Origin of the sequence: Phenylobacterium sp. LH3H17 (assembly GCF_024298925.1) — a bacterium.
In the GTDB taxonomy this organism is placed as follows: domain Bacteria; phylum Pseudomonadota; class Alphaproteobacteria; order Caulobacterales; family Caulobacteraceae; genus Phenylobacterium.
Genome location: NZ_CP101283.1, coordinates 3169220 through 4053971, shown reverse-complemented (window position 1 = coordinate 4053971; position 884752 = coordinate 3169220). Strand labels below are relative to the sequence as shown.

The 884752-nt window shown below is 68.9% G+C and carries 878 protein-coding genes, 6 tRNA genes, 2 other RNA genes, 5 pseudogenes and 3 riboswitches (1 of these 894 only partly in view); of the genes and pseudogenes, 464 read left to right on the top strand and 427 right to left on the bottom strand.

The genetic code is table 11. The annotated features are described in order from the left end of the window. A protein-coding gene (gene thpR, locus M9M90_RS20000; RefSeq protein ID WP_254834984.1) for an RNA 2',3'-cyclic phosphodiesterase crosses the window boundary here: on the top strand, nucleotides 1-487 show its 3' portion. Its footprint begins 50 nt before the window's first position; 487 of the gene's 537 nt are visible here — the last part of the coding sequence; its start codon lies beyond the left edge, outside the window; its stop codon occupies nucleotides 485-487. Between the two features lie 140 nt (nucleotides 488-627). On the opposite strand, the gene M9M90_RS19995 is transcribed toward thpR, so the two are convergent. Then, nucleotides 628-1011 carry a DUF2237 family protein gene (locus M9M90_RS19995; RefSeq protein ID WP_254834983.1) on the bottom strand — a complete coding sequence of 128 codons (384 nt, stop codon included), beginning with the start codon at nucleotides 1009-1011 and terminating at the stop codon, nucleotides 628-630. Between the two features lie 58 nt (nucleotides 1012-1069). Between M9M90_RS19995 and M9M90_RS19990 the strand changes: the two genes are divergently transcribed. Both M9M90_RS19990 and M9M90_RS19985 read left to right on the top strand, forming a co-directional pair. After that, nucleotides 1070-1921: a CoA ester lyase gene (locus tag M9M90_RS19990; protein ID WP_256549217.1), complete on the top strand. Its 852-nt coding sequence runs from the start codon at nucleotides 1070-1072 to the stop codon at nucleotides 1919-1921. 10 nt (nucleotides 1922-1931) lie between these two features. Beyond that, entirely contained in the window at nucleotides 1932-2720 is a 789-nt protein-coding gene (locus M9M90_RS19985; protein ID WP_254834982.1) for a hypothetical protein, read from the top strand. On the opposite strand, the gene M9M90_RS19980 is transcribed toward M9M90_RS19985, so the two are convergent. Beyond that, nucleotides 2717-3124 carry an HIT domain-containing protein gene (locus M9M90_RS19980; protein ID WP_254834981.1) on the bottom strand — a complete coding sequence of 136 codons (408 nt, stop codon included), beginning with the start codon at nucleotides 3122-3124 and terminating at the stop codon, nucleotides 2717-2719. The two genes, M9M90_RS19985 and M9M90_RS19980, sit on opposite strands and share 4 nt — an antisense overlap. A 136-nt stretch (nucleotides 3125-3260) precedes the next feature. On the opposite strand from M9M90_RS19980, the gene M9M90_RS19975 reads away from it, so the two are divergent. Further along, nucleotides 3261-4241, top strand: a complete 981-nt coding sequence (locus M9M90_RS19975; protein WP_371876942.1) for a malate dehydrogenase — start codon at nucleotides 3261-3263, stop codon at nucleotides 4239-4241. A 37-nt stretch (nucleotides 4242-4278) separates the two neighbouring features. Here M9M90_RS19975 and M9M90_RS19970 read toward each other — a convergent pair whose 3' ends face one another. Further along, the gene (locus tag M9M90_RS19970) at nucleotides 4279-4560 is read right to left on the bottom strand and encodes a lysozyme inhibitor LprI family protein (protein ID WP_254834979.1); all 282 of its coding nucleotides are present in this window, start codon (nucleotides 4558-4560) and stop codon (nucleotides 4279-4281) included. A 626-nt stretch (nucleotides 4561-5186) separates the two neighbouring features. On the opposite strand from M9M90_RS19970, the gene M9M90_RS19965 reads away from it, so the two are divergent. After that, nucleotides 5187-5726, top strand: a complete 540-nt coding sequence (locus M9M90_RS19965; protein WP_254837173.1) for a GNAT family N-acetyltransferase — start codon at nucleotides 5187-5189, stop codon at nucleotides 5724-5726. A 4-nt stretch (nucleotides 5727-5730) separates the two neighbouring features. Here M9M90_RS19965 and M9M90_RS19960 read toward each other — a convergent pair whose 3' ends face one another. Beyond that, on the bottom strand, nucleotides 5731-6504 hold the full coding sequence (locus M9M90_RS19960) for a LytTR family DNA-binding domain-containing protein (RefSeq protein ID WP_254834978.1): 774 nt from the start codon (nucleotides 6502-6504) through the stop codon (nucleotides 5731-5733). 172 nt (nucleotides 6505-6676) lie between these two features. Between M9M90_RS19960 and M9M90_RS19955 the strand changes: the two genes are divergently transcribed. The 7 genes from M9M90_RS19955 (at nucleotide 6677) to M9M90_RS19925 (ending at nucleotide 15550) form a co-directional block, all read left to right on the top strand. Continuing rightward, nucleotides 6677-7177: a DUF2306 domain-containing protein gene (locus M9M90_RS19955; protein WP_254834977.1), complete on the top strand. Its 501-nt coding sequence runs from the start codon at nucleotides 6677-6679 to the stop codon at nucleotides 7175-7177. Between the two features lie 150 nt (nucleotides 7178-7327). Then, nucleotides 7328-8527: an ADP-forming succinate--CoA ligase subunit beta gene (gene sucC, locus M9M90_RS19950; protein WP_254834976.1), complete on the top strand. Its 1200-nt coding sequence runs from the start codon at nucleotides 7328-7330 to the stop codon at nucleotides 8525-8527. Next, nucleotides 8527-9405, top strand: a complete 879-nt coding sequence (gene sucD / locus M9M90_RS19945) for a succinate--CoA ligase subunit alpha (protein ID WP_254834975.1) — start codon at nucleotides 8527-8529, stop codon at nucleotides 9403-9405. The genes sucC and sucD overlap by 1 nt, the downstream gene beginning before the upstream one ends. Nucleotides 9406-9483: 78 nt before the next feature. Then, nucleotides 9484-12438 carry a 2-oxoglutarate dehydrogenase E1 component gene (locus M9M90_RS19940; RefSeq protein WP_254834974.1) on the top strand — a complete coding sequence of 985 codons (2955 nt, stop codon included), beginning with the start codon at nucleotides 9484-9486 and terminating at the stop codon, nucleotides 12436-12438. A 52-nt stretch (nucleotides 12439-12490) separates the two neighbouring features. Continuing rightward, complete coding sequence (gene odhB / locus M9M90_RS19935; protein WP_254834973.1) at nucleotides 12491-13723, top strand: 2-oxoglutarate dehydrogenase complex dihydrolipoyllysine-residue succinyltransferase; 1233 nt, start codon at nucleotides 12491-12493, stop codon at nucleotides 13721-13723. Between the two features lie 64 nt (nucleotides 13724-13787). Beyond that, a complete protein-coding gene (gene lpdA / locus M9M90_RS19930; RefSeq protein ID WP_254834972.1) occupies nucleotides 13788-15185 on the top strand; it encodes a dihydrolipoyl dehydrogenase in 1398 nt (465 codons plus the stop codon). A 65-nt stretch (nucleotides 15186-15250) separates the two neighbouring features. Next, the gene (locus tag M9M90_RS19925) at nucleotides 15251-15550 is read left to right on the top strand and encodes a hypothetical protein (protein ID WP_254834971.1); all 300 of its coding nucleotides are present in this window, start codon (nucleotides 15251-15253) and stop codon (nucleotides 15548-15550) included. 1 nt (nucleotide 15551) lies between these two features. On the opposite strand, the gene M9M90_RS19920 is transcribed toward M9M90_RS19925, so the two are convergent. The 3 genes from M9M90_RS19920 to fsa are packed head-to-tail and all read right to left on the bottom strand — an operon-like array spanning nucleotide 15552 to nucleotide 17807. Continuing rightward, nucleotides 15552-16478, bottom strand: a complete 927-nt coding sequence (locus tag M9M90_RS19920; RefSeq protein WP_254834970.1) for a tyrosine recombinase XerC — start codon at nucleotides 16476-16478, stop codon at nucleotides 15552-15554. Then, entirely contained in the window at nucleotides 16463-17137 is a 675-nt protein-coding gene (locus tag M9M90_RS19915) for a DUF484 family protein (protein ID WP_254834969.1), read from the bottom strand. Before M9M90_RS19915 ends, M9M90_RS19920 begins: the two co-directional genes overlap by 16 nt. Before the next feature lie 16 nt (nucleotides 17138-17153). Continuing rightward, nucleotides 17154-17807, bottom strand: a complete 654-nt coding sequence (gene fsa, locus M9M90_RS19910; protein ID WP_254834968.1) for a fructose-6-phosphate aldolase — start codon at nucleotides 17805-17807, stop codon at nucleotides 17154-17156. 78 nt (nucleotides 17808-17885) lie between these two features. Between fsa and M9M90_RS19905 the strand changes: the two genes are divergently transcribed. Beyond that, nucleotides 17886-20045 (top strand): primosomal protein N', encoded by a 2160-nt coding sequence (locus M9M90_RS19905; protein WP_254834967.1) that lies wholly within the window; start codon nucleotides 17886-17888, stop codon nucleotides 20043-20045. A gap of 2 nt (nucleotides 20046-20047) precedes the next feature. Here the strand turns inward: M9M90_RS19905 and M9M90_RS19900 are convergent, their stop codons facing one another. Continuing rightward, the gene (locus M9M90_RS19900) at nucleotides 20048-21700 is read right to left on the bottom strand and encodes an MDR family MFS transporter (RefSeq protein ID WP_254834966.1); all 1653 of its coding nucleotides are present in this window, start codon (nucleotides 21698-21700) and stop codon (nucleotides 20048-20050) included. A 111-nt stretch (nucleotides 21701-21811) separates the two neighbouring features. Continuing rightward, complete coding sequence (locus M9M90_RS19895; RefSeq protein WP_254834965.1) at nucleotides 21812-22636, bottom strand: TerC family protein; 825 nt, start codon at nucleotides 22634-22636, stop codon at nucleotides 21812-21814. A 36-nt stretch (nucleotides 22637-22672) separates the two neighbouring features. Between M9M90_RS19895 and M9M90_RS19890 the strand changes: the two genes are divergently transcribed. The 6 genes from M9M90_RS19890 to M9M90_RS19865 all read left to right on the top strand — a co-directional run bounded on the left by M9M90_RS19890 (nucleotide 22673) and on the right by M9M90_RS19865 (nucleotide 27652). Beyond that, a complete protein-coding gene (locus tag M9M90_RS19890; protein ID WP_371876880.1) occupies nucleotides 22673-23011 on the top strand; it encodes a VOC family protein in 339 nt (112 codons plus the stop codon). A 101-nt stretch (nucleotides 23012-23112) separates the two neighbouring features. Continuing rightward, a complete protein-coding gene (locus M9M90_RS19885) occupies nucleotides 23113-24213 on the top strand; it encodes an acyltransferase (protein ID WP_254834963.1) in 1101 nt (366 codons plus the stop codon). A gap of 67 nt (nucleotides 24214-24280) precedes the next feature. Further along, nucleotides 24281-24955 (top strand): CHAP domain-containing protein, encoded by a 675-nt coding sequence (locus M9M90_RS19880; protein WP_254834962.1) that lies wholly within the window; start codon nucleotides 24281-24283, stop codon nucleotides 24953-24955. Between the two features lie 72 nt (nucleotides 24956-25027). Next, nucleotides 25028-25981: a magnesium transporter CorA family protein gene (locus M9M90_RS19875; RefSeq protein WP_254834961.1), complete on the top strand. Its 954-nt coding sequence runs from the start codon at nucleotides 25028-25030 to the stop codon at nucleotides 25979-25981. 121 nt (nucleotides 25982-26102) lie between these two features. Next, complete coding sequence (locus M9M90_RS19870) at nucleotides 26103-27314, top strand: pentapeptide repeat-containing protein (RefSeq protein ID WP_254834960.1); 1212 nt, start codon at nucleotides 26103-26105, stop codon at nucleotides 27312-27314. Nucleotides 27315-27346: 32 nt separating this feature from the next. Next, nucleotides 27347-27652, top strand: coding sequence for an NIPSNAP family protein (locus M9M90_RS19865; protein WP_254837172.1), 306 nt, complete (start codon nucleotides 27347-27349; stop codon nucleotides 27650-27652). A 2-nt stretch (nucleotides 27653-27654) separates the two neighbouring features. Here M9M90_RS19865 and M9M90_RS19860 read toward each other — a convergent pair whose 3' ends face one another. The 3 genes from M9M90_RS19860 to M9M90_RS19850 form a co-directional block, all read right to left on the bottom strand. Beyond that, complete coding sequence (locus M9M90_RS19860) at nucleotides 27655-28524, bottom strand: crotonase/enoyl-CoA hydratase family protein (protein WP_254834959.1); 870 nt, start codon at nucleotides 28522-28524, stop codon at nucleotides 27655-27657. A 62-nt stretch (nucleotides 28525-28586) separates the two neighbouring features. After that, on the bottom strand, nucleotides 28587-29057 hold the full coding sequence (locus tag M9M90_RS19855) for a cupin domain-containing protein (RefSeq protein ID WP_254834958.1): 471 nt from the start codon (nucleotides 29055-29057) through the stop codon (nucleotides 28587-28589). A gap of 19 nt (nucleotides 29058-29076) precedes the next feature. Further along, nucleotides 29077-30282 (bottom strand): CaiB/BaiF CoA-transferase family protein, encoded by a 1206-nt coding sequence (locus M9M90_RS19850; protein ID WP_254834957.1) that lies wholly within the window; start codon nucleotides 30280-30282, stop codon nucleotides 29077-29079. 100 nt (nucleotides 30283-30382) lie between these two features. Here M9M90_RS19850 and M9M90_RS19845 point away from each other — a divergent pair, with 100 nt between their 5' ends. Continuing rightward, nucleotides 30383-31066 (top strand): fumarylacetoacetate hydrolase family protein, encoded by a 684-nt coding sequence (locus M9M90_RS19845; RefSeq protein ID WP_254834956.1) that lies wholly within the window; start codon nucleotides 30383-30385, stop codon nucleotides 31064-31066. Continuing rightward, nucleotides 31063-31707 carry a maleylacetoacetate isomerase gene (maiA, locus tag M9M90_RS19840; protein WP_254834955.1) on the top strand — a complete coding sequence of 215 codons (645 nt, stop codon included), beginning with the start codon at nucleotides 31063-31065 and terminating at the stop codon, nucleotides 31705-31707. Before M9M90_RS19845 ends, maiA begins: the two co-directional genes overlap by 4 nt. 152 nt (nucleotides 31708-31859) lie before the next feature. Here maiA and pbpC read toward each other — a convergent pair whose 3' ends face one another. After that, a complete protein-coding gene (pbpC, locus tag M9M90_RS19835; protein WP_254834954.1) occupies nucleotides 31860-33893 on the bottom strand; it encodes a penicillin-binding protein 1C in 2034 nt (677 codons plus the stop codon). 140 nt (nucleotides 33894-34033) lie between these two features. Then, nucleotides 34034-39079, bottom strand: coding sequence for an alpha-2-macroglobulin (locus M9M90_RS19830; RefSeq protein ID WP_254834953.1), 5046 nt, complete (start codon nucleotides 39077-39079; stop codon nucleotides 34034-34036). A gap of 328 nt (nucleotides 39080-39407) precedes the next feature. On the opposite strand from M9M90_RS19830, the gene M9M90_RS19825 reads away from it, so the two are divergent. The 3 genes from M9M90_RS19825 (at nucleotide 39408) to M9M90_RS19815 (ending at nucleotide 43007) form a co-directional block, all read left to right on the top strand. Further along, nucleotides 39408-39581: a hypothetical protein gene (locus tag M9M90_RS19825; protein ID WP_254834952.1), complete on the top strand. Its 174-nt coding sequence runs from the start codon at nucleotides 39408-39410 to the stop codon at nucleotides 39579-39581. Between the two features lie 92 nt (nucleotides 39582-39673). Then, complete coding sequence (locus M9M90_RS19820; RefSeq protein ID WP_254834951.1) at nucleotides 39674-41473, top strand: M2 family metallopeptidase; 1800 nt, start codon at nucleotides 39674-39676, stop codon at nucleotides 41471-41473. 127 nt (nucleotides 41474-41600) lie between these two features. Further along, nucleotides 41601-43007, top strand: a complete 1407-nt coding sequence (locus M9M90_RS19815; RefSeq protein ID WP_254834950.1) for a TadE/TadG family type IV pilus assembly protein — start codon at nucleotides 41601-41603, stop codon at nucleotides 43005-43007. Nucleotides 43008-43043: 36 nt separating this feature from the next. On the opposite strand, the gene M9M90_RS19810 is transcribed toward M9M90_RS19815, so the two are convergent. From M9M90_RS19810 to M9M90_RS19790, 5 genes are all read right to left on the bottom strand, one after another. Next, nucleotides 43044-44507 carry an MFS transporter gene (locus M9M90_RS19810; protein WP_254834949.1) on the bottom strand — a complete coding sequence of 488 codons (1464 nt, stop codon included), beginning with the start codon at nucleotides 44505-44507 and terminating at the stop codon, nucleotides 43044-43046. A 92-nt stretch (nucleotides 44508-44599) separates the two neighbouring features. Continuing rightward, nucleotides 44600-46099: an MFS transporter gene (locus M9M90_RS19805; protein ID WP_254834948.1), complete on the bottom strand. Its 1500-nt coding sequence runs from the start codon at nucleotides 46097-46099 to the stop codon at nucleotides 44600-44602. A 139-nt stretch (nucleotides 46100-46238) separates the two neighbouring features. Then, nucleotides 46239-47771, bottom strand: a complete 1533-nt coding sequence (locus tag M9M90_RS19800) for an MFS transporter (RefSeq protein ID WP_254834947.1) — start codon at nucleotides 47769-47771, stop codon at nucleotides 46239-46241. A 16-nt stretch (nucleotides 47772-47787) separates the two neighbouring features. Further along, nucleotides 47788-49302: an MFS transporter gene (locus tag M9M90_RS19795; RefSeq protein WP_254834946.1), complete on the bottom strand. Its 1515-nt coding sequence runs from the start codon at nucleotides 49300-49302 to the stop codon at nucleotides 47788-47790. A 479-nt stretch (nucleotides 49303-49781) separates the two neighbouring features. Further along, nucleotides 49782-52328 carry a TonB-dependent receptor gene (locus M9M90_RS19790; protein WP_254834945.1) on the bottom strand — a complete coding sequence of 849 codons (2547 nt, stop codon included), beginning with the start codon at nucleotides 52326-52328 and terminating at the stop codon, nucleotides 49782-49784. Between the two features lie 440 nt (nucleotides 52329-52768). Between M9M90_RS19790 and M9M90_RS19785 the strand changes: the two genes are divergently transcribed. After that, nucleotides 52769-53647: an SDR family NAD(P)-dependent oxidoreductase gene (locus M9M90_RS19785; protein WP_254834944.1), complete on the top strand. Its 879-nt coding sequence runs from the start codon at nucleotides 52769-52771 to the stop codon at nucleotides 53645-53647. Between the two features lie 6 nt (nucleotides 53648-53653). Here the strand turns inward: M9M90_RS19785 and M9M90_RS19780 are convergent, their stop codons facing one another. After that, nucleotides 53654-54277, bottom strand: coding sequence for a TetR/AcrR family transcriptional regulator (locus M9M90_RS19780; protein WP_254834943.1), 624 nt, complete (start codon nucleotides 54275-54277; stop codon nucleotides 53654-53656). 91 nt (nucleotides 54278-54368) lie between these two features. On the opposite strand from M9M90_RS19780, the gene M9M90_RS19775 reads away from it, so the two are divergent. Then, on the top strand, nucleotides 54369-55154 hold the full coding sequence (locus M9M90_RS19775) for an NIPSNAP family protein (RefSeq protein WP_254834942.1): 786 nt from the start codon (nucleotides 54369-54371) through the stop codon (nucleotides 55152-55154). Between the two features lie 22 nt (nucleotides 55155-55176). Here the strand turns inward: M9M90_RS19775 and M9M90_RS19770 are convergent, their stop codons facing one another. Then, entirely contained in the window at nucleotides 55177-56151 is a 975-nt protein-coding gene (locus M9M90_RS19770; protein WP_254834941.1) for an NAD(P)H-quinone oxidoreductase, read from the bottom strand. Between the two features lie 85 nt (nucleotides 56152-56236). Between M9M90_RS19770 and M9M90_RS19765 the strand changes: the two genes are divergently transcribed. Beyond that, nucleotides 56237-56440 carry a DUF1192 domain-containing protein gene (locus M9M90_RS19765; protein ID WP_305582550.1) on the top strand — a complete coding sequence of 68 codons (204 nt, stop codon included), beginning with the start codon at nucleotides 56237-56239 and terminating at the stop codon, nucleotides 56438-56440. Between the two features lie 131 nt (nucleotides 56441-56571). Further along, on the top strand, nucleotides 56572-57078 hold the full coding sequence (locus tag M9M90_RS19760) for a DUF1465 family protein (protein WP_254834939.1): 507 nt from the start codon (nucleotides 56572-56574) through the stop codon (nucleotides 57076-57078). A 98-nt stretch (nucleotides 57079-57176) separates the two neighbouring features. On the opposite strand, the gene rpmE is transcribed toward M9M90_RS19760, so the two are convergent. Continuing rightward, the gene (gene rpmE / locus M9M90_RS19755; RefSeq protein WP_254834938.1) at nucleotides 57177-57401 is read right to left on the bottom strand and encodes a 50S ribosomal protein L31; all 225 of its coding nucleotides are present in this window, start codon (nucleotides 57399-57401) and stop codon (nucleotides 57177-57179) included. Between the two features lie 119 nt (nucleotides 57402-57520). Here rpmE and M9M90_RS19750 point away from each other — a divergent pair, with 119 nt between their 5' ends. Next, on the top strand, nucleotides 57521-59368 hold the full coding sequence (locus tag M9M90_RS19750; RefSeq protein ID WP_254834937.1) for an ABC transporter transmembrane domain-containing protein: 1848 nt from the start codon (nucleotides 57521-57523) through the stop codon (nucleotides 59366-59368). Here the strand turns inward: M9M90_RS19750 and M9M90_RS19745 are convergent. After that, a complete protein-coding gene (locus tag M9M90_RS19745; RefSeq protein ID WP_254834936.1) occupies nucleotides 59365-60363 on the bottom strand; it encodes a glycerophosphodiester phosphodiesterase in 999 nt (332 codons plus the stop codon). The two genes, M9M90_RS19750 and M9M90_RS19745, sit on opposite strands and share 4 nt — an antisense overlap. Nucleotides 60364-60477: 114 nt before the next feature. Between M9M90_RS19745 and M9M90_RS19740 the strand changes: the two genes are divergently transcribed. Then, nucleotides 60478-62106 (top strand): tetratricopeptide repeat protein, encoded by a 1629-nt coding sequence (locus M9M90_RS19740; protein ID WP_254834935.1) that lies wholly within the window; start codon nucleotides 60478-60480, stop codon nucleotides 62104-62106. Here M9M90_RS19740 and M9M90_RS19735 read toward each other — a convergent pair. From M9M90_RS19735 to M9M90_RS19710, 6 genes are all read right to left on the bottom strand, one after another. After that, nucleotides 62103-62897 carry an inositol monophosphatase family protein gene (locus tag M9M90_RS19735; protein WP_254834934.1) on the bottom strand — a complete coding sequence of 265 codons (795 nt, stop codon included), beginning with the start codon at nucleotides 62895-62897 and terminating at the stop codon, nucleotides 62103-62105. The two genes, M9M90_RS19740 and M9M90_RS19735, sit on opposite strands and share 4 nt — an antisense overlap. A 13-nt stretch (nucleotides 62898-62910) precedes the next feature. Next, on the bottom strand, nucleotides 62911-63480 hold the full coding sequence (gene efp / locus M9M90_RS19730; protein WP_254834933.1) for an elongation factor P: 570 nt from the start codon (nucleotides 63478-63480) through the stop codon (nucleotides 62911-62913). A 79-nt stretch (nucleotides 63481-63559) separates the two neighbouring features. After that, the gene (gene thiE / locus M9M90_RS19725; protein ID WP_254834932.1) at nucleotides 63560-64207 is read right to left on the bottom strand and encodes a thiamine phosphate synthase; all 648 of its coding nucleotides are present in this window, start codon (nucleotides 64205-64207) and stop codon (nucleotides 63560-63562) included. Nucleotides 64208-64232: 25 nt separating this feature from the next. Further along, on the bottom strand, nucleotides 64233-64379 hold the full coding sequence (locus tag M9M90_RS19720; protein WP_254834931.1) for a hypothetical protein: 147 nt from the start codon (nucleotides 64377-64379) through the stop codon (nucleotides 64233-64235). After that, nucleotides 64363-65391, bottom strand: coding sequence for a cytochrome d ubiquinol oxidase subunit II (cydB, locus tag M9M90_RS19715; RefSeq protein WP_254834930.1), 1029 nt, complete (start codon nucleotides 65389-65391; stop codon nucleotides 64363-64365). The genes M9M90_RS19720 and cydB overlap by 17 nt, the downstream gene beginning before the upstream one ends. After that, nucleotides 65388-66791 carry a cytochrome ubiquinol oxidase subunit I gene (locus tag M9M90_RS19710; protein ID WP_254834929.1) on the bottom strand — a complete coding sequence of 468 codons (1404 nt, stop codon included), beginning with the start codon at nucleotides 66789-66791 and terminating at the stop codon, nucleotides 65388-65390. Before M9M90_RS19710 ends, cydB begins: the two co-directional genes overlap by 4 nt. 200 nt (nucleotides 66792-66991) lie before the next feature. Here M9M90_RS19710 and M9M90_RS19705 point away from each other — a divergent pair, with 200 nt between their 5' ends. Both M9M90_RS19705 and bfr read left to right on the top strand, forming a co-directional pair. Then, on the top strand, nucleotides 66992-67177 hold the full coding sequence (locus M9M90_RS19705) for a bacterioferritin-associated ferredoxin (protein ID WP_254834928.1): 186 nt from the start codon (nucleotides 66992-66994) through the stop codon (nucleotides 67175-67177). Nucleotides 67178-67388: 211 nt separating this feature from the next. Continuing rightward, entirely contained in the window at nucleotides 67389-67880 is a 492-nt protein-coding gene (gene bfr, locus M9M90_RS19700; RefSeq protein WP_254834927.1) for a bacterioferritin, read from the top strand. Nucleotides 67881-67963: 83 nt separating this feature from the next. Here the strand turns inward: bfr and M9M90_RS21335 are convergent, their stop codons facing one another. Continuing rightward, nucleotides 67964-68116 carry a hypothetical protein gene (locus M9M90_RS21335; RefSeq protein ID WP_371876879.1) on the bottom strand — a complete coding sequence of 51 codons (153 nt, stop codon included), beginning with the start codon at nucleotides 68114-68116 and terminating at the stop codon, nucleotides 67964-67966. Beyond that, on the bottom strand, nucleotides 68113-68256 hold the full coding sequence (locus tag M9M90_RS21330) for a GIY-YIG nuclease family protein (protein WP_371876941.1): 144 nt from the start codon (nucleotides 68254-68256) through the stop codon (nucleotides 68113-68115). Before M9M90_RS21330 ends, M9M90_RS21335 begins: the two co-directional genes overlap by 4 nt. Nucleotides 68257-68393: 137 nt before the next feature. Between M9M90_RS21330 and M9M90_RS19690 the strand changes: the two genes are divergently transcribed. Further along, on the top strand, nucleotides 68394-70061 hold the full coding sequence (locus tag M9M90_RS19690) for an MFS transporter (RefSeq protein WP_254834926.1): 1668 nt from the start codon (nucleotides 68394-68396) through the stop codon (nucleotides 70059-70061). Here the strand turns inward: M9M90_RS19690 and M9M90_RS19685 are convergent. The 9 genes from M9M90_RS19685 to tkt all read right to left on the bottom strand — a co-directional run bounded on the left by M9M90_RS19685 (nucleotide 70058) and on the right by tkt (nucleotide 79923). Then, a complete protein-coding gene (locus M9M90_RS19685) occupies nucleotides 70058-70327 on the bottom strand; it encodes a hypothetical protein (protein ID WP_254834925.1) in 270 nt (89 codons plus the stop codon). The two genes, M9M90_RS19690 and M9M90_RS19685, sit on opposite strands and share 4 nt — an antisense overlap. Nucleotides 70328-70423: 96 nt before the next feature. Next, a complete protein-coding gene (fba, locus tag M9M90_RS19680; RefSeq protein ID WP_254834924.1) occupies nucleotides 70424-71509 on the bottom strand; it encodes a class II fructose-bisphosphate aldolase in 1086 nt (361 codons plus the stop codon). 23 nt (nucleotides 71510-71532) lie between these two features. Beyond that, entirely contained in the window at nucleotides 71533-72723 is a 1191-nt protein-coding gene (gene pgk / locus M9M90_RS19675) for a phosphoglycerate kinase (protein ID WP_254834923.1), read from the bottom strand. 126 nt (nucleotides 72724-72849) lie between these two features. Beyond that, complete coding sequence (gap, locus tag M9M90_RS19670) at nucleotides 72850-73860, bottom strand: type I glyceraldehyde-3-phosphate dehydrogenase (protein WP_254834922.1); 1011 nt, start codon at nucleotides 73858-73860, stop codon at nucleotides 72850-72852. A 139-nt stretch (nucleotides 73861-73999) separates the two neighbouring features. After that, nucleotides 74000-76030, bottom strand: coding sequence for a S9 family peptidase (locus tag M9M90_RS19665; RefSeq protein WP_254834921.1), 2031 nt, complete (start codon nucleotides 76028-76030; stop codon nucleotides 74000-74002). Nucleotides 76031-76148: 118 nt separating this feature from the next. Then, the gene (locus M9M90_RS19660; protein ID WP_254834920.1) at nucleotides 76149-76325 is read right to left on the bottom strand and encodes a hypothetical protein; all 177 of its coding nucleotides are present in this window, start codon (nucleotides 76323-76325) and stop codon (nucleotides 76149-76151) included. Between the two features lie 58 nt (nucleotides 76326-76383). After that, on the bottom strand, nucleotides 76384-76677 hold the full coding sequence (locus tag M9M90_RS19655) for a hypothetical protein (RefSeq protein WP_254834919.1): 294 nt from the start codon (nucleotides 76675-76677) through the stop codon (nucleotides 76384-76386). Nucleotides 76678-76717: 40 nt separating this feature from the next. After that, on the bottom strand, nucleotides 76718-77920 hold the full coding sequence (gene purT / locus M9M90_RS19650; RefSeq protein ID WP_371876940.1) for a formate-dependent phosphoribosylglycinamide formyltransferase: 1203 nt from the start codon (nucleotides 77918-77920) through the stop codon (nucleotides 76718-76720). Beyond that, nucleotides 77920-79923 carry a transketolase gene (tkt, locus tag M9M90_RS19645; protein ID WP_256549252.1) on the bottom strand — a complete coding sequence of 668 codons (2004 nt, stop codon included), beginning with the start codon at nucleotides 79921-79923 and terminating at the stop codon, nucleotides 77920-77922. The genes purT and tkt overlap by 1 nt, the downstream gene beginning before the upstream one ends. 119 nt (nucleotides 79924-80042) lie before the next feature. Between tkt and M9M90_RS19640 the strand changes: the two genes are divergently transcribed. The 3 genes from M9M90_RS19640 to M9M90_RS19630 are packed head-to-tail and all read left to right on the top strand — an operon-like array spanning nucleotide 80043 to nucleotide 81876. Beyond that, nucleotides 80043-80324 carry a DUF4164 family protein gene (locus M9M90_RS19640; protein ID WP_305885129.1) on the top strand — a complete coding sequence of 94 codons (282 nt, stop codon included), beginning with the start codon at nucleotides 80043-80045 and terminating at the stop codon, nucleotides 80322-80324. Nucleotides 80325-80327: 3 nt separating this feature from the next. Beyond that, nucleotides 80328-80654, top strand: coding sequence for a cell division protein ZapA (locus M9M90_RS19635; RefSeq protein ID WP_254834916.1), 327 nt, complete (start codon nucleotides 80328-80330; stop codon nucleotides 80652-80654). A 55-nt stretch (nucleotides 80655-80709) separates the two neighbouring features. After that, nucleotides 80710-81876, top strand: coding sequence for a hypothetical protein (locus M9M90_RS19630; protein WP_254834915.1), 1167 nt, complete (start codon nucleotides 80710-80712; stop codon nucleotides 81874-81876). A 40-nt stretch (nucleotides 81877-81916) separates the two neighbouring features. Here M9M90_RS19630 and ftsZ read toward each other — a convergent pair. Continuing rightward, nucleotides 81917-82915 (bottom strand): annotated as a pseudogene (gene ftsZ, locus M9M90_RS19625) (cell division protein FtsZ); the annotation flags it as partial. 145 nt (nucleotides 82916-83060) lie between these two features. Here ftsZ and ssrS point away from each other — a divergent pair. The 3 genes from ssrS to M9M90_RS19610 all read left to right on the top strand — a co-directional run bounded on the left by ssrS (nucleotide 83061) and on the right by M9M90_RS19610 (nucleotide 84665). Continuing rightward, a non-coding RNA gene (gene ssrS, locus M9M90_RS19620) (6S RNA) lies at nucleotides 83061-83220 on the top strand. A 24-nt stretch (nucleotides 83221-83244) separates the two neighbouring features. Further along, a complete protein-coding gene (locus M9M90_RS19615) occupies nucleotides 83245-83820 on the top strand; it encodes a 5-formyltetrahydrofolate cyclo-ligase (RefSeq protein WP_254834914.1) in 576 nt (191 codons plus the stop codon). Between the two features lie 5 nt (nucleotides 83821-83825). After that, complete coding sequence (locus M9M90_RS19610; protein WP_254834913.1) at nucleotides 83826-84665, top strand: TIGR00282 family metallophosphoesterase; 840 nt, start codon at nucleotides 83826-83828, stop codon at nucleotides 84663-84665. Between the two features lie 15 nt (nucleotides 84666-84680). On the opposite strand, the gene M9M90_RS19605 is transcribed toward M9M90_RS19610, so the two are convergent. Continuing rightward, on the bottom strand, nucleotides 84681-84887 hold the full coding sequence (locus M9M90_RS19605; protein ID WP_254834912.1) for a 4-oxalocrotonate tautomerase family protein: 207 nt from the start codon (nucleotides 84885-84887) through the stop codon (nucleotides 84681-84683). Between the two features lie 72 nt (nucleotides 84888-84959). On the opposite strand from M9M90_RS19605, the gene M9M90_RS19600 reads away from it, so the two are divergent. Then, complete coding sequence (locus tag M9M90_RS19600) at nucleotides 84960-85313, top strand: phage holin family protein (RefSeq protein ID WP_254834911.1); 354 nt, start codon at nucleotides 84960-84962, stop codon at nucleotides 85311-85313. Nucleotides 85314-85378: 65 nt separating this feature from the next. Here M9M90_RS19600 and groL read toward each other — a convergent pair whose 3' ends face one another. Next, the gene (gene groL, locus M9M90_RS19595; RefSeq protein WP_254834910.1) at nucleotides 85379-87028 is read right to left on the bottom strand and encodes a chaperonin GroEL; all 1650 of its coding nucleotides are present in this window, start codon (nucleotides 87026-87028) and stop codon (nucleotides 85379-85381) included. Nucleotides 87029-87079: 51 nt separating this feature from the next. Further along, nucleotides 87080-87367 (bottom strand): co-chaperone GroES, encoded by a 288-nt coding sequence (gene groES, locus M9M90_RS19590; RefSeq protein ID WP_254834909.1) that lies wholly within the window; start codon nucleotides 87365-87367, stop codon nucleotides 87080-87082. Between the two features lie 217 nt (nucleotides 87368-87584). Between groES and M9M90_RS19585 the strand changes: the two genes are divergently transcribed. The 7 genes from M9M90_RS19585 to M9M90_RS19555 all read left to right on the top strand — a co-directional run bounded on the left by M9M90_RS19585 (nucleotide 87585) and on the right by M9M90_RS19555 (nucleotide 92949). Beyond that, a complete protein-coding gene (locus M9M90_RS19585) occupies nucleotides 87585-88007 on the top strand; it encodes a hypothetical protein (protein WP_254834908.1) in 423 nt (140 codons plus the stop codon). 68 nt (nucleotides 88008-88075) lie between these two features. Further along, nucleotides 88076-88462 carry a VOC family protein gene (locus M9M90_RS19580; RefSeq protein WP_254834907.1) on the top strand — a complete coding sequence of 129 codons (387 nt, stop codon included), beginning with the start codon at nucleotides 88076-88078 and terminating at the stop codon, nucleotides 88460-88462. A 224-nt stretch (nucleotides 88463-88686) separates the two neighbouring features. Further along, nucleotides 88687-89226: an AAA family ATPase gene (locus M9M90_RS19575; RefSeq protein ID WP_254834906.1), complete on the top strand. Its 540-nt coding sequence runs from the start codon at nucleotides 88687-88689 to the stop codon at nucleotides 89224-89226. Between the two features lie 185 nt (nucleotides 89227-89411). Then, nucleotides 89412-90725 (top strand): acyl-CoA dehydrogenase family protein, encoded by a 1314-nt coding sequence (locus M9M90_RS19570; RefSeq protein WP_371876939.1) that lies wholly within the window; start codon nucleotides 89412-89414, stop codon nucleotides 90723-90725. A 105-nt stretch (nucleotides 90726-90830) separates the two neighbouring features. After that, a complete protein-coding gene (locus tag M9M90_RS19565) occupies nucleotides 90831-91355 on the top strand; it encodes a GNAT family N-acetyltransferase (RefSeq protein ID WP_254834904.1) in 525 nt (174 codons plus the stop codon). Between the two features lie 251 nt (nucleotides 91356-91606). Next, nucleotides 91607-92365 (top strand): sulfite exporter TauE/SafE family protein, encoded by a 759-nt coding sequence (locus M9M90_RS19560; RefSeq protein WP_254834903.1) that lies wholly within the window; start codon nucleotides 91607-91609, stop codon nucleotides 92363-92365. Beyond that, the gene (locus tag M9M90_RS19555; RefSeq protein WP_254834902.1) at nucleotides 92362-92949 is read left to right on the top strand and encodes a GNAT family N-acetyltransferase; all 588 of its coding nucleotides are present in this window, start codon (nucleotides 92362-92364) and stop codon (nucleotides 92947-92949) included. The genes M9M90_RS19560 and M9M90_RS19555 overlap by 4 nt, the downstream gene beginning before the upstream one ends. On the opposite strand, the gene M9M90_RS19550 is transcribed toward M9M90_RS19555, so the two are convergent. Then, nucleotides 92946-93824, bottom strand: coding sequence for an SDR family NAD(P)-dependent oxidoreductase (locus M9M90_RS19550; protein WP_254834901.1), 879 nt, complete (start codon nucleotides 93822-93824; stop codon nucleotides 92946-92948). The two genes, M9M90_RS19555 and M9M90_RS19550, sit on opposite strands and share 4 nt — an antisense overlap. A gap of 95 nt (nucleotides 93825-93919) precedes the next feature. On the opposite strand from M9M90_RS19550, the gene M9M90_RS19545 reads away from it, so the two are divergent. Continuing rightward, nucleotides 93920-95647 carry an alkyl sulfatase dimerization domain-containing protein gene (locus M9M90_RS19545; RefSeq protein WP_254834900.1) on the top strand — a complete coding sequence of 576 codons (1728 nt, stop codon included), beginning with the start codon at nucleotides 93920-93922 and terminating at the stop codon, nucleotides 95645-95647. Between the two features lie 266 nt (nucleotides 95648-95913). On the opposite strand, the gene M9M90_RS19540 is transcribed toward M9M90_RS19545, so the two are convergent. Further along, nucleotides 95914-96369 carry a DUF6265 family protein gene (locus M9M90_RS19540; RefSeq protein WP_254834899.1) on the bottom strand — a complete coding sequence of 152 codons (456 nt, stop codon included), beginning with the start codon at nucleotides 96367-96369 and terminating at the stop codon, nucleotides 95914-95916. A gap of 4 nt (nucleotides 96370-96373) precedes the next feature. Then, nucleotides 96374-96823, bottom strand: coding sequence for a tRNA adenosine(34) deaminase TadA (gene tadA / locus M9M90_RS19535; protein WP_254834898.1), 450 nt, complete (start codon nucleotides 96821-96823; stop codon nucleotides 96374-96376). A 12-nt stretch (nucleotides 96824-96835) separates the two neighbouring features. Here tadA and M9M90_RS19530 point away from each other — a divergent pair. Beyond that, nucleotides 96836-97504: pseudogene (locus tag M9M90_RS19530) on the top strand (pseudouridine synthase); the annotation flags it as partial. Nucleotides 97505-98579: 1075 nt separating this feature from the next. Here M9M90_RS19530 and M9M90_RS19525 read toward each other — a convergent pair. Further along, a complete protein-coding gene (locus tag M9M90_RS19525; protein WP_305885128.1) occupies nucleotides 98580-99377 on the bottom strand; it encodes an enoyl-CoA hydratase/isomerase family protein in 798 nt (265 codons plus the stop codon). Nucleotides 99378-99464: 87 nt separating this feature from the next. Here M9M90_RS19525 and rsmD point away from each other — a divergent pair, with 87 nt between their 5' ends. Beyond that, a complete protein-coding gene (gene rsmD / locus M9M90_RS19520) occupies nucleotides 99465-100040 on the top strand; it encodes a 16S rRNA (guanine(966)-N(2))-methyltransferase RsmD (protein ID WP_254834897.1) in 576 nt (191 codons plus the stop codon). On the opposite strand, the gene M9M90_RS19515 is transcribed toward rsmD, so the two are convergent. Further along, nucleotides 100023-100298, bottom strand: a complete 276-nt coding sequence (locus M9M90_RS19515) for a YjhX family toxin (protein ID WP_254834896.1) — start codon at nucleotides 100296-100298, stop codon at nucleotides 100023-100025. The two genes, rsmD and M9M90_RS19515, sit on opposite strands and share 18 nt — an antisense overlap. 385 nt (nucleotides 100299-100683) lie before the next feature. On the opposite strand from M9M90_RS19515, the gene M9M90_RS19510 reads away from it, so the two are divergent. Genes M9M90_RS19510 through M9M90_RS19500 form a run of 3 tightly spaced genes read left to right on the top strand, consistent with a single transcriptional unit; the run spans nucleotide 100684 to nucleotide 103981 of the window. After that, nucleotides 100684-102294, top strand: coding sequence for an ATP-binding protein (locus M9M90_RS19510; RefSeq protein ID WP_254834895.1), 1611 nt, complete (start codon nucleotides 100684-100686; stop codon nucleotides 102292-102294). Between the two features lie 56 nt (nucleotides 102295-102350). Continuing rightward, the gene (locus tag M9M90_RS19505) at nucleotides 102351-103406 is read left to right on the top strand and encodes a DUF2157 domain-containing protein (protein WP_254834894.1); all 1056 of its coding nucleotides are present in this window, start codon (nucleotides 102351-102353) and stop codon (nucleotides 103404-103406) included. Continuing rightward, a complete protein-coding gene (locus M9M90_RS19500) occupies nucleotides 103403-103981 on the top strand; it encodes a GDYXXLXY domain-containing protein (protein ID WP_254834893.1) in 579 nt (192 codons plus the stop codon). Before M9M90_RS19505 ends, M9M90_RS19500 begins: the two co-directional genes overlap by 4 nt. A gap of 106 nt (nucleotides 103982-104087) precedes the next feature. Here M9M90_RS19500 and mutL read toward each other — a convergent pair whose 3' ends face one another. Beyond that, entirely contained in the window at nucleotides 104088-105926 is a 1839-nt protein-coding gene (mutL, locus tag M9M90_RS19495; RefSeq protein WP_254834892.1) for a DNA mismatch repair endonuclease MutL, read from the bottom strand. A gap of 75 nt (nucleotides 105927-106001) precedes the next feature. Between mutL and M9M90_RS19490 the strand changes: the two genes are divergently transcribed. Further along, on the top strand, nucleotides 106002-106949 hold the full coding sequence (locus tag M9M90_RS19490) for a TraB/GumN family protein (protein ID WP_254834891.1): 948 nt from the start codon (nucleotides 106002-106004) through the stop codon (nucleotides 106947-106949). Here the strand turns inward: M9M90_RS19490 and M9M90_RS19485 are convergent. Continuing rightward, complete coding sequence (locus M9M90_RS19485; RefSeq protein WP_254834890.1) at nucleotides 106946-107794, bottom strand: isocitrate lyase/phosphoenolpyruvate mutase family protein; 849 nt, start codon at nucleotides 107792-107794, stop codon at nucleotides 106946-106948. The two genes, M9M90_RS19490 and M9M90_RS19485, sit on opposite strands and share 4 nt — an antisense overlap. A 103-nt stretch (nucleotides 107795-107897) precedes the next feature. Here M9M90_RS19485 and M9M90_RS19480 point away from each other — a divergent pair, with 103 nt between their 5' ends. After that, complete coding sequence (locus M9M90_RS19480; RefSeq protein WP_254834889.1) at nucleotides 107898-108806, top strand: LysR family transcriptional regulator; 909 nt, start codon at nucleotides 107898-107900, stop codon at nucleotides 108804-108806. Here the strand turns inward: M9M90_RS19480 and M9M90_RS19475 are convergent. The 10 genes from M9M90_RS19475 to M9M90_RS19430 all read right to left on the bottom strand — a co-directional run bounded on the left by M9M90_RS19475 (nucleotide 108787) and on the right by M9M90_RS19430 (nucleotide 119477). After that, nucleotides 108787-109350, bottom strand: coding sequence for a DUF3035 domain-containing protein (locus tag M9M90_RS19475; protein ID WP_254834888.1), 564 nt, complete (start codon nucleotides 109348-109350; stop codon nucleotides 108787-108789). The genes M9M90_RS19480 and M9M90_RS19475 overlap by 20 nt on opposite strands. 79 nt (nucleotides 109351-109429) lie before the next feature. Continuing rightward, nucleotides 109430-109921, bottom strand: coding sequence for a signal peptidase II (lspA, locus tag M9M90_RS19470; protein ID WP_254834887.1), 492 nt, complete (start codon nucleotides 109919-109921; stop codon nucleotides 109430-109432). Continuing rightward, nucleotides 109918-112905, bottom strand: coding sequence for an isoleucine--tRNA ligase (gene ileS, locus M9M90_RS19465; RefSeq protein ID WP_254834886.1), 2988 nt, complete (start codon nucleotides 112903-112905; stop codon nucleotides 109918-109920). Before ileS ends, lspA begins: the two co-directional genes overlap by 4 nt. A 163-nt stretch (nucleotides 112906-113068) precedes the next feature. Next, entirely contained in the window at nucleotides 113069-114004 is a 936-nt protein-coding gene (ribF, locus tag M9M90_RS19460; protein WP_254837170.1) for a riboflavin biosynthesis protein RibF, read from the bottom strand. 5 nt (nucleotides 114005-114009) lie between these two features. Beyond that, nucleotides 114010-114432, bottom strand: coding sequence for a MaoC family dehydratase (locus M9M90_RS19455; protein ID WP_254834885.1), 423 nt, complete (start codon nucleotides 114430-114432; stop codon nucleotides 114010-114012). Between the two features lie 42 nt (nucleotides 114433-114474). Then, complete coding sequence (locus M9M90_RS19450) at nucleotides 114475-115338, bottom strand: TIGR01459 family HAD-type hydrolase (RefSeq protein WP_254837169.1); 864 nt, start codon at nucleotides 115336-115338, stop codon at nucleotides 114475-114477. 45 nt (nucleotides 115339-115383) lie between these two features. Then, on the bottom strand, nucleotides 115384-116649 hold the full coding sequence (locus M9M90_RS19445) for an EAL domain-containing protein (RefSeq protein WP_254834884.1): 1266 nt from the start codon (nucleotides 116647-116649) through the stop codon (nucleotides 115384-115386). Nucleotides 116650-116730: 81 nt separating this feature from the next. After that, the gene (locus M9M90_RS19440) at nucleotides 116731-117609 is read right to left on the bottom strand and encodes a 3-hydroxybutyryl-CoA dehydrogenase (RefSeq protein ID WP_254834883.1); all 879 of its coding nucleotides are present in this window, start codon (nucleotides 117607-117609) and stop codon (nucleotides 116731-116733) included. A gap of 177 nt (nucleotides 117610-117786) precedes the next feature. Next, on the bottom strand, nucleotides 117787-118731 hold the full coding sequence (locus tag M9M90_RS19435) for an electron transfer flavoprotein subunit alpha/FixB family protein (protein WP_254834882.1): 945 nt from the start codon (nucleotides 118729-118731) through the stop codon (nucleotides 117787-117789). Next, a complete protein-coding gene (locus tag M9M90_RS19430) occupies nucleotides 118731-119477 on the bottom strand; it encodes an electron transfer flavoprotein subunit beta/FixA family protein (protein ID WP_254834881.1) in 747 nt (248 codons plus the stop codon). Before M9M90_RS19430 ends, M9M90_RS19435 begins: the two co-directional genes overlap by 1 nt. A gap of 155 nt (nucleotides 119478-119632) precedes the next feature. On the opposite strand from M9M90_RS19430, the gene M9M90_RS19425 reads away from it, so the two are divergent. Then, nucleotides 119633-119929 (top strand): hypothetical protein, encoded by a 297-nt coding sequence (locus M9M90_RS19425; RefSeq protein WP_254834880.1) that lies wholly within the window; start codon nucleotides 119633-119635, stop codon nucleotides 119927-119929. On the opposite strand, the gene M9M90_RS19420 is transcribed toward M9M90_RS19425, so the two are convergent. The 6 genes from M9M90_RS19420 to M9M90_RS19395 form a co-directional block, all read right to left on the bottom strand. Beyond that, entirely contained in the window at nucleotides 119926-120495 is a 570-nt protein-coding gene (locus tag M9M90_RS19420) for a cob(I)yrinic acid a,c-diamide adenosyltransferase (protein WP_254834879.1), read from the bottom strand. The genes M9M90_RS19425 and M9M90_RS19420 overlap by 4 nt on opposite strands. 1 nt (nucleotide 120496) lies before the next feature. Next, nucleotides 120497-120703: a twin transmembrane helix small protein gene (locus M9M90_RS19415; protein ID WP_254834878.1), complete on the bottom strand. Its 207-nt coding sequence runs from the start codon at nucleotides 120701-120703 to the stop codon at nucleotides 120497-120499. 37 nt (nucleotides 120704-120740) lie between these two features. Continuing rightward, nucleotides 120741-121355: a TetR/AcrR family transcriptional regulator gene (locus M9M90_RS19410; protein ID WP_254834877.1), complete on the bottom strand. Its 615-nt coding sequence runs from the start codon at nucleotides 121353-121355 to the stop codon at nucleotides 120741-120743. A gap of 135 nt (nucleotides 121356-121490) precedes the next feature. Next, a complete protein-coding gene (locus M9M90_RS19405; RefSeq protein WP_254834876.1) occupies nucleotides 121491-122144 on the bottom strand; it encodes a TetR/AcrR family transcriptional regulator in 654 nt (217 codons plus the stop codon). Beyond that, nucleotides 122141-122353: a hypothetical protein gene (locus tag M9M90_RS19400; RefSeq protein ID WP_254834875.1), complete on the bottom strand. Its 213-nt coding sequence runs from the start codon at nucleotides 122351-122353 to the stop codon at nucleotides 122141-122143. The genes M9M90_RS19405 and M9M90_RS19400 overlap by 4 nt, the downstream gene beginning before the upstream one ends. A gap of 400 nt (nucleotides 122354-122753) precedes the next feature. Then, complete coding sequence (locus tag M9M90_RS19395) at nucleotides 122754-124394, bottom strand: acyl-CoA dehydrogenase family protein (RefSeq protein ID WP_254834874.1); 1641 nt, start codon at nucleotides 124392-124394, stop codon at nucleotides 122754-122756. Nucleotides 124395-124472: 78 nt separating this feature from the next. Between M9M90_RS19395 and M9M90_RS19390 the strand changes: the two genes are divergently transcribed. After that, nucleotides 124473-125102, top strand: a complete 630-nt coding sequence (locus tag M9M90_RS19390) for a glutathione S-transferase family protein (protein ID WP_254834873.1) — start codon at nucleotides 124473-124475, stop codon at nucleotides 125100-125102. Between the two features lie 79 nt (nucleotides 125103-125181). Here M9M90_RS19390 and M9M90_RS19385 read toward each other — a convergent pair whose 3' ends face one another. Then, nucleotides 125182-125964 carry an alpha/beta fold hydrolase gene (locus tag M9M90_RS19385; RefSeq protein ID WP_254834872.1) on the bottom strand — a complete coding sequence of 261 codons (783 nt, stop codon included), beginning with the start codon at nucleotides 125962-125964 and terminating at the stop codon, nucleotides 125182-125184. A gap of 115 nt (nucleotides 125965-126079) precedes the next feature. On the opposite strand from M9M90_RS19385, the gene M9M90_RS19380 reads away from it, so the two are divergent. Both M9M90_RS19380 and M9M90_RS19375 read left to right on the top strand, forming a co-directional pair. Beyond that, the gene (locus tag M9M90_RS19380) at nucleotides 126080-127048 is read left to right on the top strand and encodes a hypothetical protein (RefSeq protein ID WP_254834871.1); all 969 of its coding nucleotides are present in this window, start codon (nucleotides 126080-126082) and stop codon (nucleotides 127046-127048) included. A 71-nt stretch (nucleotides 127049-127119) separates the two neighbouring features. Then, a complete protein-coding gene (locus M9M90_RS19375; protein ID WP_254834870.1) occupies nucleotides 127120-127866 on the top strand; it encodes a 2OG-Fe(II) oxygenase family protein in 747 nt (248 codons plus the stop codon). 13 nt (nucleotides 127867-127879) lie between these two features. Here the strand turns inward: M9M90_RS19375 and M9M90_RS19370 are convergent, their stop codons facing one another. The 4 genes from M9M90_RS19370 to M9M90_RS19355 form a co-directional block, all read right to left on the bottom strand. Next, complete coding sequence (locus M9M90_RS19370) at nucleotides 127880-128986, bottom strand: aromatic ring-hydroxylating dioxygenase subunit alpha (protein ID WP_254834869.1); 1107 nt, start codon at nucleotides 128984-128986, stop codon at nucleotides 127880-127882. Nucleotides 128987-129004: 18 nt separating this feature from the next. Further along, nucleotides 129005-130618 (bottom strand): alpha-amylase family glycosyl hydrolase, encoded by a 1614-nt coding sequence (locus tag M9M90_RS19365; protein ID WP_254834868.1) that lies wholly within the window; start codon nucleotides 130616-130618, stop codon nucleotides 129005-129007. A 4-nt stretch (nucleotides 130619-130622) separates the two neighbouring features. Next, complete coding sequence (locus M9M90_RS19360; RefSeq protein WP_254834867.1) at nucleotides 130623-131234, bottom strand: ATP-dependent Clp protease proteolytic subunit; 612 nt, start codon at nucleotides 131232-131234, stop codon at nucleotides 130623-130625. A gap of 146 nt (nucleotides 131235-131380) precedes the next feature. Further along, nucleotides 131381-132427: a hypothetical protein gene (locus M9M90_RS19355; protein ID WP_254834866.1), complete on the bottom strand. Its 1047-nt coding sequence runs from the start codon at nucleotides 132425-132427 to the stop codon at nucleotides 131381-131383. 137 nt (nucleotides 132428-132564) lie between these two features. Between M9M90_RS19355 and M9M90_RS19350 the strand changes: the two genes are divergently transcribed. Next, on the top strand, nucleotides 132565-133296 hold the full coding sequence (locus M9M90_RS19350; RefSeq protein WP_254834865.1) for an extensin family protein: 732 nt from the start codon (nucleotides 132565-132567) through the stop codon (nucleotides 133294-133296). Between the two features lie 58 nt (nucleotides 133297-133354). Here M9M90_RS19350 and M9M90_RS19345 read toward each other — a convergent pair whose 3' ends face one another. Beyond that, on the bottom strand, nucleotides 133355-134320 hold the full coding sequence (locus tag M9M90_RS19345) for an alpha/beta fold hydrolase (protein ID WP_254834864.1): 966 nt from the start codon (nucleotides 134318-134320) through the stop codon (nucleotides 133355-133357). Nucleotides 134321-134412: 92 nt separating this feature from the next. Between M9M90_RS19345 and M9M90_RS19340 the strand changes: the two genes are divergently transcribed. Together M9M90_RS19340 and M9M90_RS19335 are read left to right on the top strand one after the other, a co-directional pair. Next, nucleotides 134413-135177: an SDR family oxidoreductase gene (locus tag M9M90_RS19340; RefSeq protein WP_254834863.1), complete on the top strand. Its 765-nt coding sequence runs from the start codon at nucleotides 134413-134415 to the stop codon at nucleotides 135175-135177. After that, nucleotides 135177-135635 carry a GNAT family N-acetyltransferase gene (locus M9M90_RS19335; protein ID WP_254834862.1) on the top strand — a complete coding sequence of 153 codons (459 nt, stop codon included), beginning with the start codon at nucleotides 135177-135179 and terminating at the stop codon, nucleotides 135633-135635. The genes M9M90_RS19340 and M9M90_RS19335 overlap by 1 nt, the downstream gene beginning before the upstream one ends. A gap of 69 nt (nucleotides 135636-135704) precedes the next feature. Here the strand turns inward: M9M90_RS19335 and M9M90_RS19330 are convergent, their stop codons facing one another. Beyond that, on the bottom strand, nucleotides 135705-136463 hold the full coding sequence (locus tag M9M90_RS19330; RefSeq protein WP_254834861.1) for a VOC family protein: 759 nt from the start codon (nucleotides 136461-136463) through the stop codon (nucleotides 135705-135707). 82 nt (nucleotides 136464-136545) lie between these two features. Here M9M90_RS19330 and M9M90_RS19325 point away from each other — a divergent pair, with 82 nt between their 5' ends. Continuing rightward, the gene (locus tag M9M90_RS19325; protein WP_254834860.1) at nucleotides 136546-137301 is read left to right on the top strand and encodes a helix-turn-helix transcriptional regulator; all 756 of its coding nucleotides are present in this window, start codon (nucleotides 136546-136548) and stop codon (nucleotides 137299-137301) included. Here the strand turns inward: M9M90_RS19325 and M9M90_RS19320 are convergent. After that, on the bottom strand, nucleotides 137298-138047 hold the full coding sequence (locus tag M9M90_RS19320; protein ID WP_254834859.1) for a hypothetical protein: 750 nt from the start codon (nucleotides 138045-138047) through the stop codon (nucleotides 137298-137300). The genes M9M90_RS19325 and M9M90_RS19320 overlap by 4 nt on opposite strands. 90 nt (nucleotides 138048-138137) lie before the next feature. Next, the gene (locus tag M9M90_RS19315; RefSeq protein ID WP_254834858.1) at nucleotides 138138-139307 is read right to left on the bottom strand and encodes an aminotransferase; all 1170 of its coding nucleotides are present in this window, start codon (nucleotides 139305-139307) and stop codon (nucleotides 138138-138140) included. 54 nt (nucleotides 139308-139361) lie between these two features. Here M9M90_RS19315 and M9M90_RS19310 point away from each other — a divergent pair, with 54 nt between their 5' ends. Then, a complete protein-coding gene (locus M9M90_RS19310) occupies nucleotides 139362-139895 on the top strand; it encodes a GNAT family N-acetyltransferase (protein ID WP_254834857.1) in 534 nt (177 codons plus the stop codon). Nucleotides 139896-139904: 9 nt separating this feature from the next. Here the strand turns inward: M9M90_RS19310 and M9M90_RS19305 are convergent, their stop codons facing one another. The 4 genes from M9M90_RS19305 to M9M90_RS19290 form a co-directional block, all read right to left on the bottom strand. Then, the gene (locus M9M90_RS19305; RefSeq protein WP_254834856.1) at nucleotides 139905-140270 is read right to left on the bottom strand and encodes a response regulator; all 366 of its coding nucleotides are present in this window, start codon (nucleotides 140268-140270) and stop codon (nucleotides 139905-139907) included. Continuing rightward, the gene (locus M9M90_RS19300; protein WP_254834855.1) at nucleotides 140270-141577 is read right to left on the bottom strand and encodes a sensor histidine kinase; all 1308 of its coding nucleotides are present in this window, start codon (nucleotides 141575-141577) and stop codon (nucleotides 140270-140272) included. The genes M9M90_RS19305 and M9M90_RS19300 overlap by 1 nt, the downstream gene beginning before the upstream one ends. A 3-nt stretch (nucleotides 141578-141580) precedes the next feature. Beyond that, a complete protein-coding gene (typA, locus tag M9M90_RS19295) occupies nucleotides 141581-143413 on the bottom strand; it encodes a translational GTPase TypA (protein WP_254834854.1) in 1833 nt (610 codons plus the stop codon). Nucleotides 143414-143767: 354 nt separating this feature from the next. Then, on the bottom strand, nucleotides 143768-144664 hold the full coding sequence (locus M9M90_RS19290; protein ID WP_254834853.1) for an N-formylglutamate amidohydrolase: 897 nt from the start codon (nucleotides 144662-144664) through the stop codon (nucleotides 143768-143770). 126 nt (nucleotides 144665-144790) lie between these two features. On the opposite strand from M9M90_RS19290, the gene cpdR reads away from it, so the two are divergent. The 4 genes from cpdR to M9M90_RS19270 all read left to right on the top strand — a co-directional run bounded on the left by cpdR (nucleotide 144791) and on the right by M9M90_RS19270 (nucleotide 152090). Beyond that, complete coding sequence (gene cpdR, locus M9M90_RS19285) at nucleotides 144791-145150, top strand: cell cycle two-component system response regulator CpdR (protein WP_254834852.1); 360 nt, start codon at nucleotides 144791-144793, stop codon at nucleotides 145148-145150. Nucleotides 145151-145232: 82 nt separating this feature from the next. Then, nucleotides 145233-145307: transfer RNA gene (locus M9M90_RS19280), tRNA-Val, on the top strand. 288 nt (nucleotides 145308-145595) lie between these two features. After that, a complete protein-coding gene (locus tag M9M90_RS19275) occupies nucleotides 145596-148508 on the top strand; it encodes a TonB-dependent receptor domain-containing protein (protein ID WP_254834851.1) in 2913 nt (970 codons plus the stop codon). A 444-nt stretch (nucleotides 148509-148952) separates the two neighbouring features. Continuing rightward, nucleotides 148953-152090 (top strand): TonB-dependent receptor domain-containing protein, encoded by a 3138-nt coding sequence (locus M9M90_RS19270; RefSeq protein ID WP_254834850.1) that lies wholly within the window; start codon nucleotides 148953-148955, stop codon nucleotides 152088-152090. Nucleotides 152091-152264: 174 nt separating this feature from the next. On the opposite strand, the gene mnmD is transcribed toward M9M90_RS19270, so the two are convergent. Next, a complete protein-coding gene (gene mnmD, locus M9M90_RS19265; RefSeq protein ID WP_254834849.1) occupies nucleotides 152265-154088 on the bottom strand; it encodes a tRNA (5-methylaminomethyl-2-thiouridine)(34)-methyltransferase MnmD in 1824 nt (607 codons plus the stop codon). Between the two features lie 81 nt (nucleotides 154089-154169). Then, nucleotides 154170-154457 carry a hypothetical protein gene (locus tag M9M90_RS19260; protein WP_254834848.1) on the bottom strand — a complete coding sequence of 96 codons (288 nt, stop codon included), beginning with the start codon at nucleotides 154455-154457 and terminating at the stop codon, nucleotides 154170-154172. A 259-nt stretch (nucleotides 154458-154716) separates the two neighbouring features. Between M9M90_RS19260 and M9M90_RS19255 the strand changes: the two genes are divergently transcribed. After that, the gene (locus M9M90_RS19255) at nucleotides 154717-155592 is read left to right on the top strand and encodes an alpha/beta fold hydrolase (protein WP_254834847.1); all 876 of its coding nucleotides are present in this window, start codon (nucleotides 154717-154719) and stop codon (nucleotides 155590-155592) included. Here the strand turns inward: M9M90_RS19255 and M9M90_RS19250 are convergent. Both M9M90_RS19250 and M9M90_RS19245 read right to left on the bottom strand, forming a co-directional pair. Next, nucleotides 155589-156680, bottom strand: a complete 1092-nt coding sequence (locus M9M90_RS19250) for a YeiH family protein (RefSeq protein ID WP_254834846.1) — start codon at nucleotides 156678-156680, stop codon at nucleotides 155589-155591. The genes M9M90_RS19255 and M9M90_RS19250 overlap by 4 nt on opposite strands. A 13-nt stretch (nucleotides 156681-156693) precedes the next feature. After that, nucleotides 156694-157626, bottom strand: coding sequence for a thioesterase family protein (locus M9M90_RS19245; RefSeq protein ID WP_371876878.1), 933 nt, complete (start codon nucleotides 157624-157626; stop codon nucleotides 156694-156696). A gap of 122 nt (nucleotides 157627-157748) precedes the next feature. On the opposite strand from M9M90_RS19245, the gene M9M90_RS19240 reads away from it, so the two are divergent. Continuing rightward, complete coding sequence (locus tag M9M90_RS19240) at nucleotides 157749-158576, top strand: cytochrome b/b6 domain-containing protein (protein ID WP_254834845.1); 828 nt, start codon at nucleotides 157749-157751, stop codon at nucleotides 158574-158576. Next, nucleotides 158573-159331, top strand: a complete 759-nt coding sequence (locus tag M9M90_RS19235) for a molybdopterin-binding protein (RefSeq protein ID WP_254834844.1) — start codon at nucleotides 158573-158575, stop codon at nucleotides 159329-159331. The genes M9M90_RS19240 and M9M90_RS19235 overlap by 4 nt, the downstream gene beginning before the upstream one ends. Before the next feature lie 23 nt (nucleotides 159332-159354). Here M9M90_RS19235 and M9M90_RS19230 read toward each other — a convergent pair whose 3' ends face one another. Then, nucleotides 159355-160167 (bottom strand): phosphatase PAP2 family protein, encoded by an 813-nt coding sequence (locus M9M90_RS19230; protein ID WP_254834843.1) that lies wholly within the window; start codon nucleotides 160165-160167, stop codon nucleotides 159355-159357. Between the two features lie 151 nt (nucleotides 160168-160318). On the opposite strand from M9M90_RS19230, the gene M9M90_RS19225 reads away from it, so the two are divergent. Genes M9M90_RS19225 through M9M90_RS19215 form a run of 3 tightly spaced genes read left to right on the top strand, consistent with a single transcriptional unit; the run spans nucleotide 160319 to nucleotide 161456 of the window. Next, nucleotides 160319-160699: a DUF2089 domain-containing protein gene (locus tag M9M90_RS19225; RefSeq protein WP_254834842.1), complete on the top strand. Its 381-nt coding sequence runs from the start codon at nucleotides 160319-160321 to the stop codon at nucleotides 160697-160699. Continuing rightward, a complete protein-coding gene (locus tag M9M90_RS19220; RefSeq protein ID WP_254834841.1) occupies nucleotides 160696-161022 on the top strand; it encodes a hypothetical protein in 327 nt (108 codons plus the stop codon). The genes M9M90_RS19225 and M9M90_RS19220 overlap by 4 nt, the downstream gene beginning before the upstream one ends. A gap of 11 nt (nucleotides 161023-161033) precedes the next feature. Then, nucleotides 161034-161456, top strand: a complete 423-nt coding sequence (locus M9M90_RS19215; RefSeq protein ID WP_254834840.1) for a hypothetical protein — start codon at nucleotides 161034-161036, stop codon at nucleotides 161454-161456. A 164-nt stretch (nucleotides 161457-161620) separates the two neighbouring features. Here M9M90_RS19215 and M9M90_RS19210 read toward each other — a convergent pair whose 3' ends face one another. The 3 genes from M9M90_RS19210 to M9M90_RS19200 form a co-directional block, all read right to left on the bottom strand. After that, nucleotides 161621-162694, bottom strand: a complete 1074-nt coding sequence (locus M9M90_RS19210; protein WP_254834839.1) for a deoxyhypusine synthase — start codon at nucleotides 162692-162694, stop codon at nucleotides 161621-161623. A gap of 87 nt (nucleotides 162695-162781) precedes the next feature. Next, on the bottom strand, nucleotides 162782-164035 hold the full coding sequence (locus M9M90_RS19205; RefSeq protein WP_254834838.1) for a type III PLP-dependent enzyme: 1254 nt from the start codon (nucleotides 164033-164035) through the stop codon (nucleotides 162782-162784). 226 nt (nucleotides 164036-164261) lie between these two features. Next, entirely contained in the window at nucleotides 164262-164969 is a 708-nt protein-coding gene (locus M9M90_RS19200) for a class I SAM-dependent methyltransferase (RefSeq protein WP_254834837.1), read from the bottom strand. Between the two features lie 358 nt (nucleotides 164970-165327). Here M9M90_RS19200 and phnC point away from each other — a divergent pair, with 358 nt between their 5' ends. The 5 genes from phnC (at nucleotide 165328) to M9M90_RS19175 (ending at nucleotide 170472) form a co-directional block, all read left to right on the top strand. After that, nucleotides 165328-166122, top strand: coding sequence for a phosphonate ABC transporter ATP-binding protein (gene phnC / locus M9M90_RS19195; protein ID WP_254834836.1), 795 nt, complete (start codon nucleotides 165328-165330; stop codon nucleotides 166120-166122). Then, nucleotides 166119-167138: a phosphate/phosphite/phosphonate ABC transporter substrate-binding protein gene (phnD, locus tag M9M90_RS19190; RefSeq protein ID WP_254834835.1), complete on the top strand. Its 1020-nt coding sequence runs from the start codon at nucleotides 166119-166121 to the stop codon at nucleotides 167136-167138. Before phnC ends, phnD begins: the two co-directional genes overlap by 4 nt. Before the next feature lie 9 nt (nucleotides 167139-167147). Further along, on the top strand, nucleotides 167148-167957 hold the full coding sequence (phnE, locus tag M9M90_RS19185) for a phosphonate ABC transporter, permease protein PhnE (protein ID WP_371876877.1): 810 nt from the start codon (nucleotides 167148-167150) through the stop codon (nucleotides 167955-167957). A gap of 187 nt (nucleotides 167958-168144) precedes the next feature. Next, entirely contained in the window at nucleotides 168145-169356 is a 1212-nt protein-coding gene (locus M9M90_RS19180; protein ID WP_254834834.1) for an OprO/OprP family phosphate-selective porin, read from the top strand. A gap of 114 nt (nucleotides 169357-169470) precedes the next feature. After that, the gene (locus tag M9M90_RS19175; RefSeq protein ID WP_254837166.1) at nucleotides 169471-170472 is read left to right on the top strand and encodes a substrate-binding domain-containing protein; all 1002 of its coding nucleotides are present in this window, start codon (nucleotides 169471-169473) and stop codon (nucleotides 170470-170472) included. Nucleotides 170473-170638: 166 nt separating this feature from the next. Here M9M90_RS19175 and M9M90_RS19170 read toward each other — a convergent pair whose 3' ends face one another. From M9M90_RS19170 to M9M90_RS19160, 3 genes and pseudogenes are all read right to left on the bottom strand, one after another. Next, entirely contained in the window at nucleotides 170639-171739 is a 1101-nt protein-coding gene (locus tag M9M90_RS19170) for a glycosyltransferase family 1 protein (protein WP_254837165.1), read from the bottom strand. Between the two features lie 111 nt (nucleotides 171740-171850). Further along, nucleotides 171851-171973 (bottom strand): annotated as a pseudogene (locus M9M90_RS21175) (TetR family transcriptional regulator); the annotation flags it as partial. Between the two features lie 115 nt (nucleotides 171974-172088). After that, nucleotides 172089-172895, bottom strand: coding sequence for a UDP-2,3-diacylglucosamine diphosphatase (locus M9M90_RS19160; protein WP_254834833.1), 807 nt, complete (start codon nucleotides 172893-172895; stop codon nucleotides 172089-172091). Nucleotides 172896-173128: 233 nt separating this feature from the next. On the opposite strand from M9M90_RS19160, the gene M9M90_RS19155 reads away from it, so the two are divergent. Next, on the top strand, nucleotides 173129-173764 hold the full coding sequence (locus tag M9M90_RS19155) for a TetR/AcrR family transcriptional regulator (RefSeq protein WP_256549216.1): 636 nt from the start codon (nucleotides 173129-173131) through the stop codon (nucleotides 173762-173764). Between the two features lie 166 nt (nucleotides 173765-173930). On the opposite strand, the gene aceB is transcribed toward M9M90_RS19155, so the two are convergent. From aceB to M9M90_RS19140, 3 genes are all read right to left on the bottom strand, one after another. Next, complete coding sequence (aceB, locus tag M9M90_RS19150) at nucleotides 173931-175529, bottom strand: malate synthase A (protein WP_254834831.1); 1599 nt, start codon at nucleotides 175527-175529, stop codon at nucleotides 173931-173933. Between the two features lie 123 nt (nucleotides 175530-175652). Next, nucleotides 175653-175859 (bottom strand): hypothetical protein, encoded by a 207-nt coding sequence (locus M9M90_RS19145; RefSeq protein WP_254834830.1) that lies wholly within the window; start codon nucleotides 175857-175859, stop codon nucleotides 175653-175655. A gap of 39 nt (nucleotides 175860-175898) precedes the next feature. Continuing rightward, on the bottom strand, nucleotides 175899-177491 hold the full coding sequence (locus M9M90_RS19140) for an isocitrate lyase (RefSeq protein WP_254834829.1): 1593 nt from the start codon (nucleotides 177489-177491) through the stop codon (nucleotides 175899-175901). Nucleotides 177492-177648: 157 nt separating this feature from the next. Between M9M90_RS19140 and M9M90_RS19135 the strand changes: the two genes are divergently transcribed. Both M9M90_RS19135 and M9M90_RS19130 read left to right on the top strand, forming a co-directional pair. Beyond that, nucleotides 177649-179088 (top strand): short-chain fatty acyl-CoA regulator family protein, encoded by a 1440-nt coding sequence (locus tag M9M90_RS19135; protein WP_254834828.1) that lies wholly within the window; start codon nucleotides 177649-177651, stop codon nucleotides 179086-179088. A gap of 98 nt (nucleotides 179089-179186) precedes the next feature. Then, nucleotides 179187-180416 carry a TetR/AcrR family transcriptional regulator gene (locus M9M90_RS19130; protein ID WP_254834827.1) on the top strand — a complete coding sequence of 410 codons (1230 nt, stop codon included), beginning with the start codon at nucleotides 179187-179189 and terminating at the stop codon, nucleotides 180414-180416. 7 nt (nucleotides 180417-180423) lie between these two features. Here the strand turns inward: M9M90_RS19130 and M9M90_RS19125 are convergent, their stop codons facing one another. Together M9M90_RS19125 and M9M90_RS19120 are read right to left on the bottom strand one after the other, a co-directional pair. Next, complete coding sequence (locus M9M90_RS19125; RefSeq protein WP_254834826.1) at nucleotides 180424-182526, bottom strand: ATP-binding protein; 2103 nt, start codon at nucleotides 182524-182526, stop codon at nucleotides 180424-180426. 175 nt (nucleotides 182527-182701) lie between these two features. Next, nucleotides 182702-183631 carry an isopenicillin N synthase family oxygenase gene (locus tag M9M90_RS19120; RefSeq protein WP_254834825.1) on the bottom strand — a complete coding sequence of 310 codons (930 nt, stop codon included), beginning with the start codon at nucleotides 183629-183631 and terminating at the stop codon, nucleotides 182702-182704. Nucleotides 183632-183723: 92 nt separating this feature from the next. Between M9M90_RS19120 and M9M90_RS19115 the strand changes: the two genes are divergently transcribed. Then, a complete protein-coding gene (locus M9M90_RS19115) occupies nucleotides 183724-184398 on the top strand; it encodes an OmpA family protein (RefSeq protein WP_254834824.1) in 675 nt (224 codons plus the stop codon). Here M9M90_RS19115 and M9M90_RS19110 read toward each other — a convergent pair. Continuing rightward, nucleotides 184386-186272, bottom strand: coding sequence for a monovalent cation:proton antiporter-2 (CPA2) family protein (locus M9M90_RS19110; RefSeq protein WP_254834823.1), 1887 nt, complete (start codon nucleotides 186270-186272; stop codon nucleotides 184386-184388). The genes M9M90_RS19115 and M9M90_RS19110 overlap by 13 nt on opposite strands. Before the next feature lie 118 nt (nucleotides 186273-186390). On the opposite strand from M9M90_RS19110, the gene M9M90_RS19105 reads away from it, so the two are divergent. The 3 genes from M9M90_RS19105 to msrA all read left to right on the top strand — a co-directional run bounded on the left by M9M90_RS19105 (nucleotide 186391) and on the right by msrA (nucleotide 188437). Continuing rightward, nucleotides 186391-187110, top strand: coding sequence for a CoA transferase subunit A (locus M9M90_RS19105; protein WP_254834822.1), 720 nt, complete (start codon nucleotides 186391-186393; stop codon nucleotides 187108-187110). 1 nt (nucleotide 187111) lies between these two features. Continuing rightward, nucleotides 187112-187753 (top strand): 3-oxoacid CoA-transferase subunit B, encoded by a 642-nt coding sequence (locus tag M9M90_RS19100; protein WP_254834821.1) that lies wholly within the window; start codon nucleotides 187112-187114, stop codon nucleotides 187751-187753. Between the two features lie 81 nt (nucleotides 187754-187834). Beyond that, nucleotides 187835-188437 carry a peptide-methionine (S)-S-oxide reductase MsrA gene (gene msrA, locus M9M90_RS19095; RefSeq protein ID WP_254834820.1) on the top strand — a complete coding sequence of 201 codons (603 nt, stop codon included), beginning with the start codon at nucleotides 187835-187837 and terminating at the stop codon, nucleotides 188435-188437. Here the strand turns inward: msrA and M9M90_RS19090 are convergent. After that, nucleotides 188406-189962 (bottom strand): glycosyltransferase family 39 protein, encoded by a 1557-nt coding sequence (locus tag M9M90_RS19090; RefSeq protein ID WP_254834819.1) that lies wholly within the window; start codon nucleotides 189960-189962, stop codon nucleotides 188406-188408. The genes msrA and M9M90_RS19090 overlap by 32 nt on opposite strands. A 200-nt stretch (nucleotides 189963-190162) precedes the next feature. On the opposite strand from M9M90_RS19090, the gene M9M90_RS21215 reads away from it, so the two are divergent. The 4 genes from M9M90_RS21215 (at nucleotide 190163) to M9M90_RS19060 (ending at nucleotide 195171) form a co-directional block, all read left to right on the top strand. Continuing rightward, the gene (locus M9M90_RS21215; RefSeq protein WP_305885127.1) at nucleotides 190163-192622 is read left to right on the top strand and encodes a TonB-dependent receptor; all 2460 of its coding nucleotides are present in this window, start codon (nucleotides 190163-190165) and stop codon (nucleotides 192620-192622) included. A gap of 123 nt (nucleotides 192623-192745) precedes the next feature. Further along, nucleotides 192746-193753: an agmatine deiminase family protein gene (locus M9M90_RS19070; protein WP_254834818.1), complete on the top strand. Its 1008-nt coding sequence runs from the start codon at nucleotides 192746-192748 to the stop codon at nucleotides 193751-193753. Continuing rightward, the gene (gene aguB, locus M9M90_RS19065; RefSeq protein ID WP_254834817.1) at nucleotides 193753-194631 is read left to right on the top strand and encodes an N-carbamoylputrescine amidase; all 879 of its coding nucleotides are present in this window, start codon (nucleotides 193753-193755) and stop codon (nucleotides 194629-194631) included. The genes M9M90_RS19070 and aguB overlap by 1 nt, the downstream gene beginning before the upstream one ends. A 12-nt stretch (nucleotides 194632-194643) precedes the next feature. Beyond that, nucleotides 194644-195171, top strand: a complete 528-nt coding sequence (locus tag M9M90_RS19060; protein ID WP_254834816.1) for a GNAT family N-acetyltransferase — start codon at nucleotides 194644-194646, stop codon at nucleotides 195169-195171. Here M9M90_RS19060 and M9M90_RS19055 read toward each other — a convergent pair. Together M9M90_RS19055 and M9M90_RS19050 are read right to left on the bottom strand one after the other, a co-directional pair. Further along, a complete protein-coding gene (locus M9M90_RS19055; protein ID WP_254834815.1) occupies nucleotides 195168-195971 on the bottom strand; it encodes a phosphatase PAP2 family protein in 804 nt (267 codons plus the stop codon). The two genes, M9M90_RS19060 and M9M90_RS19055, sit on opposite strands and share 4 nt — an antisense overlap. 207 nt (nucleotides 195972-196178) lie before the next feature. After that, nucleotides 196179-197060: a MaoC/PaaZ C-terminal domain-containing protein gene (locus tag M9M90_RS19050; protein ID WP_254834814.1), complete on the bottom strand. Its 882-nt coding sequence runs from the start codon at nucleotides 197058-197060 to the stop codon at nucleotides 196179-196181. Nucleotides 197061-197260: 200 nt separating this feature from the next. On the opposite strand from M9M90_RS19050, the gene M9M90_RS19045 reads away from it, so the two are divergent. Then, nucleotides 197261-198055 carry a SapC family protein gene (locus M9M90_RS19045; protein WP_254834813.1) on the top strand — a complete coding sequence of 265 codons (795 nt, stop codon included), beginning with the start codon at nucleotides 197261-197263 and terminating at the stop codon, nucleotides 198053-198055. 60 nt (nucleotides 198056-198115) lie between these two features. Here the strand turns inward: M9M90_RS19045 and M9M90_RS19040 are convergent, their stop codons facing one another. Continuing rightward, on the bottom strand, nucleotides 198116-198508 hold the full coding sequence (locus M9M90_RS19040) for an acyl dehydratase (RefSeq protein ID WP_254834812.1): 393 nt from the start codon (nucleotides 198506-198508) through the stop codon (nucleotides 198116-198118). Nucleotides 198509-198739: 231 nt separating this feature from the next. On the opposite strand from M9M90_RS19040, the gene M9M90_RS19035 reads away from it, so the two are divergent. Together M9M90_RS19035 and M9M90_RS19030 are read left to right on the top strand one after the other, a co-directional pair. Beyond that, on the top strand, nucleotides 198740-199024 hold the full coding sequence (locus tag M9M90_RS19035; protein ID WP_254834811.1) for a hypothetical protein: 285 nt from the start codon (nucleotides 198740-198742) through the stop codon (nucleotides 199022-199024). Between the two features lie 252 nt (nucleotides 199025-199276). After that, nucleotides 199277-201403, top strand: a complete 2127-nt coding sequence (locus M9M90_RS19030; protein WP_254834810.1) for a protein-disulfide reductase DsbD — start codon at nucleotides 199277-199279, stop codon at nucleotides 201401-201403. 166 nt (nucleotides 201404-201569) lie between these two features. On the opposite strand, the gene M9M90_RS19025 is transcribed toward M9M90_RS19030, so the two are convergent. Next, the gene (locus M9M90_RS19025) at nucleotides 201570-202016 is read right to left on the bottom strand and encodes a hypothetical protein (RefSeq protein ID WP_254834809.1); all 447 of its coding nucleotides are present in this window, start codon (nucleotides 202014-202016) and stop codon (nucleotides 201570-201572) included. A 104-nt stretch (nucleotides 202017-202120) separates the two neighbouring features. Here M9M90_RS19025 and pgi point away from each other — a divergent pair, with 104 nt between their 5' ends. The 10 genes from pgi (at nucleotide 202121) to coaD (ending at nucleotide 211169) form a co-directional block, all read left to right on the top strand. Further along, nucleotides 202121-203731 carry a glucose-6-phosphate isomerase gene (gene pgi, locus M9M90_RS19020; protein ID WP_254834808.1) on the top strand — a complete coding sequence of 537 codons (1611 nt, stop codon included), beginning with the start codon at nucleotides 202121-202123 and terminating at the stop codon, nucleotides 203729-203731. Between the two features lie 33 nt (nucleotides 203732-203764). Then, a complete protein-coding gene (locus M9M90_RS19015; RefSeq protein WP_254834807.1) occupies nucleotides 203765-204628 on the top strand; it encodes an SDR family NAD(P)-dependent oxidoreductase in 864 nt (287 codons plus the stop codon). Beyond that, a complete protein-coding gene (locus tag M9M90_RS19010) occupies nucleotides 204625-205371 on the top strand; it encodes an SDR family oxidoreductase (RefSeq protein ID WP_254834806.1) in 747 nt (248 codons plus the stop codon). Before M9M90_RS19015 ends, M9M90_RS19010 begins: the two co-directional genes overlap by 4 nt. 321 nt (nucleotides 205372-205692) lie before the next feature. After that, nucleotides 205693-207180 carry a histidine--tRNA ligase gene (gene hisS / locus M9M90_RS19005; RefSeq protein WP_254834805.1) on the top strand — a complete coding sequence of 496 codons (1488 nt, stop codon included), beginning with the start codon at nucleotides 205693-205695 and terminating at the stop codon, nucleotides 207178-207180. Beyond that, entirely contained in the window at nucleotides 207177-208307 is a 1131-nt protein-coding gene (locus tag M9M90_RS19000) for an ATP phosphoribosyltransferase regulatory subunit (protein ID WP_254834804.1), read from the top strand. Before hisS ends, M9M90_RS19000 begins: the two co-directional genes overlap by 4 nt. Continuing rightward, on the top strand, nucleotides 208304-209254 hold the full coding sequence (gene hisG / locus M9M90_RS18995) for an ATP phosphoribosyltransferase (protein ID WP_254834803.1): 951 nt from the start codon (nucleotides 208304-208306) through the stop codon (nucleotides 209252-209254). Before M9M90_RS19000 ends, hisG begins: the two co-directional genes overlap by 4 nt. 431 nt (nucleotides 209255-209685) lie before the next feature. Then, the gene (locus M9M90_RS18990; protein WP_254834802.1) at nucleotides 209686-209844 is read left to right on the top strand and encodes a hypothetical protein; all 159 of its coding nucleotides are present in this window, start codon (nucleotides 209686-209688) and stop codon (nucleotides 209842-209844) included. A gap of 2 nt (nucleotides 209845-209846) precedes the next feature. Then, the gene (locus M9M90_RS18985; RefSeq protein ID WP_254834801.1) at nucleotides 209847-210104 is read left to right on the top strand and encodes a hypothetical protein; all 258 of its coding nucleotides are present in this window, start codon (nucleotides 209847-209849) and stop codon (nucleotides 210102-210104) included. A gap of 29 nt (nucleotides 210105-210133) precedes the next feature. Further along, nucleotides 210134-210625: an HtaA domain-containing protein gene (locus M9M90_RS18980; RefSeq protein ID WP_254834800.1), complete on the top strand. Its 492-nt coding sequence runs from the start codon at nucleotides 210134-210136 to the stop codon at nucleotides 210623-210625. A gap of 7 nt (nucleotides 210626-210632) precedes the next feature. After that, entirely contained in the window at nucleotides 210633-211169 is a 537-nt protein-coding gene (gene coaD / locus M9M90_RS18975; protein ID WP_254834799.1) for a pantetheine-phosphate adenylyltransferase, read from the top strand. 3 nt (nucleotides 211170-211172) lie between these two features. On the opposite strand, the gene M9M90_RS18970 is transcribed toward coaD, so the two are convergent. From M9M90_RS18970 to M9M90_RS18960, 3 genes are all read right to left on the bottom strand, one after another. After that, on the bottom strand, nucleotides 211173-212192 hold the full coding sequence (locus M9M90_RS18970) for a MerR family transcriptional regulator (protein WP_254834798.1): 1020 nt from the start codon (nucleotides 212190-212192) through the stop codon (nucleotides 211173-211175). Nucleotides 212193-212338: 146 nt separating this feature from the next. Continuing rightward, a complete protein-coding gene (locus M9M90_RS18965; protein WP_254834797.1) occupies nucleotides 212339-214381 on the bottom strand; it encodes a M13 family metallopeptidase in 2043 nt (680 codons plus the stop codon). 79 nt (nucleotides 214382-214460) lie between these two features. Continuing rightward, on the bottom strand, nucleotides 214461-216098 hold the full coding sequence (locus tag M9M90_RS18960) for an AMP-binding protein (RefSeq protein ID WP_254834796.1): 1638 nt from the start codon (nucleotides 216096-216098) through the stop codon (nucleotides 214461-214463). Nucleotides 216099-216279: 181 nt separating this feature from the next. Here M9M90_RS18960 and M9M90_RS18955 point away from each other — a divergent pair, with 181 nt between their 5' ends. The 4 genes from M9M90_RS18955 to M9M90_RS18940 all read left to right on the top strand — a co-directional run bounded on the left by M9M90_RS18955 (nucleotide 216280) and on the right by M9M90_RS18940 (nucleotide 222178). After that, nucleotides 216280-218070, top strand: a complete 1791-nt coding sequence (locus M9M90_RS18955) for a cation:proton antiporter (protein WP_254834795.1) — start codon at nucleotides 216280-216282, stop codon at nucleotides 218068-218070. A 528-nt stretch (nucleotides 218071-218598) separates the two neighbouring features. Beyond that, nucleotides 218599-219792, top strand: a complete 1194-nt coding sequence (locus M9M90_RS18950) for an OmpA family protein (RefSeq protein WP_254834794.1) — start codon at nucleotides 218599-218601, stop codon at nucleotides 219790-219792. Nucleotides 219793-219930: 138 nt separating this feature from the next. Then, nucleotides 219931-221715: an SLC13 family permease gene (locus M9M90_RS18945; RefSeq protein WP_254834793.1), complete on the top strand. Its 1785-nt coding sequence runs from the start codon at nucleotides 219931-219933 to the stop codon at nucleotides 221713-221715. A gap of 22 nt (nucleotides 221716-221737) precedes the next feature. After that, nucleotides 221738-222178 (top strand): hypothetical protein, encoded by a 441-nt coding sequence (locus M9M90_RS18940; protein WP_254834792.1) that lies wholly within the window; start codon nucleotides 221738-221740, stop codon nucleotides 222176-222178. On the opposite strand, the gene M9M90_RS18935 is transcribed toward M9M90_RS18940, so the two are convergent. The 3 genes from M9M90_RS18935 to M9M90_RS18925 form a co-directional block, all read right to left on the bottom strand. Then, entirely contained in the window at nucleotides 222175-222702 is a 528-nt protein-coding gene (locus tag M9M90_RS18935; protein WP_254834791.1) for a carotenoid oxygenase family protein, read from the bottom strand. The two genes, M9M90_RS18940 and M9M90_RS18935, sit on opposite strands and share 4 nt — an antisense overlap. Beyond that, the gene (locus M9M90_RS18930) at nucleotides 222587-223579 is read right to left on the bottom strand and encodes a carotenoid oxygenase family protein (RefSeq protein ID WP_254834790.1); all 993 of its coding nucleotides are present in this window, start codon (nucleotides 223577-223579) and stop codon (nucleotides 222587-222589) included. Before M9M90_RS18930 ends, M9M90_RS18935 begins: the two co-directional genes overlap by 116 nt. 149 nt (nucleotides 223580-223728) lie before the next feature. Then, nucleotides 223729-225546 carry an NAD(P)/FAD-dependent oxidoreductase gene (locus M9M90_RS18925; RefSeq protein WP_254834789.1) on the bottom strand — a complete coding sequence of 606 codons (1818 nt, stop codon included), beginning with the start codon at nucleotides 225544-225546 and terminating at the stop codon, nucleotides 223729-223731. A 184-nt stretch (nucleotides 225547-225730) separates the two neighbouring features. Here M9M90_RS18925 and M9M90_RS18920 point away from each other — a divergent pair, with 184 nt between their 5' ends. The 5 genes from M9M90_RS18920 to M9M90_RS18900 all read left to right on the top strand — a co-directional run bounded on the left by M9M90_RS18920 (nucleotide 225731) and on the right by M9M90_RS18900 (nucleotide 229970). Beyond that, a complete protein-coding gene (locus M9M90_RS18920; RefSeq protein ID WP_254834788.1) occupies nucleotides 225731-227254 on the top strand; it encodes a phospholipase D-like domain-containing protein in 1524 nt (507 codons plus the stop codon). Nucleotides 227255-227317: 63 nt separating this feature from the next. After that, on the top strand, nucleotides 227318-227944 hold the full coding sequence (locus tag M9M90_RS18915) for a CoA pyrophosphatase (protein WP_254834787.1): 627 nt from the start codon (nucleotides 227318-227320) through the stop codon (nucleotides 227942-227944). A 63-nt stretch (nucleotides 227945-228007) separates the two neighbouring features. Then, on the top strand, nucleotides 228008-228478 hold the full coding sequence (trxC, locus tag M9M90_RS18910; RefSeq protein WP_305885126.1) for a thioredoxin TrxC: 471 nt from the start codon (nucleotides 228008-228010) through the stop codon (nucleotides 228476-228478). 135 nt (nucleotides 228479-228613) lie between these two features. After that, complete coding sequence (locus M9M90_RS18905) at nucleotides 228614-229360, top strand: hypothetical protein (RefSeq protein WP_254834786.1); 747 nt, start codon at nucleotides 228614-228616, stop codon at nucleotides 229358-229360. Nucleotides 229361-229529: 169 nt separating this feature from the next. Continuing rightward, the gene (locus M9M90_RS18900; protein ID WP_254834785.1) at nucleotides 229530-229970 is read left to right on the top strand and encodes a GFA family protein; all 441 of its coding nucleotides are present in this window, start codon (nucleotides 229530-229532) and stop codon (nucleotides 229968-229970) included. Between the two features lie 62 nt (nucleotides 229971-230032). Here M9M90_RS18900 and M9M90_RS18895 read toward each other — a convergent pair whose 3' ends face one another. Continuing rightward, nucleotides 230033-230437: a host attachment protein gene (locus tag M9M90_RS18895; protein ID WP_254834784.1), complete on the bottom strand. Its 405-nt coding sequence runs from the start codon at nucleotides 230435-230437 to the stop codon at nucleotides 230033-230035. 136 nt (nucleotides 230438-230573) lie between these two features. Beyond that, complete coding sequence (locus tag M9M90_RS18890) at nucleotides 230574-230804, bottom strand: hypothetical protein (protein ID WP_254834783.1); 231 nt, start codon at nucleotides 230802-230804, stop codon at nucleotides 230574-230576. Between the two features lie 178 nt (nucleotides 230805-230982). On the opposite strand from M9M90_RS18890, the gene M9M90_RS18885 reads away from it, so the two are divergent. Beyond that, nucleotides 230983-231312 carry a hypothetical protein gene (locus M9M90_RS18885; RefSeq protein ID WP_254834782.1) on the top strand — a complete coding sequence of 110 codons (330 nt, stop codon included), beginning with the start codon at nucleotides 230983-230985 and terminating at the stop codon, nucleotides 231310-231312. Nucleotides 231313-231363: 51 nt separating this feature from the next. Here the strand turns inward: M9M90_RS18885 and M9M90_RS18880 are convergent, their stop codons facing one another. Beyond that, entirely contained in the window at nucleotides 231364-232041 is a 678-nt protein-coding gene (locus M9M90_RS18880; protein WP_254834781.1) for a nitroreductase, read from the bottom strand. A gap of 111 nt (nucleotides 232042-232152) precedes the next feature. After that, nucleotides 232153-232716, bottom strand: a complete 564-nt coding sequence (locus M9M90_RS18875) for a TMEM165/GDT1 family protein (protein WP_254834780.1) — start codon at nucleotides 232714-232716, stop codon at nucleotides 232153-232155. Nucleotides 232717-232734: 18 nt separating this feature from the next. Continuing rightward, nucleotides 232735-232920, bottom strand: a riboswitch (yybP-ykoY riboswitch). 310 nt (nucleotides 232921-233230) lie between these two features. Here M9M90_RS18875 and M9M90_RS18870 point away from each other — a divergent pair. Next, a complete protein-coding gene (locus M9M90_RS18870) occupies nucleotides 233231-235093 on the top strand; it encodes a ribonucleoside-diphosphate reductase subunit alpha (RefSeq protein ID WP_254834779.1) in 1863 nt (620 codons plus the stop codon). A gap of 292 nt (nucleotides 235094-235385) precedes the next feature. Beyond that, the gene (locus M9M90_RS18865) at nucleotides 235386-236177 is read left to right on the top strand and encodes a lipid A-modifier LpxR family protein (protein WP_254834778.1); all 792 of its coding nucleotides are present in this window, start codon (nucleotides 235386-235388) and stop codon (nucleotides 236175-236177) included. Here the strand turns inward: M9M90_RS18865 and M9M90_RS18860 are convergent. Further along, on the bottom strand, nucleotides 236174-236812 hold the full coding sequence (locus tag M9M90_RS18860; RefSeq protein WP_254834777.1) for a glutathione S-transferase family protein: 639 nt from the start codon (nucleotides 236810-236812) through the stop codon (nucleotides 236174-236176). The two genes, M9M90_RS18865 and M9M90_RS18860, sit on opposite strands and share 4 nt — an antisense overlap. 134 nt (nucleotides 236813-236946) lie before the next feature. On the opposite strand from M9M90_RS18860, the gene M9M90_RS18855 reads away from it, so the two are divergent. Beyond that, nucleotides 236947-237984, top strand: a complete 1038-nt coding sequence (locus M9M90_RS18855; RefSeq protein ID WP_254834776.1) for a ribonucleotide-diphosphate reductase subunit beta — start codon at nucleotides 236947-236949, stop codon at nucleotides 237982-237984. 46 nt (nucleotides 237985-238030) lie between these two features. On the opposite strand, the gene M9M90_RS18850 is transcribed toward M9M90_RS18855, so the two are convergent. After that, nucleotides 238031-238300, bottom strand: coding sequence for a hypothetical protein (locus tag M9M90_RS18850; protein ID WP_254834775.1), 270 nt, complete (start codon nucleotides 238298-238300; stop codon nucleotides 238031-238033). Nucleotides 238301-238462: 162 nt separating this feature from the next. Here M9M90_RS18850 and M9M90_RS18845 point away from each other — a divergent pair, with 162 nt between their 5' ends. Further along, the gene (locus M9M90_RS18845) at nucleotides 238463-239257 is read left to right on the top strand and encodes an enoyl-CoA hydratase/isomerase family protein (RefSeq protein WP_254834774.1); all 795 of its coding nucleotides are present in this window, start codon (nucleotides 238463-238465) and stop codon (nucleotides 239255-239257) included. Here M9M90_RS18845 and M9M90_RS18840 read toward each other — a convergent pair. Both M9M90_RS18840 and M9M90_RS18835 read right to left on the bottom strand, forming a co-directional pair. After that, a complete protein-coding gene (locus M9M90_RS18840) occupies nucleotides 239244-240050 on the bottom strand; it encodes a hypothetical protein (protein ID WP_254834773.1) in 807 nt (268 codons plus the stop codon). The two genes, M9M90_RS18845 and M9M90_RS18840, sit on opposite strands and share 14 nt — an antisense overlap. A 338-nt stretch (nucleotides 240051-240388) precedes the next feature. Then, entirely contained in the window at nucleotides 240389-241036 is a 648-nt protein-coding gene (locus M9M90_RS18835; protein WP_254834772.1) for a PEPxxWA-CTERM sorting domain-containing protein, read from the bottom strand. 418 nt (nucleotides 241037-241454) lie between these two features. Here M9M90_RS18835 and M9M90_RS18830 point away from each other — a divergent pair, with 418 nt between their 5' ends. Further along, nucleotides 241455-241643: a hypothetical protein gene (locus M9M90_RS18830; protein ID WP_254834771.1), complete on the top strand. Its 189-nt coding sequence runs from the start codon at nucleotides 241455-241457 to the stop codon at nucleotides 241641-241643. A gap of 317 nt (nucleotides 241644-241960) precedes the next feature. On the opposite strand, the gene M9M90_RS18825 is transcribed toward M9M90_RS18830, so the two are convergent. From M9M90_RS18825 to M9M90_RS18815, 3 genes are all read right to left on the bottom strand, one after another. Next, on the bottom strand, nucleotides 241961-243628 hold the full coding sequence (locus tag M9M90_RS18825; RefSeq protein ID WP_254834770.1) for an RNA-directed DNA polymerase: 1668 nt from the start codon (nucleotides 243626-243628) through the stop codon (nucleotides 241961-241963). A 65-nt stretch (nucleotides 243629-243693) separates the two neighbouring features. Further along, complete coding sequence (locus M9M90_RS18820; RefSeq protein ID WP_254834769.1) at nucleotides 243694-244311, bottom strand: DUF4209 domain-containing protein; 618 nt, start codon at nucleotides 244309-244311, stop codon at nucleotides 243694-243696. Nucleotides 244312-244364: 53 nt separating this feature from the next. Beyond that, nucleotides 244365-245144: an SOS response-associated peptidase family protein gene (locus tag M9M90_RS18815; protein ID WP_254834768.1), complete on the bottom strand. Its 780-nt coding sequence runs from the start codon at nucleotides 245142-245144 to the stop codon at nucleotides 244365-244367. A 331-nt stretch (nucleotides 245145-245475) separates the two neighbouring features. Here M9M90_RS18815 and M9M90_RS21210 point away from each other — a divergent pair, with 331 nt between their 5' ends. Continuing rightward, the gene (locus M9M90_RS21210) at nucleotides 245476-246318 is read left to right on the top strand and encodes a hypothetical protein (RefSeq protein ID WP_305885125.1); all 843 of its coding nucleotides are present in this window, start codon (nucleotides 245476-245478) and stop codon (nucleotides 246316-246318) included. A gap of 257 nt (nucleotides 246319-246575) precedes the next feature. Here the strand turns inward: M9M90_RS21210 and htpX are convergent, their stop codons facing one another. From htpX to M9M90_RS18795, 3 genes are read right to left on the bottom strand one after another with little or no spacing between them, the layout of a single operon-like run. Next, the gene (gene htpX / locus M9M90_RS18805; protein ID WP_254834767.1) at nucleotides 246576-247487 is read right to left on the bottom strand and encodes a zinc metalloprotease HtpX; all 912 of its coding nucleotides are present in this window, start codon (nucleotides 247485-247487) and stop codon (nucleotides 246576-246578) included. A gap of 33 nt (nucleotides 247488-247520) precedes the next feature. Then, nucleotides 247521-248969: a bifunctional diguanylate cyclase/phosphodiesterase gene (locus M9M90_RS18800; RefSeq protein WP_254834766.1), complete on the bottom strand. Its 1449-nt coding sequence runs from the start codon at nucleotides 248967-248969 to the stop codon at nucleotides 247521-247523. Nucleotides 248970-249025: 56 nt separating this feature from the next. Then, complete coding sequence (locus M9M90_RS18795) at nucleotides 249026-250288, bottom strand: dicarboxylate/amino acid:cation symporter (RefSeq protein ID WP_254834765.1); 1263 nt, start codon at nucleotides 250286-250288, stop codon at nucleotides 249026-249028. A gap of 120 nt (nucleotides 250289-250408) precedes the next feature. On the opposite strand from M9M90_RS18795, the gene M9M90_RS18790 reads away from it, so the two are divergent. The 6 genes from M9M90_RS18790 (at nucleotide 250409) to M9M90_RS18765 (ending at nucleotide 258176) form a co-directional block, all read left to right on the top strand. Beyond that, entirely contained in the window at nucleotides 250409-251860 is a 1452-nt protein-coding gene (locus tag M9M90_RS18790) for an AMP nucleosidase (RefSeq protein ID WP_254834764.1), read from the top strand. A gap of 286 nt (nucleotides 251861-252146) precedes the next feature. Next, nucleotides 252147-252926 (top strand): tyrosine-protein phosphatase, encoded by a 780-nt coding sequence (locus M9M90_RS18785; protein WP_254834763.1) that lies wholly within the window; start codon nucleotides 252147-252149, stop codon nucleotides 252924-252926. Nucleotides 252927-253236: 310 nt separating this feature from the next. Next, nucleotides 253237-254409 (top strand): alanine--glyoxylate aminotransferase family protein, encoded by a 1173-nt coding sequence (locus M9M90_RS18780; RefSeq protein WP_254834762.1) that lies wholly within the window; start codon nucleotides 253237-253239, stop codon nucleotides 254407-254409. Nucleotides 254410-254591: 182 nt separating this feature from the next. Further along, nucleotides 254592-256037, top strand: coding sequence for an MFS transporter (locus tag M9M90_RS18775; RefSeq protein WP_254834761.1), 1446 nt, complete (start codon nucleotides 254592-254594; stop codon nucleotides 256035-256037). 37 nt (nucleotides 256038-256074) lie between these two features. After that, complete coding sequence (gene pabB / locus M9M90_RS18770; protein WP_254834760.1) at nucleotides 256075-257403, top strand: aminodeoxychorismate synthase, component I; 1329 nt, start codon at nucleotides 256075-256077, stop codon at nucleotides 257401-257403. Then, nucleotides 257400-258176, top strand: a complete 777-nt coding sequence (locus tag M9M90_RS18765) for an aminotransferase class IV (protein ID WP_254834759.1) — start codon at nucleotides 257400-257402, stop codon at nucleotides 258174-258176. The genes pabB and M9M90_RS18765 overlap by 4 nt, the downstream gene beginning before the upstream one ends. Here M9M90_RS18765 and M9M90_RS18760 read toward each other — a convergent pair. The 3 genes from M9M90_RS18760 to M9M90_RS18750 are packed head-to-tail and all read right to left on the bottom strand — an operon-like array spanning nucleotide 258173 to nucleotide 259730. Beyond that, nucleotides 258173-258694: a TadE/TadG family type IV pilus assembly protein gene (locus M9M90_RS18760; protein ID WP_254834758.1), complete on the bottom strand. Its 522-nt coding sequence runs from the start codon at nucleotides 258692-258694 to the stop codon at nucleotides 258173-258175. The two genes, M9M90_RS18765 and M9M90_RS18760, sit on opposite strands and share 4 nt — an antisense overlap. Then, a complete protein-coding gene (locus M9M90_RS18755) occupies nucleotides 258688-259266 on the bottom strand; it encodes a TadE/TadG family type IV pilus assembly protein (RefSeq protein ID WP_254834757.1) in 579 nt (192 codons plus the stop codon). Before M9M90_RS18755 ends, M9M90_RS18760 begins: the two co-directional genes overlap by 7 nt. Nucleotides 259267-259322: 56 nt before the next feature. After that, nucleotides 259323-259730, bottom strand: a complete 408-nt coding sequence (locus M9M90_RS18750; RefSeq protein ID WP_254834756.1) for a pilus assembly protein N-terminal domain-containing protein — start codon at nucleotides 259728-259730, stop codon at nucleotides 259323-259325. 310 nt (nucleotides 259731-260040) lie between these two features. On the opposite strand from M9M90_RS18750, the gene M9M90_RS18745 reads away from it, so the two are divergent. The 10 genes from M9M90_RS18745 (at nucleotide 260041) to M9M90_RS18700 (ending at nucleotide 269330) form a co-directional block, all read left to right on the top strand. Further along, nucleotides 260041-260217: a Flp family type IVb pilin gene (locus M9M90_RS18745; RefSeq protein ID WP_254834755.1), complete on the top strand. Its 177-nt coding sequence runs from the start codon at nucleotides 260041-260043 to the stop codon at nucleotides 260215-260217. A gap of 106 nt (nucleotides 260218-260323) precedes the next feature. Next, nucleotides 260324-260491, top strand: a complete 168-nt coding sequence (locus M9M90_RS18740) for a Flp family type IVb pilin (RefSeq protein WP_254834754.1) — start codon at nucleotides 260324-260326, stop codon at nucleotides 260489-260491. 143 nt (nucleotides 260492-260634) lie between these two features. Next, a complete protein-coding gene (locus tag M9M90_RS18735; protein WP_254834753.1) occupies nucleotides 260635-261156 on the top strand; it encodes a prepilin peptidase in 522 nt (173 codons plus the stop codon). Nucleotides 261157-261299: 143 nt separating this feature from the next. Continuing rightward, on the top strand, nucleotides 261300-262160 hold the full coding sequence (gene cpaB / locus M9M90_RS18730) for a Flp pilus assembly protein CpaB (RefSeq protein WP_254834752.1): 861 nt from the start codon (nucleotides 261300-261302) through the stop codon (nucleotides 262158-262160). Beyond that, nucleotides 262157-263614 (top strand): type II and III secretion system protein family protein, encoded by a 1458-nt coding sequence (locus tag M9M90_RS18725; RefSeq protein WP_254834751.1) that lies wholly within the window; start codon nucleotides 262157-262159, stop codon nucleotides 263612-263614. Before cpaB (M9M90_RS18730) ends, M9M90_RS18725 begins: the two co-directional genes overlap by 4 nt. A gap of 11 nt (nucleotides 263615-263625) precedes the next feature. Then, on the top strand, nucleotides 263626-264303 hold the full coding sequence (locus M9M90_RS18720) for a CpaD family pilus assembly protein (protein ID WP_254834750.1): 678 nt from the start codon (nucleotides 263626-263628) through the stop codon (nucleotides 264301-264303). A gap of 16 nt (nucleotides 264304-264319) precedes the next feature. Next, complete coding sequence (locus tag M9M90_RS18715) at nucleotides 264320-265765, top strand: CpaE family protein (protein ID WP_254834749.1); 1446 nt, start codon at nucleotides 264320-264322, stop codon at nucleotides 265763-265765. A gap of 1 nt (nucleotide 265766) precedes the next feature. After that, nucleotides 265767-267320: a CpaF family protein gene (locus M9M90_RS18710; protein WP_254834748.1), complete on the top strand. Its 1554-nt coding sequence runs from the start codon at nucleotides 265767-265769 to the stop codon at nucleotides 267318-267320. 3 nt (nucleotides 267321-267323) lie between these two features. Next, nucleotides 267324-268310: a type II secretion system F family protein gene (locus M9M90_RS18705; protein WP_254834747.1), complete on the top strand. Its 987-nt coding sequence runs from the start codon at nucleotides 267324-267326 to the stop codon at nucleotides 268308-268310. A gap of 9 nt (nucleotides 268311-268319) precedes the next feature. Further along, nucleotides 268320-269330, top strand: coding sequence for a type II secretion system F family protein (locus M9M90_RS18700; protein WP_371876876.1), 1011 nt, complete (start codon nucleotides 268320-268322; stop codon nucleotides 269328-269330). 202 nt (nucleotides 269331-269532) lie between these two features. Here M9M90_RS18700 and M9M90_RS18695 read toward each other — a convergent pair whose 3' ends face one another. Next, nucleotides 269533-270366, bottom strand: a complete 834-nt coding sequence (locus M9M90_RS18695; RefSeq protein ID WP_371876875.1) for a tetratricopeptide repeat protein — start codon at nucleotides 270364-270366, stop codon at nucleotides 269533-269535. A gap of 108 nt (nucleotides 270367-270474) precedes the next feature. On the opposite strand from M9M90_RS18695, the gene M9M90_RS18690 reads away from it, so the two are divergent. Together M9M90_RS18690 and M9M90_RS18685 are read left to right on the top strand one after the other, a co-directional pair. Next, nucleotides 270475-271854, top strand: coding sequence for a M17 family metallopeptidase (locus tag M9M90_RS18690; protein ID WP_254834745.1), 1380 nt, complete (start codon nucleotides 270475-270477; stop codon nucleotides 271852-271854). Then, nucleotides 271851-272678 carry a C40 family peptidase gene (locus M9M90_RS18685; protein WP_254834744.1) on the top strand — a complete coding sequence of 276 codons (828 nt, stop codon included), beginning with the start codon at nucleotides 271851-271853 and terminating at the stop codon, nucleotides 272676-272678. Before M9M90_RS18690 ends, M9M90_RS18685 begins: the two co-directional genes overlap by 4 nt. Before the next feature lie 177 nt (nucleotides 272679-272855). Here M9M90_RS18685 and M9M90_RS18680 read toward each other — a convergent pair whose 3' ends face one another. Beyond that, nucleotides 272856-273575: a cytochrome c family protein gene (locus tag M9M90_RS18680; RefSeq protein WP_254834743.1), complete on the bottom strand. Its 720-nt coding sequence runs from the start codon at nucleotides 273573-273575 to the stop codon at nucleotides 272856-272858. Between the two features lie 137 nt (nucleotides 273576-273712). On the opposite strand from M9M90_RS18680, the gene M9M90_RS18675 reads away from it, so the two are divergent. The 4 genes from M9M90_RS18675 (at nucleotide 273713) to M9M90_RS18660 (ending at nucleotide 276335) form a co-directional block, all read left to right on the top strand. Further along, entirely contained in the window at nucleotides 273713-274462 is a 750-nt protein-coding gene (locus M9M90_RS18675) for a 3-deoxy-manno-octulosonate cytidylyltransferase (RefSeq protein WP_254834742.1), read from the top strand. After that, nucleotides 274459-275304, top strand: coding sequence for a prephenate dehydratase (locus M9M90_RS18670; protein WP_254834741.1), 846 nt, complete (start codon nucleotides 274459-274461; stop codon nucleotides 275302-275304). Before M9M90_RS18675 ends, M9M90_RS18670 begins: the two co-directional genes overlap by 4 nt. Continuing rightward, complete coding sequence (locus tag M9M90_RS18665) at nucleotides 275305-275613, top strand: hypothetical protein (protein ID WP_254834740.1); 309 nt, start codon at nucleotides 275305-275307, stop codon at nucleotides 275611-275613. 98 nt (nucleotides 275614-275711) lie between these two features. After that, nucleotides 275712-276335, top strand: coding sequence for a glutathione S-transferase family protein (locus M9M90_RS18660; RefSeq protein ID WP_254834739.1), 624 nt, complete (start codon nucleotides 275712-275714; stop codon nucleotides 276333-276335). On the opposite strand, the gene nudC is transcribed toward M9M90_RS18660, so the two are convergent. Beyond that, nucleotides 276332-277258 carry an NAD(+) diphosphatase gene (gene nudC, locus M9M90_RS18655; RefSeq protein WP_254834738.1) on the bottom strand — a complete coding sequence of 309 codons (927 nt, stop codon included), beginning with the start codon at nucleotides 277256-277258 and terminating at the stop codon, nucleotides 276332-276334. The two genes, M9M90_RS18660 and nudC, sit on opposite strands and share 4 nt — an antisense overlap. A 60-nt stretch (nucleotides 277259-277318) precedes the next feature. Here nudC and ffs point away from each other — a divergent pair. The 8 genes from ffs to def all read left to right on the top strand — a co-directional run bounded on the left by ffs (nucleotide 277319) and on the right by def (nucleotide 283356). Further along, an RNA gene (gene ffs, locus M9M90_RS18650) (signal recognition particle sRNA small type) lies at nucleotides 277319-277417 on the top strand. 22 nt (nucleotides 277418-277439) lie between these two features. After that, nucleotides 277440-279239 (top strand): DNA polymerase III subunit gamma/tau, encoded by a 1800-nt coding sequence (locus M9M90_RS18645; protein ID WP_254834737.1) that lies wholly within the window; start codon nucleotides 277440-277442, stop codon nucleotides 279237-279239. 11 nt (nucleotides 279240-279250) lie between these two features. Continuing rightward, on the top strand, nucleotides 279251-279577 hold the full coding sequence (locus tag M9M90_RS18640; protein ID WP_254834736.1) for a YbaB/EbfC family nucleoid-associated protein: 327 nt from the start codon (nucleotides 279251-279253) through the stop codon (nucleotides 279575-279577). Nucleotide 279578: 1 nt separating this feature from the next. Further along, a complete protein-coding gene (recR, locus tag M9M90_RS18635; RefSeq protein WP_254834735.1) occupies nucleotides 279579-280181 on the top strand; it encodes a recombination mediator RecR in 603 nt (200 codons plus the stop codon). 104 nt (nucleotides 280182-280285) lie between these two features. Further along, a complete protein-coding gene (locus tag M9M90_RS18630) occupies nucleotides 280286-280633 on the top strand; it encodes a hypothetical protein (protein WP_254834734.1) in 348 nt (115 codons plus the stop codon). A 45-nt stretch (nucleotides 280634-280678) separates the two neighbouring features. After that, complete coding sequence (locus tag M9M90_RS18625; protein ID WP_254834733.1) at nucleotides 280679-281446, top strand: hypothetical protein; 768 nt, start codon at nucleotides 280679-280681, stop codon at nucleotides 281444-281446. Nucleotides 281447-281559: 113 nt separating this feature from the next. Then, a complete protein-coding gene (locus M9M90_RS18620) occupies nucleotides 281560-282831 on the top strand; it encodes a DNA recombination protein RmuC (protein WP_254834732.1) in 1272 nt (423 codons plus the stop codon). 15 nt (nucleotides 282832-282846) lie between these two features. After that, nucleotides 282847-283356 (top strand): peptide deformylase, encoded by a 510-nt coding sequence (gene def, locus M9M90_RS18615; protein ID WP_254834731.1) that lies wholly within the window; start codon nucleotides 282847-282849, stop codon nucleotides 283354-283356. On the opposite strand, the gene M9M90_RS18610 is transcribed toward def, so the two are convergent. After that, a complete protein-coding gene (locus M9M90_RS18610) occupies nucleotides 283353-283655 on the bottom strand; it encodes an antibiotic biosynthesis monooxygenase (RefSeq protein WP_254834730.1) in 303 nt (100 codons plus the stop codon). The two genes, def and M9M90_RS18610, sit on opposite strands and share 4 nt — an antisense overlap. Before the next feature lie 53 nt (nucleotides 283656-283708). Continuing rightward, nucleotides 283709-284038 carry a hypothetical protein gene (locus M9M90_RS18605; RefSeq protein WP_254834729.1) on the bottom strand — a complete coding sequence of 110 codons (330 nt, stop codon included), beginning with the start codon at nucleotides 284036-284038 and terminating at the stop codon, nucleotides 283709-283711. A gap of 90 nt (nucleotides 284039-284128) precedes the next feature. On the opposite strand from M9M90_RS18605, the gene fmt reads away from it, so the two are divergent. After that, entirely contained in the window at nucleotides 284129-285055 is a 927-nt protein-coding gene (fmt, locus tag M9M90_RS18600; protein WP_254834728.1) for a methionyl-tRNA formyltransferase, read from the top strand. Continuing rightward, entirely contained in the window at nucleotides 285055-285810 is a 756-nt protein-coding gene (gene truA / locus M9M90_RS18595) for a tRNA pseudouridine(38-40) synthase TruA (RefSeq protein WP_254834727.1), read from the top strand. The genes fmt and truA overlap by 1 nt, the downstream gene beginning before the upstream one ends. On the opposite strand, the gene dapE is transcribed toward truA, so the two are convergent. Continuing rightward, nucleotides 285786-286940, bottom strand: coding sequence for a succinyl-diaminopimelate desuccinylase (gene dapE / locus M9M90_RS18590; RefSeq protein ID WP_254834726.1), 1155 nt, complete (start codon nucleotides 286938-286940; stop codon nucleotides 285786-285788). The two genes, truA and dapE, sit on opposite strands and share 25 nt — an antisense overlap. A 48-nt stretch (nucleotides 286941-286988) precedes the next feature. On the opposite strand from dapE, the gene M9M90_RS18585 reads away from it, so the two are divergent. Further along, the gene (locus M9M90_RS18585) at nucleotides 286989-287444 is read left to right on the top strand and encodes a cupin domain-containing protein (RefSeq protein ID WP_254834725.1); all 456 of its coding nucleotides are present in this window, start codon (nucleotides 286989-286991) and stop codon (nucleotides 287442-287444) included. Between the two features lie 165 nt (nucleotides 287445-287609). Here M9M90_RS18585 and dapD read toward each other — a convergent pair whose 3' ends face one another. The 3 genes from dapD to argB are packed head-to-tail and all read right to left on the bottom strand — an operon-like array spanning nucleotide 287610 to nucleotide 290010. After that, nucleotides 287610-288437, bottom strand: coding sequence for a 2,3,4,5-tetrahydropyridine-2,6-dicarboxylate N-succinyltransferase (gene dapD / locus M9M90_RS18580; protein WP_254834724.1), 828 nt, complete (start codon nucleotides 288435-288437; stop codon nucleotides 287610-287612). Continuing rightward, a complete protein-coding gene (locus tag M9M90_RS18575) occupies nucleotides 288437-289099 on the bottom strand; it encodes a pyrimidine 5'-nucleotidase (RefSeq protein WP_254834723.1) in 663 nt (220 codons plus the stop codon). The genes dapD and M9M90_RS18575 overlap by 1 nt, the downstream gene beginning before the upstream one ends. Further along, complete coding sequence (gene argB, locus M9M90_RS18570; RefSeq protein WP_254834722.1) at nucleotides 289096-290010, bottom strand: acetylglutamate kinase; 915 nt, start codon at nucleotides 290008-290010, stop codon at nucleotides 289096-289098. The genes M9M90_RS18575 and argB overlap by 4 nt, the downstream gene beginning before the upstream one ends. 117 nt (nucleotides 290011-290127) lie before the next feature. Between argB and M9M90_RS18565 the strand changes: the two genes are divergently transcribed. After that, nucleotides 290128-291396, top strand: coding sequence for an amidohydrolase family protein (locus M9M90_RS18565; protein ID WP_254834721.1), 1269 nt, complete (start codon nucleotides 290128-290130; stop codon nucleotides 291394-291396). A gap of 165 nt (nucleotides 291397-291561) precedes the next feature. On the opposite strand, the gene M9M90_RS18560 is transcribed toward M9M90_RS18565, so the two are convergent. From M9M90_RS18560 to M9M90_RS18520, 9 genes are all read right to left on the bottom strand, one after another. Then, nucleotides 291562-292314 carry a Crp/Fnr family transcriptional regulator gene (locus tag M9M90_RS18560; protein ID WP_254834720.1) on the bottom strand — a complete coding sequence of 251 codons (753 nt, stop codon included), beginning with the start codon at nucleotides 292312-292314 and terminating at the stop codon, nucleotides 291562-291564. A gap of 89 nt (nucleotides 292315-292403) precedes the next feature. Then, nucleotides 292404-293546 (bottom strand): acyl-CoA dehydrogenase family protein, encoded by a 1143-nt coding sequence (locus M9M90_RS18555; protein WP_254834719.1) that lies wholly within the window; start codon nucleotides 293544-293546, stop codon nucleotides 292404-292406. 66 nt (nucleotides 293547-293612) lie between these two features. After that, the gene (gene yihA, locus M9M90_RS18550) at nucleotides 293613-294266 is read right to left on the bottom strand and encodes a ribosome biogenesis GTP-binding protein YihA/YsxC (RefSeq protein ID WP_254834718.1); all 654 of its coding nucleotides are present in this window, start codon (nucleotides 294264-294266) and stop codon (nucleotides 293613-293615) included. Continuing rightward, complete coding sequence (yidC, locus tag M9M90_RS18545; protein ID WP_254834717.1) at nucleotides 294263-296071, bottom strand: membrane protein insertase YidC; 1809 nt, start codon at nucleotides 296069-296071, stop codon at nucleotides 294263-294265. Before yidC ends, yihA begins: the two co-directional genes overlap by 4 nt. A 12-nt stretch (nucleotides 296072-296083) precedes the next feature. Next, nucleotides 296084-296482 (bottom strand): ribonuclease P protein component, encoded by a 399-nt coding sequence (gene rnpA, locus M9M90_RS18540; RefSeq protein WP_371876874.1) that lies wholly within the window; start codon nucleotides 296480-296482, stop codon nucleotides 296084-296086. A 31-nt stretch (nucleotides 296483-296513) separates the two neighbouring features. Further along, nucleotides 296514-296648 (bottom strand): 50S ribosomal protein L34, encoded by a 135-nt coding sequence (gene rpmH, locus M9M90_RS18535; RefSeq protein ID WP_056731898.1) that lies wholly within the window; start codon nucleotides 296646-296648, stop codon nucleotides 296514-296516. Between the two features lie 90 nt (nucleotides 296649-296738). After that, nucleotides 296739-298007 (bottom strand): beta-ketoacyl-ACP synthase II, encoded by a 1269-nt coding sequence (fabF, locus tag M9M90_RS18530; protein WP_254834716.1) that lies wholly within the window; start codon nucleotides 298005-298007, stop codon nucleotides 296739-296741. Between the two features lie 4 nt (nucleotides 298008-298011). Beyond that, nucleotides 298012-298464, bottom strand: a complete 453-nt coding sequence (locus tag M9M90_RS18525) for a MarR family transcriptional regulator (RefSeq protein ID WP_254834715.1) — start codon at nucleotides 298462-298464, stop codon at nucleotides 298012-298014. 45 nt (nucleotides 298465-298509) lie between these two features. Further along, the gene (locus M9M90_RS18520) at nucleotides 298510-299310 is read right to left on the bottom strand and encodes a LytTR family DNA-binding domain-containing protein (protein WP_254834714.1); all 801 of its coding nucleotides are present in this window, start codon (nucleotides 299308-299310) and stop codon (nucleotides 298510-298512) included. Nucleotides 299311-299419: 109 nt separating this feature from the next. Here M9M90_RS18520 and M9M90_RS18515 point away from each other — a divergent pair, with 109 nt between their 5' ends. The 4 genes from M9M90_RS18515 to M9M90_RS18500 all read left to right on the top strand — a co-directional run bounded on the left by M9M90_RS18515 (nucleotide 299420) and on the right by M9M90_RS18500 (nucleotide 302930). Next, the gene (locus M9M90_RS18515) at nucleotides 299420-300628 is read left to right on the top strand and encodes an acyltransferase family protein (protein ID WP_254834713.1); all 1209 of its coding nucleotides are present in this window, start codon (nucleotides 299420-299422) and stop codon (nucleotides 300626-300628) included. A gap of 151 nt (nucleotides 300629-300779) precedes the next feature. Then, complete coding sequence (locus M9M90_RS18510) at nucleotides 300780-301430, top strand: LemA family protein (protein WP_254834712.1); 651 nt, start codon at nucleotides 300780-300782, stop codon at nucleotides 301428-301430. Beyond that, the gene (locus tag M9M90_RS18505; RefSeq protein ID WP_254834711.1) at nucleotides 301427-302239 is read left to right on the top strand and encodes a YgcG family protein; all 813 of its coding nucleotides are present in this window, start codon (nucleotides 301427-301429) and stop codon (nucleotides 302237-302239) included. The genes M9M90_RS18510 and M9M90_RS18505 overlap by 4 nt, the downstream gene beginning before the upstream one ends. A 1-nt stretch (nucleotide 302240) precedes the next feature. Continuing rightward, entirely contained in the window at nucleotides 302241-302930 is a 690-nt protein-coding gene (locus M9M90_RS18500) for a TPM domain-containing protein (RefSeq protein WP_254834710.1), read from the top strand. Here M9M90_RS18500 and M9M90_RS18495 read toward each other — a convergent pair. Beyond that, complete coding sequence (locus M9M90_RS18495) at nucleotides 302927-303193, bottom strand: 2TM domain-containing protein (protein WP_254834709.1); 267 nt, start codon at nucleotides 303191-303193, stop codon at nucleotides 302927-302929. The two genes, M9M90_RS18500 and M9M90_RS18495, sit on opposite strands and share 4 nt — an antisense overlap. Nucleotides 303194-303412: 219 nt before the next feature. On the opposite strand from M9M90_RS18495, the gene M9M90_RS18490 reads away from it, so the two are divergent. Then, the gene (locus tag M9M90_RS18490) at nucleotides 303413-304108 is read left to right on the top strand and encodes a hypothetical protein (RefSeq protein WP_254834708.1); all 696 of its coding nucleotides are present in this window, start codon (nucleotides 303413-303415) and stop codon (nucleotides 304106-304108) included. Here M9M90_RS18490 and M9M90_RS18485 read toward each other — a convergent pair. Next, nucleotides 304105-305499: a DUF6880 family protein gene (locus M9M90_RS18485; protein ID WP_254834707.1), complete on the bottom strand. Its 1395-nt coding sequence runs from the start codon at nucleotides 305497-305499 to the stop codon at nucleotides 304105-304107. The two genes, M9M90_RS18490 and M9M90_RS18485, sit on opposite strands and share 4 nt — an antisense overlap. Next, nucleotides 305496-306245 (bottom strand): hydroxyacylglutathione hydrolase, encoded by a 750-nt coding sequence (gene gloB, locus M9M90_RS18480; RefSeq protein ID WP_254834706.1) that lies wholly within the window; start codon nucleotides 306243-306245, stop codon nucleotides 305496-305498. The genes M9M90_RS18485 and gloB overlap by 4 nt, the downstream gene beginning before the upstream one ends. Nucleotides 306246-306322: 77 nt before the next feature. Here gloB and M9M90_RS18475 point away from each other — a divergent pair, with 77 nt between their 5' ends. Then, the gene (locus M9M90_RS18475; RefSeq protein ID WP_254834705.1) at nucleotides 306323-307078 is read left to right on the top strand and encodes a class I SAM-dependent methyltransferase; all 756 of its coding nucleotides are present in this window, start codon (nucleotides 306323-306325) and stop codon (nucleotides 307076-307078) included. A 69-nt stretch (nucleotides 307079-307147) separates the two neighbouring features. After that, nucleotides 307148-307492, top strand: a complete 345-nt coding sequence (locus M9M90_RS18470; protein WP_254834704.1) for a P-II family nitrogen regulator — start codon at nucleotides 307148-307150, stop codon at nucleotides 307490-307492. A 3-nt stretch (nucleotides 307493-307495) separates the two neighbouring features. Here the strand turns inward: M9M90_RS18470 and ggt are convergent, their stop codons facing one another. The 3 genes from ggt to M9M90_RS18455 form a co-directional block, all read right to left on the bottom strand. Further along, nucleotides 307496-309250, bottom strand: coding sequence for a gamma-glutamyltransferase (gene ggt, locus M9M90_RS18465; protein ID WP_254834703.1), 1755 nt, complete (start codon nucleotides 309248-309250; stop codon nucleotides 307496-307498). Nucleotides 309251-309383: 133 nt separating this feature from the next. Continuing rightward, entirely contained in the window at nucleotides 309384-310712 is a 1329-nt protein-coding gene (locus M9M90_RS21205; RefSeq protein WP_305885124.1) for a hypothetical protein, read from the bottom strand. A 15-nt stretch (nucleotides 310713-310727) separates the two neighbouring features. Beyond that, entirely contained in the window at nucleotides 310728-311069 is a 342-nt protein-coding gene (locus tag M9M90_RS18455) for a helix-turn-helix domain-containing protein (RefSeq protein WP_254834702.1), read from the bottom strand. A 165-nt stretch (nucleotides 311070-311234) separates the two neighbouring features. Here M9M90_RS18455 and M9M90_RS18450 point away from each other — a divergent pair, with 165 nt between their 5' ends. Further along, entirely contained in the window at nucleotides 311235-314366 is a 3132-nt protein-coding gene (locus tag M9M90_RS18450; RefSeq protein ID WP_254834701.1) for an autotransporter domain-containing protein, read from the top strand. Nucleotides 314367-314381: 15 nt separating this feature from the next. Next, nucleotides 314382-314660 carry a hypothetical protein gene (locus M9M90_RS18445; protein ID WP_254834700.1) on the top strand — a complete coding sequence of 93 codons (279 nt, stop codon included), beginning with the start codon at nucleotides 314382-314384 and terminating at the stop codon, nucleotides 314658-314660. A 6-nt stretch (nucleotides 314661-314666) separates the two neighbouring features. On the opposite strand, the gene metW is transcribed toward M9M90_RS18445, so the two are convergent. Both metW and M9M90_RS18435 read right to left on the bottom strand, forming a co-directional pair. Then, nucleotides 314667-315329, bottom strand: a complete 663-nt coding sequence (metW, locus tag M9M90_RS18440) for a methionine biosynthesis protein MetW (protein ID WP_254834699.1) — start codon at nucleotides 315327-315329, stop codon at nucleotides 314667-314669. Continuing rightward, on the bottom strand, nucleotides 315326-316477 hold the full coding sequence (locus M9M90_RS18435; RefSeq protein WP_254834698.1) for a homoserine O-acetyltransferase: 1152 nt from the start codon (nucleotides 316475-316477) through the stop codon (nucleotides 315326-315328). The genes metW and M9M90_RS18435 overlap by 4 nt, the downstream gene beginning before the upstream one ends. Nucleotides 316478-316606: 129 nt before the next feature. On the opposite strand from M9M90_RS18435, the gene M9M90_RS18430 reads away from it, so the two are divergent. The 4 genes from M9M90_RS18430 (at nucleotide 316607) to M9M90_RS18415 (ending at nucleotide 320040) form a co-directional block, all read left to right on the top strand. Further along, the gene (locus M9M90_RS18430) at nucleotides 316607-317098 is read left to right on the top strand and encodes a histidine phosphatase family protein (protein ID WP_254834697.1); all 492 of its coding nucleotides are present in this window, start codon (nucleotides 316607-316609) and stop codon (nucleotides 317096-317098) included. Nucleotides 317099-317100: 2 nt separating this feature from the next. After that, on the top strand, nucleotides 317101-317442 hold the full coding sequence (locus tag M9M90_RS18425) for a DUF952 domain-containing protein (protein WP_254834696.1): 342 nt from the start codon (nucleotides 317101-317103) through the stop codon (nucleotides 317440-317442). Further along, nucleotides 317439-318479 (top strand): quinone-dependent dihydroorotate dehydrogenase, encoded by a 1041-nt coding sequence (locus tag M9M90_RS18420; protein WP_254834695.1) that lies wholly within the window; start codon nucleotides 317439-317441, stop codon nucleotides 318477-318479. The genes M9M90_RS18425 and M9M90_RS18420 overlap by 4 nt, the downstream gene beginning before the upstream one ends. A gap of 67 nt (nucleotides 318480-318546) precedes the next feature. After that, nucleotides 318547-320040 (top strand): HAMP domain-containing sensor histidine kinase, encoded by a 1494-nt coding sequence (locus M9M90_RS18415; protein ID WP_254834694.1) that lies wholly within the window; start codon nucleotides 318547-318549, stop codon nucleotides 320038-320040. Here M9M90_RS18415 and M9M90_RS18410 read toward each other — a convergent pair. Then, nucleotides 320037-321752 carry a gamma-glutamyltransferase family protein gene (locus tag M9M90_RS18410; protein ID WP_371876873.1) on the bottom strand — a complete coding sequence of 572 codons (1716 nt, stop codon included), beginning with the start codon at nucleotides 321750-321752 and terminating at the stop codon, nucleotides 320037-320039. The two genes, M9M90_RS18415 and M9M90_RS18410, sit on opposite strands and share 4 nt — an antisense overlap. 82 nt (nucleotides 321753-321834) lie before the next feature. On the opposite strand from M9M90_RS18410, the gene M9M90_RS18405 reads away from it, so the two are divergent. Continuing rightward, the gene (locus M9M90_RS18405) at nucleotides 321835-322857 is read left to right on the top strand and encodes a P1 family peptidase (protein WP_254834692.1); all 1023 of its coding nucleotides are present in this window, start codon (nucleotides 321835-321837) and stop codon (nucleotides 322855-322857) included. Nucleotides 322858-322944: 87 nt separating this feature from the next. Further along, nucleotides 322945-323021 (top strand) — tRNA-Arg (locus tag M9M90_RS18400). Nucleotides 323022-323239: 218 nt separating this feature from the next. On the opposite strand, the gene M9M90_RS18395 is transcribed toward M9M90_RS18400, so the two are convergent. Further along, entirely contained in the window at nucleotides 323240-323710 is a 471-nt protein-coding gene (locus M9M90_RS18395; RefSeq protein ID WP_254834691.1) for an RpiB/LacA/LacB family sugar-phosphate isomerase, read from the bottom strand. Between the two features lie 277 nt (nucleotides 323711-323987). Between M9M90_RS18395 and M9M90_RS18390 the strand changes: the two genes are divergently transcribed. Continuing rightward, a complete protein-coding gene (locus tag M9M90_RS18390) occupies nucleotides 323988-324635 on the top strand; it encodes a choice-of-anchor C family PEP-CTERM protein (RefSeq protein WP_254834690.1) in 648 nt (215 codons plus the stop codon). A 140-nt stretch (nucleotides 324636-324775) separates the two neighbouring features. Here M9M90_RS18390 and rnk read toward each other — a convergent pair whose 3' ends face one another. Further along, the gene (rnk, locus tag M9M90_RS18385; protein WP_254834689.1) at nucleotides 324776-325195 is read right to left on the bottom strand and encodes a nucleoside diphosphate kinase regulator; all 420 of its coding nucleotides are present in this window, start codon (nucleotides 325193-325195) and stop codon (nucleotides 324776-324778) included. 340 nt (nucleotides 325196-325535) lie between these two features. Here rnk and M9M90_RS18380 point away from each other — a divergent pair, with 340 nt between their 5' ends. Beyond that, nucleotides 325536-326429 (top strand): PEPxxWA-CTERM sorting domain-containing protein, encoded by an 894-nt coding sequence (locus M9M90_RS18380; protein WP_254834688.1) that lies wholly within the window; start codon nucleotides 325536-325538, stop codon nucleotides 326427-326429. A gap of 35 nt (nucleotides 326430-326464) precedes the next feature. Here the strand turns inward: M9M90_RS18380 and M9M90_RS18375 are convergent, their stop codons facing one another. After that, a complete protein-coding gene (locus tag M9M90_RS18375) occupies nucleotides 326465-327616 on the bottom strand; it encodes a S9 family peptidase (RefSeq protein WP_254834687.1) in 1152 nt (383 codons plus the stop codon). 29 nt (nucleotides 327617-327645) lie between these two features. Here M9M90_RS18375 and M9M90_RS18370 point away from each other — a divergent pair, with 29 nt between their 5' ends. The 6 genes from M9M90_RS18370 to M9M90_RS18345 all read left to right on the top strand — a co-directional run bounded on the left by M9M90_RS18370 (nucleotide 327646) and on the right by M9M90_RS18345 (nucleotide 332950). Further along, nucleotides 327646-328335 (top strand): VOC family protein, encoded by a 690-nt coding sequence (locus tag M9M90_RS18370; protein ID WP_254834686.1) that lies wholly within the window; start codon nucleotides 327646-327648, stop codon nucleotides 328333-328335. A 56-nt stretch (nucleotides 328336-328391) separates the two neighbouring features. Further along, nucleotides 328392-329072 carry a spermidine synthase gene (locus M9M90_RS18365; protein ID WP_254834685.1) on the top strand — a complete coding sequence of 227 codons (681 nt, stop codon included), beginning with the start codon at nucleotides 328392-328394 and terminating at the stop codon, nucleotides 329070-329072. A 47-nt stretch (nucleotides 329073-329119) separates the two neighbouring features. Next, a complete protein-coding gene (locus M9M90_RS18360) occupies nucleotides 329120-329317 on the top strand; it encodes a hypothetical protein (protein WP_254834684.1) in 198 nt (65 codons plus the stop codon). Between the two features lie 116 nt (nucleotides 329318-329433). Beyond that, complete coding sequence (locus tag M9M90_RS18355) at nucleotides 329434-331794, top strand: transketolase (RefSeq protein ID WP_254834683.1); 2361 nt, start codon at nucleotides 329434-329436, stop codon at nucleotides 331792-331794. Continuing rightward, a complete protein-coding gene (locus tag M9M90_RS18350; RefSeq protein ID WP_254834682.1) occupies nucleotides 331791-332297 on the top strand; it encodes a gluconokinase in 507 nt (168 codons plus the stop codon). The genes M9M90_RS18355 and M9M90_RS18350 overlap by 4 nt, the downstream gene beginning before the upstream one ends. A gap of 140 nt (nucleotides 332298-332437) precedes the next feature. Then, entirely contained in the window at nucleotides 332438-332950 is a 513-nt protein-coding gene (locus tag M9M90_RS18345) for a hypothetical protein (RefSeq protein WP_254834681.1), read from the top strand. Here M9M90_RS18345 and tauD read toward each other — a convergent pair. Next, on the bottom strand, nucleotides 332931-333809 hold the full coding sequence (gene tauD, locus M9M90_RS18340) for a taurine dioxygenase (RefSeq protein WP_254834680.1): 879 nt from the start codon (nucleotides 333807-333809) through the stop codon (nucleotides 332931-332933). The two genes, M9M90_RS18345 and tauD, sit on opposite strands and share 20 nt — an antisense overlap. Nucleotides 333810-333908: 99 nt before the next feature. Here tauD and M9M90_RS18335 point away from each other — a divergent pair, with 99 nt between their 5' ends. From M9M90_RS18335 to M9M90_RS18325, 3 genes are all read left to right on the top strand, one after another. Next, nucleotides 333909-335903 carry a TonB-dependent receptor gene (locus M9M90_RS18335; protein ID WP_254834679.1) on the top strand — a complete coding sequence of 665 codons (1995 nt, stop codon included), beginning with the start codon at nucleotides 333909-333911 and terminating at the stop codon, nucleotides 335901-335903. A gap of 57 nt (nucleotides 335904-335960) precedes the next feature. Further along, nucleotides 335961-336230 (top strand): hypothetical protein, encoded by a 270-nt coding sequence (locus M9M90_RS18330; protein ID WP_254834678.1) that lies wholly within the window; start codon nucleotides 335961-335963, stop codon nucleotides 336228-336230. Nucleotides 336231-336302: 72 nt separating this feature from the next. Continuing rightward, nucleotides 336303-337502, top strand: a complete 1200-nt coding sequence (locus M9M90_RS18325) for an MFS transporter (RefSeq protein WP_254834677.1) — start codon at nucleotides 336303-336305, stop codon at nucleotides 337500-337502. On the opposite strand, the gene M9M90_RS18320 is transcribed toward M9M90_RS18325, so the two are convergent. From M9M90_RS18320 to M9M90_RS18295, 6 genes are all read right to left on the bottom strand, one after another. Next, nucleotides 337487-338686, bottom strand: a complete 1200-nt coding sequence (locus M9M90_RS18320; RefSeq protein WP_254834676.1) for a glycosyltransferase family 4 protein — start codon at nucleotides 338684-338686, stop codon at nucleotides 337487-337489. The genes M9M90_RS18325 and M9M90_RS18320 overlap by 16 nt on opposite strands. A gap of 35 nt (nucleotides 338687-338721) precedes the next feature. Further along, complete coding sequence (locus M9M90_RS18315) at nucleotides 338722-340599, bottom strand: hypothetical protein (protein WP_254834675.1); 1878 nt, start codon at nucleotides 340597-340599, stop codon at nucleotides 338722-338724. A gap of 26 nt (nucleotides 340600-340625) precedes the next feature. Continuing rightward, nucleotides 340626-341381, bottom strand: coding sequence for an ABC transporter ATP-binding protein (locus tag M9M90_RS18310; RefSeq protein WP_254834674.1), 756 nt, complete (start codon nucleotides 341379-341381; stop codon nucleotides 340626-340628). Further along, nucleotides 341378-342211, bottom strand: coding sequence for an ABC transporter permease (locus M9M90_RS18305; protein ID WP_254834673.1), 834 nt, complete (start codon nucleotides 342209-342211; stop codon nucleotides 341378-341380). Before M9M90_RS18305 ends, M9M90_RS18310 begins: the two co-directional genes overlap by 4 nt. A 130-nt stretch (nucleotides 342212-342341) precedes the next feature. Then, the gene (locus tag M9M90_RS18300; RefSeq protein ID WP_254834672.1) at nucleotides 342342-343067 is read right to left on the bottom strand and encodes a bifunctional 2-polyprenyl-6-hydroxyphenol methylase/3-demethylubiquinol 3-O-methyltransferase UbiG; all 726 of its coding nucleotides are present in this window, start codon (nucleotides 343065-343067) and stop codon (nucleotides 342342-342344) included. Nucleotides 343068-343094: 27 nt separating this feature from the next. Next, nucleotides 343095-344132, bottom strand: a complete 1038-nt coding sequence (locus M9M90_RS18295) for a dehydrogenase (protein WP_254834671.1) — start codon at nucleotides 344130-344132, stop codon at nucleotides 343095-343097. Between the two features lie 267 nt (nucleotides 344133-344399). On the opposite strand from M9M90_RS18295, the gene M9M90_RS18290 reads away from it, so the two are divergent. The 3 genes from M9M90_RS18290 to M9M90_RS18280 are packed head-to-tail and all read left to right on the top strand — an operon-like array spanning nucleotide 344400 to nucleotide 346905. Continuing rightward, nucleotides 344400-344762, top strand: a complete 363-nt coding sequence (locus M9M90_RS18290; RefSeq protein ID WP_254834670.1) for a hypothetical protein — start codon at nucleotides 344400-344402, stop codon at nucleotides 344760-344762. A 21-nt stretch (nucleotides 344763-344783) separates the two neighbouring features. Next, nucleotides 344784-346148 (top strand): hypothetical protein, encoded by a 1365-nt coding sequence (locus tag M9M90_RS18285; RefSeq protein WP_254834669.1) that lies wholly within the window; start codon nucleotides 344784-344786, stop codon nucleotides 346146-346148. 16 nt (nucleotides 346149-346164) lie between these two features. Continuing rightward, nucleotides 346165-346905 (top strand): hypothetical protein, encoded by a 741-nt coding sequence (locus tag M9M90_RS18280; RefSeq protein WP_254834668.1) that lies wholly within the window; start codon nucleotides 346165-346167, stop codon nucleotides 346903-346905. A 47-nt stretch (nucleotides 346906-346952) separates the two neighbouring features. On the opposite strand, the gene M9M90_RS18275 is transcribed toward M9M90_RS18280, so the two are convergent. Genes M9M90_RS18275 through M9M90_RS18265 form a run of 3 tightly spaced genes read right to left on the bottom strand, consistent with a single transcriptional unit; the run spans nucleotide 346953 to nucleotide 352325 of the window. Beyond that, the gene (locus tag M9M90_RS18275; protein WP_254834667.1) at nucleotides 346953-348080 is read right to left on the bottom strand and encodes a glycosyltransferase family 4 protein; all 1128 of its coding nucleotides are present in this window, start codon (nucleotides 348078-348080) and stop codon (nucleotides 346953-346955) included. After that, nucleotides 348077-351277 (bottom strand): glycoside hydrolase family 99-like domain-containing protein, encoded by a 3201-nt coding sequence (locus M9M90_RS18270; RefSeq protein WP_254834666.1) that lies wholly within the window; start codon nucleotides 351275-351277, stop codon nucleotides 348077-348079. The genes M9M90_RS18275 and M9M90_RS18270 overlap by 4 nt, the downstream gene beginning before the upstream one ends. Nucleotides 351278-351287: 10 nt before the next feature. Beyond that, nucleotides 351288-352325: a sulfotransferase family protein gene (locus tag M9M90_RS18265; RefSeq protein WP_254834665.1), complete on the bottom strand. Its 1038-nt coding sequence runs from the start codon at nucleotides 352323-352325 to the stop codon at nucleotides 351288-351290. Nucleotides 352326-352426: 101 nt separating this feature from the next. On the opposite strand from M9M90_RS18265, the gene M9M90_RS18260 reads away from it, so the two are divergent. From M9M90_RS18260 to M9M90_RS18250, 3 genes are read left to right on the top strand one after another with little or no spacing between them, the layout of a single operon-like run. Continuing rightward, a complete protein-coding gene (locus M9M90_RS18260) occupies nucleotides 352427-354361 on the top strand; it encodes a hypothetical protein (protein ID WP_254834664.1) in 1935 nt (644 codons plus the stop codon). Continuing rightward, on the top strand, nucleotides 354358-355401 hold the full coding sequence (locus tag M9M90_RS18255) for a hypothetical protein (protein ID WP_254834663.1): 1044 nt from the start codon (nucleotides 354358-354360) through the stop codon (nucleotides 355399-355401). Before M9M90_RS18260 ends, M9M90_RS18255 begins: the two co-directional genes overlap by 4 nt. Continuing rightward, the gene (locus M9M90_RS18250) at nucleotides 355398-356594 is read left to right on the top strand and encodes a hypothetical protein (protein WP_254834662.1); all 1197 of its coding nucleotides are present in this window, start codon (nucleotides 355398-355400) and stop codon (nucleotides 356592-356594) included. Before M9M90_RS18255 ends, M9M90_RS18250 begins: the two co-directional genes overlap by 4 nt. Here M9M90_RS18250 and M9M90_RS18245 read toward each other — a convergent pair. Next, nucleotides 356591-357358 carry a DUF6270 domain-containing protein gene (locus M9M90_RS18245; protein WP_254834661.1) on the bottom strand — a complete coding sequence of 256 codons (768 nt, stop codon included), beginning with the start codon at nucleotides 357356-357358 and terminating at the stop codon, nucleotides 356591-356593. The two genes, M9M90_RS18250 and M9M90_RS18245, sit on opposite strands and share 4 nt — an antisense overlap. A gap of 215 nt (nucleotides 357359-357573) precedes the next feature. On the opposite strand from M9M90_RS18245, the gene M9M90_RS18240 reads away from it, so the two are divergent. The 4 genes from M9M90_RS18240 (at nucleotide 357574) to M9M90_RS18225 (ending at nucleotide 364655) form a co-directional block, all read left to right on the top strand. Next, nucleotides 357574-359301, top strand: coding sequence for a type I secretion system permease/ATPase (locus tag M9M90_RS18240; RefSeq protein WP_254834660.1), 1728 nt, complete (start codon nucleotides 357574-357576; stop codon nucleotides 359299-359301). Continuing rightward, entirely contained in the window at nucleotides 359298-360668 is a 1371-nt protein-coding gene (locus M9M90_RS18235; RefSeq protein WP_254834659.1) for an HlyD family type I secretion periplasmic adaptor subunit, read from the top strand. The genes M9M90_RS18240 and M9M90_RS18235 overlap by 4 nt, the downstream gene beginning before the upstream one ends. A 220-nt stretch (nucleotides 360669-360888) precedes the next feature. Next, nucleotides 360889-362871, top strand: a complete 1983-nt coding sequence (locus tag M9M90_RS18230) for a calcium-binding protein (RefSeq protein WP_254834658.1) — start codon at nucleotides 360889-360891, stop codon at nucleotides 362869-362871. Between the two features lie 101 nt (nucleotides 362872-362972). Beyond that, nucleotides 362973-364655 carry a glycosyltransferase family 4 protein gene (locus M9M90_RS18225; protein ID WP_254834657.1) on the top strand — a complete coding sequence of 561 codons (1683 nt, stop codon included), beginning with the start codon at nucleotides 362973-362975 and terminating at the stop codon, nucleotides 364653-364655. Between the two features lie 249 nt (nucleotides 364656-364904). Here the strand turns inward: M9M90_RS18225 and M9M90_RS18220 are convergent, their stop codons facing one another. Both M9M90_RS18220 and M9M90_RS18215 read right to left on the bottom strand, forming a co-directional pair. Beyond that, complete coding sequence (locus M9M90_RS18220; RefSeq protein WP_254834656.1) at nucleotides 364905-365939, bottom strand: M23 family metallopeptidase; 1035 nt, start codon at nucleotides 365937-365939, stop codon at nucleotides 364905-364907. Nucleotides 365940-365977: 38 nt separating this feature from the next. Further along, on the bottom strand, nucleotides 365978-366724 hold the full coding sequence (locus tag M9M90_RS18215) for a sulfotransferase domain-containing protein (RefSeq protein ID WP_254834655.1): 747 nt from the start codon (nucleotides 366722-366724) through the stop codon (nucleotides 365978-365980). Nucleotides 366725-366887: 163 nt separating this feature from the next. Between M9M90_RS18215 and M9M90_RS18210 the strand changes: the two genes are divergently transcribed. From M9M90_RS18210 to M9M90_RS18175, 8 genes are all read left to right on the top strand, one after another. Next, complete coding sequence (locus tag M9M90_RS18210) at nucleotides 366888-367655, top strand: cephalosporin hydroxylase family protein (RefSeq protein ID WP_254834654.1); 768 nt, start codon at nucleotides 366888-366890, stop codon at nucleotides 367653-367655. Next, nucleotides 367656-368429 (top strand): glucose-1-phosphate cytidylyltransferase, encoded by a 774-nt coding sequence (gene rfbF / locus M9M90_RS18205; RefSeq protein WP_254834653.1) that lies wholly within the window; start codon nucleotides 367656-367658, stop codon nucleotides 368427-368429. Beyond that, a complete protein-coding gene (rfbG, locus tag M9M90_RS18200) occupies nucleotides 368426-369484 on the top strand; it encodes a CDP-glucose 4,6-dehydratase (RefSeq protein ID WP_254834652.1) in 1059 nt (352 codons plus the stop codon). Before rfbF ends, rfbG begins: the two co-directional genes overlap by 4 nt. Then, nucleotides 369484-370725 (top strand): class I SAM-dependent methyltransferase, encoded by a 1242-nt coding sequence (locus M9M90_RS18195; protein WP_254834651.1) that lies wholly within the window; start codon nucleotides 369484-369486, stop codon nucleotides 370723-370725. The genes rfbG and M9M90_RS18195 overlap by 1 nt, the downstream gene beginning before the upstream one ends. Continuing rightward, nucleotides 370725-371261 (top strand): dTDP-4-dehydrorhamnose 3,5-epimerase, encoded by a 537-nt coding sequence (gene rfbC, locus M9M90_RS18190; RefSeq protein WP_254834650.1) that lies wholly within the window; start codon nucleotides 370725-370727, stop codon nucleotides 371259-371261. The genes M9M90_RS18195 and rfbC overlap by 1 nt, the downstream gene beginning before the upstream one ends. A gap of 10 nt (nucleotides 371262-371271) precedes the next feature. Beyond that, nucleotides 371272-371763: a DapH/DapD/GlmU-related protein gene (locus M9M90_RS18185; protein ID WP_254834649.1), complete on the top strand. Its 492-nt coding sequence runs from the start codon at nucleotides 371272-371274 to the stop codon at nucleotides 371761-371763. Next, on the top strand, nucleotides 371760-372575 hold the full coding sequence (locus tag M9M90_RS18180) for an NAD(P)-dependent oxidoreductase (RefSeq protein WP_254834648.1): 816 nt from the start codon (nucleotides 371760-371762) through the stop codon (nucleotides 372573-372575). Before M9M90_RS18185 ends, M9M90_RS18180 begins: the two co-directional genes overlap by 4 nt. A 77-nt stretch (nucleotides 372576-372652) precedes the next feature. Continuing rightward, nucleotides 372653-373072 (top strand): DUF805 domain-containing protein, encoded by a 420-nt coding sequence (locus M9M90_RS18175; RefSeq protein ID WP_254834647.1) that lies wholly within the window; start codon nucleotides 372653-372655, stop codon nucleotides 373070-373072. Here the strand turns inward: M9M90_RS18175 and M9M90_RS18170 are convergent, their stop codons facing one another. From M9M90_RS18170 to M9M90_RS18155, 4 genes are all read right to left on the bottom strand, one after another. Beyond that, nucleotides 373073-375388, bottom strand: coding sequence for a glycosyltransferase family 41 protein (locus tag M9M90_RS18170; protein ID WP_254834646.1), 2316 nt, complete (start codon nucleotides 375386-375388; stop codon nucleotides 373073-373075). 139 nt (nucleotides 375389-375527) lie between these two features. Continuing rightward, complete coding sequence (locus tag M9M90_RS18165; protein WP_254834645.1) at nucleotides 375528-375803, bottom strand: SemiSWEET family sugar transporter; 276 nt, start codon at nucleotides 375801-375803, stop codon at nucleotides 375528-375530. A gap of 90 nt (nucleotides 375804-375893) precedes the next feature. Continuing rightward, nucleotides 375894-376928 carry a sulfate ABC transporter substrate-binding protein gene (locus M9M90_RS18160; RefSeq protein ID WP_254834644.1) on the bottom strand — a complete coding sequence of 345 codons (1035 nt, stop codon included), beginning with the start codon at nucleotides 376926-376928 and terminating at the stop codon, nucleotides 375894-375896. Between the two features lie 82 nt (nucleotides 376929-377010). Then, nucleotides 377011-378522 (bottom strand): OprO/OprP family phosphate-selective porin, encoded by a 1512-nt coding sequence (locus tag M9M90_RS18155; protein ID WP_254834643.1) that lies wholly within the window; start codon nucleotides 378520-378522, stop codon nucleotides 377011-377013. Between the two features lie 216 nt (nucleotides 378523-378738). On the opposite strand from M9M90_RS18155, the gene M9M90_RS18150 reads away from it, so the two are divergent. The 10 genes from M9M90_RS18150 (at nucleotide 378739) to M9M90_RS18105 (ending at nucleotide 390277) form a co-directional block, all read left to right on the top strand. After that, nucleotides 378739-380166, top strand: a complete 1428-nt coding sequence (locus M9M90_RS18150) for an ATP-binding protein (RefSeq protein ID WP_371876938.1) — start codon at nucleotides 378739-378741, stop codon at nucleotides 380164-380166. 91 nt (nucleotides 380167-380257) lie between these two features. Beyond that, complete coding sequence (pstC, locus tag M9M90_RS18145; RefSeq protein ID WP_254834642.1) at nucleotides 380258-381700, top strand: phosphate ABC transporter permease subunit PstC; 1443 nt, start codon at nucleotides 380258-380260, stop codon at nucleotides 381698-381700. Further along, nucleotides 381693-382988: a phosphate ABC transporter permease PstA gene (pstA, locus tag M9M90_RS18140; RefSeq protein WP_254834641.1), complete on the top strand. Its 1296-nt coding sequence runs from the start codon at nucleotides 381693-381695 to the stop codon at nucleotides 382986-382988. The genes pstC and pstA overlap by 8 nt, the downstream gene beginning before the upstream one ends. Before the next feature lie 26 nt (nucleotides 382989-383014). After that, nucleotides 383015-383860: a phosphate ABC transporter ATP-binding protein PstB gene (gene pstB, locus M9M90_RS18135; RefSeq protein WP_254834640.1), complete on the top strand. Its 846-nt coding sequence runs from the start codon at nucleotides 383015-383017 to the stop codon at nucleotides 383858-383860. 8 nt (nucleotides 383861-383868) lie between these two features. Then, nucleotides 383869-384564: a phosphate signaling complex protein PhoU gene (phoU, locus tag M9M90_RS18130; protein WP_254834639.1), complete on the top strand. Its 696-nt coding sequence runs from the start codon at nucleotides 383869-383871 to the stop codon at nucleotides 384562-384564. 10 nt (nucleotides 384565-384574) lie between these two features. Beyond that, nucleotides 384575-385264, top strand: coding sequence for a phosphate regulon transcriptional regulator PhoB (phoB, locus tag M9M90_RS18125; protein WP_254834638.1), 690 nt, complete (start codon nucleotides 384575-384577; stop codon nucleotides 385262-385264). 52 nt (nucleotides 385265-385316) lie between these two features. Further along, the gene (locus M9M90_RS18120; RefSeq protein ID WP_254834637.1) at nucleotides 385317-385784 is read left to right on the top strand and encodes a VOC family protein; all 468 of its coding nucleotides are present in this window, start codon (nucleotides 385317-385319) and stop codon (nucleotides 385782-385784) included. 31 nt (nucleotides 385785-385815) lie between these two features. Further along, complete coding sequence (purD, locus tag M9M90_RS18115) at nucleotides 385816-387090, top strand: phosphoribosylamine--glycine ligase (RefSeq protein WP_254834636.1); 1275 nt, start codon at nucleotides 385816-385818, stop codon at nucleotides 387088-387090. A 79-nt stretch (nucleotides 387091-387169) separates the two neighbouring features. Further along, nucleotides 387170-388237, top strand: coding sequence for a phosphotransferase (locus M9M90_RS18110; protein ID WP_254834635.1), 1068 nt, complete (start codon nucleotides 387170-387172; stop codon nucleotides 388235-388237). A 66-nt stretch (nucleotides 388238-388303) separates the two neighbouring features. Further along, nucleotides 388304-390277 (top strand): transglycosylase domain-containing protein, encoded by a 1974-nt coding sequence (locus M9M90_RS18105; RefSeq protein ID WP_254834634.1) that lies wholly within the window; start codon nucleotides 388304-388306, stop codon nucleotides 390275-390277. Here M9M90_RS18105 and lpxK read toward each other — a convergent pair. From lpxK to M9M90_RS18080, 5 genes are read right to left on the bottom strand one after another with little or no spacing between them, the layout of a single operon-like run. Then, nucleotides 390274-391263 (bottom strand): tetraacyldisaccharide 4'-kinase, encoded by a 990-nt coding sequence (gene lpxK / locus M9M90_RS18100; protein WP_254834633.1) that lies wholly within the window; start codon nucleotides 391261-391263, stop codon nucleotides 390274-390276. The two genes, M9M90_RS18105 and lpxK, sit on opposite strands and share 4 nt — an antisense overlap. Then, complete coding sequence (locus tag M9M90_RS18095) at nucleotides 391260-392522, bottom strand: 3-deoxy-D-manno-octulosonic acid transferase (RefSeq protein WP_254834632.1); 1263 nt, start codon at nucleotides 392520-392522, stop codon at nucleotides 391260-391262. The genes lpxK and M9M90_RS18095 overlap by 4 nt, the downstream gene beginning before the upstream one ends. 6 nt (nucleotides 392523-392528) lie before the next feature. Next, nucleotides 392529-393515: a cation diffusion facilitator family transporter gene (locus M9M90_RS18090; protein ID WP_254834631.1), complete on the bottom strand. Its 987-nt coding sequence runs from the start codon at nucleotides 393513-393515 to the stop codon at nucleotides 392529-392531. Further along, nucleotides 393512-394228, bottom strand: coding sequence for a lysophospholipid acyltransferase family protein (locus tag M9M90_RS18085; protein ID WP_254834630.1), 717 nt, complete (start codon nucleotides 394226-394228; stop codon nucleotides 393512-393514). Before M9M90_RS18085 ends, M9M90_RS18090 begins: the two co-directional genes overlap by 4 nt. Next, nucleotides 394225-395997: an ABC transporter ATP-binding protein gene (locus M9M90_RS18080; RefSeq protein WP_254834629.1), complete on the bottom strand. Its 1773-nt coding sequence runs from the start codon at nucleotides 395995-395997 to the stop codon at nucleotides 394225-394227. Before M9M90_RS18080 ends, M9M90_RS18085 begins: the two co-directional genes overlap by 4 nt. A 151-nt stretch (nucleotides 395998-396148) precedes the next feature. Between M9M90_RS18080 and M9M90_RS18075 the strand changes: the two genes are divergently transcribed. The 3 genes from M9M90_RS18075 to M9M90_RS18065 are packed head-to-tail and all read left to right on the top strand — an operon-like array spanning nucleotide 396149 to nucleotide 397752. Then, nucleotides 396149-396541, top strand: coding sequence for a hypothetical protein (locus M9M90_RS18075; RefSeq protein WP_254834628.1), 393 nt, complete (start codon nucleotides 396149-396151; stop codon nucleotides 396539-396541). A gap of 42 nt (nucleotides 396542-396583) precedes the next feature. Then, entirely contained in the window at nucleotides 396584-397012 is a 429-nt protein-coding gene (locus M9M90_RS18070) for a response regulator transcription factor (protein WP_254834627.1), read from the top strand. A 56-nt stretch (nucleotides 397013-397068) separates the two neighbouring features. After that, entirely contained in the window at nucleotides 397069-397752 is a 684-nt protein-coding gene (locus M9M90_RS18065) for a beta-lactamase hydrolase domain-containing protein (protein ID WP_254834626.1), read from the top strand. Between the two features lie 179 nt (nucleotides 397753-397931). On the opposite strand, the gene M9M90_RS18060 is transcribed toward M9M90_RS18065, so the two are convergent. The 5 genes from M9M90_RS18060 to M9M90_RS18040 form a co-directional block, all read right to left on the bottom strand. Continuing rightward, nucleotides 397932-398171 (bottom strand): DUF4170 domain-containing protein, encoded by a 240-nt coding sequence (locus M9M90_RS18060; RefSeq protein ID WP_254834625.1) that lies wholly within the window; start codon nucleotides 398169-398171, stop codon nucleotides 397932-397934. A gap of 24 nt (nucleotides 398172-398195) precedes the next feature. Then, the gene (locus M9M90_RS18055) at nucleotides 398196-398990 is read right to left on the bottom strand and encodes a 3'(2'),5'-bisphosphate nucleotidase CysQ (protein ID WP_254834624.1); all 795 of its coding nucleotides are present in this window, start codon (nucleotides 398988-398990) and stop codon (nucleotides 398196-398198) included. Next, on the bottom strand, nucleotides 398990-400321 hold the full coding sequence (locus M9M90_RS18050; RefSeq protein WP_254837161.1) for a TldD/PmbA family protein: 1332 nt from the start codon (nucleotides 400319-400321) through the stop codon (nucleotides 398990-398992). The genes M9M90_RS18055 and M9M90_RS18050 overlap by 1 nt, the downstream gene beginning before the upstream one ends. 48 nt (nucleotides 400322-400369) lie before the next feature. Then, nucleotides 400370-400771 carry an MAPEG family protein gene (locus tag M9M90_RS18045; RefSeq protein WP_254834623.1) on the bottom strand — a complete coding sequence of 134 codons (402 nt, stop codon included), beginning with the start codon at nucleotides 400769-400771 and terminating at the stop codon, nucleotides 400370-400372. 84 nt (nucleotides 400772-400855) lie between these two features. Further along, nucleotides 400856-402364: a UbiD family decarboxylase gene (locus M9M90_RS18040; RefSeq protein WP_254834622.1), complete on the bottom strand. Its 1509-nt coding sequence runs from the start codon at nucleotides 402362-402364 to the stop codon at nucleotides 400856-400858. 81 nt (nucleotides 402365-402445) lie between these two features. On the opposite strand from M9M90_RS18040, the gene M9M90_RS18035 reads away from it, so the two are divergent. After that, complete coding sequence (locus M9M90_RS18035; RefSeq protein WP_254834621.1) at nucleotides 402446-402670, top strand: hypothetical protein; 225 nt, start codon at nucleotides 402446-402448, stop codon at nucleotides 402668-402670. Between the two features lie 157 nt (nucleotides 402671-402827). Here the strand turns inward: M9M90_RS18035 and M9M90_RS18030 are convergent, their stop codons facing one another. Both M9M90_RS18030 and M9M90_RS18025 read right to left on the bottom strand, forming a co-directional pair. Continuing rightward, nucleotides 402828-403172, bottom strand: a complete 345-nt coding sequence (locus M9M90_RS18030; RefSeq protein ID WP_254834620.1) for an MmcQ/YjbR family DNA-binding protein — start codon at nucleotides 403170-403172, stop codon at nucleotides 402828-402830. Between the two features lie 12 nt (nucleotides 403173-403184). Further along, complete coding sequence (locus M9M90_RS18025) at nucleotides 403185-404948, bottom strand: gamma-glutamyltransferase family protein (RefSeq protein ID WP_254834619.1); 1764 nt, start codon at nucleotides 404946-404948, stop codon at nucleotides 403185-403187. 164 nt (nucleotides 404949-405112) lie between these two features. Between M9M90_RS18025 and M9M90_RS18020 the strand changes: the two genes are divergently transcribed. Further along, on the top strand, nucleotides 405113-405376 hold the full coding sequence (locus M9M90_RS18020) for a hypothetical protein (protein WP_254834618.1): 264 nt from the start codon (nucleotides 405113-405115) through the stop codon (nucleotides 405374-405376). Here the strand turns inward: M9M90_RS18020 and M9M90_RS18015 are convergent. After that, a complete protein-coding gene (locus tag M9M90_RS18015) occupies nucleotides 405373-405879 on the bottom strand; it encodes a YkgJ family cysteine cluster protein (RefSeq protein WP_254834617.1) in 507 nt (168 codons plus the stop codon). The two genes, M9M90_RS18020 and M9M90_RS18015, sit on opposite strands and share 4 nt — an antisense overlap. A gap of 100 nt (nucleotides 405880-405979) precedes the next feature. Between M9M90_RS18015 and M9M90_RS18010 the strand changes: the two genes are divergently transcribed. Then, on the top strand, nucleotides 405980-406918 hold the full coding sequence (locus tag M9M90_RS18010; protein WP_254834616.1) for an aminoglycoside phosphotransferase family protein: 939 nt from the start codon (nucleotides 405980-405982) through the stop codon (nucleotides 406916-406918). On the opposite strand, the gene M9M90_RS18005 is transcribed toward M9M90_RS18010, so the two are convergent. The 7 genes from M9M90_RS18005 to M9M90_RS17975 all read right to left on the bottom strand — a co-directional run bounded on the left by M9M90_RS18005 (nucleotide 406915) and on the right by M9M90_RS17975 (nucleotide 412446). Then, nucleotides 406915-408120, bottom strand: coding sequence for a S1C family serine protease (locus M9M90_RS18005; protein WP_254834615.1), 1206 nt, complete (start codon nucleotides 408118-408120; stop codon nucleotides 406915-406917). The genes M9M90_RS18010 and M9M90_RS18005 overlap by 4 nt on opposite strands. A 154-nt stretch (nucleotides 408121-408274) precedes the next feature. After that, nucleotides 408275-408616, bottom strand: coding sequence for a VOC family protein (locus tag M9M90_RS18000; protein ID WP_254834614.1), 342 nt, complete (start codon nucleotides 408614-408616; stop codon nucleotides 408275-408277). Nucleotides 408617-408661: 45 nt separating this feature from the next. Further along, nucleotides 408662-409324, bottom strand: a complete 663-nt coding sequence (locus M9M90_RS17995) for a methyltransferase (protein ID WP_254834613.1) — start codon at nucleotides 409322-409324, stop codon at nucleotides 408662-408664. A 30-nt stretch (nucleotides 409325-409354) separates the two neighbouring features. Then, nucleotides 409355-410287 carry a fatty acid desaturase family protein gene (locus M9M90_RS17990; RefSeq protein ID WP_254834612.1) on the bottom strand — a complete coding sequence of 311 codons (933 nt, stop codon included), beginning with the start codon at nucleotides 410285-410287 and terminating at the stop codon, nucleotides 409355-409357. Beyond that, nucleotides 410287-410904 (bottom strand): TetR/AcrR family transcriptional regulator C-terminal domain-containing protein, encoded by a 618-nt coding sequence (locus M9M90_RS17985; protein WP_254834611.1) that lies wholly within the window; start codon nucleotides 410902-410904, stop codon nucleotides 410287-410289. Before M9M90_RS17985 ends, M9M90_RS17990 begins: the two co-directional genes overlap by 1 nt. 43 nt (nucleotides 410905-410947) lie before the next feature. Beyond that, nucleotides 410948-411718 (bottom strand): SDR family NAD(P)-dependent oxidoreductase, encoded by a 771-nt coding sequence (locus M9M90_RS17980; protein WP_254834610.1) that lies wholly within the window; start codon nucleotides 411716-411718, stop codon nucleotides 410948-410950. After that, nucleotides 411715-412446 carry an SDR family NAD(P)-dependent oxidoreductase gene (locus M9M90_RS17975; RefSeq protein ID WP_254834609.1) on the bottom strand — a complete coding sequence of 244 codons (732 nt, stop codon included), beginning with the start codon at nucleotides 412444-412446 and terminating at the stop codon, nucleotides 411715-411717. The genes M9M90_RS17980 and M9M90_RS17975 overlap by 4 nt, the downstream gene beginning before the upstream one ends. A gap of 166 nt (nucleotides 412447-412612) precedes the next feature. Here M9M90_RS17975 and M9M90_RS17970 point away from each other — a divergent pair, with 166 nt between their 5' ends. Further along, complete coding sequence (locus M9M90_RS17970) at nucleotides 412613-413029, top strand: MerR family DNA-binding transcriptional regulator (RefSeq protein WP_254834608.1); 417 nt, start codon at nucleotides 412613-412615, stop codon at nucleotides 413027-413029. Between the two features lie 168 nt (nucleotides 413030-413197). Here the strand turns inward: M9M90_RS17970 and ubiA are convergent, their stop codons facing one another. Then, the gene (gene ubiA, locus M9M90_RS17965) at nucleotides 413198-414127 is read right to left on the bottom strand and encodes a 4-hydroxybenzoate octaprenyltransferase (protein ID WP_254834607.1); all 930 of its coding nucleotides are present in this window, start codon (nucleotides 414125-414127) and stop codon (nucleotides 413198-413200) included. Between the two features lie 401 nt (nucleotides 414128-414528). Here ubiA and M9M90_RS17960 point away from each other — a divergent pair, with 401 nt between their 5' ends. The 4 genes from M9M90_RS17960 (at nucleotide 414529) to M9M90_RS17945 (ending at nucleotide 419901) form a co-directional block, all read left to right on the top strand. Next, nucleotides 414529-415344 (top strand): bifunctional 2-polyprenyl-6-hydroxyphenol methylase/3-demethylubiquinol 3-O-methyltransferase UbiG, encoded by an 816-nt coding sequence (locus M9M90_RS17960; RefSeq protein ID WP_254834606.1) that lies wholly within the window; start codon nucleotides 414529-414531, stop codon nucleotides 415342-415344. 109 nt (nucleotides 415345-415453) lie between these two features. After that, on the top strand, nucleotides 415454-417247 hold the full coding sequence (locus M9M90_RS17955) for an ABC transporter ATP-binding protein (protein ID WP_254834605.1): 1794 nt from the start codon (nucleotides 415454-415456) through the stop codon (nucleotides 417245-417247). Then, the gene (locus M9M90_RS17950; RefSeq protein WP_254834604.1) at nucleotides 417244-419031 is read left to right on the top strand and encodes an ABC transporter ATP-binding protein; all 1788 of its coding nucleotides are present in this window, start codon (nucleotides 417244-417246) and stop codon (nucleotides 419029-419031) included. The genes M9M90_RS17955 and M9M90_RS17950 overlap by 4 nt, the downstream gene beginning before the upstream one ends. Nucleotides 419032-419100: 69 nt before the next feature. Next, nucleotides 419101-419901, top strand: a complete 801-nt coding sequence (locus tag M9M90_RS17945; RefSeq protein ID WP_254834603.1) for a methyltransferase — start codon at nucleotides 419101-419103, stop codon at nucleotides 419899-419901. A 15-nt stretch (nucleotides 419902-419916) separates the two neighbouring features. Here the strand turns inward: M9M90_RS17945 and M9M90_RS17940 are convergent, their stop codons facing one another. After that, on the bottom strand, nucleotides 419917-420543 hold the full coding sequence (locus tag M9M90_RS17940; RefSeq protein WP_254834602.1) for a TetR/AcrR family transcriptional regulator: 627 nt from the start codon (nucleotides 420541-420543) through the stop codon (nucleotides 419917-419919). 84 nt (nucleotides 420544-420627) lie between these two features. On the opposite strand from M9M90_RS17940, the gene M9M90_RS17935 reads away from it, so the two are divergent. From M9M90_RS17935 to M9M90_RS17925, 3 genes are all read left to right on the top strand, one after another. After that, on the top strand, nucleotides 420628-421902 hold the full coding sequence (locus M9M90_RS17935; protein WP_254834601.1) for a cytochrome P450: 1275 nt from the start codon (nucleotides 420628-420630) through the stop codon (nucleotides 421900-421902). 12 nt (nucleotides 421903-421914) lie between these two features. Beyond that, the gene (locus M9M90_RS17930) at nucleotides 421915-422091 is read left to right on the top strand and encodes a rubredoxin (RefSeq protein WP_254834600.1); all 177 of its coding nucleotides are present in this window, start codon (nucleotides 421915-421917) and stop codon (nucleotides 422089-422091) included. Between the two features lie 120 nt (nucleotides 422092-422211). Continuing rightward, the gene (locus M9M90_RS17925; RefSeq protein WP_254834599.1) at nucleotides 422212-422376 is read left to right on the top strand and encodes a hypothetical protein; all 165 of its coding nucleotides are present in this window, start codon (nucleotides 422212-422214) and stop codon (nucleotides 422374-422376) included. Between the two features lie 9 nt (nucleotides 422377-422385). Here M9M90_RS17925 and M9M90_RS17920 read toward each other — a convergent pair whose 3' ends face one another. Together M9M90_RS17920 and ppk2 are read right to left on the bottom strand one after the other, a co-directional pair. Next, nucleotides 422386-423582 (bottom strand): winged helix-turn-helix domain-containing protein, encoded by a 1197-nt coding sequence (locus M9M90_RS17920; protein WP_254834598.1) that lies wholly within the window; start codon nucleotides 423580-423582, stop codon nucleotides 422386-422388. A gap of 15 nt (nucleotides 423583-423597) precedes the next feature. Next, nucleotides 423598-424365 carry a polyphosphate kinase 2 gene (gene ppk2 / locus M9M90_RS17915; RefSeq protein WP_254834597.1) on the bottom strand — a complete coding sequence of 256 codons (768 nt, stop codon included), beginning with the start codon at nucleotides 424363-424365 and terminating at the stop codon, nucleotides 423598-423600. Between the two features lie 48 nt (nucleotides 424366-424413). Here ppk2 and M9M90_RS17910 point away from each other — a divergent pair, with 48 nt between their 5' ends. The 3 genes from M9M90_RS17910 (at nucleotide 424414) to M9M90_RS17900 (ending at nucleotide 426983) form a co-directional block, all read left to right on the top strand. Next, nucleotides 424414-425133: a 16S rRNA (uracil(1498)-N(3))-methyltransferase gene (locus tag M9M90_RS17910; RefSeq protein ID WP_254834596.1), complete on the top strand. Its 720-nt coding sequence runs from the start codon at nucleotides 424414-424416 to the stop codon at nucleotides 425131-425133. 99 nt (nucleotides 425134-425232) lie between these two features. Next, nucleotides 425233-426591 carry a glutamate--cysteine ligase gene (locus M9M90_RS17905; protein ID WP_254834595.1) on the top strand — a complete coding sequence of 453 codons (1359 nt, stop codon included), beginning with the start codon at nucleotides 425233-425235 and terminating at the stop codon, nucleotides 426589-426591. Between the two features lie 2 nt (nucleotides 426592-426593). Then, nucleotides 426594-426983, top strand: coding sequence for a GFA family protein (locus M9M90_RS17900; protein ID WP_254834594.1), 390 nt, complete (start codon nucleotides 426594-426596; stop codon nucleotides 426981-426983). Here M9M90_RS17900 and M9M90_RS17895 read toward each other — a convergent pair. Further along, entirely contained in the window at nucleotides 426980-427465 is a 486-nt protein-coding gene (locus tag M9M90_RS17895; protein ID WP_254834593.1) for a DUF427 domain-containing protein, read from the bottom strand. The genes M9M90_RS17900 and M9M90_RS17895 overlap by 4 nt on opposite strands. Nucleotides 427466-427644: 179 nt before the next feature. Between M9M90_RS17895 and M9M90_RS17890 the strand changes: the two genes are divergently transcribed. Next, a complete protein-coding gene (locus M9M90_RS17890; protein ID WP_254834592.1) occupies nucleotides 427645-429522 on the top strand; it encodes a peptide MFS transporter in 1878 nt (625 codons plus the stop codon). 83 nt (nucleotides 429523-429605) lie between these two features. Here the strand turns inward: M9M90_RS17890 and M9M90_RS17885 are convergent, their stop codons facing one another. Further along, nucleotides 429606-431672: a TonB-dependent siderophore receptor gene (locus tag M9M90_RS17885; protein ID WP_254834591.1), complete on the bottom strand. Its 2067-nt coding sequence runs from the start codon at nucleotides 431670-431672 to the stop codon at nucleotides 429606-429608. 135 nt (nucleotides 431673-431807) lie between these two features. Beyond that, on the bottom strand, nucleotides 431808-433238 hold the full coding sequence (gene tldD, locus M9M90_RS17880) for a metalloprotease TldD (RefSeq protein ID WP_254834590.1): 1431 nt from the start codon (nucleotides 433236-433238) through the stop codon (nucleotides 431808-431810). 622 nt (nucleotides 433239-433860) lie between these two features. Here tldD and coxB point away from each other — a divergent pair. From coxB to M9M90_RS17820, 12 genes are all read left to right on the top strand, one after another. Next, the gene (gene coxB, locus M9M90_RS17875) at nucleotides 433861-434844 is read left to right on the top strand and encodes a cytochrome c oxidase subunit II (RefSeq protein ID WP_254834589.1); all 984 of its coding nucleotides are present in this window, start codon (nucleotides 433861-433863) and stop codon (nucleotides 434842-434844) included. Nucleotides 434845-434861: 17 nt separating this feature from the next. Continuing rightward, nucleotides 434862-436517 carry a cytochrome c oxidase subunit I gene (gene ctaD / locus M9M90_RS17870; RefSeq protein WP_254834588.1) on the top strand — a complete coding sequence of 552 codons (1656 nt, stop codon included), beginning with the start codon at nucleotides 434862-434864 and terminating at the stop codon, nucleotides 436515-436517. 96 nt (nucleotides 436518-436613) lie between these two features. Next, on the top strand, nucleotides 436614-437585 hold the full coding sequence (cyoE, locus tag M9M90_RS17865; RefSeq protein ID WP_254834587.1) for a heme o synthase: 972 nt from the start codon (nucleotides 436614-436616) through the stop codon (nucleotides 437583-437585). Next, entirely contained in the window at nucleotides 437582-437734 is a 153-nt protein-coding gene (locus M9M90_RS17860; protein WP_254834586.1) for a hypothetical protein, read from the top strand. Before cyoE ends, M9M90_RS17860 begins: the two co-directional genes overlap by 4 nt. Before the next feature lie 70 nt (nucleotides 437735-437804). Then, the gene (locus M9M90_RS17855) at nucleotides 437805-438353 is read left to right on the top strand and encodes a cytochrome c oxidase assembly protein (RefSeq protein WP_254837160.1); all 549 of its coding nucleotides are present in this window, start codon (nucleotides 437805-437807) and stop codon (nucleotides 438351-438353) included. 75 nt (nucleotides 438354-438428) lie between these two features. Next, a complete protein-coding gene (locus tag M9M90_RS17850; RefSeq protein ID WP_254834585.1) occupies nucleotides 438429-439307 on the top strand; it encodes a cytochrome c oxidase subunit 3 in 879 nt (292 codons plus the stop codon). Between the two features lie 60 nt (nucleotides 439308-439367). Next, nucleotides 439368-439667: a DUF983 domain-containing protein gene (locus M9M90_RS17845; protein WP_371129868.1), complete on the top strand. Its 300-nt coding sequence runs from the start codon at nucleotides 439368-439370 to the stop codon at nucleotides 439665-439667. Next, nucleotides 439660-440388: an SURF1 family protein gene (locus M9M90_RS17840; protein ID WP_254834583.1), complete on the top strand. Its 729-nt coding sequence runs from the start codon at nucleotides 439660-439662 to the stop codon at nucleotides 440386-440388. Before M9M90_RS17845 ends, M9M90_RS17840 begins: the two co-directional genes overlap by 8 nt. Further along, on the top strand, nucleotides 440388-441791 hold the full coding sequence (thrC, locus tag M9M90_RS17835) for a threonine synthase (RefSeq protein WP_254834582.1): 1404 nt from the start codon (nucleotides 440388-440390) through the stop codon (nucleotides 441789-441791). Before M9M90_RS17840 ends, thrC begins: the two co-directional genes overlap by 1 nt. Next, entirely contained in the window at nucleotides 441754-443043 is a 1290-nt protein-coding gene (locus M9M90_RS17830; RefSeq protein ID WP_254834581.1) for a pitrilysin family protein, read from the top strand. Before thrC ends, M9M90_RS17830 begins: the two co-directional genes overlap by 38 nt. 51 nt (nucleotides 443044-443094) lie before the next feature. Further along, nucleotides 443095-443706, top strand: a complete 612-nt coding sequence (locus tag M9M90_RS17825; RefSeq protein ID WP_254834580.1) for a GNAT family N-acetyltransferase — start codon at nucleotides 443095-443097, stop codon at nucleotides 443704-443706. A gap of 31 nt (nucleotides 443707-443737) precedes the next feature. Next, entirely contained in the window at nucleotides 443738-445396 is a 1659-nt protein-coding gene (locus M9M90_RS17820) for a bifunctional diguanylate cyclase/phosphodiesterase (RefSeq protein WP_254834579.1), read from the top strand. On the opposite strand, the gene M9M90_RS17815 is transcribed toward M9M90_RS17820, so the two are convergent. Then, the gene (locus M9M90_RS17815) at nucleotides 445393-445962 is read right to left on the bottom strand and encodes a YqgE/AlgH family protein (RefSeq protein WP_254834578.1); all 570 of its coding nucleotides are present in this window, start codon (nucleotides 445960-445962) and stop codon (nucleotides 445393-445395) included. The two genes, M9M90_RS17820 and M9M90_RS17815, sit on opposite strands and share 4 nt — an antisense overlap. A 115-nt stretch (nucleotides 445963-446077) precedes the next feature. On the opposite strand from M9M90_RS17815, the gene M9M90_RS17810 reads away from it, so the two are divergent. The 3 genes from M9M90_RS17810 (at nucleotide 446078) to M9M90_RS17800 (ending at nucleotide 449112) form a co-directional block, all read left to right on the top strand. Beyond that, nucleotides 446078-446560 (top strand): peroxiredoxin, encoded by a 483-nt coding sequence (locus M9M90_RS17810; RefSeq protein ID WP_254834577.1) that lies wholly within the window; start codon nucleotides 446078-446080, stop codon nucleotides 446558-446560. A 106-nt stretch (nucleotides 446561-446666) separates the two neighbouring features. Continuing rightward, nucleotides 446667-447848, top strand: a complete 1182-nt coding sequence (locus M9M90_RS17805; protein ID WP_254834576.1) for an amidohydrolase family protein — start codon at nucleotides 446667-446669, stop codon at nucleotides 447846-447848. A 31-nt stretch (nucleotides 447849-447879) separates the two neighbouring features. After that, complete coding sequence (locus tag M9M90_RS17800; protein WP_254834575.1) at nucleotides 447880-449112, top strand: esterase-like activity of phytase family protein; 1233 nt, start codon at nucleotides 447880-447882, stop codon at nucleotides 449110-449112. A gap of 168 nt (nucleotides 449113-449280) precedes the next feature. Here the strand turns inward: M9M90_RS17800 and M9M90_RS17795 are convergent, their stop codons facing one another. Beyond that, the gene (locus M9M90_RS17795; protein WP_254834574.1) at nucleotides 449281-451023 is read right to left on the bottom strand and encodes an acyl-CoA dehydrogenase; all 1743 of its coding nucleotides are present in this window, start codon (nucleotides 451021-451023) and stop codon (nucleotides 449281-449283) included. Nucleotides 451024-451104: 81 nt separating this feature from the next. On the opposite strand from M9M90_RS17795, the gene M9M90_RS17790 reads away from it, so the two are divergent. From M9M90_RS17790 to M9M90_RS17755, 8 genes are all read left to right on the top strand, one after another. After that, entirely contained in the window at nucleotides 451105-451710 is a 606-nt protein-coding gene (locus M9M90_RS17790) for a YceI family protein (protein ID WP_254834573.1), read from the top strand. A 7-nt stretch (nucleotides 451711-451717) separates the two neighbouring features. Next, the gene (locus M9M90_RS17785; RefSeq protein ID WP_254834572.1) at nucleotides 451718-452971 is read left to right on the top strand and encodes a YceI family protein; all 1254 of its coding nucleotides are present in this window, start codon (nucleotides 451718-451720) and stop codon (nucleotides 452969-452971) included. Continuing rightward, nucleotides 452902-453867 (top strand): L-threonylcarbamoyladenylate synthase, encoded by a 966-nt coding sequence (locus M9M90_RS17780; RefSeq protein ID WP_254834571.1) that lies wholly within the window; start codon nucleotides 452902-452904, stop codon nucleotides 453865-453867. Before M9M90_RS17785 ends, M9M90_RS17780 begins: the two co-directional genes overlap by 70 nt. Nucleotides 453868-453889: 22 nt before the next feature. Then, nucleotides 453890-455299 carry an FAD-binding oxidoreductase gene (locus M9M90_RS17775; RefSeq protein WP_254834570.1) on the top strand — a complete coding sequence of 470 codons (1410 nt, stop codon included), beginning with the start codon at nucleotides 453890-453892 and terminating at the stop codon, nucleotides 455297-455299. 7 nt (nucleotides 455300-455306) lie between these two features. Beyond that, a complete protein-coding gene (gene yaaA, locus M9M90_RS17770) occupies nucleotides 455307-456107 on the top strand; it encodes a peroxide stress protein YaaA (protein ID WP_254834569.1) in 801 nt (266 codons plus the stop codon). A gap of 4 nt (nucleotides 456108-456111) precedes the next feature. Next, nucleotides 456112-456909, top strand: a complete 798-nt coding sequence (locus tag M9M90_RS17765) for a 3-hydroxybutyrate dehydrogenase (protein ID WP_254834568.1) — start codon at nucleotides 456112-456114, stop codon at nucleotides 456907-456909. Between the two features lie 8 nt (nucleotides 456910-456917). Then, complete coding sequence (locus tag M9M90_RS17760) at nucleotides 456918-457997, top strand: AraC family transcriptional regulator (RefSeq protein WP_254834567.1); 1080 nt, start codon at nucleotides 456918-456920, stop codon at nucleotides 457995-457997. Nucleotides 457998-458133: 136 nt separating this feature from the next. Next, on the top strand, nucleotides 458134-458892 hold the full coding sequence (locus M9M90_RS17755; RefSeq protein ID WP_254837159.1) for a sterol desaturase family protein: 759 nt from the start codon (nucleotides 458134-458136) through the stop codon (nucleotides 458890-458892). A gap of 2 nt (nucleotides 458893-458894) precedes the next feature. Here M9M90_RS17755 and M9M90_RS17750 read toward each other — a convergent pair whose 3' ends face one another. After that, nucleotides 458895-459686: a glutathione S-transferase family protein gene (locus M9M90_RS17750; RefSeq protein ID WP_254834566.1), complete on the bottom strand. Its 792-nt coding sequence runs from the start codon at nucleotides 459684-459686 to the stop codon at nucleotides 458895-458897. A 143-nt stretch (nucleotides 459687-459829) separates the two neighbouring features. On the opposite strand from M9M90_RS17750, the gene M9M90_RS17745 reads away from it, so the two are divergent. Beyond that, entirely contained in the window at nucleotides 459830-460615 is a 786-nt protein-coding gene (locus M9M90_RS17745; protein WP_254834565.1) for an SDR family NAD(P)-dependent oxidoreductase, read from the top strand. 127 nt (nucleotides 460616-460742) lie between these two features. Next, nucleotides 460743-461720 carry a nitronate monooxygenase family protein gene (locus M9M90_RS17740; RefSeq protein WP_254834564.1) on the top strand — a complete coding sequence of 326 codons (978 nt, stop codon included), beginning with the start codon at nucleotides 460743-460745 and terminating at the stop codon, nucleotides 461718-461720. A gap of 95 nt (nucleotides 461721-461815) precedes the next feature. Here M9M90_RS17740 and M9M90_RS17735 read toward each other — a convergent pair whose 3' ends face one another. Further along, the gene (locus M9M90_RS17735; RefSeq protein ID WP_254834563.1) at nucleotides 461816-462514 is read right to left on the bottom strand and encodes a pirin family protein; all 699 of its coding nucleotides are present in this window, start codon (nucleotides 462512-462514) and stop codon (nucleotides 461816-461818) included. A gap of 111 nt (nucleotides 462515-462625) precedes the next feature. On the opposite strand from M9M90_RS17735, the gene M9M90_RS17730 reads away from it, so the two are divergent. Continuing rightward, nucleotides 462626-463543 (top strand): LysR family transcriptional regulator, encoded by a 918-nt coding sequence (locus tag M9M90_RS17730; RefSeq protein WP_254834562.1) that lies wholly within the window; start codon nucleotides 462626-462628, stop codon nucleotides 463541-463543. A gap of 166 nt (nucleotides 463544-463709) precedes the next feature. On the opposite strand, the gene M9M90_RS17725 is transcribed toward M9M90_RS17730, so the two are convergent. Then, nucleotides 463710-464249 carry a YbjN domain-containing protein gene (locus M9M90_RS17725; protein WP_254834561.1) on the bottom strand — a complete coding sequence of 180 codons (540 nt, stop codon included), beginning with the start codon at nucleotides 464247-464249 and terminating at the stop codon, nucleotides 463710-463712. A gap of 109 nt (nucleotides 464250-464358) precedes the next feature. Between M9M90_RS17725 and M9M90_RS17720 the strand changes: the two genes are divergently transcribed. From M9M90_RS17720 to M9M90_RS17710, 3 genes are read left to right on the top strand one after another with little or no spacing between them, the layout of a single operon-like run. Beyond that, the gene (locus M9M90_RS17720) at nucleotides 464359-464769 is read left to right on the top strand and encodes a TIGR02301 family protein (RefSeq protein WP_254834560.1); all 411 of its coding nucleotides are present in this window, start codon (nucleotides 464359-464361) and stop codon (nucleotides 464767-464769) included. A gap of 30 nt (nucleotides 464770-464799) precedes the next feature. Further along, nucleotides 464800-465777: an SPFH domain-containing protein gene (locus M9M90_RS17715; RefSeq protein WP_254834559.1), complete on the top strand. Its 978-nt coding sequence runs from the start codon at nucleotides 464800-464802 to the stop codon at nucleotides 465775-465777. A gap of 11 nt (nucleotides 465778-465788) precedes the next feature. After that, entirely contained in the window at nucleotides 465789-466241 is a 453-nt protein-coding gene (locus M9M90_RS17710; protein WP_254834558.1) for an NfeD family protein, read from the top strand. On the opposite strand, the gene M9M90_RS17705 is transcribed toward M9M90_RS17710, so the two are convergent. Continuing rightward, a complete protein-coding gene (locus M9M90_RS17705) occupies nucleotides 466201-466680 on the bottom strand; it encodes a MarR family winged helix-turn-helix transcriptional regulator (protein WP_254834557.1) in 480 nt (159 codons plus the stop codon). The genes M9M90_RS17710 and M9M90_RS17705 overlap by 41 nt on opposite strands. Before the next feature lie 174 nt (nucleotides 466681-466854). Between M9M90_RS17705 and M9M90_RS17695 the strand changes: the two genes are divergently transcribed. Next, nucleotides 466855-469566 carry a TonB-dependent receptor gene (locus M9M90_RS17695; RefSeq protein WP_305885123.1) on the top strand — a complete coding sequence of 904 codons (2712 nt, stop codon included), beginning with the start codon at nucleotides 466855-466857 and terminating at the stop codon, nucleotides 469564-469566. Between the two features lie 46 nt (nucleotides 469567-469612). On the opposite strand, the gene rnhA is transcribed toward M9M90_RS17695, so the two are convergent. After that, entirely contained in the window at nucleotides 469613-470056 is a 444-nt protein-coding gene (gene rnhA, locus M9M90_RS17690) for a ribonuclease HI (protein WP_254834556.1), read from the bottom strand. Beyond that, nucleotides 470053-471018 (bottom strand): homoserine kinase, encoded by a 966-nt coding sequence (thrB, locus tag M9M90_RS17685; RefSeq protein WP_254834555.1) that lies wholly within the window; start codon nucleotides 471016-471018, stop codon nucleotides 470053-470055. Before thrB ends, rnhA begins: the two co-directional genes overlap by 4 nt. A gap of 86 nt (nucleotides 471019-471104) precedes the next feature. Between thrB and M9M90_RS17680 the strand changes: the two genes are divergently transcribed. Beyond that, entirely contained in the window at nucleotides 471105-471332 is a 228-nt protein-coding gene (locus M9M90_RS17680; protein WP_254834554.1) for a hypothetical protein, read from the top strand. Here the strand turns inward: M9M90_RS17680 and ispH are convergent. After that, complete coding sequence (ispH, locus tag M9M90_RS17675) at nucleotides 471329-472288, bottom strand: 4-hydroxy-3-methylbut-2-enyl diphosphate reductase (protein WP_254834553.1); 960 nt, start codon at nucleotides 472286-472288, stop codon at nucleotides 471329-471331. The two genes, M9M90_RS17680 and ispH, sit on opposite strands and share 4 nt — an antisense overlap. Before the next feature lie 129 nt (nucleotides 472289-472417). Between ispH and M9M90_RS17670 the strand changes: the two genes are divergently transcribed. The 7 genes from M9M90_RS17670 to M9M90_RS17640 all read left to right on the top strand — a co-directional run bounded on the left by M9M90_RS17670 (nucleotide 472418) and on the right by M9M90_RS17640 (nucleotide 480079). Next, nucleotides 472418-473098: a Tat pathway signal sequence domain protein gene (locus tag M9M90_RS17670; RefSeq protein WP_254834552.1), complete on the top strand. Its 681-nt coding sequence runs from the start codon at nucleotides 472418-472420 to the stop codon at nucleotides 473096-473098. After that, nucleotides 473095-474879, top strand: coding sequence for an arginine--tRNA ligase (argS, locus tag M9M90_RS17665; protein ID WP_254834551.1), 1785 nt, complete (start codon nucleotides 473095-473097; stop codon nucleotides 474877-474879). The genes M9M90_RS17670 and argS overlap by 4 nt, the downstream gene beginning before the upstream one ends. Nucleotides 474880-474934: 55 nt before the next feature. Beyond that, a riboswitch (glycine riboswitch) is annotated at nucleotides 474935-475028 on the top strand. Nucleotides 475029-475179: 151 nt separating this feature from the next. Further along, nucleotides 475180-476328, top strand: coding sequence for a glycine cleavage system aminomethyltransferase GcvT (gene gcvT, locus M9M90_RS17660; protein WP_371876937.1), 1149 nt, complete (start codon nucleotides 475180-475182; stop codon nucleotides 476326-476328). A 14-nt stretch (nucleotides 476329-476342) separates the two neighbouring features. Continuing rightward, nucleotides 476343-476708, top strand: a complete 366-nt coding sequence (gene gcvH, locus M9M90_RS17655; RefSeq protein ID WP_254834550.1) for a glycine cleavage system protein GcvH — start codon at nucleotides 476343-476345, stop codon at nucleotides 476706-476708. Nucleotides 476709-476713: 5 nt separating this feature from the next. Then, nucleotides 476714-478060, top strand: a complete 1347-nt coding sequence (gene gcvPA, locus M9M90_RS17650; protein ID WP_254834549.1) for an aminomethyl-transferring glycine dehydrogenase subunit GcvPA — start codon at nucleotides 476714-476716, stop codon at nucleotides 478058-478060. Next, complete coding sequence (gene gcvPB, locus M9M90_RS17645; protein WP_254834548.1) at nucleotides 478057-479637, top strand: aminomethyl-transferring glycine dehydrogenase subunit GcvPB; 1581 nt, start codon at nucleotides 478057-478059, stop codon at nucleotides 479635-479637. Before gcvPA ends, gcvPB begins: the two co-directional genes overlap by 4 nt. Nucleotides 479638-479767: 130 nt before the next feature. Beyond that, entirely contained in the window at nucleotides 479768-480079 is a 312-nt protein-coding gene (locus tag M9M90_RS17640) for a hypothetical protein (RefSeq protein ID WP_254834547.1), read from the top strand. A gap of 63 nt (nucleotides 480080-480142) precedes the next feature. On the opposite strand, the gene M9M90_RS17635 is transcribed toward M9M90_RS17640, so the two are convergent. The 9 genes from M9M90_RS17635 to M9M90_RS17595 all read right to left on the bottom strand — a co-directional run bounded on the left by M9M90_RS17635 (nucleotide 480143) and on the right by M9M90_RS17595 (nucleotide 488166). After that, nucleotides 480143-480634: an ATP F0F1 synthase subunit B gene (locus M9M90_RS17635; protein ID WP_254834546.1), complete on the bottom strand. Its 492-nt coding sequence runs from the start codon at nucleotides 480632-480634 to the stop codon at nucleotides 480143-480145. A 3-nt stretch (nucleotides 480635-480637) separates the two neighbouring features. Next, the gene (locus tag M9M90_RS17630; protein WP_254834545.1) at nucleotides 480638-481231 is read right to left on the bottom strand and encodes a hypothetical protein; all 594 of its coding nucleotides are present in this window, start codon (nucleotides 481229-481231) and stop codon (nucleotides 480638-480640) included. Between the two features lie 19 nt (nucleotides 481232-481250). Further along, nucleotides 481251-481475: a F0F1 ATP synthase subunit C gene (locus tag M9M90_RS17625; RefSeq protein ID WP_254834544.1), complete on the bottom strand. Its 225-nt coding sequence runs from the start codon at nucleotides 481473-481475 to the stop codon at nucleotides 481251-481253. A 30-nt stretch (nucleotides 481476-481505) separates the two neighbouring features. Beyond that, on the bottom strand, nucleotides 481506-482330 hold the full coding sequence (locus M9M90_RS17620) for a F0F1 ATP synthase subunit A (protein WP_254834543.1): 825 nt from the start codon (nucleotides 482328-482330) through the stop codon (nucleotides 481506-481508). 11 nt (nucleotides 482331-482341) lie between these two features. Next, nucleotides 482342-482689 (bottom strand): AtpZ/AtpI family protein, encoded by a 348-nt coding sequence (locus M9M90_RS17615; protein WP_254834542.1) that lies wholly within the window; start codon nucleotides 482687-482689, stop codon nucleotides 482342-482344. A 167-nt stretch (nucleotides 482690-482856) separates the two neighbouring features. Further along, complete coding sequence (gene smc / locus M9M90_RS17610; RefSeq protein WP_254837156.1) at nucleotides 482857-486300, bottom strand: chromosome segregation protein SMC; 3444 nt, start codon at nucleotides 486298-486300, stop codon at nucleotides 482857-482859. A gap of 9 nt (nucleotides 486301-486309) precedes the next feature. Further along, entirely contained in the window at nucleotides 486310-486930 is a 621-nt protein-coding gene (locus tag M9M90_RS17605; RefSeq protein WP_254834541.1) for a thioredoxin domain-containing protein, read from the bottom strand. An 8-nt stretch (nucleotides 486931-486938) separates the two neighbouring features. Next, nucleotides 486939-487550, bottom strand: coding sequence for a DsbA family protein (locus M9M90_RS17600; RefSeq protein ID WP_254834540.1), 612 nt, complete (start codon nucleotides 487548-487550; stop codon nucleotides 486939-486941). A 73-nt stretch (nucleotides 487551-487623) separates the two neighbouring features. After that, nucleotides 487624-488166 (bottom strand): DUF721 domain-containing protein, encoded by a 543-nt coding sequence (locus M9M90_RS17595; RefSeq protein WP_254834539.1) that lies wholly within the window; start codon nucleotides 488164-488166, stop codon nucleotides 487624-487626. A 57-nt stretch (nucleotides 488167-488223) separates the two neighbouring features. Between M9M90_RS17595 and mutY the strand changes: the two genes are divergently transcribed. Beyond that, a complete protein-coding gene (mutY, locus tag M9M90_RS17590) occupies nucleotides 488224-489270 on the top strand; it encodes an A/G-specific adenine glycosylase (protein ID WP_254834538.1) in 1047 nt (348 codons plus the stop codon). A 38-nt stretch (nucleotides 489271-489308) separates the two neighbouring features. On the opposite strand, the gene M9M90_RS17585 is transcribed toward mutY, so the two are convergent. The 3 genes from M9M90_RS17585 to M9M90_RS17575 form a co-directional block, all read right to left on the bottom strand. Beyond that, nucleotides 489309-490391, bottom strand: coding sequence for a site-specific DNA-methyltransferase (locus M9M90_RS17585; protein ID WP_254834537.1), 1083 nt, complete (start codon nucleotides 490389-490391; stop codon nucleotides 489309-489311). Nucleotides 490392-490488: 97 nt separating this feature from the next. Next, nucleotides 490489-491106 (bottom strand): ribonuclease HII, encoded by a 618-nt coding sequence (locus M9M90_RS17580; protein ID WP_254834536.1) that lies wholly within the window; start codon nucleotides 491104-491106, stop codon nucleotides 490489-490491. Beyond that, nucleotides 491106-491699: a DNA-3-methyladenine glycosylase I gene (locus tag M9M90_RS17575; protein ID WP_254834535.1), complete on the bottom strand. Its 594-nt coding sequence runs from the start codon at nucleotides 491697-491699 to the stop codon at nucleotides 491106-491108. The genes M9M90_RS17580 and M9M90_RS17575 overlap by 1 nt, the downstream gene beginning before the upstream one ends. On the opposite strand from M9M90_RS17575, the gene M9M90_RS17570 reads away from it, so the two are divergent. Next, nucleotides 491698-492624 (top strand): alpha/beta fold hydrolase, encoded by a 927-nt coding sequence (locus M9M90_RS17570; protein ID WP_254834534.1) that lies wholly within the window; start codon nucleotides 491698-491700, stop codon nucleotides 492622-492624. The two genes, M9M90_RS17575 and M9M90_RS17570, sit on opposite strands and share 2 nt — an antisense overlap. Here M9M90_RS17570 and M9M90_RS17565 read toward each other — a convergent pair. Beyond that, nucleotides 492621-493415, bottom strand: coding sequence for a folate-binding protein YgfZ (locus M9M90_RS17565; RefSeq protein WP_254834533.1), 795 nt, complete (start codon nucleotides 493413-493415; stop codon nucleotides 492621-492623). The two genes, M9M90_RS17570 and M9M90_RS17565, sit on opposite strands and share 4 nt — an antisense overlap. 61 nt (nucleotides 493416-493476) lie before the next feature. Here M9M90_RS17565 and M9M90_RS17560 point away from each other — a divergent pair, with 61 nt between their 5' ends. The 8 genes from M9M90_RS17560 to M9M90_RS17525 all read left to right on the top strand — a co-directional run bounded on the left by M9M90_RS17560 (nucleotide 493477) and on the right by M9M90_RS17525 (nucleotide 502231). Next, a complete protein-coding gene (locus M9M90_RS17560) occupies nucleotides 493477-494448 on the top strand; it encodes a glycosyltransferase family 9 protein (protein ID WP_254834532.1) in 972 nt (323 codons plus the stop codon). A gap of 8 nt (nucleotides 494449-494456) precedes the next feature. Beyond that, nucleotides 494457-495791, top strand: a complete 1335-nt coding sequence (locus tag M9M90_RS17555) for a dihydroorotase (RefSeq protein ID WP_254834531.1) — start codon at nucleotides 494457-494459, stop codon at nucleotides 495789-495791. Nucleotides 495792-495859: 68 nt separating this feature from the next. Further along, nucleotides 495860-497638 carry a feruloyl-CoA synthase gene (locus tag M9M90_RS17550; protein ID WP_254834530.1) on the top strand — a complete coding sequence of 593 codons (1779 nt, stop codon included), beginning with the start codon at nucleotides 495860-495862 and terminating at the stop codon, nucleotides 497636-497638. Nucleotides 497639-497691: 53 nt separating this feature from the next. Next, nucleotides 497692-499230 (top strand): acyl-CoA synthetase, encoded by a 1539-nt coding sequence (locus M9M90_RS17545; protein ID WP_254834529.1) that lies wholly within the window; start codon nucleotides 497692-497694, stop codon nucleotides 499228-499230. A gap of 20 nt (nucleotides 499231-499250) precedes the next feature. Then, on the top strand, nucleotides 499251-500792 hold the full coding sequence (locus tag M9M90_RS17540) for an acetolactate synthase large subunit (RefSeq protein WP_254834528.1): 1542 nt from the start codon (nucleotides 499251-499253) through the stop codon (nucleotides 500790-500792). Between the two features lie 63 nt (nucleotides 500793-500855). Beyond that, nucleotides 500856-501131 carry a DUF2277 domain-containing protein gene (locus M9M90_RS17535; RefSeq protein ID WP_254834527.1) on the top strand — a complete coding sequence of 92 codons (276 nt, stop codon included), beginning with the start codon at nucleotides 500856-500858 and terminating at the stop codon, nucleotides 501129-501131. A gap of 24 nt (nucleotides 501132-501155) precedes the next feature. Next, nucleotides 501156-501569: a response regulator transcription factor gene (locus tag M9M90_RS17530; protein WP_254834526.1), complete on the top strand. Its 414-nt coding sequence runs from the start codon at nucleotides 501156-501158 to the stop codon at nucleotides 501567-501569. A 122-nt stretch (nucleotides 501570-501691) separates the two neighbouring features. After that, complete coding sequence (locus M9M90_RS17525; protein WP_254834525.1) at nucleotides 501692-502231, top strand: DUF4199 domain-containing protein; 540 nt, start codon at nucleotides 501692-501694, stop codon at nucleotides 502229-502231. A 291-nt stretch (nucleotides 502232-502522) separates the two neighbouring features. On the opposite strand, the gene M9M90_RS17520 is transcribed toward M9M90_RS17525, so the two are convergent. After that, nucleotides 502523-503842: a hypothetical protein gene (locus M9M90_RS17520; protein ID WP_254834524.1), complete on the bottom strand. Its 1320-nt coding sequence runs from the start codon at nucleotides 503840-503842 to the stop codon at nucleotides 502523-502525. Between the two features lie 176 nt (nucleotides 503843-504018). On the opposite strand from M9M90_RS17520, the gene M9M90_RS17515 reads away from it, so the two are divergent. Genes M9M90_RS17515 through M9M90_RS17490 form a run of 6 tightly spaced genes read left to right on the top strand, consistent with a single transcriptional unit; the run spans nucleotide 504019 to nucleotide 508796 of the window. Continuing rightward, a complete protein-coding gene (locus M9M90_RS17515) occupies nucleotides 504019-505086 on the top strand; it encodes an MBL fold metallo-hydrolase (RefSeq protein WP_254834523.1) in 1068 nt (355 codons plus the stop codon). Between the two features lie 33 nt (nucleotides 505087-505119). Continuing rightward, a complete protein-coding gene (locus M9M90_RS17510; protein WP_254834522.1) occupies nucleotides 505120-505899 on the top strand; it encodes an enoyl-CoA hydratase-related protein in 780 nt (259 codons plus the stop codon). Continuing rightward, on the top strand, nucleotides 505899-506858 hold the full coding sequence (locus M9M90_RS17505; protein ID WP_254834521.1) for an oxidoreductase: 960 nt from the start codon (nucleotides 505899-505901) through the stop codon (nucleotides 506856-506858). The genes M9M90_RS17510 and M9M90_RS17505 overlap by 1 nt, the downstream gene beginning before the upstream one ends. Further along, entirely contained in the window at nucleotides 506855-507712 is an 858-nt protein-coding gene (locus M9M90_RS17500; protein ID WP_254834520.1) for an NAD(P)-dependent oxidoreductase, read from the top strand. The genes M9M90_RS17505 and M9M90_RS17500 overlap by 4 nt, the downstream gene beginning before the upstream one ends. Further along, on the top strand, nucleotides 507709-508188 hold the full coding sequence (locus M9M90_RS17495) for a GNAT family N-acetyltransferase (RefSeq protein ID WP_254834519.1): 480 nt from the start codon (nucleotides 507709-507711) through the stop codon (nucleotides 508186-508188). Before M9M90_RS17500 ends, M9M90_RS17495 begins: the two co-directional genes overlap by 4 nt. 11 nt (nucleotides 508189-508199) lie before the next feature. Next, complete coding sequence (locus M9M90_RS17490) at nucleotides 508200-508796, top strand: GNAT family N-acetyltransferase (RefSeq protein WP_254834518.1); 597 nt, start codon at nucleotides 508200-508202, stop codon at nucleotides 508794-508796. Nucleotides 508797-508851: 55 nt separating this feature from the next. On the opposite strand, the gene M9M90_RS17485 is transcribed toward M9M90_RS17490, so the two are convergent. Both M9M90_RS17485 and M9M90_RS17480 read right to left on the bottom strand, forming a co-directional pair. Further along, nucleotides 508852-509781, bottom strand: a complete 930-nt coding sequence (locus tag M9M90_RS17485; protein ID WP_254834517.1) for an SDR family NAD(P)-dependent oxidoreductase — start codon at nucleotides 509779-509781, stop codon at nucleotides 508852-508854. A gap of 32 nt (nucleotides 509782-509813) precedes the next feature. After that, nucleotides 509814-511076 (bottom strand): MFS transporter, encoded by a 1263-nt coding sequence (locus M9M90_RS17480; protein ID WP_254834516.1) that lies wholly within the window; start codon nucleotides 511074-511076, stop codon nucleotides 509814-509816. Between the two features lie 151 nt (nucleotides 511077-511227). Here M9M90_RS17480 and M9M90_RS17475 point away from each other — a divergent pair, with 151 nt between their 5' ends. From M9M90_RS17475 to M9M90_RS17460, 4 genes are all read left to right on the top strand, one after another. Further along, on the top strand, nucleotides 511228-512025 hold the full coding sequence (locus M9M90_RS17475; protein ID WP_254834515.1) for a hypothetical protein: 798 nt from the start codon (nucleotides 511228-511230) through the stop codon (nucleotides 512023-512025). Between the two features lie 199 nt (nucleotides 512026-512224). Beyond that, the gene (locus M9M90_RS17470; protein WP_254834514.1) at nucleotides 512225-512719 is read left to right on the top strand and encodes a GNAT family N-acetyltransferase; all 495 of its coding nucleotides are present in this window, start codon (nucleotides 512225-512227) and stop codon (nucleotides 512717-512719) included. A 181-nt stretch (nucleotides 512720-512900) separates the two neighbouring features. After that, complete coding sequence (locus tag M9M90_RS17465; protein ID WP_254834513.1) at nucleotides 512901-513830, top strand: IS1595 family transposase; 930 nt, start codon at nucleotides 512901-512903, stop codon at nucleotides 513828-513830. Between the two features lie 209 nt (nucleotides 513831-514039). After that, nucleotides 514040-514267, top strand: coding sequence for a DUF3892 domain-containing protein (locus tag M9M90_RS17460; protein ID WP_254834512.1), 228 nt, complete (start codon nucleotides 514040-514042; stop codon nucleotides 514265-514267). On the opposite strand, the gene M9M90_RS17455 is transcribed toward M9M90_RS17460, so the two are convergent. Continuing rightward, nucleotides 514264-514431 carry a hypothetical protein gene (locus tag M9M90_RS17455; RefSeq protein WP_254834511.1) on the bottom strand — a complete coding sequence of 56 codons (168 nt, stop codon included), beginning with the start codon at nucleotides 514429-514431 and terminating at the stop codon, nucleotides 514264-514266. The two genes, M9M90_RS17460 and M9M90_RS17455, sit on opposite strands and share 4 nt — an antisense overlap. Nucleotides 514432-514490: 59 nt before the next feature. On the opposite strand from M9M90_RS17455, the gene M9M90_RS17450 reads away from it, so the two are divergent. From M9M90_RS17450 to M9M90_RS17415, 8 genes are all read left to right on the top strand, one after another. After that, nucleotides 514491-514775 (top strand): hypothetical protein, encoded by a 285-nt coding sequence (locus tag M9M90_RS17450; RefSeq protein ID WP_254834510.1) that lies wholly within the window; start codon nucleotides 514491-514493, stop codon nucleotides 514773-514775. 104 nt (nucleotides 514776-514879) lie between these two features. After that, complete coding sequence (locus M9M90_RS17445) at nucleotides 514880-515653, top strand: hypothetical protein (protein WP_254834509.1); 774 nt, start codon at nucleotides 514880-514882, stop codon at nucleotides 515651-515653. 337 nt (nucleotides 515654-515990) lie between these two features. Beyond that, nucleotides 515991-516416, top strand: coding sequence for a hypothetical protein (locus M9M90_RS17440; protein WP_254834508.1), 426 nt, complete (start codon nucleotides 515991-515993; stop codon nucleotides 516414-516416). A 71-nt stretch (nucleotides 516417-516487) separates the two neighbouring features. Continuing rightward, nucleotides 516488-517060, top strand: coding sequence for a DUF1285 domain-containing protein (locus M9M90_RS17435; RefSeq protein ID WP_254834507.1), 573 nt, complete (start codon nucleotides 516488-516490; stop codon nucleotides 517058-517060). Continuing rightward, complete coding sequence (locus M9M90_RS17430) at nucleotides 517057-517698, top strand: CoA pyrophosphatase (protein ID WP_254834506.1); 642 nt, start codon at nucleotides 517057-517059, stop codon at nucleotides 517696-517698. Before M9M90_RS17435 ends, M9M90_RS17430 begins: the two co-directional genes overlap by 4 nt. Next, a complete protein-coding gene (locus M9M90_RS17425) occupies nucleotides 517691-517966 on the top strand; it encodes a DUF6111 family protein (protein WP_254834505.1) in 276 nt (91 codons plus the stop codon). Before M9M90_RS17430 ends, M9M90_RS17425 begins: the two co-directional genes overlap by 8 nt. Before the next feature lie 26 nt (nucleotides 517967-517992). Further along, on the top strand, nucleotides 517993-519207 hold the full coding sequence (locus M9M90_RS17420; protein ID WP_254837155.1) for a CCA tRNA nucleotidyltransferase: 1215 nt from the start codon (nucleotides 517993-517995) through the stop codon (nucleotides 519205-519207). Then, nucleotides 519204-519914, top strand: a complete 711-nt coding sequence (locus M9M90_RS17415; RefSeq protein ID WP_254834504.1) for a type 1 glutamine amidotransferase — start codon at nucleotides 519204-519206, stop codon at nucleotides 519912-519914. Before M9M90_RS17420 ends, M9M90_RS17415 begins: the two co-directional genes overlap by 4 nt. Here M9M90_RS17415 and M9M90_RS17410 read toward each other — a convergent pair. The 4 genes from M9M90_RS17410 to M9M90_RS17395 all read right to left on the bottom strand — a co-directional run bounded on the left by M9M90_RS17410 (nucleotide 519911) and on the right by M9M90_RS17395 (nucleotide 522796). After that, the gene (locus M9M90_RS17410) at nucleotides 519911-520519 is read right to left on the bottom strand and encodes a GNAT family N-acetyltransferase (protein WP_254834503.1); all 609 of its coding nucleotides are present in this window, start codon (nucleotides 520517-520519) and stop codon (nucleotides 519911-519913) included. The two genes, M9M90_RS17415 and M9M90_RS17410, sit on opposite strands and share 4 nt — an antisense overlap. 1 nt (nucleotide 520520) lies before the next feature. After that, nucleotides 520521-521354, bottom strand: coding sequence for a ChbG/HpnK family deacetylase (locus M9M90_RS17405; RefSeq protein WP_254834502.1), 834 nt, complete (start codon nucleotides 521352-521354; stop codon nucleotides 520521-520523). A gap of 105 nt (nucleotides 521355-521459) precedes the next feature. Next, nucleotides 521460-522335, bottom strand: a complete 876-nt coding sequence (hemF, locus tag M9M90_RS17400) for an oxygen-dependent coproporphyrinogen oxidase (RefSeq protein ID WP_254837154.1) — start codon at nucleotides 522333-522335, stop codon at nucleotides 521460-521462. Between the two features lie 8 nt (nucleotides 522336-522343). Then, nucleotides 522344-522796, bottom strand: coding sequence for a tRNA (cytidine(34)-2'-O)-methyltransferase (locus M9M90_RS17395; RefSeq protein ID WP_254834501.1), 453 nt, complete (start codon nucleotides 522794-522796; stop codon nucleotides 522344-522346). Between the two features lie 229 nt (nucleotides 522797-523025). Here M9M90_RS17395 and petA point away from each other — a divergent pair, with 229 nt between their 5' ends. Genes petA through M9M90_RS17380 form a run of 3 tightly spaced genes read left to right on the top strand, consistent with a single transcriptional unit; the run spans nucleotide 523026 to nucleotide 525767 of the window. Further along, nucleotides 523026-523580, top strand: a complete 555-nt coding sequence (petA, locus tag M9M90_RS17390; protein ID WP_254834500.1) for a ubiquinol-cytochrome c reductase iron-sulfur subunit — start codon at nucleotides 523026-523028, stop codon at nucleotides 523578-523580. Between the two features lie 5 nt (nucleotides 523581-523585). Then, nucleotides 523586-524905, top strand: coding sequence for a cytochrome b/b6 (locus M9M90_RS17385; RefSeq protein ID WP_254834499.1), 1320 nt, complete (start codon nucleotides 523586-523588; stop codon nucleotides 524903-524905). Between the two features lie 7 nt (nucleotides 524906-524912). Then, nucleotides 524913-525767 carry a cytochrome c1 gene (locus M9M90_RS17380; RefSeq protein WP_254834498.1) on the top strand — a complete coding sequence of 285 codons (855 nt, stop codon included), beginning with the start codon at nucleotides 524913-524915 and terminating at the stop codon, nucleotides 525765-525767. A gap of 55 nt (nucleotides 525768-525822) precedes the next feature. On the opposite strand, the gene M9M90_RS17375 is transcribed toward M9M90_RS17380, so the two are convergent. Continuing rightward, complete coding sequence (locus M9M90_RS17375; protein ID WP_254834497.1) at nucleotides 525823-526611, bottom strand: hypothetical protein; 789 nt, start codon at nucleotides 526609-526611, stop codon at nucleotides 525823-525825. Nucleotides 526612-526707: 96 nt separating this feature from the next. Here M9M90_RS17375 and M9M90_RS17370 point away from each other — a divergent pair, with 96 nt between their 5' ends. Further along, nucleotides 526708-527184: a hypothetical protein gene (locus tag M9M90_RS17370; protein WP_254834496.1), complete on the top strand. Its 477-nt coding sequence runs from the start codon at nucleotides 526708-526710 to the stop codon at nucleotides 527182-527184. Here M9M90_RS17370 and M9M90_RS17365 read toward each other — a convergent pair. From M9M90_RS17365 to M9M90_RS17335, 7 genes are all read right to left on the bottom strand, one after another. Then, complete coding sequence (locus M9M90_RS17365) at nucleotides 527181-527861, bottom strand: dienelactone hydrolase family protein (protein ID WP_254834495.1); 681 nt, start codon at nucleotides 527859-527861, stop codon at nucleotides 527181-527183. The two genes, M9M90_RS17370 and M9M90_RS17365, sit on opposite strands and share 4 nt — an antisense overlap. Nucleotides 527862-527863: 2 nt before the next feature. Next, nucleotides 527864-528532 carry a dienelactone hydrolase family protein gene (locus M9M90_RS17360; RefSeq protein WP_254834494.1) on the bottom strand — a complete coding sequence of 223 codons (669 nt, stop codon included), beginning with the start codon at nucleotides 528530-528532 and terminating at the stop codon, nucleotides 527864-527866. Between the two features lie 228 nt (nucleotides 528533-528760). Beyond that, nucleotides 528761-529858 carry a redox-regulated ATPase YchF gene (gene ychF, locus M9M90_RS17355; RefSeq protein ID WP_254834493.1) on the bottom strand — a complete coding sequence of 366 codons (1098 nt, stop codon included), beginning with the start codon at nucleotides 529856-529858 and terminating at the stop codon, nucleotides 528761-528763. A gap of 68 nt (nucleotides 529859-529926) precedes the next feature. Next, complete coding sequence (gene pth, locus M9M90_RS17350) at nucleotides 529927-530547, bottom strand: aminoacyl-tRNA hydrolase (protein WP_254834492.1); 621 nt, start codon at nucleotides 530545-530547, stop codon at nucleotides 529927-529929. Nucleotides 530548-530579: 32 nt separating this feature from the next. Then, complete coding sequence (locus M9M90_RS17345; RefSeq protein WP_254834491.1) at nucleotides 530580-531203, bottom strand: 50S ribosomal protein L25/general stress protein Ctc; 624 nt, start codon at nucleotides 531201-531203, stop codon at nucleotides 530580-530582. 128 nt (nucleotides 531204-531331) lie between these two features. After that, complete coding sequence (locus M9M90_RS17340; RefSeq protein ID WP_254834490.1) at nucleotides 531332-532363, bottom strand: hypothetical protein; 1032 nt, start codon at nucleotides 532361-532363, stop codon at nucleotides 531332-531334. 109 nt (nucleotides 532364-532472) lie between these two features. Beyond that, nucleotides 532473-533408 carry a ribose-phosphate pyrophosphokinase gene (locus M9M90_RS17335; protein ID WP_254834489.1) on the bottom strand — a complete coding sequence of 312 codons (936 nt, stop codon included), beginning with the start codon at nucleotides 533406-533408 and terminating at the stop codon, nucleotides 532473-532475. Between the two features lie 116 nt (nucleotides 533409-533524). On the opposite strand from M9M90_RS17335, the gene M9M90_RS17330 reads away from it, so the two are divergent. Further along, nucleotides 533525-534601 (top strand): calcium:proton antiporter, encoded by a 1077-nt coding sequence (locus M9M90_RS17330; RefSeq protein WP_254834488.1) that lies wholly within the window; start codon nucleotides 533525-533527, stop codon nucleotides 534599-534601. On the opposite strand, the gene pgeF is transcribed toward M9M90_RS17330, so the two are convergent. The 3 genes from pgeF to lgt are packed head-to-tail and all read right to left on the bottom strand — an operon-like array spanning nucleotide 534598 to nucleotide 537277. Beyond that, complete coding sequence (pgeF, locus tag M9M90_RS17325) at nucleotides 534598-535365, bottom strand: peptidoglycan editing factor PgeF (RefSeq protein ID WP_254834487.1); 768 nt, start codon at nucleotides 535363-535365, stop codon at nucleotides 534598-534600. The genes M9M90_RS17330 and pgeF overlap by 4 nt on opposite strands. Further along, nucleotides 535362-536414, bottom strand: a complete 1053-nt coding sequence (locus tag M9M90_RS17320) for a class I SAM-dependent methyltransferase (RefSeq protein ID WP_254834486.1) — start codon at nucleotides 536412-536414, stop codon at nucleotides 535362-535364. Before M9M90_RS17320 ends, pgeF begins: the two co-directional genes overlap by 4 nt. Next, the gene (lgt, locus tag M9M90_RS17315; protein WP_254834485.1) at nucleotides 536411-537277 is read right to left on the bottom strand and encodes a prolipoprotein diacylglyceryl transferase; all 867 of its coding nucleotides are present in this window, start codon (nucleotides 537275-537277) and stop codon (nucleotides 536411-536413) included. The genes M9M90_RS17320 and lgt overlap by 4 nt, the downstream gene beginning before the upstream one ends. Nucleotides 537278-537360: 83 nt before the next feature. Between lgt and M9M90_RS17310 the strand changes: the two genes are divergently transcribed. The 3 genes from M9M90_RS17310 (at nucleotide 537361) to proC (ending at nucleotide 539067) form a co-directional block, all read left to right on the top strand. Further along, the gene (locus tag M9M90_RS17310) at nucleotides 537361-537606 is read left to right on the top strand and encodes an accessory factor UbiK family protein (protein WP_254834484.1); all 246 of its coding nucleotides are present in this window, start codon (nucleotides 537361-537363) and stop codon (nucleotides 537604-537606) included. Nucleotides 537607-537758: 152 nt separating this feature from the next. Then, nucleotides 537759-538262 (top strand): YbjN domain-containing protein, encoded by a 504-nt coding sequence (locus M9M90_RS17305; protein WP_254834483.1) that lies wholly within the window; start codon nucleotides 537759-537761, stop codon nucleotides 538260-538262. 10 nt (nucleotides 538263-538272) lie between these two features. Further along, the gene (gene proC, locus M9M90_RS17300) at nucleotides 538273-539067 is read left to right on the top strand and encodes a pyrroline-5-carboxylate reductase (protein WP_254834482.1); all 795 of its coding nucleotides are present in this window, start codon (nucleotides 538273-538275) and stop codon (nucleotides 539065-539067) included. Here the strand turns inward: proC and M9M90_RS17295 are convergent. The 4 genes from M9M90_RS17295 to M9M90_RS17280 all read right to left on the bottom strand — a co-directional run bounded on the left by M9M90_RS17295 (nucleotide 539064) and on the right by M9M90_RS17280 (nucleotide 542090). Continuing rightward, a complete protein-coding gene (locus tag M9M90_RS17295) occupies nucleotides 539064-539492 on the bottom strand; it encodes a DUF2147 domain-containing protein (RefSeq protein WP_254834481.1) in 429 nt (142 codons plus the stop codon). The two genes, proC and M9M90_RS17295, sit on opposite strands and share 4 nt — an antisense overlap. 62 nt (nucleotides 539493-539554) lie before the next feature. Beyond that, on the bottom strand, nucleotides 539555-540904 hold the full coding sequence (locus M9M90_RS17290) for an ATP-binding protein (RefSeq protein WP_254834480.1): 1350 nt from the start codon (nucleotides 540902-540904) through the stop codon (nucleotides 539555-539557). After that, a complete protein-coding gene (locus M9M90_RS17285; RefSeq protein WP_254834479.1) occupies nucleotides 540904-541611 on the bottom strand; it encodes a response regulator in 708 nt (235 codons plus the stop codon). Before M9M90_RS17285 ends, M9M90_RS17290 begins: the two co-directional genes overlap by 1 nt. Beyond that, on the bottom strand, nucleotides 541611-542090 hold the full coding sequence (locus M9M90_RS17280; RefSeq protein ID WP_254834478.1) for a MarR family winged helix-turn-helix transcriptional regulator: 480 nt from the start codon (nucleotides 542088-542090) through the stop codon (nucleotides 541611-541613). Before M9M90_RS17280 ends, M9M90_RS17285 begins: the two co-directional genes overlap by 1 nt. Before the next feature lie 80 nt (nucleotides 542091-542170). Between M9M90_RS17280 and M9M90_RS17275 the strand changes: the two genes are divergently transcribed. After that, the gene (locus M9M90_RS17275) at nucleotides 542171-543058 is read left to right on the top strand and encodes a branched-chain amino acid aminotransferase (protein ID WP_254834477.1); all 888 of its coding nucleotides are present in this window, start codon (nucleotides 542171-542173) and stop codon (nucleotides 543056-543058) included. Between the two features lie 62 nt (nucleotides 543059-543120). Here M9M90_RS17275 and M9M90_RS17270 read toward each other — a convergent pair whose 3' ends face one another. From M9M90_RS17270 to M9M90_RS21170, 5 genes are all read right to left on the bottom strand, one after another. After that, nucleotides 543121-543519: a hypothetical protein gene (locus tag M9M90_RS17270; RefSeq protein ID WP_254834476.1), complete on the bottom strand. Its 399-nt coding sequence runs from the start codon at nucleotides 543517-543519 to the stop codon at nucleotides 543121-543123. A 71-nt stretch (nucleotides 543520-543590) separates the two neighbouring features. Then, nucleotides 543591-544061 (bottom strand): hypothetical protein, encoded by a 471-nt coding sequence (locus M9M90_RS17265; protein ID WP_254834475.1) that lies wholly within the window; start codon nucleotides 544059-544061, stop codon nucleotides 543591-543593. Nucleotides 544062-544065: 4 nt separating this feature from the next. Next, nucleotides 544066-544479 (bottom strand): dihydroneopterin aldolase, encoded by a 414-nt coding sequence (gene folB / locus M9M90_RS17260; RefSeq protein WP_254834474.1) that lies wholly within the window; start codon nucleotides 544477-544479, stop codon nucleotides 544066-544068. Between the two features lie 11 nt (nucleotides 544480-544490). Beyond that, on the bottom strand, nucleotides 544491-545219 hold the full coding sequence (locus M9M90_RS17255) for an SDR family oxidoreductase (RefSeq protein WP_254837153.1): 729 nt from the start codon (nucleotides 545217-545219) through the stop codon (nucleotides 544491-544493). A gap of 27 nt (nucleotides 545220-545246) precedes the next feature. Continuing rightward, nucleotides 545247-545381, bottom strand: coding sequence for a hypothetical protein (locus M9M90_RS21170; protein ID WP_256549213.1), 135 nt, complete (start codon nucleotides 545379-545381; stop codon nucleotides 545247-545249). Nucleotides 545382-545443: 62 nt separating this feature from the next. Here M9M90_RS21170 and M9M90_RS17250 point away from each other — a divergent pair, with 62 nt between their 5' ends. The 4 genes from M9M90_RS17250 (at nucleotide 545444) to M9M90_RS17235 (ending at nucleotide 550542) form a co-directional block, all read left to right on the top strand. Continuing rightward, nucleotides 545444-546379, top strand: a complete 936-nt coding sequence (locus M9M90_RS17250) for an SMP-30/gluconolactonase/LRE family protein (RefSeq protein WP_254834473.1) — start codon at nucleotides 545444-545446, stop codon at nucleotides 546377-546379. 138 nt (nucleotides 546380-546517) lie between these two features. Then, a complete protein-coding gene (locus M9M90_RS17245) occupies nucleotides 546518-547957 on the top strand; it encodes an aldehyde dehydrogenase family protein (protein ID WP_254834472.1) in 1440 nt (479 codons plus the stop codon). A gap of 70 nt (nucleotides 547958-548027) precedes the next feature. Continuing rightward, entirely contained in the window at nucleotides 548028-549581 is a 1554-nt protein-coding gene (locus M9M90_RS17240) for a long-chain-fatty-acid--CoA ligase (RefSeq protein WP_254834471.1), read from the top strand. A 25-nt stretch (nucleotides 549582-549606) separates the two neighbouring features. After that, nucleotides 549607-550542 carry an alpha/beta hydrolase gene (locus M9M90_RS17235; RefSeq protein WP_254834470.1) on the top strand — a complete coding sequence of 312 codons (936 nt, stop codon included), beginning with the start codon at nucleotides 549607-549609 and terminating at the stop codon, nucleotides 550540-550542. On the opposite strand, the gene M9M90_RS17230 is transcribed toward M9M90_RS17235, so the two are convergent. Further along, nucleotides 550539-551801, bottom strand: a complete 1263-nt coding sequence (locus tag M9M90_RS17230; protein WP_254834469.1) for an adenosylmethionine--8-amino-7-oxononanoate transaminase — start codon at nucleotides 551799-551801, stop codon at nucleotides 550539-550541. The genes M9M90_RS17235 and M9M90_RS17230 overlap by 4 nt on opposite strands. 72 nt (nucleotides 551802-551873) lie before the next feature. On the opposite strand from M9M90_RS17230, the gene bioF reads away from it, so the two are divergent. Next, nucleotides 551874-553025 (top strand): 8-amino-7-oxononanoate synthase, encoded by a 1152-nt coding sequence (gene bioF, locus M9M90_RS17225; protein ID WP_254834468.1) that lies wholly within the window; start codon nucleotides 551874-551876, stop codon nucleotides 553023-553025. 3 nt (nucleotides 553026-553028) lie between these two features. Next, nucleotides 553029-553688: a dethiobiotin synthase gene (gene bioD, locus M9M90_RS17220; RefSeq protein ID WP_254834467.1), complete on the top strand. Its 660-nt coding sequence runs from the start codon at nucleotides 553029-553031 to the stop codon at nucleotides 553686-553688. Here the strand turns inward: bioD and nhaA are convergent. Continuing rightward, nucleotides 553685-554869, bottom strand: coding sequence for a Na+/H+ antiporter NhaA (gene nhaA / locus M9M90_RS17215; RefSeq protein WP_254834466.1), 1185 nt, complete (start codon nucleotides 554867-554869; stop codon nucleotides 553685-553687). The genes bioD and nhaA overlap by 4 nt on opposite strands. Before the next feature lie 92 nt (nucleotides 554870-554961). On the opposite strand from nhaA, the gene M9M90_RS17210 reads away from it, so the two are divergent. Then, the gene (locus tag M9M90_RS17210) at nucleotides 554962-556377 is read left to right on the top strand and encodes a protein adenylyltransferase SelO (RefSeq protein ID WP_254834465.1); all 1416 of its coding nucleotides are present in this window, start codon (nucleotides 554962-554964) and stop codon (nucleotides 556375-556377) included. On the opposite strand, the gene M9M90_RS17205 is transcribed toward M9M90_RS17210, so the two are convergent. From M9M90_RS17205 to M9M90_RS17195, 3 genes are read right to left on the bottom strand one after another with little or no spacing between them, the layout of a single operon-like run. After that, the gene (locus M9M90_RS17205; RefSeq protein WP_254834464.1) at nucleotides 556374-557267 is read right to left on the bottom strand and encodes a DMT family transporter; all 894 of its coding nucleotides are present in this window, start codon (nucleotides 557265-557267) and stop codon (nucleotides 556374-556376) included. The two genes, M9M90_RS17210 and M9M90_RS17205, sit on opposite strands and share 4 nt — an antisense overlap. Continuing rightward, on the bottom strand, nucleotides 557260-558099 hold the full coding sequence (gene gluQRS / locus M9M90_RS17200; RefSeq protein WP_254834463.1) for a tRNA glutamyl-Q(34) synthetase GluQRS: 840 nt from the start codon (nucleotides 558097-558099) through the stop codon (nucleotides 557260-557262). The genes M9M90_RS17205 and gluQRS overlap by 8 nt, the downstream gene beginning before the upstream one ends. Before the next feature lie 9 nt (nucleotides 558100-558108). After that, complete coding sequence (locus M9M90_RS17195; RefSeq protein ID WP_254834462.1) at nucleotides 558109-558738, bottom strand: TetR/AcrR family transcriptional regulator; 630 nt, start codon at nucleotides 558736-558738, stop codon at nucleotides 558109-558111. Between the two features lie 780 nt (nucleotides 558739-559518). Here M9M90_RS17195 and M9M90_RS17190 point away from each other — a divergent pair. Next, nucleotides 559519-560079, top strand: a complete 561-nt coding sequence (locus M9M90_RS17190; protein ID WP_254834461.1) for an HNH endonuclease — start codon at nucleotides 559519-559521, stop codon at nucleotides 560077-560079. Nucleotides 560080-560095: 16 nt separating this feature from the next. On the opposite strand, the gene M9M90_RS17185 is transcribed toward M9M90_RS17190, so the two are convergent. The 5 genes from M9M90_RS17185 to M9M90_RS17165 are packed head-to-tail and all read right to left on the bottom strand — an operon-like array spanning nucleotide 560096 to nucleotide 562673. Beyond that, nucleotides 560096-560359 carry a DUF1294 domain-containing protein gene (locus tag M9M90_RS17185; RefSeq protein WP_254834460.1) on the bottom strand — a complete coding sequence of 88 codons (264 nt, stop codon included), beginning with the start codon at nucleotides 560357-560359 and terminating at the stop codon, nucleotides 560096-560098. Further along, nucleotides 560356-560991 (bottom strand): N-acetyltransferase, encoded by a 636-nt coding sequence (locus tag M9M90_RS17180; RefSeq protein WP_254834459.1) that lies wholly within the window; start codon nucleotides 560989-560991, stop codon nucleotides 560356-560358. The genes M9M90_RS17185 and M9M90_RS17180 overlap by 4 nt, the downstream gene beginning before the upstream one ends. Beyond that, nucleotides 560988-561551, bottom strand: coding sequence for a demethoxyubiquinone hydroxylase family protein (locus tag M9M90_RS17175; protein ID WP_254834458.1), 564 nt, complete (start codon nucleotides 561549-561551; stop codon nucleotides 560988-560990). The genes M9M90_RS17180 and M9M90_RS17175 overlap by 4 nt, the downstream gene beginning before the upstream one ends. Beyond that, the gene (locus M9M90_RS17170) at nucleotides 561548-562063 is read right to left on the bottom strand and encodes a disulfide bond formation protein B (protein WP_254834457.1); all 516 of its coding nucleotides are present in this window, start codon (nucleotides 562061-562063) and stop codon (nucleotides 561548-561550) included. Before M9M90_RS17170 ends, M9M90_RS17175 begins: the two co-directional genes overlap by 4 nt. A 34-nt stretch (nucleotides 562064-562097) precedes the next feature. Continuing rightward, nucleotides 562098-562673, bottom strand: coding sequence for a YqaA family protein (locus tag M9M90_RS17165; RefSeq protein WP_254834456.1), 576 nt, complete (start codon nucleotides 562671-562673; stop codon nucleotides 562098-562100). Between the two features lie 112 nt (nucleotides 562674-562785). Here M9M90_RS17165 and hppD point away from each other — a divergent pair, with 112 nt between their 5' ends. Genes hppD through M9M90_RS17135 form a run of 6 tightly spaced genes read left to right on the top strand, consistent with a single transcriptional unit; the run spans nucleotide 562786 to nucleotide 567800 of the window. Then, nucleotides 562786-563895: a 4-hydroxyphenylpyruvate dioxygenase gene (gene hppD, locus M9M90_RS17160; protein WP_254834455.1), complete on the top strand. Its 1110-nt coding sequence runs from the start codon at nucleotides 562786-562788 to the stop codon at nucleotides 563893-563895. 3 nt (nucleotides 563896-563898) lie between these two features. Next, a complete protein-coding gene (locus M9M90_RS17155) occupies nucleotides 563899-564882 on the top strand; it encodes an isoaspartyl peptidase/L-asparaginase family protein (RefSeq protein ID WP_254834454.1) in 984 nt (327 codons plus the stop codon). Further along, a complete protein-coding gene (locus M9M90_RS17150; RefSeq protein WP_254834453.1) occupies nucleotides 564883-566016 on the top strand; it encodes a homogentisate 1,2-dioxygenase in 1134 nt (377 codons plus the stop codon). Between the two features lie 14 nt (nucleotides 566017-566030). Further along, nucleotides 566031-566309, top strand: coding sequence for a hypothetical protein (locus M9M90_RS17145; protein WP_254834452.1), 279 nt, complete (start codon nucleotides 566031-566033; stop codon nucleotides 566307-566309). Nucleotide 566310: 1 nt separating this feature from the next. Further along, nucleotides 566311-567318, top strand: a complete 1008-nt coding sequence (locus M9M90_RS17140) for a fumarylacetoacetate hydrolase family protein (protein WP_254834451.1) — start codon at nucleotides 566311-566313, stop codon at nucleotides 567316-567318. Continuing rightward, the gene (locus M9M90_RS17135; RefSeq protein WP_254834450.1) at nucleotides 567315-567800 is read left to right on the top strand and encodes a MarR family winged helix-turn-helix transcriptional regulator; all 486 of its coding nucleotides are present in this window, start codon (nucleotides 567315-567317) and stop codon (nucleotides 567798-567800) included. The genes M9M90_RS17140 and M9M90_RS17135 overlap by 4 nt, the downstream gene beginning before the upstream one ends. 3 nt (nucleotides 567801-567803) lie before the next feature. Here the strand turns inward: M9M90_RS17135 and M9M90_RS17130 are convergent, their stop codons facing one another. The 9 genes from M9M90_RS17130 to M9M90_RS17090 form a co-directional block, all read right to left on the bottom strand. After that, nucleotides 567804-568769, bottom strand: coding sequence for an alpha/beta hydrolase (locus tag M9M90_RS17130; protein ID WP_254834449.1), 966 nt, complete (start codon nucleotides 568767-568769; stop codon nucleotides 567804-567806). 82 nt (nucleotides 568770-568851) lie between these two features. Continuing rightward, nucleotides 568852-569172, bottom strand: coding sequence for a hypothetical protein (locus tag M9M90_RS17125; RefSeq protein ID WP_254834448.1), 321 nt, complete (start codon nucleotides 569170-569172; stop codon nucleotides 568852-568854). 98 nt (nucleotides 569173-569270) lie between these two features. Next, nucleotides 569271-571148 carry a ferrous iron transporter B gene (locus M9M90_RS17120; protein ID WP_254834447.1) on the bottom strand — a complete coding sequence of 626 codons (1878 nt, stop codon included), beginning with the start codon at nucleotides 571146-571148 and terminating at the stop codon, nucleotides 569271-569273. Beyond that, nucleotides 571145-571471, bottom strand: a complete 327-nt coding sequence (locus M9M90_RS17115; protein ID WP_254834446.1) for a FeoA family protein — start codon at nucleotides 571469-571471, stop codon at nucleotides 571145-571147. The genes M9M90_RS17120 and M9M90_RS17115 overlap by 4 nt, the downstream gene beginning before the upstream one ends. A 143-nt stretch (nucleotides 571472-571614) precedes the next feature. Beyond that, the gene (locus tag M9M90_RS17110) at nucleotides 571615-572820 is read right to left on the bottom strand and encodes an acyl-CoA dehydrogenase family protein (RefSeq protein ID WP_254834445.1); all 1206 of its coding nucleotides are present in this window, start codon (nucleotides 572818-572820) and stop codon (nucleotides 571615-571617) included. Nucleotides 572821-572921: 101 nt separating this feature from the next. Next, nucleotides 572922-573767, bottom strand: a complete 846-nt coding sequence (locus M9M90_RS17105) for an AraC family transcriptional regulator (RefSeq protein ID WP_254834444.1) — start codon at nucleotides 573765-573767, stop codon at nucleotides 572922-572924. Between the two features lie 22 nt (nucleotides 573768-573789). Beyond that, nucleotides 573790-573874: transfer RNA gene (locus M9M90_RS17100), tRNA-Leu, on the bottom strand. A gap of 67 nt (nucleotides 573875-573941) precedes the next feature. Then, the gene (locus M9M90_RS17095) at nucleotides 573942-574337 is read right to left on the bottom strand and encodes a DoxX family protein (protein WP_254834443.1); all 396 of its coding nucleotides are present in this window, start codon (nucleotides 574335-574337) and stop codon (nucleotides 573942-573944) included. 119 nt (nucleotides 574338-574456) lie between these two features. Then, complete coding sequence (locus M9M90_RS17090) at nucleotides 574457-574828, bottom strand: YciI family protein (protein WP_254834442.1); 372 nt, start codon at nucleotides 574826-574828, stop codon at nucleotides 574457-574459. 123 nt (nucleotides 574829-574951) lie between these two features. On the opposite strand from M9M90_RS17090, the gene M9M90_RS17085 reads away from it, so the two are divergent. Further along, a complete protein-coding gene (locus M9M90_RS17085) occupies nucleotides 574952-575668 on the top strand; it encodes a dienelactone hydrolase family protein (protein WP_254834441.1) in 717 nt (238 codons plus the stop codon). Here the strand turns inward: M9M90_RS17085 and M9M90_RS17080 are convergent, their stop codons facing one another. Then, a complete protein-coding gene (locus M9M90_RS17080) occupies nucleotides 575669-576154 on the bottom strand; it encodes a cytochrome P460 family protein (RefSeq protein ID WP_254834440.1) in 486 nt (161 codons plus the stop codon). A gap of 87 nt (nucleotides 576155-576241) precedes the next feature. Next, nucleotides 576242-577000 (bottom strand): AraC family transcriptional regulator, encoded by a 759-nt coding sequence (locus tag M9M90_RS17075; protein WP_254834439.1) that lies wholly within the window; start codon nucleotides 576998-577000, stop codon nucleotides 576242-576244. 86 nt (nucleotides 577001-577086) lie between these two features. Here M9M90_RS17075 and M9M90_RS17070 point away from each other — a divergent pair, with 86 nt between their 5' ends. From M9M90_RS17070 to M9M90_RS17060, 3 genes are read left to right on the top strand one after another with little or no spacing between them, the layout of a single operon-like run. Then, entirely contained in the window at nucleotides 577087-577464 is a 378-nt protein-coding gene (locus M9M90_RS17070; RefSeq protein WP_254834438.1) for a DUF4345 family protein, read from the top strand. Continuing rightward, a complete protein-coding gene (locus tag M9M90_RS17065; RefSeq protein ID WP_254834437.1) occupies nucleotides 577464-577940 on the top strand; it encodes a nuclear transport factor 2 family protein in 477 nt (158 codons plus the stop codon). The genes M9M90_RS17070 and M9M90_RS17065 overlap by 1 nt, the downstream gene beginning before the upstream one ends. Before the next feature lie 36 nt (nucleotides 577941-577976). Continuing rightward, nucleotides 577977-578354, top strand: a complete 378-nt coding sequence (locus tag M9M90_RS17060; protein ID WP_254834436.1) for a hypothetical protein — start codon at nucleotides 577977-577979, stop codon at nucleotides 578352-578354. On the opposite strand, the gene M9M90_RS17055 is transcribed toward M9M90_RS17060, so the two are convergent. Beyond that, entirely contained in the window at nucleotides 578351-578746 is a 396-nt protein-coding gene (locus tag M9M90_RS17055; RefSeq protein WP_254834435.1) for an MAPEG family protein, read from the bottom strand. The genes M9M90_RS17060 and M9M90_RS17055 overlap by 4 nt on opposite strands. Nucleotides 578747-578911: 165 nt before the next feature. Here M9M90_RS17055 and M9M90_RS17050 point away from each other — a divergent pair, with 165 nt between their 5' ends. The 4 genes from M9M90_RS17050 (at nucleotide 578912) to M9M90_RS17035 (ending at nucleotide 581847) form a co-directional block, all read left to right on the top strand. After that, nucleotides 578912-579814, top strand: a complete 903-nt coding sequence (locus M9M90_RS17050; protein ID WP_254834434.1) for a DMT family transporter — start codon at nucleotides 578912-578914, stop codon at nucleotides 579812-579814. Between the two features lie 162 nt (nucleotides 579815-579976). Then, nucleotides 579977-580534 (top strand): hypothetical protein, encoded by a 558-nt coding sequence (locus M9M90_RS17045; protein WP_254834433.1) that lies wholly within the window; start codon nucleotides 579977-579979, stop codon nucleotides 580532-580534. 37 nt (nucleotides 580535-580571) lie between these two features. After that, nucleotides 580572-580922, top strand: coding sequence for a hypothetical protein (locus M9M90_RS17040; protein ID WP_254834432.1), 351 nt, complete (start codon nucleotides 580572-580574; stop codon nucleotides 580920-580922). 73 nt (nucleotides 580923-580995) lie between these two features. Further along, the gene (locus M9M90_RS17035) at nucleotides 580996-581847 is read left to right on the top strand and encodes a neutral zinc metallopeptidase (protein WP_254834431.1); all 852 of its coding nucleotides are present in this window, start codon (nucleotides 580996-580998) and stop codon (nucleotides 581845-581847) included. On the opposite strand, the gene M9M90_RS17030 is transcribed toward M9M90_RS17035, so the two are convergent. The 3 genes from M9M90_RS17030 to M9M90_RS17020 all read right to left on the bottom strand — a co-directional run bounded on the left by M9M90_RS17030 (nucleotide 581844) and on the right by M9M90_RS17020 (nucleotide 583999). Further along, on the bottom strand, nucleotides 581844-582536 hold the full coding sequence (locus M9M90_RS17030; RefSeq protein WP_254834430.1) for an aspartate/glutamate racemase family protein: 693 nt from the start codon (nucleotides 582534-582536) through the stop codon (nucleotides 581844-581846). The genes M9M90_RS17035 and M9M90_RS17030 overlap by 4 nt on opposite strands. Next, nucleotides 582533-583537, bottom strand: coding sequence for a D-cysteine desulfhydrase (locus M9M90_RS17025; protein WP_254834429.1), 1005 nt, complete (start codon nucleotides 583535-583537; stop codon nucleotides 582533-582535). Before M9M90_RS17025 ends, M9M90_RS17030 begins: the two co-directional genes overlap by 4 nt. 66 nt (nucleotides 583538-583603) lie before the next feature. Next, entirely contained in the window at nucleotides 583604-583999 is a 396-nt protein-coding gene (locus tag M9M90_RS17020; protein ID WP_254834428.1) for a hypothetical protein, read from the bottom strand. Between the two features lie 83 nt (nucleotides 584000-584082). Continuing rightward, nucleotides 584083-584191: riboswitch (TPP riboswitch) on the top strand. A 36-nt stretch (nucleotides 584192-584227) separates the two neighbouring features. Here M9M90_RS17020 and thiC point away from each other — a divergent pair. Together thiC and M9M90_RS17010 are read left to right on the top strand one after the other, a co-directional pair. Further along, nucleotides 584228-586060, top strand: a complete 1833-nt coding sequence (thiC, locus tag M9M90_RS17015) for a phosphomethylpyrimidine synthase ThiC (RefSeq protein WP_254834427.1) — start codon at nucleotides 584228-584230, stop codon at nucleotides 586058-586060. Nucleotides 586061-586135: 75 nt separating this feature from the next. After that, complete coding sequence (locus tag M9M90_RS17010) at nucleotides 586136-586876, top strand: pentapeptide repeat-containing protein (protein ID WP_254834426.1); 741 nt, start codon at nucleotides 586136-586138, stop codon at nucleotides 586874-586876. 157 nt (nucleotides 586877-587033) lie between these two features. Here the strand turns inward: M9M90_RS17010 and M9M90_RS17005 are convergent, their stop codons facing one another. The 3 genes from M9M90_RS17005 to M9M90_RS16995 all read right to left on the bottom strand — a co-directional run bounded on the left by M9M90_RS17005 (nucleotide 587034) and on the right by M9M90_RS16995 (nucleotide 590345). Next, a complete protein-coding gene (locus tag M9M90_RS17005) occupies nucleotides 587034-587261 on the bottom strand; it encodes a hypothetical protein (protein WP_254834425.1) in 228 nt (75 codons plus the stop codon). Nucleotides 587262-587342: 81 nt separating this feature from the next. Further along, a complete protein-coding gene (locus M9M90_RS17000; protein WP_254834424.1) occupies nucleotides 587343-589361 on the bottom strand; it encodes an ATP-binding protein in 2019 nt (672 codons plus the stop codon). A 186-nt stretch (nucleotides 589362-589547) separates the two neighbouring features. Further along, nucleotides 589548-590345 carry a hypothetical protein gene (locus M9M90_RS16995; protein WP_254834423.1) on the bottom strand — a complete coding sequence of 266 codons (798 nt, stop codon included), beginning with the start codon at nucleotides 590343-590345 and terminating at the stop codon, nucleotides 589548-589550. A 331-nt stretch (nucleotides 590346-590676) separates the two neighbouring features. Here M9M90_RS16995 and M9M90_RS21325 point away from each other — a divergent pair. Both M9M90_RS21325 and M9M90_RS16985 read left to right on the top strand, forming a co-directional pair. Continuing rightward, nucleotides 590677-590835 (top strand): annotated as a pseudogene (locus M9M90_RS21325) (ClpX C4-type zinc finger protein); the annotation flags it as partial. A gap of 351 nt (nucleotides 590836-591186) precedes the next feature. After that, on the top strand, nucleotides 591187-592974 hold the full coding sequence (locus tag M9M90_RS16985) for a long-chain-acyl-CoA synthetase (protein ID WP_254834421.1): 1788 nt from the start codon (nucleotides 591187-591189) through the stop codon (nucleotides 592972-592974). Here the strand turns inward: M9M90_RS16985 and M9M90_RS16980 are convergent. Then, a complete protein-coding gene (locus M9M90_RS16980) occupies nucleotides 592971-594485 on the bottom strand; it encodes a sensor histidine kinase (RefSeq protein ID WP_254834420.1) in 1515 nt (504 codons plus the stop codon). The two genes, M9M90_RS16985 and M9M90_RS16980, sit on opposite strands and share 4 nt — an antisense overlap. A gap of 111 nt (nucleotides 594486-594596) precedes the next feature. Here M9M90_RS16980 and uvrC point away from each other — a divergent pair, with 111 nt between their 5' ends. The 3 genes from uvrC (at nucleotide 594597) to pgsA (ending at nucleotide 597459) form a co-directional block, all read left to right on the top strand. Beyond that, nucleotides 594597-596465: an excinuclease ABC subunit UvrC gene (gene uvrC / locus M9M90_RS16975; RefSeq protein ID WP_254834419.1), complete on the top strand. Its 1869-nt coding sequence runs from the start codon at nucleotides 594597-594599 to the stop codon at nucleotides 596463-596465. 65 nt (nucleotides 596466-596530) lie between these two features. Next, nucleotides 596531-596809 carry a hypothetical protein gene (locus tag M9M90_RS16970; protein WP_254834418.1) on the top strand — a complete coding sequence of 93 codons (279 nt, stop codon included), beginning with the start codon at nucleotides 596531-596533 and terminating at the stop codon, nucleotides 596807-596809. 23 nt (nucleotides 596810-596832) lie between these two features. Further along, entirely contained in the window at nucleotides 596833-597459 is a 627-nt protein-coding gene (gene pgsA / locus M9M90_RS16965; protein WP_254834417.1) for a CDP-diacylglycerol--glycerol-3-phosphate 3-phosphatidyltransferase, read from the top strand. A 168-nt stretch (nucleotides 597460-597627) separates the two neighbouring features. On the opposite strand, the gene M9M90_RS16960 is transcribed toward pgsA, so the two are convergent. Beyond that, complete coding sequence (locus M9M90_RS16960; RefSeq protein WP_254834416.1) at nucleotides 597628-598245, bottom strand: glutathione S-transferase family protein; 618 nt, start codon at nucleotides 598243-598245, stop codon at nucleotides 597628-597630. A gap of 75 nt (nucleotides 598246-598320) precedes the next feature. Next, entirely contained in the window at nucleotides 598321-599217 is an 897-nt protein-coding gene (locus M9M90_RS16955) for a pirin family protein (RefSeq protein ID WP_254834415.1), read from the bottom strand. Between the two features lie 139 nt (nucleotides 599218-599356). Here M9M90_RS16955 and M9M90_RS16950 point away from each other — a divergent pair, with 139 nt between their 5' ends. Both M9M90_RS16950 and M9M90_RS16945 read left to right on the top strand, forming a co-directional pair. Beyond that, nucleotides 599357-599908 carry a cytochrome b gene (locus tag M9M90_RS16950; protein ID WP_254834414.1) on the top strand — a complete coding sequence of 184 codons (552 nt, stop codon included), beginning with the start codon at nucleotides 599357-599359 and terminating at the stop codon, nucleotides 599906-599908. Nucleotides 599909-599946: 38 nt separating this feature from the next. Then, nucleotides 599947-600642, top strand: a complete 696-nt coding sequence (locus tag M9M90_RS16945; protein ID WP_254834413.1) for a VIT family protein — start codon at nucleotides 599947-599949, stop codon at nucleotides 600640-600642. A 27-nt stretch (nucleotides 600643-600669) separates the two neighbouring features. On the opposite strand, the gene M9M90_RS16940 is transcribed toward M9M90_RS16945, so the two are convergent. Continuing rightward, the gene (locus M9M90_RS16940) at nucleotides 600670-601167 is read right to left on the bottom strand and encodes an Lrp/AsnC family transcriptional regulator (RefSeq protein WP_254834412.1); all 498 of its coding nucleotides are present in this window, start codon (nucleotides 601165-601167) and stop codon (nucleotides 600670-600672) included. A 141-nt stretch (nucleotides 601168-601308) separates the two neighbouring features. Between M9M90_RS16940 and M9M90_RS16935 the strand changes: the two genes are divergently transcribed. Further along, a complete protein-coding gene (locus M9M90_RS16935; RefSeq protein ID WP_254834411.1) occupies nucleotides 601309-604731 on the top strand; it encodes an indolepyruvate ferredoxin oxidoreductase family protein in 3423 nt (1140 codons plus the stop codon). 17 nt (nucleotides 604732-604748) lie between these two features. Here the strand turns inward: M9M90_RS16935 and M9M90_RS16930 are convergent, their stop codons facing one another. Then, on the bottom strand, nucleotides 604749-606056 hold the full coding sequence (locus M9M90_RS16930; RefSeq protein ID WP_254834410.1) for a tetratricopeptide repeat protein: 1308 nt from the start codon (nucleotides 606054-606056) through the stop codon (nucleotides 604749-604751). 140 nt (nucleotides 606057-606196) lie between these two features. Here M9M90_RS16930 and M9M90_RS16925 point away from each other — a divergent pair, with 140 nt between their 5' ends. Beyond that, complete coding sequence (locus M9M90_RS16925) at nucleotides 606197-606844, top strand: TetR/AcrR family transcriptional regulator (RefSeq protein WP_254834409.1); 648 nt, start codon at nucleotides 606197-606199, stop codon at nucleotides 606842-606844. On the opposite strand, the gene M9M90_RS16920 is transcribed toward M9M90_RS16925, so the two are convergent. The 3 genes from M9M90_RS16920 to M9M90_RS16910 all read right to left on the bottom strand — a co-directional run bounded on the left by M9M90_RS16920 (nucleotide 606841) and on the right by M9M90_RS16910 (nucleotide 609671). Beyond that, nucleotides 606841-608019, bottom strand: coding sequence for a serine hydrolase (locus M9M90_RS16920; RefSeq protein WP_254834408.1), 1179 nt, complete (start codon nucleotides 608017-608019; stop codon nucleotides 606841-606843). The two genes, M9M90_RS16925 and M9M90_RS16920, sit on opposite strands and share 4 nt — an antisense overlap. A gap of 72 nt (nucleotides 608020-608091) precedes the next feature. Then, the gene (locus M9M90_RS16915; protein WP_254834407.1) at nucleotides 608092-609033 is read right to left on the bottom strand and encodes a DUF1963 domain-containing protein; all 942 of its coding nucleotides are present in this window, start codon (nucleotides 609031-609033) and stop codon (nucleotides 608092-608094) included. Next, nucleotides 609033-609671 (bottom strand): hypothetical protein, encoded by a 639-nt coding sequence (locus M9M90_RS16910; protein WP_254834406.1) that lies wholly within the window; start codon nucleotides 609669-609671, stop codon nucleotides 609033-609035. The genes M9M90_RS16915 and M9M90_RS16910 overlap by 1 nt, the downstream gene beginning before the upstream one ends. 179 nt (nucleotides 609672-609850) lie before the next feature. On the opposite strand from M9M90_RS16910, the gene M9M90_RS16905 reads away from it, so the two are divergent. Beyond that, nucleotides 609851-610963: an NAD(P)/FAD-dependent oxidoreductase gene (locus M9M90_RS16905; RefSeq protein WP_254834405.1), complete on the top strand. Its 1113-nt coding sequence runs from the start codon at nucleotides 609851-609853 to the stop codon at nucleotides 610961-610963. Here the strand turns inward: M9M90_RS16905 and M9M90_RS16900 are convergent. From M9M90_RS16900 to M9M90_RS16890, 3 genes are read right to left on the bottom strand one after another with little or no spacing between them, the layout of a single operon-like run. Beyond that, nucleotides 610960-612174, bottom strand: a complete 1215-nt coding sequence (locus M9M90_RS16900) for a PQQ-dependent sugar dehydrogenase (protein ID WP_254834404.1) — start codon at nucleotides 612172-612174, stop codon at nucleotides 610960-610962. The two genes, M9M90_RS16905 and M9M90_RS16900, sit on opposite strands and share 4 nt — an antisense overlap. Before the next feature lie 38 nt (nucleotides 612175-612212). Further along, complete coding sequence (gene asnB, locus M9M90_RS16895) at nucleotides 612213-613904, bottom strand: asparagine synthase (glutamine-hydrolyzing) (protein WP_254834403.1); 1692 nt, start codon at nucleotides 613902-613904, stop codon at nucleotides 612213-612215. Further along, on the bottom strand, nucleotides 613904-614932 hold the full coding sequence (locus tag M9M90_RS16890) for a glycosyltransferase (protein ID WP_254834402.1): 1029 nt from the start codon (nucleotides 614930-614932) through the stop codon (nucleotides 613904-613906). The genes asnB and M9M90_RS16890 overlap by 1 nt, the downstream gene beginning before the upstream one ends. A gap of 96 nt (nucleotides 614933-615028) precedes the next feature. Between M9M90_RS16890 and M9M90_RS16885 the strand changes: the two genes are divergently transcribed. Both M9M90_RS16885 and M9M90_RS16880 read left to right on the top strand, forming a co-directional pair. Then, nucleotides 615029-615105, top strand: a tRNA-Met gene (locus tag M9M90_RS16885). 298 nt (nucleotides 615106-615403) lie between these two features. After that, complete coding sequence (locus M9M90_RS16880) at nucleotides 615404-616672, top strand: O-acetylhomoserine aminocarboxypropyltransferase/cysteine synthase family protein (RefSeq protein ID WP_254834401.1); 1269 nt, start codon at nucleotides 615404-615406, stop codon at nucleotides 616670-616672. A gap of 96 nt (nucleotides 616673-616768) precedes the next feature. Here the strand turns inward: M9M90_RS16880 and M9M90_RS16875 are convergent, their stop codons facing one another. The 9 genes from M9M90_RS16875 to M9M90_RS16835 form a co-directional block, all read right to left on the bottom strand. Then, on the bottom strand, nucleotides 616769-617032 hold the full coding sequence (locus tag M9M90_RS16875; RefSeq protein WP_254834400.1) for a hypothetical protein: 264 nt from the start codon (nucleotides 617030-617032) through the stop codon (nucleotides 616769-616771). Between the two features lie 224 nt (nucleotides 617033-617256). Beyond that, complete coding sequence (locus tag M9M90_RS16870) at nucleotides 617257-617925, bottom strand: glutathione S-transferase N-terminal domain-containing protein (RefSeq protein WP_254834399.1); 669 nt, start codon at nucleotides 617923-617925, stop codon at nucleotides 617257-617259. An 89-nt stretch (nucleotides 617926-618014) separates the two neighbouring features. Continuing rightward, on the bottom strand, nucleotides 618015-619382 hold the full coding sequence (locus M9M90_RS16865) for a deoxyribodipyrimidine photo-lyase (protein WP_254834398.1): 1368 nt from the start codon (nucleotides 619380-619382) through the stop codon (nucleotides 618015-618017). Nucleotides 619383-619580: 198 nt separating this feature from the next. After that, nucleotides 619581-620801 carry an FAD-binding oxidoreductase gene (locus M9M90_RS16860; protein WP_254834397.1) on the bottom strand — a complete coding sequence of 407 codons (1221 nt, stop codon included), beginning with the start codon at nucleotides 620799-620801 and terminating at the stop codon, nucleotides 619581-619583. Between the two features lie 3 nt (nucleotides 620802-620804). Next, nucleotides 620805-621704, bottom strand: coding sequence for a U32 family peptidase (locus M9M90_RS16855; protein WP_254834396.1), 900 nt, complete (start codon nucleotides 621702-621704; stop codon nucleotides 620805-620807). Beyond that, nucleotides 621701-622651, bottom strand: coding sequence for a peptidase U32 family protein (locus tag M9M90_RS16850; RefSeq protein WP_254834395.1), 951 nt, complete (start codon nucleotides 622649-622651; stop codon nucleotides 621701-621703). Before M9M90_RS16850 ends, M9M90_RS16855 begins: the two co-directional genes overlap by 4 nt. Nucleotides 622652-622694: 43 nt before the next feature. Then, nucleotides 622695-623207 (bottom strand): SCP2 domain-containing protein, encoded by a 513-nt coding sequence (locus tag M9M90_RS16845; RefSeq protein ID WP_254834394.1) that lies wholly within the window; start codon nucleotides 623205-623207, stop codon nucleotides 622695-622697. A gap of 258 nt (nucleotides 623208-623465) precedes the next feature. Further along, complete coding sequence (locus M9M90_RS16840; RefSeq protein ID WP_254834393.1) at nucleotides 623466-623897, bottom strand: hemerythrin domain-containing protein; 432 nt, start codon at nucleotides 623895-623897, stop codon at nucleotides 623466-623468. A 296-nt stretch (nucleotides 623898-624193) separates the two neighbouring features. Further along, complete coding sequence (locus M9M90_RS16835; RefSeq protein WP_254834392.1) at nucleotides 624194-624964, bottom strand: cyclic nucleotide-binding domain-containing protein; 771 nt, start codon at nucleotides 624962-624964, stop codon at nucleotides 624194-624196. 346 nt (nucleotides 624965-625310) lie between these two features. On the opposite strand from M9M90_RS16835, the gene M9M90_RS16830 reads away from it, so the two are divergent. From M9M90_RS16830 to M9M90_RS16805, 6 genes are all read left to right on the top strand, one after another. Beyond that, nucleotides 625311-625865 carry a hemerythrin domain-containing protein gene (locus tag M9M90_RS16830; RefSeq protein WP_254834391.1) on the top strand — a complete coding sequence of 185 codons (555 nt, stop codon included), beginning with the start codon at nucleotides 625311-625313 and terminating at the stop codon, nucleotides 625863-625865. Further along, nucleotides 625862-626521, top strand: coding sequence for a carbonic anhydrase (locus M9M90_RS16825; RefSeq protein ID WP_254834390.1), 660 nt, complete (start codon nucleotides 625862-625864; stop codon nucleotides 626519-626521). Before M9M90_RS16830 ends, M9M90_RS16825 begins: the two co-directional genes overlap by 4 nt. Before the next feature lie 128 nt (nucleotides 626522-626649). Next, nucleotides 626650-627207 (top strand): SRPBCC family protein, encoded by a 558-nt coding sequence (locus tag M9M90_RS16820; RefSeq protein WP_254834389.1) that lies wholly within the window; start codon nucleotides 626650-626652, stop codon nucleotides 627205-627207. Between the two features lie 62 nt (nucleotides 627208-627269). Then, on the top strand, nucleotides 627270-628664 hold the full coding sequence (locus M9M90_RS16815) for an FAD-binding oxidoreductase (RefSeq protein ID WP_254834388.1): 1395 nt from the start codon (nucleotides 627270-627272) through the stop codon (nucleotides 628662-628664). Between the two features lie 206 nt (nucleotides 628665-628870). After that, the gene (locus tag M9M90_RS16810; RefSeq protein ID WP_254834387.1) at nucleotides 628871-629266 is read left to right on the top strand and encodes a hypothetical protein; all 396 of its coding nucleotides are present in this window, start codon (nucleotides 628871-628873) and stop codon (nucleotides 629264-629266) included. Between the two features lie 164 nt (nucleotides 629267-629430). Then, complete coding sequence (locus M9M90_RS16805; RefSeq protein ID WP_254834386.1) at nucleotides 629431-630144, top strand: TetR/AcrR family transcriptional regulator; 714 nt, start codon at nucleotides 629431-629433, stop codon at nucleotides 630142-630144. A gap of 97 nt (nucleotides 630145-630241) precedes the next feature. Here M9M90_RS16805 and arsB read toward each other — a convergent pair whose 3' ends face one another. Genes arsB through M9M90_RS16790 form a run of 3 tightly spaced genes read right to left on the bottom strand, consistent with a single transcriptional unit; the run spans nucleotide 630242 to nucleotide 632249 of the window. Further along, a complete protein-coding gene (arsB, locus tag M9M90_RS16800) occupies nucleotides 630242-631312 on the bottom strand; it encodes an ACR3 family arsenite efflux transporter (protein ID WP_371876936.1) in 1071 nt (356 codons plus the stop codon). A gap of 41 nt (nucleotides 631313-631353) precedes the next feature. Continuing rightward, the gene (locus M9M90_RS16795) at nucleotides 631354-631884 is read right to left on the bottom strand and encodes an arsenate reductase ArsC (protein WP_254834384.1); all 531 of its coding nucleotides are present in this window, start codon (nucleotides 631882-631884) and stop codon (nucleotides 631354-631356) included. An 11-nt stretch (nucleotides 631885-631895) separates the two neighbouring features. Then, nucleotides 631896-632249, bottom strand: coding sequence for a helix-turn-helix transcriptional regulator (locus M9M90_RS16790; RefSeq protein ID WP_254834383.1), 354 nt, complete (start codon nucleotides 632247-632249; stop codon nucleotides 631896-631898). A gap of 79 nt (nucleotides 632250-632328) precedes the next feature. Between M9M90_RS16790 and arsH the strand changes: the two genes are divergently transcribed. Genes arsH through M9M90_RS16775 form a run of 3 tightly spaced genes read left to right on the top strand, consistent with a single transcriptional unit; the run spans nucleotide 632329 to nucleotide 635214 of the window. After that, entirely contained in the window at nucleotides 632329-633063 is a 735-nt protein-coding gene (arsH, locus tag M9M90_RS16785) for an arsenical resistance protein ArsH (protein WP_254834382.1), read from the top strand. Continuing rightward, complete coding sequence (locus M9M90_RS16780; RefSeq protein ID WP_254834381.1) at nucleotides 633063-634406, top strand: hypothetical protein; 1344 nt, start codon at nucleotides 633063-633065, stop codon at nucleotides 634404-634406. Before arsH ends, M9M90_RS16780 begins: the two co-directional genes overlap by 1 nt. Before the next feature lie 46 nt (nucleotides 634407-634452). Further along, nucleotides 634453-635214 carry an NTP transferase domain-containing protein gene (locus tag M9M90_RS16775; protein ID WP_254834380.1) on the top strand — a complete coding sequence of 254 codons (762 nt, stop codon included), beginning with the start codon at nucleotides 634453-634455 and terminating at the stop codon, nucleotides 635212-635214. On the opposite strand, the gene M9M90_RS16770 is transcribed toward M9M90_RS16775, so the two are convergent. The 5 genes from M9M90_RS16770 to M9M90_RS16750 all read right to left on the bottom strand — a co-directional run bounded on the left by M9M90_RS16770 (nucleotide 635211) and on the right by M9M90_RS16750 (nucleotide 639804). After that, complete coding sequence (locus M9M90_RS16770) at nucleotides 635211-635954, bottom strand: nucleotidyltransferase family protein (protein WP_254834379.1); 744 nt, start codon at nucleotides 635952-635954, stop codon at nucleotides 635211-635213. The two genes, M9M90_RS16775 and M9M90_RS16770, sit on opposite strands and share 4 nt — an antisense overlap. After that, entirely contained in the window at nucleotides 635951-637027 is a 1077-nt protein-coding gene (locus M9M90_RS16765; protein WP_371876872.1) for a dATP pyrophosphohydrolase, read from the bottom strand. Before M9M90_RS16765 ends, M9M90_RS16770 begins: the two co-directional genes overlap by 4 nt. A 64-nt stretch (nucleotides 637028-637091) precedes the next feature. After that, nucleotides 637092-638150 (bottom strand): LptF/LptG family permease, encoded by a 1059-nt coding sequence (locus M9M90_RS16760; protein ID WP_254834378.1) that lies wholly within the window; start codon nucleotides 638148-638150, stop codon nucleotides 637092-637094. Next, nucleotides 638147-639370, bottom strand: a complete 1224-nt coding sequence (locus M9M90_RS16755; RefSeq protein ID WP_256549212.1) for an LptF/LptG family permease — start codon at nucleotides 639368-639370, stop codon at nucleotides 638147-638149. The genes M9M90_RS16760 and M9M90_RS16755 overlap by 4 nt, the downstream gene beginning before the upstream one ends. Continuing rightward, entirely contained in the window at nucleotides 639367-639804 is a 438-nt protein-coding gene (locus M9M90_RS16750) for an HIT family protein (RefSeq protein WP_254834377.1), read from the bottom strand. The genes M9M90_RS16755 and M9M90_RS16750 overlap by 4 nt, the downstream gene beginning before the upstream one ends. Before the next feature lie 62 nt (nucleotides 639805-639866). Between M9M90_RS16750 and M9M90_RS16745 the strand changes: the two genes are divergently transcribed. Further along, the gene (locus tag M9M90_RS16745) at nucleotides 639867-640346 is read left to right on the top strand and encodes a DUF2141 domain-containing protein (protein WP_254834376.1); all 480 of its coding nucleotides are present in this window, start codon (nucleotides 639867-639869) and stop codon (nucleotides 640344-640346) included. Here the strand turns inward: M9M90_RS16745 and M9M90_RS16740 are convergent. Next, nucleotides 640334-641227 carry a metallophosphoesterase gene (locus M9M90_RS16740; protein WP_254834375.1) on the bottom strand — a complete coding sequence of 298 codons (894 nt, stop codon included), beginning with the start codon at nucleotides 641225-641227 and terminating at the stop codon, nucleotides 640334-640336. The two genes, M9M90_RS16745 and M9M90_RS16740, sit on opposite strands and share 13 nt — an antisense overlap. Before the next feature lie 75 nt (nucleotides 641228-641302). Here M9M90_RS16740 and M9M90_RS16735 point away from each other — a divergent pair, with 75 nt between their 5' ends. The 3 genes from M9M90_RS16735 to M9M90_RS16725 are packed head-to-tail and all read left to right on the top strand — an operon-like array spanning nucleotide 641303 to nucleotide 644243. Further along, nucleotides 641303-642421: a CDP-alcohol phosphatidyltransferase family protein gene (locus M9M90_RS16735; protein WP_371876871.1), complete on the top strand. Its 1119-nt coding sequence runs from the start codon at nucleotides 641303-641305 to the stop codon at nucleotides 642419-642421. Further along, a complete protein-coding gene (locus M9M90_RS16730) occupies nucleotides 642406-643326 on the top strand; it encodes a diacylglycerol kinase family protein (RefSeq protein WP_254834374.1) in 921 nt (306 codons plus the stop codon). The genes M9M90_RS16735 and M9M90_RS16730 overlap by 16 nt, the downstream gene beginning before the upstream one ends. After that, nucleotides 643323-644243: a hypothetical protein gene (locus M9M90_RS16725; RefSeq protein WP_254834373.1), complete on the top strand. Its 921-nt coding sequence runs from the start codon at nucleotides 643323-643325 to the stop codon at nucleotides 644241-644243. Before M9M90_RS16730 ends, M9M90_RS16725 begins: the two co-directional genes overlap by 4 nt. Nucleotides 644244-644366: 123 nt before the next feature. Here the strand turns inward: M9M90_RS16725 and M9M90_RS16720 are convergent, their stop codons facing one another. From M9M90_RS16720 to M9M90_RS16665, 12 genes are all read right to left on the bottom strand, one after another. Further along, a complete protein-coding gene (locus M9M90_RS16720; RefSeq protein ID WP_254834372.1) occupies nucleotides 644367-645584 on the bottom strand; it encodes a pyridoxal phosphate-dependent aminotransferase family protein in 1218 nt (405 codons plus the stop codon). Between the two features lie 2 nt (nucleotides 645585-645586). Further along, nucleotides 645587-645838, bottom strand: a complete 252-nt coding sequence (locus M9M90_RS16715) for an acyl carrier protein (protein WP_254837149.1) — start codon at nucleotides 645836-645838, stop codon at nucleotides 645587-645589. Nucleotides 645839-645887: 49 nt separating this feature from the next. Beyond that, nucleotides 645888-646865 carry an NAD(P)-dependent oxidoreductase gene (locus M9M90_RS16710; protein WP_254834371.1) on the bottom strand — a complete coding sequence of 326 codons (978 nt, stop codon included), beginning with the start codon at nucleotides 646863-646865 and terminating at the stop codon, nucleotides 645888-645890. Nucleotide 646866: 1 nt separating this feature from the next. Then, nucleotides 646867-648576, bottom strand: a complete 1710-nt coding sequence (locus M9M90_RS16705; protein WP_254834370.1) for a fatty acyl-AMP ligase — start codon at nucleotides 648574-648576, stop codon at nucleotides 646867-646869. Nucleotides 648577-648616: 40 nt separating this feature from the next. After that, on the bottom strand, nucleotides 648617-649933 hold the full coding sequence (locus M9M90_RS16700; protein WP_254834369.1) for a lipopolysaccharide biosynthesis protein: 1317 nt from the start codon (nucleotides 649931-649933) through the stop codon (nucleotides 648617-648619). Then, the gene (locus tag M9M90_RS16695) at nucleotides 649930-651069 is read right to left on the bottom strand and encodes a glycerophosphotransferase (RefSeq protein ID WP_254834368.1); all 1140 of its coding nucleotides are present in this window, start codon (nucleotides 651067-651069) and stop codon (nucleotides 649930-649932) included. Before M9M90_RS16695 ends, M9M90_RS16700 begins: the two co-directional genes overlap by 4 nt. 47 nt (nucleotides 651070-651116) lie before the next feature. Continuing rightward, entirely contained in the window at nucleotides 651117-651722 is a 606-nt protein-coding gene (gene lptC / locus M9M90_RS16690; RefSeq protein ID WP_254834367.1) for an LPS export ABC transporter periplasmic protein LptC, read from the bottom strand. Between the two features lie 253 nt (nucleotides 651723-651975). Continuing rightward, nucleotides 651976-652488 (bottom strand): DUF4402 domain-containing protein, encoded by a 513-nt coding sequence (locus M9M90_RS16685; protein ID WP_254834366.1) that lies wholly within the window; start codon nucleotides 652486-652488, stop codon nucleotides 651976-651978. 610 nt (nucleotides 652489-653098) lie between these two features. Further along, nucleotides 653099-653668, bottom strand: coding sequence for a hypothetical protein (locus M9M90_RS16680; RefSeq protein ID WP_254834365.1), 570 nt, complete (start codon nucleotides 653666-653668; stop codon nucleotides 653099-653101). 165 nt (nucleotides 653669-653833) lie between these two features. Beyond that, nucleotides 653834-656551: a hypothetical protein gene (locus M9M90_RS16675; RefSeq protein ID WP_254834364.1), complete on the bottom strand. Its 2718-nt coding sequence runs from the start codon at nucleotides 656549-656551 to the stop codon at nucleotides 653834-653836. Continuing rightward, nucleotides 656548-657447 carry a molecular chaperone gene (locus M9M90_RS16670; RefSeq protein WP_254834363.1) on the bottom strand — a complete coding sequence of 300 codons (900 nt, stop codon included), beginning with the start codon at nucleotides 657445-657447 and terminating at the stop codon, nucleotides 656548-656550. Before M9M90_RS16670 ends, M9M90_RS16675 begins: the two co-directional genes overlap by 4 nt. A gap of 126 nt (nucleotides 657448-657573) precedes the next feature. Then, nucleotides 657574-658110 carry a DUF4402 domain-containing protein gene (locus tag M9M90_RS16665; RefSeq protein ID WP_254834362.1) on the bottom strand — a complete coding sequence of 179 codons (537 nt, stop codon included), beginning with the start codon at nucleotides 658108-658110 and terminating at the stop codon, nucleotides 657574-657576. A gap of 348 nt (nucleotides 658111-658458) precedes the next feature. Between M9M90_RS16665 and M9M90_RS16660 the strand changes: the two genes are divergently transcribed. Next, a complete protein-coding gene (locus M9M90_RS16660; RefSeq protein ID WP_254834361.1) occupies nucleotides 658459-659655 on the top strand; it encodes a glycosyltransferase family 87 protein in 1197 nt (398 codons plus the stop codon). Here the strand turns inward: M9M90_RS16660 and M9M90_RS16655 are convergent. After that, the gene (locus tag M9M90_RS16655) at nucleotides 659636-659821 is read right to left on the bottom strand and encodes a hypothetical protein (RefSeq protein ID WP_254834360.1); all 186 of its coding nucleotides are present in this window, start codon (nucleotides 659819-659821) and stop codon (nucleotides 659636-659638) included. The two genes, M9M90_RS16660 and M9M90_RS16655, sit on opposite strands and share 20 nt — an antisense overlap. A gap of 370 nt (nucleotides 659822-660191) precedes the next feature. On the opposite strand from M9M90_RS16655, the gene M9M90_RS16650 reads away from it, so the two are divergent. Genes M9M90_RS16650 through M9M90_RS16640 form a run of 3 tightly spaced genes read left to right on the top strand, consistent with a single transcriptional unit; the run spans nucleotide 660192 to nucleotide 662421 of the window. After that, nucleotides 660192-661487, top strand: coding sequence for a pilus assembly protein TadG-related protein (locus tag M9M90_RS16650; RefSeq protein ID WP_254834359.1), 1296 nt, complete (start codon nucleotides 660192-660194; stop codon nucleotides 661485-661487). After that, the gene (locus M9M90_RS16645) at nucleotides 661484-662026 is read left to right on the top strand and encodes a TadE/TadG family type IV pilus assembly protein (protein ID WP_254834358.1); all 543 of its coding nucleotides are present in this window, start codon (nucleotides 661484-661486) and stop codon (nucleotides 662024-662026) included. Before M9M90_RS16650 ends, M9M90_RS16645 begins: the two co-directional genes overlap by 4 nt. A 2-nt stretch (nucleotides 662027-662028) precedes the next feature. Next, on the top strand, nucleotides 662029-662421 hold the full coding sequence (locus M9M90_RS16640; RefSeq protein ID WP_254834357.1) for a TadE/TadG family type IV pilus assembly protein: 393 nt from the start codon (nucleotides 662029-662031) through the stop codon (nucleotides 662419-662421). On the opposite strand, the gene M9M90_RS16635 is transcribed toward M9M90_RS16640, so the two are convergent. From M9M90_RS16635 to M9M90_RS16580, 12 genes are all read right to left on the bottom strand, one after another. Then, on the bottom strand, nucleotides 662418-662921 hold the full coding sequence (locus M9M90_RS16635) for a prepilin peptidase (protein ID WP_254834356.1): 504 nt from the start codon (nucleotides 662919-662921) through the stop codon (nucleotides 662418-662420). The genes M9M90_RS16640 and M9M90_RS16635 overlap by 4 nt on opposite strands. Continuing rightward, nucleotides 662918-663832, bottom strand: a complete 915-nt coding sequence (locus M9M90_RS16630) for a tetratricopeptide repeat protein (protein WP_254834355.1) — start codon at nucleotides 663830-663832, stop codon at nucleotides 662918-662920. Before M9M90_RS16630 ends, M9M90_RS16635 begins: the two co-directional genes overlap by 4 nt. Further along, nucleotides 663832-664710: a LytR C-terminal domain-containing protein gene (locus tag M9M90_RS16625; RefSeq protein WP_254834354.1), complete on the bottom strand. Its 879-nt coding sequence runs from the start codon at nucleotides 664708-664710 to the stop codon at nucleotides 663832-663834. Before M9M90_RS16625 ends, M9M90_RS16630 begins: the two co-directional genes overlap by 1 nt. Next, nucleotides 664710-665660 (bottom strand): type II secretion system F family protein, encoded by a 951-nt coding sequence (locus tag M9M90_RS16620; RefSeq protein WP_254834353.1) that lies wholly within the window; start codon nucleotides 665658-665660, stop codon nucleotides 664710-664712. Before M9M90_RS16620 ends, M9M90_RS16625 begins: the two co-directional genes overlap by 1 nt. Nucleotides 665661-665669: 9 nt before the next feature. Further along, entirely contained in the window at nucleotides 665670-666650 is a 981-nt protein-coding gene (locus tag M9M90_RS16615) for a type II secretion system F family protein (RefSeq protein ID WP_254834352.1), read from the bottom strand. A 2-nt stretch (nucleotides 666651-666652) separates the two neighbouring features. Next, on the bottom strand, nucleotides 666653-667990 hold the full coding sequence (locus tag M9M90_RS16610; RefSeq protein WP_254834351.1) for a CpaF family protein: 1338 nt from the start codon (nucleotides 667988-667990) through the stop codon (nucleotides 666653-666655). A gap of 1 nt (nucleotide 667991) precedes the next feature. Then, nucleotides 667992-669215: an AAA family ATPase gene (locus M9M90_RS16605; protein WP_254834350.1), complete on the bottom strand. Its 1224-nt coding sequence runs from the start codon at nucleotides 669213-669215 to the stop codon at nucleotides 667992-667994. Between the two features lie 73 nt (nucleotides 669216-669288). Continuing rightward, on the bottom strand, nucleotides 669289-669591 hold the full coding sequence (locus M9M90_RS16600; RefSeq protein ID WP_254834349.1) for a hypothetical protein: 303 nt from the start codon (nucleotides 669589-669591) through the stop codon (nucleotides 669289-669291). Nucleotides 669592-669601: 10 nt separating this feature from the next. After that, nucleotides 669602-671047 (bottom strand): type II and III secretion system protein family protein, encoded by a 1446-nt coding sequence (locus M9M90_RS16595; protein WP_254834348.1) that lies wholly within the window; start codon nucleotides 671045-671047, stop codon nucleotides 669602-669604. A gap of 60 nt (nucleotides 671048-671107) precedes the next feature. Then, entirely contained in the window at nucleotides 671108-671965 is an 858-nt protein-coding gene (gene cpaB / locus M9M90_RS16590; RefSeq protein ID WP_254834347.1) for a Flp pilus assembly protein CpaB, read from the bottom strand. Nucleotides 671966-672117: 152 nt separating this feature from the next. Then, the gene (locus M9M90_RS16585; protein ID WP_254834346.1) at nucleotides 672118-672285 is read right to left on the bottom strand and encodes a Flp family type IVb pilin; all 168 of its coding nucleotides are present in this window, start codon (nucleotides 672283-672285) and stop codon (nucleotides 672118-672120) included. A gap of 84 nt (nucleotides 672286-672369) precedes the next feature. Continuing rightward, nucleotides 672370-672537 (bottom strand): Flp family type IVb pilin, encoded by a 168-nt coding sequence (locus M9M90_RS16580; protein WP_254834345.1) that lies wholly within the window; start codon nucleotides 672535-672537, stop codon nucleotides 672370-672372. A 557-nt stretch (nucleotides 672538-673094) separates the two neighbouring features. On the opposite strand from M9M90_RS16580, the gene M9M90_RS16575 reads away from it, so the two are divergent. Further along, nucleotides 673095-674417, top strand: coding sequence for a hypothetical protein (locus tag M9M90_RS16575; protein WP_254834344.1), 1323 nt, complete (start codon nucleotides 673095-673097; stop codon nucleotides 674415-674417). Here M9M90_RS16575 and M9M90_RS16570 read toward each other — a convergent pair. Then, the gene (locus tag M9M90_RS16570; protein WP_254834343.1) at nucleotides 674323-675936 is read right to left on the bottom strand and encodes a hypothetical protein; all 1614 of its coding nucleotides are present in this window, start codon (nucleotides 675934-675936) and stop codon (nucleotides 674323-674325) included. The two genes, M9M90_RS16575 and M9M90_RS16570, sit on opposite strands and share 95 nt — an antisense overlap. A 97-nt stretch (nucleotides 675937-676033) precedes the next feature. On the opposite strand from M9M90_RS16570, the gene M9M90_RS16565 reads away from it, so the two are divergent. Further along, nucleotides 676034-677170: a glycosyltransferase 87 family protein gene (locus M9M90_RS16565; RefSeq protein ID WP_254834342.1), complete on the top strand. Its 1137-nt coding sequence runs from the start codon at nucleotides 676034-676036 to the stop codon at nucleotides 677168-677170. On the opposite strand, the gene M9M90_RS16560 is transcribed toward M9M90_RS16565, so the two are convergent. From M9M90_RS16560 to M9M90_RS16540, 5 genes are all read right to left on the bottom strand, one after another. Continuing rightward, the gene (locus M9M90_RS16560) at nucleotides 677126-677302 is read right to left on the bottom strand and encodes a hypothetical protein (RefSeq protein ID WP_254834341.1); all 177 of its coding nucleotides are present in this window, start codon (nucleotides 677300-677302) and stop codon (nucleotides 677126-677128) included. The genes M9M90_RS16565 and M9M90_RS16560 overlap by 45 nt on opposite strands. Before the next feature lie 94 nt (nucleotides 677303-677396). Then, nucleotides 677397-678125: a bifunctional 2-polyprenyl-6-hydroxyphenol methylase/3-demethylubiquinol 3-O-methyltransferase UbiG gene (locus M9M90_RS16555; RefSeq protein ID WP_254834340.1), complete on the bottom strand. Its 729-nt coding sequence runs from the start codon at nucleotides 678123-678125 to the stop codon at nucleotides 677397-677399. Nucleotide 678126: 1 nt separating this feature from the next. Further along, nucleotides 678127-679053 (bottom strand): glycosyltransferase family 2 protein, encoded by a 927-nt coding sequence (locus tag M9M90_RS16550; RefSeq protein ID WP_256549211.1) that lies wholly within the window; start codon nucleotides 679051-679053, stop codon nucleotides 678127-678129. A gap of 149 nt (nucleotides 679054-679202) precedes the next feature. Further along, on the bottom strand, nucleotides 679203-680390 hold the full coding sequence (locus tag M9M90_RS16545) for an ABC transporter permease (RefSeq protein ID WP_254834339.1): 1188 nt from the start codon (nucleotides 680388-680390) through the stop codon (nucleotides 679203-679205). Beyond that, nucleotides 680390-681343, bottom strand: coding sequence for an ABC transporter ATP-binding protein (locus M9M90_RS16540; RefSeq protein ID WP_254834338.1), 954 nt, complete (start codon nucleotides 681341-681343; stop codon nucleotides 680390-680392). Before M9M90_RS16540 ends, M9M90_RS16545 begins: the two co-directional genes overlap by 1 nt. Before the next feature lie 203 nt (nucleotides 681344-681546). Here M9M90_RS16540 and M9M90_RS16535 point away from each other — a divergent pair, with 203 nt between their 5' ends. Then, nucleotides 681547-681738, top strand: a complete 192-nt coding sequence (locus M9M90_RS16535; RefSeq protein ID WP_254834337.1) for a hypothetical protein — start codon at nucleotides 681547-681549, stop codon at nucleotides 681736-681738. A 3-nt stretch (nucleotides 681739-681741) separates the two neighbouring features. Here M9M90_RS16535 and M9M90_RS16530 read toward each other — a convergent pair whose 3' ends face one another. After that, complete coding sequence (locus tag M9M90_RS16530; protein ID WP_254834336.1) at nucleotides 681742-682695, bottom strand: CPBP family intramembrane glutamic endopeptidase; 954 nt, start codon at nucleotides 682693-682695, stop codon at nucleotides 681742-681744. Between the two features lie 279 nt (nucleotides 682696-682974). Between M9M90_RS16530 and M9M90_RS16525 the strand changes: the two genes are divergently transcribed. Further along, entirely contained in the window at nucleotides 682975-683445 is a 471-nt protein-coding gene (locus M9M90_RS16525) for an isoprenylcysteine carboxylmethyltransferase family protein (RefSeq protein WP_254834335.1), read from the top strand. Between the two features lie 10 nt (nucleotides 683446-683455). On the opposite strand, the gene M9M90_RS16520 is transcribed toward M9M90_RS16525, so the two are convergent. Then, entirely contained in the window at nucleotides 683456-684145 is a 690-nt protein-coding gene (locus tag M9M90_RS16520; RefSeq protein ID WP_254834334.1) for a response regulator transcription factor, read from the bottom strand. Continuing rightward, nucleotides 684142-686049: an ATP-binding protein gene (locus M9M90_RS16515; RefSeq protein ID WP_254834333.1), complete on the bottom strand. Its 1908-nt coding sequence runs from the start codon at nucleotides 686047-686049 to the stop codon at nucleotides 684142-684144. Before M9M90_RS16515 ends, M9M90_RS16520 begins: the two co-directional genes overlap by 4 nt. Before the next feature lie 632 nt (nucleotides 686050-686681). On the opposite strand from M9M90_RS16515, the gene M9M90_RS16510 reads away from it, so the two are divergent. The 3 genes and pseudogenes from M9M90_RS16510 to M9M90_RS16500 all read left to right on the top strand — a co-directional run bounded on the left by M9M90_RS16510 (nucleotide 686682) and on the right by M9M90_RS16500 (nucleotide 688589). Then, nucleotides 686682-687059: a helix-turn-helix domain-containing protein gene (locus M9M90_RS16510; RefSeq protein WP_254834332.1), complete on the top strand. Its 378-nt coding sequence runs from the start codon at nucleotides 686682-686684 to the stop codon at nucleotides 687057-687059. A 981-nt stretch (nucleotides 687060-688040) separates the two neighbouring features. Then, nucleotides 688041-688154: pseudogene (locus M9M90_RS21320) on the top strand (PEPxxWA-CTERM sorting domain-containing protein); the annotation flags it as partial. Nucleotides 688155-688373: 219 nt separating this feature from the next. Beyond that, nucleotides 688374-688589: a hypothetical protein gene (locus M9M90_RS16500; protein ID WP_254834330.1), complete on the top strand. Its 216-nt coding sequence runs from the start codon at nucleotides 688374-688376 to the stop codon at nucleotides 688587-688589. A gap of 18 nt (nucleotides 688590-688607) precedes the next feature. Here the strand turns inward: M9M90_RS16500 and M9M90_RS16490 are convergent, their stop codons facing one another. The 5 genes from M9M90_RS16490 to M9M90_RS16470 form a co-directional block, all read right to left on the bottom strand. Then, the gene (locus tag M9M90_RS16490) at nucleotides 688608-690323 is read right to left on the bottom strand and encodes a M10 family metallopeptidase C-terminal domain-containing protein (protein WP_305885122.1); all 1716 of its coding nucleotides are present in this window, start codon (nucleotides 690321-690323) and stop codon (nucleotides 688608-688610) included. Between the two features lie 129 nt (nucleotides 690324-690452). Next, on the bottom strand, nucleotides 690453-691073 hold the full coding sequence (locus tag M9M90_RS16485; RefSeq protein ID WP_254834329.1) for a class I SAM-dependent methyltransferase: 621 nt from the start codon (nucleotides 691071-691073) through the stop codon (nucleotides 690453-690455). A 79-nt stretch (nucleotides 691074-691152) separates the two neighbouring features. Next, nucleotides 691153-692256 (bottom strand): response regulator, encoded by a 1104-nt coding sequence (locus tag M9M90_RS16480; protein WP_254834328.1) that lies wholly within the window; start codon nucleotides 692254-692256, stop codon nucleotides 691153-691155. Between the two features lie 168 nt (nucleotides 692257-692424). After that, nucleotides 692425-694923, bottom strand: coding sequence for a TonB-dependent receptor (locus M9M90_RS16475; RefSeq protein WP_254834327.1), 2499 nt, complete (start codon nucleotides 694921-694923; stop codon nucleotides 692425-692427). Nucleotides 694924-695335: 412 nt separating this feature from the next. Next, entirely contained in the window at nucleotides 695336-698170 is a 2835-nt protein-coding gene (locus tag M9M90_RS16470) for a TonB-dependent receptor (protein ID WP_254834326.1), read from the bottom strand. 398 nt (nucleotides 698171-698568) lie between these two features. Between M9M90_RS16470 and queC the strand changes: the two genes are divergently transcribed. From queC to M9M90_RS16455, 3 genes are read left to right on the top strand one after another with little or no spacing between them, the layout of a single operon-like run. Then, a complete protein-coding gene (gene queC / locus M9M90_RS16465; RefSeq protein ID WP_254834325.1) occupies nucleotides 698569-699312 on the top strand; it encodes a 7-cyano-7-deazaguanine synthase QueC in 744 nt (247 codons plus the stop codon). Beyond that, nucleotides 699309-699941: a 7-carboxy-7-deazaguanine synthase gene (gene queE / locus M9M90_RS16460; protein WP_254834324.1), complete on the top strand. Its 633-nt coding sequence runs from the start codon at nucleotides 699309-699311 to the stop codon at nucleotides 699939-699941. Before queC ends, queE begins: the two co-directional genes overlap by 4 nt. Before the next feature lie 24 nt (nucleotides 699942-699965). Continuing rightward, nucleotides 699966-700340, top strand: a complete 375-nt coding sequence (locus M9M90_RS16455) for a 6-carboxytetrahydropterin synthase (protein ID WP_254834323.1) — start codon at nucleotides 699966-699968, stop codon at nucleotides 700338-700340. Here M9M90_RS16455 and M9M90_RS16450 read toward each other — a convergent pair. From M9M90_RS16450 to M9M90_RS16435, 4 genes are all read right to left on the bottom strand, one after another. Then, nucleotides 700337-700564 (bottom strand): hypothetical protein, encoded by a 228-nt coding sequence (locus tag M9M90_RS16450; RefSeq protein WP_254834322.1) that lies wholly within the window; start codon nucleotides 700562-700564, stop codon nucleotides 700337-700339. The genes M9M90_RS16455 and M9M90_RS16450 overlap by 4 nt on opposite strands. A 43-nt stretch (nucleotides 700565-700607) precedes the next feature. Further along, nucleotides 700608-701117, bottom strand: a complete 510-nt coding sequence (locus M9M90_RS16445) for a response regulator (RefSeq protein ID WP_254834321.1) — start codon at nucleotides 701115-701117, stop codon at nucleotides 700608-700610. Nucleotides 701118-701326: 209 nt separating this feature from the next. After that, entirely contained in the window at nucleotides 701327-702448 is a 1122-nt protein-coding gene (gene aroC, locus M9M90_RS16440; RefSeq protein WP_254834320.1) for a chorismate synthase, read from the bottom strand. A gap of 33 nt (nucleotides 702449-702481) precedes the next feature. After that, nucleotides 702482-703195 (bottom strand): DnaJ domain-containing protein, encoded by a 714-nt coding sequence (locus M9M90_RS16435; protein WP_254834319.1) that lies wholly within the window; start codon nucleotides 703193-703195, stop codon nucleotides 702482-702484. A gap of 78 nt (nucleotides 703196-703273) precedes the next feature. Here M9M90_RS16435 and pdxH point away from each other — a divergent pair, with 78 nt between their 5' ends. From pdxH to M9M90_RS16420, 3 genes are read left to right on the top strand one after another with little or no spacing between them, the layout of a single operon-like run. Further along, the gene (gene pdxH, locus M9M90_RS16430; RefSeq protein ID WP_254834318.1) at nucleotides 703274-703936 is read left to right on the top strand and encodes a pyridoxamine 5'-phosphate oxidase; all 663 of its coding nucleotides are present in this window, start codon (nucleotides 703274-703276) and stop codon (nucleotides 703934-703936) included. Next, the gene (locus tag M9M90_RS16425; RefSeq protein ID WP_254834317.1) at nucleotides 703933-705426 is read left to right on the top strand and encodes a bifunctional aminoglycoside phosphotransferase/ATP-binding protein; all 1494 of its coding nucleotides are present in this window, start codon (nucleotides 703933-703935) and stop codon (nucleotides 705424-705426) included. Before pdxH ends, M9M90_RS16425 begins: the two co-directional genes overlap by 4 nt. Then, a complete protein-coding gene (locus M9M90_RS16420) occupies nucleotides 705423-706601 on the top strand; it encodes a TIGR03862 family flavoprotein (protein ID WP_254834316.1) in 1179 nt (392 codons plus the stop codon). The genes M9M90_RS16425 and M9M90_RS16420 overlap by 4 nt, the downstream gene beginning before the upstream one ends. A 25-nt stretch (nucleotides 706602-706626) precedes the next feature. Here the strand turns inward: M9M90_RS16420 and M9M90_RS16415 are convergent, their stop codons facing one another. Further along, nucleotides 706627-707808: an NAD(P)/FAD-dependent oxidoreductase gene (locus M9M90_RS16415; protein ID WP_254834315.1), complete on the bottom strand. Its 1182-nt coding sequence runs from the start codon at nucleotides 707806-707808 to the stop codon at nucleotides 706627-706629. Nucleotides 707809-707907: 99 nt separating this feature from the next. Between M9M90_RS16415 and M9M90_RS16410 the strand changes: the two genes are divergently transcribed. Both M9M90_RS16410 and M9M90_RS16405 read left to right on the top strand, forming a co-directional pair. Then, nucleotides 707908-708582 carry a DsbA family protein gene (locus M9M90_RS16410; protein WP_254834314.1) on the top strand — a complete coding sequence of 225 codons (675 nt, stop codon included), beginning with the start codon at nucleotides 707908-707910 and terminating at the stop codon, nucleotides 708580-708582. 125 nt (nucleotides 708583-708707) lie between these two features. Then, nucleotides 708708-711008 (top strand): long-chain-fatty-acid--CoA ligase, encoded by a 2301-nt coding sequence (locus tag M9M90_RS16405; protein ID WP_254834313.1) that lies wholly within the window; start codon nucleotides 708708-708710, stop codon nucleotides 711006-711008. On the opposite strand, the gene M9M90_RS16400 is transcribed toward M9M90_RS16405, so the two are convergent. Further along, nucleotides 710990-711889, bottom strand: coding sequence for an MBL fold metallo-hydrolase (locus tag M9M90_RS16400; protein WP_254834312.1), 900 nt, complete (start codon nucleotides 711887-711889; stop codon nucleotides 710990-710992). The two genes, M9M90_RS16405 and M9M90_RS16400, sit on opposite strands and share 19 nt — an antisense overlap. A gap of 61 nt (nucleotides 711890-711950) precedes the next feature. Between M9M90_RS16400 and M9M90_RS16395 the strand changes: the two genes are divergently transcribed. Then, nucleotides 711951-712097 carry a hypothetical protein gene (locus M9M90_RS16395; RefSeq protein WP_254834311.1) on the top strand — a complete coding sequence of 49 codons (147 nt, stop codon included), beginning with the start codon at nucleotides 711951-711953 and terminating at the stop codon, nucleotides 712095-712097. Here M9M90_RS16395 and M9M90_RS16390 read toward each other — a convergent pair. Beyond that, a complete protein-coding gene (locus M9M90_RS16390) occupies nucleotides 712094-712504 on the bottom strand; it encodes a TIGR01244 family sulfur transferase (RefSeq protein WP_254834310.1) in 411 nt (136 codons plus the stop codon). The genes M9M90_RS16395 and M9M90_RS16390 overlap by 4 nt on opposite strands. Nucleotides 712505-712612: 108 nt before the next feature. Between M9M90_RS16390 and oppB the strand changes: the two genes are divergently transcribed. The 3 genes from oppB to M9M90_RS16375 all read left to right on the top strand — a co-directional run bounded on the left by oppB (nucleotide 712613) and on the right by M9M90_RS16375 (nucleotide 715778). Next, nucleotides 712613-713536, top strand: coding sequence for an oligopeptide ABC transporter permease OppB (gene oppB, locus M9M90_RS16385; RefSeq protein WP_254834309.1), 924 nt, complete (start codon nucleotides 712613-712615; stop codon nucleotides 713534-713536). Next, nucleotides 713533-714441 carry an ABC transporter permease gene (locus tag M9M90_RS16380; RefSeq protein ID WP_254834308.1) on the top strand — a complete coding sequence of 303 codons (909 nt, stop codon included), beginning with the start codon at nucleotides 713533-713535 and terminating at the stop codon, nucleotides 714439-714441. The genes oppB and M9M90_RS16380 overlap by 4 nt, the downstream gene beginning before the upstream one ends. Nucleotides 714442-714542: 101 nt before the next feature. Then, nucleotides 714543-715778, top strand: coding sequence for an acyl-CoA dehydrogenase family protein (locus M9M90_RS16375; protein WP_254834307.1), 1236 nt, complete (start codon nucleotides 714543-714545; stop codon nucleotides 715776-715778). An 83-nt stretch (nucleotides 715779-715861) separates the two neighbouring features. Here M9M90_RS16375 and M9M90_RS16370 read toward each other — a convergent pair whose 3' ends face one another. Continuing rightward, nucleotides 715862-716404, bottom strand: coding sequence for a hypothetical protein (locus M9M90_RS16370; protein WP_254834306.1), 543 nt, complete (start codon nucleotides 716402-716404; stop codon nucleotides 715862-715864). Between the two features lie 141 nt (nucleotides 716405-716545). On the opposite strand from M9M90_RS16370, the gene M9M90_RS16365 reads away from it, so the two are divergent. Further along, complete coding sequence (locus M9M90_RS16365) at nucleotides 716546-718090, top strand: peptide ABC transporter substrate-binding protein (protein WP_254834305.1); 1545 nt, start codon at nucleotides 716546-716548, stop codon at nucleotides 718088-718090. Between the two features lie 217 nt (nucleotides 718091-718307). Further along, on the top strand, nucleotides 718308-721400 hold the full coding sequence (locus tag M9M90_RS16360) for a TonB-dependent receptor domain-containing protein (RefSeq protein ID WP_254834304.1): 3093 nt from the start codon (nucleotides 718308-718310) through the stop codon (nucleotides 721398-721400). A gap of 120 nt (nucleotides 721401-721520) precedes the next feature. Here the strand turns inward: M9M90_RS16360 and M9M90_RS16355 are convergent, their stop codons facing one another. Then, entirely contained in the window at nucleotides 721521-722312 is a 792-nt protein-coding gene (locus tag M9M90_RS16355; protein ID WP_254834303.1) for a hypothetical protein, read from the bottom strand. Between the two features lie 63 nt (nucleotides 722313-722375). After that, nucleotides 722376-723557: a 2OG-Fe(II) oxygenase gene (locus tag M9M90_RS16350; RefSeq protein ID WP_254834302.1), complete on the bottom strand. Its 1182-nt coding sequence runs from the start codon at nucleotides 723555-723557 to the stop codon at nucleotides 722376-722378. 121 nt (nucleotides 723558-723678) lie between these two features. Between M9M90_RS16350 and M9M90_RS16345 the strand changes: the two genes are divergently transcribed. Continuing rightward, on the top strand, nucleotides 723679-724713 hold the full coding sequence (locus tag M9M90_RS16345) for a retroviral-like aspartic protease family protein (protein ID WP_254834301.1): 1035 nt from the start codon (nucleotides 723679-723681) through the stop codon (nucleotides 724711-724713). On the opposite strand, the gene sppA is transcribed toward M9M90_RS16345, so the two are convergent. After that, nucleotides 724710-726482, bottom strand: coding sequence for a signal peptide peptidase SppA (gene sppA, locus M9M90_RS16340; protein WP_254834300.1), 1773 nt, complete (start codon nucleotides 726480-726482; stop codon nucleotides 724710-724712). The two genes, M9M90_RS16345 and sppA, sit on opposite strands and share 4 nt — an antisense overlap. A 469-nt stretch (nucleotides 726483-726951) precedes the next feature. Here sppA and M9M90_RS16335 point away from each other — a divergent pair, with 469 nt between their 5' ends. From M9M90_RS16335 to M9M90_RS16325, 3 genes are all read left to right on the top strand, one after another. Further along, entirely contained in the window at nucleotides 726952-728742 is a 1791-nt protein-coding gene (locus M9M90_RS16335) for an amidohydrolase family protein (protein WP_254834299.1), read from the top strand. A 56-nt stretch (nucleotides 728743-728798) separates the two neighbouring features. Next, nucleotides 728799-731858, top strand: a complete 3060-nt coding sequence (locus M9M90_RS16330) for a TonB-dependent siderophore receptor (protein ID WP_254834298.1) — start codon at nucleotides 728799-728801, stop codon at nucleotides 731856-731858. Between the two features lie 77 nt (nucleotides 731859-731935). Next, nucleotides 731936-733402, top strand: a complete 1467-nt coding sequence (locus M9M90_RS16325) for an amidohydrolase (protein WP_254834297.1) — start codon at nucleotides 731936-731938, stop codon at nucleotides 733400-733402. A 7-nt stretch (nucleotides 733403-733409) separates the two neighbouring features. Here the strand turns inward: M9M90_RS16325 and M9M90_RS16320 are convergent, their stop codons facing one another. After that, the gene (locus M9M90_RS16320; protein WP_254834296.1) at nucleotides 733410-733748 is read right to left on the bottom strand and encodes a hypothetical protein; all 339 of its coding nucleotides are present in this window, start codon (nucleotides 733746-733748) and stop codon (nucleotides 733410-733412) included. Nucleotides 733749-733921: 173 nt separating this feature from the next. On the opposite strand from M9M90_RS16320, the gene M9M90_RS16315 reads away from it, so the two are divergent. The 10 genes from M9M90_RS16315 to M9M90_RS16270 all read left to right on the top strand — a co-directional run bounded on the left by M9M90_RS16315 (nucleotide 733922) and on the right by M9M90_RS16270 (nucleotide 745309). Further along, the gene (locus tag M9M90_RS16315) at nucleotides 733922-734146 is read left to right on the top strand and encodes a hypothetical protein (protein ID WP_254834295.1); all 225 of its coding nucleotides are present in this window, start codon (nucleotides 733922-733924) and stop codon (nucleotides 734144-734146) included. 5 nt (nucleotides 734147-734151) lie between these two features. Beyond that, the gene (locus tag M9M90_RS16310; RefSeq protein WP_254834294.1) at nucleotides 734152-734502 is read left to right on the top strand and encodes a hypothetical protein; all 351 of its coding nucleotides are present in this window, start codon (nucleotides 734152-734154) and stop codon (nucleotides 734500-734502) included. A gap of 274 nt (nucleotides 734503-734776) precedes the next feature. Further along, complete coding sequence (locus tag M9M90_RS16305) at nucleotides 734777-737914, top strand: TonB-dependent receptor domain-containing protein (protein WP_254834293.1); 3138 nt, start codon at nucleotides 734777-734779, stop codon at nucleotides 737912-737914. Nucleotides 737915-738200: 286 nt separating this feature from the next. Then, complete coding sequence (locus M9M90_RS16300; protein WP_254834292.1) at nucleotides 738201-738665, top strand: Lrp/AsnC family transcriptional regulator; 465 nt, start codon at nucleotides 738201-738203, stop codon at nucleotides 738663-738665. A gap of 108 nt (nucleotides 738666-738773) precedes the next feature. Next, nucleotides 738774-739358: an ANTAR domain-containing response regulator gene (locus M9M90_RS16295; RefSeq protein WP_254834291.1), complete on the top strand. Its 585-nt coding sequence runs from the start codon at nucleotides 738774-738776 to the stop codon at nucleotides 739356-739358. Beyond that, nucleotides 739355-740599 carry a CmpA/NrtA family ABC transporter substrate-binding protein gene (locus tag M9M90_RS16290; protein WP_254834290.1) on the top strand — a complete coding sequence of 415 codons (1245 nt, stop codon included), beginning with the start codon at nucleotides 739355-739357 and terminating at the stop codon, nucleotides 740597-740599. Before M9M90_RS16295 ends, M9M90_RS16290 begins: the two co-directional genes overlap by 4 nt. 284 nt (nucleotides 740600-740883) lie before the next feature. Then, the gene (locus M9M90_RS16285; protein WP_254834289.1) at nucleotides 740884-742296 is read left to right on the top strand and encodes an alginate export family protein; all 1413 of its coding nucleotides are present in this window, start codon (nucleotides 740884-740886) and stop codon (nucleotides 742294-742296) included. Between the two features lie 8 nt (nucleotides 742297-742304). Further along, nucleotides 742305-743576: a CmpA/NrtA family ABC transporter substrate-binding protein gene (locus tag M9M90_RS16280; protein ID WP_254834288.1), complete on the top strand. Its 1272-nt coding sequence runs from the start codon at nucleotides 742305-742307 to the stop codon at nucleotides 743574-743576. Between the two features lie 25 nt (nucleotides 743577-743601). Continuing rightward, the gene (gene ntrB, locus M9M90_RS16275) at nucleotides 743602-744504 is read left to right on the top strand and encodes a nitrate ABC transporter permease (protein WP_371876870.1); all 903 of its coding nucleotides are present in this window, start codon (nucleotides 743602-743604) and stop codon (nucleotides 744502-744504) included. 13 nt (nucleotides 744505-744517) lie between these two features. Then, entirely contained in the window at nucleotides 744518-745309 is a 792-nt protein-coding gene (locus M9M90_RS16270; protein WP_254834287.1) for an ABC transporter ATP-binding protein, read from the top strand. Here M9M90_RS16270 and M9M90_RS16265 read toward each other — a convergent pair. Further along, complete coding sequence (locus M9M90_RS16265) at nucleotides 745306-747003, bottom strand: bifunctional protein-serine/threonine kinase/phosphatase (protein WP_254834286.1); 1698 nt, start codon at nucleotides 747001-747003, stop codon at nucleotides 745306-745308. The two genes, M9M90_RS16270 and M9M90_RS16265, sit on opposite strands and share 4 nt — an antisense overlap. 281 nt (nucleotides 747004-747284) lie before the next feature. On the opposite strand from M9M90_RS16265, the gene M9M90_RS16260 reads away from it, so the two are divergent. The 5 genes from M9M90_RS16260 to cobA all read left to right on the top strand — a co-directional run bounded on the left by M9M90_RS16260 (nucleotide 747285) and on the right by cobA (nucleotide 754984). Beyond that, entirely contained in the window at nucleotides 747285-748499 is a 1215-nt protein-coding gene (locus tag M9M90_RS16260; RefSeq protein ID WP_254834285.1) for a NarK/NasA family nitrate transporter, read from the top strand. 251 nt (nucleotides 748500-748750) lie between these two features. Then, complete coding sequence (gene nirB / locus M9M90_RS16255; RefSeq protein ID WP_254834284.1) at nucleotides 748751-751210, top strand: nitrite reductase large subunit NirB; 2460 nt, start codon at nucleotides 748751-748753, stop codon at nucleotides 751208-751210. Beyond that, nucleotides 751207-751545 (top strand): nitrite reductase small subunit NirD, encoded by a 339-nt coding sequence (gene nirD / locus M9M90_RS16250; RefSeq protein ID WP_254834283.1) that lies wholly within the window; start codon nucleotides 751207-751209, stop codon nucleotides 751543-751545. Before nirB ends, nirD begins: the two co-directional genes overlap by 4 nt. Nucleotides 751546-751548: 3 nt before the next feature. Continuing rightward, nucleotides 751549-754221 carry a nitrate reductase gene (locus M9M90_RS16245; RefSeq protein WP_254834282.1) on the top strand — a complete coding sequence of 891 codons (2673 nt, stop codon included), beginning with the start codon at nucleotides 751549-751551 and terminating at the stop codon, nucleotides 754219-754221. Next, on the top strand, nucleotides 754211-754984 hold the full coding sequence (gene cobA, locus M9M90_RS16240) for a uroporphyrinogen-III C-methyltransferase (protein WP_371876869.1): 774 nt from the start codon (nucleotides 754211-754213) through the stop codon (nucleotides 754982-754984). The genes M9M90_RS16245 and cobA overlap by 11 nt, the downstream gene beginning before the upstream one ends. Here the strand turns inward: cobA and M9M90_RS16235 are convergent. After that, nucleotides 754945-755541, bottom strand: a complete 597-nt coding sequence (locus M9M90_RS16235) for a molybdenum cofactor guanylyltransferase (protein WP_254834280.1) — start codon at nucleotides 755539-755541, stop codon at nucleotides 754945-754947. The genes cobA and M9M90_RS16235 overlap by 40 nt on opposite strands. 185 nt (nucleotides 755542-755726) lie before the next feature. Between M9M90_RS16235 and M9M90_RS21315 the strand changes: the two genes are divergently transcribed. The 3 genes from M9M90_RS21315 (at nucleotide 755727) to M9M90_RS16225 (ending at nucleotide 757777) form a co-directional block, all read left to right on the top strand. After that, nucleotides 755727-756491: a PEP-CTERM sorting domain-containing protein gene (locus M9M90_RS21315; RefSeq protein ID WP_371876868.1), complete on the top strand. Its 765-nt coding sequence runs from the start codon at nucleotides 755727-755729 to the stop codon at nucleotides 756489-756491. Nucleotides 756492-756744: 253 nt separating this feature from the next. After that, nucleotides 756745-757128, top strand: a complete 384-nt coding sequence (locus M9M90_RS16230; RefSeq protein ID WP_254834279.1) for a L,D-transpeptidase family protein — start codon at nucleotides 756745-756747, stop codon at nucleotides 757126-757128. A 130-nt stretch (nucleotides 757129-757258) separates the two neighbouring features. Further along, nucleotides 757259-757777 carry a CAP domain-containing protein gene (locus M9M90_RS16225; protein ID WP_254834278.1) on the top strand — a complete coding sequence of 173 codons (519 nt, stop codon included), beginning with the start codon at nucleotides 757259-757261 and terminating at the stop codon, nucleotides 757775-757777. A gap of 109 nt (nucleotides 757778-757886) precedes the next feature. On the opposite strand, the gene M9M90_RS16220 is transcribed toward M9M90_RS16225, so the two are convergent. Both M9M90_RS16220 and M9M90_RS16215 read right to left on the bottom strand, forming a co-directional pair. Next, a complete protein-coding gene (locus tag M9M90_RS16220; protein WP_254834277.1) occupies nucleotides 757887-758924 on the bottom strand; it encodes an alpha/beta fold hydrolase in 1038 nt (345 codons plus the stop codon). A gap of 204 nt (nucleotides 758925-759128) precedes the next feature. After that, nucleotides 759129-759205, bottom strand: a tRNA-Pro gene (locus M9M90_RS16215). A gap of 142 nt (nucleotides 759206-759347) precedes the next feature. Between M9M90_RS16215 and M9M90_RS16210 the strand changes: the two genes are divergently transcribed. After that, nucleotides 759348-759421: transfer RNA gene (locus M9M90_RS16210), tRNA-Gln, on the top strand. Nucleotides 759422-759454: 33 nt separating this feature from the next. Here M9M90_RS16210 and M9M90_RS16205 read toward each other — a convergent pair. The 3 genes from M9M90_RS16205 to M9M90_RS16195 all read right to left on the bottom strand — a co-directional run bounded on the left by M9M90_RS16205 (nucleotide 759455) and on the right by M9M90_RS16195 (nucleotide 762332). Beyond that, nucleotides 759455-759592: a hypothetical protein gene (locus tag M9M90_RS16205; RefSeq protein ID WP_254834276.1), complete on the bottom strand. Its 138-nt coding sequence runs from the start codon at nucleotides 759590-759592 to the stop codon at nucleotides 759455-759457. A gap of 74 nt (nucleotides 759593-759666) precedes the next feature. Beyond that, on the bottom strand, nucleotides 759667-760212 hold the full coding sequence (locus M9M90_RS16200) for a GNAT family N-acetyltransferase (protein WP_254834275.1): 546 nt from the start codon (nucleotides 760210-760212) through the stop codon (nucleotides 759667-759669). Between the two features lie 35 nt (nucleotides 760213-760247). Next, on the bottom strand, nucleotides 760248-762332 hold the full coding sequence (locus M9M90_RS16195; protein ID WP_254834274.1) for a S9 family peptidase: 2085 nt from the start codon (nucleotides 762330-762332) through the stop codon (nucleotides 760248-760250). 325 nt (nucleotides 762333-762657) lie between these two features. On the opposite strand from M9M90_RS16195, the gene M9M90_RS16190 reads away from it, so the two are divergent. Then, nucleotides 762658-763479 carry a serine protease gene (locus tag M9M90_RS16190; protein WP_371876867.1) on the top strand — a complete coding sequence of 274 codons (822 nt, stop codon included), beginning with the start codon at nucleotides 762658-762660 and terminating at the stop codon, nucleotides 763477-763479. 166 nt (nucleotides 763480-763645) lie between these two features. Here M9M90_RS16190 and M9M90_RS16185 read toward each other — a convergent pair whose 3' ends face one another. Then, a complete protein-coding gene (locus M9M90_RS16185; RefSeq protein WP_254834272.1) occupies nucleotides 763646-764095 on the bottom strand; it encodes a MaoC family dehydratase in 450 nt (149 codons plus the stop codon). Nucleotides 764096-764196: 101 nt separating this feature from the next. Between M9M90_RS16185 and M9M90_RS16180 the strand changes: the two genes are divergently transcribed. Next, on the top strand, nucleotides 764197-765756 hold the full coding sequence (locus M9M90_RS16180) for an aminoacyl--tRNA ligase-related protein (RefSeq protein WP_254834271.1): 1560 nt from the start codon (nucleotides 764197-764199) through the stop codon (nucleotides 765754-765756). Here M9M90_RS16180 and M9M90_RS16175 read toward each other — a convergent pair. The 6 genes from M9M90_RS16175 to M9M90_RS16150 form a co-directional block, all read right to left on the bottom strand. Then, nucleotides 765753-766370, bottom strand: coding sequence for a glutathione S-transferase family protein (locus tag M9M90_RS16175; RefSeq protein ID WP_254834270.1), 618 nt, complete (start codon nucleotides 766368-766370; stop codon nucleotides 765753-765755). The genes M9M90_RS16180 and M9M90_RS16175 overlap by 4 nt on opposite strands. Next, nucleotides 766367-766780: a hypothetical protein gene (locus M9M90_RS16170; protein WP_254834269.1), complete on the bottom strand. Its 414-nt coding sequence runs from the start codon at nucleotides 766778-766780 to the stop codon at nucleotides 766367-766369. Before M9M90_RS16170 ends, M9M90_RS16175 begins: the two co-directional genes overlap by 4 nt. After that, nucleotides 766777-767493 carry a DNA alkylation repair protein gene (locus tag M9M90_RS16165; RefSeq protein ID WP_254834268.1) on the bottom strand — a complete coding sequence of 239 codons (717 nt, stop codon included), beginning with the start codon at nucleotides 767491-767493 and terminating at the stop codon, nucleotides 766777-766779. Before M9M90_RS16165 ends, M9M90_RS16170 begins: the two co-directional genes overlap by 4 nt. Before the next feature lie 19 nt (nucleotides 767494-767512). Then, a complete protein-coding gene (locus M9M90_RS16160) occupies nucleotides 767513-767992 on the bottom strand; it encodes an SRPBCC family protein (RefSeq protein WP_254834267.1) in 480 nt (159 codons plus the stop codon). A 68-nt stretch (nucleotides 767993-768060) separates the two neighbouring features. After that, entirely contained in the window at nucleotides 768061-768426 is a 366-nt protein-coding gene (locus tag M9M90_RS16155; RefSeq protein WP_254834266.1) for a helix-turn-helix transcriptional regulator, read from the bottom strand. A gap of 108 nt (nucleotides 768427-768534) precedes the next feature. Then, on the bottom strand, nucleotides 768535-770073 hold the full coding sequence (locus tag M9M90_RS16150) for an acyl-CoA synthetase (protein WP_254834265.1): 1539 nt from the start codon (nucleotides 770071-770073) through the stop codon (nucleotides 768535-768537). Nucleotides 770074-770217: 144 nt separating this feature from the next. Between M9M90_RS16150 and M9M90_RS16145 the strand changes: the two genes are divergently transcribed. From M9M90_RS16145 to M9M90_RS16130, 4 genes are all read left to right on the top strand, one after another. Beyond that, nucleotides 770218-771102, top strand: a complete 885-nt coding sequence (locus tag M9M90_RS16145; RefSeq protein WP_254834264.1) for a crotonase/enoyl-CoA hydratase family protein — start codon at nucleotides 770218-770220, stop codon at nucleotides 771100-771102. 59 nt (nucleotides 771103-771161) lie between these two features. After that, nucleotides 771162-772385 (top strand): DUF2336 domain-containing protein, encoded by a 1224-nt coding sequence (locus tag M9M90_RS16140; protein ID WP_254834263.1) that lies wholly within the window; start codon nucleotides 771162-771164, stop codon nucleotides 772383-772385. Between the two features lie 220 nt (nucleotides 772386-772605). After that, on the top strand, nucleotides 772606-773031 hold the full coding sequence (locus M9M90_RS16135; RefSeq protein WP_254834262.1) for a MucR family transcriptional regulator: 426 nt from the start codon (nucleotides 772606-772608) through the stop codon (nucleotides 773029-773031). A gap of 224 nt (nucleotides 773032-773255) precedes the next feature. Continuing rightward, nucleotides 773256-773744, top strand: coding sequence for a PAS domain-containing protein (locus tag M9M90_RS16130; RefSeq protein ID WP_305677401.1), 489 nt, complete (start codon nucleotides 773256-773258; stop codon nucleotides 773742-773744). Here M9M90_RS16130 and M9M90_RS16125 read toward each other — a convergent pair. Then, the gene (locus M9M90_RS16125; RefSeq protein WP_254834261.1) at nucleotides 773741-774169 is read right to left on the bottom strand and encodes a SufE family protein; all 429 of its coding nucleotides are present in this window, start codon (nucleotides 774167-774169) and stop codon (nucleotides 773741-773743) included. The genes M9M90_RS16130 and M9M90_RS16125 overlap by 4 nt on opposite strands. A 45-nt stretch (nucleotides 774170-774214) precedes the next feature. Continuing rightward, a complete protein-coding gene (locus M9M90_RS16120; RefSeq protein ID WP_254834260.1) occupies nucleotides 774215-774994 on the bottom strand; it encodes a sensor histidine kinase KdpD in 780 nt (259 codons plus the stop codon). A gap of 251 nt (nucleotides 774995-775245) precedes the next feature. Here M9M90_RS16120 and M9M90_RS16115 point away from each other — a divergent pair, with 251 nt between their 5' ends. Next, complete coding sequence (locus M9M90_RS16115; protein WP_254834259.1) at nucleotides 775246-776859, top strand: MFS domain-containing histidine kinase; 1614 nt, start codon at nucleotides 775246-775248, stop codon at nucleotides 776857-776859. Here the strand turns inward: M9M90_RS16115 and M9M90_RS16110 are convergent. Next, nucleotides 776856-777728, bottom strand: a complete 873-nt coding sequence (locus M9M90_RS16110) for a hypothetical protein (RefSeq protein WP_254834258.1) — start codon at nucleotides 777726-777728, stop codon at nucleotides 776856-776858. The genes M9M90_RS16115 and M9M90_RS16110 overlap by 4 nt on opposite strands. 128 nt (nucleotides 777729-777856) lie before the next feature. Between M9M90_RS16110 and M9M90_RS16105 the strand changes: the two genes are divergently transcribed. From M9M90_RS16105 to M9M90_RS16085, 5 genes are all read left to right on the top strand, one after another. After that, a complete protein-coding gene (locus M9M90_RS16105; protein WP_254834257.1) occupies nucleotides 777857-778189 on the top strand; it encodes a DUF1491 family protein in 333 nt (110 codons plus the stop codon). Between the two features lie 85 nt (nucleotides 778190-778274). Further along, entirely contained in the window at nucleotides 778275-778655 is a 381-nt protein-coding gene (locus M9M90_RS16100; RefSeq protein WP_254834256.1) for a hypothetical protein, read from the top strand. 43 nt (nucleotides 778656-778698) lie between these two features. After that, nucleotides 778699-780297: a peptide chain release factor 3 gene (locus M9M90_RS16095; protein WP_254834255.1), complete on the top strand. Its 1599-nt coding sequence runs from the start codon at nucleotides 778699-778701 to the stop codon at nucleotides 780295-780297. A 255-nt stretch (nucleotides 780298-780552) separates the two neighbouring features. Then, entirely contained in the window at nucleotides 780553-781926 is a 1374-nt protein-coding gene (locus M9M90_RS16090; protein WP_254834254.1) for a hypothetical protein, read from the top strand. A gap of 112 nt (nucleotides 781927-782038) precedes the next feature. After that, on the top strand, nucleotides 782039-783025 hold the full coding sequence (locus M9M90_RS16085) for a TonB family protein (protein WP_254834252.1): 987 nt from the start codon (nucleotides 782039-782041) through the stop codon (nucleotides 783023-783025). On the opposite strand, the gene M9M90_RS16080 is transcribed toward M9M90_RS16085, so the two are convergent. The 6 genes from M9M90_RS16080 to M9M90_RS16055 form a co-directional block, all read right to left on the bottom strand. Next, the gene (locus M9M90_RS16080) at nucleotides 783022-784116 is read right to left on the bottom strand and encodes a DUF2336 domain-containing protein (RefSeq protein ID WP_254834251.1); all 1095 of its coding nucleotides are present in this window, start codon (nucleotides 784114-784116) and stop codon (nucleotides 783022-783024) included. The two genes, M9M90_RS16085 and M9M90_RS16080, sit on opposite strands and share 4 nt — an antisense overlap. Nucleotides 784117-784129: 13 nt before the next feature. Next, entirely contained in the window at nucleotides 784130-784765 is a 636-nt protein-coding gene (locus M9M90_RS16075; RefSeq protein ID WP_254834250.1) for a hypothetical protein, read from the bottom strand. Nucleotides 784766-784816: 51 nt separating this feature from the next. Further along, on the bottom strand, nucleotides 784817-785575 hold the full coding sequence (locus M9M90_RS16070) for an ABC transporter permease (protein ID WP_254834249.1): 759 nt from the start codon (nucleotides 785573-785575) through the stop codon (nucleotides 784817-784819). Beyond that, nucleotides 785572-786321, bottom strand: a complete 750-nt coding sequence (locus M9M90_RS16065) for an ABC transporter ATP-binding protein (protein WP_254834247.1) — start codon at nucleotides 786319-786321, stop codon at nucleotides 785572-785574. Before M9M90_RS16065 ends, M9M90_RS16070 begins: the two co-directional genes overlap by 4 nt. Beyond that, on the bottom strand, nucleotides 786318-787322 hold the full coding sequence (locus tag M9M90_RS16060) for an ABC transporter substrate-binding protein (protein ID WP_254834245.1): 1005 nt from the start codon (nucleotides 787320-787322) through the stop codon (nucleotides 786318-786320). Before M9M90_RS16060 ends, M9M90_RS16065 begins: the two co-directional genes overlap by 4 nt. 83 nt (nucleotides 787323-787405) lie before the next feature. Continuing rightward, the gene (locus M9M90_RS16055; RefSeq protein ID WP_254834244.1) at nucleotides 787406-789502 is read right to left on the bottom strand and encodes an ATP-binding protein; all 2097 of its coding nucleotides are present in this window, start codon (nucleotides 789500-789502) and stop codon (nucleotides 787406-787408) included. A gap of 608 nt (nucleotides 789503-790110) precedes the next feature. Here M9M90_RS16055 and M9M90_RS16050 point away from each other — a divergent pair. Further along, entirely contained in the window at nucleotides 790111-791082 is a 972-nt protein-coding gene (locus M9M90_RS16050; RefSeq protein ID WP_254834243.1) for an SPOR domain-containing protein, read from the top strand. 90 nt (nucleotides 791083-791172) lie between these two features. On the opposite strand, the gene M9M90_RS16045 is transcribed toward M9M90_RS16050, so the two are convergent. Further along, nucleotides 791173-792972: an ABC-F family ATP-binding cassette domain-containing protein gene (locus M9M90_RS16045; RefSeq protein WP_254834242.1), complete on the bottom strand. Its 1800-nt coding sequence runs from the start codon at nucleotides 792970-792972 to the stop codon at nucleotides 791173-791175. A gap of 43 nt (nucleotides 792973-793015) precedes the next feature. Then, nucleotides 793016-795196, bottom strand: coding sequence for a transglycosylase domain-containing protein (locus M9M90_RS16040; protein ID WP_254834241.1), 2181 nt, complete (start codon nucleotides 795194-795196; stop codon nucleotides 793016-793018). 47 nt (nucleotides 795197-795243) lie between these two features. Between M9M90_RS16040 and M9M90_RS16035 the strand changes: the two genes are divergently transcribed. Further along, nucleotides 795244-795708, top strand: a complete 465-nt coding sequence (locus M9M90_RS16035) for a YcgN family cysteine cluster protein (protein WP_254834240.1) — start codon at nucleotides 795244-795246, stop codon at nucleotides 795706-795708. Here the strand turns inward: M9M90_RS16035 and M9M90_RS16030 are convergent. After that, complete coding sequence (locus M9M90_RS16030) at nucleotides 795705-796133, bottom strand: DUF805 domain-containing protein (protein WP_254834239.1); 429 nt, start codon at nucleotides 796131-796133, stop codon at nucleotides 795705-795707. The two genes, M9M90_RS16035 and M9M90_RS16030, sit on opposite strands and share 4 nt — an antisense overlap. Nucleotides 796134-796275: 142 nt before the next feature. On the opposite strand from M9M90_RS16030, the gene M9M90_RS16025 reads away from it, so the two are divergent. From M9M90_RS16025 to M9M90_RS15970, 12 genes are all read left to right on the top strand, one after another. Continuing rightward, nucleotides 796276-797199 carry a DnaJ C-terminal domain-containing protein gene (locus tag M9M90_RS16025; protein WP_254834238.1) on the top strand — a complete coding sequence of 308 codons (924 nt, stop codon included), beginning with the start codon at nucleotides 796276-796278 and terminating at the stop codon, nucleotides 797197-797199. 88 nt (nucleotides 797200-797287) lie between these two features. Beyond that, nucleotides 797288-797623, top strand: coding sequence for a PepSY domain-containing protein (locus M9M90_RS16020; RefSeq protein WP_254834237.1), 336 nt, complete (start codon nucleotides 797288-797290; stop codon nucleotides 797621-797623). 9 nt (nucleotides 797624-797632) lie between these two features. Beyond that, nucleotides 797633-798319, top strand: a complete 687-nt coding sequence (locus tag M9M90_RS16015; protein ID WP_254834236.1) for a response regulator transcription factor — start codon at nucleotides 797633-797635, stop codon at nucleotides 798317-798319. Then, nucleotides 798316-799704: a sensor histidine kinase gene (locus M9M90_RS16010; protein WP_254834235.1), complete on the top strand. Its 1389-nt coding sequence runs from the start codon at nucleotides 798316-798318 to the stop codon at nucleotides 799702-799704. The genes M9M90_RS16015 and M9M90_RS16010 overlap by 4 nt, the downstream gene beginning before the upstream one ends. An 87-nt stretch (nucleotides 799705-799791) precedes the next feature. Further along, complete coding sequence (locus tag M9M90_RS16005; protein ID WP_254834234.1) at nucleotides 799792-801189, top strand: hypothetical protein; 1398 nt, start codon at nucleotides 799792-799794, stop codon at nucleotides 801187-801189. Between the two features lie 32 nt (nucleotides 801190-801221). Further along, nucleotides 801222-802304 (top strand): c-type cytochrome biogenesis protein CcmI, encoded by a 1083-nt coding sequence (ccmI, locus tag M9M90_RS16000; protein ID WP_254834233.1) that lies wholly within the window; start codon nucleotides 801222-801224, stop codon nucleotides 802302-802304. After that, nucleotides 802301-802789: a cytochrome c maturation protein CcmE gene (gene ccmE, locus M9M90_RS15995; RefSeq protein WP_254834232.1), complete on the top strand. Its 489-nt coding sequence runs from the start codon at nucleotides 802301-802303 to the stop codon at nucleotides 802787-802789. The genes ccmI and ccmE overlap by 4 nt, the downstream gene beginning before the upstream one ends. Then, nucleotides 802786-804756, top strand: a complete 1971-nt coding sequence (locus M9M90_RS15990; RefSeq protein ID WP_254834231.1) for a heme lyase CcmF/NrfE family subunit — start codon at nucleotides 802786-802788, stop codon at nucleotides 804754-804756. The genes ccmE and M9M90_RS15990 overlap by 4 nt, the downstream gene beginning before the upstream one ends. Beyond that, nucleotides 804753-805199, top strand: a complete 447-nt coding sequence (locus M9M90_RS15985) for a cytochrome c-type biogenesis protein (protein WP_254834230.1) — start codon at nucleotides 804753-804755, stop codon at nucleotides 805197-805199. Before M9M90_RS15990 ends, M9M90_RS15985 begins: the two co-directional genes overlap by 4 nt. Nucleotides 805200-805349: 150 nt before the next feature. Next, the gene (locus tag M9M90_RS15980; RefSeq protein WP_254834229.1) at nucleotides 805350-806957 is read left to right on the top strand and encodes a Do family serine endopeptidase; all 1608 of its coding nucleotides are present in this window, start codon (nucleotides 805350-805352) and stop codon (nucleotides 806955-806957) included. A 28-nt stretch (nucleotides 806958-806985) separates the two neighbouring features. Next, nucleotides 806986-807657 (top strand): response regulator transcription factor, encoded by a 672-nt coding sequence (locus M9M90_RS15975; protein ID WP_254834227.1) that lies wholly within the window; start codon nucleotides 806986-806988, stop codon nucleotides 807655-807657. Between the two features lie 15 nt (nucleotides 807658-807672). Further along, the gene (locus M9M90_RS15970) at nucleotides 807673-809076 is read left to right on the top strand and encodes a HAMP domain-containing sensor histidine kinase (protein ID WP_254834226.1); all 1404 of its coding nucleotides are present in this window, start codon (nucleotides 807673-807675) and stop codon (nucleotides 809074-809076) included. On the opposite strand, the gene M9M90_RS15965 is transcribed toward M9M90_RS15970, so the two are convergent. After that, nucleotides 809073-809504, bottom strand: coding sequence for a DoxX family protein (locus tag M9M90_RS15965; RefSeq protein WP_254834225.1), 432 nt, complete (start codon nucleotides 809502-809504; stop codon nucleotides 809073-809075). The genes M9M90_RS15970 and M9M90_RS15965 overlap by 4 nt on opposite strands. A 32-nt stretch (nucleotides 809505-809536) precedes the next feature. Beyond that, complete coding sequence (locus M9M90_RS15960; protein WP_254834223.1) at nucleotides 809537-809977, bottom strand: DoxX family protein; 441 nt, start codon at nucleotides 809975-809977, stop codon at nucleotides 809537-809539. Nucleotides 809978-810103: 126 nt separating this feature from the next. Between M9M90_RS15960 and M9M90_RS15955 the strand changes: the two genes are divergently transcribed. From M9M90_RS15955 to M9M90_RS15935, 5 genes are all read left to right on the top strand, one after another. Continuing rightward, on the top strand, nucleotides 810104-812974 hold the full coding sequence (locus tag M9M90_RS15955; RefSeq protein ID WP_371876866.1) for a bifunctional [glutamine synthetase] adenylyltransferase/[glutamine synthetase]-adenylyl-L-tyrosine phosphorylase: 2871 nt from the start codon (nucleotides 810104-810106) through the stop codon (nucleotides 812972-812974). A gap of 68 nt (nucleotides 812975-813042) precedes the next feature. After that, nucleotides 813043-813450 carry an EF-hand domain-containing protein gene (locus M9M90_RS15950; protein WP_254834219.1) on the top strand — a complete coding sequence of 136 codons (408 nt, stop codon included), beginning with the start codon at nucleotides 813043-813045 and terminating at the stop codon, nucleotides 813448-813450. Between the two features lie 32 nt (nucleotides 813451-813482). Further along, the gene (locus M9M90_RS15945; protein ID WP_254834218.1) at nucleotides 813483-814031 is read left to right on the top strand and encodes an RNA polymerase sigma factor; all 549 of its coding nucleotides are present in this window, start codon (nucleotides 813483-813485) and stop codon (nucleotides 814029-814031) included. Between the two features lie 10 nt (nucleotides 814032-814041). Continuing rightward, nucleotides 814042-814458: a hypothetical protein gene (locus M9M90_RS15940; protein ID WP_254834217.1), complete on the top strand. Its 417-nt coding sequence runs from the start codon at nucleotides 814042-814044 to the stop codon at nucleotides 814456-814458. After that, the gene (locus M9M90_RS15935; RefSeq protein WP_254834216.1) at nucleotides 814458-814949 is read left to right on the top strand and encodes a periplasmic heavy metal sensor; all 492 of its coding nucleotides are present in this window, start codon (nucleotides 814458-814460) and stop codon (nucleotides 814947-814949) included. The genes M9M90_RS15940 and M9M90_RS15935 overlap by 1 nt, the downstream gene beginning before the upstream one ends. Here the strand turns inward: M9M90_RS15935 and M9M90_RS15930 are convergent. The 3 genes from M9M90_RS15930 to pepN form a co-directional block, all read right to left on the bottom strand. After that, entirely contained in the window at nucleotides 814946-817468 is a 2523-nt protein-coding gene (locus M9M90_RS15930; protein WP_254834215.1) for an ATP-binding protein, read from the bottom strand. The two genes, M9M90_RS15935 and M9M90_RS15930, sit on opposite strands and share 4 nt — an antisense overlap. 143 nt (nucleotides 817469-817611) lie before the next feature. Beyond that, nucleotides 817612-818112 (bottom strand): response regulator, encoded by a 501-nt coding sequence (locus M9M90_RS15925; RefSeq protein ID WP_254834214.1) that lies wholly within the window; start codon nucleotides 818110-818112, stop codon nucleotides 817612-817614. Between the two features lie 189 nt (nucleotides 818113-818301). After that, a complete protein-coding gene (pepN, locus tag M9M90_RS15920) occupies nucleotides 818302-820920 on the bottom strand; it encodes an aminopeptidase N (protein ID WP_254834213.1) in 2619 nt (872 codons plus the stop codon). 157 nt (nucleotides 820921-821077) lie between these two features. Here pepN and M9M90_RS15915 point away from each other — a divergent pair, with 157 nt between their 5' ends. Further along, nucleotides 821078-821725 (top strand): OmpW family protein, encoded by a 648-nt coding sequence (locus tag M9M90_RS15915; RefSeq protein ID WP_254834212.1) that lies wholly within the window; start codon nucleotides 821078-821080, stop codon nucleotides 821723-821725. 4 nt (nucleotides 821726-821729) lie between these two features. Here the strand turns inward: M9M90_RS15915 and M9M90_RS15910 are convergent, their stop codons facing one another. After that, nucleotides 821730-822311, bottom strand: a complete 582-nt coding sequence (locus M9M90_RS15910; RefSeq protein ID WP_254834211.1) for a hypothetical protein — start codon at nucleotides 822309-822311, stop codon at nucleotides 821730-821732. Nucleotides 822312-822457: 146 nt separating this feature from the next. Between M9M90_RS15910 and M9M90_RS15905 the strand changes: the two genes are divergently transcribed. Both M9M90_RS15905 and M9M90_RS15900 read left to right on the top strand, forming a co-directional pair. Further along, nucleotides 822458-823576 carry an acyl-CoA dehydrogenase family protein gene (locus M9M90_RS15905; protein WP_254834209.1) on the top strand — a complete coding sequence of 373 codons (1119 nt, stop codon included), beginning with the start codon at nucleotides 822458-822460 and terminating at the stop codon, nucleotides 823574-823576. A gap of 13 nt (nucleotides 823577-823589) precedes the next feature. Beyond that, complete coding sequence (locus tag M9M90_RS15900; RefSeq protein WP_254834207.1) at nucleotides 823590-824819, top strand: acyl-CoA dehydrogenase family protein; 1230 nt, start codon at nucleotides 823590-823592, stop codon at nucleotides 824817-824819. Here the strand turns inward: M9M90_RS15900 and M9M90_RS15895 are convergent. The 3 genes from M9M90_RS15895 to M9M90_RS15885 form a co-directional block, all read right to left on the bottom strand. Beyond that, nucleotides 824816-826036 (bottom strand): glycosyltransferase, encoded by a 1221-nt coding sequence (locus M9M90_RS15895; RefSeq protein WP_371876865.1) that lies wholly within the window; start codon nucleotides 826034-826036, stop codon nucleotides 824816-824818. The genes M9M90_RS15900 and M9M90_RS15895 overlap by 4 nt on opposite strands. Nucleotides 826037-826121: 85 nt before the next feature. Continuing rightward, nucleotides 826122-826547, bottom strand: coding sequence for a CBS domain-containing protein (locus M9M90_RS15890; RefSeq protein ID WP_254834206.1), 426 nt, complete (start codon nucleotides 826545-826547; stop codon nucleotides 826122-826124). Nucleotides 826548-826679: 132 nt separating this feature from the next. Further along, entirely contained in the window at nucleotides 826680-828470 is a 1791-nt protein-coding gene (locus M9M90_RS15885; protein WP_254834205.1) for a VWA domain-containing protein, read from the bottom strand. 225 nt (nucleotides 828471-828695) lie between these two features. Here M9M90_RS15885 and M9M90_RS15880 point away from each other — a divergent pair, with 225 nt between their 5' ends. After that, nucleotides 828696-829025 carry a hypothetical protein gene (locus M9M90_RS15880; RefSeq protein WP_254834204.1) on the top strand — a complete coding sequence of 110 codons (330 nt, stop codon included), beginning with the start codon at nucleotides 828696-828698 and terminating at the stop codon, nucleotides 829023-829025. Nucleotides 829026-829037: 12 nt separating this feature from the next. Further along, on the top strand, nucleotides 829038-830633 hold the full coding sequence (locus tag M9M90_RS15875; protein WP_254834200.1) for a methyl-accepting chemotaxis protein: 1596 nt from the start codon (nucleotides 829038-829040) through the stop codon (nucleotides 830631-830633). 75 nt (nucleotides 830634-830708) lie between these two features. On the opposite strand, the gene M9M90_RS15870 is transcribed toward M9M90_RS15875, so the two are convergent. The 5 genes from M9M90_RS15870 to M9M90_RS15850 are packed head-to-tail and all read right to left on the bottom strand — an operon-like array spanning nucleotide 830709 to nucleotide 834605. Continuing rightward, nucleotides 830709-831854, bottom strand: a complete 1146-nt coding sequence (locus M9M90_RS15870; RefSeq protein WP_254834199.1) for a GTP cyclohydrolase II — start codon at nucleotides 831852-831854, stop codon at nucleotides 830709-830711. Nucleotides 831855-831857: 3 nt separating this feature from the next. After that, nucleotides 831858-832463 carry a CDP-alcohol phosphatidyltransferase family protein gene (locus M9M90_RS15865; RefSeq protein WP_254834198.1) on the bottom strand — a complete coding sequence of 202 codons (606 nt, stop codon included), beginning with the start codon at nucleotides 832461-832463 and terminating at the stop codon, nucleotides 831858-831860. Next, nucleotides 832460-832720, bottom strand: a complete 261-nt coding sequence (locus tag M9M90_RS15860; protein ID WP_254834197.1) for a Rieske 2Fe-2S domain-containing protein — start codon at nucleotides 832718-832720, stop codon at nucleotides 832460-832462. The genes M9M90_RS15865 and M9M90_RS15860 overlap by 4 nt, the downstream gene beginning before the upstream one ends. Further along, complete coding sequence (locus M9M90_RS15855) at nucleotides 832717-833940, bottom strand: iron-containing redox enzyme family protein (protein WP_254834196.1); 1224 nt, start codon at nucleotides 833938-833940, stop codon at nucleotides 832717-832719. Before M9M90_RS15855 ends, M9M90_RS15860 begins: the two co-directional genes overlap by 4 nt. Then, on the bottom strand, nucleotides 833937-834605 hold the full coding sequence (locus tag M9M90_RS15850; protein ID WP_254834195.1) for a dihydrofolate reductase family protein: 669 nt from the start codon (nucleotides 834603-834605) through the stop codon (nucleotides 833937-833939). The genes M9M90_RS15855 and M9M90_RS15850 overlap by 4 nt, the downstream gene beginning before the upstream one ends. Nucleotides 834606-834769: 164 nt before the next feature. Here M9M90_RS15850 and M9M90_RS15845 point away from each other — a divergent pair, with 164 nt between their 5' ends. Continuing rightward, nucleotides 834770-835189 (top strand): glyoxalase/bleomycin resistance/extradiol dioxygenase family protein, encoded by a 420-nt coding sequence (locus M9M90_RS15845; protein WP_254834194.1) that lies wholly within the window; start codon nucleotides 834770-834772, stop codon nucleotides 835187-835189. A 34-nt stretch (nucleotides 835190-835223) separates the two neighbouring features. Here M9M90_RS15845 and M9M90_RS15840 read toward each other — a convergent pair whose 3' ends face one another. Then, nucleotides 835224-836087: a dienelactone hydrolase family protein gene (locus M9M90_RS15840; protein WP_254834193.1), complete on the bottom strand. Its 864-nt coding sequence runs from the start codon at nucleotides 836085-836087 to the stop codon at nucleotides 835224-835226. A 179-nt stretch (nucleotides 836088-836266) separates the two neighbouring features. On the opposite strand from M9M90_RS15840, the gene M9M90_RS15835 reads away from it, so the two are divergent. Then, nucleotides 836267-836539, top strand: a complete 273-nt coding sequence (locus M9M90_RS15835) for a hypothetical protein (RefSeq protein WP_254834192.1) — start codon at nucleotides 836267-836269, stop codon at nucleotides 836537-836539. 58 nt (nucleotides 836540-836597) lie between these two features. Further along, nucleotides 836598-837212 (top strand): carbonic anhydrase, encoded by a 615-nt coding sequence (locus M9M90_RS15830; protein ID WP_254834191.1) that lies wholly within the window; start codon nucleotides 836598-836600, stop codon nucleotides 837210-837212. A 9-nt stretch (nucleotides 837213-837221) separates the two neighbouring features. Here M9M90_RS15830 and M9M90_RS15825 read toward each other — a convergent pair whose 3' ends face one another. The 3 genes from M9M90_RS15825 to M9M90_RS15815 form a co-directional block, all read right to left on the bottom strand. Further along, nucleotides 837222-838814, bottom strand: coding sequence for an amidase (locus M9M90_RS15825; RefSeq protein WP_254834190.1), 1593 nt, complete (start codon nucleotides 838812-838814; stop codon nucleotides 837222-837224). A gap of 105 nt (nucleotides 838815-838919) precedes the next feature. Further along, nucleotides 838920-839102, bottom strand: a complete 183-nt coding sequence (locus tag M9M90_RS15820) for a CsbD family protein (RefSeq protein ID WP_254834189.1) — start codon at nucleotides 839100-839102, stop codon at nucleotides 838920-838922. Between the two features lie 70 nt (nucleotides 839103-839172). After that, nucleotides 839173-839760, bottom strand: a complete 588-nt coding sequence (locus tag M9M90_RS15815; protein ID WP_254834188.1) for a TetR/AcrR family transcriptional regulator — start codon at nucleotides 839758-839760, stop codon at nucleotides 839173-839175. A gap of 92 nt (nucleotides 839761-839852) precedes the next feature. On the opposite strand from M9M90_RS15815, the gene M9M90_RS15810 reads away from it, so the two are divergent. Both M9M90_RS15810 and ettA read left to right on the top strand, forming a co-directional pair. Then, nucleotides 839853-840206, top strand: coding sequence for a hypothetical protein (locus tag M9M90_RS15810; RefSeq protein WP_254834187.1), 354 nt, complete (start codon nucleotides 839853-839855; stop codon nucleotides 840204-840206). A gap of 156 nt (nucleotides 840207-840362) precedes the next feature. Then, nucleotides 840363-842030, top strand: coding sequence for an energy-dependent translational throttle protein EttA (ettA, locus tag M9M90_RS15805; RefSeq protein ID WP_254834186.1), 1668 nt, complete (start codon nucleotides 840363-840365; stop codon nucleotides 842028-842030). Between the two features lie 14 nt (nucleotides 842031-842044). Here ettA and ygiD read toward each other — a convergent pair whose 3' ends face one another. Together ygiD and M9M90_RS15795 are read right to left on the bottom strand one after the other, a co-directional pair. Then, on the bottom strand, nucleotides 842045-842836 hold the full coding sequence (gene ygiD, locus M9M90_RS15800) for a 4,5-DOPA dioxygenase extradiol (RefSeq protein WP_254834185.1): 792 nt from the start codon (nucleotides 842834-842836) through the stop codon (nucleotides 842045-842047). A 32-nt stretch (nucleotides 842837-842868) separates the two neighbouring features. Then, nucleotides 842869-844110 (bottom strand): MFS transporter, encoded by a 1242-nt coding sequence (locus M9M90_RS15795; RefSeq protein WP_254834184.1) that lies wholly within the window; start codon nucleotides 844108-844110, stop codon nucleotides 842869-842871. Nucleotides 844111-844304: 194 nt separating this feature from the next. On the opposite strand from M9M90_RS15795, the gene M9M90_RS15790 reads away from it, so the two are divergent. From M9M90_RS15790 to metH, 5 genes are all read left to right on the top strand, one after another. Then, nucleotides 844305-845240: a 2-hydroxyacid dehydrogenase gene (locus M9M90_RS15790; RefSeq protein WP_254834183.1), complete on the top strand. Its 936-nt coding sequence runs from the start codon at nucleotides 844305-844307 to the stop codon at nucleotides 845238-845240. A gap of 88 nt (nucleotides 845241-845328) precedes the next feature. Next, nucleotides 845329-846300, top strand: coding sequence for a metalloregulator ArsR/SmtB family transcription factor (locus tag M9M90_RS15785; protein WP_254834182.1), 972 nt, complete (start codon nucleotides 845329-845331; stop codon nucleotides 846298-846300). Continuing rightward, a complete protein-coding gene (gene metF / locus M9M90_RS15780; RefSeq protein WP_254834181.1) occupies nucleotides 846297-847220 on the top strand; it encodes a methylenetetrahydrofolate reductase [NAD(P)H] in 924 nt (307 codons plus the stop codon). Before M9M90_RS15785 ends, metF begins: the two co-directional genes overlap by 4 nt. Beyond that, nucleotides 847217-848278, top strand: coding sequence for a homocysteine S-methyltransferase family protein (locus M9M90_RS15775; RefSeq protein ID WP_254834180.1), 1062 nt, complete (start codon nucleotides 847217-847219; stop codon nucleotides 848276-848278). Before metF ends, M9M90_RS15775 begins: the two co-directional genes overlap by 4 nt. Then, nucleotides 848275-850941 (top strand): methionine synthase, encoded by a 2667-nt coding sequence (gene metH / locus M9M90_RS15770; protein WP_254834179.1) that lies wholly within the window; start codon nucleotides 848275-848277, stop codon nucleotides 850939-850941. The genes M9M90_RS15775 and metH overlap by 4 nt, the downstream gene beginning before the upstream one ends. Nucleotides 850942-850988: 47 nt before the next feature. Here the strand turns inward: metH and M9M90_RS15765 are convergent, their stop codons facing one another. Next, nucleotides 850989-851822, bottom strand: coding sequence for a thioesterase family protein (locus M9M90_RS15765; RefSeq protein WP_254834178.1), 834 nt, complete (start codon nucleotides 851820-851822; stop codon nucleotides 850989-850991). 238 nt (nucleotides 851823-852060) lie between these two features. On the opposite strand from M9M90_RS15765, the gene M9M90_RS15760 reads away from it, so the two are divergent. Then, the gene (locus M9M90_RS15760) at nucleotides 852061-852879 is read left to right on the top strand and encodes a PEPxxWA-CTERM sorting domain-containing protein (RefSeq protein ID WP_254834177.1); all 819 of its coding nucleotides are present in this window, start codon (nucleotides 852061-852063) and stop codon (nucleotides 852877-852879) included. 240 nt (nucleotides 852880-853119) lie between these two features. On the opposite strand, the gene M9M90_RS15755 is transcribed toward M9M90_RS15760, so the two are convergent. Continuing rightward, nucleotides 853120-853314 carry a hypothetical protein gene (locus tag M9M90_RS15755; RefSeq protein WP_254834176.1) on the bottom strand — a complete coding sequence of 65 codons (195 nt, stop codon included), beginning with the start codon at nucleotides 853312-853314 and terminating at the stop codon, nucleotides 853120-853122. A gap of 19 nt (nucleotides 853315-853333) precedes the next feature. Next, a complete protein-coding gene (locus tag M9M90_RS15750; protein ID WP_254834175.1) occupies nucleotides 853334-853654 on the bottom strand; it encodes a hypothetical protein in 321 nt (106 codons plus the stop codon). 234 nt (nucleotides 853655-853888) lie between these two features. Here M9M90_RS15750 and M9M90_RS15745 point away from each other — a divergent pair, with 234 nt between their 5' ends. Continuing rightward, a complete protein-coding gene (locus M9M90_RS15745; protein ID WP_254834174.1) occupies nucleotides 853889-854260 on the top strand; it encodes a limonene-1,2-epoxide hydrolase family protein in 372 nt (123 codons plus the stop codon). A 38-nt stretch (nucleotides 854261-854298) separates the two neighbouring features. On the opposite strand, the gene M9M90_RS15740 is transcribed toward M9M90_RS15745, so the two are convergent. After that, a complete protein-coding gene (locus M9M90_RS15740; RefSeq protein WP_254834173.1) occupies nucleotides 854299-856398 on the bottom strand; it encodes a PAS domain-containing hybrid sensor histidine kinase/response regulator in 2100 nt (699 codons plus the stop codon). Between M9M90_RS15740 and M9M90_RS15735 the strand changes: the two genes are divergently transcribed. After that, complete coding sequence (locus tag M9M90_RS15735; RefSeq protein WP_254834172.1) at nucleotides 856397-857167, top strand: hypothetical protein; 771 nt, start codon at nucleotides 856397-856399, stop codon at nucleotides 857165-857167. The genes M9M90_RS15740 and M9M90_RS15735 overlap by 2 nt on opposite strands. An 82-nt stretch (nucleotides 857168-857249) precedes the next feature. On the opposite strand, the gene M9M90_RS15730 is transcribed toward M9M90_RS15735, so the two are convergent. Then, nucleotides 857250-857627 carry a VOC family protein gene (locus tag M9M90_RS15730; RefSeq protein ID WP_254834171.1) on the bottom strand — a complete coding sequence of 126 codons (378 nt, stop codon included), beginning with the start codon at nucleotides 857625-857627 and terminating at the stop codon, nucleotides 857250-857252. A gap of 122 nt (nucleotides 857628-857749) precedes the next feature. Then, on the bottom strand, nucleotides 857750-858568 hold the full coding sequence (locus tag M9M90_RS15725; protein ID WP_254834170.1) for a dienelactone hydrolase family protein: 819 nt from the start codon (nucleotides 858566-858568) through the stop codon (nucleotides 857750-857752). 89 nt (nucleotides 858569-858657) lie between these two features. Between M9M90_RS15725 and M9M90_RS15720 the strand changes: the two genes are divergently transcribed. Next, nucleotides 858658-859614: a GlxA family transcriptional regulator gene (locus M9M90_RS15720; protein ID WP_254834169.1), complete on the top strand. Its 957-nt coding sequence runs from the start codon at nucleotides 858658-858660 to the stop codon at nucleotides 859612-859614. Between the two features lie 28 nt (nucleotides 859615-859642). Next, complete coding sequence (locus tag M9M90_RS15715) at nucleotides 859643-860392, top strand: enoyl-CoA hydratase/isomerase family protein (protein WP_254834168.1); 750 nt, start codon at nucleotides 859643-859645, stop codon at nucleotides 860390-860392. Here M9M90_RS15715 and M9M90_RS15710 read toward each other — a convergent pair. Further along, the gene (locus tag M9M90_RS15710) at nucleotides 860389-860985 is read right to left on the bottom strand and encodes a CAP domain-containing protein (protein ID WP_254834167.1); all 597 of its coding nucleotides are present in this window, start codon (nucleotides 860983-860985) and stop codon (nucleotides 860389-860391) included. The genes M9M90_RS15715 and M9M90_RS15710 overlap by 4 nt on opposite strands. A 129-nt stretch (nucleotides 860986-861114) precedes the next feature. Here M9M90_RS15710 and M9M90_RS15705 point away from each other — a divergent pair, with 129 nt between their 5' ends. The 3 genes from M9M90_RS15705 (at nucleotide 861115) to M9M90_RS15695 (ending at nucleotide 863988) form a co-directional block, all read left to right on the top strand. Continuing rightward, nucleotides 861115-861846 carry an NYN domain-containing protein gene (locus M9M90_RS15705; protein WP_254834166.1) on the top strand — a complete coding sequence of 244 codons (732 nt, stop codon included), beginning with the start codon at nucleotides 861115-861117 and terminating at the stop codon, nucleotides 861844-861846. A 105-nt stretch (nucleotides 861847-861951) separates the two neighbouring features. Beyond that, nucleotides 861952-863544: a hypothetical protein gene (locus tag M9M90_RS15700; protein ID WP_254834165.1), complete on the top strand. Its 1593-nt coding sequence runs from the start codon at nucleotides 861952-861954 to the stop codon at nucleotides 863542-863544. 60 nt (nucleotides 863545-863604) lie between these two features. Next, the gene (locus M9M90_RS15695; RefSeq protein ID WP_254834164.1) at nucleotides 863605-863988 is read left to right on the top strand and encodes a DUF3597 domain-containing protein; all 384 of its coding nucleotides are present in this window, start codon (nucleotides 863605-863607) and stop codon (nucleotides 863986-863988) included. Nucleotides 863989-864059: 71 nt separating this feature from the next. Here the strand turns inward: M9M90_RS15695 and M9M90_RS15690 are convergent, their stop codons facing one another. Next, nucleotides 864060-864221, bottom strand: coding sequence for a hypothetical protein (locus M9M90_RS15690; RefSeq protein WP_254834163.1), 162 nt, complete (start codon nucleotides 864219-864221; stop codon nucleotides 864060-864062). 101 nt (nucleotides 864222-864322) lie between these two features. Then, nucleotides 864323-864568 carry a hypothetical protein gene (locus M9M90_RS15685; RefSeq protein WP_254834162.1) on the bottom strand — a complete coding sequence of 82 codons (246 nt, stop codon included), beginning with the start codon at nucleotides 864566-864568 and terminating at the stop codon, nucleotides 864323-864325. Between the two features lie 306 nt (nucleotides 864569-864874). Between M9M90_RS15685 and M9M90_RS15680 the strand changes: the two genes are divergently transcribed. From M9M90_RS15680 to M9M90_RS15665, 4 genes are all read left to right on the top strand, one after another. After that, nucleotides 864875-865474 carry a sigma-70 family RNA polymerase sigma factor gene (locus M9M90_RS15680; RefSeq protein WP_254834161.1) on the top strand — a complete coding sequence of 200 codons (600 nt, stop codon included), beginning with the start codon at nucleotides 864875-864877 and terminating at the stop codon, nucleotides 865472-865474. A gap of 607 nt (nucleotides 865475-866081) precedes the next feature. Beyond that, nucleotides 866082-866270 carry a hypothetical protein gene (locus M9M90_RS15675; protein WP_254834160.1) on the top strand — a complete coding sequence of 63 codons (189 nt, stop codon included), beginning with the start codon at nucleotides 866082-866084 and terminating at the stop codon, nucleotides 866268-866270. A 48-nt stretch (nucleotides 866271-866318) separates the two neighbouring features. Then, a complete protein-coding gene (locus M9M90_RS15670) occupies nucleotides 866319-866648 on the top strand; it encodes a helix-turn-helix transcriptional regulator (RefSeq protein ID WP_254834159.1) in 330 nt (109 codons plus the stop codon). Between the two features lie 130 nt (nucleotides 866649-866778). Then, nucleotides 866779-867189 carry a hypothetical protein gene (locus tag M9M90_RS15665; protein WP_254834158.1) on the top strand — a complete coding sequence of 137 codons (411 nt, stop codon included), beginning with the start codon at nucleotides 866779-866781 and terminating at the stop codon, nucleotides 867187-867189. 11 nt (nucleotides 867190-867200) lie between these two features. Here the strand turns inward: M9M90_RS15665 and M9M90_RS15660 are convergent, their stop codons facing one another. Beyond that, nucleotides 867201-868097: a LysR substrate-binding domain-containing protein gene (locus M9M90_RS15660; protein WP_254834157.1), complete on the bottom strand. Its 897-nt coding sequence runs from the start codon at nucleotides 868095-868097 to the stop codon at nucleotides 867201-867203. Nucleotides 868098-868206: 109 nt separating this feature from the next. On the opposite strand from M9M90_RS15660, the gene M9M90_RS15655 reads away from it, so the two are divergent. Beyond that, nucleotides 868207-868371, top strand: a complete 165-nt coding sequence (locus M9M90_RS15655; RefSeq protein WP_254834156.1) for a hypothetical protein — start codon at nucleotides 868207-868209, stop codon at nucleotides 868369-868371. A gap of 76 nt (nucleotides 868372-868447) precedes the next feature. After that, nucleotides 868448-868801 carry a DUF1428 domain-containing protein gene (locus tag M9M90_RS15650; protein WP_254834155.1) on the top strand — a complete coding sequence of 118 codons (354 nt, stop codon included), beginning with the start codon at nucleotides 868448-868450 and terminating at the stop codon, nucleotides 868799-868801. 19 nt (nucleotides 868802-868820) lie between these two features. Here M9M90_RS15650 and cysK read toward each other — a convergent pair whose 3' ends face one another. From cysK to M9M90_RS15630, 4 genes are all read right to left on the bottom strand, one after another. Then, on the bottom strand, nucleotides 868821-869876 hold the full coding sequence (cysK, locus tag M9M90_RS15645) for a cysteine synthase A (RefSeq protein ID WP_254834154.1): 1056 nt from the start codon (nucleotides 869874-869876) through the stop codon (nucleotides 868821-868823). A 93-nt stretch (nucleotides 869877-869969) separates the two neighbouring features. Next, nucleotides 869970-870230 (bottom strand): hypothetical protein, encoded by a 261-nt coding sequence (locus M9M90_RS15640; RefSeq protein ID WP_254834153.1) that lies wholly within the window; start codon nucleotides 870228-870230, stop codon nucleotides 869970-869972. A 403-nt stretch (nucleotides 870231-870633) separates the two neighbouring features. After that, nucleotides 870634-870888 (bottom strand): DUF3297 family protein, encoded by a 255-nt coding sequence (locus M9M90_RS15635; RefSeq protein ID WP_254834152.1) that lies wholly within the window; start codon nucleotides 870886-870888, stop codon nucleotides 870634-870636. 83 nt (nucleotides 870889-870971) lie between these two features. After that, a complete protein-coding gene (locus M9M90_RS15630) occupies nucleotides 870972-871262 on the bottom strand; it encodes a hypothetical protein (protein WP_254834151.1) in 291 nt (96 codons plus the stop codon). Nucleotides 871263-871377: 115 nt separating this feature from the next. On the opposite strand from M9M90_RS15630, the gene M9M90_RS15625 reads away from it, so the two are divergent. Further along, the gene (locus M9M90_RS15625) at nucleotides 871378-871764 is read left to right on the top strand and encodes a hypothetical protein (RefSeq protein ID WP_254834150.1); all 387 of its coding nucleotides are present in this window, start codon (nucleotides 871378-871380) and stop codon (nucleotides 871762-871764) included. Here M9M90_RS15625 and xth read toward each other — a convergent pair. After that, entirely contained in the window at nucleotides 871761-872561 is an 801-nt protein-coding gene (gene xth / locus M9M90_RS15620) for an exodeoxyribonuclease III (RefSeq protein ID WP_254834149.1), read from the bottom strand. The genes M9M90_RS15625 and xth overlap by 4 nt on opposite strands. 82 nt (nucleotides 872562-872643) lie before the next feature. Here xth and M9M90_RS15615 point away from each other — a divergent pair, with 82 nt between their 5' ends. Then, a complete protein-coding gene (locus M9M90_RS15615; RefSeq protein ID WP_254834148.1) occupies nucleotides 872644-873876 on the top strand; it encodes a cytochrome P450 in 1233 nt (410 codons plus the stop codon). 211 nt (nucleotides 873877-874087) lie between these two features. Beyond that, the gene (locus M9M90_RS15610) at nucleotides 874088-874477 is read left to right on the top strand and encodes a VOC family protein (protein WP_254834147.1); all 390 of its coding nucleotides are present in this window, start codon (nucleotides 874088-874090) and stop codon (nucleotides 874475-874477) included. A gap of 153 nt (nucleotides 874478-874630) precedes the next feature. Here M9M90_RS15610 and M9M90_RS15605 read toward each other — a convergent pair whose 3' ends face one another. Beyond that, a complete protein-coding gene (locus tag M9M90_RS15605; RefSeq protein WP_254834146.1) occupies nucleotides 874631-876007 on the bottom strand; it encodes a PLP-dependent aminotransferase family protein in 1377 nt (458 codons plus the stop codon). Between the two features lie 69 nt (nucleotides 876008-876076). On the opposite strand from M9M90_RS15605, the gene M9M90_RS15600 reads away from it, so the two are divergent. Continuing rightward, the gene (locus M9M90_RS15600; protein ID WP_254834144.1) at nucleotides 876077-876493 is read left to right on the top strand and encodes a DUF983 domain-containing protein; all 417 of its coding nucleotides are present in this window, start codon (nucleotides 876077-876079) and stop codon (nucleotides 876491-876493) included. 450 nt (nucleotides 876494-876943) lie between these two features. Here M9M90_RS15600 and M9M90_RS15595 read toward each other — a convergent pair whose 3' ends face one another. Continuing rightward, nucleotides 876944-877309, bottom strand: coding sequence for an EthD domain-containing protein (locus M9M90_RS15595; RefSeq protein WP_254834143.1), 366 nt, complete (start codon nucleotides 877307-877309; stop codon nucleotides 876944-876946). 281 nt (nucleotides 877310-877590) lie between these two features. Between M9M90_RS15595 and M9M90_RS15590 the strand changes: the two genes are divergently transcribed. Then, the gene (locus M9M90_RS15590; RefSeq protein WP_254834142.1) at nucleotides 877591-877953 is read left to right on the top strand and encodes a nuclear transport factor 2 family protein; all 363 of its coding nucleotides are present in this window, start codon (nucleotides 877591-877593) and stop codon (nucleotides 877951-877953) included. 35 nt (nucleotides 877954-877988) lie between these two features. Here M9M90_RS15590 and M9M90_RS15585 read toward each other — a convergent pair whose 3' ends face one another. Then, on the bottom strand, nucleotides 877989-878621 hold the full coding sequence (locus M9M90_RS15585; RefSeq protein ID WP_254834141.1) for a DsbA family protein: 633 nt from the start codon (nucleotides 878619-878621) through the stop codon (nucleotides 877989-877991). Between the two features lie 144 nt (nucleotides 878622-878765). Between M9M90_RS15585 and M9M90_RS15580 the strand changes: the two genes are divergently transcribed. Further along, nucleotides 878766-879275, top strand: coding sequence for a GNAT family N-acetyltransferase (locus tag M9M90_RS15580; protein ID WP_254834140.1), 510 nt, complete (start codon nucleotides 878766-878768; stop codon nucleotides 879273-879275). Nucleotides 879276-879440: 165 nt separating this feature from the next. Here the strand turns inward: M9M90_RS15580 and M9M90_RS15575 are convergent, their stop codons facing one another. Further along, nucleotides 879441-880046 carry an FMN-dependent NADH-azoreductase gene (locus M9M90_RS15575; protein WP_254834139.1) on the bottom strand — a complete coding sequence of 202 codons (606 nt, stop codon included), beginning with the start codon at nucleotides 880044-880046 and terminating at the stop codon, nucleotides 879441-879443. Nucleotides 880047-880160: 114 nt separating this feature from the next. Between M9M90_RS15575 and M9M90_RS15570 the strand changes: the two genes are divergently transcribed. Beyond that, on the top strand, nucleotides 880161-881093 hold the full coding sequence (locus tag M9M90_RS15570; RefSeq protein ID WP_254834138.1) for a LysR family transcriptional regulator: 933 nt from the start codon (nucleotides 880161-880163) through the stop codon (nucleotides 881091-881093). A gap of 22 nt (nucleotides 881094-881115) precedes the next feature. On the opposite strand, the gene M9M90_RS15565 is transcribed toward M9M90_RS15570, so the two are convergent. From M9M90_RS15565 to M9M90_RS15545, 5 genes are read right to left on the bottom strand one after another with little or no spacing between them, the layout of a single operon-like run. Beyond that, nucleotides 881116-881757, bottom strand: coding sequence for a glutathione S-transferase family protein (locus tag M9M90_RS15565; protein ID WP_254834137.1), 642 nt, complete (start codon nucleotides 881755-881757; stop codon nucleotides 881116-881118). Further along, nucleotides 881754-882188: an SRPBCC domain-containing protein gene (locus tag M9M90_RS15560; RefSeq protein ID WP_254834136.1), complete on the bottom strand. Its 435-nt coding sequence runs from the start codon at nucleotides 882186-882188 to the stop codon at nucleotides 881754-881756. Before M9M90_RS15560 ends, M9M90_RS15565 begins: the two co-directional genes overlap by 4 nt. Next, nucleotides 882185-882559, bottom strand: coding sequence for a helix-turn-helix transcriptional regulator (locus M9M90_RS15555; RefSeq protein WP_254834135.1), 375 nt, complete (start codon nucleotides 882557-882559; stop codon nucleotides 882185-882187). The genes M9M90_RS15560 and M9M90_RS15555 overlap by 4 nt, the downstream gene beginning before the upstream one ends. 12 nt (nucleotides 882560-882571) lie before the next feature. Next, a complete protein-coding gene (locus tag M9M90_RS15550; RefSeq protein WP_254834134.1) occupies nucleotides 882572-883156 on the bottom strand; it encodes a TetR/AcrR family transcriptional regulator in 585 nt (194 codons plus the stop codon). A 60-nt stretch (nucleotides 883157-883216) separates the two neighbouring features. Next, the gene (locus M9M90_RS15545; RefSeq protein WP_254834133.1) at nucleotides 883217-884503 is read right to left on the bottom strand and encodes a cytochrome P450; all 1287 of its coding nucleotides are present in this window, start codon (nucleotides 884501-884503) and stop codon (nucleotides 883217-883219) included. Between the last annotated feature and the right edge of the window lie 249 nt (nucleotides 884504-884752).

The following is an 884752-nucleotide window of genomic DNA, read 5'->3' as shown; positions in this document are numbered from 1 at the left end:
CCTGGTCGCGCGCCAGGACGGCCTGCCCGACGCGCGCTGGCGGCCGCTGGAGGCCTTGCACGTCACCCTGCGTTTCTTCGGCGACGTGGCCGAGAACGCCGCCGCCGACCTGGACGCGGAGCTGGCCATCGTGACCTGCCCGCCGTTGAACCTGGAGCTGGAAGGGGTCGGCGCGTTCGGCGAGGGCTATGAGATCCATGCGGTCTGGGCCGGGCTTGTCGAGGATCCGGGCCTGCGCCAGCTCGCCAGACGCTGCGAGACCGCCGCGCGAAGGGCGGGCCTGAAGCCGGACGCCCGGGTCTACAAGCCGCACGTGACGCTCGCCTATCTGCGCCGGCCCAATCCGACCGAGGTGGCCGCCTGGCTCGCGGCCAATAGTCTGCTCAAGTCGCCGCCGTTCCGGGCGACCAGCTTCGGGCTCTATTCCAGCTGGCGCACCGCCGAGGGTTCCCGCTACCGGCTGGAGCGGGAATATCCGCTCGTCTGAAGAGTGCTTCAGATGCTCCCCCTCTGGAGGAGCTCCCGGCCGAATGGCCGGGTGAGGGGGACTTTGACTCTCGTGGTCTTCGACCCCCTCCGCCACCTCCCCCAAATCGCGCGACGCGCTGGGGGAGGATCCGACGGCGCCTAGGCATCTACCGCGTGGTCCTTGAGGACGCCGAGCGGAACAATGGCCAAGGTCTCCTCGTGGGTGGCCTCGAGGATCAGCTGCGGCGCCATGCCGGCGTCGAGAGCTTCCTTCCAGCGCGGGGCGCAGAGGCACCAGCGGTCGCCGGGCTTCAGCCCCGCGAAGGCGTAGTCCGGCATGGGCGTGGAGAGGTCGTTGCCCATGCTCTTGGAGAAGGCCAGGAATTCGGCGGTCATCACCGCGCAGACCGTGTGCATGCCCGTGTCGTGCGGCCCGGTCTCGCAGCACCCGTTGCGGAAGAAGCCGGTCACGGGGTTGAGCGAGCATGGGACGAGTTCGCCGCCCAGCACGTTCTTGGCTCCGTCGTCGTAGCGGATGGTCATGTACCCATCCTAGCTCCTAAAAAGGGCGCTTCGCCATCGGAACCATGGAGCCGGACGCTTGAGCTTGCCCCGCCCGCGCCGCAGCGCCCTCTACATGCCCGCCGCCAATGCGCGCGCCATCGAGAAGGCGCGGGACCTGCCGTGCGACGTGGTGATCCTGGACCTGGAGGACGCCGTCGCCCCCGACGCCAAGGACCTGGCGCGGGCCCAGGCGGTGGCTGCGGTCAAGGCCGGCGGCTTCGGCCGGCGCGAGGTTGTCATCCGGGTCAACGGGCTGGACACTCCCTGGGGCAAGGCGGACCTGGAGGCGGCCGGGGCGGCGAATCCCGATGCGATCCTGGCCCCCAAGGTCTCCTCGGCCGCCGACGTGTCGGCGTACGGCGCGGGACTATCGGGCGACACGCGCCTCTGGGTGATGATCGAGACCTGCGCGGCGATCTTCGCCCTGCCGCAGATCGCCGGCGCGAGTGGGCGGCTGTCGGCCTTGGTGGCCGGGACCAATGACCTGGCCAAGGAGATGCGCTGCCGGCTGGACGTGGCCCGCGCGCCGCTGACCGCCCCCCTCTCCCTGATAGTGGCGGCCGGGAGGGCTTATGGCCTGACCGTTCTGGACGGGGTGTTCAACGGCATCGAGGACGACGCCGGCCTGGCGGCCCAGTGCGCCCAGGGCGCGGCCTTCGGCTTCGACGGCAAGACCCTGATCCATCCGCGCCAGATCGAGGCCGCCAACCTGGCCTTCAGCCCGACCCCGGACGAAGTGGTCTGGTCGCGCGCCATTGTGGCGGCCTTCGACCTGCCGGAAAATGCGGCCAAGGGGGTGATCCGGGTCGAGGGGCGAATGGTCGAGCGGTTGCATCTGGACGAGGCGCGGCGTCTGATCGCCGTCGCGGACGCCATCGCCGCGGCGTGAGATGTCGGCTTTGAGACTGAAAACCCCGCTTCTGCAGGCCACCCTGGCCCTGGCCCTGGCGCTCTGCGCGGCCGCGCCCGCCGCGGCGCAGGAGGCCGACCCCATCGCGGCCCTGCTGGACCAGCCGCCGCCCGCGCCCGAGGCCGCGCCGGCCGCCGCCGCCGCGCCTGATCTCGAGACCGCCGACGCCCTGTCCGCCGAAGCGCCGCCCGCCCCAACGCCGCCGGCCTACACGCCCCCGCCGGTCAATCACGCTCCGCCGACGCCGCAGGCGTCCGAGCCGTTCCCCTATCGGTCGTCGCCCGTGGGACCCCCGCCCACGGTGGTCCGACCGCCCATGGTCTATGCGCCCCCGGCGCCGCGCCCTGAACTCGCCGCCCCGACCTATGTCGATGAGACCGGCCGTTCGCCCGAAGCGCCGCCGAACTCCCTCGACCTGAGCTATGAGGCGCGTTTGCGATCCTCGTCCGCCTCGGCTCAGGGCCTGCAGGGGCCGCTGGACGGCGCCTGGACGCTGCGCAGCCGGGAAGGAACCGCGCTCTACAGCCTGCAACTGGTCGACAACGGGCTGGCGCCGCTGGAAGGCGCCTGGCGCGATCCGCGCCGACGCGGGTCCACCGATTCGTCCGGGTTCGTCAGCGCTATCCAGCGCGCCGGCGGCGAGCTGATCGTCAGCTTCTATCCGCGTCCCGGGGCAGGGGTGGCCACCCTGGTGCTCAACGCCGCCCCCGACGGGTCCTGGATCGGCCGCCTGGAAGAGGGCGGCCAGCGCCGCCCGGTGGTCCTGCGCCGGGACTAGAGGCCGAGCGCCGTCTTGGCGCCCGCGACGGCGCGGGCAAGGGAGTCGGGAGCGTAGGGCTCGGCGGGGCTATGGCCCCAGACCGGCCCAGGCCAGGCCGGGTCCCCGACCCGGCGGCCCACCACATGCACGTGCAGCTGGGGCGTGACATTCCCGAGCGCGCCGACATTCAGTTTGTCGACCCGCGCGCCGAGGACGCGGACGGCCCGGCCGGCGGCCAGGATCTCGTCGGTGAGGATCGCCAAGTCGTCCCGCGACAGGTCCTCCAGCTCGCGGGCCGCCTCGACGCGCGGGATCAGGACGATCCAGGGGTAGCGGGCGTCGTCCTGCAGCCGGGCCTGGCTCAGCGCCAGGTCGCCAAGCTCGCGCGAGGTGGCGAGGAACGCCGGATCCGCCTGAAACATCGCCGCTTCCCCATGTGACCCGCCAACCTTGGTAGCCGCAGGCACCGCGCCTGTCACTTGGCCTTGCCGCAAGGGCCCATGGGGGCTAGACCGCCCGCGAATTTTCGCACTGCAACCACGGGACAGTTCCATGACCATGAAGAAGCCGATCCGCGTCGCGGTCACGGGCGCCGCCGGCAACATCGGTTACGCCCTCCTCTTCCGCATCGCCTCGGGCGAGATGTTCGGCAAGGACCAGCCGCTGATCCTGCAACTTCTGGAAATCCCGGTCGAAGGCCCGCAGAAGGCGCTGAAGGGCGTGGCCATGGAGCTGGAGGACTGCGCCTTCCCGCTGTTGCAGGACATGGTGCTGACCGGCGACGCCAACGTCGCCTTCAAGGACGTGAACTGGGCCTTGCTGGTCGGTTCCAAGCCGCGCGGCCCGGGCATGGAACGCGCCGACCTGCTGAAGGACAACGGCAAGATCTTCATCGCCCAGGGCCAGGCGATCGACGCCGTGGCCGCCGACGACGCCCGCGTGGCCGTGGTGGGCAACCCCTGCAACACCAATGTGATGATCGCCGCCAGCCAGGCCAAGCGCCTGCCGAAGGACCGATTCACCGCCATGGTGCGCCTGGACGAGAACCGCGGCCGCGCCCAGCTGGCGCAGAAGGCCGGCGTGGCGATCACCGAGGTCACCGACCTGTTCATCTACGGCAACCACAGCCCGACCATGTTCGCCGACTTCACCCATGCCAAGATCGGCGGCAAGGACGCCGCCTCGGTCATCGGCGACGAGGCCTGGCTGAAGAACGATTACCTTCCCGCCGTCGGCAAGCGCGGCGCGGCGATCATCGAGGCCAGGGGCGTCTCCTCGGCGGCCTCGGCGGCCAACGCCCTGATCGACCACGTCCGCGACCTGACCACCGTCGGGGCGATCCACTCCGTCGCCGTCGAGAGCCAGGGCCGCTACGGCTTCGCCGACGGCGTCTGGGCCGGCATGCCGGTGAAGACCACCGCCACCGGGTACGAGGTCATCACCAGCCACGAGATGGACGACTTCGCCAAGAGCAAGATCGCGCTGACCAATGACGAACTGATCGGCGAGCGCGACACCGTGAAGGACATGCTGGGCTGAGGCCTGGACCTGGGACGACGGCGCGGCGGCCGTCGTCCTACCAGCGCCGTCCGGCGTCGTCGGCCAGGGCGTTCAGCTCCTCGATCCGCTGGTCGTAAACCGAGGCCACGGCGCTGGGCGACCGCCGGGCCGCGTCCTCGCGGATCTCCAGCCAGTCGTCCTGCTCGCCGCGTAGTTCGTCAAAGGGCGCGCCGGCGCTGAGGGCCCGCTGGAAGGCGCGCGCCAACTGCCGATCGGCGGCCGCCAGAGCCGGATCGGCGCAGACCATATCCTCGGCCTGGGTCGTCGCCCTGCGGCAGTCGAAACTGGGACGGGCCACGCGGACCGGTTCAGGAGCCCGGACAGACTCGGGAACGCGGACGTTGGCGTCGATCGCCGACTGAGACGCGTCCGGAACCGATCGCGCGGACGCGGGTCTGGCAGCCGGTGGCGGCGGCGACGGCCGCGGGAACGCCGCGGGCGGAGGCCTGGTCGCCGCCTCTACAAGGTCGGGCGACATGGTCTCAAGCGGCGGACTCGTTGGGATCGGTGGCGCGGGCGGCGGAGCGGCCACCACGATGTCGATCTGCCCCTCAGCGGTCGCGGGGCGCGGCTGCATCGGGGCCGGCTCGGGACCACGTCCGATCAGATCGGGCCTAGCCACCACGCCCAGGCCGAGGCCCAGAACGCAGGCGACAGCCACGCCCCCGATCAGCGCGCCGCGACTAAGCCGGCGCGGTTCGGGTTCGGGTTCGGGCTCTGGCTCGGGATCAGGGTCCGGCCCCAGTGGCCGAAAGCGCGGTTGGCGCCGGTCCATGTCCGGCGGCGGGTCTTCCCACGATTGAAAGGTCATGTTGGTGTGTCCAGCTTGCTCTAAGCCAGAACGCACCAACCGGCTGAACGGTCGCTGAACCGATTGTCGCTCCTGCGTATCTTGGCTACTGCGAACACCAACTGGAGACCGCCATCGTGAGCCTGGGCCCCACTCTCGAGACCGAACGGCTGATCCTGCGCCCGCCCATCGCGGCCGATTTCGAACCCTGGGCCGCCTTCGTCGCCGACGAGGAGGCCGGCCGCTTCCTGGGAGGCGCCCAGCCCCGTCCCGTCGCCTGGCGCGGCATGTGCGCCATGACCGGCGCCTGGACGGTGGCGGGCTTCAGCATGTTCTCGGTGGTGGAGAAGGCCAGCGGCGACTGGGTCGGACGCCTGGGCCCCTGGTCGCCCGAAGGCTGGCCTGGGACCGAGGTCGGCTGGGGCATCGCCCGCGAGCACTGGGGCAAGGGCTATGCGCCGGAGGGGGCGACGGCGGCCATCGACTGGGCCTTCGACCATCTGGGCTGGACAGAGGTGATCCACTGCATCGACCCCGGCAACATCAATTCCCAGAACGTGGCCCGGCGGCTGGGCTCCTCGATCCTGCGCCACGCGGTCCTGCCGCCGCCGTTGAACGACAGCGTCGACGTTTGGGGACAGACGCGCGAGCAGTGGCGAGCCCGGTCGAGCTGATCAGTCAGATCCAGCCCTTCTGGCGGATGATCTTGGCGTAGGTCCGGCTGACCGGAACCTCCGACCCGTCCTTGAGGGTCAGGGTCGCCCTTCCGTCGCCGCGTTTGGCGTCGGCGATGGCGTCGCGGGCCACCCACCAGGAGCGGTGGACCTGGGTTCCCTCGATCCCCTCCAGCTCGGCGACCGCATCGGCCAGGCGCAGCAGGATCAGGTCCTGGCCCTTGGAGGTGTGTAGCCGGAGATAGTGGTCCTCCGATTCCACCGCCCAGACTTCCGCGCCGCGCAGCTTCAGCGGCAGGCGTTCCAGGAAGCGGGGCGGGGCGGCGGGGTGGACCGCGTCCGGCCGGTCGGCGCGCGCGACCATGGCGTTGATCGCCACCATGATCACCGAGATGACCGTGACGGTGACGCACAGCGACAGGGCCTGACGAGGTCCGATCTGCGAGCCCATGAACAGGTTGTTGGTGATCCAGACCACGCCGGTGAACGGAATCCCGATCAGCAGGCCGGCCGCCAGGATGCGCGCGACCATCCGCGACCCGTCCGGATGGGCGCCGAACACCAGCCGCGCGGCGACCGCGCCCCACAGCGTTCCGGCCGCCATCAGCGGAATCCAGTAGGCGAAGCGTGGGCCCAGCGCCATGTCGTCCATGCCGAAGGCGCCGGAAAAGGCCAGGAAACCGCCGGCGACCACCGACACGAGCAGACTGCGCAGGAAAGCCGCCCGGTCGCCGTACGGTCCCCATCCGAAAGTCTTCGGTTCTCGCACCTCCGCCATGGGCCTGTTGAGATCATGATTGCGGCCCGGTGAGAAGCGGCCCGCGTTTGGCGAAGCGCCAGCGGCGGATGCGTCCGTCCGCGCAGCTGACGCGGCGGCTCGTGCAGAGGCCGCTGCGCGGGCCCGATCGGCGCGGCAGGAAGGCGGCGTCGCCTCAATCCGGAGCCTTCCCATGTCCAACCCTGCCAGACCCGCCGCCAGCCCCCAGGCCCTGGCCGTCAGCCTCGCCCTCGCCGCCGGGGCCGGGCTGGCCGCCGCGGCCTCCGGCCTGCCCGCGCCCGACTTCGCGCCCATCGCGGCCGCCTCGCCGCAGATCAAGCTCCACCTCGGCGCCGCGATCGCCACCTTTCTGATCGGGGCCGTGCTGCTGCTGGGGCCCAAGGGAACCCTGCCGCACCGCGCCCTGGGCTGGACCTGGGCGGCGACCATGGCGACCACGGCGGTGAGCTCGCTGTTTATCCGGGAGCTCAATGCCGGGAGCTTTAGCTTCGTCCACGCCCTCTCCGGCTGGGTGATCGTCGCCCTGCCCGCGGCCCTCTATGCGGCGCGACGCCACAAGGTCCGCGCCCACCGCGGCGCGATGATCGGAATGTATGTCGGCGGCATGTTCCTGGCGGGCGGTCTGGCCTTCCTGCCGGGCCGGATTCTATGGGCCGTGTTTTTCGCCCGATGATGAAATGATACGGGTGGCGGTGGTCGCCAAATCTTTGCTGCAATGCGACTTTTTCTTCCCGTGGCGCGGTTGCCACTGGGGGGCTCGGCGCCTATAACCCCGGCCACTCGCCGCACCGGGCGGGCTGCAGATCACGCGTTTCGCGACCTCATGAACATCCACGAGCATCAAGCCAAGTCCGTCCTCTCCGAGTTCGGCGTGGCGGTCCCGCGCGGATACGCCGCCTTCTCAGCCGAAGAGGCCTACCGGGCCGCGAAAAACCTCGGAGGGTCGGTCTTCGTCGTGAAGTCGCAGATCCACGCCGGCGGACGCGGCAAGGGACGCTTCGAGGGCCTGGGCGCCGACGCCAAGGGCGGGGTCCGAGTGGTCAAGTCCGCCGATGACGTCCGGGTCAACGCCGAGGAGATGCTGGGCCGGGTGCTGGTGACCCATCAGACGGGTCCCAAGGGGAAGCAGGTGAACCGCCTCTACATCGAGGAAGGCGCGGACATCGCCAAGGAATTCTACCTGTCGCTGCTGGTCGACCGCGAAACGAGCCGGGTCTCGGTCGTGGCCTCCACCGAAGGCGGCATGAACATCGAGGACGTGGCGCACGACACGCCCGAGAAGATCGTGACCTTCTCGATCGATCCGGCCACCGGCGTCTTCCCGCACCATGCGCGGACCCTTTCCAAGGCGCTCGGCCTCTCCGGCGGCCTCGCCAAGGAAGCCGCCGTGCTGCTCGGTCAGCTGTATGCGGCGTTCCTGGCCAAGGACATGAGCATGCTGGAGATCAACCCGCTCATCGTCACCGGCGACAATCACCTGAAGGTCCTGGACGCCAAGGTCAGCTTCGACTCCAACGCCCTCTTCCGGCACCCCGACATCGTCGCCCTGCGCGACGAGACCGAGGAGGATCCCAAGGAGATCGAGGCCGCCAAGTTCGATCTCTCCTACATCGCGCTGGACGGCGAGATCGGCTGCATGGTCAACGGCGCGGGCCTGGCCATGGCCACCATGGACATCATCAAGCTCTATGGCGCCGAGCCGGCCAACTTCCTCGACGTGGGCGGCGGGGCCGACGAGCCCAAGGTCACGGCCGCCTTCAAGATCATCATGGCCGACCCCAACGTGAAGGGTATCCTGGTTAACATCTTCGGCGGCATCGCCCGCTGCGACATCCTCGCCAACGGCGTGGTCAACGCGGTCAAGCAGGTCGGCCTCAGCGTGCCCCTGGTGGTGCGCCTCGAGGGCACCAACGCCGAGCTGGGGAAGAAGATCATCAACGAAAGCGGCCTCGACGTGATCGCCGCCAACGATCTCAGCGACGGCGCGGAAAAGATCGTCAAAGCCGTCCGGGAGCGTGCGTAATGTCCATCCTGATCGGCAAGGACACCCGGGTCATCTGCCAGGGCATCACCGGCGCCCAGGGCACCTTCCACTCCGAGCAGGCGATCGCCTACGGCACGAAGATGGTCGGCGGCGTCACCCCGGGTAAGGGCGGGACCACCCACATCGGCCTGCCAGTGTTCGACACCGTGCGCGAGGCGGCTCAGCAGACCGGCGCCGACGCCAGCGTGATCTACGTGCCGCCGCCGTTCGCCGCCGACTCGATCCTGGAAGCCATCGACGCCGAGATCCCGCTTATCATCTGCATCACCGAGGGCATCCCGGTGTCCGATATGATCAAGGTCAAGCGCTCCCTGTCGGGCTCCAAGTCGCGCCTGATCGGCCCGAACTGCCCCGGGGTCCTTACGCCTGAAGCCTGCAAGATCGGCATCATGCCGGGCAACATCTTCCGCAAGGGTTCGGTCGGCGTGGTCTCTCGCTCCGGCACGCTCACCTATGAGGCGGTGTTCCAGACCACCCAGGTGGGTCTTGGACAGACAACCGCTGTCGGAATTGGCGGCGATCCGGTCAAAGGCACCGAATTCATCGACATCCTCGACATGTTCCTGAAGGACCCTGAGACCGAGTCGATCATCATGATCGGCGAGATCGGCGGTTCGGCCGAGGAAGACGCGGCGGAGTTCATCAAGAATTCAGCAACCAAGAAGCCTATGGTCGGCTTCATCGCGGGTCGCACCGCGCCGCCCGGTCGGCGCATGGGACACGCGGGGGCGATCATCTCCGGCGGCAAAGGCGGCGCCGAGGACAAGATCGCGGCGATGGAGGCGGCGGGCATCCGCGTGTCGCCTTCGCCGGCGAAACTGGGCGAGACCCTCCTCGAGGTGCTGAAAAGCGCCTGACGGCTAATTAAGTAAGGGCGGTCCGCGCTCGGCTCCTTCTTCCGAAGTCCGTGGCCGGCTCCCCGGGAAACGGACGAAATGGCGGACGACGCAGGTCTGATCAACGAGGTGCTCGCCGAGACCTCATTCCTCTACGGCGGCAACGCCGCCTTCGTGGAGGACCTCTACGCGCGGTGGGCGGCCGACCCGAATTCGGTCGACGGCTCCTGGCGCGCCTTCTTCGCCTCCCTGCATGACCGCGCCGACGAGGTGAAGGCCGCCGCCGGCGACCGATCCTGGACCAAGGCCGGCGCCCCCGCCGCCCGGCCGGACTGGCTCTCCGCGATCGACGGCATGTGGCCCGCCATCGAGGCCAAGGTCGGCGCGAAGATCGCCGAACGCGCGCCGCCCACCGCCTCCTCGGAATCGGTCCGCGCCGCCACCCTGGATTCCCTGCGCGCCATCATGATGATCCGCGCCTACCGGATGCGGGGCCACCTGCGGGCCAATCTCGATCCGCTGGGCATCGCCATTCCCGAGGGCGACGCCTCGGAGCTGGATCCGGCGACCTACGGCTTTGCTGAGCCCGACTATGACCGGCCGATCTTCCTGGACTTCGTGCTGGGCCTTGAGACCGGAACGGTTCGCGAAATCCTGCAGATCGTGAAGCGGACCTACTGCAGCGACGTCGGCGTGCAGTACATGCACATCTCCGACCCGGCCCAGAAGGCCTGGCTGCAGGAGCGCATCGAGGGCCGCGACAAGGAGATCGTATTCACCAAGGAGGGCAAGGTCGCCATCCTGAAGAAGCTGATCGAGGCCGAGGGCTTCGAGCGCTTCCTGCACAAGCGCTTCCCCGGCACCAAGCGGTTCGGCCTGGACGGCGGCGAGGCCATGGTCCCGGCGCTTGAGCAGATCATCAAGCGCGGCGGCGCGCTTGGCGTCCGCGACATCGTCATCGGCATGCCCCACCGGGGACGGTTGAACGTGCTGGCCGCCGTGATGGCCAAGCCCTACCACGTGATCTTCCACGAGTTCCAAGGCGGCTCGACCCTGCCCTCGGACGTCGAGGGCTCGGGCGACGTGAAATATCACATGGGCGCGTCCTCGGACCGCGCCTTCGACGGCAACAGCGTGCACCTGTCGCTGACCGCCAACCCGTCCCACCTGGAAATCGTCAACCCGGTGGTGCTGGGCAAGGCTCGCGCCAAGCAGGCTTTCGCCTTGCGCGAGAACGCCGACGCCGGCCGAGGCCACGTCCTGCCCCTGCTGCTGCATGGCGACGCGGCCTTCGCGGGTCAGGGCGTCATCGCCGAGTGCTTCACCCTGTCGGGCGTGCGGGGCTACCGCACCGGCGGCACGATCCACTTCATCGTCAACAACCAGATCGGCTTCACCACCGCGCCGAAATACTCCCGCTCCTCGCCCTATCCCTCGGACGTGGCGCTGATGGTCGAGGCGCCGATCTTCCACGTGAACGGCGACGATCCGGAGGCCTGCACCTTCGCCGCCAAGGTGGCCACCGAGTTCCGCCAGCAGTTCGGCAAGGACGTGGTCATCGACATGTTCTGCTATCGGCGGTTCGGTCACAACGAGGGTGACGACCCGACGATGACCTCGCCCTTGATGTACGCCAAGATCAAGGACCACCCGTCGACCCGGGAAATCTACAGCCGCAAACTGATCGGCCAGGGCGTGGTCACCGAGGACGAGCTCACCGGCTGGATCGCCGAGTTCGACGACTTCCTCGACAAGGAGTTCGACGCCGGCAAGACCTACAAGGCCAACAAGGCCGACTGGCTGGACGGCGCCTGGTCGGGCCTGGCCCTGCCCGACAGCGACGACCGCCGCGGCGACACCAGCGTCAAGATGCAGAAGCTGCTGGACCTGGGCCACAAACTGACCGCCATCCCCGAGCGGCTGGACGTACACAAGAACGTCCGCCGGGTGATCGAGAACCGCCGCGCGGCCATCGACGCGGGCGAGGGGATCGACTGGGCGACCGGCGAGCATCTGGCCGTCGCGACCCTGCTGGACGACGGCTTCCCAGTGCGCTTCACCGGCCAGGACACCGTGCGCGGCACCTTCACCCAGCGCCACGCCGACATCATCGACCAGACCACCGAGGAGCACTACACCCCGCTGCTGAACCTGCGTCCCGGCCAGGCCCATTTCGAGATCATCGACTCGCCGCTGTCGGAAGAGGCAGTGCTGGGCTTCGAGTACGGCTTCTCCCTGGCCGACCCGAAGACCCTCACCATGTGGGAGGCCCAGTTCGGCGACTTCGCCAACGGCGCCCAGGTGGTCATCGACCAGTTCATCTCGTCGGGCGAACGCAAGTGGCTGCGGATGAGCGGACTGGTGCTGCTGTTGCCGCACGGCTACGAGGGCCAGGGCCCGGAGCACTCCTCCGCCCGCCTCGAGCGCTTCCTGCAGCTCTGCGCGGAGGACAACCTGCAGGTCGTCAACTGCACGACCCCGGCCAACTACTTCCACGTCCTGCGCCGCCAGATGCGCCGCGAGTTCCGCAAGCCGCTGGTGGTCATGACGCCGAAGTCGCTGCTGCGGCACAAGAAGGCCACGTCCAAGCTCAGCGACATGGCCGAGGGTTCGTCCTTCCACCGCGTGCTGCATGACGACGCCGAGCGCGGTCAGAACACCGCCACCGTGCTGGTCGCGCCGGAGAAGATCCGCCGCGTCGTACTGTGCTCGGGCAAGGTCTATTACGACCTGCTGGAAGCCCGCGAGGAGAAGGGCGTCGACGACGTCTATCTGATGCGGCTGGAGCAGTTCTATCCGTGGCCGGTGAAGTCGCTGTCGACCGAACTGTCGCGCTTCCCAAACGCCGAACTGGTCTGGTGCCAGGAAGAGCCCAAGAACATGGGCGGCTGGACCTTCGTCGATCCTTGGCTGGAGCTCACGCTCGAGCGCCTGAAGGTCAAGGCCAAGCGGGCCCGCTATGTCGGCCGCCCGGCCACGGCCTCCACCGCCGCGGGCCAGATGAGCCGTCACCTTCGTGAGCTACAGTCCTTCCTCGCCGAAGCCCTCGCCTAGGCTCGCGGCGGCCCCAAAGAACAAAACGACTTAAGAGAGACAGGAACTTCCAATGGCCGACATCATGACCCCCGCCCTGGGCGAGTCCGTCACCGAGGCGACGGTGGCGCGCTGGACCAAGAAAGCCGGGGACGCGGTTCGGAAGGACGAGATCCTGGTCGAGCTGGAAACCGACAAGGTCAGCCTGGAAGTCGCCGCCCCCGCCGACGGGGTGCTGTCGGAGATCAACGCCGAGGAAGGCGCCACCGTCGAACCCGGCGCGATCCTGGGCCGTCTGACCGAGGGCGCGGCCGGCGCCAAGCCCGCCCCCGCGCCGAAGGCCGAGGCCGCTCCCGCCAAGGCGCCCGAACCCGCCCCGGCGCCGGCGCCGACCCCCAAGGCGGAGGCCCCAAGACCCGTCGCCGCCGCCGCGCCGCTGGCCCCCTCGGCCCAGCGCATCGTGGCCGAGAACAGCCTCGACGCCTCGGCCATCGCCGGTTCCGGCAAGGACGGCCGGGTGACCAAGGGTGACGCGCTCGCCGCCCTCGAAGCCCGGGCCGCGGCCCCCGCGCCCGCTCCGGCGCCCTCGGCCCCGCGCGAGATCCATGAGCGCGAAGAGCGCGTGAAGATGACCCGCCTGCGCCAGACCATCGCGCGCCGGCTCAAGGAGGCCCAGAACGCGGCGGCCATGCTGACCACGTTCAACGAGGTCGACATGAGCGCCATCATGGCGCTGCGCAACCAGTACAAGGACGGCTTCGAGAAGGCCCACGGCGTCAAGCTCGGCTTCATGAGCTTCTTCGTGAAGGCGGTGATCCACGGCCTGAAGCACGTGCCCGACGTCAATGCCGAGATCGACGGCACGGACATCATCTACAAAAACCACTACGACATCGGGGTGGCGGTCGGCACGGAGAAGGGCCTGGTGGTCCCGGTTCTGCGTGACGCAGACACGCTTTCTCTTTCGGGTGTCGAGAAGGGCATCGCCGCGCTGGGCAAGAAGGCCCGCGACGGCCAGCTGGCCCTGGAAGACCTGCAGGGCGGCACCTTCACCATCTCCAACGGCGGCGTCTACGGCTCGCTGATGTCGACCCCGATCCTCAACGCCCCGCAGTCGGGGATCCTCGGCATGCACAAGATCCAGGACCGGCCCATGGCCATGGGCGGCCAGGTGGTGATCCGCCCGATGATGTACCTGGCGCTAAGCTACGATCACCGTATCGTCGACGGCCAGGGCGCGGTGACCTTCCTGGTCCGCGTCAAGGAAGCCCTGGAAGACCCGCAGCGCCTGCTGCTCGACGTCTAGGACCGCGCACGCACCGAACTGCTTAGGCGGCGGGGGCTGAACCTCCGCCCAAGGACTGGAAGTCATGGCCCAATACGACGTCATCATCATCGGGGGCGGCCCCGGCGGATACAATGCGGGGATCCGCGCCGGTCAACTCGGTCTCAAGGCCGCGGTGGTGGAGAAGCGCGGGACGTTGGGCGGCACCTGCCTCAACGTCGGTTGCATGCCGTCGAAGGCCATGCTGCACGCGTCCGAGCTCTATGACATGGCCAACGGGGAGTTCGCCACCCTGGGCATCGACGTGAAGCCCAAGCTCAACCTCGTCCAGATGATGAAGCAGAAGGCCGAGTCGGTGACCGCTCTGACCAAGGGCATCGAGTTCCTCTTCAAGAAGAACAAGGTCGACTGGGTGAAGGGCGCCGGCAAGATCGTCGGTCAGGGCAAGGTGGAGGTCACCGCCGAGGACGGCACGGTCACCTTGCTCGAGGCCGCCAACATCGTCATCGCCACCGGCTCGGAGCCTTCACCCCTGCCGGGCGTGGAGATCGACCAGACGCGCATCGTCGATTCCACCGGCGCCTTGTCGCTGCCCGAAGTGCCCAAGAGCCTGATCGTCATCGGCGCCGGCATCATCGGCCTGGAGCTGGGCTCCGTCTGGCGCCGGCTCGGCGCCGAGGTCACCGTGGTGGAGTTCCTGGACCGCATCACCCCGGGCATGGACGCCGAGACCGCAAAGACCTTCCAGCGTTCGCTCACCAAGCAGGGGATCACCTTCAAGCTGTCGTCCAAGGTGACCGCCGCCAAGGCCGGGAAGTCGAACGTCTCCCTGACCGTCGAGCCGGTGGCCGGCGGCGCGGCCGAGACGCTCACCGCCGACTATGTCCTGCTGGCCATCGGCCGGCGTCCCTATACCGCGGGCCTTGGCCTGGAGAGCGTCGGCGTCGTTCCCGATAAGCGCGGCTTCATTCCCACCGATCACTTCAAGACCTCGGCCCCGGGTGTCTGGGCGATCGGCGACGCGATCCTGGGTCCCATGCTGGCCCACAAGGCCGAGGAAGACGCCGTGGCCTGTATCGAGATGATCGCCGGCAAGTGGGCCCACGTGGACTACAACCTGGTCCCGAGCGTGGTCTACACCGCCCCGGAAGTGGCCTGGGTCGGCAAGACCGAGGAGCAGCTGAAGGAAGCCGGCGTGGCCTACAAGGTCGGCAAGTTCCCCTTCAGCGCCAACAGCCGCGCCAAGATCAACCACGAGACCGAGGGCTTCGCCAAGGTGCTGGCCGACGCCAAGACCGATGAGATCCTGGGCGTCCATATCGTCGGCCCCCAGGCCGGCGAGATGATCGGCGAATATTGCGTGGCTATGGCCTTCAAGGCGGCCAGCGAGGACGTGGCCCGCACCTGCCATCCCCACCCGACCCGCTCCGAGGCCGGCCGCCAGGCGGCCATGGGCGTCGAGGGCTGGACGATGCAGGCCTGACGGCGAGTTAACTTCCTCGCGAACACCGCTGGCGGTAGGCTCACCCCGCTACTGGAGTGATCGCCATGCTTGTGTCCATGCTGCTCGCCGCCGGCCTCGTGGCCGCCCCGCCGCCGAAGGTCATCGTGGCCGGCCGCCGGATCGCCCCGCTCGGCTGTCCCGCCGAAGGCGCGATGATGACCCGCAACGCCGAGCCCGCCCTGCTGCTGCGACCGCAGGACCGCCGCGGCGACCGCGGCGCCCGGGCGCTGGAGAGCATGCCGCCCGCGAACCTGGAACTGGCTGTCGCCCGCTCGGTCGGCGGTTGCGCCGTCTCCACGGTGGTCCGCGAGAATGTCGAGGGCGACGGCCGCTTCGCCAAATAGCTCAGGCGTGCGGGTGGGCCTTGGCGTAGGCGCCCAGCAAGGCCGCGGCGTCGACCTCGGTATAGCGCTGCGTGGTCGACAGCGAGGCGTGGCCCAACAGTTCCTGGATCGAGCGCAGGTCGGCGCCGGCCCCCAGCAGGTGGGTTGCGAAGGAGTGGCGCAGGGCGTGGGGCGTGGCGCTGTCCGGCAGGCCCAGCCGACCGCGCAGGAGCTGCACCGTGGCCTGGACATGGCGCGGGCTGAGCGCCCCGCCGCGCTTGGCGCGGAACAGGGGCTGGTCTGAAGAGAGGGCGAAGGGGAGATCGGCCAGATAGGCGTCGATGGCCTCGCGCACGGCGGGCAGCACCGGGACGATGCGGGTCTTGGACCCCTTGCCGAGGATCCGTAGCGAGGCGCCCAGCGGCGCATCGGAGCGCTTCAGCGACAGGGCCTCGGAGATCCGCAGGCCGCAGCCATAGAGCAGGGTCAGCACTGCCTCGTCGCGGCTGGCCTCCCAGTCCTCGCGGTCGGGGTCGAGGCCGGGCTCCGCCAGCATGCCGCGGGCCTGGTCCTCGCTGACCGGGCGAGGCGCGCTGGGGACCACGCGGGGGCCGCGCACCAGGGCGACGGCGGGGTTGGGGGTGTCCAGCCGGATGTCGAGATAGCGGTGGAAGGTTCGGATCGCCGACAGGGCCTGGGAGAGCGAGCGCGGCGACAGCGGCCTGTCGCCCTGGCGCAGGTGCGCCAGCCAGGCGCGGACCTCGCCGGCGGTGAGCGTCCCCATGGCGGCCAGGGAGAGGGCCTCTCCGCGATACTGTTCCAGGAAGCCGATGTAGCGGCCGGCGGCGAAGCCATAGGCCTCGACGGTGCGGGGCGAGGCGCGGCGCTCCTTGGCCAGGTGCTCCAGCCAGAGCCGCAGCGCGTCGCGGGCGGCTAGATGACCGGCCAACGCTCCGCGGTCCTTTCGACCACACGGGCGAGGAAGGCCACCAGTTCGGCGCCCATGTCCTCGGTGAAGCCGTTCTCGTCGGCGGAGCCGAAGGCCAGCAGCCCCTCGCGGGACGGCTCCCAGATCGCCATGCGGACCATGGCCATGGAGCGGACGCCCTCGGCCCGGTCGCCGAACAGGCCGAGCGCCGTGGGTTGGAAGCCCATCAGGGCCACCCGCTGGTGGCCGATGATCATGTCGATCTGACCCTCGACCAGCATCCGCCAGCCGGCGGGGGTGCGCTCGGGGCCGGAGAGGGCGACCACCCCGGCGGCCAGGCCGAAGCGGAGTTGCGCCAGTTCGTCGACCCGGCGGGCCAGGTCGGCGTGGTTGCGGGCCTCCAGCAGGTCGACCACGGCGCCGTGGGTCTGGGCCTGGGCGGCGAAGTTGGCGCGGGCAGTGGCTTCCAGGCGCTTGCGGGCGCCCGCCTCGCGCTTGTGGGCCTCGTGCACCCGGGCCAGGGCCGCGGGCCCAAAGTCGAGCACATTGGCCGCGTCGGGGCGCAGGCCGAGCTCGGCCAGCAGGGCCGGGTCGTCGCGCAGGAACTGTGGATTGTCGGCCAGGAAGGCCCGAACCTCGTCGGATCCCAAACCGTGATCCTTCGCCTGCGCGCCGTCCATGCTCAGTCCCCGTGTTTTACAGGATGGACTGACCCGTCTTGGCCCAGTCGCTCATGAACATCTCAAGCCCCTTCTCGGTTAACGGGTGCTTGAAGAGGTCCAAGAAAACATTGGGCGGAATGGTCGCACAGTCGGCCCCGGCCAGCGCCGCAGCCGTTACGTGGCCGGGATTTCGGATCGAGGCGGCCAGGATTTCGGTGTCGAATTCATAGTTGTCGTAGATGGCGCGGATCTCGCTGATCAGGTCCATCCCCTCCATGCCGTAGTCGTCGAGGCGGCCGATGAACGGCGAGATGTAGGTGGCGCCGGCCTTGGCGGCCAGCAGGGCCTGGGCCGCGGAGAAGCACAGGGTGACATTGGTGGCGATGCCCTGGACCGCGAACTCGGCCGTGGCGATCAGGCCGTCGCGGGTCAACGGCACCTTGACGACGACGTTGGGGGCGACACCGGCGAGCTTGGCGCCCTCGGCCAGCATGCCGGCCACGTCGGTCGCCGCGACCTCGGCGCTCACGGGGCCCTCGACGAGGTCGCAAATCTCGGCGATGACCTCCAGCATGGGACGGCCGGACTTGGCGATCAGGGTCGGATTGGTGGTCACCCCGTCGACCAGGCCGGTGGCGGCGAGATCCTTGAGGACGGCCGTGTCGGTGGTGTCGAGAAAGAGCTGCATGGGTGACCTTCTGGCGCGGGGTTCGGCGGGCTGTTTAGCGGTTGCGGGCGCCGCGGACCAGCCTATGTGGACGGGACCATGAGCCGCATCGCCTCCGTCCTCCTGCCCATGCCCCTGCCGGAGGCGTTCGACTATGCCGAACCCGAGGGCATGGAGTTGCAAGTCGGTGACCAGGTGGCCGCGCCCCTGGGGCCCCGACTGCTGCGGGGCGTCGTCACGGCCTTGCGCGAGGCCGCCGGCGGCAACCGGCCGCTGAAGCTGATCGAGGCCAAGCTGGACGATCCCCCCCTGCCGCCGGGAACCCTGGAGTTCATCCAGTGGGCGGCGCGCTATTCGGTGGATTCGCCGGGATCGCCGCTGGCTATCGCCACCCGCGGCGCCCGCGCGCCCAAGGCCAGGCCGGAAAAGGTGATGGAGCTCACGGGCGCCGCCCCCGCCCGGATGACCCCCGCCCGCGCCAGGGTGCTGGAGGCCGCCATCAAGCCCCTGTCGCCGGCCGACCTGGCCCGGGCGGCCCGGGTTTCGTCGAGCGTGGTCAAGGGGCTGGTGGACGACGGCGCCCTGGTCATGAGGCTGATCGTCCCCGAGGTTCGCTACCCCGAACCTGATCTCGCCCTGGCCGGCCATCCGCTGAACGCCAGCCAGGCCGCCGCCGCCGAGGCCCTGAAGGCCATGGTTCGGGAAGGCGGCTTCAACGTCGCCCTGCTGGACGGGGTGACCGGCTCCGGCAAGACCGAGGTCTATCTGGAAGCCGCGGCCGAGGCCCTCGCCCGCGACCCCGCCGCCCAGGTCCTGGTGCTGCTTCCAGAGATCGCGCTGACTCAGGCGGTGATCGCCCGCTTCGAGAGCCGGTTCGGCGCCCGGCCCGGCGAATGGCACTCCGACGTCGCTCCGCCCATGCGCCGCAGGGTCTGGGAGGCGGTGGCCACCGGAGGCTGCCGCATCGTGGTCGGCGCCCGCTCGGCGTTGTTCCTGCCGTTCACCAGGCTTGCCCTGATCGTCGTCGATGAGGAGCACGACAGCTCCTACAAGCAGGACGAGGGTTTCATCTACCAGGCCCGCGACCTGGCGGTGGCGCGGGGCAAGATCGAGGACGCGGCCGTCGTGCTGGCCTCCGCGACCCCGTCCCTGGAGAGCCTGCGCAACGCCGAGACCGGCCGCTATCGCTGGCTGAAGCTCTCCTCGCGCCATGGGGTGGCGCGGTTGCCGGACATCTCGCTGATTGACCTGCGGGAGACCCCGCCGGAGACCGGCCGCTGGCTTTCGCCCCCACTTGTCCAGGCCATGGTCGAGACCTTCGCCGCCGGCGAGCAGACCCTGCTGTTCCTGAACCGCCGGGGCTATGCGCCCCTGGTGCTGTGCAAGGCCTGCGGCGAACGCATGACGTCGCCCGACACCGACTCGTGGCTGGTGGAGCACCGCTACACCGGCCGCCTGGTCTGCCACCTGACCGGCTTCTCCATGCCCAAGCCGGACAAGTGTCCCCACTGCGGGGCCCGCGACAGCCTGACCTCCATCGGCCCGGGCGTGGAGCGGGTGGAGGAGGAGGCGCGGGGGCTGTTCCCGCAGGCGCGGATCTCGGTCTTCTCGTCCGACACGGTCTGGGACGCCAAGGAGGCGCGGCGGCTGGTGGCCTCGATGGCCGACGGCGAGATCGACATCCTGGTGGCCACCCAGGCCGCCGCCAAGGGCCACAACTTCCCCAAGCTCACCCTGGTGGGGGTGGTCGACGCCGACCTCGGCCTGCGCGGCGGCGACCTGCGGGCCGCCGAGCGGACCTATCAACTGCTGGCCCAGGCCACGGGGCGCGCGGGGCGCAAGGACCGGCCGGGCCGCGCCCTGCTGCAGACCTACGCCCCGGAGCACGCGGTGATGCAGGCGCTCAAGGCCCAGGACCGCGACGCCTTCGTCGAGGCCGAGATGGCCGAGCGCGAGATCATGAAGCTGCCGCCGTTCGGCCGGCTGGGGGCGATCGTGGTCTCGGGCCCCGACCCTCAGGCCCTGGAGGCCTTCGTGCGGACCATGGCCGAGGCGGCGCCCAACGCCGAGGGGGTGGAGGTCTACGGTCCCGCCGACGCGCCCCTGGGCCTGGTGCGCGGGCGCCGCCGCAAGCGCTTCCTGGTTCGGGCCGACCGCACGGTGGACCTCTCCGCCTACCTGGCCACCTGGCGGGCCCGGGTGCGGCCGCCCGGTGCGATCCGGGTGTCGATCGACGTGGACCCGTACAGCTTCCTGTAGGCCTACTCCGCCGCCTCTGGCTTGGGCTCGACCTTGGCGCCCGGACGCAGCGGGCTCTCGCGCAGGGGCGCGGCGGGCACCATCAGCATCAGCACGAAACCCGCCACCAGCACGACCAGGGTGAAGATCATCCCGTGGACGATGGCCGTGGAGAAGCTCTCGCGCACCGTCCGGTCCTGGGCGCGGAGCACAGGATCGGCGGCGCGGGCCGCGGCCTCTTCCGGATGCAGGGTGCGGTCGAGGGCCATCCGCTGCAGGTCGCCCATGTCCAGCACCCGCACTTGGGCGGCCGGATCGGCGGCGGCGTGGCGCTCCAGCTCCCCGGCCAGGCCCGCAGTCAGCAGGGCGCCGAATAGCGCCACGCCGATCGTCGAGCCGATCTGGCGGGTGAACTGGCTGGACGACGTCGCCACTCCAAGCTGATGGAACGGTACGGCGTTCTGCACCGCCAGGCTAAACAGGCTCTGGCCCGGTCCAAGGCCGATGCCGAAGATCAGCAGCCGCCAGGCCAGGTCCAGCATCGAGGTGTCCGGACCGATGAAGCAGAGCAGAGCCGCGCCCAGCACCAGCATGGCGCCGCCGCCGATCATGAACGGCTTGAAGTGGCCGGTGCGGGTGACCAGTTGGCCGCAGATGGTCGAGGAGAGGACGAAGCCGCCCATCAGGGCCAGCATGGTCAGGCCGCTGGTCGTGGCCGGGATGCCCTGGCCCACCTGCATGTAGAGGGGCAGGAAGCTCGACACCCCCATGAAGGCCATGGAGTAGACGAAGGCGGCGCCATTGGCGGTGACGAAGGTGCGGTTGGCGAACAGCTCCAGCGGCAGGATCGGGTCGCGGACCTTGGTCTCGATCCACAGGAAGGCGACCACGCCGACAAACGACCAGGCCATCATGCCGACGATCAGCGGCGAGCCCCAGGGATGTTCGCGCCCGCCCCAGGTGATGGCCAGCAGCAGGGGGACGAAGGCGGCCACGATCAGGGCTGCGCCGAACCAGTCGATCCCGCCGCCGCCGCGCTGGGGCAGGGTGGGCATCTTCCAGACGATCATGGCGACAGCGGCCAGGGCGAAGGGGATGTTGAAAAAGAACACCCAGCGCCAGCCGGCGATCAGGTGGCCGAACAGGATCACCGTCCCGTGGTCGGTGAGGAAGCCGCCCACCAGGGGGCCGAACAGGCTTGAGATGCCGAAGATCGAGCCGAACAGGCCCGAGAACTTGGCCCGCTCACGCGGCGCGAACAGGTCGGCGAGGATCGCGAAGGCGGTGGTGAACAAGGCGCCGCCGCCCAGGCCCTGGATCCCGCGGAAGGCGATGAGCTGGGTCATGCCGCCGCCCAGCAGCGGCAGGTCGCCGAACTCGCCCGCCAGCCCGGCCAGCCAGGAGCCGGCCAGGAACAGGCCGATGCCGGTGAGCAGCACGACCTTGCGGCCGTAGAGGTCGCCCAGCTTCCCCCAGATCGGCACCATGACCGTGGAAGCCAACAGATAGGCTGTGGTGGCCCAGGCGTAGAGGTGCAGCCCCGACAGGTCGCCGACGATGCGCGGCATGGCGGTGGCGATGACCGTCTGGCTCATGGCGGCAAGCAGGAAGACGATCATCACGGAGATGAGCGTAAGCCGGCGCTCGTCGTCGCTATGGACGTGAGGCTCGTTCAATCGGCGTTTCCGTAGCGGTCAATATGGACCGCCCCTGATCTATCGTTTTTGTCGTCGTTCAATCTTCGGACGGGACGGACGGAAGAATGATCGTCCGCCCCGCGATGAAGCCTAGTGCAGCCTAGCAGCTGTGTCGCCACCCTGTGTTTCGGACAGGTTACGTTTCCGGTTTGCGGCGCGGCGGGAGGCCATGTTGAGCCCTTCCACCAGGGCCGAGAAGGCCATGGCCGCGTAGATGTAGCCCTTGGGCACATGCACGCCGAAGCCGTCGGCGATCAGCACAGCGCCGATCATCAGCAGGAAGCCCAGGGCGAGCATCACCACGGTCGGGTTGTTGTTGATGAAATTGGCCAGGGGATCGGCCGCGACCAGCATGATGGCGACCGTGATGACAACGGCGATGATCATCACCGGCAGGTGGTCGGTCATCCCCACAGCGGTGAGGATCGAGTCGATCGAGAACACCAGGTCCAACAGGATGATCTGGAAGATGGCGGCCCCGAAGTTCAGGCTGACCGCCGCCTTGGTGTCGAACACGTCATCGTTGGGCGTGGGGTCCATGGTGTGGTGGATCTCGGTGGTGGCCTTCCAGACCAGGAACAGGCCGCCGGCGATCAGGATCAGGTCGCGCCAGGAGAAGGCCAGCTCCCAGGCGGGCACTCCGTGAGTGTCGACCGGTCCCTGCCAGGGCAGTTCGAAGACCGGCGCGGTCAGGCCCACGATGAAGGCGAGGGTGGAAAGCAGGGCCAGGCGCATGACCAGGGCCAGGGCGATGCCGATGCGCCGCGCGCGGGTGCGTTGTTCGGGGGGCAGCTTGTTGGAGAGGATCGAGATGAAGACCAGATTGTCGATCCCGAGGACCACCTCCATGACGATCAGCGTGATCAGCGCCGCCCATACCGTGGGATCGGCGGCAAGGGTCATCAGGCTATCCATCGGGGTCCTCTCGAGGGTGGTGAATGTCCCTATCTAGTGCATCGGGCCGCCGCCGCCAGAGGCGGGCTGGCGACGCAGGCACTCCATCAGGCCGCCGGCGCCAGCCTTGCCTTCATGAGCCCGGACCATCCCTCGACGCCGCCCGGCCCGGAAACCTTCTCCGGGAAGGGCATGTGCTTCGAGCTACAGGTGGAAGACGCCGCCTCGGCGCACGAAACCTGCCGGGCCAAGGGCCTGGTCGCCGACTATCCCCTGACCCGGGAGACTTTCGGCCAGTTCCGGTTCGGCTTCTTCGATCCCTCGGGTCTCTGGGTCGATGTCGTCGAGCAGGTCGAGCCGGCCCCGGGCTTCTGGGACCGCTACATGGGCGCGTAACCGGATGGTGAGGCTTTGGCCGCATCCTGGGGTCGGTCGCGTACGATGTTTGCACGCTGACCTTCGAGCGCGCCGTCCAGGCGCCGAATCGGGACGCGAGCATGAACGACGCGCAGAACATCCGGCCGCTGACCTCGCTGAGGTTCTTCGCGGCCATGTGGGTGGTGATCTATCACTACTGGCCCAAGCTGGACGTGGCCGGCGCCGTTCCGATGGTCGTGGAGAAGGGCTATCTGGGGGTGGAGCTGTTCTTCATCCTCTCCGGCTTCATCCTCTGTCACGTCTACCGGACCAGCGTGGAGGAGGGGCGGTTCCGCTACGGATCCTTCCTGTGGAACCGGTTGGCCCGGGTCTATCCGCTGCATCTGGCGACCTTGCTGGGCATGATCGCGCTGGGCTTGGGCGCGGGCCTGGCCGGCTTCGCCATCGACGCAAACATCCTTTCCTGGGAATCCCTGCCGGCGAACCTGCTGATGCTGCAGGCCTGGGGCCTGGCCCCGCAGGCGGCCTTCAACCATCCGTCATGGTCGATCTCGGCCGAATGGTTCGCCTATCTGTCCTTCCCGGCCTTCGCCTGGGCCGCCCTGGCGCTCAAGGATCGTCCCTATCTGGCGGTCGGACTGGCGGTGGGCTTCCTGGTCGGCCTCTACGCCGCGTTCCAGGCCCTGGCGGGTTTCCCGCTGACCCAGGCCACCATCGCCTGGGGCGCGCTGCGGATCGTCCCCTGCTTCGCCCTGGGCTGCGCCCTGCATTCGCTCTGGCGCGCCAAGCCGGCGCAGAATCGGCTGGCGGCGATCGTCGCATCTGCCGCTTCCGCGGGCGCTGTGCTCACAATGTCGGCGTTCGCCGCCCCAGATGCCTTAATTGTGACCGGCCTGGGGGCGGTGATCTTCTTCATGGCCCGCACCGCCCAGACGGGTGGCGAGGTCTTGGGACAACGGCCGCTCGTCTATCTGGGTGAGGTCAGCTACTCCGTCTACATGGTTTGCGTGCCGTGGAAGATAGTGTTCGTGAATGCAGCCTCCAAGGTTTTGCAGATCAACGACGAGCGCCTACCCCTTTGGCTGTGGTTAGTTTTCTTGGGATCCGTGGTTCCACTGGCCGCGGCGTCCTATCATCTGATAGAAAAGCCGGCTCGTGCCCGGATGAAGCTGATGGCCGACTCGTGGGAGTCGCGGCGACCTTCGGCCGCACAGGCGTAAAGGGTCTTTTCATCCCGATGGAGGATAGGTAACCCTACGGCCGAAACTCGTGGGGAGTTCCTCTAACATGCTGAAACGACCGAGAGCCCTTCTGGGTTCCCTGGCCGCCATAGCGGTTATGACCTTGGCGCCGGTGTCCGGCGCGGTCGCCGACACCTACTGGCAATGCGTGCCCTTCGCCCGGCTGATGTCTGGCGTGCAGATCTATGGCGACGCCTGGACCTGGTGGAAGCAGGCGGTCGGCAAGTACGACACGGGCGTTTCGCCGAAGGCCGGTGCGGTCCTCTGCTTCAAGCCGAACGGCAAGATGCGGCTGGGCCACGTGGCCGTGGTGAGCCAGGTGCTCACCGACCGGGTCATCCAGATTAGCCACGCCAACTGGTCGCGCATCGGCGGGACCCGCGGGCAGATCGAGAAGGACGTCACCGTCATCGACGTCTCGCCCACCGGCGACTGGTCGCAGGTCAAGGTCTGGTACGATCCCGTCCGCGACCTTGGCTCGTCCACCTATCCCACCCACGGCTTCATCTATCAGGACGCCGTGGCGGTCCGCACCGCCAGCTCCGGCTTCAACTCGGCCCAGAGCGCCGCCATCGCGGTGGCCCAGGGCGCGGCCAACCAGGTGGTCTCGATGGTCCGTCCGGGCGCGGGACCCCTGCAGATGCTGGGTCAGGCCGCGGACTCCACTGACCGGATCGCCGCCCTTATCCAGGCCGCCACCCAGCCGTCCTCGGAAGACTAGCTCCTGGCGCGAGCCGGTTGACGGCTCGCGCGCAGCGCCGCACATGGGGTCGAGCCCGTGGCGGAGAATCCCATGCTGAACCTGCTTCGCCGAGCCGCGCACGGCCTGTTGACGGAGCCCACCGGCGCGGACTGGCGGCCGCCCGAGGACGCCATCTGGATCGATCTCGTCTCGCCCACGCGTGATGAAGAGCTGGCCGTCGAGGCGGCGTTCAAGATCGACCTTCCGACGCGTGAGGAGATGGCCCATCTGGAGCCGTCCTCGCGGCTCTACCAGGAGGCCGGGGCGACCTTCCTCACCGCGACCCTGCTGGCGCACAGTCAGGACCAGCATCCCGTCCCGACGCCGGTGACCTTCGTCCTGGCCCGGGGGGTGCTGATCACCATCCGCTACGAAGAGCTCCGGGCGTTTCGCATCTTCGGCGAGCGCTGCAAGCACGTTCATATCGTGGAGGGCGCCGAGGTCCTGCTCGAGCTCCTGGACGCCGTCGTCGAACGGGCCGCCGAGGTGCTGGAGCGGGAATCCAGCCTGGTGCAGGAGACCTCGGTGGCGATCTTCAATCGGCCGCCCTCCACCGCCTTCGCTCCCATGCTCAGCGACCTGGCGCGCGCCCAGTCGGTGACCTCGATGATCCGCAAGAGCCAGCTTTCCCTAAGCCGGCTGGCCAACTTCGCCGCCCTGGCCGCCGAGCTGCAGGAGGGCGAGGGCCGCCGCGGCCACCTGGTCTCGATACAGCACGACATCCAGGCGCTTACCGAGCATTCCGGCTTCCTGTCGAACCACATCTCGTTCCTGCTCGACGCGGCCCTGGGCCTGATCAACATCGAGCAGAACAGCATCATCAAGTTCTTCTCGGTGGTCGCCGTGGTGTTCCTGCCGCCCACCCTGGTGGCCTCGATCTACGGCATGAACTTCGACCACATGCCGGAACTGCATTGGCTGCTCGGCTATCCGTTCGCCATGTTGCTGATGGCGTTGACCGCCGTCGCGCCCTTCTGGTGGTTCAAGAAGAAGGGCTGGCTGTAGCCGGCCAGCTCTTATGGCCAAGCTTCCACGGTAAGGTTGACGGAAAATGCGACCGGTGGTCGCAACCGTTCCTTAAGCGCGAAAGACCATCCTGCGGTTATTCCAGCTTACCGTGGTCAGAATGTCAGCCGTCGCCAGTATATTCCGCAGTATCGACCCAGATCGGTTGCGACAGGCGCTCGACCTGCACCGGCGTTATCTTTCCGGCCGCACGGGCGGCCGGAGGGCGAATCTCAGTTACTTGGACCTTAGCCATCTCAAGCTTGAGAAGATCGACCTGCGCGACGCCGACCTGACCGGCGCGCGGCTGAACGGCGCCCTGATGATCGGGGCCAATCTGGCCGGTGCGGTGCTGTTCGGCGCCGACCTGCGCGACATCGACCTGCGCAAGGCCAACCTGGCCAAGGCCGACCTACGCGGCGCATCCCTGCGCGGCGCCAACCTGGCCGACGCCAACCTGGCCGGCTGCGACCTGCGCGAGGGCCGCATCGCCCTGCAGGACCGCGTCCAGGGCTTCCGCTATCTCGACCATGCCGGCGGGCCTGGGGAGCTCTCCTTCGCCGTCCTGTCCGGCGCCAATCTCACCGGCGCGCAGATGACCAACGCCAACGCGCTCGCCACCGACTTCACCGAGGCCAATCTGGCAGGCGCGTCCCTGGGCGGTGCGCGGCTGATAAAGGCCCGCCTGGACGGCGCCGACCTCACCGGCGCCGACATCGCCGGGGCCGACCTCTCGGGCGCGTCGCTGCGGCGCGCCGTGCTGGTGCGGGTGGACCTCTCGTTCGCCACGGTGGAGGGCGCGGACCTCTCGGAGGCGCTGCACACCCCGCCGGCCGTGGTCTATGTGGACGACCGGCCGCTGGTGGGCCTGGTCAACGCCCACGAGGCCTATTGTGTCAGCGGCGGCGGCGCGGGCGAGGCGGTCCGCCTCGACGGGGTGGACTTCCGCCCGATGCGCAACCTCAGGCGCCGCAAGCTCAGCGGCCTGCACGCACCCGGCTCGGTGTTCTTGGGCCTCGACATGGAGGGGATCGAGCTGCAGGGGGCGGACCTCTCCCGCTGCGACCTGCGCGGCGCGAACCTGCGGGGGGCCGACCTCCGTGGAGCCAGGCTGATCGACGCCCAACTCGGCCGGGCCAATCTGCGCGGGGCCCAGCTTGGACCCCTGGAGATCGGCCCGGGCCGTTATGTGCGCACGGACCTGTCGCGGGCGATCCTGCGCCACGCCGACCTGCGCACGGCCCACGCCCGCCGCGCCCGGTTCCTGGGCGCCGACCTGCATGAGGCGCGGATGGATCTGTGCGACCTGGCGGGGGCGGAGCTGGAGGTCTAGGCGCCGGCCGCGACTCGGCCGACACGGTGCCGATGGTCACCTGCCACATCCGCTACGTCGTCGACCCTGACAAACTCGCCGAGTTCGAAGCCTATGCGCGGATGTGGATCCCACTGGTGACCAAGTTCGGCGGAACCCACCACGGATATTTCCTGCCGTCGGAGGGCGCCAGCGACATTGCGGTCGCCCTGTTCAGCTTCCCCAGCCTGGCCGCCTACGAGACCTATCGAGCCGCCGCGGCGACCGACCCGGAATGCCAGGCCGCCATCGCGTTCAACGACCTGCACCGCACCTTCCTGCGTTACGATCGCAGCTTCATGCGCCCTGTGCTGTCTTAGCCTCACATCTCGTGGCGCAGGGGCTGAAGGTCCTGGAACACCGGATCGCGCTTCTCGGCCTTGGCCTTGAAAGCCTCGCCCATATGGGCGCCGGAGAACATGCCGGTCTGCCATACGGCGATGTAATCCAGCCCGTCCTTGATGGTGTGGTCGCGGGCGTAGTTGATCATCACCTTGGACCCGGCGACCGCCAGCGGCGCCTTGGAGGCGATCTCGCGGGCAGTGACCAGGGCATGGTCGACGCACTGCTCATGGGTGTCGAACACTTCGTTGACCCAGCCGATCTCCTTGGCCTTCTGGGCGGGCATCCTGCGGCCCGTATAGGCCATCTCGCGCACCCAGCCTTCGGGGATCAGCTTGCACAGCCGCGGGAAGGTGCCGACGTCGGCGGTCATGCCGATATTGATTTCCTGGATGCAGAAGAAGGCGTCGGCGGTGGCGTAACGGATGTCGCAGGCGCTGGTCATGTCCACCGCCCCTCCGATGCAGCCGCCCTGGATGGCCACGATCACCGGGATTCGCGCGTCGTCCAGACAGCCGAAGCAGTCCTGCAGCCAATGGATATGGTGGCGCTGCTGCTCGGCGTTGATGTGGCGATCCTGCACCTGGTTCTGCGATGTGGATCCGCCGCCGCCGAACACCGCCAGGTCCATGCCGGCGCTGAAATGCCTGCCGGTCGACGAGATGACGATCACCCGGGCGCGGGCGTTGTGATCGATGTCCTTCACGATGGCCGGGAGCTCGTTCCAGAAGGCGCGGACCATGGTGTTCATGGCCTCGGGGCGCTTCAACTGGATGTGGGCGACATGGTCCTCGATGGTGACGGCGAAGCAGGTCCAGTCGGTGGTGGTCACATCGATGGCGGTGGTCATGGCGCGTCTCCCTATGGCGTTGCGGCATCATCGCGCCGTGACGATGGGGAAGGGAAGCGCGTCTAAGCCCTGTGGATCGGATCGATCCAGGCCACGCCCTCGGGCCTCTCGACGGGTTCGATGTCCAGATTGACCACCACGGCCTCATTGTCGCTGCGCACCAGCACGCACTCCAGCGTCTCATTGGTGGAGGCGTTGATCTCCTGGTGCGGCACGAAGGGCGGCACATAGATGAAGTCGCCGGGGCCGGCCTCGGCGGTGAATTCCAGCTTCTCGCCCCAGCGCATCCGCGCCCGGCCCTTCAGCACATAGATCACGCTCTCCAGCGGCCCGTGATGATGGGCGCCGGTCTTGGCGTCGGCATGGATATGGACGGTCCCGGCCCACAGCTTCTGGGCTCCGACCCGGGCGAAGTTGATCGCCGCCGCCCGGTGCATGCCCGGCGTCTGGGGGGTGTTGTCGTCGAGCTGGTCGCCGGGAATCACGCGGACCCCGCTGTGCTTCCAGCCGTCTTCGGGGATCTCGTCGGACATGGCCGCTCTCCTGAGACGGTCAGACTATCCCCTTGGCCCGCAGTTCCGCCACCCTGGCGGGGGTCAGGCCCAGGCCCCCCAGCACCTCGTCGGTGTGCTGGCCTAGCGTCGGACCGGGCCAGCGCACCGCGCCGGGGGTCTCCGAGAGCTTCGGGAAGGCGTTCTGCATCTTCACCTTGCCGAACACCGGATGGTCGGTCTCCACGATGGAGTCACGGGCCAGGTACTGCTCGTTCTCCAGCATGTCCGGGGCGCGGAAGATGCGGCCCGACGGGATGCCCTTCTCCTCCAGCAGGGCCAGCAGGGCGTCCAGCTCGAAGCCCTTGGTCCAGCCGGAGATGATCTGGTCGAGCTCGTGCTGGTTCGCCCCGCGCGCGGCGTGGTCGACGAACTTCGGGTCCTTGGCCAGGTCCGGGCGACCCATGGTCTCGCAGAGCCGGGCGAACACCGTGTCGCCGTTGCCGCCGATCAGGATCATGCCCTCGCCGGCGCAGGGATAGACGTTGGACGGCGCGATGCCGGGGAGGATCGAGCCCGAGCGCTCACGGACATAGCCGGTCAGGTCGTACTCGGTGACCAGGTTCTCCATCACCGCCAGCACGCTCTCGTACAGGGCCGCGTCGATCACCTGGCCGCGGCCGGTGTTGGTGCGCGCGTGCAGGGCCATGGTGATTCCCATGACCGCGTGCATGGCCGTCAGGCTGTCGCCGATGGAGATGCCGGCCCGGGCCGGAGGCCGGTCGGGCTCGCCGGTGACGTGGCGCAGGCCGCCCATGGCCTCGCCGATCAATCCATATCCCGCCCGGCTGGAATAGGGCCCGGTCTGGCCGAAGCCAGACACCCTGGCCATGATCAGGCGCGGGTTGCGGGCGCTAAGCGTGGCGTAGTCCATGCCCCACTTCTCCAAGGTGCCCGGCCGGAAGTTCTCGATCAGCACGTCGGCCTGGGCGATCAGGTCCTGGGCGATGGCGCGGCCTTCCGGCGTGCGCAGGTCCAACCCCACCGACTTCTTGTTGCGTCCGATCACCGGCCACCAGGGCGAGAGGCCCTTGGGCAGGCTGCGGCCCCACTGGCGCATGGGGTCGCCGGTCTTCGGATCCTCAATCTTGATCACATCGGCGCCGAAATCACCCAGGATCTGGCCGCAGAACGGGCCGGCGATCAGGGTGCCCATCTCTACGACCTTCAGGTCCTTGAGGGGGCCGTTGTTGGGGGCGTCGGTCATGGCGTCCTCGATGCTGCTTGTCGCCCGTTGGACCCGCCTGACGCTTCGTCTGTCAATGCCGGCCTTCACAGTCGGGCGCGTCGGGCGTAAGGGCGCAGGCATGACCGACTACGTCCTGGCCCCGCCGCCCACGCCCACCGTTCCTGTTGAGGGGGAGGCGGCCGCCTTCCCGGTCCGTCGGATCCTTTGTGTGGGGCGGAACTACGCCGCCCACCGCCGTGAGATGGGCGGCGACGACCGCGATCCTCCGTTCTTCTTCGCCAAGCCGGCCGACGCCGTGGCGCCACCGGGCCAGGCCGTGCCCTATCCGCCGCGCACGGCGAATCTGCATCACGAGATCGAGCTGGTGGTGGCCCTGAAGTTCGGCGGGCGGGACATCTCGGTCGAGACGGCCCTCACCCTGATCTACGGCTACGCGGTCGGCGTCGATCTCACCCGCCGCGACCTGCAGAACGCCGCCAAGGACAAGGGCCAGCCCTGGGACGCCTCCAAGGGCTTCGACGCCTCGGCTCCGATCTCGGCTATCCGGCCCTGGACGGGCGCGGCGCCGCAGGGCCGCATCACCCTCTCGGTCAACGGCGAGGTCCGCCAGGACGCCACGGTCGCCGACATGATCTGGAACGTGGCCGAGATCATATCCGAAGCCTCCAAGCTCTGGACCCTGGCTCCCGGCGACCTGATCTTCACCGGCACCCCCGAGGGCGTCGGGCCCGTGGCGGTGGGAGACCTCGTGACCGGCGAGGTCGAGGGCGTCGGCCAACTCCAGTTCACGGTGACAGCATGAGTCTGACCCTTCACTCCTATTGGCGGGCCACCGCCCCCTACCGCGTGCGCATCGGCCTGCAGCTCAAGGGCCTCGACTACGGCTATGTCGCGGTGAACCTGCTGGAGGGGAACCAGCACCAGGCGGCCTATCGCGCGGTCAATCCGCAACGGCTGACCCCGGCGCTGGACATCGGGGACGGTGAGATCCTCACCCAGAGCCTGGCGATCCTTGAGTGGCTGGACGAGACCCATCCCGAGCCCGCCCTGCTGCCCAAGACCGCCCTGGACCGCGCCCGTGTCCGAGCCATGGCCGACATCGTGGCCTGCGACATCCATCCGCTGAACAACATGCGGGTGAACCGGGCGCTGGAGGCCATGGAGGTCAGCGCGCCCCGCCGCGCAAAGTGGGTGGAACGCTGGATCGTCGACGGCTTCCAGACCCTGGAGCCGATGGTCGCCAAGTACGGCCAGGGGTTCGCCTTCGGCGACACGCCCACGCTCGCCGATTGTTGCCTGATCCCGCAGGTCTATTCGGCCCAGCGTTACAAGGTCGATCTGGAGGCGTTCCCGGCGATCCGCGCAGTGGCCGAGCACGCCGCCCAGCACCACGCCTTCATCGCCGCCCACCCCGACAATCAGCCGGACGCCAAGCCGGTCTAGCTGCTGATTCCTAGGTCCTCCCCTTCTGGGGGAGGTGGCGCGTCGCCGTCTTCGGCGACGTGACGGAGGGGGTTGAAGCCCACAATGCAAGGGTCAAAGTCCCCCTCAGTCGGCTTCGCCGACAGCTGCCCCAGAGGGGGAGCATCTGGGACCTAACCGCCCTTGACCCGCACGCGCGCCGAGGCTTTGCGGCCCTGCGCATCCACCACGGTCAGCCGGTAGAAGCCCGGGCCTTTCGGGCGCCAGACCGTGCGGCCGGAGACCGGTTCGGCGGCGAGGGGGGCGCCTTCGACGTACCAGGCCAAGCCTTCGCCCCCGGCGGCCAGGACCAGGCCGCGCGCGGGCGGGCCGAAGGCCTCCACCTGCACGGTCGAGCCGTCCGGCGGAAAGATCAGCCGTGGGCCCTGGTCGGCCTGTTCCAGTCTTTCCAGCGCCTGTGGCGCGGCGCGGGGGGCGATCGGCCGGGGGGCGGAGGCGGGGGCGTCGAGCTGGTCGGCCACGTCGAACAGCAGGGGCAGGGCGGCGTCGCGGCCGGTCAGCCCTCCGCGCGCGCCGCCGTCGGCCCGGCCTGTCCAGACCACGATGACGTAGCGCCCGACGATGCCGGCCGCCACGGCGTCGCGGAAGCCGTATGAGGTGCCGGTCTTGAAGGCCATGACCGGGCGGCCGCGGGTCAGGGCCACGGGGGTCGAGCCGGCCGGCGGCGGGGTCTCACGCAGGATGTCCAGCACCTGGGCGGCGGCTTCGGGGCGCATCAGCCGCTCACCGCCCTGGCCCTCGCGCCGCGCGGCCTCGACCTGCGTCCAGGCGAGCGGCTTGGCAACCCCGCCGTCGCCCAGGGCCGCATAGAGCACCGCCAGGTCGCGCAAGGTGATGCCCACCCCACCCAGGGCCATGGCCAGGCCCGCCGCGCGGGTCTCGGCGCGCGGCCGGACCAGGTTCACGCCCGCTGCGTCCACCCGGGCCTCGAAGGCCGCCGGGCCCAGCTTGTCCAGCAGCTCCACCGCCGGGACGTTGAGCGAATTGGCCAGGGCCTCGCGGGCCGTGACCTTGCCCCGGAAGACCCGGTCGAAGTTCTCAGGCTGGTAGTCGCCGAACCGCCGCGCGGCGTCCTCGATCTGGGTGTCGGGCGCGGCGATCCCGTCGTCGAAGGCGAAGCCGTAGATGAAGGGCTTGAGCGCCGAGCCGGGCGAGCGGACGGCGCGGGTCATGTCGATCCAGCCGCCGGGCCGCTGCAACCCGCCGGAGCCGACGGCGGCGCGCACGGCGCGGCCCTCAATCTCCACGACCAGAATGGCCGCGGTGGCCTCCGGGCCCTGGCCGCGGGCGACCTGGGCGGCGAGGGGTTCGAGCTTCGACTGCAATCGCGCGTCTATCGTCGAGACCACGGTGGCCTGGCTCACCGGCGCGGCGCGGGCCAGTTCGCCGGCGGCGTGCCAGGCCATGGCCGGGAAAGGGGCGCGGCCGGGCAGGGGTTCGGTCTCGGCTTCGTGGGCCTCGGCCTCGCTGATCACGCGGGCGCGGACCATCTTGTCCAGCACCTGGCGGCGGGCGGTGCGAGCGGCCTCGGGGCGGCGATCGGGGCGGCGGGCCTCGGGCGACTGGGGCAGGGCGATCAGCAGCGCCTGCTGGCCGAGGGTGAGGGTCTCGGGCTCTTGGCCGAAATAGGACAGGCTTGCGGCGCGGACGCCCTCCAGGTTGCCGCCATAGGGGGCCAGCGTCAGGTAGAGCGCCAGGATCTCGCGCTTGGAGAGCCGCGCCTCGATCTGCAGGCTGCGGATCATCTCGATCAGCTTGGACCCGAGGTTACGCGGCCGCGGCTCCAGCAGCCGGGCGGTCTGCATGGTGAGCGTCGAGGCGCCGGAGGTGATCGCGCCGCTCGCCAGGGCGCCGCCGCCGGCCCGGGCGACGGCCAGGGGATCGACACCCCGATGCAGCCAGAAACGCTCGTCCTCCACGGCGATCATCCGGCGCAGGAAGCTGGGATCGGTGCGGCTCAGGTCCGCCCGGATCCGCCAGCGACCGTTCTCCACCGGCAGGGCCCGCAGCCAGACGCCGCGCCGATCCAGGGCCACCGGCGAGGACCGCGCGCCCCGCGACAGGTCGGGCGGCAGCGCAGCGTCGAGGACGAAGACAGCGACTTCGACGGTCAGCAGGGCGATGAGGGCGAGGGTGAGTTGGCGCATGGCCCCAGATGCTCCCCCACTGGGGGAGCTGTCGGCGGAGCCGACTGAGGGGAACTTTGATTCTGCTTCCCGTGCGGCGGCGCCTCCTCCACCGCTTCGCGGTTCCCCTCCCCCAGAGGGGGAGGATCTGGGCAGCGAAGTCATTGCCCCGGCGCGATCACCATGCGGCCCGCCGCCGTCCGGGCGTTGAGGCTCGGACGATACATGTCGCGGGCCTCCGCCCCCGGCAGCAGGAACTCGCCCGCCGTCACCGCGCGAGCTACGTAGGCGAAGGCGAAGTTGGTGTGGCCCTGCAGGTCCAGGGCGGCGATGTAGCGGTCGTCGCGCGATTCCTGGACGTCGGCGCCGGTTAGGGTCCCTAGGAATTTGAATGGTCCGCTCTGGGCGTCGTCGGGGCCCAGCACCGTCTCGATCTCGAACCCGGCCGGCAGGGGATCGTCGACCACCAGGGCCATGGAGCGGGCTTGGCCCGAGCGGCCGGAGACCAGCACGATCACCCGGTCCCCCTGGCGCAGGTCGGCGGGATCGACGGTCCCGCCGGTGAAGCCCACCAGCCGCTTGGAGAGGGTCAGGCCGTTCTGCACGGCGGCCGGCGGGGCCACCGGCGCGCCGGTCACCGACACCGTCCGCCAGAGTGCGCCGGAGCCGGCGTTGACGAACCTCGCCTCGGCCAGCCGGCCCACCGCCCAACGCGGGGCGCCGCCCGAGGCCTTGAGCGGGATGGCGCCGGTGGCGTTGATCTTCATCGTCCCGGCCGCCCGCAGCATCCAGTGGGCGGCCTGCAGCAGGCGGGCCTGTTCCTGGGTGTTGAGCGCGTCGGGGTCCTTCACCGCGTTCTCCAGCCGCCCTTGCAGGCTGCGCGCGAGTTCGGTCTCGCCGGCCTCGTAGGCGAGTGCGATGACGCCCGCGATGTCGCGCAGCGGGCTCTGGTACCAGTCGCTCTCCTCGCGATAGCCGAGCGAGCGGACCGCCTGGCGGAAGGCCGAACGGGCACGGGCCCGGTCGCCCATCAGGGCCAGACCGGCGCCGACCTGGGCCTTGGCGAGCGGCGACGCCTCGGTCTTCATCTGCACGTCGTGCCACCAGCGCAGGCGGGCGAGGTCTCCCTTGCCGCCCTTGGCCAGGACGTAGAGGGCGTAAGCCGAGGCGCGGCTACGCATGACCGCGGTGGCCTTCTTGGAGGCCTCCGGCGACCCGGTCCACCAGGTGGGATATTCCAGCCGGTAGGAAACCGAGGCCCAGCCTTCGGGCCGGGAAATCTGGCGCATGGCGACCAGGGCCCGGTCCACCGCCTGTTGCGGCACGGGGGCGCCGGCCTTCTGCGCCTCGATCAGGAAGTCGGTGGCGTAGGCGCCCAGCCAGGCGTCGGCCTCGCCGTCGCCCACCCGCCAGAGGCCGAAGGCGCCGTCCAGCGTCTGGCGGTCCAGCAGCTTGCCCACGGCCTGGTTCAGGGCCGCGGAGGTCCGCCGGAGCTTCGGATCGGTGGAGACCTCCTGGGCGTAGAGCAGGGGATAGGCGCCCGACACGGTCTGTTCGGTGCAGCCATAGGGATAGCGCGACAGGGCCTGGGCGATGGGGCCCGGGTCGAAGCCGCGGAATGGCGAATAGCTGACCTGCAGGGTGGCGTCCCCCGCCGCCAGGCCGGCCAGCAGTCCGGGAACCGGGGTGTAGGACGCGCCGGCCCGTTGCAGTTCGATAGTGGTCCGGGTGATCGGGCTCCAACCCAGCCGGGTCTGGATCGGGTAGTCGCGGGCGGTGGTGAAGCCTGGTCCCGAGACCTTGAAGCCGACCTTGCCGATCCCGGCCCGGCTCGGGGCGTTGAACGGAATCCGCTCTGCGATCCGCTGGCCGAGCGCCAGCTGGAAGGCCTTGCGGAAGGGCGCGATCACCCCGCCCTGGGCGGTGAGTTCAGCCACATAGGCTCCGACCTTGCCCTCGAGATTGTGCAGTTCGAGGGTGGCGAAGGCCTTGTCGCCGGGCGCCAGGAAGCGGGGCAGGGAAAGCTCCGTCACCACCGGCTCGCGCACGGTGAGCGGCCTGGAGGCCGAGCCCACCGCCGTGTCGGTCCAGGCCACCGCCATCAGCCGCAGCTCGCCGTTGAAATCGGGGGCTGGCAGCCTGATCACCGCCTTGCCGTCCAGGCCCGTCTCCACTACGCCCGACCACAGGGCCACGGTCTTGATTGGGGTGACCGTCAGGCCCTCGCCGCCGATCCCGTCGGCGCCGAAGCTGACATTGGCCGGGGCGCCCAGGTTGGGGTCCAACAGGCGGCCATAGTCGTCGCGATAGTCGAGGGTGAGCGCCCGCTTGCCGAAATACCACTTCACCGGATCGGGGCTCTCGAAGCGGGTCAGGCGCAGGATGCCCTCGTCCACAGCTGCGAGGGTCACCCGCGCGCGGCCGCCGAAACCCGCGCCCTTGATGGTGATCGGCACCTCCAGAACGGACTTGGAATCGACCTTGGCCGGGGTGTTGATCTCCACGGCCAGCTTGCGGTTCTTGGGATCGAGCGGGACATAGACCAGGCCCAGCGCACGGCGCGGCTTCGGCGAGGCCACCGGGTCTCGAGGCTGGATGACGCTCACCAGCACATAGGCCCCGCCGCCCCAGGCGCCGCTGGTCTTGAGCCGCACCGTCGTCCCGTTCTTGCCGACCGTGACGGTCTTGAAGTCGATCAGCCGGTCGGTGGCGACGGCGATCTGGGCCTCACCGGCATAGGGCGGCTTGAGCGTGATCTCGACGGTGTCGCCCTGGCCGTAAGCCTTGGGCCCGGCGGTGACGCGTACGAAGTCAGGCGCCTCCACGTCCTTGGCCGGGGCGCCCCAGCCGGAAGCGAAGCGAATGACGCTGGCGGCTCCGCCGGGTCCGCTGAGCTCCAGCCGGTAGTCGCCCCAGCCCAGGCGGCGCGCGATCCGCGTGGGCTTGCCGGGGTCGATATTGACCGTTCCCCGCGCCACCACCACGTCGCGGCTGGTGCGCCGCCACTGCCAGCGGCCGTCCTGCTGGAACCAGTCATAGTCCCAGTTCTCGGCCACCAGGCTGTAGGTCGCGCCCTTGGCGGCGACCCGCTTGCCCGCGGCGTCGGCGGCGATGATGTCCAGCAGCATGGTCGGGTCGCCGCGAGCGTCGGTGTCGCCCTGGTCGATCTTGACGCCCAAATAGAGGGGCTTGGTGCGGACCTTCAGGTCCAGGCCCTCGCGCACCGGACGCCCGCCGGGCTCGAAGACGCTGGCGGTGAAGGTCGCCGACAGCGGCTGCGGCGTGTCGCCCGCTTCCGCCGAAGAGATGGCGAGGACCGCGCGGCCGTCGCCGTCGGTGACGGTCTGGCCGATCTCCAGGAATTTCTCCTCGAAGGGCGCGCGCTGGTCGCCCCACTGGTAGCCCTCGAACTGGGGGAAGGGATTGGGGTCGACCCGCAGCCGGGCCTCGCCCTGGGTCTGCAGCCCGGCGCCCGCCGCGCCATAGAGGAAGTGGGCCGTGACGTCGATATTGCGCGTCTCGCCGGCCTTCATCGGCACGGTTTCCTGGCCGACCACCGTGACCGCCAGCCGTTGGGGCGCGAAGTCCTCCACCGAGAACGAGAGCTCGCCGGCCGGCTTGTCGAGGCCCTCGATCTCCAGCTTGGCGGTCCAGCGGCCGCGCGGTGCGCTCCGGGGCACGGCGATGTCGACGGTCACCGCGCCGCCCGGGCTGCCGTCGAAGGGATAGCGCCGGAACTCCACGCCCGAGGGCCGCCGCACCACGATGGCGCCCTTGCGATCCTTGACCGCCTTGGCCTCGCGGTCGCGCAGCAGGGCGTTGAGGTGCACGGTCTCGCCCGGCCGATAGATGCCGCGGTCGGCGTAGAGATAGCCGTCTATGGCCGAGACGACGGAACGCCCCGATGTCCCGCCGCCTTCCTCGGTCCGTCCGCCGATCCCCTGCTTGGAAAGGTCGACCGGGGCGCGGTCGAGGTCGAGCACCGCCAGGTCGCCCTGCGGCCCATAGGCCATCACCATCTTGGCGTCGTCCGCTCCCTTGCCCTCAAGCAGCGGGCGGTCGAAGCGCACGTGGCCCTGGGCGTCGGTCCGGGCCTCGGCCAGGTCCTCGCCGTTGCGCGCCACCAGGGCCACGCGGATCCCGGCCAGGGTCTTGGCGCTCTTCAGCGAACGGACCACCACATCCAGGGCCTCGGAGCCGTCGTAGCCGGCGAGCGCCATGTCGGTGAACACCACCCAGCGCCGCGCCTGGGCCGGCGGGTTGGGATCGTAGTCGTCCTCGTCGCCTTCACCGGCCTTCAGGCCGCGTCCGCCCGAAGCGTCGCGAGCCTTTACCACATAGGCGCCGGCCTTCATCTCCTTGAGCACCGCGCCCAGGGGGAAGACGGTGGTCACCCGCTCGCCGGTCCCCTGGGTCTGGACGGCGACCTCGCCCTTCCAGACCATGCGCCCCTCGTCATTGGGGCTGTCGGAGCCATAGTCATCCGAGTACTGGCCGTCGCCGGTGGGGTCGGGGGCGCTGATCGACTTGCGGACCAGGTTGCGGTCGACCACCCGCCAGACCTCGATCTGCAGGCGGCTGACATTGACCGTCTCGATGCCGATCCCGTCGGCGTCCTCGCGCGGCAGGATCACGCCCTCGCCGGCGAAACCCACATAGGGCGGCTTCTCGCCGAAGGTGAAATCCACGTCGGCGTTGGCGGCTAGGGTCTCGCCGCCCTTGGCCGGCAGGCCCTTCAGCAGGGTCACGCGGCGGTCGGCGAAGCCCAGGCCGGCCACGCAGAGCTCCGCGCCCTTGACCTGGACCGCCGGGCTGGGGCCGAGGTCCGGCGAGACCAGCACGAAGTCGGCATAGGACTTGGACGGATCCAGCGGCCGGGTCAGCTCAACGCAGGCCAAGGGTTCGGATTTCGAGGTTTCGATGCGGTTGCGCCAGACGGCGAAGCCCTCGGGCTTTGGAATCCCGCGCCGGGCGGCTCCCGCTCCCCTGGGCTTGCCGAACAGCGACCACTCCTGGGCGCCGGGGGCCGTGACCGCCGGCTTGGCCTGGGTGAAGGCGTCGAGCCCCTTGGCCGCCAGGAAGCCGCCGCCGAAGGCCGCCACCAGCAGGCCGGCGGCCACGGCGCCGGGAATCCGGCTGGCGCGGATCTTCTGGGCCCAGGCGCGCAAGCGGGGCGTCGGCGCGCTCGGCGTCTCGTCGCCCCCCATCTAACCCCTCCCGCCCGATAGAATGTCGCAGGGCCGATGGGACTCGAAAGCCCGGGCGCCGTCAATCAAGGTGAGCGGGCCTCGATAGGACGCGCCCATTCGTCAACGGGCGTAGGCGTCGCGCCGAGTCCTCGGATCATGGCATCCGGCGCACCGCCTTAAGCAACCCATAAGTCGGTAAGGCCCCAAGGGCTCCCGCCTGGGTCGGCGAGGTGACGGTCAACATTTTCGTGTTGCGGCGCGGGGCCCTGCAACGCTTGACTCCCATGGGCGTTGGAGTCGCTATTGGTGGCATATGCCGCGTTGCAGCATGAAATTGGAGGCGCATGTGACGGAAAAGCCGTTCGCCTATTCCCTGTCCCACGCCGAGGCCGGTTGGGCCTGGAGCATCTTCGACGAAGAGGGCGAAACCGTCGCCCAGGGGACCGACCTGAGCCAGTCCGGCGCCCGGGCGGCTGTGGAATCTGCGATCGCGCGCGCATCCACGGAGCTTCGCGTCTAGGGCGCCGACTCCCTTGACGAGTCCATTCCCGGCGGTCCAGTCCTGGCCAGAAGCGTGCTTCGCGCACCCCCCTTCCAGGAACGTCCGTCGTCATGAAGTCTCAATTGCTGGCCGCCACCGCCGTCGCCCTGCTGGCGTTCGCGCCCGCCGTGGCGCAAGACCTCAAGCCCACGCCCGCAGAGGCCAAGGCCTTCGTCGAGAAGGCCGAGGCCGAGCTCGCGGCGTTCAACCAATATGTGGCCAGGTCGTCGTGGGTGCGCGCCACCTATATCACCGAGGACACCCAGTGGCTGGAGGCCAAGGCCAGCGGCGAGCAGAACGAACTGGTCACCCGCTACGCCAAGCAGGCGGCCAAGTATGACGGCGTCGCCGTCGATCCTGTCACAGCGCGCAAGCTGAAGCTGCTCAAGCTCTATCTGGTGTCGCCGGCCCCGGATCGTCCGGGCGCGGCGGCCGAGCTCGCCACCCTCTCGACCAAGCTGGACTCCACCTATTCCAGCGGCAAGTTCCAGCATGGCGGCAAGACCCTCACCCTCAACGACGCCGAGGACATCCTGGCGGCCAGCCGCGACCCGGCCGAGCTGAGGGCGGTCTGGGAGGGCTGGCACTCGATCTCGCCGGTGATGCGTGCGGACTACGCCAAGCTGGCGGCGCTCTCCAACGAAGGCGCCCGGGGCCTGGGCTTCAAGGACACCGGGGCCCTGTGGCGCTCCAACTATGACATGGACCCCGACGCCTTCGGCGCCGAGACCGACCGGCTGTGGAAGCAAGTGGAGCCGTTCTACAAGAACCTGCACTGCTATGTGCGCGCCCGGCTGAACGACAAATACGGCGACGCCGTGCAAAAGCGCAGCGGCCCGATCCGCGCCGACCTCTTGGGAAACATGTGGGCCCAGCAGTGGGGCAATATCTACGACGTGGTTCAGCCGAAGGCCGCGACCTCCAGCTACGATCTCGACAAGCTCCTGGAGTCCCGGGGCTACGACCCGGTGAAGATGGTCAAGACCGGGGAGGGCTTCTACACCTCCATGGGCCTCGCGCCCCTGCCGGAGACCTTCTGGAAGCGCTCGATGATCACCCGGCCGCAGGATCGCGAGGTGGTCTGCCACGCCTCGGCCTGGAACCTGGACGACCGCGAGGACATCCGCATCAAGATGTGCACCAAGGTCAATGGCGAGGATTTCTACACCGTTCACCACGAACTGGGTCACAACTACTACCAGCGCGCCTACAGGGATCAGCCGTTCCTGTTCAAGAGCGGGGCGAACGACGGCTTCCACGAAGCGATCGGCGACTTCGTCGGCCTCTCGGCCCTGACGCCCACCTACCTCAACCAGATCGGCTTGCTGGACAAGGCGCCGGGGGTCGAGGAGGACATCCCGTTCCTGCTGAAGATGGCGCTCGACAAGATCGCCTTCCTGCCGTTCGGCCTGATGGTCGACCGTTGGCGCTGGCAGGTGTTCTCCGGCCAGACCCCGCCGGAGCGCTACAACGACGACTGGCTGAAGCTGCGGCTGCAGTACCAGGGCCTGGTCCCGCCCGGACCGCGTCCGGCCGACGCGTTCGATCCCGGCGCGAAGTACCACGTGCCCGGCAATGTGCCCTACACCCGGTACTTCCTGGCCCATATCTACCAGTTCCAGTTCCAGCGCGCGGCCTGCCGCCAGATGGGCTGGAAGGGTCCGCTGCACCGCTGTTCGGTCTACGGGCAGAAGGAAGTGGGTGCGAAATTCAACGCCATGCTGGAGATGGGCGCCTCCAAGCCGTGGCCGGAAGGACTTGCGGCCTTCACCGGCGAGACCAAGACCGACGCCAGCGCCGTGGCCGATTATTTCAAGCCCTTGAACATCTGGCTGACCGCGCAGAACAAGGGCGAGACCTGCGGCTGGTAAAGGCCTGGCGCGCACTCGGCTTCGCCTTCGGGCGCTGGACAATAGTTTTTGATTCACCGTGTCCGGCGCCCGTTTGTTTACGCTGACCTGTCAAATTCGCTCGAATCCGACGAGCGGGGGTCCGGGCGTGGACACGAATTCGAACCAAATCCGCGGGCGTTTCGCCCGCTTCGGCGCGGCCATGATCGGCTTCGCCCGACGCATGACCCGCGACGAGGGCGGCGCTTCGGCGGTGTTCTTCGCCGTGGCCCTGCTGATGCTCACCCCGATGACGCTCGGCCTGGTCGACGTCTACATCAGCACCACCCAGCGCGGACAGCTGCAGGACGCCCTCGACACCGCCACGCTCTATGCGGCCCGATCCTCGGCCACCACCACGGCCGAGATCGACACGATCGGCGACGCGGCTCTGCGCGCCAACCTGGTCCTGCCCGAGGGCGAGAGCATCGTCGAATCCAACTTCGTGCTGGACGGGATCAAGGTGGTCAGCACCGCGGCCGTAACCCCGCCGGGCATCTCACCGCAGATCTGGAACCAGCAGAACCTGCGGGCCACATCCGAGGTGGTCCGCAACTCGAACCACGTCGAGGTCGCCCTGGTGCTCGACACCACCGGCTCGATGAGCGGCCAGAAGCTGACCGATATGAAGACCGCGGCCAAGGAACTGGTCGACATCGTCGTCCAGGACATCCAGACGCCCTACTATTCCAAGATGGCCATCGTCCCCTACTCGATGGCGGTCAATGTCGGCAGCTACGCCAACGCCGTGCGGGGCACGCCGAAGTCGGGCACGAACCCGACCGGCGGCACCAACACCTCGCCGCCCTATTCGAAGTTCAAGTTCACCAAGAACGACGGCACGGTGCTGACCAACACCAACGCCTGGCCGATCAACACCTGCGTGAGCGAGCGGACGGGCGCCAACGCCTATACCGATGTCGCGCCCGCCACGGCGCTCGTCGGCCACAACTACCAGGCGTCCACCAGCACCTGCACCGCCGTGTCCGCGATCGAGCCGCTGAGCACGAACAAGACGACGCTGAAGAACAAGATCAACGGCTTCACCGCCACCGGCGTGACCGCCGGTCATATCGGCCTGGCCTGGGGCTGGTACATGGTGTCGCCGAACTTCGCCTCTCTGTGGCCGACCGCCAGCAGGCCCGCCGCCTATGGGACCGACGACCTGCTCAAGGTGGTGATCCTGATGACCGACGGCGAGTTCAACACCCAGTACTGCAAGGGTGTGGTCTCCAGGGACTCGAGCGGCACGACCAATGGCGAAGAGATCAATTGCAACGCCACCAACGGCAGCGCCTTCACCCAGGCCAAGACGCTCTGCACCAATATGAAGGCACAGGGGGTGATCGTTTACACCGTCGGCTTCGCGTTGGGCGGCAATCCGAGCGCTGTCGATGTCATGAACTCCTGCGCCACCGACGCGAAGCACGTCTACCTGCCCGGCAGCGGCGCGGCCTTGAAGGACGCCTTCAGGGCCATCGGCCAGGACATCAACTCCCTGCGCCTGGCGAAATAACGGACAGACCCTCCAGTCTGAACTTCGGGGCCTCGCTCACGGGACGTGGGCGGGGCCTTCTCCTTCCTTGGCCGCCGCCGCGGCCAGGCGGCTCAAGGTTTCCGCGTGGCCCGCGCGGGTGATGCGGTAGAGCGAGACGCAGGTGATCGCCGCGCCGTAGAGCGCCGCCAGGACGATCAGATAGACCACCCCCAGATCGCGGATGACGTCGACCGGCACCTGGCCGGGCTTGGCGCCCTGGGGAAAGGCGACGAAGACCAGGATCATGCTCGAGGCGAAGATGCCGACGCCCGAGACCGCCTTGGCCACGAAGGCGGCGGCCGAGAAGAACAGGCCCTCCGACCGACGCCCGGTTCGCAGTTCGGAGTCCTCCACCACGTCGGCGATCATCGACGAGATCAGGATCGACGAGATGATCGAGAAGGCCGTCGAGAAGATGGTCTGAAGGAACAGGATCGGGATCACTGCCGGCGCGCCGTTGGCCGGGAAGACGTCCAGCAGCCGCAGGCTGATCGGAACGAATGAGATCACGAAGGCCAGCACCTTGGTGAGCTGGGCGGCGGGCTTCTTGCCCATCCACTTGGACAAGGGCGCGGCCAGGGCGAAGGCCAACGCCGCGGAGACGAAGTTTCCCGCGGCGAGGAAGGCGACCTGACCCGCCGACAGTTCCCAGAAATAGGTGTTGAAGTAGAGGTTGAGCGACAGGACCAGGCCCTGGGCCATGGCGTTGAACAGTCCGGCGCCCATGAGCACCAGAAACGACCGGTGGGTGAGGGTGCTGAACATCTCCTTAGCCAGCTGGCCGAGGGTCAGCTTGCGTTGCGGCGGCGTCTTGAACCCGGCGATGTGTCGATGGGTGCCCATGGCCGAGATCATGATCGCGCCGAACATGATCGCCGAGGCGACCAGGGCGTAGACCTGATAGCCCGCCGGATTGAGCTGGCCGACCGGGTGGGTCGCGTCCGGCTTGAGGAAGACCTGCAGGGCCAGGACCGTCATGGTCAGCCCGCCGAACCAGCCGAAGAAATAGCGGTAGGAGAGGACCTTGGTGCGCTCGTCGTAGTCGGTGGTCAGCTCGGGCGCCAAGGCCGCGGAGGGGATCTCGTACATGGTGATGAAGCTGCGGATCACGACAGCGACCACGATCAGGTAGAAGAATAGCGCCTCGTGCGACCAGTTGGGCGGGTTCCAGAGCAGCAGGTAGGAGACCGCCACCGGGATGGCGGCGGCGTACATGAAGGGATGGCGGCGGCCCCACTTGGAGCGCCAGTTGTCCGACACCTGGCCCATGATCGGGTCGAGCAGCGAGTCGAACAGCAGGGCGACCATGATCGCCAGGCCCACGGTCGCCGACGGCAACCCGACCACCTGGTTGTAGAAGATCAGCAGCAGGTACGAGAACCCCTGGTCCTTCACCCCGAAGGCCACCGAGCCGAAGCCGTAGAACAGCTTGGTGGGGATGCTGAGCTTGCCGGACGCGGTCGGGGCGGGTGGGGGCAAGGCGATCTACTCCGGAGTCAGGCGGTCATCTTCAGCGGTTCCACGCTGTTCGCGCGACTATGTTATACGATGTAAATTGTAGCAAGAGCCGGCTAGGCGCGAGGCGGGATCAGGTCGGGCGCGACTTCCGCGGCCTTCTCGAGATCCGCGGCCGCTTCCTTCAGGGTGGCCAGGTTCTGCTCATGGGTGTCCTGATCGATGCGGTAGAAGACCAGCACCAGGACCGACAGGCCGTTCATGACGGCGATGACCGGCAGGTAGATCGAGACCAGCCGCAGCATGATCGCCGGATCCACCGCGCCCTGCGCCGCGCCGGTCGGAAAGGCCACCAGGGTCAGCAGCAGGCCGGCCACGAACACCCCGATGCCGGCGGTGAACTTGGGCAGCAGGCCGTTGGCGGCGAACAGCAGGCCCTCGGAGCGCACGCCGGTCCTCACCGCCGCGTCCTCAACCACGTCGGCGATCATCGAGGAAACGATGATCAGGCCGGCCACCACCAGGGTGGTGTAGATGAAGCCGTCCGCCAGCAGGAACAGGAACACGGCCGGCGAACTGTTGGGGGGCATCACGCCCGCGAGCTTGAGGGTCAGCGGCAGCAGCGACGTCACCCAGTAGGCGGAGAACAGCACCAGCATCGCGTTCTTCTTGCCCAGCGCCTTCGAGGCCGGCCCGGCGATCAGGATCGCGCTGATCGAGGCGAGGGCGCCTGCCACCGACAGATAGGAGATCTGCGCGGCCGAAAGGCCCCAGAGCTCCAGATAGAAGTACTGGCTGAGCGCGTAGCTCATCCCGGTGCCGATGCCCGAGCAGAGGCCCGACAGCATGACCACCACCAGGGAACGGTTGCTGAGGGTGCTCACCACCTCCTTCACCGCCTCGCGGAAGCTGATCTGGCGCACCGCCGGCTTGCTGAGGCGCGGGATCTGATTGTGCGTGCCGAGGGCCGAGACCAGGATCGAAATCGCCATCACCGCGGCCGCCAGCAGACCGTAGTGGGCGTAGGCGTCGCGGTTGAGGACGCCGCCGGCCGCCGGGCTCAGGAAGACCTGGTAGAGCACGACGTTCATGCCCAGGCCCCCGACCACGCCGAAGAAGTAGCGGTAGCCGAACAGGCTGGTGCGCTGGTGGTAGTCGGTGGTCAGTTCGGGGGCCAGCGCCGCGCTCGGCACCTCGTACAGGCTGACGCAGAGCCGCAGCAGCACCAGCATGCCGATCAGATAGAATCCGGTCGCCTCCAGCGGCCAGTCGGCCGGTGAGTTCCAGAAACCGAGGCAGGCCATGGCGACCAGGGGGACCGAGGCGTACATCAACGGGTGGCGCCGGCCCCAGCGGGTGCGCAGCTTGTCCGACCAACGGCCGATGCCGGGATCGATCACCGCGTCCAGCATCAGGGACAGCATGATCGCCGTTCCCACCCACAGGGCCGGCAGGCCGATGACCCGGTTCAGGTAGGGTTGCAGCAGGGAGGACGAGAGGCCGAGGCTCGCGACCCCGAACGCCACCGAGCCGAAGCCGTAGAGCATCTTGGTGGGGACGCCCAGCTTGGCGGGGGCCGGAACGAGAGTCGCGGCGCCGGCGGCGATATCGGTCATGGGCGTTTCGTCTTCCCTGTGGCTACGGTTCATGCCGCGCGCCTTTCGAATTTTCGGTACGACCTTCGCGGCAAAACGCCGTTTCGAAAAGGGAAAAATTACGAACGCGGCGAAACCGCGCGCCGGTCCTCCGGGTGGCTCAGGGCCTGGGGGTTATGGGCGACAGATCTCCGGCGGGGCCGGTCGCGGCCGGCGAGCCGGCTTCGATCTGGGCGTCGGTGGTGCGGGTCTCCAGCGCGCCCTCCGCCAGCTTGCGCAGGTTTTCCTCGTGAACCGACTTGTCGATCTTGTAGAGGAACAGGCAGCTGATCGCGACGGCGTAGAACCCGCCGATGGTCGGCAGGTAGATGAGCGCCAGATTACGCAGCAGCTCCGGATCGACTTCGTTCGGCTTGGCCCCCTGCGGGAAGGCCACGAAGGTCAGCAGCACCCCCGAGACGAAGACCCCGACGCCCGAGACAATCTTCTTGAACAGGTTGTCGGCCGAGAACAGCAGGCCCTCGGACCGGCGGCCGGTCTTGACCTCCGAGTCCTCCACCACGTCGGCGATCATGGACTGCAGCATGACCCCGGTCATGATGGCCATGATCCCGTTGGCCATGAAGTCGATGATCAGTATGCCGAACAGCAGCGGTGTGCCGTTCGGCGGCATGACACCCAGAATGCGCAGGCCGATGGGCAGCAGCAGGGCAATCACCGCCCCGAAGAACATGCTGATGGCGGCGTAGCGCTTGCCGATCTTGCCCGAGATGATCGGCGCCAGCGTCACCCCGATGATGCTGGCGACCACGCCGGTCACGGTCATGATCGCGAGCTGGCCCTGGGTCAGGCCCCAGAAATAGAGGTTGAAGTAGAGCTCCAGCGCCGTCTTGAGGCCCAGGGACACGTTCATGAACATGCCCGAGATGGTCAGCACCACGAAGGAGCGGTTGTTCAAGGTCGCGGCCACCTCGCGCAGCATGGCGCCGATGGTGATCTTCCGGGTCGGTGGCTTGCGCAAGTAGGGGATCTGGTGGTGCGTGCCGGCGCTGGAGATCAGGATGATGGTGAAGATCGTGATGGCGGCGACGATGGAATACAGCTGCCAGCCCTCGCGTTCGAGAAGGCCGCCGGTGCCGTCGGCGTTCTCCTTGAGGAACACCTGGTAGACCAGCAACTGCATGACCAGCCCGCCGGTCACGCCGCAGAACGAGCGGATGGCGATCATGCTGGTGCGTTCGTTGTAGTCGGCGGTCAGTTCCGCCAGCAGGGCCGACGACGGCAGTTCGAAGAAGGTGTCGAACAGCCGGATGGTCAGCAGGCAGACCAGCATGTAGCCGAACAGCGCTTCTTGCTCCCAGCCGACCGGCGGATTCCAGATCAGGTAGAAGGCGATCGCGACAGGCAGGGCCGCGGCGTACATGAACGGGTGGCGCCGGCCCCAGCGGGAGCGGGTGTTGTCCGAGATCTGGCCGATGGTCGGGTCGACGAAGGCGTCGAAGATCAGGGCGATCATGATCGCCGTCGACACCATGGCCGGCGGCAGGCCCACGACCTGATTGTAGAACAGCAGCAGGAAGGTGGTGATCCCGCGCTGCTTGATGATGTTGGCGCTTGCCCCCAGGCCGTAGAGGACCTTGGTCCGGAGGCCGATGGGCGGGCGCGGCGGCAGGCCGGCGAATGCGTCAGTCATGATTGTGGCTCCGGACTTAGGCTTTGGAGCCCAGGGGCGAGATGCCGCCTGCGACGCTGGTCGACGAGGCGGCCTCCTCGAGCACCCCTGCCTGTTCGGCGGTTTCGCGCAGGCGGCGCAGATTGTCCTCGTGCTTGGCCCGGTCGATATTGAAGGCGAACAGGCAGACGATCCCCAGGCCGTAGAGCAGGCCCACCGTGGGAATATAGATCAGGCCCATATTGTGGATGATCTCGGGGTCGACGGCCCCGCGCTTGGCGTTTTCCGGGAAGTTGATGAAGGCCAGGATGGCGCCGGAGACGAAGACCCCGACACCTGAGACGATCTTCTTGAACAGGTTGTCGGCCGAGAGCAGCAGGCCTTCCGACCGGCGTCCGGTCTTGACCTCGGCGTCCTCGATCACGTCGGCGACCAGAGAGACCAGCATCACCCCCGTGGCGGCGGCCAGCGCCGTGTTGATGAAGGTCTCGACCACCAGAACGGTGAACAGCAGGTCCGTGCCATTGGGCGGCATGATGCCGGCCAGGCGGGCCACGACGGGCGAGATGCCGACAAGGAGGGCGCTCGCGAACATTGTGATGGCGCCGTACTTCTTGCCCATCCGCTTGGCGACCTGAGGGGCCAGCAGCACCCCGACGGTGGCGCCGGCCACATTGATCATGGTCAGCAGGGCGAGCTGGCTTTGCTTCAGCTCCCAGAAATAGAGGCCGAAATAGATCTCCAGCCCGCCGCGCGTGCCGGCGGCGACGGCGATGCACATGCCGGTCAGAGTGGCGACGACGAAGGCGCGGTTGTTGAGGGTGTGGGCCACCTCCTTGGCCATGCCCTTGAAGGTGATCTTCCGGGTCGGCGCCGCGCGCAGGTAGGGGATCTGGCTCTGGGTGCCGCGGGTCGAGACCAGGATGGCGGTGAACACCAGGATCGCCGCGGTGACCGAGTAGGCGAAATAGCCATCGCGGGCGAGCACGCCGCCCGAGCCGTCCGGGTTCTCCTTGAGGAACACCTGGTAAGCCATGACGGTCATGCCCAGGCCCCCGATCACGGCGAACAGCATGCGCATGGAAATCAGGCTGGTGCGCTCGTGGTAGTCCTTGGCCAGTTCGGGGGCCAAGGCGCTGTGCGGAAGCTCGAAGAATGTGTCGAAAAACCTCAGGGTGAGCAGGCAGGCCAGCAGGTAGCCGACCAGGGCCTCGTCCGACCAGCCGACCGGCGGATTCCACAGCAGGAAGAAGGCCACCGAGAACGGGACGGCGGCGGCGTACATGAACGGGTGACGCCGGCCGAGCTTGGATTTGAAGTTGTCCGAGATCTGGCCGATCAGCGGATCGACGATGGCGTCGAAGGTCAGCGCGATCATCAGCACGAAGGTGACCATCTGAGGCGGCAAGCCCACCACCTGATTGTAGAAGATCATCAGGAAGGTAGAGAGGCTGCGAAGCTTCACGGCGCTGGCGACCGATCCGACGGCGTAGAGCAGCTTGGTGGCGAAGCCGAGTGGCGGGCGGTCGATGATTGTCGCCGTCGCGGTCATGCAGGTCTCCAGGCGAAATGGCTCCGGCCGCATCCCGAAAAACACGGCGGCCGGCTGCGCCGAGCGGTGGCGCGTTCAATAATCGTTTGGGCGAAGATCAGAGTCGGTCGGACGGCGACGGGACCGGCAATGCGGCCACGGACGATCGGCGCGTGGCGACCGCGATCCAATGCGCTCCTCCCGCCGCGCGGCCGACCGCGCGGGCAAATTTATTGACGGTCGCCAGACGGGCCCTTGAAGCACGGCGCGGCGTCCAAATTTCTATGGCGGAAGCCTGCGGGACGCGTTCCGTACCGTCAACGATTTTGATCTTACATTCCTGACACAAAGGCCTTCGGCCAGGCCCTACGCCGCAAGGCTTGGCCGTCGCGGCCAGGAATGTTTCAGGAACATTCCGGGCCCAAGAAACCAGCGCCCTGCCGACAGCAGAACGGGCGCGCCGGAGGCCGGCGCGCCCGTGGAATCTCCGCGAACGAAGCCTAGAAGCGGTACTGGACCTCCACCCCGAAGGTGCGGGGCGGGGTGAGGCCGTAGGTGGTGTTGATCCCTAGGACCACGGGTCCGACGGCGGGATTGATCCCGGCGCGACGGGTGGAGGTGGAGCCCTCGTAGTAGCCCAGGTCGTCGAAGATGTTCTTCCCGTAGGCGATGATCGTGTAGCGGTCATCGGCGTCGGTCCAGGTCAGGCGCAGGTCGACCTGATCCCAGGATGGGGACTCGTTGTAGGAGCGGGTGAAGATCGAGCCGTACATCTTGTCCCGGTAGATGTAGCTGGCCGAGGCCATCAGGGTCCCGGGCGAGAACTCCCACGAATAGAGAGCGTTCAGCGCCAGCTTGTTCTTCGGCGCCTGCGGCAGGGAGTTGCCGGCCAGGTCCTGCCCCTGTTCCTTGCGGCCCGTATAGATGTCGGTCGTCGGGCTGGGCGGTCCGCTGGGGCGCGCGCCGGGGGCGGCGGCGGTGGGGTCGGTGGAGTCGACGATGCCCGAGGCCTCGTCGATATAGGCGTCGTTGTAGGCGTAGGTGGCCAGCAGCCGAAGATTGTCGATCGGAGTCCAGACCGCCTCGATCTCGAAGCCCTTCGAGATGGCCTTGGGGATATTGTAGAACAGGGTCTGGGCGGTGCCGACCGAGCCGGTGTTGTTGACGATGGTCACCGGCGCCTGGAAGTTCTCGTAGTCGTAATAGAAGGCCGAGATGTTGGCCTGGAAGGTGCGCGCGAAGTTCCACTTCAGGCCGAGCTCGAAGGCGTTGTTGCTTTCCTTGTCGGTGAAGGGGTTGGTCACCACGGGGGCGACGATGCCGGAGTTGAAGCCGCCTGCCTTGTAGCCGCGGCTGAACTTGGCGTAGGCCAGGATGTCGTCGTTAGGCTTCCAGTCGACGCCGATGGTGCCGGTGGTCGCCTGCCAGGAGGCGTCCAGGATCCGCTTGGCCAGGCCGCTGACCGGATCGATGACCGTGGCGACGGCCACACCGGGCAGCAGGGTGCCGTCGGGCCGGCGGCCCGTACCGACGGCCGCGGCGGTGATGTCGACGGCCGGAGTGAAGCTGCCCAGGAGTTGCGGCGAGGTCCCGCAGGCGGCGAGGGCGAAGCAGACCAGCCGCGCCTCTTCCTGGCCGAACTTGTGGTCGTGCGAATAGCGCAGGCCGGCGGTCACCTTCAGGGTTTCGGTGAACTGCCAGTCGACCTGGCCGAAGACCGCATAGGAGCGGTCCTTGAACTCCGGACGGGTGTCGTACCAGTAGCGCTGCAGATTGCGTGGCCCGTTCACCGGGGTGGCGAACTGGGGCTGGTTGGGAAGCTGCACCGAGACCGGCTGCTTATAATGCTCGTAGTAGAAGTAGGCGCCGCCCAGCCATTGGAAGTCGCCGTCGTGGGTCGAGGTCAGATTCAGTTCGTGGCTGAACCAGCGCTTGTCTTCCTGATAGTCGGTGACCGCCTTGGGGAAGATGGTCAGCGGCGTGCAGACGCCGATCGAGACCAGGAAGGTCGAGCACGCGCCGGTCCCGGTCAGCGGGATCGTGTACTGGTTGACCGGCCCGTTATCGTTGTCGGCGATCAGGGTGTAGTGGTACTTCGCCCCGCCGCCGATGTAGCGCAGGTCCATGCTCTCCATGTGGTAGGTGAATTCCGTCGCCACGAAGAAGGTGTCATCGACGCTCACCGTCGAGGGCGTGTTGGTGGCGAACTTGCGCGGATCGTTGATCGCTGGATTGACCGAGGTCCCGGACGGGTTGACCACGCCGCCCACCTGGCCGCTGAACGCGTAGCCCTGGTTCAGGAAGAAGATCGATGGCGCTTCCTGGGTGGTGTTGAAGGGCGATGGCGTATAGGCGGCGCGACCGCCCAGACCACCGCCGCCGTTGTTCCACTCGTAGCGGGTGATCTTGAACCAGCCCTCGAGGTTCTCCCCGAAGTCCATGTCGAGCTGGAGCTCGGTATAGTTCTGGTCGATGACGTTGCCCTCGTCGGGCATCCCCGGGACGATGTTGTCGTACCAGCCGTCGCGCTGCTTTTCCCAACCGGCGTTGAGGCGGATGCGCAGGCTGTCCGACAGCGGCCCCGACACCGTGCCCTGGAAGAGGGTGTAGTCGTAATTGGCGACCGTGGCGCGGATCTCGGCCTCGAATTCCTCGGTCGGGCGCTTGGATATGACGTTGATCGCGCCGCCGATGGAGTTGCGTCCGTACAGGGTGCCTTGCGGGCCGCGAAGGACTTCCACCCGATCGACGAACATCGGCGGCTTGCTGGCCTGGAACGTCGTCGACTCGTAGATGCCGTCCGAATAGATGGCCACCGCGCCGTCGGCCGACTGCACATTGGAAATACGGCCGATGCCGCGCAGCGTGATGCGGTCCCCGGAGTTGTTGTACGTCAACCCAGGCGTGAAGTTGGTCATGTCCTGGACGGAATTGATCCCCACCAGGTCACGCGCTTCGGAGGTGTAGGCGGAGACTGCGACCGGTACGTCCTGAAGGCTTTGTTCGCGCTTCTCGGCCGTGACGACCAGTTCCTCGATAGTCGTCACGCCGCCGGATGTTTGGGCGTGTGCGACACTCGTAAAGATTGTAGCGGCCAACGCACTTGTGGCCATGAGATAAAGTCTCTGACGCATTGATTGTCCTCCCCGACAACGGCTCTTTAGGCCACGCGATTACTGCGTTTTTTCGAGGGTGAGGTACGGATGACAGCGCGTCAATGGACATTGTGTCGAGGCTGAAACCTCAAAGGCTAGACGTCGGGAAAAACGCGCGCGCCTGGGTCGTCAGGACGCCAAGGAGCGGCTTGGCAAGGAACATCCGCGGCGGCTGGCCATGACTTGCCCAGTTCGTGGACCGCCCGCTCGCGGGTCGACCAGGTTCGGCGGCTGCAATTTTCGAGTTTTCGGTTTGCGGCGGGCGCCCCAATGGCTGATGCTGAAGGGGTCGGCGTCGGAGAGCGGCGCCCCAAGGGCGAGGGAGCTAGGACTTGGACCGGCTGAAAGGCAAGATCGCCGTCATCACTGGAGGTTGCTCCGGAATCGGGCTCGGGACCGTCGAGCGGTTCGTGGCCGAAGGCGCCCGCGTCTTGGTTGGCGACATCTCGGACGCGGCCGGCGCCGAGCTCGCCGCCCGGTTCGAGGGCCAGGTCGCCTACCGCCGCTGCGACGTCACCGATGAGAGCCAGATCAAGGCCCTGATGGACGAGGCCGGATCCCGGTTCGGCGGGATCGACATCCTGTTCAACAACGCCGGGGCGGGAGGCGCCCCCAACCGTTTCGAGGACATGACCGGGGAGGCCTGGGACAGTGTCCAGGCCCTGCTGGTGCGCTCCGTGGCCTTGGGCATCACCTACGCCATCCCGCACATGAAGGCCCGGGGCGGCGGTTCGGTGATCAACACCGCCTCCATCGCCGGGACCCAGGCGGGCTACGGCCCGGTCGCCTATTCCACCGCCAAGGCCGCGGTGATCCACCTGACCCGGGTGGCGGCCGCCGACCTGGCCCGCGACGGTATTAGGGTCAACGCCATCTGCCCCGGCTTGATCCTGACCAACATCTTCACCCCGGCGGAGACCGTCTCACCGGGCCTGGCGACCCTGATCAAGCAGACCATGGCCCAGAGCGCGCCCAACACCCAGCCGATCGAGAAGGCCGGCGTGCCGGCCGACATCGCCGCGGCCGTGCTGTTCTTCGCCAGCGAGGAGAGCGCCTTCGTCACTGGAACCCACCTGCTGGTCGACGGCGGCCTCGGCGTCGGGCCGCGCAATTCCTGGGACCCCGAGATGCGGGCCGAGCGCCAGCGCGTGATGGAAGAGCGCCGCGCCGCCTTCGCCGCCGCCCAGGTCGAGGACGTTCAGGCCGGCTAGATCAGGTCAGCCGCCCGGGCCGGACATCATGATCGCCAGCTGATCGGCGCAGGCCCGCAGGGCGGACGACCTCTGCTCGGCCTTGGCGATGGCCATGGCGCCGGAGAACATCGCCACCACGACGGTGGCGAAGCCTTCCGGGTCCTGGGCGGCGAACGGCGCATGTCCCGCGGCGGCGTCCTGCCTCAGCCGCTCGGCCAAGGCCTGCCGCCAGGCGTCGTATTCGGCCGCGATGGCGCCGCGGAAATCCTCGTCGGCCAGGGACAGCTCAAGGGCCAGGTTGTTGAGCGGGCAGCCGCCCACCGCCCCGGCGGCGTCGAGCTGGGCGATGGTGCGCCCGAAGACCGCGAGAATTCCCGCCGCGGCGCTCGGCGCCTCCCGGACCGCCTGGATCCAGGTCTCCGCGACCTCGGCGGCGACGCGTTCGGAGATCACCGCCAGGGCCAGGGCCTTCTTGCTGGGGAAGTGGTGATAGAGGGCGCCGCCGCTTACCGCCGCCTGGCGGGTGATGTCGTGCATGCTGGTGGCGCCGTAGCCCGCGGCCTGGAATGCTCCCGCCGCGACGTCGAGCACGCGGTTGCGCATGCCCGTGGGGTCGTTGGTCCGAAGCTGGTTCACCCGCTTGCGCATCTCATCGGCTCCCCGGCTTTCGTAGCATAGTTGACAAAACCGGACAACCGGTCTGTTTTTCCAGATCACTCCCTCATGGAGCGCAAAACCAATGACGTGCAGGATCGCGAAACTCGCCGGGGTCGCCGCCTCGCTCGGCCTGGCGATGGCGGCCGGACCCACTGGAGCCGCGCCGGCCGCGGGTCCGGTCATCGAGCTGCGCCAGTACAAGATCGTTCCCGGCAAGCGGGACACGATGATCGAGCTCTTCGAGGCCAGGTTCATCGAGAGCCAGGAGGCCTTGGGCATGCGGCTGGTCGGCCAGTTCCGCGACCTGGACGACCCCGATCGGTTCACCTGGATTCGCGAGTTCCCGGACATGGCGCGCCGCGAGCCGGCCCTGTCCGCCTTCTATTTCGGCCCGGTCTGGCAGGCCCACCGCAATGCCGCCAATCCGCTGCTGGATGACAATGACAACGTGCTGCTGCTGCGCCCGGCCGGCCCCGGCCAGGGGTTCGCGGTCGGTGGGGGCGATCGCCCGGCGCCCGGCGCGGCTGCCCAGCCGGCCGGCGTGGTTGTGGCGACGATCTACTATCTGTGGAAGGACCCGGATGAGGGCTTCGCCGCCTTCTTCCAGGGTGAGGTGGCCCCGGCGCTCGAGGCCGCGGGCTTGCCGGTGTTGGGGGCCTATGTCCCCGAGGCCACGCCGAACAACTTCCCGCGGCTGCCGGTGCGCCAGGGCGAGAAGGTCTTCGTCTGGTTCACCCGGGCGCCCGACCAGGCCGCCTATGACGCGGCGCTGGCCAGGCTCAAGGCCGGCGAGAGGCTGCGCGGCTATCAGGAACGGCGAGCCCAGGTCCTGCGACTGGCGCCGACCCCGCGCTCGCTGTTGCGCTGATCTCTGGCCGTCGGGGCCCAGCCTAGGCGATCAGCATCACCTTGCCGACGTGGCTCCCGCTCTCGAGATGGGCGTGAGCGGCGGCGGCCTGCGCCAAGGGGAAGGTCTTGTCGATCCGCGGCCTGACCTTGCCCGCGGCGATCCACGGCCAGACCACGCGCTCGATCTCGGCGGCCAGGCGGGCCTTCTCGTCGGCGTCGCGGGGCCGCAGGGTCGAGCCGGTGACCAGGGCGCGCTTCTGCATCAGACGCATGATGCTGAGATTGACCTCGCCCCCGGCCTGGGCGGCGATGAACACGATCCGCCCACCGGTCTTGAGCGCGTCCAGGTCCTTGGCGAAATAGTCGCCGCCGACCATGTCCAGCACCACGTCCACCCCGCCGTGGATCTTGGCGACCTCGGCGAAGTCCTCCGCCCCGGCGTCGATCGCCACGTCGGCGCCCAGCGTCCTGGCCTCCCGCGCCTTGGCCGCACCGCGGGCGGTGGCGATCACCTTGGCGCCGGCCGCCTTGCCCATCTGGATCGCGGTCGTGCCGATCCCGGAGGTGGCGCCGTGCACCAGCAGGGTCTCGCCGGCCTTCAGGCTTCCGTGCTCGAACACGTTGGCGAACACGGTGAACACGGTCTCGGGCAGGGCGGCGGCCTCGACGAAGTCCAGGCCATCGGGGATCGGCAGGGCGTGGCGGGCGTCGCAGACGGCGTATTCCGCATAGCCGCCGCCGCCCAGCAGGGCGCAGACCTTGTCCCCGGCCTTCCAGCGTCCGGCGCCGACCTCGACCACGCCGGCGACCTCCAGGCCCAGGGTGGCGGGCGCGCCGGCCGGCGGCGGATAGAAGCCCAGGCGCTGAACGATGTCGGGCCGGTTGACGCCGGCGGCCGCCACCTTGATCAGGATCTGTCCCGGGCCCGGAACCGGCCGGTCGAGGGTCACCGGCTTCAGGGCTTGCGCGGGTCCCTTGCCGTCCTCCACAGCGATGGCGGTCATGGTGTCGCTCATGGGGGGACTCTCCGGTTCATTGCCGCTAACTTGCTCGGCAAGTCAGATAGACGTCCAACGACGCCCGGCAAAGGGGAGGCCTTTGATGGAAGAACCGGCGGAAGTCCGTATCGCGCGCGGCCAGCGGCTCACCGAGGCCATGCGCGAGGACCTGGAACTCTATGGCGTGGGCGAATTGGAGGAGCGCATCGAGGCGCTTGAGGCCGAGATCGCCCGGTGCCGCGCCCAGATCGAGAAGAAGGGCGCCGTGCGCGCCCAGGCCGACGCCCTGTTTTCCCGCCCAGGCTGAAAACCAGGGATAACGATGCGTAAACGGGGGATCGTCGATACTCGGCGTCCGGCCTTGGCACGGGGGTTGCAGTCCTCGAGCCCAAGACCACCGTCCGTCCGTGGACGACGATTTAGAGGCGAAGTGCTTAAATGAACGAAGGAATTGTCCAGGCCGGAGCCTGGCGGACGGATGTCATCCAGGACTTCGCCCGCTCGGAGCTCTTCGACCGCACCTTCCAGGAAGGCATGGATCTGGTCGAGGAGACCGCCACCTATCTGGACGGTTCGGGCCGCCAGGAATCCAAGCTCCTGTCGCGTAACGCCGCGCTCGCCTATGCCGGCGAGAGCATGCGCCTCACCACGCGGCTGATGCAGGTGGCCTCCTGGCTGCTGGTCCAGCGCGCGGTGCGCGAGGGGGACATGCCGGCCGAGAACGCCCGCGAGGACCGCTATCGCCTGGGCGCCGAGGATGTCTGCCGCGGGGCCACCGAGGAAGACCTGCCGTCCGGCCTGCTGATCCTGCTCGACCGTTCGGAACGCCTCTATGAGCGCGTCCGCCACCTCGACCGCCGCATGTACGTTGAAGAGGCCGAGGGCGAGACCCCTAATCCGGTCCAGAACCAGTTCGACCGCCTGCAGGCGGCGTTCGGGGGCTAGGCCCGCTCCACAAGGATGCACAGCAAAAAACGCCGCGCGATGAGCGCGGCGTTTTTCGTATCTGCCGTGGACGCGGCGCTCGTTCGAGCGCCAGGCGCCTACTTGCGGGTGAAGCCGGCGAACTTGGCGTTGAAGCGCGAGACGCGGCCGCCGCGGTCCAGGAGGGTCTGGTTGCCGCCGGTCCAGGCCGGGTGCGTCTTCGGATCGATGTCCAGGTTCAGGGTCGCGCCCGCTTTCTGGTACGTCGAACGGGTCTGATAGCTGGTGCCGTCCGTCATCACCACGGTGATGAAGTGGTAGTCGGGGTGGGTGTCTTGTTTCATCGCGAGGTCAACCGACGTAAAGGAGCGGCAGAAATATACACGCCTGGCCACGAGGCCGGGCGCGAGGAAGCCGCGCCTATACAGGAAAAGGCGGGGCAAGAGCAAGGGCGCTGGTTTTCATGAGTGATTTGGCCGCCGAGGCCGTCGAAGGACGGCCCAGCGCCGGCGCCGCCCTGGCGCAGGACCTGAGCGAGGCCGCCGAGCGCCGCGCCCGCAGCCGCAACGTCAAGGTCCTGGGCCATCTGCTGCCCTTCCTCGCGACGCACAAGCTCGACGCCGCCATGGCCGGGGTCTTCCTGCTGACCGCCACGGCCGCGACCCTGGGCCTCTCCGGCGCCGTGCGCCTGCTGGTGGACCAACTCACCGCTCCCAACCTCAGCGCCGAGGCGGTGGACCCCTGGTTCTGGCTGCTGGGCGCCGTCGCCGTCGCCTTGGCCCTGTCCTCGGCCCTGCGCTATTTCTTCGTCACCAAGCTGGGCGAGCGGATCACGGCGGACCTGCGCAAGGCCGCCTACGCCCACATCCTGACCCTCGACCCCACCTTCTTCCTGACCACCCGGACAGGGGAGGTGCTGTCGCGGCTGACCACCGACATCCAGATCGTCGAGAGCCTGCTCTCCACCTCCATCTCGGTGGCCCTGCGCAACCTGCTGACCCTGATCGGGGCCCTGATCCTGCTCATCGTGGTGAGCCCAGGCCTGACGGGGCTGGTGGTGCTGACCTTTCCTGTGGTGATCCTGCCGCTGTTCCTGTTCGGCCGCCGTGTGCGCAAGCTCACCACCTCGACCCAGGACAAGTTCGCCGCCGCCGTGGGCCATGCGGGCGAGACCCTCGACGCCCTGGAGACCGTCCAGGCCTTCGGACGCGAGGCGGCCGGGGCGCAGCGGTTCGGCGAGGCCGTGGAGGCCTCGTTCCGCACCTCCCTGCGGCGGATGACGGCGCGGGCGGTGATGACGGCCCTGGTCATCGCCACGGTGTTCGGCGGCGTGGTCTGCATCTTCTGGCTGGGGGTCCATGCCGGCCTGCGCGGCGACATGAGCTGGGGAACCCTGTTCCAGTTCGCCTTCCTGTCGGTGCTGGCGGCTGGAGCGGTGGGGGCGCTCGGCGAGACCTGGGGCGACGTGCAGAAGGCCGCCGGCGCCATGGAGCGGGTCTCCGAGCTTCTGGCCGCCCGGCCCAGCATCGCCGCGCCGGCCAATCCCCGTCCGCTGCCGTCGCCGGCGCGCGGCGAGATCGTTTTCGAGAACGTCGACTTCGCCTATCCCGCGCGTCCCGACCTGCCGGCCCTCGTTGGTTTCGACCTCAAGGTCGCCCCCGGCGAGCGCGTGGCCCTGGTGGGGCCCTCCGGGGCGGGCAAGAGCACGGTCTTCCGCCTGCTGCTGCGGTTCTACGATCCTCAGTCCGGGACGATCCGCTTGGACGGGGTGGATATCCGCGACGCCGACCCGTCCGAGGTTCGCGCCCGCATGGCGCTGGTGGCCCAGGACTCGCCGATGTTCTCCGGCTCGGCGATCGAGAACATCCGTTTCGGCCGCGAGGCCGCCGCCGAGGGCGAGATCCGCCAGGCCGCACGGGCGGCCCAGGCCGAGACCTTCCTGGACGCCCTGCCGCAAGGCTTCGACACCCCGCTGGGCGACCGGGCCAAGAGCCTGTCCGGCGGACAAAAGCAGCGTCTGGCCATCGCCCGCGCCCTGATCCGCGAAACCCCGATCCTGCTGCTCGACGAGGCCACCAGCGCGCTGGACGCCGAGAACGAGCGCCTGGTGCAGAAGGCGCTGGAGGAGGCCATGGTCGGCCATACCACCCTGGTCATCGCCCACCGCCTGGCCACCGTGCTCAAGGCCGACAGGATCGTGGTGATGGAGGCCGGCCGGGTGGTGGATCAAGGCACCCACGCCGAACTCTCGGCGCGCGGCGGGCTCTATGCGCGGCTGGCGGCCCTGCAGTTCGGCGACGCGGCGGCCTAGCTCCGCGCGGCGACCGCGATGGCGGGGAAGTCGCTGAACAGCCCATCGACCCCGGCCGCGTAAAGCGCTCGACAGAGCGCCTCGGCGTCGCCATGCCCGGCCAGCGAGTTCCCCCGCCGCAGCCTGGCCGGCAGATAGCGGTTCTCCGCGCGCACGGTCCAGGGATGGACCGCCAGGCCGAGCGCGTGGGCCCGCTCCACGAGCGGCGTCGGCGGGGCGAGCGCGCCGTCCACGGTCGGCAGGACCAGCGACCAGTCAGGCCCGATCCCGTCGGCATAGGCCGCGATCGTCTTCAGACCCTCGGCCGAGACCATGGCGGGATTTTCGCCGCCGACCAGCTGCACGCGGCGGGCCCTGGACAGCTTGGCAAAGGTCTTCAACGGTTCAGGCTCGAAGCACTGCACGAAGACCGGCGCGGTGCGGCTGTCCAGGCCGTTGGTTTTCAGCGCGTCGGCCAGCCGCGCCTCGATCGGCAGGCCCTGGCTGGCCAGGAAGGCCGGATGCTTCATTTCCGGATAAAGGCCGATAGTGCGCTTCACCCGACGGCTCTCGGCCTTGGCCAGGTCGATCACCTCCTGGAAGGTCGGGATCGCCTCGCGGCCGTCATAGCTGGTCCCCCGCAGCTCGGGGAGGCGTTCCCGGGTTCGCAGGGTCTTCAGTTCGGAGAGCGTGAAGTCCTCGGCGAACCAGCCCTCCAGGCGTTCGCCGTCGATGACCTTGGCGGTCCTGCGCGCCGCGAATTCCGGGCGGGCGGCGACGTCGGTGGTTCCCCCGATCTCGTTCTCGTGGCGCACCACCAGCACGCCGTCTCTGGTCAGCACCAGGTCGGGCTCGATGAAGTCGCAGCCCTGCTCGATGGCCAGGCGGTAGGCCATGGGCGTGTGCTCGGGGCGCTCGCCGCTGGCCCCGCGGTGGGCGATGACGATGGGGCGCGGCTTGGCGAGCGCCGGGGTGGCGGCGGCGAGAGCGGCGGCGGCGAGGGCGCGTCGGGTCATGGTTTGCGGCATGCCTCCATCTAGCCTCGTCCCGCGACGCTTTCGTCAAGCTTCCCGTTAGCGGCGCGGTAACTGCGATCATGCGCTACCTTCGCTCCGTCTCGCCGCTTCCGGATGGCCGCCATCACCAGTCACCCCAAGCCTGTGGCGCCTGCGCTCCAGCCCTTGCTGCGCAAGGCGCTCGACGCCGTCCGCGCCGGGCGCCGCGACGAGGCGGCCAAGGCGGCGCTGGCGGCCCTGGACGTCGACGAGACCAGCGCCCCCGCCTGGCACATCCTGGGCGTCTGCCGCGAGAAGTCCGGCGACTTCACCGGCGCCCTGCAGGCCTATGAGGCGGCGCTCGGCTTCTCGCCCGACGAGCCGGAGCTTGCGAGCGATCTGGCCCGGCTGGCCCTGAAGATGGGCATGGCCCCCGTGGCCGAAGGCCTGCTGCGCAGCTACCTGTCCCGCCGGCCCGGCTCGGTCGATGCGCTCAACAATCTGGGCCTCGCCCAGCGTGACCAGATGAAGTTCGCGGCCGCCATCGAGACCCTGCGCGGCGCGATCCAGGCCAATCCGGGCAGCGCCATGCTGTGGAACACCCTGGCCTCGGTGCTCACCCTGCAGGGCCAGACCGAGCAGGCCCTGGTCTTCTACGACGAGGCCCTGCGGCTGGAGCCGAGCTTCGCAGGCGCGCTCTACAACCGCGCCATGGCCAGGCTGGCGGCGGGGGTGACCGACGGGGTCATCGCCGACTTCGACGCCGCCATCGCGGCCGTGCCGCCGGACGAGGCGGGCGCCATGCGCGTGGCCCGCGCCTGGGCCCTGCTGGCGCGGGGCGATCTCGCCGAGGGCTGGGCCGCCTATGCCGCGCGCCACGATCCCGCCTATGAGGACGCCGTCCACTTCACCATCGACGCGCCGGCCTGGCGCGACGCTCCCGACCTGGAGGGCAAGACCCTGCTGATGGTCGGCGAGCAGGGGGTCGGTGACGAGGTCCTGTTCGCCCAGATCCTGCCCGACCTCGCCGGAGAACTCGGTCCCGACGGGCGGTTGATCCTGGCCGTCGAGCCGCGCCTGGTCCCGCTCTTCGCCCGCTCGTTTCCGAAGGCCGAGGTCGGCGCCCACGCCAGCTTCAAGGTAGACCATCACAGCGCCCGCACCGTCCCTTTCCTCAAGGATCGCCTGGGCGAGATCGATGTTTGGGCGACCATGGGCCAACCCCTGGCGCGGCTGCGTCGGACGCCCGAGACCTTCGGCGTCGGCGGGTATCTGAAGGCCGATCCGGCGCGGGTTGCGCACTGGCGGGCCGTGCTGGCCCAGGCCGGGCCCGGCCGCAAGGTCGGGGTGCTCTGGCGGAGCCTGGTGATGGACGCCGAACGGGTGCGCCATTTCGCGCCCTTCGAGACCTGGGCGCCCGTCCTGGCCACGCCCGCCGTCAGCTTCGTGAACCTGCAATACGGCGTGGGCCCGATCCCGGGGCTATGGACGCCGCCGGGCATCGACCTGAAGGACGACCTGGACGACGTCGCCGCCCTCTGCGGCGCGCTGGACCTGGTGATCGGGCCGTCCAACGTCACCACCAACCTGGCCGGGGCGACGGGGGCTGCGCTGTGGCTGATCACCCCGCGCGGCGCCTGGACCCAGCTGGGGACCGACGCCTATCCCTGGTATCCCCAGGCCCGCGTGTTCAGTCCCCCTCAGCTCGACCAGTGGCCCGTGGCCATGGCCGAGATCGCGGCGGCGCTCAGGGACTGGGTCTAGGCCGCGGCCTTCAGGCGTTCGACCATCAGGGGCTGGAGGTCGAGATTGGCCCCGCAGATGCTGCCCGCCTCGAGGATGTCGTCGCCGCCGTCGGCCGAGGTGACCTTGCCGCCGGCCTCGGTGATCAGCAGCATGCCCGCGGCCATGTCCCAGGGCTTCAGGTCGCGCTCCCAGAATCCGTCGAGCCGACCGGCAGCCACATAGGCCAGGTCGAGCGCCGCGGCGCCGAAGCGGCGGACACCGGCCACTCGCTGGCTCATCTGGTGCAGCTCCTTGAGGAACTTGGCGTGCTGGCCGTGGCCGAGGAACGGGATGCCGCAGCCCAGCACGCTCTCGTCCAGGCGCGTTCGCTGGGCCACCCGCAGGCGCTTGTCGTTGACGAAGCAGCCCTTGCCCTTCTCGGCCCAGAACAGCTCGTTGGTCACCGGGTTGTAGGTCACCGCCGCCACGATCGCCCCGTCGCGCTGCAGGGCGATGTTGATGGCGAAGTGCGGGATGGCGTGCAGGAAGTTGGTGGTGCCGTCCAGGGGGTCGACGATCCAGGTGTGGGTCTTGTCGGTCCCTTCGATCAGGCCCCGCTCCTCGCCCAGGAAGCCGTAGCCGGGACGGGCGTGCTGCAGCACCTCGAAGATGGTCTGCTCGGCCTTCAGGTCGGCGGCGGAGACGAAGTCGGCCGGCGCCTTCCTGGCCACCTGAAGCTCGGACAGCTCGCCGAAGTCGCGATTGAGACCCCGCGCGGCCTTGCGGGCGGCGTCGGTCATGACCTTCAGGAGGGCGGTTTGCGTGGACACGGCTGGGTTCCGATCAGTCGGCGCGGCGGAGGTATTCGCCGGTCTCGGTGGAGACCAGAACGCGCTCGCCGGCTTCCATATAGGGCGGGATGAGGATGCGCATGCCGTTGTCGGCCTTGGCGGGCTTGTAGGATGAGGACGCCGTCTGGTTCTTCACCACGGCGTCGGCCTCGACGATGGTCAGGACCACGTGGTCGGGCAGGGCGATGCTGATCGGGCGGTCCTCGAACGTCTGCAGCTTCACGGCCATGCCGTCCTGCAGGAAGCGCACCTGGTCCTCGCCGACGAAGTCCTTGGAAAGCTCGGTCTGCTCGTAATTGGCCTGGTCCATGAAGACCAGGGTGTCGCCCTGTTCGTAGAGGAAGGTGCAATCCTTCTGGTCCAGGTGGACCTGCTCGACGGTGTCGGAGGTGCGCCAGCGCTCGTTCAGCTTTCGGCCGTCGAGTATGTTCTTCAGCTCGACCTGGGCGAAGGCGCCGCCCTTGCCGGGCTTCACATGGACGGCTTTCACCGCCACCCACAGAGCGCCCTCGTGCTGCAGGATATAGCCGGGCTTGATCAGGTTGGCGGAGATCTTGGACATGGGGTCGCTTTGCGCGCGCACACGGGAAATTCGGGCGCGGAACCTAGTTGGACGGGCGACTTAAAGCAAGGCGAGCGCCCTAGCGGCGCTGGGCGAGCCCTTCGGCGATGGCGGCGTTGAGCGCCTTCACGGCGGCCGCCGGACCCTGCGGATGCGCCCAGATCCCGGCCGAGACCGCCAGGAAGTCGGCGCCGGCGGCGGCCAACGGCGCGGCGTTGGCGGCGGTGATGCCGCCGATGGCCACGCAGGGGGTCTCCACATGCGACTGCCAGCCGGTGAGGATCTCAGGATCGGCGCGGGTCGGCGCATCCTTGGTGGTGGTCGGATAGAAGGCCCCAAAGGCCACATAGTCGGCGCCGGCCTCCGCCGCCTCCATGGCCAGGTGCAGGCTATCGTGGCAGGTCACGCCGATCATGGCGTCAGGCCCCATGATCCGGCGGGCCTCGGCATAAGAAACGTCCGACTGGCCCACATGGACCCCGTCGCAGCCGAGCCGGGCGGCGAGGTCGGGGCGGTCGTTGAGGATGACCGCGGCGCCGCGGGCCTGGGCGATGGGCATCAGCACGTCGACGGCCGCGGCGATGATCTCGTCGGGCTGGTCCTTCAGGCGGATCTGCAGGGCGGCCACGTCCCCGGCGTCCATGGCGTGCGCCAGGCTCCGGCCGAAGGCGGCCAGGTCGTCGATGCGCGGCGGGGTGATGATGTAGAGGCGGCAGTCGGCGGTCATGTGCGCGGTTCTAGCCGCCTGGGCCTCAGCGCAACAGCGCCTTAAGCAGGTAGGCGACGGCCATCACGCTGAGCGATCCCGCCACCGCCAGGCCGACGAACCAGGCGAGCCGCTTCCAGATCGCCGGCAGGGGATCGCCCGGCTCGGGCGGCGGCTCAATGATAGCCCGCATCGGGCGTGACCTTGCCGCGGAACAGCCAGTAGACCCAGATCGTGTAGCCCATGATCACCGGCAGCAGGATCGCCACCCCGCCCAGCATGAGGGCTAGCGCATTGTCCTGGTTGGCCGCCTGCCGGAAGGTCATGTCGTAGGGCACGATATGGGGGAAGAACCCGGCGGCGAGGCCCGCATAGCCTGACAGGAAGACCAAGGTCGCCCCCACGTGCGGCCAGCCGTGCGACTTGCGGCGAAGGCCCACGGCGACGACCGCAAGGCCGGCCAGGCCCAGCAGCGGGATCGGCAGGTGCGGCAGGAGGGCGGCCAGATCGAAGGCTCCGTTCGCGAAGCCCCAGCGCCCGGCGATCCGGGGATGCACGAAGAGGGTGGCGAAGCTGACTGCCGCAAGCAGGCCGGCGACGGCGACCGCGGCGATCCCCGCCCAGCGGCGGGCGTCGCCGTGCAGCTCGGTCTCGGTGCGCCAGACCAGCCAGGTGGCGCCCAACAGCGCGTAGCCGGCGACCAGGCCCGCGGCCACCAGCACGGTGTAGGGGGTGAGCCAGTCGAAGGGGCCGCCGGCGAACTGCGAGCCCTTCAGCGTCACGCCCTGGATGAAGCCGCCCAGGATGAAGCCCTGGGCGATGGCGGCGGTGAGCGAGCCCCCGGCGAAGGCCGCGGTCCAGAGAGCCTTGCCGCGCCGACGCCCCCGGATGCGAAACTCGAAGGCCACCCCGCGCAGGATCAGCGCCAGCAGCATCAGGATCACCGGCAGGTAGAGGGCCGGCAGTATGGCGGAGTAGGCGAGCGGGAAGGCCGCGAACAGGCCGCCGCCGCCCAGCACCAGCCAGGTCTCGTTGCCGTCCCAGACCGGGGCGATGGAATCCATCATCACGTCGCGGTCCCTCGGCGTGCGGGCGAAGGGGAAGAGGATGCCGACGCCCAGGTCGAAGCCGTCCAGCAGCACGTAGAGCAGCACCGCCGTGGCGATGATTCCGGCCCAGATCAGCGGCAGGTCCAGACCGTTCATGGCGCGCCTCCCTGGCCCGGATCCAGCGGCGCGGCGGCCATGGCCGAGCCCGGGGCGCGCAGGCCCTCGGGCAGCGCCTCCTCCGATCCGACCGCCGGACCCTCGGCGATCATGCGCAGGATGTAGAGCACCCCCACCGAGAAGATCACCGCGTAGACGACGAGGAAGCCCAGCAGGGAGGCCGAGACCTGGCCCGCGCCGACCGGCGAGACGGCGTCTGCGGTGCGCAGGACGCCGTAGATCACCCAGGGCTGGCGGCCCACCTCGGCGACGATCCAGCCGGAGATGACGGCGACGAAGCCGGCCGGCCCCATGGCGACGCAGGCGCGCAGGAACCACGTGGAGCGTTCCGCCCCGCCCCGCCAGCACAGCCAGGCGCCCCAGGCGCCCAGGCCGATCATGGCCAGGCCCAGGCCCACCATCACCCGGAAGGACCAGAACACCAGTCCGACCGGCGGCCGGTCCTCGGGCGCGAAGGCCTTCAGGCCCTTGACCTCGGCGTCGATGCTGCCGGCGGTGATCAGGCTGCCGACCTTGGGGATGGACAGTTCCCAGCGATTGGCCTCGAGCCTGCCGTCGGGCCAGGCGATGATATGGAAGGCCTGCTCGGACCTGGTCTCCCAGAAGGCCTCGATGGCCGCCAGCTTGGCCGGTTGCAGGCGCAGGACGTCCTTGCCCGACAGGTCTCCGGCCACCAGCTGCAGCGGGGCCACGATGGCGAACATGCCGATGGCCATGCGCAGGGCCATGCCGGATTCAGGCTCGTCGGGGCGCCTGAGCAGACGCCAGGCCGAGGCCGCGCCCACCACCAGGGCGGTGGTCAGATAGGCCGCCAGCGTCATGTGAATCAGCCGCTCGGGGAAGCTGGGCGAGAAGATCACCTCCATCCAGTCCACCGCGATCAGCCCGCCCTCGGCCGTGCGGGCGAAGCCGGTCGGATGCTGCATCCAGCTATTGGCCGAGATGATCCAGAAGGCCGAGATCAGGGTGCCGACCGCCACCAGCACGGTGGCCGCGAAGTGCAGGCCGGGGCCGACCTTCTTCCAGCCGAACAGCATGATCCCCAGGAAGCTGGCCTCGAGGAAGAAGGCGGTGAGGACCTCGAAGGCCAGGAGCGGCCCGATCACCGGGGCGGCCACGGCGGAGAACACGCTCCAGTTGGCGCCCAGCTCGTAGCTCATCACCACCCCGGTGACGACGCCCATGCCGAAGGAGATCGCGAAGATCTTCAGCCAGAACAGATAGAGAGTCTTGAACACCTCGTTGCGGCTGGTCAGCCACAAGCCTTCCAGCACCGCCAGGTAACTGGCCAGTCCGATCGTGAAACTGGGAAAGATGATGTGGAACGCAATGGTGAAGGCGAACTGAAGCCGCGACAGCAACAGGGCGTCGACGTCCATGGTCCGAACCTTGGTTGACGCCGGTGATCTTCCTTGACCGCCAGCAAGGGCGCACTCTCACGCCGTAAAACGCGTTACTCCAAGCTTGGCCGCAGCGACAAACCGACGCAGGGCGCTCTGACGTCTGGCATGGTTGTTGCAAATGAGTTGCAACGGCGTTCGCATCTGGTACATGTGGGCCGTCGTCGGAGAGAACCGCTGTGTACGTCTGCAACTGCAACGGCATCAGAGAGCGCGAGGTCCGGGCCGCCATCGAGTCCGGCGCCCGACGCCCGGCTGAAGTGTTCCGCGCCTGTGGCTCGCGGCCCCAGTGCGCCCGCTGCGTCTGCGACATGCGCGAGATGATCGCCGAGCAGGACGAAGCCCTGCGCTACGCCGCCGAATAGGCCTCGCGCCGGCTGAAGCGTCGGCCGCGATCGAATGACACAGCCAGCTTCGTTCCGACACCGACGAGGGTCTCCCCATGCCCGGCGGCCTGACCTTCGCGCGCCGCGAGGGCTTGCGAACGAAACGCGGAATCACTTGCAAATATAGACTTTGACACGGGTTTCCCCGCGGATGAGGTTGCGCCTCGAGACGGGATTCGAGGAGCTTCACATGCAAGGCGACAAGGCGATCATCCGGCGGCTGAACGCCGTGCTCACCAACGAGCTGACCTCGGTGAACCAGTACTTCCTGCATGCGCGGATGTACGAGAACTGGGGCTTCGCGAAGCTCGCCAAGATCACCTATGACGAGTCGATCGGCGAGATGAAGCACGCCGACAAGCTCATCAAGCGCATCCTGTTCCTGGATGGCCTGCCCAACCTGCAGGATCTGCACAAGCTGAAGATCGGCGAGAACGTGCCCGAGTGCATGGCCTCCGACCTGTCGGTGGAGATCGCCGGCCGGGCCGAGCAGATCGAGGGCATCCGGGAATGCGAGGGGGCGTCCGACTTCGTCTCGCGCCAGATCCTGCGCGAGATCCTCACCGACACCGAGGGGCACATCGACTTCCTGGAGACCCAACTGTCCCTCGTCCGGTCGCTGGGCGAGCAGAACTACCTGCAGAGCGCGCTGGGCGAACTCGAGGGCGGCGGCGGTCACTAACTAGGAAGGGGAGGCGTGCCAGAGAGCACTTCCCCCTCAAGCTCGTCATGGCCGGCCTTTGTGCCGGCCACCCATGATCTCCGTCAGAAGAGATTTGGGTAGAGGTCATCCCAGTTCGGATTGTCCTGCTCGATCAGGTTGATCTTCCAATCGCGCCGATACTTCTTCAGCCGTTTTTCCCACCAGATGGCCTCGACCACCGTGAAGCACCGGCGGAACCAGACGAGACGCTTCACGCCGTAGCGGCTGGTGAAGCCGAGTCTTCACGATGCTCGTGGATGCGTTTGATCAGGTCGCTGGTCACGCCGACGTAGAGCGTGCCGTGCTTGCGGCTGGCGAGCATGTAGACGGCGTTGTTCGCGTGCACCGGATCCATGGCCAAGCTTGGTGTCTATGGATGGCCGGGACAAGCCCGGCCATGACGAGCGGGGAGAGGGGGACGTGGAGCCTGGAATGGCCTTCTGACCTCCTACAAATGCCGCTAGGCTCGCCCCGACATCAGTGGGGGGCAGGATGGCGCAGGACGCAGTGGCGGAAGGACAGGTCGCCGACGTCGGGACCAGGAACCACCGGCTGATCATCGGCGCCGCCTCGGCCGGCACGGTCTTCGAGTGGTACGACTTCTACCTCTACGGTTCCCTGGCCGGGTTCATCACCCTGCACTTCTTCTCGGGGGTCAACGAGACCACCGGCTACATCTTCGCCCTGCTGGCCTTCGCCGCAGGGTTTGCGGTGCGTCCGTTCGGGGCCCTGGTGTTCGGCCGGCTGGGCGACCTCTGGGGCCGCAAGAACACCTTCCTGGTCACCATGCTGCTGATGGGGCTCTCGACCTTCGCGGTCGGCCTGCTGCCGGGCTACGACCAGATCGGGGTGGCCGCGCCGATCGCGCTGATCCTCATGCGCCTGCTGCAGGGCCTGGCCCTGGGCGGCGAGTACGGCGGGGCCGCGACCTATGTGGCCGAGCACGCCCCGCCCGGTAAGCGCGGCCTCTACACCAGCTGGATCCAGACCACCGCGACGCTCGGCCTCTTCCTCAGCCTGATCGTCATCCTTCTGGTCCGCACGATGCTGGGCGAGGAGGTGTTCAAGGCCTGGGCCTGGCGCATCCCGTTCCTGGTCTCCTCGGTGCTGCTGGGCGTCTCGCTGTGGATCCGGCTGAAACTCAACGAGAGCCCGGTCTTCCAGAAGATGGTCGACGAGGGCACGACCTCGAAGAAGCCGCTGACCGAGGCCTTCGGCGAGTGGAAGAATCTGAAGATCGTCATCCTGGCCCTGGTCGGCCTCACCGCCGGCCAGGCGGTGGTCTGGTACACTGGCCAATTCTACGCCCTGTTCTTCCTCGAAAAGACGCTGAAGGTCGACGGGCCCCTGACCAACACCCTGATCGCGGTGGCCCTGCTGCTGGGGACGCCGTTCTTCGTGGTGTTCGGCTGGCTGTCGGACAAGATCGGCCGCAAGCCGATCATCCTGGCCGGCTGCCTGCTGGCGGCCGTGACCTATTTCCCGATCTTCAACGCGCTGACCGTGGCGGCCAATCCGGCCCTGGCGGCGGCCTCGGCCAGTGCGCCCGTGACGGTGATCGCCGACCCCGCCGACTGCTCCTTCCAGTTCGATCCGGTCGGCAAGACCGCCTTCACCTCGTCCTGCGACGTGGCCAAGTCGGCGCTCGCCACCGCCGGGGTTAGTTATGAGAACCAGGTCGCCCCGGCCGGCGCTACGGCGGTCATCAGGATCGGCGGGACCGAAGTCCGCAGCTTCGACGGTCGGCCGCTCGCCAAGCTTGAGTTCGCCGCCGCCAAGGCCGACTGGACCAAGATGCTGACCACGGCGCTCGGCGAGGCGGGCTATCCCGCCAAGGCCGACCCGGACAAGGTCAACAAGCCCGCTGTCGTGGGCCTGCTGTTCGTCCTGATGATCTATGTGACCATGGTCTATGGACCGGTCGCCGCGGCCCTGGTGGAGATGTTCCCGGCCAAGATCCGCTACACCTCGATGTCGCTGCCCTACCATATCGGCAACGGCTGGTTCGGCGGCTTCCTGCCCACCACGGCCTTCGCCATGGTGGCGGCCACGGGCAACATCTATTTCGGGCTCTGGTACCCGGTGGTCATCGCCCTGGCGACGGCCGTCATCGGCTTCATCTTCGTGCGCGAGATGCGCGGAGCCAATGTGGACGACTAAACTTTCGAATCCGGGCGCCCGCCGCCAGGCCGGTTGACGTCATAGGGCTCGTCGTAGCCGTGCCGCGCGGAGTGGAAGGCCAGCCACATCAGCCCGCCGGTGAGGGCGCCGACCACCAGCAGGCCGCCCACCACATAGAGCATGATCGGCCCGAGGCTCGACCAGCCGCCGCCGATGCTCGACCCGGCATAGAAGGTCCAGCCGCCGAACGCGGCCACCGCGGTCAGCCCGGCGATGGCGAGCAGGATGGGGAGGGCGCGCTTCATGGGCTAGGAAGTCGACCGCCCCTGCCGAAGTTCCAGCGGCCATGCGAAAGCCGCCGCCCGAGGGCGACGGCTTTGCGAGGGTCGGGCGTCTGGATGCTATTCCGCCGCGTGGCGCGAGATGCCGATCTTCGGGGCCAGTTCGCCGGCGGCGTAGCGCTTGGCCATGACCGACAGCGGGATCGGGGTGATCTTGCCGGCTTGGCCCGCGGCGCCGAACTCTTCCATGCGCTGGCGGCAGACCGCGCGCATGGCGTCCATGGCGGGCTTCAGATACTTGCGCGGGTCGAACTCGCCCGGGTGCTCGGCGAAGATCTTGCGGATGGCGCCGGTCATGGCCATCCGGTTGTCGGTGTCGATGTTGATCTTGCGCACGCCGTGCTTGATGCCGCGCTGGATCTCCTCGACCGGAACGCCCCAGGTCTGGGGCATCTCGCCGCCGTACTTGTTGATGATGTCCTGCAGGTCCTGCGGCACCGAGGAGGAGCCGTGCATCACCAGGTGGGTGTTGGGCAGGCGGCGGTGGATCTCCTCGATCACGCCCATGGCCAGGACGTCGCCGTCCGGCTTGCGGGTGAACTTGTAGGCGCCGTGGCTGGTGCCCATGGCGATGGCGAGCGCGTCGACCTCGGTGGCCTTCACGAACTCGACGGCCTGGTCGGGATCGGTCAGCAGCTGGTCATGGCCGAGCTTGCCCTCGAAGCCGTGGCCGTCCTCCTTCTCGCCCATGCCGGTCTCGAGAGACCCCAGCACGCCCAGCTCACCTTCGACCGAGGCGCCCACCCAGTGGGCCATGTCGACCACGTTGCGGGTGACCTTGACGTTGTAGTCGTAGTCGGCCGGCGTCTTGCCGTCGGCCTTCAGCGAGCCGTCCATCATCACCGAGGTGAAGCCGTACTGGATCGCGGTGGCGCAGGTGGCTTCGTTGTTGCCGTGGTCCTGGTGCATGCAGATCGGGATGTGCGGGTACATCTCGGCCAGGGCGTCGATCAGGTGCTTCAGCACGATGTCGTTGGCGTAGGAGCGCGCGCCCCGGCTGGCCTGGATGATGACTGGCGCGTCGACCGCGTCGGCGGCCTCCATGATCGCCAGGCCCTGTTCCATATTGTTGATATTGAACGCCGGAACCCCGTAGCCCTGCTCGGCCGCGTGATCCAGAAGTTGTCTCAAAGTAACCCGGGCCATGCCCTGCCCTCCAAAAGTCGTATCTAAATGGCCAGCGCCGCCACTCCGGGCAGCTCCTTGCCTTCCATCCATTCAAGAAACGCGCCGCCCGCCGTGGAGACGAAGGTGAAATCGTCGGCGACGCCGGCAACGTTCAGGGCCGCGACTGTATCACCCCCGCCCGCCACGGCCACCAGCTTGCCGGCCTTGGCCCGTTCGGCCGCGTGGAGGGCGGCCTCGACCGTCGCCTTGTCGAAGGGCGGGACCTCGAACACGCCCAGCGGGCCGTTCCAGATCAGGGTCGCCGAGCCGTCGATCGCCGCAATCAGCTTGGCGAGCGTCTTGGGCCCGGCGTCGAGAATACGGTCGGCGCCCTGGATGTCGGCCAGGTCGCGGACATTGGCCGCCACGCCGGGCTTCACCTCCTGGGCGACCACCACGTCGATAGGCAGCAGCAGCTCGCAGCCGGCGGCCTTGGCGCTCGCCATGATCTCGCGGGCGGTGTCGGCCAGGTCGTGCTCGCAGAGCGAGGCGCCCACGTCGACGCCCTGGGCCGCCAGGAAGGTGTTGGCCATGCCGCCGCCGATGGCGAGCCGGTCCAGCTTCTTCACCAGGTTGTTCAGCAGGTCGAGCTTGGTGGAGACCTTGGAGCCCCCGACGATGCCCAGGACCGGGCGCTTGGGCTTGCCCAGCGCGGCCTCCAGCATCTCCAGCTCGCGGCGCATCTGTTCGCCCGCATAGGCCGGCAGCATGCGGGCGATCCCCTCGGTGGAGGCGTGCGCCCGATGGGCGGCGGAGAAGGCGTCGTTCACATAGAGGTCGCCGTTGGCGGCCAGCGCCTTGGCGAAGTCCGGGTCGTTCTTCTCCTCGCCCGGATGGAACCGGACGTTCTCCAGCAGCAGGACGTCGCCCGGCTTCATCGTGGCGATCGCCGAGGCCGCGACCTCGCCCACGCAGTCGGCGGCGAAGGCCACCGGGGCGCCCAGCACCTCGGCTAGGGCCGGGGCGATGGGCTTGAGGCTCATCTCGGGAACCACCTTGCCCTTGGGCCGGTCGAAGTGGGCCAGCAGGACGACCTTGGCGCCTTCCTTGGCCAGCTTGGCGATGGTCGGGACCACGGCGCGCAGGCGGGTGTCGTCCGACACCTGCCCGTCGGCCATGGGGACATTGAGATCCACGCGCACCAGGGCGCGTTTGCCGGAGAGGTCCGCGTCGTCCAGCGTTCGGAAGGTCATGCAATATCTCCGCTCACCCCGGCGAAGGCCGGGGCCCAGATGCATCCGGGGCGCTGGGTGGGTTTCACCTGGGTCCCGGCCTTCGCCGGGATGAGCGGTGAAAGGGCCGGGGTCATGGCTCTGATCTTAGATCAGCTTGGCCATGGCGAGCGCGGTGTCGGCCATCCGGGTGGAGAAGCCCCACTCGTTGTCGTACCAGGAGAGCACCCGGCCGAGGCCGCCGTCGATGACCTGGGTCTGGGCGAGCGCCGCGGTCGAGGAGGCGGCGATGTGGTTGAAATCGATGGAGACCAGCGGATCGTTGGTCACCGCTAGCACGCCTTTCAGCGGCCCCTTGGTCGCCGCGGCGGTCAGGGCCTCGTTGATCTCTTCCTTGGTCAGCGTGCGGCCGGGGACCCAGGTCAGGTCCACCACCGAGACATTGGGGGTCGGCACGCGGATCGAGGAGCCGTCCAGCTTGCCCTGCAGTTCCGGGATCACCAGGCCCAGCGCCTTGGCCGCGCCGGTAGAGGTCGGGATCATCGACATGGCCGCGGCCCGCGCCCGGTAGAGGTCCGAGTGCATGGTGTCGAGGGTCGGCTGGTCGCCGGTGTAGGAGTGGATGGTGGTCATGTAGCCGCGCTCGATGCCGGCCAGGTCGTGCAGGACCTTGGCGATCGGCGCCAGGCAGTTGGTGGTGCAGGACGCGTTCGAGACCACCAGGTCGGCGGCGGTCAGGGTCTCGTGGTTGACGCCATAGACGATGGTCTTGTCGGCGTCGGTGCAGGGGGCCGAGACCATGACGCGCTTGGCGCCGGCGTCCAGGTGGGCCTTGGCCTTGTCCTTGGAGGTGAACAGGCCGGTGCACTCGAAGGCGATGTCGACGCCGAGGTCCTTGTGCGGCAACTCGGCCGGATTGCGGATCGCGGTGACCTTGATCTTGCCCAGGCCCACATCGATCGAGTCGCCGTCGACGGTGACCATGCCCGGGAAACGGCCGTGCACGCTGTCGTAGCGCAGCAGGTGGGCGTTGGTCTCGACGGGGCCCAGGTCGTTGATCGCGACGACCTCGATATCGCGGCGCGCATGTTCGACGATCGAGCGCAGGACAAGCCTGCCGATGCGGCCGAAACCATTGATGGCGACGCGTACGGTCATCGAGAGAACTCCTGAGCCAAGTGATTGCGGCGGTTTCTTGAGGCGCGGGCGCGTTTAGTCAACCCCTGCCGGGGTCAACTCTGGCTGCGTTTTGTGACGGAAGGGGGCGTCCGACGACGTCAAACGCCCCATCTTAACTCTACTGAACCTTCGCCTTCAGAGCCGCCTCCAGGCCGGGTGCGAACTCCGCGCCGTGCGGGACGGTCATCGATGTCTTGACGAGGGCGGCGCCGAAGGGCTCGGCCCGACCGCCCAGGCAGCGACCCAGGAAGTGTTCCGCCGTCGCATAGAAGGCGATGTTGTTCTCCGGCCGGGCGAAGCCGTGGCCCTCGTCGGGGAACAGGGCATAGGTCACCGGGATGTTCTTGGCCTGCAGCGCCTTGACGATCTGATCGCTCTCGGCCTGGTTCACCCGCGGATCGTTGGCGCCCTGGCCGATCAGCAGGGGCTTCTTGATCCGGTCGGCCTTGGTGAGCGGCGAGCGCTCCTTCAGCAGGGCCGCGCCCTCCGGCGTGCCGGGATCGCCCATCCGGCGGTACATCTGCTTGCGGCCGGCCTCCCAGTAGGCGGGTACGGTCGAGAGCAGGGTGTTGAGGTTCGAAGGGCCGACGATGTCCACCCCGCAGGCGAAGACGTCCGGCGTGAACGCCAGCCCGGCCAGGGTGGCGTAGCCGCCATAGGACCCGCCCATGATCGCCACCTGGTCCTTGGTGGTGACGCCGTTCTTCACGGCCCAGTCGACGGCGTCCAGCAGATCGTCGTGCATCCTGGCGCCCCATTCCAGGTTGCCGGCGTTGACGAACGCCTTTCCGAAGCCGGTGGAGGCTCGGAAGTTGGCCGACAGCACCGCATAGCCGCGGTTGGCCAGCCATTGGTGCTGGCCGTTATAGCCATAGACGTCGCGGCCCCAGGGCCCGCCATGGACCAGCAGGACCATGGGCAGGGGCTTGTCGGGCTTGCCATCGCCATTGCTGTCCCAACCTGGCGGCAGGGTGAGATAGGAGGCCTGGACCAGGCCGTCGCGGGACTTGATCTCCACCGGATGCATGGCCGCCAGGGTCGCCCCCTCCAGCTCCGGCCGGGTGACATAGAGCTTGCTGAGCGCCCTGGCCTTGCGGTCGTAGAGGTAGAGCGCCGAGGGCGCGGTGACCGGGTCGACCGCCACGGTCCACAGGTCGTCGGCGTCGGTGCGCGAGGTGACGGCGATCTCGCCCTCGAGGTTCTTCTCCAGGAACTCCAGGTCGCCCTTCACCGCCGGATCGACGACCTTCCATTCGGTGGTCAGGTAGTTGACCGCATAGGCCTCCACCTTGCCGGTCCTGGGGTTGATCATGGCGCTGCCGATGTCGGCCTTGGAGCTTTCGCCCAGCACCGTGCGGGCGCCGGACTTCACGTCCTGGGCGACGAGGACGGCGGTGTCGCGGTTGCGCGGATCGACCCAATAGCGGGTCGCGCCATCGACGGTGAAGCCGACGCCTTGGAAGCTGCCGGTGTCCTCGAAGCCGACGGTTTCGGCGACCGCTGGCGCGACCTTCCCGTTCTCGACGGCATAGAGGTCATAGCCGCCGTCAGGCCGCGGCCTGTACGCGGTGCGGACCTGGAGCTGCTCGTCGATATCGAAGCCGCCGAAGCCGTCGCCCTGCAGGACCAGGGACAGCTTGCCGGTCGCGAGGTCCAGGCTGTGGACGTCGTGCCAGCGGGGGTCGCGGTTGTTCAGCCCCACCAGGATGCGGTCCTTCACCTCGCGGCTGATGCCCAGGACCTGGACGCGGGTCTTCTCGAAGGGGGTGAGCGTCGTCTGCACGCCGCTGGCCACCTCGACCCCGTAGAGCAGGAAGTTCTCATCGCCGCCCTTGTCGTTGACGAACAGGATCTGGGAGGCGTTGGGCGCCCAGAAATAGCTGCGGATCGGTCGGGTCTTCTCATCGGTGAGCGGCTTGGCCTTGGCCGGATCGGCGATCGGCGCGACCCAGATGTTCTGCACCCCGTCGCGCGGGGCGATCCAGGCCAGCCACTTGCCGTCCGGGCTGATGCGGCCCTGGCTGCGGCTGGGATTTCCGAAGAACTTGGTCCGCTCGATCAACGGGGCGGAAACGCTGGGGGCGGCCTGCGCGGTCATCGCGCCCATCCCCAGGGTGAGGGCCGCGGCCGCGACCAGAAGCTTGCGCATGAGAATTCTCCCGACATCGGCCGGGATGCTAGGCGGAGCCGTGACAGGCGGCAAACGCTAGGTTGTTACGCGGCGAGGGTGGCGGACGCGGCCCGAAGGCCGCGCCCGCCGGTCGGTCCTAGTGCTTGTGTTCGGGCTGCGGCTGGGCGGGCTTGCCGTCCGCCGGTTTGTCCTTGCAGCACTCGCACTTGGCGCAGCAGTCCATCTTCGTGGCCTGATCCGCGGCGAGGGCGGCGCCCCCGCCGAGCGTGGCGAGGAAGGCGGCGAGCGCCAGGGTCTTCATCGGGTTTTTCATAGCGATCCTTTCGGCCTCACGGGCCGTGATGTGATTGAACGGTTGGCTCGGATATCCCTCAGCCGCGCGGCGGGGGCGTTTCCGGCGTGAGGTTCAATCCCACCATCTGGCGCGGCGCGGCCGGAACCAGGGCGGCGAAGGCGACACGAAGGACCGTCAAGAACGGTGTCGCAGCCGGCATGGCGTGACACAGCACGCAACCCGCCGGGCAGGTTTCCTCGTCCATCGGCGCGCCGCAGTCGTCCATGGTCGCTGTCATCGCGGCAGAGGCGTGCATCGTGGCCGCCATGGCGACGGGGCCGTTGAAGGCCAGGGCGAGGAAGACGACGGCGGCGATCAGGACGCGGACCATGGCCGCCATAGACCACAGGCGCGCGCCTCCGCCAAGCTGCTCAGCCTGCGACCGGCCTGACCCGGGAGGCCGCCTCGCGGGCGCGGGCGCGTGCTTCGTCCACGTCGGCGGCGCGGGCCAGGGCCACGCCCATGCGGCGGCGTTCGAACGCCTCTGGCTTGCCGAACAGGCGCAGGTCCGCCCCGGGGACGGAAAGGGCTTCGGCGACGCCCTCGAAGGCGATCCCCCGGGCTTCCATGCCGCCATAGATCACCGCGCTGGCGCCCGGCTCGCGCAGGGCGGTGTCCACCGGCAGGCCCAGGATGGCGCGGGCGTGCAGGGCGAACTCGCTCTGCGCCTGGGTGGCCAGGGTGACGAGGCCGGTGTCGTGCGGCCGGGGGCTGACCTCGGAGAACCAGACCTCGTCGCCGCGCACGAACAGCTCGACGCCGAACAGGCCAAGCCCGCCCAGCTCGCCGGTCACGGCGGCGGCGATCTCGCGGGCACGGTCGAGCGCCGCGGCGCTCATGGCCTGCGGCTGCCAGCTCTCCACATAGTCGCCCTTCACCTGCCGGTGGCCGACGGGGGCGCAGAAGCTGGTGAGGATGGATCCGTCCGCCGCCTTGGAGCGGACGGTCAGCAGGGTGATCTCGAACTCGAAGTCGATCCTGCCCTCGACGATCACCAGGGCCTGTTCGACCCGTCCGGCCTCCAGGGCGTAGCGCCAGGCCGCGGCGATCCCCTCTGGGCCTTCCACATAGGACTGGCCCTTGCCGGAGGACGACATCACCGGCTTCACGAAACAGGGGAAGCCGGTGGCCTCCGCGCCCGCCGCCAGTTCCGCCTCGGTGGCGGCGAAGGCGTATGGCGAGGTGGGCAGTCCCAGGGTCTCGGCGGCCAGCCGCCGGATGCCCTCGCGGTTCATGGTCAGCTGGGCGGCGCGGGCGGTCGGGATGACCGTGGCCAGGCCCTCGGCCTCGATGCGCACCAGCTCGTCGGTGGCGATGGCCTCGATCTCGGGCACGATCAGGTGCGGCCGCTCCAGCTCGACCAGGGCGCGTAGGGCCTTGGCGTCCGTCATGGCGATGACGTGGCTGCGATGGGCGACCTGATGGGCCGGGGCGCCCTCGTAGCGGTCGACGGCGATCACCTCGCAGCCCAGCCGCTGCAGCTCGATGGCCACCTCCTTGCCCAGCTCGCCGGAGCCCAGCAGCATGACCTTTACGGCGGTGGGCGAGAGCGGCGTGCCGAGGCGCATGGCGATCAACCCAGCTTGGATCTGGCCGCGGCGGCCACGGCTTGGGCGGTGATGCCGAACTGCTTGTAGAGCACCTCGGCCGGGGCGCTGGCGCCGAAGCCGGTCATGCCCACGAACACCCCATCCTCGCCGATGAACCGTTCCCAGCCGAAGCCGACCTGGGCCTCGACGGCGACGCGGACCTTGGCCTCGCCGATCACCGACTTCCGGTAGGCGGCCGGCTGGGCGGCGAACAGCTCCCAGCAGGGGGTGGAGACCACTCGGGTGGCGATCCCCTCGGCTTCCAGCAGCTTCTGGGCGGCGACCGCCACGGAAACCTCGGTGCCCGAGCCGAAGAGGGTCACCTGGGCCGGACCGCTGGCGGGGCTGAGTTCATAGGCGCCCTTGGCCGAAAGGTTCTCGCCTGCGGAGTCGCGCACCGCCGGGACCTTCTGGCGCGACAGGGCCATGACCGAGGGCGTGGTCTTGGTGGAGAGGGCCAGCTTCCAGCACTCGGCCGCCTCCACCGCGTCGGCGGGGCGGAAGACGTTGAGATTGGGGATCATCCGCAGGGATCCCACATGCTCCACCGGCTGGTGGGTCGGACCGTCCTCGCCGACTCCGATGGAGTCGTGGGTCATGACGTGGACCACGCGGATTCCCATCAGGGCGCCCAGACGGATGGCCGGGCGGCTGTAGTCGGAGAACACCAGGAAGGTGCCGGAGAATGGGATCACCCCGCCGTGCAGGGCCATGCCGTTCATCGCCGCGGCCATGCCGTGCTCGCGCACGCCGTAGTGGACGTAGCGGCCGTCATAGTCGGGCAGGTCGAAGGCCTTGGTTCCCTTGACGTAGGTGTTGTTCGAGCCGGTCAGGTCCGCCGAGCCGCCGACCATCTCCGGGATGGCCGGGACCAGCTGCTCCAGGGCCGAGCCCGAATGCTGGCGGGTGGCGGCGGCGGGCTTGGAGGCGGCGGCCTCCGCCGTATAGGCGTCCAGGCGATCGAAGGCGCCGGCCGGCAGGTCGCCCCGCATGGCCCGTTCGAACTCGGACTTGAGCGGCGACTTGTCGAGCTTGGCCTGCCAGTGCTTGCGGGCCCTGCCGCCCTTCTTCCCGGCCGAACGCCAGGGCTTCAGCACCTCGTCCGGCACCTCGAACGGCGCGTGGGTCCAGCCCATGGCCAGGCGGGCGTCGGCGATCTCGTCGTCGAACAGGGTGTAGCCGTGGCTGTGCGGGTCGCCTTCCTTGCGGCCGGCGCCCTTGGAGATCTTGGTCTTGCAGGCGATCAGGGTCGGGCGGTTCTGGCGCGTGGCCCACTTCATCGCCGCGGCGATCTTGCCGAAGTGGTGGCCGTCGACCTCCTTCACCGCCCAGCCGTAGGACTTGAAGCGGGCCAACTGGTCGCCGGTCTCGGAGATGGTCGCCTCGCCGTCGATGGTGGTGTTGTTGTCGTCGAACAGCACGGTGAGCTTGGCCAGCTTGAAGCGTCCGGCGATGGAGGCGGCCTCATGGCTCACGCCCTCCATCAGGCAGCCGTCGCCGGCGATCACCCAGGTGCGGTGGTCGACCACCTCGTCGCCGAAGCGCGAGTTGAGGTGGCGCTCGGCCATGGCCATGCCGACGGCGGTGGCCAGTCCCTGGCCCAGGGGGCCGGTGGTGGTCTCGACGCCGGGCGTGTGGCCGTATTCGGGGTGGCCGGCGGTGTTGGAGCCCCACTGACGGAAGTCGCGGATCTGATCCATGGTCACGGCCTTGAAGCCGGTCAGGTGCAGCAGGGCGTAAATCAGCATCGAACCGTGGCCCGCGGACAGCACGAACCGGTCGCGATCGGCCCAGTCGGGCTTGGCCGCGTCGTACTTCAGGAACTTGGTCCAGAGCACCGTGGCGACGTCGGCCATGCCCATCGGCATGCCCTGGTGACCGGACTTGGCCTTGTGGACCGCGTCCATCGAAAGCACGCGGATGGCGTCGGCCATGGTCTGGAGCGATGCGGACATTAATATCTTCCGGAGATGAGTCTGGGCGCGAATGGGCGCGGGGTCGCACGCGGGGCCTGAGGGGTCAAGGAACCCAGCGCGCACACAGCGGGTTTCGGCGCGCGCCCGGGCGGGTCTATAGATTAACGGTCACACTTTCGGAGCTTGGAATCATGCGGGAGCCGATGGGCGAGAACGCCCTCGACCAGGCCGTGAAGCGGCTGGATCGGGCGCTGTCCCAACTGGAGCAACGCCTGGGCAAGGGCGGCGGCGCGAAGGGCGGCCTGTTCGAGCAGGGCGACGCCAGGCTCGCGGCCGAACTGGACCAGGCCCGCGCGCGGGAAAAGGAACTGGAGGCGGCCGGGGCCGAGGCTTCTGCGGCGCTAGGCCGCGCGATCGCCGAGATCAAGACCGCCCTGCACAGCGCCCCCGCCGAAGAGACCGAGGAGGCCTGAGCCATGGCCCAGATCAATATCAATGTGAACGGCCGGCCCTATGCGGTGGGCTGCGAGGACGGCCAGGAGAACCACCTGATGGAGCTGGCGAGGATCTTCGACCGCCAGGTCCGCCAGGTGTCGCAGGACATGGGGCAGCTGGGCGAGACGCGCCTCTTCCTCATGGGTTCGCTGCTGCTGGCCGATGAGCTGATGGACCTGAAGACCCGCCTGGGCGCCGCGCAGGCGGAACTGGCCCGCGCCCAGTCCGACCACGCCCGCGCCGAGAGCCGGCTGGCCGGCGTCCTGGAAAACGCCGCCAAGCGCATCGAGAAGCTGGCGGCGGAGTAGGGGCGCTTGCCTTAGCCCTCTCCAACCTAGAAGCTCCACTGTAAGTGGAGGGACCATGCCGAAGAAGCTCTGGCCGCTAGCGGCCGTCTTGGTCTCGGCGGTATTTCTAACGCTGCTGTTCGGGAAGGAACAGATCGGCATCGTGATCACCGCGATGGCCGGCCTAGTGTTCCTGTTCATTGCGCTGCGGAGCGAGGTCTTGAAGGCCGCCGCGTCGCGGTGGCCGAAGGCGTTCGTGGCCGTTGGCGTCGTTATCGTCGTGCTCTCATTCGTCGGCTTGCTGGCGGTTGACCTCGAGATCGCGCCGGCGATCTCCGCGGGTGTCACCATGCTCGGGATAATGGTGGCGATGCTGCCGCGCTCGTACGCGAGATTGGCGGACTCTGAGCGCGCCATACAACGAGCGAAGGCCGACGAAAACCGCCCCGTCCGGTTCTCGGGCGCTGATGAAGCGCTTCAGGTCTTTCGCTTCATGGTGAAACAGCGGGGGCCGTTGATGCGTCTGCTGACGCCTTGCCTGGTCTTCACGGCGGCCCTGTTCTTCGCCCTCATGGCCCTCTCTCACGGGATGGAGGCGGCGTCTCGAAGTGAGGCGCTTTGGCTGCTGGTCGTTCTAGGCGCGATCATCGTGCTGTACGCCATGATGACTCCTGTCTTGTCGATCGCATGGTGCCGCTTCGTGGTCGGCGGCGAGCCGCCGGCGCTCCTGGCTCGCCCTTTCAGACCGCTATGGAGCTATGTGTGGCGCTTGGTCATCGCGCTCAGCGTCCTGAACGGGATCGAGGACCTGGCAGTGTCGCGCGGCGTGGGCCTGCTGACGGGCATCGCGGTCGAGGCCGAGGCAGCCGAGGCGATTCTGAGATTCGCGATCTCGGCCTTGTTACTGTTGGGCGCGGCGCCTTTCGCCGCGGTCTTTCCTGGCTTGGCGGTGGGCGCGAGCCTAAACGCCTCCACCGCCGCCTTCCAGGCGCGGACCCTTGGCCTTGGCTTCTATTGGGGCGCCATACTGACCGCCGGACCGCTCTGGCTCGCCCTAGCTCTTCTGGACCTCATCGACACCACACCCGAGGCGGAGACCATGGGGCTGGCCACCGTCGGGATCGGCGTTCTCTACACGATGGTCATGTTGCTCGGCGTGGTCGCGATCTCGACCTATTTGTCCCGGGTCTACATGCTGACGAGGGACGCAGAGGCGGGCGCTACCGATCCCAGAACGGCTTGACGCGCGCCCCTTCCGAGCCCGCCGCCGGCTCGCCGAAGGCGGGCTTTTCGGGCGGAACCTCGGCGCCGTTCATGCCCGTGGCCACCACCGAGACCCGCAGCTTGCCCTCCAGGGCCTGGTCCAGGGCCGCGCCAAAGATGATGTTGGCGTCGGGGTCGACCTGCTCTGAGATGGCGTTGGCGGCCTCGTCGACCTCCAGCAGGGTCATGTCGTTCCCGCCGGTGACATTGACCAGCACGGCCTTGGCGCCGGCCAGGGAGGTCTCGTCCAGCAGAGGATTTGCGATGGCGTTCTGGGCGGCCAGGCGGGCGCGGCCGTCGCCGGTGGCCTCGCCGGTGCCCATCATGGCGTTGCCCATGCCGCCCATGACCGACAGCACGTCGGCGAAGTCGAGATTGATCAGGCCCGGCAGCACCATCAGGTCGGTGATCGAGCGCACCCCGGCGTGCAGCACCTGGTCGGCCAGGGTGAAGGCGTCGGCGAAGGTGGTCTGCTCGGTGGCGATGCGGAACAGGTTCTGGTTCGGCACCACGATGGAGGTGTCCACATAGCGCTGCAGCTCGGCCAGGCCCGCATCGGCCATCCGCATCCGGTGGCGACCCTCGAAGCGGAAGGGCTTGGAGACCACGGCCACGGTGAGGATGCCGCGCTCGCGGGCGCACTTGGCCACGAAGGGCGCGGCCCCGGTGCCGGTGCCGCCGCCCATGCCCGCGGTGATGAACACCATGTCGGCGCTTTCCAGATGGCGGACGATCTCGTCCACCGACTCCTCGGCCGCCGCCAGGCCCGCTCCCGGGCTGGCGCCGGCGCCAAGACCCTGGGTGGTGCGCACGCCGAGCTGGATGCGCTGGTCGGCCTTGGAGAGCGAGAGCTGCTGGGCGTCGGTGTTGGCCACCACGAAGTCCACGCCCTGCAGGCCAGACGTGATCATGTTGTCGACCGCGTTGACCCCGGCGCCGCCCACGCCGATCACCACGATCCGCGGCTTCAGGTGGGTTTGCGGTCGCCAGGACCCGCCGCTGGGGGGCGTCGCGGTCATGTTTTGGTACTCCATCCTGGGCCGGCGCTCCGTTGCCTTGGCAAGCGGGCGGAGGAAACGCATAGGAATGTGGTCGCAAACGGGCAAGCCCTGATGAGGCTTACCTTGAGAACTTGGCGGGGAAGGCCTATCTTGCGAGGTGGCGGGCCTGCTGCGGCTCTCGTCGAAGGCAAATTTTCCCAGCGACCTTAATTCACTCTAAGGGAGCTGTCCCTGTCCGGTCCCGTGGGACCGGGCAATACGGCGCCCACCTGGTTATCCAGGTCGAGGGGATTCAACCGTCCTTCACGGCTCTCGCGGCGCCGCCACCCTTCGCCTATGCTGAGGGCGTGAACCCTGATCCCACCAAGTCAGACCTGCGCGCGGAACTGCGCCGCCGCCGCCGCAAGCTGGCCACGGCCGCGCCCCACGCCGCCGAGGCCGCCGCCGAGCACCTGGTCCTCGAGCACCTGCCCGCCTTCGCCTGTTTCAGCGGCTATCACGCCGTCGGGGCGGAGATCGATCCCAGCCCGCTGATCCGCAGGCTGGCGCGCACCGGCGCCTTCTTCGCCCTGCCGGTCTGCGAGGAGCACGAGGCGCCCCTGGTGTTCCGCGCCTGGGACGAACGCGATATCCCCCAGCCGGACCTGTTCGGCGTGCCGGCCCCGCCGCGCCACGCTCCGGTGCTGCACCCAGATCTCATCGTGTGTCCGCTGCTGGCCTTCGATCGCCAGGGCGGGCGGCTGGGGCAGGGCGGCGGTCACTTCGACCGCACCATCGCCGAGCTGCGCGCCCACAAGCCGGTCTTCGTCCTGGGTCTGGCCTATGCGGGCCAGGAGGTGCGGTCGGTCCCCTGCGAGCCGCACGATCAGAGGTTGGACGCCATTCTGACCGAAAGCGGCTATATCCACGTCCGAAAGGACTAATTTCCATGCGTTTCGCTTTCTTCGGGGATGTGGTCGGCCGCGCCGGCCGTGACGGCCTCGCCGACTACCTGCCCGCCCTGCGCCGCCGGCTCGACCTCGAGTTCGTCATCGTCAACGCCGAGAACGCCGCCGCCGGGTTCGGGATCACCGAGAACACCGCGCGCGAGCTGTTCGACGCCGGCGCCGACTGCCTGACCCTCGGCAACCACTCCTTCGACCAGAAGGAGGCCCTGACCTATATCGTGCGCGAGCCGCGCCTGATCCGGCCGGTCAACTATCCGCTGTTCGCCGACACCCCCGGCCGCGGCTCGCAGATGTTCGAGACCCAGGCCGGCAAGCGCATCCTGGTGGTCAACGTGCTGGGGCGCATCCACATGGATTCGCTCGACGATCCGTTCGGCGCCGTGGACCGGGAACTGGAAGCCTGCCCCCTGGGCATGGCGGTCGACGCCATCGTGGTCGACATGCACGCCGAGATCACCTCGGAGAAGATGGCCATGGGTCATTTCTGCGACGGCCGCGCCAGCCTGGTGGTGGGCACCCACACCCACGTCCCGACCGCCGACTGCCAGATCCTGCCGGGCGGCACCGCCTACCAGACCGACGCCGGCGCCTGCGCCGACTATGACAGCGTCATCGGCAACCAGAAGGAAGAGCCGCTGCGCAGGTTCACCACCCGGGTCTCCGGCGGCCGCTTCAAGCCGGCCGAGGGTCCGGCCACGGTCTGCGGGGTCTATGTGGAGACCGACGACGCCACGGGCCTGGCCCGCCGCGTCGAGCCCATCCGCATCGGCGGCCGGCTGTCGCAGTCGATCCCGTCGCTCGAGGCGGTGAGCGTCGGCTAGGGCGGCGGGCTGCCGCTATCCTGCCGCGGCCTTGCGGTTGCGCGCGGCGACGCTCTCGCCGCCGATGCCCCAATCCTCGGTCTGCACCTCGTCGATGATCACGAAGGTGGTGGCGGGGTTCTTGTTCAGCACCTTGACCAGCAGGTCCGTCGCCCCCGCGATCAGCTCGGCCTTCTGGGCCTCGGTGGCGCCGGGCGTGATGCGGATGTTGACGTAGGGCATGGGACCTCCTTGGCGGTTGCCGCCGACACTTAAGCGCGCAAAGCTGCACCGCAAGCCTCATGGAGCCTCGGCATGATCCGTTTCCTCGCCCGCATCGTCTTCGGGGCGCTCGGCCTCGCGCTCGCCGCCTATCTGCTGCCGGGGGTAAGCTATAGCGGGATCGTCGACCTGCTGATCGCCGCCCTGCTGCTGGGGATCGTCAACGCCATCCTGCGCCCGATCCTGTTCGTGCTCACCCTGCCGCTCACGGTCATCACGCTCGGCCTGTGGCTGCTGGTGCTGAACGCCGCGATGATCGGGCTGGTGGCCTGGCTACTGCCGGGCTTCACGGTCACGGGCCTGGTCGCCGGCCTGCTCGCCGCCATTATCACCGGCGTGGTGAGCTGGATCGGCGCCATCGTCATCGGCGACGCCAAGCGGGGCTGACATAGAAAAAGGGCGGAGCCTTTCGGCCCCGCCCTCGATCTTTGCAGAGCGTTGGGTGCGTGGACTTAGAAGTCCATGTCGCCCATACCGCCCATGCCGCCGCCCATGCCGCCGCCTTGGCCGCCGCCGCCCTTCTTGGGGGCTTCGACGATGGCGGCTTCGGTGGTGATCAGCAGGCCGGCGACCGAGGCCGCGTCCTGCAGAGCCGTCCGAACCACCTTGGCGGGGTCGATGACGCCGGCCGCGACCAGATCGACATATTCCTCGGTCTGGGCGTTGAAGCCGAAGGTCGGCGACGGGTTTTCCAGCACCTTGCCGACCACGATCGAGCCTTCGACCCCGGCGTTTTCCGAGATCTGACGGATCGGGGCCTGCAGGGCGCGGCGCACGATGGCCACGCCGGCTTCCTGGTCGTCATTGTCGCCCTTGAAACCGTCGAGAACCTTCGAGGCCTTGAGCAGGGCGACGCCGCCGCCGGGGACGATGCCTTCTTCCACGGCCGCGCGGGTCGCGTTCAGGGCGTCGTCGACGCGGTCCTTCTTTTCCTTCACTTCGACTTCCGTCGCGCCGCCGACACGGATCACCGCGACGCCGCCGGCCAGCTTGGCCAGACGCTCTTGCAGCTTTTCCTTGTCGTAGTCCGAGGTGGTGTCCTCGATCTGACGCTTGATCTGGGCGATGCGGCCTTCGATCGCGTCCTTGGCGCCGACGCCGTCGACGATGGTGGTGTCGTCCTTGGTGATCGAGACCTTCTTGGCGCGGCCGAGCATGTCGATCGTGACGTTCTCGAGCTTGATGCCCAGGTCTTCGCTGATCAGTTCACCGCCCGTGAGGATGGCGAGGTCTTCCAGCATGGCCTTGCGGCGATCGCCGAAGCCCGGAGCCTTGACGGCCGCGACCTTCAGGCCGCCGCGCAGCTTGTTGACCACCAGGGTGGCCAGGGCTTCGCCCTCGACGTCCTCGGCGATGATCAGCAGCGGACGGCCCGACTGGACCACCGCTTCCAGCACCGGCAGCAGGGGCTGCAGCGAGGAGACTTTCTTTTCGAAGAGCAGGATGAGAGGCTCTTCAAGTTCGACCTCCATCTTGTCGGCGTTGGTGATGAAGTACGGCGACAGGTAGCCGCGGTCGAACTGCATCCCTTCGACGACGTCCAGCTCGGTCTCGAGGCTCTTGGCCTCTTCCACCGTGATGACGCCTTCGTTGCCGACCTTGGCCATGGCCTTGGCGATCATCTCACCGACTTCGGTGTCGCCGTTGGCGGAGATGGTGCCGACCTGGGCGATCTCGGCGTTGGTGGTGACCTTGCGGGAGGTCGACTTGATCTCTTCGATCACCTTGAGCACGGCCTTGTCGACGCCGCGCTTCAGGTCCATCGGGTTCATGCCGGCCGCGACCGACTTGAGGCCTTCCACGACGATGGCTTGCGCCAGGACCGTGGCGGTGGTGGTGCCGTCGCCGGCCTTGTCGTTGGTCTTGGAGGCGACTTCGCGGATCAGCTGGGCGCCGAGGTTCTCGAAGCGGTCAGCCAGCTCGATTTCCTTGGCGACGGAAACGCCGTCCTTGGTCGAACGCGGGGCGCCGAACGACTTCTCGATGACCACGTTGCGGCCCTTGGGGCCTAGGGTCACCTTGACGGCGTTGGCGAGGATGTTGACGCCGCGCAGCATGCGGTCGCGCGCGTCGGAAGCGAAATAGACGTCTTTAGCGGCCATTTTCCTGCTCTTTCAGAGGGATGTTGATGGGGGGAAGGGGGTCCGTGCGGGTTACTCGACCACGCCCAGGACGTCGCTTTCCTTCATGATCAGGAGGTCCTGACCGTCGATCTTGATCTCGGTGCCGGACCACTTGCCGAACAGGATCTTGTCGCCCTTCTTGACGTCCAGCGGCTGAATCTTGCCGTTGTCGTCGCGCGCGCCGGGGCCGACGGCGATGATCTCGCCTTCCTGCGGCTTCTCCTTGGCGGTGTCGGGGATGATGATCCCGCCCTTGGTCTTTTCTTCTTCCTCGACGCGCTTCACGAGGACGCGGTCTCCCAGAGGACGAAACGCCATATCTTTAAGTCTCCGTTCGGGACGGTTGAAAATGCTGTGGTCGAAGCGCTTGGGGCAGGGCCGTTAGCAGCCGGCGCCCCTGAGTGCTAACGCCGGGCTGGAGGTAGGCTCGAGGGGCCGCCAAGTCAAGCTCAGCCAGGGAAATGGATTCGGCTTTGTGCCCGCCTGCCCGGCCAGATAGGGTCGCGGCGAGGGAATTTGAACCAGGAGTATTTCCATGCACCGCGTCATTGCGATCGCCGTCCTATCCGCCATGGCCGCCGCCGGCGCCGCCCAGGCCGAGACCTGGAAGCCCTATGGGACGCCCAGCGAAAAGGGCATCCAGTGGGCCTACGACGCCGACTACAGCTACCGCGACACCCAGACCGGCCGGGTGGTGGTCTTGCAGGCGATCAGCAAGCCGGGTGCCGAGCCGCGGCTGGGTCCCTCCGCCCCGGGCAAGCCGGACGGCGTGGGCAACGTCGTGGCGCTGGACTGCAAGGGCAAGACCCTGATCATGATGGGGTCCTACACCCCCTCCAAGCCGCTGGAGCTGTCGGCCAACTGGCGCACGGGCAACACCGTCCCCGCCAAGAGCGCCGACGACCGCGCCCTGCTCGCCGCGGCCTGTGCCGGGGCGGACCAGCTTGCGTCGAAATAGGCCGCGCTGCTGACAGGATCTGGCGCGCGAGGACCTAGGCTCGCGGCCAACGGAGACGTGAGGATCCCATGCTCGACCACATCGGCCTGACCGTCAGCGATTTCGCCAGGGCGCGCGCCTTCTTCGACGCCGCCCTGGCGCCCCTCGGCATCGCCAAGGTCATGGAGGTGTCTCCGGAGCTGACCGGCGGTGAGAATCACATGGGCTATGGCTCGGAGGGCCGGCCCTATTTCTGGATCGGGACCGGCGGCCCTCCGACGGGGCGGCTGCACGTGGCCTTCGCCGCCGGCGACCGGGCCAAGGTGGACGCCTTCTACGCTGCGGCCCTGGCGGCGGGCGGAACCGACAACGGACCGCCCGGCGTGCGCGCCCACTACCACCCGAACTATTACGGCGCATTCGTCCTGGATCCCGATGGCCACAACATCGAGGCGGTCTGTCACGCGCCTCAGTAAATCTGTCAGAAGCTTAACTGGCGTCCCGCGCCGCGGGTCACTATCTCCCGCGGCATGATGATCTTGCTGAAATTGGCCCCCGCGATCGCCATCCTGCTGATGTCCAGCGCGGCGATCGTCCTGACCCTGCCGGCGCCCCTCTACGCCTGAGCCGGACGTCCCCGGCGGACGCCCGCAGGCATGGGGTATAATCGACCGGTCGGCGCATGCGATCGGGGGTTCTCATGGATGGACGGCTGGTGATCGTCACCGGGTCGCCGGGGGTGGGCAAGAGCACCCTGGCGCGGCGCCTGGCCAGGGACTGGCCGGCCGAGGCGGCCCTCCACCTCCATTCCGACGACATGTGGACCTGGTTCGCCAAGGGCTACATCCCACCCTGGAAGCCGGAATCCCACGACCAGAACGTCGTGGTCACCCGCGCCATGGCGGCCGCCGCCACGACCTTGGCCCAGGTCTATCCCGTCGTCTTCGACGGCATTGTGGGACCGTGGTTCCTGCAGTTCTTCCGCGAGGCCGCCCAGGGGGCCGGGGTGCGGCTCGACTACCTGGTCCTGCGCCCCGACCGGGCCACCGCCGTCGCCCGCGGGACGGGGCGGGAGGGTCACCCCATGCGCGACGAGCAGGTCATCGGCTCGATGTGGGACCAGTTCGCCGACCTGGGCGGCCTCGAGCCACACGTGCTGGACACCACCGGGCTGGAGTTGAAGGCCAGCGTCGAACTGGCCCTCGACGCCCTGGCTTCGGGCCGGTTGCGGGTGGACTGAGCGGCGCGCCCGCTCTCCCGCTCGGACATTTACAGCGAAAAATTAAAACGCTTGTTTGATCTCAACTCAGTATCAGGGCAAAACTGTCGGCCTATCATTTCGGGCGCGAGGCGGCTGCCCGACGACCAGGGCGCCGCGACGCGGGGTCCGATCTCAACAACCGCTATGGGAGAGACAAGATGACCATGACCGCGGACCGGGCGGATTCCAGCTTCAAGCTGAACCCGATGGACGACCTGAACGACCTGCGGATGTCCGAAAAGGCGCTGCCGCTGCTCAACAAGGTGAAGGCGTTCATCAAGGACGTCGTCGAGCCGATGAGCGAGGAATTCCACCGCCTGGGCGAAGGCAACCCGAACATCTGGTCCTACGCGCCCGGCCAGCTCGAAGTGCTGGAAGCCGCCAAGGACAAGGCCAAGGCCGCGGGCCTGTGGAACTTCTTCCTGCCCAACGCCGAGACCGGCGAGGGCCTGTCGAATCTGGACTACGCCTATATCGCCGTGGAGCTGGGCAAGAACCGCCTGGCCTCCGAGACCATGAACTGCGCCGCGCCGGACACCGGCAACATGGAGGTCCTGGAGCGCGTCGGCACCGCGGCCCAGAAGAAGCAATGGCTGGAGCCGCTGCTGGAGGGCAAGATCCGCTCGGCCTTCGCCATGACCGAGCTGAACTCCGCCTCCTCGGACGCCAAGAACGTCAACACCCGCGCCACCCTGGTGGGCGACGAGTACGTGATCAACGGCGAGAAGCACTACATCTCCGGCGCCGGCGATCCGCGCTGCAAGATCATGATCACCATGGTCCAGACCAGCCCGGACGGTCCGCCCAACCTGCGCCAGTCGCAGATCCTGGTCCCCACCGACGCGCCCGGCGTGAGGATCGTCGGTCCGCAGCACGTGTTCGGCGATCCTGACGCGCCGCACGGTCACATGCACATCATCTTCGACAATGTGCGCGTGCCGGCGTCGAACATGCTGTTGGGCGAGGGCCGGGGCTTCGAGATCAGCCAGCTCCGCCTGGGCCCGGGCCGCATCCACCATTGCATGCGCGCCATCGGCTCGGCCGAGAAGGCCCTGGATCTGATGGTCACCCGCGGCCTGACCCGCGAGGCTTTCGGCAAGCCCCTCGTCCAACTGGGCGGCAATATCGAGATCATCAGCCGCGCCCGCATCGACATCGAGGCCATGCGCCTGATGGTGCTCAAGGCCGCCAAGGCCATGGACGTCCTGGGCAATCAGGAAGCCCGCATCTGGATCCACATGGTCAAGGCCATGGTGCCCGAGCGGGTCTGCCAGATCATCGACCAGGCCATCCAGATGCACGGCGCGCTCGGCGTGTCGCAGCATACCCCGCTCGCCAAGATGTACGCCAACACCCGCACCCTGCGGATCGCCGACGGTCCCGATGAGGTCCACCACATGGTCGTGGGCCGCAACGAGCTGCGCCAGTATCGCGAGATGCCGGCCGATCCGTCCACCGCCGCGGTCTTCCGTAACTAGGCTCCGGGCTGTTTGCCCGGATTTTGAACAGGCCCCCGCGTTGAGACACACGCGGGGGCCTTTGTCTGTCGCGAGACGGCTCATCCCGGTGTAGGGGCGAAGCCCATGACCCAGCCCTTCCGTATCCGCCGCCTCGACGCCGCAGAGACCCGAGCCGCCGCCCCGGCCCTGGCGGTCATCCTCAAGGACTGCGTGGAGGGCGGGGCCTCGGTCTCGTTCATGGCCGATCTGACCCTGGCCGACGCCCTGGAATTCTGGACCGGCGTCGCGCAGGCCCAGGCCGAAGACGGCCGCGCGGTGATCGTGGCCGAGGACGACGAGGGCCTAGTCGGCGTCGTCGAGGTGATCCCTGCGGGTCCGCCCAATCAACCGCACCGGGGCGACGTCGCCAAGATGCTGGTCCACCGCCGCGGCCGTCGCCGGGGCGTGGGCGAGGCGCTGATGCGCGCCGCCGAGCAGGCGGGCCGCGACCTGGGCAAGAGCCTGCTGACCCTCGACACGGTGGAGGGCGAGGCCGCCGAGCGGCTCTACGCCAGGCTGGGCTGGGTGCGGGTGGGCGTCATTCCCCGCTACGCCCTGATGCCTGACGGCCGGCCGTGCGGCACGGTGGTCTTCTACAAAGACATCTGAGCCGCACAATCTCGACGGTTCCGCTTGTTCGGGTGTAGATGAGGTCGTGCTCCAGGCGCGGCCGGGTCGATCCGTCGTCGTGATCCCCAGCCAGCCCCGCCGCGGACGGCGGACCTGGAGCCATCGCCTTCCTCCGGAAGGTGCGCGGGCGGACCCGCACATTTTCGCGCGCGAAGCGCAGCAGATCCGCGAGCGGGGGTGGCCTGTGTCCACTCCATAGGGCGCGGGTCGCAACCCGGAGGACGACCCAAGTGAATATTCTCGCGGCCATTTTCATCGTGGTGATGGCCTTCATCACCGCCACCCTGTCAGGCGTCTTCGGCATGGCCGGCGGCCTGGTGCTGATGGGGGCGCTGGCCCTGGTCCTGCCGGTCTCGGCGGCCTTCGTCACCCACGGAATCCTGCAGCTCTTCGCCAACGGCTGGCGCGCGGTGCTGCACGCCCGTCACGTGCGCTGGGACATCGTCGGCTGGTATGCGGCGGCCTCCCTGCTGGCTGGTCTGCTGGTGGCGCTGATCTCCTTCGTGCCGTCCAAGGGCCTGCTCTACCTGGCGCTGGGCCTGGTGCCGGGCCTGGTTTGGCTGCCGAAGACCTGGCTGCGGCTGGACGCGGCCAGGCCGGCTCACGCCTTCACCTCAGGCCTCATGGTGACCGGCCTCAACCTGCTCGCGGGCGTGGCGGGGCCGCTGCTCGACGTCTTCTTCGTGCGCACGGTGCTCACCCGCCACGCCATCGTCGCCACCAAGGCCGCCACCCAGGTCTTCGCCCACCTGGCCAAGATCGTCGTCTATGGCGCGCCCCTGCTGACCACGCCCAACCAGGACATGCCGCCCTGGCAGCTGTTCGCCGTCGCCATCCCCCTCTCCATGGGTGGCACATGGGTGGGCGGCAAGATCCTCGACCGCATGAGCGATGTGGACTTCAAGTCCTGGACAAAGTGGATCGTGACCGGGGTGGGCGTCGTCTATCTGATCCAGGCCGCTCAACTGTTCATGCGAGGCGGCGGATGAAGATCGAACCCAAGGTCCTGGAGAACCGCTTCGTGCGGCTCGAGCCCATGGCCGAGGTCCACAAGGAAGACCTGCGCGCGGCCTGCTCAGCCGATCCGGCGACGTTCCACGACCTCTATCCCTACTCGATGCTGGGCGAGGCCTTCGATGCGCGCTGGAACAACCAGATGCCCCGCGACCGCGCCACCGGCGCCTGGATGCACTACGCCGTGGTGGTCGACGGCCGCTGCATCGGCATGACCTGCTTCATCGGGGCCGACCCCGTGAACGCCGCGGTCGAGGTGGGCGGCACCTACTACCACCCCGACTTCCGCGGCGGGGCGACCAACCCGGCGGCCAAGCGGCTGATGATGGGCGAGGCCTTCGAGACCGGCGCGCGGCGAGTGGTCTACCGCGTCGACGCCATCAACGCCCGCTCCCGCGCCGCGGTGCTGAAGATGGGCGCGGTGCAGGAGGGGATCTTCCGCAAGGATCGCCTCACCTGGACCGGCCGCATCCGCGACACCGTGATCTTCTCGATCCTCGACGACGAATGGCCGGACGTCCGTGATCGCCTGGACGCCCGGCTGGCGGCCTTCGCCTAGGCGCTGGCCGCCGTCCGTTCCGCCGCGGCGGGGAAGAACACCTCGCCGGCGTGTTCGGCGACTTCCTGGGCGGTGTAGGGCCGGCCGGGCTGGAAGCCGTCGGTCTGCAGCATCTTGATCTCCCGCACCCCGCGCGACGAGACGCCCAGCACCTTGCCGGTGTGGTCGGCGGCCAGGTCGGAAACCATGTAGAGCACGCCCGGCGCGATGTTCTCCGGCAGGCTCATGGCGTCCGGCTCCTTGCCTTGGCGGCCGGGCAGGTCGGAGGTCATGCGGGTGAAGGCGCCCGGCGCCAGGCCCATGACCCGGATGCCGTACTTGCGCCCCTCGATGGAGAGCACGCGCATGAAGCCGTAAATGCCGGCCTTGGCCGCCCCGTAGTTGGACTGGCCGAAATTGCCGTAGAGGCCCGAGGTCGAACTGGTCATGACGATGACCCCCGGCTTGCCGTTGTCCTTCATCCATTTCCACACCGGCATGGTGCAGCAATAGGTGCCCTTCAGGTGGACCTTCACCACCAGGTCCCAGTCCTGCTCGGAGGTGTTGGCGAAGGTCTTGTCGCGCAGGATGCCGGCGTTGCAGACCAGGATGTCGATCTGGCCGAAGTTGTCCAAGGCGGTCTTGGCGATCCGCTCGCCGCCGTCCATGGTCGAGACGTCGTCGCCGTTGGCCACGGCCTTGCCGCCGGCCGCCACGATCTCGTCCACCACCTTCTGGGCCGCCGCGCTGGTTCCCGAACCCGACCCGTCGCGCGATCCGCCCAGGTCGTTCACCACGACCGAGGCGCCCTCCTTGGCGAACAGCTTGGCGTAGGCCTCGCCCAGACCGCCCCCGGCGCCCGTGACAATCGCCACCTTCCCATCCAACAGACCCATGACGTCGCTCCCGAATGATCTAATTATGGCGCCATCATTGGGCCCGGTATGGACGCTGGCAAGCGTCCAGCAACCGCGCCACGGGGGAAAACGACATGATCCGCGCCATCGTTCTTGCGGCCGGGCTGGCCGCCGCCGCCCAGGCCCCGGCCTACGCCCAGGAGCCGGGCCCGCGCATCGCCCCGTCGCTCGCCGCCCACACCGCCGAGTTCGCCCCGCCCAAGGTGTATGAGCCCGCCCCCGGGGTGTTCTCCGCCGTTGGCTACGGCATCGCCAATTCGATCATGGTGGTGGGCAGGACCGGCGTGGTGATCATCGACACCACCGACAGCCTGGAGGAGGCCAGGAAGGTCTGGGCAGAGTTCGCCCCGCGCGCGGCCGGCAAGCCGGTGGTGGCGATCATCTACACCCACAACCACAACGACCACATCAACGGCGCGGCGGGCTTCCCGCTGGCCAAGGGCGGCAAAGTCATCGCCCACGAGACCCTGCTGCGCGAGGCCGCCAAGTGGAACGGCGTGGCCGCCCCGGCCATCGCCGCCCGGGCGGCGCGGATGTACGGAGTCTTCCTGCCCAAGGGGACGCCGGACGGCTTCGTCAATGTGGGGATCGGGCCCTATCTCTCGGCCTTCGGCGGCGGCGGGGCGGGGGGCTTCATCGCGCCCAACACCGTCTTCAAGGACCGCCTCGAACTGACCCTGGGCGGTGAGCGCTTCGTGCTGGAGCATGCGCCCGGCGAGACGGAGGACCAGATCCTGGTCTGGATGCCAGCCCGGAAAATCCTGTTCCCGGGCGACAATGTCTACAAGGCCTTCCCCAACCTCTACACGATCCGCGGCACCAGCTATCGCGACCCGGTGCAGTGGGCGGCGTCCGTCGACCGGATGCGGGCGCTGAAGCCCGAGGTCCTGGTCCCGTCGCACACCCGGCCCATCGTCGGCGCGCCGGCGATCATGGGCACGCTCACCAACTATCGCGACGCCATACGCTTCACCCATGACCAGGCGGTGCGCTGGATGAACGCCGGCCTCAGCCCCGACGAGATCGTCGAGAAGGTGAAGCTGCCCGCCCATCTGGCGGCCGATCCCTATCTCTTCGAGCACTACGGGACGGTTGAGTGGTCGGTGCGCTCGGTCGTCACGGGATACATGGGCTGGTTCGGCGGCGATCCGGCGACGCTCTCCTTCGACGCCCCGGACGTTCGCGCCCGGGAGATCGTCGCCCTGGCCGGCGGCGCGGCCCCGGCCCTGGCCCAGGCCCAGGGCGCCTATGACCGGGGACGCTGGAAGTGGACGGCGGAACTGGCCGGCCATGTTGGCCGCGCCGACCCGGCGCTCAAGCCCCAGGCCGACGCCCTGCAGGCCAGGGCCCTGCGCCAGCTCGGCTATGACAGCGTCTCGCCCAACGGGCGCAACTACTACCTGCAGCGCGCCGCCGAGCTGGAGAAGAAGGCCCCCGGCTGGGCCCAGGTGATCGGCGCGCGCCAGGGCGGCGCCCAGGCCGCGGGCCTGCCGGCCGCCGCCATCGTCGCCACCTTCCCCGTGCGCTTGAACGCCGAGAAGGCGGCGGGGGTCGAGCGGTCCATGGGGTTGAGACTGGCCGGCGAGGGCGACTGGACCATCGGGGTGCGGCGCGGGGTGGCCGAGACCGCCTCGGGCGTGGCGACGGAAATCCCGCTGGTGGTGGCCGCGACCAAGGCCGACTGGGTCGGTGCTGTCGCCTCGCCCGCCGGCCTGCAGGCGGCGCTTGCCTCGGGCAAGGTGAAGCTGGAGACGGGCTCCCCGGCCGACCTGGCGGCGTTCCTCGACCTGTTCAGAGGCTAGGTCCCTGCTCGTTCCTCTCCCCGCCCGAGGCAGGGCCGTCGCATATGGTCGGAACGGCACGGTGATCGATGCTCCCCTTCTGGGGGAGCTCCCGGCCGAATGGCCGGGTGAGGGGGACTGGAATGAACTCTGACGGAGGCTCGACGGGTCTCGGCAGGGGTTAAAGTCCCCCTCAGGCCCTTCGGGCCAGCTCCCCCAGAGGGGGAGCATCTACGCTCTCCGCGAATGCGATAGCCCAGCCTCAGGCGGCGAGAGGAACGGGTCGGTTACTCCGCCCGCCTGTAGCGCCAGTCCTCGCCCTCGAGCTTGCCGTTGATCGTCCCCTCGACCCGGGCGCAGAGGTCCTCGCCGCAGCGGCGGTAGATGACCCGCTGCGGAAAATCGTGCGCCAGGTTCTCGAACACCGCCTCATCGGCCTTACCGGGCTTCAGCACGAAGGGCGTCGGCGGCTGGGTTCCGACACGGGCGGTGAAGGTGGCGCCGGCCGGCTCGGCGGTGATGCTGGTGAACTCCAGGCTGGGGCGCTTGCCCGGCCGATTGGTCTGGGCGGCCCCCGCCATGGCGCCGCCGATCGGCGCGAGCCAGGTCTCACGCACGGTTACGCCGTCCGCCTCGTGGACCCAGGACCCCGCCATCCAGGCCAGGGCCTGGACGTCGTCCGCCGGCGCGGCCTGGGCAGACCCCGCCGCCAGCAGAAGCACGGCGATCAGCGTGTCGCGCATGGGCCTAGTCCTTCGTCTTTTTCCGCCGCGCCTGGAAGAATCCCTTCAGCAGGGCCGAGCTTTCCGCCGCCAGCACCCCGCCGACCACCTGCGGGCGCCAGTGGCAGGTGGGCTGGTCGAAGAATTTCGGGCCATGGACCACGGCCCCGCCCTTGGGGTCCTCCGCCCCGAACACCAGCCGTCCGATCCGGGCGTGGCTGATCGCCCCGGCGCACATGGCGCAGGGTTCCAGGGTCACCACCAGGGTCAGGTCGGTCAGTCGGTAATTGCCCAGCCTGGCGGCCGCCGCGCGCAGGGCGACGATCTCCGCATGGGCGGTCGGATCGTGCGCCCCGATGGGTCCGTTGGCCCCGATCGAGACCACTTCGCCGGTCGCCGGATCGACCACGACGGCGCCCACGGGCGTTTCGCCACGTGCGGCGGCGTCTTGCGCGGCTTGAAGCGCGATGCGCATGGTGCGTTGATCATGATCCACGACCCCCAAGACAACGACGAGACGGCTCCCGGTCAAGGTGAGCGCGTCGCAAAAGCCCTGGCCCGCGCCGGTGTCGCCTCCCGCCGCGACGTCGAAAAGCTCATCGAGGCCGGCCGCGTCGCCCTCAATGGCGAGGTGCTGACCACCCCCGCCGTCAAGGTCGAGGCCGGCGACGTCCTCACCGTCGACGGCAAGGTGGTGAACGCACCCGAGCCCACCCGCCTGTTCCGCTACCACAAACCGGTGGACCTGCTGACCACCCACAAGGACCCGCAGGGGCGGCCCACGGTGTTCGACCACCTGCCCGCCGGCCTGCCGCGGCTGATCTCGGTCGGCCGCCTCGACATCAATTCCGAAGGTCTGCTGCTGCTGACCAACGACGGGGAGCTGGCGCGCGCGCTGGAGAGCCCCGCCAACGGCATCGTCCGCCGCTATCGGGTCCGCGCCCGGGGCCGGATCACTCAGGCCGAACTCGACACGCTGGCCGAGGGCGTCACGGTCGAGGGCGTCAAGTACGGCCCGATCGAGGCCAAGATCGACAAGGCCAAGGAAGGCCCGCAGGGCGCCAATATCTGGATCACCGTCACCCTGGCGGAGGGCAAGAACCGTGAAGTCCGCCGGGTGATGCAGTCCATCGGCCTGACGGTGGGCCGCCTGATCCGGCTGTCCTACGGCCCCTTCGCGCTCGGGACCCTGGAAATGGGCCAGATTGAGGAGGTCGGGCCCCGCGTGATCCGCGAGCAACTGGCCGAGCACATCGCCCCGGCCAACCTGCCCGAGGGCGACCGGCCGCTGTTCGTCGACAAGGCCGGCCGCTCCAGCGGCGGGCGCCGCGCTCCCACCGGCGGCACCGGTGCGCCCGAGCCCAAGAAGAAGACCGTCTACAAGTCCGGCTGGGCGACGCCCAAGATCGAGGTCAAGGTCCACGCCGGCCAGCGCCGCCGCGCGCCGCGTCCCGGTGTCGAGGCCGCTCCGGCGACGGGTCCGGCCAAGCCGCACGGCGAGGTTCCGCTGGCGCCCCGCGCTCGCTCCTCGCGCCTGGTGGCCGACAAGCCCGGCGGCATCCGCACCTTCAGCCCCGGCGCGCCTGTCGCGCCGACGCCGGCTCCGCAGCGGTCCAGCGCCTCCCGGCCCGCCGGACGTCCGAAGTCCAAGGGCTCCACCCTGATCGACCGCCGGCCCTATTCGGCCGACGGCCCGAGGCCGACACGAGATTTCAAGAACGGTCCCAAGCGTGAAGGCGCCTCCGCCGACCGACCGCGCTCCTACGCCTCCGACAAGCCGCGACCGGCCTACAAGGACGGACCCAGGCGCGAAGGCGGCCCGCGTGGTCCCGACCGTCCGCCGCGCGGCGAAGGCCCCAAGCGCGCCTACGCCTCCGACGCCCCGCGCCCGCCCCGTTCCGACGCCCCGCGCGGACCTCGCCCCGACTATCAGGCGGGTCCGAAACGCGAGGGTGGGCCGTCATCCGATCGGCCCCGCGCCCCGCGTTCCGACGCGCCGCGCGGGCCCCGTCCCGACTACAAGGCGGGCCCGAAGCGTGAAGGTGGCCCATCGTCCGACCGACCGCGCGCGCCGCGTTCCGACGGCCCGCCGCGCGGTCCACGCCCGGACTACAAGGCCGGGCCGAAGCGCGAGGAGGGCGGCAAGTCCTTCGAGCGTCCGCGGTCGCCACGTCCCGACGCCGAGCGCAAGCCCTCGCCCTATCGCGGCAAGTCGGCCGACGCCGATCGGCCTAAAGGTCCTGGAGCGCCGCGGGCGGACGCGCGGCCCTCAGGCCCTCGCGGGCCGAAGCCGTCTTCAGGATCTCCACGAAGCTCCGGCGCTCGTCCGCCAGCCCCTCGGCCAGGGGGCGGTCCAAAGCGGCGCGGGTGAGGCGCTTGGCATAGGCCAGGCCGTCCTTGCCGCGCGTCTCCAGTTCGGCGGCGATCTCCAGGGCCCGTGCCAGGGGATCGGCTACGGCCTCGTGCACCAGCCCGATCTCGGCGGCCTTCTCACCGGTCACCACCTTGCCCAGCAGGATCATCTCCAGGGCCTTGGCCTCACCGATGACCCGGGGCAGGCGCTGGGTGCCGCCGCCGCCCGGGAAGATGCCGGCCCGCGTCTCCGGCAGGCCGATGGCCGCGGCGTCCAAGGCCGCGATCCGCAGGTCGCAGGCCAGGGCGATCTCGAACCCGCCGCCCATGCACAGGCCGTTGATCGCCGCGATCACCGGCTTGGGCGCGCTGGCCAGCAGGTCGACGAACGCCCCGAATGTTCCCCCGGGGCGCGGCGGCGTGGCCTCGGCGGCCGGGGGCCGCGCGTCGCCGATGGTGTCGCTCATCACCGATAGCTCGCCCACGTCGTAGTGGCGGATGAAGATGCCCGGCAGGCCGCCGGTCAGCACCACCACCCGAACCGCATCGTCGGCCACGCAGGCCTCGAAGGCCGCAAGGATCTCCTCGGAGCCCTGGACTGTCATGGTCCCGAGCGGCGGGTTGGCGTAGGTGATCACAGCCGTCCCGGCCTTGCGTTCGACACTCACCAGGCCCATCGCGTCCTCCCATCGAATTGTTGGGCGCGAGCTTGGATCGCGGACGGCGGCGCGGCAAGGTCGCGGCGAATCGGCAAGGAGCCTCTGTTGCGCATCGTCTCGGGAGAATTTCGCGGCAAGGCCCTGGCCGCGCCCTTGGGCGACCGCACCCGGCCGACCTCCGACCGCGCCCGCCAGGCGGTGTTCAACATCCTGGAGCACGCCGCCTGGTCGCCGGGCCTGCGCGACGTCCGTGTCATCGACCTGTTCGCCGGGTCGGGGGCCCTGGGCTTCGAGGCCCTGTCGCGCGGCGCGGCCTTCTGCCTGTTCGTGGAGACCGACGAGTCCGCCCGCGGCGCGATCCGCGAGAATGTCGACGCGTTCTCGCTGTTCGGCCGCACCCGGGTCCATCGGCGCGACGCCACCGACCTTGGCCAGAGGCCCGGCGGCGACGGTCCGGCCTTCGATGTGGCCTTCCTCGATCCTCCTTACGCCAAGGGCCTCGGGGAGATCGCCCTCGCCAAGCTCGCCGCCGGCGGCTGGCTGACCCCGGGCGCCCTGATCGTCTTCGAGCGCGGCTCGGACGAGGCCGACTTCGCGGTCGAGAATTTCGAGAAGCTGGACGCGCGCGACTACGGCGCCGCGCGCGTCCACTTCCTCAGGTACTCACCACAGCCGGCTTGAGGTGCGGTTGTCGAGCTGGCTCCTGAGATTGGCCAGCCCCTCGCGGTTGATCCGATAGGGACCGCCACCCCGGCTGACGATCAGGCCGTTCTTCCTCAAGGCCTTGAAGACCAGGAGATCGCAGTCGGCCAGGGCCCAGCCGTCGCGGGTCTGGCAATAGGCGCCGACGATGCGGCCTCGTTCGTCGCGTTCGAGCATGATGGTCCCGCCCTGGGCGAGGGCGTGCAGCGTCCGTTGCTGCGCTTTCGATATGTTCACTGGGTTGTCCGAGGTCAGGCGTGAAACCACGCGCCCGCTCCAACGAAGGGGCGCGGACGATGCGGACCTGACAGCCGATCTCAGACGAGGACGCCGGTTCGGCGGTTAGGCCCGGGCCTCGAACGCAATCTCAGACATGAACTCCCCTCGGGGCGTGGACCCGGAGATCATGGCGAAGCTCGGCGAGATCGTCCAGTCCGAGGTGGGTAATTCATCGATTACTTGTTCTTCTTTCGGAGCGTCCAAGCTAAGCGAAATCATGACGCTTGTATGACGTTTTTATAACAGACAACGTCAGGTCTAAGTCGCATCGTTATAAGTAAGATTCACCCATCATTAGTCTGGGTTGTCTAAATCCACGCTGGAACAGCGGAAAGCTCCCCCCATGACCGCCACGCTCCTCGACCTGATCCAGCCAATCGCGCCCATCTCGCCACAAACCCAGGGGCAGGATGTCTATGACCGCTTCCAGGCTGAACCAGAGACCCTTGCCATCGCCGTGGTGGACGAGGAGGGCCGCCCGGTCGGCCTGGTGGAGCGCAACGCCTTCTTCGTGGCCATGGCCGCCCACTACGGCCGGGCGCTCTACGCGCTGCGCCCGATCTCGCTGCTGATGAACCCCAGTCCGCTGGTGGCCGACGGCGACACCCTGGTGGCCGAGTTCTGCGGCGAGGTGCTGGCCGACCGCTCCAACGAGGTGATGAAGGGCTTCGTGGTGCTGAACGGCGGCCGCTACGCCGGGGTCGGCTCGACCCTGTCCTTGCTGCAGGCCACCAGCGCGGCCAACCGCGCCCACGCCCAGGAGATGACCCGCCTGGCCGAGACCCTGAACCAGGCCAAGCTGGAGGCCCAGACGGCGCTCACCGCCAAGTCGCAGTTCCTGGCGGTGATGAGCCACGAGATCCGCACGCCGCTGAACGGGGTGCTGGCCATAGCCGACATCCTGCAGCGCAAGCTCGCCAACCCGGAGCTGAAACCCTACGTCACCACCATCCAGGACTCGGGCCAGACCCTGCTGCGACTGCTGACCGACGCCCTGGACCTGACCCGCGCCGACGCCGGCCAGCTGGAGCTTGCGGAGGACGGTTTCTGCGCCCCGGCCCTGCTGGACGACCTGGCCGCCCTGTGGGCCGCGCGGGCCGAGCAGAAAAGCCTCAGCCTCACCTTCGCCTATGAGGGCGCGCCTGATCAGTGGGCGCTGGGCGACGCGGTGCGGATCAAGCAGGTGTTCAACAACCTGATCGGCAATGCGCTGAAGTTCACCTATTCGGGCGGGGTCGAGGTGACGCTGAAGGTCCGGCGCGACGACATCCATGTCCACTTGGAGGGCCTGGTCCGCGACACCGGGGTGGGCGTGCCCGAGCATCGCCTGGCCAACATCTTCCAGCCCTTCAGCCAGACCGAGGCCGGGGTGCGCGAGGGCGGGGCGGGACTCGGCCTCTCCATCTGCCGTCAGTTGGTCCAGCAGATGGGCGGCAGCATCGAGGCCCGCGCCAATCCCGGCCCGGGGGCCACGTTCCGCTTCGAGTTTCCGCTGTTCGACGTCCCGGCTCCGGCGGGGGAGGACATCGCCGCCGAGCCGGACCTGACCGGGAGTCCGGCCGGGGGCCTGCACGTGCTGATCGCCGACGACAACGCCACCAATCGGCTGGTGGCCGAGACCCTGTGCGGCATGTTCGGCTGCACCAGCGAGAGCGTCGAGGACGGGGAGCAGGCGGTGGCCGCCGCCGCCGGCGGCCGCTTCGACCTGATCCTCATGGACATCAAGATGCCCAATCTCGACGGCGTGGGCGCGACGCGGAAGATCCGCGGCATGGCCGGAGCGGCGGCCGACACGCCTATCCTGGCGCTCACCGCCAACGCCGATCCCTGGGACGCGGCCAACTACCTCGCCCAGGGGATGGACGGGGTGGTCGAGAAGCCGATCAAGGCCGAGCGCCTGCTGGCCGCCATCAACGGCCTGTTCGACGCCGAGGGCCGCCAGGCCGCCGCCTGAGGTTGCGCCCAAGCTCCGCCTGGGCGAGGGTCCGGGCCGACGACGGGGAGACACCGATGGCGGGCTACAAGGCTCGGCTGCAGCGCGACCTGGATCGGTGGATCGGGGACGGCCTCGTGCCGGCCGACAACCGCACCGCGATCCTGGCCAGCGTCGCCGACGGCCGGCGGGTGGACGCCTCCGTGGCGCTCGGCGTGGTCGGCGCCCTGCTGCTGGGGATCGCGGCCATCGCCTTCGTGGCCGCCAACTGGGACGCCATCCCCAGGTTGGCGCGGTTCGGCCTGATCCTGGCGGTCTTCCTGGGGGTGACGGGCGGCGCGGCCTGGACCTCGCGGGGCGGTGCGCGGCCGATCCTGACCAACACCCTGCTGATGGTGGCGGCCCTGGTCTATGCCGCGGCCATCGGCCTGACCGGCCAGATCTTCGACATCGCCGGCGATCCGCAGCGAGCCTTGCGCGCCGCCGGCCTGGCCGCGGGCCTGATGGCCATCGCCGGTCGCTCCAGCGGGGCGGGCGTGGCCGCCCTGGTGCTGATCGGGATCGGCGAGTTCGCCGGGCGGTTCGACGGCGGAAACACCCGCTGGCTGATCTTCGCCGCCCCGGTGGGTCTGGGGCTGGCCTGGCTCTGGAATTCCAAGCCCCTGGCCCACGCGGCGGGCCTGGCCCTGATCGTCGGCCTGATCGCCTTGATCTCGCTCTACGAACGGGAGTGGGGCGCGGCCGGCTTCCTGGCGGGCGGCGCGATCCTGGCGGTCCTGGCGGGCGCCGCGCGGCAGGTCTCGGATCGACGAACCGCGGTGATCTTCATGCTCTGGTTCGTCTGGGGCGCCCTGCTGCTGTTCGCCGTCGCGGGCTTCGACGACCTGAAGGGCGCGGCCCTCATCGCCCACCGCGCGGCTTGGCTGGTCCTGGCCGGCGGAGCCATCGCGCTGGGCATGCATGACCGCCAGCCCATGGTAACCGCCGCCGGGGTGGTGGCGATGATCGCCGCGGTCTGCACCATCCTGTTCGATCTCGGTCTCGGCCTGATGACGGCGGCCGGCCTGTTCGGCGCCTGCGCCTTGATCGCCCTCGTCGCCGGCTTCGTGATCCGCGGGAGGGCCAAGACGTGATCAAGGCGCTTCCCGTCCGCATCCTCGCCGCCGGCCTGTTGCTGACGGCCATGCTCGTGGTCCTGGTGGTCTTCGAGGACCGCGCCCGCGCCGCCGGCCGCGAGGTGGCCTTGCCCATGGAGGCCTTCGACCCGCGCAGCCTGCTCACCGGCCACTATGTCGCCCTGCAGCTCACCCAGCGCCTGGCGCCCGGCCAGGCCTGCCCGAGCCGCACCCAGCCGATCCAGGAAGGCGGTTGGCTCGCCCTGCGCGCCGCCGATGGTCGGTTCATGGGCGCGGGCGATACGCGGGAGGCCGCCCTCGCGGCTGGCGGCGACGTGGCTGTCCGCGGCGGGGTCTATTGTTCGCGGGTGATGATCGAACGGGCTGAGGCCGACGCGGTCATCCTTGATGTGGGCGTGGACCGCTTCCACGCCGACCAGGACGAGGCCGAGGCCATGGAGAAGGTCCTGCGCGCCCGGCGTGGCGGCCGCCCGGTCCCGGCCTTCGCGGTGGTCTCGGTGGGCCAGGACGGCCGCGCCCGCCTCAAGGGCGTCATCCTCGACGGCAAGCGCACGGATCTGACCTGGTGGTGAGCCGCCTCAACCGCTCATCCCGGCGAAGGCCGGGACCCAGGTGAAACCCACCAAGCGCTCCGGATGAATCTGGGTCCCGGCCTTCGCCGGGATGAGCGGAATGTACCTAACGCCGCCCGAACAGCCGCTCGATGTCGGCCAGCTTGAGCTCCACATAGGTGGGGCGGCCGTGGTTGCACTGGCCGGAATGGGGCGTGGCCTCCATCTGGCGCAGCAGGGCGTTCATTTCCGGCGCGGTGAGCCGACGGCCGGCCCGCACCGAGCCGTGGCAGGCCATGGTGGAGCACACCTCCTCCAGCCGCTCGCGCAGGGCCAGCGCCTGGCCGTTCTCGGCCAGGTCGTCGGCGATGTCGCGGATCAGACCGGCCACGTCGGTCTCGCCCAGCAGGGCCGGGGTCTCGCGCACCAGCACCGCGCCGGGACCGAAGGCCTCGACCATCAGGCCCAGGGCCTGGAGTTCCTCGGCGCGGCCGACCACCCGATCGGCCTCGGCGGGATCGAGCTCGACCACCTCGGGCAGCAGCAGCACCTGGCGGGCGACGCCGCCGTCGGCCATCTCCACCTTCATCCGCTCATAGACCAGCCGCTCGTGGGCGGCGTGCTGGTCGACGATCACCACCCCGTCGCGGGTCTGGGCGACGATATAGGTCTCGTGCACCTGGGCCCGGGCCGCGCCCAATGGGAAGTCGACGGGGTCGAAGACCACGGAGGGGGCGGGGGCTTCCTGCAGGCCGGCATAGGGGGCGTTCCAGGCCTCCGGCTCGGCGCGGGCCGAAACCTCGGTGAGGCCGGGAATCGCCTGGGCGACCTGGCTCCAGCCGCCCATCTGCCAGGCTGAGAAACCCTGGGCCGAGGGCTGCGGCTGCGGCGACCAGCCGGGACGGATGTGGCTGAGGGTCTCGCTGGCGACGGTGGTCGAGGCCCGGTGCCCGGCGCCGGCCAGGGCGTGACGCAGGCCGCCGACGATGAGGCCGCGCACCAGGGAGGGGTCGCGGAACCGAACTTCGGCCTTGGCGGGATGGACATTGACGTCCACCAGCGAGCCGTCGAGCTCCAGATAGAGCGCCACCAGAGGGTGGCGATCGCGGGCCAGGAAATCGGCATAGGCCCCGCGCAGGGCGCCCTGCAGCAGCCGGTCGCGCACCGGTCGTCCGTTCACGAACAAATATTGATGGGCGCTGTTGCCGCGGTTGTAGGTGGGCAGGCCCGCGAAGCCCGACAGCCGCACCCCGTCGCGCTCCTGGTCGATGGCGATGGCGTTCTCGGAGAACTCCCGGCCCATGATCGACGACAGCCGGGCGAGGCGCCCATCGGGACCCTTGCTCTCGGCCGGCAGGCGCAGCACCCGGCGGCCGTCGATATCGAGGGCGAAGCTGACCGCCTCATGGGCCATGGCCTGGCGCTTGATTTCCTCGGCGATGGCCATGGCTTCCGAGCGCTCGGACTTCATGAACTTCAGCCGGGCCGGGGTGGCGTAGAACAGGTCGCGCACCTCGACCCGCGCCCCGTGCGGACCGGGGAAGCCGGAGGGCGCCACCGCGCCCATGGCGCCGCCCTCCACCAGTATGGCGTAGGCGTCGGCCGAGCCCCTGGCGCGCGAGGAAATCGACAGCCGCGCCACTGAACCTATGGAGGGTAGCGCTTCACCACGAAAACCCAAGGTTGCGATGCGCAGCAGGTCGTAGTCGCCGGCCGCGTCGGGGCTGAGCTTGGAGGTGGCGTGGCGCTCGACCGCCAGGGGCAGCTCGTCGGGCGAGAGCCCCGCGCCGTCGTCGGCCACCAGGATGCGGGTCAGGCCGCCGCCGTCGGCCTGGACCTCGACGGACCGGGCGCCGGCGTCCAGGGCGTTCTCCACCAGCTCCTTGACCGCGCTCGCGGGTCGTTCCACCACCTCGCCGGCGGCGATGCGGTTCACGGTTTCCGGCGGGAGGCGGCGGATCGTCATGGTCAAGCTTTGAACGCGATTTCGATATCCATTCTATATAGTTCGATTCCGGGGGGCGCGTCCGGAAGGAGCACCATGAGTTTCGCCAAAGCCGCGGCCGTCGGCTGTTTGATCCTCGCCCTGGCGGTCCCGGCCTCGGCCCAGGCGCCCGATCCGCTCGACCCCGACGCGGTGCTGCTCGAGGAGCTGGTGGTCACCGCCATCGAGAAGGGCCCGGCCTGGTGGCGGGTCTCCGACGCCGACACCACGGTCTATGTCCTGGGCGCCCCTGGCGTCCTGCCCAAGGGCCAGGCCTGGGACCACGCGGTTCTGGAGCGCCGGCTGAACGGCGCCCACACCGTCATCCTGCCGTTCAACAGCGTCACCGTCAGCCTGCTCAGCGTCCCGGGCCTCGCACTCCAGTGGGTGCGGTTGAAGGGCAAGCCGATGGAGGAGCGGCTGTCGGGTGATGTCCGCCGTCGCTTCGTCGCCGCCCGCGAGGCGGCAGGCCAGCCGGCGAAGCGATACGCCTACAAGAACGAGCTGCTGGTGGGGCTGATCCTGGTCGGTGACTACCGCGACAGCGCCAAGCTGACCGCCGCCGATCCGGGCAAGACCGTGGCGCGGTTGGCCAAGGCCCGCAAGATCAAGACCGAGAGCCGCTCCCTGTCCCTGGGCCCCGTCCTGGGCCAGGCCACGCGCATGGGAGCCGCGGCCCAGCGCGCCTGCCTGGAGGATGCGCTCGACGAGATCGAGGCCGGCCCCGGCGGCGCGCGGCGGGCCGGGGAAGCCTGGGCCGACGGTGACGTCCGCGGGGCGCTCAACCAGGAGCGCGGCTATGAGCGATGCCTGTCCAGCCTGCCGGGCGCGCTCAACCTCGACGCCCGCTTCAAGGCCGAGCAGGTGGCCGCCATCGAGCGGGCCCTGGCCAAGCCCGGCCATGCCGTGGCCGTGGTGCAGCTGCGCCCCCTGCTCAGCCAGGGCGGGGTGCTGGATCGGCTGCAGGCGAAGGGGTTCGAGGTGAAGACGCCCGGCGAGCCCTAGGCCCGGGCCGCGCCGAACAGGGCGTTCAATTCGCCCTGCGGGATCTGGCCGACGGCGAAGCCGATGGTTCCGCGATCCCGCAGTTCCTCGGCGCCGCGGCGGATGAAGCCCAGGGCCGCGCGGGCGAAGGTCCCGCCGAGACTGATCCGCCGCACGCCGGCCGCCAGGATGGCGTTGGCGTCGCTCGGCCCCGCCCCCAGCCCCATGACGATGTTGAGCGGGCCATGGACCTCGCGCGCCAGGGTCGCGATGGTGTCCAGGTCGCGGGCTCCGGGGGTGAACACGCAGTCGGCTCCGGCCTCGATGTATCGGTTCGCCCGCCGGATGCAGGCCGACAGGTCGACGTCCGGAAGCAGGAACACGTCGGTGCGGGCGGTCAGCACGAAGGGGTTGTCCCCGATCGCCTCGCGCGCCGCGGCGATGCGCGCGACGGCCAGATCCTCGTCATAGAGCCCTGCCGACTGCGGCTTGGCGTCTTCGATATTGCCGCCGGCCAGGCCGGCGGCGATGGCCAGCCGGAGGGTCTCGGCGACGGTTTCCGGCGCATCGCCGTAGCCGGCCTCCAGGTCGCCGTTCACGGGCCCGTCGACGAGATCGGTGATCTGCCGGATGCGGTCGAACATCTCGTCGCGGCCGACCGCCCGCCGGCTGTCCGGCACGGCGTAGTCCGGCTTGCCCAGGGAGAAGGCCACGCCGGCGCTGGTGGTGGCGATCGCCTTGAAACCCGCCTGGGCGAGGATGATCGCGCTGCCGGCGTCCCAGGCATTGGGCATGACGAAACCGCCGGGGACGGCGTGCAGGGCCTTGAAGGCGGCGGCGGCGTGGCGTTGGCGCGGGTCGGTCATGGCGGGGCTCCGAGTGACTTCGAGGCCATCGTCGCCTGGACCTTATGATCCGTCGAATGCATAGTTTGCCTGTAATAGATCAGTTAATTGCATGGAGATCGCCATGGACGGTGACGGCCTAAGGACCTTCGTCGCGGTCCATCGCGCCGGCGGCTTCTCTCAGGCTGCTGAGCGGTTGCTGAGATCGCAGCCGGCGATCAGCCGGCGCATCGCCTTGCTGGAGCAGGAGCTGGGGGCGTCGCTGTTCGACCGGGCGGCGGGCGGGGCGGCGCTCAGTCAGGCGGGACAGGTCCTGCTGCCCTATGCCGAACGCGCCCTGGCCGCCATCGAGGACGCGCGCGGCGCTGTCTCGGCCCTGGCTACCGAGGACGCCGGCCCGGTGTCGCTGGTGGTGGTGGGGACCCTGGCCGGGGACAGGCTGACCTCGGCCCTGGCGCGCTTCCGGCGCGATCATCCCCGGGTCGACCTGACCTTGCGGACGGCCACCAGCGCGGAAGTCAGCGCCCTGGTCCGGGGCGGGGAAGCGCATGTGGGCCTGCGCTACCATCACGATCCTTCCCCGGATCTGGATGCGCGGCTGGTGACGATGGAGCCCCTGGTGGTGGTCTGCGCCTCGGGTCATCCCCTGGCGGGCCGATCGGTGGCGACCCTGGCGGACCTGCGCGCCGAGCGCTGGCTGGCCTTCCCGGACTCCGGCGGACGTCCGGAGATCGCCGCCACCCATATCTTCGCGCTCTTCCTGACCCGCGGCATGGGCGATACCGCCTGGACCGCCATCGACAGCCTGACCGCCCAGAAGCGGTTGGCCGCGGCCGGCTTCGGTCTGGGCCTGATGCCCCGCAGCGATGTCGACGAGGAACTGGCGTCCGGACAGCTTGGCGTGATCGCGGTCGGCGACCTCGACGCGGCACAGCCGGTGGTGGCCGTGGTGCGCCGCAACGGCTTCCTCAGCCGCGCGGCCAGGACCCTGCTCGAGGACCTGAGCGGAGGCCCTAGAGGCCCGGCAGCTTGATGCGCGAGGACTTTTCGCGGGAGATGACCACCGCGCCGCCGCCGGTCAGGGCCTTGACCCGGGCCTCTTCGGCCGCGGCGTCGATAGGCGCCTCGACATTGTCGCCGGCCGCGGCGGTGGTCGCCGCCGTGGCGGGGGCCTTGTCGCTCTTCCAGAACATCACCCGGTCGGCGAAGCTCTTTTCCTTGTGCGACAGGTCGCCGGTCTCATCGTCGACCACGTAGCGGATCAGCGGGTCGGCCTTGTCGGCGCCGGCCTTGGCCACCAGCAGCTTCTCGCCCTCGGACCGGGCCTGGGCGTCGCGCTGGCCGAGCAGGGCGTTGCGCGCCGCGCTCTCGGGCTGCAGTTCCTGCGGGCGCGGCTCGCCAGGAGCGGGCGGACGCAGGGCGTAGTCCGGCGGCACCACCAGCGGCGCCTTGGAGACCACACGGAACTCGTCGGGGGTGACCTTGGTCATGCCGAGCGCGTTGCGCGTGGAACTGCAGGCCGAAAGACCCGTCGCCGCCACCAGGGCGGTCGCCACGATCACACGGTTCAAGCTCATAAAAACATAGCTCCTAAGGCCGCCCCCCGGCCGGGAAGGGAGTTTGAATAACGCAAAGCGTAAACCACGCCAACGCGGATTAGGTCGCAGGCTCTTTACGCAGGGAATCGAGCAATAAGAAGACCACCCCGACGGTGATGGCGCTGTCGGCGACGTTGAACACCCAGGGGAAGAAACCCAGCCGCTGGAAGTCCAGGAAGTCGGCCACCGCGCCGAACCGGACACGGTCGATGGCGTTGCCCAACGCCCCGCCGATCACCAGGCCTAGGCCCAGCGCGAGGGAGGCGCGGGGGGCCTGCCGCGCCCACCAGGCCAGCACGCCTGCTACGATCACCGCGAAGGCGCTCAGAAGCCAGCGCGTGAGGTCCTGGTCGGCGCGAAACAGGCCGAAGCTGACCCCCTTGTTCCAGACCATGGTCAGGGAGAACGGCCCCGCGATGGGGACCGAGAACCGCGACGGCAGGTCGTAGACCGTCAGGATCCAGTACTTGGACGCCTGGTCGGTGGCGATCACGACGGCGGCCAGCAGATAGGCCCACCAGCCGAGCTTGGAGACGGACGGGGTGCTCACGCGCGCGCCGCGTCCCAGGCCGCCACGGCCTCGGCGTCCCGCCGGCTGAGGTCGGGATAGCGGGGGTCGGAGCCCACCTCCGGCAGGATGCGCCAGGAGCGGGCGCACTTGGTCCCCTCGGCCCGCACCGGCTCGACCGCGATCCCGGGCGACTCGGCCAGGCGGAAGGCCGCGGCGGGCCCGTCGCCCTGGACCAGTGTCGCCTGGCTGGTGCGGAACACCTCGGCGGGGTCCAGGCCGTCGAAGGCGGCGATCACGGCCGGATCGCCCACATGCACCCTGGGAGCGGCCTCCAGCGCCGCGCCCATGCGCTTCTCGCGACGCTCGACCTCCAGGGCGCCGGTGACCACCGAGGTCACCGCCTGCACCTTGGCCCAGCGTTCGGCTTCGGCCGGATTGGCCCATTCGGCCGGGGTGTCGGGGAACACCCGCAGGCTGTTGGAGCCGGCGTCCGGGAAGCGGGTGGTCCAGGCTTCTTCGGTCGTGAACGGGATGAGCGGGCTCATCCAGATGGTCAGCCGCTCGAAGACCAGGTCCATGACGGTGCGCGCGGCGCGCCGGCGCATGCTGCCGGGCTGGTCGCAATAGAGGGCGTCGCGGCGGATGTCGAAGAACAGCGACGAGAGCTCGTTCTGGCAGAACTCCAGCACGGGTCGGGACACATCCTGGAAGATGTAGTCGCGATAGGCGGCGCGCACCTGGCCGTCCAACTCCCAAAGCCGGTGGAGGACGAAGCGCTCCAGCGGGGGCAGGTCGGCATAGTCGACCTCCTCCTCGTCGGTGAAGCCTGCGAGCGCGCCCAGCAGGTAGCGTACGGTGTTGCGCAGCTTGCGATAGGCGTCGGTGGTGGTGGCCAGCACCGTCTTGCCGATCCGCTGGTCGTCGGTGTAGTCGGCCATGGCCGCCCACAGGCGCAGGATTTCCGCGCCCGAGTCCTTGATCACCGTCTGGGGCTCGACGGTGTTGCCCTTCGACTTCGACATCTTCTCGCCGTTCTCGTCGACGGTGAAGCCGTGCGTGAGAACCGCGTCATAGGGCGCCCGGCCGCGGGTGCCGGAGCTTTCCAGCAGCGAGGACTGGAACCAGCCACGATGCTGGTCGGAGCCTTCCAGATAGAGGTCGGCGGGCCAGTGGGTATTCTGGCGGTTCTCGAGGGTGAAGGCGTGGGTCGAGCCGGAATCGAACCAGACGTCGAGGATGTCCTCGATCTTCTCGAAGCGCTCGGGATCGTGGACGCCCAGGAAGTCGCTGACCGGCCGGGTGAACCAGGCGTCGGCCCCCTCCTTGGCGATCAGCTCGACGATGCGCGCATTGACGTCCTCGTCATGCAGCGGGTGCCCGGTTTCCTTGTCGACGAACATGGCCAGCGGGGAACCCCAGGCCCGCTGGCGGCTCAGCAGCCAGTCAGGCCGGCTCTCGACCATGGCCCGGATGCGGTTGCGCCCGGCCTCGGGATAGAAGGCGGTGGCCTCGATCGCCTCGATGGCGGTCTCGCGCAGGGTGCGGCCGTCCTTCAGGGGCTCATCCATGCGGACGAACCATTGCGGCGTGTTGCGGAAGATCACCGGCGCCTTGGAGCGCCAGGAGTGCGGATAGGAGTGGGCCAAACGCCCGCGGGCCAGCAGGCGGCCGGCCTCGATCAGCCTGTCCATCACCGCCCCGTTGGCCGGGCCGAACTTGCCGGCCTTCTTGCCCTCGGTCTCCAGGACCTTCAGGCCGCCGAACAGCGCCACATGCGGATAGTAGGCCCCGTCCGGATCGACGGTCTCCGGGATCTCGCGATGACCGTGGGCCAGCCAGACCATGTAGTCGTCCGCTCCGTGGCCGGGGGCGGTATGGACGAAGCCGGTGCCGGCGTCGTCGGTGACATGGTCGCCGTCCAGCAGGGGGACCTGGAAGCTGTAGTGGGTGTCCAGCGCCGCCAGCGGATGCTCGCAGACCATGCCGGCCGGGTCGAAGGTCTCCAGCCGCCGCGCCGAGGCGATCTTGGCGGCGGCGAAGACGTCGTCCTTCAGCTTGTCGGCCAGGATCAGGCGGTCGCCGGGCTTGGCCCAGGGCTCGAACTCCAGGCCGGTCTCCATGGCCTCGACCTCGTAGACCCCATAGGAGATCGCGCGGTTGTACGAGATCGCCCGGTTGGCCGGCAGGGTCCAGGGCGTGGTCGTCCAGATGACGACACAGGCCTGGTCGCCGTTCAGCGAGGAGTCCACCTGGGCCTGGGCCTCGGCGGTTCCGGCCGGCATGGCGTCGTCCTGGTCGGCGTCGCCGGACAGGCCTTCGTAGGGCGTGTAGTCGACCACCGGAAACTTCACCCAGACGGTGGGCGAGATGTGGTCGTGATACTCGACCTCGGCGTCGGCGAGGGCGGTGCGCTCCACCGGGCTCCACATCACCGGCTTGGAGCCGCGATAGAGCTGGCCCGAGGCCACGAACTTGTGGAACTCCGCGACGATGGCCGCCTCGCTGCCATAGTCCATGGTGGCGTAGCGATTCTCCCAGTCGCCCAGCACGCCCAGGCGCTTGAAGCCGTCCATCTGGACCTCGATCCAATGGGCGGCGTATTCGCGGCAGCGCTCGCGGAACTCGGCCTTGGAGACCTCGTCCTTGCGCCGGCCCTGGCCGCGCAGTTCCTCCTCGATCTTCCACTCGATCGGCAGGCCGTGGCAGTCCCAGCCAGGCACGTAGTCGACGTCATAGCCGAGCGCGAAGCGCGAGCGGACCACGAAGTCCTTCAGGGTCTTCTGCAGGGCATGGCCGATGTGGATGGCGCCGTTGGCGTAGGGCGGGCCGTCATGCAGCACGAACAGCGGCGCGCCGGCCTTGTGACGGGCGGCCCGGATCGTGTTGTAGAGGTCCATCTGCGCCCAGCGCGCGAGGATCTCGGGTTCCTTCTGGGGCAGGCCGCCGCGCATCGGGAACGGGGTGTCGGGAAGAAAGACGGTCTCGCGGTAGTCCCGCGTAGTGGTTTCGGCGACGTCGGCCATAGGACTTTCCAGCTTGGCTCGGAAACTAAAAGGGTGCGGGTGAAACCCGGCGCGCGCTGGATCGATCGTCCGGCGGCGTCACGCCGGGCGGATAATTCGCAGGGATTTCCGAACCGAAGTCATCGCCGGGGTCGTAGCAGAGGCCGACGCGAAACCCAAGGTCTCAGAAGTCCGGCAGCAGCAGGGCGCGGGCCTGTGCGGCGTCGCGCATGACCTGGGCGACCATGGTCGGAAGGTCCGCGAACTTCGCCTCCGGCCGCAGGAAGGCGATCAGGTCGGTCTCGATCACCTGGTCGTAGATGTCCTCGTCGAAATCGAACAGCCAGACCTCCAGGCGCGGGGCGATCTCGCCGGGGATCTGGGGATTGACCCCGATATTGGCCACGCCGGCGATCTCGCGGCCGTCGGGCAGGCGGGTGCGGGTGGCGTAGGATCCGAACTTGGGGATCACGTAGTCGGTCAGGGCGACATTGGCGGTGGGAAAGCCCAGGGTGCGGCCGAGTTGGCGGCCGCGCTCCACCACGCCTTCAATGGCGAAGGGGCGGCCCATGATCTGAGCGGCGTCCTGGGGCCGTCCGCCGCGCAGGGCCTCGCGCACGCCGGAGGAGGAGTATTTGGTATCGCCCTCGCCCAGCGCCTCGGCGATGGAGACGGTGAAGCCCAGCTCGGCGCCGTATTTCGCCATCAGCTCGGGGCTTCCGGTTCGGCCCTTGCCGAAGGACACGTCGAAGCCGACGGCCACGTGGCGGACGCCAAGCCCCCTGGCCAGCACCTCGGTGGCGAACTCGCGGTCGGTGAGATTGGCCATCTCCGCGTCGAAGGGCAGGACGTGGAAGATCTCGACGCCCAGGGCCGCGAGCGCCCGGGCCTGCTGGTCGGGCTTCATGATCCGGAAGCTGGGGGCGGCCGGCTGGAAGATCTGGCGCGGATGGGGGTCGAAGCTGATGACGCCCAGCGGCGCGTTCAGGGCGCCCGCCGCCTTGGCCGCCTGAGCGATCACCTTCTGATGGCCGCGATGGACGCCGTCGAAATTGCCATAGGCAACCGCCGCACCCCTGTCGGCCTCGCCAAGCGCTTTCCAGCCGTGGACGATCCGCATGAGCGTCACTTGGGCTTCCGGGGGACCATGACCACGGCCTCGCCGTCGACCACGGTCTTGCCGTCCACCTGGCAGACGGTGGCGAGGGTGGCGTGGCCGCGGCGTTCGTCCAGGCTCTGAACCGTGACCCGGGTCACCACCGGATCGCCCAGCTTTACCGGCCGGCGGAAGCGCAGCGACTGCGAGAGGTAGATCGCCCCAGGCCCCGGCAGGCGGGTGCCCAGCACCGCGGAGATATAGGCCGCCGACAGCATGCCGTGGGCGATACGACCCTGGAACGGCGTGCTCCGGGCATAGGCCTCGTCCAGGTGGACGGGGTTGGTGTCGCCCGACACGGCGGCGAAGGCCTCCACGTCGGCCGCGCCCACGATCTTGGTGGTCTCGGCCGACTGGCCCTCGGCCAGATCTTCGAAGAACAGTCCCTGCACGCCGCCCGCTCCCGGTTTGATGCTCTAGTTAGCGGCTTTTGCTCACCACGCCAGATCGGCGATGGCGTAGCTGGCCCGCGCGCCGTCCTTGGCGAGCAGCGATCCGACCGCCTGGGCGTCCAGGCCGTCGGGCCCGATGGTCTCGGCCCCATGGATGCCGCTGGCGATGAACAGCACGTCCAGGCCCTGGTCGTTGGCGCCCTTGGCGTCGGTGGCCACCGCGTCGCCGATGCACAGCACCCGGGAATGGTCGACGGCGCGGCCCAGGATCACCTCGGCCTCGGCCAGGCACAGACCATAGATCGGGGCGAAGGGCTTGCCGGCCATGATCACCTCTCCGCCCAGCTCGGCATAGCGCTGGGCCAGCGCCCCGCCGCAATAGATCAGGCGGTCGCCGCGCTGAACCACGATGTCGGGATTGGCGCAGATCATCGGGAGGCCGCGCGCGATGGTCGCCTTGAAGCGATCCTCGTAGTCGTCGGGCCCCTCGATCTCGTCGTCATAGGGCCCGGTGCAGGAGATGAAGACCGCCTCGTCGGGGCCGGCGAAGGTGAGGTCGAGCCCCTCATAGAGCGGGGCGTCGCGATCCGGGCCGATGGCCCAGGCGGGGCCGGGCGCGCGGGCGCCCAGCATCAGCCGGGTGGCGTCGCCCGAGGAGACGAAGGCCGACCAGGCCTCGCGCGGAACGCCCAGCTGGTCCAGCTGCTCGTGGACTGCGCTGGAGGGGCGCGGGGCGTTGGAGATCAGGATCACGGGCCCGCGCTCGGCGCGCCACTTCACCAGGGCCGCGCAGGCGGCGGGAAAACTCTCGCGACCGTTGTGGATCACCCCCCAGACGTCCGAAAGCAGCACGTCATAGCGGTCGGAGAGTTCGGCGAGGCCGGAGATCAGCTTGGGCGCGGTCATGCCGGGGGCGGTAGCGGGCGCGGCCGCCCCGGTCAATGCGGCGATCTAGGCGCGACGGCCGGTCCGGCCACGCAGGGTGGGGCGCAGGAAGTCGGCCGGCGGGTCGGTCTCGGCCAGGACCGCGTCGCGGATGGGGCGCGGCTCGCCGAACAGGTGACCCTGGCCGTACTGGATGTCGAGTTCCAGGATGTCGACGATCTGGCGCTCGCTCTCCACCTTCTCGGCGATCAGGTCGACCCCGTAGCGGCGGGTGAGCGCGGCGAAGTCCTGGGCCGCCAGGTCGGGCATGGAGCGCAGGACCAGGCCCTCGTCGGTCTCGGTCAGCTCGTCCAGCAGCACCTGGGCGCTGATCTTCAGGAACTTCACGTCGGACCGGGCGAGGTCCTGGAAGTCGATGTCGAGGTCGATGACCTTGTCCAGGCTGAAGCGGAAGCCGAGCTCGGCCAGCTTGCCCATGTTGCGCGCCTCGACCGCGCCGCGGGCGTCGAAGGCGGCCTGCCCGAGCTCGAAGATCAGGGCCCCGGCCAGGTCCTTGTTGGCCGCCAGCAACTCCAGGAACTGCGGGAAGAAGGTCTCGTCGGCCAGGCTGGAGGTGGAGACGTTGCAGAAGATTCCGACCTTGCGGTCCTGCTTGGCCAGCCGGCGCACGATCTGCACGCAGCGGAACAGCAGCAGGTTGTCGATCGAGGTCATCAGCCCTTCGGGCTCGGCCACGGTCAGGTACTCGGCGGGCATCAGCACCCGGCCGGTCTCGTCTCGCAGCCGCGAATAACTCTCGTAGAAAACCGTGCGCCGCTGGGGCAGGCCGACGATCGGCTGCAGGTAGAGATCGACGCGATTCTCGGCCAGGGCGTCGCGGACGGTCCCCAGCAGGGCGGCCGACTGGTGGCTGCGGCGGCTGTCGTGCTGGCGGTCGGGGATGGGGGCGCTGGCCACCCGCTCCTCAAGGCGTTGGCCCATGCGCTGGACCAGGTCCTCCAGGATGTGGACCTCGTCGTGCAGCTCCTCCGAGCGTCGGACGGCCTCGTCGGTCATGGTCTCGACGACGTCCGAGAGGCGGGTGTCGATCTTCTCCATCTGCAGCAGCAGGATGGTGTTGGCCTCGCGCACCATGTCGAGGCCCCGCTGCAGGGTGCGCATCTTCAGGCTGGCTGAGACCATGGCGTGAATGGAGGCGCATAGCGCCAGGCCGCCCACCAGGGCCGCGACGCCCGCGGCCCAGCCGCCGCCGTTCCGCCACAGCAGGAGGGCGACGATCAGCGCAAGGCAGAGATAGGTGGCCGCAAGCGCCACCGACGTGAACTGTCGCATAAGCCCGCCGGTCCGAATCAATTCGGAGTATCGGCCGGGCAAGCCTTGCAAGTCGAATGGATTAACCGTCGCAGGTAGGACCTACCGCGTGGGAACAGGCGTCTCGCCGCGATAGTCGTAGAAGCCGCGGCCGGTCTTGCGGCCGAGCCAGCCGGCCTCGACGTATTTCACGAGCAGCGGACAGGGCCGGTACTTGGAGTCGGCCAAGCCTTCATAGAGCACGTTCATGATCGACAGGACGGTGTCCAGGCCGATGAAATCGCCCAGCTCCAGCGGACCCATCGGATGGTTGGCGCCCAGCTTCAGCGCATTGTCGATGGCCTCCACCGTGCCGACGCCCTCATACAGGGTGTAGATGGCCTCGTTGATCATCGGCACCAGGATGCGGTTGACGATGAAGGCGGGGAAATCCTCGGCGTTGGTGGTGCTCTTGCCCAGCGAGCGGGCGAAATTGACGGCGGTCTCGTAGGTCGGGGCGTCGGTGGCGATGCCGCGGATCACCTCCACCAGCTTCATCAGCGGCACCGGGTTCATGAAGTGCAGGCCGATGAACCGCTCGGGCCGGTCGGTGACCGAGGCCAGGCGGGTGATCGAGATCGACGAGGTGTTGGACGCCAGCAGGGTGTTCGGGCCGAGGTGCGGCGCGAGCGCCTTGAAGATGTTCTTCTTGACCTCTTCGTTCTCGGTGGCCGCCTCGATGGCCAGGTCGGTGGCGGCGACGGTCTGCAGTTCGTCGGCGGGTTTGATGCGGGCGATGGCGGCCTGAGCGGCCTCGTGGTCGATGATGTTGCGGGAAACCTGTCGGGTCAGGTTCTTCTCGATCAAGGCGATGCCGGCGGAGATCTTCTCGGCGCTGACGTCGTGCAGCAGGACGTCATAGCCGGCCAGCGCACAGACATGAGCGATGCCGGTGCCCATTTGGCCGGCGCCGATGACGCCGACGGTCTTGATCTGAACCATGCAGAAAGAGCCTCGAATGACCTGGCCGCAAACCCAGGCGACCGCGTGTGACGGGTTTCTAACATAGGCTGGGCCGCCGCCGCCAAGGCTTTTGCTGCGCCGCAGCGAGAGCGGTCCAAAAAGAAGGGCGGCCCCTCGCGGAGCCGCCCTGGATGGTTCAACCGTAAGGCGTGGCGACTACTTCCCCGCGGCGGTCAGGGCGTCCATCAGCTCGGGCACGGCGCTCTTGTAGTCGGCGACCAGCCCGAAGTCGGCGACCTGGAAGATCGGCGCGTCGCCGTCCTTGTTGATCGCCACGATGACCTTTGAGTCCTTCATGCCGGCCAGGTGCTGGATGGCGCCGGAGATGCCGATGGCGACATAGAGCTCCGGAGCCACGACCTTGCCGGTCTGGCCGACCTGATAGTCGTTGGGGGCGTAGCCCGCATCGACCGCGGCGCGCGAGGCGCCGACGGCGGCCCCGAGCTTGTCGGCCAGGGGTTCGATCACCCGCTGGAATTCCTCGGCGGAGCCCATGGCCCGACCGCCGGAGACGACGATCTTGGCGCCGGCGAGTTCGGGACGTTCCGACTTCACCAGCTGCTGGTCGACGAACTTGGTCTTGGCCGCGCCGGAGCCGGCGGAGATCGTCTCCACCGAGGCCGAGCCGCCTTCGGCCGCCGCCTTGAAGGCGGTGGGGCGCACGGTGATCACCTTCTTGGCGTCGGAGGACTGGACGGTCTCCAAGGCGTTGCCGGCATAGATCGGGTGCACGAAGGTCGAGGCGTCGACCACTTCGACGATCTCGGAGATCTGCGCCACGTCCAGCTTGGCCGCCACGCGGGGCGAGAAGTTCTTGCCCTGCGAGGTGGCCGGGGTGAGGACGGCGTCGTAGTTGGCCATGAGCGGCACCACCACGGCTTCGACGGCCTCAGCCAGGCCCTGACCCAGCTCGTCGCTCTCGGCCAGCAGCACCTTGCGGACGCCGGCGATCTTGGCGGCGGCGTCGGCCACGCCCTTCGCGCCCGCGCCGGCGACCAGCACGTCCACATCGCCCGAGAGGGCCAGGGCGGCGGTGACGGTCTTGTGTGTGTTGTCCTTCAGCGACGCGTTGTCGTGATCGGCGATGACGAGAACGGCCATTAGAGGACCCCCGCGGTCTTCAGGTTGGAGACGAGGTCGGCGGCGGTCTCGACCTTGATACCGCCGGCCCGCTTGGCGGGCTCGGTCACCTTGAGGACCTTAAGGTGCTGCTTGAGGTCGACGCCGAGCGAGCCGGCCTCCTTGACGTCGAGCGGCTTCTTCTTGGCCTTCATGATGTTCGGCAGCGAGGCGTAGCGCGGCTCGTTGAGGCGCAGGTCGGCCGTGATGATCGCGGGCAGCGAGACCTCGAGGGTCTGCAGTCCGCCATCGACCTCGCGGGTCACCTTGGCCTTGCCGGCCGAAAGCTCGACGGCCGAGGCGAAGGTCGCCTGGGGCCAGTCGAGGATGGCCGCCAGCATCTGGCCGGTGGCGTTGTTGTCGCCGTCGATGGCCTGCTTGCCCATGATCACCGCATCGGGGCTCTCCTCGGCGATCACCGCCTTGAGCAGCTTGGCGACGGTGAGGGGCTCGAAATCCTGGTCGGTCTGGATCAGGATCGCGCGGTCCGCGCCCATGGCCAGGGCCGTGCGCAGGGTTTCCTGCGCCTGGACCGGGCCGATGGAGACGGCGACCACCTCGGTCACAGCGCCCTTTTCCTTCTGACGAACGGCCTCTTCGACCGCGATCTCGCAGAAGGGATTCATGGACATCTTGACGTTGGCGAGGTCGACGCCCGACTGGTCGGACTTCACCCTGGCCTTCACGTTATAATCAATCACCCGTTTAACCGGGACCAACACCTTCATGGGTTGCTAGCGCCTCAAATTGCATTGCGGAAAAATCGGTCGGATGCGGCATAACGCTTCCGCCGAGCATTGCAAGTCGGCGTCCGGACACACCTCGCCGCAATTTCGGCCGATGGGAGCGCTAACCGCGCGCCCTTGAGTAGAAGAACGAGACGATGAACCGCACGATCGACCGCCTGAAACTGATCTTCCTGGCGGCCTTCGCCCTGCTCAGCGCCGGCGCTTTCGTCTACCACTACGGCTGGGTCTGGCCGGCGCAGAAGTGCGAGGCTTCCGGCGACTGGTGGGATTGGCGCACCCGTACCTGCGCCCACCCGATCCCGATCTCCGACATCACCGGGCGGGTCATCAAGGACCGCGCCGCCTACGACGCGGCCAAGGCCGACGGCGTCACCGGCAAGACTGGCGACCTGGCCCGTCCGCCCGAGACCGTTCCCGCCGCCAAGAACTAGCGGGTCGCGCCCGACTTCCAGAACACCTCGCGCGCGCCGCGATCATTGGCGTGGCGGGCGGCGACGAACAGGAAGTCGGAGAGGCGGTTCAGATATTTCATCGCGGCGGGGCTGACCGGCTCGCCGGCCTCGACCAGGGCCACGGCGACGCGCTCGGCCCGCCGGGCGACCGTGCGCGCCAGGTGCAGGGCGGCGGCGGCGGCCGTGCCGCCGGGGAGGATGAAGGAGGCCAGCGGCGGAAGCTCGGCGTTCATGGCGTCGATCTCGCGCTCCAGCCGTTCGATCTGGCTGTCGATCATCCGCAGGGTGTTGGTCTCGCCCTCGCGGGGCGGGGTCGCCAGGTCGGCGCCCAGGTCGAACAGCTCGTTCTGCACCCGGGCCAGCATCGCGTCGAAGTCGGGATCCGCGGCGGTGTGCAGGCGGGCCAGGCCCAGGCAGGCGTTGGCCTCGTCCACCGCGCCATAGGCCTCGACCCGCAGGGACGCCTTGGACACCTGCTCACCGGTGGCCAGCCGCGTGGCGCCGCCGTCGCCGGTGCGCGTGTAGATCTTGTTGAGGGTGACCATCCTAGCCGCCGGCGTTGTGGCGCCACCAGACGGCGGCCACGAGAACGGCGACCGCGACGGCCTGTAGCAACACGCGCAGCCGCATCAGCTTATTGGAATAGGACCGGCCGAAGTCGCCGCCCCGGAACAGGGCGTACAGGCCGATGAACAGGGTCACCGTCACCGCGACCAGGCTGATGGGGATGAGATACTGGAAGAAAGTGTTCATGCGTTCAATCTAGCGCCGCCGCAGCGGGATGGGGAGACTAAGCCGTCGGACGGGCGCGGAAGCCTTCCGAGATCAGGCCGATATGCCGGTCCATGACCGCGCTCATGGCCTGGGCGTCGGCCTCGTCCCAGGCGGCCAGGCGGTAGGTCCAGGCGTAGGAGGCCATCAGGGCGTCGATCACCACGTCCAGGTCGCAGGCCGGATCGACGTCGCCGCGGACCACGCCCTCGGCCAGGCAGTCGCGGACCATCTGGCGCAGGCGCGGATCGCGGCCGTATGGCCGGCTGGCGGGGCTGAGCGTCCAGTTATAGGCCGCCGCGATATGGGCCAGGAACAGCCGGGTGCGGCGGGTTTCGAAGGCGTAGTGGATGGCGAAGAGCGAGCGCAGGCGGTCGGGGGTGGATCCGCGCAGATGGGGCGCCACCCGGTCGAGCTCGGCATAGAGCGCGTCCAGCCGGTCGGCCATCACCTGGCTGAGAATGTCGCCCTTGGAGGAAAAGGTGGTGAAGACGCTGCCCACCGAGACCTCGGCATGGCGAGCAATCTCTCGGACGGTGGTTTCCTCGTAGCCGCGGGTCTCGAACAGATCGCGCGCGGCGTCGAGGACGCGTTGCCGCGTCGCCTCCTTCTGGGATTTGCGTGCCCCCGCCATGTCCCCCCGTTCGCGGCGCGACCCGCGGCATCCCTATTCCCGGTTACAGGGAAGCTACGACCGTAGCCGCGCTTGCCTGTGTCTGCGACGGTTCGTCGCGGACGAGCCGCCCTCTGCGGCCCGTCCGTAACGGCTCTAGCCTCGCCGGGCCCCGGCCAGGATCACGCGGATCTGGTCCCTGGACTTGGCCTGCAGCGCCTCGAGGCTCCAGCCGTGGAAGATGGCTTCCGGATAGTTGGCCAAGTAGCAATCGAACAGCATCTGCGTCCGCAGCTTGGCCTCGATCTCCTGCGAAAGCTCCCCGCGCTCGACGCCCAGGTTAAGCTGGTCGTTGATCAGCTCATGGATGTCGTTGACCGGCGGGAGGGTGCGCAACTCCGGCCCTTGGTCGGGCAGCCAGGAAATGCTGAAGGCCGCCCGGGCCAGCGGCAGCTGGGTCTTGTAGAAGGCGTAGCCGGCCATGAAGAGGCGCAGCAGGGCGTCCTCGACCGTGCGGCCGCGGCTGCTCGCCTCGGCCATGGTCTCGGTCAGGGCCTGCATGTCGCTGACCATGATCTCGCGGAACAGGTCCGATTTGTCGGTGAAGTTGGCGAACACAGCTCCGGTCGACATGCCCGCCTCGGCGGCGATGTCGCGGATGGTGGCGCCTTCGTAGCCGGCTTCGGAGAACAGCCGCCGGGCGGCGGCCAGGACCTTGGCGCGGGTCTGCTGCTTGGCCAGGGCGCGACGGGTCGGAACGCGGACCTCGGCCTCGCCGGTGGCTTCGATGGCGTTGGAAACGTGTTTCATCGCGCTTGCAGCCTCGCCAAAGCCGCTTCCGCGCGCATTTCGAACTCTACGCAATACTCTTCCACTACCTTCTCCAGCAGCTCAGCGTAGCGCTGCGCGAGCTTCCGCCCATCACGGGAGGCGTCGCGCAGGTCGACGATCAGCTGGCGGACTTCCTCGTTGGCGTCGGCGCGATCCGGATCTATCCGGAGAGCGGTGTCATTGATCATGACCGTGCGGTCCTCTTAGCCTCTCGCCGCGGCGCGTCCAAGCGAAGGCTTTAGTCGAGCATGTTCATCGAACCCGTTCCGCGATACGGATTTGTGACGGACTTAACGCCAAAAGTCCAAGGTGGCTGTGTGGCGCAGCGTCGCAGAGCGGCGTTTTGCCAGCCTTTGCGAGACCTAATGTCATGCGAACGACCTCACTGGACTCCAGCGATCGTTGAGCATGCTCGCACAACGCTGTCATGTGGAGCGTATTCCGGCGCGTGAGTGTCGTGTTGCCGACATATGGACGCGATGATTGTCGGGCGCCGGGGTGGTCGGCGGGTCCGGGCGCCTATCGGCGCGGAGGTGGATTTGGCTCTCGTCGGCCTGGGGGTGACCTTCTTCGGGGCGAACCGATCCTCTAGTTGGCGCCTTCCAGCAGCCGCCGGGCGATGACCTGGGCCTGGATCTCGCCGGCCCCCTCGAAGATGTTGAGGATGCGGGCGTCGGCCAGGATGCGGCTGATCGGCTGCTCCACCGCGAATCCGGTCCCGCCATGGATCTGGACGGCGTTGTCGGCGCAGGCCCAGGCGACGCGGGCGGCGACCAGCTTGGCCATCCCCGCCTCAAGGTCGCAGCGGCGTCCCTCGTCCTTGGCCCGGGCCGCGAACCAGGCCAGCCGCCGGGCTCCCAGGATCTCGGCGGCCATCATGGACAGCTTGTTGGCCACGCGGGGGAAGTCGGCGATCGGGCCGCCGAACTGCCGCCGCGCCAGGGCGTAGTCCAGCGCCAGGTCCAGGGCCGACTGCGCCACCCCGATGGCCCGCGCCGCGGTCTGGATGCGGGCGCTCTCGAAGGTGGCCATGAGCTGGACGAAGCCCTGGCCCTCCTGTCCGCCCAGCAGGTTGGCGTGGGGCACGGCGAAGCCGTCAAAGGCGATCTCGTATTCCTTCATGCCGCGATAGCCGATCACCCCGATCTCGCCGCCGTCCATGCCGGCCGCCGGGAAGGGCGCCTCGACCGTGCCGCGCGGCTTTTCCGCCAGGAACATCGAGAGGCCGCGGTGATCCTTCGACTTGGGGTCGGTGCGGACCAGCAGGGTCATCAGGTCGGCTCGGGCGGCGTGGGTGATCCAGGTCTTGGCGCCGGTCACCTTCCAATCGTCACCCTCGCGGACGGCGCGGGTTCGCAGGGAGCCCAGGTCCGACCCCGCCTCAGGCTCGGTGAAGACGGCGGTCGGGATGATCGCGCCCGATGCGATGCCCGGCAGGAAGCGGGCCTTCTGGTCGTCCGTGCCGTGGGCGAGGATCAGCTCGGCTGCGATCTCCGAGCGGGTGCCCAGCGAGCCGGTCCCGATCCAGCCCCGCGACAGGGCTTCGGAGACCACGCACATGGCCACCTTACCCATCCCCGACCCGCCATATTCCTCCGGCGCGGTCAGTCCGAACACGCCCAACGCCGCCAGCTCCTCGATCAGGGCCAACGGGATCAGCTCGTCGCGCAGATGCCAGCCGTGGGCGAAGGGAACGATCTTCTCGTCGGCGAAGGCGTGGAAGTGGTCGCGAACCTGTTCCAGGGTGGCGTCCAGGCCGCTGGCCTCCAGCGAGGGCCGGCCCCTCGCCTCGTCCAGCAGGACGACGATCCGGTGGCGCACCGCCTGAGATGCGCCGGACCTCAGGCGGTCGATCAGCGGCTCCAGCGCCTGACCGGAGACGCCGAGGTCGCCGGGCCGGAAGGTCTCGCCCTGGTTCATCGGAACGCCGCCGGCCAGCTGGCTCAGATACTCGAAGGCCAGGAGCTGGGCCGGCAGGGCCTCGGCCTCGCCGAACCGGCCCTCGTCCTGCAGGTGGCGCGCCCAGGCGGCGGTCTGGCGGAGGGTCTCGGCATAGGCCGCGGTCCAGGCCAGGCCATGGGCGGCGTGCTGCTCGGCGTCGAGAGCGGCGCGGTCCAGGCGTCCGCCCGGGCTCACCCGGTCGGCCACCGCCGCCTTCGTCGCGGCCACGAAAAGGTCGGCCGCTTCGGCGGCCTCGGACAATAGGGCGTTGAGGTCTGGCAAGATCATCGGCGGTGACTATAGGCGAAGCTTGTCGTGGGTCACGTGCGCCGGTACTCCCAGCGTAACGCCACGGGAGGCAACCCAATGCTCGTCGTCCACCATCTCAACGACTCGCGCTCGCAGCGCATCCTCTGGCTGCTGGAGGAGCTTGGGGCGCCCTACGAGATCAAGACCTACCAGCGCGACGCCACCACCCGCCTGGCCCCGCCGGAACTGAAGGCCATCCATCCGCTGGGCAAGTCGCCGGTGGTGACCGAGGGCGACGCGACCGTCATCGAGTCCGGAGCGATCATCGACTACATCGTCCGCCACCACGGCGGCGGCAAGCTCGCGCCGGCCCAGAATTCCAAGGACTACGACGCCTACCAGCAGTGGCTGCACTATGCCGAGGGCTCGGCCATGCTGCCGCTGATGCTGTTCATGTATGTCGGCCGGCTGGGCGAAGCCGGCGCGCCGCTACATCCGCGCATCGAGAGCGAGATCGCCAACCACCTCGGCTACGTGGAAGGCGCCCTGGCTGGCCGCGACTGGCTGATGGGCGAGTTCAGCGCCGCCGACATCCAGATGAGCTTCGTGGGCGAGGTCACCGGCGCCTTCGGCCGCTACGGCGCCTATCCGAACATCGCCGCCTGGGTGAAGCGCTTCCAGGCCCGTCCCGCCTACCGCAAGGCCCTGGAAAAGGGCGGTCCCTACAATATGGGCCCCAAAGACTAGGCCGCGACGACCGCAGCCGATTTCAGGCGCCCGGTCTCCAGGCGCGAGGTCCAGGCGATGCGGGTCGGGGCTATCGCGGCTATCGCGCCCAGGGGTCGTCCAGCAGACCGTCGATGAAGTCGAACACCGCGGCCTTGGTGAGGGCGTGGGGGATGGCCGAGAAGTGGTCGCAGCCGGGGATCACCACCCCGTGGCCATGGGCGAAGGCTCGGGCCAGCTCGACCGGGTCGCCGTTGGTCTCCCGCTCTCCGGCCACGGCCAACACCGGCATCGGCAGGGTCGCGAACCCCGCCACGTCCAGCGGCGGGTTCGCCGCCTGGGTGAAGGCGGCCAGGGCCTGGCGGTCCTCGCCCTGCTCGTCGGCGAACTGCCGGAAGCTCTTCAGGAATGGTTCGGTGATCGTCTCCGGATCCTCCGCCAGCATGGCGGCGACCATGAGATCGCCTCGCTCGCCCATGCGTTCTGTCAGCAACTTGTCGCCCACCCCGCCCAGGATCAGGTTGGAGAACCGCTCGGGCGCGGCCAGGGCGGCCGCGGCGGCGATGCGCGCGCCCATGGAATAACCGAACAGGTCCACGCGGTTGACCCCGAGGTGGTCGATCAGCTCCACCACGTCGCGGGCCAGGTTCTCGCGCAGATAGGCTGCGGGGTCGTGCGACTTGCCGCTTTGCCCGTGCCCGCGCTGGTCCAGGGCGATCACGCGAAAGCGTCGCCGCTCGAGCGCGGCGTACCAGCCGGTGCGCTTCCAGCCCTCGTTCCGGTTCGACGCGAAGCCGTGGATCAGCAGGATCGCCCGCTCGTAACCCGCCGGGGCATTATCGTCATAGGCGAGCGCGAAACCGTCGGTTGTGATGAAGTCCATGATTTTCTTAAGAGATCGGTGAGGAAAACACAGGTATTTCAGAAATGAGTGCGGCGGAAAGATACGCGGAGAAGAAATGGGCGCCCAAGGGTCGGCAAAGACGATCATCGCGACGATGAATCGTATCGACCGGGCGACCAAGAAAGCCCTGCGCGAGCGCCAACGCAAGGAGCGAGCGACCACCCGCCGCTCCACCGCGCCCGAATTGGCCGCCCGGTACGACGCGCTTTTCGAGACCCTGACCCGCATCCACTGCGTGAAGTACGAGCGGCTGGACTGGAACGACATCGCCGGCGCCGGCCTGGTCGAGCCCGCCGTCCGCGCCAACGCCCTTGAGCAGAAGGCGCGCCGGGCGCTGGCCAACTACCAGCCCGGCCTGATCGACGGCCTGTTCGGCCTCGGCCAGGACCGCCGCCGCGCCCTGGCCGAAAAAGTGCTGGAAGCCGCCAAGAAGGACGCCGAGATCTATGCGCGGGCCAAGCGGGCCGCCGACGTCCACAATCTCGACGTCAGCGTCGCCGCGGGCGTGCTGGCTCTCGACATCTCCGCCATCGAACAGTCGCTGAAGGCCCACGTGCCCGCAGCGGAGCTGGCGCCGGTGCTGGAGGGGCTGGGAGTCCACATGCCCTCGCCCGGCAGGCTGGTGGTCTATCTGGACGCCCTGGAGTTCGACGCCATCCCCGACGAGGCCGTCGAGCTGGGCGAAGCCGGCCGCAGCGTCTATGTCGCCCTGCCGCCCGAGGTTCGCCAGGAGATGCACCTGGCCTGCGTCTGCTCCGCCACTCTGCGGGTCGCGGTGGAGATCATGACCGTGGTGCCGCTGGACGTGATCGACGTGGTCGCGCGCTGTTTCCTGCCCACCTCACGCGGCGACGTCGAGCAGCAGCCGGTCGTCCACGTGAAGGTCCCGCACCAGGCGCTGAAGGCCATGGACCTGCGCCGCCTGGAGCCGGTCTCGACGATCACCGCCCTGGGCGGGCGGATCGACTGGGAGTCGGGTCGCGGCTTCGCGCCGATCCGCATCGACGACCTCAAGCTGACCGCTCCCAAGCCGCCCCAGACCTCGCAGACCGCCGCAGCCTAGTATCCTGGGCAAATTGACAGTCGTGACACTGGGCGATTAGCTCGCCGTCATGGTTCTTGGAGGGTCGTTGCGTGGCGGCAAGCCTTAAGATCGATCCAAAGATTGATCCCGAACGGCTCGCGCCTGCCTTCCAGGCCAAGGGTCGCCTTCACATCCCGGACTTCTTCAAAGGCAACGGCGCGAAGCATGTCGCCGACGCCCTGGCGGGCGATGTCCCCTGGGTGCGGACCATGGTGGTGCAAGGCAAGGGCGTGGAAGCTCCCTTGGCGGCCTGGGCGATGCCGAGTCCCCAGCGCATGCAGGTTGAAGCGCATGTGATCCAGACCGCCCGCAGCGGCTTCCAGTACTCGTACGATGCGTGGCGCATCAGCGACGCTATCCAGGCCGGGCGTCGCGTCGGGGGTAAGCTGGAGCCGATCGAGGCGGTCTACGACTTCGTCAACGGCGAGGAGTTCCTCGGCTTCGTGCGCAAGCTCACCGCCGACGAGCGCCCGACCAACAGCGACGCCCACGCCTCTCGATACGGCGCCGGCCATTTCCTGAACACGCATCACGACGGCAACGCCGACTCCGGGCGGCTATATGCCTATGTCCTCAATCTGACGCCTCAGTGGCAGACCGACTGGGGCGGCGTCCTGCTCTTTCAGGATGACGCACGCAACGTGACGGAGGGTTTTCCGCCGCGGTTCAATGCGCTCAACATCTTCCGGGTGCCGCAGCACCACAGCGTCAGCCAGGTCGCGACGTTCGTGAACGCATACCGATATTCCATCACGGGTTGGGTCAGGCGAACGGTCACGGCGAAACCGAAGCGGTAGCCACCGCCCGCCGCTAGCTGCGCCACCGCAGGGTGGCGGCTTCCACTGGGTTCACGAACCCCCGGGCCTCCTTGCGGCTCAGCGTCCATTCACGCTTGAGCTGCTGGTACCACTTGGCCTGGCGGTCGGCGTCGTCGATCCACAGCAGGGCCGGGTCGTAGCGCAGGCCCTCGTTCTGCAGGTTCACCATGTCCCCGTCCTGGCGCAGGAAGGCGCGGGCGCCGGCGGCGATGAACGGCTTCAGGAAAAGGAAGGCCGGGTGATCGGACCAGACGACCTGGGTGATCCTGGTCTTCGTCTCCGACACCGGGGTCAGGCAGGTGAGCGACAGAACCTGGCGCGCGCCGACGGTGACGTGTTCCCAGCGCAGCCCGGGAATGCGGAAGACGATCTCGGTCAGGGGCTCGCCGCCCAGGATGGCGTAGGCGCGGCTGTTCTTGGACGGCTCGTGACGGACCATGGCGAAGCCCTGCTCGCGCGGCTCGAACGTCTTGGCCTTGTCGTGTTGGCTCTTGGCTGACCGCCACCACCATTGCTGATGCACATAGGGCCCGTGGGCCGGGTCCATGAGGCCCACGACGGCGTGGTCGATGTGGGCGTCGAACACCATTCGGTCGACCAGCTTGGGTCCACCGCCGACCACGCCGGGGAAGACCGGCGGCGGCTCGGCGGGCTCGCCCGCGAAGCGCGGATCGGAGCTCACCCAGATAAAGACCAGGCCCTGGCTCTCGGCGGTCGGATAGCGGCGCACGCGGATGCGGCTGACATCCATGGCCTGATCGCCCACCAGGGACGGGATGGCCGCGCAGGCGCCGTCGGTCTTGAACCGCCAGCCGTGATAGGGGCACTCGACGCTGGGGCTTCCGTCGGCCTCCTGGGTCAGCTTGCCGGCCGAGAGCGGCGCGGCGCGATGCGGGCAGATGTCCCGCAGGGCGTACACCTTGCCGGCCCGGTCGCGGCCCAGCAGCACCGGCTCGCCCAGCAGCTCGTAGCGCTGCAGCTTGCCGGGCTTGAGATCGCTGGAGAGGGCGGCGAAATACCAGATGTCGTACAGGAACCCGCGGCCGAACTTGGCGTCGGCGGCGGGAGCGCGGGCTTGCTTGGACGCGTCGTCGGCCATGGGCTCTTCTTTAGCGCGTCACGCGAGCCGCAGGAACCGCACCGCGTGCGCCTCGAGATGCAGGGCCGCGCCGTCCAGCCTGGCCTCGCCGGCCGACGGCGCCAGCACGCTCGCGCCTGTCAGCCGTTCGTCGCCGAACACCGCCGGCGCCGCGCCCATGTTGAAGACGCAGGCGATCCGCTCTTCGCCCTCGCGGCGCAGGAACGCCAGGATCGGCTCAGGCGCGGTGATCATCTCGATGTCGCCCGTCGTGAGCACCGGCGAGGCCTTGCGGAGGGCGATCATGGCCTTGGAGAAGGCGAGGACGGAGTTCGGGTCCGCCGCTTGGGTCGCCGCCGACAGGCCGGCATGCTCCACGGCCAGCGGCAGCCAGGGCTCGGCGGTCGAGAAGCCCAGGTTCGGCCCTTCGGTCCAGGGCATGGGCGTGCGCGAGCCGTCGCGGCCCTTGGCGATGGGCCAGTAGAGGTCCCCCACCGGGTCGCGGATCTGCTCGCGCGTCAGGCTCTGAGCTTCGGGCAGGCCCAGCTCCTCGCCCTGGTAAAGCAAGGTCGTGCCCTTCAGGCTGAGCAGCAGGGCCAGCATCAGGCGGGCGACCGCCTCGCCGCCGCCGAATCGGGTGGCGGTGCGCGGGATGTCGTGGTTGCAGAACGAGATGCAGGGCCAGTGGCCGGGAAATCGGTCGAGCGTCTCGTAGTGGTCGCGGAAGATCCGCGGCGACAGCTTGCGGGCGTGCAGCAGGACGAATGTGTAGGCTGAGTGCAGGCCCTCTTCCGGCGTGCAATAGGCCCCGCAGCGTTCCTCCTCCTCGGAGAATTCGCCGAACACGAAGCGATCTCCCCCTTCAACCCCGTTGTGCGCGTCCACCCGCCGGCGGATGATCTCCAGCAGGGGGATGTTGTCGGGCAGGTTGGAGTCGTGCAGATGCCGCTGCATCTCGCTGGCGTGCGACCAGTGATGGCGGGTCCGCTCAGCGGCCGGCACGGCCGGGTTATCAGCCAGGCTGTCGTCGTGCAGGAAGGTCCCGGCGACGTCCAGGCGGAAGCCGTCGATTCCCTTGGCCAGCCAGAAGTCCAGCACGTCCAGGGCCGCGGCCTGGGCGGCGGGATTGCGCCAGTTCAGCTTCGGCTGCTGGCGTAGGAACTTGTGATGGTAGTGCTGTCGCCGCGCCGGCTGGTAGGCCCACGCCGGGCCGCCGAACACGCTGAGCCAGTTGTTTGGCGCGGTCCCGTCGTCGGCCGGATCGGCCCAGACGTACCAGGACGCCTTGTCGCCCTCGGCTCCGCCGTCGCGGCTCTCGGCGAACCAGGGGTGCTCGTCCGAGGTATGCGACAGCACCTCGTCCAGCATGACCTTCAGCCCGCGGGCATGGGCGGCGTCCGCCAGGGCCTCGAGGTCGGCCAGGGTCCCGTAATCGGGATGGACCCCCTCATAGTCGGAGATGTCGTAGCCCCAGTCGCGGTTGGGCGAGGGATGGACGGGCGAGAGCCAGATGGCGTCGACGCCCAGGCTCTCGATGTAGTCCAGCTTGGCCAGCACACCCTTGAGGTCGCCGTGGCCGTCGCCGTCCGCGTCGAAGAAACTGCGGACATAGACGTGGTAGACGACCGCGCCCTTCCACCAGGGCGCGGCCATCTTCTTACGCGTCCGTGGCGTTACGGATGATCTTGGAGACCAGCCCGTATTCGACGGCGGCCTCGGCCCCCATCCAGAAATTCCGCTGGGTGTCCTTGACGATCTTCTCGTACGGCTGACCGGTCTCCTTGGCGATCATGCGGTTGACGCGCTCGCGCATCTTCACGATCTCCTCGGCCTCAATCTGGATGTCGCTGGCCTGGCCCCGCACGCCGCCGGTGGGCTGGTGCAGCAGGAAGCGGGTGTTGGGCAGGCAGAAGCGGCTGTCCTTGTGTGCGCCCAGGAAGATGTGCGCCCCGGCGGAAGCGACCCAGCCGGTCCCGATCACCTTCACCTGGGGACCGCAATAGCGGATCATGTCGTGGACGGTGTCGCCGCTCTCGACGTGACCGCCGGGGGAGTTGATCACCACCTTGATCGGCTTGTCGCTCTCGGCCGCCAGGGCGAGGAGCTGGGCGGTCACTCGCTCGGCCAGGCGCATGTCGATCTCGCCGAACACCAGGACGGTGCGCGACTTGTAGAGAGCGTTCTGGACGGGTCCCGCCGTCATCGGCATGTCGGGCTTGCGGGAGGCGTCGTCGTCGTCGTCGTCTTCGTCCAGGCGCCAGTTACGCATAGGTCAGGTCTCCAAAATTCGTTGCACGGAACGTGCGTCGCCCCGCGCGGCTTCGCAAGGGCCGGAGCGTCGCGCCCCGGCGGATAATGTCCAAGATTCCCGCCTTTAGGGCGTTCGCCGACGATTGGATAGTTGGCCCGCGCCGCTTATCGCACCTTGAGCGCCAAGATCACCAGCAGGGCTGAGACGCCAAGATGCACCAGCATGAAGCGCACCAGGACCTGGCTGTTAGACCAGCCCAGCTCCTTGCGACAGTGATCGTGCAGCGGGAAACGAACGCCACCCAGGACCCTTAGGCCGAAGAACCGCATGAGGGCGACCTTCACCAGCCCCGTTGCTCCGTTCAGGAGCAGAACCGAGCCGATAAGCAGCAGGAACAGCGGGTTGTTGGTGGCGACCACCAGCATGCCGATCAACAGCCCTATGGGGCGTGAACCGGCGTCACCCATGAGCACCAGGCTGGGCGCGGCGTTGTACCAGAGGTAGCCGGCGATACTGCCGACCATGAGGAAGGCCATGATCGCCCAGCTCGCGCCTTCGGGGTTCACCGGAATTCTCAGATGCTGGGCGACCACCTCGTTGCCGATTACGGCATAGAGCAGGCCCCCGAGAATCAGTAGGGCGGTGGCGGTGAGGCTGCCCGAGACCCCATCGACCCCGTCCGAACAGTTGGTGGCGTTGATCGAGAGCCAGATCATTCCGGTGGCCACCGGCGTCGCGACCCATGGCGACAGCAGAATTGCGTCCCTCCAGCCCGGCAGCCAGATCGCCACCGGCTGCATGCCGTAGATCACCATTGAGGCGCCGACGGCGATCGCCAGATCCATCGCGGCGAGCTGGTACTCGCTGAACCCACCACGGCGATCGTCGAAATAGCCGACCATCATTGCGGCCAGGATGAAGGGAAGGGTCAGCAGGCTCCGCGCGTCGAAGGGGACGAAGACCAGCGCCGCCATGCAGAAGACGCTCACGAAGATCAGGCCGGCGCTGATCGGCTTTCCCACGCTCTGTTCGGCGTTGATCGCGAAGGCCCGTCCCCGGTCGGTGGGCAGCGCCGGCCAGAGCCTCGGCAGGACGACCCAGGTGACCAGCGCGCAGCAGGTGAAGCCGATTGCGGCGAGGAAGAAGAACGAATCGAATAGCCGCAGTGGTCCCCAGACATGGCCCAGCGTGGCGTAGATCCAGTTCAGCATGCGGGGCGTCCGGGACGGTTTGTACGGACGGGATCTCTACCAGTCTGCGCGACTTGTCGACGGCTTGAACCCGATTTCGCGACAACGCGCCGTGGCAATCTGGGTTGGCTGAACCGTAGCGCCGACGAGTCGTTCCAATGCCCGTGCTCTCGCTCCAGTCCCGAACGCCGGAAGGCCTCGCACTTGCCTCCCTGTGGGCGCTCGCGCTCGACCTGTCCCTGGCGCTGATGGCCGCGTTCTGGATCGCCAATGCGATGGCCCCGCCTCAGGACCTGCCATGGAAGCCGCTGCGCCTGATCGATCCGCCGGGCCTGGCCACCGACATGAAATTCCGGCAGGCCGCGGGCGACCGCCGCCTCTGCCGCGCCGTGCTGGCGGAGGGTGGGGTCAGGATCGCCGAGGTAGCTCCCCGGACCGACGGCGCCTGCGCCCAGCTCAATGCGGTGCGCATCTCGGGCGGGGTGACGCCGCTCCGGCCAGCGGGCCCTGTGATGACCTGCCCCCAAGCCCTGGCCTACGCCTTCTGGGACCGGCACGACCTGCGCCCGGCCGCGCGCGAAGTTCTGGGAACAAGCCCCAGCGCGTTGGAGCACTACGGAACCTATGCCTGCCGCAGCATCGCGGGCCGTGACCGGTTGAGCGAGCACGCCTTCGCCAACGCCCTCGACGTGGCCGCAGTGCGCTTCACCGATGGCCGGCAGGTCTCGGTCCTGCGGGACTTCACCGACGACGATGAGTTCGGCGTCTTCTTGCGGCGCGTTCGCACCGGCGCCTGCCGCTGGTTCAGCGCGACCCTCAGTCCCGATTACAACGCCGCCCATCGAGACCACCTGCACCTGGATTCCGGCCGCTACCGGGTTTGCCGCTAGAGCGCTTTCCGGCGAAGTGGAGACCGGTTCGCCGCCAGAAAGCGCGCCCAAGAAAAACCTAGAGCGAGGCGAGCCAGGGCAGCAGGCGGGCGTTTACCTCGGCGGGACGTTCCTGCTGGGTCCAGTGGCCGCAGCCTGGCAGGACGTCGGCGCCGCGCAGGTCGGTCATCTCGGCCTTCATCATGGCCACCAGGTCGCCGCGCCCCAGCATGCTGAGCACCAGGTCGCGCTCGCCGCCGATGAACAGCGACGGCTGCTCGATCTTCCGGCCCTCGAACCTGGATAGGTACTCGAAGTCCCGCTCGTGGTTGCGATAGCGGTTGATCGGGCCGCGGAAGCCCGATCGCTCGAACTCGGCGACGTAGTAGTCGAGATCGTCGTCGGTGAGCCAGGCGGGGAACGGATCAGGATCGACCAGGCCTTCCAGCAGGCTCTGTCCGTGGACCTTGTCAGTGGGCCAGGTTCCGTCCGGGGCGTCGCCGCTGATGGCGTAGTAGAACTTGCGCAGGCCGTCGCGGGGGTTGGCTTCCAGCTCGGCCTCGGCCGGGCCGACGTTCTGGAACCAGGCCTGGTAGAAGAACTTGCCGCGGCTGGTGAACACCGTGTCGATGAGGTCGGTGAACGGCCGCTTCGGCACGCCCAGATAAGGCACCGACAGTCCCGCCACCGCGCGTACCCGGTCGGGGCGGATCAGGGCGGTGTTCCAGACGATGGGCGCGCCCCAGTCGTGGCCGACCAGCACGGCCGGAGCGTCGGGGCTGAGCTGCTCGATCACCCCGGCCACGTCGGCGACCAGGTGCTCCATGTCATAGGCTTCGATGGGTTGGGGCCGTGACGAGCCGCCATAGCCGCGCACGTCGATGGCGCAGGCGGTGAATCCGGCCGCCGCGATGGGCCCCATCTGGTGGCGCCAGCTGTACCAGCTCTCCGGGAAACCGTGGACCATCAGGACCAGCGGCCCTTGGCCCTCGATCGCCGCGCGCAGGGTGACCTCGGGCAGCTCGATCTCGCGGAAGTCCGGCATGGAATTCGCTCCCCAACCCGGGCTTGACCCAACGTCGCCCGGCGCCGCAAATGGCGGCCATAAAATCAAACACATGTTTGGAAGGAAGCGCCATGGGTGAATTGTTCGACCTGACCGGCAAGGTCGCCGTGATCACGGGGTCCTCGCGCGGGATCGGCAAGGCCATCGCCGAGCGCATGGCTGAGCATGGCGCCAAGGTGACGATCTCCTCGCGCAAGGCCGGCCCCTGCGAAGAGGTCGCCGCGGCGATCAACGCAAAGCATCCGGGCGCGGCGATCGCGGTCCCGGCCAACATCTCCTCCAAGGACGACCTGCAGAGAATGGTCGACGAGACGCGCAAGGCCTTCGGCAAGATCGACATCGTGGTCTGCAACGCCGCCTCGAACCCGTTCTACGGTCCGATGAGCGAGATCCCCGACGACGCCTTCCGCAAGATTCTCGAGAACAACATCATCGCCAACAACTGGCTGATCAACATGACCGCGCCCGAGATGAAGGAACGCAAGGACGGCGCGATCATCGTCATCTCGTCCATCGGCGGCCTGCGCGGCACGGGCGTGATCGGCGCCTACGCCATCTCCAAGGCGGCCGACATGCAGCTGGCGCGCAACCTCGCCCAGGAGCTCAGCCCCCACAACGTCCGGGTCAACTGCATCGCGCCCGGCCTGGTCAAGACCGACTTCGCCAAGGCCCTGTGGGACACCCCGGCCGGCGAGGCCCGCGCCGCGACCGGCACCCCCCTCCGCCGCCTGGGCGAGCCCGACGACATCGCCGGTGGGGCCGTGTTCCTGGCCTCGAAGGCCGGTTCCTGGATGACCGGCCAGACCATCGTCATCGACGGCGGCTCGACGGCCTGATGGCGCACGGCGGGGGGAATGGTTTCCGGTTCTCGCCCGCCGTCGCCTCCGACCTGGAGCGGCTGGTCGAGCTGCGGATCGCGGCCATGCGCGAGAGCCTCGAGCGGATCGGCCGGTTCGATCCCGTGCGCGCGCGGCGGCGCATGGTCGAGCAGTTCCGGCCCGAGCACACCCGCCTGATCTGGCGCGGCCAAGCCCTGGCCGGCTGCGTGGCCTTCGGTCCGGACGCTCCCGGCTGGCTCCGGCTTGAGCACTTCTACGTCCATCCGCACCACCAGCGCGCGGGCCTGGGCGCCGGCGTCCTCGCGACCCTGCTGGCGGAGAGCGACGCACAGGCCCTGGCGGTCAGGCTGACCGTCATCCGCAAGAGCGCGGCCAACCGCTTCTATTCGCGCTTCGGGTTTTCGGAGACCGGGCGCGACGAGGTGGACATCTTCTACGAACGTCTGCCGGCCTAGACCTTCACCACCAGCTCCACGCCTGAAGCGCGTCTATCCGCGCCTGGAGCGCCGGGTCGGCGACCACGCTCATTGTCCGCTCCGTTCGTACTGCATGGCGGCGAAGAGGTTGGCCTCGCTGTCCTGAAAGAAGATGTGACGGCCGACGCCCTGGATGTGGAAGGGCGCGGAGAGCACCGCGCCGCCGGCCGCGGGAATGCCGGCCACGGCGGCCTCGATATCCGGGACACCGAAGCTGACGGCCAGGCCGGGCAGGGCGCGGCCCTCGACCTGGTGGCGGGCCTGGAGCGCGCCGCCGACGCCTGCGCCATGGAGCTGGAAGAAGTCCGGGGGGCCCCAGGGCGTGAAGGTCCAGCCGAAGACCCGCTCGTAGAAGGTTCGCGCGCGTCCGACGTCGTCGGCGTTGATGGAGACGTGGCGTAGCTGGGCCGTGCCCGGCGCGGCGGCCGCGCCCTCCGGGGTGGCGCCGCGCTCGTACTGCATGACGCCGGCGATATTGCCCTCGGTGTCCCGGAAGAATGCCAGGTGGCCCACCGTCTCGATGTGGAAAGGCGGCATGATCACCTTGCCGCCGGCCGTCTCGATCGCCGCCGCCGTCGCCTCGACATCCTCGACGCCGAAGGTGATCTCGACGCTCGGCATGACCTGGCCGGCGATATCGCGGCGGCCCTGCAAGGCGCCCATGAAGCCAGCTCCGGCGCTGCGGGTCTGGTAGAAGCCGGGCGGTCCCCAGGGGGTGAAGGTCCAGCCGAAGGCGTCCTCGTAGAAGACCCTGGCGCGGGGCACGTCGTCAGCGTTGATCGCGAAATGACGCAGGGTGGCGGTCATGGCCTGCTCCTCGGTCCAGGTCGCTAGGCTAGGCGGTTCCGGGCGCGGCGTGCTTGCGATAGTCTGACGACAAATGTCGTCCATGCGCCAAAATGCCCGCGATCCCGACGGCTTTCCGGTTCGCGGTCTCGCCGTGACCTATCGCGACGGCCACCGGCTGGATCGCCATACCCACCCCTGGGGTCAGCTGATCTACGCCGCCAGCGGGGTGATGTCGGTGGCCACGCCGCAGGCCGCCTGGTTGGTGCCGCCAACCCGCGCGATCTGGGTGCCGGGCGGGACGCCGCACGAGATCAGGATGCGCGGAACCGTGGCCATGCAGACCCTCTACCTGGCCCCGGCCGCCGCCGACGCGCGGCTGACGGCCTGCCGCGCCCTGGAGGTCGCGCCCCTGCTGCGCGAACTGATCCTGCACATCGTCCGGATCGGCATGCTGCGGGTCGGAGATCCGGCCCACGACCGACTGGAGGGGCTGCTGCTGGACCTGATGGCGGCGGGCGAGACCGCGCCCCTGGTCCTGCCCCTGCCCAGCGATCCCCGCGCCCGGACCCTCGCCGAGCACCTGCTGGCCGCGCCGGAGGCGACGACGCCGCTCGCCGAGCTGGCCCGCGGCGCCGGGGCCAGCGTGCGGACCCTGCAGCGGCTGTTCCTGACCCAGACCGGCCTCTCGCCCGAGGCCTGGCGCGGCCGCGTGCGCATGCAGCAGGCGGTGGTGTCGCTGAGCGCCGGAGTCCCGGTGACCCAGGCGGCGCTGGACTGCGGCTATGACAGCGTCTCGGCCTTCATCGCCGCCTTCAAGCGGGCGTTCGGAACCACGCCCGGCCGCTATCGGCCCTAGTAGCGGTCGTACGGATCGCGCGGCGGCGCGGCCCCGCGGTCGTCATAGTCGCGCGGCGGAGCGTCATAGCGATCACGGTCGTCATAGGACCGATAGGAGTCATGATGCTCCCGGCTCGGCTCCTGGCAGCAGCGCGAACGGTCGCTATAGGCGTTGTAACGCGCGCCGCCGTAGGTGGTGGAGGACGAGTAGCTGGAGCGGTACTCGTAGTTCGAGTTCGGGGTCACCCGGCGCTCGTAATAGGTGGCCGGCGCGCGCTCATAGTCGCGGCGATAGCCCTGGCTGTCGTCATAGCCCGCGTCATAGCCCCGATCATCGCCGTAGCCGTAGCCGGAGCCGTACTGGCGATCATCATAAGCCGCCGCTGGCGCTTCGTCCTGGTAGCTCTGATAGGCGGGATGGTTCCAATAGGCGGCGGTTTCGCAGGCCGCCGAGGCGTGGCCGGCCTTGGCGCCGATGATCGTCCCCGCCAGGGCTCCGAGCGCAGCGCCCTCGGCCACGACGCCGGCCGCGGCCACCGCGCCGCCCGCGAAGCCGCCCGCCACCAGACCGAACAGGCCCCAGCCCAGGGCGCGGTTGCCGGCGGTGCGCCGGCAGGGATCGGCCGACCCGTAGCGGGCGCTGTCATAGGCGGGCGCCGGCGCCTGGGCGTAACGCTCATAGCTCTGCGCCTGGGCCACGCTGCCGGCGAACATCGTCGCCACGGTCACGGCGGCCAGCACCGCATGTTTCTGACGGAGCTTCATCGGTCGTCCTTCAACACCCACACAGATCCTGTCCACAGCATAGGCCCGGTCGGAGAGCGCGTGAAACGCAGACAACCTGCGAGATAGATTTTAACCCTCTGCGCGCGCCAGGTCCCGCGCCCGGGCGAGGCGCTCGATCCCGGCGTCGAGGGTCGCGTCGGCCTTGGCCAGACACAGGCGCAGGATGGTGGTCACCGGGTCCTGCTCATAAAGCGCCGAGACCGGAATGGCCGCCACGCCCGCCTCCTTCACCGCCCGAAGGCAGAAGGCGCGGTCGGGCTCGGAGACCCCCGAGGCCGGCAAATCGACATTGAGGAAATAGGTCCCCTGGGTCGCCAGGCTGACGAAACCCTCCCGCGCCAGGCCCTCCGCCAGCCGGTCGCGGGATCGCGCCAGGTCCAGCGGCATCCTGGCGAACCAGTCGGCGCTGTTGTCCAGGCCCCAGGCCACGGCGGCCTGCAGGTTGGGCGGGGTGGTGAAGGTGAGGAACTGGTGGGCGCGGGCCAGGGCGTGGGTGAGCGCCGGGGCGGCGCACAGGAAGCCCACCTTCCAGCCGGTGAGGCCGAACATCTTGCCGGCCGAGCCGATCTTCACGCAGCGCTCGCGCATGCCCGGGAAGGCGATCAGCGGGCGGTGCCTGGCCGGCGCGAACACCACCTGCTCCCAGACCTCGTCGCAGATGGCGGTCACGTCGTGGGCGACGCAGAACTCCGCCAGCAGGGCCAGGTCCTCCTCCGGCAGGACCAGGCCGGCCGGATTGATCGGGTTGTTCAGCACCACGAACCGGGTCTTCTCGCTGAAAGCGGCCTCCAGCATGGCGCGATCGAAGCGCCAGTGCGGGGGGCTCAGCGTCACCAGCTTCGGCACGCCGCCGGCCCGCCGGATCAGCGGCAGATAGGCGTCATAGAGCGGCTGGAAGGTCACCACCTCGTCGCCGGGTTCGATGAGCGACAGGAAGGTCGCCGCCAGGGCTTCCGTGGCCCCGGACGTGATGGTGACCTCGCGCGCCCAATCGAAGTCCAGGCCCTGGGTGCGGGCGTAGTGGCGGGCGACGGCCTCGCGCAATTCGGGCAGGCCGGCCATGGGCGGATACTGGTTGTAGCCGTGTAGGACCGCCTCGGCGGCCTTGGCGCGGATCGCCTCCGGACCGGGATCGTCGGGAAAGCCCTGGCCGAGATTGACCGCGCCGTGCTGGCGCGCGAGCCCGGACATCTCCTCGAAGATGGTCGTTGGCAGGTTTGCGAAGACCGGATTCGCCATGACCGTTGCGTAGACCATTTTCCGCCGAAGTGGATGCCGGTTCGGCGAAAGAAAATGGTCCAACTAAAAATTGCCCGAGCGAAGTCCGACCGGACTTTGCCGGGCCATAACTTCCGCGCCAATATCCCAGACATGGAGATCGTCGATTTCGAACCCCGGCACGCCGAGGCCTGGCGCAGGCTGAACGAGGCGTGGATCGGCAAGTACTTCGTGATTGAACCGAAGGACCGGGAGGTCCTGGATGATCCGACCGGCAAGATCATCGCCAAGGGCGGTCACGTCTTCATGGCCGAACGGGACGGCGAGATCATCGGCTGCGTCGGCCTGATCGCCATGTCCGACGGCGGGTTCGAGGTGGCCAAGATGACGGTGACCGAGTCCGCCCGCGGCACGGGCCTGGGCAAGATCCTGATGCAGGCCTGTATCGACAAGGCCCGCGAGCGCGCCGCGCCGAGGCTCTATCTGGAGACCAATTCCAGCCTGGGTCCGGCGCTCGGCCTCTACCGGTCCATGGGCTTCGTCGACCTGCCGCCGACCGACACGCCCTATGCGCGGGCGGACGTCTTCATGGAGCTGGTGCTGGCATAGGGGTTCGCCCTAGTGCTGCGTGACCCCGCGCAAGGCGTCGCCCAGGGTGCGGCGGGTGACCGGCTTGCCCAGGAAGCCGACCGGGTTGATCCCGGCCATCTGGGTGCGGAAGTCCTCGGTGATCGAGCCGGAGACGAACAGCGAGCGCACCCCCAGCAGATCGTAGAGCTTCTGAGCCAGCTTGCCGCCGTCGGTGTTCCTGGCGAGGCGGATGTCGACCAGGGCGACGTCTGGGCGATCGCCCTCCGCCAATTCATAGGCGGTGCAGGCGTCGGCGGCCTCGGCCACCACGAGGTGGCCCATGTCTTCGAGCAGGCTGACGATATCGAGCGCGATGAGGGCGTCGTCCTCAACCACCATGATACGCATGGTCATTACTGGCTCCTCGGGAAGACGACGGCGAAGGCTGCGCCGGCTTCCGGTTGTTCGACTACAAGGCGTCCACCCAGTTGCCTAGCAAGAGCCTCGATGGCCCTCATTCCCAAGCTTTTCTTGGATCGCGACGTAAAGCCCTTGGGCAGACCCACACCGTCGTCGGACACGCTTAAGCGATAGTCCTGGCCATCGGTTCCGAAGCCAACGTGAATGCGACAAGGCCTATCTGCTGGGCACCCGTATTTCAAGGCGTTGGTGACCAGCTCGTTAAGGATAAGGGCCAGCGGCACAGCCTGTTTAAGGTCCAGGACATGGGCCTCGACCGAGGTGGTCAGCTGCACGTCTTCGCGGCCCAGGGAGTCCACCAGGTCGTGGGCCAGGGCCTTTGCGTAGTGGCCGGCGTCGAAGGCGCCGACCTGGCCGCCCGACTTGTAGAGCTGCTCATGGACCCGACCCACGGCCATGATCCTGTCCAGGGTCTTGTCCAGGGCCTCGCGGGCCGGACCGTCGGGGACAGAGCGGGATTGCAGACGCACCACGCTGGCGATCTGCTGCAGCGAGTTCTTGACCCGGTGGTTGACCTCGTCGAGCAGCAGCGAGCGATCAGCGAGCAGGGCGCGCAGCCGCTCGGCGGTGTCGGCCTCGACCTCTCGGTCCAGGCTGAGCTCGCGCTGGGCCTTCACGAACAGGAAGGTTAGGACCAGGGCGAAGCCCACCAAGAGAATGATCAGTCCGGCGCGGATGAGCACTGTCTGGCGCGCGCGCTGGTCAAGCAGGCGCGCCTCCTCGGTCTCCAGTTGGGTGACGATGCGGCGAACGCCCTCCATGGCCGCGATGCCCTCGCCTCGGAGAATGATGCTGAGCGCCGCCGGGGCGTCGCCCTTCCGGCGCTCAGCCACGACCTGGTCGACCACGTCCAGCCGCTTCGCCATCAGGGCGCGCAAGGTGACGATTCGCGCCTGCTGCTGGGGATTGTCGGCGGTCAGGATATCGACCGCGTTCACCTCGGCCTCGGCGCGCTCGCGCCCGTCCTCGATCTGCTCGATGAATCGCTGCTCGCCGGTCAGGACGTAGCCGCGCTGCGCGGATTCCGAATCTGTGAGGGCCTGGAGCACATCGGCGATGCCGTTGCGCACTTCGTGGGTATGGGCCACCTTCCGAGCGGCGTGATCATACCAGAAGAAAACGCCGCCGACGCTGGCGAAGGTCAGGAACAGGGCGGCGACAGTGCCGGCGAGCAGACGGAACGCCCGCTCGCGCGCAGCTTGACGATTGGAACCCGAGACTTCGGCCGGATCCCGCGCCACGCCCTACTCTTCCTTGACGCGACGCTTGCGGAACGAGGGGTTCAGCACCTGCTTGCGCAGGCGGATCGACTTCGGCGTCACCTCGACCAGTTCGTCTTCCTCGATATAGGCGATGGCCTGTTCGAGGGTCAGCCGGCGCGGCGGGGTCAGACGCACCGCCTCGTCCTTGCCGGAGGCGCGGACGTTGGTGAGCTGCTTGGCCTTCATCGGATTGACGTCAAGATCGTCGGCCCGGCTGTTCTCACCGATGATCATGCCCTGGTAGGTCTTCTCGCCGCCACCCACGAACATCGTGCCGCGCTCTTCCAGATTCCATAGCGCGTAGGCCGCGGTCTCACCGTCGGAATTCGACACAAGCACGCCCTTGCGGCCGGCGTCGATGGGGCCCTTGTAGGGCTCGTAGTGGCTGAACACCCGGTTCAGCACGCCCGAGCCGCGGGTGTCGGTGAGAAACTCGCCCTGGTAGCCGATCAGCGAGCGCGACGGCGACATCAGGCTGATGCGGGTCTTGCCCGCGCCCGACGGGCCCATGTCCTTCAGCTCGGCCTTCCGGGCCGACAGCTTCTCGATGACGATGCCGCTGAACTCGTCGTCGACGTCGATCATCACGTCCTCGATGGGCTCGAGGCGCGCTCCGGTCTCCGGATCGGTCTGGAAGACCACCCGCGGGCGGCTGATGGAGAGCTCGAAGCCTTCACGGCGCATGCCTTCGATCAGCACGCCCAGCTGCAGCTCGCCGCGGCCGGCCACCTCATAGGCGTCCTTGTCGGGGGTCTCGGTCACCCGGATGGCGACGTTGGACTGGGCTTCCTTCAGCAGGCGGTCGCGGATGACCCGGCTCTGCACCTTGTCGCCTTCGCGGCCGGCCAGCGGGCTGTCGTTCACCGAGACGGTCATGGAGATGGTCGGCGGGTCGATCGGCTGGGCGGGCAGGGCCTCCGTGACCTCGAGCGCGCAGAGCGTATCGGCCACGGTGGCCTTGCTGAGGCCCGCGATGGCCACGATATCGCCGGCCTCGGCGTCCTCGATGGGCTGGCGCTTCAGGCCGCGGAAAGCCAGCACCTTGGTGATGCGGCCGCGTTCCACTTCCTTGCCGTCGATGCCCAGGGCATGGATCGCCAGGCCGGGAACGGCCTTGCCGCTCTCGATGCGCCCGGTCAGCAGGCGGCCCAGGAACGGGTCGTTCTCGATGAGCACCGAGAGAATCTGGAAGGGGCCATCCTTCTGGGCGACGGCCTTGGGCTCCGGCACGTGGCTGACGATCATGTCGAACAGCGGCGCCAGGGTGTCGTTCGGCTTGGCCATGTCCAGCGTCGCCCAGCCGTTCTTTCCCGACGCATAGATGTGCGGGAAGTCGAGCTGCTCGTCGGTGGCGCCCATGGCGGCGAACAGGTCGAAGGCGTCGTTCAGCACCCGGTCGGGATCGGCGTGGGCCCGGTCGACCTTGTTGAGGCAGACGATGGGGCGCAGGCCCATCTTCAACGCCTTGCCCAGCACGAACTTGGTCTGGGGCATGACGCCCTCTTCGGCGTCCACCAGCAGGACGCAGCCGTCCACCATGCCGAGGATCCGCTCCACCTCGCCGCCGAAGTCGGCGTGGCCGGGGGTGTCGATGATGTTGATGCGGGTGTCGCCCGCCTCGCCATGCCAAAGCACGCTGGTGCACTTGGCCAGGATGGTGATCCCGCGTTCGCGCTCCTGGTCATTGGAGTCCATGGCGCGTTCGACCGTCGCCTCGTTGGCGCGGAACACACCCGACTGGGCGAGCAGTTGGTCGACGAGGGTGGTTTTCCCATGGTCGACGTGAGCGATGATGGCGATGTTGCGGAGCGACATTGAATTGCCCGGGGAGGGCCCTATCTGGAGAAGCGGGCGCTTGTAGGCGAGGCCGGACCATTAAGCCAGCGCCTTCTCGCGGCGCCGCACATCGGCATTGTACAGCTATTGTGCGCCGCAACAAATTTCTTCATCAGCAGATGAATTATAACCTTACTGTTTTGTAACGGTTTTTTTCAGGGCTATCAGGAAATGTGATGGCCAAAACACATTTTCAGTTGTTGTTTTGTGCGTCGCACTGTATATGTTCGAACTGTGAGGCGTCGCTGACGCCTCTGCCCTTCCTGGGCGTTTCCTCCCTAATGAACTGCCGGGCCCTCGGGTCCGGCTTTTTTTTGGCCTGAGGGCGGAACGCTATTTGAGCCCGGACCAGTCGGCGGCGGCCAGGGTCCGGGTCAGGGCCTCCAGGTCGGCCTGAAGGCGGGTAAATCCCTCGGTGGGCTCCAGGTTCGCCTCGTCCAGATAGAGCCCGCGATTGATCTCGATCTGCAGGGCGTGGGTGCGGCGGCCCGGGCGCCCATAGTGCTCGGTGGTGTAGCCGCCGGCATAGGGGGCGTTGCGAGCCACCCGGTAGCCCATTCCCTCCAACTCCTTTTCCACCCGCTGCGTGACCAGCCCGGCGCAGGCCGCGCCGAACCGGTCTCCCAGAACGATGTCGCACGGCGCGCCGCCGACCCGCGCCGCGGCGGCCGGCATGGAATGCCAGTCGATCAGAATCGCGTAGCCGTGGGCCGAGTGGGCCTCGCCGATCAGGCGGGCCAAGGCGGCGTGGTATGGGGCGTGCGCCGTCTCGATGCGGGCGCGGGCCTCGGCGAAGGTCAGCTTGCGGGCATAGATCTCCTGGCCCTCCGACACCACGCGGGCGATCGCGCCCAGCCCCGCCGCCACCCTGGCCGTGCGGGCGCGGGCGAAGTCGGGCAGTTCGTCGGCGAACATGGCCTGGTCGAGTTCGAAGGCCTCGCGGTTCACGTCGATATAGGCCCGCGCCAGGTTGGCGCAGATCATTGACGCGCCCAGCACCGGCCCCGCGCCCACCAGTTCATCGACATAGGCGTCTTCCGAGCGGCGGATGGCGATGGCGTCCAGGGCCGCGGCGGCCATCATGTCTTCCGGATAGAGCCGGCCCGAATGCGGGGAGGCGAAGACCAGGGGGGTCGGCGCAGGCTCTCCCACGGCGGCCGCGCGCCGCACCTCGAACGGCGGGACCTTCGGCGCGGCGCGGTTTGCGGCGATGGATTCCCAGGCGGTCATCGCAATCATATGACGGTGCGTCTGCGCGGCGGTCAAACGCCGGGGCGCCACGAGCGAGCGGTTCATCGCGGATTTACACCTGGGCGCCTAGGATCGGTCTTTGCAGACATTCCCCTCGGAGCACACATGCCTCGGATCCTGCTCGCCGAAGACGACGACTCCCTGCGCGGGTTCCTGTCCCGCGCCCTGGAGCGGGCTGGCTATGAGGTGACCGCCTGCGCCGACGGCGACGAGGCCGCCGCCGTGCTCGACCAGGACTGGGACTTGCTGCTCACCGACATCGTCATGCCCGGCATGGATGGCATCGAGGTGGCCCGGCTGGCCGCCGCGCGCCATCCGGGGCTGCGCATCATGTTCATCACCGGCTTCGCCGCCGTGGCGCTCGCCGCCGGCGACGCGGCCCCGCCCGGGGCCAAGGTGCTGTCCAAGCCGATCCACCTGCGCGAGATCGTCTCCGAGGTGGAGCGGATGATGGCGGCGGCCTGATCGTCTTCAGCGGCGCTTGCACGGCGTGCCCGGCGCCGTTATACCGCCGCCTCCCACTCCCTTAAGGGGAGGCCGGCCGGTCGGACGTGTAGCTCAGCGGGAGAGCACCTCGTTGACATCGAGGGGGTCACAGGTTCAATCCCTGTCACGTCCACCATCCCTTTCCGACAGTCCGACGTCCCCTGGCCAACCCAGGGTCGAGGCGTCGTGGCCGCCACCATTCCAACGGGGGGCGGATTGTCGCGGCTAACGTCGCCTTTTCATCGTCGCCGTCAAAAACGCCTTTCCCGTAACGGTGTTGCGCGTTGAACGCAGTTCGACTGATTGTTTCTCCGCCGCAAGAAATGGCCTAGCGCCGCCGCGCCAAACAGGCGTTTGATCTTTCCACCCACGGACGACCATCGCGTCAGATCGAAACCGGCGTCCGGCGAGGGGGAGGAAGAAGATGTTGAAGAGCAGGTATCTCTGCGGCGGCTCCGTATTGGCTGTCGCACTGGCGATGGGCCTATCGGGCCAGGCCGCCGCCCAAGAACAATCCAGCACCGTCGAAGAAGTCGTGGTCACCGGGTCGTATATCGCCGGCACCCCCGAGGACGCGGCGCTGCCGGTCGATGTGATCGGCCAGGATGAGCTTCAGAAGCGCGGCTCGCCCACCACGATCGACCTGATCAAGTCCCTGCCGGTCTCAGGCCCGGTCCTGGGCGACTCCAATCAGTTCTCGACCGCGGCCCAGGGCCAGGTCGGCGCCGGCACGATCAACCTTCGCGGCCTCGGCAGCCTGCGGACCCTGGTGCTGTTCAACGGGCGGCGCACCGTGCCCTCGGCGGGCGCGGGCAGCGGCGGCGTCGATACCAACCTCATCCCCTCCGCCGCGGTCGGCCGGGTCGAAATCCTTAAGGACGGCGCCGCGGCGACCTACGGATCCGACGCCATCGCCGGCGTGGTCAACTTCATCACGCGCAAGAACTTCAGCGGGCTCGAGCTCGCGGCGGACTACCGCTACGTCGACGGCTCGGATGGCGACTACAGCGCCAGCGCCGTCTACGGCTGGGCGGGCGACATCGGTAACATCCTGATCTCGGCCGGCTATCAGCACCGCTCGCAACTGACGACCCTCGATCGTGACTGGGCCTACCAGCCCTACACGACGAACCCATCCGGCTGGTCCGTGCTGGGCCAACCGCCGTCCTTCCTGCCGCGCAATGGCCTGACGCCCACCGCCGGCGTCCAGCGCGACGCCAACTGCACCGCGGTCGGCGGTTTCGCGGGCTTCAGCGGCGCCACCCCGGCCTGCTACTTCACCTACATCCCGTTCGACAATCTGATCGAGGACGAGAACCGCTATCAGCTCTATGCCGAGGCGAACGTCGACTTCACGGATGACCTGCGCCTCCACGTCGAGGCCATGTATTCGAAGACCGACCTGCCCCATATGCGCTTCTCGCCGGCCTTCCCGCCGATCCAGGGCCCGAACGGTCCCGGCAGCGTGGGCGTGTTCACCACCCCGACGACCAATCCGGGCGCGATCACGGCCTTGCAGCAAGCCGGCCTCTCGGCCGGCCAGATCGCGGCGACCAACAATATCTCGCTCACCCTGTTCCGTCCCATGGGCGCCGGCGGCAACCCGATCTTCGACAACGGCGGCCAGGTCGGCTTCCGGAACTACGACGTCTATCGCGTGTCGGCGGACCTGAGCGGCAAGTTCGGCGACACGGGCATCGGCTGGGACACCGCGGTGACCTACTCCGAGACCCGTAACATCCAGGGCACCCCCGACGTCATCATCGAGCGCCTGCAAAAGGCCCTCAACGGTCTCGGCGGGCCTGGCTGCACCGGGACCACGCCGGGCGCCAACGGTTGCCAGTATTTCAACCCGTTCTCCAACGCCTATCCCGGCAACCCGGTCCTGGGGCTGACCAATCCGGGCTATGTCTCGGCCAACGCCAACAAGCCCGACCTGATCCGCTGGATGTGGGATTTCCCCTCCACCGAGCAGACGCAGAGCCTTCTGGTGGTCGACGCCGTGGTCAACGGCGAGCTTCCCTGGGAACTGTCTGGCGGCCAGATCGGTTGGGCGGCCGGCGCGCAGTATCGCCGGACCGAATTCCGGTCGAGCCTGAAGAGCCCGCTGCAAGACGCGCGCATCACCCCGTGCCCGACGATCGGCTCGACGGTCTGCTCGTTCCCCACGGGACCGTACATCTTCCTGGGCCAAAGCACGCCGCAGCAGCTCGAGGACTCCGTCTACGCCCTGTTCGCCGAATCCAACCTGCCGATCACCGACAGCCTCAACGCCCAGCTCGCGATCCGCTTCGAGGACTACGGCGGCGAGACGGGCTCGACGACCAATCCCAAGCTGGCGGTCAAATGGCAGCTTACCCCGGCCTTCGCCCTGCGCGGCTCCGTCGGCACCACCTTCCGCGGACCCACCCCGGCCAACCGTTCGTCCAACAGCGTGACCGGCCTCTCGGCCATCCTGGCGGCGGGCAATAACTTCAAGTCGGTGGATTTCGCCGGCAACCCATCGATCGGCCCGGAAAAGGCGACGACGTTCAATATCGGCGGCATCTTCGAGGCCTATGATTTCCGCGTCATCGTCGACTATTGGAACTTCAAGATCGAAGAACAGATCACCACGGTGCCGGCCCAGATCGTGGCCACCGCCGTCGGCGGCGTCGGGAACGGGACCCAGTTCGTCAACTGCGGCAGCGCGCTGCGGTCGCTGATCACCTTCAACAACAACAACGCCTGCGTTCAGGGCGTGACGATCGGCAACGACATCCAACGCGTGAAGTCCGACACCGTGAACGGCCCGGAGATGAAGATCGCCGGCATCGACGTCAGCATCGACTACCGCAATGACGATGTCTGGGGCGGTAACTTCGCCACGGGCGTGTCGGTGAGCCACCTTCTGAAGTATGACGTCGCCGAATTCAGCGTCGGCGGCGCCCTGGTCAGCAAGGCTTACGAGGCCCTCGGCTACACCAACTACGATCGTTTCCCGGGCACGGTCTCCCGCTTCCGGGGCAACGCCTACGCCGAATACGGCATGGGCGCGCACAACCTCCGGGCGGACCTGACCTATGTGGACGGAGCCGTCGACAACCGTGCGCCGATCTCGGTGCAGAACAGCACGGGTGCGCTGCAGCTCATTACGATCGGCATGAAGGTCAAGGACTTCTACACCGTCGACCTGAACTACCGCCTGCAGCTGCCCTGGGACACCACGGTCACGGCCTCGGTGTTCAACCTGTTCGACCGCGATCCCTCGGCGGCCCGACTGGAGGTCACCTACGATCCCTTCATCGGCAACCCCTACGGTCGGACCTTCAAGGTGGGTGTCCGCAAGAAATTCTAAGCATACCGCCCGCCTGAAAGGGCGGATCCAAGCCTGATGGGCGTCGCTGGGTTTACCTAGCGGCGCCCTTTTTTTCGAGGCGCGGCCTCGGCGCCACACCCTGCTCACGCGCACCAGAACAGGCCGGCGACGCAGGGAAACTATAATTCGAAAAATGGGGATGATACGGACAGGGCTCGGCCGGACTTTGCGAGCTATTTATGATAATATAAACAGTGTATTAGCAAGATGAGATATTTGCCGTATCTTTTCTCGACTTTCGGGTATGGCGCTGCCACTGAGATATCGACGTTACGTCAGTTTGACTCGGTTGTTTCGTGTTTGAAACGATTGAAACAAGCCCTGGCGCGTAACTGCGTCTCCACGGATGATCCCCATACTCGGACATCCATAAGCGCTCACATTTCAATCGGGGCGCGGGTTCGAGGGGGAAAGGAAACCTAGATGTTGAAAAGCAGGTATTTCTGCGGCGGTTCAATTTTGGCCGTCGCCTTGGCGCTTGGTGTGTCCGGCGCCGCGGCAGCCCAGGATGCGAGTACGGTGGAGGAGGTGATTGTCACCGGGTCCTTCATCGCCGGCACGCCGGAAGATGCGGCCCTCCCGGTCGATGTCATCGGGGCCAAGGAACTGGAGCAGCGCGGCTCTCCGACCATGGTCCAGTTCATCAAGACCATCCCGTCCTCGGGCGCGGTGATCGGCGAGAACAACCGCTTCGGCTCCGGCTCGGGCGCGGCCACCATCAACCTGCGCAGCCTCAACTCCGCCGTGACCGGGGCGCGGACCCTGGTCCTGTTCAACGGCCGCCGGGTGCCTGTGTCGCCCCAGGGCCTGAACTCGGTCGACATCAACCTGCTGCCCGACGCCGCGATCGGCCGGGTCGAGGTCCTGAAGGACGGGGCTGCGGCCACCTACGGGTCCGACGCCATCGGCGGGGTGGTCAATTTCATCACCCGCACCGACCTCGACGGGCTGGAACTCTCGGCTCAGTACCAGGCCATCAGCGGCTCTGACGGGGACTACGAAGGCTCCATCGCCTGGGGCAAGAAGTGGGACCGGGCCGACGCCCTGATCAGCCTCGGCTATCGCCGCCGATCGGAAATGCCGATCTTCGAACGCGATTGGGCCATCCGCACCGGTCCGAACGGCTATCTGGAGAATCCGCTGGGCGGCTGGGCCGGCACCGGCAACCCCGGCCAGTACAATACGGCCACGAGCGCGGCCAACGCCGTCGCGGGCAGCTTCACCGGCTCCCTGCCCGATATCGGCTGCGCGGCCAATGGCGGCGCGCCCTACATCCTGGGCTCGGCTATCGTCAGCCCGACCTCATGCAACTTCCAGTACACGTCTCACGACAACCTGGTCGAGGACGAGCATCACTATCAGGCCTACGGAAAATTCAACTTCGACGTCACCGACAACATCACGGCCAATGTCGAAGTCCTTTACGCCATGCATGAAACGCCCATGCAGAGCTGGGCGATCACGGGGCCGAACCAGTTTCCAACCCCCATCAACCCCTCGGGCGCCTCGCCCGGCGGCGGAACGTCGCCGATCCCCGCGACCGGCACAGCTGAACAGTCGCGCTTCTACATCCCCAACACCAACCCCGGCCTGCAGGCCCTGATCAGCCAGATCTCCGGAGCCAATTGCACGGGAGCGGCGCTGCCCTACGGCGTCGACGCCGCCAGCTGCGCCACCGGCCTTGCCCTTGCGCAGAGCCAGATCGCCAACGCCGCGACCAATGGTGTCGCGGCCAGCCAGACCGCCTGGCGTCCGATCGGCTTCGCCGGCAGCCCCTATACCGAAGATGAGCATGCCCACTACAGCTACAAGGTCGACACCTTCCGGGTGTCGGGCGGCTTCAAGGGCAAGTTCGAGAACGGGATCGGCTGGGACTTCGCGCTGACCTACCAGAAGCAGGACTACAACTATAATCTGGAAGATGTGTCGGTGAACCGCCTGCAGCTCGCGCTGCGGGGCTTCGGCAGCCGCGATGGCGCGTCCGACCAGTGCACGCCTTCCGAGACGGCGAACTACACCGCCGGCGCCGGCAGCGCCGCTCTGGGCTGTTTCTACTTCAACCCCTTCACCAACGCCTTCGACGCGAGCCAGGCCCAGGTCGGACCCAATCCGTACTACCTGGCTTCGAGCCCCATTCCCGGCTTCAACGACGCGGCCGCCAACCGCGCTGCGGTCGTCGCCTGGATGGATGAGAAGCAGTACAACGAGATCTCCTCGGAGCTGTTCGTCGCCGACCTCGTGGTAAACGGCGAGACCGGCATCGAACTGGGCGGCGGGAACATCGCCTGGGCGGCCGGCGCCCAGTTCCGCTATGATCGGACCATTCAGGATCCGGAAGTGTCTTACGACGCGAACGCGACGCCCTGCGTGGACTCGCCGCCGTTCGGCGACGGCGCGCCGTTCTGCCCGACGACGGCGAACGGACCCTTCCTGTTCAACGCCAACCTGCGTCCCTACGACGTGAACCGGAAGATCAGCTCGGTGTTCGGCGAAATGCTGATCCCGGTGACCGACGACTTCGAAGTCACCCTGGCGGCTCGCTACGAGTACTATGAGAGCCAGGGCGAGACCTTCAATCCGAAGGCCTCGGCCCGCTGGCAGGTCATGGACTGGCTGGCCGTCCGCGGTTCGGTTGGCACCACCTACCGGGCGCCGGCCGCCACGATCACGACCACGAACTTCACACGTGGCCTGACCAATGCGAGCGGCACCTACCGGGCCAACGACCTCTACGGCAACCCGAACCTCGAGCCGGAAACCGCGCTGACCTACAACATCGGCGCGGCGGTGGACTTCGGCGCCTTCAAGGCGACCGTCGACTACTGGAACTTCGATTTCGAGGACGCGCTCACCTCGGAGGCCACCGCCGACCTCATCGCCCTGATGTTCCCGGGCGGCGCCGCGGCGCCCCTCGGCCGTTGCGGCGACGCGGCCTATGCGGCGGTCCAGGCGCGGTTCGGCTTCGCCGGCGGCGTCTGCAACCGCAACAACATCCTGTCGTACCGCACGAGCTACATCAACGGCGGCAAGGTGAAGACCTCGGGCCTCGACTTCCAGGCAAACCTGGATGTCGGCGAGGTCTTCGGCGGCGACGTCACGACCGGCTTCGACGGCACCTATCTGCTGAAGTATGACGAGGCGCCATACGAGATCGAAGGCTTCCCGTCGAACGCGGCAGGCGTCCAGAAGCGAGCGGGCACCTACCGCGCCTCGCTGTTCACCGGCTACAACCGTCTGCGGGCCAACGCCTACGTGAACTGGAACATGTCGGGTCATAACCTGCGCTGGCAGGTGCGGCACGTCTCCTCGACGACCCAGAACGAGGCGACGTCAATCGCGATCGCCGCCAACGTCAAGTCGACGGCCAAGATCGCCGAATACTGGCAGCATGACCTGATCTATCGGGCCGAGCTGCCTTGGGACATCGCGGCGACCCTCACCGTGTCGAACCTGTTCGACGAGGATCCGCCGTTCGCGATCGGCACCCAGTACAACTACGACCCGGGCAGCGGGAACCCGCTGGGCCGCGTCTATTCGGTGGCCGTCAAGAAGCGCTTCTAGGAACCTGGGAGCCGCCGACCGGCGTCTTCTGGAACGCCGCCCCGCGAGGGGCGGCGTTTTCTTTTGTCAGGGCTTGGCGTCCGCGGCGAAGGCCGGGACGAATCCGGCGCCGGCGAGCGCGAGAACGGCTGTAACGGTCATCCAGAAACCAGTCCGGGTCATCGCGAAAACTCCTCAGCTCGGCCGGTCAAGGTTGCGCGCCCCTGCGACGAAAATGCGGCCTCGCCGGGCGGCGCGGGCCCGGAATCGATCGGGATCGACCAGCGCCGCCAGGGGGGCCGGCAGGGGGGAGGGCGCGCCGAGCGTCAGCGCCGCAACGTGCTCGGCCAGCAGCGGGGCCAGGGAGAATCCGCGCGATCCAAAGCCGCTCAGGACGTAGAGGCCCGGCGCGCCGGCTAGGGGCCCCGCCAGCGGCAGGCGATCGGGCGTGGTCGCGCGGACGCTGGCCCTGCCTTGCAGCGGCGCCTGGGTCAGCCGCGCGGCCAGACTGGGCAGGGCCTGGCCGAGGCTTTCCAGGTTGCGGACGTGATCTGCGAGTCGGACATCGGTCGCGGTCTGGTCGCGGTCGTGTGTGGCGCCGAACAGCAACCCGTCGCGGGTGGACAGGGCGTAGCCCCCCCAGGCGGTCGCCGGGGCGCCGTCCACGCCCTCCGCCCAGCTCGCCTGGCCGCGTACGGGCTTCAGCGGCAGGTCTGGGCGCAGTTCGGCGCTGGCCTGTCCTGCTGCGAGGATCACGGCCTCGACCTCGACCACCAGCCGCCCCTCAGCGTCGATCAGGGCCCAGGCGCCGCCGCGCGGCGCCACACGCGCCACCGTCGCCTGCAGGACCGACCCGGACCAGGCGGCCAGCGCTACGGCCGGCTCCACCACCAGTGCGGCGGACAAATCCAGGGCGGCGGGAACGGTCTCGCCCACGCGCTCGGAGGCCTGGTCGGCGGTGAGCAGCGTCATGGCGCCGGATTCGAACAGGTCGGAGGCCGCGACCCTGGCGAATCGGTCGGGATCGCGCTCCCCGGCCGCCAGTTGCAGGACGCCGCGCGCGATCACGGCATGGGGCTGGGCCTCATAGAGCCGCACGGCGTGGCCGAAGGCCTGGGCGGCCAGCTCGGCCACCGGGCCGAGACCCGCGTCGAGCCGCGGGGTGACCAGGGCGGCGGGATTGCCCGAGGCTCCGGCCCCCGGGTGTCCGGCCTCGATCAACAGCGGCTCGCACCCCAGCATGCGCAGGGCCCTGGCGGCCGAGGCTCCGGCGATCCCCGCGCCGATGACCGCGACCCGGGGCGGGGCGGTTTCCGGCCGCGGCTGGCCGGGCAGTCGGGCCTCAAGGCGCTCGCGCTTGCGGCCGTGGCCGGGGTGCTTCTCGATCTCGAAGCCCGCGGCCTGTAGGCCGCGACGCACCGCTCCGGCCACAGTGAAGGTCGCCGCCCGGGCGCCAGGCGCCGAGCGCTGGGCCACCAGGGTCAGCAGGTCCTGCGACCACATCTGCGGGTTCAGGGCCGGCGAGAAACCGTCGAGGAACCAGGCGTCGGCGTGACCCGACCAGGCCCGCAAGGCAGGTTCGGCCTCCATCACCGCGAGATCGAGAGTAGCGTTCGACAGGGGCAGTTCGACCCGATGGAAACCGCGGGCCCGGCCCGGCCAGGCGCCGGTCAGAACCTGGGCGATGTCGGCCAGCTCGGGCCAGGCGGCGAGCGCGCGGGCCGCCTCGTCCGCGGTGATCGGGTGCGCCTCGACGCTGAAGATGTGCAGGTGGGCGTCGGGCGGACGGGCGGCGCGCCACAGGTCCAGCAGGGCCAGGATGTTGAGCCCGGTGCCGAAACCCAGCTCCGCCACCGTGAAGCGCCTGCGCCCGGCCCAGGCCTGGGGCAGGCCGCAGCCCTGGAGGAAGACCGCGCGGCTCTCGGCCAGGCCGTCTTCCGCCGAGAAATAGACGTCGCCGTAGAGGCGCGAGCGCGGCTGGCCGTCTTCGGTCCATACGAGGGGGGAGTCAGCGCTCATGGGTCGGACAATAGGGCAAAAGAAAAGGGCCGCCCCAAGGGGCGGCCCTCCGCTCTTCGAACGCGAGTGCGTTCGAATGACTTACTTGGCGGCCGGAGCTTCGGCCGGAGCAGCCGGAGCCATCGCGGCGTCGGCGGCCGGAGCAGCGGCGGCGGCGTCGGCGGCCTTGGAGGCGTCGGCGGCGGCGTCCGTAGCGGTCGCGGCGGCGTCAGCAGCCGTGTCGGCGGCGGCGGCGGCGGTCGAGGCTTCGGCGGTGGCTTCGGCGGCGGCGGCGTCGGCCTTTTCAGCCGGCTTGCCGCAGGCGGCGACGGAGAGGGCGGCGACGGCGGCGCCGGCGACGAGCAGCTTGCGAAGGATTTCGGTGGTCATGGTCCCTGGGTCCCCTGGAAACGGAGTTTAGAGCGTCATACGAAGCGACCCGGATAGGGAACGTCGCGTACGCAAGTCAGGAATATGCCGCGCTTCGCGCAGAGGGCAAGGCTTTAATTCACGCCCTCGTGATCACTTTTGATCCGCGGTCGACTTCCGCAGCGAAAACCGGGGCTATTGCTGGGTTTGGCGCATCGGCGTCGCGGCATGGCTCCGTGGGCCCGGCGGCGTATATAGGCGGGACGGCGGAGGGAAATGCATGGATCTGACGGTGAGCGAGGCGACGCGCGAGCGGTTGATCGACCTGCCCGGGCGCGGCGGGGCGATGGCGGCTCTCGAATTCGGGCCGCCTGATCGGCCCATCGACATCGTCTTCGCCCACGCCAATGGCTTCAATGCGCGAACCTACCGCACCATTCTGGAGCCCTTGGGCGACAGTCTGCGGGTGCTTGCGGTGGACCAGAGGGGCCACGGCCGCTCCACCCTGCCCACCGAATCGGTTGGACGCGGCTCCTGGTACGACCTGCGCGACGACCTCCTGGCCTTGCTGGCGGTTCTCGACCTGCGCGGGGTGATCCTGGCCGGCCACTCCATGGGCGGGGCCGCCAGCATCCTGGCCCAGGCCGTGGCGCCCGAGCGGGTGAAGAGCCTGGTCCTGGCCGACCCGGTGGTGATTCCCTCGGTCAGCGAGGCCGAGGCGACCGCCAATTCGCCGCTGGTCCAAGGCGCCCTGCGCCGCCGGGCGGTGTTTCCCAGCCGCGACGCCGTGATCGCCGCCTATACGGGCCGGGGGGCCTTCGCGTCCTGGACAGCGGACATGCTGGCGGACTACGTCGCCGATGGATTCCGTGACCGGCCCGACGGCCAGGTCGAGCTGAGCTGCGCGCCGGCCTGGGAGGCGTCGAACTTCACCTCGCACGGCCACGACACCCTCGCCGCCTTCGAGGCCGCCCAGGTCCCGATCCGTATCCTGAGGGCGGCGGAGGGCTCGACCTGCCGCGAGCATCCTCGGCTGGACGCCCTGCAGGCGGCCGGCCGCATCCGGATCGAGACCATTCCCGGAACCACCCACTTCCTGCCCATGGAGCGTCCCGACCTGGTCCAGGCCGCCCTGCGCGAGGCGGCCGCAGCCTAGCGTCCCAGCGCGACCAGGCCGGCCAGCACCAGGACTGCGATGAAGGCCGTCGCGCCGACCAGCACCAGGATCGGCCGCCAGCCGACGCGGGCCAGGTCGCCGAGGGCGGTCTTGGCGCCCAGGGCCGAGATCGCCGCCACCAGGCACCAGCGCGAGGCGTCCGACACCGGGCCGGTGATCGCCGCGGGGACCACGCCGGTCGAGTTGGCCGCCACCAGCACGGCGAATGCGATCAGGAAAGCGGGGACCAGCGGTGGTTGCGCCGCGCGGGGGCCGGCCTCGATCAGCGCCGAGCGGTAGATCAGCGAGATGATCACCACCGCCGGCAGCAGTAGGGCGACGCGGAACAGCTTGACGATCGTCGCGGTGTCGCCGGCCTGCGGCGAGACGCTGTAGCCCGCGCCCACCACCTGGGCGACGTCATGGATCGTCGCGCCGAAGAACACCCCGGCGGCCACGTCGCCAAGGCCGAGCAGGGCGACCAGCGCCGGATAGGCCACCATGGCCACGGTCGAGAGCGTGGTCACGCCGACGACGGTGAGCACGACGTCGCGATCATGGGTCTCGCTGCGCGGCAGGCAGGCGGCGATGGCCAGGGCCGCCGAGGCGCCGCAGATCGCCACCGCGCCGCCTATCAGCACTCCCAGGGGGCCGCGCAGCTTCATGGCGCGCGCCAGGCTCCAGCCGACCAGGATGGTCAGGAGCACGGCAGCGGCGGTGAGCAGCAGGGTTTCCAGTCCCAGGGTCCGAACCTGATCCAGGGTGATCCGCATGCCCAGCAGGGCGACCCCGATCCGCAGGACGTGACGGGCGGCGAAATCCAGGCCCGGGCGGCAGCGGGGGTCGTCGCCGGTGAAGTTCACCGCCATGCCAAGCAGCAGGGCGAACAGCATGACCGGCGCCCCGTAGTGCTCCGACAGCCACTGCGCCGCCAGCGCCACCAGCCCGGCGATGATCAGGCCCGGCGTATAGCGGCGCGCCCGGGCCAGCAGGCTGGGCGGCCGGCCCTCGGGCTGCGCCGACCAGGGCGGCGCGCCCTCCAGCGAGTCGAGGGACCGGAACGCCAGCTGGTCGAGATCATCGCGCATGGGCGGCGGCGACCTAGAGCGCCAGACCCGGCGTCAACCGGGCGACGAACGCCGCCTGCGCCTGGGCGCCGATGTCGACGATCTTTCGCTTGTCGAGGTCGAAGGTGATGGCGATGGCCTCCGAGCTCGCCCACGGACGGCCGCTCAAGGGATCGACCATCCAGTGGACCGCGCGGCGGGTGCGCGGGGTGCTGTCGGCGATCCCCGAGCGCAACTCGACGCCGTCCCCGGCCTTGGGCCAGTCCAGATAGAGCACCCTATACTCCAGCACGGCTCCGCCCAGGCTGGGCGGTGGCTCACCGGGGACGGGATCCGGCCCCGGCCGATCCTCGCCGAACAACCGGGTGATCCCATCCGAGACCCGGCCGATGAACCGCTCGGCGCTCATGCGGCCGAACACGTCGCACTCCGACGGCCCGACGACGCCCAGGCCTATGCGCATCAGGCCAAGCTCGTCGGCCCGCGCCAGGCTGGCGGTCGGCTCCACCGGGTCGAGGTCGACGCTGCGCGCCGCCGCATGGGCCGGGACCTCGACATGGAGGGCCTCGGCCCTTTGCCGTATCCGCTCGGGCCAGGGGAAGGGCCGCAGATCGGCTGCGGTGGCGTGGTCGACCCGGAACTGGAACGTGGCGGCGGGTTCTCCCGAGGCGTGACACAGGATCACCAGCAGGCGCGCGTCGCTGTCGCCGATCTCGACCACACCGCCGGTCGCCTGCAGCCAGGCCCCGGCGCGAGCCTCGCGCAGGAAGCGCATGTGGAGCTCGCGGATCGCCAGCGTCGCCTGGGCGTGGGGGGCGAAAGCGTGCGGCATGCCCAGCGTCGCGGCAAGGCCGGCCAGGCCTTCCAAGGCCTTGGCCACCCAGAACCGGACGTTCAGGTGGCCCATCTCGTCGCATTCCCACGTATTGACGCCGCCGCTCCAGACCTCGACGCCTTGGCTTGTCACGTGATCGCCCCCCGATTGCGGCGGCGACCTTAGGGACGGTTCGGCGCGCGCGCCAGGGCATCTGCTGAGCGATGGCGGCCGTATCTGCGGCGTGGCAAGCTCCACCGCCGAGAGGAAGCCCGATGTCCGATCCCCCGTCAGCAGAGGTGCTGGTCCGTCGCCACGCCCTGGTCACGCGGGTCACCCACTGGATCAACCTGCTGGCCATGCTGGTGCTGCTGGGCAGCGGCCTGCAGATCTTCAACGCCCATCCGGCGCTCTACTGGGGCGATGTGGCGGTGTTCGCCGAGCCCTGGGCGGCGATGCAGGCCAAGGAGCTGGGCGGGGAACGGGTCGGGATCACCAGGATCGGCGACCTCACCCTGCAGACCACAGGGTTGTTCGGACTTTCGGGCGAACCGGGGGCCCAGGAGGCGCGGGGCTTCCCGTCCTGGGCGACCCTGCCGGGCTACCGCGACCTGGCCTCGGGCCGGCGCTGGCACTTCTTCTTCGCCTGGCTTTTCGCGCTGAACGGCCTGGTCTACCTGGCGGGCAGTCTCGTGAATGGGCACGTCAGGCGCGACCTGCTGCCCGAGCGCGACCAGCTCAAGCCCCGGCATCTGCTGCGCGAGATCGCCGACCACGCTCGCCTGCGCTTCCCCAAGGGCGAAGAGGCGCGGCGCTACAACGCCCTGCAGAAGCTGACCTATCTGGCGGTGATCTTCGTTCTGCTGCCGGCCATGGTCGCCACAGGGCTGTCTATGTCGCCCGGCCTGAACGCGGGGTTCCCCTGGCTGCCGGAGCTGTTCGGCGGCCGGCAGTCGGCGCGCACCCTGCATTTCATCTCGGCCGGCCTGATCGTGGCCTTCGTGGTGGTCCACGTGCTGATGGTGCTGGTCTCCGGGCCCGTCAACAGCCTGCGTGCGATGATCACCGGCCGCTTCGCCATCCGGGTCGGAGCCCAGCCATGACCGTCTCTCGACGCCTGCTGCTGGGCGCGACCGGCCTCCTGCTCGGGGCCTGCGACCGGCTCAGCATGAGCCCCGGCGTGCAGCGCGGCCTGGCCGCGGCCGAGGGCCTCACCCGCCGGGCCCAGCGCCTGGTCGTCAACCGCACGGCCCTGGCCCAGGAATTCACCGACGCCGAGATATCCCCCGACTTCCGACCCAACGGCTCCATCGGACCCTCGGACCCTGACTACCGCGCCCTGGTGAAGGGGGGCTTCGCAGACTGGCGCCTGATCGTCGACGGCCTGGTGGAGCGGCCGCTGTCGCTCAGCCTGGCCGAACTGCGCGGAGAGCCCTCGCGCACCCAGATCACCCGCCACGACTGCGTGGAGGGCTGGTCGTCCATCGGCAAGTGGACCGGCGCCAGGCTCGGCCCGCTGCTGGATCGCGCGGGGCTCAAGCCCGAAGCCCGCTATCTGGTCTTCCACTGCGCCGACACCCTGGACCCCAACGCCACGGACGGAGCCAACAGGTACTATGAGAGCATCGACCTGATCGACGCCCATCACCCCCAGACCATCCTGGCCTACGAGATGAACGGCGCGGCCCTGCCGGTGAAGCACGGCGCCCCCTGCCGTGTGCGCGTCGAGCGCCAGCTCGGCTACAAGCACGCCAAGTACCTCATGCGTATCGAGGCGGTGGCCGACTACGCCCATCTCGGCCGCGGCAAGGGCGGCTTCTGGGAAGACCGCGGCTACGAGTGGTACGCGGGGATCTGACCTTCGGTGACGAGCGGGGAGCCTCAGTAAGGCCCCGTCGCCACCAGCTCGGCCTCGACGGCGCAGGCCGCCGGCTCCGCGGCCGCTGTCTTGCGCAGGGCCGCGACCTCGGTGCGGGCGGCCTCCAGGTCGGCGCGGAACTGCGGGTCGCCGTGCAGGGTGGCGACCAGGGCGCCGCCATTGGTCCGGCCGGCCTCCACCGCGCTCACGGTGTGCACACCGCAGACCACCCGGCTCTCCCCGAAGGCCCGGCCCCGGGCCAGGATCGGGGTCGCCCGGTCGGGGGCGATCTCGGCCAGGATCAGGCCGATGCTCCAGCCCCAGGTGGCGTGGCCGGAGGGATAGTCGGGGCTGGCCGCCAGGCTGTCGGACTTGGGCACGCAGATATTGCCGTCGTCGATCAGATAGGGCCGCTTGCGCTTGAAGACGTCCTTCACCGCGGCGACCTGCCGGCCGGCGTCCAGCCCGACCCGGCCCAGCATGGCGGTGAGCTTCGGGGCGTTCTGCGGGGTCAGCTCGGCGCCGATTGCGCAGCTGAAGTTCTTCAACATCGCCTGGGGCAGGGTGGGGACATCGTTCTGGGCCAGAGCCCAGCGCGGCGAGCCTTCCGACGCGCGGGTCGTCTTGAAGATCTCCTGGTCGCGGGCCTCGCGCGACGAGCCGGTGGCCGGCGCCGGCGGCAGGATCCTGGCCGCGTCGGGCCATGTCTGCGGGGTCAGATAGCCCACGGGGAGGTTGGGGGCGGGGGCAGGCGCGGCGGCCTGCTGCGCCACGGCCATGCCGGCGGCGGCCAAGGCCACGACCAGGGCGGCGCCCATCACTCGGCGATCCATCATCCCCTCCCGGATTTTTCGTTGGCGCGATCATGCTCAGGCCGGGGCCTCGTTCAAGAGGTTTGACGCTCCGAACTTAAGAATCTTCATTTCGGGCTTGAGAAATTGAATATCTTGAGTCTAGGATTGAGAAATTCAATTCGGACCGGCCATCTTGACCCAGAAACCCCATCACGACTGGCAGGCGCTCACCGAGTTGACCCAGGGCAAGGCCTTCGTGGTCGAGCGGGTGCGGCTGACGGACTCCGGGGTCGCCATCGAAGGCGGCTTCGAACCGCCGCAGCTGGCCAGGCTTTCGGCCGAGGACCAGGTCTTCGTCGCCGCCTTCCTCAAGAGCCACGGCTCGATCAAGGAGATGGAGGCTGTGTTCGGGGTCTCCTACCCCACCATCAAGGCGCGGCTGAACCGCATCGCGGGTGTCCTGGACCTGGTGGAGATCGACGTGCGACCGTCGCGGGCCGACGTGCTGGAGCGCCTCAGCCGCGGCGAGATCGACGCCGAGGCCGCCATCGCCGAGCTGGAGGGCCGTCCGTGAGCGGAACCCCGATCCGGGCGCTGGCCACCCTTCAGGCCCGGGCGGCGCGCACCGCGCGCCACCAACGGCGACAGTTCCGAGCTTCCCACGCCACGTCCGGCGAGCGTCCGGTGATCCGCCTGTGGCTGCCGCTGACGGCGCTCTTCCTGGTGCTGTCGCCCTTCGCCTTCCTGCTACTGGTCGTGGCGGTGTTCGTGCCCTGGCCGCGCGGAGTCAGTCCGCTGGACGCCGTCCTGGCCGTGGGCCGCGTGCTGCTGTCCCTCGGCGGAACCGAGGTCGATGTCCAGGCCCCGGACGCCCTCGTCCGCATCAAGATCGTCTAGGAGACGCCGCCATGAGCGAAGACCGCCGCTCGATCCTGCAGATGCTGAGCGAAGGCAAGATCACCCCCGACGAGGCCGAGCGTCTGATGGCCGCCCTCGAGCGCGGATCCCAGCCCGCCTCCGGCGCCGCGCCCGGTGCGCGCCGCAACGTGAAATACCTGCGGGTGGTGGTGGACACCGACGAGGGCCACGACGGCCCAACCAAGGTAAATATCCGCGTGCCGATGAACCTGCTGCGGGCCGGTGTGCGGCTCTCCAGCATCATCCCGCCGATCGCCCGGGAGAAGGTCAATGCGGCCATGGCCAAGAACGGGGTGCCGTTCGACCTCAACCAGTTGAAGCCCGAGAACCTGGAGGAGCTGGTCGAGCAGCTCGACGAGCTGACGGTCGATGTCGACCAGGAAAAGACCAAGGTCAGGATCTTCTGCGAGTAGCGACGCCTCCCCGTCGCCGAACTCGGCCGTCGCCCCTAGACCATTTTCCGCCGAAGTGGCCGCCGGTTCGGCGGAGAAAATGGTCGAAACCCAAGAGTCTTGAGCAAAATCCGATGCAATCGGATTTTGCTCGGGGATAGGGGCGACGGCCGTCTTTTTCGGATCTAGGCGGCGGTCTTGTCGAACAGCTTGGCCCAGCGGGGCTTGGTGCGGTTCTTCCAGGAACCCCGGTGGAACGCGTCAGAGGCGATCAGCGGCACCACTGTGGTGGCTTCGGCGAACACCATCTGTTCCCAGGTGACGTCGACCTTGCCCCAGGAGCAGGCTTCCTTGAGCGTCGAGGACGAGCAGGCGCCATCGCGCACGTCGGCCACGGTGATCTGGACGGCGTACTTATGCATCTCGGCCTCGTGGCCCAGGATCTCGGCGCAGACCACGGTGTCCTGGGCGAAGTTCTTGGGCACCCCGCCGCCGACCATGAACAGGCCCGTCGTGCCCGCCGCCAGCTTGATGTCGGTCAGCTCGCGGAAGTCGGCCACCGCGTCGATGGTCAGGTAGGGCTTCTTGGCCTTCATCCGCTCGACCTGGTGCTTGACCAGGCCGAAGCCGGCCGAGCTATCCACGAAGGCTGGGCAGAAGATCGGCACGCCCTCGCGATAGGCCACCTCGATCAGCGAGTCGGGCTTCTTGGCGTTGCCCGCCGCCAGCCACTTGCCCATCTCGTGGATGAACTCGCGGCTCGAATAGGGGCGGGCCTCGAGCTGCTCGCAGATCTCGTAGATCGTGCCGTCGCAGTTCTGCAGCTCTTCCTCGTCGATATAGGTGTCGTAGATGCGGTCGATATAGAGGTCGCGCAGGTCGCGGTCGTCGACGTTGGACTGGGCCTGGTAGTGCTTGAAGCCCAGGGCCTCGAAGAAATCCATGTCGACGATGGAGGCGCCGGTGGCGACGATCGTATCGATCATCCCGTACTTCACCATGTCACGGTAGATGTGCATGCAGCCGCCGGCGCTGGTGGAGCCCGCCAGGGTCAGCCAGGTCGAGCAGTCCTTGTCCTCCAGCGACATCGACCAGATGTCGGCGGCCCGCGCCGTGTCGCGGCTGGTGAAGCTCATCTTGCGCATGGCGTCGATGATCGGACGGGCGTCGTACTGGTCGATCGCCACGTGCTCGACGGTGTTTGCCAGCAGTTCGGCCTTGCGGTTTGTCTTCTGAACGTCAGCGTTCATTCTCTGCATCCTTTGAGAGTTTGAGCGCCCGTCCAAGAAATAGGGCGCGGCCGGGACGGAGCGACCGGCCGCGCCAATAACGTTCAAGTGCCCGGCTTATTTCCGCCGACGCTTCTTGCTGCGTGCGCGCGACAGCTTCACGACGTTCTGGCTCTCCTGCTTGGGCAGGGGGATCGAACGCCGCGCCAGGCCGAACATCGAGGCCATGGGCGCATCCTTGGCCTCGGCGATCTCGGCGTCGCCGAAGCCGTTGAAGCGGGTGTTCATGGCCACGCCATAGGCGCCCAGCATGCCGATCTCGATATAGTCGCCCTCGCGGACGTCTTCCGGCAGCCAGAACGGGCCCGGCATGTGGTCAAGAGAGTCGCAGGTCGGGCCCCAGAACTTGAAGGGCTTCAGATTGCCTTCGATCTCGCGCGCCTCGCCGCCCTCGTTGCGGAGCAGCTTGACCGGAAAGGGCCATTTGGCGTGCGCGGCGTCGAACAGCGAGCCATAGGACCCGTCGTTCAGATAGAGCGCCTCGCCCTTGCGGAGTTCGACCTTGGTGACGATGGACGAGCCTTCGGCCACCAGGGCCCGGCCGGGTTCGCACCACAGCTCGGTGGTCTCGTGGACCATCATCTCGGCGAAGCCGCGGTCGATGGAGTCCACGTAGTCGGCGAGCGCCGGCGGCACCATGCCGGGATAGACCGAGGGAAAGCCGCCGCCCACGTCGACCACGTCGGCGAACACGCCGGCGCGGACCAGGGCGCGCGAGGCCTGCGACATCGCAGCCTGGTATGCCGTAGGCCGCATGCACTGGCTGCCCACATGGAAGGAGACGCCCATCAGGTCCTGGGTCGCGCGCCGCGCGGCCAGCAGCAGGGCCGGCGCTTCATGGGCGTCGACACCGAACTTGCCGGACAGCGAATAGGCCGCGCCCTCGGCGGCCACCGCGAGGCGGACGATGAGGTTCAGGTCCTTGGCCTCGCCGGTCGCCTCGACGATCTTGGCCAGCTCTTCGTGCGTATCCAGCGCGAAGGTGCGAACGCCGTGATCGAAATAGGCGGCCGAGATCGCCGCGCGGCTCTTGACCGGGTGCATGAAGGCCATGCGGGAACCCGGCGCATGCTGCGCGATCAGCTCGATCTCGGGGATCGAGGCCACATCGAAGGAGGTGACGCCGTTGGCGGCGAGGGTCTCGATGACCCATGGCGAAGGGTTCGCCTTAACCGCGTAGAAAACGTCGCCTCGAAAATTCGTCTGGAACCAGCGCGCCGCTGCGGCCACCGCGTCCGGTCGCGCTATTGCGACAGGACGTTCCGGGGACCGCTGACGGACCAGGTCCAGGGGCGTATGGTACGTGTGCAATTCACGTAACCCCCATTGGCAGTTGAACCTAGCCGGCGTTAGCAGCGCTTTTCAGGACATCGGGTCCGCCGGAGCGGTGCGAAATAGGGGCGATGAACCTCGATGTAAAGAGGTTTGTTTTCGTGCGGCCAAATCATCGCCAAACCCTGGGCCCGTCAGGGATTGCGCGGGGGGCGCGATTCCGCCTTTTCCACAGCCGGTTTGCACTCGCCCAAGGGGCGGAAGTCTAGGCCCGCAGACGTCCGACGACGACGATCTGGATCAGGAACAAATGCGCGAACCGTCCGCCGGTGAGCGCATTCACGAGACGCGCCTTCCAGCTAATTTTCTTGAAGGGCTGGAGCGAGACAAATTCGATGTTGGCGGATTCGAGCAGGTCCTGGAGGCCTTCGGGGGTGAACCAGCGGAGGTGGGTCTGATCCATCACACCGCACGGCTGGTAGCGGAAGCGGCCAAGCAGTAACTGCCGGATCACATGCCAGTGGGCGACGTTTGGGACGCTGATGACAACTTGACCGCCCGGCTTAAGGCAGGTCGCGAGCCTCTTCAGGACGGCCCAGGGATCGATGAGGTGCTCCATGACCTCGCTCGCCACAAGCGCATCGAACTGCCCGGCGAACGGCGACAGGTCCATGTCCTGCACATCGCCCCCATGAACTTCACTCAGGGTTTGAGCGGCGATAAACGCGGCCTCCTCGCCCAATTCCAGGCCGACATAGCGGCCGGCCTTACCTGCGGCGAGGACCGCTCGACCGGTCCCGCCCGCGCTACAGCCAAGTTCGATCACCGCGTCGTTCGGGCCGGTTGTAAGCAGGTTCACGACGTCGTGGCGCGCTCGACCGAAATATTCGATAGGTTTGTCCGCATAGATCGCAGCAATGGACGGACGCGCTCGATGCTCGGCGTCGACAATCGGATAAACCGGTTTGTTCATGGCCCACCTCCTCCGAACGCTCAGATCGCACGACGAGACGAATCTTCAGGTCTCGTAACCGACTGCCGTTCCGCCCTCCGCCAGAGATCGACGGCTGTGCGGGCGCGCGAGAAACGAAGGCTGTGAAGATCCCGTTAACCATATTACTGAATCTCGAACTGGGAACCCTTTTTAGCGGAACGCGAACGCCTCAGTGAATGGTCGGTACGAACGAGTATCGAGTCGCCTTTCTCATGGGTCCGGCCTCTGGGCCGCAACCCGCTCTGGACCGCACGCCAGCGGCCATGCCATGAAGCCGAAGCAGTGGTCGGCGCGTTCCGACACCTGCGTGCGCCGATCCGGGGAAGCTTCGCCATCCATGACTGACGCCGCGGTTCTGTCCGTGCGGAACGCCTCGAAGAGCTTCGGTTCTCGGCGCGCCCTGGATTCGGTATCCATCAATGTACGCAAGGGCGAGATGATCGCCCTGATCGGGCCGTCGGGTTCCGGCAAGTCGACCCTGCTGCGCTCGATCAGCGGACTGCAGACCATCGATCCCGGCGAGGGCCGGATCGAGGCCTTCGGCGAGTCGGTGCAGGCTGACGGCAAGATCTCCTCGAAGGTGCGCGAGGCGCGCATCCGGATCGGCTTCATCTTCCAGCAGTTCAACCTGGTCGGCCGCCTGACCCTGTTTTCCAATGTGGCCTTGGGCTCGCTGGGGCGAATCCCCTTCGCGCGCGGCCTGTTCGGAGCCTGGCCGAAGGAGACCCAGGCGGCGGTCATGGCGGCCCTGGCCCGGGTGGGCGTGGCCGAGTACGCCGCCCAGCGCGCCAACACCCTGTCCGGCGGCCAGCAGCAGCGCGGCGCCATCGCCCGCGCCCTGGTCCAGAAGGCCAAGATCATCCTGGCCGACGAGCCGGTGGCCTCCCTCGATCCGGTCTCGGCCCGCAAGGTCATGGATATCCTGCGCGACCTGAACCGGGTCGACGGCCTGACCGTCGTGGTCACCCTGCATCAGGTCGACTACGCCCTGCGCTACTGCGACCGCGTGGTTGCGCTGAAGGCCGGCAAGATCGTCTATGACGGCGGCGCCGATGGCCTCGACAAGACCCGGCTGATCGACATCTACGGCCCGGAATTCGAAGACGTCTTCTGGGAAGGAGCCCCCAAATGATCGACCGCCGCCTCCTCATCGCAAGCGGCCTCGCCGGACTGGGGCTCTCGGCCTGCGGCAAGCCGGACGCGCCGGCGCCCGGCGCCGAGCCCAATGTGATCAACTTCTCGATCCTGGCGACCGAGAACTCGACCAGCATGGAGACCTTCTGGAAGCCCATCCTGGCCGACATGGAGAAGTCGATCGGCATCCCGGTGAAGCCGTTCTTCGCGTCGAACTACACCGCCCTGATCGAGGCCCTGCGTTTCAAGCAGGTGGACGCCGGGTGGTTTTCCAACTTCTCGGGCCTGGAGGCGGTGCGCCGCGCCAACGGCGAGGTCTTCGCGCGGACCTTCGATCCCTCGAACGTCGATGGCTACAAGTCGGTGATCATCGTGCCCGCCGACAGCAAGACCACGCTGGAAGACGTGCTCAAGTGCGACAAGAGCCTGACCTTCGGGATCGGCGACGCCAAGTCGACCTCCGGCACGCTGGCGCCGATGACCTATCTGTTCGCGCCCAACAACATCGATCCGGCCAAGTGCTTCAAGGCGGTGAAGACCGCCAACCATCAGGCCAACCTCTACTCGGTGGCCAAGGGCGTGCTGGACGTGGCGACCAACAACTCCACCGCCATCCGCCTGCAGAAGGAGCGCGGCACAGGCGTCGCTGAACAGGTCCGGGTGATCTGGGAAAGCCCCAAGCTGCCCGAGGACCCGATCATCTGGCGCAGCGACCTGGACCCGGCGGTGAAGGAAAAGCTGCGCCGGTTCTTCCTGACCTATGCGCAAGGGGAAGGGCCTGAGCCGGAACGCCAGCGCAAGCTGCTGAACGCGCTCTCCATCGGCGGCTTCAAGCCGGCCGACGACACCCACCTGTTGCCGGTCCAGGAGATGGAGGCGACCGAGGCCCTGCTTGAGGCCCGCAACAAGGGCGACAAGGTGAAGACCGAGCAGGCCCAGAAGGCGCTGGACGCCATCCGGGCCGAACGCGCCGCGCTCGAGGCCAGGACCGGCCAGCCCGCGGCCGCGCAGTAGGATCGCCCTGTGACCGTCACCGCGACCGCGCCCGATCTCTTGAAGCCGCCGGTGCGCCCGCTGGGCCAGCGGGTGTTCGATCTGGTGCTGTGGGGCGGCATCGCCACCATGCTCATCGTCGGCTTCGGGCCGGTCGAGATGTCGAAGCTGCCGTTGCTGTTCCAGAATTCGGAGAACATGCGCCAGTTCGGCCACGACTTCATGCGGCCGGACTGGAGCGACTGGCGGCTGCTGGTCGTGCAGATGTGGGTGACCGTCCAGATCGCGCTCTGGGGCACGGCGATCGCCGTGATCATCGCCATCCCCCTGGGGCTGCTCGGCGCGCGCAACGTCACGCCGGGCTATATCCAGATGCCCATCCGGCGCGTGATGGACGCCCTGCGGTCGATTCCCGACCTGGTGATCGGCACCATGTTCGTCGTCGCCGTGGGCCTGGGTCCCTTCGCCGGGGTCATGGCGCTGGCGCTCAACACCGGCGGGGTGCTTGGCAAGCTTTTCTCGGAAGCGGTGGAGTCCATCGACAAGGGCCCGGTCGAGGGCGTCCGCGCCACCGGCGCTGCGCCCCTGCAGGAGATCGTCTGGGGGGTCATTCCCCAGGTGGCCCCGCTTTGGACCTCCTATGCGCTCTATCGCTTCGAATCCAACAGCCGGGCGGCCACGGTGCTTGGCCTGATCGGCGCCGGCGGCATCGGCCAGATCCTGTTCGACAGCCTGAACAGCTTCTCCTACGGCCGGGTGGCGGCGATCTCGATCGTCATCGTGGTGGCGGTCAGCATCATCGACCTGCTGTCCCAGACCATCCGCTCACGCCTGCTCTAGGCGCGTCGCCGACCATTGCGGCATTTGTCCTGCCGCCGTCACGGCTCGGCTGTCATAAATCCGTATCAGGAGCTTCACGGTTGCGACGCGCAACCGTCATCCAAACTTGGCGGAACTGTCACGGGACCTCGTTAAGCCGCCCCTAGCCTGAAGAGGCCACGGGGATAGCTCTACAAGGATCCTAATAATGAAAATCGAAACCGCGCTCTGCGCCGGGGCGGCGCTTGGCGTGCTCCTGATGGGCGCATCCGCCGCTCAGGCTCAAGACACTACGACCGCCTGGAAGGGCGCGCCGCAATTCCAGAACGACAGCCTGACCTTCAAGGTCCGCGGCCGCGTTTACAACGACTATGTCTACCAGGACGTCGACCGCCAGACGGGCGCCGACTTCGAGGCCAGCAATACCCGCCTGCGCACCGCGCGCCTCGGCGTCGAAGGCACGTGGAACGCCAACTGGGCCTACAAGGCCGAGATCAATTTCACGCGCGGCGGCTCGGAGTGGGAGGACCTGATCCTCGAGTACAAGCCGACCGACACGATCTCGATCATGGCCGGCAACTTCAAGACCGTGTCGCTCGAGAACATCACCTCTTCGCGCTACATCACCTTCATGGAGCGCGGTCCGTTCAACGACGTGCTCGGCATCGGCCGCGTGATGAACGTCCAGGTGAAGGCCAACGGCCCGAACTGGACCGTCGCCGGCGCCGTCTCGGGTGACAGCCTCAATTCCGCCGACGTGGCGACCAACGCCGCCACCGGCTCCAAGGAAGTGTTCGGCTTCAACGGCCGCGCCACCTACGCCCCGATCATGACCGACAGCGATCAGGTGCACCTCGGCGTCTGGGCCCGGCAGCGTAACCGCGAGGACCAGGGCAACTTCAGCTACGGCGCGCGCAACAACACCAACTACGGCGCGCAGTACGTCACCTCGGGCGCCATCGGCGTCAAGGACACTATGATCGGCCTCGAAGGCGCCTGGGTGCACGGACCGTTCTCGGTGCAAGGCGAATGGGCCAACATCGACATCCAGCGTCCCGCCAATCTCGATGCCGAGGCCCGCGCCTGGTATCTCTACGGCAGCTGGTTCGTGACCGGCGAGACTCGCCGCTACGAAGCCAACAAGGGCGAGTTCAACCGCATCAAGATCCTTGATCCCATGACCAGCGGCGGGATGGGGGCTGTCGAACTCGGCGTCCGCTACGACAGCGTCGACCTCACCGACATCACCGGCGTCGCCACCGCTGGCGAGTACTCGGCCTGGACCCTCGGCGCCAACTGGTACCCGCACCCCTACGTCCGGTTCATGGCCAACTACTCGGTCTCGGAGAATGACAACGCGGCCGTCGGCGCCGATGTCGACGCCAAGACCCTGCAGTTCCGCGCTCAGTTCGATTTCTAAGATCCCTCCGCGGGGCGGTCCCTGGGATCGCCTCGCTCCCTCTTCGAAGAGAGATATCCCGTGAATAAGCTTCTGGCTAAGAAAGCGCTTCTCGCCTGCGCCGCGGCCACCGCGATGTTGGGCGCCAGCGCGCCCGCCTTCGCCGCGCGCGACTACGTCTGGGCCGCCGGTTCCTCGACCGTCTTCCCCTTCACCACCCGCGTGGCCGAGAACTTCGCCCGCAAGACCGGCAACAAGGCCCCCAAGGTCGAGAGCCTGGGCACCGGCGGCGGCATCAAGCTGTTCTGCTCGGGCGCCGGCGACGCCTATCCGGACATCGCCAACGCCTCGCGCCCGATGAAGAAGTCGGAGTTCGACGCCTGCGCCGCCAAGGGCGTGAAGGATATCGTCCAGATCAAGATCGGCTTCGACGGCATCGTCGTGGCGGTGGACAAGGACGGCGCGGACTACAACTTCAAGCGCGAGCACCTGTATCTGGGCCTCGCGGCCACCGTGCTTCGCGGCGGCAAGTTCGTCCCCAACCCCTACACCACCTGGGACGAGATCGGCGTCGGCCTGCCCGGCAACCGCATCCTCGTCTATGGCCCGCCGCCGACCTCGGGCACCCGTGACGCCTGGATCGAATTGGCCATCGAGGAAGGCGCGCGCAAGTATCCGACCGCCGACGAACTGCGCTCCAACAACGAGAAGAAGTTCAAACAACTGGTCGATCCGATGCGCAAGGATCATTGGGTCGACGCCGGCGAGAACGACAACGCCATCGTCCAGACCTTGACCAAGACGCCGGGCGCGCTGGGCGTGTTCGGCTATTCGTTCCTGGAAGAGAACGGCGACAAGGTGAAGGGTAGCCTGATCAACGGCATCCGCCCGACCCCCACCACGATCTCCGACGGTTCCTATCCGCTGTCCCGCTCGCTCTACATCTACGTCAAGAAGGCGAACATCGGCGTGACCAAGGGCCTGCAGGAGTTCGTCAACGAGTACGTGTCCGACGCGGCCACTGGCCGTGGCGGCTACCTCTCGCAACGCGGCCTGATCGCGCTGCCCGCCGGCCAGCACGCCGGTCAGCAGGGCGTCGCCCAGAAGCTGACGCCGATGGCGCGTCCAGCCAGCTAAGACCGACCGCTCGAGGAGAGCAGGAACGCCGCGGCCCCAGGGTCGCGGCGTTTTCTTTTTGGAGATCCGAAGCCTCCAGATGCCTGCCCTTGGGGGGAGCCGTGGCCGCAGGCGAGGTGGCGACGATCCATCTCCCCCAAACCCCGTTGCGCGGTGGGGAGGATCGCTACGCCGCCGCCTCTACGCGGCGCCGACGCACGCGGGTGAGCCTGCGCAGGCGGCGCCAGAAGCGGGTCTTTTCCGGCTCCGGATAGGGCTGCAGGTTCTTCACGAAGTCCTCGGCGCAGGCCTTCCAGGAGAAGCCTTCCGCGAACTGGCGCACCGCGGCTTTGTCGAGCTTGAGCGCCTCCAGACAGGCCTCGCGCAGCCCCTCGGTGGCGCTGTGGGCCAGGACCCCGGCGCCGGAGCCCGGCAGGATGTCGATGGGGCCGGGGGCGGGATAGGCGGCAACCGGCACTCCGGCGGCCATGGCCTCCAGGATCACCAGGCCGAAGGTGTCGGTGAGCGAAGGGAAGACGAAGACGTCGGCGCAGGCGAAGTGCGCGGCCAGTTCCGCCCCAAACTTGGCGCCGGTGAACACCGCCTCGGGATAGCGCTCGATCAGCTCCTCGCGCTGCGGACCGTCGCCGACCACCACCTTGGTCCCGGGCAGGTCGAGGCCCAGGAAGGCCTCGATGTTCTTCTCCACCGCCACCCGGCCTACCGACAGGAAGATCGGGCGCGGCAGGCCCTCGAAGATGTCGGGTTCGTCTGCACGCTTGGGATGGAACATCTCGGTGTCCACCCCGCGTGACCAGACCGAGATATTGCCGAAGCCGTGGCGTTCCAGCTCGTCCTTCATGGTCGGGGTGGTGACCATCATCCGGCCCGACGGCTTGTGGAACCACTTCATGTAGGCGTAGCCCGCCGCCAACGGCAAAGGCAGCCGGGCCGAGACATATTCCGGGAACCGGGTGTGGTAGCTGGTGGTGAACGGCAGCTTCCATTCCACGCAGATGCGCCGGGCGGCCAGGCCCAGCGGCCCCTCGGTGGCGATATGGATGGCCTCGGGCTCGAAGGCCTTGAAGCGCTCCTGCACCGGCTCGTGGGCCGCGATGGCGACCTTGATCTCCGGATAGGTCGGCAGCGGGAAGGTCTTGAACTGATCGGGGCTGATCACCTCCACCGAATGGCCCAGGACCTTCAACTCGGCGATCACCCGCGACAGGGTCTGCACCACGCCGTTCACCTGTGGCGCCCAGGCGTCGGTGACCAGCAGGATGCGCATGGGCCTCTGGCCGTCGACCCGCGGCGCGGTGATCGCCTCTCGGATGCGCGTCGCCGGGCGGGTGGTGGTCAGAGCCTGGCTCTGCAGCCACGCCCAGAAGGCGCCCAGCAGCGCTTCCTTGGTGGGGAAATGCCGATAGACGGTGCGCTCGCCCACCTCCGCCTCCGCGGCGATCTCGGCGAAGCTGAGATCCTCCAGCGGTCCGGATTCCAGCTTGCGGGCCACCGCATGCATGATCTGGTCCTGGGTCGCCTGCTTCTGGCGATCGCGCAGGTTGGAGGTGTACCGGTTGGGCGGGATCATGACAGCCGCACTGTCGTCAAAACAGCTCCACTGTCAATGAACCGGTTCAGGCCGCGAGGCGCGCCTCCGGCGCGCGGCGCGTGCGGTCGATGGCCGACCAGGAGCGCAGCTTGGCCCACTCCAGGATCTCCAGCCGACCATCGTTATGCTCGACCAGCGCCGAGCAGCTCTCCACCCAGTCGCCGTCATTGATATAGGCGATGCCGTCGATGTCGCGCATCTCGGCCTTGTGGATGTGGCCGCAGATCACCCCGTCCACCCCGCGGCGGCGGGCCTCGTCGGCCACCGCGGCCTCGAAGTTCTCGACGAACTGAAGGGCGTTCTTGACCCGGGTCTTGAGGAAGGCCGAGAAGCTCCAATAGCCGAAGCCCAGCCGGCGGCGGACGCGATTGAACAGGGTGTTGGCGGTGAGTAGCAGCCGGTAGGAATAGTCGCCCACGAAGGCCAGCCAACGGGCGTGCTGCACCACCCCGTCGAACTCGTCGCCGTGCACCACCAGGAAGCGCTTGCCGTCGGCGGTCTCGTGGATGGCGTCTCGCGCCACGATCACCCCGCCGAAATGGACGCCGACGAAGTCGCGCACCCCCTCGTCGTGATTTCCGGGGACATAGATGACCTTCACGCCCTTGCGCGCCATGCGCAGGATCTTCTGGACCACGTCGTTGTGGCTTTGCGGCCAGTGCCACCCGGAGCGCAGCTTCCAGCCGTCGACGATGTCACCTACGAGATAGAGGGTATCGCACTCGATGTGGCGGATGAAATCCAGCAACAGCTCCGCCTGGCACCCCTTGGTGCCCAGGTGGATGTCGGAAATGAACACGGTCCGATAACTGCGGACTCCCGGATCACCCATAGATGTCCCCCGGAGCCCAAGCGGGCTCCAACATGAAAAGTTTGAGGGCGATGGCCGCCGAAACCGGCTTCCACTTTCGGCTATCGCCCTCAAGCATGCGGCCGATTGCCCATCCGCTAGGCTGATTGCGTGTCAGTCTCATGAAACCGACGTCGGCCCTTTTGTCGCCCCGCCTTTCATCGTAAGGATTCCGTAAGGCCGACCCTCCCCAGGTCTTCCGCAAACAAGGTCCTATGGACGCCCGAACCTATCCTGCGAAGGAGACGCCGAAATCTCGGCGGACCCGAGCGCGCATCCTTGACGCCGCCATGCGGCTGTTCGCCGAGGTCGGCTACCACGCCGCGACCAATGCGATGATCGCCGACGCCGCGAACCTGACGCGCGGCGCCATGCTCTATCATTTCGCCAGCCGCGAAGAGCTGGTGGAGGCGGCCGTGACCTTTATCGAGGTGGAGCGCGCGCGCCTGTTCGAGCAGGCGGCCTCGGCGCCGCCGGCGCCCGGCGTGGACGCCGCCGAGCACGCCATCGACGCCTATTGGGCCCTGCTGCACGAGACGCCCTTCGTGGCCTTCGGCGAGCTGGAGTCCGCGGCGCGGACCGACCCGATGCTGCGCGTGCGCCTGGCCGGCGCCCAGAGCGCCTTCGACCACAACCAGGTCGGCGACCGGTTCCTGGCGCTCGCCTCGGCCGGCGAGGACCCCCGCTTCCAGACCAGCCGCGACCTCGGCCGCTTCCTGCTGGAGGGCTTGGCCAAGGGCGCCATGACCTATGACGAGACCGCCCGCAAGGAGCGCCTGCTGACCGTGGTCAAGCGCGCCGTCCGGGTTCTCAACCGCAAGGGCGACGTCCAGGAACTCTGGCCGGAATAGGCTCCCCAAGTTGCTCCCCCTCTGGGGGAGCTGTCAGCGAAGCTGACTGAGGGGGACTTTGACTCGCTTCAGCGGGCTTCAAACCCCCTCCGTCACGTCGCCGAAGCGGGCGACGCGCCACCTCCCCCAAACCGCGCTGCGCGCTTGGGGAGGATCTGGGAGCGGCCTACAGCGCCCGGTAGGCCGGCAGGGTCAGGAACTCCTCGAACCCTTCCGACAGGCTCATCTCGGTGAAGATCGCGATGGCCTCGGCGAAGCGGCCGGTCTCGAAGGCGCCGCCGGGGAGGGTGGCCTTCAGCGCGGCCATCTCCTCGTCCAGCAAGGCGCGGAACAGGGCCTCGTCGACCACGCGGCCGTCGTCCAGGGTGGCGGCCTGCTTGATCCATTGCCAGATCTGGGCGCGGCTGATCTCGGCGGTCGCGGCGTCTTCCATCAGGTTGTAGAGCGGCACCGCGCCCTTACCGCGCAGCCAGGCCTCGATGTACTGGACGCCGACGCGGATGTTCTCGCGCAGGCCGTGCTCGGTGCGCGCGCCCTCGTGGACCTTGAGCAGGTCCTCGCGGGTGACCGTCACGTCCTCGCGCATCTTGCCGAGCTGGTTCGGGGTTGGCATGACCCGGTCGAAGACCTCCATGGCCACGGGGACCAGGTCAGGGTGGGCCACCCAGGTGCCGTCGTGGCCGTTATTGGCCTCGCGCTCCTTGTCGGCGCGGACCTTGGCGAAGGCCGCCTGGTTGGCGGCGTCGTCGCCCTTGACCGGAATCTGCGCGGCCATGCCGCCCATGGCGAAGGCCCCGCGCCGGTGGCAGGTCTGGATCAGCTTCAGGGAATAGGCGGCCAGGAAGGCGGAACCCATGCCCATGACTGCGCGGTCGGGGGTGAGCGCCTGCGGCTGGCGGCCCAGGCGCTTGATGTAGGAGAAGATGTAGTCCCAGCGGCCGCAGTTGAGCCCCGCCATGTGCTCGCGCAGTTCGTAGAGGATCTCGTCCATCTCGAAGGCGGCGGGCAGGGTCTCGATCAGCACCGTGACCTTGATGGTCCCTTGCGACACGCCCAGCGCATCCTGGGCGTAGATGAAGACATCGTTCCAGAGGCGGGCCTCCAGATGGCTCTCCATCTTCGGCAGGTAGAAGGCTGGTGTGGCGCCGGCGGCGATCTGGGCCTTGGCGTTGTGGAAGAAGTAGAGGCCGAAGTCGAACAGGCCGCCGCTCAACTCCTCGCCGTTCACCAGGGCGTGAGCCTCGGGCAGGTGCCAGCCGCGGGGGCGGACCATCAGGGTCGCGACCTTGTCTTTCAGGGCGTAGGCCTTGCCCGTCGTGGCGTCGGTGAAGCCGATCTTGCCGGCCCAGCGGTCCATCAGATTGACCTGGCCCTCGACCATGTTCTGCCAGGTGGGGGACGAGGCGTCCTCGAAGTCGGCCATGAACACCTTGGCCCCGGAATTGAGCGCGTTGATGATCATCTTGCGGTCGACCGGACCGGTGATCTCCACCCGGCGGTCCTGCAGGTCGGCGGGGATGGTCGCGACCTTCCAGTCGCCGTCGCGCACGGCCTTGGTCTGCGCCAGGAAGTCCGGCTGCTCGCCGGCGTCGAAGCGCTTCTGGCGGGTGGCGCGGGCGGCCAGCAGTTCCAGGCGGCGGGGATTGAAGCGGGTGTGCAGCTCGACGAGGAAGGCCTGGGCCTCCGGCGTCAGCACTTCGGCCGCGCGGCCTTCCACGGCGCCTTTGAGTTCAAGGCCAGGGCGGGCGGCGACATCGACGGTCATGGCGGGCTTCCTCGTTTCCGGCTTGGGCCGGGAGCTTAGTCGATAAAAAGAGAGCCCGCCTCGACCCAAGGGCCGGGACGAGCTCTAGGAGAGACAACTGGGCGCTTTAGCGGCCCATGACGTTCAGGCCGGCAGTACGAGCTGTTCCGAGGCGATGGCGAAGCGGGTGGTCGCGCCGCTGCGGGTTTCCCGCGAGATCCGCTTCCACACTTCGCTGGCCTCTTCCCTGGTCTCGTAAGGGCCCAGCACCTTCGGGCCTTCGCCCTTCAGGGACTTGAACGCCATGCAGCTGTATTCGCCGCCGACAACCCAATACCGTTCCGTGGTCATGGTCCTTGCTCCCCCGGCCGTGGCCGGATCTCGATAACTCTAGGCGAACTGGCCCATCGTGTTGTGGACGCCGCCGGCCTTCAGGGCAGCCTCGCCGGCGAAGTATTCCTTGTGATCGTCGCCGATGTCGGAGCCCGACATGTTCTGGTGCTTCACACAGGCGATGCCCTGGCGGATTTCCTGGCGCTGGACGCCGAGGACGTAGCCGAGCATGCCGGCCGCGCCGAAGTATTCCTTGGCCAGGTTGTCCGTGCTGAGCGCGGCGGTGTGGTAGGTCGGCAGGGTGATCAGGTGGTGGAAGATGCCGGCCCGCTTGGCGCCGTCCGCCTGGAAGGTGCGGATGCGCTCGTCGGCCTCGACGGCCAGTTCGGTGCCGTCGTAGTCGACGCTCATCAGCTTTTCGCGGTCATAGGCCGAGACGTCCTTGCCCGCCGCCTTGTAGGCGTCGAACACCTGCTGGCGGAAGTTCAGGGTCCAGTTGAAGGACGGGCTGTTGTTGTAGACCAGCTTGGCGTTGGGGATGACCTCGCGGATGCGGTCCATCATGCCGGCGATCTGGCTGACGTGGGGCTTCTCGGTCTCGATCCACAGCAGGTCGGCGCCGTTCTGCAACGAGGTGATGCTGTCGAGGACGCAGCGGTCCTCGCCGGTGCCTTCGCGGAACTGGAACAGGTTGGACGGCAGGCGCTTGGGACGCAGCAGCTTGCCGTTGCGGTTCAGGACCACGTCGCCGTTGTTGGCGTTCTCGGGCGTGATCTCCTCGCAGTCGAGGAAGCTGTTGTACTGGTCGCCCAGGTCGCCCGGCGCGTTGCTGACGGCGATCTGCTTGGTGAGGCCGGCGCCCAGCGAGTCGGTGCGGGTGACGATAATGCCGTTCTCGACGCCCAGCTCCAGGAAGGCGTAGCGGCAGGCGCGGACCTTCTGCAGGAAGTCCTCGTGCGGCACGGTGACCTTGCCGTCCTGGTGGCCGCACTGCTTCTCGTCGGAGACCTGGTTCTCGATCTGCAGGGCGCAGGCCCCAGCCTCGATCATCTTCTTGGCCAGCAGGTAGGTCGCCTCGGCGTTGCCGAAGCCGGCGTCGATGTCGGCGATGATCGGAACGACGTGGGTCTGGAAGTTGTCGACGGCGTCGAGCAGCTTTTCTTCCTTGGCCTTGTCGCCCGCGGCGCGGGCCGCGTCGAGGTCGCGGAACAGGCCGCCCAGCTCACGGGCGTCGGCCTGGCGCAGGAAGGTGTACAGCTCTTCGATCAGGGCCGGCACCGAGGTCTTCTCGTGCATCGACTGGTCGGGCAGCGGGCCGAAGTCGGAACGCAGCGCCGCGACCATCCAGCCCGACAGGTAGAGGTACTTCCGGTCGGTGGTGCCGAAGTGCTTCTTGATGGCGATCATCTTCTGCTGGCCGATGAAGCCGTGCCAGCAGCCCAGCGACTGGGTGTAGTTGGCCGAGTCCGCGTCGTAGGCCGCCATGTCCTTGCGCATGATGTCGGCGGTGTAGCGGGCGATCTCCAGGCCGGTCTTGAAGCGGTTCTGCAGGCGCATACGGGCCACGGACTCGGCGTTGATGCCGTCCCAGGTGCCGTTCTTGCTCTTGATGAGCTGGCCCATCTCGATGATGTGGTCTTGGTATGCCATCTGTCTCTTCCGCGATTGCCGTGGCCGTCACTTGTGACAAGCCGTTGCAGCCCTCTAACGCTTATGACGCACGGCGCGAAGAGTTAACGCGGAGGCAAAAGGCGCACATGTCACAGTGCGACCTTGTAAATCTTGTAAATCTGTGACAATCAGACTCATGGCCGTCGCGACCACAGACCGGAAACTGTTCCTGGGCGCCCGCATGAAGCGTCTGCGCCGTGAGCTGGGTCTGACCCAGACCCGCATGGCCGAGGATCTCGGCGTCTCGCCGAGCTATCTCAACCTTCTGGAACGCAATCAGAGGCCGGTGACCGCCCAGGTGCTGCTTCGCCTGGCCGAGGCCTATGACCTCGACCTGAAGAGCCTGTCGTCGGACCCGGACTCGGCCGGCGCCACCGGACTGTCCGAGGTGTTCTCCGACCAGATGTTCCGCGACCTGGGCGTGGCGCGCCACGAGATCGCCGAGGTGGCCGATTCCGCCCCCGGGGTGGCGGAGGCCATCGTACGGCTCTACCGATCCTACCTGGACCAGCGCCGGCTCACCGACCTGGGCGCCATCGGGCGGCCGGAGGAGGGCGGGGCCTCATCGTCGTCGGTGATCCCGTCGGACTGGGTGCGCGACTTCATCCAGGACCAGAAGAACTATTTCGCAGAGCTGGAGGAGGCCGCCGACGAGTTGGTGGCCGAGCTGGCCTACGAGCCGCAGGAGTTCCACAACGCGGCCCGCGAGCGGCTGGCCAAGCGCCACGGCATCCAGGTCCGGGTGGTGCCGCTCGACGTCTTGCCGGAGTCAGTCCGCCGCTACGACCATCACCGCAAGCGGCTGTTCCTGTCGGAGGTGCTGACCGGCGCGGGGCGTTCCTTCTCGCTCGCCTACCAGCTGGCGATCCTGGAATACGGCCCGATGCTGGACGCCATGGCCGACCGTTCCGGTCCGCCCGACCGCCCGACCCGCGCGCTGCTGAAGGTGAGCCTCACCAACTACCTGGCCGCCGCCCTGATGATGCCGTACGCGGCGTTCCACGAGGCCGCCGAGCGCACGGCCTATGACATCGAGCTGGTCCGCGCCCGTTTCGGCGTGTCGTTTGAACAGGCCTGCCACCGCCTGACCACCCTGTCGCGGCCCGGCGCGCGCGGTGTGCCGTTCTTCATGCTGCGGGTGGATTCGGCGGGCAATATCTCCAAGCGGTTCGCCGGGGCGACCTTCCCCTTCTCGCGGTTCGGCGGCACCTGCCCGCGCTGGAACATCCACACCAGCTTCCGCACCCCATCGCGCATCGTCACCCAGATCGTCGAGACCCCTGACGGCCAGCGCTACTTCACCTTGTCGCGAACCGTCAGCCGTATCGCCACGCCCTATGCCGGCGACGACTCCGAACTGGCCATCGGCATGGGCTGCGAGCTGAAGTTCGCCGAACGACTGGTCTATTCCCGCGGCATCGACCTGCGCGACCCCGTGGCCACGGCCATCGGCCCCGCGTGCCGGATCTGCGAGCGGCCCGCCTGTCCGCAACGGGCGGCCGAACCCATCAACCGCACCCTGACGGTGGACGACTTCACCAAGTCGATCTCGCCCTATCCGTTCGCCGCCGGTTGACGGAGCGGCATGCTGGCGTCTTGCGCCGGAAAGGCCTTGCGATACTAGAGGGTGGGGATCGCCGGGGAGCGGTCCGCGACGGGGGAGCTTCCGGGGTCATGGCTGAGCGCAACGGCGGCCGATCGACCGACCGTTTCGCGCGCAAGCGCGAAGCGATCCTGGACGCCTCGACCCTGATCCTCAACCAGAAGGGCGTGAAGGGCCTGACCCTGGGCGTGGCCGCCGCGGCAGTCGGTCTCTCCACCACCAGCGTCACCTACTATTTCAAGCGCAAGGACGACCTGGCCGCCGCCTGCATGATGCGCGGGATCGCCTGGTTGCAGGGCGCCGCCGACCAGGCCATGGGCCAGTCCACGCCGGCGGCCCGCCTGCGCATGCTGCTGGAGCTTTATCTGGAACGCCTGCGGCTGACCGCCGTGGGCGAGGCGCCGCCCCTGCCGGCGCTCTCCGATATCCGGGCCCTGAACAATCCGCGCCGCGCCGAGGTCAGCGAGGCCTTCCTGAAGCTGTTCCGCAAGGTGCGCGGGGTGTTCGACACCCCAGACCTCGCCTGGCTGGGCCGCGGTCGCCGCACGGCGCGCACCCACATGCTCATGGAGCAGATCTTCTGGGCCGCGGCCTGGCTTCCGAAATACGACGCCGAGGACTATCCGCGTATCTGCGAGCGCATGCTGGACATCCTGACGGGCGGCCTGGCCGTGGCGGGCGCCGAATGGGCGCCGGCTCAGATCCCGCTCGCCGACCTGGCGGCCCGCGACGGCCAGGAGATGAGCCGCGAGACCTTCCTGCTGGCCGCCACGCGGCTGGTCAATTCGCGCGGCTATCGCGGCGCCTCGGTGGACAAGATCTCGGCCGCGCTCAACGTCACCAAGGGCTCGTTCTACCACCACAACGACGCCAAGGAGGATCTGGTGGTCGCCTGCTTCGACCGCACCTTCGAGGTGATGCGCCGGGTCCAGCGCCTGGCCATGGGCCTGGCCGGCGACCAGTGGCTGAAGCTGACCAGCGCCGCGGCCGCGCTGGCCGAATACCAGCTCTCGGAGTACGGGCCGCTGCTGCGCACCACGGCCCTGTCGGCCCTGCCCGAGGCCATCCGCGAGGAGCAGGTGGCCCATTCCAACCGGGTGTCCGACCGTTTCGCCTCGATGATCTCGGACGGGATCTCGGAGGGGTCGGTCCGCCCGGTCGATCCGTTCATCGCCGCACAGATGCTGAACGCCACCCTCAACGCCGGAGCGGAGCTCGGGGTCTGGGTCCACGGCGTCACCCAGAAGGCCGCGCCCTCGGTGTTCGCCCGGCCGCTGCTGATGGGAATCTTTTCGAAGTAGCTCCCGCCTAGGCGCTCAGCGCCACCGGCCCGGCGGCCGCGCCGTTGGACCGCTCCGTCCAAACCTGTTCGACCACGTGCAGCAGGCGTTCGGCGGTGACCGGCTTGGTTACGTGACCGTCGGCGCCCGCGGCCGACGAGGCCTGTGCGTGCTCCGGCATGGCGTTGGCGGTGAGAGTGTAGATCGGGGTGCGCGGCTCGTTGTTGCGCGCCTCGCGGCGGCGGATGGCCTTGATGGCGGTCAGGCCGTCCATCACCGGCATCTGCATGTCCATGAGGATCAGGTCGAAGCGCGAGCGGGCGGCTTCGTCCACCGCCTCGGCGCCGTTCTCGACGCTGATCAGGTCGACCCCGGCCGCGCCCAGGATCAGCTCCACCACCCGCCGGTTGGTCGGATGATCCTCGGCCAGCAGGACGCGCATGGTGTCCAACTCGGCTTCCTCGGTCTGGTGGGTCTCGTGCTCGCCCCACATCTCCACGGTGCCCTCGCGGCGCGGGAGCTCCAGGGACAGGTAGAAGGTCGCGCCCTTGCCCGGGGTGGCCTCGGCGGTCAGGTCGCCGCCCATGGCCTCGGCCAGGGAGCGGGAGATGGCCAGGCCCAGGCCCGTGCCCCCGTACTTGCGGGTGATCGAGCCGTCGGCCTGTTGGAAACGGCCGAACAGCCGCTGGCGGGTCTTTTCGTCGAAGCCGATGCCGGTGTCGGAGACCGCGAAGGTGAGGTGAGTGGTGGTCTCGTCGCGGCGGGCGCGGACCGAGAGCTTCACCTCGCCGCCGGAGGTGAACTTCACCGCATTGCCCAGCAGGTTGGTGAGGACCTGGCGGATGCGCGGAGCATCGCCCTCGAACATGCCCTGGGCGTAGGGCTCCAGCTCGACTTTCAGCTCGATGTCCTTGGCCTGGGCCGAGGCCTCGAACAGGGCCGCGCAGGCGTTGACCGAGGTGGTCAGGTCGAAGGGCTCGGGCCGGATCTCCATTCGCCCGGCCTCGATGCGGGCCAGGTCCAGGATGTCGGTGAGCAGGGCTTCCAGGGTCTGGGCCGAGGTCTCGATCAGCTCGACCATCTCGGCCTGACTTCCACACAGCTCGGTGCGGGCCAGGGCGCCGGCGATGCCCATCACCCCGTTCAAGGGGGTGCGGATCTCGTGGCTCATATTGGCCAGGAATTCGCTCTTGGCCTTGTTGGCCGCCTCGGCCTCGTCCTTGGCCTTCAGCAGTTCCAGCTCGCCGCGCTTCTGATTGTCGATGTTGCGCAGCACGCCGATGGCGCGGATCACCCGCCCCTGCTCGTCCTTGGTGGCCTCGCACGCCGAGTAGTGCCACTGATGCGGCCCGTCCTTCTGCAGGACCCGATAGGTCTCGCGGAAGGGGACCCCGTGGGTCACGTGATCCTCCCAAGCGCGCTGGGCGCCGGCGCGGTCGTCGCGATGGATGCCGAACCACATGTCGGCCATCATCAGGTCGAAGGTCGGCTCCATGCCGAGCTCCGTATAGTCGAACCCCACGGTGCTGAGCGAGCCGCGCTGATAGTCCATCTCCCACATGCGGACCTCGCCGATCTCCAGGGCGAGCTTGACCCGCTCTTCCGAACGGCGGGCCTCCTGGGCGGCCTTGACCAGGTCGCGCTGGGCCTGGTGGCGGGAGCATTCGTTGGCGGCGATGGCGGCGAGGTCGATCAGGTAGTCGGCGAGCTCCGGGTCATAGGCGCGGGGCTCGTGGTGGGCGACGCAGACCACGCCGATGCGCTGTCCGCCCAGGCGGATGGCGGCGCCAGCGTAGAATCGCACGCCCTCAGAACCCGTGACATGTGGGTGCGACGCGAAGCGGCTGTCCTTGCGGGTGTCGGCCACCCACAGGACCTCGTCGCTTTCGACCGCAACCTGTGAGAACGACTGGTCCTCGCTGACCTGTTCGTCGGTCCAGTCCGGTCCGATGCTGGCGTGCCAGGTGCGCTTGGCGCCCACCAGGACCACGTCGCCCAGCTGCACGCGGGAAAAGGCGCGGGCCAGCCGGCCGATCCGCTCGAAGGTCGGCTTCAGCTCGTCCAAATCAAGGGTCGCGATGGCGGCGAGGCGCTGGGCCTCGGCCTGCAAAGCCGGTCCTTCCTCGGACATCTTCTCCCCCGAACCACGTTTGCGGCCGGAGACTGGGTGGTCTGGGTTAAATTTCCGTCTTTATCCGAACGGTGTTCGGCAACCTTCACTAGAAAGCTGTGGAGCGATTGCGAGCGCCTGAAGAGGCGGAGGGACTTTCAAGGTGAAGCTCAAAGCCCAGGGGACTCAAGGACTTCTAAAGCAGCTTGATCTCGCGCAGCCGCTCCTGAAGGAAGGCGTCGGCGGTGATCGGCGGCAGTCCCTGGTCGGGGTGCGCACCGTCGACGCAACCAGGCAGGGTGACGATCTCGTAGTCCGGATTGAAGTGCAGGAAGAAGGGCGTCGAATAGCGCGCGAAGCCCCGCCGCTCGGGCGCGGGATTGACCACCCGGTGGGTGGTCGAGGGCAGCACCTTGTTGGTCAGCCGCTGCAGCATGTCGCCGATATTGCACACCACCGAGCCGGGCGGCGGATTGATCGCCAGCCATCGGCCATCGCGGTCGAGGACCTCCAGCCCGGCCTCCTCCGCGCCGAGCAGCAGGGTGATGACATTGATGTCCTCATGCGCCCCGGCGCGGATGTTGGGGCCGTCCTTCGGCACCGGCGGATAGTGCAGCAGGCGCAGGATCGAATTGCCCTGGTCGACGGTGGCGTCGAAGAAATGGCGGTCGAGCTTCAGGTAGGCGGCGATGGCCTCCAGGACCTTGCGGCCGAGCGCGTCCAGGGTCTCGAACAGCCAGGCGATCTCGGCGCGGAACTCGGGGACTTCGGCCGGCCAGACATTGTCGGGCATGGAGGCACGGTAGGGATGGCCCGCCGGCAGGTCCCGGCCCATGTGCCAGAACTCCTTCAGGTCGAAGTGCTGGGCGTCCTTGGCGGTCTCGATGCCGAAGGGGGTGTAGCCCCTTTGTCCGCCCACCCCGACGTACTTCTTCTTCACATCCTCGGGCAGGGCGAAGAAGGTCTTGGCCGCGGCGATGGCGCGGTCGATGCGGTCCTGGGGCAGGCCGTGGTCGGAGATCACCGCGAAGCCGTAGCGGGCGAACGAGCCGCCCAGGTCGCGGGCGAAGCCGTCGAAATCGCGTCCGAAATCCTGGAACGACACGGGCTGAATGGAGGGTGTCATCGCGCTTTCCCCTCTGTCGAGTATACGACGCATCCGGGAACCTTGGCCTTGGCGCCGCGTTCCGACGGCTGGTTCCACACGAAAGTCATTTAATGCGCACCTGGTCAGCCCTTGGGGCATGTTTGTTCGGCGCGGGCGCCTTGGCCGCCTGCACCACCGTCGACCCCTACACCGGACAGACCGTTCGGAACAACACCGGCACGGGGGCCATCGCCGGCGCCCTGGGCGGCGCGGCGTTGGGCTACCTCACCAACACCAATCGCAGCGAGCAGGGGCGCAAGAACGCCCTCATCGGCGCGGGGATCGGCGCCCTCGGCGGCGCGGCGGTGGGCAATTACATGGATCGGCAGCAGGCCGACCTGCGGCGCGATCTGGCCGGCAGCGGCGTCAACGTCGTGCGTCAGGGCGACAATATCGTTCTGCAGATGCCCAGCGACGTGACTTTCGGCGTCGATCGCTCCGACATCCAGCCGCAGTTCTTCGGCGTCTTGGATAGTGTCGCCCGCACCCTGAACGGCTATCCCCAGACCCTGGTGGACGTGGTCGGCCACGCCGACGCCACAGGCCCTGACGACTACAACCAGGCCCTGTCCGAGCGGCGCGCCGCCTCGGTGGCCGCCTATCTCGTGTCCCCCGGCCGAGTCCTCCAGGACCGCCTGTTCGTCGCCGGCCGTGGCGAAAGCGCGCCGACCGCCTCCAACGCCACGGATGCGGGCCGCGCGCAGAACCGTCGGGTCGAGATCGTCCTGCAGCCCTATACGGGCTGATTCTCCTTGGTGGAGGCCAGGGCGGCGGCTCGCCGTTCCTGGTCCTCCTCCTCGGCGGCGCGGCGCATCTCGGCGGCCAGCAGCCTGTCCATGGTGTCGCGTGAATCGCGGGCGGCCATGATGAAGTTCTCCTCCTCGCCCGAAATCGGGGCGAGCTCGTCGAACAGCTTCTTGTCCAGCTTCCGGAAGAAGGTGGCCGCGCGGGTGGCCCGGTAGTCGCTGAAGCCCAGCGTCACCAGGGCGCGGCGGCCCATGGCCAGCGCACCCTCGAACGTCTCGCGCTCCACATCGTCGGCGCCGTTGCGCAGCAGGTCGTAGGCGTGCCGCCGATCCCAGGCGCGTGCGAGGATCTTGAGGTGCGGGAAGGCCTGACGCGCGGCCTCCACCAGCTCGGCGGCCTTGTCCTGGTCGTCGATGGCCACGATCAGCAGCGCGGCCTTCTCGATGCCCGCGGTGCGCAGCAGGTCCAGTCGCGCGGCGTCGCCATAGTGCACCTTCCGGCCGAAGCGGCGCAGGGTCTCGATCTGCTCGATGCTGGAATCCAGGGTCACCACGTTGAAGTCGTTGGCCATCAGCAGGCGCGCCGAGATCTGGCCGACCCGACCGAAGCCCGCGACGATCACGTGCGGCTCGCCCTCGTCGAAAGGCTGCTGCTCGGGCTTTGGCCCCTCGGCCATGGGGCGGCTCAGGATCAGGCGCTCGTGCGCGAGCATGGCCAGGGGCGTGGCGGCCATGGAGAGCGCCACGGTGGCGGTCATCAGCTTGGCGAGCTCAGGATCGATGACTCCGGCCCCAACTGTGAAAGTCAGCAGCACGAAGGCGAACTCCCCGCCCTGGGCCAGGGCCACGGCCGTGGTGCCGGCCGCCAGCGGCGGGATGCGGAAGATCCGGGCCGCGCCGTACATGGCCACGGCCTTGAAGATCATCAGTCCGATCACCAGCCCCGCCAGCAGCAGGGGCTGGGCCAGGATCACGCCGAAGTCCAGCGCCGCGCCGACCGTGATGAAGAACAGCCCCAGCAGCAGGCCGCGGAAGGGCTCGATGTCGGTCTCCAGCTCGCGGCGGAACTCGCTCTCGGCCAGCACCACCCCGGCCAGGAAGGCGCCCAGCGCCGGCGACAGGCCGACGGTCTGCATCAGGGCCGCGACGCTGATGACCAGCAGCAGGGCGAAGGCGGTGAATATCTCACGCAGCCGGGCGGCGGCGATGAACCGGAAGATCGGCTGGGTCAGGTACTTGCCGCCGACCACCACCGCTCCGACCGCCCCCATGATGGCCAGCGCCCGCGCCCAGCCCGGCAGGTCGCCCAGCAAGTCGCCGCCATGTCCGCCGGCCTGGGCCGCGGCGTCGGGGGCGATGGTGGCCAGGAAGGGCAGCAGGGCGAAGAGCGGGATCACCGCCAGGTCCTGGAACAGCAGCACGCCGAAGGCCGCCTCGCCGACGGCGCCCTGACGCAGGCCGCGCTCCTCGAGACTGGCCAGCACGATGGCGGTGGAGGACATCGACAGGGTGAGCCCGACCGCCAGGGCCATCTGCCACGGAAGGCCCAGCAACAGGGCCGCGCCGCCGGTCAGGGCCGTGGTGAAGGCCACCTGGCCCCCGCCCAGGCCGAAGATCGCCGTGCGCATCCGCCACAGCAGCGCGGGGCGGACCTCCAGCCCGATCAGGAACAGCAGGATGACCACGCCGAACTCGGCGAACTTCATCACGTCTCCGGCTTCGCCGACCAGGTCGAGCACGAAGGGGCCCACCAGCACGCCGGCGATCAGGTACCCCAGCACCGAGCCCAGTCCCAGGCGCTTGGCGATCGGGACCGAGATCACGCCCGCGGCCAGATAGACCAGGGCCTGGATCAGAAGTCCGTCGCCATGCATGCTCTGATCTCGCCCTCGTCTTGGAGCCCCGACTATGGCCCGATGCGGCGGCATATGCGCATCGGAATCTAATTCACCAACTGTTGATATTCTCGACGTCGTGACCTAAGGGAACCGCATGGCGAACAAGGTTCAAAAAGACGCGGTCGAGGCCCTGGCGGGCCTGCTGTTCGACGGCATGACGATCATGGCCGGGGGCTTCGGCCTCTGCGGCATCCCGGAAAACCTCATCGCGGCGATCCGCGAGGCTGGGACCAAGGACCTGACCGTGGTCTCCAACAATTGCGGGATCGACGGCTTCGGCCTGGGCGTCCTGCTGGAGAGCGGCCAGATCCGCAAGATGATCTCGTCCTATGTGGGCGAGAACAAGCTGTTCGAGCAGCTCTACCTCTCGGGGGATCTTGAGCTGGAGTTCAACCCGCAGGGCACCCTGGCCGAGCGCATCCGCGCCGGCGGGGCCGGCATCCCGGCCTTCTTCACCAAGACCGGGGTCGGCACCCTGGTGGCGGAGGGCAAGGAGGTCCGCGAGTTCGACGGCGAGCTCTATGTCATGGAGCGCGGCCTGATGGCCGACCTCTCCATCGTCAAGGCCTATGCCGGCGACGCCGAGGGCAACCTCGTCTACCGAAAGACCGCGCGGAACTTCAATCCGATGATGGCCACCGCGGGCAAGGCCTGCGTCGCCGAGGTCGAGAAGCTGGTGGAGATCGGGGCCCTGGACAAGGACAACATCCACACCCCAGGCATCTATGTGGACCGCATCGTGGCCGGCGCGAAGTACGAGAAGCGCATCGAGCGCGTCACGACGCGGCCGCGAGAAGACAAGGTGAGCGCTTAAGATGGCCTGGACCCGCGAACAGATGGCGGCCCGCGCCGCCATGGAGCTGCGCGACGGCTTCTATGTGAACCTCGGAATCGGCATCCCGACCCTGGTGGCCAACTACATCCCGGCCGGCATGCACGTGACCCTGCAGAGCGAGAACGGCATGCTGGGCATGGGCCCCTTTCCCTATGAGGGGGAAGAGGACGCCGACCTGATCAACGCCGGCAAGCAGACCATCACCGAGCTGGACTCGTCGTCCTATTTCTCCAGCGCCGACTCGTTCGCCATGATCCGCGGCGGCCACATCGCGCTCTCCATCCTGGGCGGCATGCAGGTTTCCGAGAAGGGCGACCTGGCCAACTGGATGGTGCCCGGAAAGGTGGTCAAGGGCATGGGTGGGGCCATGGATCTGGTGGCCGGCGTCAAGCGCGTGGTCGTGGTCATGGACCACATCGAGAAGTCCGGCGCGCCCAAGCTGCTCAAGGCCTGCACCCTGCCGCTGACCGGCGCCGGCGTGGTCGACCTGCTGATCACCGATCTGGGCGTGTTCGACATCAGCCGAGGCAAGTCGCCCCTGACGCTCACGGCCCTGGCCGACGGCGTCACCCTGGACGAGGTCAAGGCCAAGACGGAAGCCGACTTCGCCGTCGCCATCTAGCATCCGGCTCGGCGATCTATCCGTATCTCATCGGCGAAACGGCGGTTTGTCCCGCCGGCGCATGGTGAGATGCTTGGCCCTATGAAACCGACCCTGACCGCCGTGGCCCTGGCCGCTGTCTTCGGCCTCTCGGCCGCCGCCCCGGCGAGCGCGCCGGCCTGGGCCGCCGGCCCGCTCAAGACCGCGGTCTTCGCCGGCGGCTGCTTCTGGTCCGTCGAAAAGGCCATGGAGGGCATGCCCGGCGTCACCGAGGCCGTCTCCGGCTATTCCGGCGGCGCCCTGCGAAACCCCGACTACCGGAACCACGAAGGCCACCTGGAGTCGGTGAAGGTCACCTACGACCCCGCCCGGATCAGCTATGCGGAGCTGGTGGACGGCTTCTTCCACAATATCGACCCGATCGATTCCGGCGGGCAGATCTGCGACCGCGGGCACGCCTACACCACCGCGGTGTTCGTCACGACCGAGGCCGAGCGGGCCACGGCGCTGGAGGTCAAGGCCCGGGTGGCCAAGACTCTCGGCAGGTCGGTGGCGACCAGGGTGCTGCGCAAGTCGCCCTTCTGGCCGGCGGAGGCCTACCACCAGGACTACGCCAAGAAGAACCCCGCCGCCTACAACCGCTACCGGATCGGCTGCGGCCGCGACCGGGCGCTCAAGGCCGTATGGGGATCGGCGCACCGCTGACCGGGTCGCGCGGCCTGGGCGCGAAGCCCTCGGCGATGAAGATCTCAGCACGGCGGCGGCGCTTCCTGTCCAGCCGGACACTGACGATCTCGCGGTCCTGGACGGTCTTGAAGTCGGCCGCCATCTCGTCGCGATAGACCTGCTCCAGGCTGACGGCCAGGACCCGCCGGCCTACCTGGGCCGTCAGCGGGGCGGTGGTCTCGGCCTGGTTCTGCGGATGGGCCTCGCGCAGCCACATGACCAGAGGCGCCTGGCCGGGCAGGGCGAGGAAGTCGCGCCCGTAATAGGCCGCGGCGTTGAACAGGAACCGGTCGTTCACCGCGATGGCCGAGAGCTCGCCCGGCCCCTCGCGCAGGGCGCGCTCGACCATCTTCTCGGTGATCTGCTCCCAGCCCTTGGCGCGCTTGAAGGAATTGGCCAGGCCCACCTTGTCGGCGAAGGGCGGGTTGAGCACGCAGGCCAGGAACAGCACCGCGGCCGCCGCCTGGAAGGCGATGGCGGCGATCAGCCAGCCGCGCGCCCGCCACCGGACCAGCCAGGCGCCCACCAGGATCGAGGCCGCCACATAGCCGGCCCCGGACCAGTTGGCGTTGGCCCGGCTGATGAACGACTGGCCGGTGACGATCAGGAAGGGCGGGATGGCGAAGCAGAGCAGCAGCAGGTCGGCCTCCGTCAGCCGCCGGCGCCAGGCCAGCAGCACCGCGCCGCCCACCAGCACCGCGAACGGAATCGGTCCGAACACCCCGAACTGCGAGACCAGGAAGTCGCCGAGCTCCGCGAAGTTGAACAGCTTGCGTCCGCCCCAGGCGGCGTTGGCGGCCGTATGCTGGACGGTGGCGAAACCGTGGGCGGCGTTCCAGGCGACATTGGGCGCCAGCACGAGCAGGAAGGCCGCTAGGGCGGCCGTCGCGGCCCCCGGGGACCAGGCGGCGCGGCCCTGCCTGGAAAGCCCCAGGTGCAGGGCGAGCGCGATCAGCACGTAGACCGCCGCGTATTTGGCCAGGAAGGCCAGGCCCACCGCCGCGCCGAAGGCCAGCGCCAGAAGCAGGCGCCGCCGTCCCTCGGCCCCGGCCAGGTTCACATAGGCCACGAGCGCCAGGCCGATGAAGAACAGCAGCGGCGCGTCGGTCGAGGCGATCAGCGACGAGAGCTGCACCCCGGGCATCAGCAGGTAGAGCGCCGCCCCGGCCAGGGCCGCGTGCGGACCATACAGTTTCCGCCCCACCGCATAGACGCAGAGCGTGGTCCCGGCGTGGAAGAGCGGTGAGGCCAGCCGCACCCAGGCCTCGGAATCGCCCCCGAGCGCCGTGGTGGCCCAGATGGTCCAGGCGACCATCGGAGGTTTGGAGAAATAGCCCCAGTCCAGGGTCCTCGACCAAAGCCAATACTGGGCCTCGTCCGGGTAGAGCTCCAAGGGGGTCGCGAACAGCGCCGCCAGGCGCACGGCGGTCAGGGCCGCCGTGATCAGCAGGACGGCGCGCCATTCGGCGTCAAATCCGTGGTCGGATAAAGCGTTGCGGGCCACCTGGGTCTCCTCGGGCGGCGGGAAGGTTGCGCGCGGCGGCGTGTCTGTAAAGCGACAGGCGCCGCCTTTCCGGGCGACCGCCCCGCGACGAGGCGTGGTCGTAACAAATCCGTCACCCACACCGACAAATTCCGCGCTATAGGACCGCTCAAGACTGGGGGGCTGGGGCTACCCCATTCGCGATGGATAGGGGATTCCAAATGAACAAGATTTTGAGCCGCGCCCTGTGCGCGACTACGGCGCTGGCTACGGGCCTGTTGGTCTCCAACGCCGCCATGGCCCAATCGACCGGTACGGCGATCGTCGAGGAACTGGTGGTCACCGGCGTCAGCGGGCCCCGGCAGCTGGACGGCGTGGTCGCTGTCGAGGTACCGAAGTCGCGCTCGGCCCTGACGGCTGAGTTCATCGCCAAGCAGACCCCGGGTCAGACGATCCTGGACACCATCAACATCCTGCCGGGCGTGAACTTCACCGCCAACGACGCCTTCGGTTCGTCCGGCGGCGACATCACCCTGCGCGGCTTCGACAGCGCCCGCGTGGCCCTGCTGCAGGACGGCGTGCCGCTCAACGACAGCGGCAACTACGCCATCTATCCGAACCAGCAGCTGGACTCGGACCTGATCAGCCGCGTCGACGTGAACCTGGGCACCACCGACGTGGACAGCCCGACGGCGGCGGCGGCCGGCGGCACCATCAACTACACGACCCGCACGCCGTCCGACGAGATGGGCGGCCGCTTCGAGGTCGGTCTCGGTTCCGAGAACTTCCAGCGCTATTATGGCACCCTGGAATCGGGCGCCTTCGGCCCCTGGGGCACCAAGGCCTGGGTCAGCGGCCTCTACACCACCAACGACATCTTCACCGGCACCGGCAAGATCAAGAAGCAGCAGTACAACGCCCGGATCTACCAGCCGCTGGGCGACAACGGCGACTTTGTCAGCCTGATCGCGCACTACAACGAGAACCGCAACGCCTTCATCCGCCGCATCAATCTCGGCCAGTTCGAGCGTAACGGGGTGACCACGGCGAACCTGCCGGACACCACGCTCACCTACGACGCCGCCTGCGTCCGCCCGGCGCCCAACGCCGGCACCGTGCAGAACGAAGCCACCAGCGCCACCGGCTTCACCGCCTCCTGCGCCAACTATGTCGGCAACAACATCAATCCGTCCAACACCGGCAACCTGCGCGGCCAGGGCAGCTTCCACCTGACGGACAACCTGATCCTGACGGTCGACCCTTCGTTCCAGTACACGATCGCCAATGGCGGTGGCCGGGCGATCTTCCAGGAGAACGATCCGCAGTTCCGCACGCCGACCGACCTGAACGGCGACGGCGACGCCCTCGACCGCGTGCTGCTGTACTGGCCCAACACGACCAACACCCGCCGCTACAGCCTGACCTCCTCGATCATCTGGAAGTTCGCGGACAACCAGAGCCTGCGCGGCGCCTACACCATCGACTACGCGCGTCACCGCCAGACCGGCCAGGCCACCCGCTTCGACCAGAACGGCGATCCGCTGGACGTGTTCGGCGGCAAGGACGGCTACGGCCCGCCGGTCGTACTGTCGGACGGCACGATCCTGCGCCGCCGCGACCGCTTCTCGATCGCCACCTTGAACCAGTTCTCGATCGAGTATCGCGGCCGGTTCATGGAAGACCGCCTGCTGCTGAACGCCGGCCTGCGGGCGCCGTTCTTCAAGCGTGACCTGAACAACTATTGCTACCAGCGCGACACGTTCAACGCCTACTGCACCACCCAGAGCCCGACGGTTGTCGCCGGTACGGATGACGGCCAGGGCCGTCCCCTGGTCGTCTTCCCGACGGCGGGCAGCAGCCAGAACTCCAGCTCGGCCAACCGCTTCGCCCTGCCGCGGTCCTTCCAGGTCAAGTTCGACGATGTCCTGCCGAACGTGGGCGTGAGCTACGAGCTGACGGAAAATCACTCGATCTACGCCAGCTACGCCGAGACCCTGTCGGCGCCGCGCACCGACGATCTCTACGGCCAGAAGCTCTCGGACGTCGGGCCGGAAATCGGCAAGGCCATTGACCTCGGCTGGCGCTACCAGTCGCCGACCCTGTTGCTGACCGCCGCGGCCTGGCGCAACGACTTCTCGAACCGCATCGAACGCGCCTTCGACGAAGCCGCCGGCATCGCCTTCTCGCTCAATGTCGGCGACGTGAAGCTCTGGGGCGTCGACGGCCAGGTGAAGTGGCAGCCGGAAGACTATCTCTCGTTCTTCGCTTCGGCCTCGTACATCGAATCCGAAATCCAGAGCAACATCCCCGGCGAGAGCTTCGGGACGGTTCTCCAAACCAAGGGCAAGTCGCTCTACGAAACGCCCAAGCTGCAAGGCGCGGTGCGGGTCGACTGGGATCCGACCGAGTGGCTGAGCCTGGGCGTGCAAGGCAAGTTCGTCGGCGATCGTTGGACGAACCTGGTCAACACCGAAAAGGCGCCGGGCTATTCCCTCTGGGACCTCGACGCCCGCTTCAAGCTGCCGGTCTTCGAGATGGAGCAGACCTATCTCCAGCTCAACGTGAAGAACCTGTTCGACGAGCGTTATATCGGCGACCTCACCGGCAACCCCACCGGGACCAGCGTGTTCCAGCCGGGTTATTCGCGGACCTTCGTCGCGACCCTCCACGTCGAGTTCTAGACCTCACAAAGGGTTTGAGAGATCGGGGCGGCCGCAGCGATGCGGCCGCCCTTTTCTTTGGCGACGCTTGACGCGCGCGCCTGCTCCGCCCATCTGCGCGCGTCCGATAGCCACAGGAAGACCATGACCCTGCTCGTCCCCGCCGAATGGGCTCGCCACCGCGCCATGTGGCTGGGTTTCCCCAGCCATGCGGAGCTGTGGGAGGAGGACTTGCCCCAGGCCCAGGCCGAGGTGGCCGCCCTGGCCCGCGCCCTGGCCGGACCCGGCGCCGAGCGCGTGCGCCTGCTCACCGGATCGCCGGCCGGCGAGGCCGAGGCCCGGCGCCTGTTGGGCCAGGTGGCGGGGGTCGAGATCGTTTCCGGTCGGTTCGGCGATATCTGGCTGCGCGACACCGGGCCGATCTTCGCCAAGGAGCAGGACCGCGACACGGCCCGCGGCTTCCGCTTCAACGGCTGGGGCGGCAGCTACGAGCTGGAGCACGACGACGAGGTGGCCGGCCAGATCGCCGCGGCCTCCGGTGTTCCGCTCACGGAGCACGACTTCATCCTGGAGGGCGGCGCCGTCGACCACGACGGGATCGGCACGGTGCTGACCACCGGCCAGTGCGTGCTCAATCCCAACCGCAATCCCGGCTGGACGGAAGCCGTCGCCGAGGCCGCCTTCGCCCGGGCGCTGGGCGCGCGCAAGGTGCTGTGGCTGGGCGAGGGCCTGGCCAACGACCACACCGACGGCCATGTGGACAACCTGGCGCGCTTCGTCGCCCCGGGCGTCGTGGTCTGCCCCGTCGCCTTCGGCCGGGGCGACGTGAACGGCGGGGCCTATGACGACGCCGCGCGCCGCTTGGCCGGCATGACCGACGCCGACGGCCGCCCGCTGCAGGTGGTCCGCGTGCCCTCTCCGGGCTGGATCGAGAGCCATGAGGGCGGAGCGGCCCCGGCCAGCCACATGAACTTCATCATCGCCAACGGGGCGGTGATCATGCCCACCTACAAGCCGGGCCGCGCCGCGGACTTCGCCCTGGAGGCCCTGAAGAGCGTGTTCCCCGACCGCGAGGTCATCGGCCTGCCGTCCAACGCCATCCTGACCGGCGGCGGGTCGTTCCACTGCATCACCCAGCAGGAGCCCGCCTGATGGCCCGCACGATCAATGTCGCCGCGATCCAGACCGCCTACGGGACGGACCTCGCCGCCAATATCGCCAAGACGCAGGACTTCATCCGCCAGGCCGCGGCGAACGGCGCCCAGGTGATCCTGCCGTCGGAACTGTTCCAGGGCCCCTATTTCTGCGTCGCCCAGGAGGAGCGCTGGTTTGCAGAGGCCCATCCGTGGCGGGAGCATCCCTGCGTCACCGCGCTCGCGCCGCTGGCCGCCGAACTGGGCGTGGTCCTGCCGATCTCGATCTTCGAGCGCGAGGGCCCGCACTATTTCAACAGCCTGGTGATGGTCGACGCCGACGGTTCGCTGATGGGCGTCTACCGCAAGAGCCATATCCCCGACGGCCCGGGCTATATGGAGAAGTACTATTTCCGGCCCGGCGACACCGGCTTCAAGGTCTGGGACACCCGCTTCGGCCGGCTGGGCGTCGGCATCTGCTGGGACCAGTGGTACCCGGAGGCCGCGCGCGCCATGGCGCTGATGGGCGCCGAGGTGCTGTTCTATCCCACCGCCATCGGCTCGGAGCCGCACGACGCCACCCTCGACACCGCCGCCCCCTGGCGGCGCGCCATGCAGGGCCACGCGGTCTCCAACGTGATCCCGGTGGTGGGCGCCAACCGCATCGGCTTCGAGCCCTGGGACAACTACCCCAACGGCGGCCAAGCCTTCTACGGCAGCTCCTTCATCGCCGACCATCGCGGCGACCTGGTCTCGGCCCTGGGGCGGGACGACGAAGGCCTGGTCCAGGCCAGTTTCGACCTCGACTTCCTCGCCGCCCACCGCGCCGCCTGGGGCTTCTTCCGCGACCGCCGCACCGACCTATACGGCGCGTTGACGGCGCCGCGTCCGGCCTGATTGGACCCAGGCATGATCGAGACGCCCCGCCTCATCCTGCGCGCCTTCCGCGACGACGACCGCGAGGCGTTCGCCGCGATGAACGCCGACCCGCGCGTGGGCGAATGGCTGGGCGGCGTCCGCACGCGTGCGGAGAGCGACCAGACCATTGACCGGATCAATACTCACATCGCACAGCGCGGCTATGACTTCTGGGCGGCCGCGCGGCGGTCCGACGATCAGCTCGTCGGCATGATCGGCGTGCGCTTCCATGAGCAGAGCCCGCCAGGACCCTGCATTGAGATGGGTTGGCGACTGTCGTCGGCCGTTCAGGGTCAGGGGCTGGCCACCGAAGGGGCGAGGGCGGCCTTGGCGTGGGGGTTCGCCAACATCGACACGCCCGAGATCATCGCCTTCACCGCGGCGACCAACCTCAAGTCCCAGGCCGTGATGACCCGCATCGGCATGATCGCTGACCCGTCCCGCGACTTCGACCATCCCGCGCTGGCGGAGGACCATCCCCTGCGCCGCCACGTCGTCTATGCGGTGCGCCGGCCCTAGGCGCCGCAGCCGCTCGGCGCGGTCCTGGCGCGGGCGACCTCGGCGCGGGCCTTGCGCATGTCGGCCTGGAACTCCGGGTCGCCGTGCAGGGTGGCGACCATGGCCGCGCCCAGGGTCCGGCCGGCCTCGATGTCGCTGGGATAGTGCACGCCGCAGATGGCCCGGCTGTCGCCCACCGACTTGCCAACCGCAAGCAGGCCGTCGGTCTTGGCCGGCATGAGCTCGGCCAGGATCAGCGCCCAGACCCAGCCGGTCATGGCGTGGCCGGAAGGATAGGAGGCGTTGGTCTTCATCCAGGCCTCGCGCGGAACGCAGATGGCCCGGTCGTCCCCGACCATCGGCCGCGGGCGGTTGTAGTGGTCCTTGGCCGGCTTGCCGACCGTGCGCACGTCCAGCTCCACCCGCTCCAGCACCCGCAGGGTGGACGGGGTCTGCCTGGCGTCGATCGCGACGCCCATCTTGCACGCGTACTGCTTCAGCGCCCCGCCGCCCCACAGGTCGTTGTCCACCTTGGCTTGCGCCCAGCGGGCGCTGCCCTCCAGGGATCGGGTCTCGAGATAGCGCGCCCGGTCGGCCTGGCCGCGCAGGCTGTCGGGCGCCGGCGGCGGGCCCAGCAGGGCGGTTCCGTCGATGGCGCCGGCGGCGAGATAGCCGGTCAGGGTGGTCGGGATGGGATGGGCGACCAGGCTCTCGTCCACGGGCGCCACGGCGGCCGGCGTGTTTGGGAGCGTCAGGCTGGAACAGGCGGCGAGGGCGACGGCCAGGGCCGCGCTGGCGAGGAGCTTGGGCGTGCGGAACATCGCCCCTCTCTAGAACGGCTCCCAAAAATTGGGAATGCGCCTCGGCCAGACCTTACCTGCCCCTCTCCACCCGCCTTCGGGGGGAGAGGTTGGGTGAGGGGGGCTTCGCCGCCGCACTGAACAGGTCGATGGACCGGACAGCGCCGCTTCGCGACGCATCCCCTCACCCTGCCTCTCCCCTTGAAAGGGGAGAGGAGGAGACGCCGGCTACCGCAGGACGGTCAGGCCGTTCTTGATCACCGTGGCGCCGCGTTCCTTCACGCGGGCCTCGAAGGAGATGTTCTTGCCGTCCTTCCAGAGGTCGACGGTGATGGTGTCGCCCGGGAAGACCGGGGCGGAGAACCGCGCCTGGTGGCTGAGGATCTGGTCGGGGTCGAAGTCGGTGATGGCCTGCAGCACGGCGCGGCAGGTGATGCCGTAGGTGCACAGCCCGTGCAGGATCGGCCGCGGGAAGCCCGCCCGCTTGGCCACGTCCGGATCGGAGTGAAGCGGGTTGCGGTCGCCGTTCAGGCGGTAGAGCAGGGCCTGGTCCTCGCGGGTGGTGAAGTCCACCGACAGGTCGGCCGGGCGGGTCGGCACGACGTGCGGCTCGGGCGCGCCTTCCGAGGGGCCCCCGAAACCGCCGTCGCCGCGGGCGAAGGTGGAGCCGGTCAGGGTGGCGACCTTCTCGCCCTTGTCGTCGGTCCAGATGGTTTCGTTGATGATCACCGCGCCCTTGCCCTCGCCCTTGTCGAAGGCGCCGGCGGTGCGGCTGGTGGCGGTATAGGTCCCGCTGGCCGTCAGGGGCTTGTGCAGCTCAACCTTCTGCTCGCCATGGACCACCATCAGGAAGTTGATCTGGCTGGGGCGATGGCCGGCCGGCATCTCCGGGGCGGGGCCCGCGGCGCCGCGCAGGCCCGAGGCCAGCACCGTGGCCGCGGTCGGGATAACCTTGAGGTTCTTCTCGTAGACGAAGGCGAGCTCCGTCTCGTTCATGGGGTCCTGGCCCAGGCCGACGCCCAGCGCGTACAGCATCACGTCCTTGTCGCCGTAGCTGAAGGTCCGCGGGGCGGTCTTCTGGTCGAGAATGTCGGGGTAAAAAATCGCCATAAAAATATATCCTCCGGTATGTCGCCTTGGCGGCGTTTCGCTATGCGGCGGATTGAAGCCGTTCGGCCCCGCGGAGGCAAGCAGCGCGCGAGGCCATTTGCCGCCCCGCCATGCATCGGGTAGAAGCGGCGACCTTGTCGGGACGGGCCTCGAACGGCCCGCCGACATTCCAACTTCAATCGCCCAGGATCATCTCAGCAATGGCGACCACCCAAACCGGCTCGGGCCAGATTTCCGGCAATGTGCTGTTCTACTCCAAGCCGGAGCCGCTCTCCGTCGACCTGCACAAGAACCTCGGCGTCAAGCGCATGGACGGGCCCTTCAAGTTCGCCCGCGAAGGCCACGCCGTTCCGATCACCGTCACCGAGTTCAGCCTGGGCGCGGTCTGCGGTCCGATCATCTTCGTCGGCGACGAGAAGATCCCGCTCCAGGTCATGGGCCTGAATCCGGGAACCAACATGTTCCTGCAGGACGACGGCATGTTCGAGCCCGGCGTCTACATCCCGGCCTACATCCGCCGCTATCCGTTCGTGTTCGCCAATGACAGCGCCGCGGGCCAGATGATCCTCTGCATCGACCGCGCCGCGGAATTCATCGTCGAGGGCGGCGACATGGCCTTCTTCGACGACAAGGGTCAGCCCACCGAATACACACAGGGCTGCATCCAGTTCTGCAACGACTACGAGGCCGAGCGTCAGCGCACGGCCAGCTTCGTGCAGATCCTCAAGGACCTGGACCTGTTCGAGCTGAAGACCGCCAACTTCACCCCGACCAATCCCGACGGCACCGCCGGCGAGCCGCAGAAGGTCGCCGAGTATTTCGGCGTCTCGGAAACCAAGCTCAACGCCCTGCCGGCCGACAAATTCGTCGAGCTGCGCGACAACGGCGCGCTCGGCCAGATCTACTGCCATCTGAACTCGCTGGTCGGCTGGGATCGCCTCATCGCGCTGGCCACCGCCCGCCTGAACGCCCAGCCCCAGGCGGCCAACGCCTAAGGCTTTCGGCGAGTCGACAATCGAAACGGTGGGCCGCGAGGTCCGCCGTTTCTGTTTGGGCTACCGCGAGAACACGCTCCGCGTCAGGCAGGAGAAGACCAGCCGCCCGGCCTCGTCCAACAGGTCGTGCTGGGCGATGACGATGCCCTTGCCGTCGCCGACGGGATCCTTGCCCATAACCGTCATCCGGCCGCGCAGCAGCTCGCCGGCCGGCGGGTTGCGCGCCCAGCGCAGGGCGTCGACCCCCAGGCGCTTGGTCTGGGGCCACTCCATGGCCGAGGCGGCGTCCAGCCGGCACCAGATCGCATAGACCATGGCGTCGGGCGCGCCGCGCTCGGCGGGCCAGCCGGGCGCGAAGGCGGCGATGAAGGCGTCCAGCGCGCCGGCGTCCACGGGGATCTCCCCCAGCGACACCACCTGACCCATCTCGATATCGTCGAACGACGCGGGCATGGCCTGACACTCCGGATAAACGCTGATTCGCCGATGATGGCGGGTGAAGGCGACAAGTCGAGTGTGGCCGCGCAACACTTGGCCGCAAGCATAGGCCACCCCATCCTGATGTCGAAGATAGGGATGGCGATGGCGAATGTCCTGCAGACCGAACGCCTGCTCCAGCGCCCCTTCCAAGCCATGGACGAGATCGCCGTCTCCACGGCGCTGGAGGCGTGTTAGGACCGCGCCATGTCGAGCGGCTGGATGATCGGGGTGATGGTGGAGCTGGCCGGGGAGCCCGCGCCCCTGCGCCACTTCTTCGCCGTCGGCCACGCAGATCGCAACAAGGCCGAATGGACCGCCATCGACAAGGCGATGCTGATCGGCGGCGTGGCCGGGAGCCCGGTCGGCGGACTGGAGCCGGTCCACGTGGTCAGCGAGCTCTCCGCCCAGACCGTCCGCGCCCTGGCGCTGAAGCCCGGCGAGGTCCGCCCCCTCGGCTGGAAGTGGCCGAGGCGCTGGATCACGCTCTGAAGCTCAGCCCAAAGATGCTCCCCTCCCGGGGGAGCTGGCCCGAAGGGCCTGAGGGGGACTTTGACTCTTCTTTGTGGGCTTGAGCCCCTTCCGTCACGTCGCCAAAGGGGGCGACGCGCCACCTCCCCCAATCGCGCTGCGCGCGCTGGGGGAGGATCTGGAGACTGAGCATCCGCCCCCGCGACCCAGGCGTAGCTTTGCGGATGGCCCGCGCCGGGCCATATAGCCTGCACAGCTTGTCGGGATGAGTGGATGACGCGTTTCTTCGCGAAGGTGGCTGCGGCTCTGGCCCTGCTGGCGGCCTTCCCGGCCATGGCCCAGCCGGTGGACACCGGCCATCTGGTCGCCGAGCTGGTGGCTCGCGACGCCACGGTGACGCCGGGCGCCACCACCTATGTCGCCGTGCGCCAGAAGATCGACAAGGGCTGGCACACCTACTGGCGCAATTCCGGCGACAGCGGCGAGGCCACCAGGGTGGTGTGGACCCTGCCCGCCGGCTGGACCGCCGGCGACATCGTCTGGCCGACCCCGCAGCGCCAGCCGACCGGCCCGCTGATGAATTACGGCTATCACGACGAGGTGCTGCTGCCCGTGCCGATCACGGTCCCGGCCACCGCCAGGCCGGGCGAGACCGTCACCCTGAAGGCCGCCGCCGCCTTCCTGGTCTGCGAGGAGATCTGCGTCCCCGAGGACGCGGTCCTGACTCTCACCCTTCCGGTGGCCGACGGCCTGGCCCAGCCTGATCCCAAGTGGGGGGCGGCCATCGCCAGGACGCTCGCCGAGGCGCCTGCCCCAGCCGGGCTCGACGCGGCCTTCGCCAGGCGGGGCGCCGTTGTCGCCCTGGCGGTCACCGGGGCCGCGCTCAAGGGCGCAGACCTGGGAGAGGCCTATTTCTTCCCCTTCGACTCCACGGTCATCGACCACGCCAAGCCCCAGGCCATCGAGCGCGGGGCCGACGGACTGACCCTGACCTTGACCCCCGGCTACGCCTTCCAGGAGGGCGCGGGTCCCCAAGCCATGGCGGGCGTGTTGAGCCTGGGCGGCAAGGCCTATGAGATCGCGGCCAAGGCGGGGGCCCTGCCGCCCGGCGCCTCGGGCCTGGGCGCGCCGGCCAAGGCGTCCGGCGGCGCGGCGCTGGGCCTGCCGCTGGCGGCCGCCTTCGCCTTCCTGGGCGGGCTGATCCTCAACCTGATGCCCTGCGTCTTCCCGATCCTGGCCATGAAGGCCACCTCCCTGGCCGGCCACGCCCACGAGCGCCGCGCGGCCCAGGCCCAGGGGATCGCCTTCCTGGCCGGCGTGCTGACGACCTTCCTGGCCCTGGCCGGGGTGCTGATCGCGGTGCGCGCGGGCGGGGCGGCGGTGGGCTGGGGCTTCCAGCTACAGTCGCCTCCGGTGGTGGCGGGCCTGGCCCTGCTCATGCTGGCCGTGGCGCTCAATCTCTCCGGCGTGTTCGAGGTCGGGACCTCCCTGCAGGGCGCGGGCTCTGGCCTGGCCAGCCGCGGCGGCCTGGCCGGCGCCTTCTTCACCGGCGCCCTGGCCGTGGCGGTGGCCGCCCCCTGCACGGCGCCTTTCATGGCGCCCGCCCTCGGCTGGGCGCTGACCCAGAGTGCGCCGGCCGCCCTGGCAGTTTTCCTGGCGCTCGGCCTCGGCTTCGCCGCCCCCTTCGCGCTCGCCGCCTTCGTGCCAGGCCTGCTCTCGCGCCTGCCCAAGCCCGGCCCATGGATGGACGGCTTCAAGAAGCTGATGGCCTTCCCGATGTACGGGACCGCCGCCTGGCTCGTCTGGGTGCTCGCCGTCCAGGCTGGCAACACCGCCCTGGCCCGCGTTTTCGCCGCCGCCGTGGTCCTGGCCCTGGCCGTCTGGCTGCTGGGCGCGGCCCAGCGCCGCGCCGCGGCGGGCGGCAGGCCGTTCGCCCTGGCTGGCGTCGGCGCGGTGCTGGCGATCGCCGCGACCCTCGCCGCCGTCTGGCCGAACTACGGGGTCGCGCCCAGCGCCACCCCTGGCGCCGCGCCGGGCGCGACGGCCTCCATCCCCTACGAAGCCTACAGCCCCGAGAAGCTCGCGGCAGCGCGGGCCGCCGGCAAGCCGGTGTTCGTCAACTTCACCGCCGCCTGGTGCGTCACCTGCCAGGTCAATGAGCGCGTCGCGCTGACCAGCCAGGGCGTCGCCGACGCCTTCAAGGCGACCGGGGCGGTCTACCTGAAGGCCGACTGGACGTTGAAGGACGCCGAGATCGCCGCTGAGCTGGCCAAGCACGGCCGGGCCGGCGTGCCGCTCTATCTGGTCTACGGCGCCAAGGGCGGCGACGGAGTCATCCTGCCGCAGATCCTGACCGAAGGCCTGGTTGTCCGCGCCTTGGAAGCCGCCCAGGACCGCTGAGTCCCTAGATCCTCCCCCAGCGCGCAGCGCGATTTTGGGGGAGGGGGACCGCGAAGCGGTGGAGGGAGTTGAAGGCCGCAAATGAGAGTCAAAGTCCCCCTCAGTCACCTCCGGTGACAGCTCCCCCAGAAGGGGAGCATCCACGCATTCTCGGCGGTCGTGCGCCCTAGACCTGCCCCTCCGGCGGGGCGGTGATCACCTCGACATTGTCGTTCAGCAGGTAGCCCAGGTCCTGGACCGCCCGCAGGCGGTCCTTGTCGGTGGTCGCGGCTTCCAGGGCCTTCAGCTTCAGCGGCAGGTCCTCGGCGATCCCCTTGAGGATGCACTTCAGGTCGCCGTCCGTGCCCCGCTTGGCGAGTTCCACGTGGCCCCGCATGTTCAGGGCGGCCAGCTCGGCGATCTCCTGCTTGAAGGCGGGCGTCGGCGGCGCGGCCTTGAAGGCCTCGACCGCGGCCTTGAGCGCGCCGGCCCGGGCGACGATGTCGGCGAACAAGGGCTCGCGGGCCACCGACACGCCGGGCGGCGGGGGTGGCGGGCTGATCCCCGCGCCCGCCGGCGCCGGGGCGGCGGCCAGCCAGAGCACGGCGATGGCGGTGGCGACGTCGCAGGACATGGCGGTCCCTCAAGAGCGAATGGCGAAAGACAGGGCTGGAGGCTTTTGCTACGCCCGCAGGGTAAACGCGTTGCTACCGCCGCAAGAGGGCCGAACTTAGCCGCATGCTCAAAGCCGCCTGGTCCAAGTTGGAAGCCGCCGCGCACGCCGCCCGCGACCGTCGCATCGACAGCCTGTTTTCCGCCGAGCCTGATCGGGTCGCGGCCCTGTCGCTGGAAGCCGCCGGCCTCTATCTCGATCTCTCCAAGCAGCCCTGGTCCCTGGCCGACCGCGATGTCGCCCTGGACCTCGCCCGCGCCGGCGGGATCGAGGCGGCGCGCGACCGGCATTTCGCCGGCGCCGTGGTCAACGCCTCGGAGGGCCGCGCGGCCCTGCACATGGCGCTGCGCGCGCCGCCGGGCGCCGACTTCAAGGCTGACAGCGAGCCGGTGTCGGCCGGGATCGACGCCGTCCGCGCCGCCATGCGCGCCTTCGTCCAGGCGGTGAACTCTGGCGCCAAGCTCGGCGCCACCGGCAAGCGGTTCAGGTCCATCGTCCACATCGGCATCGGCGGCTCGGACTTCGGGCCCCGCCTGGTCTGGGACGCCCTGCGGCCGGTGGAACCCGCGATCGAGCTGCGCTTCGTGGCCAATGTGGACCCTGCCGACATGGCCCTGGCGCTCGCCGGCCTCGATCCGGCGCAGACCCTGGTGGTGGTGGTCTCCAAGACCTTCACCACGCTCGAGACGATCACCAATGCGCAGATCGCCCGGACCTGGCTGCGCTCCGCCCTGGGCAAGGCTGGCGACGGCCACCTGATCGCCGTCTCCGCCGCGCCAAAGGAGACCGCCGCCTTCGGCGTGCCCGACGACCAGGTGTTCGGCTTCGGCGACTGGGTGGGCGGCCGCTATTCGGTCTGGTCCTCGGTGGGGCTCTCCTGCGCCATCGCGCTCGGCTGGCAGGCCTTCGAGGGCCTGCTGAGCGGCGCCCACGCCATGGATCGCCACTTCCAGACCGCGCCGCTCCAGGCCAACGCCCCGGTGCTGCTGGCCCTGGCCCACATCTTCAACCGCAACGGCCTCGGCCGGCCCGTCCGCGCCGTGGTTCCCTACGCCCAGCGCCTGCATCTCCTGCCCACCTTCCTGCAGCAGCTGGAGATGGAATCGAACGGCAAGCAGGTCGACGCCCACGGCCGACCCGTGGCGCGGGCGACCTCGGCCACGGTGTTCGGCGACGCCGGAACCAATGTGCAGCACGCCTTCTTCCAGATGATGCACCAGGGGACCGACATCATCCCCATCGACATCCTGGCGGTGCGCCGGGCCTCCGAGGGCGAGGCGGCCTCCCAGGCCAAGCTGCTGGCCAACGCCGTCGCCCAGGCGCAGGCCCTGATGGTCGGCAAGCCCGAGGCCGCCGTCCGCGCCGAGCTGGCGGCCCAGGGCATGGCCCAGGCCGCCATCGACGAACTGGCGCCGCAGAAGACCTTCCATGGCGACCGCCCGTCCAGCTTCATCCTGCTGGACGCGCTCACCCCGCCGTCCCTCGGCGCCCTGCTGGCGCTCTACGAGCACAAGACTTTCGTCGAAGGCGTGCTGTGGGGGATCAATTCCTTCGACCAGTGGGGGGTGGAGTTGGGCAAGAGCCTGGCGGTGACCATCCTCAAGGAGCTGGAAGGCGGCGCTCCGGGGGCGCACGATCCATCGACGGCGAGCCTCGTCGCGCGCCTGAAGACCTAGAACAGAACGACAGACAAGATTGGGGAGGGCGCCATGCGCGACCTGAAGGGCAAGACGGCGTTCATCACCGGCGGGGCCAGCGGGCTTGGCCTGGCCATGGCCCACGCCTTCGGCGAAGCGGGCATGAACGTCATGCTGGCCGATATCGAGGAGGCGCCCCTGGCCAAGGCGGTCGCCGACCTGGAGGAGCGCCAGATCCGGGCTTCGAGCGTGATCTGCGACGTCGCCGACCGCAAGGCGGTGGAGGCCGCGGCGAGCCGGACCGTCGCGACCTTCGGCAAGGTTCACCTGGTGGCCAACAACGCCGGCGTCGGCGTCGGCGGGCCGATCGGCCAGGTGAAGCCCGTCGACTGGGACTGGATCTTGGCGGTGAACCTGATGGGCGTGGTCTATGGCATGGACGCCTTCCTGCCCCATGTGCGCGCGCACGGGGAAGGCGGCTGCTTCATCAATACCGCCTCGATGGCGGGCCTTATCTCCCCGCCGGGCATGGAGCCCTACAGCGCCACCAAGTACGCGGTGGTCGCCATGTCCGAGGGCTGGCTGCGCCAGCTGGCGCCGGAGAACATCCATGTGGCGGTGCTCTGCCCGGGGTTCGTGAAGACCAAGATCAACCAGTCGGGCCGCGCCCGCCAGGCTCAGTACGGCGGGCCGACAGTCAGCGAGATCGTCGCCGATTCCGCCGTTGAGAGTGGGATCGATCCGGAGCGGGTCGGCAAGCGGGTGCTGGAGGCCGTGCTGGCCAACGAGCCCTACATCTTCACCCACCCCGACATGCGCGGCCTGGTCCAGATGCGGTTCGCCGCGATCATGGCCGGCTTCGACGCCGCCGACGCCAGTCCGGCGCTGGAGGGCATGGACTACAAGACCCCCGACCTCTCGACCACCCAGCCATGACCGTCCTGGTCACAGGCGGGACCAAGGGTATCGGCTTGGCCATCGCCAGGCGGCTGGCTCCGGTCCACGGTCGCGTGGTGCTGGCCTATCACAGCGACGAGGCGGCGGCTGAAGCCGCCCGCGCCCAGATCGCCGCCACCGGCGCGGCGGTGGATCTGGTCAAGGGCGACGTGGGGACCATCGAGGGGTCGGCGGCGCTGATCGCCGAGGTCGAGGGCCTGGGCCACGGCCTCAGCCACATCGTCCACTCCGCGGCGATGATCTATCCGACCACCCTGCTCGGCGCCGACCTGGTGCGGTTCCGTCAGGCGGTGGAAACCAACGGCCTGTCGCTGCTCTACTTGGTCCATGCCGCCCAGCACCTGCTGGGGCGCGGCTCCTCGGTGGTGTTTATCACCAGCATGGGCGCGCGTATCCCCTCGGCCAATTACGGGGCGCTGGGGGTCGGCAAGGCCCTGGCCGAGGCCATTGTCCGCTATCTGGTGGCCGAGCTGGCGCCACGCGGGGTGCGGATCAACGGCGTCGCGCCCGGCCTGGTCCACACCACCTCGGTGGCGGCCATGGTGGGCGGCGAGGAAGCCGCCCAGTCGGTGGTCGACCGCGCCGCCCGTTCCAACCCCTCCGGCCGCGCCAGCCGGGATGCGGACTACGCCTCGCTGGTGGAGTACCTGCTCTCCCCAGAGGCCGAGTTCATCCAGGGCCAGGTCATCGCCGCCACCGGCGGTGTCGGGGTCATCGGCTAGATTCGACAGTATGGAAACTCGATAGCAAAGCCGTCGCGATGATCCCGGGCGGACTCGCCACGTTCACACTTCTGGGCTATAGCGCCGCCGTCATGACGCGCGTCTCGCACCAGCACGGCCACCACCATCCGACCTCGCTGAGCGGGATCGGCCGGGATCGCATGGCCTAAAGCGACCCTCGCCCGAGCCCCCGCAACACGCGGATGGGGCTCGCTGATCGCGCTCCATCCGTCGAACCTTTCGCCTGAAGGACCCGACGATGGACTTCCCAGTTTCCCGCCCAGCCTTGCCGTCCCGCGCGCCAGCCTTTAGGCGAGCGCGATGACCAGCGACGCACCCCGCCCCGAAGCCCGCGCGCCGCGCGGCTTCAACGACCGCCGCGCCCGCGACCTGGCCGCCGAACGCCAGATCCTGGAGAAGGTGTCGGCGGTCTATGAGCGCTACGGCTTCGAGGCCTTCGACACCGGCGCCTTCGAGTATGCCGATGCGCTGGGCAAGTTCCTGCCCGACGCCGACCGTCCCAACGAGGGCGTCTTCGCCCTGCAGGACGACGACGAGCAGTGGATGGCCCTGCGCTACGACCTGACCGCGCCGCTCGCCCGGTTCGTGGCCCAGAACTGGGAGACCTTGCCCAAGCCGTTCCGCCGCTACGCCTTCGGCACGGTCTGGCGCAACGAGAAGCCCGGCCCCGGCCGGTTCCGCGAATTCACCCAGTGCGACGCCGACACCGTGGGCTCGGCCCGCCCGGAGGCCGACGCCGAGATCATCGCCATGGTGGTCGAGGGGCTGGAGGCCGCGGGCCTGCCGGCCGGCTCGTCGGTGGTGAAGATCAACAACCGCAAACTGCTGAACGGCCTGCTGGCCACCGCCGGCGTCGCCGACGAGGGGCAGAAGCTGGCCGTGCTGCGCGCCGTCGACAAGCTGGATCGCCTGGGTCCCGAGGGCGTGCGCCTGTTGCTGGGCGAGGGCCGCAAGGACGAGTCCGGCGCCTTCACCAAGGGCGCGGGCCTGAACACCGCTGGGGCCGAGGCGGTGTTGGCCTTCGTCGCGGCGGGGGCTGGGGGCCGAGTCGAGACCCTGGATCAGATCTCCAACATCATCGGCGGCTCGGCGGAAGGCGACGCCGGCCTGGCCGAGCTGTCGGCCATTCATCAGGCCCTGATCAGCCTCGGCGTCGGGCCGGACCGGGCTGTGTTCGAGCCTTCGATCGTGCGTGGGCTGGAATACTACACCGGCGCAGTGTTCGAGGCCGAGCTGCTGCTGGAGACCAAGGATGACAAGGGCGCCCCCATGCGCTTCGGCTCCATCGGCGGCGGCGGGCGCTATGACGACCTGGTGGCCCGCTTCACCGGTCAGCAGGTCCCGGCCACCGGCTTCTCGTTCGGGGTCTCGCGCCTGGCCTCGGCCCTGCGCGCGGCGGGGCGGGAACAGGGCGGCGAAGCGCGCGGTCCCGTGGTGGTGATCGCCTTCAGCCAGGACGACATGGCCGAGTATTTCAAGGCCGCCGGTGAGCTGCGCGCCGCCGGGATCGCCGCGGAGGTCTATCTCGGGACTTCGGGCATGCGGCCGCAGATGAAATATGCCGACCGCCGTCTGTCGCCCGCCGCCGTCATCCTTGGCGGGGACGAGATCGCCGCAGGCAAGGTGACGATCAAGGACCTCGACCTCGGCCGCGAGCTCGCCTCGGCGGTCACCGACAACGCCGAATGGCGCGAGCAACGGCCGGGCCAGCAGGTGGTCGACCGCGCCGAACTGGTGGCGACGGTGCGCAGGATCCTGGACGCTGACCAGCTCAAGGTGGGCAAGTGAGGGCCGAACCCGCCGTTCCCGCCGCCGCCCTGGCCGCGATCCGCGCACCGTTCGAGACGCTCGGCGCCGAGGTCGTCGACGTGCCGATCCTGCAGCCGCTCGGCCTGTTGCTCGACCTGGCCGGCGAGGCCATGCGCGCGCGGCTGTTCGTGGTCCAGGCAGCGGGCGGGGAGGAGACGTGCCTGCGTCCGGACTTCACCGTGCCGGTGGTGCGCCAGCACCTGGAGAGCGGCCGCGCGGCGGGACGCTACTACTATGAGGGCAAGGCCTTCCGCGCCGCCCTCGGCTCCGACCAGCCCGACGAGTTCCGCCAGATCGGCCTTGAACGCTTCGCCGCCGACGGCGAGACCCTGGAAGCCGACGCCGAGATCGCCGCCCTGGCCTGGGCTTCGGCCGCGGCCGGCGGGCGCGGCGACCTGACCCTGCACCTGGGCGACATCGCGCTGTTCTCCGCCTTTCTGGAGACGCAAGGCCTGGCGCCGCCCCTGGCCGCGCGGTTGAAGCGGGTCGCCGCCCGGCCGCGCCTGCTGGCCGCCGAACTGGCCCGGGCCGGGAGCGAGCCGACGGTCGACGACAATGGACGCCTCGCCGACCTGCTCGCCGGGTTGTCGGAGACCGACGCCGCCAGCCTGCTGGAAGAGGTCTGGTCGCTGGCCGGGGTCGAGCCGGTGGGCGGACGCGGCGCCGCCGAGATCGCCCAGCGGCTGATCCGCCGGGCCGAGGCCGCCCGCGCGCCGGCGCTCACCCTGGACCAGGCGCAGGCCGTGCGCCGCTTCCTCGCGGTGGACGACGCGCCGCGGGCCGCCTTCGCCGCGGTGCGCGCCATAGCCGGCAAGTCGGCCGCACTCGAGGCCGCGCTCGGCGGCTGGAGCCGGCGGCTGGAGCTGCTGGCCGCCGCCGGGGTCCCGGCCGATCGCCTGCGTTTCGCCACGGCGCTCGGCCACGCCTTCGACTATTACGACGGCCTGACCTTCGAGGTCCGCTCGGCCGCCCTGGCCCCGGATCGGGCGGTGGCGGTAGGCGGTCGCTATGACGGCCTGCCCGCGCGGCTGGGCGGAACGGCGGCCGTCCAGGCCGTGGGCTGCATGGTCCGGCCCTGGCGGGCCTGGGCGGGAGGCGAGGCATGAGCGCACCCCTGATCGTCGCCGTGCCCTCCAAGGGCCGGCTCAAGGAACAGGTCGAGGCCTGGCTGTCCGATTGCGGACTATCCCTCTCCGTCTCCGGCGGATCGCGGGGCTACATGGCCGAGCTCAAGGGGGTCCGGGGCGTCCAGGTGCGGCTGCTCTCGGCCGGCGACATCGCCGAGGCCCTGGACGCGGGCGAAGTCCATCTGGGGATCACCGGCGAGGACCTGCTGCGTGAGCGCGGCGGCGATGTCGACGCCCGCGTGCTGCTGTTGCGGGCGCTCGGCTTCGGCCGCGCCGACCTGGTGGTGGCGGTGCCCAAGAGCTGGCTGGATGTGGAGACCATGGCCGACCTGGAGGAGGTAGGCCACGAGCTGGTGGCGCGCACCGGCCGCCGGATGCGGGTGGCCACCAAGTACTTGGTTCAGACGCGAACCTTCTTCGCCCGCCACGGGGTCGCCGACTACCGGATCACCGAATCCGGCGGGGCCACCGAGGGCGCGCCGGCGGCGGGCTCGGCCGAACTGGTGGTCGACATCACCACCACCGGAGCGACCCTGGTCGCCAACGGCCTGAAGATCCTGTCGGACGGGGTGATCCTGAAGAGCCAGGCTCACCTGACCGCCTCGCTGCGCGCCGATTGGCGGGACGGCCAACTCGGCGTGGCCGAACGGCTGCTGCGGACCATCGAGGCCCGCGCCACCGCCCACGACAGCGCCATCCTGACATGGCCCGCCGATCCGCGCGACGCCCAGGTCGTGGAGGGCCTTGTGGCGCGCGGCGCCACCCGCCGGCCGAACGGCCTCCTGACACCGGTCGAAAGGATCGCCGAGGCCTCCATCGCCCTGGCGAGCGCCGGAATCGGACCGGTCACAGCCTCCAGCCCCGACTTCGTCTATGATGTCGGTTGTGGCTCGTACGAAACACTACGTGTGCGAGTGCAAAACTGACGGAGCCGTCAAAACTTGTCGCCCGGCACGCTACAATCGCCGTCGCCGGATAAGTTCGACCAAGATTTACCCTGTACGATGATTTCGACGCATTGACTCGGGTCAGAAATTGCCGTTTTCTCAGTCCTGCGAGAGACATGGCGGCGCAAGTCTTCCAGTCTCCGGCGTTTCGGGGAGGAAACGCCCGCTCAATAAGAGCGACTGCTCAAAATAAGGCCCGCTGCGATTATCCCCCGCAGCGGGCCAAATTTTTGCCCGGAAACAGTTTTGACGTTGCTGTCAAAACAGCAAACAGCGCGCTCGAAGGCGGCGACCTGGTGCGCTGAGGCCCGGCGGAACTCAATTCGCCCGTGTCCGGTTCCGCTGGCGTTGCGCGGCCAGGAAGCGCTAGGAGATGGCGGGGCCCAAGCGTTCCCCGAGGGGATCAAGCCATGGCGAAGACACCGAATTACCAGTTCGAGAAGCGGGAGCGGGAGCGGCTCAAGGCCAACAAGTCGGCCGAGCGGGCGGACGCCAAGCGCGAGCAGCGCGAACGCGCCCGGGCCGAGGCCGCCGGGCCGCCCGCCGATCCCGAGCCGACGGAAGACTGAGCATGCAGGACGGCGTCGTATTCAATCATGAGACCGTATCGCTGGACGGCGAGAGCTTTTCCGGCTGCGAGTTCCGGGATTGCCGCCTGGTCTATGCCGGCGGTCCTGTCCCGATCTTCAAGAACTGCCGCTTCGAGGGCTGCGAGTGGAAGATGGACGAGGCCGCGAGCCGGACCCTGGCCCACCTGAAGGTCATGTGGAGCGTCGGCGAGAAGGGCCCCGTCCAGGCGCTGATCAAGGAAGTCACCGTCGCGCGCTGAGGCGCCGGCCGGGCGTTGGGGATGGTAAGATGACCGAACACCAGCCGCGGGTGACGGCGCTCAGTTGGGGCGTGAAGCAGAGCTTCCGGACCTATGTGGAGGCCACGGGCGGCGTGATCGAGGCCCGCGACGGCGCCGAGCGCGCGGACGACGGGGCGTTCACCTTCGCCGCGGTCCCGGGCGGCGACCTGAGGCTGGACGCCGATGGCAGGCTCGAGGGACACGGCTCGTTCCTGGGCGAGGTGCGGTTCGAGGCCCATGGCGGCATGCTCTCGGTCTGCCTCGCCGACCCCATGCTGGAGATCGGCCCGACCGGGGCGGTCGTCACCGTCGCCGACAGCAGCGCGCGTACCTACCGCCTGGAGGTGGCCCACCTCGATCTGGGGGCGATCACGTCCGGGGAATCCGGCGAGATCGTCATCCCCGCGACGGTTTCGATCCATGGCAGCCAGCTGCTTGGCGACCACTATCCGCCGAGGACCCCGCTCGATCCGGTGCGCCTGATCCTGGCCCCCCGCTGAGGTTTCCATGCGCAAGCCCGTCACCACCAAGGCCCTCTATGCGGGCTCGTTCGACCCCGTCACCCGTGGACACCTGGACATCATCGGCAAGGCTCTGCGGACTTTCGACACCGTGCACGTCGCGGTGGGAACGAACGTCAGGAAGACGCGCATGTTCGGGGTCGAGGAAAGCCAGCGGCTCCTCGTCCACTCCATCACGGAGCGTTGGCCGCAGGCCGCCGCGCCCGGGACCGACGTCCTGTTCGAGGGCGCCCTGGAGGTGGGGGAATACGCCAACCAGAGCCTGATCGCCTATGCGCGCCGGATCGAGGCGACTCACATCGTGCGCGGCCTGCGCGAGGCCAGCGACTTCAACGAGGAATTCAATCTGCACGGGGTCGCCGGCCGGATCGACCCGTCGATCCTGATGGTCCACTTTATCTGCGAAGCCCAGTTCCTCCACGTCTCGTCGAGCACGGCCAAGGAGCTCGACGCCATGGGGGAGCGGATCGACTGGTTGGTCATGCCCAGCGTCGAGGCCGCCTTCGCCGTCCGTCGCGGCTAAGCCTCACGCCGCCGGCGGGCGCCAGGCGATGAGGCCTTCCGTCCGTGCACGAACGTCCGGCGAGGCCAGGCAGGTGGCGACCGCCTCGTAGCCCGGAGCCCCGGGATAGGGCGCGACACGCATCGGCGGGCTGTGGTTGGCCGGACAGAGGAGGATCGCCTCGTCCGGGCCCACGGCGGCCAGGTCCAGGATCGCGCAGGAACGGGTCATCAGGAACAGCGGCCGCGCACCGGGCCCCCGGCGGCGTAGATGCGCGATCAGCGCCTCCTGGGTCGGCTCGTCCAGCCCCTGTTCCACCATGTCGACCACCAGGATCGCCGGAGCCTCGGCCTCCAGGGGGACGAGCAGGGCGATCAGGGCCTCGGACTCCACGGCGCCGTCCTCGACAAGCCAGGCCAGGGAGGCCTCGACCCGCGCCTTCAGGGCGGGGTCGGCCTCCAACCGCGCGCGGTCCGCCGTCCGCTCCAGGGGAAGGAAGGCGGCGTCCTCCAGGGTCTCGGCCAGGCGCATGGCCAGCCGGGTCTTGCCGCTGCCCAGGGAGCCGATGATGTAGTTGATTGGCCGGATGTCGCGCAGCTCGAAGCGCTCCCCGCCCCAGGGCCAGGGCAGGTCGAAGGCGACGCCGAGCTTTCCGGAGGGCCCCGCCAGCCGCGCCAGGTCCGCGACGGCCGGCGTCCTGCCCTCGGCGAGGTCGGTCCGCAGGCCGCGGACCTTGTCGACGGCCCCCGCCAACTCGCGCGCCCGGTCCTCGAGGCTCGCCTGATGGGCGGCCAGGGCCGGCTCCAGGCCCTGGGGATCGCCGCCCAGCACCCGTGCCGTCTGAGCCAGGCTGAGGCCCAGGGCGCGCAGGGCCGCGATCTCGGCGGCGCGGGCCATCTCGCCGGGTCCATAGGCCCGCCAGCCGGCCGCGGTGCGGATCGGGGCGACCAGGCCGCGCTGCTCGTAGAGCCGCAAGGCCTTGGCGGAGACGCCCAGCCGCCGGGCGGCTTCCGAAGGGTTCAGGTATGTGGCGGATGAGCTCACGAATCACCTCGTTGCTGGCTGACCGCTATGTTTATCGGGGCGGTCCCAGGGGCCGGGTCAACGGGCTTTTTCTCTTCGGCGTTCGACAGCTCGGTCAGCGCGCGGCCCAGACGGTGATGTGAATCACCGCCTGGGCGCCGTGGTTGTCACCAGATCCGGACGCGCTCGGCCGGCGCCACGTACATGGCGTCGCCCGGCTTGACGCCGAAGGCCTCGTAGAAGGCGTCGATGTTCTTCACCGGCACCTGGACGCGGTACTTGGGCGGCGAGTGCGGATCGGAGACCAGCTGTTGGCGCATGCGGTCGTCGCGGTACTTGCCACGCCAGACCTGGGCCCAGCCGAGGAAGACCCGCTGGTCGCCGGTCAGGCCGTCGATCACCGGGGCCGGCTGGCCCTTCAGCGAGATGTGGTAGGCGTCGAGCGCCAGCAGCAGCCCGCCCAGGTCGGCGATGTTCTCGCCCATGGTCAGGTCGCCGTTGATATTGGCGCCGGGCAGGACCTCGACGGCGGCGTACTGCTTGCCGAACTTCTTGGCCTGGGCGTCGAACTTGGCGGCGTCCTCGGCGGTCCACCAGTCGGTGAGCTTGCCGTCGCCGTCCGACTTGCGGCCCTGGTCATCGAAGCCATGGGTGATCTCGTGGCCGATCACCCCTCCGATACCGCCGTAATTGACCGCCGGATCGCCCTGCGGATCGAAGAACGGCGGCTGCAGGATGGCGGCCGGGAAGACGATCTCGTTCTTGGTCGAGGAGTAGTAGGCGTTGATGGTCGGGGGCGTCATGCCCCACTCCTCGTCGTCCACCGGCCCGCCCAGCCGCGCGGCGCGATAGTCCCACTCGAAGGCGTTGGCCCGCTGGATGTTGCCGTAGAGGTCGCCCTCGTTGATCGTCAGGCCCGAATAGTCGCGCCATGTGTCGGGATAGGCGATCTTCACCCGGAACTTGGCGAGCTTCTCCAGGGCCTTGGCCTTGGTGGCCGGGCCCATCCAGTCGAGCTTCTCGATCCGCGCGCCCATGGCGGTGCGGATGTCGCCGACCAGGGCTTCCATCTTGGCCTTGTTCTCGGCCGGGAAGTAGGCGGCCACATAGACCTTGCCCAGGGCCTCGCCGAGGCTGCTGTCAATGGCGATCACCCCGCGCTTCCAGCGGGGCTGCTGCACCGGCTGGCCCGACAGAGTCTTGCTGCGGAACTCGTAATGGGCCTGGTCGAATGCCTTGGAGAGATAGGGCGCGGCCTGGTCCGCCAGGTTGAAGGCCGACCAGGCCTTCAAGGTGTCGAGCGGGGTCGCCGCATAGATCGCCGCGATCTTCGGGAAGGCGGTGTTCTCGGCCACGATCACCCGGTCGGTCTTCAGGCCCGCCCCGTCCAGATAGGCCTTCCAGTCGAAGCCGGGCGCATAGGCCTGGAGCTTGGCGACCTCGAAGGGGTTGTAGGTCTTGTCGTCGTCGCGGCGCTCGGCCCGGGTCCAGGACACCTTGGCGATCTCGGTCTCCAGGGCGACGATGGCCGCGGCGTTCTCCGCCGGCTTCTCCCAGCCCGCCAGGGTCAGCAGGCTGGCGACATAGGCCTGATAGGCGGTCTTCTGAGGCGCGAACTTGGCGTCCAGATAGTAGTCGCGGTCGGGCAGGCCGAGGCCCCCCTGGATCAGATAGGCCGCGTACTTCTCGGGGTCCTTGGCGTCGTCGTGGACATAGGAGCCGAAGAACGAGCCGCCGAACCTGCGCGACGTGCCGCCCATGTAGCGGGCCATCCCGTCGCGGGACTTGATGGCGCGGATCGCGGCCAGGTCGCCGGCCAGCGGCTTGGCGCCCAGGGCGTCGACCGCGGCCTCATCGACGAAGCTGCGGTAGAAGGCGCCGATCTTGGCCTCCTCGCCGGTCGCGCCCGGGTTGGCGGCGGCCTTCTCGACCACGGCGCGCATCCGGTTCTGCGACAGCTCGTTCAGCGCGTCGAAGGCGCCGTAGCGCGAACGGTCCGCGGGGATCTCGAGCTTGTTGAGATAGGTCCCGTTGGCGTAGTCGAAGAAGTCCTTGGAGGGCGCGACCGACAGGTCACGGCCGGCGGCGTCGAAGCCCCATGGCCCCATCCGCGGGGCCTGGGAGAGATCGGATGCATTGGCCGCCAGGGCGGGCGTGGACGCGCAGATCAGGGCCGCGGCCGACGCCGCGCCCAGCCAGAGGGTCTTCATGGAATTGTGAGCTTTCATAAGCAGATGGGTTGGCGCGACCGTGGACCGGCCGCGCCCCCCGAGGCACGTTACTTTTTGTTTAGACGGAGGCCGTGGCCGACAGCGCCGCGATGGCTTCCTCGCGGATGGCCTTGTAGTCGAGCTTGCCATTCGGAGCCCGGACGACGGGCGCCAGGACCAGCTCGCGCGGGGCCTTGTAGTCGGCCAGCAGGCCCTTCACGTGGGTGGCGAGCTCAGCCAGGGACGGGGCCTTGTCGCCGGTGAAGTCGACCACGGCGCAGATGCGCTCGCCGAACCGCGGATCGGGCACGCCGACCACGGCGGCGTCGCGAACGCCGGCGAAGCGTTTCAGCGCCTCCTCGACCTCTTCGGGGAAGACCTTCTCGCCGCCGGTGTTGATCACTTGGGAGCCGCGGCCCAGCAGGGTGATGGAGCCGTCGGCCTCAACGGTCGCCCAGTCGCCGGGCACGCTCCAGCGGGTCCCTTCGAAGGTGCGGAAGGTCTTGGCCGACTTTTCCTCGTCCTTGTAGTAGCCGATCGGCGTGTGGCCGCCGACCGCCACCAGGCCGCGCACGCCCGAACCCGGCTGGACGCGGACGCCGTCCTCGGTGAACACCGCCGCATTGGGGCCGGTGGCGAACTTCGCCGTGCCCGCCGCCGCTCCGCCGCCCGAGGTGGAGGCCGCCAGGCCGAGCGCCTCCGACGAGCCCAGGCTGTCCATCAGCATGATGTGCGGCAGGTGCTTCAACAGGCCCTGCTTGTTCTCGGCCCCCCACATGGCGCCCGACGAGACGATCCGGCGCAGGGAGGGCAGGGTCCACCGGCCAGGATGGGCGTCCAGGGTCTCCAGCATCGGGGCCGCGAAGGCCGGGCCGACGATGATCAGGCCCGAGACCCCCAGGCGGTCGACCTCGTCGAACAGGTGGGCGGGGTCGAACCGGCGCGGGACGAGCGTCGCCACCGCGCCGCCCGAGATCAGAGCTCCGAACGAGATGAACTGGCCGGTGGCGTGCATCAGCGGGGCCACCGGGATGGTGATGTTCAGCGGCGCGTCGGAGGCGGCGTTGGCGGCGGCGCGGTTCCCGGCCTCCTCGACGGTCTCCAGCGGCGGCAGGCCCAGCAGCAGGTTGGCCCCGCCGCCCAGCCCCTTGAACAGGTCCTCCTGGCGCCACATCACGCCCTTGGGCATGCCGGTGGTGCCGCCGGTGTACATGATCAGCAGGTCGTCGGCCGAGCGGCCCCAGGGCGCTTCGAACCGATCGGCGCCGGGCGCGACGATGGCGTCGTAGTCGGCGGCCCAGGCCGGGACGGGGTGACCGGGCTCGGCCACGGCGACCCAGGTCTTCACCTTGGGCAGGCGGCCGCGCACCTTGTCGGCCATCTCGGCGAAGGAGGCGTGGAACACCACGGCCTCGGCGTCGGCGTTGTCGAAGAGGTAGGTGAGCTCATCGCCGCCATAGCGGTAATTGGTGTTGAACGGCGCCAGGCCGGCCTTGAACGCCGCGTAGTAGGTCTCGAGGTATTCCGGCCCGTTATAGAGATAGGCCGCGACCTTCGATTGCCGGGTCAGACCCGCGGCGACGAGGTGGGCGGCGAGCGCGTTGGCGCGGCGGTCGAAGCTCGACCAGCTCAGGCTGCGGTCCCCGTGGATCAGGGCCGGGCGATCCGGGGTGGCGCTGGCCACGGACTCCCAGAGGTTGGCGTAATTCCAAACCAAGGCGTTCCTCCAATGCTTAAAATATGGAGGGCATAGGCGATAAGTCCGCCCCACCTGTCAACGCCGCGAGCCCCTTGTTTCAAGGCGGAAATCGAGTTGCCGTCAGGGGTTAAGGGCGCCGCGAGGGTTACGCAAATCGCCGATGCGCCCCATACTGTCGTTCATCCCAGAAGGAGAGCGCATGGAAGGCCACGTTTCGCCCGGCGAGTACAAGGACGTCATCCTGTTCCTGGCCACCGCCGGCGTGATCGTGCCGTTGTTCCGCCGCTGGAAGATCAGCCCGATCCTGGGCTTTCTGGGTGCCGGCGTCGTGCTGGGCCCCTATGGCCTGGGCGCGCTATCGGCGACCTATGGCTGGCTTTCCTATGTGACCATCGACAATCCCGACGAGCTGGCCCAGCTCGCCGAGTTCGGGGTGGTGTTCCTGCTGTTCATGATCGGGCTGGAGCTTTCGTGGGAGCGCCTGCGCCTGATGCGCAAATGGGTGTTCGGGCTGGGAGCGCTTCAGGTCACCCTCTGCCTGGGGGCGATCGCCGCCGCGGCCATGGCCCTGGGTCAGCCCCCCGCCGCCGCCGCCGCGATCGGGGCGGCCCTGGCCCTGTCGTCCACCGCCGTGGTCATGCAGATCCTGACCGAACACAAGCGACAGCATTCCGCCGCCGGCCGGGCGACCTTCTCGGTGCTGTTGTTCCAGGACCTGGCGGTCGCGCCCATCCTGGTCACCCTGGTCATCCTCGGCCGCGGCGCCGACGGGGAGACCTTCTCGCCGCGCCTGCTGCTGGCCTTCGCCCCCGCGCTCCTCGGCGTGCTTCTGCTGGTGGTGTTCGGCCGCCTCCTGCTGCGTCCGATGCTCAAGTCCGTGGCCCGGGCCAAGAGCGAAGAGATGTTCATGGCCGCCTGCCTGCTGGTGGTGATCGGGGCGGGCCTGGTCAGCGCGCTCACCGGCCTTTCCATGGCGCTCGGCGCCTTCATCGCGGGCCTGTTGCTGGCCGAGACCGAGTACCGCCACGAGGTCGAGGTCACGATCGAGCCGTTCAAGGGCCTGCTGCTGGGGATGTTCTTCCTGTCGATTGGCATCGGGCTGGACCTGTCGCTGCTGGCGGCCCAGCCGCTGCTGATCCTCGGCATCGCCGGCGGGGTGATCGCCCTGAACCTTACGGTGGTCTTCCTGCTGAGCCGGGTGTTCGGGCTGCCCTGGCGGGGCGCGGTGGAGGCCGGGCTGCTGCTCGCCGGCGGCGGCGAGTTCGCCTACGTCATCCTCTCGGCCGCCATGGGCGAGGGGATCGTGGCGCGTCCCATCGGCCAAACCATCCTGGTGGCCTCGACCATCTCCATGATGTGCATCCCGTTGCTGGCGGCGCTTGGCCTGAAGCTGGGCGGGCGCAAGACCGCGGGGCAGGGGATCGCGCCCGCGCCGCCGCAGCTCGACCAGCACCCCGAGGCGCCGCGGGTGCTGGTGGTGGGCTACGGCCGGGTCGGCAAGCTGGTGGGCGACATGCTGGGCCGCCACGACATCCCGTGGGTGGCCGCCGAGCGCGACCCGCGCCTGGTCGAGGGCGGTCGCCACGCGGGCGGCGCCATCTTCTTCGGCGACGCCTCGCGCGCGGAGTTCCTGAAGCGCTGCGGTCTGGAGACCGCGCCGGCCCTGGTGGTGACCATGGACGCGCCTGAGGGGGTCGAGGCGATCGTCGCCACGGCCCGGGAGATGCGCCCCGACCTGATCATCGTCGCCCGCGCCCGCGACGCGCGCCAGGCCCAGAGGCTCTACGAGCTGGGCGCCACCGACGCGGTTCCCGAGACGGTTGAGGCCAGCCTGCAGCTCTCCGAGGCGGTGCTAGTGGAGATCGGCGTGCCCATGGGCCTGATCATCGCCTCGATCCACGAGCGGCGCGACGAGTTCCGCAAGGCGCTGAATCGGCCTGAGGCGTTAGGCGGCCGGAGCCGCCGTTACCGGCGAGCGACCGAATCCTGACCCATTTCCGCCCCGCAAGGTGAGACAAAAGCGTCACCATCCAACACCAAGTGAAAGCTCGGTTTGCGGACTCGGGAACCAATCGCGCGACGTGCCGTTGTCCGGGTCGAACGCCAGGCTGGGCGTGGCATTAATGTGGCTGGAATGTCGCCGAGCACGAACGAACGTAGCGCGGAGCCGTTTTCGGCCCCCTGCCGCGCCATTTCGGGTTTACAAGCATTTCCAAGGACTTCGATTGGTAAGAAAGAGCGGCAGTCGCTTAACTTCTTCCCATTAAGAGGTTCGCAATACGAGTTTTGCACCGACCGGGGCGCGCCAGGCGCCTCGCTCGTGGCGCGAACGGGGGACTTGTCCCTCGCCCCGAAGTTGCTTGCTCCGGGGAATATTAGTAGCGTCCTGGCGTAGTGTTCGTGGGGTTCAGGAAATTGGCGTTCGGTGTTGCCTCTGCGACACTTTCGCTAAGCTTCGGCCTTGATATAACGTGCTGAGGCGTAAGGCCGCAGCAAGGGCAATGAGAGGGCTCTGAATATGAGATTCAAACTTCTGGCGGGAGCTGCCCTGGCAGCGGTCTTCGCCGCGTCCGGCGCGACCGCGCAAGACGCCGGCTGGTACGGCGCTGTCGACCTTGGCTACCACTGGCCCGAAGGTATCGAAGGCTCCTCTTCGAATAACTCCGCGGCTGGCTCGCCCTATAGCTGGGACTTCAATCAAGAAGAAGATTGGACCGGCTTCGCGCGTCTCGGCTATCAGCTGAACGCGAACTGGCGCGTCGAACTCGAAGGCGGCTACCGCCCCGGCGACATCGAATCGATTCGCGGCGGCAGCACCAACGCCATCCTCGGCCTCTGCACGGCCGGCGTGATCCGCACGACTGCGGCTCCCGCCTGCGGCTCGCCCTCCGGCGAGATCGAGTCCTGGACCGTGATGGGCAACGTCATTTATGACTTCGCCCCGGGCTCGATGATCAATCCCTTCATCGGCGTCGGCGTCGGCATCAACCACGTGTCGATCGACACCGTCGGCCAGTTCTCGAGCGTCACGGGCGCCTTCTCGGCGGCCAACCCGGCGCATCAGAACCTGACCATCGACGACGACGACACGGCGCTGGCCTACCAGCTGATCGCCGGTCTGGCCTGGAAGGCCACCGATCGTCTGAACGTCGACCTGACCTACCGCTATCTGGCCGGGTCGGACCTCGACTTCGCTTCGGTCGGCAGCCATGCGCTGCAGCCGGGCGTGTTCTCGGGCGAATACAAGGACCAGTCGGTGACGGTCGGCCTGCGCTACTCCTTCGCGTCGCCGCCGCCCCCGCCGCCTCCGCCCCCGCCGCCCCCGCCCCCGCCGCCTCCCCCGCCGCCGCCTCCCCCGCCGCCTCCGCCGGCGTATGAGGCCAAGCAGTTCATCGTCTACTTCCCGTTCGATCAGTACGTCCTGACGCCGGAAGCCCAGACGGTGGTCCAGGAAGCCGCGAGCTACGCCTCGGCCGGTAACGCCACCCGCGTGATCGTGGTCGGCCACACCGACTCCTCGGGTTCGGACGCCTACAACGCCCGCCTGTCGGAACGCCGCGCCAAGGCCGTCGCCGACGCCCTGGTGGGTCTGGGCCTCGGCCAAGACAAGCTGCAAGTCGACTGGAAGGGTGAGAGCCAACTCGCCGTTCCGACCGGCGACGGCGTCAAGGAACCGCTGAACCGCCGTTCGACGATCGACATCAACTTCTAAGATCTCGATCCAAGACGACGAAACGACAGGGAGCCCGGCCGAAAGGCCGGGCTCTTCTGCTTTGTGAAGCGGCTTTTCTCTTAACGCAGCCTTATGCGGCGTCTCGCGTTTCCGAAGCTCCAAGGCTCGGGGATCTGGATGACGCTGCAGCAAGGCCTGGCCTTCGGCCTGATCGGACTGACGATCGCGGCCTTCATCTGGGGTCGGTTCCGCTATGACGTGATCGCAGTCTGCGCCCTGCTCGCCGGGGTGGTCATCGGCGTCGTGCCGTCGGAGAACGCCTTCGACGGTCTATCCAACGACATCACTATCATCGTCGGCGCGGCCTTGATCGTCAGCGCCGCCTTCGCTCGGTCAGGCCTGATCGAGGCCTTGCTGCGGCCGCTGACCCCGCACCTGCGGACCGAGCGCAGCCAGGTTCCGGTGCTCACCGCCGCGGTCATGCTGCTCTCCACCGCTACCAAGAATGTCGGCGCCCTGGCGATCCTGATGCCGGTGGCCCTGCAGATCGCCCGGCGCACCGGCTCCTCGCCGAGTCGCCTGCTGATGCCCATGGCCTTCGGCGCCATGCTGGGGGGAGTGGTGACCCTGGTGGGCACCGCGCCCAACATCATCGTCTCCCAGGTGCGCCAGGAGCTGCTGGGCAAACCGTTCGGCATGTACGACTACACCCCGGTGGGGCTGGGACTGGCGCTGATCGGCCTGGCCTTCCTCAGCGTCGCCTACCGGCTGTTGCCCATGGGCCGGGAGCCGGCGGCGAACATCGAGACCGCCCTGGCGGCCAACGCCTACTTCACCGAGGTCGAGGTCCCCGAGGACTGGAACCTGGCGAAGTCGCGCGTGGCCGACCTGCGCGAGCTGGCCCACAACGAGGCCCAGGTCATGGCCCTGCGCCGAAGCGGCAAGCGGATCAGCCGTCCGCACCCGAACACCAAGATCCGTCCGGGCGACACCCTGTTGCTGCAGGGCGATCCGCACGCCCTCGACGATCTGATCAAGCGCGCCAGGCTGCGGCTCACCCGCGCCGACCGTCCCGTGGCGATGGAGCGGCCGACCGAGGAGGTCCGCGTCCTGGAGGTCGTGGTGGGCGGGGAATCCGGCCTGATCGGCAAGTCGGCCCAGCAGCTCGACCTCTACGGCCAGCATGGGGTCAACCTGCTGGCGGTCAGCCGCGCCGGCTACAGCCTCAAGCAGCATCTCAACCGCGTCCGGCTGCGCGCCGGCGACGTGGTTGTGCTGCAGGGCGGGGAGCGCACCTTGCCCGGCGCGCTCTCGGCGCTCGGCCTGCTGCCGCTGGCTGCGCGTGAGATGCGCCTGGGCGGTATCCGCCACCGCATCGCCCCGGCCGCCATCCTGGCGGCCGCCATGATCCTGGTGGCCTTCCAGGTGGCGCCGGTGGCCATCGCCTTTTTCGGCGCCGCGGTGCTGGTGGTGGTGGTGGGCTCGCTGCGCATGCGCGAGGCCTATGCCGCCATCGACGGGCCGCTGATCGTACTGATCGCCGCCATGATCCCGGTCTCGGCCGCCATCGAAACCACCGGCGGCGCCGACCTGATCGCCGACTGGCTCTCGGCCGTCTTCCGGGGGCAGCAGCCGATGTTCGCCCTGATCTCGATCATGGCCGTGGCCATGGCCGCCACGCCCTTCCTCAACAACGCCGCCACGGTGCTGATCGTGGCCCCGGTGGGGGCGAGCCTGGCGGAGAAGCTGTCGCTCAATCCCGACCCGTTCCTGATGGCCGTGGCGCTGGGCGCGGCCTGCGACTTCCTCACCCCCATCGGACACCAGTGCAACACCCTGGTCATGGGGCCGGGCGGCTACAGGTTCAGCGACTATTCGCGGCTGGGCGCGCCGCTCACCCTGCTGATCCTGGTGCTCGGCGGCCCGCTGATCGCCTGGTTCTGGCCGCTGACGCCGACCTAGAATGACGAGACTGAGGGACCGCATGACGCCAGGCCTGCCAGCCCTGCTGCTCTTCTGCCTCATGGCGGCCCCTGCCTGGGGTCAGGCCTATGTGAACCGTCCGTGTCCCGCGAACGCCCCGACCGCCTTCGTCGATGATCTCCAGCCGCTCTGGTATCGCCGCTTCTGGACCGGGGAGTGCAGGGACCTGCCCCGCCTGCGCTGCCGCGGCGGCCGGCCCTACTGGAACGAGGTGGTCGCCACCTTGAGCGCCCGCGCCCCAGTGGGCCAACGCCGCGAGATCGCCGCCCGCGCCTGCGCCCTGGGTCGCCGCATCGGCTTCGAGTGGACGAGCCCCAGCGCCCAGCGCCGCATCGACACCCGCGAGTTGCAGGCGCTCCACCTCACCCTGGAAAAGGCGCCCGACGTCGCGACGGGTCTGAGTGCGGTCGAGGCCCGCGTGCGGACCAGGACCGGCCCCTAGGCGGCCGCCACGAATGAGCCGTGGAACCCGGCGGGCACGCGGTGGTCCAGGTGGGCCCGGGCGATGGGCCCCGCCTCGAGGTCCATGGCGTCCAGCACCGCCAGGTGACTTCGGTTGCGCCGCGCGTCGAAGACGGTGGCCAGCAGGTAACCGACCCCTTCCTCCGACGATCCGGGTTTGGCCGCGAAGACCGGTTCGGACACGGCGTGGTGCTCGGGCGCCCGCCACAGCTTCATCTCGCCGGTGGCGTGGTCATGACGGCCGATCGCCCGGTGCAGCAGGTCGCCGGTCCCCGGCCCGCCCAGGGCGGCGACGTAGCCGTAGCGATAGGGCAGGCCGGCGCGGCGCTCGTCCATGCGCGGATACTCGCAGACCGTCTCGCTCAGACGGCGCACGGAGACGGGATTGTCAGCGCCCGGATCGATGGTCCAGCGGGTCAGGTGCTGTCGCAGGGCGGTCTCCGGCGCGGGGCGTCCGTCGGGGGGGCGGGAAGGCCGGGGCGTCCTGCTGGCAGAGGTCCACAAGGATGCGCCCGTCGTCGTCGTGGGCGTTCAGCACGTGCCAGACCATGCAGGCCGGAGCGGGAAACCAGCGGACATCGGCGGCGGACCCCGAACGCGGCATGACCCCGACGCGAACCCCGAGGTCGGGCTCCCAGGCGATGGGCGGCGCCCCGGCGCGCAGGCGGGTGAGCGAGAGGGTCAGGGGGCAGACGATGAACACCACATGGCGGCGGGTGATCGCGAAGTCGTGGACCAGGGCGGGATAGGGTCCGGCGATCTTGACCGTGCGGACCAGGGCGCCGGCCGCATCGGCGACATGGAGGAGGAGCGCGCCGTCGAAGTCGCGGGTCGGGAAGTTGGCGAAGAAAACCATCTTGCCGGTCTCGGGATCGACCTTGGGATGGGCGGTCATATTCCCGGGCAGGGTGCCGGCGAAGTCGAACGGCCCCAGGGTCTCCAGGGTCTGGGGGTCGATCTCGATGGGCGCATGGCCTTCCTCCAGCGCCAGCAGCCGCCCGGCATGGCTGACGATGTGGGTGTTGGCCGCGCCCTGGCTGGCCACCCCGGCCACCGCCGGGTCGTGGTCGCGGGGGTCGCTGGTCGAGAACAGGGCCCGGCCCGCCTCTCGCTCCAGCGCCCACTGGCGGGTGCGGACCCAGCGATTGCGATAGGCGACCCGGCGCCCGCCGATGCGGAAGGCATGGATCATGCCGTCGCCCTGCAGTGGGTTATAGGTTCCCCGCGGCGCGAACTGTGGATTGGGCCCCACGCGGTAGAGGGCGCCCGCCAGGTCGGCGGGCGCCTCGCCCTCGACGACCAGGTCGGCGTAGTCGCACTCCATGCGGATCGGCTCGAAACCGCCGGCGAGCAGCGGGTCGTCCGGATAGGGCAGGGCCATGGGTGGCGCTCCAGGGCTGGGAGAAGACCACTTGAACCTAGGACGAAGAAAAATGGCTTCCAGTCTTGTGTTTCTTCGTCGCCTCAGCCGGAGCCCGGTTAAGCGCCTGAATCCCTGAAATAAATACTTTCGACGCCGACGGATCGCCGCTAGCGCAACTCCAGCCCGGCCAGGCTCCCGGCCTCGCGCCAGTCGCGGGCCAGGGCGAAGAAGGCGTCCGAGCCGGGGCCGTAGAGGCCGTCAAACAGGCCCGCCCCCTGGCCGGCCGTGCCCTCGCCATTGTAGTAGCCGGGCGTGCAGTCCTGGCGGAACTGGATGTTGTTGAGCGCGGTCTTGACGATGGTCTCGCACCACTCCGCCTCGGCCGCCGCGCTAGGCTCCACGGCCTGGGCCTGGCGCAGGTTGGCCTGGCGGACCACCTCGGCCACGTGGCTGGCCTGCTCCTCCAGCATGTGCGGGAAGTTCGGGGTGAGCGTGTTCTGGGTGATCCCCAGGTGAAAGCAGTTCGGGAAGCCGTGGCTGTAGAAGCCATGCAGGGTCTTCATCCCCTTGGCCCAGTGGTCGCTCAGCTTGCGGCCACCCGTGCCGAAGACCTCGAACCCGGCGCGGCGGGTATAGGCGGTGCCCACCTCGAAGCCGGTGGCGAAGATGATGCAGTCGACCGGATACTCCACCCCGTCGAACACCAGGCCGGTCTCGGTGACCCGGTCGACTCCGCGTCCCAGCGTATCCACCAGGGTGACATTGGGCCGGTTGAAGGTCGGCAGGTAGTCGTCGTTGAAGGTCGGCCGCTTGCAGAACTGCCGGTACCAGGGCTTCAGCTTCTCGGCCGTCGCCGGGTCCTTGACCAGGGCGTCCACCCGCGCGCGGACCTGGTTCATCTTGCGGAAGTCGCTGAGCTCCATCATCGCGCCCAGTTCCTGCGGGTCGACCCCGCCGGCCGCGGCCCGCGCCGCCACGCCGGCCCCCAGGTTGCGGATGATGTCGGTCCAGCCGTCGGAGACGAGGTCCTCGTCCTGATGGCCGCCGGCCACCAGGGTGTTGAAGTTCTCCATCCGCCGCTTCTGCCAGCCGGGCGTCAGCGAGGCGGCCCAGGCCGGGTCCGTGGGCCTGTTGCCGCGCACGTCGACGGAAGAGGGGGTGCGCTGGAAGACGTAGAGCTGCCTGGCGTGGGCGCCCAGGTGCGGCACGCACTGGATCGCCGTCGCCCCGGTGCCGATGATCGCCACCCGCTTGTCGGCCAGCCCGGTGAGGCCGCCCTCCGACGAGCCGCCGGTATAGGCGTAGTCCCAGCGGCTGGTGTGGAACGAGTGGCCCTTGAAGGTCTCGATGCCCGGAATGCCCGGCAGCTTCGGGCGGTTGAGCGGGCCCGAGGACGTCACCACGAAACGCGCCTTCATGGCGTCGCCGCGGTTGGTGGTCACCAGCCAGCGCGCCTCGTCCTCCAGCCAGCGCAGTTCCTCGATCTCGGTCTGGAGGCAGGCCAGGTCATAGAGGCCGAAGTGCTCGCCGATCCGCCGCGCATGGGCGCGGATCTCGTTCGCGAAGCTGTACTTCTCCTTGGGGAGGTAGCCGGTCTCCTCCAGCAGCGGCAGGTAGATGTAGCTCTCGATGTCGCACTGGGCGCCGGGATAGCGGTTCCAGTACCAGGTGCCCCCGAAGTCGCCGCCCTTCTCGATGATGCGGATGTCCTTCACCCCGGCCTCGCGCAGCCGCGCCGCGGCCAGCAGGCCGCCGAAGCCGCCGCCGATGATCGCCACGTCGACGCTGTCGGTCAGGGCCGCCCGAGCGAAGCCCGGCTCCACATAGGGGTCGTCGACATAGTGGCGGAAGTCGTGGGCCATCTCGACATATTGCGCGTTGGCGTCGGGCCGCAGGCGCCGGTCGCGCTCCTGGCGATAGCGCTCGCGCAGGGCGTCGGGGTCGAAGTCCAGCTCGTCCGCGGGGACCAGGGTCTCAAGGCTCATGGCGGCGCTCCAGGGTTTGGCGGGTCGAGCAGACACCCCGCGCGGGGCCGATTCAAGATGGACGTCGGGTCAACCTGCCGCTCAGGGAGCCGCAAGCTGGGCCGCGCGTTGAGCCCGGCGGAGGACCCCGGATGACCCACGCACCACAGACCCGCCCCAGTCGCCGCGAAGGGGGAGTGACCCCTTGCTGCTGAAGGAGGCGACCACCTGCTGGCGCGCCGAGCCGGCGGATAGGGCGGCCGTCTTCATCGACATGGAGGACTATTTCGCCGCGGTGAAGTCGTCCATGTCCAAGGCCCGGCGCTCCATCCATCTGCTGGGCTGGGCCTTCGACCCGAACACCGCCTTCGAGCCGCAGGAGGGATGCGCGCCGCCGGACGACGATCGTATCGCCGAGTTCCTGAAGGCCCTGGTGCGCGAGCGCCCCGATCTGGACGTCAAGCTGCTGTGCTGGAAGGCCGCCCTGCCCATCGCCGCAACCCAGAAGCTCTATCCGCAGCGTGCAAACGGCGACTTCGCCGACTCCTCGGTGCGGTTCGCGGTGGACGACGCCCTGCCCAGCGGGGCGAGCCACCACCAGAAGGTGGTGGTGATCGACGACGTCGTCGCCTTCTGCGGCGGCTGCGACTTCGGCCCCGACCGTTGGGACACCTGCGATCACGTGGACGACGACCCGCGGCGCCTGCCGGCGCCTGAGGCCAAGACCTGCTTCGACGCCCGCCACGAGGTCATGGGCGTGGTGGACGGCGCGGCCGCGGCGGCCTTCGGCGACCTGTTCCGCGAACGCTGGCGGCGCGCGACCGGCGAGGTCCTGGCCGCACCGACGGCAAAGCTGCGCAGCGATCCCTGGCCCGCGGGTGTCGCGCCCCAGTTCCAGGATGTCCGGGTCGGGCTGTCGCGCTCCGGCGCCGCCTGGCGCGCCTGGCCCCAGGTCCGCGAGAACGAGACGCTCTATCTGGCCTCCATCGCCGCGGCGACCTCCTGCATCTACATGGAGAACCAGTATTTCACCGCCCCGGTGATCGCCGAGGCCCTGGCCCAGCGTCTGGCCGAGCCGGACGGGCCGGAGATCATCCTGGTCTCCACCGCCCACTCGCCCAGCTATTTCGACCAGATGACCATGGACCGCACGCGTTCCATGTTCATCAAGCGCCTGCGTGAGGCCGACAAGCATGGGCGGTTCCAGATCTATTCGCCCGTGACCAGCCTGGGCCACACCATCATCGTCCACGCCAAGCTGGCGATCATCGACGACGTCCTGCTGCGGATCGGTTCGTCGAACATGAACAACCGCTCCCTCGGCTTCGACAGCGAGTGCGACCTGTCCATCGAACCGAAAGGCGCGACCAGGACCGCGTCGCGCGCCGCGATCCGGGCCATCCGCACCCGGCTGATCGCCCACTGGCTGGGCTGCGAGGACCAGGAGTTCGAGGCGACGGTGAAGTCGGCGGGCGGGATCGGTCCGGCGATCGAGGCCCTGCGCGCGCGCGGCCTCTGCCGCCTGCGTCCCATCCCCCAGCTTTCGCTCAAGCCCCTGGCCGCGCTGATCGCCACCTTCCACATCGGCGATCCGGCTGGGCCCGTGGACTGCTGGCGGCCCTGGTCGCGGCGGACCCGGCTGAAGGCGGAGATGGCCAAGTCCGTGGCGGCGCTGAAGGCGGCTGGCCTCGACCACGTCAAGCCGCGGATCAGTCCGAAGACGGTCTAGCGCCCGGCGCGCCTCCGAGGATTGGGCTTCCAGGACCGCCGCGCAGGGCGTAGCTCAGGGCCGATGAGCTATCCGTTCGCCACCGCCTTTCGCGAGGCCCTCTCCGCCAGCTGCCGGGCCTTTCCCCGGATCGCCTACGAGGGCCCGGCTCTGAAGCACGCCGCCGTGGCCATCACCTTGGTCGAGGCCGATGACGGCTCGGGCGAGGCGGCCTTCCTGCTCACCCGGCGGGCCGCCGCGATGCGCGCCCATGCCGGCCAGTGGGCCCTGCCGGGCGGCCGTTGCGATCCCGGGGAAACCCTCGAGCAGGCCGCGCTGCGCGAGCTGGAGGAGGAGCTGGGCCTGACTCTCCCGCCGGCCGACATCCTCGGCGTACTCGACGACTATCCGACCCGGTCGGGCTATGCGGTCACCCCGGTCGTGGCCTGGCTCGGCGACGCCGCCGCCCTGCGTCCCAACCCGCAGGAGGTCGCCTCGGTCCATCGGTTCCGGCTCGACGAGATCCATGCCGAGGACGCCGTCACTTTTGAGACCATCCCGGAAAGCCCGCGCCCGCTGATCCGCCTGCGGCTGGGCGAGCATCATATCCATGCGCCCACGGCGGCCCTGGTCTACCAGTTCCGCGAGCTGGTCGCCGGCCGCGTCACCCGGGTCGCCGACCTCGAACAGCCGGTGTTCGCCTGGCGCTGAGCTTTGTCGGAGATCAAGGAACGGATCACTCTGAGCGTACTATCAACCAAGCAGGAGGTCGCCATGTCCGACACCGTCGCCGATCCCACCGCCACGAACATGGTGGTCGTCGCCTGCCCGACCGACGCCGCTCTCAACCGGATTCCACGGGCCAAGCTCGCTCAGGACCCCCTGTGCGGCCGCTGCCACAATCGGCTTTTCCTGGGCAAGCCGGTCGAGTTGACCGCGGCGAATTTCGATAAGCACACCCTCAAGAGCGATCTGCCGGTGGTGATCGACTTCTGGGCGGCCTGGTGCGGCCCCTGCCGGATGATGGGCCCCAACTTCGAGGCCGCCGCGGCCCGGCTGGAGCCCCGCGTCCGGATGGCCAAGTTGGACACCGAGGCCGAATCCGCAATCGCCGGCCGCTACGGCATCCGCGGTATCCCCTGCATGATCATGATCGCCAAGGGCCGCGAGATCGCCCGCCTCTCCGGCGCCATGCCGACCAACGCCATCGTCCAGTGGGTCGAGCAGGCGCTGGCGGGGGCCTAGGAGTCGGCCGGCCCTAGCGGGTCATCGAGCTGTTCCGCGCCTCAACTGGAGTGGGCCGCCCCCCGGCCCGGAGGGGTATCAGGCGGTTGACGGGCGAGCCCGCCCATGGACTAGCTTTGCCACGGTGGTGGCGAGATGAGCACGCTGACGGTCGGATTCCAGCCCACCCATCCTTGGGACCGGACCTTCTTTCTGGCCTTCGTGGCCGCCTGCTGGCTGGGCGTGGTCATGGGCTTCGGCCCGGCCATGGCCAGCCGCGCCAGGGGCGGGGCCGACTACGCCGCACCGCTGATCCTGCACATCCACGCCGCGGCCTTCATGGGCTGGATGCTCTTGCTGACCGCCCAGGTCCTCCTGGTCCGCCAAGGGCGACGGCCGACCCACCGACGCCTGGGCCAGGTCGCCTTCGGGCTCATCCCGGTGATGGTGGTGTCGGCGATCGTGTCGGAGGTCTACAGCCAGCGCTTCTATGTCGACCGCGACCCTGAGAATCTGCGCTTCTTCATCATCCCCATCTTCTATGTCGCGGCCTTCGCCCTGCTGGCGGGCGCCGCGGTGGCCCGGCGCGGGGACTCGTCCAGCCACAAGCGACTGATCCTGCTGGCCACCACCGTCATTGTCGGCGCCGCCTATGCCCGGGTGTGGGGCGCCGACCTCGAGACGGCCTTCGGCGCGGGCCTGGTTGGCACGTTCGTCAGCACATTCTTCGCCGCCGACACGATCCTTGTCGCGGCCGTGGGGTATGACTACGCCACGCGCCGTCGCGTCCATCCGACCTATCTGTTCGCGGTCCCGATCCTGCTGCTCAGCCAGGTCTGCGTGGCGCTCGTCTACCACTCCGACTGGTGGCCGCCCCTCGCCAGAACCCTGATCGGCCGCTGAACCCGCAAGTGGTCCGTGCGGCTGCGCCGCCAGGTCGCATCCAGGTCCCATCCTCTCCAGCATGCTCGACGCCACCCCCCGACCCGAACGCCCGTGCTGCACAGGGCGTCTGGGGCGGCTAGGATCAGTGCCCGTAGAGCGGCCGAAGCCGCGCCAGAAGGAATAGCTGATGATCAAGGCGGCCTGTCACTGCACCGCCGTCCGGTTCCAGATCGCCAAGGCGCCGGACTGGGTGCTGGACTGCAATTGCACGCTCTGTCGGCGCTACGGCGCCCTGTGGAGCTATTATCATCGCGTTGACGACCAGGCGCTGCTGGTCGGCAAGCCGGCCCGGGATGTGACCGAAACCTACATGTGGCTGGACCACGAGCTGGCCTTCCACCGGTGCCGCCGGTGCGGGTGCGTCACGCACATGGAGGCGGTCAAGTCAGATCCGCCGATGATCTACGGGGTCAACGCCCGGATGATGGTCGGGCTGGATCCATCGAAGGTCAGGCTGCTTCAGGTGGACAACGGCCATTCCGGATTCTTCTGGACGCGCTCCGACCAGCCCGTGATCGACAGCAAGCACCCGGCGCCCGCGCCGCTCGGCCCGGACGACTGGCGCTAGGCGCCAGCGCCGAATTGCCGGCAGAGGGCATGGCTTCCGATCGGTGGAGCCACGCCTTCCGTCTAGGCCGTGGCGATCGCCTTCTGAACGTCCTGCAGCGAATGCCCGGTCAGGTCCTTGGCGATCTCGCCGACCAGGACCGCGGACAGTCTGGCATGGTACTGCGGCCGTATCGCCCCGAGGGTTCGGGGCGCCGCGATGACGAGCAGGGCGGAAATGTCGCCTGCCAGAACCTTCTTGTTGAGCAGGTCGACAACCCCCGCGGAAAAGCCGTCTTCCTTGTCCTGCCCGCCATCGGGGTTTGCCGAACTGCCGTGGCGGCCAGGCGTGGAGCCCTGGTGATCGGCGTTGACCGGGTCATGGGCCAGGGCCGTCAATTTGAGCTCGGCCTCGTCACCGGCGTTGCGGTAGAGGTTGAATTTCTCGCCGTCGGCGACGGCGACGGTGGCGCCTTTGGGAAGCTGCATGAAGTCTCCAAGTTTGACCGCGGGGCGCGGCGGCTAAGCAGGGGACATCCCGCACTCAGATTATCGAGTCCCGGCGGCTAAGCCGCGGTCAGTCTGTAACGCTTGCCCGAACTCGCGGTTGCTCGGCGAGAACAGCTTAGGTCGAGCGCATGAGGCTCCCGCCATGACGTTGGCGCCAGAACCTCGACCGCAGGCGCGGGGCGAGCAGCAGAGAAATCGGCAGCGAGGCAAGAAACGTGGCGGCGATCGCGGCTGGGTAGAGGCCGGCCGGCGCGCCAGCGACCAACAGGCCGAGCAAGGCCAGCCCGAAAATCAGGGCCTGGATCATGGGAAAGATCAGGGCGGCGATGGCGAGGTTCGTACGCATGATCGTCTCCTTTGAAGATCGAGCACCTCCAACGCGTGGCTCCGAGCTCCGATCCCCCCGGGGGGTCGTTCAACTCGATTTGTTCGAAACGCAAAAACGCTCATGGACGCGGTCCTGGCCCTGGGGCGGGACCTCACGCGGGGTGGCTTGCACGCGCTTGACGGGTTAACTCCCTCCCATGGCGCGAACCAAGCAAAGCCCTGAGTTTGAGATCGAGGTCGACGGGGAGCCTTATGTCTGGCGGCTTCAACGCCAGCCCCAGTGGTCCAGTGACGCCGCGGAGTATCGCGGCATGGCGATCGCGGTGCGTCACAAGGAGGGGCAGCGCGAGGCCGTGGTGGAGTTTCCAGCGGGCCCGCAGCCCAAGTACGGCGCGCCGCAACTGAAGGCCGCGCAGATCGCGCCTGAGCTCGTGGCCAGGGCCATCGCGTCGGCCATCGTGGCGGGATGGGAGCCGCTGTCCCGGGGCAAGACGGTCCCCATCGTCGTCGATGAGACCGGCGGCTGACACCTTGAGGCCGGCGGGTGCGCCGATCTGGACCCTCGGCCCGGATCCGGCCTAGTCGCCGAAGCCGACGAACACCGTGGCCTCGGCCACAGCCTTGCGTTCGGAAACGACCGCATTTGCTGGGAAGCTTTCGTCCGGCCAACCCAGTGCGATGCTTTTCATGATGACCTGATCGTCGGCGATCCCAGCGTGCTCACGAACCACTGGGGATTGCATGATGCCCTGGCTGTTGATTACCGCGCCCAGCCCCCGAGACCATGCGGCGTTGACCAGGGCCGTCGTCACGGCGCCGCAATCGAACGGCGTGTCGTCGCTGCCGTCCAGAACGCGGTCGTAGGTCACGATCACGCACACGGGCGCGTCGAACTGACGGAAGCCGCGCAGCACCCAGTCCTGGCGCATTTCCTTGTCATCGCGCGCGATCCCCATGGCGGAGAACAGTTGCTTGGCGACGCCGACCTGCCTGTCGCGATGCGGACCTGCAAAGGCCTGTCCTGTGCGGAACTCTCGCGATTGCGGTACGCCCGACACCATCCGCTCGGTATTGCCGGCGCGGATCCGATCCAGCGGTTCGCCGGTGATGATGTAGAAATTCCAGGGCTGGGTGTTCATCGACGACGGCGCGCGCATCGCCAGGCCGATGATTTCCTCGATAAGCGCCCTGGGAACGGGATCGGGCTTGTAACCGCGGATGCTTCGGCGACCGAGGATGACGTCGTCAAACTGCATGGAAGTTCCCTGGATAATTGGCGCGGCTCTAATCTGGCGAGAATTGTCAGCTTTCGGCCGCGAAGCCAATGTCCGGTTCAGTCGCAAGAGCGACCTCGTCGGCGCCACGACCTACCCCCAGACCAGCACCCAGACCCCGATCGCCGCGAAACATGCCGCCGCCGCCCAGCGGATGTAGCGGAGCGGCAGCCGCCCGGACGCCGCCTCGCCCAGGTAAACCGCCGGGACGTTGGCGATCATCATGCCGAGCGTGGTGCCTGCTGCCACCCACAGCACCTGGTGGAACTTCGCGGCCAGGGCGACGGTGGCCACCTGGGTCTTGTCGCCCATCTCCACCAGGAAGAAGGCCACCAGCGTGGTGAGGAAGATCGAGGCGCCGGCCTTCTCGCGCGGCGCGTCCTTGTCCTCGAACTTGTCGGGTATCAGGGCCCAGGCGGCGAAGGCGAGGAAGGCGGCGCCCAGCAGCCACTTCATCCATTCGCCCTGCAGGAAGGCGCCAGCCGCCACGCCGACCAATGCGGCCAGGGCGTGGTTGGCCATGGTGGCGATCAGTATGCCGAGGATGATCGGCGCGGGCCGGCGGAACCGGGCCGCCAGCAGCATGGCCAGGAGTTGGGTCTTGTCGCCGATCTCGGCGATGGCCACGAGGCCGGTGGAGACGAGGAAGGGTTCCATCGAGGCGAGTTATCCGGGCGGGGTCGAGGCGAACCAATGGCCTTCCGCGCCGGCGACCCCGCAATGGATCGACGCACGAAAGCCAAAAGTCTCGCCAAGCAAAATCTGCCGGATGCGCCATGCGGCGGGTCCAAGGACCTCTCGCAAGTTTGTTGACGCACCCCCCGTTGGAGCTACGGGCGGCTACTCCCTAGTGACGGCGTGCTGGATAGGTGAGGGCGTCTCCGAGGGCAAGTGCGAACAGTTCGCGTCATGGGCGAGGCCCATTGTCACATGCGCGTGAGGGCGCCGCCGATCCGCCCATTGAAAACCTAGGCGCTTCAATCCCCGGCGAAGCGCGTTAACCTTTCGTTAGCGAAAAACACTCGGGGACAACCCCGCGACCCCGTTGACGAGTCATTAGGCTTGATGCCCCATATGATGCGTTCAGAGGGCGGGGCGCCCACTAGATGTAGATTGAGCGGCGACGACGGGCGGGGGGCTCGAAGCGCCTGATAGTTATGGGTTTTGGGTCATGAGCAGCAGTGAAGCGGCAATTCGGACGGTTTCGGACGCGGCCCAGGTCGTCGCCGAGCGATCCGAACGACCGCAGCTCCAGCTGGTCCGCAAGGTCGTGGTCGACCGCTCGCGCGACGCCCTGCTGACCGATTTCGGCAAGACGACCCTGGAGGACCGCTATCTCCTGGCCGGCGAGAGCTACCAGGACATGTTCGCCCGGGTGGCCACCGCCTATGCCGACGACGCCGACCACGCCCAGCGCGTCTATGACTACATCTCCAACCTCTGGTTCATGCCGGCCACCCCGGTCCTGTCCAACGGCGGCGCCGGCCGCGGCCTGCCGATCTCCTGCTTCCTCAACGCCGTGGGCGACTCGCTCGACGGCATCCAGAGCGTCTGGAACGAAAACGTGGCGCTGGCCTCCAATGGCGGCGGCATCGGCACCTATTGGGGCGGCGTGCGCTCCATCGGCGAGAAGGTGAAGGGCGCGGGTCAGACCAGCGGCATCATCCCCTTCATTCGCGTCATGGACTCCCTGACCCTGGCGATCAGCCAGGGGTCGCTGCGGCGTGGCTCGGCGGCGGTCTATCTGGACATCCACCATCCGGAGATCGAGGAGTTCCTCGAGATCCGCAAGCCGTCGGGCGACTTCAACCGCAAGTCTCTGAACCTCCACCACGGCATCTCGATCAGCGACGAGTTCATGGAGGCGGTCCGCGACGGCGCCATGTTCGGCCTGCGCTCGCCCAAGACCAAAGAGATCATCCGCGAGGTCGACGCCCGCTCGCTGTGGCAGAAGATCCTCGAGATCCGCCTGCAGACCGGCGAGCCCTACCTGATCTTCTCCGACACCGTGAACCGCGCCATGCCGCAGCATCAGCGCGAGCTCGGCCTCTCGGTGCGCCAGTCCAACCTGTGCTCGGAGATCATGCTCCACACCGGGACCGACCACCTGGGCAAGGAGCGCACCGCCGTCTGCTGCCTCTCCTCGGTCAACGCCGAGAAGTTCATGGAGTGGCGCGACCACCCGACCTTCATCGAGGACGTCATGCGCTTCCTCGACAACGTCCTGCAGGACTTCATCGAGCGCGCGCCGCCCGAGATGGCCAACGCCGTCTACGCCGCCCAGCGTGAGCGTTCGGTGGGTCTGGGCCTGATGGGCTTCCACACCTTCCTGCAGGCGCAGAACGTGCCGTTCGAGAGTGCGCTGGCCAAGAGCTGGAACATGCGGCTGTTCAAGCACCTGCGCCGCCAGTGCGACGCAGCCTCGCGGACCCTGGCCGCCGAGCGCGGCGCCTGCCCGGACGCCGCCGAGCGCGGGGTCATGGAGCGCTTCAGTCACAAGCTGGCCATCGCGCCCACCGCCTCGATCTCGATCATCTGCGGCGGCACCTCGGCCGGCATCGAGCCGATCCCGGCCAATATCTACACCCACAAGACGCTGTCGGGCTCCTTCGCGGTGAAGAACCCCTACCTGGAGCGCCTGCTGGAGCAGACCGGCCACAACACCGCCGAGATCTGGGACTCGATCTTGGAGAACGAGGGCTCGGTGCAGCATCTCGACTGCCTCAGCCAGGACGACAAGGACATCTACAAGACCGCCTTCGAGCTGGATCAGCGCTGGGTGATCGAACTGGCCGCCGACCGCACCCCGGACATCTGCCAGTCCCAGTCGGTGAACATCTTCCTGCCGGGCGATGTCGATAAGTGGGACCTGCACATGCTGCACTGGCAGGCCTGGGAGCGCGGCTGCAAGTCGCTCTACTACATGCGCTCCAAGTCGGTGCAGCGGGCGGCTCATGCCGGCGGCGAAGGCGCCGCGGTGGTCACCATGTCGGACGAACGGACGGACTACGACGAGTGCCTCGCCTGCCAGTAGGACATGCTTTTCCCCCGTTAGTAGAACCCGTGCACGGGGCGCTAACCGTCGTGCCATAGTCTTCGGGACGAACGTCGCTGCTCACGGGGGGCACATGCGAAACGTCCCGATCGTCGAACGCGGAATTCCAGGCTCAAAGGCCGCGCGAACCCACGGGATCGCGCGGCCTTTTGCTTTTATTTCAAGACGATATGTCGCGACGGGAACGGAATTTCCACTTGCGCCCTTCCTAAAGCGTGGAAGGATGCTCCTGGGGTCGTGCGCTCAAGGACGCGATCCGGGGAGAGTGCATATGAGGCCGTTGGCTCTGTTGGCCATCGCCTGTGTTGTAACCGCCGCGGCAGGCGCGGCAGAGGCTCAGCCGAAAGGCGCGGCCGCCAAGAAGCTCATGAGCGCGGCCGTCGCGCCAAAGGCCCAAGCCCGCACCGATGGCGGCCTGAATCACCTGTTGAACCGCGACACCGAAGCCGACTGGCGCACCCGAGAGGTCGCGCTGGGCAAGGGCGACCGGCTGCGGCTCAAGCTCGGTGAGCCCGCCTTGCCGCCCGGCGCCCCGCTGGACCTCGACCGCGAACGGTTCGCCGCCGACGCCTACGAAATTGCCGTGACCCGCGACTGGAGGGGCGTGAAGTTCGAGGCTGGCGAATACGACCTACGCCTGTCGCCCCACGCCGAGCTCGGGGTCAGCAATATCGGTGGCCAGGCGGGGGCCGGAGCGACGCTCACCGTCGGCCAGCGCCGCGACGACATCGTCAAGTCCCAGCTCAGCGACCTGGGCGTCCAGGACGGGGCGGCCTTCGGCGACCAGGGCCGCTGGTACCTGTTCGCCGCCGCCAGCGGCCGGGCCGTGGGGCTCAACATGCTCCGCAACGACGGCCAGTGGGACCGGGCCGGCTGGTCCACCGATCCCTCCAGCACCCTGGTCGGCGACGCCCAGGTGGGCGTCGGCTTCCGCAAAGGGATGATGCAGACCTCCTTCGGCGTCATCCACCGCGAGGTGAAGGGCGAGCACCGCATCTGGGGCCAGAGCACCAAGGACGACACCCTGGCCGCCTTCTCGCTGTCGATCAGGCCGCGGCGTTAGCCCATCCGGTCGGCCCACAGGGCCTTCAGCCGCCGATCCTCGTCGACGCGCCTGACCACCTCGCCCATCTTCGGCGCCTCGCGATAGAACCGCTCGCGCCTGGGCCGGAACCGCGAGACCACGGCCACATAGAGGTCCAGCACGCTGAGCTCGTCGCCCAGGATGTAGGTTCCGGGGGAGACCTGGCTGTCCATGATCGCCCAGCATTGCGCGATCCGCTCCAGGGTGCGCTCGATGAGCGCCTCATGCCCGGCCGGGTCCGGGACCAGGCGGGCGGGGTCGTCCTTCACCCAGTAGAGCGAATAGATGGCGCTGGAGACGAAGCTCATCCAGCGCAGGAATTGCGCCCGCCCGGGCTCTCCCGGCATCGGCGCCAGCCGCGCCTCGGGATAGGTCTCCGCCAGCCAGATCAGGATCGCCGCGCTCTCGGTGATCGTCTCGCCGCCCGGAAGCACCAGGGCCGGCACCTGGCGCATGGGATTGGCCGCCAGCACCTTGTCGCCGCTCTCCGGGTCATCCTTGTCCCAGGTATAGGCCTCGATGAGCCGATAGGGCTCGCCGATCACCGCCAGCGCCGCCTCCACGGCCACGGCGCCGGAGCCTCGCGCCCCGAACAGGGTCAGTCGATCGGACATGCTTATCCCACGCTTGTTCACAACATCTTGGGTTGCTGCGCCAACTCGCCGCTAGATATGGATATGGATCGAGAGTTAGAGTTTGCTTCTAAACGCCACGTTCGTCGATTCCGCTTCCGTTCGAAAGTCCGCCCGTGACCGCCAAATCCACCCTGCCAGGCCTGCTCACGCCGTCGTTCGCCTACAAGCCCTTCCGCTATCCCTGGGCCTACGACTTCTGGAAGAAGCAGCAGCAGGTCCATTGGATGCCGGAAGAGGTGCCGCTGGGCGAGGACCTCAAGGACTGGGCCGCAAAGCTCAACGACAAGGAGCGCAACCTCCTCACCCAGATCTTCCGGTTCTTCACCCAGTCGGACGTCGAGGTGAACGACAACTACATGGAGCGCTATTCGCGCGTCTTCAAACCGACCGAAGTGAAGATGATGCTGGCCTCGTTCTCCAACATGGAGACGATCCACATCGCCGCCTACGCCCTGCTGCTCGAGACCATCGGCATGCCCGATTCCGAGTTCACCGCCTTCCTGGAATTCCAGGAGATGCGCGACAAGCACGACTACATGCAGAAGTTCGGCGTCGAGACCAACGCCGACATCGCGCGGACGCTGGCGATGTTCGGAGGCTTCACCGAGGGGCTGCAGCTGTTCGCCAGCTTCGCCATGCTGATGAACTTCCCGCGCCACAACAAGATGAAGGGCATGGGCCAGATCGTCTCGTGGTCGGTGCGCGACGAGAGCCTGCACTGCGAGGGGATCATCAAGCTCTATCACGCCTTCAACGCCGAGACCGGCTGCGTGACCAAGAGCGTGGCCGACGACATCGTCGACTGCTGCAAGACCGTGGTGGGCCTGGAGGACAAGTTCATCGACCTGGCCTTCAGCGCCGGTGAGGTCCAGGGCATGACCCCCGACGATATCAAGAACTACATCCGCTTCATCGCCGACTGGCGCCTGCGCCAGCTGGGCCTGCCGGAGGTCTACGGCGCCCGCACCAACCCGCTGCCCTGGCTGCAGTCGATGCTCTCGGGCGTCGAGCACGCCAACTTCTTCGAGGCCCGTTCGACCGAGTATTCCAAGGCCGCCACCAAGGGCAAATGGGACGGCGACGGCGGCGTCTGGGCCGAGTTCGACAGGACGCTGGCCAAGCGCAGCGACCTGATCCTTCCGGCCGAATAGCAAAGACCGTCCCCGGCGCGCCGCGCCAGGGACGGCCCGCTTGAACCTACTTCGTCGCAGCCGCGGCGTCGGCGGCGGCGTCGGCCTTGCGCGCGGCGGTCCCGGCGGCGGCCTCGGCGCTGGCGGCCGCGTCGGTCGCGGCGGCGGCGGTGGCGTCGGCGGCGGCTTCGGTGTTCACGGCGGCGTCGTTGGCGGCCGAGGCGGTGGCCGCGGCGGCTTCGTCGGCGGCGGCGTCGGCATGGGTCTCGGTCTTGGGCGAGCAGGCGGCGATCGCCAGGCTGGCGAGGGAGGCGGTCAGGATCAGGGCAAGGCGCATAGGTCTTCCTTCAGATAAGGCCGCGCAACACGACGCGCGGCGAAGGCCCCGATTATGGCGCAAGCCCCGCCCCGATCAAACGCCTCCTCCGCATCCTGGGGCTGGAAACCCGCCGCGCCGCCGTCCATGCTGCGCCCCGACACACCAGGGGGAGCGCACGCCATGACCAAGCTCGTAGAGGTTTCCGACGCCGGCCACGTGCGGACCATCCGCCTCAACCGGCCGGAGAAGAAGAATGCGCTCAGCCTGCAGCTCGCCTGGGCGGTCATCGCCGCGGTGGACGAGGCGGCCCAGGACGACGACGTCTGGGTGGTGGCGCTCACCGGCTCGGGCGACGCCTTCTGCGCCGGCCTCGACCTGACGGGCTCCGAGCCCCATTCCCCCTATCCGCCCATGACCGCCCAGCTGGACGACATCGGCTGGGTCGGCCAGTTCCTGCTGGCCATCCGCAAGCGCTGCGACAAGCCGGTGGTGGGCGGGATCAACGGCGTGGCGGTGGGCGCGGGCCTGGGCCTGGCCATGGCCACCGACGTGCGCCTGATCGCCCACAGCGCCCGGCTGATGGCCGGCTACACCCGCATCGGCGGCTCGCCCGACGCGGGCCTGACCATCACGCTTCCCCAGGCCATGGGCTACGAGAAGGCCATGCGCTTCATGATGGAGAACCGCACCCTGACCGGCGAGGAGGCGGTCCAGTGGGGCCTGGCCGGGGAGGCGGTGGCCGACGCCGATTTCCACGCCCGCCTGGCCGAGTACTGCGCCCAGCTCTGCGAATGGTCGCCCATCACCCTGCGCCTCTTGAAGCGCGGCATGGTCAAGTCCTACGAGTCCCACGACATGGAGCAGCAGCTCCGCTACGAGGTCGCCAATATCGGCCGCGCCTTCCGCAGCGAGGACGGCCAGGAGGCCCGCCGCGCCTTCCTGGAGAAGCGCAAGCCGGTGTTCACGGGGCGCTAGAGGCGACCACCAGCCGCAGGGCGCCGGTCTGCGCCACCCGCACCGCCTGCATGGCGCTGGGCCTTGCGATCACCGGGCCGTAGGTCGCTTCCCCCACGAAGCGGCGGGCGTCTTCCAGGTCGGCGGCGCTCATCCGCGCGGTCAGGGCGGCCAGCGCCCCCTGCGCCCGCGCGCGCACGGACGGCTCGGCGCCCTCGTTGGCGGCCGCCAGCGCCGTCCAGACATAGGCGTCGATCGGGTCCTTCCGCGCCAGCCGCCCGGCGCCATAGACCTCGCCCAGGGCCAGCTGCGCCGCTCCGTCCCCGTCGAGGGCCTGATCGTGCAGCCGGCTGACCTCGATCTGGGCCGGGGTGAGCGCGGCCACCACCCAGGGCAGGCCCGGCGCCGCTCCGCCGCCGCCGCCGCGTCCGCCCGAATGGGGATCGAGATGCAGGTGCGGACCCTGGGTCCCGTGCCGCCCCTCGGGGAAGATGGTGGCGAACGGCGCGCCCGCCCTTCGCAGCTTGGCCGCCGCGCGGAACGGGCTCATCCCGTCGACCACCACGTCATAGGCGCCCGGCGCCCCAGGCCGTCCCATGGAGTGGCGCGACAGCCGCCCGGCCGTCACGGTCAGCGCGCCCTGGGCCCGCAGCTCGTTCTCGCGCTCGGGGGTGCGATAGCCGCCGGTCACCCGCCAGGTCCCGGCCCCGAACACCTGGTCCATGGTCGAGCGGAACCGCGCATGCGGGTCCTCGCCGGCCCAGGCGCCGGTCGCCGCCGCCAATGCGATGCTCAGTGCGAGTGCGATCCTCACGCCCCGTCCCCCGACGGCTCCGCGCCCGCCTGGCGAGCGCGAAAGAGAGCCTATGCCCGGGGAAACCGCAGGGAAAGCCGATACAACCGCCGCGACATGCCCCCGCCTCGCGGGGAGGCCATCGCATTGCGAGGGACTTAAAGATGTTCCCCCTCTGGGGGAGCTGGCCCGAAGGGCCTGAGGGGGACTTTAACCCCTCCGGTCGCGTCGCTGTCCAAGGACATTATTGGTCCCCCTCACCCGGCCATTGGGCCGGGAGCTCCCCCAAGAGGGGAGCATCGGACCACCCTGCCGCCCCGACCATCGGCCGTTGCGATCCCCCGTAAGGGGGTGCCACGTCATGCGCGGGCGTAGGCCAGGGTCCAGGCCGTCTGGCGCCGGCGGCGGATCGCGCCGCCCACCAAGCCGAAGCCCACGATCATCATCGCCCAGGTGGCCGGCTCAGGCACGGCCGAGGTGGTGGCGATATTGTCCAGCTCGAACGAGTTGCCGGTCGAATAGAAGATGACCTTGGTGACCCGGTCGGACCCGAAATTATAGGTCATCCGCCGTCCGATGGTCTGGTCGCCGTTGAACGAGCCGTCCGCCAGGGCCGCGCCCATCAGGGTCTGGTCGAAGCCGTTCAGCCCGATGAACCGGATGGCGTTATAGGCGTCGGGCGAGCCGATATAGACGCTGATCGCGCTGATCAGCGGCGTGTCCAGGGTGGCCGCGCCGCCGGCCCGGATGGCCAGGTAGTCGGTGGTGGTGCCCGGCGGCGGGGCCGCCACGCCGGGGAACAGGCCCTGCGAGCCGTCGAAGATCCCGGCCGCCCCGCTCAGGGTCAGGGTGTAGCCCGGCGCCACATAGCCATCGAAGTCGTAGATGATGAACTGGCCGGCCGGCGGCGGCGCATCCACGGGCGAGGAGATCACCGTCAGGGCGTGGGCCGGCGCGGCCAGGGAAACTGTGGCCGCGGCGGCCATGGCGGCGATGCTGAACTTCATACTTGAACCCGTACCAAAAAACGCCCGCTCGCCGAGCCGAACCAACCGATCCCCAGACTGTAGAGCATCTGGCGGCCACTTGACGGTAATTCCCTTGCGGGTTGACAGTTCCAATCTCAAGATGGTCTCAAGGACGTGCGGATTCTAATTATTCCTAACAAGCAAGTCGGGCGGGAACTACTGGCAAACGTCGGTATTTGAACTTGGCAGTTGGCCGCCTCTAGCAGTCGGGCGGTCACCGGGCGCGCGGTCTGGAGGGATCCCGCCCAGGTCTGAAGCGTCAGTCCGATCCCCTCGGTATGGACGTTCGACCGAGCCGGCCGGGACGCGCCACGCGGCGCGGCCCGGCCGGCTTCGGCCAATGTCCCGACGCTTGCTCCGCCCAGGCGAAGGTCGTTAGGGTGATGCAGGGGCGGTGATGGCGTATTACCGGGTTTATCTCACAGGTCGCGACGGTCGGATCCGGGATGTCCGGCCCCTGGAGGCCGAGTCCGACGAAGCGATCCTGAAGCTCGTCGGCGACATGGACCTCAGCGGCTTCGGCGCGGAGATCTGGGACGGCGTGCGGAAGCTGCCGCAGACCTTTCCGTATCGGGAGCGGGATTAGGGGGCGGTGCAACACTCGCGCACCCTCTCCGCTCGTCATCCCGGTTTCGGCGCAGCCGAAGACCGGGACCCATATGCTCCTGAGGGATGTTAAGCTTGGCGCAGCATGTCTCTGGGGCGGCCGGCCTGTTCGCGTTGGTGGCGGAAGGCGACTTGAATTAAGTATCGTGTCCCCACAATTCCCAAAGCGAATGACCTAGCTGAATCAATTCAAGCCTTGATTGCGGACCACCTGCGTTAGTGCTTCGCCTCGGCTTCGACCCCCATAGGATGTCATCAAGATCGCGGTCCTGCTGTCGAGCAGATCGGCGGAAAAAGTCAGAGGTTCGTGCACACCGGCTCGTGGGGCTCGGACAGGAGTTGGTGCAACTTGCCGTGGTTATCGCGCAGCCAAGCCGTATAGGTGGCCGCGAACGGCATTGAGAGTTGATCGACAGCGCTAGAGAGCCAGTTCTTGTACTCGTCCAATGGCAAACACATTCCCGCCATTAGCGCTGCGGGCTTCTCCCACTCGCTGAGGGAGGCCAGCTGTGTCTTGAGGGCGCGAAAATACGGCCTATCATTCGCAAGCCCCCGCAAGAAGAGTTGCGACCGTCGCTCAAATACACTGCGGTTAAAGTCATACGCCTGCCAGTCTGAGAGTAAGACCGGTACGGTCCCGTCGACAAACAGATTGAGCAGCCAGGACCGAACATATGCTAAGTCAGCATAGGGCGGCATTGACAGCAATTCGATGACGCGGCGTTTCACCGCGTCAGTTGGAAACCCCTCTTGCTTCGACGCGGCGCTGAGAACCAAGCAAAATTCGCGCGGAACATAGTAGAGAAGTTCGGCATGTTTCTCGATCAAATTGAGCGCATCAATTCCTTGTAGAAACCGCAATGCACGCAATATCGCCTTGAAGACAGACAGGTCTACACCCTTCTTGTCGCCGATCTCATCAAGGCGCGCTTGTAGAAATTCTGCCGATAAGAAGGGGTTGGCAACCAAATCTTCGTCCTTCAGGTCGTCATCGTCGCCATAGCTTAGCGCGATGAAGGCTTGCATGTTCTCCATCTCTGCTGTTGTGAAAACGTCCTGTAGTCGCCCCTTTGAGCTGCGCTCGATATCTCGCACGGTCGTGAGCTTTGTCTTTGAGACATTTAGCGAAAGCCCTTCGGTGACCATTAGATGCTCGGCTAAGCGGCATAGAATCGAGTGAGCTTCCATCCCTGGCGGTACAGCTATGCGATAGTCATCGACATAGCGCGTGAACTTGACGCCCATGTTTTTCAGAAGAATATCGGTGTCGTTTAACAAGCACTCGGCCAGCAATCGCGACGCCGCTGTGCCCACCGGCAAGCCATATGATTGGCGCGCGCGAGCGGTCTTGATAACTTTCTTAATTAAGTCTGATGGAGCTTTGGGACAGCCTGCGTCTTCAAGCACGTTCTCTATTCGATGAAAGTAAATGCGCTGGAAGAAGTCCGAAATGTCAGTAACTATAGCTGGACGATCTTCAGAGAACGGATTTTCCGGCCCACCAAAATCGGACAGATGGGCTAGCCATTGATGAAAACCACGGCCGGGCTCGAACACCCTAACAGTCTCATCCGCTGAATACCGGTAGGCGAAGGCTTCATAGGTGTCCTTGGGAAGGCGAGCGCGCTCAAGATGCGGCGCGCAATCAAGGAGCGCCCCAAGGTAAATGACATTGTCCGACGCCGTAAGTTGATGAGCAATCCGAAACCCAAGCCAAGATTTTGGAGTCAACGTCTCAACTGCCCCACTTGGCTTGTACTGACCAGGGTTCAGCTTCTCACAGTCTTTTGCGATAGTTCCAGGCCGCTCAAGGAAGCAACGCATCTCCGGTAGCCGTGGAAAAAGGTCGGTGTCTCCCATTGCCCCTAGGTGATCTATCGCTCGCCGGACACTCGCCTCACTGATCATCCAATCCCCCACCAACTTATCGATGCGTTTCCGCAGCCTTCGGTTTGGCAGGTTCATCGACAACTTCAAGTGAGCTGTTGTGGGTTAGACCCGTATCGCCTGTGGCTTGCTTCCGGGAGCGGTCAGACGGCCCAGACCGGCTCACCCGGCCCCCCGGTACTAGGAAACTGGAATCCCATGTGTGTGACGACGTTGATGACGCTCAACGCCATTTCGAGGGTGGCTTCGCGCGTCTGGGTCAGGAATTGCACGTCGATAGGGGACGCAAACGCCTCGATCTTCCGATTTACGAAGAATGGAACTGATCGCCCGGACGCATCAGGTAGTTGCCAGAAACCATGACAAAGGACATTGCGCAAATTCGCCGCTTGTTTCAGTTGATCCAACAATTCGTCAATATTGGTGGTGGTGACGTTGGAGTTGGCGCGCACTGCTGTCGCGAATAATTGAATTAGGCCGCCGAGCGCATCGGTCAACGCCCTTTCCAGTGTCCGTGACCATGCCTTGAGCGCGGTCTCCGCCTCAGTGGGGTCCTCCGGCAGCTCCGTAGTGCCGGTTATGGCGAAGACGGCCTTGCCCAGCACGTTCTCCAAGAATCCAAATGTCGCCACAGTCCGACCGAGCGCTTCCCAAAATTCCGAGCTGTGAGCTTGGGTCGGAAAGCCGGGCGGAACGCGCTTCACATCAACTACAAAGCGTCTTGGCTCAGGGCCGGATGAGGTCGTGCTGTTTTCGGACATATGCCCTCCCGAGCAAGATTTGGTGCGGCATTGCCCACTTCTCTGGCTGGGCCTTACACCCCGACGGCAGCAGGCGCGCGGCCCCGTGCTACCACCGTCAGCGAACCATCGGGGAGAGGGCGCTGCAGGGCCTTGGCTTGCTCCCACGGCGCAGTTAGCCAGGTCGTCGCCTCCTCAGCCGTCGTGAGGATCACCGGCATGGCCTTGTCGTGGACCGCGCCGACCTCGGCGTTGGCGTCGGTGGTGAGGAAGCCAAACAGGTCGCAGGTCTCCCAGCCCGTCTTGATCTTGCGGACGCAGGAATAGTCGAGGGTGTGGACGCCGGCGAAGTAGGCCAGGGGACGATCTTCCGACAGCGCGAACCAGACATTCTCCCGCGATCCGCCGACCTGGTCGGGTTCGGCGAAGCAGGTGAGCGGGACCAGGCAGCGATTGGCGACGCCGAGATAGGGCGCCCAGTGGCGGCTCTCGGTCTTGCGGACATTGGTCGTGCCGCCGTCCGGCTCAAGGCGGAGCAGTTCGGCGAAGTCGGCGTCGGTGAGTGTCTTGCCCTTGGCGCGGAGCTTGTCGGCCCGCTTCTTGGCGGCGATGAACAGCGCCTGCTTTGAGCTGGGCATGCCCCAGCGTGCGAAGCCCACCTCTTCGGCGCCGTCCGACCCCAGGCGCACGGTGGGCGCCCGGTAGTCCGGATAGACCTGCGGCTTCCAGGTGAGGTCGATGTTGGACGTGCCTTCGGCGGCACCAGCCGGCAGACGCAGGGCGCGGCCGAGGAACGTCTCGTGAGCCTCGGCCCAGCCGAAGATGTCGCCTTCGATGGTGTAGAGATTGCACATGCTCTGAAGATTGGCGCGGGGCCGGGGCGACCGTCAAATCCAGGCGCGGATCCTGCGCTTTTCGCCACACTTCCCGCAGGGGCCTAGGCGTTTCAAGTCGGCGGGACGGGCGCCCGCGCCAAGGCGCGCGAAGGCTTCCGCGCGGGTCCACTCGACACGGTGGCCGCACGCGACGCACTCGATCTTGAGGACGTCTGACGGCTCCATGGTCCGCCCGAGGGTCTGAAACATCTGCATTGCAGCGACGTTCCTTGCCTCGCCGCGGCTCCGTGCGTCAACTTTTTGTTCTTGCAATGTTCTCGCCCGCCGAGTTGCGCGGTACACTCCCCCAATGCCCGCGCGCGCCTACGCTGACACGCACCCGCAAGCCCGCCAGCAGATCCTCGACCGGGTGACGGCGGGGGAGAAGCTGTCGCGCATCTGCGCCGAGCCGGAGATGCCGTCCTATGCCAGCGTCCATGCCTGGACCCACGCCGACGCCAACTTCGCCACGGCGCTCGTCAACGCCCGGCTGAGGGGCGACCGGAGCCTCGCCTTCGATGAGGCCAAGGCCAAGGCGTTGCTGGCGCGGCTGGCGGCGGGGGAGGGGATCGTCTCCATCCTTCGCGACCCGGCCATGCCGTCGCGCCGGGCCTACCGGCATTGGCGGATGACCCAGGGGGAGTTCGGCGGGGAGGTCTGGCGGCTGAACCAGGTGAAGGTCGCCGAGCGCGCCCGGCGCTGCGCCGCCCGCTTCCGGCCCTTCGACCAGGCCCTGGCCGACAGGATCGTGGCGCGGGTCGCGCGCGGCGAGGATTTCCAGGCCATGCTCAACTCCGGCCACGGCCTGCCGTGCCGGGACGTGGTGATCCGCTGGCGCAAGGCGCAGCCGGAGTTCGACCAGGCCCTGAAGATCGCCCTGAAGGTGGCCCGCCGCCGCCGGGTCCAGGCCCGGGCGGCCTGCCCGGACTATCTGCTCGAGGCGATCTGCGAGGGGATCGCCGAGGGCGGCACGCTCAACACCCTCAGCCGCCTGCCGGACATGCCGTGCGCCGCCACCTTCTACGGCTGGATGCGGACCCGGCCCGACTTCGCCGAGGCGGTGGGGCGGGCGAAGGAGGCGCGGAAGGCGCGGCGGGCCTTGGATGCGGAATATGCGCGGTTGCGGCGGCGGGCCGGGGCGATCTCGGCCTAAGCCGCTCATCCCGGCCTTCGCCGGGATGAGCGGTGTTTGGGGTTAGCCGCAGGGGGTTGAAGCCCCCAACAAGAGTCAAAGTCCCCCTCAGTCGGCTGCGCCGACAGCTCCCCCAGGGGGGGAGCATCCATGGACTATGCGAACCTAGATCCTCCCCCAGCGCGCAGCGCGGTTTGGGGGAGGTGGCGCGTCGCCTCTATCGGCGACGTGACGGAGGGGGTTGAAGCGCACGAGAGTCAAAGTCCCCCAGGCGGGACCTAGCCCCAGGGGCCGCGTCGGGCGCTGGTGAGCGGGACGGCGGTCTCCGCCCGGCGGGACGGGGCGGCGAGGCGCATCAGGGCCTCGACCCGGTTCTGGGTCGCCGGGTGGGTGGAGAACAGGTTGTCGGCGCCGCGGCCCGAGAGCGGGTTGATGATGAACATCTGGCCGGTGGCGGGATTGCGCTCGGCGGTCAGGTTGACGATCCCGCGGGCATGGGCGTCGATCTTCTGAAGCGCGCTGGCGAGAGCTTGTGCGTCGCCGCTGATCTCCGCGCCGCCGGCGTCGGCCTGGTATTCGCGGCCGCGGCTGATGGCCATCTGGACCAGGGCCGCGGCCATGGGGGCCAGGATCATCAGGGCCAGGGTCCCGATGATGCCGCCCGGCCGCTCGCGATCATTGCCGCCGAAGAACAGGGCGAAGTTAGCCAGCGCCCCGATGGCGCCGGCGATGGTCGCCGTGACGGTCATGGTCAGGGTGTCGCGGTTCTTCACATGGGCCAGCTCGTGGGCCATGACCCCGCGGATCTCGCGGCGGTCCAGCATGCGCAGCAGGCCGACGGTGGCGGCCACGGCGGCGTGCTCGGGGTCGCGGCCGGTGGCGAAGGCGTTGGGCTGGTCGCTGTCGATGACATAGACCTTGGGCCGGGGCAGGCCCGCGCGCTGCGCCAGGTCATGGACGTCGGCGACGTAGTTCGCCAGCAGGGGCTCGGCGGTGGCGGGGTCGACCTCGCGCGCGGCGTACATCTTCAGCACGATCTTGTCGGCGTTCCAGTAGCTGACGAAGTTCATCGTCGCGCCCAGCAGGAAGGCCACGAGCATGCCGGTGGCGCCGCCGATCAGATAGCCGACGCCGACGAAGATGGCGGTGAGCGCCGCGAGCAGCACGAAGGTGCGAAGGTGGTTCTGCATGGGCCCCGATATGGGGATCTGCGGATTGGAGCGCTAGCGCCGCGCCCGCAGCGGGGTGGCCGGGGTCTCTTCGACCGGCGCGGCGCGGGGGCCGAGGTCGGCGGCCTGCTGGCGGATCAGGGCCTCGACCTGGTCGGCCGGCATGGGCCTGGCGAACAGGAAGCCCTGCATGCGGTCGCAGCCGGCGGCGCGCAGGAACAGGGCCTGGGCCTCGTCCTCCACGCCCTCGGCGACGATGCGGGCGTCCAGCGACTTGGCGGCGCCCAGCATGGCGCGGACCAGCTTGGAGACCCGGGGATCGCGGCCCACGTCGCCGATCAGCGACTGGTCCAGCTTCACCGTGTGGATGGGCAGCTGCAGCAGGGCGCGGAGGTTGGAATAGCCGGTGCCGAAGTCGTCCAGCGCGATGCGCACGCCCTTGGAGGCCAGGCGCTCGATGTGGCGCCGCGCCAGGCCCAGGTCCTGGACCAGGAAGGTCTCGGTGATCTCGACGGTGAGCGCGGTGGCCGGCAGGTCGGTGGCCTTCAGCCGGCGCAGCAGGGCGCGCGAGAAGGCCGGGTCCAGCAGCTCGCGCGGCGAGACGTTGCAGGAGATGGCGTCGATCAGGCCCTCGGCCACCCAGGGCGCGGCGGTGCGGCAGGCGCTGGCGAAGATGGCGGCGTCGAGGTCGGCGATCAGGCCCAGCTCCTCGGCCAGGGGCACGAAGACGCCGGGGGCCAGCAGGCCCTGCTCGGGGTGGTTCCAGCGGGCCAGGACCTCGACGGCGACGATGCGGCTGTCGGCGGCGTCGACCACCGGCTGGTACCAGGGGACGATCTCGCCGGCCGGGATGGCGCGGCGCAGCTCCGCCTCCAGGCTGTGGCGGGCCTCGCCGGCCTTGCGCAGGTCGGTGTCGAAGGCCGACCAGCGCCGGCCCCCGGCGCTCTTGGCGCGGTAGAGGGCCATGTCGGCGTAGCGCTGCAGGTCGACGGCGTCGGTGGCGTCGTCGGGATAGACCGCCACCCCCACCGAGGCGCCGGGCGAGACCACCCGGCCATAGATGGTGTGGCCCTGGCCGAGCAGCTGGGTCAGGGCCGCGGCCCTGCGGGCCACCTGGTCGCCCGAGGCGATCACCGCGAACTCGTCGCCGCCCAGGCGGCAGACCAGGTCGCCGGGCTTGGCCTCGGTCTTCAGGCGCCGGCCGATCTCGTTCAGCAGCTGGTCGCCGGCGTGGTGGCCGAGGCTGTCATTGAGGTGCTTGAAGCGGTCCAGGTCGATGACGAACAGGGCCAGGCGCTCGCCCGACGCTTGCGCGGCCTCCAGCCGGTCGATCAGGGCCGCGGTGAAGGCGCCTCGGTTCAGCAGGCCCGTCAGCCCGTCGGTGCGGGCCAGGTGCATGGTGAGCGCGCGCTCGGCTTCCAGCTCGTCGACGCGGGCGGCCAGGGCCTCGGAGATGCGGGCCACCTCCTCGCGCGCCATGCTTTCGGCCGCGTCGTCCCCCATGGCCCTGCAACCCCCTGCCGAAGGGCGGATGATCCCATGGCGGGCTGAGTCGACCGTTAACGCGGGACGGGAACGGGCTCGGCGCCCGAGGCGTCGGGGTCCTCGATCTGGTTCTCCCACTTGGCGACCACGGCGCTGGCGACCGAATTACCCAGGACGTTGGTGGCCGAGCGGCCCATGTCCAGCAGGTGGTCGACGCCGAGGATCAGCAGCAGGCCGGCCTCGGGAAGGTCGAAATAGGTGAGGGTGGCGGCAATGACCACCAGCGAGGCGCGGGGCACGCCGGCCATGCCCTTGGAGGTCACCATCAGCAGCAGCAGCATGGTGATCTGCTGGCCGATGGAGAGGTCGATGCCGTAGGCCTGGGCGATGAACATCACCGCGAAGGTGCAGTACATCATCGAGCCGTCGAGGTTGAACGAGTAGCCCAGCGGCAGGACGAAGCTGGCGATCCGACGCGAGATGCCGAACTTCTGCAGCTCCTCCAGGGTCCTGGGATAGGCGGCCTCCGACGAGGCCGTGGCGAAGGCCAGCAGGGCCGGGCTGCGGATCGCCGCCAGCAGCTTCGTCGCGCGGGCTCCCACCACCAGCAGCATCGCCGCGATCAGCAATCCCCAGAGCACGCCCAGCGACGCATAGAATCCAAGGACGAATTTCGCATAGTCTGCTAGAACACTAAGTCCCTGCGTAGCAATTGTCGCAGCAAGTGCGGCGAATATTGCCAGTGGCGCCGTCTTCATGACGTATCCGGTCACCTTCAGCATGATGTTGGCGATCTGATCGACCAGGACGACCACGGCCGGCGCCCTGTCGTCGAGCGATGCGACGGCGGTGCCGACGAAGATCGAGAACACCACGATCTGCAGGATCTCGTTGTTGGCCATGGCCTCGACGATGGATTTCGGCACCAGGTGGGTGACGAACTCCCTCAGGGTGAGCTTGGTGGCGTCCACCGTGCCCGCGGCGCCCGCCGCCTCGTCGATCAGGTCCATGCCGACGCCGGGCGCGATCAGGTGGACCATCACCAGGCCGATGGTGAGCGAGACCAGCGAGGCGCTGATGAACCAGGCCATGGTCTTGACGCCGACCCGGCCGATGCTGGCGGCGTCCTCCATGTGGGCGATGCCGGCCACCAGGGTCGCGAACACCAGGGGCGCGATGATCATCTTGATCAGGCGCAGGAAGACGTCGGTGATGATGGTCAGGTTGCCGGCGACCTCCTTGGCCTGCTCCGGACTCAGGCCCTGGTTCACCCCCCAGCCGACGGCGACGCCGAGCACCATGCCCGCCACGATGAAGGCGGTGAAAAGACGATTCATGAGGACTCCCCGGCGTTCGCGCCGGCCTTTGTCGCCGAGAATGGGGCCGTTCGTCCATAGCGCTGCGAAATGGAGGCAGGGACGTCTCGCAACCTTCACCGGAGCGGTCTAAACTGCCCCATGTCCATCGAGAAAGAAGCAGCCGCCATCGTCGAGCGGCTGGACGCCGAATACCGCGCCACCGTCGAAGCCCTCCGGGCCGCCCTGAAGATCTTCCTGGCCGGCGGACCGCCGCCGGATCCCGCCGCCCGCGCCCGCGGCGCCTTCGCCTATCCCGAGCTGCGCCTGACCTGGCCCCCCGGCGAGGTCTATCCGCGCCTGGGCCGCGCCTATGCCCGGCTGTCGCAGCCCGGCGACTATGCGGTGACGGTCACCCGCCCCGACCTCTATCGCGACTACCTGATCGAGCAGATCAGCCTGCTGATGACCGACTTCAACGTCACCATCGAGGTCGCCCGCTCCCGGCAGGAGATGCCCTTCCCCTATGTGCTGGACGGGGCGGTCGACATCGCCATGGCCGACATCGGCTCGGCCGACATCGCCCGGCACTTCCCGACCACGGAACTGGCCCATATCGGCGACGAGATCGCCGACGGCATGTGGAACGCCAGCCTGGAGCCGGCCCGGCCGCTGGCCCTGTTCGACGGCCTGCGCACCGACTTCTCGCTGGCGCGGTTGACGCACTACATGGGCACCCCGGCCGAGCACGTGCAGCAGTATGTGCTGTTCACCAACTACCACCGCTATGTGGACGAGTTCGTGCGCTGGGGCTGCTCGCAGCTCAAGACCGGCGGTCCCTACACCGCGCTCTCGGCCTCGGGCCAGGTGATGGTCACCGCCGAGACCGAGAACCCCGAACAGGCCATCGCCGACGGCCCCTGGCGGCGCCACCAGATGCCGGCCTACCACCTGATGGCGGAGGGGCGCACGGGCATCACCCTGGTCAATATCGGGGTCGGGCCCTCCAACGCCAAGACGGTCACCGACCACCTGGCGGTGATGCGGCCCCAGGCCTGGATCATGATCGGGCACTGCGGCGGGCTGCGCGGCTCCCAGACCATCGGCGACTATGTCCTGGCCCACGCCTATCTGCGCGACGACCACGTGCTGGACGACGTCCTGCCGCCGGAGATCCCGATCCCGCCCATCGCCGAGGTGCAGGTGGCGCTGGGCCGCGCCGCCGAGATGATCACCGGCGAGTCCGGCGAGATGCTGAAGCGCCGGCTGCGCACCGGCACGGTGGTCACCACCGACGACCGCAACTGGGAGCTCCGCTTCTCGTCCAGCTCCCTGCGCTTCAACCAGTCCCGCGCGGTGGCCATCGACATGGAGAGCGCCACCATCGCCGCCCAGGGCTACCGGTTCCGGGTGCCCTACGGGACGCTTCTCTGCGTCTCCGACAAGCCCCTGCACGGCGAGATCAAGCTGCCCGGCCAGGCCAACGCCTTCTATGAGCGCGCCATCGGCCAGCACCTGCAGATCGGCATCGCAACCATGGACCTGCTGCGCAAGGAAGGCCCCCGGCTCCACTCGCGCAAGCTGCGCAGCTTCGACGAGCCGCCGTTCCGCTAGGCGAAGGAACGGCGTTCTCCCTTCGGCGTTTCAGAACGCCGATAGAAGGAAGCTCGCCGTGAATCGCATCATCTATATTGTTGGCCTCGTGGTCGTCGTGCTCGCCGTCCTGTGGTTCTTCGGCTTCCGATAGGACCACCCGAGTAGCCCGTCGGTGCGCGCCGTTCGAGGCGTGTCGCCGATGGGCAGCGCGGCCCACGACGTTGTTGTGTCGACGAGGCCGCTCCAGATCAAAACACGAACGAGCCCCTCGCAATTCGCCCACCGTTTCGCTAAATCCACCTGCATGACGGCCAAGCACATCGAATTCGAAGGCATCGAGAACTTCCGCGACTTCGGGGGGTACGCCACCGCCTGCGGCCGGGGGCTGAAAGCTGGGCGGCTGTTCCGATCCGCCAACCACGCCTACGCCACCGACGAGGACCTGGCCAAGCTGCGCGACCTGGGCGTCACGCTGATCGTCGACCTGCGTCGGCGGCGCGAGCGCGAGCGCGAGGTGTCGCGCCGCTGGGACGGGTTCTCCGGCACGGTGATCGAGAACGACATCGACGGCACCTATGCCGACTGGCAGGAGGCCATGGCCCAGGCCGACAGCATCGACGCCGACTGGTTCTACAATGACAGCCTGGCCTATTACCGCCGCGCGCCGCACGAGCCGCGCCACGTGGACCTGTACGCGCGCTACTTCCAGGCCCTGGCGGAGACCGACGGCGCGCTGGTCGTCCACTGCGCGGCGGGCAAGGACCGCACGGGGCTGATCTGCGCCTTCACCCACCACATCGCCGGCGTCCATCGCGACGATACCCTGGCCGACTACCTCGCCACCAATGACGAGGCGCGGATGGCTCGGAAGACCAACTTCCTGGGGCCGTGGATCAAGGACCTCACCGGGCACAGCGTGGATGACGCGGGGTTGCGCCGGGCGGTCAGCGTCGACGAGGCCTATCTGGCCGAGGCGCTGGCGGTGATCGACAAGAACCACGGCTCGGTGGACCGTTACCTGGAAGAGGTGCTGGGGGTCGACGCCGAGCTGCGCGCCAAGATCGAGGCGCGGATCCTGGGTTAGGCTCGGCTCCAGGCCCTCTCGTTCTGGGGAGGGGACGGAAGCCTGCAAGCAAGAGTCAAAGTCCCCCTCAGTCAGCTTCGCTGACAGCTCCCCCAGGAGGGGAGCAACTAGGCTGTGACCAGTTCCTCCCCGAGCGCGCAGCGCGGATTGGGGGAGGTGGCGCGTCGCCCTCTTTGGCGACGTGACGGAGGGGGTTGAAGCCATCCGGCTGACAGCTGGCCCAGAGGGGGAGCATCCATGTATGGGCCTTCGCGGGCTGACAGGGGCCTCGCCATCGCCTAATCGTCCCCGCAACGAGAAGGGGACCACCATGCAGAGCTTCCAGCCGCCGCGGCGCATCCTGATGGGCCCGGGCCCCTCCGACGTCAGTCCCCGCGTGCTGGCGGCGCTCGGCCGTCCGACCATCGGTCACCTGGACCCGGCGTTCCAGGAGCTGATGGAGGAGATCAAGGGCGCCCTGTCGCGGCTGTTCAATGCGCCCGGCTATGCCTGCGTGCCGCTGCCGGCGCCCGGGACGGCGGGGATGGAAGCGGCGATCATGAACCTGCTCGAGCCGGGCGACCGGGCGGTGATCGCCGTCAACGGCGCCTTCGGCGGCCGCATGGTCGACATGGCCGACCGGGCCGGGGCCGAGGTGGTCAAGGTCGAGTTCGAGTGGGGCAAGCCGGTGGATCCGGCGGCGGTGGAAGAGGCCCTGAAGGCGGCGGGGAAGGTCAAGGTCCTGGCCTTTGTCCACGCCGAGACCTCCACCGGGGCGCGGTCCGACGCGGCGACCCTCTGCGCCCTGGCGCGCAAGTACGGCGCGCTCTCCATCGTCGACTGCGTGACCTCGCTGGGCGGGATCGTGGTGGACGCCGCGGCCTGGGACGCCGACGTGATCTATTCGGGGACCCAGAAGTGCCTGTCGGCGCCTCCGGGGCTGTCGCCGATCTGCCTGTCGCCGCGGGCCCAGGCGGCGATCGCGGCGCGGACCACCAAGGTCCGCAACTGGCTCTGCGATTTCAATCTGCTGATGAGCTACTGGGGCGGGGAGGGCGGCCGGACCTATCACCACACCGCCCCGATCAACGCGCTCTACGGCCTGCACGAGAGCCTGGTGGCGCTGTTCGAGGAGGGCCAGCAGGCGGTGCTGGTGCGCCATGCCCGGACCCATGAGGCGCTGGCCGCGGGGATCGAGGCGGCTGGGCTGAAGTACCTGGTGGATGAGCCGCACCGGCTGCCGCAGCTCAATGCGGTGATCGTGCCGGACGGCGTCGATGAGGCGGCGGTGCGGGCCTATGTCCTGGCGAAATGGGACCTGGAGCTGGGGGCCGGCCTGGGTCCGCTCAAGGGCAAGGTCTGGCGCATCGGGCTGATGGGCGCCTCGGCGACGCCGTGGCACGTGCGGCTGTGCCTGACGGCGCTTTGCGAGGCGCTCCAGGCCCAGGGCTTCGCCGCCGACGCCAAGGCGGCCCTGGCGGCGGCGGACAATAAGCTGGGCTGATCTTTTCACCGCTCATCCCGGCGAAGGCCGGGACCCAGGTGAACCTGCCAAGCGCTCCGGATGAATCTGGGTCCCGGCCTTCGCCGGGATGAGCGGTGGTGGTCGTGGTCAGTTTGTGACTCCCCATCGCCCTGCGAATGCGTACCTTGGCTTCGAAGGCCGACCGCGGCCGAGGAGACGCCATGCCCACCGTCGTCGAAGCCAGCGGGCCCGGGTCCATCGCCGACATTCCGATCGAGGCCGAGCTGATGGGGGACGGCAAGCTGTCGCGGGGGGCGGCGGCCTGGGCGGTCTTCGAGGGCGCGCGCATCCCCTATGTGATCCTCATCACCATCTACATCTTCATGCCCTACGTGGCGGCCGTCATGGTCGGCGACCCGGTGCGGGGCCAGGAGATCATCTCGCGGTGGAGCCAGTATTCCGGCTGGTTCATCATGGCCACGGCGCCGTTCCTGGGCGCGTCGATCGACAAGCTGGGGCGGCGCAAGACCTGGCTGGCCCTTATCACCGTCCTCATGATCCCGATGATGTGGGCGCTGTGGTGGGCCAAGCCCGACGGGTCGGGGATCTCGGTGATCACCGTCATGATCCTGACCACCCTGGTGGGGGTGCTCTATACCTACTCCGAGGTGCTCCATAACTCGCTGCTGGTGCGGGCGGCGGGGATCTCGGCGGCGCACAAGGCGTCCGGCCTGGCGCTGGCGCTCGGCAACGCCTTCGCCCTGCTGACACTCGGTTTCACGGCCTGGGCCTTCGCCCTGCCGGGGAGCGGCCTGCCCTTCGTGCCGGAGAAGCCGCTGTTCGGCCTCGAGCCGCTGCTGCATGAGCCGGAGCGCATCGTCGGGCCCATGGCGGCGATCACCTTCGCCATCGGGGCGATCCCGCTCTTCCTGTTCACCCCCGACGCCAAGCCGACCGGCGTCCCGGTCCTGCGCGCCCTGGGACAAGGGGCCGTCGACCTCTGGCGGATGGTCTCGGGGATGAAGCACTACAAGGACGCGGCGATCTTCCTGATCAGCCGGATGTTCTATGTCGACGGCATGACCGCCATCCTGATCTATGGCGGCATCTACGCCAGCGGGGTGATGGGTTGGGGCGCGCTGGAGATGCTGATGTACGGCATCATCCTGACCGTGCTGGCGGTGCTGGGCGGCTTCGTCGGGCGCTGGCTGGACGCGGGGCTCGGGCCGCGCCGGGCGGTGCAGGTGGAGATCTTCATGTCGCTGATCGGCACCATCGCCATCATCGGCATGGGCCCCGAGCAGATCCTCTATTTCTGGGCCCATGACCCGGCCGCCCACGCGCCGATGTGGAACGGGCCGTTCTTCCGCAGCCTGCCGGAGTGGATCTACCTGCTGATCGGCTTCTCCAACGCCATCTTCATCACCGCCCACTACGCCTCGAGCCGCACCCTGCTGGTGCGGCTGACGCCGCCGGAGCAGACTGGGGCCTTCTTCGGGGTCTATGCCCTGTCGGGCACGGCGACGATCTGGCTGGGCTCGTTCCTGGTCAATCTGGGCACCAATATCTTCCACAGCCAGCAGGGCGGCTTCGCCATGATCATCATCCTGCTGGCGATCGGATTCGTCGGCCTGCTGTTCGTGCGCGGAGGCGATCGCCGCATCTGACTTCCCCTCACGCCGCCTGAAGGCTAAGGCGCGGACCATGCAGTGCGTGGCCCAGCTCCGGACCTCCTGGCGCGATCCGCTCGAGGCGCTCTCGGCCTTCGCCGGGGAGCCCTGGGCGATCGGCTTCGTGTCCGGCGGCGGGGGACCGCGGGGCCGCTGGTCCTATGTGGCCCGCGCGCCCGAGGCGACCTTCGTGAGCGCTCCCGGCCAGGACCCCTTCGCGGCGCTGGGCGATCTGCTGGGGCCGGCAGGCCCGAGCCTCGCCGACGGACCGCCGTTCCAGGGCGGAGTGGCGGGCCTGGCCTGCTACGAGCTGGGCGACGTGGTCGAGCCGCTGGGGCTGAGCCGGACCGGATGGCCCGACCTGGCCGCCGCCCGCTATCTCGCCGTGCTGGCCTTCGACCATGAGCGCGGCGAGGTGGCGGCGGTGGGCCGCGGGGCCGACGCGGCGGCGGCGGAGGATGAGGCCGCACGCGCCCTGGCCTGGCTGGATCTTCCGCCCGCCGCGCCGGCCGCCGGCGCCCTTGTCCGGGGGCTCGGCGCCTCGGACCCGGACGACTATGAGGCCGCCGTGGCCGAGGTGGTGGCCCGCATCCATGCGGGGGAGATCTTCCAGGCCAATATCGCTCGCCGCTGGTCCGGGCGGCTGGCGGCGGGCGCCGCGCCCTTCGACCTGTTCGCGCGACTGGCGGGGCAGAGCGCCGCGCCGTTCGCGGCCTATCTGCGGCTGCCGGGCCTGGCGGTGGTCTCCAACTCTCCCGAGCGGTTCCTGCAGGCGCGGGGCGGCGTGGTCGAGACGCGGCCGATCAAGGGCACCCGGCCGCGCGGCCGCTGCCCCGACGAGGACGCGAGCCTGGCCCGGCAGCTCAGCGCCAGCGACAAGGATCGGGCCGAGAACCTGATGATCGTCGATCTGATGCGCAACGATCTGGCGCGGGTCTGCGTCCCCGGCAGCGTGCGGGTCCCGGAGCTGTTCGCCGTGGAGAGCTTCGCCAATGTCCATCACCTGGTCTCGACGGTGACCGGGCGGCTGGCGGCGGGGCAGGGCGCGGTCGACCTGCTGCGCGCGGCCTTCCCGCCGGGCTCGATCACCGGGGCGCCAAAGGTCCAGGCCATGAAGGTGATCGCCGGGCTGGAGACCCCGCGCGGCCCCTATTGCGGCTCGCTGTTCTGGGCGGGTTTCGACGGGGCGCTGGATTCCAGCGTGCTGATCCGCACCGCCGGCTTCGTGCAGGACGCCGAGGGCTGGAGCGTCGAGGCCCGGGCGGGGGCTGGGATCGTCGCCGACTCCGATCCCCGCGCCGAACGCCTGGAGACCGAGGCCAAGATCTCCGCCCTGCTTGCCGCCCTGGAGGGGAGCGCATGATCCCGGCTGACGCCATTCCAGCCGATGACAGGGGGCTGCTGCTGGGCGATGGCCTGTTCGAAACCCTGCTGGCGATGAATGGGGCGCTGAGGGACCTCGAGGCCCATCTCGACCGGATGTCCGCCGGCTGCGCCACTCTGGGCCTGCCCGCGCTCGACCGCGCGGAGGCCGAGCGGCTGATGCGTCAAGCCCTCGCCGGGGTGGACGCTCCGCGCGCGGCGGTGCGGCTGACCCTGACGGCGGGCTCGGGCGGCCGGGGACTGGACCGGCCTAGCGAGACTGTCCCGCGCCTGTTCGCCACCGCCGCGCCCTCGGCGGTTCCGGACGGTCCGGCCCGGCTGACCCTGAGCGCGGTGCGGCGCAATGAGGGTTCGCCGGCCTCGCGCCTGAAGACCCTGGCCTATCTCGACAACGTCCTGGCCCGCCAGGAGGCCCGCGCCCGCGGCGCCGACGAGGCGGTGATGCTCAACAACCGCGGCGAGGTCGCCTGCGCGGCGGCCGCGAACCTGTTCTGGGTGCGGGAAGGGCGGCTGTTCACGCCTGCGCTCGCCTGCGGCGTGCTGGCCGGCGTCGTGCGGAGCCGGGTGATCGCCGTCGCGGCCGAGCTGGGTGTCGGGGTCGTGGAGACCGCGGCCGGTCCTTGCGAACTCGACGCCGCCGAGGCGGTGTTCCTCACCAACAGCCTGACGGGATTGCGAGAGGTCGCGGGGTTGGACGCCGTCGCCTACGGGCCGAGCCGGCTCGCCGAGCGCCTGGCGCGCGCGCTCGCCTAGTTGGGGCGAAGCACCGCCACGTAGCCGCGCGGCCGGATGTACATGGTGTGGGACATCTGGATGGGCTCGGGCATCATCTGCTGGAGCGGTGAATTGTAGGTGTAGTTGGTGTCGACCCGGATCACCCCGCTGCCCGGCACGACCCATGGCGTCGGGACCGAGGTGAGCGTGCCCGACAAGCCGGTCATCGATCCCTTGGCCTGGGACCAGACCACGGTCTGTTGGCTGTTGGCCTCGATCCGGATGCTGGTGACGCGGATGCTGAGCGTGTCGGTCGGCAGCGGCCGGAAAATGGCGCTGGCGATCAGAAAGATGTCCTCGACTTCCTCGGTCGAGGTCTGGCCGGCCTGGGCGACGATGTCGCCCACGGCCGTGGCCACGTGGCCGGCGCGCCGGTTGGCCAGCATGCCTTGGCTGGACTCCACCAGGGCGTAGTAGAACAGGATCGCGACCGGCGCGATGAAGGCGAACTCGACGGCGGCCGAGCCACGCCGGTTGCGGATCAGACGTCTCAGCATTGTGCGCCTACCGGGTCCTGGTTCGGGTCATAGGGCTCGTTGCGGAAGGCCGAGGCGGATACGATCAGTCGCTTGCCGCCGCCCATGTTCTCGAGCGCGGGGGTCAGAACCGGGGTGATCAGGTCCCACTGGTAGTAGACCCGCATCAGCACGATGTCCTGGGGGCCGCCCACCGACCAGCAGCGGTTGCCCTCCGGATCGAAGGTGGCCGGGGCCGCCGACAGCGAGGCGCCGGCGGCGGCGTAGTTGGTGAAGGTTTGGGACTCGACGAGGATCCGGCTGGTGCAGCTGCCCTGGAGCCACGTCATGTTGCGGCAGACCAAGGCCTTGAAGTCGTCCTTGCTGACCGCGCCGGCGCTCTGGAACTCGCCGGTGCGGACATTGCGCGAGGCGAACTCAACGGCGGTGTCGAGGGTGGCGGAGATCAGCAGCACCATGCCGATCTCGACCACGCCGAACAGCAGGGCCATGAAGGGGATGGCGATGATCGCGAATTCCACGGCGGTCGAGCCGCGCTTTTCGCGCGCCAGCCGCCTGAGGGCCGCGAAGGATTTGCTGACAAGGCGCGACATGACGTCCCCAGGTCTCCGAACCGGGGCAGTCTAGCGAAGTCTGGCTAACCGGAGGTTTAAGGGGAGGGCGGAGCCGCCGCTTTTGCCTTGCCGTCCTCGGGCGGCTCTTTTTCGCAGGCCCCGGCGCAGGCGTAGCTGTCGACCTGGCCGCCGCGAATGACCGAGACCCGGCCGCTGCTCGGACCCGAGACCACGACCTGTCGCTCAAGCACCGTGCGGCCCAGGGCGTCGATGACCAGCAGGTTGGTGACGCCATAGCCCTTGCCCAGGACCACCACGCTGCGTCCGTCGATGACATTGACGTTGGCGATGTTGGGATTGCCGATCATCACATCGCGCGCCCCGGCGGGCAGCAGGAGGCGGGCGCTCTGGTGGATCGGCACCGAGAGGCTCGGGGCATCGGCCTGCGAAGAGGTCGCCAGAAGCGCCAGGCCGGCGGTCAGGCTGAGCAGAAGACGTCGCATGGGATCGCTGTCCGAAAAAAAATCGCAGGCCGAGGCTGGGCGCGAATGGTCAAGAAAGACTGAATTTCCGCCCCTACGTGCGCGCGCGAGAATCATTAAGTCAAAACGCCGATTCCGGCCCGTTTTGGACCTCATGGTTAACGCTTGATAACAGTAAACACAAGTAAACCATAGAAAGTTCTCTGCGAATACTCCGATGTTTACTCGCAATTAAGCGCGGTGAGCCAAATTGTCCCTGCGTTTCGGGGCGAGCAGGCCAATCGGGCTTGATCCCTCACCAATCTGCTCGCAGCAACAAAGGAGATCGAGCATGTCTAAGTTTGTCACCCGCTTCCTGAAGGACGAATCCGGCGCCACGGCCATCGAGTATGGTCTGATCGCCGCCCTCATCGCCGTGGTGCTCGTGAGCGCCATGGGCATGGTCTCCGGCTCGCTGGACACCCTGCTGAAGGGCATCAGCGGCGACCTGGACGCCGCCGCCGCCTAAGGCGGTCTAGGCACCAAACACGCGCCGCGGCGGCGAAAGCCGCCGCGGTTGCGTTTTGGCCTAGGGGCTCCCCTGAGCCAACCTCGATCCCGCCGTGGAGTGCGTCATGGCCTTCCTTCATCGGTTCATCAAAGACCAGTCGGGCTCGAACGCCGTGGAATACGGCATAATCGCCGCCTTGATCACCGTGACCTTGATCGGCGGCATGATGGCCATCAGCGCCAGCCTCACCGACGTCTTCGGCCAGGTGATCGGTGCGATGCCGCAGGACTGAAGCCAGGCGAAACGGACGGCGAAACCTCGCCCTTCCCACCCGCAGCCGCGTCGCGAAAGCGCCGCGGCTTTTTGCATTTCAACGCTCCGTTCATCCGATTGGCGGACTCTGCGGGCTGTCCTTCGCCGCCCGGGTTCCTCGCGATGCCGCCGATCGTCCAAGCCGTCCTGCTGCTCGTCTTCCCGGCCCTGGTCATCGTGGGCGCCCTGCGGGACATCACAAGCTACACCATCCCCAACTGGATCTCGGGCGGGCTGATCCTCGCCTTCGTCCCGGCCGCCCTGGCGCTGGGCCTGCCGCTGGAGACCATCGGCCTGCAGTTCGCCGTCGGCGCCGCGGCCCTGGTCGCCGCCATGGCCATGTTCGCCCTGGGCTGGATCGGCGGCGGCGACGCCAAGCTGTTCGCGGCCGCGGCGCTCTGGATGGGTTGGCCGGCCGCCGCCAGCTTCATCTTCGTCACCGGTCTCGGCGGCGGCCTCCTGGCCCTGGGCCTGCTCGGCCTGCGCTCGCAGAGGGTGCGGGGCCTGGCGTCCATCGGGCCGGCCTGGCTCGGACGCCTGGCGACGCCGGGCGAGAGCGTGCCGTACGGCGTGGCCATCGCCGTGGGCGCCCTGGTCGCCTTTCCGGAGACCGCCCTGCTGAAGTCGTTCCCAGGTCTGGGATGAGTTACGGCCCTTAGCCCAACGTTAACCATGGCGGGCCAATAGACGTGTAGCCGGCAGAAGGTCGGACATTCGAATCGCGAGCCTGGGCGAAACGCCGGGGCCGCGTCGGTCGCCCGCCTTGCGGGAGTTTCGGGTAGTCGCACATGGGCGCCGTCCGCATCGGTATCCTCGCCGTCGCCGCGATCGCAGCGATCGCGCTCGCCTTCCTGGTGCGAGGGATGCTCGTTCCAAAGACTCCCCCCGCGCCGGTGATCGCCGCCGCGGCCCCCGCCAAGCCCATGGCCCAGGTGCTGGTGGCCAAGCGCGATCTGCCCGTGGGCGCCCGCCTGGCCGTCGCCGACATGAGCTGGCAGGCCTGGCCGGCCGACGCCATCAATCCCGCCTATGTGACCGACGGCGCGGCGCCCGCGCTGCCCGCCCAGGGCGCCGACAAGGCGGTCAAGACCGCCGCCAAGGTGACCACCGACCTGATCCTCACCCAGGAGCCGATGCAGGCCTTCTCGGGCGCCATCGTCAAGGAAGTCATCCTCAAGGGCGAACCGATCATGGCCCGCAAGGTCGTTCGCGCCGGACAGAGCGGCTACCTGGCCGTGGTCGTGGCGCCGGGCATGCGCGCCATGTCGGTCCCGATCAACGCCGAGACCGCCGCCGGCGGCTTCATCCTGCCCGGCGACCGGGTCGACGTCCTGCAGAGCCGCAAGGCCGCCGAGGGCGACGGATTCGTCACCGAGGTGCTGATGCGCAACCTGCGCGTCCTGGCCATCGACCAGGCCACCGCCCCCGGCAAGGATTCCAAGACCATCGTCGGGGCCGTGGCCACGCTCGAGCTGCCCGCCTCCGACGTGGAGGTCCTGGCCCGCGGCAAGGCCCAGGGCGAGATGCAGCTGGCGCTGCGCTCCTATGCCGACGCGGGCGGCGGGCCAGGTCGCGGCGGCCCCAGCCGGACCGGCGACGGGCTGCGAGTCTATCGCGGCGGTGAAGTCACGGAGGTTGTCGCGCAATGAGCCCGTCCCGAATCCTGCGGGCCCTGGCCCTGGCGGCCGCCACGATCCTGGCGCCGCTGTCGCCCGCCTCGGCCCAGTCCGACAACAGCCCCGCCTTCGCCGCGGGCCTGGCGACGTCGGCGGCCGTGATGCGGGTCGACCTCGCCGGCCGTGGCAACAGCCAATCGCTCAGCCTGCCGGTCGGCAAATCCGCCGTGGTCGAGCTGCCGGTCGATGCGCGCGACGTGCTGGTGACCAATCCGGGCGTCGCCGACGCCATGCTGCGCACCCCGCGCCGCATTTTCATCCTGGGACTCAAGACGGGCACTACCGACGCGGTGTTCTTCGACACGGCCGGCCGCCGCATCCTCAGCCTGGACATCCGGGTCGATCAGGATCCGAGCGCGGTCGCCCAGACCATCAACCGCCTGGTGCCAGGCTCCCATGTGCGCGTCGACGCCATGAACAGCAGCCTGATCCTGTCGGGACAGGTCGCCAATCTGTCCGACGCCGACAAGGCCGTGCAGATCGCCCGCGCCTCGGTGGATAAGCCGGAATTGGTGCTGAACATGCTCAGCATCGCCGGCAAGGACCAGGTGATGCTCAAGGTCCGCATCGTCGAGATGCAGCGCAACGTCATTAAACAGCTCGGGTTCAATCTCGATGCGATCATCGGCGAGCTTGGCGACGCGCAGTTCCTGTTCAGCAAGTCGGCGACTTTCGGGGTGAGTGGATCGCTCCTTGGCGGCGGGGCCGCGAGCGTCCGAGAAGTGGGCGGCAAGGTGCAAGGCGACGCCACGATACGCGCTTTCGAGCGCGTCGGCCTGGTCCGCACCCTGGCGGAGCCTAACCTGACCGCCGTCTCCGGCGAGTCGGCCCGGTTCCTGGCCGGCGGCGAGTTCCCGGTGCCGGTGGCGCAGGACGACACCGGCGCGGTGACCATCGAGTTCAAGCCGTTCGGCGTGGGGCTGGGTTTCACGCCGGTGGTGCTGTCCTCCGGCCGTATCGCCATCAAGCTCTCGACCGAGGTCTCCGAGCTGACCACCGAGGGCGCCTTCTCGTTGTCGACGGCCGGCGCCTCGGCCAGCCTGACCATCCCGGCCCTCACGGTCCGCCGCGCCGAGACCTCCGTGGAGCTGCCCTCCGGCGGCTCGATGATGATCGCCGGCCTGCTGCAGGAGAAGACACGCCAGAACATCGACGCCCTGCCGGGCATGACCACCCTGCCGGTGCTGGGCGCCCTGTTCCGCTCCCGCGACTACCTGGCCGGCGAGACCGAGCTGGTGATCATCGTCACGCCCTACATCGTCGACGCCACCAGCGCCGACCGCCTGCAGACCCCCGTCGACGGCATGCGCACAGCCGACGACGGCTCGACCCTGCTGATGGGCGCACTGACCAAGGCCTACAAGGCCAAGCCGCAGGCCACCGCCGGCCGCACCTATCAGGGGCCCTATGGGTACGTGATCGAATGAGGTTCGCCCCGATGCATCGCTTCGCCGTCCTGGCCTCGTTCGCGGCCCTCTCGGCCTGCGCCAGCCTTCCGCTGCAGGAGCCGAGCGTGGCGTCCCAGTCGCGCACGCCCACCGAGCTGTGGAAGACGGAGATCACCTCCCAGCCGCACGAGATCGCCCTGGCGGTCCATGCCGCGGGCCTTTCGCCGACCCAGGCCGACGCGCTCGCCGCCTTCGTCGGCGAGTGGCGCGAAGGCGACGGCGGCGCCATCACCCTGCAGTCGCCCAGCGGCGGCCCCGACAGTTCGGCGGCCTTCCGCACCGCCGAGGGCGCGCGCAGCTTCCTGATCGGCCAGGGTGTTCGCGCCGAGCAGGTCCGTGTCGTCGGCTACGACGCCAAGGGCGAGGCCCGGGCGCCGCTGCTGGTGGGCTATCTGCGCCACGCGGCGAGCATTCCCGATTGCGGCCGCGCATGGACCAACATTTCCCACAGCATGCTGAACGAGGTGCAGCCCAATTTCGGATGCGCCACCGTGGCCAACATGGCGGCCCAGATCGCCAATCCGGCGGATCTGCAGGGTCCCCGCGCCACGACGCCGCCGGACGCCGCGCGCCGGGCCGACGTGCTGGCCAAGTACCGCAAGGGTGAGAACACCTCCACTCAGACGGACAAGCAGGCGACCGGTGTTGTCGCTCAGGCGGTGAAGTGATGCGGGGCCAGGTCTGATGAACCCGAAGTCGAGCCAAGACCCCTTCGACCTGGACTACGAAGCCGAGGACGAGTTCGCCGCCGCGCCGACCGACGCCTGGCGAGAGCCGCCTCTGGCGGCCGCCGACGAGGAGACCGATCCCCTCGCGACCGCCCCGCCGCCTGCTGCGGCCCCGAGCCCTTCGCCGGTCGAAGCCGTCGAACCGGCGCGCCCGGCGGTCCCCAACCCCGTACACGAGATGCTGGCCGGCGCCGAGGCGGCCTTCGGCGAGACCCTGCTGCCGCGCATCACCATCCACATCTTCGCCGCCGCGCCCGAAACCGCCGAACTCGCCGACCGAGCCGCGGAAGACCGCCGGATGGAGCGGACCAGCGTCGTGACCCGCATGGGCGGCCTGGCCGCGGCCGTCGACTGCTACCAGAACCAGGCCACGCCTTCCCTGGTGATGGTCGAGTGCCTGGACTCCGCCCCCGAGTTGCTGGGTCTGCTGGATCGGCTGGCCCAGGTCTGCGATCCCGGCACCAAGGTCGTGCTGATCGGCTCGGCCAACGACATCGCCCTCTATCGCGAGCTGATGCGCCGCGGGGTGTCGGAATACCTGGTGCCGCCGCTCAGCCCGCTGCAGATGGTCCGCACGGTGGCCGGGCTCTATGCCGATCCCTCGGCGCCCTTCGTGGGCCGCCAGATCGCCTTTTGCGGCGCCAAGGGCGGGGCCGGGACCTCGACCCTGGCCCACAACGTCGCCTATTCGATCACCGAGCGCCTCCAGACCGGCGCTGTCCTGGTCGACCTGGACCTGGCCTTCGGCACAGCCGGCCTCGATTTCAACCAGGACCCGATCCAGGGGATCGTCGACGCCCTGTCCCAGCCGGATCGCCTGGATCCCGTCCTGATGGACCGGATGATGGCCCGCTGCACCGAGCGGCTCTCGCTGTTCGCCGCCCCGGCCACGCTGGAGACCGACTACGAGATCGGTCCCGAGGCCTTCGAGGAGGTCACCCAGAAGATCCGCGGCGCGGCGCCCTTCGTGGTGCTGGACCTGCCTCACGTCTGGACGGCCTGGAAGCGCAAGATCCTGCTGACGTCCGATGACCTGGTGATCGTGGCCACGCCGGACCTGGCCTCGCTGCGCAACGCCAAGAACATGGTCGACCTGGTCCGCCGCGCGCGGCCCAACGACGCTCCCCCGCGCCTGGTGCTGAACCAGGTCGGGGTGCCGGGCCGCCCGGAGATCCCGGTCAAGGACTTCGGCGAGGCGCTCGGCCTGACGCCCACCCTCTGCCTGCCGTTCGACCCCAAGCTGTTCGGCCAGGCGGCCAACAACGGCCAGATGGTCAGCGAGGTGGGGCCCAAGTCGCGCTCGGCCGAAGGCATCGACCACCTGGCCCAGCAGATCGCCCGCCGCGACCCGCCGGCGGTCCAGAAGACCTCGCTGCTCTCCAACCTGCTCAAGCGGAAGTAGCATGTTCGGCAAGCGTCCCACCGACGGCGTAGCGCCGCGGCCCCGGCCGACCCCCCCGCCGCCCGCGGCAGGCGAGGGCGCGCCGATCGCCACGCGGCCGCAACGCATCGAGCCCACGGCCGGGCCAGCTCCGGCCCAGGCGGCCGCGCAGCCGGCTCCGATCCCGATTCCCACCAAGGCCGAGCGCGCCGCCCAGGGCGCCGGTCCGAAGTCGACCCTGGCCTTCGAACAGCTCCGCGCCGCCCAGGGCCCCGCGCCGGCCACCCAGGTGGTCCGCGAGCAGTCCGACTATTACCACGCCACCAAGACCACGATCTTCAACGCCCTGATCAACACCATCGACCTGGCCCAGCTGGCTCAGCTGGACGTCAAGCAGGCCGGGGAGGAGATCCGCGACATCGTCGCCGAGCTGGTGGCGATCAAGAACGTCTCCATGTCGGTGGTCGAGCAGGACCAGCTCGTCCAGGACATCATCAACGACGTGCTGGGCTATGGGCCGCTGGAGCCGCTGCTGGCCCGCGACGACATCGCCGACATCATGGTCAACGGCGCCAGCCGGGTGTTCATCGAGGTCGCCGGCAAGGTCCAGCTGACCAATGTGCGGTTCCGCGACAACGCCCAGCTGATGAACATCTGCCAGCGGATCGTCAGCCAGGTCGGCCGCCGGGTCGACGAAAGCTCGCCGATCTGCGACGCGCGCCTGCCCGACGGCTCGCGTGTGAACGTGATCTCGCCGCCCTTGTCGCTGGATGGGCCGACGCTCACCATCCGGAAGTTCAAAAAAGACAAGCTGACCATGAAGAACCTGGTGGAGTTCGCCTCCATCAGCCCGGAAGGGGCGCGGGTCCTGGGGGTGATCGGCGCCTGCCGATGCAATCTGATCATCTCCGGCGGGACGGGCTCGGGGAAGACTACCCTGCTCAACACGCTCACCGCCTTCATCGACCCCACCGAGCGGGTGGTGACCTGCGAGGACGCCGCCGAACTGCAGCTGCAGCAGCCGCACGTGGTGCGCCTGGAGACCCGGCCGCCGAACCTGGAAGGCCAGGGCCAGATCACCATGCGCGACCTGGTGAAGAACTGCCTGCGGATGCGTCCGGAACGGATCATCGTCGGCGAAGTCCGCGGCCCCGAAGCCTTCGACCTGCTGCAGGCGATGAACACCGGCCACGACGGCTCCATGGGCACCCTGCACGCCAACAGCCCGCGCGAGGCCATCAGCCGGATGGAATCGATGATCACCATGGGCGGTTACGGCCTGCCCTCGCGGACCATCCGCGAGATGATCGTGGGTTCGGTGGACGTGATTATCCAGGCCGCCCGCCTGCGCGACGGCTCGCGCCGGATCACCCACATCACCGAGGTGGTGGGGCTGGAAGGCGAGGTGATCATCACCCAGGATCTGTTCGTCTACGAGATCACGGGCGACGACGCCGATGGCAGGGTCGTCGGCCGCCATCGTTCCACCGGCATCGCCCGGCCGCGGTTTTGGGACCGGGCCCGTTACTACGGCCTGGAGCGTGAGCTCGCCGAAGCCCTCGACGCGTCGGAATAGGGCATGGGATCGACCCTCGCCACCCTGCTGATCGCCGTCCTCGGCTTCATCATGGTCGCGGGCCTGGGCTTCGCCCTGGCCGGCGGCGACAACGGCCAGGCCAAGACGGTCAAGCGGGCCCAGGCCCTGGTCGGCGCCGAAGGCCGCCCGGGCGGCCGGCGGCGACCGGCCGTGAGCGCCCAGGACCAGCGCCGCCGCCAGATCCTCAAGACCCTCCGCGACCAGGACCGCCAGCAGAAGAAGGCGACGCTCAGCATCAGCGCCAAGATGCAGCAGGCCGGGCTCGGCGATAACGTCCGCAACTTCTGGATCGCCAGCGGCGTGGTCGGGGTGGTGGTGCTGCTGGTGGTCCTGCTGCTGCGCCAGTCGCCGTTCATCGGGCTGGGGCTGGGCTTCGCGGCCGGCTTCGGCCTGCCGCGCTGGGTGCTGGGGTTCCTGGCCGCCCGGCGCGTCAAGAAATTCACCGAGGCGTTCCCCGACGCCATGGACATCATCGTGCGCGGCATCCGCTCGGGCCTGCCCGTACACGACAGCCTGCGGGTCATCGCGCGCGAGACGGCCGAGCCCATGGCCGGCCAGTTCAACCGCCTGGTCGAGGGCATCGGCATGGGGGTCTCGATGGACCAGGCCCTGGAGAAAATGTTCGAGCAGATGCCGACGCCGGAGGTGCGGTTCTTCGCGATCGTCCTGGCCATCCAGGCCAAGACCGGCGGCAACCTGGCCGAGGCGCTGGGCAACCTCTCCACCGTGATCCGCGCCCGCAAGCTGATGCGCGAGAAGATCAAGGCGCTGTCGGGTGAGGCCGTGGCCTCAGCCTTCATCATCGGCTCGCTGCCGCCCGGCGTTATGGCCCTGATCAGCATGACCGCGCCGGAATACATGAAGCCGCTGTTCACCGACCCACGCGGCCACATGATGCTGCTGGCCGGCGCCGTCTGGATGTCGATCGGCATCTTCGCGATGCGCAAGATGATCAACTTCAGGATCTAGGGGGCGAGCGTGGACCTGGTCAGCACCATCGTCGATCCCGACAACCTGCTGGCGGCCTTCGTCGCCGTCGTCTGCTTCGCGACGATCGTCACCATCGCCATGCCGATGATGACCCGCAACAGCCTGGAGACCCGGCTGAAGTCGGTCTCGAGCCGGCGCGAGGAACTGCGGCGCAAATCCCGCGAGGCGCTGGCCTCAAAGAACAACACCGGCCAGAGCAGCCTGCGGCACATCGACGAGGGCCTTTACAAGAAGGTGGTGGAGCGCCTGCAGCTCTCGCGCCTGCTGGAAGACCCCCAGGTGGTCGACAAGCTGGCCCAGGCCGGCTACCGCGGCCCCCGGCCGGTCTCGACCTTCTACTTCTTCCGCTTCGTGCTGCCCTTCGTGTTCGCCGCGGCCATCGGGTTCTACCTGTTCGTGATCAAGGATTTCGGCCTGCCGACCCTGACCCGGGCGGCCTTCTCGATCGGCGGCCTGACGCTCGGCTACTACGCGCCCAACGTCTACATCAGCAACGTCGCGACCAAGCGCCGCGAGTCCATCGTCGGCGCCTTCCCGGACGCGCTCGACCTGCTGCTGATCTGCGTGGAGAGCGGCATGTCCATCGAGGCGGCGATCCAGAAGGTAGCCGCCGAGATCGGCTCGACCTCCATCGAGCTGGCCGAGGAGCTGACCCTGCTGACGGCGGAGATCTCCTACCTGCCCGAGCGGCGGATGGCCTATGAGGGCCTGGCCAAGCGAACCAACCATCCCGGCATCCGATCGGTGACCACGGCGATGATCCAGGCCGAACGCTACGGCACGCCGCTGGGCGCGGCGCTGCGGGTCATGGCCAAGGAGAACCGCGACATGCGCCTGGCCGCCGCCGAGAAGAAGGCCGCCCAGCTGCCGGCCAAGCTGACCGTGCCGATGATCGTGTTCTTCCTGCCAGTGCTGTTCGTGGTCATCCTCGGCCCGGCGGTGATGAAGGTCACCGACATGATGGGCGAGAACCCCAACCTGTCCCAGCCCCATCCGTAGGGCGAGGCGTCCTGTGCTGGAGCCGATTGCGCGCGACCGGCCCCATGCACGGAGGGTCCGCGTTGGGTCGCGACGGGAGGCGACCCTGAGCTTCTATGAACGTGCGGGGTTCCAGCGGGGCGGGAAGACCTATTTTGAGATTCGCCGATCCTAGGACCGCTTCAGCTCGAAGCAGCCCCACCCTCGCGGGCGTTCGCAGCTCCTACTGCGACCGGCCGACATCCTGCCAGGAACGGCCAGCCGGGGCGGTGGCGGTGGCCGCACGCAGCCAGGCCATGTTGTTGGCCACCAGCTCCGGGGGCAGGTCCTGGCGGGCCAGCTTCTCGGCCTCGTCCAGCCGGCCTTGCAGGCCGAGCACGAGGGCCAGGTTCTGGCGCACGGCCATGGGGGCGCCGGGCCTGGCGATCGCCTTGCGCAGCAGGGCCTCGGCCTCCGCCGGTTGGCCGTGGCTGGCCTGGAAGAGGGCGAGGTTCGAGATGGCCGAAGGATTGTCCGGGGCGAGGCTGAGCGCCAGGCGATGAGCCGCCAGGGCCTCCTCGTCGCGCTGGGCCTGCTCATAGGCCACGCCCAGCAGGGACGGCGGGCGCCAATCGCGGGGCGCCAGCTGCTGCGCACGCCGCGCGGGGTCGATGGCGTAGAAGCCCTGGCCCCGGCCGACATGCGACTTGGCGAGCTCCATCAGGGCTTCGACATTGTCGGGCTGGGCGGCCAGGGTCCGGCCGATCGCGGCGACGGCGTCGTCGTAGCTGCCCATGGTTCGCAGGGCCATCGAGAGCTGGACCCCCGCCTCGGCGTCGGCGGGATCGACATCCAGCTCGCGCGCCCAGAAGGCGGCGCGGGCCAGGGGGTCCATCCGCGCGACGGCGGCGCGCTCGGCCGGGGTGGCCTTGCGGCGCGGGGCGGTGGCGGTGGGCGCATCGCCCTTCGCGGCGGCGACGGGAGCAGCCGCGGGCTTGGTCTTGGACCAGGGCAGGGCGCTGGCCTGCGATCCGGAGGCAAGGGCCAGGGCCACGGCGGTTGCGGCGAGCGCCGACATGCGACACATGATTTCACGGGCTCCGGATGACTGGCCGCCAGTCTCCCCTGCCCGCTTAAAGGAAGCGTTAAGCATAAGCGCGCCCGGCGCCGGGCGCCGGAGAGCGTCATGACCGAAGTCGTCGTCGAGCACACTCAGGGCGCGGCCGTTCCCGTCCACGCGCTTTATGAGAAGGACCTGGAAGGGTTCCTCGACGGCCGCCAGGCCTTCGTGAAGGCCTATGCCGCGCTCTCCGAATTCAAGGCCAAGGCGGGCCAGGCCCTGGTGGTGCCCAATACCGAGGGCGGCCTGGACCGGGTGCTGTTCGGCCTGGGCGCGTCCACCGACCCCATGACCTTCCGCGCCCTGCCGGCCCGGCTGCCGGCCGGCGATTTCCGCATCGCCTCGGCCCCGCCGGAGTTCGCCCCCGACCTGATCGCGCTCGCCTTCGCCCTGGGGAGCTACCGCTTCGACCGGTACAAGAAGAAGGCTTCGCCGCAGCCGCGCCTGGTGGTCGAAGGCGTCGACGTGGCCGAGGTCCGCAGCATCTCCCACGCCTGCGCCCTGGCTCGCGACATGGTCAACACCCCGCCCAACGACCTCGGTCCGCTGCAGATCGAGACCATTGCCCGGGAGATCGCCGAACAGCACGGGGCGGGGATCACGGTGATCTCCGGCGAAGGCCTGCTGGAGGCCAACTATCCCGCCGTCCACGCCGTCGGCCGCGCGGCGGTGGACGCGCGCTGCCCGCGGATGATCGAAATCGACTGGGGCGAGGCCGACAAGCCTCTGATCGCCCTGGTGGGCAAGGGCGTGGTGTTCGACACCGGGGGGCTCGACATCAAGCCGTCGGCCGGCATGCGCAACATGAAGAAGGACATGGGCGGGGCGGCCCACGTCCTGGCCCTGGCCCGGATGATCATGGCCGCCAGGCTGCCGGTGCGGCTGGCGGTGCTGATTCCGGCGGTGGAGAACGCCATTTCCGGCGACGCCATGCGGCCGGGCGACATCCTGGACAGCCGCAAGGGCCTGACCATCGAGGTGGGCAACACCGACGCCGAGGGCCGGCTGATCCTGGCCGACGCGCTGACCCGCGCCGCCGAGCTGGAGCCGGCGCTCACCCTCGACCTCGCCACCCTGACCGGTGCGGCGCGCGCGGCGCTCGGCCCGCAACTGCCGCCCTTCTACACCGACGACGACGAGCTGGCCGGCCAGATCGAGGCCGCCATGGCGCAGGTCTCCGACCCCATGTGGCGCATGCCCCTGTGGAAGGGCTATGTGGACGCCCTGGACAGCGACGTGGCCGACATCAAGAACGATCCGGACGGTTGGGCCCAGGCGGGCTCGGTGACCGCCGCCCTCTTCCTGCAGCGGTTCGCGCCTACCGGTCCGTGGGCTCATTTCGACATCTTCGCCTGGAATCCCCGCGGCCGACCCGGCTTCAGCTCGGGCGGCGAGGCCCAGGCGATCCGCGCCCTCTACCGCATGATCCGGGATCGCTTCGCGTGAGCCTGGATCCGCGCGTGACCCCGGCTCGCGGCGATCTCGCCAGCCGCGCCCTGGAGGGCGTGGTCCCGGCCAAGACCTATGCCGATCCCCGGGCCATGACGGCGATCGTCCCGGCCGCGGCCCTGCGGCGCGCCGCCGACCCGTGGTCCGAGCAGCTCGACCAGGTCCTGTTCGGCGAGGTGTTCGAGGTGCTGGAGGAGGCCGAGGGCTACGCCTGGGGCCAGGCGCGGCGCGACGGCTATGTGGGCTTCGTGGAGACCGCCGCCCTGGCCCCGGCCGGACCGCCGGCCACCCACCGGGTCGCCGCGATCCGCACCTACGCCTTCGCCGAGCCGAGCATCAAGTCCCGGGCGCTCGGCCCCTATTCGATCAATAGCCTGGTCGCCGTCGAGGCCCGCGAGGGCCGGTTCGCCAAGGCGGCCAATTGCGGCTGGTTCATCGAGGCGCACCTGGCGCCGATCGGGATGTTCGAGACCGACCCGGCGGCGGTGGCCGAACGGTTCCTGGGCGCGCCCTACCTGTGGGGCGGGCGCGAGAGCCTGGGGGTCGACTGTTCGGGCCTGGTGCAGCAGGCCCTGCTGGCCTGCGGCAAGGCCTTCCCGCGCGACACCGACCAGCAGGAGGCCGTCGGCGAGGCGGTGGAGGTCCTGGCCCGCGGCGACCTGGTGTTCTGGAACAGCCATGTGGCGATGATGCTGGACGCGACGCGGATCATCCACGCCAACGCCTTCCACATGGCCACGGCCATCGAGCCCCTGGTCCAGACCCGCGCGCGCTACCTGGCGAACGGGGTGGGCGATCCGACGGCTTATCGGAGGCCGTGAGGGGGTTCTAGATCCTCCCCCAGCGCGGAGCGCGATTTGGGGGAGGTGGATCGTCGCCTCTTGGCGGCGAGACGGAGGGGGCTTCATCCACGCGCATGGAGTCAAAGTCCCCCTCAGTCGGCCAATAGGCCGACAGCTCCCCCAGAGGGGGAGCAACTTCGAAGAGAGAACCGCGCCCTAGTGGACGAGTTCTCCGCCCTTCTTGGCGGGGGCGGCGGCGGGAGGAGCCACAGCCGCCGCAGGCGCCGGGACGGCGGCGGCGTTGGCCGGGGCGCCGGCGGGAGCCGCGGTCGGAGCGCCAGCCTCGGCCGGAGCCGCGGCGCCTTCGGCGGCGGGCGCGGCGGCGGCCACCGGGTTCGGCGCCGGGATCGGCAGGTTCGAGCCCTGGGCGTTCAGATAGGCGATGAGGTTGATGCGTTCCTCGGGCTTCTTCAGGCCCACGAAGGTCATCTTGGTGCCGGCGATGTGCTTCTGCGGCGCCTTCAGGAACTCGGAGATATCGGCGAACTGCCAGGTCCCCACCGCGGCGCCGTGCTCGACCATGCCGGCCGAATAGGCAAAGCCCGCGTGGGCGCCCGGCTTCTTGCCCAGGATGCCGTGCAGGTTCGGGCCGGTGCCGTTCGGGCCGCCGGCCTCGATGGTGTGGCAGGACTTGCACTTGGCGAACACAGCCTCGCCGGCCTTGACGTCGGCGGTCGGCAGGACCGTGCCCCAGTCGATCGGCGCTTCGGCCGTCGCGCCGCCGCCGCCGGTGTCTTCCACCACGGCGATCGCGTAGCCGGGCTTCTCCAGCTCGTGGGCGGCGAACACGCCGGTGGAAATTTCGCGAAGGCCGACAATGGCCAGACCGGTCGCCAGCACAGCGCCGGCGACTTTGTTGAACGTTAGGTCGCTCATAGTCCTGAAATCGGCCCTCTTATCGGCCGGCCCGAAGGCCGACGTAAGCGCGGGAATCCCCGCCCCTTATTGCGCCCGGCTCTCTTACACGCTACCGCCGCCCGCGCAACCGGCCAGTTGGTCGCTCATGGACGCACATGAACCCGATCGTCCTGATCCCCGCGCGGATGGCGGCCACCCGACTGCCCGGCAAGCCCTTGGCGGATATCGAAGGCGTGCCGATGATCGTCCGTGTGCTGCGCCAGGCGCAGGCCGCCGGCGTTGGCCCCGTGGCCATCGCCGCTGGAGACGCCGAAATCGTCGAGGCCGTCCGCGCGGCGGGCGGGGAGGCGGTGCTGACCGACCCGGACCTGCCCTCGGGCTCGGACCGAATCATCGCCGCCCTGAACGTGCTGGACCCGCAGGGCCGCCATGACGTGGTGATCAACCTGCAGGGCGACATCCCCTTCCTGGCGCCGACGGTGGTCGAGGCGGCGGCGCGGCTGCTGGCCGAACGGCCCGACTGCGACATCTCCACCGTCATGGTGGCGGAAGCCGACCCGGCCGAGCGCAGCAATCCAGACATCCCGAAGGTCGTGGCGGCCATGGCGCCCGACGGGCGCAGCGGCCGGGCGCTCTACTTCACCCGCTCGGTGCTCTATGGCGACGGCCCGGTCTGGCTGCACCACGGCGTCTACGGCTATCGGCGCGAGGCGCTGGAGCGGTTCACGGCGAGCCCGCCCTCGCCGCTGGAGCTGCGCGAGCGGCTGGAGCAGCTGCGCGCCCTGGAGTTGGGCATGACCATCTGGGCGGCGGTCATCGACGAGGCCCCGATCTCGGTGGATAACCCGGCCGACCTCGAACGGGCGCGCCAGTATGCAAGGCTGAACGCAAGGATGAACCCATGACCAAGGGACGGATCGCCTTCCAGGGCGAGCTCGGCGCCAACAGCCATGAGGCCTGCGTCGCGGCCTTTCCCGAAATGGAGCCGGTCCCGCACGCCACCTTCGAGGAGGCCTTCGAGGCGGTGAAGAGCGGCGACTGCCAGCTGGGCATGATCCCGGTGGAGAACTCCATCGCCGGGCGGGTGGCCGACGTGCACCACCTGCTGCCGTCGGCGGGGCTGAAGATCATCGGCGAGCGGTTCAAGCCGATCCACTTCCAGCTGATGGCCAATCCCGGCGTGAAGCTGGAGGACCTCAAGACCGTGGCCTCCATGCCGATCGCGCTGGTCCAGTGCCGCAAGACGATCCGCCGGCTGAAGCTGAAGACCGAGGCCGTGGGTGATACGGCGCTGGCCGCCAAGCTGCTGGCCGCCCAGCCCGATCCGACCCGGGCGGCGATCTCGCCGGCGCTCGCCGCCGAGCTCTACGGCCTGGAAATCCTGGCCCGCGACATCGAGGACGAGCACCACAACACCACCCGCTTCCTGGTGTTGACCGCCGACAAGAACCCGCCGCCGCCACCGTTCACCACCCCCTGCGTGACCAGCTTCGTGTTCCGGGTCCGCAACCTGCCCGCGGCGCTGTACAAGGCCATGGGTGGTTTCGCGACCAACGGGGTCAATATGACCAAGCTGGAGAGCTACATGGAGAACGGCGCTTTCACGGCGACCTTCTTCTACGCCGAGGTCGATGGGCGTCCGGAGGACCGCGGCCTGGCCCTGGCCTTCGAGGAACTGCAGTTCTTCTCCGAGCAGTTCGCGATCATGGGCGTCTATCCGGCCGACCCGTTCCGGTCACGCGGCTAGATGAAGATCATCGCGATCGACGCCGCGGACTGCCCGACCGTCACGGCCTTCACGACGCAGCTGAAGGACGCCATCCAGGCCCTGCCGGGCCATGGCGCCAGCATCCCGGCCTTTGTCGATTCGATGATCTGGGGGACCGGGGTGAGCGATCTCGTCCCGCCCTACACGATCAAGGTCACGGGCAAGCTCGACCGCGAGGTCGGCCGCTTCGCCCGCGAGCTCTCCGACGCCCTGGAGGCCGCCCGCACCGACCGGCGCACCCGCAAGGGCGAGGACATCCCGGTGGTGCTGGAGATCGGGCGGCGCTAGGCGCCGTCGCATTTGAGCCCGATCAAGGCCGCCCGGGCCTGGATCGACCAGCGTCGCGCCCAGGTGAGACCCCGGGTCTCTTCGCGTGAGGCGACCGAATGGCCGACATCGTCCTGCACACCGACGTGCTCAGTCCCTATGGCTGGGCGGCTCGGCACGTCGCGGCGGAAAAGGGGGTGTCCTGGCGGCTGAAGCCGGTGAACGTCGCCTTGCCCGCGCATTGGAAACTGCACCCCTTCGGCAAAATGCCCGTGCTCGAGCATCGCGGCGTCGTCGTCTACGAGACCCTGGCCATCGTCCACTACATCGATCGCGCCTTTCCCGGGCCGGCGCTGCAGCCCGCCGAGGCCGTGGCCCAGGCGGAGATGCTGCAATGGATGAGCATCGTGAACGGCTACATGTTCCCGGTCATGAACGGGCTCATCAAGGAGCGGACCTCGGCCATGTGGCGGGCGGAGGGGCCCGATGAAGAGGTGCTGGCGGGCTTCAAGGGGCCGCTGGAGCGGCAGGTGCAGTACATCGACCGCGCGGTGGCGGCGCATGACTTCCTGGTGGACGGCGCGATCACCCTGGCCGACAGCTTCCTGTTGCCCCACCTGCACTTCGTCTCCGCGACGCCCGAAGGCGAACAGGCGCTTGAGCGGGCGCCGGCGGCTCAGGCCTGGCTCGACCGAATGCGCGAGCGCCCCAGCTTCGCGGCCACCACGCCCTTCGGCGCCTAGGGTTCCTCGGCCCAGGCCTTCAGCAACTGGTGGGCGATGGCCATGCCGCCGGGCGCATTGACCCCGTCGCCCTTGCCGGCCAGGACGTCGCGCGCCTCGGCCTTGGTGAACCAGCGGACCTCGGAGAGCTCGGTCTGGTCGGGCGTGGCGTCGTCGTCCGCCACCTGCGCGATCAGGCCGATCATCAGCGAGGACGGATAGGGCCAGGGCTGGGTGGAGTGGTAGCGGACGCTGAGCGTCTTCAACCCCGCCTCCTCGTGCAGCTCGCGGGCGCAGGCCTCCTCGATGCTCTCGCCGGGCTCCAGGAAGCCGGCCAGGGCCGAGAACATGCCCTTGGGCCAGATCTCCTGGCGGCCCAGCATGCAGCGGTCGCCGTGGACGGCCAGCATGATCACCACCGGATCGGTGCGAGGGAAGTGCTCGGCCTTGCAGGCGGGGCAGGCCCGCTTCCAGCCGCCCTCGACCACGTCGCTCGGCTCGCCGCAGGCCGAGCAGTGGCGATGGCGGCGGCGCCACTCGAACATCTGCTTGGAGGTGGCCATGATCGCCGCGTCCGTCGGCGGCAGGCGCAGGGCCACGGCGCGCAGGTCCTCGAATCGCCCCAGGCCCGACAACGGGCCGTCGGCGGGGTCGGCCCCGCCTTCCAGGTCGACGGCGAAGACGGCGGTCTCCTGCCATAGTCCCAGGAAAAGCAGCCGCTCGGGGCCGCCCGACAGCTCCTCGGCCATCCTGGCCGGCAGGTAGGCGATCTGCAGGCCGCCGTCCTTGGTGGTCTCCACGAAGGGCTTCCCGTTCCAGATCGCCACGGCGAGCGATTCGTCGGAACGGAGTTGTTCGGTCAGCCAGGCGACATCGGTTCGCTTCTCGCTGGCGCGGTTCAGCGGGTTGCCGGCGAAGGTGTTTTGGAAGGCGGAAAGAGGCATGCGCGGAGTTGTAGCTGCGCCAGCGCTTGCGCGCGACCCTCAAGGCCGCGATATAGGGGGTGGAGATCGGCGACGGGCGGACGCCTCGCCAACCCGGTCAGGTCCGGAAGGAAGCAGCCGCAACGAGTTTCGCTCCGGGTCGTCGTTCGGTCTCCACCCAAAGCTTTACCCTCGGGCGCCAATGGCCGACGAAGACGAACCCGAGACAGTCGAACGCGATCCCGACACGAGCGATATGTTCGGCGCGCCCGGGGCTCCGAAGCCCGCGCCCGCCGCCGAGCCCTCGGCCGCCTATACCGTCATCGCCCGCAAGTACCGGCCCAGGACCTTCGAGGACCTGTTCGGCCAGGAGGCGATGGTGCGCACCCTGCGCAACGCCTTCGCCACCGGCCGCATCGCCCACGCCTTCATGCTCACCGGCGTCCGGGGGGTCGGCAAGACCACCACCGCGCGGCTGCTGGCCCGGGCGCTGAACTACGAAAGCGACACGATCCACGCGCCGACCCTCGACCTCTCCGTCGACGGCCGCCACTGCAAGGCGATCATCGAGGGGCGGCACATGGACGTTCTGGAGCTGGACGCCGCCAGCCGCACCAAGGTCGACGAGATGCGCGAGCTGCTGGACGGGGTGCGCTACGCCCCCGTCGAAGCGCGATACAAAGTGTATGTGATCGACGAGGTTCACATGCTGTCGACAGCGGCGTTCAACGCCCTGCTGAAGACGCTGGAAGAGCCGCCGCCCCACGCCAAGTTCATCTTCGCCACCACCGAGATCCGCAAGGTGCCGGTGACCATCCTCTCCCGCTGCCAGCGCTTCGACCTGCGCCGGGTGGAGCCGGAGGTGATCGTGAAGAACCTGGAGATGATCGCCGCCAACGAGGGCTCGCGCGTCGAGGCCGAGGGCCTGCTGCTGATCGCCCGCGCCGCCGAGGGTTCGGTGCGCGACGCCCAGTCGATGCTGGACCAGGCCATCGTCCAGGCCGAGGCCGGAGAGACGGTCACCGCCGCCTCGATCCGCGACATGCTGGGCCTGGCCGACCGGGCCCAGACCATCACCCTGTTCGAACAGGCCATGCGCGGCGAGGCCGGGCCGGCCATCGAGACCTTCCGCACCCTCTACGGCTTCGGCGCCGATCCGGGCCAGGTGATGCTGGACCTGCTGGACCACGCCCACGGGGCGGCGGTGGCCAAGGCCATCGGGCCCCAGGCCCTGATCATGCCCAAGGAGCAGGCCGGACGACTGGCCGCCATCGGGGCGGCGGTCTCGGCCGGAACCCTGTCGCGGGTCTGGCAGATGCTGCTGCGCAGCCACGAGGAGGTGCGCCGCGCGCCCGACGCCGCGGCGGCCTGCGACATGGCCCTGATCCGCCTGGCCTATGCCGCCGACCTTCCGGGGCCCGAGGAGGCCCTGAAGCGGCTGCAGTCGGGCGAACCCCAGCCCAGCGGCGGACCTGCGCCCGCCCCTTCGGGCGGCGGCGGCGGCGGGATGTCGGCGGCCGGCATCGGCGGCTCGGTCAACGCCCAGGCGCGGATGGTGGCCCGGGATCCCGAGGCCAACGAGCCCGCACCCACCCTGCAGTCTTTCGCCGACGTCATCGCGCTGATCGAGAAGAAGCGTGACATCGCGTTGCGCCTGGATGTCGAACGCTATGTCCGGCCGATCAGCTTCCGGCCCGGCGCCCTGGAATACGAGCCCGCCCCCGGCGCGCCGGTGAACCTGGCCCAGCGCCTGGTGGGCCGCCTGAAGGAATGGACCGGCCAGCCCTGGCTGATCGCCGCCCAGGGCGGCGGCGGGGCCGAGAGCGCCTGGGAACGCCAGAAGCGCGAGGAGCGCGAGGTGCGCGTCCAGATCGAGGCCGACCCCTTCATCGTGGCGGTGATGGACGCCTTCCCTGGCGCCGAGATCGTCAGCGTGCGCAACCTGCCCGTTCCGGAAGCGTCGCCGATGACCGACGCGCCGGACGAGGATGAGGACGAATAGGAGACCAACGGATGAAAGACCTTGGCGGCCTGATGAAGCAGGCCCAGGCCATGCAGCAGAAACTGGCGGACGCCCAGGCGCGGCTGGCCGAAATCGTGGTCGAGGGCACCTCCGGCGGCGGCATGGTCAGGCTGACCCTGAAGGGCACCGGCGAGCTCACCGCCGTCGATCTGGACGAGAGCCTGCTCCAACCCGGCGAGGGGGAGGTGATCTCCGACCTGCTGGTGGCGGCCCACGCCGACGCCAAGCGCAAGCTGGACGCCCAGCAGTCCGAACTGATGCGCGAGGCCGCCGGCCCGCTGGCCGGCCTGGGCATTCCCGGCATGCCGAAGTTCTAGCTTGGCCGCTTCCGCCGGACCCGAGATCGAGCGGCTTATCTCGCTGCTGTCCAAGCTGCCCGGGCTAGGCCCCCGGTCGGCCCGTCGCGCCGCCTTGGCCCTGCTCAAGCGCCGCGACCAGCTGCTGGTCCCGCTCAACGAGGCCCTGACCCTGGCCGCCGAACGGGTGCGCACCTGTTCGGTCTGCGGCTCGCTGGACACCCAGGACCCCTGCGCCATCTGTTCCGACCAGAACCGCGACGCCTCGCTGATCTGCGTGGTGGAGGAGGTAGGCGCGCTCTGGGCCATGGAGCGCGCGGTGGCCTTCCGAGGCCGCTATCACGTGCTGGGAGGTCTGCTCTCGGCCCTGGACGGGGTGGGCCCCGACGCGCTGAAGATCGGGCCGCTTGTCAGCCGCGCCCAGTCCGAGGCCATCCACGAGGTGATCCTCGCCCTGCCGGCCACGGTCGATGGCCAGACCACCGCCCACTACCTGGCCGAACGGCTGGCCGGCGCCGGGGTCTCGGTGACCATGCTGGCCCGCGGCGTGCCGGTGGGCGGCGAGCTAGACTGGCTGGACGACGGGACCATCAACCAGGCCATGCGGGCGCGACGGCCCGCCTAGGTCCCTTCGGTCGCATTTCCGACAGTTGAACACGCGGAGGATTTCTCAAGGAACCTTCCTGCTCCCGGAGGCTTGCTTCTGCACAGCACCGGAGATTGACCGAAATGATGCGAATACTGTTGAGCGCCGCGGCCGCCGCGACGCTCCTGGCGGCCTGTGGCGACAAGTCCTCGACCGAAGCCGACCGTACCGAAGGCCCCGCGGTATCCGCCTCGGAAGCGCCGCGCAACGAGGCCGTCGACACTACCCCGACCACCGGGGAGACGACCCAAACCCCGGGCGCCAACTCGTTCACCGAGGCCCAGGCGCGGGGCGCGATCGAGTCGGCCGGCTATGCCGAGGTCAGCGCCCTGACCCAGAACGAACAGGGCCTCTGGCAGGGCACGGCCAAGAAGGGCGGCGCCCAAAAGGCGGTGTCCGTCGACTACAAGGGCGCGGTCACCGCCCAATAGACGTCCTCAATTTCCTCCAAGAACGCAATATCGGGAGATGACACTATGACGAGAACCGTAACTCGGCTGTTCGACAGCCACACCGAAGCGCTAAACGCCGTCGAGGACCTGGAACGCGCCCGGATCGACCCCGACAAGATCAGCCTGGTCTCCAACAACGCCAACAACTGGCACGCTGGCCACACCCATCCCGGCGGCGCGCCCGGCGCGGGCGGACCGTTGGGCGACGCCAATGGCGATGGCGAGAACGACGTGGCGGACGGCGCCGGAAAGGGCGCGGTGACCGGCGGCCTGCTGGGCGGCGGCGCCGGTCTGCTGGCCGGTTTGGGCGTCCTGGCCATCCCCGGCCTCGGACCGGTGGTCGCCGCGGGTTGGTTGATCTCCACCGCTGTGGGGGCCGCCATTGGCGCGGCCGCCGGCGGCGCCACGGGCGGCCTGCTGGGCGCGCTCAAGGAGGCCGGCCATACGGACGAAGAGGCGAATGTCTACGCAGAGGGCGTGCGCCGCGGCGGCACCCTGGTCAGCGTGAAGGCCGATGACGCCGACGCCGATGAGGTGGAGCGAATCCTCCACGGCCGTAGCGGCGTCGACGCGGGCACGCGGGGCGACGTCTATCGGCAATCGGGTTGGGCGCGCTTCGACGCGACCGCGGCGCCCTACACCGCCGAGGAGGTCGAACAGGCCCGCCAACTTAATCAGGAGGACCGTTCCTTCCTGCGGGCCGACGAAGCTGCGAGCCAGGACGCGGCCGTCGACCGCGACGCCGATCGTGGAATCTCGACCGCGAGCCCGACTGCCCCCCGCACGTTCTAATCCGAGCGTTCCTGGATGAGAGAGCCCCGGCCGCGAGGCCGGGGCTTTTTCTTTGACCGCTCGCCCGGACGTAGAGGGTGCGTCGCGCTCCGACTCCGGCTAAAGAACGGAGCATGAACTTCGAGACCTTGCTGCTGATCCTCGTCGCCGTGCTGCTCGTCGGCCTGCCGTTGCTGGCTTGGGCGCTGATGGAGCGCGGGCGGGCCAATCGGGCGGAGGCCCGCGCCTGGCAGTTCCAGGACGCCGCCACTCGGGTGAAGGTGATCGAGGAAATGGGCGCGAAGAACGCCGCCCTGCTGCAGGGCGAGGCGGCCAACGCCATCGCCGAACAGGTGCTGAAGCGCGCCGATGAGACGTTCCACAACCGCGAGCAACTGGCCCAGGCCAGGCTGGAGGCGCAGCTCAAGCCGGTGGCCGAGAGCCTGGCCAAGTTCCAGGAGCAGGTGGTCGCCGTGGAGAAAAGCCGGGCCGAGGAGAGCGGCGGGCTGAAGGCCCAGATCGCCGCCCTGATGCAGGCCTCGGTGGACACCCAGTCGGAGGCGCGCAAGCTCTCGGCCGCCCTGCGCCGCGGGGCCGGCGTCCAGGGCCGCTGGGGCGAGCAGACCCTGCGCAACGTGCTGGAGGCCGCGGGCCTGCACAATCGCTACGACTTCGACGAACAGACCTCCACCGACACCGAAGAGGGCCGCCGCCGGCCCGACGTCACCGTGCGCCTGCCGGGCGGGGCGGTGTTCGTGATCGACGCCAAGTGCTCGCTGAACGCCTTCCTGGATGCCCAGGACGCGGTGGACGAGACGGTGCGCGAGTCAGCCTATGTCCGCCACGCCCAGAGCGTGCGGGCCCACATGCACGGCCTGTCGGCGAAGACCTACTGGGACCAGTTTAACCAGGGCTCCCCCGACTTCGTGGCCATGTTCATCCCCGGCGACAGCTTCCTGGCCGCGGCCTTGGAACGGGCTCCCGAACTGATGAGCGAGGCCATGGACCGCCGCGTGCTGGTGGTGACGCCGACCACCCTGTTCGCCCTGTGCAAGGCCGTCGTCTACGGCTGGCGGGTGGAGGAGCAGGCCGCCAACGCCCAGGAAATCTCCAAGCTGGGTCGCGAACTCTACAAGCGCCTGTCGGTGATGGGCGGCCACGCCGCCTCGGTGGGCAAGGCGCTGGAGGCCGCCGTCGGGCGCTACAACTCGTTCGTGGGCTCGCTGGAAACCCAGGTCATGACCCAGGCCCGCCGATTCGAGGATCTGAAGGTCGACCATGAGGGCCGCGAGCTGCCCGAACTGACCCCCGTCGACGGGGGCATCCGCGCCCTCACCAAGCTGGCGACCGACCTGGATGAGGCCGAGCCCGGGCAAGTCGCCGCCTTGACGGCCAAGGGTCGCTGACCTACCTGCGGTCTCATGGCCTTGCGCGAAATCCTCGTTGTCCCCGATCCGGTCCTGAAGCAGGTCTCCCAGCCTGTCGACAAGGTCGACGACGACCTGCGCGCGCTCATGGATGACATGCTCGAGACCATGTACGACGCCCCCGGCATCGGCCTGGCCGCGATCCAGGTCGGGGTGGCCAAGCGGGTCATCGTCATGGACCTCGCCGGACCCGACGAGGAAAAGGCGCCGCGCTATTTCGTGAACCCCGAGATCCTCTGGGCGTCGGAAGAGACCCTGCCCTATGAGGAGGGCTGCCTGTCGGTCCCCGAGATCTTCGACGAGGTCGAACGTCCCAGCCAGGTCAAGCTGAAGTACCTGAACTATCAGGGCGAGGAAGTGATCGAGGATGCCGAGGGCCTGTTCGCCGTCTGCATCCAGCACGAGATGGACCACCTCGAGGGCGTGCTGTTCATCGACTATCTCTCGCGCCTGAAGCGGGACCGGGCCGTGGCCAAGGTCAAGAAACAGGCCCGCGCCGCCTAGGCGCCGATCATCTCGAAATGGTCGACGGTCTCCGGCGGATCGACCAGGAAGTCGGCGTCGAAGTCGTAGTACTTCGCCCGCGCGACATCAGCCCCGGCGAAAGCCCGGATCGCGTCAATGTCGCGCCAGAAGGTCAGCATCCGAACCTCGACGAGGTCGCCGAGATCGCGTGACAGGCGCCATGCGCCCCGATTGCCGTCGATGGCGCGATAGTCGGGAAGCGCGACCTCCTCCATCAGCTGGAGGTAACGGGCCGCCTTCTCCTTGGGGACGAGGCCGGTCCAGAGTCGTGCGAACATGCTTCGTCCATCCAAGGCCCGAGAAGGGCGTCGCCGGTGGAAATGCGCGGTGGCTACTTCCTGGCGGCTTCGCGCGCCTCGTCGGCGGGTGAGGGCGCGGTGGCCTCGTGGATCGCCTGCTTGGCTTCGCCGGCCGCGTCCTTGGCGGCTTCCTTGGCCATGGTCCCCGCGTCCTTGGCCGCGTCCTTGATCTCGGTCCCCGCCGCCTTCACCTCGGGGCTGTTGGCGAAGTCCTTGGTCTCGGCGGCCACGGTGCTGGCGGCTTCCTTGGTTTCGGCGGCGACCTTGTCGGCGGCGGCCTGGGCTTCGGCCTTCTCGGACGGCGAGCAGGCGGCAAGGCCGAGGATCGCGACGACGGCGGCGGCGGTCAGTAGCGTGCGCATGACGTATGGATTCCCTATCCCAGCACTGAACGGAACGGCCAAGCTTGCACCTGGTTCCTAAAACACCGCCACGCCGCTAAACGAGCGTCAATGCGTATCGCTTTTCTTGGAACCCCCGATTTCGCCGTCGCCGCCCTGGCCGCCCTCGTGGAGGCCGGGCATCAGGTGGCCTGCGTCTATTCCCAGCCCCCGGCGCCGCGCGGCCGCGGCCAGGACCTGAAGCCCTCGCCGGTCCACGCCTACGCGCAGGCGCACGGTATTGCGGTCCGCACGCCGGCCTCCATGCGCGACCCCGCGGAGATCGAGGCCTTCGCCGCGCTGAAGCTGGACGCCGGCGTGGTGGTGGCCTTCGGCCAGATCCTGCCGCGCGAGGTGCTCGACGCGCCGCGCCTGGGCTGTTTCAACCTGCACGCCTCGCTGCTGCCTCGCTGGCGCGGCGCGGCCCCGATCCAGAGGGCGATCATGGCCGGCGACAAGCTCACCGGGGTCGAGGTCATGCAGATGACCGAGGGCCTGGACGAGGGCCCGGTCCTCGCCTCGGAGACGCTGCGCATCGACGCCCTGGAGACCGCCGGGACCTTGCATGACCGGCTGGCCGAGGTGGGTTCCGCCCTGCTGGCCCGCACCATGACCGCGGTCGAACGCGGCGAGGCCCGGGCGACGCCGCAGCCCGACGAGGGCGAGACCTACGCCAAGAAGATCCGCCCCAAGGAGGCCCGGCTCCGCTGGACCCGGCCCGCCGCCGAGGTCGACCGCAAGATCCGCGGCCTGTCGCCCTTTCCCGGCGCCTGGTTCGAGCTGCCCTCCGAGCGCGGCCCGGTGCGGGTGAAGGCCCTGCTGTCCCAGGCGGAAGAGGCCGACGGCGCGCCGGGGACCGTGCTGGACGACGCCCTGCTGGTGGCCTGCGGCGAGGGCGCGGTGCGCCTGCTGCGCGTCCAGCGCGAGGGCAAGGGGCCGCAGGACGCGGCGACCTTCCTGCGCGGCCTGGCCGTGCCGGCCGGGACGGTGCTGGGCTGATGCCCCGCTACCGCCTCATCATCGAATATGACGGCCGGCCCTATCGCGGCTTTCAGGCGCAGGACGGCCTGCCTTCGGTGCAGGTCTCCATCGAGCGCGCGGTCGAGGCCTTCTGCGGCGAGACGCTGCGCGTCCACGCGGCCGGACGCACCGACACGGGGGTCCACGCCACGGGGCAGGTGATCCACGTCGACCTGGCCAAGGCTTGGCGGCCGGAGGTGGTGCGCGACGCGCTGAACGCCCACCTGCGCCCCCAGCCGATCGTGGTGCTGGACGCCCAGGCCGCGCCGGACGACTGGCATGCGCGGTTCTCGGCGACCGGCCGACGCTATCTTTACCGGATCCTCAACCGCCGCGCGCCGCCGGCGCTCGACCAGGGCCGGGTCTGGCACGTGGCCAAGCCGCTGGACGCCAAGGCGATGCACGAAGCCGCTCAGGCCCTCGTCGGACACCACGATTTCACGACGTTCCGCCACATCCACTGCCAGGCGAAGTCGCCGGAGAAGACCCTCGACGTGGTCCGGGTGAGCCGGGAGCGCGACGAGGTCGCGCTGGTCTTCGAGGCGAGATCCTTTCTGCACCGCCAAGTCCGGTCCCTGACCGGCTCCATCGTCGAGGTGGGGATCGGGCGTTGGACGGCCGGCGACCTGAAGGCGGCCCTGGAGGCCCGCGACCGCGCCGCCTGCGGACCCGTCGCTCCGGCCGACGGGCTCTATCTGACCGGCGTGGACTACGCCCCGAACGCCTCGAAATAGCGCGCGATCAGGCGTTCATAGACCGCCTGCAGCTTGTGGATCTCCGCGACGGGCGCGCGCTCGTCGACCGCGTGCATGGTGGTCCCCACCAGGCCGAGCTCCACCACGGGACAGAGGTCGCGGATGAAGCGGGCGTCGGAGGTGCCGCCGGTGGTGGAGAGCTCGGGCGCCTGGCCGGCCACGTCGGCGACGGCGGCGCTGACCAGGTCGGTGAACGGCCCGGGCGCGGTGAGGAAGGCCTCGCCGCTGATCACCGGTTCGACCTTGATGGTCCCGGCGAAGTCGATGTCCAGGGCGGCGGCCTCCCGGGCGATCCAGGCGGCGAGGTCGGCGCCCTTGTGGGCCGGGTTGAAGCGGATGTTCAGCCGCGCCTTCGCCTGGGCCGGGATGACATTGGTCGCGCCATTGCCGACGTCGAACGTGGTGACCTCCAGGTTGGACGGCTGGAAGCCGGTATAGCCCTCGTCGAGCACATGGTTCTGCAGCCGCGCCAGCAGCTCGATCAGCACCGGGATCGGATTGGCCGCGCGTTGCGGATAGGCCACGTGGCCCTGCTTGCCATCGACGGTGATCCAGGTGTTGATCGAGCCGCGCCGGCCGATCTTGATCATGTCGCCGAAGGTCTCGGCGCTGGAGGGCTCGCCCACCACGCAGTGGTCCAGCACCTCACCTTCAGCCTTCAGGGCCTCGACCACCATCCGGGTGCCGTGGGTGGCCACACCCTCCTCGTCGCCGGTGATCAGGAAGGACAGCGAGCCGGTCACCTGGCCCGCGGCGATGGCCCTGGCGGCGGCGGCGGCGAAGGCGGCCACGGCGCTCTTCATGTCCACGGCCCCGCGGCCGATCAGTATGCCGTCGACGATCTCGGCGGCGAAGGCCTCGCGGCTCCAGGCCTCGGCGTCGCCCACCGGCACCACGTCGGTGTGGCCGGCGAAACAGAGGTTCGGCCGGGCCGTTCCCCAGCGGGCGTAGAGGTTCTCGATCTCGCCGAACTTCATCCGCCGGCAGGCGAAGCCCAGGCCCTCCAGGGTACGCTGGACGATGTCCATTGCGCCTTCATCGGCGGGCGTAACCGACGGGCGGCGGATCAATTCCTGGGTGAGGGCGACGGGATCGATGGCGAGCGACATGGGCGCGCTTTACGGTTCCGGCCGTCCAATCGCAAATGGAACCTGTGAATGCCGAAGATCGACATCGCCGCCGCGCCCTCCAGATTCGGCTCGGGCTACCCGCCGCCGTTCGACGCGCAATGCCAGGGCCGCCAGCGCTGGATGCTGGGGGACGCGGTGGGGCTCAGCCAGTTCGGGGTCAATCTGCTGCGCCTGCCGCCCGGCCAGTGGTCGAGCCAGCGGCACTGGCACACCGCCGAGGACGAGTTCGTCCAGGTGCTGGAAGGCGAGGTGGTGCTGGTCACCGAAGCGGGCGAGGAGATCCTGCGGGCCGGAGACTGCGCCGGCTTCCCGGCGGGGGTCGCTGACGGCCACCACCTGCAGAACCGGTCGGACCGCGAGGCCGTGTTGCTGGAGGTGGGCTCGCGCCGCCCGCAGGACGACGCCTGCGCCTATCCCGACATCGACCTGGCGGCCCCGGCGGAGCTGGACGGCTACGTCCACAAGGACGGGACGCCGTATTGAGGCGAACTGGATCCTCCCCCAGCGCGCGGCGCGGTTTGGGGGAGGTGGATCGGAGCGAAGCGGAGAGACGGAGGGGGTTGAAGTGCTCGAAAGCGAGTCAAGGTCTTCCTCAGCCGGCTTCGCCGACAGCTCCCCCAGAGGGGGAGCAGCTGAATCTGGGTGGAATCAATCCCGCAGCAGCTCGTTGATGCTGGTCTTGGAGCGCGTGCGGGCGTCGACCGTCTTCATGATCACGGCGCAGTAGGTGGACGGCATGCCCTCGTGCGGGCTGGGGCGGCTGCCCGACATGATCACCGAATAGGGCGGCACCTCGCCGGTGAACACTTCGCCGGTGCGGCGGTCGATGATCGGGGTGGTGGAGGTCAGGTAGACGCCCATGGACAGCACGCTGCCCTCGCGGACGATCACGCCCTCGGCCACCTCGGAGCGGGCGCCGATGAAGCAGTTGTCCTCGATGATGGTCGGATTGGCCTGCAGGGGCTCCAGCACCCCGCCGATGCCGGCGCCGCCCGAGAGGTGCACGTTCTTGCCGATCTGGGCGCAGGAGCCGACCGTGGCCCAGGTGTCGACCATGGTCCCCTCGTCCACATAGGCGCCGATGTTCACGAAGGACGGGGTCAGGACCACGTTCTTCGCCAGGAAGGCGCCGCGGCGGACCACGCAGCCGGGCACCGCGCGGAAGCCGGAGGCCTCGAAGCGGGCGGCGTCCCAGCCGGTGAACTTGGACGGCACCTTGTCCCAGTAGGGGCCGGGCGCGTCGGCCTCGATCAGCTTGTTGGCGAAGAGGCGGAAGGACAGCAGGATCGCCTGCTTGGCCCACTGGTGGGTGGTCCAGACGCCGTCGTCGCCGCGGGTGGCCACGCGCAGGGTCCCGGCGTCGAGCTGGTTCAGCGTCTCCTCGACGGCCTCGCGCACCGGCCCTTGCGTGGAGGTGTTGACCCCGTCGCGGGCCTCCCAGGCGGCTTCGATCACGGACTTCAAATCGGCGGACATCAGGCGGCTTCCTTCAGGCGCGCCCCGGTGAGGAAGGGCGCGAGCTTGGCGGTGCGATGGTGGACGAATTCGGCGCTTGAGGCGCCGGCGCGAGGGCCGACCAGGACCGTGGTCATGCCAAGGTCCGCGGCGGGCTTCAGGTTGCGCTCGGAATCCTCGAAGAAGGCTGTGGCCCGCGGGCCGATGCCGTGGGCGTCGATCATCCGCTGGAAGCCCAGGGGGTCGGGCTTGGGCGCGAAGCCGAACGAGTGGATGTGGAACACATCGTCGAACAGGTCGTCCAGGCCCAGGTGGGCCATGACGCGCTCGGCGTGCAGGTCGTCGGCGTTGGTGAAGATGAACCGGCGTCCGGGAAGGGCGGCGAGGGCGGCGAGCAGGTCCTCGTCCCGCGCCAGGACCTCGAGGGACAGGTCGTGGAACAGGGCGTGGAAATCGGCCGGGTCGACGCCATGGTTCAGCATCAGGCCCTTCAGGGTCAGGCCATGCTCGGCCAGGTACTTCTTCTGCAGGACATAGGCCTGGTCGCGGGGCAGGCCCGAGACCTTGGCCACGAAGTCGGTCATCCGCCCCTCGACGGCCCCCATGAACCCGGACTCCTCGGGATAGAGGGTGTTGTCCAGGTCGAAGAGCCAGGTGTCGATGTGGCGGAGGTCGGCGGTCATGCGCAGATCAGCGTCCCGGAGCCGTGCTCGGTGAACAGCTCGACCAGCATCGCGTGAGGCCGCCGGCCGTCCAGGATGACCACGGCCTCGACGCCCGACTCCACCGCGGCGATGGCGGTCTCCAGCTTGGGAATCATGCCGCCGGTGGCGACGCCGCTGTCGATGGCCGCGCGGGCCTCGGCGACGCTCATCTGGCGGATCAGCTCGCCCTTGGCGTCCAGCACCCCGCGCACGTCGGTGAGCAGGAGCATGCGCTTGGCGGTGAGCGCCCCGGCCAGGGCCCCGGCCACGGTGTCGGCGTTGATGTTGTAGGTCTGGCCTTCCACCGACACCCCGATGGGGGCGACCACCGGGACATAGTCCTCGTCGGCATAGATCAGGGCCTCGATCAGCTTGGGATCGATGACCGTGGGTTCGCCCACGAAGCCCAGGTCGACGGCCTGTTCGATCTGGCTGTCGGGGTCCTTCTTGGTGCGGACCGCCTTCTCCACGGTGATCAGCCGGGCGTCCTTGCCCGACAGGCCCACGCCGCGCACATCGGCCTCGGCGCCCGCGAGGGTGATCCAGTTGGCGATCTCCTTGTTGATGGCGCCCGACAGCACCATCTCGGCGACTTCCATGGTGGCCTCGTCGGTGACCCGCAGGCCGTCCACGAAGCTCGACTTCACTCCGGCCTTGTCCAGCATCCGCGAGATCTGCGGCCCGCCGCCATGGACGACCACGGGATGGCAGCCCAACATCTTCAGCAGGACGGCGTCGGCGGCGAACAGGCGCGCCACGCTCTCCTCGCCCATGGCGTGGCCGCCGTATTTGATCACCACGACCTCGCGGTCATAGATCTGGATGTAGGGCAGGGCCGTGGCCAGGGTCTTCGCGGTGGCCCAGCCCTGTTCTTCGACGTCGTCGGTCAAGGTCGCGGCCCTCCTGCAGGAGCGCTCCGATAGCCGACGCGGAGCCGCGTGTCACCGCCTCGACGCACGCCCGGGCCGTGCTAGCTTCGCCGCGCTTTCCGAACTCAGAGGGATTTCATGCGCTCCATTGCTCTCGCCGCCGCGCTCGCGGCGCTTTCCGTCGGCGTCGCGGAGGCCAAGACCGTGGCGGTCAGCGCCGAGCGGCTGGTCGACGTCGTCAACGGCAAGGTGACCGAGAAGCCGCTGGTGATCATCACCGACGGGCGGATCACGGCCGTGGGCCGACAGGGCGACGCGATCCCCGCCGGCGCTGAGCAGGTCAGCCTGCCGGGGGTGACCCTGCTGCCCGGCCTGATCGACATGCATGTCCACCTAACGTCCTCGCCGCTCTATGGCGGCTACACCTCCCTGCAGTTCTCCGACGCGTTCGGGACGGTGATCTCCACCCGCCACGCGAAGGACACCCTGGAGGCGGGCTTCACCACGGTGCGCAATGTCGGCTCGGAGTTCTACGGCGACGTCGGCCTGAAGGAGGCGATCGAGGCCGGCTTCGTGCCCGGGCCGCGGGTGATCCCGGCCGCCTATTCCTTCGGGGCCACCGGCGGGCACTGCGATTCCACCTACTTCCCGCCGTCCATGCAGCAGCAGGCGCCCTACGTCGCCAACGGCCGCGACCAGGCCCGCGAGGCGGTGCGCCGGGTGCGCAAGTACGGCGCCGAGGTGATCAAGATCTGCGCCACCGGCGGGGTCTTCTCGCGCCGCACTTCGCCGGGGGCCCAGCAGCTCACCCTCGACGAGATGAGCGTGGTGGTCGAGGAGGCGCACATGGCCGGCATGAAGGTCGCCGCCCACGCCCACGGCGCGCCCGGCATCACCGCGGCGATCAAGGCCGGGGTCGACACCATCGAGCACGCCAGCCTGGTGGACGACGAGGGGATCAAGCTCGCCGCCCAGAAGGGCGCCTGGTTCGGCATGGATATCTACAACACCGACTACACCCAGGCCGAGGGCAAGAAGAACGGCGTGCTGGAGGAGAACCTGCAGAAGGACCGCGATATCGGCGAGATCCAGCGGCAGAACTTCCGCAAGTCGCTCAAGGCCGGGGTGCGACACATCTATTCCACCGACGCCGGAATCTTCCCGCACGGCGAAAACGCCAAACAGTTCGCGGTCATGGTGCGCTACGGCGCGACGCCCCTGCAGGCGATCCAGACCGCCACGGTCAACGCCGCCCAGGCGCTCGGCTGGGAGAAGGACGTCGGCCAGGTGGCGGTGGGCCGCTACGGCGACCTGGTGGGGGTGGTCGGCGATCCGCTCGGCGACGTGACGGTGCTGGAGAGGCCGGTGTTCGTCATGAAGGGCGGCGCGGTGGTGAAGCGGCCGTAGGTGTGGCAGCGCCAGATGCTCCCCCTCTGGGGGAGCTGTCAGCGAAGCTGACTGAGGGGGACTTTGACTCATCCTGCCGTGGATGAAGCCCCCTCCGTCTCGTCGCGAAGAGGCGACGATCCACCTCCCCCAAACCGCGCTGCGCGCTGGGGGAGGATCTGGCCGCTACAGCGTCACCTCGGGCAGCAGATTGGCGAAGTGCTCCTCCACCGCGGCGTAGCACTCGCAGGCCTGGCGCTCGAGGCCGCGGCGGTCGACCACCTCGACCCTGCCCCGGTGGCGGCGGATCAGGCCGCGTTCTTCCAGCGCGTGGACCACGGCGGTGACCGTGGTGCGCTGGACGCCCAGCATCTCGGCCAGGGATTCCTGGGTCAGGTGGATGATCGCCTCGCCGGCGCGGTCGTGGGTGGCCAGCAGCCAGCGGCTGGCGCGGGCCTCGACGGAATGGAGCGCGTTGCAGGCCACCGACTGCATCAGCTGGGCCAGCAGGGCGTCGGCATAGCGGGAGAAGAGGTCGGCGAAGGCCGGAGAAGCGGCCTTCAGGGTTTCCAGGGCGGCGGTGGGAACCGCCAGGGCCGAGCCCGGGATCGTGACCACCGCGCGGCCATAGGCCGGCTTGTTCCCGGCGCTGACGATGCCGCCCACCGCGCCCTCGCGCCCGATGGTGGCGGCCTCGACCTCCCGGCCATCGCGGGTGACGATTAGCAGCGAGACCATGGTGCGCGAGCCGGGGAAATAGGTGGTCACCACGTCGTCGCCGGGTTCGAACAGGACCTGACCCTTGGCCAGATCGACGGACGCCAGATGCGGCTCGATCAGGTCGAAGTCCCGGCGGCCGATCGCGGCCAACAGGCGGTTGGCCGACCGCGCGTAGGGCGTTTTGTGATCGGTCGCCGGAGGGGCCGCGTCCAGGGTCATGAGGTGGCCTTTCGCCCAGAATAGCGCCTAACGGGCGCCAGACATACGTCGGTCATCCTAGCTTGGCTGTCGGATACCCAACGGACAGCCTAGATCGTGCGGGCCACGACTTCCTTCATGATTTCCGAGGTGCCGCCATAGATGCGCTGGACCCGCGCGTCGCGCCATAGGCGGGCGATGGGATACTCGTTCATGTAGCCGGCCCCGCCGTGGAGCTGTAGGGCCGTGTCGCAGGCTTCCCACTGCAGTTCGGTGTGGAACAGCTTGGCGGCGGAGGCCTCGGCGGCGGTGAGTTCGCCGGCCACGTGGCGCTTGATCGCCCAGTCCAGGTGCGCCCAGCCGACCTGCAGCTTCGTCTTCAGCGCCGCCAGGGTGAATCGGGTGTTCTGGAAGTCGAAGATCGACTGGCCGAAGGCCTTGCGGTCCTTGGTGAACTTCACCGCCTCGTCGAAGGCGCGCTGGGCGCCGGCCTGACCGCCCACGGCGATCTGCAGGCGCTCCTGCGGCAGTTGGCCCATCAGGTGGGCGAAGCCCCGGCCTTCCTCGCCGAGGCAGTTGGTGATCGGCACCCGAACGTCATTGAAGAACAGCTCCGAGGTGTCGGCCGAGTGCTGGCCGATCTTGTCGAGGTTGCGGCCCCGCGCGAAGCCTTCGCGGTCGCGTTCCACCAGCACCAGGGAGATGCCCTTGGAACCCAGGGCCGGGTCTGTCTTGGCCACCACGATGACCAGGTCGGCGTTCTGGCCGTTGGTGATGTAGGTCTTCGAGCCGTTGACGACATAGTGGTTGCCGTCCCGCTTGGCGGTGGTCTTGACCCCCTGGAGGTCCGACCCGGTTCCGGGCTCGGTCATGGCGATGGCGGTGATCACCTCGCCCGAGACCATGCCCGGCAGCCACCGGGCCTTCTGCTCCTCTGAGCCGTAGTTGATGAGGTAGTCGACGGTGATGTCCGACTGCAGGGTGACGCCGGCCGAACAGCCCGCATAGGCGAGTTCCTCGCCGATGATGGCGTTGTAGCGGTAGTCGAGGCCCAGACCGCCATATTCGGCCGGAACCTGCGGGCAGAGCAGGCCCGCCTCGCCATAGGCCAGCCAGAAGTCGCGATCGACGATGCCCTCCTCCTCCCAGCGGTCGAGGTGAGGGTGGAGGATCTTGTCGAACACCTTGCGGACCTGGTCGCGGAAGGAGTCGAGATCGGCGTCATAGGCCGTGCGGCCGGCGGTGGTGAGCATGGTGGCGGGCCCTGGTTGGTTTCAGGCCCATCTTCCACGGTGACGTAGGGTAGGGAAAGCCTGCCGCTAGGTGAGCGTGATCCCGCAGGCGGCCATGATCTCGGCGCGCAGCTCGGGCAGGCCCGTGCCCTTTTCCGACGACGTGGCCAGGACCCGCGGGAAGGCGGCGGGGCGCTTGGCGATCGCCGCCTGGGTCTTGGCGACCATGGCCTCGACCTCGGACGGTTTGATCTTGTCGGCCTTGGTCAGGATGATCTGGTAGGAGACGGCCGCCTTGTCGAAGGCGTCCATGGGCTCCTTGTCGACCTCCTTCAGCCCGTGGCGCGCGTCGATCAGCAGATAGGCGCGCTTCAGGTTCGGGCGGCCGCGCAGATAGTCGCGGCCCATGTTCTGGAACTTCTTCACCGTCGCCTTCGAGGCCTTGGCCCAGCCGTAGCCGGGCAGGTCGACCAGGCGCAGGCGGTCGTCCAGGACGAAGAAGTTCACCTCGCGGGTGCGGCCGGGCTCGTTGGAGGCGCGCGCCAGCTTCTTGTGGCCCACCAGGCCGTTGATCAGCGACGATTTGCCCACATTGGAGCGGCCGGCGAAGGCGACTTCCGGGAGATCGGGCGCGGGCAGGCCGTCGATGGCCACGGCGCCCATCAGGAAGCTGGCCTCGCGGGCGAACAGCACCCGGCCGGCTTCCAGTTCGTCCTCGTCGAAGTCTCCGGTGTCGGTCACCCGGCGGCCTTTGCTTTCCCGGTCAGCTTGCCGATGATCTGGTCGATGGGATTGTCCACCTTGAAGCGGCGCATGATCACGTACTGCTGCAGCACGGTCAGCACGTTCGACCAGCACCAGTACAGCAGGAGGCCCACCGCGAAGGGCGCCATGATGAAGGTGAACATGATGGGCATGAACTGGAAGATCTTCTGCTGCACGGGGTCGGGCGCGGGCGGGTTCATGGCGGTGGAGAACCACATGGTCACGCCATAGAGCAGGGCCAGCGGGCCCAGGTGCAGGAAGTCGGAGTTCAGGATGCCGCCGATCAGGGGCAGGGTCGCCGGATCGTAGGGGAACAGGCCGAACAGGTTCCAGATGGTCAGGGGATCCTTGGCCGACAGGTCCTGGATCCATCCGACGAACGGCGCGTGCCGCATCTCGATGGTGACCGTCAGCACCTTGTAGAGCCCGTAGAAGACCGGGATCTGGACCAGCATGGGCAGGCAGCCGGTCAGCGGGTTGATCTTCTCGGTCTGATAGAGGGCCATCAGCTCCTGTTGCTGCTTGGCCGGGTCATCCTTGTATTTCGTGCGCAGCGCCTCGATCTGCGGCTGCACCTTCTTCATCTTGGTGATCGACTCGTAGCTCTTATTGGCCAGCGGGAAGAAGACGATCTTCACCGCGACGGTCAGCAGCAGGATGGCGATGCCGAAGTTCCCGACCTGGCGGAAGATGAAGTCGAGGAAGGCGAACATATAGCGGGTGATGAACCAGAAGTTCCCCCAGTCCACCGCCCAGTCGAAGCGCGGCACGCCCAGCTTGGCCTCGTAGTCCTTCAGGACCGGCACGGTCTTGGCGCCGGCGAACAGGCGGGTGGTCTCGCTGATCTGGCGGCCCGGCGCGATGACGTGCGGCTGGCCCACATAGTTGGCCTCGAAGATGTCCAGGCCGCCCGCGGCCTTGGTCACCCGGTATTGGGTCTGCACCTTCTCGGTCTGGTCGGGAATGAGCGCCGCCAGCCAGTACTTGTCGGTGATGCCGGTCCAGCCGCCGGTGGAGGTGAGCGACGGCCCCCCCTCCTTCAGCCACTTGCCGTACTTCACCTGCTGCAGCTTGCCGTCCAGCATGCCGATGGCGCCCTCGTGGACGATCTGGTTCTTGCCCAGGTCTTCCGGCACGCCCTGGCGCTGCACCGAGGCGTAAGGCGCCAGAACCACCGAACCCGCGCCGAGATTGGCCACGGTGTCGGTGACGGTGAACATGAACCGGTCGTCGACCTCGATCTTTCGGGTGAAGGTCAGGCCCGCCCCGTTTGAGGTGCGAAGCACCAGCGGCTTGCCGGGCGCCAGGGTGGCCCCCTCGACCAGCTGCCAGACGGTGCCCGCATTTGGCAGGCCCGGCAGGTTGGCGCCGGTCCAGCCGAACTCGGCGAAGAAGGCGTGGCGCGCGCCCTCGGGGCGCAGCAGCTCCACCGGCGGCGAGGTCTTCTCGATGCTGACGCGGTAGTCCTTCAGGAACAGGTCGTCGATCCGCGCCCCGCGCAGAGAGATCGAACCGGAGAGGGCCGGGCTGTCGATCGGCGCCCGGGCGCTGGCGGCGGCGGCTTCCTGGCGCGACACGACCACGGTTCCCGGAGCGGCGCTCGGCAGGGCGCCCGGCTTGGCGGCGACGTCGGCGACCTGGGCCGCGGCGGCCTTCTGTCTCCCCAGTTCGGCGCTACGGCGCTTGGACGCCGGATCCAGCACGAAGATCTGGTAGACGATCAGAATAATGACCGCGCTGACCACGAAGATGATCGTGTTGCGGTTGTTGTTGTCTTGCATAAGGACGCGCGCTCAGGCGGAAGGGGAGGGGGCGCGCTTATCAGCGCGGGACGGGACGTCGCTTTCGGCCGCGAGGCTTATCAGCGCGCTTTTCACATCGTCAAGCAAACGCAACCAGGGACGGCTCGGCGCGCCGCCGCGGGCGATCAATACGTAGTCGTGGCCGGGTTTGGCGAGCTGCGGCAAAAGCACCCGCGCGGCCTCGCGCATCCGCCGCTTGGCCCGGTTGCGGACCACGGCGCCGCCGACCTTGCGGGTCGCGGTGAAGCCAACACGGATGAGCGGAGTTTCATCGGCCCGGTCGCGGGCCTGCAGCACCACCGCGCCGCGGGCGCAGGAGGGCGCGCGCGCGGCGGCGAGGAAATCGGCGCGCTTTTTCAGGCGTTCGATGGGCGGGGCGGCGCCGGTCATGCCGACACCTTATCCTAAAGACCGATGAGTCTTAGGCGGTCAGGCGCTTGCGGCCCTTGGCGCGGCGACGAGCCACGATCTTGGCGCCGTTCTTCGTGGCCATCCGCGAACGGAAACCGTGACGGCGAGCGCGCACCAGTCGGGACGGTTGGAAAGTCCGCTTCACGTGAATAGCTCCGGGGTCGAAAACGAGCGGCGGTCCTTAAGGGCCATAGGCAGGCCTGTCAACCACTTTGGACCGCCGTGACGCCCCGCCCTAACCCTCCCAGCGCTTGAAAAGCACGCTGGCGTTGACCCCGCCGAAGCCGAAGCCGTTGGAGAGAACATAGTCGAGATCGGCCTTGCGGGCGGTGAGCGCCACCAGGTCGAGGCCCTCGGCCGCCTCATCGGGGTTTTCGAGATTGAGAGTCGGGGGGATGACGCCATCGCGCAGGGCGAGGATGGCGAACACCGCCTCCAGCCCGCCCGCCGCGCCCAGCAGGTGACCGGTGGCCGACTTGGTGGAGCTGATCGCCGGACCCTTGCCGGTCCCGAACACCGCCTTGACCGCGGCGAGTTCGCCCTTGTCGCCCACGGGAGTGGAGGTGGCGTGCGCATTGAGGTGGCCGACGGCTGAGGGTTCGACCCCGGCCTGTTTCAGGGCCGTGCGCATGGCGCGGGCCGCGCCCTCGCCGTCCTCGGGGCCGGCGGTCAGGTGGAAGGCGTCGGCGCTGGTGCCGTAGCCGACCAGCTCGACGATGGGCGTGGCGCCGCGCGCCAGGGCGTGCTGCAGCTCCTCGATCACCAGGATGCCGGCGCCCTCGCCCATGATGAAGCCGTCGCGGGCCTGGTCGAACGGGCGCGAGGCTTTCTCCGGCGTGTCGTTGAAGGCCGAGCCCAGGGCGCGGGCGGCGGCGAAGGCGCCCAGGCTGACCCGGTCGATGGTGGCCTCGGCCCCGCCGCAGATGGCGATGTCGGCCTCGCCGGCGCGGATCATCCGGGCGGCGTCGCCGATCGCCTGGACTCCGGCGGCGCAGGCCGTGACCGGCGCCCCCAGCGGCCCCTTGAACCCATGGCGGATGGAAACCCAGCCCGAGGCGAGGTTGGCCAGGAAGGAGGGAACGGTGAAGGGCGACAGCCGCCGCACGCCGCGCGCATCGGTGATGCGAACCGCCTCGGCGATGGCGGGGAAGCCGCCGATGCCGGTGGCGATCACCGTGGCGGTGGCTTCCTGCTCGGCGGCGGTGGCCGGCGCCCAGGCGGCCTGGGCGATGGCTTCGTCGGCGGCGGCCAGGGCGAACTGAATGAACCGGTCCATCTTCTTCTGGTCCTTGCCCGGGACCGCGGCGTCCAGGTCGAATCCGCCCTCGGGGTCGGCCGCCTTGTCCCTGACCTGCCCGGCCACCTGGGCGGGGACGTCGGGGGCGAGATCCTCCGGGATACGCGACAGGCCCGAGCGTCCGGCGATCAGCCGGCTCCAGGCGATCTCGGTTCCGGTTCCCAGGGGCGAGACCACGCCCAGTCCGGTCACGACGATTCTACGCATCACTCTACCTTTCGAGTTTGGCCATGGCCTGGGCGGCCTGTTCCAGGTCGGCCAGGGCGGCGTGGGTCTGGGCGGCGGTTCCGTGGAGCGCGCGCGCGAGGTCGGCCTGGGCGTCCACCCAGAGGGGCACGCCGGCGGTGATCAGGTCGAGGCCCGATTGGGTGATCGAGAAGCGGCGGCCCTTGCGCCCGCGTCCGCCCTCGCTCTCGATCAGGCCGCGCTGCTCCAGGAGCCGGAGGTTCCGCAGCAGGGCGGAGGCCTCGACGTCGACATAGTCGGCCATGGCCGCGATGGACTGGTCCTGCCCCCTGGCGATGGCGCCCAGCAGGATGAACTGGGTGATCTGCAGGTTAAGCGGTCGCAGGCGCAGGTTGAACGCCCGCGTCACGGCGCGGGCGGCGCGGCGGCTGCGATGGCCGAAACAGAGCCGGCCCATCTCGGTCGTGGAGAGCATCATTCTGTATATACAGCTATTCTAATCCGGTATCTACCGGATAAACGGTCAACCGGCGCGCAGACGGGCCAGGGCCTCGGGAAATCGGCGCGACAGAGGGGCCTCGACCGGCCCCAGGGCCACGCAATAGTCGCCGGATTTCTCGGGCCGCAACTCTGTGACGCGGGCGACATTGACCAGCCAGGAACGGTGGGTGCGCACGAAGCCCCGGGGGCCGAGCTCGGCCTCGACCGCCGAGAGCGACGAGCGCATCAGCGGCTTGCGGCCGTCGGCGAGCGCGAACTCGACATAGTTGCCGGCCGACGACACCGCGAGGATATCGGCCAGGGCGACCCGGATCACCCTGGCGCCGTCGCGAATGTCGAACGTCGCGGGCGAGGCGGGGGTCGGCGGCGCCTGGCCGTAGAGTCGGGTCATCCCCCAGAAGGCCGCCGTGCCGACCACGTAGCCGAAGGCGTCCTTGCGCAGTTCGTAGATGAATCGGCCCGCCAGGTCGTAGCCGTAGGGCAGGTCCAGCAGGCGAAAGATCGCCATGCGCAGCAGATAGAAGCCCATCACGTGGAAGGCCGAGAAGGCCACCAGGCCCGCCGCATGCACGACCAGGACACGCCAGCGCGGCCGGCTGTCGACCGGAGCCGTGCGATAGGCCAGCCAGGGGATCCACATGGACGCTACGGCGGTGATCGCACTCGTCCCCTGGCCCACCGCGAAGTAGATCCAAGGCGTTTCGGGATCGTCGTGGATCGAGGTGAAGGTGTTTATGATGTTCAGCGCGACGATGGCGGCGGCGAACAGCGGCACGGCGCGCCAGAAGATCCCGTCCGTCCCGGATTGATCGCCGTTCGTCACCTGTCCGCTCCGCCGGTCACCCGCCCGGCGCCGTACGCCCCGAGGCGCCTTCCATGAGCAATCCCGCCCGCCGATGGTCGAACATCGAACTTCCGCATAGGGTGATGCCGTGTCCCCGTCCGTCTCTTCAGAGCGCCGTCCCGACCTCGACTGGATCCGCGTCGGCGCGTTCTTCCTGCTGATTCTCTACCACGTGGGCATGTTCTACGTGCCCTGGGACTTCCACGTGAAATCGCCCCATCCGGTGGAGTGGCTGCAGCCCCTGATGTGGCTGACCAATCCCTGGCGCCTGACCCTGCTGTTCCTGGTGTCCGGAGCCGCCACGCGGTTCATGGCCGACAAGCTGAGCGCGGGCGGCTTGGCCAGGGCGCGAACCGCGCGCCTGCTGCCGCCCATCCTGCTGGCCGTGTTCGTGATCGTGCCGCCGCAGACCTATTACGAGATCGTCGAGAAGCTGGCCTATGCCGGCTCGTTCGCCGAGTTCTACGGCAAATACGTCACGGCCAGCGGCCACTGGCGGCCGGGCGGCGAGCCGCTGATCACGCCGACCTACAATCACATGTGGTTCGTGGTCTATCTGTTCCTCTACAGCCTGATCCTGGCGGCGGCGCTGAAGTGGGGCCGCGGTCTCGTGGCCACCCTCGACCGCGGTGTCGAGAGAGCCCTGGACGGCTGGGGCCTGCTGGTCTGGCCGGTCCTGGCCCTGGTCGTCCTGCGCGCCACCCTGTTCCCGATGTTCGAGGTGACCCACGCCCTGATCGACGACTGGTATAACCACGCGGTCTCATTCGGCGTGTTCCTGCTGGGCTTCCTGATCGCCAAGTCCGAGGTCCTCAAGTCTCGGTTCATCGCCCTGCGCTGGCCGGCCCTGCTGCTGGCGATCGCAAGCTACGGCGCCTATGCCGCCCTGAGCTGGTTCCTGCCGGACACCAATGAGGTCAGCCCGGGCGAGATCGCCCGCCAGACCGCCTTCGCCCTGGACCAGTGGTTCGCCATCGCCGCGGTGCTGGGCTTCGGCGGCAAGCACCTGACCCGCGGCGGGCCGGTCCTCACCTATCTGACGCTCGGCGTGTTCCCGTTCTACATCGTCCACCAGACCTTCATCGTGGTGGCAGGCCATTACCTGGCCCAGTTGGGCATGAACCAGGCACTGGAGGCCGCGATCCTGATCGCCGGCACCTTCGCCGCCTGCTTCGCCACCTATGAGATCGTCCGGCGGGTGAACGTGCTGCGGCCCCTGTTCGGGCTGAAGCCCCTGGCCGCGGCGGAACACGTGGATCGCGCCGACCCCGCCCCGGTCAACCGCGGGGCGGTCTAGGGCCAGGCCCAGGTTCACCACCGGGCCCAGGCGGGCCGCCAGCGCCACTGTGACGAGCCCCCGGACTCGGAGTCATTGCGCAGGAACGAAGCACAGGCCAATTATTCACGGGCCAGGCGAACCTGGCTGACACGTTCTGGGGAGTTCGTCCTTGTCCAAACTCAGCAATCGCTTCGCACGCCTGGCCCTGCTGGTGCTGGCGCCAGTCCTGATCGCCGGTTGCGGCGTCAACACGATCCCGACCAAGGACGAACGGGCCAAGGCCCAGTGGGCCGAGGTCCAGAACCAGTACCAGCGCCGCAGCGACCTGATCCCCAACCTGGTGGAGACGGTGAAGGGCTACGCCGCCCAGGAGAAGTCGGTCCTGGTCGAGGTCACCGAGGCCCGCGCCTCGGCCACCCAGGTCAAGGTCGACGCCTCGACCATCACCGATCCGGCGGCCTTCCAGGCCTATGCCGAGGCTCAGGACCGCCTGTCGGGCGTGCTGGGGCGGCTGATGATGATCCAGGAGGCCTATCCGGACCTGAAGTCGAACCAGAACTTCATGGCCCTGCAGAGCCAGCTGGAAGGCACGGAGAACCGCATCACCATAGCGCGGCGCGACTACAACGAGGCGGTCCGCGACTACAACACCGAGATCCGCACCTTCCCCGGCGCCCTATGGGCCGGGACCGTGCATCGCTGGGCCAAGCCGATGGAGACCTTCAAGGCCAGTCCCGCGGCCCAGACCGCGCCCAGCGTCAACTTCGGGACCAACGCCGCCCCGGCCGCCCCGGCGCCGGCGCCCGCGCCGGCCCAATGACCCTGATGAAGGGACCGCGGGCCTTCTTCGCGGTCCTGGGCGCGCTCGCGCTCCTGGTGGTCTCGGCGGGCGCGGTTTCGGCCGCGCCCAAGTTCCCGCCGCTGACCGGCCGGGTGGTCGACGGCGCCAACCTGTTGTCACCCAGCGCCGAGCAGCAGCTCACGGCCGAGCTCGCCGACCTGGAGGCCAAGACCGGCCGCCAGCTGGTGGTGGCCACCGTCCCCGACCTGCAGGGCTATGAGATCGAGGACTACGGCTACCAGTTGCTGCGCACCTGGGGGATCGGCGACAAGGCGCGGGACGACGGGACGATCCTGGTCGTCGCGCCCACCGCCCGGAAGGTCCGCATCGAGGTCGGCTACGGCCTGGAGCCGGTGCTGACCGATGCGCTCGCCAGCCTGATCATCCAGCAACGCATCCTGCCGGCCTTCAAGAGCGGCAAGATGGAGGAGGGCGTGGTCGACGGGACGCGCGCCATCATGCAGCAGCTGTCCCTGCCCGACGACGAGGCCAAGGCCGCCGTGGCGGCGGCGGCGCCGGCCAGGCAGGAGGCGGGCGGCTCCGGCGGCCCGCCGCTGATCTTCATCCTGTTCATCCTGTTCTGGGTGCTGGGCGGTGTCTTCGGACTGTTCGGCCGTCGCCAGCGGCGCAGCGGCGGGCTCTGGTGGCTGCTGCCATTGATCCTGTCCAACAGCAGCCGGGGCGGCGGCGGTTGGAGCGGGGGCGGCTCGAGCGGCGGCTTCGGCGGCGGCGGTTTCTCCGGCGGCGGCGGTTCGGGCGGCGGCGGCGGCGCGTCGGGGAGTTGGTGAGATGCTGAACGAGACCGACCGGGCCCGCATCCAGGCGGCCGTCCGCCAGGGAGAGGCCCGCACCTCGGGCGAAATCTACTGCGTGGTGGCGCAGGAGAGCTCGGAATATCTGGAAGTTCCCCTGGCCTGGGCGGCGGTGGCCGCCCTGGTCGCCCCGGCCCTGCTGCTGGCGGCGGGAGTCCAGGTCGCCGCGCCGGAGCTCGGTCAGGGCTGGACGGCGGCTCAGATGTCCGACATCGCGACGACCGCCGTACGCTCGGCGCTCACCGGAGCCATCCTGCTGCAGGGCGTCCTGTTCGTGGTGGTCGCGATCCTGGCGGCCCTGCCGCCGGTGCGCCGCCTGCTGACGCCCCGGGCGCTAAAGCGCCACCGGGTGCGGCGTCGGGCCAGCGAGCAGTTCCTGGCCAAGAGCCTGCAATCCACCCGCGAGCGGACCGGGGTGCTGATCTATGTCTCCATCGACGAGCACATGGCCGAGCTGATCGCCGATGACGGCATCGCCGCCAAGGTCGACCGCCAGGTCTGGGACGCGGCGATGGCGCGGCTGATGGAGGGCTTCAAGGCCGACCGTCGGGCCGAAGGTTTCGAGGCCGCGATAAGCCTATGCGTCGACATCCTGGCGCAGCACTTCCCGGCCCGGGCGGGGGACAATCCGAACGAGTTGCCGGACCACGTGGTGCTGCTGCCCTAAACGTCTTCGCGCCGCAGTTCCGCCTGCTGCATCCGCTCCCGCAGGGAGTCGAATGGGACATAGGCCGCCAGGCCGTGGATCAGCACGCCCGTCCCCCAGCCCATGACGGTCCATTGGAGCGTCATGCGATCGGGCCAGAGGAGCAGCTCCATAGCGGCCTGGCCGGCCAAGAAGACCACGAAGCAGGCCAGATGGATGAGGAAGCTCAGCTTGGCGTCGGCCCGGCGCAGGGCGCGTTGGCGGCGGCTATCGGTGTCGGACATGGGGTGTCTCCTTCGACAGGAAGCCTAACCGCGCCGCGATCCTCGAATTAGTGAATTCGCTGCATTGGTGAATCCGGAAATTCCAAATTCACGCCGATCTTCACGAAAGACGTGTTCCATGAAACCCACCGGCGATTGCGGCGCTCATTAGCTGTGGAAGGTCAAAATGGAGGTGTCGCGGCGAGAGCCGGGACCTCGAAGCAGATGCGGGATCGGACAATGCGGAAGCGGCCGAGACGCTGGATCGTCGGCGTCGGATGCGCTGGAGCGGCCCTTCTGGGCGCGACCACGGTCGATGCCCAGACCGCGCAACCGCGCACGTCGGACGAGGCCAGCCAGGCCAGCCTGCAGGGCGCGTTGCTGGCGCCTCTGCGCGACGTCAACCTCATGCGGGACGAGGTGCCCAAGTCCCTGACCGGGGCGCAGGAAGCGCCCTATCTCGATCCGCAGAAGGCGAGCTGCGCCGAGCTGGCGGCGATGATCGCCCCGCTGGAGGCCGCGCTGGGCCCGGACCGCGGAGACGGCGCGGCGCCGCCGAAGTCGGGCGGCCGCACGTTGGTGCTGGGCGCCCTGGCCGACGTCACCCGCGACGTCATCCCGTTCCGCGGCGTGGTGCGCCGGCTGACCGGGGCGTCGCGACAGGACCAGAAGGTGCGCGAGGCCCGCGAGGCCGGCCAGCTTCGCCGGGCCTATCTGAAGGGCTTCGCCTCGGCCAACGGCTGCTACGGGCCGCCGCAGCAGATGGCGGAACGCAGCGATCCGCCGCCGCCGCCCGTCCAGGTGGCGCAGGCCGCGCCGGTCGCGGTGACCCCCATTTCCGCGCCAGCAGAGACACTTCCAGAGCCCCCTAAGCCTGCGGTGCGCTTCAACCTGCCCGAAAGCTGGCGGGCCCAGATGGCCCCCGACCCCTCCTAGACCATCCGGCGCACGCGCTCGCGGAAGCGCGCCGGGGGATCGACCGCGCCCCAGTCGGCGATCTGGCTCTCCAGGCTCTCGTTGGCGGCGGCCTGATGCTTCACCAGTTCGCGCCATTCCGTCGGACGGCTGCGGACCGCCGCCTCGATGATGGCGCGCCGCACCAGGGTGGCCGCCAGGGGATGGCGGGCCTCGAGCGCCTGGGCCGCACGCTCCATGGCTTCGACCCGGCCACCGTCCAACGTCGCCGAACGCGCGAACACGAGCTGCGCCGCCAGGTTCACGGCGGGCCAGACGGTCAGGAAGTCCAGCGCCTGGGTGGCGTCGGGGAATTCGATGGCCAGGGCGAGGGCGCGATCCTCGGCGACCACGTCGTCGAAGTCGGACAGCCGCTTCAGATAGGCCCGCAGGTGCGGCGCGGAGAGCGCGGTCTCGAACGCCGCCCAGCGCAGGGCCTGGGCGTCGTCCTTGCGGCCGGTTGCCTCCAGTCCGGCCTCATAGGCGGCCATCCACTCGGGACCGCCGGGGAGGCGGAGCAGGGGCGGCAGGCCTTTGCCGTAGGGCGGCTCGAGAGCCAAGTTCGACGGCGCGCCCGCCTCGAGGACCGCAAGGGCCTCCTCCGGACGGCCGACCGTGAGCAGGCGGCTTCCGATCTGGGCCGCGCCCCAGGGGGTCGCCGTCTCGCGAGGCGAGAGGGTCGCTGCATATCCGGCCACGTCGCCGGCCGCGTCGGCCAGCATCTGGCTGGCCAGGCGCAGGTGGGTGCGCGCGCTCGGACCACGAGGGTCAAGCTCGGCCACCGCCTGGCGCAGCCACGTGACCGCTGCGGGATCGAGCCCCTGGATCACGCCGGCGAGCACGGCCACAGCCAGGCGTGGCTCAAGGTCGCCTAGGGCCTTCAGCGCGAACTGGGCCAGGGCCGGTGGCGCGATTCCGGCGTTTGGAATGAGGTCGCCCAGGTCGCGGGCCGCGACGGCGAACACCTTGGCCACTTCTCCCCGCGCGTCCTTCACCCGGTCCAGGACATCCTCGGCGATCGCGAGAAAACGCCCCAGCAGGTCGAAGGCGAGCGCCGGCGACTCCTTGGCCAGCTGACCGGCGATCAGGCGGCGCTGCAGGTCAAGGTCGAGGACCAGAGCCTTGTACTTGCGCCACGGCACCCGGCCGCGGCGGCTGGCCATGGTCGCCAGGGTCTTGTCGATCTCGGCGGCCAGGACGTCGGGGCCGGCGGCGGCGGCCAGCTCCAGGCGCAGGCGGCGCTTCACCACCGGCTGTTCGTCCGCCAGCTCGAGAGCGAGATCGGCCAGCCGCTCGGCGCCGAGCGCGACCAGGTTGGCGTGGGTCAGGGTCCGGCGCGAGCCGCGCGGCTTCGGGCGGGGTGCGGCGGTCACCCCTTGAAGCTGTCCTTGGCGGCGCGGACGGCGGCGAAGGCCTCGTGCTCGGGTACGCCGGGACGCAGCAGGGGCGCGCGCAGGAAGGGGTTGGTGGCCTTTTCCAGGCCGATGGTGGTGGGCACGGTCCACTCCCCCCGCTCGCGAGCGGCGAAGATCTCCGCGGCCCGGGCCTTCAACGCCGGATCGTCATCCACCGAGAGGGCGAAGCGAGCGTTGGAGGCGGTGTATTCGTGGGCGCAATAGACGGTGGTGTCATCGGGCAGGTTCGCCAGGCGCTGGAGGCTGGCCCACATCTGCTGCGGCGTGCCCTCGAACAGCCGTCCGCAGCCGAGCGCGAACAGGGTGTCGCCGACGAAGGCCACGTGGTCGGCCGAGTCGAAATAGGCGATGTGACCCAGGGTGTGGCCGCCGGAATCCAGCACCTGGAACGCGGTCTCGCCCAGCTTGACCACGTCGCCATGCGCAACCTCGCGGTCGGGAGCCTTGCCGATCCGCTCCACCTCCTTGGGGCCGACGACGGTCGCGCCGGTGGCCGCCACGATGTCGGCGTTGCCGCCGGCATGGTCGGGATGCCAGTGGGTGTTGAGGATCAGGTCGAGCTTCCAGCCGACCTTGTCCAGCTCGCGCAGGATGGCGGCCGCGTCGGGGGTGTCGACGCAGGCGGCCAGGCCCGTGGCGTCGTCGCGGACCAGGAAGCCGTAGTTGTCCGAGAGGCAGGGGAATTGATGCACGGTGATCGTCATGGCGGCCTCTCGAAAGACTTCGTGTACGGGTCCCTGGCATTTAGGGTCGGGCGACCCGCAAGTCGAGCATAGGCCCCATGCGCCGCGACGTCCTGGAACTGCGCGAATTCTACGCCACGCCGCTGGGCCGCGCGGCGCGCGAGATGGTGGGCCGCAAGGTGCTGGAGACCTGGGACGACGCCCAGGGCCTGGACCTGCTGGGCCTGGGCTACGCCATCCCGTTCCTGGGCGGCGCCCGCGCGGCGGCGCGCCGGGTGGTGGCGGCCATGCCCGCCCAGCAGGGCGTCGAGATCTGGCCGGCGGACGCCGCCAACCTGGCCTGCCTGACCGATGAGGACAGCTTGCCGTTCCCCAACGCCTTCTTCGACCGCATCCTGGCGGTCCACGCCCTGGAGGAGAGCCCCGATCCGCTGGCCCTGATGCGCGAGGTGTGGCGGGTGCTGGCGCCTTCAGGCCGGGTGATCGTGGTCACCGCCGCGCGCAACGGCCTGTGGGCCAACGCCGAGAAGACCCCCTTCGGCCACGGCCGCCCCTATACCCGCGGCCAGCTGGCCGATCTGTTGCGTGAGGCTGAACTGGAGCCCACGGGCTGGACCCGGGCGCTCTATGTGCCGCCGGTCCCCTGGATGTCCGGCTGGGCCGAGGCCTTCGAGCAGGCCGGCTCCCGGCTTTGGCCGCGGTTCGCGGGCCTGGTGCTCACCGAGGCGGTCAAGCAGACCTTTGCGGTCAAGGCCAAGCCCGCCCGGGCGCGGGCTCGGGTGGCGCGCCCCGCCCTGGCCCCGCTGCCCGCCAACCGGGCGCCTGCTTCCCGGGCGCCTCGGCGCGATCCTTAGCTCAGGCCTTGGAGCCTGCCGCGCGGCGCCCTAGCTTCGAAGCCACAGTCGCTTCGCGGAGCCAGCGCCATGAAAATGATCGTCGCGGTTATCAAGCCCAGCCGCCTGGACGCGGTCCTCGAGGCCGTCACCGAGGCCGGAGCCTCGGGCCTGACCGTCACCGAGGTCCGCGGCTACGGGCGCCAGCGCGGCAAGACCGAGGTCTATCGCGGCGCCGAATACGAGGTGAAGCTGCTGCCCAAGGTGAAGCTTGAGATCGCCGTGCCCACCGACATCCTCGACACGGTGATGGAGGCGGTGGCCCGGACGGCCAATACCGGCAAGATCGGCGACGGCAAGATCTTCGTCCTCGACCTGGAACAGGCCCTGCGCATCCGCACCGGCGACCGAGACGCCGCCGCCATCGCGGGATAGGGCTCAGCGCGCCGGACGCTGCACCATTGCCGTGCCGACGCCGTGGCGCTTGCCTTCGCTCACCGCCGTGACGGCGCCGTCGGGATGGAACACGATGGCGCTGGCCGCGCCGATCTCCTCGGGCCTGTCCTCCCACCTGTGGCCGAATTGCTCCAAGGCCTTCGCCCGTGCGCCCTGCGCGAAACCCGGCTCGACCGAGATCGCCGTCCCGTTCCGCTCGCTCATGCGCGGCGCGTCGATCGCCTGCTCCATGGGCATGCCAAGGTCGATGTGGTTGACGATGGACTGGAGCACCGTGGTGATGATGGTCGCGCCACCGGGGCTGCCGATCGTGAAGGCCGGTTTGCCGTCCTTGAGCGCGATCGTCGGAGCCATGCTGGAGCGGGGCCGCTTGCCCGCCTCCGGCACGTTCGGCCGCGGACCGGTGAAGTCGAAGTCCGTCATCTCGTTGTTCAGCAGGAAGCCGTAGCCCGGCACCACGATGCCGCTGCCGCCCCAGGATTCGATCGTGAAGGTGTAGGCGACCACATTTCCGTCCTTGTCGGACACGGTCAGGTGCGTCGTGTGCGCGCTTTCCACGGGCTGTCGCGCGCCCGGCGGGCGCAGCGGGATGCTCTGGTCGCTCTGGAACGCGTAGGGGTCGCCGGGGGCGACATCCTTCGCCGCCGAGCGCGGATCGATGAGAGCGGCGCGCTGCCTGGCATAGGCCTTGGAGAGCAGGCCCTGGACGGGCGCGTCCACGTATTCGGGATCAGCCAGGTAGGCATTGCGGTCGGCGAAGGCCAGACGGCTCGCCTCGAGGTAGACATGCTCCGCACTGGCGCGGTCCATGGATTTCAGATCGAAGGTCTCGAGGATGTTCAGGGCCTCGGCGACGGTTACGCCGCCGCTGCTGGGCAGGGGCATGCCGTAGAGGTCGTAGCCGCGATAGGTGCTGTGCACCGGCTGGCGGATGCGGGCTTCATAGTTGGCGAGATCGGCCAGCGTCATCGCTCCAGGGCGGACCGATTTGCCGGCGGCGAGGGGCGGGCGGTTGACCGCGTCGACGATCGCCTGCGCCATCGGCCCCCGGTAGAATGCGTCGAGACCATCGGCTGCGATTGCGCGATACGCCCTGGCGAGGTCGGGATTGCGCAGGATGGCGCCCGCCGGGATCGCCCTGCCGTTCCTCAGATAGAGGGCGCTGGTCGTCGAGAAGTTCTGAAACTTCGCCTCGTTTTCGGCCACCAGCCGGTGGAACGTCGGCGTGACCTGAAAGCCCGCGGTCGCCACCTGGATGGCCGGCGCGAGGACCTGGTCGAACGACATGACGCCGTAGCGTTCCAGCGCCTCGTGCCAGCCGCGCACCGTGCCCGGCACGCCCACCGAGGCGCCGCTGGCGACCGCCGTGTCGAAGTCGATCGGCGCGCCGTTCGCCTGGAACACAGCCGGCGTGAAGGCGGCTGGAGCCATTTCACGGTGATCGATGGTGATCACGCGGTTTTCCTTGGCGAGGTAGATGACCATGAAGCCACCCCCGCCGATCCCACAGCTGAAGGGATCGGTGACGCCCAGCGTGGCCGCCGCGGCCACGGCGGCGTCGATGGCGTTGCCGCCCTTGTTCAGGATGATCATCGCCGAGCGCGAAGCCTGTTCGCTGATCGTTGCGGCCGCGCCGCCAGAGCCGGTGGCGACGGGTGGCTTCGCGTGGGCGGGGGAAAGGCTCAGGCCGAGGGACAGGATCAGCCCGCAAGCGAGGGCCTTGGCGGCGTGGATCATGGGTCGGCCTGGGGCGTGGGAAACCGGCGGCCGCTTGATCGGCCCTCGGTCGGCAACCTAGTCGGCGACTCGATCGGGGGTCAATTCGTCCGGCGAGGCTCGGGTGCGCCGCCGGGCCTGAGGCGCTGGGGGTCTATCCGGTGAAGTCGCCGGGGGGCGGCGGCCGGACGGCATAGAGGCTGGAGGCCGAGAGCTCGCCGTGCCATCCGCCTTCGGGGGGCTTTGCCGCTTCAGGCGGCGCCGATCCGCCGGGTCGGCCCAGCATCAGGTGGCCGTCGGCGACGCCGTCGCCGTTCAGATCGACATCGACCCGCAGGCCCGGCAGGGGCAAGGTCGCCGTGGCGCCGAAGAAGCCGTTCACATCGCCCAGGATATTGGCCTCCTGGTGTTCACCCACCACCGTGTAGGTCCGCCCGCCGCTGAAGGCGATGCGGTCGCCCTGGGCCTGGGCGAAGTCGAGCACGACGCCCAGCAGGCCGTTGGCGTCGGCCTGACCCGAGAAGACGAAGGTGTCGGCGCCCCCGCCGCCGGTCGCCACCGCGTCGGGGCCCAGGAAGATCTGGTCGTCGCCGTCCCCGCCGTCGAGCTGGTCGAACTGTCCCGGATCCGCGCCACCGCCCTGCAGGGTGTCGTTCCCGTCGCCGCCGTGCAGGGTGTCGGCGCCGCCGCCGCCGTTCAGGCTGTCGTCGCCGGCGCCGCCGAAGATCTCGTCGCGGCCCTCGCCGCCCTGCAGGGTGTCGGCGCCCGCGCTCCCGCGCAGCACCTGGACATCTTCCTCGGGCGCGGCGGGAGTATCGAGCCGTCCCGGATCTTCCAGGCTGGTCGCCAGGGTTGCGGATTCCACCGCGGTGGTGGCCGGAGGCGCGTCGGGCGCGGCCGGGGCCGCCGCCAGGTCGGCGGGTTGGCCGGCGCTGGTTTCGGCGTTGTCCTGGGCGCCCAGCAGTTCGTGGCGCAGGTCGTCGGCGGGTTGGGCCTGGGCGGCCAGCGGGGCCAGGGCCGCCGCCGCGCCCAGGGCGACGGGCGTCGCGGGCGGGCTGGGCACGGTCGCGGCCTCGGCGTGGTCGACCTCGTGGATGAAGGTGGCGGCCATCACCAGGGCGACGACGATCTGGGCGTGGCGTCCGCTCAGCGAGACCACGACATCGCCGCGATGCTCGCGCCAGTCGGGACCCAGCAGGCGGTCGCAGGCGCTCCACAGGGTGTCGCCTTCCTGGATCGCGTCGGCGGCGGCGTCGTGGATCACGAACTGGCCGTCGATCCGGGCGATGTGGACCAGGATCTCCTCGTTCTCGTCCTTGATGACGCACCAGGGATCGCCGTCGTCGCTGACGCCGTAGACGGCCTCGACCTTGCCGCCGCCCGCCGAGAGCCGGTCGGCCAGGTCGGCCAGCCGTTCGCGTTCGGAAGCGGTCCACCCCCCGCCCGCGCTGGCGCGCGGCGTGAACGGCACGACGTTGCTCATGGCGCCCGCGGTTCCCTAAGCCCGATTGGCCAGACGCGCGCTGGGCGCATCCTCGGCCGCATCCCCGAACAGAAGCCGGAAGAGCTCCGGCTCATAGTAGCGCAGCAAGGTGCGGGCAAATTCGGCGGGATCAAGGCCGACCGCCTCCGCCCATGCCCCCTGGGTCTCGATGGGAACTCGGCCCAGGCCGCTCTCCACCTGGGAGACGAAGGTGTAGTACCGCAGACCCACCCGCACGGCGAGTTCGGCCTGGGTCAGGCCGGCGGCTTCGCGCGCGGCCTTCAGCCAGCGCCCCGCCTCCTGGCGCAGGATCTTGGTCGCCGCAGCCCGCGCCGGATCAACCGCGCTTCTTGGCATCTGTCTCAACTCCATGACCGCGGGCGCCGACGGCCCGCTCAGCCATCTTGCAACACCCGGGCGGGCTATGTACAGTAATTACGAAACGTATTTCTACGCCACGTATAACGCCTTGTCGCAGCCATAACATGGTTCCGGAGGCGTCCGCCACCTTCCGGAGACTCCATGCCCCTGCGCCACGTCCTGCTCGCCGCTGCTTCTCCCCTGTGCCTGCTGGCGGGCGCGGCCCACGCCGAAACGACGGTGACCAACGAACGGACCACCGCGATCGCCACGGCCACGGCGGCGAGCGGCTCGCCCGACAGCATCAAGGTGACGAGCGCGGGCTCCGTGAAGCTCACCTCCGGCACGGCCATCACCGTGAACAGCAACCACGCCGTCACCCACGAGGGTTCGATCATCATCCAGAACGCCGACGACGCCACCGGCTTACTGGTGCAGGGCGGGACCACGTCGGAGGTGAAGATCGCGGGCTCCATCCAGGTCGACGAGACCACGGAGATCAAGGACGCCGACGCCGATGGCGACAATGACGGCGCGTTCGCCACCGGCAATCGGCGGTTCGGCGTGCGCGTCACCGGCGCGCAGCCCTTCCACGGCCAGATCATCATGACCGGCGGCTCCATCGCCGTGGAAGGCAATGGTTCGGCGGGGATCTCGGTGGAGACCGCCATCGACGGCTCGGTGCGCACCGCAGGCGCCATCACCGTCAGCGGCGACCGGATCTATGGTGTCCACACCGTCGGCACGGTGGGCGGCGACGTGGCGATCCTCTCCTCGGTCCTGGTCCAGGGCAAGGACGCCGTGGGCGTCGCGGTCGACCAGGGGGTCGGCGGCAAGCTGGTCCTGGGCGCCACCATCACCGCCACGGGCTATCGGTACACCACCCGCCCGGCCGACGCGGCCCTGGCCAAGCTGGATGCCGACGACCTGCTGATCGGAGGCCCGGCGGTGCGGGTGCGCGGCGACGTGATCGGCGGCATCGTGGTCGATGCGCCCCCGGCGAACCTGGACGCCAACGACACCGACGAGGACGACGACGGCATCGCCGACGCCTCGGAGACCACCGGCACGATCAGCTCGGTCGGCACGGCCCCGGCGATCCTGGTGGGCGACGTGGCCGGGCACGACATCCGCCTGGGCCTGGGGGGGACCGGGGTCAACGCCCACGGCCTCAACATCAAGGGCACGGCGCAGAGCGCGGGCGTCTATGACGGCGCGGCGTCCACAGCGATCCAGCTAGGCGGCCTCGGCGGCAAGGTCGCCATCGATGGCGGCGTGCGCGTCTCGGGCTCGGTCACCGCCAATACGGCCAAGGCCAACGCCACCGCCTTGCGCCTAGGCTCCGGGGCGACCACGCCTCTGATCCGCAACGAGGGCGGGACGATCAAGGCCACGACGGCCTCGACCGACGCCGTCGACGTCCGCGCCATCCAGATCGATGCAGGCGCCTCAGCCGGCTATCTCGGCAATTCGGGCACGATCAGCGCGGGAATCACCGGGACCAAGGGCGCGGCCACCGCCATCCTCGATTCCGCCGGCTCCCTGCGGCTGATCGAGAACATCCACACCATCTCGGCGACCATCACCCCCAGCGATTCCGCGGCGGTGACCGGCAGCGCGACGGCGCTCGACCTGCGGGCCAATACGGCGGGCGTCACGGTGCGCCAGGCCGCCAACGCCAGCACCACCATCACCCCCACCATCACCGGCGACCTGCTGTTCGGCTCGGGCGCGGCGCGGCTGGAACTGCTGGCCGGGGTGCTGAACGGCAAGGTGGCTTTCGGCTCCGGCGCCGACACCCTGGTGATCGACGGCGGGGCCAGGATGACCGGCGACCTGACCGACGCCGGCGGCGGACTGACCATGAACATCGTCAAGGGCCGGCTGACCGCCACCAACACGGAAACCCTGAACCTCACCAGCCTGAGCCTGGGCGCCACCGGCGAACTGGTGCTGACCGCCGATCCGGTGGGCGGCAAGTCGACCACGCTCAAAGTGTCGGGGGCGGCCAATGTGGCCACAGGCGCCAAGCTCGGCCTGAGGTTCGCCACCAAGCTGACCTCGCCCGCCAGTTTCAGCCTGATCAAGGCCGGCGCGCTCACCGTCGGAACCCTGGATCAGAGCCTGCTGAGCTCCACGCCCTGGCTCTACAAAGCCGACCTGCGGGTCGACGCCGCCCAGAACACCATCTTCGCCGACGTCCGTCGCCGCACCGCGGCCGAGGCGGGGCTGAACGCCGCCGAGGCTTCGGCCTACGATGCGGTGTTCGCCAATTTCGACCGCGACACCGGCGTCCGCGACGCCCTGCTGGCCAAAACCGACGAGGGGACCTTCGCCGGCCTCTACGACCAGTTCCTGCCCGACTATTCGGGCGGCCTGTTCAACGTGCTGTCGACCGCCTCGGACGCCACCAACCGTGCGATCGAGGAGGAGCAGCCGATGATGTCGCGCGACGGCCTGCGGCTGTGGACGCAGGAGATCGCCTTCCTGGTCAAGCGCGACATCGACCGGACCTCCAGCTACGAGGCCGACGGCTTCGGGCTGGCCGGCGGGATCGAGGCGCCCGACACCACGGTCGGGACGCTGGGCCTGATGACCAGCTTCGTGAACGTCGACGTCGAGGACGAGGGCTCCAACACCGCCGAGACCCTGGGCGGCCAGGTCTATTCGGCCGGGGTCTATTGGCGCGACACGGCGGGCGGCCTGACCGTCAACCTGGGCGCGACCGGCGGTTACGCCCGGCTGAAGAGCAAGCGGGTGCTGTCCGACGCGGCGAGCGGCCTGTCGCGGAACACGAAATCCGACTGGAACGGCGGGACCTTCGCGGTCCACGCCAACGCCAGCTACCTGTTCGAGGCCGGCGACTTCTTCGCCAGGCCTCAGGTCAGCGCCGACTACTTCCTACTGAAGGAAGACAGTCGGACCGAGAGCGGCGGCGGCGCGGCGATGGATCTGGCCATCGATAAACGTTCGAGTTCACAGCTTGGCGCCTTCGCGGGCGTCACCTTCGGGGCGCGTCTGGGCGAGGAGAGCGCCTTCGTCTGGGTTCCGGAAGTGACGGCTGGCTGGCGTCAGGTCTCCGGCGACGGGGTGGATGTCACGACCGCCCGCTTCGTCGCCGGAGGCCCTTCCTTCAGCCTCGCCGCCCCGGAACTTTCCGGCGGTGGCCCGGTTCTGCGCTTGGCCCTTCGCGGCCAAGCCGAATATTTCGACTTCGCGATCGAGGCCGGGGGCGAATTGCGAGACGATTACGAAGCCTATGATGGCCGCGTGGTCGCGAGATTCCTGTTCTAGCGTAAGGACTTAGGTATGACGCTCTTGGTCGGGGGACTCTTGGCGGTGGCCGCGGTGCTGGTGAGCCTCGCCAGAAGGACCGCGGGACGCCCCCCGCTCTGGCGTTCGAAAGTCGCCTTCATCGGCGCCTGCGGCTGTTTGTCACTGGCCGTGCTGCTGGTGATCGCCGATCCGATGGCGCTGGTCGAGACTCCGGTGCTGTTGGTGGCCGCCTACTGCCTGTTCGAAGGCGGCATGGCCCTGATCAGCCTGCGCGCCGCGGCGGGCCGGCCGGCCCCGGCCTGGCTGCTCTAGGCTCGTCTAGCCGAACAGGTCCGATTTGGTCGGCGGAACCGGCGTGGGCTCCGGCTCTGGCTTGCGGCTAAGCAGGAAGAGGGCGGTCTCGGCCCGCCAGTTCTCGATCGGGCGCGCGGCGTCGATCTGGCGGGGCGGTTTTCCCGGCGCCAGGGAGACGCAGGCGTCGATCCGCAGGTTCAGATCCGCGCATAGCGAGGTGAAGTCGCGCAGGGTGCAGAGGTGGATATTGGGGGTCGACCACCAGGGCTCGGGCAGGGCCTTGGTCTCGGGCATCCGCCCCGTGGTGATCAGCGCCATCCGCACTCGCCAGTGGCCGAAGTTCGGCACCGAGACCACGGCCCGCTCGGCGATCCGCAACAGTTCGGAGAGCACGTGCTTGGGATCGCGCACCTGCTGCAGGGTCTTGGACAGGATGGCGTAGTCGAAGGCCTTGGTCGGAAAGTGGTCGAGGTCGCGATCGGCGTCGCCCTGCACCACCGCCAGCCCACGCGCCAGGCAGGCGCCGACGCCCTCGGAAGACAGCTCCAGCCCCTGGCCGTCGACGTTCTTCTCGCGCGTCAGCAACTCCAGCAGCTCGCCCTCGCCGCAGCCGACGTCCAGCACCCGAGCGTCGGGCCGCACCAGCCGCAGGATCTCGCGGAAGTCGTCGCGCAGGGGACCGCTCACGCCAGGCCCCGCTTCTCGGCGTTGGACTCAAGGAAGCCGCGCAGGGCCGAGTCGAGCGCCGGCTCGTCGAGGAAGAAGGCGTCGTGGCCCTTGTCGGTCTCGATCTCGGCGAAGCTCGCCCGGCACCCGGCAGCGTTCAGCGCGCGCACGATGTCGCGGCTCTCGGCCGTGGAATAGAGCCAGTCCGAGGAGAAAGACAGCACGCAGAACCGAACGGCGCGGGCCCGGCGGAACGCCTCGGCCAGCACGCCGCCGTGGTTCCCGGCCAGGTCGAAATAGTCGAGCGCCCGGGTGATGTAGAGGTAGGAGTTGGCGTCGAAGCGGTCGACGAAGCTCGCCCCCTGGTGACGCAGATAGCTCTCCACCTGGAAATCGGCGTCGAAGCCCCAGGAAAGGCCGTCGCGCTGCAATTCGCGGCCGAACTTCCGCTGCAGGGCGGTCTCCGACAGATAGGTGATGTGGGCGGCCATGCGGGCCACGGCCAGACCCTTCTCCGGGCGCACGCCCGCGACCTGGTAGGAGCCGCCGCGCCAGTCCGGATCGGCCATGATCGCCTGGCGGCCGACCTCGTGGAAGGCGATGTTCTGGGCCGAATGGCGCGCCGCCGCGGCGATGCAGATAGCCGAATAGAGCCGGTCCGGATAGTCGGCCGCCCACTGCAGGACCTGCATCCCGCCCATGGAGCCGCCGACCACCGCGAACAGGGTCTCGATGCCAAGGGCTTCCACCAGCATGGCCTGGGCGCGAACCATGTCGGCGATGGTGATCATCGGGAAGGTGAGCGCGTAGGGCTTGCCGGTGGTGGGATCGATGGAGCCGGGCCCCGTCGAGCCCATGCAGCCGCCCACCACATTGGTGCTGATGATGAAATAGCGGCCAGGGTCGAGGGGCAGGCCCGGGCCGATCACCCGCTCCCACCAGCCGGGCTTTCCGGTAACCGGATGGACGGAGGCCGCGTGCTGGTCGCCGGTCAGGGCATGGCAGACCAGGACGGCGTTGGACTTGTCGGCGTTCAGGGCGCCGTAGGTCTTGTAGCCGATCTCCAGCGGGGTCAGCAGGGCGCCGCTATCCAGGCGCAACGGCTTGTCGGCGGGAAAACGATGCGTCCCGCCGCCGGTCTCGCCTGTCGGGATCGCAACAGCGGTCATCGGGGCCTTGAAGACCGTTTCACTCATTCGCTGTCAACCGCTTCGCGTCAGGCGAAGACGCCGCTATGAGACTTTTGTGAGCGGCGCGTTTGGGGGCGTTCGCAAGTAGGGGGGCGCGGCGAAGCGTTCATGGACCGGCTTATCCTCTTGCGGCACGGCAAGGCCGAGCGCGACTCCGCCAGCGGCGACGACTTCGACCGCCGGCTCGACGGCCGCGGCGCCGTCGAATCCGCCGCCATGGCCGAGCGCCTGGCCGATCTCGGCCTGATCCCCGACCTGGTGCTGGTCTCGCCCTCGGCCCGGACCCGGGAAACCTGGGCCGCGGTGGCGCCGGCCTTCCCGAACGCCGACTTCCGGGTGGAGCGCGCGCTCTATCACGCCGAGGAATCCACGGTCCGCGAGATGGCCGAGGCGGCGGGCGAGACCTCCGGCACGGTGATGATCGTCGGCCACAATCCGGGCCTGCAGGACCTGGCCATCCGCCTTCTGGCCGAGGGCTCGGCGCCCCAGACCCTGGTCGCCCGCGCCCACGGAGCCTTCCCGCCCTCGGCGGCGGCGGTGTTCCTGTTCGATGCGGCGGGCCGCCCGTCCTATGACGGCCTCTTCTTACCCAAGGACTGAGCGTGGGCCGAATCTACAAGATCCTGACGCGCCTCGAGTGGGACCAGGCCCGGGCGGCTGGCCTGTTCACGGGCTCGGCGGTCGACCGGGCCGACGGCTTCATCCACTTCTCCACCGGAGTCCAAGCGGCGGAGACGGCGCGGCGACACTTCGCCGGACAGCCCGACCTCTTGGTCCTCGAGATTGAACCAGGTGACCTGGGCGGGGCCCTGCGCTGGGAGCCCTCGCGCGGCGGCGACCTCTTTCCGCACCTCTACGGGCCTCTGGCGGTCTCGCAGGTCCTGGCCGTGACGGAGGCGCCGCTGGACGCAGACGGAGTTCCGATGCTGGGAGCCCTGGCGTGACCGTTCACGACCTCGCCGCCCGCGTCCTGCACGTGCTCGACCCGGAGGACGCCCACGGCGTCACCATACGCGCCCTGCAGGCGGGGCTGGGCCCCCGCGCCGGCGTCGACGATCCGATCCTGGCGACGGAGGTCGCCGGGCTCGCCCTGCCCAACTGCGTCGGCCTGGCGCCCGGGTTCGACAAGAACGCCCAGGTATTCGGTCCCATGCTGCGGGCCGGCTTCGGCTTCGTGGAGTGCGGCACGGTCACCCCCCTGGCCCAGGCCGGCAATCCGCGCCCGCGCCTGTTCCGGCTGAGTGAGGATCGGGCGGTGATCAACCGCATGGGATTCAACAATGAGGGGCTGGAGCCCTTCGCCGCGCGCCTGGCGCGGCGGGGTCCCGGGATCGTCGGGGCCAATATCGGCGCCAACAAGGACGCTCAGGACCGCATTGGCGACTATGTCACGGGCCTGACCCGGCTCTGGGGCCTAGCCTCCTATTTCACCATCAACATCTCCTCGCCCAACACGCCGGGCCTGCGCGCCCTGCAGACCAAGGCTGCGCTGGAGGAACTGCTGGGCCGCCTCGCCGCCGCCCGTGACAGCCTGCCGGCGGAAGGCCTTGTTCCGATGTTCCTGAAGGTCGCGCCCGACCTCGAGGACGGCGAGGTCGAGGCCATCGTCGAGACCGTGGTCGCCAACGGCGTGTCGGGGATCATCGTCTCCAACACCACCATCACCCGGCCGCCGCTCGCCTCGCGCCACGCAGGCGAAGCCGGCGGGCTCTCGGGCGCGCCGCTGACGGAACTTTCGACCCGGATGCTGGCGCGGTTCGGTGACGCCGCGCGCGGCCGCGTCGCCTTGATCGGAGCCGGCGGAATCGGCTCGGGAGCCGACGCCTACGCGAGAATCCGGGCTGGGGCCCAGGCCGTTCAGCTCTATTCCGCCATGGTGTTCGAGGGTCCGGGGCTGGTGACGCGGATCAAGCGCGACCTGGCCGCGCGCCTGCGCGCCGACGGGTTCGCCTCGGTCGCCCAGGCGGTGGGCGCCGGTTAAGCTTCGCTCCCGCCCCGGGCGCGTTTCGTTGCCGAACCGTTCTCAGTGAAGTAACGGGGGAGTCGTCATGGCGGACGCCCCCATTCCCCAGCCGCCCATCAGGTCGCCCGGGCGCCGCTTCTTCTGGCCGGGCGGACTCTCGGCGCGTCTGCTGATCCTCACCATCCTGTTCGTGGCGGGCGCCGGCGCCATGGCCGTACCCGCGGCCCTGGCGGCCTTCGAGGAGCAGTGGCTGCTGGACCGGGTCCGGGCCGCCGAACTGGCCTCCCTGGCCACCGATGTCGACCCCGACCAGGTGATGAGCGAGGCCCTGGCCTCCAAGCTCCGCGCGGGGGCCGGAGTCCAGACCGTCGCCATCCTCGACAATGACGGCAACCGCTTCCTGAAGGTGCCGGGGCCGCGGTTGGCGCGGACGCCGTACCTGGTCGACTTGCGCGACCGGGCGCTGGGCTCCTGGCTGTCGGCGCCGTTCCAGACTCTGTCCGGGGGCGGCGAGGGCCGCATGGTCCGGGTGATCGCCGAGCCGCGCTTCTACGACGCCCAGTTCATCGAGGTGGTCGCGCCCGACGCGGCCCTGAAGGCGGAGCTGACAAAATACCTCTGGCGGCTCCTGGCGGTCATGGCCTTCGTCTCGGCGTTCGCCGGCGGGCTGGTCTATCTGTCGCTGAACTTCTTCCTGGTGCGGCCCATGCAGCGGATCACCCGCTCGATGGAGCGTTTCGCCGCCGACCCCGAGGACGCCTCCGCCCGCATCGCGCCCTCCGGTCGCCGCGACGAGATCGGCCGCGCCGAGGTGGAGCTGGGCCGGATGCAAGGCGAACTGCACACTGCGCTCGCCTCCCGCGCCCGGCTGGCGGCGCTGGGCGAGGCGGTGGCCAAGATCAATCACGACCTGCGCAACATGCTGACCAGCGCCCAGATCGCCTCGGAGCGGCTGGCCGCGCTCAAGGATCCCAAGGTCACCCAGGCCCTGCCGCGCCTGGAGCGGGCCCTGGACCGCGCCGTGACTCTGGCTTCCGACGTGCTGACCTATGGCAAGACCCAGGAGGTCGCGCCCGACGCCCGGCCCCTGCTGCTGGCGCCGGCCCTGGAGATCGCCGCCGAGGAGGCGCGGTTCTCCGACCGCATGCGACTGGTGACGAGCGTCGGCCCCGCCGACCAGGTCATCGCCGATCCGGACCAGCTACATCGGATTCTGGTCAACCTGCTGCGCAACGCCCGCGAGGCCGTGGAGCAGCAGGAGGGGCGCACGGCGCCTGGCCAGGTGCAGGTCTCCCTGGCCCAGGAGGACGGGTCGAGCCTGATCTATCTGGCCGACAACGGGCCCGGCGTCTCGGAGCGCGCTCGCGACCGGCTGTTCCAGCCCTTCGCCGGTTCAACGCGGCCCGGCGGGGCGGGCCTGGGCCTCGCCATTGCACGTGAGCTGGCCACGGGTCACGGCGGAGATCTTACCCTGGCCCAGACGGGGCCGGACGGCTCGGTGTTCGAACTGCGCCTGCCCGGCGTCCCGCCGCGCTTCAGGGCCGCGAAGAAGCGCCGCGCCCCGAGCTCCGAGGTCTAGAACCCCTTGGCCACGCCCTCGCGGCGGGGATCGGCGGCGCCTTCCAGGCCGTTCGGAGTCATCACCACCCCGTGCAGGCCCGAGCCCTCGCCGCCGAAGCCGGTGAATTTCACCCCCTTGGCCGCCAGGGCCTCGACCACGCCCGGCGCATACTTGGCCGGCTCGGAGGCGTAGCTGTCGCCGCGGGCGATCAGATTCGGCAGGTCGAAGGCGGCCTGGATCGGCATCTTCCAGTCCAGCACCCCCACCAGGGCCTTCAGATTGTAGGCCAGGATCGAGTTGCCGCCCGGCGAGCCGAAAGCCGCCACGAAGCGGCCCTGGCGATCCAGGACCACGGTGGGCGCCATCGACGAGCGCGGCCGCTTGCCCGGCGCCACGGCGTTGGCCGCCGGGGACTTGTCGGGATTGATCGGCGAGAACGAGAAGTCGGTGAGCTGGTTGTTCAGGAAGAAGCCGCCGACCATCCGCCCCGTGCCGAAGATGCTCTCAACCGTGGTGGTCATGGAGACCACGTTGCCGGCCGCATCCACGACGACGAAGTGGGAGGTGCCGGCCGGCTCGCGGGTGGCGTCGGGCGCGCGCGCGCCCGCGCCGCGGGGCTTGCCGGGGGCTGGCGCGGGGCCGGCGGTCTCGCCGATGAGCCTGGCGCGTTCGCTCACATAGCCGGGGTCCAGCAGGCCCTGCAGCGGCACCTCCACGAAGTCGGAGTCACCGAAGTACCGGTCGCGGTCGGCGTACATCAGGCGGCTGGCCTGGGCGAACAAATACCAGGCCTGGGGATCGGCCGGGCCGCGCGAGGCGATGTCGGTCTGTTCCAGAATTCCGAGCGCCTCCAGCAGGGCCGCCCCGCTCGAGGGCGGTGCGGGCACGCAGACCACATAGACGCGGTAGGGGCGGCAGACGGCGGGAGCGGCCTTGGGCCTGTAGGTCTTGAGGTCGGTGAGGCTGAGCGTCCCTGGCCGGGGACCCTCGGCCACCTTGGCGACAATGGCCTGCGCGATCGAGCCTTCCAGGATGGCCTTGGGGCCTTCAGCGGCGATCTTGCGCACCGTGGCGGCGTAGGCCGGGTTCCTCAGGACGTCGCCGGACTTGTACTTCTCGCCGTCGGGCTTTGTGAAATAGGCCTTGGCGTCGGGGGTCGCGCCCTGGGGGAAGGGCCCCGCGATCATGCCGCCCAGTCGGGGGCTGACCACGAAGCCCTGATCGGCCAGGCGCTCGGCGTCGGCGAACAGCTGGTTCCAGGCCAGCCTGCCATGCGCCGATTGCGCCATGGCCAGCATGGCCACGGCGCCTGGTGTTCCCGTCGCCCGTCCGCTGACCACCGCGTCGCGGAAGCCGATGGGCTTGGCCGCCTCGTCCAGGAACAGTTCCGGCGTGGCCCCGGCCGGCGCGGTCTCGCGGCCGTTGAAGGCGGTCACCTTGCGGGTCCTGGCGTCGTAATAGGTGAGGAAGGCGCCGCCCCCCAGGCCCGAGCTCTGCGGCTCCACCAGGCCCAGCACCGCCTGGACCGCCACGGCGGCGTCCACCGCCGAGCCGCCCTGGCGCAGGACGTTCAGCCCCGCCTCGACCGCATGCGGATTGGCTGCGGCGACCATGACCTTGGGTCCGGTCGGGGGCGTGTCGGATTGCTGGGGAATGGTGGCGCAGGCTGTGACCGACAGGGCGAGCGCCAGGCCGGCGAGACGATTGAGCTGAAACACGAAGGACCACATGCAAAGGCGGGGGGGAGGAAAGCCACACCATAGACATCGGCGCGCGTGGACAACAAACGCCAAGCCGTGCTTTCCGTTCTTAATGAGAGATGCAGCCCCCGGGTCGCGCAACCTGATCACCGATGTGCCGGGTCTGAAGGTGGGGCAGGCGCATGACCTCGCCGTCCGCAGCGGGGTCAGCGTCATCCTGCCCGACGAGCGCGCCGTGGCCGCCTGCGACGTGCGCGGCGGCGGCCCGGGCACGCGGGAGACCGACGCGCTCAACCCCGAGAACCTGGTCGACGCCATCGACGCCATCGTGCTGTCGGGGGGCTCGGTCTACGGCCTGGCCGCCGCCGACGGGGTCGCCGGCTGGCTGGGGGCCCATGGCCGCGGCTATGGCCTGGTGCTCCGGCCCGGCGTGCCGACCTCTCCGGTCGTCCCCGCGGCCATCCTCTATGACCTGGCCAATGGCGGCGACAAGGCCTGGGGCGAAGACCCGCCTTATCGCCGCCTGGGCCGCGAGGCGGTGGTGAGCGCCGGCCTCGACTTCGAGCTCGGCACCACCGGCGCCGGCTATGGCGCGATGGCGGGAAGCCTGAAGGGCGGGACGGGCTCAGCCTCGCTGATCGCCGCCGACGGGATCGCGGTGGGCGCCCTGGTGGCCGTCAACCCCTTCGGCTCGGTGGTCGCCCCGGGCGGGCGCACCTTCTGGGCCGCGCCCTACGAGATCGGCCAGGAATTCGGCGGCCTGAGCCCCTCCGGCCTGCGCGCCGTTGCGGACGACTGGGGCCTGGCCAAGGCCGACCCGGCCGCGCGGATGAACACCACCATCGCCTGCGTCGCCACCGACGTGGCCCTGACGCCGGCCCAGGCCAAGCGGGTGGCGGTCATGGCCCAGGACGGTCTGGCCCGCGCCATCCGCCCCATCCACGCTCCCTTCGACGGCGACGTGGTCTTCGCGCTGTCCACCGCCCACCGGCCCATGGGCGAGGCCGCCGACTTCACCATCGCCCGCATCGGCGCGCTGGCCGCCGATGTCCTGGCGCGCGCCGTGGCGAGGGCCGTCTACGCCGCTACCCCCTGGCCGGGGACCGACGTCCGGACCTGGCGCGACCTGGCTTGAAAGCGAACCCTGAAATTTCCCGTCGCCCCGGCTTGCGCTTCGCCGCCGCCCGGACTAGGTTCCGCGCCCTCGCCGCAAGGCAGGTGCGCGCCCGTAGCTCAGCTGGATAGAGCATCAGACTACGAATCTGAGGGTCGGACGTTCGAATCGTTCCGGGCGCGCCATTTTCCTTATAAATACAGCCGTTTATGGGGCGGCGAAATGGGTCGCGCGACACCAGCGAGCGCCATCAAATGACGGGGCGTAGCCGCCTTGCTTACGCCAGTGGCTCGTTGAGAGTGAGCCGGTGACAGGGTTCAAGTCGGTCAGGACCCCCGCCCGCCTCGACGTGCGGCAGAAGGTAACCAGGACCTCCGCTGCTGACCCGAAAGCGGAACTCGTCCTACAGCCCCGAAGCATCGAGCTTGGCCAATCGTTCTCGACGCTCGGCATAGCGGCCGCCCAGGGCGGCTGTGTCCAGGAATGTCTTGAGAATCTGCTCGGCGGTGGCCTCGTCGACGGTGTCCGCGCCCAAGACCAGCATATTGGCGTCGCCGTGCTCGCGGGCGGGGACGCTTTCGGCCGCGGTATGGAGCAGGGTCGCCCGCATGAAAGGAAAGCGATTGGCCGTCATGGCCATCATCTGCCCGCTACCGCATATTCCGATGGCGAAGTCGGAACGGTTCTCCTTGATTTCGGCCACCAACCGAAGCGCGTAGTCCATTGCATCGACTCGCTCGGCGCCACCGTCGGTCCCGCAGTCCTTCACCTTGTAGCCGTTGGCTTGCAGCCAGCCTTTTAGTCGCTCCTTGAGAACGACACCGCGATGATCGGCCCCGATCGAGATTGGCTTGTCCGTAAGTTTTCGGGTCATGGTTCAACCTGGCGTGCGCTCGGAGGCAGGTGCGAAGTCCTGTTCGTCGTAGCGCGGACCAATGTCCGCTTTCGGCGGATTCGGCTAGCCGCAGGTCCGTTCACCGCCCGGGCATGGCCATCGCAGCAATGTCGTCCAGGCGACTTTCGTTCTCCGTATTGGGGAAAGTTAAGCGTTTGGAGCGAACTGCGTTGCCGGGCCAAGGTTGTGGTGGTCTATGGCCCGCAACTGCTGGGGGCGTTGCGCCGACTCGGCGCGTAAACTCGGAACACCCATCATGAAGTTCAAATCCCTCCTGGCCACCGCGGCCCTGATTTCGGCCGCCGCCCTCGCCCAGAACGCGTCCGCTGCCGTGAACATCGTCAGCAACGGCGGCTTTGAAGCCGGCTCGATCAATCCGGGCTCGTTCACCACCCTGTTCGGCGGCAGCACCGCCATCACCGGCTGGACCGTCGGCCCCGACAGCGTCGACTATATCGGCAGCTACTGGCAGGCTTCGGAAGGCGCGCGCAGCGTCGACCTCTCGGGCGCCCAGCCGGGCAGCATCGCCCAGACCCTCACCACCGTGGCGGGCCAGTACTACAAGGTGACCTTCGACCTGGCCGGCAATCCGGACGCCGGTCCTGTGCTGAAGGCCATGGCGGCCTCGTCCGCCGGCCCGGTCCAGAACTTCTCGTTCAACACCACCGGCGCGAGCCATGGCGCCATGAACTGGACGCCCAGCAGCTTCATCTTCCAGGCCACCTCGACCTCGACCACCCTGTCCTTCGCATCGTTGACCGGCGACGCCTTCGGCCCGGCCATCGACAATGTCGCGGCCTCGGCGGTTCCGGAGCCCGCGACCTGGGCCATGATGATCATCGGCTTCGGCGCCGTCGGCTCCATGGCCCGTAGCCGCCGCCGTCAGACCCTGGCCGCCATCTAAGCGTCCAGCCATCCCGATCGAAAGGCCCGGCCGCGCGCGAGCGCAGCCGGGCCTTTTTCGGTTTGGGCCTAGGTCGTCAGGTCCGGCCTCTGCCCGTCGATCCAGGTCGCGGCGACCACCAGGTTGGCGCGCCGGCCTGGCTAGAGGGTCAGTCGAACCGGCGGCGTCGCGCGCAGGATTCTGAGCGATCGTTCCTGGCCGTCGCGGTTCGGCCATAAGATCTCGTCGCCCGCGGTGAGGCCAATCAGGCCGGCGCCGACCGGCGTGACCACCGAGATCTTGCCGGCGCCGATGTCGGCTTCGGTGGGGAAGACCAACAGCACCGTGCGACGCTTGCCGTGCGTTTCGTCGATGAAGGCCACGGTCGAGTGCATCTGCACCACATCGGCGGGGACGACGGCGTCGGGTTGGATTTCGGCGCGGTCGATCTCGCCGAGAAGCAGGCCGGCCGCGAAGGGCGCGGATGGCTCCATCTGCAGGGCGAGCGCGGAGAGGCGCTCGGCGTCGGTTTCTCCGAGAATGACCTTGGGACGTGCGTGGGCGGGGGTCGCCGATGGCATGGTGATGTTCCGGACTTGGGGATGGGCATGGGCCCGCGCGACGGCGCAGGCTGGCTGGGATCTGGAAGACGCCCCGAATCCCCGCGCGGCGCGCGCCATGGGACCGGGGCTAAAGGCCTGCTAGCAGGCTGCCGCCGTGATGCCGAAATCGTCCGAAGGTGGGTCGCCGGAACATGCGCCCATTCAGCATCGCCACCCCGCGAAGTCAAATCAGGCTGCCTGAAGATTCAACTCAGAAGGGAAGGGCGGTTCCCTCGTTGTTAATAAAGATTAACGTGCCCGCACGCGGTGGCGGAACTTCGCCACCAGGGGTTCTCATTTTCAACATTGGGGGGTTCTGATGCAGCTTAGAGTCATGCTTGTCGCCACGACCATGCTGGCGATCTTCGCGACGGCGGCGCCCGCGGCGGCCACCGTGGTCGAAAACACCGAGCTGGGCTCGATCGCGCCCGGCTCGACCACCACCGACTCGACCGGGACCCGGTCGACCAACGCCAGCGGCGCCACCCTGGGCGGCGAGGCGCTGGCCGGCGACCAGTGGCAGCAGCAGAACGTCCGCGGCAATGGCGTGGTCGGGATCACCACCGACTATGCCGACGCCAATGGCGGCAACGGTTCGATCTATTTCAGCACCGATGGGTCGGGTCCGTCGAAGGCGGACATGGAGTACCGCTTCTCCCAGCCGCTTCTGCTCTCGGACTTCACCGGCGGCAGCTATGACTGGTTCCGTGACAGCGCCTCCACGATCAATCCGGCGCCGGCTCCATCGTACCGACTGATGCTGGAAACAGCGCTGGGCGCCTATGCCGGCTACCTGGTGTTCGAGCCGTACCTCCAGGGCGCCCCGCCGATCGAGGATGCCTGGCAGACGACGACGATCGACACGACCAACTCGCTCTTCTGGTCGAACAAGGTCATCGTCGCCCTGCCGTCGCCCTGTTCGGACCCGCTCCGCATGGCGCCGAGCTGCCTGCACAGCATTTCCGATTGGTCGACCTTCAACCCCGGCTACAAGGTGACGGGCTTCTCCACCGGCGTCGGCTCCGGCTGGAGCCCCGGCACCTTCGTCGGCGCAGTCGACAATTTCAGCTATTCCTTCGGAAGCTCCACCTCGAACTTCGACTTCGAGGTCTCGGCGGTTCCTGAACCGGCGACCTGGGCGATGATGATCTCGGGCTTCGGCCTGGCGGGCGCGTCGCTCCGCCGCCGCAGGACCGCGGCCCTGGCGGCCTGATCGTGGCGACACGGGAGAGGCTGGGCGGGGGCGATCTAGAAGCCGCGCTCGTCCAGCCAGCCGGTCACCGTCGCGGTAGCCTGTGGCAGTAGGTCGGGCCGTTCCATGTAGTAGTGGTCGGCGCCCTCAATATCGACATAGGTCTTGTCCTCCGAGGCCAGGGCCGCGAACAGCCGTCGCGCATGGCTGGGCGTGCAGGCCAGGTCTGCTGTGTTGTTGATGGTCAGAGAAGGACAGGTGACGTTGGCGGCGTTCAGCACCCCGTTGGCCCGGCTCTCGTCATAGCTCCACTGCGACAGCCATGACCGCAGGGTGGTGAACCGCCCCAAGCCCACCGGCCCGTCATTGGCGATGCGCGGCTCGCCGAGATAGCAGGTGTAAGGCCGGCGGTCGGAGGGATCCTGGGTCGGATCGGTCCACCGCACGTCGCACATGGTGCCATAGACCACGAAGGGCCGCTCCATGTCCGGCTCGCCGTTGGCCTTCAGCTCGGCCAGCGTCGCCTTGGCGCGTGCGGTGATGCGGCGATTGCGGGCGATCTGGGCCTCGCGGAATCGAGCCACGAAGGCGTCGGAATAGGGCGGCTGGTTCGGGCAATCGGGGCTGTAGATGTTGAGCTCCAGGTCGCGCTCGAAGGGCTTGTCCTCGTCAAGGATCGAGGGATCGATCCACTCGGTCATGGTCACCGAGCGGCTGATGTGGGCCGCGAGCAGCAACACCGCGTCGGCGGGCTGCAGGTCGGCGGCCGTCAGGTCCACCGGGTCCCCGGCCGGCGTGGTGGTGATGGTCGGGCGGGTCGCTTGATCCTGGTAAAACAGCGACAGGGAGCCGCCGCCCGACCAGCCGCCCAGCACCACTTTCTCGTAGCCGAAGCGGGTCTTCAGGTCGGCGATGCAGGCGCCCAGGTCGAGTACGCACTTTTCCAGGATCAGGGCGGTGTCGTTCCCCCGATAGCGAGTGTTGCAATAGATGACGTGGCGGCCGGCGCGGGCGAGCGCGCTGACCAGGGGCAGGAACGAGCCGCCGCCGATCGGGTGGCTGAACAGGATGACGGTCTTGGAGTCGCCGGTCTCAGGCCGGATGCGCATGCACTCGACGAAGACCTGGCCGTCGGGGCCGCCATAGGTCTCCTTCAGCTTGCTCTTCTCGGCATAGGCATAGCCATATGGCTCGCGTACGATCTTCATGCATGTCCCCTCCCGCAGGTGAGATCACCATGGCGCAGCAACCGACCGGCATCCACCACCTGGCCTTCATGGCCGGAGACATCAAGAAGCACATCGCCTTCTTCTCGGAGGTCATGGGGTGCCCGCTGGTGGCGCTGTTCGACATGCACGGCGTCCCGGGAGGGCTGCACGCCTTCCTGCGGATGAACGACCATTCCTACTTCTCGATCGTGCAGCTCCCGGACGTCGACAAGATCCCCATCGAGCTGGGCAAGACCCACGCCGGCAGCGGCGCCCTGCCCAGCGCGCCGGGCACGCTGCAGCACCTGGCCTTCGGGGTGGACACCGACGCCGACCTCATCGCCATGCGCGACCGCATCCGCAGCCACGGGGTCAATGTCATCGGCCCCGTCGACCACGGCATGTGCCGCTCGATCTATTTCGCGGGGCCCGATCAGATGACGCTGGAGGTCGCCACCTCGCAGGAGGCGATCGATCCGGAGGCCTGGATCGATCCCGCAGTGCTCGCCAAGGCCGGCATCGACGCGGTGGAGGCCGCCCGCTTCAGGGCGCCGGCCGCCTATGCGGGGCCCAGTCCCGTGGCCCAGCCGGCCTATGCCGAGGACAAGCCGCACATGGCCTATCCGAAGGAGGCCTATCTGCGGATGATCGCTCTGCCCGACGAGGTGATCACGGCGTCGGCCTCCTATGTCGACCCGCCGGTGAAGCAGCCGGCCTGAGGCGTTCCCTTCGCGTCTCGGTGTATTCCAGCGGGTGATCAAGGACGCCCGTCACGATGATTCGCTGGACTCACCTCGACACGACCACGGTTCCGGACGACGGCGGCGAGCTGCGGCTCATGCAGCGGGGCGCCGAGTTCTCGATCATGTCGGGCGGCATCGAGCTGATGAACAGCCGGCTCAGCGGCTCGGAAAAGGCCTTGGCCACCTTGGCCTGCGAGCGCCTGCGGGACCGGCCGAGGTCCCACATCCTGATCGGCGGATTCGGCATGGGGTTCACCCTGCGCGCCGCCCTGGAAAACCTGGGGCCGCAGGCGCGGGTCACGGTGGCCGAACTGGTCCCGGCGGTGATCGCCTGGGCGCGTGGACCCATGGCGCACATCTCGGGCGAATGCCTGCAGGACCCTCGCCTGACCATCTACGAGGGCGACGTCGGCGCCCTGATCGGGTCGGCCCAGGCGACCTACGACGCCATCCTGCTCGACGTGGACAACGGCCCCGAGGGCCTGAGCCGCAAGGCCAACGACCGCCTCTACGACCAGGGGGGGCTGGCCGCCGCCCGACGGGCGCTGCGGCCCGGCGGCGTGCTGGCCGTGTGGTCCTCGGCGCCGAACGCGGCCTTCACCCAGCGGCTTAGAAGAGCGGGCTTCGCGGTCGAAGAGGCGCGCGTGCGGGCAACCGGCGGGAGCCGTGGGGCGCGCCATGTCATCTGGTTGGCCACGTCGCCGGGGGCCTGACCCACGACAGGCGTCGCGCTTCGGCCGCACCGCAGGTAGGATGGGCCATGGCATACAGGATATCAGCCCGCCATCCCGGCCGGGCGGTGACATACACGATCGACACGGAAGAGGCGGCTCTCGCCAAGTGGGAGGAGCTGACCGCCGACGGCGTGCCCTTCGAGATGACCGATTCCGACGGGGTCATCGTCGATGACATCGACCTTGAAGACCGCATCGACGCGCGAAGCGAACCCGAGGCCTGAACCACCGCGAGCCAAGGCACAATCTGCCCCGAACGGAGGGGCGGGACGGCTGTCTTTGCAAATTTCTCCGCTTGGGGTCGTGATAGGCCAGCGGGGTCGCAAGGGAACCGCCGTCCATGTCTCGCGCCAGTCTGAAGACCGCGCCCACCGCCGACCGCGCGGTCGAGCACCTGAACCGGTTGGACGAGCGGCTGCGCTGGCTGTCGACCTGGACCATCCACAACGCCAACCACCTGAGGAACAGCCGCGACGGGCTGAAGGTGGGCGGCCACCAGGCCTCCTGCGCCTCGATGACCACCATCCTGGCGACGCTCTATTTCCACGCCCTGCGCCCGCAGGATCGGGTGGCGGTGAAACCTCACGCCAGCCCGGTGTTCCATGCGATCCAGTACCTGCTGGGCCGCCAGTCCCGCGACCAGCTGGAGCGGTTCCGGGCCTATGGCGGCGCCCAGTCCTATCCCTCGCGGACCAAGGACCATGACGACGTCGATTTCTCCACCGGCTCGGTGGGGTTGGGCGTGGCGGTCACGGCCTTCGCCTCGCTGACCCAGGACTACCTGAAGGCCCACGGCTGGCTGGACCCGGCGCGCGAAGGCCGGATGGTCGCCACCCTGGGCGACGCCGAGCTGGACGAGGGCAACATCTACGAGTGCCTGATCGAAGCCTACAAGCACGACATCAAGAACGCCTGGTGGATCGTCGACTACAATCGCCAGAGCCTGGACGCGACCACCGCGGACCGGATGTTCGACCGGTTCGACGACATCTTCGCCACCTTCGGCTGGCGGGTGCTGAACCTGAAGCACGGAAAGGCCCAGCTCGCCGCCTTCGCCCAGCCGGGCGGGGACCACCTGCGGACCTGGATCGACGCCTGCCCCAACGCCGACTATGCGGCGCTCACCTACCAGGGCGACTGGCGCGAGCGGCTGATGCGCGACATCGGCGAGCGGCCCCACGTGAAGGCCCTGCTGGACAGCTATGACGAGCCGGGGCTTGCGGCCCTGATGACCGGCCTGGGCGGCCACTGCGTCGAGACCCTGCTGGAGGCCTATGCCGAGGCCTCGGCCGACGACACGCCCACCCTGTTCATCGCCTACACCATCAAGGGCTTCGGCCTGCCCCTGGCCGGCCACAAGGACAACCACGCCGGCCTGATGACCCCCAACCAGGTGGAGACCCTGCGCCAGGCCCTGGCCGTGCCGGAGGGCGATGAGTGGGAGCCCTATGCCGGCGTGCCGACCCACGAGGCCGACGCGCTGCGCGCCTTCGTCGAGGCCTCGCCCTTCGCGCAGCCGGCTGACCGGAGGCCGGTGGCGCCGATGATCCCGATCCCCGCCCGGTCCGAGTTCCCCTCGCCCGACGGCAAGGAGCAGTCCACCCAGGCCGCCTTCGGGCGGATCCTGCTGGACCTGTCCAAGCTGGACCATCCCATCGCCGGGCGGCTGGTGACCACCTCGCCGGATGTGACGGTCTCGACCAATCTCGGTGGGTTCGTGAACCATCGCGGGCTGTTCCGCCGCCGCGAAACCCGCGACGTGTTCCGTGACGCCAAGATCCCCTCGACCCAGAAGTGGATCGGCGGGCGCGCGGGTCAGCACATCGAGCTGGGCATCGCGGAGAACAACCTGTTCCTCAACCTGGCGGCCCTCGGCCTGGCCGGCGCTATCTGGGGCGAGCGGTTGCTGCCCATCGGCACGGTCTATGACCCGTTCATCGCCCGCGGCCTCGATGCGCTGAACTATGCCTGCTACCAGGACGCCCGCTTCATGCTGGTGGCCACGCCTTCCGGCCTGACGCTCGGTCCCGAGGGCGGGGCGCACCAGTCGATCCACTCGCCGGTGATCGGCATCGGCCAGCCCAAGCTCACCTATTTCGAACCTGCCTTCGTCGACGAACTGGCCGAGGTCATGCGCTGGTCCTTCGAGCACATGCAGGCCGACGACGGCGGCTCGGTCTATCTGCGGCTGACCACCCGAGCCTTCCCGCAGGTCGAGCGCCAGGACGACGCCTGGCGCGACGAGGCGCTCAAGGGCGCCTACTGGCTGCGCCGGCCAGGCGCGAACGCCGAGGCCGCCATCGTGTTCTGTGGCGCGGTGGCCCCAGAGGTGCTGGAAGCCGCCGACCAGCTGGCCGAGGACTTCGGCGGGATCGGGGTGTTGAACGTGGTCTCGCCGGGCCTGTTGCACCGCGACTGGATGGCCTCGCAGCGCGCCCGCTGGACCGAGGGGACGCCGCGCCAGAGCCACGCCGCCAGGCTGCTCTCCGAGCTCGGCCCCGGCGCGGGCCTGGTCACCGTGATCGACGGCTCGCCCGGCGCGCTCTCCTGGCTGGGCGGGGTGCTGGGCCAGCGGGTCAGCCCGCTCGGTCTCGACGAGTTCGGCCAGGTCGGCGACCTTCCCGACCTCTATCGCCGCTACCGCCTGGACGCCCAGGCCATCGTCGAGGCCTGCGCCGGCCTCTTCCTCGGCGACGCATGACGGGACGGACGCTCATTGTCGTCATGGGCGTGGCCGGCAGCGGCAAGTCCACCGTCGGCCGAGCGGCGGCCGAGCGCCTGGGCCTGCCCTTTGTCGAGGCCGACGATTTCCACTCCCCGGCCAACCGCGAGAAGATGGCCGCGGGCCGGCCGCTCTCCGACCCGGACCGCCGGCCCTGGATCGAGGCGCTTACGGCCGCGCTGAAACGGTCCGATGCGCCCGTCACCATCGTCGCCTGCTCGGCGCTCACCCATAGCGTGCGCGTCTGGCTGGAGGCAGGGTTTGACGGCGCCGTGCGCTATATCCTGCTGTCCGGCGATCCGGAGCTGATCGGCGCGCGCCTGGCTGGACGCCGTGGTCACTTCGCCGGGAAAAGCCTTCTCGCGAGCCAGTTCGCCGCCCTGACGCCGCCCGACGACGCCCGGCTGGTGGACGTCGCCCGTCCTGTCGAAACGGTGGTGGCCGACGTCTGCGCGCGGATCGTGGAATTCGCGCCACATTAGAAATTTGAAATGTTGGGCAACCTTGGCGTAACCCTTCAGCGCTACTATGTCCCGCATCGCCCAAGAATTTTTGACGCGGGGAGGCGTCGATTCTGTCTCGGGCTCCGTAGCCAAGACAGAATATTCCCGGAGTCCTCCCCGTGTTCCGCACTCTCCTTCTCGCAGGCATGGCGCTCGTGGCTGCCGCCTGCAGTCCACCCGCCGCCAAGGTCCCGCTGACCTCGGTGGCGGCCGTCGCCCCCACTGCCGCCCAGGCGGTCCAGGACGTGCGCGGCATCGTCGAACCCTGCGAGCAGGCCATGAACCGCGCTGGCGGGCACTTCGATCAGTTGGCGGCCTCCGCCTCGCCTCAGGCCGGCGCCCGCGCCGCCGTGGGCGCCACCAAGGCCGCCTGCCTCACCGCCTTCGCCGCCCTGCAGAAGGCCCACGCGCCCGGCGCCGTCCGCGACGCGTGCCTGAGCGCGGTCTATACCCGCGAGACCCTGGCCGACACCGCCATCCAGATGCTGGACGGCAAGGCCGGCGCGCTCGCCGTCACCACCCTGCGCTACAAGGCCGATGACCAGAGCGCCGCCAGCCAGGCCTGTTCCACGGCCCTGGCCACGTTGGGCGGGCGCGAGTTCGCCATGGTGGCTACTCCGCGGCAGCCCTGACCCCGGCCGGCATGCGCGAGCGGTGATAGGGCCGGTCGCCCAGCACCGTGGCGCGGTTCATGATCCGGCGGTGGGGCAGGTAGTCGTTGACCGCATAGTGCTGGGTCACCCGGTTGTCCCAGAAGGCCACGGCGTTCTCGCTCCAGCGCCAGCGGACCAGGAACTCCGGCTTCTGGATGTGCTCGAACAGCATGTGGAGGATCGCGTCGCTCTCTTTGCGGCGCAGGCCCTTGATCCGGTCGGTGAAGCCGAAATTGACGAACAGCCCGTCCTCGCCGGTCTCCGGATGGGTGCGGATCACCGGGTGCAACACCGGCGGGTGCTCCGCCAGCGCCTTGGCGTGCTTGTCCTCGCCGGCCCCCTTGGCGACGATCCCCCGCTGCGGGAAGCCGCGCGCGAAGTCGTGGACGGCGTCGAGGCCCGACAGGAACTCCCGGAACGCGGGCGACAGGGCCTCATAGGCCGCCTTCATGTTCGACCAAATGGTGTCGCCCCCCGAGGGCGGCAGATGCTTGGCGTACAGGATCGAGGCCATGGGCGGGGTCTCGATGAAGGTGACGTCGGTGTGCCAGCTGTCGTTGTCGGTGGGGTTGTCCTTGTGGTTGTCCAGGATGAAAAGCTCCGGCGCCTCCGGCACCCCCGGATAGAGCGGATGGGTGTGCAACGCCCCGAAACGGGCGGCGAAGTCCCGGTGCTGGACGGGGCTGATGTGCTGGTCCTCGAAGAAGATCACCTGGTGCTTCAGCAGCGCCCCGCGGATGTCGGCGAGCTGTTCGTCGTCCAGGCGCTGCGAGAGGTCGCAGCCCTCGATCACGGCGCCGATCGTGGGCGTCAGCGGCTTGATGGCGAACTTGGGCATGGTCTTGGCTCCGGACGACCCGCCATCTAAACGCGCCGGGCGAGGCCGGCCAAGGCCCTGGCGCCTTTCCGTCGTCGGCGAACGCTCTATAGAACCGCCATGCCCATCGAAGCTCCGCCGGCCGAGGTCGCCGCCGTCGTCGTCCAAGCGCCCCGCCTGCCGCCCCTGGCGGGTGAGGCCGCCTTCTCCGTCGAGACCTTCGACGCCAAGGCCTTGGCCGGCTCGCCGCGCCTGGACGTGGCGCTGAAGCGCTCGCCCGGGGTGTCGCTGTTCCGGCGCACCGGCAGCGACGCGGCCAATCCCACCATCCAGGGGCTGTCGCTGCGGGCCATCGCACCGTCGGGGGCGGGCCGGGCCCTGGTCACCCTGGACGGCGCGCCACAGAACGATCCTTTCGGCGGCTGGGTGATCTGGTCGGCCCTGCCGGGCGAGGGGTTGGACGGCGCGGCGGTGATCCGCGGCGCAGGGGCCGGCCCCTACGGCGCCGGCGCCCTGACCGGGGTGGTGGCCCTTCGCGAGGCGGGCGCCCGCGACGGGCTCTCGGCGCTCTCGGCCTCTGCCGGCGAGCAGGGGAGCTACCGCGCCGCCGCGGCCCTGGGGACCGATAACCTGCTGATCGTGGCCAGCGGATCGAGGAATGACGGCTATGTCCCGGTGCGGGCCCGGGCGGGCGCCGCTGACGCCCCGACGACCCTCCGCGACGCGGCGATCTCCGCGCGGCTGCAGGGCGATCTCGGCGCCGCCGGCTGGGCCGTGCGCCTGGGCGCCTATGAGGAACGGCGCGGCGCCGGCCTGATCGGCGCGCGCTCCATCGCCAGCGGCGGCTCGCTCACCCTGACGGCCGCCCGCGCGCCCAGCGACGACGCGGCCGGCTGGCGGGTCCAGGCGTGGGTCCGCTCCAGCGACCTGAAGAACACCTCCGTGGCGGTGGGCGCGGGGCGCGCCTTCACCACCCCGGCCAACGACCAGTACGCCACGCCGGCGCTTGGCTATGGCGTCAACGCCGCCTGGCAGGCGAAGTCCGGTCCCTGGGCCTGGGAGCTCGGCGCCGACGTCCGCGCGGCGAAGGGCGAGGTCCGCGAGCGCTTCCGGTTCCTGAACGGCGCCTTCACCCGCGGCCGGGTCGCCGGCGGCGAGACCCTGGTCGGCGGCGCCTATGCCGAGGCGGCCTATGACGACGGAGACCTTCTGGTCACCGGCGGGGCGCGGCTCGACGGCTGGAAGTCCACGGCCGCGGTGCGCCGCGAGCGCGACCTGGCCACCGGAGTCCTGTTGCTGGACCAGAGTCCGGCCGACAACTCGGGGACAACGCCCACCGCCCGCTTCGGCGTTCGCCAGCGCCTGGCCGGCGAGACCTGGCTGCGCGGGGCCGCCTATGCCGGCTTCCGGCCGCCGACGCTCAACGAGCTGCATAGGCCCTTCCGGGTCGGCAACGACGTCACCGAGGCCAATAGCGGCCTGAAACCCGAAACCCTCTACGGCGTCGAGGCCGGGCTCAGCGGCGAGGGCGCGGTGCGCTGGAACCTGGCGGTCTTCTACAACCGCCTCGAGGACCCGATCACCAATGTCACCGTAGGCTTCGGCCCGGGCGCCTTCCCGACGGCGGGCTTCATCCCGGCTGGCGGTGTTCTGCGCCAACGGCGCAACGCCGGCCAGATCGAGGCCTGGGGGGTCGAGGCCGACATCGCCGCCGACCTAAGCCCGGCATTCACCGTCCGCGCCGCCCTTTCCGCCGCCAGGGCCGAGGTGGACGGCGGAACCGCCGCCGCCCAGCTCACCGGCAAGCGCCCGGCCCAGACGCCCGAACTGACCGTGACCGCCGGCGCCGACTGGCGGGCTTCCGAACACCTGACCCTCGCCGCCGACCTGCGCTACGAGGGCGCCCGTTTCGAGGACGACCTCAACACGCGCAGACTGGCCACGGCGTTCGGCGTCGATGTCCGGGCGGGCTGGCGGGTGTCGGAAGGGACCGAGGTCTACCTGGCCGCCGAGAACCTGTTCGACGCGGAGATCGAGGTGGGCGAGACCGCCGACGGGGTCGAGAGCTTCGCGGCCCCGCGTCTGGTCCGCCTGGGGGTGTCGTTCCGCCGCTAGGCCGCGGCGATCGGGCTGGGTTCCCGAGCCCCGAAGGAATCATGCGATCTTGAGACCATGCCCAGCCCGCCCGGATTGCCTGATTTCGATCTTCCGATGATCTTCGGCGACAAGATGGCCGGGCTTGGGTTCCAGTCCGGCGTCTTCCGCCTGGCGTTCTCGGCCAATGTCGCCGACACGGCCGGCCAGGAGCAGATGGTGCAGTCGGGCTATCTGATCCTGACGCCCGACTGCATGATCGAGCTGCGCAGCCAGCTCGATCAGATGATCGGCGAACTGGAACGCCGCGGCCTGATGAACCTCAAGCCCGACAAGCTGGACGGCTAGGCGCACATCTCCGCTGGCGCGGAGCGTCCCGGCCCTGTCAGATGCGCTCCGCGTCAGGGGCGGGGAATCAGCATGACCGCGAAGGCCGCCGGGCGACTGGGCCCCGGACTCATCGTCGCCATCTGTTTCAGCATCGCGGCCCTCGAGGGCTACGATATCCAGGCCTTCGGGGTGGCCGCACCGCGCATGGCCCCGGACCTGGGGCTCGGCCCCAGCCAGCTCGGCCTGGCCGGCAGCGCGGCCATGCTCGGCCTGGCCATCGGCGCGCTCACGGGCGGCTGGGCGGCCGACCGGTTCGGGCGGAGACCGGTGCTGACCGTGTCGGTGGTCCTGTTCGGGATCTTCTCCGTCGCGACGGCCCTGTCGAACAGCTACGAGACCCTGGTGCTGGCCAGGCTCGCCACCGGCCTGGGCTTCGGCGGCGCCATGCCCAACATGATGGCCATCGCGACCGAAATCAGCCCGCCGAACCGGCGCGCGATCACCACGACCAGCATGTTCTGCGGCCTGCCGGCCGGGGGGTCGGCGGTGGCCCTGCTGGCTCAGTTCGGCGGCGAGTCCGTGGATTGGCGAACCATCTTCCTGATCGGCGGCGCCTTGCCGCTGCTGCTGGCCCCCGTGGTGTTCTTCTTCCTGCCCGAGACCCGTCCGGCTCCGGCCCAGCACCTTGACCGCCGCCTGATCAACGGTCTGTTCGGCGAGAAGCGGGCGCTCGCCACCTCGCTGATCTGGCTGATCTTCGCGCTGGACCTGCTGGTGACCTACCTGCTGCTCAACTGGTTGCCGACCCTCATGGTGGCCAAGGGCTTCACGCCGCAGGACGGCGCCCAGGCCTCGTTTTGGATGAACATCTGCAGCGTCGTGGGCGCCTTGATCCTGGGCTGGATCGCCGACCGGACCGGCTATCGCGGGCTGCTGGTCGCGGTCTTCGCCGGCCTGGCCGTGGCGCTCTATGGCCTGTCGCAATTCACCGGCATCGGAGCGCTGTACGCCGCGGCCGGGGCGGCGGGATTCGCCGTCGTGGGCGGGCTCTACATCCTCTATGCGCTCGCCCCGACCTACTATCCGGAAGGGGTGCGCGCGGCGGGGTCCGGCGCGGCCATCGCCTTCGGGCGGCTGGGCTCCATCGCCGGCCCGCTGATAGCCGGCGAACTGCGCGCCGTGGGCTTCGGCCCCGACCAGGTGCTGCTGACGCTTGTCCCGGCCGCGGCGGCCACCGCGCTGGGCGTCTTCGCCCTGACCACCTTCTGTAAACCCTACGCGCGGGACTGAGCCTTCCGCGAGCGGCTGGCGGCGACCATGGCCGCCTTGCGCAGATCGTTGGGCAGGGTCGCGAACCAGGCCTGCGGCGAGAGCCGCTCGGCCACCCGCCGCCGTCCCGCCTGGCGCAGGTGGCTGGCCAGCACCGGATCGGCGCGCAGCCGCGCCAGCGCCTGGGCGGCGGCCTCGATGTCCGGATCGGCCCAGGCCTGGCCCTTGTAGATTCCCTGCGGATCGTCCACCGCCACCGGGGTGGAGGGCACGACCAGGGCGCAGGTCTCGTCCATGAAGTCGGTGTTGCCCGACCATCCGGTGGCGATCACCGGCACGGACAGTGCCATGGCCTCGGCGATGGTCAGGCCGAAGCCCTCGGCCCGGTGCAGCGAGATCAGTACGTCGGCCGATGCGATCAGGGCCTTCACCTGGACATAGGGCCAGACCGCGTCCAGCACCTCCACATTGGCCGGCGCCGCGCGGCGCAGTTCGTCCAGCAGGCCGGGAAACAGGCCACCGTTCTGGGTCTTGATCACCAGCCGCGCCGTGGGATCGTCGGGGAAGGCGCGGGCGAAGGCGGCGATCACGCCCTGGGGGTTCTTGCGCGCCATCGAGGAATTGAAGTCGAACAGTGTGACCGCCAGGAAGCCGGGCGCGCGCGGCAGGGGCGCCACGTCGCGATAGTCCTCCAGGAAGATCGGATGCGGCACGACCCGCACCGGCGCCTTGGCCCCCGCCAGCGCGTGGGCGGTATAGTCGCTGGGCGCCCAGATCTCGTCCATCAGCCGGGCGTCCTTCAGCCAGCGCTTGGGCGCCTTGGGCAGTTCCCAGGCCCAGTAGCCGAATCGGGGACCGCGCACGTGCTTCGGGCCCAGATAGGCCAGGGCCGCCAGCAACTCCGGGGCGTTGATGTGGAAGATCCAAGGGCCGGGTGCGCGGGCGGCGTCAGCGGCGCCTATCCAGTCGAGCTTGGCCCCGGAGACGTCCACGGCCTCCACCGGCACGCCCAGGGCCTGGAAGGCGCGCACCGCGAACCGAGCCGAGGCCGAGATGCCATAGGAGCCGCCGAAGTCGCCCACCACCCGGATCGGGCCGTCATAGGCTTGGGCCTCGTGCGGTCGGCGGGCGAGGGACCGGACATAGACGGTGAGCGCGGGTCCCAGGATCGGCTGCATCGCGCGCCGTACCGGCTCGGGCGTCATCTGCCGCCATAGGCGGCGCGCTGAACTCAACAGGCTCATGAGGCGGAGCGCCAGGTCACGCCGTTGGCCAGCAGGGCCACGGCGTCGGCCGCGACCAGGTCGGGCTGGACGCGGTAGACCACGCGTTCGGCCAGGGCCGGCGGCGCGGCGGGCCCGCCGCCCGGAGTTCGGAACCGCCCGGCGCCGGCGTCGAACACCAGGGCGTCGCGCGCCGCGCAGCCCTCGCTCCAGGCCTCCACCACCACCAGTTGTCCGATCCGTCCAGTGGCCGCCGGGCGGGCGAGGGGCGGCGGTTCGCGGCGCACGGTCAAACGGGCCAGCTCCCACATCGGATGGCTGTCCACGGCCGGCGGCAGGGCGGAGAGATCAATTCCGGCCTCGGCCAATCCGCCGCCGATCAGCCAGCGCAGATAGGCGAAGCGCTGGCGCAGGCTCAGCAGGGGGAACAGTTTCTGCAGGTCGCCGCGGCTCTCCCAGATCTCCAGGAAAAGCCGGGTGAACGGCAGGCCGCGGGCGAGTTCTGCGACCGGGGTGTCGAAGCGGCGGCGCAGGGGCGCGGCCAGGGCTACAGGCCAGCCGGCGCGGTCGGCCAGCCCATAGGCCGCCAGGCGCAGGCCTGCCTGGGGAAGATCGCCCGCCACGTAGCGCGCCGCGCGCAGGGACAGGTCGGGATCCTGGAACGCCTCGATCGGCGCCAGCCGGCCGGAGAACCGGCCGTCCAGGGATTCGGGTCCCAGCAGCCAGGCCTTCAAGCCCTCGGTGTCGGAGGCGAACCGGTCGCGCAGGTCCCTGCGTCCGGCGAGCAGGGCGCCGATAGCCGGCGTCGCCGGCCCGGCCATCAGCCAGGCGGCCAGTTCGCCCGAGGGCGCCAGCCAGGGACCCTCCGGCGGCGGGACCGGATCGCGGACGCCCTTGCCCGGCTCCACCGAAAGCCACGCCTCGGCCCTGGCGGTCAGGCCGCCGCCGAAGTCTTCACCCGCCCGGGCCGCGGCCAGCAGGCGGCGGCGCTGGGCCTTGGTGGCGATCTGGCCCGACGGGAAGGCGCGGTGGCCGTAGGGGACCTGCGTGGCCTGCTCGTGGCCGTTGCGCATCAGCACCGCGGCGTAGTCGGTCAGCAGCGCGGCCAGCGGCGAACCCGCCGCCACGGCGATCCGGTCCTGATGCTTGGAGAGCAGGCCGGGATGGGCGGGATCGAAGCCGGAAAAATGGAAGAAGCCCAGCGGCCGGCCCTCGACCGTCCAGACCTCTGCGGTCCTGACGAGTTCGCGGCCCTCCAGGTTCCAGTAGGCGAGGTTCAGCGTCGGGGTGCGCAGCAGCGCCAGGTCGCTCACCAGTCCGGGCGCCAGGTCCATCCACTTCTGGTCGGTGAACAGGCCGGCGGCGGCGTCGACCCGGCAGTCGAACCGGCACTTCTCCGCCCACCAGGCCAGCAGGGCGTCGATCTGCGGCTCGGCGCGCGCCGCCATGAAGCCGAGATTGTAGGCGCCCGAGGTCAGGATGACGTGGTCGTTGGGATTGGCCTCGCCGGCCAGCGGGCGGGTCATGTGCGGGGTCAGGACCAGGGGCGCGGCCGCCAGGGCCTCACGCACCTCGTCGAGCGGCCGGTAGACCCAGATGTCGGGATCGAGATAGGCGCCCGAGGTCACGCCCTCCTCGGCCAGCAGGGCGCGGAAGGCGTGCGGCTTGACCGCCGTGTTGAGCTCAAGGGCGTCGTAATAGGCGCACATGACGCCGTAGTCCGGGACCAGGGTCGCGGCATCGATCACCCGAATCTTCGAATCGGCGAAGGCGATCGGGCCGTCGGTGGTCACCACCACGCGGGCGGCCGCGGGCTCGGCGACCGCCAGGCTCTCCATCAGGCTTGCCGCCTGGGCCGCATAGTTGCGCGACACGATGGTGAAGATGACGTCCACAAGAGCTCCCGGGGGCGGACGATCTGTCAGGCGGCGGCCAGCAGTTCGTGCAGCTTCTTGACGTCGGTGACGGGGGAGGCGACGCCGCCCTCGATCCGCATGACCTTGTTGCAGTAGAGGCGGATCAGGTCGAGGTCGTGCGAGGCCAGCACCAGGATCCCGGCCCGCTCCATCAGGCCCAGCAGGCGCTTGTGGGCGATCTTCTGGAAGTCGGCGTCGCCCACGGCGATCCACTCGTCCATCAGGATCACGTCGGCCTCGACGGCGGTGGAGACGGCGAAGGCCAACCGCGCCTGCATGCCGGCGGAATAGGTCTTCAGCGGCATGGCAAGGAACGGACCGAGGCCGGTGAACTCGGCGATCTCCTCCAGCTTGTCCTCGATCTCGCGGGCGGTGAGACCGGCGATGCGGCCGCGCAGGCGGATGTTGTCCAGGCCGGTGGCCGAAGGGTCGATGCCAAGATTGAGGTCCAGCAGGGCGGCGATCTGGCCATGGACGTCGATGGTGCCCTCGTCGGGCTCATAGGCCCCCGACAGGGCCCGCAGCAGAGTGGTCTTGCCTGAGCCGTTGTGGCCGATGAGGCCTAGCCGGTCGCCGGCCTTGAGCTTCATGTTGACCTTGGAGAGCGCCGTGACCTCGGTGGCGCCGGTCAGGGTGCGGCCGAGCTTGCCGCCCACCGTGATGCTGGCCAGCCGCTTCTTCAGCGACTTGGCGTCCACCCCGTAGACGGGGAAGCGCAGGGTGAGATCGGTGACGCTGATCGAGACCTGGGGACCCTTCATAGGTAGTGCACGATCCGCCGACGAATGTTGGAGAAGATGGTGAAGGTGACGCCCCAGCCGATCAGGGCCATGGCGCCCAGCACCAGATAGGTGGTCGCCCCCGGCGCCTGTCCCAGCAGCGGGGCGCGGACCGCCTCCAGCATGTGGTGGAACGGGTTCAGCAACAGCACGGCGTGGTTCTCCAGCCGGCCGCCGGGCAGCCAGAACACCGGCGTCATGAACATGGCGAACTGGGTGATCGAAGCGACGATCTGCGGGATGTCGCGGAACCTGGCCGAGGCCATGGCGGTCGCCAGGCAGATCCAGCCCAGGTTGAGCATGACCAGGACCACCCCCACCAGGGCCAGGGGCGCATTTGCCTGGCGCCAGTGGTCATAGATGATCAGCACGCCCACGATGATCACCAAGTGGTGGGCCAGGTTGATGACGTTGCGCAGCACCGTGCGCCAAATGAAGGTCATCATCGGCAGCGAGGTCTGGCTCAGCATGCCCGAGGCGCCGACGAAGGCGCCGCAGCCCTCGACGATGACGTTGGAGATCAGGCCCCAGAACACGATGCCGATGGCGACATAGGGGATGAAGTCGTGGACCGGGATCTTGAACAGGTTGGCGTAGAGGAATCCGATCCCCGCCACCATCAGGCCCATGGAGAGCGTGATCCAGAACGGGCCGATGATCGAGCCGCGGTATCTGGACACCACATCATGCCAGGCCAGGGACCAGGCTAGGCCGATCCGGCCGAAGGAGCCGCGCAGGTCCGCGAACGCCATGCTGAACTCGTGCATGGGCCCGCGCCGACCGGTGCGCACCATGTGTTGTACGGATTGCATCTCGTCTCCCGACAGACTTCCGGACGCGAAACGTCCGTAAGCCGCCGCGCGGTGGGTAACAGGTCGCTTTTTGCGGCGCAAGCATGGCGCCGGACGCGGATTCCCAAGGCGATTCGGCGGCCGAGCGTTCCTAGAGCTCGCTCTCGTCCTCGAAGGGCGGGGCGCTGGTCTTCATGTGGGCATGGTCGGCGCGGTACTGGTTGAAGTGCTTGCGCTCGGCCGGGGCGGGCTGGTCGACATCGCGGACCAGGCCGCCATAGGTCAGCTCACGGGCGGTGCGCTTGCGGACCACGAACTCGATGCCGCACTCGCCGATCGGCGTCAGGGTCTGGTCGAAGCGCGGCAGGTCATAGCGGAAGGTGGAGTTGAGCAGGGCGACCCTCTCCACGTCGGCGGCCGGGCCGAGGTTCGACAGCAGCTCGAGCACGTTGATCGAGGCCTCGCTCCAGGAGCGGGCCTTCAGCATGGTGAAGGTCCACTTGTGGTCGCGGTTGTGGGTCGAGGGCCACACGCCCTGTTCGTAGAGGTCCTCGTCGGGGACGGTGACGATCAGGAAGCCGCCGGGCTTGATGGCCCCGAACCAGGCCGCCAGGCCCGCGCGCGGATCGACCAGGTGCTCCAGGCAGTGGCTGGAATGGACGAAGTCGAGGCTGCCCGGCTCGACGCCCTTCAGGAACTGGGCGTCGCCGTCCTCCCAGTCCCAGACGCGGACGGACTTCAGCTCCGGGAAGAACGGCGCATAGAGCGACAGCGGGTCGGGCTTGCCGCCGATGTCCAGGCCCTCGCCCACGAACCAGCGGCGGGCGAAGTTGGGGTCGGCCATGCGCCGGACGATGGACTTGGAGAGCTCTTTCACGTGGCGCGTCCTAGCGGGTTTCGAGGGCTACCGCACGTCCCAGGATTCGGCGCCGGCGGGCGTGAACCGGGCGGCCTGGGCCGCGCCGCCGAAGCCAGCCAGCAGCCGCTTGAGGCCTTCGCGGCGGGTGGGGTCGACCAGGAACATCATGAAGCCGCCGCCGCCTGCGCCGCTCACCTTGCCGCCGAACACGCCGAAGCTCTTGGCGGCTTCGTAGACCTTGTCGATCTGCGGCGAGGAGATGTTGTGGGCGATCTGTTTCTTGGAGTTCCAGCCTGAATCCAGCAGGGCGCCGAACCGGGCGAGGTCGCCGGCCACCAGGGCGTCGCGCATCTCGAAGGCCCCGGCCTTGAGCGCATGCAGGCTCTCCATCGACTTGGCCTCATGGCTGCGCATCTTGGCGGTCTGCTCGTCGATGATCGCGGCGGACTCGCGGCTGACCCCGGTGAAGTAGAGGACGAGCGAAGCCTCCAGCTCCTTCATCACCCGGGCCGGGACCTCGACGGGCTCGACCTCCACCTGCTGGCCGGCGGCGAACCGCATCAGGTTGAGGCCGCCAAACGCCGCGGCGTACTGGTCCTGGGCGCCGCCGGCCAGGGCCAGCTCCCGGCGCTCGATGTCGAAGGCGAGGGCCGCGACGGCCTGTGCGTCCATCTCCAGGCCCATGAACCGGCGCATGGCCTCGACCATGGCCACCACCAGGGCCGAGGACGAGCCCAGTCCGGAGCCGGGCGGGCAGTCGGCGGAGGTGATCAGGGTCAGCGGGATGGCCTGCCCACCGGCATGGTCGGCCATGAATCGGTTGTAGACGCCCTTGAGCAGCCGCAGCGGCTCGTCGGTGGGCAGGGGGGCGGTCGCCTTGGCCTGCCAGTCGATCTCGCCGTCGGCGGCGACCAGCCGGACCTGGTCGTCGCTACGGGCCTGGATCGTCACATGGGCGAAGAGGTCGATCGCGGCGTTCAGCACCACCCCACCATGCTCATCGCAATAGGGCGCCACGTCGGTCCCGCCGCCGCCGAAGCCTAGTCGAAGGGGGGCGCGGGCGCGCACCAGTTCGTGACGCATTGTCGTCGGTCGGTCCAATGTCGCCTTAGAGGGTGTTGGCGGGGTAGTCGCGCCCGGCGTCCATTGCAACCTCTCACCCGAGGTTCAGGAGGTCGCGTTTGACGGCGGCCCAGCGGGACATATCGGCCTGACGTCGCAAAGACGGTAGGTTCAGGTCACTCGCTTGCGCTGATTCTCTCCGCCCCGGATGGTCCAGGATTCGAGCATGCTGACGACGCTGACTTGTTTATGTGCCTGCGCCGAGGTGCGCATCGAAGGTGATCTGCCATGACCTTGACCGACATGCTCCTTTGCTCGTTCTTCGCGGTCGCGCTGCCGGCCGGACAGCTCCTGTTCAAGGCCGGGGCGATCTACAGTGCGCGGATCGAGGGGCCATTCTACATGAAGGTCCTGTTGAACTACCCGCTGATCGGCGCCTTCGCCTGGTACGCGCTGACCTCGCTGTTCTGGTTCTACGTCCTGACCCGCGTGCCGCTTTCGCAGGCGTATACCTTTTCCCTGATCGGCTCGGCGCTGGTCCCGATCGCGGCCTGGGCGATCTTCAAGGAGCCGGTCTCCTGGCCGATGGCGTTCGGCTACGTGCTCATGCTCGGGGGCTTCCTCATCATCGTCAAGAACGTCCAGGCCTAGTCCGGGCGGGGGAGGAAGCGGGTGCCGGGGCTGAAGCCAGAAGCCGCGCTGCGCGCCATCCTGCTGGCAGGCCTGGTGTTCCTGCTGGCCGCCAGCCTGCCCGGCCACCTGTCAGCCGATTCGGTGACCCAGCTCTATGAGGGCCGATTCGGCGTCCGCGAAAGCTTCGGTCCGGCCGTCTACGCAAAGATCTTGGGCCTGTTCGACGAGGTGGTGCCGGGGACCGGGCTCTATGTCACCGCCAGCGCGCTGATCCTCACCTGGGCGCTGATCTCGCTGATCGAGCTGCGTGGCCGCGCCTCCTGGTGGGCGGTGGGTTTCGCCGCGATCGCCGCGGCGTCGCCGACCCTCCTGCTGATCCAGGCCGCTGTGTGGAAGGACGTGCTGTTCGCCAATCTGAGCGTCGCAGGCTTCGTCTGCCTGGCCCACGCCGCCAAGGGCTGGGACGAAGAGCGCCGGCCCTGGCTTCTCCTGGCGGCCGCCGCCTTCGCCCTGGCCATCGCCATGTCGGTGCGCCAGAACGGCCTGGTGCTCGTCGTCTTCGCCGCCCTGGCGCTGGGATGGACGGCCGGGAGTCGCGGCTGGCGCCCGGGGCTTGCCTGGGGTCTCGGCGGACTGGTCAGCGTCATCGTGCTCGCCCAGGTGATGGGGGTCCTGGCCCAGCCGCGCGGCTCGGGTCCGGACCAGGCGCTCTCCACCGGCCTGCGCATACTTCGCCACTACGACATCGTCGGCGCGGTGGCCCACGATCCGACCCTGAAGCTCGAAGCCATCGCCAAGGCCAATCCCAAGGCCGTCCCCGTCATCAAGGCCGAGGCGCCGAAGGTCTATTCCCCCGAGCGGGTGGATTTCCTGGACTCCAGTCCGGCGCTCGGCGCGGCGCTCTGGCTGACGCCGGAGACGGCGATCTCGGCTCAGTGGTTCGACCTGATCCTGCGGCATCCCGGCGCCTATCTCGCCCACCGTTGGGACGCCTTCGTCCAGGTGCTGATCAATCCGGTGCTCGAGCGCTGCAACCCGATCTTCGTCGGCGTCGAGGCGCCGGTGGAGCGGCTGGAGCTCCTGCAGATCCAGCCGGGCCGCGAACCCTCCGACCTGGCCATGAGCAACTACGCCACCTGGTGGTACGTGACGCCGTTCTATTCCCACCTGGCCTTCGCCGCAGCGGCCCTGATCGTCGCGGGCTTCCTCGTGTTCCGTCGCGAGGCCGCCGACATGGTGATCGCCGGACTGATGCTCGGGGTCCTGGCCTTCACGGCCAGCTTCTTCGTGGTCTCAATCGCCTGCGACTACAGATATCTTTACGCCCTCGATCTGGCGGCGTTGGCAGGGCTTCTCTATCTGGCCTTGGACCCGCCGGTCTTCCGATCCGGGCGGCGCCCGTGACGGGCGGGGCATGGGCATGAAGTCGATCCTGATTCCGATCCTGTCGGCGGCGGCGCTCCTCCTGGCCGGCTGTGACGAGCCCGCGCCCTGGGCGAGGCCCGCCAAGGGCCCCACGATCCCCCAGGCCCCCAGCAATCTGCGCGCCCAGAAGGTGGCCTGGAACGAGGCCGCGGGCGCCTTCGAGATCGGCGGCAAGCCGCTCAAGGCCGGACGTCTCTGGACATTCGACGGCTCAACAGAGGGCTTCGTCCTGGCCGGCGGCAGCGTGCTTCCGGCGACGCCCACCGGGCTGGCGGTGCGCAATGTGGATTTCGACCCGATCCTGCGTTCGCCCAAGGGGCTGGAACTTGACGGAAGCCGCTACTCCCTGGTGCTGGTGCGCCTGACCCGCCATCGGCCCGGCGCGGCCTGGGACGGGGCGATCTTCTATTCCACGGCCAACCATGGCGAGTCGGGGGACTTCCGTTCCAAGCCGGTGGAAGGCGCGGCCCCCGGCGTCAACGAGACGGTGGTGCTGGTCTACGACATGGCGCGCCCGAAGAAGGGCGGCGAGGACTGGATCAACTCGGTGATCGACAGCCTGCGGATCGACACAGACGATCAGGCCGGCGGGACCTTCACCATCCACCAGATCGCCGTGACCGAGAATCCGGGACTCGCAAGCCGGGGCGTCACGCCGCCGCCCGCTCCGGTCGAGGCGAAGGAAGAGCCGAAGGCGGAGCCCGACCCAAAACCCGCCGAGGCGCCAAAGACCTAGAATATCCGACGCTCTTCCCGGCGAAGGCCGGAATGAGCGGAACAGTGTCAGCGGGCCGCCAGCTTTTCCAGCCGCGCGGCGTAGCGCAGGCCGATGGCGCGGGCGCTGAAGTGGGTGCGGATGTGGCGCCGGGCGCGGGCCCCGAGCGCGCGGGTCTCGGCCGGGTCGTCCACCAGCCCGGCCAGGAGCTGCACCGCGTGATCGACGCTGGGATCGGCCCAGACCTGACCCTCGCCGAACAGGTAGGCCCCTTCGGCCACCGGGATCAGCCTGTAGTCCACCAGCCGGCTGGTCTCCGGGGTCATGTAGTCGAGATTGCCGGAATAGGCCGTGGCCACCGCGGCGCGGCCCATGATCATCGCCTCGGCCGGCCCGCGCCCGAAGCCCTCGGACCGGTGCAGGGAAACGAAGGCGTCGGCGCAGCGCACCAGGTTCTTGATCTCGTTGTCCGACAGCTGACGGGTGATCGACTGGGCGCGCGAGCCGAGCGCCGCGAGCCGGGCCTCCAGCGCCCGCCGACCCGGATTGTCGTCCTTGCCGCCCTTGTACTTCACCACCACGTGCAGCGGCGCGTCCGGCCGCAGGGCGACCAGCTTCTCGAAGGCCTCCAGCATGGCGAACGGGTTCTTGCGCTCGGCGTAGGAGGAGAAGTCGAAGAAGAACAGGCAGACGAAGGCGTTCTCCGGAATGCCGAAATGCCGGCGTCCCAGGAAGGCCGACACCGTCATCTCCACGGCCAGCGGCATGTGGATCACCGGCCTGTCCACGGCCCCGGCGATGCATTCGCGGATGAACTCCGACGGCGCCCAGACCTCGTCGAACCGCTCCAGGATCCGTGCCCAGGGCTCGGGATACTTCGCCAGCTCCCAGGCCGGATAGATGATGTTGTAGGCGCTCTGAAAGGCCGGGCCCGAGCCGAGGTGCTCCAGCACGCCCATGGCCTGCTCGACCTCGTCGGCGTTGATGCAGAAGAGGTTGGTCTTTTCCGAGAGGGCGGTGACCACATCGCCGCCGAACTCGCGCTCGAAGTCGGGGTCCTTGCCGCGGTCCATGCCGTAGACGTCCAGCAGGCCGGCCTGGACGCCCACCGCCTTCAGCGCCCGCTGGGCCGAACGGACGTGCTCGGCCATGCCGATGGCCGAGAACGGATGTCCGACCAGGACGAGGTCGCTCATGACCTGTCCACCAGGTCGGCGTCGTAGGCGTTCTTCACCGCCTCCAGCCAGCCATGGCCGAACCGCTGGTCGGGCTCCAGGTGCGCGCCCTCCGCCCATTCGTTCCAGGCATTGATGAAGACGATCCGCTCGTCGCCGAAGTTCTGGCGCCGGGTCTCCTCGAACATGGCCTCGATCCAGGCCTGGAAGGCGCCCGGCGTGGCGTGCTGATAGGACCAGCCGCCATCCTGGCGCCGGGCGGTGTTGTCCCAGGAGGGCATCACACCGCGGAACCGGGTATGGGCCGGCGGCGGGGTGTCGAGATAACGCCGCACCATGGCCCGGTAGTCGTTCACCCGGCCCTCGAAGCGCGGATTGTACAGCGGTCCGGGCGGATGGATCAGGGCGCCCGCGCCCGACGGCGGGAACTCCACCGAGGCGTCGAAGCCGAGGCTCGTCGGGTCGGTCTTGCCGCCGGCGTTCTCGAAGCTCTCGACGAAGGCCAGGTAGATCTCGCCGATCCCGGCCTTGCGGCAGTGGTCGCGCCAGGCCTTGGTCCAGGCCCTGGCGTCGGGCAGCAGGCCTGGCCGGTAGATGAGCACCAGGGGCTTGCCGCCGATCCTGATATAGTTGGGCCGGGCGAGATAGGGAGCCATCTCGGCGATCAGCGCCTCGGCGTCGCCCTTTGCGTAGGTCTGGGCCAGCAGCACGTCGCGCGCCTCGCCGTCCCAGGTCCGGGTCCAGTTCTCGTTGGCCCAGCACAGGCAGAAGGGGAAGTCGTCCGGCTTGCCGTCGAGCAACGGCTCCAGCGGCTTTTCCAGCACCCGGCGGCCCCCGGTGAACCAGTAGAAATAGTGGCAGAAGCCGCCGACGCCGTAGCGCTGAGCCAGTTCGGCCTGGCGCTTCAGGGTCTGCGGGTCGGACAGATCGTAGAAGCCGAGGTCGGCCGGCAGGTGCGGCTGGTAGTGGCCGCGATAGTTCGGCAGGGCCCGGGTGACGTTGGTCCACTCGGTGAAGCCCGCGCCCCACCAGCGGTCGTTCTCCGGGATGGCGTGGAACTGGGGAAGATGGAAGGCGATGGTGCGCACCGCGTTCAGCGCCTCCAGCCGCTCGCCCCATCGTTCGACGAAGGCCTGCTGGTTGCGGGTGGCCAGCCGGTGCTTGTAGCCGGCGTCGATGGAATTGGCGGTGACGCTAAGGTGGTGGACGATCTCGGCGGTCGGCTCGTAGATCACCCGAAGGCCGCGCTCGCGCAGACGGAAGCAGAGGTCGGCGTCCTCGCAATAGGCCGGGGCGAAGGCGAGGTCGAAACCGCCCAGCTCGGCGAACACTTTGCGCCGGACCATCAGGCAGGCGCCCGAGGCGTAGTCGACCTCGCGCCGCACGTTCCAGCGGGCCAGGTCCGGGTCTTCGAACAGGCCGATCATCTCGGCGGCGCCGTCGACCCCGATCCGCGCCCCCGCCTCCTGCAGCCGACCGTCGGGGAACAGCATCTTGGGCGCCGTGGCGCCCACGTCCTCCTCCTCGGCGAAGGGGGCGAGCAGGGCCGCCAGCCAGCCCGGCCGCACCTGGACGTCGTTGTTCAGGAAGACCACGAACTCGCCGCGGGCCTTGTCCGCGGCCCTGTTGCAGGTGCGGATGAAGCCGAGGTTCTCGGGATTGGTGATCAGCTTGAGGCCCACGACCTTGGCCAACACCGCGCTGGTCGCGTCGGTTGACGCGTCGTCGATGACGATCACCTCGGCCCGCTCCAATCCGGCGGCCGCCTGCAGCGCCGCCAGACATTCCAGGGTGAAGGTCAGGTTGTTGTAGGCGGGGATGACGATGGAGACCTTGGGGCGCGGTGCGGCCTGGAAGGCCAGTTCGGCCGCCGCCTTCTCCACGTCGCGCTCGGCGACCGAGATGAGCCTGGGCGTCTTCGCCTTAACGCCGGCGATGGCGCGCTCCTTGGCGCGGCGCCGGTCCAGGGTCATGTCGCGATAGGCCTGGATGTCGTAGGCGCCGGCGTCGCGCATGCGGCCCGAGCTGCGCAGCTGCTCGAACAGGCCGTCGTCGCCCTGGGCCCGGCGGCCGATCGCGCCCGGCTCGGGCTTCGGCGTTCGCGACAGAGCCCAGTGCAGCAGGCCCGCCACCGGGGTCTCGGCCGTCTCGGGATGCTCGATCAGATAGGTCGCCTCGTTGAAGTCGGCGGCCGGGGAGACGCCCTCGAAGGCGCCCTCCATCAGATAGTGAATCACCGGATGTTGGTCCGACGGCGCGGCCGGATTCTGCTCCAGATAGAAGGCCACGTCGAAGTGAGCGGACGGGTTGCGCCGCTGCTCGGCCCCATAGTCGAGGAAATGGGAGAGGGCGTTGGAGCCCAGGGGGGCGGCGTCGCGATAGTGCTCGGCGTACCAGACGGCCTCGAACAGCGGGTGGGGGCTGCGGCCCTCGACCGCGCCGCTGGTCACATAGTGCAGCAAGGGCGCGATGCCCCGGTCGGCCACGTCCGGATTCTGGGCCAGGTACCAATCGCCGGCGAACAGCGGGTGCGGATCGTAGCCGCGCCGCCAGCCCTCGCGCAGATAGTGGATCAGCGGGTTCTCGCCGGAGTCCGCCACCTCCTCGGCCTGGCCCACATAGTGGCGCAGGTCGAACAGGGCATGGGGATCGAAGCCCTCCACCGCCCCACGATGGATGAAATGCTGCAGGGCGCTCAGGCCCGTGGCGGCCACCTTCACGGCATGGCGGCCGCGATAGTCCTTCAGGTCGAAAAGCGGGTGCGGATCGCGGCCCTCGCGGTCGCCGGCCACCAGGTAGTGAGCCAGCGGCGCCCAGCGGGTGCCTATCAGGTCCGGGTTCTTCTCCAGGTACCAGGTCTGGTCGAACAGGGCCTTCGGGAAGGCGCCGGAGTCGGGTCCGGCCCGCACATAGTCCACCAGGCCCTTCACCGGCCCGCCCTCGCGGCCGAGGTTATGGTCCACCCGCAGGTCCCAGAGGCCCGAACGGGCGATCAGGGCGGCGCGGCCGGGCCATTTGGCCCGCGCCAGCATCAGGTCGAACTTCTGCTCGGTGGCGCCCTTCTCGGCCAGGCCGACGCGGCGGGCCGCGGCCTTGCGGAATCGGTTCCAGCGATCCTCGGCCACCACCCGGCGCGCCTTGTGCAGGGCGCGCCGCTTGGCCAGCAGGGCGTCCGCGGCGGCGGGGTCGGTCTTTGGTTTTGTCGGTCGTTTGGCCAAGGCAGGGGCTCTAGCGGCCAGCGATCATGGTGTCGACCATAGCCTCGACATCCGCGTGCTCACGCCGCAACCGTGCGAGCTCGGCGACCGCATCCGAAAGTTCACGCCGTTCCAGCGCCCGGCGGTGGCGCTCCTCGGCCAGGTCTGCACGGGCCAGGTCGAGCGCTTGGGTGACCGGTGAGACGAACACCCCCATCTCGATCCGCATCGCCGCAAGCTGATGCGCCGCCTGGTCAAGGACTGCGGGATCGGGCGCTTCGTCGCGCGCGCGGGCCTCGAACCAGTCATGCACCTCGACGGCCATCCGACCCACCAGGGGGACGGCGGCCAAGTCACTCTGGACCGCATTGTGGCGGAGGTCGGAGGTCAGGAAGCCATCGATAAGGTGGGCGGCATGCTCGCTGAGGCGGGGCAGGCGCGCGCCGTGGGCGGCTTCGATGCGGGCCACCTCCGCCCGCCAGTCCGCCAGCAGCCTGTCATATCCGACGAAGGCCCGGGGCATGTCGCGGGAGTAGAGCTCCGCCGCCAGCATGTAGGTAATCCAGAGCAGCACAGACTTCTCAACCGGGAAGCCGTCGCGGCGCGCCAGCGATCCGGCCACCGCCAGCGGGTGGCGGACGGGGATGACCGCGCGGGCAGGCATCTTGCGGGCCTTGAGCGCGGTAAGCCAGAGCGGCGCCAGGACGGACACCCGAGGGTCTTTCAGGAGCGGGAACCAAGCCTGGCCGAACTCGGCGTCATAGAGCTCGAGCGCGCGGGTCGTCCACGCGGCCTCCTGAGCCTTGGGCAAGGCCCTGTAGGGGAAGGTGAAGGGATCGTCCCAGGCGCCGCCTCCCGCACGCAATCGCTCGTCGTTGAAGACAGCGATCTTCCAGGGTTCGAAGTAGCCCTTGGCGTTGTGTTCGTCGCCGGGCATCACGTTCTGCGGAAGCTCAGCGCCGGCCAGCGCGAGGAGCTGCGTCGCCGCCGACGTACCGGATCGGTGCATCCCCAGCACCAGATAGGCGGCCCGGTCCGACTTGTTCTTTCCGGCTCTTGCCGTCGCCATGATGTCCCGGGTCCGCGGTTCGCGTTCGACCCGCTGTATGGCCGCTCGGCCCGGCCTGCAAGTGCGGGCGCGGTTGATCGGCCCGACCAACTGTTGCACAGGTGGCCGACTTCGCCGGGGACTATCTGCGCATGGCCGCCGCGGCCCTATCCGATACGACTTTCAGACTGCTGGCGCTGGGACTCGACGCGAACTTCTATCGCGGCGCCCACCCCGAGCTGGCCGGGGTCAGCCTGGATCCCGCGGCCGACTACGGTCTCGGCGGTTGGCGCCAGGGCCGCGATCCCGCGCCCTGGTTCTCCACCGACGGCTATCTGGCGCTGCATCCCGACGTCGCGGCGTCCGACGGCAATCCCTTCGTCCACTATCTCAGCCAGGGGCTGCGCGAAGGCCGCGAGATCGCCCGCTCACGGCGCGCCGACGCCTGGCTGGGCGCGCGCCTCCGCTCGCCCGATCAAGAACCGCCGGAGCCGATGGGCCCCGAACAGTTCGCGCTCGCGGCGCGGGAGTTCGACGCCGCCTTCTACCTTGGGCAGAATCCCGACGTGGCGGCCAGCGGCGGCGATCCGCTGGAGCACTTCCTCTTCGTGGGCTGGCGGGAGGGCCGTGATCCCAACGCCGCGTTCTCCGTGCGGGACTATCTGGAACTCAACGCCGACGTCGCCGCCGCGGGGGTCCAACCCTTCTTGCACTATCTTGGCCATGGCCGAGCCGAGGGACGGACGGCGAAGCGCAATCTCGGGTTCCGGCACGACATCATCGCCAGGATGCTGCCGTTGCAGCAGCGCCTGGAAGACTATGAATACTGGGCCCGCCAGATCGTCGCGGACGAGGCCGCGACGCTCGCCGCGGGTTTGGCGCAGACCCGCACCAGCCTGGCGAACCTGCACATCACGTTCGGGCACGACAACTACGCCGCCACCGTCGGCGGTCTGCAGCTCTGCATCCAACGTGAGGCCGCCGACATCGCCACGCTCGGCCGCGATCACCTCCACCTCTATCCGGCGCACGGTTGGCCCATGGTGCGCACCGGCGAGGCGGAGTTTCCGGTGGGGGTGATGCTGAACGGCGTACCTCTGGGCTTTTTCGCCCAGAAGGTGATGCTCGCGGAGCTGAAGGCCGCCTTCGCCAAGGTGAAACCCGGCGCTCGCAGCTTCGCGATCCACAGCATGCTGGGCCACTCCGCGCGCGACGTGGTCGACGTGGTCCGCACCGGCGGCCTGAACGCCGGCTATTTCTGGATCCACGACTTCACGGCGCTGTGCGCCGGGGTCCACCTGCTGCGCAACGACGTGGAGGACTGCGGCGCGCCGCCGCCTGGCAGCCCGGCCTGTTCGGTCTGCGTCTACGGCCCGGGCCGGGCGCTGCACATCTCCGAGCACGAGCGGCTTTTCAGCTACCTGGACCTGACCGTGGTCGCACCGTCGCAGAGCGCGCTGGACACCTGGCGGCGCGGCGGCCTCGACGCTCGCGACGAAATCGTGGTCCCGCACGCCCGCCTGATCCCCACCAAGGCGCGTCCCAAGCCGCGCAAGCCTGGGCCGTTCCGCTTCGCCTTCCCGGGCGGCGCCTCGGCGCACAAGGGCTGGCCGATCTTCCGGGAGCTGGCCCTGCGGTTCGCCGGCGACCCGCGCTACCAGTTCGTCCACCTCGCGGCCAAGACCATCGGCGGCCTGCCGATCTCGCATCACCCTGTCTCGGTGACCGCCGAGAAGCCCCTGGCCATGCGCGACACGATCCGCCGCCTGGACATCGACGCGGCCATGGTCTGGTCGATCTGCCGCGAGACCTTTTCCTTCACAGCCTATGAGGCTGTGGCGGCGGGCGCGGCGGTGGTGACGAGCCCCGACAGCGGCAATGTCCAGGCCTTCACCCGGCAGGACGAGCATGGCCTGGTGCTGGCCGACGAGGCCGCCCTTATCGCCGCCTTCGAATCCGGCGACATCCTGCGCCTGTCGCGGGACGTCCGGTCGCCCGTGATCCAGGACCTGGGGTTCAGCGCCCTGACCGCCGATCTCCTGAGGGCCAACGCGTGAGGGTCACCTGCTATTCCAGCTTCACCTTCTCGTACCTGAACCGTGCGCGCGTGCTCTATTCGACCCTGCGCAGATTCCATCCGGACTGGGATTTGGTCGCCCTGGTCACCGACCGGCCACCGCCGGGCTTCCGCTTCGATCCGGCCTCCGAGCCCTTCGACCGGCTTGTCTATGCCGACGACCTGGCCATTCCCGACTTCAAGGCCTGGCTGTTCAAGCATGACGTGGTCGAGGCCTGCACCGCGGTGAAGGGGCCCTTCCTGCACCAGGCGCTGGGGTCCGGCGCGGACGCGGTGATCTATCTCGATCCGGACACCGCGCTGTTTTCCAGCCTCGATCCGCTGCTGGACCTGATGGCCGCCGACGACATCCTGCTGACCCCACACCTGATCGATCCGAACACCACGCGCGAATCGATCCTGGACAACGACCTCTCGGCCTCGAAGACGGGGATCTTCAACCTGGGCTTCGTGGCGGTTCGCGCGCGCGGGGAGGGGCTGCGCTTCGGCCAGTGGTGGAACGATCGGCTGCTGGACTTCTGCTACGACGACATGCCCGCCGGCCTGTTCGTCGACCAGCGCTGGTGCGACCACGTTCCGGCCCTGTTCGACAAGGTCAAGGTGGTCCGCGACCCAGGCTACAATGTCGCCAGCTGGAACCTCAGCCAGCGGACCGTGGCCATCGGCAAGGACGGGGCGATCACCGTCAACGGCGTGCCGCTGCGCTTCTGGCACTTCACCAAGCTCGGCCCCACGGGCGACGTGATGACCAAGCGCTACGCGGGCGACAACCACGCGGTCTACGAGATCTGGCGCTGGTACAAGGACCAGGTCACCGCGGCGACCGAGCCCGCCATCCCGGAACGCTACTGGGCCTACGAGACCTTCGACGACGGGACGCCGATCGCCCGGGCCCACCGGCTTCTGTGGCGCGAGCGCGACGACCTGCGCGCCCGCTTCGCCGACCCCTTCGCCACCGAGGGTGGAGGCTACCGCACCTGGCTCGAGGCCGAGGGCCTGCTCGACCGGACGGCGGCTTGACCGTGGCCAGGCGCGCATCAGACATCCCCGCGGCGGAAACCGGCGGCCTGGCCGCCAAGGTGAGCGACCTCGCCGCGCGCTACGCCGGCCTGCGCGAGGAGGCCCAGCGCGCCGCCGCCGCCGAGGCCCTGACCCGCGCCCGGCTGGGCGCGGCGCTCGCCGAGGCCCTGGCCGCCAGCGCCCGCGCCGAACAGGCCGCCCGCGAAAGCGCGCTAGCCGGCTATCGCGCCGCCGCCCGGCGAACCATCCGTCCCCGCCGCCGCAACCGCCTGGCGAGGCTCGTCGATCGGCTGCTGGGCCGCGTCGGCTCTATCCGGCAGGCCCTGGTCATCGCCCGGTCGGGCGTGTGGCGCGCGAGCGGCCTCTCCTTCGCCGCGCGCCTGCGTGACCTGGCCGCCATGGCGGCCTATGCCCGGCGCGGCGGCGATCCGAGGATCGAGCCCGCCGCCCTGTTCGACCAGGCGTGGTACCTGACCGCCAGCCCCGACGTCGCCGGCGGCGCCATGAGCCCACTCGCCCACTATCTGCTGCGCGGCGGGGCGGAGGGCCGCAGTCCCCATCCGCTGATCCATGCCGGTTTCTACGCCGCGCGGCATGGCGCCGCGCTCGGGGCGACCGGCCTGACGCCGCTGGAGCACTTCGTGCGAATCGGCGCCGCCGAGGGGCGCGATCCGCATCCGCTGTTCAGCATCGAGCACTATGCCGGCCAGGCGCCCGACCTGGTGGAGAGCGGCTGCAATCCACTCACCCACTATCTGGACCTGGGCTGGAACCGGGGCCTCTCTCCGCACCAGCTGTTCGCGCCGGACTTCTACGCCGCGCCTTCCGACGCCGGGCCGCCGCTCGTCCACTATCTGCGGACCGGCGCCGCGGCGGGCGCCAAGCCCCATCCGCTGTTCGACCCCACCGCCTACCGCGCCCTCTACCCCGACGTGGACGCGGGCGGCCACGAGCCGCTCAGCCACTATGTCATGGCCGGCGGGAGCGAGGGCCGCAGCCCCAGCGCCTGGTTCGACGCCGGCCGCTATATGCGCGAACGCGGTTCGGCGCGGCCGGACGATCGCAATCCGCTGGTCGACTATCTGCAGGGGGGCGCGTGGAGCGTGGGCGAACCCTGGCTGGACCGGACGAGCTTCGAGGTCCCCGGCATGACACCCTTGGAGCATTGGGCCCGGCAGGGCGGCACGCGCTAGACGCCGGCCTCGTGCAGCCGCCGCCAGATGTCGCGGTAATAGTCGTCCACGTAGTGGAAGGGACTGAGACCCCAGCGGTGGCCGCTGTCGGCCAGGCGCAGCTCGCCGGGCGCGCGGATCCTCACGGCTCGCGGCATGAGTTCGGCGAAAGCCGCCTGATAGCGGTCCAGCATGGCGTTCTGTTCGCGCAGGTCGACCATCCGTCCCTCCAGCACGTCGACGGTCGGGGCGAAGGCCTGGGTCTGGCCGTCTGCGTCCAGATAGCGGTCGGCCCATTGGGCCTCATGCAGGATGACCTGCGACTCGTGCAGCGGTGTCGCCTGCAGGAAGGCGGTCATCTCCGCCGCGCCCTGCATCCAGAGCCGCTCGCAGGCGGCGGTGGCCCGTCCGATGCTGTGGGCGGTCTTGAACGGCGCCTGGTCCAGGTAGCCGCTGACGTCCAGCTCCCAGGTGTGGGACACCAGGCCGCCGCCGACCGACAGCAGGTCGAAGCGCTCGTCGATGAAGTCGAAGACGATGTGGGTGGGCCGATGCGCCACCAGGGCCGCCAGCGCCGTCTTCCTCAGATCGGCGACCAGGGCGGCATGTGGCTGGGGGCGCAATCCGCTGGGCGGTTCGTCCGCCGTCGTAACCCCCGCGGGGACCGGAGCGAACAGGGTCGCCAGGCTGGTTCGCGACACATAGAGCAGGTTCTGGGGCGTCTCGCCCAGGATCGGCCACAAGTCTCGCGTTATGCAGCTGCCGATGATCGCGATCCTGGACAAATGGCGCCTCCCCGGGCGCGCGAGGCCGGCCCGATGCGGCTTCCTAGCACACGCCTCAGGAGAGTGGCGCGGCGGGTTGCGCCATTGACATCGGACGGAGCCCCGAGCATGTCTCGCGCGTTTTCGGCACAATACGCCTTGGACTTGGTTCATAAGAATCGCCGATGGTCGCGGCGTCCAACGACCGCGAGCATCCACGGAACAGTCCGGCGCGCATGAATATCCTGAACCCGTTGGCTGACCAGCCCGACAACCCGCTGACGCGGTCCATCAAGGAGGGATACACCCCCCTGTGGTTCGCGGCCGGATTCAGCGCGGTCTCGAACGTGCTCTACCTGGCCCTGCCGCTCTACACCTTCCAGATCTACGGGCGGGTGATGACGAGCTACAGCGTGCCGACCCTGGTGGTCATCACCGTCGCCGTCCTGGCCGCCTTCATAGTCTCGGGACTGATCGACGACTATCGCGCCAAAGTGCTGATCAATTTCGGCGTGGTCATGGACCAACGCGTTAGCGGCAAGGTGTTTTCGGCCCTGTTCGACGGGGTGGTGCGCGGCAATCCGTCCCTGCGCTCGCAGGCCCTGCGCGACCTCGACGCCTTCCGGCAGATGCTGACCGGCTCGGCCTTCGCCAGCCTCTTCGACCTGCCCTGGCTGCCGGTCTTCATCGGCGTCCTGTTCGTCATCGACCCCTTGATCGGGGTGGTGACCCTGATGGGCGCGGTCATCCTGGTGGGCATCACCATCGCCCAGGATCGCGCCACGCGACCGGCCCTCAAAGAGGCCAATGACGCGGCCCTGCGCAGCTATGGATTCACCGACGCGGCGCTGCGCAATGGCGAGGTGGTTAGGGCCATGGGCATGGTCGAGCCGCTGGGTCAGCGCTGGGCCGGTTTCCGGTCGGTCACCATGGAGCGCAGCGCCGCCGCCAGCGAGCGCGCCAGCGTGCTGTCCAACGTGAGTAAGTTCGCGCGTCAGGGGATTCAGGTCCTGATCATCGGAATCGGCGCCTACCTGGTGGTGAAGGGCGAGATTCATTCGGGCCTGCTGTTCGCCAACATGATCCTGGCGGCCCGCGCGCTGCAGCCGATCGACCGGCTGGTCGGATCCTGGGATGGCCTCAACAACGGCTACCGCGCCTATCTGCGGCTGAACGTGCTGTTCAAGGACTGGAAGCCCAGCACGCCCGCCACGGCCCTGCCCACACCGCTGGGCCAGCTGTCGGTGGAGGCGGTGAACTTCGCCCCGCCCGGCGCCAACCGCTTCGTCCTGCAGGGGATCAATCTCAAGGTCGAGCCCGGCGAGATGCTCGGGATCATCGGCCCGTCCGGCGCGGGCAAGTCGTCGCTCGCGCGCCTGATCGTCGGCATCTGGCAGCCTAACAGCGGCACGGTCCGCCTCGACGGCGCCGACGTCTATTCCTGGGATCGGGTCGAGTTCGGCAAGCACGTGGGCTACCTGCCGCAGGACACCGAGCTCTTCGCCGGCACCATCCGCGACAACATCGCCCGCTTCCGAACCGACGTGGAGGACAGCGCCGTGATCTGGGCCGCCCAGGTCGCCGGGGTCCACCAACTCATCCTGCGGCTGCCCAACGGCTATGACACCGAGCTGGGCGAGGCCGGGCACGTGCTATCCGCCGGCCAGCGCCAGCGGGTGGGCCTGGCCCGCGCGGTGATGGGCAATCCGCGCCTGCTGGTGCTGGACGAGCCCAACGCCGCCCTCGACGCCGAGGGCGAAGAGGCCCTGGTCAACGCCATCGACGGGCTCAAGGCCGGCGGCGCGACCATCGTCATCGTCTCCCACAAGCCCAGCGTGTTCCGCAGCGCTGACAAGATGCTGCTGCTGCGCGACGGCCGGGTGGAGCTGTTCGGACCGCGCGAGCAGGTCATGGCCCGGGTGGTCCAGCCGGCCGCGGTCCAGAAGATCGAGGCCACCCGATGAAGTTCGAACTCGGGCCCGTCAAACCCTATGTGACGCCGGCCTTCAGCGGCAGCGATCTCGCGCCCCTGGATCCTGAGCTGCAGCGCCGCGTCAAGCGGCCGATGATCATGGGCTCGATCGTGGTCGCGGTGTTCGTGGTCGGCGTAACCCTATGGGCGGCGGTTTCGCCGCTGGACAGCGCCGTGGTCGCGCCGGGCACGGTGCGGGTCGAGGACAACCGCAAGACGGTGCGGCACCTGCAGGGCGGCACCGTGCGGGCCATCCTGGCCCGCGAGGGCCAGCACGTGAAGCTGAACCAGGTGCTGCTGCGCTTCGACGACGTGCAGACCCGCGCCAGCGTCGACGTCCTGCAGAACCAGTACGACAACATGCTCGCCCAGACAGCCCGCCTGCAGGCCGAGGCGACGAACCAGCGCGTCATCGTCTTCCCGCCTGAGTTGCTGGCGCGACAGGGCGATCCGCGGGTGGCGGGCCTGATCCGCGATCAGCAGTTCCTGTTCGCGACCCGGCTGCAGTTCTTCGAGACCCAGGGCGACGTGCTGGGCCAAAGGCTTCAGCAGGTCGAGACGCAGATCGGCGGGGTGAAGGCCCAGATCGACGCGCTCAACGAGAGCGACCGCCTGACCAAGGAAGAGCTGGCCGGCTACCAGACCCTCTACGAGAAGGGCTATGCGCCCAAGACCCTGATCCTCCGCTATAAGCGGACCCTGGCCGAGCAGGCGGGACGGCGCGGCGCGCTGCTGGCCGAGACCACCCGGCTGCGCGAGCAGATCGGCGAGACCCGGCTGCAGATCAACACCCAGCGCGAGGAGCGGATCAGCCAGGCGGCCGAAGGCCTGCGGCAGATGCAGACCGGCCTGTCGGACGTCGGCCCGAAACTGGCGGCGGCGACGCAGATGTTCAACGCGGCTACCGTGCGCTCGCCGGCCGACGGCTATGTGCTCGATCTCACCCAGTTCACGGTGGGCGGCGTGGTGGCGCCGGGCGAGCGGCTGATGAGCGTGGTTCCGGCCAATGCGCCGCTGTTGGTGACGGTGCGAATCAAGCCCCAGGACACCGACATCGTGAAACCGGGCTTGAAGGCGCGCGTGCGGCTCAGCGCTTACAATTCCCAGCGCGTGCCGCCGGTGGACGCCGAGGTGATCAACGTCTCGGCCGACCAGTTGACCGACGAGCGCAATGGCGAGAGCTATTTCCGCGCTGATGTGCGTATTCCGCCACAGGAGCTGACCAAGCTGCCCAGCGGCGTGAAACTCCGGCCCGGGATGCCCGCCGAAGCCATGATCGTAACCGGAAAACGCACGGTTCTTTCGTATATAGTCAGTCCGCTAACCGACACAATTCGAGACGCGCTGAGGGAAGATTAACGCGGGGTGAATCTGGCGCGGGAAAACCCCGTTCGTACGGCGGTTTCGCGCCTTTTTACCTGTTGCGCATTTTCAACGGTTCCGATACGTCTCCCTAGGGCTCGTTTAACCTTCGCCACGACCATGTTATGGCGAACGGAAAGGACCGCTGGGACCGCTCCATTTGGGAAAATGGTGGCCAGGCGTTTCAGGGTCCATGTGACACAGACTGGAGAGAAGCATGGCTAACTATTTCTTCGAGACGATTACGGTGGCACAGGCGGCGGCTTACAACGCCGGCGCCGACACCCTCGTCTTCAGCACCGCCGGGGCCACTGGCGCCCAGGTTCAGGTGGTTTACGTTCCGGCGTCGGGCGCTTCGCCCGCCACGGTGAACATGACCTACAACGGTCGCACGGTTACCTTCGGCACCGGCATCTACGGTGAAGCCGGCACCGTGTTCGTCGACTCCTCGGTGCTCTACGTTGGCGATCCGGGCGCGAACGACACGGCGGCGGGCGCAAGCACGGCCGACGGTCTCTACGGTGGCGCTGGCACCGACTCGCTCACCGGCGGCGCCGGCAACGACTCGCTGCAGGGCAACCAAGGCAACGACACGATCGCGGCCGACGCCGGCAACGACACCATGTACGGTGGGGCCGACAACGACGTGGTCGGCACCGGCGATGGTAAGAACTTCGCCCAGGGCAACCTCGGCACCGACTCCATCACCGGCGGTTCGGACACCGACACCCTCTATGGCGGCCAAGGGGATGACACCATCCTCGGCGCGGCCGGCGCGGACCTGATCTTCGGTGACCTCGCCGACGACGACATCGAAACCGGCACGGGCAACGACACCGCCGACGGTGGTGATGGTGCCGACTCGATCATCAATGCGGACGGTAACGACTCGATCACCGGCGGCGCTGGCAACGACACCGTCACCAACACGCTCGGCAACTCGACCATCTTCGCCGGCGACGGCGACGACACGGTGACCATCACGGCCGGCAACGCCACCGTGAACGGTAACCTCGGCAACGACGGCATCACCGCCGGCGCTGGCAACGACTCGCTCTACGGCGGCCAGGGCGCCGACACCATCGTCACCGGTGACGGCACCAACTGGTCGAACGGCAATATCGGCAACGACGACATCACGGGCGGCGCTGGCGTTGACACCCTGCTGGGCGGTCAAGACAACGACACCCTGTCGGCCGCGGCCGGCGCTGACTACCTCAGCGGCGACCTTGGCAACGACAGCCTGAACGGTGGCGGCGACGCCGACACCCTGGTTGGCGCTGACGGCAACGACATCCTCGATGGCGGGCTGGGCAACGACAACCTCGACGGCGGTCTCGGCAACGACGACCTGCGTGGCAATGACGGCAACGACACGATGAGCGCCGGCGACGGCAACGACGTGCTCAATGGCGGCATTGGCAACAACAGCGCCGACGCTGGCCTGGGCAACGACTCCTACACCGGCACGGCTCTCGCCAACGACACCGTCAATGGTGGCGACGGCAACGACACCCTCGATGGCGGCGCTGCGGCGACGTCGAACTTCGCGGGTGGCGCGGGCACTGACTCGCTGGTCGGCGGCACGGGTAACGACACCCTCGGCGGTGGCGACGGCAACGACACGATCGTCGCTGCTGACGGCAACAACTCGGTCGACGCGGGCGCCGGTGACGACACCGTCTCGGGCGGCGCTGGCAACAGCACCCTCTCGGGCGGCGATGGCAGCGACAAGATCACTGATGGCGCTGGCAACAGCGTTCTCAGCGGCTCGGCTGGCAACGACACCCTCGACGGCGCTGGCGGCACCGACACCGTCTCCGGCGGCGCGGGCCAAGACAGCATGACCGGTGGCGCTGCCGCCGACGTGTTCACCTTCGCCAACGGGGACTCGTCCACGACGGCTGGTGCGTTCGACCAGATCGCCGACTTCACCGTCGGTGTCGACGACCTCTCGGTCGGCGTGACCCCGACCGCCGGGAACTTCCTGAGCGGCACCTCGGCGGCGAGCTACGCGCAAGCGTTGACCGACGCCACGGCGCTGATCAGCACGGGTTCGCGCGACATCGTGGTGATCAATGTCGCCGCGGGCGCCGATGTCGGCACCTACGTGTTCGCCGACACTGGCGGCACGAACTCGGTCGGCAACGCGATCAAGCTGACGGGCAGCCTCACGCTGACCGCCGCTGACTTCATCTAAATAGAAGTCACGATCTAGACTTTGGGGCCGCCCTTCGGGGCGGCCCTTTTGTTTTGCGCGGCTTTGTTTTTGGCCGAAAGCGCGCTACCGCCTGATCCCGCATGACCAACGCCGCGCTCTATTTCCATCCCGACGGCTACGACACCACCGGGCAGCGCCTGATGGGCCGCCACTCCGCCGGGGAGAGCTTCCTGCGCGGATTTATCCGCAACGCTGAGATCGACCGTCTGGTCCTGTTCAACGGAACACCGAAGCCGGTGGCCGAACTGGATGCGCTGGTCCGTCGCATCGAGCCGCCGCGGACCCCCCTGGACTGGATCGACCGCCGCCAGCTCGGCGCCCTGCGCGACCCCGGCTGCCTCTATGTCCCAAGTCCCAATATCGGCCCCGAGGCCTGGGCCCGGCAGCCTTTTGATTCGCGCCGCTACAGCCTTTGCGGCATCACCCACACCACCGCCACCCATCGGGTCATGGACATCCTCCACGACCTGATCGTCGGACCCCTGGAGCCGTGGGACGCCCTGATCTGCACTTCCAGCGCGGTGCGGACCAGCGTGGAGACCGAGTTCGAGGCCGTTCACGAGCATCTGGCCCGGCGGCTCGGCGCCACGCGCCGGCCCCAGCCGCAGCTGGCGACCATCCCGCTGGGCGTCAACGCCGATGACTTCAAGCCGTCGCCGGAGCATCGCAAGGCCTGGCGAGAGCGCCTGGATATCCCGCAGGACGCGGTGGTGGCCTTCTATCTGGGCCGGCTCAATCCGATCGCCAAGATGAACCCGGCGACCATGGCCCTGACCCTCGAGGCCGCGGCCCGGGACACCGGCCAGCCGATCTATTGGGTCGTCGCCGGCTGGGCGGGTTCCGACGAGGAGACCGAGCAATTCCATAACCAGACGCGTGCCTTCTGTCCCAGCATCCACTACCGCGCCGTGGACGGCCGGCCGGCCGACACCCGCTTCTCCATCTGGTCGGTGGCCGACCTCTTCATCTCGTTTTCCGACAATATCCAGGAGACCTTCGGCCTGACTCCGGCCGAGGCGATGGCCGCGGGCCTGCCCTGCGTGGTCAGCGACTGGGACGGCTATCGCGAGACCGTGCGCCACGGCGTCGACGGCTTCCGCATCGCCACTCACGCGCCGCGACCGGGCCTGGGTCAGGATCTCGCCTTCAGCTACGCCCGGAGCTGGGTCAGCTATGACCAGTACCTGGCGGCCGCGGCCCAGATGACGGCGGTCGACCTGCCCTCCGCCAGGACGGCGGTGGCGGCCCTGGTCGCCGATCCGGAGCTGCGCCGGCGCATGGGCGCGGCGGCCCGCGAGCGCGCCCGCTCCACCTTCGACTGGTCGGCGATCATCCCGCAGTACCAGGCGCTGTGGGGGGAGCTCGCCGCCCGGCGGACCGCGGCCCTGACCGACCCGGCGCGCCGGTTCGTGAACCATCCCAATCCGCGCCGGCTCGACCCCTTCACGCTGTTTGCCAGCTACCCGACGGCGCCGATGACACCGGAGTCGGTTGTCGCCCTGGCCCCGGGCATGACCTGGGAGGGCGCGGTGGCGCGGCTGACCGCGCCGCTCGCCTCGTACGCGCGCTGGGCCATGCCGTCGTCGGCCGAGATCAAGCAGACCTTCGACCAGGTCGCCGAGGCGGGCCCCCTGCGTGTCGCCGAGCTGACGGCGAGCTTCCCGGCGCCGCGCCAAGGCGTGATCGAGCGCAGCCTCCTGCGGCTGGTGAAGTTCGGGATCCTGGAGCTTGGCCCGACGCCGCCGGTGGCCGATATTTCCTGAACCGCGGGCATGCCAATGCGATGGCCGCGAGCATCCAGATTTTCAGGGGAACGCGAGAGGCCGGGCGGTGAAGCCGCGAGCTTACCGCCCGGCCAAAGCGACACAGTCCTGGAGAGCAAGACTGACGTCAGACTGTACCCCAGTCCCGCTTCTGGCGAAAGAGACTCTAGCGCTACAATGGGGTGCTAACGGATTTGTGAGGTGAAGCTCGTAGGCGCTGATTTCCCTGCTGGACTCACGCGTTTTCGCCTAGAGGGCGAGCTCGAAACTCCGTTTCAACACCGGCTTGCCGGCCCGGGTCACCACGTAGCTCGCGGTGTATCGGCCGCTGCGCCAGCCTTCGGCCGGCGTGCGCTTGCCGACATAGAAAAGGTACTGCGCCTTGGCGCGGTCCAGGGGCGCGAGCGTGTTCTGGACGAGCATGCCGCCGGCCGGGTCCACGACGCTCAGGCTCTGCACATCGCCCGCCTGCAGGTTGATCGCCCGGACATAGGCGATCAGCGCCGGCGCCGTGGCCGAATGCGCCGCGACGCCGCCCGCCTCGACCGCCTCCATGGTCGGCTGCGCGCCGGTGAAGCCGGCGTTCAGCACCGCGCCCGGCCGATAGGCGACGGCCTTGGCCGCCGGCGGGTCCCAGAGACCGACGCCGGGGCTCGCCGCGTCGCAGGTCCCGGGGGCCGCCTCCGGACGATAGGGGTCGACAATCACCCCGGCCTTGCGGACGCTCAGATGAAGATGCGGGTACTCGGTATTGCCGGACAGGCCGACCCGCGCGATCGGCTGGCCCGCCGTGACGGTGTCGCCCTGCTTCACCATCATGCCGCCCTGGGCCAGGTGGCAGTACTGGGTCTCCCAGCCGCCGCCGTGGTCGATGACGACCCCGTTGCCGCATTCCTGTCCCGCGACGGAGGCCGGGCCGGCGATCTTCACCGACACGTCGGCGACCCCGTCGCGAAGCCTGGCGACCCGCCCGGGGGCGGCGGCCAGGACATCCACGCCGCGGCGCTGCGCGGCCATGTCGAGCAGGCGGATGTCGACACCTCCGTGCTTCTCATAGGTCTGGGTCCCGCAACGATAGTCCCTCACGCCCGGCCCTGGATCGACATCGACATGGTTCTGCACCGCACAGGTCTCGCCCACCACGCAGTCCAGGGGAAAGGACAGTCGAGGGCCGTCGATCGAAACGGGCGCGGCGGCGGCTGGCGGTGCGGCGGCGGCCTCCGGTTCGGCGGCCGGAGAGCAGGCGGCCAGCAGGCCCAGCAGGAGGGGGATCGATCTGGTCATGGCCGATCCTCGCCCCGGGTCTCGCCCGAAATGTGGCGTCACGGGAAGGCAACGCCTGTCAGGGCCTCGAGCCTTGCCAGATCGCGCGCATAGAGCATGCGAAGGAAGGCGGCGTCCTCATCGGTCAGATCGCCGCCATAGTCCATCTCGCGTCCGACATGCACGTCGCGCTGAGTCACGGGGCTGGGGGGCGGGGCGCCCAGGAAGGCGTTGACGGCCGCCAGGGTGGCGTTGGGATCGCGCCGCAGGTCGTCGGCCTTGGCGATCAGCACCTGATCGCGCGGGAAGAGGGCGAGCAACCGCTCGACCTGCTCGCCGTAGAAACCCCGCTCCACATAGGAGAATTCGCGATGCGCGCCCCAGGGTTGGGCGTCCAGCAGCCGTCGGCGCCCCTGGCGTATGCACCAGGCGAAGGGCTCGGTCTCCGCGCCCCGGGCATATTCCATCTTCCAGTGCGACCAGGCGCGTTCGACCGGGTCGCGCAACATGACGATGATCCTGGCCTTCGGATTGTAGGCGGCGATCCGTTCCAGGCTGCGCGGCCAGTAGAGGTAGATCGGCGTCGCCTCGCCGCGAATCAACGGGCCCGCCGCGTCGAACTGGGCGTGGTAGGGAGCGTAGTCCGGGGCGGCCCAGTCGATCGACTCGTCGTCGAAGAAGTGCACCTCCTTGACCTTGGAGAGCCCGATATTCGGATCCTCCGCCAAGTAATCGTAAAGCGCGGTCGTTCCGGCCTTCTGCACGCCGGCGACGATGAAATTGACCCGCCGATCGACCTCGTCCAAACCCGCCTCAGCCCCATTTTCGCGTCTTTGCAGCACGACGCCGCCATCCCGTCCTTCGATACGGCTTCATCGCGCGAAGGACACGCGATAATAGGGGGGCCAATTCGTCGGCGGGGGCGGGCGATCCGCCAACCTGCCGGCAGCATTCCGAAGGCGAAGAGCTTTGATCACCATCATCGACGAAGAGCGCGGCGAAGTCGTCGTCAAGGACGGCGAGGCCGAAACCCGCCACAGCCTGGCGAGCGCCGAGGGCTTCGCCGCGGCGTCCAAGGCCTGGCTCCGCGCCACCTGGGATTCGAAGTATGTCTATTCCTTCGCCTGGATGGGCCGGCCGGTCATCCAGCTGCCGGAGGACATGATCCGCCTGCAGGAAGTGATCTACACCCTGAAGCCGGACGTCCTGGTGGAGACCGGCGTCGCCCACGGCGGCTCGCTGATCTTCTACGCCTCGCTGTTCGAGGCCATGGGCAAGGGCCGGGTGATCGGCATCGATATCGAGATCCGCAAGCACAATCGCGAGGCCATCGAGGCCCACGAGATGTTCAGGCGCATTGAGCTGATCGAGGGCTCCTCCACCGCGCCGGCGACGCTGGAACAGGTGAAGGCGCTCATCAGGCCGGGCGAGAAGGTCCTGGTGGTGCTCGACTCCAACCACACCCGGGACCACGTGCTGGACGAGCTGAAGCTCTATGGCGAGCTGATCGAGGTCGGCTCCTACGTCGTGGCCACCGACGGGATCATGGCCCAGGTGAAGGGCGGCCCGCGCACCGGCGACGATTGGGACTGGAACAATCCCCAGCGCGCCGTCCACGACTTCGTGGCCCAGGATAAGCGCTTCATCGTCGAGGAGCCGGCGTTCCCATTCAACGAAGGGACCGTGACCGAGCGCGTGACCTACTGGCCCGACGCCTTCGTCAAGCGGATCGCCTAGATGAAGGCCGTCCTGCTCTGCGGGGGCCTCGGCACCCGGATCTCCGAGGAGAGCCACCTCAAGCCCAAGCCGATGATCGAGGTCGGCGGCCGGCCGATCCTCTGGCACATCATGAAGCTGTTCTCGCACCACGGCTTCAACGAGTTCGTCGTCTGCCTCGGCTACAAGGGCTATGTCATCAAGGAGTACTTCGCCAACTACGTGCTCCACAACGCCGACCTCACCGTCGACCTGGCCAAGGGTTCGATGGAGTACCACGCCACCAATCACGAGCCCTGGAAAGTGACCCTGGTCGACACCGGGGCCGAGACCATGACCGGCGGTCGGCTGAAGCGGGTGGCGCAGTACCTCAATCCCGGCGAGCCGTTCTTCATGACCTATGGGGACGGCGTGGCCGATGTGGACCTGAAGGCCCTGGCCGAGTTCCACAAGAGCCATGGCCGCGACGCCACGGTGACCGCGGTGGCGCCTCCGGGCCGCTACGGCGCGCTGGACATCGTGGAGGGCGCGGTGGAGCGCTTCATCGAGAAGCCGCCCGGCGACAACGGTCTGATCAATGGCGGTTTCTTCGTGCTGGACCCCTCGGTCATCGCCCGCATCGAGGACGACACGACCACCTGGGAAGTCGAACCCTTGCAGGGCTTGGCCGCCGACGGCCAGCTCATGGCCTACCGCCACGACGGCTTCTGGGCGGCGATGGACACCCTGCGGGACAAGAACAATCTCGAGGCGCTCTGGGCCTCGGGCCAGGCGCCCTGGCAAGTGTGGAAATGAAGCGGCCCGACCCCGCCTTCTGGTCGGGCAAGCGCGTCCTGCTCACCGGGCACACCGGGTTCAAGGGCTCGTGGGCGGCGATCTGGCTATCGCGGATGGGGGCCAAGGTCACAGGCCTGGCCCTGCCGCCCGACCAGGAGCCCGCCCTGTTCATCCAGGCGGGGGTCGCCAGCCTGACCGACTCGCTGCTGGTCGACCTGCGCCGCCCCGCCGACCTGGAGCAGGCCCTGGCCGGACGCGAATTCGACCTGGTGCTGCACATGGCCGCCCAGCCGATCGTGCGGGCCTCGATCGAGGACCCCATCGCCACCTTCGCCTCCAACATCATGGGCACGGCCCACCTGCTGCAGACCTTGCGCGGGCAGGGCGCGCTGCAGGCGGTTCTGGTGATCACATCAGACAAGGTCTACGCCAACCACGAGACTGGCCGCGCCTTCGCCGAGGGCGACGCTCTGGGCGGCAAGGACCCCTATTCAGCCTCCAAGGCGGCAGCCGAGATCGTCGTCCAGAGCTTCGCGCGCAGCTTCTTCGACAAGGCCCAAGTGCCGGTGGCGACAGCGCGGGGCGGCAATGTCATCGGCGGCGGCGACTATTCCCGCGACCGGCTGGTGGCCGACATCGTCCGCGCCGGCCAGGCCCAGGGCGTGACGGTCCTGCGCCATCCGGAGGCCACCCGGCCCTGGCAGCACGTGCTGGACTGCGTGGCGGGCTACCTGGTCTATCTTGAGCGCCTGGCGACCGATCCGGCCGCGCCGCGCGCGCTGAACTTCGGCCCCCGACCCGGCGGCCCCGAGGTGACCGTGGGCGATCTCGCCACTCGCGCCGTCGAGGCCCTGGGCGCCAAGCCGTGGCGCCACGAGCCCGACCCCAATTCCATCGAGGCCAGGTCCCTGGGCATCGACGCCAGCCTGGCGCGCCAGGTGCTGGGCTTCGAGAGCGCCCTCGACGCCCCGGCCGCGGTGGAGTGGACCATGGACTGGTATCGCGACCAGGCGAACGGCGGCGAGGCCCTGGCCCTCGTCCAGGACCAGATCACGCGTTACGAAGGCCTTTGATGACCGTTCCCGCCTGCCGCTTCTGCCGCGCCCCCCTGACCCAGACGTTCGTGGACCTGGGCCTCCAGCCCCTGGCCAACTCCTACCTCACGAAGGCCCAGCTCGAGTCGGGGGTCGAGGGGACCTATCCGCTGCACACCCGGGTCTGCGGGACCTGCTTCCTGGTCCAGGCCGACGACCCGGTCGCCGCCGACGCCATCTTCGACGACGGCTACGCCTATTTCTCAGCCTATTCCGAGAGCTGGGTGGCCCACGCCAAGCGCTACGCCGAGGCCATGGCCGCGCGGTTCGGGCTGGGCGAGGATTCGCTGGTCATCGAGGTGGCCTCCAACGACGGCTATCTGCTGCAGCACTTCAAGGCCATGGGCGTGCCGGTCCTGGGGATCGAGCCGACCGCCAACACCGCCCAGGTGGCGATCGAGGAGCGGGGCATTCCCACCGAGGTCACCTTCTTCAACGACGCCACCGGCCGCGCCCTGAAGGACCGGGGCGTCGCCGCCGACCTGATGGCGGCCAACAACGTCCTGGCCCACGTGCCCGACATCGGCGACTTCGTGGCAGGCTTCCAGCACGTGCTGAAGCCCGAAGGCGTGCTGACCTTCGAGTTCCCGCACCTGCTGAACCTGATCGAGAAGGTGCAGTTCGATACCATTTATCACGAGCACTATTCCTACCTGTCGCTGCTGGCGGTGGAGCGGGTGCTGCGCGCCAATGGGTTGCGCCCCTTCGATGTCGAGCTGCTGACCACCCACGGCGGCTCGCTGCGGCTGTTCTGCGCCCACGAGGCCGCGGGCCATGTCGAGACCCAGGCGCTAAAAGACCTCCGCGCACGCGAGCATGCGGCGGGTCTGGACCGTCTCTCAGGGTATGAGGGCTTCACCGCCCGGGTGGAGGCGGTGCGCGACGGTTTCCTGGCCTTCCTGGCTCAGGCCAAGGCGCAGGGGAAGATCGTGGCGGCCTATGGCGCCGCGGCCAAGGGCAACACCTTCCTGAACTATGCCGGGGTGAGCGCCGCCGACATCGTGGCCTGTTTCGACGCCAATCCGCACAAGCAGGACCGCTACCTGCCCGGCAGCCATATCCCGGTCCATGCCCCGGCGCGGATCGCCGACTTCAAGCCGGACTATCTGGTCATCCTGCCCTGGAACTTGAAGGACGAGATCATGGGCCAGCTGGCCTATGTGAAGGCCTGGGGCGGACAGTTCGTGACCGCCGCGCCCGACACCAAGGTCGTCGGCTGATGCGGTTCTCGGCGACCGGCATCGAGGGTGTCGTGATCGTCGACCTCGATCCCGTGGCCGATGAGCGGGGCTCGTTCGCCCGCCTGCATTGCCCCGAAGAGTTCGCCGCCGCCGGCCATCCCTTCGCGCCGCTGCAGACCAGCCTGTCGCGCAACCTGAAAGCCGCCACGCTGCGGGGCCTGCACTATGAGGCGACCCCGCACAAAGAGGCCAAGCTGGTCAGGGCGACCCGCGGGGCGATCTTCGACGTGGCGGTTGACCTGCGGCCGGGCAGCCCGACCTATCGTCAGTGGACCGGGACGGAGCTGTCGGCGGAGAACGGCCGCGCCCTGCTGATCGGGCGGGGACTGGCCCATGGTTTCGTCACCCTCGAAGACGACACCGACGTCCTCTATCAGATCGATCGCATCTTCGAGCCGGGTCACGGGCGCGGAGCGCGGTGGAACGACCCGGCCTTCGGCATCCAATGGCCCCTGCAGCCCCAGATCATGTCGGAGCGGGACGCGACCTATCCGGACCATGGTTCGGCCAGCTAGACTGCGCCCGATGCTGACCATCGACCCCACCGCCAAGATCTCCGCCCTGGCCGATATCGAGGCCTCGACGCGCGGCACGCCCATCGTTGTCGGGCCCCGGACGACGATCGACGCCTTCGTGAAGATCAAACCGGCGGGCGGCTCGGGGGCCGTGGAGATCGGGGCCGATTGCGCGATCAATTCGGGCACGGTCATGTACACCGGCAACGGCATCAAGATCGGCGACGCGGTGCTCATCGCCGCCAACTGCACCCTTGCGCCGACCAACCATGAGTTCGGCGACAAGGCCAGGCGCATCCGCGACCAGGGGTTCCAACCAAGCCGCGGCGGCATCGTCATCGGCGACGACGTCTGGCTGGGCGCCAATACCGTGGTGTTGGACGGCGCGGTGATCGGCCGAGGCTGCGTGATCGCCGCCGGCTCGGTGGTGCGTGGCGAGCTGGAGCCTTATTCGATCTATGCCGGCGTCCCGGCCAAGCGCGTCGGCGCGCGCGGGGAATGAGCCGCTACACGGTCATCGGCGCCGGTGGTTTCATCGGCGCGCGGCTCGTGGCCGCCCTGCGCGGGCGAGGCGAGGAGGTCTACGCCCCGGCGCGCGGCGATCCGGAGCTGTTCGGACGCGAGCTCGGCCGGGTGTTCTACTGCGCGGGCCTGACCGGGGATTTCATGGTCCGGCCCTTCGACACGGTGGAGGCCCATGTCGGCCTGCTGAGCCACGTGCTGCGCGACGCGAAATTCGAACGGCTGATCTACCTCTCCTCCACCCGGCTCTATGACAGCCTGGGCGAGCGGGGCGGGCGCGAGGACGACGTGCTGGAATTCGACGTTGCCGCGCCGCGCAATGTCTACGACCTCTCCAAGGCGCTGGGCGAGAACCTCTGCCTGGCCCGGTCCGGCGGGCGGGCGGCGGTGGCGCGGCTCTCCAATGTCTTCGACTGGACCGATGACGCCGGCGGCTTCCTGTCGGACCTGCTCAAGCGGGCCCGGCGGGAGAAGGCGATCAGCCTGGCCTCCTCGCCCCGGGCGGGCCGCGACTACATCCACGCCGACGACGTTATCGCCGGTCTGCTGGCCATGGACGCCCGCGCCGCCCAAGGCGTCGTCAACATCGCCCGGGGAGTCGCCATCTCGAACGCCGAGATCGCCGAGGTCTTCGCCGCCCACGGCTGGAGCCTGGAGCTGACTGGGGGAGAGGCGCCGCCGCACGGCCCTACCTGCGACGTGGCCCGGCTCGCGGCCCTGGGCGTGACGGCGCGCGACGTGCGCCAGGTGCTGGGCGCGGCGCTCAGCCACCCGCAATACTTCACCGGCTGAGGCGTCTCGCGCCCAAGTTGCCATCGAACGGCGTTCTGTTAGCGTCCCTTCAGGGGATCAGACCTGGGAGGGCGATCATGGACATGATGTTTGAGCCAATCCGCAAGTACGCGCAGTTTTCCGGACGCGCGCGGCGGAAGGAATACTGGATGTTCTGCCTGTTGATCATCGGGATCGAGATCGTCTTCTACACCCTGATGGGCATCCTGGGCGCGGGCCCGATGATGGCCGGCGACCCGACCGTCGGCGTCAACCCGGCCGCCGGCCTGCTGATGCTGGTCTTCAGCGTGGTGATGCTCGGCCTGTTCATTCCATCGCTCGCGGTCAGCTTCCGGCGGCTGCACGACACCAACAGGTCGGCCTGGTGGTTGCTGATCGCCTTGATCCCGCTCCTGGGCGTCGTGGTGCTGCTGGTCTTCATGCTGCTGGACGGTACCCAGGGCGACAACCGGTTCGGGCCAGACCCCAAGGCCCGCGAGGGACTCGCCGCGGCCTAGCTAGGCCGCCACCGCGATCTTTCCGCTCGCCTTGGCGCGGTCCACCGCGCCCTGGATCATCTGGTAGAAGTCGGCGGCGAACTGCTGGGTCTGACCCAGCGGGCTCGCCTGCAGCATGCCGCGCAGGCCGGTGCGCAGCTCCTGACGCCGCACGGGGTCGTTCGCCAGCTTCAGGGCGATCTGCACGAACTCGTCCTCGGTCCGAGCACAGAGATCGGCGAGGCCGGCATTGGTGAGGATCGAGTAGCTCAGTCGCTCGAACATGGCCTCGCCCACCAGGGTGACCACCGGCACGCCCATCCACAGGGCCTCGCAGGTCGTGGTTCCGCCTGTCTGGGGGAAGGTGTCCAGCGACATGTCCATCTCGTTGTAGAACGGCATGTGTGCGCCGCGGACGTCCTCGAAGCGCAGGCGCTCGGCGGCCACCCCCTCGGCTTCGAACAGGGCGGTGATGTTCTTGCGGAACGAGGGCGTGCCGCTCTCCGGCCGCACGAACATGAACCGCGATTCCGGGATCGCGGCGGTCACCCGCGCCCAGGTCCGCACCATGTCGCGGCTGTACTTGTAGGGATTGTTGGCCGTGCCGATGGTCAGGAAGCCGTTGCGGGTCTGCGGGATCGTCTCGGTGATCGGCCGCTGCGGGAAGGCCATCTCGCCCATGGCGATCCAGCTCTTGGGCATCTTCAGCGGCTCTTCGATCACCAGCTCGCGGTTGGGCGGGCAGACATAGGGATCGAGGATCAGGTGGTCGATCGCGCCCAGCCCCGCGGAGTGGGGATAGCCCAGCCAGCTCGCCTGCAGGGGCGCGGGCTTGAAGGCCATGACGCTGATCTTGTTCATGTGGGTCGAACCGCCCAGCTCGATCAGCATGTCGAGCTGGTCGTCGGCGATCATCTGGGCGGCGTCATGATCGCCGACGTCCTTGCGCCAACGGAACACGTCGACCAGTTCGGTGATACGCTTCTGGGTGACGTCCTCGGTCTCGCCCTCGTAGTACGAGTAGCAATAGACCTCGAACCGGCTGCGGTCGTAGTGCTGGAACAGCGGCATGGCGAAATAGGCCACCGGGTGGGCGCGCAGGTCCGACGACATGAAGCCGACCCGGATCTTGCCGTTGTCCGGGCGCGGGCCCGAACGACGGATCGGCCACTTGCCGACGGCCGTGTCCACCATCGCCCCCCAGCGCCGATGCATGTCGACGAGCTCCAGCCGGTCCTGCGGGGTGCGCACCCGCGCCAGGTGGCTCAATAGGGCCGTGTGGCGGCCGGCGGCGACCCAGCGGTCGCCGATCTCGGTGAAGCTGCCCAGGGCGTCGATGCGGTCGTAGTCGGCCAGGCGCACGATGATCTCCATCGCCACCTTCAGCGGCGCGGCCGCCAGGGTCTCACCCTCGGTGATGGCGCCCTTCAGGACCTCATAGGCCCGCTCCAGGTGCTCGGACTCGTCGCCATAGCGGGTGCGGCCGAGGCTCTCGGCCAGGGCCAGCCGGTACTCAGTCTTGGTGGGATCGAGCTCGACGGCCTTCTCGAAGTGGGCGTTCCCGCGCTGGCGATCGTAGTCGATGATCGTCCCGCCGAGATTGAAATGGATCCAGGCCTGGTCGCCATGCTGGGCCAGCTGTTCGGTGAAGTAGGTCTCGGCCTCGCGCAGCCTGCCGCCGCGGCGCAGGGCCAGGCCCTTGGCCTCGCGCAGCTTGACGTTGTCCGGATTGGCCGCGATGGCGCGGTCGTAGACCGCCAACGCTTCGATCGGGCCCTGGTGTTCGGAGATCACCGCCGTGAGGTCCAGCCAGGCGTCGATCAGGTCGGGCTTCAGCTTGGCGGCGAGGTTGAACCGCATGATGGCCTTGTCCAGGTCGCCGGAATACCAGTAGCCCCGGCCCAGCCCCCGTTGGTACTCGGCGACGGTGGGCTGCAGGCGCACCAGCTTGGTGAAGGTCTCCACCGACGCCGGGCCGTTCTTCACGTCGTTGTAGACGTTGCCCTTGTTGCTGAGCACCGCGGCGCTCTTGGGATTGAGCTTCTCGGCCTGGGTCAGGGCCTTGATCGCCTCGTCGTGGCGTCCCAGGCGACGCAGGGCGACGCCCAGGAAATTCCACAGGTCGAGGTCGCGCGGATAGACCCCGACACCCGCCCTCATCCAGCGTTCGGTCTGCGCGTAGAGCTGCTTGCGGAACAGCAGACCGCCGAAGTTCTTGTAGAGCGCCAGGGGCGCCTTGGGGTCGGCCTCGAGCTCGGCCTCGGTAAGTGCGATACCCCGCCCTGCGTCACCCGCCTTGAAGGCGGCCTCGGCCTCGGCGAACCTTTCCATCGACATCCGGCGTTCCTGTCACGCGCCGGGGCTCGGAGGTCCGAGGCGCCGGCGGCGGCGAGTTGGGGAGGTGCTTCGCCCGGGCGGGCGCGCGAATTCGCGCCAATCTAATGGGCCACGCGGCCGGCGCCAACCGGGTGCGACCCTAGCTCGCCGCCCGGTCCCGGAATCGCCACTTCAGCGTCAGGATGACCGCCGCGAACGTCAGGCAGACGGCGTTGGCGCCCGTCACCGGCCAGCTCTGGATGAGGACCCCATAGGCGGTCCACAGGATGAAACCCGTCACGGTGACCACATACATCCGTAGCGACACCGAGCTGGCGTCGCGCTCGCGCCAGATCTTGATGATCTGGGGGAGGAAGCTGCCCATCGAGCAGACGGCGGCGGCGGTCCCGATCAGGTCGGCGGCGGAGAGGTTCATGCCTGCTCAAACGGTCCCGCCCGGCCCAAGTTGCGCGCACGGAAAAGGGCGCGGAGGGGATTTCCGCGCCCTTTGGTCAAGCCGGGCTCGTCAGCCCGGCTTGTAGATCTTGTCGAAAACGCCGCCGTCGGCGAAGTGGGTCGCCTGGGCCTTCTTCCATCCGCCGAAGCTGTCGTCGATGGTGACGAGCGGGATCTTCGGGAACTTGGAGGCGTATTTCGCCGCCGCCTCGGCGCTGCGCGGCCGGTAGTGATTCTTGCCGATCAGGTCCTGGGCGATGGGGCTGTAGAGGAAGTTCAGGTAGCCCTCGGCGACGGTGCGGGTCTTCTTGCGGTCGACCACCTTGTCGACCAGCGCCACGGGCGGTTCGGCCAGGATCGACAGCGACGGGACGACGATATCGACCTTGCCGGGGCCCAGTTCCTCGATGGCCAGATGGGCCTCGTTCTCCCAGGACAGCAACACGTCGCCGATGCCCCGCTGGACGAATGTGGTGGTGGCTCCGCGGGCCCCGGTGTCGAGCACCGGCACATGCTTGAAAAGTTCCTGGACGAACGCCTGGGGATTGCGGCCGTTTTTCTGAGCCCAGGCCCAGGCCGCTAAGTAGTTCCACCGCGCCCCGCCCGAGGTCTTCGGATTGGGGGTGATGACGTCGATCCCCGGCTTGATCAGGTCGCCCCAGTCCTTGATCTTCCAAGGATTGCCCTTGCGGACCAGGAACACGATGGTCGAGGTGTAGGGCGTGGAGTTGTTGGGCAGGCGCGACTGCCAGTTGGCCGGCAGAAGCTTGGCCCTCTGGGCGATTTCGTCGATGTCGTAGGCGAGCGCCAGGGTCACCACATCGGCCTGCAATCCGTCGATGACCGAGCGCGCCTGTTTGCCCGATCCGCCGTGGCTCTGGCTGATCGCCAGGTCCTGGCCGACCTTGTCCTTCCAGTACCTGGCGTAGGCGGCGTTGATGTCCTTGTAGAGTTCACGCGTCGGGTCGTAGCTCACGTTCAGCAGGGTGATGGGCTTGGCCTTGCCCTGGGCGGCCGCGGCGCTCGCCAGGAGCGCCGGTCCCGCGGCGGCGGCGGCGCCCGCGACGACACCGCGGCGAGAGGGGAGCTTCAAGTCATGAGTCATCGAGCGAGGTCCTTGTTCTGAGGCTCGGCGTAAGGGCGTTGATGTCGAAGCAACTGGGGGCGGCGCCGGGCGCCGCCCGTCGTCAGAACGCGTACTGGGTGCGTAACGAGTAGATCTTCAGGTCCTGACCGACCTGGGCCCCGGCCGGGGGCGTGGAGCCGGCCGTGAAGGCCGTGCCGCCCGGCGACAGTCGATCGACGGAGACATCCTGATAGGCCGCCTGGAAGCGCAGGACGTTGTTGACGTACCAGTTGAGACCCAGGGTGAAGATCTCCTGTTCGCCGCCGCGGATGGCGCCCGCCACGGCGGCCGTGCCGGGGGCTCCCGCGAGGTAGTTCAAGTCCAGCTTGGAGTAACGCAGGCCGAGTTCCCAGGCTCCCCAGTCGCCGGTCTTGAGGTCGAACGGCTTGGCGGGGCGCGGGGCGTCGAAAGTGGCGTTGCTGTAGCGGCGCGCCTCGCCGGTGATGGTCCAGCCCGCCTGCGCGTACCAGCCGGAGAAGTCGGGATCGCCCAGCGCGCCCTTCCGGTCCACGTCGATGTCGAAGTACTCCGACTGGACGTAGAAATTCTTCCACTGGGCGCCGAACTCCGCGCCGATGGCGGTCAGGCCGTCGGCGTCGATATTGCCGATGTCGACCAGGCGTGTGCCGTCGACGCGGATTTCCGGGCGATCGCGCAGCCTTATCGCCGTGACCGCTGTTCCGGCCACGTCAGGCCCGCTGGCGGCCGGATTGATCACGATGGAGGTGTTCACCCCCAGGTGGATCAGGCTGTCGTCGCGGCGGAAGGGCACGAAGGAGAGCCGGCCGACAAAGGCCGTCTGCTCGTCGAAGGTCTGGACGCCGATGATGTTGCCGGTGATGGCCGCTGTGGCGGTCCAGTTGTCGCCACTGGCCAGGAAGGCCGCGGCCGTGCGGCCGTCGCCCGCGGCGATGCCGCGCACAAGTTCGGAGGGCGAGGCGCGCTCGGCGAACAGCGAGCCGTTGGTCGAGACCGCCTCCTCGAGGCCGCTGGGCGGGGAGAAGGCGCCGATGCGGATCTTGGCGTTGGCGAAGGGCAGGCCGCCATACTGCACCCAGGCGGCGCTGATCTTGCCGGCCTCTTCGTTTCCGGAGCCGCCGAAATCGTAGAGGAAGTTGTATTCGAAGTCCCCGAAGGCCTTGCCCTCGATGCCGAGCCGGGCGCGGCGGAAGTTGGCGCCGTCGTTCAGGTCGCGGGCCCGGTCGTTCTCGGCGGCGTCGCCGAACGAACCACGGCGGAAATCGCTGCCGAGCGGGCCGGCGGCGCGCTGGTCGTAGTGGGCGGTATCCAGCTGGAACACGCCGCGGAACGAGGCGGTGAACCGGCCGTCGGAGGTCGCGATGGTCGGGCGGCCGTTGGCCAGCGACACCGTGGTCGTGGTCGCGTCGGCGCGCACCGCGGCGATGTTGTTGGCGGTCGACTGCTTCAGGTCGGCGATCTGGCCCTGCAGCAGGGACAATTGCTCCTCAAGCGCCTTGATGCGCGCGTCGGTGGCTTCGTCCGCCGCGGCCATGGCCGGCCAGGCGAACGCGGCGGCCGCGACCCCCGCGATGAGTTTGGTCTTCCACGCCATGGCTTTAGCCCCCTCGGCTTGTTGGAGTTTTCTCGAAACTCGACTGGACATAGACTCGATAATTCCTATCGGGAAAATAGAGATTGACTTGAAACCCCCGCAGATTTCCTGACAAGCCGGTCTCGCGACCGTCATCGGCTTGGGTCGGTGTCATCGCGGTGACATAAGCTTGAGGCCAGGTCGGAGTTTGCCCCACGGGAGATTCGCTTGGCGCTGTTGTCGCCGTCTTGGACGCCGGAGAAGCTGGCCACCTACGCGCCGTTTTGGCCGGTGCTGACCGCTGGCCTGGCCGGAATCATGGGCATCGTCGGACTGGCGATGGCCAGCGCGGCCGATCCGCAGCTGACCGCCTGGATGGTGCTGCTGGTCGCCGGCGCGACCGGCCTGGCGGCCTGGCATGTGGCCGAGCAGGTCCGCGCCCTGGCCCCGGCGGTCGAGGCCGCGACCCGCGCGGCGCATGAAGACGCACCGCCCTATGCGAACCTGATTAACGCTCTGCCGGACCCGGTGCTGGTGATCGCCGCGCATGAACCCGATGACCTCACGGGTCGACGTTTCGTCCTGGTTAACGACGCTGCGCGCGAGACCTTCAGGATACAATATGACGCAGGCCTGCTGGTCACGGCGATCCGCGACCCGCAGGTGCTGGAGGCGGTCGACGAGGCCCTGTTCGGCGGGATGAACGCCGAGGCGGTCTACGAGATGCGCGGCGCCCAGGAACGGGTCCTGCGGGCCATAGCCAAGCCGCTTGGCGTGGCCCCGGACGGGGCCAGGCTCGCCCTGCTGGTGCTGCGCGACGAGACCGACATCCGCCGCTCGGAGCGGACCCGGGCCGATTTCCTGGCGAACGCCAGCCATGAACTGCGCACGCCGCTCGCCTCGCTGTCGGGCTTCATCGAGACCCTGCGTGGCCACGCGCGGACCGACGAGGGCGCGCGCGAGAAGTTCCTCGGCATCATGCAGGCCCAGGCCGAGCGCATGGCCCGGCTGATCGACGACCTGCTGTCCCTCAGCCGCATCGAGCTGAACGAGCACATCGCGCCGGAGGGGGAGGCCGACCTCGCGGCCGCGGTGATGGACGTGGTGGACGGGGTGGCGCCGCTGGTGCGTGAGCGGGACGTTAAGCTGGTCACCGACCTGCCTTGCCGGGGCGAGGCGATCGTGGCCGGCGACCGCGACCAGATCATCCAGGTGATCCAGAACCTCGTGGACAACGCGATCAAGTACACGCCCCGCGGCGCCACCGTGCGGATCTCCCTGCGCGCCGGCCTGACGCTCGAGGCCGCCGCCGCCGCGCGCAACCCCGCGGCCTCGCGGATGTCGCTGCTCACGCCCGATCACGGCCCGGACATCTACGCCGCCCTGCAGGTCAGCGATTCTGGGGTCGGCCTGGCGCGGGAAACCCTGCCCCGGCTCACCGAGCGGTTCTACCGGGTGGAGGGCCAGAAGAGCGGTGAGCGCCAAGGCACCGGCCTGGGCCTGGCCATCGTCAAACACATCATGAACCGCCATCGCGGCGGACTGGTCGTGGAAAGCGTGCTGGGAGAGGGGGCGACCTTCACCGCCTATTTTCCGATGCAGCGGGGCGTGCAAGGCGCCGACGTCCGCCCGTCGGCCGAGGGCGCTGTTACAAAACTGTCTTGAATCCGTCGTACAGCGACAGCAATCCCCAGGCAGTTTCCGGCCGCGTGGACGGGGGATGGCTCCCGCGCGGCTCCAGTAGCTGGGACTTCCGATGCTCACCTGGCTCGCTCTGGCGGCGCTGACCCTCTTCTCCATCGCCGCCTATATGGCCGCGCGGCGTCGCGCCGTGGCCGTGGCTGGCGGCAAGACGTCGAGCCTGCATTCGCTTCCCGGTTACCACGGCGCCTACGCGGCCCTGTTGGCGGGCGTTCCCGCCGCCCTGCTGGTGCTGATGATCGCCATGTTCGGCGGACGGCTCGAGGCCGGCCTGCTGCGCCTCGACGCCCCCGCCGCCGTCCAGGCCCTGACCGCGCCGCAGCAGGACGTCTTCTATGACGACGCCCGCGCCCTGGCCCGCGGCGGCCAGCCCAGCGAGACTCCCTACGCCGGTGACCTGAAGACGGCGCTCGACGCCAAGGTCGCCCGTTCCAGCCAGCTCCAACGGATGATCGACTACGGGGCGCTCTCCCTGGCGGCGGTCCTGGCGCTGGCCGGCGCCGCCCTGGCCTATCCGAGAATCGGAGTCCAGTTCCGCGCCCGCAACCGCGTGGAGGGCTGGATCGCGGCCCTGTTTATCGTCTGTTCGGTCACAGCCGTGCTCACCACGGTGGGCATCGTGGCTTCCCTCGTCTGGGAGAGTTGGCGCTTCTTCCAGGCCGTGCCCCCGCTGCAGTTCCTGTTCGGGACCGAGTGGGACCCCCAGATCGCCATGCGGACGGACCAGTACGCGACCTCGGGGGCGTTCGGGGCCGTGCCGTTGTTCGTCGGCACCTTCCTGATCATGATCATCGCCATGGCCGTGGCCGCGCCCATCGGCCTCTATTCGGCGATATATCTTTCCGAATACGCCAGTCCCTGGACCCGCTCGGTGGTCAAGCCGATGCTGGAGATCCTCGCGGGCGTGCCCACGGTGGTCTACGGCTTCTTCGCCGCCCTGACGGTGGGACCGCTGTTCCGCAGCTTCTTCAACTGGATCGGCGGCATGCTGGTCGGCGGCCCGATGGACGGGGTCGGCCTGTACCTGATGCAGGTCCAGAACCAGATGGCGCTCGTCGCCGGGGCGGTGATGGGCATCATGCTTATCCCCTTCGTCTCCTCCCTGTCGGACGACATCATCAACGCCGTGCCGCAGTCCCTGCGCGACGGCAGCCTGGCCATGGGCGCGACGCGCTCGGAGACGGTCAAGAAGGTGGTGCTGCCCGCCGCCCTGCCCGGGATCATGGCGGCCCTGCTGCTGGCGATCTCGCGGGCCGTGGGCGAGACCATGATCGTCACCATGGCCGCCGGCCTGCAGGCCAAGACCACGCTCAATCCGCTCGACACGGTCACCACGGTCACCGTGCAGATCGTCACCCTGCTGACCGGCGACCAGGAGTTCGACAGTCCCAAGACCCTGGCGGCCTTCGGTTTGGGCCTCACGCTCTTCGTCGTGACCCTGATGCTGAACATCGTGGCCCTGCGTATCGTGCAGAAATATCGGGAACAGTATGACTGACGCGACCCTCCCGACCGCGGCGGCGACCGACCTGCGCCGGCTCGTCGAAGCCCGCCTAAAGCGGCGCCACGCCGAGGAGAGGCGATTCCGCCTCTATGGCCGCATCGCCATCATCGTGGCCCTGTCGTTCCTGGCCGTGCTGCTGGGCCGGATCATCCACCAGGGCTACACGACGTTCATCGACAACCAGATCAGCGTCTCGGTCTATCTGGACCCGGCCAAGATCGACCGGGCCGACATCGGCGGCGCCAATTACGACCAGATGGTCGCCCAGTCCCTGCTGGCGACCCTGGGCGAGACCGACGACGAGTACGGCGAGAAATCCGGCAAGGTCCTCGAGATCATGTCGAACGACCTGGGCTTCCAGCTGCTGAAGCAGGTCCGCGCCGATCCCTCGGTCATCGGCAAGCGAGTGACCGTCACCGGCCCGGTGAAGTCGGACGCCAGCCTCTACTACAAGGGCGAGATCAAGCGCTCGACGCCGCAGGACAGCCGCAAGCTGGACGACCAGCAGCTCGATTGGCTGGACGAACTGCAGGCGGCCGGCGCGATCAAGTCGGGCTTCAATTTCGGCTTCCTGACCCGGTCCGACTCCACCGAGCCGGAGCAGGCAGGGGTCCTGGGCGCCATCGTCGGGTCGCTGATGATGCTGTTCGTCACCGCCTTCCTCGCGGTGCCCATCGGGGTGTTGGCGGCGACCTACCTGGAAGAGTTCGCGCCGAAGAACCGCTGGACCGACATCGTCGAGGTCAACATCAACAACCTCGCCGCGGTGCCCTCCATCGTCTACGGCCTGCTCGGCCTGGCGGTGTTCATCAACTGGCTGGCCGTGCCGCGCTCCTCGCCCCTGGTCGGCGGGCTCGTCCTGGCCCTGATGGCCCTGCCGACGGTGATCATCGCCACGCGCTCGGCGCTGAAGGCCGTGCCGCCCTCGATCCGCGAAGCGGCGCTGGGCGTCGGCGCCTCGCGCACCCAGACGGTCTTCCACCATGTCCTGCCGCTGGCCATGCCGGGCGTCATGACCGGCGCCATTCTCTCCCTGGCCCACGCCCTGGGCGAAACCGCGCCGCTGCTGATGATCGGCATGGTCTCCTTCGTGCCCGGCGTGCCCGAAAGCCTAACCGGCTCGGCCACCGTCCTGCCCGTTCAGGTGTTCATCTGGGAGACCGCGTCCGAGCGTGGTTTCCACGAGCGCACGGCCGCGGCCATTATCGTCCTTCTGGTGTTCATGATCGTCATGAACCTCACCGCCATTCTCGTGAGGCGCCGCTTCGAGCGGCGGTGGTAGCCATGAACCCTTCTTCGAGGTCTCCGATGCCCAGTCAGCGCGATGACGTCGCCGCCCACGCCGAGGCGCCCGTGCATATCGCCGTGGACCGCGTCCACGCCGCCGCCCCTGTCGGCGGGATCAAGATCCGCGCCCGCGACGTCAACGTCTTCTACGGCGACAAACAGGCCCTGTTCGACGTCGGGCTCGACGTGCCGGAAAAGGCGGTCACCGCCCTGATCGGCCCCTCGGGCTGCGGCAAGTCCACCTTCTTGCGCTCGATCAACCGGATGAACGACACCATCCCGGGCTGCAAGGTGAAGGGCCGCATTGAGCTGGACGGCGAGGACATCAACGACAAGTCGATCGATCCGGTGGTGCTGCGCGCCAGGGTGGGCATGGTGTTCCAGAAGCCGAACCCGTTCCCCAAAACCATCTTCGAGAACGTCGCCTACGGCCCGCGCATCCACGGCACGGCCAGCGGCAAGGCCGAGCTGGAGGCCATCGTCGAGAGCTCGCTGAAGCGCGCCGGCCTCTGGGCCGAGGTCGCCGACCGGCTGCACCAGCCAGGCACGAGCCTCTCAGGCGGTCAGCAGCAGCGCCTGGTCATCGCCAGGGCCATCGCCGTCTCGCCCGAGGTCATCCTGATGGACGAGCCCTGCTCGGCGCTGGACCCGATCGCCACGGCGCGGATCGAGGAGCTGATCGACGAGCTGCGCAACCAGTATTGCATCGTCATCGTCACCCACTCCATGGCCCAGGCCGCGCGGGTCTCGCAGAAGACCGCCTTCTTCCACCTGGGCAAGCTGGTGGAGGCCGGTCCGACCGGCGAGATGTTCACCAACCCCCGGGACAACCGCACCCAGGACTACATCACCGGCCGGTTCGGCTAGAGGGCGTCATGAGCGAGCACATCGTCAAATCCTACGAAGACGAGCTGAACACCCTCACGGCTGAGTGCGCCCGCATGGGCGGCCTCTGCGAGGCTCAGGTCAGCGAGGCCATCGACGCCGTGGTCAAGCGCGACCAGGCCGCCGCCGAACTGGTGGTCGGCCGCGACGAGCGGCTGGATGTCCTGGAGGCCGATATCGAGCGAAAGGCCATCCGCCTCATCGCCCTGCGCCAACCCATGGCCAACGATCTGCGCAAGACCGTGGCCGCGATGAAGATCGCCTCCAACCTCGAGCGCTGCGGCGACCTGGCCAAGAACATCGCCAAGCGCACCCTGGTGCTGACCGAGGCCGAGCCGATCACCCCGCTGACCCGCTCCATCGAACGCATGGGTCGGCTGGTGCTGGGCCGGCTGAAGGATGTGCTGGACGCCTATACGGGCTCCGACCTCGACCGGGCGCTCGCCGTCTGGACGCGGGACGACGAGGTGGACGAGCACTACAACAGCCTGTTCCGCGAGCTGCTGACCTACATGATGGGCGATCCTCGCACGATCACCGCCTGCGCCCACCTGCTGTTCGTCGCCAAGAACCTCGAGCGTATCGGGGACCACGCCACCAACATCGCCGAGATCATCCACTACGAGATCACCGGCGAGGAGATGATCTCCGCCGACCGGCCCAAGACCGACGCCCTGCGCGTCTAGGAGGCTTTAGTTGACGCCGCACATCCTGGTGGTCGAGGACGAAGACGCCCTCTCGACCCTGCTGCAGTACAATCTCGACAAGGAAGGCTACGAGGTCGCCGTCGCCGCCGACGGCGAGGAGGCCTTGACCCTGGTCTCCGAGCGCCTGCCCGACATCATCGTCCTCGACTGGATGCTGCCGAAGATTTCCGGCATCGAGGTCTGCCGCCGCCTGCGCCAGCGCTCGGAAAGCCGCAACGTGCCGATCATCATGCTCACCGCCCGCGGCGAGGAGAGCGACCGCATCCGCGGCCTGGACACCGGCGCCGACGACTACATCGTCAAACCCTTCGCCATGAGCGAGCTGTCGGCCCGCATCCGCGCGGTGCTGCGCCGCATCCGGCCGGGCCTCGCCGAGGACCGCGTCCATATCGGCGACCTGGTCATCGACCGCGTCGCCCACCGGGTGAAGCGCGCCGGCAAGGAGATTCACCTGGGACCCACCGAGTTCCGCCTGCTGGACTATCTGATGCAGCACCCCGGCCGAGTGTTTTCCCGCGAGCAGCTGCTGGACGCGGTCTGGGGCTCGGACGTCTATGTCGAGGCCCGCACCGTGGACGTGCATGTGGGCCGGCTGCGCAAGGCGCTGAACCGCGAGGAAGCCGCCGACCCGATCCGCACGGTGCGCTCAGCGGGCTATTCCCTGGACATGGACGCGTAGGCGCAGCTCGCGGAACGGTGCTATCGTCGGGCGAACTCCCTTGGAGGGCCGGATGCTGAAGCTGGACCACGTGGTGTTTCCCGTCCGCGACGCGGGCAAGAGCCTCGCCTTCTATCGCGACATCCTGGAACTGCCGCTGGTCGACGCCCATGAGGGCGACGACTGGGGCTCCTATCCCTGGCTGATGATGATCTTCGCCCTGCCGGACGGCGGCGAGATCGTGCTGGTGGAGCTGAAGGACGCGCCGCGCCCCAGGTACAAGGACCTGCCCAGGGACGTGCGGCACTACGCCATGGCGGAGGGGTCGATTTCCGACCTGGCCCGGTGGCGCAGGAAGTTGCGCGCCGCCGAGGTCCGCTTCTGGGAAGAGGACCACGGCGCGCAGCAGTCGATCTATTTCGAGGATCCGGACGGCGTCGTCCTCGAGATCACCGCGCCGCCCAGCCGGCCTGGGGACGCCCCCTCCGCCCGCGCCGCCCGCGCGGTCCAGCGTTGGCTGGGCGCCCAGCCCCAGGCTTGACCGACGCGCCTCTGCGCGCCAAAGCGGCCTCATGAAAATCCTGCTTGTCGGCTCTGGCGGGCGCGAACACGCCCTGGCCTGGAAGATCGCGGCCTCGCCGCTCACCAGCCGCCTGGTCATGGCGCCGGGCAATCCGGGCATGGCCGGGCTCGGCGAACTTCGGGCGGTCAAGGCGACCGACGTCCCGGCCCTGGTCGACCTGGCCCGCGAGATCGCCGCCGACCTGGTGGTCATCGGGCCGGAGGTGACCGTTGAGGCCGGCCTCGCCGATGCTCTGAACCAAGCCGCCATCCCCTGTTTCGGCCCAGTGGCCCAGGCTGGCCAGCTCGAGAGCTCCAAGGCCTTCACCAAGGCCTTCACCGATCGTCATGGCCTGCCGACCTCGGCCTATGCGGTCTGCGAGAATGCGGACCAGGCCAAGGCGGCGCTGGCCGGCTTCCAGCCGCCCTACGTGATCAAGGCCGACGGCCTGGCGGCCGGCAAGGGCGTGGTGATCGCCGAGGATCTCGCCACCGCCCACGCCGCCATCGACGACGCCCTGGGGGGCCGGTTTGGCGCGGCGGGGGCGCGGGTGGTGATCGAGGAGTTCCTGCAGGGCGAGATCGGCTCGCTGTTCGCCCTCTGCGACGGCAAGGACTCCATGGTGTTCGGCCAGGCCCAGGACCACAAGCGCGCCTATGACGGAGAACTCGGCCCCAACACGGGTGGCATGGGGACCTATTCGCCGGCCCCGGTCTTCACCGCCGAGCTGATCGAACAGACCCGCGTGCGGCTGGCCGAGCGCGCCTTCGCCGGGATCGCCGCGGAGGGGGCGCCTTACAAGGGCGTGCTGTTCGTCGAGCTGATGGCCACGGCCGACGGGCCCAAGCTGGTGGAGTTCAATGTCCGCTTCGGCGATCCGGAGTGCCAGGTGCTGATGCTCCGCTTGGAGAGCGACCTGGTCCCCTACCTGCTGGCCTGCGCCAACGGCACCTTGGCCGCGCTGCCGGAGCCCAAGTGGCGCGACGAGGCGGCGATCTGCGTGGTCCTGGCGGCCGACGGCTATCCCGACAGCCCTCTGGGCGGCTCGATCATCCGCGGCGCCGAGCGGGATTTCGGCGAGCATGTCGTGGTCTTTCACGCCGGCACGTCGCGCGATCCCGACGGAACCCTGCGCGCGGCGGGCGGGCGGGTGCTCAATGTCTGCGCCCGTGGCGCGACCCTCCGGGAGGCCCGCGACCGGGCCTATGCCGCCATCGACCGGATCGACTGGCCGGGCGGCTTCCACCGCACCGACATCGGCTGGCGGGCCCTGGGAGCCCCGTAGTTGACCTGACGCCTTGCCCCGGCGTGGGGCAGGTCGATATGGTGGTTCAAACAAGCGTACGAACGATTAGGGGAGCGTCATGGCCGACACCGCGGAACAGGAGCGCGAGGCGCTCAACAGCGGCACCAAGCCCGTGGCCGAGAGCCACCGGTTCGACGAGGCCGCCCTGCTCGCCTGGATGCAGGCCAATGTCGAAGGCTTCCAGGGCCCGCTGGAGGTGCGCCAGTTCAAGGGCGGCCAGTCGAACCCGACCTATCAGCTGATCACGCCCACCAAGAAGTACGTCATGCGGCGCAAGCCGCCGGGCAAGCTGCTGCCGTCCGCCCACGCCGTGGACCGGGAGTACAAGGTGATCACCGCCCTCTATCCCACCGGCTTCCCGGTGGCGAAGTCCTACGGCCTGTGCACTGACGACAGCGTGGTCGGCACCTGGTTCTACGTCATGGACATGGTGGAGGGCCGCATCCTCTGGGATCAGCAGCTCCCGCAGTACGAACCGGCCGAGCGCCACGCCATCTTCATGGCCAAGATCAACACGCTCGCCGACCTGCACAACACCGACTACGAGGCCATCGGTCTCGGCGACTACGGCAAGCCCGGCAACTACATGGGCCGGCAGGTCGATCGCTGGACCAAGCAATACAAGGCCTCCGAGACCGAGCATCTCCCGGACATGGAAAAGCTCATCGAGTGGCTGCCCAAGTCGCTGCCCGCCCAGGAGCGGACCAGCATCGTCCATGGCGACTACCGCCTCGACAACATGGTCATCCATCCCACCGAACCCCGCGTCATCGCCGTGCTCGACTGGGAGTTGGGCACCCTGGGCGAGCCCCTGGCCGACTTCACCTATCTGCTGATGAACTGGGTGAACGGCACGATCTCCACCCTGCCGGACCTGAAGGCCCACGGCATCCCGACCATGGACGAGGCCGTCGCCGCCTATTGCGAGCGCACCAACCGCACCGGCCTGCACGACCTCGACTGGTTCTTCGCCTACAACATGTTCCGGCTGGCTGGCATCTGCCAGGGCATCGTCGGGCGCGCCCGCGACGGCACGGCCAACAGCCCGCAGGCCGCCGCCATGGCCGCCCGCGTGCCGCTGTTGGCCCAGTCCGCCTGGAAATACGCCCAGAAGGCCGGGGCTTGAGGCGAAGACGGGAACCGTCCATGAAGCGCGCCTGACCCCCGCGTTTTCGAACGAGCTTCCCCCCGCATGAGCGATCCGACCGGTTCCCTGGAATTCGTGCGTGCGCCCGAGGTCGAGGCGCCTGCACCGGCTCCGGCCCGACCGCCATTCTGGCGCCGCCGTTCCTGGCAGATCGCCGGCGGAGCGTTCCTGGCGCTGCTGGCCCTGTTGATATTCCTGGCCTGGTCCCTGCCGCTAGGCCGGGCCCTGGAGCCGCTAAAGAGTCCGACGCTGATCCTGGTCACCGCCGACGGCAAGGACTTCGCCCGTCGTGGATCGTACAAGGAGGCGCCGGTCGACGTGACCAAGCTGCCGCACCATGTGGGCGCGGCTTTCGTCGCCATCGAGGACCGGCGGTTCTACAAGCACTTCGGCATCGACCTGCGGGCCATCGCCCGGGCGGTGCGGCGCAATTCCGAGGCCGGCGACGTGCGCGAGGGCGCGTCGACCATCACCCAGCAGCTCGCCAAGAACGCCTTCCTGACCAACCAGCGCAGCTTCCGCCGCAAGGCCCAGGAGGCGCTGATCGCCCTCTATCTGGAGGCGCGGCTCACCAAGGATGAGATCCTCTCGCGCTATCTCTCGGCGGTCTATTTCGGCGACGGGGTCTACGGCCTGCGCGCCGCGGCGCGGCACTATTTCGACAAGACCCCCGAAACCCTCAGCCTCGGCGAATCGGCCATGTTGGCGGGGATGGTGAAGGCGCCGTCCAAGCTGGCGCCCACCGAAGACCTGCCGGCCGCCAGGGCGCGGGCGCGGATCGTCCTGGCCTCCATGGTCGAGGTGGGCGAGATCACTCCGGCTCAGGCTCGCCAGGCCCACGGGGTCCGGGTCCGCGAGGGCCGGGTGAAGCTGCCGGTGGGCTCCTACTTCGCCGACTGGGTCACGCCCCAGGCCCGGCGCGCCAACGAGCGGGCCTTCGGCGAGGTGCGGGTGCGGACCACGCTGGATTCCGTGCTGCAGGATCGGGCCGAGAAGCTCCTGCGCCGCGCCATCGAGCGTAACGGCTGGGCGAACGTCACCCAGGGCGCGATCATCGCCATGCGGCCCGACGGCCAGGTGGTGGTGATGGTCGGCGGCCGCGACTATCAGCAGAGCCAGTTCAACCGAGCCGTCGACGCCATGCGCCAGCCGGGCTCGGCCTTCAAGCTGTTCGTCTACCAGGCGGCGATGCGCAGCGGCCAGACCCCCGACAGCATGATCCTCGACGCCCCCGTGGAGATCGGCGACTGGAAGCCGGAAAACCATGAAGGCCGCTATGCCGGTCACGATGTGCGCCTGCGCAACGCCTTCGCCTCGTCGTCGAACGTGGCGGCCGTCCGCCTGGCCCAGCAGGTCGGCCGCGTTGCGATCATCAAGGCGGCCCGCGACATGGGTGTCACGGCCAAGTTCCCCGACGACCTGACCCTGGCGCTGGGTACCGCGCCCATGAGCCTGATGGAGCTGACCGCCGGCTACGCGGCAGTAGCCAATGGCGCCATGCCGGTGATCCCCTATGGCGTGATCCAGGCCGCCGAGCCGGCCAGGACGCCGCTGCCCAAGAAGGAACGTGACGCGCTGCTCGACTTGTTGCGCAACAGCGTGGTGTTCGGCACCGGCAACACGGCCAACATCTCGCCGTACGCCCACGGCAAGACCGGCACGACCCAGGACTATCGCGACGCCGTGTTCGTCGGCTTCGTCGGCGACATGGTCGTGGCCGTGTGGTTCGGCAACGACGACAACAGCCCAATGAAAGGCGTCGCCGGCGGCGGCCTGCCGGCTCAGGTCTGGCGTGAGTTCATGGGCGAGGCCATGCGGCTGAAGACCGTGCGCGTGGCCGGCAAGGTGGTCGGCGGCCCGCCGGTCCGCGTCGAGGCGCCGGTCGACCTGGAGGCCTTGCCGGGGCTGGAAATCCCTGGCCTCACCGCCGAGGAAGGCGCACCCCCGGTGGCGCCGGCCGACCCAGCCGCGCCCGCGCCGGTGGAGGAGCCTGCGCCGGCCGAAGCTCCGCCGTTCTAGAACCGCGCCAGAAGCTCGCTGATCGCGGTCTCGTCCTCGAACACCGCTTTCACCGGCCAGGCCACGACACGCTCGCGCCACGGAGCGGGCAGGCGCACCCAGTCCTTCTCGGTGGTGACCAGGCCGGCGCCGAACAGTTCCGCGCGGTCGGCCAGCATCTTCAGGCTGGCGCCGTCATAGGCGAAATGGTCGGGGAAGGGCACGAAGTCGGCGAGGTCGCAGCCGGCGGCCTTGAGCGCGGTCTCCACCTTCCACGGCATGCCGATGCCCGCGAAGCCGAGCTGCGGCCCTGGCGGCGGCGGGGCGGCGGGCTCCAGGCGGGCGATCAGCACCGTCTTGCCCTTGAACACCGCGACCAGTTCGGGATCGGGCTCGGCCAGGTCGGCGGGCAGCATCAGCACCACCGCGTCGGCGCGGGCCAGGCCCTTCGCCAGGGGCTCGCGCAGGGGGCCGGAGGGGAAGACCGACCCGTCGCCCAGCGGCCAGGCGTTGTTCCGCGTCTCGCCGTCCACGACCACGATGGACAGCGCCTTCCGGAGGCTGGGGTTCTGGTGGCCGTCGTCCATCACCACCACGCGCGCGCCGGCCGCGGCGGCGGCCCCGGCGCCCTCGATCCGATTGCGCGCGATCCAGACGGGTGCATCGGCCGCCAGCATCAGCGGCTCGTCCCCGACCTCGCGGGCGGTGTGCAGGGCCGGATCGACCCGCACGGGGCCATGCAGCGAGCCGCCATGGCCGCGCGACAGGGCGTGGGCGCCGGGCAGCCGGGCCAACAGGGCGCGGACCACGGGCGTCTTGCCGGCCCCGCCCAGGGTCAGGTTGCCGACGCAGATCACCGGAACGCCCGGATCGACCGGGACTGTCCGAGCGATTCGCCGGGCGGTGACGTAGGCCCAAATCCAGGACACCGGCCTCAGCAGCAGACGGCTGACCGGCGCCGGAGCGCCTCGGCGGACATACCACCAGCGGGGTGTGGCGAGCTTCATGCGGGCAGCAGGGGTTCGAGCAGAGCCAGGGCCTGGTCCAACGCGCCCTGCTGGCGTTCGGCATAGGCCAGAGCCGCCTCGCCGATACGCGGGGCGATCAGCGGCTCGGTGAGCAGGCCGCGCAGGTGGCGGGCCAGGATCGCGCCGTCAGCGGCCTCGATGGCCGCCACCTCGTCGAACATCTCGCCATAGACCGCGGCGGCGTTGAAGGCGTGCGGTCCGGTGACGATGGGCCGGCCCAGCCGGGCGGGCTCCAGCGGATTGTGGCCGCCGATCCCGGGGACGAAGGCGCCGCCCATCACCACCACGTCGGCCAGCCGGAAGAACAGGCCCATCTCGAACATGGTGTCGGCCACATAGGCGGTGGTCTCGGTTGCGATCGGCTCGGCCGCCCCGCGCCGGCTGACCGTGAAGCCGGCCGCGCTCAGGAGGTCGGCAACGGCTGGCCCGCGCTCCATATGGCGCGGAGCAACGATCAGGAGGGCGCTGACGGCCGCCTCGACCACCGCCCTGGCGATGATCTCGTCCTCGCCAGGGTGCGTGCTGGCGGCCAGGATGACCTTCCGCGCGCCGATGGCGGCGCGTAGTTCGGCTAGCCGGGCTGGGTCGAAGGGCAGGGGCTCGCCCACCTGTTTGAGATTGAGCTGGGGTCCGAGGCTTGCGCCCAGTCGGGCCAGTCGCGCCGCGGTCTGCGGTTCCTGCGGCAGGACGACGTCGAAGGCGCCGAGCAAGGCCCTGGCCGCGCCCGGGAACCGGGCCCAGCCATCGGCGCTGGCCTGGGTCATGCGGGCCGAGAGCAGGGCCAGCCTCGCGCCCGACGCCTTGGCATGGAGGATCAGGTTGGGCCACAGCTCGCTCTCGACCGTGACCACCAGGCCGGGTCGCCAGTGGCGGAGGAACCGGCTCACGGCGCCGGGCGTGTCCACTGGGGCGTACTGATGGATGACCCCGGCCGGAAGCCGCTCGGCTAGCAGCCGGGCGGCGGTGATGGTGCCCGAGGTGACCAGCAGGACCAGATCGGGCGTGCGCCGATGCAGGGCCTCGACGAGGGGCAGCAGCGAGACGCTCTCGCCCACGCTGACCCCGTGCAGCCAGACCAGCGGGCCGTCAGGGCGCGTCAGGCCCGCATGGCCGAGGCGTTCGGAAAGTCGGGCGGGATCTTCCTTGCCCCTGGCCGCGCGCCGCTTCAGCACCACGCTCGCGAGCGGGCTCAGGACCCGGGTGAGCGCGCCGTAGAGCGCGAGCGAGAGGGGGCGCAAGCGGCTCTAGACCGCGTGGGCGGGGGCGAGGCGGCAGGGTTCGGCGCAGCCGATCTCCACCTGCAGGGTGGCGTGTCCGATGCCGAACCTGTGGGCCAGGGCGTCGCAGGTGGCGTGCAGGAAGTCGTCGCCGTCGTCGTTGACCGGTCGGGTGACATGGGCGGTCAGGGCCGTCTCGGTGGTGCTCATGGCCCAGATGTGCAGGTCGTGGACCTCGGTCACGCCCGGCCGCGCTGTCAGCCAGAGGCGCACGGCATCAACGTCGACCCCCTTGGGCGCGGCGTCCAGCGCCAGGTCGACGGAATCGCGCAGCAGGCCCCAGGTGCCCAGCACGATCACCACAGCGATCAGCAGGCTGAGCGCCGGGTCGATCCAGAGCAGTCCGGTGACCGCGATCAGGCCGGCCCCGACCACCACGGCCAGGGACACCCCGGCGTCGGCGGCCATGTGCAGGAAGGCGCCGCGGACATTCAGGTCTTCATGGCCCTTCATGAACATCAGGGCCGTGGCGGTGTTGATGACCACCCCGATGGCCGCGACGATCATCACCGGGGCCGCGGAGATCTCGGCGGGCTCGGCGAAGCGGCGCACGGCCTCGGAGGCGATGACCCCAACGGCCACCAGCAACAGCACGGCGTTGGCCAGGGAGGCGAGGATGGTGGCTTTGCGCAGGCCGTAGGTGCGCCGCGCGGTGGGCGCGCTCTTGGCGAGCACGGTCGCGCCCCAGGCCAGCAGGAGGCTCAGCACGTCGGAGAGATTGTGGCCGGCGTCGGCCAGCAGGGCGAGGGATCCTGACCACAGGCCCGCGGCCACCTCGGCCAGGACGAAGGCGAAATTCAGCCCGACCCCTATGGCGAAGGCGCGGCCGAAGTCCTTGGGCGCGTGGTCGTGGCCGCCAGGACCGTGCGCATGGCCGTGCGCGCCGTGGTCGTGCCCCGCGTGCGTGTGATCGTGACCGTGGTGATGGTCGTGGCCCATGTCCCTATGTGTCATCGCGCGGCTTGCGGATCAACGTAGCCGACCAGGGTCTCGGCCCGACGGGTGAGCCGCGAGAGCCTGGCCGACCAGTCGACCATCAGGGCGTCGATGGCGCCGTCGTCGGCGTCCGGCGGGACATGGAGCGGCCCGTCCCAGACCACCGCGCCCTTGCCGAAGGGACAGCCGATCATCGCCCGGTCCCAGCTACCGGCCCTGGCGGCGGGCGAGACGGCGATGCCCATCATGAACACCGGAGCGCCGGTGCGCTTGGCGATCTGGGCCGCGCCGGGCGCCATGACCTCATTGGGACCCCGCGGGCCGTCGGGCGTGACGATCAGCACCCCGCCGTCACCCACCAGCTTCATGGACTCGCGGAAGGCCGCGACCACCGCCCGGGCCTTGGCGCTGTCGCCCTTCTTGGCCGAGGAGGCGCGGATGGATGGGAACCTCGCGTGGGCCATGGCCTGGGCGAAGAATTCCCCGTCCCCGGAGGGCGAGACCAGGCAGGCCCGGGGCTTCTTCCACCACACCTTGGCCACGGCCAGGGCCACCGGGATGCGGCCGTGCCAGCAGAGGGCCAGCGCCCCTTCGCCGGAGGCCAAAACCCCATCGACGCATTCGATGTTCTCGTGGCGCCAGCGCACCGTGCGGCGGATCAGCACCATGTAGGCATGCAGGATCCAGCCCAGCGCCACCTGGGTCGCCGGGTGGCGCAGCAGCTGCTTCACGCCGCGCTCTCCGCCTCGAGGTCCTGGCTCTGGGCGAGGCGGGCATAGAGGCCGCGGTCCTTGATCAGGCTGTCGTGGTCTCCGGTCTCCACCACCCTGCCCTTGTCGATCACATAGATGCGGTCGGCCCCGCGCACGGTCGACAGGCGGTGGGCGATCAGGATGGTGGTGCGGCCGGCCATCAGCCGCGACAGGGCCGTCTGGACCTGGGCCTCGCTCTCGGTGTCCAGCGCGCTGGTGGCCTCGTCCAGCAGCAGGATCGGCGCGTCCTTCAGGAAGGCCCGGGCGATGGCGATGCGCTGGCGCTGGCCGCCGGAGAGCCGCGCCCCGGCCTCGCCCACCAGCGTGTCGTAGCCGTCCGGCAGCTCGCCGATGAAGTCATGCGCCGCCGCCGCCGAGGCGGCCGCCTCGATCTCCGCCAGCGTCGCCTCGGGGCGGGCGTAGGCGATATTGGCGCGCACCGTGTCGTCGAACAGGAAGGGCTCCTGGGTCACCAGGGCGATCTGGTCGCGCAGGGAGGCCAGCGTCACGTCGCGCACGTCGATTCCGTCGATGCTCACCTGGCCCGCGGTGGCGTCATAGAAGCGCGGGATCAGGTTGAGGATGGTGCTCTTGCCGCCGCCCGAAGGGCCGACCAGGGCCACGGTTTCGCCCCGGCGGACCTCCAGGGACACGTCGCGCAGGGCGGGCGGGCCGTCGACCGCATAGCTGAATCCCACGGCCTTGAAGCCGATGGTGGCCGCGCCGCGCGGCAGCGGCCTGGCGCCGGCCTGCTCACGCACCTCGGGTTGGACGTCGAGGGCCGTGAACAGCCGCCGGGCGGCCGCCAGGCCCTCGGCCATCACCGTCTGCAGGTTGGCGAGCTGGCGCAGGGACTGGCTCGCCAGGCCCAGGGCCATGATGAAGGCCACAAAGGCCCCGACGTTCATCGCCCCGGTCTGCGAGCGCCAGCCGGCATAGGCGATCACCGCCGCGGTGATCAGGGTCATCAGGAGTTCGGTGGCCGGCGCGGCCCGGGCGCGGGCGTTGGCGCCCTTCACCAGATGCTTCTGGCGGCGATGGACCACCTCAGCGACCCGGCCCTCCTCATAGTCCTCGCGGTTCTCGATCTTCACCACGCGGACGCCGTCGAGGCTTTCCATGATGGCGGTGGAGAGCGCCGAGGTCTCGGCCATGGCGCCCTTGGTGGCCTTGACCGTGCGCCGGGAGAACCGGCGCATGATGGTGCTGGCCAGGGGCGCGGCGACGATCAGCACGATGGAAAGCGCCGGATCGTTGCTGGTCATGACGATGAAGGCGCCGACCAGGGTCAGGGCGTGCTGGGTGTAGTTGATCACGCCGGAGGTGGCGGCCTCGCGGATCAGCCCGGCGTCGTAGAGCACCGACGAGACGAATGAGCCGGAATGCTCGCTGCGCAGCCGCGCCAGGTCGGCGCGCACAAGCTTGCCGAACAGCTGCACCTGGACCTGGCCCACCACCTCGTTGCCGATGCGGTTGACCTGGGTGGCCTGGATCACCTGGGCCAGGGCCCGACCGATAGCCAGGGCGGCTATGGTCAGGGGAATGGTGACCAGGGCGCCGGCCTTGTGGTTGACCAGCAGATCGTTGATCGCCGGTTCCATCATCTGGATGAGAGTGGCGCTGAGATAGGCCACGGCGACGGCCGCCAGCATCGCCACGGTCCAGCCCTTCCACCGCGGCGTCATGTAGACGCGCGCGATCCGGCCGATCACGGCGCGGGTGGGCAGCTCGGCGGCGGGCTCGCTCATCGCCCTTGGGGTCGGCTGTCGGGGCTCCGAAGTCAAGGGAGCCGAACGCCGCCGCGGCCGGCTGGGCCCACCCGCGCGTCGCAGCTGGGCAGAGTTTATCGGGTGTTAATGGCGTCCCGTGCAGCCTCGTCACCAGGCAAGGGACGCTCCGATGCAGACTCAACGGCAGGTCGACGGTGGGCTGGAGGCCAGCGCGGCCACGACGTTCGACGCCCTGGCCTGGGAGATCGAGCTGGCCGGCGCCCGCTGCATCTTCCTCGACAAGCTCATCGGAGACCTGATGCAGACCATGCCCGTCGAAGAGCGAACGCGGCTCATGGAAGGCATGCATGCGGTCGACCTGCTGAGCCAGCACCTGACCGGCCTGTCGGCATTCGCCCGCAAGGTCAGCGAGAGTGTCTCGGAAGACGTTCTGGTCCCGGTCCAGGCGGCGCTGGACGATATCACCCTGGGCGTTCTGGCCGACCGGATGTCCACGGCGTTCGGCGGCGAGGAAATGGGCATCAATCAAGGGGATGACGCCGGGGATCTCGACCTCTTCTAGGTTCCGAGCGCCTGGTCCACCCGTTCAGGAGGGGTGTCGCCGATGCAATTCGATACCCGAGGCCTGAACATCATGATCGTCGACAACGATCGGACGGTTCTGGAGATGCTGCAGATCCGGCTTGAGGTCGCCGGCTACAACACCAGCACGGCCCGCACCGGGCGCGCCGCCCTGGAATCCATGCGTCATGCCCGACCGGCGGCCCTGGTCCTGGATATCAACGTCCCGGACGTCTCGGGTCTCGAGGTGCTGGCCGCCCTGACGCCCCCTGGATGCAAGCCGCCATTCCCGATCCTGGTGATGGGCCGCAAGCTGAGCGCCGATGACGTGCAGCGAGCGATCAACCGCGGCGCCCGCGATTGCATGGCCAAGCCGTTCAGCGGCGCCGACATGCTTGAGCGGGTGGCCCGCCTGCTTCGCCGGACGGTCGCGCCCCCCACGACGGCGGCCCAGCCGGCCGCCTACATCTAGCCGGCGCGCGTTTGGTCGCGCTTTCGTTCGCGCCGTCCAACGCCTAGTTAGGGGCCATGAGCCAGGACATCGCCGCGCCCGGATTCGATCTCAGCACGCCCGCCGGGCGGCGGTCGGCCTATCTCGACTACCTCTGGAACGACCACGCCTATCTGCGCCTGAAATTCCAGAACGCCCACTGGATCAGCGACGAGCTGGTGCGCACCAACCAGCCCTGGCCCCACCAGCTGGCCGAGTGGAAGCGCCGCGGGATCAAGACCATCATCAACCTGCGCGGCGGGTTCGACGCCAGCTTCCACGCCCTGGAGAAGGACGCGTGCGAACGGCTGGGCCTGAAGATGGTCGACTTCACCATCACCTCGCGCGAGGTCCCCAGCCGCGCCCGCGTCCTGGGCGCCAAGGCGCTGTTCGAGAGCATCGAGTACCCGGCCCTGATGCACTGCAAGTCCGGCGCGGACCGGGCGGGCATCATGAGTGTTTTCTACAAGCACTTCCGCCAGGGCCTGCCGATCCGCGAGGCCCTGGAGCAGCTCTCGCTCAAGTACCTGCATGTGAAGCAGGGCAAGACCGGTGTGCTGGACTATACCTTCGAGCGCTATCTGGCCGAAGGCGAGCCCAAGGGGCAGAGCTTCCTCGACTGGGTGCAGAGCGACGCCTACGACGAGGCCGGCATCAAGGCCGACTTCCGCAGCCAGATGTGGGGCCGCCTGCTGACCGAGGGTCTGCTGAAGCGGGAGTAGGCGGGCGGCGGGACGTCCGCTCTCAGATGCTCCCCTCTGGGAGAGCTGTCAGCGAAGCTGACTGAAGGGGACTTTGACCCTTGCTTGTGAGCTCAACCCCCTCCGTCACGTCGCCGAAGAGGGCGACGCGCCACCTCCCCCAGATCGCGCTGCGCGCTGGGGGAGGATCTAGAGCCCCCTCAGTGCTCGTGGTCCTCGTCGTCGTGCGGGTCGAGCAGCTTGTGGGCGTGGATGATGAAGTAGCGCATCAGGGCGTTGTCGACGGTGGACTGGGCCTTTGAACGCCAGGCGGCGAGCGCCTCGGCGTGGCTGGCGTAGGCGCCCACGAGGTCGATCTTCGTGAGGTCGCGGAACTTTATGCCATCCACCTCTTCGAGTTCGCCGCCGATGACGAGGTGCAGGAGCTGTCTGTCGGGCATGGCCGGCTCATTTCCCAAAACGATTCAATTGCGGAGGGCGATATGCGAGACGCGCTCCAGGATCAATGGGGCGAGGCGCGGCGCGGCGCAGACCAGGCTCGGCTGGGCCGGTTTCGGGCCGTTGTAGCTGAAGGGGCGGCCATGATGGTCGCCGACGAAGGCGCCGGCTTCCCGCGCGATCAGGTCGGCGGCGGCGAGGTCCCAGTCGAACTTGGGAACCATCGCGATCGTGGAGTCGAAAGCGCCTGAGGCGACGGCGCACATCCGGTAGGCGGTGGAATTGCGCGCCTCGATTCGCATTTCGGGCCAGGGCGTGGGCCAGGCGGGGTGGGCGAACATCCGCGCGTCGCCGACCATGCCGCAACCCTCGACCTTGTCGCAGCTTGAGGCCTGGATCGAAAAGCCGTCGAGCCGCGCGCCACGTCCGGCCATGGCCGTGTAGGTCTCGTCGAGCTGAGGGGCGAACACCACGCCGGCCAGGGGCAGCCGGTCCTCGACCACGGCGATCGACACCACCCACCAGGGCCGGTCCTTGAGGTAGGATCGAGTGCCGTCGATGGGATCGACCACGAACAGCCGGCGCCTGGCGAGACGCGCGGGATCGTCGGCGGTTTCTTCCGACAGCCACCCATAGTCCGGCCGCGCGGCCGACAGGCGTTCCTTCAGCAAGGCGTCGCAGGCCAGGTCGGCGTTGGTGACCGGCGAATCGCCCGCCTTGTATTCGGTGACCAGGCCCTCGTCTCGTAGCCTGATCGCCAGGGCGCCCGCCTCGTGCGCCGCCTCGGTGATCAGCGCCAGGTCGGCGGCGGCTATGGGCATCAGCGGCCGGCGATGGCCAGGCCGTCGACCAGGATCGAGGGCGAGTTGGCCGATCCTCGAATCTCCAGGTCGGAGCCCGGGACCAGGCGTGCGTAGATGTCGATCAGGTTGCCGGCCACGGTGATCTCGGTGACCGGATAGGCCAGCTCCCCGTTCTCGAACCAGAAGCCCGCGCAGCCGACCGACCAGTCGCCGGTGTTGCCGTTCAGCGAGGGGCCGAACATCGAGGTGATGATCAGCCCGGTCTTGGCGTCGGCCATCAGGGCGGCCTGGTCCTTGGCGCCGGGACGCAGCGTCAGGTTGGTGGTCGAGACGCCGGGCGGACCGGCCAGGCCGCGCGAGGCGTGGCCGGTGGTCTCGAGGCCGAGCTGGCGGGCCGAGGACGAGTTCATCAGCCAGGTGGTCAGCACCCCGTCGTCGATCAGGTTGCGGGCCCGGTTGGCGACGCCTTCGTCGTCGAAGGGCGAGGAGCCGAGGCCGCGGCGGACATGGGGGTCATCGACGATGTTGATCCCCTTGGCGAACACCGTCTGCCCCAATCTGTCCTTGAGGAACGAGGTGCCGCGAGCGATCGACGGCCCGGAGATCGCCCCGATCAGCGGGCCGATCAGCGAGGTGGCGAGGCGGTTCTCGAAGATGACCGGAGCGGTCGTCGAATCGATCTTGCGCGCGCCCAGGCGGGCGACGGCGCGGCGGGCGGCCTCGGCGCCTATGGTCGCAGGGGCCGGCAGGTCGGCGCGCCAGCGGGTGGAGCGACCGTCATAACCGCTCTCCATCGTCTCGCCCTCACCGGCGACCACCGAGGCCCCAACGGAGAAGGTCGATGCGCTGTAGAGGCCGGAGAAGCCGTCGGAGGTCACCAGCCGCCACTGACTTGACGAGGCGGAGGCCGAGCCGCCTTCGGAATTGGTCACCCCGGGGTTGGCGCGGGCGGCGTCTTCCGCGGCGCGGGCGACGTCCTCCAGCGACTCGGGGCTGGGCTCCTCGCTGTCATAGAGGTCGAGGTCGGGGAATGGCGCTTGCGCCAGGCGTTCCTTCGGCGCGAGGCCGGCATAGGGGTCCTCGGGCGCGAGGCGCGCCATGGCCACGGCGCGCTCCACCAGCTTGGCGCGGGCATCCTTGGAGATGTCGGAGCCGGAGACCGTGGCCTGCCGCTGGCCGACGAAGACCCTCAGGCCGAGGTCGCGGGACTCCTCGCGTTCCACCTCTTCCAGTTCGCCCAGGCGTACGTTGATGCCCAGCGCTCGGCGCTCGGCGCTTACGGCTTCGGCGGCATCGGCCCCGGCTTTTCGCGCGGCGGCCACGACATCGGCTAACAGGCTCTCATCCATCCCGGCCATATGGCGGGATGCGCCGCCTTCGGCAAGCTGAAGCGGGCTCTAGACGATCGCGTTGAAGAGCAGGGCGACGCTGGCGAACACGTAGGCCAGCCAGGTCATGGTCATGCCGATGGTCCGGGCGAATGAGGCGCCCCCGCTGCGCGACAGGCCAAACCCGTGCAGCACCCGTCCCACGAACAGCACGAAGCCGGTCACGTGAATGGCCAGGGGGGCGGCGTCGACGACGGCCAGGACCGCAATCCCGATCAGGGCCGGGGGGATGTATTCCGTGGCGTTGCCGAAGGCGCGTATGGCCTGGGCCAGCTCCGGCACGCCTTCGTCACCCAGGGCGACCTTATGACGCTGGCGCTGGCGCACGACCAGCAGCGAGAGCACCAGCAGCAGGATGAGATGCAGCCCGGTCCACAGCGCTGCCGCATGGCCCGAAGAGACGGCGTCCATGTGTGATGTTCCTCTATCGCCCCACGCGATGGCGCGCAGTTGTGCGCGTAACGCCGCCCAGGGCAAGAGGTCGGGTAGTCGACCTTAGTCGGGCAGGCCCAGCCGCGCCCACTTGGCGGTCACCGCCGCGACGGTGGCCTCGTCCATGCCGAGCTTCTCGCCCCACTCGCGCTTGGTCTCGGGCGGCCACTTGTTGGTGGCGTCCAGGCCGATCTTCGAGCCCAGCCCGCTCTCGGGCGAGGCGAAGTCGAGGTAGTCGATGGGGGTGCCTTCCACGACCGTGATGTCGCGGGCCGGATCCATGCGGGTGGAGAGCGCCCACATGACGTCCTTCCAGTCGCGGGCGTTGATGTCGTCATCCACGACGATCACCCACTTGGTGTACATGAACTGCCGCAGGTAGCTCCAGACGCCCATCATCACGCGCTTGGCGTGGCCCGGATAGGCCTTCTTCATGGAGACCACGGCGATGCGGTAGGAACAGCCCTCGGGCGGCAGCCAGAAGTCGACGATCTCCGGGAACTGCTGGCGCAGCAGGGGGATGAAGACCTCGTTCAACGCCTCGCCCAGGACGCTGGGCTCGTCCGGCGGCCGGCCGGTGAAGGTGGTGAGGTAGATCGGGTCCTTGCGCATGGTGATGGCGCTGACCTTGAACACCGGGAACTGTTCGACCGAATTGTAGTAGCCCGTGTGGTCGCCGTAGGGGCCCTCGTCGGCATATTCGTCCAGCATGACGTGGCCCTCGATGACGATCTCGGCCTGGGCCGGGACCATCAGGGGCACGGTCTTGGCGGCGACCAGATCGACCTTGGCCCCGCGCATCAGGCCGGCGAACTGATACTCCGACAGGGTCTCCGGCACCGGAGTCACGGCGGCCAGGATGGTCCCCGGATCGGCGCCGATCACCGCGCAGGCGGGCAGGGCGTCGGGCTTGCCGGCCGCCTTCCAGCGGCGGTGGTGCTGGGCGCCGCCTCGATGGGCCAGCCAGCGCATGATCGTCCTGTCCTTGCCGATCACCTGCATGCGGTAGATGCCGAGGTTGTAGTCGTCCTCGCGCTCGTCCGACGGCCCCTTGGTCACCACCAGCGGCCAGGTGATCAGCGGGGCGGGTTCGCCCGGCCAGCAGGTCTGGATCGGCAGCTTGGAGAGGTCGATCTGGTCGCCCGTCCAGACCACCTCCTGCACCGGCGCCTTCTTCACCGTCGCCGGCCGCATGGACATCACGGTCTTGGCCAGCGGCAGCATGTCCCAGGCGTCTTTCAGGCCGCGAGGCGGCTCGGGCGCGCGCAGGAAGGCCAGCAGCTCGCCGACCTCGCGCAGGTCGGCGGCGGTTGTCCGTTCGCGGCCGTCCAGGGTGACACCCATGGCCACGCGCTTCACCGTCCCGAACAGGTTGATCAGGCAGGGCATGGACGAGCGTTCGCCGTCGGCGCGGATGACGTTCTCGAAGATCACCGCCGGGCCGCCCTTGGCCAGCAGGCGGCGATGGATCTCGGTCATTTCGAGCACGGAAGAGACGGGCTCCTTTACCCGCACCAGCTCGCCGGCGGCTTCCAGCTTGGCGATGAACTCCCGCAAGGACCGATAGGCCATGTCGTCTCCTGAACTCGCGCCGGAAGCTAGGGCGCGGGCGGGCTGGTGTCACGCCTGGGTGTCCCCTAAAATCAAAGGGCCATGAAACGTATCGACCTCGACGACCTGCCGCCCAAGCTCGCCCAGCTCCTCACCAGCGTCGAGGAGGGCGAGGAACTGCTGCTGGTCCAGAACGGTGGGGTGGCCGGCCGGCTCACCGGCGGCGCCCCGGTCGCTGAGACCCCCGCCGATCCGGAAGAACCCACCCGCGAGCGCGCCGCCGAAGTGTTCGAGAACTTCCGCGCGGCCATGGAAGACGATTTCTAGGGGCGAGATCCTCCCCCAGCGCGCAGCGCGATCTGGGGGAGGTGGATCGTCGCCACTTCGCGACGAGACGGAGGGGGTGGCAGCCCCCGAAGTGAGTCAAGGTCCCCCTCAGTCGGCTTCGCCGACAGCACCCCCAGGGGGGGAGCATCTGGGAACCTCAGGACCGCGCCGCGTCGAATTCCTTCACGGCCTTCTTCGGCGCCAGCTTGCGCCAGCGGCGATCGAGGAAGTTGCGGAACGATCCCGGATGCAGGCTCTCGATGCGCGCCAGCACGCTGGGATAGTCCTTGTAGTGCGGGGTGATGTGGAAGGTGGCGGGCTCGGCCTCCATCAGCATCTCGCGCTCGTCGTGGCTGACGTCCAGCAGGACCACGCTCTGGTCCTCCCGCCGCAGCCGCGTGAAGAACTTGCCATAGACCTTGAACGAGGGCTGGCCATAGGAGGAACCCTCCTCGGCGCCGGGGAAGGACAGGGCGATCTCGCGCACCTCGTCTGGGGTCATCGGTGGTCTCCTCTAGTAGGCCAGGGCCACGCCGTCCTTGCGCATCTCGGTGGCCGCGGCGTAGCGGCCCGGCCAGCGCTCGATGGCTTGGTAGCCGCCATAGCCGCCCCGGTCGGGCGCCAGTTTCCATCCGATCTTGGCCAGAGCCTCCCGCGTCGCCGCCGGCACGCCGGTCTCCAGGTTGAGCACGCCGACGCCCTGCTGGGCCTCCCCTGTAGGCTCGGTGGAACCCCCATGGTGCCAGCGGGGGCTGTCGCCGGCCTCCTGGAGGCTCAGGCCGAAGTCGACCATGTTGGAAATGATCTGCGCCTGGCCCTGGGGCTGCATGTCCCCGCCCATGACCCCGAAGGAGAGCCAGGGCCTGCCGTCCTTGGTGGCGAAGCCCGGGATGATGGTCTGGAAGGGCCGCTTGCCGGGCGCATAGATATTGGGGTGGCCGTCGGTGAGCGCGAACAGCTCGCCCCGGTCCTGGAACATGAAGCCCAGGCCGTCCGGAGCCAGGCCCGAGCCCATCCCGCGATAGTTCGACTGGATGATCGAGACCATCATCCCATCCTTGTCGGCGGTGGTGAAATAGGTGGTGTCGCCGTGGCTGGGCGCCTGGCCCGGATGAACGGGGCTCAGGATGGCGTCGGGGCGGATCAGCCTGGCGCGCTCGCGGGCGTAGTCCTTCGACAGCAGCCACTCCGTCCGAGCCTTGTGGAAGTCGGGGTCGGCGTAGAACCGCGCCCGGTCCTCGAAGGCCAGGCGCTTGGCCTCCACCGCGTGGTGGATGGACGCCGCCGACTGGAACCCCATGGCCTTCACATCGAAGGTCTCGAGGATGTTCAGCAGCTGCAGCGTGGCCAGGCCCTGGCTGTTGGGGGACAGGCCCCAGACGTCGACCCCTCGATAGTTGATGCTGTGGGGCGGGTCCCAGCGGGCGTGGTGGGCCGCCAGGTCGGCCTTGGTCATCCAGCCGCCGATGCGCTTGAAATAGGCCTCGATGGTCGCCGCCGTCTCCCCGCCATAGAAGCCCTCGCGGCCCTCGGCGGCGATCCGGCGGTAGGTGCGCGCCAGGTCCGGATTGCGGAACAGCTCGCCCTCGCGCGGGGTCTTGCCGGACGGCGCCCAGGTCTTCTTGAAGTTCTCCACCTCCTCGATGCCCGAGGCCGGCCGGGTGAAACTGGTCAGGGAGCGGTCGAGGTAGAAGGCGACGTTCTGGGTGACCGCATGCCCTTCCTCGGCGTGGCCGATGGCCGGAGCGAACAGGTCCTTCCAGGCCAACTTTCCGTAGCGCTGGTGCAGGGTCCACCAGGCGTCCACCGCGCCCGGCACGCTGACCGAGATCGCGCCATGGGAGGGGATCAGACCTTTCTTCGAGCGGGCGCGCACGGTCTCCAGCGACAACCCCTTGGGGCTGCGGCCCGAGCCGTTCAGGCCCTCCACCTTGCGGGTCTTGGGGTCCCACAGCATGACGAAGCAGTCGCCGCCTATCCCGCAGGCGATGGGCTCGCATAGTCCCAGCACCGCGTTGGCGGCGATGGCCGCGTCGACCGCCGAGCCGCCGGCCTTGAGGATCTCGATCGCCGCGAGGCTGGCCAGGGGATGGGCGGTGGCCGCCGCCCCGTGCAGGCCCCAGGCGGCGCTGCGCGAGGCGAAGGTCGCGCCGTCCACCCGGTCGCCGCCGTGCACGTCAGGCCGGTCGCGGTTGGGGTTCTCGCCGCGGCTTTGCGCCAGGGCCGGGCCGGCGACGGCGACTGCGGGGAGGGCGGCGAGGAAGGTGCGGCGGCGCATGGAGGCTCCGAAGACAAATGCTCTATGACGGCCACTATAGGGGCGTCCTTGCCCCTGGCATCCCTGAAGTTCGCAGACTTCGTCCATGGATCAGACGTGTCGGGACATCGTCCCTACCTTGCCGGAACCCGTCCGTCTCCATATGATCTGAGCAGGGGATAGATATGCGGAAGATAGACATCTTGGCGGCTTCGGCCGGGCTGATCGCCTGCCTCGCCATCGGCAGGCCGCCCCCGCCGCAGGCCGATGAGCTGGCGGCGGAGACCTGGCTGCTGGAACAGGGCGTGGAGGGCGCCTTCACCGAGCTGAGCGGCTCCTTCGAGGCCTGCTACTCCGCGACCCTGCCCAAGGCGGGCGAGGCCGATCAGCGTGCGGGATTGGTGCTGGCCTCCACCTGCTACGCCGACGCCTCAAACCTCGTTGCCTAGGCCGGCAGGTCGCTGAGGATCATGGCGTAGGGGACCATCTGGCCGTCGCGCTCCGCATAGCCGCTGACCAGCTTGTGCTCGGGATCGACCACGCCCAGGTCCACATCCTCGTGCGGGAAGACTACGATGCGCCGTTGGTCGATGCAGACCACCAGCTCGTAGCCCTCCAGGGCGCGCTGCGACATGGCCTTGATCCGGCGATAATAGGGCTCGCGCTTCCAGGCCGCGGGCTGGGCCGGATCTACGATGACGTTGAGCCGCTTGCCGTCCTTCTCGGTGTACATCAGGAACTTGGCCCGGTCCGGGCGCCAGGCGTCGTCCAGCTTCTCGGAGTCCAGCCACAGGCACATGAAGCCACGGCACGCGGGCGGTCGGTCGGCATAGATGCCGCAGCCCGTTCCGCGCCTGAAATGGCCGCACCAGGCGCCGGCGGACTTTTCCAGCTCCCGGATGGCCAGCAGCTTGCAGCACATCCCGCACTCGCCGCAGCTCTTGCCCGTCATCCCCACATCACCCGTTCATCCGGCCGCGGACGATAGCCGAGCCCCGTGACGGTTCGGCGACGGGCTCGACGCGGGCGCCTCGCCTGTGCAGACTTCGCCCATGGCCGACAGGGCGATCGAGGTTCCGGGGCCGGTGCGGCTGCGCGCCGAGGCTGCGGGCGAGGCGGGCGTCGCCTGGCTGAACGGCCTGGGCGACCTAGTCGCTGGGCTTGAACGCGACTGGGGCCTGGCCGTTGGCTCGACGCTGCACGGCGGCACCGGCAGCTATGTCGCGCAGGCGACGACTCGCGAGGGCGAGCCCGCGGTCCTCAAGCTGGGCATGCCGGGCGAGGACGTCACCGGTGAGATCGCCACCCTCGTCCGGGCCGAAGGCCGCGGCTATGTGCGGCTGCTGCGCCACGACGCGGCGCGGGCGGCCATGCTGCAGGAGCGCCTGGGGCCTTCGCTCAGCAGTCTCGACCTGTCGGTCGAGGATCGGATGGCCGCCATCTGCCGCACCCTCCAGGCCGCCTGGACGACGTCGCCGCAAGGCCTGGACCTGATGACCGGGGCTGAGAAGGCGCGCTGGCTGGGCGACTTCATCGGCGAGACCTGGGAGGCGCTGGACCGGCCGTGTTCCGAGCGGGCGGTCGCCCAGGGCCTGGCCTATGCCGAGCGCCGGGCCGCCGCCTTCGATCCGGACGCCTGCGTCCTGGTCCACGGCGACGCCCACGACCACAACACCCTGCGGGTCCCGGGAACCGAGCTCTTCAAGTTCGTCGACCCCGACGGCCTGGCGGCCGAACCGGCCTGCGATCTGGCCGTCCCCATGCGCGAGTGGAGCGCCGAGCTGTTGGCTGGCGATCCTTTGGAGCTCGGCCTCGTCCGCTGCGCGCGGCTGAGCGCCCTCACCGGAGTCGAGGCTGGCGCCATCTGGGAGTGGGGCGTGATGGAGCGGCTCTCCACCGGCCTGCTCGCCACCAAGCTCGCCTATCAACCCGAGGGCCGCGAGATGCTGGCCGTCGCCGACGCCTGGGCGTTCGTCGGGCCGCTCCCTTAGGATGAGGGGCTGAGGGATAGGAAGGCGAAGGCGTCGCCGATGGGGATGAAGAAGTTGATCCCACGCGGCGCGTCCTTCTGCCCAATGCCGGCCACCGTCACACCGATCACGGCGCCCCTCTGATCGAGCAACGGCCCACCGCTGTTTCCGGGATTCACCACAACGTCGCTCTGGATGAAGTTGTAGCCGCCGAGCGTGCGGGTGGCCGACACCACGCCCTGGGTCAGACTGCCTTGCAGCCGCGAGTCCAGCGGGGTCCCGATGGCGAACACCGTCTCTCCTGTCTGCACGCCGCTGCGCCGGAGATCGAAGGGCTGACGGCCCCGAGGATCGGTCTTGATCAGGGCGATGTCGCGACCCGCGTCGGAGCGAATGACCTCGCCGACGGTTTCGACGCCGTCGGACCACTTCACCTTCAGGAATTTGGAGGCGCCCACCACATGGCGATTGGTCAGTAGATGGCCGTCGCGCGACACCAGAAAGCCGCTGCCCATGCCGTCGCCGGTGAACAGGGCGACCACCGATCCGGAGGCCTCCGAAATGGGCCGCGCCGTCCCACGCGGCGCCAGCGGGAGGGCGATGGGCGGCGCCGCGATCGGACTCCTCAGCGCCGAGGCCGAGGGCCCCGCACTCAGGACCGCGGTCCGGAAATCGTCCGACGCCGCCAGCGCGCGGACATTGGCGGCGAAAACCCCCTGCAGCATCGCATCGACGACTTGCGTCCGCGGTTCCTTGTAGTCGACCCGCACGACCGTGGGGACCTTGGCGAGCACCTTTGATTCAACCGGCGAGTAGATCTGCCACTCGATCGACATCTGGGCGACGCCGAGCGCCGGAACATCGGCCAGTTCCAGCTTGCGATCACGCGCCGTCAAACCCCCGCAGGCCATGATCGAGACGTCGGTGATCAGCGCCCCGACCTGGAGTTCGGCTCCGTCGTCCTCGTCGTCCCTGAACAGGTTGTTGGGGTCGCCGGCGACGGTGAAGCCCAATCCGGTCAGCTCATCGCGGAAGAGGCGTTCGACCACCGGATCTCTCTTGAAGCCGTCCTGCGAGGTGTCCCAAACCGCCTCGCTATCGACGGGACAATTGCGGCCCCAGAGGATCAGGGCCCAGGGCTGACCGTGCTTCATTGTGTCGCCGACCCGGGCCAGCGAAACGCTGCGCGGCTTGGCGCCCATGGGCAGTGGCGCGGCCGTCACGGTCGGCGGCGCGGTCTCCGCCAGTACGGACAGGTCCGACCGCGCTTGCGCCGGCGCCGACCACAAGACCAAGGCCGCGCCAATCGCACCCACGCTTCTCAACATCGCCGCCCCCGAAAGCTGCAGTCCCGACGTCAGTTCAACCCCAAGGCGACTAATTCTCGGTAAAGACCGCCAGTTCGTTGCCGCTGGGATCGCGGAAGTGGAAGCGTCGCCCGCCGGGGAAGCTGAAGATCGGTTTGACGATCACCCCGCCCGCGGCGATCACCTTGGCCTCCATGGCTTCCAGGTCGTGGGCAAACAGCACCACCAGGGGCTTGGTGAGCTGAGAGGCCGCGTCGGCGTCGAAACCGCCGTCCAGGCCCTCGCTATAGGCCGCGTAGGAGGGGCCATAGTCGGTGAAGCTCCACCCGAAAGCCTTGTTGTAGAAGGCCTTGGTGGAAACGATGTCCCCGCCCGGCATCTCCACATAGTCGATCTTGCCGTCTTCGCGCATTTCGGCCTCCGCACATGTGTTCTTTATTTGTTCCAGGCTAGCGGCTCAGGCCGGGAGAGTCCAGACAGCGGTCTTCTTGATCTCGAAGTCCTCCAGTTCGCGGGTGGTCTCGACCTGGTATTCGGCCAGCTTCTCGAGCCCGACCTTGGGGAAATAGCTGCGCCCGGGATCGCCGATCAGCACACGCACGCCGCGTACGTGGGCGGCGGCCAGCCAGTCCATCACCTTGGCCGCCAGCGGCTTCTCGTAGCAGATGTCCCCGGCCAGGATGACGTCGGTCTGCGGGGCGGGGGCGTCCAGCAGGTCGAGGCCGGTATAGCCGACGACCACCCCATTGGCCTTGGCGTTGAGGTCGAGGGCCGCGCCACAGAAGTCGTCGATGTCGGCGGCCAGCACCTCGAACGCCCCGGCCTGCATGGCGGCGATGGCGACGATCCCGGAGCCCGAGGCGAAGTCGATCACCCGCTTGCCCGCCACCTCTTCGGGGTTGTCGAGGATGTAGCGGGCCAGGGCCTGGCCGCCCGCCCAGGCGAAGGCCCAGAACGGCGGCGGCAGGCCGATCTCGGCCAGGGCCTCCTCGGTCATCTTCCAGATCGGGGTGATTTCGTCGGCCAGGTGCAGGGTGATCTCCGGCGTGTGCGGAGGCTGCTGCAGCCGGGTGTTTCGAAGGATAAAGGCCTGGCGGCCCTCGATGGAGGGATCGATCATCCCGCCATCTAGCATGGCGGCAGCCGGACTCTAGGCCGGCTTGCTCGACGCCAGGCTGAGCACCTTCAGATAGCCGCCCGGCTCGACCAGCATCCGCTGCGTCACGCCCTTGCGCGCCAGGAGCTTGTGCGCGCGGGGCAGGCTGTAGCAGGGCAGGTGCATGAACATGTGATGTTCGCAGTGGTAGTTCACATAGTAGGGCGCGATCAGCAGACGCTCGATCAGGCTGGCCTTGGTGGTGCGGGCCTGGCGCATGGGGTCGGGCTCGTTCTCGTCGATGCAGGCGTGCTCGGCGATGTTCCGCAGGCGGGTGACCAGCGGATACCAGGTGGCCTGGGGCAGGACCCACAGCACCGGCCAGACCCACCACAGGCCGAAGGGCGCGGCCACCGCGGTCACGACGGCGCCGCCGATCAGCCAACGGCGGTGGCGCTTGAGCTCGGCGCCGAGGATCGGCAGCAGGGGTTCGCCGGACTTGCGGGCCTTGAGCTTCTTCACGAAGCCGCCGAACCGCGCCTTGAAGAAGGTCTGGCCGGTGAGGTCGCGCACGATCTTGCGCCGCAGGGACAGCCGCGTGATCGGGAAGGGCGCAGACAGGGTCAGGTCGGGGTCTTCGGTCTGCTGGGCGAAGCGGTGGTGGGTCAGGTGATAGGGGCGGTAGGTGCGCACCCCGCCGCCGGTGAGCCACTCGCTGAGCCAGTCATTGAATTTGAGGTTCTTGTGCAGGGCGCCGTGGGCGGCGTCGTGCATCAGGATCGCAAGGCCCAGTTGCCGCGCGCCGATGATCATCACCGCCAGGGGCAGGGTGAAGGGCCAGACCACGACCATGGCGCCGGCCGCGACGATGGTCGCCCAGGCGTGGGCGATCATGGCCAGCCCCTTCCACGACGAGCGGCGCGACATGGGCGCCCACTCTTCGGGGGTGAAGAAGTCCTTGGGGTCCAGGCGGGCGGCGGCGGCCATCAGGCGTGTCCCCCAGCGATGCGGGCGTGGCCCAGCATGGCCAGCATCTCGTCAACCGCGGCCGAGCCCGTGACCTCGGTGGCGCCGTCGCGCAGGGCCACGCCCAGGGCCAGGGTCCAGAAGCGCCGCGCGGTGGTCGCCGGGTCGTCCCGGCCCGACCAGCCGCGCCGCTGGCGCACCTCCGCGAAGGCGCGGTCGCCCTGGCCGTGCAGGCGATCGAAGGTCCGCTCGATCAACGGGGCGAGGTCCTGCCGCCGCCGGGTGAGGGACAGGGCGTCCACGAAGAGGGCCAGGCCGGGCGATCCGATCACAGTCTCCACCAGGCTGCGGTTGTAGTCGGAACCGGTGACGGCGGACGCCGCGGCGGTCTCGGCCTGGCGCGCCACATAGAGCACCTCGCGGCAGGCGGCCTCCACGAACAGGGCCTCCTTGGTCCGGAAATAATAGGTGACCTGGCTGGGGAAGGCTCCGGCCGCCGCGGCGATCTCGGCCACCGACACCCCGGCAAGACCCTTCGCCTTGAACAGCTCCACCGCCGCGTCGAGCAACCGCGAGCGCATGCGCTTTCCAGGCTCGCGCATGGCCCGTTTCTCGGCCAGGGAAAGGACGTTCAGCATGGCTTATTTGTATGACGTACAAGCCATTTCGTCAAGGCTGGGCCTAGGCGTTGCGGGCCGTCAGCCCCCCGTCCACCGGGATCACCGCGCCGGTGATGTAGGAGGCCGCCGGCAGGCAGAGGCTGACGGTGACGTGGGCCACTTCCTCCGGCTCGCCGTAGCGGCCCATGGCCGTGCGGCGCCTGGCGAAGGTCTCCTTGGCCTCGTCGGGGATTGCGGCGGTCATGCCGGTGCGGATGGGACCGGGGCAGACGCAGTTGACCGTGATCCCCTCGCGCCCGAGCTCCACGGCCAGCGCCCGGGTCAGGCCCACCACCCCGGCCTTGGCCGCGGCATAGGGGCTGTCGCGGGCGGTGGCGCCCAAGGCCTCGGTGGAGGCGATATTGACGATGCGCGGCGCGGCCGAGGCGCGAAGGTGCGGCAGGGCCGCGCGCACCACCCGCTGGTGGGCGGTGAGCAGGATCGAGAGCGACCGGGCCCAGACGGCCTCGTAGTCGTCGCTGTCGATGGCCGAGAAGGCGGACACCCCGGCGTTGTTGACCACCACGTCCAGGCCGCCGAGACGCTGGGCGATCTCCTCGACCACGGCGATGATCTCGGCGGCGTCGGACACGTCCAGTTTCCACGGATGGACGCTGAGCCCCTCGTCGGCCAGGGCGCTGGCGGCGGCCTCGGCCGAGGCCGCGGTGTAGTCGGTGAGCGCCACCTCCGCGCCCTCCTGGGCGAAGATCCGGGCGGTGGCCAGGCCCATGCCGCTGGCCGCCCCGGTGACCAGGACGCGGGAGCCCTTTAGCGAACGTCCGGGCGCGCTCACAGGCTGAGCCCCCCGTCGACGATCAGGGTCTGGCCGACCACGTAGCCGGCGAGCGGCGAGGCCAGGAACAGGGCCGCGCCCGCCATGTCCGACGGCTCGCCCATACGGCCGGCCGGGATGCGGGCCAGCGCGCCGCGCAGGCGGTCGGGATGCTCGGTGGTGACCTTGGTCAGCTTGGTGGCGACCAAGCCGGGCGCCAGGCCGTTCACCCGGATGCCGTCGCCGGCCCAGGCCTGGCCGAGCGTCTTGGTCAGGCTGACGGCCCCGGCCTTGGAGGCAGCGTAGGCCGGGTTGCCGCGGTTGGCCTGGTAGCCCGAGACAGAGCTGACGATGATGATGGAGCCGCGCGCCTGGCTAAGGGCGTCATGGAACTTCATGGCGCAGGCCATCAGGCTATCGAGGTTGACCGCCATGACCCTGTCCCAGCCCTCCGGCCCGAACTCGCCGCGCTTGTAGACCACCGTGCCCTGGCAGAGGACGAGGATGTCCAACGGGGCGATGGGGGCGGCGGCCTCGATCTCCGCACGGTTTCCCACATCGACCTTGGCGTAGGCCAGGCCGGCCAGGTCCGAGCCGTCCGCCGGGTCATAGTCGGCGGCCCGCGCCCGGGTGCCCCAGACGTGGACCTTGGCGCCCCGCTTGCGGAACCCGTGGGCGATCCCGTTGCCTATGCCGCTGGAGCCGCCGACGACCAGCGCCGTCTTGCCGCCAAAATCGAGGTCGCTCATGCGTTTGGCCTCCCGTTTGCGCGATCCTCCCCCGTGCTGAAAAGGCCGACAAGCGTGACCCAACGGCAGGTCCGGAAGTTGACGTAACTGATTGACGTTCACGTAAAGGGAAGGGCAAGCTTCGATCTCGACGGGCGGTACGGCCCGCGATCCCAGGGAGGACAGAATGACCGCCAAGCTTCGCCGCCCGGCGATGAGCTTCACCATCACCCAGCTCTGCCGAGAGTTCGGCGCCACCGCGCGCGCGCTGCGGTACTACGAGGACCAGGGCCTGCTCGCCCCCGCCCGCCAGGGCATGGCGCGGGTCTATTCCTACCGCGACCGCGCCCGCCTGCAGATCATCCTCAACGGCAAGCGCGTCGGCCTGTCCCTGGCCGAGATCCGCGACATCCTCAGCCTCTACGGCCAGGGGGACGGGGAGGTCGCCCAGAACGCGCTCGCCCTGCGCAAATTCCGCGAGCGGATCGTGGCCTTCGAGCGTCAGCGTCAGGAGATCGACGACGCCATCGACGAACTCCGCCGCGCCAGCGCCCGGATGGAGCAGCGCCTGGCCGAGCAGCACGGCGACCGCCAGGTCGCCTAACGGTGTTCCAGATCCTCCCCCAGCGCGGAGCGCGGTTTGGGGGAGGTGGTTCGTCGCCTCTTGGCGGCGAGACGGAGGGGGCTTCATCCGCGGCGGGATGAGTCAAAGTCCCCCTCAGTCGGCTTTGCCGACAGCTCCCCCAGAGGGGGAGCATCTTGTCGATGTCGCCTAGAGGCCGAGCGGCCCCCGCCACATCCCGGCGACAAGGGCCAGGAACAGCAGCAGCCCCGCCAGGCTGTTGGACTTGAACAGCGCCAGGGCCAGTCCCGGATCGGCCACGTCCAGCCGGGCGGCCTGGCGCGACAGGTGCATGCCGTAGAGCGCCAGCGGCGGCAGGGCGAGGGGGCCGAGACCCGCCATCCAGCCCGCCGCGAGCGCGAGGGTGAAACTCGCCACATAGAAGCCGAGCACCGCCTTGGGCGCGGCGCCGCCCAGCCGCAGGGCTGAGGACTTCACCCCCGCCAGGGCGTCGTCCTCCAGGTCCTGCACCGCGTAGATCGTGTCGTAGCCCAGGGTCCAGAACACCCCGGAGGCGTAGAGCAGGGCGGCGGGCCAGCCCAGCGTCCCGGTCGCAGCGGCGTAGCCCAGCAGGGCCCCCCAGTTGAAGGTCAGGCCCAGCCAGGCCTGTGGCCACCAGGTGATCCGCTTCATGAACGGGTAGGCCGCCACCAGGGCCAGGGACCCGACGCCCAGCGCGATGGCGAGCGGCGGCAGGGTCAGCAGGATGGCCAGGGAGACCAGGCTGCAGGCCGCCAGGAAGGCCCATGCCTGCTTCACCGAAATCTGGCCCGACGGGATCGGCCGGCCGGCGGTGCGCGCCACCTTGGCGTCGATGTCGCGGTCGACGATATCGTTATAGGCGCAGCCCGCCGCCCGCATCAGGGCCGCACCCGCCAGGATCTTCAGCAGCAGCCAGGGATCGGGCCATTGGCCGGCCTGGGCGCCGGCCAGTGCCGCCCCCTGCCAGCCCGGCAGCATCAACAGCCAGATCCCCGCGGGGCGGTCGAAGCGCCCCAGCTTCAGCCACGGCTGCAGGCCGGGCGGCGCGTGGCGGTCGACCCAGTTGCTGGGCGCGGCGTCGGGAAGGGGGGCGGCCATGGGTTCAGCCTCTAGCAGAACCTCGACGGCCTTCCAGCCGCTGTTGCAGTCCGGCCACGCGGTCCAGCGACCTGATCGCGACGCCAAATAACGCGGGTCGGTCGGATTGACAGCGGGAATCGAGGCGCGCAGGGTCTGCGTCGTCGTCCAGCCCCGCAGCGCCTGAAACAGGGAGGTGATCAGCGTGACAGCATTCAATCATCGCCCGCAGACGCCGTTCGTCGCTGTGTCCGCCCTTAAGCGGAACCGCGATTAACTCGCGACCGGGCCCCCAGCGGGGGCCGCTCTGCACCGCATCGCCAGCCTTCCGCGCGTAGCCAAACGCGTTCGCCGGCGCTCCTCGATTCCACGGATTCCCCGGCCCGGATTTGGCGCGGAGTCCGTCCGACTCAAGAGACGACATGCCTATCACCGAACCCATCTCGGCCACTCCCATCGCATCTTGGCCCAACGCCCCCGTTCCCAACCGCTACGGGGCGATGTGCACGGAGATCTACGACCTGGACAAGCCGCCCGGCTCCCTGCCCGACGTGCCCTTCTATCTCGACCGGCTGGTCGGGACGCAGGGGCCGATCCTGGAGGCCGCGGTCGGAACCGGACGCCTGCTGGTCCCGCTGCTCGAGGCGGGCCTGGAGGTGAAGGGCTTCGACCAGTCGCCGGACATGCTGGAGAGCTGCCGCCGCCACTGCGCGGCGCGCGGCCTCCCGGCCGACCTGCGGCAGGCCCGCTTCCAGGACTTCGCCTACGACCACGCCTTCGCCGCGATCCTCGTGCCGGTCGGGACCTTCACCCTCATCGACGACTTCGCCGAGGGCCTGGCCGTGCTGAAACGGTTCCACGACCACCTGGCGCCCGGCGGCCGGCTGCTCATCGACCTGCTGCCGATGGGCTACCTGACCAACGAGAGGCCCGACGTCCGCACATGGACCGCCGCCAACGGCGACATGCTGCGGATCGAGGGCCGGGCGGTGGAGATCGACCTGGTCCGTCAGCGGCGCGTCACCCACGACCGCTACGAACGCTGGCGGAACGGGCGGCTGGTGGAGTCGGAGCTGGAAGTGATGGCCTTCCGCATCTGGGGGCTTGCGGAATTCCAGCTTGCCCTGGCGGCCGCGGGCTTCACGGACATTTCCGTGGGCGCCGACCACCAGGCCGGGCGGCGTCCTGGCCGGTCCAGCCGAATACTCAACTTCGAGGCCCGCCGACCCGCTGCGTAGCGGGGCGCGGCAAGGCGGCGCCGGGATCCGTGCTCCCCCACGGGTCCCGGCGTCCAGCCTCGGACCTTCAATTTCACCCCGGCCCGGCCGGGAATCTCAGAAGTGCGTCATGACCGATTTTCTCGACGACGATGAGGACGCCAACCGTCCCAGAGTCCTGACCAACACCCAGGTGCTGGGCTTCATCGTGCGCCACTGGCTGGCGGAGCCCGGCAAGTTCGCCCTGATCGTCGGCTTCATGCTGGCGGCCACCGCCGCCGACCTGGCGATACCATGGGCCACTCGGGCGCTGATCAACGCCGTCTCCGCGCCGGAGAAGGTGACGGACGCCGCCTGGGCCGCCTGGGCGAGCCTCTCGGGCCTCTATCTGATGTTCTATCTGATGCGCTCGTCGCTGTTCCGCGCGGCCAACGGCTTCTATGCGCGGATCATGGCGCGGATCGTCAATGACGGCTTCAAGCGGGTGCAGGCCTTCTCAGCCGACTGGCATGCCTCGAACTTCGCCGGCGCCACGGTGCGCCGGGTCAGCCGGGCCATGTGGGGCTATGACAGCGCCTCGGACGCCCTGCTGATGATGCTGTTCCCGACCCTGATCGTGCTGGGCGGGCTGGCGATCTCGCTGGGGCTGCAATGGCCCTGGGCAGGGGCGTTCGTGGCGGTGATGGTGCTGGCCTTCGGGGCCTACAACATCCTGATGTCGGTGCACTACATCCGGCCGGTGAACTTGGTCTCCACGGCGCTCGACTCCAAGATCGGCGCAACCCTGGCCGACGCCGTGGGCGCCAATCCGGTGGTCAAGAGCTTCGGGGCCGAGGACCGCGAGGAGGCCCGCTTCGGCCGCACGGTCGAGGCCTGGCGCGCGGCGGTGAACAAGACCTGGGACCGGTTCAACAATGTGGGCCTGGGCCAGAACCTGTTCCTGATCGTGCTGCAGGCGGGGCTGACGGCCTTCCTGGTCGACGCCTGGGCCAAGGGGAACGCCACCCCGGGGGACGTGGCCTTCGCCATCACCTCGTTCATCGTCATGGCCGGCTACATGCGGAACTTCAGCGAGATCACCCGCATGCTGCAGAAGGGCCTGGACGACATCCTGGACGTGGCCACCTACGCGGTCACCGAGCCGCAGCTGGCCGACGCACCCGACGCCATGACCTTCCGCGGCGAGCTGGGCGAGGTGGTCTTCGACCGCGTCACCTTCGGCTACGCCAACCAGCCACGCCCGCTCTATGACGGCTTCACCCTGGTGGTGGCGCCCGGCGAGCGCGTGGCCCTGGTGGGTCCGACGGGGGCCGGCAAGTCGACCTTCGTCAAGCTGATCCAGCGGCTTTACGACCTGCAGGGCGGGCGAATCCTGATCGACGGCCAGGACATCTCCAAGGTCAGCCAGGGCTCCCTGCGGCGCGCCATCGCCGTGGTGCCGCAGGATCCGGCCCTGTTCCACCGCTCGATCGCCGAGAACATCGGCTACGCCCGGCCGGACGCTACCCACGAGGAGGTCGTGCTGGCCGCCAAGCGGGCCCGCGCCCACGAGTTCATCGCCCGCCTGCCGAAAGGCTACGAGACCCCGGTGGGCGAGCGGGGGGTGAAGCTGTCGGGCGGGGAGCGCCAGCGCGTGGCGATCGCCCGGGCCTTCCTGGCCGACGCGCCCATCCTGGTGCTGGACGAGGCCACATCCTCGCTGGACGTGGAGACCGAGCGCCAGGTGCAGGCGGCCATGGAGGAGCTCATGGTGGGCCGCACCACGGTGGTCATCGCCCACCGGTTGTCGACCATCCGCGGAGCCGACCGGATCCTGGTGTTCGACCAGGGTCGCATTGTCGAAGAAGGCCGCCACGCCGAACTGATCGACCGGGGCGGGGCCTATGCGCGGCTGCACGCCGTGACCGAAGGGACCCATCTGTGACCGAGCACTACGAAGACACCGACGACCAGCCGCAGCGGGTCCTTTCCAACGGCCAGGTGCTGGGCTTCATCGCCCGGTTCTGGCTGCGGCGGCCGGTGTTGCTGACCGCCTGCGTGGTGCTGACCCTGGCCTCGGTCGGCTTCGACCTGGCCCTGCCCTGGGCGGCGGGGGAGCTGGTCGACGCCGTGGCGGCCGGTCCTTCTCGGGCCGAGCTCGCCTGGAACGCCTGGGCGATCTTCGTGGGCGTCTACCTGGCCTTCGCCATCATCCGCAACATCAGCTTCCGGTTCTGGAACCCGCTGGCGGCGGCCAACATGAAGGAGATGACCGACGAGGGCTTCAAGCGGGTGCAGTCGTTCTCGTCCGACTGGCACGCCGACACCTTCGCCGGCTCCACGGTGCGGCGATTGAGCCGCGCCATGTGGGGCTACGACATGGTCTCGGACTCGGTGGTCCTGTGGCTGGGCCCCGCCATGCTGGTCCTCTTCGGCCTCTCGGGGGTGATGATCGCCCGTTGGCCCAGCGTCGGCCTGTTCTCCCTTGCGGTGGTGGTGATCTATGTCGCCTCCAACCTGATCCTGACCGCCACGTATGTGCGGCCGGCCAACCTCAAGTCGGTGGCCCTCGACAGCCGCATCGGCGGGGCGCTCGCAGACTCCATCTCATCCAACCCGACCGTGAAGTCCTTTGGGGCCGAGCACCGGGAGGAGGAGAGGATCGGCGGCATCACCGCGCTCTGGCGGCGGCTCACCCTCACCACCTGGACCCGGTTCATCAATGTCTGGCTGTGGCACAACCTGCTGCTGGTGGTGCTGCAGGCGGGGCTGACCGGCCTGCTGCTGCGCCTGTGGGCGCGGGGCGAGGCCACCGCCGGCGACGTGGCCTTCGCGATCACCTCGTTCATGCTGATGAGCGGCTATCTGCGCAATATCGGCGAGAACATCCGCATGATGCAGAAGGGCCTCGACGATGTGGAGGACGTGGCCCGCTACGCCCAGACCCCGCCCCAGGTGCTGGACGTCGCGAACGCCCCGGCCTTCGGGGGCGAGCTGGGCGAGATCGTCTTCGACAGGATCACCTTCCGCTACAAGTCGGCGGAGGAGCCGCTCTATCGCGACTTCACCCTGCGCATCGCGCCCGGCGAGAGAGTGGCCCTGGTGGGTCCGACCGGGGCCGGCAAGTCGACTTTCGTCAAGCTGATCCAGCGGCTCTACGACCTGCAGGACGGCCGCATCCTGATCGACGGCCAGGACATCGCCACGGTGAACCAGGGCGGTCTGCGCCGGGCGATCGCGGTGGTGCCTCAGGATCCGGCCCTGTTCCACCGGACCATCGCCGAGAACATCAGCTACGCCCGGCCCGAGGCGACGGACGATGAGATCGCGCTCGCCGCCAAGCGGGCCCGCGCCCACGACTTCATCGCCAAGCTGCCGCTGGCCTACCACACGCTGGTGGGCGAGCGCGGGGTGAAGCTGTCGGGCGGGGAGCGCCAGCGCGTGGCCATCGCGCGGGCCTTCCTGGCCGACGCCCCGATCCTGGTGCTGGACGAGGCGACCTCGTCCCTGGACGTGGAGACCGAGCGCCAGGTCCAGGCGGCCATGGAGGAGCTGATGGTGGGCCGCACCACTATCGTCATCGCCCACCGGCTCTCGACCATCCGCGGGGCCGACCGGATCCTGGTGTTCGAGGAGGGCCGCATCGTCGAGGAGGGCCGCCACGCCGAACTGGTGAAGAAGGGCGGGACCTATGCCCGCCTCCACGCGGTGACCGAGGGGACGGCCTGACCGCTGCGCCCTGACGGCGGCGGCCTGGCGGTGCTAGATGTCGCCGATGATTCCGGGCCGGGGCGCGTCATGACCTATGCGGAGCGAGTGGTTCAGTGGCTGCGGGAGCGGCTGGACCGCGACCCGCCGCTGAGCCAACCGCAGGAGCTCAACATGGCCCTGCGGGTGCTGGCCCTGTGGCGGGCCTCGGCCATCGTAGACGCCTATGTCCGCCACCACGGCCAGGTGATCCTGCAGGGGCCGTTCGCCGGCATGTCCTACCTGCGCACCGCCACCGAGGGGGCGCTGGCGCCGCGGCTGCTGGGCACCTACGAGTCCGAGCTGCACCCCCATATCGAGGCCTTCGCCCAGCAGGGCTTCGACACGGTGATCGATGTGGGTTGCGCCGAGGGCTACTATGCGGTGGGCCTGGCCCGGCTGATGCCAGCCGCCACCATCTACGCCTACGATGTCGAGGCCAAGGCCCGGGCCGCCTGCGAGGCCCTGGCGCAGACCAACGGCGTCGCCGATCGGGTCATGGTCGGCGAGACCTTCGCCCCTACCGGATTCGAGGCCTTCGCGGGCCAGAAATGCCTGGTGCTGATGGACGTGGAGGGCGCCGAGGATGACCTGCTGCGCCCCGATCTCTCGCCGGCGCTCACGGGCATGACCCTCATCGTCGAGACCCATGACGTCTACCGGCCGGGAAACCTCGCGCGGCTGGTCGAGCGTTTCTCCCCCACCCACGACATCGTCCGCCTGGACACCCAGCCCAAGACGCTGCCCCTGCCGGATTGGCTGGCGCAGTCGGGCCACCTCGACCAGCTCCTGGCGGTGTGGGAATGGCGAATCAAGCCGACCCCATGGCTGGTGATGACGCCGAAGACCTGAGCGACCGGCCGGCGCTCAGGCCGCGAAGCTCAACCGCAAGGCCATCTTGCTGGTCTCTCCCAACGGTGCGAGGTCCAGGGTCGGATCCAGCAGCAACTGCATCGACAGCCCGAACAGCAAGGCGCCGGTGACGAGGGCCGCCGCGTCGGGGTCGATGCCGGACCGGACCGAACCCTCGGCCTGTCCCCGCTGGAAGAAGGCCGTGAGGACGATCTCGACCTCCTTGTGGGCGTCGGCGAACGGCGCGCGCAGTTCCGAGACATCGGCCACGGCGGAGGCCAGCACCACGAAATAGGCCCGCAGTTCCCCGTCGTGGTCGAGCGCGGCGAGAAACACCTCCACATAGGCCAGGACCGCGTCCAGGCCGCTCATGGCGTCCACATGCCGGTCTTCTAACAAGCCGCCAAGGCGACCCTGGAGCTGGACGATCAGGGCGTCGATGAGACCCCGCTTGGACCCGAAGCGCTGTGTGACGAGGCTGCGGCTGTACCCTGCGCGGGCCCCGATGTTCTCGAAGGTCGCCGCCGCCATGCCCCGTTCCACCACGAGCTCGGCGGCCGCTGCCAGCAGGCGGCGTTCCGATTCATCCCTGCGCTCGGCCTGGCTGCGGCGAGATTTGCGCCTGGTCAATGTGCTGGCCATATTGCGGAGTCTAGAAAGTTGTTAGACAACTAGCAAGTTGCAGTGTCGGGCCAGAAGACACGCAAGGGAGCCCAGGAACCGCACATGACCATTCCGTCCGATATCGCCCAGACCATTGTCGATCCCCGCGCCTACGCCGACGGCAAGCGGGTGGACGACGCCTTCGCCTGGCTTCGGCGGGAAGCGCCATTGGATCGGGCCCAACCCGAGGGCTTCGATCCCTTCTGGGTGGTCACCCGTCACGCCGACATCCTCGAGGTGGAGCGGCAGAACGAGCTGTTCCACAACGGCGACCGCTCCACCGTTCTCACGACCATCGACGCCGACCGGAAGGTTCGCGAGATGATGGGCGGCAGCCCCCACTTGGTGCGGTCGCTGGTGCAGATGGACAACCCCGACCACATGGCCTACCGGCGCCTGACCCAGGGTTCGTTCGTGCCGCAGAACCTCCGGGCCCTGGAGTCGCGGATCCGCGAGATCGCCAAGGGCTTCGTCGACCGGATGGCGTCGCATGGCGGCCAGTGCGACTTCGCCCGGGACGTGGCCTTCCTCTATCCGCTGCATGTGATCATGGAGGTGATCGGGGTGCCGGAGTCCGACGAGCCGCGGATGCTGAAGCTCACCCAGGAATTGTTCGGCAGCGCAGACCCCGACCTCAATCGGACCGGCGAGGAGATCCAGACCACCAACGCCGGCGTCGACACCATCCAGTCGGTGGTCATGGACTTCATGCTGTATTTCAACGCCATCACCGAGGATCGCCGGGCCAATCCGCGCGCGGACCTCGCCAGCGTCATCGCCAACGGCAAGATCGACGGCCAACCGCTCGGCCACCTGGAGGCCATGAGCTACTACATCATCGCGGCGACCGCCGGCCACGACACCACGTCGTCGACGGTGTCGGGCGCCCTGTGGGCCCTGGCCGAGAACCCCGAACAGTTCGCCAAGTTGAAGGCCAATCCCGCCCTCATCCCCGGCCTGATCGAGGAGTCGATCCGCTGGGTCACGCCGGTGAAGCACTTCATGCGCACGGCCACCGCCGACGCCGAGGTCGCCGGCCGCAAGATGGCCAAGGGCGACTGGCTGATGTTGTCCTATCCGTCGGGCAACCGCGACGAGGCGGTGTTCGCCGATCCCTTCAAGTTCGACGTCGAGCGGACACCCAACAAGCATGTGGCGTTCGGATACGGCGCCCATGTGTGCCTGGGCCAGCACCTGGCGCGGATGGAGATGCGGATCCTGTGGGAGGAACTGTTCGCGCGGCTGGAGTCGGTGGAGCTGGACGGGACGCCCCGCAACATGTCCGCCAGTTTCGTTTGCGGTCCCAAGTCGGTTCCCATCCGCTTCAAGATGCATTGAGGCGGCGCCGACATGTCCGAACCCTTCAAGGTCTGGCAGTGCCGCACCTGCGGCTATCTCTATCAGGAGGAGTTCGGCGACCCGGCCGAGGGCCTGGCGCCGGGCACGCGCTGGAAGGACCTGCCCGACAGCTGGATATGTCCCCTGTGCGGCACGCCGAAGGCCGACTTCGACATGGTGGAGCTCTAGGTCCGCCAACCCTCGGTCATGGCCAAGTCTACGTAACGTCCCGGAGTACGCAGGTTGCCGATGGGCGCGCATGTTGCGGCCAGGAACCCCAGGTCCGGGGTCGGTGTAGGACAATTTTCCATGTCGTTTCTAAAGCTTATCTTCGTAGCGCCCGGCAATGCGCTGGCCGACGCGCTCGGCACGACCGACGAGCATGAGCGGGGCCTGCTTCGCATGCTCGTCAACTCGGTGATCTGGATCTCGCTTGGGGCGGTGATGTTCATGATCGCCGTCATTTCCCGATAGTGCGACGACCTAGGTCAGGGCCGCCTTCAGCGCCCCGGCCAGTTCGCCCCTGGGCTGGACCTGGATGTCGTCCAGCCCCAGCCAACCCGCCATCAGTCGGAGCTCCTGGGCCAGCAGGCCCGGAGTCTGCGCGTTCGATCCCGGTTCGTAATGAGCCGACTGCACCACCAGCACCCCCGTCTTGCGCTCGGCTTTCAGATCGACCCGGGCGGTGATCGCCTCGCCCTGCAGGAAGGGCAGGACGTAGTAGCCGTGCACCCGCTTGTGAGCCGGGGTGTAGATCTCCAGCCGGACGCGCACGTCGAACAGCCGCTCGGTGCGCTCGCGGAACCAGATCAGGTTGTCGAAGGGCGAGAGCAGGGCGTTGGCGGTGACCTTCCGCGGCCGCCGCGCGGCGGGGGCGAGATAGGCGGGCTGGCCCCAGGCCTTGACGGTGACGGCGACCAGGTCGCCCGCCTCCACCAGCTCGGCGATGCGCGCCTTGGTGTCGGCGACCCCCATGCGGAAATAGTCGCGCAGGTCGCGCTCGGTGGCCACGCCCTGAGCGCGGGCGGCGATGCGGATCAGCTCACGCTGGGCGTCTTCGCGGTCCGGCGTCGGAGTCTCGCGGACCGCCTTGGGCAGCACCTTCTCGGCGATCCCGTAGACCCGCTCGAAGGTCCCGCGCCGGGTAGCCGCCGTCAGGTCGCCGATCCAGAACAGGCACTCCAGCGCCCGCTTGCCCTCGCTCCAGCCCCACCAGCCCTTGGCGCCCTTGGCGCCGAGCTCCAGTTCCGAGGCCGGCATCGGCCCGCGGGTCTCGATCTCGTTCAGCACCCGGTCGATGAACTCCGGGTGGGTCCGCAGGAACCGCGCGATCCCCGTCCAGGTCCCGACGCCCTCCCGGGCGTCGTCCATCCGCCAACGGAACAGGGGATGGGTGGCCGCCGGCAGCAGCGAGGCCTCATGGGCCCAGTACTCGATCAGGGCGGGATTCTTACCCCACGCGACCTCGTCCAGCAGGGGCCGCGGATAGGCGCCCAGGCGCGAGAACAGCGGCAGGTAATGGGTGCGGGACACCACATTGACCGAGTCGATCTGCAACACGCCGAGGCGATCTATGGTCTTCAGGACATGGCGCTTGCCCGGCGCGGCGGGGCGCCGGTCGGCGAAACCCTGGGCGGCCAGCGCGATGCGTCGGGCCTCCCGGGCCGAAATTTTTTCCACCCCCGATCAGCTCCGCTACCTGTTCAGCCGGCCATCGAAGATGGCGGCGATCTCGAAGGGAAACAAGATTTCCGGATCGGGCTTGGCGACGCTCTTGGCGATACTCGCGGGGGCGATGGCGTGGATCACGTGGCGCATGATGTTGAGGCGCGCGACCTTCTTCTTGTCGGTCACCACGCACCGCCAGGGCGCGGCGGCGTTGTGGGTGCGGGTCAGCATCTCGTCGCGAGCCGCGCTGTAGTCGTCCCACTTCTCCTGGGCGACATCGTCGAGGGGACTGGTCTTCAGGGCCTTCAACGGATCTTCACGTCGCGCCTTCAGCCGTTCGGCCTGCTCCTCGCGGCTGATGTCGAGCCATAGCTTCACGAGCTTGATCCCGCTCTCGACCAGCATCTCCTCGAAGTGCGGGACGTCGCGCAGGAAGATCTCCTGCTCCTCGGAGGTGGAGAACCCCATCACCTTTTCCACGCCAGCCCGGTTGTACCAGGAGCGGTTGAAGATGATGATCTGGCCCGCCGCCGGCAGGTACTGCACGTAGCGCTGGAAATACCACTGGCTGCGCTCGACCTCGGTCGGCTTCGGCAGGGCGATGGCCCGGGTGTACCGGATCGAGAGGTGCTCGATCATGCGCTTGATGGCGCCGTCCTTGCCCGCCGCATCGCGGCCTTCGAGGATGATCAGCACCTTGTCGCCACTCTCCATGGCGGCCTGCTGGTAGCGGACCAAGGCCAATTGCAGGGCGGTGAGTTCGGCCTCATAGGCCTCGTTGTCGAGCTTCGCCATATCGTCAAACTAGTCCTGAACCCGCGCCCCCGGCTAGAACCTCAATCCATGATCCGCTTGTTCGTTGCCACAGACCTCGCCCAGGGCCAGGCGCTCGCCCTGGACTCCGGCCAGAGCCGTTACCTCACCGCGGTGATGCGCCGCGTCGTGGGCGACCAGGTGCTGGTGTTCAACGGCCGCGACGGCGAGTGGCGAGGGGCCATCGAGGTCTCGGGCAAGCGTGGCGCGATCCTGCGGCTCCAGGCCCAGGAGCGGCCCCAGGCCCTGGGGCCGGACCTCGACCTGCTCGTCGCGGTGGTCAAGCGCACGCGGGTGGAGACCATCGTCGAGAAGGCCGCCGAGTTGGGCGCCCGGCGCGTCCGGCTGGTGATCACCGAACGCACCAACGCCGAGCGCTCGCGGATCGATCGCCTGCAGGTCATCGCCGCCGAGGCCGCCGAGCAGACTGGCCGCATGGATGTGCCGCAGATCCTGGAACCCGTGAAGCTCGCCAAGCTGCTGGCCGATTGGCACGCGCCGCGGCGGCTGTTGTTCTGCGACGAGGCGGGCGACGCCAAGCCGGTGCTGGCGGCCCTGGACGGCGCGCCGCCGGCGCCCTGGGCCATACTGATAGGACCCGAGGGCGGCTTCTCGCCGGCGGAGCGCGAGACCTTGCGCGGCTTGCCTTACGCCACGCCCGCCACCCTGGGGCCCCGGATCCTGCGGGCCGATACCGCGGCCATCAGCGCGCTCACCCTGTGGCAGGCGGCCCAGGGCGACTGGATCTAAGCGCGACTGGCGAGGGCTTGAGCTTTCCTGATTTGCGCCCACCTGTTTGAACAGCGTAAAGATCGCCGCCGTTTCGGTATGGGCTTGGGGGAGATTGAGATGGCCGACGTCGTGACGGACGACCGACCCCTCGCGGTTGAGGATATCCTGGACTGGTTCGAGGCCGGCTCGAAGCCGGCCGACCAGTGGCGCGTGGGCGCCGAGCACGAGAAGTTCGTCTTCCGCCTGGGCGCGCACGAGCCGGTCCCCTACGCGGGCCCCGCGGGCATCCAGGCCCTGCTGAACGGCATGACGCGCTTCGGCTGGAAGGGCGTCTACGAGGGCGACAACATCATCGCCCTCGAACGGGGCAAGGCCAATGTCAGCCTTGAGCCCGGGGGCCAGTTCGAGCTGTCTGGCGCCCCGCTCGAGACCATGCACGACATCTGCGAGGAGACTGGCGTCCACCTCCAGGAGGTCAAGACCGTCGCCGACGAGCTGGGCCTGGGCTTCCTGGGCCTCGGCTTCACGCCGATCTGGCGGCGCGAGGACGTGCCGATCATGCCCAAGGGCCGCTACAAGATCATGCGGGAATACATGCCCAAGGTCGGCAATCTGGGCCTCGACATGATGTTCCGCACCTGCACGGTGCAGGCCAATCTCGATTTCGGCTCCGAGGCCGACATGGTGGCCAAGTTCCGCACAAGCCTGGCCCTGCAGCCGATATGTACGGCCCTGTTCGCCAATTCCCCCTTCATCGAGGGCAAGCCGTCGGGCTTCCTCTCGGCCCGCGCCAACGTCTGGACCGACACCGATCCCGACCGCACCGGCATGCTGGACTTCGTCTTCGCCGACGGCTTCGGCTTCGAGACCTACGCCCAGTACGCCCTCGACGTGCCGATGTACTTCGCCAAGCGCGAAGGGAAATATGTGGACCTCGCCGGCAAGTCCTTCCGCAAGTTCATGGCCGGCGAGCTGGCCGAGCTGCCCGGCGACCGGCCGAGCCTCAAGGACTGGGCCGACCATACCACCACCGCCTTCCCCGAGGTGCGGCTCAAGCAGTACCTGGAGATGCGCGGCGCTGATTCCGGGCCCTGGAGCCGCCTGTGCGCCCTGCCGGCCCTCTGGACCGGCATCTTCTACGACCAGGCGGCGCTCGCCGCGGCCTGGGACCTTTGCAAGGACTGGCAGGTCGAGGACCACGAGCGCCTGCGCGCCGACGTCGCGCGGCTGGGCCTGAAGGCGCAGGTCGGCGGCCGGAGCGTCCAGGACGTGGCCAGGGACATGGTCGCCATCGCGCGCCAGGGTCTGAAGAACCGCAACCGCCTGAGTGGCGGCATGGTCGACGAAACGGGCTATCTGACCGAGCTGGAGGAGATCGCCGACAGTGGGATCACCCCCGCCGAGCGGCTTCTCGAACTCTACAACGGCCGCTGGAAGGGCGACGCGAGCAAGGTCTTCGAAGAGTTCGCCTACTGACCATGCCGCGCGGGTCCTGCCACTGCGGCGCGGTTCGCTTCCAGGTCGACGCCGAGATCGTGGAGCTGACCACCTGCGACTGTTCGCTGTGCGTCAAGAAGAACGCCGTCATGGCCAAGGTGCATGAAAGCGCCCTGACCGTTCTGGCCGGCGAGGAGTTCCTGTCGCTCTATCGATGGAACACGCGGCGGGCGAAGCACTACTTCTGCAGTCGCTGCGGGATCTACACCTTCCATCGCAAGCGCGCGGCCCCCGACCACTACGGGGTCAACGTCTTCTGCCTCGACGGATTCGACGCCAGCACCATCCCAGTGGTGGAGACGGAGGGCGTCGGGATGAGCGTCGTGCCGGAAGGTGCGCGGGCCGAGTGGCCCGGCCCGCGGGAGGCCTAGGGACGCGGTACGTCCTCGCTCGGCGGCCAGTGGGTCTTCTGGCTGGAGCCCGAGCCGGAGTCGGTGTGCTGAATCACCTCGTCGATGGCCTTGGTGTTATGGTGGGCCGGATCGACGGTGTCGTCTTCGACCGCATAGACGTCGACCTTGTCCGGATAGAAGGCAAGCCGCCCGCGGATCTGCTCCATGGCCGGGTAGGGTTCCTCGTAGGTCCAGACCGCGTTCTCGGCGAGATGGCCGTCCATGAGGATCGTGTAGTAGGCCGCGTCGCCCTTGTACGGGCAGTAGGTCGTGCGGTCGGTCCTGGAGAAATATTCCATCGAGACGTCGCCCCGCGGGAAGTAGACCACCGGCGCGCAACCGGCCTCGCAAAGGACCAGGGCGTCGCCGCTGTCGGCGATCACGTGGTTATCGAACATCGCGCGCCACCGGGTCGCGCCGGGGGTTATGGTGATCGAATGGTCCGGGCCGGGAATTTTCATGGGACGCGCCTCCTATGGACGGATAACGCCTGAGATGGGGACGCGGGTCCCGCCGCGACAAGGCCAGGCTTGCTTGTGCTTGGCCTTAACGCGTGATCTTCTCCCGCCAAACTAGCCCGGCGGGGGGAGAAAACACCCCAGGGAGCGCCGGCCGTCCAAGGATTGGAAGAACCGCCCTCATGAATATCGTTATCCTGCTGGGGATCCTCGTCACGTTGGCGACGGGGATTCCGGTGCTGCTGCAGTTGCTGAAGACCCACCCGAAAGGGTTGATGATCCTGTTTTTCGCCGAGATGTGGGAGCGGTTCTCCTACTACGGGATGCGCGGCATCCTCATCTTCTACCTCACCCAGCACCTGCTGTTCGACGATGAGGCCGCGGGCGCCCAGTACGGGTCCTATACGAGCCTGGTCTATCTTCTGCCGCTGATCGGCGGCCTGCTGGCCGACCGCTACCTGGGAACCCGCAAGGCCGTCGCCTTCGGCGCCCTGCTGCTGGTCGCCGGCCACATGACCATGGCGGTCGAAGGCAATCCGACCAGCCAGAACCTGGTCTACCAGGGCCAGAGCTATGCCGTGGCGGCCGAGGGCCGCATGGAATCGCGCTCGGTCAAGCTGATGGTGGGCGACAAGGCCTATGACTTCGGACCGGCCGCCAGCGGCGGACTGGAGATCAAGAACCTCGACGCCGGCGCGCCCTTGCCGGCGGTCCTGCCGGCGGGCAGCTACACCATGGAGAAGAAGAGCGACCCGATGGGGGTCAACGCCTTCTACCTGGCGGTCTCGCTGATCATCATGGGCGTCGGCTTCCTGAAGCCCAACATCTCCACCATCGTCGGCCAGCTCTATCCGCAGGGCGACCCGAGGCGGGATTCCGGTTTCACCCTCTACTATTACGGCATCAACCTCGGGGCCTTCTGGGCCGCGGTGTTGTGCGGCCTTCTGGGCCAGAACGTCGGCTGGTGGGCGGGCTTCGGCCTGGCCGGGGTCGGCATGGCGCTGGGCTGGGTGGTCTTCGTCCTCGGCAAGCCCCTGCTGCAGGGCAAGGGCGAGCCGCCGAATCCGGAGCGCCTTAAGGAGCCCTTCGTCGGCCCGATCAACCGCGAATGGCTGATCTATCTGGCCGGCATCCTGGGCGTCATCCCGATCTGGCTGCTGGTCCAGCGCAACGACCTGGTGGGCTGGGGCCTGACCCTCTCGACCCTGGCGTCGCTGGCCTTCATCGTCTGGTTCATCGTCAAGAAGTGCGACAAGGTCGAACGCGAGCGGATGATGCTCGCCATGGTGCTGATCTTCGGCGCGGTGGTGTTCTTCACCCTGTTCGAGCAGGCCGGCACCTCGCTCAACCTGTTCGCGTCGCGCAACGTCGACCTAGCGATCACCACCCAGGCCACCAGCTTCCTGGGGCTGCCGATGGGCAGCGCCGACCAGCTCGCCGCCGCCGGCATCCAGCCCGCCAACTGGTGGTCCTGGATCGACACGGGCATCGGGGCGGCCCAGACCCAGTCGTTCAACGCCGGCTTCATCCTCATCTTCGCGCCGATCTTCGCGGTGATGTGGACGTGGCTCGGCAAGCGCGGGAAGGTCCTGGATCCGACCTTCACCTTCGGACTGGGCCTGATCCAGGTGGGCCTCGGCTTCCTGGTCGTGGTCTGGGCGGCGAGCGCCGGGATGGTCGACTCGGCCTATCGCATGCCGTTGATCATGCTGGGCATGCTCTACCTGCTGCACACCACGGGCGAGCTCTTCCTGTCGCCGGTGGGCCTGTCGGAGATCACCAAGCTCTCCGTCGCCTCCATCGTCTCGTTCATGATGGCGGTCTGGTTCCTGTCGTCCTCCATCGCCCAGCTCGTGGGCGGCCGGATCGCGGGTCTCATGGGAACCGAGACCGTCGGCGGCCAGGTGCTGGACCCAGGCGCGGCGCTCGCGACCTCGCTGGACGGCTTCAACAAGCTGGGCTGGGTGGGTGTAGCCTGCGGCGTCGTCTTCGTGGCCGCCAGCTTCTTCATCCGGCACTGGGCGCACGGGGCCGGGGTCAACAAGCACCCCGAGCTGTAAGGGCGGCCCCTCGGGCCGGTTCGCCAGCCACGAAAAAGGGCCGGACGCGGGAGCGTCCGGCCCTCATCGTTCGAGGCGGCCGTTCAAACGCCGAAGGTCTTCCGGACGCGGACATAGTACATGCGGCCGAACTGGATATCCCGATCCTCGACCTGCGCCAGCGGACTGGTTCCGCGCGGACCGGCATAGTCGTAGCGGGTGTAGCGGAAGCCCCGCGAGGTGATGTTCGGCAGCTCGGCGCGAATGGTGATGTCGGGTCGGGCCCTCCACTCGGCGAACGGCCGTACGTAGGTCTTGAGCTTGCGCGTCTCGATCGAGCTGGTCTTGTACGCCGTCTCGCGCCACGCGCCGTAGACGTCGACCCCCCAGTTCACCTTCAGGGCCGGCAGCTCGTGCGAGAGCGTCGCTTCCCAATCGATGGGATGGAGGTTGGAAATCTCGCGATCGCGGCCCGTCGCCGGGTCGCGCACCTCGGATTCGCGCCAGGTCGCCTCACCCTTGAGCTGCAGCCCCTTGGCGCCCAGACGGTCGAAGGGGATCGTCAGGCCCAGGATCAGCTCATCCTTGGTGGCGTCGCCGATATTCGCCTTGGCGTCGAATGCGCCCCCGTCCGCCGCGAACACCGGCGCGCGGTCGATGACGTCGCTGATGGCCGAGTGGCGCAGGGTGATGGAGATCACCCCATCGGTCCAGAATCGCTGCTCGATCCCGGCCTCCGTCACCCAGGCCTGTTCCGGCTCGAGGTCGGGATTGCCGGCTACTATGACGCCCGTGCCCAGGTTGGACGAGGCGACGAAGTCATCGAAGTTCAACTGGCCGACCACGCGCTCGAAGCGAAAGCGGACCTGGGTGGTGGCGGTGGGCGCCCAGGTGGCGGCGAATCGGGGCTTGGCGAAATAGAGGGTCTTCTCGAGGCTGGTGTCGCCTTCCGAGGAGATCGACGAGCCTTCGTAGCGAAGCACCCCTTCCAGCGTCCAGGCCTTGACGGGCTGCCACACCGCCTTGCCGAACACCTGACCCCGGGTCTCCTCGACCCGCACATTGGCGGACGGCAGGGTGACCGGCACGCCGTTGGCGACGTATCCGGTGAGACTGTCCAGGGCGTTGAAGGCGCCTTCGCCGCCCGCCTCCAGCGAGAGTTCGGGGTTGGGGCGCAGCTTGAGGACCCCGCGGGCGATCGTTTCCGAGGTCTGGCGGTTGAGCGTGAAGATCTCCGACCCCGACCGCCCGGTGAAGTCGCCGCGCAGGTCAATGTCCTTGTCCTGCCGGAGCCCCACCAGCTCCAGCGAGGTCTTGGCGCCGAAGTCACGGGTGAACCGGCCGCCGATCTCGGTGTCGAGCCGCTTGTTGACCTCGTCATTGGCGTCCAGCGCGCCTAGGGGGGCGAGGATGTGGTTGTCCTCCTCGAACTTGAACTTCTCCCAGAAGGCGCGGGCGTTCACGCGGGCCTTGCCGCCCAGCAACGGCGTCTCGTAGGCGCCGGTCAGGGTCTTGTTCGCGACCGTACCTTCCTGGTCGATCTCGGATTGTTGCAGCACCGCGCCGGTGGGGCTCACGATGAGGCCCGGGCCCTCTCCGGCGCCGTCGTCCGCGCCAAAGCCGTAGCGCGCCGAGGTCTCCCAGTTGCGGCCGTCCTTGCCACCCGACAGCTCCAGGCGGACGCCGTGCAGGTCGCGGCCGTCATAGACGTGGTTCAAGGCCACGGCCCACAGGCCCTGGAATCCGCCGCCCTGCTTCTTGACGATATTGGCCACCACCGAGCGGCCCTGCATGTCGATGCCCGGCGCCCCGCCGCGGATCAGTTCGACGCGCTCGATCTGGCCGGTCGGAATCCGCCGCAGCAGTTCATCCAAGGGGTCGGTCTTGCTGGTCGGACGCTGGCCGTCGACCAGGGCGTTGCCGCCGCCGCCCTCGAAGCCACGGATCGTATCGCCGGTGTCGAGGGTGAAGCCGGGCAGGCGCAACAGCATCTCCCAGGCGTTGGCGGCCAGGCTGGCGGCGAAGAATTCGGGCGGGTAGCGGATGACGCCCTCGGTCTGTCCGCCCGCGGGCGCGGGCGGCGTCGGCTGGGCGTCCTGGGCGGCGGCCGGCGCGGCGAATACGAGGGCCGAGGCCAAGGCGGTGGACGCCAGAGCGACGTGACGGATCATTCGGTAACACTCCCCACAGGTGGGGGCGAAGTGACCCGCGCCACGCGGGGAGAGCCAATTAAATCCAGGAAAGGTAGATTAAATCGCCGAAAGGTTATCGGCGATCACAAAGCGTGGTTCCTGAGATGCCACGTCCTACAGGCTGGTGCCGCCGACCGTCAGTCCGGTGAGCTTCAGGGAGGGCTGACCGACCCCCACCGGCACGCTCTGCCCAGACTTCCCACAGACCCCGACGCCGGGATCGAAGTCGAAATCGTCGCCGATCATGGTCACCCGGGTGAGCGCCGAGGGGCCGTCGCCGATCAGGGTGGCGCCCTTGACCGGAGCGGTGATCTTGCCGTCCTCGATCAGATAGGCCTCGGTGCACTGGAAGACGAACTTGCCGTTGGTGATGTCCACCTGGCCGCCGCCGAAATTGGCGCAGTAGAGGCCACGCTTGGTCGATTGGATCATCTCCTCGCGCGTGTGGTTTCCGCCCATCATGGCGGTGTTGGTCATACGCGGCATGGGCATGTGGGCGTAGGATTGGCGCCGGCCGTTGCCGGTGGCGTCGAGGCCCATCAGCCGGGCGCTCATCCGGTCGTGCATGTAGCCGACCAGAATCCCGTCCTCGATCAGGATGGTGCGCTCCGTGGGCGTGCCCTCGTCGTCCACGGTCAGCGATCCGCGGCGTCCGGCCAGGGTGCCGTCGTCGAACACGGTGACGCCCGGCGCGGCTACGCGCTCGCCGATCCGGCCGGAGAAGGCCGAGGTGCCCTTGCGGTTGAAGTCGCCTTCCAGCCCGTGGCCGACCGCCTCGTGCAGCAGCACGCCGTTCCAGCCGGGGCCCAGCACCACGTCCATCTCGCCGGCGGGGCAGGGGATGGCGTCGAGATTGACCAGAGCCTGACGCAGCGCCTCCTCGGCCTGCTCCCGCCACATGTCTGGGGTGATCCAGGCTTCGAACCCGGCGCGGCCGCCGGCGCCGGCGAAACCGTTCTCGCGCTTGCCGTCCTTCTCCACCGTAACCTGGACATTGACCCTGCAAAGGGGCCGCACGTCGCGGATCAGCCGGCCGTCCGCCCGCAGGATCTCCACCGTGCGGCGCTCGCCGGCCAGGGAGGCCATGACCTGGACCACCCGCGGGTCGCGCGCCCGGCACCAGGCGTCGATCTCCTGCAGCAGTGCGATCTTGTCGGAAAAGGCGGGGGAGGCGGTGGGGTCGTCCTCGCCATAGAGCTTGGCGTTGGTGGCGCGCGGCGCCTGGTCGGAGGCGCCGGAATAGCCGCGCTTGGCCAGGGACGAGGATTGGGCGGCCCGCTTGATCGCCGCCTCGGACACCTCGCTGGAGTGGGAATAGCCGGCGGTCTCGCCCGCCACCACCCGCAGGCCGAAGCCCTCGGACGAATCATAGGCCGCCGACTTCAGGCGTCCGTCGTCGAACAGGAATGATTCGCTCTCGGAGCGTTCGACGAACAGTTCGCCGTCGTCGGCGCCCGCCAGGGCCTCCCCGAGAATCTCGCGGGCTCGCTCGGGGGAGACGCCGGCGGAGTCCAGGATCGAGGGGGCGGGGGAATGGGCGTTCATCGAACAATCTGCTTTCGAGAGGGCGAGCGTCCAGAGATAGGAGTTCGGGGCCGCCGCGTCACCCCAAACCGCCGTCTAATCCGCCTTTCTCCGGCAGCGGATCGTGGCCCCAGCTCACCAGCCACCACCGCCAGCGCGTCTGCGTCACATCGCCCCAAGGCCGCTGGGCCAAGCGAGGCCGGGCGTAGCCGACCACCTTGTGCATATGGCTGTCGTCGGCCTCGGTCGGGCGTTCGACGGCCTTGGGGCGACCTTCCACCTCTCCGGCGTCTCCAGCCGGGCGGCCAGCGCTTCGGGCGCCATGTTCGCGATGGCGTCGAAGTCGCGACGGATCGCCTGCTCCTCGGCCGGGATGGGTGATGTCGCAGAAAATCGCCTCGTTCAGGTCGATCTGAACGAGGTTGAGGGCGGTGTTTTGGACGCCATCGCCCCGGCATATCGCCGGTCGGAGTCAGGACATCGCGCCATAGGGGGCTCTAGCGCCTTGGCAAGCCCCAATTGAGCGCGTATGCACCGCCGACGAAGGGTGGGGCCGCGCGATTTACGTGGCGTCGCCTCGATTCCAGTCGGCGGGGGCGATCGTCTTTTGCGAGGCGCGGCCGGCCAAGCAGACCGAGGGGACATGAAGTCTAGGGTTCAGGGCATGCGGACGTGGGCGGCAGCGACCGCCGCGGGCGCCACGTCGGCGTTCTGGGGCGTCCAGGCGTTCGCGGAAGAATTGATGGGGCAGCCGACGCCGGGCGGCCTTGGGCTGCAGCCGGCCGCCGCGCCGCTGAAGCACGCGGTGCACGATTTCCACGATCTGATCCTGCTGCCGCTGATCACGGCCATCTGTCTGTTCGTGCTCGCCCTGCTGCTGTGGTGCGTGGTCCGCTTCAATAAGCGCTCCAACCCGATCCCGGCCAAGTGGACCCACAACACCATGATCGAGGTGGTCTGGACCGTGGTGCCGGTCCTGATCCTGATGGGGATCTCGGTGGTCTCCTTCAAGCTGCTGTTCGCCTATCACGACATGCCCAAGCCGGACCTGACCGTTAAGGCCACCGGCTACCAGTGGTACTGGGGCTATGAGCTGCCCGACCAGAAGGTCGGCGAGTTCGTTTCCAACATGCTGCCCGAGGACGAAGCCAAGGCCCGCAACGTGCCTTACCGCCTGGCGGCCAACGAGCCCCTGGTGGTTCCGGTCAACAAGACGGTCCGCGTGCTGGTCACCGGCGCCGACGTGATCCACGCCTTCGCCCTTCCGGCCTTCGGCCTGAAGACCGACGGCATCCCCGGCCGGGTCAACGAGACCTGGTTCAAGGCCGAGCGCACCGGCACCTTCTACGGCCAGTGCTCCGAGCTGTGCGGCGTCGACCACGCCTTCATGCCGATCGAGATCAAGGTCGTGACCCAGCCCGAATTCGACGCCTGGGTCGCCTCCAAGGGCGGATCGACGTCGACGGCCGCTCCGGCGCCCGCCGCCGCGCCGGCCGCCGACGCCGCCGCGGTTCCGGCCGCCGCGACCGCGGCTCCCGCCACCACCACTCCGGCCGCGGCCGCGTCTGCGACGCCCGCGCCGACCTCCACGCCTGCCGCGCCCGCTCCGGCGCCGGCGGCGAAATAAGCTTGGGACAGCGTACGATGGCACAAGCCGCCGCTCACGATCATCACGACGAAGCCGAGCACAAGCCCGGTTTCATCACCCGCTGGTTCTTCTCCACGAACCACAAGGACATCGGCACCCTATACATCCTCTTCGCCATCATGGCGGGGCTGGTGGGCGGCGCCCTGTCGGGCCTGATCCGCTGGGAACTGGCCGAGCCGGGCATCCAGATCTTCACCGAGGGCTCCTCGGTGAACCTGCTGGGCCTGATCGAGCAGTCCAAGCACGGCTACAACGCCGTGGTCACCGCCCACGCCCTGATCATGATCTTCTTCATGGTCATGCCCGCCATGATCGGCGGGTTCGGCAACTGGTTCGTGCCGCTGATGATCGGCGCGCCGGACATGGCCTTCCCGCGGATGAACAATATCTCGTTCTGGCTGCTGGTCGCCGCCTGGGTGATGCTGCTGGTCTCGATGTTCGTCGACGGCGGCCCCGGCAGGGGCTTCGGCGGCGGCTGGACCATGTACGCGCCGCTCTCCACGTCGGGCCACGCGGGCCCGGCCATGGACTGCGCCATCCTGGCCATCCACCTGGCCGGCGCCAGCTCGATCCTCGGCGCCATCAACTTCATCACCACCATCTTCAACATGCGCGCCCCGGGCATGACCCTGCACCGCATGCCGCTGTTCGTGTGGTCGATCCTGGTCACGGTGTTCCTGCTGCTGCTCTCGCTGCCCGTCCTGGCCGGCGCGATCACCATGCTGCTCACCGACCGGAACTTTAACACCCACTTCTTCGACGCCGCCGGCGGCGGGGACCCCGTGATGTACCAGCATCTGTTCTGGTTCTTCGGCCACCCCGAGGTCTACATCCTGATCCTGCCCGGCTTCGGCATGGTCAGCCACATCGTGTCGACCTTCTCGAGGAAGCCCATCTTCGGCTATCTCGCCATGGCCTACGCGATGGTCGCCATCGGCTTCATCGGCTTCGTCGTGTGGGCGCACCACATGTACACCGTGGGCATGAGCATCAATCTGCGCGCCTATTTCGTGGCGGCCACCATGGTCATCGCGGTGCCGACCGGCGTGAAGATCTTCTCCTGGATCGCCACGATGTGGGGCGGCTCCATCGACTTCAAGACGCCGATGCTCTGGGCGATGGGCTTCATCTTCCTGTTCACCGTCGGCGGCGTGACCGGCGTGGTCCTGGCCAACGCCGGCGTCGACTACAGCCTGCACGACACCTACTACGTGGTCGCCCACTTCCACTACGTCCTGAGCCTTGGGGCCGTCTTCGCGATCTTCGCGGGCTTCTACTACTGGTTCGAGAAGATGTGGGGCGTGAAGTACCGGGAATGGCTGGGCGCGGCCCACTTCTGGATCACCTTCGTGGGCGTGAACCTGATCTTCTTCCCGCAGCACTTCCTGGGCCTGCAGGGCATGCCCCGCCGTTATGTGGACTATCCCGACGCCTTCACCCTGTGGAACCAGGTGTCGTCGATGGGCTATGTGGTCACCCTGGTGGGCGTGGGCGTCTTCCTGCTGGTGCTCCTCGACGCCATGATCTCGCGCCGCAAGGCCGAGGCCAATCCGTGGGGCGAGGGCGCGACGACGCTGGAATGGACCCTGTCCTCCCCTCCGCCGTTCCACCAGTTCAACGAACTTCCGGTGGTGAAGCCCGACCTGCACTAGGTCGGGTTCGCCCCCAGAGACGCAACGAGGGGCGCGGGCTGGGACAATCCGGCGCGCGCCCCTCGGTCGTTTTGCGAGGGATTTGAGAGTAACTAGATGGCCATGTCGCCAGCCCTCTCCAGAGCATCCTCTCCGGCCCGGTGGCAGGACTATGTCCAGCTGATGAAGCCGCGGGTGATGTCGCTGGTGATCTTCACCGCCATTACCGGCCTGGTCTGTGCGCAGGGCCCGGTGAACCCGGTGCTGGGCGCCATCGCCATCCTCTGCATCGCCGTCGGCGCCGGGGCCTCGGCCTCGTTCAACATGTGGTACGACGCCGACATCGACGCCAAGATGCGCCGCACCCGCGCCCGTCCCGTGCCCTCCGGCAAGGTCCAGGGCGCCGACGCCCTGGCGCTCGGAGTGGTGCTGTCGCTGTTTTCGGTGATGTTGCTGGGCATGACCACCAACTGGCTGGCGGCCGGCCTGCTGGCCTTCACCATCTTCTTCTACGCCGTGGTCTATACGATGTGGCTGAAGCGCTCGACGCCGCAGAACATCGTCATCGGCGGTCTCGCCGGCGCCCTGCCGCCGGTCATCGGCTGGGCCGCGGCCACCGGCGCCGCGCCGCTGAACGCCTGGCTGCTGTGCGCCATCATCTTCATGTGGACCCCGCCGCACTTCTGGGCGCTGTCGCTCTACACCAGCGAGGACTACGAGAAGGCTGGCGTGCCGATGATGCCGGTCACCGCCGGCGCGGCCTCCACGCGCAAGCAGATCCTGATCTACAGCCTGCTGTTCACGCCGATCTGCATCGTGCCGGCCTTCACGGGCTTGGGCGGCCTGACCTATCTGGCGGTGGCCGCGATGGGCGGGCTGGTCTTCCTGATCCTGGCCTGGCGGGTGTTCCGGAGCCGCGCGGGCGAGCGGATCGGCGAGCGTAACGACGACGGTCTCTACGACGTGAAGGCCAGTTCCAAGGACGCGCGCAACCTGTTCGCCTTCTCGATCCTATATCTCACCCTGCTGTTCGCCACCTTGCTCGCCGAGCACCTGCTCGACCTGCCCGCCGTCGGAGCCTTCCAGTGAGCGAGCCTGTTCAAGACCCGCAAGCCGACGCCAAGGCCCGCCGCGGCCGCAACATCGCCTTGGCGCTGGGACTGGTGCTGTTCGTGGTGCTGGTCTTCATCGTCACCGTCGTTCGCCTGGGAGCCAGTGTTGCCGCCCGCCCGCTCTAAGCCGCCGCTCACCGCCGAGGCCACCCGCAACAAGCGTGTCGCCCTGATCTGCGGCGCGTTCTTCTTCGGCATGGTCGGCATGGCCTACGCCTCGGTGCCGCTGTACAAGGCCTTCTGCCAGCTCACCGGGTTCGATGGCACGGTCCGCAAGGCCGAGGCCGCGCCGGATCAGGTGCTGGACCAGAAGCTGACCATCCGCTTCGACGCCAATGTCCGCGACCTGCCCTGGACCTTCACGGCCGAGCAGACATCCCAGACGATCAAGATCGGCCAGACGGGTCTGGCCTATTTCAAGGTCACCAACAACGGGACCAGGCCGGTCACAGGCCGGGCGGTCTACAATGTCGTGCCCGAATCCGCCGGCGCCTACTTCCAGAAACTCGAGTGCTTCTGTTTCTCCGACCAGACGATACCGGCGGGAACGACCATCGAATTCCCGGTCGTCTACTTCGTCGATCCGGAATATGCGAAGGACTTCGAGACCAAGACCAAGGGGGAGGTGACCCTCTCCTACACCTTCTTCCCGGCGGTCGGCGGCGGCGCGGAGGCCAAGACCGCGCAGGCTGCGCCGTCAAAGCATCCTTCGGCCCTTGGCGGAACGGCCAGGGCGGGGCTATAGCGTCACGCGAAATGTCTTACGTCCGTTCGAGAGAGGGACGGACGTCAGTGAGATACAAAAGGGGTTAGGACCGAAATGGCCCACGGCGAAGTCAAGCACGACTACCATCTGGTGAACCCGAGCCCGTGGCCGCTGGTGGGGTCCGCCTCCGCCACGGTGATGGCGCTGGGCGGGGTGGTCTGGATGAAGGGCCTGTTCGGCCTGCCGGAGGGCACCTCGTGGCTGTTCTTCGCCGGCCTGGCCGGCGTGCTCTACACCATGGTCGGCTGGTGGTCGGACGTGGTCAAGGAAGCCAACGCCGGCGACCACACCCCGGTCGTGGCGATCGGCCTGCGCTACGGCATGATCATGTTCATCGCTTCCGAAGTGATGTTCTTCGTCGCCTGGTTCTGGATCTTCTTCGAGATGGCCCTGTTCCACGAGGCGCGGACCCTGTCCGGCATCGAGGAGGTCCGCACGGCCTGGGCCACCTGGCCGCCTCAGGGCATCGAGACCGTTCCCGCCTGGAACCTGCCCCTGGTCAACACCCTGACCCTGCTGCTCTCGGGCACCACGGTCACCTGGGCTCACCACGCGCTGCAGCAGGGCGACCGCCGCGGCACCCAGATCGGCCTGATCCTGACCATCCTGCTGGGGGTCCTGTTCACGTCGATCCAGGCCTACGAGTACGCCCACATCCTGCAGCACAACTATTTCTTCGGCGCCGAGACCCAGGCCAATTCGGGCCTCTATGGCTCGTCCTTCTTCATGGCCACGGGCTTCCACGGTTTCCACGTGCTGATCGGCACCATCTTCCTGACCGTCTGCCTGATCCGGCTGATGAACGGCGGCTTCACGCCCAAGCAGCATTTCGGCTTCGAGGCGGCGGCCTGGTACTGGCACTTCGTGGACGTGGTCTGGCTCTTCCTGTTCGCCTTCATCTACGTGGTGTTTGGCGGAGTCGGCGGCCACTGACGAATGAGCAGCCCCAATCCGCTGTTGGCGGGCCTTCGCGGCCGCTGCCCGAACTGCGGAGTGGGGCGCTTGTTTCAGGGCTTCCTGAAAGTCGCGCCGTCCTGCGACAGCTGCGGCTACGATCTGGCCAAGGCCGATTCCGGGGACGGGCCGGCGGTGTTCGTGATCCTGATCGCGGGCTTCCTCTGCGCCTTCGCCATGCTGTTCACCGAGATCGCATTCTCGCCGCCGATCTGGGTGCACATCCTTATCTTCCTGCCCCTGACGCTCGGCGTCTGCCTTGGCCTGCTGCGCCCGCTGAAGGGCGTCATGCTGGCGGCCCAGTTCTCCAACAGGGCGTCCGAAGCCCGGCATGACTGACCAGGCGCCCCGCCGGCTTCCGATCGGCCTCACCCTCAGCGTCCTGGTCGCTCTCGGCATCCTCATGGCCCTGGGCGGCTGGCAGCTCCAGCGCCTGGCCTGGAAGCAGGATCTGCTGGCCCGGGTGGCGGCCCTTCAGTCGGCGCCCGCCCGCGATCTCGCGCCGCTCCTGGAGCGGGTGAAGGCCGGCGAGGACCTGGAATACGCCCGCGCCCGGGTGGTCTGCCCGGGCATCGCCGCGGCGCCCTATCTCGAGGTCTACGGCGTGCGCGGCGGCCAGGCAGGGGTGCGCCTGGTCTCAGCCTGCGCGCTGGAGGGCGCGGCCTACGGTTCCATCCTGGTGGACCGGGGCTTCGTGGCCGACACCATCTCCGCCCGCCCGCCGGTCGATACCGCGGCCGCCGCGTCGGTCGAGGTGGTCGGGGTGTTTCGCGCGCCGGAGAAGCCGAGTTTCGTGACGCCGGCCAACGACGTGGCGGCCAACCACTGGTACTCCCGCGACATCGCCGCCATGGCCGCCCAGCTGAAGGCGCCCGGACCCGCGCCGCTGTTCCTGATGGCGGAGACGCCCACCAACCCGGAATGGAAGGCCCTGGTCCCCGCGCCCCTGCCCGCCGAGATCTCCAACCGCCACCTGGAGTACGCGCTCACCTGGTTCGGCCTTGCCGCGGCCCTGGTCGGCGTCTATGCCGCCGTGCTCTGGAGAAGGTGGAAAGCTTGATGCGGTATGTGTCCACGCGCGGGCAGGCGCCCTCGGTCGGCTTTATCGACGCGATCCTGTCGGGCCTCGCCCCCGACGGCGGGCTCTATGTGCCTGAGACCTGGCCGACCCTCACCAAGGACGAGATCGCCGCCTTCGCCGGCCAGCCCTATCACGCGGTCGCCACCGAGATTCTGTCGCGCTTCGTCGGCAATGAGATCGCCCGCGACACCCTGGCCGACATGTGCGCCGAGGCCTACGCCACCTTCTCCCATTCGGCGGTGGTGCCCCTAAAGCAGATCGCCCCCCAGGGGTTCATCGCCGAGCTGTTCCACGGCCCAAGCCTGGCCTTCAAGGATGTGGCCATGCAGCTGCTGGCGCGGCTGTCGGATCATGTCCTGGGCGAACAGAAGCGCACCCAGACCATCCTCTGCGCCACCTCCGGCGACACCGGCGGCGCGGCGGTCGAGGCGTTCCGGGGCCGGGCCAACACCAGGATCGTGGTGATGTTCCCGGACGGTCGGATCTCCGAGGTCCAGCGCCGCTTCATGACCACGGCCGACGAGGGCAATGTCGCGTGCGTGGCGGTGGCCGGCGACTTCGACGACTGCCAGGCGATCCTGAAGACCGCGCTGCAGGACGCCAGCCTGAAGCAGGCCGTGGGGCTGGCGGCGGTCAATTCCATCAACTTCGCCCGCATCGTCGCCCAGTGCGTCTATTACTTCACCACCGCCGTGGCGCTCGGCGCGCCGCATCGGAGCATCTCCTTCGCCGTGCCCTCCGGCAATTTCGGCGACGGGTTCGCGGGCTACGTGGCCAAGCGCATGGGCCTGCCGATCGACAAGATCGTGGTGGCCACCAATTCCAACGACATCCTGGCGCGGGCCTTCGAGGAGGGCCGCTACGTGCGCGGGGTCACCACAGCGACCCAGTCGCCGGCCATGGACATCCAGTCGGCCTCGAACTTCGAGCGGCTCTATTTCGAGTGCGCGCGCCGCGACGGCCTGGAAACCGCCCGCGCTTTCGCCGCGTTCGCCGAGACCGGAATCATCGACATCCCGCCCCAGGCCTACGCCGCCATGCGCGAGACCTTCGTGGGCGTCTCGGTCAGCGAGGGCGAGACTGCGCGGACCATCGTCTCGACACTGCGTGAGACCGGCGAGCTCATTGACCCCCACACCGCGGTGGGCGTGGCCGGCATGCGCCGCGCGCCCGGCTTGACCGGCCCCGTGGTGGTGCTGTCGACGGCCCATCCGGCCAAGTTCCCCGACACGGTGGCCGCGGCCACCGGCGAGACACCGACCATGCCTCGCACCGCCGCGCACCTGGCGGGCAAGACCGAGCGCTACGATCGCCTGCCGGCCGACGCCGACGCCATCAAGGCCTATGTCCGGGCCTTCGCCGAAGGCCACGCGCCTGCCTAGGGTCCATACGCTCGGCAACGGGGTGAGGGTCGTCTGCGACCCCATCGATGGCCTGGAGACGCTCGCGCTCTCCGTCGTCGCCGGCCGCGGGGCGCGGTTCGAGGACGAGGTCCATTCCGGCTGGTCGCACCTGCTGGAGCACATGGTGTTCAAGGGCGCCGGCGCCCGTTCGGCCCGCGAGATCGTCGAGGTGATCGAGGCCCAGGGCGGCCAGCTCAACGCCGCCACCGGCTACGAACGCACCAGCTTCCAGGTCCGCGCGCTCAAGGGCGGCCTGGATCTCGGCAGCGCCGTGATCGCCGACTTGGTCCTGCGCCCCACAATGGACGCCGGCGACCTGGCCCGCGAGATCAACGTGGTTGGCCAGGAGATCGCCGAGGCCGCCGACACCCCCGACGACATTGTCTTCGAGATGGCCCAGGCCGCGGCCTATGCGGGCCAACCCCTCGGACGCCCGATCCTCGGCACGGACGCCTCGATCGCGCCCGCAACGACTGGAGCGCTGTCGGACTGGCGGGCGAAGGTCTATGCGCCGGACGCCCTGATCGTCGCCGCCGCCGGGGCGGTGGACGAGGACGAACTGCTGGCGATCGTCGAGCGCGACTTCGGCGGGGCCACCGGGCAGGGACCGGACGCACCCACCCCCGCGTTGTTCGAGGGCGGCGCCCAGACCGCGGTGAAGGCGCTGGAGCAGGCCAACCTGGTCTTCCTGCTGCCGGCCGTCAGCGTCCGCGACAAGGCCTATTTCGCCCTGCGGCTCTATGCGGAGATCCTGGGCGGCGGCATGGCCTCGCGGCTGTTCCAGGAGGCCCGCGAGAAGCGCGGCCTTGCCTATGCTGTCGACGCCTATTCCGAGACCTATGCCGACGCCGGCCTTCTGGGAGTGTTCGCCGGCTGCGCGGCCAAGGACGCCGCTGAACTCGCCCGCGTGGCTGCCGCCGAGATCCAGGGCATGGCCGCGGGCGTGGAGGCCGCCGAACTCTCGCGGGCCAAGGCCCAGCTCAAGGCCTCGATGTTCATGGCGCGGGAATCGCCGCTGGCGCGCGCCGAGCAGGCCGCCGGCCAGGTCCTGCTTTTTGGCGAGACTCTCCGGCCCGCCGACCTCGCCGGGCAGATCGATGCGGTGACCGCGGCCGACCTGGAAACCCTGGGCGCGGCCATGCTGACCCCTGGCCGCTGCGCGGTCAGCGTGCTGGGACCCAAGGCGGCGCTGACGGCGGCCGACGCCTTCCGGCAGGCCTTGTTCGGCTAGGTGTTCGCACCCACGGGTTGACGCCGGCCGAAATCCCGCGATTTTCAGGTCATGGCCCTGCTGGATTGGATCGCGCCGGAGAGCGGCCTTCGCATCGACGGCGAGGGCGTGCGCCTGCGCCCGCCCCGCGCGACCGACTATGCCGAGTGGCGCGACCTGCGCGCGCGCTCGCGCGATTTCCTCCAGCCGTGGGAGCCGACCTGGCCGGTCGACGACCTTAGCCGTGCGGCGTTCCGACGCAGACTGACCGCCTACGCCCGCGACCGGGAGGCGGGCACGGCCTATCCGTTCTTCGTCTTCCGGGCTTCCGACGACGCGCTCACTGGCGGAATCACCCTCTCGAATGTCCGCCGCGGCGTCGCCCAGATGGGTTCGGTGGGCTATTGGTGCGGCCAACCCTTTGCCCGACAAGGACAAACCCTGGCGGCCGTCCGGATGTTGACGGTCTTCGCCTTCCGCACCCTGGCGCTTCACCGGCTGGAGGCGGCCTGCCTGCCCTCCAACGACGCCTCGCGGCGGCTGCTCAACCGGGCCGGGTTCAGGGAAGAGGGGCTCGCCTCGGCTTATCTGAAAATTAACGGCGTTTGGCGAGACCATGTCCTGTTCGGCCTGGTGTCGCCCTTGCGGGCGCATGAGGCGCCGGACGACGGAGTGTCGGTCTGACCGACGCGTTGACCTGTAGCGTCTTGAGGCGATGCCGAACGATCGTTGGATCTGGGACGCCACCACGACGCTCGAAGCCTTGGGCGCCGCCGATGTGGTGCTCTGGCTTTGGGAGCCGGAGAAGGATCGTCTGCGCCTGACCGGGGCCTCGCGGTCGCTTGGCCTGGGTCCGCTCGCCCCGGAATGTTCCTCCGCCGCCATGCGCGCGCTGGCCCTGCCCCAGGACCGGGCCATGGCCGACGATGTCCTGCGGGTGCAAGATCCCGGCTCGGAGATCGCCGTGCGCCTGCGTATGCGCGGCGGCGGCGTCTGCATCTGGCGCGGCGTCTGGCTGGAGGAGGGGCTGCGCGCCGCTGGCGTGATCGCGCCGGAGACCAAGTTCGCCGCCTCGGACCTCGACCATCTTACCGGCCTGCTGGATCGCAAGAGCTTCGTCACCCGCGCCCGGGAACAGCTCCAGTCGCCGGGTAATCACGAATTGGTCGTGGCCGACCTGGACCGTCTGCGCCGCCTGAACGAGGCCCTCGGCCACGAGCGGGCCGACCTTGTCCTGGCCGCGCTTGGTTCGCGTCTGGCCGCCGCCTTCCCGCCCGGCGCCTTGCTGGCCCGGGTCGGCGAGGACGAATTCGCGGTCCTGGCTCCTACCTCCCGGCCGAGCGCCGCGGAGATCCTCCGCCAGGCCCTGGAGCAGCCCTTGCGGGTGGCGGGCTTCGATATCCATCCCACCCTCTCCATCGGCGCCGTCGAGGCGGTCGGCGGCGAGGATGCCCCCGAGGCCGCCGAGTTGCTGCGCCGCGCCGAGCTGGCCGTCGAGTCCGCCAAGAGCGGCGGGCGCGGCGGGGCCGCCGCCTATGGCCGCGGCCTGGAGAGCGACGGCCTGTCGCGCCTGGCCTTGGAAAGCGATCTGCGCGGCGCCATGGGGCGCGGCGAGATCGTGGCCTATTACCAGCCCATCGTGCGGCTCTCGACCGGCGCCCTGTCGGGCTTCGAGGCCCTGGTCCGCTGGCGCCACAGCCGGCGCGGCCTGCTGACCCCCGACCAGTTCCTGCCGCTCTGCGAGGAGATGGGCCTGATGAGCGAGCTGGGCGCGCGGATGATGCGCGAGGCCGGCCACCAGCTCGCCGTCTGGCGCCGCGACCACCGCGCCGCCGGAGAGCTCACCGTGGCGGTGAACCTATCGACCGGCGAACTCGACCGGCCAGACCTGATCTCCGACGTCATGGCCATCCGCAAGGAGACCGGCCTGCCGCCGGGAGCGCTGAAGTTGGAGGTCACCGAGGGCGACGTCATGCGCGACCCGGATCGCGCCGCCGTGGTCCTGCGCAACCTGCGCGAGGCCGGCGCGGCCCTGGCCCTGGACGACTTCGGCACGGGCTTCTCGTCGCTGAGCTACCTGACGCGGCTGCCGTTCGATACATTGAAAATCGATAGATATTTCGTGCGCACCATGGCCACCAACGAAGGCTCGGCGAAGATCGTCTCCTCGGTGGTGAAGCTTGGCCAGGACCTCGCCCTCGAGGTGGTGGCCGAGGGCGTCGAGAACGCCCAGATGGCCCGCCAGCTCCTGTCGCTCGGCTGCGACTACGGTCAGGGCTTCGGCTACGCCCCGGCGCTGTCGCCGCAGGAGGCCGAGGTCTATCTCAACGAGAGCTATGTGGACGGCGCCGCGCCCGTGAAGGCCCGCGGCTAGGCTCGCCCGGCGGTCGCGCTGAGCAGGCTGGCGTCCACGCCAAGCTTGGCCAGCGCCTTGCTCCATTTCTGCGCATGGTCGCCGTCGAAGATCAGGCTCTCGTCTGCCTCGCAGGTCAGCCAGACGTTCTCGCGGATTTCCCGCTCCAGCTGACCTGGTCCCCAGCCCGCATAGCCGAGGGCCAGCAGCGACCGCCTGGGGGCGGAGTTGTGGCCGGCCATGGCCTCCAGAACCTCGCGGGTGGCGGTGAGCGAGACGTCGTCGCCGATGGGCAGGCTGTGGTCGCCGGCCATGTAGTCGTTGGTGTGCAACACGAAGCCGCGTTCGCGCTCCACGGGTCCGCCCATCAGGACCAGGTCAGGCGGGATCTCGATGGTCGACTTGACCTCAAGCCGCTTCAGCAGGTCGGGGACGGTGAGGCCCTCGACCGGCCGGTTCACGGCTATGCCCATGGCGTGGCTCTCGTCGTGGGCGCAGATCAGCACCACCGCGCGCTCGAACCGCGGGTCACCGATTCCCGGCATGGCGATCAGGATCTGGCCGGAGAGAAACGAACCGTCTTCCATTCCTTGCAGATTTGAGCCGGAACGCGGCGCTTTCAAGCCTGGAAGCGAGATAAGGGCGTTGAAGACGAACGCATCCGCGTTATCTGCTGCGGAACTTCATTCGGGAGACAACAAGATGACCATCAAAGTCGGCGACAAGCTGCCCGCCGCCACATTCGCCGCCGGCACGGCCGAGGGCCCGCGGCCGATGAGCACCGACGACGTGTTCGCGGGCAAGAAGGTCGCCCTGTTCGCCGTGCCCGGCGCCTTCACCCCGACCTGCTCGGCCCGCCACCTGCCGGGCTTCAAGGAACATGTGGCCGATTTCCGCGCCAAGGGCGTCGACAGCATCGTCTGCCTCTCGGTCAACGACGCCTTTGTGATGAAGGCCTGGGGCGAGAGCCAGGGCGTGGGCGAAGACATCATCATGCTGGGCGACGGGAACGGCGACTTCACCAAGGCCGTCGGCCTGGAGCTGGACGGCTCCAAGTTCGGCATGGGCGCGCGCTCGCAGCGCTATTCCATGCTGGTCGACGACGGCGTGGTGAAGGAGCTCAATGTGGAGCAGGGCGGCGAGTTCAAGGTCTCGGCCGCGGACTATCTGCTGGCTCAGCTCTAGGACAAGGAGGCGGAGGCTCCCGACGCGCCTCCGCCATTCTTGACTCCGGTATCCCGGCGTCCGCACACTTCGCGGCGAGCGACCACAAGGTCGCCGGGAGGACGCCATGCCCTACGTCGAAGGCCAGACCATCCACGACGCCGACAGCCATGTGATGGAGCTGCCCGGCACGCTCCATCGCTATCTGGACCCGAAGGTCCGGGAGGCCTTCGTCGAGGCGACCGGGAAGAAGGACGTCCTGCCCGAGTGGTTCGAGAAGGCCGCGGCCCAGCAGGAGGACCCGGAGTTCCGGGCCGGCGACGAGGCCAACCTGCTGCTGCGCAAGAACTACCAGGCGCTTGGCGCCTTCCGCAGCCAGGACCGGCCCAAGGCGCTGGACCTGTTCGGCTTCGCCAGCCAGCTGGTGTTCACCACCGCCTCGCTCAGCAATTACGGCCTGGAGGAGATGGGCCAGGCCGATCTCGCCGTCGAGGCCGCCCGCGCCCACAATCGGATGATGAGCGAGTTCTGCTCTGTCGACCGCCGTCTGCTGGCCACCGGCTATGTGCCGCTGATCGATATGGCTCGCGCGCCCGAGATCGCCCGCGAGGCCATCGCCATGGGCTGCAAGGGCATCGTCATCCCCTCGCGACACCCGAACGGCCATTCGCCCAGCCACATCGGTCTCGACCCGCTCTGGGCCGTGGTCCAGGAGGCCGGCATCCCGATCCTCTTCCACGTCGGCGGGGAGGAAAAGATGCACAGGGACTACATCAACAACGGCGGTCCCCAGGTGCTGGACTTCCACGGCGGGGCGGAGAATTTCACCTCGCTGACATTCATGACCATCCCGCTCTCGATCTGGCAGACCCTGTCGGCCCTGGTGCTCGACGGGGTGTTCGATCGCTTTCCGCGGCTGAAGTTCGGGGCCATCGAGCTGGGGGCCTCGTGGCTGCCCAGCCTGATGCGGTTCATGGATTCCGGCGCCGCGGCCTTCGGCAAGGAGGAGCGGCTGCAGCGGCTCTCGGCCAAGCCCAGCGAGATCTTGCGGCGCCAGTTCCGCGTCACCCCGTATCCGCACGAGGACACCGCCTGGATCATCGCCAATTCGGGCGAGGAGATGTGCCTGTTCTCGTCGGACTTCCCGCACATCGAGGGGGGGCGCAACCCGTTGAAGCGCTTCAACGACGCTCTGGAAGGCGCGTCGGATCGGGCCAGGCGGGCCTTCTACCGCGATAACTTCATCGACCTGATGGGGCGCGGCCTGGACCCCGCCCTGCACGACGCGCCGGGACTGGCGGCGGCCTAGACAAAGCCGCGGCGGCTGCGCCAATGGCCGCATGGCAGGTGGATACAGGGTCGAACGGCTCCAGTGGCGCGACCAGGTGCTGGCGGAGATCCCGATGCCGCGGGGCGTGCTGCGGGTGACCCTGGGCGTCGGCTCTGGCCTGGCGCGGGCGCCGGGCGATCCGCCAGACCGCCTGTGGGCGATCGGCGACCGGGGCCCGAACCTCAAGATCAAGGCGGCGGTGAGGGACTACGGGCTCGACCATCTGGAACGCGTGGCCGACATCGACGGCGCCAAGATCATGCCGACGCCCGATCTCGGCCCGACCATCGCCGAACTGCGGATCGTGGGGACCGCCGTCGAGTTCGTCCGCGCGATACCGCTGCGGCGCTCCGACGGGCGGCCGCTCTCGGGCCTGCCCCTGCCGGGCGGGGGTGACGCGGAGATGGAGCCGACCTTCGACCTGGACGGCGCCTTGCGCGAGGCCGATGGCGGGGCCGACACCGAGGGGCTGGCGGTCCTAGCCGACGGCAGCTTCTGGGCGGCGGAGGAATACGGCCCTTCGCTGATGAAGGTCGCGCCGGACGGGCGGGTGACCGCTCGTTGGGTCCCGCAGGGCGTCACCGGCCACTGCGATCCGACGCTGACGCCCCTGCTGCCGGCCATCGCCGCGCACCGGCAGCTCAATCGCGGTTTCGAGTCTGTGGCCGCCTCGGCCGACGGCGCCTGGCTCTACACGGCCTTCCAGAGCCCGCTGGCCCATCCCGAGAGGGCGGCCGGGGAGACCGCGCGCCATGTCCGGATCTGGAAGCTGGATGCTGCCACGGGGCAGGTGGTGGGACAGTACCTCTATCCCCTCGACCGCCCGCGCAGCTTCGAACGGGACGCCCGGGAGGGTGACGTCAAACGCGGCGACCTGAAGATCTGCGAACTGACTTGGCTCGGCCCCGACCGATTGCTGGTGCTGGAGCGGATTTCGCGGACCGCCAAGATCTATCGGGTCGACCTGACGGGATTCGAGACGCCGCCCGAGCACCTGGACATCGAGACCCGGCCCACCCTGGAGGAGATGGACCCCGGCGACTTGGCGGCGGTCAGCGTGCGGATGCTGGCCAAAACCCTGGTCTTCTCCACGGACGAGGCCAGGGATATCGCCCCAGACCTGGAAGGCATGGCCGTGCTGTCGGACCGCGAGCTGATCCTGGTCAACGACAACGACTTCGGCATCGAAGGGGTCGAGACCGCCTTCTTTCGCGTGACGTTTGACGAGCCGGTGCTGGCTTAGCCGCCGAGGTCAGCGCGCTTCAACCCCCTCCGTCACGTCGCCGAAGAAGGCGACGCGCCACCTCCCCCAAATCGCGCTGCGCGCTGGGGGAGGAACTGGTCACAGCCTAGTTGCTCCCCTCCTGGGGGAGCTGTCAGCGAAGCTGACTGTGGGGGACTTTGACTCTCGCTAGCCGCCAAGGGCGTGGGCGGTGACGCTTTCCAGGTCGCCTGCGCCGTCCATCACCCCGTCCGCCAAACCGGGCGCCTGGGCCAGGACCTGGCCGGCATAGAGGCGGGCGAGGGCGGACTTGCTCCGCGACCAGTCGTCGGACCCGGCCGCCGTGGCGAGCGCCTGGCGGGCCAGCATCCAGCCGCCGATCACGTCGCCGGCCAGCTTCAGGTAGGGCGTCGCCGCCGTGAGCGCGTTGGGGCCCTTGTTCTGCAGCAGCCAGTCGGTGGCCCGCTCCAGGGCCGCGATCCCGGCGTCGAGCCGCGCCCCGACCGCCTCCAGGCCCGGCGTTGCGGCCAGGTCCGCGACGGTGGCGTGCATCTCCGCGCACAGGGCGTCCATGACACCGCCGCCCTCCATCGGGATCTTGCGGCCCACGAGGTCGATGGCCTGGATGCCGTTGGTGCCTTCGTAGATCGGGGCGATGCGGGCGTCGCGATAGTGCTGGGCCGCGCCGGTCTCCTCGATGAAGCCCATGCCACCGTGGACCTGCACGCCCTGCGAGGCGACCTCGACCCCGACGTCGGTTGACCAGGCCTTGGCGATGGGGGTCAGCAGCTCCTGGCGCTGGCGCGCGGTGGTCCGCTCGGCCTCGCTGGGCGCCAGCCGGGCCAGGTCGGCGCAGACTCCGGTGGTCAGGCAGATCGCGCGGGCGGCCTCGATCTTGGCCTTCATCAGCAGCAGGGTGCGGCGCACGTCGGGGTGGCCGTAGATCGAGCCGTCAGCGGACCAGGCCGCGCGGCCCTGGCGGCGCTCCTGGCTGAAGGCCAGGGCCTGCTGGAAGGCGCGCTCGGCGATGGCCACGCCCTGGACGCCGACCTGCAGGCGCGCGGCGTTCATCATCACGAACATATGGGCGATGCCGTTGTTCACCTCGCCGACCAGCTCGGCCTTGGCGCCCTCGAACAGCATGACGCAGGTGGGGGAGCCGTGGATGCCCAGCTTGTGCTCGATCGACCCGGCGCGCAGGTCGTTGGCGATCCCCAGGCTGCCGTCGTCCTCGACCAGCCGCTTGGTGGCCAGGAAGAGCGAGATGCCCTTCACGCCGGGCGGGGCGTCGGGCAGGCGGGCCAGCACCAGGTGGCAGATATTGTCGGCGGCGTCGTGGTCGCCCCAGGTGATGAAGATCTTCTGGCCGTGCAGGCGGTAGCCGCCTTCGCCGTCGGGCTCGGCCCGGGTGGTGACGGCGGCCAGGTCCGAACCGGCCTGGGGCTCGGTCAGGTTCATGGTGCCGGTCCATTCGCCGGAGACCAGCTTGGGCAGGACGAGCCGCTTCTGGCGCTCGGTCCCGTGCAGGTCCAGGGCCTCTATGGCGCCCTGGGTGAGCATGGGGCAGAGGCCGAAGGCCATGTTGGAGGCGTGGACCATCTCGAAGACGGCCAGCTCCATGGCCTTGGTCAGGCCCTGGCCGCCGTGCTCGGGATCGGCCGACAGCGAGTTCCAGCCGCCGGCCACGAAGGCCTGGTAGGCCGCCGCGAAGCCCGGGGCGGCGCTGACCACGCCGTTCTCGAAGCGGGCGCCGACCTGGTCGCCCTTGCGGTTCAGGGGCGCCAACTCGCTTTCCACGAAGGCCCCCGCCGCCTCCAGCACCGCGGCGACGGTGTCCTCGTCCAGCTCGGGGAAGGCCTGGCCGACCAGGGACGGGTGACCGGCGGTCCGAAGGGCGAGCGCGAGATCGCGGACCGGGGCGCGGAAGGTCATCGGCAACTCCTCATGGCTGGCGCGTTCTAGGCTAAGGTGACGGGGCGGCCAAGCCGGCCGCGACCGCGCCGGGGACTCGTCATGGTCAGGACCCTGCTTGCCGCAATCGCTCTCGGCCTCGCCCTGGTCGGCCCGGCCGCCGCCGACCCAATCACCCAGGACCCGGCCCGCGTCCCGGCCGGCGACTATGCGCTGGATCCGCGCCACGCCAGCCTGCTGGTCCAGGTCCCACACATGGGCGGGTTCTCGAAGTTCATCATCCGGTTCGAAAAGCTGACGGGCGGCTTCGCCTACGATCCCGCCAACTGGGGCGCGACCCAGGCGACCATCACCGTCGACGCGGCCTCCCTGCGCACCAATGTGCCGGGCTTCGACAAGACGCTGACGGGGTCGAGCTACCTGGACGTCGGGAAGCATCCGACCATCACCTTCGTCGCCAACCGGACGGAGGGCGAGCCCGCCAAGGGCGTCGTCCACGGCGACCTGACCATCCTGGGCGTGACCAGGCCGGTGGACCTGAGCGTGGTGTTCAACGGGGTCGGACCGGGCCTGCTGGGCGTGGGCACGCGGCTGGGCTTCTCGGGGACCGCCCGCATCAAGCGCTCGGAATTCGGCCTGACCACCATGAGCAGCATGGCGGGCGACGATCTGGACCTCATGTTCGAGGTCGAGTTCACCAGGAAGTAGGGGCCACGTGGTTCGAGACCGTTACAGCGCCGTGGCGATCGTCCTGCACTGGCTGATCGCCGCGGCCATCGTCTTCCAGCTCATCCTCGGCTGGCGCGGCCACGGGCTGAGGACCACCCTGGAGGGCTTCAGCCTCATCCAGCTGCATAAGTCGGTGGGTGTCACCATCCTGGCCCTCAGCCTCGCGCGGCTCGCCTGGCGCCTGACTCACCGGCCGCCGCCGGAGCCCGAGACCTTGGCGCCCTGGGAGCGACGGCTGGCGGCCGCCACCCAGTGGGGCTTCTATCTCATCATGATCGGCCTGCCGCTGAGCGGCTGGGTCGTGGTCTCCACCAGCAAGATCACCATCCCGACCCTGCTCTATGGGACGATCCCCTGGCCGCACGTCCCGGGCCTCGCCGAGCTGGCCGCCCCGGCCAAGAACGCCTGGAACCTGGTGGCCTACGGCGTCCACAAGTCGCTGGCCTGGGCGACCTGGGGCCTGCTGGCCCTGCATGTGGCCGGCGCTCTGAAGCATCAGCTCTTCTCCCGCGACGAGCCGGTGCTGGCCCGAGTGGCGCCCGGCGCCAAGGCCGGCCGCTGGCTGGAGCCACGACTGGTCGCGATTGTCCTGGCCGCTGGCGCGATCGTGGCCATGGGCTTGCTGATCTCGCCGCCCGTCCGGGCCTCGAGGCTTGCCCCGGCCGCCGCGCCCGTCGCGGCGTCCACCCCTACGGCTGCCACACCGGCCCCGGCACCGGCCCCGATCCCGACGGTTCCGGGTGAGCCCAGCCGCTGGGCCGTCGCGCCAGGATCGACGCTCGGCTTCGCCACGGCCTTCAGCGGCGCCCCCATCGAAGGCCGCTTCCAGCGCTGGACCGCCGACATCGTGTTCGACCCCGAAGCCCTGGATCGCTCAAGCGCCCGGGTGGAGATCGAGGTCGCCTCGGCCGATACCGGCGACAGCCAGCGCGACGAGGTGCTGCCTAGCGGCGGCTGGCTCGACGCGGCGTCCCATCCCAAGGCGGTGTTCGCCGCCCGGCGCTTTCGAAAGACCGGAATCGACCGATATGTCGCCGAGGGTGAGCTGACCCTACGGGGCGCCACCAGGCCGCTCAGCCTGCCCTTCACCCTGAAGATCGACGGCGACACGGCGCGGCTGCGCGGTGTAACGAGCCTCGACCGAACGGCCTTCGGCGTTGGGCAGGGCGAGTGGACGAACACAGACCAGATACCGGCCAAGGTCGCGATCCAGGTGGACCTCACGGCGAAGCGGCGCTAGCCGCCGCGGCGCAGGCGCTGCGCGACGGCGGGCTGGTGATCCTGCCCACCGAGACGGTCTACGGCCTGGCCGGGAACGCCGCCGACCCGGCGGCCGTGGCGGCGATCTTCGAGGCCAAGGGCCGGCCGAGGTTCAACCCCCTGATCAGCCACGTGGCCGACCTGGCCACGGCCGAGACCCTGGCGGTGTTCGACGACCGGGCGCGCAGCTTGGCGGAAGCCTTCTGGCCCGGCCCGCTCACCCTGGTCCTGCCCATCGCCAAGGACACCGTGGTCTGCGATCTGGCGCGGGCGGGCCTGGACACCGTGGCCCTGCGCGTTCCGGCCCATCCCCTGGCCCGCGCCCTGCTGACCGCGTTCGGCGGCCCGGTGGTCGCCCCCTCCGCCAATCGGTCGGGACGCCCCAGCCCGACGACCTATGCCGACGCCATGGAGGAGACCGGCGACAAGGCCGCCGCCTCTCTCGACGGCGGCGCCTGCGAGATCGGCCTGGAGTCCACGGTGGTCGCCTTGCTGGACGAGCCGCGCCTGCTGCGGCCCGGCGCGGTGACCCGGGCCCAGATCGAAGCCCTGATCGGGTCGTTGGCCGAGGCGCAGGCCGACGCCAAGCGCTCGCCCGGCCGCCTGGCGCGCCACTATTCGCCCAAGGCCCCGGTGAGACTGGAGGCCTTGGGCCCAGAGCCCGGCGAGGCCTATCTGGCCTTCGGCCCCGGCGTGCACCGTTGGAATCTCAGCCCGTCCGGCGACCTGCGAGAGGCGGCGGCGAACCTGTTCAGCTATCTGCGCGAGGCCGACCGCACCGATCCGCGCGCCATCGCCGTCGCGCCCATCCCGCACGAGGGCCTGGGCGAGGCGATAAACGACCGGCTCAAGCGCGCGGCGGGCTTTGTCGGCTAGGGGCGAGGGGCTAGGCTAGGGCATGACCATCTCCGTCCCCGCCGATGTGCTCTCGCGCCTGAAGGCCGTGCTGGGCGAGGGCGGCTGGAGCCAGGATCCCGAGCGCCTGGCGCCCAAGCTGGTGGAGTGGCGCGACCGCTGGGTGGGCGAGACCCCGTTCCTGGCCCTGCCGAAATCCACGCAGGATGTCGCCGCCGTGGTCGGGATCTGTTTCGAGGCCGGCGTGCCGATCACCCCCCAGGGCGGCAATACAGGTCTGGTCGGCGGCCAGATCCCGCTGGGCGAGATCCTGCTCTCCACCGAGCGCCTGCGGGCCATCCGGGATATCGACGCCTTCGACGACGTGATCGTGGCCGAGGCCGGCGTGACCCTGGCGGCGGTGCATGAGGCGGCGCTCTCCAAGGGCCGGCGCTTCCCGCTGGACCTGGCCTCGGAAGGCACGGCGACCATCGGCGGGGTGGTCTCCACCAATGCCGGCGGCACGGCGGTCCTGCGCTATGGCAATACCCGCGAGCTGGTCCTGGGCCTGGAGGCGGTGCTGCCCAATGGCGAGGTCTGGAATGGGCTCAAGCGCCTGCGCAAGGACAACACGGGCTACGACCTCAAGCAGCTGCTGATCGGCGCCGAAGGGACTCTGGGCGTCGTCACCGCCGCCAGCCTGAAGCTGTTCCCGGTCCTGGTCTCGCGCGCCACCGCCATCGCCGCGGTGGACACGCCCCAGGCCGCGCTGGACCTGCTGGTGCGCGCCAAGGACACGGCCGGGACCGGGGTCGAGGCCTTCGAGCTGATGGGGCGGCGCGGGCTCGAGTTCGTACTGAAGAACATCGTGGGCCAGCGCGACCCCCTGGCGCAGGTCCATCCCTGGTACGTGCTGATCGAGATCGCGTCCGGGGAGCCCGGCGCGGCCGAGGCGGCCCTCGAGCGGCTGCTGTCCAAGGGCCTGGAGGACGGCCTGGTCCGCGACGCGGTGGTCGCCCAGACCAAAGCCCAGGCCAGGGCCCTGTGGTCTATCCGCGAGAACCAGTCGCCGGGCCAAAAGCCCGAGGGCGCCACCTGGAAGCATGATGTGTCCGTCCCGGTGAGCCGCGTCGCCGACTTCCTGACCCAGGCGACCGCGGCCATGGAGGTCCTTGTCCCCGGCTGCCGGGTCACCGCCTTCGGCCACATGGGCGACGGCAATATCCACTACGACATCATCCGCCCGGACGGCGGCGACGACGCTGTCCACTCGGCCCGGCGAGGCGAGGGCTCGCGCATCGTCCACGACATCGTGGCCTCCATGGGCGGTTCGATCTCGGCCGAGCATGGCCTGGGCGCCATGAAGACCGAGGAAGCGCGGCGCTACAAAAGCCCGGTCGAGGTTGCGGCGCTCACCGCCATAAGGCAGAGCCTGGACCCGAAGCGGATCATGAATCCGCGAGTCCTGTTCTGAGCCCCGCATGCTGATCGTCATCTCCCCGGCCAAGGCGCTGGACTTCACCGCGCCCGCGGCCGTCCTGCCGATGACCACGCCGGAAATGGCGGCCGACATCGCCGAGCTGGCGGTGGCCGCCAAGAAGCTCAAGGCCTCCGACCTCAAGCGGATGATGGACCTGTCTGACAACCTGGCGCAGCTCAACCGCGAGCGGTTCCAGGCCTTCGATCCGGCCATGGAGGACGGCCTGCAGGCGGCCTTCGCTTTCAACGGCGACGTCTATTCGGGGCTGAAGGCCCGCGAGCTGGACAAGAAGGGCCTCGCCTACGCCCAGTCGCACCTGCGCATCCTGTCGGGACTGTACGGGGTCCTGCGGCCCATGGACATCATCCAGCCCTACCGCCTGGAGATGGGCGTTTCGCTGAAGACCAGGCGCGGCAAGACCCTCTACGCCTTCTGGGGCGACAAGATCGCCACGGCTCTGAACGAGGCCGCCGCGGGCCAGAAGGACCCGACCCTGGTGAACTGCGCCAGCCTGGAATATTTCGGCGCCGTCGATGTGAAGGCGCTCAAGCTGCCCCTGGTGACCGCCAAGTTCTTCGAGGAGAAGGACGGCGAGTCCAAGATCATCTCGTTCTACGCCAAGAAGGCGCGGGGCCTGATGGCCCGCTACGCCATCGACCATCGCATCGAGCGGGCCGTCGACCTCAAGGCCTTCGATTCCGAGGGCTACAAGTTCCAGAAGAGCGCCTCGACCGATACCGAGTGGGTGTTCTCGCGACCCCAGCCGCCGCTGGTCTCGCAACTGCGCAAGAAGAAGGACTGACGCCATGGCCGTCGACTATGGGATCCAAGGCCACGTGGCCGTCATCACCGGCTCCACCAGCGGGATCGGCCAGGCCCTGGCCGGCGCCCTGGCCGAGCAGGGGGTGAACGTCATCCTCAACGGCTTCGGCGACCCGGCCCAGATCGAGCATGACCGCCGCAAGCTGCAGGAGCGGACCAATGCGTCGATCCTCTATCACGGCGCGGACATGACCAAGCCCGAGGAGATCACCGACCTGATCGACTATGCGGTGCGCGAGTTCGGCCGCCTGGACATCCTGGTCAACAACGCCGGCATCCAGCACGTGGCCCCGGTCGATGAGTTCCCGCCGGAAAAGTGGGACGCCCTGATCGCGGTGATCCTGTCTTCGACCTTCCACGCCAGCCGCGCGGCCATCCCGATCATGAAGGCTCAGGGCAGGGGCCGGATCGTCAACATCGCCTCGGCCCACGGCCTGGTCGCCTCGGCCTTCAAGGCGCCCTATGTGGCCGCCAAGTTCGGCGTCGTCGGCTTCACCAAGGGCCTGGGGGTGGAACTGGCCCGCACCGGCATCACCGCCAACGCCATCTGTCCCGGCTATGTGAAGACCCCGCTGATCGAGAAGCAGATCGGCGACCAGGCCATCGCCCGCGGCATTCCCGAGGACCGGGTGATGGAGGACGTGATCCTGGCGGCCCAGCCCAACAAGCAGTTCGTCGAGTACGGCCACTTGGCCGGCATGCTGCTGTACCTGGTCTCCGACATGGGCGCCTCGGCCACCGGGGCGGCGCTTTCCATCGACGGCGGCTGGACGGCGACCTAGGGCCTCCCATGGTCGATCCGCTGATCCTTGACGGCCTGGTGCGCGGCGCCGCTATCGGGGTCTTCGCGGTGATCGGCGCGGCCATGGCCCTGTCGCCCCAGCCAGGGCCGGCCCGCTGGGTGGGAGCGGTGTTCTTCGCGACCGCCATCGGCCACTCCCTGGCCAATTGCCAAGTCCTGCAAGGGCGGCTGGGACCGGTCGAGGCCGTGATCTGGCTGCTCTCGGTCCTGGGCTCGGGCATGTTCTGGACCTTCGCCGTCACGCTGTTCAGCGACGACGCCAAGCTGCCGCCGCAGCGGCTGATCCCGCCGGTGGTCGCCGTCGTCCTCGGACTGGCGGGCCGGCTCTCACCCGATCCCAGTCCGGTGCGCGGCGCCTTCTGGCTCCTCTACGGCCTCTTCGCCATCCTGCTGGTGATGCACGCGGCCTTCGTCATCTGGCGCGGCTGGCGCGGCGACCTCGTCGAGCAGCGGCGGCGGCTGCGGGCGCCGGTCATGGGCGCGGCGGCGGCCTATGTCCTGCTGACCGCTGCGGGGGATCTCGGCGCGGTCTTCGGCGAGCGACCGCCGCCCATGCCCCTCCTTCAGGCCTTCGCCCTGGCGGCGCTGGCGATCTCAGGGGCGCTGGCCCTGCTGCGGCTGGACCCGGCCCTCCTGGGTGGCGAGCGGCTGGCTATCACTCCGGCCATGCGCGACGTCCCCGCCTTGGAGGCCATCGACGAGACCGCCCTGACCCGGCTCTATCGCGCCATGGACGACGATGAGATCTGGCGGCGCGAGGACCTGACCATCGGCGCCCTGGCCGACCACCTGTCGCTGCCCGAGCATCGGCTGCGCCGGCTGATCAACCGGGTCCTGGGCCATCGCAACTTCGCGTCCTTCGTCAACGCCCGACGGGTCGAGGCGGCCAAGGCGGCGCTGGGTGACCCTGACCAGGCCCGCAAGCCGGTCTCCGCCATCGCCTACGATCTCGGCTTTGGTTCGCTCGGCCCCTTCAATCGCGCCTTCAAGGCCGCGACCGGCGTGACGCCCACCACCTGGCGTCAGACCGGCGCTTCGCCGATTCCCGAAACTCGCGGCGAAACCTGAAAACCCTGGCCGTTTTCGCAATCGGCGAGACGGCGCGACATTCCCTCAGCAGTCTTGCGGCATCTTGCATTCGCCGGAGGATCGCCCCGTGTTCGAACCCGACCTGCCGCCCGTCATCCTTCAGTGGCTGGCCAATATGCGCACCGACCTGACCCGCTATGTCGTCTTCGCGGTGGGGGTCTGGCTGGTGCTCTGGGTGCTGCTGGCGCCTGTGCTGAGGGCCCGAAAGATTCGCGACGACACGCCCTCGGCGCGCCAGCTCCTGACCGAGTTCGGCTGTTCGGTCCGCTCGATCGCCATCTTCTCCACCGTCGGCCTGATGACCTTCGGCCTGGAACGTATGGGCGTGCTGCATGGGCCCAAGATCGCCCAGGGCTGGGGGCCGGTCTGGTTCTGGGTCAGCCTCGGCCTGATGGTGCTGGCCCATGACGCCTGGTTCTACTGGACCCATCGGATGATCCACGATCGGCGCCTGTTTCGCGTCTTCCACCGGCGCCATCACCGGTCGAACAACCCTTCGCCCTTCACCGCCTACAGCTTCGACCTGGGCGAGGCGGCCATCAACGCCCTGTTCGTGCCGCTCTGGGTGCTGCTGGTCCCCACGGCCTGGCCTGCCGTGGGCCTGTTCATGCTGCACCAGATCGTGCGCAACACCATCGGCCACTCCGGCTACGAGCTGTTTCCCGCGACCCGCGACGGCCGGCCGCTGCTGCCCTGGCTGACCACGGTGACACACCACGACCTGCACCACGCCCAGGCGGGCTACAACTACGGCCTCTATTTCAGCCACTGGGACCGGTGGATGGGCACCGAACACCCCGACTATGCGGCCCGGTTCGCGCAGGCCGTGCGCCGGCCGATCTTCCGCCGCGGTCGGGCGATCGCCGCGGAGTAGGCCTAGCCGAAGTCAGGGCTGAAGCGGATGTTCTTGCGCTCCAGGCCGCGCAGGACGACCTCGGCGCCGCCGCTCTTGATCATCCATTCCAGGCGGTGGTCGCGGTACTCGCGCTTGAATAAACCCTTCTCGACCAGCTCCGCGACATTGGGCATGGCCGAGGCGCGGGCCGAGCCGGCGGCCTCCTCGGACGTCGCGGCGACCGAGGGGCGGGCGTTGGCGCGGGTCAGCCAGTCCGCCAGCTTCGAGCCCTTGGCCGGCGGGTTGCCGTGGCCGACCGAGCCGTTGAGATAGGGGACCACGGCCAGGTCGCCCCAGCCGAAGGTCTCGCCGTTGAACCAGGCCCGGTCGCCGAGCTGGCCCTCCAACCAGGTGAAGAAACCCTGGGTCTGCTCGGCGGCCTTGGCCAACAGCGCTTCGGCGAGTTCCCCCTCGGCCCGGCGGAACCAGCGGATTTCCGACAGGCCCCAGTTGATCGCCTCGAAGTGGGTGTCCATCACCTCCTCCAGCATCCGCACCCGCGCCCGGTCGGCGGGGGCGGCCGGAAGCATTGGCGGATCGGGGTATCGGTCCTCCAGATATTCCAGGATGATGCTGGAATCGAACACCGAGACCTCCCCATCCACCAGGGCCGGCACCTCGGCGCGCGGGCTGGCGGCGACGAATTCGCCCTGGGCCCCGCCGGCGCCCAGGCCGCCGGGCGACACCGTCTCGAAGGCCAGTCCCTTCTCGCGCAGGGCGATCTTGACCTTCTGAGCGTAGGGCGAGAGCGGATGATCATAGAGCGTCAGCATGGCGGCAGGTCCTCCTGCCGCCATCGCGCGATCCCGACGGCAGGGAAGTCAACAGGACCGGCCCGTCTCGACCCGCCTTGACGGCCCCCGCGTCAGGGGGTCCTTCTCCGAACAAATGTTCGAAACACGCTAGGGAGGCGGCCATGGCATATAAGCCATTCGATCTGACGGGGAAGGTGGCGCTGGTCACCGGCGGCAATGGCGGCATCGGCTTCGGCATGGTCGAGGCGCTGGCCCAGTCCGGCGCCGACGTGGTGATCTGGGGGTCCAACCCCAAGAAAAACGCCGACGCCGAGGCGAAGCTGAAGAACCTGGGCGTGCGGGTCATGTCCCAGGTGGTCGACGTCGCCGATGAAGAAGCGGTCCGCGCCGGCATGGTCGAGGCCGTCTCCAAGATGGGCCGCATCGACACGGTGATCGCCAACGCCGGGATCGGCGGCGGCGCGACCTCCTTCGCCGAGTTCCCCACCGAGACCTATCGCCGGGTGTTGGCGGTCAATCTGGACGGGGTGTTCTTCACCTTCCGGGAGGCCTGCAAGCACATGGTCGAGCGCGCCGGGTCGGGCGACAAGGCCGGCGGCAGCCTCGTGGTGATCTCCTCGCTCTCGGCCTATGACGGCGCCCCGCGCAACGAGGCCTATGCCGCCACCAAGGGTGCGGTGATCTCGATGATCCGCGCCATCGCCGTTGAGCACGCCCGCTACGGCGTTCGCGCCAACGCCATCCTGCCGGGCTGGATCGCCACGGACATGACCGCCGGCGCCCAGGGCAATGACAAGTTCAACGACGCGGTGATCAAGCGCGTCCCCGCCCGCCGCTGGGGCAAGCCCGCAGACTTCGGCGGCATGGCGGTCTATCTCGCCTCCGATGCGTCCAGCTTCCACACCGGCGACAGCTTCCTGATCGACGGCGGCTACGGGATCTTCTAGCCCCTCCAGATGCTCCCCCAGGAGGGGAGCATCCATGCTCATTGGATTGGTCGGTGACGTCGGGTCACGGTTTCAATCGCCCGCGCCCGGCGCCATCCTCCCCGGCATAAAATTCGGGAGGATTTCGATGACCTTGCATACTCCGCTCTGCGACCTGCTGGGAGTGAAGCACCCGGTCATGCTGGCCGGCATGGGAGGCGTCTCCTACGCCGAGCTGGCCGCCGCCGTCTCCAACGCCGGGGGCTATGGCGTGCTGGGCATGGCCGGCCGCTCGCCCGACTTCATCCGCGACGAGATGCGCAAGGTGAAGTCGTTGACCGACAAACCGTTCGGGGTCGACCTGCTGGCCGCCTCGCCCGAGAGCCTGACCGCCTCGGTGGAGATCATCATCGAGGAAGGCGCTTCCAGCTTCGTGGCCGGCCTCGGCGTGCCCATGCCGATCATGGAGAAGCTGAAGAAGGCCGGTCTCAAGGTCATGGTCGTCTGCGGGGCGGTGAAGCACGCGGTGAAGGCCGAGCAGGCCGGTTGCGACGCCGTGATCTGCCAGGGCGGCGAGGGCGGCGGTCATACGGGCCTGGTCGGCACCATGCCGCTGGTGGCCCAGGCGGTGGAAGCGGTGAAGATCCCGGTGGTGGCCGCGGGCGGCCTCTATGACGGCCGCGGCCTGGCGGCGTCCCTGACTCTGGGCGCGGTCGGCGTCTGGATGGGCACCCGGTTCATCGCCAGCGACGAGGCCCACGCCGGCGAGCTCTACCGCCAGACCATCCTGGAGGCGGCCGACGAGGACACAATCCGCACGCGCTCCTATTCCGGCAAGCCTATGCGGGTGCGCAAGAACCCCTATGTCGAGGAGTGGGAGACCCGGCCGCAGGACATCCAGCCCTTCCCCATGCAGGCCATGCTGTCGAGCCAGGCCGGGGTTATGGGCGGGATCGGCGGCCAGATCGAGGGCCTGGATCCCGACAAGTCCTGCTTCGCCATGGGCCAGTCGGCGGGCGGGGTGCACGAGGTGCTGCCGGCCGGCGAGATCGTGCAGCGGCTGGTGGCCGAGGCCGAGGCCGCTCTGGAGCGGGCTTCGAAGCTGCGCCAGCGCGAGCCGGCCTAAGGCTGGAAAGAGATCGCCCGCCCTCTGGGCTGAAGAGGGCGGGTGTCACAGCAGTCCGGACGTGGTGTGTGGGGCCGCCCGGCCGCGCGATCTCCCTAGGCGGCGTCGACCAGGACCAGTTCGGCGTCCTCCAGGGCGGTGACCCGCACCGTCTTCTCGTCGCGGATGGCCAGGCCATCGCGGGCCTTGGCGGTGACGCCATTGACCTCGATGGAGCCCGTGGCCGGGACCAGGTAGGCGTAGCGGCCCTCGCCCAGCTGGTACTCGGCGCTCTCGCCGGCCTTCAGGGTCGCGGCCACCACCCGGCCGTCGGCGCGGATCGGCAGGGCGTCGGTGTCGCCGTCGAGGCCGCTGGCCAGGGTGACGAACTTCCCGGCCCGTTCACCCTTGGGGAAGGGCCGCGCGCCCCAGGAGGGCTCGCCGCCGGCCTTGGTGGGCAGCAGCCAGATCTGGAAGAGGGTGGTGGCGACGGGTTCGACATTGAATTCCGCGTGGCGGATACCCGTGCCGGCGCTCATCACCTGGACGTCGCCGGCCTCGGTGCGGCCGGTATTGCCCAGGCTGTCCTGGTGGGTGATCGCCCCGGTGCGCACATAGGTGATGATCTCCATGTTCGCGTGCGGGTGCGGCGGGAAGCCGGAATTGGGTTCGATCCTGTCGTCGTTCCAGACCCGCAGCGCGCCCCAGCTCATGCGCTTGGGGTCGTGGTAGTCGGAGAACGAGAAGTGGTGCTTGGCGTCGAGCCAGCCGTGGTTGGCGCCGCCGAGGCTCTCAAAGGGTCGATGGTCGATCATCGGTCAGTCTCCCGGTCGCTCCGTGGGTGTGCGCCGCTGTTGAGATACAAGTAGCTTTTCCCCGAAGTTTCGAAATAGAAACGATGGAAACAGATCGTTTCGGAAATCGCCATGTCGAAACTCCCCGACTTCGAAGCCTGGGCCGTGTTCGCCAAGGTCGCCGAGACCGGCGCCTTCGCCCGCGCGGCGGCAGAGCTGGACCTTTCCAAAGCGACGGTCTCCAAGGCGGTCAGCCGCCTGGAAGCGCGCATGGGCGCCAACCTGTTCCACCGGACCTCGCGACGGCTGTCGCTGACGCAGAGCGGCCGCGCGGCGTTGGAGCGAGCCAACCGCATCCTCTCCGAGGGCGAGGCGGTGGAGATGGAGACCGCGGCCCAGTCGGCGATCCCGCGCGGCCAGGTGCGGCTGGCCGCGCCCATGTCCTTCGGCCTGCTGCATCTGACCCCGATCCTGCCGGACTTCCTGGCGCGCTATCCTGAGGTCTCGATCGATCTCCACCTGGCCGACGAGCAGATCGACCTGGTGGCGGAGGGTTACGACCTGGCGCTCCGCATCGCCCGGCTGGCCGATTCGTCGCTGCTGGCCCGGCGGATCTGCGAGATGCGGATCATGCTGGTGGGGGCGCCGGGCTATTTCGAAGCCCACGGTCGGCCCGTCCATCCGCGCGACCTGACCCGTCACCGGGCCTTCACCTATTCGAACGTCGAAAGTCCGGAGACCTGGCGGTTCAGCCACGCCACGGACGGGGACGAGACGGTGACGGTGGGCGGCCAGTTGCGGGTCAACAACGCCGAGGCGCTGGGGGGCGCGCTGCGCGCGGGCCTGGGCGTGGCCTTGCAGCCGGAGTTCATCTGCTGGCGCGACCTGTTGGACGGCAGGCTGGAGGCGGTCATGTGCGACTGGAGCCCGCCGCCGCCGGCCCTGCACCTGGTCAGCCCGCCGGGCCGCCTGCGCCCGGCGCGCGTGCAGGTGCTGTTCGATTTCCTGGTGGAGAGGCTCTCGGCGGCGGCCTGGACCACGAACGCCTGAGACCTATTCAGTTGCTCCCCTCTGGGGGAGCTGTCGGCCGAATGGCCGACTGAGGGGGGCCTTGACTCGCTTTCGAGCGCTTCAACCCCCTCCGTCTCGTCGCGAAGCGGCGACGAGCCACCTCCCCCAAATCGCGCTGCGCGCTGAGGGAGAAACTGAGTTGCATTTAGCTGTTGGCGGCCAGGAAGCCGGCCGGATCACGGGTGAACTGGGCGAAGGCCCCGAGGCAGCCCTGCCAGACACCGAGGTGCTGCTTCATGTCCTCTGCGGTCATCCGCGAGGTGAGCAGGGTCGAGTACATGACATTGGGTTTGCCGTCCTCGCCGGTGAAGCCGCGGCAGGCGAACTGCGTGCGGTTGAAGAGGTTCATCTGGGCCAGAGTCGGCGCCTGACGATCGAAGCCGGTGGAGAAGGCCACGCCCGCGCAGGCCTTGCCCTTGGCGTCGCAGTTGGCGAACTGCATCCCGAAACCGCCGCCGGGGGTGACCACTTTCAGGGCGACCTGGCCTTCGCCGCCGCGAGCGGACTCGGTCTTGGCGCCGGCGCCGGCCAGAAGGGCTGCGATCGCGGCCGGGTCGCGGGCTTCGAAGCCGGGCTTGGCGGGGGGCTTGGGAGTCGCCGGCTTGGCGGCCGCCGGCTTGGCCGGCGCGGCCGCGGCGGGACCGGTGGCCAGGACGGCGAGGATGGCGAATAGGGCGAGGCGCATCGGTCGGGGCTCCAGGGCCGCTCAAGTCCCCTGGCTAGCAGACCGAAATAAGGCGCGCGAGGTCCGTGACAAGCCGCCGCCGCCCGCCTTAACTGGGACCATGCGTTGGATGCTCGCCTTGCTCGCCCTCGCGCCCCTGCCGGCCCAGGCCCAGGAGCGCAGCTCCCACGGGCGCCAGACCCTGGCGGAGCTGGCCTATGTGCTGGGCGAGAGCCACGCCCTGCGCCAGGCCTGTTCCGGGACCGGCGACCAGTATTGGCGCAACCGGATGATCCGACTGGTCGAGGCCGAGCAGCCCGACGCCGGGCTGGACCGGCAGATCAAGGAGGGCTTCAACGCGGGCTTCGTCGCCCGGCGTAGCGAGTTTTCCCGCTGTGGGCCCGGCGTGAAGCGCGCCCAGGCCGTGGTCGCCGGCCACGGGCGGGACCTCTCCGCGCGTCTGGCCCGCGCCAAGGTCGCCGTTCCGGTCGTGGACCCTGAGCCCCCGACGGACGTGGCGGAGCCCGCCCGCCCGCGTTAAGCTTCGCCTCAGGTTCTCGGGGAGGTTGTCATGGAGCTTACCGCTTCACTCGTATTCTTGGTGCTGGCGCTGGTGATCCTGTTCGCCGCCATCAAGATCGTGCCCCAGGGGCGCGAGTTCACCGTCGAGCGGTTCGGCCGATACACCCGCACGCTGAAGCCCGGCATCGCCTTCCTGACGCCGTTCATCGAAGGGGTCGGCCGGCGGATGAACATGATGGAGCAGGTTCTCGACGTGCCCCAGCAGGAGGTCATCACCAAGGACAACGCGGTGGTGAAGGTCGACGGCATCGTCTTCATCCAGGTGATGGACGCCGCCGCGGCCGCCTACCGGGTCGACAATCTCAACTACGCCATCGCTCAGCTCTGCATGACCAATCTGCGGACGGTGGTGGGCTCCATGGAGCTGGACGAGGTGCTGTCGCAACGCGACCAGATCAACACCCGCCTGCTGCACGTCATCGACTCGGCCACCAGCCCGTGGGGGGTCAAGGTCGCGCGGATCGAGATCAAGGACCTGATGCCGCCGCCGGACATCACCAACGCCATGGCCCGCCAGATGAAGGCCGAGCGTGAGCGTCGCGCGGTGATCACCGAGGCGGATGGCGAGAAGTCGGCCGCCATCGCCCGCGCCGAGGGCGCCAAGCAGGCCGCGATCCTAGAGGCCGAGGGCCGCCGCGAAGCCGCCTACCGCGACGCCGAGGCCCGCGAGCGCGAGGCCGAGGCCGAGGCCAAGGCGACCACCATGGTGTCGGAGGCCATCGCGCGCGGCGACGTCAACGCCATCAACTATTTCGTCGCCCAGAAATATGTCGAGGCCTTCGCCAAGCTGGCCGAGAGCCCGCATCAGAAGACGGTCATCGTGCCCGCCGAGATGTCGGCCCTGGTCGGCTCGCTGGCCGGGGTGGGCGAACTGGTGAAGTTCATCAAGAGCGACGCGCCGCCGCCGCCAAGACCGCCCGCGCCGCCGGCCGCACGCCGCCCGGCGGTTCCGCCCACCGGAGCTTAAGGAGCATGGACATGTTCGCCCAGATCTACGCCGATCACGCGCTTTGGGTCTGGCTGGCCCTGGGCGCCGCGATCCTCGCGGTCGAGGTGGCCTTCGGCTCGGGTTGGCTGTTGTGGCCCGCGGCCTCGGCCGGCGTCGTCGGCCTGCTGAGCGGCGTGCTCGACACGACCGCCCAGGAGATCGGCCTGTTCGCCGCCCTGACCATCGTCTCGACCCTGCTGGCGCGCCGATTCTGGCCATCGAAGGCCGAGGAGGGCGCCGACATCAACGACAATGTCGCCCGCCTGGTCGGCCACCGCGGCAAGGCCGCCGCGCCGTTCGACGGGCGCTCGGGCCGGGTGCTCATCGACGGCAAGGAGTGGGCCGCCGAGCTGGACGAGGGCGAGAGCCTGTCGGCCGGGGGCGATGTCGAGGTGATCGGCCTCAGCGGAGGCTCGAGGCTTCGGGTTCGGGCTGCTCGCTGATCTCCTCCAGGAAGGTCCGCAGGGAGCGCAGGAACGGCAGGGCCTGGCGGAACTCGTTGTCGGTGAAGCCCTCTCGCAGGGCGTCCATCTGCCACTTCATGTCGCGCAGGATCTGCTCATAGGCCTGGGCGCCGGCCCGGGTCAGGCGCACGCGCTTCTTGCGGCGGTCCTTCACGTCGGCCAGCACGCAGACGAGGCCGAGCGCCTCCATCTTCTGCAGGATGTTGGTGATCGCGCCCTTGGTCATCATCATCGCCTGCGCCAGTTCCGCGGGCGTCTGGCCGTCGCCTGACCGCGTGAAATTCAGCAGCATCTCGAAATGGGCGTAGGTCACGCCCGGCGGCAGGTGGTCGGTCACCGCGTGGCGCATCAGGTGTTCGATGATCCCGATCTCGTTGAACACGGCGACATCGGGACGGTCTTTCAAGGCTGGCGGCATGGGGCCCCCTCCAGTCGTTCAATCTTGAACTAGATGGCGACTCCTTCCCCACGGTCAAGACCGCTATCCGAACAATGTTTGGCGGCCCAACATTTCAATGTTCCGTCAAATCCGTTTGGCGTCGGACGCAACCGGTCCCGCACGATGAGGGCCGTGGAAACGTGGGAGGGAAGAATGACCAAGGCATGGATGGTGTCTGTGTCGGCGCTCGCGCTGGCTTGCACGACGCCGGGCTGGGCCCACGCGCAGAGTTCGCAGGGCTCCCTGCTGGACGAACTGATCGTCACGGCCCAGAAGCGCGAGGAGTCGGTCCAGGACGTGCCGATCGCCGTCTCGGCCTTCAGCGAGCAGACCCTCAAGGCTCAAGGCATCGACACCGGCGGCCAACTGGTCCAGTCGGTGCCTAATCTCAGCTTCACTCGCCGGGCGCTGCGGACCAACTTCCAGATCCGCGGCGTCGGCGCCCAGCTCATCTCGCTGTCCGGCGACGACGGGGTCGGCATCCACCACAACAACGTGCCCCTCACCGCCAACCGGCTGGCGGACGCGGAATTCTACGATGTCGAGCGGGTGGAGGTGCTGCGCGGTCCGCAGGGCACGCTCTACGGACGCAACGCCACCGGCGGGGTGGTGAACATCATCACCAACAAGCCGACGGACGAGTTCGACGCCTCGATCACCGCCGAGTTCGGCAACTACAAGGCGCTGAAATATCAGGTCTTCATCAACGTGCCGCTGGGCGACAAGCTGGCCGTGCGGGCCGCGGGCTTCGCCCTGCAGCGCGACGGCTACACCAGCAACACCCTGAACGGTCAGGACATCGACAGCCGCGACATCTGGGCCGGCCGCGTGACCCTGGCGTTTACGCCCACCGAGACCCTGCGCGGCTTCCTGCTGTGGGACACCTTCTCGGAGGACGACACCCGCGGGGCGCGCAAACAGCTCTGCGTCAAGGACGTCGGCCTGACCTCGGTGCAGGGCGTGCCCACCGGTGCGGCCCAGGCGGGTCTGACCCAGGGCTGCCTGCCGGCCTCGGTCTACGATCCAAACGCGTTCGGTACGACCAACCAGCTCTCCACCTTCACCGGTATCCTGGCGCGACAGATCGGCCTGCAGCCGGTGGACTCGTTCCTCGGCAAGACGATCTCCCGCAACCTGCGTGAGGTCGAGGTCCTGGGGCGGCCAGTCTACCGGCCCCGCACCGACGTCTATGAGGCCAATATCGAGTGGGACATGACCCCCTCGCTGACCCTAACCTCGCTCACCAGCTATAATGAGAATGAGAACTACGCTCGCGGCGACTCGACCGGGGGCTATTCGTCGGTGGTCTTCCCGATCGGCCCGCGCGCGCCGGACGGCTTCCTCGTCGACCCGCAGATCGGGCGCGTCGACCGTCTCGTCAGCGAGTCCGGCGTTATCGGCCACTCGGAGCAATGGAGCCAGGAGGTGCGGCTGCAGTCGAAGTTCGACGGGCCGCTCAACTTCAATATCGGCGGCATCTATCTCGACTACGAGGCGCTAAACTTCACCTATGTGGCGGCCAACGCCGCCACCGCGGCGGTCAAGCTCCTGTTGCCGAGCGCCTATGTCGACCCGCTAAAGGAGCCCGATTTCTCGGGCCACAACTATTTCGTCAGCCGCACCGAGTACCGGCTCAAGTCCAAGGCGGTGTTCGGCGAGCTCTACTGGCAGGCCACCGAGACCCTCCGCGCGACGCTCGGCCTGCGTTACACCGATGACGAGAAATGGACCCGCGGCTCAGGTTCGACCCTGTTCACGCCGGGCCGCGGCCCGGTCTTCACCGCGCCCCAGGTCGTGGAGTTCAAGGAAACCACGGGCCGGCTGAACGTCGACTGGTCGCCGGATCTCAGCTTCACGGACGATACCCTGATCTATGGATCCTATTCGAAGGGCTATAAGGGCGGCGGCTTCAATCCGCCCGGGGTCGTCGTCCTGGGCCTGAAGACCGAGTACGAGCCGGAATTCGTCAACGCCTACGAATTCGGCCTGAAGAACACCCTTTGGGACGGCCGCCTGCTGCTGAACCTGACGGCTTTCCACTACGACTATCAGGGCTATCAGATCGGCCGCAGCGTCAACAAATCGGTGTTCAACGAGAACATCGACGCCAAGATCAAGGGCCTGGAGCTGGAGTCGGTCTGGGCGCCGATCGACGGCCTGAAGCTCAACGCCAACATCGGCTATCTCGACACCAGCATCGAGAAGGGCCTGGTGATCGATTCCTTCAACCGGACCCAGGGCAATCCCGCCTATGTCTATGGGAACTCGACCTCCGGCGGCTGCATCGTCAACGCCGCCGGCCTGGCCGCCATCCTCCAGGCGCCGGGCGGGCCGGCGACCATGGCCAACCGGGTCTGCTCGGGCGCGGCCTCGGTGACGGCGGGACTGGTGGCGGCGGGCAATGCCCCGGCAACGGCCGCGGCCCTGGCGGCGGGCGCCTACACCTATGGACCCGGCGTTTCGCTCTATACTGGCGGGGTCGGCGAGGGGGTGCTGCAGGACCTGAAGGGCAACGAGCTGCCCAATGCGCCCAAGTGGACGGTGTCGCTGGGCGCCCAGTACCGCTGGGAGCTGCCCAGCGCGTGGACCGCCACCCTGCGGGGCGACTACTACCGCCAGTCCGACAGCTTCATGCGCTACAACAACGCCAGCTTCGACGGCATCCGATCCTGGGACAACATCAACGCCAGCCTGATCCTGGCCAATGCCGACCTCGACCTCAACATCCAGGTCTTCGTGAAGAACCTGCAGGACGAGGACACCATCGTCGGGTTCGACATCGCCGACGAGAACCTGGGCGCGACGCGCAGTATCTTCCTGCTTGACCCGCGGCTCTATGGGATCGCGATCACCAAGGGTTTCTAGGAACAGGGCTCCGGTGGCGCGCGCCGCCGGAGCCTCCGCACGGCGGTCAGGCGGGAAGGGCGTCCTTCAGGCCTTGGCGGGCCAGGGCGTCGGCGCGTTCGTTGAGTTCGTGGCCATTGTGGCCCTTCACCCAGCGCCAAGCGACGTCATGGCGCTGGCGGGCGGTGTCGAGGCGCTTCCAGAGGTCATCGTTCTTGACTGGCTTCTTGTCGGCGGTCTTCCAGCCGCGCTTCTTCCAGGCGTGGATCCACTCCGAGATGCCCTTCATCACATAGGTCGAGTCGGTGTGCAGCTCGACCTTGCAGGGCTTCTTCAAGGCCTCCAGCGACTGGATGGCGGCCATCAGCTCCATGCGGTTGTTGGTGCTGGCCGGCTCGCCGCCGCAGATCTCGCGCACATGGGCGCCGGAGATCATCACCGCCCCCCAGCCGCCGGGGCCGGGATTCCCCGAGCAGGCGCCGTCGGTGTAGATCACCACTTCAGGCGTCACGTGGGGTCTCCGAACAGCACCAGGTCCGGCGCGGCGCGATGGACGGCGAGCTTGCGCTCGTATTCCAGCGGGTCCTTGGGCCGCACCAGGGCGCCGGCCGGCGTCGCCCCCCAGTCGTTCAGGCGGGTCAGGAAGAAACGCATGGCCGCGCCATGGGCCAGGATCGGCAGGGCCGCGCGCTCGGCGGGGCTGAGCGGCCGGTGGACCTCGTAGCCTGCCACCAGGGCGCGGGCGCTGGTGATGTTGAAACTGCCGTCTGCCTCGAAGCACCAGGCGTTGAGCGCCACGGCGATGTCGTAGGCGTAGGCGTCGATGCAGGCGAAGTAGAAGTCGATCGTCCCGGCGAACTTGCCGCCCTGGAAGAAGACGTTGTCGGGGAAATAGTCGGCGTGGACGATGCCCGCGGGCAGACCCGTCGGCCACCGCGCCGCGAGCCTGTCGAGGTCGCCGGCGATCGTCTTGGCGAGGCCCGGCTTCAGGGCGTCGGCCGCGCCGGCCAGGCGCTCGAACATCGGGGCCCAGGCGTCCTGGCCCAGGTCGTTGGCGCGGGTCCCGGGGTAGCCTTGGGTCGCCAGGTGCAGCCGGGCCAGGCCTTCGCCCGCCTCGCGGCAATGGGCGGCGGTGGGCCGCCGCACGGACAGGCCTGGCAAGAAGGTCACGATGGCGGCGGGCTTGCCGCGCACCTCGGTGAGGACCTTGCCCGCCCGGTCGGCGACCGGCGCGGCGCTGGGATAGCCGTGCTCGGACAGCCAGCTCAGCAGGCCCAGGAAGAAGGGCAGCTCGTCGGCGCGGACCCGCTTTTCGTAGATGGTCAGGAAGAAGCGCCCGGCCTCGGTCTCCAGCAGGAAGTTGGAGTTCTCCACGCCTTCGGCGATCCCCTTGAACGCCAGGGGAGCGCCGAGGTCGAAGTCGGCCAGGAGCCCGGTCAGCTCCTCGTCGGTGATGTCGGTATAGACGGCCATGCTGGCGCCGGGATGCGGGAGGCCGGGCGAGCGGTCAAGACGCCTTGGGCCGGCTCGTGCTAGATTGCCCCTGTTGGAGGCTCCCAATGATCGCATTGAAGCTTGAGCAGAGAGGGCCCGATGTCGTGGCCGTCTTTGACGACGAGGCGCGCGCCGCCCTCAAACTGGAGGTGGGTGACGTCATCCACGTCGAGCGGACTCCGCACGGGGTCACGGCCACCGCCGAGCTCGACATCGACCACGAAGTGCGGGCCGGCCGCGGACGCGCCTTCCTCAAACGCTACAACAGGACCTTCCAGGCTCTGGAAACCTAGGCGCTCAGCAGCCGGGGCAGCTTGAAGCTCACCGTCTCGAGCACGGTGTCGACGTCCTCCACCGTGACGTCGAAAGCCTCGCCCAGCCGGTCGATCAGGCCCTGGACCAGATCCTCCGGCGCGGAAGCGCCGGCGGTGATCCCGACGGTGGACGCGCCGTCCAGCCAGGCCAGGTCCAGGCCCGCGGCGTCATCGATCAGATGGGCGGCCCGCGCGCCCGAGCGCCGCGCCACCTCGACCAGCCGCACGGAGTTCGACGAATTGGCCGAACCCAGCACCAGCAGCACCTCGGCCTGAGACGCCACGGCCTTCACCGCATCCTGGCGGTTGGTGGTGGCGTAACAGATGTCCTCCTTGTGGGGCGCGGAGATCTCCGGAAAGCGTTCCTTCAGCGCGGCCACGATTTCGGCGGTGTCGTCCACCGACAGGGTGGTCTGGGTGGCGAAGGCGACATTGGCGGCGTTCTTCGGCGTGTAAGCTCGGGCGTCCTCGACGGTCTCGATCAGGGCGACCGCGCCGTCCGGAAGCTGGCCCATTGTGCCGACCACCTCGGGATGGCCGGCATGGCCGATCAGCACGATCTCCCGGCCGGAGTCGAAATGCCGCTGCGCCTCCACGTGCACCTTGGAGACCAGGGGGCAGGTGGCGTCGAGATAAAGCATCTGGCGGCCCTTGGCCTCCGCGGGCACCGACTTGGGCACGCCGTGGGCGGAGAACACCACCGGCCGGTCGGTGGGGCACTCCGACAACTCCTCCACGAACACCGCGCCCAGGGCCTTCAGCCGGTCCACCACATGGCGGTTGTGGACGATCTCGTGGCGCACATAGACCGGGGCGCCGTACTTCTCGATGGCGCGTTCGACGATCTGGATGGCGCGGTCGACGCCGGCGCAGAACCCGCGCGGCGTGGCCAGCAGGACCTTGAGCGGACGGCGGGGACGGGGGTCTTGCAACATGGCGACAAACTAGGGGCTCGCAGGCTTCACCGCCAGCCGCGTTGCGGCCGCATTCGATAGCCATTAGTAGGAGACCGACCGCGGGGGGCCGGAGACGGCCCTTAGCCCTTCATGTTTGGACGACCCCCAATGCGCCGTTCCCTTCTGCTCGCCGCCGGCCTCTCCCTGGCCGTCACCGCGGTTCCCGAGCTTGCCGCCGCCCAGCGCCGGCCCAACGACCAGGAGCGCCAGGAGCAGGAGGCGGCCAAGAAGAAGAAGCGCGAGAGCGAATGGAGCGACGTCCAGGCGCCGCTGCCGGCCCTACGCAACGCCGGCCCCTGTCCGTATGTGAAGGTGCTCTACGACGCCGCGCGCTATGTGGAGTTCAAGGACAACCGCGAGGCCTCGGCCAATGTCGCCTATTCGGGCGAGATCCAGGGCATCTCGGCCGGCTGCCAGTACAAGGACAGCGATCCCATCAAGGTGACGATGGAAGTGCTGTTCGAGCTGGGCAAGGGTCCCCAGGCGACCGCCGACACCAAGAGCTACCGCTACTGGGTCGCCGTCACAAAGCGCAACGACAGCGTCATCACCAAGCAGTACTTCGACCTGCCGGTGAAGTTCGCCGAGGGCCAGGACCGGATCTACGCCACCGAGGAGATCGGCCAGATCACCATCCCGCGCGCCACCGCCACCACCAGCGGCTCGAATTTCGAGATCCTGGTCGGCTTCGACGTGACGCCGCAGATGGCGGCCTTCAACCGGGACGGCAAGCGCTTCCGGGTGAACGCCGGCCAGGCCACGGTCGCGGGCTCCGCCGAACCGCGATGAGCGATCTGAAACGGGGCCTCAGCGAAGCGGTCGGGACCGCCTTCGCCGCGGCGGGACTGCCGGCCGAACTCGGCCGCGTGACGCCGTCCGACCGGCCCGATCTCGCCGACTTCCAGTGCAACGGCGCCCTGCCGGCCGCCAAGCGCGCCGGGCGCAACCCACGCGAGGTGGCCGCCGAGGTCGTCGCGGGCTTGGCGGGCGACACCCGCCTGGCCGGCGTGGAGATCGCCGGGCCGGGCTTCATCAACCTCAAGCTCAGCGACGCGGCCCTTTCACAGCGGGCGCGCGAGATCGCCGCCGACCCGCGTCTGGGCGCCGCGCCGGTCGTCGCGCCGCGCAAGATCCTCGTCGACTACGGCGGACCGAACGTGGCCAAGCCGATGCATGTCGGCCATCTGCGGTCCTCGATCATCGGGGAGTCCATCAAGCGCATCTACCGGTTCCGGGGCGACAGCGTGGTGGGCGACGCCCACTTCGGCGACTGGGGCTATCAGATGGGCTTGCTGATCGGGGCGGTCACCGACGAGAACCCCGCCGTCAAGGGCGCGGTGGACGCTCTCAACGCCGGAACCGGCGAGGACGCCCAGGCCGTCGCGGTCTTCGAGCAGAACGTCAGCTTGGGCGACTTGGACCGCCTCTATCCGGAGGCGGCCGCCCGCGGCAAGGCCGAGCCTGAATACCGCGACCGCGCCCGCAAGCTCACCGCCGAGCTCCAGGCCCGCAAGCCGGGACATTTCCTGCTGTGGCGACACTTCGCCAAGGTCACCAAGGTGGCCCTGGAACGCGATTTCCACGCCCTCGGCGTCGATTTCGACATCTGGAAGGGCGAGAGCGATGTCGACCAGCTGATCGCTCCGATGGTCGAGGAGCTGGACGCCAAGGGCCTGCTGGTCGACGACCAGGGCGCGCGGATCATCCGGGTGACCCGCCAGGGCGACAAGCGCGAGCTGCCGCCGCTGCTGGTGGTCTCGTCGGAGGGGTCGGCCATGTACGGCACCACCGACCTAGCCACCATCGTCGACCGCAAGGCGACCTTCGGCCCCGATCAGGTCCTCTATGTGGTCGACCAGCGCCAGGCCGACCATTTCGAGATCGTCTTCCGCGCCGCCCAGATCGCCGGCTACGCCGCCGAGGGCCAACTGGAGCATGTGGGCTTCGGCACCATGAACGGCACGGACGGCAAGCCGTTCAAGACCCGCGAGGGCGGGGTTCTGAAGCTGAACGACATGATCGTCATGACCCGCGACAAGGCCCGTGAGCGCCTGCACGAGGCGGGCCTGGGCGCCGAGCTGGATCCGGAAGCCTTCGAGGACACCGCGCACAAGGTGGCGGTGGCGGCGCTTAAGTTCGCCGACCTGCAGAACTTCCGCGGCACGTCCTATGTCTTCGACCTGGACCGCTTCTCCAGCTTCGAGGGCAAGACCGGCCCTTATCTGCTCTATCAGGCGGTGCGGGTGAAATCGATCCTGCGCCGGGCCGCCGACGAAGGCGTGGAGGCCGGGCAGATCACCGTCTCCGAGCCGGCCGAGCGCGACCTCGTCCTGTTGCTGGACGCCTTCGACCAGGCCCTGGCCGACGCCTATGACAAGAAGGCGCCGAACTTCCTGGCCGAGCACGCCTACAAGCTCGCCCAGGCCTTCTCGAAGTTCTATGCGGCCTGTCCGATCATGACCGCCGAGGCCCCGGTACGGGCCTCGCGCCTGGCGCTCGCGCAGACGACCCTCCGCCAGCTGGAGCAGGCCCTGGAACTGCTTGGAATTGAAGCGCCCGAACGGATGTAGGCGGGCCCGCGACGTGGCGCATTGACTTGGGCGCCCTGTTCGAACAGGTTCCGCCTCGACTCTCGCGGGAGAGATCGGGCCCTTCGGGACCCGGAGCCGAAGGCGCAACCGCCCCGGAAACGCTCAGGCAAAAGGACCGCGCAGAGCTGATGAACGCTGGAAAGTAGGCGCCCCCGTTCGAGGGCGCTCGCCGAAGGAGCAGGGGGTCTTCCAGTTCGCGGAAGGCTCTAAATCTCTCAGGCATCAGGGACAGCGGGGGCGCATGCGTTGCGGGAAGCCTTCCCGTGCGCGCGCGAGATCATCAGCCGGAGTCCAAGCGTGTCCGACGAGACCCTGAAGACCACACCGCTCAACGCCGCGCATATCGCCGCCGGCGCGCGGATGGTGCCCTTCGCCGGCTATTCCATGCCCGTGCAGTACAGGGACGGGGTGCTGAAGGAGCATCTCTGGACCCGCGAGAACGCCGGCCTGTTCGATGTCTCGCACATGGGCCAGGCCCGCCTGCGCGGGGTCTCGCCGCTCTCGGCCTTCGAGGAGGTCACCCCCGGCGACTTCATCGGCCTGAAGCCCGGCAAGCAGCGCTATTCCGTCCTGCTCAACAAGACGGGCGGGATCATCGACGACCTGATGGCCGCCCGGCCAATCTCTCCCGATGGGGGGGGCGACGACGGCCTGTTCGTGGTGGTCAACGGCGCCTGCAAGGACAACGATTTCAAGGTCATCGACAGCGAGCTGGCCGGCCAGGTGCGGATCGACCGCCTGGATGACCGGGCGCTGATGGCGTTGCAAGGTCCCAAGGCCGCCGAGGTGCTGGCCGCCCACGCGCCCCAGGCCGCGAAGATGGTGTTCATGGACTCAGCCTCGTTCGAGGCCTTCGGGACCGACGTCATCGTCTCACGCTCGGGTTATACCGGCGAGGACGGCTACGAGATCTCGGTCCCGGCCGCCGAGGCTGAGCGGGTCTGGAACCTGCTGCTGGCCGACGAGCGGGTGCGGCCGATCGGCCTCGGCGCCCGCGACAGCCTGCGCCTGGAGGCCGGCCTGCCGCTCTACGGGCACGACGTCGACGAGACCGTCAGTCCCATCGAGGCGGACCTCGGCTTCGCAGTTTCCAAGAAGCGCCGCGACGCCCGCGACTTCCCGGGCGCGAGCCGGATCGCCCGGGAGCTGGCCGAGGGGGTGAGCCGCAAGCGTGTCGGCCTGACCGTGCTGGAAGGCGCCCCGGCCCGAGAGGGCGCCGAGATCGCCGACGAGGCCGGGAACGTGGTCGGGGTCGTGACCTCGGGCGGGTTCTCGCCCTCGCTCGGCAAGCCCATCGCCATGGGCTTCGTGCCCCCAGCGCTCGCCGCGGCCGGCACGAAGCTGAAAGTCATCGTCCGGGGCAAGCCGCAGGCGGCGGAAGTCACCGCCATGCCCTTCGTTCCCCATCGCTACATCCGCAAGCTCTGAGAAGGACCGCCCAGATGCGTTTCACCAAGGACCATGAGTGGGTCTCCCTCGATGGCGACGTGGCCACGATCGGCATCACCGCCTACGCCGCCGATCAGTTGGGCGACGTGGTGTTCGTCGAGACCCCCGAGGCGGGCAAGGCCGTGAAGGCCGGCGACGGCCTGGCCGTGGTCGAGAGCGTCAAGGCCGCTTCAGACGTCTACGCGCCGATCTCCGGAGAGGTGGTCGAGGGCAACGCCGCCCTGGGCGACGCGCCCGAGACCGTCAACGACCAACCCGAGAAGGCCGGCTGGTTCGCCAAGATCAAGATCGCCGACAAGGCCGAGTACGAGGCCCTGATGGACCGCGCCGCCTACGAAGACTTCCTGGGGACCCTGTAAGACCCATGCGCTACCTTCCGCTTACCCCGGCCGACCGCGCCGAGATGCTCGGCATCATCGGCGCGGCCACCATCGACGACCTGTTCGCCGACGTGCCCGCCGCCGCCCGCAAGGCCGACCTGTTCGACCTGCCGCTGCATGCGGGCGAGCTGGAGGTGGAGCGGGAGCTCTCAGCGCTCGCGGCCATGAACCGGCCGGCCGGGGCGGGCCCCTTCTTCTGCGGCGCCGGCGCCTATCGCCATCATGTGCCGGCGACGGTCGACCACGTGATCCAGCGGTCGGAGTTCCTGACCAGCTACACGCCCTACCAGCCGGAGATCGCCCAGGGGACCCTTCAGGTCCTGTTCGAGTTCCAGACCCAGGTGGCTGCGCTGACCGGGCTCGAGGTCGCCAACGCCTCGATGTACGACGGCTCCACGGCCTGCGCCGAGGCGGTGATGATGGCCCAGCGGGTCACCCGCCGGAAAAAGGCCGTGGTCTCCGGCGGCCTGCATCCGCACTACGCCGCCACCACCCAGACCATCGCCCATGCCGAGGGCATGGACATCACCCGCCTGCCGGCCGCCATCGACGCCGAGGCCGCGGTCATCGAGGCCATCGACGCCGAGACCGCCTGCGTCGTGGTCCAGACCCCCAACGTGTTCGGCGTGGTGACCGACGTGACGAAGATCGCGGAGGCCGCCCACGCCGCCGGCGCCCTGCTGATCGTGGTGACCACCGAAACCGTGTCCTTCGGGCTGCTGAAGTCGCCCGGCGAGATGGGCGCCGACATCGCCGTGGCCGAGGGCCAGTCGATCGGCAACGGCCTGAACTTCGGCGGCCCCTATATCGGGCTCTTCGCCTGCCGCGAGAAGCTGGTCCGCCAGATGCCGGGCCGCCTGTGCGGCGAGACGGTGGACGCGCAAGGCCGGCGCGGTTTCGTGCTGACCCTGTCGACCCGCGAGCAGCACATCCGCCGCGAGAAGGCGACGTCGAACATCTGCACCAACTCGGGCCTCTGCGCGCTCGCCTTCACCATCCACCTGTCGTTGCTGGGGGAGCGGGGCCTGCGCGAACTGGCCGAGCTCAACCACTCCAAGGCCCGCGAGCTGCGCGACGCGCTCGCCAAGGTCGCCGGGGTGGAGATCCTCACGCCACGGTTCTTCAACGAGTTCGCGATCCGCCTGAAGGGCGACGCGGCGGCCACCGTCGAGGCCCTGCTGGCCGACGGGATTGTCGCCGGCGTGCCGTTCTTCCGCCTGGCGCCCGAGGCCGGCATGGACGACGTCCTGCTCGTCGCCGCCACTGAAACCACCACCACGAAGGACATCGCCGCCTTCGCTGACGCCCTCGCCCGGAGGACCGGCCAATGACCATGCTCAATGTGGGCCGCCCGACCCGCCCGGAAGCCGTCCTCGAGACGTCGCGCCAGTCCCTCACCGGCGCGCGTGGCCTGCTGCAGGATGAGGCCCTGATCTTCGAGATGGGCGGCTGGGACAAGACCGGCGTCGACCTCGCGCCCGCCCAGCACGACGCCTCGGACCTGGGCGACCTGGTGCGCACCGCCCCCATCGGCCTGCCGGGGCTCTCGGAGCCGGAGGCCATGCGCCACTACGTGCGGCTCAGCCAGAAGAACCACGCCATCGACCTGGCGCTCTATCCGCTGGGCTCATGCACCATGAAGCACAACCCGCGCCTCAACGAGAAGATGGCGCGACTGGCCGGCTTCGGTGACCTGCATCCGCTGAGTCCGCAGTCGACGGTCCAGGGCGCCCTGGCCCTGATCGACCGCCTGGCCCACTGGCTGAAGACCCTCACCGGCATGCCCGCCGTGGCCATGTCGCCCAAGGCCGGCGCCCACGGCGAACTGTGCGGCCTGCTGACCATCAAGGCGGCGCACGAGGCCAATGGCCAGGGGCATCGCCGCACGGTGCTGGTGCCGACCTCGGCCCACGGCACCAACCCCGCCACAGCCGCCTTCGTGGGCTATTCGGTGGTGGAGATCGCCCAGACCGACGACGGCCGGGTCGACATCGCCGACCTGGCGGCCAAGCTCTCGCCCGACGTGGCGGCGATCATGGTCACCAATCCCAACACCTGCGGCCTGTTCGAGCGCGACGTCATCGAGATCGGCCGCCTGACCCATGAGGCGGGCGCGTACTTCTACTGCGACGGCGCCAACTTCAACGCCATCGTCGGCCGGGTGCGGCCGGGCGACCTGGGCGTCGACGCCATGCACATCAACCTGCACAAGACCTTCTCCACGCCCCATGGCGGTGGCGGGCCGGGTGCGGGCCCCGTGGTGCTGTCGGCGGCCCTGGCGCCCTTCGCGCCGGCCCCCTGGGTGGTCTCCGATGGCGAGGGCTTCAAGCTGGTGGAGGACGCCGAGGGCGAGGCCGCCCAGGCCTTCGGCCGCATGAGCGCCTTCCACGGCCAGATGGGCATGTTCGTCCGCGCCTACGCCTACATGCTGAGCCACGGGGCCGACGGCCTGCGGCAGGTGGCCGAGGACGCGGTGCTGAACGCCAACTACATCAAGGCCAAGCTGTCGGTGGTGATGACCCCGGCTTTCCCGGACGGCCCCTGCATGCACGAGGCCCTGTTCGACGACGCCTGGCTGGAGGGCACCGACGTGACCACCCTCGACTTCGCCAAGGCGATGATCGACGAGGGCTTCCACCCCATGACCATGTACTTCCCCCTGGTCGTGCACGGCGCGATGCTGATCGAACCGACCGAGACGGAGTCCAAGCAGGAGCTCGACCGCTTCTGCCACGCGCTCGTCCTGCTGGCCCAGGCAGCCAAGGCGGGGGACGTAGATCGGTTCAAGGGGGCGCCCTACCTCGCGCCCCTGCGGCGGCTGGACGAGACCCTGGCGGCCCGGAAACCGCGCTTGACGTGGAAGCCGGAGCTCGCAGGTGTGTCTCCGGCGCCGATTGCAGCTGAATAGCAACGAATGGACGAAATTTAACTGCAGGGTCGTCTTTACGACTCCCTACTACGTTCTCATATCGCAGTGAGCTCGACCGCCGGTCCTCCCCAAGAACGGCGCGCGGGCGCTACACCCAGGTTGAACGTACGTGTCCTACGCCATGCCCAGCATGCGCGCTCATCGCGCGCCCGACGACGCCGCCCGCGAACTGGCGGCGCGACTCGTGCGCGCTGGGTTCGTCGGCCTGGGCGCCGTGATCGTGCTGCTCGGCGTGCTGATCGCCCCGATCCCGGGTCCCGGCGGCATACCGGTCATCGTGGTCGGGCTGATGGTCATCCTGCGCAATTCGTTCAAGGCGCGGCGCCATTTCGTGCGCCTGCACCAGGCCCATCCGCGGGTGATCTCGCCGCTGCGACGCCTGCTTCGCCGCCGCAAGTCGCAAGCCTCTCAGGCCAAATAGCTCCAGCAAAACAGAAACGGCGGGCCGCGAGGCCCGCCGTTTTCGTATCAGGATCTGGCAGGCCTATTGCAGCTTGGTCGCCAGCTGCTTGATCGCCCCGTCGACCAGCGGATCGCTGGAAGCGCCCGCCAGCCGCTTGACCAGCAGGTCCTCCGCCATCTGGGCGGCGAACTCGGCGGCGGCGGCCTTCACCTCGGCCGCGGCCTGGGCCTCGGCGTTGGCGATCTTGCGTTCGGCCAGGGCGCCGCGACGCTTGATCTGGTCTTCGAGATTGGCCTGGGCCTCGAGCGCCATGCGCTTGGCGTCTTCCTGGGCGTTGGCCAGCATCTCGGCCGCAGCCTTCTCGGCCTCGTCGCGTTGGCGCTTGATGTCGTCCAGCAGCGCCTGGGCTTCCTTGCGCAGAGCCGCGGCTTCGTCGAGCTGCGCCTGGACCTTGGCCCCGGCGTCGCCGAGCGCCTTCCAGGCGAACTTGTGGACCCCGGCGAACACCAGGATGCCCAGGAACACGACGAGGGCGACGCCGACCCAGAAGTGCGCGTCGATCAGCAGTTCCATCGTCTATCCCTTCGCCACGGCGGCCAGTTCGGCCGGAGTGGCGGACTTGCCGGTGAGCTTCGCCACGATCGCCTGAGCGGTGTCCCGACCGATGCTGGCGACATTGGCCATCGCCGCGTCACGGGCCTTGGCGATACGCGCCTCGGCCTCGGAGGCGATGACCGCCAGCTTGGCTTCTTCCTCGGCGAGCCGAGCAGCGATCTCGGCCTGGCCCTTGGCCCGGGCGTCGCCCGCAACCTTCCGCGCCCTGGCGTGGGCCTGGGTGGATTCGGCCGCGGCGGTCTGGGCCTGGGTGTCGGCCTCGTCCTTCATGCGGCGAGCGTCGGCGATGTCGCCGGCGATCTTGCCGTCCCGCGCCTCGATGGTTCCGCCCAGCTTCGGCGTCGCGAAGAAGCGCATGAACGCCATCACGACGAAGAACATGATCAGGAACCAGGCGATCTGCCCGGGCCACTGGGAGAAGTCGAACTGCGGCAGGCCGCTGGACTCGTGTCCGCCGGCCGCACCTTCGTGAGCGCCCGCGGCCCCGGCCTCTTGGCCGGGCGCGGCGGGCTCGTGGCCCGTCGCGGCAGCGTCTTCGTGAGATTGCATCGCCATGGGGCGCTCGGTCGCAGGCTTAGGCGAACAGGATGATCAGCGAGACCACGAAGGCGAACAGGCCCATGGTTTCGGTCAGGGCCATGCCCAGGAACAGCATGGTCTGCTGGCTGGCGGCGGCGGCCGGGTTACGGATCGCGGCTTGCAGGTAGTTGCCGAACAGGGTGCCCAGGCCGATACCGGCCCCGATCATGCCCGAGGTGGCGAGGCCAGCGCCGATAAGCTTCGCGGCTTCAGCTTCCATTTGAATAGTCCTCTTGAGAAGTAGCTTGGGTTAGTGGCCGTGACCGAAGTTCACGACCTCGTTGAGATAGACGGTGGCCAGCGCGGTGAACACGAAGGCCTGGAGAACGGCGACCACCAGCTCGAGGCCGGTCAGGCCGACGATCATGGCGAACGACAGGACGCTGGGGACGATGGCCAGGGCGGCGACCCCGCCCGACAGGGCGACCAGGCCCAGCGCCACCACGAAGGAGCCGAACAGGCTCATCACGACGTGGCCGCCCAGCATGTTGCCGAACAGTCGCATGGCCAGGGTCACCGGGCGCACGAAGTAGGAGATCATCTCGATGGGGGCCATCAGGATGGCGCCGATGACGCCCATGCCCGAGGGGAAGAACAGGCCCAGGAACTTGGGGCCGTGCTTGATGAAGCCCAGGAAGAAGACGCTGAAGAAGGTCAGGACGGCCAGGGTCGCGGTGACCGCCAGTTGCGAGGTGACCGTGAAGGTGAGCGTCAGGCCGCCCAGATTGCCGATCGCCAGCAGCACGCCCATCAGGTTCAGGACCAGGATGACCGTGAAGAGGGTGAAGAGGTAGGGGATGTAGGGCCGGCCGCCGGGGCCGATGATCGGCGTGACCAGCACGCGGTCGACGATGTTGTAGAGCGCCTCGGCCAGGGCCTGGCCACGGTTCGGCACCAGCTGGCCGCGCGCCGTCATGGCGAAGAAGGCCATGAGGATGATCGCGCCGGCGATCATGCTGGCCACCGAATTGGTGATCGACATGTCGAAGGTCAGGCCGCCGATGTTGAACACCGGTCCCTGGACGAGCTTCTGGACCAGGAACTGGTGCATCGGTTCAATGGCAGGCTGTTCCACCAGTACGGTCCTCAATCCTCGTCTTCGTCGTCGGCGACGGCGGGCAGCGGCCCGGCCTTCGCCATCGCGTCCTTGGTATTCCGCGTCGCGGTTCGCACCGCCACGAAAATGGAAAGCCCCGAACCGATCAGCAAACCGCCGACCAGCCCGAATGGGGCCGTGCCGGCGTAGCGATCGATGAGCCAGCCGAGGCCGACTCCCATGAGCACCCCACCCACCACTTCACCGATGAAGCGGTAACCCTGCGCCATCGCCCGGTGCGTTTCGCCGCTGGCCTTGCGGGCCTGCGCCGACTCGGCCGCTTCGAGGCGCGATTCGAGACTGTGGGTCTCGGATTTCGTCTCGTCCGTCCTGGGCATACGTCGAAGGGCCTTTCGACCGCGACGTCTGCCGCCACGGCGGGGGCTTTAGGTCGCGCGGAACCTATAGACGCGGTTGCAGTGCGTCAAGGTTGCGAGGGCAGTTATTAACTGCCTGATTTATATGGCGTTTTCGGGGTGATAAGTGGCGGATGCGCCCAGGTGCGCTATTGCGCCGCCATGGCCTCGGCCTGGCGCAGGTCGACCGAGACCAATTGCGAAACCCCACGCTCGGCCATGGTGACCCCGAACAGCCGGTCCATGCGCGCCATGGTCACCGGATTATGGGTGATGGCGATGAAGCGGGTCTGGGTCCGGCGGCGCATTTCGTCGAGCAGATTGCAGAACCGGTCGACATTGGCGTCGTCCAGCGGAGCATCCACTTCGTCCAGCACGCAGATCGGAGACGGCTGGGCCAGGAACACCGCGAAGATCAGCGCCGCGGCTGTGAGCGCCTGCTCGCCGCCGCTCATCAGGCTCATGGTGGCCATGCGCTTGCCGGGCGGGCAGGCGTAGATTTCCAGCCCGGCCTCCAGCGGATCCTCGGACTCGACCAGGCGCAGCTCGGCCTGGCCGCCCTCGAACAGGGCCTGGAAGAGCGTCTTGAAGTGCTCGTTGATCACCTCGAAGGCGGCCAGCAGGCGCTCGCGGCCCTCGCCGTTCAGTTCGTCGATGCCCTGGCGCAGGCGGGCGATGGCGCCGGTCAGGTCGGCGCGTTCGGTCTGCATGGTCTCCAGGCGGGCGGCGTGCTCGACGGCCTCCTCCTCGGCGCGCAGGTTCACCGGGCCGATCGCGTCGCGCTGGCGCTCCAGATTGTAGAGGTGGGCCTCCATGCCGCCTGGCTCGGCGGGGATGGCCACCGCGTCGTCGGCGAGCTTGCGGCCGAGCTGCTCGGGCTCGATGCGGGCGGTCTCGCGGATCTGGCCGGTGACCTCCGCCAGCCGCTCGCCGGCGCCCTCGAGGCGCGCGTCGAGGGAGGCGCGCAGTTCGCGGGCCTGGGACGAGGCCGCGTCGGCGGCCCGCACCGCGCGGTCGGCCTCGGCCCGCGCGCCCTCGGCATGGGCCAGGGCGTCGGACGACTGGCTGCGGCGGGCCTCGGCCTGGGACAGCTCGTCCAACAGGGTCTGCAGACGCGCCTGGTGCGTGGCCGGCGCCTCGTGCGCCTTGTCCAGCTTGCCCTGCGCGCCGGCGCGGGCCTCGACCAGGTGCTCCAGGCGCCTGGCGGCGGCCTGGCCGCGGCGGGTCCAGTCGTCGGCGTCGCGGCGCAGATGCTCCAGCCGACGGGCGCGTCCGTCGCGCTCGCGGACCTCGATCTCAAGCGCCGAGCGGGCGGCGGACGCGGCCTCGCGCGCGGGTCCGGCGGCGGCGCGGGCCTGGGCCAGCCGGGCCGGCAGGTCGCCCACGGCGGTGTCCTCAGCCGATTCGCTCACCGCGACCCGCAGGATGGATTCGGCGTCGGCGAGCTCGGCCTCGAAGCGGCCGATCACGTCGTCGAGGGACTGGGCGTGGGCCTCGCGGCGGGCGGCCTCGCGGTCCAGCTTCTCGACGGTGGCGCGGGCGGCGGAGACCTTCTGTTCGGCGGCCGGCGGCTCGCGGCGGGCGGCGCGCAGGGTTTCCTCGGCGGCGCGGACCCGGGCGGTGGCGGCGGCCAGGGCGTCCTTGGCGAGCTTGGCCTTGGGCGAGATGAGCTCGATCTCGGCCTCGACCTCGGTCAGCCGGGTCTTCTGTTCCATCCGCACGGCGGCGGGCTTGGGGGCGTCGGCGCGGGCGGTGAACCCGTCCCAGCGCCAGAGGTCGCCCTCGCGGGAGACCAGACGGCAGCCGGGGGCGAGCTGGCCCTGCAGCCGGTCGCCGTCCTCGCGGGGGACCAGGGCGGTGAAGGCCAGGCGGGCGGCGAGCGCGCCCGGGGCCTTGACCAGCGGGGCCAGGGGCTGGGCGCCGCTCGGCCAGGCCGGAGCGGTGGCCTCGCGTCCACCCCAGAAGGCCGGCGCCTTGGGATCCAGCGCCGCGTCCAGATCGTCGCCCAGCGCGGCGGCCAGCGCCCTCTCATAGCCGCGATCGGGGGCGACCTCGTCCAGGGCCGGCGTGAATCCGCCGCGCCGCTGCTGGGCCACGATCTGGGCCAGGGCGCGGGCCTCGGCGGTCAGGCGGCCGAGCTGATCGTCTTGCTTGCGGGCGGCCTCACGAAGCTCGTTCTCGGCGGCGGCGGCCTTGCTGCGCTCCTCCTCGGCCGCCTCCAGGGCGGCGCGGACCGTGGTCAGCGTCGCCTCGGCGCGCTCCAGCTCGGCGCGCGCCTGGGCGGTCTGGGGATTGACCGCCGGGCCGAGCTGTTCGCGCTCGGTCCTGGCCTGGTCCAGGGCGCGGCGGGTGCGCGACACGCGGTTGGTGGCCTCATCGACCCGGGCGGCGCCGGCCCGGCGGCGGGCCTCGTCGGCGGCGGCCTGGGTGGCCAGCTCCTCCACCGCCTCGTCGGCGGCGACGCGGGCGGCGTCGGAGGCCCGGGCGGCGGCTTCCAGCTCGGTCGAGCGGTCCGGGGCCGCGGCGATGGCAGCTTCGAGCGCCTGCAGGTCGTCGGCCATGCGCTTCAGGGCGACGTCGGCGTCCTCGACGATCTGGGTCTCGCGGGCGCGGTCGGCGTCGATGCGGCCGACCTCGCCGACCAGTCGTTCCACCTCGGCGGCGATGGCCTCGCCCTCGCGGTCCAGGCGGTCCTTGTCGATGGCCAGGCGGTGCAGGATGGCGGCCGCCACGGTCTCGGTCTCTCGCAGCGGGGCGATGGCCTCCTCGGCCTGGGCCGCCAGGGTGGTGGCGCTCGCCGCCTGCCGGGCGGTCTCCTCCACGGCGCGGGCGGCGTCGGCGGCCTCGGTCGCCAGCCGCTCGGCCGCGCCCTTGGCCTCGGCCCAGCGGGAAAACAGCACCGCGCCCTGCAGGGAGCGGATCTCGGCCGAGAGCTTCTTGTAGCGCTCCGCCTGGCGGGCCTCGCGCCTCAGCCGGTTGAGCGCGCTCTCCAGCTCGCCCGCCACATCGTCAAGCCGCGAGAGGTTGGTCTCGGCCGCCCGCAATCGCAGCTCGGCCTCATGGCGGCGGGAATGCAGGCCCGAGACCCCGGCGGCCTCTTCCAGGATCAGCCGGCGGTTCTGAGGCTTGGCGGCGATGAGCTCCGAGATCTGCCCCTGGCGCACCAGGGCCGGGGAGTTGGAGCCGGTGGACGCGTCGGCGAACAGCAGCTGCACGTCGCGGGCGCGAACCTCCCTGCCGTTGATCCTGTAGGTCGAGCCCGCACCGCGATCGATGCGGCGGACCACCTCCAGCACCGGGACGTCGTTGAAGGCCGCCGGCGCCTTGCGGTCGGCGTTGTCGATGGTCAGCGTGACCTCGGCGTGGTTGCGCGAGGCGCGGTCGCCGGAGCCGGCGAAGATCACGTCGTCCATCCCGCCGGCCCGCATGGCCTTGGCGGAATTGGCGCCCATCACCCAGCGCAGGGCTTCCAGCAGGTTGGACTTGCCGCAGCCGTTCGGCCCGACGATCCCCGTGACCCCAGGCTCGATCCGGAACTCCGTCGGCTCGACGAAGGACTTGAACCCGGAGAGACGGAGGCGCTGGAAGTGCAGGTCCGCCTCCTATTTCGCGGCTGTCTTGGCGGCGGAGGCCACAGCGGCGTCCAGTTCGGGGAGGCTCATGGCGGCCTCGGCGACCTTCTTGCCGTTGAAGAAGAAGGTGGGGGTGCTCCTGATCGCGCCCTTCTCGGCGTTCTCGCTCGCCCGGGTCTGCATGGCTTCCAACCCCGCCTGGTCGCCGACGCAGGCGACGAACTGGGCTTCTGTCAGGCCGCCGGCCTTGGCCGCGGCCACGAGATTGGCCCGCGCGTTCTGGGTGCGCATCATCTCCGGGAAGCCGCGGAAGGCCGCGTCGACCACCTTGAAATAGTTCTCCGCCCCGGCGCAGCGGGCGGTCATGAAGCCCGCGGCGGCTATGTTCGCGGGCTCGGTCAGCACCTCTCGCAGGGTGTAGTGGACCTTGCCGGTGTCGATGTACGTCTTCTTGAAGTGCGGGAAGATCTCGTTGTTGAACGCCGCGCAGTGGACGCAGCTCAACGAGGCGTACTCGACCATCTTCACCGGGGCCCTGGGATCGCCAAGGCTCATGTCGCCGACCAGGGGCGCGCCGGCGGCCGGACCCGCCGCGAACGCCATCGCAACCAGGGCGGCGGCGATCAGGGTGCGGCGGGACGGCGCGTTCATCCGGGTTCCTACTTCGACGCCGCCGCGATCGCGGCGTCCAGCTCGGCCATGCTCATCTCGCCTTCCTTCACCACCTTGCCGTTGACGACGAAGGTGGGGGTGGCGCTGATCTTCTGTTCCCGCGCGGACTTGGTGACCCGGTCGTCCAGGGCCTTCAGGGCCGCCTCGTCCGAAACGCAGGCGTTGAACTGCTGCTCGTTCATGCCGGCCGACTGGGCCACGCGGAGCAGGCTGCCGCGCATGTCGCCGGTGGTGAACATCTCCTGCTGGGCGTGGAACACGGCGTCGACCACGCTGAAATACTTATCCTTGCCGGCGCAGCGGGCCATCAGGAAGCCGGCGGCGGCCACCTCGGCGGGCGGGGTCAGGAACTCCTTGAGGGTGTAGTGGACCTTGCCGGTGTCGATGTACTTCTTCTTGAATTCCGGGAAGACCTCGGCGTTGAAGGTGGCGCAGTGGCTGCAGGTCAGCGAGGCGTACTCGACAAGCTTCACCGGGGCCTTGGGGTCGCCCATGGTCATGTCGTCGCCGGCCGCGGTCCCGGCGGGCTTGGAGCAGCCGGCCAGGGCCAGCGCTCCCAGCGCGGCGACGACGAGCAGACGACGGTTGAAGTTCAGCATGAGACCCTCAGAATTCCGAATGGGTGAGTAAAGCGCGATTCCCGCCGGCAGGAACGTTTGGAAGAGTCCAAAGTCAACCGGTGCGACGCCGCAGCACGCCGCGACCCAAGCTGAGCAATGCGGCTTTCAGAGGGCCGTCGGGCGCGGCGGCCAGGCTGGCGGCCAGCTCGGCCTCCTCGGCGGCGTCCAGCGGGGCCGAACGGCGGCGGACAGGCTTGCCGGTCTCGGCGCTCGCCCGCAGCGGACCCTGGACGATCCGCAGCTTGTTCACCGCCGCCTCGCCCAGGAACAGGTTCACCCGCGCCACGATCTCGGGCGCCTGATGCTGGATCAGCGCCGCCGAGGCGCCGGCCACCCGGATCTCCAGGGCGGCGGGACCGCCGGTGCGCGGCTTGGTCAGCTTCACCGGCTCGGTGCGCCGGGCGATCTCGACCCCGACGATCTCGCGCCAGCGGGCCTGCAGGGCGCTGGGTCCCTGGCCGTACTTGGCGTCCAGGGTCTTCAGCAGCCGGTTCAGGCTGCGGCCGGCCACCGGCGGCGGACGGCGCTGCGGCCGCGTGTGCTTGCGCGCCAGGATCGCGGCGGCCTCGGCGGCGGTGGGGAGTTCACGGGCCATCGGCCCGATCCTACATCAAGGCTCCCCCGGGAGGCGAGGATCGGGTAGCGAAGAGCCGTGACCCCCGAGGCCCTCCGTTCAGCCCTGCTCGCCTGGTACGACGTGGGCGCCCGCGACCTGGCCTGGCGCGTGGGCCCCTCGGACGGGCGCGGCGGCGTGCGGGCCGATCCCTACCGGGTCTGGCTGTCGGAGGTGATGCTGCAGCAGACCACCGTGCCGCACGCCACGCCCTACTTCCTGAAGTTCACCGCCCGCTGGCCGACCGTGTCCGACCTCGCCGCCGAGGAGGACGGGGAGGTGATGGCCGCCTGGGCGGGGCTCGGCTACTACGCCCGCGCCCGCAACCTGCTGGCCTGCGCCCGGGCGGTGGCGCGCGACCATGGCGGAGTGTTCCCGGACACGGAGGAGGGGCTGCGGGCCCTGCCGGGGCTCGGGCCCTATACGGCCGCGGCGGTGGCGGCGATCGCCTTCGACCGGCCGACCAATGTGGTGGACGGCAATGTGGAGCGGGTCATGGCGCGGCTGTTCGCCGTCGAGACGCCGCTGCCCGACGCCAAGCCGGAACTGAAGCGGCTCGCCGAGGCCCTGGTCCGCGACGAGCGGCCCGGCGACTGGGCACAGGCCCTGATGGACCTCGGCGCCACGGTCTGCCGTCCGAAAGGCCCGCTCTGCGATCGCTGCCCGGTGGCGGCCTTCTGCGCGGGCCTGGCCGGCGGCGCGCCGGAGACCTATCCGCGGCGGACCGCCAAGGCCGTGCGGCCGCACCGGCATGGGGTGGCCTATATCCTGACCCGCGGGAACGAGGTGGCCCTGGTCCGCCGTCCGCCCAAGGGGCTGCTGGGCGGGATGCTGGCCCTGCCGACCAGCGACTGGCGCGGCGTGGGCTGGAGCGACGAGGAGGCCCGGCACGCCGCTCCGGTCGGCGCCGATTGGCGGCCTGTCGGCGAGGTCGAGCACGGCTTCACCCACTTCACCCTGACCCTGCGCCTCATGCGGGCCGAGGGCGACGCCGAGGGCCTGATCTGGACGCCGCGTTCGGGCTTGGACGCCCTGCCGAGCGTGTTCCTGAAGGCCGCGCGGGCGGGGCTGAACAGCTTGCTCTAGGCCGATGATCTTCGCCAGGGCCGCGCAGACAGAAGCTCCTAGGCCGCCGGCATCGCCGAGCGGATCTTCGAGCGCAGCACGTCGATGGGCGCCAGGCCCTTGTCCGACTTGAAGTGCCAGTAGGTCCAGCCGTTGCAGGCCGGGGCCGACTGCACCATGGCGCCGACCTTGTGGATCGAGCCGGATAGGTCGCCGATCACCAGGCTGCCGTCGGCGCGCACGCGGGCGACGCGTTCGCCCTTGGGGCAGTAGAGGGTGTCGCCGGGGCTGAGCAGCCCCGCCTCCAGCACCTGGCCGAAGGGCACGCGGGGCTCAGACTTCTTGGAGCCGGTGACCTCCAGGTCGCCGGGGGCCATGGGAATGACGCGCGCGATCCGTTCGCGGGCGAGCTTCACGTACTTCTCGTCCTGCTCCAGGCCGATGAACTTGCGACCCAGGCGCCGGGCCGCGGCGCCGGTGGTGCCGGTGCCGAAGAACGGGTCGAGAATGATGTCGCCCGGCTTGGTGGAGGCGAGGATCACCCGATGCAGCAGGGCCTCGGGCTTCTGGGTCGGGTGGGCCTTGACCCCGTGCTCGTCCTTCAGCCGCTCCTCGCCGGTGCACAGCGGGAAGGTCCAGTCCGAGCGCATCTGGATGTCGTCATTGGCCATCTTCATGGCGTCGTAATTGAAGGTATAGCGGCGCGAGCCGCGGCCCTTGGCGGCCCAGATCAGGGTCTCGTGCGCATTGGTGAAGCGGGTGCCCTTGAAGTTCGGCATCGGGTTGGCCTTGCGCCAGACGATGTCGTTCAGCAGCCAGAAGCCCAGGTCCTGCAGGGTCGCGCCGACCCGGAAGATGTTGTGGTAGCTGCCGATCACCCACAGCGCGCCGTCGTCCTTCAGCACCCGGCGGCACTCGGTCAGCCAGGCCTTGGTGAAGGTGTCGTAGGCCTCGAAGCTGGCGAACTGGTCCCAGTGGTCGTCGACCGCGTCGACCTTGGAGTTGTCCGGGCGCAGCAGGTCGCCGCCGAGCTGGAGGTTGTAGGGCGGGTCGGCGAACACCAGGTCGACCGACTTCTCGGGCAGCTTCTTCAGCTCCGCGATGCAGTCGCCGTGGATGATGCTGTCGGGGGATACGCCCATGTCACTGACCTCGATGTCCGGAGTCGGAATCGTGAGTCATCGTGGTGAAGGGCACGTTGAAAAACGTGGTGAACGAACCGTAAATCGAACTTTACGGTCAATCGACAGCCAGTTCGCCGCGCCCGATCAGCGCCAGCCGCACCGGTTCCCAACCCCGCCGGTGGATTTCGCAGGGTCCCAGGGTGCGCAGGGCCTCCACATGGACATGGGCGTGATACCCTTTGTGGCCGGCAAAACCATATCCTGGATATAGATTGTCCATCTCCACCATCAGCCGGTCGCGGGCGACCTTGGCGAGAATCGAAGCCGCGGCGATGGAGCAGCTGATGGCGTCGCCCTTGACCACGGTCTTCACCTCGCAGGGCAGCTTGAAGTGGTAGTTGCCGTCCACCAGGGCGTAGACCGGGGTCACGCTGAGCGCCTCGATGGCGCGGCACATGGCCAGGCCGGAGGCGTGCAGGATATTGAGCTGCGCAATCTCCTCCACCGAGGCGAAGCCGACGCCCCAGGCGATGGCGTGCTGCTTGATCTCGATCTCCAGGGCCTCGCGGGCCTTGGCGGTGAGCTTCTTGGAATCGTCCAGGCCGGCGGGCACTCGCGCCGGATCGAGGATCACCGCGCCGGCCGAGACCGGCCCGGCCCAGGGCCCGCGGCCCGCCTCATCGACGCCGCAGACTGGGCCCGGACAGGCCATTTCCAGCAGCATGTCCGGCATCAGGCTGGGCTCATGCGGCGGACCTGGGCGTGCCGGTGGCAGCAGGTCAGGTGGTCGTTGACGAAGCCGGTGGCCTGCATGAAGGCGTAGACGATCACCGGGCCGACGAACTTGTAGCCCTTGGCCTTCAGCGCCTTGGACATCTCCTCGGCCACCCGGGTCTGGGCGGGAACCTGGTCGATGCGTTCCCACCTGTTCTGGATCACCCGGCCGTTGGTGAAGCTCCAAAGGAACTGGGAGAAGTCCTCGCCCTTGTCGCGCATGTCGAGATAGATCCGCGCGCCGCCGATCGCCGCGTCGATCTTGCCGTTGGAGCGGACGATGCCGGCGTCGGCCATCAGCCGGGCGCGGTCGGCCTCGCCGAAGCGGGCCACCTTCTCAGGATCGAAGTCGGCGAAGGCGGCGCGAAAGGCGTCGCGCTTGCGCAGGATGGTGATCCAGGCGAGCCCGGCCTGGAACCCGTCCAGCACCAGCTTTTCCCAAAGCGCGCGGGAGTCGTATTCCGGCACGCCCCATTCCGTGTCGTGATAGGCCTCATAGAGCGGGTCGCCGGCCATGCCGCGCCAGCCGCATCGAATCGGGTCGGAAGTCATGGCCGCCAGTTTTGGCGGCGGCGGGCCGACCTATCAAGCGGAGCCTGCGGGCATGGCGTTCGAGAGCTTCCAACTGTCGCGGGTGGACGTGGGCGAGGCGACCCTGCGCGTGCGCCATGGCGGCTCGGGCCCGCCGCTCCTGCTGCTGCACGGCTATCCCGAGACCCACATGATGTGGGGCAAGATCGCCGACGACCTGGCCAAGGATTTCACGGTGGTGGCGCCCGACCTGCGCGGCTATGGCGAGAGCTCCAAGCCCGCGGCCAATGAAGGCCACGAGAGCTATTCCAAGCGCGCCATGGCCCGCGACGCCGTGGCCCTGATGGAGCATTTCGGCTTCGCCCGCTTCGACCTGGCCGGCCATGACCGCGGCGGCCGCGTCGGCTACCGCTTGGCGCTGGACTACCCCCAGGCGGTGCGGAGGCTTTCGATCCTCGACATCATTCCCACCGCCGAGGTCTGGAAGCGCGCCGACAAGCGCTTCGCCCTGGGCTACTGGCACTGGAGCTTCCTGGCCCAGCCGGCGCCGTTCCCCGAAAATCTCATCGCCGCCGACCCGGACACCTTCCTGTTCGGCGGCATGCTGCGCGGGGGCAAGGCGCCCTTCGCCGACGACGCCTATGCCGATTACCGCAAGGCCGCGGCCGATCCGGGCGTGATCCACGCCATGTGCGAGGATTATCGCGCGGGCGCCTCCTACGACATCGCCGCCGACGAGGCAGATCGTGGGAAGACCAAGATCGCCGCTCCGCTCCAGGTGCTGTGGGGCGCGCGAGGAGCTCTGGCGGCCTGGTACGACGTGCTGGCGATCTGGCGGGAGTGGGCACACGACGTTCAGGGCCAAGCCATCGACAGCGGCCACTTCATCCCGGAGGAACGACCGGCCGAGACCCTGGCGGCGTTGCGAGGGTTCTTCCGGAGCTAGGCCCCGAACCACCCCGGCGTTTCCGCCCGCACCTTCCGCCCGTCCGCGATCAACTCGCCGTCGATGCGGTCCAGCCGGACCAAGGCCATGGCGCGGCCGTCGGCGCCCGACAGCACCTCCCCGGCGCGCAGCTCGCCGTTCAGCACCTCGGCGCCCGAAACGGGCGGCTCGCCCTCGAAGGCCAGGGGCAGCATGCGGCTCTTGATCTGGCCCCGGCGCTTCATGCGCGAGGTGGTCTCCTGGCCGACGAAACAGCCCTTCTTGAAGTCGATGCCGTTCAGCAGGTCGAAATTCGCCTCGATGGGATAGGTCGCCTCGCCCGCCCAGTCGGCCGGGCCGGGCACGCCCAGGGCTAGGCGATGGAGGTCGTAGGCGGCTTCGTCGGCATTCGCCGCGGCCGCGATCCCATAGCCGCGCCAGCCCAGGCCCGGCAGTCGCGGATCCGTCAGCCAGCCCGCGCCGGGGTCGGCGCCGAAGGCCGCGAACACCGGCGTCGCGTCGGCCTCGATCTTCACCTTGGCGCGCAGGCGGTACATGGAGAGCCGAAGGATCAGGGCCTCGCGCCCCGCCGCCCCGACATCCAGCCACGCGCCATCCTCGCGCCCAACCAGGAACATGTCGTACATCAGACGACCCTGGGGCGTGAGCAGGGCGCCGAAGCGCAGTTCGCGCGGCGCCAGGCTTTCGACGTCCTGGGTGATCAGACCCTGCAGGAAGCTCCGCCAATCCTCGCCCGAGACCGCGATCAGGGCTCGGCTGTTCAAGCGGGCGATGGAGGTTGGTTTCGTCATGGTGTCGCAGTTAAGGGCTCGCCGGGTGGAGCGCCAGCGCCAGGCCCCTTATACAGTTCCGATGTCCAACGGGTCCTTCCCGATTCTGTTCATCACGGCGACGCGCATCGGCGACGCCGTGCTGTCGTCCGGGCTGATCCGCAAGCTGGTGGAGGAGGTGCCCAACGCCCGCTTCACCATCGTGGCGGGACCGGCCGCCGCGCCCCTGTTCCTCGACACGCCGCACCTGGACGAGATCATCGTCTTCGAGAAGTCCAAGAGCGGCGGCCACTGGCTGGACCTGTGGAACCGGGTGCGGCGAAAGAAATGGGGCCTTATCGTCGACCTGCGCGGCTCGGCCATCTCCCAGCTGCTGAAGCGCGATCGCCGGGCGGTGTTCAAGCGCAGCTCCGGGCCGGTGGTGCACAAGGTCGTCGAGGCCTCGCGCCTCCTGAAGATCGAGGACGATCCGGTCGCCCCCTACCTGTTCACCACCGAGGCGACCGAGGCCTATGCCAATGAGCTGACCGCCGGCCGCGGGCCGATCCTGGCCCTCGCCCCGGCCGCCAACTGGGTGGGCAAGACCTGGCCGGCCGAGCGCTTCGCCCAGGTGGCCAACCAGCTGGTCGGCGGCCACGGCCCCATGGCGGGCGGACGATTGATGCTGCTCGGCGGGCCCGACGACGCCCAGGCGGTCGCCGCCCTGCGCCACGTCCTGCCCCGCGAGCGCACCCTGGACCTGGCCGGCAAGGTCGACCTGCTCACCGCCTATGCCTGCCTCAAGCGCGCGCGTCTGTTCATCGGCAACGACTCCGGCCTGATGCACCTGGCGGCGGCGGCGGGCACGCCCACAGTCGGCCTGTTCGGCCCGTCGGATGAGCGCATGTACGCGCCTTGGGGGCCCGATACCCGGGTGGTCCGAGGGGCCCGGAGTTTCGAGCAGATCCGCGCGGTTGACCCTGGCTTTCAGCAGGCGCTCTGTCACATGATGGACCTGCCGGTCAGCGACGTGACCGCCGCCGCCAAGGACCTGTTGGCGCAAACTCAGAAATAGGACGTCCCATGCCGCAGACCTTCGACCTCATCGTCAAGGGCGGGGAGGTGGTGAATCACTCAGGCCGCGGTCTGGCCGACGTGGGCGTGCGGGACGGCAAGATCGTCGAGATCGGCGATCTCAGCCATGCCTCGGCCGGCAAGGTGTTCGACGCCAGGGGCCTGAACGTGCTGCCGGGCGTCATCGACACCCAGGTTCACTTCCGCGAACCCGGCCTGGAGTGGAAGGAAGACCTGGAGAGCGGTTCGCGCGGGGCGGTGCTGGGCGGCGTGGTGGCCGTCTTCGAGATGCCCAACACCGAGCCCACAACCACCGACGCCGACGCGCTCGCCGACAAGCTCGCCCGCGCCAAGGGCCGCATGCACTGCGACCACGCCTTCTATGTGGGCGGGACCCACGAGAACGCCCAGTTCCTGGGGGAGCTTGAGCGGCTGCCGGGCTGCTGCGGGGTCAAGGTGTTCATGGGCGCCTCGACCGGCACCTTGCTGGTGCAGGACGACGAGGGGGTGGAGCAGGTGCTGCGCCACGTCCATCGCCGCGCGGCCTTCCATTCGGAGGATGAGTACCGCCTGGCCGAGCGGCGGCCGCTGGCCCGAACCGGCGACTGGACAAGCCACGAGGAGGTGCGCGACGCGGCCTCGGCGCTGGAATCGACCCACCGCCTGGTGCGCATCGCCAAGGCGCTCGGCAAGCGCATCCACGTCCTGCACGTCACCACCGCAGAGGAGATGACCTTCCTGGCCGGCCACAAGGACGTGGCCAGCGTCGAGGTCACGCCCCAGCACCTGACCCTCACCGCGCCGGAAGCCTATGAGCGGCTGAAGGGCTACGCCCAGATGAACCCGCCGATCCGCAACGCCTATCACCAGGCGGGCCTGTGGCACGGGATCGCCGCCGGGGTCGCCGACGTCCTGGGCTCCGACCATGCCCCGCACACCAAGGACGAGAAGGCGCGGCCCTATCCGGCCTCGCCGTCCGGAATGCCCGGGGTGCAGACCCTGGTGCCGCTGATGCTGACCCACGTGGCGGAGGGCCGGCTTTCGCTTGAACGCTTCGTCGACCTGACCAGCCATGGGGCCAACCGCCTGTTCGGCATGGCCGACAAGGGCCGGCTGGCGGTGGGCTACGATGCCGACATCACCATCGTCGACTTGAAGGCCCGCCGCACGATCACCCACGAGATGATGGCCACCCGCGCCGGCTGGACCCCCTTCGACGGCTTCGAGGCCAAGGGCTGGCCGAAGGCCACCATCATCCGCGGAGAGCTGGTCATGCGCGACGACGAGGTGGTCGCCGAGGGCCGGGGCGAACCCGTTCGCTTTGCCGAAACTCTGGCGGGCTAGGCCCGACCGGCGGACGCCGCTTGCTTCGCAGGCTGGCGAGGCGCGCCACGGGCGGTTAAGCCTAGGCGATGGATGCCGCCCTCGACCTCGCCACCGCCCCGTTCCGTGACGCCCGCTACGCCGTCCGCGCCCTCACCGTGGACGCCCGGCCGAACGGCGAGCTGATTCTCACCAACCCGACTCCCTACGCCACAGCCTTCACCACCATGACCCAGCCTCTGGAGGCTTGGGCCGCCAAGGCTCCGACGCGCACCTGGCTGGCCGAGCGCTCGGGCGAGGGCTGGCGCGAACTCAGCTACGCCGAGGCCGCGCAATCCGTGGCCGCCTTGGCGGGCGGACTGCGCGAGCTGGGCGTCATCGGGACCCGGCCGCTACTGATCCTCGCCCGCAACGGGATCGACCACGCCCTGATCAAGTATGCCGCCATGAGCCAGGGCATGCCCGTGGCGCCGGTTTCGCCGCAGTACGGCCTGCCCGGCGCGAACCTGGCGCGGCTGGCGCATGCGGTCGAGGTGCTGAACCCTGCCGCGGTCTATGCCGAGGACGCCGTCCTGTTCGGCGAGGCCCTGGAGGCGCCGTTCCTGGCCGGCCTGCCCGTGATCGCCGGCGCCAACGCCCGGCCCGGCGACGTCCCTTTCGAGCGGCTGCTGAAATCGTCGCCGGTCGCCGCCAGCGCCCGGCCCGACGACCACGCCAAGTACCTGTTGACCTCGGGGTCCACCGGCCTGCCCAAGGCCGTGGTCTGCCTACATCGCGGCATCGCGACCAATGCGGCGCAGATCACCGCCTGTTTTGACGATGACGAGCCGCCGGTGATGGTCAATGGCGCGCCCTGGAGCCACAGCCTGGGCGCCAACGCGATCCTGCACATGTCCCTGCATCGCGGAGGCACGCTCTATATCGACGCAGGGCAGCCGACCTCGGGGCGGTTCGGCGAGACGGTGCGGAACCTCAAAGAGATTTCGACCACCTATCAGAACATGGTCCCCGCCGGCTGGATGCTGTTCGCCGGGGAGCTTGAGCGGGACGCGGAGCTGGCCCGCGTCTTCTTCGCCCGGGTCCGGCACCTGCAGTACGGCGGCGCGGCCCTGGGCCAGGAGGTTTCCGACCGCATCCAGGCGGTGGCCGTGGCCACGGTGGGCGAGAAGATCAGTTTCGGGTCAGGCTATGGCGCGACCGAGACAGGGCCTACGGCCTGCAACGTCCATTGGCTGAACGATCGCATGGGCATGATCGGACTGCCCGTGCCGGGGACCTCGGTGAAGCTGGTCCCGGAGGCCGGCAAGTTCGAGTTTCGGGTCAAGGGACCGCAGGTCAGCCCCGGCTATCTTGGGCGCCCCGAACTGTCGGCCCAGAGCTTCGACGAGGATGGCTTCTACAAGCTGGGGGACGCCGCGCGCTTCGTGGACGCCGGGGACCCGGCTCGCGGCATGATCTATGACGGCCGTCTGTCGGAGAACTTCAAGCTTGCCAGCGGCACCTTCGTCGGGGTCGGCGAGCTGAGGATCTCGGCGGTGGACGCGGTGGGCGACGCGGTCACCGACGCGGTTGTCTGCGGCGAGGGCCGCGAGGGCGTCGGCCTGATGTTCTATCCCAATCCCAATCTGAAGCGCGCGGCGGTGGCCGAGGCCGTCCGCGCCGGGATCGAGCGGCTCAACGCCCGGGCGACGGGCGCCGGGGGCCGCATCCGCCGGGCCCTGGTGCTGGACGGACCGCCCGACGCCGGCGCCGGTGAGATCACCGACAAGGGCTATATCGCCCAGGCCCTGGCCCGTTCGCGGCGAGCCGAGACCGTCGAGGCCCTGTTCGCCGCGTCGCCGCAAGACGGGGTGATGACCTTCCCTTGACGCCGGACTAGGCTGGCCGGACCGGACGCAGAGCCGGAGGTGGGAAGGAAGTCATGGGCGAGATCGTCAGCGGGGAGCGCAGGCTCTCGAGCGAGGCCTTGAAGGACCGGGCGGCGCGGGCGGCCAGCGGCCTGGCGTCACTGGGCGTCAGACCCGGCGACCTGATCGCCATCTACCTGCGGAACGACCTGCCGTTCTTCGAGGCCAGCGGCGCGGCCAGCCTGCTGGGCGCCTATCCGACCCCGGTGAACTGGCACTACGCCCCGGCGGAGGCTCGCTACCTGTTCGAGAACTCCGGCGCGCGGGCCATCATCATCCATGCCGACCTGCTCGAGGGGGTCCGCGAGGTCTTGCCGAAGGACACGCCGGTCCTGGTCGTGGCCACCCCGCCGGAGATCGCCCAGGCCTACGGCATCGACGCCGCGCCCGTGCCGCCGGGCATGACCGACTGGAGCGTCTGGCTGGAGGGCTTCGCGCCCTACGACGGCCCGGCGGCCGCCGCGCCGGGCACCATCATCTACACATCGGGCACCACCGGAAATCCCAAGGGTGTGCGGCGCAATCCCCCCACCCCGGAACAGGCCGCCGTGAGCGCCGGCATGCTCGCAAGGGCCTTCGGGTTCGCCGACTGGCTGGATCGTCCGGCCGAGATCGTGACCGTGGTGACGGGACCGATGTATCATTCGGCGCCCAACGCCTACGGCATGATCATGGCGGGACTCGGGGCCAGGGTGATCCTGGAGGCGCGGTTCGATCCCGAAGAACTTCTGGCTCTCATCGAGACGCACCGGGTGACGCACATCCACATGGTGCCGATCATGTTCAGCCGGCTGCTGAAGCTGCCGGATGAGGTGCGCAGTCGCTACGACCTCAGCTCGCTGAGGTTCGTGGTCCACGCCGCCGCGCCTTGTCCCGCGCCGATCAAGCGCGCGATGATCGAGTGGTGGGGGCCGGTGATCAACGAATACTACGGCGCGACCGAAACCGGCGCGGTGGTGTTCTGCAGCTCGGAGGAGTGGCTGGCCCACCCGGGAACGGTCGGCCGCGCCATGCCGGGCGCCGACGTGAGGGTCATCGATTCCGAAGGGAACAGCCTGCCGACCGGCGAGGTGGGCGAGGTGGTCGCCCGAACCGCGGGCATCGCCGACTTCACCTATCACGGCGACGACGCCAAGCGGGCGGCGTCGGAGAAGGTCGGCCTCATCGCGCCGGGCGACATCGGCTACCTCGACTCAGACGGCTTCCTCTATCTGTGCGACCGGGCCAAGGACATGATCATCTCCGGCGGGGCCAATATCTATCCCGCCGAGATCGAGGCCGAACTGCACAAGATGCCCGGCGTGGCCGACTGCGGCGTGTTCGGCATTCCCGACGAGGAGTTCGGAGAGGCGGTCTGCGCGGTGGTCCAACCCTCCCCCGGCGCGGAACTCACCGAGGGCGAGGTTCGGGCCTTTCTGCGCGAGCGGATGGCGGGCTACAAGGTCCCCAAGCGCGTCGATTTCCATGCCGAGCTTCCCCGCGAGGACTCGGGGAAGATCTTCAAGCGGAAGCTGCGCGAGCCGTTCTGGGAAGGCCTCGACCGGCGCATCTAAGTGTTAGCCAAGGACCATCCATGAACGGCGCCGACGCCCTGATCGAGACCCTGGTGGCCAACGAGGTCACCGCCTGCTTCGCCAATCCCGGCACCAGCGAGATGCAGTTCGTCAGCGCCCTGGACCGCCAGCCGGCCATGCGCCCGGTCCTGTGCCTGTTCGAGGGTGTGGCGACCGGGGCGGCGGACGGCTATGGCCGGATGGCGGGCAAGCCGGCCTGCACCCTGCTGCACCTTGGCCCCGGCTACGGCAACGGCCTGGCCAACCTGCATAATGCGCGCCGCGGTTTCACGCCGATCGTCAACGTGATCGGCGACCACGCCACCTATCACCGCCAATATGACGCGCCGCTCAACTCCGACATCCCGACCATCGTCGGCCCCAACTCGCTGTGGGTGAAGTCGGCGGACACCCCCGAGAGCGTGGCGGCGATCACCGCCGAGGCGGTCACCGCCAGCTATGGCCCGCCCGGCGGCCCGGTCAGCCTGATTCTGCCCGCCGACTCCGCCTGGCTGGAAACCACCACCAAGCCGGTGAAGGCCCACATCCCGGTGCGCGCCGCCCCATCGGCTGACGCCGTCGACACCACGGCAAAGGCCCTGAAGGCCGCCGCCAATCCCGTGCTGCTGCTGGGCAGCCAGTCCACCAGCGCGGCGGCCCTGACCCAGGCCAGCCGCCTGGCCGCGGCCGGCTACCGCGTACTCACCGACACCTTCATCGCCCGCCAGCCGCGCGGGGCGGGAATCTTCCAGCCCGGCCGAATGCAGTATTTCGGCGAGGCGGCCCTGGCCGATCTCGCGGGCGTCGACCTGATGATCTATGTCGGCACGGTCACGCCCGTCGCCTTCTTCGCCTATCCCGACCGGCCCAGCGTCCTGGTCCCGGAAGGCTGCGAGACCATGACCCTCTCCACCCGCCAGGAAGACTCGGTCGCAGCGCTCACCGCCCTGGCCGACGCGCTGGGCGCCCCGGCCTCGGGCCCGGTCCAGCCGCTGAAGGTGGCCGAGGCTTCGCCCACGGGCCAGCTCACCCCGCAATCGGCCGGCCTCTCCATCGCCCGCCACCTGCCGGAAGGCGCGGTCATCTGCGACGACTCGGTGACCTCCGGCGGCGGCGTCGCCGTGCCCTGCGGAACGGCCCCGCCGCACGACGTGCTGGCGCTCACCGGCGGAGCCATTGGGATCGGCATGCCGCTGGCCATCGGCGCCGGCGTGGCCGCCCCCGACAGCAAGATCGTGTCGCTCAACGGCGACGGGGCGGGCATGTACACGGTCCAGAGCCTCTGGACGATGGCGCGCGAGAACCTGGATGTGACCGTGGTGGTGTTCGCCAACCAAAGCTACCGCATCCTCAATATCGAGATGGGCCGCACCGGCGCCGGCAATCCCGGCCCCTCGGCGTCGAAACTGCTGGACCTCGGAAACCCGAAGATCGACTGGGTGTCCCTGGCCAAGGGTATGGGCCTGCCGGCCGTACGCTGCACCACGGCCGAGGAATTCGACGAGGCCTTCGCGCGGGCCATGAACGAGCCTGGCCCGAAGTTCATCGAGGCGGCGATTTAGGCCAAGCACCCTTTTGGGCGAAGGGCGGGGCCCATATCTTGAGGAACCGACGGAGGCTGCGACATGTGCCGTAATATCAAGACGCTGTACAATTTCGAGCCGGCGGCCACGGACGACGAGGTCCGCGCGGCCTCGCTGCAGTTCGTGCGCAAGCTGAGCGGCTTCAATGCGCCGTCCAAGGCCAACGCCGCGGCGTTCGACGCCGCGGCCGAGGAGGTGTTCCTGGCGGGCCGCCGCCTGCTGGACTCCCTGGAGACCAACGCGCCGCCGCGCGATCGCGAGACCGAGGCGCAGAAGGCTCGGCGTCGGTCGGCCGAGCGGTTCGGCGTTCGCGCCTGAGCCTGACCGCCAGGCGATCGGCCGATGACCCGGACCATCATACTCTGGGCTCTCGTCCTGGCGGCCGGGGCCTTCGTGGTGCAATGGCTCGAGCACCAGTACCTGGCGCGGGCCTTCTCGCGGGAGATCTATGTCGCGGTCATCGGCGTCGCCTTCGCCGCGGGCGGCGTCTGGGTGGGATGGAAGCTCACCTCGAGGGCGGCTCCGGGACCGTTCCAGCGCAATGGCGCGGCCCTGGCCTCGCTCGGCCTGACCGGCCAGGAGTTGAAGGTGCTTGAGCGGCTGGCGGCCGGGCAGTCCACCAAGGAGATCGCCCGGACCCTGGGCCTCTCGCCCAACACGGTGAAGACCCACATCGCCAACCTGTTCGGCAAGCTCGAGGTCAGCCGCAGGACCCAGGCGGTGAACAAGGCGCGCGACCTGCATCTGATCCCGTAAGGCGCGCGGCCCGGCCAAACCGGCGATGCGCGCGATCTCACCCTTTTGGGCGATACCGCCACGTCGGCCCCCGGCGCATCGTCGCGCTTGTGTTCGCCCCGTCACCCCGAGGAGCCACCGGCATGACCCGCATCATCCTGACCTACGGCCTGATCTCGGGCCTTGTCGTCATCACCGGCATCATCGGCAACATCCTCGCCTCGGGGGGCGATCACGGCAGTGTCTGGCTGGGCTATCTCATCATGCTGGTCGCCCTGTCCTCGATCCTGGTGGGGGTGAAGCAGCATCGCGACCAGGCGCTGGGCGGGGTCATCACCTTCCGCCGGGCATTCCTCCTGGGCTTCGGGATCGCCACCGTCGCCTCGGTCACCTACATCGCGGTGTGGGAGTTCTATCTCGCCATGACCGGCCACAGCTTCATGGACCAATACGCCGCCCACGCACTGGAGGCCAAGCGCGCGGCGGGGGTCACCGGCGCAGCTTATGAAAAGGCCGTCGCCGAGATGGACGCCATGCGCCGATCCTACGCCAACCCCCTGTTCCGCGTGCCGATGACCCTGGTGGAGATTTTCCCGGTGGGGCTGCTGATCTCCCTGGTCAGCGCGGCCCTGATGCGCAATCCGAAGTTCCTGCCGGCGAGGTCGCGTCCGTCCGTCGCCTGATGTGGGCGACGCTCAAGCTATTTTGCGCTGCACCATTGATTTTTGCTGCGCCGCACCATAGATCGCATCCGTCGAAAGGATACGATCATGCTCTTTGTCGATTTCGAGAACGTCGAAGGTCAGCTGGCCGCGTCCCGCGCCGTGCGGAGCTTCTTCGCCAAACTGTTCGCGCGCCTGAGCGTCAAGCGCGCCGTCGGGTACGCCTGACGAAATTCGGCTGGCGAACGGCCCAATGAAAAAGGCCCGCGGGGGAAACCCGCGGGCCTTTCTCGTTTCAGCGTCGCAGGGCGCCTAGCTGTTGCCGGGCAGCTTGCAGTCCTTCGAGAAGGCGCAGCCGATGACCGAGATCGGCTCGAGCGTCTCGGGCTGGTACTCGATGATGTAGCCCTTCAGGCCGTCGGCGCAGGCCACCTCGAAATAGGTGGTGCCCTTGGCCGTGCGGCCGATCACGCGGGTGTTGGACACCTCGCACTCGGTCTTGCCCTGCTTCTTCAGGTCGGCCGTGACCAGCTTGTAGCCGCCCTCGGGCTTGGTGAAGCTGCAGCGATAACCGGCGATCGGCGCGCGGGCGCAGTCGACCACCTGGGACTTGGTCCCCGGACCGAAGATGCCGACGGCGCCGTCGGGACGGTTGGAGCAGGCCAGTTCGACCACGTCCTTGCCGTCGCTCGACGGGAACGGGCCGTACTTGGAGACTTCGCAGTCGAACTTCGCGGCCTTGGCGAGCTTGGTGTAGAGGCCGTTCTGCTCGGTGACCGCTTCCTTGGCGTCGGTGAGCGTGCAGCCGCCCATCACCATGGTGGCCTTGGCGCATTCGTAGGCCGTGGTCAGGACGCCCTTGTCGACCTTGTAGAGGTAGCCCTTGCCGTCGGTGCAGGAGGCTTCGAAGAAGGCCGAGCCGGTCTGCGAGACGCCGATATACTTCTTGTCCTTCACGGTGCAGCCGTTCTTGGCGGCGGCGACATAGGTGTCGATCACCGACAGGCGGGCGGCCTTGTCGCGCAGGGTGCACTTAATGTTGCTCTCGGAGTCGTCGTAGAGCATGCAGTCGGTGGCCTCGACAGGCTTGGCCGCGTCGATGGGTGCGCTGGCCTTGATGACGTAGCCCTGGGCCGAACCCTGGCAGGCGACTTCCAGGTAGGTGGCCGTCGGGCTCTGGCCGATGCCGCGGACCTGCTCGGGGGTGCACTGCACCTTGGCGGCGGCTAGGACAGGGGCGAGATCGGCCTTGGGATCGGCGTTGCCCGGCAGCTTGCAGGGCAGGCTCGAGGGCTTGCCGTCGGGCTGCGGGGTGTTGGCCTCGACGCAGGTGAAGACGGTGGGCGTGCCGCCGGCGGGGGCCGAGATGATGAAGCCCAGCCCGGCGTCGCAGTCGACTTCGTAATAGCTGGTGGAGGTCTTGGCCTTCTTGTCGTCGGCCTTGCCGATGAAGCGCGCGTCGGTGATCTTGCAGGCGACGCCGGCGGACTGGGCCAGGGCGGGCGCCTCGGCCATGCCCTGGGTGCGCTGCTTTTCGCTGATTTCAGGGGCTTTCTTGCCCTGGGAGACGGCTGCCGGCGCGAACGCCAGAATAGCCAATACGGCGGCCAGCCCAATTCCGAATGGCCTCATGGTCCTAATACTCCTGGGTGTTTCCCTCTGGGGGCGACATAAACCTTAGGGCCGTCAAAGGGCAAGCGTGGCGTGAACCCGGTGTGAACACCGCGGGCCGCCGCCTGCATTCGGGGTTTGCCCCCGCCCGCCGCACGTCGGAAACTAGGCGCCTTGAGCAGTGGGAGGGCGGCGCAGTGCGCGACGGATTCGAAGAGACCATCACCGAGGCGCCCCGGCCCAAGCTGCGCTACCCCTTCGAGCACGGCCCCAGGCCGGGCGAGGCTATCGATGTCGCCCCGGGCGTGAAATGGCTGCGGATGCCGCTGGGCGGCTCGCTGGCCTTCATCAATGTCTGGGCCATCGAGGAAGACGGCGGCTGGGCCATCGTCGACACCGGCATGGGCGGGGCCGACACCCAGCAGGCCTGGCGCAAGGCCTTCGCCGAGTCCCTGGGCGGCCGGCCGGTCACCCGCGTCTTCGTGACACACATGCATCCCGACCATATCGGCATGGCCGGCTGGCTGACGCGGAAGTTCCAGTGCCGGCTGTGGATCAGTCGGCTCGAGTTCCTGATGTGCCGCTCGTTGGCCGCCGATACCGGGCGCGAGGCCCCGGCCGACGCCCTGACCTTCTACAAGGCCGCCGGCTGGGACGAGGAGGCGCTGGAGAACTACCGCGCCAAGTTCGGCGGCTTCGGCCGCGGCCTGCACGCTCTGCCTGACAGCTTCCAGCGATTGAGCGACGGGGACGAGATCGTCATCGGTGGCCGGCTGTGGAAGGTGGTGGTGGGATCTGGCCACTCGCCCGAGCACGCCTGCCTGTGGTGCCCCGAGCTGAAGCTGTTCATTTCCGGCGACCAGGTGCTGCCGAAGATCTCGTCCAACGTCTCGGTCTTCCCGACGGAGCCCGCGGGCGACCCACTGACTGACTGGCTGACCTCGCTGGCCCGGATCAGGACCCAGGTGCCCGACGACGTCCTTGTCCTGCCGGCGCACAACGACCCGTTCCACGGCCTGCATGCGCGCATCGACCACCTGATCGCAGGCCATGAGCGCGGCCTGACCCGGCTCGCCGCCCTGATCGCCGAGCCCAAGCGGGCCGTCGACGTCTTCCATGTGCTGTTCCGCCGGAAGATCGACCAGTGGGTGCTGGGCATGGCCACCGGCGAGAGCGTCGCCCACCTCAACTGCCTGCTCTCGCGCGGTCAGGCGACGGCCGAGACCGATTCCGCCGGCGTCGTCTGGTATCGCGCCGCGGCTTAGGTATACGTTGTAAGTATTAGGGAGCGCAGATTCATGACCGACCACATTCTCATTGAAAAATCCGGCGGCGTGCTGACGCTCACCATGAACCGGCCGGAGAAGAAGAACGCCCTGACCCGCGCCATGTACCAGGCGCTGGGCGACGCCATCGACCAGGCCGAGTTCGACGACGATGTGCGCTGCGTCCTGATCCAGGCCAATGGCGACATGTTCACCGCCGGCAACGACCTGGCCGACTTCGCCGCGGTGAACGCCGGCGACAGCGGCGCCAACAAGGCGCGACGCGACGGCAATCCGCTGCTGGCCGCCCTGGCGCGGGCCAAGACCCCGCTCGTGGCGGCGGTCAACGGTCGCGCCGTCGGCGTCGGCACCACCATGCTCCTGCATTGCGACCTGGTCTATGTGGCGGAGAACGCGCTGCTGACCACGCCCTTCGTCAACCTGGCCCTCGTCCCCGAGGCGGCTTCCAGCCTGACCCTGCCAAACCGCATCGGCCATGCCCGCGCCTTCTCGATGTTCGTGCTGGGTGAGGCGGTGGACGCCAGGAAGGCCGTCGACTGGGGGATCGCCAACGAGGCGGTTCCGCTGGCCGACCTGCGCGCCAAGGCCCTGGCCGCGGCGCAGGCCGTGGCGGCCCGCCCGCCGGCCGCGGTGGTCATCACCAAGGCCCTGATGCGTGAAGGCCTCGGCGTCGCCCAGCGCATGGACGACGAGGGCCTGCATTTCGCCGCCCAGCTCAAGTCGCCGGAAGCCAAGGAGGCCTTCGCCGCCTTCGCCGAGAAGCGCGCGCCCGACTTTTCCAAGGTGGCCTGATGATACGCTCCCGCTTCGGCGCCTTCACACCCGCCCGCGTCGTGGCCGGGGATCATGACCTGTCGGGCCGCAACGTCATCGTCACGGGCGGGGCCAGCGGCATCGGGGTCGAGACCGCCCGCGCGCTCGCGGGCGCCGGGGCCGACGTCATGCTGGCGGTCCGCGATCGGGTGGCCGGCGAGCGTGTAGCCTCCGAGATCAACCAGTCCATCGGCGCCGACCGGGTGCTGGCCGGGACCCTGGACCTGGCCAGCCTGGGATCGGTGGGGTCCTTCGTCGACGCCTGGGGCGACCAGCCGCTGGACATCCTGATCAATAACGCCGGGGTCATGGCCACGCCGCTGCTGCACACGGCCGAGGACCTGGAGCTGCAGATCGGCACCAACCATTTCGGCCACTTCGTCCTGACCATGGGCCTGACCCGCGCCCTGTTGAACGCCGCCGAGGACGACCGCACCGCCCGAGTGGTGCAGCTCTCGTCCATCGGCCACCGGCGCAGCGACATCCACTGGGATGACCCGCACTACCGCACCCGGCCCTACGACAAGTGGGAGGCCTATGGTCAGTCCAAGACCGCCAACGCGCTGTTCGCCGTCGGCTTCAACGCGCGGTTCGAGGAGCACGGGATCACCGCCAACGCAGTCATGCCGGGCGGGATCATGACCCCCCTGCAGCGCTACCTCCCCAAGGAGGAGATGGTGGCCATGGGCTGGATGGACGCCGAGGGCAATGTCCGCGAGGGCTTCAAGACCACCGAGCAGGGCGCCTCGACCAGCGTCTGGGCGGCGGTCGGCGAGGAGCTGGAGGGGATCGGCGGCCTCTATCTGGAAGACTGCAAGGAGGCCGGTCCCTGGACCAAGGAGGACCCGGTCCACGGCGTCATGCCCTATGCTCTGGACCCTGAATCGGCCGAACGCCTCTGGGCGCTTTCGGAAGAAACCACCGGAGTGAAGCTATGAGCCTGCAAGGCAAGACTCTGTTCGTCACCGGCGCCAGCCGGGGCATTGGCCTGGCCATCGCCCTGCGCGCCGCCCGCGATGGCGCCAATGTCGCCATCGCCGCCAAGACCGCCGAGCCGCACAAGCACCTGCCCGGCACGATTTACACCGCGGCGAAGGAGATCGAGGACGCCGGAGGCCAGGCGCTTCCCTTGATCGTCGACGTGCGCGACGAGGCCAGCGTCTACGACGCCGTGCAGAAGACCGTCGAGCGGTTCGGCGGCATCGACATCTGCGTCAACAACGCCTCGGCGATCTCGCTGACCGGCACGCTCGCCACCGACATGAAGCGCTACGACCTGATGAATCAGGTCAATGCGCGCGGGACCTACCTGACCTCCAAGGCCTGCATCCCGCACTTGAAGAACGCCGCCAATCCGCATGTCCTGATGCTGTCGCCGCCGCTGGACATGAGCCCGCGCTGGTTCGAGGGCCACACCGCCTACAGCATGGCCAAGTTCGGGATGAGCATGTGCGTCCTGGGCATGGCGGCGGAGTTCAAGGCCGACGGGATCGCCTTCAACGCGCTCTGGCCGCGCACCGGGATCGCCACGGCGGCGATCAAGTTCGCCCTGGCTGGCGAGGAGGGCATGAAGGCCTGCCGCACACCCGAGATCATGGCCGACGCCGCCCACGCCATCTTCGAGAAGCGCGCCCGCGAATTCACCGGCAACTTCCTGATCGACGACAGCTTCCTCTACGCCGAGGGCGAGCGGGACTTCGACAAATACCGGGTCGACCCGACCACCCGGCTGATGCCCGACTTCTTCGTCCCCGCCGACAGCCTCCCGCCGCCGGGCGTGGTGGTGGGATGAGCGTCACTGTCCGACCCGCCGTTCCGGCCGACGCCGGCCTGATCCATGGCTTCGTCCGGGCGCTGGCCGACTACGAGAAGCTGCTGCATGAGGTGGAGGCCAGCGAGGCCGACCTGGCCCGGCACCTGTTCGGGGACAATCCGCGCCTCTATTGCGACATCGCCGAGGCCGACGGCAGGCCGGTGGGCTTCGCCATCTGGTTCTACAACTACTCGACCTTTCGGGGCCGGCACGGAATCTATCTGGAAGACCTGTTCGTGGTTCCGGAGGCCCGGGGCCTCGGCGCCGGCAAGGCCCTGCTGCGCCGGCTGGCCCAGCGCTGCGAGGAGCAGGGCCTGGCGCGGCTGGAGTGGGCGGTGCTGGACTGGAACGCGCCGTCGATCGCGTTCTATGACAGCCTGGGCGCCACGGCCCAGACCGACTGGATCATCCGCCGGCTCTCCGGTGATCCGCTGAAGGCGATGGCCACAGCCTAGAGGAGGTCGCCATGAGCGCGCCGCCAAAGACCGTACTCACCGCCACGCCGGAGGAGGCGGCCGCCATCCGTCACGCCGTGCGGAACGTCGCCGACCGCCCGATCGCCGGCCCGGAGCATGTGGATGGGCTGCTGGCCCTGTTCTCCGACCCGCGCGTTTCCGATCCCATCTACGATCTGCCGAGGCCGTTCACTCGCGAGAGCGTCGCCAAGTGGGTGGCCGACAGCGAAGCCCTGCGCCAGGAGGGCCGCTGCATCCTGAGCGTCTCTCTCGACGACGCCGGTCAGGTCGCGGGCTATTCGCGGTTCACGGTCTGGCCGGAGCGGTCGGCGGCGGAGATCGCCGGCGGGCGTCGCGCGGATCTGCAGAACAGCGGGTCTGGACGCCAAGGCGTGGCCCAGTCCGTCGCCTTCATGTTCGAGGTTCTGGGGGTGCGGCTGATCGCACTGACCGCGGCCCTGGACAATATCCGCTCGGCCAAGGCCATCGAGGGCGCGGGCTTCAAACGGATGGGCGAGGTCGAGAGCGTGCGCCCCGACGGGACGACGCGGCGGTCGTTGTACTGGGAGCTGTCGCGCGACGAGTGGCTGCGGCGGCACGTGCTGTAACCAAAAAAAGACCCCGGCCGTGAAGCCGGGGTCCTCCAGTTCGATTTTGGCTCAGTTAGCTCGCAGTGGCGGGCTTGGGGGCCGGGGCGGCCTGCGGCGCACGGCCGAGGTCGTAGAACTTGGGAGCCATCTTGGGGATGGCTTCCTTGATGATCGAGTCGACGGTCCAACCCTCTTCCTTGGTCACGGTCTCGATCGGCCGCGGCTGCGAATAGAGGGTGATGGTCTCGCCCGAGGAGCCGAAGATCTGGCCCGAGACGCTGGCCGCGGCCGGGGTGATCATGGCCACGGAGAAGCGAGCCGGCTGGTCGGCGCGAATCTTCTCGGCCATCACCGCGCGACGGGCGGCGGCGGCCTCGTCCTTGATCGGCACGGACTGGGTCATGCGGGTCCAGGCGACCGGAGCCACGCAGTTGGAGCGCACATTGTTGCGCGCGCCTTCCATGGCGATGATCCGCGAGAGGCCGGCGATGCCCATCTTGGCCGCGCCGTAATTGGCCTGGCCGATGTTGCCGAACAGGCCCGAGGTCGAGGTGAAGAACATGTAGGCGCCGTCGTTCTGTTCGCGGAACAGCTCGATGGTGGCGCGGGCCACGTTGAACGAGCCGCGCATGTGGACGGCGATGACGCTGTCCCATTCGGCTTCGGTCATCTTGTGGAACATCACGTCGCGCAGGATGCCGGCGGGATTGATCACCGCATGCAGGCCGCCGAAGCTCTTCTTGGCCTGCTCGACCATGCCGTAGACGGCGTCCAGGTCGGTCACGCTGTCGGAATTGGAAACCGCTTCGCCGCCCGCGGCGCGAATCTCGGCAGCGACGGACTCAGCGGGACCCGCCGAACCTTCGTCTTCGCCCTTGAGGCTGCCGCCCAGATCGTTGACCACGACCTTGGCGCCTTCTTGCGCGGCGATAAGCGCGCAGTCGCGGCCGATACCGTTGCCGCCTCCGGTAACAAGAACAACTTTGCCTGAAAGAGCGCCCATGGATCTATCTCCCAAAAAATAATGCTTGTTTGTTATTCGAGGCGGTCGGCCTTGCGCAAGGCGGGAAAGAGTTTGGCCCAGACGCCGGTGACGATCAACGCGCCGACCCCACCAAAGATCGCCGCGCCGACCGGGCCGAAGAACCGGGCGACCACGCCGCTCTCGAACTCACCGAGTTCGTTGGAGGCGCCGATGAACAGCGATGAGACAGCGGCCACCCGACCGCGCATCTGGTCCGGCGTCACGATCTGCACCAGGGTCTGGCGGACATAGACGCTGAGCATGTCGGCCCCGCCCAGCACGGCGAGGGCCGCCACCGACAGCGGCAGGGATTTCGAGAGGCCGAAGACGATGGTCGCCGCGCCGAACACCGCCACGCCGGCGAACATCGTCACGCCGGCGAACCGCCGGATCGGATAGCTGGCCAGGATGAAGGCCACGATCGTCGCGCCGATGGCCGGCCCCGCGCGCAGCAGGCCGAAGCCCTCCGGCCCCACATGCAGCACGTCACGGGCGAATACCGGCAGCAGGGCCGTGGCCCCGCCCAGCAGGACGGCGAACAGGTCCAGCGATATGGCCCCGAACACGATCTTGTTCCGCCAGGTGTAGGCCAGTCCCTCCTTGATCAGCGCCCAGCGCGAGCCCGCCTGGACCTCCGGCTGGGTGTTCCCCTTGATCAGGAACACGCAGCCCGCCGCCAGGACGTAGAGCACCGTGGTGACTGAGTAGGACAGACCCGTGGAATGGGTGAGCAGCAGGCCGCCGATGGCCGGGCCGACGATGGACCCGCCCTGCCAGGCCAGCGAGTTCCAGGCTATGGCGCGCGGCAGCAGGCTGCGCGGCACAAGCATGGGCCCCAGCGCGGTCGAGGACGGTCCCATGAAGGCCCGGCTGGCGCCGAACAGGGCCGACAGCACCAGCAGCAGCGGGATCGTGGCGAAGTCGAGGATCGACGCCGCCGCCAGCACGACCGCAGTCAGGGTCTCGGCGGCATAGCACCACAGCAGCACCTTTCGCCGGTCGTGGCGGTCCGCCGTCTCGCCGGCGAAGGGTGACAGCACCAGCACCGGGATGAAGGCGGCCAGGCCGATCATCCCGACATAGAAGGCCGCCTGCTTCACATCCATGGTCTCGCGCGCCACGGCGTACATCTGCCAGCCCAGGGCCACCGACTGGATCTGCACCCCCAGGGTGGCGGTGACCCGCGCCGTCCAGAAGCGCATGAAATCCGCGTGCCTCACGAGGTCGCGGATGGCGGTGGGCTGGTCGGGGCCTTCGGGGAGGGGGTCGGTCATGGGGCGCGCAACTTGGCCGCAGAACCGGCGAACGGCAATGGTCATGCGACCTCAGAACCGTAGGAATCGGCAAACTCACAAGCGAAGCGCGAAATGCTCGTTTGCCCGCCTGCGACGGCGCGGCGAAGCTCTGGCGATCAAGGAGGCGCCGATGTCCCGCGACGAACTCATCGCCGCCTTCAAGGAGAAGGCGGCGGCCGATCCCCAGGTGCTGGCCCTGCTGCTGGGCGGCAGCCTGGGCGCGCGCAGCGGCGACGCCTATAGCGACGTCGACCTGATCCTGGTCGTGGCGAGCGAAGATCATTCCGCCTTCGTCGAGCAGGTCGAGGCCTGGGTCGCGCAGGTGGCGGCGCCGGTTCTGTGGCGGCGAACCTATCCCGGCTTGCCTCTGTTTCTCGGGATCACGCCCGAGTGGGTGCGTTTTGACATCACCGTCACCGTGCAAGGCCGGGTGACCGGCGCGCGCTCGGGGGTTGCGCCGCTTGTGGATCGGGCGGGGGTGTGGAACGACCTGCCGGAGCGCCTGGACCCTCGGCCCGTCGATTTGGCGCGGCTGGAGGCGATGGTCACAGAGTTCCTTCGGGTCGCCGGTCTGTTGGTCCTAGCCCTGGGCCGCCAGGAGTATGTGCTGGGGATCACGGGCCTTGGCCTGTTGCGCGGCCTCCTGATCGAGCTGATGGTCGCCGAGACCGAACCTCCGCTGCAGCCGGGCGCTCTGCACCTGCGCGACATCCTGCCCGAGGCCGACATGGAGTCCCTGGCGGCGCTGCCAAGCCCCGCGCCGGACCGAGCCTCGCTGATCGCCGCCAATCTGATCCTGGCAGGACTGTTCCTGCCCCGTGCGCGCGCACTGGCGCACAAGGTTGGCGCAGCCTGGCCCGAAGCCTTCGAGGCGGCGACGCGGGACTACTGGCGGCGCGAGCTGGGGCTGGCGCTGCCCGCGGGCTAAGGCGGTGGGGCGAAAGCGTCGTTGACGCGGGGCCGTCATGGTCTTATGCGCCGCGTCTCTTGGAGTTTCGGGAACCGGTTTCATGCGACGACTGCGACGAACCGGGCGCGCGAGCCGCGCCGTCTAGAGCCACCCGGCGCCGGCGCAGGCATTGCGAGGCTTCGGGTTTCCCGCCCACGCCTCACCTAAAAAGTCGCAGATGATCGCCCAACCCTCCGCCGAACAGGCGCTTCGCTTCAGTTTTGAGCAACCGCAGGACGCCCAGACCATCGAGGCCCTGCTGGACCACGCCTTCGGGCCCGGCCGTTTCACCAAGGTCTCCGAGCGGGTCCGCGAGATCGCCGAGTTCCGCCCCGACCTTTCGGTCTGTGCCTGGGACGGCGCGCGCCTGGTGGGCTCCGTGCGGATGTGGAAGGCCCATGTGGGCGTCCAGCCGGTGATCTTCCTGGGACCACTGGCGGTGGACGCCGAGGTCCGCAAGCACGGGACCGGCGGCCTGCTGGTCCAGCGCGCCGCCGCGGCCGCCGAGGCCGCGGGCTTCCCGGTGGTGCTGCTGGTTGGCGACGAACCCTACTTCGGGCGCTTCGGCTTCTCGGCGGCCCCGGCCAGGGACGTGCGCCTGCCGGGCCCGGTGGACCAGCGCCGGGTCCTGGCGCGCGGCGCCGAAGCGCTGTCGGGCGCGCTTACGGCCTAGCAGCCCGCAGGGTTGTCATCCCGGTTTGGGCCGCAGGACCCGGGTCCACACGCGCGGACCAAGCTAAGCACACTCCAATCTCCTGACCATTGTTCGTGTTTTGTTCTTGATGTTCGATGGCAGTTATATACTTGACGGAACAAGCTTCACGGCATACCTTGTGAGCCAAGGGAAAACCGCCATGAATCTGACCGACAAAATCTTCCACGACGACGAAGCCGCCCGCCTCCACCTGGAAGCGCAGCGTTGGCCCGATGGCGCGTACTGCCCGCATTGCGGCGAGTGTGAGAAGGTGACGGAGCTTCAGGGCAAGTCCACCAAGCCCGGCACCTACATCTGCAAGTCCTGCCGCACCAAGTTCACGGTGACGGTCGGGACGGTGTTCGAACGCTCGCACGTTGGTCTGGCGAAATGGCTCCTGGCCTTCCGCCTCATGGCTGCGAGCAAGAAAGGCGTTTCCGCCCACCAGCTCCACCGCTCGCTGGACGTGACCTACAAGACGGCTTGGTTCATGGCCCACCGCATCCGTGCGGCGATGGCTGAGACCAACCCCGGCCCCCTAGGCGGCGAAGGCAAGACCGTGGAAGTCGATGAGACCTACATGGGCGGCAAAGAGAAGAACAAGCACAAGAACAAGCGCGTCGCGAAGTGGGATCACCTGGGCGGCAAGCAAGCCGTCGTGACGCTCGTTGAGCGCAACGGCAAGGCCCGCTCGTTCCATGTCGCCAACGTGACGTCCAAGACCCTGCGCCCCATCGTCGTGAAGCACGCCAGCCGCAAGTCGAACCTGATGACGGACGGCGCGGCGATGTATCCCAAGATGGGCGCCGAGTTCGCGTCGCACGGCTCCGTCGATCACGCTCGCGGCGAGTACGGTCGCGGCCCGATCCACTCCAACACGGTCGAGAACTTCTTCTCGATCCTCAAGCGCGGCGTGTACGGCACCTATCACCACGTCTCGGAAGCGCACCTCGCGCGCTACCTCGCCGAGTTCGACTTCCGCTACAACAGCCGCCTCGATACCGACGCCATCCGTACCGATGCGATGCTCAAGGCCACCACGGGCAAGCGCCTGACCTATCGGCGGTCTGGTCAAGCCGCGAACGCGTAAGCAGAAGGCGCGAAAGCTTCAATCGAAGCGTCGCTTTAAGACTCGGAACGGAACGTGAATCGCTCTAAACGGGTGTAGCCCGGCGGCGCGCTAACGCCGTCCGGGCTTTTCCGAAACCGCCGGATCGGGCGGGCCAGATGCAACAAGATAGTCTCCGAGTCAGGGACTAAGGTCAACCCGCTCCGGCTTCCGCATAAGGAAGCCTTTATATGGCTAAGAAGATCATCGACGCGAAGAACGACAGCAAGGGCAACGTCAAGGCCGTGCTGTTGGAAGGCAACAAGACCTTCACCGACAAGGAAGCCGCCATTCGGATGGCGGACCGCAATCAGATTTCCAACGCCCATGTGGTGCGTCGCGAGAATGCGACGCCCCACCTCCGGACCAATCCGGACGGAAGTCGGCGGAACAATCTCGACGAGATGGCTGAGGACTAGAACTCTAGCCTGACTTCGCGCTCCATCGCGCGGCCTGCGTCGTGATCGGCAAGATTGCGGAACAGGTCCGCCGCGATGGAGCGATCTTTGCGCCACAGCACCTTCGCCACCAAAAGCCGGCCCTCCAGCACAACGAACTCAGGTTCTGACTTCTCGGCCGTCATGCGGGCTCCACGAGTCATAGCGGGCAGGGCCTCAGCCCCGCCCTCTCGAAAGGTTCGGAATGGACGACCACGCCGTCGATGAGTTCAAGAAAAGCCTGGACGAGCGCGGCGAGCAGCAAGTCAGGCGCATACTAGAGCGAGGGGCGTTTAACCCTCAGCGGACACGGATCGCCGAGGCTTGGCTGGATGAGTTGGAAGACACCCGCCACGCCCGCTCAATGCGCGAGAGCCTCCAGATAGCCAAGAGCGCGAACGCGGCGGCATGGACAGCAGCGATTGCGGCGATAATCGCCATACCCATCGCTATCGTCGCCATCGTCATTTCGTATCTCGCTTTGGGGTAGGAGGCGCGGGCTTGTGCGGCTTCGGCGGCATCTTCAACGCGTTCGCAATCCCACGGTCAAAGCGCTCTTGAGCGCCTGGTTCGTCTTCAGGGGGCTTCTCAGTCATGTACCCACAAGCGCAATCGCGCCCCTTCTTCGCTTCACGGCTCAAGATAGGCCGCGCCGCGCGCCATGTCGCCGCGTTGCGGGGCGAAATCGCGGCCTATCAGGCCCGCGTTCCGATCTACATGGATTGCTACATCGATGAAAACGACCCGCAGTATATGGCGTGGTCCATCAACATCGCCGAGGCGGTCCCCTATGAGTGGGCGCCCATCATCGGCGACATTGTTCACAACCTGCGGGCTTCTCTGGATCTACTTGCGTGTGAGGCGGTGCGCCTCAACGGCAATAGTGGCGAGGGGGTCTACTTCCCCTTCGCCAAAAGTGAATCTGAAATGGAGGCGATGATCGTTAGGCGAATGCCCGGCGCGTCGCCGGAGGCTTATGACCTTGTGAGGCGCTTTCAGCCGTACACCGGCGGCAACGGCGCGCTGCGCGGCGTCCACGACCTCGACATCATCGACAAGCACCAGACGCTATTGCCCGTCGCTGGCGAAATTAGCCATGCCACCGGAGGGATTGGCTTGGAGGACATCACGACCCGCGTCGGACGCCCCGCACAAGGCACAGCCCTGATAGAAGCCTACGCCATGCACGGGCTCATGGCTGGGATCACCCCAGCCAAGTTCGCCCTAGTCTTCCCGAGGGGAGGTCCATTCGCCGGTTTGCAGATGGTCCCAACGCTTGAAGACCTGATCCAAGATTTCTCCCGCGTCGTGGACGCGTTTGAGACGCTCTACCTCGGGCGCGTCCTTCAGGAGAACGCGACCATCTAGGATATCCGGCCCTTGGGCCATCTGTCTGTCCTCGACATCGAGGGCAGCTATTCCTTGGTTAGAGCGCCGGCCTGTCCCGAAGGAGGGTGATTCGAGCCGTCTGTTCCGTCAAGTATATAACTGCCTGTTCGATCTCTCTTGGGACACCTTAAACTTGTGTCGTGCACCAACACGCGGCCGGGTGGCTCGACAATTCAAGACGGACGAGGGGTGGCATGGCTGGACGTGAGCCGGCGCGCAGTGGCTTGCGCGAAACCATGGAGGAGTTCGTGAATCGCAGATGGCGAGATGGGCAACGACTCGGTCAAGAGGCCGGTGCGGCTCGGGAGACGCCACGGTGAAGGTGCTGCCCTGGGCTGAGTTCACCTCCGACCTCCCCGAAGATCACATTGAAGAGGGACCTTACATCGTCCAGTTCGGAGGCAAGAGCGTCGCGGCGGCGATCGGTGAGATGCTCGAGCGACTGGGGTGCACGGTAAGCCCGCCCATCTATGCTCACGAGCACGGCTGGGAGTTGGACGTCCAGGCGGGGCGGCGACGGATGTGGGGTCAGGTCACGCTGATAGAGGGCTGTATCTTCGTATTCGAGGATACGTCGCTCATCGACAAGATGCTGGGGAGGCGCAACAAGGTCTACCTCGACACCCTTATGAGCCTGAGCGAAGCGCTTGCTCAGGACAGCCGGTTTCATGACGTCCGGTGGTATTCGGGCGCCGACCTCCTCACGGGCAAGCCGGGAGCAAAGGCTCCTGTCATCGACTAGCGAGGCCGTGGAGGTACGGCTTCCCCAGCGTCGCTGTTGAGGCGGGGGCCGGGCGCGCCTACCTTTAGGGGATGGCGAACGAAAAACCCGGACTGGAAAGCGTGATCGCCGCGGCCAAGGCCCAGGCCCCCGGACGCGGCCTGCCGCCGGTGCACCTGTGGAACCCCGCCCACTGCGGCGAAATTGACATCGTGATCAAGAAGGACGGCCTGTGGTTCCACGAGGGCACGCCCATCGGGCGAGAGGCCCTGGTGCGGCTGTTCTCCACCGTCCTGCGCAAGGATCCCGACGGCTTCCATCTGGTGACCCCGGTTGAGAAGATGCGCATCACCGTCGAGGACGCGCCCTTCATCGCCACCCGCGTGGACCGTGAGGGCGAGACGCTGAAATTCCTGACCAATGTCGGCGACGAGGTCGAGGCCGGGCCGGAAAACGAGATCCGCGTCGAGATGGACGCCGCCACCGGCGAGCCGCGGCCTTATCTGCATGTCCGTCGCGGCCTGGAGGCCCTGATCGCCCGGCCGGTTTTCTACGAACTGGTCGAGATGGCGCAGGAGCGTGACACCCCCGAGGGGCCGCGCCTGGGCGTCGCCTCCAACGGGGCCTGGTTCCCCGTGGGTCCGGCGGGGGCGCACCGGCTGTGAGCCCCCACTCCGCGCCGGGCGAGCTGCGCGCCTGGATCGAACGCCACCTGGACCCGCTGGAGCACCGCGACGCCGCCCATGCGACGTCCGACTTCGACCTGACGCCCAACGCCTTCCCCAACGAGCCTGTCGAGCTGGTCCCCGCCGCCGTCCTAGTGGGCCTGATCCAGCGGGATCACGGCTTCTCCGTGCTGCTCACCCGGCGCTCGGACACCATGCGCCGCCATACCGGCCAGGTGGCCCTGCCCGGCGGCCGCTGCGACCCCGGCGAGACCGTCTGGCAGACCGCCCTGCGCGAGGCCCACGAGGAGGTGGGCCTGCATCCGGACTTCGTCTCCCTGGCCGGTCTGTCGTCGCCCTACCGGACCGGCACCGGTTATCTGGTGACCCCGGTGGTGGGTTTCGTCCGCACGGGGTTCAGCCTGGTGGCCAATCCCGACGAGGTGGCCGATATCTTCGAGACCCCCTTCGGCTTCCTCATGGACCCGGTGAACTACCAGGAGCACGAGCGCGAGGCGCCCGACGGACAGAAGCGCCGGTTCTACGCCATGACGCACGAGGACCAGTACATCTGGGGGGCCACGGCCGGCATGCTTCGGGCGCTCTACGACCGGCTGTATGGGGCCGCCGTTGCTTAGCATGGTCCTCTGGCGGCTGCTGCTGGTGGCGACGCCCTTCATCGGGTGGTTCCTCTGGCGCGAGGCCGCCCGACGCACCGGACGCGAGATGGGCTCGACGCCCTGGACCTGGCTGATGGCCGCGGCCGGCGTCCTGCTGGGGGTTTCGCTGATGGCCACCGCCGTGTTCCATGGCGACAACCGCGGCCAGACCTATGTTCCCGCCGAGGTCACCGAGGGCGGCCATGTTTCGCCCGGACATTTCGAGAAGAAAGCGCAGTCCAAGTGAGCGACAGTATCGGCGAGAAGCCCTGGATGACGACCGCCGCCCCGGTGCTTGACGCCCTGGAGGCCAGGGGCGGCGCCGGCTGCGCGCGGTTCGTCGGCGGGTGCGTGCGCAACGCCATCCTGGGAACCCCGGTCGGTGACCTGGACATCGCCACCACCCTGACTCCCGACCAGGTGACACAGGCCTTGGAGGCCGCCGGCATCAAGGCCGTGCCGACCGGCGTCGAGCACGGCACGATCACCGCGGTGAAGGATGGCCATCCCTTCGAGGTCACCACCCTGCGCCGCGACGTGGCCACCGACGGCCGCCGCGCGGTGGTGGCCTTCACCGATGACTGGGCCGAGGACGCCGGTCGCCGCGACTTCACCCTGAACGCCATCTATGCCGACCGCACCGGCGCGCTGACCGATCCGACCGGGCAGGGGGTGGCCGACGCCAAGGCCGGCCGCATCGTCTTCGTCGGCGACCCCGAGACCCGGATCGCCGAGGACCATTTACGGATTCTGCGGTTCTTCCGGTTCCTGGCCTGGTACGGCAAGGGCGAACCCGACGCCGCGGCCCTGGCCGCCGTCGCCGCGGCCAGGGACAGCGTCGCCAGGCTGCCGGCCGAGCGGATCTCAAAGGAGCTGCTGAAGCTGGTCGCCGCCGACGAGCCGCGCCCGGCCATGGCCCTGATGGCGCAGAGCGGCGTGCTCACCGTCCTGCTGCCCTCGGCGACCGACCTGACCGCCTTCAACGGCCTGGTGGAGATCGAGAGCGACCAGCTCTTCGTCAACGATCCGGTGCTGCGCCTGGCCACCCTGCTGCCCGACAACGAGGTCGGCGTGGCCCAGGCCGCCGAGGCTCTGCGGCTCTCCAACGACGTCAGGGACCGGCTGGTGGCGGCCATGGGCCAGACCCCGCGCATCACGTCCTGGATGAGCCCGCGCGAGAGCCGCCGCACGGTCTACAAGATCGGCGTCCAGGCCTTCAGCGACCGCATCAAGCTTCTGTGGTCGAGGGTGACCAGGTCGGCGGCCACCCACCAGTGGCGCGGCCTGCTGGCCTTGGCCGAAAGCTGGACCCCGCCGCCGTTCCCGCTGACCGGCGAGGACGTGCTCAAGTCCGGCGTGCCCAAGGGCCCGATGGTCGGCAAGGTGCTGCGCGAGGTGGAGGACTGGTGGATCGACCACGACTTCATCGACGACAAGTTCTCGGCCATCGAGAAGCTCAAGGCCGTGGCCCAGGGGATGGCCTATTGAGGCTGGGAATCCTCGAGACCGGCGCGCCGCCGGACGGGGTCCGCCAGCGGTTCGGGGACTACCCGTCGATGTTCCGGCGGCTGTTCGGCGAGGACACCCACGACTATGCGACCTTCGACGTGGCCGCGGGCGCGTTGCCCGACGCCACGGACGCCTGCGAGGCCTGGCTGGTGACCGGGTCGTCGGCGGGCGTCTATGACCCGCTGCCCTGGATCGACCCGCTGATGGACTTCCTGCGCGCGGCCAAGGGCGAGGTCCCGTTGGTCGGGGTCTGCTTCGGCCATCAGGTTATGGCCCAGGCCTTCGGCGGCAAGGTGATCAAGTCCCCCAAGGGCTGGGGCGTGGGCCTGCACCGCTATCGGCTCTCGGAAGCGCGGCCCTGGATGGACACCGACGAACCCATCGCCGCGCCGGCCTCGCACCAGGACCAGGTGGTGGAGGTTCCGCCGGGCGCCACGGTCCTCGGCGGCAACGGCTTCTGCCCGCTGGGGGTGCTGGATTATGGCGCGGCCCGCGCCGTCTCGATCCAGCTCCATCCCGAGTTCGAGCCGGCCTATGCCAAGGCCCTGATCGAGAATCGCCGCGGGAGCCGCTACACCGATGTCGAGGCCGATCGGGCGGTGATGAGCTATGAACAGCCTGACGACCGCCTGCGGGTCGGCGCCTGGCTGCAGCGGTTCCTGGAGCAGGCGACGGCCGGCCGCTAGACGATATCGAGAGTCATCCAGACGGTGTTCCGGCCCACTTCGAACCGCTGGAAACCGTAGATGTCGTAGAACCGCAGGGCGCGGTGGTTGGCGGTGTCGCAGCCCAGGTGGACATGCCGGGTTCCGCGCTCGCCCAGGGCTGTCAGCAGTGTGGCGATCAGGGCCCGGCCCACGTCCTGGCCCTGCAGGCGCGGCAGCAGGTTGATGTGCAGATGGGCCGGCGCGGCCTCGACCACCGCCTGGGGAACCGTGAAGGGGTGGTGGATCTGGAAGGCGCGCCAATGGTCGCGCGTCCAGGCGCGGCTGGGCGGGCCCGGCGGCTCGGGATGGACCGTCCGCAGCCGGGGCCACCATTCGGCCTCCTGGCGGGCCTCGAACGCCCGCGTGTCGGGTGTTCCCAGGGCATAGGCCGCCACGCCCTGGTCGTCCTCCGCCACGAAGGCCAGGTCCGGCTGCAGGACGCCGTAGGGGGCGGCGTAGATCTCGCCGATGATCCTCGGGTCGTCATAGAGGTGGCTGGCGTCCTGGCCGCTGTCGCCCGTCCTCAGGCAGATGTCGTAGAGCGCCGGCAGGTCGTCCTCCCGATAGGGCCGGATGGTGGCCATCTCAGCCTCGCGCCCGTTGCAGGTCGCGCAGGGGCGCGAAGTCGATCAGCACGATCCCCAGCTCCGCGGTTCGAGCCTTGAAGGCGAGGTCCAGCAGGCATTCCCGGTCATCGATGCGGATCTGGGCGGCATGCGGGTCGTAGGCGCGAAGTTCGGGTCCGTCCTCGACCGGATGGAGATAGACCTCGGTGACGCCCGGGGGCAGGTCCTCCAGGATCGCTTCGAAGGTCGGTTTGGCCGGCTTGGCCCAGGTGGTCGCCAGCTTGTCGGGGAAGACCAGGCTCAGCTCGTCCGCCCTGGCGCGGGCGGACAGTCCCAGCCGCCGCTCGGCGCTGGCGCCGATCATCCGCACCGGCAGGTCGTAGGCGACGGCCAGTTCGAGGAACAGGTCGGCGTAGCGCGGCTCCAGCTGCATCGTGCCCATGTGGGCGTCCAGGTGGGTGACGTCGACGCCCCAGTCATAGGCCTGGTCGATCTGGGCCCGGCATTCGGCGCGGACGGCTTCGAGGTCGGCCTTCTCCCAGACCGCCTGGGCGGTGGCCGGCATGTAGCCCTCCGCGTCATGCAGGCAGGCCGCGCCGGTCAGCGAGCGCCAGCGATAGTCCGGATATTCGCAGGTGAGCGTCAGGTGCACGCCGATGCCCCCGGCCTTGGCGCGGCGGACGCCGTCCAGCGCCCAGGGGCAGGGGACCATCAGAGTGGAGCTGGTGGCGAGACCCTCGCTCAGCGCCTGCTCCGTCGCCCGATTGGCCGAGGCGCTTGAACCCAGGTCGTCGCAATTGACGATCAGGAGTCTGGCGTCCTGTCCGTATCCGAGGCGGTGGGCGAGGCTCACGGCGCGTTCCCCTGAGGTGGCGGCCCACTATAGACACGGGATGCGGCGTCAGGGCGCCAGCGGATCATCCCATGTCGAAGTTGGAGACGGTCCGGGTCGCCGCCGTCAGGTCCACGCCACCATAGGCGGCATGGAGGAAAGGATGGTCTCGATGTTCCCGCCCGCCTTCAGGCCGAACATGGTCCCGCGGTCGTAGAGCAGGTTGAATTCCACGTAGCGCCCGCGACGGATGAGCTGCTCCTGCCGGTCGGCGTCGGTCCAGGGCTCGGTCATGCGGTGGCGGACGATCTTGGGATAGGTGTCCAGGAACGCCTCGCCCACGGCGCGGGTGAAGGCGAAGTCGCGTTCGAAGTCCCCGCTGTTGTGCCGGTCGTAGAAGATCCCGCCCACGCCGCGCGTCTCCTTGCGATGGGGCAGATAGAAGTACTCGTCGCACCAGGCCTTGTATTTTGGCCACCATTCGGGATCGAACGCGTCGCAGGCCTCCTTGAGGGCGCCATGGAACAGGACCGCGTCGTCGGCGTCCTGGCTTCGCTGTTCTTCGACCATGGGCGTCAGGTCCGCCCCGCCGCCGAACCAGCTCTCGGCCGTCGAAAGGAAGCGGGTGTTCATGTGGACCGTCGGCGTCCGGGGTGAACGCGGATGGATGATCAGGCTGATGCTGGCCGAGACATAGGTCGGGTCCTTGTCCGCGCCCGGCATGGTGGCCGCCATCTCCGGAGAGAAGCGCGCCAGGGCCGCGGAAGTGTGGACTCCGGCCTTCTCGAACAGCCGCCCCTTCAGGTGCCCGCCGATCCCGCCGCCCACGCCGGTCTCCCGCGTCCAGGGACGCATGTCGAAGCGGCCAGGCTCGCCGGGATAGAGATGGTCGGGCGCCTCGTCTTCCAGCCCCTCCAGGGTCGCGCAGATGCGCGCCTGCAGGGCTTCGAACCATTCCTTGGCGCGGCCGCGCCGGACATCGATCTCGGGGGGCAGGGTCATCATGAGGGCTAGGCCTTAGGGAATAGGCCGGTCTGGCGCAACGCCTCCGAGAGGCCAATCGCCGCAGACACCGTCACGTTGAAGGACCGGCGGCCGGCCGTGAGCGGAATGATCACCCGGGCGTCGGCGGCCTCATGCACCTCGTCGGGCACGCCCAGGCTCTCGCGGCCGAACAGCAGGATATCGTCGGACCGGAATACGAAATCGTGCAAGGGCGTGGCGCCCTTGGTCGTGAACAGAACAACGCGGCCTTGGGCTTGAGCGGCGAAATCGGCCCATCCGGAATGGCGGATCACCTCGGCCGGATCGCCGTAATCCATGGCTGCGCGGCGGATTGCGCGGTCGGAAAGCGGGAAGCCGCAGGGCTCGATCACGTGCACGGGCACGCCCAGACAGGCCCCGAGGCGAAGGGCCGCGCCAAGGTTTTGCGGAATGTCCGGTTGAAAAAGCGCCAGCAGCATTCTAAGCGATCCAGCCACGGGATTTGCCGGGGCAAGGGGCGAATCACGGAAGGCGGGCTGCGACCTCGGTCGTCGAGCATTCCGGTGGTTTCGCCTTGCAACAGCGTTGAAGTTCCGAGGGCCCCTTACCAGAAGGTCTGGGCAGGGTCGAAGGCGGGATCGCCCTGGGTTTTCCAGGAACGTCCGAAGGGTCGCGCTTCGCGGCCCCTGATCGAAGGGTAGCTTTAAGGTGGCCGACACCGTCGTGGGCGCAAATCCCGATACTCATGCCGCGGGCGAAGACCCGAACCGGCGCGATTTCATTCACATCGCCGCGGCCGTCGCCGCCGGCGGAGCCGTCGTGGGCTTGGCCTGGCCGTTCATCGACCAGATGAACCCGTCAGCCGACACCCTGGCGCTCGCCTCCATCGAGTTCGACCTGACCAAGGTCGCCGAGGGACAGCAGGTGACGCTGAAGTGGCGCGGCAAGCCGCTGTTCGTCCGCAACCGGACCGGCGCGGAAATCGCCGCGGCGGTGAAGGACGACAACGCCCAACTGCGCGATCCGCAGACGGACGAGGAACGGCACAAGCCGGGCAAGGCCCAATGGCTGGTGCTGGTCGGGACCTGCACCCATCTGGGTTGCGTCCCGACCTTCGGCGGCGGCGATTACGGCGGCTGGTTCTGCCCCTGCCACGGTTCGCACTACGACACGTCCGGCCGGATCCGTAAGGGCCCCGCGCCGAAGAACCTGGAAGTGCCGGAATACGCTTTCCTTTCCGACACCAAGGTCAAGGTGGGCTGAGACCGATGAGCGGACATTCGAACTACGAACCGAAGACCGGCATCGAGCGTTGGCTCGACACGCGGTTGCCGATCGTGCGCCTGGCGTACGACAGCATCATCGACTTCCCGACCCCGAAGAACCTGAACTACTGGTGGACCTTCGGCGGCATCCTGGCGGTCTGCCTGGGCATCCAGCTGGTGACCGGCATCATCCTGGCGATGCACTACGTGCCCCACGTGGACCACGCCTTCGCCTCGGTCGAGCACATCATGCGCGACGTCAACTACGGCTGGCTGATCCGCTACATGCACGCCAACGGGGCCTCGATGTTCTTCATCGCGGTCTACATCCACATGTTCCGCGGCCTCTATTACGGGTCCTACAAGGCCCCCCGCGAGGTGCTGTGGATCCTCGGCTGCGTGATCTACCTGCTGATGATGGCCACGGGTTTCCTGGGCTACGTCCTGCCCTGGGGCCAGATGAGCTTCCACGGCGCGGTGGTGATCACCAACCTGTTCGGCGCCCTGCCCCTGGTGGGCGAGGCCATCACCACCTGGCTGTGGGGCGGCTTCGCGGTGGATAATCCCACCCTGAACCGCTTCTTCTCGCTGCACTATCTGCTGCCGTTCATGATCGCCGGCGTCGTCGGCCTGCACATCTGGGCGCTGCACGTCCCGGGCAACAACAACCCGACCGGCGTGAACGTGAAGTCCAAACAGGACACCGTTCCCTTCCATCCGTACTACACGGTGAAGGACGGCTTCGCGATCGCAGTGTTCCTGCTGATGTTCGCCAGCTTCGTATTCTACAATCCCAACGCGCTCGGCCACCCGGACAACTACATCCCGGCCAACCCGCTGGTGACCCCGGCCCACATCGTGCCCGAATGGTACTACCTGCCGTTCTACGCGATCCTGCGGGCCGTGCCGGACAAGCTGGGCGGGGTGCTGATGATGTTCGGCTCCATCGGCCTGCTGTTCGTCCTGCCCTGGCTGGACACCTCGAAGGTGCGCTCCATGCGCTACCGCCCGACGGCGCGGATGTACTTCATCATCTTCGTCCTGACCTGCCTGGTCCTGGGCTATTGCGGCGGCCAGCTTCCCGACGACCACGTGATCCCGGGGCTCTCGACCTTCATGCTGCTGGACGCCGACCTGAACAGCTTCGTCTGGCTGTCGCGGATCGCCACGCTCTACTACTTCGCCTACTTCCTGATCGTCCTGCCGGTCCTGGGCCTCACCGAGACCCCGCTGCCGCAGCCGGAATCGATCAGCGAACCTGTGCTTTCGCATCCCGCCAACGCGCCGGCCGGCGCCGCGGCTTCGCCTGAAAAGAGGGGTTGAGCCTAAGATGCTGCGTAAAGGTATCGCGCTCGCGGCGTTTGGGCTGGCTATGCTGGCTTCTCCCGCCGCCCTCGCCGCGGGCCCCGCGCCCGCGCCCCTGAAGGAAGTCGAGTTCAGCTTCGAAGGCCCGTTCGGCAAGTTCGACCAGGGCCAGCTGCAACGCGGCTACAAGGTCTATCGCGAGGTCTGCTCGGCCTGCCACGCGATGAGCCTGCTGGCCTTCCGCAACCTCGGCGACAAGAACGGCCCGTTCTACGACGAGAAATACCCGAACTCGAACGACAACCCGTACGTGAAGGCGATCGCCGCCGAGTACCAGATCAACGACATCGACTCCGAGACCGGCGACGTCGTCCAACGTCCCGGCACCTCGGCCGACCGGTTCCCGAACCCGTTCCCGAACGAGCCGGCGGCCCGGGCGTCGAACGGCGGGGCCCTGCCGCCAGACCTGTCGGTGATCGCCAAGGCCCGCCACCACGGCGCCCACTACATCTATTCGCTGGTCGGCTCGGGCTATGTCACGCCGCCCAAGGGCCTGACCATCGCCACGGGCCAGCACTACAACAAGTATTTCCCCGGCGACCTGACCTCGGCCTGGAGCGGCGACCACAAGTCGGTGCCCCCGGGCGGCGTGCTGGCCATGGCTCCGCCCCTGGCGGCGGACAAGGTGAGCTTCGACGACGGCACCAAGTCGACCGTCGACCAGCAGGCCAAGGACGTGGCCGCCTTCCTGATGTGGGCCGCCGAGCCCAAGATGCAGGAACGCAAGGAGTTCGGCCTGGCCGCCATGGCCTATCTGCTGATCTTCACCGGCCTGCTCTACTGGAGCTATCGCCGGGTCTGGAAGAACGTCGCCCACTAGGCGCCAAGCCTCCGGAAGAGACGATCGAGGCCCCGGTTTTCCGGGGCCTTTTTCGTTAGTGCGCCGGCGGACCCAGCAGCACCCGCCGGCGGGGGAAGTCGAACCGAACCCGCCATTGGGCCAGCACCGGCGCGCCGATCACGCCCAGGCGGGCGCCGTCGCCGTCGGCCAGCAGGCCGGCCGGCAGGTTCTCGAACAGCGCCCCGCCCAGCGACAGGGCCCGCAGGGTCGCGCGGCGCTCGCCATAGGGCAGCAGGGTGTCCGGCTGCGAGGTCCCGACGGCGACGGCCACGCTCTGGTACATCCGCAGGGGCGCGTCGGCGCCGGTCGAGAGCACCATCTCGCCGGCGGAGGCGTGCGGGCCGTCGGCTACCGCCGCCCTTGCCGAGGCGACGCCTGAGCCCATCGGCAGCACCGCTGTCGCACGAAACCTGCCTGCCCGACCCGGCCGGTGGATCGCCACCCGGCAGGGGGTGAAGCTCACATCGACCACATAGGGCGCCAGCAGGTCGGCGCCGATCACCCCGGCGATCGGGGTCGGGAAGGCCGCCGTGCGCGCGTCCAGATCCACCACGGCCACGGACCGGCCGGGCAAGGCCAGGCCCGCCACCAGCACTCGGGCGCGCACCGCGGTCCCGGTGATGCCGGCCATCTGGGCCTTGGTCTCGTGGAGCTGGGTGTCGGGCGAGCCGGTGTCGAGGATGTAGTCGCCCGCCATCCCGGCCACCGAAGCCGGAATCACGACGACCCCGCGCTCATAGACGCAGGCGGTTTCGCCCGCGCGGGCCCCGGCCGGGGCCAGGGCGACAAGCGTGGCGGCCGTGGCGAGGGCGGCGGGCGTCATGGGGTCCGAGACTCAAGGGCCTCGCGAGCATAGCCAAGCCGCGCGAGGTGGGAACATGCCTTACGCCTGCCCCAACGAGCCGCTAAGATTTCAGGGATGGCCTTCATTCGCCCCTGGCGGGATTTCAAGCGTATGCAGGACGTGGCGCTCGCCGCCGCGTCGCTGATCTATGCGGGGGCGGTGGTCAACGCCTTCCAGGTCCTGCCGGGCGGGACGGACCTGATCGCCCAGCGCACTCTCATCTGGCCCGCTGTCTTCCTGGTCATCTCGCTGGTCCTGCCGCTGCTGGTGCCCTGGCTGAAACGGATGCTGGCCCGCTATGTCTGGTTGAGCTTCCAGGCGGGCTTCGGTCAGAGCCCGGTCTCGGTGATCACCGGGGTCGGCCTGCTCGCGGGCGCGGCCCTGTTCATCTACTGGCAGGTGGGGGCGGTGGCCTATGGCGGCCGCTATCCGGCCGGGGTGTTCTCCGGCTACGCCGCGGGCATCGGCATACTGGCGGCCCAGGCTATCCTGGTCCGGGTGCTGGAGCTGCAGCCGCCGATCCGCAAGCTGATCGAGGAACCTGCCTCCTAGACCGCGCTGCGGCCGGCGCCGTTGTTGGCGAACAGGGCCAGCGTCCTCAGGCGGGCCAGCCGGGCGCAGTCGGCGTCGTAGTCCGCGCGCCGATCGGACGCGAAGCCGTGGCCGGCGTCGTACAGGTGGATCGGGATGTCGGGATGGGCCGAGGCGATCTCGTCGATCCGCTCCGGCGGGATCGAGGCGTCTGTCTTGCCGAAATGCAGGATGATGGGGACCTTGGGAATCTCGTCTTTCAGCTCGCTGATCCGGCGGCCGTAGAAGGCCGAGGCTGCCGACAGCCCCGTGCAGCGGCAGGCCGCCAGCCAGGTCGCCGCCCCGCCCCAGCAGAAGCCGGTGACGAAGACCGGCGGCTGCAGGGCGTTCACCGCCGCCTGCAGGTCGCCGGCCACCTGGTCCCACGGGGTCTCCTGAGAGTACTTCACCCCCTTGGCCACGGCCTCCTGGCCGTAGTCCGCCTCGAAGCCCCGTTCCAGGCGGTCGTAGAGGCAGGGCGCGATCACCTCGTAACCGTCCTGTGCGAAGCTGTCGGCGAGGTCGCGGATGTGGTCGGTGACCCCGAATATCTCCTGGATCAGCACCAGCCCGCCGCGCCGGGCGTCGCCCGGCCGAACGCGATAGGCGTCAAGCTCGAAGCCGTCGAAGCCACTCGCGAGCCTGATCGTCTCGCCCACGCTCAGGCGCTCTCGAACAGTTCGCGGGTCCGGGCCCGGGCGAGGTCGGCGGCCTCCTCGGCGTAGCGCTCGGGGCTCTCGTTGTTGAAGCCGTGGCCGGCCCCCTCGTAGATGTAGACCGGCACCTCGGGATGGTGCTCGTGCACGGCCTTCTCGACCTCGTCAGCCTTGATGCCGGGGTCGGTGTGGCCGAGGTGGATGATGGTCGGGCAGAGCGGCTTCAGGGCGGCGTTGGCGGCCACCAGGCTGCCGTAATAGCTGGACGCCGCGGCCAGGCCCTCGACCTTGCCCGCCGCCAGCCAGGTGAGCGATCCGCCGTAGCAATAGCCCACCACGCAGACCTTGCCCCGCGCGCTCAGGAAATCGCGGCAGGCGGCGATGTCGCCCAGGGCCTGGTCCAGCGGTGTCGCCCGCGCATGGGCCACGCCCGCGGCGATGCCATCCGGATCGTGGGCGGAGACGAAGTCGCGCTCGCGTCGATCGTAGAGGGCAGGCGCGATGGCCTCATAGCCGGCCTTGGCCCAGCGTTCGACGTCGGCGCGCACGTGGCGGTCGATGCCGAAGATCTCCTGGATCACGATCACCCCGCCCTTGCGCGGCGTGAACGGTTGCTCGTGATAGGCGGAAAACTCGAACCCGTCCGCGCCCTTGAGGGTGATGGTCTCGCCCATGTGTCTCTCCTGTTTGGTCGGGGAGCTAAGCAGAGAATGGCGGGGGGCCCAATGAGAGTTCGGAAGGCCTCGGCATCAGAAATCCTCCCCCAGCGCGCAGCGCGATTTGGGGGAGGTGGCTCGTCGCCTCTTCGCGACGAGACAGAGGGGGTTGAAGCGCGCGAAAGCGAGTCAATGTCCCCCTCAGTCACCTGCGGTGACAGCTCCCCCAGAGGGGGAGCATCGGGCCTAGACGTTGAAGCGGAAGTTCATCACGTCGCCGTCGTTGACCACGTATTCCTTGCCCTCGGCACGCAGCTTGCCGGCGTCGCGGGCCCCGGCCTCTCCGTTCAGCCGGACATAGTCGTCATAGGCGATGGTCTCGGCGCGGATGAAGCCCTTCTCGAAGTCGGTGTGGATCACGCCGGCCGCCTGGGGGGCGGTGTCGCCCTTGTGGATGGTCCAGGCGCGCGCCTCCTTGGGCCCGACGGTGAAATAGGTCTGCAGGCCCAGCAGGTGATAGGCCTCGCGAATCAGCTTGTTGAGGCCGGGCTCGGTGAGGCCGAGGGTCTCCAGGAACTCGGCGCGTTCGGAGGGATCGAGCATGGCGATCTCGCTCTCGATCTGGGCGGAGATGGCCACGTGGTCGGCGCCGTCGCGCGCCGCGCGTTCGGCCACCAGGCGGGACATGTCGTTGCCGTCGGCGGCGGAGGCCTCGTCGACATTGGAAACATAGAGCGCGGGCTTGGAGGTCAGGAGCTGCAGCATCCGCCAGGCCTTGTCGTCCTCGTCGGCGACCTTGGCCTTGCGGGCGGGCCGACCGGCGTTGAGCTCGGCCAGGGCCAATTGCACGAGGCGCAGGGTCTGGGCGCTTTCCTTGTCGCCGGCCTTAGCCCGCTTTTCGAGGTTGGCGACCCGCTTCTCCAGGCTCTCAAGGTCGGCCAACATCAGCTCGGTCTCGATGGTCTCGAGGTCGGAGAGGGGATCGACCTTGCCTTCGACGTGGGTGATGTCGTCGTCGATGAAACAGCGGGCCACGAAGGCCACGGCGTCGCAGTCGCGGATATTGGCCAGGAACTGGTTGCCGAGGCCCTCGCCCTTGGAGGCGCCGCGCACCAAGCCCGCGATGTCCACGAAGTTGATCCGGGAGGGGATGATCTCCTTGGACGGGATGACCGCCGCCAGCTTCTCCAGGCGCGGTTCGGGCACGGCCACGTCGCCTGTATTGGGCTCGATGGTGCAGAACGGGTAGTTGGCCGCCTGGGCCGCCGCGGTCTGGGTGAGCGCGTTGAACAGGGTCGACTTGCCGACGTTCGGCAGGCCGACGATGGCGACTTTCAGAGCCATGGAGTCTTCGTTTCCTATGCGAGGGCGCGACCTAGCACGTCCGGCGGGTGGGCCCAACAGGGCAGCGGTCAGCTCTCGCGATTGCGGGCCTGGCGGGTGTCGGCCTTGTCGGCGGGGGCCAGGCGCATGACCTCGGTCTGGTACTTCTCGTCCTCGCCGGCGGCCAGCAGGGGCGCGGCGTCGGCGAGGGCGGCCAGCAGGTCGGCCACCCAGTTCTGGTCGACCTTGTGGAAGTCGGACAGCACATGGCCCTGGACCAGCTCGCTCTGGCCCGGGTGGCCCACGCCCAGGCGGGCGCGCCGGAAATCGGGGCCCACGTGGGCGGTCACGGAGCGGACCCCGTTATTGCCCGCCGCCCCACCGCCGGTCTTCATCCGGAACCGGCCGGGGGCCAGGTCGATCTCGTCGTAGAACAGCACGAGATCGGCGGGGCTCAGCTTGTAGAACTTCAGCGCCTCGCCGACCGAGCGTCCACTCTCGTTGTAAAAGGTCTGCGGCTTGAGGATCAGGGCGCGCACGGGGCCGCCCTCGGCGTCGATCTCGCCCTCGCGGATCAACGAGCCGAACTTCGAGCGCTCGGGCCCGAAGCGCCAGCGACGCGCGATCGCGTCTACGGCCATGAAGCCGATATTGTGCCGGTTGCCCGCATAGCGGGCTCCCGGATTGCCTTGGCCGGAAAGGATGAGCATTCGATCTCCTCGCGACGAAGAGATCGTCTGTTCTACTCGGTGGTCGAGGCGGCGGCGGCGGCTTCGTCGTCAGCCGCGGCGTCGGCCGAGGCCGAGGCCGAGGAGCCGGCGAGGGTGGCCACGACCACGTCGCGATCGATGGCCGCCTGCACACCCTTGGGCAGTTCGAAGGCCGAGATGCGGATGGTGTCGCCGATGTCCAGGCCGGTCAGGTCGAAGACCAGCTCTTCCGGGATGGAGTCGGCCGGGCACATCAGTTCGACCTCGTGGCGCACCACGTTGATCGTGCCGCCCTTCTTGAGGCCAGGCGAGGCTTCGTGGTTCGTGAAGCGAACCGGGACCGCGATCTTGATCATCTGGTGTTCGTCGACCCGATAGAGGTCGAAGTGCACCGGCTCGTCGGTGACCGGATCCATGTCCACGGCCTTGGCGATGACCGGCTGGCTTTCCTTGCCGTACTTCAGGGTCACGAGGTGGCCCAGGAGCTTGCCCGTATAGAGCGCCTTGCGGAACTCGTTGGACTTCACGGCGATGGCCACGGGGTCCTTGGAGCCGCCGTACAGCACGCCGGGGACCAGGCCCGAGCGACGGGTTTCGCGGGCGCCGCCCGTACCGGTGCGTTCGCGGACTTCAACGTTCAGGATGATCTCGGCCATGGCGCCTTCGCCTTAAAACGAAGCCGCCGCGCGAAACCCGCGCGGCGACGGAACGACCCGTTGGGGCCGAAAGGTGGGCGTAAGTACACAAAACTCCCGGCCGTTGCAACGGTGCGGGGTGCGGATTTCTAACGCTTTTGGGTGGAGGTCTTGTAGGGCTGCTTCGCCATCTCCGCCGCCGTGCGCGCCACGGGGACGAACCGGGGCTCGAAGGGCTCGACCTGGCCCGAGGCTTTGATCACGCAGCGGGCGGTGTCCATCATGGCGTGCTGGCCCAGGCAGAAGACGTCCTCGTAGTGCGGCTTGGAGACCGCCAGGCACTGGAAGAGGTTCAGCTTGGACATGTTGATGCACGAGCCGGTGTTGGGCTCCACCATCATGGCGTTGATGATTTCCATGTTGGCGTCGCTGGCGTGGCCGAGCACCGCCAGGGCGGCGATGGCCAGGCTGCGGATCACCGTCGGGGTGTAGGGCGCGCTGGCCGGGGCGGCCACGAGGCCCAGCGGCTGGACGCCGGCGGCGGCCTGCTGCAGCCGCACGGTCTGGGCGACCTCGCCAACCAGCGGCGTGGTCGAGAGCGACTTGGCCTGCAGCAGGCGGACGTCGCGATTCGGCACCTCGGCCTTGGACCATGGCTGCTTCTGGACGTCGTAGGCCGACTGCTTCACCGCCTTGCCGGCCGTGTAGAACTTGTTCCCGTCGTCGCCGAGCGCGGCCATGACCAGGCCGGCGGCCGAACTCGAGCCGGTCAGGGCGACCACATAGGCCGGGTCCTTCATGATCTCGTAGGCGATGTTGCGCCGCGCGTCCGGGTTAGTCCCGTAGCTGCGCACGCCGGCGACGAAGGCCGGATCGCCCAGGGCGACGACTGCGCCATAGGCCGTGGCGCCCTGGATCAGTTGCTTGGGCTCATAGGCGACGCCCACCCGCACGGCGTCGGCCACGGCCGCGCCGTCGGTGAAGGCCGGCGAGATCGCCGTGGCATGATCGACATAGTAGCGATAGGCGCTGGCCCGCTCGACCAGCGAGGCCGGCAGCGCCGAGACCGGCGGCGGCGGCGGCGGCGGGGGAGGCGGCGCGGGTTGCGAAGAGCAGGCGGCGAGCAGACTCGCAGCGGCAAGGGCGGCGACCGTCAGGCCCACGCGCAAAGTGGAAGTCATCCTGGGCCTTCCCCGGTGTATCCTTGAGCCAACATAACACGGCCGACCGGGCGAGAATGTGACCTGACGCCGTTAACGGGCGCTAACCAAGCTTGGCCGCAGCGGCGAGTTAGTCGAACAGCTTGGAGACCGATTCCTCGTTGGCGATTCGCCGGATGGCCTCGCCGATCAGCCTGTCGCAGCTCACATAGCGGATCTTGCCGCCGTCGGTGGCGCGTTCGGGCGGCTGGATGGAGTCGGTCATGACCAGCTCCTTGAGGATCGAGGAATTCACCCGCTCGACCGCCGCGCCCGACAGCACCCCGTGGGTGACATAGGCCGAGACCTCCAGCGCCCCACCATCGACCAGGGCCTGGGCGGCGTTGCAGAGGGTGCCGCCGCCGTCGATCATGTCGTCGAACAGGATGCAGCGGCGACCGTCGACATCGCCGATGATGTTGGCGACCTCGCTCTTGCCGGGGCCGGAGCGGCGCTTGTCGACGATGGCCAGTTCCGCGTTCAGCCGGGTGGCGACGGCGAGCGCCCGGACCACGCCGCCGACGTCGGGCGAGACGATCATCAGCTCGGCGGTCTTGGAATGGTGTTCCTTGATATCGGCGGCCAGGATCGGCGCGGACAGCAGGTTGTCGGTGGGGATGTCGAAGAAGCCCTGGATCTGGCCCGAGTGCAGATCCATGGTCAGGACCCGGTCGGCGCCGGCCCGGGTGATCAGGTTGGAAACCAGCTTGGCCGAAATCGGGGTGCGGCCCCCAGTCTTCCGGTCCTGCCGGGCGTAGCCGAAATAGGGCATGACCGCCGTGATCCGCTTGGCCGAGGCGCGTTTCAGCGCGTCGATGCAGATCAGCAACTCCATAAGGTTGTCGTTGGCCGGGTAGCTGGTCGACTGGATGACGAAGACATCCTCGCCGCGCACGTTCTCGTCGATCGTGACCCAGACCTCGTTGTCGGCGAAGCGCTTGACCTGGGCCTTGGTCAGCGGGAGGTCGAGATGTGAGGCGACGGCCTCGGCGAGCGTTCGGTTGGAGTTGCCGGCCAGCAGCTTCATCGGACCCCCGAGGAATTTCGTATGCGCGGGCTTGTAGCAGGCCGCGACCTGGGAGCAAGACCCCAGGCGCTCAGATCCCGGGTCGCGCCGCAAAGAGCGGTCGGCTAGGGTAGGGCATGCCCCGACTTGCCTTGCCGGCCTGGACCTGGCTTTCCCCACCCATCGGATGGTTGCTGCTGCTCGCCGCGGGCTTCGGCGGCCTGGTAGACCTTCTGCTGGCGGCGGGCCTGATCGCCTGCGTCCTGGCCGCCGTTCACCATGCCGAGGTCGTGGCCCACCGAATCGGCGAGCCCTACGGCACCCTCGTCCTGGCCGTGGCGGTCACGGTGATCGAGGTGGCGCTGATCGTCTCGCTGATGCTTTCGGGCGGCGGCGAGGCTGCAGGCCTGGCGCGCGATACCGTGTTCGCCGCCATCATGATCATCCTGAACGGCCTGGTCGGCCTCTGCCTGTTGCTCGGCGCCGCCCGGCACATGGAGCAGCGATTCGGCCAGGCGGGAGTCAGCGCCGCCCTGGCGACCCTGGCGGCCCTGGCCGTGCTCACCATGGTCCTGCCGAACTACACCACCACCACGCCGGGTCCGGTCTATTCCGGCAGCCAGCTCGCCTTCGTTGGGATGGTCTCGCTGGTGCTCTACGGGGTCTTCGTCCTGATCCAGACCGTGCGCCATCGCGACTATTTCCTGCCCTCGGGTTCGTTGGCCCATGACGAGGAGGCCCACGCCGATCCCCCCACCGCCACGGCCGCCTGGGTCAGCCTGGGCCTGCTGGTCATGTCGCTGGGCGCGGTGGTGCTGCTCGCCAAGAGCCTGGCGCCGACCCTGGAGCGGGCGGTGCTCGACGCCGGCGCGCCCCAGGCGGTGGTGGGCGTGGTCATCGCGGCCCTGGTCCTGGCGCCCGAGAGCCTGGCGGCGGTGCGCGCTGCCCGGGCCGACCGCCTGCAGACCAGCCTCAACCTGGCGCTGGGCTCGGCGCTCGCCTCCATCGGCCTGACGATCCCCGTGGTGGCCGCGGTCTCGCTCTTCATGGGCTGGCCGCTGTCGCTTGGTCTCGACGCCAAGTCGACGGTGCTGCTGATGCTCACCCTGATCGTCACCACCCTGTCGTTGGGGGTGGGCCGCACCACGGTGCTGCAGGGCGTGGTCCACCTGGTGATCTTCGCGGTCTACCTGTTCACCACCGTGGTGCCCTAGGTCAGGGTGATCGCCGAGAGCAGGCGGCCGAAATCGGGCTCGCCACGCTTGAAGGCCCGGCGGTTGGAGAAGAACAGCGCCTCCTCGGCGCAGGTGTCGCGGCCGACCCACTCGCAGGTCGTGACGCCGGCGCCGCGCAGCCGGTTCAGCACGAAGCCCGGCAGGTCGAACATCCGCTTGTCGGGGCTCTCGCCGGCCGCGAAGAAGGCGGTGTTGGCGGCGTCGTCGGCGACGAAGCGGTCCAGGAACTCCAGGCCGACCTCATAGGAGGCCGGGCCGATACAGGGTCCGATGACCGCCACGATTCGCCGAGCGCCCAACTCGCGCATCTTGGCCGCCGTGGCCTCCGCGATGCCGGTGAGCGCGCCTTTCCAGCCGGCGTGAGCGGCGGCGACGATCCGGGCTTCGGGATCGGCGAACAGGATCGGGGCGCAGTCGGCGGCGAGCGCCCCGCAGACGACCCCCGGCCTGGCCGTGACCACCCCGTCGGCCTCGGGCCTGGCGTCGCCCCAGGGTTCCTCGGCGACCAGGGCCGTGGCCGAGTGGATCTGGTAGCAGGTGCTGAGCGCCTGCGGCGGCGCGCCGAAGTGGGCCGCGGCCCGGCGGCGATTTTCGACCACGTCGGCCGGCGCGTCGGCCGAACCGCGCCCGACATTGAGGCTTTCGTAGATCCCGGCGGAGACCCCGCCCTGGCGCGTGAAGAAGGCGTGGCGCACGCCCTCCAGCTCCAGCAGCGGTGATGTGATGACCGGCAGGCCGCTCACGTCATGGCCTCGAAGCCCGGCGGGATGAAGCCCTGCGAATGGATGCAGGCGGCCTTGAACAGTTCGCCCATCTGATCGGGAGAGACCAGCCGCTCGAGCTGGCGCTCGATCTCCTGCGCCTTGTCGGGCCGCGCCTGGGCCAGGGCTTCCGCGCGCGAGCCGATCCCCAGGCGAACCAGCAGTTCGCCCTGGGTGAGGATGTGGGCGGTCTGGGCGTCCTGGGCGTGGGCCGCGGCCAGGACCGCGGGGAAATCGGCATGGACGGTGAGGTCGGCCTCGCCGGGGGCGGCAAGGGGGCTCTCCTTCCGGTGGGCGCGCAGGGCCTGCAGGGTGTCGCCGAATCCCGGGACCGCGCGACCGTAGTCGATCAGCAGGGCCGCCCCGCCGTCCCGGGCGATGCGTTCGCCCAGCTCCGAGCCCAGCGCCTCCTGGCCCGGGGAATGCTCCAGGATCGCACCGAGCGGCGCGTCGCGGTCCAGCGGCGCGGCGGCCAGACCGAAGGCAAGCTCGCCGGCCTCGTCCAACCCCACCATCCGCTCGGCCCAGCCACGCTCGGTGCGGATGAACTGGCGGGCGGCCAGGCAGTCCAACAGCTCGTTGGCGACCAGCAGCAGGGGCGCCCCGCCCGGAACCTCCTCGAGCGATCGAGCCCAGGAGACCTGGTCGCCCAGCACCTGGCGCTGGCGCATGCGCAGGGGTTCGGAAACCTCCACCAGCCAGATGTCGGCGGCGGCCAGGAAGGCGGGCGCCAGCCGGGCGGCCCGCAACAGGTCGCTCATCAGCGAGCCGTCGCCGGGACCCATCTCCACCAGCCGCACGGGATCGGGACGGCCCAGACGCTCCCAGGCCTCGACGGCCCAGAGGCCGATGAGCTCACCGAACATCTGGCTGACCAGGGGTGCGGTGATGAAGTCGCCCCGCGCGCCCAGGGCGGGTCGGGTGGCGTAGTAGCCGTCCTGCGGATCATGGAGGCAGGCGGCCATGTACTGGGCCACGGTCATGGGACCGCCGGCGCGGATCTGGGCCACGAGCCGGTCGCGGAGGCTCACCGGAGTTTGGCGGGCTCGCCGGCTGCGGGGGCGGCCGGGGCCTCGCTCTGGTCAGCGTCGGGGATCGGTTCCTTCATGCCGCGCCAGATCAGCCAGGCGCCGAACAGGAACATGGGCGTGCTCAGCATCATTCCCATGGTCAGGCCGAGGGGGAAGTTGGGCAGGTAGGCGTCGGGCTCGCGCACATTCTCCAGGGCCATGCGGAAGATGGCGTAGGCGCCCATGAAGATTCCGGCGACCACGCCCCGCCGGCGCAGCAGCCTGGCGTGATGGGTCGCCCAGCGCAGCAGCAGGAACAGGATGACGCCCTCGAGCGCCGCCTCGTAAAGCTGGCTGGGATGGCGGGCGAAGATGCCGCCGTTGGGGAAGACCACCGCCCAGGGCACGTCGGTCGGTCGGCCCCACAGCTCGCCGTTGATGAAGTTGGCGATGCGTCCGAAGAACAGGCCGAAGGGGCTGGCCGCGGCGATCGCGTCGCCCAGGCGCAGCGTGTCGAGCTTGTTGACCCGCGAGAATGCGAGCACCGCGACCGCGACACCGATCGCCCCGCCGTGGAAGCTCATGCCGCCGTTCCAGGTCTGGGGAATCTGCAGCGGATCCTCCCAGATCAGGGAGGGGGTGTAGAACAGCACGTGGCCCAGCCGCCCGCCGACGATGATGCCGAGCGTCAGCCAGACGATCAGGTCGTCGACCTGGCCGCCGGTGGCCGGCGCGGCGCGAGGCGCCCACAGCTCCTGACGCTTCATCAGGGATGCGACATAGCGCCACCCCAGAAGTATGCCCGCCACATAGGCCAGGGCGTACCAGCGGATGGCGAAGGGCCCGATCTGGACGAGGACGGGATCGAAGTCCGGGAAGGGCAAGGCGGGGTGCTCCGTGAGGTCTTCAACCGGGTTTAGACGAGAACCCCTTCGCTTTCATCCCCCGGCGCGCCATATAGAGGGTCATGCAGACCCAGAACCCCTTCCTGGACGAATTCGCCAAGCTGACCAACGCCGCCATGGGCCTCGCCCAGACCGCCGGCGAGGAAGCCAAGGCCGCGTTCCGCGCCCAGGCCGATCGTTTCGCCGCCGAGCTCGACCTGATCCGTCGCGACGAGTTCGAGGCCCTCAAGGCCGAGATCGCCGTGTTGCGGTTGGAGATCGCCGCGCTCAAGGCGCCCGCCGCCAAGAAGCCGGCCAAGAAGGACTAGGTCGGCGCAAGCCTACGCAAACACGCGAATGTGGCTCGCCCGGATGAAGAAGCCGGTGACGCACCCCTCGCGAAGCAGATTAGTTTCGAGATCGCAGGCGATTCGGGGGCCCGCTGGGCCCCTTAGCCCCATGCGAAAGGACCGCCGGTCTTATGGATACGCCTCTGTCTGACGAAGACGTCCTGATCGCCCTCGATCCGCTGGATGTGGTCGAGCACGTTCTGACGGCCGAAAACCTGCAGTTCGACCGCACGGAAGATGGCGACCTCGCCTTCACCCTGGCCGGCGACTGGAAGGACTACGAGCTTTGGTTCGCCTGGCGACCCGAGGCCGACTGCCTGCAGCTCTGCCTCTCCGTCGACCAGCAGGTGACGACCGAGCAGCGACCCGCGGCCTTCGAACTGGTCTCCACGGTCAACCAGCGCGTCTGGCTGGGCCACTTCGAGGTCTGGGACGACGGCGAGATCATCTTCCGCCACGCCATGGCCCTGATGACCGGCGAACGCCCGACGCTGGCCCAGGCCGCGGCGATGATCGACGTGGCCATGGAGGCGGCCGACCGCTTCTACCCGGCCTTCGACTTCCTGGTGAAGGGCGCCAAGTCGCCCGCCGACGCCATCGCCGCCTGCATGTTCGAGACGGTCGGCGAGGCCTAAGGGCTAGCCCATGACGCCGATCCTGCTGTTGGGCGCGGGCCGCATGGGCGGCGCGCTGATCGAGGGATGGCGCCTGGCCGGGGCCTTCAAGCCCAGCGACCTGATCATCTGCGAGCCGCATGTGAGCGACGCCGTCCAGGCGCTTGGCGCCGCCGGGGCGCGGCTCAATCCCGCCGGTTCGGTGCTCGCCGAAGCCAGGACCGTGCTGCTGGCGGTGAAGCCGCAGACCTGGCGCGACGCGGCCGGCGCGGTCGCGCCGCACCTGGCCCCCGAGGCGGTGATCGTCTCCGTTGCGGCGGGCGTCCGCGCCGACGACATCTTCCAGGCTTTCGGCGGCCGGGCCGTCGCCCGTGTCATGCCCACCACGGCCGTGGCCATCGGCCAGGGCACGTCCAGCATCTATGCCGCCGACGCTTCGGCTAGGGCGCGGGCCCACGCCCTGTTCGCCCCGGTCGGGACGGTTGTGGATCTGGCGGACGAGGAGTTGCTGCACGCGGCGACCGCGGTTTCGGGATCGGCGCCGGCCTATCTCTACGCCTTCGTCGAGGCCCTGGAGGCCGCTGGCGCCCGGGCCGGCTTGCCGCCCGCCGACGCCGCGCGCCTGGCCCGGGCCACGATCGCCGGGGCCGCGGCCCTGATGGCCAAAGGCGGCGAGGAGCCGTCGGAGCTACGCCGCCAGGTCACCTCGCCGGGCGGCACCACCCAGGCGGCCCTGGACGTCCTGATGGGCGAGAACGGCCTTGCCCCGCTGCTGCGCGAGGCCGTGGCCGCCGCCGTGAGGCGTTCGAAAGAGCTGGGAAGCTAGGTCGCCCGCTTCCAGGTCTGGGCCTGGCAGATCACCGCGATGCAGCCCTCGATCTTCAGCGTGCCGTCGGGTTTGGCGCTCATCTTGGAGGCGTAGGTCTTGCCGTTCGACGGGTTGTAGATCTTGCCGCCGCTCCACTTTCCAGCCCCGACGGGCTTGAAGTCGCGGATCATCGAGAGCCCCACCAGGGGACGGGCGCGCAGGCTGGTCTCGGGATTGTTGGTGTCCTTGGGCGTCGCGCCGGCGGGCGCCTTCACCCAGGTGATCACTCCGCACATTCTGGCCTTGTCGGCCGCGCAGGGGGCGACCTTGATCTTGGCTGTGCCGCTCTCGACCAGCCAATGGCCCTCGACAGGATCGGCGGCCTGGGCGGCGCCGGCGACGGCGGCGAGCGTCAGGCCCGCCAACAGGTGACCAAGTTTCATGCGACTCTCTCCCCAAGGTTTGGCGTAGCTGTGCCTTGCGTCTGTGAACCCTCGATGAAACATCAGCCCGGCAGCCTCACGACGGCGCGCAGACCGCCCATGGGCGAGCGATCCAGGGTGACGTCCCCCCCGTGGCCGCGCGCCACGTCGCGGGCGATGGCCAGGCCCAGGCCGACGCCCTTGTCGTTCTGGTTGCGGGCCTCGTCGAGGCGATTGAAGGCCTTGAAGGCGTCCTCGTAGCGGTCCTCCGGGATGCCGGGCCCGTCGTCGTCCACCGTGATCTCCACCCCGCCGGCCACCCGGGCGGCGGCCGAGACCTCGATGTGCTCGCCATGGACGGCGGCGTTCATCACCAGGTTCGACAGGGCGCGCTTCAGCGCGTTGGGTCGCACGCTTGCGGTGAGCTCCGGGTCGGCGTCCACATGCACCTCGGCCCCGGCGCGCAGGGCGCCCTCGCTCACCTCGTCGATCAGGCCCTTCAGCCGGATGGTCTCCATGGCCTCGCCGCCCTCGCCGCGGGCGAAGGCGAGGTACTCGTCGATCATGTGCTCCATCTCGGCCAGGTCGCGCTTCATCTCGGCGTTGCGTGGGCCGGGCTCGGCGAGCGCCAGCTCCAGCTTCAGGCGGGTGAGCGGGGTGCGCAGGTCGTGGCTGACGGAGGCCAGCAGGGCGGTGCGCTGGTCGATATGCCGCTGGATGCGCGACTTCATGGCCAGGAAGGCGTGGGCGGCCTGGCGCACCTCGCGCGCGCCGTGCGGCTTGAAGGCCGGGGCGTCGATCCCCTTGCCGAAGTCATCCGCCGCCGAGGCCAGGCGTTCGATGGAGCGGGTCTGGTTGCGGATGAAGAGGATGGCGATGGCGGTGAGCAGTAGGGTCGCCACCGTCATCCACAGGACGAAGATATGGCCCTGGGTGGCGAAGGCCCGGTCGCGGGGCGCGAGGATGCGGATCACCCCCTCGTTCACCTGAACCCGGATGTCGACATAGGCCGGGTAGCGGGTGGTGTCGAACCAGAACGGCGCGTCCAGCCGCTGGGCCAGCGCCCGCTCCAGCGATCGGTCCACCACGGCGAATGGATTGGCGCGCCGGCCAACGGGCAGGGCGCGGCCGGGCTGCAGGGCAAGCGACAGGCTGAGCGACTTCTCCGCCCGATCCGACAGCCGCGCCATGGCCGCGGGACTGGGGTCGTCCTGATAGCTCTCCACCGCCCAGGCCACGTCGCCGGCCAGGCCATCGGAGAGCCGGCTGGTCACGGTCTGCCAGTGGGCGTCAAAGAACACCCAGGTGACCGCGATCTGCATCAGCGCCACGGGCAGCACGATGATCAGCAGCGAGCGGCCGAACAGGGTGGTCGGCAGGCTGCGCTTGATCAGCCGCTGGAAGTGCCGGGGCGTGAACAGCCGGAGCTTCATCAGTCCGGCGCCAACAGGTAGCCCACGCCGCGGACGGTCTGCAGGTAGCGTGGGGTCTTCGGGTCGGCCTCGATCTTGCGGCGCAGGCGGGTGACCTGGACGTCCACCGCCCGGCCGGAGGGATCGACGGTCTCCCGCGCCAGCTCCAGCCGGTCCACCGGCTCGTGCGGGCTGCGGGCCAGGCGCTTGAGCAGGGCGACCTCGGCCTCGGTCAGACGGATCGGCGCCCCGCCGCAACTGAGCTCGCCGCGTTCCAGGTCGAATTGGCAGCGGCCGAGCGAGATCGGCGCGTTGGCGCCGTTCTGCGGCCGGCTCTGGGCGCGGCGCAGGATGGACTCGATGCGCAGCAGCAGCTCCTCGGGCTCGAAGGGCTTGCCCAGATAGTCGTCGGCGCCGAGCTTCAGGCCCTCGATCCGGTCCTCGGGCAGGCCCTTGGCGGTCAGCATCAGCACCGGTGTGCGGCCGGCCGAGCCCTTTCGCTCCCGCAGCCACCGGGTTAGCGAGAACCCGTCCTCGCCAGGCATCATGACGTCGAACACCGCCAGGTCGAAGTCCAGCGTCTCCATCAGCCGCCGCGCCGCCGCGCCGCCGGGCGCCGCGGTGACCCGGAACCCGTTGCGGGCCAGGTACTCCTTCAGAAGGTCGCGGATGCGGTCGTCGTCATCGACCACCAGCAGGTGGCGATCGGGAGTCTCCGTCAGGGCCATCAGGCGCCGCCTCCGCTGGTCTTCATCCGCCCGCCGGCCAGGGCCGACAGAATGCGCCGCGCCCCGGCCACGCCGTCCAGGCCACCGGTGCGGTACGACCTGGCGAGCTGGCCCCGCAGCCGTTCGGCGATCCGCCCCTCGAAGGCCTGACCCGCCGCGGTCAGATTGGCCGTGCGCCGCCGGCCGTCCAGGTCGCCGGGTACCTTCTCGGCCAGGCCCTTGGCCTCCAGGTCGCTGAGGATGCGGCTGGCGGCCTGTTTGGAGAGGCTGGTGAGGTGGGCGAGCTCCTGGACGCCCACGCCCGGCCGTCGCTTCAGCAGGAAGGCCGCGCGCCAGTGGGAGCGGCCGAGACCGAGATCCTCGGCCTGCAGCCCCGCATCGACGCCTGCCCACAACGCGGCTTCGGCCAGCATCATCAGCTCAAGCCCCGCATCCAGCTCTTCGTCCCGCAGGATTAGCCTAGGATCGGCGGCGGCCATCAAGCTCAAAGCCCATTTTGTTTGACGCGGACGGCGAGGGAGTCTGTAAGGAAGCCGGATTGAAAGGAGGCCTTTCCCTCATGTCACTCGTTCCCTTCGACGACCGCGATGGATGGATCTGGTTCGATGGCCAGTTCGTGCCCTGGCGCGAGGCGAACGTGCACGTATTGACCCATGGCCTCCATTACGCCTCCTCGGTGTTCGAAGGCGAGCGGATGTACGGGGGAGAGATCTACAAGCTCACGGAACACACCGAGCGCCTGTTCAAGTCGGCCGAGATCCTCGATTTCGAAATCCCCTTCACGGTGGCCGAGATCGATCAGGCCTGCAAGGACACCTGCGCCAAGAACGGCCTGACCGACGCCTATGTCCGACCCATCGCCTGGCGCGGTTCGGAGATGATCGGGGTCTCGGCCCAGATGACCAAGATCCACGTGGCGATCGCCGTCTGGGACTGGCCGAGCTACTTCAAGCCCGAGGAGCGCGCCAAGGGCATCCGCATGTGCTGGGCCAAGTACAAGCGCCCCTCGCCGGAAACCGAGCCGGTGCATGCCAAGGCCGCCGGCCTCTACATGATCTGCACCATCTCCAAGCACGCTGCGGAGAAGGCCGGCTACACCGACGCCATGATGCTCGACTACCGGGGCTATGTCGCCGAAAGCACCGGCTCGAACGTGTTCTTCGTCCAGAACGGCGTGCTGCACACGCCCACCCCCGACTGCTTCCTCAACGGCCTCACCCGCCAGTCGGTGATCGCGATGGCCAAGGAAAAGGGCATCGAGGTCATCGAGCGCCACATCCGGCCCGAGGAACTCGCCGAGTTCACGGAATGCTTCGTGGTCGGTACGGCGGCCGAGGTCACCCCGGTGGCCCAGATCGGCGAGTACAGCTTCACGCCGGGCGCCCTCTCGCTGGCCCTGATGGACGACTATGCCCGGATGGTCCGTCGCGAGCTCGTGCCCGCCTAGGACCTGGATATGACGAATTCGGCCGCCCCGCCGCGAGGAGGGGCGGCCGTTTTCGTGAGGCCTTAGACCAGCCAGGTGTCGGGGCGGGGATAGGCGGCGCCGTTGGACAGTTGGATCAGGCCCGCGACGCAGCGGACGAAGAACCACACGCCCAGGGCGCACCAGAGCAGCCCGGCCAACAGCAGGATCGGAATGCCGATCAGGACGATCGACAGCACGGCGCCGATCAGCGTCATGGCGCCGAGGACCACGGCGGCGACCAGTCCGATCCAGAAGGTGTTGATGAGGAAGCGGTGGTGCGTGGCCATGTTCGGCCCCGCCCTGTCGCGGTTCGCATAGGCCAGCACCAGTCCGACCAGAATCGTGAGCCCGTTCACCAGGCCCAGCAGGTACAGACCGTAGATCACAGCCGGAAGCGTGCGGTCTTCGGTTGTGCTGACGGCGGTTTCGGTATGGCTCAATTCGGTCTCCTCGTTGATTGTCTGAGGAAATATGTGGGCCCGTTTCGTTGGCGCGCCACTTTAATTCTTCGTCATCTGCCGGGACGGTCGAGCCAGGGCAGGACGGCGGCCGCCAGGATCAGGACGAAGACCAGGCGGGCGGCCAGCGCCACCCCCAGGCTCCAGGCACCGCCGCTGGCCGCGAAGGCCAGCAGGGCCAAGGCTCCCAGGGCCATCAGGCCCATGATCCAATAGATCGGCGCGCGGCCGAACGCCGGGGGCCGGCGCGTCGGGACCTGGCCGGTCACGGCGGTCATGAAGGCCTCGAAGCTGGCCGACCGGTCCTGGGGCCGGAGCCCCTCGTAACTCAGGGCGGGGAGGGTCAGCCGGCGGCGGCCGAACAGCAGGATCGCGCCGCGTTCGCCTCGGCGCACGCCCTTGAGCTCCGCCATCGGAAAGCGCCGGAGATGGCCGCCGCGCCGCTCGACGACGCAGCCGTCCTCGAGGGTCCAGACGGTCTCGGCCTGGATTGGGGAGAGGCGGGCGCTGTGGCGAGCCGCCACGGCCTCAGCCCCGGACGACGGTGATCTCCACGCCGGCGGCCATGGCGTGCGGCGCGAGCGCCAGGGGCTTTTCCACCCGCACCCGGGCGCGCATGACCCGCGGATCGCTGAGGCAGGCGCGGGCCAGGCGTTCGGCGAAGGCCTCGACCAGCTGGATGTGACCCTCCGCGGCGATGGCCCGGGCGTGTTCGCCGATCATCTCGTAGTTGACGGTCTGCGACAGGCGTTCGACCCCCGCGGCCGGGACGTCGAGCTCCACGTCCACCACCAGCGGCTGGGCGCGGCCCTTCTCGTGGGCGTAGACACCGATCTCGGCGTCGATCTTCAGGCCGGTCACGAAGATCTTGGTCATGACCGTTCGGCCTTGCGGCGCGGCGATGGGTTCGGCAGGCGTCTCCTGGAGTGGCGAAAGGGCCAAGGTCATATCCTTCAGGTCAGGTGCTGACCGGCGTCGACGGCGATCATCTGGCCGGTCACTGACGTTGCGTCAATCAGGTAGCGCAGGGCTTGCCCGATCTCCGTCGGATCGACCGCGTGGCGCAGCAGGGTGGCCTCGACCTCGCCCTGGAAGTCCTCGGGCTGCTGGTGGATCGAGGCCAGGACCGGCCCGGGCCCGATGCCGTTCACCCGGATGCGCGGCGCAAGGCCCTTGGCCAGCATCTGGGTCGCGGCCCACAGCGCGCTCTTGGACAGCGAATAGCTGAAGAAGTCCGGGCCGGGGCTCAGCACCCGCTGGTCCAGGATATTGACGATCAGGCCGGTGCGGTCGGCGGGCAGGCGCCGGGCGAAGGCCTGGGCCAGGACCATGGGCGCCCGGAGATTGGTCTCCAGATGGGCGTCCCACGAGGCGCGGTTCATTGAGGCGAAGCTGTCGTCCTCGAACACCGAGGCGCAGTTGACCAGCAGGGTGATGGGGCCGAGCTCGGCCTCGGCCTCTGCCACCAGGGGGGCGGTCGCCGCCTCCTGGCGCAGGTCGCAGGTGTGGATGGAGACTTTGCGTCCGCGAGCCCGCACGGCGGCGGCGGCGGACTGGGCGTCGTCGTCGACGGCCCGGACATGGATGGCGACGTCGAACCCGGCCTCGGCGCAGGCCAGGGTCAGCGCCCGGCCGATCCGCCGCGCGCCACCGGTGACCAGGGCCGCGCCGCGCGTGGTCACGGGCAAGTCCGGCGTCCCGCTAGCGACCTAGTCGAGCCGGCCGAACTCGAAATAGTTCAGGGCGCCGATGACGACGAGGAAGGCGAGGATCATCAGGATCGCGGTCATGAGGGGCTCCGAGGGTGTTGATCGGGCTTTAGCGGGGCGGGGACGGGTCCGCAAGCGCACTTGTCTAACGCCCAGGCGGCGGGCCAAGGTCAAAAGAAAGTCCGGGAAGAAACGCCATGCCGCTCGCGCCCATTCCGCCTAGCGCCTTCACCAAGATCGCCGTCGGCATCGACCGGCCCGAGGACGTGGTCGTCTCCCGCGACGGCCGGGTGTTCGCCTCCGACCACCAATGCGCGGTGGCCGAGATCTTCCTCGACGGTTCGTTCAAGCGGCTGGGTCCCAAGGGCGGGGCCCCCAACGGGATCAACATGGACCGGCAGGGCCGGGTGCTGATCGCCAATTTCGGGATCTACGACCGGGAAGAGGGACCGCTGGAGCGGTTCGACCTGGCGACCGGCCTGCGCGAGACCCTGGTGGCCGAGGTCGGCGGCAAGCGGCTGACGAGCGCCAACTATCCGGTGGTCGACCGGGCGGGCAACATCTGGTGCGCCAACTCCACCCACGCCGAGACCTGGCCCCAGGCCTTGGACGGGCGGGCCGACGGCTTCATTTTCGTGCTGCGACCCGACGGCTCGAGCCAGATCGTCGCCGAGGGTCTGAAGTTCCCCAACGGCCTGGCGCTCTCGGCCGACGACGGCGTCCTCTACTGCGCCCAGACCAGCGGCGCCGACGTCATGCGCTTTCCGATCCTGCCCGGTGGCAAGCTAGGCAAGGGCGAGCGCCATGGCCCGATGCTGGGCGCGTTGCAGGTGCGGGGCGGGCCGCAGGTCGCGCAGGCGGATCTCGGCTACACCGATGGCGTGGGTATGGACGCCGAGAGCAACCTGTGGGTGTGCTTGCCGGCCGCCGACAAGGTGGTGGCGATCACCCCAGCCGGCGCCGTGGTCACGATGATCCACGATCCGACCGGGCAGGTCGTGAACCATCCCACAAACGTCACCTGGGGCGGCCCCGACCTGAAGGACCTCTATATCGGCTCGATCAGGGCCGATTATGTGCTGAAGGTGAGAAGCCCGGTTGCGGGACAGCCGCATGTTCACCAGATGGCTTAGCAGCGGTCGCCAGTGAAACTTCCCTTACGGAAGCGGGGATTGGGGCTTCCCCAGTGATCGCCGATCACTAAAATGCTTGTTTGAAGCCTGGCGGGGAACCTGCCGGCCACCCCCTAACGAACGATCCGGGAGGACGTCATGCGCGAGTACCTGAAGTTTTATATCGACGGCAAATGGGTTGAGCCCGTCGAGTTGAAGACGCTCGACGTCATCAATCCGGCCACCGAAGAGGTTTGCGGCAAGATCGCGCTCGGCTCGGCCGCCGACGTGGACAAGGCCGTCATGGCCGCGCGCAAGGCCTTCCCGGCCTGGTCGCAGACCAGCCGCGAGGAGCGCCTGGAGGTGCTGGGCCGCATCCTGGCGGAATACCAGAAGCGCTTCGGCGACCTGGCCACCGCGGTGACCGAGGAAATGGGCGCTCCGGCCTCCCTGGCCCAGCGGGCTCAGGTTCCGATCGGCATGGGCCACCTGGCCACCGCCGTGGAAGTGCTGAAGACCTTCAAGTTCGAGGAAGACCGCGGCCCGACCATGATCGTCAAGGAGCCGATCGGTGTCTGCGGCTTCATCACCCCCTGGAACTGGCCGCTGAACCAGATCGTCTGCAAGGTGGCCCCGGCCATCGCCACGGGCTGCACCATGGTGCTGAAGCCGTCGGAAGTGGCCCCGTTCTCGGGCCAGATCTTCGCCGAGATCATGCATGCGGCCGGCGTGCCGGCGGGCGTGTTCAACCTCGTCCACGGCGACGGCCTGGGCGTGGGCGTGCCGCTCTCCAGCCATCCGGAAGTCGACATGGTCTCGTTCACGGGCTCGACCCGCGCCGGCATCGAGGTGGCCAAGAACGCCGCCCCGACCGTCAAGCGCGTGGCCCAGGAACTGGGCGGCAAGAGCCCGAACATCATCCTGGACGACGACCAGCTGACCAAGGGCGTCGCCCGCGGCGTGGCGACCATGATGACCAATTCCGGTCAATCCTGTAACGCGCCCACCCGTATGCTCGTCCCGTCCAAGCGCATGGACGAGGCGATCGTCGCGGCTCGCGAGGCGGCCTCCACGGTCACCGTCGGCGACCCGAACGGCAACGCTCAGCTCGGGCCGGTGGTCTCCGAGGTGCAGTTCAACAAGATCCAGAAGCTGATCCAGGCCGGCATCGACGAGGGCGCGACCCTGGTCATCGGCGGGGTCGGCCGTCCGGAAGGCCTGGACAAGGGCTACTATGTGAAGCCCACCGTCTTCGCCAACGTCACCAACGAGATGACCATCGCCAAGGAAGAGATCTTCGGCCCCGTGCTGTCGATCCTGGGCTATGAGACCCTCGACCAGGCCATCGAGGTCGGCAACGACACCGAGTACGGCCTGGCCGCCTACGTCAACGGCGCCGATCTCGCCAAGGCTCGCGAGGTGGCCTCCAAGCTCCGCGCCGGCCAGGTGTCGATCAACGGCGGCGGCGGCGACATGATGGCCCCCTTCGGCGGCTATAAGATGAGCGGCAACGGGCGCGAGTGGGGCGACTACGCTTTCCACGAGTTCCTGGAAACCAAGGCGATGCTCGGCTACGCGCCGAAGGTCGCCGCGGAATAAGAACGACGAAGTCCCTCCTCCGTCGGAGGAGGGACAGCCGTCCGGTTCACGGGCGGTCAAGGGAGGATCGATGTCGCTGGACATCAGAAGCGTGGCCGACGTGCCGCGCCACCACGCGCGTGTTCGGCCTGAAGCCCAGGCCCTTTGGTTCGCGGGCGAAGCGATCAGCTTCGCCGAGTTCGACGTCCTCTCATCGCAATGCGCCCAGGCTCTTCTGGCCGCTGGCGTCCAGCCCGGCGATCGGGTCGGGACCCTCGCCAAGGGCAATGCTGACTTTTTCGTCCTCTGGTTCGGCTGCCTGAAGGTCCGCGCCTGCCTGACGCCGGTCAACTGGCGCCTGGCTCCCCCGGAGATCGCCTTCATCCTCAGGGACGCCGGCTGCAAGCTGCTGGTGGTGGGCGAGGACTATGCGGAGACGATCGCCGGCCTCGACCTGCCCGACCTCGCGGACGTGATCCAGTTCGAGCCGGGCCATCCGGACTGGCCCGGTTTCCGCGCCTGGATCGGCGCGCAGCCCGCGAGCGATCCGGCCCTGGCCGCCCTGCCCGATGACGACGTCATCCAGCTCTACACCTCCGGCACCACCGGACTGCCCAAGGGCGTGCAGCTCACCGAGACCAACTACAAGGCGTGTTTCGCGGGGGCGACCCAGGTCTGGGGTAAGTTCAGCCCTGGCGAGGGCGTGCTGGTGGCCATGCCCCTGTTCCATGTGGCCGGCGCCAATCTGGGCATGCTGTCCCTTCTCCAGGGCGCCCGGGCGGTGATCATGCGCGAGGTCGATATCGGCCTGCTGCTCAAGCTGATCGAGACGCACGCGATCAAGCACGCCTTCATGGCGCCGGCGATCATCAACAAGGTGCTGCAGCACCCGGCCCAGGCGGCGACGGATCTCTCCAGCCTGCGGCACATCTACTACGGGGCCTCGCCGATCTCCGAGGAGGTGTTGACCCGCGCCCAGGCGCGGTTCAACGCGGGCTTCATGCAGCTCTATGGCCTGACCGAGACCATCGGCGGGGGGACCTATCTGCCGCCGGAGGCCCACGACCCGGCGCTCGGCAAGCTGCGGGCCTGCGGCAAGCCTACCCCGGGCTACGACATCCGCGTCCGGATCGACGGCCGCGACGCCGCCGTCGGCGAGGTGGGCGAGATCGAGATCCGGTCCGGTGGCATCATGAAGGGCTACTGGAACCGCCCCGACGCCACCGCCGAGGCCGTCTGCCCTCAAGGCTGGTTCAAGAGCGGCGACGCCGGCTATTTCGACGCCGACGGCTACCTGTTCATCCACGACCGGGTGAAGGACATGATCGTCTCGGGGGGTGAGAACATCTATCCGGCCGAGGTGGAGAACGCCCTGATGGGCCATCCCCACGTGGCCGACGCCGCGGTGATCGGCGTGCCCGACGAGCGCTGGGGCGAAGCGGTCAAGGCCGTCGTGGTCCTGCGGCCGGGCGCCCCTGCCGACACCGCCTCGATCATCGAACACTGCCGCGCCCAGATCGCCGGCTACAAGGCGCCCAAGTCCGTGGACTACGTCGCCGTCCTGCCGCGCAATCCGTCCGGCAAGGTCCTGCGCCGCGAGCTCCGCGACCCCTATTGGCAAGGCCAGGGCCGCAAGGTCGGCTAAGGTTTCACAAGAAAAGGCACATCCGATGGACCCGCACTTCAAGGCCTTGATCGCCGAGCAGGAAGCCGCCGCCGCGGGCCAGGAGATGCCCCCGCTCGACGCCCTGCCGCCGGAGATGATCCGCGCCGGTTACCGAATGCAGCGCCAGGCCCAGAACCTGAACGCACCCAAGGACGTGACGGCGACCGACCTCAAGGTCGACGGCGCGGCGGGGCCCATCGGGGCGCGGCTCTACACCCCCGCCGGCGCCGGGAAGACCACGCCGGGCCTGGTCTATTTCCACGGCGGCGGCTTCGCCATCGGCGACCTGGAGACCCATGACGGCCATTGCCGGCGGCTGGCGGCCTATTCCGGCTATCGGGTCCTGGCCATCGACTACCGGCTGGCGCCCGAGCATCCGTTCCCGGCGGGCCATGACGACTGCCTGGCGGCCACCAAGTGGGCCTTCGACCATGCCGCCGAGATCGGCTTCGATCCGGAGCGCATCGCGGTCGGCGGCTGCTCGGCGGGCGGCAACCTGGCGGCCTCGATCTCCATCGACCTGAAGGACGATCCCAAGCGGAAGCTGGCCTTCCAGCTGTTGCTCTATCCCGGCATCTGGCCGGATGAGGAGACCCAGTCGCGCAAGGACCTGGACGGGCCGATCCTGACCAGGGCGGCCATCGCGTGGTTCGACAAGTGCCTGGCGGCCGTGGGTCACCCTCAGGCTCACCGCGCCAGCCTGGGCTCCAAGGCCGACATCGCCGGAACCCCGCCCGCTCTTGTGGTCACCGCCGGATACGATCCCCTGAAGGACGAGGGCCGCGACTACGCCGCGCGGCTCAATGCCGCCGGGGTCAAGGCGCAGCACGTCGAGTACAAGGACATGGTCCACGACTTCTACAGCATGGGCGATGTCTCGCCCGCGGTGGACGTGGCGACCAAGGAGACGGTGGCGGTGCTGAAGGCGGCGCTGGGCTAGGCGCCGACCACCTCGCGAATGGCCCCCGTCAGCCGCGCCAGCTCAGCGTCCGTCGTCACGAAGGGCGGGGTCAGGTAGACGACCTTGCCCATGGGCCGGATCCAGCAGCCCAGCTCGGCGAACCGGGTGCAGAGCGCGCCGACCGCGACGGGCTCGGCGAACTCGACCACCCCGATGGCGCCAAGGGTGCGGACGTCGACCACGCCCTTGGCGGCCCGGCACGGCTCCAGGCCTTGAACCAGCGATGCGTTAATGCGCGCCACGTCGGCCTTCCAGGTTCCGGTCTCGAAGAGGTCGAGGCTGGCGTTGGCCGCCGCGCAGGCCAGCGGATTGCCCATATAGGTCGGCCCGTGCATCAGGGCCGCGCCCGGGTCGTCCGACCAGAAGGCCTCGAACACCGGGCGCCGCGCCACGGCCGCCGACAGCGGCAGGGTGCCGCCGGTCAGGGCCTTGGACAGGGTGACGATGTCGGGGACCACACCCGAGCCTGAGCAGGCGAACAGGTCGCCGGTGCGTCCGAACCCGACAAAGATCTCATCGAAAATCAATAGAACGCCGTGTTGGTCGGCCAGCCGCCGCAGGGTGCGCAACACCTCGTCATCATGGAACAGCATGCCGCCGGCGCCCTGGACGCGCGGCTCGACGATGATGGCGGCGATCTCGGAACCCTTCCGCGCCAGCAGCGCGTCGAGCGCGGCTTCCGAGGCCGGGTCGGTCGGCAGGGCGGCGATATGCTGCGCCGGCATGACGCCCGCGAACAGGCCATGCATCCCCTCCTCGGGGTCGCACACGGTCATGGTCGCCAGGGTGTCGCCGTGATAGCCGCCGAGGAAGCTCAGGAACCGGGTGCGGCCCGCCACGCCCCGGTTGATCCAGAACTGCAGGGCCATCTTCATGGCGATCTCGACCGCCACCGAACCGCTCTCGGCGAAGAACACGTGGTCGAGGTCCCCAGGCAGCAGGGCCGCCAGCCTCGACGCCAGCCGGTAGGCGGGCTCATGCGCGAGGCCGCCGAACATCACGTGCGGCGCGCGCTCCAGTTGGGCGGAGACCGCCGCGCGGATGTGCGGATGGTTGTAGCCATGACAGGCGGTCCACCAAGAGGCGATGCCGTCCACCAGCTCGCGGCCGTCCTCCAGGATGATCCTGGCGCCCTGCGTGCGCGCCACCGGCAGCGGCGGCGGGGCGGTCTTCATCTGGCAATAGGGTCGCCAGACGTGGTCCGCGCCCGTGGTCATCCAGTTCGGCGGCTGCGGCATGCATTGGTTTCCCTGGAAGCTGACGCAGCGCGCTTTAGCCCAGGGCCAACCTCGTGCATACCGCGTCGCGCCATGACCGACAGCCTCACCGCCTTCGCCCACGACAAGCTCGCCGGCCTGGAGTCCCGCAGCCTGCGGCGCACCCTGGTCCCCACCCATCGTTTCGACGGCCTTTGGGTCCAGCGAGGCGGACGACGGCTGCTCTCCTTCTCCTGCAATGACTATCTGAACCTCTCGCACCACCCGGCCGTAAAGGCCGCCGCCATCCGCGCGGTGGAGGAGCACGGGGTCGGCGCCGGGGCCTCGCGCCTGGTCACCGGCGACCATCCGCTGCTCTCGGAACTGGAAGGCCGGCTGGCTGCGCTGAAGGGCTATGAGGCCGCCTGCGTGTTCGGCTCGGGCTACCTGGCCAATAGCGGCATAATCCCCACCATCATGGGCGCGTCCGACCTGATCCTGGTCGACGAACTGGCCCATTCCTGCATCTGGGCCGGCTCGCAGCTTTCCGGGGCCAAGGTCGTCGCCTTCCGCCACAACGACATGGCCGACCTCGCCGCCAAGCTTGCCGAGCATCGGACCGGCGCCCTGCGCGCCCTGATCGCCACCGACGGCGTCTTCTCCATGGACGGGGATTTGGCGCCGCTCGGCGAGATCAGCGCGCTCGCCCAGGACCACGACGCCTGGCTGATGGTCGACGACGCCCACGGCCTGGGCGTGGTGGGCGATGGCCGCGGCGCCGCGGCCATGTTCCCGGGCGCGAAGGTCGACCTGGCCATGGGCACCTTCTCCAAGGCCCTCGGCGGCTACGGCGCCTATGTCTGCGCCAGCGCCCCGGTTATCGACCTGCTCAAGACCCGCGCCCGCACCCTGGTCTATACGACCGGCCTGCCGCCCGCGAACGCGGCGGCGGCGCTGGCCGCCCTCGACGTCATCGCCGCCGAGCCGGAGCGGGTCGCCGCCCCCCTGGCCAAGGCGCGGCGCTTCACCCGGGCGCTCAACCTGCCGGAAGCCACCAGCGCCGTGGTCCCCATCATGATCGGGGCGGCCGACGCCGCGCTCGCCGCCGCCGCGGCCCTGGAGGCCCAGGGCTTCCTGGCCATCGCCATCCGTCCGCCGACCGTGCCGGCCGGGACCGCCCGCCTGCGGCTGGCCTTCACCGCCGGCCACCCGGACGCCGAGGTCGACCGCCTGGCCGCCGCCGTCCGCTCCGTGATCGGAGCCTGAACCATGCGCGGCCTGTCGATCGCCGGGGCCCACACCGACGTGGGCAAGACCTATGTGGCCTGCGCCCTGATCCGCGCCGCCGTGGCCAGGGGCCGGCGGGTGGGCGTGCTGAAGCCCGTGGTCAGCGGCTTCGATCCCGAGGACTGGGCCGACAGCGATCCGGGCTGCCTGCTGCGCGCTCTCGGCCTGGCGCCCAGCGAGGCCTTGCTGGACGCCGTCTCGCCCCTGCGGTTCCGCGCGCCCCTGTCCCCGCCCATGGCCGCCCGCGCCGAGGGACGCAGCCTGGCCTATGCGGAGGTGCTGGACGCCTGCCGCCCATTCCTGACCGACACCCAGGCCGACCTGAAGATTTTCGAAGGTGCGGGCGGGATCATGTCGCCCATCGCCGAGGACGGTCTCTGCGCCCATCTGCACGCCGAGGTCGGCCTGCCGGCGGTGCTGGTGGGCGGGTCATATCTCGGCGCGATCAGCCACACCCTGACCGCCATCGCGGCCCTGCAGGGCTTCGGCATTCCTATCCATGCGGTGGTGATCAGCCAGAGCGCAGATCCGAGCGCACCGGATTTCGACCAGACCGTCGAGGCGGTCGGCCGGTTCGCCAACATGCCCGTGGTCGCCGCCCGTCGCGGCGAAGACCGCTGGGCCCGCGATCTGCTGGTCTAGCCTTCCGCGTCGCGCCGTCGTTGGGCGAAGCCCAGCACCGCCATGCCGACCACGGTCGACAGCAGCGTGCCGGCCACCACCCCGATCCGCACCTGGGTCTGCGCCGCCAGGTCGCCCGGGGCGAAGGCCAGGCCGCCGATGAACAGGCTCATGGTGAAGCCCACCCCGCACAGCAGCGAGGCCCCGTAGAGTTCCAGCCACTTGGCCCCCGTTGGCCGCCGGGCGATCTTCAGGCCGATGGCGAGCGCGCCCACCCCGAACACCCCGATCTGCTTGCCGACGAACAGGCCGAGCGCGATGCCGAGCGACACGGGGCCGAAGAGATCGCCAAGCGACAGCCCCTCGAAAGAAAACCCCGCCGCGGTGAAGGCGAACAGCGGCAGGATCAGGAAGGCCACATAGGGGTGCAGGCTCTCCATGAAGTAATTCAGCGGCCCCTCGTGACCGGGCTTGCGCGGGTCGATGGGGACGGTCATGGCCGCCGCCACCCCCGCCACGGACGTATTCACCCCGCTCTTCAGGGTGAAGGCCCAGGCGAGCGCGAAGCAGGCGGCGTAAAATAGGTAGGGCGCGGTCTTCCAGCGCGACATCAGGGCCATCAGGGCGATCGCCGCAGCCGCTCCGCCCAGGGCGTAGAGATTGAGCTTGGCGGTGAACAGCAGGGCGATCAGGGCCACGGCGCCCAGGTCGTCGGCGATGGCCATGGTCAGCAGGAACACCCGGATGGCCGGCGGCAGCCTCGGTCCGGCCACGGCGAGCGCCGCCAGCGCGAAGGCGATGTCGGTGGCGACGGGGGTCGGCCAGCCCTGCGGCGCGCCGCCCGGGCCCTGGTTCAGGGCCAGATAGATCAGGGCCGGGGCGACCATGCCGCCGAGCGCCGCCAGCACCGGCAGGGCCAGGCGGCGGGGATTGGACAGCTCGCCGCGCAGCAGTTCGTATTTGATCTCCAGCCCGACGACGAAGAAGAAGATCGCCATCAACCCGTCCTTGATCCAGCTCAGGACGGGCCTGGTCTCGTCGAAGGCCCCGATGTGAATGGTGATCGGATGCTCGATGAAGGCGAAATAGCTCCCCGACCACGGGGAATTGGCCAGCAGGATGGCCAGCAGCGCGGCGCTCGCCAGGATCGCGCCCGAAGCCGTCTCGGTCCTCAGGAAGTCGAGGGTGAACTTGCGCGCCATCCACTTCGGGTAGCACAGCCGTAGCCGAGCCGTCAGCCCAGCGCGACGAGGAAAGGGTTGCCGCCCCGTGCGGTCGCGGTCATCTGGTGGCCATGCCCACCTCCCCGGCCTATCGCCCCGAACCCCACATCCAGGCCCTGGGTCCCGACTTCGCAGATCCGGTGGCGGCGGCGGACTTCCCGACGACCCTGCTGCGGTTCCGCAACGACCGCGCCGCAGCCACCGTCGGCCTGGACACCCTGACCGACGCCGAATGGATCGCCCACTTCGGCCGCTTCCAGCCGCTGCCGGGCAACCTCGAAACCCCCCTGGCCCAGCGCTACCACGGCCACCAGTTCCGGGTTTACAACCCCGACCTCGGCGACGGCCGCGGCTTCTCCTTCGCTCAGATGCGCGAGGTCGGGACCGGCCGCCTGCTGGAGCTGGGGACTAAGGGCTCCGGCCAGACGCCCTGGTCGCGGCAGGGCGACGGCCGCCTGACCCTGAAAGGCGGGGTGCGCGAGGTGCTGGCCACGGCCATGCTGGAAGCCCTGGGCGTGCCGACCTCGAAGTCCTTCTCGCTGGTCGAGACCGGCGAGCCGCTGATGCGCGGCGACGAACCCAGCCCCACCCGCTCCTCCGTCCTGGTGCGGCTCTCCCATAGCCATGTGCGCTTCGGCAGCTTCCAGCGCCACGCCTTCCACCAGAAGCCCGAGCGCATCGGCGCCCTCGTCGACCATGTGGTGGAGCTCTACTACCCCGAGCTGGGCAACGCCCCGGACCGCGCAGCGGCCCTGCTCGGGGCGGTGGTCCCCCGCGCGGCGACCCTGACCGCCAGCTGGATGGCCGCGGGCTTCGTCCATGGGGTGCTCAACACCGACAACATGAACATCACCGGGGAGAGTTTCGACTACGGCCCCTACCGGTTCCTGCCGAAGAACGACCCCAACTTCACCGCCGCATATTTCGACTCCGCTGGGCTCTATTCTTTCGGCCGCCAGCCGGAGGCGGTGTTCTGGAACCTGCAGCAGTTGGCAGGCTGCCTTTCGCTGGTGAGCCCCCAGGAGACCCTGGTCGAGGCGCTGAACGGCTTCGGCCCGGTGTATCGGGCGGCCCTCGCCGAGGCGATGCTGGCCCGGCTGGGATTGAAGGGGCGTTCGCCAGATGACGACGTGAGTCTGGTCAATTCCGCTTTTCGCGCCATCTCGGTCGGGGGAGAGCGCCTGCGATGGGAACCGTTCTTCTTCGACTGGTTCGCCGGCGGCGAGGCCCGGGCCCTGGCGAGCCCGCGGGGTGACATCTATGCGGACGAGGGCTTCGCGGCGTTCCGCGACCTGCTGAAGGCCTACGAGCCGGATCGGCCTGAGCGCTTGGACGCCGCCTACTTCACCAGGCTCGAGCCCGAAGAGCTGCTCTATGACGAGATCGAATCGATCTGGGCGGCCATCGACGCGCGCGACGACTGGGCCCCGTTCCACGCCAAGCTGGCCGCCATCGAGGTCGCGCGGCAGGCGTACGGGCTGGGCTAGGCCGCCGCCTTAGGCCGCGAGGCCATCTGGGCCAGGACCACGCCGGCGAGCGCGATGCCGGCGCCGAGCGCCTGGACCGGCCCGAGGGCCTCGGCGAACAGCATCCAGCCCAGGATGGCGGCCACCACCGGCTGGACCAGCACCACCACCGAGGCCGTGGCGGCCGGCAGGCGTCCCAGGGCCCAGGCGATGGAACCTTGCCCGGCCACGTGCATGAGGCCCAGGCCCACGCAGGCCGCCCAGCCGCCAAGGGTCGCCGGCAGCAGCGGCTCACCCAGCAGGACCGCGGCCAGCAGCAGCAGCGGCGCGCTGGCCATCCCGGACCAGAACATGATGCGCGTGGCCCCGACCGTGCGGCGCGCGGCGCTGACCGCCAGGAAATAGAACGCGTACCAGACCGCGGTCAGCAGGGAGAAGGCGTCCCCTAGCGGCGGGTTGCTGCCAGGCGCCTGGGCGCCGCGACCCACAGCCATCAGCCAGGCGCCGCCGACCGCCAGGGCCACCGCCGCCACGAACAGGTTCCTGGGGCGCTGCTTGAACACCAGCCACGCCACGGCCGTCACCACCACGGGCGTGAGGTTGGTGAGCACGGTGGCGTTGGCCACCGAGGTGAAGGCGATCCCGTAGTGCCAGAAGCTGAGATCCAGCGCGAAGGCCGCACCGGCCAGCAGGGCCAGGCGCGGCGCGCCGCCGACCCCGCCGTCGGTCTTCTGGGCCATCAGGAACAGCAGGGGCAGGGCGAAGGTGACGCGCCAGAAGCCCACTGCCGCCGGGCCCGCGTCGGCCAGGCGCACCAGGATCGGCGCCAGCCCGATCACGGCGGCGCCGAGCACCAGCACGGCCAGGGCCTTCGGATGTCCCCGGTCCGGTGTCGCGGCGGCCTCAGTCAAAACCCAGCTCCCGTCGCAGCGCCTCGGGCGTCATGCCGCCGGCCCGCAGTTCCGCCAGGGTTTCGGCCCGGTCGCGCTTGGCGTAGCGCCGGCCATCCGCGCCCAGCAACAGGCGATGATGCCGATAGACCGGCGCGGGCAGGTTCAGCAAGGCCTGCAGGCGCCGCTGGACATGGGTCGCCTGGAACAGGTCGCGACCCCGGATCACGTGGCTGATCCCCTGCAGGGCGTCATCGACCACCACGGCGAGGTGATAGGCCACGCCCACGTCCTTCCGGGCCAGGACCACGTCCCCGCCCAGGGTGGGGTCGATGGGGATGATCCCATGCTCGCCCTCTGGGCCTTCGCCCTCCTCGACGAAGCTGAGGTCTCCGACCAGGGCCCGCTCGGCGGCGTCGAGCGACAGCCGCCAGGCGAAGCTCTCGCCGGCCGCCAGGCGCGCGGCCTCCTCGTCGGCCGGCAGGGGCGCGCCACGCCAGGTCTCCATAGCCCCGTGGGGGGCGCCCGCAATATCCTGCGCGATCTCCTTGCGAGTGCGGAAGCAGCGATAGGTCAGGCCCCGCGCGATCAGGCTATCCAGGGCCGCGTGATAGTCGGCTAGGTGCTCGGACTGGCGGCGGACGGGCTGTTCCCAGTCGAGGCCCAGCCAGGCGAGATCATCACGGATCGCGGCCTCGAATTCCGGCCGGCAGCGGGTGGCGTCGATGTCCTCGATACGCAGGACGAAGCGCCCGCCCACATGGCGCGCCGCGGCATGGGCGGTCAGGGCCGAAAAGGCATGGCCCCGATGCAGCCGGCCGGTGGGGGAGGGGGCGAAGCGGGTGGCGAACACCCGTGAGACTTAGCGGCGAGGAGCGGCGGCGAAAATGCCAAGGTGCTGGAAGGTGGCGCGGATGAAGGCCTCCTCACCACCCAGGGCGACCTTCAGATGATCGAACATCTTGAAGCTGATCATCTCGGCCATGCCGTGGGCCGCGCACCAGGCGGCGTTGGTGGCCAGCTCGAGGTCGATCTCGTTGTTCACGTCGGCGCCGGCCTCGATGAAGGTGTCGCGAACCTGGCAGTAGGCGCTGTCGTTTTCCGTATGGGCGTGCTCGGGAAGCGCTTCCTTGTCGCGGGAGGAGTCGTACATCACGCGGTAGAGCGCCGGATTGGCCTGGGCGAAACGGACATAGGACACGCCCAGGCTGGTCAGCTTGTCCTGGATGGTGGTCGCCTCGGCCTTGGCCTTGGCCATCTGTGCGTTCAGCACGTCCCAGCCCTCGTGGGCCACGGCGTCCAGAAGTTCGCCCTTGTCCTTGAAGTGGTGGTAGGGCGCGGCCGGACTGACCCCCGCCTCCCGGGCGACCGCGCGGAGGGACAACGCCGTGGGCCCTTCGGACTCCAGCAGGCGACGGGCCGCGTCGATCAGCGCGCGGCGCAAGTCGCCGTGGTGATAGGGGCGGGTTTCGGCGGCAGCAGTTTCTCTCATCACGGTCACTCTAAATCTGAATCTGGACGGCGTAAAGATCATCTTGACGCCGTTCAGATCGCTGCTATCTTAGCATCGTTCAAATAAGAAACGCCCCCGCTCCCCCGGGGTTCAAACTGAAAGGTGTGTGTCATGTCTCTCGCTGGTCTTACCCACTTCGAACGGTTCTTCGACCGGATCGCCCCCGCGTTCCTCCTGGTCCTCGGCCTAGGTGTCGCCGCCGCCACCGCGGCCCTCGGCGCCTAACCTCGAAACCCAATCCATGATGGGAAGGGGGCCTCCGGGCCCCCTTTTTATTTGTCCAATCCCGCCCGCCAAGAGCTATGCATTTTCTAATAGCTTACATTGTAAAATGTATCTGTACATCGCTTAGATATGAGGTATCTTAGCGTTGTCCAGATGGACGGGGCGTCGGAACCGCCGGGGCCCAAACTCAAGAAGGAACGAAACAATGTCTGCTCTTTCGAACATCGGCCGCCTCTTCGACGCCACCGTCGCCGTCGCCTTCGTGCTGATCAGCCTGAGCCTCGCCGGCGCCACCGCGGCCGTCGGCGTCTAGTGTCCCGCGATCCCGCCCCGTCCACGGTCTGATCCTCCCGAGCCGTGAGACGGGGTGATGCGCTTCAAGTCATGGAGCTGTCTCGAAAACTGCCCTATAATTCGCAGGTCACGAGAATCGCCGTCCGGAGATTCGAGGGCGACCAGACCGCGAAAGGGGGCCCGTCTTCAGTCTCTACGCGTACGCCATAGGCGCGGGTTCGCGCCGACGGAGGTCAAGCCATGCAGGTGCTTAGCCACCCGCCGTCCGGCTGGCCCTGTCTCGTGCTGAACGCCGACTTCCGGCCCCTCAGCTACTATCCGCTATCCCTCTGGCCCTGGCAGGAGGTGATCAAGGCGGTGTTCCTCGATCGGGTCGACGTGGTCTCGACCTACGACCACGAGGTCCATTCCCCCTCCTTCGCCATGCGCCTCCCCAGCGTCGTCTCGCTGAAGCACTATGTGCCGCAGGACCGGCCGCCGGCCTTCACCCGCTTCAACCTTTTCCTGCGCGACGCCTTCACCTGCCAGTACTGCCGCGCGGGCGAAGACCTGACCTTCGACCATGTGGTGCCGCGCTCGCGCGGCGGGCGGACGACCTGGGAAAACATCGTCACCGCCTGCGCCCGCTGCAACCTGCACAAGGGCGGGCGCACGCCGCACGAAGCCCACATGCATCCGTTCCACAAGCCCCGGCGGCCCAGCGCCCACGAGCTGCAAGACCGCGGCCGCAAGTTTCCACCGCACCACCTGCACCAGAGCTGGCTCGACTACCTCTACTGGGACATCGAGCTCGAAGCCTGAGGTCGCCGCGCCTCACCTAGTCGGCTGGCAAGATCAGAAAGGCCGCGATCACGGCCTGAGCCGCCAGGATGACCAGCAGAATCCCCCCGAACGGCTGTTTTCGGGTCTTGTGACGGAAGGCCTGCTGGGCGGCGAGCGCGCCGAGGCTTCCGCCGATGGCGGCCAGGGTGAGCAGGGTGCGCTCGGGGATGCGCCGATCGCCGCGCTCGGCGCGGGCCTTGTCCCAGCCCATGGCCGCGAAGGCCGCGAAGTTGACCAGGGCGAGATAGGGCAGGATCACCGGGGCTCGCGCCACATGGCCCACATGACCGGCGAGTCCGGCCGGGGCTGGACCTCCCGGGTCACCTCGAAACCGTGGCGGCGGTAGAGCGGCACGTTGGCGGGACTGGAGCTTTCCAGATAGGCCGGCAGGCCCAGCGCATCGACGCGTTGCAGGCCGGCGCTCAGCAGGCGGCTTCCGACGCCCAGCCCCTGGGCCTCGGGGCGCACGCCCACGAACCAGAGATAGACGTGCGGCCGCTCCATGGGATGGTGCTTGTCCATGGCCGCGCGCATGGCCGACATCCGCGACAGCCGCGAGAACCCCGTGGCGGCGAGGACCGTCGGGATGACCCGCAACTCGTCGATCAGGGTGGAGGGGCCCAGGCTCTCCGACGGCAGCCAGATCGAGGCCGCCCCGCCGCCGGCCGGCCGCAGCACCTCGCCGTCGCTGAGCGCCATGCCGACCAGCCGCTTGAACAGGCCCAGCCGCGCGGCGTCACGCCTGGCGTCGTCACGCATGAACCAGTCGAACATCGGATCGGCGGCGAAGGCCGCGGAGAGGTCTTGGGCCACGCCTTGGAGATCGGCCGGAGCCGCCCGGACCGGCGTCTCCGAGCCGCGGCGCAGGGCGATGATCTCGTCTTCGGTCACAGCTTCTCGCTGATCTTGATGGCGGCGCGGCAGCCGGCGCGGATCACGGCGGACAGCACGGTATAGCCGGGCGCCGACTTGGCGCCCTCCGCCAGGGCCTGGTCGCGATGGGCCAGCTCCTCGTCGCGGAACCGGGATAACTCGGCGGCCAGCTCCGGCTCGCGGCTCTCCAGCTCGGCGATCTGGCCGGCATAGTGCTCCTCGATCACGCTCTCGACGGCCTCGGTGCAGGCGTGGGCGGCCTTGTCGCCCAACAGGGCCGTGCCGGCGCCGAGCGCGAAACCCGCCACCCGCCAGAGCGGCGTCATGACCGTGGGCCGCACGCCGCGTTCGGTCAGCAGCTTGTCGAAGCGCGCCAGGTGGACCGCCTCGTGGCCCTCCATCTCCTCCAGCTGGCCGGCGATCCGCTCGTGGCCCGTGGCATGGGAGAGCACCGCGCGCTGGCCGCGATAGATGTGGACGGCCCCCAGCTCTCCGGCATGGTCCACCCGCAGGATCTCGGCCAGCCGAGCGCTCATGGCGCCGGCTCCGGGACGGGGCGGGATCGGCTTGGCGCTCATCGCCTGCTCCGTTCGTGGCGGACGGCCAGCAGGCTGAGGACGGTCAGCTTCAGGGAGACCAGGGCGTTCCAGCCGGCCATGGACAGGCCCAGGAACACCCAGGCCGCCTCGTCGCAGGCCGGCGGCTTGATCTTGGCGCCGTTCAGCAGGGCGGCCATGTCGCCGGCGCTCACCGAACCGCCCGTGCTGGCGCAGGCGGTCGGGCCCGGCCAGAACTTCCACTCCGCCCCGGCGTGATAGACCGCCAGCCCCACCCCTGCGGCGAAAACCAGGGCCAGCAGGGCGTTGAAGGCGACCTTGAAGCGGCCGCCGTCCCGCATCCGGACCACCAGCATGCCCACAAGAGCCACGGTCGCGGCGACCCAATAGACCTCGCGGGCGCGCAGGCAGAGGGTGCAGGGGGCGAGGCCGCCGAAGGTCTCGAAGGCGTGGGCGATGGCCAGCATCAACAGCGACGAAGCGAACGCCGTCAGGCGCCAGCGCTCAAGGAAGGGGGTTATGAGACCGCTCATCGCCGCCGATATGATCCTAAAACGCCGCCCGGCTCTAGAGAAGCTTGAGCGCGATGAATCCGCCCACCAGCACGACCAGGCCGATCACGGTGTAGAGGGTCAGCCGCTTCTCCACCTCCTCGCGCACCGCGGGGCCGAAATACTTGATCAGAGTGGCGGCCAGGAAGAACCGCGCACCCCGCGTCACGACGGAGGCCCAGACGAAGGTGAAGAACGAGAACTCGGCCAGGCCGGCCGAGATCGTCACCAGCTTGTAGGGGATCGGGGTCAGGCCCTTGATCAGGATCACCCAAAGGCCCCACTCCGCGAACCAGGCCTCGAAGGCGGCCTGGCCTCCGGAATTGCCGGTGATCATCAGCAGCCACTCGCCCACCGGGCCCAGGAAATGGCCGATCATGTAGCCGAACATCCCGCCCACGACCGAGGCCGCGGTGCAGATCGTGGCGTAGACGTAGGCGCGATCGGGCCGGGCCAGCACCATGGGCGCCAACATCACGTCGGGCGGGATGGGGAAGAAGGAGCTCTCGGCGAACGAAACGGCCGCCAGGCTGGCCGGGGCGTGGCGCGAGGCGGCCAGGCCCATGACCCAGTCGTAGGTTTTGCGAAGCATGTCGATCCGTTGGGAGCGTTCAAACGTTAGCTACCAGCCGAGGGAGGGCTTGTCTCCTACCTCGGCTTCAGGCACCTAGTTTCACTTGATACTATCTCTCGGGAGACCCGCGATGACCACCCATGTGAAGTCCGACGTCGCCAAGGCGGGCGACCTGTTCGAGAATCCGCTCGGCACCGACGGCTTCGAGTTCGTGGAGTTCACCTCTCCCGAGCCCGAACGGCTGAAGGGCCTGTTCGAGATGATGGGTTTCACGGCGGTGTCCAAGCACCGCTCGAAGAACGTACTGCGCTTCCGCCAGGGCGACATCAACTTCATCCTCAACATGGAGCCGTCGGGCCAGGCTGCGGCGTTCCGGGAGGTCCACGGCCCCTCGGCCAACGCCATGGCCTTTCGCGTCAAGGACGCGGCAAAGGCGCTCAAGCTCGCGGTCGAGCGCGGCGCCAAGGCGGTGCAGGGCCCAGTCGGCGCCATGGAGCTGAACATCCCGGCCATTGAGGGGATCGGCGGCTCGAACCTCTACCTGGTCGACCGCTATGGGGCCCAGGAGATCTATGACGTCGACTTCCTGCCCATCGACGGCGCGGCCGAGCAGATGGCCAGGAATAGCGTCGGCCTGACCTATCTCGACCACCTGACCCACAACGTGGTCCGCGGCGGCATGGCCAGGTGGGCCGACTTCTACGAGAAGATCTTCAATTTCCGCGAGATCCGCTATTTCGACATCGAGGGCTCGCAGACCGGCCTGTTCTCCAAGGCCATGACCAGCCCTTGCGGCAAGATCCGCATCCCGCTGAACGAGAGCCAGGACGACCACAGCCAGATCGAGGAGTTCCTCAAGGACTACGGCGGCGAGGGCATCCAGCACGTGGCGCTGGGGACCGACGATATCTTCGAGACCGTCGAGACCATGCGCGACCGGGGCGTCAAGTTCCAGGACACCATCGACACCTATTTCGACGGCATCGACGCCCGGGTCCCCGGCCACGGCGAGAACGTCAACCGCCTGCGCGCCGACAAGATCCTGCTGGACGGCGCGCCCACCGAGGGCCAGGGCATCCTGCTGCAGATCTTCACCGAGAACATGATCGGCCCGATCTTCTTCGAGATGATCCAGCGCAAGGGCAACGAGGGCTTCGGCGAGGGCAACTTCAAGGCGCTGTTCGAGTCCATCGAGCTGGACCAAATCCGCCGTGGGGTCCTACCCGCCAAGGAGGGCTGAGGCTTGTCGACGCCGAACTGGGCCATCGCCGTCCATGGCGGCGCGGGCGTCATTGAGCGCCGGCATCTGAGGCCCGAGCAGGAAGCGGCCTATCGCGCCGCCCTCGGGCGCGTCGCCGAGGCCGGGGGCGCGGTCCTGCGAGCCGGCGGTTCGGCGCTCGACGCCGTCGAGGCGGCCATCCGCCTGCTGGAGGACGACCCCCTGTTCAACGCCGGCCGCGGCGCGGTGTTCACCGCCCGGGGCGCCAACGAACTGGACGCCTCGATCATGGACGGCGCCACCCTGGCGGCCGGGGCGGTGGCCGGCGTCACCCGCACGCGCCACCCGATCTCGCTGGCCCGCGCGGTCATGGAGCGGTCCTCCCATGTCCTGCTGGTCGGAGCCGGCGCCGACGCCTTCTCCAAGGCCGTCGGCGTGGAGCAGGCCGACCCGTCCTACTTCTTCACCGAGCGCCGCTGGCGCAGCCTCGAGAACTTCGCCAAGGCCCACGACCTGCCGGTCCCGCCCCGGCCGGTGGGCGAGCATCGGCCCGATCCGGTCCACGCCCTGGCCCACGACGAGGGCAAGTACGGCACGGTGGGCGTGGTCGCGCTCGACACCTCGGGCAATGTGGCGGCGGGCACGTCGACCGGCGGCACCACCGGCAAGCAGTGGGGCCGGGTGGGCGATTCACCGGTGATCGGGGCGGGGACCTATGCGTCCAACGCCGCCTGCGCCGTCTCGGCCACCGGGACCGGCGAGTACTTCATCCGCCTGGGCGTGGCCCACGAGATCGCCGCCCTGGTCGAGCACAAGGGTCTTTCGCTGCAGGCCGCGGCCGATTTGGTGATCCAGGATAAGCTCACCGCCCTGGGCGGCGACGGCGGGATCATCGCCGTGGCGCCTGACGGCCAGGTGGCCTGGAGCTACAACACCTCGGGCATGTACCGCGCCAGCCTGGCCGCCGACCGGCCGCTCGTGGTCAGCATCTACAAGGACGAACCCTGAATGGCCCGCAACTGGATCCCCGTCCGCGCCGCCCAAGGCGCCCATTCGCGCCAGGCTCACGCCGACATGCCCGCCGGCACCTATGAGCGCGAGATATCCAAGGAAGGGTTCTTCGGCCCGGCCGCCTTCATCCACCATCCGCGCCCGCCCACCGGCTGGAGCGACTTCGAGGGGCCCCTGCGTCCCCGCGCCTTCGACCTAGCCCGGCTGAACGAGGCGCAGGGTTCGCCCTGGGACGCCCCGGTGATCCTGAAGAACGCCGCCACCGAGATGCGCTTCTGGAAGCTGGGGCAGGCCATGCCGGGCCTCGCCCGCAACGCCGACGGCGACCAGTTGCTGTTCGTCCACCAGGGGCGCGGCGACCTGTTCTGCGACTATGGCCACATCTCCTATGAGGCCGGGGACTATCTCTACATGCCGCGCGGGACCATGTGGCGGCTGAGCCCAGCCGAACCGACGGCCATCCTGATGATCCAGGCGACCAACAGCCACTTCACCCTGCCCGACAAGGGTCTGCTGGGGGGCCACGCCCTGTTCGATCCGGCCATGCTGGACACCCCGGAGCTGAACGAGGCCTTCAAGGCCCACCAGGCGCAGGACGGCGAGACCCGGGTGGCCGTCAAGAAGCGCGGCGAGGTCTCCACGGTCACCTATCCGTACAATCCGCTGGACGCGGTGGGCTGGCACGGGGAGCTGGCCCCGGTGCGGCTGAACGTGCGCCATATCCGCCCGGTGGTGAGCCATCGCTACCATCTGCCGCCCAGCGTCCACACAACATTCGTGTCCGACCGGTTCGTGGTCTGCACCTTCGCGCCCAGGCCCTTCGAGACCGATCCGGGCGCGCTGAAGGTGCCGTTCTTCCACAACAACGACGATTTCGACGAGGTGCTGTTCTACCACGCCGGCGACTTCTTCAGCCGCGACCACATCGAGGCCGGGATGATGACATTCCATCCCTCCGGCTTCACCCACGGGCCGCACCCGAAGGCGCTGAAGAACATGCTGAGCCAGCCCAAGGCGGCCACCGACGAATACGCCGTGATGATCGACACCCGCGATCCCCTGGACGTGGGCGAGGCGGCCTCTACGGTGGAGAACCCGGACTACGTCAACAGCTGGCGGACGCCGGCTTGAAGGCGGGCTAGGCGATGGCGCAAGCCGATCTCAAGGCCGATCTGACGGAAGCCGCTGAGGAGGAGCTGGAACGCGCCTGTTCGCTACCCCGCCGCGACATGGCCGCCTGCACGCCCTGGGGCGACACCTATGAAGGCTACACCCCGGCCGGCCGCGACGTCTGTTTCGAGCGTAATTACCTGTGGGCCGACGAGGCCGGCGGCGACATCTGCGTCGAGGTCGTGGTCTATTTGCCAGAGGCCTACGAACAAGGCGTGCGCCTGACACGCACCGTCCGCCGGGAGGAAAACTAGTATGAAGCTCGCATCGCTCAAGTGGGGTCGTGACGGCCGCCTCGTGGTGGTTTCCAACGATCTCGCCTGGTGCGTCGAGGCGACCAATGTCGCGCCGACCCTGCAGGCCGCCCTCGACGACTGGGAACGCTGCGAGCCCCTGCTGCGCGGCCTGGCCGAGGGTCTGGAGACCGGCTCGATCCCCAGGGTCCGGTTCCACGAGAAGGACGCCGAGAGCCCCCTGCCGCGCGCCTATCAGTGGGCCGACGGCTCGGCCTATGTGAACCATGTGGCCCTGGTGCGGAAGGCGCGCGCGGCCGACATGCCCGACAGCTTCTGGACCGATCCGCTGATGTACCAGGGCGGCTCCGACAACTTCCTGGCGCCGCGCGATCCGATCCCGCTGGCCGACGAGGCCTGGGGCTGTGACCTGGAGGGCGAGGTGGCGGTGGTCACCGGCGACGTGCCCCTGGGCGCCAGCCGCGAGGAGGCCCTGGCCGCCGTCCGCCTGGTCATGCTGGTCAACGACGTAAGCCTGCGCAACCTGATCCCCGCCGAGCTTTCCAAGAACTTCGGCTTCTTCCAGTCGAAGCCGGCCTCGGCGTTCTCGCCGGTGGCCGTGACCCCCGACGCGCTGGGCGAGGCCTGGAAGGACGGCAAGCTGCACGGCGCGCTGGAGGTCGAACTGAACGGCAAGCCGCTCGGCGAGGCCGACGCCGGGGTCGACATGACCTTCGACTTCGGGACCCTGATCGCCCATGCCGCCAAGACCCGGGCGCTCAGCGCCGGGACCATCGTCGGCTCCGGCACGGTGTCGAACCGAGGTCCCGACGGCGGCCCAGGTAAACCCGTCGCCGAAGGTGGCGTCGGCTATTCCTGCCTCGCGGAGTTGCGAACCGTCGAAACCCTTGCACACGGCGCGCCCAAGACGCCGTTCCTCAAGCCCGGCGACCGAGTGCGGATTGAGATGCGCGATCCGCGCCGTCACACCATCTTCGGCGCCATCGAGCAGGAGGTCCAAGGGTCATGAGCGTGCAGCGCCAGCTTTCCGACCCGCCCGCGGGCGAGCTGAAGCTGGACGCCTATCTGCCGTATCGGCTCTCGGTGGCCTCCAACGCCGTCAGCCAGCTGATCGCGCGCGCCTATGAGGACCGTTTTGGGCTCAACATCCCGCAGTGGCGGCTGATCTGCGTCCTGGCCGAGGACGGCGGCCTGACCCAGGGGGCCATCGTCGCGCGCACCGGCATGGACAAGGTGACGGTCAGCCGCGCCGCCCAGGGCCTGAGCATCCGGCGACTGATCGCCCGCAGCGACCACCACGCCGACGGCCGATCCCATGTCCTGGCCCTGACCGCCCAGGGCGCGCAGCTGCATGCGGAGGTGGCGCCGCTTGCGCTCGCCTACGAGGCGGCGCTGATCGCCGGCCTGTCGCCGGATGAGGTGGCCCTATTGAAGCGGCTCCTGGGCCGCCTGCAGGGCGCCGCCGACGCGCTGTCGGGCGGCAAGGCGTAGCGTCTAGTCCTCGGTCAGAAAGGCGCCGACTGCGTCGAAGAGGACCTGACGGTTCGCCTCGAGATGCATCCGGTGTGCGCCGCGGGGCAGTTTGGCGACCCGCACCCCGCCTTCGGCCTTGACCAACGCCTCCTTCAGCCAGGCCGCATCGGCGTCGCGCGTGATGGGGTCCCACTCGCCGTAGACGACGAGGGTCGAGGCCCGGACCTTGGCCGGATCGTACGGGAATCGGCCGGACCAGACCTCCGCCAAGTCGGCCTGAGGTCCTGTCGGCACGAGCACGGCCGGCGGACTGCGCGTGGCGCTGGCGGCGTCGCTGGCGAGATACGCCTCGGCCCAGGGGACGAACAGGGCCCTGTCGATGGGCGACGGCTCGCCTGCGGGCACGCCTGACTGGAAGCTTGCCCATTGATCCTCAGCGCTGACCAGCGATGCGCCCGTGGTTGGCTCGGCGGCCGGCGGGGCGGCTTTGCGCAGGGCGGGCGGACCGAAGAGAACCAGGCGCTCGATCCTATCGGGGTGTTCGGCGGCGAATGCGCCGGCCGGCAAGGTTCCCCAGGAATGGGCGAGGATTGAGACGCGATCCTTCTTCGAGGTCGCGCGGATGTAGCGCGTGACGCGGGCGATCTGGCTGACGGCCTCCGCCATTCGGCCCACGGGCGCGGCGCCGGTCATGGCCGCGGGGCGGTCCGAGTCGCCGTAGCCGGCGAGATCGAATGCCCATACGTCAAAGCCGCGGGCGCGCAGGTCGTCCATCCAGGAACGGCCCGCCAGGCGGTACCCGATCGATAAGGCCTGGGGGAAGGTCGCGCCGTGCACATAGAGCACGCTGGGCCCGGGCCCGGGTTCGTGACTGATCGCAAGGGTGGGCTCGCGGTCTGCGCCCGGCAGTCGGATCGTTTCCGCCGCGGTCGCGGGGACCGCCAGCGCGCCGAGGACCGCGGCGCACGCAACTATCGTCTTCGTCATTCAGCGACTCCTGGCTGGGCTCGCCAGGATCGAACGTTTGTCGCTGAGGTTGCTTCGGCCTCGGTCGAAGAATCGGAAACTTTTAGTGCGCCGTCTCCGGGAGCTTGACGCTCCAGCGGTGCGAGCCCTCGCCGAACTTCAGATAGAAGCCGTGCGCGGCGCGGCGGACCTCATCGCGGACGGTCTCCTCGAAGGAGAGAATGACCGCGGCCTCGAAGTCCTGAGGGATGTTCTTGACGTCGAAACCGGTCTCGCGCGCCACGTTGGCGATCACGTCGCGACGGTGGGCCTCGCCGCCGAACAGCAGCAGGGTTTCTCGAATACGCTCAAGCAGATGGTCGCTCGCCGGCTTGATGGTCGGCTTGGCTGCGGCCTTGCGGCGCTTATGGGCGGTTACTTGCATCCTGTCGCTCCCCGATCAGGAAACGCTATGGCGTTTAGATTTAGCGATCCCTTAAAGCGCGCAATTAATTTCCCCTAAAAGTTGTTTACGGTGAAGCTTCATCCCCCGCCCAGGGCGACCGCCGTCCGGTAAACGATGAAGGCCGCCAGATAGGCCAGCGTGGTCATGTAGACGAACATGATGATCGGCCAACGCCAGCTGTTGGTCTCGCGCTTCACCACGCCCAGGGTCGCGGCGCATTGCGGGGCGAAGATGTACCAGGCCAGGAACGAGAGGCCTGTGGCCATCGACCAGTGGCCCCTGAGCGTCGAGGCAAGGGTCCCGGTGTTGTTCTCCGCATCGCCCACCGCATAGACGGTGCCGAGCGCGGCCACGGCGACCTCGCGGGCGGCCATGCCCGGTACGAGCGCGATCGACATCTGCCAGTTGAAGCCGATAGGGGCCAGCAGGGGCTGGATGGCGTGGCCGATCATGCCGGCGAAGCTGTAGTCGATGGCAGGCCCCGGGGCGCCCGCCGGGGCGTAGGGGAAGGTCGAGAGCACCCAGATTAGGATCATCAGCGGCAGGATGATGCGCCCGGCCCGCTCGATGAAGATCTGGGCGCGGAGGAATAGGTTGCGCAGGACGTTGGCGGGGTCGGGCAGCTTGTAGGTGGGCAGCTCCATCAGGAACGGCTCCACCGCCCCGCGCCAGAACAGCCGGCGGGTCACGAAGGAGACGGCGAGCGCGCTGAGGATGCCCGCGGCGTAGAGGCTGAACATCACCAGGCCCTGCAGGCTCATGAAGCCCCAGACCTGGGTGTTGGGGATGAAGGCGGCGATGATCAGGGTGTAGACCGGGATCCGCGCCGAACAGGTCATCAGCGGGGCCACCAGTATGGTGGTCAGCCGGTCGTGCTTGGAATCGATCACCCGCGTCGACATGATCCCGGGGATGGCGCAGGCGAAGGAGGAGAGCAGAGGGATGAACGCCCGCCCGTGCAGTCCTGCACCGCCCATGATCCGGTCCATCAGGAAGGCCGCCCGCGCCATGTAGCCGAAGTCCTCCAGCAGGAGGATGAACAGGAACAGGATCAGGATCTGCGGCAGGAAGACCAGCACGCTGCCGACCCCGGCTATGACCCCGTCGGCGATCAGGCTGCGGGCGAGATCGTTGGTCACCACCTGGCCCACCAGACCGCCCAGCCAGCCGAAGGCGGCCTCGATGCCGTCCATGGCCGGGGTGGCCCAGGTGAACACCGCTTGGAACATCAGGAACAGCAGCGAGAACAGGATCGCCAGGCCCCAGAACGGGTGCAGCAGGACCGCGTCCACGCGGCCGGTCCAGGTGTCGGGATGTTCGGGCGGGCGGACATAGGTGCGCACAATCCGCTGGGCCTCGGCATGGGCGCGGCGGATCTCGGCCGCGTCGGGTTCGCGCCAGGTGTTCTCGCCGGGTAGGGCGCCGCTGGCGGCCAGGGCGTCGACCTGGGCGATCAGGTCGTCGATGCCGCGCTTGCGGGTGGCCACGGTGGTGACGATGGGGGCGCCGATCTCGCGCGACAGGCCCTCCAGGTCGATCCGCAGGCCCTGGCGCTGGGCGATGTCGTACATGTTGAGGGCCAGCACCATCGGCCGGCCGACGGCCTTGAGCTCCAGGGCCAGGCGCAACACCAGGCGCAGGTTGGTGGCGTCGGCCACGCAGACCACCACGTCGGGCGGAACCTCGCCCTCCAGCCGGCCGAGGACCGCGTCGCGGGTGACCACTTCGTCGGGGCTGCGGGCGCGCAGGGAATAGGTGCCGGGCAGGTCCAGGATGTGCAGGCTGCGGCCGGCGGGCGTCGTGACCACGCCCTCCTTCCGCTCGACCGTGACCCCGGCGTAGTTGGCGACCTTCTGGCGGGCGCCGGTGAGCGCGTTAAACAGCGCCGTCTTGCCGGAATTGGGATTGCCGACCAGGGCGACCCTGGCGGACGCGAGCGTGGCGGTCTGGGTCATTTCTGCGGCGTGTCGAGCAGGATGAACACGTCCTCGGCGTCGCGGCGACGCAGGGCGACGCGGGTGTCGTCCACCCGGACGGCGATCGGGTCGTGGCGAATGGCGCCCTCGTGCAGCACCTCGATGCGGGCGCCCTCCACGAAGCCGAACTCCAGGAGGCGGCGCTGCAGCTCGTGAACGTCGACGCCGTGGGCCAGGGGCGCGCTCTCGGCGCGGACGTCGACGATGACCCCGGTCGCGCCGACCTCGAGCGAGCTCAGGCGCACGACAAGGCCCGCCGCGGAATTCGCGGCCAAATCCGCCTGCACCGATAGATCGTTCATCGCGAGGTCCTTACGCGCCTCAATTGCGAACGATTATCATTCACGATGCGCGCCGTCGAGCCTCCGCTTTAGAAACGACTTGCGGCCAATGGTCCGGGCTCAGGAGGCCCGGGCGTTCTCGGATATCCGCGCGGCGGCCCGACTCAGCTCGACTGGGTGTTGTCCGGAAGGCCCAGGATGCGCTTGGAGATGATATTGTTCTGGATCTCGAGCGAGCCGCCATAGATCGACATGGCCTTGCCGCCCAGCCAGCCGCGCACGGTCTCGATCTCTTCCTGGCTGAAGGTCTCGCCCTCCCAGCCCAGGCCCTGGTGCCCGAAGATCTCCAGGCTGAGTTCGGCCCGCGTCTGGGCCACATTGGTGGCGGAGTTCTTCAGGATGGATGCCGTGGTGTTCGCGCCCGAGGCGCCCTTCGACTCCGCGACGATCCGCGCCAGGGTCAGGCCGTGCATCTTGGCGTCCATCAGGTGCTGGGTCAGCCGGGTGCGCAGGTCGCTGTCGGCCAGCCGGCCCTGGTCGTCGACTCCCACATAGCGCTTGGCGATGTCCTGCAGCGGCGTGGCCCGGCCTCCTCCTGACGCCCCCGTCTGGCTGGCGCGCTCGTGCTGCAGCAGCCGCTTGCCGACTGTCCAGCCGTGGTTGAGCTCGCCGAGCAGGCCGTCCTTCTCGGCCCGGGCGTCGGTGAAGAAGGTCTCGCAGAACGGCGAGGCCCCGGCGATGAGCGCGATGGGTCGCGGGTCGATGGCCGGCTGGTGCATGTCGATCAGCATGAAGCTGATGCCGTCATGCTTCTTGGCCGCGAAGTCGGTGCGCACCAGGGCCCCGCACCAGTCGGAGTACTGGGCGCCCGACGTCCACGTCTTTTGGCCGTTGATGACCCAATGATCGCCGGCGTCCTCGCACCGCATTTGCAGGGAGGCCAGGTCGGAGCCGGCGTTGGGCTCGGAATAGCCGACGCACCACTGCACCTCGCCGCGGACGATGGGCGGGATGTGCTTCGCCTTCTGGGCCTCGGTCCCGTAGTCCATGATGGTCGGGCCGATCATGGTCACGCCCATGCCGAACATCAGCGGATTGAAGGCGCCCAGCTTGGCCATCTCCTGGGCCAGCACCTTGGCTTCCTGGGGCGAGAGTCCGCCGCCGCCGTACTGGGTCGGCCAGGTCGGCGTTCCCCAGCCCTTGGCGCCGACGGCCTTGCGCCAGGCGGCGAGGTCGGGATTGGGCGCCGAGATCTCGGCCGAGGCCAGGACGCCCTTGCCCGCCAGGGTGGGTGGGAAGTTGGCTTCCAGCCACCCGCGGGCCTCGGCGCGGAAGGCCTCAAGGTTCGGCTCGCCTCCGAAATCCGCCATGTCGGTCCCCTTGATCGTGCGGCGGCCAGGTCGGCCGCGTTCAAGGGCCACCCTAGCGCCCAGGGCGGCGGCCACAAGGTTCACGCCAGGGCAAGGCCGCCTTAGCCGCCTGGCGTGACGCGACGCAGCGCCGCCCGCCGGAACGCCGAGGGCGAACGCCCGTAGGTCTCCCGGAACGCGGCGCTGAAATGGCTGTGGCTGGAGAAGCCGAGGTCGAGGCCCAGCGCTGTCAGGTCGTCGTACTGCGGCAGCAGGTTCAGCGCCCGCGCCAGCCGCAGGCGCATCTGGTAGCGATAGAGCGGCAGGCCCTCGACCTGCTGGAAGACCTGGGTGAGGTAGACCGGAGACCCGCCCACCTCGGCCGCGATGTCGGCCAGGGTCCAGCGGCGCGCGGGATCGCTGGCCAACACCAGCTTGACCCGATCGGCGAGCTTCTGCCGCCCGGGGCTGGCCCCGGCAGCGTGGGTGGTGCGCGGACCCAGGGCGCGCTGCACGAGGGTGAGCGCCAGGCTCTCGGCTTCCAGCGGCTCGGCCGAACCTTGGCGCAGGCCGTGCCGCAGCAGGGCGATCAGCTCCTGGGCCCGCGGGTCGATGCGAAGGCGCTGGCGGCGGAACGCCACGGCCGCCCCGTCCCGTAGCAGGGCCTTGGGGGCCAGTTCGCGCAGCAGCGGTTCGTCGATGGCCAACGACAGGCAGGCGTCCCCGCCCGCGACCGGATGGCTGACCCGGTAGCCCTCGCCGGCGTTGAAGAACAGCACCTGGTTGGCCTCGGCGATGGCCTGGTCGGCGCCGACGTGCCGCGCATAGACGCCGCGATAGGGGAACACCAGCTCGGTGGCGCTCGCGCTCTCCTCGGCGCTCCGGCGCCTGCAACGGCCCTGGCAACAGATGTCGCGGACCGAGACGGTCGGCGTCTTCAGCAGGGACTGGACGGCGACTTCGGGCATGTCGGGGTCGACCCAGTGCTGATGGTGCGGGCGGTCGGGCTCGAACCGACACTCCTTTCGGAACCGGATTTTGAGTCCGGCGCGTCTACCAGTTCCACCACGCCCGCGCGTCGTTTCGGCGACGGAGGTCCGTCTAGCAGGCGATCGCCCGGAGTTCCAGACCGAGCCCGCCGACTACCGCCGGATCGGGAAGAGGCCGCGCAATCGCGAGTCGCGCAGGAACAGGCCGCCCCACATCAGCAGGCCCAGATAGACCCCGAACAGGACATGGCTGAACAGCGGCGCCTCCAGGCGCATTTGGCTGGTGATGCCGCCGCCCAGGACTGACATCATCAGGATCGCGCCCAGCAGCGAGGTGCGGGGAACGAGGAAGAACACCAGGCAGACCAGCTCGATGACCCCGATGCCGCGGCCTAGATGGGCCGGATAGCCCAGGCCGACCAGGGACTCGCGCACGATCTCCAGATCCAGCAGCTTGATCGAGGTGTCGAAGATCATGAAGGCTGTGAAGAGGCCCGTCAGCACCCAGCCGATCCAGCGCCAGAGTTTGGGGGTCATCGTGTCGCTCATGGTCATAGATCGTCTCTCCTGTCCCATCGATGGGTCGCGTCGCCATGCTTGGCGTCGTCAGACCAAGGACGTTTCAGGGGCCCGGATGCCGACAGCCCCCTTACGATTTTCGCGGGCGCTCAGGTCTCGGGCAGGGCCATCCCTGGAATGTAGAGCATGATCGGCCGGATCTCGTAGGCGCCGCCGGGGTTGGCGACCGCTAGCTGGCGCGCGGCGTCCAGGGCCTCCTCCTTGTCGGCGACGTCGAGGATGTAGAAGCCCAGCAGGGCCTCCTTGGTCTCGGCATAGGGGCCGTCGATCACGTAGTGCGGCTCCTCGTTCTTCATCAGTGTGGTGGCGGCCTTGGTCGGGTTCAGCCGGATCGCGGGGCCGAGCTTGCCGTCAAGGGCTTCGTGGACCACCTGCAGGCGCGCCATGACGGCGTCGTCCTGCTCCTGGGTCCAGGAGCCGACGATCTGTTCGGAGTTGTAGCAGAGGATGGCGTAGAGCATCGGGGGGCTCCTGTCTGGGCGAGGCTAGCGAAACCGGGCCTGGTCCGGGATGCAACCCCAAGCTTGACAGCCGAGGCCGCCGTCCGGTGCAATTCGGGCGGCCGGGACCGTCGGAGGGATGACATGGACATGCAGGCGATCGTCTACGAGTTCGGCGGCAAGAGCTTCACCGGCTACCTGGCGGACGGTTCGCGCGGCAAGCCGACGGCTGGGGTGCTGGTGGCCCACGAGGGCGGCGGCATGACCGGCCATCCCAGACAGCGGGCCCAGATGCTGGCCGAGCTGGGCTATGTGGCCTTCGCCATGGACACCTTCGGCTATCCCATCGAGAGCCGGGAGCAGGCCATGGCCACCATCACCGGCCTGATGGGCGACCTGCCGACCCTGCAGGGCCGGGCGCGCACGGCGCTGGAGGTGCTGCGGGCCCAGCCAAACGTGGACGCCGCTCGGACCGCGGCCATCGGCTTCTGCTTTGGCGGGACCACGGTGCTGGAGCTGGCGCGCAGCGGCGCCGACGTGCCCTGCGTCATCGGGTTCCACTCCGGCCTCGGCACGTCGACGCCGGCGGCCAAGGGGGCGATCAAGGGCAAGGTCATGGTCTGCCTGGGGTCGGAGGACCCGATCATCAGCGCCGCCGACCGTGAGACCTTCGCGGCCGAGATGAGCGCCGCCGGCGCCGACTGGCAGATGCTGTTGCTGGGCGGGGTCGGGCACAGTTTCACCAATCGGGAGGTGGACGCCATGGGCCTTCCGGGCTTCGGCTATGACGAGGCGGCCGATCATCGGAGCTGGCGCGTCATGCGGGGCCTGTTCGACGAGACCCTGGGTCCGATCGGCTGATCAATCCTTGAAGCGGGTGAAGACCGCGTCGTGGCCCGCCTTGGCCAGGTGGCAGGCGTGGCAGCTTGGGGCCTTATCCTGGGTGAAGCCGCGCTCCGTGCGGCTCTCGCCCAGGAACTCGGTGTAGCCCCAGCCCCCGGTCGCGGCGTAGCGCTCGCTGTCCTTGACCATGACATCGATGAACTTGCGCCTGGTGGCGACGGTCGCGCCGCCCTTGTCCACCACCTCGAACAGATCGAAGACGATGACCGACCCGTCCGGAAAGGCGCCCGAGGACTTGTAGCCCTCGACGGCCTTCGGGTTGGCGTAGATATTGTGCAGGCCTTCATAGCGGTTGAAATTGGCGTTCGAGACACCGCTCAATACGTGGGTCCAGCGGCGGTAGCCCTCGGGATAGGCCGGTTCCTCGACGGCGCTCGAGGCGGCCTGGCCAAGGCAGGTCATGACGGTGAGCGCGGCGAGGCCGGCGAGCAGATTGGGCTTCACGAAGACTCCGCGCGAAGGTGGTCGACAATCGCCTTTCCACCGGCGCCGGCGCCAGTTCAAGCGTTCGCCGCAAATGTTCCTCAGGGGTTACGCGGCGAGCCGGCCGCCTGACAGTCTCGAAGGCTCCATGCCGAACATCTCGCGGAACGCCGCGCTGAAGTGGGCCGAGCTCGAGAAGCCGGCGTCCAGGGCGGCGTTGGTCAGGTTCTCGCCCGCGACGATGGCGCGGATGGCCGCGCCCATGGCGATCCACAGCTTGTAGCGGCGCAGCGGCACCCCGGTGGCGGCCTTGAACAGGTGGATGAAGTGCGAGGTCGAGAGGCCGGCCTGCCTGGCCAGGGCCTCCAGCGACGGCCGGGCGGCGGGATCGGCGTGCAGCAGGTCAAGGGCTTGGCGCACGCGGGGGTCCTTCGGACGGGCGCCGCGCTCCGACAGCAGGGCGTCCAGGCCGGGACGCGTGGCGGTCCAGTCGGCTTCGCCGCGCGCCAGCCTGGCCAGGCTCTCGATCAACTCGACTTCGCCGTCCAGGTCGAAGCCGACGCGGGGGCCGGCATCGCGGACCAGGCCTTGCAGCCGCGCCTGGTCGGGACTGCGCGCGTCGACATAGAGGAAGGCCATGGTCCCGGTGGTGGCCGCCAAGTGGTGCAGGGTGTTGGGCGGGATGAGCGCGGCGCGGCAGCGGCGATATCCGGCGGCCGGATCGGCGGGATCGATGGCGACGTCGAAGGACGCTTCCAGGCCGAGCGCCAGCACGGCCACGGCGTTGCGGTGCGGCGTCAGGCCCAGGGCCTCGCCGAGGAAGAGCGCGCGGGCGCCCCAGGAATACAGTCGCGCGCTCGGCGCCATAGCCACTTCTCGAAAGCCGGAGCAGGAAAGACGCGGCAAGCTTGGCCCATGACGCCACATCCGGCCAGACCCGCCTCGGAGTCCCCATGCTCAAGATGCTGCTGATCCTGCCCTGTGCGGGCTTCTTCGCGTGGCTGGGGGTCATGGCCCTGCGCTTTCCCGGCGGCCTGCTGGCCGGCTACGGGATCAAGGTGTCGACGGTGGACGGGTTCAATGAGATCCGCGCCGTCTATGGCGGCTTGCCGCTGGTCTGGTCGGGCCTGCTTTTCCTCAGCCTGATGCGGCCGGAACTGCGCAACCCGGTGGCCCTAATGGTGGGGGCCGGCTGCATCGGCATGGCGGCGGGCCGCGCGGTCTCAGCCGGGATCGACCAAGGCCTGGGCCGACTGCCTGGCGCCTTCCTGCTGATCGAGCTGGTGGTGGCCGCGGCCCTGATCGGCTCGGCCTCCCTGAAGTCCGCCTGATGCCGCTCGCCCGCCGCGGCCTGTTGGTTGTCGCCCTCGCGGCCGCAGCCGCGCCATCCGCCGCCGGAGGCCGCCCTTTGGACCCGCGCGAAGCTGAGATCCGCACCACCGTCGAGCGCTACGCCGAGGCCTGGCGCGCCGGCGACCTGGCCACAATAGCCGGCCTCTATCACGAGACCTTCACCCTGCATTACGGCGGCGCCCACGCCCTGTCCGGCGACCATGTGGGAAAGGCCGCCTCCCTGGCCACGCTGGCGGAGTTCTCCCGCCGGACGGGCCGCCAGCTCAACGGCATCATCGCGGTGCTGGCGGGGCCCGAGCGGGGCGCCATCGTCGCGCGCGAAACTTTCCGCAAGGGCGAGACCGTCGCCGAACTGGAGCGTGTGTTGGTCTATGCCGTGCGCGATGGCCAGTTCAGCGAGTGCTGGGTCTATGACGCCGACCCGGCGCTCGTCGCCCGGTTCGTGGGGGACTAGGCAACCGCCGGGGGCCGGCGGCCGTTCTAGGCGGCGATGACCAAGCTCCTGATCCTGGGCCTGCTGCTCGCCCTGGCGAGTCCAACGGCAGGCAGTGCAGCGTCCGCCGCGCGTTCGCCGGTGGAGGCCGCCTTCGGCAACACGGTCGTCTCCACCTACCCCGATGGTCGCACTGGCCTGCTGTGGCTGAAGCACGACGGGACCTATACGGCCAAGGGCCGCCGGCGCACGGACTCCAGCGGCCGCTGGACCATGAAGGGGCCGCAGGTGTGCCTGAAACAGGCCAGACCCGTAAAAGTCCCCATGAGCTACTGCACGGTGATCCCGGAGAACGCCGTGGGCGCTGTCTGGGACGCCAAGGCCGTGACCGAAGAGGCCGTCCGCGTGAAGATCGTTCGCGGGCGGATCTCCTAGGGCAGCAGAATCTGCGAGGCGACCATGATCAGGCCGACCGTGCTCACCAGCCAGACCAGCGAGCGGACCTGCGGCACCCCGAAGGCGTAGAGCGGCACATAGACGACCCGGCCCCAGAAATAGATCTGCGCGCCCAGGGCGGTGATTTCGTTGGCGCGGCCCGCCGCGTGGGCGATGAGCACCGCGCCCAGGAACAGCGGCAGGGTCTCGTACAGATTGTCCTGCGCCCGGCGCAGGCGCTCGGCGCGGGCGCTCAGCGGCGGCATCTCGCCGTCGCGGGGACTGGTGTTCCACTTCAAGCCGTACTGGCTGGTCCTGGCGATATCAAAGAGCAGGACTTGCACAAAGGCCAGGACCAGGGTCCAGGCCGCCATCATCAGGTCGATCGTCATATCGCACCGCCTCCCGTTCGGTTGTACCGGCGGGGAGGGTGAACAGGGTTACGCTGCGTCAGGCGAGGGCCACGGTCCAGCTTGATCGATGTGGCGGTGACAGGGCGGTGAGGGATGGCGCCGAGGACGAACGGGCACTATGCCCCGTGGCCGAAGGAGACCGTCTTGCCCGCCGATGCCCCTGCCCACGCCGTGCTGCAAAGAAGCGGCCTGGGAATTCTGCTGCGGGTGATCGCCATGGCCTGCATGGCGGGGCTGGGAGCCCTGGTGAAGGCCTGTGCCGAGCGCGGCGCGCCCGTGCTGGAGATCATCTTCTTCCGCAACGCCTTCGCCTTCATCCCTGTGCTGCTCTACATCTGGAAGACCAGCGGCTTCACCGTACTGAAGACCCAGCGCCCGCTCGGCCACGCCGCCCGCTCGAGCGTCGGGCTGGTCGGCATGGTCTGCGGCTTCACCGCCCTCTCCATGTTGCCGCTCACCGAGGCGACGGCCCTGTCGTTCGCCGCGCCCCTGTTCATGACGGCTCTGTCGGTGCCGATTCTCAAGGAGCGGGTGGGGGCTCATCGCTGGGGGGCCGTGGTGGTCGGCTTCATCGGCGTGCTGATCATGATCCGTCCCGACCCGACCCACATGGCGACCCTGGGCACAGTGTTCGGCCTGGCCGGCGCGCTGGGCGCGGCCGGGGCCATGATCGCGGTGCGCGAGATCGGCCGGACCGAGGCCGGCCCGACCATCGTCTTCTACTTCACCCTGGCCGGCATGCTGCTGGGCCTGGCGAGCCTGCCGTTCGGCGGTTGGGTGATACCCGACACGACGACCCTGGTCATGCTGGTCGGCACCGGCCTGCTGGGCGGGACGGGCCAGCTCTTCCTCACCGAGGCCCTGCGCCGCGCCCCGGTCGCCGTGGTTGCGCCCTTCGACTACACCCAACTGGTCTGGGCCGGGATCATCGGGTTCCTGGTGTGGGACGAGCTGCCCCGCCCGGCCACCCTAGCCGGAGCCTGCGTGGTGGCGGTGAGCGGCGTCTACATCCTGTTGCGCGAGACCCGCCGGTTCCGGGCCCGCTGACATGGCGGCGGTCAAGCAAGAATTGCGCTTGAAAACAATATCTTGAACCTCCGAGCCTAGAGAAAAGCTCGCGTTGACAGACCTCCGTTACGGGAGGATTCTGGCGTCATACAGCTGGGCCGCGCGCCCCAGGGGCAGGCCTGGCCTCACGGAGACAGCGCCATGTTCAAGGCAGTTGCGGTCGCGGGTCTGGCGGCCATGGGCTTCGCGGCGGCGGGCTCGGCCCAGGCCGCGGTGACGGTGATTGGCGGCGGCCTCGCCGAGGCCTGCTCCCAGGCCGCCATCGGCGGCGAGAACGACGTGAAGTACCAGGATCTCTGCACCCTTGCCCTTGAGACTGAGTTCCTGAACGCCCGGGACCGGGCCGGCACCTATGTGAACCGCGGCGTGCTGAAGCTGCGCCGCGCGTCCTACCCTGATGCGCGCAAGGATTTCGACAAGGCGGTCAAGATCAAGCCGGACATGGGCGAGGCCTATGTGAACCGCGGCGCGACCTATATCGGCCAGCGCGACTACGCCGCCAGCCTGCCCGACATCAATCGTGGGCTGGAGCTGGGCGTCGATGAACCCGCCAAGGCCTATTACAACCGGGCCCTGGCCCATGAGGGCCTGGAGGACGCCAAGTCGGCCTATTACGACTACCAGAAGGCGGTCGAGATCAGTCCGGAGTGGGCGGCCCCGCGCGAACAGCTCACCCGCTTCAGCGTTTCACGCCGCTAGGGCGGAGCTCAAAAGGGGGCGAGCGCGTTTGGAAATCATGCGCCCGCTCCTCATCGCCCTCGCGCTCGGCATGGCCTCGACCAGCCCGGTCCTGGCCCAGGCCGATCCCGCTCAGGTCGCGCGCGAGAACGATCTCTGGGCCCAGCAGCAGCTGCAGAACCAGCGCGCCGTGGCGCTGGAGAACCAGATGAACGCCCTGGACGCCCGGCTCGGGGCCGAGGTGCGGCTGCGCGAACTGCGCGACCAGGCTCGCCGTCCGGCCATGCCGGAGCCCTATGTCCCGAAGTCCGGTGCGGCCTTGAACCTGGGGCCCTTCCCCTCGATTCCGGACGAGGCCCTGGCGGCGTCCAACAGGCGCGTGCGCGAGGCGAGCGAAAACAGGCGCTGACAGGAAAGCTGGCAGGCCGCATCCTCCCGGCAGGCTCGCGCGTTGAGCCATCCGCAGTTCAGGAGTTACGCGCATGCGCTGGCAGGGCGGTCGCCGAGGCGGCAACATCGAGGATCGTCGCGGCATGGGCCCGGTGGGTGTCGGCGGCATAGGGGTCGGCGGGGTGATCCTCGCCGCCATCGGCTATTTCGTGTTCGGCATAGACCCCTCGACCACCATGGCGGTCGTCGAAGGCGCGAGCGGTCAGGGCCAGCAGGAGCAGGCCGGCGTCCGTGGCGCGCCCACCGACGAGGCCGGCCAGTTTGTCGACGTGATCGAGGCCTCCACCACCGATGTCTGGACCCCGATCTTCGCCCAGAGCCGCCAGAGCTACCAGCCGCCCGCGGCCATCGTGATCTACAGCGAGGCGACAGGCACGGGTTGCGGAACGGGCCAGGCGGCGATGGGGCCGTTCTATTGCCCGACCGACCAGAAGGTCTATCTGGACCTCAGCTTCTGGCAGGAGTTGGAGACCAAGTTCGGCGCCAAGGGCGAGGCGGCGCGCGCCTATGTCCTGGCCCACGAGATCGGCCACCACGTCCAGCACCTCACCGGCCAGACCGGGCGCGTCGAGCACGGCTCGCGCGGCGAGGACAGTTCGGCGGTGCGGCTGGAGTTGCAGGCCGACTGCTATGCCGGGGTCTGGGTCGCCCACGCCGCCGAGACCTCGGGCGGCCAGGTCGCGCTGGATCCGAAGGACATCGAGGACGGGCTCCGCGCCGCCTCGGCGGTGGGAGATGACACCCTGCAGCGCCAGACCCAGGGCCGGATCATGCCCGACGCCTTCACCCACGGCACCAGCGAGCAGCGCATGCGCTGGTTCCGGACAGGGGTGCAGACCGGCGATCCGGGGGCCTGCGACACCTTCAAGGCCGGCCGCCTCTAGATCAGTTCCGGCACGGGCTCGAGGCCCAGGCAGACGGCGACGCAGCGCTTGGCCAGCTCCTCTGCGGCGTCGATCAGCGGCACGCGGACGGCGGCGGGGCCCAGCACCAGGGGAACCTCGGTGCAGCCGGCGATCACCGCCTCGGCGCCGCCGGCCACCAGCTCGGCGGCCAGGGCGGCCATCTCGGCGCCGAGCTGAGCCGACCGGTCGCCCGACTTGATCTGGTAGAGCAGAGCCATGAAGGCCTCCTGGCGCTCGGGCGGCAGGGTCACCAGGCCCATCCCCTGGGCGGCCAGGTATTCCCGATAGAGCTTGATGGCCGGACGCGTGCCCAGCACCCCGGCCCGATGGGCCCCGGTGTCCCGCGCGGCGGCGGCGGCCGTGCCGATCATGTCGATCAGCGGCAGGCCCGAGGAGCGCGAGATCAGGTCGGCGTGGGCGTGGGCGGTGTTGCAGGCGATGGCCAGGACGTCGGCGCCGGCGCCGTGCAGGGCGCCGGCCATCTCGGCCAGGACCGGGCCGGGCTTGGCGAAGGGGTCATTGCGGTCCGGCACCTGGGGATTGATATCGACGATGGTGCGGATGTGGTCCTGGTCCCGCTCGGCCGGGGTCAGGGCCTGGAGCTTGGCCAGAAAGTCGAGGGTGGCAGCTGGGCCCATGCCGCCGAGCACGCCTAGGACCAGGCTCATGCCAGCGCTCCCTGCATCTCGCCCTGGTAGCCGAACAGGCCCTGGGCGCCGCCGGTGTGCAGGAAGACCACCGTCTCGTCGCCGAAGAAACCCTGCCGCGCCAGGGCGATCAGACCCTTCATGCCCTTGCCTGTATAGACCGGGTCGAGGATCAGGGCGTCGGTGCGGGCGGCCAGTTTCAGGGCCTCGATCACCTCGTCGTCGATCAGGCCGTAGCCGGCCCCGACATAGTCGCAGTTCGCCACGGTCATCTCGCGCGTGACCCGTTCGGGATGGCCGAGCAGGGCCGCGGTCTCCACCGCCAACTTGTGGACATTGGCTTCCTGGGCCTCTTTCGGGGCGCGCACGCCGATGCCGAGCACCGGAATGTCCGCGCCGATCACCGCCAGGCCAGCCACCAGGCCCGCCTGAGTGCCGGCGCTGCCGGTTGCGGTGACGATCCGGTCGATCACCAGGCCTCGCGCATTCGCCTGGGCGACCAGCTCGATGGCGCAGTCGACATAGCCCAGGGCGCCGACCGCGTTGGAGCCGCCGCCGGGGATCACATAGGGCTTGCCGCCGCGGGCCCGGACCGCCTCTGCGCTCTTCGCCAGTTCAGCGTTCATGTCGGTCCCGCCGGGGACGTTGCGGATCGCCGCGCCCATCAGCCGGTCCAGCAGCACATTGCCGGAGGCGGTATAGTCGATCGCCTTGGAGCCGGTCCGCTCCTCCAGGATGACCTCGCAGGCCAAGCCGTAGCGGGCCGCGGCGGCAGCCGTCTGGCGCACGTGGTTGGACTGGACCGCCCCCTGGGTGACCAGGGTGTCGGCGCCCTGCGCCAGGGCCTCGCCGAGCAGGAATTCCAGCTTGCGCGTCTTGTTGCCGCCCCCGGCCAGGCCGGTGCAATCATCGCGCTTGACCCAAAGTTTCAGCCCGCCCAGGGCGGCGCCCAGCCGGGGCAGGGGCTCCAGCGCCGTCGGCAGATGGGCGAAGCGTTCGCGGGCGAAGCGGGCGAGATGCATGGGGAGCTCCTTGGCCGCGTGATTAGCATGCCGCCAAGGCGTTTTGCGACCCCGCCGCGCGCGGGCCTAGGGCTTGAACTTCGGGGGAAGGGCGGCGACCTCGGCGGGGGTCAGCTTAGTGAAGCTCTTTATGATGCAGGGGCTGAGGATCGGGCCGTGCATCACCTTCAGGTCCAGGTCGATGGGCCGGCAGATCAGGTCTGACCCGCTGCTGGGGCTCATCACCAGCGGGTCGCTGGACGACGACCCGGCCAGGCAGGCGCCGCTCATCTCCCACCGGTAGATCGCGCCGCTGCCGGTCTCGATGTTGAGCGTCCTGGCGTCGACCCGCTTATGGCCGCGCAGCTGGCTCATTCGGAAGCAGTCGCGCGAGGCGCCCGGCGCCGAGGGGGCCGCGGGTTGGGCGGGGGCGGAGGTGGCGACCAGGGCGGCCGCGGCGAAGACGATGAGGACGGCTTTCATGACGGGTCTCCTGAAGGCGAAGCCTGAACCGGTTATACGGCGAGATCGCGGCCTTTTCGAACGGCTCGATCGCGCCTATTGTCGGCTCGTCCTCGGGGGGCCGCGCATGGGCGGCTGAGAGGCGGGCGAGCCCGCGACCCGTAGAACCTGATCCGGGTCATGCCGGCGAAGGGAACGGACCTGTCGTCCGGATTCCGTCGTCGCTGGCCCCCGCATAGGAGTCCGCCGGTGAACATCCAGACGCCCATCAAAGACGCCATCCCCACCGGCGAACGCCCCGGCTCGCGCAAGGTCTACCAGGCGGGCGTGCTGTGGCCCGACATCCGCGTGCCGTTCCGCGAGGTGGCGGTGCACCCCTCGGCCAACGAGCCGGCCCTGACCCTCTACGACCCGTCGGGCCCCTATACCGACCCGACCGCGACCATCGACATCGACAAGGGGCTGTCGCGCACCCGCGAGCCCTGGGTGGTCTCGCGCGGCGACATCGAGATCGTCGACAACCCCCGCGAGGTGAAGCCCGAGGACAACGGCTTCGCCAAGGGCGAGCACCTGGCGCCGCAGTTCACCGCGCCGCGCCGGGTCTATCGCGCCAAGGGCGGCGTGGCGGTCACCCAGCTAGAATACGCCCGGCGCGGCATCATCACGCCGGAGATGGAATACGTCGCCATCCGCGAGAACCTGCGCCGCAAGGAGAGCGACCCGTTCATCCGCGACGGCGAGGACTTCGGCGCCTCGATCCCCGACTTCGTGACTCCGGAATTCGTGCGCGACGAGGTGGCCCGCGGCCGGGCGATCATCCCGGCCAATATCAACCACACCGAGCTGGAGCCGATGGCCATCGGCCGCAACTTCCTGGTCAAGATCAACGCCAATATCGGCAATTCCGCGGTGCTCTCCACCGTGGCCGACGAGGTGGACAAGATGGTCTGGGCCATCCGCTGGGGCGGCGACACGGTCATGGACCTGTCCACCGGCCGCAACATCCACAACATCCGCGACTGGATCATCCGGAACTCGCCCGTCCCGATCGGCACGGTGCCGATCTACCAGGCCCTGGAGAAGGTGAACGGCGTCGCCGAGGACCTGAACTGGGAAGTGTTCCGCGACACCCTGATCGAACAGGCCGAGCAGGGTGTGGACTACTTCACCATCCATGCCGGGGTGCGGCTGGCCTATGTGCCGCTGACCGCCAGGCGGGTGACCGGGATCGTCTCGCGCGGCGGCTCGATCATGGCCAAGTGGTGCCTCTCGCACCACAAGGAGAATTTCCTCTACGAGCACTTCGAGGACATCTGCGAGATCATGCGGGCCTACGACGTGTCGTTCAGCCTGGGCGACGGCCTGCGGCCGGGCTGCATCGCCGACGCCAATGACGCGGCCCAGTTCGCCGAGCTGGAGACCCTGGGCGAGCTGACCCAGGTGGCCTGGAAGCACGGCGTCCAGGTGATGATCGAGGGCCCCGGCCACGTGCCGATGCACAAGATCAAGGCCAATATGGACAAGCAGCTCGCTGTCTGCGGCGAGGCGCCGTTCTACACCTTGGGCCCGCTGACCACCGACGTGGCTCCCGGCTACGACCACATCACCAGCGCCATCGGCGCGGCGATGATCGGCTGGTTCGGCACCGCCATGCTCTGCTACGTGACGCCCAAGGAACACCTGGGCCTGCCCGACCGCGAGGACGTGAAGCAGGGGGTGATCGCCTACAAGATCGCCGCCCATGCCGCCGACCTGGCCAAGGGGCACCCGACCGCGCGGGCCTGGGACGACGCGCTCAGTCGCGCCCGCTTCGAGTTCCGCTGGGAGGACCAGTTCAATCTGGGCCTCGATCCTGAGACGGCGCGGGAATACCACGACGAGAGCCTGCCCAAGGAGGCGTTCAAGACCGCCCACTTCTGCTCCATGTGCGGGCCCAAGTTCTGCTCCATGAAGATCAGCCAGGAGATCCGCGATTCGGCGGCCAGGCAGAACGACGTGGCGGAAGCGGGCATGGCGCAGATGAGCGCCAAGTTCCGCGAGGCCGGCGGCGAGATCCAGGTTCCGGTCGCGCCGGCGGAGTAGGCGGCGCCTACGACCGCTTGCGACGCAGGGGTCGCCGACAATCGGTCTCCTGGCGGGATGGGCGGAGGGCGGAACATGGCGCAGATCGAGGCCGGGGCGCGGCTGGTGGGATTGGATCTCTCCGCCCACGACTTCACCGACGCCGATCTCACCGACGCGGTGTTCGAGGACTGCCTCTTCGCCGACGTCCAGTTCCAGGGGGTCTGCCTGCAGGGCGTCCGCTTCAAGAGCTGCCGCATCGCGCGTTGCCGCTTCGCCCATGCCGACCTGCGCGAGGCGGTGTTCGAGGACTGCGTCTGCGCCGACGACCAGGGCCATGTGGGTCCGCAGTTCGCCTTCTCGCGGCTGGAGGAGGCGCGGTTTGCCCGCTGTGACCTCTCCTTCGCCAGGATCGAGCGATCGGCCCTCTACGGCATCGAAATGGAGACCTGCAACCTGCGCGGCGCGATGTTCCTGAAGGCTGATTTCGGCCGGTCCTTCGGTCGCAATGTCGTCCGGTGGTCGGCGGTCCTGAAGGGCTGCAACCTGGAACTGGCCGACCTCACCGAGGTGCGGCTGCCCGACTGCGATCTCAACAGCTCAAGCTTCCGGGAGGCCCTCCTGATCGACGCCGACCTGGAGGGGGCGGACCTGCGGGCGTGCGACCTGTTCCAGGCCCTGACCGCCGGCGCCAAGCTCGCCCGCGCCGATCTGCGCGGCGCGGAGGTCAGCGGCCTCAACCTGCTGGAGCTCGCCAGCCGGGATGGCATGAAGGTGACGGTGGACCAGCAGCACCGGTTGCTGAACGCCATGGGCGTGGACGTCCACGCGGAATAGGGAGCTCTTAGTTCCTCCCCCAGCGCGGAGCGCGGTTTGGGGGAGGTGGCTCGGAGCGAAGCGGAGAGACGGAGGGGGTTGAAGCGCGCCGAAGCGAGTCAAAGTCCCCCTCAGTCAGCTTCGCTGACAGCTCCCCCAGAGGGGGAGCACCTGGGGCTCAGTCCTCGACGCGGACCTTGGCGGCTTCCGGCTTCCAGACGCGTACGGCGACGGCGGCGGTGATCGAGGCAAGTACGGCGGTGATCGCGCCGCACCACTGAAGCGTGTTCATGCCCTCGGCGGCGAACCGTCCCACGGCGGCGCTGACGGCGAAGACCAGGGCCGCGGTGCCCCACTCGGCGCCCCAGCTCGAAAACAGCAGCTTCAGCATGTCGTCCCTCGGCATTGGCAGATGCTCCGTAGACCTAGCCCTGGGTCAGGCGTCCTGGGAATGTGGCATGGGGTCGCCGGGCCGCTTGACGGTTTGTTAAGCCGCGGCCCGGCTGACGGCCTGGCTCTCGGCCACGTGCTGCAGGACGGCGAAAAGCTTGGCCGCCTCGATGGGCTTGGGCATGTGCAGGTCGGCGCCGGCGGCCAGGCTGGCGGCCTGGTGCTCGGGCAGGGCGTTGGCGGTCAGCATGACAATGGGGGTGGCGATCCAGTTGCGGGCCTTCTCCCGCGCCCGGATTTCGCGCACGGCGGTCAGGCCGTCCATCACCGGCATCTGCATGTCCATCAGCACCAGGTCGAAGCGTTGGGCGGCGAAGGCCTCGCAGGCCTCCTGGCCGTTCTCGGCGCAGACCAGGTCGACGTCGAACTCGGAGAACAGCACCTGCACCACCTTGCGGTTGGTCGGGTGGTCGTCGGCCAGCAGGATGCGCAGCGGCCGTTCGGGATCGGCGTCGCCGCCGGATTGGAGGGCTGGGGCGGCCGCTGGGCCGGCGGCGTCGGCGAGCGGCAGCTCCAGCCGCACGGTGAAGGTGGCCCCTTCGCCAGGATTGCTGATGGCGTCCAGCTCCCCACCCATCAGCCCGACCAGCTGCCTGGAGATGGCCAGGCCCAGGCCCGAGCCGCCGAACTTCCGTGTGACCGAGCCGTCGGCCTGCTGGAAGCGGTTGAACAGCCGCTCCTTGTCGGCGGGGTCGAAGCCGACGCCGGTATCCTGCACCTCGATGCGCCAGCGGCCCGGCCCCTCCGCCCGGACAGCCACGGCCACATAGCCGTCGGAGGTGAACTTGACGGCGTTGGAGACCAGGTTGGTCAGCACCTGCTTGACCCGCAGCACGTCGCCGGCGACGGCGGTCTCCGCGGCCGGGTCGATGTCGATGATCAGGTCGATCGACTTGTCCCTGGCCCGGGCGCCGGCCAGGGCGGCGGCCTCGCGGATGGCGTCGGCCAGGTGGAAAGGCGCGTTCTCCATACTGACCGCGCCGGTCTCGATGCGTGACAGGTCCAGCACGTCCGATAGCAGGCGTTCCAGGGTCGCTCCCGAACCCCGAATGATCCCGACCATCTCGGCCTGGGCCGGGTTGAGCGGCGTGCGCTCCAGCGCTTCGGCGATGGCGGAAACCCCATTGAGCGGGGTGCGGATCTCATGGCTCATATTGGCCAGGAACTCGCTCTGGGAGCGGTGGCTGGCCAGGAGGTGGGCGGCGGCGCGGCGGGCGCGGATCACCATGACCGCCCCCATGGCGGCGAAGGCAAGGATGACTAGGGCCACGGGCACGATGGCGCGGCGCAGCAGGTCGGCTCCGGGACGTTGCGGCGCCCAGGTGACGACGATGGGCGGGCCGTCCAGGGTCTCCACCATCAGCTTGGCGCGTCCGCGCTCGACGCGCTGTTCGCCGACACCGGCTCGTAGGTCAGAGAGTTGGAAGCGCTCTTTCAGGCGGGTCAGGCCGCCTCGGTCCATGGCCAGGGCCATGACCACGATGGGTGCGCGGGGCCCCTTGGGCGTGACCGTGGCGAAGTCGGGCTGCACCAGGGTGGCGGTGACCAGATAGACCCGACCATCGTGGAACACATAGTCGCTGGACTGGATGGCGCGGGACACCAGCCTCATGGGGCCGCCGGGCTGGTGTGGGGCGATCGGCCCGCGCCGGGCCTCAGCGCGGCGGACATCGGCGACCAGGCTGGCGGCGCCTTCAAAGTGTCCGAAGCTGGCGAGCGACGCCGTCTCTCGGTGATGGCGGGCGTAGATCGGCCGATCGGCGGCGTCGAGGACGAAGAGCCGCTCGAAATCCATGTTCTGGGCGTAGTGGTCGTTGAGGTTCGCGGCGGCCCAGGCCGGGTCGAACCGGTTGTCGAGATTGAGGACGGCCTCGTCCCAGTTGGTCTCGGGAATGATCGAGCGTTCGATTTCGGCGACGTCGCCGCTGATCCCTCGGCGGACGAGATCCACTTCGTGGGCGCGGACCCCGCGATCGATCTCTGCGGCCCAGATCATCAGGCTGGCGACGAACACGACCATGGCGGTCACGGCCAGCGCCACCAGGGGCGCCAACATGCCTAGCTCTGACTCGCGCCGCATATGTCGGGCCCCTACCCCGGATCTCGTTGCGGCCAGCATGTCGCAGGGGAGTTAAGGGAGCGTGTGGTTTCCGCCGCCGCACCGAGGAGGCGATTCCAGGGCGCCGGACAGGACGACGGCGGCCCCCGTCGCCGGGGACCGCCGCGCTCTTGCTACCCGTCCCTAGAGGGTCGGCGGAATAGTCGGGTCCGGGACCTGCGGCGCCGGGGTCTCGCTGGGGGCCGGGGCCACCGGTTCGGCCGCGATGGGCGGCACGATGATCGGGGCCGGCGAGGCGCTGGACGTCTGCGCGGTCGCCGAGTAGGGGACCGGCGCGGTCGGCAGGGTGGCGCTGGCGTCGCGCGACCAAGCGCTCACGTCCTCAGCGCCAGGGGCGGCGGCGGCAGGACGAGCCCTGGCCACCCGGGTCGGCGCGGCGGCCCGTGCGGTCACCCGGGGTGTCGCGGCCTTGGCGACCGGAGCCGCGGGCGTGGCCTCGACCGGGATCGGGGTCGGCGTCGCCGCGGCCATTTCAGTCGGCTCCGGAAGCAGGGCCGGCGGCGTCGGAGCGACGGCCACGGTGGCCGGCTGTTCGGCGATCAGGCCGTCCCGCGGCTGCATGGTGAAGTAGGCGACCCCGGCCAGCAGGGCGACGGCGGGAATGGCGATCATCGCGATCGGCGCTATGGAGCGGCCCGACGACTTCGCGGTCGACGTCGTGCGCTGGGTATAGAGCGGGGCTGCAGCGAAGGCCGAGCCGTCTTCCACCGTCACGTCCGTACGGTCGAGCCTCGGATCGATCACGGACTCCTCCACGACCCTGCGCTCGACGAATGCGGCCCGCGGCACGTCATCCGATGCGAAGGTGCGCTCTTCCGGAGCCACACGGGGCGCGGGGGCGAAGGTCGTGGCGGGATCTTCGCGAGCGAAGTCCTCGGCGGTGAACTTGGGGCGGGCGAACGGGCTATATTCAGTCGACATATCAGACCTCCCAGATTGTTGGTCGGAGATGAGAACGGGTTCGGCGTTCACATGTTCCGTGATTTCCAACGTCACGCTTGATCTTGGGCGTGTCTTGAGGACATCGGTTCCTGAAATTATACTGTTTTTGACCGCGAAGTTTTTTTTCAACAGTGAAGATTCATTTCGAAGATCGCCAAACGACTTCCAAAATCTGGCCACAGTATTGGTCCGGTATCGCCGTCTCGACGCCACAATTGACTTCCGAGCTTGCTGTCCGTGTCAGGATATCCTTGACGAGAGGTGCGTGAGGGAATACCTGACAGTCAGGATCAACCTGACGAGGCGCGCCATGAGCGAGGTTCCTCCAAACAAGTTCCTGTTCAGCGAGGACCCGGCCTCGACCTTCTATTGCTCGTTCTGTCTGAAGTCGCAGCACGAGGTGGAGAAGCTGATCGCCGGCCCTGGCATGATCACGATCTGCGACGCCTGCGTCGGGCTCTGCAACGAGCACCTGGCCGGCCGCACGCCCGACCTCTCTCACTTCACACCGCCCGACCAGCTTCCGGCCGAGCGGCTGCTGGCCCAGCTCCCCGCGGTGGAGGCTGTGCGCAAGGGCAAGGGCAACCAGCTCCAATGGGTCGTCGACCAGCTCCGGTCACGCGAGGTGAGTTGGGCCCAGATTGGCCAGGCCCTGGGCATTTCGCGCCAGTCGGCCTGGGAGCGGTTTTCTTAACCAAGCACTGAGTCCTTTCCGCCACGGTCGGGTTCGCCTGAGACGGGTGCGACGCTTCGCATCCATGGCTCAGCTTGACCCGCGCTCACGGCCCCCGCCAAGGTGAGCGCGCGTCGGAGGGAATGCATGCGACTGAAGGCCCGGCTCGAACGTGACTGGCGCTTCATGCGCGGGCTCAATCGCACCTTGAAGCGCGTGAAGACCATCGCGCCGTCCTCGCCCAGCCTCATCTGCGACGACCTGCAGGCGGCGGTGGAGACCTGGCGCGACAACCCCGCCCTGACCTTCGAGGGCAAGACCCTCACCTATGGCGAGATGGACGCCGTCGCCAACCGCTTCGCCCACTGGGCCAAGGGAATGAACATTCGGCGCGGGCAGGTGGTGGCGCTGTTCCTGCCCAACCGGCTGGAGTATTTCCCGATCTGGTATGGGCTGTCGAAGATCGGGGTGGTCACCGCCCTGATCAACAACCAGCTCGCGGGCCTGCCGCTGGCTCACTGCCTGAACATCTCGGGCGCGGCCCATGTGATCGTCGACGGCGAGACTTCGCCGGTGTTCGAGCAGGCCAAGACCCTGCTCGAGCGGCCCATGCAGCAATGGGTGCTGGGTCAGGCGCACGGGGACCAGCGCGACCTCGCCCAGGCGCTGAAAAGCTGCAGCCAGTTGCCGCCCGACCGCTCCGTGCGCGAGGGCATGACCGCCAAGGACACCGCGCTCTATATCTACACCAGCGGCACCACCGGCCTGCCGAAGGCCGCGCGGATCACCCATGTTCGCGCCCAGCTCTATATGCGCGCCTTCGCCGGTGCGACCGGAGCCACGGCCAAGGACCGGATCTATGTGGCGCTGCCGCTCTATCACGCGACCGGCGGACTCTGCGGCCTGGGCGCGGCCCTGCTGAACGGCGGCTCGGCGGTCGTGAAGAAGAAGTTCTCCGCCAGCCACTTCTGGTCAGACGTCGTCGCCGAGGGCTGCACGATGTTCGTCTATATCGGCGAGCTGTGCCGCTACCTGGTCAACCACCCCGAGGCGGAGGACGAGCGCAGCCACAAGATCCGCCTGGCCTTCGGCAACGGCCTGCGCGGCGACGTCTGGGCCGAGATGAAGGCGCGGTTCAGGATCCCGGAGATCCTGGAGTTCTACGGCTCCACCGAGGGCAATGTCTCGCTGTTCAATTTCGACGGCAAGGTGGGCGCTATCGGTCGGGCGCCCAAGTGGCTGCGCAACAAGTTCAGCGTGCGGCTGGTCCAGTTCAACGTCGAGACCGAAGAGCCCGTGCGCGGTCTGAACGGCCTGTGCATCGAATGCGGGCCGGGCCAGGTCGGCGAGTGCATCGGCCAGATCGGCGGCGACGCGCGCACCGCCTATACCGGCTATGTCGACAAGGCCGCGTCCGAGAAGAAGATCCTTCACGACGTCTTCGAGCGCGGCGACGCCTGGTTCCGCACCGGCGACCTGATGCGCATGGATGCCGACGGCTACTTCTATTTCGTCGACCGGATCGGCGACACCTTCCGCTGGAAGGGCGAGAATGTCTCCACCAACGAGGTGGCCGAACGTCTGGCCGCAGTGCCCGGCGTGACCGAGGCCAATGTCTACGGCGTCACGGTCGAGGGCGCTGACGGCCGCGCCGGCATGGCCGGCCTGGTGGTCGAGCCGAGCTTCGACATCAAGCAGTTCGGGGAACAGGTGGTCCGCGACCTGCCGCCCTACGCCCAGCCGGTCTTCGTCCGCATCCTGCCGGCCATCGAGACCACGGGCACCTTCAAGCACCGCAAGATGGACCTGGTGGCCGACGGCTTCGATCCGGGCAAGATCAAGGGTGTGATATTCTGGCGCGATCCGGTGAAGGGCTATGTCAAGCTGACCAAGCCGGCCTTTGAGAAGCTTTCGGCGGGGGGCGTTAAGCTCTAGCTCGCTCGGAGCGGCAGCACGATCCGGCACCGCAGGCCTGTCGCATGGAAATCCAGACTGGCCTCGCCGCCGATCTCGCCCTGCAGGCTTCGTTCGATGAGCCGTGAACCGAAGCCGCGGCGGGTCGGCGGGGTGACGGCCGGACCGCCTTCCTCCGTCCAGGTCAGGACCAGCCGGGCGCCGCCCTCGACGGACCAGCGGATGCGCACGCAGCCCTCCTCGGTCAGCAGGGCGCCATACTTGGCGGCGTTGGTGGCCAGTTCATGGAAGAGCAGGCCAAGGGTGAGTGCTTCGGTCGCCGAAAGCGCCACGTCCGGCCCCTCGAACTCATAGCGTTCGGAGCCATAGGGCCGAAACTCCACCGAGAGTACGTCGCGCAGGGACGCGCCGCGCCAGTTGGAGGCCGTCAGTAGGTCGTGGGTGGCCGACAGGGCCAACAGCCGCGCTTCGAAGGTCTCACGAAAGGCGCGCGGCTCGGGGCTGTTGCGCAGGGTCTGGGCGGCGATCGACTGGACCGTGGCCAAGGTGTTCTTCACCCGATGGTTCAGTTCATCCACCAGCAGCTTCTGCTGGTCCTCGGCGCGCACCCGGTCGGTCACGTCGCTGCCTTCGACGAACACGCCGACGGCCGCGCCGTCGGCGTCGAGGATCGGCTGGTAGATGAAGTCGAGGAACCGCTCTTCCAGCGGTCCGTCGGGCGTTCTCTGCAGATGGATGCTCACCGCCCGACCCACGAACGGCTTGCGGTCGCGCATGACCCCCTCGAGCACCTGGATGAAGCCTTGGTCCCGAACCTCGGGCAGGGCCTCGGCGACAGCAAGGCCGATGACCGGACGATGACCGATCATCTGCTGGTAGGCGGTGTTGACGAGCGTGAACCTGAATTCGGGTCCGCTAAGCAGCGCCATGAAGCTCGGCGCCTGCATGAAAAGATCGCGCAGGCGGCCGGACTCCTCCAGCAAGGAGAGGTTGGCCTGCTGCACCTCGGTGGCGCGTTCCAGCAGGGTGGCTTCAGTCGGCGCGGGCGCCTCCGCCCCCGGGCCGTAGGCGATCTGCTTCAGACGGTGCAGTTCGGTGACGTCGACCGTGTTCTGGACGACGAAGGCCACCTCGCCACGCTCGTTGAGCAGCGGCGTGTGAACCGCCGACCAGTAGCGCATCTCCACGCCGCCGCCCCGGCTCGCGGGCCGCTCGATGGCGTAGGGGATAAGGGCGATGGAGTCGCGCCGACCGGTCTCGAGGACCCGCCGGAAGGAGGCGCGCAACAGGCGTTCGCTTTCGCCGCCGTCGGGGAACACCTCGAACAGGTTCTGGCCGAGCAGGTCGTCCCGATCGCGTTCGAGCGTATCGAGATAGGCCTGGTTCACCTCGACGTAACGCAGGTCCGGATCGAGCACCATGTAGGGGCTTGGCAGGACCTCGAAGAGCGTCCGGAAGTCGAGTTGGCGCACGCTTTTTCCAAGTTGGGCGCCGGAGGCGCGCTCAATGAGGTCGTATTCGGTCGTGCGCATACGTGATGGCGGGCCCCCTGCAGCTCAACCGGACCAAACGTCGCGGCATTTGAATTGTTCCGCTTGTTTTGCCGCCCTGCGCGACGCGCCGGACTCGCCTATATCTGCGCCATGGCCATCGATGTCACCACCCCGGCGCCCCTTCAGGGCGCGGCCCTGATCAAGGACGAGGTCCGTCGATTGCCGGACGCCCCGGGCGTCTACCGCATGATCGGCGAGGATGGCGAGGTCCTCTATGTGGGCAAGGCCCGCTCGCTGAAGAAGCGCGTGATGCAGTACGCCCAGGGCCGCTTCCACACCCAGCGCATCGCCCTAATGGTCGACCTGACCCGGTCGATGGAGTTCGTAACGGTCCGCACCGAGACCGACGCTCTGCTGCTCGAGATCAACCTGATCAAGCAGATGAAGCCGCGCTTCAATGTGCTGCTGCGCGACGACAAGAGTTTCCCGGAGATCGTCATCCGGCGGGAGCATCCCGCCGCCCAGCTTCGCAAACACCGCGGCGCCCATACCATCAAGGGCGACTATTTCGGCCCCTTCGCCTCGGCCCATTCCGTCACCAAGACGCTGAACACCCTGCAGAAGGCCTTCCTGCTGCGGTCGTGCTCGGACAGCGTCTACGAAAGCCGCACCCGGCCCTGCATGCTGCACCAGATCAAGCGGTGCGCGGCGCCCTGCACGGGTCTGGTCAGCCTGGAGGACTACGGCGGCCTGGTCGACCAGGCCGAGGCCTTCCTGCGCGGCAAGAGCCGGGCGGTGATGAGGACCCTTTCGGACCAGATGCAGGCCGCGTCGGACGACATGGAGTTCGAGCGCGCCGCGCGCCTGCGCGACCGGATCCGGGCCCTGGCCTCCGTCGCCCAGGAGACCCAGGTCAATCCCGAGACCATCGAGGAGGCCGACGTTTTCGCCCTGCACGCCGAGGGCGGCCAGGCCTGCGTCCAGGTGTTCTTCTTCCGGGCCGGCCAGAACTGGGGCAACCGCGCCTACTTCCCCCGGGTCGACAAATCCGACGAGGACCCGGACGTGATGAGCGCCTTCCTGGGCCAGTTCTACGACGACAAGCCGATCCCGCGGCTCATTCTGACCAGCATCGAACCGGCCGAGCGGGAACTCCTCTGCGAGGCCTTCGGCCTGAAGGCCGGGCGCAAGGTGACCATCGACCGCCCGCAAAGGGGCGAGAAGCGTCAGCTCGTCGACCATGCTCTGACCAACGCCCGCGAGGCCCTGGGCCGCAAGATGGCCGAGAGCTCGGCCCAATCGAAGCTGCTGGCCGGGGTGTGCGAGGCCTTCGGACTCGACGGCAATCCCGAGCGCATCGAGGTCTATGACAACGCCCACATCATGGGGACCAACGCGGTCGGCGGCATGATCGTCGCGGGCCCGGACGGCTTCCAGAAGAACCAGTATCGGAAGTTCAACATCAAGGGGACCGAACTCACCCCCGGCGACGACTACGGCATGATGAAGGAGGTGATGCGTCGCCGCTTCGCGCGCCTGGTCAAGGAAGAGGAAGCCGGGGAGGGCGCGATACGCCCCGACCTGGTCCTGGTGGACGGCGGCGCGGGTCAGCTCGCCGCGGTGACCGAGGTCATGGCCGACCTGGGCGTCGATGACATCGCCGTGGTGGGGGTCGCCAAGGGCCCTGATCGCGACGCGGGGTTGGAGCGGTTCTTCATCGAGGGCAAGCCGCCCTTCATGTTGGAGCCCAAGTCGCCAGTTCTCTATTACCTGCAGCGGCTGCGCGACGAGGCCCACCGGTTCGCCAACGGCAGCCACCGCACCCGCCGCTCCATGGACATCAAGAAGAACCCCCTCGACGAGATCGAGGGCGTCGGTCCCGGCCGCAAGCGCGCCCTGCTGCACGCCTTCGGCTCCGCTCGGGGCGTGTCGCGGGCTTCGATCGATGACCTGGCCAAGGTCGAGGGGGTCAGCGAGCCCCTGGCCCAGCGGATTTTCGATTACTTCCGCAAGGGTTGAGCGGGAACATTTGGCCCGCCCGGACGCTGCGGTAAGCTGAAGCTCAGTTCCGTCGGAGACCGCCCATGTCCGCTCGCGCCATTCTCGCTATCGCGGCCTTGGCCACCCTGGCGCCAGTCGCGGGCCAGGCCAGTTCTCCGGACGCCTGGGCGGCCTTCCGCGCCGACGTCGCCGCCAGGTGTCTGTCCGCGGCCCAGGCGACGGGCATGAAGACGCCCGAGGTCATCGTCCACCCGCTGGGCACCGAGGCCTATGGCATCGCCGTGCTTCGAGAGGGCGCGGACAAACGAATCTGCATCTATGGAAAACAGTCTAAGAAGGTCGAGCTGACGCCGGCCACCTGAGTCACGCGCGCCCTAGGACCGACATGAAAGCCCTTCCCAATATCCTGACCTCGCTGCGGCTGGTCCTCACCCTGTTCGTCTTCCTGGCCCTGGCCGCGGCGGCGGGCGCCGTGCCCTATGTCAGCGAGCGCCTGACGCCCGAGATGCAGTTCGGCCTGCAGCGTTGGGCCTTCTGGTCGTTCGTGATCGCCGCGGTCACCGACTTCTTCGACGGCTGGCTGGCGCGCAAGCTGGACGCCGTCAGCGTCTGGGGCGCGATCCTCGACCCGATCGGCGACAAGGTGCTGGTCTGCGGCGCGATCCTGGGCCTGCTGGCCCTGGGGGGTCAGCCGATGGTGGTGCTGCCGGCGGGGCTGATGCTGTTCCGCGAATTCACGGTCAGCGCCCTGCGCGAAGTGGGCGCCGGCAAGGGAGTGAAGCTGCCGGTCACCCTGCTCGCCAAATGGAAGACCACGCTGCAGCTCACGGCGCTGGCCGCCGAGATGCTGTCGTCGTCATGGGCCGCGTTCGATCTGCCCGCCGATCCGGCCATCCAGAGTCCGGTGACGCTGTTCGCCCACACCCTGATGTGGGTGGCCACGGTTGTCACTCTCATCACCGGCGCCCAGTACTGGGAACAGACGCGCAAGGCGTTGAGCGCTCAAGCCTGACACCCAAAGGATGCTCCCCCTCCTGGGGGAGCAGTCGGCGAAGCTGACCGAGGGGACCTTGACTCTTGCTCGCGAGCTTCAGCCCCCTCCGTCACGTCGCCGAAGAGGGCGACGCGCCACCTCCCCCAAATCGCGCTGCGCGCTGGGGGAGGATCTAGAACCTCGGTGCTACGCCGGCGTCTTGGCCGGCGTCCGCGCCTTCACCCGCTCCATCCAGGCGACGATGTTCTTATTGTCGGGGTTGAGCGGCTGGCCGACCGTGGCGCCGAACTCCACGAAGCAGAACAGCAGGATGTCGGCCAGGGTGAAGCGCTCGCCAGCCACCCAGGTCTTGCCGCTCATCAGACCGTCAAGCCAGGTCAGCTTCTCCTGGGCCAGTTCCTTGAAGTCGGCCGCAGCGTGGGGGATGGTCCGCATGCGGCTCTGGAACAGGGGCAGGCCCTCGGCGTAGCGGAAGCCGTTGGCGAGCGGTTCGCAGATATTGAGGTCGATGCGACGCAGCCACATGCGGGTCTCCGCGCGCTCTTCCGGCGTCGTACCGATCAGCGGCGGGGTGGGGAACTTTTCTTCCAGGTATTCGCAGATCGGGATGATCTCGGACAGATGGCCGCCGCCGTCCATCTCCAGGCAGGGCGACTGGCCCGCCGGGTTCTTTTCCATGTAGGGAGCCTGGCGGTTCTCGCCGGCCATGATGTCGACCTTGACCGTGTCGAGGGTGACGCCCTTCTCGGCCAGGAACATCGCCACGACGGCCGGATTGGGGCCGATGGAAGAGTAGAGTTTCATGCTGTCCTCCCAGGATCTGGTTGGCCGCATTCAAAGCAAGCTTACCCCAGGGCGTTCAAGCCCCTTTCCGCCGTCTCACGACATCGGGTTCGCCTGGGCCGGCGGCGGTTCGTCGGGCAGGGCAATGAACTCGTCGTGGTCGGCGTCGGGCAGCTTCATCCGTCCGGCGCGCCAGTCGGACTTGGCCTGCTCGATGCGATCCTTGGACGAGGATACGAAGTTCCAGTCGATGAACCGCGGCCCGATCGGCTCGCCGCCCAGCAGCATGACGATGGCGTCGTTGACCGCGGTGAACAGCACCGGCCGGCCGGGCTCGAACACCAGCATCTGGCCCTCGTGGTACTGGCGTCCGTCGACCTCGACCAGGCCCTGGGCCACATAGGCCGCGCGCTCGGGATATTCCGCCGGCAGCTCCGCCTGGGCGCCGGGCTTCAGCGCCCAGTGGACGTAGAACATCGGCGAGTGGGTCTTGACGGGCGAACTCGCGCCAAACGCCTGGCCGGCGATCAGGCGCGCCCACATCCCGTTCGCCTCATAGGTCGGCAGGAGGTCGGGAGCGTAATGGTCGAAGCTGGGGGCGGTCTCCTCATCCTCGACCGGCAGGGCGATCCAGGCCTGGATGCCGTTCATCAATCCCCCCTGCGCGCGCAGGGTCTCGAACCGCTCGGAATGGGTGATGCCCGAGCCCGCAGTCATCCAGTTCACCTCGCCCGGCCGGATCGGCTGGGTGACGCCCACCGAGTCGCGGTGGGTCATCTCGCCCTCGAACAGGTAGGAGAGGGTCGACAGCCCGATATGCGGATGCGGCCGCACGTCCACATTCGCCGGGAAGCCAGCCTGGAACCGGGCCGGGCCCATGTGGTCGAAGAAGATGAAGGGGCCGACCATCCGCCGCCTGGCATGGGGCAAGACCCGGCCGACCTCGAACCCGCCCAGGTCCTTGCGCCGCTGGTCGATGACAAGGTCGATCATGGTGGGGCTCCAGCTATCTGCCAACCGACATTGCCCGGTCGGGGCGGCGCGGAGAAGGCGCCGAGGCCCGGATCGCCAAGGTGACGCCGATTTGCGCGAGATCAAGGCGCGGGCGGCTTCCGGCATGATGCCTAGGAATATGTCCCTCTCGAATTCCAAGACAGCCTATGGCTGGGCGGCCATCACCCTTCACTGGATCAGCGCGGCATCTGTCCTGGCGCTCTATCTTCTGGGCGAGCAGATGGAGGAAGCCGCCGACAGGGCGGAGAAGCTCGCGGCTCAGAACCTGCACGTGTCGGTGGGCGTCCTGCTGTTCACGTTTCTTGCGGCGCGGCTGCTGTGGTCAGCGTCCCAGCCTTCGCCCGCGCCACTGGAACGCAACCGATGGCTCCGGATTCTCGCCGCGGGGGTTCAAGGCCTGTTCCTGGCGATGATCGCAGTCCTGATCATCACCGGCCCGCTGGCCGTCTGGTCCACGACCCGCCCACTAGAGGTGTTCGACCTCTTCTCCATCCCCAGTCCGTTCCCGAACCGCGTCGCCTGGCTGCATGAGTTGTGCGAGGAAGTGCACGGGGCGGCGACCAAACTCTTCTGGCCGCTGGTCGCCCTTCACGTTGCCGGTGCGCTCAAGCACCTGGTCTTCGACCGCGATCGGACGCTCCAGAGGATGCTCTGGGTCCGCAAGACGTAGGGACCCGGTCGTATCACCGGCCAGCTGTTGGGGGATCGATGAGCCGTCTGCACCGAGAATTTCACCTGATCGAGCGAGTCGGCTGGCTCCGCGCCGCGGTTCTGGGGGCGAACGACGGCATCGTCTCGACCGCCAGCCTTATCGTTGGGGTGGCGGCGGCCTCCCAGGGGCGCAGCGAGATCCTGGTGGCGGGGGTGGCCGGCCTGGTGGCCGGCGCCATGTCCATGGCGGCCGGCGAATATGTGTCGGTCAGCTCCCAAGCCGACACGGAAAAGGCCGACCTGGCGCGGGAAACAGCCGAGCTGTCCACTCAGCCTGAGCTGGAATTGCAGGAACTCACCCGGATCTACGCCGATCGCGGTGTCGAGCCGCAACTCGCACGGACAGTCGCCACCCAGCTCATGGCGAAGGATGCGCTGGGCGCCCATGCCCGGGACGAGCTCGGAATATCGGCCGCGACGACGGCTAGGCCCATTCAAGCGGCCGTCACCTCGGCCCTGATGTTCGCCGGCGGCGCGGCGCTGCCGCTCGTCGCGGCCATGGTGACCCCGTCCCCAATCGTCGTGCCGGTCGTGTCGGCCACCTCGATCGCGTTCCTCGCGCTGCTGGGCGGCGTGGGCGCGCGGGCGGGGGGCGCGCCGTTGCTGAAAGCGATCGTCCGCGTGACCTTCTGGGGAGGATTCGCAATGGCGCTCACCGCCGGCGTGGGCGCGATCTTCGGCGTCGCGGCCTGAGCCGGCCCCCGACAGGGGGCCCTCGGGTCAGCCGTGCGAGCTCACATAGGGGCTGATCAGTCCGAGGGGCGCGGCGGTGGTGTGCTTCACCGAGCGGATGACGATGCGGCTCTCGATATTGGAGACCAGGCCCAGCGACAGGATCTTCTCGCGCAGGAAGTCGTCGAAGGCGTGCATGTCGCGGGTGACGATGCGCAGTTCGTAGTCGGCCGCGCCGGTGACGGTGGCGCACTGAACCACTTCCGGCAGCTTGCCGATGGCCGTCTCGAAGGCGTCGAGGTTGTCCTTGGTCGGCAGCGACAGCTTGACGGTGCAATAGACCTCGAAGCCCAGGCCCAGCAGTTCGCGGTCCAGGATGGTCACCCGGCGCTGGATGACGCCTGAATCTTCCAGGCGTTTGATGCGCCGCCAGCACGGGCTGGAGGACAAGCCGACCCGTTCTGCGATCTCGGCGACCGAAAGGCCGGCGTCATGCTGGATCAGGTCCAGAATCTTGGCATCGACGGCGTCGAGGGCCTCGGACAAGTTTTCCTCCTTCATACGGCGCATATGAGCGTCATTCTTGCCCCGGAACCCATGGCGGGGGGCACGCCTTTAGCAAGCAATTGCATGGCACTTATATGATCTTCTATTGGCACTAGGGAGCCGAAAAGGAAAGATATTGCTATGCGCCACGCAGATGTGACGCTCGACGACAAATTCCTGCTCAAAGATGGTCGCGTCTTCATCACCGGGGTCCAGGCTCTCCTCCGGGTGATGATGGACCAGCGGCGCCTTGATGCGGCCGCGGGCCTGAACACCGCCGGATTTGTCTCGGGCTACCGTGGCTCCCCGCTTGGCGGCCTGGATCAACAGGCCGGCCGGGCGAAGAAGTTCCTCGAGGAAGCCCAGGTGGTCTTCAAGGAAGGCCTCAACGAGGACCTGGCGGCCACGGCCGTCTGGGGCAGCCAGCAGGCCAATCTGTTCCCTGGCGCCAAGTTCGATGGCGTCACCGGCATGTGGTACGGCAAGGCCCCCGGCGTCGACCGGACGGGCGACGCCTTCAAGCACGCCAACTTCGCCGGCACCTGGCCGAAGGGCGGCGTCCTCGCCGTGGCGGGCGACGACCACACCTGCAAGTCCTCCACCCTGCCGTCGCAGTCGGAGTTCGCCTTCCAGGACTTCGAGATGCCGGTGCTGTCACCGGCCGACGTGCAGGAGGTGCTGGACTACGGCCTGATGGGAATCGCCATGTCGCGGTTCTCCGGCCTCTGGGTCGGTCTGATCGCGCTGGCCGACACCATGGATTCCGGCGTCACCATCGACATCTCACTGGACCGCCACAAGATCGTGGTTCCGGCCAGCTTCAAGTTCCCGGCCGGCGGGGTCGGCATCCGATTGAAGGACCAGCCCCTGGACAAGGAGCGCCGGCTGCGGACGCTCAAGATCCCGGCGGCGCTCGCCTTCGCCCGCGCCAATCGCATCGACCGGGTCATGCTGGGCTCGAACCGGCCGCGCCTGGGCATCGTCTGCCAGGGCCAGGCCTACAAGGACGTGATCGAGGCCTTCGCGGCCATGGGCATCACCAGCCAGCAGGCCTCCGACCTCGGCGTCGCCATCTATAAGGTCGGCATGCCCTGGCCGCTGGAGCCGACCGGCCTGCGCGCCTTCGCCGCCGGTCTCGAGACCATGATGGTCGTCGAGCACAAGCGCCCCCTGATCGAGACCCAGGCCCGCGCCGCCCTCTACGACCTGCCGGCCCATGCGCGGCCGAAGATCGTCGGCAAGACCGACGAGCAGGGCCACGCCCTGCTCTCGGAACTTGGGGCCCTGTCCGTGGCCGAGGTGGCCCTGGCCATCGCCGACCGCCTTCCCCCCGGCCCCCACATGGAGCGGGTCCACGACTACCTCTCCCGCGTCTCCGCCGCCTCCATGGCCGCCGTGACCCTGGCGGCGGAGCAGCAGCGCAAGCCGTTCTTCTGCTCGGGCTGCCCGCACAACACCTCGACCCGCCTGCCGGAAGGCTCCCGAGCCCTGGCCGGGATCGGCTGCCACTACATGGCCAGCTTCTCGGACCCCTCCACCGACCTGAACAGCCACATGGGCGGCGAGGGCCTGACCTGGGTGGGGTCCGCCCCCTTCACCACCGAACCGCATGTGTTCGTGAACCTGGGCGATGGCACCTACAATCACTCCGGCTCCCTGGCGATCCGCGCCTCCATCGCCGCCAACAGCCATGTCACCTACAAGCTGCTGTTCAACGACGCGGTGGCCATGACCGGCGGACAGGCGGCCGAGAGCGGCTTCACCCCGGCTCAGATCACCCGCCAGCTCGCCGCCGAAGGCGTGGCGAGGACCGTGATCGTCGCCGACGACCCGCATCGCTACGACGATGTGAAGGACCTCGCCCCCGGCGTGGACGTGCGCCCGCGTTCTGAGCTGATCGAAGTCCAGAAGATGCTGCGCGACACGCCCGGCACCACGGTCATGCTCTATGACCAGGTCTGCGCCACCGAAAAGCGGCGGCGGCGGAAGCGCGGCAAGATGCAGACCGCGACCAAGCGCGTGTTCATCAATCCCCTGGTCTGCGAGGGCTGCGGCGACTGTTCGAAGAAGTCCAACTGCGTCTCCGTCGAGCCGCTGAACACCGAGTTCGGCCGCAAGCGGAAGATCAACCAGTCGAGCTGCAACACCGACTATTCCTGCCTCGAAGGCTTCTGCCCCTCATTCGTCACCATCGAAGGCGGCGAGAACGCCCACGCCAAGGCGATGCCGGCCCTGACGGCCGACTCCACCCCGCTGCCGACCTTCGAGCCCCTGGAAGGCGTGCGCAACATCGTCTTCACCGGCATCGGCGGCACGGGCGTGACCACCGTCGCCTCGATCCTGGCCATGGCCGCCCACGTGGACGGCCGCGCCTCGTCGGTGGTGGACATGACGGGCCTCGCCCAGAAGGGTGGGGCGGTCTTCTCCCACGTGCGGATCGGCGAGACCGAGGACAGCGTGGTCGGCGGGCGCGTCCCGGCGGCCAGCGCCCACGTGCTGATCGCCTGCGACATCCTCTCGGCGGCCGGCGCCGACGCGCTCGCCCTCTACGCCAAGGACCGCACCGTGGCCTGCGGCAACGAGGACTTCTCGCCCACCGCCGATTTCGTCACCGACCGCGACGTGCGCTTCGACTCCAAGAGCATGTCGGGTCGGATCAAGGCGGCCACCAGGTCCTATGACGAATGCCCGGCCCACCACCTGGCCGAGACCACCTTCGGCGACGCCATCTACGCCAACATGATCATGGTCGGCTTCGCCTGGCAGAAGGGTCTGGTGCCGCTGTCCTCGCGGGCCATCTACCGCGCGATCCGCCTGAACGGCGTCCAGGCCGAGGCCAATCTCCAGGCCTTCGAACTGGGCCGGCGGGTGGCGCACGATCCCGCCGCGCGGGGCCCGGCCGAGGCCGACGTCCCGACGCCCGAGACCATGCCGCTGGCCGACCTGATCGCCCATCGCGGCCGCGAGCTGGTCGCCTACCAGAACGACGCCTACGCCAGGCTTTACCTGGAACGGGTGGAGCAGGTCGCCAAGGCCGAGGCCATGTTCGGCTCCGAGGCTCTGACGCGCGCGGTGGCGACCAATCTCTACAAGCTGATGGCCTACAAGGACGAGTACGAGGTCGCCCGGCTCTATACCGACGGCCGGTTCGCCGCCGAGCGCGAAGGGACCTTCAAGGGCGGCAAGACCAAGGTCTGGCTCTCTCCGCCGCTGCTCGCGCCCAAGGGGCCGGACGGCAAGCCGAAGAAGATCCAGTTCGGCGGCTGGATGGTGGATTACGGCTTCCCGGTCATGGCGAAGATGAAGGGCCTGCGCGGCACGGCCTTGGACATCTTCGGCCACACCGAGGAGCGCCGGATGGAACGGCGCCTGATCGCCGACTATCAGGCGGGTCTCGACAAGGTCCTGGCGGGCCTCACCGCCAAGACCCTGCCGACCGCGATCAGGATCGCCGCCGTGCCACAGGCCATCCGCGGCTACGGCCACATCAAGGACGCCTCGGTGAAGGTCGCCAAGGCCGATGAGGCCAAGCTGTGGGCCGAGTGGGAGAAGGCGGCGGCTTAAGGCCGCCGCCTCCATCCTCAGGCCGCGCGGCTGAGCAGCGCCTCGTCGCCGATCGACAGCGGCCTGGCGTTGGCGCGCTCGGCGAGCAGGGCCTTCTCCAGCCGCCCGTCGCCGCCCCGCCGCGCCGCGGCGATGAGAGTCAGGTCGATCAGGTCGCGCTGGGCGTGGCTGCCGCCGAACCGGCCGGAGCGGTTGCGGATCCCGCGCAGCCGATCGGCCGCGGTGGCGAAGGCCCCGGCGTCGAAGGCCGCGATGGCCTGGATCAGGGGCAGGCCGACATCGCGCACCATGGCGGCGTTGTCGCCCGGCGCCGCCAGGGCCTGGTCCTGCGCAGCGAGCACCGCCTTGACGCCCTCCGCGCGGCCGGCGCCGACGAAGGCCATCATGGCGTGGGCGTCGGAGAAGGCCGACATGCCGAGGATGCCCTGCTCATAGACGTCGGCCAGCGGGTTCCAGCGGTCGCCGACATCGACCCCCAGCAGTTTCAATCGCCAGAGCATGGCCGCCGCGTCCAGCTTGTCGAAGTCCATGGTGGAGGCCTCGCCATAGATCGGGCCGTCATAGAGCCGCAGCACCTCATCGGTTTCGCCCAGACCCAGGTGGAAGAGGGCCAGATGCCACCAGTTGTGGACCGCGAAATAGCTGTCCTGCTGCCAGCCGGTGCTCTCGCGGCGCATGAACGCGATCCCGTCCGCCCGCCGGTCCTGCATCTCCATCACGTGAGCCACGGCGTGCTGGGCCCAGGCGTCCAGCGGCTGCAGCTCCAGGGCCCGGCGGCCCGCCGCCTCGGCGCGGCCGTAGAAGCCGCTTTCCTCCAGGCCGAAAGCCAGCATGGCCAGCACCGCGTGATAGTCGGGCATGGCGTCCGACCAGTGGGGCAGGACCCGGGCGATGCGGTCGCGCAGCATGCGCGAGTCGCCCAGCAGGAAGTCCATCAGCTGGCCGGCCTGCAGGGCCTGCAGGTCGCGCGGATGCTCGATGGACAGGTCCTCGAGTATGCGCCCGGCGTCGCGGATCTCGCCGGCGGCGATGCTGGCCAGGGCGGCCACGTGGCCGCGCTCGCGGTCGGTGCCGGCCAGGGTCTTGGCCGTCTCCAGGGCGGCGATCCCGCCCATCATGGTCTCGGGATCGGTCCCGACCAGCATCAGGTTGGCCTTGAGCACATGGGCCATGATGAAGCGGGGGCTGTCGGCGAGGGCTTCCTCCAGCAGCATGAAGGGATCGCCACCCATGCGGTGATAAAGGCTCAGCGCCTCGCGGTAGGATTGTGCGGCCATCGGGCTCGCGCCGGTCAGGATCAGGCCTGCCTGGTCTTTCTGTTGCATTGGTTTCTCCTCATTTGGGGGGAGGAGAGGTATTTCGTTGCCTCGCCGGTCTCTAGCGGATGCGCGGTCGGTTTTGGCCGGCCTCGGATTTTCGTGTTATCTGAAGGGCTTGGGTCTTCACCCGCCCGGGGCTTCTTCCATTGGCCAGCCAGCCGCTCGAGAAAACCACACCGACGGTGCAGTCGAAAGGCGCGCGAACCCGCGAGCGCCTGCTGGACATCGCCTATGACGCGATCATCCGCAAAGGCTTCAGCGCCACCTCGATCGAGGAGCTGGTGGCCGAGGCGGGCATCACCAAGAGCGGCTTCTTCTACCATTTCCGCGACAAGAACGACCTCGCCCGTCAGATCCTGGAGCGGTTCCACGCCGAGAACGAGGTCTTCCAGCAGACCCTCATCGCCCGGGCGCGGGAGCTGTCGTCCGACCCGCTGCACGCCTATCTGGTCTTCATCAAGCTCTATGCCGAGGCGATGTCGGACATGGTGACGAACCATCCGGGCTGCCTGGTGGCGACGATCACCTTCCAGGACCAGGCCTTCGACCGCGAGGTCACCCGGATGAACACCGAGGGCGTGCTGGCCTGGCGCAAGACCTTCCTCGCCTGGCTGGAGGAGATCGCCGAAACCTATCCCCCGAGACTGCCGACGGACCTGGTCGGCTTGGCTGACGGGGTGTTCGGCACAACATCGCAGGCGCTGATCGTCTCCAAGGCCCTGGGCGACCCGAACGTGGTCGCCCGCGACCTGCTGCTCTATCGCGACCAGATCCGCCTGACCTTCGGCGGTTAGCGGACCGCCGCGCGGATGGCCGCGGTCAGCCGGTCGCGCGCGGCGTTCAGCTCAGGGGTGTCGGCCGCGGGCCAGGCGGAATTGACCACGATGACCAGACCATCCTTGGGGAAGGTGGTGATCGATTGTCCGAAGATGCCCTGGGCCTCGTAGGAGCCCACGGCGGGATTGATCCACCAGAAATAGCCGTAGCCGCCGTATTCGGGATGGGCCGGATTGACCAGGACGTGGGAGCGCGTCGCCTCGGCGGTCCAGTCCTCGGGGACCACCTGTTTTCCGCCGGCCTTGCCGCCGCCCAGGATGAACATGCCGATCCGGCCATAGTCGCGCAGAGTCATGGACATGCAGCAGCCGCCGCGCTCATGGCCGGCCACGTCCTCCACCCAGATGGCGTCCTGCTCCATGCCGAACGGCGCCCAGATCTTCTCCGATAGATACTGCGAGAGCGGCTTGCCCACCGCCTTGGAGACCAGGATCCCCACCAGGTCGGTCTCGCCGGTGGAGTAGTGGAATTTCGAGCCCGGCGGCACGTCGCGGGGCAGGCGGCGCATATAGCTGACCACCGGATTGACGCCCGGCTCGATGACCGAGAGCCCCACCTTGGCCACGTCGGAGTCGAGGCTCGTATAGTCCTCGTTCCACTTCACGCCCGACGTCATGGTGATCAGCTGGCGCACGGTCACGCCGTCATAGCCGCCGCCCTTCAGCTCGGGGATGTAGGTCGTCACCGGGTCGTCCAGGCTCTTGATGAAGCCGTCCTGGATCGCCGCGCCCACCAGGGTCGAGGTCACCGACTTGGCCACCGAGAACGAGGTCCAGCGGTCGGCAGGCTTGCGGTCCAGGCCATAGCGCTCCAGCCGCACCTGGCCGTCCTTGATCACCAGTAGGCCCGAGACCCGGTAGGCCGCCATGAAGCTCTCGATGTCGTGCGGCGTCCCGGCGATCTTGAGCTTCGGGTCGAGCGGCGCCCCTGCCGGCAGTGGGAAGACCGTGGGCCCGCGCTTGACCACCTCGTGGGCGGCCAGGGTCTCCATGGCCTTGTAGCCGGCCTGCTGCTGCTCGGGGCTCCACATCAGGATCGAGGCGCCGGCCGGGGGCGGCGAAGCCTGGGCGAGCGCCGCCGCCGGAATCAAGACCGCCGCCACGGCCGCCAGGGCCAGCCTCATCCGTCGCATCGTCCCGCTCCCCGTCTTGTCTCGTTAAGGTGAGGCTAGAGGCGAAGCGGTGGTTTGCCTATGGGGCGGGCGTCAGTAGCACTGGAACAGAGTCACAGTCTTGGAGAAGTCACCCGCCCGCGCGTCCTGCTCGCGGATAAAGACGTAGAGCATGCCGCCGTCGCCCCAGTTCATCTTGAGCGCGGGGTCGGAATCGATTTGCAGCAACAATCGCCAGGATTTGGAGGCGCGGAGTATCGCCGGCGTCGGTTCCTCGCCGTCGTGCGGGTCCAACCCACGGCGCAGCCGCTCGCACGACAGCGCCATCTGCTCGTCCTGGATCTCCGAGGGATAGCCGCCTATCCGATGCTGAAGTTCGTCGCCAAAGACTTCGTTCGGCAAGTCGGCGAGTTCGTCCAGATCGACGTCGTCATCCAGGTCGCGCAGGTCGACGCCCAGCCAATCGAGACTCGGAATCGAGCGAAACCTCAGGAACTCAACGCGGCGCTCTGGAAAGCGCAGCTTGGGTGAGACATCCGTCGGGCATGGCGCGCTCTCGCTAGCCGGCTCGCGGCTATGCACGATCTGCACTAGATCGACGAAGCCAGGACGCTCGTCGTCATAGAAGGCGTAGAGGCGGCCGTCCGCCGGCAGCCAGTCCGGCCCTTCCGCCGCCCGCACCTCGGCCAGATCCACCTGGACCAGGAACGCTCGCGACGCCTTCTGACCTGGCGGCCAAGCCTGGCCGGGCGGCAACTCCGGCTCGCCGCCGAGCTTTGAGAAACCAGGATGCTTGGTGGGGGTCATCAGCAGAGTCGGACGCGCCATCCGCGTCATGCGGCCACGAATGTGAGAGCCCCCGTTTGTGCGTTGGCCGCTTTGTCTCCGCTTTCGGCGCCTCGCCTTATCGAGCGCGAGATGAATGTAGCCAGACGCCATCCCGAGAAGAATCAAGACCGCCGCGATGGCGAGCATGATCAAGACGAAGATCCCAATCTCCTTCAGGACCTCGAGCGCGATTTCCAGATAGCGCACTATTTTCCTCGCCGTGCTCGTTCCTGGCTCGTGTCAAACGCAGTGATGCCTCCGTTCGGGACCCAAACATGTGTGGCCTTGGCCCAGTTCGGCGTGCCGTAGCGATACTGTTGCAGGACGGTGAACTGTGGCTTGCCGCTGTATCGGCCGTGAATCCGACCATGAGTTTCGGGCGTCGCCGTGCCCGTAATGTTCCAGGGCTGGTTCTTGACCTTTGTAGGGACCGACTTTCGCCAACCGCCCTGTGGAATGATGCCGTGGTGACCGTGCTGGCCAGGAGCAAGCATGCCTTGCTTACCCATCCACCTGCGTGTCTGTTTCCAGGTATGTGACCCAGCCTTCAACCCGCCTTTCGCCATCCCCTTGGCGACGAAGGCGCCCGGCGCAAGGTCCGTGACCGCGAGCAGGCCGTTGCCCACGGCGCCGACAATGTCGCCCTCGTGCGCGTCAGCGATAGCTTCCGGTGCAGACCCCCAGACCGGAACGAACGATTCCGCGAGGCCCGGGTGGGTGCTCCAATAGCCGGCCTCCTGCTTGGCGTTCGTCAGCTTCTGACGCTCCACCATCGCCGCGTAGTCTTCTGCATCTGGATCGGGCACAGAACGAGGCTGGCCGCCCCGCGCATAGGAACCACTCAACGGTCACTCCTTGGTTCTATTGCCGACACCCTCCATGGTAGAGTTTGCCGCTGTAAAGCTCCAAATGCAAGAACAAAAGAAGAACATTTGTCGCATGACGGGCTGTTGCAGGTGCTGTTCCCACGGCGCTCACTAGTGAAGGTTCCCAACCGCCGCCGCACCCGCTAGGCCTGACCCCCATGGCGGATTTCGATTTCGATGCGGTGGTGGTGGGCGCGGGCGCGGTGGGCCTGGCTTGCGGATATGCGCTCTCCAAGCGCGGTCTGGTGGTGGCGGTGCTCGAGGCCGGGCCGATAATCGGCGAGGGGGTCTCGGCGCGCAATTCCGAGGTGATCCATGGCGGGCTCTACTACGCAACCGGCTCGCTGAAGGCGCGGCTGTGCGTCCAGGGCCGGCGCGCCCTCTACGCCTTCCTCGACAGCCACAAGGTGGCCTACGACCGCTGCGGCAAGCTGGTGGTGGCGACCACGGCCGACGAGGTCGCCCGTCTCGACGCCATCCTGGAGCAGGCCCAGGCCAACGACGTCGAGGGCATGGAACAGATGACCAAGGCCCAGGTCCTGGCCCTGGAGCCCGAGCTGGCGTGCGAGGGCGCGCTGATCTCGCCGCAGAGCGGGGTGTTCGATAGCCACGGCTACATGCTGGCCCTGCAGGGCGAGATCGAGGCCGCCGGCGGGGCGGTGGTGACCTCCACGCCGTTCGAGGGCGCCAGCCCGCTGGCGGGCGGCGGGTTCTCGGTGCGCGCCGGCGGCGAGGAGCCGACCACGCTCTCCTGCCGGCTTCTGGTGACCGCGCCCGGCCTCTCGGCCCAGACGGTGGCGGCGACCATCGAGGGCTTCCCCAAGGCGACCATCCCGCCGCTGCACTACGGCAAGGGGGTCTATTTCCGGTTGACGGGCAAGGCGCCGTTCGCGCGGCTGATCTATCCGCCGCCCATCCCAGGAGCGCTCGGCACCCACTATCGCCGCGACCTGGGCGGCCAGGCGGTGTTCGGGCCGGACCTGCAGTTCGTCGACACCCTGGACTACAGCGTCGACCCGGAACGGGCGACCGAGTTCTACCGCTATATCCGCAAGTTCTGGCCGGGCCTGCCCGACGGCGCCCTGGCCCCGGACTATGCCGGCATCCGGCCCAAGCTGCACGGCCCCGACGAGCCGCAGCCGGACTTCCGGATCGACGGGCCGGAGGCCCACAGGCTGGAAGGCCTGGTGACCCTGTTCGGCATAGAGAGCCCGGGCCTGACCTCCTCGCTGGCCATCGGCGAAGAGGTCGCGGGCCGGCTTGGGCTCTAGGGCTTCGGCGTCACCTTCAGCACCTTGCCCTTGGCGGCGTCGGTGGCCAGCCAGATTGCGCCGTCCGGGCCGACGACCACGTCGCGGATCCGCTCGCCCAGCTCGGTGAACAGCCGCTCCTCGCCGACCACCTTGCCGTCCTTCAACACCAGGCGGGCCACCTGCTTGCCGGAAAGGCCGCCGATCAGCACGCTGCCCTTCCAGGCCGGGAAGGCCTGGCCCTCGTAGAAGGCCATGCCGGCCGGGGCGATCACCGGGTCCCAGTAATAGACCGGCTGCTCCATGCCGGGCTTGGCGGTGATGCCTTCGCCGACCGGCTTGCCGGAATATTCCTCGCCATAGGTGATGGTCGGCCAGCCGTAGTCCTTGCCCTTTTCCGGCTGGTTCAGCTCGTCGCCGCCGCGCGGCCCGTGCTCGACCTCCCACAGCTTGCCGGTCGCGGGATCGAGCGCCGCCGAGAGGATGTTGCGATGGCCGATGGACCAGATCTCGGGCCGCGCGCCGGGCTTGCCGACGAAGGGGTTGTCCTTGGGTATCGAGCCATCGGCGTTGATCCGCACGATCTTGCCGAGCGTCCCGTCCATCCGCTGGGCCTGGATCCGGCCGGGCAGGTCGGAGCGCTCGCCGAGCGCTACGAACAGCGTCCCGTCACGGGCGAAGACCAGCCGCCCGCCATAGTGCTTGGTGGAGTCCAGAGAGGGCGTCTGGCGGAAGATCACCTGGACGTTCTCGAGGGCGTTCCCCGCCAGCTTGCCCCGCGCCACGGCGGTGTGGTTGCCGCCGGCCGGATCGGTTTCGGCATAGGCCCAATAGATCAGGCCGTTGCGTGCGAACGCCGGATCGACGGCGATCCCCAGCAGGCCGCCCTGGTCGCGGGCGTCCACCGCCGGCAGGCCCGCGACCGGCTGCGACAGCTTGCCGTCGGCGCCGAGTATGCGCAGGCGGCCGGCGCGTTCGGTGATCAGCAGTCGCCCGTCGGGCAGGAAGGCCAGGCCCCACGGGTGGTCGAGATCCTCGGCGGCGGTCTGAACATCATAGGCGACCTTGGAGACCAGGCCCGGCGCGCGGGTCTGGCCGGCGAAGGCGGGCTTCTGGGCCTCGGCGTTGGGCGGGCGGGTCTCGACGGGCGCGCCCGGCGTGGGCTGAGCCTGGGTCCCGCCGCACGCGGCGAGCGCCGTCGCGAAGGCCGTGGTGATCATGAGGTTGCGCATGGGGAACTCCGAAGACTGACGCGGGAATGGGGATAGGCTCAGATCGTTCCAACGACGGTGGCGAGCGCGTCCTGCGGTGCGGCGCCTTCCAGGTGGATCAGCGACCAGACGGCGAAGAACAACAGGGGCCAACGCTCGCCGCCCTCGCGCGCGAAGGCGGCGCGGACCGCCTGCGGCTCCCGGACCCGACGCACGGCCGCGACCTCGGCGATCCGCTCGCCGATTTCGGCGGCGCGGGGCGCGATCCAGGCGTCCACGGGGACGGTGAAACCCTGCTTGCGCGCCCAGGGCTCGGCGGCGGGGCAGGACCGCTCCAGCCACTTGCGCAGCAGCCACTTGCCGTAGCGACCGCGCACCTTGAACCGGTCGGGCAGGGGGAAGGCGAAGGCGGCGACCTCGGGGTCCAGGAATGGCGTGCGGCCCTCCAGTCCATGAGCCATCAGGCAGCGGTCCAGCTTGGTGAGCAGATCATTGGGCAGCCAGGTGGCGATGTCGGCCCACTGGGCCTGCTGCAGGCGGCTCAGGCCATCCGGCGCCTTGGCGGCGGCGCGCCAGCGGGCCAGGACGGCGGGCTCCGCGCCGCGGGGCTCGGCCGAGCGGCCGCCCAGCCAGGCCGGTCGCAGGGCCCGGCGATAGCGGCCGTAGCCGCCGAACAGCTCGTCGCCACCTTCCCCGGTCAGCACCACGGTGAGGGTACCCTTGGCGGCCTCGGCGAGCTTGTAGGTGGGCAGGGTGGCGTAGTCGGCGGTGGGGTCGTCCATGGCCCAGGCGACTTGCGGCAGGATCCGCCAGAAGTCTTCCTCGCCGAACCGGGTCTCGCGCCAGTCGAGGTCGAGCGCCCTGGCCACGCGCTCGGCCTGGGCCCGCTCGTCCCGCGCGCCTGGCGCGTCGAAGCCGCAGGTGAAGGCGGTGACTGGGCGTTCGTTCTGCCGCGCCATCAGGGTGGCCACCGTCGCCGAGTCGATCCCACCGGAGAGGAACAGGCCATAGGGGACGTCGGAGCGCTGATGGACGCGGACGCTGTCCTCCAGCACCGTGTCGAGCCGCTTGAGGAGTTCGGCCTCGTCCCCGCCGGAGGAGAGCCTGGCCGGCGCTGCCATTCGCCGGCCACGCGGCACGATCCGGCCGTCGACGACCTCGACGATCTCGCCCGGCGCCAGGCGGCGCAGGCCCGGGAAGATCGTCTCCTCGCCCAGGGTGTAGTTGAAGGCCAGCAGCTCCCGCGCTCGATCCTCCGACAGGTCCGCCTTGATCAGTCCCGCCGCCAGGAAAGCGCGCGGCTCCGAGGCGAAGGCGACGGACCCCTCATGCTCCAGCAGATAGAGCGGCTTGATGCCGAACGGGTCGCGGACCAGCCAGGTCCGGCCGTCGTTCCCGATCAGGCAGAAGGCGTACATGCCCCGCAGGCGGTCGAAGGCGGCAGGCCCTTCCTGGGCGTAGAGGTGCAGAAGGGGCTCGAAGTCCGAGCCGGTGGCCAGGCGTCCGCCCAGCTCGAAGTCGCGGGCGAGCTCGACGTAGTTATAGACCTCCCCGTTGCCGATGACGGTCGATCCGGCGGCGTGCAACGGCTGCCAGCCGCCCTCCAGGTCGATGATCGACAGCCGGGCGTGGGCGAGCGAGCGCCCCGGCTGTTCCTCGACGAACACCCCGTTGGGGCCGCGGTGGACGATCGCCTCGATCAGCGGCCGGGCGGAGCCGCCCGGGCCGATCACGCCCGCGATGCCGCACATCAGACCGCCCCGTAGTCGGCGAACAGCTCGCGCCACTGGGCGACCACGGCCGCCTGCGAGAACTCGGCCTCCACTCGCGCGGCGGCGTTGCGGACGACAGTTGCGCGCAGCGCGGGATCGGCCAGCAGCCGGTTGACGCCCTGCGCCAGGGCATCGGCCTCGTCGACGGGAACAAGCAGGCCGTCCTCACCGTCGCGGATCAAGGCGGCGGGGCCCTGGCTGGCGGCGGCGATCACCGGCAGGCCGTGGGCCCAGGATTGGATCACCACATTGCCCAGCGGCTCGTAGCGCGAGGGGAAAACGCAGATGTCCGCGGCGCGATAGAGGGCCGAGGCGTCGGTGCGCCAGCCCAGGAACCGAACGCGGTCGGCGACGCCCAGCGCGTCGGCCATGGCCCTCAGCTTGGCTTCCAGGCCGCCGGCCCCGGCGATCCACAGGTAGGCGCCTGGAACCTTGGCCAGGGCGTTCAGCGAGACATCGTGGGCCTTGGACTCGTGCAGCCGGCCCATGGCCAGCAGCAGGGGGACCCCGGCCGGGGTGTCGAGGCTCGCGCGGTCGACCGCGCCGACCTCGGCCGGGGCCTCGGCGAAGTTGGGGATGTGGCGCACCTTGCCGGCCGGCCAGCCCTGGCCCACCACCCACTCGGCGATGTCCTCGGTGTTGGCGACCAGCTCGTCGAAGCCCTTGTAGTATTTGAGGTTGTAGTAGCCTCCCAGGCGGCCGACCCGCGCCCACGGCCCGCTGGGCGTGTGCCGCGCGGCGCGGTTCATCCAGGCGAGGGCCAGCTTGACGTCGTACTTGCGGGAGAAGCCGGCCAATTTCGGCTTGGTCAGGATGTCGACCGGACCGCCGAACCGGAAGACCCCGGACGGTACGCCCATGCGCTCCAGGGCGGCCTCGCGATTGGTGTTGGCGCGGATCGCACAGGCCTGATCCACGCCCGCCCGCGCCAGCGCGCCGACCAGGTCGAGGAAGTAGGTTTCCGCGCCGCCTTCGCCGGCAGTTCCCAGGAGGTGAAGCACGCTCATGCGGGAGAGAACCTAGCTGGGTAACGCGCCGCACCCAAGCCGCTTGAAGCGGGGAAAAAGCCACCCTATAACCCGCCCCTCGCCGAAAGGCCCGGCGGCTGGGTAGCTCAGATGGTTAGAGCGGTGGATTCATAACCCACAGGTCGGCGGTTCGATCCCGCCCCCAGCTACCAATGTTTTCAATAAGTTAGTAGTCTTGTCAGACGGCTCTTACGAGCCGGTGGCACGGATGCGGCGCAAGAAGCGGCCGCCGGGAGCGTTATTTCCAGGCCTTTTGGATCGCGTCATGCCCCCTTTTCACGCCGTTTCGGCTGGCATGAGTCACCTCCCCGCGGCGGCGGGCCACTTTCGGCGCCGCCCTTTGCGAAGCGAGTGGTGGTTGCTGGCCTTCGTCAAAGATGGCACCGAGTGTCGCTTTGAAATCCGATCACGAGGTCGATCATGTCTGGGCGTACGCTGCATCCTGAGACCTTGGCGCTGCATGCGGGGTGGCGCGCCGACCCATCGACCGGTTCGGTGGCGGTGCCAATTCACCAGACGACGTCCTATCAGTTCCGAGACACCGATCACGCCTCGGCGCTGTTCGCCCTGCAGGAAGCGGGCAACATTTACACCCGGATCATGAACCCCACGACCGACGTGCTGGAGAAGCGCGTCGCCGCCCTGGACGGCGGCGTCGCGGGTCTTGCCGTCGCTTCCGGCCAGGCGTCGTCGGCCCTCGCCCTGCAGACCTTGGCCAAGGCTGGAGACAACGTCGTCAGCTCTACTGCGCTCTATGGCGGCACCTGGAATCTGTTTGCGAACACTTTACGCGACCAAGGGATCGACGTGCGCTTCGTTGATCCCGCAGACCCCGAGAACTTCCGGCGCGCCAGCGATGACAGGACGCGCGCCTACTATGCTGAAACGCTTCCCAATCCAAAGCTCGAGGTGTTCCCGATCGCCGAGGTGGCGTCCATTGGGCGGAGCCTCGGCATTCCCCTCATCATGGACAACACCGCCGCCCCGCTGCTTTGCCGCCCGCTCGACCATGGCGCGGCCGTGGTGGTCTATTCCGCGACGAAGTACCTGGGCGGTCACGGGACCTCGATCGGCGGGGTGATCGTGGACGGCGGAAACTTTGATTGGGAGGCGGCCGGCGACCGCCAGCCTGCGCTCAACAGCCCCGACCCTTCCTATCACGGCACGGCCTGGACCCAGGCGGTGAAGGGGCTGGGGCCGGTGGCTTACATCATGCGTGCGCGCACCGTCCTGCTCCGCGACCTTGGCGCCGCGATCTCGCCGTTCAACGCCTTCCAGATTCTGCAGGGCGTCGAGACCTTGGCGCTGCGCATGCCCAGGCACTGTGAGAACGCGGCCAGGGTGGCGACGTGGTTGGCCGAACGGGCTGGCGTCTCGCGCGTCATCTATCCGAGCCAGCAATCGGGCGAAGCGCGGAAACGGGCTGAGCGCTATCTGAAAGGGGGATATGGCGGCCTGGTCGGCTTCGAGCTTGCCGGCGGTGTCGAGTCGGGGCGCAAGTTCATCGACAGCCTCAAGCTCCTGTACCATGTGGCCAATATCGGAGACGCCCGCAGCCTGGCGATCCATCCTGCGTCAACAACCCACTCCCAGCTTGATGCAGAAGCGCAACTCGCGACCGGCGTCTCTCCGGGATACGTGCGCCTCTCGATTGGCCTTGAGCACATCGACGACATCCTTGCGGACCTGGACCAAGCGTTGACCGTCGCCGGCGCCTAGCGGAGGGCTCGCGAGCGCGTTGTTGGGGCAAGCGGATGCCCAGCAGCGTCGCCTTGTCAGCTCGGAGCCAAGGTCGCGCCCTGGCGCGATCGCGGCTTAGAAGTCCTTGTCGACCTGGCGGTGCATTTCGTCGGACTTTCTGTCCGCGGCGTTTTCGACGGCGTCCGCCTGGCGGTTCAGCGCGGTCTCTTCAGCTTCGTTGCTGGTCGCTGCCGCTTGCCGCTCCAGCGCGTCGGCCTGGCGTTCGCCGGCCTCGTCCACGGCATCGGCTCGCCGGTGTGCGGCATCTTCGGCCGGTCCGCTGCATCCGACGACCAGGAGCGCCGTAAGGCCGGCGAACCACGCGGCTAGGGTCTTCATGTCATTCGTCTCCCCAAGACAGAGGCGGCGAGCGCCCTGGGCTCTAAAGGCGAGAAGGCGACCTCGCGTTGCATCCGGGTATGGTCCTGGCGACAGCTGGCTCATTGCGAAGGGTCAGTCGATCGTCTGGGCCGTAAAGCACTTCCTGGTGTCCCTCCACGACCTTTAGACGGAGGCCCGAGCTGGCCGTGGGCAAGGCGCGGATGCGTTCGTCCCAGCCGGGCTCACCTCGGCTCTGGCAGAAGCGGCGCGCTCGCGCCTGAGGGCCATGCATCGACACTGTAAGGGGTGGCTTGGGCTGACGCCCGTCGACCGAACACCGCACAGAAATTCGTGAGACGACGATACCCCGCGGGCTCGACACTGCTGCGGAAGGCCAGGTGCTCCACCAAGCAGTAGAGGGAGGCTTCCAGCAGGCTCATGTCGCGTTCCGGCAGCTTCGCCAGGATTTCCTCGATCCGACCGTCAAGCCAGTCCAAGGCCCCGTGTAGCCCCGCACGGGTCTTGATGAAGTAGGGGCTGTCGGCGGGAAGCCCTGCCACCTGTAGCCCGAGGACGAGTTGCACCTGCGCTTGCATGGCGCCCCACACCAGCTCCTGAGCATTCGCGAAATCCGTGCGCTGCAAGGTCTCTGGCCACACCACGTCCAGGCCTAGAGGGGATGACCGCACCAGGCGGCGGCAAATGTTCTCAGCGCCGTAGATAGGCTCAGCGCCCACGTGGAGGACCGGCAGCTTGAGCGCCGGGTGGCCGCCGTAGGCTTCGGCTTCGAGGCTGGTGAGGGGCGTGTGTGCGTGATCCACCTCGACCCCAGCTTCCAGGGCGAAGATCCGCGTCAATCGAGTGTAGTGAGAGCTGCTGCGGCCGTAGAGGCGGAAGGCGCCTTTGTTCATCGTCGAGTTCCGAGAGGCATGGTCGTGAAGCAGCGTATCGTCCGGTGGGAGTGCTGTACCACGTCGCCCCTGCAGGACAGCGGTGGCGACTACGTGCCCTCGGCGGCGGCCAGGCCTGCCACCTGCCGAACATAGGCGTCGGCGTCGAACTTCTTGAAGGTGTTGGCGCCCATTGATCGAACGGTCCCGAAGACCGGCTGGGGTCCCCAGGGCCGGTCGTGCAAGCCGAACAGCCACCCAACATTGGTGTAGGAGTTGGCGTCGCGGCCGTCGAGGAACCATCGGTTGTTCAAGGCCAGTGTGGTTTCGAAGGCTTCGTCCGCGCTCGCCGACCACTGGAGGATCTTCTTCCCCCAGTACATGCGCAGGTGGTTGTGCATGTAACCTGTGGCCAGCATTTCGCGCATGGCGGCGTTCCAGTAGGGATCGTGGGTCTGGGCCGCCTCGAACTGTTCGCGTGTGTAGAGGTGCGGGCGGGGATCGCCGGCGTGCTCTGCCAGGGTCCTGCGGGCCCAGTCGGGCATGGCGGCGTAGCTGTCGTAGCCCGGCTCGTAGAAGACATGATTCATGGCGAGCTCACGCCGAACGACCAGCTCTTCGAGATAGGTGGCGCGGTTGTCGGAAGCAGGCGTGCGGCGAACCGCCAGGACGATCTCCACCGGCGAGATTTGCCCGAAGTGCAGATAAGGGCTCATGAGCGAGGCCGCGCGGGCCTCGGGCTTTCCGCGCTCCTCCGCATAGCGCGAGAGTCCCCCGGAGATGAACGCCTTGAGCTGAGCCCGTGCGGCGCCTTCGCCGGTTGGGAAACGCTTCACTGCGCCGACCGCCTGGTCGACCTTCAAGCCCGCGACCACCTTGCCTACGTCGTCCAGGTCCACATCGCCGGCGATGGCGAGGTGGTCGGCGCGGCGGCGGACAGGGCGGGGCTCCAGCTCGTCCAGAAATTCACCCCACACACGCTGGATGCGCGGGCGGATCGTGCGGGCGGCGTACTCATGCTTCGCCGAGGCGAGTTCCACCGGGACCAGCACGTCGCCTTCCACCTGGATCAGCCGTCGCTGAAGTCCTTCGGCCAGCTTCGCCCGCCAGGTGCGCTGGATCTTGAGATAGCCGCGGTCGCAAACCACCAGGGCGGCGTCGGCGGATAGCCGCCTGGCCAGCTCGTGGGGCGGCGCCTTGCGGATCACGAACCCGACACCGCGCGCGATCAGCCGGTCGCGGACCTCAGCCAGCCCGCGAAGCATGAAGTCGTAATGGCGCGCGTTTGCGTCGGGATAGGCGGTGAGGCCGAAGCAGACCAGCAGCGGAAGGTCGAGCTCATTGGCCTGCTCGAGCGCGTATTCGAGAGCCGGATTGAAGGCCGCCCGCTGTGATTGCTGCATCCAGTACAGGACGTACGAACCCTCAGGGCGCGCCGGCGCATCCACGAGGACCTTGAGGCGTCCGGGTGAGATCAATTGGTTCTCCATCGTTCTGCGCGACCCCCTCCACCACTACCGACTTGCGGGCGGGGCGCGCGGACGATGGCGCGGGCAAGCGGCAGGCTAGCTGCATTCGATACGGAGTCCGACAGCGCGGGGATGCATCCTTCGCGCGCTCTGGGAGGTCCCGTATCAAGGGGGCGTGATGAGCTTGCCTCGGCGCGTCGGTTCTGGTCAGGCCGGCAAGGGCCCGCACGCTTGAGGGACTCGTCGCGGTGGACGGCCAGCTGTTTCCTGGATCAGGTGCGGCGAAACTGTCGGCTGCGGTCCAGGGCGGTCCGGGACGAACGCCCGGGCGTCAACGCCAAAGTCGGAAAGGTCGGGCGGGACGGGCCGTCCCAGCAGGATGGAGGCCGCGAGACGTCCCAGGGCGGGTGACGTCTGAATACCAAATCCGCCGAGCCCGGCCATCCAGAAGAACCCCTCGTCGTGGCGCGACCACCCGACGACAGGGGCCCTGTCCGGCGCGAAGGTGCGCAGACCCGCCCAGCGCCGCCGCACCGAGACCACCGGATGGTCCGCCGCGTCGGCGAAGCGAAACATCGCACAGGCGATGTCGAGGGGGTCGGGCGCGGCGTCGCAGGGGGCGCTCGGTTCCTCATCGGCCGGCGTGATCAGCAACTGTCCTGAGAAGGGCTTGAAGTAGAACTGCTCGTCGACATCCTTGACCACGGGCCAGTCGGCGAAGGACGGCGCGGTCGGGGCGTCCGTGACGACGACAGTCCGCAGAAGCGGGGTCAGGCCCTGGGGCCGTGCCCCCGCCTGCAGGGCGGTCTGATCGGCCCAGGCGCCCGTCGCATTCACCACGACCGGCGCGGAGAATTGCGGCCCGCACGTCTTCGCTCGCCAGACACCGAAACGGCGCTCGAGCCGGATGTCGCCCAGGCCCGTGAGGACGAGGGCCCCGGCCGACCTCGCCTGCCTGAGATACCCGGCGTGCAGTCGGGCGACGTCGATGTCGCCGGCCTCCTCTTCCAGGACCGCCGCGGCGACCGCCTGCGGCCGCAGGATCGGCGCAAGGGCTCGCGCCGTGTCGCCGTCCAGCCCACGCAAATCAACCCCGGCGTCCATGGCTCGGACAAAGGCTGCGAGGCGCTGCAGCTGATCCTGTCGCGCTATGTGCAGCACCGCGCGCCGACGGAGCAGGGAGCCGCCAAACGCCGGCGGCGGCGCATGTAGGAAGGCGCCGCTGGCCGCGGTCAGGGGACGGACCGCCGATCCGCCATAGGACGGTATGTACATGGCCGCCGAGCGTCCGGTGGTGTGGTAGGCGAGCACCGGTTCGCGTTCCAGCAGGGCGACCTTTCGAGAGCCGGCAAGCTGGGCGGCGATGGCGGCCCCTGCGATTCCCCCGCCCAGGATCAGGATGTCGACGTGTCGGGCCACCTCGTCCACGGCTCAGCCCGCCCAGTCACGGCCGGGCCGCCCATGCAGATAGCCGTTGATCAGCGGTCCCGGAATGCCCGCGCTCTCGATCTCGGCCTCGACCTGCGCCGGTTCGAGTTCGCCATCGGCATAGGCGCGAAACGTTCTGGCGATGCGCACCATGTCGGCGCTGTGAGGTGACAACCGCAGCGCCGTGACGCCGGCCGCCTGCAGGAGGGCGATGTCCGGACAGGCCAGGTGAACGCCATGCGACAGGGTTTGGACGCCGTTCACGGCCAGGAACGGTTGGCCCTCCAGGGTCTGGACGTCCATTCCGTCGAGATCGCGATCGCAAACGAACTGGCAGTTGTCGCGATGGAGACCATGGGCACGCGCGTGATAGCAGCGGCCGGAAAGCGCCAGCGGCAGCCGGCCGAAGGCGAAGATCTCCAGCTCGAGCTCTGGGCATCCGGCATGGATGTGCGAGAGCGCCCGGAGCGGCAGTTCGACATTGGCGCACAGCCGCGTGCATCCGCGCGACATCAGCTCGGCCGCCGCGGCCTCGTTATAGACATTCAACAAGGGGCCCGCCACGAACGCAGCGCCTGGCGGGCGATCCTGGAGCACGGAGAGGTCGTTCGCCTCCATCAGGTCGGGGTAGGCCGCGAGCCTGCGTGTCGAGGCTCGATCTCGCGGGGTCGCTGGAAGGGCGAGGCTCGACCACACCACGGTCTTGCCCGCGCGCTGCAGGTGATCAGCGGCCTCGGCGAGGGCGGGGCCCAGGAGGGGTTCGCGTTTGCCGCAAACCACCTCGCCCAGATAGACGCGGTCGATGTCCGTCTCCCGCGCGATGCGTTCGTAGAAGGCGACGACCCGCTCGGGCGCCCAGTTGAAGAGCAGCGGCCCTAGCGTGATCTCCAGACGCGCCGTCATCGCCAGGCCTTCCGATAGGCCCCGGCCGTCTCACGACCGCCCTCGGCGAGGTCGGACAGCAGATTCTGGTATTTGGCGAGATCCTCACCGCGATCGAGGGCGTCGATCGCAGCGCGGAACGCGCCGGCGACCCGCGCGACATAGGCTTTTCCCCGCTGTCGACCCTCGATCTTGACCGCCGTCACCCCTGCCGTGCGCAGCGCCTGCAGAAGCCCCATGGCGTTCAGGCTGGTCGGATCCTCAAACAGATAGGACGCTTCGCCGGCCACCTGGAACCGGCCTTTGCAGAGGGTTGGGTAGCCGGCCGGCTCGTCGGATCCCAACCGGTCCAGGGCGTACCCAGCCAACCGCGGCGTCAGCCCCTCGGAAGTCCGCTCGAAGGTGACCGCCTCGGGCGGAGAGCAGACGCCTGACAGGTTGGGCGAACGGCCCGCCGCATAGGAGGACAGGGCGCAGCGGGCTTCGGCCATCACGCAAAGGCCGCCGAAGACAAAGGCCTCGGTCTCCACGCTGTTGGCCGCATTGAAAGCTGTGATCTCCTGGAGGGACAGCACGCGCGGCAGGACCACCCGCTTGACGCCATAGGTCTGGACATAGAAGGCGGCTGCCTCCGGCGATCCCGCCGCCGCCTGCACCGAGAGGTGCAGACGCACGTTCGGATGGGCGGACCGGGCGTAAGCCAGGACCCCCAGGTCCGCCGCGATGATCGCGTGGGCTCGAGCCGCCACGGCGGCGTCCACCGACCTCCGCCAGGGTTCAAGCACGCCCGCGCGCGCGAACGTGTTGATGGCCACGAGGACCTTGGCGCCGCGGGTCCGCGCCCAGTCGACCGCCTCGATCAGTTCCGCCTCGGAAAAGTTCAGGCCCGGAAAGTTGCGGGCGTTCGTCTCATCGCGCAGGCCGCAATAGACGCTGTCGGCGCCGGCCAGGATCGCCGCGCGCAACATGGCCGGAGATCCGGCGGGACACACCAGTTCGATCGATCCCACGTCAGCCCCTGGCGTCGGCCGCGCGCGGACGGGGGCCGTGCAGGAGGCGCCGAGCGACCAGATTGCTCCAGTTGCGCAGCGGCGCGGGCAGGCCCAGCAGGTCGGCCAGGGTGAATTCGGCGGCCTCGAGCGTATTGTGCAAGGCCACCACGGCTTCGGTCTCGCCCTCGATCCGCACGCGGCGCGAAAAGAACGCGGCGTCCGCGTCCAGCGAGCCGTCGAACAGGCTGAGCAGATCGCTCAGGCGCCCGCTGATCCTGGCGGCGCAGGGCCGGAAATCGGTGCTTCGGACCACGGCGACCTGAGTCTGCTGGCCCGACGGTGTCACGCGGAAGGCGATGGGAAGCTCGTCGGGCGCCAGCACGAACGCAGCATCGCGAAACCGGCCCAGGCGCTCGAAGGTCTCCGGCCGCTTGCGCGCGAGGCGACGGATCGCGCTGCGGAGCAACAACTCCACCGGCGGGCGGGCGCCCATCATGAGATCGGCGTCAAGCCGCCCGGGCCGAGCGTCCATTCGCGCTCGACCGTGGATGGGGCGGGATCTCTTCCTGCGCATGGCGGGCCTCCGTTCTCCGGGAGCTTTCGGCCGGGGAGGGCGCAAGGAAAAGGGCTTGGCGCCGCCTCGCCCCGCCATCTCGGTCAAACCGGAGCATGATGTTTGTCAAAGCCGAATCGTGGCCACGCGACGCCGCCGGTTCGCGCGATCGGGAAGCTGGTCGAGGTGCGCGCCTCTGACCAGCTTCCCTCCTCGCTCTGAGGCCTCCCCGGTTGCTCAGAGGAAGTGGGCGAAAAGGACGTCGTTCTCCAGCCGCATGTGCTCGCGGAGATCGTCGTCGAGCTTTCGGCAGGCGTCGCACAGGGTCCGCCAGGTCCGGCAGGCGGCCTGGGGCGCGGTATAGAACCCAGTGAGCGCCGCCAACCGGATGAGCTGGTCTTCCACGTCGTCGTGCTCGGCCCACATGCGCGCGATCGGCAATCCGATCCTGGGGTCGCCGCCCGCGCGCATCATCGGGAAGAGGACGGCCTCTTCCTTTCGTTGATGCCCAGCCAGTTCGTCGGCCATGATGGCCAGATGATCGGCCAAGCCGTGCGGGCAATCCGGATCGCCCGCATGCACCCGTTCAACCTTCCGCGCGAGGTCGATGGCTTGGGCGAATTCCCGCAGGCCGACGGCATGGTAGCGCAGCAGGATGTGATCGATCATCGCCCCAACCCTCTCGGGGCTATCCGGATCGGTCGGGCGAGATTGGGCCAGGTCATCCTCAAGCGCTTCGGCGGCGGTGACGGCCCGTCGCGTCCCGACGAGGGGAGGATTCCGTCGGGCGAACTCGCGATCGAGCAAGCGGAACTCTGGGGTCATGATCATCGATCCTTTGCCCCGTATCCTAGGCGACGCGGGGCGTAGACGCCTTGAGGTCGGCGCCCGCCCCGCTTGATGTCAGGCAAGCGGGAAGCCCACAGATTTCGCGACCTGCGAGCGCCAGACGGCGCGGCGGATTATCAGAGAGAAGAGGACCCAGGCGCCCGCCAGCGTTCGCGCTCGGCCTTGCCGATCGCCGTCTCGCTCGGGGGCATGTGATTGTCGATTAGGGGGGTCGGCTTGGCCAGGCGGTTCAGGACCACGGGCCGTGTCAAACTCACCTGTGGTCCGTTCACCACGACGCCGTAGTCGGCGAGGCCCGCGAAGGCGCGCGACAGGTTCTCCGGGGTCATGCCGAGAAGCGAGGCCAAGACGCGCTTTTCGTGAGGGAGGGTCACGGTCTCCCCGCCACCCTGACGCACCTGCTGGGTGATGAGGTAGTTCGCCAACCGCTCGGCGCCGCCGCGAAGCTTCTGGTTCTTGATGGCGCGAACCAGGCCGCGGTAGCAGCCGGCGACCTCCTGGGCGACGTCGAACGAGAAGCGTGCGTCGCTGCTCATGGCGCCGCGCAATGCTTCCCCGGACAACATCAGGATGTCGGAGCGCTCGATGGTGCGCGCGCTCATCAGCGCCTCCGCGTCCAGGACGACGGCGGCCAGGATGAAGGTCGAGACCGGACGAAGCACGGCCAGGATCGTCTCCTTGTCGTTCCAGGTGCCCTCCAGCTCGACGATCCCGTCAAGCAGGACATAGAGGAAGTCGACGGGGTCGCCCTCCATCAACAGGGTCGTGCCGGCGGGAAATCGATGCAGGAACGCGCCCGCCGTCACTGTGCGGAAGGTGTCTTCCGAGGCTCCAGCGAAGAGGGGAAGGGCGCGGACGCGCTCCAAGTCCGCTGACTTCATCGGCATGTGGCGTTCCCCATTGAACCGCCTATCTCGAAACTGGCGGCGATGAACACCTTGACATGGATCAAGCCCCGGATCGCGCATCGGAGGCATGCGCTCAGTTGATATCAGTCAATCGGCGAGGGTGCATTCAGTAATCATGGCATGTTTTTCGTCGGAATTTGTCAAACTGAGGCAACCATAGCGTAATCTAACGACCAAAGACTTCCCATTGTTTGATGTTGGTCAAACCCCGCCCATCCATATGGCCGCATTAACCGCCTGGAAGCGCCGTTGTCGGCCTCCGCCGAACGCGGCAAGTGGATCACCTTCGAACCGAAGGATTGATGCCTAGGGCAGGAAGTCTTCGATGAAATCCACCGACTGCGCTGAAATCGAGGACATCCCACTGGCACTGCTGAGGGAGCCGCTTGACTGGTTCTTCGCCGAACATTTCCGTCACCGCCAGCTCTGCCAGATGATCGACGACGTGGCCGACGCCAGCGTCCATGACCCTCAGCGCGTCGCCAGGATCGTCGACTTTCTGCGGTTCGACCTGCCGCTGCATGTCATCGACGAGGAGGAGGATCTGTTCCCGCTCCTGCGCCGCCGCGCCCTGCCCGAGGATGAGCTCGAGCAGGTTCTGGGCGTGCTGTCGGCGGAGCACAAGGCCGATGTCGACCAGGCGCGACAGGTGCGCGGTCTGCTGGAGGCCTGCCTCGAGGAACGCTCGGCGCCCGGCCTCGATCCGGCCAAGCAAAAGACGCTCAGGGCGTTCGCCAGTCAGGAACGTCATCACCTCGCCATGGAAAACGCCGTGATCCTGCCGATCGCAAGGTTGAGGCTCTCGGTCGAAGACCTCCACGCGATGAGCCGGCGCCTGGCTGCTCGGCGCGGGCAGTATATCGAGGATGCTCCAGCTTGATCGCCGACCTGTTCGAGGCGAACCTGCGCTGGGCGGCCGCCAAGTCTCGAGGCGATCCGGAGTACTTTCGCCGCCTCGCCGCCCAGCAATCCCCGGAATATCTCTGGATCGGGTGTTCCGACAGCCGCGTGCCGGCCAACGAGATCGTCGGGCTGGATCCCGGCGAGCTGTTTGTTCACCGCAACGTCGCCAACCTCGCCCCGCCCCAGGACGCCAATTTCCTCTCGGTCCTGCAGTTCGCCGTGGAGGTTCTCGGGGTCAAACACGTGATCGTCTGCGGCCACTATGGTTGCGGCGGGGTGCGCGCTGCGCTGTCGGGCGAACGTCATGGCCTGATCGACCACTGGCTCCAGCCGGTGCGTTCGCTGTCCTGGCGGCACGCCCGCGAACTCGACGCGATCCTCGACATGGATGCGCGGGTCAATGACCTGTGCGAGCGCAACGTCCTGGCTCAAGTGGCCGACGTCGCGGCCAATCCATTCGTGCAGGACGCCTGGCGCCGGGGTCAGGCGCTATCGGTGCATGGCTGGATCTATTCCATCCAGGATGGCTTGTTGCGCGACCTCGAGACATCGGTCCATGGGCCCCGCGACGCCGCGGCCCTGCTGGGCGCCGGCGTGCCCCGCGGGCGCGTCCGGAAACGGCGCGCGCCATGACGCCCCCTCGCAGTGCCGATCCTGACCGGGGACGCCGGGCGCCCTTGGCGGCTCTCGGCCGGCTTGGCTCCAGATGGGTGACGCGCCGACGTCAGGAAATTTGCCGACTGTCGAAAGGATGACCGGCCATGTTCGATACCGAAACCCGCCCAGCGCCGACGCCGGGTTCCGACGGCTACGTCGAGACCCGGTTCTCGTGCGAGTTCGACCACCCCGCCGAGCGTGTCTGGCAGATGATTACGGCGCCCGATCGCCTTCCGCTGTGGCTTGCGCCCGGAACGCTGGAACTGCGACCTGGTGGCCGGGTGCGGCTCGACTTCGGCGACAGCGGCGTGGTAATCGACAGCGTGGTCACCGCCTATCACCCTGGCGACCTGCTCGAATATTCGTGGAGCGGACCGTTGCAGCCTGAACGGCCCCTGCGATGGGTCCTTAAGCCGCTCCAAGCCGATCGCACCCGCCTGGACCTGACGCTTCGGGTCCCGTTGGAGGATGACGCCGCCAGGTCGAGCGCAGGATGGGAGGCCCACCTGGATATGCTGGCGGCCGCCCTCGAAGGCGTTCCGATCCGATTCCCGTTCACCGATTTCCAGGCCTATCGCGAACAATATGGGGCCCTGCTCGCCGACCAACCGGCTGTCACGGGACGGCGTGCGACGACCGACCCGGCTCGGGCTCGCCCGTGACAAAGGCGGACTCAGGCGATGACCGGTCGATCGGCGCGGCGCCGCCGCCAGGTCTGGAGGCCTTGCTCGCCGACTTGACCGCGCGCCTGGGCGCCGGCGCCGTGCTTGTCGGTCCCGAGGTCGCTGAGCGGGTCGAAGCCGCCGGGCCGCGGCTGGGCGCCCCTTACGCCATCCTGCGCCCCTCCTCGCCTGAGGAGGTTGCGCTGATCCTGCGCTCCGCCAGCCGAGCGGGCATTTCGATCGTGCCCTGGGGCGGCGGGACCGGCCTCGTGCACGGCGCGGTGGCCGACGCAGCCATGGCGCTCTCGCTTGAGCGGATGAACCGGATCGAGGCTATCGATCCGGTGGAACAAACCCTGACTGTCCAGGCTGGCTGCATCCTCCAGACCGCCTGCGACGCCGCCGAGGCGCAGAGCCTCATGCTCGCCATCGACCTCGGATCGCGCGGCTCGGCGACCATCGGCGGGGTTATCGCCACCAACGCCGGCGGCAACCGCGTCATCCGTTTCGGCATGACGCGCGACCTGGTCCTTGGGCTGGAGGTGGTCCTGGCCGACGGAACCATCGTCTCCAGTCTCAACAGCTTGATCAAGAACAACGCCGGCTACGATGTGAAGCAGCTCTTCATCGGGTCCGAGGGAACCTTGGGGGTCGTCACCCGCGCCGTCCTGCGCCTGCGGCCCCGACCTGCCACGCAGGACACGGCCCTCGTCGCCTTTGACCGCTTCGAGCAGATGACGCGCTTCTTGCGGCGAATGGAGGCGGCCCTGGGCGGGACGCTCTCGGCGTTCGAGGCGATGTGGGCCGACTTCTACCACCTGGTGACGACCCCGCCGGCCCTGGGCCGGGCGCCGCTGCCCGCCGGCTTTCCCTACTATGTGCTGGTCGAAAGCCTTGGGGGCGACCCGCTGGGCGACACCACCCGCTTCGAGGCGGCGCTCTCGGCGGCGGCTGAAGCCGGCGAGATCGCCGACGCGGTGGTGGCCAAGAACCAGTCCGAACGCGACGCCATGTGGGCCCTGCGCGACGACGTCCGCCAGACTGCGCGCAACTGGCCGATCTTCACCTTCGATGTCAGCCTGCCGATCGGCGAGATGAGCGCCTATGTGCAGCAGGTCCAAACGGCGCTCAAGGACCGCTGGGCGGCGAAAGCCACCCTCGCTGTCTTCGGACATATCGGCGACGGCAATCTCCATCTCATCGCAGGCGTCGGCAGCCAGACTTCCGAGGACCGGCTGGCGGTCGAGTCCATCGTCTATGGCGCGCTCGATCCGCGCACCGGCTCGATCTCCGCCGAACATGGGATCGGCCTGGAGAAGAAGGCCTATCTGCATCTCTCGCGAAACCCTGAGGAGATCGCGCTGATGCGGCGGCTAAAGGCGGCCCTGGACCCGAACGGTGTGCTGAATCCCGGCAAGGTGTTGCCCGACCCCCCTGCGGATGGCGCCGTCGCCTGACCAGGAGGGCGAGCTTGTGGCCCGACAGTCCAGGTGCGGGGTGTTCCGGCAGAACGAGCCTGCGGCGGCCGCAGGAGAGCGGCGCGCGAATGTCGCACTTTTGCGCATCGGGACCGCGCAATAATCAAGCGCCGGTTTAACCGCCGGCAATGTCGGTGGGCCTGCCCAGGCCTAGGTTCAATTCGACCTAGCTCATGGAGGCGACAATGCCTGCGACCATCTTCAACCTCGAATTCCCCGCTCGGCGGACGTCCGCCTGGTTGTCGGCATCCCTCGCCGCAATCGCCCTGGCCACCGCTTCGCCGGCGGCCGCCCAGGACCTCTCCGGCGTCAATGTTACGGCAAAGGCGCCGACCTCGGTGACGCTCAAGGTGGGCGGCATGGATATCTCGACCGTCAAGCGCGAGGTCCGCGGCGCGGCCCATCTGGTGTGCCGCAACGCTGTCACGAACGACGAACTGACCTTCTTCGACCTGTCCTGGTGCGCCGAGGCCACACGGGCGAAGGCGATGGTCACCTACCGGGCCGCTCTCAAAGGTGTCGACCTGTCGGGGGCGCGCCGGGCGGAAGGTCCGACCCTGACCCTCCTGGCGGCGAAATAGCTTCTGCGGTTCCGTTGACCGCGACGGGTCGGTCTGTCGGCCGACCCGGACCTGAGGCAGTCTGCCGACGCTCTCGCCACTATCAAGCGGCGGGGTGAAATCGCTCAAGGCGACGCAAGCGAGGCGGGCCTAGGGTTTGTTTCCGACGTTGAGGAGCCATCGAGATGCTCGCGAGCCTGGGCCAAGCCGAGATGCCGACGATAGGCAGCTTCATCGATGCGTGGGCGCAGGGGCACGCCGAGGCGCCGGCGCCCCGCAAGCGCATTCGCACCCGCGAAACGCTTTCGATCGCGATCGCGACGGTGTTGGCGCGCCGCGGATACCATGAGCTGCGCGTCGCCGAGATCGTGGAGCTCGCCCAGGTCTCTCAGGCCGCGTTCTACGACTACTTCCGGGATCGACACAGCGCCGCCGCCGAAGTGTTGACCGCGTTCCTTGACCACCTCTATCCCACTCCTTGCATAGGGAGCGGCTCGGCCGACCAGACTCTAACGGACCTTTTCGCCCGGTGGCTGGCCTTCTGCCATGCCAATGCCGGCCTGGTCTTGGCCGTCGCACAGCTTTCCGATCGGTCGCCCGACTTCGCGCGCCTGGCGGAGCGGCGAAAACGCGAGTGGTTCGCGGCCGTCATCGAGTCGCTCTCTCGGCGCTTCCCGCGTGCCGCGGCCGACCTGGCTGGCGTCGAGGGTTCGGAAAGAACGCTGGCGCTGGTGGCCAGCGGATTAGCCCAACAGGTGGCGCGCCACGCCGACAAGATTCAGCCTGATGACATCCGGACTTTCGCGGCGCTGATCGCCCGGGTCTGGGTTTTCGCGTTCGACTACACAGATCCGCCCATGCTCCGGGCAGTGGCGAGGCCTCGTAGCGCCTTCGGGTGAGGGCCTTTGACCGGCCTCTGCGGTCATGGGCTTGCGGTTGCGCGACGCGCCGCGGATCGGCTTTTGGAAGGCGATGATCGGGCCACGGACATGGACCTCACGTCGTGCCAGGCGGGGCGCAACGCGCCGCCACCCGTTGAACGGCCGCGCCCCGTTCGTACCAGCCCTTTGACCGGTTCACGATCGCGACGATGGTCAGCATCACGGGCACTTCGATCAGGACGCCAACGACGGTGGCGAGCGCCGCACCCGATGAAAAGCCGAACAGGCTGATGGCCGCCGCCACCGCGAGCTCGAAGAAGTTGCTCGCGCCGATCAGGGCCGAGGGGCCGGCGACGCAGTGCGCCTCGCCGGTCGCGCGGTTGAGCAGGTAGGCGATCGCCGAGTTGGCGTAGACCTGGATCAGGATCGGGACCGCCAGCATGGCGATGATCGCCGGCTGCGTCAGGATCTGCTCACCCTGGAAGCCGAACAGCAGCACCAGGGTCGCCAGCAGGGCGGTGAGCGAGAGCGGGCCGATGCGCGCCAGCACCCGCTGGAGCTCGGCCTCACCGCCGCGCTTGAGGAGGGCGCCGCGGACGACCTGCGCGAACACCACGGGCACGATGATGTAGAGGCCAACGGAGAGCAGGAGAGTCTCCCACGGCACCGTGATCGCCGACAGCCCCAGCAGCAGGCCGACGATGGGCGCGAAGGCCACGACCATGATGGCGTCGTTGACCGCCACCTGGCTCAAGGTGAAGTTGGGCTCGCCTCGCGTCAGGTTGCTCCAGACGAACACCATGGCCGTGCAGGGCGCCGCGGCCAGCAGGATCAGGCCGGCGATGTAGCTGTTGATCTCTCCCGCCGGCAGGTAGGGCCGGAACAGGTAGCCGATGAAGAAGGCGCCCAGCGCCGCCATCGAGAACGGCTTCACCGCCCAGTTGACGAATAGGGTGACGCCGATGCCCCGCCAGTGCTGGCCGACCTGGCGCATGGCGCCGAAGTCCACCTTCATCAGCATCGGAATGATCATCAGCCAGATCAGCACCGCCACCGGCAGGTTGACCTTGGCGACCTCGGCCGAACCGATCGCCTGGAAGACCGTCGGGAAGAGGTGGCCCAGGCCAACACCGACGACGATGCAAAGCCCCACCCAGATCGTCAGGAAGCGCTCGAAGCGGGACATGGCCTTGGGCCCCTCGGCGGAGGCGGGGGGAGCGATGGTCGTCATTGGGCGGCTTGGGCCTCGTCCGCCTTCTGGCCGATTTCATGGAGCCTGGTCTGTAGCGACATACTGTCGATCGTGGCGAGCGGAAGCGCCAGAAACAGCCGGATGCGGGTTCCGAGCTGCTTGGCCGCCTCGGCGAAGGCCGCCGCCTGCTCGACATAGGTTCCCTCGACCTCGGCCGGGTCGGGAATCCCCCAGTGCGCGGACATCGGCTGGCCTGGCCACACCGGACAGACCTCGCCGGCGGCGTTGTCACAGACCGTGATGACGAAATCGAGTTCGGGAGCCCCGGGCCTGGCGAACTCGTCCCAGGACTTGGATCGGAAATCGGAGGGTTCGAAACCCAGCGCATGCACCAGATCGAGGGCGTGCGGGTTGACCTGGCCCTTGGGAAACGAGCCGGCCGAGTAGCCCTTGAAGCGGCCGTGCCCCTCCTTGTTGATCAGGGCCTCTGCGATGATCGATCGCGCTGAATTCCCGGTGCACAGGAACAGGACGTTGTAGATCTTCTCGGGACGGGGTTCGTTCACTGTTCGGTTCCTCAGCAGGATGCGGCCTCGGCCTGGCAGCCTTGGCTGGCCACCAAGGCCAAGGGGGCGCAGATCTCAGGCGCGCCGCCGCAGCAATCCTCCATCAGGAAGGCCAGCAGCTCGCGCATGGTGTCGTAGTCGGCGGTGTAGATGATCGAACGCCCGTCCCGCCGCGAGGCCACCAGGCCGGCGTGGCTGAGCACGTTGAGATTGGCCGAGAGCGAATTGGGCAGGATGTCGAGGCGGCGCGCCAGTTCGCCGGCCGGCAATCCCTCAGGTCCGGACTGGACGAGCAGGCGGAAGACCGCCAGCCGGCTCTCAAGAGCCAGGGCAGACAGGCTTGCGATGGCGGATTTGGTTTCCATATTTCCACGATATAAGAACTATACGACAGTTCCAAGACGTGGGTCGCGTAGCGGCCGATTCCAGAGGCCGCATCCGCGCATGACCGATCTGCCTGCCCTGCACCCGCAGTTCCTCGAACCGCCGGATTTCGCGCAGCTGGAGCCCGCCGGCCGGACGACGCATCCGCCGCGGATTCTGTTGCTCTATGGTTCGCTGCGGGAACGGTCGTTCAGCCGGCTGCTGGTCGAGGAGGCCGCGCGCATTCTTCAGCGGCTGGGCGCCGAGACGAGGATCTTCGATCCGCGCGACCTGCCGCTGCCCGACGCCGTCTCGCCGGATCACCCGAAGGTCCAGGAACTCAGGTCGCTGTCGCTATGGTCGGAGGGCCAGGTCTGGTGCAGCCCTGAACGCCACGGCGCGATCAGCGGGATCATGAAGGCGCAGATCGACTGGATTCCCCTGGAGATCGGCAGTGTGCGGCCGACCCAGGGCCGGACCCTCGCCGTCATGCAGGTCAGCGGCGGCTCGCAGTCGTTCAACGCCGTCAACACCCTGCGTCTGCTGGGCCGTTGGATGCGGATGATCACCATTCCCAACCAGTCCTCCGTGGCGAAGGCCTACCAGGAGTTCGAGGACAACGGCCGCATGAAGCCGTCGGCCTATTACGACCGCGTGGTAGACGTGATGGAGGAGCTCATGAAGTTCACCCTGCTCACCCGCGACCGCGCCGGGTATCTGGTCGATCGCTACAGCGAGCGGAAGGCTGAAGGGCGCGCCACGGTCGGCGACGAACCCTGCGCCGACGCCATGCTCCATGAAAGGAAGGCCGGCTGATGACTGCCATCACCCTGGAGGAGCAGCTCAACCGCGATTGCTTCTGCGTCGATGTCGACCCGGATCAAGTCTGGTCGGCCGTAGAGCGGGCTGCCGCCGGCGTCGTGCCGGTCGAGTTGCTCAAGCAGCATCGCGCCCATCTCTTCTCCAGCGCGCCGGTCTACCTCTCGGAGGACGATCTCGCCGCCATGGAGGCGATCGTCCAGGCCATCGAGAGGACCGCGCAACTCACCGCGTTCCAGGACGCTGCGCTGGCCTGGGCGCCGGAGATCGCCAAGGTCGCGCTCGGCCCGCGCGGCGCCTTCATGGGCTACGACTTCCACCTGACGCCGGACGGCCCCAAGCTCATCGAGGTCAACACCAATGCCGGCGGCGCCTTCCTGAACGCTCTCCTGTCGCAAGCTCAGGTGGCCTGCTGTCCCGAAGTGCGAGCCGTCATCCCGGCCGCCGATCCGCTCGCGGATTTCGAGGCCGCCGTCTGGCGGATGTTTCAAGACGAGTGGCGGCTGCAGGGACGGGACGGATCGCCGGGCGTCGTGGCCATCGTCGACGAGGACCCGGCGGACCAGTACCTCTATCCGGAGTTCCTGCTCGTCCAGGCCTTCTTCGAGCGCCACGGCGTCACCGCCATCATCGCGGACCCCAAGGACCTTAGGTTCGACAAGGGCCGCCTGTATCTCGGTGAGCTGGCGATCGACCTTGTCTACAATCGCCTGGTGGATTTCGCCTCCTGCCGACCCGAGAGCGCCGCGCTGCGCCAGGCCTACCTCGCCGGGGCGGTCGTCGTGACGCCGAGCCCGCGCAACCACGCGCTCCTGGCGGACAAACGCAACCTCACCCTCCTGTCGGACCCGGCCCGGCTCGACGCTCTGGGCGTCGACGATGGGTTGCGAGGCGCCCTGGCCGTGATTCCGCGGGCGCGACTGGTCACGGCCGACAATGCGGACGACCTATGGGCCGAGCGGCGGTCGCTGTTCTTCAAGCCGGCGGGGGGGCATGCGGGCAAGGCGGTCTATCGCGGCGACAAGCTCACCCGAGGTGTCTGGGGGACCATCCTCGAGGGGAACTATGTCGCCCAAGCTCTGGCGGCTCCGAGCGAGCGCCGGGTCCAGGTCGACGGCGATCCCCAGACCCGGAAGATGGACGTGCGGCTCTATACCTATGCCGGCGCGACGCTCCTGGCCGCCGCGAGGCTCTATCAGGGCCAGACGACAAACTTCCGGACGCCGGGCGGTGGCTTCGCACCCGTTGTCGTGGTCAAGACACCGCCCCGTGTCGACATGGCGCAGGATTATTGCGCTCCGCCTGGCGCGTCCCCAGGTGCGTCGCCGCCGGACGGCTGATAAACAGCAGGCTTGGGCGCTGCGCCGGGTGGGACAAAGCGGGATCGTGTCAAAATTCGAGGCCGGTAAGGCCATCATATTGAGCGCGGGGCAGGGTCGCCGACTCTCGCCGCTGACGGACTCGCGTCCGAAGTGCCTGATCGAGCTGTCGGGCATGAGCGTCCTGCACTGGCAACTGCTGCACCTTCACCAGGCCGGCGTGCACGAGGCGGTGGTTGTCACGGGCTTCGGCGCCGAGGCGGTGGATGCGGAGGTGGCGCGGCTCGGCCTTCCGGGGATGCGCGTGCGAACGTTCTACAACCCGTTCTTCGGCCTGACCGACAACCTGGCCACCTGCTGGCTGGCGCGCGAGGAGATGCGCGGATCGTTCCTGCTGTTGAACGGCGACACCCTGTTCGAGCCCGCGGTGGCCTCGCGTCTGTTGGCCGCGCCGCCGGCCGACATCACCCTGGCGATCGACCGCAAGGACGCCTACGACGCCGACGACATGAAGGTCCTGACCGACGGTCACCGCCTGCTTTCGATCGGCAAGACCATCCCGGCGTTCGACGCCGAATCCATTGGCTTCCTCCGGTTCTCACCCGCCGGCGCGTCGGCGTTCGTCGCGGGCGTCGAGGCGGCCATGCGCGGGCCGGAGGGCCTGAAGCGTTGGTATTTGAGCGTGATCGACGAGCTGGCGCACGGCGGCGCCGACGTGGCCACGGCCTCGATCCAAGGCCTGGACTGGGCGGAGATGGACTTCCCGGCCGATGTGGCCCGGAACCTGGCGCTCACCGAGGCCTGGTCCCAGGTGAAGGTGGCCGTCTAGCTGTCCGCCAGCCGGCGGACCAGGTCGAGGTCGGCTGGCTTGTCCACGTCGACGGCAGCCAGGCCGTAGGGGGTGCGAACGGCTGCGGCGGTCAGCCCGATCCGGCGGCCGAGGCGGGCGACCGCCTCGTCGAGGCTGAGGCGGCCGAGCGCATAGCCCAGCAGCATGCCTGGCCCGAGCAGGGCGGCGATCTTCCAGGGCTGCTTGCGGTGGACCTCGACCCGGCGCCATAGGGCGATGGCGGCGAGCGCGCGGGCGTTGCGCAGATAGAACAGGTTGCAGCCCGAATAGCGGCCGTCGCGGAAGGCGAGATAGGTGCGCCGGGTGTCTGGGACCGCGGCGCGCACGACGTCCTGCGGCGCCAGCAGCGCCGCGATGTCGGCGTCCGGCGGGATGTCGGCCAGGAATCGGGCGATCCACTCCGGCTGGAGCAGGGCGTGGTCGCTGGTGGTGACCAGCAAGGGAAAGCCCAACGACCTGGCGGACAGCTCGACGCTCTGGCTGGGCGTGGCGGCCGCCGGGATGACCTCGAGCGGGGCGGCGGCCGCCGCGACCTGCGGGTGCGAGGTGCAGACGCCGATACGAGCCGCCCCGGCCGCCTGCAGGGCTACCACCACGCGGGCCAGCAGGGTCTGGCCGGCAAGCTCGATCAGCGCCTTGTGGCTGACCCCGGCATAGGCGCGCAGCGCGTCGGGCTCGTCGCGGGAGCCGGCCAGGATCAGGGCCGTGAAGCCGCTCACGCCAGGGCCTTCTCGTAGATCCGGTAGGTCTTGTAGATCCGCCCGCCCAGCGACTGGCAGATGCGGTTCATGGGAGCGTTGTCCTCGAGAATCCAGGACAGCTCGTAGGACTGGTAGCCCAGGGCGCGGGCCTGGGTGGCGCTGGCGTCCATCAGCTGGAAGGGCAGGAGCTGACCCCGGTGGGAGTTCGCGAACTTGCGCTTCACCCCCATGAGCGGGATGCGGATCGACTTCACCCTAGCGACCTTCAGCCGCCACAGCAGCTTGGCCCAGCCGAAGGGCGCCAGGCGGCCGCCCAGATCAGCGATGGCCTCGTTGACATTGGGCAGCATGACCACGAAGCCCGCCACCTCGCCGTCGAACTCCGCGAACCAGATCAAACGCGGATCGATGACGGCGCGCAGGGCCTTGCCGAGCTGGGCTGTCTCGGCCTCGGTGGTGGGGGTGAAGCCCCAGTTTCCGGACCAGGCGTCGTTGAGGACCTCGGTCATGGCCACGACTTCCGCGTCGTAGCGGCTCATGTCCAGCATGCGCAGGGTGACGCCCGGGGCGGGGCCCCGGCGGACGCGGCGCAGGATGGCGGGCGGGATGTCGTCGCTCATCTGGCAGAGATAGGCGTAGACGTCCTTGGCCTTGGCGTAGCCCGCCGCTTCGATGCGCGCGCCGGCATAGGCCGGGTCGTGGCCCATCATCACCATCGGCGGGGTGTCGAAGCCGTCGACCAGCAGGCCGACCTCTTCATTGACCGACAGGTTGAACGGGCCCAACGCCACGGCGCAGCCGCGGGCCTTCAGCCAGGCCTCGGCGGTGGCGAGCAAGGCGGCGAACACCTCGGGGTCGTCCTCGCCCGCGATCATGCCGAAATGGCCGGCGGGACGCTGGGGATCGACTGGCGCCAGGGCGTCGATCTGGGCGCTGATGCGGCCGACGTCGCGGCCGCCGCGAACCGCCAGCCAAAGCTGGACCTCGGCATGCTCGAAGAACGGGTTGGTCTTGGGCGTCAGGGCCGCGGCGCGCTCGCTGATCAGCGGCGAGATCCACTTGGGGTCGGTGGCGGCCAGCGTCATGGGCACGCGGATGAAGCGCGCCAGGTCAGCCTTGGAGGCAACCGGTCGGATCGTCAGGTCGCTCAGGGGGTCATCCTTCCATCCGCAGCAAGGCCGTTCCGGCCAGGGCGGCGAAGACGGCCGGCGCCGTCCAGGCCGCGAGCAGGGGGCTGAGCGCCGCGCTCTCGCCTAGCGCCGTCAACAGGCCGTCCGCCACCAGGAAACTCAGGCCCGCGGCCAGGGCCGCCACGGTCAGCACCGCTCCCTCTCGGGTGCGGAAATTTCCGAGCGCCACCGGCGCGGCGAGCAGCAGCATGACCAGCACCCCGATCGGGGCGGCGAAGGCGCGGTGCACGCGCACGGCGTAATAGCTGTCCGGACGCTCCGAGCCCCCGCCCTCCAGCGCCCGCCGCGCGCTGGCGGCGCTGGGGGCCTGGGCGGGCGACAGCAGCGAGCGGACATCGGCCGGTTGCAGGCGGGAGCGCCAGCCGAGCTCCGCGGCCGAGGAGGCCAGGGCCTGGTCGGGGGTGAAGCGCAACATCCGCGGCTCGTGCAGGCGCCAGACGCCTTCGGCATACGTCGCGGAGGCCGCCTCGATGCGTTCGGAAACCCGACCCTGGGCGTCACGGCGATAGATGCGCACATCGTTCAGCCGCTCGCCGGCCCCGTCGCCCGGCCTCGCCACCACGATCTCGGCTCCGGATCGGAAGGCGCGCGGGGACGGGTCGGCCGGGACTCCCGGCTCGCTGGCCTTCCACCAGGTCTCCAGCGCCGCGTCGGTGCGCGGTGCGATCAGCTCGGCGGCGGCGAAGTGCAGCATCACGATGACCAAGGCGGCCGGGACCGCCATCTCCAGCAGCCGGTAGCTGGAGACCCCGGCCGCGCGCATGGCGATCACCGCCTGTTCGCGGGCGAGCTGGGCGAAGGCGAACAGGCCGCCCGCCAGCACGCTCAGGGGCGCGACCTGCTCCACCAGCCGGGGCAGGCGCAGGGTGGCGTGATAGACCACGCCGGCCACGCCCAGGCCGCGCTCCAGGATGTCGGTCGTCACGTCCAGCAGGTCGAGGATCTGCAGGATCGCCAGCAGGACGGCGCCGGCCGCGAGGACCCGCAGCAGGACAATGCGCAGGATATAGAGGCGAAGCTTCACGCCGCGCCCGCCCGTCGGAGCCGGACGCGGGCCAGGGCTTCGTTCGTGTGATGACTGACCATGCCGATCATCAGGCTGATGGGGGTCTCGCCCGGTCGATTGCGGCTGCCCATGAACATCCAGACGCCAAATCCGGTGAACAGCGCGAAGGGCGTCCAGATCGCCGCGAAGGCCGGCAGGCGGCCAGCCTCGGCCAGGCTCTGGCCAAGCTGCAGGGAGTGCTGGAAGGCCAGCAGCAGGACGCCGGCGAAGATCAGACCCGGCGCGCGACGTCCGCGCTTGGCGGCCAGCCCCAGGGGAAAGGCGATCATCGGCAGGAACGGCAGGAACAGGGCTCGCGCCAGCCGCCCGTACAGCTCGGCCAGCAAGGTGGCGCGGGGCAGCAGGCCGTCGTCGGCCTTGGCGCGGGCATAGAGTTCGCCCAGCGTCAACTCGCGCTCGTCGCCGCCGCGGGCCCGCATGAGGGCGCTGGAGCCGGCCAGGGGCGCCTGGGCGACGAAGGTCTCGAACTCGACGATGTCGAACGCGCCGTCGCGGCCCTCCAGGGTGCGCCGGCCATTGTGCAGCCGCAGGGTCACCGTCTTGCGGTCGGGCGAGACCTGGAGATCGGCGGATCCGGCGGTGATGACTTCCTCGCGGCCCTCCGGCGTGATCCGGCGGATGAACAGCCGGCCCAGTTCGCGGCCCTCCGGATCGGCCGTGTCGGCCGTCATGATCAGGTTGTCCTCGGTGGCGAAGGCGCCGGCCTGCAGTTCGCCGTTCCAGCCGGCGTTGGCCGCGGCGTGCATCACCGCACGGTAGGCATAGCGGCTGGAGGGCTGCAGGTAGCCGAACACCACCAGGCTGACCAGGGTAAGCACCAGGCCGAGCCCGACGAAGGGCGCGGCCAGGCGGGTCAGCGACACTCCTGCGGCCAGCAGGGCGTCGGTCTCGGACCCGTCGCTGAGCCGGGTGATGACGATGAACAGGGCGACGAAGAAGGCGACGGGCAGGGCCAGGCCGAAATAGTGCGGCACCAGCTGGCCGGTGAGCTGGACCACGAACCCGAACCGATCGCTGCTCTGGGAAAGCAGGTCCAGCAGGCGCAGGGCCCGTTCCAGCAGCAGGGCGACCAGGGTCACCGCCAGGCAGCCCACCATGGGCCCCGTGGTCAGGCGCAGCACGTAGCGGTCGATCAGCGACAGACCGGGGGGAACATGGAATGGTCGCCGCGCGCTCACGCGGCCGACCACGCGTCGCGCAAGGTCGCGGTCAGCGCCAGGAGGGCTTCGTCACCGAGCTCCACCGCGCTCGCCAGCGCCGGAACGCCCGGCCAGCCCGCGTCCGGGAAAGCCTGTCCGCCGTGTACGCGCTCACCCTCGTAACGGGGAATCACGTGGAAGTGGACGTCGGGATCGACCATCATCAGCATGAGATAGTTGATCTTGGCGTAGTCGACAGCCGCCCTCAGCAGCCGCTCGATTCCGCCGATGACGGGCTGCAAATCGGCGAATCCAGCCGGGCTGACGTCCGAGAAGGCGGTGACGGGCTCCTTGCACACGAGCACCAGGGACCCAAATGTCGGCTGCTTGGGTCGCACGAGGACCAGCCAATGGTCTGTTTCGGCCACCAGAGTTCGTGGGTAGCCGAAATTCACCGCTGTCGTATTGCTCATGAAGCAGCCTGCTCGTCTGGCGCCTGCCGCCGTGCGCGCACCATAGGGAGTCGCCGTTTTCCATGAAAGTCCGAACCGGCCTTAGCGGCGCGGTCCTCGCCGGTCTGATGTCCATGGCGCCGCCCGCTGCGGCGGCAGCGGCCGAATGCGCGGGCAAGCCAAGCGCCAATCGGCTCACGGTCGAGGTCACCGGCCTGCGCGCCGCCCAGGGCCAGGTCGCGGTGACCCTCTATCCGGACGACGGCCGCCGGTTCCTCGCCCCGCGGGGCAAGCTGGCGCGGCAGAGGGTCGTGGCGCGGTCGCCTGTCGCCCAGGCCTGTTTCTGGCTGCCGCAGCCCGGGGTCTACGCTGTCGCCGTCTATCACGACGCCAACGCCGACGAGGATTTCAACCGCAGTCGGACCAATGGCATGCCCATCGAGGGGTTCGGATTCTCCAACGACGCCCCGACCAAGATCGGCCTTCCGGAATTCGCCAAGGTGCGATTCCGCGCCCGGGCCGGCGAGAGTTCGATCCGGATCGCCCTGCGCTACCTGCGCTGAGGCGCTTGCAGCATGTAATCGCCGAGGGACTCGAAGGCGCCGGTGACGGCCGAGAGGCCACGGGCGACGACCCGCATCCTTCGTTCGGCGGAAAACTCGATGCTGTGCCAGCGCGCCGGCGCATGGCGGCCGCTGCCTACCGCGGAGGCGGAGGGAACGCCAAGCACCGGGATCGGGCCGTGCGGGCCTGGGATGGCGCTGACGGCCGCCTCGTGGGCGTGACCGTGGAGCACCAGGTCGACCCCGTGAACGGCCAGGAGCGCGCGTAGCGCGCCGGCGTCCTCCAGCGCCTTGCGGCCGGAGACCACCCCGGCGGCGGGCGGATGGTGGAGGGTCAGCACGCGATAGAGGTCGCGCCCGGCCAAGCCTGCCAGGATCTGCGCCAGGCGCTCGAGCTGCGCGCCTCCCAACCGGCCGCTGGCCAGCCAGGGCGCGGTCGGGGTCGCCGAACAGAGGTTGATCACGGCCAGCGGCCCGCGTTCGCGCAGGGCGGGGAAGGCGATCTGCGGCGAGTCGCCGAGCCATTCGCGCCAGGGCTCGAAGGCGCTCGGCCCCTCGGCCCTCACCAGGGCGTCGTGATTGCCCGGGCTGAGGGTCACGTCGGCCGCCGCGCCGAGGGTCTGGAGCCAGGTTCGGGCCGCGGCATATTCGGCGGGGCTTGAGAAATTGGTCAGGTCGCCGGTGACGGCGATGTGGTCGGGAGCATGGCGGGCGACGTCGTCGATCAGGGCCTGCAGCACGGCGGGCTGGTGCCCGGAGCCCTTGCGCCGCCAGGCGATGGCGCTGAGCAGCCGCTTGGAGCCCAGATCGCGCCAGCCGAGCGCGTCCGCGGGCGGGGGAAGGTGCGGGTCGGAAAGATGTGCGAGGCGATAGGGGGGCAATCGGACGATGGTTTCTGGTCAGGTGACGGCGAAGCTGGCTATCAATCCCATACAGGCGCAGCGCGGTAGGCGGAATTGACGAATACACACGACGGCGTCGGCGCGGCCGAGCCCAGCGCCCTGGCAGTCGGTTCCGGAAGCGTCCGGATCTGGGGCATGAGCTCGGCCGAACGGCTGCAGCGGATCTTTCGCCGGCTGGGCCTCGAGGCGGTCCGGGGCGCCTCGAGCCTGGTGGCCGCAGACGCCCGCTGGGTGTTCGACGAGGCGTTGCTGCGGGCCCTGGCCAGGCGGCCGCGGGTGGTCCTGGTGGACGACGAGGGGGTTCCGGCCGCCGTGCATGCTGTCGGCGACGCGGTTGCGCGGCTGGAGGCCGGCGAGGACATCGCCACGGCCGCGGCGGACTATCCGCGCCTGACCGCTTCGGAGCTGGGCGACGCCTACAATAGTGAGCTTCGCAAGCGCGAGCCGCCGATCCTTCGCCGGCTGACGCAGGGCGATGTCCGGGCGGTCGAGAAGCGGCTGTTCCAGGGCTCGTACAAGGGCGTCACCGACCTGGTGACCAAATACGTCTGGCCGGCGCCGGCGCGGGTGGTGACCCGCTGGTGCGCCGTGGCCGGGATCACCCCGAACCAGGTGACCTTCGCGAGCTTCCTGCTGGTCCTGGCGGCGTTCTGGCTGTTCTGGGCGGGGCACTTCGGCTGGGGGCTCGTGGCGGCCTGGGCGATGACCTTCCTCGACACGGTGGACGGCAAGCTGGCCCGGGTGACCCTCACCTCGTCGAAGCTGGGCAACGTCTTCGACCATGGCATCGACCTGATCCATCCGCCCTTCTGGTGGTGGGCCTGGCTGGTGGGCGTACAGGCTGGACCCCATCCCCTGCCAGGTTCGACGCTCATCCTGGGCGTGATCGTCGGCGGATATGTCCTGCAACGGATGCTGGAAGGTGTGTTTCTGGCGCGCTTCAAGGTGGAGATGCACGCCTGGAGGCCTTTCGACAGCTTCTTCCGGCTGATCACCGCGCGCCGCAATCCAAACCTGCTGCTGCTGACCCCGGCCGCTCTGGTGGGTCGCCCCGATGTCGGACTGGCCCTGGTGGCGGTCTGGACCGGGCTCAGCCTGCTGGTCCATCTCGTCCAGGTGCTGCAGGCCCTGGCCACCCCCCGCGGCCAGGTTGCGTCGTGGCTCGCGCGTTGACCACGGTCGGGGTGGTGCGCAATCCGCGCAGCCACGGCAATCGCGGGCGGGCGTCCGGCGCCCCCGAGGGCCTGAACTGGGCCGAGCCGGAGACACCGCAAGCCCTGCTCCTGGACATGAAACGCTTCGCCGCCGCCGGTGTGGATCTGGTCGTGATCGACGGCGGCGACGGAACGGTCCGCGAGGTGCTGAGCGCCCTGCCGGAGGCCTATGGGGACCGGCCGCCTGTCCTGGCGGTGCTGGCCTCGGGCAAGACCAACGTACTGGCCCTCGACCTGGGCGCAGGCCGCGACTGGACGCTTGCCGAGGTGCTGCGCCGCGCCGCCGCGTCCGCGCCGTCCCTGAAGTCGCGCGCGCCCCTGGAGGTGACCTGGGCCGGCCAGGCCCCGGTGCGGGGTTTCATCCTCGGTCTCGGAGCCTTCGCCCGGGCCACCCAGATGTCGAAGGCGGTCCACCGCATGGGCGCCTATCACAGCCTGTCGGTGGCCCTCACCCTGGCTGGGGCGGCGCTCGGGACCCTGTTCGACACCAAGGGAAGCCCGTGGCGACGTGGCGTCGGGGCCGCCGTGACCGTTGACGGCGCGGCCCAGCCGGCCGGCCGGCGTTTCGTGCTGATCGCCACGGCCTTGAAGCGGCTTCCCTTCGGCCTGCAGCCTTTCGGACCGCCTCGAGAGGGGATGAAGGTCCTGGACGTGGACGCCCCGCCGCGCGGATTGCTGGCGGCGCTTCCGGTCGTCCTGGCCGGACGGGGCGATGCGTGGCTGGCCGCCAGGGGTTACCGCCGGAGCTTGTCGGATCGGCTGGACCTGCGGGTCGACGAGCCCATCGTCATCGACGGCGAGGTCTTTCCCGGCGGCGAGATCTCTGTGCGCCTCGGCGCGCCGCTGCGGTTTCTCGTCCCATGATCGCGGATCTCCAGACCCTGGTCGTCGCTGAGCTTGAGGCGTCGCCGCCGTCGATCGCCCGAGACATGGGGGCGCACCTGGCCGCTCGGTTCGAGGGCGCGGCGGCGGTGTTGTTCTACGGTTCGGTGCTGCGGACCGGCGACGCCGACGGGGTGATGGATTTCTACGTCCTGACGGAGGCGCCGCGCCGCGGTTTCGCCGGCGTCATGGGGCGGCTGCTGTGGCCGGACGTGAGCTATCACGAGCTGGAGTCCGACGGGGCGACCCTGCGCGCCAAGGTGGCCTCGATGACCCTCGCCCAGTTCGGACAGGCGGCGACCGGACGCGGCGCCGACACCACGATCTGGACACGCTTCGTGCAACCAGCCGCCCTGGTCTGGGCGGCGACCCCCAGCGCGCGCGAGGCGGTTCACCGGGCGGTAGCGCGGGCGGCGGAGACCGCCTCGCGGTACGCCGCGGCGATCGGGCCGCCGCGGGGCCGGCCGGCGGCCTTCTGGCGCGCGCTGTTCCGCCAGACCTACGCCGCGGAGTTCCGGGTGGAGGCGGCGGGGCGCGAAGCCCAGATCCTTGGCGTCGATCCGCAGCGCTACGACCGTCTGCTGACCGCCGCCTGGCGGGCCGGCGGGCTAGGGTTCGAGGCGCGAAGCGACGGGGAAGTGGCGCCCGCCCTGAGCGAGGCGGATCGCGCGAGCCAGCTCGCGGCCTGGCGGCGGCGGCGGGCCCTGGGCAAGCCGCTCAATCTGGCGCGGCTGGTCAAGGCGGCCTTCACCTTCGAAGGCGCGGCGCGTTACGCCGCCTGGAAGATCGAGCGCCACACCGGCCTGCCGGTGCCGCTGACCCCCTGGCGGGAGCGCCACCCAATCCTGGCTTCGCCGGGGGTGTTGTGGCGGCTCTGGCGGCGGCGGGGCAAGCGCTGAGCTAGCGGGCTCAACGCGTTGAAAGCCTTCGAAGAGCGGGCGAAGGTACGGTCACTAGCGCTTGCGCAAGCTACCAGGTGCGGCTCGAATTCGAGGCGCGGGTCATGGAATGGAGAGGTCCCGCTACCCCTTGGCCCGGCGGGGTTCGGCGCCCAGCAGACCGAGTTGGCTGGCGACTCGTCCCATGACCGCGATGACCTGGTCGATCTGCTCGGGCGTGTGGGCCGCGCTGATACTGCTGCGCAGGAGCGGGCGGTTATCCGGCGTGGCCGGCGGCAGGGCCAGGTTCAGATAGACCCCGTTCTGCAGCAGGCCGTTCCACATGGCGATGGCGGCGGCCTGGTCGGGCATGGTCACCGCGACGATCGGGCTGCAGGTCGGGCCGGTGGCCAGGCCCATGGCTGTGAGGCCGTCATATAGCCGCCGCGCATTGGCGTGGAGGCGGAGGCGCAGTTCCGGTTGTTCCTGCAGGCGACGCAGAGCGGTGACGGTCGACGCGATCACCGCCGGCGGCAGCGAGGCGGTGAACATGTAGGGGCGGCAGACGATCCGCAGGACGTCGAAATCGTCCATGTCGGCCACGCAGAAGCCCCCGACCGAGCCCAGGCTCTTGGAGAAGGTGCCGACCACCACGTCGACGTCGGCCTCGACGCCGGCCTCCTCGGCCAGGCCGCGGCCGGTTTCGCCGAGCACGCCCATGGAGTGGGCTTCGTCGACCACCAGATAAGCGCCCATCTCGCGCTTGATGGCGGCGATCTCGCGCAGCGGCGCGACGTCACCGACCATGGAATAGATGCCCTCGACCACGATCAGCTTCTCGCCGGGCGTGTCCTTCAGGCGCTTCAGGCGCTTGTAGAGGTCCTCGGGGTCGTTGTGGCGGAAACGGGTGACCTCGGCATGGCCCAGCCGCGCGCCGTCATAGATGCTGGCGTGGCTGTCGGCGTCGAGGATCAGGTGGTCGCCGCGGCCGACCAGGCTGGAGAGCAGGCCGAGATTGGCCTGGTAGCCGGTGGTGAAGACCATGGCGTGCTTGCGGCCGTAGTAGGTCTTCAGCGCCGACTCGAGTTCGAGATGGCCCTCATAGCTGCCGTTGGCGATCCGCGAGCCGGTGGTCCCGGTGCCGCGCTCGCGCACGGCGCGCACGGAATCCTCGACGCATTCGGGGTCGAAGGTCAGGCCGAGATAGTTGTTGGTGCCGAGCAGGATGGTGCGCCGCCCCTCGACGACGCCCTCGGTCGGCGAGATCACCTCGTCGAAGCGGACGCCGAACGGGTCGGCCGACGCCTGGCGGAGCGCTTCGTAGCGGTCGCGCGACGCCGCGTGTCTGTCGAGCAAGGCCATGCTCAAGCTTTCTTTCGAATGTTGTCGATCAGCGACGCGAGGTCGCCCACGGTCTGAACTTCGCTCAGCCGGTCGATGGGAATGGAGATGTCGAAACGATCCTCGAGCTCCATGACGATGTTCATGAGCGCCAGGGAATCAACGGCGAGGTCGCGGGAGATGTCCGAGGCTGCCGTCACGTGGACGCTGCGTTCCAGCACGACCTCGGCGGCGCGCGCGACCTCGAGCACGGTAAGATCTGTCACAAGCTGCATATAAGGTTCGACGAGCCCCCTCGAACGATCGTCAATCAGCGTCGCACATTTAGGCCGTTCCGCCGAGCGGAACCGCGGCATCCTTGGCGCGCCTATGTGCTCTACCAAACATGACGCCACCCGTCTTGTACCCTTCGACCGTATTTAGGAAGCCCTGCGCGAGATCGAAGAGGGGCGCCGGAAGATCGAGCGGCTGCTCGTCGGCCCGGACCGACCAGTCGAGATGCCGGAGTTCGCGGACCTTGCCGGGGCTGAGAATCTCCGGGACGCCCAGGCCTTGCGCAACCCGACCTCCGGCGGCCAGCGCGGTCAGAAGCAGCCCCGGCGTGCGGACGAACCGTGGCTGCGCTCCGAACGCCGCCGCGGCGGTCTGCAGGATCTCGCGCCAGCCGTAGCCCTCCGGGCGGTGGTCGGACAGGGTGACGCTGAAACCGGTCGGCTTCTCGGCCAGGGCGGCGATCTGTCGCGCGGCGTCGACCACATGCATCATGGCCAGGCGCGCCTTGGGGTCGAACAGCGGCAGCACCGGGCTGGAGGCGGCGAGGCGGAAGAGCGGCAGGGTCTCGGCGTCGTCCGGTCCGTAAAGCGCCGGGGGTCGGGCGATGTTGAGGCGCGGGCCGAGGTGGGCGCGCGCTGCGTTCTCGCCTCCGCGCTTGCTGGCGGCGTAGTCGGACAAGCCGGGTTCGCGGGCGGCGAGGCTGGAGACCAGCACCATGGCGGCCGGCGTATGTCGGGCCAGGCGCTCGGCGCCCTCCACATTGACGGCGAAAAAGGCGCGGCGGTCGCGCGCCTTGATCAGCCCCGCGCCGTGAACCACCACCTCCGCGTCACGGCAGAGGGCGGAGAGCGCCGCGTCGTCGGTGAGGTCGCCCGGGACCACCTCGATCCCAAGGTCGCGCCAGAGTGGATGGATCGGATCGCGCCGGGCCAGGATGCGTACGCGCCAGCCGCGCGCAGTGAGTTCCCGAACCAGATGGCGCCCGAGGAAGCCCGTCGCTCCGGTGACCGCGGCCAGCCGCTCGGCCACCTCAGGCGGGCTCCGTCGCCGCCAGCCCCGCCAGATAGCCGGCCTTCGCCCGCGAACGGCTGAGTTTCCCCGATGAGGTCTGCGGCAGGGCGTGGCCGCCCACCAGATTGACCTCGGCCTCGACCCCGTGGCGCAGCCGGAGCAGGTCGGTCACCTCGCGCGCGAGGGTCTCGCGGGTTTCCGGATCGCTGCTGCGGCACTGGACGAGGACGATCACCGCCTCCTCGCCGTCGCCGGGCGCGGAGAAGGCCGCGACATCGCCGCTGCGCAGGGCCGCGATCTCGGCCTCGGCGGTCCATTCCAGGTCCTGCGGCCAGATGTTGCGGCCGTTGAGGATGATCAGGTCCTTGATGCGGCCGGTCAGCACGATCTCGCCCTGCGAGAGGTAGCCCAGGTCGCCGGTGTCGAGCCAGCCGTCGGTCGAGAGCGCCTGATGGGTGGCCTCCGGCTGGCGGAAGTAGCCCTCCATGAGGCTGGGCCCCCGGGCGAAGACCCGGCCGACCGTGCGCTCGGGCAGCACCTCGCCGTCATCGTCGCGGACCTGCAACTCGTGACCGGGCAAGGCTGGGCCGCAGCGGGCGAAGTCGCGGACTCGCCCGGCCTGGTTCGAGGCCACGGCCAGGCCGTCGCGCTCGAGGCGCCCGACATCGAGACTCTCGGCGACGAGGCCTCGGCCCAGCGGCGCCATGGTCAACGCCAGGGTCGCCTCGGCCATGCCGTAGCTGGCCACATAGGCGTTGGGCGAGAAGCCCGCATGCGCGAACCGTTCGGCGAACTGCTTCAGGGGTGGGGTGCGGATCATGTCGCCGCCGAGGCCGGCGACCCGCCAGGCCGAAAGGTCGAGGCCTTCAGGCCGGGCGTTCTCGGCTCGCCGCGCGCAGAGTTCGTAGCCGAAGGTGGGGCTATAGGAGATGGTGGCGCCGTTGGCGGCCATCAGTTCCAGCCACTTGAGCGGGCGGCGGACGAAGGCGCCGGTCGGCAGGAGGTCGACGCTCATCTGGGCGGTGAGCGGGCTCAGCAGGAACCCGACCAGCCCCATGTCGTGGTAGAGCGGCAGCCAGGAACAGGCTCTGTCCTGCGGCTTCACGTGCAGGCCGTCGCGGGTGATGGCCACGGCGTTGGCCATGAGCGCGCGGTGCGTCACCAGGACCCCCGCCGGAAACCGGGTGCTGCCCGACGAAAACTGCAAATAGCAGGGGCTTTGCGGCCCGATGGCGGGCAGGTCCGCCGGTCCGCCTTGCGGGAGGTCGGAGAGGGCGCCGGCGAAGCGCAGGGCCTGGCCCTCGGCGATCTCGGTCAGCCAGGCGCCCATGGCGGCGGGGCCCATCAGCCCGCTGGCGTCGGCGGTCCGCAGCATCCGGCGGATCTGCTCGACATAGGCCTCCCGGCCGCCCAGGGGTGTCGGCAGGGGCAGCGGCGCGGGAACCAGGCCCGCATACTGGCAGGCGAAGAAGGCGATGACGAAGTCGGCGTCGGTCTCGGCGATCAGCCCGACCCGGTCGCCCGGCGCAAGACCCGCGCCCAGCAGTCGCACCGCGGCCCCGCGGGCGGCCTCGCGCAACTCGCTGTAGGGCAGGGCGCGGATGAACTCGCCTCGCAGGCCGTAGACATTAACCCCCGTTTCGCCGCGCGCCGCGAAGTCCAGCGCTTCGAGGAGGGTCGTGAAATCGGCCAGTCGGAGGCCGCGTTCCGGCGCTGTCGGCGTAATCATTGGTCAGGCTTCGCGCGGTTCGTTTGGACTCGGCAAGGACTTAGTGTGCAAGGCGCTCTTTGCGAACGAGTTTTTGCAGGCTCCAGAGCATTCCCAAGGCCAAGGCCAGGGTTGCGCCCACCAGGGCCGCACCGGCGCCGGGCAGTCCGTGGGCTGCGACGATCGGCGGCAGGGAGACCAGGAAGGCGGCGGCCACGACCAGCCGGACGCGCAGGACCGCTCCCGGCTTGCCCATGGAGACCAGCATGGGTTCCAGCGGCAGGGCCCAGACCCCGATCACAGCGGCTGCCACCTGCCAGATCATGGTGGGCGCGGCCGTCCCGAAATCCGGCCCCATGACCAGGGTCAATAGAGCCTCCCCCGCCAAGACGGCCACCAGCAGGAGCAAGGTCGCGCCGCCGCCCCCGACCAGCCCCACGCGTAGGGCCAGGGCGCGCATGCCGGCATGGCTGCCGCTGGCACGCAGCTTGGCGAGCTCGGGATAGAGGGCGGGGATCAGCAGCCGGGCGGGCTTGGCCAGGGCGTCGGCGATCTGGCGGGCGATGCGCCACAGGCCGGCGTCGGCGGCGCCGAGCAGGGCGCCGACCACCAGGGTCGCCGCATGGGTGAAGGCCACCTCCAGGCTGCCGCTGGCGTTGGCCGCCCAGGCGAACCGCCAGCCGCCGGGGATCGGCGCGCTGGGAGACTCAGACCGCAGCAGGTCCACCAGAAGGCCGCGGCGGCGCATCTCGGCCAACGCGGCGAAGGACACATAGAGGAAGCCCGCCAGGGTTCCGGCGGCCCAGACAATCAGGAAGAAGGCCACCGGGGCGCCGATCACGATGCCGACCAGGCCGCCAGCCAGGCGCACCGCCGAGCCGATCGCCGCCTGGGCCGACAGCAGGCCGAACCGGTCGAACAGCCGCAGCAGCCCGATCTGGCTGGTCGGGACCATGAAGACGATGGTCAGGGCGTAGAGCGCCGCCGGACCGGCCGCCTCCCTGGGCAGTCCCACATGCGGTCCCAGCAAGAAGGCTCCGGCGACGCCCAGGATCGCACCCGCCGCCGCGCCGATGAGGTCGAGGAGGAGGCCGAAGCGCACCACGCGCTGGAAGTCGGCGCCGCGATCCTCGGCCAAGGGGGCGGCGCCGAACTGCAGCACCGTCTGCCAGGTCTGGAACCGGGCGATGTCGGCGACGAACTGGGCGAAGGTGTTGATCAGCACCAGGACGCCGAACTCCGAAAGGCCCAAGCTCCGGGCGGCCAGCGCCATATAGGCCAGGCTGAGCGCTGCATTGACCGCGCGCCCGCCCAGCAGCAGGCCGGCGTTCGCCATGACCCGGCCCAGCAGGCCCTCGTGGCTCGCCGCCTGCGTCATCCCGCCTCCAGCCGAGCGGCGATCGCCTCGGCGGCGCGCAGGGAGGACGAGCGGGGCTGAAGGTCGAAGCTCTCGGCGAAGCCGGCCTGCTGTTCGGCGAGATAGGCGCCGTGTGTCTTCCGCGCGGCGTCCAGGGCGTCGGCCAGACCGTCCAGTCGTTCGATCACCGGGCCGTAGCGCCAATGCCGATAGCTTTCGTCGCCCGCCCAGGCGACGCCGTGGGCGTTCAGGAAGGCGGCCGGGCGCGGGGAGCGCAGGAACTCGTAGATCTGGCTGCTGACGTCGCCCAGATAGAGGTCGGCGACGCGGGTCCAGGTCATGTCGATGGCCGACGGCCCGCCCAGGTCGATGTGGATCCGGGGGTGGCTGCGGAACGGTTCGATGGCCGCCAGGTCCGCGGCCGTGGCCGGATCGAACAGCCGCACATGCGGGGCGAAGATCACGTTGAACCGGCCATCGGCGGCCAGATTTTCCAGCACCTGGGCGCCCCAGCGGGGCCAGGAGCTGAGCCGCGGATCGAAATGCGGATTGTAGAGGACGATCGGCCGGTCGTCGGCGAAGGGCCGCGCGGGCGTGGGCGCCAGGGCCTCGACGATATCGAACTTCGGATAGCCGACCATGGCGCAGTTTTCCGCCCGCACGAGGCCGGAGTCGACCATGCGGTCGCGCTGCTTGGGGCCCGCGGCCATGACCAGGTCGAACTGACCCAGCCGTGGCTCGAAGGGGCCGCCGCGATCGCCGGCCCCGTGCTGGGTGTAGATCAGGCGTGGCTTGGTCACCCCCAGCTGGCGGACCAGTGCGGTGGTGCGTTCCGGCGTGACCAGGGCGTCATAGGCCGCGAAGGTCCGCAGGTTGGCGACGAGCATGGCCGCCTTGGGCGGGGTCGAGGCGCCGCGCAGGCGAAATTCCCGGAGCCATTTCGGGCCGAGAAGTCGGCCACGCACCGGCGCGCCGCCCAGCCGCTCCAGGGCGCGGTCGATATAGTCCAGATGCGCCTGCGAGGTGGCGGCCAGGTCGACCTCGAACTGAGGCCAGCCCCTGGCCAGCTCGACGGCTATCGGCAGGCTGTGCAGGATCTGATGGATCTGCGCGATGTAGAGGAAGCAGATCCGACGGGGCGGGGCGGGCGAGGTCATGTGATCTGCGCATTGGCCCAGTCCGGGGGCCGCCGCAACGCTTGTTTCTAGTTGTTCGGCGTCAGCCGGCCGCGAACGCCGCCCTTGAGGATCAAGCGATCGCCCTCTTGGTCGGCCTCGTACGACCCGCCCTGGACGACGCCGGCGCCGCTCTCGATCCGCAGGCCGCTCTGGCCACTGACCGCGCCGGTCCGGGTGTCGATGCGCGCCTGGTCGGCGGCGAAGCGACCGCCGCCGCCGTTGTCCATCCTGACGTCGCCGGTCAGGACCAGGACGTGGGCGGTCTCGTCGAACACCCCGGCCCGGGCGGTCATGCGCTTGGTCCTGTCCGCCTCGTCCCGCAGGACCAGGACCGGGTCGACGATCTCGATGCGGGCGGTGGTCGGGTCGGCGCGGCGGCCCTCACTTCCGGTGATGATGAAGCTCTCCCCGCTGGGGCCCCGCCCCGCGAATCGGGGCTTGACCATGGTGTCGACATCGCTCGTCTGGGGCCGGCTCGGCGCGGCGACGCCGCTCATGGCGATCTGGGCCGCGCAAAGCGCGCAGAGGACCGCCGCTGTGGTCGGCAGGGCCCGGCGCAGGACCCTCACCCGGGTGAGATGTCCCGCGCGGAGCCGAGCCCCGGTCGCCGGGCCACGTGATCGAAGCCGCATGGCCTATCTCCTACCCCTGCGCCCGGGGTCTAGCTTCGATCATTGTCGCTACTATCTTTTGGAAGGTCAAAGTCACCAAAGCCCCGGCGGTCAAGCCAAGCTGGCCGGCGGGGCGCCAGCAGGGGGCAGTCACTTGAACATTGTCCTGGCCATAGTCGGACCCCTGCTCATCGCGGGCGGCGTGTTCGGGCTCTATCTTGCGTTCAGAACCGCGCAGCGGCGATCCGACGACCGTCGCCGCTAGGATTCGCGCCTAGTCGTAGGTGAGGGTGACGGGCACGTTGGCGGTGAAGACATTGTTCCCGGTCCCCGGCGGTACGGTGAGGGTCGCGCCGACTCGCACCGTGTCCTGGCCCGAGGCGTTGAGCTGGCCCAGGCGGCTGACGCTGATGTTGCCGGAGTTCTGGCTCCAGACGGTGAACTGGTTGACCAGCAACCCGCCGGGCGTGGCGGTGACCGAGGCCGGCAGCCCCACATGATAGGCGCGGCTTGGCTCACCCGTCAGGTTGCGGATGACCGGAGCCGGACTGGTCCCAGGCAGGAGCTGCATGCCTGACCCGGTCGAGCTCCGCGCCGCCGGCGACGCCGAAGTCACCGTGACCGTCCCGACCGGCCCCTTGGGGCCCTGGTTGTGTAGCCGCCCGAAGTTGAGCCCGCCCGTCCCACCGACCGAAAGCGGCCGGAAAATGGTCACGGAGCCGTTGGCGGAACGGGTGACGGAGACCTGGGCTGGGGTGGGGGTGGGCGCCAGCAGCGCGAGGGCCATGAGCGGCGCCCAACGAGGTGTCTTGCACAACCGCTGAAGGATTTGCCGCCTCATGGAAGGTTTGCGTGAACTGTGAAGGGCAATGTCTTGAGGCCCGATGCGGCGAGCGCATCTACGGTCACTTCGCCGCCAAGGCTAAATCTCACATTGTTTCCATTCATTCCCGAAAGGGTGAAGACAAGCGGAGACGCGCCGTTAGGTGAGACTGGCGAGAGGGTAATCCCGCTGCAACCTAGAATGCATGCTACCGAAAACTTGGTGAACTTGGCCGGAGCTGTCCCCGTCGATGTAATCGTAAAGGTGATCGGCCGATTATTGCAGTGGCCGTTTCCGTTGCAGGTGATCGATATCGTCGGGGTTGTAACCCCTGTGGCCGGAAAACGAAGAGCAGGGCCAATCTGTGAAACGGTGCCGTTTGTACCGATAGTGAAAGCCGTGCTGGCGCCGGCGCGATAGACTCTCCCGAGGGCCGGAGCGCCTCCCGGGGTAACGCTAAGCGCCAGTGATTCAGCGGCCGACGCGCCGCCCGCGACCATGCAGAGCCCTGCGATCAAACCTGCCGCCCAGCGCCGCCGCATCACACCCTCCCAATTACACGCACTGTCGGACCTCAACTGGCGATCCGCAATTCCCCACCTGGGGTACGGGGCGTCCGGGGCGGACCGGCGAGGGCGACGCGAACAAGCGTTGCAGTCAGGTGCTTCTGGCTGGCCAGGCCCAGTTTCCGCAGCAGGCTCTTTACCTGGTTGCGCACGGTGTCGAGCTGTACGCCACGCTGTTCGGCGATCAGCGCCAAGTCGGCCCCCTCGTGCAGTCCGATGGCGATCTCGGCTTCGGCCCGCGAGATGCCGAACAGTTCGGCAAGCTCGGCCCAGTCCAGCATTTCCGGCGGCGCGTCGAGGTCCGTCGCCTCCACCACCGCATAACCGCGCTCCCGGGCCGGTCTGACGCTGAGCAGCAGGCCGATCTGGTGATTGGCCTCGCGGGCCATGACCAGCCCGCCGACCCCGTCGCGCGCCGCCCGGGCGATCGCCAAGTCGAGATGTGTGGCGGTGTCGCGGCAGGTCAGGTGCAGCACCCGGCCGATCGGAGCGCCGGCGATGTCGCGACGCGCCGGATCCGGCGACAGGTTGGCGACGGTCCGCCCATCGACGGCGACTAGCCAACGCAGAGATTTCACACGAAGAACCACGTCCCGACCCCTCACCCCCATTAGGCAATCGGACGCTATCACGCGGATATACGCTAATATTTTGAATTCTCTTCATAAGCGAATACTTACTTCGCAACTGCGAAAACAAATGCCGAACGCGCGAATATTCTTACTAATGTTCTATAATAGATCCTAATTTATCTTAATATACGCGCGAACCGTTCCGAGGAAGCCGCCGCCGGCTCCAACCTGCACCGTCACGGGCTCCTCCAGCGACATGCGCAGGCGGGCGCTCTGCTGCGGATCCAGCCGTACCTCATAGGCGCCGGCCGGCAGGCCTTCCAGGATGAGAGCGCCGTCGTATTCGGTGCGGCCTTCGGCGACCACTGTGCCCTGGGCGTCGACGAGCTGGACGCCGAGGGCCGATAGGCCCCGGCTCCCGCCGGCCGCGTCTCGCAGCAACATGCGAAGCTCGACCTCGCTGGTGGTGCGCATGCCGTATTCGACCACCGCTACGCGGCCGGGCCGCGGCGTGAACTGGATGGTCGTCGGCGGCAGGGACATGAAGGCGTCGTCGACGGACTCCGGGTCGACCCGCAGGCGCACATATGCCCCGTCTCCCAGGGCCGCGATCACCAGCCGCCCAAGAGCGTCGGCCTCCTCCTCGCGATAGCCGCCGCTCACCTTCAAGCCTGGCATCCGCCGCTCGCCCGGCTGGGCGACGCCGTCGCCGTTTTCGTCCACGAAGGCCAGCAGGGCGACGTTGCCGCCGGCGGCGGCGCCGGGGCGGGCGGGCCTGTAGCGCCGCTGAAGGGGATCGAACAAAAGGCCGGTGCTGAGCTGGAATCCAATCCGCCACTCGTCCGTGCCCGTGTCGTAGCCGCCGCCCACCGTGACGTCGGCCATCGACAACCGCCAGGTGGCCGCAGCCTGGAATCCTGTGCTGGGGTCGTCGCCGAACGCATGGGACAGCCCCAACCGCAGCGAGCGGTTCTGCCCGAACTCCCGGTCCAGGGTGAGCACGGCGGTCCGCGCCTGCAGTTCGGGCGCCAGGTCCGCGTCGACCCCGACCCGGACCCGCCAGACGTCGGCCACGACGCCGGAGGCGTCCATACCGCCGGTCAGGCGATCGCTGGCGCCCCGGCCGGCCTGGTCGTCGCGCGTATAGGCGAGGTTGGTCGCCACCACGAAGCCGTCCACCGTCGTCGAGGCCCGCGCCGCGGCCTGCAGGAAGGTGTCGCCGTTCGCCAACTGGTCGCGGCGCAGGCTGAGCGAGGCGGGCGCGTCTCGATTCAGCAGCGGCAGGCGCGCCTGACCGTCCAGCCGCAGCTCGCTCGACCGGGCGAGGGGGCGGGACACGTCTGAGCCGCGCGACTGGGTCTCGTCGACGAAGCCCCCGCCGTATTCGGCGTGACGCAGGCTGTAGGATACCCCGCGCGCCCGGCCCAGGCCGGTGATGGCCACGGCCGCTCCGCCCTCGCCGTCGACGGCCCCGTCCGCGATCAGCGCGACGCCAGCCACGCTGGTCCGCACGCCGGTCGTCAACAACTGGCGCGTGTCGTCAGGGGCCGGCGTGTAGCGGGCGTAGCCGGTCGATAGTGAGAGGTTGGTCGCCAGGCCGTAGTCGAACCCGGCCAGCACTCGCCACTGCCCCTGGCCGGCAAGACCGCCGCCGGAGAGCATCGCTCCGTCGCCGACCTTGATGAGGTTGACGCCCTCCTCGACGGCGCCGAAGCGGAACACCGCTCGGCCCTTGGGCAGGAGGCCGCCGCCGAAGTTCAGCCGCCGCACCTCTTCGCGCCGCTCGCCGCGTGGACCGTAGAAGACCAGGCGCAGGGTGTTCAGCCCGTAGGACAGGGGCACTTCGGGAAACTCGTAGCGTCCGCCGACCGGCGTGGCCTGCGAGCCCTGGAGCAGTTCGTTGAGATAGAGCTCCACATCCCAGCCCAGTTCGAGCTCGCCGCGCACGTCGATGCGGCCCAGCACGCTCGGCTGCTCCAGTGGCTCGGAGGTCATATAGACGCCCCGCCCCCCCGCCCCCCGCGCTCCGATGGCCAGGGCGGGGGTGAAGACGTCGCCGGCGCCGGCGCGGGTGAGGTGCAACGGGCCGATCCCGCCCTCGGGGTCCTTGCGCTCCAGCACCATGCGGACGTCGGAGAGCTCGCCGCGGCTGTCGGAGCCGGCATACAGCTGGGCGCCGGCATAGAAGAGGTCGCCCGCCAGGCGCAGCTGGTACTGGGTCGTCGGGTCAGGCGCATTGCCGGCCATCTCGACATTCAGGTTCAGGTCGGCCGACGGCGGTGTGAACAGCTCATAGGGTGTGGCGACATCCAGCACCGCCTCGATGGTGCGCGAACCGTCCAGGCCCTTCCGCTTGCTCTCCCGCGCCAGCCGTTCCTGGAAGGGCAGGGGCGTCAGAGGGACGAGGGTGAGCGACAGGCTGGGGATGTCGGCCTTGGCCTTCAGCGGCAGCAGGCGCTCCAGCAGGTCGGTGCGCACATAGATCTCGTCGCCCAGCAGCACCGCCTGGGCGGCGTCCACGCGGAAGGTCTCGCCCCCGGCGCTGGCGGTCTCGGCGGCCAGATCGAGCTGGACGCGCTTGTCGGGCGATAGGGCCCAGCCCTCCGCCCGCCGGTCCGGCGGCGAGACCACGATGGCGAGGTCGAGCAGCCGTGAGAGCTGACCCAGCGGCACGAACACGCCGGAGCGAGCGGCATAGCCGTCAAGGGCGTCGGTCAGGACGTAGTCGCCGGCGCGGACCTCCAGCAGCACCAAGTCCTCGGCCGTGAACGGCGCGCTGGGCGCCGAGGCGCCCGCGGCGTCGAGGGCGACAATGGGCTCGGCGTGGAGTGAGCTTGCCGCGAAGGCCGCGGCCAGCGCCAGCGCGGCCAGCCGCAGGCGGGCAGTCATGGGACCGTCAGACGACCCGTCGCGATCGGCGCGCCCGGCCGGGCCTCGTCATCTTTCAGGTTCACCGTCAGGACGTCGCCGTGGTTCGGCAGGGTCTGCAGTTGCAGGGTTACACGTCGGCGCGCGATCTCGGGATAGACGCCGATGCCGCGCATCCCGCCGATGATCTCGTTCTTGGGGCCGCCGCGGATTTCCACGTCGCCATAGAGCGAGCTGGCGCCGAGGCGGGTGAGGTCGAGGCTGACGAAGCCGGTCTTGCGCGCCGTGCCGCCGTCTGGGCCGTCCATGTCGCGGATCTCGTAGGCGAGGTTCTCGACGCCGCCGCGGACATCTTCCGGTCCGTGGCGGACAATCAGCGGGATGCTGAGACTGAACAGCGCCACAACGCGGACGGTCATCTCGCCCGGCTGCAGGCCGGCGGCCGCCTGTTCGGCGGTGACGCCGGTGTCCTCGGGCGGAATGGCGGTGACCGTCAGATGGGTGCGGTATTCGCCCGCGGCCAGGTCGCCAGGACGCAGCACCCGCAGGCGCACGAGCTGGCTGGTCTTGGGCGCCAGGGTGACCCGGCGCGGGGTGAAGGTGATCAGGGACTTGGCCGACTTGACCATCGCGGCGGTCGCGGCCTTGGCTGGATCCTTCTGGGCGTCGTCGATGGCGATGATCTCGCCGGTGTCCAGCATGACCCGATCGACCAGCGCGACGCTATAGGTCGCCGGCGCGTCGCCCTGGTTGAAGACATAGACGCTGGCGCTGCGCCCGTTGGGGTCGAAGACCACGCGCTTGGGCGAGATGTTGAGGTCCGCGCCGACCTGGGCCGACGCCGTCCCAGGCGCCAGGAGCAGCGCCGCGAACAAGGCGGCTGCGAGCCGCGCGAATTGCACTGGTACGATATTCATCGGCGCCCCCGCGACCAGAGGACTCACTATGGCCGCGCCGGATTTCCACAAGATGAAGCCGCCCCGGCTTCGTCCCGCATGGCTTGCGCCGTGCGGGACGTCCGCGGGGGACCGGAAAAAGCTGAACTAGTTGTAGGTAGCCGTGACGCTGAAGGAGCCGGTGAACAGGCCGGTCGAGATGGAGCTGGGCACCGAGATCGAGCCGCCCACATGGACTTCCTTGGTCCCGTCGGATCCGTCGCCCAGCGCGCCGCTGAGGCTTTGCGTGCCGTCGGCCACGTCCTGGCTGGTCGTCACGGTGATGTTGTCGACTGTATTAGTGATCACGAAGCTGTCGGCCACCGCCAGGGTGAAGGCCTGGCCGCCTTCGCCGGCGACCGTGAACTTCGCCGCAGACGACGCGTCGCCGCTCGCGAGGTCGACCACGCCGCCGCCGACCGTGAGCGCGCCGCCGGAGTCTGCGGCCACGCTGGCCGTGCCCGTGCCGCCGCCCGGCTTCACGATGTTTCCGAACTTCAGGTCGGCGTTCTTGGCGACCGTGATCGGCCGGAAGATGGTCACCGAGCCGTTGGCGTTGGCCGTGGCGGTCGCCTGCGCCGAGGCCGAGGTCGCGGCTCCGGTCAGCAGCAGCGCGGCGAGCGCGCCCTTGATAAGCAATTTCATAGTCGAACCCCCAGACAGGTTGCCGGGAAGCAGCTCGCGCCCCCCGCGCCGGGCCCCATGGCCAGCTTGCCTTAAGGGAGCCTTAACCTCCCTTAACCCCGCAAGTCCCATATGGGGGATGCCGCGAGCGAATACGGATGGCGCCAAGGACCGGAACCGGCGTCGTGACTGGAGATGCTTCATCCGCCATGCCGATGACTTGACGACCGGGGCGTTGGTCTTGTGGTTGATCCGCCAAGACTCGTCTTCCTCGCCAGGTCGGGGGTGGCGGCGGCGACCGAAAGACCTGCTAGGCTGAACTGGGCAGGCCGCCGCGACGGGCGCGCGGTTTCGCGGGGAGGGTCGGCGATGAGCCTGGATTTCGTTCGCCACGCCCGCTGGCTCGATCGGGACCGCGCGGTCGGATACGCCAAGATCCTGGCGCTGGCCTATGTCCCGCTTTTGATCATTCCATATCTCTACGCCATCGGAACGCAGCCGGGCGGCCGCCCGAACGTCGACTTCATGAGCTTCTGGAGCGCCGGGTCGCTGTTCTGGCGCGATCCCGCGAGCGCCTATGACGCCGCCGCCCAGATCGCCTTCCAGGCCGAGGCCTTCCAGAGCCATGGCCGCTACCTTCCGTTCCTGTATCCGCCGCCGTTTCTCGCCCTCGTCGCGCCGCTGGCCTTGATCCCCTTCGCGGTCGCCTACCCGACGTGGGTGGCGGCGACCTACGCGGTCTATCTCGGGGCCGCCCGGCGTCTGCTGCGCGCCGGCGCCTGGCCCATCGCGGTGTTTCCCGCGCTCTACGTCAACGCGGTCCAGGGTCAGACGGCGGCGCTGTTCACGGGCCTGTTCGTGGCGGCCGGACTGCTCATGGCGCGCCGCCCGTTCGTCGCCGGCCTGGTCTTCGGGTGCCTGATCTTCAAGCCGCAGCTCGGGCTGCTCATTCCGCTCGCCCTGATCGCGGGCGGATTCTGGCGAACCCTGCTGGGCGCGGCGCTGTCCAGCCTCGCCCTGCTGCTTCTGGCGCTGGTCGCCTTCGGACCGGAGACCTACGCCGCATTCATGGGCGCCGGTTCGACCAGCCTCGGCCTGCTGCAAGAGGGATCCCCGTTGGGCTGGGCAAAGGTCCAGAGCCTGTACGGCGCCCTGCGCCAGATCGGCGCTCCGGCCTGGGCGGCGATCGGTTCTCAAGGGCTGCTGAGCCTCGCCGCGGCCGGGGCGGTGGCGTGGGTCTGGCGGTCCGGCGCCGACGCGCTCACCAGGCTGGCCGCCCTGGCGACGGGGTCGCTCCTGGCCACGCCCTATGTGCTCGACTACGACTTCGTCCTGCTCATCGTCCCGCTCTGCTGGCTGGCGCGGCGCGGAATGGAGTCAGGCTTTGGCCCTTGGGGGAAGCTGCTGCTGCTGACGATCTACGTGACGCCGGTGATCTGCCGTCCGGCGGCCATCACCCTGGGGTTCAATCTCATGCCACTGCTGGTGGTCGGACTGCTTGGCCTGATCGCGGCCACGGCCCTTGGCGAGGCGCCTGCCGGCAAGGTCAGGAGCGCCGCGCTATGACGTATCGGATGGTCTCCAGACCCGTCGCGGCCGCCTCGCCGCCCTGCTGCGCGACCTCATATATCCGCTGATCCAGGGCGATGCGCCGTTCGGGCGCGAGCAGAAGCGCATACCAGGCGAGCATGCCCATCATGGCAAGCAGGACGCCCTCCCGCACCTTGATCATCGGACCTGGCCTCCGTTCGCCGTCAGATGGTCGAGGATGACGGCGTGATGTCGCCGCAATCCCACGCCCCAGCCAACTCCCGAGGAGTCTATATCTTAACTATACCTAATGCCAGCGCGTCACCGCGAAGTGAACAAGCTTAACACAGACCGGCCAGTACAGAAATCGATCCACCAACCCCAAGGGGGAACGGGTTTTCAACCACCACTTGATTCTTCACGACGATCTCCCGGTATTCGGTCGCCAGCATTGATGTCTACCGGGAGATGAAGGTATATTGTCGATGGGATTGGATGACTGACGGAAGCTTGTAGGCGGGGGTGGTGCATTGGCTGGCGGCGGCGAATTCTCAAGGACGGTCGGCCGAACCTTGAAGCGGGGCCTTGTCCGGCTGATGGGTTCGACGCAGGGCAACGTCACCCCGATCATCGCGATCCTGCTGCCGGCCATCGTCGGCGGCTTCGCCGTGGCCAGCGAGACCTCGACCTGGTTCCTGGCGCAGCGTTCCATGCAGCACGCGGCCGACTCCGCCGCCCTGGCCGCGGCCACCAACAACACCGGACCCAGCACCAGCCCGCCGCCGACCTATTCCGAAGAGGCCAGGGGCGTGGCGAGCCGCTACGGCTACACGACCGGGACCAACAATGTCAGCGTTGTGGCCACCTATCCGACCTGTCCGGCGCCCTGGACCGGCAACTGCTACCAAGTGACGATCACGCGGGACATCCCGATCCGCCTGGCCCGGCTGGTCGGGTACAATGGCGATGTGGCCATGGGCGCCGGACGCGCCAAGACCGTGATCTCGACCGCCATCGCCCGAGCCGGCAGCAAGGGTACGTACTGCCTGACCACGTTCAATCCAGCCGCCGACGCCCTGCAATTCAAGGGCGCGCCCAGCCTCGACCTTACCGGCTGCGACATCGCTTCCGCCGGCGGGGCGAGCTGCAACGGCAACTCCGGAGACACGGTGGGCCACGCCTATGTCACCATGGCGGGCAAGTCGAACGACAACTGCGGTTCGAACGAGATCGTCGGCGCACCGCCGGCGGACATCTATGCGCCGCTGGCTTCGAACATCGTGAACCCGTGCGGGGTTCGCGGGTCGCACACCCTGACGGGACCACTCAGCGCCAACTATTCCCGCTGCGGAGACGTGACGCTGACCGGAAACGTCACGGTCACCAGCGACGTCGTCATGACGATTTCGCAAGGGCAGCTCAATCTCAACAACTTCACCCTGAGCACCACCGGCACGGGGCATCTCACGATCATCTTCACCGGGTCGCCGGGTGATGGCCAATCGCATGTCTTCACGGGCAACGGCACGATGGACTTCGCCGCGCCGACGACCGGCGTGTGGGCCGGGGTGGCGATCTATCAGGATCCGGCCTTGACGGCGCATTCCGGCCTGGACGTCAGCGACGCCGGCAACGCGCCCATCTACAAGGTCACGGGCCTGCTCTACATGCCCAAGGCCAATATCATCATCAAGGGCGCCATCGACCATAAGACCGGCGGCGACAACTGCATGGCGATCGTGGCCTGGACCATCGATATCCGCGGAACGGGCGGCATCTTCAGCGCGCCGACCAGCCAGTGCGATCGCGCGAACCTAACCCTGCAGGGCCCGCCCGGGTCAGGAGCCGGTCCCAGTCTCATCCAATGACCGTTCCCAGCTTTCCCATCCCCAAGCGTCGGAAAGGTTTTCTCGCCAACGAGCGCGGCGCGGCGGCCCTGGAAATCGCGCTCTGGGCCGGGGTCTTGGTCGTGCCGGTCCTCAATGTCGTGGACCTGGGCTTCTACACCTTCCAGAAGATGCAGGTCGAGGAGGCGGCCCAGGTCGGCGCCCAGGCGGCGTGGGATGCCTGCTCGGCGCTGGCCGGCCAGCCGAAGGGCACGGCGTGCGGCGCCACCATGACCAACGCCATCTCCACGGCGATCCAGAGCACCTCGCTGGGCGCGAATGTGACCCTGGTGACGGGCTCGCCCACGGAAGGGGCCTACTGCCCCGACGCGACAGAGGTGCTGCAACCGGTGGGAACCTATGGTCAGAGTTGCGCGGCGGCCGGCTATCCGGCCGGTACGGCCGGCGACTATATCCAGGTGGCGGTCAGTTACAGCTATTCGCCGGTGTTCTCGGGGGTGTCGATCGTCAGCCTGCTGCCGACCCCGATTGTCCGCACGGCCTGGATGCGGTTGGGCTGAGCATGATCTTGCGCCGCGCCAGGGAATTCTTTGCAGACCAGAGCGGCTCAAGCGCTGCGGAGTTCGTGCTGGTCCTGCCGCTCCTGCTCCTGCTGACTATCGGCACCATCTACCTGACCTTCATGCTGCAAGCCGCGTCGAGTCTGCATTTCGCCGTGCAGGACGCCGCGCGATGCCGGGCGGTCAAGACCTTGGTCTGCACGAACAAGACGACGACGGAAGCCTACGCCGCGACGCGCTATAGCGGCCCCGGCCTGGCGAGTTTGACCTTCACCAGCCCTGCGGCAGCGGTGGCATGCGGGTATCAGGTGAGCGGCGCGGGATTCTTCTCGCTGCGCACGGGCCTTATGACCCTGGCGGTGCCGCTCAACGCGACGGCCTGCTTCCCGGACTAGCCCAGCGGCGGAAGGAATCCGGGGGTGACGACCCCCGTCGTGATGGCGCCCAGCGCGATGGCCACGCCGTAGGGGATGCCCGACTTTTCGCCGGAAGTCCGGCCCCGTGTGGTCAGGGCGCGCATGGCCCGGTCCGGCCGCAGGAGCAGGAAGCCCAAGGCGATCGCGCCGCCGAACAGCACGGTGAGGAGGGCCAGGGTCCCCAGGTTCGCCAGGCCGGCGAACAGGGCCGCCGCCGAAAACAGCTTGGCGTCGCCGGCTCCAAAGATGTTGAAATGGTAGAGTAGGTAGGTGACGGCGAAGGTGATGGCTGCCGCGCCAAGCCCCGAGAGCAGCGGGGAGGGCGCGAGCCCCGCGGCGACCGCCGCGAGATAGGTGACGATCAGGACGGCGACCGTCCAGTTCGGAATCCGTCGATGCAGGATGTCCATAATCGCGGCGATCGCCAGCATGGCCGCGAACACGGCTGGCGTCACCCAGGGCAGGACCTCTGCGATCATGGCTTGGCGGGAATCGTCGCGATATCCGGCTGGCCGGCCTTCATAGCCTTGACCAGTTCCAGGTTGTGATAGGCGCGGCCATAGGTGCTGCCGCGATTGTCGATGGCCTGTTCGAACAGGCGCTGGGCGTCGTCCAGGTCGCCCCGCAGCACGGCGGCGAACCCGGCGTTGTTGAGCACGCCGGCCTTCTGGTCCTTGTCGCCCACCGCCGTCGCACGGGCGTAGTCGCCCTGCAGCGCCAGTGAGAGTCTCAGATTCATCCGGGCGGCGGTGAGGGTCGGGTCGCGATCCAGGGCGGCGACGAAATCGGCCGAGGCGTCCGAATAGCGGCCTTGCAGCAGGCGCGAATAGCCGCGGTTGTTGTAGACGATCTCGTCCACCGACGGCGTGGCGATGGCCTTCGCATAGGCGGCTTCCGCGGTCGTCCAGTCCCGGCGGCGGTCGCTCTCGACGCCCAGCGCGTTCCAGGCGCGCCAGAGGGCAGGGTCGGCGGCGACCGCGCGGCGCAAGGTGGCGATGGCCTCGTCAGAACGGCCGAGTTGGGCCAGGGCGACGCCGCGGCCCTGCAGCGCCTGGGCGTTCAGCGTCGGCGCGGCTTCCGCCAGCGCGAAGCTGCGGGCGGCCTCTTCGAATCGTCCTCGCGCCAGGTGCAGTTCGCCAGATCGCAACATCAGTCGCGGATCGGTCGGCGCGACGACCAGGGCTCCGTCGAGAACCCGGCCGGCGTCCACGAGGCGCTGTTCCTGCATGGCGCGATCGAACTCGCTGGTGGCGATGTCCAGGTTGGCGGTCGCCTGGGCGGCCTTGCCCGGCTTGAAGAAGCCGGCTGCGGCCGGCGTCCCGACGGACGCCACGGCCAGGGCCGCGAACGCCAGGGCCGCGAGCCTTGCACTCGACCTGTAGCCTGTCATCACGAACGTCCTCCCTTGAGCGCCAGCGCCGCCGGCGCGTCCCGACCCAGCACCAGCTGGAACGGGCAGGCCGAGGCGCAGGCCGCCATTGCCACCTTGAACGGCAAGGTTCGTGCCAGCGCCCGGGCCACCGGTTCGATCTGCGCGTCGTACCGGATCTCGGAGCGATCCTGCGGCGCCGCGGCCTGGTCCGCCTGGGTCAGCGTCCAGCCGGCGCCGGCGAGGTAGAGACGGGTCGGGGTCAGGGTGCGGCCGCCGGCATTCACCAGGGTCAGCCGCCCGCCGGCGAGGGCGGGGGTCGCGCGGTGGACCACGCCCACGGGGATGACGCGCCGGATCAGCGGCGGCGTCGCGGGCACGGCCCGGGTCTCGCCCGTCCGGGCAAGATCGGCCAGGCGCGTCGGCGCCGGTGGCGTGGATTGGGCAAGCAAAGGCGCCGGGTTCCGCTGAGCCGCCTGGAGCATGGACGAATAGCGAAGGTTCGCGGCGATGATCGGCGAGTCCGGCTCGACGCGCGCGGCCTGGGCGTAGTAGCGCTCGCTCAGGTCGAAGCGGCCAAGCTTGTCATAGACCACGCCCATGGCGTTCAGGATGCGCGCGTCTTCCGGCGTGCGTTCCCGTGCGACCTGAAGGATGTCCAGCGCCCCGGCATAGTCTCGCTCCCGGATGCTCCGGGCCGCGGCGCCGTACAGGCGGTCGGCCGGCAAGGTCGTCGGAACTTCGGAGGCTCCAGTCGGCGCGGCGCGGGCCTGGAGCTGCGGGACCGGCTTGTGGCCGGACAGCCGGCTCATGAGGTTTCCGACCGTCGCGCAGCCGCCCAGCGTCAAGGCCAGCAGCGGCGCGGCGAGCGCGATGGCGCGTGCAAGTTTCCTGGACATCAACCCGTCCCCCTCAAGGCCGGCAGCCCTTCGCGAACCATATCGATCATTCCCGGAAGCAGCAGGGCGGTGACCACCACCGGGAGAATGCAGGCGACCAGCGGGATGGTCATCAGCACGGGGATGCGCATGGCCTTCTCCTCGGCCTTCAGCAGGCGATCCTGGCGCATCTCCTGGGAATAGGTGCGCATGGTCTGGCCGACGCTGGTCCCCAGGGAATCGGTCTGGATCAACAGGGCGGAGAAGGAGCGGATCGCCGGCACGTCGGTCCGCTCGCCCAGGCTCCGCAGCGCCTCGACCCGGGTGCGCCCGGCCCTGAGCTCCTGCGACAGGACGCCGAACTCCCGGGCGATGCGAGGATGCGACTCCGTCACCTCCTGGCCGACCCGCACGAAGGCCGCCTCCATGCCGAGGCCAGCCTCGATGCAGACCACCATCAGGTCCAGGGCGTCCGGGAACTGCTGCTGCAGCTGCTCCCGGCGCGACTCCGCCATCCGGTCCACGATGGCCCGGGGTGCGATGAGGCCCGCGCCGCACAGGACCACGGCGAAGATCGCCATCTTGGTCGTGCCGTAGGGCGCGGCGCTCAGCATCTGGCCGACCAGGAACAGCATCGGCAAGCCAATGCCCAGGCCGAAGCGGGCGATGAAGAACCACACCGGCGCGGACGGGCTCTCGAACCCGGCGCGGAAGAGCAGGTCGCTCATCTTGCGGCGATCGACGTCGTTGTTCAGGGAGGTGGAAGACTGGACCCACGCCAGAAGCCGGTTCGAGACCCGGTTGTCCTTGATCACCGACGACGTGTGTCCGGCGCTGGCGCCGCCGGGCGCCTTGCGCAGTCGGCGATTGACCAGGAACGTCGATTCCAGCCGATAGAGCAGCCAATAGGACGAGGCGACGGCGGCGAGGAAGACGCCGATCAGCACGAGGAGTTCCGTGATGTTCGCCATGGCTGCCCCCTAGTACTTGAAGTTGACGATGCGGTGCATGACGACCTGGCCGATCGCGTAGAGGATCAGGGTCAGGGTCACGACAGGCCAGAAGATCGGGTCGGCGAACTTGGACGTGTAGAAGGCCGGCTGGGTCAGGCCGACGAACGAGATCAGGAACAGCGGCAGCAGGCTGAGCACCACCGCAGACATCCGGCCTTCGCTGGCCAAGGCCTGGACGCGCTTGCCCAGCGTGATGCGGCCGCGGATGACATTGGTCAGGTTGGCGAGGATCTCGGCGAGATTGCCTCCGGTCTCGGACTGGATGCCGACGCTAACGGCGAAGAAGTGGGCGTCCTCCGAACCCGTCCGGCGGGCGAAGTTGGCCAGGGCCTCGCGGAATTCGAACCCGTAGGTGGTCTCGTCCACGATGAGCCCGAACTCGGAACCGATCGGGTCGCCCATCTCCTGGGTGACCAGGTGCACGGCCGACACGACCGGGTGGCCGGCGCGGATGGCGCGGATGATGATGTCGAGGGCCAGGGGAAGCTGTTCCTCCAGAAGCTTCTTGCGCTGGGCGTGCTGGCGCGACACCCAGACCCACACCACCGCCGACACCAGCACGGTCGCGGCGACCAGGGCGGTCAGCGTGTCCTGCAGGCTGCGCGCGCCGAGCACGAAGGTCGAGAGCAGCCAGAGCACGCCCACCGCGCCGCCGGCGTAGGCCAGCAGCCGCATCGGGCTGACCGTAAGGCCCGCCTGGCTCAGATACAGGCCCGCGCGGTCGAAGAGCCGTCCGCCGATGCCGCCCAGCCCGGAGGTCGACTGCCGGCGCACCAGGCTCTCGTAGACCTGCTTGGCCGGAATACCCGACTCCAGCAAGGTCAGCCGCCGGTTCACGCGCTGACGGCGCGCCCTCGAGGCGAACAGGATCGAGGCCCCAGCCTGAATGGCCAGCACGGTCGCCACGAAGGCGAAGACCAGGGTGATGGGGAGGATGAGGTCCTGCATGGTCAGACCGACACCCGGCCGGGCGCGAAGATGTCCAGGGGCAGATCGATGCCGCGCATGTTCAGCACCTCGATGAATTTCGGCCGCACGCCGGTGGCCTCGTAGTCCCCGACAACCTCGCCCTTGCCGCCGCGCCCGCGACGGCGGAAGCGGAAGATCTCCTGCATGGAGATCACGTCCTCCTCCATGCCGACGATCTCGGAGACCGACACCACGCGGCGGCGGCCGTCCTCCAGCCGCTCCACCTGGATCACGACGTTCACGGCCGCGGCGAGCTGGCCGCGAATGGACCGCGCCGAGATTTCGAGCCCGGCCATGCCGATCATCTGCTCGACGCGCGAGAGCGCGTCGCGCGGCGTGTTGGCGTGGACAGTGGTCATTGAACCGTCGTGGCCGGTGTTCATGGCCTGCAGCATGTCGAACGCCTCGCCGGCCCGGACCTCGCCGACGATGATCCGGTCGGGCCGCATCCGCAGCGAGTTCTTGACCAGTTCGCGCTGGGTGACCTCGCCGCGGCCCTCCATGTTGGCCGGCCGGGTCTCCAGGCGGCCGACGTGAGGCTGCTGGAGCTGCAGTTCCGCGGAGTCCTCGATGGTCACGATCCGCTCCATGGGATCGATGAACGCCGAGAGCGCATTGAGCAGGGTGGTCTTACCCGAGCCGGTGCCGCCGGAGATCAGCACATTGCGGCGGCCTTCGACCACGGCGCGGAGCACCTTGGCCATCTCGGCCGTGACGCTGCCGAACTCGACGAGCTTGTCCATGTTGATCGGGATCGCGGCGAACTTCCGGATCGAGACCAGGGGGCCGTCCACGGCCAGGGGCGGGATGATGGCGTTGACCCGGGAGCCGTCCGCGAGGCGGGCGTCGACCATCGGTTGGGACTCGTCGACGCGGCGTCCGACCGCCGCGACGATCTTGTTGATGATCCGCAGCAGGTGACGGGTGTCCTGGAAGCGGACGTCGGAGCGCTCCAGGCGCCCGCCCCTCTCCACATAGACCATCTCGTGGGTGTTGATCAGGATGTCGGTGATCGAGGGGTCCTTCAGCAGCGGCTCAAGCGGGCCGAGGCCAAGGAGCTCGTCGAGCAGCTCTTCCACCAGCTGGTCGGTCTGGGCCGGGGTCTGGAGGCGCTTTTCCTCGCTGAGCAGACCCATGACCGAGCGGCGGATCTCCAGCTTCAAGGCCTCGCGCGGGGTCTGGTCGAGGACCGACAGGTTGAGCATGTCCAGGAGGCGCTGATGCAGGCGCACGCGCAGGTCTAGCGCCTCGGTGGCCGCCGTGGTCGGCCGCGCGCTCCGGTCGTTGGCCGCCTGTAGGTCTTCGTTCCAGAACCCCATGTCAGGCCTCACGCATGCTGGACTTGGCCGTTCGCACGGCGCTGATCTCGCCGACAAGCTGGCGCAAGGCCTTCTCGAGCTTCGTGCCCCGGCGGATCGCGGAGATCGCGGCGCCCTGGTTAACGGCCTCGCTCATCAGCTTGCGATCCTCGGGGATCAGGACGTCGAAGGGGCGGCCGATCGCTTGCTCGACGGCCCGCTTCGAGATCGCCGCGGGGGCGTCGCCGCCACAGCGGTTGCACACCACGGTCACCGGCACGTGGGAGAGGCCCTGCGAGGCGAGCAGGTCGAGCTGGCGGTGGGTGAGGTGAGCGTGCGGCACCGAGAGGTTGGTCACCATGATGATCTGATCGGACTGGCGCAACGCGCGGTTCGTCCAGGCCGTCCAGGCGCTCGGCAGGTCCAGCAGGACAAGGTCGAAGTCCCGGCGCAGGGCGATGATCAGGCCGTCGATCACCTCCATGGTGATCGCCTCGAGCGGCATGAAGGCGTGCGGCGCGGCCAGGACCCTCACGCCGCTGGCGTGCTGGCCAAGGCCTGCGGCGAAGCCGATCTCGGACGGGCTGCCCTCGGCGGCCAGGACCTCGGCCATGGTGATGGAGTCCGTCACATCGAGATAGACCGCCGCCATGCCGGCCTGGACGTCCAGGTCGACCAGGCAGACGCGTTGGGCCTTGCCGTTCTCCGCGACCATGGCGGCGACCTGGGCGGCGATGGCGGTGGCGCCGACGCCGCCGCCGGCCTTCAGCAGCGACACCACATGGCCGCTCGCGACGCCGCCGGCGCCCTCCGGGCGGCCCATGGCGGCCAGGATGCGTTCCAGCGTGGCGGCCAGCGCGGGCTCGGAGATCGGCGAGAGCAGGACGTCGCCGGCGCCTTCGCGCACGATGCGGCGGGTCGTCTCGACGTCCGGGTTGGACAGGAACACCACGACCCGGCCGCGCCGCTCGCAGCCGCGCAGGCCCGCACAGAGTCGATCGATCTCGTTGGGCTTGGCGCCGTCCGCCGCGGCGATCACGACGTCCACGCGCTCCAGGGCCGTCTGGAAGCTCTCGCCGGCGCCGGGCTCGAACAGGACCTGGGGAAACTGGGATTTCAGGGTCTCGGAGGGCGCCCGGCCGTCGAAGGCCGCGACGTCATAGGCGAGACGCACCAGCCGTTCCCGTGGATCGGCGACGTCTCTCGTCGGTTCCCGCGCGGCGGACAGGCGACTGAACAGGGCCACTAGATACTCCGAAACCTAATCTGAGCAGACGGGCGCGGGGGCCGCCCTTGCTCGTGCTTTGATATCCCATTCATCAGGTCGGCGGCGCGCCGGGGGCCGCGGCGCCGCTGTTTCCGACACGACTGGCGCTCGCCGCCGCCGGCTGAGTGACCTTACCCTTGTTGTAGCGATCCTGGGCCAGGTTGGTGCGCGCCCCGGCGGCGGCCGGCGGGGCGTCGCGCCGATAGGCGGCGTCGGGATCGGCGACCTGGGCGGCCAGGTTCTGCTTCACGCTCTGACCGTAGTCGGGCGAGAGGTTCCCTTGGGCCGAGACGCAAGCCCCGAGCGATAGCGCGGCGACGGCCAGGGCGACGATTGTCGATGTGCGAACGGTCATGGACATGTTCCTAATGCAGCACGTGGCCGTAGCCGCCTTCGAGCCCGCCCTTGGCCGGATCCACCGACATCAGGGCGCGTTCCTCGGGCGTTCGGGCCTTGAGCGACGCGCGCTGGGCGCCGAAGACGAACAGCTCGAAATCGGATGGCGGGACGAACCGATCGGCCGGCGTCGCGGCCCGGCCGCGGGTCGGCGTGGCCAGGTGCGGCGTGACCACCAGGACCAGTTCCGTCTGGTTCTTCTGGTAGCCGCTGGAACGGAACAGGGCGCCGATCACCGGAAGATCCCCGATGAAGGGATACTGTCGGATGTCGCTGCGATATTCGTCCTTCAGAAGGCCGGCGATGGTGAAGGACTCTCCGTCCCTCAGCTCGATCGTGGTCCTGGCGCGGCGCACCTTGAGGCCAGGGATGGTCAGGTCGCCTGTTGTCACGGAGTTGGTCGGGTCGATGGACGACACCTCCGGCGCCACGATGAGGTTGATCACCCCGTCGTCGAGCACGGTGGGCGTGAAGCCGAGCGAGATACCGAACTCCTTGAACTCGACGGTGATGGTGCGCTCGCCGCCCTGGGTGTTCTGGGCGATCGGGATGGGGAACTCGCCGCCCGCCAGGAAGGTGGCGGTGTCGCCGGACATGGCCACCAACGTCGGCTCGGCCAGGGTCTTGACCAGGCCCTTGGTCTCCAGGGCGTCGAACAGGATGTCGAGATTGACGTCGCCGGACCGGATCAGCGCCTGGAAGACCCCGAAGCCGTCGAAGCTGCCGCCCTTGAGGGAGTCACCGGTGGCGACGTAGGGCTCGCCCGCCTGCGAGGAGAACGGCCGGCCGGGGGCGCCGTTGGACGGCGAACTGGTGTTCACCCGCAGTTGCTTGGCGATCGAACGCTCCATCTCGACGAAGCGCACCGACAGCATCACCTGCTGCACGCCCTGGACGGAGAGCATGTTGACCACCTTTCCCGGGGCGTAGGTCTCGGCCAGGGCGACCATCTGCGCCACCTTAGGGCCGCTGCTGACGCGGCCGGAGAGGACGATGGACTCGTTGGCGGCGCTGACATTGACGCCGTTTTCTTCGGGCATCACTTCGTGCAGGCGGCTCTTCAGCCCGCCGACGTCGGCCGACACCACCACATTGATCGAGGAGATCAGCCGCTTGCCCGGCCCGTAGATGCTGAGGACGGTCGAACCCATCTTCTTGCCGACCACGTAGACCGAGTGGGTCGACAGGGGCAGCACATCGGCGATCTCCGGATTGGCGATCATCAGGTCGGTATAGGTCGGGGCCTCCAGGACCTCGGACTTGCCGGCCGGAACCACCAGTTCGTAGCCGCCGCCCACGGCCTGAGCCATGGCGGGGGCCGAGGGCGCGCAGAGCGCCGCGGCCAGCAGGAGCGCCCGCGCCAGGCGCCACGTCGCGCCAAGGGAGCCCTTCGATTTGATCGTCTCGATGTTCACGCCCCTACCCCTGTTCTAAGCGCCGCGCCCCACGGGGCTCATGCGGTCTTGTTCTCTAAGTCAGCGCGACACCGCGTAGTCCGAGGTGATCACGCCGCGGGTGACATTCACGCGCAGGCCTGGCGTCGCGGGTCGGGCGGCGCGGCGCGGCGCGGCCGTCCGCAGAACCATCGGCGCAGCGCCGCGGCCGCCGAGATCGGCGACCGTGGTCATGCGCTTGTCGACCGGCGCCTGATCGCCGACCTGGCGAAGGGCGAGCGAGACCGTCCCGACCGCCTGCGCCAGGGAGATGACCTGGGCCTGGGCGGCCGTCACCTCGAGGGTGATCGCCTTGACCACGACGGGCTTGGTGGTGGTGTCGTCGTCGAGCTGGTCGACCCCGAGCACCTTTAGATTGTCGGCCAGGATCTGGGTGACGAAGGCTGAGCCGGTCTTGCCGCCCTGGGCGCCCACGTCGCGGGTCACCAGGACATCGACCCGGTCGCCCGGAAGCACGAAGCCGGCGACCCCGGCCACGTCGTCGGCGCGGAAGGTCACTGCGCGCATGCCCGGCGTCATGGCGGCCGACAGGTTCACCTTGCCGCCGGGGGCGGTGATCTTGGTCGCCAGGATCGGTTCGTTGACCACGATCGGGCGCAGCGCCAGGCGTTGACCGCCGGCGCTGGCCTCCTCGATGGTGGAGAGCGCCCCCGCAGGTGCGGCCGCTTGGGGGAAGCGGACGACCTTGAGGGCGGCGGGCTGGAGCGCGACGCCCCGCTCGATGGGTTGCGTGGCGACGACCACCGGAACTGTTCCGGCGAGCGACACCGTCGACGCATCTGCATTGCGCTGGCCGCTGAGCCACATATTGGCCAGGGCCACCGCGACAAGACCCAGGAGTATCGCGATCGCGAGAGTAGCGAGCGTGCGGATAGGCATGTTGTAAGACCGCCCGTAAAGAAGCTCGCTTGTCTGTTCGCGATCTTCGAGAAGCTTTACTCGATGCGACTTAAGCGCAGCTCTAGTTAATAGGTCGCGTATGCTGGAGCAGTCGCGGGCCTAGACCGCAGTTGCTCCAGCGGCCCGAAGGCTCAAGACGCGGTGATGGACGAGGACGCAGTGTTCATCGCCGTGGCGATGGAGTCCCGCAGGACGCCGGTCGCGGCGACAATACCGACGCCCACGATGGCGAGGATCAAGGCGTACTCCGCCGCCGAGGCGCCGGACTCGTCTTTGAAGAACGAACACAACTTAGTCATGGAAACCTCCAAGGGACCGGTTGCAGCTTTTCGCGAAGCAGCCCGCGATCCTGTCGATTTGAAGCCGCGAGGACGCCGGTGCGGCTACGACGCGGTGATGGTCGACGAAGCGCTGTTCATCGCGGTGGCGATGGAATTCCGCAGCACGCCGGCGGCGGCCACGATACCCACGCCGACGATGGCGAGGATGAGCGCGTATTCGGCGGCCGAGGCGCCGGACTCGTCTTTGAAGAACGAAACAAACTTGGACATAAGCAAACCCCCATTGATGCTGACCGATCGCCAGATGGCGTCGTCAGACGGTGGTGGGATGCGAGCAGCCCCCGCCGTCTCTTGCCCCAGTTAGACCCTTCGTTAAGAAACTGTAAATCGAAATCTTATGCGTTAACCTTGTTGTTGGAGAAACCGTTAGGAAAGGAATACTTGGCACGCGAATTGAAGGCGCGCGCACAGAGTCGTCATCGCGGGAATTAAGGTGTCTGCACGGCGACGCTTCCGAAATTGAATCTCCCAAGCCAGTCAATCGTTAACCAGCATTTTGCGCCTCTATTTCCGCACGGATAAGCTGTGTGGGAGGCAACTTTAATATTGCCTAATATGGAAATTATTGGCCGCTGTCGGAGTTTTTGCGCAATTGAAGACTGTATCCGCAAGGAAACACTCGCGGCCGTGTAAAACGGTGTCGCCACCCCCTTGATCACTCGGTAGGCGTGAATTCGAGGCTGGCGCGGACAATGTTCGCCGACGTACCAATGGCCAGGAACTGGGCCAGGCGTGAGTATCAAGGGGCGGCGGGGGCGGGGGAAGACATGCGCTTTGCGATTGCGGCCGTGGTGGCGCTGGCGGGGCTGCTGATGCTGCCGACCCTGATCTGGGGACCCGCGCCAATTGACTCCGCAGTCTACAACTACGTCTGGACCAGGCAATTCGGAGAGGCCCTTGGGCAGGGCGTCATGTATCCACGCTGGCTTCCCGGCTCCTTCGAGGGTCTTGGCAGTCCGACCTTCTACTTCTATCCGCCGATCGCCTTCTATATTTCTGGCCTGCTTCAGCTCGCCGGACTGACCACGCTGCAGGCCATCGCTGGAGCAGCCACGCTGGCGCTGCTGGCCTCTGGCCTGTCGATGGCCGCCTGGCTGAAATTCAAGGGCGCCAACCCGCTCTGGGCATTGCTCTACATGGCCGCCCCCTACCACATGGCCGACTGGTACCAGCGCGCCGCCCTGGCCGAGTTCGTCTCGTTCGCCTGGCTCCCGCTGATCGCGCTCGCCATCGAGGCCCAGCCCCGCCGCTGGGCGACGCCGCTGCTGGCGGTGTCGTTCGCCGGCCTGATCATGACGCACTTGCCGGTGGCGCTCCTGACCAGCCTTGGTCTGATTCTGCCCATGGTGATCGCCCAGCGCGAACACCTGAAGGCATACGGGGTCTCAGGCGCGCTGGGGTTGGGTCTCAGCGCGATATACCTGCTCCCCGCGCTCACCCTACAGGACCACATCTCCACCGCCGTGATGTTCTCTCCCTCCTATCAGCCCGCCAACTGGGCGCCGTGGGGGCCGAGCGCGGCGCTGTGGGTTGTCCCGTTGGCCCTGGCGCCTGTCGCCCTGGCGATCGGCAGGTCCCGGTTCTGGCTGGGCCTCACGGTGTTCTGCGCCGCGATGAGTCTGGCCCTGATCCCGTTCGTCTGGGAACTTCCGCCGCTGAGTCAGGTCCAGTTTCCGTGGCGCATGCTGGTGGTCGCCGAGTTCGCCGCCATCACCGCGGCCGCACTCTCACCACGGCTGTCGATCGTGGCTGTCGCGACGGCGATCGCCCTCAGCGCGCCGGCCTATGCGCGTGTGATCAATGTCGCCGTCAACAGTTTGAACGAGCCCCTTCCGGCGTATGTCGAGCGCGACCTGCCCGACGCCCCGGAATATCTGCCCGCGGGCTCGAAATTCGCCGGGATCACGGCGGAGTCCCGGACGCCCGACCTGAGCAAGGCGGCGCGCCCGACCCTCGGGCCCAAACCGGTGCGCGAGACCGTGATCGGCGGGTGGATCAGTCTGTTGGCGGGGCTGTTGTTGGCGATGATGACGGTGATGGCCCGGCTATCCCGCCAGCGCCCGGCGCGAAGTTCGACGCTCCGGGGCTGATTCTGACATGCACCACGGCGATCCGGTCGGCGTGCAGCCGGCGCCAGCCGGGTAGCTCGTCCAGCACCGCCACGGCGGGATTGGTGGGCTGCAGGATCGTCCAGTCCACGTCGCGCGCCTCGAGTTCCGCCCTCAGGGCCGCTGCGTCGGGCCGGGTCAGGCTGGAATAGAGGTGCATGAAGGTGTCGCCGTACATGTCGGCACGCCCGTCGATGAAGGGGCGCACGCCCATGAAGATCAGGTAGCCGCCGAAGCCATACTCGTTGAACACCGGCCGGCGCGCCAGGTCGGGCGGGACCGCGGCGAGGGCCGAGATCGGGCTGTTCACCCCATCGCCGCGGGTTATCGGCAGCGCCAGCCGCGCGGCGCCCACGGCGATGACCGCCAGGCCTAGGACGACAGCCGCGAGAACGGCGGCGCGGCGGTCTCCGGCAGGATGTGGCAGGGCCTCCGCGGGCCGGCTCTTGGCGCGGGCCAGCGGCTCGGCCAGCAGCATTGCGGCGATAAGGGCGAAGGCCGCCTGGTGGCGGATGTGCTGCAGCGCCATGTGCAGCAGGCCCAGCAATAGCAGCAGCCGCACGACCGGAACCTGGACCCCGCGCCACAGGCAGAGGAACAGGACCTCCAGCAGGGCGATCTCGAAGACGCTGAGCTTGCTGAAGTCGGCGCTGCGCCACTCGACGATGACCGGCAGGCTGGTCATGCCCGTGACCTTGAGCGGGAAGATCAGACCTTCGATCCCGTGCGGCGTGACCAGGGCCAGGGCCAGGGCGGCGAACGAGAACAGGGCCCAGTCCCGCAGGGTCGCCCAGAGCCGGTGACGGTTCTCGACCAGGGCCTCCAGCGCGAAGGGCCCGATCAGCGCCAGGCCCAGGACGAAGCTGCCGTGCAGGTTGGCCCAGACCAGCATGAGGGGCAGCAGGCGCCACGACGGCGCGCGGCCTTCCTCCCGCGCCACGACCAGGCCCACGACCCAGGCGGCCAGCACCGGGAACGCCAGCAGGTGGGGTCGGGCCAGCAGGCTGGGCGCGCCGCAGGCGAGCGCGAAGCCGAGGGCGAGCATCAGCGGACCTGGCGCCAGCCAGCGGCGCAGATAGGCCGCGACGATCAGGGCCGCAGCGCCGACCGCGGCGGCGAACAGCAGGGCCAGGCCGCTCCAGCCGCCGGCCCGGAAGACCAGGGCCATCAGCAGTTCGGACAGCCACTCGTGCGCCTGCCACGGCGCGCCGGCGAAGGTGTAGGAGAAGGGGTCGGTGGTCGGGATCGCCCCATGGAGCAGGATCCAATCGCCGGTCGCCAGGTGCCAGTAGGTGTCGCCGTCGTCGAAGATCTTGCCGACCGACAGCACGGCGACGAAGGCGGCGAGGCTGCAGAACGCCACCAGCCGTGGGCCTGAGACGCCGGAGAACAGCCAGGAGAAGAGGCGGTCGACGAGGCCCGGACTCAAGGTGTCGTTGGCTGGGGTTTCGACCATGCGGACCGCCGGACCTTTGTCGATGAAGCGACGGAGCCGGCTCATCACGCCCTGCGCCGCTTAATGTCAGGCTAACGACGACCTGAAGAGATGAACAGGCCGCGATGACAGTCATCGAAGGGCTGTTGTCTTGCTCGCGGCCATGGCGTCATTGTCGGGCATGGAGTCGAAGATCCGCCCTGTCGTCCTGGCCGCCGTCTTCGCCCTGTTCCTGTGGATCGACCTGCGGCTGGTGCTGGCGATGGTCGAGGTCCAGCCGCTAGGCATCGACTTCCTGGCGATCTGGAGCGGGGTCCGCGTCGCCCTGGAGCAGCCGGATCGCCTCTACGACTTCGCCGCGGTCACCCACAGCCAGCAGTGGCTGCTGGGGGCGGGCTCCAAGGTCCGGCCCTTCGTCTATCCGCCGAGCGCGGCCCTGCTGTTCCTGCCGTTCGGTCTGGTCGGCTTCTGGACGGCCTATGCGGGCTTCATCCTGCTCACGGGCGCGCTCTATTTTGCCGCGGCCCGGCGCATCTCGCGCGGGATCGCGCCGCTGGTCCTGCTGGTATTGGCGCCGCCGGTGGTGTTGTCGGGGCTGATCGGCCAGCTCTCGTTCCTGATCGGCGGGCTGGTCCTGCTGGCCCTCATCCTTCGCGACCGACCGGTCGTGGCCGGCGCCTTGCTGGGGATAGCCGCGGCGCTGAAGCCGCAGCTGCTGGTGCTGTTTCCACTCGCCCTGGCCTTGGAGGGCCGCTGGCGGGCGCTGGCGGCGGCCTTCGCGACGGGCGGCCTCGTCTGCCTCGGCTCACTGGCGGTCTTCGGCGTGAGCGCCTGGACGGACTGGCTCGCGGCCCTGCCGAGGTTCGCGCGGCTGGTCGCCGACGACCCCGGCCTGATGCGCAACGTGGTCACCCCGATCGGCGCCCTGGTTCGGATGGGCGCCGGGGGGGCCGCGCTCGCCGTCGCGCAGGCGGCCTGTGTCGCGCTCGCCGCGGGCCTGGTCTGGTGGACCTTCCGGCGGGCCAGCAGCCCCGGTCAGCGGCTGACCGCCCTGATCGGCGCCGGCCTGCTTATCACGCCCTACGCCATGCAGTATGAGATCGCCGTCATCGCGCCGGCCGTCGCGGCCCTTGCGGTCCCGCCCGGCGACAGCCGCTGGCTCTACTACCTCCTGGCGCTGCTTTTGCTCAGCCTGACGCTCCCGGGCCTGGCCATCCTAGCGGGCCTGCTGGTCTGCGTGCTGGCGCCGGGGTCCCTAGGCGGCTCTGAGCGCCCACAGCTTGGAGAGCGCGAAGCTTAGGGCCGGGACGGCGAGCACCACTGGGACCAGGGCCAGCCAGAAGGGCCACCCCGGACGCTTCACCAGGAGGTAGACCAGGGCCGCCGCGCCATAACCGGCCAGATTGGCGTTGGGCGGGGCGAGGCCGAGCACCGCGCGCGCGCCACGCGCCACCGCCACATAGACCAGGGTGGCCGCAATGCTGACAAGGATGAGATCCCACCTTGCCTGACGCCTTCGTGGGGCATCAGGCCGGACGCCGCGCGACGAGCAGGATCGAAACCCCGAACGGCAGGTCCAGGACGCCGAGCAGGCCCCGCTCCAGGGCGAAGACCCGACGCAGGAGGGCGTTGAGGCCCGCGGAGGGCATGGCGTCGTCGCCGCCTGCCGTGTCGCCCATCGCGGCCTTGACCAGCCGCACCGCGGCGATGGGCGGGAAGAGCAGGGTGTTGAAGTGGGTGGCCTTCTCGACCGTCAGCCCGGCCTGCGCGAACAGCGCACGGAAGGCGGGCAGGGCGTAGCGGCGCTTGTGGTGGTGAAGTTCGTCATGCCGGCTCCACATCCAGGCGTTGGCCGGGACCGTGGCGATGAAATAGCCGCCGGGCTTGAGCAGGCGTGACAGGGCCGCGACCGAGGCCAGGTCGTCGTCCACGTGTTCGATGACGTCGAAGGCCGCGACCAGGTCGAACGGCGCCTCGAAGCGCGGCAGGCCTTCGGGCAGCAGGCCGTCCTGGACCTCGACTCCGCCGCGTGCCGCATAGGCTCGTGACTCGGCGTCCGGCTCGATGGCCCGCACCCGGCCGAAGCGCGACAGCATTTCGAGGTTTCCGCCCGTCCCGCAGCCCACCTCCAGGATCGCTGCGTCGGCGGGCAGGTGAAGGGCGGCGATGCGGTCGGCGAGGATCTGCCGCCGGGCGGCGAACCACCAGTGGTCCCGCTCGATCCGGCGCATGGTGTCATAGACTTCGCGGTCCATGTCAGGCCTCGAACCCGACGCGTTCGCGCACGAGATAGAGGGGGCGGCCCTTCACCTCCTCATAGAGTCGGCCGACATACTCGCCGAGGATGCCGAAGGCGATCATCTGGATGGCGAAGCCGAACAGCACCACGACCATCAGCGAGGCGTAGCCCGGCACTTCGCGGCCCACCACCAGCACGCGGACGATCAGCGCCAGGGCGGCGATCAGGGCCGTCGCCGCGGCCGCGAGGCCCACCGCCGTCCAGACCCGCAGCGGGGCGGTGGTGAACGAGGTGATGCCGTCCAGGGCGAACCGCCAGAGCTGGAAGTAGCGCCAGGAGGTCTGGCCGGCCACGCGCTCGGGGCGGACATAGGCCACGCCCACCTGCCGGAAGCCGACCCAGGCGAACAGCCCCTTCATGAACCGGTTGCGTTCGGGCAGCTGCTTTAGGGCCTCGATGACCTGGCGATCCATCAGCCGGAAATCGCCGGTGCTGGGCGGGATGGGGCTGGCCGATATCGCGTTGAACACGCGGTAGAACGACCCCGCGGTCAGGCGCTTCAGCCAGTCGTCGCTGCGGCGGTCGGCCCGAACGCCGTAGACCACGTCATAGCCCTGCTCCCACAGCTCCACGAACTCCGCGATCAGCGAGGGCGGGTCCTGCAGGTCGGCGTCGAGGGGGACCACCATGTCGCCGCCCGCGACGTCGACGCCGGCGGTCAGCGCCGCCTCCTTGCCGAAGTTGCGGGACAGGGCGATCACCCGGATGCGCGGGTCGGCGGCGGCGCGGATCCTCAACTGTTCTAGCGTGGCGTCGCGGCTGCCGTCGTCGACGCAGATGATTTCGGCGTGAACGCCCAGGTCGGCGATGACGGCGTCCAGGGCCTTGAACAGGTGGTCGAGCACCGGCGCCTCGTCGTGCATCGGCACGATCAGGGACAGCAACTTCCCCGCCCGAGAGCGAGGCGTCAGTCGCAAGGCTCGCCCCTGAACATCTGCCGTCACGTCGATCACCCAGACTTGGCGCCAGGTTCCGCGGCGCGAAGAGGCTTTAATACTACTGAATTCTTAAGGTTAGGTTCGCCGCCTCAAGTCTAGGCCGACCGAAAGCCGAGCGCCTTGCGCGCCCGCTCCAGCGGGGCCTCGGTCAGGGCCATGGCGGCCGCGGCGCCCACGGCCAGGGTGGTCAGCAGCATCAGGACGAAGCCGCCTAGGATCTGGGCCAACGGCAGGGTTCCTGGCGGCGCCATGAGGATGACGAAGGGGGTGAACGGCGGAACCCAGGCCAGCCACGCGGTCTGCGCGAGATCGCCGGAGAGCTGCGTCAGGGCCACGAAGAAGACCAGCAGCAGCAGGCCGAAGATCGGCCGCGAGAGGTTCTGCGCGGCGGGCAGGTCCTTGGCCACGGCGCCGACGCCGATCATGGCCGACCCGTACATGGCGAAGGCCAGGAGATAGAAGGCCCCAGCCTGGACCAGGGTCGCGGGGCTCCTGAAGGCCGCCAGCAACAGCGTCTGTAGCCCGCCGCCCAGGCCGCCGAGCGGGCTGGCGGCGACCGCGGCGCCCGCGCCAAGCCAGGCGGCCAGGACAAACAGGGACAGCACGCCCACGCCCAGCAGCTTTCCGAAGATGATCTCGCTGGAGCGCGCGGAGGCGAGGAGGCTGTCGAGGGCGCGGTTCGACCGCTCGCGTACGATGGCCTGCAGCAGCATGCCAAGCGCCCCGATGAGGTTCATCCACAGCAGCATGACGATGGCGAAGCGGCCGACCTGGGGTCCAACCCGCGAGCCGGGCGCGGTGGCCGCGGGCTTGATCCAGGCCACGTCGACCCGAACGGTCCCGGCGGCGTCCAAGGCCGCGTCGGAGACCCCGGCCTCGCGCAGGGCGCGCTGTTGCAGGGTGGCGGTGAGATCACGCCGCAGCACATCGGCGGCGACGGCGGGCAGGGCCTGGCCACGGACGACGACCTGCGCGCCCGATATGTCGATGATGGTGTCGGCCGGCGTCGCGGCGCGCTCGGCCTGGACGGCGAGTCGCAGCCCGCCGAGGCCGTTGGCGTCTTCGATGGCCGCCAGGGCCGTGGCGCGCAGCGCCGGGTCGTTCGCCCGAAGGAGCACTGACTGGGCGGGCGGCGCCGGGCTCCGGCTCTGGCCCGACATTGCGGCGCCGACCAGGCTGGTCGCCAGCATGAGCGCGGGGCCAAGCAGCAGGGCGACCCAGAAGCTCGGCACGGACGCATAGGCGGCGATCTCGCGCTGGGCGATGAGCCAGAGCCTGCGCATCAGGCGGCCGCCTGGTAGCCGGCGAGGGTCCAGAAGGCGCCTTCCAGATCGGCCTGGATCGGCTCGAAGCCGTGGACGGCCAGTTCGCGCTCGGCCATGGCCCGCATGAGGGCGGGGTAGGGGACGTTATGCGGCAGCAGCACCCGCCAGCGCATGGCGTCGCCCATCTTGCTGGGGAAAGCCTGGGCCTCGCCGCCCAGGTCGCGGACGATCTCCAGCAAGGCCGCGTCGTCATTGATGGTGACATAGACCCCGTGCGGGGCGTGGGTCGTGGCCTCGGCCACGGCGCCTTCGAAGACCGTGCGACCGCCCGACAGGATCACCACCTGATCGCACAGGCGCTCGGCCACGGCCATTGAGTGGGTCGAGAACAGGATGGCGCCGCCCTTGGCGCGGTATTCGCTGAACAGCGACTGCACCTCGGCCTGTGCGATCGGGTCGAGGCCCGAGAACGGTTCGTCCAGGATCAGCAGGTCTGGTTCGTGGGCGATGGCGCAGAGAATCTGAACCCTCTGGGCGTTGCCCTTCGACAATTCGCCGACCCGCGCCCGGGTGCGGTCGGCCAGGCCGATGCGCTCCAGCAGGGCGTCGGCACGCAGGTAGGCGGCCTTGCGCGGCACGCCCTTAAGCCGCGCATGGAAGGCGATGGCGTCGCGCGCGCGTTCCCGTGGGGCCAGGCCGCGCTCCTCGGGCAGGAACCCCAGGCGCTTGCGGGCCTCGAAGGACGCCGGACGCCCGAAGAGCTCGATCCCGCCCCGGTCGTGGGCGACCAGGCCCATGATCGCCTTGAGGGTTGTGCTCTTGCCTGCGCCGTTGACCCCGATGAAGCCGGCGATGCTGCCGCGCGCGACCGTGAAGGAGACATCGGTGACCCCCTGGCCGCCGGCATAGGTCTTGGCGAGGTTCGTCACCCGGAGGGATGCGAGGTCTGCGGGCGGGCCAGCCTGGAGCATGGACCAACCTCCGCGCAGATTGGTTTAATTTGGAATAACGATCACTGGCCAAGACTCACGGGCGGCGCCAGGCTGCCTGGATCCAGTCGCCTTGCCGTGCTTGACCACCGTGGCGGCGCCAGACGTCCCGGTTCACCCCTTTGATGAAACCGACGAGGCGCGGCGGGCGTTAACCGAGCCTGGCGCAATCCTGGAGACCGCCCATGTCCCGCATGAAGCGCCTTGCGCCATTCTTCCTGCTCGGGCCGGTGAGCGGCCCCCTGACCGCCGGCATCGTCTTGAACCTGCGCGGCGGGCGGCCGGTCCTGGCGATGCTCTACGGCCTCGCGCTCGCGGAGTTCGTCTTCCTCCTGCCGGTGCTCACCGCAAAGCTGGGCCTGTACGCCCTGTCCTGATGCTTAAGCGTTCGATGGGGCGCGGCCCATGGCGCGCGTCCGGACCAGCCATTCGACCACCCCGACCATGAGGGCCAGGCCCACCACCTCGATGGCGAGCTCCAGATAGTCGAGCGGCCGCGCGGCGATGGGCGCGAGGCTGACCGGCTTGATGAACAGGCTTATCATCAGGTTGTTGGCCAGGTGCGCCCCGAGCGCGAACTCGAGGCCGCCGGTCCGCAGCACCACCCAGGCCCAGGCCGCGCCCATGGCGGCCCTGATCAGGAACGATCCGAGGTTGGGATCGGCGTGGGCGAGCGAGAACAGCAGCCCGTTGAGGGCCAGCAGCAGCGCCACCTTGCCGACGTAGACCGAGGTCTGCTGCAACAGCCATCCGCGGAACAGCATCTCCTCGGCCAGGGCCGCCAGGCACAGGAAGATCGCTGACGCCGCGACATAGGCGAGGCGCGCCCATACGGGGACGCCGGGCGTCAGGACCGGGGCCTGGGACGCGTCACCGGTCAGATAGGCGATGACCACCGACACCCCCAGGACCGGCGTCGCGACGGCGAGTCCCAGGCTGACCAGCCGCCAGCGGAAGCGCGGAGCGACGGTCAGGAAGCTCAGCCGCGGCCGCCGCTCGATACGGGCGGCGACGGCGATGAAGGTCCAGGCGGCCGTGAAGGAGCTCAGACCGGCCAAGGCCAGTTCGAAGATGTAGCTCTGCAGCGTGCGGCCGGTGCGACTGAAGTCGGTGAGGACGCCGATGGCCTCGGTCACGCCGACCAAGCCGCCCGCGGCCATCAGCCCCGCCGCGATCACCAGAACGAGCAGCATGACCAGGCTGGCGGCGAGCAGGCCCGCCAGCCCGCCCAGGGCGAGCACCTGGAGGACGCGCCACCATCGCGCCGCGCCGTCGCCGGCCTGACGCAGGAAGGGGTAGCGATCGGGAGGGCTCTCGCGCCAGTCAGCCAACATGCCTCGCCCCATCCGTCTCACCGGGCGCGGCCGGCAATCCCGCCTTGTGGATGTGAGCGCGCCGATTGGCAAGACAGCGGAGGCCTGTTCAGGATCACCGTTCCCACTACCTTCGACGGCAAAGTAGCGGTCTTGGCGGTTTCATGGCAGGCTCCGACTATGGGGCGTATACTTGATTTATCCGAACGACTGATCTTGGTCTTGCTGTTCGCAGCCTTGGCGAATGCAACCATTCGCTCAGGCGCGCCGGCGAATTTCCTTCTGCTCACGACGGAAGGCATGTCGGTCTTCTTCATCCTGATCCGGCGGCAGGCGATCAGCGCCAGCACGGCGCCGCTCGACTGGGCCCTGGCCCTGGGCGGCGCCATGCTGCCCCTGATGGTCCGCCCGGCCCCCGGGCCGCTGGTGCCGGAGTTTGTCGGGGCTTCGCTGATGGCGGTCGGGGTCTTGGTCACCATCGCAGCGAAGCTCAGCCTGAACCGGCGGTTCGGCCTGGCGCCCGCCAATCGCGGCATACAGGCCGCCTGGGCCTATTCCGTCGTCCGCCACCCGATGTACACGGGCTACATCATCGTCCAGGTCGGCTTCCTGCTGACCAATCCCAGCCTCTACAATCTGGGCCTCTACCTGGTCGCGTGGAGCGTGCAGGTCGCCCGGCTGTTCCGCGAAGAGCGCTGGCTGCTCACGGACCCGGAATACCAGGCCTATGCGGAGCGGGTCCGCTTCCGGCTGATCCCGGGGATCTTCTGATCGCGGATCGTCAGGTCATGTTGAGACGGTAACCCAGGCCGGACTCGGCGAGCAGGAAGCGCGGCGCGGCGGCGTCCGGCTCGATCTTGCGGCGAACCTGCCACGCCAGGACGCGCACATTCATGAAGTCCGCATCGCCGGCGCGTCCCCAGATCGCCTCGATGATCTGGTCATGCGAGACGATCTCGCCCTTGGCGTCGGCCAGCAGCTGCAGCAGCTCGGCCTCCTTGCGCGACAGCCGGACGTACTCGCCATCAACGATGGCGCGGCGGGTGGCCATGTCGATCTGGAGGCCCTTCTTGGACACGCCGGACTCGCTCGCGGCGCACCGCCGGGGCGGACGCAGGGCCACGCGGATGCGGGCCAAGAGCTCGCCGACGTCGAACGGTTTGGGCACATAGTCACTCGCGCCGAGGTCCAGGGCGGCGATCTTCTCCCGCTCCGAACCGCGCGCCGATATGACGAGAATGGGCGCCTTGGAGATCGCCCGGGCCTGGCTGATGACTTCCTTCCCGTCGATATCGGGCAGGCCGAGGTCCAGGAGCACCACGCCGAACTCTTCGAGAACCAGTTGTTCGAGAGCCTCCGCGCCGGTCTTGGCCGTCGTCACCGCGTATCCGGCCTGGATCAGGGTGGAGCGCAGCATGCGCAGCAGCTGCTCCTCGTCCTCGACGATCAGGATTTTCGCGTCGCTACTCATTTCAAGGCCTCTGCAAGCGGCAGGGTGATGGACATCACCAGGCCGGTTTCACCATTGGGACGGTTTCGGGCCTGCACTGAGCCGCCCATGATTTCGACGAGACTACGCGTGATGTAGAGACCGAGGCCGAGACCGGGCGCCTTGGCCCGGCGGCTGCGGAAGAAGCGGTCGAAGATACGATCCTGATATTCCTGCTCGACGCCGGGGCCCTGGTCGGAGACCTCCACCACCAGGTGGGAGCCGGCCTTGCGGCTGCGCACGTCGACCACCGAGCCCTCGGGACTGAACTTGATCGCGTTCTCCAGGACGTTCCCGAACACCTGCCCCAGGAGGCTGGAATCGGCGCGGACCAGGTCTGAGTCGATCTTGACGTGCAGGAACCGTCGGGCCCCGCCAGCCTCTCCGAAGGTTTCCCACACGTCGTAGATCAGCGGCTCGAGGCTGATGTCCGTGAGGTTCACGTCGATCGAGCCGGACTCCAGCCGCGCCACGCTCAGGAAGTTGTCGACGTAGCGGTCCAGCCGGTTCGCCTGCTCCTTGATGATGAGCAGCAGCTCGCGGCGCACGCCGCGGTCGTGCTGCTCGGGGAGGTTCAGGATGCTGGTGACCGAGCCCATGATCCCGGCCAGGGGTGAGCGGAAGTGGTGGGAAACAGCGTCGAGCAGGATGGTCCGCAATTGCTCCGTCCGGGCGACGAACTCGACATCGGCCTTTTCGAGGCCGAGGCGGGAGCGGACGATGGCGGACGCGCCCAGATCGATCAGCGACACCACGATCTCGTTGGCGGCCCGCACCATCGCCGCGGCGCCCGGGATACGCCAGACGACCACCCCCACGTCGCGGCCGTCGGCGGCCAGCCGCTTCACGTTCCAGCCCTCGGCCGAGTCCGGCCGTTGTCCGTCCGACAGGGCTTCAGCCCCCGGCGTCGTATGGCTGATCGTCCCCGCCTCGTCGCGGACCTGCACGACGCCGCCTCTCGGCGCGATCCTGACCAGGCTGTCGAACAGCACCTGTCGGATGGCCACCTCGTCGGTGCTGGCCGAAAGGTCCCGACCGGCGGTGACCAGGGTCTCCAAGGCGCCCTGCTCCTGCTGAAGCCGATCGGCGAGCACGCCGACCGACCACCCCAGGGCGGCGAACATCACCATGCTGAACCCGGCTTCCAGGGGCTTGAGCATGGGCGTGTGCTCGGCTCCGCCGGGGAGGCCGTTCAGGATCAGCATGGCGAATATGCCCGCGGCGAGCCCGAACCGGGCGCCGAACCCGCCCCCGACAATCACCACCGCGACCAGAACAGAAAGCATGGCGGCGAACGGCCCCAGCAGGTATCCGGCCACCAGACTCCCCACCAGGCCGAGGCCCACGATGCAGAAGGCGGCGAACGCTCGCTGGGCCTCTTCGGCCGCCGACAAGCGGCCGGCGTTCAGCCCCCTGTGTCTGGCGACCCGGAAGAAGTCCCCCAGGGCGGGTCCGGACGCATGGGGCGACAGTGGCCGCCCGGCCTCGAGCAGCGACCGCGCCTGCCGGTTGCGCCGCCGCACCACGTCCGAATAGACGCCGGTGGTGACGACGCTGGCGCCGAACAGGGCCAGCAGAAATCCGTCGTCGGAACTCAGGCCGGTCGGCGGAAACGCCAGGCCGCGGAGGAGGTGCAGGGCGGCGAGCCCCGCCACGGCCGCCAGCAGGCCCGAGGTCAGGCCGAACACGACGGCCACGATCAGGGTCATCGCCAGGAAGGCGGTGACCAGATTGCCGAGCTGGGGGCTCTGGGAGAGGCCGAGGGTGATCGCCGCTGCGAAGGCCAGCGTCCGCAGCAGGGCGAAGATGTTGCCCATCGCCTCCAGATCGCTCGGCGGTGAATCGTGCGCCGTCGGCGGCGGACCTCCGCGCAACATGTCAGCCATCAGCCACTCCCCCCGGCCCCCGTCCGCCGCGCCCCCCTGGCGGCGCCCGACACGATCGCGGTCACCAAGGAACAGCGGCGAGACGAAGCCAAGCCAGACTAACACCCTGCTCAGTAATGTTGAAAATTCCGCACGTGCGTTCGCGACGATCTTGGCGCCTCGGCCTGGACTTCGGGAAGAGGTTGGGACCTGAGACCTGGCCGCGCGCTCCGAGGGCGGCGATCCGGTCCGTTCCAGGATATCGGGCGACGCGAACTGGCGCAGAGGAGCACCCATGACTGCCTGCGGGTCTTCGGCGAAACGCAACGTGGCCGCGCCAATTGACCTTGTAATTACCATTGACGCCAAGTTTAGAAAATAAGAGGAAGTTAAAGAAGCATAGCACACGTTCGAAATTTAGCCCGGCGTTCCATAGAGTACGAGATGTGTTCTCATTGTATTTATTGCTGCAATGAATATAGAATTTCGCCTGGCGGGGGAATTACGGACCCATGCGGGAAATATTCCCAATCCTATTCCTGGACTTAACTTTCTCTTATTCCAGAACCCTCGACTGCGGCGTTACATTCGGAACGGCGTGGTTCGGCGGCTGATCGTCGGCGCTGACCTGATCCCGTGCGATAGGGCGTAGCATGACGAAGTTCGACATCCGGGCCTGTCGGCGGCTGGCCGACAGGATCACCGCGAAGGCCGACGCGGCCTTGGACTACCCGACCATGTTGGCGTTCGACGGGTTCGCGCGTGCGTGGCGGCGGCAGGTCGACCTCCTCGAGATCGACGCTGAAGCCACGGCGAGCGTGGACGCCTATATCGGCGCGCGGGTGCGCCAGCGGCGCCATGAGCTGGGGCTGAGCACCAAAGCCCTGGCGGAGCTCTGTGGGATCGCGGTGGAACAGGTCGAGCGCTACGAGGCGGGCCGCGCCGTCATCCAGGCCGCCCTGGTCTGGCGCCTGTCCCAGGGCCTCAATCGACCGGTGGAGTTCTTCTACCCTGAGCGAACCGAGGGATAGGCTACGGCCTGATTCGGCCAAGCCGGCCTGACCCGCTGGGCCGCGACATCTTGACGCCGGGCCGGTGATTATTAGGCGATGTTAAGCCGAGCCTGAGGAAATACCCTCTCTATTAAGGTGCGAACGCCCAGTCCCTAATTGGACCGCGGGATGGCTGTGATATCTGTTGAGCGTCGTCTTTCACCTCCATGAAGGCGCAAGTAAGCCCCTAAATGAGCGGGCTGGTCTGCGTCCTCAATCGCGGATCGGCCCGCTCTCCCCCCCACCTCGGTGATCTCCTATCGACGGCCCGGGTTTCCGGCGCCGCTCTTGCAGCTGTTCCGTCAACGGGTCCGCGGATGTTCGGGCCTGTGCCAATTCGGTCCGCCCGGCGGCCATGACGGGGATAGCAAGATGAAGACCTTCTTTGCGGCCGCGGCCTTCGCCGCCATCTGTCTCACCGGCGCGCAGGCTTCCGCCGCCACGCTGGTGCTCGGCGCCGGCGGTCCGGACTACTATTATCAGGTCCACAACGACGCGGCGCCCACTGGCACGAGCGTCACCCTGACCACCCAACCCGGCGACTACGATGTGTTCTACACGTCGGGCAGCGTCCTCAATCCGGGCGGGAACGGCAACGGCTACGCGACGGTCACCGGGCCCTTCTCCTGGCTGGTCATCGATCCGGACGCTCCCATCGTCGGCTTCACCGATATCGGCTTCAAGCTGGACCCGTTCGTCGGCACGGGCCCCAAGCCCACCTTTACCTTCGATCTGGTTCTGAACTTCGTGGGCGGAGCGCCGAGCCAGACCTTCACCACCGGCTTCGCGGCGAACAACAAGTTCGACGTCCACGCCGGCGCGGGCGAGGTGATCCAGAGCATGGAGCTGCGCAACCTGAAGGCCCTGACGACGATCAAGGGCAAGCAGGGCGCTCCGGACACCCTGGTGACCACCGCCGCCAACTTCGACAACATCCGCCAGGTCTCGTTCAACGGTCCGGTGCTCTCGGCCGTCCCGGAACCGTCCACCTGGGGCATGATGATCATGGGCTTCGGCGCCGCCGGCGCCATGCTCAGGACATCGCGCCGCCGACAGGTCGCCGTCCTGGCCTAGCCGCCAAGAGTCTCGACCCCGCCGCCGGTCTCCAGCCGGCGGCGTCGTCATGTCCGCTCGTGTGCGCGAGTTTCGATCCGGCCTGTTTTTCAGGCGCCGGCGTCCTCACGAAACCGTTTTCCGACAAAGCGTCATTGCGCTGCAGCAAAACTCGGCTACACGCGTTTTGCAGTTGCACAGTAGCGTAGCCCGGTACGGGTCAGAATGAGGCAGTTTCCAATGATCATGACGTCCATGCGAGTTTTCCCCAGCCTGTTCGTGGGTCGGCGCGAGGTGGTCACGGCCTTGGAGACCCCGCACATCTTCGGCGAGGGCGAGCCCGGAACGGCCTTCCTCTGCGGCGCCTGCGAAGAAGTGGTGATGACCAGCCGCGATCGCTCCGACATCGCCGACGTGGTCGTGAAGTGCCGCTGCGGCGAGTACAACCAGCTCTAATACGGTCCGCGGGGCCGGCTAGGTCGCCACGATCCAGCCGGCGGTCAGGGATGACATCTGGACGCCCACCAGGATCATCTGGGCGCCGCCGCCCATGTCGATCACCACATCGCCGCCTACCTGGCCGACCGTGTAGGTCGAGCCCTCGCTCACCAGCACCCTGTCGCCCTCGGAGCGGTTGAAATCCATCACGCGGTCCAGACCCGCGTCGCGCCAGGTGTGGAAGGTGTCGGCGCCCGAACCGCCCCAGATGGTGTCGGACTCGCGGTCGCCCGAGATCCAGTCGTCGCCCGCGCCGCCTTCGATGTAGTCGTTGTGCTGGCCGCCGCGGATCAGATCGTTGCCGTCGCCGCCGTAGCAGGAATCGTCGCCCATGTTGCCGTAGATGACGTCCGAGCCAGCCTCTCCGTAGAGCACGTCGAGATCCTTGCCGCCGACCACCCAGTCGTCGCCGTCGCCGCCGTAGCCGGTGTCGTTCCCCATATTGCCGTGCATGTCGTCGAAGGCCGCGCCGCCAGAGAGCAGGTCGTCCCCTTCCTCGCCGCGGAGGAAGTCCAGGCCGTCGCCCCCGCGCAGGGTGTCATTGCCCGCGCCTGACCAGATGACGTCGTTCCCGCCGTTGCCTTCCAGGACGTTGTAGGCCGTGTTGCCAGTGATGGTGTCGGCGGCGGCGCCGCCCAGGGCGTTCTCGATGGTCACATTGGCCGAGATGGCGACGTTGCCGGTCAGGCCGCCGACATTGGAGAAGTTGCCTGCCCGCAGGTCGATGGTCTGGGCGCTGGACCAGCCGGAGAAGTTGAAGGTGTCGTTCCCGCCGGCGTCCCAGACCGCGAAGATGACCCGCGAGGCGACCGAGGTGGCCTCGAACCACGCCCGCCCGGCGTTGGAGTTGAAGCCGTAGACGGTGTCGCCCGTGCGGGTGGACAGATTGGCCCCGTACTCCTGCTGGATCGCCGAGATGTCGTCGAGCAGCGGCGCGGCGGCGTAACGGCCGCCGAAGCTGGCGCCGGTGTTGGTCTCGCTGAAGTAGCTCATCACCGTGTACTGGCGGGAGTCTTCGTAATAGATCGCGTCGGCGGCGTAGCTGGGTGAGGTGTCGGAGTCGTAGTCGGCCGGGTGGGCCAGGCCGATGGCGTGGCCGATCTCGTGCGCCAGGACCATGCCCCCATGGTTGCCGACGCCGGGCGTGGCGTTGCTGCCCTTGGTGATGTTCACCCAGACGTCGCCGGCCCGCGACGAATAGCTGGTCGAGCCGGGATAGTAGGCGAAGGCGCTGGCTGAATCCGCGCCGCTGGAATAGTTGCCGAACAGGATCGTGGCCTGGTCGGAATAGGCGGTCTCGCCGAACGACCCGAACCCCACCCGGGTGAAGTAGATATTGCCGGCGTCCGACCAACCGGCCAGGGCCATCTCGGCCTGGGCGATCTGGGCGGAGTTGAAGCGTTCGAACCCGGCCGTGTCGTCGGGCATCGTAAATGGCGCGTTGGCCCGGAAGCCGTAGGTGACCGTGAAGGCCTGCCCCAGCACCCCGCCCCAGCCCGCGTCGCCGCGAATGAGCTGGTTGCCGGCTTCGGCGATGGTGTAGCTCTCCTTGGATCCGACCAGGGAGCCACGCTCGTCGGCGTTGAGATAGGCCTGCGGCTGGCCGGCATCACGGGCGACGTCCTCGACCACGAAGTGACCGCACGGGCCGGTGCAGCCACAGCCGCGGGACGTCTCGGAATCAAACAACATTTACACGTTCCACGGCCCCCCGGCCGACCAGATTCATACGGCGATCACGTTCGGCGAACAATGCGAGTTCTGCCCTTGCGGCGATATCGCGCACGTGCATCTCATTGGGATTACAGGATAATTCATACATCAGGCGACCGCGACGCCCCACTCGTTCCACCCGGCGATCCTGGGCGTCTTGGGTAGATAAAACGTTTCCAGATTCTGTATCGAAAGTCCTGACGCCTTTATGGCGGCGGCCACCGGTCGGGTGAGGTGGCAGCCGCCGGCCAGGCGCTTCCAGATCGGCTCGACGCGGCGTTGCCACTTGGCCACGTCGGCGTCGGGGGCCAGGCCATGCTCGCAGAACAGGAAACGGCCGCCAGGCTTCAGCACCCGCCGCGCCTCGGCCAGCGCCCTGGCCGGCGACTGGACGGAGCAGAGGGTGAAGGTGCAGACGACGCAGTCGAAGCTGGCGTCCGGGAAGGGCAGGGCCTCGGCGGTTCCCTCAACCACCGACACGGCCAGCCGCGGATCGTGCGGCGCGGCCTGGGCCAGGGCGCGAAGTTCGGCCGCTGGGTCGACCCCAGTGACGCTCTCGACCTTGTCGGCGTCGTAGAGCGGGAGGTTCAGGCCCATGCCGATCCCCAGTTCCAGAACCCGACCCGAGGCCAGGGGCACGATCTTGGCGCGCTGCCTCATGATCGGCGACGAGGCGCAGGCGCAGGTCAGCAGGCGGGGCAGGATGTGGCGGTCGTAGAAGGATGGCATCGGCCAGCGGCTCCCAGCGTTGGCGGACGATGGCTCAACCGCAGGTCCCCGCCTAGTCCTTCATGCGGAAAGCTTGGCCCTAGGCCGCGACGGCCGCGCCGCCGCCCAGGTTTTCCTGCAGGGCGCGCAGCAGGTTCTCGGGCTTCATGGGCTTTTCGACCACGCCGTTCATGCCGGCCTTGAGGTAACCGGCGGCGTCCTCCGGATCGGCGTTTGCGGTGAGCGCGATAATCGGCACCCGGCCGGCGGGTCCCGGGAAGCCGCGAATCTCGCGGGTCGCCGAGACGCCATCCATACGGGGCATCTTGATGTCCATCAGGATCAGGTCGAAGCGGCCGGTGCGGGCGGCTTCAACCGCCTCCACCCCGTCGACGGCCGACTCCGAGGTGCAGTCGAACATCTCGCAGAGGGTCTCGGCGACCATGCGGTTGGTGGCGTTGTCGTCGACCACCAGGATGTGGGCGGCGCGGTCGTGCTGGACCAGGGTCTCGGGCGCGACGACCTCATCGGGCGCGCGCTGGGCGACGATGTGGAAGGTGAGCGTCTCGCCGGCCCCCACATTGGACTCGACCCGCACATCGCCCTGCATGGCCGTGACGATGCTTCGGCCGAGCGCGACTCCAAGCGCGGTCTCCAGTCCGAACAGGGCCTCGATCTCGCGGATGTCCAGGGCGCGATCGCCGAGCACGCGTTCCGACCCGCCGCGGACGCTGCCTTCCAGCCGCACCTGATCGCCATCGGCGACCGCGCGCAGGGTGGCTTCCACCGCCCCGCGCCGCACCCCGGCCAGGGCCTGGGCGATGAAGGCGTCGAAAACCTGGCCTATGCGCTCGGCGTCGATCAGCACGACCGTGTCGGGATCGCCGTCATACGAGAAAAGAAGGGTGACACCGCCGGCGAGCGCGCGATCCTGCCAGCGGCCCTGAATGTCGTCGGCGAGATCAGCCAGGCGCTTGGGTTCGAGGGTGAAGGTCAGGCCATTGGTGGCGGCGGTCTTCAGGTCGGTCGATGAGGCAAGTATCTGGCGCACGGTTCGCGCGGCCTCGGCCACGCCGGCCACGCAGGCCTGGGCGTCGGCGCCCATCGGCTGGCGCGACAGCCGCTCGGCAAGCGCCAGCACGCCCTCCATCTGTTGATGGATTTCGCTGGTGACACGCTCGAAGAAAAACTCAGGCAAGGACATGAATGGGGGGCGTCCCGGGGAAGCACTTGTGCTCAGGATGGACGTAAGCGCTTGCGGAGACGTTAAATTCCGCCTGTGCGTCAGCGTCGCATCGATACGCGACCGACCTGCGAAAAGGGCGGCGGGATCGCTCCCGCCGCCCTTCGCGTCGTGTGGTTTCAGCCCGTCTTAGAAGCGGTACTGCAGCTCCAGGCCGTAGGTCCGGGGCTGGATCAGGCCGCGCGCGATCGCGGTGCCCGTCTGGCGCAGCGTGCCCGCGGCGGCCGAACCGGGGTTCGGCATGCCGAAGATCGCCGTCGGGTTGGTCGAGCTGGTCGAGTTGTAGCCCTCTTCGTCGAAGGCGTTCTTGACGAAGCCGATCAGGGTGTAGCGGTCCTCGGCGTCGTTCCAGAGCACCCGGAAGTCGGTGACGCCGTAGGACGGCACCTTCAGGTCGCGGCTCTTGAACGGCTGGTAGATGGTCTCGTCGGTCCAGGTGTAGGTGGCCGAGAGGATCAGCGAGCCCGGGGTGAAGTCGAAGGTGTAGTTGCCGTTGAACGCGAACTTGTTCTCGGGCGACTGATAGAGGTTCGAGCCCTTCAGGGTCTGGAACACCAGGCGGGTGCCATTGCTGAGCGCCGAGCCGCCGCTGGGGGTGGCCGCCGGGTCGAGGGCGCCCGGATCCGCCGGATCATAGAAGCAGCAGCCGCGGGTGATCTCGGTGTTCAGATAGCCGTAGCTGGCCGACATCTGCAGGGCCTTGATGGGCTGCCAGATAGCTTCCAGCTCCAGCCCGTAGGCCTCGGCGTCGACATTGACGAAGTTGTTGGCCGCCGCCGTGCCCGCCGCGTTGAGCTGCGACAGGTTGAGCTGCAGGTCCTTGTAGTCGTTGAAGAAGGCCGAGGCGTTGAGGATCAGGCGACCGCCGAAGGTCTTCTTCATGCCGAGTTCGTAGGCGTCGACCTGCTCCTGGTCGGCCTTGGGCTGCGACGACAGGGTGCCGAGCAGGAACCCGCCCGACTTATAGCCGCGGCTGTACTTGGCGTAGACCAGGGTGTCGTCGTCCGGCGTCCAGTCCAGGTTCACCACGCCGGTGACGGCGTCCCAGCTGTCGGACAGGGTGCGCGAGTTCTGCACGCCCGGAAGCGCCGGGTTGGTGTCGGTGGAGACGTCGAACGACGCCGCACCGCCGGCGATGCCCGGCGACAGGATGATCAGGCGCTGGCTTTCGAAGCCGTCCTTCTCGTCCTTGGTGTAGCGCAGACCGCCGGTGATGGCCCACTGGTCGTTGAACCGGTAGGTCGTCTGGCCGAACACCGCCCAGGCCTTGGAGGTTAGGGCCGCCTGGGTGTCGGCGTAGTTGCGCAGCGGGTTCGGGGCCGCAAGGGTCCCGAGCAGGGTCAGGGGCTGCGAGAGCTGCGTCTGGTTCGGGTTCCGCAGCTGGATGCGCTGCTTGTATTCCTCGTGGTACTGGTAGAGGCCGAGGATCCAGCTCAGGGGACCGTCCGAGTTCGAGGTCAAGTTGACCTCGTTCGAGTAGTACCGCTTGTTTTCGTCGAAATCGGTGGTCAGGGTCGGGAAGTACGGCACCGCCATGCCGGGGATGGCGATGGCCGTGGTGCGGCTGGTGAAGTCGTTGTCGCCGCCGGTCTGGTAGTTGTACTGCTGGAAGCCGCCGATGTACTTCAGGTCCGCCCAGCCGAGGTCATAGGTGACGTTTGCGATCAGGACGTGGTTGCCGCGAAGCTGGCCGTAGCCGTCGGTGTTGGTGTTCTGCTTGTACGGGTCGGTCACGCCGGGATTGGCGGTCGTGTAGCCGAATTGCGGGTTCGGCATCAGCTGGCCGATGGGGCCGAACGGGTTGGTGGTGTCGTAGGGGGTGATCAGGTTGTTGAGGCGGTCGCCCACACCCATGCTGTCATCCCAGTTGGAGCGGTTGTAGCGGACGAACACGTCCACATCTTCGCCCAGCTCGGCTTCCATCTGCACTTCGAAATAGGTGCGCTTGATCTTGGCCGCGTCGTTGGCCGAACCGATGTTCTCGATGAAGCCTTCGCGCTGCCAGTCCTGGCTGCCGCCGATCTTGAAGCGCAGGTTCTCGGCCACCGGGATCGAGAGCACGCCTTCGATCTTGGTGCGTTCATAGTTGCCGACGCCGAGGCGGATCTCGCCGCCGAACTCGTCGGCCGGGCGCTTGGAGACCATGTTGATCGCGCCGCCGATGGCGTTGCGGCCGTACAGGGTTCCCTGCGGGCCGCGCAGGATCTCGGTGCGTTCGATGAACAGCGGGGTCTTGAACAGCTCCGAGGACGAAGCCGAATAGAAGCCGTCGGTGTAGGAGGCCACGCCCGGGTCGTTGCCGACATAGAAGGTGTTGCGGCCCGCGCCGCGCAGCGAGACGCGGTCGGTGCCGGAATAGTTCATGCCCGGCGTGAAATTCACGAAGTCCTGGATGCCGGTGATGCCGGCGATGTCGCGCTGTTCGGAGGTGTAGGCCGATACGGCGACGGGCACGTCCTGCAGAGCCTGTTCCCGCTTTTCGGCGGTGATCACCAGTTCCTCGATCTCGAAAGCGTCGTCGGCCGGGGCGGCGTCTTGGGCGAAGGCGGGGACCGCGACCGCCGACAGCGTCATGACGGACGCGCTCATGGCGAGCAGGGTCCGCAGACGCGGAGCGTTGTAAGACATCAGTATCCTCCCAGGGCGGCGGGGACGAGGAATCGTCCGCGTAGCCGCCCGCGTGATGCGCATGCAGTGAAGTCCGGCGCGGGGAGGCGCCGGGCCGCGGAACCTCTGTCCGGTGCTCTGCGGCGTCAATGTAAAGGCTGATCACTTACCGCGTTTGGACGGACGTTTTGTCAGCCTGTGGCGGAAATACCGCGTTTTCGAATAGCATGCACAAAAACGACCGGTGTTCTTTGATGAATTCGTGAATCAAACGGAAACGCCGGCCTCGAAATCGGCCTGAATGTCGAGGTTTCCATACCGAGTCTATGAATCAGCGTTCGGCGACCAACGCGAGACGACATCACGAACAAAAGAAAAGGCCGCCGCCCCGAGGGGCGGCGGCCAAGGTTGTTCGGCTAGGATAGTCTGGTGATCAGAAGCGCTTCTGCAGCGAGATGCCGTAGGTGCGCGGCTCGGTGTAGAAGGCGTTCCGGAACAGGCCCGAGGAGTCATCGGTCAGGTAGAAGTCGGTGATCGCCTCTTCGTCGGTGGCGTTCTTCACATAGGCGCCGATTTCCCAACCCTTCTCGCGGTTGGCGACGGTCAGCGTCAGGTTGACGTTGTGCCAGTTGTTGATGCGGTCCGGTTCGCTGTTGTAGATCCGGGCGAAGGTCTCGGTCTGCTTGTAGTAGTCGCCGCGCACGGTGACGTTCCAGCCGTCGCCGAAGTCCCAATCGTATTGCGCGCCCAGCGAGATGGTCCAGTGCGGGGCGTTCGGCAGTTCCTTGCCTTCCAGACCGACCGGGACCCCGTCGCTGACCAGGCCGCCGAAGGCGTTGGTGCCGACGGCGATGGCGCCGCTGCCGATGTTGGTGCCCGCGCCGGCCGTGGAGGCCGGGGTGCAGACGCTCAGCAGGGCGAACGGGTTGCCGACCGTGTTGGAGATGGTCAGGGCCGTCTGGGCCGAGGCCAGGCTCACCACGCAGTTGGAAGCCGCGCTCGACTTCACCACCACCAGGTTTGGATTGCTCTGGGTGCGGTTGAAGGTGTCGATCGACACGCCGCCCTGGATCTCGGTGTCCAGGTAGCCGATGGCCGCGTTGAGGCGCAGGCCGTCCAGCGGTTGCCAGACCGACTCGAACTCCGCGCCCTTGACCTTGGCGTCGATGTTTTCGTTGGTGGAGGCGCGGTTGACGATCTTGGAGACCTGATAGCCTTCATAGTCGTAGGTGAAGACAGTGAGGTTCGCCGTCATCGTGCCGTCGAGCAGGGTGTTCTTGGCCCCGAATTCGATCGACTTGATGAACTCCGGTTCGAACGACGCCGGTCCGCAGATCACCCCGGCGCCGCCGCTGCAGGGGGAATTGAGGCCCCCGGCCTTATAGCCGCGCGAGAAGAAGCCGTAGATCAGGGTCTCATCCGTGAAGCCGAGGTCCGGCTTCCAGTCGAAGCCAACACGGCCCGTGGTTTCCTTGAACTTGGTCTTCAGGATCGCCGGGGTGCCGGGTAGCGGGCCGCCGATGCCGGTCCCGGGCGTGCCCAGGGTGACCTGGTGGTTCTCCACCTCCTTGTCGTCGACCGTGTAGCGCAGGCCGCCGGTCAGCTTCAGGGTGTCGCTCAGCTCATAATAGAGTTCGCCGAAGAAGGCGTGCGAGCGCAGGTCATAGGGGCCATAGGCGTCGTAGTAGTTGTGGCCGCTGCGGTTGGGGTCCTGGTTCGGGTCGACCCCGACGCAGGGCGCCGCCGTGTTGCAGTTTGGATTGCCGGTCGTGAGCAGGTTGTTCGCCTGGTACCAGGCGGTCCCGGTGTTGAACATCACGAAGTAGTCGCCGGTCGCCTGGAACCGGACCATGATCGCGCCGACGTTGAAGTTGAACGGACCGTCGAAGGCCGACTGCAGCCGGACCTCCTGGCTCCACTGCTCGGTGTTGGCCGAGGAGATGTCGCTGGTGGTGAAGCGGTTGTAGGCGCCGTTCTGCGGATCGTTGACGACGCCGCCGGGGAACAGACCGGCATAGAGGCCCGCATAGCCGGGGACTCCCGCCAGGGCGTTGACTGGATTGGGCGAGCTGTTGAAGTTCGTGCTGGGGACGTAGCGGTTGTAGTCCTGCCGCGTAAAGAGGTCGTACTTGGTGAGCGCGGCCAACCAGGTCAGCTTCAAGTCTTCGGTCAGGTCCCAGTCGACATTGAACATGTAGATGTCGGTCTTGGAATTGTAGATCGGATCGAAGGTCGACTCGATGTCCCGCACGTCCGTCGTCTGCATCTTGCCGGCGTAGGCGTCGCCGGTCTGGAACCCGCCCAGCGCCCCGAACAGGCCGCCGAGCGTGGCCTGGGAGTTGACCGTGCCGAGCACGCCCGCCGAGTAGAGCGAGGTCGCCTGGCAGCCCTGGGTGAAGAAGCCGCGCTGGATCTGGCCGACCAGGCCGCCAGCCGCTGCCGAGTAGCCAACGCCGCCGACATTGGCCGGGCCATTGTCCTTTGTGCAGAACTGCTTGCCGATCCGCGAGCGGTTATCCTCTTCGTTGAAGTGGTCCCACATGAAGTAGGCGCGGAATTCGTCGGTGGGGCTGAAGGCCAGGGTGGCCCGCATGCCGTACAGGTCGCGATCGTCGGCGTCGTTGCCGGTGACCAGGTTTTTCCCGTAGCCGTCGCGCTTCAGGTAGGAGCCGGCCAGACGCAGGGCGAAGGTGTCGCCGAGCGGCACGTTGACCATCCCGCGCAGCTTGCGGCTGGAATAGTTGCCGATCTCGCCGCGGACCATGGCCTCGAATTCGTCGATCGGCTTGGCGGTGATCATGTTGACCACGCCGCCGGTGGCGTTGCGTCCGTATAGGGTGCCCTGCGGTCCGCGCAGGACCTCGACCCGTTCCACATCGTAGAACTCGGTCTCGAACAGGTTGTTGGCGATCAGAGGGGCGTTGTTGAGGTGGATGCCGGTGCCGGCGTCGCCGGAGCCCGCCACCAGCTTGGAGCCGATGCCGCGGATCTGGAAGTTGTAGCCGGTGAAATTCCCCTTGGAGAAGTTCACATTCGGGACGGCCAGCACCAGGTTCGGGCCGCCGTCGATCTTGGCTTTCTCAAGCGCATCCTGGTTGAAGGCCGACACGGCGATCGGGACGTCCTGGAGGGCTTCCTCGCGTTTCTGGGCGGTGACGACCAGTTCTTGGATGACATTCTGGGACCACGCCGGAGACGCGATCGTGCTCAGCGCTACGGCCGACGCGCCCACGATCAGCAGGCTCCGCAAGTGCAGAGTATTGGACATTCCAGGCTCCTCCCATGACGGCCGGGCTCTCTACAAGCCGGCCCGGTCCGTCAGCATCGCCGCTCAAGATATCGATCAGGGGCAGGCGGCCTTTCCCCCAACGTCGCAAGCTCCCGCTTTGCCAGGGAGTCTGTCAACATGACGGTGATAAGTGAACGGCGTTCAGGTCGAAACTTCCACAGGTCTGTGGCGTAAATACCAAGGCTCCGAAGACTGTTACGCGGCGTCAGGTTTGGGGTTTTTTGGACCGCGAACACTTATTTCGCACTTGCGAATAATCGTGCTGCACGTGCGAAGATTTGCGGGCCGGACTTTTTTCAAGCACCCGGTATGCTCAGCCTGCGAAGTCTCGTCGCGCCGGGCTTCCGGTTTGAGCCCGGCGCGCGCATATGGGGCCGATGAGCCGACCTTCGCCACAGATCTCCGATCCGAGCCGCGCCCTGGTGCTGTTTTCCGGCGGGCAGGACTCCAGCGTCTGCCTGGCCTGGGCCCTGGCGCGCCACGGCCATGTGGAGACCGTCGGCTTCGATTACGGCCAGCGGCATGGCGTGGAGATGCGGCAGCGCCAGGTCGTTCGCCGCGAGATCGCCGCGCGGTTCCCGCAATGGGCCCATCGGCTGGGCGACGACCATGTCCTCGACCTGCGCGGTTTCGGCGCCGTCGGTGAGACGGCGATGACGGAGGAGCGCGCCTTCGAGGTCACCGAGAAGGGGCTGCCAAACACCTTCGTGCCCGGGCGAAACCTGGTGTTCCTGACCTATGCGGCGGCGCTGGCCGATCGGCGCGGATTGAAGTTTCTTGTGGGCGGGATGTGCGAGACGGACTTCTCCGGTTACCCGGACTGTCGGCGTGACACCCTGGACGCCCTGGAAGGCGCCTTGAATCTGGGCATGGCCCAGGACTTCGTGGTCGAGACCCCCCTGATGGCCCTGACCAAGGCCGAAACCTGGAGTCTGGCCAAGGCCCTGGGCGGGGAGGCCCTGGTCGAGCTGATTCTGGAGGACAGCCACACCTGCTATCGCGGAACCCGCGGGGAGCGTCACGCCTGGGGGCATGGCTGCGGCGACTGCCCCGCCTGCGATCTGCGCGCCCGGGGCTGGGCCGAATGGGTGGCCGCCGGGCGTCCGGAGCTCGCCCCATGAGCTACGCCGTCAAGGAGATCTTCCTGACCCTGCAGGGGGAGGGCGGCCAGGCGGGCCAGCCGGCGGTGTTCTGCCGCTTCGCCGGCTGCAACCTGTGGTCCGGCCGCGAGCAGGACCGGGTCGAGGCGGTCTGCACCTTCTGCGACACCGACTTTGTGGGCCTGGACGGCCCCGGCGGGGGACGGTTCCCCGATGCGGTGGCGCTGGCCGACGCCGTCGAGGCCGCCTGGATCGCCGGGCCCGACAACCGTCTGGTGGTCTGCACCGGCGGCGAACCGCTGCTGCAGCTGGACGCGGCGGCGATCGACGCCCTGCATGGGCGCGGCTTCCGCATCGCGGTGGAGACCAACGGCACCCTGGCCGCGCCGGACGGGATCGACTGGGTCTGCGTCAGCCCAAAGGCCCAGGCCAAGGTGGTGCAGGTCCAGGGTCAGGAACTGAAGCTGGTCTATCCCCAGGCCGGCGTCGATCCGGCCGCCTTCGAGCACCTGGATTTCGAGCGTTTCCTGCTGCAGCCGATGGATGGTCCGGCGCGACTGGAGAACACGCAGGCGGCGATCGCCTATTGCCTCGCCCACCCTCGCTGGCGTTTAAGCGTGCAAACACACAAGTACCTCGGCATCCCGTGACGTGGGACGCTCCAGAACCTCCTGATGACCCAGCCTGTTTTCGAGATCACCAAGGCCGCGACCTTCGACGCGGCGCACTACTTCGCCGAGGGGCCGCAGCACCGGCCCTATGCGAACATGCACGGCCATTCCTTCAAGGTTGAGGCGACGGTGCGCGGCGCCACCCAGGAACCCGTGGGCTGGGTGGCCGACCTGGCCGACCTGGATGCGGCGTTGAGGGCGGTGGCGGGCGAGCTGGACCACGGCGTGCTCAACGAGAAGCCGGGCCTCGAGCGCCCCACCCTCGAACACCTCTGCCTCTATTTCGCCGAGCGTCTGAAGCCGAGCTTCCCTGGTCTTTCGAAGATCGTGGTTTCGCGCCCGACCATCGGCGAGAGCTGCGCGATGGCGGTAGCCTAGTCGTCGCCGCGGCGCTTCCGGTCGCTCTTTCGATGCTCGTCGTCGTCCCCGCCGGGGATCACCGCGCCCGCGGCCATGCCCACACCCTTGGCCGTCACGCCGACGGCCGCGCCAGCGACCCCGACCGCCCCGCCCACCACGGCGCCTGCGGCCATGGCCAGGCACCCAGATAGTGAGACTCCGAGGACGGTGAGGGCGGCGAGACGCAGGAGCAGTCGGGACATGGCGCCTGCCTAGCCGCCAATCGTCGCCAAAAGGTGACGCGGCTTAGATCTGCACCAGGCGCGCCTGCGGGCCATCGGCGACACGCCGTAGCGGCCCATCGTAGCGCGGATCGTTCCGCCGGCGCCGGTCGGGCCCGAAATAGTCGTCGGTGCGCACGAAGGGCCGCGAGTGGTCGATGATCTGGTGGACACGTTCGATCACCCCTCGCGCGGTGATCGGCTTCGCCAGGAATTCGTTCACCCCCGCGTCACGCGCCTCGCGGATGCGCGCCAGGGTGAAGTGGCCGGTGATCATGATGACGGGGACGAGTTGATTGGGGCTGTCGGCCGCGTTGCGCAGCAGGCGGACGAAATCGATACCGTCCAGCGGCTCCATGGCCAGGTCGGTCAGGACGATGTCGACCGGGTGGTTGCGCATCATCTGCAGCCCTTCGGCTCCGTCGCAGGCCTCATAGATTTGGTTGATTCCGATGGCGCGCAGAATCTCGGCCAGCAAGACACGCATGTGCCGGTTGTCTTCAACGACGAGTATCTTCAGCAGCTCGAAGCGCACTTGGGCCCGACTATCCTTGATCTCCGGCCTGATTCAACTCGCAAGGGTTGCGGAGAATCAAATGTCGGACGCTCGCTGGCGGGGTCATTACCTTTGACGCAGAAGCACGGTCAATAGGGAAAACATCGTTCTTCGAGTCCGGCGCAATCTAAACTTGCGTCGCGGTCGACTAGTCGACTTAAGGGCGTTAGAACCGCCCGAGTTTGCTCTCAGGCGCGTCCGTCTTGGCCGGGCGAAAAGGCTCCGCCGCCGGTCTGGGCCCGGTGCCGCAGGAAGGCGTCGGCCAGTACGCAGGCCGTCATCGCCTCGACCACCGGCACGGCGCGCAGGCCCACGCAGGGGTCGTGGCGGCCCTTGGTGCGCAGGTCGATCTCCACTGCGTTCTCATCGATCGAGCGGCGCAGGCTGAGGATCGAGGATGTGGGCTTGAAGGCGACGCGGGCGACCACCGGCTGGCCGGAGGAGATGCCGCCGAGGATACCGCCGGCGCTGTTGGACAGGAACATAGGGCCATCGTTGCCCATCCGCATCTCGTCGGCGTTCTCCTCGCCGGAGAAGGCGGCCGAGGCGAAACCCGCGCCGATCTCGACACCCTTTGAGGCGTTGATCGACATCAGGGCCGCGGCAAGCTCGGCGTCCAGCTTGCCATAGACTGGAGCGCCCCAGCCGGCGGGCACGCCGCTCGCCTCCACCTCGACGATGGCGCCGGTCGACGAGCCGGCCTTGCGGACCTTCTCGAGATGCTCTTCCCAGACTGGAACCATCTCGGCGTCCGGACACCAGAAGGGGTTCTCGGTGCGCTGGTCCCAGTCGAAGCGCGACCGATCCACCGCGTGCGGCCCGATCTGGACCACTGCGCCGCGGATAGCGACGCCCTGCAGGATATTGCGGGCCACGGCGCCGGCGGCCACCCGGGCGGCGGTCTCGCGCGCCGAGGCCCGGCCGCCGCCGCGATAGTCGCGCACGCCGTACTTGGCGAAATAGGTGTAGTCGGCATGGCCCGGCCGGAACTGGGTGGCGATCTCGCCATAGTCGCGGCTGCGCTGGTCGACATTTTCGATGAGCATCGAGATCGGCGTGCCGGTGGTGACCTGCACCTTGGTCTTCTCGTCCTGGAAGACGCCGGAGAGGATCTTCACCGCGTCCGGCTCCTGGCGCTGGGTGACGAACTTGCCCTGGCCCGGCCGGCGCTGGTCCATCCAGACCTGGACCTCTTCGGCGGTCAGTGGGACGCCGGGAGGGCAGCCGTCGACCACGCAGCCAAGGGCCGGCCCGTGGCTTTCGCCCCAGGTGGTGACTCTGAACAGGTGGCCGAAGCTGTTGTGCGACATGGCCGCGCTTTTAGAACCAGGAGGAGGGAAGCGCTAGGCCGCCCAGGCCGCGGCGAAGCGTCGGCGCAGGGTGCGGGCGGCGGAGTTGGCCTCGCCGGCCGCGACGGTCAGACGCAGGAACAGATGGCCCTGGCGATGTCGGCCGCGGGCGGGCAGGCCCTGGCCGACCAGTCGCACGAGACCACGCTCGCCGGCCTTCTTGGTCACCCAGACCACGCGACGGCCAAGGGGCGTCTCCAGCGCGATACGGCCGCCCTCGGCCAGGAGGCGCGGATCGAGCGGCACGGTGATCCAAAGATCGTCGCCCCGCACCAACATCTGACCGTCGCCACGCAGGGCGACCTCGAACTCGGCCTCGCCGGCCCGGACCTTGTCACCGGCCCGCAGGCCGGGCGGCAGGGTGAGCATGATCCGCCGGCCGTCGGTCATGGCGTGCTCCATCGGTCCCCCGGTCATGGCCAGCAGGGGCGGAACAGGCAGGATCCTGCCCTCGGCGGGGCGGGCCGGCCGCGCCATGGTGGCGGGCGGCTGGAGGATGCGGTCGGAGGGCTTGGCCTCGTGCAGCAGGTGATAAGCTTCCACGACCTCGCGGAAGCGGGCGGCGTCGCCGCCCCTGCGGTCGGGGTGGGCCAGCTTGGCGGCCTCGCGGAAGGCGCGGCGCAGTTCGGCGGGGGTCGCGTGGGTTGCGACACCCAGCACCTCGCGGGCGCGCTTGCCGCTCATGACTGACGATTTGGTTCCGGCCATCCCCCGGAGTCTCGCCCGGCCCGCGTCAATGCGGCGTTAAGCGCTGACGTGACGGCGGCCGCGCGCTATAGGCGGGCCATGAGCAAGGCTGACATTCCCGCCTCCCCCAGTGAGGACGACTACGTTCGTCAGGTGACGAACGCCGAGCCGCCGCCGCTGCTGACCGCCCAGGACCCGTTCGCCCTCTTCGCCGAATGGATGAAAGAGGCCGTGGCCAAGGAGCCCAGCGACGCCAACGGTATGGCGCTGGCCACCGTCGATGAGTCCGGAATGCCCGACGCGCGCATGGTGCTGCTGAAGGACGCCGGCCCCGACGGCTTCGTCTTCTATTCCAACCTGGGCAGCGCCAAGGGACGTCAGCTCGCCGCCAATCCCAAGGCCGCCCTGCTGTTCCACTGGAAGTCCCTGCGCCGCCAGGTGCGGGTGCGCGGGACCATCTCGCCGGTGACACCGGAAGAGGCCGACGCCTATTTCGCCACCCGCGCCCGGTCCGCCCAGATCGGCGCCTGGGCCTCGGACCAGTCACGGGTCCTGCCCGACCGCCTGGCCCTGGAGAAGAGGATCGCCGAGATCGGCCTGAAGTTCGGCCTGGGCAAGGTGACCCGTCCGCCGCACTGGTCGGGCTGGCGCGTGCGGCCCGACAGAATCGAGTTCTGGCGCGACCGGCCGTTCCGCCTGCATGAGCGGCTGGTCTTCGTGCGGTCGGGTCAGGGCTGGACCACCGAACGGCTCTACCCGTGAACGACCTGGAAGAGGCCGAGGTCGCCGCCTGGTTCGGCAAGGCGTCCGAAAAGGGCATCGAGACCGCCTGCGCCCGGGTCTTCCTGGCCGGGGAGACCGCCTACAAGGTCAAGCGCCGCGTCGATCTCGGCTATCTCGACTATTCCAGCCTGGAGCTGCGGCTCTGGGCGCTGGAGCGCGAGCTGCGGTTCAACCGCGCCGCCTCGTCCGACATCTACCGCGCCGTGCGCAAGGTGACCCGCGCCCCGAGCGGCGGCCTGGAGCTGGACGGGCCGGGCACGGTGGTCGAGCACGTGCTGGAGATGCGCCGCTTCGACGAGAACGCGGTGTTGTCGGCCCAGCCCTGGGCGGTGACCGGACCGTTGGCCGATTCCCTGGGCCGGGTGGTGGCCGTGGCCCATGCGGCTGCTACTGTCCGACCGCAGGGCGGGGGCGGAAAGGCGCTGAAATACACCATCGACTCCAACGCCAAGCTGCTGCGGGAGATGACCGGCCGCCTGGGCGAGGCCCGGGTCGAGGCGGTGGTCGCGGCGACCGACGCCGAATATTTCCGCCGCGAGGCCCTGCTGGACGCCCGGCGCACGGCGGGCCTGGCCCGGCACTGCCACGCCGACCTGCACCTGGGAAACATCCTGCTGGAGGACGGCCAGCCGGTCCTCTTCGACTGCATTGAGTTCAACGACGTGCTGTCGGACATCGACATCCAGTACGACCTGGCCTTCCTGCTGATGGACCTGGATTTCCGCCGCCGGCGCGACGCCGCGGTGCGGGTGCTGTCGGCCTATCTGGACGAGGCGGGACGCCATTTCGGCCCGGAGATCCTGGACGGCCTGGCGACCCTGCCGCTCATGCTGGCGGTGCGGGCCGGGGTGCGGGCCCACGTCCAGGCCCACAGCGGCGATGACGCCGCAGCCATCGCCTATCTTGACGCGGCGCTCGCTCACCTGTCGCCGCCGCCGCCCAAGCTGACGGCGGTGGGCGGGCTTTCGGGCTCGGGCAAGTCGACCTTCGCCCGGCTGATCGCCCCCGGCCTGGGCGCCTCGCCCGGCGCCGTGGTGCTGCGCACCGATGAGATCCGCAAGCGGCTGCTGAAGGTGGCGCCGGACGCACGCATGCCGGCCAGCGTCTACTCGCCGGCCTTCTACGCCGAGGTCTACGACACCCTGTTCGCCGAGGCGCGGCGCCTGCTGGCGGCCGGCCGCGCCGTGGTGGTCGACGCCACCTTCATCGGGCCGGATCGCCGCGCCCAGGTCGAGGAGACCGCCATCCTCGCCGGCGTTCCCTTCCACGGAATCTGGCTGGAGGCTTCGCCGGAGGCGCTGGCCGCCCGCATCGAGGGCCGGGACGGGGACGCCTCGGACGCCACCGTCGCGACCCTGCAGATGCAGCTCGACCGCGATGTCGGCGAGATCGGCTGGGTGCGGGTCGACGCCTCCGGCCCGGCCCAGGACGCAGCGGAGGCATGGTCGGCGACCTATGCGAACCTATGATTGACGTCGCGATCATTGGCGGTGGACCCGCGGGCCTGATGGCGGCCGAGGTGCTCAGCGGCGCGGGGCGCTCCGTCACGGTCTACGACCGCATGCCCAGCCTGGGGCGCAAGTTCCTGATGGCGGGGCGCGGCGGGCTGAACCTCACCCACTCGGAGGATCTGGACGCCTTTATCGGGCGCTTCGGATCGCGGGCGGAGACCGTGAGGCCCTGGCTTGAGGCGTTTTCCCCCATCGACCTGATCGTCTGGGCCGAGGGCCTGGGCCAGGAGACCTTCATCGGCTCCAGCGGCCGGGTGTTTCCCAAGGCGCTCAAGGCCTCCCCCCTGTTGCGGGCCTGGCTGGCGCGCTTGGCGGAGCGAGGGGTCGAGTTCCGCCTGCGCCAGGAGTGGACGGGCTGGAACGCGGAGGGCGATCTGACCTTCAAGAGCGGCGAGACCGCCCACCCGAAGGCGACCATCCTGGCGCTGGGCGGGGCGAGCTGGCCCAAGCTCGGCTCGGACGGCGGCTGGACGTCGCTGCTGACCGGGACAGAGATCGCGCCGCTCCAACCTGCCAACTGCGGCTTCCAGGTCGCCTGGAGCGAGGTGTTCCGCGAAGCCTTCGCCGGGACGCCGCTCAAGGCCCTGGCGCTCAGCTTCGGCGGCCGCACGGTGCGGGGCGAGGTGATGCTGACCGCGGCCGGAATCGAGGGCGGCGCGGTCTATGCCCTGTCGGGGGCCCTGCGGGACGCCATCGCGGTGGCCGGCCCGGTGACCCTTGAGATCGATCTGCGGCCGGCCTTGCCCGCCCAGCGCCTGGGGACCAGGCTGGCGGCCGCCGGTCCCGGCCAGACCGTGACCAATGTCCTGCGCAAGGCGGGGCTAAACCCCGCGGAGATCGGCCTGCTGCGGGAGGCCGGCCACGTGCCGAAGGAGCCCGCGAGCCTCGCCCGCCGCATCAAGTCGGTTCCGATCCGGCTCACCGGCGTGCAGCCGATCGAACGCGCCATCTCCACCGCCGGCGGGGTGGCGTTCCCGTCGCTGGACGAGAGCCTGATGCTGCGCGACCGACCGGGCGTGTTCGTGGCGGGAGAGATGCTGGACTGGGAAGCCCCTACCGGCGGCTACCTGCTGCAGGCCTGTTTTTCCACCGGCGTGGCGGCGGCGAAGGGGGTCTTGAAGCGCCTTTCCTAGCTGCTTCCGCTCCTGGGGGACGACACTACGCCGCCTGGCCGGCCACCCACCCCGACGACCACGCCCATTGGAAATTGTAGCCGCCGAGCCAGCCGGTGACGTCCACCACCTCGCCGATGAAATAGAGGCCGGGGACCTCGCGAGCCGCCATGGTCTTGGAGTCCAGGTCGCGGGTGTCCACGCCGCCCAGGGTGACTTCGGCGGTGCGATAGCCTTCCGAGCCGACCGGCTTGACCCGCCAGGCGTTCACCGCCGCGTCGAGCCGCGCGATCGCCTTGTCGGACAGGTCGCCGACATTGCCGGTGGCCCCGGCCTCCTCGGCGATCATCTGGGCCAGGCGGCGCGGCAGGTGCTCGGACAGGACCGTCACCACGGCCTGCTTGCCCCGCGCCGAGCGAGCGGCCTTCAGGGTCTGGGCGATGTCGATCCCCGGCGCCATGTCGATGAGGATCTCCTCGCCCTCGCGCCAGAAGGACGAGATTTGCAGGATGGCCGGACCGCTCAGCCCTCGGTGCGTGAACAGCATGGCCTCGGCGAACTGGGTCTTGCCATGGGCGACCACGGCGTCGACAGCCACCCCGGCCAGGGGTTTCAGCCGTTCGAGCATGCCGACCTCGAAGGTCAGGGGCACGAGGGCGGTCCGGGTCTCGACGATCCGCAGGCCGAACTGCTGGGCGATCTCGTAGCCCCATCCGGTGGCGCCCATCTTGGGGATCGACTTGCCGCCGCTGGCGACCACCAGGGCCGCGCAGGCGATCGTACGGCCGTCGGTGAGGGTGAGGTGAAAGCCGTCATCGGTCCTGTCGACCCTGGCCACCGCGGTTCGCAGCCGCAGCGTCACGCCCGCCTCGCGCATGGCGTCCAGCAGCATGGCGATGATCTCCCTGGCCGAGCCGTCGCAGAACAACTGGCCCAGGGTCTTCTCGTGATAGGCGATGCCGGACCGCTCCACCCAGCCGACGAAGTCTTTGGAGGTGTAGCGTCGCAGGGCCGAGATGGCGAAGTGCGGGTTGGCCGACAGGAAGTTGGCGGGCCCGGCGTTGATATTGGTGAAGTTGCAGCGCCCGCCGCCGGAGATGCGGATCTTCTCGCCCGCCGCCGCCGCATGGTCGATCACCAGCACCCTGCGTCCGCGCCGGCCCGCCTCGATGGCGCACATCATGCCCGCCGCGCCGGCCCCGACCACCACGACGTCGAAGGATTCCAAGGTCTCGTCTCTCCGAACTCGCGCCGTTTCGATACGGAGGCGGGGAGCAAGTCAATCGCCGGGCTTGCGCTTGGCCGGATTCCGGGCGACCCCCGACCCATGCCGAACGCCGAACCCCGCGCCTCGCTGGCCGCCCGTCGGCCCCGCCTGACGCTCGCCGTCGCGGTGGGGCTGGGACTGCTGGCGACCTGGTGGTTCCAGTCGCGGCCGCCGCCCTGGCGCAAGCTGGAACTCACCCCCGTGGTCGCCGCCGTGCTGAAGGACGACGGGGCGCCCAGCCTCGGCCTGGCCAGCGCGGACGTGGTGGTCGTGGTGTTCACCGACTACCAGTGCCCGGTCTGCAAGCAGACCGACGCGGCGCTGGAGCGGCTGGCCGCGCGGGATGGGCGGGTGCGGGTGGTCTACAAGGATTGGCCCATCCTGGGCGAGGCCTCGACCCAGGCCGCCCGCGTCGCGCTCGCCGCGGACCGCCAGGGCCGTTACGCGGCCGTCCACCGCGGCCTGATGGCGAGCCGCGCCAAGCTCGACGCCGACCGGATTCGCGCCATCGCCGTCGAGGCCGGCGTCGACTGGCCGAGGCTGGAGGCGGAGCAGGCCGCCCATGCCGCGGCGATCGAGGCCCGGCTGGAGGCCCATGCGGCGCAGGCGTGGTCGCTGGGCCTTCAGGGGACGCCGGGTTATCTGGTCGGACCGTTCCTGGTGAAAGGCGGACTCGACGACCGGGCCCTGGAGCGGGCGGTGGTTACCGCGCGCAAGGCTGGGCCGCCGCGCTGATCTCGGCGGGCGGGCGCCCCGAGATAGGCGGTTCCTCGCCTCAAACGGGCGCCGCATTGCGGAAAGCGCCTGTGGAAACTAGCTTAATGCCGAGTCCAGAAGGGCCGGGGCTGGGAGGAGACTATATGCAAGGGTTGATGCAGGACTGGCCGCTGACGGTCGACAAGATCATCGACCACGCCAAGGCCTGGCACGGCGGCCGGGAGGTCGTCAGCCGCTCGGTCGAGGGGCCGATCGTCCGCACCACCTATGCGCAGATCCACGCCCGCGCCCAGCGGGTGTCCAACGCCTTGCTGGCGCTTGGCGTCCAGCCCGGCGACCGGGTCGCGACGCTGGCCTGGAACACCGGACGCCACATCGAGGCCTGGTACGGGATCATGGGGATCGGGGCGGTCTGCCACACCCTCAACCCGCGCCTGTTCGCCGAACAGCTCTGCTACATCGTCAACCACGCCGAAGATAAGCTCATCTTCACCGACCTTACCTTCCTGCCGACGCTGCTGGAGAACCGTTCCAAGATGCCGACGGTGCAGCACATCGTGGTGCTGACCGATCCCGACCACATGCCCAAGGATTTCCCGGGCGCGCTCTGTTTCGAGACCCTGGTCGAGCAGGCCTCGGCCGACTGCGCCTGGGGCGGGTTCGACGAGAACACCGCCGCGGGGCTTTGCTACACGTCCGGGACCACCGGCAATCCCAAGGGCGTGCTCTATTCGCACCGCTCGAACTTCCTGCACACCCTGGTGACCATGGGGTCCGACGTCCTGGGCATCCGGGCCACCGACACCGTGCTGCCGGTTGTGCCGATGTTCCACGCCAACGCCTGGGGCCTGGCCTTCTCGGCGCCGGCCGTCGGCGCCAAGCTGGTCATGCCTGGCGGCAAGCTGGACGGCGCCTCTGTGCACGAACTGCTGGAGACCGAGGGGGTCACCTACTCGGCGGCCGTGCCGACGGTCTGGCAGATGCTGCTGACCCACCTGCGGGCCACCAAGGGCCAGATCACCACCCTGAAGCGCGTCGTGATCGGCGGTTCGGCGGTGCCCGAGGCCATCGTCCGCGGCTTCCGCGACGAATATGGCGTCGATGTCACCCACGCCTGGGGCATGACCGAGACCTCGCCGTTGGGCACCCAGGCGACGCCCAACGCCGCCATCGGCGCGATGGATCCCGAGCAGCAGTTGCAGTTCAAATTGAAACAGGGCCGGGCGCCGCTGGGTATCCAGCTCAAGCTGGTCGACGACGCGGAGAAGGACCTGCCGCACGACGGTCACACCTTCGGGCGGCTCAAGGTCGCGGGCCCCTTCGTGGTCGGCGAGTACTTCAAGGGCGAGGGCGGCAAGATCCTCGACGCCGACGGTTATTTCGACACCGGCGACGTGGCGACCCTCGACGAGCATGGCTTCATGCAGATCACCGACCGGGCCAAGGACGTGATCAAGTCGGGCGGAGAGTGGATCTCGTCCATCGAGATCGAGAACATCGCCGCGGGCCATCCGAAGGCCGAGCTGGCCGCGGTGATCGGCGTGGCCCATCCCAAGTGGGACGAGCGACCCCTGCTGCTGGTCAAGCTGAACGCGGGGGAGACCGCCACCAGGCAGGAATTCCTCGACTACCTGGAGGGCAAGATCGCCAAGTGGTGGACGCCCGACGACGTGGTCTTCGTCAACGACATCCCGCTGGGCGCCACCGGCAAGATCGACAAGAAGCTGATCCGCGACCGGATGAAGGACTATGTCCTGCCGACCGCCGCCGCCGCGAGCGCGCCCGCCGTGGCCCTGGCCGCGCCGGCCGAGCCGAAGATTTACGCCCCGGAGCCGGGGCCGCCGACCGCGCCGAACCTGGAAGCCGAGAGCCTGGACTGGACCCCGAACGCCGCCCAGCGGATCGAACCCAGGCCGGAACCCGTGGTGGCGGCCTTCCCCGCCACGTCGGAAACCAAGGCCGAGGAGGCCCCGGCGGACGCCCAGGTCCCTTTTCCCGCTGAGCCGGCGACGAGCGCCGGCCCCGAGGCCGACCTACCGCCGGCCGAGGGCGTGATCACCCCGTCGATGTTCACCGCCGCGCCGCCCGCCGGCCGAAAGGTGTCGCCGGGCCGCGCCCGGTTCGCCGATCTCTATCTGAAGCTGGCGGCCATCGTGGCGATCACCCCGGCCGCCATGGTCGGGGTCGCGTTCCTGGGGGTGCAACTCAACCTGCTGGACCGGGCGGCATTCGTGCGGCTGGCGTTGGACCTGGCGCCGCAGGTGGCGCTGATCAGCGTCGCCACCGGGGTCGCTGGCCTTGCCGTGGCGCTGGCGGCCGGCTTCAACCGCTTCTGGCTGCGCGGCCTCATCGTGCTGTCGATCAGCGCCGCGACGTTGGGGGCCTATGTGGTGGCCCGCTCGGCCGGCGGCCAGGCGCCGGTGGTTCAGTCCGCGAGCCGGTAGTCGCTGTCGAGGCCGGCCTCGCCGTCGGCGGTCACAAGGCCCCGGCGGACCAGATCGATCATGTGGCCCAGGACCGAACGCGCGGCCGCCGGCCACAGTCGCTTGTCGACCGCGGCGTAGAGCACCGGCACCATGTCCTTGATCCGCCCGTGTCCCTCGGCCACAGCGGCCAGCACCTGGGCCTCGCGCGCCCGGCGGTGGGCGATATAGGCGTCGACGAAGGGCGTCACCTCGGTGACCGGCGGGCCATGGGTCGGCCACAGGGTCGCAAAGCCGCGCGCCCTCACCAGGTCAAGGCTCTCCATGTAGTCGGTCATGTCGCCGTCGGGCGGGGTGATCACGGTGGTCGACCAGCCCATGATGTGGTCGCCGGAGAACAGCGCGTTCTCCTCGTGCAGGGCGAAGCAGATGTGGTTGGAGGTGTGGCCCGGCGTGGCGATGGCCTCCAGGGTCCAGTTGGGACCCTTCAGCACCGCGCCGCCGCCGCACAGGCTGATGTCGGGGGAAAAGCCGTAGTCGGCCCCAGCCTCGGTCTTGATGGTCGATTCCTCGGCCTGGACGCCTACCGCGCAGCCGTAGATCGGCGCGCCGGTCTTCTCCTGCAGAGGCCTGGCGAGCGGCGAGTGGTCGGAGTGGTGATGGGTGACCAGGATATGGCTGACCGTCTCGCCGGGCTGCAGCGCCGCCAGGATCGCGTCGAGATGCGCGGGCAGGTCGGGACCCGGGTCGATCACCGCAACCTCGCCCTGGCCCACGATATAGGTTCCGGTGCCGAGGAAGGTGAAGGGGCCGGGATTGTTGGCCACCACCCGGCGGATCAGCGGCGAGACCTGGTCGCAGGCGCCGTAGTCGAAGGTGATGTCGCGCACATAGGGAATCATCGGTCAGCTCCGGCGCCGGTCTTGCCTCGACACCCCTGGTAAGCAGTCCAGCGAGGGCGCGATGGCGGCTGATGCGGCGATCTTTGTTTCAAAACGGCTTCAGCGCGCGGCCTTCGCCCTGTTGTGTATCCTTGCGGCGCAGATGGTGCTGGCCGTGGCCGGCCACCAGCCCGAGCCGGTCGCCGCCCGCATTGAGCTGCCGCGCTAGCGCGGGAAGGCCCCCGCGAGGTCGTAGCCCGCCTGGGCGCCCAGTTCGACCAACTCGTCACGGGTCCGGGCGTCGGCCTGGAACTCGCCCAGCGACCAGGTGACGATCGAGCGGGTCCCCGAGCGGCAGAAGGCCAGCACCGGCCCGTCGGCCTGCTCCACGGCGAGACGATTGGCCTCCACCTGATCCGGGGTCGGCCCGCCCCGCACCGGGATGTGCGCATAATCCAGGCCGAGCGCCCGCGCCGCGGCCTCGACCTCGGCGCTGGTCGGCTGCGACGGGTCTTCCCCGTCGGGCCGGTTGTTGATCACCAGCTTGAACCCCTCGGACTTGGCCCTGGCCAGATCGTCGAGCGCGATCTGGGGGCTGACGGAAAGGTTGTCGGTGACGCGTCGGAATTCGGTCATTTGCACTGCCAAGCTTCGAATTAGGGGCCCTTCGTTGACATCATCGGGGCCCGGTGGAAGTTTCGCAACGCCCGGCCGTCGAAAGGCCTCACCTCGAGCCTCTGCCAGATGTTGCGTTTCATAGGCCGCCGCCTGCTCGTGGCCATCCCGACGCTGTTCCTCGTCGTCACCGTGGCCTTCTTCATGATGCGCGCCGCGCCGGGCAGCCCCTTCGACATGGATCGCAAGCTGTCGCCCGAGATCGAGCGCAACGTCATGGCCAAGTACGGCATGGATAAGCCGCTTTCCGAACAATACTTCAACTATATCAAGGATGTGGCTCGCGGCGATTTTGGCCCCTCGCTGAAGTACAAGGACAAGACCGTCCTGCAGATCCTCCAGGAGAACTACAAGGTCAGCCTGACGCTCGGCCTCTCCGCCATCGTCATCGCCGGGATCTTGGGCGTCACCCTGGGGGTGCTGGCGGCCCTGCGGCAGAACGGGACCATCGACTACGGCGTCATGGCCATCGCCATCGTCGGCGTCTGCATCCCGTCCTTCGTCACCGCGCCGCTGCTGGTGCTGCTGTTCGGGTCCAAGCTGCAGATCCTGCCCTCCGGAGGCTGGAACGACGGGGCGCTGGCCAATCTGATCCTGCCGATCACGGTCCTGGCCCTGCCGCAGATCGCCATCATCTCGCGCCTGACCCGCGCGGGGATGATCGAGGTGCTGCGTTCCAACTATGTCAGAACCGCGCGCGCCAAGGGCCTGCCGGAGCATCGCATCGTGCTGAAGCACGCCCTGCGCGCGGCGATCCTGCCCCTGGTGAGCTATCTGGGCCCGGCCTGCGCGGGCCTGCTGACCGGATCGCTGGTGGTGGAGAAGATTTTCAACCTGCCGGGCCTGGGGAAGTTCTTCGTCATCTCCGCCCTGCAGCGCGACTACACGGTGGTGATGGGCATGGTGATCTTCTACGCCGCGCTCATCCTGGTGCTGAACCTGATCGCCGACCTGCTCTACGCCCTGCTGGATCCGCGGGTGCGGCTGTCATGAGCGGTCCGGTCCTGGCGCCCGGCTCGCGGGCCGGCGCAGCGCTGATGGAGAAGGCGGTCAAGGGCCGCAGCCTGTGGGACGACGCCGGACGCCGCCTGCTGCGAAACGGTGCGGCGGTCACCGGCATCATCGTCCTGCTGCTGCTGGTGCTGATCGCGGTTATCGGCCCGGCCTTCGTCCCGTTCAGCTACGACCAGATCAACAAGAACGACGTCTGGGCCCCGCCGCTCACCGCGGGTCATCTGCTGGGCGCGGACTCGCTCGGCCGCGACCTCCTGGCCCGGTTGCTCATGGGGTTGCGGGTCTCCCTCGCCATCGGCCTGGTGGCGACCATGGTTTCCCTGGTGATCGGGATCATCTGGGGCGCGGTGGCAGGCTTCGTCGGAGGACCTCTCGACGAGCTGATGATGCGGGTCGTCGACATCCTCTATTCGCTGCCCTTCATCTTCTTCGTCATCCTGTTGATGGTGACCTTCGGCTCCAACATCATCCTGATCTTCGTGGCCATCGGCGCGGTGGAATGGCTGACCATGAGCCGCATCGTGCGCGGCCAGACGCTGGGCCTGAAGCACAAGGAGTTCGTCGAGGCCGCCCGCGCCGCCGGCCTGACCCAAGGGGCGATCATCGCCAAGCACATCGTGCCCAACCTGCTGGGGCCGGTGGTGGTCTACGTGACCCTGACCATCCCGGCGGTGATCCTGGCCGAGAGCTTCCTGTCGTTTCTGGGTCTGGGCGTGCAGCCGCCGATGGCCTCGCTGGGCACCCTGATCGCCGGCGGGGCTCAGGACATGGAGCTGGCGCCCTGGCTGCTGATCTTCCCGTCCCTGACCATGGTGCTCACCCTCATGAGCTTCAACTTCATCGGCGACGGCCTGCGCGACGCTATCGATCCGAAGGACCGCTGAGCGGACCGTAATTTCGAACAAATGTTCGAATCGACTTGCCTCTCCCTCCGGAAAGGATCGAGGCTGTGAGCCAACAAGAAGCACACAGCGGAGGACACCGAATGGCTATCGATTTCGACATTCCCGAAGACGCCAAGGCGATCCGCCTCAAGGTCCGCCAATGGGTGGAGGATGAATGCATCCCCGCCGAGAAGAAGCTGAAGGACAAGGAGTCCTACAAGACCGTCCTGGCCGAACTGCGCACCAAGGCCCGCGCGCAGGGCCTGTGGCTTCCCTTCATCCCCAAGGAATACGGCGGCATGGGCCTGGGCCCGCTGGCCAACGCCCTGGTGCAGATGGAGTTGGGACGCAGCCATCTGGGCGCGCTGTCGATGAACAGCCAGGGCCCGGACGACGCCACCATGCTGACCCTGCTGGCGCACGGCACCGAGCACCAGAAGGAGAAGTTCCTCAAGCCGCTCTTGGCCGGCGACAAGCGCGTCTGCTACTCGATGACCGAGAAGGCCGCCGGCGCCGACGCCACGGGCATGCGCACCACCGCGGTCAAGGACGGCAACGAGAACTACATCCTCAACGGCGAGAAGTGGTTCTCCTCGGCCGCCAGCGCCGCCGACCTGGCCGTGGTCATGGCCCGCACCGATCCCGACGCGCCGCGCCACCAGCAGTTCTCGACCTTCATCGTCGAGCTGCCGAACCCCGGCTACAAGATCAAGCGCGACATCAAGACCATGGCCGTGGAGAGCGAGCTCGGCCACATCATGGGGGGCGGCCACTCCGAGATCGAGATCAAGGACCTGGTCATCCCGGCCGAGAACCTGCTGGGCGGGGAGGGGCGCGGCTTCGACATGGGCCAGCACCGCCTGGCCTACGGACGCTTGCGGCACGGCATGCACAATGTGGCCATGGCCCAGCGGGCGCTCGACATGGCCGCGGCCCACGTCACCAAGCGCGAGACCTTCGGCAAGCCGCTGCACGAGCGGCAGGGCGTCCAGTTCATGTTGGCCGAGTGCGCCAGTGAGCTCTACATGGCCCGGCTGATGCTGCTGCACATCGCCTACAAGGCCGAGAAGGGGATGGACCTCCGTCAGGAGAACTCCATCGCCAAGGTCTTCCTGGCTCACATGGTCCACAAGGTGGTCGACACCGCGATCCAGCTGCATGGTGCGCTGGGCTACAGCCAGGATACGCCCCTGGCCTCCTGGTACACCCACATCCGCTCGCAACGCCTGGTCGACGGGCCGGACGAGGTCCACAAGTGGACGGTCGGCCGCAACGTGATCAAGGCCTACCAGCAGCACGGCACCACGGCCTCGGCCGCGGGCGGCGACCTGCTGTAACTGGAGAGCGGCTTCCGATCCTCCTCTCCACCCGTCTTCCGGGGGAGAGGAGGCGATAGCTCGGCGGCGGGTGAAGCCTGGCCCTACTTCACGCGGCGGGCGCGCACGGCGCGTTGGCCGTCGGACTTGAGGAAGTAGGAGCCCATGGCCGCCTTGCGGATCTCGACCTTGGAGCCCTTGTCCGGCTGGCGGCCGAGGGTTTCGTTGTCGGTCTGGGCCCAGACGGCGCCGCCTTCCAGCTCGAAGATCCACTTGCCGTCGCCACCGCGATAGGCGCGATCGGCCACGCTGGCCAAGCTATCGACCTCCTCCGGCTTCTCGGTCCGCTCGAACATGGCCAGGCTGGGCATGTTGAAGCCGAAGGCCTGGCGGCGGACCGACTTGGCCTGTTCGCGGTCGACCACCACGATGTCGCCCTTCTGCTCGGCGCCGGCCAGCGCCCCCACCGCGGCGTCGTAGCAGGCCAGGCGCTCGGCGCCGTCAGCCTTGGCCTTGCAGTCCAGCAGGCTCTGGAACTGAGCGGCGCGGCCCTCGGGCTTGGGCTGCGCGGAAAGCGGCGTCGCGGCCAGGCCCAACAGCACCAGACCCAGGGCGGCCAGCTTTGTACGTGTGGAAAAATATGTCATCCGTGACCCATGAGTTCGATGTTCCGCATTGATAGGGCGCTCCCGGCGCTGGGCAAGCTGCTCTTGGCGGGTTTGGCGGCCATTTCGTTGGCCGCCTGCTCCCCCAAGGGGCCTTCCAGGCCGCCCTGTCCGCAGGGGGCGGTGTGCATAGAGGCCGGAAACGTCTCCGAGCCGGCGACCCTGGACCCGCACAAGTCCACCGGCACCTGGGAAGAGCGGATCATCTCCAGCCTGATCGTCGGTCTCACCGACGCCGACCCCAGCGGAAACGCCGTGCCCGCCATGGCCGAGCGCTGGGAGACCAGTTCTGACGGCCTGACCTGGACCTTCTATCTGCGCGACGCGACCTGGTCGGACGGCGTGCCGGTCACGGCCGACGACTTCGTCTTCTCCCTGCGCCGCATCCTCGATCCGAAGACCGCGTCGGAATATGCTTCGCTGCTCTATCTCATCAAGAACGCCCAGCCGGTGAACGAGGGCAAGGCGCCGCCGGAAGCCCTTGGCGTGCGCGCGGTCTCGCCCAAGGTGCTTGAGATCGTGCTGGCGCACCCGGCGCCCTACCTGCCGCAGCTCGCCAAGCACTACACCATGTTCCCGGTGCCCCGGCATGTGGTCGAGAAGCTGGGCGACGCCTGGATCAAGCCGGAGAACTACGTCTCAAACGGGCCCTATGTGGTCACCGCCTGGAAGCTGGGCGACTACGTCCAGCTGGAGAAGAACCCGCGCTTCTACGAGGCCGACAAGGTCTGCGTGGACCTGATCCGCTTCTATCCGACGTCCGACTCGACCATGGCCGAACGCCGCGTGCTGCGCGGCGAGCTCGACATGAACGCCGACATGCAGTCGAACCGCATCGCGTTCCTGCGCGAGAAGGCGCCAGACTATGTCCGGACCCACACCTATCTCGGAGTGACCTATCTGGCCTTCAGCGCCTCGGAACCGGCGTTCAAGGACAGGCGCGTCCGGCTGGCCCTGACCATGGCCATCGACCGTGAGTTCATCGTGAACAAGCTGTTCCGGGGGGGACAGACCGCGGCCTACACCTTCGTGCCGCCGGGCGTGGCCGGCTACGAACAGGCCAAGGCGCCGGCCTGGGCCGCCTGGCCGCTGGAACGGCGCCAGGCCGAGGCCCGGCGGCTGCTGGCGGAGGCGGGCTACGGGCCCAAGCGTCCGCTAAAGGTGGAGGTCAAGCACCGCAACACACCCGACCCCTCGCTCTACCTCCCCGCGGTCCAGGCCGACTGGAAGGCGATCGGCGTCGATGCGAGCCTGGTGCAGAACGAAGTCCAGATCGCCTACGCCGCCTATCGCGCCCGCGATTTCCAGGTGGCCGACGCCGCCTGGGTCGCCGACTACAACGACGCCATGAGCTTCCTCTATCTGCAGCAGTCGGCCACCGGTCCGCAGAACTATGGCGACTACAAGAACCCCGTCTACGACGCGCTACTGGCCAAGGCCGACGCCGAGCCGGACGCCAAGGTCAGGGCCGGCCACCTGGCGGAGGCCGAGGCGGTGATGCTGGCCGACGCTCCCATCGCGCCGATCTACTTCTACGTGAACAAGAACTTAGTGGCGCCGAAAGTGACCGGGTTTGTCGACAACATCGTCGACCAGCACCGCGCCCGTTACTGGTGTGTCGCCTCAAAGCCACCCAGCCCGGCGTCGGTCAGACCCCCGCAAGGGTAAATTTGTGCGCGCATTGTGGCCCAGAGCACATTCTGTGACCAGAATGCGACAGGTTGCCGTCCTTAACATTGCCGGGACGTAATGGGCGTTGACCCCCTACGGGTATGACTCGTAACTCCTGCGTAACCGAGCTCTCTTCGAGTCCGGGACCGTACCTTTTATGGGGAGCAGGTGCTGCGGGTCGTAACGACCGGCGGACCGCTGGAGGATCTAGACCTTGAAAATCAAAACCATGCGGGAACGCCTGCTGGCGTCTTCCATGATCTGTGGCGCGGCCTTTGTCGCCTTTTCGGCGACCGCCGCCTACGCCCAGGAAGAAGTCCAGGAAGTGGTCGTCACCGGCTCGCGCATCGTCCGTCAGGACTATGTCGCCAACAGCCCGATCGCGACCGTCACGGGCGACGCCGCTGTCGCCAACGCCGACATCACCCTCGACACCTATCTGAACACCCTGCCGCAGGTTAACCCGTCCGGCACCACCACCTCCAACAACCCCGGCAACGGTGGTCAGTCCAACATCGACCTTCGCGGCTTCGGCGCGAACCGTAACGTCATCCTCGTCGACGGCCGCCGTCCGATGGTGTCGGCCAACAACCTCACCGTCGACCTCAACACCATCCCGCAAGCCCTGGTCGACTCGATCGAAGTCATCACCGGCGGCGCGGGCTCGGCCTACGGCGCCGACGCCATCGCCGGCGCGGTGAACCTGAAGCTGAAGAACAACTTCGAAGGCATCGACATCCGGGCCGGGTACACGAACTCGACCGAGTTCTGGGACGCCGAGGAGTATCAATTCTCCGCGGCCATCGGCGGCAACTTCGCCGACGGCAAGGGCAACGCGGTGTTCGGCTTCGACCGTTCCTACCGTGAAGCGATGATCAAGTCGCAGCGTGCGTTCTCCCAGAACGCCACCTCGACCACCTCCTTCCTGCCGGAAGGCGCCCTGTTCTGGGCCGGCAGCAACGCTCCGACCAAGGCCGCCCTGGACACCATCTTCGCCGGCTACGGCGTGACCCCCGCCCAGACGACCCTGACCTCGGGCACCATCGGCTTCAACCTCGACGGCACCCTGTTCCACAAGGGTATCTTCAACAGTCCGATCAACGCCCAGAACTATCGCGGCCCGATCGACGGTACGGTGAACCAGTCGCTGTATCCGGACCTGTACAGCTACAACTTCGACTTCGTGAACATCCTGACGCTCCCGCTGGACCGTTACTCGTTCATGTTCAAGACGAACTACGAGCTGGACAACGGCATCGAGTTCTTCGCCCAAGCCGGCTGGACCGAGTACAACGCGACCACCGCGCTGGCCCCGACCCCGTTCCCGACGGTCAACACCCGCAACATCAGCACCGCGCGTCCGCAGGACGTCATCTCGTCGCTGATCACGCCCGGTCAGCAGATCGCCCAGCAACTGGTGATCCCGACCACGAACCCCTTCATCCCCGCTGACCTCCGCACCCTGCTGAACTCCCGGACCGGCGACGATCCGGCCCTGGCCGGTGCGGGCGCGACCGAACCCTTCCGCATGCGTCAGCGGTCGCTCGACCTCGGCCTGCGCCAGTCGGACTATGAGAACACGGTCGTCCAGTTCCTGGCCGGCGTGCGCGGCCCTCTGGGTGACACCGGCCTGACCTTCGAAGCCTCGATTTCCGAAGGCCGGACCGAGATCGACCAGACGCAAAGCGGTAACCTGAACACCCAGCGTCTTCAGGCCCTGGTCGAAGCGGCGGACGGCGGCGCCAGCCTCTGCGCCGGCGGCTTCAACATCTTCGGACGTCAGCCGATCTCGGCCGCCTGCCAAGAGTATCTTGAAGTCTCCACCACGCTTTCGACTTCGATGAAGCAACAGATCGGCCAAGCCTACATCACCGGCCCGGTCTTCGAACTGCCGGCCGGCGACCTGTCGATCGTGCTGGGCGCGGAATATCGCGGCTTCGAATACAGCTTCGATCCCGGCGCGGCCTCGGGCCCGATCTCGGGCTTCAACACCCAGGACCCGGACGAAGGCACCACCTCGTTCCGCGACGTGTTCGGCGAAATCCTGATCCCGCTCGTCAAGGACCAGGCCTACATCCAGAACCTGGAACTCAGCCTGGGCGCCCGCTACTCGGAATCCGAGTTCGCCGACAAGATCACCGGCAACGGCGTCGATGCTCGCGGTTCGTGGGCCTACAAGGGCGAGCTGGCCTGGACCGTCAACGATCAGCTGCGCGTCCGCACCTCCTACCAGCGCTCGGTGCGTGAACCGAACTTCAGCGAACTGTTCGCTGGCGGCGGCTCGGCTCCGCAGTACTTCGATCCCTGCTCGGTGACGTCGACGGCCCGCACGGGCGGTTCGGCCGCCCAGCTGGCGGCGCTCTGCCAATCGGCGGGCTTCAACGGCGGTGTGGCGGCCTCGGCCATCAGCACCTTCGTGCAGACCCCCGGCTCGCAGATCGGCGTCGACCTGCTCGGCAACACCGATCTCGATCCGGAAATCGGCAAGACCTTCACGATCGGCATGGTGTGGAAGTCGCCCTGGGAGAACCAGTGGCTCTCGCGCCTGCAAGGCTCGGTGGACTACTACAATATCAAGATCGACAAGGCGATCCTGACCCCCACCCCGAACCAGATCGTGGCGGCCTGCTACAACTACTACGGCACCAACTCGACCTACACGCCGACCAACGAAAACTGCGACGGCATCCTGCGCGTCGGCGGGGACATCCTCTGGGTGTACAACCCGGCCAGCGGCTATGCCGAGTTCAACGCGAGCAACGACGGCAGCCAGAAGTCCAGCGGTCTCGACTTCCAGATCGACTGGGGCTTCGACATGGCCTGGCTGGGCGCCTCCGATGACTGGGGTTCGGTGCGGATCAACGCGCTGCTCACTCACGTGATCGAGTTCAAGCAGCAGGATCCGATCAACGGCGTGCCGGAACTCGACTTCGCGGGCACCGTCTCCTACTTCGGGGCCGGCCTGGGCACGAGCTTCCCGGAATGGAAGGCCACCATCAACACCGAGTGGAACCTGTTCGAGGACTACAAGGTCAACGTCCGCGCCCGCTACATCGCGGCCATGGACAACCGCCTGAGCGTCGAGTTCCCGGGTGAACAGTCCTTCACCGGCACGGATGCGATCTGGTACTTCGACGCGTCCGGCACCTGGGCCGTCACCGACAATGTCGAACTGCGCCTCGGCGTGAACAACGTGTTCGACGAGCAGCCGGAAGAGTACGCTCCGAACGTGCAATCGGGCACCGATCCGTCGACCTACGACGTCGTCGGCCGCCGGGTGTTCGGCGCGATCAAGCTGCGCTTCTAAGCACGGCTGACGCCAAACGAATTGGGGGCGGCGGACTTCGGTCCGCCGCCCCTTTTTCGTGGCCGAAGATCGGCGATGTCGATTGTCTTCTCCCCGTGCGGGAGAAGGATCGGAGCGAACCTAGGCGTAGCCGAGCAGGGCGCGCAGGCCGGGAGCCGAGTGCTCCACCAGCTGCTTCTGAATGTCCGGCAGGGTTTCCGGCATGGTCTGGCCCACCGAGAGCGCCTCGCGTGACGTGGCGCTGTGCTTGCGGTCGGATCCGACCTTGACCCGCTCGCGCCAGTCACCGGTCAGCGCGATCCCGAACTTGCCGAGCAGGTCGGCGAAGAAGGCCTCCGCCGCCGGCGCGTCGAGGTCGCGCAGATGGGCGACGATGTCCTCGTAGCGCACCACATCCGCGCCGGTCCCCATCCAGGAGACGGCGTGGAAGGTGAAGACCTCGCGCAGGGCCGGGCTGCGGCCCGGAATCCCGAAGATCATCATGTTGAGCATCTGCTCGACGCTGACCGCGCCGCCTTTCAGGTGGTTCAGCTGTGGGTGGTTGAACTGGTCCGACAGGGTGAACCGCGCCCGGGCGAGCACATAGTCATGGGGATCGCGCACCAGGATCACGTGCCGCGCGTGCCTGAGCGCGATGATCGAGATGTCGGCGAACAGCATGTGGCCGACGCTGAACAGCGGGCGGTCCTTGGCCAGGGCCGGCATGTGCTGCTGCAGGTTCGGGATCTGGATGAACTCGCGGTCGTAGTGCTGCTCGACCGGCACGAACATGCGCACGATGTTGCGCAGCAGGTGGGTCCCGCACTTCGGCACGCCGTTCAGGAAGGCGGTCTGGCGCAAAGGCGTCTGGGCGAACCGCCGGACGTCCGGATTCAGGGTGTCGGGCCGGCTCATCACAACGGCGGCGGACATGGAGAGTCTCCTTCGACTGGCCGACATCGCTAGGCGGACGGCGTGCAACAGGCAATAGCGACCCTAGGGCTTCGCGGCCGCGGAGGGGCCCGGACGCAAGGCCTTGGTGCGGAACCACTTGGAGATGACCCACTTCTCGCCGCGGGTGGGAGGGGCGCCCATGTGCAGGGTTGCAGGATCGACCGCCCCGTCGGCCTTGACGCTGTCGAAGATCAGGGCCGAACCCCGGGGCGGCTTGAAGCTGAGTTCCAGGCGCGGGAACTCCGTGGCGCCGCCATCGAAGCCCTCGTTGAGATAGACCAGGACCGTACGCACCCGCTGTCCCCGCGCGGCCAGGTGCGCGGCGTTGGCGGGGGTGTCGGGGATGTAGTCCACGTGCGGCGCGTAGCGCTCGCCCGGCGCATAATGCAAGACGCCCAGGCCTTCGGCGTTCTCCGCGGGCATGCCGGCGGCAGCGGCGATCCGGCTGTTGACCAGTTCCAGAACGACATCGCTGTCGGCCAGGCCGAAGTTCATCACCCGGTTGGATCGAACGTCCTCGACGCTTTCGCCGCCAGCCTGGTTGACGACCATGCCCCGCTGCAGGGCCGGCTCGGCCATGGCCATGACGTAGTCGCAGACCCATCCGGGCAACAGGTCGGGGACGAGGGCGATCGCAGGCGAGGCGCGGACCTCCTCGCGGGGCAGGGGCCCCTCGAAGGCGGAGAGATCGACCGCGGCGCGGACCGCGGCCCAGTCGATGGCGCCGGCCGCAAACGGCTGGGAGCCCAGGGCGCGCCTCGCGGGTTCGGAGCCCGCCGCGGCGGCGCTGGCCAGCACGGTTCGCGCCAGGGCGGCGTTGGGGCCGGAGAGGCCGACCAGCAGTCCGAGCTGGCAGGCGGCCTGGGCGTCGCCTGCCGTGGCGGCCTGGGTCAGCCATCCCAGGGCGCGGGCCACGTCGCGCGGCGCGCCGATCCCCCCGGCGTCGATCACCGCGGCCAGGCTCAGGCCGAGCGGGTCGCCCGCCTGGGCGGCGGCGGCGACCCGCGCCACGCCCTCCTGGCTGTTCTGGGGCAGCTTGAAGCCCACCAATTGCCAGAGGCCGAGCTTGGCGTGGGCGGCGGGAAATCCGCTCTTGGCCGCCTTAACCCACCAGGTCAGGGCCTCGTCGATTCGGCCCATCTGTTCCAGCGCCTGGGCCAGGAGGTCTTGCGAGGCCGCGTCGCCGGCCTGGGCGGCGGCCTGGACCTGTTCGAAGGTTTTCATCGCATCCTTCTACAGCCTGGGCTCCGCCGCGAAAACCGACGCGTGGGGCGTGGCCGGCCCGGTGTTTTCGTTTTGCGGGTCAAAATCGCCGTGGCATGTCGGGATCGGGGGGAAGGCGCAGGTGAAAGTGACTTGGACTCGCAGACGCGCGGTCACGGTGATCGGCGCCAGCCTGGCGACGGCCGGATGCGCCGCCACGGCGTCGCATGTCGGCCCGCCGATCCTGGTCAACCTGGCCGACCCGGCGCCGAGCGACGACACCGCCGCCCTGGGCTCGGCGTCGGACGTGGCCAGCCGGATGACCGCGCCGGTCTTCATCAACGGCCAGGGACCGTTCGACTTCGTGGTCGACACCGGCGCCAACCGCACCGTCATCTCGCGCGAACTGTCCCAGCAACTGCGGCTGCCGTCGGCGGGAAAGGCTCAGATCCATGGAATCGCCGGGGTAGAGCCCTCCGAGACCGCCATGATCGATCGCCTGGACGTGGGAAAGGTGTCGTCCCGGCGCCTGCGGGCGCCGACACTGGACCGCGCGCGCCTGGGCGCCGACGGCCTGATGGGGGTCGACGTGCTGAAAAACCGGCGGGTCGCCATGGACTTCAAGCGCAACTTCCTGACCATCAGCAAGGCTGACGACATCAGCTTCCGCACGCGCCAGAACGTCTCCGACAGCCGGTTGCGCGACAACGCGGCGGACGAAGCCGCCATCGACAATGTGGTCATTGTCCCCGCGCGCTATCGGTTCGGCCAGCTGATCATCATCGACGCCGACCTGGGCGGGGTGCCGGTGACCGCCTTCCTGGACTCCGGATCGCAGAACACGGTCGGCAACCTGAAGCTCTACGAGCAGCTCCGGTCCACGCCGATGGGCCTGACGGCCCAGGTCTCGGTGGTCGAGCTGATCAGCGCCACGGGCCAGCGGGCGCGCGGGGAGCTCTCCTCGGTGCCGCCGTTGCGGATGGGTGGCCTGAGCATCGGCAACCTGTCGGCGGTGTTCGCGGACCTGCACATCTTCAAGCTCTGGGACCTGAGCGATCGTCCGGCGATCCTGGTGGGGATCGACGTCATGCGCCATTTCGAGGCGATCGAACTCGACTTCGGCAATCGCCGGGTGCTGTTCCGCACCCCGCCCAAGACCCTTCGCCGGATCGGTTAGTTCACCGGCGTCGGAGCCAGGACCATGGCGCCGGAACCGCGCATCCGCTCGGCGGCCATCTGGTCCAGCAGGCCCTTGGCGCGCGGATCGCCCAGGATCCAGGCCGCGGCCGCCAGGGTTCGGACCGAGGTCGCTGAGACGCCCAGCGCGCTCTCCAGCGCCTCGAACGGCGAGACGGACGCAGTCATGCGCTTCAGCCGCACGTCGCCCTTCAGGCCGGCGAGGCTCTTGGCCTTGTCCACCGCCTGGTAGAAGCCGCCCACCTCGTCGACCAGTCCGAGTTCGCGCGCCTGGGCGCCGGTCCAGACCCGGCCCTTGGCGACCTCGCCCACCCGCTCGGGCGACAATTTGCGACCATCGGCGACCCGGGCGATGAAGTTGGCGTAGATGCGGTCCATCCAGCCGGCGAAGGCGGCGCGCTGGACCGGGGTGAGCTCGGATCCCAGGCCGAAGGTCGCGGCATACTCGCTCCCGACGCCCAAATGGCGCACATCGACCCCGAACCGACCCAGGGCCTCGCCGACCGCGAACTTGCCGCCGAACACACCGATGGAGCCGGTGAGCGTGGTCGGCTGGGCGACGATGGCCGAGGCCTGGCTCGAGACCCAATAGCCGCCGGAGGCCGCATAGGTCCCCATGGATACCACCACCGGCTTCTTGGCCGCCTTGGCGGCGCGCACGGCGGCGAGGATCTGTTCCGAGGCGGTGTCCGAGCCGCCGGGGGAGGAGACGCGGAAGACGATGGCCTTCACGTCCTTGTCCTCGATGGCGTCGTACAGCGCCTCGGAGATGTCGTCTGAGTGCATGGCCGAGCCGCCGGCGAACGGGTTGGCCGTACCGTCATGGCCGGTCACGATGGCGCCCTCGCCCTCCACGATGGCGATCGCCGGGCCGGTTCCCCTCTCGTGATCGCGACCGCGCATGTACTTCTCGAAATCGATCAGTTCGGCGCCTTTGCCGGCCTTGGCCAGGGCGGCGGTCTCGGCCTCCTTCACCTGGCCGACCCTGTCGATCAGCTTCAGTTTGATGGCGTCCTCAGCCAGATAGGGTCCGGCCTCCATCGTGGCGCGCAGGCGTCCGGCGTCAGCCTTGCGGTCGAGGGCGGCGGTGGCGAGCGCGCTGGAGTAAACCGAGCCCATCCAGGAGAGCGTGCTCTCCCGGTGGGCGGGCGTGTAGTCGCTGTAGAGGTAGGGATTGACCGCGTTCTTGTACTCGTGGCGCTGCTCGTACTGCGGCTTGACCCCATACTTGTCGAAGGCGCGCTTGAGGAAGATGTCCTCGCCGGACAGGCCCACCACCTGGAACGAGGCGCCGGGCTGCATCCACAGCTCGTCGGCCGAGGCGCCCAGCATATAGGTCGAGGAGACCACGCCGGAGGGATAGAGCCCCTGGCTGTGGGCGATCACGGACTTGCCGCTGGCGCGGAATTTCTTGATCGCCAGCCGGATCTCGTCGGCGGCGGCCGGCGCCATCCCGCCCTCGGGCAGACGGACCAGGACGCCCTTGACCTTGCCGTCCTTGCCGGCCCGATCGAGGGTCTCGATCACCGACATGACCGACATCGAACGGCGGCCCAGGCTGGCGAAGGGATTGATCGGATCCTGATCGGTCAGGGGATCGCGCAGGTCGAGTTGCAGCACCGCGTGGGCCGGGGTGGGCGTCGGCTTGGCGGCCCCGGCGGCCATGACGATCAGCAGGAAGGGCACGCCAACCAGGAAAAGCACCAGGCCCGCAAAGACGCCGGCCGTGGTGATGAGGAATTGCTTCATGTGATCCTGTTCGTTGGACGTTCGCCGCCCAAACTATATCGGAGCGCTCGTCGTTCAAATGAAGAGCTTGCAATCGAAAGGCGCGAAAGGGCCGGCGCAGTCTGGCTCAAGCGTTGGGGGGACATGTCGCCGCGTCGATAGGATGCCCGTGCGTCGCTGGAGGGACCTGCGAATCGAACCCATCTGGTCGCAGGTCTCATCCGCTACGAGCTGACCGATCCCGGCCTCGCCACTGCCCCGGTCGCCGAACGCCGTGCTGCGGGCTGGATCGTCGTTGTCGCCGATTGACGCCAAATCGTTCGGGCGGTGCGCTCTCGGCGCCATATTCGCCCGAAAGCCGGATCGAATTGGTCCGGCCGGACTTCCTGAACGCCGATTAGTATGAATTCATCTCGCCGCCTGACCCCGGACTGGATTCCAGGGGATCGATCCTGCGGCGGTCGGGCGCGTACGAGTGGTGGGGGTGATCGTGGGTATTGCAGGGCGTGGCCGGCGGATCGTCGGGGTATGGTTCGCCGTCGGCGTCGTCCTACTCTCCGGCGGGGCCTCGGCCGGCGAGCCGCGGGCGACCGCCATCGTGGGCGCCACGGTGTTCGACGCCACCGGCGCGGCCCCCCGTCTCGCCAATGTCGTCATCCGCGACGGCCGCATCGTCGCCGTGGGACCAAAGGTTCGGGCGCCCCGCGGCGCGGTGGTGATCGACGCCAGGGGCAAGGCCCTGTTGCCCGGCTTCTTCGACGTCCACACCCACTGGACCCCCGGCGGGGATCCGCGGATCACGCCGGCCATCGCCAGCGCCTATATCGCCGCGGGCGTGACGACGGTGAACGACTTCCATCAGCAGCCGGAGTCCTTCGCCCCGCGCCGTCGCTGGCTGACCTCTCTGGCCACCCCGCACGTGAACTTCGTGGCGCGCATGAGCACGCCCGGCGGCCATGGGGCCGACTGGGCCGACGAGGCGACCACCAAGTGGGTCTCGAGTCCGCAGGACGCCCGTACCGAGGTCAGGGCGCTGGTCCCCTACAAGCCGGACTTCATCAAGGCCTTCACGGATGGCTGGCGCTACGGCGCCTCGGCCGACAACACCAGCATGGACCAGGGCACGCTCACCGCCCTGGTGGACGAGGCCCACAAGAACGACATCAAGGTCCTGACCCACACGGTCACCCTGGAGCGCGGCCGGATCGCCGCCCGGGCCAAGGTCGACATCATCGCCCACAGCCTGCAGGACCAGCCGATCGACGCCGAGACAGTGGCGGTGATCAAGGCGGCGGGCACGGCCTATGCGCCGACGCTCGCGGTCTACGATCCCGACAAGTCCGGCCGCGAGCAGCCCGACACCCCCACGCGCCGCCAATCGGTGGCCAAGTTCGGCCATGCCCTGGGCAATGTGAAGGCCTTGAGCGACGCCGGGGTCAATGTGGTGCTGGGCACCGACGCCGGCATGCCGGGCACGCCGCACGGGGTCTCGACCCTGCGCGAGATGGAGTTGCTGGTGAAGGCGGGCCTGACGCCGACCCAGGCCCTGATGGCCGGCACGTCCAACGCCGCCCGCGCCCTGGGCGAGATCGCCGACCGCGGAACCATCGAACCCGGAAAGCGCGCCGACCTGGTGCTGGTCGCCGGAAGCCCGTGGACAGATATCGCCGACGTACGCAGGACCGACCGGGTGTTCGTGGACGGCAAGCTGGTCCACGGCCCGGGCTTCAAGGCGCCGCCGGCCAACGGTCATGACGCCATGCCGTCGATCGAGGTCGCCCCCTTGATCGACGACTTCGAGCGCCCCGACGGCCGCTCCAGCCTCGACACGCTGCGTCTCAACGACATGGACGGCGGTATCGACCGCACGGTGCAGGTCGCCCAGGTCATCGATCGCGCCGGCTCGGGCCACGCGCTCAGCCTCGCCGCGCGCATGGCCGCCAAGGACGATCCGACGGCGGGCGTGATCATTCCGCTCACTCGCGGTTCGGTGGAGCCGGTGGACGCCCGCGCCTTCAAGGGTGTGCGTTTCGAATTGCGCGGCGCGGGGACCTACAATCTCGACATCAACACCACGGGCGGCAAGTGGCGCGCCGAGGTCGCGGCCGGCGCCGACTGGACCGCGGTCGACATCCCGTTCAGCGCGCTGAAGCGGGCGGCCGGACGCGGCGCCGGAACCGGTCCCTGGAGCGGCGACAACCTGCTGGAGGTGGGGTTCGCGGGCAGCCGGGGGCCGGGCGAGAAGCTCTGGCTGGAAGTGGACAACGTGACTTTTAACTGACCCGCGACCGGGCGCCTGGCGTCCGCGGGTGAAAATTCTAGTGGGGACTTAGATCAATGAAATCCGTCGTTTCCTGGCGCGGCGCCATGCTCGCCACCTCCGCCCTGGCGGTGCTTTCCCTGGCGAGCCAGGCCGCCGCCCAGACCACGCCCGCCGAGGAGGTCGAAGAACTGGTGATCGTCGGCTCGCAGATCGCCGGCGCCAAGGTCACCGCCGCCGTGCCGGTCACGGTGGTGGGCGCCGAGCAGCTCGACGCCATCGCCGCCACCTCCGGGGACGACCTCTTCCGCTCCATCCCGCAGATGGGCGATGTGAGCTTCAACTCCAGCTTCCTCCCCAATTCCAGCAACAGCGCCCGCGGCGACGTGGGCTCGGTGAACCTGCGCAACCTGGGCGTCGGCAACACCCTGGTGCTGCTGAACGGCCGCCGGGTGGTGGCCCACCCCTCCAGCCGCGCCGACGAGAACCTGGTGCCGGTCCTGACCTACAACACCAACGCCATCCCGGTGAGCGGGCTGAAGCGCCTGGAGGTGCTGCGCGACGGCGCCGCGGCGCTCTACGGCTCCGACGCGGTGGCGGGGGTGGTCAACACCGTGCTGCAGGACGATTTCGACGGGATCACAGTCGACGCCCAGTACGGCGCGGCCGAGGGGACCAAGCTGCGGGAGCTGGAGTTCAGCGCCCAGCTCGGCCGCAATTTCCAGGACGGCCGCGGCAATGTGAGCCTGTTCCTGAACTATACCGACCGCACCGCCTTGAACGCCGCCGACCAGGACTACACGGCCAGCTCCGACAGGCGTCTGCTGTTCGCCGACACCCGCTTCGCGGGGGCTTCGGTCCCGGACGGACGCCTGACCGCCACGCCCTGGGGCTCCCTGCAGACCCCCGCCTCCTTCGGGACGGTGCGCCAGGGAACGACGGCGATCACCACCAGCGCCGGCGCCTTCCACCCGCAGCCCTCCACCTTCGCCAGCTGCAACATCCCGTTCGGGACCGGGTACTGCCTGGACGACGGCACGCCTGCCACAGCCGGCGCCGACCGCAACCTGCGCTATGACGCGCCGCTGAGCGACAACACCACGATCATGCCGGAGGTGGAGCGGTTCAACGTCTTCCTGACCGGCCGCTATGACCTGACCGACAACCTCGAGGCGTTCGGGGAGGTCGGTTATTACACGGCCACCACCAGCAGCGCCCAGGCGCCGACCGGCACGCTGTCGTCGCTGCCGATCACGGTTCCGTCCGCCAACTACTGGAACCCCTTCGGGCCGACGGTCTTCGCCAATGGCCAGGCCAATCCGAACCGGCTGGCCAACCTGAACGTGCCGGCCGCGGGCCTGCCGGTGACCATCCGCACCTATCTGTTCGCCGACGCCGGCCCCAATCAGGTGGACGTGGAAAACTCGCAGATGCGCCTGCTCGCCGGGCTGAAGGGCGATGTGGCGGGCTTCAGGTGGGAGAGCGCGCTGCTCTATTCCGAGGCCGAGGTGGAGGACGTCTCCGACGGCATCAGCGCCACCCTGCTGCAGAAGCAGCTCGGCCTGTCGACGGCCGACGCCTACAACCCGTTCAACGGCGGCAGCCTGACCAATCCCAGCCTCGGCGACGCCACGCCGAGCAGCCAGGCGGCGCTCGACGCCATCCGCATCAAGACGGTGCGCAAGAACACCAGTTCGCTCGCCCTGGCCGACTTCAAGGTGTCCAAGGTCGACCTGTTCGCCCTGCCGGGCGGCGATGTCGGCTTCGCCGCCGGTGTCGAGTATCGCCGCGAGACCCAGAAGGACGACCGCGACGCGCGTGTCGACGGCACGACCAACTTCACCGACTCGGTGACCGGCCAGGCTTTCACCGGCGACCTGATCGGCTCCAGCCCGTCGCCGGACACCAAGGGTTCGCGCAAGGTTCTTTCAGCCTATGCCGAACTTGCCGTCCCGGTGGTCTCGCCGGAGATGGAGATCCCGCTGGTGCGGAACCTGGAGTTCCAGCTGGCCGGCCGCTACGAGGACTTCAGCGACGCCGGCGACGTGGCCAAGCCAAAGGTGGCCTTCGCCTGGGACCTGATCGAGGGCCTGCGGCTGCGGGGCTCCTGGGCCCAGGGCTTCAAGGCCCCGAACCTGGAGCAGGTGAACGCCACCCTGGTGACCCGCGCCAACACCCGCACCGACTGGGTGCGCTGCGAGGCCGACTTGCGGGCCGGCCGGATCGCCAGCTTCTCCGCCTGCGCGCGCTCGGGCACCACCACCGCCCAACGGGCCGGCAATCCGGACCTGAAGCCGGAGGAGTCGGAAACCTGGGGCGGCGGCGTGGTTTTCGAACCGACCTTCGTGCCGCCGGAGCTCGGCCACTTCATTTTCACCGTCGACATGTGGCGGGTGAAGCAGGCGGGCATCGTCGGCCTGTTCGGTGAAGGCAACGCGCTCATCGCCGACTATCTGGCCCGGGTGAGCGGGAGCAGCAATGCGGACGTGGTCCGCGCCGACCCGACCGCCGACGACATCGCCGCCTTCGCCGGCACGGGCCTGGCCCCGGTCGGCCAGGTGCTGTTCGTCAAGGACCAGTACCGCAACCTGCTGCCCCAGGAGGCGCGCGGCGTCGACATCGGGGTGATCTGGGACCTGCGCACCGAGAGCTGGGGCGACTTCAACATCAACTTCAACGCCGCCAAGCTGGTGAAGTTCTACCGCTCACCGTCGCCCGAGATCGCCGCCCTCATCGCGGCGCGGGCCGCCGGCCAGATCAACGCCGGCACCACCATCACCGGTGGCGGCGACCTGATCCGCCAGAACGGCCGCCCGGAATGGAAGTGGTCGGCCTCGGCCACCTGGAGGTACGAACAGTTCCAGGTCGGGGCCTTCACCCAGTTCATCGGCGACGTGCAGGACACCGACCTGCTGGATGCAACCGGCGACGCCTGGGTGGTCGAGAGCCAGATGACGGCCAACCTCTACGGCCAGTACGAGTTCACCGACGGCCTGGCGGCCAACACCCGCCTGCGCCTCGGCGTGCGCAACATCACCAACGAGAAGCCGCCCCTGGAATCCGGCGACGGCTTCCTGGGCGCCCTCTACCAGCCCTATAGCCGCTACTGGTACGTCAGCGTCCGCAAGACGTTCTAAGCCGGATCGGAGGGCGGCTACGGCGCGCCGCCCTCCGTGTTTCGTCGAAGGCGCCGAACCCCCCGGGAGTCAGGCTCATGCGGCGACATTCAATCGGTATCGGACTGGCCCTCGCCCTCGTCGGCGGCCTCGCCCAGGCGGCGGACCTCACCCCCGGGGAGCGCCAGTCGATCCTCGGGGCGGTTGACAAGAGCGCCCCGCGCACGGCCGAGGTCGCCCGGGCGATCTGGGGCTTCGCCGAGGTCGGCTACCAGGAGACCCGCTCGTCGGCCCTGCTGCAGGGCGAGCTGAAGAAGTCGGGCTTCAAGGTCGAGGCCGGAGTGGCCGGCATGCCCACGGCCTTCGTCGCCAGCTTCAAGACCGGGCCCGGCCCGGTGATCGCCATACTGGCCGAGTTCGACGCCCTGCCGGGCATGGCCCAGACCGCCGACCCGGCGCGCTCGCCCATCGCCGGCCAGGAGGCGGGCCACGCCTGCGGGCACCACATCTTCGGCGCGGCCTCGGTGGCCGCTGCCCAGGCGCTCAAGGACTGGATGGTGGCCAACAAGGTCTCGGGCGAGATCCGGGTCTATGGCGCTCCGGCCGAGGAGGGCGGTGCGGGCAAGGTCTATATGGTGCGCGCCGGCCTCTTCAACGATGTGACCGCCACCCTGCACTGGCATCCCTCAAGCGAGAACAGCGCCTCTCAGAGCGTGTCCCTGGCCAATGTCAGCGGCAAGTTCCGCTTCACCGGCGCGGCCGCCCACGCCTCGGCGGCGCCCTGGCGCGGGCGCTCGGCCCTGGATGGGGTCGAGGTGATGAACGTCGCCGTCAACATGATGCGCGAGCACATCCCCGATGGGACCCGCATCCATTATGCGATCACCGAAGGCGGCAAGGCGCCCAACGTCGTGCCCGACAAGGCCGAGGTCTATTACTACGTCCGCCACGCCGATCCGCAGGTGGTGCGCGACGTGGTCGCCCGCCTGATGAAGGCCGCCGACGGGGCGGCGCTGGCCACCGAGACCAAGGTCGAATTCGAGCAGACCGGCGGCGTCTACAACATGCTGCCCAACGACACCCTGGGCCGGGTGATGGACAGCGCCCTGCGCCAGGTCGGCGGAATCAACTGGGACGCCAAGGAGCAGGCGTTCGGCGAGGCCATGGCCAAGCAGTTGCCGCCCAACAAGGCGACCCTCGCCAGCGTCGGCGTCATCCAACCCTACAGCATCGGCGGCGGGGGCGGCGGCTCCACCGACGTGGCCGATGTGAGCTGGGTGACCCCGACCGCGGGCCTGGGCACGGCCACCTGGGTGCCCGGCACCCCGGCGCACAGCTGGCAGGCAGTGGCCGCCGGCGGGACAAGCATCGCGGCCAAGGGCGGGGTGGTCGCCTCCAAGACCCTGGCGCTCGCCGCCGCCACCCTGTTCCGCGAGCCGGAGTTGCTGACCAAGGCCCAGCAGGAACTGGAGGCTAAGCGCGGCTCGGACTTCGTCTACAAGGCCATGGTCGGCGACCGCGCACCGCCGCTGGACTATCGCCGCAGCGCCTCGGGCGCGGAGTAGGAGAGGCTCAGGCCGCCGCCCTGGCCGGGGCGGCGATGGGGCTGGCGTCGCGGATCATGGCGTCGAGCCGGGCGGCGAGATCCTGCCCCGCCAGGCTGAGCTCGGCCGCGGTGATGGAGCCCATCTTCCAGCGCCCCACCTGGATGAGCCCCAGGGTCGTGAGGGCCTGGACATTGCGCCAGGTCTGGACCGCGCTTGTGTGGGTGCGCCGCTGAAGGTCGATCATCGGGACCGGCTCGTCCTCGTCGGCGATGTGCAGGAAGGTGACGATCTGGGCGAGCGTCAGGGTCGGCGCGACCTCGCGCAGCAGCTCCAGTGCTTCCAGAATCGCGCTTCGACGGCGCACGTCGTCTCCTCGTCAGCCAACAGTTACAGATGGACCGGTTCCGGCGCGCGCTGCGCGCAATCTGCAGGTGTGAATTGCCGCGGGACGGCGTTGTGCGAGGTCGGAACGCTCCAAAAGTGCATACGGCGGCGCTTACACTTAGCAACCGTCGTGCAATCGCATTGGAGTGGCGCATGAAGCTGTGGGGACAGATTTCGGTCGAGCTGAATGTCGAGGATTTCGTCGAGGCGGCCGATCACCAGAAGCGGCTCGAGGACATGCTGCGCCTGGTGCGCGCGGCCTATCCCGAGGCCACCCTGGCCATGCGCGAACGGCGCCAGCGGCGTCCCACCCCGGTGGTCCGCGCCCGCCCGCCCGGACTGGGCACCGGCCAACTCAACGACTACGCCGAGCGCTGAGCGCCATGCGGCCGCGCGATTCCCTGCTCGAGGCGCTGTCGCTGTTCAAAGCCCTCAATCCGACCATCACGGTCAATGAGATCGTCAGCTTTCTCTATACCTGCGAGAACGAGGGCCTGAGCGTCCAGGAGCTGGCCTATGTCAGCCGGATGACCGAGCCGACCGCCTCGCGCAGTGTTCGCTCCTTCGGCCCGCCCGGCTCGGAATGGGCCCGGGCGCCGGCCTGCGGCCTGGTGGAAGCGTTCCTCAATCCCAACGACGGCCGCGGCCGCGTGCTGCATCTCACCCCCGAGGGCCGCGCCGTGCGCGAGCGTCTCGACGCCATCATCGGCCAGGCCATCCCCATCGCACGCTGAGCACGTCGACCGGCTGACCCGCTACGGCTTGCGTTCGCCTTGGTAATTGCGAATGTGCAATCAATATTGCTACAATAATCAAACCGACAGAATGTTGCAAAGTCGCGACAAAAATAAGTATATCGCCAAACCAGACTCCTCGGGTGTTGACCCTCTTTTACCGCGCGGCGTAACTCGCCGGTAACCGGACCTGCTTGCGTTCGGCAATTTTTCGCGGGGTGCGGCTCTCGCCTTCGATCCTCTGGGTCGGGCGAGCCGCTGGAGGATTCAGACCTTGAAAATCAAAACCATGCGGGAGCGCCTGCTGGCGTCTTCCATGATCTGTGGCGCGGCCTTCGCGGCGTTCTCGGCGACGGCGGCCTACGCCCAGGAGGAAGTCCAGGAAGTCGTGGTCACCGGTTCGCGCATCGTCCGTCAGGACTTCGTGGCCGCCAGCCCGATCACCACGGTGACCGGCGAGCAGGCCACCGCCAACGCCGACATCACCCTCGACACCTATCTGAACACCCTGCCGCAGGTCAGCCCGGCGGGCACCACCACCTCCAACAACCCGGGCAACGCCGGCCAGGCCAATGTCGACCTGCGCGGCCTGGGCTCCAACCGCAACCTGGTCCTGGTGGACGGCCGCCGGCCGATGATCTCGGCCAATACGGTCACCGTCGACATCAACACCATCCCGCAGGCGATGATCGGCAGCATCGAGGTGATCTCGGGCGGCGCCGGCGCGACCTACGGCGCCGACGCCGTGGCCGGTGTCGTGAACCTCAAGCTGAAGAACAACTTCGAAGGCCTGGACTTCCGGGCCGGCTACACCGACTCGACGGACTATCACGACGCCAAGGAGTTCCAGTTCTCCGCCGTGCTGGGCGGCAACTTCGCCGACGGCAAGGGCAACGCGATCTTCGGCTTCGACCGCTCGTATCGCGAGCCGGTGACCAAGGGGCAGCGCCCGTTCTCGGCGCTGGCCACCTCGACCACCGGCACGCCGCCGGCCGGCGTGGTGCGCTACAACTCCGCCAACGCCATCCCGCTGTCGGCGGTCCAGGCCCTGTTCGCCACCTATGGGGTGGCGCCGACCGCGGTCAGCAACGGCTCGGGATCGCTGGGCTTCAACCTGGACGGCACACTGTTCTACGGTGGGGTGGGTAACAACCCGACCCTGCAGGTCCAGAACTTCAAGTACCCGGTCGACGTCAACGTCAACACCCGCTTCTACCCGGACTTCTACAGCTACAACTTCGACGCCCCGAACCTGCTGACGCTCCCCCTGGACCGTTACTCGTTCATGACCAAGTTGAACTATGAGTTCGACAACGGCGTCGAGGTCTTCGCCCAGGCCGGCTGGACCGAGTACACCGCCAACCAGGCCCTGGCCCCGACCCCGGTCCCCACCGTGGCCACCGCGGCCATCGGCACCGCCACCAACCTGCAAGTGGCTTCGGCTCTCGTCACCCCGGGCCAGAACATCGGCGCGAACCTGGTGGTGCCGGTCACCAACCCGTTCATCCCGAACGACCTGCGCACCCTGCTTGCCGCCCGCACCGGCGACGATCCGCTGCTGGTGGGCTCGGGCGCCACCGAACCTTTCCTGTTCGCCTTCCGGCCGCTCGGCTTCGGGGCGCGGATCTCGCAGTTCCAGAACACGGTCGTCCAGTACATGGCCGGCGTGAAGTTCCCCATCGGCGAGAACTTCAAGGGCGAGGCCTATATCAGCCAGGGCCGCACTGAGATCGACCGCACCCAGTTCGGCAACATCAACACCCAGCTCCTCACCGACATCCTGGCTCACCCGACCCAGAATCCGGCCGGCTCCAACGGCGCCTGCGCCACGCAGAACTTCTTCGGTGATCGCCCGCTGTCCAGCACCTGCCGCGCCGCGCTGGAATCGCCGGTCACCCGGCGTGAGCAGTACGAGCAGACCATCGGCCAGTTCTTCATCAGCGGCGATCTGTTCGAGCTGCCGGCGGGCCCGGTGCCCATCGTCCTCGGCGCCGAACATCGGGGCATCGAGTACAACCTGCGCTTCCTGTCCAACCCTGGTCCGTTCTCGGGCTTCACCGTCGGCCTGCCCGAGTCCGGCAGCAGCGCCTTCAACGACCTGTTCGGCGAGACGATCATCCCGATCGTCAAGGATATGCCCTATATCGAGAGCCTCGAGATCGGCCTGGGCTTTCGCTATTCCTGGGCGCAGTTCGAGGACCTGCTGACCGGCGCGCGCACCGACAACCGCGGCTCGGCCACCTATAAGGCGGAGCTGAACTGGAAGGCCAACGACTGGGCCCGTGTCCGCGCCTCCTACCAGCGCGCGGTTCGTGAGCCGAACTTCCAGGAACTGTTCGTCGGCACCGCCTCGGCGCCGCAGATCTTCGACCCCTGCTCGGCCTTCACCGTGGCCTGGAAGGCGTCGGGAACCGGCCCGGGCACCCTGCGTGGCCTTTGCGCGGCCCAGGGCGTTCCGGCCACCGGCGCCACCACCGCGCCCGGCTCGCAGGCCAACATCAACCTCTCGGGCAGCCTCAATCTCGATCCCGAAAAGGCCGACACCTACACCGTCGGTCTGGCGCTTTCCTCGCCCTGGGAAGGCCAGTGGACCAGCCGCCTGCGCGGCTCGATCGACTACTACAATATCGAGATCGCCGACCCGATCATTATCTTCGACACCAACACGGCGATCGCGTCCTGCTTCAACTACAACGGCGCCAATCCGAGCTATTCGAACACCAACCTCTACTGCGCCGGCATCGCGCGGACCGGCGGCAACCTCACCAACTCGACGATCCGCAACCCGCTGCTGCCCGGCAACAGCCCGTGGCCGTTCGAGAACGGCGGCGTCATCAAGACCTCGGGCCTCGACTTCCAGATCGACTACGGCTTCGACTGGGAATGGTTCGGCGCTCCCGATTGGATGGGGACGTTCCAGGCCAACCTGCTGCTGACCCACGTGCTGGAATACAAGCAGGCTGATCGCACCGGGCTGCCGCCGGTCGACTACACCGGCACCATCTCCTATTTCGGCGCCGGCCTCGGCACGAGCTTCCCCGAGTGGAAGGCCACCTTCAACGCCCGCTGGGACCTCGGTCAGGTCGGCATGATGGGCTACACCACCGAAGATCTCAGCTTCGGCGCCCGCGTCCGCTACATCGACGCCATGGAGAACCGCCAGTTCCGGCAGTACGAGGGCGAGACCTTCCTCGGCACCGCCGGTGTCCCCTCCAACGTCCCGGCGACCTACTACATCGACCTGGACGCCACCTGGGGCGTCACCGACAATGTCGAGATCAAGCTCGGTGTGAACAATGTGGCCGACCAGCAGCCGCGCCTGTACGCCCCGAACGTCCAGTCCGGCACCGACCCGTCCACCTATGACGTGATCGGCCGCCGCGCCTTCGGACAGATCAAGCTCCGCTTCTAGAAGCCGGAACCATCACGGGAGGGGCGGCGAAGCCATTCGCCGCCCCTTTCGCATGCGTGAAAGATTACAGAAAAGTCAGGAAAACACGGTCGATGTAACAAGATACGCCAAGATCGGATGTCGTATCGGATGGGTTACGTCAGTAATGGCCGAAATCTGTCGAGAAATTAATTGGCGAAGACAGGGCGAAACGGGTTCACCTACCAGCGTTCAGGGAGCGCGTAGACATGACCGTGACATTCGCCTTGGCGAGCATGCCGATGTTGGTCATAGGGCGTGGCGTTGGATGACGCCGAACCTCGATAGGCTGGATTTTCAGATCCTGTCCGCGCTTCAGGACTCCAACCAGATGACGGCCCACGACCTGGCCGACCGGGTGCCGCTGTCGCCCTCGGCGATCCAGCGGCGCATCCGTAACTACCGCAACACCGGGGTGATCACCGCCGACGTCTCGGTGGTCAATCCGAAGGTGGCCGGCGAACAGCTATCGGTCGTGCTGTTGATCCAGCTGGCCCAGCAGAAGCCGCATTCGGTGGCGGACTTCCGCGCCTTCCTCGGCAAGTCGCCGCAGGTGCAGGTGATCATGGAGATCGCCGGCGCCTACGAGCTCATGTGCATCGGCATGTTCGACGGGATCGAGAGCTTCAACGACTTCGCCGACGCCCATATCGGCGAGCATCCCTCGGTCAGCCGGTACGAGACCATCTTCGTCCGCCGCCGGGTGAAGTTCGGCGCGAAGATCCCCCTCTAGGACCTCCCGCCGCGCGGCGCCTAATTGCTAGGCGCCGTGATGATGCTTTCATGTTCAAAGCAGAAACGGGTTGATCGCGCGAGCCGCCCGGGCGCCGGGTGGCGGCGAATGAAGGTCATCATCATCGATCCCGACGAGGCGCGGGCGGCGCTGGTCGCCGAAGGGCTGGCGGACGTGCGTCCGCTGGAGGTGCGCCGCGCCTCCAGTTTCGAGGCCATCGAAGGCGAGCTGCCATCTTTCGCCCCCGACGTGATCGTCATCGCCTGCGACAGCCCCGACCGCGACACCCTGGAAAGCCTGCGCGAGGCGACCTCCGACAATCCGCGACCGGTGGTGATGTTCGTCGACCGCTCCTCTCCGGGCCTGGCGGAAGCGGCGGTGGAGGCCGGGGTCGCGGCCTATGTGGTGGACGGCCTCTCGGCGGGGCGGGTGCGCTCGGTTCTGGAGGTGGCCATGAGCCGCTTCGAGCTGATGCAGAAGCTGCGCGCCGATCTCGACAAGGCCAAGGCCGATCTCGCCTCGCGCAAGACCGTCGAGCGCGCCAAGGGCCTGCTGATGAAGGAGCGCGGCATCGATGAGGACCAGGCCTACAGCCTGTTGCGTAAGCTCGCCATGGACACCGGCCGGCCCATCGGGGCGGTGGCCAACGACCTGCTCACCTTCGCGGGCGTCTTGAAGGGAGACCGGTCATGAGCCTGGAGCGGACCCAGCTGAGGCTGGGCTTCATCGCCTTGAACGACTGCGCGCCGCTGGTGGTCGCCCGCGAGAAGGGCTTCTTCGAGAGCGAGGGACTATCCGTTGACCTGTCGCGCGAGGCCTCTTGGGCCAATATCCGCGACAAGGTGGCCATGGGCGCGCTGGACGGCGCCCACATGCTAGGCCCGATGCCGCTGGCCGTGCGGCTGGGGGTCTGCGGCGAGCCGGCGCGGATGATCGTGCCGATGTCGCTCAATCTGAACGGCAGCGCGGTCACCGTCTCCAAGGCCCTGGCCGACGCCATGCGCTCGGCCGATGCCCAGGCCATGGCGGTGCGACCCCGCACCGCCCGGCCGCTGGCCGCCGTCATCGCGGCGCGCAGGGCCCAGGGTCTGCCTCCGCTGACCTTCGCCGTGGTCTTCCCCTTCTCGGTGCACAACTACGAACTGCGCTACTGGCTGGCGGAGGCCGGCGTCGACCCAGACCGCGATCTGCGCATCGTGGTGACGCCGCCGGCGCGAATGACCGCGCGCCTGGCGGCCGGAGACATCGACGGCTTCTGTGTCGGCGCACCCTGGAACGCCCTGGCGGTCGCCGACGGCTATGGCGAGATCATGGTCTACGCCGCGGAACTCTGGGGCGTGGGGCCCGACAAGGTGTTCGGGGTCACCGAAGGCTTCGCCGAGCGCCATCCCCTGACCCTGGGGGCGACCCTTCGAGCGCTGATCAGTGCAGCGGCCTGGGCCGACCAGCCGGGCAACCGGGGGGAGCTGGCCACGATCCTGGCCCACAATCGCTATGTGGGCGCGCCGGAGGAGGTGGTGGCCCGATCGCTCACCGGCGCGCCGCCCTACGCCCTGGGCGAGCCCGGTCCCGACCATCAGGATTACATCATCTACCACCGCTACGCCGCGAACTTCCCGTGGCGCAGCCACGCGGTCTGGTTCCTCACCCAGATGCTGCGCTGGGGCCAGATCGGCCCGGAGGCCGACATCGCCGCGACAGCCGAGGCGGTCTACCGGCCCGACCTGTTCCGCGCGGCCGCAGCCGAACTGGGGATACCTGCGCCTCTGGTGGACGAGAAGGTCGAGGGTCTGCACGCTTCGCCCTGGACCTTGGACGAGGCCACCGCGCCCATCCCCATGGCTCCGGACCTGTTCTTCGACGGCGGGCGGTTCGACGCCGCGCAACCGCAGCGCTACGCCGCCGGCTTCGCCATCGGCCGCACGCGCTCCTGAGTCGGCCGTCCGGCGCTCGTTCCTTGTGCGCTGCACTGCACAATGGCGCCCATCCTTGATGCAATTGGCCTCCTGAAGCTGGCGGAACGCCGGTATGCGCCATTTCGCAGTTGCGAGCAGGCGAGGGGCATGGCGGCCTGAGGGCGACATCGCGGGGCAATGGCGTCCCGCGAACGATCCGAGAGGGTCGCCGGGACCGCGAGGTTTCGGACTTGGAAGGACAACGACGTCCGCGCGGGGCTCCCACCCCGGCGGACGTCTTTTTTTGCTCGGGGGATAGGGCGATGAATATGAGGAGAGGCTTTCTGACGTCTGCGGCGATCGCCGCGGCGCTGGCTTCAGCAACAGGGGCGGCGGCTCAAGCTCCGCCCGCGGTGGCGGCGGAAGAAGCGCCCGCGGTCGCCACTGAGGAACCCACCGCGGCGGTCGCCGAGCCTGAGCCCGAACCGGCCCCCGAACCGCCGCCGCCGGTCGCGCCGCCGACGATCAGCGAGGCCATCGCCGGCGGCAAGCTGATCCTGGAGGCGCGTCTTCGCTACGAAGGCGTGGACCAGACCCGGACCGCGGTGCTGCGCAAGGAGGGCGAGGCGCTCACCCTGCGCACCCGGCTCGGCTGGGAGACCGGCGAGTGGAACGGACTGCGTGGCCTGGTGGAGTTCGAAGATGTCCGCCAGGTCGGCGCCGAGCGGTTCTCGGTCAATGTTCCGGGCTCCACGGCCCCGCCGCTGAACGGCGCGGACAAGGCCCGCTTCCCGATCATCAACGATCCGGATGTCACCGAACTCAATCGCCTGCAGCTCACCTGGACGCCAAGCGCCGCGGCGGTGGTCACCCTGGGGCGGCAGCGGATCCTGATCGACGACCAGCGCTTCGTCGGCAATGTCGGCTGGCGCCAGGACGAGCAGACCTTCGATGCGGTGCGCGCCGACCTGGCGCTGGGCCGCTTCAAGGCGACCTACGCCTATGTGACCCACGTCAACCGGATCCTGGGCGAACTGCGCGATTGGGATAGCGACAGCCACCTTCTGAACGCCACATGGTCGCCGGCCGAGGCCCTGCGCCTGCAGGGCTTCGTCTACGCCCTCGACTTCCAGAACTCGGCGCCGAACTCCTCGGTGACCAAGGGGGTCAAGGCCTCGGGCAAGACCTGGGTCGGGCTGTTCCAGGTGGCCTACAACGCCACCTACGCCCAGCAGGGCGACTATCACGGCGCCACCGCCGGCTACGATCTCGACTATTTCGGCGCCGACGTCGCCGGGACCTTCGACATCTACACGGCCAAGCTCTCCTGGGAGTCGCTGGAGGGCAACGGGACCCGCGGGTTCACCACGCCGCTGGCGACCGTCCACGCCTTCCAGGGCTGGTCGGACGCCTTCGTCCAGCCGCTGGGCGGGAACAAGGGCTTCGTCGACGGCATCGAGGACCTGAACCTCAGCTTCAACATCAAGCCGCGGTTTCGCCGGACCTACTTCTTCAACACCGACATCCTGGTCCGCTACCACGACTTCAACGCCGAACGGACCGGCGCCGACCTCGGCCACGAGTGGAACGTCCAGGTCCAGGCGGCGATCACGCCCAAGCTCTCGGTGGCGGCCAAGTACGCCGACTTCCAGCGCGAGGCCTTCGTCCCCGTGGGCGGAGCCGCGCCGCCGCCCTCCCGCACCAAGGTGTGGTTCACCCTCGAATACAAGCTGTGAGCGATCCCATGACCGACAAGACCCTCACGCGCCGCACGGCGCTCACCGCCGCGGCCGCCACCCTGCTGGCCGCCAAGACCGCCCTGCCGTCCGGCGCCTTCGCCGCGGGCCCGGGCCCGGAAGTCGCCAGGGCCAAGCTGGGCTTCATCGCCCTGACCGACGCTTCGCCCCTGATCATCGCCAAGGAACGCGGCCTGTTCGCCAAGTACGGCATGCCCGACGTCGAGGTGCTGAAACAGGCCTCATGGGGCGGAACGCGGGACAACCTGGTCCTGGGTTCCGGGGGCGGCGGCATCGACGGCGCGCACATCCTGACGCCCATGCCCTACCAGTTCACGACCGGCGTCGCGACCGGCGGCCGGCCCGTGCCGATGAACATCCTGGCGCGGCTGAACACTAACGGCCAGGCGATCTCGGTCGGCAACGACCTCAAGGCGGTGAAGGTCGGCCTCAACAGCGCTGGCGCCAAGGCCAAGTTCGCCCAGATGAAGGCGGCCGGGAACATCCCCAAGGTCGCGATGACCTTCCGGGGCGGGACCCACGACCTGTGGCTCCGCTACTGGCTGGCGGCGGGCGGCATCAATCCCGAGACCGAGGTCTCCACCATCGTGATCCCCCCGCCGCAGATGGTGGCCAACATGAAGGCCGGGACCCAGGACGCCTTCTGCGTCGGCGAACCCTGGAACGGTCAGCTGGTGAACCAGAAGGTCGGCTACACCGCCTGCCTGACCTCCGAGATCTGGATGAACCACCCGGAGAAATGCCTCGGCGTCCGGGCCGACTGGGTGGCGAAATACCCGCGTGCGGCCCAGGCGCTGACCATAGCCGTCATGGAGGCCCAGATGTGGTGCGACAAGGCGGCCAACAAGGCGGCCATGTGCTCCATCGTTTCGGGCCGCCAGTACATCAACGTGCCGATGGGCGACATCCTGCCGAGACTGCAGGGGACCATCAACTACGGCGACGGGCGCGCGGTGAAGGGCTCGGGCCACGTCATGAAGTTCTGGGCCGACAACGCCTCCTTCCCGTTCAAGTCGCACGACCTCTGGTTCGTGACCGAGAACCAGCGCTGGGGCGTCATGCCCAGGAACACCAACGCCGCGGCCCTGGTGGCCAAGGTCAACCGCGCCGACATCTGGCGGGCGGCCGCCAAGTCGCTCGGCGTGGGGGCTCCGGCCTCCGACAGTCGCGGCGTCGAGCGGTTCTTCGACGGCAAGGTCTTCGATCCCGCCAATCCCGCCGCCTACCTGGCGAGCCAGCCGATCAAGAAGCTGGTCTGACCCTTCCCCTGGCTAGGAGCTTTCCATGAGCCTGCCCGCCCAAAAGTTCGAGGTCGCCGGCGAAGTCGAGCCGCCGACGAACCTCGCGCCCGCGACGATCGCCCGGCTCCCCACGCCGGGACCGTCGCGGGCGGTCCGCACCCTGACGGCCGCCAAGGCGGTCGCCGCGGCTGTCCTGCCGCCCGCCCTCATGTTGCTGGTCCTGCTCGGTGTCTGGCAGTTCCTGGCGGGGGACGGGGCCGGCCTGCCGGCGCCCAGCATGATCTGGCTGGAGTCCAAGGACCTGATCCTCGACCCCTTCTTCGACAACGGCGGGGTCGACAAGGGGCTGTTCTGGCACGTCGCCACCAGCCTCAGCCGTGTGGGGGTGGGCTTCGGACTGGCCGCCGTGGTCGGCATCGGCCTGGGGGTTTTGGTCGGCGCCAATGTGTGGGCCCACCGTGGCCTCGATCCGCTGTTCCAGGTGCTGCGCACCGTGCCGCCCCTGGCCTGGCTGCCCATCTCGCTGGCCGCCTTCCGCGAGGCCCAGCCATCGGCCCTGTTCGTCATCTTCATCACCTCGATCTGGCCGATCATCATCAATACGGCGGTGGGGGTGCGGAACATCCCGACCGACTATCTGAACGTCAGCCGCACGCTGAGCCTCTCGCCGCTGGAGCACTTCTGGAAGATCCTGCTGCCGGCCACCACGCCCTACATCTTCACCGGCCTGCGCATCGGGGTCGGCATGAGCTGGCTGGCCATCGTCGCCTCCGAGATGCTGCTGGGCGGGGTCGGCGTCGGCTTCTTCATCTGGGACCAGTACAACTCGTCCCGCATCTCCGACATCGTCGTCGCCCTGGTCTGGGTCGGCCTCGTGGGCTTCGCGCTGGACCGCGGCGTGGCCCTGCTGGGACGTCTCGTCAGCCGCGGCTCGGCGCTCTCCTGAAGGGATCCCGCACATGCCCAAGGCCTTCCTCTCCATCGAGGCGCTCGGCGTCTCGTTCCCCGGCCGCACCGGCGCCAACGAGGTGCTGCGCGACGTCAACCTGCAGATCGACGAGGGCGAGTTCGTCTCGATCATCGGCCACTCCGGCTGCGGGAAGTCGACCCTGTTGAACGTGGTGGCGGGTCTCGTGCCCATCACCACGGGAGCGGTGATCCTCGACCACTCGGCGGTCGAGGCGCCGGGGCCCGACCGGGCGGTGGTGTTCCAGAACCACTCTCTGCTGCCTTGGCTCTCGGTCTACGAGAACGTCCGGCTGGCGGTGGACAAGGTGTTTCGCGGCAAGAAGAACGGCCGCGAGCGCCACGAATGGGCGATGGAGAACCTGGCCCTCGTCCAGATGACCCACGCCGCCGACAAGCGTCCCTCCGAGATCTCCGGCGGCATGAAACAGAGGGTCGGCATCGCCCGGGCCCTGGCCATCCAGCCCAAGGTGCTGCTGCTGGACGAGCCGTTCGGCGCCCTGGACGCGCTGACCCGCGCCCACCTGCAGGACAGCGTCATGGATATCCACGCCAAGCTGAAGAACACCGTGCTGATGATCACCCACGACGTGGACGAGGCGGCCCTGCTGTCGGATCGCATCGTGATGATGACCAACGGCCCGGCGGCCACGATCGGCGAGGTGCTGGGCGTCGGCCTGGCCCGGCCCCGCAGGCGGCTGGAACTGGCCACCGACCTCGACTACCTGCGGGCCCGCAAGTCGGTGCTGGAGTTCCTCTATGCCCGCCACGCGGTGGCGGCCTAGCGGCTGGCGAGGGAGACCATCAGCAGCACCAAGAGGATGAGGGCCGTGACCTGCCAGAAGCGCAGCGGGTCGCGGTCGTAGAGCGAGGGGCGCGTCCGGCGGGCCGGCGCGCCCCTTATCGCGCCGTTCTCCAGCTCGAAGGCGAGTTCGAAGCCGTCCTGGAACCGCTCGGCCGGATCGACGGCGACGGCGCGCGCCAGCACGGTTTCCACCCAGGCCGGCAGGTCGGGCCGCCAGGCCGAGAGCGGCGCCGGGCGGCGATGGCGGGGCGTGGTGAAGGGCTCGATCTCGCCATAGGGAAAGCGCCCGCCCGAGAACATCGCATAGAGCGTCACGCCCAGTGCGAAGATGTCCGAGCGCTCGTCGCCCGCCAGACCCGCGAACAGTTCCGGCGCCATGTAGCTGGGCGTCCCGGGAATGTCCGGGGGCAGGGCGGCCTCCAGGTTCGGCAGCCGCGCCACGCCCAGGTCGATCAGCTTCAGTCCGCCGCCCGGTTCCAGGATCACGTTCTCGGGCTTGATGTCGCGGTGGATGACGCCCGCCCGATGCAGGGAGGCGATGGCCTTGGTCAGCTTGACGGCGATGTCCAGGCCCTGGTCGAGACTCACGGGCGGCGACCGTGACAGCCGCCGCTCCAGCGTCTCTCCCGCATAGAAGGGCTGGACGAGGTAGAGGCTCGTGCGCCGGCCGGCCGGCAGGTCCAGCACCGCGCCCACGAAGGGGTTCTGCACCCGGCTCGCCACCCAGGACTCGCGCAGGAACGCCGCCCGCGCCGAGGCTTCGGCGCCCAGGGCCTGGGGCTTGGGGAACTTGACCAGGACGCTGGCGTCGCTGTCGGCGTCGCGCGCCCGGAACACGCGGCTGTAGCGGCCGTCGGCGACCAGGGCCTGGAGCTCGAAGCCGTCGACGCTCTCGCCAACCTGGGGCGGCTCGCGCATGGGCAGGGCATCGACCTCCTGGCTGAGGCCGGCCACGTCGGCGGCGGGCAGCTCCAGGACATCGACCACCAGGGCGGTGACATTGTCGTCGGATCCGGCCTCCAGCGCGGACTGGACCAGGCGCCGCGCGGTCTCCTCGGGCCCCTCGCGCAGGGCAAGCATCTCCTCGATGCGGCGGTCGTTCAGGGCGCCGTGGACACCGTCGCTGACCAGCAACAGCCGGTCGTGGGGCGCGAGGTCCTCGCTGGCGTAGTCGATGCGCAGGCTCTCGCCGATGCCGACGGCGCGGGTCAGGATATTGGTCGTGCCCTCCAGCCTGTGGTCGACGGTCAGCCGCGCCAGCCGCCCGTCGCGCAGCCGGTAGAGGCGGGTGTCGCCCACATGCAGCACGTGCAGTCGCCGGCCGCGCAGGATGGCGACCGTCAGGGTGCAGCCCATGCCGGCCAGCTCGGCGTCGGTCTGCCCCTGGGCGTGGACCCAGCGGTTGACGCCGTCGATGGCGTGGGCGGCGGTGCGCCGCACGCTACGGGTCTCGCTGGCCCCCAAATAGCCGTCCAGCACCGCGCGGACGGAGAGCTCGGCCGCCACTCGCCCGCCCTTGGCGCCGCCCATTCCGTCGGCGATGGCGCAGGCGACGCCGGTCATCCGGCCGGGCGGCTCAAGCACCGCGGCGGCGAAATCCTCGTTGCGCGCCCGCCGGCCGGTCTCGCTGGCCAGGCCGGTGAGGACGCGCAGACTGGTTCCCGTGGTTTCCATCCCTGCCCGTCAGCCGTCATCGCGGCGCGGCTGTCCAGTCCCGGCGCCCATTTTTGTGCAAGTGCGAAGGGCTGGCGCCGCATCTTTGCGCAAACACACATCGAATCTCCGGCCAAGCTCTCGCAAGGCGCCACAGGACCGGGCGCCGGGCCCTAGATGACGCCCATTCGGCGAGCCGTTTCGCCCGCGCCAATGGCGACGCGGGCCCCCAGGACGCTCTGGACGATCCGCCCCCTCATCCATTCGTGTCGCCCAGGCGACGCCTGTTCCAGAGCGCGGTCATGATCGGCAAAGAGTTCTTCAAGGCGGGCCACACGCCCACCCTGGCGTCGGCCTTCTTCTACTTCGACATGAGCTTCATGGTCTGGGTCCTGCTGGGCTCGCTGGGCGTGCAGATCGCCAAGGACCTGGACCTCAACGCCGCCGAGAAGGGCCTGATGGTCGCCCTGCCGGTGCTGGCCGGGGCCCTGCTGCGCATCGTCAATGGCGTGCTGGTGGACCGCATCGGGCCCAAGCGCGCCGGCACCCTGTGCCAGATCATCGTCATCGTCGGCCTGCTGATCGCCTGGATGCTCAAGGTCGACACCTATGCCGGGGTTCTTGCGGTGGGCCTGGTGCTGGGGGTGGCGGGGTCGTCCTTCGCCATCGCCCTGCCGCTGGCCTCGCGCTGGTATCCGCCCCAGTACCAGGGCGTGGCCCTGGGCATCGCCGGGGCCGGCAATTCCGGCACGGTCTTCGCCTCGCTGTTCGCGCCGGGTCTGGCCAACCTGTTCGGCTGGCAGAATGTGCTCGGCCTGGCGACCATCCCGCTGATCGTCGCCTTCCTGGTCTATCTGGTCTTCGCCAAGGACAGCCCCGATCAACCCGCGCCTAAGCCCCTGGCCGAGTACCTGTCGGTGCTGAAGATCGGCGACGCCTGGTGGTTCATGCTGTTCTACGGGGTGACCTTCGGCGGCTTCGTGGGCCTGTCCTCGTCCCTGACCATCTACTTCAACACCCAGTACGGCCTGGCGCCGGTGATGGCAGGCTTCTTCACCGCCGCCTGCGTGTTCGCAGGCTCCATGGTGCGGCCGATCGGCGGGGCGCTGGCCGACCGCATCGGCGGCATCCGAACCCTGTCGATCATGTATGTGGTCGCCGCGGCGGCCCTGACGGTCATGAGCTTCGGCATGGCCGACGTGCGCGTGACGCTCGCCGTGGTGATCTGCGGCATGGCGGCGCTCGGCATGGGCAACGGCGCGGTGTTCCAGCTCGTTCCGCAGCGGTTCCGCAACGAGATCGGGGTGATGACCGGCCTGGTCGGCATGACCGGCGGGATCGGCGGCTTCTACCTGGCTTCCAGCCTCGGCCTGGCCAAGCAACTCACCGGCTCCTACCAGGCGGGCTTCCTCGGCTTCGCGGCCCTGGCCCTGGTGGCCCTGGTGGGCCTCACCAGCATCAAGAAGCAGTGGCGCACCACCTGGGGCGCGGCCTCGGCCACCGTAGCGCGGGTCTGAAGGCGCCCAAGGGATGGGCGTCGCGGTGGCGGGTCGCCTCATTTTCGAGCGGTCCGGCTGTCGAGGCCGCACCTGGCGCCTCCCGACGCTGCACCGCAACAAGCTTGCCGTAGAAGGGGTAGGCGTGAGGCAACGAAGCTTCGCCGTCCGGCTCTCGCGAGCCGAGGTCCTCGTGGGGCCAGACCGGGCAAAGGCGTCCATCCGAACAGTTTGTCGCTCCGCGCATCGCGGGGCCCAAGGCGGAGAGGGCGATGTCCCAGCCTAAGGAACGTCTGGTTGTCATCGGCAACGGCATGGCCGGGTGCCGGGCCATCGAAGAGGTGCTGAAGCGCGATCCGACGCGCTACGACATCACTGTCTTCGGCGCCGAGCCGCGGGTGAACTACAACCGCATCATGCTCTCGCCGGTCCTGGCCGGGGAGAAGACCTTCGACGAGATCGTCATCAACGATGTCGCCTGGTACGCCGACAACGCTATCACCCTGCATTCCGGCCGCAAGGTCATCCGGGTCGATCCGGCCGCCAAGGTCGTCGAGGCCGAGGGCGGTCTCAGCCTCGCCTATGACCGGCTGATCCTCGCCTGCGGCTCCGATCCCGTTCGCCTGCCCCTGCCGGGCGCGGATCTGGAGGGCGTTGTCACCTTCCGTGACCTGGACGATGTCGAGGCCATGGTCGCCGCCGCCGAGCGCGGCGGGCGCGCCATCGTCATCGGGGGCGGCCTGCTGGGCCTCGAAGCCGCCTACGGCCTGGTCCGCCGCGGCATGGGCGCCACGGTCATCCACCTGATGGACGTTCTGATGGAGCGCCAGCTCGACGAGTCGGCGGGTTTCCTGCTGCGCGAGGCCCTGGCCGAGCGTGGGGTGGAGACGGTGCTGGGCGCCCATTCCGAAGCCATCCTGGGCGAGAACGGGCGGGTCGCCGGTCTGAAGCTGAAGGACGGCACGGTCATCCCCGGCGACATCCTGGTCATGGCGGTCGGCATCCGCCCCGCCACCGGCCTGGCCGCCGCCGCCGGCATCGTCTGCGGCCGTGGCGTGGTGGTGGACGACCAGATGCGCACCTCCGACCCCGCCATCTTCGCCATCGGCGAATGCGCCGAGCATCGCGGCGTCGCCTATGGCCTGGTCGCGCCCATCTGGGACATGTGCCGGACGCTCGGCGAGGTGCTGACCGGCGCCGACGCGACCTATGAGGGCTCGCTGCTGCAGACCCGGCTGAAGGTCTCGGGCGTCGACGTGTTCTCGGCCGGCAAGTTCGGCGGCGGGGAGGGCTGCGAGGACGTGGTGTTCCGTGACGCCGGGCGGGGGGTCTACAAGCGGGTGGTCATCGAGGACGGCAAGGTGGCCGGCGCGGTGCTGTTCGGCGACGCCGCCGACGGCGGCTGGTACTTCGACCTGATGCGCACCGGCGCCGACGTGGCCGAGTTGCGCGACACCCTGATATTCGGCCAGGCGATCACGGAGGCCCTTCGGGGGGTGGACCCTAGGTCGGCCGTTGCGGCCATGCCGGACTCGCAAGAGGTCTGCGGCTGCAACGGCGTCTGCAAGGGCGCGATCACCGGCGCCATCGCCGAGCTCTCCTTGACCACCCTGGACGGCGTGCGGGCCCACACCAAGGCCTCGGCCTCCTGCGGCTCCTGCACCCCGCTGGTCGAACAGCTCCTGCAGCTCACCCTGGGCGACGGATTCGAGGTCCAGACCGGGCCCAAGCCAGTCTGCGCCTGCACGCAGCACGGCCATGACGAGGTCCGCAAGCGCATCCTGGCCGAGGAGCTGAAGTCCCTGCCGGCGGTCATGCAGGCCCTGGAGTGGCACACCCCCGACGGCTGCTCCTCCTGCCGCCCGGCCCTCAACTACTATCTGCTCTGCGCCTGGCCCGGCGACTATCGCGACGACAAGCAGAGCCGCTTCATCAATGAGCGGGTCCACGCCAACATCCAGAAGGACGGCACCTATTCCGTGGTGCCGCGCATGTGGGGCGGGATGACCACGCCCGACGAGCTGCGCGCCATCGCCGACGTCGCCGACAAGTTCGCGATTCCGGCCGTCAAGGTCACCGGCGGTCAGCGTATCGACCTGCTGGGGGTCAAGAAGGACGACCTGCCCGCCGTCTGGGCCGACCTCAACGCCGCGGGCATGGTCTCGGGACACGCCTACGCCAAGGGCCTGCGCACGGTGAAGACCTGCGTCGGGTCGGATTGGTGCCGGTTCGGCACCCAGGACTCCACCGGCCTTGGCGTTCGGCTGGAGAAGTTCATGTGGGGGTCCTGGACCCCGGCCAAGGTCAAGCTGGGCGTCTCCGGCTGCCCGCGCAACTGCGCCGAGGCCACCTGCAAGGACATCGGCGTGATCTGCGTCGACAGCGGCTACGAGATCCACATCGGGGGCGCCGCGGGCCTGCACATCCGCGGCACCGAGCTCCTCACCCGGGTCGCCACCGAGGAGGAGGCGGTCTGGACCATCTGCGCCGTCACCCAGCTCTATCGCGAGCGCGGCTGGTACCTGGAACGGATCTACAAGTGGATGGACCGGGTGGGCCTGGCCTCGATCCAGGCCGAGATCGAGGACCCGGAGAACCGCCGAGCCCTGCACGACCGCTTCGCCTACTCGCAGCGCTTCTCGCGCATGGACCCCTGGGCCGAGCGGGTGGCCGGCCGCCACGCCGAAGAGTTCAACCCGCTCAGCCGCCGACTGGAGTTCGCCCCCGCATGAACGCCCTCGTGAAGGACCCCATGACCTGGACCGACGTCGGCGCGGTGACCGATATCCCCCTGCGCGGCGCGCGGCGGGTGCCCAGCGCCCAGGGCGACATCGCCATCTTCCGCACCGGCGACGGCAAGGTGTTCGCCCTGATGGACAAGTGCCCGCACAAGGGCGGCCCGCTGAGCCAGGGAATCGTCCACGGCCACGCCGTGGCCTGCCCGCTGCACAACTGGTCGATCGAACTGGCCACCGGTGAGCCGATGGGCGCAGACCGCGGCAAGGGCTGCGCGCCGGTGGTGCCGCTGGAGGTCCGCGACGGGCGGCTGTTGTTGGGGCGGACCTGACCCATGGCCGACGGCGCCGCCTCGCCGATCAGGACCACCTGCCCCTATTGCGGGGTCGGTTGCGGCGTGGCGGGTCGGCCGGAGGAGGCGCGAGGCCTGGCCGTCGCCGGTGACAAGGACCACCCCGCCAATTTCGGCCGCCTGTGCTCCAAGGGCTCGGCCCTCGGCTCGACGGTTCACCTGCAGGGTCGGTTGCTGCATCCCACGGTCGGCGACCGCACCGTGGGCTGGGACGAGGCGACGGCCGCGGTGGCCGGCGCCTTCTCACGGACCATCGCCGAGCATGGGCCGGACTCCGTGGCCTTCTACGTCTCGGGCCAACTGCTGACCGAGGACTATTACGCCGCCAACAAGCTGATGAAGGGCTTCATCGGCTCGGGCAATATCGACACCAATTCGCGGCTCTGCATGGCCTCGGCCGTGGCGGCCCACGGCCAGGCCTTCGGCGCCGACCTGGTGCCGGGCTGCTACGAGGACCTAGACCTCGCCGACCTGGTGGTGTTCTCCGGCCACAATGCCGCCTGGACCCATCCGGTGCTGTTCCGCCGCATGGAGCAGGCCCGCTCGCGAGGTCAGCGCTGGATCGTCATCGACCCGCGCCGCACCGACACCGCCGAAGGCGCCGACCTCTTCCTGCCGCTCGCGCCCCAGACCGACGTTCGCCTGTGGAACGGCCTGCTGGCCTGGATGGATACGAACGGCGGGGTCGACCGGTCCTATGTGGCGGCCCATCTGAACGGCTTCGGCGACGTCCGCCGGGCGCTGGCCGCCGACGACCAGAGCCTGGAGGCCATCGCCGGCGACTGCGGCCTGACGCCCGACTCCGTGCTCGCCTTCTACGCAGCCTTCGCCGAGACGCCGAAGACGGTGACCCTGTTCAGCATGGGCGCCAACCAGTCCGCCCAGGGGGTCTCCAAGGGCCTGGCCATCCTCAACGCCCACCTGGCCTCCGGCAAGATCGGCAAGCCGGGGGCGGCGCCCTTCTCGATCACCGGCCAGCCCAACGCCATGGGCGGGCGCGAGACCGGCGGCATGGCCACGACGCTCGCCGCCCACATGGGCTTTGGCCGGGCCGACCGCGAGCGGCTCGCCGCCTTCTGGAACACGCCCCGGGTCGCGCCCGCGCCAGGCCTCAAGGCGGTGGAGATGTTCGAGGCGGTGCGCGACGGACGGATCAAGGCGATCTGGATCATGGCCACCAATCCGGTGGTCAGCCTGCCGGCCGCCGCGCGGGTGGCCGAGGCCCTGGCGGCCTGTCCCTTCGTGGCGGTGTCCGACGTCATGGCGGAAACCGACACCCTGGAATTCGCGCACGTGAAGCTCCCCGCCCTGGCTTGGGGTGAAAAGGACGGCACGGTGACCAATTCCGAGCGCCGCATCTCGCGCCAGCGGCCGCTGTTCGGCGCGCCCGGCGAGGCCCGCGCCGACTGGCGGATCGTCGCCGACGTGGCGGCCGCCATGGGTCACGGCGAGGCCTTCGGCTGGGGCGGCCCCGGCGACGTATTCCGCGAATTCGCCGCCCTGACCCGCTTCGAGAACGATGGCGCGCGCCTGCTCAACCTGGGGCCGCTGAGCGAACTGTCGGACGCGGCCTACGATACGCTCAAGCCGATCCAGTGGCCGGTGGGGCCCCAGGGCGGGACGGCGCGGCTGTTCACGGCGGGCGGTTTCCAGACGCCCGATGGACGGGCCAACCTGAAGCCGGTGAAGCCGCAGGGGCCCGCTCGCCCGACCGACGCCGACTATCCCCTGGCGCTCAACACCGGCCGGGTTCGCGATCACTGGCACACCATGACCCGCACGGGCCTGGCCCCCGAGCTCTGCCGCCACGCGCCGGAGCCGATGGTGGAGATCCACCCCGGCGACGCCGCTCGCTTCGGGATCGCCGATGGCGAGCTGGCGCGGATCGAGACCCGCGTGGGCCAAGCCGTCGTCACCGCCAAGCTCAGTGATCGCCAGCGGCCGGGCGGGATCTTCCTGCCCATGCACTGGACCAACGCCTTCGCGCCCTCCGGCCGCTGCAACCCGCTGGTGGAGCCCTTCGTCGATCCCACCTCCGGCCAGCCGGAGTTCAAGCACACCCCGGCCCGGGTCAGCGCCTACGGCGAGGCGTGGCGCGGTTTCCTGGTGACCCGCGAACCGCAGGCGCCGCCCGTTGGCCTAGACCTGGTGTGGCGGCGCACCCCCTATGATGGCTGCCACGTCCACGAGTTCGCGGGGCTAGGCGGTCTTGACGAGCGCCAGGCCGCCGCCGCCGCCCTGATGCCGGAAGGGGAGGGCGAGGCCCTGGCCATGGACGACCCGGCCCGCGGCACGGTGCGTCGCGCCATCCTGCGCGACGGCCGGCCCGAACGGGTGTTGGTGGTCACCGAGATGGGCGGCCTGCCGGTGCGCGGCTGGATCGCCGACCGTTTCCTGGACGAGGCGCTGTCGATGGCCGACCGCGCCGCCCTGCTGGCCGGCCGCGCGCCCGGCGCCCGCGACGAGGGCGCGATCGTCTGCGCCTGTTTCAAGGTCGGGACCCACAAGCTCACGGCCGCGATCGCGGAGGGCGCCGAGACGATCGCGGCCCTAGGCGCGGCCACCGGGGCGGGGAGCAACTGCGGGTCCTGCCGGCCCGAACTCGCTCGTCTGCTGCGCAACACGTCCAAGGAGGATGCCCGTCATGCCGCTTGAAATGGGCAGGGTTCGCCTGGTGGGCGCCGGCCCCGGCGCCGTCGACCTGATGACGCTCCGCGCCCTGCGCGCGGTGGAGAGCGCCCAGGCGCTGCTCTACGACGCCCTCGTGCCGGACGAGATCCTGGCCCTGGCGCCGCCCGGCTGCGTGCGCATCCAGACCGGCAAGCGGGCGGGCAAGGCCAGCATGGGGCAGGAAACCATCAACCGCCTGATGCTGCGGCTGGCGCGCCGCGGGCTCGAGGTGGTGCGGCTGAAGGGCGGCGACCCGTCGGTGTTCGGCCGCTCGGGGGAGGAGCGCGCCTTTCTGGAGGCCCATGGCGTCGAGGTCGAAATCGTGCCGGGCGTCACCGCGGCCAGCGCCGCCGCGGCCCAATTCGCCTTCCCGCTCAGCCATCGCGGCGAGGCGCGTCGCGTCACCTTCACCACGGCCCGCGTGCAGGACGGCGCCATCGTGGAGAGTGGCTGGAGCGGCCTGGCCGACACTGAGACCACCCTCGTCCTCTACATGGCCCGCGACGCCGCGCGCGCCGCCGCGGACCGCCTGATCGCCGAGGGCCGTGCGCCCGGCACGCCGGCCCTGGCTATCGAGAACGCCGGGCGGCCCGAGGCGCGGATCATCTCAACGATCTTGAGGATGTTGGGCCAGGAAGTTGAAAATGCGTCACTATCAGGCCCTGTCTTACTGGTAGTCGGCGACGTCGCCGGCCAGGCCCGGGCCGCCTATGCGCCCAGCCTGCGCTCGGCCTCGGCGAGGTCCTGAGGCGTGTTGAGGTTCAGGAAGGCCGCGGCGTCGGCATAGTCGACCAGACCGCAATCGTGGTCCTCCAGGAAACCGTGGACCGGCGGATGGCGGCCGTCCGCCAGAGCGGCTTCCAGGTCGCCGATCAGGTCGACGCTCCAGGCGGCGCAGAGCGACTGCAACCCATCCGGCGACCGCGCCACCGCGCAGCGCCGGCCCTGCGCCGCCGCGATCAGCCGCGCGACCAGGTCGTCCGGCAGTAGGGGCGTGTCGCAGGGCAGGGTGATCATCAGCCTGGCCCCCCGTTCCCTCGCCCATCGTAGTCCGGCCAGGACACCGCTCAGCGGACCGCTCGCCAGGCCGGGGGGATCATCGAGCGCCGGCACGCCGAGCCGCCCCGCCTCCGCCGCGCCCTCGCCGCGGGCGTTGACCGCCACCACCGTGCAATCGGCCGCCAGCCGCGCGCAGGCCCGCGCGAGCAGGGAGCGTCCCCCCAGCATCGCCACGGCCTTCTCGCCGCCGAACCGCTGGGACCGCCCACCGGCGATCACCAGACCCACTGCCTGCCGGTTCTGCATGGTGAGAAGGTCTCAGAGATCGCCATCGGCGGAAAGCCAGCTTGGCGCCGCTGTTGACTGAAGGGGTAGGGGTGTGACCCAAACCGTCATGTATCCCAGACGGCGGGCGCTTTAGTCTGCAACCGGGGCCGTTCGTGCGCGTTAGAGCTAAGCTTCCTGCAAACGCGGGGGGCATTGGAGTTGAAATGAAAATTCGGTGGGGCTGGGCGGCCGTGACGGTTGTTCCCGTGCTCGTCTGGATGTCAGCCGCCGCGATCGGTGGAGACTCCGACGGAGGCGGAAGCCGAACTCTGGCCGCCGTCGTGGGTGATCCGCTTTCTTTCCTGGCGAAAAGGTCGCCCGGGGGGCGAGGCGCCGGCGCCCTCCTCAGCACGAAACCTCACCGGACCGCCGTGGGCGCCGCCGCGGCCCCGCCAGCCCAGCGCGTCCTGGGCAGGGTGCGCGAGCGGCCACCGATCATTCCCCCCCTCGAACCTGTCGCTCCGACGGCGGCCGCGGCTTCGGATATTGGCCCGCTGGCAAGTATCGCACAGCCCGGCTTCACGCCCGGCGGCGCCCAGCCGCTGTTCGGCGGCCCTCCGGTTGGCGAACCGGGCTTCCCGTACATCGGCCCAGGCGGGGGCGGGCCGATATCGCCGACCCTTCCGGGGACGCCTGACGTTCCTGTGGTGCCAGTCGTCCCGGTCGAACCCGTCGTCCCGGTCGAACCCGTCGTCCCGGTCGTGCCCGTCGTCCCGGTCGTACCCGTGCTGCCGCCTGTTGGCCCAGTCGTGCCGGTTGAACCTGTCCTGCCCGTGGTCCCGGTCATACCCGGCGGTCCTGTGTCGCCTCCGACGCCCAGCGCGGTGCCCGAGCCGGCCTCCTGGGTCATCATGCTCGTCGGATTTTTCGCCGTCGGATGGTCGATACGGCGCTCGGGAACCCGCCGCCTCGGCTATCGGCCAAGCTAGGGCGGGGCGAGGAATGGTGCAGAGACCTGGCCGGGTTGAACTCCTCGTCGCCGCCTGCGCCGCTCTTTGCCTTGCGGCTTGCGGCCCTAAGGATCGGACGCGGCCGGAGATCGAGCAGGCGCGGGCGCCCGTTCCGGCAACCGCCGCGGAGGATAGCGCCCGCGTCCATTTTTCGGAGACCGCGCAGCCATGGCTCCCCCTGCCCGATGGGCAGGCGCGAACCGTCCACAGCTTGCTGCGCGTGGATAAGCCCATGCGCTATGGCGACTATGTCTGGGAGGACAGCGGGGTCCCAGCCGGGCCGGTCTGGGTTCGTGTCGACGTCAGCCGGCAACTGGTCTCGGTCTTCCGCGGCGGCGATGAAATCGGGTCGGCCGTGATCCTCTATGGCGCCGAGAGCAAACCGACCCCCGCCGGGGCTTTCACGGTGCTTCAGAAGGCCCGTGACTACCATTCCCAGACGTATGACGCGCCCATGCCCTACATGCTACGCCTCACCCAGGACGGAGTGGCCATCCACGGCAGCAACGTCCGTGAAGGGTGGGCCACGCACGGCTGCATCGGCGTGCCGGAGGCCTTCGCGAGACGGCTCTTCGCCGAGATGAAGCTAGGCGACCCTGTGTTCATCGTCAGCTAATCGGTCCCGGCAAACCCGGCCCAACGGACTGGCGCGCGGCGCTGAGGCTTAAAGGCCGTTAACCGCGTTCCTAAACGCGGACCTTACCTGCAGGGCGCACCCTCCTCGTAACAGGGGGAGTGGGTTCGTCATGTTGCGGTGTCGCGGGCGGCTGGCAGGAACGATCGTCGCCTTAATCGCGCCGCTCCTCTCGGGCGCGCAGTACATCAGAGCTGACCTCGACGATCGCATCCTGGCGACACACAACCTTGAACGCGCCAGCGTGGGTGTCCCGCCATTGCGTTGGAACGCTTCGCTGGCCGGCTCGGCCGAGGCCTGGGCTAACCGGCTCGCATCCACCGGCAGGTTCGAACACGCGCCGGAAGATCCCCGGACACCTGAGGGAGAGAACCTCTGGGCCGGGACGCGAGGACGCTTCGCGCCCGAGGCGATGACGGCGGCGTGGATCGCCGAGAAGCGGCACTTCCGCCCTGGTCTGTTCCCGGACAACAGCCAGACCGGCCGATCGGAGGACGTCGGCCACTACACCCAGGTTGTTTGGCGTAACACCCGCGAAGTGGGATGCGCGCTGGCCTCGACCCGCGACGAAGACATCCTGGTCTGTCGCTATGCAGAGGCCGGAAACTATCGGGGCGAACGCCCCTTCTGACGGGACGGGGGGTGGGATCGCTTCGAGCGCCCTCCCGTTTCCGTCCTCGGCCCGTCGACACGCACTGAGGCCTCGGTGTGGGCTTGGGCCAAGCGGTCCTGGCTCTCGCTCAGGCGCGGGTTCGCTCAAGCTCGGCATCGGAGCGCGGCTGGGAGGAGGCCGATGGAAGGCCCTCGGCCCGGGCGATCAGCGTTTCGAGGGCCGAGCCCACTTCGTCAGGCGCGATGTGATGGACCATATGGCCAGCGCCCCGGACGGTGTGCAGTTCGCATCCAGTGCGCCGCGCAAACTTAACCGACTGGTGCTTGAAGCTGGCGATCTTGTCGCCATCACCCGCGATGAGCAGGATCGGGCAGGCCAGCTCGTTGTAGAGCTTTGATATGCTCAGGGCTTCGAGCGGCATCATGGCGGTGTCGCCCGCGGAGGCCCGGATCTGGCCGGGGCGCAGCGCCATTGAGGTTGGGAACTCCCCCTTGAAGTCTTGCGTCACCTTGGCCGGCGAGAACACATGCCTGAAGGCCAGCGGCGCCATCAGCCGGCCCATGAGCGGCGACACCGTGAAGCGCATGACGTCGCCGAGCACCGGAATGGCCGGGCCGCTCATCATCGGCACATCCAGGCGCGGGGTCGGCCAATAGTAGCCTGACATCAGTCCGAGCCCCGCGACGAGATCGGGCCGTTGCAGGGCCAGGCGCAGAGCCACCAATGTGCCCCAGGAGTGGGCCACGACCACGGGATTCTTAACGGCGAGCAGGTCCAGCGCCGCGGCGATGAGCTTGGCCTGGGCCGATGCCGTCCAGATCTTGTTTCGGGGTCGAGCGGTGTAGCCGAAGCCGGGCCGATCGAACGCGATGACGCGATGGTTGGCGGCCAAGCGGTGGAACAGGCCGCTGACGACATAGTCTTCGGCCGTGACGCCATTGCCGTGGATGAGCACGACGGGCGTGCCCGTGCCGGCTTCGAAATAATGCAGGCGGACGCCGTCGACCTCTATGACCTGGCCCCTCGGGGGATGCCGGCGCTCGCTGCGCTTGGCCAGCAGTTGATTGGTCGCGGCGACCGCGGCGAGGGCCGCGACGGCGCCGGCTATCAGGACGGCTTTGGAGGCGTCCGGCCGCGCCGGGCGGAGGGCAGTGGGCAATTTCATTGTGTGTGTCCAGCGACGCGATCGTCGAGTCGTGGTTCCAACGTGGTGCAGCGCAGCATCGTTCCGCGCCGCGCGGCCTCTTATTCGACCAGAGGCCAACCGGTGCGCGCCGAGAGCCGCTGCACGGATTAGCTAAACGCCTGGGCGCGGATTTATCGAGAGAACCGAGTTCGGAAACGCCGTCCGGTCGGGGGCCGGAATGATTGGTCGGAGTGGCAGGATTCGAACCTGCGACCCCCGCGTCCCGAACGCGGTGCTCTACCAGACTGAGCCACACTCCGACTTGAGAGCGCGCCTTATAGAGGAGCCCCCGCAGCGCCGCAAGCGACCGTGAAACAAGCTTTTGCGGAGGCGTTGCATCGCCGGTTCGGTTGGGCTATCTCCACCCGCTCGCGGCGGGTCCATCCCGCGCGCTGTTCCTGCTGGGGAATGGTGTAATGGTAACACAGCGGTTTTTGGTACCGTCGTTCTAGGTTCGAGTCCTAGTTCCCCAGCCAATCTCTCCCCCGACCCGAAAACGGCCGCCGGCCTCAGCCGGCCATGCTCTGAGTCAGCACGCGGACGAACAGGCCGATCTGGATCAGGGCCAGCAGGGCCATGCCGGCCAGGATGACGGTGAGGCCGCTGCGCGCCCATTGGACGGCGTTGCGGCGGAGGTTGAGGCGCACGGTGGACTCCTTTGGGACGGCGCGAAGGTCTTCGCACCATCCCGCGCAAGTCGCGGGCCATGGCTCCGTCCGGGTCAGGCGCCGCCGAGCGAAAGTCCCGGGGCGTCGGGCGCGCTGGCGTCGCCGCCGTTCAGCGCCTTCTGCATCCAGACGATGTCGACCCAGCGGCCGTGCTTGAAGCCGAGGCTCTTTCCGACGCCGGCGGGCTCGAAGCCCAGGGCGCGGTGCAGGGCGATGGAGCCGGCGTTGCCGCTGTCGCCGATCACCGCCACCACCTGCCGGATGCCGAAGGCTTGGCAGGCGCTCAGGACCTCGCTGAGCACCGCCTTGCCGACGCCGCGGCCCATGGCGTCCGGAGCGATATAGACGCTGTCCTCCACCGTGTAGCGATAGGCCGCCCGCGGCCGGAACGGGCCGGCATAGGCGAAGCCCAGCACCTGGCCGGCCACCTCAGCCACCAGATAGGGCATGCCCCGCTCCACGATGGCCGCGCGGCGTCCGGCCATGTCCTGCGGCGTGGGCGGGACCTCTTCGAAGGTGCCGAAGCCGTGCAGCACATGGTGGCCATAGATGGCGGCGAGCGCCGGAGCGTCGGCTTCCAGGGACGGCCTGACGATCATGCGTTCTTTCCTCCCCATGAATGGGGGAGGAAGGACTATTTCTCCCAGCCCCGATCCGCCGCCCAGATGGCGAAAGCGTAGTCCAGGGCGATCTCCTTCAGGAAGTCGAAACGGCCCGAGGCGCCGCCGTGGCCGGCCTCCATGTTGATCTTGAGCAGGATGGGAGCGCGGCCAGTCGTATTCTCACGCAGCTTGGCCACCCACTTCTGCGGCTCCCAATAGGTGACGCGGGGATCCGACAGACCGCCGGTGGCCAGAATCGCCGGATAGGGCTTGGGTGCGACCTGGTCGTAGGGACTGTAGGACGCGATGCGGTCGTAGGCGTCGGCGTCCTCGATCGGGTTGCCCCATTCGGGCCACTCCGGCGGGGTGAGCGGCAGGGTGGTGTCGCTCATGGTGTTCAGCACGTCGACGAAGGGCACCGCGGCGATGACCCCGCTCCAGAGCTCAGGACGCAGGTTGGCCACCGCGCCCATCAGCATGCCGCCCGCCGAGCCGCCATAGGCCGCCATCTCGCCCAGCGCCCCATAGCCGTGGGCGGCCAGATGCTCGGCGCAGGTGATGAAGTCGGTGAAGGTGTTGGCCTTCTTCTCCTTGCGCCCGTCCAGGAACCAGCCCCAGCCCTTGTCCGAGCCGCCGCGCACATGGGCCACGGCCCAGATCCATCCACGGTCGACGAGGCTCAGGGTGCGGATCGAGAAGCTGGGCTCCATGGCGTGGCCGTAGGAGCCGTAGCCGTAGAGCAGCAGGCGCGCCGAGCCGTCCAGGGGCGTGTCCTTCAGCATCAGGACGGTGATCGGCACCTCGGCGCCGTCGCTGGCCGTCGCATAGAGCCTGCGCGCCACATAACGCTCGGGATCATGGCCGGAGGGGATTTCCTGGGTCTTGCGCAGGGTCCGCTCGCGGGCGGCCATGTCGTAGTCGAACCACTGCCGGGGCGTGGTCGGCGACTGGTAGACGAAGCGGGTGAGGGTGGTCTCGTACTCGTAGCCGCCCTCCAGGGAGAGCGCATAGGCCTCCTCGTCGAAGGCCACCACGTGCTCCTCGCCGCCACGGGCCATGACCACGATCTCGTCCAGGGCGTTGACCCGCTGGGCGCGGACCAGGTGGCCGGCGAAGGCCGCGAAGCCGGTGATGTAGCGGCCCGGCTGGTGGGGGACGAAGTCGGTCCAGCTCGACTTGGCCGGGATCTCCGCGCTCGAGGCCATCAGCTTGAAGTCCACGGCGCCGTCGGCGTTGGTGCGGATCACCCAGCGGTCGGTCCAGTGATCGAGCTCGTACTTGACCCCCACCCGACGGGGTTCGGCCACGAAGGGCGGCCGGGTCGGGTCGCTGGCCGGAATCAGCCAGATCTCGGTGGTCTCCTGGTTGCCCACATGGACGACCATGTGGCTGTCGTCGGAGGTCTTGCCGACGCCCAGGAACATGCCCTCGTCCTTCTCCTCATAGACCAGCACGTCATCGCCGCCTCGGGCCGGACGACGGAAGACCTTGGAGGGCCGGGCGTTCTCGTCGCGCCAGATCCAGAACAGCCACTGGCTGTCCGGCGAGAAGGTGAAGTCGCCATAGGCGCTGTCGATCTGGAAGGGCAGGGTCTCGCCGGTCGCCAGGTCCTTGACCCGGATCGCGTAGTACTCCGAGCCCTGCTCGTCGGCGGCCCAGGCGTAGAGCCGGTGGTCGGGACTGTGGTGGGCCGCGCCCACCTGGAAGAAGGCCTTGTCCTTGGCGAGCGCGTCCTCGTCCAGCAGCACCACCTCGCCGTCGGAACGGCCGCGCGGCCGGCGGCCATGCACGGGATGCTCGGCGCCGATCTCGTAGCGCACGTAGTAGTCCCAGGCGCCATCGGAGGCGGGGACCGAGCTGTCGTCCTCCTTGATGCGGCCCTTCATCTCGGCGAACAGCTGGGCTTGCAGCGCTTCGGTGCCGGCCAGCATGGCCTTGGTGTAGGCGTTCTCGGCCTCGAGATGCTCGCGGATGTCGGCGCGCAGGACCTTGGGGTCGCGCAGCACCTCCTTCCAGTTCTCATCCTTCATCCAGGCGTAGTCGTCGGTGCGCGTGCGCCCGAGCTGTTCGATGATCTTGGGGTCACGGCGGGCGACGGGAGGTTTGGGAGCGCTCATGGCCCGCTACATGCGACGCCCGGCGCGGGCTCTCAAGGCCCCATGCGCGAAGGGCGTGTCCCGGCGGCCACTTCTTAATAAGAGCTGTTCCGCTCATGAGATCGTGAACGCAGGGAACCTTGGGCTGTGGCCTCGGCGGCCTGGAGTCTTGAGTGTTGATTTTAAAGGTGTTCTCAAGGCCCAGCCTGCCTGCCGGACAATCAGGGCGCGGCGATCGGGCGCAGTCTGGGCGGGGTTCGTGGCCTAGGCGTTAACCATGTTCTTAAACAACTAGTGGAGGGTCTGGAGCGTACGATTTGTGGCGTAAAGGGGGCGGGCAATGGTCATGGACCTTTCAGTGGAGCTCATCCACGCAACCGTTCAGCTCGAGCAGCCGCTGGGCGACGGTACGCGCACCGTCGGAACCGGCTTTCTGATCACCTCGGCGGGTCCCGACGGAGCGCCGCGCACGGTGCTGGTCACCGCCAACCACGTCCTGGCGAAGATGCCGGGCGCCGAGGCCCGCATCGGCTATCGCATCGCCAATCCCGACGGCAGCTGGAGCTATTCGCCCCAGACGCTCCGCATCCGTGACACCGGCGGCGGCAAGCTTTGGACCGCTCATCCGTCCCGCGACGTGGCGGCCATCTCGATCACCGCGCCCGAGCCCTTCGCCAAGGCGGCGATCCCGCTCTCGTGGCTGGCCGAGGACGACACCTTCAAGGCCAACCAGGTCGGCGCCGGCGACGAGATGATGGCCCTGGGCTTCCCCCGCGGCCTGGCCGCCAACCAGGCGGGCTTCCCGATCCTGCGGGCCGGCCGAGTGGCCTCGTTCCCGGTGGCCCCGGCCAAGGTCTTCCCGACCTTCCTGCTCGACTTCTCCGTCTTCCCGGGCAATTCGGGCGGGCCGGTGTTCATGTCCCAGGCCGCGCGTCGACGCCTGGGCGCGTCCGAGGCCACGGAGGTCCAGTTCATCGCCGGCCTGCTGACCCAGCAGGTGGAGCTGAACAGCGAGCGCCTGGAGATCGGCATCGTCACCCACGCCAAGTTCATCCGCGAGACCATCGCCCTCATCGACAACCCCGCCGCCCCGGTCACCCAGGCTCGGACCGAGGTGTTCGCCGGCGCCAAGGCGGCCTCGGCGGAAGAGGCCGTGGCGCGGGACTGAGCGGTTCCAAGATGCTCCCCTCCTGGGGGAGCTGTCAGCGAAGCTGACTGAGGGGGACTTCGACTCCTGCCTGGGGCTTCAGCCCCCTCCGTACCGTCGCCGAAGTACGCGACGCGCCACCTCCCCCAGATCGCCTACGCGCTGGGGGAGGATCTAGCTTGCGTTCTTAAGCGCCGTAGATGACGGAAATCGTCTCGGCGATGCAGGCGGGCTTGGCCTCGCCCTCGATCTCAATGGTGCACTCGTTCTTCAGCTGCATGCCGCCGGCCTTGGGCTCGGCGCCGATCAGCTTCTGGCGCATGCGCACGCGCTTGCCGACCCGGACCATGTTGATGAAGCGCACCTTGTCGGAGCCGTAGTTGATGCCGCGGACGACGCCCTTCACCGGCAGCATGCCGGCGCCCAGCATCGGGATCAGGGAGAGGGTCAGGTAGCCGTGGGCGATGGGCCCGCCGATTTCCTTGGTGGCGCGCTCCACGTCGACGTGGATCCACTGATGGTCGCCGGTGGCTTCGGCGAACTGGTTGACCCGCTCCTGGCTGATCTCGACCCAGTCCGACACGCCGACTTCCTGGCCGACCAGGCCGGGCAGGTCCTTGAACTCCACCGGGTTCATCGTCTTCTCCCTCATCGTTGAAACAGGTGTTCGAGGGATAAGCGTCCGCTTGGAACCGAGCAAGGCTTTGACGTGGCCGTTTCCGACTTTAAACAGCCCCCATGCAACGCGCTCTCTCCGTCAGCCGGCTGACCGGCAACAAATCGACCTTCCCCGACTGGTACCAGGCCATCGTTCGCGAGGCCGACATGGCCGAGCTGTCGCCCGTGCGCGGTTCGATGATCATCAAGCCGTGGGGCTATGGCGTCTGGGAGCGGATCCAGCAGACCATGGACCGGCGCATCAAGGCGATGGGCGTCGACAACTGCTACTTCCCGCTGTTCATCCCCCTGGGCTTCTTCGCCAAGGAGGCCGAGCACGTGGAGGGCTTCGCCAAGGAGATGGCGGTGGTCACCCACCACCGGCTGAAGCTGATCGACGGCAAGCTGCAGCCCGACCCCGACGCCAAGCTCGACGAGCCGCTGATCGTGCGGCCGACCTCCGAGACCATCATCGGCGACGCCTTCTCCCGCTGGATCAAGAGCCACCGCGACCTGCCCATGAAGATCAACCAGTGGGCCAACGTGGTCCGCTGGGAGATGCGCACGCGGCTGTTCCTGCGGACCTCGGAATTCCTCTGGCAGGAGGGCCACACCGCCCACGCCAGCCGCGAGGACGCGCTGAAGTCCACGCTGGAAGCGCTGGAGATGTACCGCGAGTTCTCCGAGACCGTGCTGGCCGTGCCGGTGATCGCCGGCGAGAAACCGGAGAACGAGCGCTTCCCCGGGGCCGACAACACCTTCTCCATCGAGGCCATGATGCAGGACGGCAAGGCCCTCCAGGCCGGGACCTCGCACTATCTGGGGACCAGCTTCGCCCGCGCCCAGAACATTAGATTTCAGAGCGAAGATGGCGGGCTCCAGTTCTGCCACACCTCAAGCTGGGGGACGTCCACCCGACTGATCGGCGGGCTGATCATGACCCACGGCGACGACGATGGCCTGCGCCTGCCGCCGGCCGTCGCGCCCCGCCAGGTGGTGGTGGTGCCCATGCTGCGCGGCAAGCCCGAGGACGCCGAGGTGCTGGCCTATGGCCAGGCCCTGGTGAAGGACCTCGAGCAGCAGTTCGCCCTGGGCGAGCCGATCCGCGCCCTGCTGGACGTCAAGGACCAGAAGTCGGCCGACAAGCGCTGGAACTGGGTGCGCCGGGGTGCGCCAATCATCGTCGAGCTAGGGCCCCGCGACGCCGCCGGCGGCCAGGTCACCTTCATGCGCCGCGACGACCTGCGCGACGGCGACCGGGTGAAGAGCCAGGCCATGAGCCGCGACGACTTCGTCACCGCCGCGCCCGGCCTGCTGGCGTCCATCCAGCAGACCCTGTTCGACGAGGCCAAGGCTCGTCTGGACGCAAACATCGTCACCGACCTGACCACCTTCGACCAGGTGGCCGAGCACTTCGGCCAGGTGGCCGACGAGGACGAGGAGGCCAGTCCCTTCCGCGGTTGGATCCGCGCCTCCTGGTCGCGGCCGAGCGGCGAGGAACTGGAGGCGGTGGTGCAGAAGCTGAAGGCCTTCAAGCTCACCCTGCGCAACGCGCCGATGGATCAGCCTGAAAGCTTCGGCCCCTGCATCTTCAGCGGCGCCCCGGGCGTCGAGGAGATCCTGATCGGGCGGGCGTACTAGGCGCCGGCCGAACGCACCTGGGCGCGCTGATAGGCGGGTCGTTCCGCCAGGCGCTCGCGATAGGCGACCAGGCGGTCGGGGATCACGCCGTTCAGCGCGCCGCGCCAGATGCCTAGCGCGGTGCCGACGGCGATGTCGGCCAGGCTGAAGGCGTCGCCGGCCAGGTAGGGCTGGTCGCCGAGCGTGTCGGAAACATAGCCCAGGGCGTGGGCCATTCGGTCCTCCAGGCTCAGCACCGACCAGTTGCGCTTGTCGGCGTCGGGCGCGACGAAGTGGGCGGCCATCAGGGTGTTCATGCTTCCGCCGAGGGTCGCCTCGCTGAGCACGGTCATCTGCAGCACCCGGGCGAGCGCTGCTGGGTCGCCCCCGGACGGCAGCAATGGCGTGGGGCCGTAGCGCTCAGCCAGGTAGAGCATGATGGCGACGGACTCGTTGATCGCCACCCCGCCGTCGTCCTCCAGGAACGGCACGCCGCCGGCCGGATTGAGCACGCGGTAGTCGTCGGGGAACGGGAAGGGCAGGATCTTCACCTCGTAGGGCAGGCCCATCTCCTCGCACTGCCAGAAGATGCGCAGGCCCCGGGCGCCGCGGGCGAAGTTGTAGACCTTGATCATTTGGATCCCCGATAGAGATAGCCGCCGAGCCAGGTGAGCGGCAGGCCGGTGACCGCCAGGGCGATGGGATACCAGCGGGGCCCCAGGCCCATGTTCCAGGTGGCCACCACGCCGAGTGTTCCGGCGGCCAGGCCGATGACGCCCAGGATGAAGGCGTGGCGCAGGGGCCCGCTCGGCGCCAGCCGGGCGCAGACATAGCCGCCGAGCACGGTGATGACGCAGCGATAGGACAGGGCCAGGGCGTTCAGGGCGGGATCGTGCATCGGCTCGCCGTTCGGCGGGTACACCTTCAGCGCGTGAAGCACCGCGTCCGTGGCGGTGGACAGCACGACGACGGTGACGAAGCCCGCGACCACCGCGAGTACGCTTCGCCCGATGCGGCGGGGAGATGACGCGACGTCCAGGGTCATTGGAGTTCCTCGGTCTTGGCCGCCGGGGTCCGCCGGGGCTTGGGGGTGCGTGTGAGGTCCCGCAGGGCGTCCTTGCCGATCCAGCGGGCGGCGGGGTCGGACGAGGCCGCCAGGCGGCGGGCGGCTTCCAGGGCGGCGGCCTTGAGCGCGGGACTGCGCTTGCCGCCGATGGCGCGCAGGGCCCAGCTGACGCCCTTCTTGACGAAGTTGCGGTCGTCGCCGGCGGCGGCCTCGATCAGCACCAGGCCGCGACGGAAAGGCTCGTCGCCGTCGCCCTTGCCGTGGAGGGCGAGGCTGGCCAGCAGGGCGAATGCGGCGCGCTTCTGGAACTCGTCGGTGCGCTCCGCCCAGGGCGCGAGCCGGTCGAAGGCGTCCGGCGCCTGGTCGAACAGTTTGAAGCAGACGGTGTCGACGATCCCCCAGTTGTCGAAGTCGGCGCACCAGAGGTCCATCTGCCGCGGCGTGACCTGGGCGGGGTCGTCGATCAGCGAGGCCAGCATGCGCGCTTCGTACCAGCCGGTCTCCCACAGGGCCTGGGCCAGGTCGTGACGCCGGCCGATGGGCTTGGCGATCTTCTGCAGATTGGCCATGGAGACGCCGAAGGCCCTGGGCGCCTCGATGCCGAAGCGGGCCATGTTCTCGCGGTCGTGGTTGGTGGCCCGGGCCCGCAGCGCCTCGAGCGCGGCGGCGACCTCGTCATCCAGCGTGGCCATGGCCCGCCCCCTCGCTTGGTTATTGCGCCAACAGGGCGTCGAGCCGGGCGTAGCCCGCCTCCATGCCCGCGGCCATGTCGGTGGCCAGCATGGCGTCGCGGCTGGCCTTAGAGGCGTAGAGCACGATGGTGGTGAGCGTCGTGCGGCCCTCCTGCTCGACCAGCAGGCTGGTGACCACCGACTCGTCGGCCGGCTCCGCGCCCTCAAACAGCTGAGTGGCCACGACCCGTTCGGGCGCGACGATCTCGCGATGGACCCCGCCCATCCCCATCTCCTCGCCATTCGCGCGGCTCCAGACATAGCGGTAGCGGCCGCCTTCCCTGAAATCGATCTCGCAGACCGGCATGGTCCAGCCCGGCGGCCCCAGCAGCCAGCGGCGGACCAGCTCCGGCTTGCTCATGCAGTCGAAGACCAGCCGGCGCGGCGCGTCGAAGTCGCGGACGACGACGATCTCCCGATCGGTCGGTGCGGTGATCTTCAATGTTTTTTCGATAGCCACTGGGTTTGTTCTCTCGTCTTCATTTCGTGCGAAGGACGAACGGGGTCGGGCCAATCCGACAGGCGGGCTCAACTGTCGTGGCGGCGACCGGTCACGGACAGGCCTTCCTTCGCCTTCAACTCGTCCAGCAGGTTGTCCAGCCGTCGGAAGTTGGCGTCCCAGACCTGCCGGTAGCGCTCCAGCCAGTCGTTCGCCCCGGCCAGGGCCTCGGCCTCGATCCGGCAGGGCCGCCGCTGGGCGTCGCGGCCGCGCGAGATCAGTCCCGCCCGCTCCAGCACCTTCAGATGCTTGGAGATCGCCGGCTGGCTCATGGCGAACGGCTCGGCCAGCTCTGTCACCGAGGCCTCGCCGGTGACAAGTCGAGCGAGGATCGCCCGCCGGGTCGGATCGGCCAGGGCGGCGAAGGTGGCGTCGAGCTGGTCGGAACGTGTCATTACATAACTCACTAGTTCTAGAACTAAGTGGTTATGTACCGAGCCGCGCCTGTCGTCAAGCTCAGGCCCGCGCCGGGGCGCGCCGTCGGGGCCGAGCGGGCCTGCGGCCTAGACGATCTTGGAGCCTTCCTTGCCCCAATAGGCGTCGCGGATCAGCCGCTTGTAGAGCTTGCCCGTGGGATGGCGCGGCAGCTCCTGCATGAAGTCGATCACCCGCGGCGACTTCACGTGGCTGAGATTGGCCCGGCAGAAGGCGGCCAGTTCGGCCTTGAGGTCTTCCCCGGCCGTGGCCCAGTCCATGGGCTGGATCACCGCCACGACCTGCTCGCCCATCTCCTCGTGCGGCGCGCCGACCACGGCGGCGTCGGCGACCTTGGGGTGGGTGATCAGCAGGTTTTCGAGCTCCTGCGGATAGATGTTCACCCCGCCCGAGATGATCATGAAGCTCTTGCGGTCGGTGAGGTAGAGGAAGCCCTCCTCGTCCACCCAGCCCACATCGCCCAGCGTCGTCCAGCCGTACTTGTTGGTGTTCTCGGCGATCTTCTCGGGAGCGTTGTGGTAGGTCAGCGGCGCGCCGCCGCCGAAATAGACCGTGCCCTCGGTGCGCGCAGGCACCTCCTCGCCGTCCTCGCCGACGATGTGCAGTTCGGCGGTCGCCGCCTTGCCCACCGAACCCTTGTGGGTCAGCCAGTCATGCGGGCCGATATAGCAGAAGCCATTGCCCTCGCTGCCGGCGTAGTACTCGTGGATCACCGGACCCCACCAGGAGATCATCTGCTCCTTCACCGGGATGGGGCAGGGGGCCGCGGCGTGCACCGCCGAGCGGATGGACGAGACGTCGTAACGCGCACGGACCTCCGGCGGCAGCTTCAGCATCCGCACGAAATGGGTCGGAACGAACTGGCCGACGTCGATCTTGTGCTTTTCGATCTGCCGCAGGGCGTCCTCGGGATCGAACTTCTCCATCTGCACCACCGTGCCGCCAAGGCGGTGGATGCTCATGCACCAGCGCAGCGGGGCGGCGTGATAGAGCGGGGCCGGGGACAGGTAGATGCTGTCGTCGCGGAAACCGAACAGGCCCTGGGCCATCATCGCCAGGGGACTGGGGGCGTCGATGGCCGCTCCGGTCAGCGGCGGCTTGATGCCCTTGGGCCGGCCGGTGGTGCCCGACGAATAGAGCATGTCGGCGCCGGCACTTTCGTCGGCGATGGGGGTGGTCGGCATCGGCGCGCGGGCGGCCTCGAAGCTCTCGTAGGGCGGCCGCGCGTCGCCCACCATGAACAGCTTCACTCCAGGTAGCAGGGCGGGCAGCTCGTCGACCACGGGACCGACCCCGGCGGAGGTGATCAGCACCTGCGCCTCGCAGTCCTTCATGATGTACTCGATCTCGCCGGAGGTGAGCTTGGACGAGACGCAGGCGTAGTAGAGGCCGCAGCGCTGGGCCGCCCAGGTGATCTCGAAGAACCGCGGGTGGTTCTCCAGCAAGATGGCGATCACGTCGCCGGCCTTCAGGCCCATGGACCGGAACAGGTGCGCGCCCTGGTTGGACCGTTCGTCCAGCTCCTTGTAGGTCACCGTCTCGCCGGACCCGGCCATGATGTAGGCGGCGCGGTCGGGATGGGTCTTGGCGTGTGTGGCCGGATGCATTGTGTTCTTCCTCACGGCGGCCGGACGCGTGTCGCCGCGCCTTGGCCGTCCTCCCAAACTTATCGTTGTTCAGGTGCATATGCGGCGCTTGACGGACCGTCCGTCAAGCGGATCGAAATGCGGAAAATCGCGAGGGAGAACGAGATGGCGGCCCAGACTTTCGAAACCCTGAAACTCGAGGTCGAGGACGGCGTCGCGATCCTGACCCTCAATCGGCCGGAGAAGCTGAACGCCTTCAACACTCAGATGATGAAGGACATGATCGCGGCCTTCGACGTCACCGACGCCGACGACGCGATAAAGGCGGTGATCGTCACCGGGGCGGGGCGCGGCTTCTGCGCCGGGGCCGACCTGTCGGCCGGCGCCGAGACCTTCGACTACGAGGCGCGCGGCGGCGAGGACAAGGCGGCCCGCACCCGCGAGGGCGTGCAGCGTGACGGCGGCGGCCTGGTGACCCTGCGCATCTATGAGAGCCTGAAGCCGGTGATCGCCGCTGTGAACGGACCGGCCGTGGGGATCGGGGTGACCATGCAACTGGCCATGGACATTCGCATGGCCTCGACGGAGGCGCGGTTCGGTCTGGTGTTCGCCCGCCGCGGGCTCAATCCCGAGGCGGCGTCCTCCTGGTTCCTGCCCAAGCTGGTGGGCGTCCAGACCGCCCTCGAGTGGTGCTATACGGGCCGGGTCTTCCCGGCCCAGGAAGCCCTCGATCGTGGCCTCGTCCGCTCCTTGCACGCCCCCGAGGACCTTCTGCCGGCGGCCAAGGCCCTGGCCCGGGAGATCGCCGAGAACACCGCCCCGGTCTCCATCGCCATCACCCGCCAGCTCATCTGGCGCATGGCCGGGGCCTCGCATCCCATGGAGGCTCACCGCGCAGACAGCCGCGGCATCCAGATCCGCGGCGCCATGGCCGACGCCCGCGAAGGGGTTATGTCGTTCCTGGAGAAGCGGCCCCCGGCCTTCCCGAACAAGGTCTCCTCCGACCTGCCGGACATCTGGCCCGATTGGGACCCGCCCCAGTTCCGCTGATCACCGCCGGTTAAGCAGGCTATGGTCTGATCGCGTTCGATTCGTCATCGGCTCGATCCATGAACCAGGCCGCCTCCTCTTCCGAGCAAGATCCTGCCTCCGACGCCGCGCAGGCCTTCCGCGCGCGCGCCGCCCTGCTGAAGCGGATGGCCGATGTCGTTTGCCTGCCGAGTTCGCGGGTGAACGCCTTCGAGCGCTCCATGACCGCCGACCTGCTGGTGGACATGCTGCGCGAGGCCGAGCCGGAAGAGCGCAAGAAGGTGGCGCGCCGCCTGGCCACCCTCTCCGAGATCCCCGCCAGCCTGGTGCGCTTGCTGCTGCGCGACCACGTGGACGTGGCCGAGGAGCTCCTGGTCGAGTGTCCTTCGCTTTCGGACGCCGACCTGCTGGACTGCATCCGCCTGACCGACCTAGAGCATCGCCGGCTGGTCGCCCTTCGGCGCGGCGTGAACGAGGTGGTCTGCGACGTCCTGATCGAGTTCGGCGAGATCATCGTCATCGAATGCCTGCTGAAGAACGACCTCGCCCGGCTCTCCAACGCCGCGATCGAGGCGATCGTGGCCCTGACCCGCGGAGATGCGCGGCTCACCGCGGCCCTGCTGCGGCGCTCCGAACTGCGGCCCGCCCACGCCTATGTGCTGTTCTGGTGGGCGGACGCCGAGACCCGCCGCACGATCCTCCAGCGGTTCGCGGTCAGTCGCGAGGTGTTGCAGGAGGCGACGGGGGACATCTTCGCGCTCGCCGCCGCCGAGGGCTGGCAGGACCCGCTGTCGCGCAAGGCGCTGCAGTTCATCGAGCGGCGCCAGCGCAACCGCGCGGCCATAGACAAGAGTCCGTTCGACAGCCTGGAGGCCGCCGTGGCCGCGGCTCAGGACGGCCTCACCCGCGAGATCGCCGAGGAGATTTCGTATCTCTCCGGGCTCAAGCCCATGACCGGCGCCAAGATCTTCACCGATCCCGGCGGCGAGCCTCTGGCGATCCTGTGCAAGGCCACCGGCCTGCCGCGTCAAGCCCTGCGCGCGCTCTGGCGCGGGTTGAAGCGTCCGGAGACCGAAGACAGCGGCGCATTGTCGCAGGCGCTCGAGCGGGTGATGACAACCTACGACATGATCGCGGTCGACCGGGCGCAAACCGTTCTGCGTTACTGGAACTGGTCGCTGACTTCGGCGCTTACACCGGCCCTGCTCAAGGCAATTCGTGACGGTGACGTAGACGGCGTCGACGAATACTCAGCTCCCCAAAGGGCCGCCATGCTGGCGCTGTCAAAGGAATTTGGCCGCTAATCTTGGCGTTCGCGCAATGAGCGAGTTACGTCTTCGCGGTTGTGCCTGCAACCGGTTGGTGCGGCGCAGCAGTTCTCTAATGACAGAGAACGCGTTCGTTCAATCGCTCATCTGAGTTCCAGCCTTGTGCTTGGTGCAAGACCGATATATTCACGCCATGACTGATGTCGTGAATCGGTCATCCCCCAAATTGTGCAACGCACTCACGGAACCGAGAAAAATGGACGAGAAATCGGAAGTCATTGAGATGACGGCGGATATTGTATCCGCTTACGTCGGAAACAATTCGGTCACAGCGGCGGATCTTCCCAATCTCATCCAAAGCGTCCACCGCGCTCTGGCGGGGATTTCCTCGGGTTCCGACGTTCAAGAAGCCGCGCCGAAGGAACCTGCGGTTCCCGTGCGCCGGTCGATCACGCCGGATCACCTTGTTTGTCTGGAAGACGGGCGCAAGTTCAAGTCGCTGAAGCGCCACCTGCGCACGAAGTACAATATGAGCCCGGAGGAATACCGGGCCAAGTGGGGCCTGCCGAAGGATTATCCGATGGTCGCCCCGAACTACGCCAAGGCGCGCTCGGACCTGGCCAAGCAGATGGGCCTGGGCCAGGGCGGCCGCCAGGCTCCGCGCAAGCGGGCCAGCAAGTAGGTTTCGAAATAAGTTCGATTCCCTGGAAACGCCCGCCCACCGGCGGGCGTTTTCATTTGCGCGTCCCGGAATCCAGGGCGCGGCGGGGAAGCGCCCCGGGGACGGCTTCGCCACCTTTTCGCCTGATTTCTCGTCGCACCCCCCGTTTTCCACTTGCCGGTGAATCACCGGGTGGGCGATAAGTGATTCGTCGCGATTCCAAGGGGTTGTTAAGGAATCTGAATATGGCCGCACAGATAGGAGCTTCCGCGGCGGCCGCCCGCGCACATGAAGAACTCTATGCCTATTGGTCGGGGCTGCGACATGGGCCGCAACTGCCCGGCCGCGGCGATATCCGCCCCGAGGACTTCAAGCGCCTGCTTCCCACCGTCAGCCTTATCGACGTGCGGCGCGATCCCCTGGACTTCCGCCTGCGCCTGGCCGGGACCGGCCTCTACAGCGTCTATGGCCGTGAGATCACCGGCCGCAGCCTGACCGAGGTCTATAATTCGACGGCCGCTGAATATTGGCGCACGGAGCTGACCAAGCTGGTCCACGACCGCCGCCCGGCCGTGGGCGTGCACAACCTTGCCTGGCGCGGCGCAGCGCACCTGTCGATCCTTTGGCTGCGCCTGCCCCTGGCCACCAACGGCAAGGACGTCGACATGATCATGGGCTACGACGCCGTGGTCGGGGTCCAGGGCGACACCATCAGCGGGATTAGAGCCGCCTAGGCCGCCGCCGCCAACGCCTCGGCGTCGCGGCGCACCCGTCCCACCATCGAGGCCAGTCCGTTCGACCGCTGCGCCGACAGGTGCCCGCTCAGGCCCAGCTTGTCGAAGGCCGCCTTGGCGTCGAAGTCGAGGATGACCTGGGGCGGCCGCCCCGAATAGAGCCGCAGCAGCACGGCGATCAGGCCGCGCACGATGTGGGCGTCGGAATCGCCGCGGAAGTTCACCGTGCCGTCCGCCTGGGGTTCGGTGACCAGCCAGACCTGGCTGGCGCATCCGCGCACCTTGTTGGCGTCGTTGCGCTCGGCGTCGGTGAGCGGAGCCAGCTCGCGGCCCAGGTCGATCACGTAGCGATAGCGCTCTTCCCAGTCTCCCAGCAGGTCGAACTCCTGGGCCAGGTCGTCTAGGTCGTGATCGATGTCGGTCATGTCACCGGCGACTTAGGGACCCCTGACCCGAGACGCAACCGGTGTTCAGCCGACGGGCAACCGGACGGTGGCGGTCAGGCCCTCGCCGGGGGTCGATTGCAGCTTCAGCCGGCCGGCCATGGCCAGGCACAGCAGGTCGACGATCGGCAGGCCCAGGCCGGCGCCCTCGCTGCGGCGGGTCAACGCGCTATCACCCTGCTCGAAGGGCCGCAGCAGGCGCGAAAGGTCGGCGGGATCGACGCCCGGGCCGTTGTCGGACACATGGATCTCAACATCGCCGCCGTGCGGGACGGCGCAAATCCGCACCGTGGCGTCCTCGGGCCCGAAGGCCACCGCGTTCTGGATCAGGTTGGTCAGCACGGTGCGCAGGCCCCGCGCGTCGGCGGTGACCGAAGGCAGGCCGCCCTGGTCCTCGATCACGATCCGGGTCCGGCGGGCGGCGATCTCCTCGCGAAGGCCGTCCAGCACGTCGTCCAAGGCATGGTCGAGGGCCTCGGACCGCAGGTCCATGTCCATGGCCCGGCCTTCCAGCCGCGCGATCTCAAGGATCTGGTTGACCAGCTTCAGCAGCCGGTTGCCGCTGGTGCGGATGATCCCGGCGTATTCCTTGTACTGCGGGGCGCCCAGCGGGCCGTACAGCTCCGAGGCGATGATCTCGGAGAAGCCCAGGATCGAGTTCAGCGGGGTGCGCAGTTCGTGGCTGACCATGCGCAGGAAGGATCGCTTGGTCTCGTCCAGGGCCGCCTCGCGCCGCGCGCGGGGGCTCAGGCGCGGCGATTCGGGCGGTTCCGTCGGGTCGCTGGGAAGGAAAGCCGCCTGGGCCATGGGAAACCGAACGCCTCGATGGCAGGAGACGCCAAGGCTAGGCTCATGCGCTTACGATTTCGTTTCTGTGGAAGATCATGCATTTGCCTGGTCGCGCCTCACGCGAGCGCCCTCGCGGGGACACAAGCACGAGGCTAATGTCCCGGCCGGTCATTGTTTCCAGAGATCCTGGTTCGTTTCGAGAGGCGTAGCGCAACACCGTGGTCGAGGGCCTTCCCGCCATCAGGACGTCGAAGCCCGTGCGGCGATCGATGCGGGACCGCGAGGCCGTCTGGTGGTGCGCGGGCTGGCTGGCCGCGGTCGCCGCCGGGGCCGCCGGCCTGGGCCTTGCCGGACTGGCGCCCACCGAGCGGGCGCTCACCGCCCTGGCGGTCGGATCGCTTCCGGCCATGGTCGGGCTCTTCCTCAACCGCGCGCACAGAGACGGCGCGCGGCGCGCCCTGATCCTGGGCTGGGCCCTCTGCGCCGCCCTGGCCGCGGTGATGACCGGCGGCGTCGGGGGTCCCCTGGCCTTCTGGCTGCTGTCGCCGATGGCGGTGGCGCTCGCCGTGGGGCGGGGACGCAGTCTCGCCTTCGGGGCGGCCACGTCCCTGGGCGCGGTCGGTCTGGCGGCCATGGCGACCCTCGGCCTGCAGATTCCCCCGCCGCGCCCCGACCTGGCGTTTGGCCTGTCGCTGATCGGACTCGTTTCGAGCGCGCTGGCCTTCGGCGCGGGCCAGGTGACGCTGCAGCGGCGCGACGAGCTCGAAGCCCTGCGCCGCGACCGGCGCGAGGCGCGGCTGCGCCAGGCCCTGGACGAGCAGCCGTACCAACTCCTGGGCGTCCATCCAGATGGCCGCCTGACGGCCGTCTGGGGCGCCTCGCCCCCCGGACTGGCGACGCCCGCCGCCGCCGGACGCCTGCTCGGCGACCTGGCCGCGCCCGCCGACCGGCCGCGGCTGGTCGAGGCCCTGAGACGCACGCTGGCCGAGGGGACCGCGGAGGTCGCCTTCGTCCCCGACGACACCCCGGATGGCTGGCTCACCCTGAGCCTGCGCCGCACCTGGGACGGCCGGGCGGTCGGCGCCCTGCGCGACGGACGCCCCGAGCGCGAGCGCATGGCCGGGCTGGAGCAGGCCCGGGCCGACGCCGAGGCCCAGAACGCCGGCAAGTCGCGCTTCCTGGCCAATATGAGCCACGAGCTGCGCACGCCGCTCAACGCCATCATGGGCTTTTCCGACATCATGAAGCAGCAGCTCTTCGGCCCGCTGTCGGACCGCTATGCCGAATATGCCGAACTGATCCACGATTCCGGCACGCACCTGCTGGAACTGATCAACGACGTGCTGGACATGTCGAAGATCGAGGCCGAGCGGTTCGAGCTGTCGCGCGAGGAATTCGACGCCCGCGATGCGGTCTCCGGCGTCCTGCGCCTGATGCGCGGCCAGGCCGACCGCGCCGGTGTGCAGCTCCGCGGCCTGTTGCCCAAGGAGGACCTGGACGTGGTCGCCGACCGCCGGGCCCTGAAGCAGATCGTGCTGAACCTGATCTCCAACGCGCTCAAGTTCACGCCCCACGGCGGAGCCGTGACGGTGACCATCCGCGAGGAAGACCACCATCTGGAGCTGATCGTCGCCGACACTGGGGTGGGGATCAGCCGCGAGGACTTGGTGCGGCTGGGGCGGCCCTACGAACAGGCGGGCGACGCCGGCCAGCGCGCGGCCGGCACGGGCCTGGGCCTTTCCCTGGTGCGCGCCTTCGCCGAACTGCACGGCGGCCGTATGCTGATCGAGAGCCGGCTGGGCGAGGGGACCACGGTCACCGTGCGCATGCCGGTGCTGCACGGCGCGGAACTCCCGGCCCGGGAGCCGGAGCCGGTGGCCTAACGGGCGGCGACCTTCAGGAAGGCGCGGCCCGCGGCGAAGTCGCCGACCTCGACATAGGCCCGTCGCACGCTCTCGCCCTGGCCGTCGGCGAACAGGAACTCCACGGCCACGGCCTCGCGGGGGTCGAGCGCGGCCAGGGCCGCGGCCGCCTTGGCCGGGAAACGGAAGGCCCAGCCCGACCTGACCTCCTTGGGCAGCAGGTCGCGCCCGGCGCTGCTGCGCGCCTCGGCGGCATAGGCGGTCTGGGCGGCCGCGGGCGGCAGGCGCCGCGCCAGGGGCAGGCGGCCGATGGCCTCGCCGCGGTGGTCCAGGTAGGGACCCAGGGTCAGGTCGGCGTCGCGCATCAGCAGCCGCGCGGCGTAGGGCTGCTGGTTGTCGGGGAAACTCGCGACCGCCAACAGGGCGTTGGCCCCGTCGCGCCCGGCCAGGCCGAACACCATGCGGTTCCAGCCGAAGCTCACCGACTGCTGGAGCCGCCAGCGGGCGGTCTCGCCGCTGGCGCGGTCGGCCAGCCACGGGGCGTAGTCGCCGGGATAGTTCATCCGGCTGAGCTGGGCGTAGCCCTCGAAGGCCTGGCGCACCCGCGCCGCGGCCAGGTTGAGATCGTCGGAATCGCAGGGGGTCAGGGCCGCCTTCTGACGGGCGCGGCTTTCCACGGCCTTGAGCGTCGCGCGGTCGGTCCCGGCGCGCAGCACGGCGCCGCGCGCCTGGGCCTGGCCCGCGGCCAGGGCGGCGCCGGTCGGGGCGTCGAACAGGCCGCAGCGGCTGTCGGCTGCGGTCATCACCGTGCGTTCGTAGAAGAGGTCGACAGCCCCCGCCGTCGCGACGCCCGGCGCCGCGACGATCGTCGCGGCCAGCGTCAGCCCCACCCATCCACACCCGGCGAGCTGCGCGGTTCTGCGCGGTCTCGTCATGGTTCCTGCTTTTCTCGTATAGGTTCGAGAACTCGGGCAAAGCCTACCGGCTTGGCCTTTCCGTTCCGTTATCGAGACCAGACATGCTGCTTTCCACCGATATCTGGGTCGCGGCCCTGATCCGCAGGACCGAGCTCGGCGGCGGCTTCGCGGTGGTCGCGCGCAAGGGCGACGCGCGGGCCGGCAGCGTGCTGGTCAAGGTGTTGAACCGGGCCCAGGGCACGACCCGCCTATATGCCGAGGCCACCCGTGGCGACGGCGAGCGGGTCTGGATGCAGCCGTCGCTCTCCGACCAGGAGCCGGAACTGGATCGCTACATCGAGCGCGCCGCCCGCATCGATCCCGACATCTGGGTGGTGGAGATCGACGATCGCGAGGGCCGCCACTTCCTGACCGAGCCCGTCGAGCAGGGTTAGCGGCCCATTCACCGCCTTCTTCAACCGCGCTGAAAGCCTCTGCGTGCCAATCGTCGCGTCCCCCAAGACGAGACGCGGCGCCTGCATGCTGTTTTTGATGAACGACGTGGTCCTCAACCTCAGCGGCGTCAGGTTGTCGCCCCAGATGGCGGCCCGCCGTTTCCAGTCCCTGTCGTTCGAGGCCGTCGGCAAGCTGGGCTGCGAGCTGTTCGCCGAGAACCCGCTGCTGCATGTCAGCCGGCCCGACCGGGCCTGCCGCCTGGCCACCCTGATCATCGCCCGGGCGCCCCGGGTCAACGCGGCCCTGTTCGTGTCGCCGCGCTACGGCTGCGATTCCGACGAGGTGATGTTCCGGGTCGCCACCATCGGCGCCGACACCATGACCGGGCTGTGCGACCGCCAGGCCGAGGGCCGGCTGGACACCGTCTCGACCGACCGTGAGGTCTGGCGGCGGCTGGCCGCCTGAGCCTCTATTTGCGCCTGGGCCCGGCACGCGCTATCGCCCGCCCATGAGCCATTCTCCCGCCGCCGAGGCCGCCCGCCGGCGCACCTTCGCCATCATCTCCCACCCGGACGCCGGCAAGACGACCCTGACCGAGAACCTGCTGCTGGCAGGGGGCGCAATCCGCGCGGCCGGCCAGGTGCGCGCCCGCGGCGAGAACCGCCGCACCCGGTCCGACTGGATGAAGATCGAACGCGAGCGGGGCATCTCCGTCTCGGCCTCGGTGATGACCTTCGACCACGACGGCCTGATGTTCAACCTGCTGGACACTCCGGGCCACGAGGACTTCTCCGAGGACACCTACCGCACGCTCACGGCCGCCGACGCCGCGGTCATGGTGCTGGACGCCGCCAAGGGCATCGAGCCGCAGACGCTGAAGCTGTTCGAGGTCTGCCGCCTGCGCGACATCCCCATCGTCACCTTCATCAACAAGATGGACCGCGAGGCCCAGGACCCTATCGAGCTGCTGGACGAGATCGCTTCGAAACTGGCTCTCGACCCCGCGCCGCTCTACTGGCCGGCGGGCTCAGGCGGGCGGTTCAAGGGCATGCTGGACCTGCGCCACGACAAGTTCCTGCCCTTCGCCAAGAAGGGCTCGGACAAGGACGAGGGCCACCCGGCGGCGATCGCCTTCCACGGTAACGCCATGGGCAGCTATCTCGAGCCCGACGAGCAGGCGGAGCTGGAAGAGAACGCCATGCTCATCCGGGAGGCTTCCAAGCCCTTCGATCCCCAGGCCTTCCTGGAGGGCCACATGACCCCGGTGTTCTTCGGCTCGGCCCTGCGCCATTTCGGCATCGACCAGTTGCTGGAGGGCCTGGGCGCCTACGCCCCGCCGCCCAAGGCCGTCTCGGCGGTGAAGGCGGGCGAGTCGACCCACGTGGTCCCCGGCGACTCCGAGGTCACCGGCTTCGTCTTCAAGGTCCAGGCGAACATGGACCCCAACCACCGCGACCGCATCGCCTTCCTGCGGCTGTGCTCCGGCAGGTTCCAGCGGGGCATGAAGCTGAAGGTACAGAACACCGGCCGCCAGCTCTCGGTCAATGCGCCGATCATGTTCTTCGCCTCGGACCGCGAACTGGCCGAGGAGGCCTTCGCCGGCGACGTCATCGGCATTCCCAACCACGGGATCCTGCGGGTGGGCGACAGCCTGTCGGAGACCGGAACCCTGCGCTTTGCGGGCCTGCCCAATTTCGCGCCCGAAATCCTGCAGCGGGTGCGGGTCAAGGATCCGCTGAAGGCCAAGCACCTGACCAAGGCCCTGCAGGGCCTGGCGGAGGAGGGGGTGACCCAGCTCTTCCGGCCCAATATCGGCGCGGACTTCATCGTCGGCGCCGTGGGTCAGCTGCAGCTGGAGGTGATGGCCGACCGCCTCGCCAACGAGTACCAGCTGGAGGTACTGTTCGAGGCCGCGCCCTATGCCGAGGCCCGCTGGCTGGTCGGTGAGAAGGCCGACCTGGAGGACTTCGCGGGGAAGCACAAGATGGCCATGGCCGTGGATATCGACGACCAGCCGGTGTTCCTGGCCAAGTCGTCCTGGGAGATGGGCTACGTCGCCGAGCGTTTCCCCAAGGTGGCGTTCGAGCGCGCGCGCGAGCGGGCCTAGATGCTGACGCCGGCTATCTCGTGCCGTCTTCTTCTCCCCTCGAAAGGCGAGAGGAGGAGCCAGTCGGCGGAATCCCACACGCAAGATCCGGGCCAGAATTGGTTAATGCAGCTACACAACAAATTTAGATTTCGTTAACCATAACAAGCACATTAACCACTTGTTTACGAACTCGGCTCCGGCTTTGCTCCGTCTGGCCTGAACCCCGCGTGGACGTCCCGTGTTGAGACGTCGGGGGTTTGTCGGAGCCTGGCCATGTTCGAGTTCGGTCGTGAGCTGAAGCGCCTTTTCGGCCAGGATGGTCTTCGCCCTCCCCATGACGGTCTCACGGGCGGCGACTCATCGCTCCTGGAACTTCTCGATCTCCGGCTGATCACCCAGGAGGGCAAGGCCGCCGACATCGCCGCCGGCCGGGTCGGCGCCAAGGACAAGGCCCAGCGCCGGCTCGAGAGCGCCATCGTCTGGCGCGAGGTCGCCCGCCGCTCGGGCGACTCCGCCGCCCTGCGCAAGGCGGCCGCCACCGCCGAGGCCGCGGCCGAGGCCTTTGGCCGCGACCGCCGCCCCGACGGCTGGGCCCGCGCCCGCTGCGAACAGGCCTTCTGCGCCATGCTGGGCGCCGAGCTGTTCGGCGACGAGGGCCTGAACGCCGCCGCCGACGTCGCCTTCCGAGAGGCCCGCGCCGCCGCGCGCGGCGGCCTGGCCCTGCCGTTGGCCGACATCGGCATCGCCGCTATCGAGGCGCGCGAGCGCATGGCGACGGGGGATTCCCAGGCCGCGCGGATCGCCGCCGCCCGCTTCACTGTTCCCATAGCGGGCCTGGAGGCCCTTACCCGCCGCTGCCGCGCCGCGCGCCTGCTGGCGGTGGAAGCCCGCCTGGTCCAGGCCGACATGCTGATGGGCTGGGGCGCGCGTCTGCGCGACGAGGAACTGCTGGCTGCCGCCCGCGACATCGCCGAGCGCGCCACGGACGGCCTGGATCCGGCCTATGAGCCGCTGAGCTGGGTCCGCGCCGCGGCCCTGCGCGGCCAAGCCCTGGCCTTGTTGGGCGAGATCACCGGCGAGGTCGAGACCCTGGCCGAGGCGGTCGGCGCCCTGGCCGACGTGCTGAACGAACTCACCCGCGACCACAGTCCGCTGGACTGGGCCCGCGTCCAGACCGCGCTCGCCCAGGGCCTGCAGGCGCTGGGCGAGGCCGGCGCCTCGGAACGCGCCTATGAGCAGGCGGTCACCTGCTACGACCGGGCCGCCCATGTGCTGAAGAAGGCGCCGGGCCTGTCGCTACGCGCGTTCGGGGCTTCCAATCGCGCCCTGTGCCTGGCTCGCTCGGCCGAGCTCTCGGGCGATCTCACCGTGCTGGACGCGGCGGAGGCGGCCTTCAAGATCGAACTCTCCAACCTGGCCGCCAAGCGCGACCCGGCCGCCTGGGCGCTGATCCAGGTCAACCTGGCCCGCATCTATGAGGCGCGGCTGGACATCACCGGCGTCGATCGCGGCGAACGCGCCGCAGCCGCCATGGCGCTCAACGGCGCCCTGGACGTGTTCGGCGAGCTTGGCCTGCGCTCGCTGAGCATCGTGGCGGCCGACGGGCTGGCGCGTATCATCGGCGGATCGGCCGCCGCCGCAAGGTAAAGGCGCTTCTCAACCCCAGGTCGCTCATGCCAGCATGGCGTGAATCTTGTGGGGCGTTCATGTGAAGCGGATTTGGTGGACCTTTATCTGCGCGCCGCTGCTCGTTGGCGCCGTGGCGGACGAAGGCTTTGACGAGGAGCCCAATTGGATCAGACGGCCGTCGCCGGAGGATCTCATGGGGGTTTGGCCGCGCGACGCGATGCGCCAGGGCCTGGGCGGCAAGGCCAAGATTGCCTGCGTGGTGACTCTCCAGGGCGCTCTGCGTGACTGCGTGGTGGTGAGCGAGAGCCCGGCGGGCGCGGGTTTTGGCGCGGCGGCGATTGCGATAACGCCGCAGCTGATGATGACGCCGGCGATCAAGGGCGGCCAACCTGTCCTGGCCAAGGTGACCATTCCCATCAACTTCGAGAAGCCGCTGGTTCCAACCGGCAGCCATCTTCCCGGTGGTGGCGTAGCCCTTGCGCGGACCATGCTGTCCGGCGTCACCTGGACCGGCGCGCCGACCTATGCCCAGGTCGCCGCCGCCTATCCCGAGAAGGCCCGAAAAGGGCAAGCCGCCGGGAAGTCGATCCTCGTGTGTCGCTTCAAGTCGGAGGGTCGCGTCGGCTCTTGCGAGGTGATCGCTGAGGAGCCCAAGAGTCAGGGCTTCGGCTCTGCCGCCAAGACGCTCGCGCCGCGGTTTCAGGGGCCTAGCCAGTTGGCGGATGGCCAGCCGACTCTAGGCATGGAGGTTCAGATTCCCTTCGTTTTCGCCGCGGAGATGCTGGACCCGCAGAAGCGCGTGATCGGCAGGCCGAAATGGACCCGGTTGCCGAAGGGCGAGGATGTCGTGAGCGGCTATCCGCCTGCCGCGGCGAAGGCGGGGGTCAAGGGCGGGCGGGTCATAATTGAATGCGAGGTCGCGGCTGAAGGTCGCCTCGCGGCCTGCGCAACTGAGAGTGAGGATCCGGTGGGCCTGGGTTTCGCGGCCGCGGCGCTCGAACTGTCGAAGACCTTCCAGGTGCAGCTCTGGACCGCCGACGGCCTGCCGACGGTCGGAGGCCAGATCCGGGTGCCTATTCGGTATCAGTTGCCGAACGCCCCGCCTGCCAAGCCCTAGGCGGCGACGTCTCGGGTCTGGCGGCGCAGGCGCCAGAAGCGGATGGTCCGCTGGGCGGCTTCGCGCGGCAGGTTCTCGTAGAGCTCGCCATACTCGCGGGCGCGGCCCATGGCGTTGGAGTCCCGGTCGAGGATCAGCACCGCGAAGGTCAGGTACAGCGAACGATCGAAACCGGCCGCCTTGCAGACGATGGAGAGCGCATCCAGTTCGCGGCGCTCGAGAATCCGCCGGGCGGTGTGGAAGTCGATCTCGGCCAGTTCCGACAGGGCGACCAGGAACTTGCTGGTCTCGCGCTGGCGCAGGAAGCCGGCAAGCACCTGAGGGGTGATGGCGCCGCGCAGGCGCAGGATGCGCACCTGCTTCTCGGCCTCTGAATAGTCCTGCGGCAGGGCGCCGTCGCGCTCGGCCAGCTGCTTGCGGCCGACGGCGAGGGCCGCGTCCAGATCGGCGGGATCGACCTCGGCGTTTCGCGCCAGGATCTCTCCGCGCAGTTTGGCCTCGACCACGAAATACATCTCGTTGAGCAGGTCCACCGGCAGGCTCTTGCGGGTGACGATGGCGGCGTGGAGGGCGGGGTTTTCGACGGCGCGGTCGACGACGATCTCATGGACCTCGCGCGACATCAGCGCGCCTTCGTTGGCCAGGAGCACGCCGACGGTTTCGTCGTCGCCGCGTTCGACAATGGCTTCGGACAGGGCCTCCGACACCAACGGGCGCTGGGAGATGGCGCGCAGGTGGTCCTGGCCGCGGGTGCGGGCCACCGACAGCAGGTCGTCCTCGGTGAGGGCGTTGGACCCTTCCAGCACCGGGCGGGCGACCTCGATCGAGGCGTCGCGGGCGAGGTCGCGGATCAGGCCCTGCGGCGCGACCTCGGCCTGCGCCATCCGCTGGGCGAGTTCGGCGCGCACCGCCTCTTCCATCTCGCCGGCGAGCTGGCTCATGACGTCGTCGAACAGCTCCATCTCCGGGCCGCCTTTGAGGTCCTCGCTGGCGAAGAACAGGTCCGTCACCCCGCGCAGCAGCTCGCGCCGCCGTTCGCTGGAGGGCTCCTGGGCCATCTCGATCAGGTCATGCAATTTGGTGCGCGTCATGGATCGGTCTTCTTCAGAAGACGCCCGGGCCGTCGTCCGGACCGTCGTCATCGGGTTTGGGGGAGGCTTGGACGTCAGCGTCCGGCGGGCCGATCAGGACGTAGCGGTCGCCCCCCGGCTGTTGGGGGATCGCGTCGGGGGTGAGACCGTAACCGCGGTGAACCGAATAGAGGCGGGTCGCGCCGCCGGCGCCGCGCGGGGTGGAGGCGACGGTGGCCGGCGGACCGCCCAGCAGGGCCGGAGAGGGCGCCACGGCGGCGAGCCGCATAGGCTGCGCCTGCGCGGCGGGCGCGGGCGGCGGCGTGGCGGCGATCTGTTGGGCGGCTGCGGCGGGCGGCGTATCGTAGAGCGTGCCGGGCAGGTTCGCCTTTGGCGCGCTCCACTGCAGCGGGATCGGGGTCTGCGGCTGGAACGGCTGGTAAGCCCGCGGCTCCGGACCACGCTGGATGCGCGGCGCGGGCGGCAGGCCGCCGGCGACCGGCGAGGCGGGCTGGGTCTTGCGCGACCAGGACAGGGTGGGCCCGTCATAGGAGGCGCCTATGGCGGCCGCGGCGGCCGTCGGGGAGCGGTCGCCATAGCGATCGCCCGCCATCTGGGCGGCGGCCGGGGAGGCGCTTGCGAGCGCGACGATGAGGAGACCCAGGCGCATGGTCCGCCAGGGTTAACCCCAAGCCGCTTAACCCCCGACTAACAGCTAAGCCTAACGCCCTCGCCACCATATCAGGCCGGCGCGCTCGGCGCGGTCGAGCAGGGCGTGCAGGGCGACGCCCATCAGGCCCAGGACCACCAGGGCCGCGATCATGCGCGCGGTCTGCAGCTTGTTGCCGGCGTCCAAAATCTGCCAGGCCAGCCCGCGCACCCCGCCCGATCCCGCGCTGAACTCGGCCACCACGGCGCCGATAATCGCCAGGCCCGCGCCCACCTTATGGCCCTCCAGCAGGAACGGCACGGCCGACGGCAGCCGCAGGCGGATCACCCGGCTCCAGCGCCCGGCGCCATAGAGGTCGAACAACCGCTCCAGGTCCGGGTCGGCGGCATGAAGGCCGGTGATCGCCCCGGAGAAGATCGGGAAGAAGGCCACCAGCACCGCGAGCGCGATGATCGCCCGCTCCGGATGGTCGATGCCGGCCCAGATCAGCACGAGGGGAGCGATGGCCACCACCGGGGTCACCTGCAGCACCGAGGCCAGCGGCCGGACAGCGGCCTCGAGCAGGGGACTGAGGCCGACCAGGACCGCCACCGCCATGGCCGCCAGGCTGGCGATGACGAGGGCGATGATTGCCGTCGAAAGCGTGATCCAGGCCGCGGCCAGCAGGACCGGCAGGTGCTCGACGAGGGCGACCGCGACCGCGGACGGGGCGGGCAGGAAATAGGCCGGGACGCCGAGGGACCGGACAGCGGCTTCCCAGGCGCCCAGCAGGACGGCGATCAGGACGAAGGGCGCCAGGGTGCGGATCATGCGGCCAGGGCCGAGCCGCGGGTGAGCAGGCCGGTGACCGCTTCCACCGCCGCGCGGAAGCTCTCGGAGACCCGGAACCCCGGCGGGCGGGGAAGGGGGCCTTCGACCCGGGTGATCCCGGCGATCCGGCCAGGCCCGCGCGTCAGCACCACCACCCGGTCGGCCATGTAGACGGCCTCCTCCACATTGTGGGTGACGAAGACGATGGCCGGCCGCGAGGTCGCCCAGAGCGCCAGGACGTCGTCGGCCAAGGCGCGGCGGGTTATCTCGTCCAGGGCCGCGAAGGGCTCGTCCAGCAGCAGCAGGCGCGGTTCGGTGACCAGGGCGCGGGCCAACGAGGCGCGCATGGCCATGCCGCCGGAGAGGGTCACAGGGCGAGCCAGCTCGGCGCCGGCCAGGCCCACACGGCCCAGCGCCGCCACAGCCCGCTCGCAGGCCTGCGCCCGGGGCACGCCGGACAGTTCCAGCGGCAGGGCCACATTGTCCCGCGTGGTCAGCCAGGGCGCGAGCGTCGGCGCCTGGAACACCACCGCTGTCTCGCCGCGTCCGGGCGCCCGCTGGACGCGACCGCGCGTCGGCGCCTCGAGACCGGCCAGCAGCCGCAGGGCCGTCGACTTGCCGCAGCCCGACGGACCCACCAGGGCCAGGATCTCGCCGGCCTCGACGGCGAGGTCGACCGGTCCGAGCACCGGCCCGCGCGGACCGTACTCGACCTCGACCTGCTCAAGCACGGCGACGGCGGTCACTTCGCCGCCGGGGCCACGAATTGCAGGGTGTAGGCGCGCTTGAAGTCCATGTCCTTCGGATAGACCCCCTGCGAGGCGGCGACCTCGAAGAACTGGGCCCAGCGCGCGTCGGTCATGACGCCGATCCCCCCCGCCAGGGCGTCGCCTGACTCGACGATGCCGTAGGATTTCAGCTTCTCGCGGGCCTGGTCGAGGATGTCCTGGGTCATTTCCGGGTTGTCCTGCCGGATCAGGGCGTCGGCGGCCCTGGGGTCGCCGTGGAGGTAGTCCTTCCAGCCCTGGGCCGTGGCCTCGACGAAGGCCTTCACCGCCGCCGGATCCTTGGCGATCAGGCTGTCGGGGACCAGGATCATGGTCGCGTAGCCCGGATAGCCCTCGTCGGCGAGCAGGAAGACCTTCGGCTTGATCCCGGCGGTCTTCTCGATGGTGTAGGGCTCGCTGGTGACATAGCCCTGCTGGGCCACGCGCTTGTCGGCCAGGAACGGGGCGGCGTTGAAGGTGTATTTGCGCACCTGGTCGTCGGTGAAGTCGTACTTGGCCTTCAGCCACACCCAGAAGGCCGAGACCGAGGCGTCCGACAGCAGGATGGGATGGCCTTTCAGGTCGGCGATCTTCTCGATCCCCTGGCCGGGATGGGCGATCAGGACCTGGGGGTCCTTCTGCATGATGGCCGCCACCGCCTTAACCGGCACGCCCTCCTGGGCGAGGTTCATGACGATGAAGCTGTTGGATCCCATTCCCGCCTCGACGGCGCCGGAGGCCAGCAGCTGGGGCACGTTCACCCCCGGACCGCCCTGGACGATCTGAACGTCGAGCCCGCGCTTGGCGTACTCGCCCGAAGCCAGGGCCTGGTAGAAGCCGCCGTGCTCGGCCTGCGCGCGCCAGTCGGTGGCGAAGCGGATGGTGGTTCGGCCGGCCTGGATGGGGGGTTCCTGCTTGGCCGGCGAACAGGCGCAGACCAGGGCGGCGAGCGCGACGGCTGCGAGGCGCAAGAGTTTCATGGACATCCCCCAACTGGACCGGGCGCGAGCCTAGTCGGCGCCGCGGACGCTTCCAAGGCCCGCGCGGCGAAGGATGGGGATTTCTAGGCCGCGGCCTCGGCGGCTGGGCCGTCCATCGCCGCCAGCCACTTGGCGACGATGGCGTGCAGCGTCTGGATCTGGACGGGCTTTCCGACCGCGTCGTTCATCCCGGCCTTGAGGCAGGCGGTCTCCATTTCCGGCATGACGTCGGCGCTCATGGCGATGATCGGGATGGTGGCGTTCGCTCCGCCCAGGGCGCGGATCTGGCGAGTGGCCTCCAGGCCGTCCATGCGCGGCATGTGCACGTCCATCAGGATCAGGTCGCAGCTCCCTGAGCGCGCCGCCTCGACGGCCTCCTCGCCGTTCTCGGCCAGAACCACCTCGCAGCCCAGCAGGCCCAGCACCGTGGCGCCCAGTTCGCGGTTCATCGGATGGTCGTCGACCAGCAGGATGCGGGCTCGCAGGCCCGCAGCAGCGGGAGCTGCAGCCTCTTCGGCGCAGTCGGCGTCAGCCTGGGCGGCGGGAATCTCGAACCAGAAGACCGACCCGGCGCCTGGTCCGCCGTTGACGCCGATCTGGCCGCCCATCAGCTCGGTCAGGCCCCTGCAGATGGCCAGGCCGAGGCCCGTGCCGCCATGGGCGCGACTGACGGAGGAATCCACCTGGCTGAAGCGCTTGAACAGCCGCTCGATCTTGTCGGACGGCACGCCGACGCCGGAGTCGGTGACCGTGAAGCGCAGGGCGCGGCCGCCCTCGCCTTCGCGGACCTGGACGTCCAGGCGGACCCGGCCGGCCTCGGTGAACTTGATGGCGTTGGACAGCAGGTTCAGCAGGATCTGGCGCACCCGGAGGTCGTCGATCATCAACGGCCGTTCGACCGGTCCGATAAACCCGAGCTGCAGGTCCAGGCCCTTGCGGCGGGCGGCCTCGGCGACGATGGCCAGCGAGTCCTGGGCGATGGCGCGCGGGGTGACGGGGCGGGGCGCGAGTTCAACCTCGCCGGCCTCCATCTTGGAGAAATCCAGGACGTCGTTGACCACGGTCAGCAGCGAGGCCCCGGCCCGGTCGATCAGGCTGAGCTGGCGCCGCGCGGCCTCGGGCAGGTCGTCGCGGCGCAGCAGCACCTCGGTGAAGCCGACGATGGAGTTCATCGGCGTGCGGATCTCGTGGCTCATCGTGGCCAGGAACTCGGCCTTGGCCTGGCCCGCTGCGATGGCGCGGGCCTGGGCTGCGCGCGCCACCCGGGTGCGGCCGGCCCACAGGCGCTTGAGGCGCTTCTGGTCGGCGATGGCCAGGGCCATGGACAGGCTGGTGAAGAAGGAGATGGCGATCAGGAACTGCAGGCTGCGGGTCTTCTCGAGCATGGTCCAGGTCGCGCCCGTCGCCGGGCGGTAGTCGGTCATCATCAGGCCGGCGCCGATCGCCGCCAGCACCAGGGCCGAGACCGCCGCCCCGCGAGGACCCAGTCGCACCGCGATCAGGGTCAGGATCGGAAACACCAGCAACGGCATGGGGAAGCGGATCGGCAGGAAGCAGAATATGCTGGCCGCCACGATCAGGCCGTAGAGGCCGACCTGTTCCAGGGCCGAGCGCCGGAAGTCCTCGCTGAGATCGCGCCTGGAGACCATCAGGATGACCGGCAGCACGATCGCCATGCCCAGGGCGTGGGCGTAGAACCAGGGTCCCAGGACCTCGTTGAAGCTGCGCCCGAACAGGGTGAGCACGTCGGCCGCGAGCACGGCGCCGGCCGCGGTGGCCGGGGCCACGGCGAAGGCGGTCAGCCGCGCGACGCGCTTCAGGCTGGTCAGTCGCATGGTCTGGCCGCAGGTCTTGCGCGCGAGCCAGGCCGTGGCCAGGGCCTCGCCCAGGCAAAGCAGCGAGAAGGTCAGGCCGATCAGGGGCGGATTGATCCGCAGGTTGCACAGGAACTGGAAGGCGAAACATATCGCCGCCACGCCGAAGCCCCAGCGACGCGGCAGCAGCAGCAAGGCGGCGGTCACGATACCGCTGCCGAGCCAGATCGTCGCCACGCCCGCGGCGGCGCGGGTCAGGCTCAAGCCGAACACAACGCTGGCCGCGAAGCCCACGATCAGGGCCACGCTCAGCGTCAGATTGCGCGATCGGCCGGCGCTCGGGCGCTTGGTGTTCTCCCGGGTCATGCGGGGATTTTCGCGCGGTGTGGCGACCAAAGCCTTAAGGTTGACGGCCAAACGTCAGTTTGTCGCATGCGCGCATAGCAAGAGGGCGACGCCACGGTCGCCCGGTGCGTCGCCCTCTAATCCAGATCCGTTGGGGGATCTGCGCCTTCAAGGTCGGTCGGCGACTTCGATCACGGGCTTCCCCGCAGGTTTCCGTCGCAACCGTTGTCCTTGGAGGCCCGGTCTCCGGGTCGCCCCAGTTTCCGTCCTCCGAGAACCTTCCGCTCGCTCTGCGATCCGGTTTCCCGGTCCGCTTGCGCTGTGGTCCCTCTCGGCCCCTTGACGTTCCCACCACACCCGCTATGAGGCAAGTGCCCGAAATCGCCGTGGTGTGGGCGACGTCGCCGGAATCGGTGGAAGACCTGTGGACAGGTCGAGGATTTCGGCAAAATTCATGATATATTTCAAACCCTAAAACGATCCACAGGATTGCTGTGTCCGCCGTTCGGCGCGCTTCGGCAGCGCTTTTGAGCCCGGCGGTCTGGAGCGGGGCGGCGATCTGTGCGACGACCGGGTGACACGGTTAAGATCGCGCGTTGGAAGGTCCGCGGCGGTTCGCGGGGGCAGGGATGAGTATTCAGGGTCTGGGCGCCGGCCTGGCGGTCGCCCTCGTTCTGTCGGGCGCCTCGGCGGCCCAGGATTTCGATGGGTCCCTGAGCGCGGCCGAGCGACGGGCGGTGGCCGCCAGCGGCCTGCCGCGCGCCCAGGTGGTCTCCATCAAGCGCGACTTGGTGGTGGCGATCCAGAGCCGCGGCGTGAGCAAGGGCGGGATCCTGTTCGAGGGCGTCCAGCTGCGCGGCGAGGCGGTGAGCGCCGAGGCCGGCCGCAATCTTGGCTATCGCTCCATGCGCTCGACCGTGAATGTGGACTGCGCTCGCCGCCGCGACATGGTCCTGCGGATGACCATCTATCCGGAGCCCAACGGCAAGGGCGAGCCGATCCTGCGCCAGGTTCCGGGCGGCTGGGTCCAGCCCTCTCCCAGCGCCTTCATGGCCGATGTGATCGCTTCGATCTGCAGCGATGCGCCCAGCCTGCCGATGGCGGCGCCCGAGCCGCGGCCACCCCTGGCGCGAACGGCCCCGCCCAGGCCCACGCCCGTGGCGGCCCCGCCGCCGGTCCGCGCGCCTGAGCCGCCGCCGCAACTGGCCGCCGCGGAAGACTCGGAGACCATCGCCACCGCCGTGACCGCCCGTCGGCGCCTGGTCATGCCGCCCAGCGAGCCGGTCCCCGCACCGCCGCCGCCACAATCCGTTGTCGCGACCAGATCTGCTCCGCCGCCGCGGCCGCCGCCGCGCCCCGCGCCGCCGGCCGCGGGCGGTTTCAAGGTCCAGATCGTCGCGGTCGGCACGGCGCGTCAGGCCCAGGCCGCGCTCGCCGGCCTGGGTCCCCTGCCCGAGCCCCTGCGCACCAGCGTCGAGACCGCCACGGTCGACGGCCGCATCTTCCACCGCGCCCTGGTCACCGGCTTCACCAACCGCGCCGATGCGAAGGTCTTCTGCGAGATCGTCGTCGAAGCCGGCGGGGTCTGCTTCATCCGCTAGCGGCGCTCGCGTCGAAAACGCAAGTGATCGGCTCTGACATCCTTCTCCCGCAAGGGGAGAAGGGAGTTTGGCGGCCCCGCATGAAGCGACCTAGCGCCCGGCTTCCAGCGCCTCGCGGCGTTCTTCCAGTTCCAGCCAGGCCTCTTCCGAGGCGGCCAGCTCGGCGCGGGCGGTTTCCAGGGCCTTGTTGATCGTCTGAAATTTCGCCGGATCACGGGTGTAGAGCGCCGGATCGTGCAGGTCGGCCTCCAGCTTGGCGATTTTGCCAGGCAGGGCGGAGATCGCGGCCTCCAGCTCCTGCAGCCGGCGCTGGTCCTTGTAGGAGAGCTTGGTAGGCTTGGCGGCCTCGCTCCTGGCCGGCGCAGGCTTGGCGGCGGCCGGCGCGGCCTTGGCCTCGATGGCCTGGAAGAAGCCCGGGTTCTGGGACAGGAAGTCCTGCCAGCCGCCTGGCGTCTCCACCACCTTGCCACGGCCGTCCAGGGCGATGGTCGAGGTGGCCAGACGGTCGATGAAGTCGCGGTCGTGGCTGACCAGGATCAGGGTCCCCTCGTAGTCGGCCAGCAGATCCTCAAGCAGGTCGAGGGTGTCCATGTCGAGATCGTTGGTCGGCTCGTCCAGGACAATCAGGTTGGCGGGCGTGGCCAGCGCGCGGGCCAGCAGCAGTCGGTTGCGCTCGCCGCCCGACAGGCTGCGCACCGGCTGGCGAAGCTGGTTGTCGCTGAACAGGAACTCGCGGGCGTAGGCGGCGACGTGCTTGGGCTGGCCGCGCACCATCACCTGGTCGCCGCCCATCGGAGTGAGGACGTCGCGCAGCAGCATCTCCGGCTTCAGGTCGGCGCGGGCCTGATCGATATAGGCCACGTCCAGATTGACCCCGAGATTGACGCTGCCCGCGTCGGGCGGGATCTCGCCCAGCAGCAGCTTGACCAAGGTGGTCTTGCCCGCCCCATTCGGTCCGACGATGGCCACCCGGTCGCCGCGCAGAATGCGCGTGGAGAAGCCCTTGAGCAGGGTGCGGTCGCCATAGGTCTTCTCGATGCCCTTCACCTCGGCCACGCGCTGGCCGGAGGTTCCGGAGGAGGCGATGTTCATGGCGAGCGACCCGCGCGCCTCCTTCAGGCGCTCGGCCTTGGTCTGGCGCAGGTCCATCAGGGCGCGTCTGCGGCCCTCGTTGCGGGCCCGGCGGCCGGTGACGCCGCGCTGCAGCCAGTACTCTTCGCGCTCCAGCTGCTTGTCGAGGCGGCGGCCCTCCTCGGCCTCGGCGGCCAGGATGCGCTCGACCCAGTCGTCGAAGTGCTTGAAGCCCTTGTCCAGCCGGCGGACCCTACGATGCTCCAGCCAGAACGAGCGGTTGGTGGTGCGCTCCAGGAAGGCGCGGTCGTGGCTGACGATGAGCAGGGCGGCCTTCGACTTGGCGAGCTCGGCCTCCAGGGTCTCGATGGCCAGGATGTCCAGGTGGTTGGTCGGTTCGTCCAGCAGCAGGATGTCAGGCTGCTCGGCGATCGCGCGAGCCAGGGCCGCGCGGCGGATCTCGCCGCCCGAGAGGCCGGTCGTGGACTTCCCGGGGTCGACGCCGAACAGGGCCAGCGCCGCCTCGGCCTCGTGCGGAGCCGCGCCGCCGGCGGTGGCGTGGTCCAGCAGGGTCGCGCCGACGATCTCCGGCTCCTGGGGCACATAGGCCACGCGCGTTCCGGGCTGAATGGCGCGTTCGCCGTCGTCGGCCTGGATCTGGCCCGCGAGGATCCGCAGCAGGGTCGACTTGCCCGCGCCGTTGCGGCCCACCAGGCAGGCGCGCGAGCGCGGCTCGACGGCCAGGTCGACGCCGTCGAACAGCATCTTGGGCCCGTCGGCGAGGCGGACGTCCTTGAGCGCGAGGATGGGGGGCTTCATGCGGGGAGGGACATAGCCGCGACCGGCCCGCTTACCAAGCCCGTCAGTTCGGGACGCGCTCGTCGCGATAGGGCTCGGGATCGCGCGGATAGGGCTCGGGCTCGTCCGGCGGTTCGGCGTCTTGCGGCGCCGGCTGCGGCTCGGCCGCCTGGGAGAACTCGTCGGCCAGGTCGTCATAGAAGGCGTTGCGCGGATCGTCCTGGTACTCCACCGGGCCGTCAGGCAGGCTCTCGCCTTCGCCGCCTTCGGGATCGGGCAGCAGCCAGTCGAACTCGCGCACCGGCAGGGCGTCGTGGGCCACCAGCATGTAGCGCCGCCAGATCTCGGCCGCGACCTCGCCGCCGGTCACCCGGTTCATCGGCCGGTCGTCGTCATGGCCTACCCAGACCCCGGCGGCCATGTCGGGGGTGAAGCCGATGAACCAGGCGTCGCGCCAGTTCTGGCTGGTCCCGGTCTTGCCCGCGGCCGGGCGGCCGATCGCCGCGCCCGTGCCGGTGCCCGAGGAGATCACCTTCATCATCATCCGCACCATCATGCTGGCGCGCGGCAGGTCATAGACCGGGACCGGCGAGGCGGTCTGGTGGCTGAACACCGGCTGGCCGCTCACGGTCTGGATCTCGTCGATGACATAGGGGGTGATGCGGTTCCCGGCCTGCTGGAACACCTGGTAGCCCGAGACCATCTGGATCAGCGGAACCTCGTAGGCGCCCAGGGTCACCGACAGGTTGGGATTGGCGGGGATGGTGGTCAGGCCGAAGCGCTTGGCCAGTTCCCCGATCGCCGCCGTGCCGGCCTCGTAGCCCAGCTTCACCGCAACGGTGTTGATGGAAAGCGCCAGGGCCGTGCTCACGCTGACCGGGCCGCGATAGCCGCCCCCGTAGTTGCCCGGGCTCCAGTCGCCGTACCGCACCGGCGCGTCGATGCGGGTGTCGGAGGGCAGTATGCCGTGCTCCAGGGCCGCGGCGTAGATGAAGGGCTTGAAGGACGACCCCGGCTGCCGCCTGGCCTGGACCGCGCGGTTGAAGACGCTGCGGCTATAGTCCACCCCGCCGACCATGGTGCGGATCGCGCCGCGCTCGTCGATGGCGAGTAGGGCGCCCTGAGTGGGACCGGCCCGTCCCTGTCCGGCCACAACGGCGCGCAGGGCCGAGGCGCCGGCCGCCTGCAGGCGCGGATCGATAGTCAGGCGGACCATGAGGTCGGGGGAGTTGGGCCCGACCATGGCCAGGACTTCGTTGGTGGCATAGTCGAGGACGTAGCCGGCGTCGCCGCCGTCGGACATCGCCCGCGAGCCGATCTTGGGGCGCTCGGCCAGGGCGGCCTGGAGTTGGGCGTCGGTGATCCAGTTCTCCTCGCGCATGCGCCTGAGCACCAGGCGCTGGCGCACCTGGGCGCGCTCCATGTTCCGGTGCAGGGCCATGCGCGAGGGCGCCTTGGGCAGGGCCGCCAGCAGGGCGGCCTCGCCCAGGGTGAGCTGGCTGGCCGGCTTGTCGAAATAGGTCCTAGCCGCCCCGTCCAGGCCGAAGGTGTTGGCTCCGAAATAGATGCGGTTCAGGTAAAGCTCGAGCACCTCGTCCTTGGTCAGCATGGCCTCCAGTCGATAGGCGAGCGCCGCCTCCTGGATTTTGCGCCTCAGCGTCTGGTCCGGGGTGAGGAACATGTTCTTGGTGATCTGCTGGGCGAGCGTCGAGCCGCCTTCGACCACCGCGCCGGCCTTGTAGTTGGCGTAGGCGGCGCGGGCGATGGCCCAGACGTCGATGGCGCCATGCTTGTAGAAACGCCGGTCCTCGGCCGCCAGGAACGCATGGGGGACGTGGGCGGGCAGCTCGGCCACTCGGACCCGGTCGCCGTATTTCGGGCCGCGCGAGGCGATCAGGACGCCGTTGCGGTCGAAGAACTTGATCGCCGGCGCCCGGTTGACCGCGTACAGCCGCTCGCGGCCGGGCAGGGGCGGCAGGTCCGTCAGGAAGACCTGCTGCAGGTAATAGGCGCCCCCCGCCGCGGCCAGGGCCAGGGCCGCCAGCAGGGCGATCATCAGCTTGACCAGCCAGCCCATGCGGCGGCGCGGCGGCTTGCCGCCGGACGGCGGAGCGCCCTTGCCTTTCCTGGCCGGGCGCGGCAGGTCGGCGCGGAACGGCGTCCCGGCGTCCGGCTCAGTTGCGGCCTTGCCCCCGGGCCGCAGGCCTTCCGGTCGCCCGTTCGGATGGTGGTTCGCGTCGGTCACGGATATTCTGGGCCGGTCGGGCTCGTTGGATGCAGGACGCCCATAGCATGGCTTCGAGACCTTTCTGGGAAACGAAAGCCCTCACGCATATGACCGTGCGCGAGTGGGAGAGCCTGTGCGACGGCTGCGGCCTGTGTTGCCTGGTGCGGTTCGAGGACGAGGATTCGGGCGAGGTGGTCCCGACCCGGGTCCACTGCAAGCTGTTCGACCCCGACAGGTGCGCCTGCACCGACTATGCCGATCGCAAGCGCCACGTGCCCGACTGCATCAAGCTGACGCCGCACAATATCGACGCCCTGGCCTGGATGCCGCTGAGCTGCGCCTACCGGCGGATCAATGAGGGACGTGGCCTGGCCGACTGGCATCCGCTGGTCTCGGGCGATTCCGAGAGCGTCCATTCCGCGGGGGTCTCGGTGCGCGGCCAGACGATCAGCGAGGCGACCCTTGACGACCCCGAGGAAGCCTTCGAATACGCGGCGTGGGACCTGATGGAGGAGCGCGGCCGGGACTAGTATTCGGCCAGGTATTCGGGCGGTTCGCCGAAGCGGTTGTCGCGGCTGGAGCCCGGCTTGGAACCGACGAAGGCCAGCAGGCCCAGGGTGAAGCCCGTGGCGCAGGCCATGGGCACGGAGAATCCGACCAGACGCAGCGCCGAGGGCGTACCCTCTGTGTCGCCGATGAAGCTGAACACGATCCCGCCGATCACCAGGGCCGCACCCACCGCCAGCGCCCAGAAGCCGGAGCGATTTACGTCGTGCAGGCGTTTGACCAGCAACGCGCCCTGCACATAGCCCCAGATCGCCCAGCCGAGATAGTTCAGCACCCAGCCGCCGGTCAGGTATTGATAGATGAGCAGCAGCAGGAACAGCCCGCCGGACGACAGCAGGAAGGCCGCGCGTCCGATTCGACCGGTGAACGAAAACAGCACCCCGCCCATGACGCCCCCGCTAAAGCGCCAGCCTAGACTCGGCGCGTGCCCATAGATGTGATATTTTTGCCACAATAGAGCTTGCGCCCCGCTGCAAACCGCCTAATTGAAGGCCCTACACCTTCTCCCCTTTCCACGAGGTTCCATTCCCTTGGCGCGCGATCCCTATCAGGAGCTGGGCGTGTCTCGCGGCGCGAGCGCCGACGAGATTCGCAAGGCGTTCCGAAAACTCGCCAAGCAGCACCATCCGGACACCAATCCCGGAAACAAGGCCGCAGAGGATCGCTTCAAGCAGGTGAGCGCGGCCTTCGACATCCTGGGCGATGTCGAGAAGCGCAAGAAGTTCGACGCTGGCGAGATCGACGCCGACGGACGCGAGACCGCGCGCGGCTTCGGCGGTGGCGGCAGTCCCTGGGGCCAGCAGGGCGGTCAGTGGAACAGCACCCGCGGCGGCGGTCCGGAGGGCATGGAAGGCGGCGATCTCGGCGACCTGTTCAGCGAGATCCTGGGTCGGCGCGGCCAGGGCGGCGGCTTCGGCGGCGGCTTTTCCCAGCGCGGCTCCGACGTGCGCGCCAAGCTGGAGATCGACCTGGAGGAAACCATCCACGGCGCCAAGAAGCGCATCGCCTTCTCCGACGGCCGCACCATTGACGTCACGATCCCCAAGGGCGCGGAGGAGGGCCAGACCCTGCGCCTGAAGGGCCAGGGCTCGCCGGGCCGCGCCGGCCCGGGGGACGCATTCATCGAACTCTCCGTCAAGCCGCACCCGATCTTCCGTCGCGAGGGCTCGGTCCTTGTCATGGACCTGCCAATCAGTATTCCCGACGCCGTGCTGGGCGGGAAGGTCGAGGCGCCCACCCCCGACGGCGTGGTCTCGCTCACCATTCCCAAGGGCGCCAACAGCGGCCAGGCCCTGCGGCTGAAGGGCCGTGGGCTGTCGGACGCCCGCGGCAAGCGCGGGGACCTGCTGGGCCGTATCGTGCTGATGCTGCCCGACAAGCCCACGCCCGAGCTCGATACCTTCGCCGAACGCTGGCGCAAGGATCGCCCCTATACGCCACGCCGTAAGGGATAAGGGCTCCGCGGCGTGACAGACCGCCGCAACCCCTGCATAAACCAGCTATTCAGGCCCGGTTCAGTGATCGGGCGATAGACCTAGCGTCATGAAGCGTCTGTTCGTCATCGCCGCCCTGCTGGCCGCCGTCCCCGTCGGGGCGAACGCGCAGCGTGGGCCGGACTTCGACCGGCCGTCGTACGGCGGCGGCCGCGGCGACCAGGACACCGCGCGTGACGCCGTGCGCGGCGGCCGCCAGGTGCCGCTGTCGCAGGTGATCGCCATGATCTCCGCCCGCACGCCGGGCCGTCAGCTCAACACCACCCAGGGCGAGTTCGGGGGCCGCTCGGCCTATTTCGTCCAGTGGCAGACCAATGACGGCCGGGTCATCATCTTCATCGTCGACGCCCAGAGCGGCGCGATACTCTCCCGCCAAGGCGGCTAAGGGGTTCCCATGCGCATCCTGCTGGTCGAGGACGATCCTGACCTTTCGCGGCAACTGAAGGCCGCGCTCGGCGACGCCGGCTACGCCGTCGACCATGCGCCGGACGGCGAGGAGGCCCAGTTCCTGGGCGAGACCGAGCCCTATGACGCGGTGATCCTGGACCTCGGCCTGCCCAAGGTGGACGGAGTGTCGGTGCTGGAGCGCTGGCGGCGGGGAAACGTGGCCACGCCGGTGCTGATCCTCACCGCCCGGGGCGCCTGGAGCGAGAAGGTCGCCGGCTTCGACGCCGGCGCCGACGACTATCTGACCAAGCCTTTCCACACCGAGGAGCTCCTGGCTCGGCTGCGCGCCCTGCTGAGGCGGTCCGCCGGCCATTCGGCGCCAAGCCTTTCCATCGGCGGGCTGCGGCTGGATCCGCGCGCGGCGCGGGCCACCGTGAACGGCGAGCCCCTGCGGCTGACCTCGCTGGAATACCGCCTGCTGCACTATCTGATGATGCACGAGGGCCGGGTGATCAGCCGCACCGAGCTGGTCGAACACCTGTACGACCAGGACTTCGATCGCGACTCCAACACCATCGAGGTGTTCATCGGCCGGGTGCGCAAGAAGATCGGCGCCGACCGGATCGAGACCGTGCGGGGCCTCGGCTACCGCCTGACCGCGCCCGCCGAGGAGTTGGGCGGCGCTGCGACGTGACCCTTGAGGCCCTGAGCCGTCCGTCCCTCGTTCGGCGGCTGGTGATCCTGGCGGCCGGGTGGACCCTCGCGGTCCTGCTGGTCTCGGCCATCGTACTGGCCCTGCTGTTCCAGCAGGCGGCGATCCGGCGGTTCGACCAGGGCCTGGCCGAGTTGATCGACAACCTCACCGCCGGGGCCTCGATCGACGACCGCGGCCAGGTCATCGCCCCGGCCCTCACCGATCTTCGGGCCCTGCGCGCCTATTCGGGAAAGTACTGGCAGATCGCCGAGCCGACCCCGCAGGGCGGCATCCATGTGCTGGTGCGCTCCCGCTCCCTGTGGGACTCGGAACTCAAGGCGCCGGCCGACATCGCCACGCAGTTGCAGAGCCAGCCCGGGCAGCCGGTTTCCTACGACACCCGCGACGAGCTCAATAAGCCCCTGCGGGCCATGGCCACACAGGTGAAACTGCCCAACCGCGCGGCCCCGGTGATCTTCATGGCCGCCGAGGATCGCGGCCCGGTGGACCGCGACGTGCGCGGCTTCATCACCGCTACGGCCGTGGTCTTCGTGCTGCTGGGCGTCGGCATGGTGGCCGCGGTGGTGATCCAGGTCCGGGTGGGCCTGAACCCGCTGTTCGCCCTGCGCCGCGAGGTGGCCTCTGTGCGGCGCGGCAAGGCCGAGCGGGTCGTGCGGGTCTACCCCACGGAACTTGCGCCCCTGGCCGAGGAGCTCAACGCCCTGCTGGCCCACAATCAGGAGGTCGTGGAACGCCAGCGCACCCACGTGGGCAACCTGGCCCACGCCCTGAAGACGCCGTTGTCGGTGATGCTGACCGAGGCGCGCCAGACCAAGGGCCAGCTAGCCGGCGTGGTGGAGGAACAGGCCGAGGCCATGCGCCAGCAGGTCGACCACCACCTGCGCCGTGCGCGCGCGGCCGCCCGCACCCAGGGCTCGGGTGAACGGACGCCGGTCGCCGACGTGCTGGACGAATTGTCACGGACCCTGGAACGCATCTTCGTCGACAAGGGCGTCGTCATCGACTGGGACGCCCCCGACGACCTCTACTTCCTGGGCGAGCGCCAGGATCTGCTGGAGCTGGCCGGCAACGCCATGGAGAACGCCGGCAAGTGGTGCGCGGCCAAGGTCCGCATCCGCACGACGCCAGTTTCGCCGGAACGCTTCAGGCTTTCGATCGAGGACGACGGCCCCGGCCTGACCCCGGAGGAGCGCGAGGAGGTGGTGCGGCGCGGCGCGCGGCTGGACGAGAGCGCGCCCGGATCGGGGCTTGGCCTCTCCATTATCGACGAACTGGCCCGCGCCTATGGCGGCTCGCTGAAGCTGGGCAAGTCGCGGCTGGGCGGACTATTGGTCGAGTTGGACCTGCCCCGCGCTGAAGCTTGAATTGGCTCGGTTTTCGGAAAGCCTTAACCGGCGGCAAGCATAAGTGGCTCAAGCGCGGGATGTGACCGCGCCTGGAGCTCTCCCCCGATGGCCGGGTTGCCCGACGCCAAGATCGACATCGTCCGCAACCTCGTCGAGCACGCTCCCGACAGGGTGGTCACCGGCTTGCAGAACGCGCTAGCCGCCGCGGCGGGCGACACGGCCCTGGCCGGCGTGCGGCGCGTGGTCGAGGCCGAGGTCGCCGACCGCAACCTGCGCAACCGGGTGCTGGAGCCCATCGCCCCCCTGTTCGCGGGCGACGCCGCCGACCAGTCCCGCATCGCCTTCCCGCGCGCGGCCCTCGCCCTCATCTGGCGCGGGCTGAAGGCCGAAGCTGCTTTCCAGGTGGCCAGCGCCGCCCGTGCGCTGGTGGAATATCGCCCCGGGGCCAGCTCCACCGAACCCTTCGACATCCTGACCCAGATGGCCGCCGACGGCCTGCGGGCGGGCGAACAGCGCGACTTCGTCGCGGCCATCGACACCATCGAGTCGGCCCGGCCGGGCGGGACCCAGCACCTGCTCTCCTGCCTGACCCTGGCCCCGATAGTGCGCCAGTCGACCTTGCGGCTGCCGGAGTGGATCGGCCGATTCACCGAGGAGCACGCCGCCGCGGCGCGCGTGGCCTACAAGGACGCCGGCCTCGAGGCCGAGGACGCCGGCCCGCGGTTCTTCGAGATGCTCTCGGCCCAGCTCGCCGAGCCCTGGACGATCCTGCGGGTGGTCTCGGCGGTCATGGACCGGCCGAACGAGCACTACCTGGCCGATTCCGAGCTGGCGATCTTCGCGATCCGGCTGATGGACGCCATCGACGCGAACCTGAAGATGGTCGCCGACTTTGACCTGAACAGCGGACCGGCCGGCGGGTTGGCCGCCGCGGCGACGGTCGAGACCCTCACCCTGCAGATCGCCGAGATGGAGAACTCCATCGAACTATCGCGCGAGAGCGGCTGGGGCTTCCGCGTCCAGAAGCAGAAACAGACCCTGGCCGCGGTGGTCGAGGGCCGCCTGCGCGAGCTGGACAAGGTGATGGGCGCGGCCCTGCCGAACCATAAGGTCCGGGTGGCGCGTATGATGCGCACCGAGCCGCGCATGACCCTGGAGCCTGACGCCAAGCTGGTCGACCGCTGCCGCACCTTGCTCGCCTTCGCCGAGGCCATCCGCCCCAGCGCCAACTATGGCGGCTTCGCCTCCACCCGCGCCAAGGTGATGGAGAAGGCCGGCGAGAGCCTGGACACCTATGTCGAGGAGGTCCTGTCGCTGGTGCGCGACAACGAGGTCCCCGACAGGGAGATCGCCGCGCGCTTCCTGCAGATCGCCGCGGAGTTCGCCGCGCCTATCCACGAGCCCCGCGCCGGCGACATCGTGCGCCGCCGCGCGGCCACCGCCTTCGGCGCCAAGAAGCCGCCGCCCCAGGTCTTCGCCGAGGACCCGGCCAAGCCGGTCTAGAACAACCCCGCCGTTTCAGCTAAACGCCCCTCATGATCGCCTTCTGGGTGGTCGCCGGCGTGCTTTCCGCCGCCGCGGCCGGCCTCATCCTGCAGAACGCCGCCCGCGCGGCCCGTCGCGCCGGGTCCGCGGACCCGACGAGCGCGGTCTATCGCCGGCAGCTCCGCGAGATCGACGACCTGGCGGGGCGTGGCCTGATCGCCGACGAGGAACGCAAGAGCGCCCACGCCGAGGCCGCCCGACGCCTGCTGTCGGCCGCCGACGCCGTCGCCACGCCCTGGACTGCCCAGACCGGGCATCGCCGGCCGGTGCTGCTCGCCGCCCTGCTGGCGCCCTTCGCCGCCCTCGGCCTCTATCTGGCGGTCGGCGCGCCCGGCCTCCCGGACCAGCCGTTCCGCGGACGGATCGCCGCCTGGCGCGCCCTGGATCCGGCCATGCTGACCGCGCCGCAGATGGCCGCCGTGCTCAAGGCGCTGATCGCCGAGCGGGGCCCCGACGCCGAGGCCTACGGCTTCCTGGCCAAGGCGGAGATCGCCGCCGACAATCCCAGCGGGGCCATCCGCGCCCTGCGCCGAGCCATCGAGCTGGCGCCCCAGAGGGTCGACCTCTGGGAGGGCCTGGGCGAGGTGCTGATGATCGAGGCCGGCGGTGAGGTCACGCCTCCGGCGCAGCGCGCCTTCGCCGAGGCCCTGAAGCGCGATCCGGCCTCGGTGATCTCTCGTTTCCACCTGGCCCGCGGCCGCATAGCCGCCGGCGACCGCGACGGCGGCCTGTCCGACTGGAAGGCCCTGGCGGCCGGGCTTCCCCAGGGCGATCCCCGTCGCGCCGCGGTGGAAACCGCCATCGCGCAGGCGCAGGGCGCGCCGCCGGCCGCCACCGGCGAGATGGCCGCGATCCGCGGCATGGTGCAAGGTCTGGCGACCCGGCTTGAGGCCTCTCCCGAGGACCCCGAGGGTTGGGTGCGGCTGGTCCGCTCCTACGCCGTGCTGGGCATGGACAGCGAGCGCGACGCCGCCCTGGCCAAGGCCCGCGGCCGCTACGCCGACCGCCCGGAAATCGTCAAGGCGCTGGAGATCGCCGCCAAGACCGCCCCGATGCGCCGGGCGACCCGATGAGCTGGCTGCCGAAGTCGCCCAAGGCGCGGCGTCGCCTCACCCTGGTGGCGGCCATCGCCCCGGTGCTGGCCCTCGCCGTTGGCCTCACCCTCTGGGGCCTGCGGGACTCGATCTCCTATTTCTACACCCCGTCCCAGGCCATCGAGGCCAAACCTCCGCCGGGCCGTTCGATCCAGCTGGGCGGCCTCGTCGAGGCCGGCAGCGTGGTCAAGCATCCCGACGGGCGGGTGGAGTTCACCGTCTCCGATCGCATCGCGACCACCCGGGTGGCCTTTTCCGGCGACCTGCCTGACCTGTTCCGCGAGGGCCAGGGGATCGTGGCCACCGGCGCCTTCCGCGCCGACGGCGGCTTCGAAGCCAAGCAGGTCCTCGCCAAGCACGACGAGAAGTACATGCCGCGCGAGATATCCAAGGCCTTGAAGGAACAGGGCGAATGGCGCGGCGAGGGCGCGCCGCCGCCGGCCTACGCCAAGGACGGCGAATGATCGTCGAGATCGGGGCTTTCTCCCTCGTGCTGGCGCTGGCGCTGTCGCTGGTGCAGGCCCTGCTGTCGGCCGCCGCGCGCATGACGCGCTCGCAGGTCCTGGCCGGGGCGGGGGAGGGCGCGGCGCTCGCGGCCTTCGCAGGCCTGCTCCTGGCGTTCGCGGCCCTGATGTGCGCCTTCGTGACCTCGGACTTCTCCGTGGCCAATGTGGCGGCCAACTCCCATAGCGACAAGCCGCTGCTCTACCGGATCGCCGGGACCTGGGGCAGCCACGAGGGCTCGATGCTGCTGTGGTGCCTGGCGCTGACCGGCTGCGGCGCGGCGGTGGCCGGGCTCGGCCGCGGCCTGCCGGACGGGCTGAAGGCCCTGACCGTGGCGGTCCAGGGCGTTCTCGGCGTGGTGTTCCTGGGCTATACCGTCCTGGCCTCCAATCCTTTCGCCCGGCTCGACGCGGCGCCCATCGAGGGCCGCTCGCTCAATCCGCTGCTGCAGGACCCGGCGCTCGCCTTCCACCCGCCCATGCTCTACCTCGGCTATGTCGGCCTATCGGTGGTGTTCTCCTTCGCGGTCGCCGCCCTGATCGAGGGCCGGGTCGACGCGGCCTGGGCGCGCTGGGTGCGGCCCTGGACGCTCGCGGCCTGGAGCGCGCTCACCGTCGGCATCACCCTGGGCGCCTTCTGGGCCTATTACGAGCTGGGCTGGGGCGGCTGGTGGTTCTGGGACCCGGTGGAGAACGCCTCCTTCATGCCCTGGCTGGTGGCCACGGCCCTGCTGCATTCGGCCATCGTCACCGAGAAGCGCGGCGCGCTGGCCGGTTGGACGGTGTTCCTGGCGCTCGCGGCCTTCACTTTTTCCATGCTGGGCGCCTTCCTGGTGCGATCGGGCGTCCTGACCTCGGTCCATGCCTTCGCCGTCGATCCGACGCGGGGAACCCTGCTGCTCATAATCCTCGGCGTCACTTCCGGCGCGGCCTTCGCCCTGTTCGCCTGGCGGGCGCCGGCGCTCAGTCCCGGTGGGGTGTTCGCCCCGGTCAGCCGCGAAAGCGCCCTGGTGCTCAACAACATCCTGCTGGCGGCGGCCACGGCGACAGTGCTCCTGGGCACGCTCTATCCGCTGATCCGGGAGGCGGCGACCGGCGAGGCGATCTCGGTGGGGCCGCCGTTCTTCAACCTCACCTTCACGCCGCTGATGGCGGCGCTGGCCATCCTGCTGCCCGCCGGACCCCTGCTGGCCTGGAAGCGGGGCGACGCGCGGGGCGTGGCCCAGCGCCTGTGGGTCGCGGTGCTGATCGCCATGGCCTGCGGCCTGGCGGCCTTCGCCCTGGTCAGTCCGCGCAAGGCCTTCGCCTCGGCGGGGATCGCCATGGGCGCCTGGCTGGTCGTGGGCGCCCTTGTCGAGCTCGCCGAGCGCACCCGCGCGTTCCGGGGGCCGCTGGCCGAGACCTGGCGGCGCCTCAGCGGCCTGCCGCGCGGCGCCTGGGGCATGACCTTGGCCCACCTGGGCCTGGGCGTCTTCGTGCTGGGCGCCTGTTTCGAGACGGGCTGGAAGCTCGAAGCGGCCGAAGCCATCCCCATCGGCGGGCGGCTGGACGTCGGAGCCTATCAGCTGGTGCTGGATGGGGTCCGCGGGGTCGAGGGCCCCAACTACGACGCCGAGCGGGGCTATCTGCGCGCCACCAAGGCCGACGCCCTGGTCTGCAAGCCGCGCCCAGAGCGGCGTTTCTATCCCACGGGCGGTCAGACCACCTCCGAAGTGGCCATCTGCACCCGCGGGGTCAGCCATCTCTACGTGGTCCTGGGTGAGCGCCGGCCCGGCGCCGATGGTCCGGTCTGGCTGGTGCGAGCCTATTGGAACCCCTGGGCGCTGCTGATCTTCATCGGCCCGGCGATCATGGCGCTGGGCGGCCTGGTCTCGCTGTCGGACCGCCGCCTGCGGATGGCGGTCGGCGCCAGGGAGGCGAGGGCGTGAGACAGATCCTGGCCATCCTGGCGGCGATGTTTTGCCTGGCCGCGGCCTCGGACCCGGCCGACCGGCTGGCCGATCCGGCCCAGGAGGCGCGCGCCCGCGCCATCTTCCGCGAAGTCCGCTGCCTGGTCTGCCAGAACGAGTCCATCGACGACTCCAACTCTGAACTGGCCGCCGACCTGCGCCGTCTGGTGCGCGACGAGGTGCGGGCGGGGAAGAGCGACGATCAGGTCCGCGATCACCTCACCGGCCGCTATGGCGAGTTCGTGCTGCTGAAGCCGGCCTTCTCCTGGGGCAACGCGGCGCTTTGGGGCGCGCCGTTCCTGGTGGTGGGCCTGGGTTTGCTGCTGTTGGTCCGGGGGTTTCGGACCCGCGCGGCCGAGGCCGAACTATCGCAGGATGAGGCCGCGCGCCTGGCGCGCCTGTCTGACGACGAGCCGGCATGACAAAGTTGCGCCCAACATCGGACGCTATGAAGCTCGGAGCGTGACCTAAACGTAACTTGAGAGACGTTGCGCTCTTTGGCATCGAACCTAGGTTGTTCGGGACGGGCGCATGATATGTGCGGCTCACTCCCACAGGGAAATTGAAGGCTTATGACCTCGAAGAAGACCGGTTACCTCATCGGCGCCCTGGCCGGCGTCGGCGTCGCCACCGCCGCCCTCGCCGGCGCGGGCTTCAGCGACCGTGCTCCGGGGGCGGGGAACGAGGGCCTGCTGATTCGCGCCTCAACCGCCCCGATCTTCGCCCCGCCGCCGGGCGCGCCGATCTCGTTCGCGGATATCTTCGACAAGGTCTCGCCCGCGGTGGTCTCCATCAACGTGACCTCGGAGGCCGATCCGGCCGCCCTGCGCCGCATTCCGGGCTTCGAGAACTTCCCGTTCGACGTCGTACCGCGCGGCCAGCCGCCGGGCGGCGGCGGAGACGATGAAGACGCTCAGCCGGGTCAGCCGGGTCAGCCGGCCCAACCCGGTCAACCCGGCCGCGGCCAGCCGCGCCTGCCGCCGCAGCTCTCCTCGGGATCGGGCTTCTTCATCTCGGCCGACGGCTACATCGTCACCAACAACCACGTCGTGGAAAACGCCAAGGAGATCAAGGTCGTGCTCAAGGACGAGCGCGAGCTGGACGCCGTGGTCGTGGGTCGCGACGAGGGCACCGACCTGGCCGTGCTCAAGGTCAAGGGCGCGGGATTCCCCTATGTGAATTTCGAGAACGCCGCCAAGCCGCGGGTCGGCGACTGGGTGATCACGGTGGGCAACCCCTTCGGCCTGGGCGGCACCGCCACGGCGGGGATCATCTCGGCCTATGGCCGTGACATCGGGGAGACCTTCGTCGACTACATCCAGATCGACGCCCCCATCAACCGGGGCAATTCCGGTGGCCCGACCTTCGACGTCTATGGCCGGGTGATCGGGGTCAACACCGCGATCTTCTCACCCTCGGGCGGTTCCGTGGGCATCGGCTTCGCCATCCCCGCCGAGGTGGCCGACGCCATCACCAAGCAGCTGATCGCCGGCGGCAAGATCACCCGGGGCTATATCGGCGCTTCGATCCAGAACTTCACCGCCGAGATGGCGGAGGCTCAGGGCCTCGGCGCCCAGCGCGGCGCCATCGTGGCCAATGTCACCCCCGGCGGTCCATCCGAGCGTGGCGGCCTGCAGTCGGGCGACATTGTCACCTCCGTGAATGGCGTCAACGTGAAGAGCTCCTCGGAACTCACCCGCGAAGTGGCCAAGGCCCAGGCCGGCGACGCCCTGCGTCTCGACGTCCTGCGCGGCGGAAAGCGCAAGATCGTCGAGATCCGTTCCGGCGTGCGTCCGACCGAGCGGGAACTGGCCGCCAACGACAACACGCCGGGCGGGGCCAACCGCGGCGGGGCCGAGGGCGCGACGCCCCAGGTCCAGCGTCCGGTGGTGCTGGGCCTGGCCCTTGCACCCCTCGACGACGCGGCGCGCAAGCGCCTGAACCTCGATCCGGGCGTCCGCGGCGTGCTGATCGACCGGGTCGACCAGTCCTCCGACGCCGCCCAGCGCGGCCTGCGCAAGGACGACGTCATCGTCCAGGCCGGCGGCCTGCCGGTGGGCAGCGCCTCGGAATTCTCGGCCCAGGTCGACATCGCCAAGAAGGCTGGACGTCCCAGCGTGCTGGTCGGCGTCCATCGCGGCGGTCGCACGTCCTTCCTGCCGCTGAAGATTTCCGGTTAGGTGGGATGAGGTTCGGGGGAATGAGTCGATGCGCATCCTGATTGTCGAAGACGACCTCGAAGCGGCCGAAGTCATGGATCGCGGACTTACCGAGGCCGGCCACGAGTGCGTCCGAGCTCCGGATGGCGAGGACGGCCTTACCGCCGCCCGCGGCGGCGAGTTCGACGTGATGATCGTCGACCGGATGATGCCGCGGATGGACGGGGTCACCATGGTCCAGACCATTCGCCGGGAGGGTGACCAGACCCCGGTGCTGTTCCTGTCGGCGCTCGGCGAGATCACCGACCGGGTCGATGGCCTGAAGGCCGGCGGCGATGACTATCTGGTCAAGCCCTACGCCTTCGCCGAGCTGATCGCCCGGGTCGAGGCCCTGTCGCGGCGGCGCGAGACCGGCTCGGTCCAGACCCTGCTGCGCGTCGGCGAACTGGAGATGGACCTGATCGGCCGGGCCGTGCACCGGCAGGGCAAGGAGATCGACCTGCAGCCGCGCGAGTTCCAGCTGCTGGAATTCATGATGCGCCACGCCGGACAGTCGGTGACGCGCACCATGTTGCTGGAGAAGGTCTGGGAGTATCATTTCGATCCCCAGACCAATGTGATCGACGTGCATATTTCCCGCCTGCGCTCGAAGATCGACAAGGGCTTCGACAAGCCCATGCTGCAGACGGTCCGCGGGGCGGGCTACCGCCTCGATCCCTAAGGTCCGGCGGGGCCCATGCGCCTGCCCAGGCTTTTCCGCACCACGCCGTTCCGGCTCACCCTGCTGTTCCTGGCCCTGTTCGCCGCGGCGGCCAGCGCCTTCCTGGCCTACATCTACCTGGCCACCGCCGGGGAGGCGACGCGGCGCACCGACGAAGATATCGGACGCGAGATGCGGGCGCTCCAGGCCGCCTATGAGCGCGGCGGTGTCAATGTTCTCAACCAGTCGCTCATCGAGCGGGCGGCCAGCGAGCGGCCTTTCCTCTACCTGCTGATGACCAAGGACGGGAAGCGGATCTCCGGTTCCATCGAGGAGTCGCCGGTCGAGGAATTCACCGGCGCGCCGGCTCGGGCCAGCTTCTCGGTCACCGACATCGATGTGAACGGCCGCGCGCGCAAGCATCCTGCCCGCGGCTTCCAGGAGCAGCTGCGCGGCGGCGAAATCCTGTTCGTCGGCGCCGACATCAGCGAGGACCAGGCCTATGTCCTGAAGATCGTCCGGGCGCTGTGGGGCGCCGGCGCCTTGGTCATCGTGTTGGGCCTGCTAGGCGGTCTGCTGGTCAGTCGGAATGTCAGCCGCAGCATGGCCGGCCTCGCCGAGGTGGTGACCGCCGTGCGCAACGGCGACCTCGAGGCCCGCGCCCATGTCCGGGGAACCCGCGACGAGTTCGACGAGCTGGCCGAGGGCCTCAATGAGATGCTGGACCGGCTGGAGCGCTCCATGGCCGGCCATCGCCATGCCGGCGACGCCATCGCCCACGACCTGCGCTCCCCGCTCACCCGCCTCCGTGCCCGGCTGGAGACCGCCTATCTCGACGTCGAGGCCGGCAAGGGCAACGCCGAGGAGGCGCTGGCCCAGGCCCTGGACGACACCGACGGGGTGCTAAAGACCTTCGGCGCCGTGCTCTCCATCGCCCGGCTGCAGGCGGCGGGCCAGGCCCCCGACCAAAACATATTCGACCCAGCCGAGCTTGGCGGCGACATGGCCGAGCTCTATGAGCCGGTCTGCGAGGACAAGGGGCTCGACTTCGCCGCCGAGTTCGCGGTCGACCTGCAGGTGCGCGGCAACCGCGAGTTCCTTGCCCAGGCCCTGGCCAACATCCTGGACAACGCCGTGAAGTACACGCCCTCGGGCGGGGCGATCATGCTGCGGGTCCGCCGCCGCTCCTCTGGCGAGGTGGAGTATTCCGTCACCGACACCGGCCCGGGCGTTCCCGACGAGGACCGGGAGCGGGTGGTCGAACGCTTCGTGCGGCTGGAGAACAGCCGCAGTGAGCCGGGCTCGGGCCTGGGGCTCTCCCTTGTGGCGGCGGTGGCCGAGGCCCATGGCGGACGCCTGGAGCTAGCCGAGGGACCGGGCAAGGTCGGCGAGATGGGCCCCGGCCTGCGCGTAGCCCTGATCCTGCCCCGGGCAGCCTAGGGGCGCCGGGCGATCCAGGCGTCGAGGGCGTAGCGGCCGGGTCCGGCCGCGGCGAGCAGCAGGCCCATGGCGATCAGGCTGGCCGACGGGAAAGATCCGCCGATCCCCTGGAAGCGATCGACCATGACGATGGCCACTACGAAGTTGAACGCCACGACCAAGCCCGCCCAGCCCGTGGCGAAGCCGGCGATCAGCGCGAGGCTGGCCAGCAGCATGGCCCAGATCGACAGAGGCGCCAGCAGGTGCGGCGCCGCGAATCCGTGCTTGGCCATGAAGCCGGAGAACTCGGCCAACTTCCCGGCCCGGAAGCCGTAGGGCGCGGCCGAGAACATCAGGAAGCCGCCCGCCAGCAGCCGGATCAGCAGCAGGACAAGGTCGTGGCCGCCGCGAAGGGGCGTCAGGGGCAGCAGGTGGCGGGGCGATATCATGGACGCATCAACGCCCAAGCTGGCGCGCGCCGCTATCGAGTTCCGAGGGTGCGCGGCGTGATCAGGCTGTCCAACGCCAATCGCCCAGGACCATGGGTCGCGAGATAGAGGCCGATCACCAGCAGGCAGGCGGACGGGAAAGAGCCACGAATCCCCTGATGATGGTCGACCATGGCGATGGCGACGACGAAGTTGAAGGCGCAGATCAGTCCCGCCCACCGGGTGGCGAAGCCTAGGATGAACGCCACGCCGCAGGCGAACTGGGCCCAAACCGAGAGCGGGGCCATGAGCTTGGGCAGCGGAAAGCCGAACTTTGCGAGGAAGAGCTCGAACTCCGCCATGCGTTCGGTGCTTGTGATGTTGTCCCAGACCCCGAAGATCAGGAACGAACCGACCGTCAGCCGCATGAGCAGCAGGGCCGCGTCGGAACCGCGTGACAGGAACGGCAAGGTGAGAACCTCGACAATACGCACCTCTGTCCCCCTCCCTTGGGCGAACCGGGCGTATCTGTGCCTGAGATTGACCTTTCGGCTAGTCGGAATTTCTCGATGAGTGCGGGCGTCGAGCAAATTCAGCCTGGATTGGCGCTGGCGGCGCGGATGACGCCGTGTGGACCGGTCGCCGACCCCAAGGCCGCCGAGCGGGCGCGCAATGTTCTGGTCGAGGCCGCAATCCGCGACGGCTGGACGGGCGAGTTGGACGCCGCCTGGCCGGCGCTCGCCCCGGTGTTCGGCGCCTCGCCCTATCTGGCCGGCCTAGCCCGCCGCGATCCCGGCCGTCTGCGCGCTCTGCTGGCCGCCGCCCCCGACGCCAGGTTCGCGGACCTGCTGGACCGAACGGCGGCCCTCTCGACCGCCGACTGGGATCGGGCCAAGACCGGGCTGCGGGTGCTGAAGGCCGAGGCCCACCTGATGATCGCCCTGGCTGACCTGGGCGGGCTCTGGGACCTGGACGCGGTTACCGGCGCCCTGACGCGGTTCGCCGACGCCGCCCTGGCGGCCGCGCTCATGGTCGCGGCGCGCGGCGAACTGGAGGCCGGCCGGCTGACCCGTATCGGCGAGGGCGACGAGGGCCCGGTCCCGGGCTGGTTCTGCATCGCCATGGGCAAGCACGGCGCCTACGAGCTGAACTATTCCAGCGATATCGACATCTCGGTCTTCTACGAGCCGGAGGCCTTGCCCCTGGCCGAAGGGATCGAGACCCAGGCCTTCGCCGTGCGTCTGATCCAGCGGCTGGCGGAGCTGATGCATGAGAAGACCGCGGACGGCTACGTCTTCCGCGTCGACCTTCGCCTGCGCCCGGACCCGTCCTCGACCCCGCCGGCCATCCCGGCGGCGGCGGCCTTCGACTACTATGAGAGCGTCGGCCAGAACTGGGAGCGGGCGGCCTTCATCAAGGCCCGCGCGGCGGCGGGCGACCTGGTGCGGGGCCGCGCCTTCCTCCAGGAACTGGCGCCCTTCATCTGGCGCAAGAACCTCGACTTCGCCGCCATCGCCGACATCCACTCGATCAAGCGCCAGATCCACGTCCACAAGGTCGACGAACGCCTCACCGCCAAGGGCGTCGACCTGAAGCTGGGCCGGGGCGGCATCCGCGAGATCGAGTTCTACGTCCAGACCCAGCAGCTGATCCTGGGCGGGCGCCATCCCGAGCTGCGCTCGCCGCGCACCCTGGACGCCCTCGCGGCCCTTTCGGCGGCTGGGCATGTCACCGCCCAGACGGCCGGGGAACTGACCCTGGCCTATGAGCGCCTGCGGGCCATCGAGCACCGTATCCAGATGCTGGCCGACGAGCAGACCCACCGGCTCCCGGAGTCCGACAGCGAACGAAAGCGAGTGGGCGCCCTGGCCGGCTTCGACCGGGTGCGCAGCTTCGACGCGTCGGTGGAGCGGATCCTGAAGATCGTCAACGGCCGCTATGGCGAGCTATTCCCAGAAGAGGAGCAGCTCTCGTCGAAGTTCGGCAGCCTGGTGTTCACGGGGGTCGACGACGACCCGGAGACCCTGGACACCCTGGTGCGGATGGGGTTCTCCAACCCCTCGCGCATCGCCCAGACCATCCGTGGCTGGCACCACGGCCACATCCCGGCCACCCGCACCGAGCGCGGCCGCGAACTCTTCACCCGGCTCGCGCCGCGCCTGCTGGACGCCGCCCAGGCCACCGGCGCACCCGACACCGCCTTCGCCCGGTTCGAGGACTTCTTCTCAAAGCTGTCGTCGGGCGTACAGCTGCAGTCGCTGTTCCTGGCCCAGCCCAGGCTGTTCGAGCTGATGGTTCAGGTGATGGCCTTCGCGCCGCGGCTGGCCAGCACCCTGGCTCGTCGACCGGCGGCGCTGGACGCCCTGCTGGACGGCGCCTTCTTCTCAGACCTCGACCGCGAGGAGGACCGCAACGCCATGGCCGCCGCCGTCTCCCGCGCCGACGGGTTCGAGGGTGTCATGGACGCCGTGCGTCGCGTGCATCGCGAGCAGGCCTTCCGGGTCGGCGTCCAGGTGATGAGCGGAGCGGCCACCGCCGAGACGGCCGGGCGCGCCTTCGCCGACCTGGCCGACATCTGCATCGAGATCCTGGCGCCCGCCGCCCTGGCGGAGGCCGAGCGACTGGGCGGAGCCTTCGAGGGCGACGTGGCGGTGATCGCGCTGGGCAAGTGCGGTTCGAAGGAGATGAGCGCCGGGTCCGATCTCGACCTCATGACCCTCTACCGCGCCCGGGAGCCGGGCTCGGTCTCGACGATCAAGGAGTGGAGCGCCGACGTCTACTATGGCCGCTTCACCCAGCGGCTGATCGCGGCCTTGTCGACGCCCACCGGGGAGGGCGAGCTCTATGAGGTGGACATGCAGCTGCGCCCCTCCGGCACCAAGGGTCCGGTGGCGGTGAGCTTCCCGGCCTTCGAGGAGTACTACGACCGCGAGGCGGAGACCTGGGAGCTGATGGCGCTGACGCGTGCGCGGGTGGTCTGGGCGACCTCGCCCGGCTTCGCCGCCGACGCAGGGGCGGCGGTCGAGGCCGCCCTGCGCCGCCCGCGCGATGTCGCGCGGACCGCCGCTGACGTCCGGGAGATGCGCGAGCTGCTGGAGCGCGAGCGGCCGCCGAAGGGCCACTGGGACCTGAAGCTGTCGCCCGGCGGCCTCGTCGACATCGAGTTCGCCGCCCAGTTCCTGCAACTGGCTCACGCCGCCTCCGGCGCGCCGCTGAACCAGAACACCGCCGGCGCCCTGGCCGACGCCGCGGGCCTCGCCCCCGCCCGGGCCCTGGCCGACCTGCAGAAGGCCTGGAAACTGCAGCAGGACCTGACCCAGCTGCTCAAGGTCGCGCTCAGCGACAACGCCGACCCCGAGGAGGAGCCCAAGGCGTTTCGCGCCCTGATGGCCCGGGCCGGCGGCGCGCGTGACTTCCGCGCGCTGAAGGCCAAGCTCGACACCGCCCGGCTCGCCGCCCGCGGGGCCTATGAAATCATCGTGCAACCTTGATCGACGGAAATCCCAACGAGGGGCGTTAGAGGTTTGGGCGCGGACGAGACGCCCGAAGGGATTTTCGTATGAAGCGCTTGATGATCGCCGTGGCCGCCCTCTGCGTGGCCGGGTCGGCCCAGGCCCAGATGGGCCAGCGGCCGAACCCCGATCTGGACCACGACGGTCGGGTCACCTTGACCGAATTCCGCAAGAGTCACGCCGACGCCATGCTGGCCAGGTTCGACGCCGACAAGGACGGGAGGATCGCCCGCGCCGAGCTGAAACCGCCGGCCGGCATGGCCGCCGGCAAGGAGGGGCGCGGTGAGCGCATGTGGGATAGGCTCGACCTCAACAAGGACGGCGCCGTCGCCCGCTCGGAAATGGACGCCGCCGCCAAGTTCCGCTTCGAGCGCGGCGACACCAACAAGGATGGCTGGCTGAGCAAGGGCGAGATCCTCACCCTGCGCCAGAACCGGGGCCGTGACGCAGGTTGAGGACCATAGGCCGCCGCGAGGCGAGGTGAGGCTTGGACCCAGGCGATGGCGACGAGGCGCTGCTGGCGCGGGTGGCGGCGGGCGATCCCGCCGCGATCCGCAGCCTCGTGGCCGCCAAGCTGCCGCGGCTGCTGGCCCTGGCCGGCCGCATGCTGGGCGAGAGCGCCGAGGCCGAGGACGTGGCCCAGGAGACCTTCGTGCGCGCCTGGAAGCAGGCGCGAAACTGGAGGCCCGGGGGGGCGCGGTTCGACACCTGGCTGCACCGCGTGGCGCTCAACCTCTGCTACGATCGGCTGCGTCGCCGCCGCGAGGTGGCCATGGACAGTCCGCCGGACCACGCGGACGACGGGCCGGCACCGGACCGGGGACTGCAGGCGCGCGATGTCGGCCGCCGGGTGGCCGCGGCGATGGCCGCCCTGCCGGATCGCCAGCGCGAGGCCGTCAGCCTCTGCCACTACCAGGAGGTCTCCAATATCGAGGCCGCGGCCCTGATGGGCGTGAGCGTCGAGGCCCTGGAGAGCCTATTGTCCCGCGGCCGGCGCGCCCTGCGCGTGGCGCTCGCGGATATGGTCGAACCATGAGGCGCCCCGCATGACCCCGGAACGGTTCGAAACCCTCGCAAAGGCCCACGGCGGCGATGTCGCCCGCTGGCCCGACGTCGAGCGCGAGGCCGCGGCGGCGCTGATGATCGCCCAGCCGGCGCTGGCCCAAGGGGTGCTCGCGCGGGCCGCGACGCTCGACGCGGCGCTGGACGCCTGGGCCCCGATGGCCGTGACCCACGACCTGCGGGAGCGAGTGGTCGCCGCGGCTCCCGTCGCACGCCGCCGGGGCCGCCTGAGCGCCTGGTTCTGGGGCGCGGGCCTGAGCGCGGGCCTGGCCGCGGCCTGCGCCTCCGGCCTTGCGGTCGGGGTGGCGCTCTACGACGTCTCACAGCCTGACGAGGCGTTCAGCGCCGTCCTCGCCGGCTATGACGACCTCTCTATCGCCGAGACTGGGGAGGACGCCTGATGAGCCGCCGGACCCTGGTCATCATCCTGTTCATCTCCCTGGCGGTGAACGTCTTCCTGATCGGCGCCGTGGTCGGCGGGCTGGTTGTGGGCCAGAGGGTTCACCACCAGCGCCCCGCCATGGCCCGCGGCAGCCAGCCCCTGTGGGCCGCGGCAAACCAACTGCCGCCGGAGCAGCGCCGCGCCTATCGCCGGCTGCTGCGCGGCGAGGCCGGAGAGGTGCGCGCCGGGATGTCGGAGGTCAGGGCCGCGCGCATCGAGGCCTGGCGCGGGCTGGCCGTCGACGACCCGGCCGCGGTCAAGCGGGCGCTGAACGCGGCGCGGGCGCGGGAGATGGCTATCCGCAGCGGCGTCGAGGAGCGCATCGTGGACTTCGCCGCGGGCCTGTCGCCCGACGAACGCGCGCGCCTGGTGGAGGGTCTGACCCGGGCGCCCCCGGAACCGGCCGAGCGCGGCCGGATGCACGATCGCCCGCCTGGGCCTGGAGACTAGGCGGCGACGAACCCGGCGGCGCTGGCCGCGGCCAGGCCGGCCTGGCGGATCGGCAGGGAGAAGCTGACCTGGGTCCCCTCGCCGGGCGCGCTCTGCAGATCCAGGGCTCCGCCGTGCATCTCCACCAGCGACTTGGTGAGCGCCAGTCCAAGGCCGGTGCCCTGGGTGGTTTTGGAGTGCTGGTTCTCCACCTGCTCGAAGGGACGCGCCAGCCGGGCCAGGTCGTCCTGGGCGATGCCGATGCCGGTGTCCTGCACCGTCACCCGGATGCGTTCGCCCAGGGGGTCCATGCGGCCCTCGGCGCGGATGGTCACCCGACCGCCGCGCGGGGTGAACTTGATGGCGTTGGAGAGCAGGTTGAGCAGCACCTGCTTGACCGCGCGATAGTCGGCCTCCACCTCCGGCAGGTGCGGCGGGAACTCGACGGTGAGCGTCAGGCCGGCCGCCTCGGCGCGATTGCGCACCAGGCGCACGGCGTCTTCCGAGACCTCCTCCAGGGCCAGGGGCTCGAACTTCAGCGTCATCTTGCCGGCCTCGATCTTGGACATGTCGAGGATGTCGTTGATCAGGGCCAGCAGGTGCTGGCCGGATGACAGGATGTCCTGGGCGTAGCCCTTGTAGCGCTGGTCCCCCAACGCCCCGAACATCTCGGCGACCATGATCTCGGAGAAGCCGTTGATGGCGTTCAGCGGCGTGCGTAGTTCGTGGCTCATATTGGCCAGGAACTCGCTCTTGGCCTTGTTGGCGCCCTCCGCGCGGACCTTCTCCATCTCGTACTTGCGGGCCAGTTCCGAGAGCTGCTCCTGGCTGCGCTCCAGGCTGACCACCGCCTTCTGAAGTTGTTCCTCGTTGAGGCGGCGAGCCTCCTCCTGTGTCTTGATGGCGGTGATGTCCGAGGCGGTCATGACGAGGCCGCCCTCGGCGGTCCTCCGCTCGGAGATCTGGATCCAGCGGCCGTCGTTCAGCTCCGCCTCTCGCACGCCCTTGCGGCCCTCGGGGGATTCGATCTCCTGCTTGATCGCGAGTTGGGCGATGCGGCCCACTTCGTCGCGCAGCGCGCCGGGCTTCAGCAGTCGCGGTTCAATGGAGAAGAAGCTGCGATAATTCTGGTTGCAGAGCAGCAGCCGACCTTGGCGGTCCCAGAGCACGAAGGCTTCCGACACGCTCTCGATGGCGTCGCGCAGGCGGTTCTCGGCGGCCTGGGCGCGGGCCTGGGCGATGCGTTCTTCCGTTACGTCCAGCGCCACGCCGATGATCCGCGAATAGCCGTCCTGGTCGGGTTCGCCGAACGCCTGTCCCCGGGCGTCGATCCAGACCGGGCGGCCGCCCTGGGGGGAGGGCACGCGGAACGAAACGTCGAAGCCGCCATAGACGGCGGCGGTGGAGAGCGCCTGGCGGACCCGCTCCCGGTGGTCGGGAGAGACGCGGTCCAGCACGTCCTGGCCCGGGACGATGCCGCCGCCGCCCCAGCCGAAGATCGCTCCGGTCACGTCGGACATGTACATCTGGTCGCTGGCCAGATCCCACTCCCAGATGCCGCAGCGCGCCGCCTCGACCGCCAAGCGGAAGCGCTGCTCGGAATCGATGAAGGCCTGCTGGGCGTTCTCCACCTTGCGGCTCTGCTGCAGCAGCAGGACGCCCAGCAGGAAGGCCACGCCCAGGGGGGCCAGCAGCCACGCGAGTTGCTCGGCGGTGGTGCGCCGCTCCGAGGGGCCCGAGGGCGCCGAGGCCATGGCCAGCAGGCCGCCGCCGAGCGCGCGATGGACGGCTAGGTCCAGGTGCGCCCCGTCGGGGCGTTGGGCCCGGGTCAGGCCGCGGCCCGCCTTCAATTCGGCCGGCGCCAGGGCGAAGGCTTCGTTGACGTCGCGGGCCTGGGCCAGGCCAGCGGGACCGGTGGCGGCGACGATGCGACCCTGGGGCGTCGCCAGGGCCTGGGGCGGTTCCTGGGTGAGCAGGCCGCGAAGGCGGGCGGGGTCGCCCACGACGATGATCCAGCGGCGGCCCTTGGCGGTGACGCTCGGCGCGGCGACGGCCAGCCTGGGCGCCGCCTGATCGGTGACGCCGGCCCAGACATCGCGGCCCGAGCGCTCGGCGGCGAGCGCCAGGGCCTGCCAGTCGACGTCCCCGGCCGCGCCGGCGATTGCGACGACCTCCTGGTCGGAGACGACCCCCACGGCGGCGGCTGTCCCGCCGGATGTGGCCAGGCCCGCCTCGGCGGCGTCGATGGGCGCCGGCGCGTAGCGCCTCAGAGTCTCGCGAGCTGTCAGCAGGCCGCCGCGCAGGGCCACGCCCTCGGCGTCGACCCGGGCGGCCAGGGCCTCGGCTCGGCCCGCGAGGGCGGCGTTGGTCACCGTGGCGGCCTGGGGTTCGCGGGTGATCCTGGCGACGGCCAGGGCGGTGTAGACGGCGAGCAGCAGCAGGGTCGCGAGGATGGCGATGCGGATGAAGCTCTGCCCGGGCGGCGGGCGCACTCCTGGCGTCGCGTCGCCGGCCTTTCGGCGCGGCTTCGACTCAGCCACGTCTCCGCCCCCGCGTCTGGCCAACGCCCCTCCGCTCCTCACCCAAGGTCGAGTCACCCCCCGAAGCTCGAGTCTACGCGGGCGCGGGCGGGGCGTCACGGGAGTCATTCCGTCACAGACGAAGGTTTGATCCCGCCGCTAGATCAGGTCTTGCGCTGGCGATCCGCGCGGCGTTCTGGGCCCGTGTATTTCGGATCGTCGCGCCGGCGGCGGTCGGGACCGAAATAGGTGGCGCTGCGGACGAAGGGGCGAGCATGGTCGATGACCCAGAGGATGCGCTTCATCAGGTCGGCCGGGGTCACCGGCTTGACGCAGAACTCGTTCACGCCAGCGTCGCGCGCCGCCATCACCCGATCGCGATCGGCGTGACCGGTCAACATGATGATCGGTGTGAACTGGTTGGGGCTGTCGCTGTCGTTGCGCAGCCAGCGGGCGAAGGTGACGCCTTCCTCGGCGCCCATCATGTAGTCGAGGATGACGATGTCCGCCGGGGTGGCCTTCATCCGCTGCTTGCCGCCCTCGATGGTCTGGGCGTCGTAGAGCTGCTCGCAGCCGAAGCCGCGCAGCATCGCCTTCACAAGATTGATGGCGTGGGCGTTGTCGTCGATGATCAGGAACCGCAACCGGTTCAGCGAGACGGTCATTGGCTGGCTGTCTCCTTCCTGAGCCGGGAATACGGTGAAGTCCCGGAATTAACGACAAGATTCGCGCAACGGCAACCGTGGGGACACTGCGTCGGATAGGTGACTCGCCCCGAAGGCGATCCGGCGGATCGCCTGCCATACCCTAGGGTTCGGGGCGTGCGGCCGCCGAAACCGGAAGCCCCTTCCGGCCTAGTCAGCGAGCGCCTTGCTCGCCAGTTCGTAGACGTTCTTGGAGAGTCCATCCGTCCCCGCGATCCTGGCGAGTTCCTGCTTCATCAGGGCGCCCAGCTCCGGCTTGTAGCGGCGCCATCCGCCCAGGGGATCCACCAGCCGCGCCGCGGTCATCGGGTTGAACCCGTCAACGGCGAGGATCTGGTCGGCCAGGAATCGGTAGCCGGCGCCGCTGGGATCGTGGAAGCGGGCCGGATTGAAGTTGGCGAAGGTCGAGACCAGGGCCCGCAGCCGGTTGGGGTTCTTCTCGTCGAAGGCTGGATGGGCCGTGAGGCCCAGCACCCGGCCCAACGCGCCTTCATCGGGATCGCGGGCCTGCAGGGCGAACCACTTGTCGACGACCAGGGGCTCGGACTTCCAGCGTTCGAAGAAGTCGGCCAACGCCGCCTCATAGGCTTCGCCGCCGATCAGCATCAGGGCCGAGAGTCCGCCGATGGCGTCGGTCATGTTGGCCGCGGCGCGGTAGTGGCCGTCCGCCAGTTCGGCCACCTCGGAGCGTGGATTGGCGGCCAGCAGGTCCAGGGCGGCGTTGCGCAGGGCGCGGCGGCCCGCGCTTGCGGCGTCGGGGGAGAACTCGCCGAGCTCCTGCAGGCCGATATGCAGCCGCTTCAGGTCCTCGGCCAGATGCACCGACAGCCGCTGGCGCAGGGTCTCGCGGGCCTCATGGATAGCCGCGGGGTCCGAGGGCTGCAGCGCCAGGGCCAGGTCTGACTCGCTGGGCAGGACGAGCATCAAGGCCTTGAAAGCCGGGTCGGCGGCCTGGTCGTCCAGGGACCGGCCGAGCGCGTGGGCGAAGCGTTCCTCGCCGACCTCGTCCGCCGCTCCGGTGGCGCGCGCCACGATCAGGGCCCGGGCCAGGTCCTGGCCCGCCTCCCAGCGGTTGAACAGGTCGGGGTCGGCGGCGAGCTGGACATAGCGGTCCTTGGGTTCGGCGTCGGTGGTGAGCGTCACCGGGGCCGAGAACCCGCGCAGGGCCGAGATCACCGGGACGGAGTCCACGCCGGTGAGGGTCACCTTGGTTCGCGCGCCCTCCAGCACGACCACGGTTTCATCCATCGCCGATCCATCGCGTTCGAAGGCCAGGGTCCGGCCCTCGGCGTCCAGCAGGCCCACGGTCACGGGCGTGGGCAGGGGGCGCTTGTCGGGCTGGCCCGGGGTCGGGGCGGTCTCCTGGGAGAACTCCAGCTCCAGGGTGCGGGCGTCCGCATCATAGCGTTGCTTGAGGTCCAGCTTCGGCGTGCCGGCCTGTTCATACCAGGCGAAGAAGGCCGAGAGGTCTCGGCCGGACGCCTCGGCGAAGCACTTGATGAACTCCTCCACCGTCGTGGCGTGGCCATCCCAGCGGTCGAAATAGAGGTCCATGCCCTTTCGGAAAGCTTCCGCTCCGATCAGGGTCTTGAGCATGCGGATGACCTCCGCGCCCTTCTCGTAGATCGTGGCGGTGTAGAAGTTGTCGATCTTCAGATAGCTCGACGGCCGTACGGGGTGGGCCAGCGGCCCCTGGTCCTCGGGGAACTGGCGGGCGCGCAAGGCCTTCACGTCCTTGATCCGCTGGACCGCCGCGCCGCGCATGTCGGCCGAGAAGCTCTGGTCGCGGAAGACCGTGAGGCCCTCCTTCAGGCAGAGCTGGAACCAGTCGCGGCAGGTGATCCGGTCGCCGGTCCAGTTGTGGAAATATTCGTGAGCCACCACGCTCTCGATGCGCTCGTAGTCCATGTCGGTGGCGGTCGAAGGTTCGGCCAGCAGCAGGGAGGAGTTGAAAATATTCAGCCCCTTGTTCTCCATCGCCCCGAAATTGAAATCGCGGACGGCGACGATCATGAACAGGTCGAGGTCGTATTCCCGGCCGAACGCCTCCTCGTCCCATTTCATCGAGCGCTTCAGGGCGTCCATGGCGTAGGCCGCGCGGGGGGCCATGCCGGGATCGACGAAGATGCGCAGATCCACCGTGCGGCCGCTCATGGTGACGAGCCTATCCTCCAGGACGTCCAACTCCCCGGCCACCAGGGCGAACAGGTAGCAGGGCTTGGGGAAGGGGTCGTTCCAGACGGCGAAATGGCGGCCGTCCGGCAGGGCGCCCGCGTCCATCAGGTTGCCGTTGGACAGCAGGTGGCGGAACGCCTTGTCGGCCTCGATGCGCACAGTGAAGCGCGAGAGCACGTCGGGACGGTCTGGATACCAGGTGATCTTGCGGAAGCCCTCGGCCTCGCATTGGGTGCAGAAGCGGCCGCCGGACATGTAGAGGCCGTCCAGCGCCTTGTTGGCCTCCGGGTCGATCTCGACCTCGGTCTCCAGGACGAAGGCGTCAGGGACGTTCGGCACCGTCAGGAACTCCGCGTCGATGGTGCGCTCCCCGTCGCCCAACGCCCTGCCGTTGAGCGACACGGAGATCGGCTTCAGCCGCTCACCGTTCAGCACCAGGGGATCGGCGTGCTTGCCGTTGCGGCGGATGCTCAGTCTGGCCTTCACCCGGGTGGCGTTGGGCGCCAGGTCGAAGTCCAGGCGGACCTCGTCGACCAGGAAGGCGGGCGGACGGTACTCGGAGAGCCGGATCGGCTGAGGGGTCTCTGTGCGCATCAGAACGATTTAGGCGATCTGGCCTTCCAGCGCGAGACCGGGCGACGTCCGCACGAATTTCAAACGGATGTTTGAGATGCGTCAAGGCCCGCGCGCGCGCCCTGCGTGATGCCGGGCCCCAAGCGCGGCTGCACCGCGCTGAATGAGGGGATTGAAGATGAAAACCAAGACCTACGTACTCGCGCTCGGCGCCGCTCTGACGCTCGTGACCGGCGCCCAGGCACAGGACTTCCAGCCCAAGGCGAAGGGCCACGTCATCCTAAACACGCGCCTCACCAGCGTTTCGTCGGACGCCGACGACTCCATCGTGACCGCAGCGGGCGCGGCCACCGGCCTGCACGTCGATGTCGGCGATGATGTCATGCCGACCGTCGGCATCCACTATTTCTTCACCGACAACGTCGCCGTCGAGCTTGTTCTGGGCACCACCCGGCACACGATCCGCGCGCAGGGGCCGGCGACGGACGTGGTGGTCCACAAGACCTGGGTCCTGCCGCCCATCGCCACGGTGCAGTACCACTTCGCGCCCGCGGCCCGGGTGAGCCCCTATGTCGGGGCCGGGCTGAACTACATGCTGTTCTACAGCGGGGACGACAAGAACGGCTTCTCGGTGAAGCTTGACGATGGTGTCGGCTACGCCTTGCAGGCTGGCGTCGACGTGGCGGTTCAGGGCGCCTGGAGCGCCAATCTGGACGTGAAGAAGGTGTTTTTCGAGACCGACGCCAAGATCAACGGCGGCGCGCTGAAGTCCAAGGTCAAGCTGGACCCCTGGGTGATCTCGGCCGGCCTCGGCTACAGGTTCTAGGACGCTACTCGGCGGCGTGGGCGGTCTCGTCTGACGACGGAACGTCCGCGCCCGCCGGAATCTCCAGCAGGTAGCGTTCCAGCTTCAGGATGTCGTCGGCCACCTGCTGCAGTTCGTTCGGGGCGCCGCCGTTGCTCTCGTCGACCACCTGCACCACCTGCCGCGCCAGGCTTAGCAGGCGCGGGGCGTTGGCGATCAGCCGCGCCTGGAATTCGATCTTGTGCGGGTCGCGGTCGTACTCCGCGCCCGGCACGCGCCACCCGCCCCAGTCATTGGGGTCGGTGACCACTACCGGATATGTTCCAGGGAAGGGGTGGTTGCGGGTTTCCTGGTCGGTCTGCCACTTGTTGTTGGCGCGCAGCAGCCGCCAGCGGGCGCCGTCCTCGGTAAGCCCGTCGCGATCGCTCTCCTGCTCCGGCTTCAGCTCGTGGGCGGAGAACTCTCGGCCCAGACCGACGTCGTAGGTGACCTTGACGGGCTCGTCGAAGCCCTTGGCCCAGATGGGGACGATCTTCTCGATCACCGCCCAGGCGCCGACGCTCTCGACCCAGACCTTCTGGTTTCGCTGGTATATCGCCTTGGCCATGCGCGGCGTCCCTGACAGCTCGTTTCAGCCGGCGATAAGACCCTGAAATCCTTGACGCGAGGTCAATCTTTCAAAGGTGGGCAGGGCGCGTATGTTGCCCGAAAGCTATTTCAACGACCGCTCGCTAAGGGCGGGGATGGGCGGAAATGAATTTCGATTTCTCCGACGACCAGAAGTTCCTGCAGGGCGAGGCGCGCAAGTTCCTGGCGGCCAATTGCGGAACCGACCGGGTGCGCAAGACCCTCGACGACGACAGTCGGACCTATGACGAGGCGCTGTGGAAATCGGTGGCCGAGCAGGGCTGGCTGGGCGCCGCCATCCCCGAGGAATACGGCGGTCTGGGCCTGGGACACCTGGAGCTCTGCGTGATCGCCGAGGAACTGGGCCGCGCCGTCGCCCCGATCCCCTTCGCGTCCACGGTCTATTTCCTGGCAGAGGCGATCATGCTGGCCGGCAATGACGAGCAGAAGGCCTACCTGCTGCCCAAGATCGCCGCCGGCGAGGTCATCGGCGCCATCGCCACCAGCGAAGGCCCGGGCGTGGTCACGGCGGGCAGTCTCCAGTCCACGGTCTCGGACGGCAAGCTGAACGGCGTGAAGATCCCGGTGACGGACGGCGGCATAGCCACCGTCGCCCTGGTGCTGGCCAAGGAGAACGGCAAGCCTGGCCTGTTTCTGGCCGACCTGACCGACGGGTCGGTGACCCGCGAGAATTTGAAGACCCTCGACCCCACTCGCGACGCAGCCAGGCTGACCTTCAAGGACACGCCGGTCCGGCGGGTCGGAAACGCCGGCGAGGGCATGGAACTGATCGAGCAGGTATTCGACCGGGCCGCGGTCCTGCTGTCGTTCGAGCAGCTGGGGGGCGCCGACCGCTGCCTGGAGATGGCCAAGGAATACGCCCTGGAGCGCTACGCCTTCGGCCGGGTGATCGCCTCCTACCAGGCCATCAAGCACAAGCTCGCCGACATGTACGTCAAGAACGAGCTCGCCCGCTCCAATTCCTATTACGGGGCGTGGGCGCTCAACACCAACGCGCCGGAGCTGCCGGTGGCCGCCAGCGCCGCGCGGATCGCCGCTTCGGAGGCCTTCTGGTTCGGATCCAAGGAGAACATCCAGACCCACGGTGGCATCGGCTTCACCTGGGAGGTCGACTGCCACCTCTACTACCGCCGCTCGCGCCAGCTCAGTCTCGTGGCCGGTGCGCCGCGGGTCTGGAAGGAGCGCCTCGTCAGCCACCTCGAACGTCGCAACGCGGCCGCCTAAGGGACACCGGATCATGGACTTCAACGACACCCCCGAAGAAGCCGCCTACCGAGCCCAGGTCCGCACCTGGCTGGAGGCCAACGCCCCCAAGCAGCATGTCAGCGCCGACCCCGAGGGCGGCGGCGACTCGATGGACGCTTCCAAGGCCTGGCAGGCCAAGAAGGCCGCCGCCGGCTATGCCTGCATCACCTGGCCCAAGGAATGGGGCGGCCAGGGCGGCAATCCGCTGCAGAACGTGATCTTCGGGCAGGAGGAGGCCAAGTATCCGATCCCGCCCAACCCGTTCCAGATCGGCCTGGGCATGTGCGTGCCGACCGTGATGAACTTCGCGGACCAGGGGACGAAGGACCGCTTCGCCGGGCCCGCCATCCGCGGCGAGGAGATCTGGTGCCAGTTGTTCTCCGAACCCTCTGGCGGCTCGGACGTGGCAGCCGCGCGGACCAAGGCGGTGAAGGCCGACGACGGTTCCGGCGACTGGCTCATCTCGGGCCAAAAGGTGTGGACGACCGGCGCCCAGTTCTCCGACTACGGCATCGTCATCGTCAGGACCGATCCGGAAGCGCCCAAGCACAAGGGCCTGACCATGTTCTGGATCGACATGAAGGACCCGGGGATCGAGGTGAAGCCGATCCACCAGATGTCGGGCGGCTCGGGGTTCAACGAGGTGTTCTTCACCGACGTGCGGGTCAAGGACAGCCAGCGGCTGGGCGCTGTCGGCGAGGGCTGGAAGGTCAGCCTGGTCACCCTGATGAACGAGCGGCTGGCGGTCGGTGGGGCGACCGGCGCCGGTTGGTCTCAGTTCCTGGAGACGGCGCGCGACACGCCGGGCCTCGATGGCCAGTCGGCGCTGAAGGACAGCGCGCTCCGCGAGAAGCTGGCTGACTGGTATGTCCAGGCCGAGGGGCTGAAACACACCCGCAACCGGACCATGACCGCCCTGTCGCGCGGTCAGACTCCCGGTCCGGAGAGCTCGATCGGCAAGATCATCTCGGCGGTCCAGATGCAGGATCTGGGCAACGCGGCGGTCGAGATGCTGGATCAGTTCGGGATCATCAACGACTCGGACCTGGCTCCGCTGCACGGCGGTTTCCAGTCCTCGGTGATGTTCGCTCCGGGTCTGCGGATCGCCGGCGGCACCGATGAGATCCTGCGCAATATCATCGCCGAGCGCGTGCTGGGCCTGCCCGGCGACATCCGGGTCGACAAGGACATCCCGTTCAAGGACATGCCGACCGGGCGCTAGGCCCGCAAGGCCACCGGGGCGTCGGACGAGCGGCCGGCGACAAGTTCGCCATAAATCCGGGTCAGACCCTCGAAGGTGTTGTCCCAGCTATGGCGCTGCTCAGCGCGGCGGCGGGCCGCGGCCTTCACCGGGCCGAGGTCGCGTTCGAACAGGGCCTCGATCGCCTCGGCCATGCCAGCCGGATCGACGCTGCGCGCCTGCTGGCCGACGCTCTCGTCGATGAGTTCGGCGATGCCGCCGCGCGACGGCCCGACCACCGGCAGGCCGGCGGACAGGGCCTCCAGCACCACCAGGCCGAAGGGCTCGTTCTCGTTGGCGTGGACCAGGGCGTCGCAACTGGCGATGACCCCGGCCAGGGCGGCCGGATCTCGCTCATAGTCCAGGGGGATCACCCGGGGCGAATAGTGGGCGTCCTTGCCGGCGCCGATCAGCAGCAGGTGATAGGGCTCGCCAAGCCGCTCCACGGCGCAGATCAGGCTCTCGATGTTCTTCTCACGGGCCGGGCGGCCGGCGAAGACCAGCAGCCGGGCGTCGGACTTCAGGCCCAGGCGCTTCAGGAGCTTGGCGCGGTCGGCGCGGGCGGGATGGAACAGCTCGGTGTCGACGCCCAGGAGCTGGACGCTGACCTTCTCGACCCCCGCCTCGGCAAGGCGCGCGGCGATGTGGCGGCTGGGGGCCACCACCCGGTCGAAGCGCTGATAGGTCGCCGCCCAGCGCTTCATGGCCGGGGCCTCGGCCCAGTCGCCGAAATGGATGGCGGCCAGGGCCGCGGCGTCGGTGTGACAGAAGCCGACCACGGGGATGCTCAGCGCCTCGCCGGCTTCCAGCGCGGCGTGGCCGGGCACGAAAATGTCGCCGGCCTCGATGATGTCCGGCTCCAGCATCCGGATCACCGTCTCCCACTTGGCCATGGAGGCGGGCATGCGGTAGCCGTCGCCGAACGGCAGGCGGGCGGCGGCCACGGTCACGATGCCGTGGCCGTCGAGCCCGGTCGTGGCGCCCGGCACCACCAGGGTGTGGCTGATGTCCGGTCGCCGCTTGGCGAGCCAGGCTCGTTTCTGATGCAGGTAGCGCTTCACCCCGCCCGAGCGGGGAGCGTACATCATGGTTGTGTCGATCAGGTGGAATCCGACGCGGCCGGGGGCGCCGAAATGGGGCGCGTCGGACGGGTTCAAGCGGATCAGGTTCTCGGTGTGGGAATCGGTGACGTCAAACACCCGCGCCCTCTTTCTGCACTGTCTTCTTCAATGCAACGAACGGCGGGGCGATTGGTTCGGCCTCGCCGTCCCTGACTCCAGATTATCAGATCGGACGAGTTTGTTCGCTGATTTCTTCGAGAGTCTGGCCCGCCGTCGAGTCCTTCACCCGGCCGGCGATGTCTCCCAGGGCCAGAATGCCCACCAAGCGGTTCGTCTCGCGGTTCAGCACGGGCAGGCGGCGGATCTGGGCGCTGGCCATCCGGCCCGCGGCCTCCCTGGCGTCGTCGTCCTCGAACACGCATTCGACCTCGGCGGTCATAATGTCGGAGACCGGGCTCTCGAAGCTGCGGCCCTCAGCCACGGCGCGGATGGCGATGTCGCGGTCGGTGACCATCCCATGCAGCCGCTCGCCGTCGCAGATCGGCATGGAGCCAGCGTCGATCTCCCGCATTCGCTTAGCCACGGACTGGATGGAATCCTGCGGCCGCGCGATCTGTACATCGCGGGACATGATTTCGCTGACTTTCATGGACGTGCTCCTGGGGCTCCCTACACAACTTGAGAGGGCCGCTATTGGTTGCCAAGCTTCCGATCACCGCTTCGTCATCCGAGAGGGAGCTCGACCGCCTAGCGAGGTGATGGCGGCCCCCCGGCGAGAGGGTTACTCGTTCAGGGATCGCGCGCCCTCGGCGTTGCGGACCAGCTGGACGAACTCGGCGCGCAGGCCGAAGGGGTCCTCGCCGCGCGCGCCCTGGGCCAGTGCGGCCACCTGGGGCCAGCCGAAACGCTCGTCGATCCGCGGATCGCCGCGTAGCTTCTGGCCGAAGCCGGCCACCGCCAGCGCCCAGCGCGCCGGTTCGGGCGCGGAGGCCACGTTGGGGTAGACGTCGGCGGCGCCGATGGGTCGTTCGATCAGGCGGGAGGTCCGCTCGCCCGGCAGTTTGTAGCGCACCTTGAGGAATGCGAGCTCGCCGGCCGGCGCGGGGGCCGGGGTGGGTCGGCGGCCATAGCGCAAGGGATCGCTGGAGGGCGCCGCGCCGGTCGGCGTGATCTCGTAGAGGGCGGTGACAGAGGCGCCGCTCCCGACCTCGCCGGCGTCCACCCGGTCGTTATTGAAGTCCTCGCGCGCCAGCATCCGGGTCTCGTAGCCAATCAGTCGATATTCGCTGACCCGGGCCGGATTGAACTCCACCTGGATCTTCACGTCGTCGGCGATGGGGAACAGCGAGGCGGTGAAGTCGTCGCGGAACAGTCGGCGCGCCTCGTTGAGGGTGTCGACATAGGCCGCCGTCCCGTTGCCGTTCTGCGCCAGGGTCTGCATCATCGCGTCGTTGTAGTTGCCGCGGCCATAGCCGTAGACCGAGAGGTAGACCCCGGTCTTGCGCTGCTCGGCCACGAAATCCTTCAGCTTGGCGGGGTCGGCCACGCCGACATTGAAGTCGCCGTCGGTGACCAGGATCACCCGGTTGACCGCCTTGGGATCGAAGTTCTGGCGAGCCAGGTCATAGGCGAGCGCCAGGCCCGCCCCGCCAGCCGTCGAACCGCCGGAGTGAAGGGCTTCCAGCGCGCAGCGCATCTTCAGCTTCTGGCGGCCATCGGTGGGGGCAAGCACCGCCCCGGCCGAGCCGGCATAGGCGACCATGGCCACGCGATCCTGGGGCCGCAGCTGGTCGATCAGCAGGCCGAGGCTCTTGCGGGCCAAGGGCAGCCGGTCCTCCGAGCTCATGGAGCCGGAGGTGTCGATCAGGAAGACCAGGTTGAGCGGCGGCTGGGCGGCCCGCGGCGGCTCATAGCCCTGCAGGCCGATATGCATGATCTCGCGCTGCGCCGACCAGGGTGAGGGGGTCACCGCCACGAAGGGGCGGAAGGGCGTGGCCCGGTCGTTGGGCGCGACGTAGCCGTAGTCAAAATAGTTCACCAGCTCCTCGACCCGCACGGCGTCGGCGGGCGGCCGTCGGCCGTCGTTCAAGAAGCGGCGGACATTGGCGTAGGCGGCGGTGTCGACATCGACCGAGAAGGTGGAGACCGGCTCGTCGGCCACCCGCCGGATCGGGTTGGCCTGGGCGCTGGGATAGCGTTCGGTCTCCACCCGCTGGCGCATGATCGCAGGCGGCGGCGCATACATCGACGGCGCGGCGGGACGCACGGACTGACCGGTTACGGCCAGCTCCTCAATGCGTTTGTGGACCCCCGCCGCGGCGTCGGCAGCCCGCCCGCGCGGCTGGACTTGCGGCGGTGGCGGGGGCGGCGGCGGGATGCCGACCCGTGCGGCGCCTCGATAGTCGTCACGCTCGGCGACCGTGGAGAAACCCAGGGCCTCGCAGGCCGCCGGGGTCGGCGAACCGTCGCGATAGGCGCTCTGTGCGATGCTGGGCGCCGGCGGCGCCCCGGCGGCGGTCAAGGCCGCCAATGCGATGAAGGATACCCTACGGACCGTCTTTGAACCGGACATGGTCTTCCAAGCTCCTGCCTTGGCCCCTCAAGGCATAGCTTGGCGCGGGGTGTGAGGCGGAATGTGGACTCGGCGGCGGCGGAACAGAGGCGGACACCCAGGAGCTACCTCAAGTGGAGGTTCTCGCCCCGCGCAACATAGGATAGCTTGATTTTCCTAGAGAATTCGCGAAATCGCCGGCCATGCTTAACAATGGCGAAACGACCATGACCCTAGACCGGGCCCATGGGCAGATCTCGAGCCTCCGATCCTGAACAGCTGTCGCCAACCAGCGTCGCGCTCGCCGGCCTGATCGCGGTCGCGTCGCTGGCGGTCGCGGTCCTGGTCGGCGCGGGTCCGCGCGATCCCGCCGAGGCGGCCGGCGTTTTCCCGCCCTGGTGGGGGCGCGGCGAAGCTTTTGGCGCGGCGGCGGACGCCGGCGCGATCCAGGCGGTCGGGTCGCTCTCCTTCATCGTCATCGTGCGCGCGCCCCAGGGCGACGCCGCGGCGCGGCTGCGTGCGGCAGGCGCATTGTTTTCCATCGATCCGGGCCTCGCCCGGCTTTGCGGCGTCTAGGAGACCTCGGTCATGTTCCAATCCATCGACGATCAGCGGCGCTTCGCCGACAAGATCGTGATCGCCGTGCTGTGGCTGATGGTTCCGATCGTCGGAGTGTCGGCGTTTCTGGTCGGCGGGCCATGGCTTGGCCTGGCGCTCGGCGCTGCGGCGTTGGCCGCAGCCGTCACAGTCCTGCGGGCGGTCAGCGCCGAGGGAGCAGGCGTCCGCCTTGCCGCCGCCGTGTCTTTGATGGCGAGCGTCTCGCTGCTGGTGGCCGGGTTCGCGGGTCAGGCCTGGCAGATCGACCTGCACATGGCCTATTTCGCCGCCCTGGCGGCGCTGATCATCTATTGCGACTGGCGCGCCATCGCGGCGGGCGCGGCGGTGGTGGCCCTGCATCACCTGACGCTCAGCTTCGCGATGCCGGCGGCGGTCTTCCCGGGTGGCGGCGACCTTGGCCGCGTGGTGGTTCACGCGGTGATCCTGATCGCCGAGGCGGTGGTCCTGATGTGGGCGGCCTCCAACATCTCCACGCTCTTCGCCCGATCGGGCGAGACCCTCGCCGCGGCGACCGAGTCGCGCAGGCTGGTCGAGGAGGCCATGGTCGCCGCCGAGACCGCGCGCGCCGCCGAGATCGCCGCATCCAGCGAACGCGAGGCGTTCCAATCCGAGGCGGAGCGTGAACGCAACCTGGTGGTGGACGGCCTGGCGGGCGCGCTCAAGCGACTGGCCGGCGGTGACCTGGCCTATCGCATCGACCGGGCCTTCCCCGAGCTCTACGAGATGCTGCGTAGCGACTTCAACAGCGCCGCCGAGCGCCTGGAGACGGCGCTGAGCGGGATCGTGGCCTCGGCCGACGTCATGCGTAACGGCGCGTCCGAGATCGCTTCGGCCGCCGACGACCTTTCCCGCCGCACCGAGCAACAGGCCGCCAGCCTGGAGGAAACGGCCGCAGCCCTGGACGAGATCACCGCCACGGTGCGTCGAACGGCCGGGGGCGCGAAGTCCGCCGCGGATGTCGTGCTGGGCGCGAGGGGCGACGCCCAGACCAGCGGCGAGGTGGTCGAACAGGCCGTCACCGCCATGAGCCAAATCGAGACCTCCGCTCAACAGATCAGCCAGATCATCGGCGTCATCGACGAGATCGCCTTCCAGACCAATCTGCTGGCCCTCAACGCCGGGGTCGAAGCGGCTCGGGCCGGTGACGCCGGCAAGGGCTTCGCCGTCGTCGCCTCCGAGGTCCGGGCCCTGGCCCAGCGGTCGGCCGAGGCGGCCAAGGAGATCAAGACCCTCATCTCGGCCTCAACCGATCAGGTCGGCGCGGGGGTGCGACTGGTGGGTCAGACCGGTGAGGCGCTGAACAGGATCGTGGCCCGCGTGGCGCAGATCGACAGCCTCGTGGCGGAGATCGCCGCCAGCGCCCAGGAGCAAGCCGTCGGCCTCCAGCAGGTCAACACCGCCGTCAACCAGATGGATCAGGTGACCCAACAGAACGCGGCCATGGTCGAGCAGTCTACGGCGGCCAGTCACGCACTGGCGGGCGAAGCCAAGGCGTTGGCGCAATCCGTGGCGCAGTTCAGCCTCGGCGCAGGTTCGGCAGGTTCACTCCGTCGCCGCGCTGCCTGACATCGCGCGCAGGGCCGTCGGCGCCGAGCGGGACATGGCCTGGCTCAGCGGCGCAGGCCAGATGCGCGAGATCGCTCAGACGCCGGAATAGTACCCCGAGGCGCGCTTGGCGGTGATTTCGACTCCTGCGCGGGTGGGCACCCGCTCCTCGGGCAGGGCGACCTGGCGCATGATTTCAATACCCGCCTCGGTCAAGGCCGCGGCCTTCAGGTTGCTCATGGATATCCAGCGGTCGATGCGCGTCAGGCCCAGCCAATGGAGCACGTCGACCGACAGCGCCTGGAACCGCATGTCGCAGACCCCAGCCACCTCGATGGTGCGGTCGAAATAGGCTTCAGCGCGGTCGCCGCCTTCGGCGCGGGCGCGGGCGTTGTAGACCAACAGCTTGACCACTTCGCCGAGCGCCCGGCCTTCCTTGCGGTTATAGACCACCACCCCGAGCCCGCCCGCCTGGGCCATGCGGACCGCTTCCTCCACCCCCAGCGCCAGATAGGGCCGGCAGGTGCACAGGTCGGAGCCGAAGACATCGGAGCCGCCGCACTCGTCGTGGACGCGACAGGATATCCTGCGGTCGGTCGCGCGCAGCAGGGCCGGGTCGCCGAACAGATAGACGCTGGTCCCCCCGATGGGCGGCATGAAGACCTTGCGCTCCGCGTCGGTCTTGAGCGCCGGATACATGCCGTCGGTACAGCGGAACAGGGCCTCGCGCAGGGCGCTTTCGGCGAGGCCGAAGCGGGCGGCGACGCCGGGCAGCCACCAGACGGGCTCGATGGCGATCTTGGTCACCGCCATGTCGCCGGCCCGGGTCAGGACGCGCCCGTCGGGACGCAGGCGGCCCAGGTCGACGGCGTCGTTGATCTCCGCCATTCGCAGGTTTCCCGCCGTCACCGCGATGCTGGGGCGGATATCGAGGCCGGCCTCGAGCTCGGGCGCGAAGACCTCGGCGACCCGGTGGCCCCAGGGGTCCAGCGTCACGATCTTGCCGGGATCGGACCATTGCGTGAAGGGTCCGATCCCGACGCTGGGCGCCGTGCCGTCGAGGTTCGGTCGATGACGGGCCGACAAGGCGCCGGTGGCCACGGCCAGGGCCTGGTAGACGCTGAAGGTCGCGGCGTGCACGCCGATGGCGTTGCGCGCGCTGCCGGCGTCGAGGCCGGCCACTACCGGACCACGCAGTCGCGGCTCGCGCGCACCCCAGGAGATCACGGGCGGACAGGTCATCGCCTATTCCTTCATCTGGAAGGCAGGACTGGGTGGGGAAAGGCCGTGGGCGGCGTCCAGATCCTGGCCGCCGCGCAGGATGTAAAGGACCTGCTCGAGGCGGCTGAAGGCCACCAGGATCGCCGCGGCGGGAAGCCAGGCTTCGGAGCCCGTCAAGGCCATCAGCGGCCAGAGGCAGAACAGCAGCACGGCCCCGGCCTTGGCCGACCAGAAGTGGAACATCAGGAACCGGCGCCGCAGTAACCAAGAGGCGGCGAGATAGGCGAGCGGGCCGCCGAACAGCATCGCCAGCGCAATGGGGTGGCGCTCGGCGATCCCTGGGTAGGCCAGGATCAAGAAGCCCAGGATCCCCAGGGAAAAGACATTGTCGACGGCGGCGTCGAGCTGGGCGCCGAAGGCCGAGGCCCGGCCGCTGCGCCGCGCCAGCCAGCCGTCGATCAGGTCGGTGGAGGCCGCCAAGCCATAGACGGCGAGCGCCGCCAGGTCCTGGCCCGCCGCCAGCAGGGCGAAGATCGGCAGGACCAGCAGCCCCCGGGCCAGGGTCACGAGATTGGCCAGCTTCAGGGCTCCGCCCTCGGCCAGGACTCGCCGCCAGAGGGGAGCGGTCACGACACGGCCCCCGGCTGTTCGTCCAGACGGATGGTCGAGGGCTGGGCGAGGAGCTGGGCGATCTTGAAGACGCCGTGATGCAGCGGGCAGACGATCTCGTCATCGCCGTTGACGACCCCGAACTTCAGCGGACCGCCGCGATGCGGGCAGCGGTTTAGGACCAGATAGAGACGGTCGGCGTGTCCCAACAGGAAGTACTCCTGCCCGTCGCGATAGATGGGCGGCAGGTCGGCGCCGATCCAGCTCGCGGCCGTCACGTCGCCGCTCCCGCGATCCGCCCGAGCGCGCCGGTGGGGAATGCCGCGAAGGCCGCGCCGCCCAGGAGCAGGCCCAACCCGCCCACCTGGATGCGTGCGGCTTCCCCGAGATCGGCCGCCGCCCCGGGCGAGATCGCCTGGCCCAGCGGCGCGAGATCGGGCGGGGCGTAGACCGCCAGGCCCGCGGCGGCCGCGGCGTCGAAGGCCTGACTGACCGCGAGCATGTGCGCCCCGGCCCGGGAGAAGGCGGCGCGGGTCAGTTCCGCGCCGGCGACGATCTCGGCCCCCACCTCCTCGCCATAGGTCTCGACCAGGGGCAGGGCCACCTCGTCGATCACCATGCGCGTATGGTGCAGGTCGATATGGGCGTGCTCGGCGAAATAGCGGGCGTCCACGTCGGGGTGGTGCTCCTTCAGGTACCGCGCGTGGTCGCGGGTGGAGCGCTGGTAGGCGGTCTCGGCGAACATCAGGAACCCGACCTGCAGGAAGAAATTCCGCGGGTTCTGGAACAGGTGGTGGATGGTGTTGTGCAGCTCCAGGGCGGCGGTGTCGAAGAACGGCCAGTAGGCGTTGTAGGTGTCCGACAGGCCGAAACCGCGCATCACGGCGCGATAGAGCACGCTGTGCTTGCGGCCATGAGCGCCGTATCCGAACTCGTCGATCAGGATGCGGAACAGGGCCGACTGAGGGGCGCCGAACTCGCCCACCACGCCGAGCGCCGAGGCTGAGGCCTCCGCCAGCAGGTCGGCCGAGGACTGGATCAGGAAGTTCCGGTAGTGGTGTTCGCGGTTCGGATTGGTCCGCAGCCAGGCGGTGAAAGCGTCCTCCGGGCGCTCGCGCAACTCGGGCAGGAGGGCTGTGGCGTAGGCGGCCAAATCGCGTCCGACCGCAGCCTGCCTGGCCGCCTCGACCATCGGTGCGACCAGCTCGGCCTCCAGCCCGGCGCGCAGGACCTCCAGCCGGGCCATCTCGACGGGATCGTAGTGACGGCGCAGTCGCCGCAGGACCGAGCCGCCGGCGGCGTCGTCGGGCAGCAGCATGTAGCGCGCCTGGTAGGCCCGCATCAGGGCCTGGTGCTTGGCGTGGCGCAGCCGGGCCGGATCGTCGTCCCACCCCGGTTCGCCCGCGTCGATGCGCAGGTCCCAGGCCGGGGGCGGATCGGCGCCCGTGCGGACGGCGAGGTGTCCGCCGATCTCCTCGATTTGCGGCGCGCCGATCATGCCGCCGCCTGCAGGGGACGATAGATGGAGACCCCGACCCCGCTCTTCACGAACCAGTCGGTAAGCTGCCAGCGCGAGAGCGAAAGGGGCGAGGCGCCGGCCTCGGCGCGCAGGAAGGTCGGAGCGTCGGCCGAGCCGGAGATCACCGGGATGTGCTTGATGACGATCTGCGTGACCATCTCCGCCTCGAACAGGCTGTGAAGCAGGCGCGAACCGCCCTCGGCCATCAGGGTGCGGACGCCGCGGGCGTGGAGCAGGGCCATGAGGGCGGCCAGGTCGACCCGGTCCTCGCCGCAACGGACCACCTCGACGTTCGGCTTGGAGATGAGCGCCTCGACGGCCTCGTCTGTGGCCTGGTTCGACACCGCCACCAGTGTGGGCCGCCCGTCGTTCAGCAGCCGGGAGTCCGGGGGAAGACGACCCATCGAAGCCGGGACCACGCGTAACGGGTTGCGGCCCTCCGCATAGCGGACGGTGAGTTCGGGATCATCGCTCCGGACCGTGCCGGCCCCGACCATGATGGCGTCATGCCGGGCGCGTTGGGCGTGGAACCAGGCCCGCAGATCGTCTCCATAGAAGGCGAAGAGGTCCTTGCTGGACGCCCCCGGGCCCAGGGACAATTTTCCATCGATGGTCAGTTCGGACAGGGTTGTGATTTCGAGCATCGGCCTCTCGCGACGATGGCTGTTTTTGGGCCTGTCGCTACTGCAATGCTTGGTCGGGGGGTTCGTTGCGGCACGCACGCTTCGAAATTTACCTCCGCCCGACTGTCGGCTGGGTGCGCGCTGGTTCGTCCTGAGAGACGGACAAGCCCCGAAAGGAGATTCCCATGTCGGACGTCATCGATCCCAAGGCCCCCGCCGCCGTCGAGGTGAAGGGCGGCGTGGTTCCGTATCTGAGCCTCGACGGCGCCGTTAAGGCGGCGGCCTTCTACGAGAAGGCGTTCGGCGCGACCATCGCCGCCCAGTATCCGCCCGACGAGAACGGCCGGACCATGCACATCCACCTCTACATCAATGGCGGCTCGCTGATGCTGAGCGACGGCTACCCCGAGCATGGTCAGCCGGCGCTGCCGGCGCAGGGCTACACTCTCATGCTTCCCGTCGCGGACATCCAGGCCTGGTACAGTCGCGCCGTCGACGCCGGCGCCGAGGCGACGGTCAAGCCCGAGAAGATGTTCTGGGGCGACGTCTACGGAGAGGTCCGGGACCCGTTCGGCGTCACCTGGTCGATGAACCAGCAGGCTTGATGGCGAGGGTCGGCCGCGGCCGCGAAGGCGCCGGTTACGCCAGGGCGCGCTTGTAGAGGGCCAGGAGCTCGGCCCATGCCTTTTCCGCGGCGGGCTCGTTGTAGACCTGGCTGCCCTTGACGGTCCAACCGTGGGCGGCGCCCTCATAGACTTCGACCTTGTTGGGTCGCTTGGCGGCGTCGAGCGCGGCCTTGATCCTGTCCTTGGCGGTGGGATCCTGCTTGTCGTCGTTGTCGGCGACGGCGACGAGGTATTCGGCGCGGCTCTTGACCAGGGTCAGGTGCGGGCTGGTGGGCTGGTCGGTGTGGAGGCCGCCGCCGTGGAAGCTCGCCACGGCGCCGACGCGGCCCGGCACGGCGCCGGCGGTCCGGAAGGCCAGCGGGCCGCCCATGCAGTAGCCCTGGGTTCCGACCTTCTTCTTCTTGCTGGTCTGCGGCTGGGCGTCGAGGAAGGCGAGATAGGCCACGGCGTCGCGGTCGGTGCCCTCTGGAGTCACGCTGGCGCGCATGGGGGTCAGCTTGGCGCGGTCCTCGGGATTGGCGAAGTTGAAGCTGCCCTCGACGACCGGTGCGCGCTTGACCCGGTAATACAGGTTGGGAACCAGCACCACATAGCCCTCGGTGGCCAGGCGGCGGGCCATCTCGCGGAAGGCCGGGCGCAGGCTGACCACGTCGGGCCAGACCAGCACGGCCGGCCACGATCCCTTGCCCTCGGGATAGTAGAGCGCGGCGTCGGCGAGGCCGTCGGCGGTCTTGATCTCAACGTCCTTCTCCACCACCGGGACGGCGGCGCGGGCGGAGCCGGCGATCCCGGCGGCCGCCACGGTCATCAGGCCGAAGGCCCGGCGGGAAACGGACGGATCGTCGATCAGGCCCTGATGGATGTCGTCGTCGCACATGTGGGGGTCTCCTCACCTCGCGATTGAAGCTCGACTCGAATTGTTGCGCGGATGTGTCGGCGAGGGAAAGGCCGATCCTGAACGCCAGCTAACCGGCGCCTCAGGACGCGTTCAGCCGCCGGCCACCATCAAGGTCGCCATGGCCGTGAGACCCACGGCCCCGACAAGGAACAGTAGCGATGTCAGCAGCCCTCCACGTGGTGGCGCCGGGTCCGGCAGCCGCGCCCAGCCTGAGCCAGCGGGTCCATCAGCTCCAGGCCGAGGCCCGGCTCCTGGCCCGCGAACACATCGACTTGCTGGAAGCCAAACTGCGCCAGATGCAGCACATCGCCGACGAGATCGCCCAGGGCGGCGAGGCCTATCCTCCGGGCGTGCGGGATATCGCTCGCCGGCTGAGCGAGGATGGCGCCGCCAAGGCCCAGACGCTCGAGGCGATCATGGCGCGGCGCTGAGCCGGCAAGTTGACGCGGCGGCTTGTGGCCCCGGTCGGTCGGGGTTATGGGCGGCGCCATGCTCGAACATCTGAAGGCGAACAACCGGGCCTGGGCTGAGCGGATGCTCTCGGCCGACGGCGGATTCTTCAAGCGGCTGGAGGGCCAGCAGGCCCCCGAATACCTGTGGATCGGCTGCTCCGACAGCCGGGTGCCGGCCAACGAGATCGTCGACCTCGATCCGGGCGAACTGTTCGTGCACCGCAACGTCGCCAACCTCGCTCCGCCGCAGGACGCCAACTACCTGTCGGTGCTGCAATTCGCAGTCGACGTGCTGCGGGTGAAGCACGTCATGGTCGTCGGCCATTATGGCTGCGGCGGCGTGGCCGCGGCCGTGGACGGCCAGCGCCGCGGCCTGGTTGACCACTGGCTGCACCCGATCCGAGAGGTTCACCACCAGCACCGCCATGAGCTGGATGCGATCCCGGAAGAGCGGGCGCGCCTGGACCGGCTTTGCGAACTCAACGTGATCCGCCAGGTGCGCAACGTGGCCTCCGACGTCTTCGTGCAGGACGCTTGGGCGCGCGGCCAGGATATCTGCGTCCATGGCTGGGTCTATTCGCTGTCCAACGGCCTGGTCACAGACCTCGACGTGACCATCGGCGGTCCGGACGACCTCGCCTCGCTCGACTAGCCAGCCGGCTCAGGGCTTCACGTCATAGGCGCCGGCGATTTCGGGGCGCAGGTCGACGGAGGTTGCGAACCTGGGGGTCAGGCGGGCGTGGGTGGCCTGTTCGAAGGCGTAGCCCAGGGACAGTAGCCGCGCGTCGGACCATGCCGTTCCAATGAATGACAGCCCGACCGGCAGGCCGGAGACCTCGCCCATGGGCACCGTCAGGTGGGGATAGCCCGCCACGGCCGGCGGGCCGGAGAACGAGCCCATCCAGCGGCTGCCGTTGACCGGATCGACCCGCGGCGCGGGGCCGCCGGAGACCGCCACGAGCGCCTCGACATTGGCGTCCTTCAGCCACTTGTCGATACCTTCCGGCCCCGCCAGCCGCCGGGCGTCGTCCCGGGCCTTGAGATAGGTGGGGTCGTCCAATCCCGGCGCAGCCTGGGCGGTCTTGAAGGTCTCCTGGCCGAACAGCGGCATCTCGCGCCCGGCGTGCGCCTCGTTGAAGGCGATGATGTCGGCCAGGGTGCGGGTCTTGACCTTGGCGGGCGAGGTGCTGGCCAAATAGGCGTTGATCCCGGCCTTGAACTCGCTCCGCAAGACCAGTTCCTCGGCCGCGCTGATGGCGGTGGTGCTGGGGGCTGCAACCTCCACCAGCAGCGCGCCGCCGGCCTTGAGGGCGGCCAGAGCCTTGTCATAAGCCGCGTCGATGTCCGGGTGCCGTCCGGCCATGTTGCGTAGGACCCCGATCCGCGCGCCCTTCAGCGCCCCGGCGTCGAGGGCCTTCAGATAGTCGATGCGGCGGGCGTCGGCCTCCCGGGTCGCCGGGTCGGCGGGGTCGGTTCCGGCCAGGGCCGTCAACATGGCCGCGGCGTCGGCGACATTGCGGGTCATGGGACCGGCGGTGTCCTGGCTGGCCGAGATAGGGACAACGTGGGTGCGCGAGACCAGGCCGACCGTGGGCTTCAACCCCACGACGCCGTTCATGGTCGCCGGGCAGGTGATCGAGCCGTCGGTCTCGGTGCCAACCGCGCCCGCCGCCAGCCCCGCAGCCACCGCCGCGCCGGAGCCCGACGACGAGCCGCAGGCCCCACGGTCTAGGGCGTGGGGATTGCGGACCAGCCCGCCTGCCGCGCTCCAGCCGCTGATCGAGCGGGGCGAGCGATAATTGGCCCACTCCGAAAGGTTGGCCTTTCCCAGGATCACCGCCCCGGCGTCGGTCAGGCGCTTGACCAGGGGCGCGTCGCGCTCGGGCACATTGTCCTTCAAGGCGAGGGAGCCGGCGGTGGTGGGCGTGCCATCCCAGGACTCGATGTTGTCCTTCAGCAGGATCGGCACCCCGTGCAGCGGGCCGCGCAGCTTGCCCGACTTGCGTTCGGCGTCGAGCTTGCGGGCGTCGGCCAGGGCATGGCGGTTCAGCGCGATGACGGCGTTGAGCCTCGGGCCTTTGCGGTTCATCGCCTCGATGCGCTCGAGATAGTCCCGGGTCAGGCTCTCCGAACTGGCGGCGCCTGAGACCATGGCCTGCTGCTGCTCGGCGAAGGAGGCGAGGGCGAGATCCTCACCTGCCGTCGCGCTCGTCGCCAGGGCCATCGCCATCGCCGCGCCCGCCAGGATCTTCATGCCATGCCCCCACCGCTTCGGCGCGATGAAGCGGCGCCCCGGCGGACATGACAAGGGCCGCGCCCGGCTGGGCGCGGCCCGCTGCATTGGTGTGGGGTCGGCGCTCTAGTTCTTCAGCGTGTCGCGGGCGGCGTCCTTGAGATTGCCGACGCCCTTTTGAACCTTGCCGGCGACCCGCTCGGCGGCGCCTTCGGCTTCCAGGCGCTCATTGCCCGTGGCCTTGCCGGCCGCTTGCTTGATCGAGCCGGTGGCGTCCTTGGCGGCGCCCTTGACGGTGTCTTTGTGCATGGCGTGATCCTTAATTGGCGAGGCGGGGAGGGCCTCGCCCTGGACTACGCGCGGGCGGCCGGTTCGGTTCCTAGCCGGCCACCGTCCGATCCAGCAGGGCGGTGAAGGCGGCGTGCGCGACTTTGCGCGCTGTGGAATCCCCCATCAGGCGCTTGGCGTCGGCGTGGCCCAGGACATAGCTCTTCATCTGGAAGACCACGATGGCGGCCTCCTCGTCCGAGAGTTCGGGGTCGCGTAGCGCCTTCACCTCGCGGGTCAGCGCCTTGCGCCACTGCTTGATCCTGCGGGTCAGCAGATCGCGCAGCGGGCCCGGCTGATCGTCCAGCTCGACGCTGGCGGCCATGATCAGGCAGCCGCCGGCGGCGTTCTCCACCTCGGTCCAGTCGAGCCAGCGGTCGAAGACCATCTCCACCCGAGGCCGGCCCGGGGGCAGGGGCTCGGCTGGCGTCCAGACAAACGCGACGAAGCGGTCGAAGCCCTGGTCGAGGGTCGCCAGCTCCATCACTTCCTTGGATTCGAAATGCTTGAAGAGGCCGCTCTTGGAGAGCCCCACGGCCCCGGCCACGTCATTGAGGCTGACCGCCCCAAAGCCCTTCACCGCGGCCTGTCGCGCGGTCTCATCGAGAATCCGCGCCTTGGTGGCGTCGCCCTTGCGCAAGGCCAAGCCTCCCCGCTTGACAAAAAGTGACCGATCGTGCTCTTTGAGCGGTAGTGACCGATCGTGCCTTTTTTACGTCGTTGGAGCGCACAATGCAATTGAAGCTTTTCTCCGCAGGCCTCCTCTCCTGCGCCGTGCTCGCCGCGAGCCCCGCCTTCGCCGCCGGTTTCCGCGCCGAGGCCAGGCTCGTCTCTCCCGTGTCGTCCGCCGCCACCACCGTGGTCGAGGGCGTGGAATGGACCTGCGCGGGCGACGCCTGCGTCGGGGTGGCGGACAAGAGAGTGGGGCTCGACTCGCTGATGAAGGAATGCCGCAAGGTGGCCGCCGCCGTGGGCCCGCTCGCCTCCTACACCAGCCGTGGCCGCATCCTGAGCGCCGGCAATATCTCAGTCTGCAACCGCCTGGCGGCGCAGTCGAAGTCCGACAGCACTCTCGCCGCGCGTTAAGCGGCGCGCGCCGTCCGCCCGCCTGCTCCGGGCGGACGGCGTATTTTCCCTTGATGGCAGGGCGCGAAAGGTCGCGCGCCGTTGCGCCGAGCGGTCCCGACCGCTATCTCCCTCCGCGAATTCCCCTCTTTTCGAAGAAGCGAGCGCGGACGCCTCATGGCGCAGCAATACATTTATCAGATGCAGGGCCTGACCAAGGCCTATCCCGGCGGCAAGAAGGTGTTCGAGAACATCTGGCTGTCGTTCTACTCCGACGCCAAGATCGGCGTGGTGGGCGTCAACGGCTCCGGCAAGTCGACCCTGCTGAAGATCATGGCCGGCATCGACAAGGAATTTAACGGCGAGGCCAAGGCGGCCGACGGCGTGAAGATGGGCTACCTGGAGCAGGAACCCCATCTCGACGAGCAGCTCAACGTCTGGGGCAACGTCATCTCGTGGTGCGAAGAGAAGAAGATCTTCGACCGCTACAACCAGATCGCCGCCAAGCTGGGCGAGGACTATTCGGACGAGCTGATGGAGGAGATGACCGCCCTCCAGGAAAAGATCGACGCCGGCGACCTGTGGGACATCGATTCAAAGATCGAAATGGCCATGGACGCCCTGCGCTGTTCGCCCAACGACTGGCCGGTAGACAAGCTGTCCGGGGGTGAGAAGCGCCGCATCGCGCTCGCCCGCCTGCTGCTCTCCAAGCCCGACATGTTGCTGCTGGACGAACCGACCAACCACCTGGACGCCGAGTCCGTGGCCTGGCTGCAGCATCACCTGGAGGCCTTCCCGGGCTGCGTGATCCTGGTCACCCACGACCGCTACTTCCTGGACCAGGTCACCAAGTGGACGCTGGAGCTCGATCGCGGCAAGGGCATCCCCTACGAGGGCAACTATTCCGGCTGGCTGGAACAGAAGACCAAGCGCGTCGTCCAGGAGCAGTCGGAATCAGCCGCCCGCCAGCGCGCCATGACCCGCGAACTGGAATGGGTGCGCTCTGGCGCCAAGGCCCGCCAGGCCAAGTCCAAGGCCCGACTGGCCGCCTATGATCAAATGGTTCGCGAGCAGGAGAACGCCCGCGGCGCCCAGACGACCGCCACCATCCAGATCCCGCCCGGCCCGCGCTTAGGCGGCGTGGTGCTGGAGGCCGAGAACCTGTCCAAGGCCTATGGCGACAAGGTGCTGTTCGAGAACCTGTCCTTCAAGCTGCCGCCCAACGGCATCGTCGGCGTCATCGGCCCCAACGGCGCCGGCAAGTCGACCCTGTTCAAGATCATCACCGGCCAGGAGAAGCCCGACGGCGGGACCTTCCGGGTCGGGGAGACGGTGAAGCTCGCCTATGTGGACCAAAGCCGCGACGCGCTCGATCCCAACAAGACCATCTGGCAGGAGGTCTCCCAGGGCCTGGACATCCTCACCGTCGGCAAGCGGGAGATCAACACGCGCTCCTATGTGGGCTCGTTCAACTTCAAGGGCGGCGACCAGCAGAAGAAGGTGGGCCAGCTCTCTGGCGGTGAGCGCAACCGCGTCCACCTGGCCAAGACCCTGACCACCGGCGGCAACCTGATCCTGCTCGACGAACCGACCAACGACCTGGACATCGAGACCCTGCAGAACCTGGAAGAGGCTCTCGAGGAATTCGCCGGCTGCGCCGTGGTCATCTCCCACGACCGCTGGTTCCTGGACCGCCTGGCGACCCACATCCTGGCATTCGAGGGCGACAGCCACGTGGAATGGTTCGAGGGCAACTTCGAGGCCTATGAAGAGGACAAGAAGCGCCGCCTGGGCGCCGACAGCCTGATCCCCCACCGGATCAAGTTCCACAAGTTCACGCGGTAGGCGGCTCGCGCCGTCTAACCCGCCCGTCCGATCGTCACGCCGGTCATGCTGATGGCGCCCAGCTCGACGGCGTCGTTGAAGAAGTTGACCTCGTCGCCCTCGCCCTGGGCGCCCAGGACATAGAGCAGCGGCAGGTAGTGTTCGTCCGTCGGGATCGACAGGGCCGCGTCCTGGCCCAGGCTGATCCAGTCGATCAGAGGGCCGTGGTCGTGGGCGGCGATCAGGGCCTTCACCGTCTCGTTGAATCGCTCGGCCCAGTCGAAGGGCGTGGCGCTCTGGGCGCGGATGGCCAGGCCGAGATTGTGCACCCAGTCGCCCGAGCCGAGGATCAGCACGCCTTCGTCGCGGAGTTCCGCCAACTTGCGGCCGAGCTCGTAGTGGAATGCCGGCGGCTGGCGCCGGTCGATGGCCAACTGCAGGACCGGCACGTCGGCTCGCGGGAAGAGATGCATCAGCACCGACCAGGCGCCGTGGTCCAGGCCCCACTCGTGGTCGTGGCGCACCGGGACCGGGGCTAGAAGGTCAGTGACCCGGTCGGCCAGCCAGGCGTCGCCGGGCGCCGGATAGGCGATGTCGTAGAGCGGTTTGGGGAAGCCGTAGAAGTCATGGATCGTGCGCGGCGAGCTCATGGCGGTGACCGCCGTCTCCTCCACATACCAGTGGGCCGAGATGCAGAGGATGGCCTTGGGCCGCGGCAGGCTCTCGCCCAGGGCCCGCCAGGTCTCGGCATAGGGTCCGCCCAGGGCGTTCATGGGACTGCCGTGGCCGACGAAGATCGCCGGCATGTGGGGGACGCGCTCGCTCATGGGCCATCAGATCGTGCCGCGGAGGGAAAAGGTCAATCGCCGGCAGGCATCTTGCGAACCTGGCGCAAGGGCGAAAGGGCGCCGATCAACGGGATGCCGAGGAAGCCCACGGCGGCGATGAAGAGCGCCAGGCGCGGGCCGATCAACCCGCCCATTGCCCCACCGGCGAGGGCGCCCAGGATCGCCACGCCGCCAGCCGAGGCATGAAAGGCGCCCGCGACCCGGCCCAGCACCTGTTGCGGCAAGAGGGTCTGGCGAAGAGTGGCGGTGAGTACGCCCGCCGCCACGGCGAGCGCATCGCCGCTGATCTGGGTGGCGATGAGCACGGCGCTCGCGCCGAGGCGGTCGGTGGGGGCCAGGGGGATGGCCATGGCCGAGAGGCCGGCGCCGAGGATCGCCGCGAGGATGGCGGGGCCGACCCCCAGGCGCCTGCCGAGCCAGGGGCCTAGCCAGGCGCCCGCCAGGGCGCCCACCCCGCCGGCCGCGATAGCCAGGCCCAGCACCGAGGTCGGCAGATTGAGCGTGCGCAGGGCGAACAGGATGTAGAGCGCCGAGAACACCCCGCCGAACAGGCCCTGGGCGATCCCCATCAGCAGTAGGGCGCGCACCCGGGCCTCGGCCCAGGCCAGGCGGAAGCCCTGGGTCAACTCGGTCAGCCATGGCGCAGGCGGTTCTGGCGCGCGCGCGGGCTCGGGTGCGCGGATCAGGGCCAGCAGCCCGGCCGAGGCGAGGTAGGTCGCCGCGTTGACCGCCACCGCGAACGGCGCGGTCAGCCACTGGAACAGCATGCCGGCCAGGGCGGGGCCGCCCACCTCGGCCACGGCTTCGGTCGAGGCCAACCTGGAGTTGCCGTCGACGAGGGCGGCGCGGCCGATCAGCCCTGGCAGATAGGCGTGGCTGGCGATGTCGAAGACCACGCTCGCGCCTGCGACGATGGCGGCGGCGGCGAAGACCTGGACCAGGGTCAGAACCCCGAACGCGGCCGCTAGCGGAATGGCGATCAGCGCGCCGGCGCGGACCAGGTCGGCCGCGATCAGCAGCGGCCGGCGCCGCACCCGGTCGACATAGCCGCCGCCGGCCAGCCCTGCGAAGACGGCGGCGGCGGCGGCGACGGCGGCCAGCAAGCCCAGGGTCGCAGCCCCGGCGCCCAGGGCGACCACGGCCATGATCGGCAGGCCTTCGCGGGTGATGCGTGCGCCGAAGGCCGAGACGGCCTGGGCCGCCCAGAGCCGGGCGAAGTCGCGGTCGCGCCAGAGGGCGCCGGGAGTAGTCATGGGAGAAGGGTCCGTGGGCGAGGCTGTGCGCTCGCAGGCGCAAGGGCCGCGAGAGTTCGATGTGGGCGCGATATTTGTTCGCCGCCTCGCGAGCCCACCTGCGTCTTAAGGCCAGAATGCGCGATCCCAAGTCAAGGCGCATGACGCGGCCGGCCCGCTTGGCTATGGCTCGCCGGTCGCCCCGGAGATGCCGCATGCCCGCCAAGCCTGTCGTCCTGCTGTCCCACCAGATGCTCTCGCCGATGCAGTCGGCGCTGGAGGGGCAGGGCTATGAGGTGGTGCGGCGCTGGGACCTGACGCCGGAGCAGGCCGCCCAGACCCGCGCTGTTGTCCATGCCGGGGAAATAGCGCTGGAGCCGGAGTTCCTGGCGACCCTGCCGGCGCTCGGCCTGATCGCCTGCGTCAGTGTCGGCTATGACGGGGTGAACGTCCCGGCCGCGCGGGCGATGGGGATCGAGGTCACCCACGCCAAGGGGCTGAACGCCGACGATGTGGCCGACCACGCCCTGGGCCTGCTGATCGCGGGTTGGCGCAGTATCGTGGTGGGCGACAGGGCGGTTCGCGAAGGCGGCTGGCGCGATGGCGCCCGCATGGGACCCCGCGCCGGCCTGCGCGGCCGCAAGGTGGGGATCATGGGCCTGGGGGCAATCGGCCAAGCGGTAGCCGTGCGGGCTCAGGCCTTCGGCATGGAGATCGCCTGGTGGGGTCCGCGGGCCAAGCCGGACGCGCCCTGGCCTCGGGCCGATAGCCTGCTGGCCCTGACGGAGGCGAGCGACATCCTGGTGGTCGCCTGCCGCGCCGACGAGAACAATCGCCGCGCGGTGGATCGCGCCATCATCGAGGCGGTCGGGCCGCGCGGCATGATCGTCAATGTGGCGCGCGGCTCGATCATCGACGAGGACGCCCTGATCGCCGCCCTGAAGGACGGACGCCTTGGCCGGGCGGGCCTGGACGTGTTCGAGACGGAGCCGACGCCAGCCGCGCGCTGGACCGACGTGCCCAATGTGGTCCTGACGCCGCACACCGCCGGGGGCACCGTGGACTCCATTCCGCGCATGATCGGCCAGGCCCTGGAGAACGTGCGTCTGTTCCTGGCCGGCGAGCCGGTTATGAGCCCGGTTTCCGTGTGAAACTCTTTCGCAAGGCAATGTGCTAGAATGCGCTTTCGCAAGGCGGCCTTAACTTGACATAAAGACATAAGGATATCTTTATGTCGCTATGACTCTCTCAACGATTCAGGCGGTCGAGGTGTTGCGCGCGGCGGGCGAGCCGACGCGCCTGCGCATCCTGGCCCTGCTGGCTCGTGAGGAGCTGGCGGTGCTTGAACTCTGCCGGGTCCTCGACCAGAGCCAGCCCCGCGTTTCCCGGCATCTCAAGCTGCTGGCCGAGGCCGGCCTGGTCGAACGGTTTCCGGACGGCGCCTGGGTGTTCTACCGGCTGGTGACCGGCGGCGACGCCCGCCAGCTGGTCGACGAGACCCTGGCTCTGATCGATCCCGCCGACCTGGGCCTGGGCCGCGACGCCGAGCGGCTGCAGTCGGTGCGCGGCGAACGTTCCGCCGAGGCTGGCGAGTATTTCGCGCGCAACGCCGCGCGGTGGGACGAGATCCGCTCACTCTACGTGTCGGAGACCGCCGTCGAGGACGCCATTCTCCAGGCTGCCGGTCCCGGCCCGTTCAAGCGGCTGGTGGACCTGGGCTCGGGCACCGGCCGGATGTTGACCCTGTTGGGACCGCAGGCCGAGGCGGCGCTAGGTCTCGACCTCTCCCAGCAGATGCTGAACATCGCCCGCAACCACGTGGCCGAGGCCGGGCTGGAGCGCTGCGAACTGCGCCACGGCGACATATTCGGCACCCGCCTGCCGGACCAGAGCGCCGATCTCGTGGTGGTGCACCAGGTTCTGCACTACCTGGCCGACCCCGCCGCGGCGGTGCGCGAAGCCGCGCGGCTGGTGGCCGAGGGCGGCCGCCTGCTGATCGTCGACTTCGCGCCGCACACGCTGGAGTTCCTGCGCGAGCAGCACCAGCATCGGCGCCTGGGATTCTCCGAGCCCGAGATGGAGCGCTGGCTGAACGAGGCGGGCCTGTCGAAGGTCCGCGCCGCCGCCTTGCCGCCGGCCCGGTCCGAAGGGCTCACCGTCAAGATCTGGGTCGCCGAACGCGGCCGTCAATCCCAAAGGAGCGCCGCATGAGCCCGCAAGACACCGCGCTGGGCCCTGTGGCGCGCGCCGGCGCCGGAACCGCGCCGCGCCCCTCGGTCTCCTTCGAGTTCTCGCCGCCCAAGACCCCGGAGGCCGAGGAGAACCTGTGGGAGGCCATCCGCCGCCTGGAACCGCTGAACCCGTCCTTCGTCTCCGTCACCTATGGCGCGGGCGGCTCGACCCGCGAGCGCACCCACCGCACGGTGGTCCGCATGCTGAAGGAGACCAGCCTGCGGCCCGCCGCGCACCTGACCTGCGTCGAGGCCTCGAAGGCCGAGGTCGACGAGGTGGTGCAGGACTACTGGGACGCCGGCATCCGCCACATCGTGGCCCTGCGCGGCGATCCGCCGGGCTCGCTGGGTGGGGCCTACTCGCCGCGCCCGGATGGCTATCTCAACGCCACCGAACTCACGGCCGGTATCAAGGCCGTGGCGCCGTTCGAGGTCAGCGTCAGCCTCTATCCGCAGAAGCATCCTGAGAGTCCGTCGCTCGAGCACGACATAGACGTGCTGAAGGCCAAGATCGACGCCGGGGCGACGCGGGCCATCACCCAGTTCTTCTACGACATCGACGCCTTCCTGTTCTTCATGGACAAGGTCCGCAAGGCCGGGATCACCATCCCGATCTCGCCGGGGATCATGCCGGTGTCGAACTTCAAGGGCCTGAAGAAGATGGCCGCGCCGTGCGGGATTCCACTGCCGGCCTGGCTGGGCAACCTGTTCGAAGGCCTCGACAAGGATCCGGAGACCCGCAAGCTGATCGCCGGTTCGGTGGCCACCGAGATGTGCGTCCGGCTGGCCGAGGAGGGCTATTCGGACTTCCATTTCTACACCCTGAACCGGGCCGATCTGGTCTATGCGATCTGCCGGGTGCTGGGGGTCCGTGAGGTCCCAACGGAGTTTGCCGCATGAGCCGCGCTCAACGTATCGAAAAGCTTCATCAGATCGCCAAGGAGCGCGTCCTGGTGCTGGACGGGTCCTGGGGGGTGATGATCCAGAAGCGCGGGCTCGTGGAAGCCGACTATCGGGGCGAACGGTTCGCGGGCCACAATTCCGAGCTCAAGGGCAACAACGACCTGCTCTGCATCACCCGGCCCGACATCATCGCCGACCTGCACGATCAGTACTACGCCGCCGGCGCCGACATCTCGGAGACCAACACCTTCTCGGCGACCACCATCGCCCAGGCCGACTACGAGTGCGGCGAGGCTGTCTATGACATCAACTTCCAGGGCGCCAAGATCGCCCGCGAGGTGGCCGACCGCTGGAGCGCCAAGGAGCCGCACAAGCCGCGCTTCGTGGCCGGTTCGGTCGGTCCGCTGAACAAGATGCTGTCCATGTCCTCGGACGTGAACGATCCCGGCGCGCGGCTGGTCACCTTCGAGGAGGTCTACCAGGCCTATCGCGAACAGATGATCGCCCTGCACGACGGGGGGGTGGACCTGTTCCTGATCGAGACCATCACCGACACCTTGAACTGCAAGGCCGCGATCAAGGCGATCCTCGACCTGCAGGACGAGGGATACCAGCCGCTGCCGATCTGGATCTCGGGCACCATCACCGACCGCTCGGGACGCACCCTGTCGGGCCAGACGGTCGAGGCCTTCTGGAACTCCGTGAAGCACGCCAAGCCCTTCGCCATCGGACTGAACTGCGCGTTGGGCGCCGACCTGATGCGCCCGCACATCGCCGAGCTGTCGCGGGTGGCCGACACCCTGGTCTCGGCCTACCCCAATGCGGGCCTGCCCAACGCCATGGGCGAGTACGACGAGCAGCCGCACCAGACTGCCCATGAACTGCACGAGTGGGCCGAGCGTGGCCTGGTCAACATCCTCGGGGGCTGTTGCGGCACCACGCCTGACCACATCGCCCACGTGGCCGAGGCCGTTAAGGGCGTGCGGCCGCGTCAGATCCCTGAACGGCCGACGGCCATGAGACTTTCCGGCCTGGAGCCGTTCGAGCTGGCATGAGACCTATCTTTGTAAATGTCGGCGAGCGGACCAATGTCACCGGCTCGGCCAAGTTCCGGAAGCTTGTCGCCGAGGGGAACTATCCCGAGGCCCTGAGCGTCGCGCGCCAGCAGGTCGAGGCCGGGGCGCAGATCATCGACGTCAATATGGATGAGGGTCTGCTCGACTCCGTCCTGGCCATGAAGACCTTCCTCAACCTGATCGCCGCCGAGCCCGACATCGCCCGGGTGCCGATCATGATCGACAGCTCGAAATGGGAGGTCATCGAGGCCGGCCTGAAGTGCGTTCAGGGCAAGGCGATCGTCAATTCCATCTCGATGAAGGAAGGAGAGGCCAAGTTCATCGAGCAGGCGAGGGCGTGTCTGCGCTATGGCGCCGCAGTCGTGGTGATGGCGTTCGATGAATTGGGCCAGGCCGATACGGCCCGGCGAAAGATCGAGATCTGCGAGCGGGCCTATAGGATACTGGTCGACCAGGTGGGATTCCCGCCCGAAGACATCATCTTCGATCCCAACATCTTCGCGGTCGCCACGGGGATCGAGGAGCATGACAACTACGCCGTGGACTTCGTCGAGGCCACGCGGGTCATCAAGCAGACCCTGCCGCACGCGCGGATCTCGGGCGGGGTCTCCAATGTCTCGTTCTCGTTCCGGGGCAACGAGCCGGTCCGCCGGGCGATCCACTCGGTATTCTTGTACCACGCCATCGCCGCGGGCATGGACATGGGCATCGTCAACGCCGGCGACCTGCCGGTCTATGACGACATCCCGGAGGAGCTGCGCGTCGCCGTCGAGGACGTGATCCTCAACCGCCCGCAGCGCGACCCCAAGCTGACCAACACCGAGCGGCTGGTGGAGCTGGCGCCCAAGTACAAGGGCGGCAAGTCCGAGCAAAAGGGCCCCGACCTCACCTGGCGCGAGGGCTCGATCGGCGCGCGGATCACCCACGCCCTGGTCCACGGCGTGACCGACTACATCGAGGCCGACACCGAGGAGGCGCGCGCCCAGGCCGTTCGCCCGCTGCACGTCATCGAAGGTCCGCTGATGGACGGCATGAACGTGGTCGGCGACCTGTTCGGCTCGGGCAAGATGTTCCTGCCCCAGGTGGTGAAGTCCGCCCGGGTGATGAAGCAGGCCGTGGCCTATCTGATGCCGTTCATGGAGGCCGAGAAGGAGGGCAAGCCGCGCGAGGCGGCGGGCAAAATCCTGATGGCCACCGTCAAGGGCGACGTCCACGACATCGGCAAGAACATCGTCGGCGTGGTCCTGCAGTGCAACAACTACGAGGTCATCGACCTGGGGGTCATGGTCCCGGCCGACCGGATTCTCGACGAGGCGATCGCGCATAAGGTCGACATCGTCGGCCTCTCGGGCCTGATCACCCCCAGCCTGGACGAGATGGTCTATGTGGCCAGCGAGATGGAGCGGCGCGGGTTCAACATCCCGCTGCTGATCGGCGGCGCCACCACCTCCAAGACCCACACGGCGGTGAAGATCGAGCCGCAGTACAAGGCCGGCTCCACCACCTATGTGCTGGACGCCAGCCGGGCGGTGGGCGTGGTATCCGGCCTGCTCTCGCCCAGCGAGAAGGTGCGGCTGCAGGCCGAGACCCGGGCCGACTACGTCAAGGTGCGCGAACAGTTCGCCCGCGGGCAGGGGAACCGCGCCCGCTCGACCCTGGCGGACGCCAGGGCCAACGCCTTCGTGCCGGACTGGAGCGCCTATGAGCCGCCCAAGCCGAGCTTCACCGGCACGCGGGCGTTCGTGGCCTACGACCTGGCCGACCTCGCCAGGCACATCGACTGGTCGCCTTTCTTCGCCAGCTGGGAGCTGGTGGGCCGCTTCCCGCAGATCCTGGACGACGACGTGGTCGGCGAGGCCGCCCGCGACCTCTACAAGGACGCCCAGGCGATGCTGGAGAAGATCATCGCCGAGAACTGGTTCGAGGCTCGCGGCGTCATCGGCTTCTGGCCGGCCCAGGCGGACGGCGACGACGTGGTGCTCTATACCGACGAGGGCCGCGCCACCGAGCTTGCGAGGCTCCACACCCTGCGCCAGCAGATGCCCAAATCGCAGACCCAGGCCGACGGCGGCCGGGCGAACGTGGCGCTCGCCGACTTCATCGCGCCCAAGGGGACCAAGGCCGACTGGATCGGCGGCTTCGCCGTCACCGCCGGCCATGGTGAGCCGGAGATCGCGCGGAAGTTCAAGGAAGCCGGCGACGACTACAACGCCATCCTGGCCGCGGCCCTGGCCGACCGGCTGGCCGAAGCCTTCGCCGAGGCCCTGCACCGCAAGGTGCGGACGGAGCTCTGGGGCTATGCGCCCGACGAGCCCTTCGACATCGACGCCCTGATCGCGGAGAAGTACCGCGGCATCCGGCCGGCGCCGGGTTATCCGGCCCAGCCCGACCACACGGAAAAGGCCGTCCTGTTCGAGATCCTCGACGCCGAGGCGGCCACGGGCATGCAGCTCACCGAGAGCTTCGCCATGAACCCGCCGGCCAGCGTCTCCGGCGTCTATTTCTCCCACCCGGACAGCCACTATTTCGGGGTCGGCCGGATCGAGAAGGACCAGGTCGCCGACTATGCCCGGCGCAAGGGCTGGGACCTGAAGACGGCCGAGCGGTGGCTGGCGCCGATCCTCAACTACGAGCCGGCATAGGGGATGAGCCGCGTTGGAGGCGGCGGTCTCCGGCTCCCGGCCAGGCCCTATTCCGGCGAGGTGGGCGGCGGCCTCTGCCGGTACCAGGCGAGCTGTTCGCTGGTGGCGAGCAGGCGGCCGTCGCGCGACCAGTAGCTTGAGCGCTCGTCCGAGGCGCCGCCGCCGCCGACCCGGCCCTCGCACTCGATCAGGATGAAGTCGTCGCCCAAGGCGGTCAGGTCGTCGGCCTGGGCGTGCAGGTAGACGGTGAGCGAGAGCGTCGTCGTCATCACCCGATCAAGCGCATACATGACCCGCGGCGCGGAGTTGTCGGTGACCATGGCCAGCAGCGCCTTGTCCCACACGCCGTGGCGCGGGCGCACCCAGGCCAGCGAGCGGGAATCTCCGCCGGGCTTGGGCGGGAAGCCGTCCAGGGTCCGCCGTTCGAAGGCCGATGCGCCGAAGTGCTGGGCGCCGCCGGGGTGGTCGGGGCTGGGCAGGTCCTCGGGCGCCGGCGCCTGGGGCATGGCCGCGAAGGCGAAGGGCGGGGTGGCCGGGCGGCGCGCCAGGGTGACCATGCCGTGCACGCCCACCTCCTCCTGGCCCTGGGGCCGCAGTTCGACCTCCCAGACCCCGATCGAGCCGCCCTGGCGCAGGCGCCGCGTGCGCACGTCCAGATCGCCGGCCGGCAGGCCCGCGGCGTAGGTCAGCGTCATGGACAGCGCCTCGCCCGCCGCCTCGGGCTCGACCTCCAGCACGCGGACGCACAGGCCCAGCGCATAGCCGCCCCAGAGCCCGCCGCCGGGATTGCGCCACGCCTGGGCCGCATGGGTGGTCCAGCGGCCGGGGGCGAGGGAATGGAGGGCGATGTCGTAGGCGGGGTTGGTGGCGGTGTCGGTCATGGGGCGAGCTTAGCGGGCGAGGGGGAGGGGCCGCAATGTTGGGGGCAGCGGGGCGCCAGGCTGAGTGCGCTTTTCAAGCCGCGGCGCTAGGGTTCGAACGCTTCGGATAGGATCAACTAAGTATAGTGTCCCCGCATTGGCCCGCATTGGCCCCTAACTGACCAGTTCCTCGTGGAAGCTTTGGTTCTGGCCTGCGAGCGACGACGAACTCCAACGCCCCGGCTCCGGCAGCGAGCTGATGACATCCGTCAACGCCTCAAACTGGGCTGAACTCTTAATCAGTTATCTTGGAGGCGGCGCTATGGTGGGAAATTCGGTGAAGTCTTTCATTGCGGCGACGCTGATGATCGCCGTGGCTCTCGGCGCGGGAGCGGCCCATGGGGCGGTGCTCGTCAACGAACACTTCGAGGGGTACGGCCCCACCCAGCTGAATTGGGCCGGATCTTCCGATCTGACCGTGGTCCGCGGGACGGTGGATTACATACTTGAGCCTGATTTTGGGCTATCCACTCCGTTCGGCCGCGGCCTGGTTGATCTGGATGGTTCGTCAGGCCATGGCGGCAGGCTCAATACTGCGCTTTTTAGCTTCAATGCTGGCGACACCGTCATTTTCGAACTAGATGCTTCCGGAAATCAGCGGAACGGCTCGCCGGATACGATGTCTTATGGTCTTATTTTCAACGGTCTTGTCGGCATTGACCAAGTGATCGCCAGATTGCCTGGCTTCAACTTCGGCCCGGATGGCCCGTTCCTGGCGTCGGGCCTTTTGTCGTCCGTGAATTTGGCTGCAGATGCGCCGTGGGGACATTACTACTACCAGTTTGTCACCTACACTTCGGGAAGCCTCTACGCCACGATAGACACCGGCAGCGCCGACAATGTCGGGCCGTTGATCGACAATGTGAGGCTGAGAATCCACGCCGTGGTTCCCGAGCCTCAGACATGGGCCTTGATGATCACAGGTTTCGGGCTCATGGGCGTGGCGCTTCGGCGCCGTCGGTATATGGGCCGGCTTGGCCAGAAGGCCCCCGATTTAAGAATTGTGCGCGCCTGTTGACCCAATCCAGGCTTTCAGCGGCGCTGGGAAATTGAACAAGGCTGTGTCGGTGCTCGGCCGCCCGGGGCGTAACCCCCACGCGTCTCCTCAAGTCGGTCCGCCAGTTGACGAGAGAGGCTGGGCCGCGACTGTCCCAGGCGCCCGGCCCCGCGCCACCACCTTCAGCGCCCCATCCAGCAGCGCCTTTGCAGGGCCTTCGCCTCCTCCCACCGCGCCGTCAGCCATGGGGCGGGGCGGGGGTCAAATCCAGACGTCGACCTTGCCCACCTCGCCACAGCCGGAGCACCGCAGCCGGCGGCGGATGTCGTAGGGGGTGGCGTCGTCGCCGAAGATGGCGAAGGCCTCCTTGCAGCTGAAGACGGCCTCGCGCTCGCAGGGGCAGCGCACCTTGAGCGTGTCGCTGTACGCCATGTCCCGGCCGAGGTTCTGGAACATGGTCATTCGTCGGGGGACGTCACTTTGCCTGGGTCCGCCTGGCGGGGACGCCTTCCGGCCAGGGCGCGCGCAGGGGCTCGTGGCTGGCGCGGCGCGGGTGGCGTCCCAGGAAGTCGACCCAGCCGCTGCAGCCGACGACCTTGCAGCGCTGACGCCGATTCCAGAGGCTGGTGTCGGGGCCGCTGGCCTTGGCGATGAAGGCCAGGTTCACATCGAGCGCCACACGGCAGGTGTCGCACTTGGCGATGACGCTCCATCCCGCCGCCTGCATCTGGGCCACCGTCTCGGCGTTGCGGCGGAAGCCTTCAAACGGAAGTCGATCAATGTTCTTCGTGCCCACGAGCCACCTGCAACAGGCTGAGCACAAAACCAGAACATTTGCGGGGTGGCGAGTCACCGCTGGTTGAACACCGCCATGGCCTTCAAGAATTTCAGCATCCGACTGCCCGGTGGGCAGGTCGGCGCAGGGGGGGTGGGTGTCATGTCCCCGGAACACCCCGTGGTGCGATCGAGAACCAACGGTGCATGATGTCGGGTGAAGGCGCCTGCGCCGCGCTCGCGATAGGGGAACACGATGGCGAACAATGAACAGGTGATACGGGATTTCATTTCCGCGTGGTCGCGGCTGGACGTGGAGGAGTTGGTTCAATTCTTTTGCGAGGATGGGACCTATCACAACATGCCGACCAAGGCGGTGACCGGGCATGACGCCCTGCGCCCGTTCATCTCAGGGTTTCTCAAGGGCTGGACGTCGACCGAGTGGGACGTGCTGAACCTCATGTCCAAGGGAGATGTCGTGTTCGCCGAGCGTCTCGACCGAACCGTCGTCGGGACCAAGCAGGTCGACCTGCCTTGTTGCGGCGTATTCGAGATGCAGGATGGTCGTATCAAGGTCTGGCGCGACTATTTCGACCTCGGAACCTATGTCTCGGCCTTGCGGGACTGATCGATCGAGGACGGGCAATAAGGGGCACGAAACGCGGCTCAGGCTTCCGCCGGCGGATCGGCGCCGAAGCGGGCCACCAGGAGCCCGATCAGATCGGCCGACACGATCGGCTTCCCCAAGGTTGCGTCGAACAGGCCGCGCCATGGCTGCGGCGTCGCGGGCGAGGCCTCCGCCGTGAACGCGACAATCGGCGTCGAGGCGTTGCGGCCGGGGGGCGAGCGGATCAGCTGGGCCGCGGTCGGTCCGTCGATCCCCGGCATGCGGATGTCCATCAGGATCACGTCGAACGGGGCCGACCTCGCAACCGTCACGGCGTCGGCGCCACTAACCGCTTCGGTGACGACGACCGCGGACGGCTCGACGATCCTGCGCACCAGTTCGCGATTGTACGGCTGGTCGTCGACGACCAGGAGCCGAAGCCCACGCAGCGCCCGTGTCGACGCAGGCGTCTCTTCTCGGCGCCGCTCGCGCCACGCGTCGACGTCGCCGAGTTCGCAGGGAATCCGGACCCAGAAGCAGCTCCCTTCGCCCGCGATACTGAGAACGCCCACCTCGCCGCCCATCGCCTCGGCCAGCCCCTTGGAGATCGCCAGGCCAAGGCCCGTGCCGCCGAAGTCCCTGTTGGTCGACGCGTCCACCTGGGAGAAGCGCTGGAACAGCCGGTCCAGGCGGTCGGCGGGAATGCCGGGACCGGTGTCGATCACCTCGTATCGCAGCATCCCGGCGACGCGGTCGTAGGCGCAGCGCAGGGCGATGCTGCCGGCGGCCGTGAACTTCACCGCGTTGCCGATGAGGTTGGCGAGGATCTGGCGCAGCCGGGTGTCGTCGGCCTGGACCAGGGCCGGGACGTCCACGGCCTCGAAGCTGCTGGCCAGCCCCTTTGTCTCCATCGCGGGCTCGAACATCTCCAACGCCTGACGGCCCAGCGCGAGCGGGTCGGTCGGCCGGCGTTCGATCTCCACCTGGCCGGCCTCCAGCTTGGAGAAGTCGAGCACCTCATTGATGGTGGTCAGCAGGGCGGTGCTGGCGTCGTACACGCGAGACAGATATTTGCGCTGGGTGTCGTCCATGGCGCCCCGCTTGGCGAGCAACTCGGCGTAGCCGATGATGCTGGTGAGCGGATTTCTCAGCTCGTGGCTCATGTTCGACAGGAAGGCGCTCTTCGCCGCCGCCGCCGCTTCCGCCATCTCGCGCGCGACGCCGAGGGTGGCGTTGGCTTCCTTCAGGCGTTCTTCCGCCTCCTTCAACGGGGTGATGTCGGTCACCATGACGTAGAAACCCTGGACGACGCCCTGGGGGTTCACGTCAGGGACGTATTGCGCCCAGGTATGGCCGATCTCGCCCGAAGGCTTCCGCAGCGATCGTTCGAAGGTCTGGGGCTTTCCGGCCAGCGCTCCCCTTATGAAGGGCTCGTTCCTGTGGAACAGCTCTTCGCCCATGAGGGCCTGCATCGTCAGACCGACCATCTCCTGCGACGTGCGGCCGAACCATTCCAGGTATTTGTCGTTAGCGAACCGGCACTTCAGGTCCAGGTCCCAATAGGCGATCATCGCGGGAACATGGTCGATGATCGTGCGCACCTCGCGCGCGGCGCGCTCCCCGTGCTCGACCGCCGCCGCCAGGTCCTGTTCCCGGCGCTTCGCCGCGGTGATGTCGCGCCAGCTTGCCGCGATCCCACCGTTCGCCAGCGGAAAGATGCGGGTCTCGGTCCACCGCCCGGTGCTGGGGCTCAGCACGTCCAGGTGGACGGCCTCGCGGCTCTGCATCACGTGCTTCAGGGCCACGGCCAGATCAGTATCTATGGCGGCAGGGAAACAATCCCAGACGGTCCGCCCGAGCAACTCCCTGCGATCGCGGCCGAAGAAGCGTTCCGCTTGGCGGCTGAAGAAGGTGAAGCGCCAATCGGCGTCGAGCGCGTAGTTCGCATCGCCAATCCCGTCGCGGATTTCTTCCGTGAGCAATTGTTCATACCGAAGTGAGGCGCAGTGGAAGACTATCGCCCAAGCGCCTCGGGGGCTGCCTTGACGCATCGCAACGGCGTGGCGGGGCGTCATGTGCTTATGTTCCTGGTTTGTTCTTGACTCATCACCCGGTCCATGAGAGCCTTCCCGCCTCACCTGACCCGCTGGAGCAGCCATGCCATCCCCGTCTTCGCCGCCGGCGCGCGCCGGGGGTCGGGCGCCTGTGCGCTATTGCCCGGAGCTGGGGCGGGCGATCTGCGCGCGGATCGCGGCGGGGGTGAGCCAGCATGAGCTGGCGCGCGAGCCGGGGATGCCGTCGCGGCGGACGTTCCGGGACTGGGCGCTGCGCGAGCCGGAGTTCGGCGCGGCCTATGAGGCGGCCAAGGACCAGGCCCGCGCACGGCAGGTGGTGCTGGACCGGAAGGCCGACGCCGGGCGGATCTGGCGGCGCATGCTGAGCCGGGCCGGGCGGCGCGGGGGCAGCGTCTCGATCTATACGCCGGAGCTGGGCGAGGCGATCTGCGCGCGGATCGCGGCCGGCGAGAGCGTGCTGGCCATCGGCGACGACCCGGCCATGCCCTGCACGGTGAGCATCCACAACTGGGCGCGGCGCAATGACGCGTTCCGGCAGATGTACCTGGCGGCCAAGGACATCGCCGCCGACCTGATGTTCGACCTGGCCCGCGACATCGCGCTGGAGACCACCGAGGATACGGTGCGGTCCGACACGCTGCGCATCTCCACCCTGCGCTGGCACGTGGCCCAGGTGGCGCCGAAGAAGTACGGGACGCGCCGGGCGCTGGGGCCCGCCGATGACCAAGACGGAGAGGGCGGCGGGCGGCCGGTCCTGAACGTCACGATCCAGCGGTTCAGCGGCAAGGACGACGGCGGGCCGCAGTTCGTCAACCTGGCCGGGGATGCGGTGGCGCGACCGCCGGGGATCTGAGCGCGCCGGCTGGAGGTCGCAGGCGCGTCCGTCCAGCCAGATGACTCAGCGCCTCCGGGGTCGCGTGGCTTGCGGCCGCCCGTCAGCCCATGCGGTGGAGAGCGCAGAGCTTGTTGCCGTCGGGATCGCGCAGATAGGCCAGATAGAGCTTGCCCATTCCGCCGGCCCGCACGCCGGGCGGCTCCTCGCAGGTGGTCCCGCCGCTGGCGACGCCGGCGGCGTGCCAGGCGTCGGCCTGTTCCGGCGAGTCGCAGGCAAATCCGATCGTGCCGCCATTGGCGAAGGTGGCCGGTTCGCCGTTGATGGGTTCCGACACCGAGAAGATCCCGGTCGGGGTCATGTAGAAGATGCGGTGGCCGTCGACCCGGGCCGGTGGCACGCCCAGGACGCCAAGCAGCGGGTCGTAGAACGACTTGGCCTTCTGCAGGTCGTTGGTGCCGATCATGATGTGCGAGAACATCGTGTTGTTCCTCCCCAGTGGCGCGGCCTTTTGGCGGCCGGCATGTTGTCGCGTCTAGCGCGCCTACCAGATGCCGCGCCATCGCGGCGGTGACAAGACTGGGCCGCGACGCGCGGGCGGGCTCAGGGGCGGAGCCGGCGGCGGAAGAAGGCGAGGATCTCGTCGCGGGCGGCCAGCGTCGGCTGGCCCGCCTCGTCGATCAGGTGGGCGGTGACCACGCTGTGGGGGAAGGCCACATGGCGCTGGAAGAACGGCGGCGGCTCGGGATGGGCGGCGCTGTCGGGCAGGACGCGGGCGACGAAGCGATCGCCCAGGGCCTGGGAGAGGGCGGCGAACCGCTCGGCGCGGCAGACCTGGTCGCCTTCGAAGCGGTAGGCCAGGACGGTGAGGTCGTCGGCCCGCAGGCGGGCGCCCACGGCGGCGAGGTCGTCAGGGGCGATGTCCAGGCCGCCGGGCTCGTCCAGCGGCAGGGAGGGCTGGGAGAGCACGGGGGCGAGGACGGCGGGCTCCAGCATCATGGTGAGGGCGAAATTGCCGGTGAAGCACATGCCGATGGCGCCCACCCCCGGCCCGCCGCAATCGGCGTGGGCCTGGCGGGCGAGCGCCCGCAGCCACTGGGTGACCGGGGCGGTGTGGCCGGCGCCGAAGGCGCGGAACTCGGCGCTGACGCAGGCCCGGCGGAAGACCGCCGCCCCCTCGTCGGCGTCCGGAACCGCGCCGTCGCGGCCGAACAGGGAGGGCATGTAGACGGTGAAGCCGGCGTCGCGGACCCAGCGGGCGAAGCGGGCCACGTGCGGGCTGATGCCCGGCATCTCGGTCATGACGATCACCGCCGGGCCGGTCCCGGCCACATAGACTCGCTTCGCGGCGTCCTCGAAGGTGAAGTCGCGGCGCTGGAAGTCCTCCAGGGGATCGTCCTGGGTCATGGCGGTCTGGGGCATGGGCGGCGTCCTTTCGTCCGGCTGAGGTTTGCGCAGGGGCGCACCGGGCGGTAGGGTCGAATACGACACCTTTCAGGGATAACTCGCCAATGACCCGCGTCCGCGTCCTGGCGCTGCCGGACGGCATGGCCTCAAGCCTGGCCATCACCCTCGACGCGCTGGAGACCGCCAACCAGGTGAGCGTCAACGGCGGGCGGCCCGCGCCGTTCGAGGTGGAGACCCTGCGGACCGGCCGGGCGCCGGCGGCGGCGTTCGGGCCGCGGGACCTGCTGATCGTGCCGGGCCTGGGCGTGCGCTCGGAGGCCGAGCTGCTGGCGCGGCTGGCGACGCCCGCCGTGCGTCGGGCGGCTGGGATCGCCACGGAGGCCCGGGCGGCGGGAGCCAGCGTGGCGGCCTCCTGCGCCAGCACCTTCATCCTGGCCCAGGCGGGGCTGCTGGCGGGGCGGCGGGCCACGACCACCTGGTGGCTGGCGCCGGCCTTCCGCCGGCTGCACCCCGAGGTGGAGCTGGTCGCCGACCAGATCGTGGTCGCCGACTGGCCGATCGCCACGGCCGGGGCGGCCATGGCGCAGATGGACCTGATGCTGGCGGTGATCGCCAGGTTCGCCAGCCCCGGCTTGTCGGAAGCCTGCGCCCGCTACCTGCTACTGGACCAGCGCCGCTCCCAGGCGCCCTACATGGCGGTGAGCTTCCTGGCCGGGCAGGACGCGCAGGTGGCCCGGGCCGAGGCCTGGGCGCGGGCCAATATCGACCGCGACTTCGGCATGGACGAGCTGGCGGCCGCCGCGGGCCTGGCCCCGCGCACCTTCGCGCGGCGGCTGGCGGGCGTCTGCGGCCTGTCGCCGGTGAGGTTCGCCCAGCGCATCCGGATGGAGGCGGCCGAGCGGCTGCTGGAGACCACGCGGCTCTCGGTCGACGAGGTGGCGCGCCGGGTGGGATATGCCGAGCCCTCGACCCTGCGCAGGCTGATCCGGCGGGAGGCGCGGCGCTCTCCGGCCGAGCTGAGGCGCCGGCCCCATGGCGCCGGGCCGACGGATCGGCTTTGATGGCGGGCCTGAACCGGAGGAGACGCCCGTGACCGATATCCTGACCGTCGAGCGCAAGGGCGCGGTGGACTGGGTGACGCTGAACCGCCCCGAGCGGCTGAACGCCATCAACCAGCCGATGTCCGAGGCGCTGCTGGCCTATTTCGAGGCGCGGCGACGCGACACCGAGGCGCGCGTGATCGTGCTGGCCGGGGCCGGGCGGGCCTTCTGCTCGGGGGCGGACCTGAAGGCCGGCGGCCAGCCGGACGCCCTGCGCGACGGGCCGAACGGCGACTGGATGCTGCGCGACACGCTGAAGGCCATGCGCGCCTGCCCGCAGCCCATCGTGACCCTGGTGCAGGGGGCCGCGGCCGGCGGGGGCCTGGCGCTCGCCCTGGCGTCGGACGTCATCGTGGCGGGGGCCAGCGCCGCTTTCCATCCGGCCTTCATCAAGATCGGCCTGTCGGGCTCGGAGCTGGCGGTGAGCTGGCGGCTGCAGCGGACCCTGGGCGTGTCGCGGGCCCGCGAGATGCTGCTGACCGGCGAACCGATGGGGGCCGAGGAGGCCTGGCGCACCGGCCTGGTCTCCAAGGTCCTGCCCGACGAGGCCCTGGCCGCCGAGGGCGAGCGGCTGGCCGACGCCATGCTCAAGGCCGCCCCAGACGCCCTGCGGATCTCCAAGCGCACCTTCGACGCCACGCTGGAGGGCCTGAGCTTCGACGCGGCCCTGGAGCTGGAGGAGCGCGGCCAGATCCAGATGATCCGGGCGGGCGCGGCGGCGCGGGCGAAGGCGACCTAGCGCTGCACGAAGGCCCCGGCATAGTCGATGACGCACATGGCGCCGTGGACGGCGTGCGGGCCGCAGGCGATGCCGGCGGCCTGGTAGGCGCGGCGGAAGATGTCCTTGCGGTGGCCGCGGCCGGGGACGCCTGAATCGACCACCAGCTGGATCACCACGTCGCGGGGATTGTCGTAGCCGTAGGAGAGGCTCTCGGCGGTCAGGCCGGCATAGACGCCGTGGCGCTGCAGGCGCGGACCCAGGGCGTCGGGGCCGCGGCCGTGGCCCTCGTCGCCGCGCCGGGACTGGGCGCCGACGAAGGCGTGGGCGGCGGCGGCGAGGCCCTCGTCATGGCGCAGCGGCGGCAGGGGCGGCTGGGACCGCAGGAAGGCCACGGCCTCGTGCAGGGCGTCCTCGTCGGCATAGCCGACGCTGGCCAGGCCCCCGCCGTACTGTCGCTCGGCCGCGGCGGTGCGCAGCTCGCGGGCGTAGCCGGCCGGGTTGGCGCGGGCGTAGTTGATCTCGGCCAGGACGTCGTCCTCGAACGATCCGGCGGCGGCCGGCGTCGCGGCGGCGAGGGTGAGGAGGAGGGCGAGGCGAAAGGCTGCGCGCATGCTGGCGTCTCGTCGATTGGCGTCCCCCGAAGGCGGTGTAACAGCGGTGCGGTTAAGTTGAGGTTGCGGCATAGCGCGCCTCGCCGGGCGGGGTTATGGCTGGGGCCACACGCCCACGAAGGATATCCCATGTCGAACGAGAGCCGCGCCCCGCGCCTGGCGGTGCTGATCGACGCGGAGAACGCCTCGGCCCGCATCGCCGAGGCCCTGTTCACCGAGATCGCCACCATCGGCGAGGCCAGCGCCCGGCGGATCTATGGCGACTTCTCCAGCGCCCAGATGAACCAGTGGACCAAGGTCCTGGCGCGGTTCGCCATCCAGCCGCAGCAGAACTTCGCCAACACCAAGGGCAAGAACGCCGGCGACATCGCCCTGGTCATCGACGCCATGGACCTGCTCAACGCCGGTCGGTTCGACGGCTTCTGCCTGGTCTCGTCGGACAGCGATTTCACGCGGCTGGCCTCGCGCATCCGCGAGGAGGGGGTGTCGGTCTACGGCTTTGGCGAGCAGAAGACGCCCGAGAGCTTCCGCCAGGCCTGCACGCGCTTCATCTATACGGAGAACCTGACCGCGCCCCTGGCCGAGACGCCGGTCAAGGGAGCTGCGGCCCCCCCGCCGGCCCCGGCCAAGCGCAAGGCCATCGAGGCCTTGCCGCTGATCGAGACGGTGATGGCCGACATCGACGACGACGAGGGCTGGGCCACGGTCAGCAACATCGCCAACCGCCTGCGCAACGCCTATCCGGACTTCGACCAGCGGACCTACGGGTTCGCGAAACTGTCGGACCTGATCCGCGCGACCGGGAAGTTCCAGGCCCAGGCGCTGGTGGGGGGTGGCTCGGTGCGGGTGCGGAAGAAGTAGGGGGTAGGGCCGCTGATGGGGGGTGTCCCCGAATTGGGATCGAGGTTGCCAAGCCTCCCGGTTGGTCGGAGGCTGTCGGACCGGGTCGCCGGCTGGAGATCTCCGATGAAGGCCCTGCTGTTCGCCGCCGCCATCCTTGTCGCCGCCGGCCCCGCGCGGGCGCAGCACGAGCACCATGCCGCCGAGCTGGGGGATGTGACGTTCGCGACGTCCTGCCGTCCCGAGGCGCAGGGGACGTTCAACCGGGCGATCGCCTGGCTGCACTCATTCGAATATGAGGAGGCCGAGAAGAGCTTCCTGGAGGCGGCCGCCGCCGATCCGAAGTGCGCCATGGCCCAGTGGGGCGTGGCGATGAGCCACTACCATCCGCTGTGGGCGCCGCCCGGTCCCGCGGAGCTGGAGAAGGGGGCCGCGGCCATCGCCAGGGCGCAGGCCCTGGGGGCGCCGACCGAGCGGGAGCGGGACTATGTGGCGGCCATGGCGGCCTTCTACCGGGACGCCGGCACGGTGGGCCATGGGCCCCGCGTGCTGGCCTATGTGGACGCCATGCGCAAGCTGCATCGGCGCCATCCGGCCGACCAGGAGGGGGCGGTGTTCTATGCGCTGGCCCTGATCGCGGCCGGGACCATGGACAATGACGAGAGCTTCGCCCGGGAGAAGGAGGCGGCCGCACTGCTGAACGCCGTGCTGGCGCGCCAGCCCCGCCATCCGGGCGTGTCGCACTACCTGATCCACAGCTACGACTACCCACCGCTGGCGCACCTTGCCCTGCCGGCGGCGCGCAGCTACGCCGGCATCGCGCCGGCCTCGGCCCACGCCCAGCATATGCCCTCGCATATCTTCACGCGGCTGGGCCTGTGGAAGGAGGCCATCGCCTCGGACCTCAAGGCGGAGGCGGCGGCCAAGGCCCATGCGGCGCGAAACAAGATGCCCGGCGCCTGGGACGAGCAGCTCCACGCCATGGACTATCTGGCCTATGCCTATCTGCAGCTCGGCGAGGACGCCAAGGCGCGCGGCGTGATCGACGAGCTCAATGCGATCGCGCGGGTCGATCCGCCGAACTTCAAGGTCGCCTATTCCATGGCCGCGATCCCGGCGCGCTACGCCCTGGAGCGGCGCCAATGGGCGGAGGCGGCGGCCCTGGCCCTGCCGGCGACGTCCGTGGCGGCCGTGCCCTGGGCGCGGTTCCGCTGGGCGGAAGCCCACATCCACTTCGCGCGCGCGGTCGGCGCGGCCCGCTCCGGCAAGGTCGAACTGGCGCGCGAAGAAGTCGGGCGGCTGGCCGAGATCGTCCAGGCCCTGCCGGCGAAGCCCGGCGAGTATGACTGGGGCAAGCAGGTCGATATCGAGCGCCAGATCGCCGCGGCCTGGCTGGCCAAGGCGCAGGGGCGGGGCGAGGAGGCGGTGGGCCTGATGCGGGCGGCCGCCGACCTGGACGACGCCACTGAGAAGCACCCGGTGACGCCGGGCCAGATCCTGCCGGCCCGCGAACAGCTGGGCGAACTGCTGCTGGAATTGAACCGCCCCGCCGAGGCCCTGGCGGAGTTCGAGGCCTCGCTGACCCGCGCCCCGGGACGCTATGGCGGGCTGTCAGGCGCGGCCCGCGCGGCCGACCTCGCCAAGCAAACGGCCAAGGCGGCGCGTTATCGGGGGATGTTGCCGGCCTGCGGCCCGACGTGCCCGCGGCCGGCGGCCTAGACCGCCAGGAACCGTTGGGCGCGCAGCGGCTTAGCTTAGTCTCACTCAAGGAGCGAACAGATGAGCCTCTTCGGCAAGATAATGGACAAGATCTTCAACCGGAAACCGGACGCAAAGCCGGCTCCCACCCAGGCGGCGCCTCAGGCGGCCCCCGCCGCGCCGGCCGCGACCCCGGCCGCGGCCGCACCCGTTGACGTGGAGGCGGTGCTCACCGCACTGGCGGCGCAGAAGGGCGGCGGCGGCAACTGGCGCACGTCGATCGTCGACCTGCTGAAAATGCTCGACCTCGATTCCAGCCTGACCGCCCGCACAGAGCTGGGCCAGGAACTGGGCGTGAAGGCCGGGGCGGACGGCAGCGCCGAGCAGAACATCGCCCTGCACAAGGCGGTCATGCGCAAGCTCGCCGAGAACGGCGGCCAGGTGCCAGCCAGCCTTCGCGACTAGGAACCCGCCGAGCCGCGCCCTGGGGCGCGGCGTCGAGGGTCATGGCAGGTGAGGCGGGCGGCCGACTAGCCCTAGAACAGGCCGGCACGCTGTCCGATGACGAAGATGGCGATGACCACCAGGATCACCTGGATGATCCAGTTCAGCGGCGAGGGGATGGGCATCATCCGGACCGCGTATAGGGCCAGGGCCAGGACGACGACGACGATGAGGATCAGGATGAGTATGGACATGAGTACCTAACCTCTACCTTGGCGCATGGTTCCATGCGTGTCCGGCGCATGAAAAAGGCCCCGTCGTCCGGAGACGACGGGGCCTATTCTATTGACCAGGCCTATTTGGCCGGATCGGTCGTCGGGGTGTTTTGAGTGGTCGCGCCGCCGTCGGCGTTGCCAGCCTGTTGCTCGATGATGTCGGCCTTCTCGTTGAGGGCCTTTTCCTGAGCTTCGTTCGGGGTGGCGGCGGCCTGGGCCTCCAGGGAGTCGGCCTTGGCTTCGGCGGCCTTGTCGGCCTGGCTTTCGCAGGCGGCGAGGCCGGTGAAGGCGAACAGGGCGGCGACGGCGAGGATGGTCTTTTTCATGTGTCTTCCCTTCCAGCTTGCCAGGCATCAACGCAGCTTCACCGGATTGGTTTCACGGGCGCGTGATCACGAATTTCATCGGCGCCCCACCGCTTCACAGTCCAGGAGCCGGAAGGGAACGATGCGTCCCGACGGACATTGAATGGGGACGCGCGACGCGTATTGGCCCCGCGGACTCTCTTCCCCTGGAGGCTGCGGGGCCTCTGACGCGGCTCTCTAGACTGCGAGCCGCCCGCCGAAAAATAATGGTCAACAAGCGGAGCCATTCCCGCCGGGGAGCGTTGGTGTGGGTACGGAGGACCAACAATGACCATGACCACGACGCCGTGCGACGGGCCGACGAACGACTTCCGGACCGACCTGATCGGCCTCATTCCCCACATGCGCGCCTTCGCGCGATCGCTCTGCAACGACCGGTCCTATGCCGACGACCTGGCGCAGGACGCGCTGGCCAAGGCCCTGGCGTCGGAAAAGAGCTTCACCATGGGGACCAATATGAAAGCCTGGGTCTTCATGATCCTGCGCAACCAGTTCTATTCTGACATGCGCCGCGCCTGGCGCTCGCAGCCGCTGGATCCCGAGGTGGCCGAGCGGACCCTGGTCTCGATTTCCGACCCGACCGCCAGCCTGGAGCTCGACGAGCTGCGCCGGGCCCTGGCCATGCTGCCGGCCGACATGCGCGAAGCCCTGATCCTGGTGGGGGCTGGGGGCATGTCCTACGAAGAGGTCAGCGCGATCAGCGGCGTGGCGGTGGGCACGGTGAAGAGCCGGGTCAGCCGGGCGCGCGACCGCCTGGCCCTGATCTATGCCGAGGGCGAGATCGACGGCGACAATGCGCTGCCGAGCGGCGCCATGGCGGCGATCATGGCCCAGCTGGACACCTATTCGCGCGCGCGCGCGGCTTAGCTGACGGCTGAGTGCGCCCCATCGGGGGAAGCTGTCGGCGAAGCCGACTGAGGGTGGTTTGACTCGCTTTCGGGCGCTTCAACCCCCTCCGTCACTCTCCGCTTCGCTCCGAGCGCCACCTCCCCCAAACCGCGCTGCGCGCTGGGGGAGGATCTGGGCGGCGCCTTGCTTGAGCAACAGTGGCCCTGACCAGTCCCTCGAGATGCTCCCCCTCTGGGGGAGCTGTCAGCGAAGCTGACTGAGGGGGACTTTGACTCGCTTTCGCGGGCTTCAACCCCCTCCGTCACTCTCCGCTTCGCTCCGAGCGCCACCTCCCCCAAACCGCGCTGCGCGCTGGGGGAGGATCTGGGCGGCGCCTTGCCTCAGCAACAGCGGCCCTTCCAGATGCTCCCCCCCTGGGGGAGCTGTCAGCGAAGCTGACTGAGGGGGACTTTGACTCGCTTTCGGGCGCTTCAACCCCCTCCGTCTCTCCGCTTCGCTCCGAGCCACCTCCCCCAAACCGCGCTGCGCGCTGCGGGAGGATCTGGGTTTCCTAATTGATCCGAATGTTGTGGAACGCCGGTCGCGCGATCGTCGTTAAGGGGCCTTCGAACACCGAGGCCCTTCCATGTCGCAATCCCCATTCACCCTGCTCAGGCCCTGGCTCTTCGGCGCCTGCGTCGCCGCGGCGGTGGGGGCGATGGGCGGGGCGCTGCTGCGGCCGACCCCGGCGGACGCACGGCCGGTGGCCTTCCCGCAACTGCTGATCCTGGCGCAGAACGACAGCCAGGAACGCGACCCGTGGTTGGCCCCCTAGCCCGGCGGGCGAGCTTGACTTCAGCACGCGGGGGCGTAGGCGTCGATCATGGTTAACGATTCAAAGCTCGACCGGACCTTCGCGGCCTTGTCCGACCCGACGCGGCGCGCCCTGCTGAAGCAGCTGCGCCAGCGTCAGGGCATGTCGGTCTCCGAGCTCGCCGCGCCCTTCGCCATGTCGCTGCCGTCAGTCATGAAGCACCTGGACGTGCTGTCGGACGCCGGACTGATCAGCCGCAGCAAGACCGGCCGCAAGGTTACGTGCCGGCTGACGCCGGAGCCGATGCAGGACGCGGTCGGCTGGCTGGCGGAGTACGAGGTCTGCTGGGAGCCGGAGCCGCCGGCCGTCACCTTCGGGGAAGAGCGCGAGCGGCTTTAGGCGCGACCGCGGCAAGATGAGGCGATCGGCGGGTTGCGACGATTAAGTCGGCCCGCGTCACGCCTTCGCCGTCATTTATGCGTTATGGGCGGGACGGACCGCGGGGCGCGGCCGACAGCTGGAGCGGAACGTGAGCAGATTTTCGACCGTGATCGTGGCGGCGGGCCTCCTGGCCCTGGGCGGTTGCGGAGAGGCCGGCAAGAGCGCCGGCGCCGGGCAGGACAAGTATGCGGGCCTCGATGTGGCGATCCGCGGCTGGCACGACTCGATCGTGGCCTCGGACGCCGAGTGCAAGGCCAAGGACGGCAAGGGCTGCCAGGCCTTCGAGGTGGCCTGCAAGGGCGAGCGCGAGATCGCCCCGGCCGAGCAGGCCAAGGGTGTCACGACCAAGATCGTCGTGGCCATGAGCTGGGAAGGCTGGGACGAGGCCCGGGCCGAGTACCGGGCGCAGTCCGGCTTCGCGGAATTCAACAAGGTCGGCGACGCCTGGACGCGCACCAAGGTGGGCCCGGTGAACCTGGCGAGCTGCGCGGAGGTCTAGGCGAGCGCCGCCTATTCCGGCAGGTCGGCGACGCAGGCCAGCAGCCAATCGCGGAAGGCGACGATCTTTGCCGAGCGCCGGCGGTCCTTGGGGTAGGCCAGCCAATAGCCCCCGCCCAGCGGCATGGTGGCCTTGAACGGGCGCACCAGCCGCCCAGCGGCGATCTCGGTCTGGAAGAGGATCGGCGAACCGAGCGCCACCCCCTGGCCGGCCAGGGCCGAGGCCACCTCCAGGGTCTGGGTGTCGGCCATCAAGCGGGGCGGGGCGCTGGGTCCGGGCGTCGCCACCCCGGCGAAGTGGAACCAGGTCGCCCACTCGTCCGGCGAGCCGATCCGCGGGGCGGCCAGCAGGTCCTCGGGCCTTTCCAGCCCGCCCAGGCTCTCGCGCATTTGCGGCGTGCAGAGGGGCGTCTGCTCGGACGGGAACAGGTAGTGGGCCTCGATGCCCGGCCAGTCGCCATAGCCGCCGCGCACCGCCACATCCAGGTTCTCGTGGATCAGGTCCACCAGCCGGCTGCTGGCCTCCAGCCGCACGGCGAGCTTGGGATGGGCGACCTGGAAGGCGCCGATCCGCGGCGCCAGCCACTGGGTGGCCAGGGTCTGCATGGTGGTGACGGCCAGCACGCCCTCGCCGGTCTCGGTGAGATCGTCCAGCGCCGCGCGCAGCAGGTTGACCGCCTCGCCGGCGGCGCGGGCCAGCCGCTCGCCGGCCGGGGTCAGCACGACCTCGCGCGGCAGGCGCTGGAAGAGGGCCTGGTCCAGCCGGCGCTCCAGGGCCTTAACCTGCCAGCTCACCGCCGCCTGGGTGACGCCCAGCTCCTCGGCGGCGCGGGTGAAGCTCTTCAGGCGCGCGGCCGCCTCGAAGACCCGGATGGCGCTGAGCGGGATGGTGGCGAGGCTGTCTGACATAAGCTGTCCTAATGCATAGAGCAGGAGGACCCGTTTGTCACGGCGCCGCTCGAAGACGATCTTCTCCAGGCCCGGAAAGGACCGTGGCCGGAGAAAGACGATGGAAGAGTTGAGCAGGTTGCATAAGGACGTTCCCTTTGGCTGGGTCGCACTGCTGCGGGACGTCCTGGCCGCGCGCGCGGCGCGGCGGCAGGCGCGCCAGGGGCCGTGGGGCCCATACGTGAACACTCCGGCCCTGCCGGGCGACCTGCATCACCTGGCCGGGCCGCACTGAGCGAGAATCACCGGCCTTGTCGGAACGCTCTCCCGTCGCGCGTCCTATGGACGAAGCGATCATGAGGAGATGCAAGATGTCCTATGTCGACGGTTTCGTCCTGGCGGTCCCGAGGGGCAATCTCCAGGCCTACAAGGCGCTAGCCCGCCTCGCCGGGGAGGTCTGGATGGAGCATGGGGCGCTATCCTATGTGGAATGCATCGGCGACGACGTGCCGGTAGGCGAACTGACCTCGTTCCCCCGCGCGGTGCAGGCCAAGGACGACGAGATCGTGGTGTTCTCCTGGATCACCTACCCCTCGCGCGAAGCGCGCGACGCGATCAACGCCAAGGTGATGAGCGACCCGCGCCTGAAGCGCGATCCCGCCGACAACCCGTTCGACGGCAAGCGCATGATCTATGGCGGGTTCGAGAGCTTCATGGAGCTGTAGGGGCTCTCTCCACCGCCGCTCAGGCCGGCGCGGGGACGTCGGCGAACATCGGGGACGAGCGGGCGATTTCGAGTTCCTCGGCGGTCATCTCGATGGAGACGTCGGCGAACAGCGGGGTCGAGAGGTAGCGCTCGCCGGTGTCGGGCAGCATGCACAGGATGTTGGCCCCCTGCGGGGCGTCGCGGGCGACGCGCAGGGCGCCGGCCAGGGTGGCGCCGGCGGTGATGCCGACGAAGATGCCTTCCTTCTGCGCCAGGTCCTTGCTGCCACCCATGGCTTGCGCCATCTCGATGGGCAGGATCATGTCGGCCAGGCCCATATCCACCGCGTCTCCGGTCAGCTTGGGGATGAAGTCCGGGGTCCAGCCCTGCATCGGATGGGGCTTCCAGGCCGGGTGGCCCTCGGACGCCGAGCCGTCGGGGTTGCGGGCCTGGGGCGCGCCGCTGCCGAGCAAGGGGGCGTCCTGCGGTTCGCACACCACGATCTTGGTCTCGGGGCTTTCCTGGCGCAGCACGCGGCCGACGCCCTTCAGCGTGCCGCCCGTGCCGTAGCCGGTCACCCAGTAGTCCAGGCGCTCGCCTTCGAAGTCGCGGATGATCTCGCGTGCGGTGGTGGCAGAGTGGGTGTCGGGATTGGCCTCGTTCTCGAACTGGCGGGTCAGGAACCAGCCGTGCTTCTCGGCGAGCTCGACCGCCTTGGCGACCATGCCGGTGCCGCGATGGGCGGCGGGGGTGAGCACCAGCTTGGCCCCCAGGAAGCGCATCAGTTTGCGACGTTCGACGCTGAAACTGTCGGCCATCACCACGACCAGGGGGTAGCCCTTCTGCGCGCAGACCATCGCAAGGCCGATGCCGGTGTTGCCGCTGGTGGCCTCGATCACCGTCTGGCCGGGCTTCAGGGCGCCGGACTTCTCCGCGGCTTCGATGACCCCCAACGCCAGGCGGTCCTTGACCGAGCCCAGCGGATTGAAGGCCTCGACCTTGGCGTAGAGGTTCACATGGGACGGACCCAGCCGGTTGATCCGCACCACCGGGGTGTTTCCCACCGTCTGCAGGATGTTCTGAAACTTGGCCATATCGCGGATCTCCTCGAACGCGCTGAATGAGCGCCCGCGAAAAGCGCTGAGTCAATCGGCCGGCCGCAACTCATGAGCGGCCAGACTTTGCGTTCAGAGCCGCGAGGCGAGGTAGGCCGTGAGGGCGGGGATCGCCAGCAGGATGGCGACGTTCAGGACCACGTAGCTGACGGCAAGGATGGGCCGGCCGCGGCGATGGGATCGCAGAGCCATCTCGCTCAGCACCCCGGTGATCGGTCCGAACACGACCCAGGGGGACGCCCGCAGCAGGAGGATCCCTGCGCGTTTCGAAAGTTCCGCTCCAGAGGCGGCGGGGCGTTCCTGCGAAGGGCTGTTGAGAAGCACGTCAACCATTCCGTTCCGCGCCTCTCACTGTGACACAACTCGCCAAGACGCAGCGGCGGCGTCGCAGATGTCGTGCCAGCCAGCGTGCCTCGTTTACGGAATATTCACCAGATCTCCGCCCTTGACGACCCCCTTGGCGCGGGCCGGCGCCTCGATGGCGCCGCGCAGGCCACATCGCCTGGGCGCGGGTGACGGCCAGAGTCGGCGATGGCGAGTGGGGACCTGGGCGCGAGGGAGACCGAGCCGACCCTCCAAGATCCTCCCCCAGCGCGCAGCGCGATTCGGGCGAGGTGGCGCTCGGAGCGAAGCGTGGAGAGACGGAGGGGGTTGAAGTGCTCGAAAGCGAGTCAAAGTCCCCCGCAGTCAGCTTCGCCGACAGCTCCCCCAGAGGGGGAGCATCTCGGGCGAGGCGCTATTCTTTGACCGCGGCGATGTCCTGGAAGTAGGGGGCGACGTCGCCCTGCAGCTTCACGGTCATGGCGTTGCCCTTGCGATCGACGGTCTTGCCGACGCTGAGGCGGACCCAGCCTTCGCTGACGCAATATTCGTCGACATTGGTCTTCTCGACGCCCTTGAAGACGACGCCGACTCCGCGTTCGAGAGCCGCGGCGTCATGATAGGGGCTGTTCGGATTGACCGAGAGGCGGTCGGGGGGCGTGTCGCTCATGGCCGCCGTTTAGCGCCCTGAAGCGCGGAAGCCAATCGTCTTGGCGAAGCGGCGCCCGACCGAAGTCGGGCGCCTCGTCGGGCCTACTTCTTTTCTTCGATGGCGTCGGCCTTCGCGTCGGCGGCCTTTTCGGTCGCGTCGGCCTGGGCGCGCATGGAGTCGGCCTGTGCTTCGGCGTTGTTCTCGGCGGCGCCGGTCATGGTGTCGGCCTTGGCGTCCACGGCGTCGGCCTTGTTTTCCAGGGCGTCGGCCTTCAGTTCACCGGTGGCCTCGACGGCGTCGGCCTGGGCGTCGATGGCCTTGTCGGCGGGCTTGGAGCAGGCGGCGAGGGACAGGGCGGCGACGGCGGCGGCGGTTAGGGTGATGATGCGCATGGTAACGTCCTTGTGAGGTCTGAGCCCCCTAAGCGCGCGAAATCGATTCCGGTTTCCGTCAATCGAACCTTAAAGCCCGAACCCTAGAGTCGGTCGATCGGGATGGGAGACCGCTATGTCCGTCACCAGGACCTCGAGCGTGCGACGCGCCAGCGATCACTTCGAGCCCGACGCCATGCTCGACCCGCAGGCCCAGCGCCGGCTGCGCGGGCAGATGGAGCGGATCGACTACACCGTCTACGCCTCCAACCAGGAGGTCATCGCCCATGTGCTGGGCCATGCCGACGCGGGCAAGTTCCAGCGCCTGGCGGTGGCCGCGGCCATCGCCCGGGCGCAATGGGTGGCCGCGGCGCTCGCCTGCACCGAGACCTCCCAGCCCCCGAGTCCCGAGCAGGTGACCCACCTGGCGGAGATGCGCCTGGCCTTCGAGGAGCTGACCGAGGCCTATGAGGCCCTGCGGCGCATGGTCGAGCGGGGCTACCTGCCGTACCGGGCGGGCTAGCCGCCGGACTTTCGCCGCCGCGCAGGCCAGTCCAGCTCAACCCAGGCCGGGGCGTGGTCGCTGGCGCCTTCCAGACCGCGCACCGCCTTGTCGACGCCGGCGTCCCTCAGGCTTTGTTTCAAGACCGGGCTCAGCAGCAGGTGGTCGAGCCGCAGGCCGGCGTCTCGCGCCCAGCGCTGCCGCTTGTAGTCCCAGAATGTGTAGAGCCGCTCGCCCGGATGCCGGGCGCGCAGGGCGTCGGTCCAGCCCTGGGCCAGCAGGCGGGCGAAGGCCTCGCGGCTCTCCGGCTGCAGCAGGGCGTCGTTCGTCCAGGACTTGGTGGGATAGATGTCGAGGTCGGTGGGGACCACATTGTAGTCGCCTGCCAGGACCACGGGGACCTCGGCCTCGATCAGGGATGCGGCATGGGCGATCAGCCGCTCGAACCAGGCCAGCTTGTAGGCGAACTTCGGTCCCGGCTGCGGGTTGCCGTTGGGCAGGTAGAGGCAGGCGATCAGCACGCCCTCGACGGCGGCCTCGATGTAGCGGGCCTGGGTGTCGGCCGGGTCGCCCGGCAGGCCGCGGCGGACCAGGACCGGCTCGCGGCCGCGGGCGAGGATGGCCACCCCGTTCCAGGTCCGCTGGCCGGTCCAGACCGCGCCGTAGCCGGCGGCCTCCAGCGCCGCTGTCGGGAAGGCGCCCTGCTCGGCCTTCAGTTCCTGCAGGCAGACGACGTCCGGTCGGGCCTCGGCAAGCCAGCTCAGCAGGCCGTCGAGGCGTCGGACGACGTTGTTGATGTTGAAGGTCGCGAGCTTCATCGGCGAACAACGCGCGAGGGGCCGAATCCGCTAGGCGACGTCCAGGGAAACCGGCGTAGCCTGGCTTCGAACGGAGGACGACATGGCCGAACGAGCCCTTCCAACGGTGTTCGAGCTGACGCCGCTCAATCCCGTCTATCGCGCCGACCCGCACGTCCTGCTGGACGACCTGCGGGCCCGCTGCCCGGTGCATCGGGACGAGGCCTCGGGCAGCGTGGTGGTGACCCGCTACGCCGACGTCCGCGGCATGGTGTCGGACCGCACCCTGTGGCGCGACCCGATCCGCGCCGACGGCAAGTCGTTCCTGTCGCGGAGCCTGGTCGGGGCCGACGCCGATCCGGACAATCGCGGCGAGACCACCAGCATCCTGCTGCTGGACGATCCCGACCATGCGCGCATCCGACAGCCCCTGACCCAGGCGCTCTACGCCCGGGTGGCCAAGTTCCGGCCCGAGGTGGAGCGGATCGTCGACGAGGCCCTGGACCGCATCGTCCCGGGCAAGCCGTTCGACCTGATGAGCGCCTTCTGCGTGCCGATCCCCATCGACGTGATCGCCTCGATCCTGGGGGTCGACCATGACCGGCTGGCGGAGTTCCGGGTCTGGTCGGAGGATGTGATCCAGAACCTCAATCCGTTCCGCAACGAGGAGCAGACGGCGCGGATGGAGGCGTCGAGCGCGGCGCTGACCGAATACTGGACGCAGACCATCGCGGCGCGAAAGGCCGCGCCGCGCGACGACCTGATCTCCGACATGACGCGGCTGCAGGCGCAGGGCGCGCCGATCAGCGACATCGAGCTGCGGATCAATCTGGGCGCCCTGCTGGTCGGCGGCAACTTGACCACCACCGACCTGATCGGCAACGCCGTGCGGCTGTTGCTGACCCATCCCGGAGAGCTGGCCAAGCTGCGGGCCGATCCGGGCCTTGTGAGCGCCGTGGTCGAGGAGACCCTGCGCTACGAGCCGCCGGTGGACATCACCGGGCGGGTGGCGTCGCGGGAGATGGAGGTGGGCGGCTGTCCGGTGGCGACGGCGGAGTCCTTCATGTTCTCGCTGCGCGCGGCCAATCGCGACCCGGAGGCCTTCGAGGACCCGCACCGCTTCGATGTGGCGCGCAAGCACAAGCCACACGTGGCGTTCGGCGGCGGGGCGCACATCTGTATCGGGGCGCCCCTGGCGCGGCTGGAGGCCCAGGTGGCGCTGGTGCGGCTGTTCGACCGCTTCCCGAACCTGCGGCTGGCCGATCCGGCGGCCGAGCCGGTGTGGCGGACCCTGCCGTTCTTCCGGGGGTTGGAGCGGCTGGAGGTGGTGGCGTAACGAGTCCCTTCTCCCCTTGCGGGTGGCCTTGCGGAGCAAGGTCGGATGAGGGGTTTCTCAGAACTCTCGGGTGGCGGTGGGCCGATGAACCGCTGCCTTAGCTGCAATGCGGTGTCCGCTAAGCTCGGGAGGGGGCATTCCCCTGACGCCGGGAGGCTGGCGCGGGCATCTGCGTTGTGGCTTGATGTGTGCCGATAGAGGGAGCATCGCCATGCCGCGCCCGGTGCACTTCGAGATCCATGCCGCCGACTTCGAGCGGGTTAAGGCGTTCTACTCGGCCTTGTTCGGCTGGAGGTTTACGAAGCTGCCGCAGCCTGGCATCGAGTTCATCGTAACCGGCGCCGACGGGCCGGGGATCGACGGCGCCCTGATCCCGCGAATTGGCCCAAATCCCGACCCCCAGGAGCCAACGCCGGTGGTCGGATACATCTGCACCCACGAGGTCGATGACGTGGACGCCACAGTCGCAAAGGCGCTGTCGCTCGGCGGCGTGCAGGCTCTGCCGAAGATGGCAATCCCGGGCGTGGGGTGGCTCGCCTACATGAAGGACACCGAGAGCAACATTTTCGGCCTGATGCAGCCGGATACGGCCGCGGCCTGAGCCCCGGGGCGGCGCCCTGACCCACGTCCGCTTGGGCTCGGAGGCGGACTCGCGACCTCATCACTCACAACCAGGCGGACAGGGTGGTGCGACCCCTCATCCGACCCTGCTCCGCAAGGCCACCTTCTCCCGCAAGGGGGAGAAGGGACATCGTCACACGACTGCTCGCCCAATTTCTCGCTCACCCGCCAAGAGGATCGCCACGGCCTGCAGGGCCTGGGCGAGGACGTCGCGGCGGGCCTGGCCGCCGAGGGAGATGCGCAGGCCGTTGCGCGAACCGGGACCCGCGGCGAAGGAGTCCGCGGTGACCAGGGAGAGGCCGCGCTGGGCGGCGCTGGCGCGTAGGCCCGCGGCGTCGCGGCCCGGGGGGAGGTCCAGCCAGACATGGACGCCGTCCGGGCCGCCGACGGCCCCCGGCAGAATCTCGTGGGCCAGGGCCTGGCGGGCGCGGGACTCGGCGCGGATGGCGGCCAGCAGGTGTTCGGCGGCGCCCTCGCGGATCCAGGCTGTGGCCACGGCCGCGGTCAGCGGCGAGGCCATCAGGGAGAGCGCGCGCAGGGCGAGCGCCAGGCGCTGGGCGGCCGCAGCGTCGGGGGCGGCGACGAAGGCGGTGCGCAGGCCGGGCGACAGGGCCTTGGAGAGGGTGGCCACGTGCCAGACGTTCTCCGGATCGAGGGCGGCCAAGGCGGGCAGGGGCGCGGCCGGCAGGCGGCCATAGGCGTCGTCCTCGATGATGGGGACCTGGGCGGAGCGGGCGATGCGCGCCACGTCCTGTCGCCGCGCCAGGCGCATGGTGGTGGCGACAGGGTTCTGCAGGGTGGGGATCAGATAGATCGCCTTGGGGCGCTGCTCGGCGCAAAGGCGCTCCAGGGCCTCGGGCACGACGCCTTCGCCGTCGGTTGGGCAGGGGATGACGCGCAGGCCCAGGTGGGCGGCCAGGGCCAGCGCGCCGGGATAGGTCAGGGGTTCCGCCACCAGGGCGTCGCCGCGGCGCATCAGGGTGGTGAACAGGGCCGCCAGCGCGGTCTGGGCGCCCGGCGAGACCAGGAGGCGCTCGGGGGCGACCTCGCCCAGGGTCGGGGTCAGCCAGGCGGCGCCGGCGGCGCGCTGGGCCAGCGACCCCGCGCCGGGATGGTAGGCCATGAGCGCGGCGGGATCGGTGCGCTCGAGGATCGCCCGGCTGGTCTCCTTCAGCATCCGGCCCAGCGACAGGCCGAGCGGCGGCGGCGGCAGGTTCATGGAGAGGTCGATCAGGCCCGCCTCGTCCTCGGCGGCGCGGCCGGCCACGAAGGTGCCGCGGCCCACGGCGCCCTCCACCAGGCCGCGCGCCCGGGCGGCGGCGTAGGCCCGGGTGACGGTGGTGAAGTCGACGCCGAGCTGGGCGGCCACGGCGCGCTGCGCCGGGAGTTGCTCGCCGGCCTGAAGCTCGCCGTCGGCGATGGCGGCCGAAAGCGCCTTGAGGATGGCCAGGTAGATCGGGCCCTCGTCGCGGTCGATGCGGGCCAGCCAGCGGGCGGTCGGGAGGCTCATGGTTGCAAGTCCAGCGGGAAGTACATACATTAGTGCACAATTGTATGCACGAATTCAAGGATTGTCTGCATGCCCCACGACCCGCCGCTGCCGATCGTCTCAGGCCTGCGCTGCCGGTGCCCGCGCTGCGGCGAGGGCAGGCTGTTCGCCGGCTTCCTGACCGTGGCCAAGTCGTGCGACCGCTGCGGCCTGGACTACAGCTTCGCAGACCCCGCCGACGGCCCGGCCTTCTTCGTGATGAGCGGCGTCGGGATCGTGGTCATCGCCCTGTTCACCTGGGCCGAGGTTGTCTGGCATCCGCCGATGTGGGTCCACCTGGCGACCACCTTCCCGGGCCTGGTCCTCGCCTGCCTGGCTAGCCTGCGGCCGGTGAAGGCCTGGCTGGTGGCCTCGCAATACTTCCACAAGGCCGAGGAGGCTCGCTTCTCCAGCCTGGGCGGTCATGGCGAGGGCGGCTTCGGCCGGCGCGGCCGGGCCCGCGATTAAAGTTACCCCGGCACGGAACGCTCGCGAGTCTCGCGTATTCATCTGATGCGAAGGCTTGGTCGCCCCCGACACCGCCTTCGCCTGAGCCCCGGATCTCCCCAAGAGCGCCGGGGCTCCCTCATGCCTGCGACAATCTCACGGCTTGGCGAACGCCGTCATTTCCGCCACAAAGGCGCCATGTTTTGAAGACGTGGCGCCCTCGGGCGACAATGTCTGCCTGTGGGGACAGGCGAGGGCGCTTCCGGCACGGTCGGAGGCGCCCTTTTCGTATCTGGATGGCGGAAGGGCGGCGCGTTCCAACCCCCTCCGTCACGCCGCCGAAGAGGCGACGCGCCACCTCCCCCTCATCGCGCTGCGCGCTGGGGGAGGATCTATAACCGCATGGATGCTCCCCTTCTGGGGGAGCTGTCAGCGAAGCTGACTGAGGGGGACTTTGACTCCCTGGGGCCTCTAGAAAATCACCTTTTCCTCGCCCCACCAGAGGGGGGACTTGGGCAGGTCGATGAAGCGGGCCTCGTCTTCCAGCAGCAGGCGGCCGGCGGCCTTGGCGGCCTCGTTCTGGGCGCCCACGGCCAGGTCCTCGAAGCTGTCCCACCAGAGCTGGGCGACCCCGTCATAGCCCTCGGGCCCGCCGCGGGCGACGCGAAGGTCGGCGGAGACTTCGGCCGGCAGGCTGTGCAGCTGGACGTAGCGCCTGATGCGCAGGGTCTCGCGGACGCTGGCGACCAGGGGCGCGTGAGTGTTCAACCAGTAGTCCTGGAAGGCCTCGCGGGTGAACTCCGGGCGGCGGATGAGGGCGAAGGTGAGCTTGATCATGGGTGGGTCCTGGACGGGTCTTGGCCGACAGGGGCATGGAGATTCAGCAAGAAGTCAAAGTCCCCCTCAGTCAGCTTCGCTGACAGCTCCCCCAAGAGGGGAGCATCTGGGTTGCGTCGATCCAGATCCTCCCCCAGCGCGCAGCGCGAATTGGGGGAGGTGGCGCGTCGCCTCTTCGGCGACGTGACGGAGGGGGTTGAAGCCCACTACCTCGCGGGTAATCGCGGGTGTTGCGGCGGGGCGGCAAGGTGGCGACGTCAACAAGCCAAGGAGCACGCCCCATGACCCAAGCCATCGCCGAGGCCTATATCGCCGCCTGGAACGAGACCGACGGCGCGGCCCGCAAGGCCAGGATCGCGCAGGCCTTCGCCGCCGACGCCACCTATGTGGACCCGCTGGCCGCCGTGGCCGGCCATGCCGGGGTCGAGGCCCTGATCGCCGGGGTCCAGGACCGCTTCCCGGGCTTCCGCTTCGCCCTGATCGGCGCGGCCGACGGGCATGGCGACCATGTCCGCTTCTCCTGGGGCCTGGGTCCCGACGGGGCCGCCGACGCGCCGATCAAGGGCACCGACTTCTGCCGCCTGGAGGATGGGCGGCTGAAGACCGTGACCGGGTTCCTAGACCAGGTCCCGGCCGCGGCCTGAGCGGAGACAGGCGCCGCGCTCCCCCGCGGCGTCTGTTACGCCGTGCCCATCCAGCGGTGCAGCAACGGCAGGACCTGTTCGGCGGGCTGGTAGCCGCGGGTGACCACGCCATAGGTCCCGTCGGCGCTGGGGCCGGCCACCAGGGTCGGGAAGCCGGTGACGCCGGCCCGTTGGGAGGTCCCGTAGTCGGCCCAGGTCTCGTGCTTGAGGTCGTCGGTCTCGAAGTCGGCCAGGAAGGCCTCGCGGTCGACGCCCAGTTCGGCGGCGAGGTCGGCCAGGGTCTCGGGCTTCGTGACGTCCTGGTTCTGCGCGTAGAAGGCCTGCTGGACCCGGCCGAGATAGACGAGCGCCTTCTCCGGGTCCTCGCGGCGGACGCGGACCACGGCGCGGGCCGCCGGGTCGGTGTCGTATAGAAAGCCCGGCCGGTCCAGCACGGCGCCGTCGAAGGGCAGGCCGGTGGCCTCATGCACGTGGCCCCAGTGGCCGACCAGCTCGGCCTTGGCCTTGTCGGTGGTGGGGGTGTCCGTGCCCGGGCGCAGGCCGCCCATGACCAGGCGGATCGGCAGGGACCGGCCGAAGGCCTGGCGGATCTGGCCGATCACCGGCGAGAAGCCGTAGCACCACGAGCACATCGGATCGGCGAAGTAGATCAGGTGGGGTGTTTCCATGTCGCGATCCTTGGCGCGCTGCGGCCGGCGCCCCTAGACTAGGATCGACCGACCCGCTCGGCGAGCCCCCGGAGACCGCGATCCTTGAAAGACTGAGCGCCAGACCGCCCCAGCCCCTGGATCCACTTCTTTCGGACGATTCCAATGACCCATGACCTGCGCCTTCGCGCGGCCGAGCCAGGCGATATCCAAGCCGTGCGAGCCATCGAGCGCGCCTCCGCCAGACGGTTCCTCGACACTGACCGGGCCTGGCTGGCCGACGACGAGCCCACGGACGCCGAGACCCTGGCCGAGCGGGTGGCCGAGAACGGCCTGCTGGTCGCCTGCGAGGGCGAGGTCCCGGTGGCCTTCGTGATGTTCCGCCAGGTCGAAGGCTGCGGATATGTCGAGCAGGTGGACGTCCTGCCCAGCCATGAGCGGCGGGGGATCGGGGCGCGGCTGATCGCGGCGGTGGCCGACCTGGCGCGGGCGCGCGGCTGGCCGGCGCTGACGCTCTCGACCTTCAAGGACGTGCCGTTCAACGCGCCCTACTACCGGCGATTGGGGTTCGAGGATGTCGAGGTGCTGACCCCAGGCATGGCCGAGATCCGCGCGGAGCACGAGGCGCGGGGGCTCGATGAGAGCACGCGGGTGTTCATGCGGCGGGAGGTGTAGCGACGGCCAGATCCTCCCCCAGCGCGCAGCGCGGTTTGGGGGAGGTGGCGCGCGTAGCGTCAGCGGAGCGTGACGGAGGGGGTTTCATCCACGCCGGATGAGTCAAAGTCCCCCTCAGTCAGCTTCGCTGACAGCTCCCCCAGTGGGGGGAGCATCTTGAGCCCCCTAGGCCGCCAGCCTGGCCAGCTCCGCGCGGCTGTCGGCCACCGCCTGGTCGCGCGCGTCGGGACCGTAGCCGATCTTCTCGGCGCGGATGAAGGTGACGTCGGTCATGCCGATGAAGCCCAGCAGTTGGCGCAGATAGGGCTCCTGGAAGTCCGCGGCCTGGGCCGGGCCTTCGCTATAGAGGCCGCCGCGCGCCTCCACGACGATCACCCGCTTGCCCTCGATCAGACCCTTCGGACCGGCCTCGGAATAGCTGAAGGTCACGCCGGGGCGCAGGACGTGGTCGAACCAGGTGCGCAGGGTGGTCGGGATGCTGAAATTGTACATCGGCGCACCGATGACGATGGTGTCGGCGGCGCGCAGCTCGGCGATCAACTCGTCGGACAGGGCGCGGGAGGCCAGCTCGGCCGGCGTGGTCGCCTGAGCGCGGACGCCGGCGACGGTTTCCAGGGTCAGGTGCGGAATGGGGGCGGCGGCGAGGTCGCGGAACACCAGGGTGGCGCCGGGATCGCGCTGGGTGAGCTCGGTGACCGCGTCGGCGACCAGGAGGCGGGAGACGGAGGCCTCGCCGCTGAGGCTGCTGTTGAGAACCAGGATATTGGACATGACACTCCTCCAAGAGCGCTGATGAATTGATGTCCTGGAGGTGGGGGTCCACATCGTGCAACAGTAGCACCACATAACGCACCAGATTGTTGCGTGCAGAGGAACGCTTGCATCATGGAGCTGGATGACATCCGGGCCTTTGTCGAGGTCGCCGAGGCCGGCGGTTTCGGCCGGGCGGGGCAGCGGCTGGCGCTGTCGAAGTCGATGGTCAGCCGCCGGGTCGCGCGGCTGGAAGCCTCGCTGGGCGCCCAGCTCCTGAGCCGCACCACGCGCGGGGTGGCGCTCACCGAGGCGGGGATGGAATTCAAGGAGCACGCCGACCGGGTCCTGGCCGAACTGGAGGCGGCGCGGGACTCGCTGGCCCAGCGCGGCGAGGAGATCGTCGGCAGCCTGCGGGTGGCAGCCCCCCTGTCGTTCGGCATGACCCACCTGGCGCCGGTGCTGGCGGAGCTGGCCGTGCGTCATCCGAGGCTGGCGGTGACGGCCTCCTACAGCGACCGGTTCGTCGACCTGATCGGCGAGCGGTTCGACGTGGCCGTGCGGCTGGGCAACCTGGCCGACTCCAGCCTGATCGCCCGGCGGATCGCCCCGATCAACGCCGCGGTGGTGGCGAGCCCGGCCTATCTGGAACGCCGTGGGACGCCACTGACGCCCGAGGACCTGGTGGGCCACGACGCCCTGCTGCAGGGCCAGGAGGCCTGGTCGTTCCGCGACGGCAGGAAGCTGATCACCATCCGCCCGGAGGGCCGCTTCAAGGCCGACAGCGGCCAGGCCCTGGTGGCCGCGGCGGTGGCGGGCCTGGGGATCGCCGCCCTGCCGACCTTCCTGGCCGGCCACGCCATCGAGGCCGGGGAACTGGTCCCGCTGCTGCAGGACTACCCGATCCCGGAGGCGGGGCTCTATGTGGTCCGGCCGCCGCCGGCCAGCCACATGCCGGGCAAGGTCCGGGCGCTCACCGAGCTGCTGGTCGAGCGCTTCGGCGGCGAGCCCTACTGGGACGTCTGCCACAAGGCGCGGGAGGCCTACAGGACCAGGATGGGGACCTAGGGCATGCGCCGAGCGTCCGCCCTCAGTCGGCCGCTGCGAAATGCGCCATCTGATCCGCGTGCGCCTTGACGAAGGCCGGACGAGCCGTGGCGCGCGCGACATAGGCGCGGCAGGCGGGATAGTCCGCCAAGCCGTCGAACCGATCGACCAGGCGCAGCACGTCGGCCATCAGGATGTCGGCGATGGAGAAGGTCGCGGCGAGCCATTCGCGTCCCGCCAGGACCGGCTCCAAGTGCTGGAGCCGGTGGGCCTTGAGGAACCCGTCGAAGAGCTTCCAGACCCCCGTGTCCTTGCTCTCGCCGGAGAACATCAACAGCGACCAGGGCAGGCTCGCCATCTCCACGGAATTCAGGGCCGCGAACAGCCACTCCTTGGCGTCGCTGCGACCGCGGCGATCGGCGGGCAGCAGCGCATCGCTAAGCTCGCCGAGGTGCAGCAGGATCGCGCCGCTCTCGAAGATCGAGAGGTCGCCGTCGGTCAGCCAGGGCGCCTGGCCGAAGGGCTGGTGCGCGAAATGCCCGGCCTCGCGGTCCCGGAACGGCGTGCTCTCGACGCGGTAGGGCAACCCGGCCTCTTCCAGCGCCCAGCGCACACGGATGTCACGCACAAAGCCGCGAGGCGCCTCGGGAACCCAGTCGAAGGTGGTGAGGGTCAGGTCGCTCATTCGGCGTCTCCAAGAAACACTACCAGCTTGTCGACAAGGCCGTTCCAGCCTGCCCGGTGACTTTCGCGCGCCGCCTCGTCGGGAAGGCGCTCGTGGATCAGGGTCAGCTCAGAGCCGCCGTCGAACGGCTCGATCAGGAAGGTGACCAGCGACTCCCGCTCCGGGGCTCCGGGCCATTCCCAGGTGAAGACCAGCTTCCTGTCGGGAACCACCTCCCGATAGACCCCGGTGGGGTTGTGCTCCTCGCCGTTCAGCAGACGAAACACGACGCTGAGCCGGCCACCGGGGCGCACGTCGGCCTCGGCCCGGATCGTGGGCCCGGCGTCCGGACCCCACCACTGGATCATCAGTTCGGGCTGGGTGATCGCCGCATAGACCTTGGCGGGCGAGGCCTTGATGCGGCGCACGATGGTCACGCTGGGGAGGGTCATGGCTCGCCATCCTGTTCGACGAGCGCGACAAGCCTATCGAGGCTAACGGTCCAGAAACGCTCGTAGCGTTGCAGCCAAGCCATCGCCTCCTGCATCGGCCCGGGCGAAAGGTTCACCGACACGGTGCGGCCGGTCTTGGTGCGTGTGATCAATCCCGCGTCGGACAGGACATCCAGATGCTTCATCATCCCCGGAAGCTTCAGCGAAAACGGCCGGGCGAGTTCGCTCACCGAAAGGCCCGGCTCGTCGTTCAGCCGCAGCAGGATGTAGCGCCGGGTGGGATCGGCGAGCGCCGCGAACGTGCGGTCGATAGCGGAGACTTGAAACTTCACCATGTAGCGAAGTGTTGTCCGACTGACGACGGGAGTCAAGCGACCCGCGCGTCAGGCCGAAGCACCCCGGGACAGCAGGAAGGCGAAGCCGCGCAGCACGGCTTGCTCCAGGCGCTCGGCGGCCGCCGGGTCCTCCTGTCTATGGACGGCCGAGGCTATGCCGCGTCCAAGCACCCAGAACACCAGCGCGATGTCCTCGGCCCGGTCCGGCGGCGCCCTGTCGTCGTCGCGCACGGCGCTCTGGAACACCTCAAGCGCCTGCTGTTCGGCCGCGCGAACGGCGAGATTGCCCGACAGGCTCGGCTCGGTCTGCATGAGGGCGTAGAGGTGCGGATTGCGTCGGATGAAGGTGAGCAGGGCCGCCGACGCCGCGTCGATCTGGTGGGGGAACCTGCCGCTGGCCCTGGCGCGCTCGATCTTCCCGGTGAGCTCGCGCCAGCCATCGACCGCGACGGCGGCCAGCAGGGCGTCCTTGTTGGCGAAGTGGTAGTAGAGGCTGGCCACCCCGCTGCCCACCTCGGCGGCGATGAGCCTAAGCTGCAGGGCCTCGGCCCCACCCTTGTCGACCAGGCTGCGCGCCGCATCCAGGGCGCGGCGGCGCAGGGTTCCGGCGATGGCGATCTTGGGGCGCGTCATCTGGTGGCCGTCCTTCGGAGACGGCCGGGAACATGAACGATCAGGCGCGCCGCAACCAGCCTAGAGCCTGGCCGGCAGGACGACCTTCATCTCCTCGTAGCCCTTCACGAAGACCGAGTAGCTGCGCTTCGGCTCTTCCAGGAGCTGGATGTCGGGGAAGCGCTTCATGATCTCTTCCCAGATGATGGTGAGCTGCAGCTCGGCCAGGCGGTTGCCCACGCAGCGGTGGATGCCGAACCCGAAGGACATGTGCTGGCGCGGTCGCGGGCGATCGATGATGTAGCTGTCGGGGTTCTCGATCACCGACCCGTCGCGGTTGCCCGAGACGTACCACATGACCACCTTGTCGCCGGCCTTGATGGTCTTGCCGCCCAGCTCGAAGTCCTGGGTCGCGGTCCGGGACATGTGGGCGAGCGGGGTCTGCCAGCGGATTGTCTCGGAGACCATGGACGGGATCAGGGCCGGATTGGCGCGCAGCTTGGCGTACTGGTCGGGGTTCTGGTTCAGCGCCAGGACCGAGCCGGAGATGGTGTTCCGCGTGGTGTCGTTGCCGCCGATGATCAGCAGGGCGACGTTGGCGTGGAACTCCGCCATCGTCATGTTCCGGGTCTCCTCGCCGTGGGCCAGCATGGAGATCAGGTCGCCGGTGGGCGGGGCGTTGACCCGTTGGTTCCAGAGCTCGGTGAAGTAGCCGAAGCACTCGGCCATGGTCTCGCGCAGCTCCTGCAGGCTGGCGGCGCCGCCGCCGAAGCCCGGCGGGGTGGTCATGGCGTCGGACCAGCGGGTGAGCTTGCGCCGCTCGTCGAAGGGGAAGGCGAACAGGGTCGCGAGCGTCATGGTGGTCAGCTCCTTCGACACCAGGTCGACCCAGTCGAAGGGCTCGCCGACCGGCAGGCTGTCGAGGATCAGGCCGGCCCGCTCGCGGATCAGCGGGGCCATGATCGAGAGCGCGTGGGGCGACAGGGCCGGGCTCACCGTCTTGCGCTGCACGTCGTGGCGCGGCGGATCCATGGCGATGAAGTTGGTGGCGGTGTTGTTGGGGTCGCGGAACCCCTGGGCGGCCTTGGGCGAGAGCGTGATGCCCTTGGCCGAGGAGAAGACCTGATGGTTGGAGTCCACCGCCATGATGTCGTCGTAGCGGGTGATCGACCAGTAGGGGCCGTAGTTGCTGTCGGGCGTGAAGTGGACCGGGGACTCGGCGCGCAGGCGCTCGAAGATCGGCCACATGGCGTCGTCGCGGAAGAGCGAGGCGCGGGCCGGGTTGAGCTCCGCGAGCGGGGTCTCGTAGGCGGCCTTGCGTGCGGCGGCGCGTTTGTCCTTCAGAATGTCCGTCGTTCCGTCAGCCATCGCCGCGCCTCTCAGGTCGAAGCGCCCGGGGCCGGGCGCGGAGCTATCGAGACGCTTCGAACAATGTTCCACAAGGGGGTGTGGTGCGAGGCGCGAGGCTCGCGCGTTTTCTCCAAGGTCTGAAACGGGCTCTTCGCAGCCCTTGAGAATGTCCGCTTCCGACCCCCTGAAGAACCATGCTGTTTGAAGTGATCGGGAACTCAAACTATTAGGGGCGTGGCCCTGACGCAGGGGCGCTCAGGATGCCGG

Bases quoted from the DNA above. Each gene is read 5' to 3' on its own strand.
- M9M90_RS19770 (WP_254834941.1), bottom strand. From the start codon at position 56,151: ATGAGCGACACCATGACCGCCATCGCTGTGGAGGACGGCAAGGGACCC.
- M9M90_RS16610 (WP_254834351.1), bottom strand. From the start codon at position 667,990: ATGGGGTTCTGGAACGAAGACCTACAGGCGGCCAACGACCGGAGCGCG.
- M9M90_RS18860 (WP_254834777.1), bottom strand. From the start codon at position 236,812: ATGTCCGATCGACTGACCCTGTTCGGGGCGCGAGGCTCCGGCGCCGTG.
- M9M90_RS18740 (WP_254834754.1), top strand. From the start codon at position 260,324: ATGGCCTTCCTTCATCGGTTCATCAAAGACCAGTCGGGCTCGAACGCC.
- M9M90_RS19380 (WP_254834871.1), top strand. From the start codon at position 126,080: ATGAATCGTATCGACCGGGCGACCAAGAAAGCCCTGCGCGAGCGCCAA.
- M9M90_RS16500 (WP_254834330.1), top strand. From the start codon at position 688,374: ATGATCATGACGTCCATGCGAGTTTTCCCCAGCCTGTTCGTGGGTCGG.
- M9M90_RS18565 (WP_254834721.1), top strand. From the start codon at position 290,128: ATGCGCTCCATTGCTCTCGCCGCCGCGCTCGCGGCGCTTTCCGTCGGC.
- M9M90_RS15880 (WP_254834204.1), top strand. From the start codon at position 828,696: ATGGGCAGATCTCGAGCCTCCGATCCTGAACAGCTGTCGCCAACCAGC.
- M9M90_RS19585 (WP_254834908.1), top strand. From the start codon at position 87,585: ATGCACCGCGTCATTGCGATCGCCGTCCTATCCGCCATGGCCGCCGCC.
- M9M90_RS18305 (WP_254834673.1), bottom strand. From the start codon at position 342,211: ATGCAATCCGTACAACACATGGTGCGCACCGGTCGGCGCGGGCCCATG.
- M9M90_RS16170 (WP_254834269.1), bottom strand. From the start codon at position 766,780: ATGACCCTGGACGTCGCGTCATCTCCCCGCCGCATCGGGCGAAGCGTA.
- M9M90_RS17885 (WP_254834591.1), bottom strand. From the start codon at position 431,672: ATGATCCGTCACGTCGCTCTGGCGTCCACCGCCTTGGCCTCGGCCCTC.
- pgi (WP_254834808.1), top strand. From the start codon at position 202,121: ATGCTCAAAGCCGCCTGGTCCAAGTTGGAAGCCGCCGCGCACGCCGCC.
- M9M90_RS17490 (WP_254834518.1), top strand. From the start codon at position 508,200: ATGAGCGCGCCGCCAAAGACCGTACTCACCGCCACGCCGGAGGAGGCG.
- M9M90_RS16805 (WP_254834386.1), top strand. From the start codon at position 629,431: ATGCTCGCGAGCCTGGGCCAAGCCGAGATGCCGACGATAGGCAGCTTC.
- M9M90_RS19660 (WP_254834920.1), bottom strand. From the start codon at position 76,325: ATGAAAAACCCGATGAAGACCCTGGCGCTCGCCGCCTTCCTCGCCACG.
- M9M90_RS17095 (WP_254834443.1), bottom strand. From the start codon at position 574,337: ATGAGCGACACGATGACCCCCAAACTCTGGCGCTGGATCGGCTGGGTG.
- M9M90_RS16575 (WP_254834344.1), top strand. From the start codon at position 673,095: ATGCGCTTTGCGATTGCGGCCGTGGTGGCGCTGGCGGGGCTGCTGATG.
- M9M90_RS17055 (WP_254834435.1), bottom strand. From the start codon at position 578,746: ATGACGATCGACCTGATGATGGCGGCCTGGACCCTGGTCCTGGCCTTT.
- arsH (WP_254834382.1), top strand. From the start codon at position 632,329: ATGACCGATCTGCCTGCCCTGCACCCGCAGTTCCTCGAACCGCCGGAT.
- M9M90_RS17605 (WP_254834541.1), bottom strand. From the start codon at position 486,930: ATGAACGCGCCGTCCCGCCGCACCCTGATCGCCGCCGCCCTGGTTGCG.
- M9M90_RS17035 (WP_254834431.1), top strand. From the start codon at position 580,996: ATGCGCTGGCAGGGCGGTCGCCGAGGCGGCAACATCGAGGATCGTCGC.
- pbpC (WP_254834954.1), bottom strand. From the start codon at position 33,893: ATGCGCCAACTCACCCTCGCCCTCATCGCCCTGCTGACCGTCGAAGTC.
- M9M90_RS19110 (WP_254834823.1), bottom strand. From the start codon at position 186,272: ATGCATGGCGACGGACTTCTGATCCAGGCCCTGGTCTATCTGGCCGCG.
- M9M90_RS18755 (WP_254834757.1), bottom strand. From the start codon at position 259,266: ATGTCGCGCCTTGTCAGCAAATCCTTCGCGGCCCTCAGGCGGCTGGCG.
- M9M90_RS21210 (WP_305885125.1), top strand. From the start codon at position 245,476: ATGCCCGCGCGCGCCTACGCTGACACGCACCCGCAAGCCCGCCAGCAG.
- M9M90_RS18030 (WP_254834620.1), bottom strand. From the start codon at position 403,172: ATGACCCCAGACGAGGTGCGCGAGATCGCCCTGTCCTTCCCCGGCGCC.
- M9M90_RS16715 (WP_254837149.1), bottom strand. From the start codon at position 645,838: ATGCAGCTTGTGACAGATCTTACCGTGCTCGAGGTCGCGCGCGCCGCC.
- M9M90_RS15695 (WP_254834164.1), top strand. From the start codon at position 863,605: ATGAGCCTCTTCGGCAAGATAATGGACAAGATCTTCAACCGGAAACCG.
- nhaA (WP_254834466.1), bottom strand. From the start codon at position 554,869: ATGGCGCGCAAGTTCACCCTCGACTTCCTGAGGACCGAGACGGCTTCG.
- M9M90_RS15925 (WP_254834214.1), bottom strand. From the start codon at position 818,112: ATGACCGTCTCGCTGAACCGGTTGCGGTTCCTGATCATCGACGACAAC.
- M9M90_RS17910 (WP_254834596.1), top strand. From the start codon at position 424,414: ATGATCCGCTTGTTCGTTGCCACAGACCTCGCCCAGGGCCAGGCGCTC.
- M9M90_RS19425 (WP_254834880.1), top strand. From the start codon at position 119,633: ATGAACCGCACGATCGACCGCCTGAAACTGATCTTCCTGGCGGCCTTC.
- M9M90_RS19685 (WP_254834925.1), bottom strand. From the start codon at position 70,327: ATGAAGCGCGCCCTCCCCATCCTGCTCGCCATCGCCGGGCTGACCGCG.
- M9M90_RS18715 (WP_254834749.1), top strand. From the start codon at position 264,320: ATGAACCCGAAGTCGAGCCAAGACCCCTTCGACCTGGACTACGAAGCC.
- M9M90_RS16435 (WP_254834319.1), bottom strand. From the start codon at position 703,195: ATGGCCGGAACCAAATCGTCAGTCATGAGCGGCAAGCGCGCCCGCGAG.
- M9M90_RS15730 (WP_254834171.1), bottom strand. From the start codon at position 857,627: ATGTTCTCGCACATCATGATCGGCACCAACGACCTGCAGAAGGCCAAG.
- M9M90_RS16850 (WP_254834395.1), bottom strand. From the start codon at position 622,651: ATGTTGCGCGCGGCGATCCTGGCCGGCGCCGACAGCGTCTATTGCGGC.
- M9M90_RS16260 (WP_254834285.1), top strand. From the start codon at position 747,285: ATGATCGGCAAAGAGTTCTTCAAGGCGGGCCACACGCCCACCCTGGCG.
- M9M90_RS15755 (WP_254834176.1), bottom strand. From the start codon at position 853,314: ATGTTCCAGAACCTCGGCCGGGACATGGCGTACAGCGACACGCTCAAG.
- M9M90_RS16720 (WP_254834372.1), bottom strand. From the start codon at position 645,584: ATGGCCTTGCTCGACAGACACGCGGCGTCGCGCGACCGCTACGAAGCG.
- M9M90_RS16280 (WP_254834288.1), top strand. From the start codon at position 742,305: ATGACCGACAAGACCCTCACGCGCCGCACGGCGCTCACCGCCGCGGCC.
- M9M90_RS15560 (WP_254834136.1), bottom strand. From the start codon at position 882,188: ATGACCCTCCCCAGCGTGACCATCGTGCGCCGCATCAAGGCCTCGCCC.
- M9M90_RS17030 (WP_254834430.1), bottom strand. From the start codon at position 582,536: ATGAGCCTGGTCCTAGGCGTGCTCGGCGGCATGGGCCCAGCTGCCACC.
- fsa (WP_254834968.1), bottom strand. From the start codon at position 17,807: ATGCAGCTCTTTCTCGACACCACCGACACGGCCGTCCTCAAGGATCTC.
- M9M90_RS15650 (WP_254834155.1), top strand. From the start codon at position 868,448: ATGTCCTATGTCGACGGTTTCGTCCTGGCGGTCCCGAGGGGCAATCTC.
- M9M90_RS16225 (WP_254834278.1), top strand. From the start codon at position 757,259: ATGTTGCGGTGTCGCGGGCGGCTGGCAGGAACGATCGTCGCCTTAATC.
- M9M90_RS18435 (WP_254834698.1), bottom strand. From the start codon at position 316,477: ATGACCGCTGTTGCGATCCCGACAGGCGAGACCGGCGGCGGGACGCAT.
- M9M90_RS15970 (WP_254834226.1), top strand. From the start codon at position 807,673: ATGCGCCTGCCCAGGCTTTTCCGCACCACGCCGTTCCGGCTCACCCTG.
- M9M90_RS19360 (WP_254834867.1), bottom strand. From the start codon at position 131,234: ATGCGTAACTGGCGCCTGGACGAAGACGACGACGACGACGACGCCTCC.
- queC (WP_254834325.1), top strand. From the start codon at position 698,569: ATGAGCCGACCTTCGCCACAGATCTCCGATCCGAGCCGCGCCCTGGTG.
- M9M90_RS19805 (WP_254834948.1), bottom strand. From the start codon at position 46,099: ATGACCGATATCGCCGCCGGCGCCGCGACTCTCGTTCCGGCCCCCGCC.
- M9M90_RS18155 (WP_254834643.1), bottom strand. From the start codon at position 378,522: ATGGCGTGGAAGACCAAACTCATCGCGGGGGTCGCGGCCGCCGCGTTC.
- M9M90_RS18720 (WP_254834750.1), top strand. From the start codon at position 263,626: ATGCATCGCTTCGCCGTCCTGGCCTCGTTCGCGGCCCTCTCGGCCTGC.
- M9M90_RS19335 (WP_254834862.1), top strand. From the start codon at position 135,177: ATGGCGCACGGCGGGGGGAATGGTTTCCGGTTCTCGCCCGCCGTCGCC.
- M9M90_RS16955 (WP_254834415.1), bottom strand. From the start codon at position 599,217: ATGATCGACCTTGTCATCGACCAGCGGCGCAAGGACCTGGGCGGGTTC.
- M9M90_RS19860 (WP_254834959.1), bottom strand. From the start codon at position 28,524: ATGACCACCGCCATCGATGTGACCACCACCGACTGGACCTGCTTCGCC.
- M9M90_RS16475 (WP_254834327.1), bottom strand. From the start codon at position 694,923: ATGTCTTACAACGCTCCGCGTCTGCGGACCCTGCTCGCCATGAGCGCG.
- M9M90_RS18605 (WP_254834729.1), bottom strand. From the start codon at position 284,038: ATGCGCACGCTACTGACCGCCGCCGCCGTCGTCGCGATCCTCGGCCTT.
- M9M90_RS17810 (WP_254834577.1), top strand. From the start codon at position 446,078: ATGACCATCAAAGTCGGCGACAAGCTGCCCGCCGCCACATTCGCCGCC.
- M9M90_RS16005 (WP_254834234.1), top strand. From the start codon at position 799,792: ATGGCCGGGTTGCCCGACGCCAAGATCGACATCGTCCGCAACCTCGTC.
- M9M90_RS17110 (WP_254834445.1), bottom strand. From the start codon at position 572,820: ATGGCGGATTTCGGAGGCGAGCCGAACCTTGAGGCCTTCCGCGCCGAG.
- M9M90_RS16290 (WP_254834290.1), top strand. From the start codon at position 739,355: ATGAGCCTGGAGCGGACCCAGCTGAGGCTGGGCTTCATCGCCTTGAAC.
- M9M90_RS16125 (WP_254834261.1), bottom strand. From the start codon at position 774,169: ATGACCGACATCGATCACGACCTAGACGACCTGGCCCAGGAGTTCGAC.
- M9M90_RS18905 (WP_254834786.1), top strand. From the start codon at position 228,614: ATGAGCACGCTGACGGTCGGATTCCAGCCCACCCATCCTTGGGACCGG.
- ctaD (WP_254834588.1), top strand. From the start codon at position 434,862: ATGGCACAAGCCGCCGCTCACGATCATCACGACGAAGCCGAGCACAAG.
- M9M90_RS18780 (WP_254834762.1), top strand. From the start codon at position 253,237: ATGCAGAGCTTCCAGCCGCCGCGGCGCATCCTGATGGGCCCGGGCCCC.
- groL (WP_254834910.1), bottom strand. From the start codon at position 87,028: ATGGCCGCTAAAGACGTCTATTTCGCTTCCGACGCGCGCGACCGCATG.
- M9M90_RS18705 (WP_254834747.1), top strand. From the start codon at position 267,324: ATGGGATCGACCCTCGCCACCCTGCTGATCGCCGTCCTCGGCTTCATC.
- M9M90_RS18050 (WP_254837161.1), bottom strand. From the start codon at position 400,321: ATGGATGAGAGCCTGTTAGCCGATGTCGTGGCCGCCGCGCGAAAAGCC.
- rnk (WP_254834689.1), bottom strand. From the start codon at position 325,195: ATGCCATCGGCGACCCCCGCCCACGCACGTCCCAAGGTCATTCTCGGA.
- M9M90_RS16375 (WP_254834307.1), top strand. From the start codon at position 714,543: ATGGCTATCGATTTCGACATTCCCGAAGACGCCAAGGCGATCCGCCTC.
- M9M90_RS15700 (WP_254834165.1), top strand. From the start codon at position 861,952: ATGAAGGCCCTGCTGTTCGCCGCCGCCATCCTTGTCGCCGCCGGCCCC.
- M9M90_RS17670 (WP_254834552.1), top strand. From the start codon at position 472,418: ATGCGCCGTTCCCTTCTGCTCGCCGCCGGCCTCTCCCTGGCCGTCACC.
- M9M90_RS19055 (WP_254834815.1), bottom strand. From the start codon at position 195,971: ATGTTCCGCACGCCCAAGCTCCTCGCCAGCGCGGCCCTGGCCGTCGCC.
- M9M90_RS17210 (WP_254834465.1), top strand. From the start codon at position 554,962: ATGCCCACCTCCCCGGCCTATCGCCCCGAACCCCACATCCAGGCCCTG.
- M9M90_RS18820 (WP_254834769.1), bottom strand. From the start codon at position 244,311: ATGTCCGAAAACAGCACGACCTCATCCGGCCCTGAGCCAAGACGCTTT.
- M9M90_RS17560 (WP_254834532.1), top strand. From the start codon at position 493,477: ATGTCCAACGGGTCCTTCCCGATTCTGTTCATCACGGCGACGCGCATC.
- efp (WP_254834933.1), bottom strand. From the start codon at position 63,480: ATGTCCAAGATCTCCGCCAACCTGATCAAGCCCGGCTATATCCTGCAG.
- M9M90_RS15835 (WP_254834192.1), top strand. From the start codon at position 836,267: ATGTCAGCAGCCCTCCACGTGGTGGCGCCGGGTCCGGCAGCCGCGCCC.
- M9M90_RS16580 (WP_254834345.1), bottom strand. From the start codon at position 672,537: ATGTCCAAGTTTGTTTCGTTCTTCAAAGACGAGTCCGGCGCCTCGGCC.
- M9M90_RS15670 (WP_254834159.1), top strand. From the start codon at position 866,319: ATGGTTAACGATTCAAAGCTCGACCGGACCTTCGCGGCCTTGTCCGAC.
- M9M90_RS19750 (WP_254834937.1), top strand. From the start codon at position 57,521: ATGAGTGATTTGGCCGCCGAGGCCGTCGAAGGACGGCCCAGCGCCGGC.
- M9M90_RS16450 (WP_254834322.1), bottom strand. From the start codon at position 700,564: ATGTCCCGACTGCTCCTGCGTCTCGCCGCCCTCACCGTCCTCGGAGTC.
- M9M90_RS19745 (WP_254834936.1), bottom strand. From the start codon at position 60,363: ATGACCCGACGCGCCCTCGCCGCCGCCGCTCTCGCCGCCGCCACCCCG.
- M9M90_RS19315 (WP_254834858.1), bottom strand. From the start codon at position 139,307: ATGGCGAATCCGGTCTTCGCAAACCTGCCAACGACCATCTTCGAGGAG.
- M9M90_RS17580 (WP_254834536.1), bottom strand. From the start codon at position 491,106: ATGCCGGACATGCTGCTGGAAATGGCCTGTCCGGGCCCAGTCTGCGGC.
- M9M90_RS18555 (WP_254834719.1), bottom strand. From the start codon at position 293,546: ATGCTCACCACCGCCGGCCGCACGGCCTATGACGCCGATCTCGACTCC.
- M9M90_RS17615 (WP_254834542.1), bottom strand. From the start codon at position 482,689: ATGCCCAGGACGGACGAGACGAAATCCGAGACCCACAGTCTCGAATCG.
- M9M90_RS19555 (WP_254834902.1), top strand. From the start codon at position 92,362: ATGAAGATCGAACCCAAGGTCCTGGAGAACCGCTTCGTGCGGCTCGAG.
- M9M90_RS17195 (WP_254834462.1), bottom strand. From the start codon at position 558,738: ATGAGAGAAACTGCTGCCGCCGAAACCCGCCCCTATCACCACGGCGAC.
- truA (WP_254834727.1), top strand. From the start codon at position 285,055: ATGCCCCGCTACCGCCTCATCATCGAATATGACGGCCGGCCCTATCGC.
- M9M90_RS16960 (WP_254834416.1), bottom strand. From the start codon at position 598,245: ATGAAACTCTACTCTTCCATCGGCCCCAATCCGGCCGTCGTGGCGATG.
- M9M90_RS16485 (WP_254834329.1), bottom strand. From the start codon at position 691,073: ATGCCATCCTTCTACGACCGCCACATCCTGCCCCGCCTGCTGACCTGC.
- M9M90_RS18625 (WP_254834733.1), top strand. From the start codon at position 280,679: ATGACGAGAACCGTAACTCGGCTGTTCGACAGCCACACCGAAGCGCTA.
- M9M90_RS17005 (WP_254834425.1), bottom strand. From the start codon at position 587,261: ATGCCGAGGGACGACATGCTGAAGCTGCTGTTTTCGAGCTGGGGCGCC.
- proC (WP_254834482.1), top strand. From the start codon at position 538,273: ATGACGCCGATCCTGCTGTTGGGCGCGGGCCGCATGGGCGGCGCGCTG.
- M9M90_RS17775 (WP_254834570.1), top strand. From the start codon at position 453,890: ATGACCATCTCCGTCCCCGCCGATGTGCTCTCGCGCCTGAAGGCCGTG.
- M9M90_RS17680 (WP_254834554.1), top strand. From the start codon at position 471,105: ATGATCGCATTGAAGCTTGAGCAGAGAGGGCCCGATGTCGTGGCCGTC.
- M9M90_RS16870 (WP_254834399.1), bottom strand. From the start codon at position 617,925: ATGAACAAAGGCGCCTTCCGCCTCTACGGCCGCAGCAGCTCTCACTAC.
- M9M90_RS16315 (WP_254834295.1), top strand. From the start codon at position 733,922: ATGAAGCTGTGGGGACAGATTTCGGTCGAGCTGAATGTCGAGGATTTC.
- M9M90_RS19340 (WP_254834863.1), top strand. From the start codon at position 134,413: ATGGGTGAATTGTTCGACCTGACCGGCAAGGTCGCCGTGATCACGGGG.
- purD (WP_254834636.1), top strand. From the start codon at position 385,816: ATGAAAATCCTGCTTGTCGGCTCTGGCGGGCGCGAACACGCCCTGGCC.
- M9M90_RS18350 (WP_254834682.1), top strand. From the start codon at position 331,791: ATGACGGGACGGACGCTCATTGTCGTCATGGGCGTGGCCGGCAGCGGC.
- M9M90_RS19160 (WP_254834833.1), bottom strand. From the start codon at position 172,895: ATGGGTGATCCGGGAGTCCGCAGTTATCGGACCGTGTTCATTTCCGAC.
- ychF (WP_254834493.1), bottom strand. From the start codon at position 529,858: ATGGCTCTGAAAGTCGCCATCGTCGGCCTGCCGAACGTCGGCAAGTCG.
- M9M90_RS17530 (WP_254834526.1), top strand. From the start codon at position 501,156: ATGACCCGGACCATCATACTCTGGGCTCTCGTCCTGGCGGCCGGGGCC.
- M9M90_RS19830 (WP_254834953.1), bottom strand. From the start codon at position 39,079: ATGGGGGGCGACGAGACGCCGAGCGCGCCGACGCCCCGCTTGCGCGCC.
- M9M90_RS19740 (WP_254834935.1), top strand. From the start codon at position 60,478: ATGGCCGCCATCACCAGTCACCCCAAGCCTGTGGCGCCTGCGCTCCAG.
- M9M90_RS18180 (WP_254834648.1), top strand. From the start codon at position 371,760: ATGAGCCGCTACACGGTCATCGGCGCCGGTGGTTTCATCGGCGCGCGG.
- M9M90_RS15545 (WP_254834133.1), bottom strand. From the start codon at position 884,503: ATGGCTGACGGAACGACGGACATTCTGAAGGACAAACGCGCCGCCGCA.
- M9M90_RS17510 (WP_254834522.1), top strand. From the start codon at position 505,120: ATGACCGACCACATTCTCATTGAAAAATCCGGCGGCGTGCTGACGCTC.
- bioD (WP_254834467.1), top strand. From the start codon at position 553,029: ATGCGCGGCCTGTCGATCGCCGGGGCCCACACCGACGTGGGCAAGACC.
- M9M90_RS16670 (WP_254834363.1), bottom strand. From the start codon at position 657,447: ATGAATATCGTACCAGTGCAATTCGCGCGGCTCGCAGCCGCCTTGTTC.
- M9M90_RS19570 (WP_371876939.1), top strand. From the start codon at position 89,412: ATGACCGCGGACCGGGCGGATTCCAGCTTCAAGCTGAACCCGATGGAC.
- M9M90_RS19690 (WP_254834926.1), top strand. From the start codon at position 68,394: ATGGCGCAGGACGCAGTGGCGGAAGGACAGGTCGCCGACGTCGGGACC.
- M9M90_RS17460 (WP_254834512.1), top strand. From the start codon at position 514,040: ATGGCTAAGAAGATCATCGACGCGAAGAACGACAGCAAGGGCAACGTC.
- phnD (WP_254834835.1), top strand. From the start codon at position 166,119: ATGATCGACCGCCGCCTCCTCATCGCAAGCGGCCTCGCCGGACTGGGG.
- M9M90_RS18445 (WP_254834700.1), top strand. From the start codon at position 314,382: ATGACGCTCTTGGTCGGGGGACTCTTGGCGGTGGCCGCGGTGCTGGTG.
- M9M90_RS16790 (WP_254834383.1), bottom strand. From the start codon at position 632,249: ATGGAAACCAAATCCGCCATCGCAAGCCTGTCTGCCCTGGCTCTTGAG.
- M9M90_RS19350 (WP_254834865.1), top strand. From the start codon at position 132,565: ATGCCCGTGCTCTCGCTCCAGTCCCGAACGCCGGAAGGCCTCGCACTT.
- sppA (WP_254834300.1), bottom strand. From the start codon at position 726,482: ATGAAGCAATTCCTCATCACCACGGCCGGCGTCTTTGCGGGCCTGGTG.
- M9M90_RS19325 (WP_254834860.1), top strand. From the start codon at position 136,546: ATGCGCCAAAATGCCCGCGATCCCGACGGCTTTCCGGTTCGCGGTCTC.
- mutL (WP_254834892.1), bottom strand. From the start codon at position 105,926: ATGACGATCCGCCGCCTCCCGCCGGAAACCGTGAACCGCATCGCCGCC.
- M9M90_RS18505 (WP_254834711.1), top strand. From the start codon at position 301,427: ATGACCCTGATGAAGGGACCGCGGGCCTTCTTCGCGGTCCTGGGCGCG.
- pstC (WP_254834642.1), top strand. From the start codon at position 380,258: ATGCTCACCTGGCTCGCTCTGGCGGCGCTGACCCTCTTCTCCATCGCC.
- M9M90_RS19210 (WP_254834839.1), bottom strand. From the start codon at position 162,694: ATGCAGAGAATGAACGCTGACGTTCAGAAGACAAACCGCAAGGCCGAA.
- argS (WP_254834551.1), top strand. From the start codon at position 473,095: ATGAGCGATCTGAAACGGGGCCTCAGCGAAGCGGTCGGGACCGCCTTC.
- M9M90_RS17565 (WP_254834533.1), bottom strand. From the start codon at position 493,415: ATGACGAAACCAACCTCCATCGCCCGCTTGAACAGCCGAGCCCTGATC.
- M9M90_RS15605 (WP_254834146.1), bottom strand. From the start codon at position 876,007: ATGAGCCTCCCGACCGCCCGCTGGCTGGCCCGCATCGACCGCGACGAG.
- M9M90_RS18765 (WP_254834759.1), top strand. From the start codon at position 257,400: ATGATCCCGGCTGACGCCATTCCAGCCGATGACAGGGGGCTGCTGCTG.
- M9M90_RS17500 (WP_254834520.1), top strand. From the start codon at position 506,855: ATGAGCCTGCAAGGCAAGACTCTGTTCGTCACCGGCGCCAGCCGGGGC.
- metF (WP_254834181.1), top strand. From the start codon at position 846,297: ATGAGCCCGCAAGACACCGCGCTGGGCCCTGTGGCGCGCGCCGGCGCC.
- M9M90_RS19485 (WP_254834890.1), bottom strand. From the start codon at position 107,794: ATGACCGACCCGCGCCAACGCCACGCCGCCGCCGCCTTCAAGGCCCTG.
- M9M90_RS17125 (WP_254834448.1), bottom strand. From the start codon at position 569,172: ATGCAAGTAACCGCCCATAAGCGCCGCAAGGCCGCAGCCAAGCCGACC.
- M9M90_RS15735 (WP_254834172.1), top strand. From the start codon at position 856,397: ATGCCATCCCCGTCTTCGCCGCCGGCGCGCGCCGGGGGTCGGGCGCCT.
- M9M90_RS19845 (WP_254834956.1), top strand. From the start codon at position 30,383: ATGACCGACTACGTCCTGGCCCCGCCGCCCACGCCCACCGTTCCTGTT.
- M9M90_RS16370 (WP_254834306.1), bottom strand. From the start codon at position 716,404: ATGACATATTTTTCCACACGTACAAAGCTGGCCGCCCTGGGTCTGGTG.
- typA (WP_254834854.1), bottom strand. From the start codon at position 143,413: ATGTCGCTCCGCAACATCGCCATCATCGCTCACGTCGACCATGGGAAA.
- M9M90_RS18060 (WP_254834625.1), bottom strand. From the start codon at position 398,171: ATGCCCGACAGACAGCTCCTGCACCTCGTCATCGGCGGCGAACTCGAA.
- M9M90_RS17535 (WP_254834527.1), top strand. From the start codon at position 500,856: ATGTGCCGTAATATCAAGACGCTGTACAATTTCGAGCCGGCGGCCACG.
- M9M90_RS16845 (WP_254834394.1), bottom strand. From the start codon at position 623,207: ATGGACGCTCGGCCCGGGCGGCTTGACGCCGATCTCATGATGGGCGCC.
- M9M90_RS18630 (WP_254834734.1), top strand. From the start codon at position 280,286: ATGATGCGAATACTGTTGAGCGCCGCGGCCGCCGCGACGCTCCTGGCG.
- M9M90_RS19115 (WP_254834824.1), top strand. From the start codon at position 183,724: ATGCGCACCTGGTCAGCCCTTGGGGCATGTTTGTTCGGCGCGGGCGCC.
- M9M90_RS16300 (WP_254834292.1), top strand. From the start codon at position 738,201: ATGACGCCGAACCTCGATAGGCTGGATTTTCAGATCCTGTCCGCGCTT.
- M9M90_RS17505 (WP_254834521.1), top strand. From the start codon at position 505,899: ATGATACGCTCCCGCTTCGGCGCCTTCACACCCGCCCGCGTCGTGGCC.
- M9M90_RS19565 (WP_254834904.1), top strand. From the start codon at position 90,831: ATGACCCAGCCCTTCCGTATCCGCCGCCTCGACGCCGCAGAGACCCGA.
- ygiD (WP_254834185.1), bottom strand. From the start codon at position 842,836: ATGAGCGAGCGCGTCCCCCACATGCCGGCGATCTTCGTCGGCCACGGC.
- lpdA (WP_254834972.1), top strand. From the start codon at position 13,788: ATGGCCCAATACGACGTCATCATCATCGGGGGCGGCCCCGGCGGATAC.
- M9M90_RS19800 (WP_254834947.1), bottom strand. From the start codon at position 47,771: ATGACTGACGCATTCGCCGGCCTGCCGCCGCGCCCGCCCATCGGCCTC.
- M9M90_RS19525 (WP_305885128.1), bottom strand. From the start codon at position 99,377: ATGGGCCTGGTGAGTGTCGAACGCAAGGCCGGGACGGCTGTGATCACC.
- rfbG (WP_254834652.1), top strand. From the start codon at position 368,426: ATGAAGCGGCCCGACCCCGCCTTCTGGTCGGGCAAGCGCGTCCTGCTC.
- M9M90_RS16615 (WP_254834352.1), bottom strand. From the start codon at position 666,650: ATGCAGGACCTCATCCTCCCCATCACCCTGGTCTTCGCCTTCGTGGCG.
- M9M90_RS18830 (WP_254834771.1), top strand. From the start codon at position 241,455: ATGGCGTATTACCGGGTTTATCTCACAGGTCGCGACGGTCGGATCCGG.
- M9M90_RS15615 (WP_254834148.1), top strand. From the start codon at position 872,644: ATGGCCGAACGAGCCCTTCCAACGGTGTTCGAGCTGACGCCGCTCAAT.
- M9M90_RS18885 (WP_254834782.1), top strand. From the start codon at position 230,983: ATGGCGCGAACCAAGCAAAGCCCTGAGTTTGAGATCGAGGTCGACGGG.
- M9M90_RS19820 (WP_254834951.1), top strand. From the start codon at position 39,674: ATGAAGTCTCAATTGCTGGCCGCCACCGCCGTCGCCCTGCTGGCGTTC.
- M9M90_RS18930 (WP_254834790.1), bottom strand. From the start codon at position 223,579: ATGGCCCTGCCCTATCCGGACGACCCGCTGCTCGCCGGCGGTTTCGAG.
- M9M90_RS17060 (WP_254834436.1), top strand. From the start codon at position 577,977: ATGACCAAGCTCCTGATCCTGGGCCTGCTGCTCGCCCTGGCGAGTCCA.
- M9M90_RS18335 (WP_254834679.1), top strand. From the start codon at position 333,909: ATGCCCATCGAAGCTCCGCCGGCCGAGGTCGCCGCCGTCGTCGTCCAA.
- M9M90_RS16930 (WP_254834410.1), bottom strand. From the start codon at position 606,056: ATGCAACAGAAAGACCAGGCAGGCCTGATCCTGACCGGCGCGAGCCCG.
- M9M90_RS16420 (WP_254834316.1), top strand. From the start codon at position 705,423: ATGATTGACGTCGCGATCATTGGCGGTGGACCCGCGGGCCTGATGGCG.
- M9M90_RS18965 (WP_254834797.1), bottom strand. From the start codon at position 214,381: ATGAAGACCCTCTGGCTGGGCGCGGCGTCGGCCGCGGCCCTGATCTGC.
- M9M90_RS17570 (WP_254834534.1), top strand. From the start codon at position 491,698: ATGGCCGCCAGTTTTGGCGGCGGCGGGCCGACCTATCAAGCGGAGCCT.
- arsB (WP_371876936.1), bottom strand. From the start codon at position 631,312: ATGTCCCGCTTCGAGCGCTTCCTGACGATCTGGGTGGGGCTTTGCATC.
- M9M90_RS18035 (WP_254834621.1), top strand. From the start codon at position 402,446: ATGAAACGTATCGACCTCGACGACCTGCCGCCCAAGCTCGCCCAGCTC.
- M9M90_RS18790 (WP_254834764.1), top strand. From the start codon at position 250,409: ATGTCCATCGAGAAAGAAGCAGCCGCCATCGTCGAGCGGCTGGACGCC.
- M9M90_RS17360 (WP_254834494.1), bottom strand. From the start codon at position 528,532: ATGGGCGAGACCATCACCCTCAAGGGCGCGGACGGGTTCGAGTTTTCC.
- M9M90_RS18455 (WP_254834702.1), bottom strand. From the start codon at position 311,069: ATGCCAAGAAGCGCGGTTGATCCGGCGCGGGCTGCGGCGACCAAGATC.
- M9M90_RS15980 (WP_254834229.1), top strand. From the start codon at position 805,350: ATGACCTCGAAGAAGACCGGTTACCTCATCGGCGCCCTGGCCGGCGTC.
- M9M90_RS16970 (WP_254834418.1), top strand. From the start codon at position 596,531: ATGTCCGCTCGCGCCATTCTCGCTATCGCGGCCTTGGCCACCCTGGCG.
- M9M90_RS15745 (WP_254834174.1), top strand. From the start codon at position 853,889: ATGGCGAACAATGAACAGGTGATACGGGATTTCATTTCCGCGTGGTCG.
- thiE (WP_254834932.1), bottom strand. From the start codon at position 64,207: ATGACCGCCGACTGCCGCCTCTACATCATCACCCCGCCGCGCATCGAC.
- M9M90_RS15775 (WP_254834180.1), top strand. From the start codon at position 847,217: ATGAGCCGCGCTCAACGTATCGAAAAGCTTCATCAGATCGCCAAGGAG.
- M9M90_RS15935 (WP_254834216.1), top strand. From the start codon at position 814,458: ATGAGCCGCCGGACCCTGGTCATCATCCTGTTCATCTCCCTGGCGGTG.
- M9M90_RS17790 (WP_254834573.1), top strand. From the start codon at position 451,105: ATGGTCAGGACCCTGCTTGCCGCAATCGCTCTCGGCCTCGCCCTGGTC.
- M9M90_RS19480 (WP_254834889.1), top strand. From the start codon at position 107,898: ATGGACGGTGACGGCCTAAGGACCTTCGTCGCGGTCCATCGCGCCGGC.
- M9M90_RS17085 (WP_254834441.1), top strand. From the start codon at position 574,952: ATGGACATGCAGGCGATCGTCTACGAGTTCGGCGGCAAGAGCTTCACC.
- M9M90_RS15635 (WP_254834152.1), bottom strand. From the start codon at position 870,888: ATGAGCGACACGCCCCCCGACCGCCTCTCGGTCAATCCGAACAGCCCC.
- M9M90_RS15890 (WP_254834206.1), bottom strand. From the start codon at position 826,547: ATGAAAGTCAGCGAAATCATGTCCCGCGATGTACAGATCGCGCGGCCG.
- M9M90_RS19105 (WP_254834822.1), top strand. From the start codon at position 186,391: ATGGCGAACAAGGTTCAAAAAGACGCGGTCGAGGCCCTGGCGGGCCTG.
- M9M90_RS17340 (WP_254834490.1), bottom strand. From the start codon at position 532,363: ATGACTTCCACTTTGCGCGTGGGCCTGACGGTCGCCGCCCTTGCCGCT.
- M9M90_RS16195 (WP_254834274.1), bottom strand. From the start codon at position 762,332: ATGAGCGCTCCCAAACCTCCCGTCGCCCGCCGTGACCCCAAGATCATC.
- M9M90_RS17465 (WP_254834513.1), top strand. From the start codon at position 512,901: ATGAATCTGACCGACAAAATCTTCCACGACGACGAAGCCGCCCGCCTC.
- M9M90_RS15915 (WP_254834212.1), top strand. From the start codon at position 821,078: ATGAAAACCAAGACCTACGTACTCGCGCTCGGCGCCGCTCTGACGCTC.
- M9M90_RS18330 (WP_254834678.1), top strand. From the start codon at position 335,961: ATGCCCAGCCCGCCCGGATTGCCTGATTTCGATCTTCCGATGATCTTC.
- M9M90_RS17275 (WP_254834477.1), top strand. From the start codon at position 542,171: ATGTCACTCGTTCCCTTCGACGACCGCGATGGATGGATCTGGTTCGAT.
- M9M90_RS16875 (WP_254834400.1), bottom strand. From the start codon at position 617,032: ATGAAGACCCTAGCCGCGTGGTTCGCCGGCCTTACGGCGCTCCTGGTC.
- M9M90_RS18020 (WP_254834618.1), top strand. From the start codon at position 405,113: ATGCGGAAGATAGACATCTTGGCGGCTTCGGCCGGGCTGATCGCCTGC.
- M9M90_RS16840 (WP_254834393.1), bottom strand. From the start codon at position 623,897: ATGATCGATCACATCCTGCTGCGCTACCATGCCGTCGGCCTGCGGGAA.
- cysK (WP_254834154.1), bottom strand. From the start codon at position 869,876: ATGGCCAAGTTTCAGAACATCCTGCAGACGGTGGGAAACACCCCGGTG.
- tldD (WP_254834590.1), bottom strand. From the start codon at position 433,238: ATGAACGCCCATTCCCCCGCCCCCTCGATCCTGGACTCCGCCGGCGTC.
- M9M90_RS15550 (WP_254834134.1), bottom strand. From the start codon at position 883,156: ATGACGCGCCCCAAGATCGCCATCGCCGGAACCCTGCGCCGCCGCGCC.
- M9M90_RS19275 (WP_254834851.1), top strand. From the start codon at position 145,596: ATGTTGAAGAGCAGGTATCTCTGCGGCGGCTCCGTATTGGCTGTCGCA.
- M9M90_RS16400 (WP_254834312.1), bottom strand. From the start codon at position 711,889: ATGATTCCCTATGTGCGCGACATCACCTTCGACTACGGCGCCTGCGAC.
- M9M90_RS18745 (WP_254834755.1), top strand. From the start codon at position 260,041: ATGTCTAAGTTTGTCACCCGCTTCCTGAAGGACGAATCCGGCGCCACG.
- M9M90_RS18750 (WP_254834756.1), bottom strand. From the start codon at position 259,730: ATGCGACGTCTTCTGCTCAGCCTGACCGCCGGCCTGGCGCTTCTGGCG.
- M9M90_RS17370 (WP_254834496.1), top strand. From the start codon at position 526,708: ATGGCCTTCATTCGCCCCTGGCGGGATTTCAAGCGTATGCAGGACGTG.
- aceB (WP_254834831.1), bottom strand. From the start codon at position 175,529: ATGACCGTCGATGTCGCCGCCCGCCCTGGCCTTGAACTCAAAGGCGCC.
- M9M90_RS16640 (WP_254834357.1), top strand. From the start codon at position 662,029: ATGATCTTGCGCCGCGCCAGGGAATTCTTTGCAGACCAGAGCGGCTCA.
- M9M90_RS18990 (WP_254834802.1), top strand. From the start codon at position 209,686: ATGGCGAAGACACCGAATTACCAGTTCGAGAAGCGGGAGCGGGAGCGG.
- M9M90_RS16660 (WP_254834361.1), top strand. From the start codon at position 658,459: ATGAGCCTGGATTTCGTTCGCCACGCCCGCTGGCTCGATCGGGACCGC.
- M9M90_RS16985 (WP_254834421.1), top strand. From the start codon at position 591,187: ATGCGACTGAAGGCCCGGCTCGAACGTGACTGGCGCTTCATGCGCGGG.
- M9M90_RS17940 (WP_254834602.1), bottom strand. From the start codon at position 420,543: ATGGCCAGCACATTGACCAGGCGCAAATCTCGCCGCAGCCAGGCCGAG.
- M9M90_RS17455 (WP_254834511.1), bottom strand. From the start codon at position 514,431: ATGACGGCCGAGAAGTCAGAACCTGAGTTCGTTGTGCTGGAGGGCCGG.
- M9M90_RS16185 (WP_254834272.1), bottom strand. From the start codon at position 764,095: ATGAACCCGGTGGAGTTCAAGGACCTGCCCGGCCTGGTCGGCCAGGAA.
- M9M90_RS18165 (WP_254834645.1), bottom strand. From the start codon at position 375,803: ATGAACCTCTCCGCCGCCGACCTGATCGGGACCGCCGCCGCCGTCTGC.
- M9M90_RS17765 (WP_254834568.1), top strand. From the start codon at position 456,112: ATGGCCGTCGACTATGGGATCCAAGGCCACGTGGCCGTCATCACCGGC.
- M9M90_RS18055 (WP_254834624.1), bottom strand. From the start codon at position 398,990: ATGCCCATAGCCGCCGCCGACCTGGCGCTGATCACCGAGGCGGCGCAC.
- M9M90_RS19410 (WP_254834877.1), bottom strand. From the start codon at position 121,355: ATGGCGGGGGCACGCAAATCCCAGAAGGAGGCGACGCGGCAACGCGTC.
- M9M90_RS18405 (WP_254834692.1), top strand. From the start codon at position 321,835: ATGAGAGATGCAGCCCCCGGGTCGCGCAACCTGATCACCGATGTGCCG.
- M9M90_RS18490 (WP_254834708.1), top strand. From the start codon at position 303,413: ATGCGGAAGCGGCCGAGACGCTGGATCGTCGGCGTCGGATGCGCTGGA.
- gcvPA (WP_254834549.1), top strand. From the start codon at position 476,714: ATGCGCTACCTTCCGCTTACCCCGGCCGACCGCGCCGAGATGCTCGGC.
- xth (WP_254834149.1), bottom strand. From the start codon at position 872,561: ATGAAGCTCGCGACCTTCAACATCAACAACGTCGTCCGACGCCTCGAC.
- M9M90_RS15760 (WP_254834177.1), top strand. From the start codon at position 852,061: ATGACATCCGTCAACGCCTCAAACTGGGCTGAACTCTTAATCAGTTAT.
- M9M90_RS17850 (WP_254834585.1), top strand. From the start codon at position 438,429: ATGGCCCACGGCGAAGTCAAGCACGACTACCATCTGGTGAACCCGAGC.
- M9M90_RS18710 (WP_254834748.1), top strand. From the start codon at position 265,767: ATGTTCGGCAAGCGTCCCACCGACGGCGTAGCGCCGCGGCCCCGGCCG.
- M9M90_RS18120 (WP_254834637.1), top strand. From the start codon at position 385,317: ATGCTGAAGCTGGACCACGTGGTGTTTCCCGTCCGCGACGCGGGCAAG.
- ettA (WP_254834186.1), top strand. From the start codon at position 840,363: ATGGCGCAGCAATACATTTATCAGATGCAGGGCCTGACCAAGGCCTAT.
- M9M90_RS19445 (WP_254834884.1), bottom strand. From the start codon at position 116,649: ATGCGACAGTTCACGTCGGTGGCGCTTGCGGCCACCTATCTCTGCCTT.
- M9M90_RS16820 (WP_254834389.1), top strand. From the start codon at position 626,650: ATGTTCGATACCGAAACCCGCCCAGCGCCGACGCCGGGTTCCGACGGC.
- M9M90_RS17830 (WP_254834581.1), top strand. From the start codon at position 441,754: ATGTCCGGGCCTTCGCCGAAGGCCACGCGCCTGCCTAGGGTCCATACG.
- ubiA (WP_254834607.1), bottom strand. From the start codon at position 414,127: ATGGCCGCCCCCCTTCCCGACGCCGCGCCCAGCAACTGGGTCGACCGC.
- ispH (WP_254834553.1), bottom strand. From the start codon at position 472,288: ATGTTGCAAGACCCCCGTCCCCGCCGTCCGCTCAAGGTCCTGCTGGCC.
- M9M90_RS19170 (WP_254837165.1), bottom strand. From the start codon at position 171,739: ATGCGCATCCTGCTGGTCACCGACGCCTGGGCGCCACAGGTGAACGGC.
- M9M90_RS17250 (WP_254834473.1), top strand. From the start codon at position 545,444: ATGCCGCTCGCGCCCATTCCGCCTAGCGCCTTCACCAAGATCGCCGTC.
- M9M90_RS18080 (WP_254834629.1), bottom strand. From the start codon at position 395,997: ATGAGCGAGCCCGCCGCCGAGCTGCCCACCCGCGCCGTGATCGGCCGG.
- M9M90_RS18220 (WP_254834656.1), bottom strand. From the start codon at position 365,939: ATGACCAGATCGATCCCCCTCCTGCTGGGCCTGCTGGCCGCCTGCTCT.
- M9M90_RS16995 (WP_254834423.1), bottom strand. From the start codon at position 590,345: ATGTCGACTGAATATAGCCCGTTCGCCCGCCCCAAGTTCACCGCCGAG.
- M9M90_RS16635 (WP_254834356.1), bottom strand. From the start codon at position 662,921: ATGATCGCAGAGGTCCTGCCCTGGGTGACGCCAGCCGTGTTCGCGGCC.
- M9M90_RS18890 (WP_254834783.1), bottom strand. From the start codon at position 230,804: ATGCGTACGAACCTCGCCATCGCCGCCCTGATCTTTCCCATGATCCAG.
- cpdR (WP_254834852.1), top strand. From the start codon at position 144,791: ATGCCTCGGATCCTGCTCGCCGAAGACGACGACTCCCTGCGCGGGTTC.
- lptC (WP_254834367.1), bottom strand. From the start codon at position 651,722: ATGCGGCTTCGATCACGTGGCCCGGCGACCGGGGCTCGGCTCCGCGCG.
- M9M90_RS17760 (WP_254834567.1), top strand. From the start codon at position 456,918: ATGGTCGATCCGCTGATCCTTGACGGCCTGGTGCGCGGCGCCGCTATC.
- M9M90_RS18195 (WP_254834651.1), top strand. From the start codon at position 369,484: ATGACCGTTCCCGCCTGCCGCTTCTGCCGCGCCCCCCTGACCCAGACG.
- oppB (WP_254834309.1), top strand. From the start codon at position 712,613: ATGTTGCGTTTCATAGGCCGCCGCCTGCTCGTGGCCATCCCGACGCTG.
- M9M90_RS17090 (WP_254834442.1), bottom strand. From the start codon at position 574,828: ATGCTCTACGCCATCCTCTGCTACAACTCCGAACAGATCGTCGGCTCC.
- M9M90_RS19760 (WP_254834939.1), top strand. From the start codon at position 56,572: ATGAACGAAGGAATTGTCCAGGCCGGAGCCTGGCGGACGGATGTCATC.
- M9M90_RS18320 (WP_254834676.1), bottom strand. From the start codon at position 338,686: ATGACGCCCGAGCCGGTACGGCGCGCGATGCAGCCGATCCTGGGACCC.
- M9M90_RS16395 (WP_254834311.1), top strand. From the start codon at position 711,951: ATGGCGGCTGATGCGGCGATCTTTGTTTCAAAACGGCTTCAGCGCGCG.
- hppD (WP_254834455.1), top strand. From the start codon at position 562,786: ATGACCACCCATGTGAAGTCCGACGTCGCCAAGGCGGGCGACCTGTTC.
- M9M90_RS19505 (WP_254834894.1), top strand. From the start codon at position 102,351: ATGGCGGGCTACAAGGCTCGGCTGCAGCGCGACCTGGATCGGTGGATC.
- tauD (WP_254834680.1), bottom strand. From the start codon at position 333,809: ATGCCCAAGTTCGCCATCAAGCCGCTGACGCCCACGATCGGCGCCGTG.
- M9M90_RS15820 (WP_254834189.1), bottom strand. From the start codon at position 839,102: ATGCACAAAGACACCGTCAAGGGCGCCGCCAAGGACGCCACCGGCTCG.
- groES (WP_254834909.1), bottom strand. From the start codon at position 87,367: ATGGCGTTTCGTCCTCTGGGAGACCGCGTCCTCGTGAAGCGCGTCGAG.
- M9M90_RS15870 (WP_254834199.1), bottom strand. From the start codon at position 831,854: ATGACCTGTCCGCCCGTGATCTCCTGGGGTGCGCGCGAGCCGCGACTG.
- M9M90_RS16705 (WP_254834370.1), bottom strand. From the start codon at position 648,576: ATGATTACGCCGACAGCGCCGGAACGCGGCCTCCGACTGGCCGATTTC.
- M9M90_RS19370 (WP_254834869.1), bottom strand. From the start codon at position 128,986: ATGGCCGACGACGCGTCCAAGCAAGCCCGCGCTCCCGCCGCCGACGCC.
- M9M90_RS18040 (WP_254834622.1), bottom strand. From the start codon at position 402,364: ATGGCCTATCGGTCCTTGCGGGAGTTCATCGCCAAGCTGGAAGCCGCC.
- M9M90_RS18105 (WP_254834634.1), top strand. From the start codon at position 388,304: ATGAGCGATCCGACCGGTTCCCTGGAATTCGTGCGTGCGCCCGAGGTC.
- M9M90_RS16900 (WP_254834404.1), bottom strand. From the start codon at position 612,174: ATGCGCAACCTCATGATCACCACGGCCTTCGCGACGGCGCTCGCCGCG.
- M9M90_RS16120 (WP_254834260.1), bottom strand. From the start codon at position 774,994: ATGGCCCAGGCGGCTTTCCTTCCCAGCGACCCGACGGAACCGCCCGAA.
- M9M90_RS19310 (WP_254834857.1), top strand. From the start codon at position 139,362: ATGGTCCAACTAAAAATTGCCCGAGCGAAGTCCGACCGGACTTTGCCG.
- M9M90_RS18875 (WP_254834780.1), bottom strand. From the start codon at position 232,716: ATGGAACCCTTCCTCGTCTCCACCGGCCTCGTGGCCATCGCCGAGATC.
- M9M90_RS19180 (WP_254834834.1), top strand. From the start codon at position 168,145: ATGAAAATCGAAACCGCGCTCTGCGCCGGGGCGGCGCTTGGCGTGCTC.
- hisG (WP_254834803.1), top strand. From the start codon at position 208,304: ATGAGCGCACCCCTGATCGTCGCCGTGCCCTCCAAGGGCCGGCTCAAG.
- M9M90_RS16265 (WP_254834286.1), bottom strand. From the start codon at position 747,003: ATGGAAACCACGGGAACCAGTCTGCGCGTCCTCACCGGCCTGGCCAGC.
- pth (WP_254834492.1), bottom strand. From the start codon at position 530,547: ATGCTCATCCTTTCCGGCCAAGGCAATCCGGGAGCCCGCTATGCGGGC.
- M9M90_RS17420 (WP_254837155.1), top strand. From the start codon at position 517,993: ATGACGACCGCCGCCCCGGTGCTTGACGCCCTGGAGGCCAGGGGCGGC.
- M9M90_RS16165 (WP_254834268.1), bottom strand. From the start codon at position 767,493: ATGGCCACGCTGGATGACGAGGTCGCCGCCGCGCTCGAGGCGCTGCGG.
- M9M90_RS18980 (WP_254834800.1), top strand. From the start codon at position 210,134: ATGACCGAACACCAGCCGCGGGTGACGGCGCTCAGTTGGGGCGTGAAG.
- M9M90_RS19305 (WP_254834856.1), bottom strand. From the start codon at position 140,270: ATGACCATGCGTATCATGGTGGTTGAGGACGACGCCCTCATCGCGCTC.
- M9M90_RS16890 (WP_254834402.1), bottom strand. From the start codon at position 614,932: ATGAGCGTGCTTCACCTCCTGGGAACTGCCGGCGAAGGCGGCGCGGAA.
- M9M90_RS17550 (WP_254834530.1), top strand. From the start codon at position 495,860: ATGGATGCCGCCCTCGACCTCGCCACCGCCCCGTTCCGTGACGCCCGC.
- M9M90_RS16545 (WP_254834339.1), bottom strand. From the start codon at position 680,390: ATGCGCAGGCTCTGGCTCATCGCCCAGCGCGAGATCGCCGCCTATGCG.
- M9M90_RS16045 (WP_254834242.1), bottom strand. From the start codon at position 792,972: ATGAAGCCCCCCATCCTCGCGCTCAAGGACGTCCGCCTCGCCGACGGG.
- M9M90_RS15680 (WP_254834161.1), top strand. From the start codon at position 864,875: ATGACCATGACCACGACGCCGTGCGACGGGCCGACGAACGACTTCCGG.
- M9M90_RS18915 (WP_254834787.1), top strand. From the start codon at position 227,318: ATGAGCTATCCGTTCGCCACCGCCTTTCGCGAGGCCCTCTCCGCCAGC.
- M9M90_RS19655 (WP_254834919.1), bottom strand. From the start codon at position 76,677: ATGGTCCGCGTCCTGATCGCCGCCGTCGTCTTCCTCGCCCTGGCCTTC.
- M9M90_RS19550 (WP_254834901.1), bottom strand. From the start codon at position 93,824: ATGGGTCTGTTGGATGGGAAGGTGGCGATTGTCACGGGCGCCGGGGGC.
- pstA (WP_254834641.1), top strand. From the start codon at position 381,693: ATGACTGACGCGACCCTCCCGACCGCGGCGGCGACCGACCTGCGCCGG.
- ileS (WP_254834886.1), bottom strand. From the start codon at position 112,905: ATGGCCGACGTCGCCGAAACCACTACGCGGGACTACCGCGAGACCGTC.
- M9M90_RS18800 (WP_254834766.1), bottom strand. From the start codon at position 248,969: ATGGGGGACGACGCGGCCGAAAGCATGGCGCGCGAGGAGGTGGCCCGC.
- M9M90_RS18575 (WP_254834723.1), bottom strand. From the start codon at position 289,099: ATGACCGCCGACCTCCGCCACATCGACACCTGGCTCTTCGACCTGGAC.
- M9M90_RS16555 (WP_254834340.1), bottom strand. From the start codon at position 678,125: ATGGACCGCGAAGTCTATGACACCATGCGCCGGATCGAGCGGGACCAC.
- M9M90_RS17715 (WP_254834559.1), top strand. From the start codon at position 464,800: ATGGAGCTTACCGCTTCACTCGTATTCTTGGTGCTGGCGCTGGTGATC.
- M9M90_RS19575 (WP_254834906.1), top strand. From the start codon at position 88,687: ATGGATGGACGGCTGGTGATCGTCACCGGGTCGCCGGGGGTGGGCAAG.
- M9M90_RS16175 (WP_254834270.1), bottom strand. From the start codon at position 766,370: ATGATCAAGGTCTACAACTTCGCCCGCGGCGCCCGGGGCCTGCGCATC.
- M9M90_RS15840 (WP_254834193.1), bottom strand. From the start codon at position 836,087: ATGTGCGACGACGACATCCATCAGGGCCTGATCGACGATCCGTCCGTT.
- M9M90_RS17150 (WP_254834453.1), top strand. From the start codon at position 564,883: ATGGCCCGCAACTGGATCCCCGTCCGCGCCGCCCAAGGCGCCCATTCG.
- M9M90_RS16570 (WP_254834343.1), bottom strand. From the start codon at position 675,936: ATGAGCCGGCTCCGTCGCTTCATCGACAAAGGTCCGGCGGTCCGCATG.
- ccmE (WP_254834232.1), top strand. From the start codon at position 802,301: ATGAGCTGGCTGCCGAAGTCGCCCAAGGCGCGGCGTCGCCTCACCCTG.
- M9M90_RS18390 (WP_254834690.1), top strand. From the start codon at position 323,988: ATGAAGTTCAAATCCCTCCTGGCCACCGCGGCCCTGATTTCGGCCGCC.
- M9M90_RS17230 (WP_254834469.1), bottom strand. From the start codon at position 551,801: ATGCCGCAGCCGCCGAACTGGATGACCACGGGCGCGGACCACGTCTGG.
- M9M90_RS19200 (WP_254834837.1), bottom strand. From the start codon at position 164,969: ATGAACAAACCGGTTTATCCGATTGTCGACGCCGAGCATCGAGCGCGT.
- M9M90_RS18370 (WP_254834686.1), top strand. From the start codon at position 327,646: ATGGCGCAGCAACCGACCGGCATCCACCACCTGGCCTTCATGGCCGGA.
- M9M90_RS19795 (WP_254834946.1), bottom strand. From the start codon at position 49,302: ATGACCGCGACGGCGACAATCATCGACCGCCCGCCACTCGGCTTCGCC.
- M9M90_RS17470 (WP_254834514.1), top strand. From the start codon at position 512,225: ATGATCGCCCAACCCTCCGCCGAACAGGCGCTTCGCTTCAGTTTTGAG.
- M9M90_RS17840 (WP_254834583.1), top strand. From the start codon at position 439,660: ATGACTGACCAGGCGCCCCGCCGGCTTCCGATCGGCCTCACCCTCAGC.
- M9M90_RS16220 (WP_254834277.1), bottom strand. From the start codon at position 758,924: ATGAAATTGCCCACTGCCCTCCGCCCGGCGCGGCCGGACGCCTCCAAA.
- M9M90_RS15570 (WP_254834138.1), top strand. From the start codon at position 880,161: ATGGAGCTGGATGACATCCGGGCCTTTGTCGAGGTCGCCGAGGCCGGC.
- M9M90_RS19395 (WP_254834874.1), bottom strand. From the start codon at position 124,394: ATGATCTTGCCAGACCTCAACGCCCTATTGTCCGAGGCCGCCGAAGCG.
- M9M90_RS19050 (WP_254834814.1), bottom strand. From the start codon at position 197,060: ATGGCGATTTTTTACCCCGACATTCTCGACCAGAAGACCGCCCCGCGG.
- M9M90_RS19925 (WP_254834971.1), top strand. From the start codon at position 15,251: ATGCTTGTGTCCATGCTGCTCGCCGCCGGCCTCGTGGCCGCCCCGCCG.
- M9M90_RS19980 (WP_254834981.1), bottom strand. From the start codon at position 3,124: ATGTTTCAGGCGGATCCGGCGTTCCTCGCCACCTCGCGCGAGCTTGGC.
- M9M90_RS17295 (WP_254834481.1), bottom strand. From the start codon at position 539,492: ATGAAACTTGGTCACCTGTTGGCGGGCCTGACGCTCGCCGCCGTCGCC.
- M9M90_RS17305 (WP_254834483.1), top strand. From the start codon at position 537,759: ATGGATACGCCTCTGTCTGACGAAGACGTCCTGATCGCCCTCGATCCG.
- M9M90_RS17815 (WP_254834578.1), bottom strand. From the start codon at position 445,962: ATGGAAGACGGTTCGTTTCTCTCCGGCCAGATCCTGATCGCCATGCCG.
- pstB (WP_254834640.1), top strand. From the start codon at position 383,015: ATGCCCAGTCAGCGCGATGACGTCGCCGCCCACGCCGAGGCGCCCGTG.
- def (WP_254834731.1), top strand. From the start codon at position 282,847: ATGGCCTTGCGCGAAATCCTCGTTGTCCCCGATCCGGTCCTGAAGCAG.
- M9M90_RS18775 (WP_254834761.1), top strand. From the start codon at position 254,592: ATGCCCACCGTCGTCGAAGCCAGCGGGCCCGGGTCCATCGCCGACATT.
- M9M90_RS19580 (WP_254834907.1), top strand. From the start codon at position 88,076: ATGCTCGACCACATCGGCCTGACCGTCAGCGATTTCGCCAGGGCGCGC.
- M9M90_RS18160 (WP_254834644.1), bottom strand. From the start codon at position 376,928: ATGACTCATGACTTGAAGCTCCCCTCTCGCCGCGGTGTCGTCGCGGGC.
- M9M90_RS19320 (WP_254834859.1), bottom strand. From the start codon at position 138,047: ATGAAGCTCCGTCAGAAACATGCGGTGCTGGCCGCCGTGACCGTGGCG.
- M9M90_RS19260 (WP_254834848.1), bottom strand. From the start codon at position 154,457: ATGACCACCGAAATCCTTCGCAAGCTGCTCGTCGCCGGCGCCGCCGTC.
- M9M90_RS17755 (WP_254837159.1), top strand. From the start codon at position 458,134: ATGCGCACCGACCTGACCCGCTATGTCGTCTTCGCGGTGGGGGTCTGG.
- M9M90_RS19420 (WP_254834879.1), bottom strand. From the start codon at position 120,495: ATGGTCACCCTCAACAAGATCTACACGCGCACCGGCGACGGCGGCGCC.
- M9M90_RS18025 (WP_254834619.1), bottom strand. From the start codon at position 404,948: ATGCGCCGCCGCACCTTCCTCGCCGCCCTCCCCGCAGTCGCCGTCGCC.
- M9M90_RS19870 (WP_254834960.1), top strand. From the start codon at position 26,103: ATGTCAGCCGTCGCCAGTATATTCCGCAGTATCGACCCAGATCGGTTG.
- M9M90_RS17990 (WP_254834612.1), bottom strand. From the start codon at position 410,287: ATGGCCGCCGCCGCCCGCCTGGACCCCAAGGACTTCTTCACCCCCGAA.
- M9M90_RS16685 (WP_254834366.1), bottom strand. From the start codon at position 652,488: ATGGCCCTCGCGCTGCTGGCGCCCACCCCCACCCCAGCCCAGGTCTCC.
- M9M90_RS16905 (WP_254834405.1), top strand. From the start codon at position 609,851: ATGGCGGATTTCGATTTCGATGCGGTGGTGGTGGGCGCGGGCGCGGTG.
- M9M90_RS17820 (WP_254834579.1), top strand. From the start codon at position 443,738: ATGCCGAACGATCGTTGGATCTGGGACGCCACCACGACGCTCGAAGCC.
- M9M90_RS17010 (WP_254834426.1), top strand. From the start codon at position 586,136: ATGGCGCAGATCGAGGCCGGGGCGCGGCTGGTGGGATTGGATCTCTCC.
- M9M90_RS16525 (WP_254834335.1), top strand. From the start codon at position 682,975: ATGTCGGTCTTCTTCATCCTGATCCGGCGGCAGGCGATCAGCGCCAGC.
- M9M90_RS17705 (WP_254834557.1), bottom strand. From the start codon at position 466,680: ATGCCGCCAGCCTTGAAAGACCGTCCCGATGTCGCCGTGTTCAACGAG.
- rpmE (WP_254834938.1), bottom strand. From the start codon at position 57,401: ATGAAACAAGACACCCACCCCGACTACCACTTCATCACCGTGGTGATG.
- M9M90_RS15710 (WP_254834167.1), bottom strand. From the start codon at position 860,985: ATGCGCGCAGCCTTTCGCCTCGCCCTCCTCCTCACCCTCGCCGCCGCG.
- M9M90_RS19040 (WP_254834812.1), bottom strand. From the start codon at position 198,508: ATGCCCGCGTCGTTCGACGATATCGAGATGGGTCAGGTGGTGTCGCTG.
- M9M90_RS18900 (WP_254834785.1), top strand. From the start codon at position 229,530: ATGATCAAGGCGGCCTGTCACTGCACCGCCGTCCGGTTCCAGATCGCC.
- M9M90_RS16035 (WP_254834240.1), top strand. From the start codon at position 795,244: ATGGCTTCGAGACCTTTCTGGGAAACGAAAGCCCTCACGCATATGACC.
- M9M90_RS17040 (WP_254834432.1), top strand. From the start codon at position 580,572: ATGCGCCCGCTCCTCATCGCCCTCGCGCTCGGCATGGCCTCGACCAGC.
- M9M90_RS17375 (WP_254834497.1), bottom strand. From the start codon at position 526,611: ATGACGCCCGCCGCCCTCGCCACGGCCGCCACGCTTGTCGCCCTGGCC.
- M9M90_RS18365 (WP_254834685.1), top strand. From the start codon at position 328,392: ATGATTCGCTGGACTCACCTCGACACGACCACGGTTCCGGACGACGGC.
- M9M90_RS18290 (WP_254834670.1), top strand. From the start codon at position 344,400: ATGACCTTGACCGACATGCTCCTTTGCTCGTTCTTCGCGGTCGCGCTG.
- M9M90_RS16935 (WP_254834411.1), top strand. From the start codon at position 601,309: ATGCGCCACGCAGATGTGACGCTCGACGACAAATTCCTGCTCAAAGAT.
- M9M90_RS15660 (WP_254834157.1), bottom strand. From the start codon at position 868,097: ATGTCAGACAGCCTCGCCACCATCCCGCTCAGCGCCATCCGGGTCTTC.
- M9M90_RS15990 (WP_254834231.1), top strand. From the start codon at position 802,786: ATGATCGTCGAGATCGGGGCTTTCTCCCTCGTGCTGGCGCTGGCGCTG.
- M9M90_RS19140 (WP_254834829.1), bottom strand. From the start codon at position 177,491: ATGGCATACCAAGACCACATCATCGAGATGGGCCAGCTCATCAAGAGC.
- M9M90_RS19390 (WP_254834873.1), top strand. From the start codon at position 124,473: ATGCTCGTCGTCCACCATCTCAACGACTCGCGCTCGCAGCGCATCCTC.
- uvrC (WP_254834419.1), top strand. From the start codon at position 594,597: ATGGCCATCGATGTCACCACCCCGGCGCCCCTTCAGGGCGCGGCCCTG.
- M9M90_RS16470 (WP_254834326.1), bottom strand. From the start codon at position 698,170: ATGTCCAATACTCTGCACTTGCGGAGCCTGCTGATCGTGGGCGCGTCG.
- M9M90_RS19450 (WP_254837169.1), bottom strand. From the start codon at position 115,338: ATGACCGCGCCCAAGCTGATCTCCGGCCTCGCCGAACTCTCCGACCGC.
- M9M90_RS18280 (WP_254834668.1), top strand. From the start codon at position 346,165: ATGAAGTCGATCCTGATTCCGATCCTGTCGGCGGCGGCGCTCCTCCTG.
- M9M90_RS16245 (WP_254834282.1), top strand. From the start codon at position 751,549: ATGGCCGACGGCGCCGCCTCGCCGATCAGGACCACCTGCCCCTATTGC.
- M9M90_RS15765 (WP_254834178.1), bottom strand. From the start codon at position 851,822: ATGACCGACACCGCCACCAACCCCGCCTACGACATCGCCCTCCATTCC.
- M9M90_RS18945 (WP_254834793.1), top strand. From the start codon at position 219,931: ATGACGCTGCAGCAAGGCCTGGCCTTCGGCCTGATCGGACTGACGATC.
- htpX (WP_254834767.1), bottom strand. From the start codon at position 247,487: ATGCAGAACCACCTTCGCACCTTCGTGCTGCTCGCGGCGCTCACCGCC.
- M9M90_RS17890 (WP_254834592.1), top strand. From the start codon at position 427,645: ATGAATATCGTTATCCTGCTGGGGATCCTCGTCACGTTGGCGACGGGG.
- M9M90_RS18380 (WP_254834688.1), top strand. From the start codon at position 325,536: ATGCAGCTTAGAGTCATGCTTGTCGCCACGACCATGCTGGCGATCTTC.
- M9M90_RS19630 (WP_254834915.1), top strand. From the start codon at position 80,710: ATGCCGAAGAAGCTCTGGCCGCTAGCGGCCGTCTTGGTCTCGGCGGTA.
- M9M90_RS16020 (WP_254834237.1), top strand. From the start codon at position 797,288: ATGAAGCGTCTGTTCGTCATCGCCGCCCTGCTGGCCGCCGTCCCCGTC.
- M9M90_RS17710 (WP_254834558.1), top strand. From the start codon at position 465,789: ATGTTCGCCCAGATCTACGCCGATCACGCGCTTTGGGTCTGGCTGGCC.
- M9M90_RS18850 (WP_254834775.1), bottom strand. From the start codon at position 238,300: ATGCGCCTTGCCCTGATCCTGACCGCCTCCCTCGCCAGCCTGGCGATC.
- M9M90_RS16325 (WP_254834297.1), top strand. From the start codon at position 731,936: ATGCGGCGACATTCAATCGGTATCGGACTGGCCCTCGCCCTCGTCGGC.
- M9M90_RS19960 (WP_254834978.1), bottom strand. From the start codon at position 6,504: ATGGCGGAGGTGCGAGAACCGAAGACTTTCGGATGGGGACCGTACGGC.
- M9M90_RS18265 (WP_254834665.1), bottom strand. From the start codon at position 352,325: ATGGCGACGGCAAGAGCCGGAAAGAACAAGTCGGACCGGGCCGCCTAT.
- M9M90_RS16655 (WP_254834360.1), bottom strand. From the start codon at position 659,821: ATGATCAAGGTGCGGGAGGGCGTCCTGCTTGCCATGATGGGCATGCTC.
- M9M90_RS18660 (WP_254834739.1), top strand. From the start codon at position 275,712: ATGGCCGACATCGTCCTGCACACCGACGTGCTCAGTCCCTATGGCTGG.
- M9M90_RS19780 (WP_254834943.1), bottom strand. From the start codon at position 54,277: ATGCGCAAGCGGGTGAACCAGCTTCGGACCAACGACCCCACGGGCATG.
- nirB (WP_254834284.1), top strand. From the start codon at position 748,751: ATGTCCCAGCCTAAGGAACGTCTGGTTGTCATCGGCAACGGCATGGCC.
- M9M90_RS18670 (WP_254834741.1), top strand. From the start codon at position 274,459: ATGACCAAGGGACGGATCGCCTTCCAGGGCGAGCTCGGCGCCAACAGC.
- M9M90_RS19510 (WP_254834895.1), top strand. From the start codon at position 100,684: ATGACCGCCACGCTCCTCGACCTGATCCAGCCAATCGCGCCCATCTCG.
- M9M90_RS18940 (WP_254834792.1), top strand. From the start codon at position 221,738: ATGACGCCAGGCCTGCCAGCCCTGCTGCTCTTCTGCCTCATGGCGGCC.
- M9M90_RS19915 (WP_254834969.1), bottom strand. From the start codon at position 17,137: ATGGACGGCGCGCAGGCGAAGGATCACGGTTTGGGATCCGACGAGGTT.
- M9M90_RS17985 (WP_254834611.1), bottom strand. From the start codon at position 410,904: ATGCTGAACGTCCTTTCCCTGGCCGAGAAACGGGCCATGCGCGAGCCT.
- M9M90_RS19400 (WP_254834875.1), bottom strand. From the start codon at position 122,353: ATGATCAATGACACCGCTCTCCGGATAGATCCGGATCGCGCCGACGCC.
- M9M90_RS15850 (WP_254834195.1), bottom strand. From the start codon at position 834,605: ATGCTCGAAATCACAACCCTGTCCGAACTGACCATCGATGGAAAATTG.
- M9M90_RS18610 (WP_254834730.1), bottom strand. From the start codon at position 283,655: ATGTTCGCACGACTCTGGACCGGCCTCGTCCCCAAGGAGAAGGCGGCC.
- M9M90_RS18845 (WP_254834774.1), top strand. From the start codon at position 238,463: ATGACCAAGCTCGTAGAGGTTTCCGACGCCGGCCACGTGCGGACCATC.
- M9M90_RS17380 (WP_254834498.1), top strand. From the start codon at position 524,913: ATGCTGCGTAAAGGTATCGCGCTCGCGGCGTTTGGGCTGGCTATGCTG.
- yidC (WP_254834717.1), bottom strand. From the start codon at position 296,071: ATGCAAGACAACAACAACCGCAACACGATCATCTTCGTGGTCAGCGCG.
- M9M90_RS18275 (WP_254834667.1), bottom strand. From the start codon at position 348,080: ATGAGCGACCTCGTCCTGGTCGGACATCCGTTCTCGGCCATCGGCATG.
- M9M90_RS15855 (WP_254834196.1), bottom strand. From the start codon at position 833,940: ATGATCGGCGCGCCGCAAATCGAGGAGATCGGCGGACACCTCGCCGTC.
- M9M90_RS16080 (WP_254834251.1), bottom strand. From the start codon at position 784,116: ATGACGCGCACCAAATTGCATGACCTGATCGAGATGGCCCAGGAGCCC.
- M9M90_RS18450 (WP_254834701.1), top strand. From the start codon at position 311,235: ATGCCCCTGCGCCACGTCCTGCTCGCCGCTGCTTCTCCCCTGTGCCTG.
- M9M90_RS17975 (WP_254834609.1), bottom strand. From the start codon at position 412,446: ATGAGCGACCTCGATTTTGGCGGCAAGACGGCGCTGGTCGTCGGCGGC.
- M9M90_RS15580 (WP_254834140.1), top strand. From the start codon at position 878,766: ATGACCCATGACCTGCGCCTTCGCGCGGCCGAGCCAGGCGATATCCAA.
- M9M90_RS16155 (WP_254834266.1), bottom strand. From the start codon at position 768,426: ATGACACGTTCCGACCAGCTCGACGCCACCTTCGCCGCCCTGGCCGAT.
- M9M90_RS19030 (WP_254834810.1), top strand. From the start codon at position 199,277: ATGACGCGTTTCTTCGCGAAGGTGGCTGCGGCTCTGGCCCTGCTGGCG.
- M9M90_RS19015 (WP_254834807.1), top strand. From the start codon at position 203,765: ATGCGCGACCTGAAGGGCAAGACGGCGTTCATCACCGGCGGGGCCAGC.
- M9M90_RS17070 (WP_254834438.1), top strand. From the start codon at position 577,087: ATGCTCAAGATGCTGCTGATCCTGCCCTGTGCGGGCTTCTTCGCGTGG.
- M9M90_RS15905 (WP_254834209.1), top strand. From the start codon at position 822,458: ATGAATTTCGATTTCTCCGACGACCAGAAGTTCCTGCAGGGCGAGGCG.
- M9M90_RS18235 (WP_254834659.1), top strand. From the start codon at position 359,298: ATGAAGTTCGAACTCGGGCCCGTCAAACCCTATGTGACGCCGGCCTTC.
- M9M90_RS19415 (WP_254834878.1), bottom strand. From the start codon at position 120,703: ATGAACACTTTCTTCCAGTATCTCATCCCCATCAGCCTGGTCGCGGTG.
- M9M90_RS16490 (WP_305885122.1), bottom strand. From the start codon at position 690,323: ATGTTGTTTGATTCCGAGACGTCCCGCGGCTGTGGCTGCACCGGCCCG.
- M9M90_RS18985 (WP_254834801.1), top strand. From the start codon at position 209,847: ATGCAGGACGGCGTCGTATTCAATCATGAGACCGTATCGCTGGACGGC.
- M9M90_RS17995 (WP_254834613.1), bottom strand. From the start codon at position 409,324: ATGATCGATCCCTCCATCGAGGGCCGCCAGGCCTTTATCCTTCGAAAC.
- M9M90_RS19215 (WP_254834840.1), top strand. From the start codon at position 161,034: ATGAGCGAAGACCGCCGCTCGATCCTGCAGATGCTGAGCGAAGGCAAG.
- M9M90_RS19600 (WP_254834911.1), top strand. From the start codon at position 84,960: ATGATCCGTTTCCTCGCCCGCATCGTCTTCGGGGCGCTCGGCCTCGCG.
- gcvH (WP_254834550.1), top strand. From the start codon at position 476,343: ATGCGTTTCACCAAGGACCATGAGTGGGTCTCCCTCGATGGCGACGTG.
- M9M90_RS15830 (WP_254834191.1), top strand. From the start codon at position 836,598: ATGCTCGAACATCTGAAGGCGAACAACCGGGCCTGGGCTGAGCGGATG.
- M9M90_RS18360 (WP_254834684.1), top strand. From the start codon at position 329,120: ATGGCATACAGGATATCAGCCCGCCATCCCGGCCGGGCGGTGACATAC.
- M9M90_RS19290 (WP_254834853.1), bottom strand. From the start codon at position 144,664: ATGACCGCCTGGGAATCCATCGCCGCAAACCGCGCCGCGCCGAAGGTC.
- M9M90_RS18070 (WP_254834627.1), top strand. From the start codon at position 396,584: ATGCAATTCGATACCCGAGGCCTGAACATCATGATCGTCGACAACGAT.
- M9M90_RS15725 (WP_254834170.1), bottom strand. From the start codon at position 858,568: ATGCCCCAGACCGCCATGACCCAGGACGATCCCCTGGAGGACTTCCAG.
- M9M90_RS19850 (WP_254834957.1), bottom strand. From the start codon at position 30,282: ATGACCGACGCCCCCAACAACGGCCCCCTCAAGGACCTGAAGGTCGTA.
- M9M90_RS16750 (WP_254834377.1), bottom strand. From the start codon at position 639,804: ATGAGCAATACGACAGCGGTGAATTTCGGCTACCCACGAACTCTGGTG.
- M9M90_RS19435 (WP_254834882.1), bottom strand. From the start codon at position 118,731: ATGGCCGTTCTCGTCATCGCCGATCACGACAACGCGTCGCTGAAGGAC.
- M9M90_RS16515 (WP_254834333.1), bottom strand. From the start codon at position 686,049: ATGGCTGACATGTTGCGCGGAGGTCCGCCGCCGACGGCGCACGATTCA.
- M9M90_RS17445 (WP_254834509.1), top strand. From the start codon at position 514,880: ATGTACCCACAAGCGCAATCGCGCCCCTTCTTCGCTTCACGGCTCAAG.
- M9M90_RS17525 (WP_254834525.1), top strand. From the start codon at position 501,692: ATGACCCGCATCATCCTGACCTACGGCCTGATCTCGGGCCTTGTCGTC.
- M9M90_RS17930 (WP_254834600.1), top strand. From the start codon at position 421,915: ATGTCCGAACCCTTCAAGGTCTGGCAGTGCCGCACCTGCGGCTATCTC.
- M9M90_RS16190 (WP_371876867.1), top strand. From the start codon at position 762,658: ATGGACCTTTCAGTGGAGCTCATCCACGCAACCGTTCAGCTCGAGCAG.
- M9M90_RS16200 (WP_254834275.1), bottom strand. From the start codon at position 760,212: ATGATCGTCAGGCCGTCCCTGGAAGCCGACGCTCCGGCGCTCGCCGCC.
- pgk (WP_254834923.1), bottom strand. From the start codon at position 72,723: ATGACCTTCCGAACGCTGGACGACGCGGACCTCTCCGGCAAACGCGCC.
- M9M90_RS17435 (WP_254834507.1), top strand. From the start codon at position 516,488: ATGGCGAACGAAAAACCCGGACTGGAAAGCGTGATCGCCGCGGCCAAG.
- M9M90_RS16540 (WP_254834338.1), bottom strand. From the start codon at position 681,343: ATGCTCCAGGCTGGCCCGCCCGCAGACCTCGCATCCCTCCGGGTGACG.
- M9M90_RS18950 (WP_254834794.1), top strand. From the start codon at position 218,599: ATGAGATTCAAACTTCTGGCGGGAGCTGCCCTGGCAGCGGTCTTCGCC.
- gcvPB (WP_254834548.1), top strand. From the start codon at position 478,057: ATGACCATGCTCAATGTGGGCCGCCCGACCCGCCCGGAAGCCGTCCTC.
- M9M90_RS19940 (WP_254834974.1), top strand. From the start codon at position 9,484: ATGGCGGACGACGCAGGTCTGATCAACGAGGTGCTCGCCGAGACCTCA.
- M9M90_RS17625 (WP_254834544.1), bottom strand. From the start codon at position 481,475: ATGGAAGCTGAAGCCGCGAAGCTTATCGGCGCTGGCCTCGCCACCTCG.
- M9M90_RS19405 (WP_254834876.1), bottom strand. From the start codon at position 122,144: ATGAAACACGTTTCCAACGCCATCGAAGCCACCGGCGAGGCCGAGGTC.
- hemF (WP_254837154.1), bottom strand. From the start codon at position 522,335: ATGACCCTGCCCCCCGAGATCGATGTCCGGCGCGGCCGCGCCAAGGAA.
- M9M90_RS18310 (WP_254834674.1), bottom strand. From the start codon at position 341,381: ATGAAGGGTCCCCAGGTCTCGATCAGCGTCACCGATCTCACCCTGCGC.
- M9M90_RS18110 (WP_254834635.1), top strand. From the start codon at position 387,170: ATGGCCGACACCGCGGAACAGGAGCGCGAGGCGCTCAACAGCGGCACC.
- M9M90_RS16695 (WP_254834368.1), bottom strand. From the start codon at position 651,069: ATGACCTCGCCCGCCCCGCCCCGTCGGATCTGCTTCCTCTACATCGCG.
- M9M90_RS18325 (WP_254834677.1), top strand. From the start codon at position 336,303: ATGACCGCGAAGGCCGCCGGGCGACTGGGCCCCGGACTCATCGTCGCC.
- M9M90_RS16520 (WP_254834334.1), bottom strand. From the start codon at position 684,145: ATGAGTAGCGACGCGAAAATCCTGATCGTCGAGGACGAGGAGCAGCTG.
- M9M90_RS16230 (WP_254834279.1), top strand. From the start codon at position 756,745: ATGCGCTATGGCGACTATGTCTGGGAGGACAGCGGGGTCCCAGCCGGG.
- M9M90_RS19865 (WP_254837172.1), top strand. From the start codon at position 27,347: ATGGTCACCTGCCACATCCGCTACGTCGTCGACCCTGACAAACTCGCC.
- rfbF (WP_254834653.1), top strand. From the start codon at position 367,656: ATGAAGGCCGTCCTGCTCTGCGGGGGCCTCGGCACCCGGATCTCCGAG.
- M9M90_RS16455 (WP_254834323.1), top strand. From the start codon at position 699,966: ATGACCCAGCCTGTTTTCGAGATCACCAAGGCCGCGACCTTCGACGCG.
- M9M90_RS16380 (WP_254834308.1), top strand. From the start codon at position 713,533: ATGAGCGGTCCGGTCCTGGCGCCCGGCTCGCGGGCCGGCGCAGCGCTG.
- M9M90_RS18015 (WP_254834617.1), bottom strand. From the start codon at position 405,879: ATGACGGGCAAGAGCTGCGGCGAGTGCGGGATGTGCTGCAAGCTGCTG.
- M9M90_RS16285 (WP_254834289.1), top strand. From the start codon at position 740,884: ATGAATATGAGGAGAGGCTTTCTGACGTCTGCGGCGATCGCCGCGGCG.
- M9M90_RS15675 (WP_254834160.1), top strand. From the start codon at position 866,082: ATGTCGCAATCCCCATTCACCCTGCTCAGGCCCTGGCTCTTCGGCGCC.
- M9M90_RS18430 (WP_254834697.1), top strand. From the start codon at position 316,607: ATGGACCGGCTTATCCTCTTGCGGCACGGCAAGGCCGAGCGCGACTCC.
- M9M90_RS17170 (WP_254834457.1), bottom strand. From the start codon at position 562,063: ATGAGCGGTCTCATAACCCCCTTCCTTGAGCGCTGGCGCCTGACGGCG.
- M9M90_RS17725 (WP_254834561.1), bottom strand. From the start codon at position 464,249: ATGCGCCTCGCCCTATTCGCCATCCTCGCCGTCCTGGCCACCGGTCCC.
- M9M90_RS21315 (WP_371876868.1), top strand. From the start codon at position 755,727: ATGAAAATTCGGTGGGGCTGGGCGGCCGTGACGGTTGTTCCCGTGCTC.
- M9M90_RS16235 (WP_254834280.1), bottom strand. From the start codon at position 755,541: ATGCAGAACCGGCAGGCAGTGGGTCTGGTGATCGCCGGTGGGCGGTCC.
- M9M90_RS17240 (WP_254834471.1), top strand. From the start codon at position 548,028: ATGTCGCTGGACATCAGAAGCGTGGCCGACGTGCCGCGCCACCACGCG.
- M9M90_RS19880 (WP_254834962.1), top strand. From the start codon at position 24,281: ATGCTGAAACGACCGAGAGCCCTTCTGGGTTCCCTGGCCGCCATAGCG.
- M9M90_RS16780 (WP_254834381.1), top strand. From the start codon at position 633,063: ATGACTGCCATCACCCTGGAGGAGCAGCTCAACCGCGATTGCTTCTGC.
- M9M90_RS17105 (WP_254834444.1), bottom strand. From the start codon at position 573,767: ATGCCCGAAGTCGCCGTCCAGTCCCTGCTGAAGACGCCGACCGTCTCG.
- M9M90_RS17745 (WP_254834565.1), top strand. From the start codon at position 459,830: ATGGCATATAAGCCATTCGATCTGACGGGGAAGGTGGCGCTGGTCACC.
- M9M90_RS18000 (WP_254834614.1), bottom strand. From the start codon at position 408,616: ATGCGCGAAGACGGCAAGATCGACTATGTGGAGATGCCGGGCGGGGAC.
- M9M90_RS18240 (WP_254834660.1), top strand. From the start codon at position 357,574: ATGAATATCCTGAACCCGTTGGCTGACCAGCCCGACAACCCGCTGACG.
- M9M90_RS15900 (WP_254834207.1), top strand. From the start codon at position 823,590: ATGGACTTCAACGACACCCCCGAAGAAGCCGCCTACCGAGCCCAGGTC.
- M9M90_RS18185 (WP_254834649.1), top strand. From the start codon at position 371,272: ATGCTGACCATCGACCCCACCGCCAAGATCTCCGCCCTGGCCGATATC.
- M9M90_RS17795 (WP_254834574.1), bottom strand. From the start codon at position 451,023: ATGACCTTCCGCGCCCCGGTCCGCGATCTCGCGCTCGCCCTTCGGACC.
- M9M90_RS18895 (WP_254834784.1), bottom strand. From the start codon at position 230,437: ATGCAGCTTCCCAAAGGCGCCACCGTCGCCGTCGCCGACGGCGAGAAA.
- M9M90_RS16105 (WP_254834257.1), top strand. From the start codon at position 777,857: ATGCTGCTTTCCACCGATATCTGGGTCGCGGCCCTGATCCGCAGGACC.
- phoU (WP_254834639.1), top strand. From the start codon at position 383,869: ATGAGCGAGCACATCGTCAAATCCTACGAAGACGAGCTGAACACCCTC.
- M9M90_RS17935 (WP_254834601.1), top strand. From the start codon at position 420,628: ATGACCATTCCGTCCGATATCGCCCAGACCATTGTCGATCCCCGCGCC.
- M9M90_RS19640 (WP_305885129.1), top strand. From the start codon at position 80,043: ATGCGGGAGCCGATGGGCGAGAACGCCCTCGACCAGGCCGTGAAGCGG.
- M9M90_RS18170 (WP_254834646.1), bottom strand. From the start codon at position 375,388: ATGTCGATGGAAAGGTTCGCCGAGGCCGAGGCCGCCTTCAAGGCGGGT.
- M9M90_RS19955 (WP_254834977.1), top strand. From the start codon at position 6,677: ATGTCCAACCCTGCCAGACCCGCCGCCAGCCCCCAGGCCCTGGCCGTC.
- M9M90_RS19610 (WP_254834913.1), top strand. From the start codon at position 83,826: ATGCGTTTCGCTTTCTTCGGGGATGTGGTCGGCCGCGCCGGCCGTGAC.
- M9M90_RS17720 (WP_254834560.1), top strand. From the start codon at position 464,359: ATGCTCGCCTTGCTCGCCCTCGCGCCCCTGCCGGCCCAGGCCCAGGAG.
- M9M90_RS19100 (WP_254834821.1), top strand. From the start codon at position 187,112: ATGGCCTGGACCCGCGAACAGATGGCGGCCCGCGCCGCCATGGAGCTG.
- M9M90_RS18295 (WP_254834671.1), bottom strand. From the start codon at position 344,132: ATGCGTCACGAACTGGTGCGCGCCCGCGCCCCCCTTCGACTAGGCTTC.
- cpaB (WP_254834752.1), top strand. From the start codon at position 261,300: ATGGGCGCCGTCCGCATCGGTATCCTCGCCGTCGCCGCGATCGCAGCG.
- M9M90_RS17065 (WP_254834437.1), top strand. From the start codon at position 577,464: ATGCCGCTCGCCCGCCGCGGCCTGTTGGTTGTCGCCCTCGCGGCCGCA.
- M9M90_RS18815 (WP_254834768.1), bottom strand. From the start codon at position 245,144: ATGTGCAATCTCTACACCATCGAAGGCGACATCTTCGGCTGGGCCGAG.
- ribF (WP_254837170.1), bottom strand. From the start codon at position 114,004: ATGCGGATCGTCCACGGCTGGAAAGCGCTTGGCGAGGCCGACAGGGGT.
- M9M90_RS17140 (WP_254834451.1), top strand. From the start codon at position 566,311: ATGAAGCTCGCATCGCTCAAGTGGGGTCGTGACGGCCGCCTCGTGGTG.
- M9M90_RS18955 (WP_254834795.1), top strand. From the start codon at position 216,280: ATGGAAGGCCACGTTTCGCCCGGCGAGTACAAGGACGTCATCCTGTTC.
- M9M90_RS19665 (WP_254834921.1), bottom strand. From the start codon at position 76,030: ATGCGCAAGCTTCTGGTCGCGGCCGCGGCCCTCACCCTGGGGATGGGC.
- M9M90_RS18065 (WP_254834626.1), top strand. From the start codon at position 397,069: ATGAGCCAGGACATCGCCGCGCCCGGATTCGATCTCAGCACGCCCGCC.
- M9M90_RS18865 (WP_254834778.1), top strand. From the start codon at position 235,386: ATGAGGCCGTTGGCTCTGTTGGCCATCGCCTGTGTTGTAACCGCCGCG.
- M9M90_RS19060 (WP_254834816.1), top strand. From the start codon at position 194,644: ATGATCGAGACGCCCCGCCTCATCCTGCGCGCCTTCCGCGACGACGAC.
- M9M90_RS19255 (WP_254834847.1), top strand. From the start codon at position 154,717: ATGGATCTGACGGTGAGCGAGGCGACGCGCGAGCGGTTGATCGACCTG.
- M9M90_RS18675 (WP_254834742.1), top strand. From the start codon at position 273,713: ATGAACCCGATCGTCCTGATCCCCGCGCGGATGGCGGCCACCCGACTG.
- M9M90_RS16015 (WP_254834236.1), top strand. From the start codon at position 797,633: ATGCGCATCCTGCTGGTCGAGGACGATCCTGACCTTTCGCGGCAACTG.
- M9M90_RS19250 (WP_254834846.1), bottom strand. From the start codon at position 156,680: ATGCGCGATGATCTCGACCAGCTGGCGTTCCGGTCCCTCGACTCGCTG.
- M9M90_RS16055 (WP_254834244.1), bottom strand. From the start codon at position 789,502: ATGACCCGGGAGAACACCAAGCGCCCGAGCGCCGGCCGATCGCGCAAT.
- M9M90_RS15720 (WP_254834169.1), top strand. From the start codon at position 858,658: ATGACCCGCGTCCGCGTCCTGGCGCTGCCGGACGGCATGGCCTCAAGC.
- M9M90_RS19270 (WP_254834850.1), top strand. From the start codon at position 148,953: ATGTTGAAAAGCAGGTATTTCTGCGGCGGTTCAATTTTGGCCGTCGCC.
- ccmI (WP_254834233.1), top strand. From the start codon at position 801,222: ATGATCGCCTTCTGGGTGGTCGCCGGCGTGCTTTCCGCCGCCGCGGCC.
- M9M90_RS19720 (WP_254834931.1), bottom strand. From the start codon at position 64,379: ATGCGGGCTATCATTGAGCCGCCGCCCGAGCCGGGCGATCCCCTGCCG.
- M9M90_RS17290 (WP_254834480.1), bottom strand. From the start codon at position 540,904: ATGAAGCTCCGGCTGTTCACGCCCCGGCACTTCCAGCGGCTGATCAAG.
- M9M90_RS17345 (WP_254834491.1), bottom strand. From the start codon at position 531,203: ATGGCCGAGATCATCCTGAACGTTGAAGTCCGCGAACGCACCGGTACG.
- M9M90_RS19345 (WP_254834864.1), bottom strand. From the start codon at position 134,320: ATGCCGGACTTCCGCGAGATCGAGCTGCCCGAGGTCACCCTGCGCGCG.
- M9M90_RS19035 (WP_254834811.1), top strand. From the start codon at position 198,740: ATGTCGAGCGGCTGGATGATCGGGGTGATGGTGGAGCTGGCCGGGGAG.
- M9M90_RS15785 (WP_254834182.1), top strand. From the start codon at position 845,329: ATGACTCTCTCAACGATTCAGGCGGTCGAGGTGTTGCGCGCGGCGGGC.
- M9M90_RS16745 (WP_254834376.1), top strand. From the start codon at position 639,867: ATGAAAGTCCGAACCGGCCTTAGCGGCGCGGTCCTCGCCGGTCTGATG.
- M9M90_RS19120 (WP_254834825.1), bottom strand. From the start codon at position 183,631: ATGACACCCTCCATTCAGCCCGTGTCGTTCCAGGATTTCGGACGCGAT.
- M9M90_RS18010 (WP_254834616.1), top strand. From the start codon at position 405,980: ATGGCCGACAGGGCGATCGAGGTTCCGGGGCCGGTGCGGCTGCGCGCC.
- M9M90_RS17130 (WP_254834449.1), bottom strand. From the start codon at position 568,769: ATGACGAAGACGATAGTTGCGTGCGCCGCGGTCCTCGGCGCGCTGGCG.
- M9M90_RS17905 (WP_254834595.1), top strand. From the start codon at position 425,233: ATGGCCGACGTCGTGACGGACGACCGACCCCTCGCGGTTGAGGATATC.
- M9M90_RS16310 (WP_254834294.1), top strand. From the start codon at position 734,152: ATGCGGCCGCGCGATTCCCTGCTCGAGGCGCTGTCGCTGTTCAAAGCC.
- M9M90_RS15585 (WP_254834141.1), bottom strand. From the start codon at position 878,621: ATGGAAACACCCCACCTGATCTACTTCGCCGATCCGATGTGCTCGTGG.
- M9M90_RS21330 (WP_371876941.1), bottom strand. From the start codon at position 68,256: ATGGATCCGGTGCACGCGAACAACGCCGTCTACATGCTCGCCAGCCGC.
- M9M90_RS17385 (WP_254834499.1), top strand. From the start codon at position 523,586: ATGAGCGGACATTCGAACTACGAACCGAAGACCGGCATCGAGCGTTGG.
- M9M90_RS18870 (WP_254834779.1), top strand. From the start codon at position 233,231: ATGAGCAGCAGTGAAGCGGCAATTCGGACGGTTTCGGACGCGGCCCAG.
- thrC (WP_254834582.1), top strand. From the start codon at position 440,388: ATGCGGTATGTGTCCACGCGCGGGCAGGCGCCCTCGGTCGGCTTTATC.
- M9M90_RS17900 (WP_254834594.1), top strand. From the start codon at position 426,594: ATGCCGCGCGGGTCCTGCCACTGCGGCGCGGTTCGCTTCCAGGTCGAC.
- M9M90_RS17165 (WP_254834456.1), bottom strand. From the start codon at position 562,673: ATGCTTCGCAAAACCTACGACTGGGTCATGGGCCTGGCCGCCTCGCGC.
- M9M90_RS18470 (WP_254834704.1), top strand. From the start codon at position 307,148: ATGAAAATGATCGTCGCGGTTATCAAGCCCAGCCGCCTGGACGCGGTC.
- dapD (WP_254834724.1), bottom strand. From the start codon at position 288,437: ATGTCCGCCGATTTGAAGTCCGTGATCGAAGCCGCCTGGGAGGCCCGC.
- M9M90_RS16530 (WP_254834336.1), bottom strand. From the start codon at position 682,695: ATGTTGGCTGACTGGCGCGAGAGCCCTCCCGATCGCTACCCCTTCCTG.
- M9M90_RS17630 (WP_254834545.1), bottom strand. From the start codon at position 481,231: ATGGCGATGCAATCTCACGAAGACGCTGCCGCGACGGGCCACGAGCCC.
- M9M90_RS16145 (WP_254834264.1), top strand. From the start codon at position 770,218: ATGGCGGCCCAGACTTTCGAAACCCTGAAACTCGAGGTCGAGGACGGC.
- cpaB (WP_254834347.1), bottom strand. From the start codon at position 671,965: ATGCCTATCCGCACGCTCGCTACTCTCGCGATCGCGATACTCCTGGGT.
- M9M90_RS17075 (WP_254834439.1), bottom strand. From the start codon at position 577,000: ATGGCGCCGAGCGCGCGACTGTATTCCTGGGGCGCCCGCGCGCTCTTC.
- M9M90_RS16830 (WP_254834391.1), top strand. From the start codon at position 625,311: ATGAAATCCACCGACTGCGCTGAAATCGAGGACATCCCACTGGCACTG.
- M9M90_RS17555 (WP_254834531.1), top strand. From the start codon at position 494,457: ATGCCGCAGACCTTCGACCTCATCGTCAAGGGCGGGGAGGTGGTGAAT.
- M9M90_RS15810 (WP_254834187.1), top strand. From the start codon at position 839,853: ATGCAATTGAAGCTTTTCTCCGCAGGCCTCCTCTCCTGCGCCGTGCTC.
- M9M90_RS17395 (WP_254834501.1), bottom strand. From the start codon at position 522,796: ATGCTGCTGGCGCTTTTTCAACCGGACATTCCGCAAAACCTTGGCGCG.
- M9M90_RS15975 (WP_254834227.1), top strand. From the start codon at position 806,986: ATGCGCATCCTGATTGTCGAAGACGACCTCGAAGCGGCCGAAGTCATG.
- M9M90_RS17730 (WP_254834562.1), top strand. From the start codon at position 462,626: ATGTCGAAACTCCCCGACTTCGAAGCCTGGGCCGTGTTCGCCAAGGTC.
- rfbC (WP_254834650.1), top strand. From the start codon at position 370,725: ATGCGGTTCTCGGCGACCGGCATCGAGGGTGTCGTGATCGTCGACCTC.
- metH (WP_254834179.1), top strand. From the start codon at position 848,275: ATGAGACCTATCTTTGTAAATGTCGGCGAGCGGACCAATGTCACCGGC.
- M9M90_RS19490 (WP_254834891.1), top strand. From the start codon at position 106,002: ATGAGTTTCGCCAAAGCCGCGGCCGTCGGCTGTTTGATCCTCGCCCTG.
- M9M90_RS16140 (WP_254834263.1), top strand. From the start codon at position 771,162: ATGAACCAGGCCGCCTCCTCTTCCGAGCAAGATCCTGCCTCCGACGCC.
- M9M90_RS19605 (WP_254834912.1), bottom strand. From the start codon at position 84,887: ATGCCCTACGTCAACATCCGCATCACGCCCGGCGCCACCGAGGCCCAG.
- M9M90_RS15740 (WP_254834173.1), bottom strand. From the start codon at position 856,398: ATGGCTGCTCCAGCGGGTCAGGTGAGGCGGGAAGGCTCTCATGGACCG.
- fmt (WP_254834728.1), top strand. From the start codon at position 284,129: ATGCGTATCGCTTTTCTTGGAACCCCCGATTTCGCCGTCGCCGCCCTG.
- mnmD (WP_254834849.1), bottom strand. From the start codon at position 154,088: ATGAGCGCTGACTCCCCCCTCGTATGGACCGAAGACGGCCAGCCGCGC.
- M9M90_RS15885 (WP_254834205.1), bottom strand. From the start codon at position 828,470: ATGTCCGGTTCAAAGACGGTCCGTAGGGTATCCTTCATCGCATTGGCG.
- M9M90_RS16030 (WP_254834239.1), bottom strand. From the start codon at position 796,133: ATGGGCGGGGTGCTGTTTTCGTTCACCGGTCGAATCGGACGCGCGGCC.
- M9M90_RS15795 (WP_254834184.1), bottom strand. From the start codon at position 844,110: ATGACTACTCCCGGCGCCCTCTGGCGCGACCGCGACTTCGCCCGGCTC.
- M9M90_RS16950 (WP_254834414.1), top strand. From the start codon at position 599,357: ATGTCCCTCTCGAATTCCAAGACAGCCTATGGCTGGGCGGCCATCACC.
- M9M90_RS15910 (WP_254834211.1), bottom strand. From the start codon at position 822,311: ATGGCCAAGGCGATATACCAGCGAAACCAGAAGGTCTGGGTCGAGAGC.
- fba (WP_254834924.1), bottom strand. From the start codon at position 71,509: ATGGCCCGGGTTACTTTGAGACAACTTCTGGATCACGCGGCCGAGCAG.
- M9M90_RS16645 (WP_254834358.1), top strand. From the start codon at position 661,484: ATGACCGTTCCCAGCTTTCCCATCCCCAAGCGTCGGAAAGGTTTTCTC.
- M9M90_RS18645 (WP_254834737.1), top strand. From the start codon at position 277,440: ATGGCCGACGAAGACGAACCCGAGACAGTCGAACGCGATCCCGACACG.
- M9M90_RS18680 (WP_254834743.1), bottom strand. From the start codon at position 273,575: ATGAGCGACCTAACGTTCAACAAAGTCGCCGGCGCTGTGCTGGCGACC.
- M9M90_RS19240 (WP_254834845.1), top strand. From the start codon at position 157,749: ATGTCCGATCCCCCGTCAGCAGAGGTGCTGGTCCGTCGCCACGCCCTG.
- M9M90_RS17475 (WP_254834515.1), top strand. From the start codon at position 511,228: ATGTCCCGCGACGAACTCATCGCCGCCTTCAAGGAGAAGGCGGCGGCC.
- M9M90_RS18560 (WP_254834720.1), bottom strand. From the start codon at position 292,314: ATGACCCTGGACGCGGCCCCTCCGGCGACCGATCACAAAACGCCCTAC.
- M9M90_RS16135 (WP_254834262.1), top strand. From the start codon at position 772,606: ATGGACGAGAAATCGGAAGTCATTGAGATGACGGCGGATATTGTATCC.
- M9M90_RS19045 (WP_254834813.1), top strand. From the start codon at position 197,261: ATGGCGACCACCCAAACCGGCTCGGGCCAGATTTCCGGCAATGTGCTG.
- M9M90_RS19125 (WP_254834826.1), bottom strand. From the start codon at position 182,526: ATGTCCGAGGAAGGACCGGCTTTGCAGGCCGAGGCCCAGCGCCTCGCC.
- M9M90_RS15790 (WP_254834183.1), top strand. From the start codon at position 844,305: ATGCCCGCCAAGCCTGTCGTCCTGCTGTCCCACCAGATGCTCTCGCCG.
- rnpA (WP_371876874.1), bottom strand. From the start codon at position 296,482: ATGACCGGCGCCGCCCCGCCCATCGAACGCCTGAAAAAGCGCGCCGAT.
- M9M90_RS17855 (WP_254837160.1), top strand. From the start codon at position 437,805: ATGGTCGGCATGGCCTACGCCTCGGTGCCGCTGTACAAGGCCTTCTGC.
- M9M90_RS17485 (WP_254834517.1), bottom strand. From the start codon at position 509,781: ATGGGCGCTCTTTCAGGCAAAGTTGTTCTTGTTACCGGAGGCGGCAAC.
- M9M90_RS17545 (WP_254834529.1), top strand. From the start codon at position 497,692: ATGGGCGAGATCGTCAGCGGGGAGCGCAGGCTCTCGAGCGAGGCCTTG.
- M9M90_RS15690 (WP_254834163.1), bottom strand. From the start codon at position 864,221: ATGTCCATACTCATCCTGATCCTCATCGTCGTCGTCGTCCTGGCCCTG.
- cobA (WP_371876869.1), top strand. From the start codon at position 754,211: ATGCCGCTTGAAATGGGCAGGGTTCGCCTGGTGGGCGCCGGCCCCGGC.
- M9M90_RS16980 (WP_254834420.1), bottom strand. From the start codon at position 594,485: ATGCGCACGACCGAATACGACCTCATTGAGCGCGCCTCCGGCGCCCAA.
- M9M90_RS15575 (WP_254834139.1), bottom strand. From the start codon at position 880,046: ATGTCCAATATCCTGGTTCTCAACAGCAGCCTCAGCGGCGAGGCCTCC.
- M9M90_RS15950 (WP_254834219.1), top strand. From the start codon at position 813,043: ATGAAGCGCTTGATGATCGCCGTGGCCGCCCTCTGCGTGGCCGGGTCG.
- M9M90_RS18825 (WP_254834770.1), bottom strand. From the start codon at position 243,628: ATGAACCTGCCAAACCGAAGGCTGCGGAAACGCATCGATAAGTTGGTG.
- sucD (WP_254834975.1), top strand. From the start codon at position 8,527: ATGTCCATCCTGATCGGCAAGGACACCCGGGTCATCTGCCAGGGCATC.
- M9M90_RS15630 (WP_254834151.1), bottom strand. From the start codon at position 871,262: ATGCGCATCATCACCCTAACCGCCGCCGCCGTCGCCGCCCTGTCCCTC.
- M9M90_RS18395 (WP_254834691.1), bottom strand. From the start codon at position 323,710: ATGACCCGAAAACTTACGGACAAGCCAATCTCGATCGGGGCCGATCAT.
- M9M90_RS18375 (WP_254834687.1), bottom strand. From the start codon at position 327,616: ATGAAGATCGTACGCGAGCCATATGGCTATGCCTATGCCGAGAAGAGC.
- M9M90_RS16350 (WP_254834302.1), bottom strand. From the start codon at position 723,557: ATGAAAACCTTCGAACAGGTCCAGGCCGCCGCCCAGGCCGGCGACGCG.
- M9M90_RS16330 (WP_254834298.1), top strand. From the start codon at position 728,799: ATGAAATCCGTCGTTTCCTGGCGCGGCGCCATGCTCGCCACCTCCGCC.
- M9M90_RS17635 (WP_254834546.1), bottom strand. From the start codon at position 480,634: ATGGAACTGCTGATCGACGCGCACTTCTGGGTCGGCGTCGCCCTCGTC.
- M9M90_RS18495 (WP_254834709.1), bottom strand. From the start codon at position 303,193: ATGTCCGACACCGATAGCCGCCGCCAACGCGCCCTGCGCCGGGCCGAC.
- M9M90_RS16100 (WP_254834256.1), top strand. From the start codon at position 778,275: ATGCTGTTTTTGATGAACGACGTGGTCCTCAACCTCAGCGGCGTCAGG.
- M9M90_RS18760 (WP_254834758.1), bottom strand. From the start codon at position 258,694: ATGCTGAGACGTCTGATCCGCAACCGGCGTGGCTCGGCCGCCGTCGAG.
- sucC (WP_254834976.1), top strand. From the start codon at position 7,328: ATGAACATCCACGAGCATCAAGCCAAGTCCGTCCTCTCCGAGTTCGGC.
- phnC (WP_254834836.1), top strand. From the start codon at position 165,328: ATGACTGACGCCGCGGTTCTGTCCGTGCGGAACGCCTCGAAGAGCTTC.
- M9M90_RS16565 (WP_254834342.1), top strand. From the start codon at position 676,034: ATGGCGTCATTGTCGGGCATGGAGTCGAAGATCCGCCCTGTCGTCCTG.
- dapE (WP_254834726.1), bottom strand. From the start codon at position 286,940: ATGTCGCTCGCCATCGATCCCGTCGCCCTCACCCAGGAATTGATCCGC.
- M9M90_RS18585 (WP_254834725.1), top strand. From the start codon at position 286,989: ATGCCGAAGATCGACATCGCCGCCGCGCCCTCCAGATTCGGCTCGGGC.
- M9M90_RS18735 (WP_254834753.1), top strand. From the start codon at position 260,635: ATGCCGCCGATCGTCCAAGCCGTCCTGCTGCTCGTCTTCCCGGCCCTG.
- queE (WP_254834324.1), top strand. From the start codon at position 699,309: ATGAGCTACGCCGTCAAGGAGATCTTCCTGACCCTGCAGGGGGAGGGC.
- M9M90_RS16945 (WP_254834413.1), top strand. From the start codon at position 599,947: ATGAGCCGTCTGCACCGAGAATTTCACCTGATCGAGCGAGTCGGCTGG.
- M9M90_RS18225 (WP_254834657.1), top strand. From the start codon at position 362,973: ATGACCAACGCCGCGCTCTATTTCCATCCCGACGGCTACGACACCACC.
- M9M90_RS16600 (WP_254834349.1), bottom strand. From the start codon at position 669,591: ATGACCGTTCGCACATCGACAATCGTCGCCCTGGCCGTCGCCGCGCTA.
- M9M90_RS16480 (WP_254834328.1), bottom strand. From the start codon at position 692,256: ATGTCCTTGCCTGAGTTTTTCTTCGAGCGTGTCACCAGCGAAATCCAT.
- M9M90_RS15875 (WP_254834200.1), top strand. From the start codon at position 829,038: ATGTTCCAATCCATCGACGATCAGCGGCGCTTCGCCGACAAGATCGTG.
- M9M90_RS18620 (WP_254834732.1), top strand. From the start codon at position 281,560: ATGAACTTCGAGACCTTGCTGCTGATCCTCGTCGCCGTGCTGCTCGTC.
- ppk2 (WP_254834597.1), bottom strand. From the start codon at position 424,365: ATGGCGAAGCTCGACAACGAGGCCTATGAGGCCGAACTCACCGCCCTG.
- M9M90_RS19855 (WP_254834958.1), bottom strand. From the start codon at position 29,057: ATGTCCGACGAGATCCCCGAAGACGGCTGGAAGCACAGCGGGGTCCGC.
- M9M90_RS16180 (WP_254834271.1), top strand. From the start codon at position 764,197: ATGCAACGCGCTCTCTCCGTCAGCCGGCTGACCGGCAACAAATCGACC.
- M9M90_RS17280 (WP_254834478.1), bottom strand. From the start codon at position 542,090: ATGGCCGCCGCCGATCCTAGGCTAATCCTGCGGGACGAAGAGCTGGAT.
- M9M90_RS19430 (WP_254834881.1), bottom strand. From the start codon at position 119,477: ATGAAGGTGTTGGTCCCGGTTAAACGGGTGATTGATTATAACGTGAAG.
- M9M90_RS19905 (WP_254834967.1), top strand. From the start codon at position 17,886: ATGAGCCGCATCGCCTCCGTCCTCCTGCCCATGCCCCTGCCGGAGGCG.
- M9M90_RS16270 (WP_254834287.1), top strand. From the start codon at position 744,518: ATGCCCAAGGCCTTCCTCTCCATCGAGGCGCTCGGCGTCTCGTTCCCC.
- M9M90_RS15705 (WP_254834166.1), top strand. From the start codon at position 861,115: ATGTCGAACGAGAGCCGCGCCCCGCGCCTGGCGGTGCTGATCGACGCG.
- M9M90_RS17045 (WP_254834433.1), top strand. From the start codon at position 579,977: ATGTTCAAGGCAGTTGCGGTCGCGGGTCTGGCGGCCATGGGCTTCGCG.
- M9M90_RS18725 (WP_254834751.1), top strand. From the start codon at position 262,157: ATGAGCCCGTCCCGAATCCTGCGGGCCCTGGCCCTGGCGGCCGCCACG.
- M9M90_RS19475 (WP_254834888.1), bottom strand. From the start codon at position 109,350: ATGAGCTTGAACCGTGTGATCGTGGCGACCGCCCTGGTGGCGGCGACG.
- M9M90_RS21205 (WP_305885124.1), bottom strand. From the start codon at position 310,712: ATGAGCAACGTCGTGCCGTTCACGCCGCGCGCCAGCGCGGGCGGGGGG.
- M9M90_RS19070 (WP_254834818.1), top strand. From the start codon at position 192,746: ATGACCCTGCTCGTCCCCGCCGAATGGGCTCGCCACCGCGCCATGTGG.
- M9M90_RS15640 (WP_254834153.1), bottom strand. From the start codon at position 870,230: ATGGTTGACGTGCTTCTCAACAGCCCTTCGCAGGAACGCCCCGCCGCC.
- M9M90_RS16835 (WP_254834392.1), bottom strand. From the start codon at position 624,964: ATGCCGATGAAGTCAGCGGACTTGGAGCGCGTCCGCGCCCTTCCCCTC.
- M9M90_RS17585 (WP_254834537.1), bottom strand. From the start codon at position 490,391: ATGGGCGTATCCCCCGACAGCATCATCCACGGCGACTGCATCGCGGAG.
- M9M90_RS18230 (WP_254834658.1), top strand. From the start codon at position 360,889: ATGGCTAACTATTTCTTCGAGACGATTACGGTGGCACAGGCGGCGGCT.
- M9M90_RS19155 (WP_256549216.1), top strand. From the start codon at position 173,129: ATGGACGCCCGAACCTATCCTGCGAAGGAGACGCCGAAATCTCGGCGG.
- M9M90_RS15565 (WP_254834137.1), bottom strand. From the start codon at position 881,757: ATGAGCGACCTGACCCTCACCACCTTCGACTGGGTTCCCGAGGCGCCT.
- M9M90_RS15610 (WP_254834147.1), top strand. From the start codon at position 874,088: ATGCCGCGCCCGGTGCACTTCGAGATCCATGCCGCCGACTTCGAGCGG.
- M9M90_RS15600 (WP_254834144.1), top strand. From the start codon at position 876,077: ATGCCCCACGACCCGCCGCTGCCGATCGTCTCAGGCCTGCGCTGCCGG.
- M9M90_RS17020 (WP_254834428.1), bottom strand. From the start codon at position 583,999: ATGAAAGCCGTCCTCATCGTCTTCGCCGCGGCCGCCCTGGTCGCCACC.
- M9M90_RS17135 (WP_254834450.1), top strand. From the start codon at position 567,315: ATGAGCGTGCAGCGCCAGCTTTCCGACCCGCCCGCGGGCGAGCTGAAG.
- msrA (WP_254834820.1), top strand. From the start codon at position 187,835: ATGAAACCGACCCTGACCGCCGTGGCCCTGGCCGCTGTCTTCGGCCTC.
- M9M90_RS19540 (WP_254834899.1), bottom strand. From the start codon at position 96,369: ATGCGCGACACGCTGATCGCCGTGCTTCTGCTGGCGGCGGGGTCTGCC.
- M9M90_RS18410 (WP_371876873.1), bottom strand. From the start codon at position 321,752: ATGTGGTCCTTCGTGTTTCAGCTCAATCGTCTCGCCGGCCTGGCGCTC.
- M9M90_RS17695 (WP_305885123.1), top strand. From the start codon at position 466,855: ATGACCAAGGCATGGATGGTGTCTGTGTCGGCGCTCGCGCTGGCTTGC.
- gloB (WP_254834706.1), bottom strand. From the start codon at position 306,245: ATGACGATCACCGTGCATCAATTCCCCTGCCTCTCGGACAACTACGGC.
- M9M90_RS16095 (WP_254834255.1), top strand. From the start codon at position 778,699: ATGAGCCATTCTCCCGCCGCCGAGGCCGCCCGCCGGCGCACCTTCGCC.
- M9M90_RS19025 (WP_254834809.1), bottom strand. From the start codon at position 202,016: ATGTCCTGCGACGTCGCCACCGCCATCGCCGTGCTCTGGCTGGCCGCC.
- M9M90_RS17800 (WP_254834575.1), top strand. From the start codon at position 447,880: ATGGCAGGTGGATACAGGGTCGAACGGCTCCAGTGGCGCGACCAGGTG.
- M9M90_RS17520 (WP_254834524.1), bottom strand. From the start codon at position 503,842: ATGAGGCCATTCGGAATTGGGCTGGCCGCCGTATTGGCTATTCTGGCG.
- M9M90_RS17575 (WP_254834535.1), bottom strand. From the start codon at position 491,699: ATGACTTCCGACCCGATTCGATGCGGCTGGCGCGGCATGGCCGGCGAC.
- M9M90_RS19130 (WP_254834827.1), top strand. From the start codon at position 179,187: ATGGCTGAGCGCAACGGCGGCCGATCGACCGACCGTTTCGCGCGCAAG.
- M9M90_RS19765 (WP_305582550.1), top strand. From the start codon at position 56,237: ATGGAAGAACCGGCGGAAGTCCGTATCGCGCGCGGCCAGCGGCTCACC.
- M9M90_RS18045 (WP_254834623.1), bottom strand. From the start codon at position 400,771: ATGGACGCCGTCTCTTCGGGCCATGCGGCAGCGCTGTGGACCGGGCTG.
- M9M90_RS15825 (WP_254834190.1), bottom strand. From the start codon at position 838,814: ATGAAGATCCTGGCGGGCGCGGCGATGGCGATGGCCCTGGCGACGAGC.
- M9M90_RS16625 (WP_254834354.1), bottom strand. From the start codon at position 664,710: ATGTCCAGGAAACTTGCACGCGCCATCGCGCTCGCCGCGCCGCTGCTG.
- M9M90_RS18475 (WP_254834705.1), top strand. From the start codon at position 306,323: ATGCGCCGCGACGTCCTGGAACTGCGCGAATTCTACGCCACGCCGCTG.
- M9M90_RS18925 (WP_254834789.1), bottom strand. From the start codon at position 225,546: ATGAGCCTTGAGACCCTGGTCCCCGCGGACGAGCTGGACTTCGACCCC.
- lpxK (WP_254834633.1), bottom strand. From the start codon at position 391,263: ATGAAGCTCGCCACACCCCGCTGGTGGTATGTCCGCCGAGGCGCTCCG.
- M9M90_RS18090 (WP_254834631.1), bottom strand. From the start codon at position 393,515: ATGACACATAGGGACATGGGCCACGACCATCACCACGGTCACGATCAC.
- M9M90_RS19895 (WP_254834965.1), bottom strand. From the start codon at position 22,636: ATGGATAGCCTGATGACCCTTGCCGCCGATCCCACGGTATGGGCGGCG.
- M9M90_RS16060 (WP_254834245.1), bottom strand. From the start codon at position 787,322: ATGAAACTCTTGCGCCTCGCAGCCGTCGCGCTCGCCGCCCTGGTCTGC.
- M9M90_RS15595 (WP_254834143.1), bottom strand. From the start codon at position 877,309: ATGATCAAGCTCACCTTCGCCCTCATCCGCCGCCCGGAGTTCACCCGC.
- hisS (WP_254834805.1), top strand. From the start codon at position 205,693: ATGACCAGCGACGCACCCCGCCCCGAAGCCCGCGCGCCGCGCGGCTTC.
- odhB (WP_254834973.1), top strand. From the start codon at position 12,491: ATGGCCGACATCATGACCCCCGCCCTGGGCGAGTCCGTCACCGAGGCG.
- M9M90_RS18525 (WP_254834715.1), bottom strand. From the start codon at position 298,464: ATGATGCTCTCCACGACCGAGATGGGCCGGCTCTGTTTCGGCCATCGC.
- M9M90_RS18835 (WP_254834772.1), bottom strand. From the start codon at position 241,036: ATGAAGTTCAGCATCGCCGCCATGGCCGCCGCGGCCACAGTTTCCCTG.
- M9M90_RS17825 (WP_254834580.1), top strand. From the start codon at position 443,095: ATGGCCCTGCTGGATTGGATCGCGCCGGAGAGCGGCCTTCGCATCGAC.
- M9M90_RS16115 (WP_254834259.1), top strand. From the start codon at position 775,246: ATGCGGGACCGCGAGGCCGTCTGGTGGTGCGCGGGCTGGCTGGCCGCG.
- M9M90_RS18500 (WP_254834710.1), top strand. From the start codon at position 302,241: ATGCTGAACGAGACCGACCGGGCCCGCATCCAGGCGGCCGTCCGCCAG.
- M9M90_RS16405 (WP_254834313.1), top strand. From the start codon at position 708,708: ATGCAAGGGTTGATGCAGGACTGGCCGCTGACGGTCGACAAGATCATC.
- M9M90_RS17145 (WP_254834452.1), top strand. From the start codon at position 566,031: ATGGCGCAAGCCGATCTCAAGGCCGATCTGACGGAAGCCGCTGAGGAG.
- M9M90_RS17740 (WP_254834564.1), top strand. From the start codon at position 460,743: ATGACCTTGCATACTCCGCTCTGCGACCTGCTGGGAGTGAAGCACCCG.
- M9M90_RS16665 (WP_254834362.1), bottom strand. From the start codon at position 658,110: ATGAAATTGCTTATCAAGGGCGCGCTCGCCGCGCTGCTGCTGACCGGA.
- M9M90_RS16130 (WP_305677401.1), top strand. From the start codon at position 773,256: ATGGCCGCACAGATAGGAGCTTCCGCGGCGGCCGCCCGCGCACATGAA.
- M9M90_RS17925 (WP_254834599.1), top strand. From the start codon at position 422,212: ATGTCGTTTCTAAAGCTTATCTTCGTAGCGCCCGGCAATGCGCTGGCC.
- asnB (WP_254834403.1), bottom strand. From the start codon at position 613,904: ATGTGCGGCATCGCGGGCGTGATCGGCCCGGGCGGCTCCGCCCGGCCG.
- M9M90_RS17750 (WP_254834566.1), bottom strand. From the start codon at position 459,686: ATGCTGACGCTCTATGATCATCCGCTCTCGCCCTACGCTCAGAAGGTC.
- M9M90_RS19135 (WP_254834828.1), top strand. From the start codon at position 177,649: ATGGCCGTCGCGACCACAGACCGGAAACTGTTCCTGGGCGCCCGCATG.
- M9M90_RS19440 (WP_254834883.1), bottom strand. From the start codon at position 117,609: ATGGTTCAGATCAAGACCGTCGGCGTCATCGGCGCCGGCCAAATGGGC.
- ggt (WP_254834703.1), bottom strand. From the start codon at position 309,250: ATGATCCACGCCGCCAAGGCCCTCGCTTGCGGGCTGATCCTGTCCCTC.
- ntrB (WP_371876870.1), top strand. From the start codon at position 743,602: ATGAGCCTGCCCGCCCAAAAGTTCGAGGTCGCCGGCGAAGTCGAGCCG.
- M9M90_RS18795 (WP_254834765.1), bottom strand. From the start codon at position 250,288: ATGAATCGTCTTTTCACCGCCTTCATCGTGGCGGGCATGGTGCTCGGC.
- M9M90_RS17600 (WP_254834540.1), bottom strand. From the start codon at position 487,550: ATGCTGAACTTCAACCGTCGTCTGCTCGTCGTCGCCGCGCTGGGAGCG.
- M9M90_RS17450 (WP_254834510.1), top strand. From the start codon at position 514,491: ATGGACGACCACGCCGTCGATGAGTTCAAGAAAAGCCTGGACGAGCGC.
- M9M90_RS17970 (WP_254834608.1), top strand. From the start codon at position 412,613: ATGACCGCCAAGCTTCGCCGCCCGGCGATGAGCTTCACCATCACCCAG.
- coaD (WP_254834799.1), top strand. From the start codon at position 210,633: ATGCGCAAGCCCGTCACCACCAAGGCCCTCTATGCGGGCTCGTTCGAC.
- M9M90_RS17335 (WP_254834489.1), bottom strand. From the start codon at position 533,408: ATGAAGCTGCTGGCCGGCAACTCCAACCGAACGCTCGCCGAGGCCGTC.
- M9M90_RS18355 (WP_254834683.1), top strand. From the start codon at position 329,434: ATGTCTCGCGCCAGTCTGAAGACCGCGCCCACCGCCGACCGCGCGGTC.
- M9M90_RS17175 (WP_254834458.1), bottom strand. From the start codon at position 561,551: ATGAGCGCCAAGCCGATCCCGCCCCGTCCCGGAGCCGGCGCCATGAGC.
- M9M90_RS17960 (WP_254834606.1), top strand. From the start codon at position 414,529: ATGCCTATCACCGAACCCATCTCGGCCACTCCCATCGCATCTTGGCCC.
- M9M90_RS16810 (WP_254834387.1), top strand. From the start codon at position 628,871: ATGCCTGCGACCATCTTCAACCTCGAATTCCCCGCTCGGCGGACGTCC.
- M9M90_RS16150 (WP_254834265.1), bottom strand. From the start codon at position 770,073: ATGCATCCGGCCACACACGCCAAGACCCATCCCGACCGCGCCGCCTAC.
- M9M90_RS16585 (WP_254834346.1), bottom strand. From the start codon at position 672,285: ATGACTAAGTTGTGTTCGTTCTTCAAAGACGAGTCCGGCGCCTCGGCG.
- yaaA (WP_254834569.1), top strand. From the start codon at position 455,307: ATGCTGATCGTCATCTCCCCGGCCAAGGCGCTGGACTTCACCGCGCCC.
- M9M90_RS19875 (WP_254834961.1), top strand. From the start codon at position 25,028: ATGCTGAACCTGCTTCGCCGAGCCGCGCACGGCCTGTTGACGGAGCCC.
- thrB (WP_254834555.1), bottom strand. From the start codon at position 471,018: ATGGCCGTCTATACCGACATCACCGACGAGGAGCTGACCGGGCTCCTG.
- M9M90_RS16725 (WP_254834373.1), top strand. From the start codon at position 643,323: ATGATCGCGGATCTCCAGACCCTGGTCGTCGCTGAGCTTGAGGCGTCG.
- aroC (WP_254834320.1), bottom strand. From the start codon at position 702,448: ATGTCGCACAACAGCTTCGGCCACCTGTTCAGAGTCACCACCTGGGGC.
- M9M90_RS17955 (WP_254834605.1), top strand. From the start codon at position 415,454: ATGACCGATTTTCTCGACGACGATGAGGACGCCAACCGTCCCAGAGTC.
- M9M90_RS16620 (WP_254834353.1), bottom strand. From the start codon at position 665,660: ATGGCGAACATCACGGAACTCCTCGTGCTGATCGGCGTCTTCCTCGCC.
- M9M90_RS17190 (WP_254834461.1), top strand. From the start codon at position 559,519: ATGCAGGTGCTTAGCCACCCGCCGTCCGGCTGGCCCTGTCTCGTGCTG.
- M9M90_RS17235 (WP_254834470.1), top strand. From the start codon at position 549,607: ATGGACCCGCACTTCAAGGCCTTGATCGCCGAGCAGGAAGCCGCCGCC.
- M9M90_RS19635 (WP_254834916.1), top strand. From the start codon at position 80,328: ATGGCCCAGATCAATATCAATGTGAACGGCCGGCCCTATGCGGTGGGC.
- M9M90_RS19010 (WP_254834806.1), top strand. From the start codon at position 204,625: ATGACCGTCCTGGTCACAGGCGGGACCAAGGGTATCGGCTTGGCCATC.
- M9M90_RS17120 (WP_254834447.1), bottom strand. From the start codon at position 571,148: ATGACCCAGACCGCCACGCTCGCGTCCGCCAGGGTCGCCCTGGTCGGC.
- M9M90_RS16510 (WP_254834332.1), top strand. From the start codon at position 686,682: ATGACGAAGTTCGACATCCGGGCCTGTCGGCGGCTGGCCGACAGGATC.
- M9M90_RS17310 (WP_254834484.1), top strand. From the start codon at position 537,361: ATGCAGACCCAGAACCCCTTCCTGGACGAATTCGCCAAGCTGACCAAC.
- bioF (WP_254834468.1), top strand. From the start codon at position 551,874: ATGACCGACAGCCTCACCGCCTTCGCCCACGACAAGCTCGCCGGCCTG.
- M9M90_RS17805 (WP_254834576.1), top strand. From the start codon at position 446,667: ATGCCCTACGTCGAAGGCCAGACCATCCACGACGCCGACAGCCATGTG.
- M9M90_RS17285 (WP_254834479.1), bottom strand. From the start codon at position 541,611: ATGGCCCTGACGGAGACTCCCGATCGCCACCTGCTGGTGGTCGATGAC.
- M9M90_RS18690 (WP_254834745.1), top strand. From the start codon at position 270,475: ATGACCGAAGTCGTCGTCGAGCACACTCAGGGCGCGGCCGTTCCCGTC.
- M9M90_RS15590 (WP_254834142.1), top strand. From the start codon at position 877,591: ATGACCCAAGCCATCGCCGAGGCCTATATCGCCGCCTGGAACGAGACC.
- M9M90_RS19230 (WP_254834843.1), bottom strand. From the start codon at position 160,167: ATGATGGATCGCCGAGTGATGGGCGCCGCCCTGGTCGTGGCCTTGGCC.
- M9M90_RS18075 (WP_254834628.1), top strand. From the start codon at position 396,149: ATGCAGACTCAACGGCAGGTCGACGGTGGGCTGGAGGCCAGCGCGGCC.
- M9M90_RS19710 (WP_254834929.1), bottom strand. From the start codon at position 66,791: ATGGACGTCGACGCCCTGTTGCTGTCGCGGCTTCAGTTCGCCTTCACC.
- maiA (WP_254834955.1), top strand. From the start codon at position 31,063: ATGAGTCTGACCCTTCACTCCTATTGGCGGGCCACCGCCCCCTACCGC.
- M9M90_RS16390 (WP_254834310.1), bottom strand. From the start codon at position 712,504: ATGACCGAATTCCGACGCGTCACCGACAACCTTTCCGTCAGCCCCCAG.
- M9M90_RS17945 (WP_254834603.1), top strand. From the start codon at position 419,101: ATGACCTATGCGGAGCGAGTGGTTCAGTGGCTGCGGGAGCGGCTGGAC.
- M9M90_RS18175 (WP_254834647.1), top strand. From the start codon at position 372,653: ATGGACATGATGTTTGAGCCAATCCGCAAGTACGCGCAGTTTTCCGGA.
- M9M90_RS16855 (WP_254834396.1), bottom strand. From the start codon at position 621,704: ATGACGGCGCGTCTGGAGATCACGCTAGGGCCGCTGCTCTTCAACTGG.
- gap (WP_254834922.1), bottom strand. From the start codon at position 73,860: ATGACCGTACGCGTCGCCATCAATGGTTTCGGCCGCATCGGCAGGCTT.
- M9M90_RS21215 (WP_305885127.1), top strand. From the start codon at position 190,163: ATGAACAAGATTTTGAGCCGCGCCCTGTGCGCGACTACGGCGCTGGCT.
- M9M90_RS19365 (WP_254834868.1), bottom strand. From the start codon at position 130,618: ATGGCCGCGCCCTGGTGGAAGGGCGCGGTCGTCTACCACGTCTATGTC.
- M9M90_RS18665 (WP_254834740.1), top strand. From the start codon at position 275,305: ATGAAGATCATCGCGATCGACGCCGCGGACTGCCCGACCGTCACGGCC.
- M9M90_RS19145 (WP_254834830.1), bottom strand. From the start codon at position 175,859: ATGACCACGGAACGGTATTGGGTTGTCGGCGGCGAATACAGCTGCATG.
- M9M90_RS17410 (WP_254834503.1), bottom strand. From the start codon at position 520,519: ATGGCCACCATCCGGCCCTATCGGGAGGACGACCTGCCGGCGCTCTAC.
- M9M90_RS18785 (WP_254834763.1), top strand. From the start codon at position 252,147: ATGACGGCCAAGCACATCGAATTCGAAGGCATCGAGAACTTCCGCGAC.
- M9M90_RS16050 (WP_254834243.1), top strand. From the start codon at position 790,111: ATGAGTATTCAGGGTCTGGGCGCCGGCCTGGCGGTCGCCCTCGTTCTG.
- M9M90_RS17025 (WP_254834429.1), bottom strand. From the start codon at position 583,537: ATGCATCTCGCCCGCTTCGCCCGCGAACGCTTCGCCCATCTGCCGACG.
- M9M90_RS15955 (WP_371876866.1), top strand. From the start codon at position 810,104: ATGACGCCGTGTGGACCGGTCGCCGACCCCAAGGCCGCCGAGCGGGCG.
- fabF (WP_254834716.1), bottom strand. From the start codon at position 298,007: ATGCGTAGAATCGTCGTGACCGGACTGGGCGTGGTCTCGCCCCTGGGA.
- M9M90_RS17330 (WP_254834488.1), top strand. From the start codon at position 533,525: ATGCCCCGACTTGCCTTGCCGGCCTGGACCTGGCTTTCCCCACCCATC.
- pepN (WP_254834213.1), bottom strand. From the start codon at position 820,920: ATGCGCACAGAGACCCCTCAGCCGATCCGGCTCTCCGAGTACCGTCCG.
- M9M90_RS17495 (WP_254834519.1), top strand. From the start codon at position 507,709: ATGAGCGTCACTGTCCGACCCGCCGTTCCGGCCGACGCCGGCCTGATC.
- M9M90_RS16090 (WP_254834254.1), top strand. From the start codon at position 780,553: ATGTTCGAGTTCGGTCGTGAGCTGAAGCGCCTTTTCGGCCAGGATGGT.
- cyoE (WP_254834587.1), top strand. From the start codon at position 436,614: ATGGCCATGTCGCCAGCCCTCTCCAGAGCATCCTCTCCGGCCCGGTGG.
- bfr (WP_254834927.1), top strand. From the start codon at position 67,389: ATGCAAGGCGACAAGGCGATCATCCGGCGGCTGAACGCCGTGCTCACC.
- M9M90_RS16675 (WP_254834364.1), bottom strand. From the start codon at position 656,551: ATGACTGCCCGCCTGCGGCTGGCCGCGCTGGCGCTGGCCGCGGCCTTC.
- M9M90_RS19545 (WP_254834900.1), top strand. From the start codon at position 93,920: ATGATCCGCGCCATCGTTCTTGCGGCCGGGCTGGCCGCCGCCGCCCAG.
- M9M90_RS19385 (WP_254834872.1), bottom strand. From the start codon at position 125,964: ATGGACTTCATCACAACCGACGGTTTCGCGCTCGCCTATGACGATAAT.
- M9M90_RS18415 (WP_254834694.1), top strand. From the start codon at position 318,547: ATGGCGGACGCCCCCATTCCCCAGCCGCCCATCAGGTCGCCCGGGCGC.
- nirD (WP_254834283.1), top strand. From the start codon at position 751,207: ATGAACGCCCTCGTGAAGGACCCCATGACCTGGACCGACGTCGGCGCG.
- M9M90_RS16295 (WP_254834291.1), top strand. From the start codon at position 738,774: ATGAAGGTCATCATCATCGATCCCGACGAGGCGCGGGCGGCGCTGGTC.
- M9M90_RS17895 (WP_254834593.1), bottom strand. From the start codon at position 427,465: ATGAAAATTCCCGGCCCGGACCATTCGATCACCATAACCCCCGGCGCG.
- M9M90_RS16355 (WP_254834303.1), bottom strand. From the start codon at position 722,312: ATGTCCGCCGCCGTTGTGATGAGCCGGCCCGACACCCTGAATCCGGAC.
- M9M90_RS16535 (WP_254834337.1), top strand. From the start codon at position 681,547: ATGTCCCGCATGAAGCGCCTTGCGCCATTCTTCCTGCTCGGGCCGGTG.
- M9M90_RS17000 (WP_254834424.1), bottom strand. From the start codon at position 589,361: ATGTTGGCGCCCCTGGTGGCGCTGGCCGTGACCGCCATGGTCGTGTTC.
- M9M90_RS15625 (WP_254834150.1), top strand. From the start codon at position 871,378: ATGTCCGTCACCAGGACCTCGAGCGTGCGACGCGCCAGCGATCACTTC.
- M9M90_RS17245 (WP_254834472.1), top strand. From the start codon at position 546,518: ATGCGCGAGTACCTGAAGTTTTATATCGACGGCAAATGGGTTGAGCCC.
- M9M90_RS19235 (WP_254834844.1), top strand. From the start codon at position 158,573: ATGACCGTCTCTCGACGCCTGCTGCTGGGCGCGACCGGCCTCCTGCTC.
- M9M90_RS15965 (WP_254834225.1), bottom strand. From the start codon at position 809,504: ATGATATCGCCCCGCCACCTGCTGCCCCTGACGCCCCTTCGCGGCGGC.
- M9M90_RS18695 (WP_371876875.1), bottom strand. From the start codon at position 270,366: ATGTCGGCGCTCGCCGCAACCGCCGTGGCCCTGGCCCTTGCCTCCGGA.
- M9M90_RS19175 (WP_254837166.1), top strand. From the start codon at position 169,471: ATGTTGGGCGCCAGCGCGCCCGCCTTCGCCGCGCGCGACTACGTCTGG.
- M9M90_RS17480 (WP_254834516.1), bottom strand. From the start codon at position 511,076: ATGACCGACCCCCTCCCCGAAGGCCCCGACCAGCCCACCGCCATCCGC.
- M9M90_RS15940 (WP_254834217.1), top strand. From the start codon at position 814,042: ATGACCCCGGAACGGTTCGAAACCCTCGCAAAGGCCCACGGCGGCGAT.
- aguB (WP_254834817.1), top strand. From the start codon at position 193,753: ATGGCCCGCACGATCAATGTCGCCGCGATCCAGACCGCCTACGGGACG.
- M9M90_RS18880 (WP_254834781.1), bottom strand. From the start codon at position 232,041: ATGCAGTTTGACGACGTCATCCTCGGTCGCCGAAGCATCCGCGGTTAC.
- M9M90_RS19330 (WP_254834861.1), bottom strand. From the start codon at position 136,463: ATGACCGCCACCCTGCGTCATTTCGCGATCAACGCTGACGACGTGCCC.
- tadA (WP_254834898.1), bottom strand. From the start codon at position 96,823: ATGCGCATCGCGCTTCAAGCCGCGCAAGACGCCGCCGCACGTGGCGAA.
- M9M90_RS16410 (WP_254834314.1), top strand. From the start codon at position 707,908: ATGCCGAACGCCGAACCCCGCGCCTCGCTGGCCGCCCGTCGGCCCCGC.
- nudC (WP_254834738.1), bottom strand. From the start codon at position 277,258: ATGCCTCTTTCCGCCTTCCAAAACACCTTCGCCGGCAACCCGCTGAAC.
- M9M90_RS17115 (WP_254834446.1), bottom strand. From the start codon at position 571,471: ATGAACGATCTATCGGTGCAGGCGGATTTGGCCGCGAATTCCGCGGCG.
- M9M90_RS19975 (WP_371876942.1), top strand. From the start codon at position 3,261: ATGAAGAAGCCGATCCGCGTCGCGGTCACGGGCGCCGCCGGCAACATC.
- M9M90_RS17735 (WP_254834563.1), bottom strand. From the start codon at position 462,514: ATGATCGACCATCGACCCTTTGAGAGCCTCGGCGGCGCCAACCACGGC.
- M9M90_RS15845 (WP_254834194.1), top strand. From the start codon at position 834,770: ATGTCGGACGTCATCGATCCCAAGGCCCCCGCCGCCGTCGAGGTGAAG.
- M9M90_RS17540 (WP_254834528.1), top strand. From the start codon at position 499,251: ATGAACGGCGCCGACGCCCTGATCGAGACCCTGGTGGCCAACGAGGTC.
- M9M90_RS19995 (WP_254834983.1), bottom strand. From the start codon at position 1,011: ATGACCATCCGCTACGACGACGGAGCCAAGAACGTGCTGGGCGGCGAA.
- pabB (WP_254834760.1), top strand. From the start codon at position 256,075: ATGCAGTGCGTGGCCCAGCTCCGGACCTCCTGGCGCGATCCGCTCGAG.
- coxB (WP_254834589.1), top strand. From the start codon at position 433,861: ATGAAGTCTAGGGTTCAGGGCATGCGGACGTGGGCGGCAGCGACCGCC.
- M9M90_RS16070 (WP_254834249.1), bottom strand. From the start codon at position 785,575: ATGATCCGCACCCTGGCGCCCTTCGTCCTGATCGCCGTCCTGCTGGGC.
- cydB (WP_254834930.1), bottom strand. From the start codon at position 65,391: ATGAACGGTCTGGACCTGCCGCTGATCTGGGCCGGAATCATCGCCACG.
- M9M90_RS16075 (WP_254834250.1), bottom strand. From the start codon at position 784,765: ATGCGCCTGGGTCTCCTCATCGTCGCGCTCGCAAGCGCCTCCCCGGCC.
- trxC (WP_305885126.1), top strand. From the start codon at position 228,008: ATGTCCGACACCGTCGCCGATCCCACCGCCACGAACATGGTGGTCGTC.
- M9M90_RS16630 (WP_254834355.1), bottom strand. From the start codon at position 663,832: ATGACAGGCTACAGGTCGAGTGCAAGGCTCGCGGCCCTGGCGTTCGCG.
- M9M90_RS17595 (WP_254834539.1), bottom strand. From the start codon at position 488,166: ATGGCCCGTGAACTCCCCACCGCCGCCGAGGCCGCCGCGATCCTGGCG.
- M9M90_RS19885 (WP_254834963.1), top strand. From the start codon at position 23,113: ATGAACGACGCGCAGAACATCCGGCCGCTGACCTCGCTGAGGTTCTTC.
- M9M90_RS18640 (WP_254834736.1), top strand. From the start codon at position 279,251: ATGAAAGACCTTGGCGGCCTGATGAAGCAGGCCCAGGCCATGCAGCAG.
- M9M90_RS19355 (WP_254834866.1), bottom strand. From the start codon at position 132,427: ATGCTGAACTGGATCTACGCCACGCTGGGCCATGTCTGGGGACCACTG.
- pgsA (WP_254834417.1), top strand. From the start codon at position 596,833: ATGAAAGCCCTTCCCAATATCCTGACCTCGCTGCGGCTGGTCCTCACC.
- M9M90_RS16920 (WP_254834408.1), bottom strand. From the start codon at position 608,019: ATGCGACGGATGAGGCTGGCCCTGGCGGCCGTGGCGGCGGTCTTGATT.
- pdxH (WP_254834318.1), top strand. From the start codon at position 703,274: ATGAGCAAGGCTGACATTCCCGCCTCCCCCAGTGAGGACGACTACGTT.
- M9M90_RS16700 (WP_254834369.1), bottom strand. From the start codon at position 649,933: ATGACGCAGGCGGCGAGCCACGAGGGCCTGCTGGGCCGGGTCATGGCG.
- M9M90_RS15685 (WP_254834162.1), bottom strand. From the start codon at position 864,568: ATGAAAAAGACCATCCTCGCCGTCGCCGCCCTGTTCGCCTTCACCGGC.
- M9M90_RS19775 (WP_254834942.1), top strand. From the start codon at position 54,369: ATGACGTGCAGGATCGCGAAACTCGCCGGGGTCGCCGCCTCGCTCGGC.